This window comes from Streptomyces hypolithicus, assembly GCF_052934925.1.
This window is the reverse complement of the sequence record NZ_CM128811.1, coordinates 2,273,083-3,179,216: the sequence shown is the minus strand read 5'-3', so window position 1 is coordinate 3,179,216 and position 906,134 is coordinate 2,273,083. Positions and strand designations below refer to the sequence as shown.

Sequence of the window (906,134 nt, the reverse complement as noted above, 5' to 3'; positions counted from 1 at the left end):
CTCGCCGCAGGCCCAGCCCTCGGCTCTGGCAGTCGAAGAGCGGGCTGCGGTACTGGAGTTGATGAACAGCGACGAGTACGCCGAGCTTGCGCCCGCGCAGATCTGGGCCCGCGAGCTGGATGCCGGGCGCTACCACTGCTCGGTTTCAACGATGTACCGGATCCTGCGCGAAAAGGGGCAGACCGGCGAGCGCCGCCGCCAGGCCACCCACCCGGCAAAGGCGGTGCCCGAGCTGGTCGCCACCGGCCCGTCTCAGGTGTTCACCTGGGACATCACCAAGGCGGCCGGACCGGTCAAGGGCGTCTGGTATCACGCCTACGTGATCATCGACATCTTCAGCCGGTACATCGTCGGCCACACCGTCGAGCGAGCCGAATCGGCGGAGCGGGCCGAGGAGTTGATCCGCGAGACCATCGCACACAACGGGATCGTGCCCGAGACCGTGCACGCCGACCGCGGCACCTCGATGACCTCCAAGAAAGTCTCCCAACTGCTGATCGATCTGGGCGTCACACGGTCGCACTCGAGGCCGAAGGTCTCCAACGACAACCCCTACAGCGAAGCCCACTTCAAGACCACGAAGTACATGGCGGACTACCCCGACCGCTTCGATTCGCTGGCCCATGCCCGCGAGTGGTTCGACGCGTTCATCGCGTATTACAACCATGAGCACCGGCACTCCGGCATCGGCTGGCACACCCCCGCCTCCGTGCACTTCGGCACCGCCGAGGAGGTCCGCGATCAGCGCACGGTCACCAACTCGCTCCACCCAAAGATCATCGCACCTGGAGCGTTAACTCATGACCATTGCCCCATGGAGGGGGACGCCATGCAGGGATGGGCACTTGCCCACGGCTGGACTGCCAAGAATCCCGTACATCTCGCCGAGTACGTGGAGAGCATCAACGCCGGCAAGCGTCCGCGCTACCGCCACGTGCTTCGTCCGGATTACGTCGACATCCTCCGACGCCGAATCGCGGGCGAGGGGTGACCACTACCAGGCAGCCCATCGACTCCACGTACTCGCTGCATTCTCCCCGACGGCACATCGTCGGTGAGAATGCAGCGAAAATCAGCGAGCCACGGTGATACGAGGCAGCGCCTTGTTGCGCTCAGGCCCTATAGCTAGACCGACACGGCCCTCGATCCGACGGACATCCCGGAGTGGGGTGTCGTCTTTGAGCGGGATGACGTACGCGGTGGTCCAGTCGAGTGTCTTCCTCACGTCCTTGGCATGCTGGGCAAACCGAGTAGCGACGCCAAGAGTGGTGGAGCCGACGTAGAGAACGCGCCCCGACCAGCCGCAGACGACGTAGACAGCGCTACCCGCTGTGACAGCGGCCTTCGGACCGAACGGGATCGGCCCAGAGGGCCCATCGCTGCGAAGCCAGTCTCCGGCGTACGCCGCAAGGGACTCTAATTTCCCCGGGGTCACGAGACAGCCTCGGCAGTTTCTTCGTCTTCCCACGCCTCGACCGCCTCATCGGGATTGTCGAGATACTCCGTACCCCACCGGTCGTCCCGCCGAGCCGTCACACTGCGCCCCTTTCGATTACGCCGCTCCCAAATTCGGCCCCAGAAATCGAGGTCGGCTCCTGCGGCGTCGAGGGTGCCCTTCCATTCGTTGACGTGGCTGAGGTCGATTCCGACGGTCTCGACGTGGTCTGTTCCGTCCGCTGCCTTGACACTCCGCAGGGCGGTCATAGCCTCTTCAAGCTGACGCACAGCGGCTCCGAGAACAGCAGCAGCATCTCGCAGCGCATCGTCAGGAGTATCCATCGAGGCGGGTCTGCTCGGCGAGCCGGCTTTCGGAAACGTCGAGCGCAGGTATACGTCGCTGAGGGTTTGGTCCTGGGCCCGGTCCTCGGTGAGACGGATGCTCCCGCCCTCGTCCACGGCGCGGAGTGCGGAACGACCATCGTTGTGGTCGACGACAGCCTGGTACAACTGGTGAATTCCCAGACGCGACGCGAGCATTGTGTCGATGACCTCGCCCGGACGGCGTCGGTCGTCAGCGTTGGGGTTATTGCTGGTTCCGCGATCGGCCCACAACGACAACGTGGCGATGAGTGGATACGTAGCTCGCGCGGCAAGCTCGAGACGGGCCTGCCCCGGCGCTCCCGCCGGATCGTCGTCGAACTCGTCGAGAGCATCAGCCAGTACAGCATCGGCGTCGCGGTGCGTGGGTTTGAAGGGATTATCCCGCACCGCGACAAACCCGTGCTGCATATAGCGGCGCACCCGATCAGGGCTGGCCCCTTCGCCCCCCACAGACCTCACGATCAAGGCCACCGCAAGCTTCACCCGGACATTCTTCGTAACACGCTTACGCGTCGACTGACGGGTCACAGCGTCACGGATCGCGTCACGGATAGCCTGGTCGTTGCTTGTAAACAAGGCGATGATCTCAGCTGCTCGAATAGCCGGGTCGGTCGGCAAATGCGCGATCTTGGCCTGAGCGCGGCTGATGGCACCAGCAAGCCAGCGACGACGCTGAGGAGTGAGGATCCTCCGGTCCTCCATCACCGTCAGTGCTTCGTCCGCGAGCGACTCGAGCTCAGGCCCCTCGCCCCACTCCTTCGGGGCGTCGACATGGCGGAGCGCCACCAGTGACTTGACCGCAGAGGAGAACCGATCAGGCCCACCGGGCAGAGGCCGGTAGCCGACAAGGATGAGCGCCGGCATGGTCTCGCAGCGCAGCGCCTCGGACTGCTTGACCGTGGGCCCTTGCTCGAATGCCGTGTTCAGCTCCTTGATGCGCCCCCTCATGAAGGTGTCGGACTCGGCCTTCACCGCGACGTCAACACTATTGCCGTCTCCGAGGAGGTCGTGTGCGGCAGTAGTACGGGACGATCCCTCGGCAGTGGTCATTGCCCAGAGGTCGGGGCACTCTTCAGCAGTGTGGCTGTAGCGGTTCGCGACGAGCCACACCTCGGTCAGAACGCCCTGATTGCGGATCGAATACCGCCAGTCGTTCGCATCGAGCACTGCACGGGCAGCGAGGGCCGAGGCCCACGCCATGTGCTCGGTCGATTCAACCTCGACTTCGAGGTGCGGCGTGGCGCCGTTGCTGGTGGGGTCGTCTACCGGCGCGAACCGGGACTCTTCATCCGTCCCAGGTTCGATCGCAATGGGATGGCGGCGGGCATTCCCGATGCGGGGGTTGCGGATGTCAGGCAGCGTGCGGCGAGTCCAGACTCGCGCACGCACGGCGAGAAGTTCGCCTCCCGTGATGGCCAGCGTCGTGGGCGTCGCAATTGACCTGCGGAGTTCGGCCGGGTCCACTACCGCGTTGGCGACGCACTCGGCCGCATCCGGTGTGAGGTCAAACGTGTCGACTAGCTTCTCAGCAGCCTTGCGGCGAGCGGCGATGGGAGCAAGCTCGGGGAGCTTGTTGACAGGCCGCGGAGGTACGTGATCGTGCGGGGTAGCCGTCTCTTCAAACAGAGCTGTCATGGTCCGTTGCCCTCCTGAGCGGAGTTGGGCACACCAACGGAGCATGGGACGGTTGATCTAGTAGTCGTCCCACTCACTCCCGGAGCGCCACACAAATGTGGTCGGTGCCCGGGAGGTCGGACGACTGAAGCCGTCAGGCGGATCCCCTCCGACGCTTCTGGAGCAAGCCCCAGCGTGGTCTTCGGCGGCAGCGCGGCACTCGGCACGGTCTGCGGCGTGAGGAAGCATGCCTCCACGTTGCCTACCCCAGGGGATCCCTGAAGCGACCATGCTTCGCTCCACGCGTCGCAGGCGAAAGCGACAGTAGCAGGCCGCGGCTAACTCCCGTTGCTCTTAGCACCTTTGACTTGTCTCGCCGCGCCAGAGCGGCATTTCGACCGGCGGTTCATCGCAGGAGTTCCACAGCCCCGGGCGGACCGACAGCACGCAGCACCTGTCACGACAGCCAGGTGCCGACCTCAGCTCCCTGGTTGCAGTTCTGGTTGCATTCACCGGCGTACAGCACCGTTCAGGAGCCTCACCCCCACCCACTGCACCCCAGGTCAGGACGTTCCCGCACCTCACCGAACCCCCGGACGAACATTTGGAAAGCGTGTTGGGGGCAACCCCTCACGAGTTCGAATCTCGTATCCTCCGCAGTCGCCTCACCAGGCGAAACGAAGAGCCGAGCCGCAATTGCGGCTCGGCTCTTCGGCGTGGATCGGTTGCAGTTTTGGTTGCGTTTACAGGCGACATTCAGGACAAATCTTCAAGCAGGAAAGGCGCACGCTCACGTCCTATGGGGCGACCGGCGCAGACTGCGCACGAAGTCACGGCATCTGACGGGATACGTCACTGCGGCTACCGGCTGCCAGGGCCCACATGATGAGCCGCCCGTCCTCAACGGCGTGGACGACGAGGTAGTCGCCGCCTTGAGCCGCCAGCGGGCGTTGCACCCCGAGGAGCTTTGGCATCGAACGCAGCCATATCCCCACATCGGTCGAGCCTCATTCACCCATTGCGGGCTGACCTGCGGCGATTCTGATTCTCGGCGGATCCACGCGGATCTGCCCACGGTCCCGGGACGATGTCACGGTCAGAGCCCGATCATCCGGACCTTGCTGCCGCACAGGCGGGTCATGTCATCGGCATCCGACGTGAGGACGGCGACCGGGCCGGGCTGACGCAGGGCCGCTTCCGCGACTGTCGCGTCGATCGCGCACTTGTGCCCGTGCAGACCGGTGGCCTTGAGCAGCTGCGCCGCCGCCTTGGCCGCTGCCTCCGTGACCGGCTCCACCTTGACCCGGGACAGCGCCCCTTGCAGCCGGGGCAGATTCACCCCGGAGTGGCTCACCTCCACGATGGTGTTGGCACTGACGACGAGGTCTGCGCCCATGTCGTGGAACACCTGGAACATCGCCACAACCTTCCGGTCCTGGGCAATCCAGGCCAACAGCCCCTCGCTGTCGAGGACAACGGTCTCGATGTGCCCGCTCACGCGGCGCTCGCGCCGCCAGTGGCCTGCGGCGTACCGAAGATCCGCGCCCGCGCCTCGGCCAGCTCCTCTTCGCTGAACGCGCCATGCTCGCCTGCGTGGCTGCGCAGGTCGGCCCCGAGGAGCTGGTGCCGGATCTGTCGGGCGACCGCTTCGGCCACATAGCCGGAGACGTTGTCCGTGACCTTCCTCAGCTCCGCCACCTGCTCGGTGGGGAGCGTCACCGTAATGCGAGTGGTGTCAGCCATAACGGCAAGCATACTGCGGTATGCGTCCTACGTGCTCGCTATGTGCCGCACACGCTTCGGTCTGCTTCGGCCTGGGCGGCTGTCGACTCGCGCACGGACTCGTACAGGGCGACTACGCGACACCTCGGTTCAGCGGACCCAGTAGCGGTATGCCTCGATCCATTGCGAGCCTTCTGGAGTCGGCTCCGGCAGCAGCAGGTCCAGAATTCCGATGCTCTGCCGGACCGCTCCCCGAGCGCAATGGGCGACTATGCGTCCGTCGTCGGTCGGATCGACACCGACCACGTTCACCTCTACGCCAAGAACAGTCGTGGTGAACGGTACGGCGAGGTTCTCCTCAATCATCGTGAAGAGTCCGGTGAGCTGCTCATCCTCGCCGTAGGCGTCGATGGTGGCCTCTTCAATCAACGCCTCCAGCATGGCGGGGTCCAAGGTGCTCATGACCACACCGTAGCGCTGCGTCGCCGGGCCAGAAGCCCTTACCCTCAGGCTCGTTTCCGTTCGTGAAGGCCAGGCCCGAACTTGCCAATGGGTGACAGCGCTTGGTGGAGTGCAGTGGTGGGCGGGCCGTGGATGAGGCCCTCGGACAGCAGCGAGGCGGTCGAGAGTGGCACGGGTTGTCGTACGAGAGCCGGGTACGGGCGCGCGGAGCGCGCCGCCGCTGGCCGTGCCGGAAGCGGCGGCCTTCGCGAGGGAGTTGCTCAACGGTGGCTGGGCGGCGGTGTTCGTGCCCGGCGAGCCCGCCCGCCTTGGGCGGCTGCTGCTGTGGAAGCCCGCCGGGGCGACTGCCAGCAACGGAGCGACGCCCGCGGGCGTCGATACCGATGTGGTGGAGCTGGTGGTGCCGCACGGCCGCTCGGTCCGGCGGCGCAGGGTGGAGGGTTACGCGCTTCCTGCCGCCGTCGCCGTTTCCGCCCTGGCGGGGGCGATGCCGACGCATCCCTCCGGCTCCGCCTGGCAGGTGGCCGCCCGGTTCGCGCTGCGGTTGCTCGCCGACGGCCGCCTCCACCCGGCCCTCACACCTGCTGGTTACGACAGCTGGCAGGCGGGTCCCTTCACCGCCGCTCAGCGTCAGACGCTTGATGCCTTGGCCGCCGCCTTCCCGCCCCACGCCCACTGTCTGCCCGAGCCGGGGCCGCCGCCGGTGCGGATCGCCGAACCGGTCGCGCTGATACGTCAGTTCTGCGATGCGGTCGCCGACGACCTGGTCCGCGCTCCGGCTGCTCCGCTCGCCATGGGGGCGCTGCCGTACGCCTGGCGCGAGACGCGGGCCGTGCCCGCCCTGCGGGAGTGGGCCGAGGAGACCGCCGCCGCGTTCACCGCCGACATCAGCGTCTCCCTGCGCGTCGACGTACCGGAGGGGCGGCGCCGGCAGTTCCGGGCTGTCCTGCAACTGCACACCGCGGCGGACCCGGCGCTCGTCATCGAAGTCGCACGGCTGTGGAGCGAACCGGCCGAAGTGGAGCGGCTGCTCGGCCCGCGTGCCGAGACCGAAACGCTACTCGCCCTGCGCCGCGGCGCCCGCGCCTGGCCCCCGCTTCAGCGGTTCCTCAAGGACGCCGCTCCCGATCAGCTCCGGCTGACCGACGACGAAGCCTTCGAACTGCTGGGGGATGCCACCGACGCGCTGCGCGCGGCCGGTATCGACGTGCACTGGCCGCGCGAGCTGGTCAAGGCACTCACGGCGTCCGCGGAGATCGGGCAGCGCACCGCACCCGGCTCCAGCGCGGGCGGTCTCCTCGACGCGGATGCTCTCCTCGACTTCCGCTGGCAGATCTCGCTCGGCGGCGAGCCGCTCACCGAGGCCGAGATGGACGCCCTCGCCGAGGCGCGCCGCCCCCTCGTGCGGCTGCGCGACCAGTGGGTGGTCGCCGACCCGAGACTCGTCGCCCGCGCGAAGCGCCGCCGGATGGAACCGCTCACCCCCATGGAAGCGCTGAGCGCCGCGCTGACCGGCGAGGTGGAGCGGGACGGGGAGACGTTCAGCTGTGCGGCGGTCGGGGCGCTCGGCGACCTGGTCGCTCGTATCCGCGATCCCGAATCCCGCACCCCCGCTCCCCAGCCCGCCGCTCTCAAGGCCACCTTGCGCGACTACCAGAAGCGGGGCCTTGCCTGGCTGGCCGAGATGTGCGAACTCGGCCTCGGCGGCTGCCTCGCCGACGACATGGGCCTGGGCAAGACCATCACCTTGCTCGCCCTGCACCTGCACCGCCAGAGCGACCCCGCCACCGCGGGCCCCACCCTTGTCGTCTGCCCGGCCTCCCTTCTCGGCAACTGGCAGCGCGAGGCCGCCAGATTCGCACCGACCGTCCCCGTGCGCCGTTACCACGGCGGTGACCGCCACCTCAAGGACCTGGCCGGCGACGAGATCGTCCTGGTCACCTACGGGGTACTGCGCCGTGACCGCGAAGTCCTCGCCGAGACCGCCTGGTCGCTGGTGGCCGCCGACGAGGCCCAGCACGTCAAGAACCCCTACGCCGTCACCGCCCGAGAACTGCGCGCCCTGCCCACCCGCGCCCGCGTCGCGTTGACCGGTACCCCGGTGGAGAACAACCTCTCCGAGCTGTGGGCGCTCCTCGATTGGACCACCCCCGGACTCCTCGGCTCGCTGTCCGCCTTCCGCGACCGGCACGCCCGCCCCATCGAGGCGGGAGAAGACCCCGAGGCCGCCGAGCGCCTGTCCCGTCTCGTACGGCCCTTCCTGCTGCGCCGCAAGAAGTCCGACCCGGGCATCGCGCCCGAACTCCCGCCCAAGACCGAGACCGACCGCGTCGTCCCACTGACGGCCGAACAGGCCGGCCTGTACGAGGCGGTGGTCCGCGAGACCATGGCGAAGATCGCCGAATCCGAGGGCATCGCCCGGCGCGGCCTGGTGCTCAAGCTGCTCACCGCGCTGAAGCAGATCTGCAACCACCCCGCCCAGTATTTGAAAGAGCACAGCCTGCGCCAGTCCACGCCCTTGCGCAGCCGCTCCGGCAAGCTCGACCTGCTCGACGAACTTCTCGACACCATCACCGCCGAGGGCGAATCGGTGCTGGTCTTCACCCAGTACAAGCAGATGGCAGCCCTCCTGGAAAAGCACCTCGCCGAACGCGGCATCCCCACCCTCTTCCTGCACGGCGGCACCCCCGTTGCCCGGCGCGAGGACATGGTGGACCGCTTCCAGCGCGGTGAAGTGCCGGTGTTCCTGCTGTCGTTGAAGGCGGCGGGCACCGGGCTCAACCTCACCCGCGCCAGCCACGTCGTGCACTACGACCGCTGGTGGAACCCGGCCGTCGAGGACCAGGCCACCGACCGCGCCTACCGCATCGGCCAGGACCAGCCCGTCCAGGTGCACAAGCTGATCGCGGAGGGAACCGTGGAGGACAAGGTCGCGAAACTGCTCGATTCCAAGCGCGCGCTCGCCGACGCCGTCGTCGGCTCCGGCGAGGCCGCCCTGACCGAACTGTCCGACGCCGACCTCGCCGAACTCGTCGCCCTGGGGAGGCAGTCATGAGCCCCTCGGTCCCCGGCCCGCGCCGTGCGCCCGCCCGCGGCACGCGTGCCTTCGCCGTGACCTGGTGGGGCCAGGCATGGGTGGCCGCCCTGGAGGACTCCACCCTGGACGCCGGACGGCTCTCGCGCGGACGCACCTACGCCCGCAAAGGCATGGTCGGCCCCATCAGCGTCGCCCCGGGCCAGGTCAAGGCCGCCGTCCAGGGCAGCCGGCCACGCCCGTACCGCTCCTCGGTCCACCTGCCCGTCCTGACCGATGTCCAGTGGGACACCCTGCTCGACACCATCGCGGCCCGCGCCGGACACCTCGCCGCGCTCCTCGACGACGAGATGCCCGCCGAACTCGTCGACGACGCCCGCCACGCAGGCGTCCCGCTGCTGCCGCAGCCCACCGAACTCGACCCGGACTGCTCCTGCCCCGACTGGGGATACCCCTGCAAGCACGCCGCCGCGCTCTGCTACGCCATCGCCACCACCATCGACACCGACCCGTTCGTGCTCTTCGCGCTGCGCGGCCGCGGTCGCGAAGAGGTCTTCGCCCAGTTGCGCGCTCGCCGCACGGCAGCACAGGAGACCACCGCCCCACCGGCACCGGCGGGCATCCCGGCCGCCGCCGCGTACGCCCACTGGGCCGAGCACACTCCCCGCCTGCCCGAACTCCCGGAACCGGCCGCCCACGCCGCCGCACTCCCCGTCGCCCCACCCCCCGGAGCCGGCCTGACCACCGCGGACCTGGAGCACCTCATGACCGACGCCGCGGCACGAGCCGCGCAGATCCTCACTGGCGACACCACCAGCCTGCACCTGACCCAGCACCAGGACGCGGTCCGCATCGCCGCGAGCACCCCCGGACCCGAATGGTTCCACCACCTGATCCAGAACACCGGCACCAAACCGACCGCGTTCGCCCGCCTCACCCGCGCCTGGCGCCACGGCGGCCCCACCGGCCTAACCGTCGCCGAACAGCCCCACACCCCCGACCCGGCGGTGATGACAGCAGCCCGTACCGCCCTGACCGCGGCCCTCACCGAGATGACCGACTCCCCCGTGCACCTCAGAGCGTGGCGCAACCGCCTCACCCTCACCGACCACGGCATCCAGCTGCGCCTGGGCCCCGACGCCCGCTGGTACTCCTGCCTCCAGGACGAAGGAGGCGAATGGTGGCCCGCGGCACCGGCCGACGCCGACCCGGTCGCGGCTCTCACCGCGGCCTGGTCGCAGAACGGGGAGTGAGGAGACGATTCCCCGCTGACCGGTAACCACGAGCAGAGGCAGGACACACTCACGCTGCTCCACTCCCGTGGTTGCAGTTCTGGTTGCATTCACCGGCGTACAGCACCGTTCAGAACCTCCACCCGAACCGGCTGCACCGCAGGTCAGAACGTTCCCGTACGACCCAGAACCCCCAGACGAACATTTGGAAAGCGTGTTGGGGGCAACCCCTCACGAGTTCGAATCTCGTATCCTCCGCACCCGCCTGAACAGGCGAAACGAAGGGCCGAGCCGCAATTGTGGCTCGGCCCTTCGGCGTGTACTGGTTGCACTTCTGGTTGCGTTTATATCGACACATTCAAGATATTTCGGCGTACTCATGGCCAGACCTGGTGCCGCTGGACCTCGAGGCGCCAGCGAGGCGACGGGCATCTGTCCGCGTACGGCACCCGCGGATCATGGGAATGCGTCATCCTTGAGTCCGTGCCGGACCGGCTCCGGTCCTGCTGCGGCGTTCCCTGATTTGTCGAGGTGCACCCCACATGAAATCTCGGTCGACGCTCGTAACATGGCTGAGCGACCTCGACGGCTCCCGCCTTGCACGCGTGCTCGCAGTCCGGAAGGACACCGCGTCCCATCCGGAACCGCGCTCGGTGGGGGAACTGGCAGACCGTCTCCAGCGCCCGGGGTCCGTGGCACTCGTCCTGCCACAACTCACGCTGCCGTGCCTGCAGGCTGCTGAGGCCCTGGCGGCCCTGGGAACCCGAGCGACACGGGACAGCCTCGCGGAGTTGCTCGGCGCGACGACACTCGCGGCGGCACGCTCGCTGGACATGATCCTGGAGGCGCTGTCCGATCACGCGCTCGTCTGGCCGGACAGCAACGGGACGCTCCGCATGCCGGCACCCCTGCGGCAGGCGTGGGACGCACCCCTGGGCCTGGACGCCCCGCTGCAAGAGCTACTGGCGGGCACGACCTCGGAGGAACTGCGCGGCATGCTGGCGGCCCTGGACATCAGGCCGCCCGGCACCAAGCAGCAGCGACTCGCGGCCCTGGTGGAACACCACAGTGACCCGGAACGGATCGCCGCGGTGGTGGCGCGAGCACCAGCGACCACACGGAAGTTGCTTGAACACCGCGCGAGGTCCGCACCGGATCAGCCGCTGTTCATCGCGTTCGGGGCTCCTGGCCCCGGCCTCCAACCGGGCGCCCGATGGGCCGTCGACCGGGGACTTCTTCTTCAGGACCGCCACCGGTACGGGCCCACCCGCATGCCGGTCGAGGTGGCCCTGGCCGTGCGCGGACCCGGCTGGCACGCGCCGTTCGAGCCCCTCCCACCTGTCGCACCGCTGGTGTCGGTGACCCCCTCGGAGGTGGAGCGGGAGGCCGCGGTCGCCGCCACGTCGTTCGCGGCCCATGCGGCCTCGGTCCTGTCGACCTGCGCGACGGCTCCACCGGCCCGGCTGAAGTCGGGCGGGATCGGCGCGCGTGAACTGGCCCGGATCGGCAAGGCCGCCCAGGCCGACGACGCCGTCGTACGGCTCACTCTGGAGACCGCGTACGCCGCTGGGCTGCTGGCCCGGGACGGCGATCGCGTGCCGCCCACCGAGGCGTACGACGCCTGGGCGGAACAGGAGCCCGCGGAACGGTTCGCCGTGCTGCTTCAAGCCTGGCGGAACCTACCGCTCACACCTAGCCGGGCCCGCGACGAGGACAACAAAGCACTCCCCGCACTCGCGGGTGCACCTCCTTGCAACGGCTGCGTGCAGGCCCGCCACGGGCTGCTCGTCGCAGCGGAGGAGCTCCCGGCGGGGCGGGGCATGCGTGCCGCCTCGGATCTGGGACCGCTCGTGGCCTGGCATCGCCCGCTCGCCGACACCTCGCCCGAGGAAACAACCCCGTTCGGCGCCGTGATCCGCGAGGCAGAGCTGCTCGGTGTGCTGGCTCGCGGCGTTCTGTCCCCCCTCGGTGCCCACCTGTTGGCCGCCGACGCCGCGCAAAAGCTGAGCGCCACGGCCCGACGACTGCTGCCCCTGGCCACTACAACGGCGCGGATCGGCGCCGACCTCACCGCCGTCGTCACCGGTACACCGACCGCGCGACTCGCCGCGCTCCTGGATTCGGTGGCCGCCCGGGAGACCAGCGGCACGGCATCGGTGTGGCGGTTCAGCGCCGGCAGCATCCGCCGGGCCCTGGACGCCGGCCACACCGCTGACGGCATCACCGCCGATCTGGCCGCCGTCGACACCACAGCCTTGCCCCAGCCTCTGACCTATCTCATCGCCGACACCGCACGGCGTCACGGGCGGGTACGCATCACCCCTGCCGGTTGCGTCCTTCACGGCGACGAGCCCGCGCTCCTCGCCGAAATCGCCGTCCACCGCGCACTCTCCAAGCTCGGCCTGCGGCAGCTCGCCCCAACGGTCCTGGTCAGCGGCAGCCCGCTGGAGACCACCCTCACCGCGCTCCGCGCCGAGGGCTACGCCCCCGTGGCCGAGACGGCCGGGGGAACGCTACGCATCGAGAAGGTCCAGCCTCACCGGGCTTCCACTCCCATTCCGGCCCCACGTGGTACCAGCGGAAAGCCCAGCCGCCGGAGCACGGCCGGCCATCCACCGGAAGCCGCGCCCGCCGCGGTCGAGCCGCATGTCCTGGCCGCCCGGCTGCTGACCGCACCGCCGACCCTCCCGGCCCCCGACCCGTTCGGGACCGGTGTCCCCTACGGCACGGACACCGAGGAGATCGTCGCCGGGTACGCGAAGAACCTGACGTACAGCGATGTCCGGCAGCTCGCCCATGCCGTCGACGCCGTTCAAGCCATCACCGTCGAGTACGTCGCCACCTCGGGCAGTCGAACCGTACGCACCCTCAGCCGGCTCACCCTCGACCCGCCCTACCTCGAAGCCTGGTGTCACCTGCGGGATGCCGAACGCGTCTTCACCCTCTCCCGCATCCACAACGTCATGCCCGAAGGAGAGGCGTGATAGTAGCGATGAAGATAGTATCCCTATCGCTACTATCACCTACGGGGGTACCCCATGCATCGTTTCATCGGGCGGGGCCGCGAGCTGAGCGTGCTCCGCAACGCCTTCCAAGCAGTAGGCGATGCCGCCGGGTCGGCGAAACCGGGGCAATGCATCCTCATGCGGGGAAGACGGCGGGTCGGCAAGTCCAGCCTCGTCGAGGAGTTCCTCCGGCGCACGGAGACGCCGCACCTCTTCTTCACCGCGGCGGGCGGCACAGCGGAGGACGAACTGACGGAGCTGCTTGACTCCGTCGCCAGATCCACCCTGCCGGAGCGGGAACTGTTCTCGGAGGAGACCCCGGCGCAGTGGAATGCGGCGTTCAGGCTGCTTGCGGAGATCCTGCCCGACGACAGCCCGAGCGTGGTCGTCATCGATGAGGTGCCGTACCTCATGGACCGCATCGACGCCTTCGAGGGGATGCTCCAGCGGGCATGGGACCGCCTGCTCAGCCGCAAACCCGTACTCCTCCTCCTGGTCGGGTCCGACCTCTCGATGATGGAGGCCCTGAACAGTTACGACCGCCCCTTCCATCAGCGGGGACGGGAAATGGTCGTGGGGCCGCTGAACCCGGCCGACATCGGCGAGATGCTCAGCCTTCCCCCGGCGGCTGCCTTCGACGCCGCCCTGATCACGGGTGGTCTCCCGCTGATCTGCGCGGAGTGGCGGGCCGGAGCGGACGTCTGGGAGTTCCTCAGCGAGGCGCTGGGCAACCCGATCTCGGCGCTGCTGGTCTCCGCCGAGCGCTCACTGGCCGCGGAGTTTCCACCGCAGGCGATGAGCAGGGAAGTCCTGCGGGCCATCGGAACGGGGGAGCGAACCTTCACCAACATCGCGCGCGCCGCCGGTGGCATCGCCCACACCACGCTCACGCGAGCCACGGATGTCCTGACCGAGAAACGCGTAGTGGCAGCCGAGCTGCCCCTCTCACTGCGACCGTCGAAGGAGCGCCGCTATCGAGTGGCCGACCCCTATCTCCGGTTCTGGCTCGCGTTCCTGGATCCGCACATGGCGGAGATCGAGCGAATGAGGGGGGATCTCACCCTGAGCCGGATCAAGGAGCAGTGGACGAGCTGGCGTGGCCGCGCGATCGAGCCCTTGGTCCGGGAGTCCCTCGCCCGTCTCCTGCCGGACGGATTCCTGCCCGGCGCCCCGGCGATCGGCGGGTACTGGACCCGCAGCAACGATGTCGAAATCGACCTGGTGGGCGCCGACCGGCAGCCAGTGGCCAAACAGTTGCTCTTCCTCGGCTCGGTCAAGTGGCTGGAGAACTCCACGTTCGACAGCCATGACCTGGCCGCGCTGCAGAAGCACCGGGCAGCGATCACCGATGAGCCGGTACCGCTCGCGGCGATCTCCCGCAACGGGACCAGCTGTTCCGGGCTCCAAGCGGCGTACGGTCCTGAGGAACTACTCAGCGCCTGGCGCAGGGCGTGAGCAAGGGCTTGGGCCCCGCTGGTTGCAGTTCTGGTTGCATTCAACTGCGTACAGCACCGTTCACAGACCCCACCTGCATCTGCCGCATCGCAGGTCAGAACGCTCCTGTACGCCCCGGAATCCCCAGACGAACATTTGGAAAGCGTGTTGGGGGCAACCCCTCACGAGTTCGAATCTCGTATCCTCCGCAGCTAGAAGGCTCGGACCGCTCACGCGGACCGGGCCTTCTGCTTTGGCAGTCTCATCCACAGTCTCAACGGGACTCTTCGGGATCTTCCTCCGTCGCCCCGTCGTCGCTCTTCGCGACCTCCCAGATGAGCCCACCGACCTGCTTCGCGACATCTTGCAGGATGCCGCCGGTCACGTGCTGGTAGCGGGCGGCCATCGCCGTGGACGACCAGCCCATGATCTGCATCACGACGCGCTCCGGGACTCCGAGGATGAGCAGCACCGTGGCGGCCGTATGCCGCGCGTCGTGCAACCGGCCGTCGCGCACCTTGGCGTCCGTGAGTAACTGCTTCCACGCGTCGTAGTCGGTGCTGGGCACCAGGGGCGCACCGACGGGCGAGGTGAAGACGAATCCGGTCTCCCGCCACTCCTGCGCTGCCCGAGCTTTCAGCACCCCGTCCCCCGCCGCCCAGCCGCCGACGACAACCGCAGCCCCCATGAGCCGGCCGAGCCGCCCACGCCGCTGATCCGGACAAGGAGAGCGAACGGGCAGCAGTCAAGCGGCGGCCACCAAAAGGCCGTGGTCCAAGGCAAGCCTCTGCATGCAGGCGGCCACATCCTGAGGGCCAAATGCCGCCAACGCCGACAGCGCACTGAGCCTTCGGCTGGAGGACCAGATGTTGGTCGTCGGCGGCTGGAACGGCATGACGGCGATGCCCTCGGCGGCGAACGGTGCCGGGTCGAGGTAGGTCATGCCGCCAGTCCCGCACACATACGTGCGGGCGCCGGTCACGGCAGAGAGATCAGCGAGCCTCTGGGAACGTCCCGGCCGGGAGGGCAGATCGCTACTGGTGAGGATCTGGCCCTGCCAGCCGAGCAGGTCTAGCAGCAGGCGGGTGGAGGCTGCGGCAACGGCAGCGGTCCTGCCGGTGTCGAAGGCGTCCAACACCGGGTCCAGGACCCGGGCGAGGGCTGGCCAGTAAGGGCTCGCTCCGTAGTGCTGCCGCAGCATCCCCGCGGTCTTCCGGCGGGCCTGGTCGGGATCGTCGATCCACGCGTCCCGGATGAGAGTCGGCCGTCCGTAGGGGAGGCGTGTGGGGACTGTGAGCCACTGCCGACGATCCGGTTCGTCAAGGGCACCGAGGCGGGCTCGGTGCTGGTAGTCGCGGCGGGTGAACTGCACGTCGTCCAGGACGATCCAGTAGTCCGCCGCGAACAGCTTGGCCAGTGTGGTCAGTCTCGGGAACAGGTTGGGCTGGTGAATTGCGCACAGCCCGCCCGGCTCCGGCAGGTCAGGAAGCGATGAGACGGCTGGTGAAGCCGTCACGGATGAGGGATTCGTACGCTGCATGCACGTCCTCCGGGACCTCCTGCTCGATGGCGAATCCGAGCTTGGGATACTCGATGACCCGCTGGAGATCGCCTACGAGCATGTCCAGGACGAGCCTCTCGTCGCCGATGGACTTCACGTAGTCATCGAACTCCAGCGGCTCCGACGCGCAGAGGATCTCGACGTCGGGCCACAGCTTGCGGGCGGTCGCGAACGACCGCCGTTCCATGTAGGGCTTGGAGACCAACAGCACCGTCGTCGGGGTGATGCCGGCGGCGGCGAGGACTTCACGGGAGAGAGTGATGTTCTGCCCCGTGTTGCCGGCGTCCGGTTCCAGCAGGATCGCCTCCGCGGGAACGCCGAGGTCGATGGCGTGCTCGCGAAAGTGGACGGCCTCGCCGCGCGGGAAGACCTTGGCGGTGGTGGGGCTGTTGCCGCCGGTGAAGACCAGGGTCGAGAACAGCCCGGCGCGGTACAGCTCGACGGAGTGGGTGGCGACGCCGAGGTCGTGGCTGCCCAGGCCGATCGCCACGTCGACGGGCCGCAGCTGGTGGTGCATCTGGTGGTAGTCCCAGATCAGCACGGCTCGGTGCCACTGATCCTCGGTGATGGCCTGCTGGTTGTCGCTCACACGTCTCTCCCTGGTCACCGTCGCCGGGGGCCGATCGGCCCCTCGTTCATGGCCTTGATGCCCTCGATACTGCGCAGTTGGTGCACGAGTCCGTACTGCGCGGCCGTGCGGGTGGCCTGATCGAGGACGAGGAGTCCATCATCCCGGGTCGCCGCGTCGGAGAGCAGGATGTGGCCATGAGCGGTGTCCAGCCGCACGCGTTGCATCGGTGAGTCGGCGGCCCCGCTGCCGCGGGCGATGTCGATGTAGTGCAGGGCCTGGGTGAGGTCGCCGGCACCTCGGCGGGCAAGGGCGAGTTTCTGGTGGGCCACCGACCAGTCGTCGGGTTCGGTGAGGTCCTCGAAGTCGCGGGTCGCGGCCAGCATGACGCGGGTCGCGTAGTCGTGCCGGCCGTTCTTGCTCAGCGCCGTGCCCACCCACAGGCGGGCCCTGGCGCGGTCCCGGCGGGAGAGCCGGTCGTCGACGGCGAGGGTTTCGTAGTGGCGGGCGGCAACCTCAAGCTTGCCCGACATTTCCGTGACCACCGCGAGGGAGAGGTCGAGCTGCGCGACACGTCGCGGGATGTCGAGCTGGGCGAAGACCGCGCGAGCCCCGGCGTAGGAGTGCTGGGCGGAGAGTGGACCGAGCACTGTGCCTTGGTCGCGTCTGAGGTCGCCGTGCAGCGCGGTCGAGCGGGCGAAAAGGTACAGACCCTTTTCGTCCAGTTCCCGGGCGTTGTATCGCGTCAACCAGCGGCTGAGCAGGCTGTCGGCGAAGGCGAAGTTCTGGCGGGAGAGCGCGACCACGACGCGATCCAGGTCCTCGGCCCAGGATTCGTACTCCCAGGCTCGGGGGCCGGCGGCGGTGACGCGCCGCCCGGCGTTCTGCACGGTGCTGGCCATCTCGGACAGGAGGGTCTCGAAGCGCAGATGCACGGGGGCGTCAGCGCGTCCGAGGGCGGTGTCGAGGATGGCCTGGGTGTCGGGCCTGGGCTCGGTTTCGGCGCGCTTGCTCTCCCACTTCGAGACCGTCGCGACGGCCACGCCGAGGTGCTCGGCAAAGGCCCGCACGCTCAGACGCAGGGCGAGACGCAGAGCCCTGGCCTCCAGGCCGGTCCAGTGGTGCACGGTTGCCACGCCTTGCTCCCTTCCACCGTCATCGAAGCAGATGCCTGGGGGCGGCGGGACGGAAGTGGAACGGAAGTAGAACGGCGGGTGATTGGCCGGGAGTTCGGGGGCCTCCATGCTCAGGATCGTCACCACCTGCCGACTCCTTGGACGGTCCCCAGCATGGAACCTCTCACGGAACATCGCCTGGTCAGCGGGCCTGTCGTCTACGGCTTCCTGCGGCTGGTGCGGGTCTCCGAAGCCCGGCAAGAGGCGCTGGTCGCCTCGCTCGCCGAGTACTGCCGTAGGCACGAGCTGGAGCTGTCCGGCGTCTTCACTGATCGCGAGGCGAGTGCCGGCCTCGGTTCGGCGGCCTTCACTGGTCTGCTGGACGTGTTGGCCCTGCCGGACGTCTACGGCGTACTCGCCCCGGCCGCGTCCCACCTTGGCCCGAAGGCGATAGCCGCTGAGCGCGGTCGGCGGATTGAGGCGGCCGGCTCCCGGCTGCTGCTCGTCCGGCGGCCCCGCCCCGCACGCCCGCCAGGCGCCTCCAGTGGTGCTGCTCCCCGCCACGGCTGCGGACCCGCCCGCCTCCTGGACGCCGAGTCATGAGGACAACCATGATCGAAACGGACCAGCGCTTCTTCGAGGCCACCCCCAAATCCGTTCAACAGGCGCGGGAATTCGCCACCGCGACCCTGGCCGGGTGGGGCCGTGGTGAACGGATCGACGATGTCCGTCTCTGCGTCTCCGAGCTGGCGACGAACGCGCTGGTCCACGGCACCGTCTCCGACCACGGATTCCTGGTCCGCCTCGAAGCCGAGGACGACGGCGTACGCCTGGAGGTGCACGACAGCCGCCGCGAACGCCCCAAGACGCGTGAGGCCGCCGACACCGACCCGTCCGGACGCGGTCTGGTCCTGGTGGCCGCGCTCGCCGACGACTGGGGAGTGCAGGACCGCACGCCCCTCGGGAAGATCGTCTGGTCCTCCTTCAAGGCCACAGGAGGGACGCTGGCATGAGCGCCATCCTCACTTCGACCGAACCTGAACTTCATCTACTGCTCTCGCTCGCCGCTTGGAGTTGGCTGGGCAACGGCCCGGACGGCCGCGAAATGGCCCACATCCTGGTCGCCCACAGTCCTGTCTCCGCACTCCCCGGCACTGCTGACGTGCCCGAAGCCCACATGCAGCGTCTCGCAGAAAGCCTCGGCGGACTGGGACGAGCGGAGGATGTGGTCCCGGACGCCGGCCGCTGCCTGCGCATCGCCGGCGACCACGTGTTTCTGCACTTCCCCGGCAACACCCGCAGGCTGCGACTGCCGACCCACCCCGGCTGGACAGCACTGGTCGCCCGCACCGGCACGGTCGTTCTCCTACTCGGTCTGGACCCGCTGCCGCAGTCCGCCGGCGCCACCCAGCTCGACACCTACCTGGACACCTCACTCGCGGCCGATCGGCTGTTGTTCGGGATCGCCCGCCCCTGCTGACCCGCTGGAACTTCTGCACGGCCCCGGTTGTACGGACGAGAGGGAACTGCGATGGAAACCTTCGAACGCGCCAAGCTGGACGCCTACTTCGCCCGGATCGCCGCTCAGTTCGCCCCCGACGAGCAGACCTCGTCGCTCCTGATCACGCACCTGCTGGCCGAGCGCCCCGCATTCGTCCGCGCCGTCGCCGCGATGACCCGGCTCGCGGCGGTGCTGCCCAAGCCGAAGTCCGTCCACCCGGCTGCCCAGCGCGAGACCGAGCGGACCGTCGCCGTCGACTCCTACACGGCGCCGTCCTAACGTTCCTCGAAGAGGGCTGGCCGAATACCGACCTGAGCCCCTCGTGCGCACTTGATTGCGCTCCCCTGTCCCGTCCTACGGTCCTCCAGCTCACGCCGCACCACATCGACAGAAGGGCTGCCGGTGAACAAGGACGAATCCAAAGCCGTCGCCGAGATCCTCCACGAGCTGAGCACCACCTCCCACGTCCAGGTCCGCTCATCCCCCGAGCTCGCCGCCCAGGTCTCCAAGGCTGCGGCGGACGAGGACGAGAAGCGGATAGAGGACGGGCGGGGCTCCCTTCGCCGACGCACCGACTACAGGGCCGTCCGGACAGCGCCGCGATCACTGACACTCACACCCTGGCAGGTCATCCACGCCATCGGCCTCGGAGCCGCTTCGGCCCGCCAAGGCGCGGGGCGAGGACTTGCCGAGCACTGGGGCAGCCTGCGCTACAGCCAGGCCCTGGAAGCCAACCGCGCCCGTTACCTGCAGCTGTCGTCCGAGGGGCGCGATCTCCTGCGCTTCTACAAGGCCACCCAGTCCGGAGAAATCGGCACCGGCTTCGCCTCGCTGCTGGCCGAGAAGCTGGTCAGGTCCCGCTATCCCGACCACTCGGTCTCCGTGATCCCGGCGGACATCGCTCTGAAGGCCGGCTGGACCCTACGCAGCTCCGGTACCGGCACTCGCCCGGAGCCGCTACAGCGACGGCCCCACTTCTTCGTCGAAGCCTGGCAACCAGGCCAGCCGTCCAAGGTCCTCCTCCTCTCCTCCAAGGGCACCCACAGCAGCGTTCACCAGGTACAGAAGCAGCTCAGTACGGCCAGCGCCCACGTTGAGTCCGTGCACATCGGGCCGTACGGCACAGTCCCGTACCTGCTCATCGGAACCGAGATCCCCACCACGGGGGGCCTCGCCGTGCACATCCTGGAGGCGCCGGGTACGACCGTCCTCCGCCCGTCCGGAGAGACATCAGAAGCCGGCCTGGATCTCACCCTGGAGCAGGGGAACCGTATGGCCGACGTCGTGCGGCCCGCGGACCGCGGAGAGACGATCGTCCCCGGTTTCCAGGTACTGCCCGACTCCTTTGCCTGGTTCAGCGTCGTGCTGGCACGGACGGAAGCAGCCACGCTCACGGCCTTCACCGGAGGTGGCAAACCCACCGCCCAGTACCTGACCAAGGAACAAGGTCGACGCCACTTCCAGCACGACGTCCACGCCAACACGGCCGGGCTGCGAGATGCGGAACACCGCATCCACGACATCGACTTCGTCGGTACCGACCACATCTACCGCCTCAATGGCACCCGCATAGAGGCGTTTTCCGGGCTCAAGAGGAGCCTCTACACGCACCTCCACCACGGGCGCGTCAATGAATACCGAAGCGAGGTACACGCCCTACGAGGGCAGTGGCCGGACCGCAGCACATCAGAGCAGTGGAACGCGGTGTCCATCCGTCCCGACGGAACCGTGATGGCGATCCGACTCCAGGACGGGTGACCCAGCAGCCAGCGGCAACTGCCGATCGGTCCTGGTAGCGCCTACTCGGGGGCACACAAAGCTGCAGCGGGGCTGGTCAAGAGGCGGCCGTGCCGACGGGGCGGCCTCGGCGGCCCTGCCCTGATGGTCTCAGTTCTGGTCTCGTTCGTCTCCGTCCAGCAACGTCCACCGGGTGCCCCGCCTCTCATTCCGGCGCAGGTCAGGACGCCGATGACTCACCCCGGACCCCCAGGCGAACATTTGGAAAGCGTGTTGGGGGCAACCCCTCACGAGTTCGAATCTCGTATCCTCCGCCAGTGCCTCACCGGGCACTTGAAGGCCCCGACCGGGAAACCGGCCGGGGCCTTCTGCGTTCCGTGGCCTCAGTTGTTGCCATCTCCGGCACCAGCTCCAACTTGAGAGGCCGCTCCGGGCTCCAGGCGGCATACGGGCCCGAGGAGCTGCTCAGCGCCTGGCGCAGAGCCTGAGCAGGGCCGAGAGCCGGCCGCCACGGCTGGTTCGCTCGGCCCCGCCCCGCCTCAGGGCTGGTCCGGGGACGTCCGGTGGACCGCGACGAAGGGGGCGCGGACCGTGGTGCCGTTCGGCAGGAGCCAGCCCGCGGTGACGTGCCCCAGGTCCTGCGTCGCAGTCGTACGGGCCTGGGCGGCGAGGGCGTCGGGGTCGAGGACGCGGTTGACCCGGACGGTCAGTTGGCTGGCCGGTTCGGTGTGCGGTCCGGATGCGGAAGCCGTAGGTACGACGAGTTCAGTGCCGTACGGGCCGTCGGTCAGCGACGTCGGGGCGGTCGTCGCCGACAGGCCGGTGCCGGTGAAGGCGCTGGTGACGGACGGGTCGGGGGTGTTGCTCTCGCTCTGGTCCTGCGGCACGGCCGTACCGGCGATGAGCGCGAACAACTGGGCAACGAGCACCGGGTCGTGGGTTCCGTCGTAGACCCACCGCCGTCCCAGCACCCCGTGCTCCATGGTGCCGATGAGCGCGTGACCAGCTCCATCGAGCGGGGCCCCGCGGTAGCTGAGCGGGATGAAGTACGCGGTGGGCTGCTGCTCCACGGGTCCGGCCCCGGACGCGGCCCCGGACCCGTCGGTGACCACCATGAACTCCATCCCGACCTCGCCCTGCGGATCGTCGAGGCGGAAGCCGCCGGCCCTGGCCAGGTGCGGAGTGCCGCCCTTGCCGGCGTACCAGGGCTGCTCCGGGAGCCACGGCGCCAGTAGTTCCAGCTTGCTGGGCGTCAGTGTGGTGCGGTGTACGACGGCCATGATCGGCTCCTCTGCTGCGGACTGCGGACTGCGGGGAACTACGGCGCTACTGCATTACGGACTACGGGCCACACGCTTCCCCACCCTGTCACCCACCGCTCTCCGCATGCGCATGGCATCCCAGCAGCCGGACTCCCGGCCCGCCCGCCCCGAGACTGACAGTCGCTGCTCCCCGCTGTCAGCGCGCGGTCCGCCGTCTGTCAGCGCCCGCGGGCAACGTCATGTCCATCGAGGAACGCCGAGGCCCTGCAGAGGTCCTGAGGAAGACTTCGAGGAGAAGAAGCGATGTCGTACGCCATCCGGGCCGAGGGCCTGGTCAAGAAGTACGAGAAAATGACCGCGCTGGACGGGGTCGACCTGGAGGTCCCGGCCGGCAAGGTGACCGGGGTGCTCGGCCCGAACGGCGCCGGCAAGACCACGCGGAGAATCTGCGGACGTTCGACCGGCCGGCGCTGGTTCTGGTCGCCTGGGGCGCGGAGGACCGCATGCTGCCGCCGTCGACGGGCCGTCGGCTCGCGGGGCTCCTGCCGCTGGGGCGGTATGTGGAGATCCAGGACGCCCGGACGCTCGTACAGCTGGACAACCCGCGAGCGCTTTCGACGGAACTGCGTCGCTTCATCGGGGAGAGTCCGCCGGGCCGGGCATAAGTTTCTTGTAGTAGAAGCTGCACGGCTGGAGCCTGCCGGACGGGTCGGCCGCGTAGTCGGGAACCAGCCCGTACCGGGTCCAGCCGGCGGCGCGGTACAGCCGGTCGGCGGGGCTGTCGGTCTCCGTGTCCAGGACCAGGAGCGCCACACCGGCGTCGGCGGCCGCCGTTTCGGCGGTAGTGAGCAGCACCCGGCCCAGGCCGCGCCCCCGGGCGTCGCGGTGGACCATGAGTTTGACGAGTTCGGCGCGGTGGCGGCTGTTGGGCTTGGGGGACAAGGCGAGGCTGAAGGTGCCGACCAGGCGGCCGCCGGGGCCCCGGGCGCCCCAGACGCGGAGGCTGCCCGCATCCACAGCGGACTGCTGGGCGGACCACCACGCGGAGGCGGGGGCCGGGCCGAACGGTGCCCGGAAACCGACGGACGCGCCGCCCGCGACGGTGTCGACGAGGAGAGCGGCCAGTTCCGGGACGCCGGCGCAAAACTCCTGCGGGGACAGACGGCTGATGCGGACATCGCCCGCACTCATGGCCGGACGATCATCACGGCGTAGCGGACCGGCTCCGGACCCGGGCAGCGGAAGCGCGAGGCACCCCAGAGGCGGAAGCGGAGGCAGTCCCCCGTACGGAGCTCATGGAGCGCGCCGCCAGCGGTGAACTCCAGAGCCCCGTCCAGCACCCAGATGTGCTGTTCGAGCCCCGGCACGGGCGGGCCGTCGTACGTGAGGTCGGCGCCCGGGAGCAGGACGCCCTCGACGAGCTCGCCCCGCAGGCCGGGGTGCGGCGGGGAGACGGACCGCCGGGTGAACCCCGACTCCTCGTCGCGCCACACCAACTGGCTGTCCACCCGGACCAGTTGCGGAGGCTGGGCCTCCACTTCGGCGAGCAGCTGGGACATCGTGCGCTCGTAAGCGGCGCACAGGCTGCCGAGCAGGACGGCCGTCGGGCTGATCTCCGCCCGCTCCAGGCGCGAGAGGGTCGAACGGCTGATGCCCGTACGCCGGGCCAGCTCGTCCAGCGACCAGCCGCGCTCCACGCGAAGCCCGGACAGCCGGGCGGCCAGGCGCGTCTCCATGTCTCTCACATCAGAGAAGATATCCCGAGAACGAGACGCGCGGCACCCGTTCCGTAGCTCCCATTAGGCGGCGCACTCCCACCGGTCTCTTCCCGCGTGCGGGCACAGGTCGAAGTGGCTGATCCGGCAGGTGTCCGCCGGAGACGACCAGCCGATGTTGACGGCGGTGCCGTCGCCCGCGATGCGCCAGCGCCTGCCCGCCGGAACCGCCCCGGCCGGCCGCTCGCCCGGCTCGATCAGGATCCAGCGGCCGCGCACCGTCGGGTACCAGGAAGCCTGGGCGCCGCAGCGTTTGCACACCGTGGTCCGGGCGTCTCGCGGGTCCGGTACGGGCGCCGCACGGGCGGCCGCGCGTTTCAACTCGACGGCGGCGACGGCCAGCACCTCGGCCAGCAGCACCGGTTCACGATCGTCCCGCGCGTAGCGCTCCTTGTACGAATCCATGTCCCCCACCCCGCAAACCGCCCTGATTACAGCTGACTTGCGCGATCCTTCCACCCGGGTCTGACATTCATGCCGACACCGGGCTCACCAGCGCTCTTCCGCCGACGGTGACGGCGGGGCACCTGCGGCGGTACGTACCGGCCAGCGGCGAGTCCCCCGCCTGTTCGCCCACCCGCCTACCCGTCGCAGGTGGCGACGGCGAAGCGGCCGGTGGCGGTGGCGGTGTGCGGCTTCTCGCCGTCCACCGCCACCGAGCAGGCGGCCCGGCCACCGGACGCCCCCACGGTGACGACCAGCGAGCCGCTCCTCACGAACCCGGTGGTCTCGACTTCCACACGCCAGGGCAGGCGGACACCGGACATGCCGCTCGACGCGAGGTTGCCGTCCTTCCAGATGGCGTAGGTGATGTTGACGTCCCACGCGTCGCCCGTCACGGAGTACCGCACCCGGACGGGCCGGTGCGACTCGTCGCCGACAGCGTCGGCGATGACGGCGAGAACGGCGACGCAGCCGCCCGCGCCGAGGAGTGTGAGGCGAGGAGCACCCGAGGCCACGTGCGGCGCTTCGCGCGCTTCACGGAGCGGTCGGGCACGTGCGGATGATCGTCGGACATGGGCCGGTGTCCTTCCTGCGCGCTGCGAGGCGATGGTGGCGAGCCACTCGATCATCGGCCGCGCGGGCGGTGTCCGCCCGGCGCGCCCACCGGGTGATCGAGCGGCGAGGTGTGCGAAGCACGTGCGGGTGCGTGATCATCGAGAGATGAGCACCGTCATCCGCATCGCCCAGCACCCGGAGGCCGACGAACTGCTCGGCCGCAGCCCGCTCGCCGATCTGATCGGCATGCTGCTCGACCAGCAGGTCCCCATGGAGTGGGCGTTCGCGGGCCCGTACACGATCGCGCAGCGGCTGCGCGGCGACGACCTCGACGCACACCAGATCGCGGCGTACGACCCGGACGCGTTCGCGGAGCTCCTGAAGGCCAAGCCGGCCGTGCACCGCTATCCGGGTTCGATGGCCAAGCGCGTACAGCAGCTCTGCCAGTACCTCGTCGACGAGTACGACGGCGACGCGACCGCGGTGTGGCGCGAGGTCGCCACCGGCCAGGAACTGCTGGCCCGGCTGAACGCGCTGCCGGGATTCGGCAAGCAGAAGGCCCAGATCTTCCTGGCCCTGCTGGGCAAGCGGCTGGACGTACGTCCGCAGGGGTGGCGAGAGGCGGCCGGGGCGTACGGCGAGACGGGCTCGTACCGCTCGGCGGCGGACATCACGGGTCCGGAGTCGCTGGCGAAAGTGCGGGCGTTCAAGCAGGAGGCGAAGCGAGCGGCCAAGGAAAACCCATAGCCCCCACGCGCCAACCGGGTCACCGGAACGGGCCGTGTCACCGGAAGGGGTGCTTCCGCTCATGATTTCCTCCCGTTCTGGGCCTGAATAAGACCTTCGCGCCCCCGCCTCATGGCTGCGCTCGAAGCCGCTTGCCCGGTAGGCTTTCCGTGTGATCTTCAAGCGCATCGGAAACGGCCGGCCGTACCCCGACCATGGCCGGGAAAGCACCCGCCAGTGGGCGGATGTCGCACCGCGCCCGGTCCGCCTCGATCAGCTCGTGACCACCAAAGGTCAGCTGGATCTCGAGACGCTGCTCGCCGAGGACTCGACGTTCTACGGCGACCTCTTCGCCCACGTCGTGAAGTGGCAGGGCGACCTCTACCTGGAGGACGGGCTGCACCGCGCCGTCCGCGCCGCACTCCAGCAGCGCCAGGTGCTGCACGCACGCGTCCTGGAACTCGACGGGCTCTAGCGGACGGCGTCCACTGTCCCGGCCACCCGTCCCGTCCACCCGAACGGCCGCCCGCATTGGGCCTTCCGGGTTGGCCTGACCCCGAGTGGATGATCATTTAGTACGCACGGCGGCCGCAGCGCACTACGCTGCGCCCATGAGCATGCTGACACCCCCCGGCATGGGCGGAAAGTACCGCATCACGGGCGACAAGTACCCCCGGATGCGACGCCCTCGGAACCGGCGCAGGATCATCGTCGCGGTGGTGGCCTCGATCGCGGCCCTCGGCCTGGCCGGCTGGGGGACACTGCAGCTCATCGACGTCTTCTCAGGCGGCGGTGAGAAGACCGCCACCGCCGCCGCCCGCGCCCAGGACTGCAAGAAGCCCGCCGCGCCCTCCGCCCCCGCGCGGGACGCGGCCCCCCTGCCGCGCACGATCAAGGTGAACGTCTACAACGCGACGCCGCGCGGCGGTCTCGCCAAGGAGACCGCCGACGAACTGAAGAAACGTGGCTTCACCATCGGCAAGGTCGGCAACGCCCCCGCCCAGTACGACAAGAAGGTCAAGGGCGCCGGGATACTGCTGGGCGCGCCCAAGGCACTCTCCGGCGAGCTGCCCGTACTCGGTACCCAGCTCAAGGGCGCCCGGCAGAAGGCCGACGCCCGCCGGGGCACCGACGTCGATCTGATCCTCGGCACCGGCTTCAAGAAGCTGGACACCCGGAAGGACGCAGACAAGGCCCTGGCCGTACTGGCCAAGCCCTCGCCCGCGCCCTCCGGAAAGTGCTGACAGACGCCCCGGGAGCCCGGCCGAGGTCTTCGGCACCGCCCTGCTAGTCGGTGGTGCCGTACATCCGGTCCCCCGCGTCGCCGAGGCCCGGCACGATGTAGCCGTGCTCGTTGAGGCGCTCGTCCACCGAGGCGGTGACGACGGTGACGGGTGCCCCGGCCAGCTCGCGCTCCATGACCTCGACGCCCTCGGGCGCCGCGAGCAGCACGACCGCAGTCACATCGTCCGCGCCGCGCTTGATCAGCTCACGGATCGCCGCGACCAGGGTGCCGCCGGTGGCCAGCATCGGATCCAGGACGTACACCTGACGGCCCGAGAGGTCCTCGGGCATCCGGGTCGCGTACGTCTCGGCCTGCAGCGTGTCCTCGTTGCGGATCATGCCGAGGAAGCCCACCTCCGCGGTCGGCAGCAGCCGCACCATGCCGTCGAGCATGCCGAGCCCGGCCCGCAGGATCGGTACGACCAGGGGCCGCGGGTACGACAGCTTCACGCCCGTCGTCGACGTCACCGGGGTCACGATGTCGACCTGCTCGGTGCGCACGTCCCGGGTGGCCTCGTACGCGAGCAGAGTGACCAGCTCGTCGGCGAGGCGCCGGAAGGTCGGGGAGTCGGTGCGCTTGTCGCGCAGCGTGGTGAGTTTGTGCGCCACCAACGGGTGGTCGACGACATGGATCCGCATGGCGTCAACAGTAACCGGGGGCGAAGCGCCGCCGCGCTGGCATCAACCCGTTGACCGGGGGGAAGGTGGGTGGGAGACCGAGCGGCTTGGGGTGGTGTGCGCGATGCCGGACGAGGAGCAGGAGCGGCGCGACGAGAGCGAGGCCGGGCGCAGACGGCGACGCGCCCAGTTCCTGCGCGAACTCCACGAGGCCAAGGCGCTGCGCGACCGCGTGCAGCCACGCCGGGCCCGCGCGGCCCGGATGCGCCAGCAGATGCGGATGCGCACGTTTCGCTGGTAGCCGCCCGGCGGACACCCAGTAGGCGCTTTCTCCAGGACTGGTACACGACGCAAGACCGGAAGACCTCTCGCGAAGCGAATGTTTCTGCCACGATTCCGAGTGGGCGGGGCTCGGAGCTGCGACACCGGCTCTCCCCACCCGAGCGACACCCTCCGGCCGGGAGGAACTCCAACCGGCACTTCTCAAGACCAGTGGGAGAGTCACGGTGTACTTCGCCGCACTGCTCGCGCGCACCGAAGACGGGTGGAAAGCGAGCGACACGGAGCTCGACGACGTGGAGACCCTGTCCGACCTGACCGATCTGGCCCGCGGGGCCACGGTCGACGACGACACGGTGATCATCTTCATCGAGCAGGAAGACGCATGGTTCGGCCTCGTCCGGGTGGACGGCGAGGAGGACCCCCGGATCTATGTCTCGGACGCGGCCGCGGCCGCTCGTTCGTCGTACGGAGAGATCCTGCTCACCGACGAACTGCTCGGGCGGGACCCCGAGGATCCGGACGCCCTGGAAGAACTCGTCGACCTCGACGGCACCGAGGACGGCGAGCCGGACGGGACCGAAGAGGAGGAGAGCACGGCGGACGACGAAGGTGTCGTACCGGCGGGCCCGCTCGGGGAGGCGGGGGTCCTCGCGGACCTCGGACTGCCCGAGACGGATCTGCGGGCCCTGCACGGGGACGCCCTGAACGAGATCGCCGACGCCCTGGGCGCCGCCGACGTCCTGGAGACCGTCCAGTAGTGACAGCGCAGCAAGGAGAAGCGGATCCGCAGCGGGACCGGTGGCGGGCGCCGATGCGCTTGGCGCTGGACGAGGCGGCGCGGGCGGCGCTGGGCGGCGATGTGCCGGTCGGTGCCGTCCTCCTGGCGCCCGACGGCTCGCAGCTCGCGGCGGGCCACAACGAGCGTGAGGCCACGGGGGACCCGACGGCGCACGCCGAGGTGCTGGCCCTGCGCAGGGCGGCGCACAGGCTCGGCGAGTGGCGGCTGACCGGCTGCACGCTGGTCGTGACGCTGGAGCCGTGCACGATGTGCGCCGGTGCGCTCGTACAGGCGCGGGTGGACAGGGTGGTCTACGGGGCGCTCGACGAGAAGGCCGGCGCCGCGGGTTCCCTTTGGGACGTCGTACGGGACCGGAGGCTGAACCACCGCCCCGAGGTCATCCACGGCGTACTGGAGAGGGAGTGCTCGGAGCAGCTGTCCGCCTTTTTCAGGGACCGGTGACGAACCGCTGACGAACCGCTGGCGAACCGATTTCAGAGCACCGCCCGGCGTGGGCTAAGCTCTCTCTCGGTAGCGTGTCCGAGTGGCCTAAGGAGCACGCCTCGAAAGCGTGTGATGGTGCAAGCTATCCGTGGGTTCAAATCCCACCGCTACCGCTCAGAACGAAAGCCCCGACTCCCCGAGTCGGGGTTTTCGTGTTTCCCGGGTACCTGTACAGCCGTGTTTCCCGGGTCCATCCCTGTACGGCGTCCGTCGCCCTGCGGATTCCTGCCGGATCCGCCTGAAGGTCGAACGAGTGATCACATGAGTCCCCTGAACGGCCCATTCCTGCGGTTAGACTCACGCGACTCAAGTGACTCACGAGAACAGCAGGGAAGGTCGCAGAGATGGTGCAAACGAAGAAGATCGCACTGTACGTGGTCGTCGCCTTCGTCCTGCACACGATCATTACGTCCCCCGCCAGGGCGGCCGACCTCGTCCAGGTAGGGTTCGAAGGCGTGTCCAGTGCCGCCCAGGGCGTCGGTGAGTTCATGTCCGAACTGATCCAGTGAACGGTCGCCCTCCGCATCCAAGGAGTGCCCCCCCGTGATCCGCCATCTGGTCCTCTTCAAGCTCAACGACGGTGTCGAACGTGACGAGCCCCGCGTAGCCGCCGGTGTGAAGGCCTTCGAATTGCTCGACGGGGTCGTTCCCGAGCTGGCGTTCTGGGAATGCGCGTGGAACATCACGGACCGCCCCATCGCCTACGACTTCGCCATCAACTCGGCGGTCCAGGACCGCGACGCGCTGAAGCGGTACGTCGAGCACCCGGCCCACCAGGCGGCCGCCGGACAGTGGCGCGAGTTCGCCACGTGGGTGATCGCCGACTACGAGTTCTGAGCCCTCGCGGCACCCTCACAGCACCACCGCCGCGCCCCCGCAGCACCACCGCCGAGCCCGCAGCACAGCGCCCCGCACCATCCCAGTGCGGGGTTTTTGTGTGTATACATACCAACTTGCCCTCAACACGGACATATACGGTGCTTGCACACAGTGCACATGTCTTGTGATGCTATGACCGCTTTTGACGGATGAGTCGACCACGATTGACCGAGAAAAGGGGTGGCGTGACCGTGCCGGCCAGTACAGCGCCTCAAGCACCACCCCAGCAGCCCCCGCCGCCCCAGCACCTCCAGCCACTCCCGGCGCTCCCGCCACTCCCGCCCGAAACGGCCCCCGACTCACCCGCCGCGGGCTCCGCCAAGAGCCGCGGCGCCGACACCAGAGCCCTCACCCAGGTCCTGTTCGCCGAGCTGAAGGGACTGGAGCGCGGGACGCCTGAGCACAACCGGGTGCGCGGGGCCCTCATCGAGGCGAACCTGCCGCTGGTGCGGTACGCCGCGGCCAGGTTCCGCAGCCGCAACGAGCCCATGGAAGACGTCGTACAGGTCGGCACGATCGGCCTGATCAACGCGATCGACCGGTTCGACCCGGACCGCGGAGTGCAGTTCCCGACCTTCGCCATGCCGACCGTCGTGGGCGAGATCAAGCGGTACTTCCGTGACAACGTCAGGACCGTGCACGTACCGCGCCGGCTGCACGAGCTGTGGGTGCAGGTGAGCGGGGCCACCGAAGACCTCACGACGGCGCACGGGCGCTCCCCCACCACCGCCGAGATCGCCGAGCGCCTGCGCATCTCCGAGGGCGAGGTGCTGGCGTGCATCGAGGCGGGCCGTTCGTACCACGCGACCTCGCTGGAGGCCGCCCAGGAGGGTGACGGGCTGCCCGGGCTGCTCGACCGGCTCGGCTACGAGGACCCGGCGCTGGCCGGCGTCGAGCACCGCGACCTGGTGCGCCACTTGCTCGTACAGTTGCCCGAGCGCGAGCAGCGGATCCTGCTGCTCCGGTACTACAACAACCTGACACAGTCACAGATCAGCGCCGAGCTGGGTGTCTCACAGATGCATGTGTCAAGGCTTCTCGCCAGAAGTTTCGCCCGGCTGCGATCCGCAAATCGAATCGACGCGTAACCGGATCGGGTAGCACCCCCGGACGACCGAAAAGCCGCACACCATCCCTTTCCTAGGCAGATTTGTCGACTTGGCGCTACAGCGCGTTGCCGACATGTGACATTCTGCTGGAACCGCGTTTGCCGCGGCGCTGCAGCCGGTATTCAGGTGGAGGTTGCTTCCTCCGACGGAAGCGTCCACCGCTACCGTCAGCGACCGCAGCGATCTCAGCGACCTCAAGGGGGCTGGCATGTCCGCAGAACAGGGCGGCTCGAAGGTGCTCACCAAGGAAGTACCCGCCGTGCACGACCAGGTGACGGCTCCGCCGCCGCTCGTGTCGCAGCCGGAAGCCATCGACACCCGCACTCTGTCCCGCTCGCTCTTCCTGCGGCTCGCCGCCCTCGACAAGGACAGCCCCGACCGCACGTACGTCAGGGACACGCTGATCCGGCTCAACCTGCCGCTGGTGCGGTACGCCGCGGCCAGGTTCCGCAGCCGCAACGAGCCGATGGAGGACATCGTCCAGGTCGGCACGATCGGCCTGATCAAGGCGATCGACCGGTTCGACTGCGAACGGGGGGTGGAATTCCCGACGTTCGCGATGCCGACCGTGGTCGGTGAGATCAAGCGCTTCTTCCGCGACACGAGTTGGTCGGTACGAGTCCCCCGCCGCCTCCAGGAGCTGCGGCTCGCTCTCACCAAGGCGAGTGACGACCTGGCGCAGAAGCTGGACCGTTCACCGACCGTCCCCGAACTCGCCGCTGTTCTCGGGGTTTCGGAGGAGGACGTCGTCGACGGACTCGCGGTGGGCAACGCCTACACCGCGAGCTCGCTGGACTCGCCCTCCCCCGAGGACGACGGCGGTGAAGGCTCTCTCGCGGACCGGCTCGGGTACGAGGACATGGCGCTGGAGGGCGTCGAGTACCGCGAATCGCTCAAGCCGCTGCTGGCCAAGCTTCCGCCGCGCGAGCGGCAGATCATCATGCTCCGGTTCTTCGCGAACATGACGCAGTCCCAGATCGGCGAAGAAGTCGGCATCTCCCAGATGCACGTCTCGCGCCTGCTGACCCGCACGCTCGCGCAGCTCAGGGAAGGCCTGATCGCGGACTGAGGCTGAGAAGCTGTTGTCCAACTCCCGCTGGATCAGCTCGGGGCGTCTGGTGCGGTCGATCACAAGGCGCCGCGAGCGGCCGTGCCAGACGCCCCGAGCCCAGCGGGAGCTGGACAACAGCTTCTGAGGTAGGCGGCGGGCCGGCCGTGCCGACCCCGCCGCCTCCGCCGTTCTGTGAGGCCAGTACCCCGCCTGGTCAGTATGTCGCCGCTGACCAGGCGTGATCCGGGGCCTGCTCAGCCCAGAGCGAGCCAGGCCACCGCGGCCAGGATCACGACGACGGCCACCACGCCGATGATGAGGCCTGTCTTCGGCCCGCCCGACGAGGCGGCCGCGGCGGGCTGCTGCCGCTGCGGTTCGCCGTCGTCCACGAAGGCGCGGAACATCTGGGTGCTGCCTGCCGGGTCGTGTTGACCCTCGGGGCCCTGAGGGGCGTGGGGGTTGTGTGCCATGGGAAAGGACCCTAGCGAAGAGGCCACCCCCCGCACACCCCCGGACCCCAGGCCGCTGTGATCTGCGGTTTTACCAGCCACATCGGCGTCCTTGACTCGCCATGGGCACAGGCTTTTGCGTTCCTTTACCCCTACAGGCCCCAATTAATTTGCCTGTAGCAACCAACCGCTTCTATGGTTGCCTTAAGCAACAAGATGCGGGAGGGCAGCCATGGCCGCACAGAGCCAGTACGCGGAACTGGCCCGGCAACTCAGCGCCATCGGCGCCGTCAAACGCGAACTCGCACGGGTCCTGCCCGTCCACTGCCCCGCGGGATCGGCCGCCGTACTCGTCCTCCTCGACCGCAACGGCGAGATGCGGATGAGCAGGCTGGCCGAACTCCTCGCGGTCGACATGTCGGTAACCAGCCGGCACGTGGCCCATGTGGCGGAGCGGGGCTGGATCGACCGGTCCCCCGACCCGGTGGACAAGCGTTCCCGCATCCTCCGGCTGAACCCGGCCGGCCGCGCGCTCCTGGAGGAACTCTCCGAGCGCTACACCCAGACGCTGGCCGGGGCACTGGGGGACTGGTCCGACGACGAGGTCGGACAACTGACCACGCTGCTGGCCCGTCTGCGCAGCAGCTTCGGCGACTGCCGGGCCAAGCAGGACGCGCACTGCCCAGCGCCCGCAACACCCGCGTAAGAGCAAAGGAATTCAATGGCTACGACCACACCGGCCGGTGTGCGGGGCGGCCACGCCAAGCAGGAGTCCCCTCACCACTCCTCCGCCGGCGCCCCGATGACCCACCGGCAGATCATGGAGGCCCTCACCGGCCTTCTGCTCGGCATGTTCGTGGCGATGCTGTCGTCGACGATCGTGTCGAACGCCCTCCCGGAGATCATCAGGGACCTCGACGGCACCCAGAGTGCGTACACCTGGGTCGTCACCGCCGCCCTCCTCTCCATGACCGTCACCACCCCCCTCTGGGGCAAGATGGCGGACCTGTTCAGCAAGAAGCTGCTGGTCCAGATAGCCCTGGTCATCTTCGTCATCGGGTCCGCGCTCGCCGGCATTTCGCAGGACACGGGAACGCTCATCGCGTTCCGCGTGCTCCAGGGCATCGGCACCGGTGGCCTGGTCGCGCTCACGCAGATCGTGATCGCCGCGATGATCCAGCCACGTGAGCGCGGCAGGTACGCCGGGTACATCGGCGCCACCTTCGCGGTCGCCACGGTCGGCGGCCCGCTGCTCGGCGGAGTCATCACCGACACCGCCTGGCTGGGCTGGCGCTGGTGCTTCTACGTCGGCGTGCCGTTCGCGGCCATCGCCCTGGTCCTTCTCCAGAAGACGCTCAAGCTCCCGGTCGTCAGGCGCAAGGTCAAGATCGACTGGCTCGGCGCCTTCTTCCTGGCCGCCTCGGTCTCCCTGCTGATGATCTGGGTGACGCTGGCGGGTGACAAGTACGACTGGATCTCCTGGCAGACGTACGCGATGGTCGGCGGCTCGGTCGCGCTCGGCCTGCTCTTCGTCCTGGTCGAGACGAAGGCCGCGGAGCCGCTGATTCCGCTGCGCTTCTTCCGTAACCGGACCATCGCGCTCACGTCCTTCGCGAGTCTCTTCGTCGGTGTGGCGATGTTCGGATCGACGGTCTTCCTGAGCCAGTACTTCCAGCTCGCCCGGGACAAGTCGCCGACGATGTCCGGCGTCATGACGATCCCGATGATCGCCGGCCTCTTCATCTCCTCGACGGTCTCCGGCCAGATCATCACCAAGACCGGACGCTGGAAGGGCTTCCTGGTCGGCGGCGGTGTCGGCCTGGTCGCGGGCCTCGGGCTGCTCGGCACCATCGCGTACGACACCGAGTACTGGCAGGTCGCGCTGTACATGGCGGTCCTCGGTCTCGGCCTCGGCATGATGATGCAGAACCTGGTGCTGGCCGCCCAGAACCAGGTCGAGCCCGCCGAACTCGGCGCGGCCAGCTCGCTGGTCACCTTCACCCGCTCGCTGGGCGGTGCGATCGGCGTCTCGGCGCTCGGCGCGGTGCTCTCCAGCCGCATCACGCACTACGTCGAGGACGGGCTCACCGCGCTCGGCATCAAGCCGGGCGCCGCCGCCGGCGGCAACACCATCCCGGACATGGACGCGCTGCCCGCGCCGATCAGGACCGTGATGGAGAGCGCGTACGGGGACGGGGTGGCCGACCTCTTCCTGTACGCCGCACCCGGCGCGCTGGTCGGTCTGATCCTGGTGCTGTTCGTCAAGGAGGTCGCGTTGAAGTCGTCCCAAGACGACACCGCGGCGGAGCCCGCCGGGTCCGTAGCGGCGGTGGCCGACGGGACCGCCGGACCGCCGAGCTGCTCGCCGACCAGAGCGCCCCGCCCGTCGTGACGACCGGCAAGCCCCTGTCCGGCACGGTCCGTACCGCCGAAGGAACGGCCGTCCCGCACGCCGTGGTCACCCTGATCTCGCTGTCCGGCCGCCAGCTCGGCCGCACGGTCGCCCACGAGGGCCGCTACGCGCTGGACGCCCCGGCAGCCGGTTCGTACGTCCTGATCGCCTCCGCCGACGGCTTCCAGCCGCAGGCGTCCACGGTGGCCGTCGGGGACGAGCCCGTCGCGTACGACATCCTGCTCTCCGGTACGAGCGGGCTCACCGGGACCGTACGTGCTGCGGACGGTGGCCTGCCGGTCGAGGACGCGATGGTCATCGTGACCGACGTACGCGGCGACGTGCTGGCCACCGGGAAGTCCGCCACACAGGGCGAGTTCGTCTTCGGGGAGCTCGTTCCCGGGAACATGACTCTCGCGGTGAACGCGACCGGCTACCGGCCGCTCGCGCTGCCGGTGGACATCGGCGGCCAGGGCGTCACCCGCGTCGAGGTCGCGCTGCGGTCCGGCGCGCTGGTCCAGGGAACGGTACGTGGCGGCGCCGGCCGGCGCCCGCTGCCCGACGCCCGGGTGACGCTGATGGACGCGGCGGGCAACGTGGTCGCCACGTCCACCACCGGCGACGACGGCGCGTACGCCTTCGCGGACCTCGATTCGGGCGAGTACACGGTCGTCGCGACCGGCTACCCGCCGGTGGCCGGGGCGCTCGTCGTCGCGGGCCGCGGCATCGACGGCCACGACATCGAACTCGCCCACCCGGGCGAGTAATCCAAGACCGGCGAGCAATTCGAGACCCCCGGCCCGGGGCGCGTCCCCAGCGGAGGCGCGCCCTGAGCGGGCCGGTGTGGAAACGGGCCCCGGCGACGGGGCCGGCAGGCAGGGGACGGCCTGTCGGTCCCGGCCGGGGCCCTCGTTCATGGCAAGGAGAGAACGGCATGGGACTTCGCGCACAGGTAAGGACCCGCGACGGCTGGGCCGTGCAGCACGCGGTGGTGACGGTCACCGACCCGGCCGGCGCTCAGGTGATCCGGGCGGCCGCGGACGAGGAGGGCACGGTAAGGACCGACGCACCCTTGCCTGGTGGTCCTTACACGGTGATCGTCACAGCGGCCGGTTACGCCCCGGTGGCGTCGACGGCGTTCGTCACGGCGAGCGGCCTGGCCGACGCGGGAACGGTCGTCCTGGCCCGCCAGGGAGGCGTGGAACTGCCGCCGCCCGGCATCTGGACCCTCGACCCCGCGCACTCCTCGGTGGCGGCGGTCGCCCAGCACCTGGGAATCTCCAGCGTGCACGGCCGGTTCCGCGCATTCGGCGGGCACATCGAGATCCGCGAGGACCTCGCCACCTCCCGCGTCGATGCGGTCATCGGCGCGGCGAGCATCGACACGGGCAACGGCACGCGCGACGGGCACCTGAAGTCACCCGATTTCCTGGACGTGGAACGCTTCCCCGAGATCAGGTACCGCAGTACGGGCCTGACCGCGGCGGGGCCGGACCGCTGGACGGTGCACGGCGAGCTGTCGCTGCACGGGATCGCCCGCGCGGTCGACCTCGACCTCAGCTACCTGGGCACGGGCCCCGACCCCTGGGGCGGCGTCCGTGCGGCCTTCCGCGCGACGGCGGAGCTGCGCCGCGACGACTTCGCCATGAGCTACAACCAGGTCGTCCAGGCGGGCATCTCGGCGATCGGTGCGACGCTGCGGGTGGAACTCGACGTACAGGCCGTGCAGGGCGAGCAGCTGCCGCAGGGGTAGTCCCGGGGCCTCGGCCAGGGGTGGCCCCGGGCCCTCGGCGTCCTCGATCGCCGGACGGGCTCACGGTGAGCCCGTCCGCGCGGCCATCGCCTCGATGCCCGCGATCAGCGTCTCGAGTGCGAAGTCGAAGTCCCGCTCCCGCATCTGGGCCACCGTGTCCCCGGCCCGCGCTTCCAGCATCTCCTGCGCACTGTCGAACGTCTCGCTCAGCTCGGGCGCGTCCCGCATCGTGCCCATCGCCTGCGCGAGGTAGTCGTCCTGGCTCATGCCCGCGGACGCGCAGCGCTGCACGAAGTGGCCTTCGACGGTGCCGAATCCGTACACGAACTGGAAAACCGCCGACATCCCGCCCATCTGCCCGTGCGGCGGCAGCCCGGTCGCCCGCATCACGTGGTGCACGGCGAGCGAGAACGCCCGCGAGTGCGGTCCGATGTTGAGGTACGTACCGATGAGCGGCGACACCCACACATGCCGGACCAGCAGCTCACGGTAGGTCGTCGACAGCGATCGCAGCCGCTCGCGCCAGTCGCCGCTCTCGTCCGGCGGCGTGATCTCGCTGAACACCGAATCGAGTGCCAGCTCCAGCAGATCGTCTTTCGTGTCGACGTACCAATAGAGCGACATGGCGGTGACGTTCAGCTCGGCGGCGAGCCGGCGCATGGAGAACTTCGCCAGGCCTTCCGCATCGAGCAGTCGCACCGACACCGCGGTGATCCGGCCGCGGTCGAGCCCGGCCGGCTGGTCGGCCTTGCGGGTGCGCGATGTCTGCGACTCGAACCAGACACTGCTCCGAGCGGGATTCCTGGCGCGATCGGCCGCGGACACCATGGCGCACACTCCTCGTTGTTCCCCCGACGGGGCGATCGGGGACGGCGGGCGGCGGCTCGCATGCCCGGCGGCCCGAATGCCCAGGTCCGCCCCGCCCGCACTCCGATGCTATGCGGCTCCTGCCGCCGCCGGCGCTGCCGAGTCGGCCCGTTCCGCACGGCGCAGCAGCACCGCGGCGAGCAGCCCGCCCGCGAGTACGGCGACCGCCCCGACCAGCTGGCTGGTCTCGACGCCGGAGGCGAAGGCGTCGGTGATACGGGCCCGCTCCCCGCCACTGTCCGCGGCGGCCAGCGCCGCGGGCAGCGAAGCCGCGCCGACGGCTGTGGGCACCAGCGCGGCGAAGCGGGAGTTCAGCACCGCGCCCAGCACGGCCACGCCAAGGCCGTTGCCGAACTCGGCGAGCGTGCCGTTGATGCCCGCGCCCACCCCGGCCTTCTCCGGCGGGATGGCGCTCATGATGGCGTTCGCCATGGCGGGCATCGCGAGGGAGATCCCGGCGCCCATGACGACCAGGCCGCACAGCATGCCGGCGTATCCCGAGCCGCCGAACAGTGCGATCGCCGCGAGACCGGCCGCAAGCAGGGACATGCCGGACGCGATGGTTCCCGGCGTACCCAGCCTCGGCAGGAGGCGTGCGCCTACCCCGGTGAGGTTGAGTGCGACGACGGTCAGCGCGAGCGGCGCCGTACGCAGGCCGGCTTCCAACGGACCGTACCCGAGAACGAACTGAAGGTGCTGCGTGAGCAGGAACAGCGAGCCGCCCATGCCGAACGCGACGAGGATCGCGCCGGCGACCGCTCCGATGAAGCGCTGGTTGCGGAAGAAGTGCATGTCGAGCATCGGGTAAGGAATGCGCAGTTCCCAGAGAACGAACGCACCCAGGACGAGCACGCCGACCGTCGCGGAGAGCAGCACCTGGGTGGAGCTCCAGCCGTGCTCCGGACCAGAGATGATCGCGTACACGACAGCGGTCATGCCGACGGTGGACAGCAGCGCGCCGAGCAGGTCGGGCCGGTCGCCCTGCTTGGTCTTGGACTCCGGCACGAGGGCGACCACGGCGACGAGGCCGACGATCGTGACCGGAATGTTGATCAGGAAGATCGCGCCCCACCAGAAGTGGTCGAGCATGACTCCGCCGATCAACGGCCCGACCGCGAAGCCGAGTGAGTTGACCGTGGACCAGAGTCCGATGGCCTTCACGCGCTCCGTGTCGTCGAAGATCTGGACGACCACGGCCAGGGTGGTCGTGATCAGCAGCGCACCCCCGATGCCCATGCCCGCGCGGGCGGCGATCAGCTGGGCACTGGACTGGGCGAGCCCGGCGGCGAGCGAACCGACTCCGAAGAGCGCGAGGCCGGCGATGAGCATCTTCTTACGGCCGTAGCGGTCGGCGGCGCTGCCCGCGGTCAGCAGGAGGCCCGACTGGACCAGGGAGTACGCGTTGATCATCCACTGGATGTCGGCGGTGGACGCGTCCAGTTCCGTGGTGAGGGAGGGGATCGCGACGTTGAGGACGGTGTTGTCGAGCAGCACGGTGAGCTGGGCGAGACAGATGACACCGAGGATCAGCCAGCGCTGCGGGTGGCCCTGTGCGGTGGGGCGGTTCTCGGCGGTCGTCGCCGTCATGCGGGCTCTTCTCATGGAGGTGTGGGGGCGCGGATCGCGAGGTCCCGTACACCGTACAAGAGAGTCCTATACGCCGTATAGCGATTATGGCGGGCAGGCGTCAGCCCTGATCACCGGCGTCAGCCCTGATCAGGTACCCGGCACCGCGCCGGGTGTGAATCATCGGGGGGCGGCCGGCGTCGATCTTGCGTCGCAGGTAGGAGATGTAGAGCTCGACGATGTTGGCCCGGCCCCCGAAGTCGTCACTGAAGGCGTAACTCCACACCCGGTCCAGGATCTGCGTCTTGCTGAGCACCCGCCGGGGGTTGCGCATGAGGTAACGCAGCAGCTCGAACTCGGTCGCGGTGAGGTGGATCCGTTCCCCGCCGCGGGCGACTTCATGGCTGTCCTCGTCCAGCGTCAGATCCCCGACCGCCAGCACCGAGGAGTCACGTACGACCGTCGAGGCGCCGCCCGCCCGCCGCGTCAGGCGCCGCAGCCGCGCCACCACGTCCTCCAGCTCCTGGCGGAACGGCTTGGTGACACCGTCGCCGCCTCCCGCCGTCAGCCCGGGTATCCGGTCCTCCACCGGCCATCCGGCCGTGAGGAACAGCACGGGAACGCCCGGGAGTTCGCAACGCAGCTGCCCGAGGACGGCGAGGGCGCCCTCGTCAGGCGGCGTCACGCCCAGTACGACGGCTTCGGGGCGGAAGTCGCGCGCCGAGCGCACCGCCGCGTCCCCGCAGCGCGCGCTGCGGACCTCCCACCCCTCGTGGCGCAGCGTCATCGACAGCAGTACGGCGAGCGGCGCCTCGTCATCCACGACGAGCACCCGCACGGGTCCGCGCGCAGACCCGCGCCGCACACGCCCGCGCACCGGCCCGCTCGCACGCCCGCGCACCGGCCCGCGCATCGGCCCTCCGTCCAGTCCCAGCATTTCGGTCGGCATGGGGGCAGCCTGCAAGGCGCCTCTGAGAGCGCCCTCGTCCGTTCCTGTGAATCCGCTGAGAACTCAGCAGCGGAAGAGCAGCGCCGCGTTGTCGTGGCAGACGCCCCGCAGCCAGTCGTCGCCCAGCCCCAGCCGCTCCAGTGCCTCCAGCTGATGGACGTAGCCGTACGGAATGTTGGGGAAGTCCGTGCCCAGCAGGATCCGGTCACCGAGATCCGACAGCCGGCCCAGGTCAGCCTTCGGGAAGGGCGCCATCCGCTCGGAGAAGTCGGTGAAGGCCATGGTCGTATCCAGCCTGACGTGTTCGTACCTCTCGGCCAGCTCCAGGAAGTCCGTGTACTCGGGCATGCCCATGTGGGCCACGACCAGCCTGAGCCGCGGATGCCGCGCCAGCAACCGGCCGACCGGTTCCGGCCCGGTGTGCTTGCCGGGTGCGGGGCCGGAGCCACAATGCATCACCACCGGGATCCCGGCGTCCGCCAGCAGGCCCCAGACGGGATCGAGCAGCGTGTCGTTGGCGTCGTACGCCCCGACCTGGAGGTGCGACTTGAAGACCCGCGCCCCGCCGTCCACGGCCCGCCTCACGTACGTCTCGACGCCTGCCTCCGGGAACAGGGTGGCCGTGTGCAGGCACTCGGGGGTCCGCGCCGCGAAGTCCGCCGCCCAGCTGTTGAGCCAGGCAGCCATGCCCGCCTTGTGCGGATAGAGCATCGACGTGAAGTGCCGCACCCCGAAGTCCCGCAGCAGCGCGACCCGTTCCTCCTCCTCGTGCCGGTAGGTGATGGGCCACTCCATTCCGGTCAGCGGCCCGACGGCGTCGAAGTAGGCCCACACCTTCTTGAGCACCCGCTCCGGCATGAAGTGCGTGTGTACGTCGACGATGCCCGGCAGCCCGAGCCGCCCCCAGAACCGCCGGACGCCCTCCGCCTCTCCGACGCCGCCCATACGGCCGGCCCCGCAGCTGCCGCTAACCCCGCTCAAAGCCATAGCTCCGCTCCACCTTGTCCATGACGATCACTCTCCGCCGCGTCCGCGCGCCGGTCCAGCCCTCACGGCTCCACCCTCACGGCGACATCGCATCCCCTCGTCCCTCAGAAGAGCCCGCCCTGGATCCCCCGCTCCACGCTCGTCACCGGCACGGTCACCCCGGCGTCCTGGCTCCCACTGCCCGCCGCGGTAAGCTCCCACCCGCTCATCAGCCGCGTGTCGAGCACCACCACCCCGTTGTCGGCGGTTGCCAGGTGCAGATCCGGCCCGGCGGCCGCCAGCAGCCGTCCCGCGACGGCCCCACCCGGCGTCAGCTCACGCACCACACCCGTCATGGACGGCAGCCCGTCCAGCCCGAACACCCCCGCATGGTCCACCGCCTCGAACGCGGCCCGCTCCAGCGACTCGGGCCAGGCCGCGAGGCCCCCGGCCCGCCGGTGCAGCTCCTCGATCTCCGCCGCCCGCTCCTGGCGCCCGGGCAGGGCGGCCCGTACCGCACGCTTGTCCTTGTACGGAACACGGTCGGGCACGCTCAGCGCCGTGCGCACCACTTCCTCGGTCCGCCGCGCCGCCATCAGCGGCCCACGCCCGAGCCAGCTGAACGCCACCGCGCCCTGCTCCAGCAGCCGGGCGGACCCCCGCGCGTCAGCGGTGATCCCGATCTTGACCATGCCGGGACCGAACCACGCCAGGTAGACGGCGTACGGGCGGGGGTCGTCCGCCATCGTGTCGGCGGCCACCGACCGCGACCGGTCCAGCCGCGCGCACTCCGCACACTGCCCCCCGCTGCTCCGGCCGGCCACCACGGCCCGCAGCGGGCACCCCCCGCGCCGCGCCCCGACGCAGAGCCGCTGTGCTCCGGCCACCCGGAACCCGACCTCGCCCCCGTACCGCAGCCCGCTCACCCGCTCGGCCGGCCCTGGGCCCCCGTACCAAACGAGCCCCGGCCGCTCTGACATCCACCGCACCCCACCACACAACCAGCCCATACGAGCAGGCTAAGGGCCGCCTCGACGTGGCGGCGGGCCGAGCCGGCAGGGTCGAGCCCGGCTCCGCGCAGCCCGCCGGAAGCCTCGCGTGGGGGGGCGGCGTCAGGATCGGGGCTCAGCTGGCGCCGCGTGCCGGGGCTGCCGTCGGCTCCTCCCAGGCGAAGGGCTTGAGATTGTCGTCGAGCGGGGCCTGGGTGAGGCGGTTGGCCAGGGTGGACATCGTGTAGGTGCCTATGCCAAGGACGACCTCCAGGGCGTTGCGTAGCGTGTAGCCGTGGTCCAGGAAGTCCTGGAGCGAGTCCGGAGTGATATCGCCCGCCGTTTCCAGCACGTCCAGGACGAAGCGCTGGATCGACGCCAACCGCGGATCCGCCGGCGACAGTTGGTCGCGCAGCGCAGAGATCAGGTCCGGGTCGGCGTCGAGCGAAGACAGCTTCGCGCTGTGCATGGCGACGCAGATGCCGCAGCCGTTGCGGGCTGCGATGGTCATGATGAGGACCTCGCGGGCCGGCGGGTCGAGCGTGCTGCTCTCGAACATCGCGCTGAGCTTTAGGAATCCGTCGAGCAGGTGCGGGGAGGTCGCGATCCGAGCGACGCCGACGGGCACGTAGCCCAGGTGCTTGAGGGTGGCCTCCATGGGGCGCCGGGACTCGGCAGGGGCGGACTCGACGGTGTGGTCGATGAACACGTGCTGCGACATGACACTCCCCCTTGAGCGAGCGATAAACTCGACAATGTGATTGACGAAATCGTAAACCTGGTTGTCGACTCCCGCAAGTGCGATCATGGCTGAGTCACGCCGCCAACCGCAGCGCCCCGGCTTCGAGTTGCCGCTGCTGCTGTTCGCCGGATTCCGTTCGCTCATCGACGAGTTGCACGCAGAACTGGCCCGCCAGGGCCACCCCGACGTACGCCCTGCGTACGGCTTCGCGATGCAGGCCATCGGGGTCGGCGACGCCACCGCCTCCGAGGTCGGACGACGGCTCGGCGTCTCCAAGCAGGCCGTCGGCAAGACGGTGGAACGGCTGGAGTCACTGGGCTATGTCGAGCGGATCGACGACCCCTCGGACGGCAGGCGGAAACTGCTACGACTCACCCCGCGAGGCATCGATTCGCTTGCGCGTTCGGCGGCCATCTTCGACGACCTGCGGGCCCGTTGGGCGAAGACCCTCGGCGAGCGGCGGCTTGGCGAGCTGGAGTCGGACCTGCGCACCATGGCGCCTTCGGACGCCTTCCGCCTCGACGTCGCCCACTGGCTCAGCGGCTGAACCGCCGCGGCACCAGCCTGCCGGGCCACACAGACGACTCGCCCCGACGCTGTGGCGGTCTCTGGGCAGGCGGACATCGTTGAGGTTGCCTGCGGGCCAGTCACGACCATTGCTGTGGGCGGACAGGCTGGGCCCAAGGTAGGCGGCATGGGAGCCTCCCTGCGTCAGCCACGACGCGCCGGCACCCGTGCACCATGCCCCCGGCGCTGCTGAACGGGCAACGCAAGAGGCCCCCCGGATTCGCCTTCCTCCGGGGGCCTCTCAGCTGTGTGCACTCGGCAGGATTCGAACCTGCAACCTTCTGATCCGTAGGTTCGGGCAACTCGTCGGGAGGGGGGATCGCCTCCTCCCCGGGTTGATCGCCGACGGGGTTGGTCATCAGGCTCTGTGTGCCGTCGTTGCCGTCAGGGTTGCCGTCACTCACGGATCAACTACGGCTGTCCTCCCGCGCAGTGAGGAGGCCACCACCGAGGGCGGATCGGTCGACCGCCTCCCCAGGGAAGGCCCGACCTGAGCGACCAGTCGCCGCCACACGCGAATCTGCCCCGAGATCGACTCTCACCGCGATCAACTGCGTCCGGGAAGCCGAACAGCACCGGTCGAGTAGCGCAGGGACGCAGCCCAAGGTCCGTCGCGCGCCGCGGGAGCTAGGATCCGGGCCATGGCTCTGACCATGAACGACATGGACCGGTTCGAAGCCTCCATGCCCCGCCTGGAGGCCATCGCCTACCGCCTCCTCGGCTCCGCGAGCGATGCCGAGGACGCCGTGCAGGACACGTTCCTGCGCTGGCAGGCTGCCGACATCGACCGCATCGAGGTCCCCGAGGCCTGGCTGACGAAGGTCCTCACCAACCTGTGCCTCAACCAGCTCACCTCGGCCCGCGCCCGGCGCGAGACCTATGTGGGCCAATGGCTGCCCGAGCCGCTGCTCGCCGGGGACCCGATGCTCGGCCCGGCCGACACCTCCGAGCAGCGCGAATCCGTCTCGTACGCGGTCCTCGCCCTCATGGAGCGCCTCTCCCCCAACGAGCGGGTGGTGTACGTACTTCGGGAGGCATTCGACTACCCGCACCGGCAGGTCGCGGAGATCCTCGACACCACCGAGGCCGCCAGCCAGCAGATCTTCCACCGCGCCAAGAAGCACGTCGCGGACGGCAAGGCCCGCACCGAGATCGACGAGGCCGCCGCCCGGCGGATCGTCGAGGAGTTCCTCGCGGCCGCCACCAGCGGCCGGACCGAGCCGCTCGTGCGACTGCTCACCGAAGACGCCATCTCGATCGGCGACGGCGGCGGGAAGGTCCCGGCCCGCGCCAAGGCGTTCGAGGGTGCCCTGGCGGTCGCGAAGTTCATGCGGGGCCTGTTCAAGCCCGGCAAGGCCAAGCGCGCCATCGTCGGCGGCTCCCCCGAGGTCTACGCCACGACCGCCAACGGCGCCCCCGCCCTTGTGGCTGTCTTCGACGGCCGGGTCATCGGCGTCATGTGCCTGGAGGTCACCGCCGAGGGCATCGCCGCGTTCCGCAACCAGGTCAACCCCGACAAGCTCGAACGCGCGACCCAGCGGTGGGCGGCCGCCGACCATGGGGAACCCTTGCTCATCGCCTTCTGACCGCGATGTGAGGTGCTTCACATCGCGCTTCTGTCAGGAATCGGCGGGCTGCCCGGTTCAAGTGGCGAACCCACGAGACAGGAGCAGGGAAATGAAGCACCGAATCATCGTCCTCGGAGCCGGATACACCGGAGCCATCGCCGCCGGTCGCCTCGCCAAGCGGCTGCGCCGCGAGGACGTCGCCATCACCCTCGTCAACGCCGAGCCGGACTTCGTCGAGCGCGTCCGGATGCACCAGCTGGCGATCGGCCAGGACCTCGAGCCCCGGCCCTTCAGCGAGATGTTCGCGGGCACCGGCGTCGAACTGAAGCTCGCGAAGGTCACCGCTGTTGACGTCGACCGCAAGACCGTCGCCGTCACCGACGCGAACGGCGCCGAGGAGCTGGAGTACGACAGCCTCGTGTACGCCCTCGGCAGCAGCTGGAACACCCAAGGCGTCCCCGGCACCGCCGGGCACGCCCACGAGATCGCCGGCCGCCCCGGAGCGCTCCGGCTGCGCGAGCGGCTGGCCGGCCTGGACGCCGGACAGCCCGTGGTCGTCGTCGGCGGTGGCCTCACCGGCCTGGAGGCCGCGACAGAGATCGCTGAGGCCCGCCCGGACCTCGACGTTGCCCTCGCCGCCCGCGGCGGGCTCGGCGACTGGCTCTCGCCCAAGGGCCGCCGGCACCTGCGGAAGGTATTCGACAAGCTCGGCATCACCGTGCACGAGCACACCGCCATCACTTGCGTGGAGGCCGACCGCGTCGCCACCGCCGACGGCAAGTCCGTCCCGGCCGCGGTCACCGTGTGGACCGCCGGCTTCGCGGTCCACACGATCGCGAAGGCCACCGCTCTGGAGGTCACCGGCACAGGCCAGATCGTGGTCGACGAGACCATGCGCTCGGTCTCGCACCTGGACGTGTACGCCATCGGCGACGCGGCCATGGCCATGGGCCCCGGCGACAAGCCGCTGCGGATGTCGTGCGCCTCGGGCACCCCCACCGCGTGGCAGGCCGCCGACGCCATCGCGGCACGCCTGACCGACGGGAAGCTCCCGAACGCGCCGCTCCGCTACTTCAACCAGTGCATCTCACTGGGCCGCAAGGAAGGCCTGATCCAGTACATCACCGCCGACGACCGCGCCGTCCGGGCGGCTCTGACCGGACGGTTCGCCGCCGTCTACAAGGAGCTGGTCTGTAAGGGCGCGGCCTGGGGCGTCGCCAACCCGACGCTCGGGATGCCGACCCGGCGCCGCCGCGTCGTGCAGGAGGGGGCCCAGGCGGGCTCGGCCGTCAGGGCGTCGGCCTGACCCGGCCGTGCTTCTGCGGGCCTTGGACGAGAACAGGGGCCCCGGCCTCGAACAGGTGGGTGAAGCCGCGCAGGTCGGCCGCCACGGGCACAGGGCCCAAAGCACTCGCGAAGGGTCGCTGCGGATTCCGTCTCGCCGAGCCGAACTGGGCGCTCGCCCCGGGCGCCAGGCCTCAGCTGCCTTTCGCTCCACAGTCCGTCAACGCAAAAGGCGGAGGCCCTCAGGATTATTCCTGAGGGCCTCCGCGTGCTGTGCACTCGGCAGGATTCGAACCTGCAACCTTCTGATCCGTAGTCAGATGCTCTATCCGTTAAGCTACGAGTGCTTGCCTGCGGCTGGCCGCCTGCGGCGCTTCCTGGGCGTTTTCGGCCCCGTCGGCGTTGCGAGAACAACATTACATGACCTGCGCCGCCACGCGAAATCCATTACCCAGACCCTTACTGAGCTGCAAAAACGACGTTCCCGGGACCGCTTTTTCGTGGCCCTGGAACGACCGAAGCCCCGGTCCTCGGACCGGGGCTTCGGTGATCATGCGCGGAGGCGGAGGGATTTGAACCCTCGATGGGCTTTAAGACCCAAACCGCATTAGCAGTGCGGCGCCATAGACCGGACTAGGCGACGCCTCCAGCACACTCTCTCGCCTGCGCGAGTGGGTGCGTGCAGATGATGACACAGCCTTGCGGGGTGTCACCAATCGCTGCCTACGGTACTAGGCAGTCGGGCGGCAGAGCAAAGTCTTAGCGGTTGCGCAACGCCGGGGGAGGTCGAGCGTTAGAGAGGGCAGGGCACTCCGCCCCGCCCCCGCCCCCACTACCGCCCCAGGAGCCTCCATGTTGCGCCGCCTCGCCCTCACCGCCGCCGCCACCGCCGCCGTCCTGTCCGCCGTCCTGTCCGCCGCCCCGGGCGCCTGGGCGGTGGCCGCACCCATCCCGCTGCCGATGCTCGAGGACGTACTCGAAGGGACCTTCCAGAAGAAGGACCGGCTCACCGTGACGACGACCAAGACCGGCAACCCGGCCGCGAACGGAACGTACGAGCTGGAGTGCGAACCGACCGGCGGCACGCACCCCGAGGCGAAGGCCGCCTGCGCGCGTCTCGATGAGCTGGCCGGGCAGGGCACCGACCCGTTCGCGGCCGTGCCCTCGAACCGGGCGTGCACACAGCAGTACGGCGGGGACGCCACGGCCCGGATCACCGGCACGTGGAACGGGCGCCCTGTCGACGCGGTCTTCAATCGGGGCAATGGCTGTGAAATCTCCCGCTGGCGCACGATGGAACCGGTACTTCCGAGCGTGCGCGCCTGACCTCGCGCCAAGCCGCGCGTGAAGAGTCCGTAGCTGGTCAGAGGGGGCGCGGGGTGGCCGGTTGTGCACCCGAACGCACACAACCTCGGTGAGAGCTCCCCCTCATCCGCCGTCGCGCCACCGCCACCTGCCTTTAGACTCCCTCCAGTGACAGCGTGCTCCCCGAGGGGCAAAATGGGGCCGGCTGTCGGCAAGGTGCAGTAGTTCAGGGAGGAACCGTCGTCGTGAGCAGCAGGCCATCCCGAGGCGCTGCTCGCCTCGCAGCGATACTCGACGCGCTCCCTGACGGGCTGTTGCTCGTCAATTGCAACGGCACCGTCGTCAACGCCAACACCATCGCTTTGGAGACCTTCGAGTCGCCGGGCACCGGACTCGTGGGGCGAGGACTGCTCGATCTGCTTCCCACGTTCGACTCGAAGCTGATCCCGGGATCGATGCGGCGGGCCGACGGCGAGGACGATCAGGGGCGTACGAAGCCGACCCGGATGGTGGCGCGGCGCACGGACGGGACCGAGTTCCCGGTCGAGGTGACGAGCGCGAGCCTGGAGGACGGCAGGGATGCGTACGCATCCCACAGCGAACGGCCCGGCTTCACCGGCGACGAGCTGCTGATGCTCGTCGTGCGAGACCTTTCGGGAACGGTCGACACCGAGGCCGAACTGGCCCGTTCACAGCGCCAGACCGAGATGATCCTGCGTGCCGCCTCCGAGGGTGTCGTCGGGACCGACACCGACGGGCGCGTGGTGCTGGTGAACCCGGCCGCCGCGCAGATCCTCGGCTACCGCGCGAGCGACCTGGGCGGCAAGGAGCTGCACCCCCTCGCGATCCACTCGCGCGGCGACGGCACGCCGTTCCCGTACGACGAGTCGCCGCTCGCGGACACCCTCAAGTCCGGGCGCAAGCACCGCGTGCGCGGTCAAGTGCTGTGGGCGAAAAACGGCAAGCCGGTCGCCGTGGACCTGACGACCGCTCCGGTGCGGGATGGCGACCAGCTGGTCGGCGCCGTGATGACGTTCACCGACCGCAGGCCCTACGACGAGCTGGTCGAGAAGCAGGCCGAGGTACTCGACCGCGAGGAGCGGCGGTACGAGGAGATGGCCGGGCGGCACGCCCAGCTGACCGCCGTCTTGGGCGACTCGCTGCGCGGGCCGCTGGAGGAGCTGCGGGGCGAGCTGAGGACACTGGCCTCCGATCCGGCCGGTCAGCTGTGGCCGGAGGCGAACCAGGTTCTGCACCATCTGGCCGCCGGGTACGCGCGGATGACCACCCTCGTCGACAACGTGCTGGGCTTCCAACGCCTCGCGGCCGGCACCGAACAGCTGACCAGGAAGAATGTGCTGCTCGACGGCGTCGTCGCGGCGGGTGTCGAAGGCGCGGTCGAACTGATCGGTCCGGGGCGCGCCCAGTTCGCCGTGCACGCGCCGCCGATCGAGGCCGAGGTGGACGCGACTCGGCTGGCCACGGCGCTCGCGCACCTGGTGGCGGACGTGGCCGGGGTCGACTCGACAGGCAAGGCCCCGGTCGCGGCGGCCGGCGGCGGGTACATGGACTCGACGATCGTGGTCGCGGCGGCGCAGCGCGGTGAGGTCGTACGGATCGAGGTGCGCGGACCGTACGCCGGAGGGGACCCGGTCCACGAGCCGATCGTGCGCGGCATCGTGGCGGCCCACGGCGGCGTTCTGCAGACGCACGAGGTGCCTGGAATGGGCGGCAACGCGTACGTTCTCGAGGTGCCTCTCGGAACGGGTGCGGGAACGCTTGTTTCGACGCAGGCCGAAGTAGCCGTGCCCGATTCGACGCCGGTGCCCGGGCAGCAGTCCGCCCCCGGCGAGGGTGGCGGGCGGCGAGGCCGACGGGCGTCCACGGACGCGTTCTTGGGCGACGCGCATACGGGAACGGAACAAGCACCCGGGGACGAGCGTCCCGCGAACGCCCACCCCGCAGGCGCCGGCCCCGCAGGCGAGGCCGGCGCCGGGGCGGAGCCCACCGGGCGGCGCCGGGCGCACCGCGGCGGCGAAGTCGCGGCTGGGACCGAGGCCGGGGCAGTGGGGGCGCAGGAGCGCATTCCGGCTCAGGCTGCGGGACACAGCGCGGACGGTGCCGTCCCGGGTCTTGCGGCAGGAGCCGGGGGCACCGGGCGCAGGCGTGGGCGGCCCAGCCCCGTCGAGGACGGAGGCGCGGGCGTGGAGCCCCGTGCCGCACTGCCGTCCGGGGCGACTTCGGGTTCTTCCTCGGCCTCGTCGGCCGCTTACCCGTCCACGGGACCGTCCGGCGCAGTCTCCGAGGGCTCCGTCGTGACGGCCTCCGAGGGAGCGCACGGGACCGGGCGCGCGGCGCGGGGGGAGACGGTTCCGCCCCAGGGTGTGCCCGTCGGCGTACCGGGGTCGACCGGGCAGCGCGCACGGCGTGTAGGAGAGGGACACGAGAACGTCCGCGCGCTTCCCGCGCTGCCTTCCGCACCGTCGTCCGCTGCCGGTGCTTCGCCGGTCGCTTCCGGGGACGCGTTCCCGCAGCAACAGCAACAGGCTTCCGGACGGCGCGCGCGCCGGGCACTCGCGCCGGCGCAGGAGCGTTCCGAGGCACCGCGGACTCCGTTCGCGCTGCCGCCGGCCGAGGCCGACCGCGTACCGCACAACCGTGTACCGCACCTGGCCGACACGCCGGCAGGTCCGGCGGGCGCGGCAGGCGCGTCAACCGGCGACGCGGATGCCTCACCGGCGCGCCACGACGCCGTGCGCACCGCACCGGACGCCGACCGCACCCCTCCGCAGCCGCATCCCGACCCGGCTCCTACGGGACGGCGCAGGGCTGTTCGCCATGATGTGCTGCCCGACCCGTCCACCTATGGGACCGCCGCCGTGACCTCGGAGACTCCGGGACACGACGTGGCCGCCGCCGGCCAGGCGGAGGAACCGGGGGAGGCGGGCGTCGGGGCGGCCGCCCCGGGTGGTGCCACCGCGGCGACACAGACCTGGCCCGCGCCGGAGCACACCTCCGCGCCCACGTCCCCGTCCGCAACCTCTGCCGCACCGGCCGACGAGGGCGAGGCTTACGGTCCCGGAGGCGGCCCGGGGCAGTCGCCCGCAGTACAGCCGCTGCCCGGCGTCCAGTCGCTCCCCCAACCCCCGCTTCCCCAGCCGTCGCCTCCCCAGCCGTCGGCCGACGAGCCGCCGCCCGCGGACTCCACGCAGGGCCGCGCGTTCAGCGTGCGCACCCTCGGTCAGGGCATGCCGTTCGCCCAGCAGTTCGCCCAGCAGCAGAACCAGACCCTGGGCTCGGGGCGGCGCCGCAAACTCGCCGCCGCACGCCCCGAGGCGGAACAGTCCCCGCACGCAGAGGGAGCCGAACCCCCGGAGAGCGCCGAGCCCGCCGCCCGCCCGGGCCCCCAGGGGCCGCCCCAGCAACGACTGTCGGCCCAGGCCGAGGGACGCTCGTACGCCATAGGCGCACCCGACGAGGGTTCGGAAGGCCCCGAGCCGCTGGACGGGCCGAACGGCGCCGTCGAGGTCGCCAACCGGCCCCACCCGCAGCCCGTCGACGACGAGCTGCCCCCCGAACCGCTCGACAATCCCCGCCGCCTGCTGGTGTGGCCGGCGCCGGACGCCTCCACCCAGCAGGCGTTGAGCGACCGCGGCTACCGCCCGGTGATCGTGCACTCCCGCGAGGAGGTCGACGCGCAGATCGCCGCGTTCCCGGCGGCGCTCTTCGTCGACCCGCTGACGGGGCCGATCACCCGGACGGCGCTCCAGTCGCTGCGCCAGGCCGCGGTCGCGGCCGAGGTGCCCGTCCTGGTGACGGCCGGGCTCGGGCAGGCGACGCGGGAGGCGGCGTACGGAGCGGATCCTGCCGTACTGCTGAAGGCCCTCGCGCCGCGCGACAGCGAACAACACCCGTCCCGCGTCCTGCTGATCGAGGAGCACGAGGAGATCGCGCTCGCACTGACGGCGACGCTGGAGCGGCGCGGGCTGCAGGTCGCCCGGGCCGCCACCGACACCGAGGCCGTCACGCTGGCGACCCAGATGCGGCCGAACCTCGTGGTCATGGACCTGATGCAGGTACGCCGCCGGCGCGCCGGAATCGTGGACTGGCTGCGCGCGAACGGCCAGTTGAACCGCACACCGCTCGTCGTCTACACCTCCGCCGGCCTCGACGAGGACCAACTGCACCGGCTCGCGTCGGGAGACACCGTTCTGTTCCTCGCGGAGCGGTCGACCAGTGGTGAGGTACAGGGCCGGATCGTCGACCTGCTGGCGAAGATCGGTACCAACTGACAGGGACGCTCAGAAGGGGCCCCGCAGACTTGCGGGGCCCCCTTCAGGCATCTCCGGGGACGCCTGGCATACAACTGGCTTACGACGGGCTGACGGCTGGCTTACGACTGGCTGCAGGGCGGCGCCGATCAGAACTTCGTGACGTCCAGCTCGCCGTCCGCGTACTGCTTGCGGATCACCTTCTTGTCGAACTTGCCCACGCTCGTCTTCGGCACCGCCGCGACCAGTGCCCACCGCTCCGGCAGCTGCCACTTCGCGATCTTGCCGACGAGGAACGCCCTGAGCTCCTCGTAGTCCGCCGTCGCACCCTCCTTGAGCACGACCGTGGCGAGCGGCCGTTCGCTCCACCTGTCGTCCGGCACGGCGACGACCGCCGCCTCCGCGACATCCGGGTGGGCCATCAGCGCGTTCTCCAGCTCGACGCTGGAGATCCACTCCCCGCCGGACTTGATGACGTCCTTGGCGCGATCGGTGAGGGTCAGGAAGCCGTCGTGGCTGATGACGCCGATGTCGCCGGTCTTGAGCCAGCCGTCTTCGCTGAACTTGTCCTCGGGCTTGACGTTCTCGCTCGCCGCACCGCCGTAGTACGCCCCGGTGATCCACGCGCCGCGCACTTCCAGCTCACCGGCCGACTCACCGTCCCAGGCGAGGATGTCGCCGCCGGGGCCGACCAGGCGCGCCTCGACCCCGGTGGGGAAGCGGCCCTGCGTGATGCGGTACGGCCACTCCTGCTCGGGGGTGAGCCCGGCGGGCGGGTGGGCCATGGTGCCGAGCGGCGAGGTCTCCGTCATCCCCCAGGCGTGGCAGAGCCGCACGCCGAGCTTGTCGTACGCCTCCATGAGGGCGGGCGGGCAGGCCGCGCCGCCGATGGTCACACTGGCCATGGAAGAGAGATCGCGCGGGTTGGCGGTGACCTCGGCCAGCAGGCCCTGCCAGATGGTGGGGACAGCGGCGGCGTGGGTCGGCTTCTCCCGCTCGATCATCTCGGCGAGCGGGGCGGGCTGCAGGAAGCGGTCCGGCATGAGCATGTTGATGCCGGTCATGAAGGTGGCGTGCGGCAGGCCCCAGGCCATGACGTGGAACTGGGGCACGACCACGAGCGTGGTGTCCCGGTCCGTGAGTCCCATCGACTCGGCCATGTTCACCTGCATCGAGTGCAGGTAGATGGAACGGTGGGAGTACACGACGCCCTTGGGGTCGCCGGTGGTGCCGGAGGTGTAGCACATGGCCGCGGCGCTGCGTTCGTCCAGCTCGGGCCAGTCGTACGTGCTGGGGCGGTTGGCGATCAAATCCTCATACTCGTGCACGCGCGGCGCACAGCCATCGAGGAGCGACCGGTCACCGGGGCCCGAGACGATCACGTGCTCGACGGTCTTCAGGTGCGGGAGGAGCGGTGCCAGCAGCGGCAGCAGCGAGCCGTTGGCGATGACGACGCGGTCGGCGGCGTGGTTGACGATCCAGGCCAGCTGCTCGGGAGGCAGACGCAGATTGAGCGGATGCAGGACGGCGCCCATACAGGGGATGGCGAAGTACGCCTCCACATGCTGGCTGTTGTTCCACATGAGGGTGGCGATCCTCTGGTCGCCCTCGACGCCGAGCTCGTCGCGCAGTGCGTTCGCGAGCCTGGTCGCGCGCTCGCCGGTCTCGGCGAAGGTGCGGCGCTGCGGCTCGTCCTCACCGGTCCATGTCGTGACCTGTGAGCGGCCATGGATCGTCATCCCGTGCTTCAGGATGCGGGTCACGGTCAGTGGTACGTCCTGCATGGTGCTCAGCACGGCGTCCTCCCGGTGGGCAGGGGGTCTGGGGGCCACCCCCCAGAAGGAGGGGCCGCGGCAGTAAGGGTGGCCTGATTCTGCGCACGTACCACGCGGTATGTCACTACTTTCGGAATACGAATCGTCTGCGTCCTCGCCTGCGCACCACCTGCCCCTCGCTTGCGCAGCGCCTGCGCCGCTCATGCGCCGCGCTTCATTCAGCGGACTGGGGCCAGCTCCGGGTCTTCTCGGAGCTTGCTGAGCGCGCGCGAGACAGCGCTCTTGACCGTGCCGACGGAGACGCCGAGAACCTCCGCCGTCTGGACCTCGCTGAGGTCTTCGTAGTAGCGCAGGACGACCATCGCGCGCTGACGGTCCGGCAGTTTCATGACAGCGCGCCACATCGCGTCATGCAGCACCTGCTGCTCGGCCGGGTCGGAGGCCGGAGCGTTGGCGGGCTCGGGCACCTCGTCGGTGGCGTACTCGTCGACCTTGCGCTTGCGCCACTGTGAGGTGCGGGTGTTGAGGAGGGCGCGGCGGACGTAGCCGTCGAGGGCCCGGTGGTCCTCGATACGGTCCCAGGCGACGAACGTCTTGGTGAGCGCGGTCTGCAGCAGGTCCTCCGCATCGCACGGGTTCGCGGTGAGCGAGCGCGCGGTGCGCAGCAGCACGGGCCCCCGGGCGCGTACGTACGTGGAGAACGATGGACAGGGCGTCGGCGTCGCTGCCTTGGATGCGCTGGTGCAGACGGGCGTGGTCATGACTCCACGCTAGGAGCGGCTCCCGCGCAGCGGATCGGCCCCAGGTCCCGACACCCGGTCCGCCTCAGGTTGTAGGGAAGGCGCCTGCCCGACCTCCTGAGGGTGGAGGCCGAGTTCTCGCCCGTCGGGGTTGGTCCTCGGCGGCGCACCGGGGGTGAGCCCCACGCGCGGTTCGTTGCGGCAGGTCAGCGGTGGGCGCCGCCGACAGCCCAGGGGGAGGGCCGGTCCGGAGCAGCAGCGCGGGCCGCCGAAGAGGGACCGGCCTGTGCGACAGCGTGGCAGCGTCGTCGCACAGGCAGTCATTCACCCCGATACACAGACCCCGGACCGGGCCACGGCTCACCAGAGCTCGGTGAAGTTCACCGTGACGCTCTCGTCGGACTGGTCGATCGCCGTGAAGCCCCACCCGTTCACGCTGGCCGTGTTGTTCTGATTGGAAGCGCCGGCGCCCGTGGCCACCTGCTGCGTAGTGGTCGAGTTGCCGTAGTTGTCTTTGCCAACACCGCTTCCGCCGATGGTTGCCACGGAGGCGTTCGATCCGTTGTTCGCGAAGGAGCCGTTGTCCGCGACGGCGACACCCGAGAAAAGAGCAGCTGCGAGCGGCAGGGCAGCCACAGCGGCGATGACGCGGGCGGTACGGATGTGTGCCATGTCAATTCCTCCAGGAACCGTAAATACGGGCTTTTCCGGGGCAGTTGGCCGACTGCCTCCGTGATGGTCACGACGTCGCGAGATCAAGGTTGCCCACCGAATCCGTGCAGAACCAGACCTCAGGGGCTCATTCCCCCTCAAGCGTGAGGACAAGTCGATAAACCCCCTTCACGCCCCCAAATCGCCGCCTCACCCCCAGCACGCCTCCACATCGAGCCGCCGCAAGGGAAGAAGCGTTCCGCCGCATTTCCCGACCAATCACAGAGTGCGTGGGCCAGGGCCAGGGTGGCTGCGCGCCGGCGGGAGATGGCCATAAGCCCGTTTTCGTACACGCGTTCGCATAAGGGGAGGGGGCCGCAGAGCGCGGGCTCCCTGTCATCCCCCTCTCCCGCACCAAACTCTCTGCCCTGCGCTCCCCGGCACCGGGACGCCCCACAGCCGTTCCGGTGCCGGGGCAATGCGGCCTCCTCGGGCACGGCGTCCACGACCCCACCGCCGACCCCGCCGGCCTCCGCACGCTCTTCGCCGCCGCTCCCTGGGCCACCGGGTACGGCATCGCGTGTGGCCGCCCACCGCACCACCTCATCGGCATCGACCTCGACACGAAGGCCGAAACCGACGCGGCAGCGGCCCTCAGGCACCTGGCGTTGCGGCACCTCTTCACGATCCCGGAGACCGTCGTCGTCCTCACGCCCAGCGGTGGCCGCCACATCTGGCTGACCGGCCCGCCCGGCACCGTCGTACTCAACTCCGCGAGCCGCCTCGCCCCGGGCATCGACATCCGAGGCGTCGGCGGTTACCTGGTGGGCCCAGGCTCCCTCACCGCCCGCGGCATCTACCGCACAAGTCCGAGGCGGCTTCCCCGCTCGCGGAAGTGCCGTACTCCCTCCGCCATGCGGACGTCTCCCTGTGGCTTGCATCGGGAGTCTCTCCGGCCGAGGTAGCGCGCCGAGCGGGGCACAGCATCGCTGTTCTCTTCCGCTTCTACGCCAAGGTCATCCAACGCAATCAGCAACGCTCCAACCAGCAGATCGAGCAGGCTCTCGACGCAGCAGACGAGGGTTAGCCAAACCACTCACGGCAGTGACTACGGCGCCGCTTTGCCCACCGCGGGCAGGGCGGCCCCTCGCGTTTCGCGGGCTATGGATCGATCGGTTCTCCGGGTTGACTCACACCCCATACGGGACAACCTGTCAGCTCAGGCTGCGGTTTCTGTGATGAGGACGGCCGCGGTGACCGGGCCCGGGGTGTCACGGGTGGCTGCGCCGGCTACCGCTGCCCGGACGGCGCGGGCGACTTCCAGTGGATGGTGTCCGGAGGCGACCGCGAGCTGGACCTCGATGTGCCGGCCGGGTGGATCGTCATGTTGCTCCACCTTGACCGGGCGGCTTCCCAGCACGGCGGTGAGGCGGGCGACACCCGGAACACCCGTCGCGACGTCCGCCAGCTCCCCGACGGGCCCCCGCATGGATCCTGTTCCGGGCGCTGGGGGCGAGCTTCGCGTGGCTGCAGCTTCCGGCGCGTGCCTCATGGCCCTCGCTGCGGTCCGCGACTTCACGCCCGTCTCCGGGCCCTCATGGAGATCCGTGACGCGCAGGTCAGTTATCACGGCGGCCAGGCCGAGCCGTTCAGCGGCCGCGTTGAGCAGTGCGCTCCTCAACTGTTCGGCGGTCTCAGGCAGCGGCTGCCCGAGGGATGCTGTGAAGGCGGCTTCGATTCTGAGCGGGCCCGGCGGTAGCGCGCTGGCCGGCGGACGGACGGCCGGCTCGGACACGGGCTCGAGCGGTGCCGACCCGATGCGCAGAGACTCCAGCCAAACACCGGGAATCTCAGCGGCCGCGAGCCCGAGGACCCGGACGGCCGCTTGCTCGGTGATCCATGTCCCGTCGCCGGGCCCGCCTAGCGGGAGCAGCCGACCCAGGTTGAGCTGGTGCCGTACTGCCTGCGTCCACGCCTCGGTTTTCACCGGCCTCTCACCCTCTTCCTTCCATGGCCGCGGTCCTCTTCCTGGCGCAACTGCGCCCGGAGTGTCCGCGAGGGCTCCGGGCAGGGACGCTCGGGCCACTTGGTGGACCACCCCGCCTCACAGTCCGTATCTCGGGCAAATCTACTAATAAGACTACAATCTAAACAAAGGGTGCAAGGTGGGCTTCTTGAGGGAGGAATGCCCTGATGACTGAGAACACAGGCGCAAAGCATGGCGGTGCGCCCGGTTCTCGCGGCCGGACGACCATCGCCGATGTGGTGGTGGAGAAGATCGCCGGAATGGCGGCACGGGACGTGCTCGGCGTCTATGCCCTGGGCAGCGGATTCGCCCGCTCGATGGGATCCATGCGGGAGCGGATGCCTGGCGCCGGTAGTGGCAAGTCCGTCACACGCGGGGTCAGTGTCGAGGTGGGAGAGGTGCAGGCGGCCATCGATTTGGAGATCGTCGTCGACTACGGCGTTTCGATCACGGACGTGGCCGGTGCGGTGCGGGAGAACGTGATCTCCGCGGTGGAGCGGATGGCGGGGCGGGAAGTCGTGGAAGTCAACATCATGGTCAGTGATGTGAAGCTGCCCGACGAGGAGGACGAAGGGGAAGAGCGGCAGCGGATCCAGTAGCCGGGGCGGAGCCGCTGCTTGAGTGAAGGAGCGCGTGATGAGCAGGGCCATGGTGGGCTTGATTGCCGGAATGGCGCTGGGTTTCGCCGCGCATTTCGGTGACTTCTGGGCTTTCCTGCTGGTGCTGGGGCTGGGCGTCGTCGGACTCGTGGTCGGGCGGTTTATGGAAGGTGATCTCGAACCGGGCGACTTCGTCCGCCGCCGAGACCGGCAGGAGCGGATCCGCGATGACCAGCGACGGACTCGGGGAGACTGGCGGCAGTGACCGGGGAAGCCAATCGGCGCCCGGGCATCCCCCGCGGGGAGCGGGGTGCGACCACAGTCGACGACCGGGTCGTTGCGAAGATCGCCTCCCAGGTGGCGCGCGACGCGCTGCGCCGGTTCACCGAGTCGGCCGGCCACGTACCGCCCGGCCGCTGGACGCCAGGCGTGACGACGTCCGTGCGGCGGGCACCCGAGCGGAACGACGAAGGACGAGACGGCGATCCTGCCGAAAGCCAGCCGGCCGTGCTCGGCGAAGCACGGATGCGCATCGCCGTGGAGCTGGGCTATCCGTCCGACATCGGGGCGCAGTGCGCCGCGGTGCGCCGAGAGGTCACCGAACGGCTCAGGAGCTGGGCCGGCATGGACGTCTCCGACCTCGCTGTGTCGGTCGAGAGGCTTCACTCGGTGCACTCGCGGCACACAGATCAGGAGAGGGTGAGATGAGCGCGAACACCCGGCGGCAGCCGACCAGCGACAGCAATCCTTCCGCACTGACCTTCGACGCCGACGGTCGACTGGCGCACCCGGGCCGGCCGTCGGCGCCGCTCAGCACCAACGCGCTCCGCCCTCAGCTCACGGCGCCGGTGGGGCCGCATCGAGATGTTGCGGCGACGCGCCAACCGCGCACAATCCGGTCACGCCTGGTCCACACACGCTGGTCAACCACGTGACGCGGGCGGACCAAGGTGAGACAGAAGCCATATCAGAAGGGGTGTCCCTGTAACGGGGCACCCCTTCTGACCTGTACCTACGTTGAGCTGCGCGGTGGGTGTGGGATTTGAACCCACGGTGACATCGCTGCCACGACGGTTTTCAAGACCGTGACGTGCAAGCACGCCCCTGTGGTGCTGACCTGCGCTCAAGCCCCCGGTGAGCCTCCGGGCTGCGTCCTCTGGCCCACAGATGGCCCATGACGAGCGCAGCTGCTGATGGCGTCCCGTCGAGTGGTGTAGCCGATCAAGGTTCGGGAACGCGCGGGCATCTGCACGGGGCGCACTCCCTACGCTGGTAAGAGCACGCTCGTGGCAGGCGCAAAATGAAGTTACGGGAGGCATCGGCAGCGCTTCCGCTGGTAGCAGGCTTGACTGCGCACCCGGCAGCCACTCGCGGTGTAGCACCGGCTCCGACGGGGTTCTCCCTATGACTTCCCCTGACACATGGCTGCCAGAGCGGTCATACTGTCCGGCTAGGGAAGCAATTCGTATGGGGGTGGCACCAGTTGGGAACTTCGGGCCGTAAGAAGACTGTCGCGTTCTATGAAATCGTGAGGCCCAAAGAGGCTGGCGACCTCAGATTCCCTCACCTCGATTGGCCGCAAGTCTTGAGCACTCTGGGGCAGCGGGAAATGCAGCAGCGCCGGTATCGCCATGTCGATGACGTTTATGTAGGTGACCCTATCTCAGTGCAAGGGCGCCAACATTTGGTCTTGGCGCGCCTCCGGGAAGGCGACATTCAGCAAATCGATTGGGAGCACCAGCATATCTCCGATCTACAACTGGAGGGTAACCGCAATGTCGTCGACACTACAATTATTTGCTTCCTTCCATTTGGCAATGTTATCGGAGTCATCCAGGGAAGTCCTTCCGCGCCTCGACCGACGGCCTTGCAGCGATGGCTGAACAGCATGAACATTGCCCACGAAGAATTTGCCGTAATGCCACTGGTAGGAAAGAAGGCATGGGAGAAGCTAAATAGCGCGGAAGCGGTCAACTTCTTCGAAATGCGACTCCGGCCTGGACGGATGATGTTTCCTTCCGATGCTGACGGGCTAGGGGATTTTTCACGTCGGGCACACAAGCAAAATCCGGACGCCCTGATTACACTCACCATGAAGATCCCAAAACGGCGAGGCTTCGGTCGGGACACCGTTCGCTCACGAGGGGAGAGGAGGCTGCGCGAAGACGTTCAGCACTTCATTTCCGATTTCGGAAGCCTGGTTGGTCCCGATGGCTCCGTGGATCGGGCAATTGCCCATGTGACTTTGTCTACTTCAGATGGAGCACTGGTGGAAGACCAGATCAACTTTGTTTCAGATCACATTACGGCGCAGAAGCCAGTGTTCTTGCGCAGGAGTGAAGGACAAGCCCCTTGGTACGAGGCCGCCGTGCACGCCGTGCTCGACGTGGCCGCAGCCCATGAGAGCGAGCTCCGCGACGCTGTCAGACCCATGCCCTAGGCTCTCGGTAGCCGAAGGGGGCAGTGATGGCTCGTGGGATTCGACTTATTCGAAAGATTCATAATCTATGGAGCGAACACCCCTCCACAGACTGGGCAATTGCCGTCGTTTGCGTCTCCATGCTCGGAATATGGCAACGCGGACACGTACTCAACGGGCATTCCCTGGATCAACGAATGAATGTCTATTCGACTGTCGCTTCAGTCGCGGCGATCGTTGGCGGGTTCGGAACAGCTGCGATCAGCCAATATGCGACCAGTTCCGGTCGCCGAATGACATTCTTGCGTGCACGCTTCGGAGAAAGCCTAAGACGTAACTGGGTTAGCATTCTCACCTCCATGACCACGGTTTCTGCGGGTTGTCTCGCTACCATGTTGAGTGATACGGGGGCGCATATTGGTTGGGTAGGCTGGGTCATTGGATTTCTCTTGTTCCTGGGCCTCTCTAGGGCGGTACGGTTGATCTGGCTATTCCGCCTCCTGATCGATGTATCAGATCATGACGGAACTACAGGGTCCAGCAACGAACCAGTGAGGCTAGTCGACCCCGGGGGGCCGTGAATTCATGTGAGCGTTTTGTGAGGCGCAGAGGTGCGCCAATGGTCTCGCAAGGGGCAGCCGTTCTCAGTGAGGGGCGCGAAATGACCACGCACATCGCTTCGAGGACGGTTGACCTTGCGGCGACCGTCGCCCGCGCCTACGTGCGGTACGCGCCCGTCTCGGTGGGCAAGGAAGCCGTCACCAGGGAGTTTCTGAACGCGTGGCTTCGAGACCACTCCCGGAAAGTAGTGGCCCAGGCAAGCTTCGGAGCTCAGTTTCATACGGACACCCGGGACCTCATCCAGCGGTACATCTACACCTTCGGCGTGTGGGAGCCGCCCCTTACGCGGTGGCTACAACGCACGTTGCGAGCTGGCGACACCTTCGTGGATGTAGGCGCCAACATCGGCTACTACAGCCTGCTCGCGTCCGGCTTGGTCGAAGACTCGGGGAGGGTGGTTGCCGTTGAGGCGTCCCCGGACTTCCACCGTGTCCTGTCTGCGAACATCGCCCTCAACCAGGTGCACAACGTACGGGCGGTCAACGAAGCCGTATCCGATCGCGCCGAAGTGCTCCACTTCACTCTCGCCAGCTCCGCCAACTTGGGTGCGAACAGCATCGTTCCGTACGCCGGTGAAGCCGAGTCGCATGCCGATGTGCCTGCCCGCGCGCTGCCCGACATCCTCACGCCGGCCGAGTTGACTACGGCCCGAGTGATCAAAGTCGATGTGGAGGGCGCCGAGGGGGCCGTCGTGCGGGGGCTCGTTCCAGCTCTGAGGCGACTTCGGCCGGATGCGGAACTAGCGATTGAGATCACGCCACAACGTCTGACAGAGCTGGGGGACTCTGCTGAGCAGCTACTCGCGGCTCTTTCCGCGGGCGGATTCCACCCATACCGGCTGCCCAACGACTACGACGCGGCCAGCTACCCGAAGGCCGCGCGCGGGCTGGGGCCGGTCCCGACGCGCTGGCAGGGCCCGGTTGAAGACGAGACCGAGTTCGTTTTCTCAAGGACGGACGCGGAGACCCTGAGCTGATCCAGTCCCCCTATGATCCCCGCTGGGGCCGGTCTCGTAGCTGGGGGGAATCCGTGGATCTCATTGGGCAAGTGGTGACCATCGTTGCCGTTCTTCTTGGCGCGCTCACCACCCATTTGGCGAATCACCTGATGGAGCGGCAACGTACGAGGTACGCCATGCTGACCAGGTGGGATGAGCGGAAGCTCGATGCGTACGCCGGTTACATCGACCACGTACGGAGGTGCATCTACGTGGCCGTTTTGCTGTACGAGGTGCGGAACGACATGCGATCCATGGACCGCAGCGAAGCAGAGCTCACGCTGGAACTCGTGGAAGCGGAGGGCTATCGGGGCCGGGCATTCGAGCGCGTCATGCTGCTGGCTGAGAACCACGTCATCGAGGCGGCTCACGCGGTGAATCAGACTGCGGCTGCGATCGACTGGCAGGCGCGCGGCGCCACGGAGGGGACGCTGCAGGACTGGCGAGACTTGCACAAGGCCGTCTTTCAGGCCGTCAACAGCTTCCATGAAGCTGCGCGCGACGACCTCGGAGTCAACGGCAATTTCCATGGAGACGAGCACTCGTCCCGGGACCTGATCCTGCCGCGGGTGAGCAGAGAAAACGGAGCCTGACCAAGCAGAGGGCCGCACCCCCAACGAACGGGCGGTGCGGCCCTCTGCTGTGCGCGGGCTACTTGATGTTGAAGCGCCAGCCATCCAGAGAGGCAAGCGTCACGGCCCGGGCTTCGACCACCGCCATCCGAGCATCCCGCTCGCCCTCGTGAGCGTGCGCGGCCTGGCTCGTTACCTGCCCCGGCCACTTCCGATAGAGCAGCCCGGTGTCAGCTGAGAACCATCCGTCGCTCACGGCGTTCAGCGCCAAGAGCAGGCCGGTGTCCTCCGACGCCGGCAGTGCCATCCACCCTCCGAGCGCAAGCAGGAGGTCCCTGCGCATGATGAGCGTTGCGGGGTGGACTTGGGCGCGGTAGTCGTGAGCCTTCCAGTGTTCGAGGACTTCACCACGCTTGATCACTCCCTCGGGCGGGTCCTGGTCGAAGCCGATCGTTGTGCCGTCCGGCATCAGATCCAGCACCCGCGAGGTTGCCCAGCTCACCCCGGGGTTCGTGAGCAGTCCTGACAGATCCCGCGCGAGGGCTCCCGGCGTCAGCATGTCGTCCGCGTCCAGGACTTTGACGTACTCACCTTCAGCCCGCGACAGCCCCATGGTGCGAGCCATCGCAGCGCGGCCGGCGCGTCCCTGCCCGAAGCTGACACGCGTGTCATCGGGGACGTGAGGTGTGACCTCGTCGGTCTCGCCGTCTTCCTGGATCACCCACTGCCAGTCCCAGCCGTCCGGGAGTTCCTGCGCGAGCAGCGACTTGTAGGCGTCGGGGAGGTGGTGCGCGCCTGGTCCGTGCACTGCCGTCATGACGGTAATGAAGTTGGTCATGGTCACCACCTGCTCAGAGGAGTTACGAAGAGCATTTCCGTGCGGTCGCCGGGCAGCGTGACGTCGGAGAGTTCCACTACACGACCGTTGATGTCAATCGAGGTCTTGCGAAGGATCAGCACGGACACGCCCGCCGTCAACCCGAGGTCTTCGGTCTCTTCCACTGACGGTGGACGAGCAGTGACGCGTTCAGTGATGCGGTCAAGCTCGATCCCGATCGTGTCGAGCTGCGATTGCGTCCCACCAGGCCACGGCTCGTTCGAGGCATCAAGCAGGTCGGGGTTACTCGCCACGCTTTCACGCACGAGATACGACCTGACCAGTGCGAACGGCGCGTCTTCCTGGCTGTAGCGGGTCTGATACCGACGCTCAAGAAGCTCTGTACCGACGCTGACCCCGAATGCCTGGGCCAGGTCCTCATCTGCCTTTGCTGCTAGGTACTCCGCTTGGAAGACAAGGTCATCGATACCCAGGCCGGTGTCATGCTCGGTCGCACCGGTCTTCTCACGCTCTGACTGAGGGCTGCGGGCCCGGTCCTTCTCCCATTGGTGTCGCTCGTTGGTGCGGTAGACGGTCGTCCGCGGTCGCCGTACGAAGTTGCCCCTGCCGTGCCGCTTCTCTACCAGCCCTTCCGCCTCTATCACTCCGAGCGCTTGGCGGATCGTCGGGACGCTGACCTTGAAGCGCTCCGCGAGCGCGGTCTCTGGGGACAGACGCTCCCCCCTGCCGGGCTGACCTGCGTGGATCTCTGCCCGCAGCGTGTCCGCGATCTGCTCATAGCGCTTGGCCATGTCGTGCTCACCATCCCTGGTTGGTTGGGCGATCTCAGCATAAGTCCTCAAGAGGAGTTGACGACTCTGGCCCGAGCCGTCATAGTCCTAATCAACTCCTCAAGAGGAGTTGAGGACAAGACCTCTACATGAGCGTCTGGCCCTGTCGCTTTATGCCCGCCTGGACCGGTGGAGCGCGCGAAACCCGCAGTACCCCGCACCAGCCGGAAGACCTGGGAAGGCGACGTTGTCGCACGCCAACGGGCTGGGAGCGGAGCTTCCTTGAGAACTGAACAGAGTGCCAAGAACGAGTGCTTTTGGCTGCTGGCGGCTCCCCTGCGGAGGCGTCAGCAGCAATGACCACTCGTCTTCGACGAGCGGTCGTCGTGGCCCGGGTTCCTGGGGTGCACGGCTCGCTCAGCACGTTCCTGCCGGGCGGTCGTCTCTCGCCAAGACCGCGACCGCCCGGCCCCCTTCCTTCGCGAATCAAGGAGATCCGCAATGACTGAGCGCACCTTCGTTTCCAGCTCCACCGGCCCCGTCGTCCTGGGGCTGGACCTGCCGATGGGCAGCGTCCACGTGCAGGTCCTCGACAGCCTCACCCACGCTCGTGTGACGCTGCGGACCGCCGACAACTCGGGTCCGGCCGCTGACGCGGTCAACGCGGCCCGCATCACCGAGCACGGCCAGGCCGTCGCGGTGGAGGTCCCCGAGATCCCCGGCAACGTGATGATGCAGAGCGTCCGGGGCAACCGGATCACGCAGAGCATGGGCACCGTCTACGGATCGGTCACCGGCATCACGATCGTCAACGGCCGCGTGATCACGGGCGGTGGCACGGACACGATGACCACGATCAGCCCGATTGAGGCCGTGGTCAGTCTGCCGGCCAACTCCTCACTCGCGGTGGTCTCCTCATCCGCCGACGCCGTCGTGAACGGTGAGGTGGACCGCATGGAGTTCCGGTCCACCTCCGGTGACTTGCAGGTCGACGGAGTCCGGACCGTGAACGCGTCCACCACATCCGGCGACCTGACCGTCTGGCGCGTGGCTGAACAGATGGTGGCCCGCTCGGTCTCCGGTGACATCGCCGTCGACCTCTACAGCGGCAGCGACGCCGAGCTGGACACCACATCCGGCGACGTGAACGTCCACGCCACGCTCAAGGCGTCCGGTGCTGTGCGGGCCAAAAGCGTCTCCGGTGACGTGACCGTCAGCGGCGGACGCGGCCTCCGCGTCAGTGCCCGCAGCGTCAGCGGCGACGTCCGCACCCGCTGACCCCTGATCTTCCCCCCCTGTCGGGGTGGCCGCCTCTCGCCAAGACCGAGGCCGCCCCGGCTCCCTTCGCATTTCCAGGAGAGATCCACATGCGTACGTACATCGGTAACCACCAGGCACTGAACCCGATCGAGTTCGAAGAGCTGGCGCTCGGCTTCGATGAACTCCCCATGGGCCTTGACCGTGACCTGTTTCGCGGCCCGCTCACCCCCGAGTCGCCGGAGGACCGGGCGGCCCGCGAGACGGTGGCCCGGGAGGTCATCGCGGACCTAGTCGCGATGGGTGAGGGCGGTGACGAGGTCGCCGCGTGGGACGCGCTGTATGCCGACGCGCTCACCCGCACCGTGCCGTTCCTGCGCGCTGCTTCCCGTTCCGCCGGCCGTTCGGCTGGGACGGAGGAAGCGGCATGAGCCAGACCTTTGCGGCCCTTTCCGCAGCCCTTCCGCTCGCGGCCGGATGGTCGGTGCACGGCCTGCGGCTGCGGCGCCGTATCGAAATCGCGCGCCGTGATCCGCTGACCGATCTCGTCACCCGCGACACCTTCACCGAACGCGCCACACGGGCACTGGCCGATGGCCGCAGTGCGGTCTACCTGGTCGACCTTGACGGGTTCAAGCAGATCAACGACACCTACGGGCACGCTGCCGGGGATGCGGTACTGCGCGCCACCGCCCAGCGGCTGAAGACGTGGGCCCCGATCAACAACGGCATCGTCGCTCGCTTCGGTGGGGATGAGTTCGTCGCCGCTACCCGGGTGCGCAGCCGCGCGGAGCTGGTGTGGCAGTTGGACGAGCTGGACTACGCGCTCACGCAGCCAGTCCAGTACGAGGGTGCCTCTCTCGCGGTGGGCGCCTCCATCGGCGCGGTGCACTGCGAAACGGGTGGCATCGATCTGTCGGCGCTGGTGCGCCGGGCGGATGAGGCGATGTACACCGCGAAGCAGAACGGCGGTGGCCACTTCCTCGCCGAGGGACTCGTGTCCGTTCGCCCGACGGTCAACGGCCGCCGGGACGGCCGCCGTGGCACCACAGCTCAGGCGGGGGGTGCGGCATGAACCGCACCGCCAAAACGCTGTTGGTCGCCGCTCTGGTCGGTGTGGTCGGCATGGCCTTCCGCGTCTCGTGGAACGCACAGCGCGACGTGGCCCGGACGGTTGGCGCGGACGGCACGGCCGCCCTGCTGTACCCGTTCGTGGTCGATGGGCTCATGGCTCTCGCCCTGGTTGCCACCCTGACCCTCACGGGCAAGGACAAGGATTTCGCGCTGCGGGTGCTCGCCGGATACACGGCCGCCTCGCTGGTTCTCAACTACGTGCACGGGCTGGTTCCCGAACTGCACGGCGGGGGCGAGCGGATGCAGTTGGCCGACTGGGACCCCGCCAACTGGCTGCTCGTGCTGCTGGCGACGTCGCTGCCGGTCGGGTCGATTTTCTTCGGCTCCGACCTCGTGGCGAAGGTGTTGCACCACCGGACAGCTCCGGTCGCAGATCGGGAAGAATCAGAGCAGTCAACAACAAATCAGTTGGGGTCTGACGTGCACGAGTCGACCACCGAGGGACTGTCTGCGGTGGCCGAACTTCCGGTCCCCGAGTCGGCCGACCTGCTGCCAGTGATCGAACCGGTTCGGGCGGTTGAGCCCTCGCCGGAGGTCGAGCCGGTCGAGGCAGCCGAGTCGGTTCCGGTGAAGGCGGTCGCTGCTGTGGAGCCTGCTCCGCGTCGGGCGACTGGTCGGGTACCGCAGTCGGCTCGCACTGCCCGACCGACTCGCACTCCGGACGAACTCCTTGCCGAAGCCCGGTCGATCACAGCCGGGTGGGCGGATGGTGAGCTGACGGCTGAGGCGATCCGTAAGGCGGTCCGTACGTCGTCGGCCAACGGCCGCACGCTGCGGGACGCGCTGAAGGCTGAGCGTGCCGTGCCGGATGACGGTGCTGAGGCGACGGCCGCGTAATGGCCAGCCGCTTCTACGACCCGGAAGGCGCCCGGTACGGAGTGCCTACGTTCCCGTTCCGCATGGCCCCGGACGGCTACGCGACCCGCCGTCAGCTCCGCGCCGAGGGGCTGCGGCCCGGCGGGCAGGACGTCGCCGCACAGGTTCTGTGGTACTCGCGCCGCTACTGGCGCAAGGGCACCAGCCCCATCCGCGTCGCCTATCTCTACCGCATCGACCTGGCCAAACCGGTCCGGCCGATGACGCCGGCCAAATGGGCGGCGCTCGCCAAAGCCAACGCCGCCCGCCGGGTCTGTCCCGAGTGCTGGCGGGATGCCGGGTACCGCATCCCGCCGTCACTCGGCATGTGCGTGACCTGCGCCTACCCCGAAGAACAGCGCGTCGCCTGAACATCCGGCTCTGCCAAGGAGATCAGCCGTGACCGTCATCGACACCACCACCGCCGACACGCGTCGGCAGGACCGTAACCGCAAGCGCCGGGACCAGCGGCGCGTAGAGGGCCGACTGCGCATGGCCCGTCACGCCGCCCGCGAACTCGTCACCTACGGCGCATGGGACGGCGACCGACCGACCGCCACCGCGCAGGACGTCATCCGGCAGACCGGCGCCATGTACGGCGGCTACCTCAAGGGCGTCGACATCACACCCGAGGAAGCCGCGGTGGCGCTGCGAGTGGTCCTGACGTGCGACTCGTACGAGGAGAGCCAAGCGGAACTGCGGAAGGCCGCTCGCCGCATCCTCGACGCCTGACCTGCACAGCTTCAGCCCAGCGGGGCCCGGACGGCTCGCCTGCCAAAGCGCCGTCCGGGCCCCTTCCAACCCCACTCGACAAGAGGGAGCAGACCCACCGTGTCTGATGTCCATGTCACTGGCCAGCCCGAAGAGCCCGAGCGTCCTGACGCTGAGGTCTTCGACATCACTACCAAACGACCCGCTGCCGCCCCGGCCCCGGAACCGGCCGAAGCGCCCGTTCCCGTCGCGCCGGCCGAAGCGGACGACGACGAAGACGAGTCGCCCCGGCTGCGGCCGGTTGACTCGCCCGACCTGCCCGCTCCGGGCATCACGAACTACAAGCGGCTGCCGATCCTGCCGAGTTGGCTGACGTCCAAGCCGGGGTTCGTCTCCACCACCCAGCGCGCGGCCAGCAACGCGTTCTACTCGACTGTCTTTCACGGCATCCGCACCCCCTGGTACGCGCTGCAGCTCGGGCTGAACGCCCCGCGCGGTACGGCCCGTCTGGTGCGCGACACCAACCGGTGGATGTGGGACGCCGAGGCGGCCCCGCTGCGCGCCTACGAGGTGTTCAAGGAGAACACCGCCGAGTACCTCAAGCTCACGCGTCAGCGCGACAGCCGGGTGCGGCTGCGGACGTTCGTCACCATCGTGGGCGTGGTCTTCGGCGCCGGTTTCGCGCTGACCCTGTACGTCATGGCCCCGGCCTGGCTCGCGGTCCTCGCGTCGGCTGCGGTGCTGGTCGCCGGTTTCTGGGGTGCTCCCAAGGATCAGCCGGTCATCGGTCCTGCGGTGCTCAAGACCGAACTCCAGAAGCTCACCGGTTCGATCGTGCTGCGCGCGCTGGACAACATCGGCAACCAGAAGCTGTCGGCCGCCATCAAGAAGGGCGGTGACATGAACGGGATGCGCTTCACCTCCGAGATCACCAGGGACGGGCCTGGATACCGCGCTGACCTGGACCTTCCCTGGGGTGTCACCCCGGAGGACATCATGGAGGAGCGCAAGCCGCTCGCGTCCGGGCTGCGGCGCAAGGTCGGCTGCGTGTGGCCCTCATCCGACCCCACGGAGCACGAAGGACGGCTGATCCTGTGGGTGGGCGACAAGCCCATGAACGAGACCACGAAGCCCGCGTGGCCGCTGCTGAAGTCGGGCAGCGTGGATCTGTTCAAGCCGGTCGTGTTCGGCAACGACCAGCGCATGGGCGACGTGGCCGTGACCCTGATGTTCGCCTCCGTCGTGGTCGGGTCCATCCCGCGCATGGGCAAGACGTTCCTGATGCGTCTGTTCCTGCTCATCGCCGCTCTGGACCCGCGTGCGGAGCTGTACGCGTTCGACTTCAAGGGCACCGGTGACTTCGGCGCCCTGGAGCCGGTCTGCCACCGCTACCGGGCCGGGGATGAGGATGAGGACATCCTGTACGTCCTGGAGTCGCTGCGGGAGCTGCGGACTGAGCTGCGTCGCCGGGCGAAGGTCATCAAGGGCCTGCCGCGTTCGCGCTGCCCGGAGTCGAAGGTGACCCCCGAGCTGGCGAACGACAAGTCGCTTGGCCTGCACCCGATCGTTGCCGGGTTCGATGAGTGCCAGGTCCCCTTCGAGCACGAGAAGTACGGCAAGGAACTCGAAGCGATCGCCACCGACCTGAGCAAACGCGGTCCCGCACTGGGCATGGTGACCCTGTTCGGCACCCAGCGCCCCGACGCGAAGTCGCTGCCCACCGGGATCAGCGCCAACGCCGTGCTGCGGTTCTGCCTCAAGGTCATGGGCCAGCCCGCCAACGACATGGTGCTCGGCACCTCGATGCACAAGACCGGATACCGAGCCACGATGTTCTCCCGCACCGACCGCGGCATCTGCTGGATGGCCGGTGAGGGCGACGACCCGCGCATCGTCGCCTCCGCGTTCGTGGACGCGCTCGCAGCCGAACAGGTCGTGATCCGGGCGCGCACGATGCGCGAGGAGTACGGCAACGTCACCGGCCACGCGATCGGGCAGGAACCGGAGAGCGGTGAGGCCGCCTTCGACCTGCTGGCCGATGTCCTCAAGGTCGTGCCGGCCGATGAGGACAAGGTGTGGAACGAGAAGGTCGCCGCGCGCCTGGCCACGCTGCGCCCGGAGGTCTACGGCGGTTGGAAGGCCGAGACGGTCACCGCAAACCTCAAGCCGCACGGCGTCACCGCGCAGGACGTATGGGGCAGCACCGACAAGGGCAAGGGCACCACCCGCCGGGGCATCGCCCGCGCCGACGTCACCACCGCAATCACCCTGCGTGACGGAAAGCGGTCCGAGGGCTGACGGGCACCGCTGCTAGACCTAGCAGCCATCGCTGCTAGGTCTAGCACCCTCGCTAGCACCCCAAACCGGGTCTGATCAGCTACCTCGCACCTAGCACCCCACCTGCGCAAACACCGGAAACCCCGCCTGGAAGGCACCCCATGACCCTCATCCTCCTTGCTAGCGCCTGCCTGCTCTTCGTCACCCTCGGTTACGCAAGTCTGTGTGCGGCCAGCCCGTTCGGAGACTGCCGCAAGTGCAAGGGCTTCGGCTACGCGCTCAAGAAAGACCGCCGCGGCAACCTCAAGCCCGGCAAGACCTGCCGCCGCTGCCGTGGCGACCGCAAGCGCATACGCGTCGGCCGCCACCTCTTCAACGTGTGGCTGCGCCTCTACCGCGACGGCACCGACACCCCCAAGAAGCCCGCCTTCAAGTCCACCTCGAAGGGATAGCCCCGATGGCCATCACCGTCTCGCTCGTCGCCCTGTTCGGCCTCGTCCTGTTCTTCCTGCTCCGCTCCAAGACGCTCGGCTACGGCTCCGCGTTCGTCGCCATGATGTTCGGCTTCTACCTCGCCTCCACCGGGGCCTCCAAGCCGATGAACGAACTCACCCAGGCCGTCGTCAACGCCATCCCCAACCTGTAGAGGAGCTGGCCGTGATGAACGAACCCATCGTCGCTCGCCACTGGCTCGCTCTCGCAGCGCCCAAGGCGGCCCCCGCGCTCGCCACATCCACCGTGCTGATCCTCGGCAGGATCTGGAACGCCAATGGCGCCGAACACTCCGTGGGCAACGCCGCGTTGATGGTCGTGCTCGCTGCCGGAGCCGCGACCGCCGGCGCTTTCGCGTCGGCCGGTCGCGCCGGTGACCCCGTCATCGCCGGAACCGCCTTCGCCGCCTCCGGAGGGCTCGCCCTCGCAGGCGTCGCCGGATACGCGGACGGCCTGCCGCTGCCGCTGCTGCTGTGGGTGCTGGCCACCGCCACCGCGTACGGCATCGCCGCCCGCTACTGGCGCACCGACCGCCGCGACACCGTGGCCTACCAGCGGCAGACCGCCGTCCGGCACGAGGAACACGGGCACATCGAACGCGTCGAAGCGCTGCGCGCCGGGGCACAGATCGAGGTCGCCCGCACCGGTGCGGCCTACGCCGAGCGGCTCGCCACCGCGCTCATCACCCGCGCCGCGCTGCTCGGCTACGACCCGGCCGCGCTCACCCGCGCCGGACTGCCCGAACTCCCCGCCACCGACACCACCAAGGAGGACTGGTGATCTCCCGACTGCTCGCCCGCAAGCGCCTGACGGTCCGCTACTGGGGCGGCTGGGTGGCCACCCGGCGCGGGCGTCAGATCGGCCCCCGCCCGATCCTCGCCCTGCACCGCTTGCCCGACCCGAACTGCACCACCTGCGGCGGCCAGGGAGAGGTGGAGTGCGGCATCTACGGCCAGGACGAGCCCGGCTGGGACGACTGCCACTGCGCCCCCTTCCTGCCGCTGGCCTTCGTCTGGCTGCCCAAGCGCCCGGCCTGGGCGCGGCGCCGCCACCTGCCGCACGACCCGTGGTGCACCGACCTGGCCTGCACCCACAACCAGCCCCCGTTCTGACCCGCGAGGAGAAACCCGTGTTCGAGATCCGCGTCATCTGCGACCCCTCCGAGGCCGAACGCGTCACGCGCGAGCTGGCTGGCACGTTCACCACCGGCGCCGTACGCGAGCACCCCACCCGCGACGGGAAGCGCACCCGCCTGTACGTCACCGCCGACCACAAGCCCACCGACAACAAGGCGTGGCCGACGCCGCAGGAGGCGTACGGCAAGGCGCCCAGCGTCATCAGCGAGATCGGATGGACCGCCCAGGCCGCCCGCGACATGCGCCGCGGCGGGCAGGACGAGCGGGAGTTCTTTCTCCGCAAGGCCGCGCTGCTCGACCGCATCGCGCTGGACGACGAAAAGGCCGGCACCCACGGCGACGCCTGTGCCCTGGCCCGCCAGGCCGGGCGCCGCCTGATGGACATGGACTGCGCCGACGACCGCGCGACCTGCGACGCGCGCGTCTACGTCCGCCACCAGTACACCCAGTGGTCCACGCGCGAACAACGCGCCGCGCTCGTGGCCGACGGGCGCTGCCCGAACTGCCAGTGGACCGACTACCAGTGCAACTGCGCCGAGCACCCCAACGCCTGAATCCGCCCGGGACGGTCGCCTCTCGCCAAAGACCGCGACCGCCCCGGTTCTCCGTCCCTTCGCAGAAACAGGAGACCACCAGCATGACACCAACCCTTGCCCCGGCGCTGCTGTGCGCCGCCCTGGCCGCCGCTGAGCGCGGCTGGCCCGTCTTCCCGCTCCGCCCCGGCGACAAGCGGCCCGCCGGACACCCCGAACGAAGCTGCCCCCGCACCGGCCGATGCGCGGACGGCCACCGCACCCCCGAACAGCGCGCCACCCTGGACGCGGACAGCATCACCAGGTGCTGGCAGACGGCCCCCTACAACGTCGGCATCGCCACCGGCCCCGCCAATCTCGTGGTGGTGGACCTCGACATCCCCAAGGCTGATGAAGGGGCGCCGCCCCCGGAGTGGGACGGCATGGCCGATGGGCTGGACGTGTTCGCCACGCTGTGCGAGCGCGCTGGCGAGCGGCTGCCGACCGAGACGTATACGGTGCGCACCCGCTGTGGTGGACAGCACCTGTACTTCACCGCACCTGCCGAAAAGCGGCTACGCAGCACGGCGGACGTCTTGGGCTGGAAGGTCGATACCCGGGCCTGGGGCGGGTACGTGGTGGCGGCCGGCAGCATCGTGGGCGGAGCGCCGTACGAGATCATTCACGACGCCCCCCCGGCCCCCCTCCCTGCGTGGCTTGGTGACCTTCTCACCCCCGCACCCGCACCGGCCCCGATGCCGCTGTCGGAGCTGTCCGCCCGGATGCGCAACGCCACCGCCTACAGCACCGCAGCGCTGCGTGGGGAGCTGGAAAAGGTGCTGTCCGCCCGCGAGGGCGGTCGTAATCGTGCCGTGTACTTCGCCGCATACGCCCTCGCACGGCTGGTGCGGACCGACGACCTCACGGAAGCCGAAGTGTCCAGCGAACTGGCGTCGGCCGGGGTGTCGCTCGGCTTGTCGGTGAGCGAGTGCCGCACGGCGATCCGCTCCGGGCTGACCCGTGGCGGGGGCCTGGAGAGGGTGAGTGCGGCATGACCGCGGACCTGTGGGACGACGTATCGCCCCCCGAGGTGGAAGACGAGTTGTCGCCAGTGTGGGACGAGCCCGTACCGCTCACCGGCAACCGGGTGCTGCGCGACTTCCCGTCGCATACCTTCCCTTCCTGGGTCCGGGAGTTCGTTGAGGCGGTCGCCGAGGAGACACAGACGCCGGTGGACCTCGCCGGATGCGTCGCCCTGTCGGTCCTGGCCACGGCAGCCGGTGGGAGGGCTGTCGTCCACATCCGGGGGAACTGGCGCGAGCCGACCAACCTGTTCACCGTTACCGCGCTTCCGCCGGCCAATCGGAAGTCCGCTGTCTTCGATCTGCTCACCGGCCCCATCTTCGAGGCGGAGAAGCAGCTCAAGACCAAGACGGCACCGGCCATCGCGGAAGCGCAGATGACCGCGCGTATCGCCAAGGAAGCAGCTGAGCGCGCCGCGGCCAAGGCGGCATCCGCCGATGCCGGACAGCGGGACGCGCTCGTACAGACGGCCGTCGACATGGCGCAGACCGCCGAATCGGTCGCCATCCCCGTAGAGCCGCAGTTGCTCGCGGACGACGCCACCGCCGAAACCGTCATCTCCCGCATGGCAGAGCAGGGCGGACGCATCTCCGTCATGAGTGCCGAGGGCGAGATCTTCGACATCATCGCCGGACGCTACTCAGGCGCCCCCAACATGGGCCCCTTCCTCAAGGGCCACGCCGGGGACCGGTTGCGGGTGGACCGGCAGACCCGCAAGGAGTACATCGACCATCCCGCCCTGACCATGGGGCTGTGCGTGCAGCCGCAAGTCCTGGACGACATCGGCCGTATCAAGGGCGGTCGCGGGCGCGGCCTGCTGGGACGCTTCCTGTACTCGCTGCCCGAATCCATGGTCGGGCGCCGTAAGTCCGCCCCCGCCCCGATCCCCGCCGGGGCCCGTGAGACGTACACGCAGCGGATCATCGACCTGACGCTGTTTCTGGCGGACTGGACGGACCCGGCGGTACTTCAGCTCACCCCCGACGCAGACGCAGCCCTGTTGGCCTTTCAGGACCGCGTGGAACCCAAACTCGCCGCGAGGGGAGGGGCGTTCGGGCACATCAGCGACTGGGCGGGAAAACTCGTCGGCGCGACCGCCCGTATCGCCGGGCTGCTGCACCTGGCCGAACACGCCACCGACGCGCACACCCGCCCCGTCACCGCCGACACCGTGAGCGCGGCCATCGAGCTGGGTGAGTACTTCGCCACGCACGCGCTGGCCGTCTTCGACCGGATGGGAGCCGATCCCACCGTCGCCCGCGCCACCACCGTCCTGGAGACCCTGCGCCACCACGACGGGACGGACATCAGCAAACGCGACCTGCTGATGAAGCTCTCGCGCTCCGAGTTCGCCACCGTCGCCGACCTCGAACCCGCCCTCGATCTCCTCGAAGACCACGGCTGGGTCCGCGTCCAACCCGTCCAGCGCACCGGCGGACGAGGACGGCCTCCCTCTCCCCGCTACCTCATCCACCCCCGGCTGCACAGCACCGCCACCGGCTGACCAGCCCGGACAGCGCCACAGAAACCACGCAATACACAAAAACCTGACAGCAAGCCCCTGACCAGCACCGGAACCCCTCAGCAAGGGTTCCGGGCCGCTGCCACAGAAACAACCGGAAGTCCCACACAAATACCCCCGCCCTATTTCTGTGGGACTTCCAACCCTTTCTGTGGCAGCCCGCTCAGCCACCCACCAAGCCACGTAACCGCAGGTCAACCGGCCGCACCCGGCTTTCTGTGTATTACGTGGTTTCTGTGGCGGCCCGCATGCCCCTGCTGCCCGTCACACGTCTCCTCACGACGAAGGAGTCCTCACCATGGCTCGCCCCCAGATGCTCAAGCTCCCCGAGGTTCTCGCCGAACTCGACATGAGCCGCGCCGCCTTCTACCGCATGCGCGCCCGCGGCCACGCCCCCCGCCTCTTCAAGCTCCCCAACGGTCAGCTCCGCGTCCGCCGCGCGGACCTGGACGCCTGGCTGGCCGACTGCGAGAAGTCCGCCGCCTGACCTCTGTCCGCCGAAACCAACGAGGGACCCGCCGTTCGCGGCGGGTCCCTCTGCCCATGGAGAGACATGCTCACCTACGACGTAGACATCTGGTCGATCCGCGCACGTAAGGGGCGGCCCAAGCCGTTCGAGCTGCGGTGGCGAGTCGGTTCCCGTCCTCATTCGAAGAGCTACAAGCTCAAGGCGCAGGCAGACGGCCGCAGGTCCGAACTCCTCACAGCGCTCCGGAATCGGCAGCAATTCGATGAGGAGACTGGACTGCCGGCCGACGAGTTGGCGGCGCTCAACACTCCCACCTGGTTCGAGCACGCCAAGGCGTACGTGCTCATGAAGTGGCCCAAGGCCGCGGCCAAGCACCGAGCGAGCATCGCGGAAGCACTCGCTGCGGTCACTCCCTCGTTCGTATCCAGCTCGCGCGGCGCCCCGGACCCCAAGGTTCTGCGCCAGGCCCTCTACGCGTGGGCGTTCCGGGCTGTTCGTCGCGATGACGGAAGCCTGGCCAGTAGGGCCGAGGTGGAAGAACCGTCGACCGATATCGCGGCGGCGCTGGACTGGATAGGCAAGCACTCGTTGAAGGTGACGGAGGCCGCACGGCCGGACAGGCTGCGGGTCGCCCTCGACGCGCTGTCGCTAAAGCTGAACGGCAAGCCCGCCGCCGACAACACCAGTCACCGCAAGCGCATGGTCCTGAGCAACGCCATGCGGTACGCCGTTGAGCGGGACATCCTCACGGTCAATCCGCTGGCCCGTGTCGACTGGTCGGCACCGGACAGGGACGATGAAGTCGACTTCCGGTACGTCCCCAACCCGAAGCAGGCAGCCGCTCTCATCGCCGCAGTACGAGAGCAGGGAAGCCGTGGTGAGCACCTGGCCCCGTTCTTCGGCTGCCTCTACTACGCAGCCATGCGCCCCTCCGAGATCGCGGATCTGAGGGCCGCGAACTGTCATCTTCCCGAGACTGGTTGGGGAGAGCTCACGCTGGGTGGCAGCCGTCCCGAAGTGGGGGCCGGATGGACCGACGATGGCGAGTCGTTCGAGCAACGGGGGCTCAAACGCAGGGCTCGCCGCGCTACTCGCTCGGTACCGATCCCACCCGTGCTCACAGCGATGCTGCGTGGCCACATCCAAACGTTCGGAACTTCGAAGGCCGGCCACCTCTTCCGCGCGGCGCGTGACGGCAGGGTGCGTTCCACCGAGTACTGCGACCTGTGGGAAGCCGCGCGGCCCAAGGCGCTGTCCGCGGCCGAAGCAGCAACGCCCCTGGCGGATGTTCCGTACTCGCTGCGGCACGCCGGTGTCTCGCTCTGGATCAACGCCGGGGTCGATCCGATCGAGGTGGCGCGACGCGCGGGGCACAGCATCGCGGTGCTCTTCCGGTTCTACGCGAAGATCCTGCGTGGCCAGCAGGCACGGGCCAACCAGCTCATCGACAAGGGGCTGAGCAGCGACGATGAGGGGTAATCCTGGCCCACACATGGCCCACACGCGGTGGTCGATGCTGGGATACAGGCGCTCGGAGTGAGACAGGGTGAACACAGAGGGCGCGACTCCGGATCGGAGCCGCGCCCTCTGACCTGCTAGTTCTCTGACCTGGCGGTGGGTGTGGGATTTGAACCCACGGTGACATCGCTGCCACGACGGTTTTCAAGACCGTTCCCTTAGGCCGCTCGGGCAACCCACCTCGCGCCGCCGACTCGCGGTGGCGCGAGGACAGCCTAGCCGGTCAGCCGTCGTCGCCCTCGCGCTGGCCCAGGGTGACTTCGGCGGTCGCGGACTTGCCGTCGCGCTCGTAGGTCAGCGTGACCTTGTCGCCCGGCGTGTGGGTCCAGATCTCGCTGATCAGGGTCGGGCCGCTGTCGATCACCCGGTCGTCGAGCTTAATGATCACATCGCCCGGCTTCAGGCCTGCCTTGCCCGCCGGGCTGTTCGGCGGGACCGCCGCGGCGCCGCCCGTACCGCGGTCGGCGATGGTGGCGCCGTCGGCGCTCTTCGGGTCCATGGAGACGGTGGCACCGATCACCGGGTAGACCGGCTCGCCCGTCTTGATCAGCTGCTCCGCGACCGTCTTCGCCTGGTTGACCGGGATCGCGAAGCCGAGACCGATGGAGCCCGCCTGGGACTGGCCGAAACCCCCCGTGCCGGCCGACTGGATGGCCGAGTTGATGCCGATCACGGCGCCGCGGGAATCGAGCAGCGGGCCACCGGAGTTGCCGGGGTTGATCGACGCGTCAGTCTGCAGGGCGCTCATGTACGACGCCTTGCTGCCCTGGCCGTCGCCCGACGCCACCGGGCGGTTCTTCGCGCTGATGATGCCGGTCGTAACCGTGTTCGACAGGCCGAAGGGTGCGCCGATGGCGATGGTCGAGTCGCCCACCGCGACCTTCTCCGAGTTGCCCAGAGGGAGCGGGGCCAGACCGGAAGGGGCACTCTTCAGCTTCAGTACCGCCACGTCGTAGCCCTGTGCGCGGCCGACCACTTCGGCGTCGTACTTCTTGCCGTTGGGAAACGTCACGGACAGGTCGCCACCTTCGGCCGCCGACGCCACCACGTGGTTGTTGGTGACGATGTGGCCTTCCTTGTCGTACACGAAGCCGGTGCCCGTGCCGCCCTCACCGTCGCCGCCCTGCGCCTGAATGGTGACGACGCTCGGCAGCGCCTTGGCGGCGACCGCCGCGACCGTTCCCGCGTCACGCTTGAAGTCCTGTCCGTTCCCAGGAGCGGAGACGGTGGTCGAGTCGGTGGGGTCGTCGCTGCGTTCCGCGGCCCAGTACCCGATGCCTCCGCCGACGCCGCCCGCCACGAGTGCGGCGGCCAGCACCCCGGCGAACAGGCCTCCGGTGCGCTTCTTCCCGGCGGGCGGCGGCCCGGCCGGTGTGGGCGAACCCCACCCGGGTCCGCCACCCTCACCACCACCGCCGTACGACGGATAAGTGGGCGGGGGCGGTGGCCATCCGCCACTGCCGGGCTGAACGGGGGGGTGCGCCGGCTGCTGCGCGGGGGGCCGCGCCGGCTCGTACCCGGGGTCCACGGCGTGCGTACCCGCGGAGTCGGAGGCGGGCCCGGGAGCGGTCGTCGGCACAGGAGGTGCTGACGGGGCGGCCGGAACCGCAGTGCCCTCGTTCTCGGTGCTCACAGCTCTCTTCTCCTCGGTCCCGCATCGTTGTCGGTCAACGTCACCACTGCGCAAGTGTCTGCACTGTGCAAGTGTCCGCCCTGTGCGACTGTCCGCACCGTGCAAGTGTGCGCTTTCAGCTTTTCCCACCACGCGTCGGAAGACCGTAAGCGGTAGCTGTGCGTCCACGGAACATCCTTTACAACGGTCGAAACCGTCGCATCCGCAGAAATGCCGGGCGGCAGCCCCAGGGGCCACACTTACGCACCTACCCACAGGCGGTGACACCATGACGCAGTGACCCACGCCCGGCAGCACACCATTCAAGTCGTCGCCCACCGCGGGGCCTCCGAGGACGCACCCGAGCACACCCTGGCCGCGTACATGAAGGCCATCGAGGACGGCGCCGACGCGCTGGAGTGCGACGTACGGCTCACCGCGGACGGGCACCTCGTGTGCGTGCACGACCGTCGCGTGAACCGCACCTCCAACGGTCGTGGCGCCGTCTCCGCCCTCGAACTCGCCGACCTCGCCGCCCTCGACTTCGGCTCCTGGAGGGACAGTGAGGAGTCCCCGGACTGGGTCCCGGGGCGCAACCCCGGCGGCCATGGCGAGCTCACCTCCGTACTCACCCTGGAGCGCCTCCTCGAGCTGGTGTCGGACGCCGGGCGCCCCGTCGAGCTCGCCATCGAGACCAAGCACCCCACCCGCTGGGCAGGACAGGTCGAGGAACGGCTCGTGCACCTCCTGAGGCGCTTCGGCCTGGACGCACCCGCGGCCGACGGCCCCTCGCCCGTGCGCGTGATGAGCTTCTCGGCGCGCTCGCTGATGAGGATGGCGGCGGCCGCACCCTCCGTCCCGACCGTCTACCTGATGCAGTTCCTCTCGCCGCGCCTTCGCGACGGGCGGCTTCCGGCCGGCGCCAGGATCGCGGGACCGGGCATCCGCCTCGTGCGCAACAACCCCGGATACGTCGCGCGGCTGCAGCGCGCGGGCCATCGGGTGCACGTGTGGACGGTGAACGAGCCGCAGGACATCGAGCTGTGCGTCAGTCTCGGCGTGGAAGCAATTATCACCAACCGCCCGAAGCAGGCCCTTTCCCAATTGGGCCGCCTATAACCACGACTACAGGGAGTGCACCGGCGCGTTCGGTACGTATTCGATCGTTACGAGTGCCTCATTGACCGGCGCTTGGCCGGTTTCCGGTCCAGGCCATTGGGGCATTCACTCCCTGGCGTGGGGCGAAGGAGGTCTCGGGGGTGGCGTTGGTGGTGGCACGTGAAGTGCCCGCGTCGTCGAGCATGGCCGTATCCCATGGCCCTGCGGGCGTGGGCGAGGCAAGGCATCGTATGCGCGCTGAGCTGCGCGGCAACGGGGTGGCCGACTCGGTCATCGACGATGCCGTACTGATCCTCTCCGAACTGCTCAGCAATGCCTGCCGGCACGGCAGGCCGCTGGGGCAGGCGGACGTGGGCGACGGCAGCATCCGCGCCGCGTGGCGCGTCGACAAGGCAGGCAGGCTCACCGTCGAAGTGACGGACGGAGGCGGTCCGACCCGGCCGGTTCCGGCCACACCCTCGGTCACCGCGCGCGGCGGCCGTGGGCTGAACATCATCACTTCGCTGGCTCACGACTGGGGTGTACGGGACAGCGCGTCCGGCGAGGTAACGGTGTGGGTGAACGTCACCGAGGGGCACCGGCGCGAGGACTTCGCGGCGAGCATCGCGCTCCCGGGGGCGGACGGGCTCGATTTCACCGACCCGTTCGAGGAGCTCGACTGACCCGGGCAGTCCCTGCCGGACGCCGCACACCGGCTAGGCTCGCGCCCGACACAGCACCACCAGCACCGCCGTGAACGGGAGAAGCCACGCCATGGCAAAGAAGCGCCCCCAGCCCGCAAGGGGTACCAAGCCGCAGGCTCAGGCGACCAGCGGGGAGGTGCCGGTGGTCGGGGCCCGCGAGCCCTGCCCGTGCGGTTCCGGCCGCCGCTACAAGGCCTGCCACGGACGGGCCGCGGCGCACGCCGTGACCGAGCTCGTCCAGCGTCCGTTCGAGGGCCTGGCCGGCGAGAGCGACTGGGTCGCCCTGCGCGAGCTGGTGCCTGCCGCCACCGTGACGCTGACGCTGCCTGGCGGGCTGCCGGAAGGCGTCCCCTCCGTCACGCTGGCCACCGTGCTCCCGATGGCCTGGCCGGCTCTGCGCCGCGACGACGGCTCCGTCCTGCTCGGCCTCCAGAACGACACCCCCTCCGGGGACCTCAGCCGCGACCTGGCCGACACCCTGCAGCGCGCCCTGACGGCCAAGCCGGGGACCCCGGTCGCCGCCGAGCGGGCGCCGGCCGACGGCCCGCGGCTCCAGGATCTGCTCGACCCAAAGGGCGGGTTCGAGCCGGATGTCCACTCCGGTTTCGAGTTCTGGGTCCCCGACTCGGAGAACGCCGCACCCGAGGTGAGCGCGTCCCTGGAACGTGCTAACGCCGCTGCGATCCCGACGGTCAGGCTGACCGGCGTCGACGCCGCGTACTGGTGCGAGACCCCGGACAAGAACCACCTGCGCTGGGTCATGCCGCACGCCGAGGAGCAGCTCCTCGACGCCCTCGCGCGACTGCACGCCGCCGGTACGTCCTCCCTGGGCGAAGGCACCCGACTGGTGGGCTCCTTCCGGGCGCACGGGCTGATGGTTCCGGTGTGGGATCTGCCGAGCGAGGTCAAGGCGGCGGACATCGAGAAGCCCGCGGCGGAGCTCGCGGAGCGGCTCGCCGCGGCCCTCGCCTCGGACGAGCCGCTGACCTCGGAGGAGCGTCGCGCCAGGGGCGGCCTCACCAACCGCCAAGTGACGCTCAGTTGACGGTGACCATTTCTGTCGGGCGATCGGTGACTCCGGTCACAGCCGCCGTACTGGCAGGTAAATCCCTGTCTGAATAGCCGGGATCGAATTTGCCAACCACCGATCTCTTGTTACCGTTCTAAGTGCCCGGTCGCTGGTGCATCCCCCGTCGCCAGCGGCCGGGTCTTTCTGTATACCCGTTCGGTTACGTGTCGTACCCGTCACTCAACGGGCTTCCGAAGCAGCCGAGTTGCTTCCTGAGCGCAGTAGCAACGGGCCTTCGCCGGTCGCCGCGAACTCCGCCATGGCCGAATAGTGCGCGGCCTTTCCACGAGTCGGCTCACGCGGCGTTTCGCACACCCCGGGCTCGTCCTCGGCACTCACCGCGCAATACATCTGCACGGTCCGGCCGGCCGGGCTCATGAGGGTCAGTACGGACCGCAGCTCCGCGCCCGTCGCGTTGCGGTAGTAGGTGCGAGCCCAGGCGCTGTCCGCTTCGGTCAGCACACAGGTCTGCCCCTCAATGCCCTCGGGAGAGGTCAGCGCCGGACCGCACTGCGCCGCCTGCTCCGCGCGCACCGCCTGCTCCGGCGAGCCGTTCACGGGAACGGCCTGCCGCACGTTCCCCGGAACGGCTTTTCGAGCGTTCCCGGGAACGCTCGCAGGAGCCGCCTTTGCGTCATCGGGTGCGGGTGCGTCGTCGGGGTCGGCGGATGCGCCGGCCAGCGGCAGCAGGACGGTGAACACGGCAACGGCCGCGAGCCCGATCATGCGGAGATTCAAGGCGGGTCCCACCTGTCAGCTGCCGGAAAGTCTTGACGGTGGGCCGAAGATATCGGCGGACGACCGCCGGCGGAGGGGCCGCGCGCCCAACGACCCGAGAAGTCGGCCCTGCCCGCACCCGTACGAGTGACGAGTGACGAGTGACGGCGCGGCCGTTGCAACGGCCGCGCCGCCACCGGCCCAGTCGCTCAGTAGGCGAGCCGGCTTCCCCCGTCGGGGGCTTCATTGCTCGCGGCCACCAACGCGTCCAGTACGGCCTCGACATCCGGCAGCCAGGGCGCGGCGGACCCGGCCAGCGGAGCCCTTTCCCAGTTCACCCGCCCCGTGCCCGTTTGTGAGGGCGGCAGCACCAGATATCCGCCCTCACCGTGGAAGCGCAGCGAGCTGGGTACCCAGTCCTTCGCGTACAGCAGCTCGCCCAGCCGCTCCAGGGTGTACGGAGCGACCAGCAGCGCCCAGCGCGTGGGAGTCGCGACCACCGGCCCCAGGCGCATGCCCATGCCATCGAGCGCCGCCAGCGCGATCGCACCGGCGCCGGCGGGCAGGCTGATCGCACACGGAGCGGCGCCGCCGGTGGCGAGCAGGACCGGGGCCTTCGGGCGGTTGGCCCACCACCAGCCGATCATGCGTGGGTCGGTGGTGGCGGCCAGGATTCCCGGGTCGAAGGGGTGCGCGCCGGGAACCGCGCATTCGGGATCCGGGCAGGCACAGCCCGAGCCCGGTCCGTCGCCGTCGCGACTGCTTCGGCCGCCGGACGTCTTCAGCCCCACTCCGGGGAGCACGGGCCACTGCCAATCGGTGGCGCAGGTCAGCGCCGCGCCGAGCCGGGCAGGCCCCTCACTTCGCCGGAACCGGAGCCTGCGTCGCCTTCCCGGGATCTCGCGCATGAGCGCTCGTTCCTTTCCGTTGAACGCCGAGGTCCACATCCACATCGCACTATGTGTGCACTTCTTCGCTGTACGTAGACGGTCTGCGCTGGCTGAGCTGCGTACTGTTCGCATTCGCCGCACTTCCAGCCTGCGGCACGGGTAACCCGTCGGGGCCGAGCGTGAAACGTGGCGGAGGGTGGCGCACGTGTGGCGGTCGACTGGTCCGTAGTGCGGTCCCGCTGCTCGGGGATAGGGCGCAACGGCTCACCGTGATGGAGACGCCCGAGCCCGCCGCCAGGTTCCGGGGCGGCCTCAACTGCCCTGGCCATCACCGATCAGTTACCCATCACGGTTGATATGACGCCCAGTCGAACGCCCTCAGTCGACCGCGAATTGCTGCCGGGTGTGCCATTTTTAAGCCAAGTTGGCTTTCCCACAGACACCAAGAGTCCCACGTTGACAATGCTGGACATCGCCTTACTTGTGCGTGTACATGTGGATGCGTTGATAGCGGCGCAGAATGACAGGGGGTTTGCGATGCTATGGAGCGCTACGCACCAGCAGGAAAGCATGCAGCCATGAGCGCCCCGAACCTGCCGAAAGTGGCTGGAATCGATCCCATGGGTCCTCTCCCGGCGCACACTGTCGCGCCCCCTCCGTCCGCCACCGTCCCGTCTCCCACCGCCGGCGCGGTACTCCAGGACCGCCTCGCGGGCTGGGTCTCCGACCTCACCACCCTCCACGAACTCACCGAACGTCTCGTGCGCACCGGCTCACTCGACGACGCACTCCATGAACTCCTGCGCGCCGGCGCCGCCCTCGTAGGTGCCCGGCGTGGCCTCGTCGTCCTCGAACCCGCCGGCAGCTCCGGCCCTTCGACCACGGTCGGACTCGGCCTCGCCCGCGCCGACCTCGGGCACATCGAGACCGTCCCGCGCGGTGCGACGTCGTACGGGCGCCTCCTCGACGGGCTCCCGGGCAGCCCCCGCCCCAGCGAGATCACCCACCCCGACCTGCTCGCCGAGACCGAACTCGATCCGCACCACCGCGCGGTCGCCGCGCGGCTCGGCTACGCCGCCAGCTACGCGCTGCCGCTGACCGCCCAGACAGGACGCCTCGGCGCAGCCGTCTGGCTCTACGACGAACCGGCCGAGCCCAGCGAACGCCGACGCCACCTCGCAGGCCTCTACACGCGATACGCAGCCGAACACCTCGCCCGGCTGCTGGAACTCGAGCAGGCACGCACCCGGGTGGCGACCGTCGCCGAGGAACTGCTGCCCAGCAGGCTGCCCCGCATCCCCGGCGTACAGCTCGCAGCCCGCCATCGCACCGGCCCGCTCGGCGGCGGCGACTGGTACGACGCGCTGCCGCTGCCCGAGGGCGCACTCGGGCTCGCCGTCGGATCGGTCTCCGGAACGGGCGCCAGCGCTCTGGCCGCCATGGGGCGACTGCGGGCGAGCCTTCGTGCGTACGCCGTCATGGAGGGCGAGGACCCTGTCGCCGTACTGTCCGATCTGGAGCTGCTGCTGCGGCTCACCGAACCCGCGCGGTCGGCCACCGCGCTATTCGCGTACTGCGAACCCGCACGGCGCAAGATCGTGCTGGCCGGGGCCGGCCACAGTCCTCCCCTGGTGATCGGCGAGCGGCGTACCGAGTACGTGGAGACCTCACTCTCCGCGCCACTGGGGATGCTGGCGTGCTGGGAGGCGCCCAGCGTCGAACTCGCACCCGCGCCCGGAGAAACAGTGCTCCTCTACACGGACGGACTGCTCCAGCGCACCGGTGATCCGATGGACCGTGCCTTCGCACGGCTGCACGCGGCCGCGGCGAGCGTTCCCCGGACCGTCAGGGACGACCCCGGAGCGGTCGCCGACCACGTACTGCGGGCCCTGCTCCCGGACGGCGCCGACAGCACGGACTCGCCGGAGGACATCGTGCTGCTCGCCGCGCGCTTCGACTGATTTCTCACAATTGTCCGCACGCTCCCGGGCCGTCTTCCTGTCGCACATACGCGCACATACGATGGAAGGCGGTCCAGAGTCGTATCGAGGAGACAGTCGTGTCCGATGAGCTCAATCCGGAGCCCCCGGAAGCAGAAGAGCCGATCAAGCAGCGGAAGAACGGCCTGTACCCAGGCGTCTCCGACGAGCTTGCCGAGAACATGAAGACCGGGTGGGCCGACACCGAGCTGCACGGTCTGCAGCCGATCGCGCAGGCAGGGCACACCGCCGACCGCCGGGCCGCACTCTCGGCGCGTTTCCCAGGCGAACGCCTGGTGATCCCCGCCGGCAACATCAAGGCACGCTCCAACGACACCGAGTACGCCTTCCGCGCCTCCACCGAGTACGCGTACCTCACCGGCGACCAGACCCAGGGCGGCGTCCTCGTGCTGGAGCCCGGGAAGGGCGAAGGGCACGACGCGACGATCTACCTGCTGCCGCGCTCCGACCGCGAGAACGGCGAGTTCTGGCTCGACGGCCAGGGCGAACTGTGGGTCGGCCGCCGCCACTCCCTCACCGAGGCCGAGCAGCTGCTCGCAATCCCGGCGAAGGACATCCGCGCGCTGCCCGCAGCCCTGACCGCTGCCACCGGTCCCGTCCGGGCCGTCCGCGGCCACGACAAGGCGATCGAGGACGCGCTGAGCGACAAGGTCACCGCCGAGCGGGACGAGGAACTGCGCGTATACCTCTCCGAGGCCCGCGCCGTGAAGGACGTCTTCGAGATCGGCGAGCTCCAGAAGGCCGTCGACTCGACCGTCCGCGGCTTCGAGGACGTCGTCAAGATCCTCGACAGGGCCGAGGCGACCAGCGAGCGCTACATCGAAGGCACCTTCTTCCTGCGCGCCCGCGTCGAGGGCAACGACATCGGCTACGGCTCCATCTGCGCCGCCGGACCGCACGCCACCACGCTGCACTGGCTGCGCAACGACGGCGACGTACGCTCCGGCGAGCTGCTGCTGCTCGACGCCGGCGTGGAGACGCACACGCTCTACACCGCCGACGTCACCCGCACGCTGCCGATCAACGGCACGTTCAGCGACATCCAGCGCAAGATCTACGACGCGGTGTACGAGTCCCAGGAAGCCGGCATCGCCGCCGTCAAGCCCGGCGCCAAGTACCGCGACTTCCACGACGCCTCGCAGCGTGTCCTCGCCGAGAAGCTCGTCGAGTGGGGTCTCGTCGAAGGTCCCGTCGAGCGGGTCCTGGAGCTCGGCCTGCAGCGGCGCTGGTCGCTGCACGGCACCGGGCACATGCTCGGCCTCGACGTCCACGACTGCGCCGCCGCGCGCCGTGAGGCGTACGCCGACGGGACGCTCGAGCCGGGCATGTGCCTGACCGTCGAGCCCGGCCTGTACTTCCAGGCCGACGACCTGACGGTGCCCGAGGAGTACCGCGGCATCGGCGTCCGGATCGAGGACGACATCCTCGTCACCGAGGACGGCAACCGGAACCTGTCGGCGGGGCTGCCGCGCCGCTCCGACGAGGTCGAGGCCTGGATGGCTCAGGTCAAGCAGGCCAAGCACGTCAAGCACGTCAAGCAGGGCTGAGGCGCCCACGACTCACCAGCAGGCCCTTGGGGCGCGCCGCTCAGGACACCTTGAGCAGCGCGCCCTCGCGCCATTTGAGGACCTTGTCGAAACTGACCACGGCGCCACGCCCCGGCCTGTTCCGGAAATCGACATGGTCGGCGAGCTGCTCGATGAGGCACAGACCTCTGCCGTTCTCCGCCGAGGACAGTGCGGGACGCACTGCGGCGCGACGCCCCCGGCGCGAAGGGGGAAAGCCCGGCCCGGAGTCGGCGACCTCGATACGGCACTTCTCGGCGTCCAGATAGGCGGTCACTCGGTACTGCGCGGAGGGTGCACCGGACCGGTCGTCACCGCCGTGCTCGACGGCGTTCGCGCAGGCTTCGCTGAGCGCGACCGACAGGTCGTACGAAATGTCCGGGTCCACTCCCGCCGTCTCCATGGTGCCGAGCAGTAGGCGGCGAGCAAGCGGAACGCTCGCGGCTTCGCGCCGCAAGTGGAGAGACCACCAGATGCTCATGCTCCAGCCTCCTGGCTGCGGCTCGACATACGGATACGTATTGCCGCAACCAGCCCTCCGTAAGCGTCGCATTGCCGTGATTGCGCTCATTCGGCCGACGCGCCCACCCCGGACGCCGGTGTACGAACCGCCCGACCTGCTGCTCGAACGGCGTGAACCCAATGCGATGATGTCCCGGCCATGCTTACGTCCGTCGCACGCGCCGGAGCCGGTCTGCGGCTGCTGAGGACCGCGGTGTTCACCGCGGTCTGTGTCGTGCTGTCCGCGACCGGGCACGTCGTGGCCTCCTGCGCGAGCGTTCCCTGGTGGACCCTGGCGATCGGCTGTGCGGCCGTGTTCGGCCTCGTCGCACCGTTCGCCGGACGCGCACGCTCGATGCCCGTGATCGCCGCCGCGCTGACCGTCGGACAGCTCGCACTGCACACCGTGTTCGGGCTCGCCCAGCACCAGCCGGTCATCGGGAGCGCGGCCACCGACACCTCATTGCGCAATCTCGCAGCGAAACTCGTGTGCGGCACCGGCGCCCTGCCGCTCAGCACCACCGAAGCACGGCGGATCGTCACCGAAGCGGGCATCAATCCCACCTCCGTACAGCAGGCGCAGCAGCACACCGCGGACGCCGCCCACGCGGCCCAGCACACCGGCATCGCCGGACTGCTGCCCAGCCTGCCCATGGTCCTCGGCCACCTGCTGGCCGCCGTGGCCACCGGATGGCTGCTGCGGCGCGGCGACGTCGCACTCGCCCGCCTCGTCCTGCTGTCGGCGCACGGAGTCGCCGAAGGCACCCTCGTACGGTCACTGCGCGCCGCCTTCGCTCTGGTACGGGCACTGCGGGCGGGCCTTCCCGGGACGCCCTCGTGGGAACCGAGCCACCAGGGAACGCTTTTCGACGTACCCACGCGCGGGTCCGGCGGCGAAGCACTCCAGCACACAGTGATCAGGCGCGGGCCGCCCGCGGACAGGCTCGGCCTCGCAGCCTGACGCGGCGCACTCTCCGACGTACTGCACACAGCACCACGGGAGCGGCGCCGCGATGCCGGAGCGCATCCGCGCACCGGAGCATCCGCACCCACCGCTGTCTGGAGAATTCCGCCATGAACGTCACCCGTACCTCAGTCGTCGCCGCCGTCGCCGCTTCCTCCGTCCTGCTGCTCTCGGGAACGGCCTTCGCGCACGTCGGTGTACAGCCCGTCGGGCCCGCCGAGAAGGGCGGCTACGCCACCGTCAACGTCAAGGTTCCCAACGAGCGCGACAATGCCTCGACCGTGAAGGTCGAGGTCTCCTTCCCGACGGACCACCCGCTGTCCTCCGTGATGCCGCAGCCCGTGCCCGGCTGGAAGACCGAGGTCACCAAGGACAAGCTCGACAAGCCTCTCAAGGTCCATGGCAAGGAGATCGACGAGGCCGTCTCCAAGGTCACCTGGACCGGGGCAAGATCGGCCCCGGCCAGTTCCAGCAGTTCCCCCTTTCCCTCGGCCAGCTGCCCGAAGACGCCGACCAGCTCGTCTTCAAGGCCATCCAGACGTATGACAACAAGGAAGTTGTCCGCTGGATCGAGGAGCCCAAGGAGGGCGAGGAGGAGCCGCAGGCCCCGGCCGCCGTCCTCAAGCTGACCGAGCCCGCCGGTGACGACCACCACGGCGGCGGTGCGGACGACGACAAGCAGGCCGGCGACGACGCCAAGGACGGCAACCGCGCCGAGGCCAAGGACGGCCACGACACCGAGACGGGCCACGACACCGAGGCGGCCGCCGACACCACCGGCAGCGACACCACCGCACGGATCCTCGGCATCGTCGGCATCATCGTGGGTGTCGCAGGTGTGGCCTTCGGCGTCCTCGCCGGCCGCCGCCGCACCTCCTGACCATCCCCCGACGCCACCCCCACCGGCACCGACCACCAGGACACACCTCCATGCGCAAGAAAAACGCGCTGGCCGTGGCGCTCGTCGCCGCGGCCGCGCTCAGCCTGTCCGCATGCGGCGGCGACAAGGCGGACAGCGGCTCCAAGCCCGTCACCGACGTCTCCGCCGACACCGGCCAGAAGCCCGCGACCGTACTCGACCGCCCCTTCAAGAAGCCGGACCTCGTCCTCACGGACACCGAGGGCAAGAGGTACGACCTGCGTGAACAGACCAAGGGCAAGCCCACACTCATCTACTTCGGCTACACCAACTGCCCCGACGTCTGCCCCCTGACGATGAGCAACCTGGCCATCGCCTACAAGAAGCTCCCCCAGGCCGAACGGGACAGGCTCCAGGTCGTCTTCGTCACCACCGACCCCGAACGGGACACCCCCGAGGCCCTCGGCAGGTGGCTCAAGGGCGCGGGCGACCCCGCCTTCACCGGGCTCTCCGGCGACTTCCCGACCATCCAGGCCGGGGCCCGCCGGCTCGGCATCGGCATCGAGGCGCCCAAGAAGGAGAAGGACGGCTCAGTCGTCTCCATGCACGGCGCACAGGTCATCGCGTTCTCCCCGAAGACCGACGCCGGCTACGTCCTGTACGGCGAGGACACCACCGCCGACGAGTACGCCAAGGACCTCCCCAAGCTCCTCAAGGGGGAGAACCCGTGAACCGCCGCACCACCCTCGCCACCACCATCGCCCTCACCACCGGGCTGACACTGGCGGGCTGCTCCACCACGGACGACAAGCCCGCACTGATGGTCAGCGGAGCGTTCATGCCGCAACCCGTCACGGACGACATGGCCGCCGGCTTCCTCACCGTGAAGAACGACAACGACATCGCCGACAAGCTCACCTCCATCACCAGTGACATCGCCGGCGAGGTCCAGTTCCACGAGGCCAAGAACCAGAAGATGCGGGAGGTCACGTCCTTCAGCATCCCGGCCGACGGCGAACTGAACCTCGGACGCGGCGGGAACCACATCATGTTCCTGAAGCTCAGGCACAAACCCGAGCAGGGCGACAAGGTGTCGGTGGAACTGCACTTCGAGAAGTCCGAACCGATGAAGGTCGACCTTCCGGTCAAGGAGACCACCCACAACCCGAAGAAGCACTGAGGGACTGACACGCATGCCGGCAACCGCCCCGCACTTCGGAGCCGCAGTGATCAGGCTGCTGCTCATCACCACGGCACTCATCGCCGCCCTGCTCGCAGGTGCCGCCCCCGCCTCCGCGCACGCCGCGCTGACAGGGAGCAACCCGAAGGACGGGGCGGTGGTCGCCACCGCACCCCAGGACGTCACCCTCACCTTCTCCGAGAAGATCGCCCTCGGCGACGACTCGATCCGCGTCCTGGAACCCAGCGGAAAACGCGCCGACACCGGTGACCTGCGCGACCTGAGCAGCGAAAGCACCATCCAGTACGGCGTCGACCTGCACGCCGGGCTGCCGGACGGCACGTACACCGTCGCCTGGCAGGCCGTCTCAGCCGACAGCCACCCCATCTCCGGCGCCTTCACCTTCTCCATCGGCGCCCCCTCCCAGACCACCGTCGCCCTGCCCGAACAGTCCGCCGGCGGCGGCCTCGTCGGCACGCTCTACGGCATCGCCCGATACGCCGCCTACGCCGGCTTCGTGCTGCTCGTCGGCGGCGCCGCCTTCGTACTGGCCTGCTGGCAGCGCGGCGCCGGCGAACGGCCACTCCAGCGCCTCGTCGTACGGGGGTGGATCACCCTCACCGCGTCCACGCTCGCGATGCTGCTGCTGCGGTCCCCGTACACGGGCTCGGGCAAGCTCGCGGACGCGATCGATCTGGACGGACTGCGGAACGTTCTGGAGACGAAAACCGGGGCTTCCCTGGTGTCGCGGCTGCTGCTGCTCGGGGCGGCCGCGCTGTTCGTGGCCGTGCTGTTCGGCGCGTACGCGAAGAGGGCTGACCCCGCGGAGAACAAGGACCTCACCTTCGGGCTCGCCCTCGGCGGCGGAGTCCTGGCCACCGGAATCGCCGCGACCTGGGCACTGTCCGAGCACGCCTCCACCGGACTGCAGCCCGGCATCGCGATGCCCGTCGACGTGCTGCACCTGCTGGCCGTCGCGACCTGGCTGGGCGGCCTCGCCGCCCTGCTCGTCGCGCTCTACCGGGCGCCGGGAATCGACCGTACGGCGGTGGCGAACTTCTCCCGCGTCGCCTTCGCGAGCGTCGCCGTGCTCGCCGCGACCGGGCTCTACCAGTCCTGGCGGCAGGTCGGCTCGTGGTCGGCGCTGACCGGGACGGCGTACGGGCAGCTGCTGCTCCTCAAGGTCGGAGTGGTCGCCGTCCTGGTCGGTATCGCCTGGCTTTCACGGCGCTGGACGGGGCGGCTCGCGGCGGGAGCGCCGGCCGAGGCGGACTCGGTCGCGCTCATCGGGCAACGGACCAAGAAGACCGCGGCCGCCACACACGAGACACGCGAGAAGCACGAGCCGCAGGAGACGCAGGACCCGCAGAGGACGCAGCAGACGCAGGAGATCAGTGAGCCGGTCACCGTGCCCGCCGACCCCGCCCGCGCCGCCCAGCTCGCCCGCCAGCGGACCGCTGTCGCCACCGCCCGCGTGAAACGGGTACGGGACGCCGAACCCGAACGCCTGGGGCTGCGGCGCTCCGTGCTGGCGGAGGCCGCCGTCGCCGTGGTGGTGCTGGCCGTGACGACCCTGCTGACCAGCACCGAACCGGGGCGTACCGAGGAGAAGGAGGCGGGAAAGAGCGAGACCGCCACCGCCGCACCCAGCCGCCCGGTCGACGTGCGTATCCCCTTCGACACCGGCGGTGAGGACGGCAAGGGCACCGCCCGCGTCGAGCTCGACCCCGGACACTCGGGCAGCAACTCCCTGCATGTGTGGCTGGAACGCCCCAACGGGCGTGCGATGGATGCGCCGGAAGTGAAGGTCGCGTTCACGAACAACGCCAAGGAAATCGGACCGCTGCCCGCCGTCCCCGACCGCATCGCCACCGGACACTGGGCGGCGAACGGGGTACAGATCCCCATGCCGGGGACGTGGGAGGTGGAAGTGACCGTACGCACCTCGGACATCGACCAGGTGACCGTGAAGAAGAACGTGAAGATCGGCTGACCAGCGTGAACGACTCCGACATCTCAAGGCGACGGCTGCTGGGCACCGCCGGGGCGGCCGGCGCCGCAGGCCTGGCGCTCGGCGCGACGGGCGGGGCGGCCGGGTACGCCGCGGCCACCGGTTCCGGGGCGTCCACGGACGCCCCGGAACTGGCCTCGGTCGGCTCCACCACCGTGGCCTTCCACGGTGAGCACCAGGCCGGAATCACCACACCGCTCCAAGCACGCGGCCACCTCGTCGCCTTCGACCTGGCTCCGGGCGCCGGACACCGGGAAGCCGCGGCGCTGCTGCGGCGATGGTCGGCGGTCGCGCGCAAGCTGATGGCGGGCGAGCCCTACGGGAGCGACGACACAGGGGTGGCGCTGGACGCGGGCCCCTCCGCACTGACCCTCACCTTCGGCTTCGGACACAGCTTCTTCGGCCGTACCGGACTGACCGCACAGCGCCCTGTGGCGCTCGATCCGTTGCCCGACTTCTCCTCGGACCGGCTCGACGCGCGTCGCAGCAACGGCGACCTGTGGGTGCAGATCGGCTGCGACGACGCACTGGTCGCCTTCCACGCCTTGCGTACGATCCAGAGCGAGGCCGGCAACGGTGCCCGGGTGCGGTGGCAGATGAACGGTTTCAACCGTTCCCGGGGGGCGACGGTTTCACCCATGACGGCCCGCAACCTGATGGGACAGGTCGACGGTACGGGCAACCCCAAGCCGTCCGAGGCCGACTTCGACCGGCGGATCTTCGTGCCGGCCGACCGCACGGGCGAGGCGCCCCCGTGGATGGCGGGCGGCTCGTACGCCGTCGTACGCCGTATCCGCATGCTGCTCGACGACTGGGAGCAGCTCGCCCGCGGCGACCAGGAGAAGGTCATCGGCCGCAGGAAGGCCGATGGAGCGCCCCTGACGGGCGGCGACGAGAACACCGAACCGGCCCTCGACGAGACGGGTCCCGACGGCAAACTGGTCATTCCTTCCAACGCGCACGCACGGATCTCCGCCCCCGAACAGAACGGCGGTGCGGCGATGCTGCGGCGCCCGTTCTCGTACCACGACGGCATGGCCGCGGACGGAACTCCGGACGCGGGACTGCTCTTCGTCTGCTGGCAGGCGGATCCGCTGCGCGGCTTCGTACCGGTGCAGCGCAAGCTAGATCGGGGGGACGCCCTGTCGCCGTTCGTCCGGCACGAGGCGAGCGGTCTTTTCGCGGTGCCGGGCGGGGCGCGGGAAGGGGAGTACGTGGGACAGCGGCTGCTGGAGTCCTGAGCACCGGACCCGAGACCTGGACAGGAACACCCCCTCCCGTACGGCGCATTAAGGTGACCGTATGTCGGCCACGCGCTATGCCTATCTCGGCCCTGAGGGCACCTTCACCGAAGTCGCCCTCCGTACGCTCCCGGAAGCCGCCACCCGGGAGCTGGTTCCGATGGTGTCCGTGCCGGCCGCTCTCGACGCCGTGCGCAGTGGGGAAGCGGCGGCGGCGCTCGTACCGATCGAGAACTCCGTCGAGGGCGGTATCAGCGCCACCCTGGACGCACTGACGTCCGGTGAACCGCTGATGATCTACCGCGAGGTGCTGCTGTCGATCAGCTTCGCGCTGCTGGTGCGGCCTGGGACCGGGCTCGGCGACATCAAGACCGTCACCGCGCACCCGGCGGCCCAGCCGCAGGTGCGCAACTGGATGGCGGCGAATCTGCCGGAGGTGCTGTGGGAGTCAGCGGCGTCGAACGCGGACGGGGCGCGGCTGGTTCAGGAGGGCCGTTACGACGCGGCCTTCGCCGGGGAATTCGCGGCGGCCAGGTACGGCCTCGTGCCCCTCGTCACGGAGATCCACGACGCGGTGAACGCACAGACGCGCTTCGTGCTGGTGGGGCGGCCGGCCAGGCCGGCCTCCCCGACCGGGGCGGACAAGACCTCGGTGGTGATCTGGCTGGGCGACGACCACCCGGGCGCGCTGCTCGAACTGCTTCAGGAGTTCGCTGTGCGCGGCGTCAACCTGATGCTGATCCAGTCTCGGCCGACGGGGGCCGGCATCGGGAACTACTGCTTCGCCGTGGACGCCGAGGGGCACATCGCGGACCGGCGGGTGGGCGAGGCACTGATGGGTCTGAAGCGGATCTGCCCGAATGTGCGGTTCCTCGGGTCGTATCCGCGGGCGGGGACGGCGGCCGCCGACGTACGGGCGCTGCGGGCGGGGACGTCCGAGGCGGAGTTCGTGGCGGCGGCGGACTGGCTGGCGCGAAGCCAGGACGGGCGGGCCTGAGCCGGTCGCTGAGCCGGGTCGCTCGAAAGAGTTATCCACAGGCTCACTTCTCGACCTGGGGACAAGTCGACAACACATACCGACATGGTCGACAAAACGCCCCAGAGGGCGCTCTTCGCTCCACAGGGCGTCGGGTCGACCCCAGGTCGACCCTGTCACCTCAATTCCATTGATCAACTCTTTAGGGCGAGCAATTCCCACCCGAATGAGTGTGTGAAGTGGGTTTGGGTGGGGAATCCCTGGCCTTCCACGCACCTCCCGGAATGCCCTCTTCCGGCATCCACAGATCTTTCACACAGCCTGTGGATAACGGAACCGGAAGCCGGATTCCTGTGGACAACCGAACCGCCAAATCCCGCCTCCCGCACGGCAAGAGGGTCGGAGTAGCCGAGGAGCCTGCCCTCGCCTCCGGCTAATAAGGCTTGCTTGGGGGCACTCTGCGCTTGCTTTAGGCGCTCCCTGGGCTGGGCTTTCGGCGCGCCCAGGGCTCGCTTTGGGCTGATTCCCTGACGCGGGCCCGAGATGACCGGTTGATTCTCCGACCTCATTCTCAATATGCGCATTTCGGGCAAAGTCTTACGCAATGCAATATCAATGCGCCGCGCGGAAGCGGGCGCAGGTAGCCTGGTGGGGTGATTGACCTTCGCCTGCTCCGTGAGGACCCCGACCGTGTTCGCGCCTCCCAGCGCGCCCGTGGAGAGGACGTCGCCCTCGTCGACGCTCTCCTCTCCGCCGACGAGCGGCGCAGGTCGTCCAGCGTCCGCTTCGACGAACTCCGCTCCGAGCAGAAGTCGCTCGGCAAGCTCATTCCCAAGGCCTCGGGCGACGAGAAGGCCGAGCTGCTGAAGAAGGCCGGCGAACTTTCCGCAGCCGTCAAGGCCGCCGACGCCGAACAGGACGAGGCGGCCGAGGAGTCCAGGCGGCTGCTGCTCCAGCTCGGCAACATCGTGCACCCCGACGTCCCGGTGGGCGGCGAAGAGGACTTCGTCGTACGGGAGACCATCGGCGCCCGGCGCGACTTCGCCGCCGAGGGCTTCGCGCCCAAGGACCACCTGGAGCTCGGCGAGGCGCTCGGCGCCATCGACGTCGAGCGCGGCGCGAAGGTCTCCGGGTCCCGCTTCTACTATCTGACGGGCGTCGGCGCGCTGCTCGAACTCGCGCTGGTCAACGCGGCGATCGCGCAGGCCACCGAGGCCGGCCTGATCCCGATGCTGACGCCCGCACTGGTCCGCCCGCGCGCCATGGAGGGCACGGGCTTCCTCGGCCAGGCCGCGGAGAACGTCTACCACCTCGAGAAGGACGACTACTACCTGGTCGGCACCTCCGAGGTCCCGCTCGCGGCGTACCACATGGACGAGATCATCGACGCGGACAAGCTGCCGCTGCGGTACGCCGGATTCTCGCCGTGCTTCCGACGCGAGGCCGGGACTTACGGCAAGGACACCCGCGGCATCTTCCGGGTGCACCAGTTCGACAAGGTCGAGATGTTCTCGTACGTCGACCCGGCGGACGCCGAGGCGGAGCTGGAGCGGCTGCTGGGCTGGGAGAAGCAGTGGCTGACGTCGCTGGAGCTGCCGTTCCAGGTCATCGACGTGGCGAGCGGCGACCTGGGTTCCTCCGCGTCGCGTAAGTACGACTGCGAGGCGTGGATTCCGACGCAGGGCAAGTACCGTGAGCTGACGTCCGCGTCGAACTGCCTGGAGTTCCAGTCGCGCCGGCTCTCGATCCGGATGCGCGGCATGCGTGACGGCAAGAAGGTGCTGCAGCCGCTCGCGACGCTGAACGGCACGCTGTGCGCCGTACCGCGCACGATCGTGGCCATCCTGGAGAACCACCAGCAGGCCGACGGTTCCGTGCGGGTGCCGGAAGTCCTGCGTCCGTACCTCGGGGGCCGCGAGATCCTGGAGCCCCTCGCCAAGTGAGCACCACCACCGGCCCCTTCCCGTACAAGCTGGTCGCGACCGACCTGGACGGGACGCTGCTGCGCTCCGACGACACGGTCTCCGCCCGTACACGCGATGCGCTCGCCGCCGCCACGGCGGCGGGCGCGGCCCACATCGTCGTCACGGGGCGCTCGGTTCCGTGGTGCCGGCACATCCTGGAGGACCTGGGGTACGAGGGCCTCGCCGTCTGCGGCCAGGGCGCGCAGGTCTATCACGCCGGTGAGCAGCGTCTGCTGACGTCGGTGACGCTGGACCGGCAGCTGGCCGGACTGGCCCTGTCCAAGATCGAGTCGGAGACGGGTCCGCTGGCGCTCGCGGCGAGCCGCGACGGCCTGGACGGCGATGTGCTGGTCGGTGCGGGCTACCGGGTCCAGGAGGGCCCGCTGCCCTACCTGGCGTTCGAGGACCCGTCGGAGCTGTGGTCGGCGCCGCTGAACAAGGTCTACATCCAGCACCCGAACCTGGACGACGACGAGCTGGCGAGCGTCGCGCGCCAGACGGTCGGCAGCCTCGTCGACGTGGTCATGGCGGGCCCCGGCGTGGTGGAGCTGCTCCCGCTCGGCCTGAGCAAGGCGACGGGACTGTCGCTTGCGGCGCGCCGGCTGGGACTCAAGGCGTCGGAGACCATCGCCTTCGGGGACATGCCGAACGACATCCCGATGTTCGGATGGGCCGCGCACGGTGTGGCGATGGCCAACGCGCACGACGAGCTCAAGGCCGTGGCGCACGAGATCACTTCGTCGCACGACGAGGACGGCATCGCGGTGGTGCTGGAGCAGCTGCTGCGCGGCTGAGGGCTTCTGCCGGATACGCGGGTGGGTGTTGGCTGGGCCGGCTGTGGCCGCCGGGCGGGCCAGCTGTGGCCGCCGGGCCGGCTGGGTCGCTCGTCACCGGCCAACACCCAGACAAGCCGGTCAGCGGCGCTTGCGTCGCTGCCCGCGTTCCAGAGCGCTTAACCGTTGGTTGACGGCGTCGAACCTGCGGTCCATCCGGTGCTCCATGCGCCGCATGTTCTCGGAAAGATCGCAGAGCCGGTTGCTGATCGCTCCCACGACCTCGCTGGTGGCTTCGAGCCGCCGGTCCAGCCGGTCAAGCCGTACCGAGATGCCGTTGATGACGGGACCCAGTTCCTGGAGCGCGCGCCCCACGGTGTCGATGTGGGACTCGACCTTCGTGACGCGCTTGTCGAGCGAGGCGTAACCCGCGCGCCAGCCCCTCTCCTCGGCGTCGAGGAGGTACGTACGGACGCAGCGGGCGATGTCGCTATCGCGAAGAAGCATCGCGATGTTGAGGACGGTGCGGCGGGTGTAGAGGGTGAGATTCGTCGCAGCCTGTGGATAACTTGTCCCCAGGTCATCGCTCCAGAGGGACATGATGTCCCCCTGAAAGACGCGCAGGTCATCGCCTCGCAGGACTTGCAACCCGTTCTCGTTGAGTTCGACCCGATGGCGCTGGACGACCTTTTTCACGACCCCTGTGGATACTTCGAAGTAGTGGGCCACCTCCTCTGTGCGAACGTAAATTCCGTCCGGGAGCATGACGAGTGCCTTGACCTTGTCGAGGGCGTCGACGCGCCCCAGGTGCTCGTCGCGCATCGTGCGCGATTCGAGCAGGGCGACTTCTGATGGCATGAGGATGCCTTCCGTTCGTGAAAGCCGGGTGATGGACAGCCCTGTCCCCGGGCTTTTGGGGGCGGAGGACGCTCAAGGTGGCTACTCACTCTGTGACCGGCCCGGATCCGTTCCGGTACCGGCAATCCCCAATTTCACGAACGCTACGACGCCTCGGATTCCAGTGGCCTCCACGCACGCTGAACAACGAGCCGATAAGCGTACAGTCACGCGCAAACACGTCAACCCCCGCTCAGCGAGCAGGGGTTGACTGACCAGGCTGACCAACGCTGACGGAGGCCGACCAAGGCTGGCGGAGGCAGGCCTTCCGGTTCCGGTGCTACTGGTTCCGGTGCTACTCCTCGCCGGCGAGCGTGAGGGTGCGGAGCTTCTGGCCCGCGTACCAGGTCGCCGCAACCGTGACCGCCGTCAGCAGCACCAATGCCGTCGGCAGGGCCACGTCCGAGGTGATCGTGCCGCCGGCGCCGATCCGCTCCGCCAGGGACAGCGCCCACTGCTGGACGCTCAGCGTGCGCGCCCCCGGCACGAGGCTGCCGAAGAGGGTCTCCCAGACCAGGGCGTAGACGAGGCCGAAGACCACCGCGTGCCGGGTGACCGTACCGAGCAGCAGGAAGATCGCGCTGTACGCGACCGAGGCGACCAGCGCGGCGACGGTGTAGGCGATCGCGATCTGTCCGCCGTTGCCGTTCAGGATCAGCCCGGCGATGACCGTGGGGATCGCGGAGAACGCCATCGTCACGGCGATCGCGACGATGAGTTTGGTGAAGATGATCGTCGGCCGCTTCACCGGCTTGGCGAGCAGATAGACGATCGAGCCGTCGTCGATCTCCGGGCCGATCGCACCCGTCCCCGCGATCACACCGATCAGCGGGATCATCGTGGCGATGGCGAAGCCGCCCAGGACGTCGGACGCGATCTGGTCGTCCGCGCCCGTGAGCAGCCGTACCGCCACCGCGATGGCGATCAGCAGGGCAGGCAGGACGAAGAGGATGGCGGCCCTGCGGCGGCCGAGGAGGGCCCGGTAGGTGAGCCGGGCAACTGTGGGTTCGTACATGATCGCTGCAAGCTCCTTTCAGGCCGCTACGAGATAGGAGAAGACCGATTCGAGGGACTCGTCGGAGGGCGAGACCGTCAGCAGTCGGATGCCGTGCGCGCGGGCGACCTGCGGGAGCAGCTGGGTGAACCGGCCGAAGTCGACGGCCTGGATGCGCAGCGCCCCTTCCGCCAGGTCAACTTCGATGCCCGCGGTCGAGGGGTCCGCGATCAGCGCGGCGGCGAGCGCGCGGTCGTCGCTGGAGCGGACGAGGTAACGGTGCGGCCGGTCCGTCATCAGGCGGCGGATCTTTCGGAAGTCGCCGGAAGCGGCGTGCCGCCCGGCGACGATCACCTCGATGTGCGAGGCCAGCTGTTCGACCTCCTCCAGGATGTGGGAGGAGAAGAGGACCGTACGGCCCTCCGCGCCCATCCGCCGCAGCAAGTCCATCAGCTGCATGCGCTGGCGCGGATCCATACCGTTGAACGGCTCGTCCAGGAGTAGCACCGACGGGTTGTGGACGAGGGCGGACGCCATCTTCACGCGCTGGCGCATGCCCTTGCTGTACGTCGCGATCTTGCGGTCCTGCGCGTACTCCATCTCGACGGTGGCGAGGGCCCGCTGGGCGGCCCCGTCGCCGAGGCCGTGCAGCTCGGCGTTGGCGACGACGAATTCGCGCCCGGTGAGGAAGTCGTACATCGCCTCCCGCTCCGGCACGATCCCGATCTCCTTGTAGACGGCTTCGCTGCGCCAGATCGGTTTGCCGTCGAGGGTGACGGTGCCGGTGGACGGGGCGAGGAAGCCGGCCATCATGTTGATCAGAGTGGATTTCCCGGCGCCGTTGGGGCCGAGCAGTCCGGTGACGCCGGGGCCCACCCGCATGGTGATGTCGTTGACGGCCACCACATTGCCGAACCAGCGCGAGGTGTGGTCGATGTCGATGGTGGTCACAGCCCGACCTTTCGGTAGCGGCGCATCAGCACGGCGTACGAGCCGGCGACGAGCGCGAGGACGGCGAGCAGGTAGACCACGCCGCTGCCGGCCGAGGGTCCTTGCGCGCCGGGGAAGGCCGAAGCGGCGCCCAGGAAGGCGGTCTGTACGCCGTCGATCAGCGTGATGGGGGAGAGGAGGCCGAGCCACTGGACCGCGCCGGCGGAACCCTGCTCCCAGGCGATGGCCTGCACGGTGGAGACCGCGCCGTAGGAGATGGTCAGCACGGCGATGACGGCGGCGACGCCGAAGCCGCGGCGCGGGGTGAGGGCGGCCATGACCAGGCCGAGTCCGGCGAAGAGGACGGAGAGCAGTGTCACCGAGACCAGTCCTTGGGCGAACCCCTTCGTCTGGTCCGCGAAGTCGAATTCGGCGAGCAGCGCACCGGCGTACAGGATCACCAGCGGTGTCGCCGTGAGGATGAACAGGGCCGATGCCATCGCCGCGAACTTCGCGAGGACGTAGTCGACGCGTTCGATAGGTCGTGAGAAGTACAGCGGAACGGTCTTGAAGCGCAGGTCCCGCGAGACGGACTGGGGGGCCTGCGAGGCGAGGTAGAGGCCGATGACGGCCTGCATGACGATCGCGTAGCGCGTGTAGTCCACCGGCAGGTCCGTCATGGTGGGCGCGGCGACGGCGACCGCGACGATGATGGCCGCGACCAGGCACATCACCGCGAAGAGAATCATCGGCAGCACTTTGGACTTGGCGCTGCGGCCCAGCCCGTACGCGCCGCGCAGGGACTGCGAGAAGAGTGAGCGGCGCGCGTAGGCGCGGCCGAGGCGGGGGCCGTCGTAGGACCGGTAGCCGATGTTGTGGATACGGGTCGGGTCGGTGCCCGTCGCGGTCGTCGGGGTCATCGGGTCAGCTGCCATCACGGCCGACTCCCTTCTGCTGTGCGGCGGTGACGGGCTTGCGGGCCCCGGCGTCGGCGGGTGCCGGTGCGTCGGCGGGTGCCGGTGCGTGCTCGGGTGCCGGTGCGTGCTCGGGTGCCGGTGCGTGCTCGTTCGTGCGGAAGACCTCGGCGATGTGGTGGCGACGCTGTTCCATCCGTACGAGACCGATGCCGAGGTCGGCGACGGTGTCCCGCACCAGGTCGTACGTCTGCTCTCCGGTCGCTTCGACGAGCAGGATGTGTCCGGCGCCGGGCAGCCCGTCCTCCATGCGCGCCTGGAGGGTTGCTCCGGCGGCTGTGAGTGCCTGACGCAGAGAGTGCGAGCCGTCAGGGTGGGTTGCGCTGTCCGTGACTTCGACGGCGAGGGTGGTGGTGATCTGGGTGAAGTCGCTGGTGGAGCTGGAGCGGAGCAGTGCGCCACCGTCGATGACGACGACGTGATCGCAGGTGCGTTCCAGTTCGCCGAGCAGGTGGGAGGTGACCAGGACGGAGATGCCGAAGTCGGTGTGGACACGGCGGATGAGGCCGAGCATCTCGTCGCGGCCGACCGGGTCGAGACCGTTCGTCGGCTCGTCGAGGAGCACCAGCTTCGGGTCGTGGACCAGGGCCTGGGCGAGCTTCACGCGCTGCTTCATGCCGGTCGAGTAGCCCCCGATGGGGCGGTAGCGCTCCTCGTACAGGCCGACGTGACGCAGAGTGTCGGCGGTGCGCTCGCGGGCGGCGCTCGGGGGCAACCCGGACATGCGTGCCATGTGGACGACGAACTCGGTGGCCGAGACGTCCGGTGGCAGGGTGTCGTGCTCGGGCATGTAGCCGACCTGCTCGCGGATGGCGCCGCCGCTGGTGGCGACGTCGAGGCCGAGCACGGCCGCGGTGCCCTCCGTGGCGGGGGACAGACCCAGCAGGATCTTGATCAGAGTGGACTTGCCGGCTCCGTTGGCGCCCACCAGGCCGGTCACGCCGGGTCCGATGTCAAGGGAGAGCCGGTCAAGGGCGGTTACCCGGGGGAACCTCTTGCTCAGGCTTTCGGTCACGATCACAGTCACGTGTTCGACGGTAGTGGCGCGGACCACAGCGGGCGTCAGACCTGGCGGCTGGATCGGTGTCCGACTCCAGGCGTACGGACCCGTAAGGGAACGTCCCATGTCTACGGGCCGTCCGTTGTGCACAGGCCGTCCGTTGTGCACAGGCCCGTCCGTTGTCCACAGGCTGGGCGGACCCTCTTGACGTCGCCGTCGAGCATTGTCACATTCATCAGTGTCACGTTACGAACGCGTACCGCGACACTGGGGCGGAGGAGGGGTCGGCGTGAGTTTCGAGCAAGCCACCGAGCGGTGGGTGCGTACGGGCGGAGTCGAGCTGTGCGTCGTCGAGTTGGGCGACACCGCGCGGCCGACCGTCATGCTGGTGCACGGCTACCCGGACAGCAAAGAGGTGTGGACGGAGGTCGCAGCCCGCCTCGCAACACGATTCCATGTGGTGCTGTACGACGTCCGTGGGCACGGCAGGTCGACGGCGCCGCGGCCGCTGCGCGGCGGTTTCACGCTGGAGAAGCTGACGGACGACTTCCTGGCGGTCGCCGACGCGGTCAGCCCCGGCAGACCGGTGCATCTGGTCGGTCACGACTGGGGTTCGGTGCAGGCCTGGGAGTTCGTGACCGTCAAGCGCACCGAGGGCCGCGTCGCTTCGTTCACATCCATGTCCGGGCCATCCCTGGACCACTTCGGTCACTGGATCAAGAAGCGCATGGCCCGGCCCACGCCGCGCGGGGTGGCGCAGTTGCTCGGGCAGGGCGCCAAGTCCTGGTACGTCTACCTGCTGCATACGCCGGTGCTGCCCGAGCTGGCCTGGCGCGGACCGCTCGGCACACAGTGGCCGAAGATCCTCCGACGGATGGAGAAGGTGCCGGCCGACGGCTATCCGACGGCGTCGCTGCCGCGGGACGCCGCGCACGGCGCCTGGCTGTACCGGGACAATGTCCGGGCCCGGCTGCGTCGGCCACGCGCCGACGCGTACGCCCACGCCCCCGTCCAGCTGATCACACCGACCGGCGACATGTTCCTCTCCGAGAAGCTGTACGACGACCTGGAACGGTGGGCGCCGCAGCTGGTGCGGCGCACGCTGCCCGCCAAACACTGGGTACCGCGCACCCGTCCCGATCAGCTGGCGTCTTGGATCGGCGACTTCGTCACGGCCGGGGAGGAAGCGGCCGGAGGGGAAGCGAGAGGGACGGCGGTGGTCAGGGAAAGGATGCCCAACGGACCGTACGCCGACCGGTTCGGCGGGCAGCTGGTCCTGGTGACGGGCGCGGCCGGCGGCATCGGACGGGCCACCGCGCTCGCGTTCGCCGAGGCGGGGGCGCGCATCGTCGCGGTCGACCGCGACGCGCAGGGCGCGGTCCGTACGGCTGAGACGGCCCGGCTGATCGGCGCCCCACAGGCCTGGGCCGAGGCGGTGGACGTCAGCGACGAGCAGGAGATGGAGAAGCTCGCCACGAAGGTCGCCACCGAGTACGGCGTCGTCGACGTACTGGTGAACAACGCCGGGATCGGCCTCTCCGGCTCCTTCCTGGACACCACCACGGAGGACTGGAAGAAGGTCCTCGATGTGAACCTGTGGGGCGTCATCCACGGGTGCAGGCTCTTCGGCCTGCAGATGGCCGAGCGCGGGCAGGGCGGTCACATCGTCAACACCGCTTCGGCGGCGGCGTATCTGCCCTCCAGGGTGCTGCCCGCGTACAGCACGTCGAAGGCGGCGGTACTGATGCTCAGCGAATGCCTGAGGGCGGAGCTCGCGGGGCAGGACATCGGGGTCAGCGCCATATGCCCCGGAATCGTCAACACCAACATCACGTCCACCGCACGGTTCGCCGGGGTCTCAGCGGAAGAGGAGAAGCGCAGGCAGCAGAAGTCCGCACGCTTGTACGGGCTGCGCAACTACACGCCGGAGAAGGTCGCGGACGCGGTGCTCAAGGCCGTCGTACGCAACCAGGCGGTCGTGCCGGTGACGCCCGAGGCGCGTGGGGCGCGCTTCCTGTCGCGTTTCGCGCCACGGACGCTGCGCGTGGTCGCCCGAATGGAGCCGCCGTGGAAGTGACGGCGTGAGCGCCTCCGGGCAGGCGGCCCCCGAGTACCGGATCGAGGACCTCGCCCACCGCAGCGGTGCCACGGTCCGTACGATCCGCGGCTACCAGGACCGCGGACTGCTGCCCCGGCCGGAGCGGCGCGGCCGGTCGAACGTGTATGGGGAGGCACACCTGAGCCGGCTGCACCAGATCGCGGACCTCCTCGCTCGCGGATACAGCCTGTCCAGCATCAAGGAGTTGCTGGCAGCGTGGGACGCCGGGAAGGGGCTCGGCGGAGTGCTGGGGCTGGTCGCCGAAGTCCACGGTCCATGGAGCCAGGAGGTGGTAGGCCGGATCTCACGGGCCGAACTGGACGAACGCTTCGGCGGGAAACCGGACGACGCGGCGGTCGATGAGGCCGTCGAGCTGGGAGTACTGGAGCGGTTGCCGGGACGGGACGACGAGTACCTTGTGCCGTCGCCGCAAGAGCTCTCTGTGGCAGTCGAGTTGCATGCCGCCGGTGTCCCGCTGCCGGCGATCTCCACTCACCTGCGGGAACTCCGGGGGCAGGTGGAGCACATCGCCACGCGGTTCCTGGAGTTCACGACCGAGCACGTCTTCGCGCGCTATCTGGGTCACCGGCCGCCGACGGACGCGGACACACAGGAGGCGGCGTCCCTGGTGCGACGGCTGCGTCCGCTGGCCCAGCAGACCGTCGACGCCGAACTGGCCCGGGCGATGCAGCTGTTCGCTGTACGCCACCTTCAGCATCAGCTGGGTGCGGCGACGGCACCCGAGCCCCGCTCCGAGCCCCCGGTTGTGACACTGCCCGAGTCGACGATGCAGGCCGTTCGTGACCTGGTTGGCCCTGAGCACGTCACCGCCTTTGTCGCAGCGGCGACCGAACGCGAGGTGCAGACACGCACGCTGGACGCTCTGGCCGCATACCAGCGACAGAAGAGGGGACTTGGTCAAACACCTTGACAGCAAGGTCTGTTGTCCACAGGTTTCCCAACACTCCTTGTGGAAAAGTCGACTTGGCTGTGGATCAAACCTGTGAGGCAAATCGGTGGCGTGACGCTCGTCTCCCCCGGCACTCTGGGGCGATGGATGAAGAGCGGGTCAAGAAGGTGTCCAAGTACCTGTCCAGACACCTGAGGCATCAGCCCGAACGGATCGGCATCTCGCTCGACGAGCAGGGCTGGGTGGCGATCCAGACCCTGCTCGTCGCAGCCGCCGACCACGGCTTCCCCTTCACCCGCGCCGAGCTCGATCACGTCGTCGTCGCGAACGACAAGCAACGCTTCGCCGTGGCAGGGCCTCTGATCCGCGCCAGCCAGGGCCATTCCGTGGATGTCGACCTCGCGCTGCCGGACGCCGAGCCGCCGGCGTACCTCTATCACGGCACCGTCGCCCACAGCCTCCACGCGATCCGGGCCGAAGGGCTGCGGGCCATGGCCCGCCACGACGTCCACCTCTCACCCGACCGCGAGACCGCCGAGCACGTCGGGGCCCGGCGCGGACGTCCCGTCGTCATCAGCGTGGACGCCGGGGCGATGCACCAGGCCGGCCACACGTTCCGGGTCAGTGCCAACGGCGTATGGCTCACCGCCGGTGTACCGCCGCAGTACCTGCGCTTCCCCGGCTGACGAAGGGGGCAGGCCCGTCCTCAGGCCGCGCCGAGCTGGGCCAGAGCCTCCGTCGCGATCCGCTCGAAGACCTTCTCGTCGGCCGCGAAGTCGGAGTCGGGGATGGGTGCGTGCAGCACGATCTCGGTGAAGCCGAGGTCGAAATGCCGGCCGGCGAAGTCGACGAAGGCGTCCAGGGATTCCAGCGGTCCGCTGCCCTCCGGCGTGAAACCGGTGAGCAGGATCTTGTCGAGCCCGGCGATGTCCCGGCCGGTCTCGACGCAGGCCGCGCCCAACTTGGCGATCTGGCCCCGGATGGCCTCCAGCGACTCGGCGGGCGTGCCGTTCTCGAAGAGCTTCGGGTCGCCCGTCGTCACCCAGGCCTGACCGTACCGGGCAGCGAGCTTCAGGCCGCGCGGGCCGGTCGCGGCAATGGCGAACGGCAACCGGGGGCGCTGGGCGCAGCCCGGGATGTTGCGGGCCTCGACCGCGCGGTAGTGCGTTCCGCCGACGGTGACGTCCGGCTCGGTGAGCAGCCGGTCCAGGAGCGGCACGAACTCGCCGAAACGGTCGGCGCGCTCGCGTGGGGTCCATGGCTCCTGGCCGAGCGCGGTGGCGTCGAACCCGGTTCCGCCGGCACCGATACCGAGCGTGACGCGCCCGGCGGACACGTCGTCGAGCGTGATCAGGTCCTTGGCGAGAGTCACCGGATGCCGGAAGTTCGGCGAGGTGACGAGGGTGCCCAGCCGCAGCCGTGAGGTTGCGGCTGCGGCGGCGGTCAGCGTCGGCACGGCGCCGAACCACGGGCCGTCGCGGAAGGTACGCCAGGACAGGTGGTCGTAGGTGTACGCGGTGTGGAAGCCGAGCTGTTCGGCCCGCTGCCACGCGTCACGGCCGCCCTCTGACCAGCGGCGAATGGGAAGGATCACGGTACTCAGGCGCATCCCACGACCCTACGCCGCCCGCCCCCGGGCCGGGAGCGGGCAGCGAGGATTCGCGATCAGCGGCCGCTCAGCCCGGCTGCCAGGGCGTGCACGTCCCGGCGGGCGGCCTTGGCCCCGCCCAGGCCGCGCAGGTCACCTACCGGCCCTCTCAAATGTGCGCCCCTTCGCACGTCCGTGCGCCCCGTGCGCGAAGATGGATCCGTGACCTCAGCTACCGACCCACAGCCAGCCCACCCGGCCCCGGCCCGCGCCGCCGCACCGCGGCTGATCGCGACCGACCTCGACGGCACCCTGCTGCGCGACGACAAGTCCGTGTCGGACCGTACGATCGCCGCGCTCGCCGCCGCCGAGCGGGCCGGCGTCGAGGTCTTCTTCGTCACCGGCCGACCGGCTCGCTGGATGGACGTCGTCAGCGACCACGTGCACGGCCATGGCCTGGCCATCTGCGCCAACGGGGCGGCTGTCGTCGACCTGCACGCGGGCGGGAAGCTGATCCAGGTCCGCCCGCTGGCCCGGGAGGACGCCCTCGCCGTGGTCCTCGCCCTGCGTGCCGCGGCCCCCGGCACGTCCTTCGCCGTCGAGCTGAGCACCGGCATCCACTACGAGCCGCACTACCCGCCGTTCCACTTCGATCCGGGTGCGACCGTCGCCACCGCCGAGAAGCTCCTCCAGGAGCCGGTTTCCGGCCCCGGCACGCCGGTCGTCAAACTGCTCGCCCATCACACGGACCTGTCACCCGACGACTTCCTCGCCCTCGCCCGCGCCACGGCCGACGAGCGCGGGTCCGTGACCCGGTCCAGCCCGTCGGCGCTGCTGGAGATCAGCGGTTACGGCGTCTCGAAGGCGAGCACCCTCGCGCAGTGCTGTGCGGAGCGCGGCATCACGGCCGCCGAGGTGGTGGCCTTCGGTGACATGCCGAACGACGTGGAGATGCTGACGTGGGCGGGCACGTCGTACGCGATGGGCAACGCGCACCCGGCGGTGGTGGCCGCCGCGTCCGGGCGTACGGTCGCGAACAACGAGGACGGCGTCGCCGTCGTCATCGAGCGGATCCTCGCAGACCTGTAGCCGCCGCTCGAGCCACACGCGAGCAGCGCCGGAGCCGCATCGGCCTCAAAAGCCCGCCCCACGCTCGCGCATCCAGGGTGCCGGGTCGATCCCCGACCCCAGGTAGGGGGTTAGCCGCACCTCGAAGTGCAGGTGCGGCCCGGAGGAGTTGCCGGTGGTACCGGCCTGCCCGACCCACTGGCCGGTGCGCACCCGCTCCCCCTGGTCGACGGTGACACCCGCCAGGTGCGCGTACTGCGAGTAGTAGCCACCGCGGTGAGCGACCACCACCTCGATCCCGAAACCGCCGCCGCAGGAGACGGAAACGACCCGGCCGGCGCCGACCGCCCTCACCGGTGTGCCGATGTCCACCGCGAAGTCCTGCCCGGTGTGCCGGCTCTTCCAGCGCGCACCCGAGCCACCGAAAGAGGCGGACAGTTCGTATTTCTCGACCGGTGTCACCCACGCGCGTGGGCTGGGTGCTGGTTCCTTCTTCAGACGGAGGGCGCCCGCGCATCGTCCCGCCGCGACGCTGCGGTCCGCTTCCCCCTGCAGACGCCACCGGGCGTCTTCGAGCTTCGCCGTGATGCCCTTCTTGATCGCCGCCAGCCGCACCGTCCGCCCCGCCAGCTCGCGCCAGGCCGCTTTCGCCGCCCGCTCGTCGTCGGCGAGCCTGCGTTCGGCGCGCTCGGCCCGCTTCAGCATCCGCGAGACGGCCAGATCCGCCTGCCAGGCAAGCCGTTGACCGCCCATCAGTTCCTCGGGGTCATCGGCCAGCAGCAGTTTGGCGACGTACCCGATGCCACCCCCTCCGGCGCGGTACTGGGCCCGGGCCACCCTCCCCATGTCGGCGCGCAGCGCTCTGATCTCGCGGCGTTCCACCACCAGCAGCCGGTCGAGCCGGCGGGCCTTCGCCTCCTGCGCTCGCGCCGCGCGCCGGCCTCTCTCGTACGTCTCGGTGGCCCGGGCGGCCTCCTCGTACAACCGCGCCACCTCGGCCCCCACAGCCGGCCCGTCGGAGGAGGAGGCACCGCTCGCGGGCGCGGACAGGAACTGCAGCACGCACAGTGCAGCCACGAGCGGGTGCCCGCGAATCCCAAGGCGTCCGAATTGTCCGAAGCGCATCTCCGGATCGTGACCTGCCGCCCCCATGATTGCTGGGAGGGAGGTCGCTCCACCGGGGTGTCGTCCCGCCATCCGGCCCAGTTCCCCCGCCCGACACCGACACCCGTGGGTGCCTCCTAGGTCGTGTTTTAGAAGTCCCGTCTTGCTCGCGCGGCCTGGCACGCACGCTCGCCGGGTTGCCGAAATGCCCTAGTAGCTCCGCTACGAGATCATCCGGCGCCTTGCGATCGCACGCGCCAGACCACGCGAGACCCGGCCTCCGGGCGGACGACGCTACTTCTAAGACACTCCCTAGCTTGAGATTTAACCTCCGGATTCGAACAGCTCCGACCAGCCCTTCCTGCCGCAAGAGCAGGCTCCGCAGCACAGTCGGAAATCTAAGCAAGTCGGGACAAACGGTGCGCATGCTGGTTCCGTGAAGCCGACTTGCGGTCGTGTTCGAGCGGCGAGGTTAAATCTCAAGCTAGCCGGGCGGCGGGGCGGACAGGGGCTGCAGCGGCGCCTCCCATACGACGGTCGTACCCCCGCCGCCTTCGCCGAGCCCTGGCCCGCATCGGCTCGTACCGCCCAGGGACTCCGCCCGCCGCTTGAGGTTGCGCAGCCCGCTGCGCCGGCCGCCCTCCGGGATGCCGACCCCGTCGTCGGCGACCGACAGCCGCACGCCGGGGCTCCCGTCCGCCAGTTCGGCCGTCGCGTCGACGACCACCTCGATACGGGAGGCATCCGCGTGCCGGAAGGCGTTCGACAGCGCCTCGCGCAGCGCCGCGATAAGGTTTTTGCCCGTGAAGTCGGGGACCAGCGCGTCTACCGGGCCGACGAAACGGTGACCCGGTTTGAACCCCAACGGCACAGCAGCCATGTTGATCTCCCGCAGGACCCGTGTGCGCAGCCCCGAAGGAACTTCGGCCGGGCCCTGCTGGAGCGCGAAGATGGCCGTACGGATCTCCTGGATCGTCACATCGAGTTCGTCCATGGCCTTGCCCACGCCCGTCCGGACCTCGGGCACGACGGACCTGCGCTGGGCGCTCTCCAGCATCATCCCCGTGGCGAACAGCCGCTGGACGACAAGGTCGTGCAGGTCACGGGCGATCCGGTCGCGGTCCTCGAACACCGCCAGCCGCTCCCGGTCCCGCTGCGCCTCCGCCATCATCAGCGCGAGCGCGGCCTGTGACGCGAACTGCGTGGCCAGCGTCCGTTCCGCCTCCGTGAACAGCTTTGCGCCCCGGGCTCGCGGCGTGGCCAGGGCGCCCAGCACCCGACCGCCGCTCTGGAGAGGCAGCAGCATGATCGGCCCGTACCGCCCGGACAGCCTGGTGACCATGCGGGGGTCGCTCACCGCGTCGGCGACGAAGACGGCCTCGCCGTCGAGGAGGGTCCTGACCACCGCATTGTGGGGCCCTATGACCACACCAAGCGAATCGGCCGGATCGTCGGCCGAGACAGCGACGACCTCAAGGCCGCCGTCCTCGGCGGGCAGCAGCACTATGCCGGCGGCCGAGTCGGCGAGGTGGCGCGCCTGTTCCGCCACGACGCTCAGCGCGTCGTCGGCGTCGCCGCCGGACAGCAGCGCGGTGGTGACGGCGACGGACCCGTCGATCCAGCGCTCGCGTTGCCTCGCCGCCTCGTACAGCCGGGCGTTGCCGATGGCGATTCCGGCCTCCGTCGCAAGCACCCGGACCATGTGCAGGTCGTAGTCGTTGAACTCGGACCCGCCGTGCTTCTCGGTGAGGTAGAGGTTGCCGAAGATTTCGCCCTGCACCCGGATGGGGACACCGAGGAAGGTCCGCATCGGGGGGTGGTGGGCAGGGAATCCCGCGAAGCGCGCATCGGCCGTCAGGTCGCCCAGCAGCACCGGCTCCGGGTGGTGGATCAGTGCGCCGAGCAGCCCTTGGTGGCCGTCGGGCAGCCGGCCGATGAGGGTGGCCTCGGTCTCGGTCGTGCCGTACGTCACGAAGTCGGAGAGGCCGTCTCCCTCCTCCTCGTCGACGACGCCGATCGCCGCGTACCTGGCCTCGGCGAGTTCCGCAGCCGTCTCGCAGATCCGGTCCAGGGTGGAGCGCAGTTCGAGGCCCGTGCCGACGGAGCGCATGGCCTCCAGCAGCTGCGGCACCCGCGCGGTGAGCTCCGTGGACAGGCCCTGCAGGCTTCGGGTCGCCCGCGTGGCGGCTTCGAGTACCTCCTGGGACTGGTCGCCGGGATCGTTGGGGCCGCTTGCGGGGCCCGGTTCCGGCACGTCCTCCACTGGCATGCCCCCGAGCCTAGAAGGTCCCGTTTCAGGGGGATAGTCGGACGCCGGACATGGCAGGCGTCGCAGCCGCTGCGAAAACTCCAGCCGGCTCCGCCTCCCGCTCGCGCTCCAGCATCCGCCGCAGCGGCCCCTCGCCCGCCACCAGTGCCTCGTAAGCACCCCGCTGCACAACGCGGCCGGCGTCCAGGACAATCACCTCGTCCACGGCCTCCAGCCCCTGGATCCGGTGCGTGATGATCACCGTCGTACGGCCCTCGGTGGCCCTCAGCAGGTCGGCCGTCAGCGCGTCCGCGGTCGCCAGGTCGAGGTGCTCGGCAGGCTCGTCGAGCACCAGGACCGGAAAGTCCGCAAGCAGGGCGCGGGCCAGCGCCAGGCGCTGGCGCTGGCCGCCGGACAGGCGGGCGCCGTGCTCGCCGACGAGCGTATCGAGGCCGTCGGGCAGCGCGTCCACCCACGTCAGCAGCCTGGCACCGGCCAGCGCCGCCCGCAGCTGCTCCTCGGTGGCGTCGGTCCTGGCCAGCCTGAGATTCTCCCGCAGGGAGCTGTCGAAGAGGTGGGCGTCCTGCGCGCACAGCCCCACGAAGCCACGCACATCGTCGCCGTCCAGGCCGGTGGCGTCCGTTCCACCCAGCGTGTACGTCCCCGCTCCCGCATCCAGGAAGCGCAGCAGCACCTGCGCCACCGTGGTCTTCCCCGCGCCGGAAGAACCGACCACGGCTACGCGCCGCCCCGCCTCCAGCGTCAGGTCGAAGCCCGCCAGCGCGTCCCGCTCCTGCCCGGGATAGCGAGCGCTGAGCCCGCGTACCTCGACCGGGAATGGCGACGCCGGCGGGGCGGCGGGCGACTCTGGCTCGTGCACGGGAAGGGGGGCGTCCAGCACCTCGTAGACCCGCTCGGCGCTGCGCCTGACGCGCTGGCGGTACTGCACGGCGAGCGGCAAGCCACCCACCGCCTCGAACGCGGCCAGCGGGGTCAGTACCACCACCGCCAGCGTCACACCGGACAGCCGCCCCTCGTGCACGGCCGCCGTCCCCACGAGCGCGGCGCACACCACCGTCAGCCCGCAGGCCAGCGCCGAGAGCCCGCCGCCGAGAGCGGTCGCGGCAGCGGAGCGCGACGCGATCCGGGTCAGAACACCGTCCGTCTCCCGGGCACTGTCCGTACGCCCCTTCAGCGCACCCGCGACGGTCAGTTCCGCCAGGCCGGCGAGCAGGTCGGCGACCCGGGTTGCCAGCTCTCCCCGCGCGGGTGCGAGCTGCCGTTCGGCCCGGCGGGCGACGGCCCCGCTCAGCCACGGGACACCCACCCCGGCGACGAGCAGGCCGACGGCCAGCACGGCGCCGGCCTCGGGCAGCAGCCACGCGGTGAACCCGACTGCGCCCGCGCCGACGACCACGGCCGTCCCGGCGGGCAGCAGCCACCGCAGCCAGTAGTCCTGCAGCGCGTCCACATCCGAGACGAGCCGGGAGAGCAGGTCACCGCGCCGGGTCTCGCGCAGGCCTGCGGGGGCGATCCGCTCCAGCCGGCGGTAGACGGCGACCCGCATTCCGGCGAGCAACCGCAGCACGGCGTCGTGCGCCACAAGCCGCTCCGCGTACCGGAAGACGGCCCGGCCGATGCCGAAGGCCCGCGTCGCGGTGACGGCGACCATCAGGTAGAGCACCGGAGGCTGCTCGGAGGCACGGGAGATCAGCCAGCCGGAGACAGCCATGAGCCCCACGGCGGACCCGAGCGCCAGACTCCCCAGCGCCAACGCGAGACCCAGCCGCCCCCGCAACCCGGCGGCCGCCGCCCGAACCCGCCCCAGTCCCGCCCCGCCCCCACCCCGGGGAGCACCGGCGTCGCTGTCCCCGCCGGCCGTCCGCCCCGCCGGGGGGCGATGCCCCGCAGCAGCCGCGCTGTCCGCGCCCGGCAACGGCCCGTCGACAGCGACGGCAGCGGCGCCATCCAGGCCTTGCGCGGCGAGCCGGCGGGCGGGCGTACCTTCCGTCCGGGTGCCGCGGCCCAGCTCGACCACCCGGTCGGCGACAGCCAGCAGCGCCGGACGGTGCACCACGAGCACCACGGTCCGCCCCGCCGCCAGCCTGCGCACCGCGTCGACGATCCCCGCCTCGCTCTCGCCGTCCAGGTTGGCCGTGGGCTCGTCGAGCAGCAGCAGCGGCCGGTCAGCGAGGAACGCCCGCGCGAGGGCGAGCCGTTGCCGCTGCCCCGCCGAGAGCCCCCTGCCGTCCTCGCCGAGCCGCGTCTCGACGCCCTGGGGGAGCGCGGCCACGAAGTCGTACGCCCCCGCTTCACGCAGGGCCCAGGCCACCGCCGCGCTGTCCGCGCCAGGCCGGGCCAGCCGCACGTTCTCGGCGATCGTCCCGGCGAACAGGTGCGGCCGCTGCGGCACCCACGCGATGCGTTCCCGCCAGCGCTCAATGGATACGCTGGCCAGGTCCACCGCGCCGGGACCGTCACCGACGAGCACCCGCCCCTCGTCGACCGGCGCGAAACCGAGCAGCACATCGAGCAGCGTGCTCTTGCCGACGCCGCTCGGCCCGACGACCGCGACGGTCTCGCCCGCGCCGACGACCAGTGACGCCGAGTCCAGCGAGGCTTCAGAGCGTCCCGCATGCCGGACCGTCACGCCTTCCAGCCGCAACGTCCCGGTGGGAGCCTCTGCCGTGCCCACGGGCCCGCGCGGCTGCGTCTCGAGCACCTCGAAGATCTCCTCGGCGGCGGACAGTCCCTCCGCCGCCGCGTGGTACTGCGCCCCCACCTGCCGCAGCGGCAGGTACGCCTCGGGCGCCAGCACCAGGATCACCAGCCCGGTGTACAGATCCAGATCCCCGTGCACCAGGCGCATGCCGACGCCGACCGCGACCAGCGCAACGGACAGCGTCGCCAGCAGTTCCAGGGCGAACGACGACAGGAAGGCGATACGCAGCGTCCGCATGGTGGCGTGCCGGTATTCGGCCGTGATCGTCCGGATCGACTCGGCCTGCGCCTTGGCCCGACCGAACACCTTCAGCGTCGGCAGTCCCGCGACGACGTCCAGGAAGTGCCCGGACAGCCGCGAAAGTAGCCGCCACTGGCGGTCCATGCGCGCCTGGGTGGCCCACCCGATCAAGATCATGAAGAGGGGGATGAGGGGGAGCGTCACCACGATGACCGCCGCCGAGATCCAGTCCTCGGTCACGATCCGTGCGAGCACCGCCACCGGCACGACCACCGCGAGTCCGAGCTGCGGCAGATAGCGCGAGAAGTAGTCGTCCAGCGCATCGACGCCCCGCGTCGCCAGTGCCACCAGCGAACCGACCCCTCCCCGGACGCTCGGCTCCGCTCCAGCAGGGGATATCCCGCCCCCGGTCAGCCGGCCGGGCCCCAGCGCGGCAGCCCGCTCGAGCAGACGCCCGCGCAACTCGGACTTCACGGCCGCGCTCGCCCGGTGCGCGGCGAGTTCCGTCAGCCACGCCACCAGCCCCCTTCCGAGGGCGACCGCCGCCAGCAGGATCAGCGGCGTACGCAGCTGGGAGCCGTCCAGGCCCCGCTCGAACGCCCCCACCACGACCTCGGCGATGAGCATGGCCTGGGCGACGACCAGGCCCGCCCCGGCCAGGCCGAGGACCACCACCGCCGCCAGGAAGAAGCGGGTGGCGCGGGCGTACCGGAGCAGACGCGGGTCGATCGGTTTCACGTGAAACATCTCCCACTAGTGGGCATCGGCGATGTGCTGCGTACCGATGCGCTTGCGGAACACCCAGTACGTCCAGCCCTGGTAGAGCAGCACCACGGGCATCGCGATCCCGGCGCACCAGGTCATGATCTTCAGGGTGTACGGCGAGGATGAGGCGTTGGTGACCGTCAGGCTCCACGCGTCGTTCAGCGAGGACGGCATCACATTCGGGAACAGCGTCAGGAAGAGCATCGCCACCGCGGCCACGATGGTCACCCCCGAGAGCGCGAACGCCCAACCCTCACGCCGGGCGGCGGTGAACCCGAGCGCGGCGACCAGCGCCGCCACCGCCACGATCATGGCGGCCAGACTCACGGTGTTGCCGTTGTCCGCCTGGGTCCAGGTCAGGAAGACGAGGGCGAGCACCGCGGCGACGGCTCCGAGCTTCAGTGCGAGCAGCCGTGCCCGCTCCCGGATGCCACCGAGCGTCTTGAGACCGGCGAACACCGCGCCGTGGAAGGTGAAGAGCGTCAGCGTGACGAATCCGCCGAGGAGCGCGTACGGGTTGAACAGGTCCAGAAGAGTGCCGGCGTACTCCATGTCCGCGTCGATCCGCACGCCGTGGACGATGTTGCCGAAGGCGACACCCCACAGGAAGGCGGGCAGCAGGGAGGTCCAGAAGATGGCGTTCTCCCAGTTGGTCTGCCAGCGCTCCCCGGTTCGCTTGACGCGGTACTCGAACGCGACTCCGCGCACGATCAGGCACACCAGGATCAGCAGCAGCGGCAGGTAGAACCCGGAGAACAGGGTCGCGTACCACTCGGGGAAGGCGGCGAACGTCGCGCCGCCCGCGCTCAGCAGCCACACCTCGTTGCCGTCCCAGACGGGTCCGATGGTGTTGATGAGGACCCGCTTCTCCTTGCGGTCGCGGGCGAGCAGCTTCGTCAGGACACCGATTCCGAAGTCGAAGCCCTCCAGGAAGAAGTAACCCGTCCACAGAACGGCTATGAGCACGAACCAGACATCGTGGAGTTCCATCTCTCAGCTCCTCAGTCCTCAGTACGAGAAGGCCATCGGCCGGTCGGCGTCGCGGTCATCGCCGCCGATCTTGGTGGGCGGGTTGAGGTCGGCCTCCGTGAGTTCGGGCGGTCCGGCCTTGACGTACTTGACCAGCAGCTTGACCTCGATCACGGCGAGCACCGCGTAGAGCAGGGTGAAGACCGTCATCGAGGCGATGACCTCGCCCTGCGATACGCCGGGGGAGACCGCGGCGCTGGTGCGCAGGACGCCGTACACGACCCAGGGCTGACGCCCCATCTCGGTGAAGATCCAGCCCCAGGAGCTGGCGATCAGCGGGAAGCACATCGTCCAGAGCGCGACCAGCCAGTACCAGCGGGTGAACTTCGGGCCGAGTGCTTTGCTCTTGAAGAGCACCAGGTTCGGCGCCTCGTCCTCGCCGGTGCGCAGTCCCGGCGGCAGCATGAACTTCTTGCGTGTCAGCCACAGCCCGAGCGCGCCGAGCGCGAAGGACGCCATGCCGAAGCCGATCATCCAGCGGAAGCCCCAGTAGGCGACGGGGATGTTGGGCCGGTAGTCGCCGGGCCCGAACTTCTCCTGCTCGGCCTTGTTGATGTCGTTGATGCCGGGGACGTACGAGTTGAGGTCGTTGTGGGCCAGGAAGGACAGCACGCCTGGGATCTCGATGGCGACCTTGTTGTGTCCCTCGTCGACGTCTCCGTAGGCGAAGACCGAGAAGGGGGCCGGTGCCTCGCCGTCCCAGAGTGCCTCCGCGGCGGCCATCTTCATGGGCTGCTGCTTGTACATGACCTTGCCGAGCATGTCGCCGCTGACCGCGGTGAACATGCCCGCGATCACGACGGTGACCAGGCCGAGCCGCAGCGAGGTCCGCATCACCGGGATGTGCTTCTTGCGGGCCAGGTGGAAGGCGGCGATGCCGACCATGAAGGCGCCACCGACCAGGAAGGCGGAGGTGATGGTGTGGAAGAACTGGGTGAGCGCGGTGTCCTGCGTCAGCACGCGCCAGAAGTCGGTGAGCTCGGCGCGGCCGCGCTCCTCGTTGATGCGGTAGCCGACCGGGTGCTGCATCCAGGAGTTGGCGGCCAGGATGAAGTACGCGGACAGGACCGTGCCGATCGAGACCATCCAGATGCAGGCCAGGTGGATCTTCTTCGGCAGCTTGTCCCAGCCGAAGATCCACAGTCCGATGAAGGTGGACTCGAAGAAGAAGGCGATCAGGGCCTCGAAGGCGAGCGGCGCCCCGAAGACATCACCGACGAAGCGCGCGTAGTCGGACCAGTTCATGCCGAACTGGAACTCCTGCACGATGCCGGTGACGACGCCCATCGCGATGTTGATCAAGAAGAGCTTGCCCCAGAACTTCGTGGCTCGGAGGTACTTCTCCCTCCCCGTCCGCACCCAAGCCGTCTCCAGGCCCGCGGTGAGAGCGGCGAGCGAGATGGTCAGGGGAACGAAGAGGAAGTGGTAGACGGTGGTGATGCCGAACTGCCATCGCGCCAAGGTCTCCGGCGCCAGCGCTAGGTCCACGTCGTCGTCTCCTTCGTGTCGCCGTATCCGACTCGGCGGTTTGTCCCGCTGATCCCCACCCTTTACGGGAGAAACGAGACTCGCTTGTGAACGCGTTCACATTCACAAGCAATTATGACGCACACCTGTTCGCGACCTTGAACCGGGGGGTACGGCAGTGCCCCCGTCCGCCGAAAAAGGCGCACGGGGGCACGGGGGCACGGGGCACGGAAGTGACAGGCTGCGGGCGGTCCCGCCCGCTCAGAGCTCCTTGTGGAACGCCTCTGCGGTGTGCAGGAAGATGTCGTTCGCCTCGGTCTCACCGATGGTGATGCGCAGCCCCTCACCCGCGAAGGGCCGGACGACGGCGCCGGCCTTCTCGCAGGCCGCGGCGAAGTCGGCCGTACGCTCCCCCAGCCGCATCCAGACGAAGTTCGCGTGCGTCTCGGGCACGGTCCAGCCCTGCTGCACCAGCGTGTCGTACACCCGCGTCCGCTCACACACCAGGGAGCCCACCCGGCCGATCAGCTCGTCCTCCGCCCGCAGCGAGGCGACCGCCGCGTCCTGCGCCAGCTGACTCACGCCGAACGGCACAGCCGTCTTACGCAGCGCAGCGGCGACCGGCTCGTGCGCGACGGCGAAGCCGACCCGCAACCCGGCCAGGCCGTACGCCTTGGAGAAGGTACGCAGCACCGCCACGTTCGGCCGGCTGCGGTAGAGCTCGATACCGTCGGGCACATCCGCGTCCCGGATGAACTCGCGGTACGCCTCGTCCAGTACCACCAGTACGTCGGAGGGCACCCGGTCCAGGAACCGCTCCAGCTCCGCCTTGCGCACCACCGTGCCGGTCGGGTTGTTCGGGTTGCAGACGAAGATCAGCCGCGTCCGCTCGGTGATCGCATCGGCCATCGCGTCCAGGTCGTGCACGTCCCCCGGGGTCAGCGGTACCTGCACCGGGGTCGCGCCGCTGACCTGCGTGATGATCGGGTACGCCTCGAAGGACCGCCAGGCGTAGATCACCTCGTCGCCCGGGCCCGACGTCGCCTGGAGCAGCGACTGCGCCACGCCGACCGATCCGGTGCCGGTCGCCAGGTGCGTCACGGGCACGCCGAAACGGTCCGCGAGCTCGTTCATGAGGCCGGTGCAGGCCATGTCCGGGTAGCGGTTGAAGTTCCCGGCGGCGGCGACGACCGTCTCCAGAACACCGGGGAGCGGCGGATACGGGTTCTCGTTGGAGGACAGCTTGTAGGCCACCGGTCCCCCGGCAGCGGCAGGCTTCCCCGGCTTGTAGGTGGGAATGCCGTCCAGCACCGCGCGCAGCTTGGGGCTCGTCTCGCTCACTCTGGGTCCTCCTCGACCGTACGTACCACCAATACTGCTCACCTTATGAGGATTGGGCTCCGGCGCGAATGGCGGGCGCAGAGAAAGCGGCGCGAGGAGGGGCGAGGAGCGGGCACGAGGAGGGGGCGCTCGCTGCCATGGCGCACGCCGGTGGCCCACTCCGTAGCGCGCATCCCCCGTGAAGGTGAGTTGAGATCTCTTCTAGACCTGGACCAGCAGGCAGGACCGCACGGGTCGACAAGGGCGACCGGCCGTCCCGACCGGTCAACTGCCTTACAATCCAAGGGGTTTAGCGGATGTGGACCTTGCAGAAACGTGCCTGCCCATTGCTGCATATGCATCCGCCCTAACCGCCCGTCCGAGCCCTACTATCGGCTCGCCATGACAGCAGCAGGGAAGCATCAGGTGAGCCGGACGGAAACCCCCCGGCGGAGCACCCGGCCGGCGCGAGCGGGCATTCGGGACGTCGCCGCAGCAGCCGGTGTCTCCATCACGACGGTCTCCGACGCGCTCAACGGCAAGGGGCGGCTCCCGGACGCCACCCGCAACCATGTCCGCGAGGTCGCCGAGAGACTCGGCTACCGCCCGTCCGCGGCGGCCCGGACCCTGCGCACCGGCAAGTCGGGTCTGATCGGCCTGACCGTGACCACGTACGGGGATGAACCTTTCACCTTCACCGAGTTCGCGTACTTCGCCGAGATGGCCAGGGCGGCGACCTCCGCCGCACTCGCCCGCGGCTACGCCCTCGTCATCCTCCCCGCCACCTCCCGCCACGATGTGTGGTCCAACGTCGCCCTCGACGGGACCGTCGTCATCGACCCGTCCGACCAGGACGCCGTTGTCACCGAGCTCGTACGCCAGGGCCTTCCCGTCGTCTCCGACGGCCGGCCCGCCGGCACCCTGCCGGTGACCGCCTGGGTCGACAACGACCACGAGGCCGCGGTCCTCGACCTTCTCGACCACCTCGCCGACGCCGGCGCCCGCCGCATCGGCCTGCTCACCGGCAACACCACCGACACCTACACCCGCCTGTCCACCACCGCGTACCTGCGCTGGTGCGAGCGGGTCGGCCAGGACCCCGTGTACGAGTCCTACCCTGCGCACGACCCCTGCGCGGGCGCCGTGGCCGCCGACCGGCTGCTCGCCCGCCCCGACCGCCCGGACGCCGTGTACGGGCTCTTCGACCCCAACGGCACCGACCTGCTCGCAGCCGCCCGCCGCTACGGACTGCGCGTACCCGAGGACCTGCTCCTCGTGTGCTGCAGCGAGTCCACCGTCTACGCCGCCACCGACCCGCCCGTCACGACGCTCTCGCTGAAACCGCGGCAGATCGGCACCGCCGTCGTGCAGCTCCTCATCGACGCCATCGAAGGCGTCAACACCGACAGTCCCGTCGAGCAGGTCATACCGACCGAACTCGTCGTCCGCACGTCCTCGCAACGCCGGCCGCCCCGCACCACGGTGAGCGCTCCCCGCTCCCCTTCCAGAGACTGATCCGGGGCTGAACCGGGGCTGAACCGGGGCCGGATCCCGGCGTGATCCGGCGGCTGATCCGGGACCACGCCGGGGACCGAACTCCCCAATCAGGACGAATCAACCGGTGAACTGTGTGCGCATCCGGATTCACCACCCCTGGTGCGTCACAGACCACGAACCTCATTCCTATGATGGGCGCACGACACCACGGACCAACCACGACCAGGTGGGACCCGAGAGGTGTACGGCGGCACGACGGTGGTGGAGGGGTCGATGACTCAGGGGGCCGGTCAGGGACCCACGGTGCGGACGGCTACGCTGCGGGACTTCCGCGTTCCGCCGTACGCCCAACCCCCCGCGCACGCGGACGGCTACGGCAACGGGTACGGCACGGCGTACAGCGCCGCCTACGCGACCGACGAGGAGCCGGAGGGGTACACACCCACCCAGCGCGACCTGCCGGTGATCGGCCGCGGCGCAGCGGGCGAGGGCGTCCAGGTACCGCCGCGGCCCGAGACCGAGCCGCGGTCCGCCGCGGGTGAGGGACTCGGCCCGCTGTTCGTGGTCGGCGATGTGCACGGCTTCCTCGCCGAACTGATCGCCGCCCTCACCGAGCAGGGACTCATCGACGCGGACGGCCACTGGTCGGCGGGCAACGCCCGGCTTTGGTTCCTCGGCGACTTCACCGACCGCGGGCCCGACGGCATCGGCGTCATCGACCTCGTGATGCGGTTGTCCGCCGAGGCCGCGGCCGCCGGCGGCTACTGCAAAGCCCTGATGGGCAACCACGAACTGCTGCTCATCGGCGCCAAGCGGTTCGGCGACACGCCCGTCAACTCCGGCGCGGGCACCGCCACCTTCCAGGCGGCCTGGCTGCTCAACGGCGGCCAGAAAGCCGACATGGACCGCCTCCAGGACGTACATCTGCAATGGATGTCCCGCCTGGACGCGGTCGCCCTGGAAGACGCACATCTGCTGACGCACTCCGACACCACGGCCTACCTCGACTACGGCAGCACCATCGAGGACGTGAACGACACAGTCCACGCCATCCTCACCCGTAACGACGCCGACGAGTGCTGGGACGTCTTCCGCAAGCTCACCAAGCGCTTCGCCTTCCGCGACGAGGGCGGCGCCTCAGCCGTGCGCGAGCTCCTCCAGGCGTACGGCGGCGAGCGCATCGTCCATGGTCACAGCCCGATTCCCTACCTGCTGGGCGAAGTCGGCAACGAAAGCGCGGACGACGGCGAGGACAGCGCGAAACCGATCGTGGAGGGGCCGCACGTCTATGCCGAAGGCCTCGCCATCGCCATGGACGGCGGCGTGACCATGGCCGGAAAGCTACTGGTCGTGCGACTCCCGCTGCATGGATGACCTTTGCGGGGGAAGGTGGGCACTGTAACGACCGCACTCACCACTGGGCCTATTTCCGGAAACCCCCTGTCACCCCGTGCCGTGGGCGCTCTACCATGGGCTCATCCGTAGCAGGCTCTCCTCCGTTTGCGCCCAACTGCTCGCCCGGTGCGGGCTGTACGGCCCTACGGAGCATCGGGGGATGCACATGAACAGCAGCGCTCCGCACCTGCTGGCCGAGGACCGCCCGGAATACGAACGCGTCCTCGACGAAGCACTGCGCACCGCGACAGACCGGCCTGATCTCGCGGGCCTTGGGCCACGCCTGAACAACGAGCAGTTGCGCACCCTGGCCCTGAACGCCAGCGAGCTGATCGCGTCGGCCGCCGCCGACGAGTACGACCACTACGTGAAGATCCGCGAGGAAGCACGCGCCCCCTCGCCGCTGACAGCCGCCCGCACCGGCTCCGTTCTCACCGTGTCCGAGGCCGGCGAGAGAGCCGGGGCGGGCGCCGTCGTAGCCGTCCTGACGCCGCTCCTTGCGGGCACCGCCGCAGCGATCTTCCTGATGATCGGATACCTGCTGACGCTGGTCACACCCGAACCGGCCTTCGCCCGGACCCTGCTGACGACGGGATGGATCTTCGGGGCGCTGGCGGCTGCGGGCGTCCTCGTCGCCGCCAGCGGGCTGCTGGTCACCGCGCTGCGCAACGGCTCCCCTGCCTTGTCCACCGGCCCGGGGAGCGAACTGGCCGAGGAGCTGGACCGCGCCAGGCAGGCCTGGCGGGACGCCCTGCTGGAGCGGGGCGTCGTACCGTTCCTGCGGGACGCCCTGGCCGAGCCCCCCGCGCGGCCGCCCGCCCCAGTGCCACCCAGGCCGACCGGCCGCATCCCCGGCCTGGGGTACTCCCGGCCGGACTTCAGCAGTCCCGGCCGGGACGCCGGCACCGCACCGGGCCCCCGTCCGAGCTACTCCAGGCCGGACTTCTCCAGCCCCGACTTCGGCGGCCCGGACCACGCCCCCGAGTAACACCCACGGGGGAGGCTGCCCGGACCGCACGCCGCCGGACGCTACGCCGTCGGACCGCCCCGCCGCAGGAGCGCACGCCGCTGGAACGAACCGTCAGTCCGCGATCGGCAGGTAGACCCGGTTGCCCGCCGCGGCGAACTCGGCGGACTTCTCCGCCATGCCCGCCTCGATCTCGTCCTGCGTACCGCCGTGCTGCCGCCGGATGTCCTGGCTGATCTTCATCGAGCAGAACTTCGGCCCGCACATGGAACAGAAGTGCGCGGTCTTCGCCGGCTCGGCCGGCAGCGTCTCGTCGTGAAACTCCCTGGCCGTGTCCGGGTCCAGGGCCAGATTGAACTGGTCCTCCCAGCGGAACTCGAAACGGGCGTCCGACAGCGCGTCGTCCCAATCCTGCGCGCCCGGGTGCCCCTTGGCGAGGTCCGCGGCATGAGCCGCGATCTTGTACGTGATGACGCCGGTCTTCACGTCGTCACGGTTGGGCAGCCCCAGGTGCTCCTTGGGCGTGACGTAGCAGAGCATGGCCGTGCCCCACCACGCGATCATCGCCGCCCCGATACCGGAGGTGATGTGGTCGTACGCCGGGGCAACGTCCGTGGTGAGCGGGCCGAGCGTGTAGAAGGGGGCCTCCTCGCAGATCTCCTGCTGGAGGTCGATGTTCTCCTTGATCTTGTGCATCGGGACGTGCCCCGGACCCTCGATCATCGTCTGTACGTTGTGACGCTTGGCGATCGTGTTCAGCTCCCCGAGGGTCCGCAGCTCGGCGAACTGCGCCTCGTCGTTGGCGTCCGCGATCGAGCCCGGCCGCAGACCGTCGCCGAGCGAGTACGTCACGTCGTACGCGGCGAGGATGTCGCAGAGCTCCTCGAAGTTCTCGTACAGGAACGACTCCTTGTGGTGCGCCAGGCACCACGCGGCCATGATCGAGCCGCCGCGCGAGACGATGCCGGTCTTGCGACGGGCCGTCAGCGGGACGTACGGCAGGCGCACGCCGGCGTGCACCGTCATGTAGTCCACGCCCTGCTCGGCCTGCTCGATGACGGTGTCCTTGTAGATCTCCCAGGTCAGCTCCTCCGCGCGGCCGTCGACTTTCTCCAGCGCCTGGTAGAGCGGGACGGTGCCGATCGGGACGGGGGAGTTGCGCAGCACCCACTCGCGGGTGGTGTGGATGTTGCGGCCGGTTGACAGGTCCATGACCGTGTCGGCGCCCCACTTGGTGGCCCAGGTCATCTTGTCCACCTCCTCCTCGATGGAGGAAGTGACCGCGGAGTTGCCGATGTTGGCGTTGACCTTCACCAGGAACCGCTTGCCGATGATCATCGGCTCGATCTCCGGGTGGTTGACGTTCACCGGCAGCACCGCGCGGCCCGCCGCGATCTCGTCCCGTACGACCTCGGGGGCGACGTTCTCGCGAATCGCGACGAACTCCATCTCGGGCGTGATGTCCCCGCGTCGGGCGTACGCGAGCTGCGTGACCGCCTGGCCGTCGCGGCCCCGGCGGGGCTGGCGCGGCCGTCCGGGAAAGACCGCGTCGAGGTTCCTGAGGCCCCCACGCGGCGACGTGTGCTTGATCCCGTCGTCCTCTGGACGGACCGGGCGGCCCGCGTACTCCTCGGTGTCGCCGCGGGCGATGATCCAGTTCTCGCGCAGCGGCGCGAGTCCGCGGCGTACGTCCGTCTCGATGGTCGGGTCGGTGTACGGGCCGGACGTGTCGTACAGCGTCACGTCGTTCCCGTTGGTCAGGTGCACCTGCCGGACCGGCACGCGGAGGTCCGAACGCGAGCCCTCGGGCCCCGCGACGTACCCCTTGTGCCAGCCCGGCTTGCGGCCGTCCTGGCTGGTGGCAGGCGTGTGTGCATCCGCTGTGGTCATGAGACCTACTCCCTACGCCGGCATTACCCGGTAACAGGTTCGGCGGTCGACGCAGCGGCTTTCGTACGGTTGTCCGCACGAAGGTCAGCGCCCTCTCAGCCCGGTGCTCCGAGCTCCCGCGTGTGCAAAGGTGCCCCCACGCTAGCGTCATGTCTGGCGCGCTGAACAGTGGGCCCCCACAGTTCTTGCGATGATCGGTCGGTGACGTCCCCCCAGCCAACGCCCGAAACCCACGGCCACAGCCACCATCACGGGCCCGCCGCGCCCGTCTCCCAGCACCTGCGCAAAGTCATCGCGGCGGTGATCATCCCGTTCGCCACGGCCGTCTTCGTCGGTCTCGTCGTGCTGTGGCCGGGCGGCGCGCCCGGCCACGAGCGCACCGGTGTCGGTTTCGACCGGCAGACCGTCGAAGGCACGGTGACATCCGTCGAGCAGGTCGACTGCAGGGACGTGAACGCCGCCCAGGTCCCCCCGACCGGCGATACCACCACCCCCTCGGGCCGTGAGGCCCAGCAGGCCCAGCAGGGCAGCTGCGAGAGGGCGACCATCGAGATCACGTCCGGCAAGGACAAGGGCCGCACGTTCACGGAAATCGTCCAGCCGGACGCGCCGAGACAGCTGAACGACGGCCAGGGCGTGGTGGTGGCGTTCGCACCCGACGCGCCCCGCGACCTCCAGTACTCGGTGACCGATGTGGACCGCGGCGTTCCGATGGCGCTGCTGGCCGGGATCTTCGCCCTCGTGGTGATCGTCGTCGGCCGGCTGAAGGGCGTGATGGCGCTCATCGCGCTCGCTGTCTCGTTCGCCGTCCTGACCCTTTTCATCCTCCCCGCGATCCTCCAGGGCTCGAACCCCCTGATCGTCGCGGTGGTCGGCGCCAGCGCCATCATGCTGATCGCGCTCTACGCCTGCCATGGACTGACGGCCCGCACCTCGGTGGCCGTCGTCGGAACGCTCATCTCACTGCTGCTGATCGGGCTGCTCGGCTCGCTGTTCATCGGCTGGGCGTTCCTGAGCGGCAACACGGACGACAACACCGGCCTGATCCACGGCCTCTACCCCGACATCGACATGAGCGGTCTGCTGCTCGCGGGCGTCATCATCGGCTCGCTCGGCGTCCTCGACGACGTGACGGTCACCCAGACCTCCGCCGTGTGGGAACTGCACCAGGCGGACCCGTCGATGGGCCCCCGCGACCTGTACCGGGCCGGCATCCGCATCGGACGCGACCACATCGCGTCCGTCGTCAACACGCTCGTGCTGGCGTACGCGGGCGCCGCGCTGCCCCTGCTGCTGCTCTTTTCCATCGCGCAGAGCAGCGTCGGTACGGTCGCCAACAGCGAGCTGGTCGCAGAGGAGATCGTGCGGACACTGGTCGGCTCGATCGGCCTGGTCGCCTCGGTGCCGGTGACGACCGCGCTCGCGGCGCTGGTCGTCTCCGCCGACCGGCCCGACGCGGGCGGACCGTCCGGGGCCGCCCCGGCTCGCGGACCGGGCGGCAGAGGGCGGCGCCGCAAGCGCTGAGACACCGCCTGAGGCCGCCTGAGACGCCGCCGCGAGGCCTACCCCCGCGTTGCCGTGCGCGCTGCCGTCCGCTACCAGTCACCGCGGGACGACGAGGACGACGCCGTGAACTTCCGCACGACGTAGATCAGGCCGCCGACCAGCGCGACGAAGAGCAGCACCTTGAACAGGAGAGCGATCAGCACACCGAGCGCCGTCAGGATGACCCCGCCGAACACGAACAGAGCGATGACGGGCACCGCGACCCACTTCACCCACCAGGGCATCCCCGCGAAAATCTCCCGCACAGCCATCGCCTTGCCTCTTCTCCGTCGTGGCCCAGCTTCCTGACCTCGATGCTATGGGCGAGGAGGCTGCCCGCGGGGGCCCCGCATCCCCCGAAGACCCCTGACCGGCCCCCTAGGGAACCCGGAGTTCCCCAGGGATCAGCTCTCGGGCGGCGAGAAGACCACCATCACCCGCAGATCCTCGGTGATGTGATGGAACTTGTGCGGCACACCGGCCGCTACGTACACCACGCTGCCCCGCCCCACCTGCGTCGTCTCCATGCCCACGGTGATCGAAGCGCGCCCGCTGACGACGAAGTACACCTCGTCCTCCCGGTGCGGCTGCTGCGAATCGGTCTGCCCCGCGTCCAGGGCGTACAAGCCGACCGACATGTTCTTTTCCCTCAGGAACTGCAGATACGCGCCGTCATTGGCGGCACGCTCCGCCTCCAGCTCGTCCAGTCGGAATGCCTTCATCGTCCGTCCGCCCCTCGGCCCTTCGCGCGCCGCTGTCCAGCGCCGATCCTGTCTGCAACGATCAGACACATGATGAATTTCCTAGTCAAGACGATCGCGAACGCGGGAGCGCTGGCCGTAGCCATCTGGCTGCTCGAGGACATCACGCTCACCGGCGACAGCACCGGCAAGAAGACCCTGACGCTGATCGGCGTCGCGCTCCTCTTCGGCCTGGTGAACTTCGTCATCAAGCCCCTCGTGAAGCTGCTGACGCTACCTCTGTTCATCCTCACTCTCGGGCTGATCACCCTGGTGGTCAACGCGCTCATGCTGCTCCTGACCTCGTGGCTGGCCGAAGAGTTCGACCTCAGCTTCCACGTCGAGGGCTTCTGGACCGCCGTGCTCGGCGCACTGATCATCAGCGTCGTCTCCTGGGCGCTGAACGTCATCCTGCCCGAGAAGGACTGACCCATGGCCACCACGGACAACCGCCCGGCCACCACCGCCGGCATCGGAGACGGCACCCGTGCGGTACGGGCCGGGCTGCCGGAACCCGTCGCGTACGAGCCGACCCTCCCGGGACCGGTCTTCGCCGCCCACTACCACCTGCCGGGCGAACCGACCGGCCCGTACACCTACGGACGCGACGAAAACCCCACCTGGACCCACCTGGAGCGGGCGATCGGCGAACTGGAGGCACCGGGGGAGAGCGGCATCGAAACCGTCGTCTTCGCCTCCGGCATGGCCGCCGTTTCCGCCGTGCTCCTCTCCCAGACCCGGGCCGGCGACACAGTGGTGCTGCCCGACGACGGCTACCAGGCACTCGCCCTGGTACGCGAACAGCTGGCGGCGTACGACGTACGGGTGCGCACCGCCCCCACCGGCGGCGACGCACAGCTCGCCGAGCTCGACGGGGCCCGGCTGCTGTGGATCGAATCACCCTCCAACCCGGGGCTCGATGTGTGCGACATCCGCCGGCTCGCGGACGCGGCCCACACGGCGGGCGCACTGGTCGCCGTCGACAACACCCTCGCCACCCCACTCGGACAGCGCCCCCTCGAGCTCGGCGCGGACTTCTCCGTCGCCAGCGGCACCAAGGGTCTCACCGGCCACGGGGACGTCCTGCTCGGCTATGTGACCTGCCGCGACGCGTCACTCGCGGCCCGGGTCCGCCGCTGGCGCAAGGTCGTCGGCGCCATCCCGGGACCGATGGAGGCCTGGCTCGCCCACCGCTCGCTGGCCACGCTGCAGCTGCGCGCCGACAAGCAGGGAGCCAACGCCCTGGCCCTCGCCGAAGCCCTGCGGCAGCACCCCACCGTCCATGGACTGCGCCACCCCGGGCTCCCCGGAGACCCGTCACACGCCGTCGCCTCGCGGCAGATGCGCCGCTTCGGCTGCGTCGTCTCCTTCACCCTGCCCGACCGCGCGCACGCGGAACGCTTCCTGGGCGCACTGCGGCTGGCCGACGACGCGACCAGCTTCGGCGGCGTACGGTCCACCGCGGAGCGGCGCGGCCGCTGGGGCGGCGACGCGGTACCGGAAGGCTTCGTGCGCTTCTCCGTCGGCGCCGAGGACCCCGCCGACCTGGTGGCGGACGTACTGCGGTCCCTTGATGAGGCAGCCGAGGCAGCTGAGGCAGCCCAGGCACCCCGCGCACCCGGCGCACCCGTGTGAGGCAGGCTTTACGGGCGTCGGTCGAGACGGCGGACGGTCCGAGCCTCCCCCCTCATGGCTCGGACCATCCCGGTTCCACTTCCACGCGCGAAGAACCGCGCAAGCAAGGCTAGTTGATTAGCGTCAGTGTCCAATCACATTATCGACAGCGCCCTTTCGACATATTCATAGTTCGTGACCGGCCGGAAACCCTGCCGGGAGGGGAGAGCCGCCATGGATCTGGCCCTGCTCGCGGCGTCACCCCCGCCGGCGTCGGCGACGAACGCCTCGCCGCCGGGCACCACGACCTGACCGTCTCCACCGAACGACCGCGCGCCCCCGTGCTCACCGGGACCGCGCTCTGCGACGAAGAGCACGTCCTGGTCGCCGCACCGCGCTGGGCCGGCCGTATCGGCCCCGGACTGCTGCGCCGCGAAGGACCGCAGGCGCTGGAGCAGCTGCCGGTGGTGGAGGTCCACGAGTCGCTGCCGCTGGGGAGCCGGTACTGGACCACCGTCTTCGACGCACTGCCCGCACCGGCCGCCGCCGCCGTCGCACCCGATCTGCGGGCGGTGCTCCACGCCACCGCCGCCGACGCGGGTCTCGCCGTACTCCCGCGGTATCTGTGCGAGGAGGCACTGGAGCGAGGAGAGGTCGTCGTGCTCCACGACCCGCCGGTGCCACCGCTGCGGACCTACTTCCTGGCCGTACGGACCGGCACGCTCGCACTGCCGCACATCGCGCGGGCGCAGGAGTGGCTGCTGCGCTCCGCCACCGACTGGTGCTGAGTGCCGGAGCCCCCAGCGGCTCACACGCGCACAACCACGGTGCGGGAGTTTCAGAACGGGCGGGGCGGGCCACTGTATTGCCATGAGCGGCACCTCTTTTTCCGGCGGGACCACCCCCCCGCCGCCCGCACCCCCGAGGCCCGTGGTCAAGCGCACGGCACGCGCCATCCTGCTCGACGACGGAGACCTCATCCTCATCAAGCGCACCAAGCCCGGAGTCGATCCGTACTGGCTCACACCGGGCGGCGGCGTCGAACCCGAGGACAGCACGGTCGTCGACGCCCTGCACCGCGAGGTCGACGAGGAACTCGGCGCGAAGATCACCGACGTGGTGCCCTGCTTCGTCGACACCGTCGAGCACATCGCCGACGGCGGGGTGACGGGCGTCAAGGTGCAGCACTTCTTCGTGTGCCGCCTGGAGTCCATGGACCCGGCCCGTCGGCACGGCCCCGAAGTCGACGATCCGTGCGGCGAGTACGAGATCGTACGGGTGCCGTTCAGCCGCGTCGGGATCGCGGCGGTCCACCTCGTACCGCTGTCACTGCGCCACTACCTCGACGGCAACATCGAGGGCGTACGGGCCATGCATGCGCCCGACCTGGGCTGAACGGGAGGACCGGGCCCCGGTCGCGCTCAGTCGCCCGCGGCGACCAGCTCCTCGACGGAGTCGTGACGGATGCGGCTCCCCGGAATGCCCAGGTTCCTGAGGGCGTCGACGCCGCTGCGGATCATGCCGGGCGGCCCGGAGAGATAGGCGTCGTAGGAGTTCCACGGGCCGAACTCCGCCACCGCGTCGGGGAACTGCGCCCGGTTGTCGACCACCGGGCGGACCTGCAGCCAGGGGTGGGACTGCTCCAGGCGCAGCATGGTGTCGATGTCGTACAGGTCGAAATCGCTGCGCGCGCCGTAGAAGACATCGACAAGGCGTCGCCTGCCGTGCTCGGCCACGTCTTCGACGAGCGCCTTGATGGGCGCGATGCCGGTGCCACCGCCGAGGCACAGCAGACCGTTGTCGGTGGTGTGGTCGACGGTCATCGAGCCGGCTGGGGGGCCGAGGCGCACGACGTCGCCGGGGCGGGCACGGTGGACCAGCGCATTGGAGACCCAACCGGCCGGGACCGCCTTGACGTGCAGCGACAGCAGGCCGTCGGGGCGGGGGGCCGCCGCGAAGGAGTAGTGCCGCCAGATCCGCGGCCACCAGGGGGTTTCCAGACTGGTGTACTGGCCGGCGAGGAACGGATAGGGCTGGTCGGGGCGCAGGGTGATGACCGCGATGTCGGGGGTGCGGAGGTCGTGCGATACGACCTCCGCGTGCCACCAGGCGGGGGCCTGAAGTTCGTTCTCGGTGGCGGCGTCAATCATGATCTGGGAGATCGCGGTGTACGTGCGGATCCAGGCGGCCTCGGACTCCTCGTCCCAGGTGGTCGCCGCGAAACGGGCCAGCGAACCCAGCAGGGCCTCCCCGACGGCCGGGTAGTGGGCGGGCTGGGTGCCGTACTTCCGGTGGCCGCGGCCCAGATTGCGCAGGTACTCGGTGAGCACCGGAGCATTGTCGATGTGCTCGGCCGCCGTCAGCAGCGCCTTCAGGAGACGGTCGCGCTGGGTGTCCATGGCAGCGGGGAAGAGCGCGCGCAGGCCGGGGTGGCGGACGAAGAGCAGGGCGTAGAAGTACGACGTGACCTGCCCGGCCACGGGTCCGACCTCGGCGAGGGTACGGCGGATGAGAGCCGCGTCCGGGGACTGAGCGGCGGGGCCGGAGGTGGCGACCCGGAGGGTGCTCGCCGGTGCGCCGGTGTCCGCGGCCGGGCCGGCCGACGGTGCCGGGGCTTCGGTGGCGGCAGCGCGGGGTTCCTGTGCGGCGCTGCTTTCGTGTGCGGCGCTGCTTTCGTGTGCGGCGCTGCTTTCGTGTGCGGCGCCGCTTTCGTGTGCGGCGCCGCTTTCGTGTGCGGCGCCGCTTTCGTGTGCGGCGCCGCTTTCGTGTGCGGCGCCGCTTTCGTGTGCGGCGCCGCTTTCGTGTGCCGTAGGCGCGTCGGGCTCGCCCGGAGCCTCGGCGGAATGGGCGCGCTCGTGGGCGCCGGTTGTGGCGCCCCGCGCCGCTGACGGCCCCTCGTCCGGGCCGGCTCCGGAGGCCGGCACCGGCCCGGGGTGTGGTGGCCGCGACGCGCCGGTGCCCACCGGACGTATCGCAGAAACCGGACGGCCGGGACGGGCGGTTTCGGGTATGCGGGCCTGGCCGGGCTCGGCCCGGGAGCCGGGCTGTTGCGGCCCGGCGTCCGGCTTCCTGCGCGGCTTGAACCATCCGCCGTCGTCCTCGCCGGAAATGCCGTTGTCGGCCGACATAGTGGTCGGAGCGTCCATTCTCTGCCTCGCCTCGAGCATCTTTCGGTCCGTCTCTGCACATCCGGAACGGAACGTGCTTGCAATTCCCCGCTCTGCCTCAGGTCTCGTGCTTCAGGTCTGTCGGCCGCCCACACTAACCACGCAGCTGAACCTATTTAGGGTGGGCAAGACAAAGATGTGACATTGTCCGCAGTTCCCGTCGACGCAGCATGCCAGTCACGGCTCCCGCATCGGACAAAGACCAGGAAGCCCGACCATCCGAACCCCGTTTGTGATTAGGCTGCATCTCCCCATGCCTTGGGCCGGGAAGGCCCGGGAAGCTCACGGGAGCAAAGCGGAGTCGACCCTACTGACGGTAGCGGGGCACACAAGCCCCCTCGGTTGCTTGACCACCCCCCGCGGTCCCGCCCGCTCTGCGGCCATTGCGGATCTGAAACCCGGGCTGCACCAGTTCGTACGCCTCACACAAGTCCCCGCCGTCGTATGCGTGCACGGCCAGGCCGGACACGTGGTGATCTGCGTTGATGGCCACAGAGAGCGGCACGGCCGCGAAGATCGCGGCGTCCGACATCGAATCCCCGTAAGCGACGCAGTCATCCCGAAGCACTCCGAACTCTTCACAAAGCCTGTCCGCGATCTTCACTTTGGCGGCCGCAGTCAAAATACCCGCCCGCTCCACCGGAGCGGTGAACGGCACAGCCGGCCACCGCGAACCGTGAGCGGCATGCGCCCCCAGGCCAGAAGACGCTTCACGAAAAAGTCCGGCGACAGCGAAACAACCGCGCAGTACTCACCGCGTGCGCGGATGTCCGCCCACACCTCCTCGATACCCGACAGCCACGGCGCCTCCTCGAACGCCGCTGCCACCTGCGCCTCGGTGAGATGAGCCCACAGCTCCCTGGCCCGCACCGCGAACTCGTCCGGCGCCAGGCCCCGCAGCAGGAACCCACGCTCCAGCTCAGCGATCTCGGCATCCACACCCAGCTGCCGGGAGATCTCCACAGCCGCCGCGGAGCCCCGCATCAGTGTCCCGTCGAGGTCAAAGAGGTGAAGTCTCGTCATGTACGCCGAGGCTAGTACGCGTGGTTACTCCCCCTGCCGGACGCCGGACCGGCCCCTCACCAGGCACCGTGTTTCACGTGAAACCACTCTCCCGCCCCGCCCGCCGGGCCCTCCTCGTGACGCACGTAGCGGCCTCCGCGGGCTGGCTCGGCCTCACGGTCGGCCTCCTCGCCCTCGGACTCACCGCCTACACGGCCGGCTCCCCAGCCCTCACGCAGGCCGCGTACACCTCCATGAACATTTTCAGCGACTGGCTTCTCGCCCCGGCCGCGCTGCTATCGCTCGTCTCCGGACTCGCGCTGTCCCTCGGAACGTCCTGGGGTCTGGCACGCCACTGGTGGGTCTGGGTGAAGTTCTGGCTGACCCTGATCACCGCAGCAGGGACGATCTTCGCGCTGCGCCCGGAAATCAGCGCCGCCGCAGCCCTGGGCATCCCCGACAGCAGCCTGGTCGCCGCCCCCGTCGTCGCCTCCAGCGCCTACCTCTTCATGACCGCGATCTCCGTACTCAAGCCCTGGGGACTCACCCGCCGCGGAAAGCGCCTGCGCGCCGCCGACTCAGCGCGTAAAGCAGTGGACGCACGATCCGTGCGTCAGCCAGCCTGACCCTCATGCCGACCCCCTCGCCGAACTGCCGATCCGCCGCCTGACGCCGAACGATCTCACCGCCTGCGCCGACCTGTCAGAGGCAAGAGGCTGGTCCCGCCAGGAGCACAGGTGGGCGCTCCTGCTGGCCGCCGGCACAGGTCACGGCATCGACGCACCATGCGGAAAGGAACTCGCCGCCGCAAGCGTCGTCACGACCTACGGCTCCCACTCACCCGACGACGCGTCCGAGCCTCGCGGTCTCGCGGCGATCGGGATGGTCCTCGTCGCGGAACGCCACGCACGACAGGGCGTCGGCCGCCGCCTGATGCAGTACCTCATCAATGGGGCCGGCAACACCCCGCTCGCCCTGTACGCCACCCCAGCCGGCCGCCCTCTCTACGAACAACTCGGCTTCGCGGTGACTGGGCGCGTCGAGACGGTCCAAGGCCACTTCCGCCCCCACGTCCCACCGCCCGGCCCCGCAACCCGCCCCGCCACCGCCAACGACCTGCCTGCCATCCTGCGCCTGGACGTCGAGGTCTTCGGCCTGGACCGCACCCACATGCTCACCAGGCTCCCCGCGTTCGCCGACCAGCTCCGGATCGCGCAGGACGAGCACGGCATCGCCGGGTACGCCGCCGCCTGGCCCCATGGCCAGACTCACGTCGTGGGCCCACTGATCGCCAAGGACACCGAAACCGCCAAGGCCCTGATCGCCTCCCTCGCCGCCGGGACGGACCACGCGCTGCGCACCGACATCGACGTACGCCACGAAGAGCTGCTGACCTGGGTGAAGAAGCACGGCCTGGAGCCTGTCGCCTTCAACGATGTGATGACGTACAAGGCAGCGCCGCTGCCCGGCGACTGGACCCGCCGCTTCGCCCCTCTGACGGTCGCGACGGGCTGAGGCCCCTGCCTTCACCGTCGGACGCCTACAGGGGCAGCGGCCGCCTCACGCGCCGACCCGGTGACCACCCGGCTGATCAAAGCGCCCGTAATCTTCGCTCCATGAGCGACCTCGAAATACGCCCAGCAGCCGCCGACGACCTTCCGGCCATCGTGGCGATGCTCGCCGACGATCCGCTCGGCGCCCAACGCGAATCTCCGGACGACCTAGCCCCGTACACCACGGCCCTCGGCCGGCTCGCCGACGACCCGAATCAGCACGTGGTCGTCGCCGTACGCAACGGCCAGGTCGTCGGCACCCTCCAGCTCACTCTCATCCCCGGCCTTTCCCGGCGCGGCGCCACCCGCTCCGTCATCGAGGGCGTACGCATCCACGCCGATGAGCGTGGCAGCGGCCTCGGCACCCAGCTCATCGAGTGGGCCGTCGACGAATCCCGACGTCAGAACTGCCGGCTGGTCCAGTTGACCTCGGACACCACCCGCACCGACACCCACCGCTTCTACGAGCGGCTCGGCTTCGAGGCCTCGCATGTTGGGTTCAAGATGAGTATCTGAAGACCGTTTCCTTGTCCGATTCGTGCTCGACGAGGTCAAGGCGCTGTCACTGCTCCGGGACAGGGTGCACGTAACCCCGCGCAGCCCTACCGGCGCCCCAGCGCGACCCTGTCGGGTTTCACGTGAAACGTCACAACGCCCGCCACCCCTCGGGGTCAACACCCCCCGGCACCGCCCGCCCCGGCTCGTACGGCTCGCGCGTGAAAACGAACGACCCCACGTCCAGATGGCTCACCGCGCCGTCCTCCCGACGCACCACGCGGAGCGTCTCCCCCGCGTAGTAGCCATTAAGGCCCTTCCAACTGCCGTCCTGCCGGGCGGCGAAGCGCGAACGTCGGCCGTTGCCCCGTAGCGGCTCCAGCTCCAGGCCTCGGTCCGCGACAAGCGTCAGAGCGTACGCATACGTGCCCCAGAACCAGGGCCCCGTCAGTGCGAGCAGCTCCTGGTCGACCTCGGGCAGCGGCCGCCAGGCGTCCGGGATGCGCGGCTCCGCCTCGGCCACGATGCGAATCAGATCGGCGGCTACCGACGCCGCCGGCAGCCCTGACGTGGCGTTGGCCAGCGCGACCGCCGCCACGCCGTCCACCACACTCACCCACAGTCCCGCGACAAACCCCGGCAGCGAGCCCGTGTGCCCCACCAAGGTGCGGCCCTCATGCTCGACGACTTGCAGCCCCAGCCCGTATCCACCCGCCGCATCACCAGGGCCGGCGGGGGCCGACGGCACCCGCATTTCCCGCACCGAACCGGCGCTCAGCACCCGCTCGTCGCCTGCGGCAAGAAAGGCGGCGAACCGGCAGAGGTCTGCCGCCGTCGACCAGAGCTGCCCGGCCGGAGCCATCAGGCCCAAGTCCACAGCCGGTTCGGGCAGCAACACATCGGCCCACGGATGCACCGCCCAACCACCCGCGTGCGGAGCCAACGGCTGGGTACTCGTACGGCGCATGCCCAGCGGCTCCAGAAGCTCGCGCCGCAACACCTCCGCCCAGGCCTCTCCGCGCACCGCCTCAATGAGCCGGCCGAGCACGGTGTAGCCAGGGTTGGAGTAGTGGAACACCCGGCCGGCCGGATGCATCCGGGCCCCGTCACCCAGCACATCGGCCAGGTCGGGCCGGAGCGTCCCCGCGGTCCGCTCCCACCACGGCCCCGGCGTCTCCGCCGCCAGTCCAGCGGTATGGCTGAGCAACTGAGCAATGGTCACCTCGCCCACCCCGGTGCCCGATAGGTGCTTCTCCAGCGGATCACTCAGATCCAACAGGCCCTCGTCGCGCAGCCGCAACACCAGTACGGCAGTGAACGTCTTGGTGATCGAACCGATCCGGTACTGCGTGTCCCCGTCCGGCGCGTGCCCCTCGACCGAGGTACGGGACCCCGTCCAAACCGTCCGTCCCTCACGCAGCACCGCGGCGACGCACGACGGCGCGCGCCCCTCGGTCTGTGCGACGGCAACACGGTGCAGCAAGGCACGTCGCGTACTGGGAAGCAGCTCTTCAAGCGGTGAAGTCATGGTCAACACCTACCTGCACGGCCCAGCCCCGTCGACCGCATTCGCAGGTTTCCCAAACCTGACTCAGCACCAGATTCTGTGACCCGCGATTTCACGTGCTTCGAGCGCGGCGTGCCCGACAAACCCGTCCGAGGTGAACACCTCGTCCCAGTAGTCGGTGATCCGGTCGGTCATTTCATGGTGGTGTGTGCCGTTTTACGTCATGTAGGGTCTCAGCTTCTCTGTCAGGTGGGGGTCTGTACGGTCTCCGGTGTAATTGATGATCAAGGAAGAGACATCAAGTGACTGACACCGTGACCGAGTGTGTGGCCGCCGGCGACCAGGCGGAGCCGTCGTTGGAGACCCCGACGGTCGAGCAGAAGCTCATTGACCAGCTCGTCGAGCAGGCCCGGAGCAAGGGGCTGCGGCTGACTGGCGAGGGCGGGCTGCTGCAGCAGTTGACCAAGACGGTTCTGGAGTCCGCCCTGGAGGGCGAGATCACCGACCATCTCGGCTACGACAAGCACGACCCGGCGGGCAAGGACGGTGGCAACAGCCGCAATGGCACCCGTTCCAAGACCGTGCTGACCGACATCGGCCCGGTCGAGATCGACGTTCCCCGCGACCGCGAGGGGTCCTTCGAGTCGGCCATCGTCAAGAAGCGGCAGCGCCGGCTGACCGGCGTCGACGAGATGGTGCTCTCGCTGTCCGCGAAGGGCCTCACACACGGGGAGATCTCCGCGCACCTGGCCGAGGTCTACGGCGCCAACGTGTCCAAGACGACCATCACCACGATCACCGACAAGGTGATGGACGGCATGGCGGAATGGCAGAACAGGCCGCTTGACCGTGTCTACCCCGTCGTCTTCATTGACGCTATCAACGTGAAGATTCGCGATGGCCAAGTAGCGAACAGGCCGATCTACGTGGCTCTGGCGGTCACTGCCGAAGGGCACCGGGACATCCTCGGGCTGTGGGCCGGCGACGGCGGCGAAGGCGCGAAACACTGGCTGCGGGTGCTGTCGGAACTGAAGAACAGAGGCGTCGAAGACGTCCTCATGCTGGTCTGCGACGGACTGAAGGGGCTGCCCAACGCGGTCGGCGAAGTCTGGCCCCGTACCGTTGTGCAAACGTGTGTGGTTCACCTCTTGCGGGCGTCGTTCAGGTACGCGGCCCGCCAGGACTGGGACAAAATCGCGAAGGCGTTGAAGCCGGTCTATACCGCGCCGAGCGAGGACGCGGCCACGACGCAGTTCCTGGAGTTCGCCGAGGTCTGGGGGAAGAAGTATCCGGCGATCGTCCGTCTCTGGGAGTCGAGTTGGGCAGAGTCCACGCCTTTCCTCCAGTTTGATGCGGAAATACGTCGCATTGTGTGCACGACCAACAGCATCGAGAGCGTCAACGCCCGCATCCGCAAGGCCGTCCGCTCCCGCGGGCACTTCCCCACGGAGCAGGCCGCCCTCAAATGCGTCTACATGGCCGTCATGAGCCTCGACCCCACCGGCGCCGGCCGCAAACGCTGGACTATGCGCTGGAAGGGTGCGATGAACGCCTTCGACATTGCCTTCGACGGCCGCCTCACTGCAGGTCAACTCTAGCCACACCAAACCCAGTTACACCTTTGACTGGACAGACCCGCCTGGCCCGGCACCCTGGATCTCGTCCAAGAGCTCCAGGCTGAACAGCCAGTCCCTGCGGTAGCCCGCCAGGAACCGAATGTTCTCCAACTCCACCTCCGGCGGCTCACTCCAGACCTCGTACTGCCATCCCCGCGCCTCCACCACGCGTCGAGTCCAGCCGAAGGTGAAAGCGACTTCGGACTTGGACAACCGGCGGAACGGCTTGACGTCCACGACCACAGGGCCCTGCTCGGTGACCAGTAGGTAGTCCGGGATGTGCTTGCAGGCTCTCCCCTCCAGCTCGGCCTTCAGCAAGAAAGGCTGAGCCCCGATGTACCGCACGGCGGGGTCAAAGTCGGCGAAGAGCAGTCGCGTCAGTTCAAGGCGTGACTCATAGATCACGTGGTCGCGCATCGTCGCGGACCAGTAGGTACCGGAGTAGTGCCTCTGCCCCTTGTACCAACGGAACGTTCGCCAAGGCACAGCCGACTGTAGGAAGTCGGCAGATACGGCATCCCAAGATCGGTCCTCGACGGCTTCGCCACCTCGGCGACGAACGCTCACAGTCGTATCGGTACGGCTCATCGTGCACCCCCAGCCTCCGAGCGATTGCCCGTAAAGCCAAGGTGCCAGCATCCGTTCATAAGCGGTTCGGGTCAGGTCGCGGATCGCCCAAACGAGTGAGCGGCCTGACCTGCCAGTCTCAGAACTGTGGCCAATCTGCCATCGCTTGGCCATCGGTCCTGAGATTTGGCCACGAAATTTGAGACCCTACAACATCGCGCGGGATCACGTCTGCGCCATGTCCACGAAGCGCGAATAGTGCCCCTGGAACGCCACCGTGATCGTCGCCGTAGGCCCGTTACGGTGCTTGGCCACCATCAGGTCCGCCTCACCCGCGCGCGGGGACTCCTTCTCGTAGGCGTCCTCACGGTGCAGCAGGATGACCATGTCCGCGTCCTGCTCGATCGACCCGGACTCACGCAGGTCGGACACCATCGGCTTCTTGTCCGTACGCTGCTCCGGCCCACGGTTCAGCTGCGACAGCGCGATGACCGGCAGTTCCAACTCCTTCGCCAGCAGCTTGAGATTTCGCGACATGTCCGAGACCTCTTGCTGCCGACTCTCCGCCCGCTTCGAACCACCCGACTGCATCAGCTGCAGATAGTCGATGATCACCAGCTTCAGATCACTGCGCTGCTTGAGCCGACGGCACTTCGCGCGGATCTCCATCATCGACAGGTTCGGCGAATCGTCGATGTACAGCGGCGCCTGCGAGACGTCCGGCATCCGCCGTGCCAGCCGCGTCCAGTCCTCATCCGTCAGCGTCCCGGACCGCATGTGGTGCAGCGCGACGCGCGCCTCCGCCGACAGCAGACGCATCGCGATCTCGTTGCGGCCCATTTCGAGCGAAAAAATCACGCTGGGCAGGTTGTTCTTGATCGAGCAGGCCCGCGCGAAGTCCAGCGCCAGCGTCGACTTGCCCATAGCGGGACGGGCGGCGATGACGATCATCTGTCCGGGATGGAGACCGTTGGTCAGCGAATCGAAGTCGGCGAAACCCGTCGGCACACCCGTCATCTCACCCGTACGGGACCCGATCGCCTCGATCTCGTCGAGGGCGCCCTCCATGATGTCGCCGAGCGGAAGGTAATCCTCGCTCGTGCGCTGCTCGGTGACGGCGTAGATCTCGGCCTGCGCAGAGTTGACGATGTCGTCGACGTCCCCGTCGGCCGCGTATCCCATCTGAGTGATCTTCGTGCCCGCCTCGACGAGCCGGCGCAGCACCGCCCGCTCGTGGACGATCTCCGCGTAGTACTCCGCGTTGGCCGCGGTCGGCACGGTCTGCACAAGGGTGTGCAGATAGGAAGCGCCGCCGACCTTGGTGATCTCACCCCGCTTGGTGAGCTCGGCACCGACGGTGATGGGGTCGGCGGGCTCACCCTTGGCGTACAGGTCGAGGATCGCGGTGTAGATCGTCTCGTGCGCGGGACGGTAGAAATCGTGCCCTTTGAGGACCTCCACCACGTCGGCGATGGCGTCCTTCGACAGCAGCATTCCGCCGAGAACGGACTGCTCGGCGTCCATGTCCTGCGGCGGCACCCGCTCGAAGGCCGGTGAGCCCCCCTCCCAGCCACCACCCTCGCCACCACGGTCGTGCTGTTCCTCGCGGCCACCACGACGCTCGCCGCCTCCGCCGCGACCTTCGCCGGCGCGCCGACGGGAAGGCAGACGGTCACCTGGACCGCTGTCGGCCCAGGGGTCGTCCAATGGCTCGGAAATGCTCACCGGGCCACCTCCTCCCGTCCGCATCGCGGACCTCGCTGTGCCACTCTTTCTTACGGCACGGCTCTGACAAATGAGACGCCCGACTCCGGTTCCGGCGCGTCAGGTTCGAGTGGTTCGGAGCCGAAACGGAAAGCGGGCGCCGCACCACGGTAGGCCCGCGGGCACCTTCAGCCAATCTGGTTATCCACAGGCCGTGTGGACGAAAGACCAGTTGCTGTGGAGAACTCCACCGATCCTGTGCACGGAGCGGGGGACAGTGCTGTGGACAAAATCATAGGACCCCCTCCTTCAACCACCTGACCTGCACTTTCTTCGTCCACCGGCTGTGGGGGAGAAAAACATTTGCCGCTGCCTCATGATCAGGACGGACGGCCCACATGTGAGCCCTGACAGCCCTCCATGGTAAGGGTCATAAGTGCCTTGCATCTCTTACCTGTGGAAGATTAGATTGTCCCCATGACACAGGCCCCCACGGCAGCGAAGACCAGCCGACGCCGACACGACCGGGAGATCGTCGCGCTCGCCCTGCCCGCGTTCGGGGCCCTGGTCGCCGAGCCTCTCTTCGTGATGGTCGACAGTGCCGTCGTCGGGCATCTCGGCACCCCGCAGTTGGCCGGACTCGGCGTAGCCGCACCGCTCCTGATGACGGCTGTGAGCGTCTTCGTCTTCCTTGCCTACGCCACCACTGCGGCTGTCTCCCGCCGGGTGGGCGCCGGTGACCTCGCGTCCGCCATCCGCCAGGGCATGGATGGCATCTGGCTCGCCCTGCTCCTCGGCGCGGCCGTGATCGCAGCCGTCTTGCCCGCCGCTCCCTGGCTCGTCGAGGCGTTCGGCGCCTCCGACACGGCGGCGCCCTACGCCATCACCTACCTGCGGATCTCCAGCCTCGGCATCCCGGCGATGCTCGTCGTCCTCGCGGCCACCGGCGTCCTGCGCGGACTCCAGGACACCAGGACACCGCTCTACGTCGCCATCGGCGGATTCGCCGCGAACGCGGCATTGAACGTGGGCCTGGTGTACGGCGCAGGGCTCGGCATCGCCGGATCCGCCTGGGGCACAGTGATCGCCCAGTGCGCGATGGCCGCCGCCTACCTCGTGGTGGTCGTACGGGGCGCCAGGAAGCACGGTGCGTCGCTGCGCCCCGACGCTTCGGGGATGCGTGCCTGCGCGCAGGCAGGCGCACCCCTACTCGTTCGCACTCTCTCGCTGCGGGCTGTACTGCTGATCGCTACGGCGGTGGCCGCGCGTCTCGGCGACGCGGATGTCGCGGCGCACCAGATCCTTCTGTCTCTGTGGAGTCTGCTGGCTTTCGCCCTCGACGCCATCGCCATCGCCGGTCAGGCGATCATCGGGCGCTATCTGGGGGCGGGTGACGCCAAGGGCGCACAGGAAGCGAGCCGGCGGATGGTGCAGTGGGGCATCGTGTCCGGCGTGGTGCTCGGGGTGCTGGTCGCGGTGTCGCGGGTGTGGCTCATTCCGCTGTTCTCGGGCGATCCGGCGGTGCAGGGCGCCCTATTGCCCGCGCTGTTGGTGGTGGCGGTCTGCCAGCCGATTTCCGGGATCGTTTTCGTGCTGGACGGGGTGTTGATGGGTGCGGGCGACGGGCCTTATCTGGCCTGGGCCATGCTGGCAACCCTGGTGGTGTTCGCTCCGGTGGCGGTGCTGGTGCCGATCTTCGGCGGCGGACTGACCGCTCTGTGGTGGGCGATGACACTGATGATGGCGGTGCGGATGGCGACGCTGTGGCTGCGTGCCCGCTCGGGGCGCTGGATCGTCACGGGCGCCACTCGCTGAACCGCCTCGATGTTTCACGTGAAACCCAACACGTGAAACCCAGCACGTGAAAACCCAGGCCCGAACGCATGTAGGGCCGCACCCGGTGGGGTGCGGCCCTACATGCTGCTGACTGCTCAGCGCTGTGCAGCGCTTAGGCGGCGACGACCTCGACGCCCAGGTTCGCGGCGACCTCGGCGTGCAGACGCACGGAGACCTGGTGCGCACCAAGGGTCTTGATCGGGGCGCCCAGCTCGACGCGGCGCTTGTCGACCTCGGGGCCACCGGCGGCCTTGATCGCCGTAGCGACGTCGGCAGGGGTGACGGAGCCGAAGAGGCGGCCGGCGTCGCCGGAGCGAACGGCCAGGCGCACCTTCACGCCTTCGAGCTTGGCCTTGATCTCGTTGGCCTGCTCGATGGTGGCGATCTCGTGGATCTTGCGGGCGCGGCGGATCTGCGCCACGTCCTTCTCGCCACCCTTGGTCCAGCGGATCGCGAAACCACGCGGGACCAGGTAGTTGCGAGCGTAGCCGTCCTTGACGTCGACGACGTCGCCGGCCGTGCCGAGGCCAGAGACCTCGTGGGTAAGGATGATCTTCATTTTTCGGTCACCCTTCCCTTATCGCGCGGTGGACGTGTAGGGCAGCAGCGCCATCTCACGGCTGTTCTTGACTGCCGTGGCGACGTCACGCTGGTGCTGCGTGCAGTTGCCGGTCACGCGGCGGGCACGGATCTTGCCGCGGTCGGAAATGAACTTCCGCAGCATGTTCGTGTCCTTGTAGTCCACGTACGTGACCTTGTCCTTGCAGAATGCGCAGACCTTCTTCTTAGGCTTGCGCACAGGCGGCTTCGCCATGGTGTTTCTCCTGTGTGATCAAGAAGTGGGGTACGGGCCCGCCCTAGAAGGGGGGCTCGTCCGAGTAGCCGCCGCCGGCGGAACCGCCGGAGCTTCCGCCCCAGCTGCCGCCGCCCTGCTGCTGACCGCCGCCGGCCGGTGCACTGCTGGCCCAGGGGTCGTCGGCGGGTGCGCCGCCGCCCTGCTGCTGAGCGCCGCCGCTGGGGGTTCCGCCCCAGTTGCCGCCGCCCTGCTGGCCGCCACCGCCGCCGCCGTATCCACCCTGGCCGCCGCGACCGGTGGTCTTGGTGACCTTGGCCGTGGCTGTCTTGAGGCTGGGGCCGACTTCCTCGACGTCCAGCTCGTAGACCGTGCGCTTGACGCCCTCGCGGTCTTCGTAGGACCGCTGCTTGAGCCGGCCCTGCACGACGACGCGCATGCCTCGCGTAAGCGACTCTGCGACGTTCTCCGCCGCCTGACGCCAGACCGAGCAGGTGAGGAACAGGCCTTCGCCGTCCTTCCACTCATTGGTCTGCTTGTCGAAGATGCGGGGAGTGGACGCGACACGGAACTTCGCGACCGCCGCACCGGACGGGGTGAAGCGCAGCTCGGGGTCGTCGACGAGATTGCCGACGACCGTGATGACGGTCTCGCCTGCCATGGGTGAACCTCTCGGCGGGATTGCTGCTGGCTGCTTGTGGCTACTCGGACCCGATTACCGCTGAGCTGGAGAGCTCAGTGGGTTTCGGGGCGGAGGACCTTGGTCCGGAGGACCGACTCGTTCAGGTTCATCTGTCGGTCGAGCTCCTTGACGACCGCAGGCTCGGCCTGCAGGTCGATGACCGAGTAGATGCCCTCGGGCTTCTTCTTGATCTCGTAGGACAGACGACGACGGCCCCAGGTGTCGACCTTCTCGACCTTTCCGTTGCCCTCACGGACAACGGAGAGGAAGTTCTCGATCAACGGGGAGACAGCGCGCTCCTCGAGATCGGGGTCGAGGATGACCATCACTTCGTAGTGACGCATGTGGAACCCACCTCCTTTGGACTCAGCGGCCACGGTCGTTCCGTGGCAGGAGGGTCGTGATGCGTACGCAACGGTATCGGCCGCCACTGACAAGCCGCTGTCTCCGGAAGATCTCCGGGAGGAAGGGGCTGGATTCGCGGCATGGGCAGACACCGGTGCAGACCGTACAGACTACCTGCTCACCCGCTTCGGGTTGAAATCCGGCTGCCAGGGGCCACAATCAGTACACATCGGGTGTGTGCGGCGTCACGGTCGCCGCCTTCCGTCTGGAGGTGTCCCATGGCTCAGGCAATGCGACGAAGCTCCCCGTCTCCGATCGGGATCTTCGGTACGGACGGCAAACCTCATCCGCTCCAGGACACGCTGGTCGCGGTGACGGTGGTGCTGGGTGCGGTCGCGTTCGTCACGGCGATGTTCCACAGCCTGCATCTGCTGAGTTCGTGGGCGGGCCTGGTGGGCGTCCTGACGGGTGCGTACGGCCAGTTCATCTCCGTCACCACCCGGGAGCGCTTCCTGCTGATCGTCGGTCTGGGCGCGTCAGCGGTCGGTTTCTTTCTCGGCATGGCGCACGGCGGACTGTTCGGCGGCGTGCTGGGCTAGCACTGGGCCAGCACTGCCTGTCACACCCTGGTTGTCACCCCCTGGTGGGTCCGATGCGAGGACCGGCCCAGACGGGGCGCTCCCTTGGCGCAGTAGGCTTCGGCGCGAGAGCCGGAGCCCCTGACCCCATGGGGACACACCTGCCGAGGAGCGCCCCGCATGAGCCTGACCCTGAGGACCATCAGCCGAGAGCAGCATCTGGCTTATATCCAGAGCCTGCCCGCGGCCAGCCACATGCAGGTCCCGGCGTGGGCTGACGTCAAGGCGGAGTGGCGGTCGGAAAGCCTCGGCTGGTTCGACAAGGGCGGTGAACTGGTGGGTGCGGGGCTGGTGCTGTACCGCCAGCTGCCGAAGATCAAGCGTTATCTGGCGTACCTGCCCGAGGGCCCCGTGATCAACTGGTTCGCGCCGAACCTCGACGAGTGGATGCGGCCGATGCTGGCGCATTTGAAGCAGCAGGGCGCGTTCTCGGTCAAGATGGGCCCTCCCGTGGTGATCCGCCGCTGGGATTCAGCGGCGATCAAGTCGGGGATCCAGGATCCGGACGTGAAGCGGCTGCGGGACGTCGAGGCGACGCACATCGAGCCGCGAGCCTTCGAAGTGGCGGACCGGCTGCGGAAGATGGGATGGCAGCAGGGCGAGGACGGCGGGGCCGGTTTCGGCGACGTACAGCCTCGCTATGTGTTCCAGGTGCCGCTGGCGAACCGTTCGCTGGAGGATGTCCACAAGGGCTTCAACCAGCTGTGGCGGCGCAACATCAAGAAGGCCGAGAAGGCCGGTGTCGAGGTCGTCCAGGGCAGCTACGAGGAGCTGGACGAGTGGCAGCGGCTGTACGAGATCACCGCTGAGCGCGATCACTTCCGGCCGCGTCCGCTCTCGTACTTCCAGCGCATGTGGTCGGCGCTCAACTCCGAGGACCCCAACCGGATGCGCCTGTACTTCGCGCGTCACGAGGGCGAGAACGTGGCGGCGGCGACGATGCTGATCGTCGGCGGTCACGTCTGGTACTCGTACGGCGCCTCCGCGAACCACAAGCGTGAGGTCAGGCCGTCGAACGCGATGCAGTGGCGGATGCTGCGCGATGCCTATGCGATGGGTGCGACGGTCTATGACCTGCGGGGGATCAGTGACTCGCTGGACGAGACCGATCACCTTTTCGGCCTGATCCAGTTCAAGGTGGGTACGGGTGGCCAGGCAGCCGAGTACCTGGGCGAGTGGGACTTCCCGCTGAACAAGCTGCTGCACAAGGCGCTCGACATCTACATGTCGCGCCGCTGACCAGGCCGGGTCCTGCGTCTCGCAGGGCCCGCACTTGTCGTTCTCAGCCTGCGTGCACTCGCTTTTCTCCCCGTTCCTCTTCATATCTCCCTGATACACCGCAGCCACGAGAAAGGTTCCGGACCGGCCATGGCGCTCACCCTCTACGTCGACACCGCGCGCTGGCGGGCGCACCAGAAGTCCGTACTCGATCAGTTCCCGGGAATCGTGCCGGTCTGCAAGGGCAACGGCTACGGATTCGGCCACGAGCGGCTCGCCGACGAGGCGACCCGTTTCGGCTCGGACATCCTGGCCGTCGGCACGACCTACGAAGCGGCCCGCATCAAGGACTGGTTCGGCGGTGACCTGCTGGTCCTGACGCCGTTCCGGCGTGGTGAGGAACCGGTTCCGCTGCCGGACCGGGTGATCCGCTCGGTGTCATCGGTCGACGGGGTGCATGCCCTGGTCGGCGCCCGCGTCGTCATCGAGTGCATGAGCTCGATGAAGCGTCACGGCGTGAAGGAGGAGGAGCTGGCGCAGCTCCACGCGGCGATCGAGGACGTACGCCTGGAAGGTTTCGCCCTGCACCTGCCGCTGGACCGTACGGACGGTTCGGACGCGGTTGAGGAGGTCATCGGGTGGATGGACCGGTTGCGGGCGGCGCGTCTTCCGCTGCACACGATGTTCGTGAGCCATCTGAAGGCGGAGGAACTGGCGCGGCTGCAGCAGCAGTTCCCGCAGACTCGTTTCCGTGCGCGCATAGGGACCCGGCTCTGGCTGGGCGACCATGAGGCGACGGAGTACCGGGGCTCGGTGCTGGATGTGACCGGGGTGTCCAAGGGCGACCGTTTCGGCTACCGCCAGCAGAAGGCGGCGTCGGACGGCTGGCTGGTCGTGGTGGCCGGCGGTACGTCGCACGGTGTCGGCCTGGAGGCGCCCAAGGCGCTGCACGGTGTGATGCCGCGTGCCAAGGGTGTGGCGCGTGCGGGTCTGGCGACGGTGAACCGCAACCTGGCGCCGTTCGTGTGGGCGGGCAAGCAGCGCTGGTTCGCCGAGCCGCCGCACATGCAGGTGTCGATTCTGTTCGTCCCCTCGGACGCGCAGGAGCCGAAGGTGGGCGAGGAACTGGTGGCTCATCTGCGCCACACGACGACGCAGTACGACCGGATCGTCGACCGCTGACCGGCCGTCCGCGCGTGACCAAGCCGTCCGCGCGGCGACGTTCGGGGATCAGTTCTTGAGTGTGGTCGTCGAGCCCCATTCGACCCGCGGCCCTTCGAAGTGGTGGGCGGCGTGCCGTGGCGGGTGCGCGGCCTTGCCCAGGGCGAAGGTGTCCTCGGCCCCGTCGAGGACACCGCCCGAGGGGTCGTCCGAGCCGTCCCGGCGTACGGAGTCCCGCTCCGGCATGAGGATGTCGCGTACGACGACGGCGCACAGGTAGAGCGTGGCCAGCAGGTGCAGCGCGATGGCGAGCTGGTAGCCCTCGGCGGGCAGCCCGCGCTGCGTGTCGCCGCTCGTGGTGTACGCGAGGTACATCCAGATCCCCAGGTAGTACATGACCTCGCAGGCCTGCCAGATCAGGAAGTCGCGCCAGCGCGGCCTGGCGAGGGCCGCGAGGGGGATGAGCCACAGGACGTACTGCGGCGAGTAGACCTTGTTGGTCAGGATGAACGCGGCGACGACGAGGAAGGCCAGCTGCGCGAATCGCGGCCGGCGGGGGGCGGTGAGGGTGAGCAGCCCGATGCCGGCGCACAGCAGGATCATCAGCAGGGTGGCGTAGGTGTTGACGGATTCGACGTCCAGGGTCGTGCCAGTGCGCTGGGTGATGATCAGCCAGAACGAGCCGAAGTCGACCGACCGTTCCTGGCTGAAGGTGTAGAACTTCTTCCACCCCTCGGGGGCGAAGAGCATGACGGGCAGGTTCACCACGAGCCAGGCGCCCGCGGCACCGAGCAGTGCGGCCCCGTACTCCCGGTACTTCCCGGCTCTCCAGCACAGCACGAGCAGCGGTCCGAGCAGCAGCACCGGGTAGAGCTTCGCAGCCGTGGCGAGCCCGATGAGGATGCCGAAGGTCAGCGACCGCCCACGCGACCACATGAGCATCGCGGCCGCGGTGAGGGCGACGGCCAGCAGGTCCCAGTTGATGGTGGCGGTGAGGGCGGCGGCCGGTGCGAGGGCGACGAGCAGGGCGTCCCAGGGGCGCCTGCGGTGCGTGCGGGCGACGCAGACGGCGGTGACGGCGGCGCAGATCATCAGCATGCCGGCGTTGACCATCCAGTACACCTGTTCGCGGTCCTGTACGGAGCCGTCGAAGGGCATGGTCAGCCAGGCCGCCACCTGCATGAACAGGCCGGTCAGCACGGGGTATTCGAGGAACTGCATGTCGCCGCTCAGGCGGTCGAAGTACGGCACGAGCCCGTCGGCGAATCCGCGCCCGAGATAGAGGTGTGGGATGTCGGAGTAGCAGGCGTGCGTGTACTGCGAACTGGTGCCGCGGAACCAGGCCCGCTCGTAGCAGGGGATCTTCTGCACCATGCCGAGCGCGAACATGCCGATGGCGACCAGGGCGATGACGCGCACCGGAGTGAGCGGCCCGGTGCCCGGACCGGCCCAACGGCCGGCCGGTCCGCCGATCAGCTCGCTGCCCGCCGCGGCGACCTCGTCCTGCTGCGTGGGCCGTACTGCGGGCCGGTCCTCGTGCACGCTCGTCATGGGGGTCATCCTGCCGTACGTGGCTGTGCGTACGGCGAGGGCCGCCGCACCGGGGTGCGACGGCCCTCGTCGGGGGTTGGCGGGGCGGTGTCAGTCGGCGTCGCCGTCGCCTCCGCCGAACAGTCCGCCGTCGCTGTTGTTGCCGCCGCCGCCCGGCCCGCCGCCGTTGGTATTGCCGCCGTCGGTCGTGGTGCCGCCGGTGTCGGTACCGCCGGTATCCGTACCACCCGTGTCGGTGCCGCCGGTATCCGTACCACCCGTGTCGGTACCGCCGGTATCCGTACCACCGGCATCTGTGCCGCCGGTATCCGTACCACCGTTGCTTTTGCCGCCGGTGGTGTCCCCGCAGGCCCAGTCGAAGGGGCCGCAGGTCGTGGGGGTCTCGCTCGGCGTCGCGGACGGGGAAGGGGTCTTCGAAGGCGTCTCGGACGGGGTCTCGGACGGCTTCTCGGACGGGGTGGGGCTGGTGGGCGTCGGGATGATCGGCGCGGGAGTGGGGCTGGGCGCTCCGTTGGCGTCGGCCTTCTCACCGATCGGTCCGGCCTTGGGGAACGGCGTGGGGGGCTGGCCCTGGAGCGCGTCGCGCATGTAGTTCGTCCATACCTCGGCGGGGATGTCACCACCGTGGATGGACGGGACTCCGCCGGTGCCGTTCATGGAGAGCAGCTTGCGCGACTCCGGGTCCGTACGGAACAGGGTGACCGCCGTCGACAGCTGCGGGGTGTAGCCGACGAACCACGCCGACTTGTTCTTGTCGGTGGTACCGGTCTTGCCTGCGGCGGGGCGGCCCAGCTGCTTGGCCTTGGTACCGGTGCCGTTCTGGACGACGTTCTCGAGGATCTCGGTGACGTTGTCCGCGACGTCGTTGTCCATCGGCTGGCTGGGCTTCGGCTTGTCGAAGCCGCCCTGCGTTTCGCCGTTGCGCACGACCTTCACGACGGAGTACGGCTCGACGTGCTTGCCTGAGGCGGCAAAGGTCGCGTAGGAGTCGGCCATGCGGATCGCGCTCGGAGTGGAGGTGCCGAGCGAGAAGGACGCATTGTCGTTCGGGTCCATCGACTCTCTGAGAATCCCGGTTTCTGCCGCGGTGTCACGTACCTTCTGCAGGCCCACGTCGATGCCGAGCTGAGCGAAGGGCGTGTTGATGGAGTCCTGCATCGCTTCTTTGAGCGTGACATAGCCGTACGGCTTGGGGTTCTCGTTCTTCTGCCGGAACGGCTGGCCGTCCTTGCCCGGCATCGGCGTACCGTCCTGCTTCCTGATCACGGTGAGGTCGTTGCCGTTGTACTTGCTCATCGGGGAAAGGCCGGCGCCGTTGGTGCTCTGGGTGCCGTGCTTCATCGCCGCGGCGAGGACGTAGGGCTTCCAGGTCGATCCGACGGGGACGCCGGAGGTGTCGGCGTTGTTGGTGAAGTGCTTCTTGTCCCAACCCTTGCCGCCGTAGAGAGCGACGATCGCACCCGACTTCACATCCACCGAGGCGGAGCCGAACTGAACGAACTGATCGAGTTCGGGGCGGGACTTCGTATCGAGGAACTCCTTCTCGGTCTTCTGGACCGCCTTCTCCATCGCGGCGACCTTCCTCCTGTTGAAGGTCGTGTAGATGCGGTAGCCGCCGCGCTCGAGGTCCTCGACGCCGATCTTGGCCTGCTTGATGACGTACTTCTTGGCGATCTCGACCAGGTAGCCCTTCTGGCCGTCGAGGCCAGTGGCCTGCTCGGAGTCCCTGAGCGTGGGGAACGTCCTGTACGTGTCCCGCTCGGACTGCTGCATGCGGCCCACCTCGACCTCGCGGTTGAGAATCCACTCCCAGCGTGCCTTGACACGGGCTTCGTTCTTGTCCGGAGTGGCGTTGGTACCGATGCCACCGTCCGGGTTGTAGAGATTCGGGCCCTTGAGGAGAGCGGCCAGGAAGGCGCTCTGGTGAGGCTTCAGGTCCTTGCTGTCCTTGCCGAAGTACGCCTGGGACGCGGCCTGGATGCCGTACGCTCCGCGCCCGAAGTACGCGGTGTTGAGGTAGCCGGCAAGGATTTTGGGCTTTGTCTCCGTGGCGCCCACCTTCACCGCGATGATCAGCTCGGTGAACTTGCGCTTCAGGGTCTGATCCTGGTTGAGGTAGTTGTTCTTCACGTACTGCTGCGTGATCGTCGAACCACCCTGGGTGTCACCGCCGGTGGCCATGTTCCCCATGGCGCGGGCGATGCCCATCGGGTCGACGCCCCAGTCGTCGTCGAAGGATGCGTTCTCCGCCGCGATCACGGCGTTCTGCATCGACTCCGGGATGTCACCGATGTCGACGTTCTGGCGGTTGCGCTCGCCGCCGGTCGCGGCCAGCTGCGTCTTGTCGTCCCAGTAGAAGACGTTGTTCTGTGCCTGCGCCAACTTCTGCTCATCGGGCGTATCGACCCACGCGAAGGCCACCCCGGCGCCCGCGACCATGAGCGCGAAGAAGCCCAGGCATGTGCCGCTGACCAGCTTCCAGGACGGCACGAAGCGCCGCCACCCGTCCTTCTCGGAGCGCGGGTAGTTGATGAAGCGGTCCTCGGGCGGCGGGCCCCCGTGGCCGGCGGAGTCCGCGCCGCGGCGGCGGGAGCCACCGCTCGCGCCGCGCTGGGCGGCGCGGCGGGCTTCCGCTCTGCCGCTGTACGGGCGCTCCTCTCCGTACGAACCGGAGGGCGACCCGGTGGTGGTTTCCCGCGACGGGGCCCCCCTGCGGCCTGACGGCTGCTGGGCGGCTCGCCGGGCCGCGGCACGTCCGCCGTCCTGCGGCTGCGACGGTTTGCGACGGTGCTCGCTCATCGAACGACTACTCCTCGGGCAGGCGAGTTCGCCTGGAAGCGGCAGGTGAGTTCCGGTCCCCCCGAAGTACGGACCGGCCCGGGGGCGGGCTCATCCGTACGGCCTCGTGTGCATCCGAGACGATGACGCCCCCTGACGTCACACGGTTCCCGGTGGTCTCCATGCCGCACAGACTACGCACCGTCAAAACCCACCCAGTGCCGATGTTCACCCCAAATCAGGCAAGTTGCGTGCATCCAATTGCCAATGCGGCTCCCGATGTGACGCCGTTCACGATGGCTCCCCTTGTAGCGACGAGCCTGCCGATCTATCGTCTGGATGTATCGAGTCGATACATCAGCTCGGCATAATGAGTCGTCGGCGACCGAGGAGGCGAAGGATGAGCAGACGCTCAGGCATCCTCGAGTTCGCCGTGCTCGGCTTGCTGCGCGAGTCCCCGATGCACGGCTACGAGCTGCGCAAGCGGCTCAACACCTCGCTGGGGGTCTTCCGGGCCTTCAGCTACGGGACGCTCTACCCGTGCCTGAAGACGCTCGTGACCAGCGGCTGGTTGATCGAGGAGCCCGGGAGTGCTCCGGAAGACGCGCTCGCCGCCTCACTCGCGGGCCGCCGGGCCAAGATCGTCTACCGGTTGACGGCCGAAGGCAAGGAGCACTTCGAGGAGCTGCTCTCGCACACCGGTCCGGATTCCTGGGAGGACGAGCACTTCGCTGCCCGCTTCGCCTTTTTCGGGCAGACGGAGCGCGAGGTTCGGATGCGCGTGCTGGAGGGTCGCAGGAGCCGGCTGGAGGAGCGCCTCGAAAAGATGCGCGCATCCCTGGCCCGCACCCGCGAGCGCCTGGACGACTACACGCTTGAGCTGCAGCGGCACGGCATGGAGTCCGTGGAGCGCGAAGTGCGCTGGCTGAACGAGCTCATCGAGAGCGAGCGGGCGGGGCGGGATCAGCGACGATCCGGGCCCGGCGATTCCGCTCGGCACGACATCACATCCGGAGAGACGGACGGCCTGCCCCGGCACGGGGACGACACCCCGCCGGATCCGTCCGAGGACACCACCAATTGAGGCCCCGCACACCGCAGGGCCTCGTCGAGAACACAGGGAGCAACCGCCAATGGGTTCGGTTCGCGTAGCCATCGTCGGCGTGGGCAACTGCGCCGCCTCACTGGTGCAGGGCGTCGAGTACTACAAGGACGCCGACCCGGCGGGCAAGGTGCCGGGTCTCATGCACGTGCAGTTCGGCGACTATCACGTGAAGGACGTCGAGTTCGTCGCCGCCTTCGACGTCGACGCCAAGAAGGTCGGCCTCGACCTCGCGGACGCCATCGGCGCCAGCGAGAACAACACCATCAAGATCTGTGACGTCCCGAACACCGGCGTCAGCGTGCAGCGCGGCCACACCCTGGACGGCCTGGGCAAGTACTACCGCCAGACCATCGAGGAGGCCGCCGAGACGCCGGTCGACGTCGTCCAGACCCTCAAGGACCGCCAGGTCGACGTCCTCGTCTGCTACCTGCCCGTCGGTTCCGAGGCAGCTGCGAAGTTCTACGCGCAGTGCGCCATCGACGCCAAGGTCGCCTTCGTCAACGCGCTCCCGGTCTTCATCGCCGGCACCAAGGAGTGGGCGGACAAGTTCACCGAGGCGGGCGTCCCGATCATCGGCGACGACATCAAGTCGCAGGTCGGCGCGACCATCACGCACCGCGTGATGGCGAAGCTCTTCGAGGACCGGGGCGTCGTCCTGGACCGCACGATGCAGCTGAACGTCGGCGGCAACATGGACTTCAAGAACATGCTCGAGCGTGAGCGCCTGGAGTCCAAGAAGATCTCGAAGACGCAGGCCGTCACCTCGCAGATCCCCGACCGTGACCTCGGTGCGGACAACGTCCACATCGGCCCCTCGGACTACGTGGCCTGGCTGGACGACCGCAAGTGGGCGTACGTCCGGCTCGAGGGCCGCGCCTTCGGTGACGTCCCGCTGAACCTGGAGTACAAGCTCGAGGTCTGGGACTCCCCGAACTCCGCGGGCGTCATCATCGACGCAGTGCGCGCTGCGAAGATCGCCAACGACCGCGGCATCGGCGGCCCGATCCTCTCCGCTTCCTCGTACTTCATGAAGTCCCCGCCGGTGCAGTACTTCGACGACGCGGCCCACCGCGCCGTCGAGAGCTTCATCAAGGGCGAGGTCGAGCGCTAAAGCTCCGCCCCCGTCCACATGGTGAGGGTCCCCGGGCAATCCGCCCGGGGACCCTCACCATGTGTGACCCTTGCACGCATGCCCGTCGTAGGTGATCTGCGCGTACTACTGCGCCTGACCGACTTCCGCCGCCTGCTGACGGTCCGGCTGCTCTCCCAGTGCGCGGACGGCGTCTACCAGGTCGCGCTCGCCGCCTACGTCGTCTTCTCCCCGGAGAAGCAAGCCTCGCCCGGCGCGATCGCCTCTGCCATGGCTGTTCTGCTGCTCCCCTATTCACTGGTCGGCCCGTTCGCAGGTGTGCTGCTCGACCGCTGGCGCCGACGCCAGGTCTTTCTCTACGGGAATCTCCTGCGGGCCGTGCTCGCCTGCGGTACCGCACTGCTGATCGTCGCGGCCGTGCCGGACTGGCTCTTCTACGCCTCGGCCCTCTCGGTCACCGCCGTCAACCGCTTCGTGCTGGCCGGGCTGTCTGCCGCGCTGCCCCGGGTAGTCGACGCCGACCGGCTCGTCATGGCCAACTCGCTCTCCCCGACCGCCGGAACGCTCGCAGCCACCGCCGGCGGTGGCCTGGCCTTCGCCGTGCGGCTCGTCGCTTCGGATTCAGATGCCGTGGTGGTGCTGCTGGGTGCGGGCCTGTATCTCAGTGCCGCCCTTTCGTCGCTGCGGATGAGTCGCGAGCTGCTCGGCCCCGATCCCGATTTGGTGCAGCCGCGGCTACGCGTGGCGCTGGCCTCAACCGGGCGGGGCCTCGCCGACGGCCTGCGCCACCTCACGGAGCGCCGTGCCGCGGGCCGGGCACTCGCCGCGATGACGCTGATGCGCTTCTGCTACGGCGCGCTGACCGTCATGGTGCTGATGCTGTGCCGTTACGCGTGGTCGCGGGGGCCGGGAACCGGCGACGACGGGCTGGCACTGCTTGGAGTCGCCGTCGGGGTCTCGGGAGCGGGGTTCTTCGCGGCTGCGGTACTCACTCCGTGGACGGTGCGCCGACTCGGGCCGTTCGGATGGATGGTCTGGTGCGCAGCGACAGCGGCCGTGTGTGTGCCCGCGCTCGCGCTGCCCTTCGCATTCTTGCCGATGATGGGCGCCGCTTTCCTGCTCGGTGTCACGACGCAGGGCGCGAAGATCGCTGCGGACACGGTGGTGCAGTCCTCGGTCGACGATGCGTACCGGGGGCGGATCTTCTCGGTCTACGACGTGCTGTTCAACGTGGCGTTCGTCGGCGCTGCGGCAACGGCCGCCCTGATACTGCCGCCTGACGGCCGCTCGGCGCCCCTGGTCGTCGTGGTGGCTCTCATCTATGCGGTGGTCGCTGCGACTCTGGCCCGGTGGGACCGGACCGAACGTGTCCGCGAGACGTGAGGGCGGTGCGGCGTTTCACGTGAAACACCGGACCGCCCACCCTCTGCTCCGCGTCATGTTTCACGTGAAACATGACCTCAGCTCTGCGCCGCCCACCACTCTTTGAGTGCCGCGACCGCCGCGTCGTGCGCCATCGGCCCGTTCTCCAGGCGCACTTCCAGCAGGAACTTGTAGGCCTTGCCGATCTCCGGGCCCGGCCTGATGTCCAGAATTTCCATGATCTGATTGCCGTCCAGATCGGGGCGGATGGAGTCCAGCTCCTCCTGCTCCTGGAGCTGCGCGATGCGCTCCTCCAGCCCGTCGTACGCCCGCGAGAGCGCACCGGCCTTGCGCTTGTTGCGCGTGGTGCAGTCCGAGCGGGTCAGCTTGTGCAGCCGGTCCAGCAGCGGGCCAGCGTCACGCACGTACCGCCGCACTGCGGAGTCGGTCCACTCGCCGGTCCCGTACCCGTGAAAGCGCAGATGCAGCTCCACGAGCATCGAGACGTCCTTGATCATGTCGTTGGAGTACTTGAGTGCGGCCATGCGCTTACGGGTCATCTTCGCGCCCACCACTTCGTGGTGGTGGAAGGAGACCCGGCCGTCCTGCTCAAAGCGCCGCGTCCTGGGCTTCCCGATGTCGTGCAGCAGTGCGGCGAGCCGCAGCACCAGGTCCGGACCGTCCTGTTCCAGGTCCATGGCCTGTTCGAGCACGGTCAGCGAGTGCTCGTAGACATCCTTGTGCTTGTGATGCTCATCACTCTCCAGGCCCAGCTCGGGCAGCTCGGGCAGGACGTGGCCGGCGAGCCCGCTGTCGACGAGAAGCTTCAGGCCGGTGCGCGGGTTCGCGGAGACAATGAGCTTGTTGAGCTCATCACGTACCCGTTCAGCAGAGACGATCTTGATGCGGTCGGCCATCGCCTTCATGGCCGCGACCACCTCGGGCGCCACTTCGAAGTCGAGCTGAGCGCCGAACCTGGCGGCCCGCATCATGCGCAGCGGATCGTCGGAGAACGACTCCTCGGGCGTCCCGGGGGTGCGCAGCACATGGGCCGCGAGGTCGTCGAGGCCGCCGTGCGGATCGATGAATTCCTTCTGCGGGAGGGCGACAGCCATGGCGTTCACGGTGAAGTCGCGACGCACGAGATCTTGCTCGATGGAGTCGCCGTATGACACCTCGGGCTTGCGGGAGGTCCTGTCGTACGCCTCGGAACGGTAGGTCGTGACCTCGATCTGGTAGCCCGCCTTCTGACAGCCCACGGTGCCGAAGGCGATCCCGACCTCCCACACCGAGTCCGCCCAGGGCCGGACGATCTTCAGTACGTCGTCGGGGCGGGCGTCGGTGGTGAAGTCCAGGTCGTTGCCGAGGCGGCCGAGCAGCGCGTCCCTGACCGATCCGCCCACGAGCGCGAGAGCGAAGCCCGCGTCCTGGAAACGGCGGGCGAGGTCGTCGGCGACAGGGGAGACCCGCAGCAGTTCGCTGACTGCTCGGTGCTGCACCTGGCTCAGGGCACGGGGATTGTCTTCGTTGGCGTTCGGCACAACAGAAAAGGGTACGTGCCCGAGCCGGGCCGGGCTCCCGCGTTTCCCATCGCCCCCACGACTCTCGCGATCACGTGGAGCAGTCAGCAGCACTTCCCCACAGCGCACCTCGTTACCATGCGTGGACGAAGGAACCGACAACCAACACCGGCAGTAGACGATGACGAGGACGGGCGAGAGCGTGGCCAAGGCGGCAGACTTTCAGGGGATCATTCCCTCACCTGCCCGCCGGTGGCTGCGGCGCACAGTGGGGGTGGTGGCAGGCGCCCCCCTGCTGGCAGGGCTGCTGGGCCTCCCGGCTGCTTCTCCCGCCCAGGCCGTGGAGCAGGCTCCGGGATCGCGCGGTGTCGAGGTGTCCTTGGACGCGCTGAGCCCCGGTGCCCCGGTGAAGGGCGACAAGGTCACCGTCTCCGGCACGGTGACCAATCGGGGTACGGAAACCGTCACTGATGCCCACGTCGGACTCAGTGTCGGTCCCAAGCTCTCCGGCAGGTCCGCCATCGACACCGCGGAACAGCGCAGCAAGGACGTGACGGTCGGCGATCCCGCGGAGCTCGGCAAGAAGTTCGACAAGGAGTTCGCGAAGCTCCCTGCGGGCATCAGCCAGGACTTCAGCATCATCGTGCCCGTCGACAAGCTGGAGCTCGACGGGCAGGGCGTCTACCAGCTCGCGGTGTCCCTCTCGGGTCAGACCCCCAGCGCGCCGTACGAGCACAGGCTGGGCGTCCAGCGGACGTTCCTGCCCTGGCAGCCCGAGGCCACGGAGAAGAAGACCCAGCTCACGTATCTCTGGCCGCTGATCTCCTCCACGCACCTCACCGCGGAGACGGGTTCGGACGATCAGCAGACCCCCGTCTTCGCCAATGACGACCTCGCGGCTGAGCTCGCCCCTGGCGGGCGTCTTGAGCAACTCGTCTCGCTCGGCAACGAACTGCCCGTGACCTGGGTCGTCGACCCGGACCTGCTCGCCACCGTCGACGCCATGACAGATCGCTACGAGGTGCGTACCGAGGACGGCCAGTCGACCGTTCCGGGCAAGGACCAGGCAGTCGCGAACCGGTGGCTGAGCGCTCTACAGAAGGCGGTGGAGGGCCGGAAGGTCGTCGCGCTGCCGTTCGGCGACCCCGACCTCGCCTCGCTGGCACACCGGGGCAAGGACGTCCCCGGCGCGCTGAGCCACCTGCGGCCCGCCACGCATGTCGCCGCGACGACCGTGGGGTCGATCCTCCATACGGAACCGTCCACCGACTTCGCATGGCCGGTGAGCGGCGCCGTCGACCCGTCGGTCGTCGACGTGGCCACATCGGCCGGCGCGCACAACGTGATCGCCCGCAGTGACAGCCTCCAGGAGACGGGCGGTCTTCCCTATACGCCCACATCTGCGCGCCCCATCGGTGGCGGCACCAACGCGGTGGTCGCCGACGCCAGGCTGTCCACCGTCTTCCAGGGCGACATGGCCCGCGCGGGCGGCTCGACGCTCGCCATCCAGACGTTTCTCGCCCAGACCCAGGCCCTGACCCTCCAGGACGAGGAGAAGCAGCGCAGCGTCGTCGTGGCACCGCAGCGTCTGCCGTCGGCGAGCCAGGCCCAGTCGATGGCCAAGGCCTTGCACGGGCTCGACGCCCAACGGTGGTCGCAGCCCCTGGATCTGGTCGCGGCAGCCAAGGCCAAGCCGGACTCCGGTGCCACGACCCAGGTGCCAGGCCGGGTGTCGTACCCGAAGTCGCTGAGCAAGCAGGAACTTCCCGCCCAGGCCTTCCAGGACATCAGGGCCACGCAGGAAGAGCTGGATAACTTCAAGGTCATCCTCACCTCGCCCGACCGCGTGGTCACGCCCTTCGGCAACGCCATCAACCGCGCGATGTCGGCGTCGTGGCGCGGTGACGGCCGGCAGGCCCAGAAGTACCGCAACGAGGTTCAGAATTACCTGGTCAGCCTCACCGACGAGGTGCGGCTCATCCAAAAGTCCGACGCGACGCTCTCCGGCCGCAGCGCCACCGTCCCAGTGACCGTGCAGAACAAGCTGGTGCAGGGCATCGAGCGTCTTGAGCTGCGGCTCACCTCGACCAAGCCGACCCGTCTCAGCCTGGACGGCAAGAAGATCGCCCAGCAGCCGGTGGAGGTCGCGGGCGGACACAGCCAGTCGGTGAAGTTCACAGCCACGGCCAATGCCAACGGGCCGGTGCCCGTATTCGCGCAGCTCTACACCGAGGACGGCACCCCGTACGGGGGGGTGATGCGGTTCACCGTCGACGTCAATGAGTTCACTCCGACCGTGATGCTAGTCATCGCCGGCGGCGTGCTGCTGCTGGTGCTCGCCGGTATCCGGATGTACACGCAGCGCAAGCGGGCGGCGGCCCGTGACGGCGGCGCGGAGGGTGACGGCCCGCAGCAGCCGAGTGACCCGACACCGGACACCGGTCCCGAAAGCAGCAACCCGCCGGGCACGGGTGAGAAAGTGGACCGTTGAGCGACGCCGCAGCCGGTCGGCCGGGGACGATGAGGCATGGTTGCGACGCAGCGTCCTACCGGGGGACCGGCCCCGGATTCCCGGTCGTACACCCAGCGGGGCACAGCTCGCCGGAACAGGAAGCTCGAGGGGAGCACCAGTGAACGCGCCGTACGACGGTGACCGTGGACAGGGCGCCAGTGGCACCGCGCCTTCCCGGGGGGTGCCCCCGGAGACTCCAACGACAGCCCATGTGCCGCCGCAGCAGCCCGAGGCCGCCCAGGAGTCCGAGGCGGCCCCGGACCCGTATGTCCAGGACGCCTACGCCTTCGACCCCTACCGGTCCCAGGATCTCTCCGCCCAGGACCCGGTGACGGAGGCCCTCTATGACCGGGCCTCGCACCCTCCGCCACCGCCCGGCACCTACCCGGAGCCCCCGGCGCTGTACCAGCAGCCGTCTCCGCCTCAGTACGCCCCCGATCCGCAGGTCTGGGCTCCTACACCCGCGCCGGAGCCGGAGGGCCCCTCACGTCTGCTGCCGTACGGGGACCGCGTGGCGACCACGGAGTTCGTGGGCGTCGACGACCTGGTCACCCGGGCCGGCGAAGAGGACCCCGAGCCGGACGCATTCGCTCATCTCTACCGCGACCAGCAGACGCCGGGCCGGCCCGCGGCGTCGGCCGCCCCCGAGACGGCTCCGGCCGCGCCGCCCAAGAAGCCGGCAGGCCGGGCCGCGAGCGTGCTGAAGTCGAGCGCGCTCATGGCCGCGGGCACCCTGGTCTCCCGCCTCACCGGCTTCGTGCGCAGCCTGGTGATCACCGCCGCCCTGGGCGCGGCGCTGCTCGGTGACTCCTTCACCGTGGCCTACACCCTGCCGACGATGATCTACATCCTGACCGTCGGCGGCGGACTCAACTCGGTCTTCGTGCCGCAGCTGGTGCGCGCGATGAAGGACGACGAGGACGGCGGCGAGGCGTTTGCCAACCGTCTGCTGACCCTGGTGATGGTGGCCCTCGGGTTCATCGTGGTCCTGGCTGTCTTCGCGGCCCCGCTGCTGGTCCGCCTGATGTCCGTCTCCATCGCGGACAACGTGGCGGCCAACAGCGTCGCGGTCACCTTCGCCCGCTTCTGCCTGCCCACGATCTTCTTCATGGGTGTGCACGTCGTCATGGGGCAGATCCTCAACGCGCGCGGGAAGTTCGGGGCGATGATGTGGACTCCGGTCCTCAACAACATCGTCATGATCGCCACCTTCGGCCTGTTCATCTGGGTGTACGGCACCTCCGCCGAATCCAGCATGGGCGTCCAGACGATCCCCGACGAGGGCGTCAGGCTGCTCGGCATCGGCACCCTGCTCGGCCTCACCGTCCAGGCCCTGGCCATGATCCCGTACCTGCGCGAAACCGGTTTCCGGTTCCGGCCCCGCTTCGACTGGAAGGGCCACGGGCTCGGCAAGACGGTCAAGCTCGCCAAGTGGACCGTTCTGTTCGTCCTCGCCAACCAGGCCGGGGTGCTGGTCGTCACCCAGCTCGCCACCGCGGCGGGCAACGCCTCCGCCCGGGACGGTGCGGGCATTCTGGCGTACTCGAACGCCCAGCTGATCTGGGGCATGCCGCAGGCCATCATCACGGTCTCCGTCATGGCCGCCCTGCTGCCCCGCATCTCCCGCGCCGCACACGACAACGACCCCGGCGCCGTACGGGACGACATCTCCCAGGGCCTGCGTAACTCGGCCGTCGCCATCGTCCCGGTCGCGTTCGCGTTCCTGGCGCTCGGCGTCCCGATGTGCACGCTGCTGTTCGCCTCGACCGGTCTTGAGGGCGCCCAGGCCATGGGCTTCATTCTGATGGCGTTCGCCCTCGGCCTCATTCCGTACTCGGTGCAGTACGTGATCCTGCGCGGTTTCTACGCCTACGAAGACACCCGCACGCCCTTCTACAACACCGTCATCGTCGCCGCCGTCAACGCGGCCGCCTCAGCCCTGTGCTACGTCGTGCTGCCCGCCCAGTGGGCCGTGGTCGGCATGGCCGCCTCCTATGGCCTGGCCTACGCCATCGGCGTCGGAGTGGCCTGGCGGCGCTTGCGGAACCGGCTCGGGGGCGACCTCGACGGCAGCCACGTCCTGCGGACGTACGCCCGCCTCTCCGGGGCCTCCCTGCCCGCGGCGATCCTCGGCGGCGGCGCCGCCTACGGCATCATGCGCCTGATGGGCAGCGGCGCCCTCGGTTCATTCGTGGCCCTGATCGCAGGCGGCATCGTGCTTCTGGGTGTCTTCTTCCTCGCAGCGAGGAAGATGCGGATCGTGGAACTCAACGCCATGGTCGGCATGGTCCGGGGCCGTCTCGGACGCTAACGTCCCGGCAGCCCCGCACAACCATCGTGGGCCGCCGCGTGTCGTGCATAGCGCCGGACTGTGGGCACAATTGGCATGGCTGTTCAACAGCGTGCATCGGATGGGGAGGCAGGAACGACGGTGGCGGAACGTAGCACGGCTGCCGTCGACGTGGCCGATAACAGCGGCGATGAGCCGCTGTCCGCCAAGGCGGACAAGGCCACGGCCGACGGGGTGGCAAAAGCCCAGCAGCAAGCGGACGAGAACAAGGGCGACGCGGAGGTGGAGCACCAAGGCACAGCGCCCACCGTCGCCACACCCGAGCTGCACAGCGGGCACAAGCTCGCCCGACGCTACCGACTCGAAGAATGCGTCACCCGTCTGGACGGTTTCAGCAGTTGGCGCGCGGTCGACGAGAAACTGCGTCGCGCAGTGGGTGTTCACCTGCTGCCGGCCCACCACCCGCGCGCCCGGTCGGTGCTCGCCGCAGCCCGCTCCTCGGCGCTGCTCGGCGACCCACGCTTCGTCCAGGTCCTGGACGCGGTGGAGGAGAACGATCTCGTCTACGTCGTTCACGAGTGGCTTCCGGACGCCACCGAGCTGACAGCGCTGCTGGCCATCGGTCCACTCGAGGCGCACGAGGCATATCAGCTCGTCAGCCAGGTCTCCCAAGCCATGGCAGCCGCTCACCGCGAGGGACTCGCCCACCTCAAGCTCACCCCCGGAGCCATCCTGAGGACATCCTCGGGCCAGTACCGGATCCGCGGACTCGCGGTGAACGCAGCCCTGCGCGGCATCACCTCCGACCGGCCACAGCGCACCGACACCGAGGCCATCGGCGCCCTTCTGTACGCCACCCTCACCCAGCGCTGGCCCTACGAGCGCGACGCGTACGGCCTGTCCGGCCTGCCCAAGGGCGTCGGCCTGATCGCGCCCGACCAGGTGCGGGCAGGCATCCACCGGGGCCTCTCGGAACTGTGCATGCGGGCCCTGGTCAACGACGGCGCCACCGCCTCGCGGCAGGAACCGCCCTGCACGACCCCCGACGAGCTGGCCAAGGCGGTAGCGGCGATGCCCCGCATCCGTCCGCCGGAGCCGACCTTCACCGCTCCGCCCGAGTACCAGCGCACCACGTACCAGCAGGGCACCTACGGCAGGCCGGGCCCGCACCCCGGGGCCCCCGTCACGCAGCCGGTCACGATCGTCCCTCCCCACCCGCTGCAGGGCCGCACCGGCAAGGCCCTCAAGTGGGGCGTGGCCGCGCTGCTGATTGCCGCGCTCGGCCTCGGCAGCTGGCAGCTCGCCGACACCCTGCTGGACCGCAAGGGCTCCGAGGGCCCCGGCACGTCCGAGCCGAAGACCAACGACGGCGAAGGCAGCGGCGGCAACAAGCCCAAGGCCCCCAAAACGATCGCGATCCAAGGCGCCCAGGAGTACTACCCGGACGGCCTGCCCCAGAACGCGGTCGACGTCCCCAAGACCTACGACGACGACGGGTCCTCGTACTGGCGCACCAAGCGGTACATAGACGGACCTGACCTGGCCCCTTCCGTGAAGAAGGGTGTCGGCATCGTCTACGACCTCGGATCCGACAAGGACGTGTCAGCCGCGTCGATAGCGCTGGGCTACGCCGGCGACCACACGACGGTCACCCTCTACGCCGCTGACTCCACGTCGTCGTCTACACCGGTCGAGTCGATGAGAAAGATCGCCACCACGACCACCAGCGGCACCACCGCGAAACCGACAGCCGACAAACCGGCGAAGACCCGCTACGTACTGGTCTGGCTCACCGCCATGCCGCTGGCACCGGCCGACGGATTCAGCCAGGCCGGTCACAGGCAGGCCATCACCGATGTGAAATTCATGGGCTGACGCAGCCGGCAGGGGAGGGGGCTCACCAGTGGACAACGTCTCACTCAGCGACGCTGACGACCAGGACCTCCTGGCCCGTCACGTCGAAGGCGACGCGGACGCCTTCGGTGAGCTGGTACGTCGCCACCGCGACCGCCTGTGGGCAGTGGCGCTGCGCACCATCGGAGACCGTGAGGAAGCCGCCGACGCGGTTCAGGACGCCCTGGTGTCCGCCTACCGGGCCGCTCACACGTTCCGCGGTCAGTCCGCCGTCACCACCTGGCTGCACCGCATCACGGTCAACGCCTGTCTCGACCGGATGCGCAAGGCCTCCTCCCGCAAGACCTCTCCCGTCGACGACGCCGATCGCCTGGACCAACTCCTCGAACCGCACGAGTCCGCAGCAGCGCCCGTCGAGCGTCAGGATCTGCACCGGCAACTCATCACGGCCCTGGCCACCTTGCCGGCCGAGCAGCGTGCGGCGCTGGTCCTCGTCGACATGCAGGGTTATCCCGTGGCAGAGGCAGCCCGGGTCCTTGATGTGCCCACCGGGACGGTGAAGAGTCGCTGCGCGCGCGGCAGGGCCCGGCTCCTGCCACTCCTCGCGCATCTGCGTAGGGATGCCGGGGAGAGCAGCGACGGCGGCGGGAGAAGGAACCGGACGCCCGGAGCATCCGTCCCACCGGCATCGGAACCAAAAGACACGGGATCCAGTGATCCTGCTGCTGCGAAGGGCGGAGGTGGACGCGCATGACATCGAACGAAACGGTCCGGCACCCGGACGTCTCGGAGATTTCCGATCTCGCCGAGGGCGCCCTCTCCTTTTCGCGCGCGGCAGATCTGCGCCTCCACCTGGACGGGTGCGCCCTGTGTGCCGACGTCGAGACTTCCCTGCACGAGATCCGTGAACTGCTCGGCACACTCTCCGGGCCGCACCCGATGCCCGCGGATGTCATCGACCGCATTGACGAGGCCCTGGCCGCCGAGGCCCACCAAGCCCTCCCCGGGGCTGCAGCGCCGGAAGCGGGCGCACATGTTTCACGTGAAACAGCGCCCGCAGCCCCGGCCGGCGAACCCGTCACCAACGCAGACCGCCCGGCCGGTCACCCGCGCGCGACCACGGGTCCCGGCAGAAACAGCCGGGCGAGGCGCCGCCGCCACAACATCGTCATCGGCGCCGGGTTCGCCGCCGCCACGATCGGCCTGGGTGTACTCCTGCTGCAGTCGGCCCGGCCGACGGACAGCGAGATGTCCGTCGGCGACAGCGGGGTTTCCGCCACCAAGAAGTCGGCAACCGAGTTCTCCGAGTCCGCTCTCGAGGACCGGGTGCAGAAAATGATCGCCAAACAGCCCCTGGCGCAGGACAGGACAGCCGAAGGCGGCCCCTCGTTGGAGAGTGAACCCAACTCCCCCAAGCGGGGAACCGCGGTGGATGTCCCCCCGTGCGTCCAGGTCGGTACGGGCCGTACCACCGTGCCGATCGCGGCACAGGTGGGGACGTACGACGGCAAATTCGCCTTCCTTGTCATCCTGCCGCACGCCACCGACCCCACCCGTGTGCAGGCCTTCGTCGTCGACGCCTCCTGTGTCGATGCGACTCAACCCGCCAAGGGCGAGGTTCTGCTGACGAAGGCCTACCCTCGCCGCTGACACGCGCCGGAATGGGGCTGGACACCTCGGGAATGCATGCCCCGTAGGATCCGTTGGGTGGGGTGAGAGTCCTAGACAGGCCCCTAGGCAGTTGGCAGTCCGCAGAGACGAGGAAGTAACCCGTGAGCGACGTCCGAAACGTGATCATCATCGGCTCCGGGCCCGCCGGCTACACGGCCGCGCTGTACACCGCGCGCGCGTCGCTGAAGCCGCTGGTCTTCGAGGGCGCTGTGACCGCAGGCGGTGCGCTGATGAACACCACCGAAGTGGAGAACTTCCCCGGCTTCCGCGACGGCATCATGGGCCCCGACCTGATGGACAGCATGCGCGCTCAGGCCGAACGCTTCGGCGCCGAGCTGGTTCCTGACGACGTGGTGTCCGTCGACCTCAGCGGTGACATCAAGACGATCACCGACACCGCTGGCACCGTCCACCGCGCGAAGGCCATCATCGTCACGACGGGCTCCCAGCACCGCAAGCTCGGTCTCCCCCAGGAGGACGCCCTCTCCGGACGCGGCGTCTCCTGGTGCGCCACCTGTGACGGGTTCTTCTTCAAGGACCAGGACATCGCTGTCGTCGGTGGCGGCGACACCGCGATGGAAGAGGCCACTTTCCTCTCCCGCTTCGCCAAGTCCGTCACCATCGTCCACCGGCGTGACACCCTGCGCGCCTCCAAGGCCATGCAGGACCGCGCCTTCGCCGACCCGAAGATCAAGTTTGCCTGGGACAGCGAAGTCGCCGAGCTCCAGGGCGACCAGAAGCTGGCGGGCCTGACTCTGCGGGACACCAAGACCGGCGAGACCCGCGCGCTGCCCGTAACCGGACTGTTCATCGCCGTGGGCCACGACCCGCGTACCGAGCTGTTCAAGGGCCAGCTGGAGCTGGATGACGAGGGGTACGTGAAGGTGGACGCCCCCTCTACCCGCACCAACCTCACGGGCGTCTTCGCGGCAGGTGACGTCGTCGACCACACTTACCGCCAGGCCATCACTGCGGCGGGCACGGGTTGCTCTTCGGCGCTCGACGCCGAGCGTTTCCTTGCCGCCCTGGCCGACACCGAGAAGGTGGCCGAGCCCGAGAAGACCGCGACCGCCTGACCTTTCCTCCGTACCCCACACCCCACATGAAGCTAAGGAGGCTGCCGTGGCCGGCACCCTGAAGAACGTGACCGACGACTCCTTCGAGCAGGACGTCCTCAAGAACGACAAGCCTGTCCTGGTGGACTTCTGGGCCGCCTGGTGCGGTCCGTGCCGCCAGATCGCACCGTCGCTCGAAGCCATCGCGGCTGAGCACGGTGAGCAGATCGAGGTCGTCAAGCTCAACATCGACGAGAACCCGGCCACCGCCGCCAAGTACGGCGTCATGTCCATCCCGACGCTGAACGTCTACCAGAACGGCGAGGTCGCCAAGACCATCGTCGGCGCGAAGCCGAAGGCCGCTATCGTCCGCGACCTGGAGGACTTCATCGGCAACGAGGCCGCGAGGGCCTGACCGTCGGCCGTGTTTCACGTGAAACGCGTGTGGGCTCACCCCCTGGGGGTAAGCCCACACGCGCTTGTGTTCGTCACAGAGGCCGCAAGGCCGGCTCTTTCTGAACCGCCCCCAACAACCGGTCGAGGGCTAGCTCGACGTCTTCCTTCCAGGAAAGCGTTGTCCGCAAATCCAGCCTGAGCCGGGGATGGAGCGGATGCGGACGTACGGTCTTGAAGCCGACCGAAAGCAGGTGATCAGCGGGCAGAAGGCAGGCCGGCTCTGTCCAGCGGGCGTTGCCGAATGCCTCAATGGCCTTGAATCCCCGTTGCAGCAAATCCTTGGCCACCGTCTGCACCATGACCCGGCCCAGCCCCTGCCCCTGATAGCTCGGCATGATCCACGCGGTCATCAGCTGCACAGCGTCGGGCGAGACCGGACTGGTAGGGAAAGCCGTCGACCGCGGCACGTACGCAGGCGGCGCGTACAGCACGAAGCCGACCGGAACCTCGTCCACGTGGACCACGCGCCCGCAGGAGCCCCACTCGAGCAGCACAGCAGAGATCCACGCTTCCTTCTCCAGCTCCGCAGTGCCCGCCTTTACCGCTGCTTCTCCACCGACCGGATCAAGTTCCCAAAAGACGCAGGACCGGCAGCGCTTGGGGAGGTCCTGAAGATTGTCCAGCGTGAGCGGTACGAGCCGACGCCCCATGAAGCCTGATCCTCGCTTCCCTCGCCTGCCGCATTCCGAGCGGCAGCCAATGCACCCCGTTCTCGCAGGAGACTGCCGACGAACCCGCCGACCGCTCCGACACTCAGCCCCGCTGTGACCAATTGGCTGCGGCTCACGGATCGCATGGCCCGCTCTCCCTCTGAAGTGTGAACCAAGGTGGATGCGACATACCAGAACGCATCGTATCCAGGCCGCGATCAGACGGATACCGTGAGAGAGCAAAGGGCGGACCGTGTTCGGGTAAGGCCCAGGCACGATCCGCCCTGCGACGGTTCTCGGAGCTCAGCTCTTTCCGTCTTCCGCGTCGTCCACGTCTTGCGCGGTGCGCGCCGGGTCCATCACCCGTCCCTCCCCGGGGGCGAGCGTCCCCAGGATGCGATCCAGATCGTCTATCGAAGCGAACTCGACGACGATCTTTCCCTTCTTCTGACCGAGGTCGACCTTCACCCGGGTCTCGAACCGGTCGGAAAGCCGGGAGGCGAGACCGGACAGCGCCGGCGACAGTCGCGCTCCGGCCCGAGGCCCCTTCGCCTTGGGAGCACTCTTCGGGCCTGAACCCATCAGGGTCACGATCTCCTCGACCGCACGCACCGAAAGTCCCTCAGCCACGACGCGATGCGCCAGACGATCCTGCTCCTCGGAGTCATCGACCGCAAGCAGTGCCCGCGCATGCCCCGCGGACAGCACACCCGCCGCGACCCTGCGCTGCACCGAAGGAGAGAGCCGCAGCAGGCGCAGCGTGTTGGAGACCTGCGGACGCGAACGCCCGATCCGATCGGCCAGCTGGTCATGCGTGCAATTGAAGTCCTTCAGAAGCTGATCGTACGCCGCAGCCTCTTCCAGCGGGTTCAGCTGTGCACGGTGCAGGTTCTCCAGCAGCGCGTCGAGAAGAAGCTTCTCGTCGTCCGTAGCTCGGACAATCGCCGGAATCCGCTCCAGGCCGGCTTCCCGGCAGGCGCGCCATCGCCGCTCGCCCATGATGAGCTCAAAGCGCTCGTCCCCCACCTGCCGTACGACGACAGGCTGAAGGAGGCCGACTTCCTTGATGGAGGTGACCAGTTCCGCCAGTGCGTCGCCGTCGAACACCTCGCGCGGCTGCCGGGAGTTCGGCTTGATGGAGTCCAGCGGCAGCTCGGCAAAGTGAGCCCCGGCCACCGTCTCCGGCTCTGCAGGCTCCGGCGCCTCAACGGGTGTTTCCGTTTCACGTGAAACGGTACTCGCGGGCAGCGAGGTGACCTTCGCGGCTGCCACCCCTCGCTCGGCAGTCATTACGGGGGCCGCCAAGGCAGCACCGCCAACGGGTCCCGGCTTCTCCTGCGAGGCGGCAGGGATCAGCGCACCGAGCCCACGCCCCAGACCTCTACGTCGCTCACTCACGGGTTCCCCTCCGACATGCTTTGCTGGCTGTTCTCGCTGTTCTGGCTGTTCTGGTTGCCCGGATGGGCGTGCTTCGGGTCGTAGTACACCCCGACACCCCGCAGCGCGATCTCACGTGCCGCCTCAAGGTACGAAAGCGACCCGCTGGACGCTGGGTCGTAGGTGAGCACGGTCTGCCCGTAGCTCGGCGCCTCCGAGATACGCACGGACCGAGGGATGCTCGTCCTGAGTACTTCCTTAGCGAAGTGGGTACGCACCTCATCGGCCACCTGGGACGCGAGGCGCGTCCTGCCGTCGTACATCGTCAACAGAATCGTCGACACATGCAGGTCGGGGTTCAGATGTCCTCGCACCAGGTCGACGTTCCGCAGAAGCTGCCCCAGTCCCTCGAGCGCGTAGTACTCGCACTGGATGGGAATGAGCACCTCGGCGCCGGCCACCAGCGCGTTGACAGTCAGCAGGCCCAGCGATGGCGGGCAATCGATGAGGATGTAGTCCAACGGCTGCTCGTACGCCTGAATGGCCCGCTGCAAGCGGCTCTCCCGCGCCACCAGCGACACCAGCTCGATCTCCGCACCGGCGAGATCGATGGTGGCCGGCGCGCAGAAGAGGCCTTCGACGTCCAGAACTGGCTGCACCACTTCGGAGAGCGGCCGGCTGTCCACAAGGACGTCGTAGATCGAAGGGACTTCGGCGTGATGATCGATGCCCAGCGCCGTAGACGCGTTGCCCTGCGGGTCGAGGTCGACGACCAGTACGCGAGCCCCATGGAGGGCGAGCGATGCGGCCAGGTTGACCGTCGAGGTGGTCTTCCCGACGCCGCCCTTCTGGTTGGCCACCACCATGATGCGTGTCTGCTCAGGCCGCGGCAGGCCCTCACCGGCACGGCCGAGAGCTTCCACCGCCAACTGGGCAGATCGGGCAATGGGAGTGTCGTCCATCGGGGGCGGTGTTTCACGTGAAACATCCTCCCCCGCCGAATGGGTACGGGGACCGGGGACCGGGTCGGTCATCGGTCCCGCGATGTTGGCGTCGGACCGCAAGGATTCACTCTCCTCGACTTCAGGCTCGCAATGCACAGAGCCTGCCATGCTTTCGGGGTCATGAACCAGCGAGGCCCGTTCTTCTGTGGAGGAATCCACCTGTGTGGACAACTCAGCAACCCTCACGGGCTTCCGGTCGCGCGGTGCGGCAGCCGCGCGACCGCGGCTGATGATTCCATGCAGCAGAGAGCGACGTTTCACGTGAAACACGATGCACCGGCGGCGCAGTCAGGCCTTCACGACACTCCGAAATGCGTACGTTATGGCAGCTTGTATGGAGCATCAGTGATCGACAGGGCTGATCAACGACGGCGGCGCGTACGCACCGTCCGGGCCGCCTTGGCCCGCTTCGCTGCGAACCGTACCCCGCCCGGACTCTCCCCTACTTCCACGCGCACCACCGTGGACATGGGGTCCACCACGCCCTCCCCGACGTGCAGGACTTCCGTCTCCACCACGCCCAGCTTGCTCAGCGCGGCGCGGGTGCCCTTGAGCTCCTCTTCGGCGGTGTCCCCCTTGAGCGCCAGCATCTGACCGTAGGGGCGCAGCAGAGGGACCCCCCAGCCCGCCAGCCGGTCCAGGGGCGCCACGGCGCGAGCCGTCACCACATGCACCGGCGGGAGCTTCCCGAGGACTTCCTCCGCCCGGCCGCGCACCACCGTCACATGATCGAGACCCAGCAGCTCGACGACTTCCTGAAGGAAATTCGTCCGCCGCAGCAACGGCTCCAGCAAGGTGATCTTCAAGTCCGGACGCACAAGCGCCAGCGGAATACCCGGCAGCCCCGCCCCCGAGCCCACATCGCAGACCGTGACCCCCTCGGGAACCACCTCGGAGAGCACCGCGCAGTTCAGCAGGTGCCGCTCCCACAGCCTCGGGACCTCACGAGGACCAATCAGGCCGCGCTTCACACCCGCGTCCGCAAGCAGCTCCGCATAGCGAACGGCTGCTGGAAAGCACTCACCGAATACCGCCCGTGCCTCTTCAGGCGCCTGGGGAAGCTCTGCTTCCTCCGTCACGGGGACCGTCCTTCCGTACCGCGCTACCGAACTGGTGGCTGACTATCAGGCTGACAAAGATCGGCCCCGCCTGCGAACAGACGGGGCCGACAGACAACGCGCCGGTCAGGCGGGGAGTACGACGACGAAGCGCTGCGGCTCCTCGCCCTCGGACTCACTACGCAGACCCGCGGCCGCGATCGCGTCGTGCACGACCTTGCGCTCGAAGGGCGTCATCGGGTCCAGCTGCACCGGCTCACCGAAGCTCTTCACCTCGTCCGCAGCCTTGGCGCCGAGCTCAGCCAGCTGCTCACGCTTCTTGGCGCGGAAACCAGCGATGTCCAGCATCAGCCGGCTACGATCCCCCGTCTCACGGTTCACGGCCAGACGCGTCAGCTCCTGAAGCGCCTCCAGCACCTCACCGTCGCGGCCCACGAGCTTCTGCAGATCGCGGCCGCCCGCGTCACTGATGATCGAAACCGCGGCCCGATCGGCCTCGACGTCCATGTCAATGTCACCGTCGAGGTCGGTGATGTCGAGCAGACCTTCGAGGTAATCGGCCGCGATCTCACCTTCCTGCTCAAGGCGGGTGAGTGTGTCACCGGCCTCAGCGGGCGCGGCGATAGTGCCTTCCGTCACGGAATGGGCTCCTTATTACTTCTTGGACGGGTGCTTGGGCCGCTGCTGGCCCTTGCGCTGCCCCGGCTTGGCTTGGCGTGCTGAACCGCCGGCAGGCTTGCCGGCCGTCGTGGGCTTGTCGTCCTGCGGATCGGCCTTCTCCAGAGAGGGCTTCTGGAGCGAAGGCTTCGCCAAGGACTCAGTGCCCGACTGTCGCTGCGCCTTGCTCTGGCGCTTCGGCTGCTGCCGCTTCGGACCAGCCTCCGGCGTCGTACCGTCCTCGGCCTCGACCACCGGCTCGCCCTTGGCCACGGTGCCGTCCGGCTGAACGGTCAGCCGCGCCATACCCAGGCCCTTGACGAACTTGCGCTCGGCGTCATTGCGCTCGCGGCCCTTGGCCGCGATCTGCTTCACGACGTTGCGCTCACGGCGGCTTCGCACCTTGCCGTGCTTGAGGATCGACTTCTGCATCCGCTCCAGCAGAAGCGACTGGGCCTTGCTGCCCGGCGTCGGATTCCCGTGGATCACGTACATCTGCTGGCCCATGGTCCACACGTTGGTGGTCAGCCAGTAGACGAGGACACCGACGGGGAAGTTGATGCCCATGACGGCGAACATGACCGGGAAGATGTACATCAGCATCTTCTGCTGCTGCATGAACGGCGTCTTGACCGTCAGGTCGACGTTCTTCGTCATCAGCTGGCGCTGCGTGTAGAACTGCGACGCCGACATCAGGATGATCATGATGGCGGTGATGACGCGGACATCGACCAGAGAGGCGTCGAACTTCACCATGTCCGCCGCGCTGTCCGTGAACTTCGCGGCCAGCGGAGCGCCGAAGATATGCGCCTCACGCGCGCTCGCCAGCAGCGAGTCATTGATGACGCCGACGGTCTTTCCCGAGGCGATGCTGGAAAGCACGTGGTACAGGGCGAAGAAGAACGGCGACTGCGCCAGGATGGGAAGGCACGAGGACAACGGGTTGGTACCCGTCTCCTTGTACAGCTTCATCATCTCTTCGGACTGACGCTGCTTGTCGTTCTTGTAGCGCTCCTGGATCTTCTTCATCTCAGGCTGGAGCGCCTGCATGCCACGCGTCGACTTGATCTGCTTGACGAACAGCGGAATCAGACAGATCCGGATCAACACCACGAGAGACACGATCGACAGGCCCCAGGCCCAGCCCGTGTCGGGCCCGAAGAGCGCCCCGTACATCGTGTGGAACTGAACGATGACCCAGGAAACTGGGGTGGTGATAAAGCTGAACAGACTGGCAATCGTGTCCACTAATCAGGCTCCTTGAGCATTGGGCGAGGTCTCTGCGGCCGGGTCGATCTCAGCGGCGGAGTGCTGCCCGCCCTTGCTGCCGCGGTTGCCGCTCCACGCGTTGCGCAGCGCTTCGTGCCAACGCGGACGTCTGCGCGGTGGGACGTGGTCCACACCGCCCGGCGACCACGGATTGCACCGCAGAATCCGCCAGGCGGTCAGGCCCGTGCCCTTCACCGCGCCGTGCCGGTCGATGGCCGTGAACCCGTAGTGAGAGCACGACGGGTAGTACCGGCACACCGGCCCCAGCAACGGACTGATCGTCCACTGGTACAGCTTGATCAGAGCCAGCAGCGGGTACTTCATCGCGCACCCCCTCCCAGCAGCCGCTGAAGAGCGGCGTCCAGGTCTCGGGCCAGCTGTGCATAGTCGGCATCACCGGCTCCGGGCAATGCCCGTACTACAACCAGGCTACCGGGGGGCAGCTCAGACAAGCGATCACGGACCAGATGACGCAGCCTGCGCTTCACCAGGTTGCGCACCACCGCGTTGCCGACAGCTTTGCTCACGACGAAACCCGCACGCGGCTGGGGAACGCTCTCCCCAGGCGCGTGCGGGTCCGTTGCACCGCTGTTGCGAAGGTGGACGACGAGGAGCGGGCGGCCGGCCCGGCGTCCTCGGCGTACCGCGGTCGCGAAGTCCTCGCGCCGCCTCAGCCGATTCTCGGTAGGCAGCACGTCATGACCTGTAGGTGATCAGGCGGAAAGGCGCGTGCGGCCCTTGCCGCGGCGAGTCGCGAGGATCGCGCGACCGGCGCGGGTGCGCATGCGAAGGCGGAAACCGTGGGTCTTGGCGCGACGACGGTTGTTCGGCTGGAAGGTGCGCTTGCTCACTCGGGGGCTCCAGAAGTGGTGTGGTGGCGGGACATCGCCTGGCTGTCACCGTGCGCCCACGAGGAAGCTCGCAACGCCCGTGTGCACCGCTTCACGATCACAGACCGTGATCTTGCCCATCGGAGGCAGGCGGCAGCAGCCATCGACAACTCGACCTGGTTACGGTACGCGCGGCTGCGTCATTCGGTCAAACCGGCCCCTGACCGGGCTCCGCTGTACACAGCCTGTGGACAACAACTTGAACCTCGCGAGCCGCCGCGACTACCGTGGCTGAACTTGGATTCTTATCCGTTGTGTCCTTGCCTGTCCTTACCATCCCGTCCCAAGACCATCCCGTCCCAGAACCACACCTTCGTGGGACCTGTGAGAGAGCGTGCCCCCTGTGGCTGACGTACCTGCCGATCTTGCCGCAGTGTGGCCACGCGTGCTGGAGCATCTCCTCGGAGAGGGCCAGCAGGGCATCGAGCCCAAGGACAAGCAGTGGATCGAACGCTGCCAACCCCTCGCCCTGGTCGCCGACACCGCGCTGCTCGCCGTGCCCAACGAGTGGGGCAAGCGCGTACTCGAAGGCCGGCTCGCTCCCCTCATCAGCGAGACGCTGAGCCGCGAGTGCGGCCGCCCCATCCGGATCGCGATCACCGTCGACGACTCGGCTGCGGAGCCCGCCCCGCAGCAGCCGCCCCCGCACGACACGTACGACAGTTACGGACACCGGCCCCCGGCCGACGACCTGCCGACCGCCAGGCCCGCGTACCCCGACTACCGGCAGCCCCGCCACGACCAGGGCTCCTGGCCGCGCCTCCCCCCGGAGGACCACGGCTGGCAGCAGCCGCGTCTCGGCGGCTACCAGGAGCGCGACCCGTACACCGGCCGGCCGCCGCAGCACGACTACCGGCAGCAGGGGCCCGAGCACCAGCAGTACGAGCAGCCGCACTACGACCCGTCCCCCCGCCACGACCGGCACGACCGGCAGGAACGGCACGAGCGCCGCGACCACCAGGACCAGCCCGCCCCGCACCGGGGCGGCGGCCCCGGCTCCAACCTGCCGCAGGCAGGCGGCGCCCCCGGTCCCCTGACCGCGCAGCCTTCCGCGCCGGGTCCCGGGGAACCACATGCCCGCCTCAATCCGAAGTACCTCTTCGACACCTTCGTCATCGGATCCTCCAACCGCTTCGCTCACGCGGCGGCCGTCGCGGTGGCCGAAGCGCCGGCGAAGGCGTACAACCCGCTCTTCATCTACGGGGAGTCGGGCCTCGGCAAGACCCACCTGCTGCACGCCATCGGTCACTACGCGCGCAGCCTCTACCCGGGTACCCGGGTGCGCTACGTGAGCTCCGAGGAGTTCACCAACGAGTTCATCAACTCGATCCGCGACGGCAAGGGCGACGCCTTTCGCAAGCGCTACCGGGACGTGGACATCCTGCTGGTCGACGACATCCAGTTCCTCGCGAGCAAGGAGTCGACTCAGGAGGAGTTCTTCCACACCTTCAATACGCTCCACAACGCCAACAAGCAGATCGTGCTGTCCTCGGACCGGCCGCCCAAGCAGCTGGTAACTCTGGAGGACCGGCTGCGCAACCGCTTCGAGTGGGGTCTGACCACCGACGTACAGCCGCCCGAGCTGGAGACGCGCATCGCGATTCTCCGCAAGAAGGCCGTGCAGGAGCAGCTCAACGCCCCGCCGGAGGTGCTGGAGTTCATCGCGTCCCGGATCTCGCGCAACATCCGTGAGCTGGAGGGCGCACTGATCCGGGTGACGGCGTTCGCCTCGCTCAACCGGCAGCCGGTCGACCTCGGGCTCACCGAGATCGTCCTCAAGGACCTCATCCCGGGCGGCGAGGACGCCGCTCCCGAGATCACGGCCGGCGCGATCATGGCAGCGACCGCGGACTACTTCGGGCTGACCGTGGAGGACCTCTGCGGATCGTCACGCAGCCGGGTACTCGTCACGGCCCGGCAGATCGCGATGTACCTGTGCCGTGAGCTGACCGACCTCTCGCTGCCCAAGATCGGCGCCCAGTTCGGCGGCCGCGACCATACGACCGTGATGCACGCCGACCGCAAGATCCGCGCGCTGATGGCCGAGCGGCGCTCCATCTACAACCAGGTCACCGAGCTCACAAACCGCATCAAGAACGGCTGACAGCGGCTCACACAGCGGCCCGAAGGGCGCCCCGGGACGAAATCCGGGGCGCCCTTCGCCGTTTCCGGCGACCCCGGTGTTCGATTACGTGCCCGCCGGACCGTGTTCTCCACAGAAGAGGACAGGATGGTCCGTCCACACCCTGGGGATCCTCCAAGTTGTCCAGAATGAGTCCACAGGTGCGCTTCCTGAGGCTTCATCACCCCAGGTCAGGTGGTTGTGGATTTGTGGTCAAGCGACATCCACAGGCTGTGGACAGAAAATCCGTCCACAGGGGGCTCACTTGGTTGTCCACCGGCCGCCCACAGGCAGGGCCATCTTGTGCACAGCTAATCCACATGCCTGTCCACTGTTCGGCAACGAAACACGCGCGCTCACCGGGTCGAGTGAAAGCGGTCACACCGAGAGCCCGGGTTGGGCTGTGGGGAACGTGGGCAAAGCTGGGGACGGCGCTGGGGAGAAGTCGGCCCTGCCTGTGCATGGGCTGTGTGTAACTTTCGGGCGTCCACAGAAACACCGAGTTGTCCACCGGTTCCGCCCACAGGCGCGGTGGACAAAAAAGTGGGTCTGAGCTGCGAAAACAGGGTTATCCACCGTTTCCACAGCCCCTACTACTACTCCCACTTAGAGTTAGCCCGAAATTCGCTTGGAAGAAGGGCCTGTGCACAACTTGAGCCCGGAGCCTCCGACGCGTCCCGCCACGACTTGACCCCGAGCCGCACCGACTGTCGGTGCCGTGCGTCAGACTGGTGCCCGGCAACACAGCCAGACGACGACGGCCAGCAGAGCGAGCCAGCAACAAGCAGGAGGCGGTTCCGGTGAAGATCCGGGTGGAGCGCGATGTACTCGCCGAGGCGGTGGCCTGGACGGCCCGCAGTCTCCCGGCCCGTCCGCCGGTGCCGGTCCTCGCCGGCCTTCTGCTGAAGGCGGAGGAGGGTGCTCTGAGCATCTCCGGCTTCGACTACGAGGTCTCAGCGCGGGTCTCGGTCGAGGCCGACATCGAGGACGACGGCACCGTTCTCGTCTCCGGCCGGCTCCTCGCCGACATCTGCCGGGCGCTGCCGAACCGGCCGGTCGAGATTTCCACAGACGGTGTACGGGCAACCGTGGCCTGCGGCTCCTCCCGGTTCACCCTCCACACGCTTCCGGTGGAGGAGTACCCGGCGCTGCCGCAGATGCCGACCGCGACCGGAACCGTTCCCGGTGAGGTCTTCGCTTCCGCAGCCGCCCAGGTCGCCATCGCCGCCGGGCGCGACGACACGCTGCCCGTGCTCACCGGCGTGCGTATCGAGATCGAGGGCGACACCGTCACGCTGGCCTCCACCGACCGCTACCGCTTCGCGGTCCGCGAGTTCCGGTGGAAGCCGGAGAACCCGGATGCCTCCGCCGTCGCCCTGGTGCCGGCCAAGACGCTGCTGGACACCGCCAAGGCGCTGACCAGCGGTGACACCGTGACGATCGCCCTTTCCAGCTCGGGCGCCGGTGAGGGCCTGATCGGTTTCGAGGGTGCGGGTCGGCGTACGACGACGCGGCTGCTCGAGGGTGACCTGCCGAAATACCGGACGCTCTTCCCGACCGAGTTCAACTCGATCGCCGTGATCGAGACCGCCCCCTTCGTCGAGGCCGTCAAGCGAGTTGCCCTGGTCGCCGAGCGGAACACCCCGGTGCGGCTCAGTTTCGAGCAGGGCGTGCTGATCCTCGAGGCGGGATCCAGCGACGACGCACAGGCTGTGGAGCGCGTCGACGCGAACCTTGACGGCGACGACATCTCGATCGCCTTCAACCCGACGTTCCTGCTGGACGGGCTCAGCGCGATCGACTCGCCGGTCGCCCAGCTCTCCTTCACGACGTCCACCAAGCCGGCGCTGCTCAGCGGCAGGCCCGCGGTGGATGCCGAGGCGGACGAGGCGTACAAGTACCTGATCATGCCGGTGCGTCTCTCCGGCTGATGAGCTCAGGGCCGGGCGTAGGCTCGGTTCCGCGTACGAATCGCCACAACGCTTAAGGAATCTCTGATGGAGCTCGGTCTCGTCGGTCTCGGCAAGATGGGCGGCAACATGCGTGAACGCATCCGCCGCGCAGGCCACACCGTCATCGGGTACGACCGCAACCCGGATGTTGCCGATGTCCACAGCCTCGACGAGCTTGTGGGCCGGCTCAAGGGCCCGCGTGTGGTGTGGGTGATGGTGCCGTCCGGTGCCGCGACGCAGTCCACGGTCGACGAGCTGGCTCAGCTGCTGGAGCCCGGTGACGTCGTGGTGGACGGCGGGAACTCCCGCTGGACGGACGACGAGAAGCACGCGGTGGAGCTCGGCATCAAGGGCATCGGCTTTGTCGACTGCGGTGTGTCGGGCGGTGTCTGGGGCCTGGAGAACGGCTACGCGCTGATGTACGGCGGCGACGCCGAGAGCGTCGCGAAGGTGCAGCCGGTCTTCGACGCGCTGAAGCCCGAGGGGGACTTCGGGTCGGTGCACGCGGGCAAGGTGGGTGCCGGTCACTTCGCGAAGATGGTTCACAACGGCATCGAGTACGCCATGATGCAGGCGTACGCCGAGGGCTGGGAGCTGCTGGAGAAGGTCGACTCCGTCACCGATGTGCGTGAGGTCTTCCGGTCCTGGCAGGAGGGCACGGTCATCCGTTCCTGGTTGCTGGACCTGGCGGTCAACGCGCTGGACGACGACGAGCACCTGGAGAAGCTCCGCGGGTTCGCGTCCGACTCGGGTGAGGGCCGCTGGACGGTGGAGGCGGCGATCGACAACGCGGTGCCCCTGCCCGCCATCACGGCTTCGCTCTTCGCCCGGTTCGCGTCGCGTCAGGACGACTCGCCGCAGATGAAGATGATCGCCGCCCTGCGCAATCAGTTCGGTGGTCACGCGGTCGAGGCGAAGAAGTAGTTCCAAGCTGGGAGAAGGTCGGCGTACACCATGCATGTCACGCATCTGTCGCTGGCCGACTTCCGCTCGTACGCCCGGGTCGAGGTCCCTCTTGATCCGGGCGTCACCGCGTTCGTGGGGGCGAACGGGCAGGGCAAGACGAATCTGGTCGAGGCGGTCGGCTATCTGGCGACGCTCGGCAGTCACCGGGTGGCCTCCGACGCGCCGCTGGTGCGGGTGGGCGCGGAGCGGGCGGTCGTCCGGGCGGCGGTGACGCAGGGCGAGCGGCAGCAGCTGGTGGAGCTGGAGCTGAATCCGGGCCGGGCCAATCGGGCCAGGATCAACCGGTCGTCGCAGGTCAGGCCGCGGGATGTGCTGGGGATCGTTCGGACGGTGCTGTTCGCGCCGGAGGATCTGGCGCTGGTGAAGGGTGATCCGGGTGAGCGCCGACGGTTCCTGGACGAGCTGGTCACGGCGCGTTCGCCGCGGATGGCGGGGGTGCGCTCGGACTACGAGCGGGTGCTGAAGCAGCGCAACACGCTGTTGAAGTCGGCGGCGATGGCGCGTCGGCACGGCGGGCGGTCGATGGACATGTCGACGCTCGATGTGTGGGATCAGCATTTGGGGCAGGTGGGTGCGGAGCTGTTGGCGCAGCGGCTTGATCTGATCGCGGTGTTGCAGCCGATGGCGGACAAGGCGTACGAGCAGCTGGCGCCGGGCGGGGGTCCGCTGGCGCTGGAGTACCGCAGTTCGGTGGGGGGCGGCCCGCAGGCGGGGCAGTCCCGCGAGGAGCTGTACGCGATGTTGGTCGCGGCGTTGGCGGATGCGCGGAAGCAGGAGATCGAGCGGGGTGTGACTTTGGTCGGTCCGCACCGTGACGATCTGGTTCTGAAGCTGGGGCAGATGCCGGCGAAGGGCTATGCGAGTCATGGTGAGTCGTGGTCGTTCGCGTTGTCGCTGCGGCTGGCGTCGTACGACTTGCTGCGGGCTGAGGGCCCTGAGCCGGTGCTGGTGCTCGACGATGTCTTCGCGGAGCTGGACGCGCGGCGGCGGGAGCGGCTGGCTGAGCTGGTGGCGCCGGGTGAGCAGGTGCTGGTGACGGCTGCGGTGGATGACGATGTGCCGGGTGTGCTGGCGGGTGCGCGGTTCGAGGTGTCCGGTGGCGAGGTGGCGCGGGTATGAGTGAGTCGGCTGGGAAGCACGCTGAGGGGGGTGCGGCTGGCTCGGCGGGCGCTGGTGGTTTTGAGGCGTCGGGCCCCCAGGCATCCGGCCCCCAGGCGTCGGGGGTGGATCTGGCGCGGGTGGCGTTGCGTGCGGCGAAGGAGCAGGCGCGGGCGCGGGGCGCTGCGGCGCAGCAGAAGAAGCAGTCGAGACGTGGTGGTGGGCTGCGGTCGGGGTCGGGGGCGGACGGTCGTGATCCGCTGGCGTTGGGGGCGGCGCTGGACCGGTTGAAGACCGAGCGCGGCTGGGAGATGCCGATGGCGGTGGGTGGGGTGATGGGCCGGTGGCCGGAGATTGTGGGCGGTGATCTGGCGAAGCACTGTGTGCCGCAGCGGTATGACGAGGACGAGCGGGTTCTGACGGTGCAGTGCGATTCGACGGCGTGGGCGACGCAGTTGCGGTTGATGCAGCGGGATCTGCTGCGGCGGTTGAACGATGATCTGGGCCGGGACACGGTGCGGATGATCAAGGTGTGGGGGCCGGGTGGGCCGCCGCGTCGTTTCGGTGCGTTGCGTGCTCCGGGGAGCACTGGTCCTGGGGATACGTACGGCTGAGAAGCTGTTGTCCCACTCCCGCTGGATCAGCTTGGGCTCCCGCTGGATCAGCTCTGGGCGTCTGGTGCGGTCGATCGCAAGGCGCCGGAGTGTCCTCATAGCGGGGATATGAGGGCGTTTTGGCAACGCCGCGAGCGGCCGTGCCAGACGTTCCGAGCCCAGCGGGCGTGGGACAACAGCTTCTGAAGTGGGGGGCGTATGTGTGAGGTGTCCCTCACGGTAGCGGTGGGTTGACAGCCGAAGCGCTGAATGCCCGTGTGAGCCTCTTGGAGCCCCTTCCCGGATATGGGGAGTCGGATGGCGCCGGTTGAGAGCGGCACATGCGTACTCAGGGACCGGCAAGCCCCCATGAGTGTCCGAGCTACCGGTAGACTGGTGCACAATCCCGCTCGCTTGCGGGACACGTCGACTTATACAGAACGACGCAGCCGGTCCCGTTTGTCGCGGTCTCGGCTTGTGCTGTGCCAGAAAGGGCGCTTCGTGGCCGATTCCGGCGACCCCAACGAGATCATTACGTCCACTCCCGGCGAGGGCGGCGAGGCCGTCGTCTCGGCGGCCTATGACGCCAGCGCGATCACCGTCCTTGAGGGCCTGGACGCGGTCCGCAAGCGGCCTGGCATGTACATCGGCTCGACCGGTGAGCGTGGGCTTCATCACCTGGTGCAAGAGGTCGTCGACAACTCTGTCGACGAGGCCATGGCCGGGCACGCGGACACGATCGACGTCACGATCCTGCCGGACGGCGGGGTGCGTGTGATCGACAACGGCCGCGGTATCCCGGTCGACATCGTGCCGTCGGAGAACAAGCCGGCCGTGGAGGTCGTGCTGACGGTTCTGCACGCGGGCGGCAAGTTCGGCGGTGGCGGTTACGCCGTCTCCGGCGGTCTGCACGGTGTGGGTGTGTCCGTCGTGAACGCGCTGTCGTCGAAGTTGGCTGTCGAGGTCAGGCGGGACGGTTTCCACTGGTCGCAGGATTACAAGCTGGGTGTGCCGACGGCGCCGCTGGCGCAGAACGAGGCGACGGGGGAGTCCGGTACGTCGGTGACGTTCTGGGCCGACCCTGATGTCTTCGAGACGACGGAGTACTCCTTCGAGACGCTGTCGCGGCGTTTCCAGGAGATGGCGTTCCTCAACAAGGGCCTGACGCTGAACCTGACGGACGAGCGGGAGTCCGCGAAGGCCGTGGCGGGGGCGGACACGGCGGACGGTACGGAGGACGACCAGGTCCGTACGGTGTCGTACCACTACGAGGGCGGCATCGTCGACTTCGTGAAGTACCTGAACTCGCGCAAGGGTGAGCTGATCCACCCGACGGTGATCGATGTCGAGGCCGAGGACAGGGAGCGCCTGCTCTCGGTCGAGATCGCGATGCAGTGGAACTCGCAGTACACGGAGGGTGTGTACTCGTTCGCGAACACGATCCACACGCATGAGGGCGGTACGCACGAGGAGGGTTTCCGTGCGGCGATGACGGGTCTGGTGAACCGTTACGCGCGGGAGAAGAAGTTCCTGCGCGAGAAGGACGACAATCTCGCGGGTGAGGACATCCGTGAGGGTCTGACGGCGATCATCTCGGTGAAGCTGGGTGAGCCGCAGTTCGAGGGCCAGACGAAGACCAAGCTGGGCAACACTGAGGCGAAGACCTTCGTGCAGAAGGTCGTGCACGAGCACCTCAACGACTGGTTCGACCGGAATCCGAACGAGGCCGCGGACATCATCCGCAAGGCGATCCAGGCGGCTACGGCGCGGGTGGCGGCTCGTAAGGCGCGGGATCTGACACGTCGTAAGGGTCTGCTGGAGTCGGCTTCGCTGCCGGGCAAGCTGAGTGACTGCCAGTCGAACGATCCGACGCAGTGCGAGATCTTCATCGTCGAGGGCGACTCGGCCGGCGGCAGTGCGAAGTCGGGCCGTAATCCGATGTACCAGGCGATTCTGCCGATCCGCGGCAAGATCCTGAACGTCGAGAAGGCGCGGATCGACAAGGTCCTGCAGAACACCGAAGTGCAGGCGCTGATCAGTGCTTTCGGTACGGGTGTGCACGAGGACTTCGATATCGAGAAGCTCCGCTATCACAAGATCATTCTGATGGCGGACGCCGATGTCGACGGTCAGCACATCAACACGCTGCTTCTGACGTTCCTGTTCCGCTTCATGCGGCCGCTGGTCGAGGCGGGGCACGTCTACCTGTCGCGCCCGCCGCTGTACAAGATCAAGTGGGGTCGGGACGACTTCGAGTACGCGTACTCGGACCGTGAGCGCGACGCCCTGGTGGAGCTCGGCAAGCAGAACGGCAAGCGGGTCCGTGAGGACTCGATCCAGCGCTTCAAGGGGCTCGGTGAGATGAACGCCGAGGAGCTGCGCATCACCACCATGGATGTGGATCACCGGGTCCTCGGCCAGGTGACGCTGGACGACGCGGCGCAGGCCGACGATCTGTTCTCGGTGCTGATGGGTGAGGACGTCGAGGCGCGGCGCTCGTTCATCCAGCGCAACGCCAAGGACGTCCGCTTCCTCGACATCTGAGTCGGCCGTGCACGCCATCAGCCGCAGCCGCAGCTCGAAAGGACTTTGACCAGCAATGGCCGACGAGAACACCCCTGTGCCCGTGACCCCTGAAGAGGTGCCCCCCGTCGAGGGTGTGGGCATGCGTGTCGAGCCTGTGGGGCTCGAGACGGAGATGCAGCGCTCCTACCTCGACTACGCGATGTCCGTCATCGTCTCGCGCGCGCTGCCCGACGTGCGGGACGGCCTGAAGCCCGTGCACCGCCGGGTGCTGTACGCGATGTACGACGGCGGTTACCGGCCCGAGAAGGGCTTCTACAAGTGCGCCCGTGTCGTCGGTGACGTCATGGGTACGTACCACCCGCACGGCGACTCGTCGATCTACGACGCCTTGGTGCGCCTCGCGCAGCACTGGTCGATGCGGATGCCGCTGGTGGACTCCAACGGCAACTTCGGCTCTCCGGGCAACGACCCGGCCGCGGCGATGCGCTACACCGAGTGCAAGATGATGCCGCTGGCCATGGAGATGGTCCGGGACATCGACGAGGAGACCGTCGACTTCCAGGACAACTACGACGGCCGCAACCAGGAGCCGACGGTTTTGCCGGCGCGCTTCCCGAACCTGCTGATCAACGGTTCGGCGGGTATCGCGGTCGGTATGGCCACCAACATTCCGCCGCACAACCTGCGGGAGGTGGCGGCCGGCGCGCAGTGGTTCCTGGAGAACCCGGAGGCGGGTCACGAGGAGCTGCTGGACGCGCTGATGGAGCGCATCAAGGGCCCCGACTTCCCGACGGGTGCGCTGGTGGTGGGCCGTAAGGGCATCGAGGAGGCGTACCGGACGGGCCGCGGCTCGATCACGATGCGCGCGGTGGTGGCGGTCGAGGAGATCCAGAACCGCCAGTGCCTGGTGGTCACGGAGCTTCCGTACCAGACGAATCCGGACAACCTGGCGCAGAAGATCGCGGACCTGGTGAAGGACGGCAAGGTCGGCGGCATCGCGGACGTCCGTGACGAGACGTCTTCGCGGACCGGTCAGCGTCTGGTGATCGTGCTGAAGCGGGACGCGGTCGCGAAGGTCGTCCTGAACAACCTCTACAAGCACACCGATCTGCAGACCAACTTCGGCGCGAACATGCTGGCGCTGGTCGACGGGGTGCCGCGCACGCTGTCGCTCGACGCGTTCATCCGTCACTGGGTGGCCCACCAGATCGAGGTCATCGTCCGGCGCACCCGGTTCCGGCTGCGCAAGGCGGAGGAGCGGGCGCACATCCTGCGCGGCCTGCTCAAGGCGCTGGACGCGATCGACGAGGTCATCGCGCTGATCCGGCGCAGCCAGACGGTCGACGTGGCGCGTGAGGGCCTGATGGGCCTGCTGGAGATCGATGAGATCCAGGCGAACGCGATCCTGGAGATGCAGCTGCGCCGGCTGGCGGCTCTGGAGCGTCAGAAGATCGTCGCCGAGCACGACGAGCTGCAGACGAAGATCAACGAGTACAACGCGATTCTCGCTTCGCCGGAGCGTCAGCGGCAGATCATCAGCGAGGAACTGGCGGCGATCGTCGACAAGTTCGGTGACGACCGGCGCTCGAAGCTGGTGCCCTTCGACGGTGACATGTCCATCGAGGACCTGATCGCCGAGGAGGACATCGTCGTCACGATCTCGCGTGGCGGCTATGTGAAGCGTACGAAGACCGACGACTACCGGTCGCAGAAGCGCGGCGGCAAGGGGGTGCGCGGCACGAAGCTGAAGGAGGACGACATCGTCGACCACTTCTTCGTGTCGACGACCCACCACTGGCTGCTGTTCTTCACGAACAAGGGCCGGGTGTACCGGGCGAAGGCGTACGAGCTGCCGGACGCGGGCCGCGATGCGCGCGGGCAACACGTCGCGAACCTGCTGGCGTTCCAGCCGGACGAGCAGATCGCGCAGATCCTCGCGATCCGCGACTACGAGGCTGCGCCGTATCTGATCCTGGCCACCAAGGGTGGTCTGGTGAAGAAGACGTCGCTGAAGGACTACGACTCGCCCCGTGCGGGCGGCGTCATCGCGATCAATCTGCGGGAGACCCCGGCCGGCGGCGACGACGAGCTGATCGGCGCGGAGCTGGTGTCGGCCGAGGACGATCTTCTGCTGGTCAGCAGGAAGGCGCAGTCGATCCGCTTCACCGCGACCGACGACGCGCTGCGGCCGATGGGGCGGGCGACATCCGGTGTGAAGGGCATGAGTTTCCGTGAAGGCGACGAGCTGCTCTCGATGAATGTGGTGCGGGCGGGTACGTTCGTGTTCACTGCCACTGACGGCGGGTACGCGAAGCGGACTCCCGTCGACGAGTATCGCGTCCAGGGTCGCGGTGGCCTCGGCATCAAGGCCGCCAAGATCGTGGAGGACCGTGGGTTGCTGGTCGGCGCGCTGGTGGTCGAGGAGACGGACGAGATCCTCGCCATCACGCTCGGCGGTGGTGTGATTCGCACGCGAGTCAACGAAGTCAGGGAGACGGGCCGTGACACCATGGGCGTCCAACTGATCAATCTGGGTAAGCGCGATGCCGTCGTCGGTATCGCTCGTAACGCCGAGGCCGGCCGCGAGGCCGAAGAGGTCGGAGGTCCCCCGGGGGCCGACGCCGATGTGGCCGAAGGCGCTGCGGCCGGGGTTGCCGAATCCGTCGAGGGCGTAGAGCCTTCGTCCGCCGAGGGCACGGAGCCTTCGGCCGGGGAGCACGAGGAGTAAAGCGTGAGTGGAGCCACGGGCGCCGGAGCGGCCGCTTCCGGAGCTGGAGCACCCGGTGTCCGTGGCTCTGCCGCGGACTCCCAGGGGGGGACTGTGACCGATACCCGAGGGGCCCAGCCCCAGAGTTACGACGCGTACGGCAATGGGCCGCTGCCCAGTGAGCGTGAGCAGCGGGGCCAGGGCCAGTCCGCCCAGCCGTATCACCCGCCGCAGGCGTACCCCTCGCCGCAGGGCGATGGTACGCAGGGCGGGCAGCAGCGTACGGGCCAGGCCTCGGACGCGGCCGCGGTGCGGCTGCCGAGAACCGGTGCGCGTACGACGCCGCGTACGCGCAAGGCCCGGCTGCGGGTGGCCAAGGCCGACCCGTGGTCGGTGATGAAGGTGAGCTTCCTGCTCTCCATCGCGCTGGGCATCTGCACGGTGGTCGCGTCAGCGGTGCTGTGGATGGTCATGGATGCCATGGGTGTCTTCTCCACGGTTGGCGGGACGATCAGCGAGGCCACGGGCTCCAACGAGAGCAACGGCTTCGACCTGCAGTCCTTCCTCTCGCTGCCGCGCGTGTTGATCTTCACCTCGGTCATCGCGATGATCGACGTGGTGCTCGCGACGGCGCTCGCGACCCTCGGTGCTTTCATCTACAACCTGTCGGCCGGCTTCGTCGGCGGGGTCGAGCTGACGCTCGCCGAGGACGAGTAGGAAGCGGGCGGAACCGATTTTGGTACTGCCCCTGAGGTGCGCTAATCTTCAGGGGCAGCGCGGGGCTATAGCTCAGTTGGTTAGAGCGCATCCCTGATAAGGATGAGGCCACAGGTTCAAATCCTGTTAGCCCCACCGCGGACCTGACAAAGGTCGAAGGCCCGGTAGATCGGAAGATCTACCGGGCCTTCTGCGTGTGCGGTGCGCGTGGTGTGTGCGGTACGAGTGGTGCGCGTCTGTGGTGCGGGCGTGGTGCGTGTGTGGTGTGCGTTACGCGGTGAGGCGCAGGTCCGTTCGGGCGGTTTCCGTGAGGTCGGTCGGAAGGTGCCGGGCGGCCGGTGATGAGCCGTGGGCCTCGGCGCGGATGCGCTGCTTCATCGTGGGAGGCAGGGCGCGGTCGGTCGCCGGGGACCAGCGGGTGGCGGGGGCCGCCGTGGCTGCTGCCGGGGGCTCGGCCGGGCGTGCGGCAGGGGCGTACGCCGGGTGGACGGCGGTGGCTTGCGCGGCGGTGAATCCCAGCGCAGCGGTGACTCGGGCGACGGTGAATCCCAGCGCGGCGAGGAGTGCCCGGACAGCGGTGGTGAACGCGGTCCACATCGTGCTCGTGCTGACCTTGACGGCGGCCATGGCCCCTCGCTTTCGGGTGGTGCGATGTCCTTGCTTGCCCGATCATGTGCACCCGCCCCGGAGTTCTGGGGACCGGCAGCCGCGATTCGCAGATCTTCGGATGAACACCACTCGGTCGGGGGAGCGGAAGTGCGGGCCGATGGTGACGGCGGGGGCTCGGCCGGGCCCGGCAACTAGGTAACCGATCGGTATCGGCCGGTGTGTATAGTCGGGCGCCAGAAGTCCCCTACGTCAAGGAAAGACGAGGTCGCGCGGTGAAGAAGCTTCTCCTGGTCGCACTGGCCGCCATCGGCGGGCTCCTCGTGTACCGCCAGATCCAGGCGGATCGCGCCGAGCAGGATCTGTGGACGGAGGCGACTGACTCCGTGCCCGCAGGTTCGGGTGTGTGAGACCCAGTAGTCCCCATACGGGCCCCGGCCGCTGAGCGGCCGGGGCCTTTGTGCTGTCCGGGCCGTGGGCCGGCGGCCCCGGGGCGGTCGCCCACGGCCCTGGGGCCGTCCGGGTGACAGGGGAGCGGACGAGTGGCGGCCGGACGGGCGGCGGTCATCGTGGGGATGGCGAGGCTGTTCCGGGCCCTGAGTCAGTCACTTGCGCAGAACATGTGCTTGCGTAAGCAAATGTCCGTATCTCTATGTCTCCGCAACGATCCGGCGGCCTGCGCAGACAGCGCCGGGACCGGCGGGGCACGATGGACGGACGCTGCGGCGGCGCTGGTGCGGCGGCGCGGGGCGGCCATGAGGACGGACGAGGGGTGGCGCGTGAAGAGGCAGCGCAGCAAGGGCGGGGTGGTGACGGCCGTGGTGGCGGCGCTGGTCGCGGTGGCGGCACTGGGGGGCGCGGCTCATGCGGCGGGTGAGCCCAGTCCGTACACCTACGAACCGTCGGCGAAGCGGGTCGAGGGTGTTCAGGCCAACATTGACGCCGAGGAGCTGGCGGCCGGGACGACGTACCGGGACTCGATCAAGCCGGGCGGCAAGCTCTTCTACCGGGTGCGCCTCGACGCGACGTCCAACGCCTATGTGTCGGCGACCGCTGTGCCCGGGCCGGGCACCAAGGTCGCGTATTCCGACGAGCTCAAAGTGACGCTGCAGGACCGCGACGGCAACTCGTGCAGTTACAACACCACTCGGTTCAGCTCGGCGGAGTTCGCGCGGCCGATCGGCGCGTACGCCCACCGGACCATCGACAAGGACAGCACCTCCTGCCAGGAGGCCGAGACGTACTTCGTACTGGTGGAGCGGACCAGTGAGGCAACCTCGTCGCGCGAGCCCTGGGAGCTGGAGATCCGTCATATGACGGAGCCCGGTGTGGGGGCCGGCGGCCCGACGGCGGCGCCGGAGACCTGGCCGAGCAGCTCACCCGCGCCGCCGGTGGGTGGCGTGCAGGAACGCCGCGGCGGTACGAGTTTCTACAGTGCGCCCGGGCTGGAGCGGGGCGAGTGGCGGGACAGGATCAAGCCGGGTGAAAGCTTGTTCTACAAGGTGCCCGTCGACTGGGGACAGCAGCTCTTCGCGAGCGCGGACCTCAGCAGTGCGCCCGGGGAGGGACATGTGTCCAACGCGCTGACCATGGCGCTGTACAACCCGGCGCGCGGCCTCGTCGACAGTGCGACCGACATCTCGTACGACGGCAAGCAGAAGTCGACGGCGCTGGATCCGCTGCCTCCGGTGGCGTACGAGAACCGCTTCGACTCCTCGGAGTCGGTGGGCGGGATGCGGCTGGCTGGCTGGTACTACCTGAGGGTCAGTCTGAACCCCGAGGTGGCGAAGGAGTTCGGGGCGAAGGGGCTGGGTCTTTCGCTGCGCCTGAACGTCAGGGGCGAGGCGAAGAAGGGTCCCGGCTATGCGGGGCCCGCCGGTGACTTCCAGGTCACCGAGGACGATTTGAGCGCTGCTGAGAGCGGCGAAAGTACGCCCGCCGCGGACCGGAGCGAGACGATGCAGCTCGTCGCGGCGGCCGGTATCGGTGCGGGCAGTGTGCTGGTGCTGGGGCTCGGGATGTGGACGGCGCTCGCCCGCAGGCGGGCTCACGCGGCGGGACCGGGGGCGGGGACGGGGCCAGACGCTGGTGGGGCGCCTACGCAGTACGGGCCGCCGACCGCCTGGTAGGCCGGCGGGTCAGGGGCGCTGCTGCTGCGCAACGGTCTTCGGGCGGGCGGGTGGACGGCTGGCTGACGGGCGGGCTGGTTGGCCGACGGGCGCTCAGCTCTGGGTCAGGGCCCAGATGCCCACCGCGAAACACACCAGGGCCAGCAGCAGAACCGGGACGGCCACCTTCGGGGATGGTCCCGGACGCCTGTGTGCGGCCTGGACCGCGGCTGCTGGGCTGTGGGCGGTGAATGGGCGCGTGAGGGCCTGTTCGTGCTGTACGGCGGCCGGGGCGGCCTGGGCCCCCGCATGCGGGGGCGTCGCAACCGGCCCGGGCGCGGGTGCGGACATGGGCGCGGGCGCGGGTGTCGGCTTGGGCGGGACGGATGGCTGCGCCGGGTGCGCGCGGGCGGGCTGTGGCGGCGGTGCGAGGTGGAAGCTGCCCGTCTCCGACATGGTGGACGGCGGCTGCGGACCGGGCTGTCGCGCCCGCCCGTTCGGGACATGGGCGGGCGGCATGTCCGGTCCTGTCGGGCCGAAGCCGGGCGGGAGCGGGCCGATCTGGTCGAAGATCTCCACCGGCTCCTCGCCGGGCGCCGGTTCGGGGAGCGTTTCGACGGCGGCGGTCAGTGCTTTGCGTGCGCCCGTCGCCGTACGGAACCTGGCCTGCGGGTCGGGTTGCAGCATTCCGGCTATCACCTGCCACAGGGGCCCGGGGATGCCCTGTGGCGCCCCCGGTGTGCCGTACGTGGCGAAGTGCTCGACCAGGGCCTGGGAGTCGGGCTTGTGGCCCTGTACCAGGTAGAGGGCGACCAGGCCGACCGCGAAGAGGTCGGCCGGGAAGTCCGGCTCGGCGCCCATCATCTGCTCGGGGGCGAAATAACCGGGCGTCCCCACGACGTAGTTGGTCTCGGTGAGGCGGGGCTCGCCCTTGCGCATCGAGATACCGAAGTCGGACAGCCGCAGATGCGGCCGTCCGGTGCCGGTGGCCTCCAGCAGGATGTTGGCGGGCTTGATGTCGCGGTGCACGACACCTTCCGCGTGCACCGCGCTCAGACCGGAGAGGAGTTGATCGAGCAGGGTGCACACGAAACGGGGCGGCAGCGGGCCGTAGTCCCCGATCACGTGCGCCAGCGATCCGCCGCTCACCAAGTCCATGGTGAACAGCACCTTGTCGTCGTCCGCTGCCCAGCTGGCCGGGGCGAGGACATAGGGGTGGTCGATCCGCACGGCCTGCTCTCGCACGAAACGCAGCAGCGTGTGCGCGTCGCTCTGCTGGAGCACCTTGGCCGCCACGTACCGGCGGCGCCGGTGGTCCCACGCCCGCCACACGGCGCCGACACCGCCGCGCCCGATCGGGTCGATGAGCTCGTACCGACCAGCGAAGATCTCACCCATTGCGCTGTGCCCGCTCCCCGGTCCGGTGCTGTCCGCCGCTGTCAGCTCTGGTGCGCCTCGTAGTGGGCGACCGCGTCCGCGGTGCGCCCTGCGCCGTACACCCTGAGGAACTCTGCCAGTTCGGGGTGGGTCGGGGCGAGGGTGTCCGCCGCATCGATGATGTCGCCTGCGGCCGCGACCGAGCGCAGCAGTGACTGGATCTCGCGCACCACCCGGCGTACGGTCGGCGCCCCGGAACTGGCTGTGGTGCCATTGGTGTTGCTCAGCACGGAACCACCCTGCGACTTCTTGATCTCGTCCATCCGATCGGTGGCCTCGGCAGCGCTGACGCTGCCGTCGGCGACCTGCCCGGCCAGATCCTGCAGGGCCTGAACGCGCTGGACCACGGCGGGGTTGCCGATCTTGGCGCGCTGGCCGCTCATCAGCTGGGACAGCATCGGGGCCGACAGCCCGAGCACCGCGGCCAGCCTGGCCTGGTTCAGGCCCAGGTCGTCGATCAGGCGACGGAAGAGCGCCCCCAGCGGCTCCCCGTACCAACTGCGCTGAAGCTCTCTGGCTCTGGCCGTCGACTCCTGCTGCGCTGCATCCATTGCGTCTCCCCTTCGCTGCTGCGAACCTCGGGAGCATCTTACGGAGCGTGGTCGCGCACGGGGACCCCCAATGCTTTTGCAGGATCCGGGGGGAGACCCGGTACTCTTGTCTCCGGCGGTGGCCATTGCGCACGTGCGCCGGTCCCTGTCCACCCGTACCCGGGGCCTTAGCTCAGTTGGTAGAGCGCTGCCTTTGCAAGGCAGATGTCAGGAGTTCGAATCTCCTAGGCTCCACTGTTAAATGCCCTCTGACCTGCGGAAACGCGGTTTCGGAGGGCATTTTTTGTGCCCATCGGTGGGCACATCGATGCTCAGAAGTGTGGGGTATTCCTCTATTTCTTGGGGTTTGCGCGATCGAGGCGCTCCCGTGGATCTCCTAGGACTGGAGGTGTCTGCGGTGGTCTTTCTTGGGCGTGCCGAACGAGAGGTAGGTGGTGTCGTCCTTGGCCTCGACCGGGGTGCTGCTGTCGGGCTACCTCGCTTGTCGCTAACCGTGCCGAGGTCAGCTGGCCCAGGGGTCAGAGTTCGGCCGTCGTCGAGACATCGGTCCAGCTGGCCACCACCAGCCTTTTCGGCTGTCCCGTGCTGCGGAGCGAGCCGATCGGTCCCGCGCCGAAGGCGAACGAGAGGAACTGCTGCGGAACAACCAAGAGACCGGGCACGATCTCGGGCGGCCGACCAGGAGGCTCCGCGAACTTTCGCCGGTGGCAGAGCTCGCCCACGAGATGCTCATCCGGGCGGCCAAGGCCACGCACAACGAAGAAACTCTTCTTCGGCTGACTCAGGTACGGAACAACGCATGCGCGAAGACGCTTCGAACCGATGCGGCAGGAGCCCACACGGCGGCGCACGGCAGCACCTGACGGCCAACTTGGCAGTTACTCAGAGAACGCGGACCTCCGGGGTGTAGACGATCCACTTGCCGCCCACCGCTCGGAACTCCTTCTCCTTGGACATGATCTCATGCGCGTGGTTCCAGGCGAAGAGCATGTGGACGATCACGTAATTCCCCGGGCTCAGCGTCACGTAATTCCCCAGGTCCTGGCCTCGTCCATGTCTACTTGATCGAGGGCTTGTTTGTCTTGTCGGTGACGCCTGCGCGGGGCCGCTTGTTGGGGCGGTAGCTGGGACCGTTCATGATCACCTGATGGCTGGTGTTGATGAGCCGGTCCAGGAGGGACTCGGCGACGACGGGGTTGGGGAAGAGCGGATACCAGTCGCTCGGCGCCCTGTTGCTGGTCAGGATCAGCGACCGGCCCTGCCGCTCGGAGACCAGCTCGTAGAGGTCGTCGGCCTGGGCCGCGGTCAGCTGGCGCATCGCGAAGTCGTCCAGGATGAGCACGTCGGGCCGTACCAGTTCGCGCAGTCGGCGGTCCCAGGTGCGGTCCGCGTGGCCGCCGGCCAGGTCGGCCAGAACCCGGCTGGTCTTGGCGAAGCGGACGTTGGCGCCCTGGCGGATCGCCATATGTCCGAGTGCCTGGGCGACGTGTGTCTTCCCAACGCCGACCGGCCCGAACAAAATTACGGACTCGCCGGTGTGCAGCCAGCGCAGTGCCGCAAGGTCGCGGACCTGGGCCGCGGGTATCTTCGGGGAGGCCGCGAAGTCGAACTCCTCCAAGGTGACCTGCTGCTCGAACTTCGCCCGGGTCAGGCGCCGTTGGAAGGCGACGGTCTCCCGGCGGGTGATCTCGTCCTGGCAGAGGATCTGGAGGAACTCCAGGTGGCCGAGCTCGCCGCCGTGGGCCTGCGAGAGGCGGGCGTCGAGAGTTTCCAGCATGCCCGAGAGCTTCAGCGCGCGAAGCGCGTCCCGCAGGGCGGTGTCCATGATGCTCATCACGCCACTCCTTCTTCGTGACGGTGGTCATCACGGTCGTCGTTCGTCATGTCGGGGGGTGTCGCGGTCGCGAAGAGCCGCTGAGGTCCGTGCAGGAAGGCGGCGGCTCCGCCATCGCCGGAGGATTCGGGGGCCGGCTCGGTCTCGGTGCCGGCGACGAGGATGCCCTTGATCGTGCGATAGGACGGGTCGCCGACCAGGGTCGCCTTGGCGCAGGCGGCCTCCAGCCTGCCCTCGCCGTACTTCTTGCGCAGGCCGAGGATCCCCTGGGCGGCGCGGAGCCGATAGAGCGCGTTGACCTCCAGCAGCCCATCGACCACCTCGCGGCAGGCCGTGCCGACCTGCGCGGACTGGGTCCGGCACCAGGTCGGGGTCCGCATGTGGAAAGCGATCTTCTCCGGCGGGTAGTCGCTGGCATGGGTGCGCTTGCCCTGCTCAAGTGCCCCGTGGGTCTTGACCAGTTCGCCGTCGTGGAAGACCTGCACGAAGGTCGCGGTCGAGCGGACGTCGACCCGCTTGCCCATCAGTTTCCACGGCACCGAGTAGAGGGTGCGGCCGGCCTTGATGTGAATGTCCGGGCCGACGGTGGCCGTCGACCACTTCGCGAGCACGAACGGGGTCTTCGGCAGCGGCAGCAGCGTGGACGCCTCGACGGCCTCGAAAACCGAGGCCGGGGCGGCCCCGCCCAGCGGGCGGCACTGCCGCTGACCGGCGACTTCGGTGCACCACCGGATGGCCTCGGCCTGCATCTGCTCGAGCGAGAAGAACTCCCGGCCCCGCCACCAGGAATCACGTATATAGGGCATAGGGCGCTCGACGCGCGGTTTATCTTTTGGCTTCAGAGCGCGGGCTGGATCTACCAACGCACCGTAATGGGCCGCGAGTTCGGCATACGCTTTGTTGATTTTAGGGTCGTAGAGGTCGGGCTTGTCCACCCCGGTCTTCAGGTTGTCGGGCACCAGCCGCTGCGGGACGCCGCCGAAGAATCTGAAGGCTTCGACGTGGGATTCGGTCCAGGAGTGCTGGTCCAGGTGGATCACCGGGCGGACGAACATGTGCCGCGAGCACGGCAGCACCATCACGAACGCCCAGATCCGGTGCCGCTTCCCGCTCCGCGGGTTGATCCACTGGCCAAGGAAGCCGTAGTCGATCTGAGCCTCCAGCCCCGGCTCGATCTCGTCGCGCAGGACCGTGACCTGAGAGCGACGGGTCTCCTCGGGCAGCGTCGCCGATATCCACCGCCGAAGCGACGACACCGAAACCACCAACTCGTTCTCGTCCCGCAGCCGTTGGTGGATCGTGGCGACGGTCACCGTCCCCAGCAGGCTCTTGATGTAATCACGGTGCTTGTCGATCTCGGGCCAGGTCACCTGCCGCAACCGGGCATCGGCGAGCTCGGGGAACCAGCCCTTGATCAGAGAGGCCCAGTCCTCCGCGGCCATCGCCGCCCCGCCCGGGGCCATCCCGGCGGCCTCCGCCGGGGCCAGGTACTTCCTGATCGTCTTGCGGTCCAGTCCCAGCGACGCGGCCAGCTCGCTCTTGGAGCGGCCCGCGTACCAGTGGACATAGATCTCGGTCACATCGACCACGTTGAACGTTCTCCTTGCCATCGTGCGCTTCCCTCGACCTCGAACCACTGATCGAGGAAGCGTCCGTCATCTCGACGGCCAGGACCACTACCCGCTGCGTCCGTCGTCCCCATGGGGAATTACGTGACCGCGGGGGTGGGGAATTACGTGACGCGGAACCCGCCTCACCTGGGGAATTTCGTGATCGCTCACAGAGCAGCGCGTAGTCCGGATAAGGATCGCTGAAGCCGTCCGAGGGGCGAACCGGGATGTGAGAACCGGGGGTGAGGCGCCCCTGTTTGGCGGGGGTGGTGTCGTAGACGCAGGAGACCAGTTCGGGGCCTATGCCGCAGTAGTTGGCGACGGTGGCGCTCTTGGCCGTGGCGCCGTACGCGACGACCCGGCCGCCCTCGGCGCCCAGCCGGGTGAGCAGGGCGGTCAGGTCGTCGCGGATGCGTCGGACCTCGGCGGCGAAGCGCTCCAGCGTGGCCGGCTCGGCGAGGGCCTTGCTGTCCTCGTCGGCCATCAGCTCGGCCACCGCCGCTGTGGGCACACGGGCACCCTGGCGCGCGATGGTGTAGCGGACCTCACCGCCGTGCACGGGCAGCCGGACCGTGTCCACCAGCTCGAAGCCGTAGCGGCGGACCATGTTCCGCACCGAGCGGGCCGTGAAGAAGTAGAAGTGCTCGTCGTAGATCTGGTCGAACGAGGAGCGTTCGACGATCTCGCCGAGGTAAGGATCTTCGAAGACGAACACCCCGTCCGGCTTCAGCAGGGCGTCCAGTCCGCGGAAGATCGAGTCCAGGTAGGGGATGTGGCAGAGGGTGTTGGCGGCGTAGTGAGGTGACCCCCGTGGTGTGGACACACCTAACAATGGATCTTGATGGTCCAGGAAGGTGTAGATCCACATGGCAAGGCCCTCGAAGTACAGTGCGGAGTTCCGGTCCGACGCGATCGCGTTGTGGCGGGCATCGGCGGGAAGGCGGACGTTCAGGGACGTCGCGGCCGATCTGAACGTCAACCCCGAGACGCTGCGGACCTGGGTGCGTGACGCCGACGACGGTCCGGCCGCCTCCGGCGGGTCGCAGGACACCGAGGCCGAGCTGGCCCTGCTGCGCGCGGAGAACGCCAGGCTGGCCAAGGCGGAGAAGGAATGGCAGCTCGAGCGGGAGATCCTGCGACGGGCAGCCGCCTATTTTGCCCGGGAGATGAAGTGAAGACTGCCGCTTGGGACTTCATCTCCGCCCACGCCGAGATGTTCGGCATCAAGCGGATATGCCGGGTACTGGAAGTCTCCCGCTCGGGCTACTACCGGTGGATCGCCGGCGCCCAGACGCGGGCCGTCCGGCAGGCCACCGAGGATGCCCTGGTCGAGGAGATCCGCGAGATCCATGCCGAACACCGCGGGAACTATGGCGCGCTCCGAGTCCATGCCGAACTGCGCGGTTTCGGCCACATTGTCAACCGCAAGCGGGTGGCCAGGCTGATGCGCAAGCACGGCATCACCGGCCGCCACCTGCGGAAGAAGAAGCGCACCACGGTCCCTGACCGGCTCGCGCCGCCGGTGGCGGACCTGGTTCAGCGGGACTTCACCGCTGTCACTCTGGACGAGAAGTGGTGCGGCGACATCACATACGTGCAGGTCGGAGCCGCGTGGCTCTATCTCGCCTGCGTCATCGACATCCGCTCGCGCCGGGTGCTCGGCTACTCGATGGCCCCGCACATGCGGGCCGGGCTCGTCATCGACGCGCTCCAGGCCGCGGTCGCAGCCCGCGGCGGTGACGTCACCGGGGTGATCTTCCACGCGGACCGCGGATCGCAATATACGTCGGCCGCGTTCGCGCAGGTCTGTGACCGGCACGGCATCCGCAGGAGCATGGGAAGGGTCGGCTCGAGCTATGACAACGCCCTGGCCGAGAGCTTCTGGCAGGGACTGAAGCGAGAAGCAATGCACGGGAAGCTGTTCGTGACGATGCGACAGGCCAGGCTGGAGATCTTCCAGTGGCTCACCTACTACAACGCCTGCCGACGCCACAGCGCGCTCGACTACCTCTCTCCAATGGAGTTCGAACAGCAGCACCACAGGACAGCTAAACTCTCACTCGCAGCATGAACCCCTGTGTCCACACTCCGGGGGTCACCTCATCGCGGCAGGAAACCCTGATGATCGACTTCTTGGCCACTCTCGACCCCGGCAACGGCCTGGCGGAGAAGTCCGGGATGCTGCCCCCCATGCCCCCGGACGACCTGCTGTGGCGAGCCCTGGTCAGGCTCTCCCGCGGCGTCGGCCGGGCGGAGAAGACCGGGCATGCGCTGTCTCCGTACGTCGTCGGCGCGTACGGGCACTCGCGCATGGACGCTCTGGTGCGCGGCGCGGGTGAAGCGGTGGAGCGGCACGCGCTCTTCCCCCGTCCCGACATGCCCCACGGCACCGTCCGCGCCACCCGGGCCGGCCTGGGCGCGCGTGCGCTGCCCTTCACCGATCCGGACGTTGCCCTCGGCGACCCGCGGAGCGCCGAGCGGGCCCTGACCTGGTATCCGACCCGTCGGCTCAGGGACGATGCCGAAATCCTGGTCCCTGCGGGCCTGGTCGACTACCCCGCGCACGCGGCGGATGCGGAGGGCTTCGACCCCGGCCCTTCGGGGGCGGCGTCCGGGCACGGATACGACATGGCCTTGCGCTCCGCCCTGCTGGAGATGATCGAACGGGACGTGCTGCTCGTCGCCTGGGAACGCCGGCTGCGCCCGACGCGGATCGATGTCGACGCCGTCGGGGCGGGCCCGGTGCGCAGCGGCAAGGAGAACACCCATTGGCGGAGCCTGCTGCGGCTGTGGGCAAGCGCCCGCCGTGCGGGGCTCGTACCGGTCGTGGCGGATCTGCCGACCGGTGTCCCGGGCGTGGTCTGCACCGTCGCAGTGATCATCGACGAGACCGGCCCACAGCCGCTGGCGACCGTCGGCTGCAATGCCACGGACCGGGTCGGCTGGAGCATGCTGGGCGCGCTCCAGGAGGCGCTCCAGATACGCTCCGCGGTGGTCAACCAGCGCGAGAGCCACGGTTACGGCGAGCCCCCGGCCGAGATCGTGGACGATGACGACCGGCTGCGGTACGTCGCCTCCCGGCAGTGTTTCGACCTGGTCAGCGAGTGGGCCGGCGGGTTCAGGGGAACGCGGACACCCCGTACGGAATACAAGGTGACGACCGCTGCCATCGTGACGGGCCTGCTCGCGGACGGAGCCGACCCGATGGCGATCGACCTGACCGGCCGACTGCCGGTCGCGCTACGGGAGATGGGGTGGGCCGCGGTGAAGGTTGTCCCGGTCGGCTACCAGCATCTGCGGATGACCGAGTCGTACGGCTTCAGTTGGAACACCGAGCGGTTGCGGACGGCCGAAACGCGGACCGGGTTGTCCGCCGCCCGGGGGCCCACCGGCCGAAGCCGCCCCCATCCCTTGCCCTGATCAGGAACGCTTGGCAGTACACCAGAAGGAGAGGACCATAAGTATGGAAACCACACTCGGCGAGCAGATCATGCTCCTTTCGCTCGACGACAACACCGGAGCCCCGCATCTGCAGGCGCAGTCCGAGTACATGATTTCCAGCGCTTCTGTGCTGGAGCTCGCGCTGGCCGACCGGGTCCGGATGGAAGGCGAGCACCTCGTCGTCGCCGATCCCACTCCGCTGGGGATTGCGATTCTGGACGAGACGCTGCGGCGGATCGCCGGGCAGGAGAAGCGGGAGGACACCCAGGCGTGGATCTTCCGGCTGAAGAAGGAGGCCGTCGAGGGTGCGCGGCAGGGGCTGCTCGACAAGGGCATCATCCGTGAGGAGCGGGCGCGACGCTGGGGGATCTTCCCCACGAATCGGTACCCGGAGGCGGACGGAACGGTCGAGCAGGACGTCCGCCGAAAGCTCGCGGCGGCGGTACTGGAGGGACAGGAGCCGGACGCGCGCACGGCGGCGCTGGTGGTGCTGCTGCACAGCGGCGGGCTGCACAAGCTGGTGTTCGCCGACTCCGACGAGACGGCGGTCAAGAAGCGGATGGCGGAGCTGACGGAAAACCACTGGTCCGAGCCCGTCATGAAGCAGTTGGTGGATTCGGTCTTCGTGGCGCTGTCGGGCTACTCGGCGACAACGGCCGTCGGAGTGGTAGGTACGGTCATTTAGGACATGCCGGGCCAGCGGAATTGGCTGGGAGGTGAGGCTTCCTCAGTTCTTCCTCAATTCCGCTGCCTTACCGTACTTTTCGGAGCCATCCGATTCGTGCGAGTCGCTGCGTGTGTTAACTTCCTCGTTACCGATCAAGGTTGTTGCGGGGGTGCAACCGGGCCTGACCCGCCCAGGTTTGCAACCGCCCTGTGTATCAGAATTACGGGGAAGCATGGAACGAATCTTCCTTGCCATCAATTCACCTTCGTTGCGGCGCCGAATGACTGAGGTGCTGGCCGGGCCGGGGTGGCTCATATCCGGATGGGACGGCGACCGTACGGCAGCAAGACCCACAACACAAGCCGATATCACGCTGGTTGAGTCCAACGTGCTGGACGCGGACCCGTCGCTCACCCAGTTGAGCGCGCGGGTCATCGTTCTGGTTTCCGGGCAGCACGACGCGTTCTGGCATTCGTCGGCCTTCGCGCGGGTGGTCGGCATCATCGATCGTGACGACCCCGACCGCGGCTACATCGCAGCGGTTCGCGAGGTGTTGAGCGGGCGAGGCTGGGTCTCCCCCGAGCTCGTTCCCACCCTGCTGTCCGGCCACCTGGGCCACTCCCGGCTGTCGGGACCGCCCGCAGCCGATGTCGCACTGCTCACCGACCGGGAGAGGGCAGTGGCCATGCTGGTTGCGGAGGGCCTCTCCAACTCAGAGATCGCCGCGCAGCTGACCATAGAGCGCAGCACGGTCAAATTCCATGTGTCGAATGTGCTACGCAAAGTGCGCTGCCGAGACCGCTCCCAGATCACGGCTCTCTGGCACTCGCGCGCGTTGCCGACCCGCTTCGCCGCATGACCCTGGCCCCGTCGCGGGGCGGGGAATGACTCGACTTCTGACGGGCGTGCTCACCCAGTGCTCGGCGCTAATCTTGCGCCCAGCGCCGCACCGCGGCGCCGATAAATCAGATGCCTGATATCCATCACTTGGCGGGTAATTAATCACGTCCCTTTCAGGGAATCCACCGGCACTGGGGCAATGCACCCCGGGTTCTCCCGTATCGGCGCGCGGAAAGTTGTACAGATGGAGAACTCCAAGGGGGCCCCGCGGATCGGTGAGCTGTCCGACGTACCCGGGGGCCGGAAGCCGATGAAGGCACTCGTTCTCGCCGGTGGCACCGGCAGCCGGCTACGGCCCATCACCCACACCGCGGCCAAGCAGCTCGTTCCCGTCGCCAACAAGCCCGTGCTCTTCTACGGCATCGAGTCGATCGTCGCGGCCGGCATCACGGAGATAGGTGTCATCGTCGGGGGGACCGCCAAGGAGATACGGGCCGCTCTCGGCGACGGCTCGTTCTTCGGGGCTCGGATCACGTATCTGCCACAAGAGGCGCCCCTCGGACTGGCCCATGCCGTACTCGTCGCCCGGGACTGGCTGGGCGACGAGGACTTCGTGATGTACCTCGGTGACAACTTCGTAGTCGGCGGGATCACCGGCCTGGTGGAGGAGTTCCGCCGGGAGCGCAGGGACGCCCAAATTCTGCTCACCAAGGTCGCGGATCCTTCGATGTTCGGGGTCGCCGAACTCGGCCCGGACGGCGCCGTGATGCGCCTGGAAGAGAAGCCCAGCAAGCCGCGGAGCGATCTCGCGCTGGTGGGGGTCTATCTCTTCACCCCCGCGGTGCATAAGGCCGTCGCCGCGTGTGTGCCTTCGGCACGAGGCGAGCTGGAGATCACCGATGCCATCCAGTGGCTGGTCGACTCGGGTCACCATGTCGGTGCCACCACCATCACCGGTTACTGGAAGGACACGGGAAACGTGTCCGACATGCTGGAGGTCAATCGCGTGGTGCTGGAGACCGTGGAGCCGGCCGTCGAAGGACGGGTGGACGGGACGAGCGAGATCGTGGGCCGGGTGAGGATCGAGCCCGGCGCCCGGATCGTACGGTCACAGATCATCGGTCCCGCAGTCATCGGTGCCGGCACCGTGGTCACAGACTCCCGCATCGGGCCCTTCACCTCCGTCGCCGACGAGTGCCGGATCAGCGGCAGCGAGGTTGAGTTCTCCATCGTCCTCCAGGGAACGCGGATCGAGGATGCGGGCCGTATTGAAGGCTCCCTCATCGGCCGCTCTGTCCACGTCTCTGGGGCGGTCCGGGCACCGCGGGCACACCGCCTGGTCCTCGGCGACCACAGTCAGATCCAGATCGCTTCCTGAGACACCTCCGGCACGAAAGACGGTGACACCACCCGCCATGCGAATCCTTGTCACCGGAGGCGCCGGTTTCATCGGCTCCCACTTCGTACGATCGCTGTGTGAGCGATCACGAAATTCCCCAGGTGAGGCGGGTTCCGCGTCACGTAATTCCCCACCCCCGCGGTCACGTAATTCCCCATGGGGACGACGGACGCAGCGGGTAGTGGTCCTGGCCGTCGAGATGACGGACGCTTCCTCGATCAGTGGTTCGAGGTCGAGGGAAGCGCACGATGGCAAGGAGAACGTTCAACGTGGTCGATGTGACCGAGATCTATGTCCACTGGTACGCGGGCCGCTCCAAGAGCGAGCTGGCCGCGTCGCTGGGACTGGACCGCAAGACGATCAGGAAGTACCTGGCCCCGGCGGAGGCCGCCGGGATGGCCCCGGGCGGGGCGGCGATGGCCGCGGAGGACTGGGCCTCTCTGATCAAGGGCTGGTTCCCCGAGCTCGCCGATGCCCGGTTGCGGCAGGTGACCTGGCCCGAGATCGACAAGCACCGTGATTACATCAAGAGCCTGCTGGGGACGGTGACCGTCGCCACGATCCACCAACGGCTGCGGGACGAGAACGAGTTGGTGGTTTCGGTGTCGTCGCTTCGGCGGTGGATATCGGCGACGCTGCCCGAGGAGACCCGTCGCTCTCAGGTCACGGTCCTGCGCGACGAGATCGAGCCGGGGCTGGAGGCTCAGATCGACTACGGCTTCCTTGGCCAGTGGATCAACCCGCGGAGCGGGAAGCGGCACCGGATCTGGGCGTTCGTGATGGTGCTGCCGTGCTCGCGGCACATGTTCGTCCGCCCGGTGATCCACCTGGACCAGCACTCCTGGACCGAATCCCACGTCGAAGCCTTCAGATTCTTCGGCGGCGTCCCGCAGCGGCTGGTGCCCGACAACCTGAAGACCGGGGTGGACAAGCCCGACCTCTACGACCCTAAAATCAACAAAGCGTATGCCGAACTCGCGGCCCATTACGGTGCGTTGGTAGATCCAGCCCGCGCTCTGAAGCCAAAAGATAAACCGCGCGTCGAGCGCCCTATGCCCTATATACGTGATTCCTGGTGGCGGGGCCGGGAGTTCTTCTCGCTCGAGCAGATGCAGGCCGAGGCCATCCGGTGGTGCACCGAAGTCGCCGGTCAGCGGCAGTGCCGCCCGCTGGGCGGGGCCGCCCCGGCCTCGGTTTTCGAGGCCGTCGAGGCGTCCACGCTGCTGCCGCTGCCGAAGACCCCGTTCGTGCTCGCGAAGTGGTCGACGGCCACCGTCGGCCCGGACATTCACATCAAGGCCGGCCGCACCCTCTACTCGGTGCCGTGGAAACTGATGGGCAAGCGGGTCGACGTCCGCTCGACCGCGACCTTCGTGCAGGTCTTCCACGACGGCGAACTGGTCAAGACCCACGGGGCACTTGAGCAGGGCAAGCGCACCCATGCCAGCGACTACCCGCCGGAGAAGATCGCTTTCCACATGCGGACCCCGACCTGGTGCCGGACCCAGTCCGCGCAGGTCGGCACGGCCTGCCGCGAGGTGGTCGATGGGCTGCTGGAGGTCAACGCGCTCTATCGGCTCCGCGCCGCCCAGGGGATCCTCGGCCTGCGCAAGAAGTACGGCGAGGGCAGGCTGGAGGCCGCCTGCGCCAAGGCGACCCTGGTCGGCGACCCGTCCTATCGCACGATCAAGGGCATCCTCGTCGCCGGCACCGAGACCGAGCCGGCCCCCGAATCCTCCGGCGATGGCGGAGCCGCCGCCTTCCTGCACGGACCTCAGCGGCTCTTCGCGACCGCGACACCCCCCGACATGACGAACGACGACCGTGATGACCACCGTCACGAAGAAGGAGTGGCGTGATGAGCATCATGGACACCGCCCTGCGGGACGCGCTTCGCGCGCTGAAGCTCTCGGGCATGCTGGAAACTCTCGACGCCCGCCTCTCGCAGGCCCACGGCGGCGAGCTCGGCCACCTGGAGTTCCTCCAGATCCTCTGCCAGGACGAGATCACCCGCCGGGAGACCGTCGCCTTCCAACGGCGCCTGACCCGGGCGAAGTTCGAGCAGCAGGTCACCTTGGAGGAGTTCGACTTCGCGGCCTCCCCGAAGATACCCGCGGCCCAGGTCCGCGACCTTGCGGCACTGCGCTGGCTGCACACCGGCGAGTCCGTAATTTTGTTCGGGCCGGTCGGCGTTGGGAAGACACACGTCGCCCAGGCACTCGGACATATGGCGATCCGCCAGGGCGCCAACGTCCGCTTCGCCAAGACCAGCCGGGTTCTGGCCGACCTGGCCGGCGGCCACGCGGACCGCACCTGGGACCGCCGACTGCGCGAACTGGTACGGCCCGACGTGCTCATCCTGGACGACTTCGCGATGCGCCAGCTGACCGCGGCCCAGGCCGACGACCTCTACGAGCTGGTCTCCGAGCGGCAGGGCCGGTCGCTGATCCTGACCAGCAACAGGGCGCCGAGCGACTGGTATCCGCTCTTCCCCAACCCCGTCGTCGCCGAGTCCCTCCTGGACCGGCTCATCAACACCAGCCATCAGGTGATCATGAACGGTCCCAGCTACCGCCCCAACAAGCGGCCCCGCGCAGGCGTCACCGACAAGACAAACAAGCCCTCGATCAAGTAGACATGGACGAGGCCAGGACCTGGGGAATTACGTGACGCTGAGCCCGGGGAATTACGTGATCGTCCACACGCTGCTGTCCGACTCCGGGCCCGAGACTGTCACCGTCCTCGACGCGCTCACCTACGCGGGCAACCGGGCCAACCTCGCTCCCGTGGCGGGCGATCCGCGGCTGCGCTTCGTCCATGGGGACATCCGCGACGCCGGATCCGTGGCCGAGCTGATGGCCGAGCACGACGCGGTGGTGCATCTTGCCGCCGAGTCGCACGTCGATCGTTCAATAGCTGTCGGCACCGACTTCGCCTCGACCAATGTGCTCGGAACCCAGAGGCTGCTGGAGGCCGCCGTCCACGCCGGCCTCGGCACTTTCGTCCACGTCTCCACCGACGAGGTGTACGGCTCGATCCCCGTCGGCTCCTGGACCGAACAGCAGCCGCTTGCCCCCAACTCCCCGTACTCGGCGACCAAAGGGGGCTCCGACCTTCTCGCCCTCGCCTATCACCGTACGCACGGCCTGGATGTGCGGATCACCCGCTGCTCCAACAACTACGGGCCGTACCAGTACCCCGAGAAGATCATTCCCCTGTTCGTCACCCGCCTTCTGGGCGGGCGCCGCGTACCGCTGTACGGAGACGGCGGACAGATTCGCGACTGGCTGCATGTCGAGGACCACTGCCGTGCCATCCGGCTCGTCCTTGAATCCGGCCGTGCGGGAGAGGTCTACAACGTCGGCGGCGGCACCGAGCTCACCAACAAGCACCTCACCGACCGGCTGCTGGACGTCTGCGGCCGGAGCTGGGACAGCGTCGTCCATGTCGAGGACCGAAAGGGCCACGATGCCCGCTATTCCGTCGACTGGTCCAAGATCCGCGACGAGCTGGGTTACGAGCCGCAGCGCTCCTTCGATCAGGGCCTGGCCGCCACCGTGGCCTGGTACCGGGAGAACCGCTCCTGGTGGAACGCGGCATCGAGGTAGCCAGCCAAGCAGGTTGGCAGCCCACTCCAGTTCCGGCTTCGGGCTTGCCCTGGGCGCCACCTGTTGCCAGGTTCACACCCAGTTCCTCACCGAGTTCCGTCCTGCTGCCCGCCCTCGGAGGCACCGGTGGCGCGCTCATCGGCGCAGTTGTCTCCGCCGCGTACGCCCTCTCCCAGAACTGGACGATCGTCATTCCCGCTGGGGTCCTTTGGCCTGGGCATCGGCGCCACCGTGATCATCTGTGCCTTCGCCGGGCTGCGGCCAGCTATGCGCGCCGCCCGCCTCACGCCCCGCGAAGCACTCGCCAGCCCCTGACGGCGTAGAGACTGGCATGGCGCATCGAGCCTCTCGGGCGGATGGCCGAGGCGCGGTGGCAGACGGTAGACGGAACTCACCGGGGCCAACGCTGTGGAAGGCTCTCAGGTACTCAAGGAAGAGCTCAAGGGGCCCTGTGCTCGCTCTCTTGGCAGCTACTGCAAAGTGGGTGGGCAACGCGCGGCCAAAGCGAAGCCTTGGGGAACTTCACCTCGGCATGTCGATCACTTTCCACCCCTTCGGGGTAACGGCCCGTCAGCCCGGATGAGGCTGGCGCTCTGTCTGCGAAGCATGTCTCTCTTGGGCGAGCCCAGGTTGCTGGGCTCGCACTCCATCGGACACCGGGGCGTGGCCTGCGAACCGCATCGGGTTCTTCTGCGACGGCGGCATCCTCACCTACGATCAGATCTCCTCCAAGTTCTTGACCCAGCCGAGCACACCGAACTTCGAGTGCACACCCTGGCGGAGTGTGAGCTGCTCATGACGCCTGGCGGTGTCGGTCGGCTCACAGCGACCGACACCACGATCATCTGGAGGACTGGGTGGTCTGATGCTGTGACGGGTACGGGCGCCTGGCGGCGGCAGCTATCAGGTACGCCCGCACCCTGTTTGCACATTTACCGGATGCAGAAGAGCCAGTAGCCTGCGATCTGGGAGCTTCGCCGCAGCGAGATTGCAGGTGCAACGAGTTTTGAGGGTGTGCCCACCAGTGGGCACATCGAGTCGGGGCAGCGGGATCGAGCAGGATAGGGGGGACGGAAACGGGTGGGAAAGTCCGATTTGCTCGTAAGGAATTGGTAAAATCGCAGGTGAGAGCGCCGCTCGTTTCGGGTTCGAATCTCCTAGGCTCCACTGTCAAATGCCCTTTGCCCTGCGGAAACGCGGGTACGGAGGGCATTTTTGGTGCCCATCGGTGGGCGCATCCGCCCCTGCCGGGGGTGGGGGGGGAGCTGCGGATTTTCAAGGGTTTGCCCGCTCGCGTCTCCCCCAAGATCTCCTAGGCTCGTTCCCAGTTCCGGGTCCGGTGCACACGTCCTCGAACACGGTGTACCCCTGCCGCAGTCCCTCGACGTGGCTGAACCGCGCCAGCAGCGCCCGGATGCGCCCCTCCTCCGAGTCCCGCTTCAGCCGCGTGCCACCGTGGTAGCCATGGCCCGCAGCTCACCGTTGCTGGGCAACCGCGAGCACGCACTCGTCATGGCCATCACCAACGCGCACCTCACGGCCAGCACGCAGACGCCCAGCCCCCGACCTGATCCCATTGCGCGCTCCCGATGCCCGCTCTCTACCCCACCCTCGCGCGCCCCGTATGCGAATGCATGAGTACCGAGTACCCGTGATCAGTGTCAGGGAGTCGCTTTGCGATCTCGTCTCTGGCATGGGGCCGGGTTGATCAGGTGCCCTGGTTCCCCCGCAGTTCCTCCACAGCGGCCCGGGCCGCGGCGCCGATCACGGCGTCGGCGCGCGGCAGCTTGTTGTCGGACCGGGCGGCCTGGGTGAAGACCACCGCCGTATAGGTGCTGCCGTCCGCGAGTTCGACGACGCCTGCTTCGTGGCGCAGTGAACCGAAGGTGCCGGTCTTGCCGTAGACGGTGACGTCGTCGTAGGGGAATCCGGAGGCGAGCCGGTGCGTCCACGGCTGCCTGCGCATGACCTCGCGCATGAAAGCGCAGCGGTCGTCGGAGGCGGCCTGGCCGGTCCAGATCGCGCGCAGGAGCCGTGCCAGGTCGGTCGGTGTGGTGGACGCCTTGAACGCCGGGTCGTACACGCCCGGGGGGACGATGGTGTCGTTGTCCGCCACGTGTGCCAGAGCCGCGTCCAGCGAGTGGGCGCCCGTTTCGGCGACCAGCCGGCTGAACGTGCTGACGACGCCCCCGTGGATACGGGTATCGGGCATGCCCAGGTCGCGGCACATGGCGTCGACCACGTCCGGGCCGACCGCTCGGAGAACGGCATCGGCCGCGGTGTTGTCGGAGATGCTCATCATCAGCACCACCATGTCGCGCAGCGACATGGTGACCGGGTCGTGCAGGATGGAAATGCCGGTCGGGCCCGGAACGCGCTCGTCGGGCTCCAGCGTCAGCCTGCGACACGGGTCGATCAGCCCCGCGTCCGCGAGCCGGCAGAAGGCGACCATGAGAGGCACCTTGTAGACCGAGCCCATGGGCAGCTGTTCGCCGGGATCGATGGTCACCTGGGCCGACGGGCGGTGCAGGTCCGCCACGTGCAGCCAGCCGCGGACGCCCGCGTCGTCGAACATGCCGTGGATGGCCCGCTCCACACCGCTTCCGCGCTGTGTTCCGCTCACGGTGCCACCTTCCGGGCCAGGGTGTCCTCCAGCAGTTGCGCTGTCTCGGCGGTCTCCTTCGAACCCGGACGCCGCGGGTCCCAGGCCACCCGCAGCCGCAGGGGAAGCGGCGGGTCCGCTGCGGTTCGCCGCTCGACTCCTGAGGCTGTCAACGCGTCGTCCGCCGTGACCAGCACGGCCTGACCTGCCGCTACCAGGGCCAGGCCGGCGCGCTCATCGGAAACCACCACGGTTTCCACCCGGTGGCCGCGACTGGCCAGGGTGTCGATGAAGAGGTCGTGGGCCGCGGGTGCTTCGGCACGCGGACGTACGGCAACGGGCAGCCGCGACGACAGCGTGTCACCGGCGTCCTTGAGGCCGGTGGGGGCGAGGATCCAGGTCGGCAGCAGGATCACCCGCCCGGCGGCGAGACCGTGCAGTACGGAGGGATGCCGGATCACGGCGATGTCGAGCCGCCCGGCCGCGACGTCGCCGAGCAGCGAGGCGGTTGATGCCGTCACCATGCCGATCCGCGTCCGTTCACCGGCCCGGGCCGGTGCGGCTGCCACGTCGGCCGCGAGGGTCGTCGGCACCTCGGGAGCCAGCCCGAGCCGCAGGCGACGGCCGTCAGCATGCTCGCGGGCACCGGTCTCGCGGAGCTCCGCGAGCGCGGCCAGGGCCCTGCGGGCGTGCGGAAGCAGCAGAGCCCCCTCCTCGGTGAGGGACACTCCCCTCTCACGGTCGAACAGTCGAACGCCGAGCAGGGCTTCCAGTCGGCGCAGGCCCTGCGACAGAGGCGGCTGGGTGATGCCCACCCGCTGCGCGGCGGTCCCGAAGTGTTCCTCCTCCGCCAGCGCGATGAAGATTTCCAGATGCCGTTCCGTCAGCAATCCGTACCCCCCTGGCGTGCATCGATACGACTTACGAATCGCGGTGATGCCGAGAGCGTATTCGACACGTGGTCCGGTGGCGGGCTTCACTCCCGGATGAGGGGTCGGCCGCGCGCCGGTACCCCCGCAGACGTCGGGGGTCGTCTCCGGCGAGCTGATCAGGCCCGACCCGGAAACGGAGAGCACCTTGACGCGTACCGGCAGACGGAACAGTCCCGCCAGGCACGGACTACTGCTCGGCATCGTCGTGACCCTTCTCCTGGCGGGAGGCGGGTACGCCGCCTTCAGCCTCGTGGGCGGCGATGCGCAGGAAGACGATGCGCAAGTGGCGTCCGCCCGGAAGCCCTTGGCGGCCTTCCTCGCCGCGTGGGCCGGGCACGACGCGCGGAAGGCGGCGAGCTACACCGACACACCCGACAACGCCGCGTCGCTCCTCACGTCGGTACTGGCCAACCTCAAGCCCTCCAGGACCACCATTGTCGACGGCGAGGGCCGGAAGAAGGACGAACGGGAAGTGCGCTTCCCGTTCACCGTGACCATGGCGGTTCCGGGCGCAGGTGACGTCATCTGGCGCTCCAGGGCACGGGTGATCCACAAGTCGGAGACCTGGAAGGTCGAGTTCACCTCGCCGATGATCCATCCGGAGCTGAAACCGGGGCAGACACTCGCACTCAAGAGTGGCAACGACAGGGCGCAGGTGCTCGACACCAACGGCGACCCGCTCCGGGCGGACAGTCTCGTCGGCACCGTCGACCCCGTCAGCGGCAAAGGCACATCCGGTCTGGAGGCTCGCTACGACGACGTCCTGTCGGGGGGCAGGAAGGCGAGCAAGTCTCTGGTCGTCGCCGACCGGCAGAGCGGGCGCGCCGTCAAGAACCTCACCGCGGCCGCAAAGACCGAAGGCCGCCCGGTGCAGACCACCATCGACCCTCGCATCCAGCAGGCGGCAGCCAAAGCTCTCCGAACGACCACCTCGGAGCCGGGTCCGAACGATCATCTCCGAAGGGAAGGCCCGCACCTCATGCACACCCGAACCCCTGTACGCCGTCGTGTCGCACTCGCCACGCTGGCCGGGATCGCGGCCCTGCCGCTCTCCGGATGCGCCGCCACCTCTGATACCGCCTCCCCGGCTCGGTCCGGCCCGACTCCACCCGCCTCCAAGCCCTCCACATCGGCCCCGGCCGATACGCGTACGGAGCGCGAATTCGGCAGGCTGGAGCGGAAGTTCGACGCCCGGCTGGGGGTCTACGCGCTCGACACCGGCAGTGGCCGGACTATCACCCACCGGCCCGACGAACGCTTCGCCTACGCCTCCACCTGCAAGGCGCTGCTCGCCGGCGCCGTGCTGGACAAGAACTCCCTGCGGCAGATGGACCGGCTCGTGCGCTACGGCCGCGACGATCTCATCGCCAACTCGCCGATTGCCGAGCGACACGTCGCCACCGGACTGACCCTGCGTGAGCTGTGCGACGCGGCCGTCCGCTACAGCGACAACGCCGCGGCCAACCTCCTCTTCCGTGAACTCGGCGGCCCCCGGGGCCTGCAGGACGCCCTGCGCGCGCTCGGTGACAACGTCACCCGCTGTGACCGCTACGAGGTCGCGCTCAGCGACGCGGTCCCTGGTGACCCCCGCGACACCAGCACACCCCGGGCCCTGGCCACCGATCTGCGCGCGTACGTCCTCGGCACGACGCTCCCCGCGGACAAGCGGGCCGTGCTGACCGACTGGCTCAAGCGCAACACCACCGGCGACAAGGCCATCCGCGCCGGTGCCCCGGACGGCTGGACGGTCGGCGACAAGACCGGTACGGGCGGCTATGGCACCCGCAACGACATCGCCATCGTCTGGCCGCCGGGCGCCGCACCCATCGCCCTCGCCGTCCTCTCCCGCCGCGACACCAAGGACGCCGAACGCGACGACGCCCTCATCGCCCGAGCCGCCGAAGTCACCTTCGATGCAATTGCTTAGACCTCACTTCATTTGGTGGCATATGAGGGTTATTGCCCTGCCCCTGGAGGCGCCGCCAACCAGGCTGCGGATGCCGTTGCCCACGGGGCCGGCTACTCGCTCTCCCGGTAGTTCATGAACCAGTGGGTGTCGAAGTAGCAGGCCATCGTAAACGGGTGGTTCGGGTCGAGGAGGATACGGCAGACGAACTCCGCGGCCGGGCAGTCGAAGGGAATGATCTCGCCGTCGAAAGTCTGGACCACGACAGGCCAGCCGTCGGGGTCGCCGTCGTCTATCCGCCAGCAGTACTGGTCTTCGTGCTCGGTACCCGCCCAGACGAGCAGGCCGTGCTCCCTCAGGTGGGTCCACGGCTGTTGGTTCAGGTCGAGCCACCCGTCGAAGGCACCGTCCCCGAACGTCTCCACCATGCGTTTGTAGTCGCTGGGAAGGCGCGTGCTCAGATCCGCCTCGATCTGTCCCCAGTCAACGTCCGGCCGTCGCGGGGGCGGGGTCCAGCCGGTGATGCCCATGAGTCGCTCGACCCAGTCCCCGTCCTGGCCGAGCACCGCCACAGGCCCCTCCGCAGACGGTGCCTGTGTCCGCCGCGGCGCGGTTGCCAGCACTGGCCGAACGACGCCTTCCGCGTCCCGCGCGGTCCCGGCGCCGATCCACTGATCCCCGTAGGCCCATGCCCGTACGTCACGCCCCGGCCTTCGAGGAGGGCGAGGAGAGCCGCGCCGCAGGACTCGTCCACGGTCGGGTCCGTGAAGCCTTCCAAGACCAGCGTACGCGGGGCTCCGTGACGGTCTGTCAGCGACTCGACGAGCGTATGCGGGTCGAGCTCCAGAGGCAGGTGCAGAGACCCGCCCGGTTCGGTAAGCCGGGCCAGCAGGTCATTAAGCGTCGATTGTGTGAGCTCCATGGCGGACAGTGAAGCGCGCCGCACTGACATGCGCCTTGCTGCACACATCCTGGCGTGATGGAAAGCCATGTGGCAGCGGACGCCGCCGGATTGACTATCCCGCGCCGGGCGCCTTCACGCGCGTCACACGCGAGTGGTGTATTGGTCCAGGATGGCCCGCAGCCGGTCGAGGTCCCCGGCCTCATGCACTCCCCGCTTGGGCAGGACGCCGAGGCACATGATGTCGGGGTCCCGGCTGAGCAGGACGAAGTGGCCGACCGTCTCCCGGTAGCCCTGGTAGACGGACCACTTCAGGAGCAATGTGCTGTGGTCGCTGCGGCAAGTGATCCCGGCCGGAGACACAGTCGCGCGGTACTCGCCCTGCCATCCGATGCTCCGCTGCGCGTGGGCGGCCTGAAGCCGCGGGTACCCCCACACCACCAGGACGACGAACAAGAACAGAACGGTCGAGATCACGTCAATATCCTCGCCCCGGCCCACGGCGGAGACCAGCCAGTGCCCTACCCACAGTGTGAGGAACACGCCCCGCAGCAGCAGCCCGGTCCGCTTGATCCGCTCCCGGACCCGCAGGCCGACCAGTGTGTCGGCAGGCTGTGGTCGGTACACCAGCTGGACCGCGGTCTGCTCGTCCACGACTTCGTCGGAGGTTTCCGCGCTGTTGTTGGTGCCTTCGATGCTGCGGCCCTCGGCCATGATCCCTCCCCGGTACGACGACCCGCGGATCCTAGCCCAAGGGCAGTGCCGGGACGGACGGCCGCGGGTGACGGAGCAGGTGGCGATCGAGTACGCCGCGCAGCCAGGCGGTGTGGTCCCTGCCCATGGCTCAGTCCAGGTTGAGGATCGTCGGCCTATACGACACCGCCGAGTTGACCTCAAGAGGTGAGCTCTCGGCGGTTCACCTGACCCGCTGATCTTGGTTCGTTCCTGAGACAGCAGGACGGCCGTTCTTCACGCTTCGAAGTGTCGAGCAACGTCGCGTAAAAGAACGGCCGCTGGTGAAGAGTCTCGCCCCTGAACAGTCCGCTGACGCCGCACTGGGCATCCTCTCCCACTTTCGTGTCCAGTTCTACGACTGCCTCTACACCCGGGCGGATGCGCTCTTCGAGCTCACCGACGCGGTGCTGTGTGCCGATGGTCCGGTCACCTCGCTGATGAGCTGACGCTGACGGCCGAGCACCCTGCGTGGGCACGGGGCGATGTACGACGCGGTCAACCACGGCTGGCTGGAGCCGCGCCGCCTGCGCAGGCTGCTTGCCTCTACGCCGTTGCCGCGGGCCGCCGACGGGAGGAGTGGTTCAACAGGCCCCGGACGAGCTGACAGCCGTCCACAACCGCGAACAGCTCACCCACCTGGTCGCCGAGTCCGAGCGCCTCGGCCTGATCAACAAGACCGACTCCGAGCTGGTCACCCGCTCTTTGACCGAACCACAGACCCCGGTCGCGGAGCTTCAGACGCCGGCGGGCGACATCATCACCGTCCCCGCCGACGCCGATCTGGACGCGATCCTGGCCAGGGCCACCGCAGCCGATCGCTCCCGCCTCCTCGTCCGCGACGGCGACCAGGTCCTCGGCTCGATCCACGCCCGCGACGCCCTGGTCGCCCGTACCCGCGGCCGCACCGTCATCGCACGCCAACTGGCCCGGCCCGTACCCGAGCTGAACAGCGGCGACAGCATCTCGCACGCGGTCGAGCAACTGCGCCGCAACCGCGCATCGCTCGCCGTCATCCGCGACGAGCACGATCGGCTTACCGGACTGATCAGCCTGGACGACCTGCTCGCCCGGCTGACGGGGCTGCGAACCGCTTAACGCATTCACGACCGTAGGTCGTCAAGGGCTTGTCGGGAAGACACGTTGGTTCTCTGCGAGCCCCAAGCACTCAGCGAGGGCGCCGGAGGGCTGCACACCATGCCCTGTGGCCCTTCGCTGCCGCCGGCGCCTCTGGGGACGCGCTCGCATCCATCGCACCGGGCGTCCCAGGCCCCGTGTCCGAGATCACGGTTTCTGCAAGGAAGCTAATCAGGGCCGGGATGGGTCGTGCGTCGGCGGAGGCCATGGACGGAGCGATGACGACAGTCGTCGAGTATCCCGAAGAGGTGGACAAGAACCTCGGCGTCGGTGCGTGGCCGTTCTGGAACAAGGGCACGCTCTACGTCTCCACTGTTGGCGCCAGCCTCAACAGCGAGTCGTACTCCCTCGTGGCGCTGCCCACGACCGAGTCGTAGGAGTCGGTTCGGCGGCGAGACAGGCGTGCGTCCTGTCTCGCCGCCGAGCTACTAGGCGGTCTGGTGCTATGACGGTGTCGTCGTCCTGGTGGCAGCTACCAGGACGCACCTGAGGCTGGTTGCGCATTCAGGACGATTCCCTCGGTGGTGCCCGGCTTCACCAAGGCCCAGTCCTTCGGCGCCGACATCCCACTGACCATCCCCGCCGGCGGCAGACAGGTCACCAGGGTCTGCTGCTGCGTTTGCGAAGTGGCGTTGTAGACGACCGTGACGGACTTGTAGGTGTTGAGGCGACCCCGGCGGTGTGGACACTCTGACAATGGATCTTGCAGATTCAAGGAAGGGTGTCCTGGTGGGACGGAAGTCTCCGTATCCGGCGGAGTTCAGGAACGATGCCGTCGCGCTGTACCGCGCGGCGGGTGGGAAGCGCGCGTATGCGGCGGTGGCGGCGGATGTTGGGGTGACCGGCGAGACGCTGCGCAGTTGGGTGCGCCAGGCCGATGAGCAGGCGGGCCGCGGCAACCGTGACGAGCCGGTCGCCGAGGGCAGGGATGAGGAACTGGCCCGGCTGCGGGCGGAGAACGGCCGGCTGCGCAGGGCGGAGAAGGAATGGGAACTCGAGCGGGAGCTCCTGCGCCGGGCGGCCCAGTATTTCGCGATGGAGATGAGGGCATGACCCTCCGCTGGGGCTTCGGGCCGACTTCGGCGTGCAGCGGATATGCCGGGTGCTTCAGGTCTCGCGCTCGGGCTTCTACCGGTGGATCGCCGACGCGAAGGCCCGCGAGGTGCGGCAGGCCGCCGACGATGCCCTGGCCGCGGAAATCCGCGAGATCCACACCGACCACAAGGGAACTTACGGAGTGCGGCGTGTCCATGCTGAGCTGCGGGGCTTCGGACACACGGTGAACCGCAAGCGCGTCGAGCGGCTCATGCGCAAGCACGGCCTGGAGGGCCTCCATCTGCGGCGCCGTAAACGCACCACGGTCCCGGACCGCCTCGCACCGCCTGCCGCGGACCTCGTCCAACGTGACTTCTCCGCGGCAGCTGGACGAGAAGTGGTGCGGGGGCCGTGGACTCGCCGAAGGCGGGGTCGTTGATGGAGAACAGGTCCAGCAGGGTCATGTAGGCGGCGCGCAGCAGCCCGTCGTCCGTGATCTGCCAGGAGGTGATTGCCAGGGCGAGGACCGCCAGGCCGGTACCCGCGACGGCCCACCGCAGGCGGCGGGAGAAGAGTTCGGAGAACGGGACACCGCGGCTGGCCAGACGCCCGGCCGGCAAGGCCGGGCCGGTATGGGTCACCGCTTCGAGGACGATGGTTCCGCGCCCGGTGGCGGCGGTGACGGTGCGGGGGTCGGGCAGCAGCTGGGGCCCTGCCGTGCCGCTGCTGTCCGAACCCTCCTCTCCCGCTGGGTCGTTGGTAGTGGCGGAGAGCAGGGCGAGGGTGCACAGTCCCGGATCGGCGACTTCGCCGCGTGCGGGCGGAGTGCGTTCCACGGCGCGCAGGAGTAGCCCGTCTGCGTGGACGACCTTGCTCGTGCCTGCGACGGCGGTGGCGGCCAAGGCGGGCGCCGCGGTGTCGGCGTCGGAGAGGACGGTGGTGGACGCGTCGAGAGCGGCGGTGTCCAGATCCGGCAGGGCAACGAAGGCGGCCTGGTCGAGGAGTTCCTCCAGGTGCTGGCCGAGCTTGCGGTTGTAGAGCCGGATGACCAGGCGCAGGCCGGGGTTGAGGCGGCGGGCGGCGAGAGCGGCGCGGATGTTCGTCTCGTCGTCGTCGTAGACGAGAGCCAGTGCGGCGGCCCGGGCCACGCCCGCCGACGCCAGCACCGCCTCGGTGGGCTCGTCGGCCACCACGGTGGTGGGAGCAGCCCCCTCGGCGGCGGGCGGCATCCCGGTCATGGCGGCGGAGACCCGCCCGAGGAGGGCGGAGGCCCGCCCCTGCCCTGGCACGGACAGCCCTGGACCGAGCGCAGGCCCACCACCGAGATGGACCAGCATGACCCGCTCCCGGTAGACATCGCGCAGCTCTGCGGCGAGCCGGTGGGCCAGGGCGTCGTCACCGCAGACAATCATGTGTCCGGCCGGCGGGCTGTCGGAAGAGCGCTGAGGGGGAAGTGAAGGCACCTGTGTAGAGTGCCTCGCCCGGTGCACGGATCGCACGAGAATCCCTCGACCTGCCAGTCGGCCGAGAAATAAGTGTCCGATGAACGGACTCCAGTCCCCGCGTAACGGTCTGATTTCGCGCGCTGGGACTTTCCAATATCACTCACGGTTATGTGACTTGAGTCACTAGAGATCTGGCGGAGGCGTGGTAGAACTGCGCAACTCCGCAGGTGGCACCTTCCCTAGCCGCCGTCCAGAGTGGCCGGCACGCACCGGCAGCCCGACCAGGGTGATCACGGTCCGAGTCCGCGGACCGCACGCCCAGGGGCGCCGATCGGACATCGGCGTTCGCTCAAAGACCGCACATCAACCGGCGCGACCTCCCACGCGCCGGTCCCCTGCGCCACCGAGGTAGCCAACGTGTCACTCGACTCCTTCACCAAGTCCGTTGACGAAGCCGTCAGCGGCTTCTTCGAGCCCATAGCCAACTGGCTCGTCGAGGTCGTCTTCTACGCCATCCCCGTCGGGGGTACGGATCTTCCGCTTATCGTGGCCTGGCTCGTGGTCGCCGGTCTGGTCTTCACCGGCTGGTTCGGGTTCGTGCAGCTGCGCAAGTTCCGGCTCGCCATCGACGTGGTCCGAGGAAAGTATGACGAGAAGGGGTCGGCCGGCGAGGTCAACCACTTCCAGGCGCTGACCGCCGCCGTCTCCGGCACGGTCGGTCTCGGCAACATCGCCGGTGTGGCCGTCGCCGTCTCCATCGGCGGCCCCGGTGCCACCTTCTGGATGATCCTGTGCGGCCTGCTCGGCATGGCCACCAAGTTCGTCGAGGTCACGCTCGGCGTGAAGTACCGCGAGGTGCACGCCGACGGCACCGTCTCCGGCGGCCCCATGCACTACCTGCCCAAGGGCCTCGCCGAGCGCTTCGGGAAGAACGGCAAGACCCTCGGCAAGGTCCTCGGGGTCCTGGCCTCCATCATGATCCTCTTCTTCGGCCTCTTCGGCGGCAACCTCTTCCAGGTCAACCAGAGCTACGCCCAGCTCGTCTCCGTCACCGGCGGCGAGGACGGCGCCATGGGCTCCTCGGCGGGCGCGCTGTTCTTCGGCATCCTGATCGCCGCCATCGTCGGTATCGTCCTGCTCGGCGGCATCCGCTCCATCGCCTCCGTCACCAGCAGGCTCGTCCCGGCCATGGCCGCTATCTACATCGCCGCCTGCCTGGTCGTCATCCTCCTTCACGTCACCGAGGTCCCCGCGGCCGTCGGCACGATCATCGAGCGCGCCTTCAACCCCGAGGGTGTTGCGGGCGGTGTACTCGGTGCGCTGATCATCGGCTTCATGCGGGCCGCGTTCTCCAACGAGGCCGGTATCGGATCGGCCCCCATCGCGCACTCCGCGGTCAAGACCAAGCACCCCGCCAGCGAGGGCCTGGTGGCCCTGCTGGAGCCGTTCATCGACACCGTCGTCATCTGCACGATGACCGCGCTGACCATCGTCATCGCCAACCCCGCAAGCTGGGGCGAGGCCCGCGCCGACGAGTCGATCGGCGGCGTGACGATCACCTCGGACGCCTTCGCCACGGTGATTCCCTGGTTCCCGTACATCCTCACGGTCGCGGTGATGCTCTTCGCCATCTCCACCGTGCTCACCTGGGGCTACTACGGCCTCAAGGCGTGGACGTACCTCTTCGGCCGCAGCAGGGCCAGCGAGCTCACGTACAAGGTGGTCTACACCCTGTTCGCGGTCGTCGGTTCGCTGCTGACGCTGCAGACCCTCATCGACATGGCCGACGCGGTGCTGTTCATGCTCGCAGTCATCAACATCATCGGCCTGTACCTGCTCGCCCCGGTCGTCAAGCGCGAACTGAACACCTTCCTGGAGTTCGTCCGTGCCCGCAACGCCGGCGAGACGCCCGAGGCCGACGAAGACCAGGAGCCGGTGAAGACCACCGTCTGACCGTCCCCGTGGCAGGCTCCTGAGCGGGTCCGTACACACCTCGCGCCTTGGTGTGTACGGACCCGCTCTTTCATGCGTTTCACCAGGTGAAACGACACCTGGTCGGATCGTGGGCAGCCGGGTAGGGTGTAAAGAACGCGTCAATGGCCCGCCGGAACCGGCGGCTCCGGACGCGCGGTGTGCCGGGAAGTCTGGTCGGCGTCCTTGGGTCCCTGCGCCCACATGTCGATGCCCCGGAGATTCCCTTATGGCTGCCGCGCCGCGCGAGCGTTCCCCCTTCCTCGGCCTTCTGCCGCTGCCGGAGCGCACGGCTGTGGCCCAGGCGCTGCGAACCGAGACGGTCGGCGGGCTGGTGTTGCTCGCCGCGGCTGTGGTGGCGCTGGTGTGGGCGAACACCCCGTGGAGCGGAGCGTACGAACAGCTGCGCGACTTCCACTTCGGCATACCGGCGCTCGGCCTGGATCTCTCGGTGCAGCACTGGGCGGCCGACGGCCTGCTCAGCATCTTCTTCCTGGTCGCCGGCATCGAGCTGAAACGCGAACTGGTCGTAGGCGAACTGCGGACTCCCGCCACGGCGGCTCTGCCGGTCGTCGCCGCGTTGTGCGGCATGGTCGTGCCTGCCGCCCTGTACGTCGCCACCGTCACGGCCGGCGGGGGCGGCAGCCTGAACGGCTGGGCGGTACCGATGGCCACCGACATCGCCTTCGCGCTCGCCGTCCTCGCGGTCCTCAGTACCCACCTGCCCTCCGCGCTTCGCGCCTTTCTGCTCACTCTCGCTGTGGTCGACGACCTGGGCGCGATCGTCATCATCGCGATCTTCTTCACCAGTGATCTGAATTTCGCGGCCCTCGCCGGGGCATTCGCCGGGCTGATCGTCTTCTACGTCCTGCAGCGCTACCGTGTGAGGGGCTGGTGGTGGTACGTCCCGCTCGGCATCACGATCTGGGCCCTGATGTACAACGGCGGCGTCCACGCGACTGTCGCCGGAGTGGCGATGGGCCTGATCCTGCGCACCAAGCGCGACAAGAGCGAGACCGCGTCACCTGCTGAGCGCACGTCGCACCTCTTGCACCCGGTCTCGGCCGGGATCGCCGTGCCGTTGTTCGCACTTTTCGCCGCAGGCGTGGGTGTCTCGGCCGCGTCCCTGGGCGAGGTCTTCACCCAGCCGGAGCCGCTCGGCGTGGTGATCGGCCTGGTGGTCGGCAAGATCCTGGGGATCTTCGCGGGCACCTACCTGGCCGCCCGCTTCACCCGCGCCCGGCTCAATCCGGACCTCGCCTGGGCCGATGTGTTCGCGCTCGCGGTACTGGCCGGAATCGGCTTTACCGTCGCGCTGCTGATCGGCGAGCTCGCCTTCCCCGACCCGGCCGCCGCCGAACAGATCAAGGCCGCCGTCCTCATCGGATCACTGATCGCAGCTGTCTTGGCCGCCCTGCTGCTCAAACGCCGTGACGTGATCTACCGCCGCCTGTACGAGGAGGAGAACCGGGACGACGACGCCGACGGCATCCCCGATATCTACCAACGGACCGGCGCCGGGCCGACCGGGGAAACGGCCGACGGGCACTGACGCGAAGGCGAGTGCCGTGCACCCGTCCGTGATGACCCTGGCAGTCGTGGCCGCCACGCTGGTGATGTGTGAGCCGGGCAGCGCGCGCCGGGAGTGGGCCTTCGTCACCAACGGCCGAGCGATGGGCGCGGGGCTGGTGGCAGCTCTGCTTCTCTGCGTCGCGGGATGGCGGCCCGCCGGATAACGCCGCGGTGGCGTGGGCCGGCCTCGCCGACGTCCTCGTGGCGTACATGGTGGATCACCGTCCGCATAAAGCCCGTGCTACGAGGCTCGGTGGTTTTCGGAAGCACGGACAAGTCCGGTTCTCTGGCAGATCCGCAGGTGCGAAGCGTCACAGGGGTTCACAACTGTTGGGCGAGCACATGGTTTTAGCGAACATGAACACGATGGGGTGGACGGTGTGACGTTCTGCGGGTGTGTCGGGCGGGGGTGCGTGACGTTCTCGGTGCGATCTGGGACGCGGGGTGTGGCGTCAGCAGTCGGGGCCCCCGTTTCACCAGAGAGATGGCTCGGGGCCTCCCCGTCGCCTCTGGTCACACCCACATGGCCAGGTCGTAGGGATTCCGCCCGCCCGGGACGGACCGCATACACGATATGCGTCGCCACCCGGGACGCGAAAGCGGAGGACCAGTGCGCCCAAGACCATTCGGGGCGTGCCGGCGAGACAGGACTCACTCCTGCTCACCGCCCAGGAACGGTAGGTTCGAGTCTCACCCGCTCCACCGAGGATCCCCAGGCAGGCACGTTACCTGCGAGGGGTGCGCTCCCCTGCGGAGGTCGCCGGGATGGTCGAGGGCGTCGTCCGGCACAGCGGGTTGGGTGCCGGACGATTGCCGGTTGCCGTTCCTGGAAACGGGCTGCGGAGGCATGGCATCGGTGGCCTCGACATGCCCTGCGCCTCCGGAACGCGGGCGACCTGTGGGCTCTGCCTTTCCGCGGATCAGGTTTCACTGTGGTCGGTCAGTGGGTTCTCGTCTGTCGTCGGTGAGCGAGCCGAACGGGAGGGGAGTGGAGGCGGTGTCGGCCTCGGCCGCGTCGGCGAGGGCCTCTGCGGCGGCTTCCGCGGCCTGCGCCGCGTCGTCAGCGGCGTCCGCGGCCCTGCCGTCCGATGACTTCTCGCGGGTGGCCGGCGACGGGGGCAGGGCCTCGCCGAAGGCCCGGGACACGCCTTCGAGGGCGGAGGTGACCTCGCTGGGGATGACCCAGAAAGTGTTGCCCGGGCCCTGTGCGAGTTGGGGCAGCATCTGCATGTACTGGTAGGCGAGCAGCTTGGGGTCGGGGTCGTTGCGGTGCACGGCCTGGAACACCTCGTCGACGGCGCGGGCCTGGCCCTCGGCCTTGAGGATCTCGGCGGTGCGGTTGCCCTCCGCACGGAGGACAGCGGACTGCTTGTCGCCTTCGGCGGTGAGAATCTGCGACTGGCGTTGCCCTTCGGCCCCGAGGATCGCTGCCCGCTTGTCCCGCTCGGCCCGCATCTGCTTCTCCATCGCGTCCTTGATGGACTGTGGGGGGTCGATGGCCTTGATCTCCACCCGGTTGACTCTCAGTCCCCACTTCCCGGTGGCGTCGTCCAGGACACCGCGGAGCTGGTTGTTGATCGTGTCGCGTGAGGTGAGCGTCTTTTCCAGATCCATGGATCCGACGACGTTGCGCAGGGTGGTCACGGTGAGCTGCTCGACCCCGTGGAGGAAGTCCGCGATTTCGTAGGCGGCCGCTCGTGGATCGGTGACCTGGAAGTAGAGAACCGTGTCGATCTCGACAACCAGGTTGTCCTCGGTGATGACCGGTTGCGGTTTGAAGGAGACGACCTGTTCTCGCAAGTCGATCAGCGGATAGACCCGGTCGATGTACGGGATGACGAGGTTGAGGCCGGGTTTCAGGGTGCGGCGGTAGCGGCCCAGGCGTTCGACATTGCGAGCACGCGCCTGCGGAACGATCCGCACCGCTCGCAGCACCGTGAAGACCGCGAGCAGAGCGACGATCACACCGGCTATGAGCAGCGCCGAGACATCCATGGCTCACTCCCGGGGGTAGACGAACGCGGTGGTGCCACTGATTTCCATGACGTCGACGGTCGTGTCAGGGGGGATGACCTGCGTCTCGTCGAAGGAGCGGGCCGTCCATTCCTCGCCGCCGATGCGCACCCTGCCGTCCAGGCCCGTCACCTCCGAGACGGTGCGGGCGGCCTTGCCCACCAGTGCGTCGACGCCGAAGCGTTCGGTCTGGGGGCCCAGCAGACGGCGCACGACGAAAGGCCGCACGAACAGCACACTGACCGTCGCGACGACGGTGAACACCACGAACTGCAGGGGGAGCGAAAGCCCGAGTGCCGCGGTACCCGCGGTGACCAGCGCCGCTACCCCCAGGATTCCCAGCGCGGCGGTGAGCGTGAAGATCTCTGCGACAGCCAGGACGGCCGCCGTGACCAGCCAGTACAACCAAGGATCCATGGGCCCTCCTCCTGCGGCGCACCGGCGCGCGGCGAGCGGCCGACGGGTCCTCCCCTGGGCTGCCGATCCACGGCGATGCCTCAGTAGTCCCTTAAAGATGATTTACCCGCATTTTCCAGCTGACAACCGACTTTTTCTTATGGATGGAGGAATGGAACTTCCTCGGGGCGGGAGTGCTGTTCATGCCCCGCTGTTCATGCCCCCGTCATCGCGCAGGCTGCGGGGCTCCTGGCGAAGCAGTGTGAGGACAATGAGCCGCACCTCCTGGGAACGATCGGTGCGCCCGCCCTGCTTGGCCGTTACCTCTGGCGGTGACGACGGGATTCTTTACCGGCCGTCCGCGGCTGCTCCCGAAACCACGTCGTCAGCACAACCCCACACTGACATGTCAGCACAAAAAAACCCCGGTCGTTCTCACGATTGCGCAGTGGCGAGGGACGGCGTGACGCGAGGGCGCTGCCGTCTTCCGCGCAGTGCGGAATCTTTCGCCGTCGCGACCTGTGGCCCAAGGCGGTCGCCGGCATGGTGAGCAGTGCCGGGCGGGTGGCCGTGATGCCGCTCATGCGGGTTTCCGGGCCGTCGCCAGGACGCGCCGTAGCGGCAGTGGCAGCGCCCGTCCGGGACGCGCCCAGTCAGCGAGTCTGTGCTTGGCCCTGTCAGCGTGTTCTGAGGTGAGGCCGGGCAGGTAAAGGCCGTCGACCAGACTTGACACGTCCTGAGGCGTCTGGACCCTGAGGGTGAAGACGCAGCGCTCGTCGGCCCGGACTTCGAATCCCGCTTGTCGTAGTACCTCGGCGAGGCCGTCGCGGGCCTGGGGGTTGGGCCATGGCTGTCGCACCGCGCCGAGTGCACGCATGACCCGGGCCCAGCCCAGCAGCCCCGACGGATTGAGCCCGAGGCGGGCGGGGACGAGAGCCGCCAGCGTCCCGCCGGGGCGCAGCACCCGTTGGATCTCGCCGAGCACCTGTGGCAGTGGCGTGAGTACGGGAAGAGACATCGAGGCGCAGACGGCACCGACGCACCCTGCGGACAGGGGCAGGGCGTCGGCGCTTGCCCGGATCAGTGGACGGCGCCCGAGCCGGGCGGCTGTGGCGAGTTCGCCTGCGGACGAGTCGATGCCCACCCAGTCGGCGTCCGGCAGCAACGGGCGCAGGGGTGCCGAGCCGCAGGCAAGGTCAAGTACCCACCCGGGCGCCGCGCGCAGCGGTTCGGCCAGCCAGGCGTGCGGAGAGCAATCGGCGCGCTGGAAGAGCTGCTCAGTGATGCCGGGGCGGGTGTCGTGGTAGGCGGCGAGGTAGCGGCGCCAGTCCTTCTCGTCCAACTCATCGGCTCTCTCTCGTGGGTGTGCGCTCAGCAGGAGCCGGAATCTCGGTATACAGGGCGTTGGCCAGGCACTCCCCCCCCCAGCAGCCCCGAATCGTCCATAAATGCCGCGGACAGGGGATGCTCGGCGCGAATACGTCGGTGAGCGTGTAGGGCTGAGCGCTGCCGTGCGTCGGGGAACCCGGTGAGCGACGAGTGGTGTTCCACCAGCGCGACTGCGTCGATCGAAATGGCTTGTACCCGAAGGGAAGCCAGAAGCCACCCGAACGGGTTCCCTTGTCGCAACAACCACAAGAAGGCGAGTGATCCACGTTGAACAGCCAAGGGATTCCCCCGCACAGCGAGGGATCCTACGACCTCGTGGTGATCGGCGGTGGCAGCGCTGGCCTCACCGCGGCGCGCACGGCCGGTCGTCTCGGCGCCCGCACGCTGCTCGTCGAGCGGGATCGGCTGGGCGGCGACTGTCTGTGGACCGGGTGTGTGCCCAGCAAGGCGCTGCTGCATGTGGCTGCCGAGGTGCGAGCCGCGCGGAGTGTCGGACGGTACGGGCTGCCCGCGGCTGCCGGGCCCGCTGATCTTGCGGCGGTGATGGGGTACGTCAGGGGGGCGATTGCGGCGATCGAGCCACACGACTCGGCTCAGGCGCTGAGGCCGCTGGGAGTGGAGGTGGCGCATGGTCAGGCCGTCTTCACCGGGCCGCGCCGGCTTCGGGCCGGCGATCGGGAGGTGTCCTTCCGGTACGCGCTGATCGCGACCGGATCTGCCCCTGCCCTGGGCCCTGTGCCGGGGCTGGCTGAGGCTCAGCCACTGACCAGCGACACCGTGTGGGACCTGGCCGAGTTGCCGGGACGCCTGGTGGTGCTGGGCGGCGGGGCGATCGGCTGCGAGCTGGCGCAGGCATTCGCCCGCCTCGGCTCGAAGGTCACCGTCGTGGAGTCGATGGACCGGCTGCTGCCGCACGAGGAGCCACGCGCGTCACAGCTCGTCAGGGAACGCCTGGAAGCTGAAGGGTGCGCCGTGCAGACCGGCTACCAGGCCTGGAAGGTAGCTGACGGTGGGCTGCACGGCCCCGGCGCCCCCCTCGCGTACGACCGTCTGCTGGTCACCACCGGCCGCCGAGCCAATACCGGCGGGCTCGAGCTGGAGGTGGCCGGGGTGGTGACGGGCGAGCGCGGCCAGGTGCGGGTGGACGGCCGGCTGCGCACCAGCAACCCGCGCGTCTACGCGGCGGGTGATGTCACGGGCACGTCGGCTTTCACCCATCTTGCCGGAGTGCAGGCGGCGTCCGCTGTCACCGACGCTCTGCTCGGTGTGCGGCGCCGCATCCGGTACGACGCGGTGCCGTGGGTGACGTACACCGACCCCGAGGTTGCCCGCGTCGGCATGACCTCCGCCGAAGGGACCCGCACCCTCACCCTGGACCACGACCGTATCGACCGTGCGGTCGCTGACGGGCGCACGGACGGCTTCACCACTCTGGTGCTGAACGCCCGCGGCCGGATCACCGGCGCGACGGTGGTCGCACCGCGAGCCGGGGAGACCATCGCGCACCTGGCCACGGCCGTTCGCCTGGGCTGGACCCCGTCGCAGTACGCCAGGACCGTGCATCCCTACCCGACGTATGCCGACGGCCCCTGGCACGCGGCGCTCGCCGACGTCTACGCACGCCTCGGCAGGGCCCAAGGGATCACCGACGCCCTGCTGGGGCTGCGCAGGAGGGCGCGGCCGTGATCCTCCGACTCGTCCTCGGTGCTCTCCTCAGCGCCATGGCGCTCGGCCAGCTTGTGTCCTTCCCCGCGATGCCAGACATCCTCACCATGTACGGGCTGACCAGCGGCGCTGCCTCCACCGTGTTGGCGGTGCTGCTGATCGTGGGCGAGGTGAGCGCGGGAGCGGGGCTGCTGGCCCGGCCGCAGTCGCACGCGGTGCCCCCGGTGTGGATCTACCTGGCGGTGTCGATGCTGTGGGCGGCGCTGGCCGTACAGGCGTACGCGCGAGGGCTGACCGTCAGCAATTGCGGCTGCTTCGGCAGCTACCTCGCCCAGCCGCTGGCCTGGTTCGTCCTGGTCGAGGACGCCCTGCTGCTGTTGTACGGCGTGCTGTTGCTGCACGGCAGCCGCAGGAAACGGAACATGACCATCAGTTCCGGGACGGGCTACGCCCATTGCCGCCCAGGCTCACCGGCCGGCCGTACCGGTGAAGTCCCACATCACCAAGTGAAAGCGGAGGACAACTGATGGGAATCCTGTCGACGCTGCGTGCGCTTGAGTGCGCCACCCGCCCCTACGACGAGGAATTCGCCGCCGCCATGGAGCGGCGCTGGTCGGAGCTGCCGGAGGCGGCCAGGACGCCGGGGCAGATCCTTGGCCGGCACGGGGTGGGCTGCGAGGGCACCCACGGTGTCTTCCCCAAGTGCAACCTGAAGTGCACGCCCTGCTATCACTCCCGCGACGCCAACCAGGTGCGTGTCGACGGTGCGCACGCCCGCGAGCACGTCGGTGCGCAGATGGGCCTGTTGCGCACTTTGCGCGGACCGCGGGCGCACGCGCAGTTGATCGGCGGCGAGGTCAGTCTCCTGTCGCCCGACGACCATGCCGCCGCCCTGGCCGTGATGCGGGAGCACGGCCGGGAGCCGATGAGTTTCACCCACGGCGACTTCGACGAGGAGTACCTCACCGCGCTGGCGCTCGGTCCCGACGGCAGGCCGCGTTTCGAACGGCTTTCGTTCGCCGCGCACTTCGACAAGTTCATGTACGGACGGCGCGGCATCGAACGCCCACCCGGCGAACAGGCACTCAACCCGTACCGTCAGCGGTTCGCTGCGATGTTCACCCGCCTCAGGCGCGCGCACGGGGTCAGGTTCTTCCTGGCGCACAACATGACCGTCACCCCCGGCAACCTGGACGAGATCGCCGGTGTCATCCGGGACTGCCGGGACATGGGGTACGGCATGTTCTCCTTCCAGCCCGCCGCGTTCATCGGTGATGAGCGGCGTTGGAAGGAGGAGTACCGGGAGGCGACTCCGGATGCGGTGTGGGCGGAGATCGAGCGTGGCGCCGGCACCCCTCTCGACTACGACGTGTTCCACAACGGCGACGTGCGGTGCAACCGCACCGCGTACGGCTTCTACGTGGGCGAGCGGTGGTATCCGTTCCTCGACGGGGCCGACCCCCGCGATATCGCCGTACGTGACTCCTTCTTCCGCAACCTGGGCAAGGTCAGCTTCACCGGCACCCCGCCGCCGCTGCTCGCCGCGAAGCTCGTCCGCGTCATCGCCCGGCACCCGGGCACCGTCGCCACCGCGCTGGGCTGGCTGGCCCGCACGGTGCACAGGGCAGGCGTCGGCAGACTGCTGCGGCACGGCGGCCGGGTACGGCCGGTGACGTTCGTGATGCATCAGTTCATGGACGCAGCCGATGTAGCCCCGGCCTGGGAGCTGATGCAGCGCGGTGAGACGAGTCAGGACCCGAAGCTGCGGGAGACACAGGAACGCCTGGCGGCCTGCCATTACGCCATGGCCCACCCGGAAGACGGCACCCTGGTACCCGCGTGCGTGCAGCACTCGGTGCTCGATCCGGCCGAGAACGTCCAACTGCGGACCCTGCTTCCGCTCGTCGAAGTCCGCACCACACCCGAAGCCACGAAGAGGACTGGAGGGGACACCCCTTGCGCGTAGGCGTGATCACAGGTTCCGGCAGTTACGACTGGCCCCAACTGGAGGATGCGGAAGTCCGGACGGTGGTGACCGAGTACGGCGAGGTCATCGTCACCGAGGGCCGCATCAAGGGGACGGAGGTGGTGCAGTTGGCCCGGCACGGCGCCGGGCACCACCGGCTGTCGAACCAGGTCGACCACCGGGCGAACCTCGCTGCGCTGCTCGCCTGCCAGGTTCAGGCGCTGGTTTCCTTCACCGTCTGCGGCGCCGTCGACCCGGCGGCCGAGCCCGGCTCGCTCGTCCTCTTCGACGACCTGTACTTCCCCGCGAACCGGCTGCCCGACGGCTCTCCGTGCACCTGGCACCACACCCCCGGCGCGCCCGGCCGCGGTCACTGGATCTTCGAAGGACCCTTCAGCGAACCACTGCGCCGCGCCCTCCTCGACGCCGCCCGGCGCACCGGGACGCCCGTCATCGACGGTGGGACGTACGGGCATGTGGACGGGCCGCGGTTCAACACCCGCAGCGAAATCGCCGCACTGGCACGCGCCAAGGTGACCGCGGTCAGCCAGACCGCCGGACCCGAGGTGGTGCTGGCCGGTGAGGCCGAGCTGCCGATGGTGCTGGTCGGGTACGTCACGGACTACGCCAACGGCGTGTCGTCCACCCCCGAACCGGTGGAGGCACTCCTTGCCCGGATGGCGGCGAGCAAGGATGCTTTCGCCGCCCTGGCCGCCCACGCCCTGCCTGGCATCGACGCGGCGGCCCCGGCCGGCTTCGTCCACCGGTTCGGCACATGAGCACGGCGAGCATCCCTGCCGTCCTGGTCATGGCCAAGGCGCCGCAGCCGGGCAGGGTCAAGACGCGCCTGCATCCTCTGCTCGGCCCCCGGCGCTGCGCCGAGCTCCAGAGGCAGCTCATCCAGCACACCACCGCACTGACCAAACCACAGGGACTGCGCACCCATGTCGCCTTCGACTCTGCCGACACGTTCCGGGAAATAAGTGAACTGGTGCCCACAGAAGCGCAGTTGCTTCACCAGGTGGGTGGCGATCTGGGGCAGCGGGTGGCAGATGCCGTCGAAACCGTCTCCGGCTGGGGCGCGGGACCGCTCGTGGCAGTGGGAACCGACGCCCCGACCCTGACCGGCAGCCACCTGGCCGCCGCGTTCGGGGCACTGGAAGACGGGTTCGATACGGTCCTGGGCCCGGCGCTCGACGGCGGCTACTACCTGATCGGCATGCGCGCCCCCTGCACACGCCTCTTCGGCATCGACTCCGGGCTGTGGAGCGGAGACCAGGTGCTGGCCGCCACCCTCGCCATCGCCGAACGGGAGAACCTGTCGACACACCTCCTGACCCCCCTGCGGGACCTGGACACCCCCGACGACGCCGCGGCCCACCTCGATGACCCGCGGCTGCCCGCCCGCATCGCCGCCCTGCTCCACCCCGAGGACGCAACGTGAAGGTGTCGATTGTCGTACCGGTCCTCAACGAAGCGGCCACCATCCAGACCGCATTGAGCAGGCTGTGCCGCGACTTCCCGGAGTGTGAACTGATCGTTGTCGACGGCGGCTCGACCGATGCGACCGTCGCACTCGCCTCCACGGTGGCCATGGTGGTGCACAGTCCGCGCGGTCGCGCCGCCCAGATGAACACCGGAGCCCGCCACAGCACAGGACATGTGCTGTGGTTCATCCACGCCGACACACGCATCCACCCGGCCGCCCTGGAACAGATCCGCTCCCGCCTCACCAACCCGCAAGTCGTCGGCGGCGGACTGACACTGCGCTTCGACCGCGGCAGCGCCGGACTGAACTACCTGGCCTGGGCCTCGAACAACCGTGCCCGCCGCCTGCATCACATCTTCGGCGACCAGGCGATGTTCATCCGCCGCTCTGTCTTCGACGAACTGGGCGGCTTCCCGGACCTGGCCCTCATGGAGGACCTGGAAATGTCACGGCGGCTGGCCCGGCGCGGCCACCTGGCCGTGCTGCCCACCACATCGACAGCCTCTGCCCGACGACTGGTCGAGCACGGCGTCTGGCGGATGATCGTCTTCATGCAGTACTTGAAACTGCTGTACTTCGCCGGAGTCGACCCCGAGACCATCAACCGCCGTTACGCGGCAGGTCCCAGGCTGCTGTCGGGGAGAAGACGGAAGGATGCGCCGACGCGGCGGGTTTCCAGCCCGTGACGCCCCCGACCGGCCACACCGGCCTGACACGCCCCGTTCCCTTCCCGACCCGGAGTAACTCCTGATGCGCATCGCGGTATGCGGAGGCCCCTACGGCAACCCGTACGCCCTGCAGGCCTTCGTCGACGACGCCCGCACCCGAGGTGCCGAGCGGCTCTTCTGCCTGGGCGACCTGGGTGGCTTCGGCGCCGACGTCGACGCCCTGTGGCCCATCCTGACGGACAACGCCATCGAGTGCGTCGCAGGCAACTACGACGTCGCCATCGCCCGCGGCGACACCGATTGCGGCTGCGGCTACCGCGACCCGAAGGACAACGAGTACGCGCAGATCGTCTACGACCACACGCTCGCCACCACCAGCCGTGCCTTCGCCTCCTGGATGGGCGAACTGCCCACCGAACGCCGCGAGATCATCGGCGGCTGTGATGTGCACATGGTGCACGGCTCCACGCTCGCGCTCAACGACTTCTGGTGGGAGTCCCTGTCTGCCGACGAGCACCGGCTGCGTGCCGAGACGTCCGGCGCCGACGTCGTCCTGTGCACCCACAGCGGCCTGCCCTGGCAGCGGCACATCGGAGGCACCCTCGCCGTCAATGTCGGAGTCCTCGGGAAACCCGCCAACGACGGCCACCGGGAGGTCTGGTACGCCATCCTCGACATCCACGACGGACATGCCGAAGCCGAGCTGATCCCGCTGGCGTACGACTGGCAGGCCCAGGCCCGCTCCATGCGCGCCGCCAAACTCCCGGAAATCTTCGTCGAGACCATCGAGACCGGATGGTGGACCACCTGCCTGGAAATCCTGCCTCCGGCCGAGCGCGCCCGGGGCCGCTACCACCTCTACCGCTCCACCCTGCCCACCGGATTCCGGCCCGCCGATGATGGCTGGGGCGACAGCGGGGCCCACGAAATCGCCGGGGAACGTCCGGTGGTGCCGCTGTTCGGCAGCCCGTACTTCCCCTCCCGGCTGTGGCTCTACACCAACTTCCACTGCAACCTGGCCTGTGACTACTGCGCAGTCGCCTCCTCCCCGAAGGCCCTCCCGCGCACGCTGCCCGCCACCACCTTCCGCGCCCTGGTCGGTGAAGCTGTCGAAGCCGGCTTCACCGAGCTGTACGTGACCGGCGGCGAACCCTTCCTCCACCCCGACATCGTCCCCCTGCTCGACTACGCCTCCGGCCAACTGCCCACCGTCGTCATGACCAACGCGATGCTGCTGCGCGGCCGCCGCGCCGCCGGCCTCGCGGGCCTGGCCGGCCGTAGACTCACCGTCCAGACCTCGTTGGACGGGGCCACCGCCAGGGCCCACGACCTGCACCGCGGGGCTGGCTCCTTCGACCGCACGCTGGACGGCATCCGCCACCTCATCGGCCTCGGGCTGCCGCCGCGTGTCGCGCTCACCGAAACCCCACAGAACGCGGCCGAGATCCCCGCCGTCACCGCGCTGCTCGCGCGCCTCGGCCTGCCCGCCGGACACTTCGCCGTACGGCCACTGTTGCGGCGCGGCTTCGCCGAGACCGGCATCGAGATCAGCGAGGACACCAGCATCCCCGAACTCACCGTGAGCGGCGGCGGACTGCACTGGCACCCCGCAGGCGCCGACGTCACCACCAGCCCGGACATGCACCTCGCCCCGCCAGGAACTCCGATCGCGGCGGGCAAACAACTGGTCACCGAGCGCTTCTTCACCGCCCGCCTGGCCGACGGCAGTCTGCCCCGCCCCGTCCACTGCGCCATCTGACCAACCGTTCCGGAGGGACACCTCACATGCCCGCCACACCGCACGTCGCCATCCTCGGTGCCGGCCCCATCGGCCTGGACGCCGCCCTCGCCTGCGCCGACGCAGGATGGCCGTTCACCGTCTACGAAGCCGGGAACACCGTCGCCGCTCACGTCCGGGCCTGGCGCCACGTCCGCCTGTTCACCCCCTGGAAGCTCAACATCTCGCACCGGATGCGCACCCACCTCACGCAGGCGGGCCACCCGCTTCCCGCCCACGCCGACTGCCCCACCGGCGCCGAACTGGTCACCCACCTCCTCCAGCCCCTCGCCGAACTCCCCCCACTGACCGGCCACATCCGCTACGGCAACCGCGTCGCCGCCCTCTCCCGTACCGGCCTCCTCAAACACGAACAGATCGGCACCGACACCCGCGCCGTCGCCCCGTTCACGCTGCTGCTCGACACCCCGGACGGCGAGGACACCGCCGAAGCCAGCCTCGTCCTGGACTGCACCGGCACCTACTCCCACCCCAACACCTCTGGTGACGGCGGCATCCCCGCCCCCGGCGAACGCGCTCTCGGCCACCGCATCACCCGGACACTGCCGCCCCTGGACGACCCGGACCGCTGGGCAGGCACCGTGCTGCTCATCGGCGCCGGCAAGTCCGCCCAGACCGCCGCATACGCTCTCGCCGCGCTGCCCGCCACCCGCGTCGAATGGGCCGTACGGGGCCCGGCCCCCGACTGGGGAGCAGTGCCCGACGACACCCTGCCCGGCCGCCAACAACTCGTCGAGTCCTCACAAGCCCTCGCCGACGGCGCCAACGACCGCGTCGCCGTCCACACCGGCGCCCGCATCGAGAGCCTGCACGCGGACGGCAACCGGATCCGGGTGGTCCTGACCACCGCGAACGGCCCACGAGAGACCCTCTGCGACCACGTCATCTCGCTCACCGGCTACACCGGCGACGCCACGCTCTACCGGCAGCTGCAAGTTCACGAGTGCTACGCCACCGCCGCCCCCATGAACCTGTCCGCCGCCCTCCTCGGATCCGCGGGCGGCGACTGCCTCGCCCAGCCGACCCCCGGCATCGGGCAACTCCGCAACCCTGAACCGCACTTCTACATCCTCGGCGTCAAGTCCTATGGCCGTCTCGACACGTTCCTGCTGCGCAGTGGTTACCAACAGATCGACGAGATCGCCGCGGCGTACGGCCCCTCCCACGGGCTGGATACGCCGATTCCCGCCCCTTCGCGGCCGTAAGGGTCACGCTCCTGGTGCGGCTCCGTCGTTTCCGCCGTGGTTGTCCCTGCCGTGCATCAGGGACTCGCCGAAGCCGCGCAGCCTCGCTACCGCCCCGCTGTCCAGCGTCTCCCGGCGTGCCAACGCGTTCTTGATCTCCCGGTAGGCGGACGCCTCCAGCCCGCAGCGCCGGCAGTCCTCCAGGTGTGCCGCGACCCGGCGTGCGGTGATCTCGTCGCTCTCGCCGTCCAGGTACGACTGCAGAACACGAGCCACCTGCATACAGTTCATCCGGCGGTCTTCAGTCCTGCGCCGCCGCAGCCAGCTGCTCACATCCCACCTCGCTTCGGTGCCAGGCCCGCCGCGGCCAGACGGACCCGTATCCGCTTTCGGGCCCGGTGCAGCCTGCTCATCACGGTCCCCTCCGGTACGTCCAGCAACTTCGCGGCCTCCCCGTAACTGAGACCGTCGATGTCCACCAGCCGCACCACCTGCTGGTGTTTGAGTGGAAGCGCCTGGTAGGCGGCGTCCACGACCTCGTCGAAGCTCTCGCCGACCACCAGCTCCTCCGGAGTCGACTCCGGACCGGTCGGCACGGCGGCCAGTCGATCAAGGTCGGCGTCCGGGTCGTCCAGCAGGTGCGGGCGGCGCCTCCGATGCCGGTTGATCTCTGCCCGTCGCATGATCGTCAACAGCCAGGCCCGCGGATGCCGCCCATCGAACCGGTCGACTGCCCGGTAGGCCCGCAACAGGGTGTCCTGCACCAGATCCTCAGCATCGGCCGGCTGCGCGGTCAGCGACATCGCCACCCGCAGCAGCACCTCAACCTCCGGCAGCACATACCGAGCGAACGCCCGCCGTCGCACCGCGTCCGGATTCGCCACTTGGTCTTCCACAGAAGAGGAACCCTTCGCACACTCCCGCGCATTCCACGGAATGCCGCACAGCCATGGGCGGGTTTCGGATATATGAAGACGCTGAGCGCCATGAGGCTGCACCGCGCCTGGGCCGAGTGCCGGGAGCACATCACCCACATGCGGCTGCGCGGCTCCGTGGATGCATACGCCGACGGCGAGCTCAGCGCCGCCGACCGAGCCCGGGTGGCCACACACATCGCACGCTGCTGGGCCTGCAACGGATACGTACAGACACTGCGCCTGGTCAAGCACTCACTGCGCAACGGGCCCAAGCGCGCCCCCATCTCGCTGGCCGCCGCCCGGATGCGCCGCTTCGCCGGACAACTGACCGCCGCCCCTACCGCCGGTCAGAACCTTGAACCGTGACCCGGCCAGACCCACCGACCAAATGTGATGCCGTACCGAACCGACAGGAAGTGATCCACGATGATTCGCGCGATCTGGAACGGCAAGGTGCTCGCCGAAACACCCCGGACGAAAGTGGTGGAGGGCAACCACTACTTCCCCCCTGAGTCACTGAACCGCGAGTACTTCACCGACAGCCCGACCAAGTCCCTGTGCCCGTGGAAGGGCCTGGCCCGCTACTACACGGTGACCGTCGACGGCTTGCCCCACCACGATGCCGCCTGGCACTACCCGCACCCCACCTTCCTCGCCCACCGGATCAAGAACCACGTCGCCTTCTGGAATGGCGTCACAGTGGAAGGCACCCGCGAAGGGAGTGTCATGAACAACACCAGTGCGTTAAGCCCGTGACCTGCGATGCAACCCCGGTGTGAATGAGGAACGGGACCCCTGATAGATCGTCTTGCGATCGAGCTCGAAGATCGTCGGGAGTCCCGTTGCAGGAGCAGTCTGTCATCACGTCGTCCGCGGAGATGGCATCGGGGGTCCACGCGCCGGGGCATCTGGGCGAGCTGACCCAGGTCGTGGATTTCGACCTTGTGGACGCCGTTCTCACCGAGACCGGAGCTCGGGAGAAGCGGATACGGCTGCTGCCGGCCCGGGTGGTGGTCTACTTCGTGCTCGCGCTGGCACTGTTCGAGGACTGCTCCTACCGGGCGGTGTGGGGCAAGCTGACCGTACATCTGCCCGCCTCGGTCATCACGCGTCCGGCGGTCTCCTCGCTCTCACGGGCCCGACGTCGCCTGGGTGCCCGCCCGTTGAAGGTGTTGTTCGAGATACTGGCCGGGCCGGTCGGCGAGAAGAGCCGGCCCGGCGTGTACTACCGGGGCCTGCGGGCCGTCGCGATCGACGGCACCAGCCTGCACGTCCCCGAGGACGAGCGGACTCTCTGGCGTTACCCCAAGCGGGCCGGGGAGAAGATGGAGTTCGGCTACCCGCTGCTGCGGCTGCTGGTGATCGTCGAGTGCGGCACCCGGGCCCTACTCGCCGCGGCCTTCGGCCCCGAGAGCGACGGCGAGGCCACCTATGCCGCCCGGCTGTTGCACGTCCTGGACGACACGGCGCTGCTACTGGCCGACGCCGGCTTCGACGCCCGTGACCTGCTGGAACGCGTGCGGGATACCGGAGCACAGTTCCTGGTGCGTTCGGGTGCTTCGCGCTGCCCCACCGTCGTGCGCCGCCTGCCCGACGGTTCCTACCTCTCCCGGCTGAGCGGCCCCTACCGGGCCGGCCGGGGCTACTCGTTGCTCACGGTGCGGGTGGTGGAAGCATGGATCACCGTCACCCTGGACGACGGCACCGTACGCCGTGAACAGTGGCGTCTGATCACCAGCCTGCTGGACCACGAGCACTACCCCGCCGCCGAGTTGGTAGATCTTTACCACGAAAGGTGGCAGGTGGAGACCACCTATTTCTCGATCAAGGCGAGCCTGCTGGACGGCCGGGTCCTGCGCTCCCACAGCATCGACGGCATCGACCAGGAGGTCTGGGCCCTGCTCACCACCTACCAGGCCCTCATCCGAGCCGCCTCCGACGCCGTCACCCACCGGCCCGGCCTGGACATGGACCGCCTCAGCTTCACCATCCTGCTCCAGACCGCCGCCGACACCGTGATCACCGGACACGGCATCACCACCGGGAACATCGACCTGGTCGGCACGATCGGCACCGCCGTCCTGGCCGCCCTCTGGCCCGCCCGTCGGCGCCACCGCGTCAAGGCGCGCAGCATCAAGAACTCGACCAGCAAATACGGCCCCAACTCCGGCAAACACCCCCAGAGCGCCCGGCACTACACCGTCCACACAGAGATCACGTACATGGAGAACGGACTCGCCTCCCGGTCCCGACGCCCCTCCCTGGACAGGTTGCACCGCAGGTCACAGGCTTAACGCACTGGTGTTGGTGTCATGAATCAGGTGTGATCTTCCCCGAAGGAGTCACCTGATGAGTACGACGACTGATCATCTGATCGAGAGTGCTCAGGGCGTGTCGCTTGCCGGAGCGGATGGCAGCGCTCAGGGTGCCGACGTGAAGTCGATGCCGGTGTCGCAGAACGGTCTGCCAGCGAGCTGCTGGAGGAGCTGGCCGCTCTCGCGGCCGAGAAGGTCCGCGGAGAGGAGGGGCTGCGGCTGATGGGTGAGGGCGGGCTGCTGCCCGAGCTGGCCCAGCACCTGATGCAGGCCGCCCTGGAAGCCGAGATGGACGAGCATCTGGCCGCAGAGGCCGGCCGGGCCGGCGGGCGGGGTTCGCGCTGGGGGGGCAGCACCAACCCCCGCACCGGTGACGTCCGCACCCGAGCCAAGAACGAGCGGTTTCAGGACCACGATGTAGGCCATCGAGACGAACGCCGTGAGGCCACCACGCAACTCCTGGCCCATGGTGGAACCGCGTTCAGTGATCTTGAAGAAACGGACCAACCTGGACCGAGGCGGGGCTGGGGGTTGCGGTCCCCATCCCATTATTTCGCCTTGCAGCTGGGTCACTTGGAGACGACCCCCAGGGCGGAGGATGACCCGGTCGTCATTCCGCCGCCCAGCTTGGGGGGTATTCACTCGTGCTCGTGGATGTTCACTTTTTGTTGCGGTGCCGGAAAGTTCTGGGATCCACAGCGGTCTGGTTGGCTCGGTTCACTCGCTGCCAGTGCGCGGTGAACCGGGTTCTCAGTAGTCGATGCGGTCGGACTTGGCCAGCCACGCGTCGAACGGCGCCGTACGGTTCGGCAGGTCCAGCTGATCGATCGCCATCGGCCACTGCTCCCCGGGCTTCTTCTCGAGCAGGTCGTAGAACTTGCGGTCGTCGAAACCGGCCACCGCGGCATCGTCACGGTCGGCGGAGAAGATGATCCGGTCGACTCGCGCCCACAGGGCGGAGGAAAGGCACATCGGACACGGCTCGCACGAGGTGACCAGGACGCAGCCCTCGAGCGAGAAGGTGTCCAGCTTCTGGCAGGCGGCACGGATCGCGCTCACCTCACCGTGCGCCGTCGGGTCCAGGTTCGAGGTGACCTTGTTGTTCCCGATCGCGACGATCTCGCCATCCTTGGCGATCAGTGCGCCGAACGGACCACCGCCATTCAGCACGCTGTTGGTGGCCAGGTTGATCGCCTCTTCCATCCAGGCGCGCTCAAGCTCCTGGACGGTGTTTTCTACGATGTGCGCGGTCACGGTCGCTCCTTCGGAAACGGTGGGGGAATGCCGGGATGCTCTGTCCTGCGGGACACCAAGCCCGGGCCGATAAGTGGGGTTCCACGGGTGCCGCCTTGAGATCAGCTCGGCCGGCGACACCCGCGGGAGATAGTCACGGCTAGGCGCCGACAATGTGCTCCGGTGCGACCGGGGTGTGGGTCAGGTTCAACCCCGTCGCATTGCGGATGGCGTTCACGATCGCCGGGGTGGCGGAAATGGTGGGCGGTTCGCCGACACCACGCACGCCGTACGGCGAGTTCGGGTCAGCCCTTTCGATCACATCCACCGTCATCGGCGGTGTGTCCAGAATGGTCGGGATCAGGTAGTCGGTGAACGACGCGTTGCGGATCTTGCCGTCCTTGACCTTGATCTCCTCCATCACGGCGAGGCCGAGCCCTTGTGTGGCACCACCCTGGATCTGCCCGATGACGGCGTCCGGGTTGATCGCCTTGCCGACGTCCTGCGCACAGTCCAACTGCACGACCTTGACCAGACCCAGCTCGGTGTCCACATCCACCACGGCCCGGTGCGCGGCGTAAGCGTGCTGGACGTGCACCCGCTGGCTCTGACCGGTCTCCGGGTCCATCGGGTAGGTCTGCAGGTGGTGGTATTCCCTGGTCTCCTCGATCACGTCATCGCCGAGCACGTCGACGAGATCGGCGATGACACCGGTGGTTTCGGAGACGACCTTGCCGCCGGCGATCGACAGATTCGCGGGGTTCTCGCCGAAACGCTGGGCGACCTTCTGGAAGAGCACCTCGCGGACGGCTTCACACGCGTTCTTGACGGCACCGCCGGTGATGTAGGTCTGCCGGGAGGCCGAACTCGACCCCGCGTCGCCGATGTTGGTGTCGGCCGCGTGGACTGTCACCCGCGCCACGCCGAGTTCGCTGCGGACGATCTGCTGCTTCATGGTGATCAGGCCCTGCCCGACCTCGGCCGCCGCGGTGTGCACCAGCGCAACCGGCTCGCCGCCAATGACCTGCAACTGCACCCGCGCCGTGGAGTAGTCGTCGACGCCCTCCGCGTAGGAGACGTTCTTGATGATCACGCTGTAGCCGACGCCCCGAACAAGGCCTTCGCCGTGAGTGGTGTTGGACAGAGCGCCCGGCATGTTCCGGATGTCGGTCCGGGTTTCCGACGGCAGCGGCATGTCCTTGAGGCGCTGCAGCAGCTCGGCGACCGGGGCGGGGGAGTCAAGCACCTGCCCGGTGTGCAGGGTCGAGCCCTGTTCGACGGCGTTGAGCTGACGCACCAGCACCGGGTCCATGTCCAACGCCTTGGCGAGCTTGTCCATCTGGGACTCGTAGGCGTATGCGGGCTGCACTGCGCCGAGGCCACGCATCGCGCCGCACGGCGGGTTGTTCGTGTACAGGCCCCAACCCTCGATCTTGGCGTTGGGTACCACGTACGGACCGATGCCCAGCGAAGTGGCGTTGCTGACCACGACCGGGGTCTTGGAGGCGTAAGCGCCGCCGTCGAAGTACATCTTCGCCTTGACGTAGACGAGCTTGCCGTCCTTGGTCGCGCCGTGCTCGTAGTACATCTTCGCCGGGTGCCGGTGCACGTGGCCGTAGAAGGACTCTTCCCGGTTGTAGACGATCTTCACTGGCTTGCCGGTGTGCAGCGCCAGCATGCAGCCGTGGATCTGCATGGACAGGTCCTCGCGGCCACCGAAGGCACCGCCGACACCGGACATGGTGAAGCGCACCTTCTCGACCGGGAGCCCGAGCGCCCGCGCCGTCTGCTTCTGGTCCACGTGCAGCCACTGGGTGGCGAGGAACAGGTCGACCCCGCCGTCCTCGTCCGGAATGGCCAGACCGGACTCGGGCCCGAGGAAGGCCTGGTCCTGCATGCCCATGGTGTACACATCGGACACCACAACGTCGGCCTTGGCTTCCGGGTCTCCCTTGATGATCGGCTGGTAGCGCACCACGTTGCCCTCGGGGTGCAGCTTGGGCAGCGTGTCGTCGTGCGCGGCCCGCTCCGGGTCGGTGATCGGCTCGAGTACCTCGTACTCGACCACGATCTTGTCCAGCGCGCGCCGGGCCGTCTCCGGGTGATCGGCGGCTACAAGGGCAACCGGCTCGCCCTTGTAGCGCACGATGTCCTCGGCAAGCACCGGCGTATCGGAGACCTTCAGGCCGTAGACGTTCTCGCCGGGGACATCCTCGTGGGTCAGCACCGTCTGCACGCCGGGGTGTTTGAGCGCGGGACCGATGTCAATCGACTTGATCCGCGCGTAGGGGTGCGGGCTGCGCAGTGTCGCGCCCCAGAGCATGTCCTCCGCCCACAGATCCGAGGAGTAGGCGAACTCGCCGGTGACCTTGAGGGTGCCGTCCGGCCGCAGCGGGCTGTCGCCGATCCCACCGGTGATCAACTCGTTGAGGACCTGCGGGGTGCGGGCGGGAGAAGTCTGGTTGGTCATCAGGAAGCCTCCACGGCCTTGGTCGTGCGGGCGGCCGCCAGGTGGACCGCGTCGAGGATCTTTTCGTAGCCGGTGCAGCGACAGAGGTTGCCGGCGAGCGCCTCACGGATGTCCGCGTCCGACGGGGAGGCGTTGCGCTCGAGGAGCTCGTCCGCCTGGACGAGGAGACCGGGGGTGCAGAAGCCGCACTGGACGGCGCCGGCTTCGATGAACGCCTGCTGGATCGGGGAGAGAGCCGCGCCCTCGCCGGTCTGGCCGTCGGTGCCCTTGGCCTGCCACTGCTTGGCGGCATCCAGGGAGGTGCCGCAGCCGCCGGAGCCGCCGGATCCGCAGGCGCCGCCCGGGTGGACGTCCTCGCGGTGCTTGGCGTAGTCCGCCAGGCCCTCGACGGTGACGACCTCGCGGCCCTCCACCTGACCGGCGGCGACCAGACACGAACAGACCGGCACCCCGTCGAGGCGGACCGTGCAGGAACCGCACTCGCCCTGCTCGCAGGCGTTCTTGGAGCCGGGCAGGCCCATCCGCTCACGCAGGACGTAGAGAAGGGACTCGCCCTCCCAGACATCGTCGGCTTCCTGGGGACGGCCGTTGACCGTGAATTTGACTCGCATGGTTACGCCGCTCCTTCAAGCTTGCGGCCCTCGCCGCGGTACGACTCCCAGGTCCACATCAGCGTGCGGCGGGCCATGACACCGACCGCCCGGCGGCGGTAGTCGGCGGTGCCTCGCACGTCGTCGATCGGGTTGCAGGCACCCGACGCGAGCTGTGCGAACTGCTTCGCGATGGACGGGGTGATGATCTTGCCGTTGTCCCAGAAGCCGCCCTCTTCGAGCGCCGCGTTCAGGAACTCCTCGGCCTCCTTGGCGCGGACCGGGGTCGGGGCCGCCGAGCCGATGCCGGTGCGCACCGTGCGGGTCTCGGGGTGCAGCGCCAGACCGAAGGCGCAGACCGCGATGACCATCGCGTTACGTGTACCGACCTTGGAGAACTGCTGCGGGCCGTCCGCCTTGGGGATGTGGATGGCCTTGATCAGCTCGTCCGCCTCGAGAGCGTTGCGCTTGACGCCCTTGTAGAACTCGTCGATCTGGATCAGGCGCGAGCCACGGGTCTGCGACTCGACCTCGACGTCCGCGCCCGAGGACAGCAGTGCGGGGTGGGAGTCACCGGCCGGCGAGGCGCAACCGAGGTTGCCGCCGACGCCGCCGCTGTTGCGGATCTGCGGGGAGGCCACGGTGTGCGAGGCGACCGCGAGGCCCGGCAGCTCGGTCCGCAGGTTCTCCATTATCTTGGTGTACGAGACGGAGGGGCCGAGGGCGACCTTCTCCTCGCCGACGTGCCACTCGCTCAGCTCGGTGATCCGGTTGAGGTCGAGGAGGTACCAGGGGCGCCGGTGGTCGAGGTTGATCTCGACCATGACATCGGTGCCACCCGCGATCGGCACAGCGCTGGGGTACTCGGCCTTGGCGGCGAGCGCCTCCTCCCAGCTGGCGGGGCGAAGGAAGTCCATGTCTGGCTCTCTTCTTCGGATCGGGTCGTTCGTATTCGAGCCAGAGGACCGAAGTCCCTCGACTGACTCGTTCACGTGCTGTTAATGGGGAATGGCGTTAGTACACCCGTCCGCCCCGCCCCGTGGTCAGTCACCAAAACCATGAAGGAGTTGGCTGGTCGCCGGGTCCATCTTGTAGATTCGCACGAAAGGCAGGACTCGGTAACCTCATGGCTTCCGGCCGAAACGATCGGCACGGCCAGCGACAAGATCAACATCGGGCACTCGGCGCAGTTGATCGGTCTGACGGCCCGGTAACAGCAGAGGTGCCTTGACCTGCGAGGATGCAAGTGTGAGGTCGTATCCGGGGCAGAGAACAAGGCGCCTTGGCCCCTGCATGACCAACCAGTCCCCGACCGGCTTACGGCCTGGTGCGCGATAGGCCTCCTGGGATCCGGACCTTGCGGCGGCACTGGCCGCAGGTAGTCGGTGGCGGTGTAGCGCCAGGGCCGCCAGGCATGGGAAGACGGTGACGCGCTGGGCGGGGCAGGCGCCCGCCGAACATCGCGCCGTGCTCCGGGACCCGGACATCGTCGTCCGCGCGGCGGCGCCGGCCGCGCTTTCCGCCGGCTGCCCCGATCCCTACGGCGCTCTCGCCGTGACGGCGCTGGCCGACGGGTCGTTGCAGGTCCGCGCGAGCGCGGCCACGGCCCGCGCCGCGCTCGCAACCGCCGTCCCGGACCCGGACGCGGATGTGCGCGCCTACGCCTCACGTGCGGGGCAGTCCGCGCACGCGTGAGCCGTTCAGGGGCGGCGTCCACTGCCGTGGCCGGCCTGCCTGCCTGGCCTGCCGGCCTTTGGCGCAGGTACTGGAAGCCGCCACCTACGGGTGATCGGACTCTCTACGCGCCTGTAAAGTGCACGCACTGTCCGAAGCGGCGGTCGAGGATCGAAGAGCGCGAAGGCCCGGAGGATCGCCAGGGTGGGTACGCAGGGCAGGAGCCGGCGCGGGCGCCGGGCACAACCGCAACGGGCACATGGGGGACGCGGGGAGCGTCGCCGCGCAGGCGGCGCGCAGACCCGGCTGACCCGGCGCGGCCGAATAGCGCTGTGGACCGGCGGGGCGCTGGCCGCTGTGGTGCTGGGCGTGGCCGGGGCGGGAAGCTGGGTCTATCAGGGGCTCGACGGGAACATCAACTCCGCGGACGTCGACAACAAGCTCGGCGGTGACCGGCCGGAGAATCTGAGTCCGGGCTCGAAGAACATCCTGGTGGTGGGGTCCGACTCGCGGGATGGCGACAACGCGAAGTACGGCAAGGACCTGGACACCATGCAGTCGGACACGTTGATGGTCCTGCATGTGTCCGCGGACAGAAGATGGGCCACCGTGGTGTCCCTGCCGCGCGACTCATGGGTGAGCGTCCCGGCCTGCGACCGCGGGAACGGAACCACGTCCACGCCGCGGCGCTCCAAGATCAATGCCGCTTTCGCCATCGGCGGGACGAGCGGCGAGGTCGCGTCGGCCGCCGCCTGCACGATCAGGACGGTGGAGCAGAACACCGGTCTGCGCATGGACCACTTCATGTCCGTCGACTTCCAGGGTTTCAAGGGCATGGTCGACGCCCTCGACGGTATCGAGGTCTGCCCCGAGACGGCGATCCGCGACAAGAAGGCACGCCTGGACCTGGCGGCCGGGTGTCAGACCGTCAGGGGCGAGGACGCCCTCGGTTACGTCCGTACCCGCTACAGCGTCGGGGACGGCTCGGACCTCGGGCGGATCGGCCGCCAGCAGGAGTTCATGGAGGCCCTCGCCGAAAAGGCCAAGCGCAGGCTCACCAGCCCGACCGCCCTGTACGACTTCCTGGACGCCGCCACCAAGTCGTTGACCACGGACGAGTCACTGGCCGGGATCAAGCCGCTGGCCGGCCTCGCCTCCCAGCTCAAGGGCATCCCCACCGACCGGCTGGGCTTCGTGACCGTACCCAATTACGGCCGGGAGGCGGACGTGCCCTCCGACCGGGCCAATGTGGTGTGGCAGTACCCGCAGGCCGCCGATCTGTTCACCTCGCTGGCCGAGGACCGTGAGGTGAACAAGGAGAAGCTGAAGGCCGCGTCCGAGGGGCCGGTGTTCGCCGCTTCGGTACGGGTGCAGGTGCTCAACGGCAGCGGCGTTCCCGGCAGGGCCGCGGAGGTCGCCGAGACGCTGAGGGCCGCCGGCTACAGCGTCACCGGCACGGGCAACGCGCCCGCCCCGGCGGAGAAGACCGCGGTCACCCATCCCCAGGGCCTGGAAAAGCAGGCCGCGGTGCTCGCTTCCCGGGTGCCCGGAGTCACGGCGGAGCCGGACGCCCAGGCCGCGGCTGGCGCCGTCACCCTGGTCGTGGGTGCGGACTTCACCCGCGTCCGCTGACGCCCGGACGCCCTGACGCCTGGGCGCCGGTGGGCCTGCGGCTGACTGCCGCAGGCCCACCTTTTGCTCTTGTACGGGCGCTCTTGAACGGGCGCGGCGTCAGCGCCGGGACTTGAAGCGGTCGAGGGCGGTCACGCCCACCACGGCGAGGTGGTGCTAGGTCTGACAATTCCCCGTGGGTCAAGGAGCGGCGTCCGGTGCGTGCGATCGCAAGGCGCCGGACAGTCCTCGTAGCGGAGCTACCAGGGCTTTTCGGCAACGCTGCGAGCGTGCGTGCCGGACGCCGCGACGCCGCGGGGAATTGTCAGACACCCTGGGGCGGCAGGTCCAGCGTGTAGCAGGCTTCGCGTACGACGGCCTGCTCGGTCTTGTCGAAGTCGCCGTCGGCGCCGCCGATGACGATGCCGATCTGGATGACGGCACGCGCCTCCGCGGGCTTCTTCTTTGCCTTGGCGATCTCCTGAAGAACGCTGACCTTGCCGAAGGAGAAGTCAGCGGTGAGCTTGTTCAGGTTCTCGTCGAAACGGCGCTGGAGGTCGTCGGCGGGGAAGTTCTGCAGTACGTCGTTGGTGGCGATGAGCTGCGCGACGCGGTTGCGCTCGGCCGGGTCGATGGAGCCGCCGGCGGCGGCGACCAGGGCGCACATCGCCACGCTGGCGTCACGGAGAGAGCCGCTCTTCAAGTCGTTCTTCTTCGCCATGAGCTGGGTCTGCATCGTCGACGCGGACTCTTTGAAGCGGTCCCACAGGGCCATTAAGGCGGCGGACCGGACGCCCACGTTCTTCTACAGTGAAGTAGAAGTTATCAGCCAGGTCTGCGGGGCCTCAGCGTTTTCGGCTGCCTCTCGGCCGCGGTAGCCCCGCGTGCCGCGCACGCGGGACGACGAACGGGTGCCGGGAGACCTGGAGGTCTCCCGGCACCCGCCGGTGCGTACGTATGTCAGTACGTCAGTCGTTCTTCTTGTCGTGCTTCGTCGGGTCGGCCTCCGCCTCGGCCTGCTTGGCCTGGACCTCCGGGTCCAGTACCTGACCGCTGCCGTCAACCGACGTCAGGGGCGCACGGTCGGAGACCTCCGTGGCAGCGGGGGGCTCGACCAGCCAGTCCGGGTTGGCCTGCTTGTCCCACCACTTCCACGCCGCGAAGGCGCCGCCCGCCAGCAGGCCGAACACGGCGATGCCCTTGAAGACACGGCCGCCCTTGGCCCGACGCTCACGCTTCCTGACGAGCTTTTGGATGTCCTTCTGAGAGATCTGCCCGCGCAGAGCGGCCAGCGCCGCAGCACTGCGCGCCGCGGCCTCCTTGCTCACAGGCTGCGCGACCGCCACCGCGTGCTCCACGCGCGGCATGGTGTAGTCGGTGGCCTGCCGGGCGGCCTGCCGGGTACGTACGGCGGCCCGCTGCGCGGCGGCGTCGACCTTCGGCGGCACATGTGTGCGGGCCTGTTCCACACGCGGCGCCAGATGCGTGCCGTACTGCACACGTGCCTGGTGGGCCGCTTGCTGCACCTTCGGCGCAAGGCGAACACGAGCTTCTGTCGCGTAATGCGTGGCCTGCTCCTTGGCCGTACCGGCGTAGGGCGCCACCACTTCCGCGGCGTGCAGCACGCTTCCCTTCGCCGATTCGGACGCGGCGCGCACGCTGTCGATGCGGGTCACTGGATCCTCCTCCTTGGTGGCGGTTCGGTATCGCCTATCCACCCTTTTCGAAATCATGCCTGTCCGAGCCCATTGAGGCATGTGCGGGCGGTCATCCGGGTCATGCAACGCCAAATAGGGACTCCCGGTCGACAATGGCACGGTTCGCGCCCGTCCGCTCCGGTTCGGCGGCTACTCGTCGTATTCCGGCCGTGGGAGGATCGGAACACGTCATTGAAGACTTGAGGAAGGCACTCCGTGGCCGAGCAGCTTTACGCCACCCTGAAGACCAACCGGGGCGACATCGAGGTCCGGCTCCTGCCGAATCACGCGCCCAAAACGGTCAGGAACTTCGTCGAACTCGCTCAGGGCGAGCGCGAGTGGACGAACCCGGAGACGGGTCAGAAGACCACGGCGCGGCTGTACGACGGCACCGTCTTCCACCGCGTGATCAAGGACTTCATGATCCAGGGCGGCGACCCGCTGGGCAACGGCACGGGCGGCCCGGGCTACGAGTTCGCTGACGAGTTCCACCCCGACCTCTCCTTCGACCGGCCCTACCTGCTGGCGATGGCCAACGCGGGCCCGGGCACCAACGGTTCACAGTTCTTCATCACGGTGTCGCCGACGATGTGGCTGACGCGCAAGCACAGCATCTTCGGCGAGGTCACGGGCGCCGCAAGCCAGAAGGTCGTGGACGACATCATCGGTACGCCGACCAACCCGCGCACCGACCGCCCGGTCGACGACGTGGTGATCGAGTCGGTCGTCGTAGAGACCCGCTGAGCGCGCCCCGTTCCCGCTCCCGGGAACCAAAGTGCCCCGCCCGTCCGTACTGGATAGGCGGGGCTTTGCACGCGAACCGCTCCGCCACGAGGTACGAGGGGACCCATGGACCAGCCGCCAGCAAACCCGCCGGGAAGCCAGGACCGGCCCGACGCCGTCTCCGGCGGCGGCACGCCGGGCTGTTACCGGCACCCCGACCGGACCACGGGCATTCGCTGCACCCGCTGCGACCGGCCGATCTGCCCCGATTGCATGATCAGCGCCTCGGTCGGCTTCCAGTGCCCCGACTGCGTCCGTCAGGGCTCGGGCACGGGGCACTCCCCGGGCGCGAGCCGGCCCCGCACACTGGCGGGCGGTACGGTCGCCGCTGATCCGCGGCTGGTCACCAAGATCCTGCTGGGCGTCAATGTCGCGGTGTTCGTCGCCGTGCTCGCGCTCGGGGACCGGTTCGTCGCCGGCCTCGCGCTGCTCGGCGCGTGGCCGCCCGCGCCGTACGTCCCCCTGGAGGGTGTGGCGAGCGGCGAGTACTACCGGCTCTTCACATCGATGTTCCTGCACCAGGAGATCTGGCACATCGCGTTCAACATGCTCGGCCTGTGGTGGCTCGGCGGCCCGCTCGAAGCGGCGCTGGGCCGTGCCCGCTACCTGGCGCTGTATGTGATCTCCGGCCTGGCCGGCAGTGCGCTGACGTACCTCATCGCCGACGCCTCGGGCTTCTCGCTCGGCGCCTCCGGTGCGATCTTCGGACTGCTCGGCGCCACTGCCGTACTGATGCGGCGCATGAAGTACGACATGCGGCCGATCTTCGTGCTCCTGGCGCTCAACCTGATCTTCACATTCAACCCGTACGGCAACATCGCCTGGCAGGCCCACCTCGGCGGTCTCGTAGCCGGAGTGATCGTCGCCGCCGCCATGGTGCACGCCCCGCGCCAGCGCAGGGCGCTCGTGCAGTACGGGACGTGCGGGCTCGTCCTGCTGGTGACCGTCGGCCTCGTCGTCGCGAGAACGGCCGCGCTCACCTGAGCATCGGACGCGCCGGTTGTCGAGTTGTCCACAGCTAGCGGCCGATCTTGTGCATTCCTGTGGGAACAGCTGTGCCCCTTGTCGCTGACCTGGGTTTCCCCGTCAGGGCAAGGGGCGTGCCGTATGCCTCAGGCGGCTCCAGTAGTCACACCGGCGTCAACGCCCCCTGAGTTATCCACAGATCGTCTGACCTTTCCCCACCGTGTGGACAACGCTGTGGATAACCTCTGGTCAAGGCTTGCGCGGACCGGTCGGTGCAAGCGGCTCCTGGCGGGGCGCTACTTCCACTGCGTGGAGACGCCGAAGCCCGCGGCGATGAAGCCGAAGCCGACCACGATGTTCCAGTTGTCGAACGCCTTGACCGGCAGATCCCCTTCGGTCACGTAGAACACCACGATCCAGGCCAGGCCGACAAGGAAGAGGGCCAGCATCACCGGAGCCACCCAGCTGCGGTTCGTCAGCCTTATGGCCGTCGCCTGCTTCGAGGCGGCCGGCGGCGGCGTGAAGTCGGACTTCTTGCGGATACGTGACTTCGGCACGAGGGACTCTCCTGTCGATGCGCTGCGTGACCGCGCAGGGAACTGTGGCTGGTGCCTGGGGTGGGAGCGGCGGGAAGCACTGCCTCCCCCGATGCCTCCCCCGGGCGTCCGTTAGCGTAGTGCTTCCGCGGCGTCGAAGGAGATAAGGGTACGTTGAGCAATTCTGCCGACTCCTCCGAAGAACCGGCCCGTCGCCCCGCACTGCCGCCGGCACTCAGGCCTGTGCGGCTGCTGACGGCCGGTGTTTTCGCGCTCGCCGGGCTGATCTTCGTCACCAGCTTCAATACCGCCAAGGGCACCAATATCCGCACGGATGCCTCGCTGCTGAAGCTGTCCGACCTCATCGGCGAGCGCAGCCACAAGAACAAGCTGCTGGATCAGTCGACCGCGTCCGTGCGCGGCGACGTCGACGGGCTCGCGCAGCGCCGCGACAGCAGCACCGAGGCCGAGGACGCGAAACTCAAGGCGCTGGAGCAGTCCGCCGGCACCGAGAAGCTCTCCGGCGCCGGCCTGACCGTCACCCTCGACGACGCCCCGCCCAACGCGACGGCGAACCCCGGCTACCCCGAGCCTCAGCCCAATGACCTGGTCATCCACCAGCAGGACCTCCAGGCCGTCGTGAACGCCCTGTGGCAGGGCGGTGCCCAGGGCATCCGGGTCATGGACCAGCGGCTGATCTCCACCAGCGCGGTGCGCTGTGTCGGGAACACGCTGATCCTCCAGGGGCGCGTCTACTCGCCGCCGTACAGGGTCACCGCGGTCGGCGACCGCGAGAAACTCCAGCGCGCCCTCAGCGCCTCCACGGCGCTGCAGAACTACCAGCTGTACGTGAAGGCGTACGGGCTCGGCTGGAAGGTCGACGAGCACGACGCGGTGAAGCTGCGCGGCTACTCGGGCACGGTCGACCTCCGGTACGCGAAGCCGGTCGGGTAACGCGGGCCCCGCGCCCGCAGCCCGCCCGCTCCCGCCGGCCTCTGCCCGCCCGCTCCCGCCGGCCTCTGCCCGCCCGCCCCCTGGCCCGGCGAGCCGCGCTCATTGCGCAGCTGACCCACGTGCGCCCGCCCCCGCCGTTTAGTCTGGGTTCCGACCGAACGGAAGGGACAGCATGTACGGCTGGATCTGGCGGCATCTGCCGGGCAACACATGGGTGCGGGGCTCGCTCGCCCTCGTACTCGCCCTCGTGGTCGTCTACGCACTGTTCCAGTACGTCTTCCCGTGGGCGGAGCCACTGCTTCCGTTCAACGATGTGACGGTCGACGGGGGGTCGGGCGCATGACCGCGCGGATCCTGGTCGTCGACAACTACGACAGCTTCGTCTTCAACCTGGTCCAGTACCTGTACCAGCTCGGGGCCGAGTGCGAAGTACGGCGCAACGACGAGGTGGAACTGGGCCACGCCCAGGACGGTTTCGACGGGGTGCTGCTCTCGCCGGGCCCGGGGGCTCCCGAACAGGCGGGCGTCTGCGTCGACATGGTGCGCCATTGCGCGGCGACCGGGGTGCCGGTCTTCGGCGTCTGCCTGGGCATGCAGTCGATGGCGGTGGCGTACGGCGGTGTGGTGGGCCGGGCCCCCGAGTTGCTGCACGGCAAGACGTCGCCCGTCACGCACGACGGCACGGGGGTCTTCGCCGGCCTGCCCTCCCCGTTCACCGCGACGCGCTACCACTCGCTGGCCGCCGAACCCGAGGCGCTGCCCGCCGCGCTGGAGGTCACGGCACGGACGGCCGACGGGATCATCATGGGCGTCCGGCACCGGGACCTGCCCGTCGAAGGCGTGCAGTTCCACCCGGAGTCGGTGCTCACCGAGCACGGGCATCTGATGCTCGCCAACTGGCTTGCCCAGTGCGGCGACCCTGAGGCGGTGCAGCGGTCGGCCGGACTCGCGCCGGTATGGGGTCTCCCCGGCTCGAACGAAGCTGAGAGGCCGGGGAAGGGCAAGGCCGTCGCGTGACCTCACCCCGCCCCGGACATGACGCCGGCCAGGGTGCCTCGTACGAGAACGACGACGCGTACGGGGCGGCCGGTGCGTTCGAGGCGGCGGTGGAGCAGCTCGCGGACCCGCTGAACGATCCGCTGCCGGGGCAGCAGGGGCCGGGGCGGGAGGGGCACCCTTCGCCGTGGTTCCGGTCGGCGACGGTTGCTGGGGCGTACCCGCCCCAGCAGTCCCAGCAGTCCCAGCAGCCTCAGTACCCCTACTACCCCCAGCCCGGCCTTCAGGAGCCGCCACAGGAGCCTCAGCGGCCGCAGGAGCGGTACGCCGCCCCCGACGACGTTGCGGGGGCGCCTGAGCGGCCCCGGCAGGACTGGTACGCCGTGCAGGAGCCCGTACCGGCCGCTGAGCCGCAGCGCGCGGCCGTGCCGGAGCCCGCAGCCGTGCCCGACCCCGATTCCCGTACCCGGCGAATAGTCCCGGCCGAGCCGCCCGCCGCCACCGGCGGGCGCGCGGAACGTCGCAGGGCGGCGAAGAGCGGCAAAGGCGGCAAGAGCGACAAGGGCGGCAAGGGCGAGGCGGGCCGCGCCAGGACGCCCCGGACACCGCCGCCCGGCAGTGGCGGGGCAGGGACGCTCTCCCGGGTGGAGGCCCGGCGCGCCGCCCGCGCCGCGAAGGACAGTCCGGCGGTCGTGGCCAGCCGTTTCTTCGGCGAGGTGTTCATCTCGCTCGGCTTGCTGATGCTGCTGTTCGTCACGTACCAGCTGTGGTGGACGAACGTCCGCGCTGATCTGTTCGCCGGAAACGAGACGGACAAGATCCAGGAGGGCTGGGCGCAGGGCAGGAAGCCCGGCGCGTTCGAGCCCGGCACGGGCTTCGCGATCATGCACATCCCGAAGCTCGACGTCGTCGTCCCGGTCGCCGAGGGCATCGACAAGGCGAACGTCCTCGACAACGGCATGGTCGGCCACTACGCGGAGGGCAAGCTGAAGACGGCGATGCCGTCGGACGAGCGGGGCAACTTCGCGGTGGCGGGGCACCGCAACACCCACGGCGAACCGTTCCGGTACATCAACCAGTTGAAACCGGGCGACCCGATCGTCGTCGAGACGCAGGACACGTACTACACGTACGAGATGGCCAGCATCCTTCCGCAGACCGCGCCGTCGAACATCGGCGTCATCGAGCCCGTTCCGGCGGGATCCGGTTTCACCAAGCCGGGCCGGTACATCACGCTGACGACCTGCACGCCAGAATTCACGAGTACGTACCGAATGATCGTGTGGGGCAAGATGGTCGACGAACGGCCGCGCAGCAAGGGGCAACCCGACGCGCTCGTCGGCTGACGCGGGCCGGACGTTTGAAACTCAGGACGGGGACGAGTGCGGTGGCAGCCAGGACCGAGCAGGACGAGCAGACCGGCACTCCCGTGCCCGTGTCCGCACCAGGGGCGGGGCGGCGGAGGCGTGGCCGGATCGCGGGCGCGGTCAGTGTCTTCGGCGAGCTGCTGATCACGGCGGGCCTGGTCCTCGGCCTCTTCGTCGTCTACTCGCTGTGGTGGACGAACGTGCTCGCCGACGCCGAGGCGAGCCGGCGGGGCGACGAGGTACGCGACCGCTGGGCGGGCGGCCCCGGTGAGCTGGACACCAAGGACGGCATCGGCTTCCTGCACGCGCCCGCGATGAAGAGCGGCGAGATCCTGGTCCGCAAGGGCACCGAGGCGAAGGGCCTCAACCGGGGTGTCGCCGGTTACTACACGGACCCGGTCAAGTCGGCGCTGCCGACGGACAAGCAGGGCAACTTCTCGCTGGCGGCGCACCGGGACGGTCACGGTGCGAAGTTCCACAACATCGACAAGCTGAAGGACGGCGACGCGCTCGTCTTCGAGACCGAGGACACCTGGTACGTCTACAAGGTGTACGCGAAGCTGCCGGAGACCTCGAAGTACAACGTTGACGTACTGGAGCCGGTTCCGAAGGCGTCGGGCAAGAAGAAGCCGGGCCGCTACATCACGCTGACGACGTGTACGCCGGTCTACACGTCGCAGTACCGGTACATCGTGTGGGGCGAGTTGGAGCGTACGGAGAAGGTCGACCGCGACCGGACGCCGCCGGCGGAACTGGACTGACCGCACCCGGCGTTCGAGCGGCTGCCCTCCTTCAAGGAGGGCTGTTCAACGCAGCACTTGCAGGGTCGTGCCGGCGCTCCAGGCCTCCAGCAGGCCCCGATGGACCGCCGTTACGCCGTACTCCACCGCGATGGCGAGGGCCTCCCGGGAGAACGGGCAGGTGGCGACGTAGAGGGCGACGTCCGCCTGGTGCTGGACCTTGGCGGCGCCGAGGAACTTCTGCATCTCGCCGCTCCAGACGGACCGGTACGGCGCGAAGTTCTTGCACTGCGCGACGACTCGGCGTCCGTCGTCTGTGTATCCGGTGACATCGGCGCCCCGGTCGCCGTGCCCGCCGTGGACGATCACGTCGGTGCAGCCGTCGCGTCGGAGCAGCCCGGCGATGTGCTGTTCGAACTCGCGCCAGTTCATGGCGTCCATGGCCGCCATCACGCCACTGAGGGGCCGCTGCTCCCTCGCCCGTTCCAGCCGGAGCAGTCGTACGTCGTGCTGCACGAGCTTGCGCTCCACCCGCTGGACGTCTTCGCGCAGGGCGATGAGCTCCTTCCGCTGTTCGCCGGAGGTCTCGATGAGGGCGTTGAACATGGGGACGACGGACGTGCCGAGGATGTGGGTGATGCGCCGGTCGATGCGGTCGTCGAGGTCTTCGGCAGGCCTGTGGACAAAGTTATCCACAGGCGCTGCGCGGGCGACGTACTCGGCGTCGAGCAGGTACGTACGCACCTGACGTGCGACTTCGCTGTCGCGGAGGAGCATGGCGACGTTGAGGACGGCGCGTCGGCTGAAGACTGCGAGAGATGCGGTGCGGGAAGAAATCTCACTGAGTTGCTTGAAGCAACTCAGTTCTGCGCCCGTGAGGACGCGATAGCCGTTGGCTTCGACTTCCTCCCGATGGTCGAACACCACGGCGCGAATGACGGTATCTGCGACTTCGAAGTAGGCGGCGACCATGGTCGTCGTCACATGCATGCCGTCGGGCAGGAGCGACAGCGCCTTGACCCTGTCGAGCACCTCGGTCCGCTCGGCGACGCTCTCGCGTAGCGACTTCGACTCCAGAAGCACGGTCTCGTTGAACACCTGCTTGCCCCTCTGTTTCGAGTGATCCGACTGCGCTCCTTCCAAGGAGCTCAGTGGTGATCTGCTCAACGAGTCGGTACATATGAAGACACGATCGAATTTCGCTGACATGTGCGCCGACTATGGACAGCCGGACAGCAGAAGGGGCCGCGGACTTCGAAAGAAGTCCGCGGCCCCTTCTGCCACTGCGCGTCGTAGCGGTCAGTCGCCGTCCCGGTCGCGGCCGAAGTTGCCGCCGAGGAAGCCGCCGTTGTCCTGGCCACCGTCACCGCCGCCGTCACCGCCTCCGTTGCCGCCGTTGTCCCCGCCGCCGTTTGCGCCGGTGCCCGGCGCGGTGGTCAGGTTGATCGCCGTGCCCTTGGGGACCTGCGTGCCGACCGGGGGCTGGGTGAGGGCGACGAGGGCTCCGTCGTCCTGTGGGCCCGTGATGGCACCCACCGCCAGTCCGGCGTCCTCGATGGCCTTACGGGCGTCCTTGAGCTTCTGGCCCGCCACCTGCGGCACCGCGATCTGCTCCGGCTGAGGTGGTGCCTTCGCGACGGTGAGGGTGATCGTGCCGCCCTTGTCGGTCTGGCTGTTGCCCACCGGATCCTGCTTGATGACCGAGTTCGGGGGCTGGTCCGACTCCGCGTCCTTACGGGTGACCACGAAGCCGAGGTCGGTCAGCTGCTTCTCGGCCGCCGCGAAGTCCTGGCCGACCACCTGCGGGACGTCGGCCTTGGCGGTCGTGGCGATGGAGATGGTGACCGTGTCGCCCTCCTTCGCGTCGGTGCCGCCCTCGGGGTCCTGCTCGACGACCGTGCCGGCCGTCTCGTCGGACTCGACCGACTTGGCGTCGACCTTGAAGCCCCTGTCCTCCAGGTTCTTCGTCGCCCGGTCCTTCGCCTGGGTCACGACATCCGGAACTTCGATCTTCGGGGCGCCGGTGGAGACCACGACCGTGATGGACGAGTTCACCGGGACCGTCTGACCGCTCTCCGGCGACTGGCTGCAGATGCTGCCCTTCGGCCGGTTGTCGCACTCCTTGCGGTCGCCGACCTCGACCGTGAGGTCGGCGTTCCTGGCGAGCTCTCTGGCCTTGCCGAGTGTCTCCCCGACCAGGACCGGCGCCGGTACGTCGTTCTTGCGGTCCTCGCCCGCGAAGATCGACCTGCCGATGAGGATCGCGCCGACGAGGACGAGGATGCCCGCGACGACGAGCAGGATCGTAGAGGTGTTCCGCTTCTTCTGCCGGCGGCGGTCCTGGCGGTCGTCGTAGCCGAAGCCGCCGTCGTCCGGGTTGACCGGCGGCAGCATCGACGTCGGGGCGCCGCCCGTGTCGGCCTGGCGGAGCGCCGTGGTGGGCTGGTCCTGGTTGTGGTAGTTGTCGTAGCCGCCGTACCCCACCGAGCCGAGCGCCGCGGTGGCCGCGACGGGCCGGCCGTCGAGGCAGGCCTCGATGTCCGCGCGCATCTCGTCGGCGGACTGGTAGCGGTAATCGGGGTCCTTGACCAGTGCCTTCAGGACGATGGCGTCCATCTCGGGCGTGATCTCGGGGTCGAAGTTGCTCGGAGGCTGGGGCTCTTCCCTTACGTGCTGATAGGCGACAGCCACCGGGGAGTCGCCGACGAAGGGCGGCCGTACCGTCAGCAGCTCGTAGAGCAGGCAGCCGGTCGAGTACAGGTCGGAGCGCGCGTCGACCTGCTCGCCCTTGGCCTGCTCGGGCGAGAGGTACTGGGCGGTGCCGATGACCGCGGCGGTCTGCGTCATGGTCATGCCCGAGTCGCCCATGGCGCGGGCGATGCCGAAGTCCATGACCTTGACCTGGCCGGTGCGCGTCAGCATGACGTTGGCCGGCTTGATGTCGCGGTGGACGATCTGAGCGCGGTGGGAGTACTCGAGGGCCTGGAGGATGCCCACGGTCATTTCCAGCGTGCGCTCGGGCAGCAGCTTGCGGCCGGAGTGGAGCAGCTCGCGCAGGGTCGATCCGTCGACGTACTCCATCACGATGTAAGGGATGGAGACGTTGTCGACGTAGTCCTCGCCGGTGTCGTAGACCGCGACGATCGCCGGGTGGTTGAGCGAGGCGGCCGACTGGGCCTCACGGCGGAACCGGGCCTGGAAGGACGGGTCGCGGGCGAGATCCACCCGGAGCGTCTTCACAGCGACGGTGCGGCCGAGCCGGGTGTCGTGCGCGAGGTAGACCTCGGCCATGCCACCACGGCCGAGCACCGAGCCCAGCTCGTACCGGCCGCCGAGGCGACGCGGCTCTTCCATAGCTTTCCAGCCCTCTCCGTCTGTCCCGACCGCACCGGTGTGGGGTCCGGCGGTGTGCTGTCCGCGCATACGGTACCGGGCACGCCGTCCCTGGTCCGTCCGTGACGGTCACCCGGTATGCGGTGGGTAGCGCGACATGGGTGTACGCGGGCCCCGGGTGACCGGCATCACTTCGTGCTGTCGAGCACCGCCTGCATCACGTTCTTCGCGATGGGAGCGGCGAGGCCACCGCCCGAGATGTCTTCGCGGTTGGCGTTGTCGTCCTCGACGACGACCGCGACGGCGACGGGCGAGCCGCCGTCGCCGTCCTTGGCGTAGGACAGGAACCAGGCATAGGGCTTCTCGCTGTTGTCCACGCCGTGCTGGGCGGTGCCGGTCTTGCCGCCGACGGTGACACCGGGGAGCTGCGCCCTGGTGCCGGTGCCTTCCTTGACGACCGTCTCCATCATGTCCTGGAGCTTCTGGGCGTTCTCCGGGGACAGGGGCTGGCTCATCTCCTCGGGGCTGGTCTTCTCCAGCAGGTCCAGGTTGGGGTCGGTGAGCCGGTCGACCATGTACGGCTGCATCAGCTTGCCGTCGTTGGCGATGGCGGCGGACACCATGGCCATCTGGAGGGGGGTGGCGGCGGTGTTGAACTGGCCGATGGAGGAGAGCGCGGTCTGGGCCTTGTCCATGTCCTTGGAGAAGACACTGGCGTTGGAGCGGACCGGCACGAACTGCTGCTTGTTGAAGCCGAACTTCTCCGCAGTCTCCAGCATCTTGTCGTTGCCGAGGTCGGCGCCGACCTTGCCGAAGACGGTGTTGCAGGACACCCGCAGGGCGACGCGCAGGGTGGCGTCCTTGCAGGGCAGGTCGCCCTCGTTCACGAGGTCCTTGGTGGACAGCGGCAGCTTCCACGGCAGCGGCGAGTCGGTCTTGTCGTCGGGGCCTTCGTACAGGCCGTGCTCCATGGCGGCCGCGGCGGTGACGACCTTGAAGGTCGAGCCGGGCGGGTAGGTCTCGCGCAGCGCCCGGTTCGTCGTCGGCTTGTCCGGGTCCTTCTCGTAGCGCTGCCAGTTCTTGACGTCTTCGTCGGTGTTGCCGGCGACGCGGGAGGGGTCGTACGAGGGGGTGCTGGCCAGGGCGAGGATGGCGCCGGTCCGCGGGTCGATGGCCGCGACGGCGCCCTTGCGTGCGCCGAGGCCCTTGAAGGCGGCGCGCTGGGCGGCGCCGTTGAGGGTGGTGACGACGTGGCCGCCCTGGCGCTTGTCGCCGGTGAACATCGACAGGGTGCGGTCGAAGAACAGCCGGTCGTCGGTGCCGGTGAGGATGTCGTCCTCAATGGACTCGATCTGGTTGGAGCCCATCCGCTGCGACGTGAACCCGGTGACGGGCGCCCACATCGGGCCGTCCTTGTAGGTGCGCTGGAACTTGAAGTCGCCGCTCTCGGACTCCGTGGAGCCGGTGACCGCCTTGCCGTCGACGATGATGTCGCCGCGCTTGTGCGCGTAACGGTCGATCAGCACGCGACGGTTGTTCCCGTCCTTGGAGAGCTCATCGGCCTTGACGTACTGGATCCAGTTGACGCGCACCAGCAGGGCGAGGACGAGCAGGCCGCAGAAGATCGCGACCCGGCGCAGGGGCTTGTTCACGGACGGACCACCTGGGTCATTTCGGCATCGGAGGTGGGGGCGGGGGTGGGCGCCGGCCGGCGTGCGGTGTCGCTGATGCGCAGCAGGATGGCGATGAGTGCCCAGTTGGCGATCACGGAGGAGCCGCCCTGTGCGAGGAAGGGCATGGTCATGCCGGTCAGCGGGATGACGCCGGTGACGCCGCCCGCGACGACGAAGACCTGGAGTGCGAAGGCGCCCGAGAGGCCGATGGCGAGGAGCTTGCCGAAGGGGTCGCGGGCGGCGAGGGCGGTGCGTACGCCGCGCTCGATGAGCAGGCCGTACAGCAGGATGATCGCCATGAGGCCGGTCAGGCCGAGCTCTTCGCCGACGGTGGCGAGGATGTAGTCGCTCTTGGGGGCGATGCCGCCGATGAGGCGGGAGTAGCCCTGGCCGAGGCCGGAGCCGAAGAGACCGCCGGAGCCGAAGGCGTAGACGGCCTGGGCGGTCTCGGTGACGCCGCCGTCCTTGAGGGCGAGGGGGTTGAGCCAGTTGTCCACGCGGGACTGCACATGGCTGGCGAAGGTGGCGACGCCGACGGCGCCGGCGGCGCTGAGGCTGAGGCCGAAGACGACCCAGCTGGTGCGTTCGGTGGCGACGTACAGCATGATCACGAAGAGGCCGAAGAAGAGCAGCGAGGTGCCCAGGTCGGTCTCGAAGATCAGGATCATCAGGCTGAGGGCCCAGATGGCGAGGATCGGTCCGAGGTCGCGGCCGCGGGGCAGGTACATGCCCATGAAGCGGCGGCTGGCCAGGGCGAGCGCGTCGCGTTTGACCATCAGGTAGCCGGCGAAGAAGACCGCGATGATGATCTTCGCGAATTCGCCGGGCTGGAGCGATCCGAGGCCGGGGATGGTGATCCAGATCTTCGCGCCGTTCACGCCGGGGAAGAACATCGGCAGGATCAGCAGCACGAGGGCGACGACCATCGAGATGTACGTGTAGCGCTGGAGGACGCGGTGGTCCTTCAGGAACAGCAGCACGGCCAGGAACAGGGCGACGCCCACCGCTGACCAGATCATCTGCTTGGGCGCCATCGCGCCGCCGAGCGCCGCGGTGGTGATCGACGGCTCCTGGTCGAGCCGCCAGATCAGCACCAGGCCAAGACCGTTGAGCAGGGTGGCCAGTGGCAGCATCAGCGGGTCGGCGTACGGCGCGAACTTGCGCACCATCAGGTGCGCCACGCCCGCGAGCAGGCTGAGCCCCAGGCCGTAGCCGAGCATGCCTGCGGGCAGGGTGCCGTCCTTGGCGAGGCCGACGTTGGCGTACGCGAAGACGGGGATGATCACGGCGAACGCAAGCAGCGCGAGCTCGGTGTTGCGCCGGCTCGGCGCTTCGATCGCGCCGATGGTGGTCGTGTTGGTGACAACGCTCATGGTGGTAAGGCCCCCTACGGCTTTACGGCTTACCGCACTGCGAGACCAGCTTCTGCTCGTCCTCGGAGAGGCTGGGGCCCGGAGTGGGCGTAGCGGTGGCCGACGGAATCTTGGCGGTCTGGGTGGTCTGGGTGGTGGCGCCGGGGCCGGTCGTGTCGCCCGCATCGCCCTCGCCCGTACGCGCGTCCCTCTCGCGCTCTGCCTTCTCGCGCTCCGCCTCGGCCTCCGCCTTGCGGCGGTCCTCGGCTTCACGCTGCGCGCTGCGGCGCTGTTCGTCCTTCTTGCACGCCGAGGCCTGGGTGCCGAGTTCGGCGATCTTCTCGCGTGCGTCGGGGAGGCTGCCCTCGGTGATGGTCGCCTCGACCTGCTTGCGCTGGTAGGGCGGGAGGTACTTGAGTTCGATCTCGGGGTGGTCCTTCTCGACCTTCGAGAGCGAGACCCAGGCCAGGTCCTGGCTGATGCCCTGGTAGAGCGCGATGTGCTCTTCGTTGGCGCCGACGTAGTACTGGGTCTGGGTCCAGCGGTAGCCGCCGTACAGGCCGCCGCCGACGACGGCGAGGGCGAGCACGATGAAGAACGACCTCTTCAGCCACGTGCGACCGGCGCGCGGTTTGACGAAGTCCTCGTCGCTGTACGCGCCGAAGCCGGCGTCGGGGGACGTTCCGTAGCCGCCGTTGTCACCGCTGCCGGGGGGACCGAAGGCGCCGCCGGGCGCGGGCTGGTGGGGTACGGGCCTGCCGAGGCCGGCCGCGCGCCCGGCGGGGGTCTGCATGGCCCCGCCGTCGTGGTGCGGGAGCTGGTTCTCGGCGACCGCGCCGACGACGACCGGTGTGTCGTTGAGCTGCCCGGCCAGGGTGTCGTTGCCGTCGACGTCGAGGACGTCCGCGACGATGCAGGTGATGTTGTCGGGGCCGCCGCCGCGCAGGGCGAGCTGGATGAGCTCCTGGATGGTCTCCTGGGGGCCGTGGTAGCTGGCGAGCGTCTCTTCCATCGTCTGGTGGGAGACGACGCCGGACAGGCCGTCGGAGCAGATCAGATAGCGGTCGCCGGCCCGGACCTCGCGGATGGAGAGATCGGGTTCGACGTGGTCGCCGCTGCCCAGCGCGCGCATCAGCAGGGAGCGCTGCGGGTGGGTGGTGGCTTCCTCCTCGGTGATGCGGCCCTCGTCGACGAGGCGCTGCACCCAGGTGTGGTCCTGCGTGATCTGGGTCAGGACGCCGTCGCGCAGCAGGTACGCCCGGGAGTCGCCGACGTGGACGAGGCCGAGGCGCCGGCCGGTCCACAGCAGGGCGGTGAGCGTGGTGCCCATGCCCTCCAGCTGCGGGTCCTCCTCGACCATCATGCGCAGCTGGTCGTTGGCACGCTGCACGGCGGTGCCGAGCGAGGTGAGGATGTCCGACCCGGGTACGTCGTCGTCGAGCGTGACCAGGGTCGAGATGACCTCGGAGCTCGCCACCTCACCGGCGGCCTGGCCGCCCATGCCGTCGGCGATGGCGAGAAGGCGGGGGCCGGCGTAGCCGGAGTCCTCGTTGCCTTCCCGGATCATGCCCTTGTGCGATCCGGCGGCGAAGCGCAGTGACAGACTCATGCGCACCTCGCCCGTCGGCCCCGGGTACAACCGGTCCTGAGCCACACTGCCCGCCCTCCGGTCGGGAGCCCTCGGAGGTCCGCTGTGACGGCCGCCGCGGCTCGCTCGCTCCGCTCGCTCATTGTCGTACTACTTCCGCAGCTCGATGACGGTCTTGCCGATGCGGATCGGCGCGCCCAGCGGAATGGGGGTCGGGGCGGTGAGCCGGGTCCGGTCCAGATACGTGCCGTTGGTGGACCCGAGATCCTCGACGATCCACTGGCCGTCACGGTCCGGGTAGATCCTGGCATGCCGGCTGGACGCGTAGTCGTCGTCCAGCACGATCGTCGAATCGTGTGCCCGTCCCAGCGTGATGGTCTGCCCCTGGAGGGCGACCGTCGTGCCGGTGAGGGTGCCTTCGGACACCACCAGCTTGGTCGGTGCGCCGCGGCGCTGGCGTTGCTGCGGCGGTGCCGCGGCCTGTTGCTGGCGTCCGGTCTGCTGCGGCCTGGTTTCGGCGGGCGCGGTGCGGCGTGAGCCGCGCTGCGTGACCCGCGTACCGAACAGATCGCTGCGGATGACCTGGACGGCCACAATCACAAACAGCCACAGAACGGCCAGGAAACCTAGCCGCATGACCGTCAGGGTCAGCTCTGACATTGCCCCCGCTTCACCCTTCGGCTTGCCGATAAACGATGGTCGTGCTGCCCACGACGATCCGCGAGCCGTCGCGGAGCGTAGCGCGGGTGGTGTGCTGTCCGTCTACCACGATGCCGTTGGTAGACCCGAGATCCTGGATCGTCGGGGGGGTTCCGGTCCGGATCTCACAGTGCCGGCGCGATACGCCGGGGTCGTCGATCCGCACGTCTGCTTCGGTGCTGCGGCCCAGCACGAGCGTCGGGCGGGACATCTGATGGCGTGTGCCATTGATCTCGATCCAGCGCCGCGTCTGCGCACCGGGCATCGGGCCGGGGCCCGTGCCGGGGCTGGTGCCGTGTCCCGCGCCGGGGCCCGGCTGTCCGGCCGGCCTGCGGTCCCCGGCGGGCGGCTGGCCCGGCCTCGGGCCGTGCGACGGCGGCGGGGCCGAGGGCATGGGGGGCGCTCCGGGGGTGGCCGACGGCGGGTAGCCGTAGCCACCGCCACGGGGGGCGGAGGGCGCGGGGGTGTGCCGGCCGGGGCCGGCGCTCTGCGGGTCGGCCACTTGCGACGTACTCGAGGCGAGGGTGCGGCTGCGCACGCGGTAGAGACCCGTGTCGAGGTCTTCGGCCTTCTCCAGGTGGACCTTGATGGTGCCCATGAAGGTGTAGCGCTGCTGCTTGGCGTAGTCGCGGACGAGGCCGGATAGCTCGTCGCCGAGCTGGCCGGAGTACGGGCTCAGACGCTCGTGGTCCGGGGTGGAGAGCTCGACGATGAAGTCGTTGGGGACCACGGTCCGCTCGCGGTTCCAGATCGTGGCGTTGTTGTCGCACTCCCGCTGGAGGGCGCCGGCGATCTCGACAGGCTGGACCTCGGACTTGAAGACCTTGGCGAAGGTGCCGTTGACCAGACCTTCGAGCCGCTGCTCGAAACGCTTCAGGACTCCCATGGGGCACCTCCTCCGTCGTTGTCGTCCTGGTACTGCTTACTGATCGTATCCACGCGTCGGGAAATCGGCTGGTTCCCCTTGTCTGCACAGTGGATGAGTGTCACCTCTCACAGGGATCGTAGAGGTGGCCTCCTGACAGTGTCCCGCACACCGTGAGTGCTGTGGAGAAGCGGGGGACAGACGACGTCATTCCCTGGTCTGCTCCCCCGAACAACGGGTGTGAATCACCCCTCGCCACCGTGCTAATCTTCTGCATGTCGTCAGGCGCTCGCACAAACCAGTGAGAGATTCGAACGGCACCACTCATGCGCGAGTGGCGGAACGGCAGACGCGCTGGCTTCAGGTGCCAGTGTCCTTCGGGACGTGGGGGTTCAAATCCCCCCTCGCGCACTTTGGGGCACCGACGAAAGGTGCTCCGCAGCAACGACGAAACAGCCCGCATCATGATCATGATGCGGGCTGTTTTGCTATGTCCGGGCGGGTGGGTCGATTTCGGGACCCGAGGGCACACGACGGCCAGCGGCCGGTGCCGCTGGCAGTGGGGTTTCTCGCTTTGGTTGGTGCTCGGGGTGTGTCAGACCTCGGTGAGGCGGCCCTTGGGGGCCCAGGTGCCGAGGGGCTGGGTTTTGCGTCGGCGGGTGGGGCGTCGGCGGGGGCGTTCGCCGTTGAGGGCGACGGCGTCGGCCCAGCCGGAGAGTTTGCGCCGGTTGACGTGGGCGAGCTGGAAGGCGAGCAGGATCGTCTGGGCGGCGATGCCGCGGATGCGGCGGGTGCCGGCTGACTCGATGTGCTCGTGGAGGGGGTCTTTCCCGAAGCCGTTAATGCCCTCGACGCTGTTGCGGAGCCGGAAGTAGACGCGCTGCCAGTCCTTGGTGCCGTACTGCAGGGGCTGCCACTGAGAGGCCCCGGGCTGGGGCGGGATGGTCATGCTGCGCTGTGTGCAGACGGGGGGCGGTTTGGTGGGGCTGGGGGCGGGGTCGACGAGGGGGAGGTGGATTCCGGTGCCCATGGTGGGCGGTTTGAGGGGGCACTGGACGCGGCGGGCTTCGGCGGGGCACATCATCCGGCGGTGACCCTCGGTGTCGGCGGCTTCCTTGGGCATGAGGAGGTGGGCGGTACGGGCGCGGATACGTTCGATCCAGGTGGTCTTGTCGATGCGCTTGGCGAGCAGGTCGACCGTGGCGTTGACCAGAGGTGCGGACATGGAGGGGCAGTACCAGGACCCCTCGACGAGTTGGGCTCCGCCGATGCCGTCCTGCACGCCGAGCTGGTCTTTGGCGTAGTCGTAGACCGGCTGGTAGCCCATGGCGCGGATGGGCAGGTGGAAGATTTCGGGGCGTTGGTCGTTGTAGAGGCGGTCGCCGGCGAGGTAGCCGCGCGGGTAGCGGGGGTCGACGTGCTGGAGGGCTTCGACGGCGACTTGGCCGGGGCGGCGGCTGGGCTTTTCGACGGAGAAGGCGCAGATCAGGGCTGGGATGGCGGCGGGGTTGGCTGAGCCGTCGGGGAGTGGGGCTCCGTCGTGTTCGGGGTCGCGGGCGACGATCAGTGTCGCGTCGAAGCCGTACAGCTTTTTCTTGGCCCTCTTACTCTTGGCCTTGCCTGCGGATTTACCGCCCTTTTTGGCCTTGGGCGGAGGCGGGGTGAGCTCTTGGAGGGCCAGGGGATCCTCGTGCCCGGCGGTGCGGACGTACCAGCCGCCGTCGGGGTCGGTTGAGGTGACGTCGCTGTCGTGGGCGAGGCCTTTCGCGTAGGTGCCGATGACGGTGGCGTCGACGACGCAGGAGCCGTCCCACGTTCCTTCGAGCAAGGGGTGGGCGTGGCGCAGCGACATGCTGAGGATCTTGTTGGAGACGCGCAGCTGCGGTCGAGGACGTCCTTGTCGGCCCGGGCTTGCAGTTCGGCTGCGTAGGCGATGTCGATGCGGTGATTCTTGGGCAACAGGGAGGGATCGATGGCGTCGATGACATTGTGGAAGAGGCGCCGCACGACCGCGTAGAAGGCCTCGTAGCCCCGATCGTTGTCGGGGTAGTAGGGGATGCCGAAGCGGTGGCGCATGGTGTCGCTGACGCCGAAGGCCAGCAGGTCGGCGGCGGTGCACAGGGTGACGGTCCCGGAGTGCATGGCGGAGCATAGGCACATGCCCAGCAGCAGGCCCTCGACGTTGAGGTGGCGGCGTCGCCCGGTGTGCTGTTTGACCAGGGGCGCGATCTCGCTGACCAGGTTCTCGGCGTCGAGGTCGGCCAGTACCTCCAGTACGTCGTTGTCGTCGACGGTGACACGCCGGGCGCGGAGTTTGGCGATGCGTTCATGGCGTTCGAGCCGGCTGGTCATCACAGCCCCTCAGGGAGGCTGCGACCTGCTCGGCGGGCAGGTTGCGGACGTAGGGCATGACACGGTCGATGGAGCGCAGAGTGGTCAGCCCGGCCGCCGCCATCAAGGTCGGCAGGTGCATGCGGGCCTCGACCGCGTCGACGAGCCAGGTGGCACGGGCGCGGCCCATCAGCAGAGGTGGGGCGCTGGGCGAGGTCTTGGTGCGGGCGATGAAATTCCGGAGGTGGCCGATGGCGCCCTTGGGTGCGGTGACGGGCAGGGTGTGCTCGCCGAAGACGGTGCGCAGGGCGAGGGCTTCGGCCCGGCCGCCGGCTGGGGTGGCGGTGGCGTGCGCGTTGATGTGGACGACGTCGTCGGGGGTGGCCGCGGCGTCGGTGAGGGCTTTGCGGATGGCGGTGGCGACGCCCTGGCCGTCGGGGCGGGGTGCGGTCATGTGGTGGGCGTCGGCGGACAGCCCCCATCCGGCGGCTTCGCAGTAGATCCTCGCCCCGCGCTGGAGGGCGTGCTCTTCGTCCTCGAGGACCAGGAATCCGGCGCCTTCACCAAGGACGAATCCGTCGCGGTCCTGGTCGAAGGGCCGAGAAGCGTTCTCGGGTCCGTTGGGGCCGGTGGAGAGGGCGCGCAGGGAGGCGAAGGCCGCCATGATCGTGGGGGTGATCACGTCCTCGGTACCGCCGGCCACGGCCACGTCGACGTGGCCGCCGCGGATCCGGTCGATGGCCGCGCCGATCGCCTCGGTCCCCGACGCGCAGGCGGACACGATCGTGCGGGCTTCGGCCCGGGCGCCGAGATCGATCGCGATCCGCGCGGCGACCACTGACCGTTCTGCTCCGTCCCGCACCAAACGCCCCACCGCCGCCCTCACCCGACGATCCAATGGACAGGCGCAAGGCCGTCCGAGGGTTCAGGCCGACCGGAGCGGGCCATCGAAACCGCGTCTTCCATCTCCTGTCCACCGACCCCGAGCGGACCTGGCGCCCCCTGGAGGTCGCCACCATCCTGAAGATCGAAAACGCTCGGAGCTTCGCGACACAGATGAGTCAGTGGGCAGTCGAAGGACCTCCTCCGCAAGGTCGGATACGGGACCTACACCCTCTCGGAAGCATGGAAAACGACCAACTTGACGGCCGTCGGGCCGGCTTAAGGGCCTGCGGAGAAACAAGTCGTTGCTTCCGCTGTTGCTCGTCGTTGTTGTGCTATGGGGATGTCGGAGGGGGCCGAGGCGGGCCTGGCGGCGAAGTTCCAGGCATTGTTGCCGCATCTGGACGAGCGCCAGCGCCGGTTAGCCATGGGAGCGGAGGCTCGGTCGCTGGGGCATGGCGGGATCAGAAAGGTGGCCCGGGCGGCCGGGGTGCGTGAGGGCACCGTCTCCCGCGGGGTCGCTGAACTGGAGGCCGGTGCGGCCCCGTTGGGCCGGACCCGCCGGGAGGGCGGAGGCCGCAAGCGCGCGGTGGATCTCAACCCTGGGCTGCGGCCCGCACTGCTGGCCCTCGTCGAGCCGGACATGCGGGGTGATCCGATGTCGCCGCTGCGCTGGACGACGAAGTCGACCCGTCATCTGGCCGGCGAGCTGACGGGGCAGGGGCACCGCATCTCGGCGGAGACCGTGGCCGACCTGCTGCGTGAGGAAGGATTCAGCCTGCAGGGCAACGCCAAGACGGTTGAGGGCAGGCAACACCCGGACCGCGACGGCCAGTTCCGCTATATCAGCGAGCGGGCCAAGGACTACCAGGCCGCGGGGGACCCGGTGGTCAGCGTCGATACCAAAAAGAAGGAGGTGGTCGGCAACTACAAGAATGCGGGCGTCGAGTGGCACCGCGAGGGCGACCCGGTCCGGGTGCGGACGCACGACTTCCCGGACCCGGAGCTGGGCAAGGCCGTCCCGTACGGGATCTATGACCTGACTGCGAACACCGGATGGGTCAGCGTGGGCACCGACCATGACACCGCCGCGTTCGCCGTGGAGTCGGTCCGCCGCTGGTGGAACGGCCAGGGACGCGACGACTATCCCCACTCCCGGCTGCTGTTGATCACTGCGGACGCGGGCGGCTCGAACGGCTACCGCACCCGCGCCTGGAAGGCCGAACTGGCCGCCCTGTCCCTGGAGACCGGCCTGGAGATCACCGTCTGTCACTTTCCGCCAGGTACTTCAAAATGGAACAAAATTGAGCACCGGCTGTTCTCCCACATCACCATGAACTGGCGCGGCAGGCCGCTGACCAGCCATGAAGTCATCGTGAACAGCATCGCCGCGACCACCACTCGCACCGGACTCAAGGTCCACGCCGAACTCGACACCTCCGCCTACGAGACCGGAGTCCGGATCGGCGACCGGCAGATGGACGCCTTGCCGCTGCACCGCCACGAGTGGCACGGCGACTGGAACTACACCCTCCGTCCCGAGGCGTTCGCCCAGGTCAATGACGCACCGGACCCCTTCGACCAGCCCAGCCCCGACCTCGCCTGGCTCTGCCACCCCGCCCTGACCGGAATGCCGGCCCAGGAATGGGACACGCTCATCACCACGATGACCACGCTCCACGAGGACCAGCGCGAGAAGAACCTGGATAAACGGCGCGGTCACCGCCCACGGCTCCAGGCCCCCGGCACCGGCCGGCGCCCCATGCTCACCCTCGCCGACCGGCTCCTGGCCACCGTCCTCCACCAGCGGCTCGGCCTGCCCCAAGTCGCCGTCGCCACCCTCTTCGGCGTCTGCCCCGAGACGATCAACAGGCGCATCCGCGACATCCGCCAGCTCCTGAAGACGATGGAGCACACCATCACGGCGGCCAGCTGCCAACTCGCCACACTGGCACACCTCTACGACCACGCGAGCGCGGTCGGCATCGCCCTCCCGCCGGAGATCAAGACGGCGAGTTAATGATCCGCAGGCCCTAACGACGCGGCATTGCGCGGGCCCCACGGTTCTTGATCTCGGTCAGCACCGTCTGCCAGTACTTGGCGCCCTCTCCGCCGTCGCCGGCCCACAGGCCCAGGATCTCGCGGTAGCCGTCGGCGGTGACCGCGACGGCCACGTAGATCGGCCGATTCGCGACATGGCCGTCACGGATCTTCACGTGCACCGTGTCAATGAAGACGACCGGGTAGACCGCGTCCAGCGGGCGGGTGCGCCACTCCGCCATCGATTCCAGGGCCTTGTCGGTGATCGTGGAGATGGTCTCCTTCGTCGTCGTCATCCCGTACGTCTGGGCAAGATGGGAGACGATCTCGCCGGAGGTCAGTCCCTTCGCGGTCAGCGAGAGCACCAGATCGTCCAACGCACCCGTACGGCGGGCGTACTTGGGCAGCAACCGGGGCTGGAAGGTACCCAGCCGGTCCCGGGGGATCTGCACCGTGACGGCTCCGACCTCCGTCATCACCTTCTTGCTCCGGTAGCCGTTACGGGTGTTGCCACCCGAGCGCGAACCGCGTCCGCCGAGACGGCCGGCCCCGGCGGCCAGATGCTCATCCATCTCGGCTTCCAGGGCGGACTGCATCAGGTGCTGAACCAGCTCCACCAGCAGCCCGCCCTCACCCATCAGCCGCAGTCCCTCTCCGCGGACCTTCTCGGCCGCGAGCGCGGCCAGCTCCTCCAGCAGCTCACTGGACAGACCGTTGTGCGATACCGGCATCGACTTCACGTCGGCACCTTCAACGCCATCGCCGGCCTCCGCAAGCGACACGCCCTCCACGGTCTCGATCAGGTGATCAGCTGTCGTACTCATCAGGCTCACTCCTTCGGGGAGATCCACACCTGATTCATGACACTCCCTCGGCCGTGAACGCAACGTACGTAAACCCGCCGGGCGGCGGGGGTCGGATCGTTCGGGCAGTCGATGCGATGCCCCCTGTCGCTCCCTAGGCTCGCTTCTGTGGCGCAATCTCGATCATGTGCCATATCGACCTTTGCTTGAAAACGGGGCATAGTGCACAAGAATTCGTTGATCATCATTTCTGATTCACTTCCACTGCGGCAGAACATCCGGCGGGCAGTCGACCAGGTCGACGACCTTGAGGTTGTGGAGGAGCGTGCCGGTTATCGGGCGCTGGAGCAGTCCGCACATGACCGGATCGATCTGGTTCTGATCGACACCGCGGACATCCCTGCGGCAGAGCTGCGCACCGTGGTGGATTACCTCCGGGCGGTGCCCCACTCGCCCAAGGTCGCGCTGCTGGCGACGGGGGTCGCCGCCGACATGGCTCTGGCGCTCCGGTCGGGTGCCCATGGTGTGCTGACGAGGGACATGGTGCCCATTGACCTCGTCCGGGCGCTTCAGTTGGTCGCATCGGGCTGTTGGGCGGTTTCCGCCGCGATGACCCGGCACGTGCCGGGGGGACCGATGTCAGCGATCGGCGCCTCGTCGCAGGAGCGGATCGCCTCGCTCACCGAGCGGGAGCGGCAGGTGCTGTTCCTTGTCGCCGAGGGGCTGTCGAACGGGGAGGTCGGCCGACGGCTCTTCCTCAGCCCGGAAACGGTCAAGGAGCATGTGAGCCGCATCCTCGGGAAAATGCGGGTCGCCAACCGCATACAGGCGGCCGTAGTGGCGGCCAGGTGCGAGCTCGTACACCTCTGATCTCTGATGCGCATTCCATCCCCCCGAAAGGGGGGTTGGAATCAGTAGCCGGTGGCGAAAGAGTATGACCAGCAGGCAGCCGGACGGGGGGAATGGCTATGGGTAAACTGACACGAGAGCGCGTCTCCACAGAACAGCCGGGATTCGCACCGGTCGATCTGGAGAAGGTGCCCGCAGTCGACGCACTTCTGGAACGATTGGGGCTCGGTCCGTTCGACCGGGATTCGCTCGTCGCTCCGGTGGGCCGCAACGAAGTGTGGGCGGGCGACACCGCCAGCGGCCGTAAGGCCTTCGTCAAGCATCTGGTCGGCGGGGAAGACGATGTACGTGCAAGAATCCGACGCTTGTTGTCTTTCGAGCGATTCTCCGCGGAAGTCTCGTCCAGCGCCTTGCGTGGTCCGGAATTCCTGGGCTGTGACGAGGAAGCGCGGATAGTCGTCTTCGAGTATCTCGAAGGCGCGCGGAGCGGCGCGGAGTTGATGGTCGACGAGACGTTCGACGATGTGCTGGCCCACGCAGTCGGCCGGGCTATCGGTCTCCTGCACGATAGCCCGGTGCGCGACCCCGGAGACCTGGACCACTCCGCACCCGAACTGCCCTCGCCAGCGCTGCTGCAGGCGCTTCCCCAGCGGATGTTCGACCACCTCAGCTTCGGCGAGCTACAGACCTGGCGGCTCATGCAGAGCGACCCCGCGCTCATCGCGGCGGTGACGGGCTTGCGCGCCCGGGAAGAGAAAGCACCCCGGGTGCCGGCCCACTGCGATTTGCGTGTGGATCAACTGTTGGTCACGGACGAGGCGTTCCATATTGCCGACTGGGAGGAATTCCGGCTGGCCGACCCAGCGCGTGATGTCGGCGGATTCGCCGGTGAATGGCTTTACCGTTCCATCCTGGACATCGCGACCTCCCGTGGGGATGCGGTTTTCATGGAAACCGATCTCACACATGAGTCGGTTCTGCGGCGGGGCGCGGAAAAGATCGAGCGATTGCGGCCGCGCGTTCAGAATTTTTGGGAAGGATATCGCGAGACCGCCGGCCGGGCCGATGCGGAACTCGCTGTGCGGGCCACCGCTTTCGCCGGCTGGCACATGCTGGACCGGATGATCGCGGGCAGTCCGCAACGCGGCCGGATTTCCGGGATCGAACGCGCGGCTGCCGGTGTCGGACGAGGAATATTGCTGAACCCCGAGCGGTTCGCCGCCACACTTGGATTGGGGGAAACGGCGTGAAGGGCGTGAACGAGGCCAAAGAGGCCGTGGTCGGACTGTCCGCGGCATTGCGGTCGGCGGTCGGCGGCATATCGGTCTCGCAGGACAGGACGTCAGCGACCGTGGCCGGCCAGGAATTCACGGCCGACGATCCGCGTGCCCTGGAGTCCCTGCTCGCCGGCGCGCTCTACGAGACATGGCACGCAGGCCGCCGTGAGGGGGCGGAGAACCTCCCGCGACAGCTGAGGGACGCCGAATTTGAGCAGGCACTGGGCGAGGCCGTGCCGCATGAGCACACCTCGGTCGGCGTGCTCGTGTGCGCCGCTCCGGCGCGGTCCACCGCGGGCGTGGTGGAGGCGGTCGTGCAGCGGGACGGGGTGCGAATTCGTGTCGCACGGGAATCCGTGGAAGGGGCCGGCGGCGGAACCGCGGACTGGGTTCCTGGTGACCGGATCACGCTGCGGGTGCCAGCCGCGCGCCCCGCGCTCTCGCCCGGGTTCTTCCTGGTCGACGGATCCATTCCCGGGAGCGGCTCCGGTGGCACGGTCCGGCTCTATGTCCACCTCACCGACTCGCAGAGTGCTGTCGCTGTATGGGGACGGATCCTGAGCCACCTGGAGGAGCGGCAGGTGCCCTACCGAGCCAAGGTGCTCTCCTCGAGACTGCTGTATCCCCGGCGTGACGCCCTGGTGGTCTATCTCGAACAGGATGCCTGGGCTGCCGCTTTTGGGCTGGCCGAGGCCGTCGTGGGGAGCCCTGGGGTGGGGGAGGAGACCTCGGTGTTCACCCATCGGCTCGGGCCCGGTGTCGCACTGGCCTGGGAACCGGAGGATCGGCGTCAGTCGATGCGGGGACTGAGTTTCGGCCAGCACCGGGCGAGCGCGGTGGCCAAGGCCGTACTTGACAGCAGAAAGACCGGAAACTCCGTGGAGTGCGAGCTGCTCTCCCAATTCGCGGAGGCCAATATTGATCCCGCCGATCCGGCGCGCAATTCCACGTCGCCCCAGTTGTTCTGAGGCGGTTGCAGGGAGTGAGTGCACGCATTCCCTGTTTTCGCATCAGCCAGTTACTGAAACAGGGAGAAAAACCATGGGCGACAACGCCTCGATGATGGAGCTCATCGCCGGTTACGACGCGTACGCGAGCGCCAACGAGCTCAACACTCAGGCGGCCGTCGACGCGCCGGCCACCACCCCTGTCTGTGCCGCCGCCACCGGTGCCGCCGCCGGCAAATGGCTGGCCTCCGCCGCGGTCAGCGCCGCCGGCGGTGCCACGTACAAGATGGGTTGCTGATCCAGCCACCCGGCTGAACAGCCTCACCTGCACACACGTATGTCAAAAACGGAGGAGGTGAATTCAATGACAGAGAAATTTCTCATCGAAGAGATGGTCACGGGCTACACGTCGTATGCCGAGACCGATGAGCTCAATGTGACCGCCATGGTCGACGCTCCGGCGACGACTCCCTTCTGTGGCGCCGCCGCGAGCTTTGCGATCAGCTACATCACGACCAATGGTCCCGGCTAGATCACCCTCTCGTAGCAACGGTGGCCCCGCAAACGCTAATTGCGGGGCCACCGTCGGCTCGAAGCACACAGGGTACCGACGAGACGAGTTGGCTGTCACGGCCATGAGGAAACAAGAATCGTGAACACAAGAACACATGCCGCGACCCTCCTGGAAATGGCCGACCTGCTGCGGCCCAATGCGATCCGTGCCGCCGCAGCACTCCAGCTCGCCGACCATCTGGCTCACGAGCCCTTGACGGCACACACGCTCGCGGAGCGCACTGGCGCGAACCTCGTGATGCTCACCAAGCTGCTCCGCTACCTCGACGAACTCGGACTCCTTCGCCGAGACGACGAGGACGCCTTCGAACTGACCGAACTGGGCGAGCCTCTGCGCCGGGACAGCCAGCAGAGCTTGGGCCAGTTCCTCAGCGCGGAAGGGCTGTTTGGCCGCGCCGATCTGGGACTTGTTGGCCTGCTGCACACCGTACGGACCGGTGAGGCGAGCTATGCCGCCGCGTTCGGCCGTGAGTACTGGGACGACATCAACGGGGATCCGGCCTTCGCGGAGGCGCTGGACAAGGAAGGCCTGATCCGTATCGCCTTCGACGCGGACCTCATCGTCGACGCCTACGACTGGGGCGGCGTGCGCCGCGTCATCGACGTCGGTGGCAACAACGGCACGCTCCTCATGGAACTGCTGGTCAGGCACCCGCATCTGACCGGCGCCGTCCTCGACCTGCCGGTCGTCTCCAAGATCGCCGCCCGCAGGATCGCCGAGGCCGGCCTGAGCGACCGGGGTGAGGTGGTGGCGGGCAGCTTCTTCGACCCGCTTCCTACCGGAGCCGATGTCTACCTGCTCTCCGCAGTCCTCGCCGACTGGAGCGACGAGCGTGCGGTGGAGATTCTTAGCAGATGCGGCGAGGCGGCCGGCCCCGCAGGCAAGGTGCTGCTCGCCGAGATCAACCTGGACATGGACAGCTGCGGCCAGAGCGCCGCAGCCACTGACCTCTGGGTCTCGGCCATCGTACCGACACCGTCACGTACCGTCGGCCGACTGAAGGAACTGGGCGCCGCCGCGGGGCTGACCCTCACCTGGGAGGGGCCCGGCACGCACATCCGGTCGCTGCTCGAATTCGGGGCGGGGGGCACACATGCTTGAGTTCGACCGGCTCACCAAGAGCTTCGGGGCCAAGCATGTACTGCACGAGCTGAGTTTCGAGGTCCGTCCGGGCGAACTGTTCGGTTTTTGCGGAGCGAACGGGGCGGGCAAGACCACCGCGATGCGGATCGCGCTGGGCCTGTTGTCCCAGGACTCCGGCGAAGTCCGCTGGAACGGCCGGTCGATGGATGCCGAGACTCGCCGCCGCATCGGCTACATGCCGGAGGAGCGCGGCCTGTACGCGACGATGCGCCCGCGTGACCAGCTCGTCTACTTCGCCCGCCTCAGTGGGGTCACCCCTTCGGTTGCCAAGCGTCGGGCCGATGAGTGGATCGAACGGCTCGGCGTGAAGATGAGTCCCAAGGACGCCCTGGAAAAGCTCTCACTTGGCAACCAGCAGAAGGTCCAGCTGATCGCCGCGGTGATCCACGACCCCGAAGTGCTGATCCTGGACGAGCCCTTCTCCGGCCTGGATCCGCTGGCGACCGACGCGATGGCCCACGCCCTGGTCGAGTTCAGCGCCAAGGGCGTCCCTGTGGTCTTCTCCAGCCATCAGCTCGAACTCGTGGAGCGGCTCTGCGACCGGGTGGGGATCATCCGCGACGGAACCGTCGTCGCGGACGGCACAGTGGCCGAGCTGCGTCGCGGCACCGGCAGCCGGCAGATACGGATAGCCCTTACCGGCGCGCCACAGGGCTGGGCACACCAGCTGCCCAGCGCGCGGATCGTGTCCCAGGGAACGGACGATGAAGGCACCGTCACCGTGGAGGTCGAGCAGGACATGCCGGTACGGAAGGTGCTGGCGGCGGCCCAGAGCCTCGGCGAACTCGTGCACTTCTCACGGCGCGAGCCGACGCTGGCCGAGGTCTTCCGGGATGCGGTGGCGGCATGACGGCCACGCAGGCACAGACGTACCAGGCCGACCGGCTGAGCAGCGGCACGCTGGTCCGGATGGTCGCGCAGCGCGAGATAGTCACCCAGTTCCGGCGCAAGGAAATGTGGATCTCGCTGGTCATCATGATCGTGGCGTTCTGCGGGTCACTCGGACTGCAGACCGCCTTCGACTTTGACGACGAGAAGTCAACCGTCGGAGTCGTCGGACAGCAGCGGGCGTTCACGGACACCCTGATGTCGCAGAGCGCCGCCGGCGGCCCGGACATCGAGATCGTCCAGTATGCCGACGCGGACTCCGCACGCAGGGCGGTCGGCGACGGCAAGGCCGAGGCCGCGCTCGTCGGCGACGGGCGGATCGTCGTCCAGGAGAAGCTTCCTGAGGAGCTGGGCGCGGCAGTACAGGAGGCTCACCGTACGACCGTCACCGTGGACCGCCTGAGGGACGGCGGTCTGGAGGACGCGCAGATCGCCGGCGCCATGGCTGTGAAGCCGCTTCAGGTGACGGCCCTCGACCCGGATGTGGAACGCGACTTCCAGCGGACGATGACCGCCGGAATCGGCGTGATGCTCCTGTTCTTCATGATGTTGATGTTCGGCCAGGGGATCGCGCAAGGGGTGCTGGAGGAGAAGTCGAGCCGGATCGTCGAGATCCTGCTTGCCAAGGTCAGGTCCTGGCACCTGCTCACCGGGAAGGTGCTGGGCATCGGGGTCGTCGCCCTCGCCCAGATCACCGCGATCACGGTGTGCGGAATCGGCTGCGCGCTGATCTCCGGGTTGCTCGATGCGCCTGTCGATGCCTTCGGCACCGGACTGCTGGTCATCGCCTGGTTCGTCCCGGGCTACTTCCTCTTCGCCACGCTCTGGGCCCTGGCCGGTGCCATGGTCTCCCGGCAGGAGGACATCCAGCACGCGGCCGGTCCGGTCAGCTTCCTGCAGACGATCGGCTTCACCGCCGCGCTGCTGCCGTTCACCGATTTCAGCCCCACCCTCACCCGGATCTTCTCCATCGTCCCTGGCAGCTCGTGGGCGGTAATGCCCGTACGGATGGCCGCGGAGCCGGTGCCCTGGTGGGACATCGTGGCGGCGGCGCTCCTGATGGCCGTGGCCATCGGCGTACTGCTGCGAGTCGGCGGCCGCATCTACATGGCGGCGATCCTCCAGCACGGCGGAATCATCAAGACCCGGGAAGCGCTGCGGCGCGCCCGTGAAGGGGCCGGCTCATGAGTACCGAAGGCATCACGGGTGGTGAGGAGGCGCGTGGCGAGCCCGCAGAGCTGCGGATCCTGCACGAAATGACCGCGGGCAACGGCCTTCAGGTGGCGGCCATCGCCGTCCTCTCGCTGCTTTCGGCGGCAGCGACCCTCGCGCTGCCGATGGTGGTCGGAACCCTGGTGCGGGAGGTCCAGGAGGGTGAGGGCCTCACCTGGACGACCGCTGCGATGGCCGGAGTCGGAGTGGGCGCCGCGGCGGCCGGGGCACTGGCCGCGTATCTGCTCTCCCAGTTGGGCGAGCGGCTGATCTGCCGACTCCGCATTCGCACCATGCGCCACGGCCTCGGACTGCGGATGTCCGACGCGCGCCGCGAAGGCAGTGGCAACCTGGCGTCGCGGCTGACCGCGGACGCGATGCAACTCAAGGGCGCCATCGACATCGGGCCGATCCAGCTGCCGATGGCGTGCCTCACCCTGGTCGGCACGCTCGTCATTATGGGGATCCTGAACTGGATGCTCCTGCTGATCACCATGGCGGGCTTTGTCACGGCGGTGGCGATCGTGGCCGTCGTGGTCGTGGGCCTGCGCCGCAAGTACGGTGCTGTCCAGGAGGAACTCGGCTCACTCACGCAGCAGTTCGTGACCACCCTGGACGCGCTGACCGTCATCAAGGCGTACCGGGCGGAGCACCAGGTCTTGCGTGTCCTGGCGGACAGGGCGGAGAGTCTCTCCCGGCTCGGCACCGAGGTGGCCAGGCTCGAGTCCCTCGTGGTTCCGGTGATCAACCTGGGGCAGCAGATTGCGCTGCTCAGCGTCCTCATCGGCGGCGGTGCCCGGCTGGTTTCCGGAGACCTCGACCTGGCGGACTTCGTTGCCTTCCTGCTCTATCTGCTGCAGCTCACCGCGCCGCTGATCATGGCGGCCTCGGGCGCCTCCACCATTCAGGCCGGGATGGTGGCCAGGGAACGGTTCAAGAGCGTCTTCACCCTGCCCGTTGAGACCGTGGCGGAGGGCCGGGGGACGACGCCGGCTCCGGCACGGCCTGGAGCGCCCGCGGTGCGGTTTGACCGGGTCACCTTCGGCTACGGCGACCAGCCCGTGCTGCGCGAGGTGGATCTGACCGTGCCCGCCGCCGGACTCACCGCTGTCGTCGGGCTCTCGGGAGCGGGCAAGTCCACCGTGCTGGGCCTCATCGAGCACTTCATGACTCCACACTCCGGGCGGGTGGAGGTGTTCGGCCACGACCTCCGGCGGCTGCCGCTCGGCGAGCTCCGTGGGCAACTCGCCTATGTGGACCAGAGCTTCACCCTGGTCCACGACTCGATCCGGATGAATCTGAACCTCGGTCGCGAGGACGCCCTGCCGGACGAGGCGCTTTTGGAGGCGCTCGCCAAGGTCGGCCTGGAGGAGGAGGTCCGGCGGCTCCCGGCCGGCCTGGACACAGTGCTGGGCGGCGGCGGCGATCTGTCCGGCGGACAGCGCCAGCGGCTGGCGCTCGCGCGGGTGGCCCTCACCGACGCCCGGCTGGTGCTGCTGGACGAGCCGTCCTCCCAGCTCGACAGCGTCAACGAGCAGAAGCTGCGCCGCGTGGTGAACGACCTGGCGGGCGACCGTGCCGTGCTGGTCGTCGCCCACCGCATCTCGACCGTGCAGCACGCCGACCAGGTGGTCGTCATGGACCAGGGGCAGGTCATCGCCCAGGGCACGCACACCGGGCTGCTTGGCAGCTGCCCCGCGTACTCCGAACTGGTCGTCGGCCAGCTCCTCAGCACTCTGGAGATCGCATGAGTACCATCTCCGTTCTGATGCCGTTCATGCCGACCAGGTCCGAGCAGGCCCTGCCGGTGGCCGCCCTCGTGCAGCACAGCACGGCGTACCGGCTGTGGCAGGGGCAGGCGCTGATCGTCGAACCCCACCAGACGTTCAATCACCTCGCCGCGTCCGGCTTCCGGGTGCCGGTGGGCACGGGCGTGACCCTCATGCCCTTCCGGCACCCGTACGAGGCCGCGCTGCAGGCGCGTTCGCTGGCGCTCGCGACCGGCCATCCAGTGGTGGCCGGGTACGGCCCGGGCGCTGCCGTACTGCAGCGCAGTGTGCTCGGCGCCCCGTATTCCAGCCCGCTCACGGCGGTACGCGAGTATCTGACCATTGTCGGCGGGCTATTGGCCGGACGCCAGGTCGAGCACGACGGCGAGTACTTCACCTGCCATGTCGAGCTGGTGCCGGAGCCCGGTCCTCCGGTGGAGGTCGGACTCGGTGTGCTGCGGCCCAGGATGGCCCGGGTCGCGGGGGAGGTTGCCGATGTCGCCATCACGTGGATGACCCCGCCCCGCTATCTGCGGGAAGTCATCGCGCCCGCGCTCCGCGAGGGCGCGCAGGCGGTTGGGAAGCCGGTGCCGCGGCTGGTGGCGATGGTTCCCCTGGCACTGGGCGCGCCCGACCGCGACCCGGTGGAACTGCTGCTCGCAGGCAACGCCGGGCATCTGAAACTGCCGCACTACCAGGACATGCTGCGCCGGTCGGGAATCGACGTCGATCCGGACGACTTGGCCGGGTCGGCCAAGGCGGTGATCACCGGGCGTGCCTTCGTCAGCGGTGACGCCGACGAGATCCTGGCGGTACTGGACGAGTACCGGGCCGCCGGCGTGGACGAGATCGTGCTGAACGTTACGGGCCTGTGCCGGCGCTACGGACTGCCAGCGGCTCTCGTCGAACTGGAGACGCTCCTGGGCGCGCTCGCGCGGGGCGCTGCAGCTGCCGGGAGCGTCGCACCGGCCGACGCCGGCCGCTTCGCCACGGCCTCGCGAGGGGGTGTGCTGTGAACCACCCGACGCCCGCCGGCGGCGGTGTCCCGGACTTCGGTGTCTCCCGGTTGCTGCTGGTCGGCACCGGGTCGGTCTCGGTCTCGGATCTGCCGTTCTGGGCGGAGTGGCTCCGCGCCTCCTACCCCCGCCTGGAAATCACGACGGTGATCACTCGGAGCGCCGAACGTTTCGTGAGCAGGGCGTCGTTGGCGGCACGGACCGGTGGTGACGTCCTCACCGACGCCTGGCCCCAGGACACCGCGCACGCCCGGCACGTCGCATGGGCGGAGTGGGCCGAAGCGGTTGTTGTTTATCCAGCGACGCTGCACTTCGTCGCCCGTCTCGCGCTCGGTCTGGCCGACACCCCCGCGGTCCTCGCCGCGCAGTGCACTGCCGCACCCGTCGCGGTGGCGCCCGCACTGCCGCCCGGCGGCCTGGACAGCGCCGCCTACCAAGCGCACTGGACCGCGCTGACCGCACGCCGCAACGTCGTGGTCGCGCCGCCCCGCTCGGGGGTGAGCGCGACCACCGGGCGACCCGACGCGTGGGTGCCCGCGCTGCTGCCCGATGTCATCGAGCTGCTGGAGCAGCGCAGGGTCGAACTCGCCGAGCGGGCCAGTGCGGCAACGCCCCTGCCGCCGACGGCCACGCTCCTGGCGGAAGGGAGCACGGCATGACGACCGAGTTCGCCACCGGTCTGCTCCGGACCACGATCACCCCCTGCGACGGTGGGGGATACCGCTGGACCAGGTCCCCCGGTGCGCTGACCCCCGCGCCCTTCTCCCCGGTGAACGGCGGTCTGGACAGCACGCTCGCGGTCCTGGACACCTCTGGCGGTGCCCGGCTGGTGCCGGGCAGACCGGGCGGCGGACAGCAGGAGCGTACGTACGACCTCGGCGGTGCCGAATCCGTCGCCAGCTGCCTGCTGCGGGACGGTGCACACGCTGGTCTGGAGCCTGCGGTGCGCGCGCTGGGCCGCTCGCTCGCCGCCCTGCACGCCGTCCCGCCTCCCGTGAGCGGACCGCGACTCGTCGCCCCGTCGCGCGGCCTGGTCCGATTGGAGCGCTGGTTGAGCGGCCGCGCGCCGCAGATGTGGGCCGCCCAGGCAGGGGCCATGCTGAAGGACCGGCTCGGGCCCGTCCGCTGGACGACGCTGCGCGCCTGCTCCGTCCCGTCGGACGCGGACGGAGCCGACCACTGCAGCGGCCTCGGAGGCGAGGCCGAGCCGCTGGTCGTGACTCATGGCGCCCCCGGACTGGGCTCTCTCGTCGTCGATCCCCCCTCAGGCCGCGCCGAACTCCTCATCGGCGAGGACCTGTGCATGGGCCCCTGGCACTGCGATCTGGGCTGGGCGCTCGGCGAGATCGTCGAACTCTCCTGGCAGCTGGGCGGCGATACCCGGCAGTGGCAGCGCCTCAGTGACGCGCTGCAGGAGGGCTACGGACGGCGGCTGGGCTCCACCTGGCCCCGGCAGGCGGCCGTACGGGTCGCCCTCCATCTGCACGACTACATCGCGTATGTCGGCTGGCAACCGACCGAGTTCGACCGTTTCGCCGCTTTTCTCATCTTTCTCATCGATCTCATTCCTGTTCATCCCAAGGAGGGCTCTCATGCCGCAGCATCAGCTTTCACTCCCGGCCGGCCTATACCTGCTGGCATGGAACACCGATAAGCAGAAGCTCACCAGCACCGACACCATCGGCCATGTGGTGCGGGCCGGGGCGCTGGCCGAGCTCGCCCTGCGCGGGCTGCTCACCGACGCCGACGGCAGGCCCGCCCTGGCCGAGGGGGCGCCGACGGGAGAGCCGGCGCTCGACGATCTGCTCGAGCTCATCGCCCGCTCCAGGCCACTCGCCTGGAAGGGCTGGATCAATCAGGGCGTGAAGCCCACCCTCACCGCCGCGCGGGAACAACTCGCGGAGGCGGGCTACCTGAGTCTCGAAACCCACCGCCTCGGCGGCCTGGTCCCCGTGACGACCGTGAACCTGCGGGCCACCGAAGCCGGCGACATCCTGCGGAATCAGGCCGTACGGGCGCTGCGCGGCGAGGAGCCCGCCGACGCGGTGCCCGACCGCGATGCCGCTCTGCTCACGCTGGCCACGGCCGGCGGCCTGCGTACCGTCATCAGCGTGACGGAGAGCAGGGCGTACCAGCAGCGGCTCGCAGCGCTGGCCGGGCGCGGCGGCCCGGCCTTCGAGGCGCTGCGCAGGATTCTTCCGGAACTGCGCGAGACGGTGGAGATCGCCCATGCGGGGTGAGCGCCCGCCTCTGCACCGGGTGACCCTGGCCAACGGGCTCCGGGTGCTGCTGGCGCCCAACCCCCGTGCCCCGCGCGTCACGGTCTGCGCGCACTATGGGGTCGGATTCCGCTCCGAACCCCCCGCCAGGGAGGGCTTCGCCCACCTCTTCGAGCACCTGATGTTCCGGGGCAGCGAGAGCCTGCCGAACGGCGCGTTCTACAACCATGTGCACTCCTGGGGTGGTGAGGCCAACGGCACCACCCACCAGGACTACACGGACTACTACCAAGCCGTACCGGCCGAGGCTCTGGAACAGGCACTGTTCAGCGAGGCGGACCGCATGCGGGCGCCCCGCTTCACCCCGGACAGCCTCGCCGAGCAGCTCGCCGGGGTCGCCCAGGAGATCCACCATGCGACCGTCGGCCGCCCCTACGGCGGGTTCCCTTGGCCACTGCTGCCCGGGCTGTTCTACGAGGCGCACGCCAACGCCCACGACGGCTACGGGGACATCGCGGAGCTGCGGCACACCACACCCGACCAGTGTGCCGAGTTTTTCGACACGTACTACACCCCGTCCAATGCGGTCCTCACCGTGGGCGGCGGCTTCGACCTCCATGCCGGGCTGGAGCTCGTCGAGCGTCACTTCGCGGACATACCCGACCGCCCGGTCCCGCCCCGCCCCGAGCTGGACGAGCCGGGGCCCGCAGCCGACCGGTGGAGCGTGTGCACCGAGGCCGGTGTCTCCGCCACCGCTGTCGCCGTCGGCTACCGCCTCCCCGACCCCGGCCGTGACCTGCCCGGCCATCTCGCACACCGGGTGCTGGCCAGGCTGCTGACCTGCGATGCCGACGTCGACAGCAGTTGCGGCTTCTTCGGCCCCCTGGACGCCAGGAGTCCCGACACCCTGGTCATCACCGGCCGCCTGGCGGCGGGCAGTTCGCCGCAGGATCTGCTGGCACGGATCGAGGCGCAGTGGGGGGCGTGGGCGGATGGCAAGGACCATGACGACGCCGTGGCCCGCGCCGTCGGCGCACTGGTCCTGGAACACCATCGCGACCACGATGATCTCCAAGTCCGCACGCGCGCGCTGGGCCGGCTGGAAACGCTCTTCGGCCGCGCCGAACTCCTCGACGAACTCCCCCTGCGGCTTGCGGAGATCGGCCCGTCCCAGGTGGCCGAGGCCGCGCGCGGGCTGCTGCGTGCGCACAAAGCGGTTCTGGTGATCGAGCCCGGCCCGGTACGTACCCGCCCCGCGCCCGCGGCCCACGCCGCGTCCCCCGCGATGGCGGACCGGCCACACCGCACCGCTGTACAGCTGGGCCGCAGCCCGGCGGGCCCGCGGCGCGTGCCCGTGCCCGCGCCTGGCCCCGTCAAGGACCCGGCCCTCACGGTCAGCGCGGACACCACCCTGAGCAACGGCCTGCGGCTGGTGGCTGTCCACACCCGAACGCCTGCGGTCGAGCTGCGTCTGAGAAAGCCGCTCGGCGTGGCGGGCTGGACCCGGCCCGATGCGGTGGACGAGTTGCTGCGCCTGCTCAACCAGCGGGCCCGTATGGCTTGGCGAGCCGCATCCGTGCCGGGCGACATCCAGTGGTCGACCGACGGCCAGTGGCTGGAGGCGATTGGCCACGTCGCGCCGTCGGACGTGGAAACCTGGCTGTGCGTCCTGGCTGATCTCGCCTCCGCCACGGAACCGGCGGCCCGTGAGGACGCGTGGCCGCAGACACCCGTCGCCCCGCTGGCGCCACACGCCCCGTCCCCCCTCCGCCCCGCGGACCGCCTGGCCGACGATGCTCTGCGCCGTCAGCTGTCGACCTACGCCGCTGCCGCCCCGGGTGATCTCGCCGCCCTGCACCGCTTGGTCATGAATCCTGCGGGTGCAACTCTGCTCGCCGTCGGCGCGCTGGACGGCACCCGGCTGACAGCGCGTGCGGAACACCTGCTCGCACCGTGGACCTCGGTCCACGAGGCACCGGCGGAACGTCCCCGCCCCCACGACGGCACGGGCCTGCTCGTGGTGCGCGATCACCGCCCCGGCGCCCACCTCACCCTCCACGCGCCCGCCTCGATGAATGGTCCGGACGAGGCGGCGCGCTATATCGCGACGGCGGTCTTCGGCGGATACTTCGGGTCCCGTCTCGCCTCCCGTATCGCACGCCGCGGCACGTCGACTTACGTGGCGCTCGCCGGGCGCGACGTCCTCGCGGACCGGCCGCGCACATACATACGGGCATGGCTACCGGACGAATTGGTTCCGGAAGCTCTACGAGAACTGCGAGCAGAGGCCCGAGCCATGGCGACGGATCCGCCGGGAAACGCCGAAGTGTCCGCAGCCCGTGCCTTCTGCACGGGGCAGCTGCTGTCTGTCTTCGACTCGCAGTCTGGGGTGGCGGATGTCCTGTGCCGGACGGTCGCCTATGGTCAGGCGCCCGCCTGGCCCGCCCAATTGCCGCGCCTGATGCGGGAAGTGAGCACGGCGGATGTAGCCCGTGTCGGTGCCGAATTGTTCGCGGCGCGACCTTTGACCGGAGTGCTCGTGGGGAGAGCGGGCCCCGAGCGGACGGCCGACGTCTGATCAGCGGGAACACGGAGCTGCGCGGACCACGGCGGGCGGCACCCCATGGAGGGTGCCGCCCGCCGTGGTTTCGGCGGCCCGAGGTCGGCGGACGAAACGGACGTCCGTAGAGTGAGGCGCCGCATCGTCCTGCTAGAGGAGAGACCGTGATCCGCGTTGTCGTGGTTGACGACGAGCAGCTCGTCCGCTCCGCGCTGCGTCTCATCCTGTCCTCCGCGAGCGACATCGAGGTCGTCGCGGACTGCGGCGGAGGGCAGGCGGTGGCCACCGTCATCGCGCATCGGCCCGATGTGGTGCTGCTGGACATCCGGATGCCGGACGTGGACGGCCTGAGCGTACTGCGCGGCCTGCGGACCGCCCTCGCAGTGCGGCTTCCCGCCGTCGCGATGCTGACCACGTTCGACGCAGACGAGTACCTCGGGTCCGCCCTGCGGCTCGGCGCGAAGGGGTTCCTGCTGAAGGACACGGACCCGGAGCAACTGGTCCAGTCCGTACGAATACTGGCCACGGGGAGCAGCGTGCTGGCTCCCGGTGGCATCTGTACCGTCATAGAGCACTACCTGGGCCCCGCGGCCAGCACGGACCAACAAGCCGTGAAGGCCGTGCAGTTGCTAACGGTGCGCGAACGGGAAGTGCTGGCGCTGCTCGGCGAGGGCCTGTCGAACCTGCAGGCGGCCGAGCGTATGGAACTCGCGAGCAGCACGATCAAGGACCACATCAGCGTGGTGCTCGCCAAGCTCGGCGGAATCAATCGGGTCCGGGCGGCTGTGGTCGCCGACCGCGCCGGGCTCGTCCACGGCCCGCGCCTTGGCCACGGAGAGTTGGGGTGAGCACCCTTCCGCCGTGGCTGACGAGGACGGGGCCGGTCGTTGCAGCCGGCATTGAAGCAGTGCTGGTCAACGGTGTCTCGCCCAGTACCGAACTCGGATTGTCGCTGTTGGCGGCCGCGAGCCTCCTGCCGCGCCACCGCTATCCGGTGACGGTGCTGCTGGCCACACTGCTGGGGCTGTACATCGGCTACGCCGTTTTCGCGTCGCTCATCGCCCTGTACACCGTGGCCTGCCGACATGGCGACCGCCGACTCCTGGCGGTGTGCGCGGCCCTGGTCGCTTCCGCCCACATTCTGCCCTACCCCATCGGCAACCCGGTGCTGTCCCCGTCCCGAGAGGTCGCGCTGCAGATCATCGACGCGTTCGTGACCGCCGGCGCGCCCGTCATGCTCGGCCTCTTCGTCACCACCCGCCGCGAACTCGCGGCCCGCCTGGCGGAGCTCACCCACACCCGGGGCCGCGAGGACCGGCTGCTGGCCGAGCGCGTACTTGCCACGGAACGGGTCAGGCTGGCCCGCGAGATGCATGACGTGGTCGCCCACCAAGTGTCCCTGATCAGCCTCCAGGCGGGTGGTCTCACGGTGGGTGCCCGCGACCCGGCGTCCCGGGACACCGCGGCGACGATCCGTGAGCTGTCCGTCCGGACCTTGAACGAACTGCGCCAGATGGTGGGCGTACTGCGCGCGGCGGGCGGGAACTGCGAGCAGCTCAGCCCGCAGCCCCGCCTCTCCGACATCCCCAGGTTGATCGAGGACAGCGGGCTCAGCGTCGACTGCGACATCGCCGACGGCCTCACGGACCGGTTCCCGGAGTCCGTCGAGCGTGCCGCGTTCCGTACAGTGCAGGAGACGTTGACCAATGTGCGCAAGCATTCACCCGGCGCCTTGGCGCTGGTGGTCATCCGCCAAGAGGCTGACGGGCTGCGCGTCGAGGTCCGCAGTGGTCCACCCGACCCCATGGTCCCGCCACTGGACCTCCCCAACGGCGGTCATGGTTTGATCGGCCTGCGTGAGCGCGTCCAACTCCTGGGCGGCGCCTTCGAGGCCCGCGCGACGGAGGACGGGGGGTTCCTGGTCAGCGCCTGCCTTCCGACAAGTAGCAGGCCCTGAACGGCTGGCAGCTCGACGCTCGAATACAGGGCCCAGGGCGGTTTCAGGGCCGTGAGTTCGTCTGCAGCGGCCCGTCGCTCCTGTCTCATCCCAGGACGTCCTACCTTCGTACCTTCGTAGCTATGCTTCCGTCGCCGGTGTCGTTACCGAAGCGATGGACGGTAGAGCGAACCTACGGCCGGCTGATGTCCCACCGCCGCCTGGCAACTGCGAAACCTCCCCCACTGGCTCCCAAGCCGTGATCCACCTCGCCATCACCAACCTGGTGGTCCGCCGCCTTACCGTCCAGGCCACCGTGATTGTGGACACCCTCGGCATGCTGCTGGTCGTCGTGGTCAAGCCGCGCCGTCGGAGAAGCCGCGGGGGAAGCGCCGCAGTCCGGCTGCGACTGCGCCCTCCACCTGGATCTCCTTGGGCTCGCCGCCGGGCAGACGCGACATCATCGCGCGTTCCGGCTCGAACAGCGCCACCGGCATCGGGTCCTCGCCGTCGGTGGTCTGCACGGTGCCGGTGTCCGGGTCGATGCCGGTGGCGACCTGCCCCAGCCCGAGCGCGGGAGTGTCCATGTACAGCAGCTGGCCGTGGTCGTCGACGTTGTCACTCAGCTGCGCCCCGGCCGCCAGGATTTCCTCCTGGCTGACGGCCCGGTCGTCGATCTGGAATGGGTGCATATCTTCCGAGGGTTCCTCGCAGCTCTGTGAACTGCGAGTTTCTCAGCCGAGCATGATCATTCGAGGTCCTGAGCGTGGCATTTCGCCGAGAAGTTGTCGAACCGAGGCAGCGCACACGGGCCGACCAGCACGAACGGCGAGATCCGGAGCCGTTCGGTCATCTGAGCGGAAACGCGACTGCGCAGGTCAGCTTGGCTGTGGCCGAACCCTGGGAAGATATGCACCCGACCCCGATCCTGGCCTGCGCCGCAGCCCGCTCCGGGTGTGGATGCGGCGCAGGCCGGTGCGGCGGGGAACCTGTGGCGTGATGCCGGTGACGGCGTTGGCGGCGGCCGTGGGGGCGGGCTCCTGGGCCAGGGCTCTGTTCCTTGGCGCGGACCGGTGAGGTTTTCACGCGTTGGTGCGGCGGCTGTCAGGAAGGCATCAAAGGCTGCCCGCACCGCGTCAGCGGTTCATTAACGCCCCCGCGCTGAGCCGCCCCGCGTTTCTAGCGTCGGAGCATGGGACAGCGCGACACACCTCCGGTCCCGGGCCGCGACGCCGACCGTGCGGAGCCTCCCGGACAATTCTTCTGCGACGACGGCTGGGCGGCCGAGCGGCGGGACGCGATCCGCTGCGCCGCCGCCCTGCTGGCCATGCTGCTGGCGATCGACGGGGGCTCCGGCCACCTCACCGCCCTGCGGGCCGCCGGCTGGACGTTGCTCGCCGTGCTGCTGTTCGTGGTGCTGCTGCCGCAGCGGGTGACCGCGGGCGACGGCTGGCTGGCCTCACGCGGCCTGTTGCGGAAGCGGACGGTGCACACGGACCGGCTGGTGGCGGTGCGCTGGTCCGACGGGGTCGCGCAGCGGCTGGTCCTGCGGGACCTGGACGGCGTACGGGTCGAAGTGGACCTTCGCGTACTCACCGCCAATCCGCAGTTGTGGCGGCGGCTGGACGCGGGCGCCCGGGTCTCGCTGGGACGCGGGACGCTGCTGTGCGGGGCGACGGCGCTGCGGCAGCTGTCGCGCAGGATCGACGGCGACACGGCGCGGTCGGTCTTCAGGGCCTCCGGCCTGGAGTAGGAGGCCGGACCGGAAGGTGGGCCTGGTGGGGAAGGGTGGGGGCTGGAGTGGGCACGGACTTTTCCACAGGGGAAGACGGGTGTCAGGGGGCGGCGGTAACGTCGTGAGCAGTTGATGTTGGCGGTGTGGCGCCGGCAGCTGGTGACGCCGGCGGGGACCGTCGGCGCTCTGCGACATTGGGGGAGGTGGCGGCGATGGTCCAGAACGACATGACCCACGACGACCGGGACGACACGTCGGTGTCCGGCCAGCGGGATACGGGTGCCGGCGGTGACGGTCAGGATCCCGGGGGGCGGATTCCCGAGGTGGTGGGGTTCGCGTGGTGCGGGGCGGACGGTTCGCCGGATACGGCCGCCCAGTCGCCCAAGGCCGCGGGCAAGGCGCTGCGGCTGAAGGTGCCGCGGGCGTCGCACGACTCGCTGGTGCTCGCTGTTCAGCGGCCCGACGCGGTGCAGGCGGTCGAGGAGTCGAGCCGAGGGCGGGTGCCCGAGCTGACGCCGCTGCGCGTCGGACGCATGGCCGCGTCCCCGTTCGCCTTCCTGCGGGGCACGGCCGGACTGATGGCGTACGACCTGGTGGGCACCCCCGTCACCGGTGTGGGCGCGCAGATCTGTGGTGACGCGCACGCGGGCAACTTCGGCCTGTACGGCGATGTCCGCGGCCGCCTGGTCATCGACCTAAACGACTTCGACGAGACCGTCGTCGGCCCCTGGGAGTGGGACGTCAAGCGGCTCGCGACCTCGCTGGTGCTGGCCGGGCGGCAGACCGGCGCCGACGAGGACACCTGCCGACAGGCCGCGTTCGACACGGTCGGGGCGTACCGGCGGACGATGCGGCTGCTGGCGAAGCTGCCGGTCCTGGACGCGTGGAACGCGATCGCCGACGAGGAACTCGTCTCCTACACGGACGCGCGCGACCTGCTCGGCACCCTGGAGCGGGTCGCGGAGAAGGCCCGCAACAACACCAGTGCGCGCTTCGCCGCGAAGGCGACGACCGACGGGCCCGGCGGGATACGGCGCTTCGTCGACGCACCGCCGGTGCTGCGGCGGGTGCCGGACGCGGAGGCCGCGGCGGTGGCTTCGGCGCTCGGCGGGTATCTGAAGACGCTTCCCGAGGACCGGCTGCCGCTGCTCGCCCGCTACTCGATCCACGATGTGGCCTTCCGGGTGGTCGGCACCGGCAGTGTCGGCACGCGGTCGTACGTCGTGCTGCTGGTCGACCACCGGGGCGAGCCGCTGGTCCTCCAGGTGAAGGAGGCGCGGGCGTCGGCGTTGACGCCCTACCTGCCTGCGGCCGGCTTCGAGGTGCCGAAGGCGGGGCACGAGGGGCGCCGGGTGGTGCTCGGGCAGAAGCGGATGCAGGTCGTCAGCGACAACCTGCTGGGCTGGGCCGAAGTGGACGGACGCCCGTTCCAGGTGCGGCAGTTCAGGAACCGCAAGGGCAGTGTGGACCCGGCGGCGCTGGAGAGCGGGCAGCTCGACGACTACGGGCGGATGACCGGCGCTCTGCTGGCGCGGGCGCACGCGCACAGCGTCGATCCGCGGCTGCTCGCCGGGTACTGCGGGAAGAACGAGGAGCTCGACGAGGCGGTGGCGGGTTTCGCGGTGGCCTACGCGGACCGTATGGAAGCCGATCACAGCGATCTGGTGGCGGCGGTCGGGCAGGGGCGAATAGCCGCTGAGCACGGGGTCTGACCAGGGGGCCGGTCCGGTGTGGCCGTGAGGGGCGTGACCTGGGGGTGTGACCTGGGCCCCGGGCCGCCCGTACGCTGGGCGGGTGACTCAGGAAGCTCCCGGGGAGCCGACGACCCCGAACGACGACGTGCAGGGCCCGCAGACGACCGGGCAGGACAGCGCTGAGCAGGCTCCGGTCGGTGCGGGGCCCCGGCCTCAGGCGCGGCTGGAGAAGGCCGTGCGCGCTGCTGAGCAGGCGCTGATCGAGTTCGAGATCGCGGTGGAGACCTTCCGGGTGGAGGTGGAGAACTTCTCCCGGCTCCATCACCAGAAGCTCGGCCCGATGTACGCGCGTCTCGACGAGCTGGACGCCCGGATCGCCGAGGCCACCGCCGCGCGCACCGGTGACCCGGAGGACCGCCGCAGGGCGGATGAGGCCCGGGCGATGGTCATGCCGATGCCCGGTGTCGACGAGCTGTTCCACGACTGGCTGGACTCCGACGGTCTGTCGCCCGAGGCGTCGGCCATGCTCACGGGGCAGCAGGTGCAGCCGCCGAGGCGGGTCCGGCCGAGCGAGGAGGCGCGCAAGCTCTACCGCGAGCTGGCTCGCCAGGCCCATCCCGACCTGGCGCAGGACGAGGCGGAGCGGGTGCGCAGAGACGAGTTCATCACGCGGGTCAACGCCGCGTACGGGCGCGGCGACGTGGACCAGCTGCGCGTGCTCGCGGACGAGTGGGCGGCGGGGCCCGAGCCCGAGCAGCAGGGGCCGGACGGGAGCGAGGAGCTGTACGCGCGCCTGGAGTGGCTGTCCCAGCGCAAGGAGCTGCTGTCGGTGGTCGCACGGGAGCTCGAGGACGGCGCGATCGGCTCGATGCTGCGGATGGCCCCGGACGACCCCGACCGGCTGCTGGAGGAGATCGCCGAGCAACTGCTCGCGCGGGTCTGCGAGCGCGAGGCGGAACTGGCGGAACTGGCCAAACCGGTGGAGTAGGTTGCCAGTCCGGTCCCGACTGGCGCCGTGTGTGTACGACCGTGTGTGTACGTACGAGAGAAGGTATGACCCATGAATTTCGCCCCGCTCCCCTCCGTCGAAGTCGCGGCGGTGCCGACCGACGGCTTCGTACTGGACGTACGGGAGAACGAGGAGTGGGCGGCGGGGCACGTCGAGGGAGCGCTGCACATCCCCATGAGCGACTTCGTGGGCCGCTTCGGAGAGCTGACCGCAGCGGCGGACGATGGCCGCCGGGTGCACGTGATGTGCCGGGTCGGCGGCCGGTCCGCCCAGGTCACGCAGTACCTGGTGCAGCAGGGCGTGGACGCCGTGAACATCGACGGCGGCATGCTCGCCTGGGACGGCGCCGGGCGCCCCATGGTCACCGACGGCCAGGCGCCGGCCTTCGTCCTCTGAGTCCGGCCGGCGCACCGCCTTCCGCCTGCGTGGCCCGCGGTTCCGGGCCCGTTCTGGCCGGTCCAGGCCGGTTCGGCCCGGTCCCGCCCGCTCCCGCCCGGTTCAGCGGTCGAAGTCGAGCTCTACCGTCGCTGTCGCAGGGTGCGACTGGCATGCCAGGACGTACCCCGCCTCGGTCTCCTCCGGCTCCAGGGCGTAGTTGCGGTCCATCCGCACCTCGCCGGACACCAGGAACGCCCGGCAGGTGCCGCAGACGCCGCCCTTGCAGGCGTAGGGCGCGTCGGCGCGGCTGCGCAGCACCGTCTCCAGCAGCGAGTCGCCCTCCAGGACCGGCCAGTTGCCCGACCGCCCGTCGAGCGTCGCGGTCAGTGTGGCGGTGAGGGCGCTGCCCGCCGGCGGGTTCGAGCGGCCGTCGGCGCCCGCCGTGACCGTTCCCGTCCCGCTGTCCACGTGGAAGATCTCCTGGTGGATGCGCTGGCGCGTGACCCCGAGTCCGCGCAGCGCCCGCTCGGCGCCCTCGACGAGGCCGAGGGGTCCGCACAGGAACCATCCGTCCACCTCCGGCACGGGCAGCAGGGCGGGCAGCAGCTGTGCCAGTCGTTCCTCGTCGAGCCGGCCCGACGGCAGTCCCGCCTGCTGCTCCTCCCGGGAGAGCGCCGTGACCAGCTGGAAACGGTCAGGGTAGCGGTCCTTCAGGTCGGCGACCTCGTCCAGGAACATGGTGGACGCCGCGGTGCGGTCGCTGCGTACCAGGCAGAAACTGGCGTCCGGCCGGCGTGCCAGCAGCGTCGCCGCGATCGACAGCACCGGTGTGATGCCGCTGCCTCCCACGACCGCCGCGAAGCGTCCGGCCCGCGGCTCCAGGACGAAGCGGCCCGTCGGGGCCATCGCCTCGATCGTGTCGCCCACGGCCAGTTCCTTGAGGGCGTACGTCGAGTACGCGCCGCCGTCGACCAGCCGGATGCCGACGCGCAGCACCGGCTCCAGCGGCTTCTCGGTGGCCGGGGCGCAGATCGAGTACGTGCGCCGGATCTCCACGCTGTCCACGACGCGGCGCAGCGCGATGTGCTGGCCCGGTGTGTGCCGGAAGGTCTCGCGGAGCTCGGGCGGCACGGCGAGAGTGACGGTCACGGAGTCGTCCGTGAGCTGCTCGACCTCGCGGACCCGGAGCGGATGGAACATCTACAACTCCTTGAAGTGGTCGAACGGTTCGCGGCAGGACACACAGCGGCGCAGCGCCTTGCACGCGGTGGAGGAGAACCGGCTGAGCAGCTCGGTGTCCGTGGAGCCGCAGTGCGGGCAGCGCACCGAGAGGGTCAGCGGCACGGGTCCGCCGTCGGCGGGCTGCGGGCGGGGCGGGGCTATGCCGAACTCGGCGAGTTTGCGGCGGCCCTCCGCGCTGATGTCGTCCGTCGACCAGGCCGGTGACAGCACGGTGCGGACCGACACGTCCGGTATTCCGTGCTCGTGCAGGGCGCGCTCGATGTCCGAGGACATGGCCTCGATCGCCGGGCAGCCGGTGTAGGTGGGGGTCAGCTCGACCTCGACGCTGCCGGGGCCGCTGACGTGGACGGCCCGCAGGACGCCCAGCTCCTCCAGGGTGAGCACCGGCAGTTCGGGATCGGGGACGGCGCCCGCGATCCTGCGCAGCTCGGCCTCCAGGACGGTGTCGGTCACCATGTCGCCCCCGGGTGGCTGCGGTGCAGGTGCTGCATTTCGGAGATCATCCGCCCGAATGGTTCGGTGTGCAGGCCCTGCCGTCCAGCGCCGGCCGCCCAGGCACCGCTCCGCGGCCCCTGGGGCACGATCAGCGTGGCGCGCTTCAGCACGTCGTCGACCGATTGCCGCCAGTCGCTCTCCAGCTGCTGCCAGTCGGCATCCAGGCCCTCGACGGGCTGGAACATCTCGCCGGTGAACCGCCACAGTGCGTCGCAGCCCTGCTGCATCCGCCGGTGGCTCTCGTCCGTGCCGTCGCCGAGGCGCAGTGTCCAGTGCTCGGCGTGGTCCTGGTGGTACGCGACCTCCTTGACGGCTTTCGCGGCCAGCGGGGCGAACGCTCCGTCCCCGGCTGCCAGCCGCCCGTACAGCAGCCGCTGGTAGGTGGAGAAGTACAGCTGGCGGGCGATGGTGTGGGCGAAGTCGCCGTTCGGCTGCTCGACCAGCTGGAGGTTGCGGAAGGCGCGCTCCTCGCGGAGGTAGGCCAGCTCGTCCTCGTCGCCGACGAGCGACAGCAGGATCCGGGCCTGGCCCAGCAGGTCGAGCGCGATGTTGGCGAGCGCCACTTCCTCTTCCAGCACGGGTGCGTAGCCCGCCCACTCGCCCAGCCGGTGCGAGAGCACCAGGGCGTCGTCGCCCAGGGCGAGGGCCGCGGATGCGCCGGCGGCGGTCACAGGTGCTTCACCCCGTCCGGGATCGCGTAGAACGTCGGGTGCCGGTAGGGCTTGTCGGCGGCCGGCTCGAAGAACGGGTCCTTCTCGTCGGGCGAGGACGCGGTGATCGCCGCCGACGGCACCACCCACAACGAGACACCTTCCGACCTGCGGGTGTAGAGGTCGCGGGCATTGCGCAGTGCCATTTCCGCGTCCGGTGCGTGGAGGCTGCCTGCGTGGGTGTGGGACAGTCCGCGGCGCGAGCGCACGAACACTTCCCACAGCGGCCAGTCGGAGTGCGTCATGCTGCTGCCCCTTCGCGCTTCGCGGCGTACGCGCTCGCCGCTTCCCGGACCCAGGCGCCCTCTTCGTGCGCCGTGCGTCGCTGTGTGAGCCGCTGCTCGTTGCAGGGGCCGTTGCCCTTCAGTACGTCCCGGAACTCGTCCCAGTCGATCGCGCCGAAGTCGTGCTGCCCGCGCTCCTCGTTCCACTTCAGGTGCGGGTCGGGGAGGGTCAGGCCGAGGGCGGCGGCCTGCGGGACGGCGATGTCGACGAAGCGCTGGCGCAGCTCGTCGTTCGAGTGCCGTTTGATCTTCCAGGCCATGGACTGCGCGGAGTGGGCCGATTCGTCGTCCGGCGGGCCGAACATCATCAGTGACGGCCACCACCAGCGGTCGACCGCGTCCTGCGCCATGGCGTGCTGCTCCGGTGTGCCCTGGCTGAGGCTGAGCAGCAGCTCGAACCCCTGGCGCTGGTGGAAGGACTCCTCCTTGCAGATCCGGACCATGGCGCGGGCGTAGGGACCGTAGGAGCAGCGGCACAGCGGGACCTGGTTGGTGATCGCGGCGCCGTCCACCAGCCAGCCAATCGCCCCGACGTCGGCCCAGGTCAGCGTGGGGTAGTTGAAGATGGACGAGTATTTCTGGCGGCCGGAGTGCAGTTTGTCGAGCAGCTCCTCGCGGTCGGTGCCCAGCGTCTCGGCGGCGCTGTAGAGGTACAGCCCGTGGCCCGCCTCGTCCTGCACCTTGGCCATCAGGATCGCCTTGCGGCGCAGAGAGGGCGCTCGGGTGATCCAGTTGGCCTCGGGCTGCATGCCGATGATTTCCGAGTGGGCGTGCTGCGCCATCTGCCGGACCAACGAGGCCCGGTAGGAGTCCGGCATCCAGTCCCGCGGCTCGATGCGCTCATCCGCCGCCACCGCGGTGTCGAACGCCGCCTGGTGCGCGGCGGTCTGCTCCGCCTGTCCGGCCTGTGCCTCAGCCGTGGTGCGGTGCGCGGCTGCTGTAGCCATCCGAGCCCCCTCCCGTCCTTGCCGACTCAACGACCGACCGATCGTTCGGTCTGATGACTTCAATGGTGAGGCGACGGCCCGTAGGGTGTCAACCCTGTGGATAACTGATTGGGCCGACGGTGAACGGGGCGGCATGAATTCGCACGACGACGGTGGCGTGAACACCGGGCTCGCCGGACGGGACGAGCCGTCCCGTACCGGCCCCGTGGCGTCCGCCGAAACAGCGTCCGCCGAAACACCGCCGGCGGGTGCGCGGGCACCGGGCGCCGCCGGGGGCATCGCGGCGCTCTCCCGCCCGTACCAGGCCGTCGCCGCGCTCGCGCTGGCCACCGTCGGGGCCGTCGCCTGTGTTCACCTGGGCATGGTGTTTCTGCACGTCGCACCTTCCAACACCGTCAGCAAGGAGCACGGCGAGGTGGTCGACGACTGGGTGTACCCCGAGTTTGAGCAGAACTGGAAGCTGTTCGCCCCCAACCCGCTCCAGCAGAACATCGCCGTACAGGTACGGGCCCAGGTTCGCGCGGCCGACGGGCAGTGGAGGACCACCGACTGGATCGACCTCTCCGCCCAGGACGGCGAAGCGATCCGCGGCAACCTGCTGCCCAGTCACACCGTCCAGAACACGCTGCGGCGCGGCTGGGACTTCTACACCGCCTCGCACGACGAAGCGAACAGGCCGAACGGCACGCGCGGAGCTCTCTCCGAGCGCTACATCCGCCGGATCGTGATGCTGCGTTTCGCCGACCAGGACCTGGGCGGCAAGGTCGAGCGGATCCAGGTCAGGTCGGAGACCTTGTGGGTGAAGGCCCCGCCGTGGAGCAAGGAGAAGACCAACAGCCGGCCCGCCCACCGGGCTCTCCCGTGGTGGTCGATCACCGAAGCGGATCTGCCCGAAGGTGCCGAGCGAGCCGCGCGGGAAACGGAGGAGGACCGATGACCTCGTCCGCCCCCGCCCCCCAGACCCCCGCAGGCGACCCCGCGTCGCCTCGCGTCGCCGGCCGCGCCGCCTCGCGTCGTATGGCCCTCGCCGGGACTCTTCAGCGCGTCACGTCCACCGCCCTCGGGCCGTACCAGAGCGCCGTGGTGCGGATCGGGTTCTCGCTGACCTGGCTGCTTTTCCTGCTCAGCGAGTACTCGCACCGCCATGAGCTGTACGGGCCCGAGGGGCCCTGGAGCTGGGACATGGCGCAGCAGCTCATCGCCGGCAATCACGCCTTCACCGCGCTGATGTGGTCGCAGAGCCCGCTCTGGTTCGAGGTCGTCTACGGCCTCGCGGTGGTGTCCGCCGCGCTGCTGCTGGTGGGCTGGCGTACCCGGACCATGTCCGTGCTCTTCATGATCGGCGTGCTGTCGATCCAGAACCGCAGCATTTTCGTGGGCGACGGTGGCGACAACGTCATTCACCTGATGGCGATGTATCTGGTGCTGACGCGCTGCGGACAGGTGTGGTCCCTGGACGCCCGGCGCGAGATACGCGCGACAGCTGCCCGCGCCAGCCCGCTGCCCGCCCCGGACCTCGGCCGGACGGACCGGGCCGGCAGGGCCGGACTGACCGACCGGGTGGGGCCTGTCCTGTGGGGTGTGCTGGGCGCCGCGCTCGCCGTGGTGACGTTCGCCGGTGAGCTCGGCGGCGGCTGGCTGATTGTTTTCTGGGGTCTGTGGGCGGTGCACGGGCTGTGGTGGGCGGCCGGTCGTTACGCGCCAGGGGAGCCGCGCGTCCTGATGGACGTGATCGCCAATCTCACGCACAACGCGGGCCTCTTCGTGATCATGGCGGAGGTCTGCCTCGTCTACGCGACCGCCGGCTGGTACAAGGTCCAGGGTTCGCGCTGGCAGGACGGCACCGCCCTCTACTACCCGCTGCATCTTGATTACTTCTCGCCCTGGCCCGCGCTGTCCGTGCTGCTGGCGTCCAGCGGGGTGATCGTGATGCTGTTGACGTACGGGACCGTGGCGGTGCAGGTCGCCTTTCCCTTCACGCTCTTCAACCGACGGGTGAAGAACGTCCTGCTCGCTGTAATGATCGCCGAGCATGCGGCCATCGCCGTGCTCCTGGGGCTGCCCTTCTTCTCGTTGGCGATGATCGCCGCCGACGCGGTCTTCCTGCCGACCGGCTTCCTACGGCGCCTCGGCCGGTGGGTGGGGCAGGCGCGGAGCCGCCTGCGTCCCCGGTTTGGCGGCGGGGGCGTGGTACCGGAGCAGCGGCGCGTGCAGCCACAGGAGAAGGCCCGCGCGTACGTCGGCTGAGCAAGCACCCGGGGCAGGCTCTGTTCGCGGCGCTCGGGGGGTGCCCAGAGGTGACCGGGGGCGGCCGGTGGTGCTCGGGCGCCGCCGTAGGCTGACGTCATGACTGAGGACGCGACCGGGGCGGTGATGCGCGCGTGGCGTGAGGCTGCCCCCGGCTCTGTACTGCTCGACGGTTTTCATGCCCTGAAGCACGCGCTGCGCTTCGGCGCCGACGTGCGGCTGACCGTCACGAGCGACCGGCACGCAGTACTGGCGCTGGCGGCGGAGCTCGCGGGCGACCTCTCGCAGGTGATCGCCGGATCCGTCGTCGAGATTCCCGTGTCCGCCCTGCGCGAGCTGGTTCCCAGGGTGCACCCGACAGCGGTGGCCGCCCTGGCGGTACGCCGCGACGCCGGGGCCAATGCCCGGGCGCTGTCCCGACTTCCCCGCCCGGCTCCGGTCGTCCTGCTGGACAACCCCCGCAACCTCGGCAACGTCGGTGCGGTGGTCCGCCTCGCCGCCGGATTCGGCGCCACGGGCGTGATCACGACCGGCGATCTGGACCCCTGGCACCCGAACGCGGTACGCGCCGGGGCCGGGCTCCACTACGCCACGGCGGTGGAGCGGACGAACCTCGATGCCCTGCCGCCGGGCCCGCTGTACGTCCTGGACCCGGAGGGCGAGGACATCAGGTCCCTCGACATCCCCGCCGACGCACTCGTCGCGTTCGGCTCGGAGCGCCACGGGATCTCACCGGAGCTGCGCAGCCGCGCCGACCAGCTGGTGGCGCTCCCGATGCGACCGCAGGTGTCCAGTTACAACCTGGCCACCAGCGTCGCCATGACGCTGTTCCACTGGGGAGGGCCGCCCGTCGCCACCCCGTGAGGGACGGCGACGACGGGCGGCGAGGCTGGGCCCGGCCTCTCGGGGGCTATGCCTGCCGACGGGTCTCCACGACACGGAAGCGGTTGGCGACGAAGGCCGTGTCGCACAGTGCCGCGTTCGCCGCGGGGTTGCCGCCCGAGCCGTGGAAGTCGGAGAACGCGGCGGTCTGGTTGAGGTAAACCCCGCCCGTCAGGTTCAGCGACAGCTGGGCGGACTCCTCCAGGCAGACCTCTTCGACGGCGGCCTCGGTGTCCGCGGAGGTCGTGTACGCGCCGACCGTCATGGCGCCCTTCTCGCGGACCGTACGGCGCAGCAGGTGCAGCGCGTCCGCCGTCGAGTCCACGGCCACCGCGAACGAGACCGGGCCGAAGCATTCGGACATGTACGCCGCGTCCGCGTCCGGCTTGGCGCCGTCGGACTTGACCATGAGGGGCGTGCGCACCGTCGCTCCGGGGAAGTCCGGGTTGGTGATCTCCCTTGAAGGGAGAGCCACTTCGCCCATGCTCGCGGCCGCTTCCAGGCGTGCTTTGACGTCCGGGTTGACCAGGGCGCCCAGCAGCGCGTTGGCGCGAGCGTCGTCGCCGAGCAGGCCGGCTACCGAGGCCGCGAGGTCGGCGACCACCTCGTCGTAGGACTTCGCCCCCGCGTCCGTCGCGATGCCGTCCCTGGGGATCAGGAGGTTCTGCGGGGTGGTGCACATCTGTCCGCTGTAGAGCGACAGGGAGAAGGCGAGGTTGGACAGCATGCCCTTGTAGTCGTCCGTCGAGTCAATCACGACGGTGTTGACGCCTGCCTTCTCCGTGTAGACCTGCGCCTGGCGGGCGTTGGTCTCGAGCCAGTCACCGAAGGCCGTGGACCCCGTGTAGTCGATGATCCGGATCTCGGGGCGGACCGCGAGGGTCTTGGCGATGCCCTCGTCGGGGCGCTCGGCGGCCAGTGCGACCAGGTTGGGGTCGAAGCCGGCTTCGGCGAGCACCTCACGGGCCACCCGGACAGTGAGGGCCAGCGGGAGGACCGCGCGGGGGTGCGGTTTGACCAGGACCGGGTTGCCGGTGGCCAGGGAGGCGAAGAGCCCCGGGTAGCCGTTCCACGTCGGGAAGGTGTTGCAGCCGATGAGCAGCGCGACACCGCGCGGAACCGCGGTGAAGGACTTGCTCAGATTGAGCGGGTCGCGCTTGCCCTGCGGCTTGGACCAGTCGGCGGCAGCGGGGGTGCGTACCTGCTCGGCGTAGGCGTACGCCACGGCCTCAAGGCCGCGGTCCTGGGCGTGCGGGCCGCCCGCCTGGAACGCCATCATGAACGCCTGGCCGCTGGTGTGCATGACCGCGTGAGCGAATTCGTGCGTACGGGCGCTGATGCGCGACAGGATTTCCAGGCACACCAGCGCGCGGGTCTCGGGGCCCGCGTCCCGCCAGGCGCCCATGCCCGCCCGCATCGCCGGCAGGAGGACGTCGATGTCGGGGTGCGGGTACTCGACGCCCAGCTCCGGTCCGTACGGCGACACCTCGGAGCCCGTCCAGCCGTCGGTGCCCGGCTGGTCCAGGTCGAAGCGGTTGCCGTGCAGCGCCTGGAAGGCGGCGAGGCCGTCGGCGGCGCTCAGGCTGCCGTTCTCGCCGTACGCCTTCGGGTGCTCGGGGTGCGGGGACCAGTAGGCGCGCGTGCTGATCACGTCGAGCGCCCGGTCGAGAGTGGCCCGGTGCTTCTGGGACATCTGGGAAGTGGTGAGTTCGGCGGCCACGGCGGACCAACTCCTCGTCGAGCTGGGCAGGGACAGGCGGACACGAGATACAGTAACCGAACGATCGGTCGGGACAAGAGGGCCCGGCCAAACCTGTGGATAACTCGTACGGGAGGATCGGGGGCATGACAGCTATCGATCGAGCCCGCACCGTCGCCGTCGTAGGCACCGGCACCATGGGCCAGGGCATCGCCCAGGTCGCCCTCCTCGCCGGCCACCCGGTGCGCCTCTACGACGCCGCGGCCGGCCGCGCGCGCGAGGCCGGCCAGGCCGTCGGCGCGCGCCTGGAGCGGCTCGTCGAGAAGGGCAGGATCGACCGGCGGGAGGCCGACGCCGCCCGCGCCCGGCTGCACGCCGCCGACGATCTCTCCGAACTCGCGGACGCCGCGCTCGTCGTCGAAGCGGTCGTTGAGCAACTGGCGGTCAAGCAGGAGCTCTTCGCCGCGCTCGAGGCGGTCGTGGCCGACGACTGTCTGCTCGCGACCAACACCTCGTCACTGTCCGTCACGGCCATCGCCGGTCACCTGAAGAGCCCCGGCCGTTTCGTCGGGCTGCATTTCTTCAACCCCGCGCCGCTGCTGCCCCTCGTCGAGGTCGTCAGCGGATTCGCGACCGACGAATCGAGCGCCACGCGCGCGTGGGCCACGGTCGCCGCCTGGGGCAAGACCCCGGTGCGCTGCGCGGACACCCCCGGCTTCATCGTCAACCGCATCGCCCGCCCCTTCTACGCCGAGGCCTTCGCGGTGTACGAGGAGCAGGGCGCCGACCCGGCCACCATTGACGCCGTACTGCGCGAGTCAGGGGGCTTCAAAATGGGCCCCTTCGAGCTGACCGACCTGATCGGGCAGGACGTCAACGAAGCCGTCACCGGGTCGGTGTGGGATTCGTTCTTTCATAGCCCCAAATTCGTGCCCTCGCTCGCCCAGCGGCGCCTCGTCGAGTCGGGCCGGCTCGGCCGGAAGTCGGGCCGCGGCTGGTTCCCGTACGAGGGCGATACGGCCAGGCCCGCGCCGCACACCGCCGATCCCGAGGACGCCCCGGAGGCCGTGTCCGTCGTCGGGGACCTCGGTCACGCCGATGTCCTGGTGGCAATGATGGAGGAGGCGGGTATCGGGGTGCGGCGCGTGGAGTCCGGCGGCCCGTACATCGAACTGCCCGGTGAGGGACAGCTCGTGCCGGCCGACGGCCGGACCTCCGTCGAGTACGCCGACGTCGTCTACTTCGACCTCGCCCTCGACTACCGAGGCGCCACCCGCATCGCGCTGTCCGCCTGCGAGGACACCTCCGCGCGGACGGTCGCCGAGGCCATCGGGCTCTTCCAGAGGCTCGGCAAGGACGTCAGCGTCATCGGCGACGTCCCCGGCATGATCGTCGCCCGTACGGTCGCCATGCTGGTCGACCTCGCGGCCGACGCCGTCGCGCGGGGCGTCGCTTCGCCCGATGACATCGACACGGCCATGCGCCTGGGCGTGAACTACCCGCGCGGACCGGTCGAGTGGGGCCGGGCGCTGGGCAAGGACTGGGCGTACAACCTGCTGGAAAACCTGCACGAGTGCCTCCCGACCGGTCGCTACGCCCCGTCCCTGGGGCTCTACCGGCAGGCTTTCGCCGCAAAGGAGGAGAGCGCCGGATGACCACGGCCAAGCGCGACACGTACACGCCCGAGAGCCTGCTGTCGGTGGCCGTCCGGGTCTTCAACGAGCGCGGTTACGACGGCACTTCCATGGAGCACCTGTCCAAGGCCGCGGGCATCTCCAAGTCGTCGATCTACCACCATGTCTCGGGCAAGGAGGAGCTGCTGCGGCGTGCTGTCAGCCGTGCCCTCGACGGGCTCTTCGGGATCCTGGACGAGCCCGGCGCGGTGCGCGGGCGGGCCATCGAGCGGGTCGAGTACGTCACCCGGCGCACGGTCGAGGTGCTGATGGCTGAGCTGCCGTACGTGACGCTGCTCCTGCGCGTACGCGGCAACACGCGGGCCGAGCGGTGGGCGCTGGAGCGGCGCCGCGAGTTCGACCAGCGGGTCGGCGATCTGCTGAAGGCGGCGGCCGCGGACGGCGACCTGCGCACCGATGTCGACATACGCATGGCGACGCGGCTCCTCTTCGGCATGGTCAACTCGCTGGTCGAGTGGTACCGCCCGCAGGCCGCGCCGACCCCCGCCTCGGCCTCCGCCCCGACCCCCGCCTCGGGCGGCACCTCAGGCGGCACCGAATCCTCCGACGGGGAGCAGCTCGCGGAGACGGTGGTACGGCTGGCCTTCGACGGGCTCCGTGCCAGCCGCTGAGGGCGCTCCAGGGCATCCGAGGGGGGCTTCTAGCCCTCCAAGGCATCCCAGGGGGGCTCTAGCGGGGTCTCCCCGGCCCTGGGGGCCGCATCAGGGCTCCCGCGCGGCCTGGGGCGGCTGAGGTGGCTGCGGGGAGTCCAGGTCCGTTTCCTCGAAGACCAGCAGGGTGCGTGTGCTGAGTACCTCCGGTATCGACTGGATCTTCGTCAGTACCAGCTCGCGCAGCGCCCTGTTGTCCGCCGTGTGCACCAGCAGCAGTACGTCGAAGTCCCCGCTGACCAGCGCGATGTGCGCCGCGCCCGGCAGCTCCTGCAGACGTTCACGGACCGTGCGCCACGAGTTCTGCACGATCTTGAGCGTGATGTACGCCGACGCGCCCTGCCCCGCGCGTTCGTGGTCCACCCGGGCGCTGAAGCCGCGGATCACGCCGTCGTCGATGAGCCGGTTGATGCGCGCGTACGCGTTGGCCCGCGAGACATGCACGCGCTCGGCCACGGAACGTATCGACGCCCGGCCGTCCGTCTGGAGCATCCGCAGGATGTCGCGGTCGACGGCGTCCAGCGGCCGCGCCGGAGGGCCCGCTCCCGCATCGGCCATTTGTTCAGCTGCCATGTCCCCCCGCCTCCCTGCGATGGACGACCTGCCTCTATCCCAAGCTGTGGAGAACCGTTTGTCCACAGGCTGGAGGTGCCTGTAGCCAAATTGCGTCCACGACCGAACAATCGGTAGGTGAGGCACACCACATCCCTCTGTGCCCCCTGACCGCTCCCACGAGGAGGTGCACGCGATGAAGAAGAGCATGACGGCAGTCCAGGAGCTGCCCGGTGCCGCCGACTACCGGCCCACCCCGCCGCCCGCCTGGAAGCCCCGCACGGACCCCGCACCGCTGCTGCCCGACAGCGAGCCGTACCGCGTGCTCGGCACGGACGCAGCGGACCGGCTCGACGCCGCCCTCATGCGCCGGCTGTACGCGGAACTGGTCCGTGGCCGCAGGTACAACGCGCAAGCCACCGCCCTCACCAAGCAGGGCAGACTCGCCGTGTACCCCTCCAGCACCGGGCAGGAGGCCTGTGAGGTCGCGGCCGCCCTGGTCCTGCAGGAGCGGGACTGGCTCTTCCCGAGCTACCGGGACACCCTGGCCGCCGTGGTCCGCGGGCTGGATCCCGTGCGGGCGCTGACGCTGCTCCGGGGCGACTGGCACACCGGTTACGACCCGCGTGAGCACCGCATCGCGCCTTTGTGCACCCCCCTCGCCACCCAGCTGCCCCACGCGGTGGGCCTGGCGCACGCCGCCCGACTGAAGGGCGACGACGTGGTCGCGCTCGCGATGGTCGGCGACGGCGGGACCAGCGAGGGCGACTTCCACGAGGCGCTGAACTTCGCGGCCGTCTGGCAGGCGCCGGTCGTCTTCTTCGTGCAGAACAACGGCTTCGCGATCTCCGTGCCGCTCGCCAAGCAGACGGCCGCCCCGTCCCTGGCGCACAAGGCCGTGGGGTACGGGATGCCGGGCCGGCTCGTCGACGGAAACGACGCCGCCGCCGTGCACGAGGTGCTCACCGAGGCGGTGGAGCGCGCCCGCCGGGGTGGCGGCCCGACGCTGGTCGAGGCCGTCACGTACCGCATCGAAGCCCACACGAACGCCGACGACGCGACCCGCTACCGGGGCGACGCCGAGGTCGAGGCCTGGCGCGCACACGACCCGGTGCGGCTGTTGGAGCGCGAGCTCACCGAGCGGGCGATCCTCGACGAGGACGGGATACGGGAGGCGCGGGAGGCCGCCGAGACGATGGCGGCCCGGCTGCGGGAGCGGATGAACGCGGACCCGGTGCTGGACCCGATGGAACTCTTCACGCACGTCTACGCCGAGAAGACCTCGCAACTGAGGGAGCAGGAAGCCATGCTGCGGGCCGAGCTGGATGCGGAGGACGGGCGATGAGCACCGCGCCGGCGACGGCCGCGGTGGCCGCTGTGGCCGCGAAGCCCGCGACGATGGCGCAGGCCCTGGGGCGCGCGCTGCGCGACGCGATGGCCGAGGACCCGTCGGTCCATGTGATGGGCGAGGACGTCGGGGCGCTCGGTGGCGTCTTCCGGGTCACCGACGGGCTCGTCAAGGAGTTCGGCGAGGACCGGTGCACGGACACCCCGCTCGCGGAGGCGGGAATCCTGGGGACGGCCGTAGGCATGGCGATGTACGGGCTGCGGCCCGTAGTCGAGATGCAGTTCGACGCCTTCGCCTATCCGGCGTTCGAGCAGCTCATCAGCCATGTCGCGCGGATGCGCAACCGCACGCGCGGCGCGATGCCGATGCCGATGGTGATCCGGGTGCCGTACGGCGGCGGCATCGGCGGGGTCGAGCACCACAGCGATTCGTCCGAGGCGTACTACATGGCGACTCCGGGGCTCCATGTCGTCACGCCGGCGACGGTCGAGGACGCGTACGGGCTGATGCGGGCGGCGATCGCCTCCGACGACCCGGTGGTCTTCCTGGAGCCGAAGCGGCTCTACTGGTCGAAGGCGGCCTGGTCGCCGGACGCGCCGGCCGCCGTGGAGCCGATCGGGCGTGCGGTCGTACGGCGCTCCGGGCGCAGCGCGACCCTCATCACCTACGGGCCGTCCGTGCCGGTGTGCATGGAGGCGGCGGAGGCGGCCGAGGCGGAGGGCTGGGACCTGGAGGTCGTCGACCTGCGCTCGCTGGTGCCGTTCGACGACGAGACGGTGGCCGCTTCGGTACGGCGCACCGGCCGGGCGGTGGTCGTCCACGAGTCGACCGGCTTCGGCGGGCCCGGCGGGGAGATCGCCGCCAGGGTCACCGAGCGGTGCTTCCACCATCTGGAGGCTCCGGTGCTGCGGGTGGCCGGGCTGGACATCCCCTACCCGCCGCCGATGCTCGAGCGGCACCATCTGCCGGGTGTCGACCGGGTCCTCGACGCGGTTGCCCGGCTCCAGTGGGAGGACGGCAGCTGATGCCACACGATTTTGAGATGGCCAGTCTGGAATTCAAGCTGCCGGACCTCGGCGAGGGGCTGACCGAGGCGGAGATCGTGCGCTGGCTCGTGGCGGTGGGCGACGTCGTCGCCGTCGACCAGCCGGTGGTCGAGGTCGAGACGGCCAAGGCGATGGTGGAGGTGCCGTGCCCGTACGGGGGTGTGGTGACCGCCCGCTTCGGCGAGGAGGGCACCGAGCTGCCGGTCGGAGCGGTGCTGCTGACGGTGGCGGCCGGCGCGGCGGCGGACGCGGCGGCGGTGGCCGCCACCGCCGCGCCTGCCGACACCGCCGAGGCGGAGTCCTCGGGGAACGTACTGGTCGGGTACGGCACGGGGGCGGCGGTGGCCCGGCGGCGCCGGGTCCGGCCGGCTTCTGCGGCGGTTGCGGCCCCTTCCGCGGCCGCGGTTCCTTTTGCGACCGCGGTTCCTGTTGTCACTGCGGCGCCGTCCGCCGGGCCCGTGCCGGTGATCTCGCCGCTGGTGCGGAGGCTGGCCCGGGAGAACGGGCTGGATCTGCGGGAGCTGCGCGGGTCGGGTCCGGACGGGCTGATTCTGCGCTCGGACGTACAGGGCGCGATCGGTGGCGCCGAGCCGGCACGCACATCGGCGCCGACGCCGGTTCCTTCGGCGGCATCAGCGGCCGTCGGCGAACGCATCGCACTGCGCGGGGTGCGGGGCGCGGTCGCTGACAAGCTGTCCCGCAGCCGGCGTGAAATCCCGGAAGCCACCTGCTGGGTGGACGCGGACGCGACCGAACTCATGGCGGCGCGTGCGTCGATGAATCAGTCGTCCGGGCCGTCGGTCTCGGTACTGGCGCTCCTCGCCAGGATCTGTACGGCCGCTCTGGCCCGGTTCCCGGAACTGAACTCCACCGTGGACACCGCGTCCCGCGAAATCGTGCGGCTGTCCGGCGTGCACCTCGGGTTCGCCGCGCAGACGGAGCGCGGGTTGGTCGTCCCCGTCGTACGGGACGCGCACGCCCGCACGGTGGATGAGCTGAGCGCGGAGCTCGCGCGCCTGACGGAGGCGGGGCGGAACGGGTCGCTGACCCCGGCGGATCTGACCGGGGGCACCTTCACCCTGAACAACTACGGGGTGTTCGGCGTCGACGGCTCCACGCCGATCATCAACTACCCGGAGGCGGCGATGCTCGGGGTCGGCCGCATCGTGCCGAAGCCGTGGGTGCACGAGGGTGAGCTTGCGGTCCGCAAGGTCGTGCAGCTCTCTCTGACGTTCGACCACCGGGTCTGCGACGGCGGCACGGCGGGCGGATTCCTGCGCTACGTCGCGGACTGTGTGGAGCGCCCGACGACGCTGCTGCGCTCGCTGTAGGGAGCGGGGCAGGGGCCCTCGGGGCGCCCCGAGGGCCCCTGCTTCCCTACCCGCCCGTTCCCGAACCGGGGCGAGCCCCGGACCCCGAACGCCCTCCAAGCGTTGTCCTCGAACCCGCGGACGGGCGGGATTTCGCCGGGCAGGGGGAGTGGTCTGCTGGGCGAACACCCGCAGGGAGACCCCGGCGCGTGGGCTGCCCGCCGTGCGGGGAGCCGCACCGCGCATACTCGGGGCATGACCGTGACCCCGTACGACGCCATCGTGCTGGCCGGCGGCGCCGCGAGGCGGCTCGGCGGGGCGGACAAGCCCGGCGTGCGCGTCGGCGGACGGACACTGCTCGAACGGGTGCTGGGCGTCTGCCGCGGTGCCGGAACGACCGTGGTCGTCGGTGGCCGCCGGGCGACCGTGCGGCCCGTCGAGTGGGCGCTGGAGGAACCGGCCGGTGGCGGGCCGGTGGCCGCGCTCGGCGCCGGGGTGCGGTGTACCGACGCCGTTACCGTGCTCGTCCTCTCGGCCGACCTGCCGTTCATTGGCGGCGCCACGATCGCGGGGCTGCTCGACGCGCTCGCGCAGAGCGGGCGGGAAGCCGCGCTGCTCGTCGACGCGGACGGCCGTGATCAGCCGCTCGTCGCCGCCTACCGCAGCGAGCCGCTGCGCCGTCAACTCGCGCTCCTCACCGCCGAGCACGGCAGCCTCACCGGGCTGCCGCTCCGGGCACTGACGCGTGAACTCGCCCTGACGCGCCTCCCCGTCGAGGGGGCGCACGGGGCGCACGGGGCGCACGGACCGCTCGGCTCGCTCGACTCCTTCGACTCCTTCGACTGCGACACCTGGGAAGACATCGCCACGGCCCGGGCACGGATCAGGGAGCATGGGCACGTGCTGGATGAATGGATGACCGCAGTCAAGGACGAACTCGGCATCGAGCTCGATGTCGACACCGATGTCCTCCTCGACCTCGCGCGTGACGCCGCGCACGGTGTCGCCCGGCCCGCCGCCCCTCTCACCACCTTCCTGGTCGGTTACGCCGCGGCCAAGGCGGGCGGGGACGGGCCGGGGGCCGTTGCCGAGGCGGCCCGCAAGGCCGTGGCGCTCGCCGCCCGTTGGGCGCAGGAGGAAGAGGCGACGCCAGGTGGCGGCGCCAGGGAAGACGGCCCGGAGTGACCAGCGGCAACCGTGATGCGGATGCGGACGTGGGCGACGACGACCTGGACGAGGCGCTCGCGCTGGCCAATGCGCGGCCCGAGCCGGGCGCCGACGCCCCCGCGACCCCGGCTCGCACCGGCGCCTCTCCCTGGGCGGAGGCCCGCGCCCTGGCCGCCCGGGCCGGTGGCGTCGCCCCCTCGCGCCCCGTGCGGGTGACGCTCGGTCAGGCCGTCGGTCAGGTAGTCGCCGAACCCCTCAAGGCGCTCACCGATCTGCCGCCCTTCGACACCTCAGCCATGGACGGCTGGGCGGTCGCCGGCCCCGGCCCCTGGAACGTCGAAGAAGGCGGCCACGTGCTCGCCGGGCACATCACGCCCGCCGCACTGGCCGACGGGGCGGCCGTACGCATCGCCACCGGCGCCCGCATCCCGGCCGACGCCACCGCCGTGATCCGCAGTGAGCACGCCCGCTGCGAGGGGCCCAGGGGGCGGCTGCACGCCCTGCGCGAGGTCGTCCATGGGCAGGACATCCGGCCGCGCGGCCAGGAGTGCCGCACCGGCGACCGGCTGCTTCCGGCGGGCACGCTGGTAACCCCTGCCGTCGTCGGCCTCGCCGCGGCCGCCGGTTACGACGCACTGCTCGTCGCGCCGCGGCCGCGGGTCGAAGTGCTCGTCCTGGGAGACGAGTTGCTGAGTGAGGGCCTGCCCCAGGACGGGATGGTGCGCGACGCCCTCGGACCGCTCCTCGCCCCCTGGCTGAGTGCCCTCGGCGCCGACGTACTCGCCACCCGCCGCCTCGGCGACGACGCCGACGCCCTGCACCAGGCCGTCACCGACTCCGAGGCCGACCTCGTCGTCACCACGGGCGGCACGGCGGCCGGCCCCGTCGACCATGTGCATCCGATCCTGCGCAAGGCGGGCGCCGAGCTGCTCGTGGACGGCGTCGCGGTGCGGCCCGGCCACCCGATGCTGCTGGCCCGGCTCACCCGGGGCCGACACCTCGTGGGCCTGCCCGGCAATCCCCTGGCGGCCGTGTCCGGGTTGCTGACGCTCGCCGAGCCGTTGCTCGCCGCCCGCGCCCAGCGGCAGGTCCCCGACCTGTGCCTGTCGCCCGTACGCGACGACGTGAACGGCCACCCGCACGACACCCGCCTCGTCCCCGTCGTCCGTCGCGCCGGGGACAGGGCCAGCGGTACGGCCAGGGCCAGCGGTACGGCCAGGACCGGCGGTACAGCCAGGACCGGCGCCGAGCACGCCGTGCCGCTGCATTACGCCGGCCCGGCCATGCTCCGGGGCATCGCGGCCGCCGATGGTCTGGCCGTCGTCCCGCCCGGCGGCGCCCGAGCCGGTGAGCTGCTGGAAATCCTCGACCTGCCCTGGACAGAAGGACGTTTCACGTGAAACTCCCCGGCCAAGACGCCATGGCCAGGCACGCCGACGAGCGCCTTGTCACCGCCCGGATCAAGTTGCCGCGCCGCATCGTCGACCGCCCCCTGCGCCAGGTCGGCAAGCGGCTGTTGATGGCGTTGATGGTCCTGGTGACGACCGTGTTCATCGTCTACGCCGACCGCGCCGGCTACCACGACAACTCCGACGACGGCCTCGACTTCCTCGATGCCGCGTACTACGCCACCGTGACGCTCTCCACCACCGGTTACGGCGACATCGTGCCGTACAGCGACAGCGCTAGGCTCGTCAACATCCTGCTGGTGACACCGCTGCGCGTGCTCTTTCTGATCATCCTGGTCGGCACCACTCTTGAGGTCCTCACCGTGAGGTCCCGGGAGGAGTGGCGGCTGAAACGCTGGAGGGCCCAGTTGCGCGACCACACCGTCATCATCGGGTTCGGCACCAAGGGCCGTTCCGCGATCCAGACCCTGGCCGTCACCGGGCTCAGGAAAGAGCAGATCGTGGTCGTGGACCCGAGCGCCAAGGTCATCGAGGCCGCGAACGCCGACGGGTTCACGGGCGTACTCGGTGACGCGACCCGCAGCGATGTGCTGCTGCGCGCGGAGGTCCAGAAGGCCCGCCAGATCGTCATCTCCACCCAGCGCGACGACACGGCGGTCCTGGTCACCCTCACCGCGCGTCAGCTGAACCGGGGAGCGAAAATCGTCGCAGCGGTCCGCGAGGAGGAGAACGCGCCGCTGCTGCGCCAGTCGGGCGCCGACGCGGTCATCACCAGCGCCAGCGCGGCCGGCCGCCTGCTGGGCCTGTCCGTCCTCAGCCCCAGCGCGGGCACGGTGATGGAGGATCTGATCCAGCAGGGCAGTGGCCTTGACCTCATCGAGCGGCCGGTCATAAAGGCCGAAGTGGGGCGGGGCGTCCGGGAGACCGACGACCTGGTGGTCAGCGTCCTGCGCGGGCACCGGCTGCTCGGTTACGACGACCCGGCGGCCAGCCCACTCCAGCTCACCGATCGTGTGATCACCATCGTGCGGGTGTCTCCCAGTGCCACCAGCGCGGGCGAGACGCGGGTGACGCCCAAGTAGCTCACCGCGCCCCGCTGTCGGGTGCGCGCGTGCGCGGGCGGGGGGTAAGCGGGTACGCGGTTATGCGGATACGGCCCGGTGCGGAGTAGCCTCGCGGCCATGCATGCGATCACAATCCCTGAACCCGGTGGCCCCGAGGCGCTCGTATGGGCCGAGGTCCCCGATCCCGTACCCGGCGAGGGTGAGGTCCTCGTCGAGGTCGCGGCGAGCGCCGTCAACCGCGCCGACCTGCTGCAGCGCCAGGGCTTCTACGACCCTCCGCCCGGCTCGTCCCCCTACCCCGGCCTTGAGTGCTCCGGCCGCGTCGCCGCGCTGGGTCCCGGCGTGTCCGGCTGGTCCGTCGGTGACGAGGTGTGCGCGCTGCTCAGCGGCGGCGGATACGCCGAGAAGGTGGCGGTACCGGCCGGACAGCTGCTGCCCGTGCCCGACGGCATGGACCTGGTCACGGCGGCTTCCCTGCCCGAGGTGGCCTCGACGGTCTGGTCGAACGTCTTCATGATCGCCCACCTGCGGCCCACTGAGACGCTGCTGGTGCACGGCGGGGCGAGCGGCATCGGCACCATGGCGATCCAGCTCGCGAAGGCCGTCGGCGCGCGCGTCGCCGTCACCGCGGGTGGCCCGGAGAAGCTGGCGCGCTGCGCGGAGCTGGGCGCCGACATCCTCATCGACTACCGCGAGCAGGACTTCGTACAGGAACTGCGCAAGGCCACCGACGGCGCCGGAGCCGATGTCGTCCTCGACATCATCGGCGCGAAGTACCTGGACCGGAACGTGAAGGCGCTGGCCGTCAACGGCCGGCTCGCCATCATCGGTCTCCAGGGGGGCGTGAAGGGCGAGATCAACCTGAGCGCGCTGCTGAAGAAGCGGGCCGCGATCACGGCCACCTCCCTGCGGGGGCGCCCGCTCGGCGAGAAGGCGGCGATCGTCGCGGCCGTGCGCGACCACGTCTGGCCGCTGATCGCAACCGGCCGGGTACGTCCCGTGGTGGACCGCGTGCTGCCGATGGCCCAGGCGGCGCAGGCCCACCGGGAGCTGGACGCGGGGGACCACGTCGGCAAGATCCTGCTGGCCATGGGCTGACCGCAGCGCCCTGCAGCCCCGCGGCCCTGGGCGTACGTACGCCAGAGGCCCGCACCGCCGGATCCGGTCCGGCGGTGCGGGCCTCTGCTCGCTCATCAGTCTCTAGAGGTACGGACCCGAGCGTACCGGCCCGTGGCCCCCGTCGTCGTGGGCGCTGTCGTCGCCGTCGTGGCTCGCGCCCGGCGGAAGTGCCCGGCGCATCTGCTCCAACTGCGCCCGTGCCGCCATCTGCTGGGCGAAGAGCGCCGTCTGGATGCCGTGGAATAGACCTTCGAGCCATCCGACCAACTGGGCCTGCGCGATGCGCAGTTCCGCCTCGGACGGAATGGCCTCGTCGGTGAACGGCAGCGAGAGCCGCTCCAACTCCTCGACCAGCTCGGGGGCGAGGCCGTCCTCCAGCTCCTTGACCGAGCTGGCGTGAATGTTCTTCAGGCGTACCCGGCTCGCCTCGTCGAGAGGAGCCGCCCGCACTTCCTCCAGGAGCTGCTTGATCATGCTTCCGATCCGCATGACCTTTGCCGGCTGTTCGACCATCTCCGTCACTGGCACCTCGCGCGACTCGTCGTCACCGCCGCTGAGAGCCATCCCGTCCTGTCCCACCACCAGGACCTGGGGGCTCTCCTGCGACCGTTCACTCCTCGGCATCTCCATACAGCCATTCTCTCGTACGGCTGCCTCACTCCACGGTGTGCCCCCGTGCGGGGTTGATCCACCCTGCACGGGGGCCCGAGAACAGCCCGGCCCGATGCCTCAGCCCGCCGCCCGCCGCGCCACCGCGGTCTCGGAACGGGTGACGAGGGCCGCGAGGAGCGCAGCACCCAGCGGTACGGCGACCAGCAGCGCCGCGAGCGTCCCCCAGGGGATGACGATCGGGACGTACGGTGCGTCGCTCATGGACCCCATGCCCTGCGCCAGGGCCTCCTCGTACCACTTCAGCTGCTGGCGTTCCTCCGTGAGCCGCAGGCCGATCGCCGGCAGCACGCCCGCCGCCGAGCCGAGCACCACACCCATCGCGGCGACCACCCCGCACTGGAAACCGCTCAGCGTCCGGCGCACGCGTGGGGGTGCGCCGACCGCCGCGAGCGTCTTCAGGTCGGGTTCGGCGTCGGTCTGCGCGAGGCCCGTGGCGATCCCGGCCGCGCCGATGGTGACGAGCCCGGCGAAGATGGTCAGCGCCAGCAGGACGATGCCGCTGTCGCTGGTGTAGCCACGTTCGACGTACAGGCCGTCTTCGGTGCCCAGGGCGTCGAGGGCCGCGTCGAGTTTCTGCTGCTGCGGGCCGCTGGGCAGCCGGTCGGTGGAGAAGAAGGCGCCGAACGGGACAGCGGTGACACCCGCGTCCTTCGCCGCCTGCACGGGCAGGACGAGGTGCACTCCGTACGACGCGACGCCCTCGGGGGCCTGGTGGGCGGGGAACGACTTGATCGTGCCCGGCGCTTCCTTGCCCTCGGCCACGAGCGCGTCCGCCTTCTCGGTATCGGTGATCAGCTTGATGCCGACCCGCCCCTTCTCGACCTGGCGCCGGTCGAACGAGACGGCCTTGCCGTTCCTGAGAGCGTCGGCGGCGGCCGGGTCGTCGATCGCGAGAACCGACAGCAGCTTCTCGTCGGCGACCAGAACGTCGTACTCCGCGTACTGGCTCTCCTCCTGGCAGCGCCAGTCCTTCGCCAGCCTGCGTCGCTCGCCCGGCGTGAACGGGTCGCTTTCACTCTCGGACCACAGGGGGCACCGGTTCTTCGCGGGTACGTCGACTTCATACCGCCCGCAGCCCTTGGCGTCGGCGTACGGTTCACAGGCGGGCCTGCCCACGACGATCCGGGCCACATCGGCGCGCACGTCGACGGGCATGTGCTTCTGCACGGCCGCGCGGACGGCCGGGACGTCCCGGCCGCCGTCCTCACTGATCATCACCTTCATGGCGCCGTGCGGCAGCTGTGCCCGGTATTCGGCCCGCTGCTGTACGTCCTGGCTGGTGGCGAACGTCGCCACGGCGACCGTGCCCGCGACGGCCGCCAGCACGGCGGCGACGGCAGGGGCCGTACGGCCCCGGTTGCGCACGGCGTCACGCAGCGCCAGGCGCGGCGACAGCGGAAGCCGGCCGCCCAGCTTGCCGAAGAGGCCGACCAGGGCTGGGGTGAGCGCGACGATGCCCAGCTCGGCGAGGGCGCTGCCGCCCGCGACCACGGTGACGCTGTCGGTGGCGGTCGCCCCGTACAGAGTGATCGCAACGCCCAGTCCGGCGGCGGTCAGGCCGACGACGGGCAGGACGCGGCTGGAGCGGCGGACGCCGCGGCGGCCGGTCAGCGACGCCAGCACCGTCTGCCGGGACGAGGTGATCGCGGGGACGATGGCGGCGAGAAGGCCGGTGAGAACGGCCACAAGGGCGATGCCGAGCAGTTCCAGCGGGCGAATGTCGAAGCTGCCGAACCGCTTGCCCAGGTAGTCCTCCAGCACGGGCCGCAGCGCGAAGGTCAGCAGCAGGCCGAGCAGCGTGCCGACGACCGCAGCGGCGGCGCCGATGACCAGGCCGCCGGCGAGCACGATGGCGCGGATGTGGCGGCGGTCGCCGCCGTTGGCGCCGACCAGGCCGAGCTGGCGGCGCGAGCGGCGGGCGCCGACCGCGAAGGCGGGACCGGCCAGCAGGCAGATCTCCAGGATGGCCAGGCCGACGACGGTACCCGCGACGGCGAGCGTCGCCGCCTTGGAGGCCGCGCTCTCCTCGTAGTTGAACCATTCCTTGTGCTGGAAGAGCGGCACCTCGGAGTCCGCCGGCGGGGCGAGGGCCACAGCGCGTGAAACGACCACGATGCCCGCCGCGTTGGCCTTCTTGACCATGTTCCACGTGAAACCGTCGCCCCCGACCGAGACGCCCCCCACCGAGTCGCCCCCGACCGAGACGAGGTAGGAGCTGCTCGTCCCCGTGCCGGGCAGGCCGTCGGCCTTCAGCGCCTTGTCGAGCGGGGCGAGGAACGCGCCGGGCGGGGCGAGGACTTCGTCGGACTTCAGCGCGTCGGGGAGCTCGTAGGAGCCGACGATGCGGAACTCGGTGGCGAGACCACGGGCGGTGACCACCGAGCCGACCTTCAACCCGCCGGACTCCAGGAAGTGAGTGGTCGCCGCGATCTCACCGGCCTTGCCGGGGAAACGGCCCTGGTTGAGAGTCAGCAGCCCGGCGGCCAGCGGGTCGTTCGTGTCCAGCTCATGGATGCCGCTGTTGAGGAGGCCGTGTGCGGTGCGGAGCTTGGCGTTGCCGTTCGCATCCTTGACCGTCTTCGCGCCGGCCGGGAACGCGGCCCGGATGTCACCGGGGCCGGCGGGCCACGCTTCGCCCTCGGGTTCCTTCACCGGGGCGTTGTTGGTGGCGTCGGGCGACTGGTAGATCGGCTCGCCGCCCATGCCGGGGTCGCTCATCCGGGCGTCGGCCGCGCCGAGTCGGCGCTGCATCTTCTGCTCGGTGGAGAGCTCGGCGCTGCGTACGGTCAGATCGGCGGCGCTCACGCCGAGGATCGGCAGCGCGATCATGGCCAGTACGAGGGAGCTGCGGCCCTTGAAGCGCCAGGCGTCGCGGCGGGCGATACGCACCGCGGCCACCCATGAGTGGTACCAGCGGTTCACTGTGCGGCCGCCTGCCCGGAGAGCAGCGAGTCGGCCTGGCTGCGGACGGTCTCGTCGACGACGGAGCCGTCCCGCAGGAAGACGACCCGGTCAGCCCAGGCCGCGAAGCGCGGCTCGTGGGTGACGAGGATGCCGGCCGCGCCGGCGTCACAGCGGGCGCGCAACAGGGCGAGGACGGACTCGCCGGTCTCGGAGTCCAGGGCGCCGGTCGGCTCGTCGGCGAGGACGAGGCGCCGGTCGCCCACCAGGGCGCGGGCGATGGCGACGCGCTGCTGCTGGCCGCCGGACATCTCGTCGGGGAAACGGTCGGCGAGGTCGCCGAGGCCCATCTCGTCGAGCGCGGCGACGGCGGAGACCCGGGCCTTGCGGGCGGATACGCCGTCCAGCTCGCGGGGCAGGGCGACGTTCTCGGCGGCGGTCAGGGCGGGGATGAGGTTGTAGTCCTGGAAGACGTAGCCGATGCTGCGGCGGCGCAGGGTCGCGAGTCCCTTGCGGCTCGCGGTGGTGATATCCGTACCTTCGACGACGACGCGCCCCGAGGTGGGGCTGTCGAGGCCGCCCGCGATGGTGAGCAGCGTGGATTTGCCGGAGCCCGACGGGCCCATGACGGCGACGAGTTCGCCGGGGAAGACGGAGAGATTGACGCCCCGCAGGGCGTGCACTTCGGTGGCGCCGCTGCCGTGGACACGGGTCAGCCGGTCGAGCTGAAGCACGGGCTGCTGGGCCTGTGGCGCCTGTTCGGTCGTGGATCCGGGCATGAAAAAGGTCCCCCTGAGGTGAGTTGGAAGGTGGTGTGGCGGCCCTACGGCGCCGTGCCCCCGCCAGACGCGGTACGCGTGGCAGGTGCGGTAGGTGAGGTGGCGGCGGTGCGCGGGGCGGTGCTGGTCTGCGAGGCGGTGCTGGGCTGCGAGGTGGCGCTGGTGTGCGCGCTGATGCCGGTGCGCGCGGCCGTCGCGGAGAGCCGGGCGAGCCGCGACTCGCAGTGGTCGAGCCACCGCGCCTCGGCCTCGGTCCGGAAGATCAGCTGTTCCAGTACGAGCAACCAGGCGATGTCGTCCCGCCCCCGGTCGCTCTCTGCGCTCCCTGCGCTCTCTCCGCTCCCTACGCTTTCCACGGCGACCAGCGCCCGGGCCTTGAGACGCGTGTAGTCCTGCATGGCCTTGAGCGTCGCGTGACGCTGCGCCTGGATGACCGCCCGGATGTCGACTCCGGGGGCGCCGACAGCCATGGCGAGCTTGATGGCCAGCTCGTCGCGGGGCGGGCTCGCGCGGTCGACAGGGCGTTCGAACCAGTTCCTCAGCTCGGCGCGCCCCGCCTCCGTGACGGCGTACAGCACATGGCCCGCCTCGTCGTCGCCGTCCTGCGCGACCAAGCCGTCGCGTTCCAGGCGGGCCAGCGTCGTATAGACCTGGCCGATGTTCAAAGGCCAGGTCGCGCCCGTGCGCGCCTCGAACTCGGTGCGCAGCTGGGAGCCGTAGCGAGGGCCGTGCTCAAGGAGGGCGAGCAGTCCGTGACGGATCGACATACCGAGTATGTATACCGAGTATGTTGCGTCGGGCCAACCGTCTTGAGAGGGATGTCGGACGTCCGTCTCAAGACGGACCTGCGGTCAGCCGCGCCGCAGCCGCAGGGCCAGGAACCCCGTCCCGAGCCCGACCAGGGCGAGGCCCACGCCCAGGGGCAGCACGTGGATACCCAGGGCTGCGGGCTGTTCGGCGATCTGCTCGGACGAGCCGCGGGCGTCCGCAGGCGGAGGGCCGTCGGGGGGCAGGACCGGGGGCTTGTCCAAGGGCTGCTGCTCCCACGACTCGTCCCACGACTCGTCCCACGACTCGTCCCACGGCTCCTCCCACTCCGGCGTCTCCTCATGACCGTCGGGGTCCGTAGGCCAGGGCGCCGAGGACCTACGAGGGTCGGGTGACGCGCTCTTCGAAGCAGAGCCGGTCGTCGAAGCCGAAGCCGAAGCGGAGTCCGACGCGGAGGCCGAAGCCGAGGGGCTGCCTGTGACCCGGGCACTGCCCGAGGGCCTCGCGCTCCTGCCCGGCGTCGCCTTCGCCGGGGCCGACACACTCCCGCTGGGGGCCGCGCTCTCGTCCGGCGGCCTCCCCGGCCGCGTACGCCCCTCCCCGGCGGGCCGCCCGGCCAGCGACTTGGTCGGCGGCACTGCGGACACCGCGGGTCGGGCCGGCGCATCCGGCGTACGCTCCCCGGGCCTGGCCGTGTCCGACGCGGACGCGCTGGGTCGCGGTGTCGGCTGATCGGCGTACGCCCCGGAGAGCGGCAGGGTCAGCACCCCGGCGGCCATTACCCCGGCCGCCACCGTCCCGGCCACCCTCGCCCCGGCCGGTCCCCGCGCCGCGAACCGCACAGCCATGGGTCTCCGCCTCCCGTACCCGAAATACGTCAGCCCGCCGATGCATCGGACTCGATAGCAGACTCAGCGTCACATGCCACCACATTTCCGGCACGCCAGGTCACACGAAAGGGGTCCGGCGCGCGACACGCGCGCCGGACCCCTTTCGCGGAAAACCGACTCTCTCGGCCTGCTGCCGCCTCCTACGAAGGCGGGTTGCCGGTGGAGACCTCGAGTTCGATCGTGAAGCCTTCCGGATCGATGTCGGCGTCCTTCTTCGGGAACTGGTTGATTACGAGATCCTCGCCCCAGGTGGGGTTGTCGACCTTGGTTTCCTTGATCTTCCAGTTGGCAGCCTGGAGGCACAGCTTCACGGAGCGGATGTCCTTGTAGACGAAGTCCGGGACAACCACCTTGGAGGGATCGCTGAACGATTCCTTGCCAGGAGAGCATTCGGTCGTCTTCATCGTCCGGGAGCGGTCCGGGCCCTTGTAGCCAGGCTCGGCCGTCACCCCGCTCTGTCCGCTCTGCTCGCTCTGCGTGGGGTCCGGATCTCCGCCGGTCACGGTCGTGGGGTCCTCCTTGAGGGAGAGCACCGTGATCAGGCCGCCGATCGCGAGCAGCACCACCGCGATCGCCCCCACGACCACGGGCATGTTCACGCCGTTCCCGTTACCGCTGCCGCCGCCGGACGGCCCCGGAGCGTGGGGCGGCCGGCCCTGGGGCGACATCGTGTACGGCGGCGGGGTGGGCGCGTGCATCGGCGCCGGGGTCGGATAGCCGTACCCGTGCGAGGGTGATCCGTGCGCGGGCGGAGGAGTGTGCGGGGCGTACGGCCCCGGCTGGTACGGCGTTTGGACGTTGCCGCTGTGCGGGTGGCCGCTCTGCTCGACCGGCGGGAAGACGGCCGCACCGACGCCCGCCCCGCTCTGCGCGGGACCGCCACCGATGATCACCGGTGCGGCGCCCGTCCGGCCGCTCCCGGACACCCGCTCGCACTCGTCGCGCATCGCGGCGGCGCTTGGGAAGCGCTCGTTCGGGTTTTTCTTCAGCGCCCGTGCGATCAGGGCGTCGATGCCCGGCGGAATCGAGCGATTGATCGACGAAGGAGCGACCGGCTCCTCCTGCACATGGGCGTACGCGATGGCGAGCGGCGAGTCGGCGTCGAACGGCAGTCGGCCGGTGACCAGCTGGAACAGCATGATGCCGACGGAGTAGAGGTCGGAGCGCGCGTCCACCGCGCGCCCCAGCGCCTGCTCCGGGGACAGGTACTGCGGCGTACCGACCACCATGCCGGTCTGGGTCATCGACGTGACGCCGGACTGCATGGCACGGGCGATGCCGAAGTCCATGACCTTGACGACGCCCCGCTTGTTCATCATCACGTTGCCGGGCTTGATGTCGCGGTGGACCAGGCCCATCTCGTGACTGGTCTCCAGCGCCGCCAGCACATCGGACGTGATCTTCAGCGCCTTGTCGGCGGGCATGGCGCCGTGCTGCGCGATGTCGGCGGCGAGCACGGAGCCGAGCGGCTGCCCCTCGACGTACTCCATGACGATGTACGGCATCAGCGCGCCGTCCAGTGCGTCCTCGCCGGTGTCGAAGACCGAGACGATGTTGGTGTGGGAGAGCTTCGCGACCGCCTGCGCCTCGCGCCGGAACCGTTCGCGGAACGACTGCTCGCGCCCCAGCTCCGTGTGCAGCGTCTTGATGGCCACCTGGCGGTCGAGCGCCGAGTCGTACGCGAGGTATACGGACGCCATGCCGCCCTCACCGAGCAGGTCGCGCAGCTGGTACCGCCCGCCCGCGACCGAGCCGCCCGCGTAGCGGCCCTGTCCGCCGTCCTGACTCATGACTGTGCATCCCCCTCAGCGCAAGAACTACGGGGCAAGTCTGCCCGAGGGCACTGACACGTCAAGCGCGGTGCCCGTTCCGTGACCGTACGCGCAAGAAGCGTCGCGCAAGCGTTACAGCGCGGGCGGGGTGTGGACGGCGTGCGGGCGGGACGCGGGCAGGGCGCGCGTCCGGAATTTGCATGGGTGCAGCGGCAACAGGTTTGATGGCCGGTCCATCCCGGACCGAGGCGTTGCGCGGAGGCTGTAGCGTGACGTGGCGGAGCACGGTGCGGCCCGCATTCCGGGGCGCGCACCTTGAAGCCCATGAGGACGACCGCGGACGCGACGCGGACAGAAACGACGGCGAGGACTGATGTCACCCGAACCCGAGGGAAACGACGGCGGAGTGCCGGACGCCCCGGAATCGTGGGGAATGGGCGGATTGGTCGGCGATGGCCGGTACCGGCTGACCTACCGCCTCGGCCGTGGCGGCATGGCGGAGGTCTTCGCAGCCGAGGACGTCCGGCTCGGCCGTACCGTCGCCGTGAAGCTGCTGCGCTCCGACCTCGCGGAGGACCCGGTCTCCAAGGCCCGGTTCACGCGTGAGGCACAGTCGGTCGCCGGCCTGAACCACCACGCGGTGGTCGCGGTGTACGACTCCGGTGAGGACCAGGTCGGCCCGAGCGTCGTCCCCTACATCGTGATGGAGCTCGTCGAGGGCCGCACGATCCGCGAGCTGCTCCAGCACGCCGAGGCCCCGGGCCCCGAGCAGGCGATGATCATCGTCTCCGGCGTGCTCGAAGCACTCGCTTACAGCCACCAGCACGGCATCGTGCACCGCGACATCAAGCCCGCTAACGTGATCATCACGCACAGCGGCGCCGTCAAGGTCATGGACTTCGGCATCGCCCGCGCCCTGCACGGCGTGCAGTCGACGATGACGCAGACCGGCATGGTCATGGGCACGCCCCAGTACCTCTCCCCCGAGCAGGCGCTGGGCAAGGCCGTCGACCACCGCAGCGACCTGTACGCCACCGGCTGTCTGCTGTACGAACTGCTGGCGCAGCGGCCCCCGTTCACCGGCGAGACACCGCTGTCGGTGGTCTACCAGCACGTGCAGGACATCCCCGTACCGCCGTCCGAGATGTCGGACGTGGCGCCGCCCGAGCTCGACGGGCTCGTCATGCGTTCCCTCGCCAAGGACCCGGACGACCGGTTCCAGAGCGCCGAGGAGATGCGCGGGCTCATCCAGTACGGCCTGTCGATGCTCCAGGAGCAGGGCAGCCACACCGGCACGTGGAACACCGGCCCCGTGGAGATGCACGAGGCCGGCCACACCCCCGTCGGCGGCACCTACCCGACCACCGCGATGGGCCACCAGAGCCACGGCGACACGTCGCAGATGAAGGCGGGCGGCGCGATGCTGCCGCCGATGAACCCGCACGACGGGGCGTACGACGGCGGGAACGGCGGCGGCAGGGGCGGCCGCGGCAAGATGTGGATCTTCGCGGTGCTGGCGGTCATCGCGATCGCGGGCGGTGTCGCCTTCGCCATGGAACGGGCGGGCGACCCCGCGACGAACGACGAAAAGGGGAAGGAAACCCCGACGGTCTCGAACACTCCCCCGAGCAAGTCGCAGGAGAAGGACCCGAAGAAGCCCTCGGACGACGAGACCCCGCCCGACGCCGACCCCGGCGGCTCGTCCACCGGCGGCGGCCAGCAGCCGGGCTGGACCCCGTCCAGCATCCCGTCGAACCCGCCGAGCAACCCGCCGTCGAACCCGCCCAGCGCCCCGCCGTCGACGCCTGACGAGAGCGACTCGGGCACGACGACTGACGGCGGTACGACAACGGACGGCGGCACGACCACCGACGGCGGCACGGACGCCGGCGGCACGGAGGACGGGGGCACGACCGGAGACCCCGGCGAGGACGCGGGCGGTACGGACGCGGGGGGCACCGACGCCGGCGGTACGGACGCGGGCGGCACCGACGCGGGCGGCACGGAGACCGGTGGTGGCACCCTTGAGGGCGCCACCACGGACGGCGGCACCACCGGCTGACCCGGCGAGCCCCCTCCCGCACCTTCGCACTCACGTGCGGCCAGGGCCCGCTGACAGCGAGCCGGCCCAGCGAAATCCTCACCCCGTGGACTCACCAGGTGAACTCACCCCGTGAACGCCTCGCGCACCGCCTCGTACTCCCGCGTCCACCACACCACCAGGGCCGACGCCGCAGGAAACTGCGGGTCGGCCCTGCGGTCGTCCCGCTGGTAGCGCCAGCGCAGTATCCAGAAGTCGTTCAGGCGCTCCCACCACACCCGGTGCACCGCCGCCGCCAGCTCGTCCGCCCCTGCGCCGGCCGCGCGCCGGTACGCCGCCGCGTAGGGCCGTACCTTCGCCAGCTCCAGCTGCCCGGTCGGCCGTACGAAGAAGATCGCGGCGGCCCGTACCGCCTCCTCCGCGCGCGGCTGCACCGCGAGCCGGTCCCAGTCGACGATCGCGGCCGGTTCGGCGCCCCGGTATAGCAGGTTCAGCGGGTGGAAGTCGCCGTGCACCCACCCGGTGGCGGGCTCGGCGACCGGCGGGGGCCGCCGGTGGGCGTGCCGCTCCAGCAGCGCGCGCCGCTCCACGAGGCGGTGCTCGGCCAGTACGTCGAAGGTGTCCCGGGGCCGCCGCCCGCGCGCCAGGGTCAGCAGCTCGTCGATCAGCGCGTGGGTGTCGGCGGGGTCCGCGCAGTCGTGGCTGCGCCGGGCAGCCTCTTCCATCACCCGGTCCAGACAGGTGTGTACGAGCCCCAGGAGCGCGCCCAGCCGCCGGGACTCCGCCGTCGTGAGCTGTGCGCCGTCCCGGTGGCGGCCCTCGATCCACGGGTGCAGGGCGTAGCAGTGGCCGCCGATGACGGTGACCGTGGCGCCCTCGGCGCTTTCGACGGGCGGGGCCACGGGGACACCGAGCGCCTGGAGGTGTCGGGTGGCGCGGTGCTGGCGCCCGATGGTGTAGCTGTCGCCGTCGAGGTGGTGCTTGAGGAAGTAGTGGCCGCGGGTGGTGACGAGGCGGTAGCCGCGGTTGAGCAGCCCCTGGGTCACGGGTTCGCAGGCCAGCGGCTCACCGGGGCCGCGGTAGCGGCGCAGCAGGGTGTCCACGGGCGGCAGGGGAGCGTGTACAGATGAGCGGGCCACTCGTCACATGTTAAATCACCGTGCGTGCTCGTTCTGTCGCTGTGGGGTGCGGGTGAGGGTGTGCGCGGTCACGAACTGCGGTTCGATGCGCATGTGGACGGGATCGAAGGGCTCACCGTCGGCGAAGAGCGGTCCGGGGCCGAAGAGTTCCGGTTCGGCGGCGGACGGTTCGAAGATCTCGGCCGTGCCGGTGAACTGGACCGACCACAGCGCGCTGTCGCCGGAGTTGAGGTTGTCCGCGCCGTAGGCGACCACGCTGCCGTTGCACGCCTGGTGGTGGTTGTAGCCGGAGTGCATGCGCAGCAGCACGTGTCCGTCCGCGACGACGTGCCGGGCGATGGCCAGGAAGGGCAGGGCCTGCATGCTCATGGCGACCCGGCCGCAGCGGACGCGGCACAGCAGTTCGATGGCGCGCGGTTCCTCGGAAGACATGGCCTCCACTGTCCGCCAGCGGCGGGAGGCCGCGAAGTCCCGACCCCCCAGCTCGCAACGCAGCCAGTAACCCGCGATCCGCCGCCCTCGAAGCCCGCTCGCCCGCTAGCGCCGCTCCTCCGCCTGTTTGCGCGCGACGTACGCCGCCGCCTGGGAGCGGCGTTCCATTCCCAGCTTGGAGAGCAGGCTGGACACGTAGTTCTTGATGGTCTTCTCGGCGAGGTGCAGCCGCTCGCCGATGACCCGGTTGGTCAGGCCCTCGCCGATCAGGTCGAGGATCTTGCGTTCCCGCTCGGTGAGGTTCGCGAGCCGGCTGTCGCCCTCGTCGCGGTTGCCCGAGCGCAGTCGTTCCAGGACCCGCGCGGTCGCCACGGGGTCGAGCAGCGACTTGCCCGCCGCCACGTCGCGCACGGCGCCCAGCAGTTCATTGCCCCGGATCGCCTTCAGTACATAACCGGACGCACCGGCCATGATCGCGTCGAAGAGGGCCTCGTCGTCGGCGAAAGAGGTCAGCATCAGGCATTTGATGTCCTCGTTTCGCGAACGGACTTCGCGGCACACCTCGACGCCGCTGCCGTCGGGCAGCCGTACATCGAGTACGGCCACGTCCGGACGCGTCGCAATGATCCTGACCAGGGCGTCCGCAGCCGTGCCGGCCTCGCCGACCACCTCGATGTCGTCCTCCACGGAGAGCAATTCGTGCACTCCGCGACGCACTACCTCGTGGTCGTCAACAAGAAATACAGTGATTTTTCCATTTTCGCGCACGCCGTCATCCTCACACAAACCCTTCCCGTGTCGTGGGCAGCCGGTATAACGTGCCGTTGTTCCGGCGGCCTGCAAGGCTGTGACCAGTGGTTGTTCCCGCATTCTTCGATTTACTTGGAAATCCAAGCAAAATCGCAGGTCAAATGGGGTTTCGCAGTTGTGCGGCACACTGGGTAACGTGCCTTTGGCAGGGCGTTCGCCGGGGCACCTGTCACACCTGTTCCGGCCAAGTCGCACCCACCCCGTGCACGAGGTCGCAAGCAGGTGAGCCGCACTGGCCACCGGCAGACCCCGGGGGCCGGACAGACGGAGGAGCACGCACGTGACCGTGGAGAGCACTGCCGCGCGTAAGCCACGACGCAGCAGCACCAAGCGCGTCAGCGCCAAGAAACCCCAGCGTTCCGAGCCGGAGCTCGTACAGCTGCTCACCCCCGAGGGCGAGCGCGTCGAGCACCCGGACTACGCGATCGACCTCACCCCGGACGAGATTCTCGGCCTGTACCGGGACATGGTGCTCACCCGCCGCTTCGACGCCGAGGCGACCTCGCTGCAGCGCCAGGGCGAGCTGGGCCTGTGGGCCTCGCTGCTCGGCCAGGAGGCCGCCCAGATCGGATCAGGCCGTGCGCTGCGCGACGACGACTACGTCTTCCCGACGTACCGCGAGCACGGTGTGGCCTGGTGCAGGGGCGTCGACCCGACCAATCTGCTGGGCATGTTCCGTGGCGTGAACCACGGTGGCTGGGACCCCAGCACCAACAATTTCCACCTGTACACGATCGTGATCGGCTCGCAGACGCTGCACGCGACCGGTTACGCCATGGGTGTCGCCAAGGACGGCGCGGACTCAGCGGTCGTCGCGTACTTCGGCGACGGCGCGTCCAGCCAGGGCGATGTCGCCGAAGCGTTCACCTTTGCCGCGGTCTACAACGCCCCGGTCGTCTTCTTCTGCCAGAACAACCAGTGGGCGATCTCCGAGCCCACCGAGAAGCAGACCCGCGTACCGCTCTACCAGCGCGCCCAGGGCTTCGGTTTCCCGGGCGTGCGCGTCGACGGCAACGACGTCCTCGCCTGCCTGGCCGTCACCCGGGACGCGCTGGAGCGCGCGCGCCGGGGTGAGGGGCCGACGCTGGTCGAGGCCTTCACGTACCGCATGGGCGCCCACACCACCTCCGACGACCCGACGAAGTACCGGGCCGACGAGGAGCGCGAGGCGTGGGAGGCGAAGGACCCGATCCTGCGCCTGCGGACGTACCTGGAGAACGAGGGCCTCGCCGACAAGGTGTTCTTCGAGGAGCTGGAGAGCGAGAGCGAGACCCTCGGCAAGCGGGTCCGCGAGGCGGTGCGGGCGATGCCCGACCCGGACCAGATGGCGATGTTCGAGAACGTCTACGCGGACGGCCACGCCCTGGTCGACGAGGAGCGGGCGCAGTTCGCCGCCTACCAGGCGTCCTTCGCCGAGGAGGGCAAGTAAGCCATGTCCGTACCGAACACTGTGCAGAAACTTCCCCTCGCGAAGGCGATCAACGAGTCGCTGCGCAAGGCCCTGGAGACCGACCCCAAGGTTTTGATCATGGGCGAGGACGTCGGAAAGCTCGGCGGTGTCTTCCGGGTCACCGACGGCCTCCAGAAGGACTTCGGCGAGGAGCGGGTCATCGACACCCCGCTCGCCGAGTCCGGCATCGTCGGCACCGCGATCGGCCTGGCCCTGCGGGGCTACCGGCCGGTCGTGGAGATCCAGTTCGACGGTTTCGTCTTCCCGGCGTACGACCAGATCGTCACGCAGCTCGCGAAGATGCACGCCCGCTCGCTCGGCACGATCAAGATGCCGGTCGTCATCCGCATTCCGTACGGCGGCGGCATCGGCGCGGTCGAGCACCACAGCGAGTCGCCGGAGGCGCTGTTCGCGCACGTCGCCGGTCTGAAGATCGTCTCGCCGTCCAACTCGGCCGACGCGTACTGGATGATGCAGCAGGCCATCCAGAGCGACGACCCGGTGATCTTCTTTGAGCCGAAGCGGCGCTACTGGGACAAGAGCGAGGTCGACACCGAGGCCATCCCCGGTCCTCTGCACACGGCGCGGGTCGTCCGGGAGGGATCGGACCTCACCCTCGCGGCATACGGTCCGATGGTGAAGGTCTGCACCGAGGCGGCAGCGGCGGCGGCCGAGGAGGGCAAGTCGCTCGAAGTCCTCGACCTGCGCTCGATGTCCCCGATCGACTTCGCCACGATCCAGACGTCGGTCGAGAAGACCCGCCGGCTGGTCGTGGTGCACGAGGCGCCGGTCTTCTACGGTTCGGGCGCGGAGATCGCCGCTCGCATCACGGAGCGGTGCTTCTACCACCTGGAAGCGCCGGTGCTGAGGGTCGGCGGCTTCCACGCCCCGTATCCGCCGGCGCGCCTGGAGGAGGAGTACCTGCCGGGACTCGACCGGGTACTCGACGCCGTCGACCGCTCGCTTGGGTACTGAGGAGAGCCGTGACGATGACTGAAATTTCCACGTCCCAGCGTTACCGCGAGTTCAAGATGCCCGACGTGGGCGAGGGACTCACCGAGGCCGAGATCCTCACCTGGTACGTCAAGCCCGGCGACACGGTCACCGACGGCCAGGTCGTGTGCGAGGTCGAGACGGCGAAGGCGGCGGTCGAGCTGCCGATTCCGTACGACGGCGTGGTGCACGAACTGCGGTTCGGCGAGGGCGTGACGGTCGACGTGGGCCAGGCGATCATCACGGTGGACGTGGCGCCGGGGTCGGGTCCGGCCCAGGAGGCCGCTCCCGCACCGGAGCCCGAGGCGGCCCCCGTCCCGGCTCCCGCCCCTGAACCCGCGCCCGCGGAGGAGGCGAAGCCCGCCGCCCGCCAGCCGGTGCTGGTCGGCTACGGCGTCTCCGAGGCCTCCACGAAGCGCCGGGCCCGCAAGGGTACGGCGGCTGTGCAGACCGCGGCGGTCGCGGCGGCCGTCCAGGCCGAACTCAACGGCCACAGCGTGTCGGCCCCGGCGTCTGTTCCGGGGTCGCGTCCGCTGGCCAAGCCGCCGGTCCGCAAGCTCGCCAAGGACCTCGGCATCGACCTGGCCACCATCACGCCGAGCGGCCCCGACGGGATCATCACCCGCGAGGACGTCCACGCGGCGGCCGCGCCGGCGCCGGTCGCCCCGGCGGTGGCCGCGGAGTCGGTGGCCGCGGCGCCGGTGACGCCCGGACCGCAGGCCGCCGACGCTCCCGACGCTGCCGAGCGGGCCGCCGTCAGCGGGGCGCTGCGGGAGACGCGTACCCCCATCAAGGGCGTACGCAAGGCCATCGCGTCGGCCATGGTGAACAGCGCGTTCACCGCCCCGCATGTCACGGAGTTCATCACCTTCGACATCACGCGCACCATGAAGCTCGTCGAGGAGCTGAAGTCCGACAAGGAGATGGCGGGCCTGCGCGTCAACCCGCTGCTACTGGTCGCCAAGGCACTCCTGGTGGCGATCAAGCGCAACCCGGACGTCAACGCGGCCTGGGACGAGCCGAACCAGGAGATCGTGCGCAAGGAGTACGTGAACCTGGGCATCGCGGCGGCCACCCCGCGCGGCCTGATCGTCCCGAACATCAAGGATGCCGGGGCGAAGACCCTGCCGGAACTCGCCGCTTCGCTGGGTGAGCTGGTCGGGACGGCCCGCGAGGGCAAGACGTCCCCGGCGGCGATGCAGGGTGGCACGGTGACCATCACCAACGTGGGCGTCTTCGGCGTCGACACGGGCACGCCGATCCTGAACCCGGGCGAGTCCGCGATCCTCGCGGTCGGCGCGATCAAGCTCCAGCCGTGGGTCCACAAGGGCAAGGTGAAGCCCCGTCAGGTAACCACCCTCGCGCTGTCCTTCGACCACCGCCTGGTCGACGGCGAGCTGGGCTCGCGGGTCCTGGCCGATGTCGCGGCCATCCTGGAGCAGCCGAAGCGCCTGATCACCTGGGCCTGAGCCGACGCGTCCGCCGGAGCCCCGTCCATCCCAGCCGTGGGGGTGGCGGGGCTCTGTCGTCCGCCCGTACGACCCGGCCCGGCTCGGCGGATTGGTTGAATATGCGATAAACCCCCTTAAGTCAGGTTTGGTCGCACCCGGTGACGTGACGCAGGCAGAAACGTTGATGCGTGCGTGGAGCCACGTGAACTTTGGGATCGCAACACGCTTCTCGCCGAAGCGTTCTGCTGCAACGACGAACGAGTGCGTCAAGCGCAGTCCGCCCTTGACGAGGCCAACGCGGACCGGACCAGGACCCTGGCCGCGTTCGCCGTGACCGTGGGCAGTGACGCCGCTGTCGCCGACCTGATGGGTCTGCCCGAGCGAGAGGTGCGGGTCGCCCGCCGCACCGTCGGCAAGGATCATGCCAGGACCGTCGCCAACCAGCTGCTCACACCCGCCGCGGAGGCCACGGCGCCACCGCACGCGACCGCGCTGAACTGGCCGGAGCCGGAGCCGGAAGCGGCTCACGTCCCGCCACCGGTCCCCGGCCCCCGGACGGAATCGGTCACCGTGCCCGTCCCGGGTGCCCCGCCGCTCATGCCGACGGCCTCGGCTGCCGACGACGCGGTGACCTGGTCGGCCGGTATGGATTCGGTGCTCCAGTGGAGCTGGCAGTCCGGGCTCGACCTCCAGGCCGTCGCGGAGGAGCTCGGCATCAACTCCCGAACCCTGCTGACGCGGGCCCAGGTGCTGGCCGCCGAGGGCCGGCTCAGCCCGAGATCGCCCTCGGGTGACCTCGGTCAGGCGGGCCGGCACCGCCGCCACGAGGCCATGCCGCCGTACCACCGGATCCCGGACAGCCCGGAGAGCCTCTACAGCTCCCCCAGCCCGTACTGACCCGTACGACCCGACCTGATCCGCCCGCGACCGGACCGTGTCCCGCCACCGTGTCCGCGCCCCGTTCCGGGATGCGGACGCGGGTTCAGGTGGCACCCCTGTTGTATCTAAGCTGTGCGCATGCCTGTCGCACTCCCCGTACCGCCCGTGTCCCACGCGCCCGTCAAGCAGCCGCCCGCCGCCGAGCGCGTCTACGCCCACATCAAGAAGGGGGTGCTCGACCGGCGCTACGAGGGCGGCACCCTCCTGACCGAAGGGGACCTCGCCGACGCCGTCGGCGTGTCCAGGACGCCGGTGCGCGAGGCGCTGCTGCGGCTGGAGGTCGAGGGGCTCATCAAGCTGTATCCGAAGAAGGGCGCTCTCGTCCTCGCCGTCTCCGCCCAGGAGATCGCGGACGTCGTCGAGACCCGGCTGCTGGTCGAGGAGTTCGCCGTACGCCGCGCCGTACCCGCCTCGCCCGCCCTCGTCTCCCGGCTCGAAGGGCTGCTGGCGGAGCAGAAACGGCGCGCCGAGGAGGGAGACCTCGCCGAGGTCGCCGCGACCGACCGGTGCTTCCACGCCGAGATCGTCCGCAACGCGGGCAACCAGATCCTCTCCCGGCTGTACGACCAGCTACGCGACCGGCAGCTGCGCATGGGCGTCACCATCATGGAGGCGCACCCCGACCGCATCGCCAAGAACATCACCGAGCACGCGGAGATGCTCGAAGCCATCAGGGCCGGAGACGCGGAGGCCGCCGCGCAGTGCGTGCGGCGCCACGTGAGCCGGGTCAAGGTGCTGGTCCGGGGTGAGGACCGGTGAGCGACGCGCCCGCGGCCGTGCCCGGCGACCCGCCCGGCGGCCGGCGCGCCGCCGCTGTCTGGGGCATCGGCGTCGCCGTCTACTTCGTCGCCGTCATCTTCCGTACCAGCCTGGGTGTCGCGGGGCTCGACGCCGCCGACCGGTTCGACGTCAACGCCTCCGCACTGTCGACGTTCTCCATCCTCCAACTGCTCGTGTACGCGGGGATGCAGATACCCGTCGGACTGATGGTCGACCGCTGGGGCACGAAGAAGGTCCTGGCCCTGGGAGTCGTGCTGTTCACTCTCGGGCAGCTCGGGTTCGCTCTGTCGCCGTCGTACGGCATGGCGCTGGCCGCCCGGGCGCTGCTCGGCTGCGGTGACGCGATGACGTTCATCGCCGTACTGCGGCTTGGTGCCCGCTGGTTCCCCGCCCGGCGAGTGCCGCTGATCGCGCAGATCGCGGCGCTGTGCGGGATGGCGGGCAATCTCGTGTCCACCCTCGTCGTCGCCCGCATGCTGCACGGCGTCGGGTGGACGGCGACCTTCGCGGGCAGCTCGCTGGCCGGCGTACTGGTGCTCGTACTGCTGCTGCTGTTCCTGCGGGACCATCCCGAGGGCCACGAGCCCGCGCCGGCGGAGCACGCGGGAGCGGCGTACGTCCGGGGGCAGATCGCCGCCGCCTGGCGCGAGCCGGGGACGCGGCTCGGGATGTGGGTGCACTTCACGACGCAGTTCCCGGCGATGGTGTTCCTGCTGCTGTGGGGGATGCCGTTCCTGGTGGAGGCGCAGGGGCTGTCGCGGGGGACGGCCGGTGAGCTGCTGACGCTGGTCGTGCTGTCCAACATGGTGCTGGGGCTTGTGTACGGGCAGGTCGTCGCACGCCACGGCGCGGCGCGCGGGCCGCTGGCCCTCACCACCGTCGGGGCGACCGCGCTGCTGTGGGCGGCGACGATCTCCCACCCGGGCGACCGCGCCCCGATGTGGCTGCTGGTCACGCTGTGCGCGGTACTCGGCGCCTGCGGGCCCGCCTCGATGATCGGTTTCGACTTCGCCCGCCCCGCCAACCCGCCGGAGCGTCAAGGCACCGCGTCCGGGATCGTCAACATGGGTGGTTTCGTCGCCTCGATGACGACGTTGCTCGCGGTGGGCGTGCTGCTGGACGCGACCGGTGACAACTACCGGATCGCCTTCGCCTCAGTCTTCGTGCTGGAGGCGCTCGGCGTCACGCAGATCCTCCGTCTGCGCAAGCGGACGGCCCGCCGGGAGCGGGACCGGCTGGTCGCCAGCCGCGTCGAGGCGGTGCACGTCCCGGTGTGAGGCCGGGTCTGGGGTCCCGGGGCCCGGGGGCTGGGGGGACGGGTTACGGCGTGACCGCGAAGTTGCGGAGAATCGCGTCCGCCAGCGCCTGGTCGCCCTCGACCTTGATGTGGTCGGCCACCGCGCCGTACCGCACCCGCCCGCAGGCCAGGCGTACGTACGTCTCCCAGTCCAGGCCGATCGTCGCGAGCGGGCCGAGCGACGGCGTGCCGTCGACGGAGCCGCGGCCCTCGGCGTCCACGCGCACGGTGCGCATGAACTCGACCTGGCCGTGCACGTCGAGGACGACCGCGGAGTTCGCGGGTGCTCCCGCCTCCTTCGCCACGACCTTCCCCAGCCCCTGGACGAGGACGTCACGGGTGACGAGCGCGCCGGGCGAGTCGAGGTTGCCGGGCACACCGAGCGTGGCGCGCAGGTCCTGCTCGTGGACCCAGGTGTCGAACGCCCGCATCCGCAGCGCCAGTTCCAGGGTCTGCTCGGCGCCGAGCGGGGCGCGGACCGTGGTGTCGGGGGAACGGGTCTCGTTGCGGAGCTGACGGGCGCGGCGGATGATCGTGTATTCGAGCTCGGACGTCATCTCCGGCGCGGTGTGGTGACGCCGTACGTCGACCTGCATCTCCATGTACCGGGCGAACTCCGAGGACACGTGGTAGAGATCGCGCGGCAGCGTGTGGATCGGCCGCGGGTCGCCGAGCATCTCGCACTCCATGCCGATGACGTGCGAGACGATGTCGCGCACCGACCAGCCGGGGCATGGCGTACGGCGGTTCCACTCACCTTCGACGAGCGGCGTCACCAGCTCGGATATCGCTTCGATGGAGTGGGTCCAGGCGTCGGCGTATGTCTGGAGGCTGGGATGGACGGTCACGGGACCCCTCGTGCGGTTCAGTGGCGGTGGCGCGGGCTGGCTGGTGCGGGCTGGGCGTGCTGGGCTTGGCTGACTGACGGCTGCTGGGCTGCTGGGCTGCGTGGGAGGCTCCCACGCTAAGTTACGCTGCCCCGTGGCACCCTGGCAGTGCTTTGGTGTGACGATCGTAGGCCCGTGTTGACGGCTCGAATGCCAGGACGGTGGTAGTGTGCGCGCCTCCCTCATCCAGATCGCAGTAGACCCTGACGAATCGGTCAATTCCCGCCGCGTGCGGGTGGCTTCGCTCGTACGTGAACAGCGCGGGGCCGACCTGGTGGTCCTCCCCGAGCTCTGGCCGACCGGCGCGTTCGCGTACGAGTCCTTCGTCGAGGAGGCCGAGCCCCTTGAGGGCCCGACGTACGACGTGATGGCCGGGGCGGCGCGCGACGCGGCCGTGTGGCTGCACGCCGGCTCGGTCGTCGAGCGTGACCCCGACGGGCCCCTTTACAACACGTCGCTGGTCTTCTCCCCCGCCGGCGAGCTGGTCCGCACGTACCGCAAGATCCACCGCTTCGGCTTCGACAAGGGCGAGGCGGTGCTGATGAACGCGGGCGAGGAGCTGGTGACGGTGCAGGCCGAGGGGTTCACCTTCGGCCTCGGCACCTGCTACGACCTGCGTTTCCCCGAGCTGTTCCGCGGCCTCGTGGACGCCGGCGCGCAGGCGTTCGTCGTACCGGCGGGCTGGCCCGCGCGCCGCCGCGACCACTGGACGCTGCTGGCCCGTGCCCGCGCCGTCGAGAACCAGGCGTACGTCCTGGCCTGCTCCACCGCCGGCACCCACGCGGGGGTCGAGCAGGCGGGGCACAGCATCGTCGTCGACCCGTGGGGCGAGGTGCTGGCCGAGGCGGGCGTGGCGGAGGAGGTCCTGACCGTCAACCTCGACCCGGCGAAGGTGACGTCGACCCGCGACCAGTTCCCGGCCCTGAAGGACCGCCGCCTGCGGTAGAGAGCGGCGGGGCGTACAGGTCGCTCGTGTCGAGGGTCAGGTCGAACGGGGCCGGGAGTTGCACGGGGGTGCCGAAGGGGTGGGGGCCTCCGACGCGGGTGTAGCCCAGGCGGGCTTGTTGCGAGAACAGGGTGATGGTCTGCTCGACGCGGTCGGCGAGGAGGTAGAGCGGCGCACCGTACTCGGCGTATCGCTTGCGTTTGACGACGGGGTCGGTCTCGGCGTTGGACTCCGAGGTGACCTCCACGACGAGGAGCGTCTGGTCCGGCAGGAGCGCGCCCCCGCCTTTCGCGAGAGCCTCGGGGACCACGGCGATGTCCGGTACGCACCAGTTGGACGACCCGGGCAGGTCCAGGTTCCCTGATCCTTCGGCGCAGCCCAGTTCGTCCACTCGGGTTTCGATCTGGCGGCGGACCAATTTCGTGGCCCGCTCGTGGTCCCAGGTCGGTGGCATGGACTAGACGATCCCCTCAATGATCTCTGCCCGATTGCCCCGGACCCTCTGGACGGCGTACTTCAAGGCGCGTTCCGGGTCGATGCCTTCGATGCCTTCGGTGTACTCGTGCACGGTGGCCATCTGGTGTGCTCCTTCCTGCTGCCGCATCCACGGTCCCACGACGGAACCCGCCGCGTCCTCGCCGCAGCCCACCGTCACTCGTGAGTGTGTACGACGGGGATGGCACCCTGGACTGCATGAACGCTTCCTCGCCCACCCCGCGCCGCGCCCGTGTCCGTGCCCCCGAGCTGATCGGCAAGGGGGGCTGGCTGAACACCGGCGGAGACGATCTGACCCTCTCCGGCCTGCGAGGAAAGATCGTTCTGCTGGATTTCTGGACATTTTGCTGCGTGAACTGCCTGCATGTCCTCGATGAGCTGCGGGAGCTGGAGGAGAAGCACCGCGACACCGTGGTGATCATCGGGGTGCACTCCCCGAAATTCGTGCACGAGGCCGAGCACGAGGCCGTCGTGGACGCCGTGGAGCGGTACGGCGTGCATCACCCCGTGCTCGACGACCCCGAGCTCACGACGTGGAAGCAGTACGCCGTGCGGGCATGGCCGACGCTGGTCGTGGTCGACCCCGAGGGGTACGTCGTCGCGCAGCACGCCGGTGAGGGCCACGCGCACGCCATCGCGAAGCTCGTCGAGGAGCTGGAGGCGGCGCACGAGGCGAAGGGGACGCTGCGGCGGGGGGACGGGCCGTATGTCGCGCCCGAGCCGGTCGCCACCGACCTTCGCTTCCCCGGCAAGGCGCTGCTGCTGCCCGGCTCGGGGAACTTCCTGGTCTCGGACACCACTCGCCATCAGCTGGTCGAGCTGGCCGCCGACGGCGAGAGCGTCGTACGCCGCGTCGGCGACGGGGAGTTGAAGGAGCCGCAGGGGCTCGCGCTGCTGCCGGACGGGCGGGTCGTCGTGGCCGACACCGTCAACCATCGCTTGCGCACGTACGACCCCGAGAGCGGCGCGATCGAGACCGTCGCGGGCACCGGCAGCCAGTGGTGGCAGGGTTCTCCCACGGCGGGGCCGGCCCGCGAGGTCGACCTGTCGTCGCCGTGGGACGTCGCCTGGTGGCAGGGCAGGGTGTGGATCGCGATGGCCGGCGTGCACCAGCTGTGGACGTACGACCCCGAGGCGGGGACCGTCCAGGTCGCCGCCGGGACGACCAACGAGGGGCTGGTGGACGGACCGGCGGCCGAGGCGTGGTTCGCGCAGCCGTCGGGGCTCGCGGTGAGCGCGGACGGGGAGCGGCTGTGGGTGGCGGACTCGGAGACGAGCGCCTTGCGGTACGTCGACACCGAACTGGTGGTGCACACCGCCGTCGGGACCGGCCTGTTCGACTTCGGGCACCGGGACGGGGCGGCGGAGCAGGCGCTGCTCCAGCACCCGCTCGGGGTGACCGCGCTGCCCGACGGTTCGGTGGCGGTCAGCGACACGTACAACCACGCGCTGCGGCGCTACGACCCGGTGAGCGGGCAAGTGACGACGCTCGCCACCGACTTGAGGGAGCCCAGCGGCGCGGTGCTCGTGGGGGACGACATCGTCGTGGTGGAGTCCGCCCGGCACCGGCTGACCCGGCTGCGGCTGCCGGAGGAGGCGGTACGCGTCGAGGCGGTCGCCCACCGCACGCAGCGCGCGGCGACCGAAGTGGCCCCGGGCAGGCTGCGGTTGGACGTGGTCTTCCAGGCGCCCGCCGGTCAGAAGCTGGACACCCGGTACGGCCCCTCGACCCGGCTACTGGTCTCCGCGACCCCACCGGAGCTGCTGGTGGGCGGCGAGGGCGCCGGAACCGACCTGAGCCGTGAGCTTGAGCTGCACCCGGAGATCACCGAGGGCGTGCTGCATGTGTCGGCGATGGCCGCGTCCTGCGACGACGACCCCGCGAACGAGTACCCCGCCTGCCATGTCCACCAGCAGGACTGGGGTGTCCCCCTGCGCGTGAGCGCGGAGGGGGCGTCCCGGCTGCCGCTCGTGCTGGCGGGAATGGACGACTGAGGAGCAGCAGATCCAGACAGAAGCAGACCAGAAGCAGACCAGGAGCAGCTCGGCAGCTGGTCAGAAGCTGCTCCGTGGCTGGTCGTCAGCTGGTCAGAAGCGGTCGCGTCGGTCGTCTTCGGTCACGACGGTGGTGGTCGGCTGCGAGACGACCGCGCGCCGGCGCTTGGCGACGCTGGCGAAGACCGCGACTCCGACGACTCCGACGAGCATCATGATCACCCCGACCAGGTCGAGGTTGACGCTCTCCAGCTCCCAGTCGGTGGCGAAGGTGAGTACCGCTCCGCCCGCGATGAGAAGAATGAATCCTCCCAGTCCCATGAAACCCGCCTCCTTGTGCGCCCGGATGTTCCGAGCCGGTGTAGTCCTTCGCTTACCCGGCCCTTCAAGACCCACGCACCTGAGTGCGATTCAGTCTCCCCAGCCTTCCGGCCAGCCTTCCGGTCAGCCTTCCAGGAAGGCCGTCATCGCGTTCGCCAGCAGGTAGGGGTCGTCGGCGCCGCACAGTTCGCGGGCGCTGTGCATCGACAGGATGGCGACACCGATGTCCACGGTCTGGATGCCGTGCCGGGCCGAGGTGATCGGGCCGATCGTGGTGCCGCACGGCATCGAGTTGTTCGACACGAAGGTCTGCCACGGGACCCCCGCCCTCTCGCACGCCGCCGCGAACACGGCCTGGCCGCTGCCGTCCGTGGCGTACCGCATATTGACGTTGACCTTGAGGATCGGGCCGCCGTTGGCGCGCGGGTGGTGCGTCGGGTCGTGGCGCTCCGCGTAGTTGGGGTGTACGGCGTGACCGGTGTCGGACGACAGGCAGATCGTGCCGGCGAAGGCGCGCGCCTTGTCGTCGTAACTGCCGCCCCGCGCGAACACCGAGCGTTCCAGGACGGTGCCGAGCAGCGGTCCGTCGGCGCCGGTGTCGGACTGCGAGCCGTTCTCCTCGTGGTCGAAGGCGGCGAGCACGGGGATGTGGGTGAGGGGGCCCTCCTGCGTACTGGCGGCCGTGAGCGCGGCGACACCGGCGTGCACCGAGATCAGGTTGTCCATGCGCGGCCCGGCCACCAGTTCGCGGTCGCGGCCCAGGTAGGCGGGCGGCTCGATGCTGTGCGCCATCAGGTCCCAGCCGGCGATCTCGCCCTGGGCGAGGCCCGCTTCGTCCTCCAGGAAGCGGATCAAGTCCCCTTCGTGTACGTCGCCGAGGCCCCAGATCGGCTGCATGTGCCGCTGCTTGTCGAGCTTGAGGCCGTCGGTGTTCACCGACCGGTCGAGGTGAACGGCCAGTTGGGGTACGCGCAGCAGCGCCCGGTCGATGTTCACCAGCCGGTACGTGCCGTCGCGCAGCGTCAGGCGCCCGGCGATGCCCAGGTCGCGGTCGAGCCAGGTGTTGAGGAGCGTCCCGCCGTAGATCTCGACGGCGATCTGCCGCCAGCCGTGCGCGCCCATGTCGGGCAGCGGCTTGACGTGCAGGTGCGGGGAGTCGGTGTGCCCGCCGACGATCCGGAAGGGGGTGCTCGCCCGCGCGTCCTCGGGCACGTACCAGGCGATGATGGCGCCGCCGCGCAGCACGTACTTGCCGCCGGTCGTCGCGTCCCATGCCTCGGTTTCGAGAACCTGCCGGAAGCCGGCCTTGTCCAGTCGCTCCGCCGCGTTGGCCACGGCGTGGTACGGCGACGGGCAGGCCGCCAGGAAGGACATGAGGTCGTCGGTGTGGCCGCGGTCGAAGCGGGGGGATGCGCGCATGGTGCTCACCATAGCCACGGGCCCGTGCCGCCCGCCCCGGAGGTGGGACACCTCGCACCGCCCCCGAGTTCGAGGGCCCTTCGGAGCCCAGCAGAGCCCCGTAGAGGCCCATCAGGGCCCGTCAGAGCCCGGGGGGGCGCTCGAAGCGCCGCTGTATCGTCCGGCGTTCGCCCCGGCGCAGCTGCGGCAGCATCTGCGGTGCGCCCGGCCGCCGCTGCTGCTGCCGGCGCCTGCCGACGCAGAACAGACAGCCTTCGCCGGGCGGTGCGGTGGGGTCGATGGGGGAGCCGGGGTGCTCGGAGCAGCCCGACGCGTTGCGCGGCCGGGAGAGCTCGCGGGCCACGATGAACGCGCGGTGCAGGGTGTCCGCGAGCTCGACGAACTCCTCGGCGGGGGAGGAGAAGGTGACGCTGAACGCCCGGTCGTTGACGCTCTGAAGGTGCCCCTTGAGTACGTCCAGGGTGTACGGCGGGTCCGGCACGGGGTAGCCGAGGCGGCGCTGCTCGGCCGGGGCGGGGACGCTTCGCTCGCCGCGGCGGCGGCGGTCGTTGCACAGCAGGCACCGCCCCCAGCCGGCCGGTGCCTCGGGGTCGGTGGCGCCGGCGGGGTGGAGCGGGCAGCCCGTGTGGCTCTTGACCGGGGCGAGCTCGGCGGCGGTCTTGAAGGCGACGTACAGGGTGTCGGCGACCGCTTCGTACTCCATGGGGTGGGAGCCGTCGTAGAGGTCGCTGATCTGGTCGCCCACCGAGCCGAGCTTTCCGCGCAGCTCGGTCAGCGTGTACGGCCGGCCGGCCGGGACGGAGTAGCCGCCGTTGCGGGGTTGCCTGGAGTACGAGCTCATACCGACCAGAGTCGCACGCTCCACTGACAACGGGCCGGGCTCCTTCCCGCAAGGAAGGTGCCCGACCCGCTGCCGGAGGAGTGGAGAAAGCTTTGGAGGGCTTTAGAACGCCGCCTCGTCCAGCTCCATCAGGGACTGGTCGACGGACTCCGCCAGCGCGCGCTCCACGCCGACACCCGGCAGGACGTTCTCCGCGAAGAACTTCGCCGCCGCGATCTTGCCCGTGTAGAACGGCACATCCTTCGGGGAAGCGGTCGGCAGCTTCTCGGCGGCCACGGCCGCGCCCTTGAGCAGCAGGTATCCGACGATCACGTCACCGGAGGCCATCAGCAGCCGGGTCGTGTTCAGACCGACCTTGTAGATCGACTTGACGTCCTGCTCGGTGGCCGCGAGGTCGGTCAGCATGGCGCCGACGATCGCCTCCAGGTCCACGGCCGCCTTGGCGAGCGTGTCGCGGGCCCCGGCCAGGTCATCGCCGCCGGTGCCGACCGCGAGGAACTTCTTGATGTCCTCGGCCAGCGAGTTCAGCGCCGCGCCCTGGTTGCGGACGATCTTCCGGAAGAAGTAGTCCTGGCCCTGGATCGCGGTGGTGCCCTCGTACAGCGTGTCGATCTTGGCGTCGCGGATGTACTGCTCGATCGGGTACTCCTGGAGGTACCCGGAGCCGCCGAACGTCTGGAGCGACTGCGCCAGCTGCTCGTACGACTTCTCGGAGCCGTAGCCCTTGACGACCGGCAGCAGCAGGTCGTTCATGGCGACGAGCGCGGAGGCGTCGGCTCCGGTGGCCTCCGCCACGGCGATCTCGTCCTGGACGGACGCGGTGTGCAGGACCAGGGCGCGCATGCCCTCGGCGTACGCCTTCTGCGTCATGAGCGCGCGGCGGACGTCGGGGTGGTGCGTGACGGTGACCTTCGGCGCGGTCTTGTCCATGAAGTTCGCCAGGTCGGGTCCCTGGACGCGCTCCTTGGCGTACTCCAGCGCGTTCAGGTAGCCGGTCGACAGGGTCGCGATGGCCTTCGAGCCGACCATCATCCGGGCGAACTCGATGATCATGAACATCTGGCGGATGCCGTCGTGCTTGTCACCGATCAGCCAGCCCTTGGCGGGGTGCTGGTCGCCGAACGTCATCTCGCAGGTGTTGGAGGCCTTGAGGCCCATCTTGTGCTCGACGTTCGTGGCGTAGACGCCGTTGCGCTCGCCCAGCTCGCCGGTCTCCCAGTCGAACTCGAACTTCGGGACGAGGAAGAGCGACAGGCCCTTGGTGCCGGGGCCGGCGCCCTCGGGGCGCGCCAGGACGTAGTGGAGGATGTTCGCCGACATGTCGTGCTCGCCGGACGTGATGAAGCGCTTCACGCCCTCGATGTGCCAGGAGCCGTCCTCCTGCGGGACCGCCTTCGTGCGGCCCGCGCCGACGTCCGAACCGGCGTCCGGCTCGGTGAGGACCATCGTCGAGCCCCACTGCTTGTCGACGGCGATCCGCGCGATCTTCTTCTGCGCCTCGTTGCCCTCTTCCCAGAGGATGCCGGCGAACGCCGGGCCCGAGGAGTACATCCAGACCGCCGGGTTGGCGCCGAGCAGCAGCTCCGCGTACGCCCAGATCAGCGAGCGGGGCGAGGTGGTGCCGCCGATCTCCTCGGGGAGGCCGAGACGCCAGTACTCGCTGTCCATGAAGGCCTGGTAGCTCTTCTTGAAGGACGCGGGGACGGGGGCGGTGTTGGTCGCCGGGTCGAAGACCGGCGGGTTACGGTCGGCGTCCTCGAAGGAGGCGGCCAGGTCGTTCTCCGCGAGACGGGAGACCTCGTCGAGGATGCTCTTGGCGGTCTCGACGTCCATCTCCGCGAACGGGCCGGTGCCGTACAGCTTGTCGCGGCCGAGCACCTCGAAGAGGTTGAACTCGATGTCGCGGAGATTCGACTTGTAGTGCCCCATGGCGACGGCCCTCTCGTAACGCATACCAGCAAGTAACTACGATGATGCTACCCGCCGGTAATAAGAGCAACCCCTATCCGACTATTTGTGATGCGTGTCGCTGGCAGCTGCAAGTGGTCCTCCGATTACCTTGCGTGGCGGAGGTCGTGATGATCATGACCCGTTATGCATCAGAAGGACCCGTGCGACGTCTCTTCACCAAGGTCGGCAGCCTCGCGGCGGTCGCCGCGCTCGCCTTCACGATGGCCCAGCCCGCCCAGGCGGACCAGGCCGACGTTCCGGAGCAGCGCGTAGCGGCTGGATCGGCGTACTTCGAGTTCACCGACTACAGCAGCGATACGGCGATCCTCAAGCTCGACGATCCGGCCAAGATCCAGCAGGCCAGGGGCATCCTGAGCGGCAAGGAGACGAGCAGGACCCACGTCCTTGGGAAGATCAAGACGGACGGGGCCCCGTACAACCCGAACTGGAGCTTCCACTTCGATCCGTCAACGGTCAGCTTCTTCGACGTCGCCATCGAGGTGTGCGACGCCACGCTTGCCTACGTGGAGGACCACCTTGACGAGGTGGGCGGCGCGTTCCTGCCCGGCCACTACTGCTGCCCCTGGGGTTCGAAGCTGATCCGCGAGGTCCCCGCGCCGTAACGCGCGCCACGCACCCTTCGCGCCACTGCCCGGCCCCGTCGCACGGGGTTGGCCGGTGGCCCGCAGTCATGTGACGCGCGGCCCGCACCAGACCGTCTCTCACGGCCCCCTGGCTCACGCCCCCAGCGCAGCGATACGGCGCCGAGTATGGCGAGGCCCTGGCCGGAGTCGTCGCTGTCGGTCTCGCGTGGCGGGTGCCTTTCGCGAGCAGATCCCCGGGCTGCTGGAGCGCTACCAGCGCCGGACCGTCCGCCTGGCCAGGGAAATCGCAGCCGTGGTCAAGGAGTTGGCTGGACGAGCTGCCTCGCGCACCCTGCGGGCGATGGCGGCACGGTCTCCCGGTTCACGGCGCTGCACACGCTCATGGCGCTGCCGCTGCCGCCCGCTTCCACGCCGCGGGTCCTCGGCGTGGACGAGTTCTCCCTACGCAAGCGTCGCTCCTACGCCACCGTCCTCATCGACGCCGAGACCAATCAGCGCATCGGCGTGCTGCCCGACCGCAAGGCTGAGACGCTGGCCGACCTGGCTTCGAGCTCGTCAACGCAGGACTCACCCTGCCCCATCACAACGGCGGCACCAGAAGGCGTCAGCGACAAGACGCAACTGATCAAGCATCAGATGTACGGGCGGCCGACTTCCCCCTCCTGCGCCGCCGGATCCTGCTCGGCTGACATCGCACTCCGTCACCACCGAATCTGCGACAGAGCCGTTTGCTGTAGAGACCCGTGTGGCGCGGGCTCACCTCACACCCGACGAGACGCAATGACCATGAGTTAATCCGGATCGGGCGTCAGCTGGTGGAGCACGATGGTGCGGGTGACGTGGCGGGTTCCAGGGTCGGTTGAGCTGCGGGTTCGGTAGCTCAGATGGGGGCGCTTCGTGGTTCGGGGCGCGGTGCGCTTGGGGCGTTCGCGGATGAGCATGTCGGGGAGGTCGGCTATGAAGAAGCGCAGGGCCTTCGCGAGGAGGTCAGGGGGAAAAGGCCGTCCGCACGGAGCTTTTGACGGCGTCCAGGACGGGCGGGAAGCTGATGCGGGCCGGGTCGACACCCGCGATCACGGCGGCCTTCGTGATCAGAGTGCGCAGGGCCTGGTAGACGCAGAGCAGGGCCCACAACTCCTGGCGTACGCCCTCGGGTTTACCCGAACGCAGGACGCCGCCACTGGTCCGCAGGTCGACCTTGACCAGCTTGAACAGGACTTCCACCGACCACCTTTCCGCGTAGTTGCGGGCCAGTTCGAGTGCCGGGGCTGCCTCGGGGTCCAGCAGGGTGGTGATCAGGCAGAACACCTCGCTGACCCCGTCGTCGTCGGCCACGCTGTACTCGATGACCCGCACCGGCACACGCTCCGAGCGCCTGGTACCGCGCAGCTCGGAAAGGTAGGTGCCGTCGGCCAGGCGTTTCCTGACGGGCAGGGCGAAGGAGGCTGAGACGCGCCACAGCAGTTCGGTACCCGTCGCGGCGGCGGCCGTGTACAGGTCGTAGGACGGAAAGCCCCGGTCGGCCAGCAGCAGCATGCCCGGACCCAGCCGGTCCAGCAGGCGCTCGAACAGGGCCCGTTCGCCGACCTCGATGGAGTCGAAAGCCGCCCCGGCCAGGGCCAGGGTGCCGCACTCCGCCAGCGCCACCAGGCGGGCCTGCGGACGGCTACCGCCGGACGGCACGCCGAAGGCGGCCTCGTTGTGCCGGCCGGAGGGCAGGTCGAAGACCGTCCCGTCCACCGCCATCAGCCGCAGACCCCGCCAGAACGCCCCCGGCATCCGCTCATCCGCGACGGGTGCGGCGACCTCGTCGAACAGGTTCCGCAGCGGTGCCTCCCCCAGCCGGTAGCGGGCCAGAGAGATCGCCCCGTCGCTGGGCACCCGGTAACCGTCCCAGCCACCCCGCGACCACCGCAGCCCCTCCAGCAAGCCCCGCAGCGTGCGCACATACCCCTTGCCCGGCTCCAGCCACAACGCCATAGCCAGATACATCATCAACTTCGATGGCAACGAACGGGTCCGCTCCTCACGCGCCCCAGCCTCGTCCACCGCGGCCTGCACCGCCTCCTCCGGAAACACCGTCGCCAGCAGCCCGATCGACACGTCATCCGTCAGCCGCCCTGCGACCGCACCCTCAACTCGCTCCACCCAAAGATCATCGCACCTGGAGCGTTAACTCATGACCATTGCGACGAGACGGCGGAGGCAGCGTGGTTGCGTCGGCACCTCGCTCGTGCGGCCGAACGCGACGAAGAGTGGATACGACGCGCCTTGCTGCTGCAAGGCAGGATCTAGGTGAGTGGAATCGCATTGATCGCCACGCCCGCCGTGTGGCGAGTTCTTGAGATCACCTGGCTGGCGGCTCTTCTCCAAGTGTGTCCGGGTTGGACTTACGGGCAGTGGGCGGTACTGCCCCATATGAGTTAATCGAGCGCTGCGCATTCGGTGGAAATTTCGGACGATCGGCAATGTGTATTCGCATATTTTCATCGGACTTTGCGTCGTTGAATTTCGGTCTACCCTGGTTATTTCTGGCACGCAGAAGATTTTTCTGACTTAATATGCCAGCAACACAGTAAAGGCTTCCCGGGCGATCTGTAGGGCCCGGTAGGCCACGGCCCCCACAGGAAATGGCCTTTCGATGAAGCGGAAGATTCCTCAAGCGGCTCAGCGCCGCACCTTGTCCGGCTGGCTGGCCTCGGCTCTCGCCGCAACGGTTGCCGCCGTAATGGTCGCGGTGACGCCGACACAGGCGCTGGCCATCGCGACACCCGTACCTCTGGGCACAGCCGCCAGTTTCTCCGTTCTGGCAGGTTCGGAGGTCACCAACACCGGACCCTCCGTGATCGACCACGACCTTGGAGTGCACCCGGGGACAGCCATCAGCGGGTTCCCGCCCGGCGAGGTGCGCGGCACCGTACATTCTGCGGACGCTGTCGCACAACAGGCCAAGTCCGACCTGGTCCAGGCGTACAACAACGCGGCCGGCCAGGCCACAGACTTCGCGCTTCCGGCGGGAATCGGCAATGGCGACACGCTGCTGCCAGGCGTCCACACTGCTGTATCCGGTGTCGGACTCAACGGCGACCTGATCCTGAACGCCGGGGGCAACCCCAACGCCGTCTGGGTGTTCCAAATTCCTGAAGCCCTGACGACAGCATCCTCCAGCCGGGTACTCCTCACGAACGGCGCTTCGGCGTGCAACGTGTACTGGCAGATCGGTAGTTCGGCCACGCTCGGCACCAACTCCACCTTCGTGGGCACGATCATGGCTCTGACCTCGATCAGCGTGACCACGGGGACGAACATTGAGGGCCGTGCACTGGCCCGTAACGGCGCCGTGACGCTCGACACCAACAGGATCTTCCTCGGCGGGTGCGCGACCACCACCGGTGGAACGACGTCCGGCACCACCACCGGAACCACGACTGGCACCACCACCGGAACCACGACTGGCACCACCACCGGAACCACGACTGGCACCACCACCGGAACCACGACTGGCACCACCACCGGAACCACGACTGGCACGACCACCGGAACCACGACTGGCACGACCAACGGTGGAACCACAGGGGGTCTGATCAGTGGCGGCGTCCTGGGCGGACCCATCGTCGGCATCGTGGGCGGAAGCACCTCGGGGAGCATCTCCGGCAACACCGCCGGGATCACGCAGGGCAACACCGCCGGGATCACGCAGGGCAACACCGCCGGGAACACGCAGGGCAACACCGCCGGGAACACCACTGGCGGGAACACGCAGGGCAACAGCGCCGGGAACACCACCGGCGGGCACGGCGGTAAGCCGGGTAAGCCGGGTAAGCCGGACCATCACGACAAGCCCGGTTGGCCTGGCCATCACGACAAGCCGGGCGGGCCGGACCACGGTGGCAAGCCTGGCCATGGGCACGAGGAAGCGCCCGGGAAGCCGAACCACGGTGACGAGCCTGACGTCTACAGCCACAGCTACGGCTACGGCGACAAGCCCGTGAGCCACGAGGGCTAGGCAGCACACTGCCGTAAGCCCGCTCATCGAATGATGGTGCACGGCGGAACCCTCATCGGATCCGCCGTGCACCATCGGTGACAGTCAGAAAAATGTCAGGCGCGAGTAGCTGAAATGGAAAGACAGGGTGGGCGGTGTCGAGCGGAATTAGAGCAGCGGACGTGAAGGAACTTCAGCAGTCCGATTCCGGTCCGGCCCCGCAGGAATGTCATGACGAAGTGGTCGCCTCCGGCAGGCGGCAGTTGGGTGCCCGTGTACTGAAGGCAGGGCTGCGCACCGTCGTGCTTCTGTGTCTGGTCACGACCCTCGTCCATGTTGTTCTGGTGTTCCTTCATGTGGCGCCCGCCAACACCGTCTCGAAGCGGTACAGCCCGGCGATCAACGCATGGGTGTACCCCTACTTCGAACAGAATTGGCGCCTTTTCGCCCCGGACCCCGACTCTGTAAACCGGCAAATTCTGGTGAGAACCGCACACACGCGCTCCGACGGATCTGTCAAGGTGAGCACCTGGTTCGACCTAACTGCTGTGGACAATTCCGCAGTCGAGCACAATGTGTTCCCGAGCCACACGGCGCAGAACCTTCTGCGCCGCGCCTGGACCTCCTACACCGAAACACACGGAGGAGATGACAAGGCGCGCACGGAACGCGCCGTGATGATCCAGAAGTACCTGAGCAACATCGCTGCGGACCGCGTCGCCGCCCACAACGGCGGCACATTCGACTTCATTCAGCTTCGCGTCGTCGTACAGCCCGTCCCCGCAGCCGACGCCGCAACCGGCAGCCACCCGCCGACGCCCACCGAGAACCGACTTCTGCCCTGGTGGAAGGTGACCGCCCATGGGAAATGAGCAGACCCCTCAGACTGCCCCCACGACACCAACGCCCCAACGGCCAACGGGGCAGGAGAGTGTGTCTGCCGGCGCCGCGCAGTGGACCGTCGACCGGATCCGCGCTCTGTGGGACCTTGTGACCGACCGGCCGGTGTCCCTGTACGCCGCGTCGGTGCTGCGGATCGGCTACGGACTGCTCTACCTGGTCTTTCTGTTGCGCGAGTTCCCGCACCGCGACGAGATCTGGGGCCCTGGCTCCCCGTGGACACCCGCGTTGGCGCGACAGCTCTTCGAACAGACGGGGTGGAACAGCATCCTGACCCTGTCCGACAGCCGGGCCTACTTCGAACTCTGCTACACCATGGCCCTCGTCACGTCCGCCCTGTTCATGCTGGGCTGGCGAACCCGAGTCATGTCCGTCCTCTTCGCCGTCGTGGTGATCTCGTTCCATGCCCGCTCGATTTTCATGACGGACGGGGGCGACAACCTGGTCCTGCTGATGGCTGTCTACCTCGTCCTCACCGCGTGCGGTCGGCGCTGGTCCCTGGACGCACGCAGAAACCGGCTCAAAGCAGCTCGTGCGGGCGACGTGCCGGAACCGGTGAGGAGCTTCACCGCACAGCAACTCCGCGACGCCCGCACCACCTCAGTCACCGTGGTGCACAACTGCGGCATCTTCGTCATCGCGGCACAGGTCTGCTTCCTCTACGGATCAACCGGCCTGTACAAGGTCCAGGGCGCTTCCTGGGGCAGCGGCACCGCTCTCCACTACGTTCTGAACCTCGAACTCTTCCAGCCCTGGCCCGCGCTCTCGCACCTCGTGGACGAGTTCCCGCTCCCGATCGCGATCGCCGGCTACATGACGGTGCTCCTTCAGGTCGCCTTCCCGTTCGTGCTCTTCGGCAGGCTGAAGTACCCCGTACTCGTCCTGCTGCTGGGTATGCACATCGGTATCGCGGTACTCCTGGGGCTGCCCCTCTTCTCCGGCGCGATGATCATTGCGGACGCCGTGTTCCTTCCCGACCGCTTCTACGCCTTCCTGCCTCGCCTGTGCCGACGCGCCGCACAGCGGACCGGCATGCGGATGCCGACACCCGGGCCGGCGGCAGCATCCGGATCCGTCCCTTCGCAGGGCAGGCCCGGCGCAGCGGGCCCCAAGCACCGAGCCAATCTGGCAGAGCAGAAAGACACCACGCTCACTACCGAGCGGAGCTGACAGACGCCATCGCTCTGCTGATGCAGGACAGCCGCCACAGTCGGTCGCGGGTTGGCGGTGGCCCGTAGTCATGTGTCGCGCAGCCAGCACCAGACCGTCGTGCTGCCGGGTCCTGGCTCTTTTCCGCCACGTCGAGCGACCGGTGTCCGACGTCGTTGGAGGGCTGTCGGACCCGTCCGTTAGGTTGAAGGTTCGCGTAGGCAATGAGCAACGGGGTTGGCGGGTATGCGTGCTGAGGCGCTGGCCTTGCGGTTGGCGGATCTGGCGGGGACCGGTGCGGGGGATCTGCGGGCGTTGGTAGGGGAGTTCCGGCGCAGTGAGGTGCTGGTGCCGGTGGTGGACGGGGGGTTGCTGTCGGTGGCGACGGGCCCGGTTCGGTGGTTGTTCGCTTTCACGAGTGTGGAGGCGCTGGAGGTTTTCGCCGGGCAGCGCGGCGAAGTCATTGACGAGTGGGTGGCGGCGTTCGGGGCCCGGCTTCTTGACCAGGTGATTCCGGATATCGGTGGGCCTGTGGGTGTCGCGGTGGACGTGGGAAGTCCGGCGGGGATGGTGCTGCCGCCGGTGGCCGGGGACGTGCCGGACGCGGTGGCGCTCGGTGTGGAGGGTGCTGCGGTATGAGTGACGGGGGCGGGTACCGAGCGGATACCGAGTCACTGGGTGAGATCACCAAGGGCATCAATCTGGCGATGGATGAGCTGAAGGAGCTCGGGTTCGACATCGATGCGAATCAGGGGCGGGGCTTCGGCCGTTTGGAGCTGGCAGGGCTGGAGTTGGGCGACGGACCCCTGCAGGAGATCTTCGCGGAGTTCTGCGACCGGTGGGGCTCGGGAGTACGCACCCTGATGCAGGACGCCAACAACTTCGCGGTCGGGCTCGGCCTGTCCGCCGGGATGTACCACGACCAGGAACGGTATGTCGCGAACACGTTCAAGACGGTGTGGAATCAGGTCGGCGGCAACCCGTACGCCTCTCAGGAGGAGATCGAGGGGCAGTCCGTGAAGGAGACGATGCTCATGGGCAACGCGGTCGGCCATGTGATGGACGCGGACTACAGCGGGGAGTCCTTCCTGGAGGCCGAGAAGGCGAAAAACGAAGCCGACGATCAGGTGGCGGAGGACTTCGAGACGTCGCCGTGGAACGGGTGGCAGGACGACACCGAATGGCAGTGGGACGGCGCGCCCGAACCCGAGCAGAAGCATACTCAGTTGACTGAGAGTGCGGTTCGCGCCGTGATGCCCGATTCGCGATGAGGTCTGGGTGAGGTGCCCTGCTCGGTGGGGTGGGCTGGTGCTCAGGGGCGGGGCTGGGTGAACAAGCCGGGCTCGGGCTCGGTGAGGATACCGCGGGTTACCAGGCGTTTCAGCTTGGAGCGGATGCCCTCGGTGTTCTTCGGCAGGATCGGAAGGTCGAGGGCCTCGCAGATGTCGCGGGCCCGCATCGGATGGCCGGTGTCGGCGAGGACCGTGAGGATCTGCTGGTAGGCGGGGTGTTCCGGCACCTCGGCGCGGGGTGGATCGTCGACCGGTGCCGGTGCCGGTGCCGGTGCCGGTGCGGGGAGGCTGAGGAGGGTCTTGCGGGTGATCTGCAGATTCTCGCTCTCGGTGTCGAACTCGCAGAGGCGGGCGGTGAGTTCGGCGATCTGGTCCCGGAGCCGTCCGGCCTGCTCGGAGACTTCGCTCATCCGGACCTCGACGTAGGCCAGTACGGCCTCGACCTGGAGGATCTCACTCACGCGCCCCTCCAGGAGGGGAGGGTGATGCCGGTGAGGCGGCGGGCCATGACCGACGTCATCGCCCAGAACACCCGCGAGCGGGAGGAGGCGAGCCGGTGTTCGTAGTCACGCACGAGACGGCGGTAGAACATCAAGATCCCGTTCGTCTGTTCCACGATCCACCGCTTGGCCTGCGGGACGAAGCCCTTCTCGGCCGGGTTGCGCTCGACGATCTCGACATCGATGCCGAGAGTCTTGCCGTGGTCGACGACGCTCTTCTTGAAGCCCTGGTCGACCAGGGCCTTGCGCACCGTGTCGGTCTGCGCGGCCACACCGTTCAGCAGGGCGATGCCGGCAGCGTTGTCGTGCGCGGACGCCGGCAGGGCGGCGGCCTCGACGACGAGGCCCAACACGTCCACGGCCAGGCATCTCTTCCTGCCCGGCACCTTTTTCGAAGCGTCCTTGCCCGTCGTGTCGGCCGGGACGCCGACGGCCGCGTGGATGCTCTGGGTGTCCAGGACCACCAGACTCGGGTCGGCTAATCGCTTCCGGCTCTCGCGCAGCTGCCAGCGCAGGAGGTCGTGAACGCTCTGGTCGGTGCCGTCGTCACGCCAGGCGGCGAAGTAGTAGTACGTCGCACTCTTCGGCGGCAGATCGTGCGGCAGGTACTCCCACTGACAGCCGGTGCGGTTCTGGTAGAGGATCGTGTTGACGATCTCCCGCATCGCGTATTTGCCCTGATGGCCGGTGGCCGAGGGGTGCTCGGCCTTCCAGGCGCTGATCACGGGCTCGATCAACTTCCACTGCTCGTCGGTGAGATCACTCGGGTACGGATTGCGACCACTCATCCCGCCACCCAAGCGAACCTCGAACGCCTGACCGGCAGAGATGCCCCAACGCCACCCCATCGAGCGACACCAAACCCGGCATTACAGTGCGAACCGCACTCTGAGATGGGTGAGCGCTGATGGGCCTCGACCTGCCTGGGATAGGCAGCGCGATCAAGAGCGGCACCGACAACTTCGTTGCCAAGGCCGAGGGCGCCCTCGACTCCGCCAAGGAGAGCGTCGGCGAGGCTACCAACCGGGTCACGGACAGGGTGGCCGACGGGTTGTCATCGGTGGGCGCCGACCGGATCGCCGAAGGTGTCCGGGACTACGGCGAAGGCATGAACAACCGCCTGGGGGGCGATGTCCCCGAGCGGCAGCTGGGCGAGAGCGAGGACCCCAAGGAACTCATCCACGGCAGCGCCCCGGCGATCGAGGCGCGGGCGTCCCACTTGGCTGACTTCGGCAAGGCGTTCGAGACGGTCGGCCAGGGGCTGCGCGGTCTGGACAGTGGTGCGTGGCAGGGCAAGGCCGGTGACGCGTTCCGGGAGAAGTTCGGGATGCAGCCGCCCGCGTGGTTGAAGGCGGCCGACTCGTGCGAGGAGGCCGGCAAGGCCCTGAAGGCGTACGGGGATGCCGTGAGCTGGGCCCAGGGGCAGGCGGTCGCCGCGATCGAGGCGTACAAGAGTGCTCAGCGGGCCAGTCAGAGCGCGGCGAAGGCGTACGACGCGCAGGTCGCCCAGTACAACGAGGCCGCCACTCAGTACAACAAGGTTGCCGCCACGGGCGGTGATCCCGGCCCCAAGCCGCCCCAGCCAGGCACGTTCCAGGACCCGGGCGAGGCGGGCCGCCGCGAGGCGCAGGAGATCCTCTCCGAAGCCCGGCGCCAGCGCACCGAGGCGGCACGCGCCGCGTACCTGCGCGTCAAGCAGGCTCTGGAGCACGCTCCGCAGAAGCAGGGGCTCAGCGACCGGCTCGTCGCCGACGCCAAGGACTACGTGGTGGCCATGGGCCCGAACGCCATCCACTTGTTGGGCGGCTTCGTCAAGGGTGCGGGCGACATGGTGGTGCTGGCACGCACGCTGAACCCGTTGGACCACTACAACCTCACCCACCCCGCCGAGTGGTCCAAGCAGCAGCATTTGCTGGGGACGAACCTCCTGGGCATGGTGGCCCATCCCGAGCGCATCCCGAAGGGGATCATCGGTTCGGGATGGTCAAGCGATCCTTTGGACGCCACCGGTGGGTTTCTGTCCAACCTGATCGGTAGCAAGGGGGTCGGCGGGGTAGTCAGGGGCGGGCTGAGGAGAGCACCGGGGAAGGGCAGAGAGCAAGCCGACGGGGGCCCGGACAAGAGTCAGGACCCGGACAAGTGCCGCTGCGAGGGCGACCCGGTCGACGTGGCATCGGGCCGGATGCTGCTGCCCGAGACAGACGTGTCCCTGCCCGCCGCGCTGCCCCTGACCTTCACCCGCAATTTCAAGTCCTCCTACCGCAACGGGTACTGGTTCGGGCCCGCCTGGGCATCCACCGCAGACGAACACCTGGAGATCGACGCCCAGGGCGTCGTCCACATCCGCCACGACGGCGCACTGCTCACCTACCCGCACCCCGCCCCCGGCATCTCGGTCATGCCTGACGCGGGCGACCCACACCCGCTGACCGTCGACCTGCAAGGCAACTACACGATCACCGACCCGGTAGCTGGCAGGGCCCGCCACTTCACCGCTCCGGGAGGCGACGGCAACGGCATCGCCCTCCTCTACGAGATAACCGACAAGTCGGGCCAGTACGTCACCTTCGACTACGACACCGACGGCACCCCCACCGGCATCGTGCACTCAGCCGGCTACCACCTGAAGATCACCACCGAGGGCGAGCGCATCACCGCCCTGCACCTGGCGGGCGCAGCCCCCGACGGCGGCGACCAGGAACTGGTCCGCTTCAGCTACGACACACACGGCCACCTCGCCACCGTGACCCGCTCGTCCGGCATCCCCACCCGGTTCACCAACGACGAGCAGGGCCGCATCACCGCCTGGACGGACACCAACAACTCCTCGTACAGATACGTCTACGACGACCAGCACCGCTGCACCTACCAGTCGGGCGAGGCCGGCCACCTGCGCAACACCTTCACCTACGACGACACCGACCCGGAAACCGGCCACAAGGTCACAACAGTCACCAACTCCCTCGGCCACACCAAGCGCTTCCTGGTCAACAGCCGCCTCCAAGTGGTCGCCGAAACCGGCCCGGACGGGGCGACGACCCGGCGCACGTATGACGAGCGAGACCGTCCTCTGACGATCACCGACCCGCTGGGCCGCACCACCAGCTACGGCTACGACGCCGCAGGCCGGATGGTGATGGCAGTCCGCCCGGATGGGGCGTACACCAGCGTCGGCTACAACGACCTCGGCCTGCCCGTTTCGATCGCAGGGCCGGACGGCTCGCGCCACAGCCAGGAATTCGACGCCTTCGCGAACCGGATCTCGGTGACGGACTCGGCCGGAGCGACGACCCGTTTCGCATACGACGACCTCGGCAACCTTGCCACGGTCACCGATGCCCTCGACGCGGCAACAGCGGTGCGCTCCAACGCGGCTGGCCTGCCGCTGCAGACCACCGACCCCCTGGGGGCGGTGACCCGCTATGAACGAAACGGGTTCGGCCGCCCGACCACCATCACCGACCCTCTGGATGCGGTCACTTCACTGGACTGGACGGTCGAGGGCAAGCTTTCACGACACACCTGCCCGGACGGGACCACCGAGTCGTGGACATACGACGGCGAGGGCAACTGCCTCAGCCACGCCGATGCCATGGGCGCGGTGTCCCACTTCGAGTACACCCACTTCGATCTGCTAGCAGCCCGCACCGGTCCGGATGGAGTGCGCTATACCTTCGAGTACGACACGGAGCTCAATCTCCGCAAGGTCACCAACCCGCAGGGGTTGGATTGGAGATACGAATACGACCCGGCGGGACGTCTCGTCGCCGAAGCGGACTTCGACTCCCGGGCTCTGTCGTACAAGTATGACGCGGCAGGTCAGCTGACGGCCCGGACCACTGCATCAGGCCAGACCATCCTCTACGAGCGCGATGTCCTCGGCCGCACGGCGAAAAAGGACGTAGCCGGATCGGTTATGACCTTCTCCTACGACGTGACGGGCAGCCTCGCCCAGGTGACCGGTCCAGATGCGGTCCTGGCCCGGCAACGGGACACCGCAGGCCGTTTGATATCCGAGACGGTCAACGACCGCACTCTGACCTTCTCGTACGACGTCCTGGGCCGGCGTACCAGCCGCACCACACCAACCGGCGCGACAAGCACCCGGACTTACGACGCAGCGGGTAACTGCACCGAACTGACGACCTCCGGCCGTAAGTTGTCGTTCGAACGCGACCTAGTCGGACAGGAAGTGGCCCGACACCTCGGCGGCGGCCTCATCCTGGAGCACACCTTCGGCACATTCGGACAACTGAGCAAACAGGAACTCGTCGGTCCGAACAGTCAGCTAAAACAGCGCCGCCGATACGCCTACAGGGCAGACGGCCATCTGACCGGCGTTGAAGACCAGCTGAACGGAAACCGCCGCTTCGAACTTGACTTGGTAGGCCGCGTCACCGCGGTACATGCGGCGGGCTGGACGGAGACGTACGCCTACGACGAGGCAGGCAATCAGACTGCAGCATCCTGGCCCGATGCCATGCCAGGGCAGGGAGCGACGGGCCCGCGCATCTACAAGGGCAGTCGAATCCGCTCGGCAGGTGGAGTCAACTTCGAACACGACAGCGCGGGGCGAATCATCCTGCGCCAAGAAACACGTCTGTCACACAGACGGGACACGTGGCGCTACACCTGGGACGCAGAGGACCGTCTGACCTCAGTCCTTACCCCAGACGGCGCGACATGGCGCTACCTGTACGACCCGCTGGGCCGCCGCATGGCAAAGCAGCGCTTGGCTGACGACCGCAACACGGTCGTCGAAGAGGTGAACTTCACCTGGGACGGCACTACTCTCGCCGAACAGGCTGCCGGAGAGGGTCTGTACGGTCTCCGGTGTAATTGATGATCAAGGAAGAGACATCAAGTGACTGACACCGTGACCGAGTGTGTGGCCGCCGGCGACCAGGCGGAGCCGTCGTTGGAGACCCCGACGGTCGAGCAGAAGCTCATTGACCAGCTCGTCGAGCAGGCCCGGAGCAAGGGGCTGCGGCTGACTGGCGAGGGCGGGCTGCTGCAGCAGTTGACCAAGACGGTTCTGGAGTCCGCCCTGGAGGGCGAGATCACCGACCATCTCGGCTACGACAAGCACGACCCGGCGGGCAAGGACGGTGGCAACAGCCGCAATGGCACCCGTTCCAAGACCGTGCTGACCGACATCGGCCCGGTCGAGATCGACGTTCCCCGCGACCGCGAGGGGTCCTTCGAGCCGGCCATCGTCAAGAAGCGGCAGCGCCGGCTGACCGGCGTCGACGAGATGGTGCTCTCGCTGTCCGCGAAGGGCCTCACACACGGGGAGATCTCCGCGCACCTGGCCGAGGTCTACGGCGCCAACGTGTCCAAGACGACCATCACCACGATCACCGACAAGGTGATGGACGGCATGGCGGAATGGCAGAACAGGCCGCTTGACCGCGTCTACCCCGTCGTCTTCATTGACGCTATCAACGTGAAGATTCGCGATGGCCAAGTAGCGAACAGGCCGATCTACGTGGCTCTGGCGGTCACTGCCGAAGGGCACCGGGACATCCTCGGGCTGTGGGCCGGCGACGGCGGCGAAGGCGCGAAACACTGGCTGCGGGTGCTGTCGGAACTGAAGAACAGAGGCGTCGAAGACGTCCTCATGCTGGTCTGCGACGGACTGAAGGGGCTGCCCAACGCGGTCGGCGAAGTCTGGCCCCGTACCGTTGTGCAAACGTGTGTGGTTCACCTCTTGCGGGCGTCGTTCAGGTACGCGGCCCGCCAGGACTGGGACAAAATCGCGAAGGCGTTGAAGCCGGTCTATACCGCGCCGAGCGAGGACGCGGCCACGACGCAGTTCCTGGAGTTCGCCGAGGTCTGGGGGAAGAAGTATCCGGCGATCGTCCGTCTCTGGGAGTCGAGTTGGGCAGAGTTCACGCCTTTCCTCCAGTTTGATGCGGAAATACGTCGCATTGTGTGCACGACCAACAGCATCGAGAGCGTCAACGCCCGCATCCGCAAGGCCGTCCGCTCCCGCGGGCACTTCCCCACGGAGCAGGCCGCCCTCAAATGCGTCTACATGGCCGTCATGAGCCTCGACCCCACCGGCGCCGGCCGCAAACGCTGGACTATGCGCTGGAAGGGTGCGATGAACGCCTTCGACATTGCCTTCGACGGCCGCCTCACTGCAGGTCAACTCTAGCCACACCAAACCCAGTTACACCTTTGACTGGACAGACCCGCCGGAGACCTCACCCTCACCTGGGAGCAATGGTCATGAGTTAACGCTCCAGGTGCGAGGATCTTTGGGTGGAGCGAGTTGAGGGTGCGGTCGCAGGGCGGCTGACGGATGACGTGTCGATCGGGCTGCTGGCGACGGTGTTTCCGGAGGAGGCGGTGCAGGCCGCGGTGGACGAAGCTGGGGCGCGTGAGGAGCGGACCCGTTCGTTGCCATCGAAGTTGATGATGTATCTGGCTATGGCGTTGTGGCTGGAGCCGGGCAAGGGGTATGTGCGCACGCTGCGGGGCTTGCTGGAGGGGCTGCGGTGGTCGCGGGGTGGCTGGGACGGTTACCGGGTGCCCAGCGACGGGGCGATCTCTCTGGCCCGCTACCGGCTGGGGGAGGCACCGCTGCGGAACCTGTTCGACGAGGTCGCCGCACCCGTCGCGGATGAGCGGATGCCGGGGGCGTTCTGGCGGGGTCTGCGGCTGATGGCGGTGGACGGGACGGTCTTCGACCTGCCCTCCGGCCGGCACAACGAGGCCGCCTTCGGCGTGCCGTCCGGCGGTAGCCGTCCGCAGGCCCGCCTGGTGGCGCTGGCGGAGTGCGGCACCCTGGCCCTGGCCGGGGCGGCTTTCGACTCCATCGAGGTCGGCGAACGGGCCCTGTTCGAGCGCCTGCTGGACCGGCTGGGTCCGGGCATGCTGCTGCTGGCCGACCGGGGCTTTCCGTCCTACGACCTGTACACGGCCGCCGCCGCGACGGGTACCGAACTGCTGTGGCGCGTCTCAGCCTCCTTCGCCCTGCCCGTCAGGAAACGCCTGGCCGACGGCACCTACCTTTCCGAGCTGCGCGGTACCAGGCGCTCGGAGCGTGTGCCGGTGCGGGTCATCGAGTACAGCGTGGCCGACGACGACGGGGTCAGCGAGGTGTTCTGCCTGATCACCACCCTGCTGGACCCCGAGGCAGCCCCGGCACTCGAACTGGCCCGCAACTACGCGGAAAGGTGGTCGGTGGAAGTCCTGTTCAAGCTGGTCAAGGTCGACCTGCGGACCAGTGGCGGCGTCCTGCGTTCGGGTAAACCCGAGGGCGTACGCCAGGAGTTGTGGGCCCTGCTCTGCGTCTACCAGGCCCTGCGCACTCTGATCACGAAGGCCGCCGTGATCGCGGGTGTCGACCCGGCCCGCATCAGCTTCCCGCCCGTCCTGGACGCCGTCAAAAGCTCCGTGCGGACGGCCTTTTCCCCCTGACCTCCTCGCGAAGGCCCTGCGCTTCTTCATAGCCGACCTCCCCCGACATGCTCATCCGCGAACGCCCCAAGCGCACCGCGCCCCGAACCACGAAGCGCCCCCATCTGAGCTACCGAACCCGCAGCTCAACCGACCCTGGAACCCGCCACGTCACCCGCACCATCGTGCTCCACCAGCTGACGCCCGATCCGGATTAACTCATGGTCATTGCACCTGGGACCACGACGGCCTGCGCCCCTTGGCCCAAACAGAGCGCAAAAGCCTGTCGGACGCCGAAGTCGAAATACGCTTCTACAATATCGTCACCGACCTCGTAGGCACCCCTACGGAACTTGTCGACGAGCAGGGCGACATCGCCTGGCACGCCCGCCCCACACTGTGGGGAATCACAGCATGGAACCGCTCAGCGAAGGCATACACTCCGCTGCGATTCCCCGGTCAGTACTACGACCCCGAAACAGGTCTGAACTACAATTACTTCCGCTACTACGACCCCGAGACGGCCCGATATCTCACCTCTGACCCTCTCGGCCTGCGCGCTGCACCCAACTCAAGTACCTATGTCAACAACCCGCACACCTGGTGCGATCCCCTAGGACTCGCAGCGTGTCACGGCGGCGGAGCGTTCCGCCGAGTCCGCAACGACACCGACTTCTATACCGAATGGGCCGACGACGCTTATGGCTCAATCCGTGCAGCCGATGACATCAGAGAAGTCTCTGCCACGGCAGCAGAGCACGGATTCAGCAGATCTGACATTGGCCAAATAAAACAACACCTCTTCCACGAAGAGCACCTCCTGGACAGCTACGGAGATACATACACGGCCAGGTTCGATGCGAACCCGCGCATTGCCGAAGCCTGGGGGCGACTCGGACAGGGCGGCGCTCACCCCGCAGACATCGATCTACTGCGGCATGAATTGTACGAGTCAAACAAAATGCGAGAGACTGGAAACCCAAGTTACAAGGACGCACACCAAGCTACGCTAGACGCTGGGTATACATGGGATCCGGATGCGGCGGCCAGAGATGGTTACGGCAGGAAGCCATCAATAGATGAGGAGTAATAATGACCCACGCATTCCACCTTCTGCTGACGCAGAGCGAAGACTCACGACATCTGTACCGATGCCGCTATGATAACGATCGTGAAGCATTTCTGGTTCTCGATGAAGAATTGCGCACGGTGCGTCCGGCTAACGGAAACGGGGAAGCGTCAGGGGATCTTGAATTGTTTCTAAGTGACGGAAACGTACACGGATCAACATCGGATGACATGAATCGGGAGGACTTTGCAATGTCCGCCTCCCATTTGGCTTATCAGTGGAAGAAGGGAGGCTTCCCGCCTCGAGAAGTGCGCAAATTCTTCAGCTAAAGTTGGGGGAACACCGTGAACCCCTCCCTGGCCCAATGACCATGAGTTAATCCGGATCGGGCGTCAGCTGGTGGAGCACGATGGTGCGGGTGACGTGGCGGGTTCCAGGGTCGGTTGAGCTGCGGGTTCGGTAGCTCAGATGGGGGCGCTTCGTGGTTCGGGGCGCGGTGCGCTTGGGGCGTTCGCGGATGAGCATGTCGGGGGAGGTCGGCTATGAAGAAGCGCAGGGCCTTCGCGAGGAGGTCAGGGGGAAAAGGCCGTCCGCACGGAGCTTTTGACGGCGTCCAGGACGGGCGGGAAGCTGATGCGGGCCGGGTCGACACCCGCGATCACGGCGGCCTTCGTGATCAGAGTGCGCAGGGCCTGGTAGACGCAGAGCAGGGCCCACAACTCCTGGCGTACGCCCTCGGGTTTACCCGAACGCAGGACGCCGCCACTGGTCCGCAGGTCGACCTTGACCAGCTTGAACAGGACTTCCACCGACCACCTTTCCGCGTAGTTGCGGGCCAGTTCGAGTGCCGGGGCTGCCTCGGGGTCCAGCAGGGTGGTGATCAGGCAGAACACCTCGCTGACCCCGTCGTCGTCGGCCACGCTGTACTCGATGACCCGCACCGGCACACGCTCCGAGCGCCTGGTACCGCGCAGCTCGGAAAGGTAGGTGCCGTCGGCCAGGCGTTTCCTGACGGGCAGGGCGAAGGAGGCTGAGACGCGCCACAGCAGTTCGGTACCCGTCGCGGCGGCGGCCGTGTACAGGTCGTAGGACGGAAAGCCCCGGTCGGCCAGCAGCAGCATGCCCGGACCCAGCCGGTCCAGCAGGCGCTCGAACAGGGCCCGTTCGCCGACCTCGATGGAGTCGAAAGCCGCCCCGGCCAGGGCCAGGGTGCCGCACTCCGCCAGCGCCACCAGGCGGGCCTGCGGACGGCTACCGCCGGACGGCACGCCGAAGGCGGCCTCGTTGTGCCGGCCGGAGGGCAGGTCGAAGACCGTCCCGTCCACCGCCATCAGCCGCAGACCCCGCCAGAACGCCCCCGGCATCCGCTCATCCGCGACGGGTGCGGCGACCTCGTCGAACAGGTTCCGCAGCGGTGCCTCCCCCAGCCGGTAGCGGGCCAGAGAGATCGCCCCGTCGCTGGGCACCCGGTAACCGTCCCAGCCACCCCGCGACCACCGCAGCCCCTCCAGCAAGCCCCGCAGCGTGCGCACATACCCCTTGCCCGGCTCCAGCCACAACGCCATAGCCAGATACATCATCAACTTCGATGGCAACGAACGGGTCCGCTCCTCACGCGCCCCAGCTTCGTCCACCGCGGCCTGCACCGCCTCCTCCGGAAACACCGTCGCCAGCAGCCCGATCGACACGTCATCCGTCAGCCGCCCTGCGACCGCACCCTCAACTCGCTCCACCCAAAGATCCTCGCACCTGGAGCGTTAACTCATGACCATTGCTCCCTGGCCCGACTCATGCAACTGATTCCCCCGCCCGGCGAGCGGCGAGAGAAGGACTGGACGACAGTCGAGCTGGCCCTTGGTATGCCGCTGCCCCCTGACTACAAAGAGCTGATTCACGCCTACGGAGGCAGCAACTGGGACGACTGCCTGTACCTCCTTGAGCCGGACTGCCCGAACGACAACTACGACCTCATTGAATGGGAGGACCAGCAGACTGAAGCCATCGAAGGGCTTTGGGAATTCGAGAAGAAGCCGGAAGAACTTGAAGACGCGGGTACCCGGGTCGTCCCCTGGGCAACCACTGACAACGGTGAATGCCTATACTGGCTCGTTCGAGAAGACACTGACCCGGCAGAGTGGACCATCTTGGTGAACGAAGCGCGCGGTGAACGCTGGGAGCACCACCACGCCACCGCCACACAGTTCCTGGCGAATGTCCTCAGTGGCGACCTGCGCTCCAGCTTCCTGTCCTCTCGCTTCCCTCTGAGCGCCCATGAGTTCCGTCGGTTGTAGCCAGTCTGATGCCCTGACTGCCGGGGACCGGAGGGTTCGGCTCGGGGGCATCGCGGAGACCGCCTCGTGCCTACCGATTCCGTAGCGGCTGGAATGGGGGGTTGCGACGGTTCTTGCCGAGCCGTCCCGCGAATGTGTGGCCTCGCTGCTTGTAGTGGCAACGGCGGGCGCGTGCTTGATGGTGGCGACGCCAGTGGGAGCACATCATCGCGTGGTCGCGTCCGGAGCACGGCGGCGGGTCCGGTTGCCGACAGGCGGGGAATCTCAGCCGGTGTGACGATTCGGCCGTTCGTGATGGGTGAGTACTCGGCCTCCGATCGTGGACGACGACTGGTCCCCTGGCCGGAGCGGTCGCCGGGGTTCGCGTCCGGTGGTGCACCGGCTCCGCCTGCAGGGGATCCTCTACATGCTCTACAACGACATGGCTTGGCAACTCCTTGCGCCCGAGCTGCGGTTCAGCTCGGGCAGACCTGCTGGCGTGGGTTGGCGGGCGGTGGCCCGTAGTCACGTGTCGCGCAGCTCGCACCAGACCGTCTTGCTGTCGGGCCCCTGGCTCACGCCCCAGCGCAGCGATACGGCGCCGAGTATGGCCAGGCCCCTGCCCGACTCGTCGCTGTCGGCCGCGTGGCGCAGTACGGGCCACACGCGCGGGTCGGGGTCAGTGACTTCGACGCGGGTGCGGCCGTCGGGGGTGCGGGTGATGTGGACGGTGACCGGCGTGCCCTCACCTAGGTGCGTGATCACGTTGCTCAGCAGCTCGCTGACGCAGAGCTGGAGATCGGGGCAGGGTTGCCGTACGTGCTGCCGCAGGCTGTGGCGGAGTACGGGTACCGCCTTCGGGACGGCGAGCAGCTCGGCGGTGAACGGCTTCACCGGTCCACCTCCGCCGTCGCTTTACAGAGGGCGGAGGTCAGTGCGCGGGCGGTGGCCAGGTTGCAGTTGCCGAGGAGGACCAGCGGCGGGCTGCCGAAGTCTCTGCCGAGGGAGGGGAGGGTGATGCCGTGAGCGGTGAGTGCGGCGCGGAGTTCTTGGACGGTGGTCTGGGCTTCGAGGTCCATGGCGGGTACGCCCTTCCGTTGCTTGCTGTGACGAAGTAGTCACACGCTGACGCATCGCGGCGTACGGTGGAAGGGTTTCGGGCTCCACAGCGCACAGTGTGGAAGGTGGTCAACGGTGGCGGCACGCAAGGACATCGACGGCTCGGCGAGCGTCCCCGCCTTCTACGGCAAGGAGTTGCGCTGGAAACGCGAGGAAGCGGGCCGCACGCTTCAGGAGACGGTCGAGGGCAGCTTCTACGCGCCGAGCTATCTGAGCGAGATCGAGCGCGGTACGCGGCGAATGCCGCTGGATCTGGCGTGCCACGTGGATCGCGCCCTGGGGACGGACGGGTTCTTCGAGCGCCGCTGCGAGGACGTACGCAAGGCGAGGCGGAGCGTTCACGCCGAGTACTTCGTGGATGTAGTCGCGCTGGAAGGTCATGCTCGGGAGATCGAGGAGTGGAGCCCCTCGTTGATTCCTGGCCCTCTGCAACTGGAGCCGTACATCGAAGCAGTTGTCCACGCCGCTTGCCCACTTGACCACGAGTACGCGGTTGCAGCAAAGGTGGCTGCACGGCGAGAGCGGGCGTGGGTCTTCGAGGAACCGGATGGGCCCGCGTCCTGGGTCGTGCTCCACGAGTCGATCCTGCTCCAGCCGATCGTTGGGCCTAACGACATGGCGGAGCAGCTCGCCCATGTAGCTGCTGTTGCTCGGCGCCGGCGATTCATTCCACAGATCCTTCCGTGGAACGCCGGCGCCCATCCGTTCATGATGGGAACAACGTGGCTCATGACCTTTGGCGGTGCCCCGCCACTCATGTACACCGAGGGCATGTACAGCGGCCAGATCATTGATGAGCCGGAGATCGTGGGTCAGTACGCGAAGGCCTACGATCGGCTCAGAGCTGCGGCACTGCCGCCTGAGGTGTCCCTGCGAATGATCGAAGCGGCAGCGGAGGACTATCGAAATGGCAAATCTCCACGTGGATTTGAGCGCGGCCTGCTGGCGTAGCAGCAGCTACAGCAACGCCCCAGAGGGACTTTGTGTCGAGATCGCCGAGGCGTTCCCCGGCGCCGCGCACTGGCGCAAGAGCAGCCAAAGCAACACATCGGGTGGCGACTGCGTCGAGGTAGCCGACGACATCCCCGGCGTCGTCCCCGTCCGGGACTCCAAGATCCCGGACGGCCCCGCCCTCGTCCTCCCCGCCCGCGCCTGGGTCCCCTTCGTCGCCGCACTCAAGGCCACCGGTCGGCTGGACGGCTGAGCGCGGGTCCCCCGTACTCAGTACTCTTACGCCCATGTACGGCTACGACCAGAATCAGGGTGGACAGCAGCAGCAGTACGCGCCGCCGCAGCCTCCGCCCCAGGGCGGCTACGGGGAGCAGCCGCTCTACCCGGAGCCGTCGCCGCCCTCGCTCGCCGACGGGGTGCGCGCCTTCACCACCGGGTCGCTGTCCGCCGAGGACTTCCAGCAGATCTTCGCCACGTCGAGGGTCTACTGCCCGCGCGGTGACAACCCCGGATTCCTCGCGCTGCACAACACCCAGCAGCCGGTGATCCCGATGTTCACCTCGCTCAAGGAGCTGCGGAAGTACGCCGGCAAGGAGTCGAAGTACTTCGTGATCACCGGCGCCGAGGTGATCGACCTGCTGCCGACCGGGTACGGCTTCGTCCTCGACATGGAGGGCGAGCACCGGATGGTCTTCGACGCGAAGGCCGTGGAGCAGATGGTCGACTTCGCGATGCGCCGGATGTACGGCTGAGCAGGCGTTCACCGGTTACGCATCGGGCAGCGCCGGGGGCCACAGGGCAGGGGTCGTCGCCGCACGCAGAACCTTCACCGTCCCCGCAGTTGGTGCCCGGGGGGCCACCTCGATGGGTGGATGTCGGTGTGATGTCATAGCGTGCTCACGCCAAGCAATCGCGACGTCACGGGGGAACTTCCGCATGACCTACCCGCCGCAGCAGGGCCCCGGCCCGTACGGCCAGCCCTACCCGCAGGGGCAGCAGCCGCCGCAGCAGCACCCGCAGCAGGGCTATCCGCCCCAGCCGGGTTACGGGTACCCGCAGCCGCAGCAGCCGTACCCGCCCCAGCAGCAGTGGAACGCTCCGCCGGCCCCTACCCCGCCGTCCCGTGGCGGCGGCCCGGGTGCCAAGAAGATCTTCCAGATCGTGGCCGGCGTGGTCGTCGCCATCATGTGCGTGGTCGGCTACTTCGCAAGTCAGAACGATGCCGACCACGCCGAGGCCGGCGACTGCCTCAAGAACAACGGCACCACGGTGAGCCCCGACCTCCAGGTGGTGGAGTGCGGGGGCGCCGACGCCAAGTACAAGGTGGTCGAGGTGCTATCCGACACGCTGGAGACCTCGAAGTGCGAGGGCAAGTCGGACATCGGCTACCAGGAGCAGCAGGCCGGCCGGCGCAGCTCGGGCAAGCAGTTCGTGCTCTGCATCGACGAGATCAAGAAGTAGGGGCCGGCGGCGCGCGAGAAGCGCGCCCGCTGCCGGAGACGCCCGGGGGGAATGCCTCCCGGGCGTCTTTCGTTGCGACTGGCAAGAAGTTCGACATTCAACTAAACTTGTCGTACAAGGAGGCCCGCCATGCCCGCAGTAACCGTCGAGAACCCGCTGGCCCTGCCGAAGGTCGCCGCCCCTACCGACGCCGTATCGCGTCCCGTGCTCGCCGTCACGACCGCCCCGGCCGGCTTCGAGGGTGAGGGGTTCCCGGTGCGCAGGGCCTTCGCCGGCATCAACTACGCCTACCTCGACCCGTTCATCATGATGGACCAGATGGGCGAGGTGGACTACAGCCCCGGGGAGCCGAAGGGCACCCCCTGGCACCCCCATCGCGGCTTCGAGACCGTCACGTACCTGATCGACGGAACGTTCGAGCACCAGGACAGCAACGGCGGCGGCGGCACCATCCGAAACGGCGACACCCAGTGGATGACGGCCGGCTCCGGCCTGCTGCACATCGAGGCGCCGCCGGAGTCGCTGGTCATGTCGGGCGGCCTCTTCCACGGCCTTCAGCTATGGGTCAACCTGCCGGCCGCCGACAAGATGATGGCCCCCCGCTACCAGGACATCCGCGGCGGCCAGGTGCAGCTGCTGACCTCGCCCGACGGCGGCGCGCTGCTGCGGGTCATCGCGGGAGAGCTGGACGGCCACCAGGGCCCCGGCATCACGCACACCCCGATCCGGATGATCCACGCGACGCTCCGCCCCGGCGCCGAGGTCACCCTGCCCTGGCGCGAGGACTTCAACGGACTGGCGTACGTCCTGGCCGGGCGCGGCACAGTCGGAGGCGACCGGCGGCCCGTCCGCCTCGGACAGACCGCCGTGTTCGGCGACGGCGGGTCGCTGACCGTGCGCGCCGACGAGCGGCAGGACGGCAACACCCCGGACCTGGAGGTCGTCCTGCTCGGCGGCCGCCCGATCCGCGAGCCGATGGCGCACTACGGCCCGTTCGTCATGAACACCGAGGGCGAACTGAAGCGCGCCTTCGAGGACTTCCAGCGAGGCCGCCTCGGCACCGTCCCTGCCGTCCACGGCATGGGCGCCTAGGGTCCACGAACGGTCCACCGACGAAGTCCACGGCATGGGCACCCAGGGCGGCGTCCCACGGCCCAGGTGACGGCCCGTCACCCGGGCGGACCGCCCCACCGGGCCGCCGTACGCCGCCCATGATCCGCTGGGGCGGTGCAGACGACGCCCACGCTCCTCCCCGAGTCCGCGCGCCGGGTCGCCGCCTGGTGTGCGGTGGCGCTGCTCGTCACCGGGGTCTTCGCCGTCGGGGTCTGGCTGTGCGTCACCTTGAAGACCGCTGTGACACCCGTGCTGCTCGCCATCCTCGGGACGGCCCTGCTCGGCCCCCTGCACCGGCGGCTCGTCCGCATGGGGCTGAACCGGTCCCTCGCCGCCGGACTGACGTGCGTCGCGGTGGTCGCCGTCGTCGGAGGCGCGACGTACATCGTCGTGCACGCGCTCGTGGAGACGGGTGACCAGATCCTCGCCTCGCTGCGGCAGGCCGCCAGGAGCCTGACCGAGCACCTCGGGGCGGCCGGCACCTCACTGGACGACCTGGCCACCAACGCCAAGGAGTTGCTCGGCAAGTTCGGCGGGACGGCGGCCTCCGGGCTCATCACCGGTCTCAGCGTCGTCGTCGAGATGATCGCGATCGCCGTCCTCGCCCTGCTGCTGATCTTCTTCTTCCTCCGCGACTCGGACCGGGCCACGGACACCCTGCGGTCCCTGGTGCCCGGCTCGACCGGCGACATGGCCGAGGCGATGGGCCGCCGCGCCTTCGAGGCCGTCGAGGGGTTCATGCGCGGTACGACGTTCATCGCGCTGATCGACGCGCTCGTCATCACCGTCGGGCTGCTGATCCTTCGGGTGCCGGGCGCGGTCGGGCTCGGTGCGCTGGTCTTCGTCGGCGCGTACATCCCCTACCTGGGGGCCTTCATCTCCGGCGCCGTCGCGGTGCTGGTCGCGCTCGCCGACCGGGGATTCGTGATCGGGCTGTGGGCGCTGGGGGTCGTGCTGGCCGTACAGGTGCTGGAGGGGCACGTACTGCAGCCGGTGATCCAGAGCCGCACCGTCCAGATGCACCCCGCCGTCGTCATACTGGCGATCACCGCGGGGGCGTCGGTCGCCGGCATCCTCGGGATGCTCCTCGCGGTGCCCGTGACGGCGGCCGCCTTCGGGGTGGCCGGGGAGCTGCGCAGGCACTACGAGAAGCCGCCGGCCCCGGACCCAGACCCGGACCCGGACTCCGGCCCGGACCCAGGCCCGGACCCGTCCTCGTAGAGCTCGAACCAGATCGACTTGCCCGCGCCCCTCGGGTCCACGCCCCACGCGTCGGCGAGCATCTCCATCAGGATCAGCCCGCGCCCGTTGGACGCCATCTCCCCCGGGCTGCGTCTGTGGGGCAGTTCGGCGCTGGCGTCCGCCACCTCCACCCGCAGCCGCCGGGTGCCCGCCAGGCCCGTCGCCTCGGCGGTCAGCAGCGCGTCGCCTTCGGTGTGGACCAGGACGTTGGTGACCATCTCCGAGACCATCAGCACCGCCGAGTCGAGCTGATCGGCGTCGGTCCAGTCGTGCAGCAGGTCCCTCAGCTGCTGGCGGGCGACGGCGGTACGTTCCGGCTCGGCCTGCGCCACGGTCAGCGCCGTACGCCGCACCGGGGCGTGCGGCGCCGCCGCCGAGCCGGGGCCGCACCCGCAGCCGGCGCCCTCACGGCACAGCAGCAGCAGGGCGATGTCGTCCTCGCGGCGGTCCGCGAGCGGGCCGGTCGTGTAGTGCGAGGAGGGGCCGTGCACGCCGGCCACCAACGCGTCGGCCAGAGCCTCCAGGCTCTCGCCGTCGTGCTGCTCCATGATCGTGCGCAGCCGCGTCCAGCCGGTGTCCAGGTCGTGGCCGCCGGTCTCGATGAGGCCGTCCGTACAGATCATGATCGTTTCGCCCGGTTCGAGGGTCAGGCGCGTCGTCGGGTAGTCCGTGTCCGGGTCGATGCCCAGCGGCAGCCCGCCCGCTGTCGGCCGTACCAGCACCGTCCCGTCGCCGAGCCGCACCGCCGGGTCGGGGTGTCCGGCGCGGGCGATGTGGAGGACGCCGGTGACCGGGTCGGCCTCGATGTACAGGCAGGTCGCGAAGCGGGGGGAGGCGTGGTCGTCGTCGGCGCGGGTGCCCGGGACCCGCGCGTCCGCCACCACGTCCGCTCCCGCCCCCGGACCCGCTCCGGGAAAGTCGTGCAGCCCGTGCAGGAAGCGGGAGGCGCGCGAGAGCACCGCGTCCGGCCGGTGGCCCTCGGAGGCGTACGCGCGCAGGGCGATCCGCAGCTGGCCCATGAGCCCGGCAGCCCGTACGTCATGGCCCTGTACGTCCCCGATGACCAGGGCTATCCGCCCGCTGGGCAGCGGGATCATGTCGTACCAGTCGCCGCCGACCTGCAGTCCGCCGCCGGTCGGCACATACCGTGCGGCCACCGTCATGCCGGGGATCTCCGGGCCCAGCGTCGGCATCATCGACCGCTGGAGGCCCCGGGACAGCTCGCGCTCGCTCTCGGCGACCGAGGCCCGCTCCAGGGCCTGCGCGAGCATCCTGGCGACCGTCGTCAGCACCGAACGCTCGTCGGGGGTGAACGCCACCGGGTGCGCGAAACCGGCCGTCCAGGCGCCCATCGTGCGCCCTGCCACGGTCAGCGGGACGTAGGCCCATGACCGGCGCGTACGGCGCGTACGGCGCGTACGGTGCGGGTCGGGCGTGCCGTACGGGTCGGGCGTGCCGTGTGCGCCGTTCGTGCCGGGCATGCCGGGCGAGCGGGAGCCGGGCTCGGAGGGCGGCAGCGCGCTACCCGGCAGGCCGGCCGGGTAGCGGCGGCGGTACTCCTCGGGCGAGGGCAGATAGACGGCCCGCCCGGTCCTTACGACCTCGGACGCCGGATGGTCCGTGTCCAGCAGCATGTCGCCGGGCGGCCCCTCCTCGCCCGACCCGTACCCGTGGTGCCCCAGGACCTTGATCCGCCCGCCCGACGAGCCGAAGACCGCGAGGCTGTCCGGCGAGAAGCCGGGCATCGACAGCGAGGCGGCGACCCGCAGCACCTCGGCCGTCGACCGGGCCTCGGCGAGCGCCCGCCCCGCGTCCAGCAGGAACGCCTCCCTGGAGCGGCGCCAGTCCCCGGTGATCGGGGTGTGCGCGGCGTCGCCCGGACGGGGCTCGGCGATCTCCTGGAGGGTGCCGAACAGCAGGTAGCCGCCGCCTTGGGCGACCGGCTTGGACCGGGTGCGTACGGTCCTCAGCACCCGCCCGTCCCCGTCGGTGATTCGGAGCCTGGCCTCGGCGAGCGTGCCCTCGGCGGCCGCGAGACTCACGACGCCGTTGACCTCGTTCCAGTCCACGGGATGGAAACGCGAACGCACCGCGGACTCGCTCAGCGTCGCCGGCTCGGCCGGCAGGCCCAGCAGCCGGGCGGCCTCGGCGTCGAGCGTCACGATCCCCAAGGCGTTGTCCCAGTGCCACAGGCCGGTCGCGGTGGCGGCCAGGATCTCCTCGGTGCGCATTCACTCATCCTTACAGGTCGCGGGCGGGCCAGAAAAAGGGGATCCGCCGGGCGGTAACCTGGGGTGGCTGTGACAACCCCGAATCCCGAAGGCTGGATGAACGACGATGCATCGGTACAGGTCCCACACCTGCGGCGAGCTCCGCGCCTCTGACGTCGACACAGACGTCCGGCTGAGTGGCTGGCTGCACAACCGTCGAGACCTGGGCGGCATCCTCTTCGTCGATCTGCGGGACCACTACGGTCTGGTGCAGCTTGTGGCCCGCCCCGGCACCCCCGCCAACGAGGCCCTGAGCTCCATCACCAAGGAGACCGTAGTCCGGATCGACGGCCGGGTCACGGCGCGCGGCGCGGACAACGTCAACCCCGAGCTGCCGACCGGTGACATCGAGGTCGAGGTCACCGAGGTCGAGGTGCTCGGCGCCGCGAACCCGCTGCCCTTCACGATCAACACCGAGGACGGCGTCAACGAGGAGCGGCGCCTGGAGTACCGCTTCCTCGACCTGCGCCGCGAGCGCATGCACCGCAACATCATGCTGCGGTCCTCGGTCATCGCGTCGATCCGCTCCAAGATGGTCGCCCTGGGCTTCAACGAGATGGCCACCCCGATCCTGACGGCGACCTCCCCCGAGGGCGCCCGCGACTTCGTCGTCCCCTCCCGCCTGAACCCGGGCAAGTTCTACGCGCTGCCGCAGGCCCCGCAGCAGTTCAAGCAGCTGCTGATGATCTCGGGCTTCGACCGCTACTTCCAGATCGCGCCGTGCTTCCGCGACGAGGACGCCCGCGCGGACCGCTCGCCGGGCGAGTTCTACCAGCTCGACGTCGAGATGAGCTTCGTCGAGCAGGAGGACGTGTTCGGGCCGATCGAGAAGCTGATGACCGAGCTTTTCGAGGAGTTCGGCAAGGGCCGCCCGGTCACCTCCCCCTTCCCGCGGATCCCGTTCCGCGAGTCCATGCTGAAGTACGGCAACGACAAGCCGGACCTGCGCGCCAAGCTGGAGCTCGTCGACGTCTCCGACGTCTTCGCGGAATCCGGTTTCAAGGCCTTCGCCGGCAAGCACGTCCGCGCCCTGCCGGTGCCGGACACCGCCGCGCAGTCCCGCAAGTTCTTCGACGGCCTCGGTGAGTACGCCGTCGAGCACGGCGCCAAGGGCCTCGCCTGGGTGCGCGTCGGCGACGAGGGCGCGCTGGCCGGCCCGATCGCCAAGTTCCTCACCGAGGACGACGTCAAGGCCCTCACCGACCGCCTCGGCCTGGAGCCCGGACACGCCGTGTTCTTCGGCGCGGGCGAGTTCGAAGAGGTCTCGAAGATCATGGCGGCGGTCCGCGTGGAGGCCGCCAAGCGCGCCGGGCACTTCGAGGAGGACGTGTTCCGGTTCTGCTGGATCGTCGACTTCCCGATGTACGAGAAGGACGCGGAGACGGGCCGTGTCGACTTCTCGCACAACCCCTTCTCGATGCCCCAGGGCGGCATGGCCGACCTGGAGGAGAAGGACCCGCTGGACATCCTGGCGTACCAGTACGACATCGTCTGCAACGGCATCGAGCTGTCCTCCGGCGCCATCCGCAACCACGAGCCCGAGCTGATGCTCCGCGCGTTCGAGATCGCCGGTTACGACCGCGACACGGTGGAGCACGAGTTCGCCGGCATGCTCCGCGCGTTCCGGCTCGGCGCCCCGCCGCACGGCGGCATCGCCCCGGGCGTGGACCGCATCGTGATGCTGCTCGCCGACGAGCCGAACATCCGCGAGACGATCGCCTTCCCGCTCAACCAGAACGCCCAGGACCTCATGATGGGCGCTCCGACCACCCTGGACGAGACCCGCCTGCGCGAACTCAACATCCAGCTGCGCAAGCCGGCCACGGAGAAGTAACCGGGACCGCCGAAGCAACCGCTGTACGCCAGAAGGGGCCGCGATCCGCGCGGCCCCTTCTGCGTTCCCGCTGCTCAGACCGGTCGGTCTCAGTCGTTGGCCGCCTCCAGGGCGGCGCCCGGGTCGGTTTCCAGGCCCTCGGAGGCGTCAATGAACGCGGACTCCGCCTCCGTCTGCCGCTGGCTCGGGATCTCCGACAGCAGGCGGCTCGCCATCAGGGCGCGGCGCTCGTCGGCCTTGGCGCACAGGGCGAGGGCGGCCGCGTTGAAGCGGACCAGGGAGGGCGGGTCGGAGGGGCCGAGCAGGTGCTCCTTCAGCGTGGCGCGGGCCGCGATGTAGGGGTCCTTCTCCGGGTGGCGTACGGACTCCAGGAGTTCCGCGACGCCGGAGCCCTCAGGCGCCAGGACGGCGGCGGCCCTCACGGTCGGGAAGCCGGCCCTGAACTCCGCCTCCGTCATGCCGCTGGTGTTGGCCACGGCGTACGGCTTCTCGCTGTCCAGGTAGTCCGACACGACGCTCGACACATCGCTGATCAACAGGTCGGCCTGGTTGAAGCAGCCGTAGATGCCGGGGCGGGGGGTGACGATGATCTGGTGCTCCCAGGCGGGCAACGACGTCCAGTAGGCCGCCTCCCACGCCTCGGTGGCCGCCGCGACGACCGCCTCGCGGTCGCCCTCCGGCGCGCCCTGGAGCATCATCCGCTCCAGCTCGTCCGCGCCGGTCCGGAAGGCGGTGCTGGTGAGCAGGTCCAGCTCCGCGGTACGGCGGGCCAGCTCGGCGGCGGCCTCGGGGCCCGGCCGGGGGCCGGATCGCCGGGCGGCGGCGTCGGCGATCAGGGCCTGGATGCGCAGGTTTGCGGCCCCGGCCTCCGGGTCGACCGAACCGGTCATCGGGTGCGGCTTGTAGAGCAGCCGTACGCCGTCGTCCGCGAGCAGCTCACGGACGATGTTCTCGCCGGCCAGCACGACCGAGGTGTTGCCCGGGTTGCCGTCCCAGCCCTCCCAGGTGGGGGCGTACAGCACCGTGGTGTACGGGCCCGCGGGCGGACCCGCGTACGGCTGGATCGGGGCCAGCTGAGGGCGGCCCACCTCGACCACGTCCTGGTCGGCGACGCCTATCTCGGCGAGCTGGTAGCGCTCACGCGCCGCCGGGCCGGCCACCCAGACCTCGTCGTACGCCTTGGCGTACGGGTTGCAGCTGGACAGCTTGTCGCTCTCGCCGTGATTGGTGAAGGCGTGCTTGATGGAGGGGATGCGCAGGACCTGCGAGGTCTTACCGGAGTTCGCCGGGTGCAGCATCATTTTCAGCGTCGAGTTCTCCAGCGCGAACATGTGGGCGACGCGGGGGATGCAGATGATCGGCACGTCGGTGGCCTGGATCTTCTGCACCATGAAGCGCTCGCGCACCACGATCAGCGGGTTGCCGTCCAGCTCGGAGAGCGTGGAGAGCCACATGTTCGCCTGGTAGGCCGACGTGGTGCCGCCGGAGAAGTACATCGCCACGGTCGGCCGGTACTCCGCCAGCCAGGTGTCCAGCCACTCCAGGGCCTTGTCCTTGCTCGCCGGGCGCTTCTTCGGCAGCAGCCAGCCGGCCAGCCGGCCGGTGCCGACGGCCATCAGGGCGATGGACACGCCGAGGCCGGCGGCGCCGCCGTACACGTCCCCGGTGATCGCGGTGACCATGAGCCCGGTGGTGGCCGGGACCGAGAAGCTCAGCAGCCGGTGGCCGGGGCGGGACGCCAGGATCCGCGGGGGAGCGGCGGACGGCCGCAGCGCCGAGGCGTCGATGTTGCGGGTGACGATCGGCAGCGTGCGGCTGCGCCGGACCATCACGGCGACCGCCTGGCAGGCGAAGTGCAGGGCGTAGAAGAGGAGCAGCCCGACGGTCAGGGGCGCCTGCTCGCGCACCGGATGTATGTCGTCGATGCGCAGCAGGCCGAGCAGGACCAGCATGTCGCGCAGCAGCTGACGGACGGTGGCGTCGAAGCGGATCTTGCCCAGCACCGAGAGCAGTGCGGGCTTGCGGTAGCGGAGGTACAGGTCGAGTGCGAGGCCGCCGGCCGCGGCGGCGACGAACACCGGCACGTGGGCGAGCAGGGCGCCCGCGAGCTGGGCGCTGAAGGCCGTGAACATCGCGAGCAGCGCGAGGAGCTGCTGCATGCGGCGGGGAACGAGTCCGGCAGAGGGCACGGTGGCGGGGCTCCTGGCGGGGAGGGGCGATCGGCTAGGGCAAGCCGTCTGGGGTCGGGGCCGCTCCGCTCCACTCGCGCCCGCGGGGGAGCGGGGACGAGGAAGCGTCGGCGGTTGACCGTATGACGAGCGCCGCCTCCGTAGCAATCCTGTGTGACATCAACCACCGCATGTGGGGCATAAGGCCGCCCGGCAGCGGGGTGTGGCGGGTCGGACGACGGCGTACGCCCCGAGCGGCGGGGTGGGCCGACCGGGATCGGGGCGTACGTCGTCTACGGGGCCGGGATGCGTTCGCAAGGCGCCGGGATGGTCTCGTAGCGGAGCTACTAGGGCATTTCGGCAACGCGGCGAACGTGCGTGCCAGACCACGCGAGACAGACGGGACTTCTAAAACACTCCCTAGCTTGAGATTTAACCTCCGGATTCGAACAGCTCCGACCAGCCCTTCCTGCCGCAAGAGCAGGCTCCGCAGCACAGTCGGAAATCTAAGCAAGTCGGGACAAACGGTGCGCATGCTGGTTCCGTGAAGCCGACTTGCGGTCGTGTTCGAGCGGCGAGGTTAAATCTCAAGCTAGTGGTCCTTCTTCGGCTCCTCCAGGCGCGGGAACAGCACCGCGCCCTTCGTCACCGTCGTGCCCGCCGGGAGCTGTCCCCAGTCGGCCGCGTGCTGCACCGGCCGGTCGGCCAGGGCGCCCAGGGACGCCTCGGCGCCCAGCGACTCCCACAGCTTCTGGGAGGTCTCCGGCATGACGGCGTTCAGCAGGACCGCCATCGCGCGCAGCGACTCGGCCGCCGTGTAGAGGATCGTCGCCAGCCGGGCCCGGCCCGCGGGCGACTCGTCCTTGGCGACCTTCCACGGCTCCTGCTCCGTGATGTAGCCGTTGACCTGCTTCACGAAGTCGAAGACCGCCAGGATGCCGCCCTGGAAGTCCAGCTCCTCGCCGATCTTCCGGTCGGCCTCGGCGACCGCCGCCGACAGGCCGTCCTGGACCGCCTTCTCCGCGTCGCCGGGCGCCGTCGCCTCGGGCAGGGCGCCGCCGAAGTACTTGCCGACCATGGCGGCCACCCGCGAGGCGAGGTTGCCGTAGTCGTTGGCGAGCTCGGAGGTGTAGCGGGCGGTGAAGTCCTCCCAGGAGAACGACCCGTCCTGGCCGAAGGCGATGGCCCGCAGGAAGTACCACCGGTAGGCGTCCACACCGAAGTGGGAGGTGAGGTCCTGCGGCTTGATGCCCGTCAGGTTCGACTTCGACATCTTCTCGCCGCCGACCATCAGCCAGCCGTTGGCCGCGACCCGGCCGGGAACCGGCAGGCCCTGGGCCATCAGCATCGCGGGCCAGATGACCGCGTGGAAGCGGAGGATGTCCTTGCCGATGAGGTGGACGTTCGCCGGGAACGTGCCGTCGAACTTGGCCTGGTCGGCGCCGTACCCGACGGCCGTCGCGTAGTTCAGGAGCGCGTCGATCCACACGTAGATGACGTGCTTCTCGTCCCACGGGACCGGGACGCCCCAGTCGAAGGTGGAGCGCGAGATCGACAGGTCGTCGAGGCCCTGCTTGACGAAGTTCACGACCTCGTTACGGGCCGACTCGGGCTGGATGAAGCCCGGGTTCGCCTCGTAGAACTCCAGCAGCTTCGGGCCGTACGCGCTCAGCTTGAAGAAGTAGTTCTCCTCCTTGAGGATCTCCACCGGCTTCTTGTGGACGGGGCACAGCTTCGTGCCGTCCTCGGCCTCGATGAGGTCGCCGGGGAGCTTGTACTCCTCGCAGCCCACGCAGTACGGGCCTTCGTACCCGCCCTTGTAGATCTCGTCCTTGTCGTACAGGTCCTGCACGAACTCCTGGACGCGGTCCGTGTGCCGCTTCTCGGTGGTGCGGATGAAGTCGTCGTTGCCGATGTTCAGGTGCTCCCAGAGGGGCTTCCATGCTTCATCGACGAGCTTGTCGCACCACTCCTGCGGGGAGACCCCGTTCGCTTCGGCCGTGCGCATGATCTTCTGACCGTGCTCGTCCGTGCCGGTGAGGTACCACACCTTCTCGCCGCGCTGTCGGTGCCAGCGCGTGAGCACGTCCCCTGCAACGGTCGTGTAGGCGTGGCCCAGGTGAGGAGCGTCGTTGACGTAGTAAATCGGGGTCGATACGTAGAAAGCCTTCACGCCTTCGCCCCCCTGCTTCTCGGATCCAGTGGCCGCCATGGTCGAAATCCTAACGGGCCGCCGGTGTTCCACTCACACGCATAAAGGGCCGGCGTCACGGCGAGGGCGGTGCCCCCCTGTGCGAGGGGGCCCGCCGTCGCCGTGACGCCGGCCCTGTCCGGTGCCTACTTCTTGAGGCCGGTGACGAGCTGCGCGTACAGCTCCGCGTCCGCGACCTTGCTCGGCGCGGGGCCCGCGTGGAAGAACGCCGCGTTCGGGGCGTCCAGCTTCCGCAGGAAGTCGAAGCCCTTGGCGTCGTGCTCGCCGAACGCCACGAACTGCCAGAAGACCGGCTTGCCGGCGGCGTCGGTCAGCGCCTGCTTGGCGGGGCCCTTCGCGTCGGGGGCGCCGTCCGTCTGGAAGACGACGAGCGCGGGCCGGTCGCTGCCGGACTTCTCGTGGTGCGTGAGGACCTCTTCGACGGCGCGATGGTAGCTCGTACGCCCCATGTGACCGATTTCGGCGTGAGCCCGGTCGACGCGGCCCTCGTGGTCGGCGGGGGTGACGTCGACGGTGCCGTCGATGTCCGTCGAGAAGAACACGACGTGCAGGACGGCGTCCGCGGCCGCGTCCGCGTCCGCGTGCAGGTGCAGGTGCGCGGCGAGCGCGAGGGTCCGGTCGGCGAGGTGCTGGGCGCTGCCGTCCTTGTAGTACGACCGCATGGACCCGGACCGGTCGAGCACCAGGTACACGTCCGCCCGCACCCCGGCCAGCCCCCGCTCCGCGAGGACGTCCCCGGCGGCGTCGTAGTGCGCGCGGAGCGCGGCGGGCACGGGCTGTGCGCCCGGCGCGACGACGGCCGCGACCGGCTCGGGCTTGGCCTTGGGCTTCGGCTCCGGCTTGGCCTTCGTCTTGCTGGCCGGTTCGGCGGCGGGCTTCGGCTCGGGCTTGGCCGCCGGGGTCTCGACGACCGGCTCGGTGGCCGGCTCGGTGGCGGTGGCGGGCTCCGGGGCGGTGGCTCCAGGCTCGGCCTCGGCGGCGACGGGGTCGGAGTCAGGCTCGGGGGCCGGCTCCGGCTCCGCGACCGGGGCCTGCTTCGCCTTGGCCGCGGGCTCCGCCCCTGCGGCGGCTGCTTCGGCCTGCGGAGTCTCCTGCGCCTCCGGGGCCGACTGGGCCGGGACCTGGGCCGGGGCCTTCGGGGTGCCCGGCGTGGACTGGGCCGGGACGTTGGGCCCCGACGAGGGGTTCTGCGTACGGGACGGGGGCGGCGAGGCCGGGGACGGGGACGGGTTGTCGAAGGCCGCGGCCACCAGGTCCGATGCGATGCCCGGAGTCCCGGACTTCTTGGCCGGGGTGGCCGGGGCGGGCTCCTCCTTGGCGGCGGGGGCAGAAGAGGGGGCCCGTACGGAAGCCACCCTCTCCTTCGCCCCGGCCGGCTCCGACGCCGGCGTCGACTCCGGCTCTGACGCGGCGGACGACGCCGCCTGCGGCTGCGGCGCGGGCGTCTGGTCCGTCGTACGTTCGGCCTGGGACGGAACAGAAGCCGCCGCCGAGGTCTCCACTGCCGGCGGCTGCTCGTTGCTCTCCGCTCGATCGCGTCCGAACACCTTGCGCAGCAAGCTCCGAATGCCCATGGGCGAGGCCTTTCGCATGAGTTGGGTGCGATGCACGTCCGCACCCGGGGGATGATCCCTGGCCAGGGCGGATACGTAAGGTTAGCGGCCCTCCCCGCCGATCTTCGGGAGGGTCAGCCGTGCCGTCCCAGTTCGAGGCGCGCGCGGCTCGCGTCGGCGAACACCGATGCCACGCGCGCCCCCTCCGGCCGCCCCGGCGCGAAGATTCCCGCCGCGTCGGCCCGTACCACCAACATGCCGTGTGCGTCGATCACTTCCGAGATGCCACGCGCCTCGATCGCGTCCCACCACGCGTCCAGGTTCCGGCCGAACCACCCGGGCAGCCCGCACGGCGCGGCCACCGCGTCCCAGAAGTCGTCCAGCGAGTCGAGCGGCACACCGCGGATGTCCACGGTGAGGTCGCCGGTGCTGTCGCCGGTGCGTCCCGGCTCGTCGTCGCGCATGGGTGTGGAGCCTAGGGGGTGTCGTGGGATCAGGCCGGGCTCGCGGGGCTTGGCAGCCAATTCGTGTCCGTCCGTTGCGCATTCACCTCGCGTTCACCCGACGGCCGCCCCCGCGCGCGCGTACGCCCCTAACGTCACCGCCGAAGACCATTCCCGACACGATGTCGGCGCAGGGCGCGCCGAACCACCCGTAAGCCCACTTGGAGGGCCCGTGCGCAATCTGCTGCCGTTGCTCAACTCGCCGCACTCGGGTGGGCGCTCCGCGCTGACCTGTCGCTACCGCTGCGGTGACGCCTGTTTCCAGGACGTGCCGAACACCAGCGACAACGAGTACGCCGGAGACGTCATAGCCGGCGCCCTGTCGAGGCGCTCGATGATGCGCGCCGCCGCCGTGGTGACCGTCGCGGCCGCCGCCGGCACGTCCGTCCTCGGGGGGTCCAGTGCCCCGCAGGCCGTCGCCGCCGACCAGGACCGCATGGGCCGCCCCGGCGAGACGTCGAGCGGCGCCCGCGGCCTGCGTTTCGCGCCGGTCGCGCCCAACACCGCCGACCGGGTCACGGTGCCGGAGGGCTACGCCCAGAACGTCGTCATCCGCTGGGGCGAGCCGATCCTGCGCGGCGCCCCCGCCTTCGACGCGGACAAGCAGTCCGCCGAGGCGCAGGCCGGCCAGTTCGGCTACAACAACGACTTCCTCTCGCTGCTGCCGCTGCGCGGCGAGCACGGCCGCCAGGTGCTAGTGGCCAACCACGAGTACACCGACGAGATCCTGATGTTCAAGGGTTACGACCCGGCCAACCCCACCCGCGAGCAGGTCGAGACCGCGTGGGCCGCGCACGGTCTGTCCGTGGTCGTCGTCCAGGAGGAGCGCAAGTCCGGCAAGCTCACGCCGGTCACCCGCCACCACCTGAACCGCCGCCTGCACACCACCTCCGTCTTCAAGCTGACCGGCCCCGCCGCCGGCGGCGCGCTGCTGAGGACGTCCGCCGACCCGACCGGCACCAAGGTCCTCGGCACGCTCAACAACTGCGCCGGCGGCACCACCCCGTGGGGCACCACGCTGCACGGCGAGGAGAACTTCAACCAGTACTTCGCCAACGGCTCCAGCGTCACCGACAAGCGCTACGGCATCACCACCGGCGCCACCGAGCGCAAGTGGGAGCTGTTCGACAAGCGCTTCGACGCGAAGCAGGAGCCCAACGAGTCGCACCGTCAGGGCTGGGTCGTCGAGCTCGACCCGTACGACCCGGACTCCACGCCCCGCAAGCGCACCGCGCTCGGCCGCTTCAAGCATGAGGCCGCCCAGCCGCGCCTGACCTCCGACGGCCGCCCGGTCGTCTACATGGGCGACGACGAGCGCTTCGACTACTTCTACAAGTTCGTCTCGTCGAAGCGGATGAAGAAGGGCGACTCGCGTTCCGCCCGCGAGCACAACCTGACGCTTCTCGACGAAGGCACGCTGTACGTCGCCAAGCTCACCGGCGACAGCCCGGCCGCCGAGATCGACGGCACCGGCAAGATCCCGAGCGACGGCGAGTTCGACGGCAGCGGCGTGTGGATCCCGCTCGCCACCGGCACCACCTCGCATGTCCCCGGCATGACCGCCGAGGAGGTGTACGTCTTCACGCGCCTCGCCGGTGACAAGGTGGGCGCCACGAAGATGGACCGCCCCGAGGACGTCGAGCCGAGCCCCCGCACCGGGCGGGTGTACATCGCGCTGACGAACAACACCGACCGCGGCAAGACCGGCAAGGCGGGCGCCGACGAGGCCAACCCGCGCAACCTGAACAAGCACGGCCAGATCCTGGAGCTCGCCGAGCACTGGGACGACCCGTCATCCGACGGTTTCGCCTGGCGGCTCTTCCTGGTCGCGGGCGACCCGGACGACCCGGCGACGTACTTCGCGGGATTCCCGAAGGACAAGGTCAGCCCCATCTCCTGCCCGGACAACGTGGCCTTCGACGACCACGGCAACCTGTGGATCTCCACGGACGGCAACCAGCTCGGCTCCCACGACGGCCTGTTCGGTGTGGCGACGCGCGGCGAGCGGCGCGGTGAGCTCAAGCAGTTCCTGACGGTGCCCAAGGGTGCGGAGACGTGCGGCCCGGTCATCCAGGACCGCCGGGTGCTCGTCGCGGTCCAGCACCCGGGCGAGATCGACGGTGCGAGCGTCGAGAAGCCTGCGTCGCAGTGGCCGGACGGACCGGGCAGGCTCGTCCGCCCGTCGGTCGTGTCGGTCTGGCGCGAGGACGGCCGCGACATCGGCGTCTAGACGACCGCCGACGGGGTTCGGGGCTCAGCCCCGGACCCCGCTCCTGAATCCCCGGAGGGCCTGTATCCCCAGAGGCCTGTATCCCTAAAGGGGCCTGAACGTTGCCGGTGTCGGCAACGTTCAGGCCCCTCCGGCGATTGAGGCCACCTGCGCCCGCCACCTCACGTACTGCTCCACCGCGTCCCCCGTGTACGACCACGGCACCCGCGCCGCCCGGCCCCCGAGCAGGGTGAACGCCTCGTGGGCGACCTCCGGCAGTCCGGCGTAACAGGCTGCGTGGGCCAGGTGGTTGAGCTCGCCGACCTCCTCCGGGAGCACCTGCCCCGGCGGTCGCCCGCCGAGCCACCGCTCGTGGGTGCGGCGTACCTCCGTCACCGCCAGCTCGTGGTGCCAGTGCCGGTCGAAGCCGCGCACCGGGCGGCCCCTCGCGGCGGCCGCGATGTACCGGTACTCCTCCACCCGGGCGATCTGCACCAGCACCGGCAGCGGCGACCCGGCGGGCGCCGCGCCCACCGCGTCGCGGGCGAAGTCGTACATCCGGCCGTGTGTGCCGTGCCAGCGCGCCGAGTGGTAGCGCAGCAGCTGCACATGGCCCTCGATGTTGTACGTATCGCGCCGCCGCAGCTCCTGCCACCATTCGCGCAGCTCCGCCCGGCCGACCCCGTCCTCGTACAGCCGCGCCACCGTCAGCAGCGACACCCAGGGCATCGGGTCCGCCGGCCGCGCGTCGGCGGCGCCGAGGCAGGCCATGACGGCGACGTCGATGTGGGTGCGGTCCACCCCGGCGCCGCGGCCCGCCTCGATGGCTTGGTTGAAGACCCGTACGACCTCGGTCGCGGCCCGTAGCACCGCCGCGTCAGGACTGTCCGGCTCGGCCGCGCGCCAGGCCTCCACCACGGAGCTGCTCGCGGCGGCGTGCGAGAGCAGGCGCAGGCGGTGGGTGCGCAGCGGCCAGTCGTCGCCGGTGGCGAGCAACAGGTCGCGTACGCCCTGCCAGCGGCCGATCACGATGTCCTGCCGGGCCGAGGTCAGCGCCCGGTCGCCGAGGTCCGGATCGAAGTCGGGGACGGCGAACCTCGGACGCGAATGGGCCCCGGGACGCGAACCTGACCCCGGACGTGAACCGGACCCGGTACCGCGACCCGAGGTGGAGCGGCGGTGTGAGGTCATCGGGTCACCTCCTGCTCAGAAGTCGGTGGGAAGCCCGGCGTCAGCGTAAGCCTTGCGTTCCGTACCGGAGTTGATGTGCGCCGCGTCGATCTCGATGGCGTGGGTGGCGTCGAGCCGTGCCGGACTGTAGTACGCGCTGCCCTGCCGCCGGTACCAGAGCATCGGGACGATCCCGGCGGCCAGGGCGCCCAGGCCGATGGTGAGGGCCGCCGCGCTGAGTTCGGTCAGCGCGGCAGCGAAGACGCAGAACATGAACAGCGAGCCGAGCAGTGGCCACGCCCCGCCGAGGAGGAAGTCCTTGGGCGAGGCGAGCAGCGTCTTGCGGTAGGCGACGACGGCGGCGAGCCCGGCGAGGCCGTAGTAGAGCGTGGTCTGCAGGCCGATCGCGGCCAGCGCGTCCGCCATGATCTGCTCGGTCGAGCCGAGCGCGTTCGAGGCGGCGAAGAGGACGAGAGCGACGGTTCCGACGACGGTGACCGCGACCCACGGGGTGTTCCAGCGCCGGTGTACGACGCCGAGGGCGGCCGGCATCGTACGGTCGCGGCCCATCGCGAAGAGCGAGCGGGTGACCTGGATCAGGGTCGTCTCCAGGGTGGCGATGGTGGAGAGCACGACGGCCAGGACCATCAGCTTGCCGCCCACGCCCGGCCAGACGGCGTCCCCGAGGACCGCCAGGACATTGGTGTCGTGGGCCGAGATCTGCTCCGTGGTCAAGATGATATTGACGGCGATGGTGAAGACCACGAAGAGCAGGAAGACGACGCCGACGCCGACGAGGGAGGCCAGTCCGGCCGTGCGGCGGCTGTTGCGGGTCTCCTCGCTGAGGTTGCTGGTGACGTCCCAGCCCCAGTAGTAGAACGCGGCGATCAGGGTGCCGGCGGCGAAGCCGGAGAAGCCGTCGAAGTGGCTGAAGCCGAGCCAGGACCAGTCGAAGGCGGTCGCGGCCCCCTGGTGCAGGAGCGCGCCGAGCGCGAAGAGGACCAGGATCACGAGTTCCACGCCGGATACGAGGAGCTGGGCGCGGGCGGACAGCCGGGCACCGCCGAGGACCACGGCGAGCATGAGCAGAAACCAGCCGGCCCCGGCGGCGGTGGCGAGCGCCGTGTGGGACGCGAGGTCCGGGTCGATGAGGGAAAGGGTCAACTGGCCCGCGGGCAGCGACCCGGCGACCATGAAGATGGTGGCGGCGACGACCAGCGCCCAGCCGCTGATGAAGCCGAGGAAGGGGTGCAGCGTGCGGCCCACCCAGGAGTAGGTGGCGCCCGCGTTGACATCGATGCGGCCGAGCCGGCCGAAGGCCAGGACGATGCCGAGCATGGGTATCGCGCAGTAGAGCAGCGCCGCGGGACTGGCGAGGCCGACGGCGCCGACCAGGACGGCGGTGGTGGCCGCGATCGAGTAGGCGGGGGCGCTGCCCGCCACCGCCATCACGATCGTTTCGAAGGTACCGAGGGCGTTGGGCTGGAGGCCTCTGCCGGAGGGGTGGCTCACGATTTCTCAACTGCTTCCGGGAGTGTGCGGCTCCGGACGGGGAGATCGAGCGCATAGTAGTGCGGCGGTCGTACCCTCGGGACCATGGCTGCAGAGCAGGGGACGAAGAGCGCGCCGGCCGGCGAATCCGGGAGCGTCCGGATCGACGTGTGGATCTGGTCCGTACGGCTCACCAAGACCCGCGCGCAGGCCGCCGCGGCGTGCAAGGCGGGCCATGTGCGGGTCGGCGGGGAGCGGGTCAAGCCGGCGCACGCGCTGAAGGCGGGCGACGAGGTGCGGATCTTCCACGCCGGCCGGGAGCGGATCGTCGTGGTCTCGCGGATCATCCGCAAGCGGGTCGGGCCGCCGGTCGCGGCGGAGTGCTACGTCGACAACAGCCCGCCGCCTCCGCCGCGCGAGTTCGTCGCGCCGGTCGCGGTGCGGGACCGGGGCGCGGGGCGCCCGACGAAGCGGGACCGGCGGGAGATGGAGCGGCTGCAGGGGCCGGGCCGTCCGGCAGAATGAGCCGCATGCCGTCGACCTCGCCACGCCGCCCCTGCGGTCGTGAAGTGGCGGTGGTGGCGGGCCGGTTCGTACGCCACGATCCGCGGACGCGGGCGGCGACGGTCTCGGGCGAGCTGAGAAGCTGGTGTCCAACTCCCGCTGGGCTCGGGGCGTCTGGCACGGCCGCTCACGGCGTTGCCGAAATGCCCTAATAGCTCCTTCCCCAAGCTCTCAACTCCGTTCGAGCAGGGGAGACCCCACCTGAGGGCACTCCGGCGCCTTGCGATCGACCGCACCAGACGCCCCGAGCTGATCCAGCGGGAGTCGGACAACAGCTTCTGACGCTGTGCGCCGGCTCGAAGCGGGCCGCCCCGCCTGCGGCGTCGCAGCGGACGCTGGACGGGTGCGAAGTGGCTCCGTTTCCGGGGCAGTTGTCCCTGTTTTGCGCGGCGGGGTCGCGCCTCGCCCGGCACCTCACCGCCGAAGCCCCCGCGGCCGCGCCGGCGAGGCGACCGCGCGGGCCGCCGCCACCTCCTGGCGGAGCGACGCCAGCGCCCCGTCGTCGTCATCGGCCGGGTCCGGGAACTCCGCCCGTACCTCCACCAGCGTGTCGCTCGCCCGCAACCCCGCCGCCAGTTCCCGCAGCTCCCGCGCCACCGCCGCCACTTCCGCCCCGTCCGGCGGCGGCGCCCCGTGGTTGATGCGGACCCGCGCCGCCGTCGTCGCGTCGACGATCCGCTCGGTCGCGACGACCAGCGGCCACCACGCCGCCGCCAGCGTCCCGGTCGGCGGCGGTTCGCTCAGCGCGCGCTGGAATTCGGTGCGTACGACGGACAGATCGCGGTAGAGCCGGCGCCGGAGCCGCTGCCGCTGCCGTTCGCCCCCCGGGTCCGGTGGCCCGAACGCGAACTCCACATAGCCCGCCGTGTCGGAGACCGTGTCCGCGAGCCGCGCACCGACGCGCGTGCTCCAGCTCTCCGGCCACAGCAGATACCCGGCGACGAGCGCGATCGCGCAGCCGATGAGGCTGTCGTACAGGCGCGGCAGGACGAGCCCGAACCCCTGCTGGTTGAGCAGGTCCGACAGCAGCAGGATGACCGGGGTGATCGCGGCGGTCTGGAACGCGTACCCCTTGGCCGTGAAGACGGGGATCAGCGAGGCGAGCACCACCATCACCGGTACGTCCCACCACCCCCGCTCCAGTTCCGCGAGGACGGCCGCCGCCACGACCAGACCGAGCGCGGTGCCGAACGCTCGCTGCACGGCCCGTGAGAAGACCGATCCGAAGTCGGGTTTGAGTACGAACAGCACGGTCAGCGCCACCCAGTACGAGCGCGGCACGTCGATGAGCGAGACGAGTGCCTGCGCCAGGCCGATGCACAGGGCGAGCCGCAGGCCGTAGAGCCAGGAGGGCTGGGACAGCAGGACGTCGCGGGTGGCCCGGCGGGCACGCACCCGCAGGGCGGCCGGCCGGCCGAGCCGGTCGTCGAGGTGCGCCGCGTCGGGTTCGGCGCTCAGGACAACGGCGGCGGCGTGGCGCAGCGCGTGGTCGACGGCCCGCCCGGACGGTGAGGTCGGCTCCGGCAGGTCGGGTCCGGTCCCGGCCGTGCCCCCGGTGCGGCCCTGCCCGACCGCGTCGCCCAGCTCCCGTACCGCGGCCGCGATTTCCGGCGGCAGGGGCCGGCGCCGCAGATGTGCGGCGGGCGCCGACTCGACGAGCGGGACGACGACGTTGAGCTGCGCGAGGAGGCGCACGAGCAGCGCGGTGCGGCCGTGGTCACGGGCCCGCCGGGCGAGGACCAGGTCGTACGCCGTGTTCAGGGCCTGCGTGACGTCCTGGCGCCGCGCGTCGTACGAGGCGGGGTCGCCGCCCGCCGCCGCCAGCAGGTCCGCCGCCGCCCGGTAGGTGCCGGCCACCGCGTCCCGTTCCGGCACACCGCTGCGCAACGGCCAGGCCAGCAGGGTCAGTACGAGCACGAAGAGGCCGCCCAGGGACAGCAGTAGCGGCGCCGTCCACCAGGGCTGCGGCATCGGCAGCCCGGCCCCGACCACGGCCTGCAGCAGGAGCAGCAGCCCGGACACGGAGGCGACCGCGCCGATCGTCGAGATCATGCCGGACACGAGCGCGACGAGGGTCAGCGCGGCGACGGCGAGCCACCCCTGCCCGTACACGAGCGTGCCGAGGGTGACGCCGAGGGCGCCGAAGAGCTGCGGCACGGCGATGTTGATCAGTCGCATGCGGTACGCGTCGGCGGTGTCGCCGATGACGCCGGACAGCGCGCCCATCGACACGAGCGCCCCGTACGTCGGCTCGTCCACGGCGAATCCGACGGCGAGCGGCGTGGCCATGGCGATTCCGGCGCGCGCGGCAGCGGCCCACGGCACGGGTGCGCGGGCGGGCCGCAGCCCCTGAGTCAGCCATTCGGGCGGTGCGAGCCGCCCGTTGCCCCCTGCTTTCTGCTCAGCCATGCCCTGAGCAGACCGAAACCCGCCCGCGTTGGCAAATCTGTCTCAGCCCATTCTTTGTCCACAGGCTGTGGATAAAGAATGGGCAGCGACCCGTGTCAGCGGCCCAGCAGGTCCCGCAGCGCGGCGTTGAAGACCTCGGGGCGTTCCAGGTTCGGCAGGTGCGCCGACTTCTCGACGACGGTCAGCGTCGATCCGGGGACGGCGGCGTGCATCGCCTCGGCGTCCGCGACCGGCGTGTACGCGTCGTCCCGGCCCACCACGATCAGAGTCGGCACGGTGACGCGGGTCAGCAGGTCCCGGTAGTCGGGCCGCTCCGCCCGCCCGCGCAGGGCGGCCGCCGCGCCTTCCGGGGAGGCGGCGGTCATCATGGCGTGCACGTACGCCGAGGCTTCTTCGTTGTACGGGGCGACCATCTTGTCCCGCACCTCGTCGGCGTACCCCTGCATCCCCTCGGCCAGCAGCCGGTCGGCTAGCGTGTTGCGCCACCGCTTGCCCTCGTCCGTCTCGGCGGCGGGGAAGGTGTCGGCGAGGACGAGGCCGCTGATGCGCCCGGGGAAGAGCCGGTAGCACTCCATGACGATCTGGCCGCCCATGGAGAGACCGGCGAGTACCGCCCGCTCGACGCCGAGGTGGTCCAGGAGTGCCTCGATGTCGGCGGCGAAGGTGGACAGCGGGGTGGCGCCGGGCACGACATCGCTCTCGCCGTAACCGCGCAGGTCCGGGGCGATCACCCGGTGGGTGGCGGAGAAGGCCGCTGTCTGCGGCGCCCACATCGTGCGGTTGAAGGGATGGCCGTGGATGAGGACGAGGGGCTCGTCACCGGCGTCACCAGTGCCTTCGTCGGTGTAGGCGACGGTGATGCCGTTGAGGAGCGCGGTGTGCGTACCCGGTGCGGATGCCATGATCACGAGCTTAGACCGGTCGGACTCCGGCCGGTTGGCGTTCAAGCGTGCCTCGGCGTCGGAGGCGCCCCGTCAGCCACGCCCCCACCGCGAGCACCGCGCCGGCCGCCAGCACCACCCAGGCCGCGGTTCGCAGCGGGCTGGTCAGCGCGTCGTAGACGGCGCCGGCCGCCGCCCTGTCCAGGTCCGGAGGCAGGTCGTCCAGCGTGATCCCGCGTCCGGCGACGACCGTGATCAGCAGCAGGACCGCCCCGACCGCCACCGCCACACCCAGCCACGCGAGGGCGCCGAGGCGGCGTAGCGCGAGGAGGATCGCGCCCACCGCCGCGACCAGGGTCGCGACCGGCAGCCAGAAGCCACCGAGCTGGAGCAGACGGTAGATCTCGCGCCAGGTGCCGAGCCGGTCGGACTCCAGGACGGTGACCTCCGTCGGCTCCACCGGAATCTGGTCGGCGAACGGCACCCCGTCCGCGACCAGTTGCTGCTTGACCTCCTCGGCCACGGGCGCCAGGTCGAGGGTCACCTTGTTGCCGCTGCCGTCGTTGAGGGCGTCCTTGAAGGCTGCGTGCGTGGCCCGGTTGACGGTGTTCCACGTCTGCTGGAAGGCGTCCGTACCGGTGAAGGAGACGACTGCCTCGCCAATGAGCTGCGTGGCCCCTTCCTGGAGCGGCCCGAGGTCGATCTCCTGTGTCACCTCGTCGGTGACGCGTCGCGCCACGGCGTTCTGTACGGCCGGGTCCTCGGCCAGCGGCGCCATCGCCGCCACATAGCGTCCGGTGTCCCCGATCTCCCGGTCGGCCCAGACGGCGACGGCGCTCATCGGCACGAGGACGGCCACGAGGACGATCAGTACCGCCGAGAGGTAGCTGCGCATTCCTCCAGGAAAAGCCGTTCCCCGGACACCCGCGACCGCTGCTGCTGCACCTGGGCCTGGGCCTGGGCCTGGGCCTGAACCGGGGCCTGGGCCAGGGCCGGGGTCGGCCTCCTAGATCCACTTGCCGACCACTGCCCCGGGTGTGACCTGGTGAGGAGGGTGGGGTGCGTGCGGCGGAAGGAAAACTGCGATGGCAGCACAAGCGGCGACGCCGTCCGGGCGGCCCGGGCGGACGGACCCTGCCGGGACGACCGACCCTCCCCGTACGACCGAACCATCCGGTACGACGGGGCCCGCCCGTACGTCGGAGCCCGCCGGCGCCGCCCAACCGGCCGGACGCCCGTCCTGGCGCACCGGCCCGGTCCGGCGGCACCCGGGCACCATCCCGGCGACCCTCGGCCTGGTGTACGGGATCATCGCGGCGTTCCTGACCCGCGAAGGCGGCTCCCTCAACGGCTGGGACGTCCTGACCGGCGTGATCTGCGGCCTCGTCCTGGCCGGCCTGTGCTTCCTGCTGGGCCGGGCGCAGTACGCCCTCATCCCCCTGGTCCGCGCCGCCGCGTACGCCGCACTCGCCGGCATCGCGACGGGATTCCTGCACAGCCTGTCCGACGTCAGCGTCCTGCGCTCCGTGGGCCTGGGAGTGGCACTGGCGGCGGGCACGGGCATCACCGCGTTCTACGTCTTCTACACCCGGGAGTGAGCCGGCTGAGGGTGTGGCCTTGAGCTGTAGGGCCAAAGAACGATTACTTCCGGCGGCCGGGGCGGTCAACACTGGAGGAATGATCCGGCGACCCCCCCGGAGGGGCGGAAGACGATGAATGCACAACCCGGCCGAGATCTGGCCATCGAGACGGCCGGCCTGGTCAAGGTGTTCGGCGAGAACCGTGCCGTGGACGGCATCGACCTGGCCGTCCCGGCCGGCACGGTGTACGGCGTGCTCGGCCCCAACGGCGCCGGCAAGACCACCGCGGTGAAGATGCTGGCGACCCTGCTGCGCCCCGACGGCGGGCAGGCGCACGTCTTCGGCAAGGACGTGGTGCGGGAAGCCGACGCGGTGCGGTCGAGGGTCAGCCTCACCGGGCAGTACGCGTCGGTCGACGAGGACCTGACCGGCACCGAGAACCTGGTACTCCTCGGCCGCCTCCTCGGCCACTCCAAGCGCGCCGCACGCATTAGGTCGGGCCAGCTGCTGGAGGCGTTCGGGCTGGCGGAGGCGTCCGACCGGCAGGTCAAGAACTACTCGGGCGGCATGCGGCGCCGTATCGACATCGCGGCGAGCATCCTCAACACCCCCGACCTGCTCTTCCTCGACGAGCCGACCACCGGCCTCGACCCCCGCAGCCGCAACCAGGTGTGGGACATCGTGCGGGCGGTGGTGGCGCAGGGCACGACGGTGCTGCTGACGACGCAGTACCTCGACGAGGCGGACCACCTGGCGTCGCGCATCGCGGTGATCGACCAGGGCAAGGTCATCGCCGAGGGTACGAAGGGCGAGCTCAAGGCGTCGGTCGGATCCGGCTCCGTGCACCTGCGGCTGCGGGACGCGGCCCAGCGTCCGGAAGCGGAGCGCGTCCTGACCAGGGCCCTGAACGCGGCCGTGCAGCTCGACGCCGACCCCGTCGCCCTGACGGCGACGGTGGGCGGGCACGCGGGCGACCAGGGCGCGGCGGAGAAGGCGGCGCGGGCGCTGGCCGAACTCGCCGCGTCGGGGATCACGGTGGACAACTTCGCACTGGGCCAGCCCAGCCTCGACGAGGTCTTCCTGGCCCTGACGGACGGCCGCGTGCAGAGCGGCGTCAGGACGGACGAAGCGATGAGCACCGGGACGACAGGGGTGAGGGCATGACGACGACCGTCTCGACCAAGGACAAGGGTCTCGACGAACTCACTCTCGAAGCCCCGAAGGCCGAGGAGCTCGCCGCGCTGCTCGTGGCCAAGGACCGGCCGGCGCGCCCGAGCGCGCTGTCGGCTTCCCTCACGTTCGGCTGGCGCGCCATGCTCAAGATCAAGCATGTGCCGGAGCAGCTCTTCGACGTGACGGCCTTCCCGATCATGATGGTTCTGATGTACACGTACCTCTTCGGAGGGGCGCTGGCCGGATCGGTCTCGGAGTACATCCAGTTCCTGCTGCCCGGCATCCTCACCATGAGCATCGTGATGATCACCATGTACACGGGCGTCGCGGTCAACAACGACATCACCAAGGGAGTCTTCGACCGCTTCCGTACGCTCCCGATCTGGCGTCCGGCGCCGATGGTCGGTTACCTGCTCGGCGATGTGATCCGCTATCTGATCGCTTCCGTCGTGATGCTGGCCGTCGGCATGATCATCGGCTACCGGGCGGACGGCGGCGTGCTCGGCCTCCTTCTGGGCGTGGCGCTGCTGATGGTCTTCTCGTTCGCGTTCTCGTGGGTCTGGACGATGTTCGGCCTGCTCCTGCGCACCGAGAAGTCGGTCATGGGCGTCAGCATGATGGTGATCTTCCCGCTGACGTTCCTGAGCAATGTCTTCGTGGACCCGAAGACGATGCCGGGCTGGCTGCAGGCGTTCGTCAACAACAGCCCGGTGACACATGTGGCTTCGGCGGTAAGGGACTTGATGGCGGGCAACTGGCCGATGGCGGACATCGCCTGGTCGTTCGGCTGGTCGGCGCTGCTGCTCGTGGTCTTCGGCACGGTCACCATGCGGCTCTACAACCGCAAGTAGGGCTGGGCGTGCGCGCCGGGACGTACGGCACGACGACGATCTGGTGCGCGTCCTCGTAGACGACGCGCCCCGGATCGTCCGACCGCACCAGCCGCCACCCGACGCCGTGGGCGGTGAGGATCTCCAGGTACCCGTCCATACGCGCGATCAGCTCCCCGGCGCCGGCCGCCTTGAATCAGACCGACCGGCAATGGGGGCGAGGTGCGTGCCCCCACACCGCGACGCCGCACCCCCATTGCCGGTCTGTCTTAGGCGGCCGCGCCGGGGTTGACGCGTGCGTCGTAGACGGTCGGATCGACGGTGCTGGGATCGGTGTACGCAGCGTCGTACCAGTCGTTCCCGGCCCGCCTGAACGCCTCCTGCCCGGCGGTCAGCTTTCCGGCCCGCGCCAGGTTGTTCACGAGCCCGAACACCCTGGGAAAGCCGCCGCCGCCCCGGGCGACGGCGCCCTGGAAGCGCACGTACGCGGGGGAGTCGGTGCTGTGTTCACCCATCGCAGCATCGTAGTGAAGGCCGCTGTGCCCCCGCCAATGCCGCGAGTGCCGTCAGCTGCCCCGGGTGAACGCCGGGTCCTCGTCGTCCGGTTCGGACGGCTGCGACTCGTGCCGCTCGGCGGGCGGGTCGGCGGCTACGGCCGCCCCGGACGAGCGGGCGGCTTGGGCGCGCAGCATGGCGTTCAGGGCCGCGAAGGGGTCGATGGGCATGACGAACGTCCTTACGCCGAGGGGAGCGTTGTTGAGCACGGGCGTACGGAGCACCGGCCCCCTCAGCAGCGCAGCACCACCCCGCGCACCGCAGTCACCGGCGCCACCCCGCCCCGCGGCCCGGCCACCCGCTGCGAGATCGGCGTACGCCGGTACGACGTCACCGCACCGGCCGCGCGCCCCCTGCTGCCACTCCCGACCCGCGCCCGGCCACGCCCGCCCCGCGTGCTCTCCCCCGCCCCGCGCACCTCGCTGTCGGCGGCATCCGAAGGCTGCCCCTCGGCGCCACCCGCACCCCCGCCGGTAACCCCGCCGACACCCCCGCCCGCCACTTCCACGGCCGGGGCCGTCGCCGTCCGCCCCGTCAGGCAGCCGCTCCCGCCCAGCACCGCACCGGTGACCACGGCGAGAAACACCGTGAGCACCACCAGCACAGTCGGCGCGCCGCGGCGCACCGCGCGCGGGACGGGGCAGCACGAGGCAGGCATGTGGCTCTCGTCCCACGTACGAGCCGGTTCCTATGCCGTACGAGCGCCAAGTCCCTCCACCGGACCAGCGATGCACCCGCCGGCACCCCGCGCTGCGCCGTTACGGCCTGGTGCGCGATAGGGGACGGGCCCGCGACGCCGGCTACGGCACCTCGCCGCGTTGGCGAAACGCCCTGATACCTCCGCTATGAGGACGCTCCGCCGCCTTGCGATGCACCGCATCCGACGCCGCGGGCTGATCCGCCCCCTATCGCGCGCACCAGGCCGTAACACTTTCGTCATCCGGAATCCCGGGCCGGCGTCGGCCCCGGGGCATTGAATGACCTCCATGAGGCGCATATTCCGTAAGCCCGTTATCGTCGGGGTGCTGCTCGCCGGAGTACTGGCGGTCGGCGTGGGTCTGTACTGGTTCCAGCCGTGGAAAATCTGGGTGGACGACACTGTGCAGGACGCACTGCCCACCACCGCACTCCCCACCACCCCGCCCCCGGCGTCCACCCCGCCCCCGTCCCCCGCGGCCGAAGCGTCGACCGCCCCGGCCACCGAATCCGAGACGCCCGCCGCGCCGCCCGCGCTGCGGACCCTCGCCTCCGGCAGCCTGATCAGCCACGAGCACGGCACCAGCGGCACCGCGAAGATCCTGCGCCTCCCCGACGGCTCCCACACCCTGCGCCTGGAGAATCTCGACACCAGCAACGGCCCGGACCTGCACGTCTGGCTCACCGATGCCCCCGTCAAGGAGGGCAGGGCCGGCTGGCACGTGTTCGACGACGGCAGGTATGTGAGCCTGGGCAAGCTCAAGGGCAACAAGGGCGACCAGAACTACGTCCTCCCGGCCGGCCTCGACCTGAAGAACCTCACCAGCGTCAGCATCTGGTGCGACCGCTTCAACGTCTCCTTCGGCGCCGCGAAACTCACCGCCCCCGCGTAGAACCTGTCCGGCAGCGGCGGGAAAGCACGTGCCGGGCGTGAGGCCCCGCACTACGATCACCGTGCGGCGTCGCGTGCCGGTCACCGCCCGGGTGAGGCATGGAGGCGCCCGTGAGTCTGCCCCACGGAGGCATTCCGCCATGGCCGTACAGCTGAATCACACCATCGTGCACTCCCTGGACAACCGGGAATCAGCGGAGTTCTTCGCCCACATCATGGGTCTCGAAGTGGGCGAAGAATGGGGCCCGTTCGTCGCCGTCGAACTCAGCAACGGTGTCACCCTCGACTTCGCCACGGTCGGCGCGGAGTCGATTTCGGTCCAGCACTACGCGTTCCTCGTCACCGAGCGGGAATTCGACGGCATCTACCGGCGCATCCGGGACCGCGGGGTCACTTACTTCGCCGATCCCCACCGCAAGCAGCCGGGCGAGATCAACCACAACGACGGAGGCCGGGGCATCTACTTCATCGACCCGGCCGGGCACGCCCTGGAGGCGATCACCCGCCCGTACGGCAGCGGCAGCGAGGAGAGTTCGTAGCTCACGCACCGCACCGGCCGAACTCCCGCTCCCGGAAGCTGATTTCCGTACGTACGCACTATCCGTCATTACATCGGGGGAACGGTGTAGGGCCCCGTCCGGTAGGCCGCGTATAAAGGTTGCCGGACGAACTCGGAGGAGCGACGAGTGGCCAGTGCGACAGAAGCCGTGAGCACACTGATGGTGCAGAATTTCGGAGTCGATCCAGCAGCTGTCCGTCCCGAGATTCCCCTCTACGAACTCCGCATGGATTCCCTCGCGCTGGAGGAGTTCCGCATCCTCATCGAGGACCAGCTGGACATCGACCTGGAGGACGCCTCGCTGACCTCACGAGACACCGTGGGCCAGCTGGTCGCACTCGTGCACAGCAAGACAGCCGGGTGACCGGGCCGACGGCGCACTCGCGCCGGCAGCCGCCCTTCACGGCGGCGGTGACCGGGCTCGGCCTGGTCACGGCGGCAGGCGTGGGGACCGACGCGGTGTGGCGCAATGTCACCCGCAGCACGGCCCCCACGTCCGTCGGACCGCAGGAGGAACTCCGCGACCTGCCCTGCGACTTCATGTACACCGTCGGCGCGGACGACCTGGACACCGCACAGGTGCTCGGGGTGGCGACCCAGCGCCTGATGGACCGTTTCGCCCAGCTCGCCGTGGTGGCCGCGCGCGAGGCCGTCGCGGACGCCGGGCTCGACCCCGCCGTCTGGGACAGCGGCCGCGTCGCGGTCGTCATCGGGTCGGCCCACGGCGGTCTGCCCTTCTACGACGGCCAGCACGCCGCACTGACGGCGAAGGGCCCGCGCCGCGTCTCGCCCAAGCTCGCCCCGCTGACCGTCGTCAACAGCGCGGCCAGCAGCGTCTGCATGGACCTCGGCGTGCGCGGCCCCAGCCTGGCCGTCTCCACCGCCTGCTCATCGGGCACCGTCGCCATCGGCACCGCCCACCAGCTGCTGCGCGCCGGGGTCTGCGACATCGCCGTGGCGGGCGGCGCCGAGTCGGTCTGCTCGCGGCTCCTCATCGCCAGCGCCTGCCAGATGCGGGCGGTGTCCACCCGCCGCGACGACCCGGCCTCGGCCTGCCGCCCCTTCGACGCCGACCGCGACGGGTTCGTCGTCGGCGAGGGCGCCGGGCTGCTGGTGATGGAACACCCCGAGCACGCGGCCGCCCGGGGCGCCCGGATCCGGGCGGGCATCGCCGGGTACGGCGCCTCCAGCGACTCGTACTCCGCCGTCGCCCCCGACCCCGAGGGCAAGGGCATCGAGAGCGCCCTGCGCACCGCCCTGGCCGACGCGGACCTCTCCCCGTCCGACATCGGCCACGTCAACGCGCACGGCACCTCGACCGTCTTCAACGACCTCATCGAGGCGACCATGCTGGACCGCCTCCTCGGCCCCGGCCCCCTCGTGACCTCCACCAAGGCCATGACCGGGCACACCCTGGGCGCGGCCGGCGGGATCGAGACCGCCCTGACCGTGCTCGCCCTGCAACACCAGCTGGTCCCCCCGACGGCCAACCTGGAGTCGCTCGACCCGCGCGTGCCGGTCGAGGTGGTCGCCAAGGCCGCCCGGCCCGCGACGTTCGACGCCGCCGTGAAGACGTCGCTCGGATTCGGCGGCCACAACGCCGCGCTCGTGCTCACCCGTCACTGACGTCGAGAAGGAGCCAGCAGCATGCCCGAGGAAGTCCAGGCAGAGGAAACCGTCCGGTCCCTGTCGGTGAACGGGCTGGGCTACTCCTACCGTCTGCTCTCCCGGACCGGCGCCCCCCTCACCGAACCGGTGGTCGTCCTCGGCGGCGCGTTGCAGGGGATGCTCGGCTGGCCCCAGATGGAGGGCCGGCTGGGCCCCGTCGCGGACGTAGTCACCGCGGACCTGCCCGGCATGGGAACCGCCGACCCGCTGCCGCCGGGACCGAGCGCCGACATCCTGTGCGCCGCCGTCACCCGGATCATCGACGACCTCGGCGTACCCCGCGTCAACCTCTTCGGCTTCTCGTACGGCGCCGCGCTCGCCTTCCGCTGCGCCCAGCGCGACCCCGGACGGGTCGCGCGGCTGGTGCTGGGAGGCGTACCCGCGCACATCAGCGATGCCCAGCGGGCGCACTGGCGGCGGGCCACCGACCGGCTGGCAGCGGGGGACACCGGCGGCTTCGCGACCCTGGTCACGGAGGCCCTGATGTGCCTGGACCCCGACCGGCACGTGGCCCGCAGAGATCTGGCGTACCGGTACGTCAGGCGCTCCATGCTGCTCGCCGTCACGCACTCCCCCCACGCGGCGGACTCGGTGCACCGCTCGCTCGGTGACCGGCCGGACTTCTCGGGCGGCCTGTCGGGCGTCCCGGCGCTGGTCTTCACGGGGGAGCACGACACGGTCACGTCTGCGGAGGTGCAGCGCGCCTTCGCGGCCACGATCGAGGGCAGCCGGTTCACCACCATCCGGGACGCCGACCACTGGGTCGTACTGGAGAAGGCCGAAGAGGTCGCCGACCTCGCGCTGCGGTTCTTCACCGACCGGCCACTTTCGTCGGCCGGGTACCTGAACGTGGTCCCGCGCCAAGAACGTACGCCCGACCACAGCCCGGCGTGACGGCGAGCCGGCTGGCTCGCGTGACCTCCGCCCGATGTCCGCCGTTGGCAGAGCATGAGGATGACGAGGATGACGAAGAAGCACAGCGTGACCGCGGCCGCCTCACTGATCGCCGGCCTGGCAGCGGCTTTCGCGGGAATCGCCGCACCGGCTCAGGCGAACGACGCCGACCTCAGCAATCTGGCCCCGCTCCCGCTCGACCTCCCCGATATCGGGGACGGGAGCTTCAAAGACCTGGACAAGATGATCGAGTCCTGAGACCGACCGGCATCAGGCGTTCGGGTGACGATGTCTTCTATTGAGTTTCTTCGGTGGCAGCAGATCGTTACCGATGCGACGGCGACGCTACGGGCGTGAAGAAAACGGACTCGTGCAGTGCGAAGGACGTGGCTGTGTAGGATGTCGCCGCCGGAAAGGTTTTTAAAGTGAAGTACATGAAGAGCGCCGCATTCGTCGCCGGTTCGCTCCTGGCCGTCGGTGTCGCCTCCCCGGCCCTTGCCGATTCCGAGGCTTCCGGCGTCACCACGAACTCCCCCGGCGTCATCTCCGGGAACAGCGTGCAGGTCCCGATCCACATTCCGGTGAATATCTGCGGCAACACGATCAACGTGGTCGGCCTGCTGAACCCGGCCTTCGGCAACGTCTGCATCAACAAGTAGTTCTCCGTCCGAACCGATAGGTGTTCGGGTCCTGGATGGCCCCTGAGCGCATGCCATGCGCCCGGGGGCCATCTCAATCTCCTCATCGCGTGTGGGCACATCGGCTCACCCGCCCGCACGAAAGACAGGGATCGGCAAAGTGCGACAGGTTTTGAGCAGGGGCGTTTTCGCGGCGGCTGCCGCGTCCGGTCTCCTCGCCATGTCCGGTGGTTCCGCCCACGCGGATGCCGGAGCTGCCGGGCAGGCTTCCAACTCGCCGGGCGTACTGTCCGGCAACAACGTCCAGGCTCCCGTACACGTCCCGGTGAACGTCTGTGGCAACACGGTCAACGTCGTCGCCTTCCTGAACCCGGCCTTTGGCAACGAGTGCGCCAACGTCTCGTCGTCCAAGAAGTCGCCGGGCCACGACCGTCCGGGCCACGAGCGCCCGGGCGGCGGGCACCCCGGTGGGGGACACCCCGGCGGTGGGAACCCCGGTGGCGGGCACCCCGGGCAGGAGCCGCCCGGACACGAGCACCCCGGCGAGGAGCCGTCCGGCGGGAAGCCTCCGGCCGGCGAGCAGCCCGGGCACGAGCAGCCCGGGCACGAGCAGCCCGGGCACGAGCAGCCCGGGCACGAGACGCCCGGTCACGAGCAGCCCCCCGAGTGCGACGAGCCGGGCGGGTCGAAGCCCGGGGGCCCGGCCGGTCCTGGGAAGACCCCGTCCAAGCCGCGCCCGGTCGAGCAGCCGGCCGAGGAGCCGCAGGCCCCCGGCGTCGTCCCGGCAGAGCAGCCCGCGCACCAGCCCCAGACGCCCCCGCGCGTGGCCGAGGTGGTGACGCCGGCCGCGGTCGAGCTGCCGGCCCAGGCGCCCCGCGGCATCGAGGGCGCGCCCGCCCTCGCCCACACCGGCGCCGATGACCTCGGCGTGGCCGCCGCGCTCAGCGCCGCGCTGATCGGCGGCGGCGTGCTGCTGTTCCGGCGTACCAAGGCCGCGAAGGTCTGAGCCGAAACGGCCGGACGGACCGAAGGCGGGGCGGGCTCCACGGAGTCCGCCCCGCCATCATGTTCGACCGTGTTTTCGCGCCCCGGCATACGAGTGAATCGCCAAGAACGGTGTACGGGTTCAGTTTCTCTGCGCGCAGGGTTTCGTTAGTCCTGACGTAAGTGGCACGGAACAGCACCGCCAGAATCTCACGGTCACAAAATTCGTAGTCCGCGGATTTACGCCAGCACGAAGAGGGATTACTGAAATGAAGTACATGAAGGCCGCCTCGGCCCTTGCCGTTTCGATGATCGCCGCGGGAGCTGCCGCCGGAGCGGCGTCGCCGGCGGGGGCCGCCGAGCACTCGATGAGCCTGAACTCGGGTGTTCAGCAACTGGCGGACGCCCTCAACCGTACGCAGCCTGTCGACTCCACCGTCCAGCCCCTGCTGAAGGCGGCGAGCGAGACCACCCAGGCCGTCAACGAGGCGCGGGAAGGCGACCCTTCGCGTCTGCTGAGCGGCGCGGTGGACACCGCGGAGGCCGCCGCTCCGCTGGTCGGTGGCATGCCGCTCGGCGGCTGACGAAGCCCCGCGCCCGAGGCCGGTACGTACACCGAAGATGTGTGTACCGGTCTTCTGCCGTACCGGGCAGGAACGCGACCGGCCGCCGCCCAACACACAACCGCCACACACAGCAGTGCGCCCCCGACCTGCGTAGGGGGCGCACTGCTGTGTGAACGCGATCAGCGTCAGTCGTTGTCCGCGCCGTTGCCGGCGATGGCGTTGTCCAGGAGGTGCGAGAGCGTCTCGTCGCCCTTGACCTGGCTGGAGTTCTCCACGCACTGCTGGTTCTGCGGGTTGGACAGGATGTCCTGAACACCGACGTTGACGAGGCCGACAACGTTCTGGATGTTCTTGATCGGGACGGTGACGCACGGCTTGTTGAGCGAGCCCTGGACGATGGACAGCTGCGGGCTCTGGTCACCGTGGGTGGTGGCGTTACCGTACGCCTGCTTCGAACCGTTGCCGCTCGCGGCGAGGTTGGCCGAGTCGTCGCCGGCTGCGATGGCCTGACCGGCTCCGGCAGCGCCGAACCCGACTACAGAGGCAGCGACCGCCGCCGTCGTCATCATCTTCTTGAGCATTTGATTTCCTTGTTAGTCCGAAACTCAGGGTTCTGCGATCAGGCTCACTTTCGAGATGAAGATTGGTTGCGCCGATTCACCCGAATGGTATGCAAGGCCCCTTCGATCCGATCCTGCGCGGCCAAATGGGTGACACAGGAGAACCAACCCACCGTTGCGGAGTTGGTCAGTGAGCCTCACCTCGGGGTACGACATGGGAAGAGGGAAAAGTGGTCAAGAAGGTCATGGCTACCGCTGCCGTCGCCGTCTCCGTCATGGGCCTCGGTGCCGCGGCCGCCCCGCAGGCGATGGCGGCCGGCGACGACCGCGAGCACGCAGCAGCGAGTGGCAACGGAGCCTCGCAGATCTACGGCAACGCCACCACGCACGGCGACATGAGCCCGCAGCTGTCGCTCATCCAGGGCTCGTTCAACAAGCCCTGCATCGCCGTCCCGGTGAAGAACATCCAGAACGTTGTCGGCCTCGTCAACGTCGGTGTTCAGGACATCCTGTCCAACCCGCAGAACCAGCAGTGCGTGGAGAACTCCAGCCAGGTCAAGGGCGACGAGACGCTCTCGCACGTCCTGGACAACCTCCTCGCGGGCAACGGCGCGGTGAACGACTGACCCGTCGCGAAGGCAGCGGAGACTCGGGTCGCCGCACCACCTCCTTGGCGGTGATCCGGGTCGACGCCCTGGTCGGGGCGTGACGGAGAGACCAGCCGCTCTTTCCACCCCCGACCACAACCTTCAGGCCCCGCAGATGACTTCTCATCTGCGGGGCCTGAAGGCTGTGGGGGGTGTGGGCGTGGACGGTGCGGAGGCCTCGTGCGGGTTACTTCCGCAGCGTGGTCACCGGAATGACGCAGTGGGCGGACGCCCCCAGTACCTCCTCGTCGCTGACGAAGGCCTTCAGGTCATCGGCCTCGACCGGGACGCCGGGGGCGCCCTTGGGCCAGGGGCGGGTCGTGAAGAGGAAGTGCACGTGCCCCCGCTTGATGGCCGCGGCGGTCCACTCGTCCGGCACGAGGCACTGGACCTTCAGGCTCGGCATCGTCAGCGAGGCGCTGCCGCTCGCCAGCAGCACCGTCACCGGGAACTTGGACCGGGAGCCGTCCACCACTCCGGCGCCCACCGGAAGGCCGGTCTGGTCCAGGAGGTGCCGTACGGCCCTCTCGCCGGCTTCGGGGCCGGCTGATCCGTCGCCAAGCGAATAGGCGAGCAGGAACGCCATGTCGCGGCCGTCGTCGATGTTCTCCCCGGCCCAGGCGATGACCGAGATGGTGCCCAAGTGGCTCTGTTCGAACGGCGTTTCAGTGGTCTGTGAGGTCATACGTCGGGACCCTAATTGCCCAAAGCGGGTGCGCCCGCCCATAACTCACCCGGAAGGGCTAACAGCGCCGTGCGCAATACCTCGTACGAGGAGCGCGCTCACTCCCCGCTCACTCCGCGCCCACGCCCGGCTCACTCCGCGTTCGCGATGACCTTGCGTACGTTCTCCAGACTTCCGCACCCGGTTTCCAGCAGGCGCCCGCGTTCCCGGTTGAACGCTTCGGCCAGTTCCGCACGCCGCTCGTCCGTGACGAGTTCCCTGGCGCTGTTGAGGATGGAACGCTCTTCCTCGTCCAGGTGATGGGTGACGGCTTCGGACAGCGCCTCCAGCTTCTCGTCCCACTCGTCCGAACCGACCTCGGACACCTCCAGCAGGGCGGCCAGGGCCTTGTTTCCCTCGGTGTGCTCCTCCTTGCCGTGGTCGACCTCTTCGTTGTCGACCTTCCGGTAGCGGCGCAGCGCCGGGTAGACCTCCGCCTCCTCGGCCTCACCGTGGGCGATGAGCAGGTCCGCGAACTCGCGCAGCGCGGCTGCCCGGTCCGCCTCGACGCTGCGCATCGCGTGGAACAGGTCCTCCATGCGCCGGTGGTCGTCCAGGATCAGTGCCACCACGTCGGTTCCGCTGCTCTGCGCCATGCTGTCCGCCTCCTGTGTATTTGTGGGTATCCGCTGCCCACCGTCTGCCCAGTAATCCGGGCCGCACCCCTGGCGCCGCACCCCTTGGCCAGGGAGTGTTCTAGAAGTAGCGACGTCCGCCCGGAGGGCGGGTCTCGCGTGGTCTGGTGCGTGCGATCGCAAGGCGCCGGGACGGTCTCGTAGCGGAGCTACTAGGGCATTTCGGCAACGCGGCGAGGATGGGGTCTCCCCTGGTCGAGCGGAGCCGAGACCTTGGGGAAGTGCCAGACCACGCGAGACAGACGGGACTTCTGAAACACGACCTAGCTTGAGATTTAACCTCCGGATTCGAACAGCTCCGACCAGCCCTTCCTGCCGCACGAGCAGGCTCCGCAGCACAGTCGGAAATCTAAGCAAGTCGGGACAAACGGTGCGCATGCTGGTTCCGTGAAGCCGACTTGCGGTCGTGTTCGAGCGGCGAGGTTAAATCTCAAGCTAGGGGGTGGCGCCGGGGCTCTCGCCGGGGCCGGGGGTGCCGGCCGAGCTCGGTTCGGGGGACAGCCACGCCATGCCGACGAGTACGGCGGCCAGGAAGGCGATGGCACCGGCGATCGCACTGGCGACGCGCGGCCTGCGGCGTACGAAGACGCGGGTACTGGCCCGTGGGCTGGGCGCCGCCCGGCGGCGCGAGGCGGGCCGGGCAGCGAGACCGGGTGCCCGGTTGGCCGGGAGCGCGTGGACGGCGGCGGGCCGGGGCGTGGGCCGCACGGGGCCGTCGACCGGCCGCGCCGCGCGGGGCAGCGGCCGGGGCAGCGGCTGGGGCCGGCCGCGCCAGTTGCTGTCCTGGCGGAACCATTCGGCGGCCTGGTCGGCCGTCGGCCGGTCCGCTGGCTGCTTGGCGAGCAGCCTCAGCAGATACGCCTCGAAGGGGCCCGGCACGTCCACGCCGAGCTGACGCGGCGGCATCGGGGCCGCGTCGACGTGCTGGTAGATCGTGCCGGTCGCGGTGTCGGACTGGAACGGGGGGCGGCCCGCGAGCAACTGGTAGAGCACGCAGCCGAGGGAGTACATGTCGGACGCGGGCCCGGCCGGCCGGCCCAGCGCGCGCTCGGGGGCCAGGTAGAGGCTGGTGCCGACGATCTGCCCGGCGGTGGTGAGGGCGGCGCCGGGGTCGTCGATGAACTGAGCGATGCCGAAGTCCGCGATCTTGACCGTACCGTCGAAACTCGTCATCAGGTTGCCGGGCTTGATGTCCCGGTGCACGACGCCCTGGCGGTGCGCGGCGGCCAGCCCGGCGGAGGCCTGAGCGGCGATGCGGGCGACCCGGTCGGCGCCCAGCGCGCCCTCGGCGAGCAGGTCCTGGGCGAGACTGGTGCCCTCGACGAGTTCCATCACCAGGTAGAAGCGGTCCTGCCACGCGCCGAAGTCGAACACCGCCACCAGGTGCGGGTGGCTGAGCCGCGCGGCGGTCTGGGCCTCAAGGCGGAATCGGGCCGCGGCCGAGGTGTCGGCCTCGCTCCCGAGCAGCAGCTTCACGGCGACGGGCCGGCCCAGCACCTCGTCAGTGGCCCGCCAGACCTCGCCCATGCCACCCCGCCCGATGGGCGTGTCCAGGCGGTATCTCTCCCCGACCAGCACCTGCGCTCCAACCCCACTGCAATTCCGACAACCCCGCCGTCGCTGAACCTACTTCACCGAGCTGGCCGACTTGCCGGTGAGGTCCCGATGAGGTGCGGCCCGCGCGCCACCCGGCCCGCTGAAAGCGCCGTGAAACCACCGTAAGTCCGGCCGCGCGCACGCCTTCGCCTACGATGAACGGCCGCCCCCGGCCCCCGGCCGCAGAGCGGTACCCCGCCGCGATGCGGCAGGGTACCGGGCTCCGGGTGACTCGGGGTGATCAGTCCTGGGCGAGCGGCAGTGCTACGTCGACGACCTGGTCGCGGTCGGGGAAGGTGCCCTTGAAGGTGGTCTCCCCGTCCAGCAGGTTCACGCTGTAGAAGCGGTACGTGCCGCCGGCCAGGAGGGCCGCGAAGCCGCAGTTCGTGGACTTCTTGGCCGAGTAGTACACGTCGAAGCCGGCCGAGGGGCCCGCGTTGACGCCGAGGTTGCCGGTGGGGGCGAGGTTTCCGGCGTTGGCCGGGGACTGGATCGACACACGGTCGTTGACCGTGTCGATGTCGAAGAGGGTGGTCGCGGTGGCCGCGTTCAGGTCGTTGTTCGTGTAGCCGGCGCCGGTCACGCCCTTGGCCGTGGTCGGGGGCATCGTCGGGTTGGTGAGGGTGCCGTCCACCGTGGTGCCGAGGGGCGCCATGCCGTCGTCGATGTTGTGGCGCAGGTTCTGGCCGGTGTCGCTGATGACCCGCAGCCGGTTGGCCGCCGGGTTGAAGTCCACGCCGAAGTGCTTGCCCTTCAGCGCGACGGTGAGCTTGGAGACCTTGGTGGCCTTGGCGTTGTCCGTGTTGAGGAGGTAGATGCCGCCCTTGTCACCGACGCCGTACAGCTTCGAGTTCTGTACCCGGTAGTCGATGCCGACCAGCTTGGTGTCGCGCCTGAGGCCCGACACCCTGCCCAGCGGGTTGACGTTGGTCGGGTCGTTCGTGCTGAACTGGACCAGACGCTGACCACTGGTCAGGCCGATCACGTCCAGACGATCCCCGTTGCGGCCGCTCTCCGACTCGGTCGGCGAACCGGCGCTCGCGCTGCCGGCGAGGACGAGGGTGGACACCATCGCGGCCAGCGCCGCCGACGTGAGGACTGCTTTGCGCATCAAGCATCTCCGAGGTCCGGACCTGCCTCTGGCAGCAGGTCACGAGACCAGAAACTAACCGAACATTCGCGAAATCAGCTCGCAATACACCAACTTTGGTACATCAGAGAATAAACGGACAGGCGGGGTGCCTTCGTAAGGCCTATTCCTCCTCGCTCGCCAACGCGTTGAGGGCGGCGGCGTCGCTTCGGCTCTCTCCCCTGGGGGCCCGCCCAACCGCGGGAACGGCGGCGAGCCTATACACCGGTCAGTCGACGATCGCGCCGCAGGTGAGGTTCACGACCGCGCCGGTCATCGCGCCCGCGCGGTCCGAGGCCACGAACGCCGCCGTGTCGGCGACCTCCGCCAGCCGGGGCAGCCGGCGCAGCGCGGCGCCCTCGATCAGGGGCCGCAGCGCTTCGGGGTGGCTCTCGGCGATCTCCGGGTGGGTGTCGGGCGTGAAATTGGGGCGCAGCGCGACGACCCGTACCCCCCGGGGCCCGACCTCACCGGCGAGCGTGCGCGTCAGGCACTCGATCGCATGACAGCTTTCTCCCGAGTCGATGGGTCAAGCCGCTCATTCTCCCGGCAGCGGTGGCGGCGGCAACAGAGAGACCGGTGGCCCCGATCAGTCGGTCGGCACGCACAGCACCGGGATGTCCGAGAGCTGCAGCAGCTTGTGCGGCGTGGATCCCAGCAGCGCGCCGCGCATCGGGCTCTCGCCCCAGCTGCCGACGACGATGACGCGTGCCTCATGACGTGCCGCCGCGTCGAGCAGTGCCTGGGCCGGCTTCTCGTCGACGATTTCGGCGGTCGTCGGTACGCCCGCCTCGTCCGCCGCCTCGACGGCGTGGGCCAGTGCGATGCGGCCTGCCTGCCGCAGGGCCTCCTCGTGCGTGCGGTACTCCTCACCCACGCCGCCGGGCGCGGCGGCTCCGTACACCAGCACCAGGGGTTCGCCGAACGCGGCCGACACCTCGATCGCTACGCGGAGCGCGTGCGCCGCCCCGGGCGACTCGTCGTATCCGAGGACCACCGACATCTCAGGACTCCTTGCCGCGGACGAGTGCGGGGTCCACCACCGTGGGCCGCTCCGACCAGAAGGGAGGCGACACCAGGCGCCATACGAACATGATGACCAGGCCCGTCACCGCGATGGCGATGGCGATGACCAGCGGCGGGCCCAGCCCGAACCAGGAGACGCCGCTGTACGAGTTCTCCGGGTCGGCCATGTCGGTGATCGACTCCACCAGCAGCCACACCAGCAGCGCGGAGCCGACGAGCGGGCCGACGCCGATGAGGACGAAGCTGCCGATGCTCGCGGTCAGGTGGCGGCGGTAGTAGACGGCGCAGGCGAGGCCGGTGAGGGCGTAGTAGAACGCGATGAGCAGCGACAGGGCGGTGAGCGAGTCGAACAGCGCGTTCTCGCTGATCTGGTTGACGACGACGTACCAGCCGATCGCGATGCCGGCGACCCACCACGTGCTCACCTGCGGTGTCCGGAACCGCGGGTGGATGTGGGCGAACTGCTCGGGCAGCGCGCGCCGGCGGGCCATGGACAGTGCGGTACGGGACGCCGGGATGATCGTCGTCTGCGTCGACGCGATCGCGGAGGTGGAGACGGCGAGCAGGACGACCCAGTCCCAGCTGCCCATGACCTCCTCGGCCAGCACGGCGAAGACGGCCTCCTCCTCGCCCGCGTTCTCGGCGAGGAACGTCGTCCCGGCGTAGGCCACCACCGCGAAGCCGACCGAAAGGTAGGTGACCAGCAGGACGACGGTCGACCAGATGCCGGCTTTTCCGGGGGCGGTGGCGGAGTCCTTCACCTCCTCGGTGAGGTTGACCGCCGACTCCCAGCCCCAGTAGATGAACACCCCGAGCAGCAGGCTCCCCGTCAGGGCCGCCCCGCCCGCCCCGAACGGGTTGAGCCAGTGGAGTGACGGCTCGATGGGGTCGAGGGTGCCGGTCCCGGCGTACACGCGGTAGAGCGCCACGACCGCGAAGACGGTCAGGAAGGCGACCTGCAGCAGGATGAGGACGTTCTGCACGTGCGCGGACGCTTCGGTGCCGATGACGCACACGGCGGTCATCACAAGGATGAGCAGCACGGTCAGGGACTGGCGTACGACCTCGCTGTCGGCCCAGCTGTCGAGGCCGATGGCGGGCAGGCCGAAGCGTACGGCGACGTCCGCCAGCGAGCCGATGACCAGAACCCCGGTCATGGTGATGGCCCAGCCGCCCAGCCAGCCGGCCCACGGGCCCATCGCCCGCGTCACCCAGGAGAACGTCGTGCCGCAGTCCTGGTCGACCTTGTTGAGGTAGTAGAACGCCGAAGCGATGAGCAGCATCGGTACGAAGGACGCGATCATCACGCCGGGAGCGTAGATGCCGACGAGGGCCACGATCGGGCCGATGGCGGCGGCCAGTGAATAGGCCGGGGAGGTGGAGTTGAGCCCGATGACGAGCGCGTCGACGAACCCGATCGCGTTGTGCTTCAGCTCGGCGGGCGGGCTCTCGCCGCTGGGATTCGCGCGTGGTGGCGTGGCGCCCGGGTCGTCGTCGGCCATGCTCCCTCGCTTCTGCCGTGCTGCTGCCGTTACTGCTGCCCGTACGTACACAGCAACGGTCTCGCGTCCCGGGTGCGTGCGCATCGCGAGGCGGGGCGGGGCGCGAATCGGTCAGTGGTAGGCGTGGACGACCGCGTGGCCCTTGCCCCGGGCGATGAGCCACCGGTTGACCGGCACGGTCAGGACGAATGCGACGGCCAGCGCGAAGGCGAGCGCGCCCCAGAACAGGAAGCTGCCGAGACCCGCGTCCATGGCTCCGGGCACGGTGAGCATGACGCCGTTGTCCACGATTTCCATGACGGTGATGGAGAGCGTGTCGGCGGCGAGCGCGACCTTCAGTGCCTGGCGCAGGGGGACGTCTGCCCTGAGTACGCCGCGCATGGTCAGCGCGTATCCGAAGACGAAGGCCAGGGCGACGGCCAGGGCGATGGTGGCGCCGTCGGACAGGCCTACGGCGGTGCCGATGGCCATGCCCAGGACTTCGCCGATGGCGCATCCCGTCAGGCAGTGCAGCGTCGCCTGGGCCGCCGTGCGCCAGGAGGAGGCTCCGGAGGTGGGGTGGCCGGTGTGGTCGTGCTTGGTGTGGTCGGGCTCCGTGTGGTCGGGTTTCGTGTGGTCGGGTTTCGTGTGGTGGGCGTGGTGATCCATGGCTGTCTCCTTTTCGCGTCCCTGTTCTGCACGGTATACCCCCCAGGGGTATGCTGCAAGGGTGGAATCGCTCAGCGGGACCGGTGGGCGCGCGGTGCGGCGTGCCTACGATGGGCTGGTGACCACCGTCGAGTACGCCCCGCAGTCGCAGCCGGTGCTGCGGGTGCGTGCGCTGCTCGTCCTCGGTCTGCTGGTCGGTCTGCTCGGCATGCACGGCCTGGCGCCGGGCGACCCGCAGCCGTCGGGGCATCACACCGCGGCGATCGGCGCCGCTACGGCGCACGGCACCGCGCCGGGGGAGAGGGTCTCCGTACCGGACGACTGTGATCACGACCGGCGGGACGGTGGCGGCGGTGGCTGTCACGACGGGGCCGCGCACGCCGACGCGACCTGCGCGTCAGGCGCCGTGGGGGCCGGCCCCGCGCTGCCGGCGCTGACGCCCGTACCTGGCTGCCTGGCCGCCGCCGCCGAGCCGCTGCTCGCCGCGGGGTACGGAACACCCGACGGCGCCCGCGCGCCGCCGACCCTGGCGGAACTCCAAATCCTGCGGATCTAGAACACGCCCAGCGGTACCGCATGCCCACTACGGGCCGGTGCCGCGTGCGGGCGTACGTACACTCATCCGCGATCTCCAGGAGTTCCGTCATGACGACGTCGAACCGAACGAACCGAACGAACCGAACGAACCGAACGAACCGTTCACCGATCCGCCGCGCGGCCCTCGTGGCCGCCACCGCCACCGCCGCTCTCGTCCTCTCCGCATGCGGCGGCGACAACGACCCGGGCGCGAAGGATTCCAGCTCCCAGTCGGCTCCGACCGGCGCGCGCAACGCCGCGCACAACGCCGCGGACACCGCCTTCGCGCAGGGGATGATCCCGCACCACCGGCAGGCCGTCGAAATGGCCGGCCTGGCACCCGACCGGGCGTCCTCGGCCGAGGTCAAGAAGCTGGCCGCCCAGATCAAGACTGCGCAGGCCCCTGAGATCGAGACGATGTCCGGCTGGCTCACGGCGTGGGGCGAGAAGGTCCCCGAGGACATGGCCGGGGACGTGGACCACTCCGAGCACGGCGGTACGCCCGGCATGATGAGCGCGGGCGACATGGGCAAGCTCAAGCAGGAGTCCGGCCCGGCGTTCGACACGATGTTCCTCGCCCTGATGGTCGAGCACCATGAGGGCGCGGTCGAGATGGCCAAGGCCGAGAAGAGCAAGGGCGAATACGCCCCGGCCAAGACGCTTGCCGACGCGATCGTCAGGGGGCAGACGTCCGAGATCGAGCAGATGAACGGGTTGCTGAAGAAGAACTGACCCCACGCGACTGGGCCACTGGCCACTGGCCACTGGCGACTGACAACTGGCGACTGACAACTGTCCGCTGACAACAGCGACCGGGCCGGCACCCGCACCACCACTCACCCTGAGCCGGCCCGGTTCTGCCCTGCCTGCGGGTGGGGGCTGGTCAGAATGACCGGTGGATCAGTTCCCGCGAGGCGCGTACATGATCACGGCCATGCCCGCCAGGCAGACCAGAGCACCGATGACGTCGTAACGGTCGGGGCGGTAGCCGTCGGCGACCATGCCCCAGGCGATCGATCCGGCGACGAAGACGCCACCGTAGGCGGCCAGGATGCGGCCGAAGTTGTCGTCGGACTGGAGAGTGGCGACGACTCCGTAGAGGCCGAGGGCGATGACGCCGGTGCCGATCCAGATCCAGCCCCTGTGCTCGCGGATGCCCTGCCAGACCAGCCAGGCGCCGCCGATCTCGAAGAGGGCGGCCACGACGAACAGCGCAACGGAACGAGCGACAACCATGCCGCCCGACCTTACGGGCTGCCCGCGCGGATGCCCCTCAGCGGGCGTTCGCACCCCGCGTCGACGGCCGCCGCCGGGGGCTCAGAGCGGCGGTTCGGGGAGGTCGTCGTCGAGGATGCCGGTCCTGGCGATGAGGTAGGCGAGCTGGGCGCGGCTGCGACTGCCCAGGAGCTCCGAGGCCTTGCGCACATGGCTGGCGACGGTCCGGGTGCTCATGCCGAGGCGTCCCGCGATGCTCTCGTCGGTGTAGCCGTTCACCATGAGCTGCAGGATCGCGCGGCGGGTCTCATCCGTGAGCAGGGGCGGCCGGTGCTCGCCCGGGTTGTGCGGCAGGGGGTGGGCGCGTTCCCAGGAGTGGTCGAAGAGACCGACGAGGTAGCGGATCAGCCCGGGGTGCTCGATGGCCACGGCGACCTGGCGCCGTTCCTCGCCGGGATCGGGTACGAAGGCGATCTTCCGGTCGCACACGATGAGGCGGTCGAACACCTCGTCCAGGGTGCGCACTTCCGCCCCGGCCTCGCATACCTGCTCCACGTAGGACAGCGTCGGGCTGTGGGAACGGACGGTGTGCTGGTAGATCGTGCGCTGACGCACACCGCGCCCGAGGGCTGCCAGGTCGCTGGCGAGGGCCTTCTCCAGGAGGTCCCGCGGGCGGCCGCCGCCCGGCTGGGCGGTGAGGAGTTCCTCCTGGCAGGAGAGCACGGCGGAGGAGAGGGTGGCGCTGATGACGCCCGCGCCACTGATGACGCGAACGCCCCGCCGCCCGGCCGGCTCCACCGGCCAGGCGGCACAGTCACCCCTCGGCGGCCGCTCGCAGTCGGGGAGTGACCAACTGCTCTTCACCTTGCAACCATTGCGGCCGTTCATGAGTCCTTCACACGCAACACTGTTTCGTCACACGATGAAGGAGCTCAATCTTGCGTAAGCGTCCTGTCATAGCCGCGGCCATCGCTGCCGGCACGCTGGCCCTCCTCGCCGCCGCCCCGGCTCAAGCCGTCGAGTACAGCTCGGCGTTGAAGGTCCGTGGAGTCCAGTACGACGCGCCCGGCAGCGACTCCAACAGCTGCTCCTACGGCAACACCGACGAGGAGTACCTGACGCTGAAGAACTACTCGTCCTCGGCGACCATCAACCTCAAGGGCTACGCCGTCAAGGACGCCACGGGCAACCGCTTCACCTTCACCGCGACCCACTACCTCCAGCCCGGGGACTACGTGAGGCTCCGCGGTGGCCACGGCAGCGATTCCGACAAGTACAACGTGGTCTACCGCGACAACTGCAACTTCATCTGGAACAACGACCGCGACACGATCTACCTGTACAAGCCCTCCGGCAGCCGCTCGGACGTCCATTCCTACACCAAGAGCGGATCCGACCCCGACGGCAACGGCTACATCGGCTACCACAGCTGAGCTGGCAGCGCGTGGTCCCCGCCTCCTGAGCGGAGGCGGTGACCCGTCCGGTAGGTCCGGACAACACAACGGCCCAGGTCGGGGATTCATGTTTCTGGCCCAGGCCTTCTTCTTCGGAGCGGCTGGTGCTCTTCATGTTCGACCGGCACGCGGAAAGGCCGGACTACCGGCCCCGGTGGACCTCAAGCCGGCTATGGCGCCGCTCGTAGGCAGAGGCGGGACGGCGCCTCCTTCACTTTGGCTCTCTCCCGGTCTGTACCCTTGGTGCCCCCTGTTCGCCGCCCTGAAGGGCTGGGGGCACGCGCCTGGTGCACGGCGGGATGAGGTCGCTCGGGGCGGTGGCGCACGGCCGCATGCCTTGCTCTGCGACCGCTCGGCCTGCCTCAATCGCTGCTCAGCGCGGTCGCCCGTCGGCTCCCCCTCGAGATGAACAAGAGGCCAGATCGCTCCTTGCCGTACCGATGGCGGGGCAAGGGGAGACGGGCCTCTGTGCTGGTCACCCGGATCCCGATGAACGAGACCGAAGCCGAAACCGGAGCGGTCCGTCTCCGCTCTCAGTGCCGGCCGTGTCGGTCTTCGATCCGCCACGCCGAACCGCTGGACGCCCTGAGGTGCCTGAGCGATGGTCACAGCGGGTGCGTAGCGCAGCGTATTGCACTGCGATACGCTGGCTTCATGAAGACCATCACCCAGCGGGAGCTTGCCGCGCGCTCCAAGGCTGTGCTCGACGATGTCGAAGCGGGTGAGACCTACCACGTCACTCGTAACGGCACTGAGATCGCCGAGGTGCGCCCGCTCACCTCCCGGCGCCGCTTCGTTCCCGTGGAGGAACTCCAGCGGAAATGGCGCCATGCGCCTGGCGCCGACGCTGCTCGGATGCGAGCGGAGGCCGACGAGTACTTCGGCACAGAGGACCGTGTCGGTGACGATGACAATCCGTGGGACCACGCGTGACCGGCAGGCTGTCACGTGGACTGCTCGACACGTGTGTCGTTATCGATCTGCAGGTGATCGATCCAGACCTGCTGCCGGTGGAGGCGGCTGTGTCCTCAATCGTCCTGGCGGAGCTGGCCCAGGGCGTGGCGATGACGAAGGACCCGGTGGAGATGATGGCGCGAGCGCAGCGTCTGGCGGACGTCGAAGCGGACTTCGCGGCCATCCCCTTCGAGCGGGAGGCTGCCCGCAGATTCGGCACGCTGGTCGCCCTCACCATCAAGGCGAAACGCGATCCACGTCCCCGCCGAATGGACCTGATGATCGCCGCCACAGCTGTCGCCCAGGGCCTCCCGCTCTACACGCGTAATGCTGATGACTTCAAAGGGCTGGAACAGGGCGTCGAGATCATCCCCGTGTGAGCAGGGTGGCGAAGTGCAGCCGCCTCTCCCACATCGGCTTGCTCGGCTCCCCTGCTCGGCACACTCCTCGGCTCCCCTGCTCGGCCGGGCTGCGCACGGTGGCCGGCACCACGGTGTCGGGCCCACGTGGGATCGCGGGGTACATCGGCCCGCAAGTCGGTGGACATCTCGCACCCCCTCAACGTGCTGGAGGAGAGCCACCTGCTGGTGCGGGAAATCGACATCTTCAGGGCCGGGAAGTCGCAGTACCGCATCACTGAGCCACTGATCAATTTCTCGAGGCCGTGATGCGGCCCGCCTGGAGGGCCGGCCAGGCCTCGGACGTATGGGCACAGCCGGCGGAGCGCTGCGCAGCCCAGGTCGCCGGGCCGCACTTCGAGGCGATGTGCCGGGAGTACGTTCTCGGGCCGGGGCGGTCCCTGCTCAGTTCCGCCTTGGGTCAGGTCGGCGGCGGCGTGGTGACCGACCGCAGGCTTCAGTGATGCGTTGCGCACCGAAGCGGCACGCAGCGACGACCGTGTCCTGCTCATCGGCCTCGATGAACTCTACGGTCGGGCGGTCCCTGCCCCGCCCCGCTGAAAGGCCGGAGTTCCAATGGCCCCGAACGCCACCAGCTACTGCGTCTGCCCCTTCGGCGCAGACGCGTCCCAGGGAGCGGGCTGGTGCCATGTCTCGATCACTCCGCGGGAAGAGACTCCTGGTGACGTCCCAGGGCAGGGAACACCAAGCTCATGGCCTTACCCAGCGTTGAGACCGAGACCCGGCGCTAATGGGGAGGTCACAAGAGAGGAGGGCATCATCTCCCCCGGTCTGGCCTGCGAAAAAAACGACCATGCGCGGAATCCTCGGCCCCCCGCTGGGCGCCGTTGCTGACCGCTGCCTACCGCTCCGACTGGCACGTAGTGGCACGGCCGGTCACAGAATCAGGACCAGGCGTCATGGAGGTCCTCGGGCGTGAGGGTGTGGACGCCGTCGGCGGTGCAGCCGCTGCGGGTGACGGCGAGCAAGGGGGTGGTGTCGTCCGCGCCGGGAAGCTGGGAGCGGTGGGTGATGAGGCGGGCGAGGTCGCGGTTGTCGAAGTGTCAAGCCCCGGGTTTCGTGGAGAGTGAGTTAGCTGGTTTTCTGGAGTGACGCAGGAGGTTCGGCCGCGAGGTAGTGGGCGGCTTCGTGTTCGGCGGGGGTGATGTGGCCGAGTTCGCCGTGCAGGCGTCGCTGGTTGAACCAGTCGACGTACTCGGCGACGGCGATCTCGACGTCGTTGATGCCGGTCCATGGGCCCTTGTTGCGGATCAGCTCGGCCTTGAACAGGCTGTTGAATGCCTCGGCGAGAGCGTTGTCGTACGAATCGCCCTTGGAACCGACCGAGGCGACGGCGGCCGCCTCGTCGAGGCGCTCGGTGTAGCGGATGGCCCGGTATTGGGCGGATTCAACCGGTCGTCGCAACACCTTGATCGTGGAGGTGTCCGATGGGACGGCCGACTGGGTGGACGACGGCGGTAACAGGGCGCCCGGCGATGCGATCGCCGGGCAGACCGCCGATTCGTCGGGATGTGGAGCGTGTCTTCTGGAAGAAGATTGCTGAGGGGCTGACCAGTGAGGATGCGGCGATCGCGTGCGGCGTGTCGGGGCCCGTGGGAACTCGGTGGTTCCGGGAACGTGGCGGGATGCCGTCGATCCAGATTGGCCCGGTGTCGGGCAGGTATCTCTCCTTCGAAGAGCGTGAAGAGATCGCTCTGCTGAAGGCTCAGGACGCCGGGGTCCGGGAGATCGCCCGCAGGCTGGGCAGGACCCCTTCGACGATTTCGCGGGAACTGCGGCGCAACGCCGCCACCCGCAATGGACAGCTCGCCTACCGGGCGTCGATCGCGCAGTGGAAGGCCGAACTGGCCGCGCAGCGGCCGAAACTGTCCAAGCTGGCCGGCAACGAGCGGCTGCACGAGTACGTCCAGGACCGCCTGGCCGGAGAGATCCGCTACCAGGACGGTGCACCTGCGCCGGGGCCCGCGGTATCGCGGTGGAAGGGACGGAACAAGCCGAGGCGTCAGGACCGCCGTTGGGCCACATCGTGGAGCCCACAGCAGATATCCAACCGGCTGAGGGTCGACTTCCCCGATGATGAGTCCATGCGTATCTCGCACGAGGCGGTCTACCAGGCGCTCTACGTCCAGGGCCGCGGCGGGCTGAAGCGTGAACTCGTCGCCTGCCTGCGTACCGGCCGAGCCCTACGAGTGCCCCGGGCCCGCACCGCTGGCCGGGGGAAGAAATTCGTCACCGAGGAGGTGCTGATCAGTCAGCGGCCGGCTGAGGTGGAGGACCGGGCGGTCCCCGGTCACTGGGAGGGCGACCTCATCATCGGCCTGAACAGCTCCGCGATCGGCACCCTGGTGGAACGCAGCAGCAGGTTCACGATGCTGTTGCACCTGCCGCCGATGCCCGGCCACGGCGGCCCACGGACCAAGAACGGCCCCGCGCTTGCCGGTCACGGAGCCGAGGCCGTACGTGCAGCCCTCGCGGAAGTGATCGTCGACCTTCCCTCCCAGCTCCGCAAGTCCCTTACCTGGGACCAGGGTTCGGAACTGGCGCAGCACGCCCTGCTCCGCATCGACACAGGTCTGGAGATCTACTTCGCCGACCCGCACAGCCCCTGGCAGCGCGGAACCAATGAGAATACCAACGGCCTGCTACGGCAGTACTTCCCGAAGGGCACCGACCTCAGCAGGCACACCCGCGAAGACCTCGCCGCCGTCGCCGCCGCCCTTAACAGCAGACCTCGCAAGACCCTTGGCTGGAGGACCCCAGCCGAGACTCTCGACAGTCACCTACTATCGACACAAAGCGGAAGTGTTGCGACGACTCCTTGAACCCAAGTTGCACGCCGCGGTCCGAGTGATGCGTGAGGCCGCTGAGGTCGGTTCCGGTGTGCCGGCGGCGCCAGATCGCCATCTCCAGCGCGTCGAGGGCGAGGTCGGTATAGAGGGAGGTGGCGACCTGCCAGCCGACGACCATGCGGGAGAAGACGTCGATGACGAAGCCGGCGTAGACCCAGCCGGAGAAGGTGCGGATGTAGGTGATGTCGGCCACCCACAGCTGGTTCGGCGCGGTCGCGGTGAACCGCCGCTCGACCAGGTCGGCGGGCCGGTCGGTCTCGGGTGCGGGGCGGGTGGTGCGTGGGCTCTTGGCCCGGATCACCCCGCGCAGCCCGGCCTGGCGCATGAGGCGTTCGACCGTGCATCGGGCCACCGTGAAGCCCTCACGCAGCAGGGCGGCATAGACCTTGCGGGCTCCGTAGACGCCGTAGTTGTCGGTATGGATGCGGCGTATCTCCTCGGTGAGCTCCTCGTCGCGCCGGCTGCGGGCCGACGGTGGGCGGTTGTGGGCGGCGTAGTAGGTGCTCGGCGCGATCGGCGCGTCCGTCTCGGCGAGGACGTGATGTAGGCGACCTTCATCGCAGTGGACGGTCCAGCTCCGCGGCGAAGAAAGCCGAGGCGGACTTCAATATTGCGTTCGCCCGCCGCAGTTCCTTCACCTCCCGTTCCAGCTCCGCGATCCAGGCGGCCTCGGCGCTGGTGGTCCCGGGCACGATGCCTTCGTCGGTCTCGGCCCGCTTGACCCACCCCCGCAGGGCCTCTGGGTGCACGTCGAGCTGGTCAGCGATGCGTTTGATCGCGCCGGCCCGGCCGACCGGGTCCTTACGGGCCTCGACCGCCAGACGCGTCGCGCGCTCTCGCAGTTCGTCGGGGTACTTACGGGGAGCAGCCGTGATCGGCATCCTTCCGGGTCTTCGATGTCTCCATCAAACCCGGGCGATTCAATCCGGGTCAGCGGGTCACCTCTGGATGGTGACGTGCCCGTCGCTATCGGACGTGCCGTTCTGAGCGGTCACGGCCGGCTCACTGGTGTGTCGGGTCCGCTGGCGGCGGCAAGTGTCCTTTGCCTCCCTGTGCTTCCGTTCGATGCGCTGGCCCCATCCGACCCCCAGGAGGACCAGGGACGCACCCACGACGCCATAAACTCCCAGGCGGTCTCCGCCCAGAAGGACCCCGACGAGGAGCGCCCAAATGGGTTCGGTACCCAGCAGCAAACTGACGCGGGAAGGGGAGGTTGTCCGCACTGCCCACATCTGGACAAAAAATGCGAAGACCGTACCGATCAGCGCTAGGTACAGAAGGACCACCCAAAGATCGGGGCCCAGCCTGGAGGCCACGCTCCATGCAGACTCCCCGACGAACGGGCTGGCAGAACAGAACAGCGCTGCCGCTGTCGCCATCTGTACGTAGGTGAGGTTGAGCGAGTCGTACTTCTTCTCAGCGGACATACGGTGCATCACCGTGACATGAACGGCACGTACTGCTGCAGCAGCCAAGACCAGCCAGTCTCCAGCCGTCGGGGGGCGGAAGCCGGTTCCGGAAGCCAGTAGACCGACGCCAACGACGGCCACAGTAGCGGCGATGAAGAACTGTGGCGGGAGCCAGGATCTACCTACGGCGCTGTCCAAGATTGGGGTCATCACAATGGTGAGGCTGATGATGAGCCCAGCGTTCGTTGCACTGGTGTGAGCGATGCCGAATGTCTCGAAGAGGAGGATTACCGCCAGGATGAGGCCGAGGAGCATTCCCGTGGCTACTTCCTCACGCCTGGCGGCCCGCAGTCTGCGGAGACAGACGGGCAGCATTGCCCCCGCCGTGACCGTGAACCGGAGTGCCAGAATCGCTAGCACTGTGCCGGGAGTAACGAGCTCCTTCGCGGCCAGATAGGTGGAGCCCCACACGGCTGCCACCATCAGTAGAAGTACGTCTACCAGCTGGATCGGAGATCGGTTTGCGAGCATGGTCGTTCTCTTTCATGAGTTACACCATGCTCCTGAAGTGAGAATTAGCGGAACAAACTGTTCCTGTATCAGGGAGCTTTGGCGAGATAAGGGGAACGCCGCCTTGGCGTCTGATCGCCGATTGCAACCAGACCCCGGCTAGCCAGGCAACGCCGACTAGGCGACCTGATACGGGGCGGTCTCGAGGTGAATAGAGAACTTCTCCCAGGCTTCTCGGTCGCGGAGATAGTTCGGCTCATCGGCTGTGATCGACCGAGTCTCGGCCACACCAGGAGTCAGTCGCCAGCGCACGAATCCAGTCACCCGCACAGCACAGACGTCAATGAAGGATTGGATCGCCTCGTGCAACTGGCCGAACCAGCGGCCCTCCAGTGATTCGCGTACCCAAAGTTGTTCCAGATGCATCTTCTCGCGCATCGTCTCAGAGTCCAGGGTGGCGGTCTCCAAGTGCCGGTAGGTGCGCAGCAGCAGCCAAGCTGCCGGCATCTCTCTGATCTCCAGAACTTTCTCGCCGTTGTCGAGGTGTTCCAGGCCGCTGTAGCGGCCGATCCCATACGCACCGACGCGGGCATTCAGCTCGGCGATGAGTTCGATCAGTGGCATTTCAACCCCGTCCAGACTGACAGGTACGCCCTCGCGGAAGTGCACTTCGAGAGTCTCTTCGGACGCGTCCGAGCGTTTGGCACTCCACTGATACATGTGCTCAGGCACCGCGTGGTCCTCGGGATCGTCGAGGAGTCCAGATTCGAACTCACGGCACCAGAGGTTCGAATCACCGCTGACGATACGCTCGCTCATTTGGTCCAGGCCCACGGACTTGAGTTCTTGGATCTTCTGGTCCCGGTCTACCGGGTCGAGGTCGTAAGGGCTTCCGTACCGTCCGGAGAACCCAAGCAGAGCGAGGGCTCCATTCAACCGCCGCAGGGTATTCTGTGACCGGTTCGCAGTATGCAGGATGGCCACAGCCCCGAGCTCTTCCGCCAGCCCCACGGCGAGGCGGGCAATGAGAGGGCGACTCAATGTGGAACTGACTGGGTGTGTGTCGAGGTAGACCGCTTGGGCTTTGATCGCAGGGCGAACGAATTCCTCTATGAACTCCTGCCGACCGTCGACGACGTGCAGGCGTACGCCAAGTTCATCCGCGATGTGTTGCTTGTGTGAGCTGCTCTCGTCTTCGCCAAGGTCAACACTCACCGCGTGAATATTCTGAAACCCTGAGTCTTTCAACCGGAGTAGCAGGTAAGTGCTGTCCAAACCACCGCTGAACAGGGTAACGATAGGCTGATCCTTGCGCAGGAAACCGGGCGTGAGCTGCCCGAAAGACCGGATGATCTGTCCTTGCTTCAAGATGGTTTCCCTTGTCAGTTCTCGGTACTGGTGAACATGGCGATATAAGGACGTCCCGATGGCCTCGGCCATTGGAGGCAGAGGGAGTCAGCGGGGTAAAGCTGTGCAGAAGCAATTCGTCGTCTGCGAAGTCGAACGCTCGATACGGTGAAAGGCTACATGGCCGCCCATGTGCGGCTCTTCGATGGGAATCACTATTCTGGATGTACGCAGGCAGTAGGGGACTACGTCACTACGGACAGATGCAATAAGCCCCGACGGCACCCTGAAGGGACGATGTGTTCCCCGCTGCCGCGACTCCAGTAAGAGGATTCACCACAACGAGCACCTCAAAAGGGGACACTCGCTTGAGGTCCTAGAGAGTAACCACCCTCATAGCCCAACGCTACGTGAAGATGATCACAGGTGGAACTCCACAGCTCTGGCTGAACTCCCGCTCTACGGCGGCTGCCTGACAACGCCTGCGGCCCTGCGCCTGCGACACGCCTGGCCCGCCATGTGGTCCGCAGCGGCGGGGCCACCGTCCTCGAAGTCGCGGGCCATCAGCAGGTGGCGTCTGCCGGGCGTGCCCGTGCTGGATCGTCAACCGCAGCCACCGCAGGCGAGATGCCGCTTCTACGTTCGTCCGGCGCCGACCGGCAGGTGCCCGGCGCATCCGGTGTGCGTCCGGTCCGCCCCTGCAGCGCGACATCCGGCGTGCGGAATTCCCGAACAGTCCTAGGGCTGCCACTGGGTTGCTCCGAAACTGTTGGTGCCGTCGGAAGAGAGGAACGAAAAATGTCCCGACGCCATACGCTTCTCGGATTGCTCGTCGTGGTCATCTGGGGCGCAAATTTCGTAGTGATCGATACGGGGCTCGACTCCTTTCCGCCGCTGCTTTTCGCCGCGCTGCGCTTCACCTTCGTCGCCTTCCCCGCCGTGTTGTTCATCGGCCGGCCCGGCGCCCCGTGGAAGCTGGTGGCCCTGGTGGGGCTGCTTCAGGGAGCGGGTCAGTTCGGGCTGCTTTTCGTCGGAATGAATCTCGGCGTACCGCCCGGTTTGGCCTCGCTCATCCTCCAGGCGCAGGCCGGGTTCACCGTGCTCTTCGCCTTCCTGATGCTGCGCGAGAAGCCAAGCCGGATCGCGACGTCCGGGGTAATGGTGGGCGTGGCCGGTCTCGCGGTCATCGCGTTCGGCTCCGGCTCGTCGCCGGTCGGCGCCCTGCTCATCGTCGTCGCCGCCGGTGCCTGCTGGGCTGCCGCGAACGTCACCACCCGCATTGCCCAGCCCGACAGCGGGTTCCGCCTCACCATTTGGTCGGCGTTGGCCGCTCCAGTCCCGTTGGTACTGCTGTCTCTGGTCTTCGAGGGCCCCGCACGCGACGTCGACGCGCTCACACACCTCACCTGGCAGGGCGTCGGCGCCCTGGTTTTCACCGTGGTGCTGTCCACAATCGTCGCCTTCGGTATCTGGGCATCCCTGCTGAAGTCGAACCCGGCCGCGTCCGTCGGATCTCTCTCACTGCTGGTCCCCGTCGTCGGTGTTGCCGTCGCCTGGCTGGTACAGGACGAGGTCCCGACGCTCGCCGAAGCCGTGGGTGGCGCGCTCATCCTGCTCGGCGTCATCGCCGTTGTACGCCAGGACGCGGTCCGCGCCGTAGGGCGGCTCATTTTCCGCAACTCACCGCAACAGGAACAGCAAGAACAACAGTCGGAACACCCACCGCTGACACAGCCGGCGCCGCTGACGCAGCCGGCCCCGAAGGGATAATCATGACCGTTCGCACCGAACGCACGCTCGCAGTCGTCAAGGGACTTCGTGATGTCGGCTACGCCGCCGGAGACATCGACGACGTACTGGATACGCCTATGACCGGCACCTCCGAGTGGGACGCGTTCACCGCGTCCTGGGAGGACTTGGCGAGAGACCCGTTCATGGCGGATGGGGGCGACTACCGCCTGCGCCGCTACTCCGAGTTCGACTGCACGGCCGACGCCGTCCGGCTACGGCCACACCGGGCATACTCGCAGGCAAAGGAAATCAACCGCCTCAACGGCGGCGTTGAGCGGCTCTTCGAACCCTTCTCCGACCAGGTGGCTCACGGCTCTGTTACCTATGCGCTGCTCTCCTGGTGCGCACGACAGCTGGACGAGACAGAGGGCCGGGGATCGCAGACCTGGTTCGCCCAGGTCTTCCAGAACCGGATACTTGCCCGGTCGGGCGCGGTGGGCAAGCCCACCCCCGAGGGTGTGCACCGCGACGGTGTGGACTACGTGTTCACCGTGGTGATCGACCGTAAGCGCATCACAGGCGGCGTGAGTTCACTGTACGAGGCTCAGCCAGACGGGCGGCACGGCAAGCGGATCGTCAGCGTGGAGATGGCGCCGCCAGGCGGTTTCCTCTTCAACGATGACGAGCGGACGCTGCACGGCGTTACGCCCGTGGTGCCGCTCCCTGGTGAGACCGAGGGCTACCGCGACACCTTCATCGCAGTACTGAGCCGGCGCCCCTGACTTCGTTTCGGCAAAGCCGAATCCTGCGAACCCGCACCCCGGATCAAGCCGGGGCGAATCGCAGGCATCCGGACAAGCCGCACCTGAGCTGCCGGTCTCTTCGAACGTTCGTTGGCTGCGACGTCACGCCGGGCGAAAGTGATCATGTAGACGCCCCGGCAGGACGCCGGTACATGGCGTTGACCTGGAATGATGATCGAGGAGGACCTATGTCCACGCAGACGTTGGAGAGCCTGGCAGGTGGCCGGAGCATCACGGAGGCCGATATCGCGGCCGCCTTTCCGCTCGGGAGCCAAGCGCCTGATCTTGAGACGCGTTTCGCACTGTTGCGTCGACTGCACAGCTACTACCTGGCCTACATGGGCGGTCCGGAGACCTTCCAGGACGTGCCGCGGCTGAACGCTGACCCGCAGCTCGTCGCGGTTGAGGAGGCGTGGCGCCGTTGGGAGGACGCGCAGGTCGACGAGTCGCAACTACCGTCCACCGGGGCGGAGTTCCGCACCTGGTTCCTGGACATAGCCGAGCGCCATGTCCAGCCCGATTTCTGCCGCTACCTCGCCGAGGACGCCACACTCAACGAGATCGCTCTGTTCTTCATGGCGGAAGAACTGGTCGACAGCAAGTTCGACGATCTGATGGCAATGGTGCAGATCGGCACCGCGGGCGGCACCAAGCTCACCATCGCTGAGAACTACTGGGACGAGATGGGCGAGGGGAAGCTCGAGCAGATGCATACGCGCCTGTTCGAGCACTCCGCTCAGTACATGCGCAAGCAGCTCGCCGACCATTCCATCGATCTGGCCGAACTGCACTCCACCGAGGTGTACGAGAACGCCTGCCTGCTGTTGATGTACGGAATCCACCGCCACCTCGTGCCGCGCGCACTCGGCGCGATGGGCGTACTGGAGCAGAGCGCCTCACCGCGCTTCCAGGCGATGGTCGACGCCTGCGCCCGCCTCGGCGTTCCCGAGGACGTCATCGAGTACCAGCGCATCCACGTCGACGCCGATCACGGAGCCGAATGGTTCGACGGCGTGTTCGTGCCGCTCGTCGAGCGATCCCCGGAACTGCTCCGCGAGATCAGCATCGGTGTGGTCACCCGCATCCGGGTCGCCGACGCCTACTACAGCCGCATCTGGCAGCAGATGAAGGGTGTGCGCTAACGATGGCGACTCCCGCGATGGAGCGGACCGGCAGTGAGACCGATCCGCTGTTCAGACGGGGCCGGGTGACCATCCGTGACGAACGGGTGTTCATCGCCAAACTGGCTCTGTGTGCCGCGATCATAGCGGTCGGCATGGTGCTCGCTCTGTGGGACTTCTGGCCCGCAGTGGCGGCCGGTGTGCTGCTGCTGGGGGCGGCCTACACTCACGCGGTCGAACTCCAGCACCAATGTCTGCACCACTCGGCGTTCCGCCGCCCCGGGCCACACCGCTGGGTGGGGGTGGCCCGGGGCGCGCCGTTGCTCGTGTCGTACTCGCACTACCGCGTACGGCACCTGCAACACCACCGCTATCTCGGGACGCCGGAGGACACCGAGTTCTTCGGTTTCGACACTCGGCAGGGCGTCACCTGGAAGAGCATGCTGCGCGGGCTCTTCGACGTGGTGCGCCTGGGGCGTACGGGCTTGGAGATGTGGCATGCGGTGCGGGGCACCTGGGAATACGCGGACGGGCAGATCGCACCGAAGGCGAAGCAAGCCGTGGTCGGCGAGTACCGGCTACTGGGGGCTCTGGTGGCCCTTGCCGTCGTGCTGTGCGCCCTGGGCGAGCAGGACATCGTACTGAAGCTGTGGGTGCTGCCGTTGCTTGCAGCCTTGCCGATGCACTTCCTGGTGGAGCTGCCGGAGCATCTGCTGTGCGAGACCGAGAGCCGGGATGTGCTGCGCAATACCCGCTCGATCCAAGGTAGCCGGCTCAGTTCCTGGTTCACGAACGGCAACAACTTCCATGTCGAGCACCACGCCGCGATGACCGTACCGATCAACCGGCTGCGTGAGCGCCATGGTGAGGTGCAGCGTCGCGGCGCCTATGTGCTGCGCAGCTACCCGACCTTCTACTGGTCGGTGGTGAAGGAAATGCGCTCCTCCAAAACCGAGGCAGTGTGAGCGTGGAAGCCGACGCCTTTTACCACGAGGGAAGTCGACGGCTGCAGCGGCAGTTGGGCACCGAGCCGCTGGCGACGCACATCGCCGAGCGGTATGTCGAGGACCGGCTGAGCGACGAGCACATCGGGTGGGTCCGTTCGGCCGATGCGGTCTATCTGGCCACGGTGGATCCGTCGGGCCGCCCGGAGTGCTCGTACAAAGGAGGGCTACCCGGCTTCGTCCGGGTAGCCGACCCCAGCACGCTGGAGATCCCCAGCTACGACGGCAACGGTATGTACCGGACCTTGGGCAATGCCCTGGCCGCGCCCGCGATAGGCATGCTTTTCCTGTTGCCTGAGCTGCCGGCGAAGCTGCGGGCCAACGGTGACTGCGAGCTGCTGACCGATCCTGTGTCTCTGGCCCCGCACACCGGAGCAGAAGCGGTCTTGCGGGTGCGGATCAGGGAGGTCTTCGAGAACTGTCCTCGTTATATGCACGACCGGGCATCAGGTACGCACTCCGAGCACTGCCCCCGGCCCGGACACCGGCCTCCGGATCCGGACTGGAAGCGTAAGCCCGAGTACGACAGGCTCCTGCGACACCGTGCCTGACCTGCTCTGATGTTACTGTCAGCCCCCACGCGGTGATGGGGGCCGGTTGCCATATGACCAATATTTCAGTTCTACGAACGCTGCAGGAACTACGGCGGCTCGGTTCGGTGCATGCGGTGGCGCAGGCCATGCACCTGGCGCCCTCATCCGTGTCCCAGCGCATCAAGGGGCTCGGCGAGGAATACGGTGTTCCGCTCTTCGAACGCAGCGGCCGGGGAGGCCGGTTGACCGAGGAAGGTGAAGCTGTGGCGGAGCTCGCAGAGAAGATCACAAGCCTGTGGGAACGCGGCTTGGTCAACATCAAGAGCGGGGGAACACAGGCGCCTCGCCGTACAGTGAGAATCGGCGCCTTCCCCTCTGCGCTGACCGGTTGCGTATTGCCGGCCGCGGAACGGCTGCGCGGGCAGGGCCAGTTCCAGGTGGAACTGCTTGAAGTGGATCCGCGCGGGGCGGCCAGCCAAGTGGAACATGCCGAGTTGGACATCGTGGTCACGCTCGGCGAGATACTCGATGCGGATCAGTCGCTGGATCCACGCCTGACCGTCCGAGAACTGTGGCGGGAGCCGTTCGCGCTGGTCCTCCCGCGGGCGTTCGAGGCGACCAGGGACTCGCCGTCGTCCATTCGTAGCTACTCAGACGTGCCATGGGTGCTGCCGCGGCGCGGTTCGGCCTGCGACCTCATGGTCGGTCGGCACCTTGCCCGGCTGGGCATCAGGCCCCGGGTGACTGGACGATCGGACGACTGGTCGCTAGTGCAGCGCATGGCCTGCGCAACGCAAGCCGTCGCTCTGGTTCCAGTGACCTCCGTCGAATGGGAACGCGGAGACGTACGAGTCGTTCAAGTGCGGAGAGCTGAACTGCTGGAGCGCACCGTGGTGGTACTGGAGTCGGTGGAGTCGGCAGGCTCGCGGTGGCTACCTGCGGTACGTGCCGAACTGGCCTGCGCCGCCGCGACGTTGACAGAGCAGGTGCGGGACAGGCTGCCGGCCATTGCGGGCTGAGCGGCGCTGGACCTAATGGCCGCCCATCGTTCCGGAAGAGGCACGGTCTGCCCGACGTGTGGGCCGCGTATGGATCCCCGCTGCTTCACACGTTCCGACCAGGCGATGTGTTCCGGGGGCTGTCGAACCGGTTGGTGAAGCTTCCCCTTGATCGTGGACACCTGGAGACTGGGATCTGAGTGGTTCCAGAGGAAGTAGTGCCAGGTGGGAAGCAAGTACACGAAGCGGTACTCGGACGAGTATGAGGTGACCCCCGGAGTGTGGACACAGGGGTTCATGCTGCGAGTGAGAGTTTAGCTGTCCTGTGGTGCTGCTGTTCGAACTCCATTGGAGAGAGGTAGTCGAGCGCGCTGTGGCGTCGGCAGGCGTTGTAGTAGGTGAGCCACTGGAAGATCTCCAGCCTGGCCTGTCGCATCGTCACGAGCAGCTTCCCGTGCATTGCTTCTCGCTTCAGTCCCTGCCAGAAGCTCTCGGCCAGGGCGTTGTCATAGCTCGAGCCGACCCTTCCCATGCTCCTGCGGATGCCGTGCCGGTCACAGACCTGCGCGAACGCGGCCGACGTATATTGCGATCCGCGGTCCGCGTGGAAGATCACCCCGGTGACGTCACCGCCGCGGGCTGCGACCGCGGCCTGGAGCGCGTCGATGACGAGCCCGGCCCGCATGTGCGGGGCCATCGAGTAGCCGAGCACCCGGCGCGAGCGGATGTCGATGACGCAGGCGAGATAGAGCCACGCGGCTCCGACCTGCACGTATGTGATGTCGCCGCACCACTTCTCGTCCAGAGTGACAGCGGTGAAGTCCCGCTGAACCAGGTCCGCCACCGGCGGCGCGAGCCGGTCAGGGACCGTGGTGCGCTTCTTCTTCCGCAGGTGGCGGCCGGTGATGCCGTGCTTGCGCATCAGCCTGGCCACCCGCTTGCGGTTGACAATGTGGCCGAAACCGCGCAGTTCGGCATGGACTCGGAGCGCGCCATAGTTCCCGCGGTGTTCGGCATGGATCTCGCGGATCTCCTCGACCAGGGCATCCTCGGTGGCCTGCCGGACGGCCCGCGTCTGGGCGCCGGCGATCCACCGGTAGTAGCCCGAGCGGGAGACTTCCAGTACCCGGCATATCCGCTTGATGCCGAACATCTCGGCGTGGGCGGAGATGAAGTCCCAAGCGGCAGTCTTCACTTCATCTCCCGGGCAAAATAGGCGGCTGCCCGTCGCAGGATCTCCCGCTCGAGCTGCCATTCCTTCTCCGCCTTGGCCAGCCTGGCGTTCTCCGCGCGCAGCAGGGCCAGCTCGGCCTCGGTGTCCTGCGACCCGCCGGAGGCGGCCGGACCGTCGTCGGCGTCACGCACCCAGGTCCGCAGCGTCTCGGGGTTGACGTTCAGATCGGCCGCGACGTCCCTGAACGTCCGCCTTCCCGCCGATGCCCGCCACAACGCGATCGCGTCGGACCGGAACTCCGCACTGTACTTCGAGGGCCTTGCCATGTGGATCTACACCTTCCTGGACCATCAAGATCCATTGTTAGGTGTGTCCACACCACGGGGGTCACCTCAGAACCACTCGCCACCGTCGAGGCGGACCGGATGGACCTGTGGGCAAGCCAGTTGAAGCTGGACGGCCACCGCCGGGGACGCAGGTGCGGTCGCCGGGGACGTCACCAGCCTCGAACTGACCTGGGAGCGGGTCCGGCACAGTACGGAGATCGGCTTGGCCGAGCGGATCTCCGGGCAGTTGCGTGAGCTGCGCGGGGCGGCCGATCGCAAGGACACTGCTCGGCCGTGAAGCTGGAGCCCCGGCTGACGGCCTCGCTCGCCGGTCAGTCCTGAGGTGCCGGGACCGTCTGCCCGAACAGCTCCGAGTGAGGGGCGCACCAGGCTCAGGGCGCCTCGTCAGCCCCGCCGCCGGGGCGGATCGCTGCAGAGCAGGTCATGGGCCGGAAAGCGGGTACCCGATGAAATCTATCCCCTCTACGCACAAGGAACTGTGCCCTTCGCGTGCCCCATCTGAGAGGAAGGTAAAGGGCGATTCGACGACCCGTAAGGCGAACTGGCCTGGGCAATAATGAAGCCCCGGGCCGCTGGCCTGGGGCTCTTGTATGGAGCGGGTGACGAGAATCGAACTCGCGCTCTGAGCTTGGGAATCCTGAGGAAGATCTAGCCGTAGCGCTCGTTGAGCTGCACGGATACCGCGTGGCCCGCAATCTGATCCGTGGACGTTGGCACTGCTGATTACCGTGGTTGTCCGTAGTACGTGGTGCGAAGGTGGTGCGGGGGAGACGATGGGAGGAAGGCGCCGACTCAGCAACATCGAACACCACTGCACGAATCGTGATCGGTACCGTAGATGGATGCTAGGTACCCCGGAAGGCCCTTGCGCGTTCCCCGATATGGGCCACTGACCTATCTTCTCAGTCCGTGTTGCGTTCGTGCTCTCGGTGTGAAGCTCATGGAAAAAGACCCCGCTGGATGGCGGGGCCTTCACGAAAGGCCAGCACGTGGGTCTGCCGGGCATGGGGGTCAGCCGCGAGGACCGTTCACGTCTTTGCTGCGGGGTCGATACTTGCGGAGCCGATACGGGTGCCGTCAGCGTTGTAGATGCCGACCATGGCGGGCTCGGTGCCCTTGTCGGGCCATGCGGCCCAGTCATCGATGAGTGCTGAGACGTCCTTCGTGCTTGGGGTGTCTTCGGCGGTGGTGACGAGATAGGTGTACGGCCGGTCACCGTCGACGGCATCGATGATGTGGGTGACGTTCAGAGCCAGGGGTGCTCCGTCTGCTGCGGCGGCATCGGTGAACCGCTTGGCTTCGTCCTGGTTGGCGGACTCGTCGCCGGGGGGCTGCGACGGGAGGGTGGCGGGGACGGAGACGTCGGGAGTGGGTTCGCTGGTGCAGGCGGTGGTCAGCAGCAGACCGGCAGCGACGGCGAGGAGTGTGATGCGTGCACGCATGGGGCCTCCGTGGTGTGCGGCGTATGGGTATGCCCCCGCACCGTAGTAGCCGGTGCGGGGGCAGCGCTGTGGGGGTGGTCAGATCACAGCCAAACGGCGTCGGCGCGGTCGTTCCAAGAGCCGGTGCCCCAACCGGGGTAGTCGTCGTCGTGGAGGCTCGAGTTGCAGGAGCCGAGGGCGGTGATGAGCTCGGGGTCGACCATGTTGTCGCGGTAGTCGACTATGCCCATCCCGCCGATCTCGTCGTTGTTGCAAGTCGAGGTGGTCTTGTCTCGGAAGTCGTACTGTCCGAGGGTCTTAGAGTGCGGTTCGCGCCGTGATGCCCGATTCGCGATGAGGTCTGGGTGAGGTGCCCTGCTCGGTGGGGTGGGCTGGTGCTCAGGGGCGGGGCTGGGTGAACAAGCCGGGCTCGGGCTCGGTGAGGATACCGCGGGTTACCAGGCGTTTCAGCTTGGAGCGGATGCCCTCGGTGTTCTTCGGCAGGATCGGAAGGTCGAGGGCCTCGCAGATGTCGCGGGCCCGCATCGGATGGCCGGTGTCGGCGAGGACCGTGAGGATCTGCTGGTAGGCGGGGTGTTCCGGCACCTCGGCGCGGGGTGGATCGTCGACCGGTGCCGGTGCCGGTGCCGGTGCCGGTGCGGGGAGGCTGAGGAGGGTCTTGCGGGTGATCTGCAGATTCTCGCTCTCGGTGTCGAACTCGCAGAGGCGGGCGGTGAGTTCGGCGATCTGGTCCCGGAGCCGTCCGGCCTGCTCGGAGACTTCGCTCATCCGGACCTCGACGTAGGCCAGTACGGCCTCGACCTGGAGGATCTCACTCACGCGCCCCTCCAGGAGGGGAGGGTGATGCCGGTGAGGCGGCGGGCCATGACCGACGTCATCGCCCAGAACACCCGCGAGCGGGAGGAGGCGAGCCGGTGTTCGTAGTCACGCACGAGACGGCGGTAGAACATCAAGATCCCGTTCGTCTGTTCCACGATCCACCGCTTGGCCTGCGGGACGAAGCCCTTCTCGGCCGGGTTGCGCTCGACGATCTCGACATCGATGCCGAGAGTCTTGCCGTGGTCGACGACGCTCTTCTTGAAGCCCTGGTCGACCAGGGCCTTGCGCACCGTGTCGGTCTGCGCGGCCACACCGTTCAGCAGGGCGATGCCGGCAGCGTTGTCGTGCGCGGACGCCGGCAGGGCGGCGGCCTCGACGACGAGGCCCAACACGTCCACGGCCAGGCATCTCTTCCTGCCCGGCACCTTTTTCGAAGCGTCCTTGCCCGTCGTGTCGGCCGGGACGCCGACGGCCGCGTGGATGCTCTGGGTGTCCAGGACCACCAGACTCGGGTCGGCTAATCGCTTCCGGCTCTCGCGCAGCTGCCAGCGCAGGAGGTCGTGAACGCTCTGGTCGGTGCCGTCGTCACGCCAGGCGGCGAAGTAGTAGTACGTCGCACTCTTCGGCGGCAGATCGTGCGGCAGGTACTCCCACTGACAGCCGGTGCGGTTCTGGTAGAGGATCGTGTTGACGATCTCCCGCATCGCGTATTTGCCCTGATGGCCGGTGGCCGAGGGGTGCTCGGCCTTCCAGGCGCTGATCACGGGCTCGATCAACTTCCACTGCTCGTCGGTGAGATCACTCGGGTACGGATTGCGACCACTCATCCCGCCACCCAAGCGAACCTCGAACGCCTGACCGGCAGAGATGCCCCAACGCCACCCCATCGAGCGACACCAAACCCGGCATTACAGTGCGAACCGCACTCTTAGTGCCGTCTGCGGACCACTGAAGCTTGCGGCCCCCCATGTCTTGGTGTTCGCCGACGCACACCCAGCCGTAGGAGCAGGCCATGACGGCGGCCGCCTCGACGCTACTGGCCATCGGGGCCTTGGCTGCTGGGGCCTTCGCTGCCGGGGCCTTGGCCGTCAGCATGGCGGAGCGACCCTTGGGGGCCTTCGGCAGGGCGCGGGGGTCCTTCTTGGCGTGGGCAGCCATGTCGGCCTGGGCCTGTGTGTCGTTGTCGAAGCACTTCACGGTGAGGTCGGGGTATTCGGAGCAGACCTTTGCGGTGCCCCAACCGTTGGCCAGGTCGATCTTCTTGCCCTTGTAGGTGGCGATGACGGGGCCCTTGCGTGCCTTGGCATCGCGGGCGCGGTCGGCCTTGTCCGCAGGGCCCGCGTTTTCGGTGGCGCGGGGAGTAGCAGTGCTGCCGGTGTCAGCGGTGGCGGTGGCGGTGGCGCTGAGGCCGAGAGCCGCGCCGAGGGCGAGGGCAGTGATCATTCTGGTCAGCTTCAAAGTGGTGTGATCCTCCGTTAGGTGTCGCGCTGAGGCCCACCCTAGATGATCTTGTGCAGATATGAAAAATGAGTGTGTGGCGTGCAACTGCACTGCCACACTGGAGCGTTGGATTGCACTGCATGTGTGGCTTATGTGTGAGCAACGACGGCCAGTCGGGCACTTAGGACTTGTCGGGGCGATCATGATGTTCGTTAGGGTGCGAGCGCGTCGAAGCGGAGCGACTCGCCGCCACGGGCTCCACCACGGTGGCTAGGAGTGCCGGACGGCTTCCGATTCTACGATCTTCGGCACACTGGGCACACGCTGTCGACGCGGTCCGGCGCCACGCTCAAGGGCACGATGGTTCGGGCCGGACAGTCGTCCGAAAGGGCGGCGCTCATCTATCAGCACTCGGACCGAGAGCGTCAGAAAGAGGTCGCGAGCGGGCTGGACAGGATGGTCCGCGCCGCCCGGAAGAAGCCCTCTGACCAGCCGGAAGAGGGGGCAGGTGGTGCGCAGGTGGTGCGCGACGCCTGAATCGGTCTAGACAACACAATGACCCAGGTCGGGGATCATGTCCCTGGCCTGGGCCTTTTTCTTTGGAGCGGGTGACGAGAATCGAACTCGCGCTCTGAGCTTGGGAAGCTCATGTTCTACCATTAAACTACACCCGCGTAATGGGTCGTTGACCTGCACCGCATCGTCGCACACTCTACCCCAACTCCCGCTCTTGTGGGTATTCGCCGTGCCGCGCGGGGTGGCGCCCTGTTCATCCCCTAATGTGGCTTCTCGTCCAGGCTTCGTTGGGGAAGGGACTTGATGGACTTGATGGAGCGCACCGTCGTCCGTTGTGCCGAAGGGCACGTTTTCAGTACCGCATCGTTTCCGTTGCAGCAGCTCGGACCCAGCCGGATCGGGCCGGGGAGGTTGTTGCGGTGTCCGCGGTGTGCGCGGTTGCGGCAGGCGGTGCCGGTGGTGGTGGAGCGGCGTTAGCGGTACGCGCCGGTAGGTGTTCGGCGGGTTTTCGGTAGGAGTTCAGTAGGAGCGGCAGGGGCGCGCGGGGCTGTCCGGTTGGGGCGGGCCCGCGCGCTCTGCGTATCCTCGGGACGTGCTTCTCTCAGACAAAGACATCCGGGCCGAGATCGACGCCGGACGCGTACGCATTGATCCGTACGACGAATCCATGGTGCAGCCCTCGAGCATCGATGTGCGGCTCGACCGCTACTTCCGGGTGTTCGAGAACCACCGATACCCCCACATCGATCCGGCCGTGGAACAGGCCGATCTGACGCGGCTGGTCGAGCCGGGGGGGGACGAGGCGTTCATCCTGCACCCCGGGGAGTTCGTGCTGGCGTCGACGTACGAGACGATCACGCTGCCGGACTACCTCGCCTCCCGGCTGGAGGGCAAGAGCTCGCTGGGGCGGCTGGGGTTGGTGACGCATTCGACTGCCGGGTTCATCGACCCGGGATTCTCCGGGCATGTGACGCTCGAGCTGTCGAATCTCGCGACGCTTCCGATCAAACTGTGGCCGGGGATGAAGATCGGGCAGCTGTGCATGTTCCAGCTGAGCTCGCCCACCGAGTTCCCGTACGGCTCCGAGCGGTACGGGTCGCGTTATCAGGGGCAGCGGGGGCCGACGGCCTCGCGATCCTTCCTCAATTTCCATCGGACACAGGTGTGATACCGGGCATGAGTGACGTACGAGAGAACCTGACGTACGAGGGGTTCGGCGTCGCCGTGCGCGAGCTCGCGCAGACCATCGCCGACGACGGGTACGAGCCCGACATCGTGCTCAGCATCGCCCGCGGTGGGGTCTTCGTGGCCGGCGGGCTCGCGTACGCCCTCGACGTCAAGAACATTCACCTCGTGAACGTCGAGTTCTACACCGGGGTCGGGACCACACTGGAGATGCCGGTGATGCTGGCGCCGGTGCCTGACGCGATCGACTTCAGCAACAAGAAAATCCTGATCACGGACGATGTCGCCGACACCGGCAAGACACTGAAGCTCGTGCACGACTTCTGCCTCGACCATGTGGCCGAGGTGCGCAGCGCCGTCGTTTACGAGAAGTCGCACTCGCTGGTGAAGTGCGAGTACGTGTGGAAGCGCACCGACGAGTGGATCAACTTCCCCTGGTCTGTTTTGCCTCCATGCCGTAAGTCTGGCACACCGGTCACTCCGTCGCGCGAGGCTCTGTAAGAAAGCCTTCTCAGCTGCGGTTTCCCGCACTCGGAGGCGGCGTGCTCGGCTTCTTCCGGTGCGGGGCGTTCCTCTCGCGTGCTCGCCGCGCCGCGCTCTACCCCCGGATCCCCAAGAGCCGACAGATGCTCGCAGCTCTCGGGCTCCGTCTGGGATGCTGGGTGCACCAGCGAGAGGGGCGGCGTTCATGCAGTGGAAGACCCATGGCGAACGACAGATCTACACGAATCCGTGGGTGAATCTGTGGTTGGTGGACGTCCAGCAACCGGACGGGCACAGGTGGGAACATCACGTCGTCCGGCTTCGCCAAGGCGCCCACCATTCCCGTTGAAGATCTCCGGGATCTGGCCGACAGCCTGGGCATCGAACTGCCCGAGTGATCGTCTCCCCCAGCACGGACGCCCCGGCTCCTCCTCGGAATCGGGGGCGTCCGTTGTAGATGGCCAGGCTGCTCTTGACGCGGCCTCAGGTCTCGTACTCTTCAGCCGTCTCGCTTTGTGACGTGGGGGATGTCAGGCGTGGCGCAACACTGTCCAGAACACCTGCTCGTGACGCGCGTACGGCGGCATCAACTCGATTGCTTGCGCCTAACTTCGAGTAGATTACGCTGACGTGCTCCTTCACGGTATGAGGGCTCAGCATCATCTGCGAGGCGATACCGCGATTGGTCATGCCTCGCCCGAGTAGCCGCAGCACATCCCGCTCCCGAGCAGTCAGTCCGTGAGGCACCGGGGCGTCTACGGCCACCTTCGTCATGGCGACGCCATCACTAGAACCGAGACTCTGTGCTGCCCCGTGACACAACGCCACGGCCCCTACTGCGGCTGTGCGCACTGCCTGGACCACCTGCCTGGCAGGAACGTTTTTCCTCAGTAAGCCGCGCGCTCCGGCGTGCAGTGCTGCGAATACGCTGCTTTGAGAGACGTGCTCGCTGAGCACCACCACCGACGTCCTGGGAAGATCCCGGCAAACAGCACTCAAGAGGGACAGGGCCCCCGGATCGTGTAGGTCGCCGGCCAGCAGCATCACCTGCGCCAGCGTGCATCCGGCAACGATTTGCGCCTCGGAAGATTTCAAGTCCAGTGAGACGGCCGTGACGCTATGAGGTCTGTGGTGCCGGTTGTCTGCGCTTGGCCGGGTCGTTGATCCAGGCCGTTTGGGGTATCTGGGGTGGTCGGGGGCGGCGGCCAAAGCGTTCGGGGTGTCGGGCGTATGCCTCGGCGAGGGTGACCGCGCGCTGATCGCGGACCTCCTCGGCGGTGCCGAAGTGCACGGAGGCGGGGGTGTGCCAGCCGATGCCGGAGTGCCGGTGCTCATGGTTGTAATACGCGATGAACGCGTCGAACCACTCGCGGGCATGGGCCAGCGAATCGAAGCGGTCGGGGTAGTCCGCCATGTACTTCGTGGTCTTGAAGTGGGCTTCGCTGTAGGGGTTGTCGTTGGAGACCTTCGGCCTCGAGTGCGACCGTGTGACGCCCAGATCGATCAGCAGTTGGGAGACTTTCTTGGAGGTCATCGAGGTGCCGCGGTCGGCGTGCACGGTCTCGGGCACGATCCCGTTGTGTGCGATGGTCTCGCGGATCAACTCCTCGGCCCGCTCCGCCGATTCGGCTCGCTCGACGGTGTGGCCGACGATGTACCGGCTGAAGATGTCGATGATCACGTAGGCGTGATACCAGACGCCCTTGACCGGTCCGGCCGCCTTGGTGATGTCCCAGGTGAACACCTGAGACGGGCCGGTGGCGACCAGCTCGGGCACCGCCTTTGCCGGGTGGGTGGCCTGGCGGCGGCGCTCGCCGGTCTGCCCCTTTTCGCGCAGGATCCGGTACATCGTTGAAACCGAGCAGTGGTAGCGCCCGGCATCCAGCTCGCGGGCCCAGATCTGCGCGGGCGCAAGCTCGGCGTACTCGTCGCTGTTCATCAACTCCAGTACCGCAGCCCGCTCTTCGACTGCCAGAGCCGAGGGCTGGACCTGCGGCGAGCGGGGCCTGCGCGGTGGTGGGGGCCGCAGCCGGCGGTAGTGGGTGGCCCTCGATCGGCCGGTCAGCCGGCACGCCGCCGTGATGCCCAACTCTGCCTCGACGCCGCTGAATGCGTCGTCGCCCACCGGGTCGGCGTCAGACTTCAGTCCGCGCTCTCGGAGATCATTTCCAAGAGCGCGGAAGCTTTTCCCATGACTTCCAGCGCGGCCTTGTTCCGGGCCAGTTCCTTCTCCAGCCGTTCCACCTGGCGGCGCAGTTTCTCGTTCTCCGCCTCGGCGGCCGGCTTCTTCGGCCGGGCCGGGCTGGTGCGCTTGTCGACCAGCTTCTCCAGGGCCCCGGCGTCCCGCGCGGCCCGCCACTCGGTGACGTGTGAGTGGTACAGGCGCTCGCGGCGCAGGACCGCACCCTTCTCGTTCTTGGGCGCGGCGTCGTACTCGGCCACGATCCGCAGCTTGTACTCGGGGCTGAAGGAGCGGCGCTTCGGCCTGGGGGCCGGATCGGATCCGGCGGGGTTGGTGCTGGTCATGAAGGGGGGTTCTCCTGTCGGTGCCCTCTAAGGCTAACCCGTCGAAGCGGGACGTCTCACCCAAGGCTGACAGAGAGGGCCTGGTCGACGGCGCCCATCGCAACGACATTGATGTCGGTCTCAGCGTCAAGAGCGCTGCGCAGCTGAGAGCAAGAGCCTTCCGAGTCGTCGACGATCACTGTGTGTATCAACATGGCCCCCGATTGGTCATTTGGTGAGCATAGTTGAAGGTAAACGATCACCTAGTGGGGCGTATGGTCACAACTTGCTTATCTTGACAGCCACTTGGGGGGTGGTGGGTGTCCTGTCGGCCCGGCAAGATCGCTTACTGCCGCCGGTCGTCGGGCCTTCTGACTCAAGGCTCGATGCCGACTCATGGCGATCGCATCACAACACGGGGAGTACATAAGTGAAAAAGGCTCTAGTGGCGACAGGATTCGTCGGCGCGCTGGTATTGGGTGCGGCCGCGCCTGCCCTTGCCATCTCTGACAGCGCATCGACGAGGCTGCCGGGCACGTCGGCGCGCGTGCATGCCAACGCGTGGCAGTGCAACGCCTACGCAGACAAGTGCTCGTTCAAGACCTCGACCAAGACCAAGCGGGGCAGCAGCAGGTACAACGTGACCAAGATCACGAACGTGGCCACCGTCAAGGCGAACGGTTGGCAGGCCACCATCTCGCTGGCCCCCAGTGGGACGAGGGTAAGCGAGAACACCCGCCAGGTCAGCTGGACCAATAGGAACACCTGGATCTCAGACATCAGCGGTATCGCCGACCCTGGCGGTTCGTTCAACACCAGCATCACCACATGCTCCGACGGTGGTGCCTTCAAGTCCGGGGTCAAGGCGTTTGCTTCAGCCTGCGCCAACGACTGACCGATAAGCCGCTTAAGATGCGGGGCCACGCATTGCGCGTGGCCCCGCTTCGCGTGTGAGGAACTGCATGAAGCACACCGTCCTCGAACTGCGGCCCGGTCGGGGCCGTTTGATTGCCGCGGCATCCGCCTTGATTGCCGCGGGTGCGTTGGCTTTCGTCACCCTCAGCGGCGGGTCCGTGGATCGCCCTGAGCGGCCCGGTAGCGGGCTGGCTGAACAACTGAGCACCCTGCGTGGGGCGAACGATCTGGTCCGTGCCTCGTCTGCGGTTGTGGGTCGGGACCCTGCGCTATACCCCACCGCGTACCGGCGGATGGAGTCAGCCTTGACCTCGGAGGCCCGAAAGACGAAGGCGACGCCGCCCCCGATACGCCCGGCCGCTTTGGCGACTCTGGCTCGCACTGACGTCTTGGACACTCCTGCCTGGCGGGCCCACTACGTTTGCCTGGCGGTCAAAGACTCCAAGGGCGCTGACGCGGCTGACGTCTTGGAACGCGGCGGTCTGCGCAGCAAGGCCGAGAGTGAGGCCCTCTCCTACCTCCGTAAGCCCGATGCCGGTGACGATGCACTGACATCCCTGGCGACTCGAGCGGCGTTTCTACAGACTCTGACTTGTCTCGGCAAAGATGACGGCCTTCCTCGCGCCGCGTTGAGCACGCTCGCTCGAGATGCCGCTCGCACCGGCGAACCGGTACCGACGCTCTACGCCACCGATGCGTTGAAGGCTGCCGGGGTGAGGGCCCGACCCACCCGAGCCCTCCAGCGCGCGGACGTGCTCCACCAGGCCGACTGTAAGGGCATCGAGCCGATGCAGCGCGCTGCGCTGGCCCTTCTGAAACGAAGCATGCCGCAGGAGACTCGCGCCTGCCTTCTGCCGTCTCTCGACGATCCTGACGCCCAGACCCGCTGGCTGATTCGCCGGGCCCTCACCTCTCCCAAGGACGAGGCTTCCCTCCCCGCCCCTGTCGGCGGTTTCCAAGCCGATGGCCTGGTTGCCAAGTCCCCTGCGCAACTGGGCACCCTGACCGCGACGTACAACGCGGCACGCGCATTGACCGCCAGTGCTCAGGTGGAGAGTACTCCTGAATGGCTCAAGCAACGGCTTCAGCAGATGAGCTCGGACTCTGAACTCGACTCCTCAGACCGTGTATTGCTCGCAATGACTTGCCACCGCTTGGTTTTGAAGTGCGGTGCCCAAGCCGAGGACGGCAGAAAGGAGGCAGCCAGGCTGAAGGTGCCCACACGCCTGACTGACGAGAACCAGCGCAAGTGGTATGGCGCCATGGCAGCGCGGGCAGAATTCGGCCTTGGCTGCATCAGCACCACTGTTGAGCTGCCCAAGGACGGGCGCGCCTCCCTCTCGAAGCGCTCTCTCCGCGTCGTGGCGGTGCTAGCCGAAGCGGGCTGTGAGAAGGACGCCGCACGGCTCACCAAGGGGCGGGACCTGGTCGGCCAGGTGCGCACGGCTCTGCGCGACGGCGACCTGATAACTGCCTCCGATGCCTTCCAGGCCGCACTGGCCTCAGAACAGAGCATCCCGCAGTCCCTGTATGACGAGCTTCCTGCTCTGCTTGACCGCTACCGCACCGAAGAGGACCCGGATCTGCACTCCGCCACACCCGGGGGGCCGGCCTCTGCCCAGGCCACCATGGCGGCCTACTACACCCTCGCCTGACCAGCCACGTAGAAGGACACATAGCGCATGAGTACCGCATCCCCGCCCGCACTGGCCGCCAGCGGCCTGGCATTCAGCTACGCATCCGGCAGTGGACTGACGTCAGCCGACATCACTCTTCAGCCGGGAAGCATGGCAGCGGTGCAGGGGCCCTCTGGGTCTGGCAAAAGCACCTTGCTTGCGCTGCTCGGTTTGATCCTGTCACCGACCGCAGGCACCCTGCACATCACGGGGATCGACACCGGCGCCCTGGGCCCAGGCGATCGAGATCGACTGCGCCAACGCTCCATCGGCATCGTCTTGCAGGACCTGGGCCTGCTGCCGTTCCTCAACGCCTGGGAGAACGTTGCAGCGGCCTACGGCCCTCGACTGGCCCAGCACCGGCAAGCAGCACACACAATTCTCGACACCCTTGGGCTGGAGAAACTCGCCGGCTCGCCGGTCACTGAACTCTCCGGCGGCCAGCGCCAACGCATCGCCGTCGCCCGCGCAGCCGTCAAACAGCCAGCACTCATCCTGGCCGACGAACCCACCTCCGGCCTTGACCCCAAGGCCGCTAACGCGGTGATGGATGCCCTGCGTGCCAGCGCCGACCAAGGTGCCGCCGTACTACTGGTGACCCACGACACCGCAGTGGCGGGCGCCTGCGACCAGCGCTACATGCTCCACGACGGCGTGCTCGCGACGACCGTGGCATCGGCAGTCACGACTTCGGCCCAGCCGGGAGAGACCCGTACCACCGAAAAGGAGAACGGGCGATGAGCCGCTGGAGCCTCTACACCTGGAAGCGTGACGGGCGCTCACTGCGCAGGGCGCTGCCGACGCTCACTATCCTGGCCGCACTCCTCAGCGCGTCCGCCGGAGTCGCCGCAGGTGCCACCGAGACGATCGAGAGGGACGTCCTAAGTTCTGGAGGTCTCACCCAGATCGAACTTTCTTCCTTCGAGGGCGAGTCGTCGGTGCGTCCGCTCACGACCTCGGCGCTCCGCGACGCCGCCCAGGTTCCTGGGGTTAGTAAGGTAGTCGCCGACTACTCCTCCACGCTTTACGCCGCGGAAGAAGGGACGTACGACCTCACCAGTCACACGCTTTCCCCCGGCGCAGATCTGCCAGTGGTCAAGGGCAAGGTGCCCACGCAATTGCGTCAGAACCAGGTGGTCCTTCCGGCTAGCGCCCAGGGCACCGACTTCACCTCATTGCTCGGTAAGCCCGTCACCTTCGGTTACACCAAGGCCACCGGCGCGGATTCCGGCACCACCGCCGAAATCAAGTTGGAGATCGTTGCCCTGTACGACCCAAGCTGGCAAGTGGACGGGCCGGGCGTCGCCTACCTGTCTGAAGAAACGGCCGCGCAATTGGCTGCGGCACGCGCCGGCCAGAAGCCTGACACCTTCCGGGCCAAGGACGGTGCGCAATCCGCCACCGTCGTGGTCGGCCACCAGAAGCAGGTGACCGCTGCCACCAAGGCCCTTCAGGACGACGGGTTCTCCGCTTCCCCAGTGTCCGATCGTGTGCGGCAGCTGCCAGGTCTGTTCGGTGCCGCAGACGCAGCCATGCGTATCGGCGTCGTGGTCTTGGCCCTGGCCGCCATCGGGCTAGGCGCCGTCCGGGCTGCCGACAGTGCACGAGCCCGACTGAGTCAGTTCGCCATCCTGCGAATTCTCGGTTCGGGGCGGCCCGAACTTCGCCAGATTCTACTGGGCGAGGCTGTCCTGACCGGTGCAGTGGCAGGTCTGGTCGGGGTCCTCGTCGGCACCGGACTGTCCGCGCTTCTGGTGGGCCCGCTGAGTGACATGCTTGGATTGCCCATCTCACTGACCGATGCCCTGCCGGGGCCAGGCTGGGCTGCCGCCGCACTGCTGCTGCCTGTAATCGGCCTGGCCATCGGAACCCTGTTGGGCAGCCGTGAGGCGCTGCGCCGGGATCCCTACCTCACTGCCCGCGCACACAGCTAGAAGCCCAGTTGACCTGAAGAAGAAGAGGACCCCACCGTGCGAGTGGGGTCCTCTTTCGTTTCGGACTGATGGATACGACTGCCGGGAATTGGCGCACAGCCTGGCCCTGGCCCAGCTGCCGAAGACCTACTCCGCCGCCGCCCAGCTGTTCACCATCGGACGGCGCCGCATCCTTCGTCTCGCGAAGCACTGGCCCTGGCCCTGGCCCTGGCAAGCGTGATCACCGATGCCCTGGCACGGCTCGAATTCCTGCCGAACCCTGGCTGACCAGCAGCTTCCTCACTGGCGCTCGTTCGCTCTACGTCGCTTGGTGAGGTGACCCCCGGAGTGTGGACACAGGGGTTCATGCTGCGAGTGAGAGTTTAGCTGTCCTGTGGTGCTGCTGTTCGAACTCCATTGGAGAGAGGTAGTCGAGCGCGCTGTGGCGTCGGCAGGCGTTGTAGTAGGTGAGCCACTGGAAGATCTCCAGCCTGGCCTGTCGCATCGTCACGAACAGCTTCCCGTGCATTGCTTCTCGCTTCAGTCCCTGCCAGAAGCTCTCGGCCAGGGCGTTGTCATAGCTCGAGCCGACCCTTCCCATGCTCCTGCGGATGCCGTGCCGGTCACAGACCTGCGCGAACGCGGCCGACGTATATTGCGATCCGCGGTCCGCGTGGAAGATCACCCCGGTGACGTCACCGCCGCGGGCTGCGACCGCGGCCTGGAGCGCGTCGATGACGAGCCCGGCCCGCATGTGCGGGGCCATCGAGTAGCCGAGCACCCGGCGCGAGCGGATGTCGATGACGCAGGCGAGATAGAGCCACGCGGCTCCGACCTGCACGTATGTGATGTCGCCGCACCACTTCTCGTCCAGAGTGACAGCGGTGAAGTCCCGCTGAACCAGGTCCGCCACCGGCGGCGCGAGCCGGTCAGGGACCGTGGTGCGCTTCTTCTTCCGCAGGTGGCGGCCGGTGATGCCGTGCTTGCGCATCAGCCTGGCCACCCGCTTGCGGTTGACAATGTGGCCGAAACCGCGCAGTTCGGCATGGACTCGGAGCGCGCCATAGTTCCCGCGGTGTTCGGCATGGATCTCGCGGATCTCCTCGACCAGGGCATCTGAGGCGACCCCGGCGGTGTGGACACTCTGACAATGGATCTTGCAGATTCAAGGAAGGGTGTCCTGGTGGGACGGAAGTCTCCGTATCCGGCGGAGTTCAGGAACGATGCCGTCGCGCTGTACCGCGCGGCGGGTGGGAAGCGCGCGTATGCGGCGGTGGCGGCGGATGTTGGGGTGACCGGCGAGACGCTGCGCAGTTGGGTGCGCCAGGCCGATGAGCAGGCGGGCCGCGGCAACCGTGACGAGCCGGTCGCCGAGGGCAGGGATGAGGAACTGGCCCGGCTGCGGGCGGAGAACGGCCGGCTGCGCAGGGCGGAGAAGGAATGGGAACTCGAGCGGGAGCTCCTGCGCCGGGCGGCCCAGTATTTCGCGATGGAGATGAGGGCATGACCCTCCGCTGGGGCTTCATCTCCGACAACCGGGCCGACTTCGGCGTGCAGCGGATATGCCGGGTGCTTCAGGTCTCGCGCTCGGGCTTCTACCGGTGGATCGCCGACGCGAAGGCCCGCGAGGTGCGGCAGGCCGCCGACGATGCCCTGGCCGCGGAAATCCGCGAGATCCACACCGACCACAAGGGAACTTACGGAGTGCGGCGTGTCCATGCTGAGCTGCGGGGCTTCGGACACACGGTGAACCGCAAGCGCGTCGAGCGGCTCATGCGCAAGCACGGCCTGGAGGGCCTCCATCTGCGGCGCCGTAAACGCACCACGGTCCCGGACCGCCTCGCACCGCCTGCCGCGGACCTCGTCCAACGTGACTTCTCCGCCGGGCAGCTGGACGAGAAGTGGTGCGGTGACATCACATATGTGCAGGTCGGCGGGTCGTGGCTGTATCTCGCCTGCGTCCTGGACATCTGCTCACGCCGGGTGCTCGGCTACTCGATGGCCACCCATATGCGGGCCGAGCTGGTCATCGACGCCCTCAAGATGGCGGTGGCGGCCCGCGGCGGTCACGTGGACGGCGTGATCTTTCATGCGGACAGGGGCTCGCAGTACACCGCTGCCGCGTTCGCGCAGGTCTGCGACGGTTTCGGGATCCGCAGGAGCATGGGCCGGGTCGGCTCGAGTTACGACAACGCCCTCGCCGAGTCGTTCTGGCAGGGCCTCAAGAGGGAGACGATGCACCAGAGGCTGTTCTCGACGATGCGTCAGGCGAGGCTGGAGATCTTCCAGTGGCTGACCTACTACAACGCCCGCAGACGTCACAGTGCCCTCAACTACCTCTCACCGGTGGAGTTCGAACAGCAGCATCTGCGAGCAGCTAAACTCTCAATCGCGGCATGAGCCCCTGTGTCCACACTCCGGGGGACGCCTCAATGGTCCGTCCGTCGGCGGTGCCGAGATTCACGTCATTGGTGACGGTCGCGAACTCCAGCCGTGGGCGGTCGTCGAAGATCTCGATCAGCCGTTCCAGGTCGCGCGGCTGGCGGGCGAGCCGATCCAGGTCGTACGACACAACGCCGTCGATGAGTCCGGACCGAAGATCGTTCAGCATGAGCTCGAACTCGTCGCGCACGACGTTGCGCTTGAACGCGGATACGTCGTTGTCCTCGTAGACCTTGACCGGCTGCCAAGTACGCAGGTCTGCCAGTCGCTCGCAGTCTGTGCGCTGGCGGCCGACGCCGAGTGCATCGCCTTCGTCATCTCGTGAGATGCGGGTGTAGATCCCCACTTTGCGTGCCATGATCGGGGCCTCCCCTGCCTGCGACCTGGTGTTTCGGTACCGGGTAAGGCTACTACCCTCATTGACTTCATTTGCCTTGGAGTGTGGAGAAGCCTGTGGTGCGGCGAAGCGGGCAGGTGCTCGACGCGTAGGGCGCGACCCAGGACGCGGGAGGGCCCCGGCGCGGATGGGGTGTGGGTCGCGCCGGGGCCCGGTTGTGTTGGTGGGGCAGGTGGGTCAGATGGTGCCGAGCTTGATCAGGGACAGCAGGGCGATCAGCTGGATCGCCGACGCGCCCAGCGCCTTCGGCCACGGCAGGTCGTGCGACTTGCTCACCATCGAGGTGAACAGCGCCGCCGCGCCGAGCCAGGTCACCCAGCCGAGCACCTGGACCAGGCCGTTCTCGCCGCCGAGGAAGATCGCGAAGACCAGCCGCGGGGCGTCCGTCATCGACATGATCAGCATCGACAGGCCGACCGTCGGCTGCCACGAGCCGTCGCCGCCCAGCTGGCGGGCCAGGGTGTGCGTCACCGCGCCCAGGATCAGGCCGCAGATGACCACGGCGACGCCGGTCGTCAGGACGTACGGGATGGCGTTCGGCAGGGTCGCGTTGATGGTGTCCTCGCGGGCCTGGTCGAAACCGAAGATCGCCAGCAGGCCGTAGAGGAACGTCACGGCCAGGGCCGGGCCCCACACCGGGTAGTCGCGCATCTGCCAGAACGTCACCCCGGGGCGCAGCACGATGCCGCTCAGCAGCTGCTTCCAGTGCAGGCGGGGGCCGGTGGGCGGCGTGGCGGTGTTGCCGTCGCCGTACGGGTCCTCACCGATGCTGAACGCCGTGGTGTGACCCGGGTTGTTGTTGCTGGCGTACGGGTCGCCTCCGTGTCCCGGGTGGGGGTGGTGCGGGTCGCCGAAGTACTCGGGCTCGCCGTGCTGCCCTCCGTACTGCGGCGCCTGCGGCCACTGCTGCTGGCCGTACGGGGGCTGAGGCGATGCCTGCTGCCCGTACGGCTCCTGCTGCCGCTGCGGTTGTTGTTGCGGGGTGCGGTTGTCCCGGCCGCGTCCGATCCTGAATCCAGCCACGTAATCGAACGTACCTGGTCCGGATGGGCCGTATGCCGGGCCTGCCGCAACAGGCCCGGCTTTGCTGCCGAGCTGTGACATCCCTTAGGGGTGGCCGAGCGGGACGCGGAGGGGAGGCGCTTACGCTCTGTCAGCGGGCGACGACCCTCAACCAGAGATGTTCAGGCCCAGGACCGGCGTGCCGACTGACGAGATGCCGGTCGCCGTCAGGCCGATGCCCCGGCCCGTCGTGGAGATCTTGGTGCCGTCGGAGTTGAACGCCACCACGTAGCCGTCATTGGCGTTCTCCCACGCCGAGCCGACCGTCAGGTCCGCTTGCCGTCGCCGGTCGTGTCGGAGAGGAAGACCTCGCCGCCGAAGCCGTCGTCCTCCTCGCGCGCGCCGGGGACGCCCGGGGTGTCCTGGTCGATGGCCTGGCCGCCGGTGGCGGAGAAGCCGCCCGAGCTGCCGTAGAGGACCGTGACCATGCGGCGTCCTCGGTGCCCCCGAGGTCTTCGGTGGGCGCGCCGACAGCCAGGTCCTGGAGGCCGTCTCCGTTGATGTCGCCGAGGGAGAGCTCGTAGCCGAACATGTCTCCCTTCTCGGAGCCGCCCGGCACCCCGGGGCTGTCCTGGGTGATCGTGTCCTTGCCGCCGGTCGGGCCGCTCGCGGCGCCGTAGACGATCTCGACGGCGCCACCCGTGGAGATTCCGGCGCCGTCGTCCCAGGCGTTGCCGATGACGATGTCGCCGAAGCCGTCGCCGTTGGTGTCGCCGATGTCGGTGATGACGCCCGCGGGGAGCTTCCTGGCGCCGGTCGTGGTGATGCCGGAGGCGCTGCCGGGGAGGTAGTAGTTGGCGTTGTACGCGTACTCGCCGGTGCTGTCGCCCTCGAAGTCGGCGTACCGCTGCAGCTCCGTCGAGGCCTCGCCGTCGCCCGCCGGGAGTTCGTCCGCCGGCCCCGGCTCACGGCCTTGTCGGTGTACGTACCCGTCACCGCCACCCGCCGGCTCGAACCCGCCACCGCCGCCAGAGCGAAGCTGGTGCTGGGCGGACCGGCCGGCCCGGGGCGCGCAGGGCGGGGCGCCGCCGCGGGTGAAGGGGCCGCGCAGGTGGCTGAGGCGGCCGCCGCTCGCGGTCAACGTTGCGGTAAGGCAATCGACCGGTCCGGATCGGGACCCGGCCGACACGGAACGTACAGGAGCGGCCGGTCCTGCCCCCGAGGCAGGTCCGGCCGCTCCCTTGATTCCGTACGCCGTGGGTTACTTCACCGGCGCGGGCTCCGGCTCGATCGCCGCATCCTCCGATGCCGCCGGGTCGGCCGGCGTCTTCACCGAGTCGAGGAGCAGCTGCGCCACGTCCACGACCTGGAGAGACTCCTTCGCCGCACCCTCGTTCTTCTTGCCGTTGACGGAGTCGGTCAGCATCACGAGGCAGAAGGGGCAGGCGGTCGACACGATGTCCGGGTTGAGGGACAGCGCCTCGTCCACCCGCTCGGTGTTGATGCGCTTGCCGATCCGCTCCTCCATCCACATCCGCGCACCACCGGCGCCGCAGCAGAAGCCGCGCTCCTTGTGGCGGTGCATCTCCTGCTGGCGCAGGCCCGGGACGGCGGACATGATCTCGCGCGGGGGCGTGTAGACCTTGTTGTGGCGGCCCAGGTAGCACGGGTCGTGGTACGTGATGAGGCCCTCGACCGGGGTCACCGGGATCAGCTTGCCCTCGTCGAGGAGGTGCTGGAGCAGCTGCGTGTGGTGGATGACCTCGTACTCGCCGCCGAGCTGCGGGTACTCGTTCGCGATGGTGTTGAAGCAGTGCGGGCAGGTGGCGACGATCTTCTTCGACGCCTTGGGCTTCTTCGTCTCGGGCTCTTCGCCCTCTTCGCCCGGGGCGGGCTCGCCGTACGCCATGTTCAGCATCGCGACGTTCTCCTGGCCGAGCTGCTGGAACAGCGGCTCGTTGCCGAGGCGGCGGGCCGAGTCACCGGTGCACTTCTCGTCGCCGCCCATGATCGCGAACTTGACGCCCGCGATGTGCAGCAGTTCGGCGAAGGCCTTGGTGGTCTTCTTCGCCCGGTCCTCCAGGGCGCCCGCGCAGCCGACCCAGTAGAGGTACTCGACCTCGGTCAGGTCCTCGATGTCCTTGCCGACGATCGGAACCTCGAAGTCGACTTCCTTGGTCCACTCGACGCGCTGCTTCTTGGCCAGCCCCCAGGGGTTGCCCTTCTTCTCCAGGTTCTTGAGCATCGTCCCGGCCTCGGAGGGGAAGGCGCTCTCGATCATGACCTGGTAGCGGCGCATGTCGACGATGTGGTCGATGTGCTCGATGTCGACGGGGCACTGCTCGACGCACGCGCCGCAGGTGGTGCAGGACCACAGCACGTCGGGGTCGATGACGCCGTTCTCTTCGAGCGTGCCGATCAGCGGGCGCTCGGCCTCGGCGAGGGCCGCGGCGGGCACGTTCGCCAGCTGCTCGGCCGTCGCCTTCTCGTTGCCGTCAGCGTCCTTGCCGCCACCGGCCAGCAGGTACGGCGCCTTGGCGTGCGCGTGGTCGCGCAGCGACATGATCAGGAGCTTCGGGGAGAGCGGCTTGCCGGTGTTCCAGGCGGGGCACTGCGACTGGCAGCGGCCGCACTCGGTGCAGGTGGAGAAGTCGAGGATGCCCTTCCAGCTGAACTGCTCGACCTGGCTGACGCCGAACGTGTCGTCGTCGCCCGGATCCTCGAAGTCGATCTCCTTGCCGCCGCTGGTCATCGGCTGGAGCGCGCCGAGGGCGACATCGCCGTCCGCCTCGCGCTTGAACCAGATGTTGGGGAAGGCGAGGAAGCGGTGCCAGGCGACGCCCATGTCCGTCTTCAGCGCGACCGTGATCATCCAGATGAACGACGTCGCGATCTTGATCATCGCGACGAGGTAGGTGATGTTCTGGATGGTGCTGAGGTCGAGTCCCCGGAAGGCCGCGATCAGCGGGTACGAGGCGAAGAAGCCGATTTCCCAGCTGTCGACGCCGTGCTGGACACCCTCCAGCGCGCGCAGCGTCATGATGCAGAGGCCGACGATGAGGATGACCGACTCGACGAAGTACGCCTGGCCGGTGTTGGAGCCCGCGAAGCGCGATTTGCGGCCGGCCCTGCCGGGCCTGCTCAGCTGCCGGATGACGATCAGGGTCAGGATGCCGACCGTCGTCATCAGCCCGAGGAACTCGGTGAAGACCTCGTACGGCAGCCAGTCGCCGATGACCGGGATCAGCCAGTCGGCCTGGAAGAGCTGGCCGATGGCGTTGACGATCGTCAGCAGCAGCGCGAAGAAGCCCACCGCGACGAACCAGTGCGCCACACCGACGACGCCCCAGCGGTTCATGCGCGTGTGGCCGAGGAACTCCTTGGCCACGGTGACGGTGCGCTGGGCGGGGTCGTCGCTGCGGGAACCGGCGGGTACCGGCTGCCCGAGCCGTACAAAGCGGTAGATCTGGACGATCGCACGGCTGAACAGCGCGACGCCGACCGCGATGAGGACCAGCGACACGATGATCGCGGCGAGTTGCATTGGGGGCTCCTCGGGCCTGCGAGGGTGGAATTCGATGGGACTACTAAGCGGTAACTTAACGAGTCCGTGCTGAGCGTACCCACTTCTGCGACCGCACTGAAGTTGGGCAAGCGGTGATCTGTGTCGCGTAAGGGTTCCCTCAGCGTCCCCTTGGCGTTCCCTCGGCGCCGGGGGCCTCGGGGAAATGCGCGCCCTCAGGTATGCCTCGGGGATGCCCTCAGGGACGGATGGCCAGCGCCGCCGGGATCGTGCGGGCCAGGATGGAAAGGTCCAGTCCCAGCCAGTATTGCTCGACGTAATGCAGATCGAGGACGTCCATCTCCTCCCACGGCAGGTCGGAGCGGCCGCCCACCTGCCACAGGCCCGTGACGCCGGGGCGCACCAGCAGCCGTGCGCCGGTCGCCCCCGGATGGCCGGGCGGCAGCGCGCACGGACCGACCAGGGACATCTCACCGCTCAGTACGTGCAGCAGCCGCGGCAGTACGTCCAGCCGCGTCCGGCGCAACAGCCGGCCGACGCGGGTGCGCGGGTCGGCGCGCAGGGTCAGCATCCGGAACGGGCGGCCCGCCAGGCCCGCGCGGGTCTTCGTCACGAGAACCGGGCCCGCGGACGTTACGGCGGCGGCCGCGGCGGTGAGGAGCAGGACGGGGGCGGCGATCAGCAACAGGGCCGGGGTGGCCGTCAGGTCGAAGATCCGCTTGGCGCGCATGGAACGTACCTTTTCACGGGATTCATGCCGATTCGGCACTCCGGGGGACTCCGGCGTGCCGCGTGGCTGCCGGTAAAGGCCGCATAAGAGTTGAGCCCCCTCGACTCAGCTCTGTTGACGCGACGGGATCCGTCATGCATCCTTGAGCCTGTTCCACTCAAGTCAGCTGGAGGAATTGAAATGGCACGTGCGGTCGGCATCGACCTGGGCACCACGAACTCCGTCGTCTGCGTTCTGGAGGGCGGCGAGCCCACCGTCATCACCAACGCCGAAGGCGCCAGGACCACGCCGTCCGTCGTCGCTTTCGCGAAGAACGGTGAGGTGCTGGTAGGCGAGGTTGCGAAGCGCCAGGCGGTCACCAACGTCGACAGGACGATCCGGTCGGTCAAGCGCCACATGGGCACCGACTGGAACATCGAGCTCGACGGCAAGAAGTTCAACCCGCAGCAGATGAGCGCCTTCATCCTGCAGAAGCTCAAGCGCGACGCGGAGTCCTACCTGGGCGAGAAGGTGGCCGACGCGGTCATCACCGTCCCCGCGTACTTCAACGACTCCGAGCGTCAGGCGACGAAGGAGGCCGGCGAGATCGCGGGCCTCAACGTCCTGCGCATCGTCAACGAGCCGACGGCCGCCGCCCTGGCGTACGGCCTCGACAAGGACGACCAGACGATCCTCGTCTTCGACCTCGGTGGCGGCACCTTCGACGTGTCGCTGCTGGAGATCGGTGACGGCGTCGTCGAGGTGAAGGCCACCAACGGTGACAACCACCTCGGTGGTGACGACTGGGACCAGCGCGTCGTCGACTACCTCGTGAAGCAGTTCCACTCCGGCCACGGCGTGGACCTCTCCAAGGACAAGATGGCGCTCCAGCGTCTGCGCGAGGCGGCCGAGAAGGCCAAGATCGAGCTGTCCTCCTCCACCGAGACCTCGATCAACCTGCCGTACATCACGGCGTCGGCTGAGGGCCCGCTGCACCTGGACGAGAAGCTCACGCGCTCGCAGTTCCAGCAGCTCACCGCCGACCTGTTGGAGCGTTGCAAGACGCCGTTCCACAACGTCATCAAGGACGCGGGCATCCAGCTCTCCGAGATCGACCACGTCGTTCTCGTCGGTGGCTCGACCCGTATGCCGGCCGTCGCCGAGCTCGTCAAGGAGCTCACGGGCGGTCAGGACGCCAACAAGGGTGTGAACCCGGACGAGGTCGTCGCCATCGGCGCCTCGCTCCAGGCCGGTGTCCTCAAGGGTGAGGTCAAGGACGTCCTGCTCCTCGACGTCACGCCCCTGTCTCTCGGTATCGAGACCAAGGGCGGCATCATGACGAAGCTCATCGAGCGCAACACCACGATCCCGACGAAGCGCTCCGAGATCTTCACGACGGCCGAGGACAACCAGCCGTCCGTGCAGATCCAGGTCTACCAGGGCGAGCGCGAGATCGCGGCGTACAACAAGAAGCTCGGGATGTTCGAGCTGACCGGTCTGCCGCCGGCGCCGCGCGGTGTCCCGCAGATCGAGGTCGCCTTCGACATCGACGCGAACGGCATCATGCACGTCGCCGCCAAGGACCTCGGCACCGGCAAGGAGCAGAAGATGACCGTCACCGGTGGCTCCTCGCTGCCGAAGGACGAGGTCAACCGGATGCGCGAAGAGGCCGAGCAGTACGCGGACGAGGACAGCAAGCGCCGCGAGGCCGCCGAGACCCGCAACCAGGCCGAGCAGCTCGTCTACCAGACGGAGAAGTTCCTCAAGGACAACGAGGAAAAGGTTCCGGGCGACGTCAAGACCGAGGTCGAGACCGCGATCACCGAGCTGAAGGAAAAGCTCAAGGGTGAGGACACGGCGGAGATCCGCACGGCGACGGAGAAGGTCGCGGCCGTCTCCCAGAAGCTGGGCCAGGCCATGTACGCCAACGCCGAGGGCGCGCAGGCCGCGGGCGGCGACGCTCCCGGCGCGGATGAGCAGGCCAAGGCTGATGACGATGTCGTCGACGCCGAGATCGTCGACGACGAGAAGGACCGGAAGGGCGGCGCCGCATGACGGAGGAGACTCCGGGCTTCGACGACAAGAAGAAGCCCGACGTCCCCTCCGGCGCCACCCCCGAGGATGCCGAGCCGCAGGCCGAGGCGTCCGAGATGGCAGGGTCCGACTCCGTAGAGGAGTCGGGCCCGGCGGCCCCCGCCGGGGACGTAACCGACGTAACCGAAGTAGCTCTGACGGCGCAGCTGGATCAGGTGCGGATGGCGCTCGGTGAGCGCACCACGGACCTCCAGCGGCTCCAGGCGGAGTACCAGAACTACCGTCGCCGCGTGGAGCGGGACCGGGTCACGGTCAAGGAGGTCGCTGTCGCGAACCTCCTGAGCGAGCTCCTCCCGACCCTCGACGACATCGGCCGCGCCCGTGAACACGGCGAGCTGGTGGGCGGGTTCAAGTCCGTCTCCGAATCGCTGGAGACGGTCGCGGCGAAGATGGGCCTCCAGCAGTTCGGCAAGGAGGGTGAGCCCTTCGACCCGACGATCCACGAGGCCCTGATGCACTCGTACGCACCGGATGTCGACGAGACCACGTGCGTCGCGATCCTGCAGCCCGGGTACCGGATCGGCGAGCGGACCATCCGCCCCGCGCGGGTCGCGGTCGCCGAGCCGCAGCCCGGCGCCGCGAAGGCGGACGACGGGGGTGCGCCGGCAGCGGACGAGGACGACGGTGGCCCGGACGAGGGCTGACGTCAGCGGGAAGCGTTGTAGCGGGAAGGAGGGACGTCGGGGATGAGCACGAAGGACTTCGTCGAGAAGGACTACTACAAGGTTCTCGGCGTCCCGAAGGACGCGACCGAGGCCGAGATCAAGAAGGCGTACCGGAAACTCGCCCGCGAGTTCCACCCGGACGCCAACAAGGGCGACGCGAAAGCGGAGGACCGCTTCAAGCAGGTCTCCGAGGCGAACGACATCCTCGGTGACCCCAAGCGGCGCAAGGAGTACGACGAAGCGCGTGCTCTGTTCGGCAACGGCGCCCTCTTCGATCGGCAGGGCCGTCCGGGCGCGGGCGCCGGTGGCGGTTCCTTCAACTTCGACCTGGGCGACCTCTTCGGAGGCGCCCAGGGCGGGGGCGCCCAGACCGGCGGAGCCGGCGGCTTCGGCGGCGGCCTCGGAGACGTCTTCGGCGGCCTGTTCAACCGGGGCGGCCCGGGTACGGGCACGCGCACCGGCACACAGCCGCGCCGCGGCCAGGACATCGAGTCCGAGGTGACGCTCAGCTTCACCGAGGCGGTCGACGGGGCCACGGTTCCGCTCCGGATGTCCAGCCAGGCGCCCTGCAAGGCGTGCTCCGGCACCGGCGACAAGAACGGCACGCCCCGCGTGTGCCCGACCTGCGTCGGTACGGGGCAGGTCTCGCGCGGCGGCGGTGGCGGCTTCTCGCTCACCGACCCGTGCGTGGACTGCCGGGGCCGCGGGCTCATCGCCCAGGACCCGTGCGACATCTGCAAGGGCAGCGGCCGCGCCAAGTCGTCGCGCACCATGCACGTCCGGATCCCGTCGGGCGTCTGCGACGGCCAGCGGATCCGGCTGCGCGGCAAGGGAAGCCCCGGCGAACGGGGCGGCCCGGCCGGCGACCTGTACGTCGTGGTCCACGTCGGCTCCCACCCTGTCTTCGGCCGCAAGGGCGACAACCTCACCGTCACCGTGCCCGTCACCTTCACGGAGGCGGCGCTCGGCGGCGAGGTGAAGGTCCCGACGCTGGGCGGCCCGCCGGTCACCCTGAAGCTGCCGGCCGGCACCCCGGGCGGCCGCACACTGCGCGCCCGCGGCAAGGGCGCGGTCCGCAAGGACGGCACCCGCGGGGACCTGCTGGTCACCGTGGAGGTCGAGGTGCCGAAGGACCTTGGCGACAAGGCCCGGGAGGCACTGGAGTCCTACCGCGAGGCGACTGCGGGGGAGGACCCGCGGCGGAGCTGTTCCAGGCCGCGAAGGGAGCATGAGATGGACCCGCGCATGCGACGTAATCCATACCAGCTGACCGACGAGACCCCCGTGTATGTCATCTCGGTCGCGGCTCAGCTCTCCGGCCTGCACCCGCAGACCCTGCGGCAGTACGACCGCCTCGGCCTGGTCTCCCCCGACCGCACGGCCGGGCGCGGCCGCCGCTACTCGGCCCGCGACATCGAGCTGCTCCGCCAGGTGCAGCAGTTGTCGCAGGACGAGGGCATCAACCTGGCCGGCATCAAGCGCATCATCGAGCTGGAGAACCAGGTGGCGGCGCTCCAGCAGCGCGTCGCGGAACTCGCGGTGGCGGTGGAGGGCGCGGCAGTGGCGCTCCAGCAACGCGAGGCGCAGGTCCACGCGTCGTACCGCCGCGACCTCGTCCGCTACGAGGACGTACAGCAGGCGAGCGCCCTGGTCGTCTGGCGCCCCAAGCCCAAGCGGTCGCCTGAGTAGTTCCGCCTCGTCCGCCTTAAGGGCCCGGCATCCCAAGTCGGCTTGGGGCGCCGGGCCCCCTTATGGCGCACAGCTTCGGACGGGCGGCGACGGGCCGCCGCTCAGTGTTCTTGGCTCAGAATTCCCGACTGTGCTATCAGGTAGCCGAGTTGGGCGCGGCTGCCGCTGCCGAGAACGGCGTTGAGTTTGGCGATGTGTGTCCGGCACGTGCGTACGTTCATGCCGAGCCGGCGGGCGATGGAGTCGTCGACGTGGCCCTCGACGAGGAGTTGGGCTATGGATCGCTGGACGCCGCTGATGCCTTTCGGAGGCGGGTCGTACTGAATCTCCTCAAGGAGCGGGGCGGCGCGGCTCCAGAGTTGTTCGAAAACCTTGGCCAGGTATTCGACCAGGCCGGGGTGGCGCAGTTCCAGGGCGACTTGGCGGTCGTCGCGAGCGGGGATGAAGGCGACGGTCCGGTCGAAGATGATCAGACGCTCGATGAGTTCCTCGAGCGTACGGATCTCCACCTTGCCCTCGGCCAACCGCTCCGCGTAGGCGAACGTTCCCTGGCTGTGCCGGACGGTGTGCTGGTAGAGAGTGCGCATGCGGACGCCGCGGTCGACCACCGACAGGCCGCGTTCCAAGCCCTCGCTGAGGCGATCCTCGCTGCGGCCGCCTCCCGGCTGGACCGTGAGGACTTCTGTGCGGCACTCGGCGGTGGCGAGGTCGAGTGCGGCGTTGATCCGGTTGACCCCCTCCAGGACCGTGATGGCGTGGGTGGTCGGCGGGTCCTGCGCGCTGATGTCCATGAACAGTTCGAAGGACTCGGCCAATTCGACCGAGTGGCGCCGGCGTTCCTGGATCTCCCGTTCGATCGGGTGTAGACGCTGAGCCAGCGCGGCGGACGGCGGGACGGGACGAAGCCACTCGGCGTCATCGGGGTCCGGATGCAGGAGCGCGAAATCCATCAGGCAGGGGGCAGGTCCCACTTCCGCGCGAGATATTCGGCCGGAGCGCAAGGCGCTGGCGTAAAGGCGCTTGCCCTCGCTGCATAGTTCGGTGATCCTATGAGGATGTGTCTGTTTTGTGCTCTTTGTTGTCATATCTCCACCCCCCAGGTTCCTGAACGTGCAGGAACATGATGCATCGACCTGGTGGTGTTCGCGTGCTCAGGTGAGACATCGTCTTAGAGGCGGGGGAGATGAATCCACAAGTGAGGACGAAGCCGATTATGTATAAGCGAATGCTTCGCTCGGTGCTTGCCACCGCTTTCGTCGCTGCCTTGGCCTATGGGGCGTCCGCACCCGGTGACATCAGTTGGGGGACCGAGGCGGCGTCCGCACCCGGTGACATCAGCTGGAGCACCGAGGCGGCGCCCGGTGACATCAGCTGGGACGCCGTACAGGCGTCAGCGCCGGGTGACATCAGCTGGGACGCCGTACAGGCGTCTGCGCCCGGCGACATCAGTTGGGGCGCCGCACCGGCGTCTGCGCCCGGCGACATCAGTTGGGACGCAGCACCGACCCACGCGGGCGCATGACATGACCGTCCCACCGGACGACCGCACCTTCAGACGTGAAATGGCCACCGCCTACCGCTCGGGCTGGCACTTCATAGACCTGGTCACGGCCATTCCCCACCGTGGCGACTCGCTGATGGTCACCCTGTTCGGCGAGCCGATCCTGGTCGCGCGTGAAGAGGATGAGGACGTCCGTGCCTACCGGTGCCTGCGCAAACCGCGTGGTGCTCCGCAACCCGTTCGCTGTGCCGTGCGCTACGGCATGGTCTTCGTGAATCTCGATAAGCGTGACCACCAGCTGATCGAACCAGTGACCAGCACCGCCACCCCCCGCAGCGCCTGACGCGATTCCCCCGTCGTTACCAATCGCCCAGGCGCTCCCCCACACAGCGGCGCCATCGTGGACCTGAACACGATGGCGCCGCTGTGCTGTGCGCACATTCAGAGGCTCGGGGCGCGGCCCATCGCCCGGGTCAGGGTGACCTCGATCAGTACGCGGTCCGGGTTCGGCGCCGGCGTCCGCTCGTACCGCTCGGCGTAGCGCCGTACCGCGTCGGCGATCAGTTCCGGTTCGGACCGGACCACCGCGCGGCCCTCCAGCGTCGCCCACGCGCCGCCCTTCACCTGGCAGACGGCGACTCGGGCCCCGGCCTCGCCGGCGGCCCGCACGTTGGCGGCCTTCGTGCTGTTCCGGTTCGTGATGATGCGGGCGAGCCCCGCCTCCGGGTCGTACGTCACGCCCACCGGCACCACGTGCGGCGAACCGTCCGCGCGGTGGGTTGTGAGCGTGCAGAGGTGGTACTCGCGCCAGAAGGCGAGGTATTCCGGGCTCGGATTGCGTACGTCGATGGCCATGGCGGCAGCGTAGTCAGCCGCCATGGCCGGCCCCCCCAAAGGGTCGCATTGAGTGGGAGCGGCTCAACTTTGCGTATGCTGGACGAGTCATGGCGTTGTAGTAGCCGAAGGAGAGAGCGCACGTGGAAGCAGAGCTGACCAACAGGAGCCGGGAAGCGCTCCAGGCCGCAGGCAACCGCGCCCTGCAGGACGGGCACGCGGACCTCACCCCCGCCCACCTCCTGCTGGCCCTGCTCGCGGGCGAGGACAACGCCAACATCACCGATCTGCTGGCCGCCGTGGACGCCGACCAGGCGGCCGTACGTGCGGGGGCCGAGCGGGTACTCGCCGCGCTGCCCAGCGTGACCGGGTCCACCGTCGCGCCCCCGGGGCCCAACCGGGAGCTGCTCGCCGTCATCGCCGACGCCTCGCAGCGCGCGAAGGAGCTGGGCGACGACTACCTCTCCACCGAGCACCTCCTCATCGCCATCGCGGCCAAGGGCGGCAGGTCCGGCGACGTACTCTCCGACGAGGGCGCGAGCGCCAAGAAGCTGCTGGACACGTTCGAGAAGATCAGGGGAGGGCGCCGGGTGACCACCGCCGATCCGGAGGGTCAGTACAAGGCCCTGGAGAAGTTCGGCACCGACTTCACGGCCGCCGCACGCGAGGGCAAGCTCGACCCGGTCATCGGCCGGGACCAGGAGATCCGGCGCGTCGTGCAGGTCCTGTCGCGGCGTACGAAGAACAATCCCGTACTCATCGGCGAGCCCGGCGTCGGCAAGACCGCCGTCGTCGAGGGGCTGGCCCAGCGCATCGTCAAGGGCGATGTGCCCGAGTCGCTGAAGAACAAGAAGCTCGTCGCGCTGGACCTCGCCGCGATGGTCGCCGGCGCCAAGTACCGGGGCGAGTTCGAGGAGCGGCTGAAGACCGTCCTCTCCGAGATCAAGGAGAGCGACGGCCAGATCATCACCTTCATCGACGAGCTGCACACCGTCGTGGGCGCCGGCGCGGGCGGCGACTCCGCCATGGACGCCGGCAACATGCTCAAGCCCATGCTGGCGCGCGGCGAACTGCGCATGGTCGGTGCGACGACCCTCGACGAGTACCGGGAGCGGATCGAGAAGGACCCCGCCCTGGAGCGCCGCTTCCAGCAGGTGCTCGTCGCCGAGCCGTCCGTCGAGGACACCATCGCGATCCTGCGCGGCCTCAAGGGGCGCTACGAGGCCCACCACAAGGTGCAGATCGCGGACTCCGCGCTGGTGGCGGCCGCGACCCTCTCCGACCGGTACATCACCTCCCGGTTCCTGCCCGACAAGGCCATCGACCTGGTCGACGAGGCCGCGTCCCGGCTCCGCATGGAGATCGACTCCTCGCCGGTCGAGATCGACGAACTCCAGCGTTCCGTCGACCGGCTGCGGATGGAGGAACTGGCGCTCAACACCGAGTCCGACGCGGCGAGCCTGCAGCGCCTGGAGAAGCTGCGCCGCGACCTCGCCGACAAGGAGGAGGAGCTGCGCGGCCTCAATGCCCGCTGGGAGAAGGAGAAGCAGGGCCTCAACCGGGTCGGTGAGCTGAAGGAGAAGCTCGACGAACTGCGCGGCACCGCCGAGCGCGCCCAGCGCGACGGCGACTTCGACACCGCCTCCAAGCTGCTCTACGGCGAGATCCCCGGCGTCGAGCGCGAGCTGGAGGAGGCCGCCGCCGCCGAGGCGGAGGTGCGTACCGACACCATGGTCAAGGAAGAGGTCGGCTCCGACGACATCGCGGACGTGGTCGGCTCCTGGACCGGCATCCCCGCCGGGCGTCTGCTGGAGGGCGAGACGCAGAAGCTGCTGCGGATGGAGGACGAGCTCGGCAGGCGGCTGATCGGCCAGAACGAGGCCGTCCGCGCCGTGTCGGACGCGGTTCGCCGCACCCGCGCCGGGATCGCCGACCCGGACCGGCCGACCGGTTCGTTCCTCTTCCTCGGGCCGACCGGCGTCGGCAAGACGGAGCTGGCGAAGGCGCTCGCGGACTTCCTCTTCGACGACGAGCGGGCGATGGTCCGCATCGACATGAGCGAGTACGGCGAGAAGCACAGCGTCGCCCGGCTCGTCGGCGCACCCCCCGGTTACGTCGGGTACGAGGAGGGCGGCCAGCTCACCGAGGCGGTGCGGCGGCGCCCGTACAGCGTCGTACTCCTCGACGAGGTCGAGAAGGCGCACCCCGAGGTCTTCGACGTCCTGCTCCAGGTGCTCGACGACGGCCGGCTGACCGACGGGCAGGGCCGGACGGTGGACTTCCGCAACACCATCCTGGTGCTCACGTCCAACCTCGGCAGTCAGTACCTGGTCGCGCAGACCACCAGCGAGGAAGAGAAGAAACAGCAGGTCATGGACGTCGTACGGGCGTCCTTCAAGCCGGAGTTCCTGAACCGGCTCGACGACCTCGTCGTCTTCTCCGCCCTGTCCAGGAACGAGCTGGCGCACATCGCCGAGCTGCAGATCGGCCGCCTCGCCAAGCGGCTGGCCGACCGGCGCCTGAACCTGGACGTCACCCCGGCCGCCCTGGCCTGGCTGGCCGACGAGGGCAACGACCCGGCCTACGGCGCGCGGCCGCTGCGCCGCCTCATCCAGACGGCGATCGGGGACCGCCTCGCGAAGGAGATCCTGGCGGGCGAGGTCACCGACGGCGACACCGTCCGGGTGGACCGCTTCGAGGACGGCCTGATCGTGGGCCGGGCGGACGGACCGGCGAGCGGGGAGGCGGGACCGGCGAGCGGGCAGGTGGGACCGGCGAGCGGACCGGCGTTGGGCAAGACCATCTGATACGTCGCCGCCACGCACCCGGGACGGACGGATTCAGCCGGGGGGCGAAGGACCGACGGCCCTTTTCGCGACTAGGGTCGATGTCAGGCAGCCAAGCGAAACCTCCAGGAGTATTCACATGTCTATTGACCCGTCTTCGATCCCCAACTTCGGAGGCCAGCCGGAACCGCAGGGCGCCGGGCAGGCCGGCCCCGTCGTACCCGACCAGGACCTGGTCAAGCAGCTGCTGGACCAGATGGAGCTGAAGTACGTCCTGGACGACGAGGGCGACCTCGCCGCGCCTTGGGAGGAATTCCGTACGTACTTCATGTTCCGCGGCGAGGACGACCAGCAGGTCTTCTCGGTGCGGACGTTCTACGACCGGCCGCACCCCATCGAGGAGAAGATCCAGCTCCTTGAGCTGATCGACGACTGGAACCGCCGCACCCTGTGGCCCAAGGTCTACAGCCACACCCACGACGACGGCGCGGTCCGTCTCATCGGTGAGGCGCAGATGCTGATCGGCACGGGTGTCAGCCTTGAGCACTTCGTCTCGTCGACGGTCGGCTGGGTCCGGGCCTCGATCGAGTTCGACAAGTGGCTCGTCGAGCAGCTCGGTCTGGAGAAGGACGTCGACTCCGCCGAGGGCGAGGGCGACGGCAAGGACGGCAGCACCGGCGAGGCCTGAGCGGCGCGCGCGAGCGAAAGCCCGGCGGGGCGGCGGTCACCACGACCGCGCCCCTACCGGGCTTTCGTGCGTCAGGACACCCGCTACGCGGAAGACAGGGCCTTGAGGCGGGCCACGGCCTCCTGGAGCACGTCGGTCCGCTTGCAGAAGGCGAAGCGGACGAAGGGGGCGCCCTGGTCGCGGTGGTCGTAGAAGACCGCGTTCGGGACGGCCACGACCCCGCAGCGCGCGGGCAGGGCCCGGCAGAAGGCGACGCCGTCGCCGTTCGCGGACAGGCCGGGGCCGAGCGGGCGGATGTCGGTGGTGACGAAGTACGTCCCGGCCGGGCGGTGCACCGCGAAGCCGGCGTCGGCCAGCCCCGTGCACAGCAGGTCACGCTTGGCGCGCAGGTCGTCGCGGAGCGCCGCGAAGTACGTGTCGGGGAGGCGCAGGGCCTCGGCGACGGCGTACTGGAACGGCCCGGCTGACACGTACGTCAGATACTGCTTCGCTGACTTGACGGCCGTCACCAGGGCGGGCGACGCGGTGATCCAGCCGACCTTCCAGCCGGTGAACGAAAAGGTCTTGCCCGCCGAGCTGATCGTGACGGTGCGCTCGCGCATGCCCGGGAAGGACGCCAGCGGGATGTGCTCGCCCTCGAACACCATGTGCTCGTACACCTCGTCGGTGACGACCAGCAGGTCGCGCTCCACCGCGAGCGCGGCCACCGCCGCCAGCTCCTCGCGGGTCAGGACGGTCCCGGTGGGGTTGTGCGGGGTGTTGAGGAGGATGAGGCGGGTGCGGGGGGTGACCGCGGCGCGCAGTTCGTCCAGGTCGAGCCGGAAGACGCCGCCGGGTGCGCTGCCCTGGGGGCGCAGGGTGACGGGGACGCGGGTGGCGCCGGCCATGGCGATGCAGGCGGCGTACGAGTCGTAGTACGGCTCCAGGGCGATCACCTCGTCGCCGGGCTCCAGCAGGGCCAGCATGGACGCGGCGACGGCCTCGGTGGCGCCAGCGGTGACCAGGACCTCGGTGTCGGGGTCGTGGGCGAGGCCGTAGCGGCGCTGCTGGTGGGCGGCGATCGCGGTACGGAGCTCGGGGACGCCGGGGCCGGGCGGGTACTGGTTGCCGCGGCCGTCGCGCAGCGCGCGCACCGCCGCCTCCCTGACCTCGTCGGGGCCGTCGGTGTCGGGGAAGCCCTGGCCGAGGTTGATGGAGTCGGTGCTCAGGGCCAGAGCCGACATCTCCGCGAAGATCGTCGTGCCGAACTCCGCGAGGCGGCGGTTGAGGAAGGGGCGGGGGCCGCCCCGGCGCTGCGCTTGGTCTGTTGGGTCTGTTGGGTCTGTCGGGTCTGCCGGCGTTGTCATGGCGGCCATCCTGGGCCGAACCTCTGGACTTGCTCAAGTCTGCTTTGGCCGCGGAGCGACAAGGGCATCCCCCTCTCACGCGAGAAGCGAACACCTCGCTTCGGGGGACAGAAGGACGGTGAGAGCCGTGGAAATCATGCTGCTGATACTTGGTGTGGTGGCGGTGGTCGTGGGGCTGACGGTGGTCGCGGGCAGGCGCGGCGGCCGCCGGCCGCGCAAGAGCGGGGGCGGCTGGTGGGAGGGCGGCTCCCACAGCGGCAGTTCGAACTGCGGCGGCGGTTGGTCCTGCGGTGGGGGCGGCGGTGGCGGTGGCGGCGGGTGCGGCGGCGGGGGTGGCGGAGGCGACTGACGCGAGGGGTGTGGGCGGAGGCGACTGACACGGGGCAGTTGCCTCCGGCACGCACCACACGCGCATCGCTGTGCACGCCGTACCCAGGCATCCGGCGGAGTGAGGGACAGCCCCTAATTCCCGCCGGGTGCCTTCTTGTTGAACACTTGAACTGTATGGCCCCCCAGGGGATGGAAACCCCTTCAAGTTGGGTAAAACGCTGTGTGCTCAGCGCACTTCGTGATTCCCTCGCTGTGGAGAACATCAGCCCTCGGACCTCATGCGGACCCGAGCAGGCGGTCCCGAACTCCCCGCACAACTCCCGCCGGGTGACGCCGGTTCACCCTTCCGAACGCCTGTTTGCGGAGCCCACTCATGCTCACGACTCTCCAGACCGCCTACACCGACACGCGCGCAGCCGATCTCGCCTGGGCGCTGGGCCGGGAGCCGCTGCCCGCCCTCGCCGCACTCGACCTGCGACTGGGCGGCGCCGTACTCCAGTTGAGACTCCTCGGCGCCTCCCACCAGGTGCTTCTGGAGGAGGAGGGCGGCTCCTGCTCCGAGACGGTCGCCTGCATGCCGGGCAGCAGCACGCCGCTGCCGCTGGGCGTGGCCAAGCGGCTCGGCGCGTGGGAGTACGAATTCGCGGCCCGCGTCGAGACGCTCACCGAAGGTCAGTTCGCGGGTCGTGCACAGGAGTTGCTCGCCCTCGTCGCCGACCACCCCAACGGCCTCGCAGGTACCTTCCCCGGCAGTCCGCACGCCTTCACCGCGATGCTGGCCCAGCGGCACGAGGGTCAGGTGCGGTGGCGCACGTGGCACGCCTACCCGCAGGAGGGACAGCTCGTGGCGACGCGATCGCGGGTCGGCGTACGTATGCCTGCCGCGCTCTAGTTGCACTCGTGTGGGTGACAAAAAGTAAGCCAATGGTGACGTAGCGTTCCCATGGTGATCGATTCGCATGCACCGCCGTCCGTGCCGCGCACCCCGGCGCCCTTGCCCGTGCGGCCGCGCACCGGACGGCTGCTGGTGCTCGGCGTGGTCTTCGTGTGCGCGGCGTGCGGACTCGTGTACGAGCTGGAACTGGTCGCCCTCGCCTCGTACCTGAGCGGCGACTCGGTCACCCAGGCGTCCGTCGTGCTGTCGGTGATGGTCTTCGCTATGGGCCTCGGCTCGCTGCTCGCCAAGCGGCTGCGCCACCGGGCGGCCGTCGGCTTCGGGCTCGTGGAGGCGGCGCTGGCGCTGGTCGGAGGCACGTCGGCGGCGTTGCTGTACGCGGCCTTCGCCTGGGTGGGCGGGGCTCCGTACGCACTGGTCGGCTTCTCCCTCGCGATCGGGGTGCTCATCGGCGCCGAGATCCCGCTCCTGATGACGCTGATCCAGCGGACGGCCCGGCGCGGCGAGCGCCACGACACCAGCGGCGACGTCGCGGACCTCTTCGCGGCGGACTACGTCGGCGCCCTCGTCGGCGGGCTCGCGTTCCCCTTCCTTCTGCTGCCGCTGCTCGGCCAGTTGACCGGCGCCCTGGTGACCGGCGCGGTCAACACCGTGGCCGGCGGGGCACTGGTGCTGTGGCTGCTGCGGCGCGACCTGACCCGGCGCGAGCGCCGGCTGCTGATCGGTGTCAACGCGCTGGTGCTGGCGCTGCTCGCCACAGCGACCGTGCTGGCCGACGACTTCGAGCGGGCGGCGCGGCGGGCGGTGTACGGGGAGAGTGTGCGGGTCGCCGTGCAGACCGACGTCCAGGAGGTCGTTCTCACCGGCAGCCCCGGCGGGCCGCCCGACCTGTTCCTGGACGGCCGGCTGCGGGTCGGCGGCCGCGACGAGTACCGCTACCACGAGGCCCTGGTCCACCCGGCGATGCCGGGCCCCCGGAGGCGGGTGCTCATCCTGGGCGGCGGGGACGGGCTCGCGGCGCGGGAGGTGCTGCGCTACCCCGGCGTGGAGTCGGTGACGGTGGTCGAACTGGACCCCGCCGTGGTGCGGCTGGCCCGTACGGACCCTGCTCTTGCGGCGCTCAACCGGGGCGCGCACCAGGATCCGCGGGTGCGGGTGGAGTACGCCGACGCGTTCGAGTGGCTGCGGCGGGAGGGGCCGGCGCGGCGGCCGTTCGACGTGGTCGTCTCGGATCTGCCCGACCCCGGCATCACGGCGAGCACGAAGCTGTACTCGCAGGAGTTCTACGGGCTGGCCTCGCGGGTCCTGGCGCCCGGCGGGCGCATCGCCGTCCACGCCGGACCGATGGCGTGCCGGCCGCGGGCGTACTGGACCGTCGAGTCCACGCTGCGGGCGGCCGGGCTGCGGACGCGTCCCTACCGTGCGGGCGGCCGCCTCTCCCCGTTCACCGCGGGCCCCGACCGGGCGTCGGGAGCGGCGGGGGCGCCCCGCGACTGGGGCTTCGTGCTCGCCGCCCGCGGCGCGCGGCCGGCGCTGGGCCTCGCTCACGACGTACCGCCGCTGCGGTCGCTGTCGGATGCGGCGCTGCGGGCTGGGGCGCGGGCGGCGGAGGCGGCGCGGGTGCGGGGGGTGGCGGCTTCGACGCTGGTGCATCCGCGGTACGCCACCGGCTGACCCCGGCTCGGCTGCTGCCTCACTCATCTGCCGGTCATCTGCCCGACGCAGCGCGCGGGCGTTTTCCACCCGGAGTCGTACACACGGCGGGTGCGCGTGAGTAGTCTCGGTCCCATGGAGCATGAGGTGTTCGTTCCGGTTCCGGCAGAGACCCTCCGACAGGTGCTGGGGGACCCCGCCCGGGTCGCGCGCTGCGTCCCCGGGCTGCAGCAGGACGCCGAGGCGTCGGGCCCGCTCGCGGGCCGGCTGAAGGTCCGCGTCGGCGGCCACACCATCACCTACCGGGGATCCCTGCGGGTCACCACGCAGCCGGACGGCAGTTTCGCCGTCGAGGGCGAGGGGGCGGAGGTGCGCGGCACGGGCTCTGCGAAGCTGGCGCTGACGGCGCGGCTGACGCAGGCCGGCGGCGGCACGACGGTGACGTACACGGGTACGGCGAGCGGCGAGGGCCGCGTCGCGGAACTCGACGCGGACGCGCAGCTGTCCGCGGCCCACCGCCTGCTGAACCGGTTCACCGCCGCCCTGGCGGCGCCGAAGGCGTCGGACGCCGCCCAGGCGTCCGACGAAGCCGGCGCACCCCTCCCCGAGGGCGAGGCGCAGGCTTCGGTGTTCGACACCGAGGTGCCGCCGCCGTCCCTCGATCCGACGGCCGACCTGAACGGCGCACCGGCCGTGCCCGCGCCGGGGGAGCCCCCGGCCGAGGCCGCTCACGCGCGGCGCACGATGATCGGCCGCAGCGCGGAGGAGGTCGACCATGCGCCGCCGCGCGGGCGTTACGCGCCGGTGGCGGCCCCACAGGCCACGTCGGCCACCGACACCCTGCGCTGGGTCGCCCCCGCGGCGGCGCTGGCACTGGCCTCGGCGGTCGTCGTGGGCCGCGCGCTGCGCCGGCGGCGCTGAGAAGCTGTTGTCCAGGACGGCAACCCAGCCCTTCGCCGTCTGAGGGAGCGCGGTCTGGGGCGGATCCCCAGGTTGCGGGGCGCGGCCCCGGTTGTGGGGTGCGGCCCCCGGTTCACCGCCTAGGGTCGTGGCGTGAGCATCAACGAGACCCGTCTGACGGCGGGCGACACCGAGCTGACCATCGCCCAGGGCAACGGCTGCCGCATCGCCGGCCTGCGCATCGGCGGAACCGAGGTCCTGCGGCAGGGGGACCGTTACGGCTCCTTCCCGATGGTCCCCTGGTGCGGCCGCACCGACCGGGGCGCCTTCCTGAACGGCGCGACCCTGCATCAACTGCCGGTCAACGAACCGCCCCACGCCATCCACGGCACCGGCCGCGACGTCGCCTGGCGCACGGCCCACGCCGAGAAGAGCGAGGCCGCGTTCACCTACGACCTGGCCGACCCGTGGCCGTACCCGGGCCGTGTCACCCAGGCGTTCGCGCTGACCGAGGACTCCCTCACGGTGGCCATGGGCATCGAGACGTACGGCGACTCCTTCCCCGCCCAGGCCGGCTGGCACCCCTGGTTCCTGCGCAACCTCGGCGGCGGGCAGGACGTACAGATCGACTTCTCGCCCGCCTGGCAGGAGGAGCGCGGGGCCGACCACCTGCCGACCGGCAACCGGATCGCGCCCGCGTCCGGTCCATGGGACGACTGCTTCGGGATGCCGGACGGGGTCGACGTCACGCTCACCTGGCCGGGGCAGCTGGAGCTCAAGGTCGCTAGCCCGGCCGAATGGGTCGTCGTGTACGACGAGCAGGCCGAAGCGGTCTGCGTGGAGCCGCAGTCGGGACCGCCGAACGGCCTCAACACGGGGCCGCGGTACGTCACGCCGATCGAGCCCCTGGAGATCGCGACCACCTGGACCTGGCGCCGGCTCTGAGAGCACGCCCCTGCTGCCGTCTAAGCTCAGTGCATGACTGACGTACGTGGTGAGCTGCTCCAGCAGATCAAGGACAAGGCCGTGGTGTACGGCAAGGTGACCCTCTCCTCGGGGATCGAGGCCGACTACTACATCGACCTCCGCCGGATCACGCTGGACGGCAAGGCCGCACCGCTGGTCGGCCAGGTGATGCTGGACCTGGCCGCCGACCTCGACTACGACTGCGTCGGCGGCCTGACCCTGGGCGCCGACCCGGTAGCCACGTCGATGCTGCACGCCTCCGCCGTGCGCGGGCAGCGGCTGGACGCCTTCGTCGTACGCAAGGCGCAGAAGGCGCACGGGATGCAGCGTCGTATCGAGGGTGCCGACGTCAAGGGCCGCCGCTGCCTGGTCGTCGAGGACACCTCGACCACGGGCGGCTCCCCGCTGACCGCCGTCGAGGCGGTCCGCGAGGCCGGTGGCGAGGTCGTCGCGGTGGCGACGATCGTGGACCGGGGGGCCGCAGGGGCCATCGCGAACGCCGGCCTTACGTACCTGACCGGGTACGAGCTGGCCGACCTTGGGCTCTGACCTGCACGTTCTGTGAGGGGCGGGTTGAAGGGCGACTGAGGGGCGGGCTGTTTCACGTGAAACAGCCCGCCCCTCAGCCGTGCCCCCCGGACACTCCTGCTGGAGCCGGGACGAGAGTCTGGAAAGATGGGGGCGACGATGATGTCGCCCCCAGGTCAGGGCCCAGCACCACACACCCGCACATCACAAGGAGCGGACAGATGCCCATCGCAACCCCCGAGGTCTACAACGAGATGCTCGACCGGGCGAAGGCAGGCAAGTTCGCCTACCCGGCCATCAACGTGACCTCGACCCAGACCCTGCACGCGGCGCTGCGCGGATTCGCGGACGCCGAGAGCGACGGCATCATCCAGATCTCCACCGGCGGCGCCGAGTTCCTGGGCGGCCAGTACTCCAAGGACATGGTGACCGGCGCCGTCGCGCTGGCCGAGTTCGCGCACATCGTCGCCGCGAAGTACCCGGTGACCGTCGCGCTGCACACGGACCACTGCCCCAAGGACAAGCTGGACACGTACGTGCGTCCGCTGATCGACGTGTCCGCCGAGCGCGTCGCCAAGGGCCTGAACCCGCTCTTCCAGTCGCACATGTGGGACGGCTCCGCCGAGACCCTCGCCGACAACCTGGAGATCGGCCAGGAGCTGCTCGCCAAGGCCGCCGCCGCGAAGATCATCCTTGAGGTCGAGATCACGCCGACCGGTGGCGAGGAGGACGGCGTCACGCACGAGATCAACGACGAGCTCTACACCACGGTCGACGACGCGCTGCGCACCGCCGAGGCGCTCGGCCTGGGCGAGAAGGGCCGCTACCTGCTGGCCGCCTCCTTCGGCAACGTCCACGGTGTCTACAAGCCGGGCAACGTCGTGCTCCGCCCCGAGCTGCTGAAGGACCTCCAGGAGGGCGTCGCCGCGAAGCACGGCAAGGCGGCAGGCAGCCAGCCGTTCGACTTCGTCTTCCACGGCGGCTCCGGCTCCAGCGAGCAGGAGATCGCCACCGCGCTGGAGAACGGTGTCGTGAAGATGAACCTCGACACCGACACGCAGTACGCCTTCACGCGCCCCGTCGCGGACCACATGTTCCGCAACTACGACGGCGTCCTGAAGGTCGACGGCGAGGTCGGCTCGAAGAAGACGTACGACCCGCGCACCTGGGGCAAGCTCGCGGAGGCGTCGATGGCCAAGCGCGTCACGGAGGCGTGCGCGAACCTGCGCTCCACGGGCACCAAGATCAAGTAGGCGTCGCTTCGACTCCGTAGTTCCGGGCCCGGCTGGTTCTCCTGCCGGGCCCGGCTTCTTGTTTCCGTCCCCGCCCTGCGCGCCGCGCCGGGGGCGGGGATGATCCTGCGTATGGACATCAGGCTCGGTACGCGCACCGGGCGCTGGGTGGTGCTGACGACCGTCCTCGGATCCAGCATGGCGATGCTGGACTCCACCGTCGTCAACGTGGCCCTGCCCCGCATCGGTGAGGACCTGGACGCCGACCTGGCGGCCCTTCAGTGGACCGTCAACGCCTACATGCTCACCCTGGCCGGGCTGATCCTGCTCGGCGGTGCACTAGGTGACCGGTTCGGCCGGCGCAGGATCTTCGTGATCGGCATCGTGTGGTTCGCGGTGGCCTCCCTGCTGTGCGGGCTGGCCCCCGGCGCCGAGGTGCTGATCGCCGCTCGCGCCCTCCAGGGCGTCGGCGGGGCCCTCCTCACCCCCGGCTCTCTCGCGCTGATCCAGGCCTCCTTCCACCCCGACGACCGGGCCCGCGCGGTCGGCCTCTGGTCGGGGCTCGGCGGGGTCGGGGCGGCCATCGGGCCGTTCCTCGGCGGCTGGCTGGTGGACGGACCGGGCTGGCGCTGGGTGTTCCTGCTGAATGTGCCGCTGGCCGCGCTCTGCGTCCCGGTCGCGCTGCGGCACGTACCCGAATCGAAGGACCCGCGGGCGCACGGCGGCTTCGACGTCCTCGGCGCGGTGCTGGCGGCGCTCGCGCTCGGGCTGGTGACGTACGCGCTCATCGAGGCGCCGGGCCGGGCCGCGTCCCCCCTGGTGATCGGGTCGGCGGCGGCCGGCGCGGTGCTCGGGGCGCTGTTCCTGTACGTCGAGAAGCGGCGGGCCGACCCGATGATGCCGCTGTCGCTCTTCGCGTCCCGGCAGTTCACGTCCATCAACGTCGTGACGCTGTGCGTGTACGCCGCGTTCAGCGGCTTCTTCTTCCTCGCCGCGCTTCAGCTCCAGGTCGTCGTGGGCTACTCCGCCCTCCAGGCCGGTACGGCGCTGCTGCCCACCACCGTCCTGATGCTCTTCCTGTCCTCGAAGTCCGGCGCGCTGGCCCAGCGCATCGGGCCGCGTATCCCCCTGACCGTCGGGCCGCTGCTGTGCGCGGGCGGGATGCTGCTGATGCTGCGGGTGGGGGAGGGGGCGTCGTACGTCGCCGATGTGCTGCCCGCGATGCTCGTCATGGGGTCGGGCATGGTGACCCTGGTCGCGCCGCTCACCGCCACCGTGCTGGCGTCGGTGGAGACCGGCCGGGCGGGGCTGGCCAGCGGCGTCAACAACGCGGCGGCCCGCGCGGCCGGCCTGATCGCGGTGGCGGCGCTGCCGCTGCTGGCGGGCATGGGGCCGGAGGCGTACCGGTCGGCGGCGGAATTCGGTGGGACGTTCCGGCGGGCGATGCCGATGTGTGCGGGGGTGCTGGTGCTGGGGTCGGTGATCGCCTGGCTGACGGTGCGCAGCCCCCGGCCGGGCGGGTGCGTGCCGGAGGGGCGGGTCAACTGCCCGCTGTCGGCGCCGCCGCTGGAGGAGCCGGGGCGGGGGGACGCCGGGCGCGGGGACACGGGGCCGGGGGGCACGGTGCGCGAGGCGGGGCAGTAACGGCTTGGTGCGCGATAGGGGGCCGTAAGGCGGCGCCCCGCACCCCGTTGGTGCCGTCCGCGCCGCAGGCCAGGCAGACTGGAGCCCATGGCCATTCACCAAGATCTGCTCGGGGGACCGCCCCCGACCCACCTGCCCGACGACCCGGAGCCGCGCGAGCTGCTCGCCGCCGGTTCCGCGCCGTCCGAGGTGGCCGCGAAGTACCCCGCGTCCTCGCTCGCCTGGGCCCAGCTCGCCGACGAGGCGTTCGACGGCGGCCGCGTCGTCGAGTCGTACGCGTACGCCCGCACCGGCTACCACCGCGGCCTGGACGCCCTGCGCCGCGCCGGGTGGAAGGGCCACGGCCCCGTGCCGTGGGACCACGAGCCGAACCGCGGCTTCCTGCGCGCGCTGCACGGCCTCGCCCGCGCCGCGCAGTCCATCGGCGAGCAGGAGGAGTACGAGCGCTGCGCGTCCTTCCTGCGCGACTCATCCTCGGCGGCCGCCGACACTCTCGGCTGAGCACCGGCGGTGTGTACGGGAGGCCTGCGCCCGGCGCGGGCCTCCCCCCTGCCGGGCGGCGCACGGCCGTCCTATGATGCCGGGAGGGGACCGGGGCTCCACAGCCACAGGGAAGGGGCGGACCGCTACCTGGAAGCACGTGTCGAGGAGACAGCGATGTCGCAGCACCCCGATGCCCCCGGTGCAGTTTCGGAGACCCCGAACCTGGATTTCGCGGGCACCACGCCCTACGAGGACTACGTACAGGCGGACGTCCTCACCCACTTGCAGCACACCCTCTCCGACGATCCAGGAGAGATGGTCTTCCTGGTGACGACCCAGGTCATGGAGCTGTGGTTCACCGTCATCGTCCATGAGTGGGAGACCGCGGCGAAGGCGATCGGCGAAGACGACCTGCCCCGCGCCACGGACGCGCTGAAGCGCTCCCTGCGCGAGCTGGAGGCCCTGAACGCCTCCTGGCGGCCGCTCGCCCACCTCACGCCCGCGCAGTTCAACTCCTACCGCAGCGCGCTCGGCGAGGGTTCCGGTTTCCAGTCAGCGATGTACCGGCGGATGGAGTTCCTGCTCGGCGACAAGTCCGCGTCGATGCTCGTCCCGCACCGGGGTGCGCCCCGGGTGCACGCCGAGCTGGAGAAGGCGCTGCACGAGCCGAGCCTGTACGACGAGACGCTGCGGCTGCTCGCCCGGCGCGGCCTGCCGGTGCCGGCCGCGGTGCTGGACCGCGACCTGTCGCAGAAGTACGAGCCGTCCCCCGAGGTCGAGGCGGTCTGGACCGAGCTGTACCAGGGCGACCAGAACGCCGAACTGGTCCGCTTCGGTGAGCTGCTGACCGATGTGGGTGAGCTGGTGTGGCGCTGGCGCAACGACCATCTGGTCGCGACCAGGCGTGCCATGGGTTCCAAGGTCGGCACCGGCGGTTCCGCCGGGGTGGCCTGGCTGGAGAAGCGGGCGACCAAGAACGTCTTCCCCGAGCTGTGGACGGCGCGCAGCCATGTCTGATCTTCGGCGCAGGGCAGCCGCCCTGGACTCGGCCGACGTACTGGCCAAGCACCGTCAGCTGTTCGCGCTCGACGACTCGGTCGTCTACCTGGACGGGAACTCGCTCGGCGCCCTGCCCCGCCACGTGACGCAGCGGATGGCCGACGTCATCACCCGCGAGTGGGGCGAGCTGCGCATCCGCTCCTGGGAAGAGAGCGGCTGGTGGACGGCGCCCGAGCGCGTCGGGGAGCGGATCGCACCGCTCGTCGGCGCGGGCCGCGATCAGGTCATCGTGGGCGACTCGACGAGCGTCAACGTGTTCAAGGCGGTCGTGGGGGCGGCGCGCCTGGCGCCGGAGTTCCGCGACGAGATACTCGTCGACGCCTCGACGTTCCCCACCGACGGCTACATAGCCGAGTCCGCGGCCCGCATGACGGGCCGTCGGGTCGTGCCCGTCGCCCCTGCCGAGCTGCCGGACGCCCTCGGCCCGCGCACCGCCGCGGTCCTCGTCAACCACGTCGACTACCGCACCGGCCGCCGCCACGACCTGCCGGGTCTCACCGCCGCCGTCCACGCGGCGGGCGCCCTGGCCGTCTGGGACCTGTGCCACAGTGCGGGCGCGCTGCCGGTCGGCCTGGACGAGCACGGCGTCGACTTCGCGGTCGGCTGCACCTACAAGTACCTGAACGGCGGACCGGGTTCGCCTGCCTTTCTGTACGTCGCCGGGCGCCACCAGGCCGCCTTCGACTCCCCGCTGCCCGGCTGGACCTCGCACGCGGACCCGTTCGGCATGACACCGGCCTACACCCCGGCGGAGGGCGCCGTACGCGGCCGGGTCGGCACCCCGGACATCCTTTCGATGCTGGCGCTGGAGGCCGCGCTCGACGTGTGGGACGGGGTCGCCGTCGAGGACGTACGCGAGAAGTCACTCGCGCTGACGGACTTCTTCCTGGAGTGCGTGGCGGCGTACGTGCCCCGAGGGCGGGTTGCGTCGGTGACACCCGCCGCCCACGCGGAGCGCGGCAGCCAGGTCTCGCTGCGCTGCGCGGACGGTACCGACGCCGGTGAGGTCATGCGGGAGCTGACCGCGCGCGGGGTGGTGGGCGACTTCCGCCGCCCGGACGTCCTGCGGTTCGGCTTCACCCCGCTGTACGTGGGCTTCGCGGACACGGAGAAGGCGGCGCGGGTGCTGGGCGACATCCTGGTGTCGACACCGGGAGAAGCGCAGGTCTGAAGGCTGGTAGCGTCCCGCTTCTAGATCAATTGGCTGTATGCACCGAAGGGTTGGTCCCCGCATGCCGGACCCCTCAGCCGAACGGGACGCCGCCGAGGCCGACTCGGCCTTCTCGCACGCGGCCGTCGCGCCCGACGTGACGGCCGCGTACGGCGAACACCCCGACCAGGTCGTCGACTTCTACGCGCCGCGCGACGGCCGGGACCGGGCTCCGCTGGTCGTGCTGCTGCACGGCGGTGCGTGGCGGGCCGCGTACGACCGTGCGCACGTTTCGCCGTTCGCGGACTTCCTGGCCCGCCGGGGCTTCGCGGTGGCGAGCGTCGAGTACCGGCGGGGCGGCGGGCTGCCGCGGCAACGTGGGGGCGGGCCGGTCGCTGGGCGCTGGCCGGAGACGTTCGACGACGTGGCCACGGCGATGGACCTGCTGCCCGCGCTCGTACGGGAGGCGCTGCCCGGGGCTGACTTCCGTCGTGTCGTCGTCACGGGCCACTCGGCCGGCGGCCACCTCGCACTGTGGGCGGCCGCCCGGCACGTCCTGACGCCGGACTCGCCGTGGCACCTGCCGGCGGCGCCGGCGCTGCGCGGTGTCGTGGCGCTGGCGCCGATCGCGGATTTCGCCGTCGCGGCCGAGCTGGAGGTGTGCTCGGGCGCCGCCGTCCAGCTGCTGGGCGGCAAGGAGCACTTCGACGAGCGCCGCCCCCACGCCGATCCGGCCTCGCTGCTGCCGACCGGCATCGCCACGGTCGTCGTGCAGGGCCGCACCGACATCGTCGTACCGCAGGCGGTGGCGGAGGCCTACATCGAAGCGGCCGCGAAGGCGGGGGAGACGGTCGGTCTGACGCTGCTGGAGGACGTCGGGCACTTCCCGCTCATCGACCCGGCGGCGGACGCGTGCGCGGTGGTGGCCGAGGAGATCGAGCAGCTCGCGTACTGAGCCGGCGGACCTGGAGAACCGGCTCCGATTGCGGGTTGCGGACAGAAGCTGTCCGCAAGGGTTCCTAACGTGGTGGCATCGAGCCGAGCCAAGGAGCCCGTAATGACGATTCTCGTAACCGGAGCGACGGGCACAGTGGGCCGTCAGGTGGTCGCCGAACTGATCCGCAGGGGCGAGCGGGTGCGGGCGCTGACCCGCGACCCGGCGAAGGCGGACTTCCCGGCGGGCGTCGAGACCGTACGCGGTGACCTGAGTGACCCCGCGACGCTGGTGCCCGCGCTGGAGGGCGTCACGGGCCTGCACCTGATCACCTTCGGGGGAGAGTACTTCGCGCCGCTGACCACCGGCCCCGAGATCGTCGAGCTGGCGGCGAAGGCGGGCGTACGGCGCGTCACCGTCCTCAACGGCGGCGGACCGACGCCCCTCCAGGACGCGGTGGAGGCCGGGCAGACGGACTGGACGGTGGTGGAGCCTGTCGAGTTCATGGCCAACGCGCTGGGCTGGGCGGACGGGGTCCGGACCGGCGACGGGGTGCGGGAGCCGTTCGTCGACCGGGTCAGCGCGATGGTCCACGAGGGCGACATCGGTGCGGTCGCCGCGGTGGCGCTCACCGAGGCGGGACATGGCGGACGTACGTACACGATCACTGGACCCGAGACGCTGACGGTGCGCGACAAGATGCGGATCCTGGCGGAGGCGAGCGGCCGGGAGATCGGGCTGACCGAGCTGACCGGGGAGCAGGCGGCCGAGCAGTGGCAGCAGGCGGGGATGCCCGCGGACACCATCGGCTTCCTGCTGGACGTGTACGAGAACACTCCGCGGGAGGGCCGGACCGTGCTGGACACGGTCGAGAGGGTCACGGGACGCCCGGCCCGCACCTTCACCGAGTGGGCGGCGGAGCACGCGGACGCGTTCCGGGCGGCGTAGCGGGCCGTACGCGGTACCGCGCTGTAGCGGTCCGTACGTAGTCCCTGGGACGGACGCGGCGGGATCCCCACGGGGGCGGACGACGGGGGCCGCCGCGCCGCCTACCGTCATACGGGTGACCGACACCGAGAACCGCAGCCCCGAGCTCCACCTGGCGATGGGGGCGCTGAGCGGCCTGCGCAAGGACCTGATCGAGGGACTGCTGACGTACCGGCCGTTGCCGCCGATAGGGACGGACGGGCCGCTCTTGCGGCGGCTGCCGGCCCGTTTCAGGGAGTACGGGGGCTGGGCGCCGCATGCCGTGGTGCTCGGCCTGGCGCTGTTCACCGTGTTCGTGGCGGTCACGGTGGGATCGGCGGGCTACCTCTCGGGTTTCCGGATGCTGCTGATCGGACTGGTGTCGGCGGTTCCGGTGGCGCTGACCCTGGTCCGCCCGGTCCTGGCGTGGTGGCTGTCGCTGGTCGCCACCCTGCTGTCGGCCGGCCTGGCGGACGGCTCCGCCACCTTCCCCTGGACGGAGAGTGCCTTCGTCGGCCACCTCGCTGTGCTGGTCGTGGTGGCGGCCAGGACCAGGCCCCGGACGGCGGGCTGGATGTGGGCGGTGACGTTGGCTTTCGGCCTCATGATGTCGTCCGGCACCTATGACCGGACGGACGACACCGGCGCGATGGCCTTGCTCTCGCTCCTCGCGCTGCTCGTGGTGAGCATGCTGCACATCCGCTCGCAGGCGAAGGAGGAGGTCACCGTCCAGCGGACCGTCACCGCCGCCGAGCGCGACCGCCGCACGCTCCTGGAGGAGCGCACGACGATCGCCCGCGAGCTGCACGACGTCGTCGCGCACCACATGTCGGTCGTCGCCATCCAGGCGGAGGCCGCGCCCTACCGGGTGGAGAACCCGCCGCCCGAGCTGGAGCAGGCCTTCGCCACGATCCGTGAGAACGCGGTGGCGGCACTGACCGAGCTGCGGCGCGTACTGGGCGTCGTACGGGCGGAGGACTACGAGGCTCCGGACGCCCCGCAGCCCACGCTGGCCGAGCTCGACGGGCTGCTGGAGAACGTACGGGAGGCCGGCCTGACGGTGTACGAGACCGTCACGGGATCGGTGCGGGAGCTGCCGCAGGGTGTCGAGCTGTCGGCGTACCGGATCATCCAGGAGGCGCTGAGCAACGCGCTGCGCCACGCGCCGGGCTCGACGGCGAAGGTGGAGGTGGCGTACGTACTCGGCGGCCTCGGCCTGCGGATCGTCAACTCCGCGCCCCGCGGCCCGGTCAAGCCGTCGCCCGGGGCGGGCCACGGCCTCACGGGGATGCGGGAGCGGGTGTCGATGCTGAACGGCGAGATGACGGTGCAGACGACGGAGGACGGCGGCTACGAGGTGGCGGCGTTCATCCCGGTGACGCCGACCGCGCCGACCGCGCCCGTGGTCGCTCCGGAGCCGGCCGCATGAGCATCCGGGTACTGATCGTCGACGACCAGATCATGGTCCGCGAGGGCTTCACCGTCCTCCTCAACGCGATGCCGGAGATCGAGGTCGTCGGCGAGGCGGTGAATGGCCGCGAGGCGATCGCGCAGGTGGCGGCGCTGCGGCCGGACGTCGTACTGATGGACATCCGCATGCCGGAACTGAACGGCATCGACGCGACCCGCGAGATCGTCGCGGCCGACGCGGACGCGAAGGTGCTGGTCCTGACGACGTTCGACCTCGACGAATACGTCTACCAGGCGTTGCGGGCGGGCGCCTCCGGCTTCCTCCTGAAGGACGCCTCGGCCCGCCAACTGGCGGACGGCGTACGGGTGGTGGCAGGCGGTGAGGCGTTGCTGGCCCCGACGGTCACCAAGCGCCTGATCTCGGAGTTCTCCAAGCTCGCGGAGACCCCGCGCCCGCCGGCGCTCGCGCAGATCGGCGACCTGACGGAGCGCGAGACAGAGGTCCTGGTCCTGATCGCCCAGGGCCTGTCGAACGCGGAGATCGCGGCGCACCTGGTGGTGGCCGAGTCCACGATCAAGACACACGTGAGCCGCATCCTGGTGAAGCTCGGCCTGCGCGATCGGACGCAGGCAGCGGTCTTCGCGTACGAGGCGCGACTGGTGACGCCGGGGTAAGGGGTCACTCACACGGGTGGCCAGGCAGCAAAGCCGCCCTGGACGAGCCGGGGTCCCGTCACACCGGCCTCGGCCCGGAAGGGGGCGCATCATGACGGTTATGGCAGAACGCACGTCTCACGTGACGGCGGAAGAATTCGAGAAGATCGCACAATTCGCCGCTGCCGAGTCCGATGCCGTCAGGTTCGAATTCATCGGCGGGCGGATCGGGGACGAGGGCGTGACGGACGGGGCCCACGGGGCGATCACCATGTGGCTGGTGCGCCTGTGCATGCAGGCACGACCGGATCTGGATCTCAACCCCACCCAGGGACTCAAGGTGGAGGCCTATCGCAAGGGCCGCGCCCGTCCGGACGGGGTGCTGGCGCCCGTCGACCACTTTGACGGACAGGCCGACTGGGGTGATCCCCAGGGCGTGCTCATGACGGTCGAGATCACCTCGTACGACTCCGCCACGGACCGGCGTGATCGACAGGAGAAGCCACCCGCCTATGCCGCTGCGGGAATCCCGGTTCATCTGCTCATCGACCGTGATGCCTGACCGTCACCGTATTCAGCGAGCCCGACCCGGACGCCGGGGAATATCGCGACCACCACACGGTGAGGTTCCGGGCAACGGTTGCTCTCCCAAGTCCCGTCGGCATCGAACTCGACACGGAGCGGCTGATGAAGTACGTCCGCTAGCGTCTGCGCATGGCTGAGATGTTCGATCCCTGGTCGCCCTCCTTCGTCGCCGATCCCTACCCCGCCTTCGCCGAACTGCGCGGCCGGGGCAGGGCCCACTGGTACGAGCCGTCGGGGCAGTGGCTGATACCGCATCACGCCGATGTTTCGGCTCTCCTCCGTGACCGCCGGCTGGGGCGTACGTACCTTCATCGCTTCACGCACGAGGAGTTCGGGCGTACGCCGCCGCCGCCGGGGCGCGAGCCGTTCCACGTCCTCAACGACCACGGGATGCTCGACCTCGAAGCCCCCGATCACACGAGAATCCGGCGCCTGGTCTCGAAGGCGTTCACCCCGCGCACCGTGGAACAGCTCGCGCCCGTGGTGCGGCGGCTGGCGGCGGAGCTGGTCGGGGCGTTCGTCGCGGAGGGCGGCGGGGATCTGCTGGCCGCCGTCGCCGAACCGCTTCCCGTCGCCGTCATCGCGGAGATGCTGGGCATCCCGGAGTCGGACCGGGCGCTGCTCCGTCCCTGGTCGGCGGCCATCTGCGGGATGTACGAGCTGAACCCGTCCGCTGAGACGGCGGAGCGGGCGGTGCGGGCGTCGGTGGAATTCTCCGCGTACCTGCGGGAGCTGATCTCCGTACGCCGCAAGGACCCGGCCGGGGACCTGATCTCGGCGCTCATCGCGGCGCACGACGAGGGAGACCGGCTCAGCGAGCAGGAAATGATCTCCACATGCGTGCTGCTGCTGAACGCCGGGCACGAGGCCACGGTCAACACGACGGCCAACGGGTGGTGGACGCTGTTCCGGCACCCGGAGCAGCTCGCCGCCCTGCGGGCGGATCTCGGGCTGCTGCCCACGGCGATCGAGGAGCTGATGCGCTACGACACGCCGCTCCAGCTTTTCGAGCGGTGGGTGCTGGACGACATCGAGGTCGGGCGCGAGGTGATTCCCCGGGGCTCCGAGGTGGCGCTGCTCTTCGGGTCGGCGAACCGGGACCCGGCGGCGTTCGCCCACCCCGACACCCTCGATCTGACCCGCCGCGACAACCCCCACGTCTCGCTGGGCGCGGGCATCCACTACTGCCTGGGCGCCCCCCTGGCCCGCCTTGAACTGGGGGCGTCGTTCGGGGAGCTGCTGCGGCGGGGGGCGGGGATGCGGTTGGTGGCGGAGCCGGTGTGGAAGCCGGGGTTCGTCATCCGTGGCCTGACGGAGCTCCACGTCGAGCTCTGACCGCCCTGCGGGCGCCCACCTGCGTCACGCCGGCAGGGTCAGCGACCACGCCCCCGGCCGCACCGTCCACGTCCGCGTCCTGACCGGCCCCGCCACCAGCGCGTCCGCCCGGTAACGGAAGTCGGGCCCCGACACCGTGACCGCCTGCGCGGCCACCCGCACGTGTTCGCCGTCCCGCGGCCGGATCACCACCTCGGCGCGCCCGCCCCGCGAGGACAGCGACACGTCCTCGACCGGCCGGTCCAAGTCGTTCAGCAGGACCCCGTCCGCCTCGACGCGCAGCCGGTACGTACGCACCTGTGCCGACGCGAGCTGCGGCGCGGGCCGCACCAGGGTGCGTACCAGCGAACGGCACGTGCCCCACATGGACGTCGTCGCTTGCGCCGGGTGCGTCGTCGCCGGGATCCGCAGATCCCCCAGCACCACCCCGTCGCTCTCGTCGACCAGCAGGTCGAGCCGCCGCACCACGCCCTCCAACACCGCGCGGGCCGCGGCGACCGCCCCCGAAGGCACCCCCAGCGCATGCGCGAGGTCCACGCACGCCCCCACCGGAACCAGCGCCAGCGCGCCGCTGCCCAGCTCCCTCTCCCGGTGCAGCAGCGCCACCGCCCGCAGCAGCGCCCGGTCGTCCCCGACGACCACCGGGCGGCGGTTGCCCCGCCGGGAGAGGGCCCGCGCGAACTCCTCGGGGCCCTCCGGCAGGCAGATTTTCACGTTGGCCGCGGCGCACAGAACGTCCTTCGCGATACGCACGGACTCGCCGTCCGTACGCCGGGCGACTGGGTCGATGACCACCAGCAGCGGATGCGCGGTGTTCGCGGTGGGCACCGGAGCCGACACCTCGGTCCTTCCTCGGGTAGCATCTTTGTGCAAGAGCCCCTTGCGCTATTGCGCCAGGGGCTTCGTCTATTCCGGGGCAACCGGTCCGAAGGATCAGTATCAGGTGTACGCCGCGCGTACGCCCCCTGACCTTGGGCATGCCCCGCCCGGAAGGGGTGTACGCCTGTGCCCGCACTTGTGCTGCTCGGTGCTCAGTGGGGTGACGAAGGCAAGGGAAAGGCCACCGACCTGCTCGGTGGATCCGTGGACTATGTAGTGCGCTATCAGGGCGGCAACAACGCCGGCCACACGGTCGTCGTAGGCGACCAGAAGTACGCGCTGCATCTCCTCCCTTCCGGGATCCTCACGCCGGAGTGCACGCCGGTCATCGGTAACGGCGTCGTCATCGACCCTGCGGTCCTGCTCTCCGAGCTGAGCGGTTTGAACGAGCGCGGCGTCGACACGTCCAAGCTCCTGATCAGCGGTAACGCGCACGTCATCACGACGTACAACGTCACGGTCGACAAGGTGACGGAACGCTTCCTCGGCAAGCGGAAGATCGGCACCACGGGCCGCGGAATCGGTCCGACGTACGCGGACAAGATCAACCGCACCGGCATCCGCGTGCAGGACCTCTACGACGAGTCGATCCTGACCCAAAAGGTCGAGGCGGCTCTTGAGATCAAGAACCAGCTGCTCACGAAGCTGTACAACCGCCGCGCGATCGAGGCCGGCCAGATCGTCGAAGAGCTGCTGGCGCACGGCGAGAACATCAAGCAGTACGTCGCCGACACGACGCTGATCCTCAACAACGCGCTCGACGACGACAAGGTCGTCCTCTTCGAGGGCGGCCAGGGCACGCTGCTCGACGTCGACCACGGCACGTACCCCTTCGTGACGTCGTCGAACCCGACCGCGGGCGGCGCCTGCACGGGTACGGGCGTGGGCCCGACGAAGATCAGCCGGGTCATCGGCATCCTCAAGGCCTACACGACGCGAGTGGGCGCGGGTCCGTTCCCGACGGAGCTGTTCGACGAGGACGGCGAGGCGCTGCGCCGCATCGGTGGCGAGCGCGGTGTCACCACCGGCCGTGACCGTCGCTGCGGCTGGTTCGACGCCCCGATCGCGCGGTACGCGACCAGGGTCAACGGCCTCACGGACTTCTTCCTCACGAAGCTGGACGTGCTGACCGGCTGGGAGCAGATCCCGGTGTGCGTGGCTTACGAGATCGACGGCAAGCGCGTCGAGGAACTCCCGTACAGCCAGACCGACTTCCACCACGCGAAGCCGATCTACGAGAACCTGCCGGGCTGGTCCGAGGACATCACCGGGGCGAAGACCTTCGACGACCTGCCGAAGAACGCCAAGGCCTACGTGAAGGCGCTGGAGGAGATGTCGGGCGCGCCGATCTCGGCGATCGGTGTCGGCCCCGGCCGCACCGAGACGATCGAGATCAACTCGTTCATCTAGCGGTACGCACGTGAGGGGGCCGTGGCGCGAGATCGCGCCACGGCCCCCTCACGTCTCGTCAGCCTCTCGCGTCAGCCCTCTTCGGGTTCCCGGAATCCGGTGGTGCCAGGGCGCAGTCGAACGGCGCGGGGATGTGGATCTCCTCACCGAACGGCACCGTGAGGTGGGATTCGTACCGTTCCTGAAGACTGAGCCGGAGTGAGTCCTGCTGCCAGAACCCGTGCTCGGCCGAACGCCCCGAACGGTGTTGGGCGTTCTGGTCCACCGCGTTCTCGTCGCGTCCCGGCGGCACGGATCGTGTCCGTGGTCCGTTGACGCGCGGGCGGTTTCCCTTACGCCCTGGGGTGCCCGGTCCGGCCTGGACGGTCCGATGCCCCGCACGATCGCTCTGGTCGTGCGGGGGCGGTGCCGTCCGTCGCCGGATCGGGTGCCCCAGGGCGCGCCTTCCGATGGCGATGCTTGCGCCGTTGTGGCGGGTCATCGCGCGTTTGCTGCTGGTCAGGGGTTTGGCCCAGTGCTGGGCGCCCCACTTGGAGGTGTAGGCGGCGTCGACGGCGACCAGGGCGAGGCCGTGTTCGGCGGCCATGTTCACCAGCCGGGCCTTCAGCTTCCCGGTGGGGATGCCGTGTGTCGAGCACCAGATAGATGGGCACGCCCGCCTTCCCGTAGCGCTCGACCTTGTCGGTCATCGTCCCGTGTCGAGGGGGAGGTCAGTTCTGCGACGAGGGAGAGGCCGTCGCCGTCCAGACGGTTGCTCGTCGACTGGAAGGTCTGGCCATGGGCCGCGTGAATGTCGGGGCCGTACGCCCGCTGGACACCGGGGAACGCGTAGAGCGCGGGAGCCTGGCTGATTCGGTGCCCCTCGGGCAGATGTGGGCGCAACTGATCGCAGATCAGGTCCATCACAAGGATGTAGTACGCCTTCGACCACGGTGACACGACGATGTTCCCCCGGATGATCTCGGCGTTGAAGCCGTCGGGCACGTTCAGCTCATCAAGGCCCTTGCACAGGTCCTCGAAGCGGGGGGATCAGTGCCTCTTATCGTCGGTCGCTCAAGCATCACTGTCATGATGCGCCTCCCTCGGGGTGCGGGCCCGTCGATACTCAGCGTGATTGTGCGCGTACGGCACTTCGGGCCTGCTTTCCTGATTTCGCCCGGAACGCGCTCCCGCTTCAGCCGGACTTGGTGTACGTGAGGGACTCCCCGGTGTCGCTGCTGACGCGGCGGAGCCGGCCGTCGGGGAGCAGGGTCACCTCGGTGGCGGCGCCGGGTGTGCACGAGCTCATCGGCCGGCCCTCGCTGACCCGCGACGGGCCTATGCTCAGCGGGCCGCCGCCGGCCGGGGCGCCGGACAGCTCCGCCTGGAAGACGCAGTGGTACGTGCCGCCGCCCGTCGTCGGCCCGTCCGCGGTGAGGGACAGCACGGTGTCGCCGGCCTCGCCCTGCCGGATGACGAGCCGGCGCGTGCTGTGTCCCTCGGCGGTGCTGAGGCTGCCGGACCAGGTGCCCAGGAAGTCCTCGGGTACCGATCCGTCCACGGCGACGGGGGAGGGGCCGGGGGAGGACGTGTCCTCCTCGTCGGCCGCCGGCGAGGTCTCGCCGTTGCTGCCGTCGGCCCCGCCCTTGCCCCCGTCGTCGGATCGGTCGTCGGATCGGTTGTCGGCGTGGTTGTCGGCGTGGCCCTTCGCGTCGCCGGAGTCCATGAACGCGTACACCGAGCCGCCCGCGCCCAGTGCGACCACCAGCGCCACAGCGATCAGTGCGGCGGTCGAACGCCCGCTGCGGGGCGGCGGTTCGGGGGCCGGGGGGATGTAGCCGTAGTGCGGGGCGGGGTAGCCGTACCCCCCAGGCGGGGTGTGGGCGCCCGGGGCCGCGGGCCGCGGGTGGTGCGGGTAGGGCTGGGGCTGGGCGTATGCGGGAGGCAGCTGCGCCGGCCGAGTCGGCCCGAGCGCGCCGCCGGGACCGCCACCGCCGCCGGGAGGGGCCGGCGGAACGACCAGAGTGTCGGTGGCCGCGGAGGCGTCGCCCGCCGGGGACGGGTTCTCTGCCTCCAGCAGTTGCACCGCGTGGCGGCCGAGTTCGGCCACCAGGGCGCCCGGCAGCCAGGGTTCGCCGCTCTGTCCGTCGCCGCCGCGGGTGCGTTCCAGTACCTCGGCGGGGGTGGGGCGGGCCGCCGGGTCCTTGTGCAGGCAGGACCGGATCAGGTCCTGGAGCCCCTCCGGGACCTCGTCCAGCGCCGGCGGCTCCGTGGCTATCCGGTACATCAGTGCGTGGACCCCGCTGTCGGCCGAGCCGAACGGCAGCAGCCCGGTCGCCGCGTACGCCAGCACCGAGCCCAGGCAGAAGACGTCGCACGCCGGTGTGATCCGCTCACCGCGCACCTGCTCGGGCGCCATGAAGCCGGGGGAGCCGACCAGGGCGCCGGTCCGGGTCAGGCCGCCGTCGGTGACCGTCTCCAGCGCCCGCGCGATGCCGAAGTCGATGACGCGCGGGCCGTCGATGGTGATCAGGACGTTGGACGGCTTCAGATCGCGGTGGACGAGCCCCGCCGCGTGGATGTCCTGCAGCGCGTGCGCGAGGCCGGTCCCCAGGATGTGGACGGAGCGCTCCGGCAGCGCCCCGCTGCCCGAGACGACCGAGTGCAGCGTCGGCCCGGCGACGTACCCCGTCGCGACCCACGGAACGGCCGCCTCCGTGTCCGCGTCCAGAACCGGCGCCGTCCACCGCCCGCCGACCTGTCTCGCCGCGGCCACCTCCTGCCGGAAGCGGCCCCGGAACTCCTCCTGCTCGGCGAGCTCCTGACGCACCAGCTTCACGGCCACCGTGCGTCCGCGACCCGACCGGGCCAGATAGACCTGCCCCATCCCGCCCGCGCCGAGCCGCGCCAACAGCCGGTATGCCCCGATCTGTTGCGGATCGGCCGGTCCCAACTTCTCCATGGCAGCGTCACCCTCCCCCGAAACGTCCCTCGGCGACCGAGGATAGTGGGCCGGTACGACAACGACGGGGTCCGGTGCCCTACGGTTCCGCCCGCTCCGCGGCCCCGGAGGCCCGGCCGTCGGGTCCCGCCACCGCCTCCAATGCCTGCGAGAGCCGCTCCAGCACCCGTACCGCCTCGGCGAACTCCTCCGCGCCGAGCTCCGCCGCGAGCCGCCCGGCGAGCGCCGCGTGGCCCGGTTCGATCTTCTGTACTGCCTCCCGCCCGGCCTCGGTCGGGCGCAGCAGCTTGGCGCGGCGGTGGGCCGGGTTGAGGGCGTACTCCGCGAGCCCCTTTGTCACCAGCAGGTCGGCGATGCGCTGCACGCTCTGGCGGGTGATTCCCATGGCCCGGGCGATTCCGGCGACGGACAGCGGTTCGCGCAGGACCGCGCCGATGACCTGCCACCAGGCCGCGGTGAGCCCGGCGGGCCCGGCCAGTTCCTCGGAGACGGCGAGGAACTGGCCGTTGAGCCGGAAGGTGCCCAGCGCGGTGCGGCTGAGCAGATCCTGTTGCTGACGGCTCGCGACCGGCTTACCGCTCACGACGGAATCACGGCTGACGACCGGCTCACTGCTCACGACTGCAGCACCTCGAAGGCGGACGCGTCCGAGTCGTGGAACAGCCGGTACCAGGCGTCCAGCTTCTCGGCCTCGTACACCCCCAGCCGCGCGAAAACCTCGCGGGCGAACGCCACCGGCTCGGTCGGGCCCGCGGTGATCAGCAGCCCGTCGTCGTCGGTGACGGCGTCCGCCTCCCGGTACTGATCGCCGCCCTTGTAGCCGGTGGCGGCCAGGTAGAAGGACACGGCGCTGGTGTGCGCCCGGTCGTCGAGCAGCCCCTCGCGCGCCAGCCCCGCCGTCGCCCCGCAGATCGCGGCGACCGGCACTCCCGCGTCGAGGAAGGCGCGCGCCTTGCGGGCGAACGGGGCGAGGTCGTCGCCGGTGTCCCAGAGGCTCGCGCCGGTGAGGATCAGCAGGGTGCTGTCCTCGGGCCGTACGTCGTCGAGCGTGAGGTCCGGCTGAATGCGTACGCCGCCCATGGTGGTGACGGGACCGGCGGTCGCCGCCACGGTCCTGACGGTGTGGCCGTGCTGGGTGAGGTGGGCGGTGGTGTGGCCCGTCTCCCAGTCGGCGTAGGTGTCGTAAACGGCGAGGTGCACGGTCTTGCCGGCCATGACGGTCTCCTCGGTTCTGAGCCTCGGGCCCGCTGCCCGTTCGGCTCGATGACAATATCCTGTCGCAATGACAGCATGTTGTCAATTGTCGTTCGGGCCGACTCGGGGATCGACTCGGAAATCGTCTCGGGGACCGGCTCGGAGACCGGCCGGGATCGACACCCTGCCCACCGAAGTGGCGCAGTCCATACAAGGTGGCCATGTCGGCCCCCGCCCGCCCGTCCTTACCCTGTGGCCATGACCCCTCACCCCGATCCCCAGGCCGGCGCGGCCGTGAAGGCCGCAGACCGCGCGCACGTCTTCCACTCCTGGTCCGCCCAGGGCCTGATCGATCCGCTCGCCGTCGCCGGTGCCGAGGGGTCGTACTTCTGGGACTACGAGGGCAACCGCTTCCTCGACTTCACCAGCGGCCTCGTCTTCACCAACATCGGCTACCAGCACCCGAAGGTCGTCGCGGCGATCCAGGAGCAGGCCGCGAAGCTCACGACCTTCGCCCCCGCCTTCGCCGTCGAACCGCGCTCGGAGGCCGCACGCCTCATCGCCGAGCGCACCCCCGGCGACCTCGACAAGATCTTCTTCACCAACGGCGGCGCCGAGGCCATCGAGAACGCCGTCCGCATGGCCCGGCTGCACACGGGCCGCCACAAGGTGCTGGCCGCGTACCGCTCGTACCACGGCGGCACCTCCACCGCGATCAACCTGACCGGCGACCCGCGCCGCTGGGCCTCCGACAACGGCACGTCCGGCACCGTCCACTTCTGGGCGCCGTTCCTCTACCGCTCGGCCTTCTACGCCGAGACCGAGGCCGAGGAGTGCGCCCGCGCGCTCCAGCACCTGCAGGACACCATCGCCTTCGAGGGCCCGGCCTCGATCGCCGCGATCGTCCTGGAGACGATCCCGGGCACGGCCGGCATCATGACGCCGCCGCCGGGCTACCTGGCGGGCGTACGCGAGATCTGCGACCGCAACGGGATCGTCTTCGTCCTCGACGAGGTCATGGCGGGCTTCGGGCGTACGGGCGAGTGGTTCGCGGCCGAGCACTTCGACGTCGTACCGGACCTGATGACCTTCGCGAAGGGCGTCAACTCCGGTTACGTGCCGCTGGGCGGCGTCGCGATCTCCGGCGCCATCGCCGAGACCTTCGAGAAGCGCCCCTTCCCTGGCGGCCTCACCTACTCCGGCCACCCGCTGGCCTGCGCGGCCGCCGTCGCCACGATCCAGGTGATGGACGAGGAGGGCGTCGTCGAGAACGCGGCCCACATCGGCGAGAGCGTGATCGCCCCCGGCCTGCACGCACTGGCCGAGCGGCACCCGAGCATCGGGGAGATCCGCGGTACGGGCATGTTCTGGGCGCTCGACCTGGTCAAGGACCGCGAGACGCGCGAACCGCTCGTCCCGTACAACGCGAGCGGCGCGGCCAACGCCCCGATGGCCGCGTTCGGCGCGGCCTGCAAGAAGAACGGCCTGTGGCCCTTCATCAACATGAACCGCACCCACGTCGTCCCGCCGTGCAACGTCACGGAGGCGGAGGCGAAGGAGGGTCTGGCGGCCCTGGACATCGCCCTCTCCGTGGCGGACGAGCACACCGCGGCCGCGTAGCAGCCCCTGCCCGCCCCAGCCCGTGCCCCGCCCCCGCCCGCGCTCCGGGCCGGGCGGGGCTCGCACAGCACCGCCTTACGGCCTGGTGCGCGATAAGGGGACGGGCCCGCGACGTCGGCTACGGCAGCTCGCCGCGTTGGCGAAACGCCCTAATGGCTCCGCTATGAGGACGCTCCGCCGCCTTGCGATGCACCGCATCCGACGCCCCGGGCTGATCCGCCCCCTATCGCGCACCAGGCCGTAAGGTGTGCGGAGCCGTACGAAGGGGAAAGACGCCATGCCCGCGACCCGAGCCGTGAACCGCGACACCCTGCGGCAGCAGATAGCGGAAGCGCTGCGTGACGAGGTGCTCGCGGGGCGTCTGCGGACGGGGCAGGAATTCACCGTCAAGCAGATCGCCGAGCAGTACGGCGTCTCCGCGACGCCCGTCAGGGAAGCGCTCGTCGATCTTGCGGCGCAGAATCTGCTCGACTGCGACCAGCACCGCGGCTTCCGGGTCTGCGAAATCTCCGTGGCCGACTTCCGCAGCATGATCGAGGCCCGCTCGATGATCACCGACGGCGTCTTCCGCAAGCTCGCCCGGTTGGGCTGGAGCCGCCGGCGCATCGACGTGCTGGCCGCGGTCAAGCGGCGGGCGGACGAGGCGGACCGGGCGGCCAGGGCCGGTGACCTGGACATCTTCATCGGGTACGACCTTCGCTTCTGGCGCGAGCTGGGCGCGCTCGTCGAGAACCCGCACATCTCGGCGTTCCTGCACCAACTGCGGCTGCGCTGCTGGGTCTTCTCCGTACCGCACCTGCGCGGCGACCCCGACCTCAGGGACCGCATGTGGCAGGGGCACGCGGAGGTCGTCGACGCGGTGACCCGCGGCGACGCCGAGGCCGTACGGACAGTCATCGCCGCTTACCACGCCGAGATCCTCGCCTGGGCCGACCACCTGGAGGCGCAGCCCGGGAGGCCGAACGGGCCCCGGACTTGACCCGGCCCGGCCCCGGCCCCGGACCTGAACCGGCCCCGGACCGACCCCGCCCCGCGGCCTGAACCGGCCCCGGTCCGACCCGCCACTGTGCGCGGCGACTTGGTAGCACTACGCTTCCTGGACTGTCGCACGAACCCAGTGGAGAGCGAGCCGTACGTGGCCTGTGACCTGTGGCTGGTCCCCCTCGTCGATGTGCTGTGCCACAGCCCCGACAATCCCTTCGCCGAAGAGATCGCGTCGTACGACAAGGCCCTCACCGATGCGGGCCTGCCGACCGTGCCCGTGTTCGCCTACATGCCGGGCCTGTCCGGTGACGTCGCCCCGGTCGCGGGCTTCGACTACGACGCCCTGCACTTCCTGCGCCGCGCGTACCTGCTCCAGCTCTGCGGCCTGGAGGTCACACCGGTGGACGCGCTGGGCGGCGACTACGAGCAGCTGTTGGAGATGTTCGAGTCAACGGCCCAGCAGTCGCACCTGGTCTGGCACTACGACCACGCGGGCGCGTACGTCCCCGTGGACTACGCGGCGCCCCTGTCCAACGAGGAACTCCTGGCCGGCGGCGGCCCCCTGGGTTCCACCCAGGGCCTGCTGCGCGAGCTCGAACTCGTCGCCGCCTCGATCGGCATCGACCACACCAACCCGCCCTCGGCGCCCCGGCCCCCCGAGCGCCCCACCACCCTGGAAGAGCCGGCGGACGCCCCCGCCTACGACGACAGCCCCTTCGCCCGCGAACGCCACGTCTGGCTCGGCCTGCACGCGGCGGCGACCAAGAGCCTCGGCCAGGGCTCAATGATCATCTTCAGCTGAGGTAAGACGACCGGGCCAGGCGCGGCGGCGGGGGCGCACGTCAGCGCGGCGCCGGGGGCGGCACCTCAGCGCGGCGTGCAGACGCGCACGTCAGCGCGGTGGCGGCGCCCCCCTCAGCGCGGCGGCTCCGGCGGCCGCTGGCGCGGCATGTTCGGCCGTGTACCGGTGGCGGGCAGGGTGTGCCGTCCGGCCGGAGCCCCGCCGTCCGGACGGGGCCTGGCCGGACCGGCCATCGACTGCATCCCCAGCGGAGCGGGACCGGCCCGGAACTCCACCATCCAGTCCGCGGTCTCGGAGCGCACCAGCTCCGTCACGTCCTGCGAGAACCGCCGCAGCACGCTCAGGCACCGCTCCGCCGCCTCGCTCGCCGTCCCCTCGGTGGGCCCCAGCATTTCCCGCACGCTCTCCGAGGCCCAGTCGAACTGCAGCGCCTGCAGCCGCCGCTGCACGGCCTGCGCCGCCGCCACGTCGCGCATCCAGCCCGACGTGAACCCGAAGTACCGGTCGCAGAGCAGGCACGCGGCCGCCAGCAGCAGCGGCAGGTAGCCCCACGCGACGGCCCCGTCCAGCGCCCCGGTCAGGTTGAGCACCGGCAGCACGACGCCGGTGACTGCCCCGGCGGCGGCCCCGGCCCGCAGGCCGCGCGCCGCCCGCCGTTTCCAGGTCCGGTCGGCCAGGTACCAGTCGGCCGTCCGCAGCGCACTCGCTTCCACCCACCGGTAGAGCTCGTCGAGCCGCTCCGCGGGCTCGCCCCAGTCCCCGAGCGGAAAGGGGCGCCCGGTCAGATCGTCCTCGTCGTGCGGCCGCTCGGCGGCGCCCCCGCCCTCCTTCCGGACGGGCCCTTCGGGCTGCATCTCCGGCTGGCTCACCGGGCACTCCTCTGCACTCGCATCGCTGTTTCTTGTTGCCTTCGCTTGTGACAATGAGTGACGTGGTGCGTGCGGTGTGACGCGTGCGTCAGGCGCATACGTGCTCTTCCTACCGCCGAATGGTGGGCCCCGGGGCCGATATCCCGGCATTTCCGGCCGCACCCGGCGCGTGGTCAGGTATAGAGACCCGCAGTTGTCACTCGAAAGAGTTGCTTGGTACCGCGTGGGGCGTGGTGCCCGGCGAACACGTAGGCTCGGCATACCGAAACAATCGTCGTCGAAGTGCCAGGAGTGACCGTGATTCCCGGTGGTGGTCAGCCCAACATGCAGCAGCTGCTCCAGCAGGCCCAGAAGATGCAGCAGGACCTCGCCGAAGCGCAGGAGGAGCTTGCGCGGACCGAGGTCGAAGGCCAGGCCGGCGGCGGCCTGGTCAAGGCGGTCGTCAACGGCTCCGGAGAGCTCCGTGGCCTGACGATCGACCCCAAGGCCGTAGACCCCGAGGACACCGAGACCCTCGCGGACCTCGTCGTCGCCGCGGTCCAGGCCGCAAACGAGAACGCGTCGCAGCTCCAGCAGGAAAAGCTCGGGCCGCTGGCCCAGGGACTGGGCGGCATGCCGGGCATGCCCTTCTGAGGCGGCCCCGCACCAACTACCGTACGTACCAGGCAGGATCGGGCAGGGCAAGGAAGGCAATCCGTTGTACGAAGGTGTGGTTCAGGACCTCATCGACGAATTGGGCAGGCTGCCCGGCGTCGGTCCCAAGAGCGCGCAGCGGATCGCCTTCCACATCCTCCAGGCCGAGCCGACCGATGTACGCCGCCTCGCCCATGCCCTCCTGGAGGTCAAGGACAAGGTCCGTTTCTGCGCGGTGTGCGGCAACGTCGCGCAGCAGGAGCAGTGCGGGATCTGCCGTGATCCGCGCCGCGACCTGGCGGTCATCTGTGTCGTCGAGGAACCGAAGGATGTCGTCGCCGTCGAGCGGACCCGGGAATTCCGCGGTCGCTATCACGTGCTCGGCGGGGCCATCAGCCCCATCGAGGGCGTCGGCCCCGACGACCTGCGGATCCGCGAGCTGCTGGCGCGGCTCGCGGACGGCATGGTCACCGAGCTGATCCTGGCCACCGATCCGAACCTGGAGGGCGAGGCCACCGCGACGTACCTGGCGCGGATGATCAAGCCTATGGGCCTGCGCGTGACGCGCCTGGCCAGTGGACTCCCCGTCGGGGGAGATCTTGAGTACGCCGACGAGGTCACGCTGGGCCGTGCCTTCGAGGGGAGACGATTGCTCGATGTCTGACGCCAACGCAAACGCCGCGGCCGGCGCCGACGCAGGCGCCGCGCTGCTTCACGCGGTCGCGCAGGACCCGGATTCCTTCGCGGTCCAGATCGCCGACCAGATCGAGAGCTTCATCGTCGCGGTCACCGAGGTGGCCAAGGGCGATGAGCCGGACAGCGCGGTCCCCTTCCTCCTCCTGGAGGTCTCGCAGCTCCTCCTGGCGGGCGGCAGGCTGGGCGCGCACGAGGACATCGTTCCCGACGAGCGGTACGAGCCGGACCTCGGCCCGGAGCAGGACGTGGACGACCTGCGGGCGAGCTTCGCCCGCATGCTCGACCCGATCGACGTCTACTCCGAGGTCTTCGACCCGTACGAGCCCCGCAAGGCACCGGTCGCCTGCCGCGTCTCCGACGACCTGGCCGACGTGATCACCGACCTCCGCCACGGCCTGGCCCACTACCGGGCGGGTCGCACGACCGAAGCCCTGTGGTGGTGGCAGTTCTCGTACTTCTCCAACTGGGGCTCCACCGCCTCCGCCTGCCTGCGCGCCCTCCAGTCCCTGGTGGCGCACGTACGCCTGGACCAGCCGCTCCAGGCGCTGGATGGCCTGGACACGGACGAGGACCTCGCCGAGGAGGAGCTGGCGGCGGAGGCCGGCAAGGTCATGGCGGAGGAACTGGCGGGCCCCCTGGGCCTGCGCCCGGTCACCTGATCCGACCGCCAGGGTGCGGCGGCCGCCTGTCAAGCGGCCCCTACCCACTCACATGGTGCGATAGACGTCGCGGCGATTCGCGACTGTCAGCACCCACAGGATCAGTTCGTTGTCCTCGACGGTGTACACGGCGCGGTAGTCGCCTACGCGCAGGCGCCGGCGGACCTCATGGCCCTGAAGCGCCTTGATGTCGAAGGCCGTGGTGTCTCCCAGGTCCATCGCCGTCTGAAGTTCAGTCAGGCGGTGGAAGATGCGCATGGCATCGAGGCGGGGGATCTTGAGCATGTCCCGCTGAGCGTGCGGAGTGAACCGCGTGACGTATCCCATGCCGATCAGGCGTGGTGGGAGCGAAGCCGCGCAGCCATCTCTTCAAGAGAAACGGAGCCGGCCTTCCCCTCTGTTTCGGCTTCGTCGGCCAGCCGGTTGAGCCAGGCGTCCTCGCTCCGCTCCGCGATCTCCCGAAGCCGCCGGTACTCGTCGATATCGACCAGCACGGCCTCTTCCTTGCCTCTGCGTGTGATGACGGTCGGAGTTGCGTCACGTCGCGCGCGGTCGATGGCGTCGGCGAGGTGGCTGCGGAACTCGGCCATCGATTCCACTACAGGTTCACTCATGTAATGAATGTAACAGATGTACATGAGCCCTCGAGTCAGACGTACTTTCCGGCCTGATCGTCGTCGGCGGGGCGTCGCAGGCGGGGGCGCCGACGACCGGCGTCATGGCATTCGATGCGTACCCCCCAGCTCGCCGGCGCCCACTTTGAGCAGGAACGCCCGCCCACGGGTACGCCGCACCGCGCCGCCCGGCGCTGAACGCACGAGCGGGTGGGGCGACCAGGAATCTGGTCGCCCCACCCGTAGTTCGTGGTGCTCAGGGGTGCTCAGACGCGGCGGTGGCGGCCGTAGTGGGTGCCCACCTGCTCGTGGTAGCCCGAGTCACCAAGGTGCTTGTCCTTGTCGAACTCGGGCGCTTCCTTGATCTGATCCTTCGTCAGGTCGACGTAGACCTTCTCTTCCGCGGCGTCGACGCGCGTCACCGTGCCGGCGGGCAGCAGTACGTGCTTGCCGAAGATCCAGACCCCGGTGTCGACGACCAGGTACGAAGACCCGACCTCGTCGGAGTGCTTGTCGACCTTTCCGATGCTGCCGTCGGTCGCTTCGACCTTCCACCCGATCAGGGTGTTACCGGCAGTGTGACCGGTCGTCGGCTGGTAGCCCCAGATGTCACTCATGAGAAACGGCTCCTTGTGTCGACGGTGTGTAGCCGGATGTGTAACCCGAGGAAACAGTGTCCGAATTCAATCCGGTGACCGTTCCCTGTTGAATCGCGTGCCCTGCTTTCAGGGCCTCACGCGGGGAAACTCCGGGCGGAGTTTCCCCGCGGCCCACAGCGTGGGCGGAACGTGCTCGCCCTACCAGCGGTACCAGCGGCCACGCTTGCCACCACTGGCCGTGGGGCGAATGACGAAGCCGAGCACCCACACCACCAGAATGATGACGGCGATCCACCACAGGGCCTTGAGTGCGAAGCCCGCACCGAAAAGGATGAGGGCGAGGAGCAGAACGAGAATAAGGGGAACCATGATTATCAACCTCCGAGCCACCATGTGCCCCGCCAAAATCCAGCCACACACTTTCGGTCCCACGAACTTCAGTACGAGTGGCTGGAGCCGCAGGTCGGCCCGGAGCTCAAGCCTCGGGCTTCGAGCCCTTTCTTGTGGATTGGGTGGTTGTGGTGAAATCCCAACCACCCAACCAACACCCTTACGGATCAGCCCTGATCGCTTCGAGTGATCGGGTTGCGCCGGAGCGTGTTCACGCTCTAGGTTCGCGACAACGAACGACCCCGGCCGGTGCGCCAACACCAACCGGGGTCTTGCCGAACTAGATCGAATGAGGCTCGATCCGTGGCTGACGCCAATTTTAGTGCCGCCCGCGCCCTGCCCGCACACCCCAAGGCCAAATCCGGCTACGGGAAGCGCTCGGCCCCCGACCAGGCCCCGCGCGGAGCAGCGGACTTCGCACATCTGCGCTCCAGGGAAGCGGCGATCGCCGCGTGTATCGACCGGCTCCCGGACGGCGCCGCGATCGGCTACAAGGCCCTCGCCGCGAACGTCGCCGACCACGGCCAGCAGGCCTGCGCCAAGGCCCTGAACTTCCTGTCCGACGCCGGTCATCTGCGGCGCGTCAAGGAGCACTTGGAGCTGGAGGACAGCACTTTCCGCTGGGTGACGCGGACGTACTACTCCCACACGGCCAGGGACGACGGCTGGTGGAAGGCGTTCGTCCGCAGCCTCAGCGGGATCGACCTCACCCAGCAGGCCAGGCAGCCGGAGCAGCAGCCGGACCACGAGCTGGACCACGAGCCGGACCATCAGCCGGACCATCAGCCGGACCATCAGCCGGGCCAGCGGCCGGATCACCGGCCGCAGGAGCAGTCGGAGCCCCCGCAGGAACCCCGCCCCGAACGCTCCGCCGCGTACCGCACCCTGGCCCGCCTCGGGCGTACCGAACCCCGGATGACGCTGTCCGCCGCCGAGTGCGAGGCGCTGGAGGAGCTGGCCGCCGCCTGGCTGGCGCGTGGTGCGACCCCCGACCACTTGACCCGGGCCCTGACCTCCGGGCTGCCGAATCCGCTGCACAGCCCGGGCGCGATCGCCCGTACCCGACTGGAGTCCAAGATGCCGCCCGAGCCCACCACCGGTGCGAGCGCACCGGCCCGTGTCAACCGCGTCGTGATGATCTGCATCGGCTGCGACGAACCCGAGACGGTGGTGACGCTGGTCGGAGGAATCTGCGCCGACTGCCGCGAGGAGATGGCCGCGTACGACGCCGCTGAGGAGGCCGGCCGGGTCATCGACGCCGTGCCCGACACCTTCCGCGCCGAACCGGCGGAGGTGGACGTGGCCCGGCGCGCAGCCGAGACCCGCGCGGCGGCCGGCTTCCCGGCGAAGCCGATCCCGTCCCCCACGAGGGGCGACATGGCCCTGGCCCTGGCCGCCGAACTCGGCGAGTCGAAGCGCCTGCGATAGCCGGTTCAGCCGGACGCCGTCGCGACGGCCAGGGCGATCACGAATGTGGTCGACACCGCGAGTGCTCCCCACGCGATGATCCGTGCGACCGGCCGGACCGGACGCCCCGCCTCCTCCCGAAGCACCGTCGCATGCGCGGCCAGCGCGGCCGGCAGTGCCGAGCCGAAGAGGACCCCGGCGGACGCCGGCCAGCCGACGGCGTCCGCCTGAGAGAACGGGCCGTCCCCCAGTCCGTACCAGGCCAGCATCGGCAGCCCGGTCGCGGGCACCAGCCCGACGGCGACCCCGGCGGCCACCCACCACCAGCGCTTCCCGTCGCCCCACCGCTTCCCGAGCCAGTGGCCGAGTGCCAGGGACGGCAGTACATGCAGCGCCGTAACCAGACTGACGGCCAGCGCGAGGAATGGGGTGGCTATGGGGAGTAGCCACAGCAGCTCCCACAGCCGTGGCGTCGCGCCGCTCACGAACGGACGCGACACCACCAGTGCCCACCCCTCCACCCACAGGACCGCCATCGCCACCGAAGACGGCGCGGCACCGCGCATCGTGCCTCCCCGCCGACGCCGACGCGCCGCTTGTGACCATGTGACCCGTCCCACGTTCTGCGTACCGTACGCAAGGTGGGGCAGGCATCCCTACCGAGCAGGTCAGGGGCCGCATGGCACACGTTTTGGTCACATCCTGAGCGCGACATCTCAGGATGCGAAACGGCGTGGGCGGGGCCGGTCTGCTCGGTAAACTGAGATGACCGCAGTAATGACTAGCGAGGAGCGCACGTGGGCCTTGTCGTGCAGAAGTACGGAGGCTCCTCCGTTGCCGATGCCGAAGGCATCAAGCGGGTCGCCAAGCGAATCGTCGATGCCAAGAAGAACGGCCACCAGGTCGTTGTCGTGGTTTCGGCGATGGGCGACACGACGGACGAGTTGATCGATCTCGCCGAGCAGGTATCCCCGATCCCTGCCGGACGTGAATTCGACATGCTGCTGACAGCAGGTGAGCGGATCTCCATGGCTCTGCTGGCCATGGCGATCAAGAGCCTGGGTCACGAGGCCCAGTCGTTCACCGGCAGCCAGGCAGGTGTCATCACCGACTCGGTCCACAACAAAGCGCGCATCATCGATGTCACGCCGGGCCGGATCCGCACCGCTCTCGACGAGGGCAACATCGCCATCGTCGCCGGGTTCCAGGGCGTGTCCCAGGACAAGAAGGACATCACCACCCTCGGCCGCGGCGGGTCGGACACGACCGCGGTGGCGCTGGCCGCGGCGCTCGACGCCGAGGTCTGTGAGATCTACACCGATGTCGACGGCGTCTTCACCGCCGACCCCCGGGTCGTGAAGAAGGCGAAGAAGATCGACTGGATCTCCTTCGAGGACATGCTGGAGCTCGCCGCCTCCGGCTCCAAGGTGCTGCTGCACCGGTGCGTGGAGTACGCACGCCGATACAACATCCCGATCCACGTGCGGTCCTCGTTCTCCGGACTGCGCGGGACCTGGGTCAGCAACGAGCCGCTAGGGGACCAGCAGGTGGAGCACGCCATCATCTCCGGAGTCGCCCACGACATTTCCGAGGCCAAGGTCACGGTCGTCGGGGTGCCGGACAAGCCGGGCGAGGCCGCGGCGATCTTCCGCGCGATCGCGGACGCCGAGATCAACATCGACATGGTCGTGCAGAACGTCTCTGCCGCGACCACCGCCCTGACCGACATCTCCTTCACCCTCCCCAAGTCCGAGGGCCGCAAGGCCATCGACGCACTGGAGAAGGCGAAGTCCCGGGTCGGGTTCGAGTCGCTGCGCTACGACGACCAGATCGGCAAGATCTCCCTGGTCGGCGCCGGTATGAAGACGAACCCGGGCGTCACGGCCGGCTTCTTCGAGGCCCTGTCCGACGCGGGCGTGAACATCGAACTGATCTCGACGTCCGAGATCCGCATCTCGGTGGTGACCCGCGCCGACGACGTGAACGAGGCCGTGCGCGCGGTGCACACCGCCTTCGGTCTGGACAGCGACTCCGACGAGGCGGTCGTGTACGGCGGCACCGGCAGGTGACCCGCACGTGACGGACGGCAGGCCGACACTCGCGGTCGTGGGAGCGACCGGAGTCGTCGGCGCCGTCATGCTCCAGATCCTGTCGCAGCACAAGGACGTCTGGGGCGAGATCAGACTCCTCGCCTCCCCGCGCTCGGCCGGCCGCAAGCTGGTCGTGCGCGGGGTGGAGACGGAGGTGCTCGGGCTCTCGGAAGAGGCCCTGCAGGGCGTCGATGTCGCGGTGTTCGACGTACCCGACGACGTGGCTGCCAGGTGGGCGCCGGTGGCCGCCGCGCAGGGGGCCGTGGTCGTGGACAACTCCGCGGCCTTCCGGGCGGACCCGGATGTGCCGCTGGTCGTACCCGAGATCAATCCGCATGCCGTACGGGCCCGCCCCCGCTCCATCGTGGCGAGCCCGCACTGCGCGACGCTCTCGATGATCGTGGCGGTGGGCGCGCTGCACGCCGAGTTCGGGCTGGCCGGCCTCGTCGTGTCCTCGTACCAGGCGGTGAGCGGCGCGGGCCGGGCCGGCGTCGACGCGTTGCGCGAGCAGCTGTCCCTGGTCGCGGGCACGGAGCTGGGGACGCACCCCGGCGACGTACGACGCGCGGTCGGTGACGACACAGGACCGTTCGCCGCGCCGGTGGCGCTCAACGTGGTGCCGTGGTCCGGGTCGCTCATGGAGGACGGCTGGTCGTCCGAGGAGCTTATGATCCGCGCCGAGTCCCGCAAGATCCTCGACCGCCCCGACCTGCCGGTGTCCGTCACCTGTGTGCGGGTCCCGGTGGTCACGACGCACTCGCTGGCCGTACACGCGCGCTTCGAGGCCGAGGTGTCGGTCCGGCAGGCACACGAGATCCTCGCCACCGCGCCCGGCGTGGTGCTGTTCGACAACCCGGCGGCAGGCGAATTCCCCACACCGGCCGACGTGGTGGGCACCGATCCGACGTGGGTGGGGCGGGTGCGGCGGTCGCTGGACGACCCCAGGGCGCTCGAACTCTTCGTGTGCGGGGACAACCTCCGCAAGGGCGCTGCGCTGAACACCGTTCAGATCGCCGAGCTGGTCGCCGCGGAATTCGGGACGACATAAGCGGAACCTTGCATAGAATCTGTGAACGCCCTGTGAGGAAGTCGAAGTCTGTACCACTTGAACTGCGGCGTTGTTCTGTTCGACGATTCGCTCCCCGCCTTACTGCAACCGGCAGTTGGGAGGGGAGCGTCTTTGCGGTCGCCCCGGCGAGACGTCGCGAGGACGTGACTATTGGGGCATTCAGGAGGGTGGGTACGCATGGGGGCGTTCGCAACACCGTCAAACCCGGTGCCTCGCGCGTACAACCCTGTCGGGGGGAAGCGTGTCCAACAGGCGTGGCAGAGGTTCTCGATATCACAGTGGTCCCGGCTCGTGGCGCGGCAGTGCGCCCGTACCGGCGGCCCCGCGCGCCCGGCGGCATGCCGGTGATCGCTCCCATGCCGACCGCACGTCAGAGCCGTATACCGTCCCCGCGCGAGGGCACTGAAGAGGCCGTGGCCGCGGGCACCACAGTCGATCACCTCACCGAGACCTACCGCGCGCACTACCGCTCCCTGCTGGGTCTCGCGGCCCTGCTGCTGGACGACACGGCGTCCTGTGAGGACGTCGTGCAGGAGGCGTTCGTGCGGGTGCACTCCGCGCGCAACCGGGTGCGCGACCCGCAGAAGACCCTGGCCTACCTGCGCCAGACCGTCGTCAACCTCTCCCGTTCCGCGCTGCGCCGCCGCATATTGGGGCTGAAGCTGCTCTCCAAGCCGATGCCGGACATGGCGAGCGCGGAGGAGGGGGCGTACGACCAGCTGGAACGGGACGCGCTGATCAAGGCGATGCGCGGGCTCCAGCGGCGTCAGCGCGAGGTGCTGGTCCTGCGGTACTTCGCGGACATGACGGAGGCTCAGGTGGCGGAGACGCTGGGGATATCCCTGGGTTCGGTGAAGGCGTACGGCTCGCGAGGCATCGCGGCGCTTCGCGTCGTCATGGAGGCGACGGCATGAGTGGCAAGCAAGAGCGGCACGGGCCGGACGGGCCGTTGAACGACCTGACTGGAAAAGCGATTGTGAACGACGGGCCGAACGAGCGCGAAGAGCTTCTCGAAACGAACAACGAGCCGGGTACGGGTATTGGTACGGGCACGAAGGCCGAAGCCGCTGCTGGCGGCGGCGGCCCGGCCTCTGACGGCGGCTCCGACGGCGCCTCTGCCCCCGCATCCGACGGCGCTTCTGCCCCCGCATCCGACGCCGGCTCCGACCCCGCATCTGACGCCGGCTCTGACTCCGCATCCCACCCCGCCTTCGGCGCCGGCTCTGCCTCCAGCGGCGGCTTCGACACGGACGAGCTCGCCCTCCGCAGAATGCTGCGCGGCGCCGTGGAGGACCTCGAACCCTCCCAGGCCGCCCTCGACCACCTGCGCAAGGCGGTCCCGGCGAGGCGCGCCAGGCGGCGCCAGGCCGTTGTCGGCATGGCGGCGGCCGCGGTCTTCGTCGGCATGGCGGTGCCCGCCTTCGTGCACGTGACGAACTCCGGCAGCGACGCCGACGACCGCCCCTCGATCGCCGGCCACGGCGAGGACACGCACGGCGGCACGGGCTGGGAGAAGGAGGTCGAGGGCGCAAAGAAGGGCAAGGCGGACAAGTCCTCCGATGGGCCTGCGACCAAGGACGAAGAGAAGAAGCGGCAGAACAAGGAGCGGGACCGCGAGAAGGACGCCTCGGGCACCCGCAGGGGCGGCGGCACCGACGAGGCCGACGCTCCGGGCGGCGTGCGGGTGGCGACACCCACGTGCGACGCCACTCAGCTTGGCGTGGCCTCGTCGGGGGCGGGCACGCCCGACTCCGAAGGCAAGGTCTACGGAACGTTCCGGATCGTCAACATCTCCGGCACGGAGTGTGCGGTCTCCGGCGGCGGCGCGGTGAGTTTCCTGGCGGCGGGGGCGGCCGACTCGGCGCGGATCGACGTCGTCGAGCACACCTCGGGGGACGCGGCGGCCGGGCTGCCGGACCCCTCCCAGGAGACGACCGGCCTGTTGCTGGCACCGGACATGGCGTACGAGGTGAAGTTCGCCTGGGTCCCCACGGACACCTGCCCGACCACCGACCCCACGCCCGAACCTCCCCCGCCCACGGAAGACCCGGGCCCGGGGCCCGGTCCGGGCCCCGGCACCGCGGACGGCGGCACGGGTGACGTCGGCGGAACCGGCACGGGCGACGGGGGCGGCACAGGCGAGGGCGAGGGAGAGCAGACGGGCACGCAGACGCAGCTCGGCACCGAGGACGGCGGCACGGAGGACGGCAGCGTGTCGGTGACGCACACACCGGAGTCGGGCGCGCCGAGCGCGGCGGCGACGGTCCCGAACGCGTGCGCGGGAACGATCTATCGGACGGGCGTGCTCGAAGCCTCGTAAGGCGCCCCGGCCTCCCCGCCCGGTGCCACCTCCCCCTCGGGCAGAATCCCGAGGGCGAGATCGCGGGCGGCTTCGGCCTCGCGGCGCATGAGGCGGAACCACATGAAGACGACGAAGCCGGCGAAGACGAACCACTCGCCGGTGTAGCCGAGGTTCTGGAACGCCTTCAGATCCAGCCCACTGCCTTGCGGGGCGACGGCGGGCACGGCGGCCAAGCCGGAGTCACCGTCCCCGAGGGTGATCCAGGCGTCGTACATGTCGTACGGAACGACGTTGACGAGCGACGCGGCACTGATCATCCCGAGCTGTCCCGGCGCCAGCCCACCACCGGTGCGCACACCGTCGGTGCCCGAATTCTCGGACGCCTGGAGGGCCCCGGTGACGGTGACCTCGCCACCGGGCGCAGCAGGGGCGTCGGCCCCCGCCGGCAGCCAGCCGCGTACGACGGGGAGGGCCTTGCTGTCGTCGGTGCGCAGCAGGGTCAGCACGTACGCGCCACGCTTGCCGTCGAGCTCGCGCCCGGGCACGGTGAACTGCTCGGCATAACGACCGGTCGCCGTCGCGGGCCGCCCGGACGTCTCTTTGTCGACGGGCAGCAGCTCGGCGAGGGGCGCGGCGGTCTGCTGGCCGGGATCGGGCTTCTCCTCGGCGGCCTGGTGGGTCTCGACGCGGTCCTCGAACCGGCCGAGCTGCCAGGACCCCATGAAGGCGCAGAAGGGGATGGCCAGCGCGACGAAGAGATGGATACCCAGCCACCGGGGCGTCAGCAGGAACCGATACACCCCACCAAGGTACGTTCCACACCCCCACCACTCCCAGCCCGGGGCCCCTCCACCCTGCTCCACTTCCAGCCCGTCCGGTACCCGAGACCCACGCGAGGGCCCTCAGGGCCGCCGAAGCGCGCGCACCCCCACCGCGGCCCTGTGCCCCACTGCGGCCCCCTGTGCCCCACCGCGGCCAAGGTCCCCTGCGCCCATGGCCCCCTGCGCCCGAGGTCCCCTGCGCCCAAGGCCCACACCGACCACGCGCCGGGACCCTTCCGCCGCCTGAGAACACGCCGGCTGGTTTGCGGGGCTCCTCCACCTCCCGCCCGCGCCCACGTCCAGCCCGTCCGGCGTTTGAGGACACGCCCGCAGGGCGTCCAGGGGTCTGGGGCCTGCCCCAGTTTTGGGAAGGGGCGGGGAGGGGACAGCGCCGCAGGCACCGACACGCGGCCCCACCCCCGCGCCCGGCGCGTAGAGCGAACCCCCGCTAAATCGCCCCCGAGCCCGCCTCCGAGCCCGCCTCCGCCCCCGAGCCCGCCTCCGAGCCCGCCTCCACCCCCCTCAGCCGCCCAAATACCTCGCCGCAAAGTCGAGCTCAAGCCGAACCTGCTTGATCCGCTCCTCCACCACCAGCGACCCGTGCCCCGCGTCGTACCGGTACACCTCGTGCACCGCCCCCCGCGCCGACAGCCGCTCCACGTAGTTCTCGACCTGCCGGATCGGGCACCGGGGATCGTTGACGCCCGCCGAGATGTACACCGGGGCCCGCACCGCATCGACGTACGTCAGCGGCGAGGACGCCTCGAACCGCTCCGGCACCTCTTCCGGCGTGCCCCCCAGCAACGTACGGTCCATCGCCTTCAGCGCCTCCATCTCGTCGTGGTACGCCGTGACGTAGTCCGCGACCGGCACCGCCGCCAGCCCCAGCGCCCACGACTTCGGCTGCGTACCGAGCCCGAGCAGGGTCAGGTAGCCGCCCCACGAGCCGCCCGCGAGGACCACCCGGTCCGGGTCGGCGAGGCCGGACGAGACTGCCCAGTCACGGACCGCGGCGATGTCCTCCAGCTCGATCAGCCCGACGCGGTGCTTGAGCGCGTCCGTCCACTTCCGCCCGTACCCGGTCGACCCCCGGTAGTTGACCCGTACGACCGCGTACCCGTGATCCACCCACGCCGCAGGCCCGGCAGCGAACGCGTCGCTGTCGTGCCAAGTGGGCCCCCCATGAACCTCAAAGACCGTAGGAAACGGCCCCTCGGCACCCCCACCAGCACCCTCACCAGAGCCACCACCAGCACCCCGACCCGGCCGCTGCACCAGCGCATGGATGCGACCCCCGGGCCCCTCCACCCACACGTCTTCCACCGGCACGGACCCCGGCGCCTTCATCCCCGGCGGGTCGAGTACGACCTCCCCCGAGGTCGACCGCACCACCGGCGGCTCCGCGGCCGACGACCACAGGAACTCCACCGACCCGTCGGGCCGGGCCGTCGCCCCGGAAACCGTCCCGGCCGGCGTCGCCACCGCCACCAACTGCCGCGTGGCGAAGTCGTACTGCCAGAGCTCACTGCGCGCCTCGTAGCTGTGCGCGACGAGCAGCGCGGACCCGTCCGGGTACCACTCGGCCGACACATCGCCCGGCAGCTCGATGCCCAGCTCCGTCTCCTCACCCGACGCCACGTCCCACACCATCGGCTCCCAGCGCCCGCGCCGCTGGTGCCCCACGAGCAGCCGGGTGTCCCCGTCGACCGGCGCGAACCCGAGCACCTCCAGCCCCAGCTCCACCACACCGCCCTCGGTGTCGTCCAGCTCCGCCACGGCCGCCCCGTCCAGCCGCATCACGCGCAGCGCGGAGTGCATCGCGTCGCCGTGTTCGGTGTGCTCGATGGCGATCAGCGACCCGTCGTGCGACAGATCCCCCACACCGGCAGACTCCCGGTGCCGGTAGACCTCGACGGGCTCGGCCCCGGCCCGTACGACATGCACCGTGGACCCGTCCTCGTCGGTCGAGCGGCCCACGACCGCCGTCCCGCCCCGCCCGAGCGCGATGCCGCCGGGATACGACGCCTCCAGCCCCGGCGCCGCCGGCTCGTCGGCCCCGCCCGCGAACGGCTGCCGCATCCAGACCCCGAACTCGTCCCCGTCCGTATCGCTGAACCACCAGATCGACTCGCCGTCGGGTGTCAGCACGCCGTCCGTGGTCCCGTTGGGCCGGTCGGTCGCCTGCCGCTGCGCCCCGGTCGCCCGGTCCCACGCGTACAACTCATACGTCCCGGTCGCGTTGGACACGAACAGCGCCCGGTCCGGCGCGTCGTCCGCCCAGTCGGGCAGCGAAACGCGGGGCGCCCGGAAGCGCTTCTCCCAGTCGGGCATCGACCCGGTGTCATCAGTCATGCCCCCATTCTGCGCCGCCCCACTGACAACGAACCCACCACTGTCAGTGCGGGCGTGCATCCTCCTGAGATGACCAAGCTGCGCAAGACAGTTGACACATACTGGACCTCCGCCGAGAACCGCGACTGGACAACATTCGCCGTCACGCTCGCCGACGACGTCCGCTACGACCTCCCACAGACCCGCGAGCGCATCCACGGCAAGGAGAACTTCGTCCGCTTCAACCGGGACTATCCCGGCGACTGGCACCTGCGCACCCGACGCACCGTCGCCGACCCGGACACGGGCGAGGTCGTCACCTGGGCGCGTGTCACGGTAGGCGCCGCAAAGGACTTGCACGCCGTCAGTTTCTTCACGGCCGACACGGAAGGCCGCATCGCAACAATCACCGACTTCTGGCCCGAGCCGTACGAGCCCCCGACGGGCCGGGCACACCTGGTGGAGCGCTACTGATCAGCCGGGGCCGCACCCGCCACCCGCGCTCCGGCTGTCAGGCCAACGAAGGGGCTGGCGGAGAACGTCCTGGAACGCGCGGCGGACCGGTAGCAGGTCGGTGTTTGTGGCGCTGTCGACCCATTCGGCATCGACGGTGTACGGCGGCGTAGGCTCGTTGCGTTGCCGAAGCGGAGGCATTTGGGCTGGGACCTTGGCCAGGCACTTGAGTGGCGGGCGCCGTCGACAGCAGTGCTGTCCTTCGCGTTCCTGTTGCAGTGCGGTTACGTATGGCCTGCGCTGATGCTGGTCGGTGCCCTTACCGCATTCAGGATCTTGGCAATGAAGGGTCATGATCACCGCGATGGCAGGGCGGTGGCTGTCCTGTTCGCCCCGCTCTACCTTTTCGTCTGGTTGTTCGCTCGGGACTCAGGGAGTGCGCCGTACATCCCGGACAACTCCTGAGCGCGATCGGCACAGAACTGTGGGGAGCCAGATCCCAAGCTCGGCTCCCAAAACGGCCCCCACAACCACTCAGGGGCCCGACCCGCGATGCGGATCAGGCCCCTGACCTGGTGTTTCAGCTGTCGGGGTGGCGGGATTTGAACCCACGACCTCTTCGTCCCGAACGCGATCATGTACCTGACCGGCCTTGCGCCGCAAGCGTGTGACCTGCGTGGGACAGCGAAGTTCTGTCCGTAGTCGTCCACGGGAGTGCGAGAGGGACTGTCTTGGTTGGCCCCCCGTTTGGCCCCCTACTGTGATGCGGAACAACGGTCATCCGGGCTGGTCAGATATCTGCGCAGCGACACATCGGAACCCTGTGTCGTCGTCGTGCATCATGTCGCTGGCGTCATTCGGGACGGCGGGGACGCCACGGAACAGTGGGCTCGTGAACGCGCTCCCCCGGAGTTCGTAGCGGCCCGAAGTGGTCGGGGTGGCTAACCACTCCCAGACGTTGCCAACCATGTCGTACACGCCGTAGGGCGAGACACCGGAGTGGTACCGAGAGACGGACGTCGTCCGCTCGACTCCGGTCTCCCGGACGTTGCACTTGGCCGCCGTCTTCTGGTTACCCCACGGGAAGGTACGGCCCGTGGTGCCGCGCGCGGCCTTCTCCCACTGTTCAGCGGTCGGCAGGGACTTCCCTGCCCATTCGGCGTAGGTGTTCGCGTCCCGCCAGGTGACGTGCACGACGGGGTGGTCGTACAACTCGCGGGGACACCGACCGTTCTCCCAGTGCTCGGGCGGCCGGCGACGGGTCGCCGCGCAGAAGCGCGCGTAGTCGGCATTCGTCGTTGGGAACGTGTCGATGTGGAACTCGTCCACCCACACGGGCTCGTCTTCGGCTCCGGCCAGGAATATGCCTTCTGGGACATGCGCTATGAGCTTCCCGTCACCAGGGTGTCTCACGTATTCGCCGCTGCTCGTCTCGTCCTCGCTCGGTTCGATCACGGGATGCAGGGGGACGTCGTCCGCGGCGAGGATGCCGACGAAGCGGCCTTGCGCGTCGCGGTCGGCCTTGGCAAGCAGCGTGTCTAAGGCGGCTTGATTCACCATGCGGATGGTGGCCGTCTCACCGTCGGCTTCCCAACGGGAGACGATTCGGTCAGAGACGCCGAGCTTCTCGGCGAACTCCATGAGGCTCATGCGTGCGGCCGTACGTAGGGCCCTAACTTCACGTCCGGTCCATTTCGTTACGAGTGGCATGGGCTACCTCAAGTAGGAGCCGCCGCCCCTCGCGAGGCGGCGGCATGGCGTCTACAGCCGCTCGCCGGGGATGTTGATGTAGGCGTCACACAGCGCGGTGAGCACGGGGTGGACCTGGGGGAACTGCACGTCGTCGATCGCGCTGACCGCGCGCACGCCGATGCTCGTGTTGGTGGCGAACGCGGCGGTCATGTTCGGAATGTCGGTGAGCCGTACCGGGGCAGTGATCTGCTTCGGTGCATCGAGTGACTGAAGGAGGAGCATCGTGGTGCCGGGCAGGACGGGGGCTTCCGGCCAGATGACCGTGCCCTCCTGATCCACGAATCCCAGGTTCCAGGTGCCGCCCTCGGACACCCTTCCGTCGGGTTCGACGAACACGGCGTCGTCGAAACCCGCGAGTTGTGCTTCACGACGGAGTCGGAGTTGAGGGTGCAGGCCGATGTGCTTCACCTCTGCGTTGTCCCGGGTGAAAGTGAAGGTCTTCGCGGTGAGCGGCGGGGGCGGCATAGCACCCGCCGGCCGCAGGTTCACCAGGATGTGCGGGTCCTTGCCTTCTACTGGGCGGCCCATGTCGAGTGCGGGGTCGAAGACGGTCACTCGGAGACCCGCGATGCCGGTCACGCCGTCGGCTGCCTTGCGGATGTACCCCAGTGTCCGCTCACGGTCTAGGTCAACGCCGAAGACGATGCGGCAGTCCCTAGTGAGACGGTCGAGGTGGAGGGACAGGCCCCGGACGGTGCCGTCCTCCATCCGCATGGACGTGAAGTGCCCGTAGTTGGTGAGGGCGAGGCCCTGGAGGTCGTCGAGGGTGACGGAGTTCCCGTTGAGTTCGGCCATGCAGCCAGTCTTACAGCCCATCAGGACAGGCCAACACCCCATTGCAGGCCAATAGTTCGCTTTAGTTCGGTGCGAGGGCAGTCGGAGTGCGTACCGGTCGGACGCTCGCCGGGACAGGCTTAAGCCATGACGACGAGCGCACCGCACGAGACGCTACGAGGCCGGATTCCCTCCGACGGAACCAACCGCGGACTCAAGTTGCTTGACCCGCTCCGCAAGGCCGGCCAGTTCGGTCGAGACTCGTGCCACTTCAGCTTGCAGGTCCATGACGCGCTTGGCCGACTCGCGGGGGGCTTCCTCACCCGGGGCGGGGTCACGAACGTACGTACCGCTACCCGAGACTCCCTCGACCAGTCCCTCCTCTCGGAGCTGCGAATAGGCGTTCTGCACCGTCATCAGGGAGACGCCAAGTTTGCTGGCGTACGACCTGCCGCCAGGGAGACGAGCCCCCGGGGCGAATGTTCCTGCGGCGATCTCCTCTCTGAGTCTGGCGGCGATCTCGCGGGCGTTGGGCTTCCTCTTCGTCTGTGAGTCCACACCGAAAGCGTACTTGACCTAGGTCGCTCGAACTTGGAGTCCCTAACCCCTTGACGACTACGAAGCGACCTAGGTAGCTTCTCCATCAACGGCAAGCGGCCTAGGTCGCTCAGCTTCCTTGGTTCTCGGATCGTGGAAGGCGCCCGACCCCGACGTGCTCAGAGATGAGCGCGGAGGGACTTAGCACGACCGCAGAGACGTAGAGGGCGGGGACGCTGCAATCCCGCTAAAGGCCAGAGGACAGGGCTTGTGCCCGACTGGCGAGGTGGCCCGGTGACCGCGAGCAACGGCCGGAGAGTGGGGATTTGGTCCCCCTTGCAGTGTGTGATCCCTGACCGCCGAAGAAGAGAGGAAGTCCTGATGAGCGACTTAAGAACGTAGGCGTCGCCCGTGCTTGACCAGCACGGCGACAACGCCCTCCGCGTCATCGCGTGACCTGCTGCATGGCCGCGTTCACCCCACGGGGCGGACGGGTCGTGCGGCTGTCGACCCTTCCGTAGCGCCTCGCGCTGCGGCCGGTTGCCTCCCCTGCCCGTCCGGCCATCGAGCCGTACGGGCGGGCGGGGTTGAGGGGAGCCGGAAGTACGGGTTCCACGCCGGAGCGGCTGCCTCTCACCACGGACCGAGGCCGCCCGGTGCACGTCCCTTCATCGCTGCGACGACATCAGGAGTGATCCATGCGTACCTACATCGGCGGCCACCAGGCCGTCACCGCTGAGGACTTCGTGGAGCTGGCGCTCGGTACTCCGCTGGAGTTGTGGTTGGGTGTTGAGGACGAGAGCGAGATGGAGCGGGTGGCCCGGCTGGCTGCGGCCCGGGACATCCTCGCCGACGACCCCGACTTCCCGGACCGGGTGAGCCAGGTCGCCGCTGAGGTGATCGAGGCGTTCCCGGAGCTGTTCGACGTGGTCCCGATCCTGAGGGCACGGACGGCCCGCCGGCAGCCGCGCCGGAGCGGGGTGGCGGCATGACGACGCCGACCGTGATGGAGCCGCCGACGGTGCCGCCGCTGTCGAGGCCGGAGACGTGGCTGCTGGGTGTGGTCGCGGTACTCGCGGCGGGTGTGGGCGGGCTGGGTCTGGCATCGTCGTTCGAGGCGGTGTCCCACGCGGCGGCCCGCTGGGGGTTCACCTCCCCGTGGATGCTGCCGGTCGGGATCGACATCGCGATCCCGGTGTTCACCGCCGCGTTCCTGCTGCTGATCCGTACGGACATGCCGTTGGGCTGGGTGCGGTTCGTGCCGTGGGCGCTGACCGGGGTGACGTGCTGGCTGAACGTCGCGGCCGGCACGTCGCTGTCCGCGAAGCTCGCGCACGGCACGATGCCGCTGCTGTGGGTGGTCCTGTCCGAGGTCGCCGCCCATGTCTACGCCTCGCGGATCGGCGCGGTCACCGGACGCCGGATGGAGAAGATCCGCCGCTCACGGTGGCTGCTCGCGTTCCCTTCCACCTTCGCCCTGTGGCGCCGGATGACGCTGTGGGAGATCACCTCCTACACCGAGGCGCTGGGGCGCGAGCGGGAACGCCAGCTCGCCCGAGCACAGCTGCGGGAACAGCACGGCCGCCGGTGGCGCGCCAGGACGCCCCGCCCGCAGCGGGTCCTGCTCAAGCTCGGAGAGCTGAGCCCCGCGAGCGAGACCCCCACCCCGGACCCCGTTCCCGTAGTGGCCCCGGAGGCACCGCGGGCCAAGCCGAACCCGACGCCGCGCAAGCGCACCACCAGGGCGAAGGCACCGAAGGCACCGCGCACCGCGGTGGAGCTCCTCGCCGAAGCCCGCGAGGCCACCGCGATGTGGCCCGACGACGCGGTCAACGCGGAAGCGATCCGCACCACGCTGCACTGCTCAGCGGCCAACTCCCGTGTGCTGCGGGACGCGCTGCTGACCGAGCGCGCCGACGGCCGGCCGCTGCACTCGGTGGACGACCCCGCCACCGCTTCCGAAGAGATCGCGGCATGACCGACACCGAGGAGTGCACGTCATGAGCCTTTCGTTCACCGACCTGTTCTGCGGCGCGGGCGGCTCGTCCACCGGGCTGGTCGCCGCCGGGTACGACCTGGCGCTCGCGGCGAACCACAGCCGTGTCGCAGTCGAGACCCACGCGGCGAACCACCCCGGTGCCGAGCATGTCTGCGCGGACATCAACAACTACGACATGCGGCGCCTGCCGCGCACCGACGTGCTGTGGGCGTCGCCGATCTGCACCGAGATCAGCCCAGCGGGCGGACGCCGCCGCACCCGTGGGCAACTGGGCTTCGACCTTGAGGAGTTCGGCCCGGTCGAGTCCGGGGCGTGGGAGCGGACCCGGGCAACCGCCTACGACGTGATCCGCGCGACCGAGGTCCACCGGTACGCGGCCGTGCTGTGCGAGAACGTCGTGGAGTTCGCGGCGGACTGGGAACTCTTCGAGTGGTGGCGCACCGGGATGCACCACCTCGGCTACACCTCGCAGGTCGTGTCCGTCTCATCGGCCCATGTCGGGGGCGAGGACAACGAACAGGCCCCGCAGTGGCGCGACCGGATCTACGTCGTGTTCACCCGCAAGGGCGTCCCGCTGCCCGATCTCGCCCCGCGCCCGGCCGCCTGGTGCACCGAGTGCGGCCAGAACGTGGCCGCGGTGCAGTCCTGGCGCAACGGGCGCCGGGTGGGGAAGTACAAGCAGCAGTACGACTACCGCTGCCCGAACCGCGCCTGCCACCAGGCCCTGGTGGAGCCCTACGTACGGCCCGCGTCGGCCATCATCGACTGGAGTGACATCGGGGTCCGCATCGCCGACCGGGCAGCGCACGGCAAACGCCCCCTGGCCGCGAACACCGTCAAGCGCATCCGCGCCGGCCTGGCCCAGCTCGGGCAGCAGCGCATGGTGCTGACCGTCAACCACGGCGGGCACGACGGACGGGCGTTCCCCGCCGACACCGCCCCGCTGCCAGCCCGCACCGTGAAAATCGGCGAGGCCGTCCTGGTCCCGGCCGGCGGCACCTGGAACACGACCGCCACCACCACAGCGGAACCGATGCGGACCCGCCTCGCGAACCCCAAGGGCTTCGAGACCCTGGTGACCCCGCCCGACGCGGCACAGGCGTTCGTCGTGGAATACCGGCGCAACGCCACCGCGACCCCGGTCGCCGACCCGCTCGCCACCATCACCGCGGGCGGCAACCACCACGGCCTGGTCATCCCGTACCGCAACGCCGCACCGAAGACCACGGGCGAGCCGCTGCACACCCTGTCGACCGTCGACTCCGCCGGTCTCCTGCGGCCCGCCCCGCTGCTGGAGGAGTGCCACTACCGGATGGTCCAACCCCGCGAACAGCTCCTCGCGCAGCGCTTCCCCGCCGACTACATCGTCCACGGCAACAAGGGCGAACAGACCATGCAGGCCGGAAACGCCGTCTCCTGCAACGTCGCCCAGTGGATCGGCCGACGCGTCGCCGACGCCCTCGCCCGCACTGCCGCCAACGCCGCCTGAACCCTCCTCGAAGGAGCCCGCTCATGCTTCCGCGTCCCGTCACCCTCCACACCCTGATGCAGCGCACCGGTGACACCCGCACGGCTCGGTGCTCCCCGCAGCGCCTGCGGATCGACACCGCGCGTACGGCGATCCGCCACAGCCGCAGCGAGGCGGTCGCCGTCCACGTGTACGAGACGACCGACCGCGACGGCAACGGCGTCCACGTCGCCTACGCCCACTTCGCCCCGGGCCGCTTCGACTGCGTCGACAGCGAGACCGACATCTACGAGATCCCGACCAACGCGCTGACCGACCTCTGACCCACCCCGAACAAGCAGGGCCCGGACGCCCACCTCCTACAGCGACGTCCGGGCCCCTCACCCTCCGTTTCCGGAAGGAATCAGCAGTGAATCACGACGATGACAACGAGCTGTTCAACAGGCTCGAAGCCGAGATGGACACCGACTCCAGCCGTCAGGTGGTCGACCTGGACAAGGCGCGGTCGGCCCGCGCGGAGTCGGCCGACCCGAAGCCCGACCCGTCGCCCGACCCGTCGCTGTCCGGGTCGGCCGATCCGGACGCCGACGAGTGGGACGACTCCCGTCCGACTCTGGTCGACAGGCCCGCGCCGACGGTGTCGGGTCCGGGTCTGCTGGAGCAGATCAAGGAATCGAAGCGGCTGGCGATCGTCCCGCCGTGGATGAAGTCGGCCCCCGAGTTCCGTGACGCGATGCGCTGGTTCACCGGCCACCTGTGGCACACCGCCCGCTATCACGCGGTCCGCACCCTCACCGTCTACGGGCCGAAACTCGTCCTGCGCGCACCACGCGGCATCCTCAACTTCCTCGCGAGGATCGGCCGTTGGTCGGTCGATGCTGAGGGGGAGCCACTGCGGCAGGCGGAGGCGCGGCGGGAGAACACGGAGCTGTACCTCAAGCTGTCCAAGCAGCGCGACCGCCGGGTGCGGCTGCGTATGGTCGTGACCGCCCTCGGCGCCCTGGTCGCGCTGGGCACGGTGCTGTGGCTGGTCTACGGTGCCAGTCCACTGACCCAGACGGTTACCGCGGTGCTGGGGGTGCTCGGGTTCGGTCTGCTCGGTGCGCCGGCCGACGCGCCGCTGTCGACGCGGGCGGTCATCAAGCCCGAGGTGCAGAAGCTGACCGGAGACATGGTCGTCAAGGCCATGGCGTCCATCGGCATCGGGCAGATCACCTCCGCTGTGGCCAAGGGGCAGGAGGGCATCAAGTTCGTCGCCCCGATCACCCGCGAGGGCCCGGGATGGCGTGCGGACATCGATCTGCCGCTCGGTGTGACCGTCTCCGACGTCGCCGACCGCCGCTCGCGCCTCGCGTCGGGTCTGCGCCGCCCGCTGGGCTGCGTGTGGGTCGACGCCGACCCCAACGAGCACGAGGGCCGCATGGTCCTGTGGGTCGGGGACCGGGACCTGTCCAAGACGGACAAGGTGGTGTGGCCGCTGGCAACGAGCGGCAGCCACGACGTGTTCAAGCCTATTCCGTTCGGCCTGGACCCGCGCGGCCGTGCCCAGGCCATGCCGGTCATCCAGCACAACATGCTGTTCGGGTCCCTGCCCGGGCAGGGCAAGACCAGTTCACTGCGGCTGATCCTGGCCGGTGCGGCGCTGGACCCGACAGTGGAGCTGTGGCCGCACGAGAACAAGGGCACCGGAGACCTGGACTCCTTCGCCCCGCTCTCGCACCGGTTCGTCTCCGGCATCGATGACGAGTCGATCCGCTACTCGGCAGAGTCGATGAGCCTGCTGCGGGCTGAGGTGATGCGCCGGGCCGCGGCGATGAAGAAGCTGCCCCGCGACCTGTGCCCGGACAAGCGGATCACCCGGCAGATCGCCGACAAGCGGTCGTTGAAGCTGTGGCCGCTGCTGGCGGTGTTCGACGAGTGCCAGAACCTGTTCGCCCACTCCAAGTACGGCAAGCAGGCCGGCGAGGACGCCGAGTTCGTCATCAAGGTCGGCCGCGCTCTCGGTGTCGTCCTGGTCCTGGCCACCCAGCGCCCGGACAAGGATTCGCTGCCGACCGGGATCAGCGGCAACGTCTCCATCCGGTTCTGCCTGAAAGTCGCAGGCCAGATCGAGAACGACATGATCCTCGGTACGAGCGCGTACAAGAACGGGGTCCGCGCGACCGCGTTCCGCCCCGAGATCGACGCGGGCATCGGCTACCTGTCCGGGGCCAGCACCCTGCCCGTCGTCGTCCGCACCGCCTACCTCGACACCCCCGACACCGAACGCGTCGCCCAGCGCGCCCTCGCCGCCCGCAAGGCCGCCGGGACACTGTCCGGGCTCGCCCTCGGAGAGGAGAGCACAGCAAGCACGGGCCCGGTCTACGACCTGCTCGCCGACATCGCAGCCGTCGTCCCCACCACCGAGGAGCGGGTGTGGAACGAGCGGATCGCCGCCCGCCTGGAGGAGTTGCGCCCGGAGGTCTACCGCGGGTGGAAGGGCGAGAACGTCACCTCCGCCCTCAAGCCCCACGGCGTCCGCACCCAGGGCGTCGCCGGCACGACCGACGACGGAGCACGCACTACCCGCCGCGGCATCGTCCGCGCCGACGTCACCACCGCGATCGCGGAGCGTGACGGAAAAGCCGGAGCGGCCTGACCCTCCGAGCGCGCTACCGGTAGCGGGTCGACCCGCTACCGGTAGCACCCCTGCTAGCACCCGAAACCACATCCCACCAGCGATCTAGCGCATAGCACCCCACCTGCGGAAACCCCGGAAACCCGCCTGGAAGGGCCCTCATGACCCCCATCGCCGCCGCTATCGCCTGCCTACTCACCGTCACACTCTGTTATGTCGCGATGTGTGCGGGAAGCCCGTTCGGCCGCTGCCGCAAGTGCAGGGGCTTCGGCTACGTCATCAAGAACGACCGCAAGGGACGCCCCAAGCGCGGCAAAGACTGCCGCCGCTGCAAGCGCACCGGCCGCCGAATACGCGTCGGCCGCTGGATCTTCAACCGAGCCCAGCGCCTCTACCGCGAAGGCGCCCACTGACCGGCACCCAAGACGAACGGCGACCGCCCGTCATAAGACGGACCCCCCACTTTGCCAGGGACAGATGGGCGCGGTCGCCGCTCTACCCCTGAGCTTGCCAGCACCCCGGGGCCGCCCACCGTATCCAGTCCTTCCCGATCATGGAAGAGAGATCAACTCATGGGCATAACCATCTCCCTGGTCGCACTGTTCGGCCTGGTCCTGTTCTTCCTCCTGCGCGGCAAGTCCCTCGGCTTCGGATCGGCGTTCATCGCCGTCGGCTTCGGGTTCTTCCTCGCCTCCACCGGCGCCTCCGGACCCATCAACGGCTTCACCACCGACGTCATCACCTCCGTGCGCTCCATCGACTTCTGACAGGAGCACCGCCATGAACGAACCCCTCCTCGCCCGCCACTGGCTCACCCTCGCCGCACCCAAAGCGGCCCCCGCGCTGGCGACGTCCACCGTGCTGATCCTCGCCCGGATCTGGAACGCCAACGGCGCCCAGCACAGCATCGGCAACGCCCTCCTGATGACCGCCCTCGCCACCGCAGCCGCCGCGGCCGGCGCACTCGCGGCGGCCGGCCGCTCCGGAGACCCGGTCATCGCCGCAACCGCGTTCGCGGCCTCGGGCGCGCTCGCGCTTGCCGGAGTCGCCGGATACGCCGACGGCCTGTCGCTCCCGCTGCTGCTGTGGGTCCTCGCCACCGTCCTCGCGTACGCGGTAGCGGCCCGGCACTGGCGCACCGAGCGCAACGCCACGGTGGCGTTCGAGCGGACCATGACCGGCCGCCGCGCCGAACACGCCCACACCGAGCGCGTCGAAGCGCTCCGCGCCGGTGCGCAGATCGAAGTCGCCCGCACCGGCGCCGCATACGCCGAACAGCTCGCCACCGCGCTCATCACCCGCGCCACCCTGCCCGGCTTCGACCCCCGGGCACTGGCCCATGCCGGACTGCCCCAACTCCCCACCACCGAGGAGCACTGACCCATGACCGAAGACCTCGCCGACTTCGAGGACGACGAATACATCGACTGCGAGTTGTGCGACCCGATGGACGGCGGTGAGCCCTACCCGTTCGCGCACTGCTGCGGGTGCGGCGCCGACGGCTCCAGCGAACGCCCCGACTGCACCTGCGCCTGACTACCGGAGAAGGAGAACCGCCGTGTTCGAGATCCGCGTCATCTGCGACCCCGCCGACACCGACCGCATCACCATCGCGCTGAAGGGTGTGTTCCACACCGGGGCCGTCCGCCGACTGCCCGCCCGGCACACCGACGACGAGCGGCTGTACCTCACCGCCGACCACCACTCGGACACCGGATACAGCGACGTGTGGCCGGACCCGGAGACCGCCTACAAGCTCGCCCCGAGCATCGTGAGCGAGATCGGATGGGCCGCCCGCACGGCCCGCGACGTTCTCCGCAAGCCACGGGGCGAAGGCATCGGACGTGAGTACTGGCTCCGCAAGGCCGCCGTTCTGGACCGCATCGCGCTCCAGGACGAACCCGCAGGACGCGCCTACGACGCCGCCGACCTGGCCCACGAGGCAGCCCGCCGGCTCATGGACGCCGACAGCGCGACGGTGATCTGCAACCCCCGCAACTACACCCGCCAGCAGTACGCCCAGTGGGCGAAGCAGCAGTAGCTGTGCCCGGGGCGGTCGCCTCTCACCACAAGACCACGACCGCCCCGGCTCTCCGCCCCTTCACAGAAACAGGAGAACCCCCAGCATGACACCAGACTTCAAGACCGCGCTGCCCCGCAGCATCCCGCCCGCCGGTGACAGCCTGCGGACGGCACTGCGCCTTGCCGCAGCGGGAGTGCCGGTCCTGCCGTTGCGCGCCGGGAAGGTCCCGTTCGGAAACTGCCCCGACTGCAAGGCCAACGCCTGCGGCGGACGACCGCACATGAAGGTCGCCGGCGCTTGCGAGTGCCCCGCGCCGTGCCACGGCTGGGCCGCCGCCACCACCGACTTCAACACCCTCGACTCCCCGGCATGGGCGTCCTCCTGGCGGGCTGCCACTGCGGTCGCCTACCACCCGGGCGGTGCGGGGCTCACCGTGGTCGACCTTGACACCCCCGCGGCCGTCACCTGGGCGCGTGAGAGCTTGCCGCCCACCCGGACCGTGCCCACCACCCGGGGTGAGCACTGGATCTACCAGGGCACTATGCGATCCGTGAACGCCGTGCGTGAGGGCGTCGACATCAAGTCCACGATGGCGTACGCCCGATGGCGTGGAACGGGCACCGGCACCACGGCCCGCCTGCCGGACGCCGTTCGCGCGCTCGCCGTGCAGCACCCCGCCGCGGCCCGCCCTGCGTACGCCCTCACCGTGCCCGCACTGCCGGGGGGCGGGGAGTGCCGGCACCGCACGCCCGCCTACCTGGAACGCGGTATCGCCATGGCGGAGCAGCGCATCGCTGAGGCCCACAGCGCGGTTCACGCGACCGTGTACCGGACGTTCCTCGCCGTGCTGTCCACGCACGGCCGGTGCGGCTGCCTCACCGAGAACCACATCGTGCGGCTGTTCACCGCCGCGCAGACCAAGGGCGAGTCGCCCCGGCACTGCACCGACGCGTGGGCCAACGCCCGTATCCGGCTGGGAGTGTGACCATGTCCGACGACGAGAAGACACCCGCCCGAGAGATCATCACCGAGTACGCGCAGGAGCACTTCCGGTACTTTCGCACCGCGGAGGGGACCGTGTACGCGCAGCAGAACGGCCACCCCGTGGCCCGTCCGATCCGCTCCCAGGGCACCACGGGAAGCCACCGCCAGGAACTCATGGTCGGGCTGTTCAAGGGCGGGTTCGGTGTGTTCAACGGGTCCGCGCTCAAAGAGGCGTTGGACCTGATTGAGGCACTCGCGCTGTACGAGGGTGTGCAGCCCGTGCACATCCGGGTCGCCCCCGGGTTCGACGGGGCGACGTGGCTGGACCTGGGGCGCGACGACGGGCAGTCCGTCCGCATCCACCCCACCGGCTGGGACATCCTCATCCCCGACCCGCGTGAGGTGTGCTGGCGGCGCACCCAGCTCACCGGGGAACTTCCCCTGCCCGCGAAGAACACCGACGGCAAGGGCATCGACCTGTTGATGAGGCTGTGCAACTTCGCCACCGCGGAGACCGAGTGCCTGGCCATCGCCTGGCTCATCGGCTGCCTGGGCCCGTCCGTTCCCGTCCCCGCCCCGTTCCTCACCGGGCCGCAAGGGGCGGGCAAGTCCACCGGCGGCAGGATGCTCGTGCGGATCATCGAGGGCATGAGCGGCGACCTGCGCCGCGCGCCAAAGGACGAGGAGAACCTGATCGCGGCGGTGGCCGCGGGATGGGTCACCGCCCTGGACAACCTCTCCCACATGACCCCGGACCTCGCCGACGCCATGTGCTGCATCGTCACCGGAGCCGAGAACGTCAAGCGCGCCCTGTTCACCGACGGGGACGTCTTCCGCGTCGGCTACCGGCGCCCGCTGCTTATGACCGGCATCGACGTCGGCGTCATCCGGCCCGACCTCGCCGAACGCCTCCTTCCGCTCCGCCTCGAACGCCCCCGCGTCCGCCGCACCGAAGCGGAGCTGTGGACGGAGTTCGAAGAGATCCTGCCCATCGTCCTCGGCTCCCTCCTGGACCTCACCGTCAAGGTCCGTGGCGCCGAAGCCGACATCCCGACCGATCTGCGGATGGCCGACTTCGCGCACCTGTGCGCGCAGCTCGATGCGGCCACCGGCCTCGGCGCGCTCAACGCCTACCGGGCCAGCCTGGACGACCTCAACGACGACGTCATCGAAGGCGACCTCCTCGCGCAGACCGTCCTCAAGCACGCCGCCGGCCTGGACGCCAGAGCAGAGCAGCGGATGCCCTCCTCCGAGTGGCTGCACTGCCTCACCCAGCTCTACACCGGCGAGGACTACCGCCCCCTGCCCAAGGGATGGCCCACCACCGGCAAAGTCCTCTCCGACCGCCTCAAGCGGCTCCAGCCGACCCTGGCCGCCCGCGGCGTCCTCATCGACTGGGGCCGCACCAAGACCGCCCGCTTCATCGAAATGGCCCGGCCTGCGGGACCGCCCCCAGAGCAGCAGGAAGCGGCGTTCTGAACCGCGACAGCGCGGGGTGAACAAGCAAGAAGAGCACCACGCCACGGTGCTCTTCTTGCTGTTCGGCGTAGTACGCCGCCCGGTGGTCGCGCCGCGAAGCGGCTCCTTCTTCACGCACTGAGTCGCACCCCACCACCAACGGAACTCCCCCTTCCCTTTTTCCTAAGAGAAGGGCTCTGCGTCATCCGCGTCACCCCAGGGCGGGAAACGCCCGGTGACCAGCGGCGAAGCCGGTGACGTGGACGACTGCGGCTTCGTCATCCCACGTCACCCACGTCACCGGTGACAGAGGGGAGACGCAGTGATGACGCACCCTCGCACCCCCGCGTCATGAGAAACCGCAGATCAGAAGCCCGCATGACGTTGATGACGCAATGACGCAGAAATCCATACCTCGGACAGACCGGGCGGCGTCTGCCGCCAGGTTCAGCTCACAGGGAGTGAATTCCTTGGCCATGTCCTCAACCACCCCTACGCCGCTGCGGCGACTGCACCGCGTCGAAGCCGCAGCCGAGCTGCTCGACATCAAGCGTTCTACCGCCTACGACCTGATTCGCCAAGGACGACTTCGCACAGTCCGCGTCGGCCGCCGTCGGCTCGTACCGACGGAGTACATCGAGGAGTTCGTCGAACTCCTCAAGCGTGAGGCGGAAGCCGCCGCCTGACATCTCGCATCCGAGCATCACGGGCCACGTCCTTCGGGGCGTGGCCCTTTCGTCTGGAGAGGCACCGAATGACCGAGGACCCCAAGCGTCACCGAGCTGGCCACGGTGAGGACACGCTCTACTGGGACGCGGTGAAGAACCGCTACGTGGGTGCCGTCTCGCTCGGGCATGCCCCGAATGGCAAGCGCCGCCGTCCGAAGGTGTACGGCAAGACCAAGACCGAGGTCCGTCAGAAGATCCGGGACCTGAAGAAGGAAGTGCAGTCGGGCGTCAAGGCCCCGGTCAACTACACCGTCGCAGACGCGGTGAACGACTGGCTTGAGCGCGGTCTCAGGGGGCGCGACGAGAAGGGCACCATCGGCAAGAACCGATCGATGGCGGACAAGCACCTTGTCCCCTTCATCGGCAAGGCCAAACTGAAGGAACTCAGTGCGGACGACGTTGACGACTGGTTGGACGGCAGGACCGAATTCCTCGCGACGCGGAGTCTGCGCGACGTGCTCGCCATCCTGCGCCGGTCCATTGCACACGCTCAGCGCAGGGACAAGGCCGCGCGGAACGTTGCCCTACTCGTCACCTCGCCGGAAGGTCGCCCCGGCCGGCCGAGCAAGGCGCTGAACCTGGAGCAGGCGAAAGCCGTACTCCTCGCCGCACGACCGTCACGGTTGTATTCCTACCTGGTGCTCTCGCTCCTCAGCGGCGTACGGACGGAAGAAGCGCGGCCGCTCACCTGGGATCACGTCGTCCTGAAGCCGAAGGACGGAGTCTCGCCTCACGTCGCTGTGTGGCGGTCCGTACGCAAGCACGGTGAGACGAAGACCCGGAAGAGCCGACGGACTATCGCTCTGGCTCAACAGGTCGTCGACGTTCTCGAAGAGCACCTACGACGGCAGAAGCTTGAGTGTGCGGCGAGGGGAGATGAATGGTTCCCGACCGGGCGCGTCTTCACCACCCGGAGCGGTGAGCCGATCGACGCCGCGAACGTCCGGCGCGACTTCCGGGCGATCACGAAGAAGGCCGGCCTGAATCCGGAGTGGACTCCTCGGGAGCTTCGGCACAGCTTCGTGTCCCTGCTCTCCGACCACGGCATCCCGCTGGAGAAAATCGCGCTTCTGGTCGGGCACAGCAGCCAGACCACCACGGAAGCCGTCTATCGGAAGCAACTCCGCCCCGTGATCACGCAAGGTGCCGAAGCGATGGACGAGATCTTCGCGTACGAGGCCGAGGAGGGCGACGGCGAGGGCTGACCAAATTCGTTTGGCCCCCTGTTTGGCCCCCCAAGCACGACAGAGGCCCAATCGCGATCACGCGATTGGGCCTCTGACCTGTGTCGGGGTGGCGGGATTTGAACCCACGACCTCTTCGTCCCGAACGAAGCGCGCTGCCAAGCTGCGCTACACCCCGATTGTCGCGCGCGTTGCGGCGACATCGATTACTTTAGCGGACGCGCGGCCGGAGGCGAAATCCGGTTTCCGTGGCTCCGGGTGTCTGGACCCGGGTCCAGGTCGGGTCCAGACCGGCGGCGGGGACCCGGGGTCGGGGGCGGTCAGGGGCGGGGCGTCAGGGTCAGGAGGGTGGCCTCGGGGGGGCAGGCGAAGCGGACCGGGGTGTAGCGGTTGGTGCCGCAGCCTGCCGAGACGTGGAGGTAGGCGCGCCGGCCGTCGGCGGAGTGCGTCGACAGGCCCTTGACCCGTTCCGTGTCGAGGTCGCAGTTGGTGACCAGCGCCCCGTAGAAGGGGATGCACAGCTGGCCGCCGTGGGTGTGGCCGGCCAGGATCAGGGGGTAGCCGTCGGCCGTGAAGGCGTCGAGCGCCCGCAGGTACGGGGCGTGGACGACGCCGATCGAGAAGTCGGCCGAGGGGTCGGGGCCGCCGGCGACTTCGGCGTACCTGTCCCGCTTGATGTGCGGGTCGTCGACGCCGGTGAAGCCGATTTCCATGCTGTCGAGCCCGGCCAGCTTGAGCGTGCCGCGGGTGTTCGTCAGGTCTACCCAGCCCGCCGCGTCGAAGGCATCGCGCAGCCCCTCCCAGGGGTTGTGTACGACGCCGACGGCCGGTGCGTTGCCGTTCAGGCCGTGCTTGCCCTGCGACTTCTCGAACAGGTAGCGCGCGGGGTTGCGCAGCTGGGGGCCGTAGTAGTCGTTGGAGCCGAAGACGTAGACGCCGGGGAACTCCATCAACGGGCCGAGCGCGTCCAGTACCTCGGGCACGGCCTCCGAATCGGAGAGGTTGTCGCCGGTGTTGACGACGAAGTCGGGCCGCAGCCCCGCCAGCGACTGGAGCCAGCGCTGCTTCTTGCGCTGCCCGCCGACCATGTGGATGTCCGAGACCTGGAGTACGCGCAGGGGCCGCGCCCCCGTCGGCAGTACGGGCACGGTGACCCGCCTCAGCCGGAACGAGCGGGCCTCGAACCCGGCGGCGTAGGCCAGTCCGGCCGCGCCAACGGCAGTGATTCCCGCGGTGATTTTCAGAGGTACCCCGTAACGTGCGCGCATGCGTCCATCGTCGCAGACGGTCCCGGCGCGGGAAATCGGTGGGCGGCGGTGGGTTCGTACCTGCCACACTTGGGCCATGACCACGCTCAAGTCCAAGCTCAGGGAAGACCTCACCACCGCCATCAGGGCGCGTGACGAGCTGACCTCGTCCACGCTCCGGCTGACGCTCACCGCGATCACCAAGGAAGAGGTGGGCGGCGCCTCGCCGCGCGAGCTCTCCGACGACGAGGTGCAGAAGGTGATCGCCAGGGAGGCGAAGAAGCGTCGCGAGGCGGCCGAGGCCTTCACCCAGGGCGGGCGGACGGAGTCGGCCGAGCGTGAGAAGGCCGAGGGCAAGATTCTTGACGCCTACCTGCCGCAGCAGCTGAGCGACGACGAGCTGCACGCGATCGTCGGGCAGGCCGTCGAAGAGGCGAAGGCGGCCGGTGCGGAGGGCCCGCGCGCCATGGGTGCGGTCATGAAGATCGTGAACCCCAAGGTGGCGGGCCGCGCCGAGGGTGGCCGAGTGGCCGCCACGGTGAAGAAGCTGCTGGCGGGCTGAGGTCGCGGACAGACAGCGGTGCACGAGTGCACGAGCGCAGACCGGTACGACGAAGGGGCGTCCGGCGGAGTGAATCCGCCGGACGCCCCTTCGTCGTGCTTGGCCGTACGCGAGCGGGCCGCTACCGCCCGTTCCGGCCGCCGTCGTTCCCGCCCCGGCCCCCGCCGTTGCCGCCGCTGATCAGGTCCGGCGGGATCGAGAAGTCGGGCCACGGGTTGCCGCCGGAGCCGGGCTTACCATCCTCCCGGTCACCGCGGTCACTGCGGTCGCCGTCCTCCCCGTCGCCGTCGCCGACTTCGTCCTCGCGGCCTTCCCGGTCCTGGCCCCGGTCTCTGTCCCCGTCCTCGTCCGACTCCGGGATGTCGACGGTGTTGAAGCCGGGCGCCGGCTGACCGTCCAGCGCGCCGCTCATCGCGTCCTTCCAGATCGGTCCGGGGACCTGACCACCGAAGACCTTGTCGTGGTAGACGCCGCCGATGGTGATGTTCTCCATCGGGACCTGCTTGGAGCCGGCCGCGCCGACCCAGACCGCACCGGCCAGATTCGGCGTGTAGCCGACGAACCAGGCGTTGTGGCGGCCGTCCGTCGTACCCGTCTTGCCCGCGTTGTCGCGGCTGGTGAGCCCGGCCTGCTGACCCGTACCGGAGTCGACCACGCCCTTGAGGAGCGTGTTGATGGTGTCGGCGGTCTCCTCGGACATGGCCCGCGAGCAGCTCGTCTTCGGCACCGGCAGCTTCTTGTTCTGCGCGGTGGTGACCGACTCGATGAAGACCGGCGTGCAGTACGTTCCCCGGTTGGCGAAGGTCGCGTACGCGCTCGCCATCGTCAGCGGCGACATGCCCTCCGTACCCAGCGAGATCGCGGGCGCCGCCGGCAGCTTCTGCCCGTCGGCCCGGATCACGCCGAGCCTGTCCGCCATCTTGGTGACCGGGCAGATGCCGATCTCGGAGATCATCTCGACGAAGTAGGTGTTGACCGACTTCGCCATGGCCTCCTTCATGGCGTACGGGCCGACCTCTTTCTCGTTCTCGTTCTCGACCATGAAGTTGTCCGTGTTGACCCACGGCTTGCCGTTGCAGGTCTGCACCGGGCTCGGGTACGGCATGTCGTACGGCGCGTCGTAGCTCTTCGTCGGCGGTACGCCCTGCTCTAGGGCCGCGGCCGCCACGAAGGGCTTGAAGGTCGATCCGGTCGGGAAGCCGTACGCCGATCCGCCCATGTTCTTGTTGGCGGAGAAGTTGATCGTCGTCTCGTCGCTCTTGAAGCCGTACGGGCGCGACTGGCCCATCCCGATGACCTTGCCGGTGCCGGGCTCGACGAGCGTGACCGCCGTTGCGACCTTGTCGGACTGGTAGACGTGGTTCTTGATCGACTCCTGCACCGATCGCTGTGCCTGCGGGTCCAGTGTCGTACGGACCTTCAGGCCACCCTGATTCCAGACCTTCGCCCGGTCCTCCTTCGTCTTTCCGAAGGCTCGGTCGGACAGGAAGACCTCGCGTACGTAGTCGCAGAAGAAGCCCGCGCCGGCGACCGCGGTGATGCAGCCGTTCTTGGCCTCGCTGACGTTCAGTCTGATCGGCGTGGCCATCGCCCGGTCGGCCTCAACCTGCGTCACGTCGCGCACGTCGGCCATCCGCTGGAGCACGGTGTTGCGGCGCTTGGTGGCCTCTTCGGTGTCGTTGACCGGGTCGTAGCGGCTCGGCGACTGGACGATGCCGGCCAGCAGGGCGGCCTCCTCCAGCTTGAGGTCCTTGGCGGACTTGCTGAAGTAGCGCTTGGACGCGGACTCGACGCCGTACGCCTGCTGTCCGAAGAAGGTGATGTTGAGGTAGTTCTCGAGGATCTTCCTCTTCCCCAGCTCCTCCTCGACCTGGATCGCGTACTTGAGCTCGCGGACCTTGCGGCCGAGCGTCTGCTGGGTGGCCTCGGCGACCTTGGTGGGGTCGTCGCCGGCCTCCTCCACGAAGACGTTCTTCACGTACTGCTGGGTGAGGGTCGAAGCGCCCTCTGAGACGCCGCCCGTCTGGGCGTTGCGGTTGGCCGCGCGCAGCACACCCTTCAGGTCGATCGCCCCGTGCTCGAAGAAGCGCGCGTCCTCGATCGCGACGATCGCCTTCTGCATGTACGGGGAGACGTCCTTGAGGTCCACGACGGTGCGGTCACGCGAGTAGACCGTTGCGATCAGATCGCCCTGCACATCGAGGACGGTGGTGCGCTGGCTCAGCGGCGGCGTCTTCAGGTTCGCTGGGATCTCGTCGAATCCCTCGACCGTCCCCTTGGCCGCGAGCCCCAGCGCTCCGGCCGCCGGCAGCGCGATGCCCGCGAGGACGGCTCCGGAGAGGGCGGCTACACCGAGAAATTTGGCGGCCTGCTGGGTCCCGCTGAGACCCCCGCCCGAGCGCTTTTTTGGCATGGGGGCAGCCTACGTTCTCATTCGCCGGACACGCGTATATGCCTTGGCCTAATACTGCAACCGCATGTGTGGGTTTTGGCCTCGGCGTTGGTAGTGACAGCGGCGGGCTCGGGCCTGGCTGCGGCGTCGGAAGTGTGACCAGCGGAGACGGTGCTCGTTGTCGTGGCAGCGGGGCGTGATGACGACGTGCCCGATCATCCGGCGGATCTCCGGGACGCTGAGGGGTATGAGGTCTTGCTCGTCGTCTCGGCTGCCCCTTTTGTGGCTTCTGCGGCACGGGTGGCGGTCAGGTAGGCGAGGGCGGCCATCGCGAGGGTGATGTGCCGGTACCAGGCCCGGTAGAGACGGACCTGGTAGTGGTCCAGGCCGCATTCGCCCTTGGCGATCTGGAAGCATTCCTCCACCTGCCACCGTGCGCCAGCGGTTCTGACCAGGTCTTTCAGCCGGGAGGTGGCGGGGCCGTAGCAGACGTAGTAGGCGATCTCGGCGGGGTCGCTGATGCTGCGGCGGGCCAGGACCCAGTGCCCGAAGCCGTCCTGCCACTGCGGGCGGACAGCGATCCGGGCCCAGTCGTAGAACCGCTGACCGTGCGCGCCCGCTCCGGCGGAGATCCGCTTCCATCTCTGCCGGGGCACTGCGGTGATCAGGTCGCGCACCTCGGCGACCGCACCATCGGTGGTGGTCACGATGTCGTTGACCTTGGTGGCCAGTACATAGGCGACGTGCCGTTCCTCCAGCCAGGCCCGCATGTGTTTGACCTGGCCGTATGCCTCATCCGCAGTGACCCAGGCGAAGGGGACACGGGCGTCGATCACGCGTTGCAGCATCCACTTGAAATGCTCGATCTTCGTGGCGAAGGGCACCTCGTCACCGATCCCGGCCTGCCTGCACCGCTCGCGGTCATCGGTCCAGGAGGCGGGGACATACAGTTCCCGGTCGATCAGCGCCCGGCCTTTCACGGAGGCGTAGGCCAGGAACGTGCCGATCTGACAATTTTCCGTGCGGCCGGCCGTTCCGGAGTACTGCCGCTGGACACCGGCCGACTTGACGCCCTTCTTCAGGAAGCCGGTGTCGTCCCCGATCAGCACCGCGTCCTTGGCGCCGATCGTCTCGACGACGAAGTCACGCACGTCGTCACGGACGGCATTCTCGTCCCAGTCGGCGAAGTTCAGCAGCCGCTGGAAACCGTCGGGGCGACGCTGGCCAGCCTGCTCGGCCAGCGTCCACCCGTTTTTCTTCTCCAGCGGTGCGAGCAACGTACTCAGGTAGTCCAGCGCCCGCTCACGCGGCTCCGACCTGCCGAAACGGCCCGCAAAGCGAGCATGAAGATCGGCTATCCCCTCGGACCAGTTCTCGATCTGCGCGACCGTCAGCGATTCATCACACAGTCAGTCCAACGACCAAGACGGCGCCCTGTCACGCCACATGCGGTTGCAGTACTAAGCTGCACTCAACTGTCACAGCAGTGCGGTGGCGCATCAAGTCCTCTGACGCCACCAGCACCACAGCCGATCACAGGCATCACATCCGATCACATGTGCCAGCCCCCAATCCAGTCCGGAACCACGGCAGATCGGTGCCCGAATGCGCCCTGTGTGTCACCTGTTGGCCGATGTGACTCAACTGAATTGCCCCGGAAAGCCGGGATGGTCGCGCATGTCCCCGCATCACTCCGTCGGGTGATCTGTCGCTTACGCATAGTCCGTTCGGGCCATTCAAGATTGGGCCCGAAGGGGGTGTTGCGCTGTGCCCACCTTCCGTAACGTCCTCAACTGGCAGCGGTGAATATGCCGCTGCCGCCGTGGGGGAGCCTCGATTCGGGAGAGGACGGCGCCGGGATGGGCTGGGTAACCGACTGGAGTGCGCAGGCAGCCTGCCGCACTACCGATCCGGATGAACTGTTCGTACAAGGAGCAGCGCAGAACAGAGCCAAGGCGGTGTGCACCGGATGCCCGGTGCGGACCGAGTGCCTGGCCGACGCGCTCGACAACCGCGTCGAGTTCGGCGTGTGGGGCGGCATGACGGAGCGGGAGCGGCGCGCACTTCTGCGCAGGCGCCCCACTGTCACCTCCTGGCGTCGGCTGCTGGAGACCGCCCGTACCGAGTACGAGCGCAGCACGGGCATCCTGCCCGAGGACGACGAGAGCGGGGCGTACATCGAGTTCGCGGCCGTGGGGTAGCCGCGCTGGTCGGACTGGTCGAGTCGGTCGGGCCGGTCGGGTTGCTTCGCTTCGGCGGACTCGTCGGCCGCAGTGCTGGCTTCGCCCGTACTGGCTCAGTCAGTACGGGCTCACTCAGTACTGGCTTGGGCGTCGGCGAGCCGGTCGGCAATGGTCCGCAGCCCGGCGAGGTCGTGCACGTCGCCCGGCAGGGCGGCCACTTCCGCTACCGCCACTTCGGGATGGAGTGCGGTGAAGCGGTCGCGCGTGCGCTGTTCACGCGCGAGCACCTGCATGCGTTCGGCATGCAGGCGCAGCAGGCCGGCGGTCAACTGCTCGACGCCGACGGTGGTGTGGGTGGGGTCGTCGTCGTCCGGTGTGGCATCTGAATCGGCTTCGGGGGCGGCGGCCGAGGAGTCACGAACTCCAGCATTCCCGGCCCCCTGATCCACAATGCGGCCCTCATCAAGATTTTCCGCGGCGGCCAGCGCACGCTCGGCCGAGAGCTGAGGGGCGCCGCTGCCGTGGACGCGGTTGAGTACGAGCCCGGCGAACGGCATCTCGTCCGCCGCCAGCCGCTCGACGAAGTACGCGGCCTCGCGCAGGGCGTCCCGCTCCGGCGCGGCGACGACCAGGAACGCCGTACCCGGTGCCTGGAGCAGCTTGAACGTGGCGTCGGCACGGGTCCGGAAGCCACCGAACATGCTGTCCATCGCGGCCACGAAGGTCTGTACGTCGCGGAGCAGCTGGCCGCCCATCAGCTTGCTGAGGGTGCCCGTCATCATCGACATGCCGACATTGAGGAACTTCATCCCCGCCCGGCCGCCCACCTTCGCCGGCGCCATCAGCACCCGGATGAACTTCCCGTCCAGGAAAGACCCGAGCCGCTTCGGCGCGTCCAGGAAGTCCAGCGCGGACCGGCTCGGCGGTGTGTCGACGACGATCAGGTCCCACTCGTCGCGGGCCCGCAGCTGGCCCAGCTTCTCCATGGCCATGTACTCCTGCGTGCCCGCGAAACCGGCCGACAGGGACTGGTAGAAGGGGTTCTCCAGAATCGCGCGGGCCCGTTCGGCGTCGGCGTGCGCCTCGACGATCTCGTCGAAGGTCCGCTTCATGTCGAGCATCATCGCGGACAGCTCCCCGCCGGCCGCCTCGTCGACGCCCTTGACCCGGCGCGGGGTGTTGTCGAGCGCGTCGATGCCCATGGACTGGGCGAGCCTGCGGGCCGGGTCGATGGTGAGCACCACGACCTTGCGGCCGCGCTCGGCCGCCCGTACGCCGAGAGCCGCGGCTGTCGTCGTCTTGCCGACGCCGCCCGACCCGCAGCACACGATGATGCGGGTGGCCGGGTCGTCGAGAAGCGGGTCGATGTCGAGGCGGGGCGCCGCGTCCATGCGGTCGCGGCCGGTGGCGTTCGCGGGCGGGTGGCTCATGCAGTTCCCCCAGAGGCCGGTGCGATACGGGTCCGCAGTTCCTTCGCCAGCCGGTAGAGCCCGCCGAGGTCCATGCCCTCGCCGAGCAGTGGCAGTTCGTACGCCGCCAGATCCAGCTCGGCCAGTACGGCGCGCTGCTCGCGCTCCAGCTCGACGCGCTGCGTGTGCTCCGCGGCCTGTTCGAGCAGCGGGTCCACGAGACGCTCGGCGAGCCCACCGCGGCGGGCGCCGCCCAGGCCCGCCCCGGAGAGGGCCTTGGCGACGGCGGTGCGCTGCTCACCCGCGGCGCTGCGCAGGGCGTCCTCGTCGAGGAGATGCGGGCGGACCATGTTGACGATGACGTTGCCGACGGGCAGCTCGGCCGCCCTCAGCTCGGCGATCCCGTCGGCGGTCTCCTGGACCGGCATCTCTTCGAGAAGCGTCACCAGGTGGACGGCGGTCTCGGGGGACTTGAGCACCCGCATGACGGCCTGCGCCTGATTGTGTATCGGCCCGAACTTCGCGAGCCCCGCCACCTCGTCATTCACGTTGAGGAAGCGCGTGATGCGGCCGGTGGGCGGCGCGTCCATCACGACGTGGTCGTACGCGAACCGGTTCTGCTTGTCCCGGCGGCGTACGGCCTCGCAAGCCTTGCCGGTCAGCAGGACATCTCTGAGACCGGGCGCGATGGTCGTCGCGAAGTCGATGGCGCCGAGCTTCTTCAGCGCCCGGCCGGCGCTCCCGAGTTTGTAGAACATCTGGAGGTAGTCGAGGAGCGCGCGTTCGGCGTCGATCGCGAGGGCGTACACCTCCCCGCCGCCCGGTGCGACAGCGATCTTGCGCTCTTCGTACGGAAGGGCTTCCGTCTCGAAGAGCTGCGCGATCCCCTGTCGGCCCTCGACCTCCACGAGGAGGGTGCGTTTGCCCTCCGTCGCGAGGGCGAGCGCGAGTGCCGCGGCCACCGTGGTCTTTCCGGTTCCGCCTTTTCCGCTGACGACCTGGAGCCTGCTCACATCTGGAGCCTAACCAGTCGGCGCCCGGCCTACGCAGGAGGCTGCCTGTGGCAGGGACTACAGTCGCCGTATGACCAAGTGGGAATACTCGACGGTGCCGCTTCTGGTACACGCGACCAAGCAGATTCTGGACACCTGGGGCGAGGACGGCTGGGAGCTCGTCCAGGTCGTGCCCGGGCCGAACAACCCCGAGCAGCTGGTGGCCTACCTGAAGCGGGAGAAGCAGGCATGAGCGGAGTTGTCGAGGCGCGGCTCACCGAGCTCGGCCTGACGCTTCCCGAGGTCGTCCCGCCGCTGGCGACGTATCAGCCGGCCGTGCGCTCCGGCCTGTACGTCTACACCTCGGGCCAGCTCCCGATGGTGGAGGGCAAGCTTCCGTGCACCGGCAAGGTGGGCGCGGAGGTCACCCCGGAGGAGGCCAAGGACCTGGCGCGGGTCTGCGCGCTGAACGCTCTGGCCGCGGTCAAGTCGGTGACCGGTGACCTGGACCGCATCGCGCGGGTCGTGAAGGTCGTCGGCTTCGTCGCCTCCGCCGCGGACTTCACCGGCCAGCCGGCCGTGCTGAACGGCGCGAGCGAGCTGCTGGGCGAAGTGCTCGGCGACAAGGGCGTGCACGCGCGGAGCGCGGTGGGCGTGGCGGTACTGCCGCTGGACGCCCCGGTGGAGGTCGAGATGCAGATCGAGCTCACCACGAACTGAGCCGACGCCGCCATTTCGGGTCCGTCCGGCGATTGAGGTCCGGGGTCCGGGGCGGAGCCCCGGTTCGGGAAGGGGCGGGTAGGGGAACAGCGCCGCGGGCACCCGCCCGCCGCACCCGCTCTCCGCCGCCCCGCTCCCCGCCGCCCCGCACCCCGCGCACCCGCCCCCTCGAACACTGGCCCCCCTCGAACATCCAACCCCCACGGGATAGCCTCCCGCCATGTCCAATGGCCAGTGGTACCCACCCGAGTGGCCGGCCCGCATCCGCGCTCTCGCTGCCGGCGAGCTCACCGCCGCGATTCCCCGGCGGGCCGCCACTGTCATGCTGCTCAGGGACACCCCCGGCGGCCCCGACGTGCACATGCTGCGCAGACGCGCCTCGATGGCTTTCGCCGGAGGCGCGTACGCCTATCCGGGCGGTGGCGTGGACCCGCGCGACGACGACCAGCACGTGGACTGGGCCGGCCCCTCCCTCGACGCCTGGGCGCTTCGCCTCGGAGTGGACCCCGCATCGGCGCAGGCCATCGTCTGCGCGGCGGTGCGCGAGACGTACGAGGAGGCCGGCGTCCTGCTCGCCGGCCCGACCGTCGGCACGGTGGTCGGCGACACCACGGGCGACGACTGGGAGGCCGACCGCCAGGCCCTGGTCGCCAGGGAACTGTCGTTCGCCGACTTCCTCCGGCAACGGTCCCTGGTGCTGCGCTCCGACCTGCTGGCCGCGTGGGCACGATGGATCACCCCGGAGTTCGAGCCGAAGCGGTACGACACCTGGTTCTTCGTCGCCGCACTGCCGGCCGGCCAGCTGACCAGGAACGCTTCGACGGAGGCGGACCGCACGGTGTGGATCAGCCCGTCGGCCGCGGCCGAGGGCTACGACAAGGGCGAGTTGCTGATGATGCCGCCGACGATCGCGACGCTGCGCCGCCTGCAGTCGTACGCCGTGGCCGCCGACATCCTCGCGGGGGCGGCGGACCAGGACATGACACCGGTACTCGCGCAGGCTCGGCTGGACGGCGACGAGGTGGTGCTGAGCTGGCCGGGACACGACGAGTTCACGAAGCGGGTCGAGACCGACGCGGCACGCCCCGAACACGCCGTACGCCCCGAACGCGCCGCACGGCCCAAACACGCCGAACACCCGGAACGCGCCGCACCCCCCGAACACGCTGATCCGGCCGAGCATCCCGCGGAAGGCCACGCATGACCGACGCAGCCGCTCTCCCCGGCCAGCCCCGCGGCGGCGTGCTCTCCGGGCCCGCGACGGCCCGGTCTGTGAACGTCCTCGCCCCCAATCCCTCCGCTATGACTCTGGACGGCACCAACACCTGGATCGTCTCCGAGCCCGGCTCTGATCTGGCGGTCGTCGTCGACCCGGGCCCGCTGGACGACGTACACCTGCGCACAGTGATCGCCACCGCGGAGCAGGCGGGCAAGCGGATCGCGCTGACCCTTCTCACGCACGGGCACCCCGACCACGCGGAGGGCGCGGCGCGCTTCGCCGAGCTGACGCGTACGCACGTACGGGCCCTGGACCCCGCTCTGCGGCTCGGGGGCGAAGGGCTGGCAGCGGGAGACGTGATCACCACCGGAGGCCTGGAGATGCGCGTCCTGCAGACGCCGGGGCACACCGCCGACTCGCTCTGTTTCCATCTGCCTGCCGACCGCGCCGTGCTGACTGGGGACACGATCCTCGGTCGCGGCACGACACTCGTGGCGCACCCGGACGGCCGGCTCGGCGAATACCTCGACTCTCTTCGGCGGCTGCGCTCCCTCACGGTCGACGACGGCGTGCACACCGTGCTGCCAGGTCACGGACCCGTACTGGAGGACGCCCAGGGCGCGGTCGAGTTCTACCTGGCCCACCGCGCCAGCCGGCTCGCGCAGGTCGAGACGGCGGTCGAGAACGGGCACGGCGGCAGCGCGGCGGACGTGGTGGCCCATGTCTACCGGGACGTGGACCGCTCCCTGTGGCCGGCGGCCGAGCTCTCGGTGCGGGCACAGCTTGAATACCTGCGCGAGCACGGCCTGATCTGATCCCCGCCCCCCGTCCGTCCCCCGCCGCGGTTCCACCTCCCCGGTCCCCCCGCCCCGGTCAAGCGTCCTTGCGCTTGAACTGATCTGCACGGACGCGGGAGGGCCGCCGCCCCTGGAACCAGGGGCGGCGGCCCTCCCGCGTCCGTCCGTACGAGCGCCTGCTAGCGCGAGCGCTTCGCGAGGCGCTCCACGTCGAGCAGGATCACGGCCCGCGCCTCCAGGCGCAGCCAGCCGCGGCCGGCGAAGTCGGCGAGGGCCTTGTTGACCGTCTCGCGGGACGCGCCGACGAGCTGGGCCAGCTCCTCCTGCGTCAGGTCGTGCACGACGTGGATGCCCTCCTCCGACTGCACGCCGAAGCGGCGCGACAGGTCGAGGAGCGCGCGGGCGACACGGCCCGGTACGTCGGAGAAGACCAGGTCGGACATCTGGTCGTTGGTCTTGCGCAGCCTGCGGGCGACCGCGCGCAGCAGCGCGGTGGCCACCTCCGGGCGGACGTTCAGCCAGGGCTGGAGGTCGCCGTGGCCGAGACCGAGCAGCTTCACCTCGGTCAGGGCCGATGCGGTGGCGGTGCGCGGGCCCGGGTCGAAGAGCGACAGCTCACCGATCAGCTCACCCGGGCCGAGCACGGCCAGCATGTTCTCCCGGCCGTCGGGGGAGGTGCGGTGCAGCTTCACCTTGCCCTCGGTCACCACATACAGGCGGTCGCCCGGGTCGCCCTCGTGGAAGAGGGCGTCGCCGCGAGCGAGCGTCACCTCACTCATCGAGGCGCGGAGCTCCGCGGCCTGCTCGTCATCGAGCGCCGCGAAGAGCGGGGCGCGCCGCAGAACGTCGTCCACGAGTTCTCTCCTTGTCGACCTGCTCACGGAAACCGTGGTGTCCATGATGCCGGACGGTAAAACAGTGCGATCAATCACAAGTTTGACGTACCGGCGTGCCTGACCGTGCGGCAGGGGGCCGATTGGGTTGGCAATTGGCTGTGACCGGGGCGGATGTCAGCGCGGGGCTTTAGGCTGGCCGGGTGTCCACATCACCGGTGAGAGCGCGGGCCGAGGGGGCCGGACAGGTGACTGAAGGCCGTGATTCCGCTGTGGGCGAACACGCTTCGACCCAGCCCGAGAAAGCCGCAATGCCCATCAAATCTTCCCATCCCAGTGAGTCCAAACCCAGTAAGGCGGCCAAGCCGGAGTCCCGGCTGGCCATGGTCCGCCGCGCCCGCCGGATCAACCGTGAACTGGCCGAGGTCTATCCGTACGCCCACCCGGAACTCGACTTCGAGAACCCGTTCGAGCTGCTGGTCGCCACGGTTCTCTCCGCTCAGACCACCGACCTGCGGGTCAATCAGACCACGCCGGCGCTCTTCGCCGCCTACCCGACGCCCGAGGACATGGCGGCGGCGGTCCCCGAGGAGCTGGAGCAGCTGATCCGGCCCACGGGGTTCTTCCGCGCCAAGGCCCGCTCCCTGCTCGGGCTGTCCGCCGCGCTCAGGGACGACTTCGGCGGGCAGGTCCCGGGCCGGCTGAAGGACCTGGTCACGCTGCCCGGCGTCGGCCGCAAGACCGCCAACGTCGTGCTGGGCAACGCCTTCGGCGTACCCGGGCTCACCGTCGACACCCACTTCGGCCGGCTCGTGCGCCGGTGGAGCTGGACCGAGCACGAGGACCCGGAGAAGGTCGAGGCGGACATTGCCGCGATCTTCCCGAAGAGCGAGTGGACGATGCTCTCGCACCGCGTGATCTTCCACGGCCGCCGCGTCTGCCACTCCCGTAAACCTGCCTGCGGCGCCTGCCCCATCGCTCCCCTGTGCCCGTCGTACGGCGAGGGCGAGACGGACCCGGACAAGGCGAAGAAGCTCCTCAAGTACGAGATGGGCGGCCACCCGGGTCAGCGCCTGAAGCCCCCGCCGGACTATCCGGGAGATCCGGCGCCCCCACTGGGCGCGACCGTATGAGGCAATCGGACGGAACGAACGGGCCGGGGTCGGGCGTTGTGACAGCGGGGATGCCTATGACACGTGGGAATGAGTCGTACGAAGGCCGGCCGGCCGGCGCAGGCGTGGCCCCGCTGAGCCGCGTCGCGGTGACCAGCCGTGGGCTGCCGTCATGGCTCGGCCCGGTGGCCGAAGCTGCCCGGTCCGTGCGCCCCGAGCAGCTCAGCCGCTTCCTGCCGCCGGAGAGCGGCGCGGGGCGCCAGTCGGCCGTGCTGATCCTCTTCGGTGAGGGGGAGAGCGGTCCCGAGCTGCTGCTCATGGAGCGGGCAGGGAGCCTGCGCTCGCATCCGGGACAGCTGAGTTTCCCCGGCGGGGCGCTCGACCCGGGCGACGGCGATCCGGAGTCGACGGGACCGCTGCGCGCCGCGCTCCGGGAGGCCGAGGAGGAGACCGGTCTCGATCCCTCCGGTGTGCAGATCTTCGGCGTACTGCCCCGTCTCTACATCCCGGTCAGCAACTTCGTCGTGACGCCCGTTCTCGGCTGGTGGCGCGAGCCGAGCCCGGTCGGCGTCGTCGACGCGGCCGAGACGGCGAGCGTCTTCACGATCCCCGTGGCGGATCTCACGGATCCGGCGAATCGTGTGACGAGCGTCCACGCGCGCGGCCACCGGGGTCCGGCCTTCCTCGCCGGACCTGCCCTGGTCTGGGGTTTCACCGCCGGTGTGATCGACAAGATCCTTCACTTCGCGGGCTGGGAGCGTCCCTGGGACCGCTCCCGCGAGGTCCCGCTCGACTGGCACGCATGACAGGGTGGCCCACGTGAACGTCCTGGACATCTTGTTGCTGGTCGCTGCGGTGTGGTTCGCGATCATCGGGTACCGACAGGGATTCGTCGTCGGCATCCTGTCGGTGATCGGCTTTCTCGGCGGTGGTCTCGTCGCCGTTTATGTGCTGCCCCTGCTGTGGGACCAGCTGGCCGAGGGATCCGAGGTCAGCTCGACCGCCGCCGTGGTGGCCGTCGTCGTCGTGATCGTGTTCGCCTCCGTGGGCCAGGCTCTCACCACGCACCTGGGCAACAAGCTCCGCAGATACATCACATGGTCGCCCGCCCGCGCGCTGGACGCGTCGGGCGGCGCGCTGGTGAACGTCGTGGCGATGCTTCTTGTCGCCTGGCTGATCGGCTCCGCACTCGCCGGCACCTCACTGCCCACGCTGGGCAAGGAGGTCCGTAACTCCAAGGTGCTTCTCGGGGTTTCCACGGTGATGCCCGACCAGGCGAACACGTGGTTCACCGACTTCAGCTCGGTCCTCGCGCAGAACGGCTTCCCGCAGGTCTTCAGCCCGTTCTCCAACGAGCCGATCACCGAAGTCAGGGCCCCGGACCCGGCGCTCGCCGGCAGCCCCGTCGCCGCCCGCGCGAAGAAGTCGATCGTCAAGGTCGTCGGTACGGCACAGAGCTGCGGCAAGGTCCTCGAAGGCACCGGCTTCGTCTTCGACAACCGCCGGGTCATGACCAACGCCCACGTCGTCGGCGGCGTGGAGGAGCCGACCGTCCAGATTGGCGGCGAGGGCCGAAGGTACGACGCTACGGTCGTGCTCTACGACTGGGAGCGCGACATCGCCGTCCTCGACGTCCCCAAGCTCGACGCCCCGGCGCTGCGGTTCACCGACGACGACGCTGTCGGCGGTGACGGCGCGATCGTCGCCGGTTTCCCGGAGAACGGCGCCTACGACGTGCGCTCGGCCCGCGTTCGCGGCCGTATCAACGCCAACGGCCCGGACATCTACCACCGGGGCACGGTCCGCCGCGACGTGTACTCGCTCTTCGCCACGGTCCGTCAGGGCAACTCGGGCGGTCCGCTGCTGACGCCCGATGGCAAGGTGTACGGCGTCGTGTTCGCCAAGTCCCTCGACGACGCCGACACGGGGTACGCCCTGACGGCCGACGAGGTCCGTGAAAACATCCGTCTCGGCCGCACAGCCAACCAGCAGGTCGACAGCCAGGGATGCGCGCTCTGAGAGGCCGGTAGCTGTGCCCGAACACCCGATGCGCCTGACGATCCTGGGCGGCGGCGGCTTCCGCGTTCCCCTGGTGTACGGCGCGCTCCTGCACGACCGTGCCGAGGGCCGCGTCACCCACGTCACGCTCCACGACCTGGAGGCCTCCCGCCTGACCGCGATCGCCCGGGTCCTCGCCGAGCAGGCCGAAGGCATCCCGGACGCACCGACCGTCTCGGTCACGACCGACCTCGACGACGCCTTGCGCGGCGCCGACTTCGTCTTCTCCGCGATCCGCGTCGGCGGACTGGAGGGCAGGGCCGCCGACGAGCGCGTCGCTCTCGACCTGGGCGTCCTGGGCCAGGAGACCGTCGGCGCGGGCGGCATCGCGTACGGACTGCGCACGGTCCCGGTGGCCGTCGACATCGCCCGCCGCGTGGCGCGGCTCGCCCCCGACGCCTGGGTCATCAACTTCACCAACCCCGCCGGGCTCGTCACCGAGGCCATGTCCCGCCACCTCGGCGAGCGCGTCATCGGCATCTGCGACTCGCCGGTGGGCCTGGGACGCCGCGTCGCCCGGGCGCTCGGCACCGACCCGGCGCGTGCGCGGCTGGACTACGCCGGACTCAACCACCTCGGCTGGCTGCGCGGTGTCTACGCCGAGGACGAGCCCGAACGGAACCTGCTGACCGCGCTGTTCGACGACGACAGCGCCCTGACGTCCTTCGAGGAGGGCCGGCTCTTCGGCGCAGACTGGCTGCGCTCGCTGGGCTCGGTCCCCAACGAGTACCTGCACTACTACTACTTCAACCGCGAAGCGGTCTCCGCCTACCGCGAGGCGACGCAGACCCGTGGCGCCTTCCTGCGTGACCAGCAGGCGCGCTTCTACGACGGCATGGCGGACCGCACGTCCGGCGCGCTGGCCGCGTGGGACCGTACGCGCGCCGAACGCGAAGCGACGTACATGGCCGAGAACCGGGAGGCGGCGGGCGCGGGTGAGCGTGCCGCCGAAGACCTGGAGTCCGGTGGGTACGAGTACGTGGCGCTGGCCCTGATGCGTGCCATCGCCCGTGACGAGCGCGCGAAGCTCATCCTCAACGTCCGGGCCGGCGGGGCGCTCGCCGTGCTCGACGAGGCAGCCGTCGTCGAAGTCCCGTGCGTGGTCGACGCGGCCGGCCCCCGCCCCGTCGCTGTGTCACCGCTGGCCGGCCACGAGGCGGGCCTGGTGGCCGCCGTCAAGGCAGTGGAGCGGTGCGTACTGGAAGCGGGGGAGAGCGGGTCGGCGCGGGCAGCGGTGAAGGCGTTCGCCCTGCACCCGCTCGTCGACTCGGTCGAGGTGGCGCGCCGGCTCCTCGACGGCTACCGGAGTGCGCACCCGGGACTCGGCTACCTCAGGCCCGACGGGCCCTCGGGGCGTACTCAGTCGCGAGGATGACGCAGCCGCGCCGAGACCCAGCGGGCCCGACGGCGCAGAATGCGTGGGATGCCGATCGTGCTGGAAGGCGGACCATGTCCGTGGTCCCGGGTGCCGCCCCCTTCGTGGGTGCTCATCGCCGTAGCGGAGCGGCGGTTGCGTGCTGCGTCACCGTAGTCGTGCGTCCAGCCCATACTCCGAGGTCTGCCCGTGCCCCAAGGTCGGTAATCGCGTCCGGGGCAGCCAATTGGCCTATGCGTGGGGCAATTGGCTGTTCGTAGGACAAGCGTTCACCTGACTCGGCGGCCGCATTCAGAATGCGGCAGCGAGGTTTCAGCGGTCGGGTTCGGGGTCCTTCAGCCAGTTGACCAGCTCCGCGGAGAACCCCGCAGGGTCCTCCTCGTGCGGGAAGTGCCCCAGCCCGTCGAACAGCCGCCACCGATAAGGCGCTTCGACGTACTGGCCGGAGCCGGCCGCGCTGCGGGTGCGCATCACCGGGTCCAGCGAGCCGTGCAGGTGCAGGGTCGGCACCCGTACCGGCCGCTTCATACGCCGGTTGAACTGGATGCCGTCGGGCCGCGCCATGGACCGCACCATCCACCGGTACGGCTCGATCGAGCAGTGCGCCGTCGACGGAATCGACATCGCCCGCCGGTACACGTCGATGTCCTCGTCCTCCGGCAGGCGCGGACCCGACCAGTCACGGAGCAGCCGTCCCACCAACGCCGACTCGTCCGCGACAAGCTGACGCTCCGGCAGCCACGGCCGCTGGAATCCCCACACGTACGATCCGGCCCGCGTCTGCGATACGTCGGAGAGCATCGCCGAGCGCCAGCGCCGCGGATGCGGCATCGAGGAGACGGCGAGCCGCCGCACCAGCTTGGGCCGCATGACGGCCGCCGTCCACGCCAGGTAGCCGCCGAGGCCGTGGCCGACCAGCGCGGCGTCGGGCTCGCCGAGGGAGCGCACCACACCGGTGATGTCCAGCGCGAGGTTCGCCGGGTCGTATCCGCGCGGCGTACGGTCGCTGCCGCCGACGCCCCGCAGGTCCATCGCCACCGCACGGAAACCCGCGTCGGCCAGCGCGGTCATCTGATGCCGCCACGTCCACCAGAACTGCGGGAAGCCGTGCAGCAGCAGCACCAGCGGCCCGTCGCCCATTTCCGCGATGTGGAAACGCGCGCCGTTGGCCGCGACATCGCGGTGGGTCCACGGACCGTCGGGACGTACGAGCGAGAGCGGCGTGCCGGAGCCGGCGTCAGGGGCGGTCATGTGGATGAGCGTGCCACAACCACTGCCTTGTCACCGACCGGGCGAGGGTGAGGCTTGACGCTCTGGAGTACGGCTGCCGTCTGTTTGGCCGAGGAGATCGTCTTCTCCGGCGGCTTGACCTTCTTGAACTTCTTGACGGCGAGCAGCGCCAGCAGGCCCGCGATCAGCAGGAACGCCGCGCCGACGATGAGGAAGGACCAGGCGAGCCCGAGCCCCAGGTTGTGGATGCCGTACGCCGCGGCGAAGCTCAGCACCGGCAGTGAGAACAGGGCGAACACCCCGGCGACGCCGATGGCGCCGCCGCCCACCCCGGCGCGCTTGGCGTCCTGCCGCAGTTCGGCCTTCGCCAACGCGATCTCGTCGTGCATGAGTGCGGACATCTCGGCGGTCGCCGAGGCGACCAACTGACCGAGGCTGCGGTCGACGCTGTCAGCGGTGCGGGCGGGGTCGCTCATCACTCTCTCCCTCTTCTCGTCTACGTCTTCGTCTACTTCTGGGTCTACTTCTGGTCTTCGCCGGCGTTGGGTGCCGTGGGCCTGTCGGGCCCTGACGTCAGATCATGCCGGACTGTCGCCGTCGCCGCTGGATGCCCGTGCGACCTCGGCGCGCTTGCGGCACTCGGCCGCCTTCTCCTCGTAGATCGCGGCCATCCTCAGGTGATACTCCGGATTGTCCTGTTCGTACACGTCGGGAATGCCGTCGAGGTCGTCGTCGCGCTCCTCGTCCTCGACCATGGCCCGGTACTTGCGTACCCGCAGTTTGAGGAGAATCCCGGAGAGTACGGCGGCGATCAGCGACCCGATCAGCACAGCGGCCTTGACCTGGCCGGTCAGCGCGGCGTTCCCGGTGAACGCCAGCTCGCCGATCAGCAGCGAGACAGTGAAGCCGATCCCGGCCAGTGAGGCGACGGCGAATACGTCGGGCCAGGCCAGGTCGTCGTTGAGCTCCGCCCTGGTGAAGCGGGCCGCCAGCCAGGTGCCGCCGAAGATGCCCACCGTCTTGCCGACCACCAGACCGAGGACGACGCCAAGGGTCTCGGGCCGGGTGAACACGTTGCCGATCGCCTCACCGGAGACCGATACGCCGGCCGCGAAGAGCGCGAAGAGCGGCACAGCGAGCCCGGCCGAGAGGGGACGTACGAGATGTTCGATGTGCTCGCCGGGGGAGTGGGCCTCGCCGCTCTCCTCGTTCCTGGTGCAGCGGAGCATCAGGCCCATGGCGACACCGGCGACGGTGGCGTGGACACCGCTGTTGTACATCAGGCCCCAGATGACGAGAGCGAGCGGTACGTACACGTACCAGCCCCGTATCCCCTTGCGCAGCAGGAGCCAGAAAACGGCGAGGCCCACGACCGCCCCGCCGAGCGCTGCGAAGTTGATGCTCTGGGTGAAGAAGATCGAGATGATCAGGATCGCGAACAGGTCGTCGACGACGGCCAGGGTCAGCAAGAACGCCCGCAGCGCCGACGGCAGTGATGCGCCGATCACCGCGAGGACGGCGAGCGCGAAAGCGATGTCGGTGGCCGTGGGCACGGCCCAGCCGTCCATGGATCCGCTGCCGGCGACGTTGACCAGGGTGTACACCAGGGCGGGCGCGACCATTCCGCACACGGCGGCGATGACGGGCAGGGCGGCGGCCTTCGGGTCGCGGAGTTCGCCGGCGACCAGTTCGCGCTTGAGCTCGACGCCGGCGACGAAGAAGAAGACCGCGAGCAGGCCGTCCGCCGCCCAGTGCTGGATCGAGAGGTCGAGGCCTAGCGCGGCAGGCCCGACATGGAAGTTGCGGACGGACTCGTAACTGTCGCTGATCGGAGTGTTGGCCCAGATCAGCGCCGCGATCGCGGCCAACAGGAGCAGCACGCCACCGACGGTCTCGGTGCGCAGCGCGTCCGCCACATATGTGCGCTCGGGCAGGGAGAGGCGTCCGAGGAACTTGCGAGCGGGGGGCGGGATGGACGCGGCCACGGGTGGAACCTCCGGTCGGTGGGCAGCATGAGGCGCATTGCCGACCAGGCTTCCCGGCACACCAGTGGAGTTCTTTGCGCTTTTCTGACGCTTTCACTCTACCGGGGGAGATGCAGGACGCATCCGGTGATCTTCCCCGTGCGTGCGGAAAGGGCACCCGGCGCAGGGAGCCGGATGCCCTTTCCGTAGGTGGTCCTGTTCCGGGTCAGTCCTCGCTGGAGGCGCTCGGCAGCTTGTTCTGGATCAGGTCCATCACCGAGGAGTCGGTGAGCGTGGTGACGTCACCCAGCTGCCTGTTCTCGGCTACGTCGCGCAGCAGTCGGCGCATGATTTTGCCTGAGCGGGTCTTGGGCAGCTCGGCCACCGGGAGGATCCGCTTGGGCTTGGCGATCGGGCCCAGCACGGTCCCGACGTGGTTGCGCAACTCGGTGACCAGGCTCTCCGACTCGGAGGCCGTTCCGCGCAGGATCACGAAGGCCACGATGGCCTGGCCGGTCGTCTCGTCGGCCGCGCCCACGACCGCCGCCTCGGCGACGGAGGGATGGGAGACGAGCGCCGACTCGACCTCGGTGGTCGAGATGTTGTGTCCGGACACCAGCATCACGTCGTCGACCCGGCCGAGCAGCCAGATGTCGCCGTCGTCGTCCTTCTTGGCCCCGTCGCCCGCGAAGTAGAGGGGGGGCCGGGGGGTGTTTTCCCCCAGAGAAGGCAGCCCTTGGAAGCGCGACCAGTAGGTGTCGATGAAGCGCTGGTCGTCGCCCCAGATCGTACGGAGCATGGACGGCCAGGGCTCGGTGAGGACCAGGTAGCCGCCGCCCCCGTCGGGGACCTCGTTGGCGTCGTCGTCGACGACGGTGGCGCTGATGCCGGGCAGTGCGCGTTGGGCGGATCCGGGCTTGGTGGCGGTGACGCCCGGCAGCGGCGAAATCATCATCGCGCCCGTCTCGGTCTGCCACCAGGTGTCCACGATCGGCGTCTTGTTGGCGCCGATGTGCTCGCGGTACCAGATCCAGGCCTCGGGGTTGATCGGCTCACCGACCGAGCCGAGCACGCGCAGCGAGGACAGGTCGAACTTGGCGGGGATGTCGTCGCCCCACTTCATGAACGTCCGGATCGCGGTCGGCGCGGTGTAGAGGATCGTGACGCCGTACTTCTGGACGATCTCCCAGAAGCGGCCCTGGTGCGGGGTGTCGGGCGTGCCCTCGTACATGACCTGGGTCGCGCCGTTGGCCAGCGGCCCGTAGACGATGTAGGTGTGGCCGGTCACCCAGCCGATGTCGGCCGTGCACCAGTAGACGTCGGTCTCCGGCTTGAGGTCGAAGACGGCGTTGTGGGTGTATGCGGCCTGGGTGAGGTAGCCGCCCGAGGTGTGCAGGATGCCCTTCGGCTTACCCGTCGTGCCCGAGGTGTAGAGGATGAACAGCGGGTGCTCGGCTTCGAATGCCTCGGGGGTGTGCTCCGCGGACTGGCGGGCGACGATCTCGTCCCACCACACGTCGCGGCTGTCGTCCCACGCGGTGTCCTGGCCTGTGCGGCGTACGACGAGAACGTGCTCCACCTGCGGGCACTTGGCCACGGCCTCGTCGATGGCGGGCTTGAGAGCGGAGGCCTTGCCGCGCCGGTACCCGCCGTCGGAGGTGATGACGAGCTTGGCGTCGGCGTCCTGGATGCGGGACGCGACGGCATCGGCGGAGAAACCGCCGAAGACGACGGAGTGCGCGGCCCCGACACGGGCGCAGGCCAGCATCGCCACGGCGGCCTCGGGGATCATCGGCATATAGACGGCGACACGGTCGCCCTTGCGTACGCCCAGCTCGGTGAGGGCGTTGGCGGCGCGCGCCACCTCGTCCTTCAGCTCGGCGTAGGTGATGGTGCGGGTGTCGCCGGGCTCGCCCTCGAAGTGGATGGCGACGCGGTCACCGTGGCCCGCCTCGACGTGCCGGTCCACGCAGTTGTACGCGACGTTGAGCCTGCCGTCTGCGAACCACTTCGCGAAGGGCGGGTTGGACCAGTCGAGTGTCTCGGTCGGCTCGGTGGCCCAGGTGAGCCGCCGCGCCTGCTCGGCCCAGAAGCCCAGCCGGTCCGCGTCGGCCTGCTCATACGCCTCCGCCGTGACGTTGGCGTCCGCGGCCAGCTCGGCAGGCGGCGCGAAGCGGCGCTCCTCCTTCAAGAGGTTGGCCAGGCTTTCGTTGCTCACGACATCTCCCATTCCCAGGGCGTCCGATGTGTCCCGTGCCTAGCTCATCAGTCCCGTGCCCGGGTGACAAGGGGCTACCGGAAATTGGTTTAGACCTCTGAGTCGCTGTGGGCGCTGTACGGACCCTTCCCGCAGGGTGGCGCGGGGAGGGTCCGTACGGTCTCACGGACGCGGGGGCGGACCGGTTCAGGCTCGCGCCGCTTGCAGCGAGTCCTCGGGGGAGCCGTCCGGTGAACCAGGCGTCTCCGAGGGGTCGACACGGTCGAAGACCTCGCCGCCATCGCCGGTACGAGCCCCGTCTTCCAGCAGGTACGCCTGTGCCTCGCCGACATGGAAGTACATGCCGTGCAGTTCGAGCGTGCCTTCGGCGAGCCGTCGCTGCACCGCCTCGTGTGAGCGCAGATGCTCCAACTGCTGGACCACATTGGTCAGACAGAGCTGCTCGGTCGCGTCGGCCGGCAGCCGCCCCGAGATCCGCGCCCAGGCGTGACGCCTGCTCTCCATCCGCTTCACGCTGGGCGCCCCGTGCCGAAGCCAGCGCCACAGCGGCGTCTGGGCCCCGCCCGGCGGCGTGTTGAGCAGCGCCTGCATCGCACCGCAACCGGAGTGCCCGCAGATGGTGATGGACTGCACGTTCAGCACGTCCACCGCGTACTCGATGGCCGCGGCGACCGAGTCGTCCGCGCTCTCCGCGCTGGGCAGCGGCACCAGATTGCCGACGTTTCTCACGGTGAAGAGATCGCCGGGGCCACTCGCCGTGATCATGCTGGTGACGAGCCGGGAGTCGGCGCAGGTGATGAACAACTGTGACGGCCGCTGGCCCTCACGGGCGAGCCGGGCGAGCTCGCCGCGGACCAACGGCGCCGTATTGCGCTGGAACGCGCTCAGCCCGGTGGCCAGTTGCCCCGCGCTGCCGCCTGCCCGGCCCGGCGTTTGGGATGGGGCGACGGCGTGGTCGTCGCAGTGGTGGTTGCGCCAGGGCGTCCACGGCCGGCAGCACGTGTCGGGAGCTGAGGCGGGGCCGGCGAACCGGTGACCGGAGCGCCCGGTCACCTCGACTCGGCCGCCCTGCGCGACATGGGCGTCCTGCCAGTCCTGGAGCGCTTCGTACGCCGCGTGGTCCATGAAGGAGCCGTCCAGCTCGACGAGCGCCGGGGCTCCGTGCGGCACATGGTTCAACGTGCGGCTCAGCCGGGGCACCGCCAGGAAGGTCAACTGACCGCGGACCCGGATGTGGTGGACGCCGTCCGCCGCTGTCTGCGCGGTGATCCTGGTCTTGGCGAGCCGGTGGAGCGAAACCGCCACCGCCACGGCGACCCCGATCGCCACCCCTTCGAGAACGCCGGCGAACACGACAGCCGCCATCGTCACCGCGTACACCAGCATCTCCCTGTGGCGCGTGACGGTCCTGAGGTGGCCGATGTTGACCATCTGGACGCCGACGAACATCACCAGTGCGGCGAGCGCCGCCAGCGGAATCAGGTCGAGGACCGGCACGAGTAGCAGGGCCGCGATCACGATCCACAGGCCGTGCAGCATCGTGGAGTGTCTGCTGATCCCTCCCGCCGCCACGTTCGCGGCGCTTCGGACGGCGACGCCGGTGACGGGCAGCCCGCCGAGCGCACCGGAGACGATGTTCGCCGCCCCCTGACCGGCCAGCTCCCGGTCGAGGTCGGCGCGAGCGACCCTGACCTTCGGCTCCTTGCGGGCCGACACCAGCTTGTCGACGGCGACCGCCGACAGCAGCGACTCGACACTCCCCACCAACATGACGGTGAGGACCGCGGCGAGGATTCCGAGGGCCGGACCCTCAGGCAGCTCCGGCAGGGCATGGCTGCGCCAGGACGGCAGGTCGACTCGCGGCAGGCTCAGCCCGGAGACGGTCGCGCCGGCCGTGGCCGCGGCCACGGCGGCGAGGGCGGCGGGAATCTTCCGTACGATCCGGCCCGCACGGCCCGGAACGCGCGGCCAGAGCATCAGGACGCCGACGGTGACCGCGCTGACGGAGAGCGCGACGGGGTGCAGGTCAGCCAACTGCGCGGGGAGAGCCAGCACGTTGAGCACGGCGGAGCTCTGCGGGGTCCCGCCCAGGACGATGTGGAGCTGGGCGAGGGCGATGGTGACGCCGATGCCGGCCAGCATGCCGTGCACGATCGCCGGGCTGACTGCCAGCGCGGAGCGGGCCACGCGAACTGCGGACAGAGCGAGTTGGGTCACGCCGGCTAGGACGGTGATGGCGCAGGTGGTGCGCCAGCCGTACCGCTGGATCAGGTCGGCCGTCACCACGGTCAGACCTGCGGCCGGCCCGCTGACCTGGAGCGGTGCGCCCCCGAACCGGCCGACGACGAGGCCGCCCACGGCCGCCGCGACCAAACCGGCCTGGAGGGGCGCCCCGGTGGCGAGCGCGATGCCCAGGGAGAGCGGCAGAGCGATCAGGAAGACGGCGATCGAGGCGGACAGATCCGCTCCCGCCACAGGGAGGCGGCGGCCGCCCGGCGGGCGGGCGGTGGGAGCGGCGGTGCGGGTGGGCTTGCGGACAGACATGTTCCCGTCTCCTCCGGGGCAGCGCGGTCGCGGAATGGGGGACGCGGCCGTGGGTCACGGCTTGCAGCGGCGGGATTCCCAACTCTCAGTAAATGGATAGTAATGGAGAGTAAAGAGCGAAGGGGTTAACCAGGTGCAAACAGGTCAATCTTTCACCCGTATCGGTGAATAAAGAATTCGAGCGGCTTGTCTCACCTTTGGTCCCGGCGGCGCATGCAAGGTTGGCCGCGCCGTGTCAGCACTTCACGCAGGAACCTGAGGGAAGAGGGTGGGCGGATGATGGCCGCCATGAAGAGGATCGCCTCCGGCGTCGCCGCCGTGACCCTGGCGGGCGTACTCGCCGCCTGCTCCGGCTCCTCCGGTCCGGGCGGCGCCGACGCCCCCGGCGCCAAGGAGGGCGCCCCGGGAGCGAAGAAGAACCCTCCCGCCGCTGCGCCCAAGAGCCCGATGCGCCTGATCGGCGACGGCTCGACGGCGTACACCGGAGAGCAGCCCAACGTACTCAAGCCCAAACGGCTGAAGGCAGGTCAGAAGCCGCCCCAGTTCGTGGTGTTCTCCTGGGACGGCGCGGGAGAGGACAGTCAGCGGCTCTTCTCCCACTTCCGCGAGGTCGGCAAGAAGTACGACGCGACGATGACGTACTTCCTCAGCGCCGTCTATCTGCTGCCGGAGGACAAGCGGCACCTGTACGACCCGCCGCAGCACTCGGCCGGCCGCTCCGACATCGGGTTCAACGATGTCGCTGGGATCAGTGACACCGTGGAGCAGCTGCGCGGGGCATGGCTGGACGGCAATGAGATCGGCACGCACTTCAACGGTCATTTCTGCGGCAAGGACGGTGGCGTCGGCACCTGGTCCACCGACGAGTGGAAGAGCGAGATCGCGCAGGCGAAGGCGTTCGTGCAGCGGTGGAAGACCAATGCGGGGCTGAAGAACGCCAAGCCGCTGCCCTTCGACTACGAGAAGGAGCTCGCCGGCGCGCGCACGCCCTGCCTGGAGGGGCAGCAGAACATGATGCGGGCCGGGCGGGACATGGGCTTCCGCTACGACTCCAGCGGGGTCGGCAAGCAGGTGTGGCCCAAGAAGACCGAGGGCATGTGGGACATTCCGCTTCAGCTGGTTCCGGTGCCGGGGCGGCAGTTCGAAACGCTTTCCATGGACTACAACTTCATGGTGAATCAGTCGGGGACGGTCAAGGGCGATCCCTCCCAGCACGAATACTGGGGCAACCAGATGCGCGACGGCCTGCTGCAGGCCTTCGACCGCTCGTACAACGGAAACCGCGCCCCGTTGATCATCGGCAATCACTTCGAATCCTGGAACGGCGGCACGTACATGCGCGCCATCGAGGAGACGATCAAGACGGTCTGCGTGCAGGACGAGGTGCGCTGCGTCTCCTTCAAGCAGCTGGTCGACTGGCTGGACGCGCAGGATCCCGAAGCACTGGACAAGATGCGCACCCTGGGCGTCGGACAGGCGCCGAAGGAGGGATGGGCGCCCTTCCTGGCACCCAAGCCTCCGCTCACCCCCAACCCCGCGCGGCCGTAGGCCGACCCCCCCAGCGCGGGCGCGGCATCGGGCGCGCCGGACGTACCGGCCGAGCGGCACTAGGTCCTGTCTGGAGTCCGAATCATGAGTTCGGTAGATCGCCTGCGCACAGGGGCTCGGTCTTGATAGGGCATCAGTCATGGCGCGAGGCGATCTCAACGACGAGCAGTGGACTCTGATCGAACCCCATCTCCCTATGGCTCAATGCCGGGAAGCTTGGCTTGATCATCTCGTGTGGCTGTCGGGCTCCGCGGTGGTCGGCGGGGTTGTGTCGAGTGGGATGATTTCGATCCCGTATCCGGTGATTTTTGTGCTGCGGCTGGCCGGCCCGGCGGGTTTCGAGGGGAAGATGGAGCTGGGGCGTTTCACGGTCCGGGGGCAGACCCGCAGGCGTCGCTCGGCCGATCGCAGGTTCGCCAGCAGCGACGTGGTCATCTCGGCGAGGTGGGTGCCGATCCGCGCCGTGGTGCGGATCACGGTGTCCCGGGCGACGGTCAGGGCGACAGTGAAGGAGAGCCGGTCGGCATCGAGCCCGTGGCCGGCGGCGGTGGAACTGATCGTGCGGCGGATCGCCTGGTGGGTGACGAGATACGCCCAGATCTCCTGGTTGACCAGCGCGGGTGTCTTCGATCTCAGGACGGCGCGTGCCCCGCGCTGAGTGATCTTCAAGTCCCGGAATTCGAGCTCGGATTCCCACCGCTGGGAATACAGTGCGGCCAGTTCACCGGCGGGGAAGGCCGCAGGGTCGAGCAAGGTGGTGATGAGCCGGTAGGGCTCATGGCGTCGTGACCCGTCGGCGGCCTCGATGACGACCACCATCTCGATCACCCGGATCCGTACCGACCGGGGCCGCCCCGCCAGGGCTTTCGTGATGTTCTTGTGCGCGTGCCGGGTCGCGAGCCAGGAGCCGTCGGGCAGGACCTCGTCGGGGACCAGCCGCACCGCCGCCGAGATCCGCCACAACAGATCCGCCCCGCCGGCGGCGGCATCGACCCACAGCAGCCAGCCCGGGAATCCCCGGTCGGCCAGGACCAGCATCCCGGGGCGCATCCGGTCCAGCAGGCGCCGTGTCAGGTCCTGCTCACAGACCCGGCGGATGTCGAACGCCACCCCGAGCAGCGCCCGGGTCCCGCACTCGATCAGCGCGACCAGGCGGACCTGGGGGAACGCGGCGATCCGCCGCTGATTGCGGGTCCGGCCGAACACCGCGTTCACCGCGGTGTCGGCGACCTCGAGAAACGTGCCGTCCACCGAGGCCAGCCGAAGCCCCCGCCAGAACACCCCCGGCATCGCGACCGTGCCGACCGGCCCGGCGATCCGCTCGAACAGTAACCGGAACGGCTCCGGGCCCAGCGTGACGCGGCGCTGCCGCAGCGCCGAGGAGGAGACCAGCTGGCCCCGCGCGGCCAGCCGCGCCGTCCCACCGGCCAGCTTCGACAGCACCGACCGGTAGCCGTCTCTCGGGAACAGCGTCAACGCGAGCACGAAGAACACACACGTCACCGCGCAGAGTTTGCCGTCACTACGCCGGTCCCCGCGGCCGGAAGCCGCCAGCACATCCGTGACCATCCGCCGTGTCACAACCTGGCGCAACACACCCAGCTGCCCCGTCTGTCCCGCGCTCGCACGCGACGACCCCTCTATGCCAGACTCCCCAGACAACGAAGCTCCTGTTCCGAACAAGTCGATCGTGGTAGATCGCTCGTTCTACAGGAGCTTCGCTGCATCCAGCGCCCGCACACGAGATGATCAAGCCAAGCTTCCCGGCATTGACCTACGGCTGAGGTCGGTCCTATCCCCGACCTGCGGAAACATTTCAATGCGGTGATGTGGCGATTCCGCACGGGCAGCCCTTGGCGCGACCTGCCGACCGAGTTCGGGCCCTGGCAGAGTGCGTACGACCGCTTCCGAATCTGGGCGAGGCAGGGCGTCTTCCAGTACCTGATGGAGGCGGTGATCGCTGAGGCCGCCGCCCGCGGCCAGACCGATATGGGTCTGGTCAGCGTGGACTCCGCGACCGCCCGGGCCCACCACCACGCTGCCGGGATGGCCCTGGACCCGGAACAGTTGGCGGCCCTGGAGGCTGCTGTCGAGTCCGAAAAGGGGGCGGCACAAAGGGACAAAAGCTGCAGGACGGACAGGTCGAGGACGAAGCACGCGCCGAGCGGCGACGGGTCCGCCGACGACACCGGGCCCGCTTGAAAGGCGCTGAACTGGGACGTTCCCGGGGCGGACTGACCAGCAAGATCCATGTGGCGGCCGACCGGCGGTGCCGCCCACTGGCCTTCGTGCTCACGCCCGGACAGGCCGGCGACAGCCCACAGTTCACCCCGGTGCTGGAGCGGGTCAAGATGCGCGGTCCCCTCGGGCGCCCCCGGACCAGGCCGGACGCCGTGGCTGCGGACAAGGCGTACTCATCTCGGCGCAACCGCCACTATCTGCGGCAACGCGGGATTCGGGCGGTGATCCCGGAGAAGGTCGACCAGGCCGCGAACCGCAAGAAGCGCGGCAGCGCCGGAGGTCGGCCGGTTTCCCACGACGCGGAGCTGTACAAGGAGCGCAATACCGTGGAGCGGTGCATCAACCGGCTGCGGAATTGGCGCGGCATCGCGTTCCGCTTCGACAAGACTCCAGAGAGCTACGAGGCCGGCCTGCATCTATGTGGTGCGATGCTCTGGCTCCGCAGCATCGCACCACATTCATGATTCGGACTCCAGACAGGACCTAGGTGTACTGACCCGTGAGGATGGGAACGCGGCCGGCACGTGCGGGAGGGTTGAGGGTCCGGCCGGTCAGGACGGCTGCGGGACCGGCAGTGTCTCACCAAGGACGAAGCCGGGGTCGACCTGGGCAGCCAGGTCGGTGCCCGTCTTCGCGTTCCCCCAGCTCTGCGCGTTCTTCAGGTGGAAGTGCACCATCTGGCGCGTGTAGCGCTCCCAGTCCCGCAGCGCGTACGAGTCCTCCGCTGCGTTCTGCAGGACCTGCAGGGCCAGGCGGTTGTCCGCCTCCAGCAGTTCGAACCGGGCCGGGCGGCTCTTCTCCATCGAGCGGACCCACGCGGACGCGCCGACCGTCACCAGGAGGTCGTCGCCCACCTCCTCGCGCAGGAAGTCGATGTCGTCCTGTCCCTGCACCTTGTTGCCGACGACCTTGAGCGATACGCCGTAGTCCCGCGCGTACTCCTTGTACTGGCGGTAGACGGACACTCCCTTGCGAGTCGGCTCCGCCACCAGGAAGGTCATGTCGAAGCGGGTGAACATGCCGGAGGCGAACGAGTCGGAGCCTGCCGTCATGTCTACGACGACGTACTCCTCCGGACCGTCGACCAGGTGGTTGAGGCACAGCTCGACCGCGCCGACCTTGGAGTGGTAGCAGGCGACGCCCAGATCGGACCCGGTGAACGGGCCCGTGGCCATCAGCCGGATCTCACCGTCGTCGAGGCGCACGGGGCGCGCGCACGCGTCGTACACCGGGTTGTCCTCGCTCACCCGCAACAGGCGTGAGCCTTCGCCGGGCGGTGTGGTCTTGATCATCGTCTCGGCGGACGCGATCCGGGGATTGGAGCCCCGCAGGTGGTCCTTGATGAGGGGAAGGTGTGCCCCCATGGCGGGCAGCTCGGCGGACTGGTCCTCGTCAAGACCGAGGGCGGCGCCCAGGTGCTGGTTGATATCGGCGTCCACGGCCAGGACCGGGGCTTCGTTGGCGGTGAGGTGGCGGATGAAGAGCGAGGACAGCGTCGTCTTGCCACTGCCGCCCTTTCCGACGAAAGCGATCTTCATGTTCACCAAGGGTAATCGCATGGATGCTCACGGTGTGCGCAGTGAGTGAAGAAGACCACTCCAAGGTGGGGCGCGCGCCCGGGGTGCGTAGGCTCGGCTTCCATGAGTACGACAGCTGATCCACTCGCGACGCTGGGCGCGCTTTCCGGCGTGCCCGAGGCCGTGGACTCCGTACGCAGGGCCGTGGACCGGGTCTATGGACATCGCGTCATGCGGCGCCGCAGCAACGAGATCACCGCGGAGGCGGCGCTGCGCGGAGCGCGCGGCTCCGCCGCCCTCTCCGGTGCGGACTGGGCGCTCGAAGAGGTGCGCCGGCGTACCGACTTCAGCATCGACGAAGAGTCCCGGACGCTCGGCGCGGCGCTGCGGCTGACGGCGGAAGCCGGTCAGCTGCTGTCCATCTGGCGCCAGTCGCCGCTGCGCGTGCTGGCCCGGCTGCATCTGGTCGCGGCGGGCGGGGCGGGTGAATCGGACGACCTGGTGGGCCGGCCCCGGCTCTCGGGCGAGCCGGTGGACGAGCCGCTGGTGGAGCTGCCTCTGCCGGATGCGGGCCAGGTCGCGGGCCGGCTGGAGGGACTCTCCGAGCTGATCATCGCCGGGGGCTCGGCCCCGGCTCTGGTCACGGCGGCAGTGGTGCACGGGGAACTGATGGCGCTGCGCCCCTTCGGGTCGCACAACGGTCTGGTCGCCCGCACCGCCGAGCGGATCGTCCTGATCGGCAGCGGGCTCGACCCCAAGTCGGTCTGTCCGGCCGAGGTCGGGCACGGTGAGCTGGGCCGCGCGGCGTACGTCGCTGCGCTGGACGGCTACGTCTCGGGAACACCGGAAGGCATGGTGGCCTGGATCGCGCACTGCGGGCGCGCGGTGGAGCTGGGGGCGAGGGAGTCGACGGCCCTGTGTGAGGCGCTGCAGCGCGGCGCCGCCTGACGGGCGTCGGCCGAAGGCTGCCGACCGGCCGGGCAAAGGGTTGCGGCGGTACCAGTGACTGGTACCGCCGCTGGCATGTCGGCCGAGTTACCAAGCGTCCTCGAAATGTGCCCATCAGGCCGGGAACTTTGCCCGTTACCTGGTGCGGCTGGCCCGTAATCGACGGGTCGACGTCGCGTGGGTGCTCAACTTCCATGCTCGGTCCGTGGGGCCTTCTTGCGTGAAAGGTGATCCTCTCGGATGTCCCTGGTCTCGCGGGCCGTGACTCCTTTGTACTACCGCGGTAGAGGAAGCGAAACCCCTGGACCCACTTATTTACTTTTGCTCTCAAATGCGGGCAAAGTTTTCGCATGGCCGGCGGACGCGTCGGCCCGGCCTGCGGCTGACGTACCAGACCAGGCCCGCGGTGGCTGCGGCCGCTCCGACCGCTGCTGCGGCGACGAGCGCGGGACGGGGCGGCATCGAGAACGCCGGCAGTCGCTGCTTGAGGCGCACGGGCCGGTTGAACACAAGAATCGGCCATGCGCGGGCGACAGCCTCGCGGCGCAGCGCCCGGTCCGGATTCACCGCGTAGGGGTTGCCGACCGACTCGAGCATGGGCACATCGGTGGCTGAGTCGCTGTACGCGAAGCAGCGCGTCAGGTCGTACCCCTCCGATGCGGCGAGTTCCTTGATCGCCTCGGCCTTGGTGGGGCCGTAGGCGTAGTACTCGACCTGGCCCGTGAAGCAGCCGTCGTCGCCGACCACCATCCGCGTCGCCACGACGCGGTCGGCACCCAGCAACTCACCGATCGGCTCGACCACCTCCGCGCCGGACGTGGAGACGATCACGACGTCACGTCCGGCGGTGTGATGCTCCTCGATGAGCGACGCCGCCTCGTCGTAGATGATCGGGTCGATGAGGTCGTGCAGGGTCTCGGCGACGATTTCCCGCACCTGCTGGACGTTCCAGCCCTTGCAGAGGGCGGAGAGGTATTCGCGCATCCGCTCCATCTGATCGTGGTCCGCCCTGCCGGCGAGGAACACGAACTGGGCGTAGGCGGTACGGAGAGCAGCTCTGCGGCTGATCAGTCCGCCTTGGTAGAAGGACTTGCTGAAGGTCAGCGTGCTCGACTTCGCAATGATGGTCTTGTCGAGGTCGAAGAAGGCGGCTGTTCGCGGCAAGGAGTGGTTTTCCACGAGGCGAGCATAGGCGCCCACCATTCGGCGTATGCTGCGGCGCGTGGGTTTGCCTGAGAAGGCTATCGGGTACACCATGGAAGTCACGGATCGTTCGCGACCGTGCTACCCCGGTCCGACTCCTCCCCCCCCGAGTCGGCCGTGGAGACGACCCCCGTTCTCCCCCCCGACGGGGGTCGTCGCATGTCCGGACGCGTTTTTGCCCTCCGGCTCTGATCATTTCGCCCCCTCGTGACCTGCGTCGGCGGATGCTCCTTGCTCAGTAGACGCGTCACGCTGTGTAGTTGTTCCGCCGCTCTCCGGAAGTCACCGGAATAAGTGAGCGGGATATTCACAACCCGTCGGTTGTCCCCAGTTTTTCAGCAAGATCCACACGATTTCTCGGATCCCCGCACGGTGATTCCCGTCAGCGAAGTTCGCGGACGCAGGAATCGCAGGGAGAGGGGGCACAGATCGTGGCTGGATCCATCACACCCGATCGACTGCCGGCCGCCGAAGCACGGCAGGGCAAACCGCTGATCGTCACCGAGGACGTCGACCTGCTCGACGATCTGCTGCGGCTGTGCGCCGCGGCGGGCGCCGAGCCGGAGGTCCACCATGCGCTGCCCGAGCGCAGCGGCAGCTGGGAGAGTGCTCCGCTGATCCTGGTCGGTGACGACGCTGCCGACCGGGTCCACGGTGCGCTTCTGGGGCTGGGCGGCGTGCGCAGACGCGGCGTGATGCTCGTGGGCAAGGATCAGGACGACCCGGATGTCTGGCGGCGCGCGGTCGAGATCGGCGCCGACCACGTGCTGCGGCTGCCCGACGCGGAGAGCTGGCTCGTCGAGCGCATCGCCGACGTGGCGGAGGGCGTGGGGCGCCAGGCCCTGACGGTGGGGGTCATCGGCGGGCGGGGCGGGGCCGGCGCTTCGACGCTGGCGTGCGCACTCGCGGTGTCAGCGGCCCGGGCCGGCCGGCACACGATGCTGATCGACGGTGATCCGCTGGGCGGCGGTCTCGACGTACTGCTTGGTGGAGAAGCGGCGGAGGGCATGCGGTGGCCGGATTTCGCCGCGTCCCGGGGGCGGGTCGGCAGCGGCGCCCTGGAGGAGTCGCTGCCGGAACTGCACGCGCTGCGGGTACTGAGCTGGGACCGGGGCGATCGCGTCGTGATCCCGCCCGAAGCAATGCGCGCGGTCCTGGGCGCCGCACGCCGACGGGGCGGGATCGTGGTCGTCGATCTGCCGCGCCGGGTCGACGAGACCGTGGCGGAGGCGCTGACTCAGCTGGACCTGGGGTTGCTGGTGGTCCCGGCGGAGCTGCGGGCCGTAGCGGCGGCAAGCCGGGTTGCGTCTACGGCCGGCATGCTGCTGCGGGACCTGCGTGCGGTGGTGCGCGGTCCGTACGCCACCGGACTCGATGTGGAGTCAGTGGCCCACCTGCTCGGGCTGCCGCTGGCCGGCGAACTACCAGTGGAGTCCGGGCTGCTGGATGCGCAGGCAAGTGGCACACCACCGGGTGGCAGCGCGCGCGGTCCGCTGGGCCGCTTCTGCGCGGCTTTCTGGGAGCAGGCCCTCGCCGGGAGCGGCGTCTCATGAGCGCCGGAATGCTGGACGCGGTACGCCGCCGCCTCGCCGAGAGCGGGGCGGAGCCGACACCGGCCAGGGTGGCCGCCGCGCTGCGCGCCCAGGGGCGGCTGCTGGGGGATGCGGAAGTGCTGGGTGTGGCGCAGGAGTTGCGCTGCGAGCTGGTGGGAACCGGGACGCTGGAGCCGCTGCTGGCCGATTCGTCGGTGACGGACGTGCTGGTGTCCGCTCCCGATCGAGTGTGGGTGGACCGGGGCGTCGGCCTCGAACTCACCGGGGTCTGTTTCACCGACGCTGCGGCGGTGCGCAGACTCGCGCAGCGGCTCGCGGCGGTGGCCGGGCGACGACTGGACGACGCGCGGCCGTGGGTGGACGCCCGGCTGCCCGACGGCACGCGCATGCACGCGGTTCTGCCTCCCGTATCGGTGGGATCGACGTGCCTGTCACTGCGGGTGGTGCGGCCGAAGGCGTTCACGCTGGTGGAGCTGGTCGATGCGGGGACATTGCCGCCGGGCGGTGACCGGGTCCTGCGGGCCCTGATCGACGCCCGGCTGTCGTACCTGATCAGTGGCGGTACGGGCACCGGCAAGACCACGCTCTTGTCGACCTTGCTAGGTCTCGTCGGGCCGGGGGAGCGGATCGTGCTGGCCGAGGACTCGGCCGAGTTGCGGCCGGACCATCCGCATGTGGTGCGACTTGAGTCGCGGCCCGCGAACCAGGAGGGCGCGGGACAGGTCACGATCCAGGACCTGGTGCGGCAGGCCCTGCGCATGCGGCCCGACCGGCTGGTGGTCGGCGAGGTGCGCGGGGCGGAGGTCACGGAGCTCCTGGCTGCGCTGAATACCGGGCACGAAGGAGGCTGCGGGACCGTGCACGCCAATGCGGCGGTCGATGTTCCCGCCCGCCTCGAGGCACTTGGAGCGGCCGCGGGCCTCGACCGGGCGGCGCTGCACAGCCAGTTGGCCGCGGCCCTCGCGGTGGTGGTCCACCTCGTGCGGGACCGGGGCGGGCGGCGGCGGGTCGCCGAAGTGCACGTGCTGGAGCGGGACGCGGCGGGGCTCGTGGTGACAGTACCGGCGCTGCGGTGGGGCGAAGACGCCTTCACGTACGAGCGGGGCTGGGGCCGGTTGCGGGCGCTGCTCGGGGGTGGGCTGTGACCGGGGCCGGGCCGGTGTACGCGGCGGCGCTCTGCGCCGGGGCAGCGGCGTGGCTGCTGGCCGGGCGGGACCGGGATCTGAGGCGGGCGCGGCTGATGCTCGTCGGCGGGGCGGCGGATCCCGGCCGGCCGACAGAGCTGTGGCATCGGCTGATGGCGGTGGCACGGGACCGGTTGCGCCGGGAGTGGCTCTGCGTTCCGGTGGCGGCGGTCGGGGCGGCGCTGGGCGAGTCGGTGCTGCCTCTGGTGGCGGGCGTGGTGGCGGTGCCACTGGTGGGGCGGCGGCTGCGGGCCGGGGAGTTGCGGCGGGAGCGGGAGCGGCGGGCGGACGAGGTCATCGCGTTGTGCGGGGCGGTTGCGGGTGAGCTGCGGGCCGGGAGGGAACCGGGGCAGGCGCTGTTCGCCGCGGTTGGGGGCACCGGTGGTCTCGGTGGCGCGGAGGCTGACGTGATGGCTGCGGCGCGGTTCGGCGGGGACGTGCCTCAGGCGCTGCGAAGGGCGGCGCGGGAGCCGGGGGCTGACGGGCTTGTGGGCGTCGCGGCCTGCTGGCGGGTCGCGGTGGACGGCGGGGCCGGCCTTGCGCGGGGGCTCGACCGGCTGGAAGGCGCGTTGCAGGCGGAACGGGATCAACGCAAGGACCTCCGAGCCCAGTTGGCCGGGGCCTGGGCGACTGTGGCGCTCCTCGCTCTTCTGCCGCTGGCGGGACTGCTGATCGGCAGTGCGCTGGGGGCGGCCCCGCTGAGAGTGCTGCTGCACACACCGGCCGGGATCGGGTGCCTGCTGGCCGGTGGGCTGTTGGAGACAGCGGGCCTGATGTGGGCCCGGCGGATCGTACGGAAGGGGGAGGGCGGATGAGCGGGGAATTCGTCCACAGGCTGGGGGTGGTGGTGGCTTTCGCGGCCGCCGCGGCCTGGCTGGTGCTCACGCTCGGGGCGCGGCGCCACGAGCGACAGGCGCGCAAACGGCTCGCCGCTTTGCTCGCCGCCAGGACGGCGGGTGCCGGGGAGGGCGGCTTCGGGCGGCGGTGGCGGCGGCCCGAGTGGGTGGCGCCGCGGGTGCGGCGTTGGGTTCCGCCGCTGGTGGCTGCCGCAACCGGTTATGTGCTGGTGGGCGGGGTGGTCGGCGGCGCGGTCGGGGCGCTCGTGGGATACGGGACGGTGCGGTGGCAGCGCCGGCGCAGGCCGCGCGAGGAAGACCCGCCCGACACTCGGCGGCTGCCGCTGGCCGCAGATCTCCTCGCGGCCTGCATTTCCGCCGGCGCCGGGCCACGGGAGGCGGCGGAGGCCGTCGGGGAGTCGCTCGGCGGGCCGGTCGGCGAACGGCTGGCGCGGGTGGCGGCCGAGTTGCGGCTCGGGGGCGAACCCGCCCAGGCATGGGGCCGGCTGGGGACGATACCGGGCGCCGGAGGGCTGGCCCGCTGCCTGGAACGGGCGGGCGCCACCGGGGCTCCTGCGGCCGAGCCGGTGTCGCGGTTGGCCGAAGGCCTTCGTGCGCAGAGGGCGCGGGAGGCCGCGGCCCGGGCCCAGCGGGCGGGCGTACTGATGGTCGGCCCGGTCGGACTGTGCTTTCTGCCGGCCTTCCTGGTGGTCGGTGTGGTGCCCGTGGTCATCGGACTGGCAAGCGGACTGATGAGCAGCAACTAACCCTGGAGGAAGCGATGTTGACAAAGGTGTGGACAAGTATGTGGACAGGGATGCGGGCATGGACGCGAGGTGCGGCGCGCAGGCTCGGCAACAGGGTGGCCGGCGGCGCGGACGCCGGAATGACGACGTCCGAGTACGCCATGGGGACGATCGCGGCCTGCGCCTTCGCCGCCGTGCTCTACAAGGTCGTCACGAGCGACATGGTCTCGTCAGCCCTGGAGTCGGCCGTGGGGAAGGCGCTCAATGGAGCCTTCTGAAAGCGGTCGGCGTGGATCGGCAGGCCGTGCTGTGGCCGGCCGGGCCGGCCCGCAGTGTGAACGGCGGCCCGAGTACGACGGGGGATATGTGACGGCGGAGGCGGCCGTCGTGGTGCCGGCGCTGGTTCTGCTGACGCTGGCGCTGGTCTGGGCGCTTCTGGCGATGTCAGCGCAGATTCAGTGTGTGGACGCGGCGAGGGCGGGGGCCAGGGCGGCAGCGAGACAGGAGACCGAGGGCGCCTCGGTTGCCGCGGCCCGGCAGACGGCGCCGCGCGGGGCGCAGGTCACCATCGGCAGGGAGGGCGACCTGGTACGGGTTGCCGTCCAGGCACCTGCCCCGGGGCTCGGGGTGCTGTCCCTCACGCTGCGGGCCGAAGCGGTGGCGCTGGCGGAGGAATCAGTGGGGGCGGCGCCATGATGGGCGGGAGGAGTTTCGGCGGCGGGGACCGGGGATCGGCCACGGTGTGGGCTGTCGCGGCGGTTGCCGTGCTGAGTGTGGTCTTCGGCGGCGCGCTGGCGGTGGGGCAGGCAGTGGTGGCCAAGCACCGGGCGGCAGGCGCGGCGGATCTGGCGGCCCTCGCCGCCGCTGAGCACTGGATGCGGGGAAAGGCCACCGCCTGCGCTGAAGCGGCGGAGGTGGCCGGAGCTCAGGGTGCGCGTCTCGTGAGCTGCGCGGTCTACGGGGAGATCTCCGACGTCGCTGCCGAGGCCCGCGCGGGCCCTTACAGCGTGGCTGTGAGGGCCAGGGCGGGGCCGGCGGGCCCCGTGGCTGCCGGGCTCACTCCGCGGCCTTCTCCGTGGCAGCAGGAGCCTGCCGGCTCTCCGGGGCCGTCAGACCCTCAGGGTCGGCAGGGTCGGCAGAGTCGGCTGGGTCGCCCGGATCGTCGGGGGCTCCCTTGAGGAGGGCCGTGAGGAGGCGGACGGCGGCACGTTTGTCGAGCGGTTCGTTGCCGTTGCCGCACTTGGGCGACTGGATACAGGACGGGCAGCCCGCGTCGCACGCGCAGGAGGCGATCGCGTCGCGGGTTGCCGCTAGCCACCCACGGGCGGTGTGGAAGGCCCGCTCGGCGAAACCGGCGCCGCCGGGGTGACCGTCGTACACGAACACCGTGGGCAGCAGGGTGTCCGGGTGGAGCGGGACCGACACGCCGCCGATGTCCCAGCGGTCGCAGGTGGCGAAGAGCGGTAGCAGGCCGATCGAGGCGTGCTCGGCGGCGTGCAGGGCGCCGGCCAGCTGCTCCGGGTCGATGCGGGCGGCGTCGAGCTGGTCCTCGGTGACCGTCCACCACACGGCGCGGGTGCGCAGCGTTCGGGGAGGGAGGTCGAGCTTGGTCTCACCGAGCACTTCGCCGGTGATGAGTTTGCGACGGAGGAAGGAGACGACCTGGTTGGTGACCTCGACCGAGCCGAAGCACAGGCGGCCCTCGCCCCAGGGAATCTCGGTGTCGGTCTCCAGGACGGAGATGGCGGTGGTATCCCGGGCGGTGGTGGAGTACGGCGGGTTGGCCTCCTCCACCAGAGCCACAGCGCCGTGCGGGTCGTCCAGGTCCAGGTGCTTCACCAGGTACGTCCGGCCCTGGTGGAGGTGTACGGCCCCGTCATGGACGGAGGTGTGGGCGGCGGACGCGTCGACCGTGCCCAGCAGACGGCCCGTCGCGGCCTCGACGATCTGCACGGGGCGGCCGCCTTCGCCGCGGATGTCGGTCAGGTCGGCGGCCCGCTCCCGGCGGGTCCAGTACCAGGACCTCCCCCGGCGGCGCAGCAGGCCGGCCGCCTCCAGCTGGGGCAGCAGCTCGGCGGCGGCGGGCCCGAACAGTTCCAGGTCGGCGTCGGTGAGAGGGCTCTCGGCGGCGGCGGCGCACAGATGGGGGGCGAGGACGTACGGATTGGCGGGGTCGAGGACGGTCGACTCCACCGGTTGGCGGAACACCGCGTCGGGATGGTGGACGAGATACGTGTCCAGGGGGTCGTCGCGGGCCACGAGGATCGCGAGCGCGCCCTCGCCCGACCTGCCGGCCCGCCCCGCCTGCTGCCACAGGGAGGCGCGAGTGCCGGGAAAACCGGCGATGAGAACGGCGTCGAGGCCCGACACGTCGATGCCCAGTTCGAGTGCGGTCGTCGCAGCCAGGCCGAGGAGCTCGCCGGAGTGCAGGGCACGTTCCAGGGCGCGGCGTTCCTCGGGCAGGTACCCGCCGCGGTAGGCGGCGACCCGCCGGGGGAGCGAGCGGTCCACGGCGGCCAGGCGTTCCTGCGCGATGAGGGCGATCAGCTCGGCGCCGCGCCGGGAGCGAACGAAGGCGACCGACCTGACGCCCTGCACGGCCAGGTCGGTGAGGAGGTCGGCGGTCTCTGCGATGGCGGTGCGGCGTACCGGCGCTCCCTTCTCGCCGTGCAGTTCGGTCAGGGGCGGCTCCCAGAGGGCGAAGACCAGTTCGCCGCGCGGGGACGCGTCGTCGGCGACCCCCCGGACGGGCAGCCCCGTGAGACGGCCCGCAGCGAGTGCCGGCTGCGCCGCGGTGGCGGAGGCGAGGAGGAAGACGGGGTGCGAGCCGTACCGGGCGCACAGGCGACGTAGCCGGCGGAGCACCTGGGCGACATGTGAGCCGAACACGCCGCGATAGGTGTGGCACTCGTCGATGACCACGTAGCGAAGAGCGCGGAGGAAGGAGGCCCAGCGGGGGTGGGAGGGAAGGATTCCGCGGTGCAGCATGTCTGGATTGGTGAGGACGTAGTTGGCGTACTGACGTACCCATTCGCGCTCTTCGACCGGGGTGTCGCCGTCGTAGAGCGCGGGCCTGACCGCATGGCCCAGCGGCCCGGCCAGGGCCTGCACACCGCGGCGTTGGTCGGCGGCCAGCGCCTTGGTGGGGGCCAGGTAGAGCGCGGTCGTGCCGCGGCCGTTCGCGGCCTCGGAACCGTCGAGGAGAGCGGTGAGAACGGGAGCGAGGTAGGCGAGGGACTTGCCGGACGCCGTTCCGGTGGCGACGACGACGGACTCGCCATCCAGGGCATGCTCCGCCACCTGCGCCTGGTGGGTCCACGGATGGGCGATCCCGGCCGCCTGGATTGCCGAGATCACTTCGCTGCGGATGCGGTCGGGCCAGACTGCATGGGAACCCGCACGCGGGGGCAGGTGCTCCGTATGAGTGATGCGCGAGGACCGGCTCTCCCCTGCGGCGAGCCGGTGAAGGACCGCACCGGGAGAGGGGCGCGCACCCGCGTTCCCCGGTGGTCGACTGGGACCCTGATTCTTGGCCATCGGCACCGAGTGTGTCACTGGCGTGACGGACAATGGTCCCAAGGCGTCGTGCATGCCTGCTGGTAAGTGATTGAATGCCATCGCGGCTGGCGTTCCGTCCTCTGGCTCCGCCGGGGAGACCTCAGGGGGGCGGCCGCTCGATAGCAAGGTGCTGGAGGATCCGTGGACCTGTCCCTGTCGACTCGCAATGTGTCCGGACCTGGTGGTGACCGTACGGTCGTCATGGTCGGTGGCGAGATTGATGTGTATACCGCGCCCAAGCTGCGCGAGCAATTGGTCGAGTTGGTGAACGACGGAAGTTTTCACCTGGTGGTCGACATGGAGGCCGTGGACTTCCTCGACTCCACCGGGCTCGGCGTGCTCGTGGGCGGACTCAAGCGTGTCCGGGCCCATGAGGGCTCGCTGCGACTGGTCTGCACCCAGGAGCGCATTCTCAAGATCTTCCGAATCACCGGACTGACCAAGGTGTCCCCATTCACACCTCGGTCGACGAAGCCGTCGCGGCCACCGACTGACGGCTTCCGGGACACTGGAAGAAGGAGAGCAGGGGACCGGGCTGCCTGCCCGGGCCCCTGAGAAGCACGCTCGTACGTCCGAGGGGGACGCCATGCCCACCGTTGAACTCCGCTTCAGCGCTCAGCCCGAACACGTCAGGACGGCCCGTCTGGTGGCGGCCGCCGTGGCGCGCAGGGCCGGGGTGGACGAGGCCGTGCTGGACGAAGTCCGGCTCGCGGTCGGCGAGGCGTGTACCCGTGCGGTGGGACTCCACCGCAGCAACGGCATCGCGGCTCCCGTCCGGGTCGCTCTGACCGAGGAGGAGAAAACTTTCTCCATCGAGGTCGGGGACGAGGTGCCTGGCTCGGGCAGTTCGGCCGGTTTGGTTCCCGGGGTGCGTGGCACCTCGGGGCCCGGGTCCGGACCTGGCGCCGGCTCCGAAGCTCTCGGCTCGGACTCCGAAGCGGATTCCGACGGCGAGGACGAGATGGGGCTGGCGGTCATCAGCGGTCTGGTCGACGATGTCGAGGTCATTACCGGCGAGTTCGGCGGAGTGATCCGCATGAGCTGGCCGACGACACCTGCGCCGTCGATTCCCTGATCGTTGTCGGCCCCGATGGGTCGGAACTACATGAAAGGCCCTGCTGACAGGGCCTTTCGCATTTCCTTTGATCTTTTTCGAGATCGTTTCGCGAGTACAGACGCGTTCGCCCCCTTGCGATTCCTGGCGGCGTTTCACGGATTTGATCTCTATCGGATGCGATACGAAGGTCAATTCGGTTCACCGCGCTCTGTTTTGATCTGGTTCCACTCCCTACAATCCGTCCACATCTTGAGCTCTGAGCGTCAAGGAGGACGAATGGCAGGGCTGTTCACATCGCATCAGCTTGACCACCCCGCAACTCTCGCGGCCGCTGAACTCACCGACGGGAACCGGCTCATCGTGATCGCCGTCGCCGTGGTGGCGCTGGCGGCTCTGGTCGTCGCCCAGCTGATGGTGCGGCAGGTCCTCGCGGCCGGCGAGGGAACCGAAAAGATGAAGGAGATCGCGGCAGCGGTGCAGGAAGGCGCGAATGCCTATCTTGCCCGGCAGCTGCGCACCCTCGGTATTTTCGCCGTCTTGGTGTTCTTCCTGCTTCTCCTCCTGCCGGCCGAAAACTGGTCGCAGCGAGCCGGCCGCTCGGTGTTCTTCCTGGTCGGCGCTCTTTTCTCAGCGGCGACCGGATACATCGGCATGCGTCTCGCCGTGCGCAGCAATGTGCGCGTGGCCGCCGCAGCGCGTGAAGCCACTACCGTCGACGGCGGTCCGGAAAAGGATCTGACGGCCGTCGCCCACAAAGCAATGAAGATCGCTTTTCGAACCGGTGGCGTGGTCGGCATGTTCACGGTCGGGCTGGGTCTGCTCGGTGCGTCCTGTGTCGTTCTCGTCTACGCCGCCGACGCCCCCAAAGTGCTGGAGGGCTTCGGCCTCGGCGCCGCGCTCATCGCCATGTTCATGCGGGTCGGCGGCGGCATCTTCACCAAGGCCGCCGACGTCGGCGCCGACCTCGTCGGCAAGGTCGAGCAGGGCATCCCGGAGGACGACCCGCGCAATGCCGCCACCATCGCCGACAACGTGGGCGACAACGTCGGCGACTGCGCGGGCATGGCTGCGGATCTCTTCGAGTCGTACGCCGTGACCCTCGTCGCCGCGCTCATCCTCGGCAAGGTCGCCTTCGGCGACGCCGGGCTGGCCTTCCCGCTGATCGTCCCGGCGATCGGCGTGGTCACCGCGATGATCGGCATCTTCGCGGTCGCCCCGCGGCGCGCCGACCGCAGCGGAATGACTGCCATCAACCGCGGATTCTTCATCTCGGCAGCGATCTCCCTGGTCCTGGTGGCCGTGGCGGTCTTCGCCTACCTGCCGTCCTCGTACGCCGACCTGGACGGCGTCACCGACGCCGTCGTCAAGGCTCAGAGCGGCGACCCGCGGGTACTGGCGCTGGTCGCCGTCGCCATCGGCATCGTTCTGGCCGCCCTCATCCAGCAGCTGACGGGGTACTTCACCGAGACCACCAGGCGCCCCGTCAGGGACATCGGCAAGTCCTCACTGACCGGACCCGCCACCGTTGTCCTCGCCGGCATCTCGATCGGCCTGGAGTCCGCCGTCTACACGGCGTTGCTGATCGGCCTCGGCGTCTACGGCGCGTTCCTGCTGGGCGGTACGTCGGTGATCCTCGCTCTCTTCGCGGTCGCCCTCGCCGGCACCGGTCTGCTCACCACCGTCGGGGTCATCGTCGCCATGGACACCTTCGGGCCCGTCTCCGACAACGCCCAGGGCATCGCCGAGATGTCCGGCGACGTCGAGGGTGCGGGAGCACAGGTCCTCACCGATCTGGACGCCGTCGGAAACACCACCAAGGCCATCACCAAGGGCATCGCCATCGCCACCGCGGTCCTCGCGGCGGCGGCGCTCTTCGGCTCGTACAAGGACGCCATCGCGACCGCACGCGACGAGGTGGGCGCCAAAGTCGGCGAGCTGGGGCTCCAGATGGACATCTCGCAGCCCAACAACCTGGTCGGGCTGATGCTGGGCTCCGCGGTCGTCTTCCTCTTCTCGGGGCTGGCGATCAACGCGGTGTCCCGTTCGGCGGGCGCGGTGGTCTACGAAGTGCGGCGGCAGTTCCGCGAGCATCCCGGGATCATGAACTACACGGAGAAGCCCGAGTACGGCCGGGTCGTCGACATCTGCACCAAGGACGCGCTGCGCGAGCTGATCACCCCCGGTCTGCTCGCGGTGCTCACGCCGATCGCCGTGGGCTTCTCGCTCGGAGTCGGCGCACTCGGCGCGTTCCTCGCGGGCGCCATCGGCACCGGCACGCTGATGGCCGTCTTCCTCGCCAACTCCGGTGGCGCGTGGGACAACGCCAAGAAACTGGTCGAGGACGGCCATTACGGCGGCAAGGGCAGCGAGGCGCATGCGGCGACCGTCATCGGAGACACGGTCGGCGACCCCTTCAAGGACACTGCCGGCCCCGCGATCAACCCACTGCTGAAGGTGATGAACCTGGTCGCGCTGCTCATCGCCCCCGCGGTGGTGCAGTTCAGTTACGGCGCCGATGCCAGCGCCGGCGTCCGGGCGGTCGTGGCAACCCTGGCCATCGGCGTCATCGTCGGGGCGGTGTACGTCTCCAAGCGGCGCGGCATCGCCATGGGTGACGAAGGCAACTCCGGAGCGGGCGACGCCGGCCGCATGGCGGGTCCTGCGGACCCACCGGCCGTGTCCGGGGCAGCTACGTAACGCCTGATCATCGAGTCGGCGGGCGCCATGTTCTGACGTGGCGTCCGTCCTCTCGCGGCCCGACGGCAGGCGCGTGGTGAGGTGTCTCTCCCTTGGTGCAAATGGCTTCAATGGCCCATGAACTGGACGTACGGCATGCGGTTGTCGCCCACTTGGCGTGTATGTTCCGGGGCCGAGAGCCTTGGAAGGGACCAATCCGGTGAACAAGAAGTTTGCGGCCGCGCTGTCCGGCGGCGCGGTACTGGTAATGGCGCTGTCCGGGTGCAGCGGCGACGACAACAGTGACGACAAGGTCAACGACTGGGCGAAGACGGTCTGCGACCAGGTGCAGCCCCAGCTGAAGAAGATCTCGGACGCCAACACCTCGATTCAGAAGCAGACCGCTGACAACAGCAAGCCCGCCGACGTCCAGGAGACGGACTCCGTGGCCTTCCAGCAGATCTCGGACGCCTACAAGGCGATGGGCAGCGCCGTGGACAAGGCGGGCGCTCCGCCGGTCGACGACGGCCAGAAGACCCAGCCGGAAGCGGTCAAGGAGCTGAACGCCTCCTCCGCGTCGTACGCCGATCTCAAGGAGCAGATCGACGCCCTCGACACCAAGGACCAGGCCAAGTTCGCGGATGGCCTCAAGGGCGTCGCGGACGAGCTGAGCAAGATCAGCAAGAGCGGCGACCAGGCGCTCCAAAAGCTTCAGTCCGGCGATGTGGGGCAGGCCATGGCCAAGCAGCCCGGCTGCCAGAAGCCGGGCGCATCGACCTCGGCATCGGCCCCGGCGAAGGCCTGACCCGGCGCGCCCACTCGGCCCACAGGTCGCCGCTCGGCCCCGGTTCCCCAGTAGGGGCCGGGCCGCGCGGCGTTGGCCGGTGAGAGCTTTTGTCAGTGGGAGCGGTGACAATGGCGAGGTGAGTACGACCAGCCTCCCCGCGCCCGAAAGCTCCGCCCGCCTCCGCGAAGCGCTTCTCGCGGCCGACTTCACCGCCGACGGGCTGCTCGACCTGCTCGGCGCGCCCGCGTACGCCGCCCTCGCCCGCAGTGAGACGGTGCCCGCGCTGAGAGCGACCCGTGGGGACAGTCCGCTCGAGACGCTCGTGCGGCTCTTCCTGCTCCAGCAGGCCGTGCCGGTCGCCCGCGCCGGCGCCGCCCTCCCCCTGGAGCGCTGCCTGGCGGACGGCTGGCTGGTGCGCGAAGAGGGGGCCGGAGGAGACGCACTGACCGGCAGCGTACGGGCGACGGTGGACGTACGGCCCTACGGCGGCGACGCCGGCCAGGACTGGTTCATCGTCTCCGACCTCGGCCGGGCGGTCGGCGGTGCGGGCGGCGCGGGCAGCCGGGACGGGGGTGTGGTTCTCGGCGTGGGCGGCGCGTCCACGACGCTGGCCGGCATCACCGTGCGTACGCCGGTCTCCAGGGCCCTCGACCTCGGCACCGGGTCCGGCATCCAGGCGCTGCACGCGGCGCAGCAGGCCGTCCGGGTGACCGCCACCGACCTCAATCCGCGCGCCCTGCACTTCACCCGGCTCACCCTCGGGCTCTCCGGCGCGCCCGACGCCGACCTGCGCGAAGGCTCGCTCTACGACCCGGTCGGGGCGGACACCTACGACCTGATCGTCTCCAACCCGCCGTTCGTCATCTCGCCGGGTGCGCGGCTGACCTACCGCGACGGCGGGATGGGCGGGGACGATCTGTGTCGCACGCTCGTTCAGGGAGCGGGGGAGCGGTTGAACGAAGGGGGATACGCCCAGTTCCTGGCCAACTGGCAGCATGTGGACGGTGAGGAGTGGCAGGAGCGGCTGCGTTCCTGGGTGCCGGCCGGCTGCGACGCGTGGATCGTGCAGCGCGAGGTGCAGGACATCACGCAGTACGCCGAACTGTGGCTGCGTGACGGCGGCGACCACCGCACCGACCCCGCGCAGTACGCCGCGCGCTACGACGCATGGCTCGACGAGTTCGACGCCCGCAAGACCAGGGCCGTGGGATTCGGTTGGATCACGTTGCGCAAGTCCGAAAGCGCGCACCCGTCGATCACTGTCGAAGAGTGGCCGCACCCCGTCGAACAGCCCCTCGGCCCTGTCGTACGAGCCCACTTCGCACGCCAGGACTATCTGCGGACACACGACGACGCGGCTCTGCTCGCCGGGCATTTCAAGCTCGCCGACGAGGTCGTGCAGGAGCAGATCGGGCTCCCCGGCGCGGAAGACCCGGAATACGTGGTGCTCCGCCAGAACCGGGGCATGCGACGCGCGACCAAGGTCGACACGGTCGGTGCGGGCTTCGCGGGCGTGTCGGACGGTTCGCTCAGCGCCGGGCGCATCCTGGATGCCATCGCGCAACTGCTCGGTGAGGACCCGGTGCTGCTGCGCGACCGTACGCCGGACGCGATCCGGCTGCTCGTCGAGCAGGGCTTCCTGGAGCCGCTGGGCGAAGAGCAGCCGGACGGAGAGGGCGCGTAGGGCGCGCGGGGGAGGCGACAGCGCGCCACCCGTCGGCCGTTCACCGGGAGTTCGTGCCCACGTCGCCGGGCGGTGTTCCGGGGGTGCCAGCCTCACCGTCCGGGGGCCCGGACCGGGTTCCGGGACCGGGGCTCGGGGCCAGTGGCCGGGTCGTCCGACGGTGAGGGGTCCGGAGATGGAGAGTGGGCCGGCGATCTTCGCCGGAACGGCGTTTGCGCTGTTCGGGACCGGGCTGCTGTGGTGGACGGGGGCGCGTGCGCTGCACCGTGCGCCGGTCGCGCACGGAGTGAGCCCCGGGATCTCCTTCGCGCTGGCCGCTGGGTTCGGAGTCGCCTTCGTGATCCTCGGAGTGTGGTGTTTCGGCCGGATCTGATCGGAAGAGATCCACACGGGATCCACACGAGGTCTCCGGCGGGGTGCCGCAGAGACGCTCGGGCGGTCCGGGCGGCAGGAATGCCGGGAGTCGGGTTACCGTTCGAGTGGCCGTTGCGGGCTTTTGCCGTTTGACACGGGGGCGGGTTGTACCGTCACACTCCGCAGCGTCACGTATGGACCACTGTGTGTCGACCGGAGAGAAGAGCCAAGTTGTCCCCGACCAGCGAGACCGCACACGGCGGCCGCCGACTCGTCATTGTCGAGTCGCCTGCCAAGGCGAAGACGATCAAGGGTTATCTGGGCCCTGGTTACGTCGTCGAGGCGAGCGTCGGGCACATTCGCGACCTCCCGAACGGCGCCGCCGAGGTTCCCGACAAGTACACCGGTGAGGTGCGTCGTCTCGGTGTCGACGTGGAGAACGACTTCCAGCCGATCTATGTCGTCAACGCTGACAAGAAGTCGCAGGTCAGGAAGCTCAAGGAGCTCCTTGCGGAGTCCGACGAACTCTTCCTCGCCACCGATGAGGACCGCGAGGGCGAAGCCATCGCGTGGCACCTCCAGGAAGTCCTGAAGCCCAAGGTCCCGGTCCACCGGATGGTCTTCCACGAGATCACCAAGGACGCGATCCGCGAGGCGGTGGCCAACCCCCGCGAGCTGAACAAGCCCATGGTGGACGCGCAGGAGACCCGCCGCATCCTCGACCGCCTTTATGGCTACGAGGTCTCGCCGGTCCTGTGGAAGAAGGTCATGCCCCGGCTGTCCGCCGGCCGTGTCCAGTCCGTCGCCACACGTCTTGTCGTCGCACGGGAACGCGAGCGGATCGCCTTTCGTTCTGCTGAGTACTGGGACCTGACCGGCACGTTCTCCACGGGACGCACCGGTGACGCCTCCGACCCGTCCTCTCTGGTCGCCCGCCTGACGACGGTCGACGGCAGGCGCATCGCCCAGGGCCGCGATTTCAGTTCCGTGGGACAACTCAAGAGTGACGTCCTGCACCTCGACGAGACGAACGCGCGCGCCCTGGCCGCCGCCCTCGCCGACTCGACGTTCGCCGTCCGCTCCGTCGAGTCCAAGCCCTACCGCCGCTCGCCGTACGCCCCGTTCCGTACGACGACCCTTCAGCAGGAGGCCTCGCGCAAGCTGGGCTTCGGCGCCAAGCCGACCATGCAGATCGCGCAGAAGCTGTACGAGAACGGCTTCATCACCTACATGCGTACGGACTCCACGACGCTCTCCGCCACCGCCGTCTCCGCCGCCCGTGCCCAGGTGACGCAGCTGTACGGCGCCGACTACCTGCCGGACAAGCCGCGCACGTACGTCGGCAAGGTCAAGAACGCGCAAGAGGCGCACGAGGCGATCCGCCCGTCCGGTGACCGCTTCCGCACCCCCGCCGAGACGGGCCTGACCGGCGACCAGTTCCGGCTCTACGAGCTGATCTGGAAGCGCACCGTCGCCTCGCAGATGAAGGACGCCGTCGGGAACAGCGTCACGGTGAAGATCGGTGGCCGGGCGAGCGACGGCCGAGACGCCGAATTCTCGGCGTCCGGCAAGACGATCACCTTCCACGGCTTCATGAAGGCGTACGTGGAAGGCGCCGACGACCCGAACGCCGAGCTCGACGACCGTGAGCGCAGGCTGCCGCAGGTCGCTCAGGGCGACGGGCTCTCGGCCGAGGACATCTCGGTCGACGGGCACGCCACCAAACCTCCGGCCCGCTACACGGAGGCGTCGCTGGTCAAGGAGCTCGAAGAGCGAGAGATCGGACGCCCGTCGACGTACGCGTCGATCATCGGCACGATCCTCGACCGCGGATACGTGTTCAAGAAGGGCACGGCCCTGGTGCCGTCCTTCCTGAGCTTCGCCGTGGTCAACCTGCTGGAGAAGCACTTCGGCCGGCTCGTCGACTACGACTTCACCGCGCGCATGGAGGACGACCTCGACCGCATCGCGCGTGGCGAGGCCCAGGCCGTGCCGTGGCTGCGGCGTTTCTACTTCGGTGAGGGCGACGCCGGCGGCGGCGCGGCGGACGCCGGGAACGGCGACGGCGACCACCTCGGCGGTCTCAAGGAACTCGTCACCGACCTCGGTGCGATCGACGCCCGCGAGATCTCCTCGTTCCCGGTCGGCGAAGGCATCGTGCTGCGGGTCGGCCGCTACGGTCCTTACGTCGAGCGCGGCGAGAAGGACGAGGAGAACCACCAGCGCGCCGATGTGCCGGAGGAGATGGCCCCCGACGAGCTGACCGTCGAGTACGCCGAGGAGCTGCTGGCCAAGCCGAGCGGCGACTTCGATCTGGGCGCCGATCCGGAGACGGGCCGCCAGATCGTGGCGAAGGACGGCCGGTACGGGCCGTACGTCACCGAGATCCTGCCCGAGGGCACCCCGAAGACCGGGAAGAACGCGGTCAAGCCGCGCACCGCCTCGCTCTTCAAGTCGATGTCGCTGGACACGGTGACGCTGGCGGAGGCCCTCAAGCTGATGTCGCTGCCGCGCGTGGTCGGTGCCGACGCCGAGGGCGTCGAGATCACGGCACAGAACGGCCGGTACGGCCCGTACCTCAAGAAGGGCACCGACTCGCGCTCTCTGGAGACCGAGGACCAGCTCTTCTCGATCACGGTCGACGAGGCACTGGTGATCTACGCCCAGCCCAAGCAGCGGGGCCGGGCGGCCGCCAAGCCGCCGCTCAAGGAGCTGGGCACGGACCCGGTCAGCGAGCGCCCGGTGGTTGTCAAGGACGGGCGCTTCGGCGCGTACGTCACCGACGGCGAGACCAATGCGACGCTGCGCAGCGACGACAGCGTGGAGGAGATCACCCCCGAGCGGGGCTACGAACTCCTGGCGGAGAAGCGCGCGAAGGGTCCGGCGAAGAAGACGGCCAAGAAGGCGGCGAAGAAGGCCCCCGCCAAGAAGGCAACAGCCAAGAAGGCCGCCACGAAGACGACCACCGCGAAGACGACGGCCACCAAGACGGCGGCCGTCAAGAAGACGACGGCCACGAAGAAGACCGCGGCGAAGAAGACGACCGCCAAGGCGGCCGCGAAGAAGACCACTGCTGCCGAGCCGGGCAGCGAGAGCTGAAGCCCACACTGAGGTCCACGACTAGCTTGAGATTTAACCTCCGGATTCGAACAGCTCCGACCAGCCCTTCCTGCCGCACGAGCAGGCTCCGCAGCACAGTCGGAAATCTAAGCAAGTCGGGACAAACGGTGCGCATGCTGGTTCCGTGAAGCCGACTGTTCGAGCGGCGAGGTTAAATCTCAAGCTAGGGGTGTCCGACAATTCCCCGTGGGTCAAGGTGCGGCGTCCGGTGCGTGCGATCGCAAGGCGCCGGACAGTCCTCGTAGCGGAGCTACTGGGGCTTTTCGGCAACGCTGCGAGCGTGCGTGCCGGGCGTCGCGACGCCGCGGGGAATTGTCGGACACCCCCTAGTTCCACGACGATTTCTGCGAGGATTTCTGCGAGGATTCCTGCGACGAGTGAGGCGCCGTACCTCGCATAAGGGCGTTTGTTCGGGCGTGGCCTCCGGGGAGTGGTGGGCTCCGGATAGGCTGGGCGGATGACGCGAGCCGAGCAGCCAACGGTCGTGAGCCCCACGACCGACGCACTAGCCGCAGACTCACGCGAGCGAGCCGTAGGAGCCCTGCTGCGCCTCCCCCCGCTCAGGCGGTTGTGGAGCGCACAACTCGTCGGCAACACCGGCGATGCCCTCGCCGTCCTCGTGTTGCTGCTGCTGTCGCTCCAAGTGGCGATCTCGCAGGGGTCATTCGGCGGTGGTTATCGCGGTGCGGCATTCGCTGTAGCCGCGGTGTTCGGGGCTCGTATTCTGGCCACATTCCTCTTCGGAGCCCTGCTCCTAGGGCCGGTCGCCAAGCTGACCGCGCCGGCGGGTCCCCTGGACCGGCGCTGGACGATGATCGGCGCGGACGGGCTGCGGCTCGCCCTGCTAGTCGTTGCCCCGCTCTGGATCGACTGGACCCCGGACAACGCCCAGGCCGTACTCCTCACCACTGTCTTCGTGACGGGTGTCGCCGAGCGTTTCTGGGCGGTCGCCAAGGAGAGCGCGGCGCCTTCGCTGCTGCCGGCGCCGCCCCTGGAAGGCGCGAGCGTACGGCCGCTGCCGGACCACCTGGACGCGCTGCGCCGCCTCTCCATGCGCACGACGTTCGTCGCCCTGCCCGCGGCGGCCGCCGTCCTGCTGGTGGCCACCCTGGTGGGCAACCTGCTCGGGGCCGGCATCGACTGGTTCTCGCTGCACCAGGCCGCGCTCGGGTCGTACGTCGCCGCAGGCCTGTTCGCCGCTTCGGTGTCGACACTGTTCTTCCTTGAGCTGCCCGGCACCCAGACGCCCCGCGCCCGCTCCCCCCTGGAGGGGCTGCGCCGGCCGAGGACGGGAACGAGCGCCGACAAGGGACGTACCGGCGCCATCCCGCTGATCGTCACGGCCTCGGCCGCCGTCGCCGGAGCCGTCACCGCCGCAGCGGCCGTCGCCGTACTGCACGCGAAGGACCTCGACGGTGGCCCCGTCACCTTCGCCCTGCTTTTCCTCGCGCTGACCGGTGGCACCGGCATAGGCATCCGCAGCGCGCAGAAGGTGCTGCCCACGCTGTCGCGGCGCCGCCTGCTCTCGCTCGCGATCGCCGCCACGGGTGTCGCTCTGCTCGCGATGGGGCTGGTGCCCGACACCGCCACCGTCCTCATGATCACACTGTTGGCGGGCTTCTCCGCCGGGGTCGCCGCCCACACCGGGCACGCGCTGCTCGATCAGGAGACCGAGGACTTCCGGCGGGCCCGGACGACCGAGCACCTGCACGCCGTCGTGCGGGTCGCCATGGCCGTGGGCGCGGTCGCCGCCCCGCTGCTGGCCGCCGCCATCGGACCGCACCGGATGGCGAACGGCAGCTTCGTCTTCGCCCACGGCGGAGCGGCCTTCACACTGATGCTGGTCGGCGCGCTGCTGCTGCCCGTCGCGGCGACGGTTCTCGCGAAGGCCGATGACCGGCAGGGCGTCCCCCTGCGCCGTGACCTGCGGGAGGCGTTGCGCGGCGGCGAGCCCGGTCAGGCGCCCGCCGCCACCGGTTTCTTCATCGCCATCGAGGGCGGTGACGGGGCCGGCAAGTCCACCCAGGTCGAGGTGATCGCCGAGTGGATCCGGGCCAAGGGCCACGAGGTCGTCGTCACGCGTGAACCGGGGGCGACGCCGATCGGCAAGCGGCTGCGTTCCATCCTGCTGGACGTGTCGAGCGCGGGCCTGTCCAACCGCGCGGAGGCGCTGCTGTACGCCGCCGACCGCGCCGAGCACGTCGACTCCGTCGTGCGTCCGGCGCTGGAGCGCGGCGCCGTGGTGATCTCCGACCGGTACGTCGACTCCTCTGTCGCTTACCAGGGCGCCGGGCGGGATCTGTCGCCGACCGAGATCGCCCGGATTTCGCGCTGGGCCACGGACGGGCTCGTACCGCATCTGACGGTTCTGCTCGACGTCTCGCCGCAGACCGCACGCGAGCGCTTCACGGAGGCGCCGGACCGGCTCGAGTCGGAGCCCCCGGAGTTCCACGCGCGGGTGCGGCACGGCTTTCTGACGCTGGCCGCCGCCGATCCGGGGCGTTACCTCGTGGTGGACGCCGGCCAGGAGCCGGAATCCGTGACCACCGTCGTACGCCACCGCCTCGACCAGGTGCTGCCGCTGTCCGAGGCAGAGGTGAAGGCGCAGATCGAGGCGCGCAAGGCAGCCGAGGAAGAGGCGCGCCGACGGGCGGAGGAAGAGGCCGCCCGCAAGGCGGAAGAGGAGCGCCTGGAACGCGTGCGCCAGGAACAGCTCGCCCGGCTCCGTGCCGAGGAGGAGGAGCGCAAGCGCCACGAGATCGAAGAGGCGCGCCGACGCGAGACCGAGCGGCAGGCGGAGGAAGCCCGGCAGCGCGCCGAGGAGGCACGGCGTCAGGCGGAGGAGGAGCGCAGGCGCCGCGAGGCCGAGGAGAAGGCGCGGGCCGCTGAGCAGGACCGGTTGCGCCGGCAGGCCGAGGAGGAGGCCCGGCTGCGGGCGGAGGCGGAGGAACGCCGCCGCGAGAAGCAGCGCAAGGCGGAGGAGGCACTGCTGCGGGCGGAGGAGGCACGCCGACTGGCGGAGTCGGCGGCCGCGGCGTCGGCTGCGGCCTCGATGGCGTCGGCGTCGGGCTCCGCGCAGGCTGCCGGGAAGGCGCGCTCGGAGCCGTCCGAGCCCTCCGACGCTGAGCTGACTGTGCCGACGCCGGTCGTCCGCCCCGACGAGGTAACGCAGACGGTACGAACTCCGCGCGTCGAGATGCGCAAGGGGGACGTCGACGAGACGGCCGTCCTGCCGCCGGTACGGGACGGGGGCCCCGCGGACGAGACGATGGTGTTCCCCCCGGTACGCGAAGCCAGGCCGATGGACGAGACAACCGTGCTGCCGCCGGTGCGGGAGCGGCGGGCGGACCCTGCTCAGCAGCCGTCGGACCGGGTTCCTCCGGGCTTCTTCCGCGACGAGCGCAACGAGCGCAACGAGCGCAACGAGCGCAACGAGCGCGACGAGCGCGGCAGGGGCGGCGCGGACGGGGGCGACGGCGGTGAGCAGGGCGGCGACAGCAACGACCGTACGCGGGAGCTGCCGTGGCTCGATCCCGAGCAGGCGCACCCCACGGCCGGCCAGAACGCCCGCGCGCGCCGGCGTTCGGACTGGGCCGAGGAGACTCCGCTCGACGATCTGCCGTCACTGGCGGACGAACTCCTCGGCGGCCGTGAGTCGAATCATGCCGAACGGGCCGAGCAGGGCGACGGCACCGCCGACGCCGACAGCGACCGCCGGGGCGGCAGGGGCAACAAGGGCAACAGGGGCGGCCGCAGCTGACGACCTCCCCCACGATAGGGAGCGGATCAGCGAGTCGCAGGGCGTCGGGAGCCCGCTCCGTACCGTGGGGGAGGTCGTAAGGGAAGGGCCTCCGGATTTTCCGGAGGCTGGGGTGCGGGTGTGCGGGGAGAACGAGGGGGCATGCGGGTGGATGCGGCCGGGAAACGGCCGCATCGGGGTGGATCATCGCCAGCCCGTCGCCCCCCACCCGTAACACCATGAACGGAGACACCACCATGATGGTTGTCGGCATCGTCGCAGTCTGCGCCGTCCTGCTCGTACTGGCCTTTCTCGTCCCCCGGCTCTCGCGGCATCCCGAGCGCGGAACCCAGAAGTCGCTCGGAGCCGGATCACGCGCGGCCGGCAAGGCTCCCGGCCCCCTGGGCCGCCTTTTCAGCAAGCCGTTCCGCAGCAGCTCCAAGGCCGTGAGCCGCAGCGGGTCCGCCGGTCGCCGCGGTCGCGGAAAGATGCCTTTCTGAGACTGCCGCCGCCCCCGGGCACCGAAACCGGAGCACCCAAGCCGCACGCCCCATGCCCCGCCCTCGGGGCCCTGTCCCGACCTGGCACCTCGTTGTCAGTGGGGTCGGCCACAATGGGGACCGTCGGAATCGGAAAGCACGTGCGCGGGCGAAGGCGGTAGACCCATGGCCGTATGGGACGACCTGGTGGGGCAGCAGCGGGTACAGACCCAGCTCGCAGCCGCCGCCCGCGACGCCGACCTGCTGGTGACCGCCGTCGCCGACCGGGACCGGCCGGGCGCCGCCCCCGCTCCCACCGCTTCGAAGATGACCCACGCCTGGCTCTTCACCGGCCCACCGGGCTCCGGGCGCTCCACCGCCGCCCGTGCGTTCGCCGCGGCCCTGCAGTGCGTCAGCCCGGACCGTGCGCTGGGTGGCGCCCCGGGCTGCGGCTTCTGCGACGGATGCCACACCGCCCTCGTCGGTACGCACGCCGACGTGGACGTCGTCCGTACCGACCTGCTCTCCATCGGCGTGAAAGAGACCCGAGAGCTCGTCCGCCGGGCCCAGCTCTCACCGGCCGGCGGCCGCTGGCAGGTCATCGTCCTCGAGGACGCCGACCGGCTCACCGAGGGCGCCGGCAATGTGCTGCTCAAGGCCATCGAGGAGCCCGCTCCCCGTACGGTCTGGCTGCTGTGCGCACCGTCGCTGGAAGATGTGCTTCCCACCATCCGCTCCCGCTGCCGTCACCTCACCCTGAGCACCCCAGCAGTCGACGCCGTCGCCGATGTGCTGATCCGGCGCGACGGCATCGACCCCGCGACCGCCGCGACCGCGGCCCGCGCCACGCAGGGCCACATCGGGCGTGCCCGCAGGCTAGCCACCGACGAGCGGGCACGGGCCCGGCGGGCGATCGTCCTGAAACTGCCGCTCCGGGTCGCCGACATCGGCGGCTGCCTCAAGGCGGCCCAGGAGCTGGTCGACGCGGCGGGGGAGGACGCCAAGCAGGTCGCCGAGGAGGTCGACGTCAAGGAGACCGAGGATCTGAAGGCGGCGCTGGGAGCGGCGGGCGGCGGCCGGATGCCGCGAGGCACCGCCGGTGCCATGAAGGAGCTGGCAGACCGCCAGAAACGCCGCTCGACGCGTACGCAGCGGGACAGCCTCGATCTCGCGCTGACCGACCTGACCGGCTTCTATCGCGACGTGCTGGCCCTGCAGATCGGCTCGCGGGTAGCCCTCGCCAATGAGGACGTACGGGACTCCCTCGACCGCGTCGCGCAGAGCTCCACGCCCGAGCGGACGCTCCGCCGGATAGAAGCGATCATCGCCTGCCGCCAGGCGCTGGACCGCAATGTCGCACCGCTGCTCGCGGTGGAAGCCATGACGGTTTCCCTGCGCGCCGGCTGACATCCGCCCGTGCCCGGCATGCCACCGGGGAGCCCCGGGCTCGCGCCCGCACGCCACACGGAGCCCCGGATTGACCGGCTCACCCGTACGAGCGGCCCTGTGCGCAATCCGTCATGGCGCCACTACGCTCCGAGGATGGACACCAGGCACCTGATCAGGACCTCCGCCATTGCTCTGGCGACAGCCGGGCTGCTCATCTCCGGCTGCTCGTCGGGCAGTTCCTCACCGAGTGCCTCGGCGTCAGCGCCACAGAAAGCGGTCCCGGCCGCCCTCAAGCCGTACTACGGCCAAAAACTGAACTGGCGTGACTGCGGAGTCCCCGGCTTCCAGTGCGCCACCATGAGGGCTCCGCTCGATTACGCCGAGCCGGGCCGGGCGGACATCGAGCTCGCCGTCTCCCGGAAGAAGGCCACCGGCCCCGGCAATCGCCTCGGCTCGCTCCTGGTCAATCCGGGCGGACCCGGCGGTTCCGCGATCAGCTACCTCCAGGCGTACGCCGCCGTCGGCTACCCGGCGCCGGTCCGCGCCCGGTACGACATGGTCTCCATCGACCCGCGCGGTGTGGCCCGCAGCGAGCCCGTCGAGTGCCTGACCGGCAAGGAAATGGACACGTACACGCAGGTCGACCAGACCCCCGACGACCAGTCGGAGACCGGCCGGCTGGTCACCTCCTACAAGAGCTTCGCTTCCGGCTGCGAGAAGCGCTCACCGAAGATCCTGCCGCACGTCTCCACCGTCGAGGCGGCCCGCGACATGGACATCCTGCGCGCGGTCCTGCGCGACGAGAAACTGAACTACGTCGGGGCTTCGTACGGAACGTTCCTCGGCGCGACGTACGCCGAGCTCTTCCCCGCCCGCACCGGCCGCCTCGTGCTCGACGGTGCGATGGACCCCTCCCTCCCTGCCCGGGACCTCAATCGCGACCAGACGGCGGGCTTCGAGACCGCCTTCCAGTCCTTCGCCGCGGACTGCGTCGAACGCAAGGACTGCCCGCTGGGCACCGGCACCCCCGCCGAGGCGGGCAAGCGTCTGAAGAGGTTCTTCGACGAGGTGGACGCCAAGCCCGTCCTGACCGGCGAGAGCCGCCGCCTCGGCGAGTCCCTGGCCACGATCGGCGTGATCGCCGCGATGTACGACGAGTCAGCCTGGGCCGAGGCGCGCGAGGGGCTGACTCGGGCCATGGACGGCGACGGCGCCGGCCTGCTGGCGCTGGCCGACACGTACTACGAGCGCTCCAGCGACGGCGGATACGCCAACCTCATGTCCGCCAATGCCGCGGTGAACTGCCTCGACCTCCCCTCCGCCTTCTCCGGCCCCGACGCGGTACGCGCATCGCTCCCCGATTTCGAGAAGGCATCCCCGGTCTTCGGTGAGGGCCTCGCGTGGGCCTCCCTGAACTGCAGCTACTGGCCAGCGAAACCCACCGGCACCCCGCACCGGATCGAGGCGAAGGGCGCAGCGCCGATCGTCGTGGTCGGCACCATCCGTGACCCCGCGACCCCGTACAAGTGGGCCCAGTCCCTGGCCGGCCAGCTCGACTCCGGCACCCTCCTGACGTACGACGGCGACGGCCACACGGCGTACGGCCGCGGCAGCGACTGCATCGACACCGCGATCAACACATACCTCCTGGAAGGCACGCCCCCCAAGGGCGCCAAGAAGTGCTCGTGACAAGCCTCTGACCGGCCCCTAACCAGTCCCTGACCTGCGGAAAAGCCCTTGAAACGGGCCTGTTCGGAGCACCCCCGGAAACTGTGTAGACTTGGGCGCGCTGCTGATCGCACCATGGTGTCGGCAGCGGTGCCGCCTTAGCTCAGCTGGCCAGAGCAACGCACTCGTAATGCGTAGGTCTCGGGTTCGAATCCCGAAGGCGGCTCTGTGGAAGCCTCAGGACTCACTCGCCGTGACCTGGGGCTTTTGCTTGTCCGTGATCAAAGACAGCGCCTCCGTGGGGTCACGGAGGCGCTGTTGCGTCTGCGAATGGGAACGCCCTGGGAGCGCCCCTCGCCCCGCCCGAATCTCCCGTGCCTGCCAACCAGCGTATGCAGCGGACGGCGACGTCCGTCCCCGGCTGTGATCGGCCGCCAGGGGTAGTCGTGCTCAGATGGGGCGCACCTGTGTGGCCTGGGACCCCTTGGGGCCGGCGGTGACCTCGTACTCGACCCGCTGGTCTTCCTGAAGACATAAGGGGCCGGCATCCTGCTGGATGGAGCCGAAGCCCTTCTCCGCGCTGAACCACTTCACGGTGTCCTGCGCCGTCGCTGTTGCTCCTTCGTGCGGCCGCGTGGTGCCCGCGCCAGGTCGGGGGAGCACGGCGACAGGCTGGGAACGATGGTGCCGACCACCGTGAGCGGAAGGACGCCCTCGCACCTCAGCGCCGTATCCTCGCCGCCCCGTCCCCGGTACGGACTTCCAGTCCGGGGATGGCGGTCTTCTGCCACTGGTGAGGTTCATCGTTCATGCCTCATGATGCCCGAAGCCGGGCGCAGGCGGCGGGTACGCTGCCGCGGTGTGCCACGGCGATGGCTGCCGGTCAGCTCGCCGCGATCATGCAGATACCGGCGATCCTCGGTGCGCACGGGCTCGTGGGCGGGCGGGGCGGGTTCGGCGGCGCTGACCGTGGTGCTGGCCGTGGTGCTGATCGTGGGCGAGCCGGTGTGCGGGGTGTGGTTCTTGGCCCGTCCCTGTTCCGGGCGATCGCCCAGGTGCGGGTGTACTCGGCCGTGTCGCTGATCTGGAGCACGCTTGCGGTACACGTATTCGCCCGGGGCCTGTCAGTCGAGAACTGCGGCTGCTTCGGGGCGTATCTGTCCCAGCGGCTGTCCTGGTTCGTCCTCGTCCACGATGCGCTGATCTGCTGTACGCCGCCGTGCTGCTGCGCGCCGCACACCGGCACCGGACACAAGCGGCGGCGCCACCGATGGTGGCAGCCAGCACAGGCGAGCGGGATCGCAGAGGCGGAGAGGCGGAGAGGCGATGACCGCGGACGACACCACGCAGGTACCGGGCAAGGCGAGTGATGCGCTTCGGCCACGCAAGCGGGACGGGGAGGAGGTGTTCGTCGAGTTCAGCAAGTCCATCTGCCCCATCTGCAGGACTCCGGTTGATGCGCAGTTCAACATCCGCGAGAGCAAGGTCTTCATGCGCAAACGCTGCCGGGAGCACGGCGAGTTCGGGGCGCTGGTCTGCGGGGTCGCGTGTGGCCCCCAGCGGAGCCTCGCAGCGACGTGAAGCTGCGAACTGGTTCCACCGTCCTTCTCAGGCTGGCTGCACGACGCCCGGATGGCCAGGTCCACAGGGTTCGCCTGGTCGTGGCCGCCGTGCTGTACGGATCGGTGTGACAGGCAGCGCCCCGTCTGCGGCTACGGGGCCCCGGTCCGCCCCAGCTCGGCCAGCGTTGCGGCGAAGCGGCTGTGCGGGGCCTCGGCCGCCACCAGTCGCGCATCGGCCGCCGTGTCGACGTCGCGCATCACTGGTAGGTCGCGTACCGCCAGCCCGGCGTCGGTGAGCCGCCGCCGCTGCGCCGCGCCGATCTCGGGTGAAGACACGGGGACTCCGCGCAGCAGCGCCGGATCGGGCTCGGCCAGGCCCAGCGCCCAGAAGCCGCCGTCGACAGCCGGGCCGAACCATGCGTCGCAGCCCAGCCAGGCGTCCGCGGCCAGGGCCGGGGCGAGGATGTCGGGGGTGACCTGCGGGGTGTCCATGGCGATCAGCACGGCGGGCCCGGAACACATCCCGAAGGCCGCGGCCAGCCGTTCGTCCAGCGGGCCGGTGGATTGCTCCACCACATCGATTCCGGGCGGCAGCCAGTGGCCAGGGTCGCCCTCGAGGACCAGAACACGCCGCCCTACCGGCGCCGCGGCGACCATCGCGAGAGTGTCGGCGAGTGCGGCCTCGGCGAGGCGTGCCGCTTCCGCGGGCGAGTATGGCGGGGTGAGCCGGGTCTTCACCCGCCCGGGTACTGGCGCCTTGGCGATAATGAGGAGCGTGGTCACTGGGCACCTGCCCCACCGCACAGAGGGGCGGCCACCGGCGGCTGCGCGAGCACCGTGTGCATGTCCTGCACGGCCTGCCAGGTGCCCCGCCAGGTCCCAGTGACCTTCGACTTCCCGAGCCTGGGCCGATACGGATCATCGAGTTCGCAGACCCGCCAGCCCGCGTCGGCGGCGCGGACGACCATCTGCAGCGGATAGCCGCTGCGCCGGTCGGTGAGCGCGAGGGCGAGCAATGGCTCCCGCCGCGCCGCGCGCATCGGCCCCAGATCGTGCAGCCGCAGACCGGTACGCCGACGCACCAGCCGAGAGAGCGCCAGATTCCCGGCCCGGGCGCGCAGGGGCCAGGCCCCACGCTTCTGCGGCCGCCGCCGGCCAAGCGCCAAGTCGACCCGATCGCCCGCCACTTCGCGTACCAGCGTGGGCAACAGCCCGGGGTCCAGCGAGGCGTCGCAGTCGCAGAAGCAGACGATGTCCGCGTCTGCAGCGAGCAGCCCGGCGTGGCAGGCGGCGCCGAAGCCGCGCCGCGGCTCGTACACCAGCGTGGCGCCGAGCGCCGCGGCGATTTCGGCGGATCCGTCCGACGAGCCGTTGTCAACGACGATCGGGCGCCAGTCGGACGGGACGCGCTCCAGGACCCAGGGCAGGGCCACGGCTTCGTTCAGGCAGGGGAGTACGACGTCCACCGTCGTCGGTTTGTCCTTATGAAGCACGGACATCTTCGGCCTCCGAGCCATGTCGTCTGCTGTGCGCAAACTCCGCCATCCCCTCGGCGAAACCGGTCCGCCTCTGCCATGGACGCCAGCAACACGGCCGTCCCGAGGTCGTTGCACTCCACATAGACCTGAGCTTCGGTGAAATCCTTGCCCTGGCCGACCATGGCTGCCTGATGGCAGACCGCGTCCACACCGCACAGCGCCAGGGACAGGGCCGGGCCGTCCCGTACGTCCGCGTGGATCCATTCCGCGTCGGAGAATGGTGGCTTGTGTGCCGGCGGCAGCCGGACGTCGAGCGCGACTGGCTCGTGGCCGCGGGCGGCGAGAGCGGTGACAATGTGCGAGCCGATGAAGCCCGCACCTCCAGTGACGAGTATGCGCATCCCTTCCCCCAGATCTTGGACATTCAAGACACTGATCTTGAGGATCGACCACCTCGTATTGCTGCACCACTACCCGGCTGCTGTGTTCAAGGCGACGCGGCTGCGCTGTACCGGTCGCGGGCCGGGAGTAACGAGCACTTCGCGGGCCGGCTGCGAAGCAGAGGAGGACCAGCTATTGGTCCGTGCCGTCATCCGGACATCAGCACCTATGCGGCCCAGTCAGCGAGCCGGTCTTGGGTGTCTGCACAGTGGAGTCCCCGTGCCAGTCGTGGACGTAGTCGGCGTGGTCCTCGTGGGGGAGCGACATGACTGCAGCCCTCGGCCCTGCCGACGCCGCTCGTCGAGGTGTGATGCGTGTGCGGTGGTCATGACGTGCTCCGCATTGTCCTGCGACAGCCTGCCCCGCGCCGGTCGAATCTCTGAACCCATGGTCCTCCCCCCGCAGTCGACCCCGCATCCTGATTCTTGTTTCGTAACGGCCCGTCCCCTATCGCGCACCAGGCCGTAAGGACTGTGCGGCTTGCGGGGCACGCGGCGCCGTGAGTAGATGGATCTACGGCATCGGATGAATGCCCGTCCGTGGTGCAAGATCAAAGGTCGCTAGGCATGGACGTGACCAACGGGTCCACGACCCTCGGTGCAGAGCCCCTGGGCTCTTCCCGGTTTTCCCGTGTGCTGCTGGCTGTCTGCCGCGTCGTGGTCGGTCTGCTGTGGATTCAGAATCTCTCGTGGAAGCATCCTCCGGCCTTCGGCAAGGACTCGGGCCCACCGCGGGACCTGTACGCCTGGACGCTGAACGGGGTCGAGCACGAGGTTTTTGCTCCGTGGGCGTGGCTGGTCGAGCATGTGATCGTGCCGAATTTCGCGGTGTTCGCCTGGGGTGCCTTTGCCGTAGAGGCTTGCCTGGGCGCATTCCTGCTGGTGGGCCTGGCGACCCGGTTCTGGGCGCTGGTGGGGCTGGCGCAGACGACCGCGATCACGTTCTCGGTCCTGAACACCCCGCACGAGTGGTTCTGGTCGTACTTCCTCATGTACGTCGCGCATCTGGCGCTCCTGGCCACCGCTGCGGGCCGTGCCTATGGAGTGGACGGTGCGCTGCGCCCTGAGTGGCGGCAGCGCCGTGGCCTGCTGTCACGACTGCTGCTGGTCGCGTCGTAACGGTTGCGAAGGAGGCATCGGGTGAAGGCACCACGGAGTGCGATCGCCAGGACTGCCGTCGGCCTGGGTCTGGGAGCTGCGGCGAGCGTCGTGCTGGGGATCGCGGACGCGCCCCCCTGGCGGATCGTCACGCTCGGCGGTACGGGAATGCTGGCCGTGCTGATCCTCGCGTGCCTGACCGTCGCCGCGGGGCTCTTGGGGGTGCGGGCCCTGATCGTCCTGGCCGGGACCGGGTTTCTCGCCGCTACCGTCCTGCAGCTGGTGCAGATCGGGTGGACGGATGCGAACCTGCTCGGCGGTGACGGCTCAACCGTGGCCCTGCTCCTCGGGTTCGCCGTCGGTCTGCTGGCCCTCGGCCTTGCGCCAGCGCCGCGCAGCGATGCCCCGGATCCGGCTCCGTCCTCCTCAGGAAGGCCCGACTCCTCATGATGAATATGGACAGCACGCTGAAGCCGGTCCTGGCCAGTGCCGCGGAACACGCCCCCCAGGTGGACGCGGACGGCCGGTTCCCCGCAGAAGCGGTTTCCGCTCTGGGCGCGTCCGGTCTGATGGGCCTGCCCCTGCCTGAGCAGGTGGGCGGGCTCGGCGCAGGCCCGCCGGAGTTCGCCCACGTCACGGCCGAGCTGGCGGAAGTCTGCGGTTCGACCGCCATGGTCTATCTGATGCACGTATGCGGTGCCATGACAGTGCTGGCCGCCCCACCGCCCGGACTCCCGTCTCTGCCCACCGACCTGGCCACCGGCCGGACCTTGGCGACCCTGGCGTTCAGCGAGCCCGGTTCCCGCTCGCACTTCTGGGCACCGATCACTCAGGCCAAGCGCAATGGTGGCGACGATGTGCGGTTCACCGCGGACAAGAGCTGGGTCACCTCCGCCGGCCATGCGGGGCTGTACGTCACCTCTGTACTCTCGGCCGACGAGCCGGGCACCGTCGACCTCTACGCCGTCCAGGCGGATCGGTCGGGCGTGAGCGTCACCGGCTCGTTCCGCGGCCTTGGGCTGCGAGGCAACGCCTCCTCGCCGATGCGCTTCGACGTGACGGCTGCGGACACCACGCGTCTGGGCGCGGCCGGCGCGGGGTTCGCACTGATGACTGAGACGGTGTTGCCCTGGTTCAACCTGGGCAACGCGGCCGTCTCCCTGGGCCTGGCCCGATCCGCCCTGAAGGCCGCCGTGCGGCACACCAGCAGCGCCAGACTTGAGCACACCGGCCAGACACTGGCCGAATTGCCCACCATTCGCGCCCGGCTGGCCCGCACCTCGCTGCAACTCGAAGCCGCAACCGCCTATCTCCACCAGGCGGCGGCGAGCATCGCCGCACCCGACGAGGACACCCCGCTGCATGTCCTTGGCGTCAAGGCACTGGCCAACGACACCGCCCTGACCGTCACCGACGACGCGATGCGGGTGTGCGGCGGCGCGGCGTTCTCCCAGCACCTGGGCATCGAACGGTTCTTCCGGGACGCCCGCGCCGGCCACGTCATGGCCCCCACCGCCGACGTTCTCTACGACTTCTACGGCAAGGCCATCACCGGCCAGCCGGTATTCGGCTGACCCCGCACAGTACGAGCACCAGGAAGAGGAGACCATGATGGAATCGCTGGTGGTAGGGGCGGTCGCATACACCCCCAACGTCGTGCCCATCTGGGAGGGCATCCGCGACTACTACCGCACAGCGCCCGTCGACATGGACTTCGTCCTGTTCTCCAACTATGGCCGCCAGGTCGACGCTCTGCTGGCCGGCACCATCGACATCGCCTGGAACACCAACCTGGCCTGGGTACGCACCGTCCTCCAGGCCGACGGCCACGCCACGGCGCTCGCCATGCGCGACACCGATCTGGCATTCCGCAGCCATTTGGTCTGCCGGGCTGGTGCGGGACTTCGCGGCCCGGGGGACCTCAAGGGGCGACGGCTGGCGCTGGGCAGCCGGGACTCCGCGCAGGCGGCGATCATGCCGCTGCACTATCTGCGCCGCGAGGGGATCACCGACGGTGAAGTCGAACTCCTGCGCATCGACAGCGATCTGGGCAAGCACGGCGACACCGGCCGCAGCGAACTGGACGCCATCCGGGCCGTACTCGACGGCGACGCAGACGCCGCCGCGATCGGCATCACCACCTGGGAGGCCATCGGACGCGACGAACTCATGCCCGGCGCCCTGGAATCCTTCTGGACCAGCCCCGCCTACTGCCACTGCAACTTCACCACCCTCGACACCCTCGACACGGCACGTACCGAACCCTGGACAGCACACCTGCTGGCCATGGACTGGGACGACCCCGAACACCGCCGCATCCTGGAACTCGAAGGACTCAGACGCTGGGTACGCCCCGAACTCGACGGCTACAGCGACCTCTTCCAAGCCGTCGAAGAACAGGACATCGCACCACGATGGTGATTCTCGAACTGGTCGAGCAGGTCCTCTCCACGGCGGAGGGAGACACCATCACGCTGCCGCTCGACTCGGCGGACGAGCGTGACCTGGCCGCAGCGTGGTGCGCCCGCACCGGCAACACCCTGGTCGCCGCCGACAACACCAGCATCACGGTCCGGCGGGGACGCCCGGCGGAGCCGATCGCGGCACTTCCCGCGGACCGCCGCCCCGGCGCACGCCTGTGGCTCTACACCAACTTCGACTGCAACCTCGCCTGCGATTACTGCTGCGCACGATCCTCACCCCAGGCGGACCGACGCGCACTGGGCGTGGACCGGGTACGGGAGATCGCCAAGGCCGCACCCGCCGCCGGAGTCACCGAAATCCTGCTCACCGGCGGCGAGCCGTTCATACTCCCCGACCTCGACCAGATCGTCGCCGACTGCACCGCCGCGCTGCCCACCACCCTCCTCACCAACGGCATGCTCTTCCGCGGACACCGGCTCCAGATGCTCCAGGCCATGCCCCGCGACCGCCTCACCCTGCAGATCAGCCTCGACTCCGCCACCCCGGACCTGCACGACACCCACCGAGGCAAAGGCAGTTGGGCCAAAGCCGTCGCCGGCATCCGCACCGCACTCGGCGAGGGTTTCACCGTACGGGTGGCAGCCACCCTCACCACCGACGACCTCAAGGAGGAGCGCGAGCTCCGGTCCTTCCTCGACGCGCTCGGCATCCCGCACCGGCACCAAGTGGTCCGGCTCCTCGCCCACCAGGGCGCCGCCGACGACGGCCTGGAACTCACGGTGGAAACCCTGATTCCAGAGGTCACCATCACCGCCGACGGCGTGTACTGGCACCCCGTCGGAGCCGACAACGATGAACAGCTCGTCACCCGCGACATCTTCCCCCTGGACGCCGCCATCGACCTCGTACGGGAGCAGTACCGCGCCCACCGGGCCACCGCGGACGCGGCCGCCCGCACCTTCCCCTGCGCATGAGATGGTGCAGGGCATGGTCGCACTGCGTCACTTCCTGCGCCGCTGACCTGGCGCCTGCCGGGCGAGGTCAGGGTCGGCCCTGCCGTTCCTGAAGGGGACACCGACGTCCATCAGGCCCTCTGCTACATCAATGGCGAAACGATCACGGGTCACAGGGCCGACCACCACAGGCTCCCGGCTGTGGCCGCCCCCGAATCTGGGACAGAGCCAAGTTCAGGACAGTCCCTGGTCTGGAGAACCCGCGTGCCGGTCCCCGGAGGGGGGTCACGCGGGTTCGGTTGCGGGTTGGCCCGGCTCTCCCGCTGGTTAGTTGATGGTGATACCACGGCCGGCAACGAGGAGAGCGGCACCGGCTGCCGAGCCCGGCCAGGGCAGTGCGTCAGGGGTGGGTGCGTCCTTGGCTGCGACGTCGGCGTATCAGCCCGCCGGCGATCAGTAGGGCGAGGGCCGCAGCCACGACGGGGACGCCGATCCAGGTCAACGTTTCCGCCAGCCATCGCTGCACCGCGCCCGCCGCGTCGATCACCGGGTCGGTGTCCGGGCCGCCCCGCAGGAGGCGGATCTCGTACCAACCGTAGTACGCCACATAGGCCCCGGCCATGAGCAGCAGGGCGCCTCCCAGTCGTGAGGCGAAGGCTCCCAGCCGCCGGATGCCTGACACGCGGGCGGTACGGGTCAGGGCCACGGAGAGCGCGGCCGCGCCGACGATGACGCCCATGCCGGCTGCGTACGCCGTGAACAGCACGATGCCCTCGGCCGTCGAACCGCCGCGGAAGGCTGAGACGACGATGGCGAGGAACGGTGCGATGGTGCAGCCCAGCGAGGCGACGGCGTAGGCGCCGCCGAACAGTGCCATGGAGGTCAGGGACCGGGTGACCCGGGGCGCACGGCGGAGTTTCGGCAGGAGCGGAGGCAGGGTGCGTCCGGCCAGCAGCCAGCCTCCGACGAGGACCAGCAGCAGCCCGAACACGATGGTGAACCAGGGCAGATGCTGCTGGATCTGGCCGGCGACCGGGGCGATGGCGAGGCCGAAGAGGGCGAAGACGCCGGCGAATCCGGCGGTCATGGCGGCGGTTGCCGTCAGTGCGCGGCCGACGGCCGAGGCCCTGCTGGGTGAGTCGTCGCCGATGACGAGCAGCGACAGGTACGCGGGGAGCAGTGCGAAGCCGCACGGGTTGACGGCGGCGAGCATGCCCGCGGTCAGCGCCAGGGCGAGCGGGAGGTCGGACACCGGTCAGCCGACGAGTCCTGCGAGCTTGTCGGAGAGCCCCTTGCCGCCCGGCAGCACACCGGTGAAGACGGTCTTCCCGTCCTTGTCGAGCACGACGTACGTGCTCTGCTCAGTGATCTCGAACTTCTTCCAGATGGTGCCCGGCTCGTCGGACAGATTCGGGAAGCCGTCGATCTTGGTGGAGGAGACGAACTTCTTCATGGCTTCCGGCTGGTCAAGACCGGCCACCCCGATGACGTTCGCCCTCCCTTCGAACTCGGCCGCGACTTTCGCCGTCTCCGGCCCCTGGGCCGTGCACTTGGGGCACCACGGAGCCCAGAACCACAACACCGCGGGCTTACCGGCCAGCGTCGCGCCGTCGAACGGCTTCCCGTCGAGGGTGGTCCCGGTGAAGCGCAGCGCCTCGGGAACTGTCCCGGAAGAACCGCTGTCTGCCGAGGCGGGAGCGGAGGCGGAGGCCGTGTTCGTGGCGGAGCCGTCCGCGCCATCACCGGGCGAGGTGGCCCCGCCGCCGGAGCCGCAGCCGGTCACCGTGAGCATGCCGGCGGCCAGGACGGCTGGGAAGAACGAGCGGGCACGCATGTCTGCTCCTGATGGTCGGTATCGGCCCTGAATGTAGATCGGTCGGCCCCGTGGATGGGGCTGTGGTGTTCTTACGATTCGGTGACGTCAGCCCGCCTGGTCCTTCAGCCGATCGGTGTCGAGGACGGTGATGCGGCCTCTGGCGAGTCGGATCAGACCTTGGCCGGCGTACTCGCGCAGGACCTTGGTGGTGGTTTCGCGGGAGGTTCCGGCCAGGGCGGCGATCTGCTGGTGTGTGAGGGCGATCTGCGGGCTGCGGGTGCTGAGCATGCGGGGCTGGTTCTCGGCGGCGAGGGTCAGCAGCGTGGTGGCGATGCGCTGGGGTACGGATTTGAAGACGCTGTCGGACAGGCGCTGTTCGAGGTCGATGAGGCGGCGGCCGAGGATTTCGGTGATACGGGCGGAGATCCTCGCGTCGGAGAGCAGGAAGCGGCGGACGTCGGCGCGGCTCATCACGCACACGGTGACCTCGTCGAGGGCCTCGGCGAAGTTGTCGTACATGCGCTGGCCGAGCAGGGCCATCTCGCCGAAGATGGTGCCCGGTGCGATGATCGCGCAGGTCAGGGCGCGGCCGTCGGCAGATACGCGGAAGATGCGGATGCGGCCGCGTTTGAGGATGAACAGCACCTCGCTCGGCTGAGCCGGGGAGTACAGCAGTTCGCCCGCGGCGTAGGTCTTCATCGGCGCCGCGGCTGCGATGGCGTCCATTTCCCGTTCGTTGAGGTCGCGGAAGATGTCCACTTCGGAGATGCACCGAGTGTTCTCGGCATCCTCACCAGCGTCGGTCATGTGGTGCGTCTCCTCGCGTCGTCCCGGTGCCCAGGGCGGGGGCGCGGCGCCCCACGCGGGGCTCGCCAGCGCCTCCGCGCCGTCGGCCAGACAGTAGCCGTCCGGTGGGCTGCCGGCCGGTACCGCATCCCGGGGCGGTGCGCCGAGGCCGGGCGTCGACGCGGGTGTTCTCTGCCTCATCCTCCGGCCCGGCTGGTGCGCTGTTTGCCCATCGCCCGGGCGATCGCCGCGAAGGTCAGTCCGGCGAGCAGCCCGAACACCAGGTGGGCGCCGAGGCTGGAGCTGGTGACGTCGTTCCACTCGAAGACCGGCATGCCCATGTTCGCGGGCATGATCCACAGGGCGCCGATGAACCACCAGACGGCGCCGTAGACCAGGCCGAGGACTGCAGCGGGCGCCATCCGGAGGGCGAACTGCCCCAGCAGGGCGCCGAAGGTGATGCCGGCGAAGAGTGCGATGGAGAGGTGGATCAGCCACCCGGCGGCGGCGTTTGTCGAGCCGAGGAGGCCGGCGACCATCGTGATCATCGCGGTGTCCGCCATTGGCTTGGACACCGACATCCAGATGCCCATTCCGACGCCTCCGACCAGGCCGGCGGCGGCGCCCCAAGCCCCATGCACCGGGATCACGGCGGTTCTGGGGGAGAGCTGCGTGGCGGTTGTCATCGTGAACGTCCTCCTCGTACCGCTAATGGCTGTGGCGGTTCCGACGCTAGGTCCGGTGGCCCGTGCAGGTATGTGAGGGCCGTTACCTACCAGGCGGTAGTCCCGCTCGGATGTCAGGGCGACTTCACGGCGATGAGCAGGCGTAGCCGAGGGCGCCGTCGGCGATGGCCATGCGGGCCGCGTCGAGGACCGCCGGGGCGGCATCGAGGTCGAGGCCGACGGCGCTGAGCCTGTCCAGGGAGGTCATGCGCAGCAGGTTCAGCCTCGCCTCGATCTGGTCGATCATGCACACAAGGGTGTGGTCGTGGGACTCGGTGTGCACGGTGCGAAGTCCTGCGACGGCCAGGATCTGGGCGTACTCGGCCAGGGGGCGGGCGTTGGCGATGCACGCAATGCGGGCGCCGAGAGAGGTCAGTTCGGGCGGGAGCCGGTCGGGCTGGGTGGTCACGTCGGTGAGGCCGAGCCGGCCGCCGGGGCGCAGGACGCGGGCGAAGTCGGCGGCCGCTTTCGTCTTGTCGGGGAAGGTGCACAGCGCGCACTCACAGACCACCGCGCTGAAGACGCCGTCCGGATGGGGGAGTTGTTCCGCGTCCCCGGCGGTGAGTGGGCCTTCTCCGCCAGCCCTGCCGCCTGGGCCGCTCCCTGGTCAAGGGCGGTGTTGGCGGCGGAGTAGTCGACGCCCTCCACGTCCGCGTCGTAGGCGTCGGCGAGGAGCAGTGCCGTGGTGCCGCGGCCGGACGCGACATCGAGCACTCGCTCACCCGGGCTCAGGGTGAGGGCGCTTCGCGGATACCGGCATCGGGCATGACGCGGTTGGTGACGTAGTCGATGTAGTCCTCGACGTGCAGCAGTCGCGGGATGGGCAGGACGGTGCTGCTGCCCGGTTCTCCCTCCACCAGCAGGTAGGTGATGGAGCGGCAGGCCGGGAAGCAGCAGGGGACCGGGAAGAAGTCGCCTGGCCGGAACCACTGCGGTCGCTGGGCGTTGATGAGTTTGATGACGTCGGGGTTGGTGAGCCGGTTCAGCGGATCGAACTCCACATGGCGCCCTGAGTGGGTGGCGTCCTGACGGCCTGAAGATCGCCTCACTTTTCGTCCTCGGAATCCTCCTGACCTCCTTCGTCTCCCGCGTCCACCGCGCGTTCGAACTCCGCGCCGTCAACGTCGTACTGGACGAGACCGCGTGCCGGCTCGTCGACGAGGCGGCGGACTCCGGACCCCTGCGGATCATCGCCAACGAACCGGACGAGCGGGATGCGAAGGAGTACCGGGAAAAGGAGTACAGCCAGCGCGAGGAGACCCACATCCCCGACGGCAGGCCGGTCCTGTTCCTGGAGGTCAACGTGCGGACTCGTCGGACTTCACCGCCGATGTGGCGGTTGTGGGCGAGGAACGTTACGGGGCGCGCATCCTGAAGGTGGAGAGCGCCGCGGTGCCCAACACCATCGCGGCCGTCCTGATGAAGCTCCGCGACCGGACCGGCAGGGTCCCGCACGCGTACTTCAACTGGACTGAGGGGCACCAGCTCGGTCACCTGTTGCGTTTCCTCGTCTTCGGTGACGGCGAAGTCGCACCGGTCACCCGTGAGGTCCTGCGCCGGGCCGAGTCCGACATCTCCCGACGCCCCCGTATCCACGTGGGATGACGCGGATTCGCTCCAGGCTTTGCCGGGCGGATCGGACGTGACCTGCGGCGGGCACCGGCACCGGCACCAGCACCGGGGAGGCGCCAGGAGGCACCGGGGAGGCGCGGTGGGATCCTGGGGGCCCACCCCGACGCCACGGAGGCGATCCGCGCATGGCCAGCCGTTTCGAGCAGCTCGTCGTCGAATGCCGCGCACCGCGCACGCTCGCGGCCTTCTGGTGCTCCGCACTGGACTACACCGTCCACGAGGACCGGGACGGCGAACTCGTCGAGATCGGGCCTGCCGCGTTCGCACCGCTGGACGAACTCCGCGGCCGGGCCGTGGCCCCGCAACTCGTCTTCGCCCGTAGCGAGTCGGCCAAGGGCCCGGACCGCAAGAACCGCCTCCATCTCGACGTCTGCCCCATCGACCGCGGCCAGGACGCCGAGGTGGAACGGCTGCTCGCGCTCGGGGCGCGCCGTATCGACGTGGGCGCTCCGAAGGACGAGAGCTGGACCGTACTCGCCGACCCGGAGGGCAACGAGTTCTGTGTTTTGCGCAGTCTCGCGCCCGGCCACTTCGAGGAGTAGGGGGAACGTCAGTGGGATGGCCCGACATCGCGGGGGACACCGCGTTCACGATCAAGGTTCCCCAGCTCGACCCGCTCGTCACGGCCGGGTTCCCCGCCCATGTCACCGTGCTCTACCCGTTCCTGCACGACAGCCGGATCGACCGGGCGGTCCAGCGCGAGCTGGTGGAACTGTTCCGCTCCCACGACCCCTTCGATCTGTCCTTCGCCGAGTTCGGGCGCTACCCCGGCGTCCTCTACCTCGACCCCCGCCCGCACGACCCCGTACGGGCGCTCACCAAGGAACTCACCGGGCGCTGGCCCGAAGCGGTGCCCTACCGGGGGATCTTCGGTGAGGGACTCGACCCTCATCTGACGCTCGCCAACGACGAGGGCCCGGACACCTTCATGTCCGCGTACGACGCCCTTCAGGCCCGTTACGCGCCCGCCCTGCCGGTGACCGCCCGCGTCGGGGCGGTGCACCTGATCGTCAGGGCGGGTGACGGGTGGCAGAACCGGGCGGTGTTCCCGCTGGGCCGGAGCTGAGGGGTCCGCCGCCCCGGCTCAGGGCGCTACGCCGCCCCGGCTCAGGGCGCTACGCCGCCCCGGCACAGGCCGATACGCCGCACCTGAGCCGGCCGTTACGCCGCGCCGCCCGCCAGGATCACGGACCGGGTGAGATTGCGGGGCTTGTCCGGGTCGTAGCCGCGGGACTCGGCGAGGGCGACCGCCAGGCGCTGCGCGCGGATCAGGTCGGCGAGCGGGTCCAGGTCCGGCCCGGCCACCGCGCCCCCGGCCGCCCCGGCGCCCGCTGACTCGGCGGTTACTGTCCCCCCGACGCGCAGCACGTCGTCGGCCAGCCCCTCCGGCAGCCCGCCGAAGATCCACGCCACCCTGCCGGGGCCCGTGATGCTGATCGGCCCGTGCCGGTACTCCATGGCCGGGTACGCCTCCGTCCAGGCGCCGGCCGCCTCACGCATCTTCAGCCCCGCCTCCAGCGCGAGACCGTACGTCCAGCCGGTGCCGAGGAAGGTGAACTGCTCGGCCGCGAGCACCTCCGGACCCAGCGGTACGGTGAGCGCCCGGTCGGCATCCCCGATCGCCTCCGCCAGCGGCCGTACGCCGGCGGGCAGTGCGCCCTCGGCCTCCAAGTGGGCCCGCAGCAGGGCGAGGACGGTGGTGGCGAAGCGGGTCTGCACCACCGACTCCTCGTCGGCGAAATCCAGCACGGCGACGGCGTCCGCCATCCCCATGACGGGCGTGGCCGGGTCGGCGGTGATCGCGCCGGTGGGCACCCTGCCCTTCACCCGGCCCAGTACCTCCAGCACCTCCGTCGTGGTGCCGGATCGGGTGATCGCGAGGATGCGGTCGTAGCCGTCGCGGTAGGGGAACTCGGAGGCGGCGAAGGCGTCGGTCTCGCCGTGGCCGCCGCTCTCGCGCAGGACCGCGTACGCCTGGGCCATGAACCAGGAGGTTCCGCAGCCGATCACCGCGACCCGCTCGCCCCGGCGGGGCAGGGCGGCGGTGTGCCGGGGAAGCGACTCAGCGGCCCGGGCCCAGGTGGCGGGCTGGGTGGCGATCTCGGCCGCGGTGCGAGACGCGCTGCGGGGCGGGGTGTGGGAGCTGGTGCGGGAGGAATCCGCGGCGGACACAGGCATGGGTCATACCCCCAGATGATTGAACTTGCTCACAAGCTGGCTTCTGCAAGCACATTCGAGCGCTCTTCTGACGTCTCGCGCAGTATCCCTGAAGCAGAACTCGCAGTCCAGGCAGGCTTGTAGGGATTCGTGGACTTTGGGGGCGTGTCGTAGCTGCGCGTTACCATCAGCCCATGTCCAAACATGAGCGGTGGAGCGCGCTGCTGGAGCTGCTGGCCGCCGAGGGCAGGCTGGAGGTCGAGGAGGCCGCCACCACCCTGGAGGTCTCCGCGGCCACCATCCGCAGGGACCTCGACGAGCTCGCGGAGCAGCAGATGCTCGTGCGGACCCGCGGCGGCGCGATCGCCCACGGGGTGTCGTACGAGCTGCCCCTGCGCTACAAGTCGTCGCGGCACGCGTCCGAGAAGCAGCGGATCGCGGCCGCCGTGGCCGATTTGGTGGCCGACGGCGACGTGGTGGGGCTCAACGGAGGCACGACCACGACGGAGGTCGCCCGCGCCCTGGCGCTGAGGACCGGTAGCGGGCTGCGGGGCTCGGCCGCCGGTGGCACCGGCCCCGTTCTCACCGTGGTGACCAACGCGCTCAACATCGCGAGCGAGCTCGCCGTCCGCCCGCAGATCAAGATCGTGGTCACCGGCGGGGTGGCCAGGCCCCAGACGTACGAGCTGGTCGGGCCTCTGACCATGGGCGTGCTCAACGAAGTGGTGCTGGATGTCGTCATCCTCGGAGTCGACGGCCTCGATCCCGACCTGGGTGTGATGGCGCATCAGGAGGACGAGGCGAGCGTCAGCCGGCTGTTCGCCGAACGCGCGCACCGGGTCGTCGTCGTCACGGACTCCTCCAAGATGGGCAAGCGCGCCTTCGCCCGGATCTGCGGCCTCGACCGCATCGACGTCGTGGTGACCGACTCCGCGATTTCCGCGGAGGCGGCCGGCCGACTCACTGACGCCGGGATCAAGGTGGTCACCGTCTGAGCGTCCCGCGGCCCCCGCTGCCGACCGCCCCCACGCCCGCCTCACACGCCCGCCCCCACGCGGTCGCGGGTCAGGGAGCGATCGCCATGTCGAAGATGTGGACGTTGGCGTTCGACGGCAGCACCACGAAATCGACGGTCTTGGCTGTGTCGAGCGGCACCGAGTGGGCGAAGACGCTGTACTTCACGGTGGCGTTGCCGTACCCGTCCTGGCGGTTTCGGCCGTCGGTCGATGCGACGAGCGTCGCACCGTGGGCCGTGACCGGGTCGAACGACCAGTTGGGGAAGCCGAACGAGCCGCTGCTGGAGCTTCCGTCGGTGTAGTGCACGGTGGCACTGCCGGTGGCGCCGCTGGTGACGCCCGAGCCGAGGAACACCAGCTTGCCGCCCTTGCCGCTCAGCGCCACGGCCTGTCCGGCGCTCGACACGTTGTCCCTGGTGCCGGCCGGCACGTCGGGCCAGGTCAGTTCGGCGCCCAGCGCGTTGACTGTGGAGCCCGGCGTCAGGCCGACGGCGGCGAGTTTCTGCGCCGAGAAGCTGTTGCCGCCGCCGTCGTAGTTCCCGGCCTTCGTGGCGGACTCGTCGGTGATCGCCACGTTGTTGTATGCCGCGGCCAGATTCGCCTGCGGCGATCCGCTGCGCTCGGTACGGGTGCCGGTCGCCGCGCCCTTGCCGTCGCCGCCCTTGTACGTCGCGGTCGCCTTGAACGTACGGATCACGAAACCGGGCCGCTGCTCGGGGACTTGGACCTGGAACGTCGCAGCGGCCGACGCGCCTGCCGCGAACGACCCGTCCAGACTGCGAACGGACGGCTGGACCGCCCAGCCCACCGGCCCCGCGAACGAGACCTTCAGTGAACGCAGGCGCTGGGGGCCCGCGTTCTTGACGGTGACCTTCACCTCCCGGATCGCCGGACCGTCGAGATCGACCGCTGCGACGCTCACCTCGGTCACCGCCTCGGTCACCGCATAGGACGCGGTCTCGGACGCGGTCTCGGACGTGATCTCGGGCGCGGCCACCGCTGTCTGCGCGGCGGGGACGAGCGCGATCGTGGCCGCGACCGCCACGGCCATGGATCTGAGCGGACTGATCAGTCGGACTGGTCTCACTGCCTGCTCCTTCGAAAGGGACGCTGGACGCGCGATGGACGGGAGGACGTACGTACCTACGCGACCGGCGGCATCTCACTGCTGCGCGAGTCGAGGCCGGGGCGCAGGTTCACCCACGCGCCGCGCGTGAAGTCCGGCACCGCGACCGGACCGCCCTTGTTTTCCAGGGACATGACACTCAGGGGGACGGGCGCGCACCAGGCCGCCGAGTCGTACACGTCGATGTCCGGGACCAGTCCCGCCCGCATCAGCTGCACCGTGCGCCACTGCAGGACGTAGTCCATGCCGCCGTGGCCCCCGTTGTTCGCGGCGTCGTCGCCGATCTTCTTCCACAGCCAGTGGTCGAACTCCTTGCGGTAAGTGTCGAAGTCGCGCCAGGAGTGCCCGCTGTGGTCCGGCTCGACGTAGACCCGACCGCCCGTCGACGACGTGCCCGCGTAGTCCTCGAAGATGCCGCGGCTGCCCGCGATGGTGTTGATCCGGCTGTACGGCCGGGGCGAGCTCACATCGTGCTCGGCCCGGATCATGCGGCCCTTGGCCGTCTCGATCGAGCAGCTGACCAGGTCGCCGTTGATGTACGTCTCGTTCCACGACGGGTGCGACCTCGGGACGAACCGCTCCCGGTAGTCGGCGAGCCCCTTCGGCGCGGTCGCCGTCGCCTTGAGCGTCGTCATCCGGTCGCCGCGGTTGATGTCCATGGCCGCGGCGATCGGGGCCAGCCCGTGCATGGCGTAGAAGGACGCGGTGCTGCGGGTGTGCCAGAGGCGGCGCCACGAGTCGGTGTAGTACGTGTTCGAGAAGAGCAGCTCGCGCAGGTCGTGCAGGTAGCCGCCGTGGCCGTTGGTGATGTCGCCGAAGAGGCCCTCGTGCGCCATTTTCAGCATGGCCAGCTCGTTGCGGCCGTAACTGCAGTTCTCGGCGAGCATCAGGTTGTTGCGGGTGCGCTCCGACGTGTCGACCAGGTCCCACAGCTGGCTCAGTTCGGTGGCTATCGGCAGTTCCACGACGGCGTGCCGGCCGGACAGCAGCGCCGCCTTGCCCTGCTCGTAGTGGAATTCCCAGGGCGTCGCGATGTACACGAGGTCGATGTCGTCGCGCTCCAGCATCTCCTTGTACGAGCCGGCCGAGCCGCCGAACTCGGCGGGGCGCGGCTTGCCCTTGGCGACGAGCTGGTCGGCGGTGCGCTTCGCCCGGTCGGCGCGTATGTCGCAGACGGCCGTCACGACACAGCCGGGGACCACGGACCACCCGGTGGTCATGCCCGAACCCCGGTTGCCGAGCCCGATCACGCCGACGCGCACGGTCTTGTACGGCGCGAAGGCCACGTTGACCATCGACTTCTGGCCGGGCTTGCGGCCCGGCGGCGCGGCGAGCGGTGAAGCGGCGGCAGCGGCTGCGGGCGCCGGCGCCGCTGCCGCGCCCGAGGCCGATCCGATCCCGGCCGCGAGCGCTCCGGTGGCCAGCGTTCCTCCGAGGACCAAACGGCGTGAGACTGCGGGGATTTCAGGCATGGCGACAACGCTCCTAGTTGCGTGACCGGCATCACTGGCGGGGACGACTCTCGCGGGAGCGCCCGATGCATGTCAATAGGTGCTCGCAGGAAGGGCGTTGCGAACAGAATCAAGCATTCGGCTGCACGAGGGTGCACGCGGCTGGTCGAAGACGGTGTCCCCAGGTGCACCCCCAGGGCTGTTGCGCTCCACTGGTGCGACTCCGGCACAGGTCAAGCGGATGATCGTCGGAGAAGCGGCCCTGGTCGGCCTGGCCGGCGCACTCCTCGCGATCGTTCTCGCGATGCTCGCCGGACGGGCCCTGCTGCGGATGTTCCAGCGCAGCGGTCAGGTCGCCGAGAGCGTCGAGTGCGCGTTCGGCCCCATCGCGCTCACCTCCGGTGTGGGCATCGCACTCCTCGCCCCGATGGGCGCCGCCTTCCTCGCCGTCCGCCGTGCCGCCAAGCCGCAGGCGGCCGCCGGCGGACGCGCCACCGGTGGCCGGGGCCGGGCACTCGCCGGATACGGTGCGCTCGCCGTCGGCGGCGGCGCCGTGCTCACCACCCTCACCATGGATGGCACGGACCCGATGGCGATGGCCCCGGCGGCGTACGGTGCGATCGCACTGGCGGCGGGCTGCGCCGTGTTCTCACCGGCGCTGCTGCGCGCCCTGCTGGGTCGGCTGGGCCGCCCGGCCGAAGTCCTGGCCGGCGCGAGCGGTTACCTGACCGTACGTACTCTGCGCCGACGCGCCGACGCGCCGACGCGCCGACGCGCCGGGGAGCTGTCGGGCGTACTGATGCCGCTGATCCTGTTCACCGGAATGGCGACGGCCACGCTGTACATGCAAGCGGTGGAGAGCGACGCGAGTGCGGCCTCACGAAGTCCGTCGACGACGAGAACCTGGAGAGGCTCAATCTCGTGGTCGTCGGCATCATCGCGCGCTAGCTTGAGATTTAACCTCCGGATTCGAACAGCTCCGACCAGCCCTTCCTGCCGCACGAGCAGGCTCCGCAGCACAGTCGGAAATCTAAGCAAGTCGGGACAAACGGTGCGCATGCTGGTTCCGTGAAGCCGACTTGCGGTCGTGTTCGAGCGGCGAGGTTAAATCTCAAGCTAGGGGGTGTCTGACAATTCCCCGTGGGTCAAGGAGCGGCGTCCGGTGCGTGCGATCGCAAGGCGCCGGACAGTCCTCGCAGCGGAGCTACTGGGGCTTTTCGGCAACGCTGCGAGCGTGCGTGCCGGGCGTCGCGACGCCGCGGGGAATTGTCAGACACCCCCTAGACCTGGAGGCCCTCGCGCCCGGCCCCGTCAGCCCCCGGTGGCTCCGGGCGTCGGGGTCAGCACCACGAACTCCGCGTCGGACGGGTCGAGGCACACGGCCATCCGTCCCACCCCTTCCGCGTCCTCCGGACCCACGCGCAGGCTGCCGCCGTTCTTGGTGACCTTGGCGACGGTGGTGTCGCAGTCCGCGACTTGGAACACCGGGTGCCAGTACGGGAGGCCGCCGGTCAGGGCGAACGCGTCGGCCGGCAGCTCCATGATGCCGCCGTGCATGCGCTCCGGGGCGAGACCCGGCGGCGTGATCATCGAGTAGACCCCGCCACCGCCCGGCATCTCCATGTCCTGGATCTGCCAGCGGAACAGGCCGTCGTAGAACTCCTTGGCGGCGGCCGCATCAGTGGTGGCGAGCTCGATCCAGCACAGGGTGCCGGGCTGGTCCACGGCGCCCATGCCCGGATCGGTCAGCGGCTGCCAGACGGCGAACTGGCCGCCCTGCGGATCGGTGAACTGCGCCATCCGGCCCTCGCCGCCCGCGTCCATCGGTGGGACCCGCACCTTGCCGCCGGACGCCTCGACGGTCGCGGCCGCGGCGTCGGCGTCGGCGGTGCTGAAGTAGATCATCCAGGCCGGGCGGGCGCCCTCCTCGGTGAGCAGGCCGATTCCGGCGATGGTCTTGCCGCCCAGCTTGAAGGTGCCGTACTGGCCCGCTTCGGGGGCGTCGGCGGGCTCCGACCCGTCAGGTTCGTACGGCTGGAACTCCCAGTCGAACACCGAGCCGTAGAACGCGGCGGCAGCGGGGACATCCTGGGCGCCGATGTCGATCCAGCACGGTGAGCCGGGCACGAAGTCGGTGGTGATCATGACGCTTCCTCTCGAAGATGCGCTGTGGACTCAGCCAGTGAATTCAGCCTGTGATTTCAGCCTGTCACCCACCACTGACAATCGCGCGCCGACGTCAACGTCCAGTCACGGCAGCCCTTCTGCCACTGACAGCCGCCCACAGCCACCGACAGCTACGGCACCGCGAGTGCTTCCTCGATCTGCCGGGCCACCTCGGGGCCCGAGAGCATTCGCCCCTCCTTGGTGAAGGCGTGCACCGAGCGGCCGTTCAGCCGCAGGGAAGGGGTGCCGCGTACGCCGCTGCTGCCGAAGGAGTCGGCCACCGCCGTGGCCCACGGGAGGTAGGTGCCGTCCACCACAGCCTGCCTGAACGCGTCGGAGGTGAGACCGGGGACGGTCCTGGCGACCGCCAGCAGGTTCGCTGTGTCGCCGTACGCGTCGTCGCTCTCGGCGGGCTGGTTCGCGTACAGCGCCTCGTGCAGTGCCTTGAACTCGGCCTGGCCTTCGTTGACGGCCGCGCCGAGCGCGGCCAGGGCGAGCTTCGAGCCCCGCCCGCCGAGCATGCAGTCCAGGAAGGCGGCGAAGTGGTAGTCGATGCTCAGCCGGCCGTCGTCGGCGAGGGCGCGGACCGTGGGGCCCGCGGTGCGTTCCATGTCCGCGCAGTAAGGGCAGCGGGGGTCTTCGTAGACGGCCAGCACCGGCACGTCGTGAGCGGGGCCGTACGGAACGACCAGTCCGCCGGCACCGGTCGTGTGGTCGGGCACCGGCATCGGGAGCCCTGAGCGGTCGGCCATGACGCGTCTCCTTCTTCCTCACCGCCCAGCTACGCACGGGGCGGCGGGAAGCGCATCATTTGCGCGGCTCAGCGGCCGGGGCCGCCACTGCCGAACGCGCCGCCGGAATTGCCGCTCCACGGCTCCCGCTTCTCCGGGTCCTCCGGATCGCCCTCGCTGTCGGTCTTCGCCCTGCCGGAGGCGTTGCCGCTGTGGTGCAGCTCGTGCGGGGTGAGGCGGCCGCCGTCCCTGGGCATCTCGTCGGGCTCCCGGTGCTCCAGGACCTCCGGCGGGCCCGAGCCGGTCGGGCGGTGCGGGTGCTCGTCGGGCCGGGGAGGGGCGGGCTCGCGCCTGCGTACGCGGATGCCCAACCAGACGGCGGTGATCAAGGCGGCCGTCACGATCAGACCCGCCACGAACGGTCCGATGCCGATGACCAGGTCACTCGCGGCCGTGGGGCTCATGAGCTGGAGTGCGTTCATGCCGGGCCAATACCCAGGGGCGGCCGACTCATGAGCGGCCGTACAGGTGAAACCGGGCGTCACTTGGCGTCGGCGTAGCACTCCACGATCGCGGTGCTGAACGGGAACCGCACGGGCGTGTCACCGAAGGCGATACGCCCCGCCAGATCGCCCGCCGCGCGGATCGCCTCCGCGACCGCCGGGGCCTCCGCCTCGGGGCAGTGCACGATCACCTCGTCGTGCTGGAAGAAGACCAGATCCGCCCGCAGATCCGCCGCCCTGAGCGACTGGCGCAGCGCCGCCAGCATCAGCAGCGCCCAGTCGGCGGCGCTGCCCTGCACCACGAAGTTGCGGGTGAAACGGCCCCGCGCGCGGGCGTTCGTCGACGCGTACCCCGGAGTGAACCCCCACCCGCCCTCCCGCTCCCCGTCCCCCTCCTGCGGCAGGCCCGCTTCCCCGTCGTCGCCGGAACCCGCCGCCGGTGGGCAGGTCCGGCCCAGCCAGGTCCGTACGAGCCGCTTCTCCTCACCCGCACGCGCCGCGTCGTCCACATACGCGACCGCGTGCGGGAACCGTCTTCGCAGCGCGGCGAGGTTCTTCAGGCCGTCCCCGGAGGTCTGCCCGTACACCGCGCCGAGGACGGCGATCTTCGCCATGTCGCGGTCACCGGCGAAGGCCCGGTCGGACACCGCCTTGTAAAGGTCGCCGGGGTGCCCGGCCACCTCCATCAGCCCCGGATCGCGCGAGATCGCCGCCAGGACCCGCGGTTCCATCTGATCCGCGTCCGCGACCACGAGCCGCCACCCCGGGTCGGCGATCACCGCCCGCCGGATCACCTTCGGGATCTGGAGCGCGCCGCCGCCGTTGGTGACCCACCGCCCGGTGATCGTCCCGCCCGGCAGGTACTGCGGTCGGAAGCGCCCGCCGCGCACCCAGTCCTGGAGCCAGCCCCATCCGTGCGCCGTGTAGATCCGGTAGAGCTTCTTGTACGCGATCAGCGGCTCCACCGCCGGATGGTCGACCTCCGCCAGCTCCCACCGCCGCGTCGACCTCACCTTGATCCCGGCCACCGCGAACGCCTTGATCACGTCCGCGGGCAGCTCGGGCCGCACCCGCCGCCCGAACGCGGCCGACACCGCGTCCGCCAGCTCCGCCATCCGGCGCGGCTCGCCGCCGCCCGCGTACCGTTCGCCGAGCAGTTCCTCCAGGACCGCCCGGTGCACGTCGGCCCGCCAGGGCAGCCCCGCCCCGTTCATCTCGGCGGCCACCAGCATCCCGGCCGACTCGGCGGCGGTCAGCAACCGCATCCGGTCGGGGTGCTCGGCGGCGCCGTGCCTGCGCTGCTGATCGGCGTACACCTCCAGCAGGCCGTCGAAGGGCACCGGCGTCGGCTGCGGCTCGAACAGCGAGGACTGCGAACCGGGCTCGGCGGCCCGCTGCGGCGGATCGGGGGGTACGGGCCGGCCGTGCAGCCTGGCCCAGGCGGCGGCCGCCGAGCGCGGCTCGCCGTGGCGCCCCTCGTGGCCCAGAAGCAGCGATTCCGCGTCCTCCACGTCGTAACACCGCTCCACGCGCACCCCGCCGGCGAGCAGCCGGGGGTACATCTCGGCAGTCGACCGCCACACCCACCTCCCCACCTCGGGCCGGGACCCGACCGCCGCCACGAGGTCCGGTTCCGCCCGCACCTCACCGGCCGGCCGGCCGCCGGGCCCCAGCGGCACGAGCAGCGCCCCACCCCCGTCGGCAGCGGCGACGGCCCAGCGATCACTCATGGATCCGAGTCTGGCACCCACCACTGACAACGGCGCCTGACAACGGCCGCTGACAACGGCCGCGCTCCGCAGGCGGGCCGCCGCCGTGACGGGCAGGATCGGCACCGACCGGCGACCACGGCCGAGAAGGAGCACCGGTGCAAGCCACCGTCGCGCGCCTACCCACTCGCGCAGGCGGCCGAGGCGCAGGAGCAGAGCGAGTCGGGTCACGCGGGAGGCAAACTGGTACTCCTTCCCTGACGCCTGTCACCATTGCGGACATGCAGCAGGTCGAGAAAGCCATATCCGCGGCGGTGTACGCCGAAGGCGACGCCGGTCTCGACCTGGGCGCCTCACTCCTCGCCGCCGCCCCCTGGCCCGAGGCCGGCCGTGAACTGCTGCGCCGGGGCGAGGAGTACGTACGCCAGGCCTGGGAGCGCGGCTGGCAGCCCGCCGACCTGATCCGTCTCGTACGCCGCGACCTCGACGAGCGGCACATCCGCATCGCCGCCGACCTGATCGCCGCCGAGAACCGCCGCTACCCGCGCCACACACCACGCTGGGAAGCCCAGCTGCGCGACCTGCGGGCGACCACAGCCTGGTGGGACAGCGACGAGCGCTACGCCGACGCACTCACCCGCCGCGAGAAGGCGGACCGTTTCTCGCTCGCCACAGCCCTCCTCGAACTGTTCCGCGTCCTCGTGCGCATCCCCGCGATCGAGTCCGTGGCCCCGCCCCCGGGCACGGACGTACGCCACCACCTGCCCACGCCCGGCGAGCCGCGCATGCTCACCCGCATCCGGGCCCTGCTCGCCAAGGCCGAGGCGACCGACTACCCGGACGAGGCGGAGGCGCTCACCGGCAAGGCGCAGGAGCTGATGGCGCGCCACAGCATCGACGAGGCGCTGCTCGCCGCCCGCGGCGACTCGGACACCACCCCGTCCGCCTGCCGGATCGGCGTCGACGCCCCGTACGAGACGGCCAAGGCGATCCTGCTGGACGCCGCCGCCACAGCGAACCGCTGCCGAGCCGTCTGGAACGGCAGCTTCGGCTTCACCACGGTGGTCGGCTTCGAACCCGACCTGGAAGCGGTCGAGTTGCTCTACACCTCGCTCCTGCTCCAGTGCTCGGCCGCGATGACCCGGGCGGAGGCGGCCCAGCGCGCGGCGGGCCGGCGGCGCACGAAGACGTTCCGCCAGACGTTCCTCACGGCGTACGCCAGCCGCATCGGCCAGCGCCTCTCGGAGGCCACCGAGCACGTCACGGAAGAGGCCGGCAGCGCACTGCTGCCGGTGCTCGCGGCGCGTGACGTGGCAGTGGAGGACCGCGCGGACCGCATGTTCCCGCAGACGACGACCACCCGCCTGCGCGGCGCGACCGACCAGATGGGCTGGGACCAGGGCACGGCGGCGGCCAACAAGGCCCACGTGCGCCCCCACCACCCCCTGGCCCCCTGACCGGGCAGCCCAGCGGCGCTCCTCCATGGACCACGGACAGCGGACAGCCATGAGCGCCACTTGAAAACGAGAACCATTTCCATATACTCCCCACATGGCCCGCAACGAACTCCGCCCGATCATCAAGATCAGGTCCACCGCCGGAACCGGCTACACCTACGTGACCCGCAAGAACCGCCGCAACAACCCCGACCGCATGACCCTCCGCAAGTTCGACCCGGTGCTGCGCCGGCACGTCGACTTCCGCGAAGAACGCTGAACGCCCACAGCGAAGAACACAGCAAAGAAAGGGGCATCCAGCATGCAGCCCGCGATCCACCCCCCGTACGCCCCGGTCGTCTTCCGCGACAAGGCCGGCGGCTTCGCCTTCCTCACCCGTTCCACGATGACCAGTGACAAGACGGTGGAGTGGGAGGACGGTCGGACGTACGCCGTGGTCGACGTCGAGATCTCCTCGCAGAGCCACCCCTTCTACACGGGCACCGCGCGCGTCCTGGACACGGCAGGCCGAGTGGAGCGCTTCGAGCGCCGCTACGGGGCGAGCAAGGCGCCGCTCCAGTGAGCGGCGGCCACCCCAAGCTGCCCGTCGCCATCGTCGGCGGCCTGCACTCCGACGCCCGCAAGGAGGTCGTCGAGCAACTGCTGCGCACGGTGCCCGGCAGCGTCGCCGTGCACCACGACCTGTCGACGGCCGCCGCGGGAACAGTGCGGCGCACGGTCCGCGACGCGAGCGGCGAGACCGCGTCCGGCGATGCCCCGCTGGTCAACGACTGCGCCTGCTGCGCGCTGCGCGAGGACCTCGTCCCCGAGCTGGAACGGCTGGCCGACGGCGGCCTCACCCGGCTCGCGGTGGTCGAGCTGTGGGACTCGGTCGAGCCCAAGGCGATGGCCGAGGTCGTGGTCGCGCACGGCGGCGACGTACTCGATCTGACGGCCGTCATCACGGCCGTCGATCCCGCGCTGCTGCTGCCCTGCCTCGGCTGCGGCGACGACCTGGCCGAGGCAGGACTGGCCGCCGCCGCGACCGACCAGCGCACGGTCGCAGACACCTGGGTGCGCCAGCTGGAGTACGCCCCCGTCCTCGTGGTGGTCGACAGCGACGAGGCGGACGAGCAGGACGAGGCGCTGCTCGCGCAGCTGCATCCGACGGCCCGCCGGGTCCGGGCGTCCCCCGGTGGGCCGACCGGGGCCCTGGCGGAGGCGGCCTTCGCGGGCTTCGACCTCGAGGCAGCGGCGGCCCGCCAGCACCCGGCGTGCGCACTGCTTCCGCAGGAGGCGCAGGAGAACGGGGTCGGCACGCTGGTGTGGCACCGGGACCGTCCGTTCCACCCGGAGCGGCTGTACGAGGCGCTGGAGGACCTGACGTGCGCCGCGGCCCGCAGCCGGGGCCGTTTCTGGCTGGCCGACCGCCCGGACACCCTGATGGCGTGGGACGCGGCGGGCGGCGCGCTGTGCGTGGAGAGCGCGGGGCCGTGGCTGGCGTCGCTGCCGGACGCGGCGTGGGAGATGGTCCCGCCCGTACGCAGGGCGGCGGCCGCGCTCGACTGGCACCCCGAGCACGGGGACTGCTGCCAGCACCTGGTGTTCACCTCGCCCGGACTCGACCGTGACGGGCTTGAAGCGCTCCTCGAATCCTGCTTGCTGACCGACGCCGAATACGCGGCGGGGCGTGACGCGTGGAAGCGTCTGCCGCCCGCTTTCGATTCTCTTCTGGAGGCCTGATGCCCCGTACATCCCGAGGTAATGACGGGCGTAAGCCCCTCAAGCCCCGTCCTAATCCGCTGGACGAGGCGAAGATTACGTACATTGACCACAAGGACACCGATCTGCTGCGGAAGTTCATTTCGGACCGGGGGAAGATCCGCAGCCGGCGTGTGACAAGGGTCTCGGCCCGTCAGCAGCGGCAGCTGGCGCGGGCGGTGAAAAACGCCAGGGAGATGGCCCTGCTGCCGTACGCGCCGCGCTGATCGGGATGTCTGTAACCGGGACGGCACCCGGCGTGCACGTGCATCTGCCCATGCATCAGCAAGTGAACAAAGCTATGATCCGGGGCAGTTGACATCTGCACTTTCCGGGAGCGACCTGTGCACCACGCGTACAACGGCATGGCGGCCACAGAGCTTCACGGTGTGGTCTGGCAGAAGAGCAGGCGCAGCAACTCGCAGGGCTCCTGCGTGGAGTTCGCCAAATTGCCGGGAGGGAATGTGGCGGTGCGCAATTCGCGGCATCCCGACGGGCCCGCGCTGGTGTACACGCCTGCGGAGATCGAGGCGATGCTGCTGGGCGTCAAGGACGGCGAGTTCGACCACCTGACCGGCGGCTGACGGCAGTACGCGGCCCCGGGTGACGGCAGTACGCGGGCCGGGTGGCAGCGCAACGCGGCCCGGCTGGCAGCAGTACACGGCCCCGCCTGCGGAGGCGCAGTACGCGTACTACGCCTCCGCAGGCGGGAGCCGGAACAGCGCCCACACCACCTTGCCGCTCAGCGTCCCCGCGAGCGGGTGCCACCCCCAGCTGTCGCTGAACGAGTCCACCAGGAACAGCCCACGGCCCGACTCCGCCGAGAAGTCGTCGCTCTCGCCCGCCACCGGGCTCTCGTGGCTGGGGTCGCGTACGGCACACACCAGGCGCGAGGTCCAGCGCATCAGGTGCAGCCGGACGGGAGGATCCTGCTCGTTGGCGCGCGGGGTGTCGGACGGCAGCGCGTGCCGCAACGCGTTGGTGACGAGCTCGGAGACGACCAGGGCAACGTCGTCGAAGCAGTCGCCGAGCTCCCACTGGGTCAGCGTCGCCTGGGTGAACTGCCGTGCTCCGCGCACCGCTTCGTACCGCGGAGGCAGGGCGCATGAGGCGGAGCTGGAGACCGCTGCGGGGTCGATGGGTGGAAGGCCCTGCCGTAACGGCTCGAGCATGGTCGATCCATTCATCCCCATGCGAGGCACTCCCGGGATTCGCGGTCGTTGCGATACGGCGGTAGTACAGCGTCAGCACAAAGCAGCCAGCACAAAACAGCGTCAGCACAGAAGAGCATGCAGGTGTGCGCGGACCATGCTTCCGAATGCGCGGAGCAGATGCAAGGGCAGATGCACGTGCACGCGCCGATCCTGTCCCACCCTGTGACGGTAGTGCACCATTTTTTCCCGAGGCCTCTTTCGGCGCCTCGCACTCTCCTGCCATCTCCGTAATCGGGTGAGTACGAAGCGGAGCGTTTTAATGGCAGACTGCGGCTCCTGGGGCCCCGGGGGGAGACGCTCCGCTTCTGAACTGTCGTACAGGGGAGGGCCGGAGAAGTGACCGCAGGCGAGTCGAGCGGCTCTGTGGTGCGGCGCATCCTGCTGGGATCCCAGCTCAGGCGGTTGCGTGAGTCGCGTGGTGTCACCCGCGAAGCGGCCGGCTACTCGATCCGAGCATCCGAATCGAAGATCAGCCGCATGGAGTTGGGACGGGTGAGCTTCAAGGCCAGGGACGTCGAGGATCTGCTGACGCTGTACGGCGTCACGGACGGCACGGAGCGCGACTCCCTGCTGGGGCTCGCGCGGGAGGCCAACGTGGCCGGCTGGTGGCACAGCTTCGGCGATGTGCTGCCGGGCTGGTTCCAGACGTACATCGGCCTCGAAGGTGCCGCCTCCCTCATCCGGATCTACGAAGTCCAGTTCGTGCACGGGCTGTTGCAGACGGAGAGCTACGCGCACGCGGTCGTCTCCCGTGGCATGCCGCACGCCTCGGCCGCCGAGATCGACCGCAGGGTCGCGCTGCGCCTGGAGCGCCAGAAGGTGCTCGTGTCGGAGCGCGCGCCGCATCTGCACGCCGTACTCGACGAGGCCGCCCTGCGCCGTCCGTACGGCGACCGGGCCGTGATGCGTGGGCAGTTGCAGCACCTCATAGAGGTGTCGGAGCAGCCCAATGTCACGCTTCAGGTGATGCCGTTCAGCTTCGGCGGCCACGCGGGGGAGAGTGGCGCGTTCACCGTGCTTCGGTTCCCCGAGTCGGATCTGTCCGACCTCGTGTACCTGGAGCAGCTGACCAGCGCGCTGTATCTGGACAAGCGCGAGGAGGTCGCGCAGTACGAGAACGTGATGGCGCGCCTGCAGAAGGACAGCCCGAGTCCGGCGGAGTCCCGGGACGTTCTCCGCGGTCTGCTCCAACTCAGCTAGGGCCCACGTACCATGACGTCTCATCAGGAGTCTGCACCTGTACGCCTTGCAGTAAGGGATCGCATGTCCTTCTTCACCGACCTGGCCCATCAGTACATCGACGGCGAGTGGCGGACCGGCAGCGGCTCGTGGGACATCATCGACTTCAACCCGTACGACGGGGAGAAGCTCGCCGCGATCACGGTGGCGTCGGTGGACGAGGTCGACCAGGCCTACCTGGCGGCCGAGCGCGCCCAGCCGGCGTGGGCGGCGGTGAGCGCGTACCGGCGCAGGGACGTGATCGAGCGTGCCCTGCGGATCACTCAGGACCGCGAGGACGAGATCGTCGAGGCGATCATCGACGAGCTCGGCGGTACGCGGGTGAAGGCGGCGTACGAGGTCCGCCTCGCCCAGGAGTTCCTGCGCGAGGCGATGCAGACCGCCCTGCGGGCCCAGGGGACCATCCTGCCCTCGCCCGTGCAGGGCAAGGAGAATCGTGTCTACCGGCTGCCGGTGGGCGTCGTCGGGGTCATCAGCCCCTTCAACTTCCCCTTCCTGGTGACGCTCAAGTCGGTCGCCCCGGCTCTCGCGCTCGGCAACGCCGTGGTGATCAAGCCCAACCAGAACACCCCGGTCGTCGGCGGCGGGCTGATCGCGAAGATCTTCGAGGACGCGGGCCTCCCGGCCGGGCTGCTCAACGTGCTGGTCACGGACATCGCGGAGATCGGTGACGCGCTGATAGAGCACCGGGTGCCGAAGGTGATCTCCTTCGCCGGCTCCGACAAGGTGGGGCGGCATGTCGCCGCAGTCGCCGCCGGTCAGTTCAAGCGGTCGGTCCTGGAGCTGAGTGGCAACAGCGCGCTGGTCGTGCTCGACGACGCGGACATCGACTACGCCGTCGAAGCCGCCGTCTTCAGCCGCTTCGTCTATCAGGGCCAGGTCTGCATGGCGGCCAACCGGGTGCTGGTGGACCGGACCGTCGAAGCCGAGTTCACAGCGAAGTTCGTCGCGAAGGTACGCACCCTGGTGACCGGCGACCCGGCCGACTCGCGGACCCACATCGGCCCGGTCATCAACGCCTTCCAGGCGGAAGCGCTGACGGGCCTGGTGGAGCAGGCGCTCGCCGAGGGCGCGACGGCGCTCGTGCGGGGGTCTACGCGCGGCAACCTCGTCGAGCCGACCGTACTGAGCGGGCTGCCGGCCGACTCCTCGATCCTGTCCCAGGAGATCTTCGGCCCCGTGGTGCTGCTGCTGCCCTTCGACGGCGAGGAAGAGGCGCTGCGTATCGCCAACGACAGCCAGTACGGGCTGAGCGGGGCCGTCCACACGGCGAACCTGGAGCGGGGTGTGCGGTTCGCCCAGCGCGTCGAGACGGGAATGATGCACGTCAACGACTCGACCGTGCACGACGAGCCGCAAGTGGCGTTCGGCGGCGAGAAGCTCTCGGGGCTGGGGCGGCTGAACGGTGACTCGGCGGTGGAGGCCTTCACCACGCAGAAGTGGATCTCGGTGCAGCACGGACGGACGAAGTTCCCGTTCTGAGGACGGCTGCCCTCGCCTCGCGGACCGCGCAGGTACCCGACCGGCTACTCTAGTCAAAATTGAGTAGGCGGGAAGGGTTCACGATGTCAGCGATCCGGCTGCTGGTCCTCGGCGCCGTGCGTCAGCACGGGCGCGCGCACGGCTATCAGGTGCGCAACGACCTGGAGTTCTGGGGCGCCCACGAGTGGTCCAACGCCAAGCCAGGGTCGATCTACCACGCGCTCAAGCAGATGGCCAAGCAGGGGCTGCTGCACGCCCACGAGATCGCGCCGAGCACGGCCGGCGGCCCGCCGCGTACCGAGTACGAGATGACGGAGCAGGGGACCGCGGAGTATTTCGGGCTGCTTCGGGAGGCCGTGAAGACGTACGACCAGAAGCTGGACGTGCTGTCGGCGGGCATCGGCTTCATCGTCGACCTGGACCGGGCGGAGGCGGTCGAGCTGCTCAAGGAGCGGGTGCGCGGCCTCCAGTCGTGGCGCACGTCGGTCACCGACTACTACACGCCTGAGGACGGGCCCGAGTCGATCGGCCACATCGGCGAGATTATGAACCTGTGGGTCCACTCGGCAGACACGGGTGTCGAGTGGACGCGCGGCCTGATCGCGCGGATCGAGGGCGGCGCGTACACGTTCTCCGGCGAGGGCGACCCCTTCGTGGGCGTGCTCGCCGAGGGCGAAGAGAATCCCTACGCCAGCTAATCAAGTTTGACGAATGAGTCGGAGTGCTTTACCTTTGCGCTTGTAGTCAAGTTTGACTACAAGGTGGGAGGAGAGAGCATTGACTGACGCCGAAGCGGCGATCGTCGTCGAGGGAGTAGAGAAGCGGTACGGGCAGAAGCGGGCGCTGGGCGGGCTCGACCTGGTGGTGGGGCGTGGCACGGTGCACGGCGTGCTGGGCCCCAACGGTGCGGGCAAGACCACGATCGTGCGCATCCTGGCCACCCTGCTGCGGCACGACGCGGGTCGGGCCGAGGTCGCGGGGTACGACGTACGGACGCAGGCCGCACGGGTGCGGCGGCACATCGGGTTGCTGGGGCAGCACGCGGCGGTGGATGAGGAGCTGGGCGGTCGGCAGAACCTGGAGATGTTCGGCCGCCTCCATCACCTGGGGGCGCGCCGGGCGGGCGCGCGGGCGGACGAGCTGCTGGAGCGGTTCGGGCTCGCCGACACGGGCCGCAAGGCGGTCCGGCAGTACAGCGGCGGCATGCGGCGCCGGCTCGACCTGGCGGCGTCACTGATCACCGACCCGCAGGTGCTGTTCCTGGACGAACCGACCACCGGCCTCGACCCGCGCGGCCGCGCCGAGGTGTGGAGCGCGGTGCGGTCCCTGGCCGGCGGCGGCACGACCGTACTGCTCACCACGCAGTACCTGGAGGAGGCCGATCAGCTGGCCGACCGGATCACGGTGGTTGACGGGGGCAGGTCCATCGCGGAGGGCACACCGGACTCGCTGAAGGCCGAGGTCGGCGGCGACCGGATCGACGTGGTACTGCGCGACGGGCGCCAACTCGGCGCGGCGGCCGTCCTGATGGGCCCGGGCGCGGAGCGCGACGACGACCGGCGGCGGCTCAGCGCGCCGGTCACGGACCGGATGACGGCCCTCGCCGGGCTCGTACGTGCCCTGGAGGCCGCCGGCATCGAGGCGGAGGACATCGTCCTGCGCAGGCCAACGCTCGACGAAGTGTTCCTGCGTCTCACGAAGGACACCCAGGAGGTGGGGGTATGAGTACGGTCGGATGGGCGGTCAGCGATTCCTGGACGATGACGCGGCGCGAACTCGCGCACTGGGCGCGCCGGCCGGTGCAGGTCGTCGTCGGCCTGGTCTTCCCGGTGATGCTGCTGCTGATGTTCGGGTTCCTGGTCGGCGGCGGCAAGGGCGTCTCGGGCGATTACGTCGACTTCCTGGTGCCGGGCATGCTCGCGCTGACCATGGCCTTCGGGCTGGAGGCGACGATGCTCGCGGTCACCCAGGATCTGAACAAGGGGGTGATCGACCGGTTCCGCTCCATGCCGATGGCCTCGGGCGCGGTGCTGGTGGGACGCGCCGTCGCGGACATGCTCCAGTCGGCGGCCGGGCTGCTGGTCATGATCGTGGTGGGGTACGCGGTCGGCTGGCGCTGGCACGGCGGCGCGCTCGCCTTCCTGGGGGCTGTCGGCCTGTTGCTGCTGCTGCGCTTCGCGATGCTGTGGATCGGCATCCAGCTGGCAATGGTCGCGGGCAAGCCGGAGATGGTCCAGGCGGTGCAGATCCTGGTGTGGCCGGTCGGGTTCCTCTCCAACGCCTTCGCCTCGCCGGACTCGATGCCGGGCTGGCTCGCCGCGGTCGTCGGGTGGAACCCGCTGTCGGCCACGGCCACGGCGGTACGCGACCTCTTCGGCAACCCGGCGGCGGCCGGCACCGGCTGGCCGGCCGAACACGCGGGCCTGCTGGCGGTGGTGTGGCCGGTGGTGCTGGTGGCGGTGTTCTTTCCGCTGGCGGTACGGCGGTTCGGGCGGCTGAGCCATTGAGCCACTGAGCCACTGAGCCACTGAGCCTCTGAGACCCGGGCCTCCGGGCCTCCGGGCCTCCGGGCCACTGAGCCCCCGGGCCACTGAGCCCCCGGGCCGCCGGGGCGCGCGCCGGTCAGTGATGGAAGCCGGTCGCGGCGGACGTGTCCCGGGTGGCCGGTCCCGCCTGGGCGCGCAGTTCGGGCAGGACCTGTTCGAAGCTCTCCACCAGCAGCTCCGCCAGGTCGGAGGAGAAGCCGTTGCGGCAGACGATCCGCAGCACGGACAGGTCCTGCCGGTTCTCGGGGAAGACGTACGCCGGCACCAGCCACCCGCGTTCGCGCAACCGCCGGGACACGTCGAAGACGTCGAAGTTCGTCACCCCGTCGGCCGTGGTGAAGGCGATCACCGGCAGCTCCTCGCCGCGGGTCAGCATCCGGAAGTCACCCATCGCCTCGATCCGCGCGGCGAGCCCCCGCGCCACGTCCCGCGACGCCTGCTGCACCGCCCGGTACCCGTCCCGGCCGAGCCGCAGGAAGGTGTAGTACTGCGCCACCACCTGCGCCCCGGGCCGGGAGAAGTTGAGGGCGAAGGTCGGCATGTCACCGCCCAGGTAGTTGACCCGGAAGACCAGCTCTTCCGGGAGTTCGGCCGGCGAGCGCCACAGCGCCCACCCCACCCCCGGGTAGACCAGGCCGTACTTGTGCCCGGAGGTGTTGATGGAGGAGACCCTCGGCAGCCGGAAGTCCCAGACGAGGTCCTCGTCGAGGAAGGGAGCGATCATCGCGCCGGAAGCCCCGTCCACATGAACGGGAACGTCGAGGCCCGTGCGCGCCTGGAGCTCGTCCAGGGCCGCGCAGATCTCGGCCACGGGTTCGTACGACCCGTCGAAGGTGGAGCCGAGCACCGCCACCACGCCGATGGTGTTCTCGTCGCAGAGCGCGGCGGCGGCCTGCGGATCGAGATGGAAACGGTCCCCCTCCATCGGCACCGTGCGAGCCTCGACCTCCCAGAAGGTGCAGAACTTGTCCCAGCAGACCTGGACGTTGACGCCCATCACCAGGTTCGGCCGGGCCTGGCCGGGGTAGCGGGACGCGTTGCGGCCCGCCCAGCGCCTTTTGAGGGCCATCCCGGCGAGCATGCACGCCTCGCTGGACCCGGTCGTGGAGCAGCCGACGGACGCCGCCGGGTCCGGCGCGTTCCACAGGCCGGCGAGCATCGCGACGCAGCGCCGCTCCAGCTCGGCGGTGCGCGGGTACTCGTCCTTGTCGATCATGTTCTTGTCCCGGCACTCGCCCATCAGCACCGCCGCCTCGGGCTCCATCCAGGTGGTGACGAACGTGGCCAGGTTGAGCCGGGAGTTCCCGTCGAGCATCAGCTCGTCGTGCACCAGCTGGTACGCCGTCGCGGGCGGCATGGGCCCCTCGGGCAGCTGGTGCCTGGGCGGGGCGGACTCCATGCCCGCGACCGGGTCGGCCGCGCCGTAGAAGGGGTTGAGGGCCAGCTTGCGGTGCCGCTCCGTCGGGCCTTGGTGAAGTGCCATGCGCTCACCATAAGTGGACATAGCAGTGCATAGCGTGTCGGGAATTCGGGCTTGCACCTCACGTCACGTGAGGGCTCAGGCTGAGGTGCGTACCGAGAAGAAGGAGCGGGCAGACCATGAGCTACTCCGTGGGACAGGTCGCGGGATTCGCCTCAGTGACGGTGCGCACGCTGCATCACTACGACGAGATCGGGCTGCTCTCGCCGGGCGGGCGCAGCCATGCCGGTCACCGGCGCTACGACGACGCCGACCTCGACCGGCTGCAGCAGATCCTGTTCTACCGGGAGCTCGGCTTCCCGCTCGACGAGGTGGCGGCTCTCCTGGACGACCCGGGCACCGACCCGCGCGAGCACCTGCGGCGCCAGCACGGACTGCTGTCCGGCCGCATCGCGCGACTGCAGGAGATGGCCGCCGCCGTCGAAACCGCCTTGGAGGCACAGAAGATGGGCATCAGCCTCACACCCGAGGAGAAGTTCGAGGTCTTCGGCGACCACGATCCGCAGGCGTACGAGGAGGAGGCCGGGCGCCGCTGGGGCCGCACCGACGCCTACGCCGAATCGCAGCGCCGTTCGGCGTCGTACACCAAGCAGGACTGGCTGCGCTACAAGGAGGAGAGCGAGGGGTGGGGCCGCAGGCTCGCCGCGCTCATGGAATCCGGCGCTCCGGCCGAGAGTGAGCAGGCGATGGAGCTCGCCGAGGAGCACCGGAGCCAGATCGTCCGCTGGTTCTACGACTGCACCTATGAGATCCACTGCGGGCTGGCGGACCTCTATGTGACCGACGAGCGGTTCACCCGTCACTACGAACAGCTGCGCCCCCGACGCGGCCCGGTATCTGCACGACGCGATCCTGGCCAACGCGGTTCACCGCAGCTGACCGGCCCGCGGGATCGCGCGAGGGGCGACCGGAACCAGGACTGGAACCAAGGGGGCCGCGGCCACGTTGTAGCTTTGGGCTGCGGCCCCCCGCAGACAGACCAGACAGTCGACCCCACCCTGGAGCCCCGGTACCCGTGAATACGCTTGCGCTCGGACCGAGCTGGCTGGAGCCGAACTATCTGCTTGAGCAGTTCGGCCTGATCGGCCTCCTGGTCATCGTCTTCGCCGAGTCCGGACTGCTGATCGGCTTCTTCCTGCCGGGCGACTCGCTGCTGTTCACCACCGGTCTGCTCGTGACCACCGGCGTGCTGGACACTCCGCTGTGGCTGGTCTGCACCCTGGTCGCGCTCGCGGCGATCATCGGCGACCAGGTCGGCTATCTCTTCGGCCGCAAGGTCGGGCCCTCCCTCTTCAACCGTCCCGACTCCAGGTTCTTCAAGCAGGAGAACGTCGAGAAGGCGCACGACTTCTTCGAGAAGTACGGTCCGAAGTCGCTGGTCCTGGCCCGCTTCGTGCCCATCGTGCGGACCTTCACGCCGATCATCGCGGGCGTCAGCAAGATGAACTACCGCTCGTTCATCATGTTCAACATCATCGGCGGTCTGCTCTGGGGAGTGGGCGTCACGCTGCTCGGCGCCTCCCTCGGAAAGATCAAGTTCGTCCGCGACAACATCGAGCCGATCCTGCTTCTGATCGTGCTGGTCTCGGTGATCCCGATCGTCATCGAGTACCTGCGGGCCCGCAGCAAGAACAAGAAGGCCGCCGCCGAGGGTCCCGTCGGCCAGTCCGAAGGGACGCCCCCGGGTCAGCGCGGCCGCCACGCCAGGCGCTGACCCGCTGGGCTCGGATCGTACGGGCCGTATGAGCTAGTGCCGCTCCCGGCGAGCTTTGCCCCGTCGCGTCGTCCAGCACGCACGCTCGCTGCGTTGGCCGAAAGCCCTGGTAGCTCCTTCCCCAAGCTCTCGACTTCGTTCGAGCAGGGGAGACCCCATCCAAGGACTTCCGGCCGCCTTGCGATCGCAGGCACTGGACGACGCTCCTTATGGGGCAAACATTGCCGGTCGCGGCACTAGAAGCCGCGCGTCCGCTTGGCCGCGCGGCGGCTCGCGCCCCGCCCCATACTCGGCATCTTCAGGAACAGCCGGGAGATCTCGCCACCCAGATTCACCCCGATGGCGATCGCCAGCGACAGGGCCGCCGCCTTCGACAGGGAGGCGAGCCCGGAGTTCAGGTCGTTCTGGGCGATGCCCAGCAGACCGAAGTACGTCGCGGAGCCCGGCAGCAGCGGACCGATCGCCGCCGTGACGTACGGCAGCGCGGAGGCGTACTGGTAGCGCGAGAAGAGCTGCCCGAACAGCCCGACCAGGCCGGCGGCGACCGCCGTCGCGGCCACCTGGGAGATCTGGCCGACATCGTGCATCGCGCCGTACACGAGCCAGGCCACGCCGCCGTTCAGCGTCACCATCAGCACGGTGTTCCGCTCCTGCTGGAGCAGGATCGCGAACGCGAAACTGAGCAGCATCGACGCCAGGATCTGCGTCACCGGACGCATGGTGTTCTCCAGCGCGGCACTGGGCTGCAGCTCGGCGTTGAGCTGTACGCCCAGGTAGAGCACGATCAGCACGCCGATGACGATCGCGATGAAGAAGTACATCACTTCGAGCAGCCGCGCCGACGCGGTGATGTAGTAACCCGTCAGACCGTCCTGCACCCCCGCCACCAGGGCCCGCCCCGGCAGCAGCGCGAACAGGCCACCGGTGATGACGGCGGAGGGACGCGCGTCCCACAGCGTCGTCTGCGGTGCGAGCGTCAGTGCCACCCCTATGGCGGCGGGCGGCATCGCAGCGACCACGAACTGGTAGAACTCCGGCAGCCCGCGCCCCGCGCACAGCCACGCCAGCCGGTCGCCGAGCATCGCGCCGATCGCGGCCGCCAGGAACACCACGGGACCACCGCCGACCAGCACGGAAGCCGCGCCGGCCAGTAGCCCGCTGGCCCCCGTCAGCGCCCAGCCCGGATACGGGTGGCGGTTTCGCCGCATCTCCGCGAGCGTGCGGTACGCCTCTTCCAGCGTGACGTCGGTGTCCGGCGATGTGATGTCGTCGATGAGGTGGTAGACCGCCGCCAGCCGGGTGTAGTCGGTGCCCCGGCGGCGTACGGTCCTGCTCGCCGTCACCGGGTCGTCCACCAGCGAGGGCTGGTGCGAGATCGACAGCAGCGTGAAGGTGACGTTCGGCTCGCAGCGGTCGAGCCCGTACGCCCGGCTGACCCCGAACATCGCCGCCTCGACGTCCTCGGCCCCCTCGCCGCCCGCGAGCAGCAACTCCCCGATACGCAGCGTCAGGTCGAGCACGCGCGGCACGGCGGGACCCGCTTCGTCGTGGCGCTGCACCGGCTCCGGCACCGGCCGGTCCCCGACCGGCATGCGCAGCAGCGTACGCATCCGGTCCTGCCAGGGCGCCTCCTTGGTCAGCCCGACCAGGGGCACGCCGTGGGCAGGGGTGAAGGCGGGCGGGGCCTGCCGGGCGTTGTAGGTGCTCGGGGTGTCAAAGGCCGACACGTCCTGCGGGATGGGGTACTCGCCGGTGGTCAGCCCTTCCGGCACGGCGAACTCGGAGGTCGGGCTGTCCTCCTCGGCCGGCTCCGGCTGACCCATTCCGGGCGGTGGTGCGAAGGCGCTCCGAGCCTCGTCCGACTGCGGCTTGCGGTCCTCGGGGCCTTCGTTGTCGGCCCCGCTGCCGCCGCGCTTCGGCTCCGCCACCGCTCGCCTCGCTTCCATTCCTTGATCCCGTACAGCTTTGTGCAACACAGCGTTGTGCGACCAGTGCCCAGTATGCGGAGCGACACCCTCCGCTCGCGCGCCGCACGGCGCCGGCCCAGCACGCGCCCCAGCACACGGCGGGCGGTGCGACCCCCGTTGGGGTGCACCGCCCGCCGTGATGTCAGGGGAGGCCGGGGGCTCGTCAGTGGCTGCCGCCCTGCGCCTGCAGGCGCTTGTAGGAAGCCTCGACCTCGGCCTCGGCCTCGGTGCGGCCGACCCAGTCGGCGCCCTCGACGGACTTGCCCGGCTCCAGGTCCTTGTAGACCTCGAAGAAGTGCTGGATCTCCAGGCGGTCGAACTCCGACACGTGGTGGATGTCGCGCAGGTGCTCGACCCGCGGGTCCGAGGCGGGGACGCACAGCAGCTTGTCGTCGCCGCCGGCCTCGTCCGTCATCCGGAACATGCCGATCGCGCGGCACTTGATAACACAGCCCGGGAACGTCGGCTCGTCCAGCAGCACGAGCGCGTCCAGCGGGTCGCCGTCCTCGCCGAGGGTGTTCTCGACGAAGCCGTAGTCCGCCGGGTAGGACGTGGAAGTGAAGAGTCGACGGTCCAGGCGGATCCGACCGGTCTCGTGGTCCACCTCGTACTTGTTCCGCGAACCCTTCGGGATCTCGATGGTGACGTCGAACTCCACGGGTGACTCCTCCATGATCAACACATATTACGAGTGGGGCTGCGTCTGTCGCATCTGTCTCCGGGGGAGTCCCCGGGCCCCCCGGCCGATTCGGCAGGCGGGCCGGCCCCAGGGTGCCATGCTCGCGGCAACACGCAGTGGTTAAGTGTCCCTCACGCAGGTGTGTGATCGCGAAAGGGGCTGGTCCGCGGTGCCGGAACGGAAAACGTGGCAGCTCACGACGGGCGCGGCCGTGGTCGGTCTCGCCCTCTCGGCCGGGGCGGCAACCGCGGCAGGTCCTTGGGACTCCGGTCAGCGTACGGCCGAGCGTTCCCTGGCCGCGGCCCAGGCGGGAACGGGTGGCGCACATCACCAGTCCCCGGCGCGCGACACCCCCGAGCCCGCCCCCAGCGTGCTCGCCGCGCTGGGCGAGCCCGTACCGCCGCCGGCCGAGCGCGCTCTCGCCGACGCCCTCGAACCGCTGCTGCGCGACCCGGCGCTCGGCACGGTCCGTACGGCATCGGTCGTCGACACCGCGACGGGCGCCCAGGTGTACGGGAAGGGCGACCGCACGGGCATGACGCCTGCCTCCACCATCAAGATCGCCACGACACTTGCCGCGCTCTCCGCACTCGGGCCCGGCCACCGCATCGCCACCACCGTCACCGCCACCCCCGACGGCGGAGCGACCGTGCTGGTCGGCGGCGGCGACCCGACGCTGGACCGGGACGCCCTGGGCTCGCTGGCGGACGACACGGCGCGGGTACTGCGCGACCGCGGCGCCGACAAGACCGTGCTCTCGTACGACACCTCGCTGTACTCGGGGCCGGACCTTCACCCCATCGGCCCCAACGAGAACATCAGCCCCGTCAGCCCCCTGATGATCGAGGAAGGCCGGCTGGACGGCTCCCAGTACGGACCCGCACCGCGCAGCACCGACCCGGCCGGCGACACCGCCCGCGCCTTCGCGGCGATGCTGCGCGAGCGCGGTATCGAGACCAGGCGCGCCCCGGCCCCCTCGAAGGGGCCCGACAGTGCCGAGCCCGTCGCTCGGGCGCTCTCCGCGCCCCTGTCCGCCCTCGTCGAGCGCACCCTGACCCACAGCGACAACGACCTGGCCGAGGCGCTGGCCCGCCAGACCGCTCTCGCCTCGGGACAGCCGGCCAGTTTCGACGGTGCGGGCCGCGCGGTGAAGCTGCGTCTGAAGAAGCTCGAACTGCCGTTGTCCGGGGCCCGCTTCGCTGACGGCAGCGGCCTCGACCGCAAGGACAGGGCTTCGGCCGCCCTGCTGTCCGGCCTCCTCGCCCGCGCCGCCGACCCGGCCCGCCCCGGGCTGCGGCCGGTCCTCACGGGCCTCCCGGTGGCCGGTTTCAGCGGCACCCTGAGGAGCCGTTACGCCCAGGACTCGCCCGGTACGGGCATGGTCCGCGCCAAGACCGGCACCCTCACCGGCGTGAATACCTTGGCCGGAACGGTGGTCGACGCGGACGGCCGACTGCTGTCCTTCGCCTTCCTGACCTCGGGCACGACCGGCCGCGGCGACGCCCAGTCGGCCCTCGACAGGCTCGCCGCCACCCTTGCCAACTGCGGCTGCGAGCCCATCGGGGGCCGCCCGGGACGCACGTAGGGCGCGGCGGGGATCAGAAGTTCACGGGTACGGGTGGAGCACAACACCTCACCGCCCACGGCGTCGACAACGTACGGTTGACGCATGACGAGCATCGGTGGTGCGGAGATGGTCGACTGGAACCTCGCGGTGGCGACCGCGACCCGACTGGTGAGGCCGGGCCCCGACGTGAGCCGGGAGGAGGCGCGCGCCGTCGTGGCCGAACTCCGGCGGCACGCCAAGGCCGCGGAGGAGCACGTCCGGGCCTTCACCCGGATGATCCCCGACGGGCACGAACCGCAGGACACCCCGGTCCTCGTCGTCGACCGGGCCGGCTGGGTCAGGGCGAACGTCGCCGGATTCAGGGAGCTCCTGCGGCCGCTGCTCGACAAGATGCAGGACCGCAGGGGACAGGGCCCCGGCAACGCCGTGCTCGGCGCGGTCGGCGGCAAGGTGACCGGCGTCGAGGTCGGCATGCTGTTGTCCTTCCTCGCCTCACGGGTACTCGGCCAGTACGAGACATTCGCCCCGCCCTCCCGCGAACTTCCCGCCGGCACCGGCGGTGGGCGGCTGCTGCTCGTCGCCCCGAACATCGTGCACGTCGAGCGGGAACTCGAAGTCGACCCGCACGACTTCCGGCTCTGGGTCTGCCTGCACGAGGAGACCCACCGCACCCAGTTCACGGCCGTGCCCTGGCTGCGCGACCACCTGGAGGGCGAGATCCAGTCGTTCCTCGGCGAGACCGAGGTGGACCCGATGACGGTCCTGGAGCGGCTGCGCGAGGCCGCCCAGTCGCTGGCCGGCGGCCGCCCCGAGGGCGAGGCGGGCGAGGACGGCGGCCGCAGCCTCGTCGAGATCGTCCAGACGCCGGCCCAGCGCGAGATCCTGGGCCGGCTGACGGCCGTCATGTCGCTCCTCGAAGGCCACGCGGACTTCGTCATGGACGGCGTGGGCCCCGACGTGGTGCCGTCGGTCGCCGAGATCCGCGAGAAGTTCCAGCAGCGCAGGGCCCGCGGTGCCAGCCGGCTCGACCTCGCGCTGCGCAAACTGCTCGGCCTGGACGCCAAGCTCCGCCAGTACCGGGACGGCGAGCGTTTCGTGCGAGCTGTGGTGGAGGAGGCCGGTATGGACGGCTTCAACCGGGTCTGGACCTCTCCGAACACGCTCCCCACCAAGGCGGAGATCGCCAAACCGGCGGACTGGGTCGCGCGGGTGCACCGCAAGGCGGACTCGTAGCCCGGGCGCGGCCGGACTGCCGGAGAATGCATCAGGGGGCCCTGGGGCGCCCCCAAAGGGGCTCAGCATCACCCATCCGAGGGACCGTGCGCCCCCGGTAGGCGTGCAATGCTCGGAGAACGGCCCGGCTCTGTCACCATCGACGCACTCTGAGTGACTGGCTTCATTCTCCCGAGGCACCCCAACTTCACCGAAGGGCACCGGACATGGGTCCCCATCCTGCGGTCGCAGCGATACGCCTGGCGGTCCGCCGCGTACTCCACGACGTACTCAACGACATCCCCGCACGCACCCTCAGCACCGCGGGCATCACCGGCCCCGCCACCACCGGCACCACCGGCGCACCGGCTGCATCCGGCACGTACGAGCCGTCGCCGTCGGCGCCGCTCGTGCTCGTCGCCTGTTCCGGCGGCGCCGACTCCATGGCGCTCGCCTCCGCCCTCGCCTTCGAGGCGCCCAAGCTCGGCGTCCGGGCCGGCGGCGTCACCGTCGACCACGGACTCCAGGAAGGCTCGCCGGCCCGCGCCGCGGAGGTCGCGAGCCGACTCGCCGCGCTGCGCCTGGACCCCGTCGAGACCGTCGCGGTGACCGTCGGACGCGGCGGCGGCCCCGAAGCGGCCGCCCGCGACGCCCGGTACGCCGCGCTGGACGCCGCCGCCGAGCGCCACGGCGCCGCGGCCGTACTCCTCGGCCACACCCGCGACGACCAGGCGGAGACGGTCCTGCTCGGCCTCGCCCGCGGCTCCGGCATCCGCTCGCTGTCCGGCATGGCCGCCGTGACCGGCGCGGGGCGCTACCGCAGGCCTTTCCTGCACATCGACCGGCAGACGGCCCGCAAGGCGTGCATGGAGCAGTCGCTGCCCGTCTGGGACGACCCGCACAACACCGACCCCGCCTACACCCGCTCGCGGCTGCGTCACGAAGGCCTTCCGGCCCTGGAGAAGGCGCTCGGCAAAGGAGTCGTCGAGGCGCTGGCCAGGACGGCCCAGCTCTCCCGAGACGACGCCGACGCTCTCGACGACTGGGCCGCCGAGGCGGACGCGTCCGTACGCGACGACTCCGGGCAGCTGGAGTGCGCCAAGCTCTACGCCCTGCCTCCGGCCGTACGCCGCCGCGTCCTGCGCCGGGCGGCCATCAAGGCGGGCTCGCCGGCCGGGTCCCTCTTCGCGCGGCACGTCGAGGAGGTCGACCGGCTGATCACCGGCTGGCGCGGGCAAGGTGTCATCAACCTCCCCGGCCGGGTGGAGGCGCGGCGGCAGGGTGGCAGACTGGTCATCCGGCAGGGCTGACGCGCTGAAGCACTACGAAAGTGACCCCGGTGGACGAGAAGGACATGGGCACCGACCTCAAGTCGGTGCTCATCACCAAGGAAGAAATCGACGCCAAGCTGGCCGAGCTGGCCGGGCAGATCGATGCGGAGTACGCGGGCAAGGACCTGCTCATCGTCGGCGTCCTCAAGGGCGCGGTGATGGTCATGGCGGACCTGGCGCGTGCCCTGTCCACCCCCGTCACGATGGACTGGATGGCGGTCTCGTCCTACGGCGCCGGCACCCAGTCCTCCGGCGTGGTCCGCATCCTCAAGGACCTCGACACCGACATCAAGGGCAAGCACGTCCTGATCGTCGAGGACATCATCGACTCGGGCCTGACTCTCTCCTGGCTGCTGTCCAACCTCGGATCGCGTGAGCCCGCGTCCCTGAAGGTCTGCACGCTGCTGCGCAAGCCGGACGCGGCGAAGGTCAAGCTCGACGTGCGGTGGGTCGGCTTCGACATTCCCAATGAGTTCGTCGTGGGATACGGCCTTGATTACGCCGAGAAGTACCGGAATCTGCCCTTCGTCGGCACCCTCGCGCCGCACGTCTACGGCGGCTGAGACCGGCACGGGCGTTCGCCGGGAACCTCCGCCCGCTGCCCGCCGTTGGAGCAGGGGAAGGCAGGTTCGCCGGTCGTCCCCTGCGGTCACGGGTGACAATGCTGGGGTACCGTCCGAAGAACAGTCTTTTTAAACAGCAGCATTTACCTACGGGCAGGAGGGACGGGGCGATATCCGCCCCGTATGGATGGACGTGAAGCGATACTTCCGTGGGCCGGTCATGTGGATCGTGCTGGCCGTCCTCGCCGTGGTCGTGCTGATGCAGGTTGTCGGCTCGTCCGGCGGCTACAAGACGGTGGACACCGCCGAGGTCGTCCAGTCGATCGACAAGAACCAGGTCAAGCAGGCCAAGCTGACGACCGGTGACGAACAAGTCATCAAGGTTGAGCTGAAGGACGGCCAGAAGGTCAAGGACAGCAGCAAAATCCAGGCGAGCTACATCGGCGACCAGGGCGTCGCGCTCGCCAACAAGCTGCAGTCGAAGTTCGACAGCGGGGACATCGACAAGGGCTACACGGTCTCCCCCACCAAGCAGAACGCCTTCGTCGGGATTCTGCTCTCCCTGCTTCCCTTCGTCCTGATCGTGGTCGTCTTCCTGTTCCTGATGAATCAGATGCAGGGCGGCGGCTCCCGGGTCATGCAGTTCGGGAAGTCCAAGGCCAAGCTGATCACCAAGGACACCCCGAAAACGACGTTCACCGATGTGGCGGGGGCCGACGAGGCGGTCGAGGAGCTCCACGAGATCAAGGAGTTCCTCCAGGAGCCGGCGAAGTTCCAGGCCGTCGGCGCCAAGATCCCCAAGGGTGTGCTGCTGTACGGCCCGCCCGGTACGGGAAAGACGCTGCTCGCCCGTGCTGTCGCGGGTGAGGCCGGTGTCCCGTTCTACTCGATCTCCGGTTCTGACTTCGTCGAGATGTTCGTCGGTGTCGGTGCCTCGCGGGTCCGTGATCTCTTCGAGCAGGCCAAGGCGAACGCCCCGGCGATCGTCTTCGTCGACGAGATCGACGCAGTCGGCCGCCACCGCGGCGCCGGCATGGGCGGCGGTCACGACGAGCGCGAGCAGACCCTCAACCAGCTGCTCGTCGAGATGGACGGCTTCGACGTGAAGGGCGGCGTCATCCTGATCGCCGCCACCAACCGGCCGGACATCCTCGACCCGGCGCTGCTGCGCCCGGGCCGGTTCGACCGGCAGATCGCCGTCGACCGCCCGGACCTGCTGGGCCGCCTCGAAATCCTCAAGGTGCACGCCAAGGGCAAGCCGGTCACGCCGGAGGTCGACCTGCGGGCCGTCGCCCGTCGTACGCCGGGCTTCACCGGTGCCGACCTGGCGAACGTACTGAACGAGGCGGCGCTGCTGACCGCTCGCAGCGACAAGAAGCTGGTCGACAACCACTCCTTGGACGAGGCGATTGACCGTGTCGTGGCCGGACCGCAGAAGCGGACCCGGATCATGAGCGAGAAGGAAAAGAAGATCACCGCGTACCACGAGGGCGGACACGCCCTGGTCGCGGCGGCCTCCCCGAACAGCGACCCGGTGCACAAGGTCACCATCCTGTCCCGCGGGCGTGCCCTCGGTTACACGATGGTGCTCCCGGACGAGGACAAGTACTCGACCACGCGCAACGAGATGCTGGACCAGCTCGCCTACATGATGGGCGGCCGTGCGGCCGAGGAACTGGTGTTCCACGACCCGACCACGGGCGCCTCGAACGACATCGAAAAGGCCACCACCACGGCCCGCGCGATGGTCACGCAGTACGGCATGACCGAGCGTCTCGGCGCGATCAAGTTCGGCCAGGACGGCGCCGAGCCGTTCCTCGGCCGTGACATGGGTCACCAGCGCGACTACTCGGAAGAGGTCGCCGCGCTCGTCGACGAAGAGGTCAAGAAGCTCATCGAGACCGCGCACAACGAGGCGTGGGAGATCCTCGTCGAGAACCGTGACGTCCTCGACAACCTGGTTCTGGCCCTCCTGGAGAGGGAGACACTGAACAAGGAGGAGATCGCCGAGATCTTCAGCCCGATCGTGAAGCGCCCGGCCCGCCCCGCATGGACCGGTTCTTCCCGCCGCACGCCGTCCACGCGGCCGCCGGTGCTCTCGCCGAAGGAGCTGTCTCTCACCAATGGCGCCACCACCGCCATCGGTGCGACTCCCACGGTGACGGCCGGTCCGCTGGACAAGCCGGCCACCGAGGCGATCCCCGAGGAGCGCCCCGAGAGCTGAACACCGGGGCCCACGGGGCCCGGAATGGATGCCGCGTCCCCCAGGTTTAATCTGGGGGACGCGGCGTTTTTTCGTACGCCCGCGCGTCTGCGCACGTGAAGCACAGGAACGAGGCACTGATGACCGACCCGGTGACGCTGGACGGCGAGGGCTCCATCGGCGAGTTCGACGAGAAGCGAGCCGAGAACGCCATACGCGAGCTCCTCATCGCGGTCGGCGAGGATCCGGACCGGGAGGGGCTGCGGGAGACGCCGGGACGGGTGGCCCGGGCGTACCAGGAAATATTCTCCGGTCTGCGACAGCAGCCCGAGGACGTGCTGACGACGACGTTCGACCTGGGGCACGACGAGATGGTCCTGGTGAAGGACATCGAAGTGTTCAGTACCTGTGAACACCACCTGGTTCCGTTCCGCGGAGTGGCGCACGTCGGGTACATCCCCGCCACCAGTGGCAAGATCACGGGGCTGTCCAAGCTGGCGCGTCTCGTCGACGTGTTCGCCCGCCGCCCGCAGGTGCAGGAACGGCTCACCACGCAGGTCGCCGAATCTCTGATGGAGATCCTGGAGCCGCGCGGGGTGATCGTGGTCATCGAGTGCGAGCACATGTGCATGTCGATGCGCGGTATCCGCAAGCCCGGCGCCAAGACGATCACATCGGCGGTGCGAGGCCAGCTGAGGGACTCGGCGACACGCAACGAGGCGATGACCCTGATCATGTCTCGCTGAGCCGGCTGAGCTGTGCTGGCTGCGCTGAGCTGAGCACAGCTGATCCGGCAGGGGTCAGGCCGCGGGGGCGGCGCCGGTGTCCTCGTCGTCGGGGAGCTTGCAGACCCGTTCCAGGAAGATCGCCGCCGCGACCACCGCCGCGCCCGCCAGGACGGCCAGGCCCGCGTAGATGGCCTGGTCCCGGCGGGTGGGGATGTCGAGGCTGTTCATCAGCAAGTAGACGCCCACCCCGCCGTACATCCCGCAGACCAGCGACGCGACCAGCGCACTGGCCTGGCCGAAGACCACCGCGCGGGCCGCCATCAGCGGCTCGACACCCTTCGCGCCGGGCCGGCGCTCGCGCTGGGCGCGCAGCCGGGCCCGGATCGACAGGGCGGTCGCCAGGAGTACGGCAGCGATCGCCGCCAGTACCACGGGGGCCGCCAGCGGCACGCTCGGCAGGGTGTCGACCGTGTTCCAGAGCCGGGCGGCGCCCCAGGACAGGACTCCCGCCACGGCGAAGAGACCGGCCAGTACCCCGAGCCGCAGTTGCTTCACCGAGAGCGCCCCTCACATCCGGTCACGTGGATTCGTCACATCCATGTCCACATCCGTGCCACATCCATGTGTGACGGTCCGCCAGCCTAACGACTACTCCGGCAGCCGGAGTTCCAGGTCGGGGCGCGGCAGTACGCCGTCGGCGCCGACCCCGTCCAGTAGGCCCGCCACCGGGCCGCGGCCGGGCAGCTGCGCCTCCGGGTCCACGTCGCGCCACGGGGCGAGCACGAAGGCCCGCTCGTGGGCGCGCGGGTGGGGGAGGGTGAGCAGCGGATCGTCGGACACCACGTCGGCGTACGCCACGATGTCCACGTCGATGGTGCGCGGGCCCCAGCGCTCCTCGCGTACCCGGTCGAAGGCCTCTTCGATGGCCTGGCCGCGCTCCAGCAGAGAGGACGGCGGCAGCGTGGTCTTCACCACGACGACCGCGTTGAAGTACGACGGCTGGGAGGCGGGGTCGACGCCCCAGGGCTCCGTTTCGTACACCGGGGAGACGGACTTGACCCGCAGGCCGGGGGTGTCTTCCAGTGCGTCGATGGCGCCCTGGATGGTCTCCAGGCGGTTGCCCAGGTTGGAGCCCAGCGAGATCACGGCGCGTTTCGGATTGGACAGAGTGAAGTCCGCGGCGTCCACCTGTTCCACCACGGAGGCGGGCACCGGCTGCACGGTCGGGTCGCTCTGTGTCGGGTTCATACGCGGCTCCGGGTGATGGTGATGGTCACGTCGTCGAAGGGCACGGTGATCGGGGCGTCCGGTTTGTGGACGCAGACCTCGACCTCCTTCACGCCGTCGTGCTTGAGGCACTGCTGGGCGATGCGCTCGGCGAGTGTCTCGATCAGGTCGACCGGGTCGCCCTGGACCACGTCCACGACCTCCTCCGCCACGACGCCGTAGTGCACGGTCTTCGCCAGGTCGTCGTCAGCCGCGGCGGGGCGGGTGTCGAGGCCGAGAACCAGGTCCACGATGAAGGTCTGGCCTTCCTCACGCTCCCTGGGGAAGACCCCGTGGTGCCCACGGGCCTTGAGGCCGCGCAGCGCGACACGATCCACGCGAATCACTCCTGCTGTCGTAGAGAGAACAAGGGCCACTGCCCTGTGCGGTCGGCATGTCACCCTCACCCGAATCTACCTGCGGGCACCGACATCGCGTGCCCACGGGGCCCCTGGACGAAAGCCCACGGGGCTGGTAGCCGCCCATACCCAAGCCTTCCGGACCCGAACCTTCCACGGGCCCTTACCCACTCAGGCGGGTGTCTCGTCGTCCTCGTCGTCACCGGATTCGGTCAGCACGGGGGACCCGTGGTGCGACCACAGTTTCCAGCCGTCCTCGGTGCGCCGGAACACGTTGGTGGCCACGATCAGCTGCCCGACCAGCGGCCCCAGCTCGCCGGCCTCCTCGGCAGGGCCGCCGCTGAGGGTGTTCTCCGTGCAGACGACGAGGGCGGTGTCACCGAGGACCGTGACCTTCACATCCGTGAGGAAGAACTGGATGTACTCGGTGTTCGCCATGATCACGGCGTACGAGCGGAGCACTTCCCCGCGCCCCGACAGGACCGGCCATCCGGGGTGGACGCAGGAGATCTCGTCGTCCAGCCAGAGGGACGACAGCTGTTCGAAATCGCCGCGCTCCACGGTCTCGTAGAACGCGGTGTTGGCCAGTTCGACCTGTTCGGCGTCGGTGCGCGCGGCGCTCACAGGGCTCCTTCGACGGCTCTGGCGACGCGGACGGCGTCGGCGGTGGCCCGTACCTCGTGGACGCGCACCGCCCAGGCGCCTTCGTGGGCGGCGATGGCGGAGACGGCCGCGGTGGCGGCGTCCCGCTCGCGGGCGGGCGGCGGCGTGGCGCCCTCGCCGGCCGACGCGGCGAGAACGTGGCCGAGGAACCGCTTGCGGGAGGCGGCCACCAGAAGGGGGCGGCCGAGGGAGTGCAGTGCGTCGAGACGGGCCACCAGTGCCAGGTCGTGGGCCGCCTGTTTGGCGAAGCCGAGGCCGGGGTCGATGATGATCCGCTCGGGTGCGACGCCGCCCGCGACGACGGCGTCCATCCGGTCGCGCAGCTCGCGGACGACCTCCCCGACCACATCGGCGTAGACCGCGCGGCTGTTCATCTGCTCGCTGAAGCCCCGCCAGTGCATGACCACGAAAGGTGCTCCGACAGCTGCCACGGCGGCGATCATGCGGGGGTCTGCGAGGCCGCCGCTGACGTCGTTTACCAGGGCCGCGCCGGCCGCGACGGCCTGCTCGGCGACGGCGGCCCGCATGGTGTCCACGGAGACGGTGACGCCCTCGGAGGCGAGGCCGCGCACCACGGGAATCACCCGCCTCAGCTCCTCGTCGGCGTCGACGCGGGAGGCGCCGGGGCGGGTGGACTCGCCTCCGACGTCGATCAGGTCGGCCCCTTCCGCGGCCAACTCCAGGCCGCGCTTGACGGCCGCGGTCGTGTCGAACCAGCGACCCCCGTCGGAGAAGGAGTCGGGTGTCACATTGACGACCCCCATCACCGCACAGCGGTCCCAGTCCGGCAGACCCTCGATCCGGCCACGCGCACGCAACGTACTCATGCGCCCAGCCTAGGCGTCAGGCGCTGCCGCACCGACCGCTGAACGCGCGGCCGAGCAGTTCGTAGAGAGTGGCGCGGTCGTGCTCGCTGAGGGCGTCGAGTGCGTCGTGGGTCGCGTGCATACGGGCCCGGATGGTGTCGATGATCTCCTCGCCGCCGGTGGTGAGCACGACGTTCTTGACGCGGCGGTCGGTGGCGCTGACTTCGCGGCGTACCAGAGCGCGCTTCTCCAGCCGGTCGACGATCCCCGTGATGTTGGACGCGTCGCAGGCCAGGGTGGTGGCGAGGGCGCGCATCGGGGTGGGGGAGGCGCGCAGTACGCCGAGGGTCTTGGCCTGGCTGGCGGTGAGGCCGGCCTCGGCGGCGGCGAGGGTGAAGTCGCCGTAGTAGCTGCTGAAGGAATCGGCGAGCCGCTCCAGGAGCTGAGTGGTGGTGGGGGGTGTCCCGACGGTCTCTGCCATACGATCAGCTTATCGCGTAAAGCTTGACTATCTCAAACATTGAGGTCTACGGTCCATTTATTGGTTGAGATCGCCACGTAGTTGAGATCGCCACGTGTTGAGATCGCCACGTACCGCTGTCGCCTCCCTCAGGAGTAACACCATGAAGGCCATCACCTACCGCAGCTACGGCAGCCCCGACGACCTCGCGTACGGCGACGTGCCGCAGCCCAAGCTCGGCCCCGACGGCGTCCTGGTCCGGGTCAGGGCGGCGGCCGTCAATCCCGTCGACTGGAAGATCCAGGCCGGCTACCTCGACTCCGTGCTCGACGCGGTCTTCCCCGTCGTCCCCGGCTGGGACGTCGCCGGCGTCGTCGAGAAGGTGGGCCCCAGCGTGAGCGAGTTCGCACCGGGCGACGAGGTCATCGGGTACGTACGGGAGGACTTCGTCTCGCGCGGCACCTTCGCCGAGTACGTCGCCGCGCCGGTGCGCACCCTGGCGCGCAAGCCGGCCAACCTGACGTTCGAGCAGGCCGCGGGGTTGCCGCTGGCCGGTCTCACCGCGTATCAGGCACTCGTCGGCCCCCTGAAGATCACCGACGGTGAGACGCTGCTGGTGCACGCGGCGGCCGGCGGTGTCGGCCTGTTCGCGGTGCAGATCGCGCGCGCCTTCGGTGTGCGGGTCATCGGCACGGCGAGCGAGCGCAACCACCCGTCCCTGGAGGCGCTGGGCGCCACACCCCTGACGTACGGCGAGGGCCTGGCCGACCGCGTCCGGGCGCTGGCCCCCGACGGTGTCGACGCCGTGCTCGACCTCGTCGGCGGCGACGCGCTCCAGATCTCGCCCGCGCTGCTCGCCCCCGGCGGCCGGCTGGCCTCCATCGCGGACCCGGCGGTCGCCGAGCTCGGCGGCAGCTACCTCTTCGTGCGCCCCGACACGGCCGACCTGACGGCGCTCACCGAGCTGGCCGAGCGCGGCGCGCTGTCCGTCGAGGTGGCGGCGGTCTTCCCGCTGGAGAAGGCCGCCGACGCGATGCGGCTCAGCATGGAGGGCCACACCCGCGGCAAGATCGCGATCAGCGTCGGCTGATCCGCCGGACGCTATGCGACCGAGCGGTCGGCCTCGCCCATCCGTAGCCGCGCGGGGTGCGCGCAGGGACGCGGCTGCGCGGGCCTCGCCCGGCGGGTGAAGGGGCGGGGCAACACGGCCGTGACGAACCCCTCGGCCCGCATCGCGGCGAGGCCGATGCGCGGCAGGTCGCGGGAGGTGCGGAAGACCACGAAGCGGGGCTCCCAGCGGGGCTGGAACTTGGCGTTGAACTTGTACAACGACTCGATCTGGAACCAGCGCGAGGCGAAGACCAGCAGCCCCCGCCAGAGCCTGAGCACCGGTCCGGCGCCGATCTTCTCGCCGCGCGCCAGCGCGGAGCGGAACATCGCGAAGTTGAGCGAGACCCGGTCCACACCCAGCCGGGGTGCGGCCTGGAGCGCGGCGACGATCAGCAGCTCGTTCATGCCGGGATCGGCAAGACGGTCGCGGCGCATCAGGTCCAGGGACATGCCGTCGCCGCCCCAGGGGACGAAGTGGAGTACAGCCTTCAGATCGCCGTACGCCCCCTCCTGCGCATCCGCCTTGTGGGCCGTGGCGATCACGCAGTCCTCGTCGCCGGGCGCGCCGATGCGGCCGAGCGCCATGGAGAAACCGCGCTCGGTGTCGGTGCCGCGCCAGTCCGCGGCGGCCCGCCGGATGCGCTCCAGTTCGCCTTCGCTCAGGTCACGGACGCGGCGTACGCGGGTTTCGTAACCGCCCCGCTCGATGCGCCCAACCATCTGGCGCACGTTGCGCATCGCCCGCCCGGCGAGGGTGAAATCCGGCACGTGCACCACCGCTTCGTCGCCGAGCTCCAGTGCGTCGAGGCCCGTCTCGCGGGTCCACACTTCGCCGCCGGTCTCGCTGCACCCCATCACCGCGGGGGTCCACGAGTGGGCCTTGGCCTCGTCCATGAAGCGCTCTATGGCGCCGGGCCAGGCCTCCACATCGCCGATGGGATCGCCGCTGGCGAGCATCACCCCGGACACGACGCGGTAGGTGACGGCAGCCTTGCCGCTGGGCGAGAACACGACGGCCTTGTCGCCGCGCAGCGCGAAGTGGCCGAGCGAGTCGCGGCCGCCGTGCCGGGACAGCAGCTCGCGCAGCCGTCGGTCGTCGTCGCGGGTGAGGCGGGCGGTGGGGTGCTCGGGGCGCAGGGCCAGGTAGATGGTGGTGACGGCGGTGAGCAGGCCGAGGGCGCCCAGCGAGTAGCCGACGGTCCAGGAGACCCGGCCGGCGTAGGCGACAGGGCCCTCGAAGCCGAACAGCCCGTACAGGACGTGCTCCAGACGCTCGGCGACGCTCGGGTCGCCGACGACCCGCCCCGGGTGCGAGCTGACGATGACTAGACCGAGCCCCAGGGACCCGGCGCCGAGCAGTATGAAGTTCGCGAGCGCCGTCCAGCGGCTGCGCGGGTCGGGCAGGGCCGCGAACTGGTCGCGGTGGCGCAGCAGCAGGGCGAGCAGCGCCACCGAGATCAGCACGCCGACGATCGAGTTGCGGTAGGTGAACTGCGCCACGGCGCCCGCGGGGAGCAGGACGACGGCGGCGCGCCAGGCCCGGCGTTTGTGGCGCTTGAGGCCGTGCGCCAGGAGCAGCAGCAGGGCGCCCGCGCTGATGGCGAGCGCGGCGGCGAACGGGCCGAGCGCGCCGGGAAGTACCTCGGCGATTGCGTGCATCCGGCTGTGCCGGAAGCGCGGGAAGACGCCGGCGGCGATGTCGAGCAGCCCGACGAGAGCGCAGGCGGTGCCGACCAGGGAGGGCACGGCCTCGGGGCGCAGCCCTCTCAGCAGCCTCGGTGTCCGGTGGGTCCCGCGTATTGCCGTCATACGGCTCTTGTGCCCCGTTGTGCGGCTCATCCGCTCCGTCGTCCGTTCCGTCAATCCGGTCAGTCCCGGCCGTTCCGTCAGTCCCGGCCGTCCGGTCAGTCCCGGCCGTCCCGTCGCTCTCGGTGTGCCGGCCGGAACCGGCCCGGAATCATTCCCATCTAGCCTGTTGGACATCGCTTCCCGTGGCTCCGCGAGAGACGAGCTCTCCGAGGCCTGGCAGCCGGACGATTTGCTCTCTTAAGGACGGCGCATCAGGGGGGCCGGTTCACTCCCTCCCCGGATATTCTCCGGCCGTACACGTAGAAGGCGCTCACGTCATCATGGGTCTCACCAGCAATACGGTTCTGGCGCTCGCCGTCATTGTTGCAGTGGCGCTGTTCGTCGCCACGGTTGTGCTCTGGGCGCGCCTGGCCGGCCGCGGGCTGCGCGCCGTGCTGGGCCGCGTCGGCCTGCTCCTCGCCACGCAGCTGCTGATCTTCGCATCGGTGGGGCTCGCTGCCAACAAGTCCTTCCTGTTCTACGGGTCCTGGTCCGACCTGTTCGGTCAGGAGACGGAACCGGGTGTGGTCGTGGACCACTCGGCGCCCGCCAGGGACCTCGAGGTCGTCGACAAGCAGGGGGTCGACGTCGACGGCGGCACCGAGCCGGTGGTGGGGGGCCAGATACACAAGGTCGTCGTCCGGGGTGAGCGCTCGAAGATTCAGAGCAAGGCGTACGTCTACCTGCCGCCCGAGTACTTCCAGCCGAGGTACGCCGACAGGAGGTTTCCGGTGGCCCTGGTCCTCACCGGATATCCGGGCACCGCCGAGAACCTGCTCAAGGGGCTGCGCTATCCGAGGACGGCGCACAAGCAGGTGGCCGCGGGAAAGATGCGGCCGATGATCCTGGTCATGATGCGGCCGAGCGTCGCGCCGCCGCGGGACACCGAATGCGTGGACGTTCCCGGTGGACCGCAGACCGAGACGTTCTTCGCCAAGGACCTCCCGAAGGCGGTGGCGCGGTCCTACCGGGTGGGTACGAAGGCCCGTAACTGGGGACTGGTCGGCAACTCCACCGGCGGGTACTGCGCCCTGAAGTTCGCCCTCCACCACCCGAAGGCCTTCAGTGCGGGGGCGGGTCTCTCGGCGTACTACAAGGCAGCCGAGGACGCGACGACCGGCGACCTCTTCCACGGCGACCGGCATGAACGCAACCGGGCCGACCTGTTGTGGAGCCTGGACCACATGAGGCCGGCCGCCGGGGTGGCGAAAGGCCCGAAAACGTCGTTTCTGGTGACCAGTTCCCGGGAAGGCGAGGGCAACCTCCAGGACACCCTTAAGTTCATCGACAAGGTGCGGCCGCCGGCCCGGGTCTCCTCGATCACGCTCGACACCGGCGGCCACAACTACGGCACCTGGCGGCGCGAGATACCGGCCACCCTGCAGTGGATCAGCGGTCGGCTCACGGCGAACTGACGGATTCCACTTCCACTTCGGTACGGGACACGGCCTGCGCGTCCGCGTCGATGGACCGGCGCAGCGCCTCGTGCAGCAGGGCCGGGGTGAGGACTCCGAGGAAGCGTCCGGCGCTGTCCTTGTCGATGACCGCGATCCAGCCCGCGTCGTGCTGGAGCATCGTGGCGAAGGCCTGCTTGAGGGAGGCGCCGACGGGCAGCCAGGCCTCCATGCGGCGGGCGTGCTCGCGTACCGTTCCGTTCGCGCCGGTGACCTGGTCGGCGGAGATCCAGCCGTGCAGATCGTCTTCTCTGTCCAGGACGACGGCCCAACGGGCTCCGCCCGCCGCCAGTTCCGCGGCTGCCTTCTTGACCGGGTCGTCGAGGTGGACGACCGGCGGCTGCTCCAGGTCCCCGGGCTCGATGGGGGTGACGGAGAGGCGCTTGAGGCCCCGGTCGGCGCCGACGAAGTCCGCGACGTAGGGGGTGGCGGGGGCGCCGAGCACGGCGGTGGGGGCATCGAACTGCTCGATCGTGCCCTGCCCGTAGACGGCGATGCGGTCGCCGAGCCGGACGGCTTCCTCGATGTCATGGGTGACGAACAGCACGGTCTTGCGCACCTGGGACTGGAGTCGCAGGAACTCGTTCTGCAGATGTTCACGGACCACCGGGTCGACCGCGCCGAACGGTTCGTCCATCAGCAGGACGGGCGGGTCCGCGGCCAGCGCCCTGGCCACGCCGACGCGTTGGCGCTGGCCGCCGGAGAGCTGCTCGGGGTAGCGCTCGCCGTATACGGACGGGTCGAGACCGACCAGGTCCAGCAGCTCGGCGGCACGGGCGCGGGCGGTGGCGCGCTTGACGCCGAGGAGGTGGGGGACGGTCGCGGTGTTGTCCAGGACCGTCTTGTGCGGGAAGAGGCCGACCTGCTGGATGACGTAGCCGATACGGCGGCGGAGCTGGACCGGGTCGATGGTCGATATGTCCTCGCCGTTGAGGAATATCCGGCCGCTGGTCGGTTCGATCAGCCGGTTCACCATTTTCATGGTCGTGGTCTTTCCGCAGCCGGACGGCCCGACCAGCGTGACCAGTTCGCCCTCGGCGACTTCGAAGGAGAGGTCGTCGACGGCGGTGGTGCCGTCGGCGTACCGCTTGGTGACGTGCTCGAAACGGATCATGATTCCCCATCGTGGCCGGTGCCGTAGGAAGGCCATGTTGCTGGAATGTGGCGGGCTTGGGTGATTGTCAGTGGCCGAGGATAGGGTCGTGAGACATAAGTTCGGGGCGTGGGGGGAGGTGGGCGGCATGAGCGGCCAGAGCTGTCTGACGGCGAATGACTGGATCTGCGGGGAGTACGTCCGCTCCCGCGGCCAGGAGTTGACCGACGCGACCCTGCAGCATGTGTGGATCACCGTGGTGTCCGTGCTGCTCGGGCTGCTGATCGCCTTCCCGCTGGCGGTCCTCGCGAGGGGGCGGGACGGGGGGCGGGCCAGGTTCGCCGGGCCGGTCCTCGGGCTGACCACCGTGCTCTACACCATCCCTTCACTGGCGATGTTCTCCCTGCTGCTGCCGGTCTTCGGTCTCTCCGCCGCCGTGGTGGTCACGGGCCTCGTGCTCTACTCCCTGACCGTTCTCGTGCGCAATATCCTCGCGGGGCTCGAAGCGGTGCCCGCCGAGGCCCGGGAAGCCGCGGTGGGTATGGGGTACGGACGCGGCCGGCTGCTGTGGGAGGTCGAACTGCCACTGGCGCTGCCCGCCCTGCTGGCCGGGGTGCGGATCGCCACGGTGTCGACGGTCGCCCTGACGACGGTCGGCGCGATCGTGGGGTACGGCGGCCTGGGGACCCTGATCGTCGACGGCCTCGACTCCCTCTTCAAGGCGCAGGTGCTCACCGCCTCGGTGATCTGCGTGCTGCTCGCCGTCGTGGCTGACCTGCTGCTGCTGGGTGTGCAGCGGTTGCTGACTCCGTGGACGCGGGCGGCGGCCGGCCCGGGCGCCGCCCGAATACGTACCCGCCGTGCGGCGGCCCGTTCCGGCCGTACGGCCCGTATCGCGAAGGTCGGTTGATCCATGGGAGCGATCGCGGATGCCTTCACGTGGCTTGCGACCGGCGCCAACTGGCAGGGCGACAGCGGCGTCTGGAACCGGCTCGGGGAGCACCTGTACTTCAGCGGCGTGTGTCTGCTGCTGTCGTGCCTGATCGCGCTGCCGCTCGCGCTCTGGCTGGGCCACCTCGGCAGGGGAGGGGCGCTCGCGGTCAACATCTCGAACGCCGGCCGTGCGATTCCCACCCTCGCGGTGCTGATCCTGCTGACACTCACCCCGCTGGGCAGGCAGGGTGACCTCCCGACGATCATCGCGCTGGTGCTGTTCGCCGTGCCGCCGCTGCTGACCAACGCGTACATCGGTATGCGTGAGGTGGACCGGGCGGTGGTGGAGGCGGCGCGCGGGATGGGGATGTCCGGGTGGCAGCTGTTCGTGCGGGTCGAACTGCCCCTCGCGTACCCGATGGTCATGGCCGGGCTCAGGTCGGCGGCCGTGCAGGTCGTCGCCACGGCCACGCTCGCCGCGATGGCGGGGGAGGGCGGCCTCGGCCGGATCATCACCGCCGGCTTCAACACGTACAACACGCCGCAGGTGGTGGCGGGCGCGCTGCTCGTCGCTGTTCTGGCGCTGCTGGTGGAGGGGGCGCTGGTGGCGGCGAACCGGCTGCTCGACCCGATGCGGCGGCGCGGTGCGACGCACAAGACCGCCTGACCATCTCCCTATTCTTTTTGCCTCTTTCCTCTTCCTCTTCTGGATGGTGAACCTCATGAGCAGGACCTTGCGCACCGCCGGTGCGGCAGTGACCGTGATCGCACTGGCCGGCGCCCTCGCCGCGTGCGGCGGTGAAAGCCTGGAGAAGGACAAGTCGGGCGGTCAGGACCAGAGCAAGGGCGGTGACAAGAAGGCCTCGCTGGTGGTCGGTTCGGCCGGATTCACCGAGTCGAAGGTGCTGGCCGAGCTGTATGTGCAGCTCCTCGACGACGCGGGATACGGCACCTCCGTCAAGACGGTGGAGAACCGCGAACTGTACGAACCCGCCCTGGAGAAGGGCGAGATAGACGTCGTACCGGAATACGCCGCGACACTTGCCGAATTCCTCAACGCCAAGGCGAACGGTCCCACGGCCCCCGAGAAGAACCCGGTCGCTTCCAGCGATGTGAACGCCACCTTCACGGCGCTTCAGGAACTCGCGGAGCCGCGCGGGCTCAAGCCGCTGCCGGCCGGCGAGGCAGTCGACCAGAACGCGTTCGCGGTGAGCAAGGAATACGCCGAGAAGAACAACCTCAAGTCCCTCTCCGACCTCGGCAGGTCGAAGCTCAAGGTGAAGATCGCCGCGGGCGACGAGTGCGAGGTCCGGCCCTTCTGCGCCCCGGGCCTGAAGAAGAAGTACGGGATCGACGTCACAGGGATCGACCCCAAGGGCGTGGGGACGCCGCAGTCCAAGCAGGCGGTCAAGGACGGCGACGACCAGCTGGTGCTGACGACGACCACGGACGCGACGCTGGAGAGCTTCGGGCTCGTACTCCTGGAGGACGACAAGAAGCTCCAGAACGCCGACAACGTACTGCCGGTGGTCAATGCGAAGGACGCGGGAGATCCGGGGGTCGAGGAGGCTCTCGGCAAGCTCACCAAGGTGCTGACGACCGATGATCTGGTCGAGCTGAATCGCAAGATCGACTCGGAGCGGGTGAAGCCGGCTGAGGCCGCGAAGGAGTATCTGGAGTCGAAGGGGCTGCTCAAGAAGTAGCCAGGGCGACGAATTGGGTAACCGCCCGGGAACAGATTGCCCGGGCGGCTCCCCATCCGCCGCCTACGCACGGTAAATTTCAGGCCATGCCACGTGGACGCCATCGCCATTCGCCACCCCTGCACAGGCTCCTGCCGCCTTCCGCGGTCGCCGGCGCGTCACTTCTCTGCGCCGCCGGTGCCTGGTTGTTCGCCGAACCGATGGTGCTGCGCGGCCTGGTCGCCGCGGCTGCGGCGGCAGCGGTCACCGGCGCGGTGCTCATGCGCGGGTGGGACCGTTCGGCGGGCCGCAGAGTCGCCGAGCTGACGCGGGCGCGGGCGGGCGACGAGTGGAAGGCCGAGGAGCGCATAGCCGACCTGGAGTCCGACCTCGACGAGTCGCGCGAGCTACGGGCCAAGCTGGACGCGAAGCTGCGCGGCAAGCGGGTCGAACTGGCCGCGCTGCGCGGCGAGCACGCGGCCCTGCTGCGACGGTACGCGACCGCGGAGACCGAGCGGGCCAGCGCGCTGGAGGGCCGGCGGCTGTTGGCCATCAAGGCGTCGGCGTCCGCGAAGGCGCTGCCGGCGGCGGGCAGTACGCCCACGCCGTCCGCGTATCTGCGGGCGGCCATGGCGCTGGACAAGCTGACGCGCAATGCGGCGCAGCAGGAATCGCGCAGAGCGCGGCAGGTACAAGGGCAGCCACAGCCAAAGCCGCAGGGGCAGGCGCAGGGGCAGGGGCAGGCGCGGGGGGCGGAGGAGCCGGAGGGGAATCACGAGGCGGCCGCCGGAGCTGAAGCCGAATCTTCGCGGGATTCGTCCCCGGAGCACGTGCGCCCGTCGTCCGCCCTCGTCCCGCGTCCCCTCGCGGCCGCCTCCGCGGTCGTTCCCTACGCCGCCGCCGCCCGCGGCCGGCGGGCCTCTCGTGCCGAGGGGGGCTTCGACTTCTTCGGCACCCAGAAGGCGGCCGCCGCGGCGATGGAAGCCGTCCAGGACGAGGATCTGGCGGACGTGGTCGGGCAGGAGGCGCTTGCGGCCGCATGGCTGGTCGACGCGCCGGCATCATCCCGGGCGGTGGGCCAGGTCATCGACCTGACGGTCCACGACGAGACGGAGCAGCTGAACGTTGTGGAGCTGCGCAGCGCGATCTCGTAGTACGGGCGCGTGCGCCCTGCGGGCGTGCCCTCAAGAGCCGGACGGGCTTGCGGACCCGCCCGCGCGGACCAGCCCGGATTCGTACGCCAGGACCACGACCTGGACGCGGTCGCGCAGATCGAGCTTGGTCAGGATGCGTCCCACGTGCGTCTTGACCGTGGCCTCCGACAGCACCAGCCGCGCGGCGATCTCACCGTTCGACAGCCCCTGCGCCACGAGCAGCATCACCTCCCGCTCGCGCTCCGTCAGCCGCGCCACCGCCGTGTCCACGGCTCGCGTCTCCTTGCCCGTGTTCGGCAGCATCGGCGCGAAGCGGTCGAGCAGCCGCCGGGTCGTCGAGGGCGCCACGACCGCGTCGCCGCTGTGCACCGAGCGGATGGCCGCCAGCAGCTCGGCGGGCGGCACGTCCTTCAGCATGAAGCCGCCGGCCCCGGCCTTCAGCCCGGAGAAGGCGTACTCGTCCAGGTCGAAGGTGGTCAGGATGATCACCTTCGGCGCGTCCGGGGCCGCGCAGATGCGCCGCGTCGCCTCGACGCCGTCCAGCTTCGGCATCCTTACGTCCATCAGGACGACGTCCACGGCGGTCGAGCGCAGGACCTCGATCGCCTCCACCCCGTCGCCGGCCTCCGCGACGACGTCCATGTCCGGCTGGGCGGCCAGGACCATCCGGAAGCCGGTGCGCAGCAGTGCCTGGTCGTCTACGAGCATCACGCGGATGGACATGGAGTGGGGAGACCTTTCGTCTGTGTCGTGCGGTGTGTGGTGCGGTGTGTGACGCCGTACGTACTGGGCCGCTGGGTCAGTGGGCCGGTTTGAGGGGCAGCAGTGCGCTGATCCGGAAGCCGCCGCCGGGCCGCGGCCCCGCGTCCAGCGTCCCGCCGACCATACCGACGCGCTCGCGCATGCCGATGAGTCCGTGCCCCCGCCCGTCCGCCCCGCCGTCCTCGTACAACTCGTGCGCCGCGCCCCGGCCGTCGTCCTCGACCAGCAGCCCGAGCCCGTCGTCGAAGTAGACGAGCCGCACGCTGGCGCCCGCCTCGGGGCCGCCGTGCTTGCGCGTGTTGGTGAGGGCTTCCTGCACGATGCGGTACGCCGTGAGCTCCACCCCGCTGGGCAGCGGCCGCGCGGTGCCCTCGACCTTGAAGTCGACCGTCAGCCCGGCGGTCCGCACCTGCTCGACGAGATCCTCGATCTGCTCGACGTCGGGCTGCGGCACGTACTCGCCGCTCTCCTGGTGCTCACCGGTCCGCAGGACGCCGAGAAGGCGCCGCATCTCGGCGAGCGCCTGGCGCCCGGTCGTGGAGATCGTCTCCAGCGCCTGCTTGGCCTGGTCGGGCGAGGCGTCCATGACGTACGCGGCGCCGTCCGCCTGCACCACCATCACGGAGACGTTGTGCGCGACGACGTCGTGCAGCTCGCGGGCGATACGGGCCCGTTCGGCGGCGACCGCCACCTTCGACTGCGCCTCGCGCTCCTTCTCCAGCCGCGCGGCCCGCTCCTCCAGCTCGGCGAAGTACGCACGGCGGGTGCGCATCGAGTCGCCGAGGACCCATGCCAGTGCGAACGGCAGGGTGAGGATGACGGCGAAGAAGATCGCGGTGAGGACCGAGCTGTTGGGCTCGTTGGGCCAGCGCAGTTGCGCGAGTGTGGCCGCGCTCAGGCCGCCGAACAGGGCGACCCGGGAAATCCAGCGGGGGCCGTCGCTGGCCGCGATCGTGTAGATGATGACGAGCATGGCCCAGTCGGCCGGGTTGAGCTCCACGTCGAACGCGAGTTGGGCGAGCCCCATCAGGATGGCCAGCAGCAGCATTTTCTGAGCACTCCGGCGGCGCAGCGCCACCACGAGGCACAGCAGCGTGACGACCGGGACGGCGGCGATGCGCGGCACAGTCCCCATCGGCGCCTGGACGACCCACAGCATGGAGAACCCGAAGAGCAGCACAGCCCAGAAGCTGTCGACGCTCGTCGGGTGCCTGCGGATGAAGTCGTAGAGGCGTTGCACGTAACCCAGAGTAGGGAAACCGAATAGGCGCAGGGGTCAACCGGAGGGGCGATCCGGTGGGCCGGAGCCTACTCCCCAAGGTGGAGACTTGGTGCCGTGACGGATGAGTGGCAGGGGTGGCAGGAGGCGACTGAGCAGGCGCTGTACGGCGCCGATGGCTTCTACGTACGTCCCGGCGGGCCCGGCCCCCGGGGCCATTTCCGCACGTCAGTGCATGCGTCGGCCCTGTTCGCCGGGGCAGTCGCCCGCCTGCTCGCAGAGGTGGACGAGTCGCTCGGTCGGCCGCGGGCCCTGGCGCTGGTCGACGTCGGAGCGGGGCGGGGTGAGCTGCTGACGGCGGTACTGGCGGCCCTCGCGGCGCGGGATCCGGAGCGGGCGGCGCGCGTGCGGGCGTACGCCGTGGAACGCGCGCCCCGCCCGGCGGGACTGGACCACCGCATCGAGTGGTTTAGCGAGCCCCCGCCCCGGGTCACGGGGCTGCTGTTCGCCAACGAGTGGCTGGACAACGTGCCGCTGGACATCGCAGAGACGGACGCGGACGGCGTCGCCCGGTACGTCCTGGTACGGCGCCGGGACGGCGAGGAGCGCCTCGGCGACCCGGTGACCGGCGCGGACGCACAGTGGCTCGCGCGCTGGTGGCCGCTGTCCGGCGAGCCGGGGCTGCGGGCGGAGATCGGCCACCCGCGCGACGCGGCGTGGGCGGCGGCGGTGGGGACGCTGGACGCGGGGCTGGCGGTGGCCGTCGACTACGCGCATGCGTGGGCGGCGCGGCCGCCGTTCGGCACGCTGACGGGGTTCCGGGCGGGCCGGGAGGTACGCCCGGTCCCGGACGGCACCTGCGACCTCACCTCGCACGTCGCGCTGGACGCGTGCGCGTTGCAGGGCGCGGAGCTGCTGACGCAGCGCGAGGCCCTGCACCGCCTTGGCGTGGCGTCGGCCCGGCCCCCGCTGTCGCAGGCCACGGCGGATCCGTCGGCGTACGTACGCGCGCTGGCGGCGGCGGGTGAGGCGGCGGAGCTGACGTCACGGGGCGGCCTGGGCGACTTCACCTGGCTGACGCAACCCGCGCGACGGTGACCTGGCGCGACCGTGACCTGGCAGGCTCCGCCGCCCGCCGGGCTCCGCTCGGCGGGCCGGAGCCGGGCGGGACTGTGCCCCACCCGCGCCACCACCCCACCGCACCCCCGGTGGATACTGGCCCCATGACGCAGACCACGGTCGGAATCGGCGGCGCGGCCGAGAGCACCGACATGGTGCTCAACATCGGCCCCCAGCACCCCTCCACCCACGGCGTCCTCCGCCTCAGGCTCGTGCTCGACGGTGAGCGCATCCAGCACGCCGAGCCCGTCATCGGCTACATGCACCGGGGTGCGGAAAAGCTCTTCGAGGCCCGCGACTACCGCCAGATCGTGATGCTCGCCAACCGCCACGACTGGCTCTCCGCCTTCTCCAACGAGCTCGGCGTCGTCATGGCCGTCGAGCGCATGCTCGGCATGGAGGTCCCGGAGCGTGCCGTGTGGACCCGTACGCTCCTCGCCGAGCTGAACCGGGTGCTCAACCACCTGATGTTCCTCGGCTCCTACCCCCTCGAACTCGGCGGGATCACTCCGGTCTTCTACGCGTTCCGTGAGCGCGAGGAGCTGCAGACCGTCATGGAGGAAGTCTCCGGCGGCCGCATGCACTACATGTTCAACCGCGTCGGCGGCCTCAAGGAGGACCTCCCGGCCGGCTGGCTCGGCCGGGCCCGCGACGCCGTGGCGTCGGTCCGCTCCCGGATGGACGTGTACGACGACCTGGTCATCGGCAACGAGATCTTCCGCGGCCGCACCCGCGACGTGGGCGTGCTGTCTCCCGAGGCCGTGCACGCGTACGGCGTGAGCGGCCCCATCGCCCGCGCCTCCGGTGTCGACTTCGACCTGCGGCGCGACGAGCCGTACCTCGCCTACGGAGAGCTCCAGGACACCCTCAAGGTCGCCACCAGGACCGAGGGCGACTGCCTGGCCCGCTTCGAGATCCTCCTCGACCAGACACACAACGCGCTGGACCTGGCGGACGCGTGCCTGGACCGGATGGCCGGCCTGGCCCCCGGCCCGATCAACCAGCGCCTGCCGAAGGTGCTGAAGGCCCCGGAGGGCCACACGTACGCCTGGACCGAGAACCCCCTCGGGATCAACGGCTACTACCTCGTCTCGAAGGGCGAGAAGACGCCGTACCGCCTCAAGCTGCGCTCCGCGTCGTTCAACAACATCCAGGCGCTCACCGAACTGCTGCCCGGCACGCTGGTCGCCGACATGGTCGCGATCCTCGGCTCGCTCTTCTTCGTCGTCGGCGACATCGACAAGTAACGGCCTGGTGCGCGATAGGGGCCGGGCCCGCGACGCCGGCTACGGCACCTCGCCGCGTTGGCGAAACTCCCTGATAGCTCCGCTATGAGGACGCTCCGCCGCCTTGCGATGCACCGCATCCGACGCCGCGGGCCGATCCGCCCCCTATCGCGCACCAGGCCGTAACCCCAGCCAAGCCCCTCAGCGCCGCGCCCGCCCCCACCCGCCCCCTGTGGACAACGACGCGGCCCGGGCAACCGCTGGCGTAGCATGACGAGAAATCGTCCGGTACCCCCCGCGGACTGGAACGGAAGGCCGTCCCCGCGTGAACGTGAACGCACCACATGAGCCCCTGGACGTCAGGGACCGCCCCGCCCGCCTCACTGTCGGCGTCGTCGGAGCCGGCAGGGTCGGCCCCGCGCTCGCCGCCGCGCTGGGGCTCGCGGGACACCGGCCGGTCGCCGTCTCAGGTGTGTCGGACGCGTCCGTACGCCGGGCCGCCGCTCTCCTGCCCGACGTCCCCCTGGTCACCCCCGCAGAAGTCATGGCCAGGGCGGAACTCGTCCTCCTCACCGTCCCCGACGACGCCCTGCCGGGCCTGGTCGAAGGGCTCGCGGAGACCGGCGCCGTCCGTCCGGGACAGCTGATCGTGCACACCTCCGGGCGGTACGGGGCCAAGGTCCTCGACCCCGCCCTGCGCGCCGGCGCGCTGCCGCTCGCGCTGCACCCCGCGATGACGTTCGCCGGCACCTCCGTCGACGTGCAGCGGCTGGCCGGCTGTTCCTTCGGCGTCACCGCGCCCCAGGAGCTCCGTCTCGCCGCCGAGGCCCTGGTCATCGAGATGGGAGGCGAGCCCGAATGGATCGCGGAAGAGTCCCGTCCGCTTTACCACGCGGCCCTCGCTCTCGGCTCGAACCACCTGGTCACCCTCGTCGCCCAGTCGATGGAGCTGCTCCGCGCCGCAGGCGTCGAGGCCCCGGACCGGATGCTGGGCCCGCTGCTCGGAGCCGCCCTCGACAACGCGCTGCGTTCCGGCGACGCCGCGCTCACCGGCCCCGTCGCCCGCGGCGACGCGGGTACGGTCGCGGCGCACGTCGCTGAGCTGCGCAAGCACGCGCCGCAGGCAGTCGCGGGATACCTCGCCATGGCCCGTACGACGGCGGACCGCGCCCTCGCGCACGGCCTGCTCAAGCCGGAGCTGGCCGAGGTGCTGCTGGGGGTTCTTTCCGACCGGTCCGCCGTCACCGGCGGGGGAGACGACCGGTGAGCGCCGCCCCCTTCGCACTCGTCCCCACCCGCGACGATCTGCGTCGCGTGCTCGACCGCGACGGCGGCCCGGGCCGCAGCGCCGTCGTCATGACCATGGGCGCCCTGCACCAGGGCCACGCGTCGCTGATCCGCGCCGCCCGCGCGCACGTCGGCCCCGAGGGGTTCGTCGTCGTCACCCTCTTCGTCAACCCGCTGCAGTTCGGGGCCGGCGAAGACCTCGACCGCTACCCCCGCACCCTCGAAGCGGATCTCGTCCTCGCCGAACAGGCCGGTGCGAGCGTCGTGTTCGCCCCGTCCGCCGACGAGGTCTACCCCGGCGGCGCACCGCAGGTCCGTATCAACGCGGGACCGATGGGGGAGCGCCTCGAAGGCGCGTCCCGGCCCGGCCACTTCGACGGCATGCTGACCGTCGTCGCCAAGCTGCTGCACATCACAGGACCGGACGCGGCCTTCTTCGGCCAGAAGGACGCGCAGCAGCTCGCCCTGATCCGCCGCATGGCCGCCGACCTGAACTTCCCCGTGGAGATCGCCGGGGTGGAGACGGTCCGCGAGGCCGACGGTCTGGCCCTGTCCAGCCGCAACCGCTACCTCTCGCCGGCCGAACGGACCACCGCGCTCGCCCTGTCCCGCGCGCTGTTCGCCGGACGTGACCGCCTCGCCGCCCAGGAGGCCCTGCACGCCCGCGCGAGCGCCCGGAGCGCGCCGCATCCGGCGCGCGCGGCAGCCCTCGCCGCCGTCGGCGAGGCCCGCGCGGCAGCCGACGCGCACGCCGTCGAGCAGGCCGGCCAGGCGGGTCTCAGCGGCCCCGCAGCGGTCCGCGCCGCGGCGGCCGCCGTCTTGGACGAGGCCGCCCACGCCGTCCCCCCGCTGCGCGTCGACTACCTCGCCCTGGTGGACCCGTCCGACTTCACCGAGGTCCCCGACACCTACCGCGGCGACGCCGTCCTCGCGGTCGCCGCCAGGACCGGCGCCACGCGCCTGATCGACAACATCCCGCTGATCTTCGCCGGCGCCCCGCTCGCCGGCCGGGCCGGCGAGCAGGGAGCCCAGGCATGACCCGCACCGGTATACGGCTGAACGCCCCCGCCCCCGGCTGGTCCATCGAAGCCGACGTCGTGGTCGTCGGCTCCGGCGTCGCAGGCCTCACGGCCGCACTGCGCTGCACCGCCGCGGGTCTGCGCACCGTCGTCGTCACCAAGGCCCGCCTCGACGACGGCTCCACCCGCTGGGCGCAGGGCGGCATAGCGGCCGCCCTCGGCGAAGGCGACACCCCCGAGCAGCACCTCGACGACACGCTCGTCGCGGGCGCCGGCCTGTGCGACGAAGAGGCCGTGCGCGCCCTGGTCACCGAGGGCCCTGACGCCGTACGCCGCCTGATGGACACCGGCGCCCAGTTCGACACCGACCCGGGGTCGGGCGTCATCCAGCTCACCCGCGAAGGCGGCCACCACCGCCGCCGCATCGCGCACGCGGGCGGCGACGCGACGGGCGCCGAGATCTCCCGCGCGCTGGTCGAAGCGGTGCGATCGGCCTCGCTGCGTACGATCGAGAACGCCCTGGTCCTGGACCTGCTCTCGGACGCCGACGGCCGTACTGCAGGTGTCACCCTGCATGTCATGGGGGAGGGGCAGCACGACGGCGTCGGCGCGGTCCTCGCCCCCGCGGTCGTCCTCGCCACCGGCGGCATGGGCCAGGTCTTCTCGGCCACCACCAACCCGTCCGTGTCCACGGGCGACGGCGTCGCACTCGCGCTGCGCGCCGGCGCGGAGGTCTCCGACCTCGAATTCGTCCAGTTCCACCCCACGGTGCTCTTCCTCGGCGCCGACGCGGAGGGCCAGCAGCCGCTGGTCTCCGAGGCGGTACGGGGCGAGGGCGCCCACCTCGTCGACGCCGACGGCGTCCGCTTCATGCTCGGGCAGCACGAGCTGGCCGAGCTCGCCCCGCGCGACATCGTCGCCAAGGGCATCATGCGGCGCATGCGCGAACAGGGCGCCGAGCACATGTACCTGGACGCCCGGCACTTCGGCGCCGAGATGTGGGAGACCCGCTTCCCCACCATCCTCGCGGCCTGCCGCTCCCACGGCATCGACCCCGTCACCGAACCCATTCCGGTCGCGCCCGCCGCGCACTACGCGTCCGGCGGGGTACGGACGGACCTGCGCGGCCGTACGACCGTCCCCGGCCTGTACGCCTGCGGTGAGGTCGCCTGCACCGGCGTGCACGGCGCGAACCGCTTGGCGTCCAACTCCCTCCTGGAGGGCCTGGTCTTCGCGGAACGCATCGCCGAGGACATCGCGGCGACCTCCGCCACCCCGGGGCCCGCCGTGCCCAGCGAAGAGACACCGGACCCGCTCCTCGACCCCGCGACCCGCATCGGCATCCAGCGGATCATGACGGCGGGCGCCGGGGTGCTCCGGTCCGCGGCCAGCCTCGAACACGCCGCGGACGCCCTGGAAGTGCTGTACCGCAGCGCGGCCGTCGAGGCGGCGGAGGACCGCGAAGACACGCAAGCGCCCCAAGTGCCCCAAGCTCCCGAAGACCCCAAAGACACAGTGCCCGGTGTGGAGGCATGGGAGGCCACCAACCTGCTGCTCGTCTCGCGCGTGCTGGTCGCCGCCGCCCGCGCCCGCGAGGAGACCCGCGGCTGCCACTGGCGCGAGGACCGCCCCGACCGCGACGACGATTCCTGGCGCCGCCACCTCGTCGTACGGCTCACCCCCGGCCGCACCCTTGTCGTGCACCGCACCGAGTCCGCATCCTTCCCGCCCGCACGCCCGTAGAAATCCAGAGGGAGCAGTAACCGTGAGCACGCCCGACCACCCCGAGCTTCTGCCCACCGTGTCCGGCGGCTGCGGCGACTCCTGCGGCTGCGGCGGCGAGGAGACGTACGAACTCGACACCTCCGAGTGCGGCCTCGACCCCGACCTCGCGCAACTACTGGTCGCCGCGGGCCTGGACCCCGCCGAGGTCGAGGACATCGCGAACGTCGCCCTCGCCGAGGACCTGGCCGACGGCCCGGACGTCACGACCGTCGCGACCGTCCCCGAGGACGCCGTCGCCACCGGCGACTTCACCGCCCGCGAGGCGGGCACCGTCGCCGGTCTGCGCGTCGCGGAGGCCGTCCTGTCCATCGTCTGCACCGACGAGTTCGAGGTCGAACGGCACGTCGAGGACGGCGACCGCGTCACGGCCGGGCAGCCGCTCATCAGCGTCACCACCCGCACCCGCGACCTGCTCACCGGCGAGCGCAGCGCACTCAACCTGCTGTGCCGCCTGTCGGGCATCGCGACCGCCACGCGCGCGTGGGCGGACGCGCTCGAAGGCACCGGCGCCAAGGTCCGGGACACCCGCAAGACGACGCCGGGGCTGCGGTCCCTGGAGAAGTTCGCGGTGCGCTGCGGCGGCGGGGTCAACCACCGCATGTCCCTCTCGGACGCGGCGCTCGTCAAGGACAACCACGTGGTCGCGGCGGGCGGCGTGGCCGAGGCGTTCACGCTCGTACGAAAGCAGTTCCCGGACCTCGCCATCGAGGTCGAGGCCGACACCCTCGCCCAGGTCACCGAAGTCCTGGAGGCGGGCGCCGACCTGATCCTCCTGGACAACTTCACCCCGGAGCAGACCGCCGAGGCCGTGGCTCTGGTGAACGGCCGCGCCGCCCTGGAATCGTCGGGCCGCCTCACCCTGGAGAACGCCCGCGCGTACGCCGCCACCGGCGTCGACTACCTTGCCGTCGGCGCGCTCACGCACTCCTCGCCGATCCTCGACATCGGCCTCGACCTGCGTGAGGCGAAGTAACCCATGCTGCTCACCATCGACGTCGGCAACACCCACACCGTCCTGGGCCTGTTCGACGGGGAGGAGATCGTCGAGCACTGGCGCATCTCCACCGACGCGCGCCGCACCGCCGACGAACTCGCCGTACTCCTGCAGGGCCTGATGGGCATGCACCCGCTCCTCGGTGACGAACTGGGCGACGGCATCGAGGGCATCGCGATCTGCGCCACCGTCCCGTCCGTCCTGCACGAGCTGCGCGAGGTGACCCGCCGCTACTACGGCGACGTGCCCGCCGTGCTCGTCGAGCCGGGCATCAAGACGGGCGTGCCGATCCTGATGGACAACCCCAAGGAGGTCGGCGCGGACCGCATCATCAACGCGGTCGCCGCCGTCGAGCTCTACGGCGGGCCCGCCGTCGTCGTCGACTTCGGTACGGCCACGACCTTCGACGCCGTCTCCGCGCGCGGCGAGTACACGGGCGGCGTCATCGCCCCGGGCATCGAGATCTCGGTGGAGGCGCTCGGCGTCAAGGGCGCCCAGCTCCGCAAGATCGAACTGGCCCGGCCGCGCAGCGTCATCGGCAAGAACACCGTCGAGGCCATGCAGGCCGGCATCATCTACGGCTTCGCGGGCCAGGTCGACGGGGTCACCCGGCGCATGGCGCGCGAGCTGGTCGGCCCGGACGGCGACCCGGACGACGTGACCGTCATCGCGACGGGCGGCCTGGCGCCGATCATTCTTGGCGAGTCCTCGGAGATCGACGAGCACGAGCCGTGGCTGACCCTCATCGGCCTGCGCCTGGTGTATGAGCGGAACGTCTCCCGGACGTGATGCGCAGGCGGGCGGCCGGAATTGTTCTGCCCGCCGCGCCGCCATACATCAAATAAGCAGATTTAGTCTGTTTACTGCTTATTGTCGCCGCATGCCCACGCCATACGGATCTCGTGGCGGCATGGCGTTCGGCGCGGACGAGCTGCGTGTGCTCCGCCGCGCCCTCGCCATCGCCCTCCATCCCGCGTCACTGTCCGACGACGACGTCCAGGCCTGCGTGCGTCTCGCCGGCTCCCTGGACGAGGCGGTCCGCGAGGCGGGCCGCCTGCGTACGTTCCTCCTCGCCGACCTCGCCCGCTACCGCGACGCGCTGCCCGCGGCCGCCGGCGGCTATCTGGGGCTGCTCCGGGACGCCCTGGCCGCCGGCTATCAGCCGATCCCCGACGACCTGGTGGCGCTGCGCACTCTGCGCACCACCCCGGCCGCCGCAGCGCTCCTGGACCGCTGTCGCGCCATCGCCGAGCAGTCGGTACGGGCGCGGCTGGCCGGCCGCACCGCTGCGCCCGAGCCGCGCACGCGGCTGCTGGGCATCCCCGGCGGGCGTGCCGCCGCGCGCGGAGCCGGCGTGAATGCTGCCGAGGGCCCGGCGAGGCCCGGAGCCCCGGCGCCGGCGCCGCGGCGCGAGCCGACCGAGCGCCCGATGCCGAAGCCGTCGGAGGTCTTCCCGCCCCGCAAACGCCCCGAGCCCCCGCACGAGCGACGGGCGGCGGGGTAGCTACTCTGGGCGGCATGGACTACGTTTCCGCGCTCCTGCCCCCCGTGGTGATGGCCGCGTTCTTCATCGCCCTGGTCAGGACGATCATCAAGTCGCAGGGCGGTTCCAACAAGACCAAGGAAGACGCGGCCGTCGATGCCACGCTGGCGCGCGCCGAGGCAGCCCGGCAGGCAGGGGCGGCGCCCCGCCCCGGCAGCGTCTGACCCGACCGGCGCGGGCGTACGGCTCCATGAGGGGGTGCGGCTCCTTTAGGGGCTGTACGCCCTTTTCGCTGCCCGGGCAACCTGCCGTAACCGAAATCTCCCACTATGGTGGCGCTGTGCCTCGCCAATTGGGAGAGCTGGAAGACGCGGTGATGACCCGCGTGTGGCAGTGGAACCGACCGGTCACCGTCCGGGAAGTCCTCGAAGACCTTCAGAAGGAACGGCCCATCGCCTACACCACGGTGATGACCGTATTGGACAATCTCCATCAGAAGGGCTGGGTGCGCAGGGAAGTCGAGGGTCGCGCCTATCGGTATACGTCGGTCTCCACTCGGGCCGCCTACTCGGCCGCACTGATGAACGAAGCCTGGTCCACGAGTGACAACCCCGCGGCGGCCCTCGTCGCGTTCTTCGGGATGATGTCGACGCAGCAGCGCGCCGCTCTCCAGGACGCGATGCGCGTAGTGGGCACCGATTCGCCCGCGCAGGACGCCGAAAGCGCGGGAAACGCAGCGGGCGCGGTGGAAGCCGAGGGCGCAGCGGGCGCGGAGGGCGCCGAGAACACCGAGCCCCCGGAGCGATAGCGTCCCGGTATGCCCTCAGAGCCTGTGCCCCATCGCAATGCCGCGGAAAAAGCCATCACACTCCGGCGGGCGAGGACCAGTGATGTGCCATCCGTACGCCGGCTTGTGGACACGTACGCGAGCAAGCGCATCCTGCTCGACAAAGCGAACGTGACGCTTTACGAGGACATCCAGGAGTTCTGGGTCGCCGAACGCGACGAGGACGCGGCGGTGGTCGGCTGCGGGGCGCTGCACGTGATGTGGGAAGACCTCGCGGAAGTACGAACTCTCGCAGTCGATCCGGCCTTCAAGGGCGCCGGAGTCGGTCATCACGTGCTGGACAAGCTGCTCCAGACCGCCCGCTGGCTCGGGGTGCGGAAGGTTTTCTGCCTCACCTTCGAAGTCGACTTCTTCATCAAGCACGGCTTCGTGGAGATCGGAGAGACGCCGGTCGACGGAGATGTCTACAGCGAGCTGCTGCGTTCCTATGACGAGGGCGTGGCGGAGTTCCTCGGTCTCGAACGAGTGAAGCCGAACACCTTGGGCAACAGCCGGATGCTTCTGCACCTGTGATCGGCAGAAGGGCCGTCAGAAGCAGGCGGAGCCCTATGTCCGATACGCGCACGTTTCCCGTCTTCTTGAGGTACTGAACCTCGCCCGAGGGTTTGTGTTTTCCAGGGAAAAGCGGTTTCCTTTCCGCGTACTGCATTTTCGATGAAAGGAAATCCGGTGGCGCAGAAGGTTCAGGTCCTTCTTGTCGATGACCTCGACGGTGGCGAGGCGGACGAGACAGTCACGTTCGCTCTGGATGGCAAGACCTACGAGATCGACCTCACCACCGCGAACGCGGACAAGCTCCGCGGTCTGCTCGACCCGTACGCCAAGGGCGGTCGGCGCACCGGTGGCCGCGCCGCTTCGGGCCGCGGCAAGGCGCGCGTCGCTGCGGTCGGCAACCAGAACACGGCCGAGATCCGCAAGTGGGCCAAGTCGAACGGTTACAGCGTGAATGACCGCGGTCGCGTCCCGGCCGACATCCGTGAGGCCTACGAGAAGGCCAACGGCTGAGCATTCGCTTGAGCGGAATTCGCACGCGACAGGCGGGCCCGGTGGCATTCCGTTGCCGCCGTAGCCACGAGTCGTACGAGATCGGGTGTTTCCCCACGGCACCCGAGTCCGGCGAGAGCCGGAAGTGTCGGCTCCACCTCGTGCCGCGGTTCGGGGGGTCGCAGCCAGATGGCGGCCCCCTGCGAGCCGGGCCGGCGGGGCGGTGAGGGGGCGGTCATCCGCCGCCCCGCGCCGAGTGCCCGCAGGTCGAGGGCGACCCCGCCCCATTCCAGCCAGTCGAGCAGCCCCGGCAGCTCGTCCGCGCTGCCCGCCGCCACCAGCAGCCGCATCCGCCGCCCCATGAGTGCGACGGGCCCCGTGAGCCCCGTGTGACGCCGCAGTACGGCGAAACCCGCGTCCGCGGGCAGCTCCAGCACGTCGAAGCGCAGCCCGGCCAGGAGCCGCACCGGGCGGTCCCCGGAGGTGGCCCAGCCGAGCTCGTTCTCGTACCACTGCGCGATGCCGTTCTCGGCCGGCAGCGGGGCTGGTGGCAGCGGGGCGCGCGGAGACGGGACCATGGGCGTCATGTCCGGTACCAACCGCGCGAGGGACGCAAGAGTTACGCTGTGTCTCTGCTTGATCGCTCAGTGTCGGCATTGGTGGGGCGTGCGGAGACGTTCGGCGGCGCAAGGATGTTCGCCCGTAGCTGAGGGAACCCGGTGTTCGCCGCATGGAGTGTCAGCGCTTACGGGTAAGACATTCCTAGTGGGGAGGGGCGACACGCTCGCCGGGCCGTCTCGCGTTCGCCATCGGCGTAGTGGATGAACGGGTATCTGCTTGGCCTGCGGGAACATCGTCTCGCACCATCAGGTTGGAGCATGTGTCGGCTGTTCGGCAGCACGATTCCCCGCGGAGGCGGGGGTGATCCGGACGGATGTCGGCAGTTGGAATGAGCTGTCCCGTCCTACGGGACTAGCATGCGGAAGGACTGGGAGGGGACCGACCCCTCACTGACCGACCGCTCTGAGGAGCGATTAACGATGTTCGAGAGGTTCACCGACCGCGCGCGGCGGGTTGTCGTCCTGGCTCAGGAAGAAGCCCGGATGCTCAACCACAACTACATCGGCACCGAGCACATCCTCCTGGGCCTGATCCACGAGGGTGAGGGTGTCGCCGCTAAGGCCCTGGAGAGCCTCGGGATTTCGCTCGAGGCGGTTCGGCAGCAGGTGGAGGAGATCATCGGTCAGGGGCAGCAGGCCCCGTCCGGTCACATCCCCTTCACTCCCCGTGCCAAGAAGGTCCTGGAGCTGTCGCTCCGCGAGGCCCTCCAGCTCGGCCACAACTACATCGGCACCGAGCACATCCTGCTCGGCCTGATCCGCGAGGGTGAGGGCGTCGCCGCCCAGGTCCTCGTGAAGCTGGGCGCCGACCTGAACCGGGTGCGGCAGCAGGTCATCCAGCTGCTCTCCGGCTACCAGGGCAAGGAGACCGCCGCTGCCGGCGGCCCGGCCGAGGGCACGCCCTCGACCTCCCTCGTCCTGGACCAGTTCGGCCGCAACCTGACGCAGGCTGCCCGCGAATCCAAGCTCGACCCGGTCATCGGGCGCGAGAAGGAGATCGAGCGGGTCATGCAGGTGCTGTCCCGTCGTACCAAGAACAACCCGGTCCTCATCGGTGAGCCCGGCGTCGGAAAGACGGCGGTCGTCGAGGGCCTGGCCCAGGCCATCGTCAAGGGCGAGGTGCCCGAGACCCTCAAGGACAAGCACCTCTACACCCTCGACCTCGGCGCGCTCGTCGCCGGTTCCCGCTACCGCGGTGACTTCGAGGAGCGCCTGAAGAAGGTCCTGAAGGAGATCCGCACCCGCGGCGACATCATCCTGTTCATCGACGAGCTCCACACCCTGGTGGGTGCGGGCGCCGCCGAGGGCGCGATCGATGCGGCTTCGATCCTGAAGCCGATGCTCGCCCGCGGTGAGCTCCAGACCATCGGTGCGACGACCCTCGACGAGTACCGCAAGCACCTCGAGAAGGACGCGGCTCTTGAGCGCCGCTTCCAGCCGATCCAGGTGGCGGAGCCTTCCCTCCCCCACACGATCGAGATCCTCAAGGGCCTGCGCGACCGTTACGAGGCGCACCACCGCGTGTCCATCACGGACGCGGCGCTGGTCGCGGCGGCCACCCTGGCCGACCGCTACATCTCGGACCGCTTCCTGCCGGACAAGGCGATCGACCTGATCGACGAGGCCGGTTCCCGGATGCGCATCCGCCGGATGACCGCACCGCCGGACCTCCGCGAGTTCGACGAGAAGATCGCCGGCGTCCGCAGGGACAAGGAGTCCGCGATCGACTCGCAGGACTTCGAGAAGGCGGCCTCTCTGCGCGACAAGGAGAAGCAGCTCCTCGCGGCCAAGACCAAGCGCGAGAAGGAGTGGAAGGCCGGCGACATGGACGTCGTCGCCGAGGTGGACGAGGAACTGATCGCGGAGGTCCTGGCCACGGCCACGGGCATCCCGGTCTTCAAGCTCACCGAGGAAGAGTCTTCCCGCCTGCTGCGCATGGAGGACGAGCTGCACAAGCGCGTCATCGGCCAGAGGGACGCCATCAGGGCCCTCTCGAAGGCGATCCGCCGTACGCGAGCCGGTCTGAAGGACCCGAAGCGCCCCGGTGGCTCGTTCATCTTCGCCGGCCCGTCCGGTGTCGGTAAGACCGAGCTCTCCAAGACGCTCGCCGAATTCCTCTTCGGCGACGAGGACGCGTTGATCTCCCTCGACATGTCGGAGTTCAGCGAGAAGCACACGGTTTCCCGTCTCTTCGGTTCTCCCCCCGGTTACGTGGGATACGAAGAGGGCGGACAGCTCACCGAGAAGGTGCGCCGCAAGCCGTTCTCCGTCGTTCTCTTCGACGAGGTCGAGAAGGCCCACCCCGATATCTTCAATTCCCTGCTCCAGATTCTGGAAGACGGTCGCCTGACCGACTCCCAGGGCCGGGTCGTGGACTTCAAGAACACGGTCATCATCATGACGACCAACCTCGGGACCAGGGACATCTCCAAGGGCTTCAACCTGGGCTTCGCCGCCCAGGGCGACGTTCAGACCAACTACGAGCGGATGAAGAACAAGGTCAACGAAGAGCTCAAGCAGCACTTCCGCCCCGAGTTCCTCAACCGTGTCGACGACACGGTCGTCTTCCACCAGCTCACCGAGGAAGACATCATCCAGATCGTCGACCTCATGCTGGCCAAGGTGGACGAGCGCCTGAAGGACCGCGACATGGGCATCGAGCTGAGCTCGGAAGCCAAGTCGCTGCTCGCGAAGAAGGGCTACGACCCGGTCATGGGCGCCCGGCCGCTGCGCCGGACGATCCAGCGGGAGATCGAGGACAACCTGTCGGAGAAGATCCTCTTCGGCGAGCTGCGTCCCGGTCACATCGTGGTCGTCGGCATCGAGGGCGAGGGTGACGCGAAGAAGTTCACCTTCCGCGGCGAGGAGAAGTCGGCGCTGCCCGACGTCCCCCCGATCGAGCAGGCGGCGGGCCCGAGCAGTGGCCCGAACATGTCGAAGGACGCGTAACGCTCAGGCGACTCGCGACCTGAGCGCGCACAGGGGCTGCCCCGGACCATTCACTGGTTCCGGGGCAGCCCCTTTTGCGGCTTGCGACGCTCCCGGCGCGGGCGGGCCCAGCAGTCGGCGCAGCGATCCGTACAACGGCCGGCACAGCGATCAGCACAGTGCCGGTTTGCGCCAGGAGCATTCGAGGTCGGCGCCGGGGGTGGCGGTTCGGGAGGTGCGGGGGAGTCTGAGGACGGTGTCGGCCGGCGACGAGGAGGCCAGGGTGACCACGATGGCGTCCTCGATGCTCTTGACCGACGCGGCCAGGTAGTTGTTGAGCACGATGCCGTAGACCAGCTCGCGGCCGCCCGCGTCCGTGACGTAGCCGGACAGCGCGGAGGCGCCGGTCAGGGAACCCGTCTTGGCACGGGCGTTCAGGGCGGCGGGCGTGTCGCACATGCGGGAGCGGAGCGTGCCGCCGGTGGGGCGGTCCGGGGCGCAGGCGACGGGCAGGGAGGCGTACCAGGCGGCGTACCAGGGCTCGCCGCGTACGGAAAGAAGGAGCTTGACGAGCTGGCCGGCCGGGATGTTGTTCATCCGGGACAAGCCGGAGCCGTCCACTTGGCGCAGGGTGGCCGCGTCCACTCCCCGCTCGGTGAGGTGGGTGGCGATGGCGGCGAGGCCGGCGGTCCAGGTGCCCCGGCCGGCCGTCTCGTATCCGATGGTCTTGGTGAGGGCCTCGGCGTGCATGTTGTTCGACAGCTTCATGAAGGGGCGCATCAGCTCCTTCAGGGGCATCGAGCTGTGGGTGGCGAGGGGCTTGGCGTTCTTCGGCGTGGGGACGCCCAGGCGGGTCGGGCCGGTGACGCGTACGCCGTGGGCGGCCAGGGCGTCGGCGAACACGGCGGCGGCGTAACCGGTCGGCTCCCAGACGCTGATCCACTCCTTGGTGGCGGCCGCCCCGACGGGGATGCTGCCGGTGACCTTGATGCTGTTCGAGCCGTGCTCCCGCTCGACGGCCAGGGTGTCAGGCTGCCCGGCGGCGACCGTGGTGGCGGAGCTGACGTCGATGTCGACGTAGTCGGTACGTGGAGTGAGGGTCGCCCGGGGCGCCTTGCCCGGTGCGGCGCCGGGGGACACCTCGACGACGACCGAGCCGGAGTCGTAGTCGGTGTCCGGGGCGAGGGTGAGCGCCGAGATCTGGGCGGAGTAGTACGCCGATTCGTCATCGGCCGCCCAGGAGCGGCCGAGGCGCTGGGTGTCGAAGCGGGTGTCATCGGCGATCAGGCGGCCGGTGACCTTCTTTACGCCCGACTGTGCGACCGTCGCGGCCAGTCGCTCGTAGTCCTCGGCGAGGGTGGTGGGATCGCCGGTGCCGCGGAGGTAGAGGTCGCCGCGGAGTACGGAGCCTTTGCGGCTGCCGGTGGACAGGGCGTCCGTGCGGTAGCGGTAGTCGGGGCCGAGCAGGGCCATGGCGGCGACCGAGGTGGGCAGCTTGGTGTTGGAGGCCGGCATGAGGCGGTCGGCGCCGGCCCGCTGGTAGAGGGTTTTGCCGGTCGCGGCGTCGGCGACCACGACGCTCGCGGCGCCGCCGTCGAGCCGGGGGTCGGTAAGGATCCTGTCGATGGCGCTTTTCAGGCCGGCGTCCTTGAGGGCGGCTTCGGAGGGGCCGGCTCCGGCGGGTGAGCTCCAGGTGAGTGTGCAGGCGAGGCCGAGTGCCACGGGCCAGACCAGGGTGCGGGTGAGGCGGGCTCGGCGCTGTTGGCGCATCGCGGGTCTACTCATGGCACAGGAGCATCCCGGACGGGGGCGGCGGAGGGAAGGACGCGCGAGACCGGGTGCGGCGAGTGGTTGAGCGCAGAAGCGGCGAGCGGCTGAGTTGGGGAGCCGGGGTGCCGCGGAGTGGGTCGCTGTCCTTTGGATCAGCCTGTCCGGGGGTCTCGCGGTGACAAGGCGCACAGGCTCGGGGAGGCCTACGAGTCGGAATAGTGGAGGTGTTGCGCGACGGGCGCAGGACCTTCGGGCATCAGGGGGAAGGACCTTCGGCCCCGCGGCCGGAAATACGCCCAGTGCTGGGCGCATGGGTGTTTTGGTCTGGTCTGGTATGGGCTTAAACCGGTGTGACGCAGGTTATTTTTTCGACTTCGGCAGAGAGATGTGGGAGTCGTCAAGGGTCTGACAGTTGATGTTCTCAATACGGCTTCTGGTAGTAGATGGGGGGTTTTGGGTCAGGCGGGGGTTCGGGTTACCAAGGTGGAGCAAGCCCGGCGCTGTGCCGGGTTCATTCATCTCCCGGAGGTTTGCCCCCGTATGCAGAAGCGCGACATGTTCTCCCGAGCCCGCACCTCGTCCGTCCGCACCCGTCGCAACGCCGTCGTGGCCGCCGGGCTCGGCGCGACGATGATGCTCGGTACGGCGGGCGTGGCGTTCGCCGCCGACGGGTCCCCCGCAGCAGCCGTCCAGAAGCAGGCCGAGGTTCAGGCCAAGGCCGCCGACGGCGCGAAGAAGGCCGACGCGAAGAAGGCCGCCACCGCGAAGGCGAAGAAGGCCAAGCAGGCCGAGCAGGCCAAGAAGTCCGCCTGGAAGCAGCCCGTCCAGAAGTACTCGCTCAGCGCGACGTACGGCAAGGGCGGCGGCATGTGGGCCAGCAAGCACTCCGGCCAGGACTTCGCCGTGCCCGTCGGCACCCCGGTCTCGGCCGTGCACGGCGGCACCGTCGTGAAGGCCGGCCCGAACGGCGGCGGTGACGGTCCGGCGTACGGCAACGCGATCGTCGTCAAGCACGACAACAACACGTACTCGCAGTACGCACACCTCTCGAAGCTTGAGGTGACGCCCGGCGAGAAGGTCAAGTCCGGCGAGCGCATAGCCCTCTCCGGCAACACCGGTAACTCCAGCGGCCCGCACCTGCACTTCGAGATCCGCACGACGCCGAACTACGGCACCGCGATCAACCCCGTGTCGTTCCTGCGCTCCGAGGGCGTCAGCCTCTGACGCCCGACCCCTGAGCGGCTCGAAAACCGAACCGAAGGCGACCCCGAGAGCAGCTCCGCGCTGCTCCCGGGGTCGCCTTCGTCGTGCCCACCCGGCTCACCAGGGGCCGCCCGTTGTCAGTGCCGCGTGTCAGCATCGAGGACATGGACACCACGACGACCGGCGCGACGGCTCACCTGTCTCACCTGCGTCAGCTGCGCCGCGCCAAGGACGCGATGGACCGCGACTGGGCCGAGCCGCTCGACCTGGACGCGGTGTCCGCGCACGCCGGCTATTCGCGGTACCACTTCATCCGCGCCTTCAAGGCGGTGTACGGCGATACGCCCGGCCAGTACCTGTCTCGCCGCCGCATCGAGCGCGCCGAGGAGATGCTGCGCACGGCGAATCTTTCGGTGACCGAGATATGCGCGCTGGTCGGCTTCGCCAGCCTCGGCACCTTCTCGGCACGCTTCAAGAAGCAGACCGGGTGCTCGCCGAGCCTGTACCGCACCAGGCACGCCGGGCGCCGGGCGGCACTGATACCCGGGTGCTACGCGATGCTCTGGGCCGGGGGCTTCCCTGCGGCGGAGCGCGATGCCGAAGAAGCGCAACTCTGAAGAAGCACGATGGAGCGTCCGCTGCCTACGGTGGCAGGGCGGCGGTGAGCACCGGCACACCGGACGTACCACCTCACGCACCACGTCATAGGAGCACTCCCGTGATCAAGGGAATCGCCATCTGCACGGTCTGGGTCCTGGACCAGGAACGGGCCAAGGAGTTCTACACCGAGAAGCTCGGCTTCGATGTCCGTACGGACATGACGATGGGCGAAGGCGGGATGCGCTGGCTGACCGTCGGCGCGAAGGACCAGCCGGACGTCGAGCTGACGCTCATGGTTCCGGGGGCGCCCGCCATGGACCCGGAATCCGCCGAAGCGATCAAGAGGCTGGTTGCGAAGGGGGTGCTGGGCGCGGGGGTGCTGGCCACCGACGACATCCACGCCGACTACGCGACGCTCAAGGCGCGCGGGGTGGAGTTCCTCCAGGCGCCGCAGGAGCGCCCGTACGGCACGGAGGCGATCTTCCGTGACGACTCGGGGAACTGGTTCTCGTTCACCCAGGCGCGGGAAGAAGGGGACCTCGACCTGGGCAAGGACTGGGCCTGCTGACGCCTCAAGGAGTGTGCTCGGATCAAGGAGTGTGCTCGGAGAGCCGCACGGCCGGGAAGCTGCCGGTCGCGGTCGGCGCGTGCTCCGGCAGCCACAGCACCGCTATCGCCCCGCCGTCCCGGTGCGCGTTGCGGAAGGTGAGCCGCGCCCCGAGGACGCGGGCCTGGCCGGCGGCGATCGTCAGGCCCAGTCCGTGCCCACGGCCGGCCCGGTCGCTGCTGCCCGTTCGGAACCGGCTCGGCCCCTCCTTGAGCAGCGCCTCCGGGAATCCCGGCCCGTGGTCGCGGATGCGCAGGACCCGCCCCTCGACGGTGACCTCGAACGGCGCCCTGCCGTGCTTGGCCGCGTTGCCGAGGAGGTTGCCGAGGATCCGCTCCAGGCGGCGCGGGTCGGTATTCACCCACGACTCGTGGACGACCTGCACCACCGTGTCCGGGTCGAGCAGCGCGACCCGGCGGCTGACGAACTCCCCGAGCGCTATCTCCTGGAGCTCGGCCCGCTCCGCCGCGCTGTCCAGCCGTGCCACCTCCAGCACGTCCTCGACGAGGGTGCGCAGCGCCTGCGCCCGGTCCCGTACGAGCTCCGTGGGGCGGCCGGGCGGCAGCAGCTCCGCCGCAGTGAGGAGACCGGTCACCGGGGTACGCAGTTCGTGGGCGATGTCCGCGGTGACCCGGCGCTCCGCTTCGAGCCGGGCCTGGAGGGCGTCTGCCATGGCGTCGACGGCGCCCGCCAGCTCGTCCGTCTCGTCGCGTACGACACCGCCGACCGCGTCCCGCACGCGTACCTGCGTATTGCCCTGCGCGACCTTGCCCGCCGCGGTCGCCGCCTGGCGCAGCCGTCGGGACAGCTGGCCGCCGATCAGCACGCCGAGGGCGCAACCGCCGAAGACGACCGAGACCGAGCCGATCACCAGGGCCCGGTCCAGATCGTTCATGATCGTCGCGCTGCGGTCGGTGAAACGGGTGTGCAGCGACAGGACGTCCCCGTTGCCGAGGGGGGCCGCCGCCCACACGTCGGGGACCCCGCCCCGGCCGTCCGTGACGTAGGTCGCGCGGCGGCCGTTGTCCATGCTCGACTTGAGCTCAAGGGGCAGGGTGGGGTCGTTGAGCTTGGTGCCGAACTTGGGCTCGCGCGAGGACTCGTACCAGCGTTGGGCGAACTGGAGCCGCTCTATCTGTACGTCGCGGGCGTTGTCGAGCATGGAGACGCGGGCCGCGTTGTGCACGACGAGACTCAGGGTGACGGCGATGAGGGCACCGACCGCGGCGATCGCGATGCTGATCTTCCAGCGGACGCCGGTGCGCAGGGCTGGGCGCATGGGCTAGGCCTTCAGCTTGTAACCGAAGCCCCGGACCGTCTCGATCCGGTCCTGGCCGATCTTCGTGCGCAGCCGCTGTACGTGGACGTCGACGACCCGGGTGTCCCCGCCCCACCCGTAGTCCCAGACCCGTTCCATCAGCTTGTCGCGCGACAGGACCGTGCCCGGCGTGGACGAGAACTCCAGCAGCAGCCGCATCTCGGTCGGCGTCAGGCCGACCGGGGCGCCGCCCCTGCGTACCTCCATGCCGTCGGTGTCGATCTCCAGGTCGCCGAAGACGAGCACCCCGCCGTCCGGCCCCTCGCGCTCGCCGGGCGACCCGCCCCCAGGACCGCCCGCGTGCCCGAAGCGCCGCAGCACCGCGCGGATACGGGCCACGAGCACCGCGCCGTCGAAGGGTTTCGTCACATAGTCGTCGGCCCCGGCCTCCAGGCCCAGGACGACATCGATCGAGTCGGCCCGCGCCGACAGCATGATCACCGGCACCGTCGACTCGTCGCGGATACGACGGCACAGGCTCACCCCGTCCAGCCCCGGCACCATCACATCGAGCAGCGCGATGTCCGGGCGGTCACTGCGGAACGCCTCAAGCCCCGAGAGCCCGTCGGGCATCGCCGTGACGGTGAAGCCGTCGCGTTCCAGCGCGAGCTGGGTTGCCTCGCGGATGACGTCGTCGTCCTCCACGAACAGGACGTGTGTCTCGGCCATCCGCTGCTCTCTGTCCACTCGGTTCGGTCGTGCGCTCAGGCTGTTCACTCGGTCTTCGGATCAGTCTTCGGACCGGTCGCTCGGAGCCGGCTCGGAGTCCTCCGTCTCGCCGCCCGCCCCACCGTCCGCGCCGTCCCCGCCGATCGCACGGCTGAAGTCGTTGTGCACCTGGTCGTAGATGCTGAACTTGCTGTCCGACCAGCGGTAGGTGATGACTTCCTCACCGGACGGGTACGCCATCGAGTCGTTCTTCCCGTACACCGGCTTGGTCAGCACCAGGTCGCCCCGGTCGATCTCCGCGTAGACCGCGGGCGACTCGGCCGCGAAGACGTTCTCGTACGCGTCCCCGTTCTCGCGGTAGACATACGTCCCGATGCCCACCGCGTCCTCGCAGGTCATCACGTTCACCACGACGTCGTTGGCGGCCCCGCCGGTCACCTTGCCGTACGACGTGTCCACCGGGTACTCGTCCTCGACGCACGGCTTCAGGTCCCGCTTGACCGTGTCGCTGACCTTCGGGTCGCCCCGGAGAAGCGCCACCGGGTCGACCCGCCCGGCACTCGGCTGAGTGGCCGGGCGGGCCGAGGGCGCCGCCCCGACCACCGGGTCCGTCCTGGCGGGGCCGGCGTCGCGGGCCCCCGTACCGCCCGCGTCGCACGCCACCACGGCCAGACAGACGACGGCGACACCGGCCACCGCAGTGCCGGTCGCCGCCGGTGTGAACCTGCCGCCCCTGCCTAGGCGCACCGCTCCATCCCCCGTTCGTCACCCAGCTCCGCACGGTCGAGGGCGTACGCGTCCAGCTCGCGGCTCTCCAGTTCCTGCCGGAGACGGGCCAGCGCCCGGTGCAGCGTGCTCTTGACCGTACCCGCGGACATGCCCAGGGCCTGGGCTGTCTCCTCGGTGCTCATCTGCTCCCAGTGTCGCAGGACCACGACACTGCGCTGCTTGGGAGCCAGTACGCCGAGTATGTCCATCAGCAGGGCACGGTCGGCGCGCTGGTCCGCGCCGTCCTCGACACTCGCGTCGGGCAGTTGCTCGGTCGGAACCTCTTCGAGCTTGCGGGCGCGCCACCACTCCGTACGAGTGTTGATCATGACGCGGCGCAGGTAGGCGTCGGCCAGCGACTTGTCGGCGATGCAGTCCCACCGGCCGTACGTACGCACCAGCGCGGTCTGGAGAAGGTCCTGGGCGTCCACCGGGTCGGGGACCAGGCGCCTGGCGCTCCGCAACAGCGCGTCCTGCCGAGTGCGTACGTACTCTTCGAACCCGAGCACCTCGCCGTGCGCCATTTCGAACCGCCTCCGTCCCCTGCCAAACCCCGTGTCCCGCTTACGTCCAGGACGCTACGGAGGGGTTGTCACGGCACTGTGCGGGTCAGCCCTCGGCAAACGCACGGCTGTCCATCGGTTGTGTAACGACGCCGGGATCAGGCGTGCGGGAGCCGGTAGACGCCGTTCTCCAGGGGCTCCACCAGCCCGTCCGCGACGAGCCCGTCCAGTGCCCGCGCGCGCTGCACCGGCTCGTCCCACACCGCGTCGAGCGCGCTCTGCGCGACGGGCGTCACGGCGTCCCTGAGCACGGCGAGCAGCCGGCCGCGCACCTGGCGGTCCGTACCGGCGTACGTCTGACCGCGCCGCGGCGGCCCGTCGTGCGCCGGCATCCCCGCGAGCCGCCACGCACAGTGCTGGGCGACCGGGCAGCGCTCGCAGTCGGGGCTCTTCGCGGTGCACACGAGGGCGCCGAGCTCCATCGAGGCGGCGGCCCAGCGCGCCGCGCGCGCCTGGTCGTCGGGCAGCAGCGAACGGGCGAGCTTGCGTTCGGCGGCGGTGGTGGCGTTCGGCGGGTACTGGACGCCGGTGACGGTGCGGGCGAACACGCGCCGGACGTTCGTGTCGAGGACGGCGTGCCGCTGCCCGTACGCGAAGGAGGCGACAGCCGCCGCCGTGTATTCGCCGATCCCGGGCAGCGACAGCAGCTGGGCGTGCTCGCTCGGTACGTCGCCGCCGTGCCGCTCCGTTATCGCCACGGCCGCCCCGTGCAGCCGCAGCGCACGCCGCGGATACCCGAGCCGGCCCCAGGCCCGCACCGCTTCGCCGGGCGAGTCGGCGGCCAGGTCGGCGGGGCGGGGCCAGCGGGCCATCCATTGCTCGTACACCGGCAGAGCCCGGCTGACCGGCGTCTGCTGAAGCATGAACTCGCTGACCATCACACCCCAGGCCCCGGCTTCGGGCCGGCGCCAGGGGAGGTCGCGGGCGTGGGTGTCGAACCACGCGATGACGGGGGAGTGGAGGGCGGTGGCGGTGGTGGAGTCACTTGTCGCAGTCATGGCACCACCGATCCTGACACGTTTCTCCGCGCGGCCGGGCGAGGCTCGGTGTGCGAAGACGGCGGGGCGCGAAGACGGACAGGGCGCGAAGACGGCGGGGCGCGAAGACGGCCGGGGTGTCAGGGCGTGGCGGGCGGCCGGGATGATGATCGTGAAAAGTTGGGTGCGGACGGCGGGTGGGGCGGGAGTTGGCGCCGATCTCTCGTACAGTTTGCGCCGTGGGATCTATGCGCAATCCAGTCGGGCCGCTTCCCTCCTCCATTTACTGGCGCCGGAGGGCAGTCGCGCTGTCCTTGGTGGCGTTGCTCGCGCTGATGATCCTATGGGCCGTCATGTCCGGTGGTGGCGACGGCAGCGGGGGCGACGGAGCCCGGGGGGCCACCCCGGCGCCGTCCACGATCACCCCGGGCCCCGGTTCGTCGGGCCCTGCCATCACCGAGGATCCGGGCGGCCGCGACGAATCGGGCGCCACCGCTGGGAGCGCGGGCGCCGACGGCGGCGGCAGCGGTGACGGTGGCGCGGACGCCGGTGGTACGGACGCGGGCGGCGACGGCGCGGACGGCGGGGCCGGAAACGGCGGCGCCGACGGTGGCAGCGGGTCGGGTGACGACAGCGGCAGCGACAGCAGCATCATCGGGAGCGGCGGCCGGGGCGCCGGTCAGCGCGTTCCGGCCGGGTCCAGCCTGCCCAACTGCGTAGCGGCGAGCATCGAACTGACCCTGCGCAGCGTGAAGAACGAGTACGAGTCCGGTGAGAAGCCCAGGTTCGAGCTGATCGCGGAGAACACCTCCGGCGCGGCCTGCAAGATGGACTTCGGCCCGAAGGTCTCCGTGCTGACGATCACCGACGACGACAACAACACGGTGTGGGCCTCCGAGGACTGCCCGCGCGGGCCCGGCAGTCTGCTGCTGCGCGTCCCCGCGCACAGCAGCGTCACGCGCACCGTCGAGTGGAACCGCAAGGAGAGCGCACCGAAGTGCGCGACGCCGTCCGCCGGCACCGTGTCCGAGGGGACCTACCTGCTGGAGCTGCCCGGCGCGAAGTCCCCGGCCACGTTCACACTGAAGGACGACTGAGAGCGGAACGGGCCGGCGCGACCGGCCCGTTCACTGCGGCGGGCGCGTCAGACGTAACGTTCCAGGATCGACGACTCGGCCAGCCGTGACAGGCCCTCGCGCACCGAGCGGGCCCGCGCCTCGCCGACGCCGTCGACCGTCTGGAGGTCGTCGACGCTCGCGGCGAGCAGCTTCTGCAGACCGCCGAAGTGCTCGACGAGCCGCTCGATGATGGCGCCCGGCAGCCGCGGAACCTTCGCCAGCAGCCGGTACCCACGCGGTGAGACCGCGGCGTCCAGTGTCTCAGGTGAGCCGCTGTAGCCCAGCGCCCGTGCCACGACCGGCAGTTCGAGGAGCTCGGTGTGGGGCAGCGCGTCCAGATCGGTCAGCGCTTCGTCGACCGTGCGCGAACGCTTCGCCGTCGGCTCCGGAACGTAGTCCCGTACGACCAGTTCGCGCTCCGGTTCGACGCCCGCGATCAACTCGTCGAGCTGGAGCGACAGAAGCCGTCCGTCGGTGCCCAGCTCCACCACGTATTCGGCGATCTCGGTGGCGATACGGCGCACCATCTCCAGGCGCTGCGCCACCGCCGTCACGTCGCGGACCGTCACCAGGTCCTCGATCTCCAGCGCGGACAGCGTGCCCGCGACCTCGTCGAGGCGGAGCTTGTAGCGTTCCAGGGTGGCCAGCGCCTGGTTCGCGCGGGACAGGATCGTCGCCGACTCCTCCAGGACCCGGCGCTCCCCGTCGACGTACAGCGCGATCAGGCGCATCGACTGGGAGACCGATACGACGGGGAAGTTGCACTGCTTGGAGACGCGGTCCGCCGTGCGGTGGCGCGTGCCGGTCTCCTCGGTGGGGATGGAGGCGTCCGGGACCAGTTGCACCCCGGCCCGTAGGATCTTGGTGATGTCCTTGTCGAGGATGAGCGCCCCGTCGAGCTTGCACAGCTCACGGAGGCGGGTCGCGGTGAACTCCACATCCAGGACGAATCCACCGGTGCACATGGATTCGACTGTTTTGTCCATACCGAGGACGATGAGGCCGCCGGTGTTGCCGCGCAGGATGCGCTCCAGGCCGTCACGCAGCCCCTTGCCTGGCGCGACAGCGCTCAGCGAGGCGCGCATCAGGGCTTCGGTGCCTGAGCCTTGGCCGGACTTTCCGGATGCTGCCCGGTCGATGGCTGCCACTGCACTCCTCCGGTCACGGGGTTGCGGTGCCCTTGAGGCACTGAACTTCGCCTCGCGTACTCGTACGGATGGGCGAGACCAGGGCAAAGTCTACCGGCGCTGTTCCTCGACCTGGGGGGCCTGTGCGCGAGAGCGGCGCGGGAGGACTCTCAGGGCCTCGCCGATGTCCGCGACCTCGGTCACCTTCATGCCCGCCGGAACCTTCCCCGGATCGCCGGGAACCAGCGCGTGCGTGAAGCCCAGACGGTGTGCCTCGGCCAGCCGGCGCTGCACGCCGGTGACCCTTCGGACCTCGCCGGCCAGGCCCACTTCGCCGATCGCCACCAGGTTCTTCGGCAGCGGGGTGTCGCTGGCCGCGCTGGCCAGCGCGAGTGCGACCGCGAGGTCGGCGGCCGGCTCGGTGAGCTTCACGCCGCCCACCGTGGCGCTGTAGATGTCCCTTTTGCCGAGCGCGGTGATACGTCCGCGCTGCTCCAGCACCGCCAGCATCATCGACACCCGCGACGTCTCCAGACCCGACGTGGTGCGCCTGGGGGACGGGATCTGTGAGTCGACGGTGAGCGCCTGGACCTCGGCGACCAGCGGCCGGCGGCCTTCGAGGGTGACGGTCAGACAGGTACCGGGGACTGCTTCCGCACGCCGGGTGAGGAACAGGCCCGAGGGATCGGCCAGGCCGGTGATGCCCTCGTCGTGCAGCTCGAAGCAGCCGACCTCGTCGGTCGCGCCGTACCGGTTCTTGACGCCTCGTACGAGCCGCAGCCGTGCGTGCCGGTCGCCCTCGAAGGACAGCACCACGTCGACCAGGTGCTCCAGCAGGCGCGGGCCCGCGATGGCGCCGTCCTTGGTGACATGGCCCACCAGCAGCGTCGACATGCCGCGATCCTTGGAGGCCCGGATGAGCGCGCCCGCGACTTCGCGCACCTGAGCCATGCCGCCCGGCGCTCCGTCGATCTCCGGCGAGGCGACGGTCTGCACGGAGTCGAGGACCAGCAGGGACGGCTTGACCGCGTCCAGGTGGCCGAGGACCGCGGACAGGTCGGTCTCGGCCGCGAGATAGAGGTGATCGCTGAGCGCGCGGATCCGGTCGGCACGCAGGCGCACCTGGCTCGCCGACTCCTCGGCCGTCACATACAACGTGCGGTGGTCGTCGCTCGCCGCTTTGGCCGCCACGTCCAGCAGCAGCGTCGACTTGCCGACGCCGGGCTCGCCGGCCAGCAGCACCACGGCGCCGGGCACAAGACCGCCGCCGAGGACCCGGTCCAGCTCGTCGACGCCGGTGGAGCGGGCGGCCGCGGTGCGCCCGTCGACCTGGCCGATGGGGAGGGCGGCCGAGCTGACCCGGCCGGCCGCTGTGGTCCGTACGGCGGGCGTGCCCGTCTCCGCGATCGTCCCCCAGGCCTGGCATTCGGGGCAACGGCCGAGCCACTTGGCGGTCGTCCAGCCGCATTCGGTGCAGCGGTGGGCCGGACGGTCCTTCGCGGATGAACGAGATGTACGGGCAGCCATGGTGGTGACCGTACAGGTCGGGTACGACAACGGCTCCGGGTATCCGGAACCGCTGGTTCCACATGTCCGGAACCGCTGATTCCTGACCCCTTTCGAGGGATCTGTTCACCCGTACGGGTTAAATGTGCTCAAGGGGTACCAAGGTGCGTGCCTCGTTTGCCTACGGTCGCCAGGTGACAAGCAGCAGGCTGGAGCCCCCGCACACCACCGGCGCACACCGGGCGCAGAGTCGTGCGCCCCGGACCCCGCTCGCGCCGACGCTCGTGCAGACCCCCGCGCAGACCTCTGCGCAGACCCCCGCGCCGCGGTGCGAGCCGTACCTGGACGGCCTGTTCACCTACTGCCTGTCCGTGCTGTGCGACCACGACGCGGCGACGGCGGTGCTCGGTCACGTGCTCGCCATCTCCGAGCGCCATCGCGGGCGTTGCCCCTCCCGCGAGCCGGAGCGCAAGGCATGGCTGTACGCGCTGGCGCGGTGGGCCTGCCTGCGCCGGCTGGCGGAGCAGAAACGGCGCAGACAGGGGGCGCACGCGGGAGCGGCGCGCGGGGCAGGAGCACGCGGGACAGGGGCGCACGCGGGCGGGGCCCATGGAGCGGGCCGGCCTGCCACGGCTGTACCCGTACCCGTACCCGACGAGCTGGCCGAGCGCCGCCGGGGCGAACTGGCCCATCTCGCCTGGCCCGAGGCGGCCGGCACCACCCCGGAGCAGCGGGACGCGCTGGAACTCGCCGTACGCCACCGCCTGGGCCCTCGCGAAGTCGCCGCCGTACTGGGCATGGACTACCCCGCCGCCCGCGAACTGCTGGCCGCCGCCGCCTGCGAGGTGGAGCGCACCCGGGCCGCACTGGCCGTCGTCGAGAGCGGCAGCTGCCCCATCGTCGCCCGGTTGACCGGCGACAGCGAGGTGCTGCTCGGCGCGGCCCTGCGCCGCGAGCTCGTACGGCACGTGGACGACTGCCCGCACTGCCGCCGCTGCGCCGAGCGGGCCGGCGCGGGCGGCCCGTGGCCGGGGACGGGCGCCGCGCCGGCCGCGCTGCCCCTCGTCGGGGCGCCGAGGCAGGCGGCGTACTCGGCCATGGCCAACGTCCCGCGGGCGCGGGGGGCCGTACCCCGCTTCGACCGGGACGGTTTCCCGCTGGACCCCAAGGACCACGCGGCGCGGCGGGACCGGCTGCGTACCCGAGCCGTGACGACGACGGTCGTCGCGACGGTCGTCGCCGCACCGGTCTTCGCGCTCTGGGCTGCGTACCGGGGAGCCCCGCTCACCGGCGAGAGCGAGGGCGGCGCGTCGGTCACGGCGAGCGAGGCGGACGCCCCCGAGGACCTCCGGGGCGAGTTGCCCGGCGCCGCCGGCGGCGCCGGGGGCCCGGGCTACGACGCGTACGAGAACACGGGCGACGCCCGCACCGCCCCAGGCCCCCGCTCGACCCCGGGCGGCCGGTCGTCGGACGTGTCGGTCGAGGTCGTCAGCGGTGGTACGTCGATGCCGGGCGACGGCGGCCCGGAGCAGTCCGGACCCGGCCGGCTGCTGGTCGAGGCGAGGTCGGCAGGCAGTACCACCGTCGTCACGCTGCGCGCGGCCGGCGGCGGACGGGTGTCGTGGGCGGCGCGGACGAACGCGTCCTGGCTCTACCTGAGCCAGTCGTCGGGCACCCTCGAAGCGGGCGGTTCGGTCACGGTGTACGTGTCCGTGGACCATGAGCGGGAGCCGGCCGGTGCGTGGCGGGCGCGGATCGGGGTCGATCCGTCGGGTGCGGTGATCGCGGTACGGGGGCACGGGCGTCCCGCGCCGCCGCCGGTGCCGTCCCGTCCGACGCCGCCGCCCCCGTCGCCCGATCCGACGCCGCCGCCCTCGCCGGGCCCGACCCCGCCGGATCCGACGCCGCCACCGCCGTCTCCGGATCCGAGCCCGACCGACCCGACGCCGCCACCGCCGTCCCCGGACCCGAGCCCCACGGCCGGAAGCCCGTCACCTTCGTAGCGCGGGGGCCGGCGTCCGAGGAGCGGGCGCTCGGCCCGCGCCACCAGCTCCGCGTCGGCATCGGCGCCGCCCGTGACCGGTCCGGGGCGGAGTACCAACTACCGCCCCGCGGGGTCCGCCGGGTGCGGGGCCATGGGGAGCAGCGCCGCCTCCCGCTCCTCGCACAGCTCCGCCAGGCGCGCGTACCCTGCCGCCCCCATCAGTTCGGTGAGCTCCGGCCGGTACGACACGTACACCGGATCACCCGCCCCGTGCGCCGACGTCGCCGACGTGCACCACCAGTGCAGGTCGTGGCCCCCGGGCCCCCACCCGCGTCGGTCGTACTCGCCGATCGAGATCTGCAGGACCCGCGTGTCGTCGGGGCGCTCGATCCAGTCGTACGTACGCCGGATCGGCAGCTGCCAGCACACGTCCGGCTTCGTCTCCAGCGGCTCCTTGCCCTCCCGCAGCGCCAGAATGTGCAGCGAGCACCCCGCGCCGCCCGCGAAGCCGGGGCGGTTCTGGAAGATGCACGAGCCGTCCCAGCGGCGCGTCTGGCGTTCGCCGTCGTCGTCGGTCTGCGTCCACCCGGAGGCCGTACCGACGTCGTGGAACTGCCACAGCTCCGGGGTGAGGCGCGCCACATGGCCGGCCACGCGCTTCTCGTCGTCCTCGTCCGAGAAGTGTGCGCCCAGCGTGCAGCACCCGTCGTCCGCGCGGCCCACCTGGATGCCCTGGCAGCCACTGCCGAAGATGCAGCTCCAGCGTGAGGTGAGCCACGTCAGGTCGCAGCGGAAGACCTGCTCGTCGTCCGCGGGGTCGGGGAACTCCACCCACGCGCGTGCGAAGTCCAGCCCACCCTTCTCGTCCTGTTCCGGCGCGGCCGCAGGAGCGGGGGCCTGCTTGCTCTGCTTCCCGGTGCTCGGCTGCTTCCCGGTGGTGGGCTGCTTCGCGGCTTTGCCCGACTTCGCCTTTTTCGTCTTCGACACGCTGGCAAGGGTAAGCGCGACGCCGCAGTAGCGTTCCGCCTATGAGACTCGGAGTCCTCGACGTGGGTTCGAACACAGTTCATCTGCTGGTTGTCGACGCGCACCACGGCGCCCGCCCCCTGCCCGCCCACTCGCACAAGGCCGACCTGCGGCTCGCCGGGCTCCTCGACACGGACGGTGCCATAGGCGCCGAGGGCGTAGAGCGCCTGGTGGCCACGGTCGCCGGCGCGCTCCAGGCGGCCGAGGACAAGGGCTGCGAGGACGTCCTGCCGTTCGCGACCTCCGCCGTGCGCGAGGCGTCCAACGCCGATGAGGTCCTGGCCCGGGTCCACAGCGAGACCGGCGTGGCGCTCCAGGTGCTTACCGGCGCTGAGGAGGCGCGGCTGACCTTCCTCGCCGCGCGCCGCTGGTTCGGCTGGTCGGCGGGCAAGCTGCTGGTGCTCGACATCGGCGGCGGCTCGCTGGAGATCGCGTACGGCATGGACGAGGAACCCGACGCCGCCGTCTCGCTGCCGCTCGGAGCGGGCCGCCTCACGGCCGGCTGGCTCCCCGGCGACCCGCCCGACCCGCAGGACGTGAAGGCGCTGCGTCGTCATGTACGGGCTCAGATCGCCCGTACGGTCGGCGAGTTCAGCCGCTTCGGCAGGCCCGACCACGTGGTGGGCACGTCCAAGACCTTCAAACAGCTGGCCCGCATAGCGGGCGCGGCCCGCTCCACCGAAGGGCTGTACGTGCAGCGTGATCTCAGTCGCAGATCGTTGGAGGAGTGGGTGCCCAAGCTCGCCGCCATGCCCGTCACCCAGCGCGCCGGCCTGCCGGGCGTCTCGGACGGCCGCGCCGGGCAGCTGCTGGCAGGCGCGCTGGTCGCGGAGGGGGCGATGGACCTCTTCGAGGTGGACGCGCTGGAGATCTGCCCGTGGGCGCTGCGCGAGGGCGTCATCCTGCGCCGCCTGGACCACCTGCCGACCGGCTGACTCCCACCTGACGCCCACCGGGGAGCGGCCCGTACGCTGTCCCTCGTGGCAGAACCAGTGGTGCGCATCCCGGATGCGAAGGTCGCGCTGTCCACGGCGTCCGTGTACCCGGAGTCGACGGCGACGGCCTTCGAGATCGCCGCGCGCCTCGGCTACGACGGGGTCGAGGTCATGGTGTGGACGGATCCCGTCAGCCAGGACATCGAGGCGCTGCGCAGACTCTCCGACTACCACGGTGTCCCCGTCCTGGCCATCCACGCCCCCTGTCTGCTCATCACACAGCGGGTGTGGTCCACCGATCCGTGGAGCAAGCTCCAGCGGGCGCAGGCGGCCGCGGAGAAGCTCGGGGCGTCGACCGTGGTCGTCCACCCGCCATTCCGCTGGCAGCGTCAGTACGCCCGGGACTTCGTGACCGGGATCTGGCGGATGGCCGACGAGACGGCCGTCCGTTTCGCAGTCGAGAACATGTACCCCTGGCGTTACAAGGACCGCGAGATGCTGGCGTATGCCCCCGAGTGGGACGTGACCAAGGACGACTACCGGCACTTCACCGTCGACCTGTCCCACACCGCGACCGCCCGAACCGACACGATGGCCATGGTCGACCGGATGGGCGACCGGCTGGGCCACGTGCACCTCGCGGACGGCAAGGGGTCGGCGAAGGACGAGCACCTGGTGCCGGGACGCGGAAACCAGCCGTGCGCGGAGCTCCTGGAGCGGCTCGCGCTGAGCGGCTTCGACGGCCACGTCGTCATTGAGGTCAACACGCGGCGCGCGATGTCGTCCGCCGAACGCGAGGCCGACCTCGCGGAGGCCCTGGCGTTCACCCGGTTGCACCTGGCGTCCCAGGTGTCGCACCAGTGAGCGACGCACCAGTGAGCGGCGAGGGCCCCGGCTCCGAGTCGGCCGCCCCGGCCCCCCGCCGCCGCGGCCGTCCCCGCCGGTCCCCCGAGGACGCCGGTCCGGGCGCCCGCGAGCGGATCCTGCAGGCCGCCCGCGGTGAATTCGCCGAGCGCGGCTACGACAAGGCGTCCATGCGCGGCATCGCGAAGGCGGCAGGCGTCGACGCCGCCCTCGTCCATCACTACTTCGGTACGAAGGACGATGTCTTCGCCGCGGCCATCGAGATGTCCTTCGAGCCCGTGCTGGATCTCCCCGCCGTGCTGGCCACGGGCAAGGACGGTATCGGCGAGCGGCTGGCCCGCTACTTCATCGGCGTATGGGAGAACCCCGCGACCAGGGCCCCGCTGCTCGCCGTCGTCCGGTCCGCGCTGACGAACGACGCGGCGGCGAAGGTGCTGCGGACTTTCGTGCTGCGCCGGCTGCTGGAGCGGGTGGCCGGGGATCTTGACGTGCCCGATCCGACCTTCCGGGCGGAGCTCGCCGCCTCGCACATGGTCGGCATCGTGATTCTGCGGTACGTGATCAAGGCGGAGCCGCTGGCTTCGGCGGATCCGGAGCGCATTATCGAGCTGGTGGCCCCGACGCTTCAGCGCTACCTCACGCAAGCGTGACCGAAGGCTGAGCAGCCCGTCCCGCATTGCGGACGCACTGTCCGGATCGTGGATCCGAGGCGTACGCTCGAAGGGAAGTCCCTTGACCGGAGTCCCTTCTGCCCAAAGGAGCAAGCGACGATGCCCGAGCTGAGGTCCCGCACAGTCACCCACGGCCGCAACATGGCGGGCGCGCGCGCCCTTATGCGAGCGTCGGGCGTAGCGAGCGCGGACATCGGCAAGCCGATCGTCGCGGTCGCCAACTCCTTCACCGAGTTCGTCCCCGGCCACACCCACCTCGCCCCGGTCGGCCGCATCGTCAGCGACGCGATCCTGGCGGCGGGCGCGGTGCCCCGCGAGTTCAACACGATCGCCGTCGACGACGGCATCGCGATGGGCCACGGCGGCATGCTGTACTCCCTGCCCTCCCGCGACCTGATCGCGGACAGCGTCGAGTACATGGTCGAGGCGCACTGCGCGGACGCGCTGATCTGCATCTCCAACTGCGACAAGATCACGCCCGGCATGCTGATGGCCGCGCTGCGCCTCAACATCCCCACCGTCTTCGTCTCCGGTGGCCCGATGGAGGCCGGTAAGGCCACCCTCGTCGACGGCACGGTCCGCAGCCTCGACCTGGTCGACGCGATCTCGGACGCCGTCAACGACAAGATCTCGGACGAGGACATCCTCCGTATCGAGGAGAACGCCTGTCCGACCTGCGGCAGCTGCTCCGGCATGTTCACCGCCAACTCGATGAACTGCCTCGCCGAAGCCATCGGCCTCGCCCTCCCCGGCAACGGCTCGGTCCTCGCCACGCACACCGCCCGCAGGGCGCTGTACGAGAACGCGGGCCGCACGGTCGTCGAGATCGCCAAGCGCCACTACGAGCAGGACGACGACTCCGTCCTGCCCCGCAACATCGCCACCCGCGCCGCGTTCGAGAACGCCATGGCCCTCGACATCGCGATGGGCGGCTCCACCAACACGATCCTGCACCTGCTGGCCGCCGCACAGGAGGCCGGACTCGACTTCGGGCTCCCGGAGATGGACGCCATCTCCCGCCGCGTGCCCTGCCTGGCGAAAGTCGCGCCGAACGTCGCCCCCGGCGGCACGTACTACATGGAGGACGTGCACCGCGCCGGCGGCATCCCCGCCATCCTCGGCGAGCTGCACCGGGGCGGCATGCTCAACGACGACGTGCACTCCGTCCACGCCGACTCGCTCGCCGAATGGCTCAAGACCTGGGACGTGCGCGGCGGTTCACCGTCCGCCGAGGCCGTCGAACTGTGGCACGCGGCGCCCGGCTGTGTCCGCTCGGCCACTGCCTTCTCGCAGTCCGAGCGCTGGGACAGCCTCGACCTGGACGCGGCCGGCGGCTGCATTCACGACGTGGAGCACGCGTACTCCAAGGACGGCGGCCTCGCGGTCCTCAAGGGCAACCTCGCGGTCGACGGCTGCGTCGTGAAGACGGCCGGTGTCGACGAATCGATCTGGACGTTCGAGGGCCCGGCGGTCGTCTGCGAGTCCCAGGACGAGGCCGTCGACAAGATCCTCCGCAAGGAGATCAAGGAGGGCGATGTCGTCGTCATCCGCTACGAGGGCCCCAAGGGCGGCCCCGGCATGCAGGAGATGCTCTACCCGACGTCGTTCCTCAAGGGCCGCGGCCTGGGCAAGTCCTGCGCGCTGATCACCGACGGCCGCTTCTCGGGCGGTACGTCGGGCCTGTCCATCGGCCACGCCTCACCGGAGGCGGCGTCCGGCGGCACGATCGCGCTGGTCGAGGACGGCGACCGTATCCGCATCGACATCCCCGGCCGCACGGTCGACCTGCTCGTCGCGGACGAGACGCTGGCGGCCCGCCGCGAAGCACTCGCCGGGGTGTACGCCCCGAAGAACCGCGAGCGCAAGGTGTCGGCCGCGCTGCGCGCCTACGCCGCGATGGCGACCAGCGCGGACAAGGGCGCGGTGCGGGACGTGTCGAAGCTGGGCTGACCGGCCTCGCGCGGGCCGATCGCACTCACGACCCGGCCGCCTCACCAGCGCGCCGGGTCCTGCGCGTCCACCGCGAACACCGACCCGTCCGGCGCGGTCGCGAACACCCTGCGCCCGGCCGGCACGGGTGCGGGAAGCGTGGCCGTGAAGGTGTACCGCCCGTCGCCCATACGCGGTTCGGTCTGCCCCAGCAGCCGCCCGTCCGACGCCCCCACGGCCAGCAGCCGGCCGTCCGCCGCCGACAGATAGACGCGGTCCCCGGTGGCGACCGGGCGCGACGCGCGACTGACCGAGGTCTCCAGCCGCCACCGCTCGGCGTCCGCCGCACCCCCGGTGCGGCGCGTGTCGACGGCCGCCAGTGACCCGTTCACCCCGAAGACGTACGCCGTGTCCCCGCTCACCGAGGCCTGCGCCTGGTCCACCGGCGCGACCAGCGGGACACGGCGGGCGGTGCGTGTGGCGGTGTCGAGCCGGACGACCGCATGGGTGAGGCCGTCGGTGTCCGAGGCCAGCAGGAACAGGTCGGCCCGGGTGCCGCCCGAACCAGCGTCGGTGGCCGAGGCGCCGACCGGGCTGAGGATGCCGCCGCCCAGCCGCTGCTCCCACAGCCGACTGCCGCTGTCCGGGTCGACGGCGGCGACGCTGGTCGACGTACCGTCGGGCGACGCGGAGACCGCGAAGACCGGGCCGGCTCCGTCTGGCGAGGTCACCCACTGGGCACCGCCACCCCAGCGCCGCCCCGTCCAGCGCACCTTGCCGGTGGCGCTGTCGAGGGCCTCGACGGTTCCGTCGACGGACACGAGGAGCACCGACCTCTCCGTATGAACGACGGTCGGACGCTCGGAAAGATCAACGCCCCAGCGTCGCGCACCGGACACCGGATCGAGAGCCTCCAACCGCTCACCGCCAGGGACCACGACATGCAGGAGCCTGCCCGACAGGACGGGGACGCTGTCGTCCACGCCGGACCGGAGTGCTCCGGTCCGCTTCTGCGACCAGTCGACCCTGCCGTCGGCCGGCCGCAGCCGGGCGGCCGTGACGCCGGCGGCGCCGCAGTAGAGGGCGCGGTCGGCGTACGCACAAGCGGGCGCGCTGGCGCCCCGTCCGGTCCGCAGCGTCACGCTCCAGGGACGCACCTCCTCACCGGAGCCGCTCCCGCTCTCACTCCCGCCCTTCGGCCCCGGCGCGGCGGCGACGGTCCCCGCGCCGTCCCCCACGGCACGTACGCCGAGAACTCCGCCGACGGCCAGCGAGGTCAAGACCACGCCGACCAGGGTGAACACCGCCCGACGCGCCCGGGGAGGCCGACCAGGGTCGTCGCCCGGTTCCGCGATCCGCTGCACCGGTACGAACGCTCGGGTGTCCTCGCCCGTCCGGTACGCCGCCGACCTCAGCTCGGCCATCAGCGCGTCCGGCGTCGGCCGGTCGGCGGGCTCCTTGGCGAGGCAGCGGCCGACCAGCGGTGCCAAGGCCGGCGGAACGCCCGCCAGGTCCGGCTCGTCGTGCACCACCTGGTAGGCCACGATGTACGGGCTGTCCGAGTCGAAGGGGCCGCTGCCGGTCGCCGCGTGAACCAGCACGGACCCCATCGCGAACACATCCGCGGCGGGCCCCACCTCGCGCGGGCGCTGGAACTGTTCGGGCGCCATGAACGGCGGCGTCCCGATCAGCTTGCCGGTCTCCGTCCGCAGATCACTGTCCGAGGGCCGCGAGATGCCGAAGTCGATGACCTTGGGCCCGTCCGCCGCCAGCAGCACATTGCTCGGCTTGAGATCGCGGTGCACCACACCGGCGCGGTGGATGTCCCGCAACGACTCGGCGAGTCCCGCACCGAGCCTCAGCAACTCCTCGGCGGGCAGTGGACCGTTCCGCTTGACGCGTTCGGCAAGGGTGTGGCCCTCGATGTACAGGGTGGCCATCCAGGGGCGCGCCGCATCCGTGTCGGCGTCCACGACCGGGGCGGTGAACGCGCCACTCACCCGCCGGGCGGCTGCGACCTCCTGCCGGAAACGGGCCCTGAACTCGGGATCCTCCGCAAGGTCGGCGTGCACGACCTTGACGGCGAGACGCAGCCCGGACGCGGACATGGCCAGGTGCACCACACCCATCCCGCCGGAGCCGAGCACCGATTCGAGCCGGTAGTCCCCGGCGTATTCCGGATGCTCCGCTTCCGGTCCCCTCCCGGTACCGCGCAGCGGCGGCATCGCCCCACCCCCGTGTGTTCGTCCGCAAGCGCGACGAGCGGAGCCTAGTCGATGGTGCGTGCGATGCCGGTGCCGCTTGCTAGCCTGCGCGGCGTACGCGCAACGAACATCGACGGGGGAGGGCCTCATGGCCGTAGGAGAAGCGGAACCACACGTGCAGAGCGCCGGAGCGGCGGCCGCGGGGGCGGGCGCAGCGCACTATCCGGTGGCTCCCGGGTACCGGGTGAACGTACGCAGCGGCCCCGGCACGACCTACCGGATCGTCAAGACGCTGCCGTACGGCGCGCGGGTGCCGATCAACTGCCAGTGCCCGGGGACGACCGAGTCCGGCCCGTACGGCACGACGAACCTCTGGTCGAACATCGGTAACGGCCAGTTCGTCTCGGACGCGTACATCAACACGGGCAGCGACGGGTACGTCGCCGGGCGCTGCTCCTGACCCGCACGTCCCGCTCCCGGGGATAATCGACCCCGTGAGCGAGAACCCCGAAGGCACCCCGTCCCTGGCAGCCCCCACCCCCACCGGTCCGCGGCCCGAACCCATCCGGTTCTTCGGCACGACCTGGGTGGGCCACGGCAGCGGCTATGGGTGGCGCCGGGCCGGGGTCGCCGCCGGGTCGCTGGCAGCGGCGGCGGCCGGTTGCCTCGTGCTGCGCTTCGCCTACCAGGGCCTGGCGATCGCGGAGGTCGGCGGCTTCGTCAACATCCTGGTCGTCGCCATGTTCGCCATCTGCAGCGCGATCGCCTTCCGCCGCACGTGGGAGGGCTTCGCACGCCGCCCCGACCCGGCCGCGGAGGCCTCTCTGCGCAGCCTGAAGAGCATCGGCTTCGTCGGCGTACTCCTCGCCTACTTCTTCCGCTCACTGACCGAGGCGCCCGGCGAAAAGCTGCACCGCACCGAGTACGACGCGGCCATTGCCCAGTACGAACGCCGCCGAGGCACCCGCACCGGCAACCCGGCAGCCCGCCGCCGGAAGCGCCGCTGACCGTCTGCCTGGGCGGTTCCGGGCCGGTTCCCGGGCCGGTTCCCGGGCCGGGGGCGGGGGGCCCGGCGGGGGCCCGAGGCCGGCAGTTATGGGCCGGGGGCAGAGGCCTACGGGAGGCGCATTCGGGACTGCATGATTTAGGCGCGACGCCGCAGCGTTGATGGTGGCCCGGCAACCTGCGCCACAAATCACGCTCTACGTCCCGAACGCACCTCCCTACGGCCTCGACCCCCTCCCGCCGTTCCGGCGTGCGTCACACCCCGAACCCCCCGACCAAGCCGCCTCGTTGACCCCACTCAGGGGCACGGCCCCACACGCCCACAACGCCGGCAGGCGACGCAACCCTTTGGCTTTGGACGGCGTGCCGGGGACGCCCCCACGGGTGGTGCCGACACCTGCCCGTACCCGGGCCTGCACACTCCAGGCCCGCGCTCTTGGCGCTGCCCCGGGGCTCACGGCAGGTGCACGTGTCCACCGGCGTGAGGGGGCGGGTCGCGTAGGGGGTGGCGTTCGCGACGTAGAGCGTGATTTGTGGGCTAACGGGCTGGTGCGCGATAGGGGGCGGATCGGCCCGCGGCGTCGGATGCGGTGCATCGCAAGGCGGCGGAGCGTCCTCATAGCGGAGCTATCAGGACGTTTCGCCAGCGCGGCGAGGTGCCGTAGTCGGCGTCGCGGGCCCGTCCCCTATCGCGCACCAGGTCGTAAGCGTGGGCGTCGTACTCCAAAAACCCCGAGTGCGCCTAAATCATGCAGTCCCGAATGCCGCCCCCGTAGCGGCCCGCCCCCGCCGGCCCCGCCCGGCCCCCGGCACCCCAACACCCCCGCCGGGGCCCGACCCCGCGGCCGCACCTCCTTGACGCCCGCCCCGCCCAGGAGCATATTCAACGCATGATGAATTATGTCGACGAGCCCCCCACTCCCACAGCGCGCGCAGCCATCACCGCCCGCGCCCTGACCGTCGTACGCGGCCCCCGCACCGTCGTCCTCCGCGGCCTCGACTTCGTAGTCCCCCGAGGCCGCATCACCGGCCTCCTCGGCCCGTCCGGCTGCGGCAAGACCACGCTCATACGCGCCGTAGCCGGCACCCAGGCCAGAGTCACCGGCACCCTCGACGTCCTCGGCCACCCGGCGGGCCACGCCGCCCTGCGCTCCCGCATCGGCTACGTCACCCAGGCCCCCGCCGTCTACGACGACCTCACCGTCCGCCAGAACCTCGACTACTTCGCCGCCGTCCTCCACCCCGGCCGCACCCACCGCGAAGCCCGCCACGAGGCTGTCACCCGGGCCATCACCGACGTAGACCTCGCCTCGCACGAGTCCGCCCTGGCCGGCAACCTCTCCGGTGGCCAGCGAAGCCGCGTCTCACTCGCCGTGGCACTGCTCGGTACGCCCGAACTCCTCGTACTCGACGAACCGACCGTCGGCCTCGACCCGGTCCTGCGCCGCGACCTGTGGAACCTCTTCCACACCCTGGCAGACCGCGGAGCCACCCTCCTCATCTCCTCGCACGTGATGGACGAGGCGGAGCGCTGCCACCGCCTGCTCCTCATGCGCGAGGGCGAGATCCTCGCCGAGGACACCCCCGACGCGCTCCGCGCCCGTACGCACACCGCCACCGTCGAAGAGGCCTTCCTCCACCTTGTGGACGACGCCAACTCCCGCCAGGAGCAGCCCCGATGAACGCATCCCGCACCCTCGCCACCGCCGCCCGCGTCCTGGCCCAACTGCGCCACGACCCCCGCACGATCGCGCTCCTGCTCCTGATCCCGGTGGTGATGATCACGTTGCTGCGGTTCGTCTTCGACGCTTCACCGGAGACCTTCGACTCGATCGGCGCGTCGCTGCTCGGCATCTTCCCGCTGATCACGATGTTCCTGGTGACCTCCATCGCCACCCTGCGCGAACGCACATCCGGCACCCTCGAACGCCTCCTTGCCATGCCCCTGGGCAAGGGCGACCTGATCGCGGGTTACGCCCTCGCCTTCGGCGTCCTCGCCATCGTGCAGTCCGCCCTGGCCACCGGCCTCTCCCTGTGGCTGCTCGGCCTGGACGTCGTCGGCTCCCCGTGGCTGCTCCTCCTGATCGCGCTGCTGGACGCCCTGCTCGGCACCGCGCTCGGCCTGTTCGTCTCGGCCTTCGCGTCGTCCGAGTTCCAGGCGGTCCAGTTCATGCCGGCGGTGATCTTCCCGCAGCTCCTGCTGTGCGGCCTGTTCACCCCGCGCGACGCCATGCAGCCGGTCCTGGAGGCGATCTCGAACGTCCTGCCCATGTCGTACGCCGTGGACGGCATGACCGAGGTGCTGCGCCACACCGACGTGACGGCCACCTTCGTCCGGGACGCCGTCGTCGTCGCGTCCTGCGCCCTGCTGGTCCTGGCCCTCGGGGCGGTCACCCTCCGCCGCCGAACCCCCTGACCACACAGCAACCCCCTGACCACCCCGCGGACACCGGCGCTGCCCCCGCACCCCCGGTGCGAAGATGTCCCCGGACAACAGAGCACCCCAGCAGCCCCACCGGCGAGGTGAACCGCATGACCCAGACAGTCGCAGTCCTCGGCACCGGAAAGATCGGCGAGGCCCTGCTCAGCGGCATGATCCGCGGCGGCCGGCGCCCCGCCGACCTCCTGGTAACCGCCCGCCGCTCCGACCGCGCCGAAGAGCTCCGCACCCGCTACGGCGTCGAGGCGGTGACCAACGCCGAGGCCGCCAAGCGCGCCGACACCCTGATCCTCACGGTCAAGCCGCAGGACATGGGCAAGCTCCTCGACGAGCTCGCCCCGCACGTCCCCGCAGACCGCCTGGTCATCAGCGGTGCTGCCGGAATCCCCACCGCGTACTTCGAAGAGCGCCTCGCCCCCAACACCCCCGTCGTCCGCGTCATGACGAACACCCCCGCCCTCGTCGACGAGGCCATGTCCGTCATCTCGGCCGGCAGCCACGCCACCGCCGACCATCTCCGCCACACCGAGGAGATCTTCGGCGGCGTAGGCAAGACCGTCCGCGTCCCCGAGTCCCAGCAGGACGCGGCCACCGCCCTCTCCGGCTCGGGCCCGGCGTACTTCTACTACCTCGTAGAGGCCATGACCGACGCCGGCATCCTGCTCGGCCTGCCGCGCGCCCAGGCCCACGACCTGATCGTCCAGGCCGCGATCGGCGCCGCCGTGATGCTCCGCGACAGCGGCGAACACCCCGTCAAGCTCCGCGAGGCGGTCACGTCGCCCGCCGGCACGACCATCAACGCGATCAGGGAGCTGGAGAACCACGGCGTACGAGCCGCCCTGATCGCCGCCCTCGAAGCGGCCCGCGACCGCAGCCGAGAGCTGGCGTCGGGCAACGGCTAGGCCTCGGCTGGGCCAGGCCGCGCCACCACACTTCGCCCAGCGGTGAAGTCGTACATCCGAACGGGTCACATATCGGGAAGCGCGGTCTCCCCGGTCGCCGGGGCGGCTATAGCGGTGCCGTGACCAGGAACACTGAGCGCGACGGGGCTACCCTCGTGCCGGCCCCCGCCGAGACTGCCCGCCTGCCCAGGCCGCGACGGCGCTCACGTCCGTCCCCACGACTCGACGGGCCGGCCCGGGGGCATCTCTGGTGGGCGGGGGCGGCACTGGCGGCCGCGGGGGTGATCTACAACAGCTGGGTCCTCGAATTCGTACTGCCCACGGGGCTCGACCCCAGGCACTCGTACGTGAGCGAGCTATACGCCGCCGACCAGCCCTACCGGTCGCTGTTCGGCGGAGTCGAAGTCGTCTGCGCCGTCCTGGTCACCGCGGGGGCCCTGTGCGCACTGTCCGGGGCCCGCAGGTGGACACCCGACCACGCCCTGGGCGGCCGGACCGGTTCCGCCGGGCTGTGGGCGCTCGCCTCTTTCGGCCTGTTCTCGGTGACCGATGTGGCGCTGCCGATGCGGTGCGCACCCTCGGTCCAACTCGACTGTCAGGCAGTCCACCCCTCTCACACGGTGACCAGCGCGCTGGTCCACTTCACGCTCTTCGCCTCCATGGTGCTGCTCAGCCTCGCGGCACGTGAGGGGCGGCCCGCTCGGGGGCGACCGCCGCACGGACTGATTCCCGTGCGCCGCTGGGGGCCATGGGTGCTGGGCTGTGCGCTGCTGAGCTCGCTGGCGACGGTCGGGCCGCTGCTCGGCGTGCCGGGCTGGCAGGGCGTTCCGCAGCGAATCCACCTGCTGGCGGTCGGTGTGTGGTTCGTGCTGCTCGGCGCCGGGTTCTCCAGGCGGCGCATCTGAGCGACGCTCCGACGAGGGGGAAGGCATGCTGGTCGGACTCGTCGTAGCGTTCGGCGCGACACTCTGCTTCGGACTGGCTTCGGTCCTGCAGGCACACGGCGCCCGCGAGGCACCACGCGAGGACCGGGTGACCCTGCGCCTGCTGACCAGGCTCGCCAGGTCACCGCTCTTCGTGCTCGGCGCCGGACTGGATGTCGTCGGGTTCGTGTGCAGCATCGTCGCGCTGCGCAGCCTGCCGCTGTTCGTCGTCCAAGCGGTGACCAATGCGAGTCTCGCCGTCACGGCCGTCGGCGCGGTGTGGCTGCTCGGCGTCCGGGCGCGACCGCGTGACGGCGTAGTGGTCGTCACCGTGGTGGCGGGCCTCGGTCTGCTCGCCGTCGGTTCGGGCGAGCAGGGCCACACACCGCCCGCCCCCCTCTTTCGCGTCGTGCTGCTCGCCACGCCCGTGGTGGCGCTGCTGCTCACCGCCGTGCTGGCACGGTCGAAGGGCGACTGGACGGCGGTGGCGCTCGGGCTGCTGTCGGGCGTCGGATTCGGCGTGACCAGCCTGGCCGTCCGCATCATGAACGCCACCGACATCGCTGCCGTACTCACCGACCCGGCTACGTACGCCCTGGTCATCGGCGGTATCGGCGGCTACGTCAGTTACGCGTTGGCGGTGCAGCGCGGTTCGGTGACGGCGGCGACAGCTGCCGGCACGGTGGCGGAGGTACTGGGCCCCGGACTCGTCGGCGTGCTGATGCTGGGGGACCAGGTCAGGGCTGGTATGGGCTGGCTGGCCCTGACCGGCGTGATCCTGGCGGTGGGCGGAACCCTGGCCCTGTCCCGATTCGGCGAGGTCGGCCCCGAGCCACCCCGAAGCCCTAGTGCCGGCCCCGGTTGACAGGGCATTGCCCCCTCCGTAGTGTTCTCCGAGTTGTCCGACGTGAGCACCGACCCCGGTCGGTCCCCGGACGGCCATTGCGCAACACCCACTGAAGAGAACGACAGCTGTCGTCGCACTTTTGTGCGTGTTTGCGAAATGAGGAATCCGCGTTCGAAAAGGACGCGACCCCGATTAGCTCGGGAGCAAGGATTCCGCTAAAGTCTCACTCGTCGGAACGGCCCAACGGTCGGGAAGACGAAACCCGCTGACTGGGAGTCGGGCTCGAAAGAGCCTGATAGAGTTGGAAACGCCGGAAAGGGAAACGCGAAAGCGAAGAACTGGAAAGCGCCGAGGAAGTCGGACGCGAAAGCGTCTGATAGAGTCGGAAACACGAAGTACCGAACGATAGCCCGGAGGAAAGCCCGCGAGGGTGAGTACAAAGGAAGCGTCCGTTCCTTGAGAACTCAACAGCGTGCCAAAAGTCAACGCCAGATATGTTGATACCCCGGCCCGCCTCTGGTGGGTTGGTGGTTCCTTTGAAAAGTCCTGGCCGCCCTTGTGGTGGTCAGGCGAACACAGCGAGGACGCTGAGGACAGCGGGCCATATTCCGGCCCGATCTGTTCCGCTCTAAGTGTGTGTGAGCTCGATTACGAGCAAACATTCATGGAGAGTTTGATCCTGGCTCAGGACGAACGCTGGCGGCGTGCTTAACACATGCAAGTCGAACGATGAAGCCCTTCGGGGTGGATTAGTGGCGAACGGGTGAGTAACACGTGGGCAATCTGCCCTTCACTCTGGGACAAGCCCTGGAAACGGGGTCTAATACCGGATAACACTCTTCCCTGCATGGGGAGGGGTTAAAAGCTCCGGCGGTGAAGGATGAGCCCGCGGCCTATCAGCTTGTTGGTGGGGTAATGGCCTACCAAGGCGACGACGGGTAGCCGGCCTGAGAGGGCGACCGGCCACACTGGGACTGAGACACGGCCCAGACTCCTACGGGAGGCAGCAGTGGGGAATATTGCACAATGGGCGAAAGCCTGATGCAGCGACGCCGCGTGAGGGATGACGGCCTTCGGGTTGTAAACCTCTTTCAGCAGGGAAGAAGCGACTGGGTTTTCCCGGACGTGACGGTACCTGCAGAAGAAGCGCCGGCTAACTACGTGCCAGCAGCCGCGGTAATACGTAGGGCGCAAGCGTTGTCCGGAATTATTGGGCGTAAAGAGCTCGTAGGCGGCTTGTCACGTCGGATGTGAAAGCCCGGGGCTTAACCCCGGGTCTGCATTCGATACGGGCAGGCTAGAGTGTGGTAGGGGAGATCGGAATTCCTGGTGTAGCGGTGAAATGCGCAGATATCAGGAGGAACACCGGTGGCGAAGGCGGATCTCTGGGCCATTACTGACGCTGAGGAGCGAAAGCGTGGGGAGCGAACAGGATTAGATACCCTGGTAGTCCACGCCGTAAACGTTGGGAACTAGGTGTTGGCGACATTCCACGTCGTCGGTGCCGCAGCTAACGCATTAAGTTCCCCGCCTGGGGAGTACGGCCGCAAGGCTAAAACTCAAAGGAATTGACGGGGGCCCGCACAAGCAGCGGAGCATGTGGCTTAATTCGACGCAACGCGAAGAACCTTACCAAGGCTTGACATATACCGGAAACACCTAGAGATAGGTGCCCCCTTGTGGTCGGTATACAGGTGGTGCATGGCTGTCGTCAGCTCGTGTCGTGAGATGTTGGGTTAAGTCCCGCAACGAGCGCAACCCTTGTCCTGTGTTGCCAGCATGCCCTTCGGGGTGATGGGGACTCACAGGAGACCGCCGGGGTCAACTCGGAGGAAGGTGGGGACGACGTCAAGTCATCATGCCCCTTATGTCTTGGGCTGCACACGTGCTACAATGGCCGGTACAATGAGCTGCGATGCCGTGAGGCGGAGCGAATCTCAAAAAGCCGGTCTCAGTTCGGATTGGGGTCTGCAACTCGACCCCATGAAGTCGGAGTTGCTAGTAATCGCAGATCAGCATTGCTGCGGTGAATACGTTCCCGGGCCTTGTACACACCGCCCGTCACGTCACGAAAGTCGGTAACACCCGAAGCCGGTGGCCCAACCCCTTGTGGGAGGGAGCTGTCGAAGGTGGGACTGGCGATTGGGACGAAGTCGTAACAAGGTAGCCGTACCGGAAGGTGCGGCTGGATCACCTCCTTTCTAAGGAGCACTTCTTACCAGGCTTCGGTTTGGTCAGAGGCCAGTTCATCGGCGAACGTCCGGTGCTGGTTGCTCATGGGTGGAACGTTGACTATTCGGCACGGTTGGTTGGGACTGTTAGTACTGCTTCGGCGTGGAACACAGTCTGGATTGGCCGGGTCGGGCACGCTGTTGGGTATCTGAGGGTACGGACTTCGGTCCTTATCTTCGCGATGCCGGCCCCAGTGCACTCGTTCTTCGGAGCGGGGTGATGGGTGGCTGGTCGTTGCTTGAGAACTGCACAGTGGACGCGAGCATCTGTGGGCAAGTTTTTAAGGGCGCACGGTGGATGCCTTGGCACCAGGAACCGATGAAGGACGTGGGAGGCCACGATAGTCCCCGGGGAGCCGTCAACCAGGCTTTGATCCGGGGGTTTCCGAATGGGGAAACCCGGCAGTCGTCATGGGCTGTCACCCATACCTGAACACATAGGGTATGTGGAGGGAACGCGGGGAAGTGAAACATCTCAGTACCCGCAGGAAGAGAAAACAACCGTGATTCCGGGAGTAGTGGCGAGCGAAACCGGATGAGGCCAAACCGTATGCGTGTGATACCCGGCAGGGGTTGCGCATACGGGGTTGTGGGATTGCACTTCAACAGTCTGCCGGCTGTTGGGCGAGTCAGAAACCGTTGGTGTAGGCGAAGGACATGCGAAAGGTCCGGCGTAGAGGGTAAGACCCCCGTAGCTGAAACATCAACGGCTTGCTTGTGCAACACCCAAGTAGCACGGGGCCCGAGAAATCCCGTGTGAATCTGGCGGGACCACCCGTTAAGCCTAAATATTCCCTGGTGACCGATAGCGGATAGTACCGTGAGGGAATGGTGAAAAGTACCGCGGGAGCGGAGTGAAATAGTACCTGAAACCGTGTGCCTACAAGCCGTGGGAGCGTCGCGCATTGAGTTTACTCAGTGCGTCGTGACTGCGTGCCTTTTGAAGAATGAGCCTGCGAGTTAGCGGTGTGTAGCGAGGTTAACCCGTGTGGGGAAGCCGTAGCGAAAGCGAGTCCGAATAGGGCGCATGAGTTGCACGCTCTAGACCCGAAGCGGAGTGATCTAGCCATGGGCAGGTTGAAGCGGAGGTAAGACTTCGTGGAGGACCGAACCCACCAGGGTTGAAAACCTGGGGGATGACCTGTGGTTAGGGGTGAAAGGCCAATCAAACTCCGTGATAGCTGGTTCTCCCCGAAATGCATTTAGGTGCAGCGTCGTGTGTTTCTTGCCGGAGGTAGAGCACTGGATAGGCGATGGGCCCTACCGGGTTACTGACCTTAGCCAAACTCCGAATGCCGGTAAGTGAGAGCGCGGCAGTGAGACTGTGGGGGATAAGCTCCATGGTCGAGAGGGAAACAGCCCAGAGCATCGACTAAGGCCCCTAAGCGTACGCTAAGTGGGAAAGGATGTGGAGTCGCAGAGACAACCAGGAGGTTGGCTTAGAAGCAGCCACCCTTGAAAGAGTGCGTAATAGCTCACTGGTCAAGTGATTCCGCGCCGACAATGTAGCGGGGCTCAAGCGTACCGCCGAAGTCGTGTCATTCACACATATATCCCCAACGGGAGTGTGGATGGGTAGGGGAGCGTCGTGTGCCGGGTGAAGCAGCCGCGGAAGCGAGTTGTGGACGGTTCACGAGTGAGAATGCAGGCATGAGTAGCGATACACACGTGAGAAACGTGTGCGCCGATTGACTAAGGGTTCCTGGGTCAAGCTGATCTGCCCAGGGTAAGTCGGGACCTAAGGCGAGGCCGACAGGCGTAGTCGATGGACAACCGGTTGATATTCCGGTACCCGCTTTGAAACGCCCAGTATCGAATCCGTTGATGCTAAGGCCGTGAAGCCGCCCTGGAGCCTTCGGGCAAAGGGGAGTGGTGGAGCCGCCGGCCCAATGCGGTAGTAGGTAAGCGATGGGGTGACGCAGGAAGGTAGTCCAGCCCGGGCGGTGGTTGTCCCGGGGTAAGGGTGTAGGACGCACGGTAGGTAAATCCGTCGTGCATATAGTCTGAGACCTGATGCCGAGCCGATTGTGGTGAAGTGGATGATCCTATGCTGTCGAGAAAAGCCTCTAGCGAGTTTCATGGCGGCCCGTACCCTAAACCGACTCAGGTGGTCAGGTAGAGAATACCGAGGCGTTCGGGTGAACTATGGTTAAGGAACTCGGCAAAATGCCCCCGTAACTTCGGGAGAAGGGGGGCCATCACTGGTGATCGGATTTACTCCGTGAGCTGGGGGTGGCCGCAGAGACCAGCGAGAAGCGACTGTTTACTAAAAACACAGGTCCGTGCGAAGCCGTAAGGCGATGTATACGGACTGACGCCTGCCCGGTGCTGGAACGTTAAGGGGACCGGTTAGTCATGATTCGTCATGGCGAAGCTGAGAACTTAAGCGCCAGTAAACGGCGGTGGTAACTATAACCATCCTAAGGTAGCGAAATTCCTTGTCGGGTAAGTTCCGACCTGCACGAATGGCGTAACGACTTCTCGACTGTCTCAACCATAGGCCCGGTGAAATTGCACTACGAGTAAAGATGCTCGTTTCGCGCAGAAGGACGGAAAGACCCCGGGACCTTTACTACAGTTTGATATTGGTGTTCGGTTCGGCTTGTGTAGGATAGGTGGGAGACTGTGAAGCATGCACGCCAGTGTGTGTGGAGTCAATCTTGAAATACCACTCTGGTCGTGCTGGATGTCTAACCTCGGTCCGTGATCCGGATCAGGGACAGTGTCTGATGGGTAGTTTAACTGGGGCGGTTGCCTCCTAAAGAGTAACGGAGGCGCCCAAAGGTTCCCTCAGCCTGGTTGGCAATCAGGTGTTGAGTGTAAGTGCACAAGGGAGCTTGACTGTGAGACCGACGGGTCGAGCAGGGACGAAAGTCGGGACTAGTGATCCGGCAGTGGCTTGTGGAAGCGCTGTCGCTCAACGGATAAAAGGTACCCCGGGGATAACAGGCTGATCTTCCCCAAGAGTCCATATCGACGGGATGGTTTGGCACCTCGATGTCGGCTCGTCGCATCCTGGGGCTGGAGTCGGTCCCAAGGGTTGGGCTGTTCGCCCATTAAAGCGGTACGCGAGCTGGGTTTAGAACGTCGTGAGACAGTTCGGTCCCTATCCTCTGCGCGCGTAGGAATATTGAGAAGGGCTGTCCCTAGTACGAGAGGACCGGGACGGACGAACCTCTGGTGTGCCAGTTGTCCTGCCAAGGGCATGGCTGGTTGGCTACGTTCGGAAAGGATAACCGCTGAAAGCATCTAAGCGGGAAGCCTGCTTCGAGATGAGTATTCCCACCAACTAGATTGGTTAAGGCTCCCAGTAGACGACTGGGTTGATAGGCCAGATGTGGAAGCCCGGTAACGGGTGGAGCTGACTGGTACTAATAGGCCGAGGGCTTGTCCTCAGTTGCTCGCGTCCACTGTGTTAGTTCTGAAGTAACGAACTGTGCTGTCACCGGTTTGTGCAACTTCATAGTGTTTCGGTGGTCATAGCGTTAGGGAAACGCCCGGTTACATTTCGAACCCGGAAGCTAAGCCTTTCAGCGCCGATGGTACTGCAGGGGGGACCCTGTGGGAGAGTAGGACGCCGCCGAACAATTTTTGGGCCCCGGCCCCCGGACTTATGTCCGGGGGCCGGGGCTTTTTTGCGTTTAAGGTCGGGGCATGCGCTACGACCTCATCATCTTCGACAATGACGGCGTCCTCGTGGACAGCGAGCCGATCTCCAACACGATCCTCGCCGGCTACCTGAGCGAGCTGGGGCACCCCACCTCGTACGACGACTCGCTCCGTGACTACATGGGTGCCGCCGTGCACCGGATCCACGACCTCGTGCTGGAGAGGACCGGGCAGCGGCTGCCCGAGGACTTCGACAAGACGCTGCACGCCCGTGTCTTCGCCGCGTTCGAGCGGGACCTGAAGCCGATGTCCGGAGTCGAGGACATGCTGGGGGCGCTGGTCGCGGACGGGGCGGCGTACTGTCTCGCCTCGTCCGGGAGCCATGAGCGGATCCGGGTCGGGCACCTGAAGACCGGGCTCGACGAGTGGTTCGAGGACAGCTGGATCTTCAGCTCGCAGGATGTCGGGCGGGGCAAGCCGGCGCCGGACCTGTTCCTCTACGCCGCGGAACAGATGGGCGTACCGGCGGAGCGGTGCGTCGTCGTCGAGGACAGCGTGCTCGGTGTGCAGGCGGCCAGGGAAGCGGGAATGGACGTGTACGGCTTCACCGCCATGACGCCGGCCGCCAAGCTGGTCGGGGCGACGGGGTACTTCACCGAGCTGGGGCAGCTCCGGGGGCTGCTGGCCTGAGAAGCTGTTGTCCAACTCCCGCTGGGCTCGGGGCGTCTGGCACGGCCGCTCGCGGCGTTGCCGAAATGTCCTAATAGCTCCGCTATGAGGACACTCCGGCGCCTTGCGATCGACCGCACCAGACGCCCCGAGCTGATCCAGCGGGAGTTGGACAACAGCTTCTGATGCGCTCGCTGGGTCTGATGTGGTGACGCAGTAATGCTGATGTGGTGACGCCCGTACGCCCCTACGCCCCGTCTTTCGCGTCCGGGGCGGACCGATACGGTGGCGGGCATGAGCGGGCGCGCGCGGTTGATGTGGGATGACGCGGTAACCGGTTACGACTTCGGGGCGAGCCATCCGATGGACCCGGTCAGGCTCGCGCTGACCATGGGGCTGGTGCGGGCGTACGGCCTCGACCGGGAAGTGGACGTCGTCGCGGCCCCGGCCGCCGGGGACTCGACGCTGCGGCTGGTGCACCGCGAGGACTATGTGACGGCGGTACGAGCGGCTTCGACCAGTCCCCGCAGCGCGGACCAGGCGTACGGGCTGGGGACCGTCGACGACCCCGCGTTCCACGGGATGCACGAGGCCTCGGCGCTCATCGCCGGGCAGTCGGTAGGCGCCGCCGAGGCGGTCTGGCGGGGGGAGGCCGCGCACGCGGTGAACTTCGCCGGCGGGCTGCATCACGCGATGCCGGGAAGTGCGGCGGGGTTCTGCATCTACAACGACGCGGCGCTCGCGATCGCGCGGCTGCTGGAGTTGGGGGCGGAGCGGGTCGCGTACGTCGATGTGGACGTGCACCACGGAGACGGGGTGCAGGCGGCGTTCTGGGACGACCCGCGGGTTCTGACGGTGTCACTGCATGAGCATCCGCGGACGCTGTTCCCCGGCACCGGGTGGCCGGAGGAGACCGGCGGCGCCGGCGCGGGTGAGGGCGGGGCCGTGAATGTGGCGCTGCCGGCGGGGACCGGGGACGCGGGGTGGCTGCGCGCGTTCCACGCGGTCGTACCGGAGCTCCTGGCGGATTTCCGGCCTCAGGTACTGGTGACGCAGCACGGGGCGGACACGCACTTCGAGGATCCGCTGGCGCACCTTGCCGTGTCGCTGGACGCCCAGCGGGCGGTGCAGGCGGCCTGCCACGACCTCGCCCACGAGTACGTGGAGGGCGGGGCCTGGGTGGCGCTCGGGGGCGGGGGCTATGCGGTGGTCGATGTCGTACCGCGGTCCTGGACGCACCTGGTGGGGATCGCGGCGCACCGGCCGATCGAGCCGGAGTCGGTCATTCCGGCGACCTGGCGGGACGAAGTGTACGCGCGGACCAGGCAGTTGGGGCCGGGGCGGATGACGGACGGGCGCGCGCCGGCCTGGAAGGAGTGGGACGCGGGGTACGACCCGGCGGACCGGCTGGACCAGGCGGTGCGGGCGACTCGGCGGGCGGTGTTCCCGTTGCGGGGGCTGCTGGCGTAGCGGCTCTCGCGGCCTGTCCGGCGCTTGAGGGCAGTGGTTACGGCCTGGTGCGCGATAGGGGACGGGCCCGCCACGCCGGCTACGGCACCTCGCCCGTTGTCAGACACCCCCTCATAGCTCCGCTATGAGGACGCCCCGCCGCCTTGCGATGCACCGCATCCGACGCCGCGGGCTGATCCGCCCACTATCGCGCACCAGGCCGTTACGCCAAGTGTGGGGTGTCACCCGGCTTTTGAAGAAAAGGGCAGGGCGGTGCGCGAGCATCGGGAGGGTGTTGAGTACCGGCGCCCTTCGCGCGCATCTGTTGGCCGCCCGGCTGGCCGGGCCCGTGGCCACCTCGCGGGAGGAAAGCCTGCGCAGCTACCGGCTGTTCGCCGCCCGGGACCCTCGCGTGCTGCTCGGCCTCGATCCCGAGTGGGCGTGGGGCGCGCGTGACGTCATGGATCTGATGGCCGAGAAGTGCGGCGTGTCCGGGGATCCCGCCTGCGTGTCGGGGCCCGATGTGATCGACCCCGAGCGGACCCTGGCCGCGCTGGAGGCGTTCGCGCATCGGCTCGGTGAGGCGGCCGCGCGGCAGCTGCCGGTGCTGTTCGGGACCGGGCATCCGCACCGGCTGCTCGGTTTCTACGCCGCCCTGGCAGACGCCCTGTCGGCGGCCGGGTGTCCTGTTCTCACCCCCGCGCAGGGGAGACGTGTCGACATAACGACCCGGTTCGGCGTACGTACGTACCGGCTGGACTACGTACAGGGCGTCGCGCTGGTGCGCGAACCCGGCGCGCACGGCCCGGCGAGTGAGACCGGCGCACACAGCCATTCCCCGCTCCCGGTACGGGTCGCGCTCGCCGCGGCGCACGAGTCGTCCGGGCCGTTTCCCGGGCTCGTCGTCGGGGACCACGGATGGGTCTGCGGTGCAGGTCAGCTCGGCATCGAGGCCATCGGGCTGGCCGACACCAACGACCCGGCGCTGTTCGTCGGGGAGGCCGAGGGCCGGGTGTCCGTGGCCGTTCCGCTTGACGACGCCGTGCGGTCCCATTACTACCGGCCCCTCACTCGCTATGTGCTCAATCGGGCGTGTCTGTCACGGTAGGCGCCCGATCGCTGCTCCTCTTCCCCACTCGTACCACCCGCCCCTAGTCTGGGGAGTGAGCGCACAACGACGAAGAGTCACCGGAGGGGAAGCCGGTGCGCGTCGGGTGCGGAAGGTACAGGTGGGTCATGGCTGCTGGCAGCGAGAGGCCTCTCAACGAGGTCAGGTTCCTTACCGTGGCGGAAGTCGCCGCGGTCATGCGAGTGTCGAAGATGACCGTGTACCGCTTGGTGCACAGCGGTCATCTGCCGGCGATCCGGGTGGGCAGGTCCTTCCGGGTTCCGGAGCAAGCGGTTCACGAGTACCTCCGGGAGTCCTTGGTGGGGGTGGAATCGGCCTGACGATGCCCTCGGATTACGTCCCTCTCCCGGTGGCGGGTAGGCTGGCCCCTCGTAGGTCGTGTGGGCCCAGACGCCCCGCACCGAGTGAAGAGAAGTGAGCGAGGGTAGTCGTGGGCTCTGTTATCAAGAAGCGGCGCAAGCGGATGGCCAAGAAGAAGCACCGCAAGCTGCTCAAGCGCACCCGCGTTCAGCGTCGCAACAAGAAGTAAGCGGCAGCTGTACGTGAAAATCGCAGCCCTTCCACCGTCATGGTGGGAGGGCTGCGGTGCGTTCTGTCCGCGATACTCCGTGCGTGCCTGCTGTCACTTCGGGTGCCCTGCGGTCATCACAGGGCAACGTCCAACCGCTACGGTGGCGCCAGGGGAGTCCTAGGGGAAGGCGCTGATCTTGGGCAAGGTCGTGCTCGTCACAGGTGTGGCCCGGCCGCTGGGCGGCCGGTTCGTGCGGCGTATTCAGCGGGACCCGGCCGTGGAGCGGGTGATCGGCGTGGACGCCGTGGAGCCGCCGCACCAGCTGGGTGGCGCGGACTTCGTCCGGGCGGACATCCGCCAGCCCGCGATCGCGCGGGTCCTCGCCGAGCACAGTGTCGACACCGTGGTGCACCTGGACGTCACCGGCACGCCGCTGGGCACCGGCGGCAGCCGTACGTCGGTCAAGGAGACCAACGTCATCGGCACCATGCAGCTGCTCGGCGCGTGCCAGAAGTCGCCGACCGTGCAGCGGCTCGTCGTGAAGTCCAGCACCAGCGTGTACGGGTCCGCGCCACGCGATCCCGCGGTCTTCACCGAGACCACGTCGGCGAAGTCGCTGGCGAGCGGCGGCTTCGCGAAGGACGCCGTCGAGGTCGAGGGGTACGTACGCGGCTTCGCCCGCCGCCGGCCCGATGTCGCGGTGTGCGTGCTGCGCTTCGCCAACATCCTCGGTCCCTGCGCCGACTCGCCGCTGGCCGACTACTTCTCGCTGCCCGTGCTGCCCACCGTCTTCGGGTACGACCCGCGGCTGCAGTTCTTGCACGAGGACGACGTGATCGACGTTCTGCTGATCGCCTCGCTCGACCCGCGGCGGGCCACGATGAACAGCGGGACCTTCAATGTGGCCGGCGACGGCGTGCTGACGCTGTCGCAGTGCTCACGCCGGCTGGGCCGGCCGACCGTGCCGCTGCTCCTGCCCGCCGTGACCTGGGTCGGGTCGGCGCTGCGGACCGTCGGGCTGAGCGACTTCTCGCCCGAGCAGATCCGGCTGTTGACACACGGCCGGGTCGTCAGGACCACGCAGATGCGCGAGACACTGGGCTTCCACCCCCGCTACACGACGGCGGAGGCCTTCTCGGACTTCGCGCGCAGCCGGGGCGCGGGGCTGCTCCCGCCGGAGACTCTGGCCCGTGGCGTCGACCGGCTCTCCACCCTCGTCAGCAAGGAGCGCACCTGACATGGCCGATGCCAAGGTCATCCCGTTCGGCGACGACCCCAGGGCGAGGCGGGCCCGGCCCCACCCGAAGCAGGCTCCCGCGGCCGGTGGGGGCGCGGCGAAGGAGCCCAAGGCGAAGCGGCCCCAGGGCCGCAACGGGGCCGCGCTCGCGCCCGTACCGGAGCAGCACGCGGCCCTGGAGGATGCGGCGGCGCAGTCCCTGGCGGGCTCGCGGGACGCGGCGCCGGAGCCGGGCGGCGGGGGCGGCTGGGACCGGCGGATCGCGGGCGGGCTTGCCTTCCTGCGGCGGCGGCTCACCGGGGACTACGAGGTCGACGAGTTCGGGTACGACGAGGAGCTCACCGACAAGGTCCTGATGTCGATGATCAGGCCGTTGTACGAGAAGTACTTCCGGGTCGAGGTCAAGGGTGTCGAGAACATCCCGTCGCAGGGCGGGGCGCTCATCGTCGCCAACCACTCGGGGACGCTGCCGCTGGACGGGCTGATGCTCCAGGCCGCGGTGCACAACAACCATCCGGCCGGGCGCCATCTGAGGCTGCTCGCGGCCGACTTGGTGTTCATGCTGCCGGTCGTCAACGAACTGGCGCGGAAGGCCGGGCACACGCTGGCCTGCGCGGAGGACGCGGAGGAGCTGCTGCGCCGGGGCGAGGTCGTCGGGGTGATGCCGGAGGGCTTCAAGGGGATCGGGAAGCCGTTCAGCGAGCGGTACAAGCTGCAGCGGTTCGGGCGGGGCGGGTTCGTCTCCACGGCGTTGCGCGCGGGGGCGCCGATCGTGCCCTGCTCGATCGTGGGGGCGGAGGAGATCTACCCCATGATCGGGAACGCGCGGACCGTGGCGCGGGTGCTGGGATTCCCGTACTTCCCGATCACGCCGACCTTCCCGTGGCTGGGGCCGTTGGGGGCCCTGCCGCTGCCGACGAAGTGGACGATTCAGTTTGGTGAGCCGATTCCCACGGCGGGATATCCGGCTGAGGCGGCCGAGGATCCGATGCTGATGTTCAACCTGACGGATCAGGTGCGGGAGCAGATCCAGCACACGCTGTACAAGCTGCTCGTGCAGCGGCGGTCGGTGTTCTTCTAGAGCGCCGAAGCGGCGGAACGGCGAAAAGGGGGTGGGTCCGGTCTCCACGGAGACCGGACCCACCCCCTTTCGGCTGACCAGCGGTTACGGCGCGTCCTGTCCGTCGATGCCCAGGCCCGGCAGGATGCCGGGGAGCAGCGGCGGGACGGTGACGTCCGGGACCGGTGGTGCGCTGTTGCGCTTCTCGTCGGAAGGCGGCGCCGACGGGGTGGTGTCGGCGGGCGGCGGGTCGAGCAGGTCGCCCGGGTTGCCGTCGAGCAGGCCGCCGTCGTCCCTGGGGGTGCTGTCGGGAGCCGTGGGGGTGTCCGGCTTGCGCTCGTTGCCCGTACGTCCGCCCGATGAGGTGGTGCTGGAGGGCGCGGGGCGGTCCGTGTCCGGTGTGCCCGTACGGTCCTGGGTGGAGCCGGGACGCGGGGGTGGCCGCTTGGGCTCCGGGGTGGCGGGGAGCAGGGATTCGAGCGGTGCGACTTCTTCGTCTATGGCGGCGAAGACCGAGCTCACTTGTTTGCCGACGTCCGCCAGCTGCACCGGCAGCCGGTCGCGCAGGCTGCTCCAGGCCTCGCGGTGGGAGGCGGCGAACGACGACAGGGTCTGCATCGAGCCGATCGAGCCGTCACGTGCGTATGCCCTGCTGAGCAGACGGTGGCCCTCGCCCGCGTCGTGGGTCATTCCGCTCAGCGTGCGTCTGACCTCGCCGAGCTGTTCGTGGTCCAGGTCGGCGACCCGGCCACGCTCCATGAGGCGGCGGGCCTCCTGGAGGCGGGTCGACGCCTGGTCGAGGTAGAGCTCGCCGCGGTCGGCGTCGTCGCCGGCCATGCCGAGCTTCACGTCTTCCATGCCGCGCTTCAGCCCGTACAGCGAATCACCTGGCAGGGCGTCGGAACTCGCAGCGGCCACTCCGCTGAAGGCTCCTGCGGCCACGCCGACGGTGAGCCCGCCCGCAGCGATGCCCTTCGACCAGCGGGAGCGCGGGCGCAGCTTCCGGAGCGGGGATGCCCGGTGGGCGCCCCTGCCGGTCCGCTGCTCGGGCACCGTAGGGCCCGCCGGGGCGCCGTTGTCGGCGACCATGGCTTCCATTGCGGCGATGAGCTGGGCCCGCTGGACGACTTTGACCTCGGGGTCCAACTCCGGTGACGGCAGCTCGCCGAGACCGTTCGCCAGGGCCAGGAGCCTTGTCGACTCCGGCCCTTCGGCCGTTTCTTCGGGCTGATCTGCCGCCGTGCCCTGGGGCGTCTGCGCCTCCAGAGCCTGGGCGAAGGCGTTCGCCCGCCGGTGCGCCGATACGTTCGCGATCACGGGCGGCACCTCCTCTCGTCATGACGATCGACTCCCCTGGGGGTCCGGAAGGTTGCACGCCATGAACACGTCCACACGATCGAGTGAGTGGCTGTGGGCATGACGTGACCGCAGGGAGCCTGCATCCCGCACAACGAGCGGCGCGGCACTTGGGTTACGCGCGAAGGATGATCGGACCACAACGTCATGGAGGCGTTACGGAAGGTGAGTCGGAGCCGCCTGTGCGCGGTGGCCGGCCGGTCAGCGGGCATCGTCGGGCAGGAGTCTGGCCAGCGTGCGTACGGCCCGGTACTGCAGGGTCTTGATCGCGCCTTCGTTCTTGCCCATCGCGCGGGCCGTCTCGGCGACCGAGAGCCCTTGCAGGAAGCGCAGGGTCACGCACTCCTGCTGCTGCGGGTTGAGCTTGCGGACCGCTTCCAGCAGCGCCGCGTTGGAGAGGGATTCGAGGACGGAGTCCTCCGGGCTGCGCTCGACCTCGTTGGCGTCGAGCATTTCGCCGGTGGTCACTTCGAGACGGAATCGACTCGATTTGAAGTGGTCGGCGACCAGGTTGCGCGCGATAGTGACCAGCCAGGCGCCGAAATCGCGTCCCTGCCAGGTGAAGGTGGAGATGCGGCGCAGCGCGCGCAGAAACGTCTCGCTCGTCAGGTCCTCCGCGGTCGCCTTCCCTCCGACGCGGTAGTAGATGTAGCGGTAGACCGTGTCGCTGTACTGGTCGTAGAGGCGGCCGAACGCATCGGCCTCGCCGGCCTGGGCGCGTTCGACGAGGTCCATCATGCGTGCGCTGTCGCTGTCGGCGCTGGGCCGGCGGTGGGTGGACGTGCCGGTGGCCGAGCCGGCGCCGCGGCTGCGTCTGGCGACCGCCGCACCGCCGTCGGCCAGGGCGTAGCAGGGGCCGACAAGTGCAGGGGTGGCGAGGGCGGGGACGGCGTACGCGGTGGGGACGAAGCCGCGCAAGCGGTCCACGACCGTTGCGCGCAGCGTAGCCAGGCCCGAGGCGTCAACCCCGACGTGTGGGTACACGGGACTCCCAGAGGCAGAGCTTCCAACACGTTCAGTGCTAGACCGGTCACTCGTCGTGCTGACGGGTGGGGTCCGGTATGCGTCTGAGGAGAATAACGCTTCGTACAGGCAGCGCTACACCCAGTTGCTTAAATCACCGATTCCGTCGCTTCTGTTACGTCTATGCGGCGAATCAAGTCGCACATTGTGACCACTTGTTGATCGAATTGCTTCGTAATCTGCGTGATTGCTGGATGCGTTGTGTACGAGTGAGGTTGCCCGGACTGGCCGGAGCGCGGGCGGGGTAGAACCCCGGGTTCCCGGTATCGCCCGGGGGTGTCCGGGCGGGTGTCCGCGCGGGGAGGCCGTCAGCGGCGGCGGCGGTGCAGGGCCATCGCGGCCGCGGTGCCGCCGGCGATGGCGCCGACTCCGGCGGCCGCCGGGATGCCGACCTTCGCCGCCTTGCGGCCGGTCCGGTAGTCGCGCAGCCGCCATTCGCGGGCCGTGGCGTACTTCCGGAGCTTCGCGTCGGGGTTGATCGCGTACGGATGGCCGACCAGCGAGAGCATCGGGATGTCGTTGTGCGAGTCGCTGTACGCCGCGCAGCGGTCCAGCTCCAGCCCCTCGACGGTGGCCAGGGCGCGCACCGCCTCCGCCTTCGCGGGGCCGTGCAGGGGCTCGCCGACGAGCTTGCCCGTATATACGCCGGCCACGGACTCCGCGACCGTGCCCAGCGCGCCGGTCAGGCCGAGCCGGCGGGCGATGATCGTCGCGGTCTCCACCGGGGCGGCGGTCACCAGCCACACCTTCTGTCCGGCGTCGAGATGGGCCTGGGCCAGGGCCTGGGTGCCCGGCCAGATGCGCTCGGCCATGTACTCGTCATAGATCTCCTCGCCGATGGACATCAGCTCGGAGACGCGGTGGCCCTTGACGATCGACAGCGCGCTGTCCCGGGCGTCCTGCATGTGCTCGGGGTCCTCGACCCCGGCCAGCCGGAACCACGTCTGCTGCCAGGCGAACCGGGCCAGCTCATGGCGCTGGAAGAACTTCCGCTTGTACAGGCCGCGGCCGAAGTGGAAGATCGCGGCGCCCTGCATCACGGTGTTGTCGAGATCGAAGAAGGCGGCGGCCCTGACGTCGCCGACCACAGGGAACGCGGGCCCCCCTGGCGCGGGCCCGCCGGGCCGTGCCGCCTCGAGTTCCTCCAGCTGCTGCTGCGCCAGCGACGTCGTGCGTGCTGCCTCGGCTGCTGCCTCTCCCGCCAGCACGCTGCGCGCGGTCGCGGAGCGCCTACGAGGGGTGAGCCATCCCAGTGCGGCCATGTCGTGAGCATAGCCAGTCTGTTCGGCCCCGCCCGACCCGGCGGGATGCCGCGGCGTGAACTCTGACGGGCGCGGGAGTCACGGGGGCGAAAGGGGCGGGCGCCGCCCGGGACAGAATGGCGGCATGAGCCCCTTGCTGCGACGTACCAGGCCGAAGCCCGACGAGCGATTGGTCACGCTGGTCGGGAAACCGGGCTGCCATCTGTGCGACGACGCCCGCGCGGTGGTCAGTGAGGTGTGCGGGGCGCTCGGGGTGCCCTGGGAGGAGAAGGACATCACGCGGGACGAGGAGCTGAACCGGGCCTACTGGGAGCAGATTCCGGTGGTGCTGGTCGACGGCGAACAGCACACCTTCTGGCGGGTGGACGCCGCGAGACTGCGCAAGGTGCTCGGCGGCTGACCGAATCCGGCTACCATCATGGGCGATTTGGAGCGCCCGCCCCCCATTTGCCGGGCATTCTGAAATCTCGGGGGCGTGGACGTGAGGAGTGTGTGCGGCTTTGCCCCCGAAAGATCTTCAACGAGGCGGCCTGGTGCTCGGTTCCGGTGTCGGGCGAGATGTCTGCGTGACCCCGGTCACTTTGGACGGACAAAACGGACACCATCTTTGTGCACGCGTTCACAAAGGCATAGCCTGCAGGGGACGGGGCGGTCCTGGGACATACGGCCGCCTGCAGCCCCGCTCATCCCGCAGGAGCACCGTGGCAACTGGCCGAAATCACCGACCGGCGACCCGTAGCCGAGGCATTCCCGAGGCCACGGTTGCCCGCCTTCCGCTGTATCTGCGTGCCCTGACCGCGCTCTCCGAGCGCTCGGTCCCCACGGTCTCCTCCGAGGAACTGGCCGCGGCCGCCGGGGTCAACTCCGCGAAGCTGCGCAAGGACTTCTCCTACCTCGGTTCCTACGGGACCAGGGGCGTCGGGTACGACGTCGAGTACCTCGTCTACCAGATCTCCCGCGAGCTCGGGCTGACCCAGGACTGGCCGGTCGTCATCGTCGGCATCGGCAACCTCGGCGCCGCGCTCGCCAACTACGGCGGGTTCGCCTCCCGCGGTTTCCGGGTGGCCGCGCTGATAGACGCCGACCCCGCGATGGCCGGAAAGCCGGTTGCCGGGATGCCCGTGCAGCACACCGATGATCTTGAGAAGATCATCGACGACAACGGCGTGCACATCGGTGTCATCGCCACTCCCGCCGGCGCCGCCCAGCAGGTCAGCGAGCGGCTCATCGCCGCCGGCGTGACCTCGATCCTGAACTTCGCGCCGACCGTGCTGTCTGTGCCGGAAGGGGTCGACGTGCGCAAGGTCGACCTCTCCATCGAGCTGCAGATCCTCGCCTTCCACGAGCAGCGCAAGGCCGGCGAAGACGCCGCCGCCTCCGCGGCCGCCGACGTGGCGGCGCCGCCGCTGCGCGCCGGAACGGCCGCGAGCAGGAAGGGACCCGACGGGGATGTCCCCGCCGTGATGCCGGCATGAGCCTTCTGGTCGTCGGGCTGAGCCACCGCAGCGCCCCCGTCAGCGTGCTGGAGCGGGCGTCGCTGGCCGCCGAAACGCAGGCGAAGCTGCTCCAGGACACGCTCGCCTCGGAGCCCGCGGTCGAGGCCGCCGTACTCGCCACGTGCAACCGCATCGAGCTGTACGCCGACGTGGACAAGTTCCACGCCGGTGTCGCCGAGCTGTCCACGCTGCTGGCGCAGCACAGTGGCGTGGGGCTCGAAGAGCTCACCCCTTATCTCTATGTGCACTACGAGGACCGGGCCGTTCACCACCTGTTCTCGGTGGCGTGCGGGCTGGACTCGATGGTCGTCGGCGAGGGGCAGATCCTCGGCCAGATCAAGGACGCGCTCGCGCTGGGGCAGGAACTGCACACCGCGGGCCGGCTCATCAACGACCTCTTCCAGCAGGCGCTGCGCGTCGGCAAGCGGGCGCACTCCGAGACCGGCATCGACCGGGCCGGGCAGTCGCTCGTCACCTTCGGCCTCGAACAGCTCGCCGCCGGTGCTCCGGTCGCCGCCTGGGCGGCGGGCAAGCGGACGCTGGTGATCGGCGCCGGCTCCATGTCCTCGCTGGCCGCGGCCACGCTCGTACGTACCGGGGTGGCCGAGGTCGTCGTCGCGAACCGCACGCAGGCGCGCGCGGAGCGGCTGGCGGAGATCCTGAACCTGGCCGGCGGCGCCGCACGCGCCGTACCGATGGCCGAGGTGGCCCGCGAGCTGACACGAGTCGACGTCGTCGTCTCCTGCACCGGCGCGACCGGCCTGGTCCTCACCGCGGAGCAGGTCGCCGGGGCGCTCGGCCTGGGCCTGGACCTGGCGGAGCCCCCGGCTCCGCAGGGTCCGGGTACGGCCGGCGCGGCGGCTGCCGTGCCCGGAGCCCGGCAGGCCGAGTCCGTCGACGCGGAGTCGGTGGAGCAGCACGGCGCCTGGGCCGATATCGGTGCCTGGGCCGAGGCGAGCGCCGCAGCCGGCGCCGTCGTGCAGGGGCAGGGGCGCAACCGTGAGCAGGGCGGCGCACGTCCCGGCGCACCGGTGCGGCTCGCGCTCCTCGACCTCGCGATGCCCCGCGATATCGACGGCGCGGTGCACCGCCTCGACGGCATACGCCTCGTGGACATCGAGTCGCTCGCGGAAGCCTCCGCCGACGCTCCGATGGCCGCCGACGTGGACCGGGTACGGACCATCGTGTCCGACGAGGTGGCCGCCTTCGGCGCCGCCCAGCGGGCCGCACAGATCACGCCGACCGTCGTCGCCCTGCGCAGCATGGCCGCCGACGTGGTGACCAACGAGGTCACCCGGCTCGAAGGCCGGCTCCCCGGACTGAACGACAAACAGCGCGCGGAGATCACGCAGACCGTGCGCCGCGTCGTCGACAAGCTCCTGCACGCGCCCACCGTGCGGGTCAAGCAGCTCGCGGGCGAGCCCGGCGGCGCCGGGTACGCCGACGCGCTGCGTGAACTCTTCGACCTCGACCCGCAGACGGTCGCCGCCGTCAGCAGGGCCGACCTGAACGACACCGCCGACGGTGGGAATAGAGGGCGGGCATGACGAATGCCTTGGGCAACAACACTGGGCTGAACACCACAGCCGCGAGCACCACAGCCGCGAGCACCACCGCCTTGAAGCTGGGCACCCGGCGCAGCAAGCTCGCCATGGCCCAGTCCGGCCAGGTGGCCGACGCGGTGCGCCGGATCACGGGGCGGCCCGTCGAACTGGTGGAGATCACGACGTACGGCGACACCTCGCGCGAGCACCTCGCGCAGATCGGTGGCACGGGCGTCTTCGTCACCGCGCTGCGCGACGCGCTGCTGAGGGGCGAGGTGGACTTCGCCGTCCACTCGCTCAAGGATCTTCCGACCTCCCAGCCGGACGACCTGACGCTGGCCGCCGTGCCGAAGCGGGAGGATCCGCGTGACGTGCTCGTCGCACGCGACGGCCTCACTTTCGCCGAGCTGCCCCCCGGGTCCCGGGTGGGCACCGGCTCGCCGCGCCGCATGGCGCAGCTCAACGCGTACGCGCGCGTCCACGGACTCGACATCGAGATGGTGCCGATCCGCGGCAACATCGACACGCGTGTCGGATATGTACGGAGCGGGGAACTGGATGCGGTGGTCCTGGCCGCCGCCGGCCTCAACCGCATCGGCAGGACCGAGGAAGTGACCGAGTTCCTCGCGGTCGACCTGGTCCTGCCCGCCCCCGGTCAGGGGGCCCTGGCAGTGGAGTGCGCCGCCACGAGCGTCGACCTCGCCGCCGCGCTCGCCGAGCTCGACGACCCGCACACGCGGGCCGCCGTGACCGCCGAGCGATCCCTGCTCGCCGCCCTGGAGGCCGGCTGCAGCGCACCTGTGGGTGCACTGGCCGACCTGCTGGCCGACGGACAGGTTGTCAAAGAAATGCGCCTGCGCGGCGTCGTCGGTACCACCGACGGCTCCGAGCTGGTGCAGCTGTCCACCACCGGTCCCGTACCCACGTCGCACAACGACGCGATGACTCTCGGACGCGAACTCGCCTCCGAGATGCTCGCGAAGGGTGCGGCCGGTCTTATGGGGGAGCGAGCACAATGAGCCCCACCACCTCTGTACCTTCGGCGTTCTCCGCACTCGGGCACGTCACCTTCCTCGGCGCCGGACCCGGTGATCCCGGTCTGCTGACGCTGCGCGCCGTCGAGGCGCTCGCGAGCGCGGACGTGCTGGTCGCCGAGCCGCCCGTGCTCGACGTCGTACGCTCGCATGCGGCGGCGGGCGTGAGCACGCCGCAGCTGACGGTTGTTGACGATGCGTCAACTGCCGCCGGTATCCCCGCGATCCGGGACGCTCTCAATCTTGTCATGGAGGCCGCGAGGGGCGGCAGGCGGGTCGTCCGTGCGGTCGCAGGAGACCCCGGACTCGACGGCAACGCGGGCGACGAGATGCTCGCCTGCGCCGCCGAGGGCATCCCCTTCGAGGTCGTGCCCGGCGTCGCGTCGGCCGTCGGCGTACCGGCGTACGCCGGTGTGCCGCTGCGCGACGGGCGGGGCGCCGATGTCCGCTTCGTGGACGCCCGCACCGCCGACGACCGCTGCTGGTCGGAGCTCGGCCAGAGCGACGCCACGGCCGTGGTCTCCACGACGCTGGAGTCCGTCGCGGCGGCGGCGAGCGAGCTGGTCTCGGCCGGCCGCAAGCCGGACACCCCGATGTCCGTCACGGTCGCCGGTACGACGACCCGCCAGCGCACCTGGAACGCGACGCTCGGCACAGTCGCCCAGGTTCTCAAGCAGGCGAAGGTGCTGCCGTCGCCGGAGGGCCACCAGCCCGTCATAGCCGTGGTCGGCGAGCGCAGCGCCGCTGCTCGGCGTGAGCAGTTGTCGTGGTTCGAGTCGAAGCCGCTCTTCGGGTGGCGGGTGCTGGTTCCGCGGACGAAGGAGCAGGCGGCGTCGCTCTCCGACCAGCTCAGATCGTACGGCGCGGTGCCGCACGAGGTTCCGACGATCGCCGTGGAGCCGCCCCGCACGCCGCAGCAGATGGAGCGGGCGGTCAAGGGGCTCGTCACCGGCCGCTACGAATGGATCGCTTTCACGAGCGTGAACGCCGTGAAGGCCGTCCGGGAGAAGTTCGAGGAGTACGGGCTCGACGCGCGCGCCTTCGCGGGCATCAAGGTCGCCGCGGTGGGCGAGCAGACGGCGGCGTCGCTGGTGGAGTTCGGCGTGAAGCCGGACCTCGTACCGAGCGGCGAGCAGTCGGCGGCCGGGCTGCTGGAGGACTGGCCGCCGTACGACCCGGTCTTCGACCCGATCGACCGGGTCTTCCTGCCGCGCGCCGACATCGCCACGGAGACGCTGGTCGCCGGGCTGATCGAGCTGGGCTGGGAGGTCGACGACGTCACGGCATACCGGACCGTACGGGCGTCGCCGCCGCCGGCGGACACGCGGGAGGCGATCAAGGGTGGCGGTTTCGACGCGGTGCTGTTCACGTCGTCGAGCACGGTCCGGAATCTGGTCGGGATCGCGGGCAAGCCGCACAACGTGACGGTGATCGCCTGCATCGGCCCCGCGACGGCCAAGACGGCGGAGGAGCACGGCCTGCGGGTCGACGTTCTCTCGCCGGAGCCGTCGGTGCACAAGCTGGCGGAGGCGCTGGCGGAGTTCGGCGCGCAGCGCCGGCGCTCGGCGCTCGCGGCGGGCGAGCACGTGACACGGCCGAGCGAGCGCCGGCCGGGGGCGCGACGGCGGCGGACCACCACTTAGGCGACCTGCATAGGGACGGCGGGGGCGGGGGCGGGGCGTAAAGCTCCGCCCCCGTTCGCATGCGCGGCGGGCGGACGCGGGTGCCGGCGCGCGGGCCGACGGGGGTGCCGACGGGGTGCCGGTAAAAGGGGTCCTCGGGGCGGCGTAGCGTATTTGGTATGACTGTGTATGGATCCTTCCCCGGGGCCCGGCCCCGCCGGCTGCGTACCACCCCCGCCATGCGCCGCATGGTCGCCGAGACCCGGCTGCATCCGGCTGATCTGATCCTTCCGGCGTTCGTAAGGGAAGGCATCGGCGCGCCCGTGGCCATCGAGGCCATGCCGGGCGTACAGCAGCACACGCTCGACACCCTGCGTAAGGCGGCCGTCGAGGCGGTCGACGCGGGTGTCGCGGGGATCATGCTGTTCGGCGTGCCCGAGGAGGAGAAGAAGGACGCCGTCGGCACGGCCGGCACCGACCCGGACGGCATCCTGCAGGTCGCGCTGCGGGCGGTGCGGGCCGAGGTCGGCGACGACCTGGTGATCATGTCCGACTTGTGCCTGGACGAGTACACCGACCACGGCCACTGCGGTGTGCTGGACGGCGACGGGCGCGTGGACAACGACGCGACGCTGGAGCGGTACGCCGAGATGGCGCAGGTCCAGGCGGACGCGGGCGCGCACGTGGTCGGTCCGAGCGGGATGATGGACGGCCAGGTCGGCGTCATCCGCGATGCGCTGGACACGATCGGCAAGGAGGACGTGTCGGTGCTGGCCTACACGGCCAAGTACTCGTCCGCCTTCTACGGCCCCTTCCGCGAGGCCGTCGGTTCGTCGCTGACCGGCGACCGCAAGACGTACCAGCAGGACCCGGCGAACCTGCGCGAGTCCATGCGCGAGCTGGCGCTCGACCTGGAGCAGGGCGCCGACATGGTGATGGTCAAGCCGGCGGGACCGTACCTGGACGTGCTGGCGAAGGTCGCGGAGGCGGCGGACGTACCGGTGGCGGCGTACCAGATCAGTGGCGAGTACGCGATGATCGAGGCGGCGGCGCAGCGGGGCTGGATCGACCGCGAGAAGGCGATCCTGGAGTCGCTGGTGGGCATCAAGCGGGCCGGCGCGAACATGATCCTCACCTACTGGGCGACGGAGGTCGCGCGGGGGTTGTGACGCGCCGCCGGGGGATGGCCCGGCTGCCAACGGGATAGCCCACGGATAGCCTCTTCGCCCATGACAACTGATCCCATACAGTCGCCTGTCCCGGTGATCTGCGGCTGCGGAAGCGCCGACGTGCGGACGGTCGCCCAGGCACGTACCGGCAAGGGCGCCACGCGCAAGGACCTGTCCACCCGGCTGGCGAAGGGGCCCGAGAAGAGCGGCGACGGGTGTCTGCACTTCATCGAGGGCCTGGTCATCAGCCTGGGGACGGCGGTGCCCTCGCGTACATGGGGATGGAGCAGGGCAAGCCGCTCCACACCCTTGGGGGCGCGGTCCTCGCGGTGCTGGCCTTCGCGGCAACCATCGCCGTCGTCCGCGGCGACAGCCGGGAGAAGGCCGCCGAGCAGGCCGGTCAACCGCGCGCCGATCAGCTGTGGCTCCCGGCGCACTACTGCGTGGCCTGCGAGGTGGTGTTCTGTCCGGCCGGTGGACCGTGGCTGGGACGGCTGACGGTCGAGCAGTTCAAGGAGATGCTGTGGACCGAGGCAGGCTACGCCGACCAACTCGCCCCCGGAGACAAAGCGAAGGACGCTGTGCTGCCGGGATGGTTCGTCATCGAGCGGTAGTGGTTGTTGCTGGTCGCGGCGTTGGCCGATGGGTGGGGGGTCGGGGAGCGGGATCCCGGGAAGATCGTGTGGTGCGAGTTCGCCGCTGGTTCCTGAGCGGCTCCACCGGCCGCGCGAGCCCGTCCGCTCCGTGACCCTGGGAGTGCGGTGGCGATCAGTGGTCCGGCGGCGCACTCTGGGAGTGAGAGCGCTGGAGGTGATCTGCCATGCAGACACTCGTCGGATGGCACGTCGAGATGGAGTTCCGCGAGGACCACGGCAGGACGAGGGCGGCCGCGATGGTGCGGCTCGGCGACGGCACGGAGTACCGGGGGCACGGGTACGCCAGCCGGCACCCGTCCGACGCGGAGCAGTTGCGGGTCGGTGAGGAGATCGCGGGCGCGCGGGCGCTCATGGACCTGTCGTCGCAGCTGTTGCGGAAGGCGCACGGCGAGATCGACGAGGCGGCCGGCCGTCCGTCGTACCCGCTGACCTAGCGGCTGGCCGGGCACGACGGACGAAACGTAACCGCGTGATCAGAGGCGCTCGGGCGTGCGGATGCCCAACAGCGCCATGCCCTGGTGCAGGGTGCGGGCTGTCAGGTCGCAGAGGAAGAGGCGGTTCTCGGCGACTTCGGGGGCCGGCTTGGGCTTGATGACCGGGCACTGGTCGTAGAACGTCGTGTAGCGGGACGCCAGTTGGTAGAGGTACGCCGCCAGCTTGTGCGGCTCGTACGACGTGGCCACCTCCGCCAGCGTCTCCCCGAACTGGTCCAGATGCAGGCCCAGGGCGCGTTCTGCCGGGGCCAGTTCGAGCTCAGGGTGGGCCGTCGGCCTGCGCTCGCCGGCCATGCGGAGGATCGACTGGATACGGGCGTACGCGTACTGGAGGTAGACCGAGGTGTCGCCGTGCAAGGAGACCATCTGGTCGAGGTCGAACTTGTAGTCGCGGGACGCGGATGTCGACAGGTCGGCGTACTTGATCGCGCCGATGCCGACCTGCGTGCCCCGCTCGGCGATCTCCTCGTCGGTCAGCTCACCCCTGGTGTCCTTCTCCCGTACGACGACCGACGCGCGGTCGGTCGCCTCGTCGAGGAGGTCGACCAGCCGCACCGTCTCGCCCTCACGGGTCTTGAACGGCTTGCCGTCCTTGCCGAGGACCGTGCCGAAGGCGAGCTGCACGGCGTGCACCTCGTCGTTCAGCCAGCCGGCCCGGCGGGCGGTCTCGAAGACCATCTTGAAGTGCAGGGCCTGGCGGGCGTCCACGACGTACACCAGCGTGTTCGCGCCGAGCTTCTGCACGCGGTCGCGGATCGCGGAGAGGTCGGTGGCCGCGTAGCCGTAGCCGCCGTTCGACTTCTTGACGATCAGCGGGGACGGTTTGCCGTCCGGGCCCAACACGTCGTCGAAGAACACGCACAGCGCGCCGTCGGAGCGGACGGCTACGCCCGACTCCTCCAGGATGCGGCAGGTCTCTTCGAGCATGGCGTTGTAGGCGGACTCGCCGACGATGTCCGCGTCCTTGATCTCCATGTCGAGCTTGTCGAACACCGAGAAGAAGTAGACCTTCGACTCGTCGACGAACCGCTGCCACAGCGCGAGGGTTTCCGGCTCCCCCGCCTGGAGAGCCACCACGCGGTCCCGCGAGCGGGCCTTGAAGTCCTCGTCGGTTTCGAAGACGACCCGGGAAGCCTTGTAGAGGCGGTTGAGGGAGGACATGGCGGCCTCGCCGTCCTCAGCGGCTGCCGCGTTGTGGTCCAGCTCGTGCGGGTGCTCGTTCAGGTACTGGATGAGCATGCCGAACTGGGTGCCCCAGTCGCCGATGTGGTGGCGGCGTACGACCTTCTCGCCCGCGAACTCCAGGATCTCGACCATCGCGGCGCCGATCACGGCGGAGCGGAGGTGGCCTACGTGCATCTCCTTGGCGACGTTCGGCTGCGCGTAGTCGATCACCGTGGTGCCGGGCTGCTCGGCCCGCGGCACGCCGAGACGGCCGTCGGCGTCTGCCGCGCGGGCGGCGAGGGTCTCGATGATCGCCCGGTCGGTGAGCGTGATGTTCAGGAAGCCGGGGCCCGAGACCTCGACCTCCTTGATCACCTGCTCGTCGCCGGCGGGCAGCGCGGCGACGACCTGGGTGGCCAGCTCGCGCGGGTTGGCCTTGGCCTGCTTGGCGAGCGCCAGGATCCCGTTCGCCTGGAAGTCGGCCCGGTCGCTTCGTCGCAGCAGCGGGTCGGCGGCGCCGGCGTCCGGCAGGGCTGCCGACAGGGCCTGCGCGACGCGCTGATTGACGGTCGAAGCGAGGGAATGGACCGAGGCCATGAGCTGCCGTTCCTGTTGAGAGGAAAGTTGAAGGTGCAGCCGAGTATTTCATGTGGGGTGGGGGCGGGGCGTCCTGTATTCATTCAGGGCGGGGAAGCTCCGGGCAACCTCGGACGGAGTCGCTCCGTCTGGGAGAATGCCTGTGCCGGCTATCCGCCCGTAATCAAGTGAAAGAAGGACGTGCCGATCGTGGCTCAGAGCAGCACAGAGACCGACTGGGTCTCCCGCTTCGCGGACGATGTCATCGCCGAGTCGGAGCGACGTGCGCCTGGGAAACCTGTCGTCGTCGCGTCCGGACTGTCACCCTCCGGCCCGATCCACCTGGGCAACCTCCGCGAGGTCATGACCCCGCACCTGGTCGCGGACGAGGTCCGGCGGCGCGGGTACGAGGTGCGCCACCTCATCTCCTGGGACGACTACGACCGCTACCGCAAGGTCCCCGCGGGCGTAGAAGGCGTCGACCCGTCGTGGGCCGAGCACATCGGCAAGCCGCTGACCGCGGTGCCCGCACCGGCCGGGTCGGGGTACCCGAACTGGTCCGAGCACTTCAAGGCGGCCATGACGGACGCGCTCGCCGAGCTCGGCGTCGAGTACGACGGGATCAGCCAGACCGAGCAGTACACCTCCGGGGTCTACCGCGAGCAGATCCTGCACGCGATGAGGCACCGGGGCGACATCGACGCCGTACTCGACCGGTACCGGACGAAGAAGGACTCGCAGCAGGTCCCGCAGCAGCAGGTCAAGGGCAAGAAGCCGCAGCAGAAGCCGGTCGACGCGGCCGAGCAGGAGGCCGTCGAGGGGTCCGGCGCGGCCGACGAGGACGACGGCAGTGGCGGCGGCGCGGGGTACTTCCCGTACAAGCCGTACTGCACCGTCTGCGGCAAGGACCTCACGACGGTCACGGCGTACGACGACGAGAGCACCGAGCTGTCGTACGTCTGCGCCTGCGGCCACTGCGAGACCGTGCTGCTCAGCGAGTTCAACGGCGGCAAGCTGGTCTGGAAGGTCGACTGGCCGATGCGCTGGGCGTACGAAGGCGTGATCTTCGAGCCCAGCGGCGTCGACCACTCCTCGCCCGGCTCGTCGTTCGTCGTCGGCGGGCAGATCGTGCGCGAGGTCTTCGACGGGGTGCAGCCGATCGGACCGATGTACGCCTTCGTGGGCATCAGCGGCATGGCGAAGATGTCGTCGTCGAAGGGCGGCGTACCGACGCCTGCCGACGCGCTGAAGATCATGGAGGCGCCGCTGCTGCGCTGGCTGTACGCGCGGCGGCGGCCCAACCAGTCCTTCAAGATCGCCTTTGACCAGGAGATCCAGCGGCTCTACGACGAGTGGGACTCGCTGGGGAAGAAGGTCGCGGAGGGCAATGTGCTGCCTGCCGACGCCGCCGCGCACGCGCGGGCGATCGGGACGGCCGCCGGTGAACTGCCGCGCACGCCGCGGCCGTTGTCGTACCGGACGCTCGCTTCGGTGGCGGACATCACGGCCGGGCACGAGGACCAGGCGCTGCGGATCCTGAGCGAGCTGGACCCCGAGAACCCCGTCACGTCGCTGGACGAGGTGCGGCCCCGGCTGGACCGTGCGGAGAACTGGATCACCACGCAGGTGCCGGCCGAGCAGCGCACGGTCGTGCGCGGCGAGCCCGACAAGGAGATCCTGGGCTCGCTCGACGACGCCGGCCGCGAGTCGCTGCGGCGGCTGCTCGAAGGGCTCGACGCGCACTGGTCGCTGGACGGGCTCACGACGCTGGTCTACGGCGTGCCGAAGATGATGGCGGGCCTGGAGCCGGACGCCAAGCCGACGCCGGAGCTGAAGGTCGCGCAGCGGGCGTTCTTCGCGCTGCTCTACCGGCTGCTGGTCGGCCGGGACACCGGGCCGCGGCTGCCTACGCTGCTGCTCGCGGTGGGGGCGGACCGGGTGCGGACGCTGCTGGGGGCGTAGGGCTTCGCCGGGGGCGGGTGGGGGTTTCTCCCCTGCCCGCCCCGGGTCCTGAAGTGCTGGACGGGCTGGATGGGACTGCACACTTCGTGGTAGTGCGGGTTCGGTCTGGGGCAGGACGATGTGGCGGGTGCCGGAGGGGAACGTGGAGGTATGAAAGAAGTCGTCGCACTCATCGGCTGGGTCGTCGGGATTCAAGGCGCACTCGGAGTCATCGGAAGCATCGTCGGAGACGGGCCCTGGGGGCTGTTGCAGAAGTGGTGGGACATCCCGACCGCGGGCTATCTGGTCCTCGCCGTGGTCGGGGCAGCGCTGGCGGTGTGGGGCGAGTCGGCGCGTAGGAAACGGGCTTGACCATTGGCTCGATCACGGGCTTGATCGCGTGCTTGATCACCGGCTTGGTCAGGCGATGTGCTCTGCGTCCAGCTCCTGCTGGTAGCGGATCTCGAACCGCTTGGTGTAGTCCGTCAGCTCGCCGGGGGTCGGGGGCTCGGTACCCAGATCCTGCAGATAGGTGCCGAGCTCTCGGGCCGTCGGGAAGATGTTGTTCTCGCTGACGTACTTGCGGAACGCGCCGTAGTAGCGCTCCTCGGGGGGCTCTTCCGGGTCGGCGTACTGCGGGTCGGCGTAGACCGGGTCCACGTACTGCGGGTCCTGCGGGTCCACGTACTGCCGGTCCTCGTGCTCCGCCGGGGGCTGCTCGGTGCGCTGACCGGGGATGCCGCCCAGGGGGCGGGTGCGGCCGGGGCCCGACGGGACCCGCACGGGGGCGGGGTCGTACGTCGGGTCGTAGGCCCTGTCGGCGGCCTCCTGCGTGACCTGCGGCGCCGCGAACCACGGGCTCTCATGCGCGCCGGGGCCCTCCTCCTGCGGGAGCGCGCCGGGGGGCGACTGCTGGGGCTGCGGGGCTTCCGCGTGCTCCGGGTGCGGCTGGGGCCGGGCCTGCTGCTGGGGCTCGGCCTGGGGCTGGACCTGCTGCTGGGGCTGGACCTGGGGCTGGACCTGGGCCTGGGGCTGCTGGGCCGGCAGTGCCCGCGGCCCCTGGGGCTCCTGCGCCTCCAGCGGCCGCACCACCGGCTCGCGCTCGCGCTCGCGCTCGCGCTCCAGTTCCGGCGGCAGCAGCGCCGGTTCGATGCCGGCCGCGGCCAGGCCCGCCGGGGCCGTGTCGGCGAGCGGGACGCCGTACTTCGCCAGCCGCAGCGGCATCAGCGACTCCACCGGGGCCTTGCGGCGCCAGCTGCGCCCGTACCGGGCCTGGAGACGCGCCTGGTAGATCAGCCGGTCCTGCTCCAGCTTGATGACCTGCTCGTACGACCGCAGTTCCCACAGCTTCATCCGCCGCCACAGCTTGAACGTCGGCAGCGGCGAGAGCAGCCAGCGGGTCAGGCGTACGCCCTCCATGTGTTTGTCCGCCGTGATGTCGGCGATCCGCCCGACCGCGTGGCGCGCCGCCTCGACCGAGACGACGAACAGGATCGGGATCACGGCATGCATGCCGACGCCCAGCGGATCGGGCCAGGACGCCGCGCCGTTGAACGCGATCGTCGCGGCCGTCAGCAGCCACGCCGTCTGACGCAGCAGCGGGAACGGGATCCGCATCCACGTCAGCAGCAGGTCCAGGGCCAGCAGGACACAGATGCCGGCGTCGATGCCGATCGGGAAGACCAGCGAGAAGTCCCCGAAGCCCTTGTCCTCCGCGAGCTCGCGCACGGCGGCGTACGAACCCGCGAAACCGATCGCGGCGATGAACACCGCTCCGGTGACGACGACACCGATCAATATGCGGTGCGTGCGTGTCAGCTGCATCGCGGCCACCCGCGATCCCCTCCCGTTACGTCGGACTTGGCGGGGTCAGCCTGGCACATGTGTGCGGGCGTTGTGACGCGGGTACGGGCGGAGCCCGGCCTCCAAGGGGAGGACCGGGCTCCGTATCGCGCCGGGAATCTGACGCTCTGTTCCGCTTTGTGCTGCGCTCTGAGAGGCTGTTGCCGCGGCTACTTGTTCGCCGCGGTGACCGAGGCCACGGCCTCCTTGGCCGCCTGCTTGACGTCCTTCAGCAGCTCTTCGCCGTCTGGCGACTTGGCGCCCTGGTAACCGGCGCCGTTGTAGATCACGGTGGCGACGACGTTCTCCGTACGCGCCACGATCGTTGCGTACTTGAAGTCCGCGTCCGTCTTGCGCAGGTCGTAGGCGATCGCCGTCGCCTCGTCGCCGATGCCCTCGGCCGCGCCGGTGTTGACCTTCTTCGCGCTCTCCGTCGCCTTCGCGGCCCCGACCTGCTTCGCGTAGTACTCCCCGGCGAGCTTGTCTCCGGCGCCGCGGGACTGGTCGGACTCGTACCGCATGAAGGACACCGAGAGCCAGCGGTACTGGGACCCGTCGACACCTTTGCTGTCCAGGCCGTTCCAGGAGCAGCCGCCGCGCGTGGAGATGTCGTTCGACTTGTCGGCGCTGCCGGACTTGTCCTTCGCCTCCGGTACGAGCGAGTCGACCGTCTTCTGCTTGACCGCCTTGCACGGCTCGGGCAGCTCCGAGAAGGCCGCCGGCTGGACGGACGGCTCCGCCGACACCGACGGCTTGGCACTGGCCGACGCCGATGCCTTCTTGGCGCCGTCGGAGTCCGAGGAGCAGCCGGCGGCGACGAGCATCACCGGGACGGCTGCGCAGGCGAGTATGCGAGAGAGTCGCGGGGCTGATCGGTGCATGGTTCCTTCGCTCATGGGACTAGTCGCTGAACTGCTCGGCGAGCTTGCGGGCCAGGGCCTGCGCCTTCTCCTGCAGTTCCTTGCTGTCGGGGGCCTCGGTGGTGAGGGCGGGCTGGGCGGCGTACCGGACCGTCACGATGACGTTGGAGGTACGGAACACCACGTTCACGGTACGACGCTGAGCGGTGGACCCGGAGCGGTCGATGCTGTCGTCGAGGAACGCGGCCTCGCCCAGGCCGGGGAGCGTGCGGGGCTGGAGCCCTTCGGCGGCCTCGGGGCCGGTGCCGGCGGGGGAGCCGGGGGTGGTGGCCGCGTCGTCGGCGCCGCCGGGCGGGGCGTCGCTCGCGCCGTCGTCGGTGGCGGGGGAGGAGCTCGGGTCCTCGCTCGCCGCGCCGCCCCCGTTCTCGGCGTTCTCGGCGTCCTGGGTGACTTCTGTCTTCCCGGTCTCCCCCGTGCTCTCTGTCTCTTCCGGGGACTCGGAGGGGGACGGAAGGTCCGCCACGGTCTCCTGCCGCGCGAACACCTCCTTCGCGCGGTCGTCGTCGCTGACCCCGGAGTCGTACGAGACGACCCGCTCGAAGTCGACGACGAGGCTGTGCGAGGAGTCCGGGGAGTCCGCCTTCCAGCGGCAGCCGACGCGCCGGTCCGTGTCGTACGTGACCTCGGCGGTACCGGCGTACGCCTGCTCCTGGCGCTCCTCGGGGAGCGTGGCGACCCCCGGCAGCATGTCGCGCAGGATGCCCCGGTCGACGGCGCCGCACGGCTCACGGAGCGTGCGGTACCTGCCGGGGGCGACGTTCGCCGTGGTGGTTTCCCCCGCTTTGGCGTCGCCGGCGGAATCTTCGGCACCTGAGTCACCGGTGCAGCCGGCGGCGAGCACTGCGAGGAGCGCGACGCCAGGTACGAGCACCTTTCGCTGCACGGTCCCAGGCCCCCTTCGATCAGAAATGCGGTTGCCGCGCGGTGGCGGCCGGTGGACACAATGTGTATCGCACGCACTGGCCAAGATGCCTGTTCGCTTTCTCTTTCGCGGTACTAGGTGCCAGTTTTGCGTTTTCTGTCATTCGGGGGAATTGAGGGGTTATGTCGTATGTAGAGGTGCCGGGTGCGAAGGTTCCCATTCGGATGTGGGCCGACCCGGCGACGGTCGAGAGCGGCGCGATGCAGCAGCTCCAGAACGTGGCCACCCTGCCCTGGATCAAGGGCCTCGCCGTCATGCCGGACGTCCACTACGGCAAAGGGGCCACGGTTGGCTCCGTGATCGCGATGCACGGAGCGGTGTGCCCTGCGGCGGTCGGTGTGGACATCGGCTGCGGCATGTCCGCCGTGAAAACGTCTCTGACGGCGAACGACCTTCCGGGTGATCTTTCCGGCCTGAGGTCGAAGATCGAGCAGGCGATCCCGGTCGGGCGCGGAATGCACGACACCCCGGTCGACCCGGCCCGGCTGCACGGGTTCCCGACGGCGGGGTGGGACGACTTCTGGGGACGGTTCGAGGGGGTCGCGGAAGCGGTGAAGTTCCGGCAGGGACGTGCCACGCAGCAGATGGGCACGCTCGGCGGGGGCAACCACCACCTCGAAGTCAGCGTCGACTCCCAGGGCTCGGTCTGGCTGACGCTGCATTCCGGCTCACGGAACATCGGCAAGGAGCTGGCCGAGTTCCATATCGGTGTGGCGCAGAAGCTGTCGCACAACCAGGGGCTGGTCGACCGTGACCTGGCGGTCTTCGTCTCGGACACTCCGCAGATGGCGGCGTACCGAAATGACCTCTACTGGGCGCAGGAGTACGCGAAGCACAACCGCGCGATCATGATGGGGCTGCTCAAGGACGTGATCCGCCGGGAGTTCAAGAAGGCCAGGGTCACCTTCGAACACGAGATCAGCTGTCACCACAACTACGTCGCCGAGGAGCGCTACGACGGCATGGACCTGTTGGTGACACGCAAGGGCGCCATCCGGGCCGGCTCAGGCGACTACGGAATCATCCCCGGTTCGATGGCCACGGGCACGTACATCGTCAAGGGCCTGGGTAACACGGCGGCCTTCAACTCGGCCTCCCACGGTGCCGGCCGGCGTATGAGCCGCAACGCCGCGAAGCGCCGCTTCTCGGCCCGCGATCTCGAAGAGCAGACGCGGGGTGTGGAGTGCCGGAAGGACTCCGGGGTGGTCGATGAGATCCCGGCCGCGTACAAGCCGATCGAGCAGGTGATCGACCTACAGAAGGACTTGGTCGAGGTGGTCGAGAAGCTGAAGCAGGTCGTCTGCGTGAAGGGCTGACGCCTGGTCGGTCCCATACGTCGCGGACCCGAGTGGCCGACGGCCAGGACCGGCAGTACTCCCGATGAGCTGAACGCCGTGACCGCAATCAGGCCATCTCGGCGTTGACGGCTGCGGTCCCCGTCAGCCGGCTGCTGTACTGGGCGGTGGTATCCGCACGTTCGTAACCAAAGGGGAGACTCATGGTGTTACCGCGCCGTTCCGCCCTCACCCTCACCGCAGCGGCGGTCTTCGCCGCGTCCGCGGCGCTCACCGCACCGGCCGCCGCGGCGGCACCGGCGGCTGCCGTCGCCTACCCGACCAGCGCTGTCGACGTCACGTACGGGGCTACCTACGTTCGTGGCACCCTGACCTGGTACAACCGGTCGGTCGGTATCGCAGGAACGTACCGGGCCCTCGCCGCCAGCGGCAGCCGCCAGCGGCTGCCGCCGGGTGTGGGTCGGTACGTACGATGCTGCTGGCCATCCGCTGGACTCCAGGAGCACCAGCACGCTGTGCGACGGGGTGAAGCAGATCGATTTCCCGGTCCCCGCGGATGTTCCCGGTGGGGCCGCGCAGGTCGTCGTCTGCCTCGACGACGTGAACGCCAAACCGCTCAAGTGCGTGCGATACGACCATCCCTGACGACTGATGGTGTGCGGGCTGGTGGTGGGCGGAGGGCTCCGGTTGTGGTTGCCGGGGCCCTCCGTCTGCTGGTTGTCGGGGTACGCCGGTCGAGATGCTTGGCGGCGTACCCGTGCGTGCGGGCTTGCGGGCGGGGGGCCCGGTGCGGTCAGGTCAGCAGAACCAGCCGTTCTGTACCCAGCCTCGGCGGTTCACGTTGCCGTTGGCGAAGCCGTAGACCCAGTCGCCGTTCACCTTCTCGACGAGGAACGTCTGGTTCCGGTACAGCGTGCCCATCCACGCGCCGTGCGGCGCGGTGACGCGGACGAAGAGGTCATCGGCGCAGACGGTTTCGCGCTGTCCGACCGTACCGTTGGCGGCCTGTGCGGGCACCGCGGTGATGCAGGTTGCCGCGACCGCGAGACCCAGGGCCCAGGCGGCCCGGCCGACGAAGCGATTCACCCTTGCACTCCTTACTTGGGGGTTTGTGGGGGTTACGGGGATTACCAGGATCCGAAGCCGCCGAGGCATTCCTGGCGGACGTAGCCCCAGTCGTTGGGGCCGAAGTCGAAGGTGGCCGCCCAGCCGTTGTAGACGGGGTGCGCGCCTCGGGTGTGGCCGACCCTGTTGCCGCGCTCCAGGGTTCGTTTGAAGCCCACGGGGCCCTTGGCGCTGTCGTAGTTGGCGTACAGGCTCGCGCTGTCACAGACGATGACGGCGTGTTCCGGTACGGTCGGCTCCGCCTGTGCGGAGGTCGTGGCGGTGAGCATCAGAAGTCCGGCGGTCGCAGCGGTCACCGGAAGCAGCCTGCGGGCCGTATTTGACATGCGCATGCGCAACATGATGAGCCCTCGCCCCCCCATGTGCCGGTCGCTCTGGGGCTCACAGTTCGCGGTGGACCTTGGTGTTGGACGCCTGGGCCCGGGGGCGTACCACCAGGAGGTCGATGTTGACGTGGCTGGGGCGGGTGACGGCCCAGGTGATGGTGTCGGCCACGTCGTCGGCGGTGAGCGGAGCGGCCACGCCGGCGTAGACCTTGGCGGCCTTCTCGGTGTCGCCGCCGAAGCGGGTCAGGGCGAACTCGTCGGTCTTGACCATGCCGGGGGCGATCTCGATGACGCGGACCGGGGTGCCGACGATTTCCAGGCGCAGGGTCTCGGCCAGGATGTGCTCGCCGTGCTTGGCCGCGACGTAGCCGCCGCCGTTCTCGTACGCGCCGAGGCCCGCGGTCGAGGAGAGGATGACCACCGTGCCGTCGCCGCTCGCGGTGAGGGCGGGGAGCAGGGCCTGGGTGATGTTCAGGGTGCCGATGACGTTGGTCTCGTACATCTGGCGCCAGTCGGCCGGGTCGCTGGTGGCGACGGGGTCGGCGCCGAGCGCGCCGCCGGCGTTGTTCACGAGGACGGCGAGGGCGCGGAAGGCGCTGGCGAACTCGTCGACCGCCGCGCGGTCGGTGACGTCCAGGGCGTACGCCGTCGCCTGGTGCCCGGCGGCGCTGAGTTCCGCCTCCAGTGCCTCGATGCGGTCCTTGCGGCGGGCGGTGAGGACGACGCGGTAGCCGGCGGCGGCCAGTTGGCGGGCGGTGGCGGCGCCGATTCCGCTGCTCGCTCCGGTGACGACGGCGATGGGCGCAGGCGTGGACGTAATCATGGGCACAGGCTAGTGCCGCTCCCGGCATAGCCTGCCGGGAGCGGCACTAGCGAGCGGAGGCGGGCCGCGTCGGAGCGTGGGTGCGCAGGACGTCGTCGACGATGGCCTGGAGGCTCGCGTGGTGTGCGCCCTTCCAGTACGGGCGCAGGCACGCCGTGCACTGCGCGAAGACGTCGTACGAACGCTCCGTGCCGTCTTCCAGGAGCCCGGCCACCGATTCCTTCGTGGCCTGTGCCAGCTCGCCGTTGCACGCGATGCAGCGCGTCCAGGGGGTGAGGGCGGGGGCGAAACGGCTGAGTACGTCGTCGAGTTGCATCTCGGGGCGGTCGCTGTAGACGTACGCACCGGCCCACAGTTCGCGGCGCCGCAGCAGCCCCCGGTCGCGCGAGAGCAGGACGCGCTGTTCGCGCGCCGAGTGGGTGGCGAGGGCCGGGTCGCCGATGTCCTCGCTGAAGTACGCCGTGTCGACGCCGAGCAGCCGCAGCCGTCGCGCCAGCGTGCCGAGGTGTACGTCGAGGAGGAAGCGCAGCGGCGCCCCGGGGACCCGCTGCGGCCGTCGCACTGCCCGTACGTCGACGTTCTCGCCCGCCGCCGGGATGTGCGAGACGGGGACCTCGTGGCCGTCGACGAGCAGCCGGCCCGCTTCGGTGAGCGGGACGCCGAGCGATTCGACGGCGTGGCCGAGCGTCGAGGCGCCGTCGGTGGTCAGCGGCGTGCGTTCGCCGCGCCGCCGCGCGGTGACGAAGAGGTGCAGCTCTGGGTCGAAGCTGATGTGGATCTCCGGTCCGTTCACGCCGCCAGCATGCCACCGGGGAGCGCGCCATATCCACGGCATTCCGGGGCTTTCGGGGTCAGGAGGTGAGGTCCAGGCGCCAGTCGTTGCAGCGCATGATGTTGCCGGGCGGGAACTCGAAGTCGCAGGGGCCGGTGAGGGTGAAGCCCGCCTTCCGGCACACGGCGTTCGACGCGGGGTTGTCGACCGAGGGGAACGCGTGCAGGTGGCGGTGGGTGCCGTCGGCGCGTACGAGGTCGATGGTCGCCGCGGTGGCCGCGGCGGCGATGCCGCGACCCTGGTACGCGGGGAGCACGCTCCAGCCCGTCTCGAATACCAGCTCGCCGCGCCAGGTCTGGTTCCAGAACCCGATGGTGCCGACCGGCTCACCGCCGGGCAGCAGGGTGATGCGGAACATCCGGCCGCTGTGCGAGCCGTCGCGGTTGACGTAGCGCGTGTGCCGGGCCAGGACCTGCTCGTCGGTCTCCGGGCCCCCGACGTGCTCCATCATCTCCGGGGCGTTGGAGCGCCGGAGCAACTCCAGATCGCCGTCCGACCAGGGCTCCAGGCGTACGTTCGGCTTCATGGGTGCATTCTGGCCCCGGGTTCCGGCATCGGGGTGCGGTACAGGTCGTCCAGCTGGGGCCGGTGGGTCGCCCACGGCAGGGCCTCCTTCGAGTCGATGCCCGTTGCATCGGCACGAGGCAGCCGCATCTGGGTGACCGCGGCGGCGGCCCCGCCCGGCTCAGGGCCAGACCAAGCCCGCACCCGCCCCGCTCACGGCCAGACCAGGCAGTACGGCTGGTGGCCCGCCTCGTGCAGGCGGTGCGAGAAGTCCTGCCACTCGTGCAGCAGTTGGTAGACGTTGAACGCGTCGCGCGGGCCGCCGCGGTCGGGGACGGTGGACCAGATGAAGGCCGCCGCGCCCACCGACTCCTCGCCGATGCCGCGCAGCGGGTCGACGACCGTCATGGGGAGTTTGACCACCGCGTAGTCGGGGTGGAGGACGACCAGTTCCAGCGGGGGGACCTTGTGCAGGGGTATGCCTTCGATGCCGGTGAGGACCATCGCGGCCACCGTCTCCGGTTTGATCTTGGTGAACATGCCGCCCATGCCGAGCTCGTCGCCGCCCAGCTCCTCCGGCCGCATCGAGATGGGTACGCGGGCCGCCGTCGCCCCGTTGGGAGCGCCGAAGTACTTGTAGGTCACCCCCACCCGGCCACTCCTGTTTCCCCTGTCCTCCGACGCCGCTTCGCGCTCCCGCTGCTGTCGCCGGTGCCGACCGCGCTGGCCCCGCTCGGGACCCAGGTCGTCGGTCCCCTCGCCCACTCCGCCACCGCGATGCATATCTCCACCCGACCACTCGCGGCCACAGCCGCGCAACCCGATCATCGTGTCAGTGACCTCCCCCACGACCGCGCGGTGAAACACCTGTCCGCAAGACCGTCGACAGCCTCTGACACCATGGCTTGTGTGAGCTTCCCCTATGACGCCCCAGTTTCGCAGACGCGTGAGGACTGACGCCCAGTCGTAATACGAGGAAGCCGCGCCTCTCGCTCACCGGCGGCCACAATCCTCGGTGCCGGCCCCTCGACTCCCGAATCGCAGATCAGGACCAAAGTGCCGTATTCATACGAAGCCCCAGTTTCGCAGACGCTGTTCGACCGCGCGTCCCTCGTGACGCCAGGCGGCGTGAACTCGCCGGTCCGCGCCTTTCGTGCCGTGGGCGGTACGCCCCGGTTCATGGTGTCCGGTTCCGGTCCGTACCTCACGGATGCCGACGGTCGTGAGTACGTCGACCTCGTGTGCTCGTGGGGACCGATGATCCTCGGCCATTCCCACCCCGAGGTCGTCGCCGCCGTGCAGGAGGCCGTCTCCCGCGGCACCTCGTTCGGTACGCCCGGTGAGGGCGAGGTCGCGCTCGCCGAGGAGATCGTCGCCAGGATCGCCCCGGTCGAGCAGGTGCGGCTGGTCTCCAGCGGCACCGAGGCGACCATGTCGGCCATCCGTCTGGCCCGCGGTTTCACCGGCCGGGCGAAGGTCGTGAAGTTCGCCGGTTGCTACCACGGGCACGTGGACGCGCTGCTCGCCGCCGCGGGCTCCGGCCTCGCGACGTTCGCGCTGCCGGACACCCCCGGTGTGACGGGCGCGCAGGCCGGCGACACGATCGTGCTGCCGTACAACGACCTCGACGCCGTACGCGCCGCCTTCGCCGCGCACCCCGGCGAGATCGCGTGCGTGATCACGGAGGCCTCGCCCGGCAACATGGGCGTCGTACCGCCGCACGACGGCTTCAACGCCGGCCTCAGGGAGGCGTGCGCGGAGAACGGCGCGCTGTACATCTCCGACGAGGTCATGACCGGTTTCCGTACGTCGAAGGCCGGCTGGTACGGCATCGACGGCGTCGCCCCCGACCTCATGACCTTCGGCAAGGTCATGGGCGGCGGCTTCCCGGCGGCGGCCTTCGGCGGACGTCAGGACGTCATGGCGCACCTCGCGCCGGCCGGTCCCGTCTACCAGGCGGGCACGCTGTCGGGGAACCCGGTTGCCACCGCCGCGGGCCTCGCCCAGCTGCGGCTGCTCGACGACGCGGCGTACGCGAAGATCGACGCGGTGTCGCAGGAGATCCGGGCGCTGGTCACCGGGGCGTTCGGCAAGGAGGGGGTGGCGCACCGGCTGCAGAGCGCGAGCAACATGTTCTCGGTGTTCTTCACCGAGAGCACCGTCCGCGACTACGACGACGCGAAGCGGCAGGAAGCCTTCCGCTACAACGCCTTCTTCCACTCGATGCTCGCCGACGGCGTGTACCTGCCCCCGTCGGCCTTCGAGTCGTGGTTCGTCTCCACGGCCCACGACGAGCGGGCCGTCGAGCGCATCGCCGCCGCGCTGCCCGCCGCCGCCCGCGCCGCCGCCGAGGCCACGGCATGAGCGACCGAGGCCACGGCATGAGCGAGACGACGGTCGTTCACCTGGTGCGCCACGGTGAGGTGCACAACCCGGACGGAGTGCTCTACGGGCGCCGGTCCGGCTACCACCTCTCCGAGCTCGGCCGGCAGATGGCCGACCGGGTCGCCGAGCACCTGGAGGGGCGCGACATCACCCATGTCGTCTCCTCCCCGCTGGAGCGCGCCCAGGAGACGGCGGCGCCGGTCGCCAAGGTGCACGGGCTGGAGCTGGTCACCGACGAGCGGCTGATCGAGGCGGGCAACGTCTTCGAGGGCAAGACCTTCGGGGTCGGCGACGGGGCGCTGCGCAAGCCCGCCAACTGGAAGCACCTGACGAATCCCTTCCAGCCGTCGTGGGGCGAGCCGTACATCGAGCAGGTCGTACGGATGATGGGCGCCCTGGGCGCCGCGCGCGACGCTGCCCGCGGCCACGAGGCGGTCGCGGTCAGCCACCAGCTGCCGATCTGGACCGTGCGCAGCTTCGCCGAGCGCAGGCGGCTGTGGCACGACCCGCGCAAGCGGCAGTGCACGCTCGCCTCGCTGACGAGCTTCACCTTCCAGGGCGACAAGATCGTGTCGGTGGGCTACTCGGAGCCGGCCCGCGATCTCGTACCGGAGCATCTGCTGGCCGGTGCCAAGCCGGGTAAGGGCAAAGCGAAGGCATTCGGCGCGTAAAATCCGGTCATTTATCGGCCATCAGTGGTCATCTCCGATGAAAATGTGCCCGGAAATCGGAACCCAGCTCCTTGTCTCCGCCTCTCACCCGATGTCTGCTTCGCAAGGACGCGGGCGCGGACGGCAACAGCGAGTGTGGATGGTGACGGTATGCGGGACATCAGTCGTAGGGGTCTGCTGGGCCTGGGACTCGGAGCGGCGGCCGCGGCCGGCATCGCCGGCTGCGGCTCCTCCGATCCCGCGGGTTCCGGCGGCCCCGGCGATGGCGGCTCCGGCAAGGGCGGCGGTCCTGGGGGCTCCCCCTCGCCGAGCGCGGCGGGGCCCGGCGGGAAGCTGATAGGTGACGGCTCGACGGCCGACACCGGAAAGCAGCCGAACCAGCCGGACAAGCCCGTCCCGCTCCAGCCCGGACAGACCCCGCCGCAGTTCGTGATCTTCTCCTGGGACGGCGCGGGCGAGGTCGGCAACGGCCTCTTCCCGCGCTTCCTCAAACTCGCCGAGGACCACGACGCGGCGATGACCTTCTTCCTCTCCGGGCTCTACCTCCTCCCCGAGTCGAAGAAGAGCCTCTACAAGCCGCCGAACAATCCCGTCGGCGCCTCCCACATCGGTTACCTCACCGACGGGCACATCAAGGACACGCTGAAGTACGTCCGCCAGGCCTGGCTCGAAGGCCACGAGATAGGCACCCACTTCAACGGCCACTTCTGCGTTGGCTCCGGCAGCGTCGGCAACTGGACCCCCGCCCAGTGGGAGAGCGAGACCGCCCAGGCCAAGAAGTTCGTCACCGAGTGGAAGACCCACAGCGGCTGGAGCGACCTCGACCCGCTGCCCTTCGACTACGAGAAGGAGATCGTCGGCAGCCGCACCCCCTGCCTCCTCGGCCAGGACAAGCTGCTGCCCACCGCGAAGAAGCTCGGCTGGCGCTACGACGCCAGCTCGCCCGGCGGCCACCAGATGTGGCCGGTCAAGCGGGGCGGCCTGTGGGACCTTCCGCTGCAGGCGATGCCGTTCCCCGGCCATTCCTTCGAGGTGCTCTCGATGGACTACAACATCCTCGCCAACCAGTCGAAGAATTCGACCAACGGCATGCCGTCCCGCTACCCGGGCTGGCAGAAGCAGGCCACCGAGGCCTACCTCTCCGGTTTCCGGCGGGCGTACGAGAGCAATCGCGCGCCCTTCTTCATAGGCAACCACTTCGAGCAGTGGAACGGCGGCATCTACATGGACGCCGTCGAGGAGGCGCTCAAGGGCATGGCGGGGAAGAAGGACGTACGCCTGGTGTCGTTCCGGCAGTTCTGCGACTGGCTCGACGTGCAGGACCCGAAGGTGCTCGCCAAGCTCCGTACGCTCCAGGTCGGCCAGTCCCCGGCCGACGGCTGGAAGTCATTCCTTAAGAGCTCTTGACAAGGGGCTTTACGGGCACCATGGGGGGCGCGCAAGATCCCTGGAACGCCCATGCGAAACTTTTCACATGAGCATTGGACGCGCCCCCCGCCGCCGCTCGAACCGCACCCGCCGGGCCCTGGTCCCGGCCGCCGTAGCGGTCGTCGGCGCACTCGCGCTGACGGCGTGCGGAGGCGACGGCGCCACGTCGTCGGGCTCCGGCGGCGCCAAGTTCGTGACCGCCAAGGGCGGGATCTCCACCGTCGCCAAGGGCGATCGGCAGGACGCCCCGAAACTCGACGGCGAAACCCTCGACGGCAAGAAGCTCGACACCGACGACTTCAAGGGCAAGGTCGTCGTCCTGAACGTCTGGGGCTCGTGGTGCACGCCCTGCCGGGCCGAGGCGCCGCATTTCGCGAAGGTGTCCGAGGAGACCAAGGACAAGGGGGTCGAGTTCGTCGGGATCAACACCCGCGACGACTCCAGGGGGCCCGCGGTCACCTTCGAAAAGGAGCAGGGCATCACCTATCCGAGCTTCTACGACCCGATCGGCAAGCTCGTTCTGCGCTTCCCCAAGGGCAGCCTGAATCCGCAGGCCATTCCGTCGACGATCGTGATCGACCGTGAAGGCAAAATCGCGGCCCGCTCGCTGAGCGCTCTCAACGCCCAGAAGCTGCACCAGATGATCGACCCGCTGATCGCGGAGAAGTGACCGAGTGAGCGTTCTCGCCGCCGCGATCACCGACCCGAACCCGACGGTTCTCAGTGGTGCGCTGATTCTCGCCCTGCCGATCGCCGTCCTCGGGGGTCTGGTCTCGTTCTTCTCGCCGTGCGTGCTGCCCCTCGTGCCCGGCTACCTTTCGTACGTCACCGGGATCAGCGGCACCGACCTCGCGGAGGCCAGGCGAGGCCGGATGGTCGCGGGCGCCTCGCTCTTCGTGCTCGGCTTCACCGCCGTCTTCGTCTCCACCGGGGCACTCTTCGGCTACTTCGGCTCGACACTCCAAGCGCACCAGGCGCTGCTCTCCAAGGTGCTCGGCGCTCTGATGATCCTGATGGGCGTCTTCTTCATGGGGCTGATGCCCTGGCTCACGCAGCGCGAATTCCGCTTCCACAAGAGGCCGGTGGCAGGTCTGGTGGGCGCGCCCGTGCTCGGTGCGCTCTTCGGCATCGGCTGGGCGCCGTGCATCGGCCCGACGCTCGCGGCCGTCCAGACGCTCGCCTTCACCGAGGCGAGCGCGGGACGCGGGGCGATACTGACGGTCGCGTACTGCCTCGGTCTCGGCGTGCCGTTCGTGATCGCCGCAGTGGCGTTCCGGCGGGCGCTCGGCGCGTTCGGCTGGGTCAAGAAGCACTACGCCTGGGTGATGCGGATCGGCGGACTGATGATGATCACGACTGGCGTGCTGCTCATGACAGGTGTCTGGAGCGGCCTGGTCCAGGAGATGCAGGGCTGGTCCAACGGCTTCACGGTGGGGATCTGACTTCCATGAGCAAGACCGAGACGGACGAGGCGACCACCGCGGGCGCAGCCGCCGACGAGCACGAGCTCGGCGAGGCCGGCGCGCAGCTGTCCACCGCCCCCCAGGAGCGGGCGGTCCCCGGCTCCTTCGGCGGCGTGATGAAGCCCGGCGCGGCCGGCCGGATCGCCTGGGCCTGGCGGGAGACCTCGGGCTGGGTGCGCTGGTTCTGGCGGCAGCTGACCTCGATGCGGGTCGCGCTGATCCTGCTCTTCCTGCTGTCGCTGGGCGCGATCCCCGGCTCGCTGATCCCGCAGACCGGCGTCGACGAGACGAAGGTCGCCGAATTCCGGGCGGCCCACGAGACGCTCGCGCCGATCTACGACGACCTCGGGCTCTTCGACGTCTACAGCTCGGTGTGGTTCTCCGCGATCTACATCCTGCTGTTCGTCTCCCTCATCGGCTGCATCGTGCCCCGCACCTGGCAGTTCGTCGGCCAGCTCCGCAGCCGCCCGCCGGGCGCGCCGGGCCGCCTGACGCGCCTTCCGGCGTACACGACCTGGCGTACGGACAGCGACCCCGAAGAGGTCCGCGAGCTCGCTCTCGCCCTGCTGAAGCACCGCAGGTTCCGGGCGCACTCCCCCAAGCTCTCGGCTTCGCTCGAGCAGGGAGGGGCCCCCTCCTACGCGGTCGCGGCCGAGAAGGGCTACCTGCGCGAGGCCGGCAACCTGATCTTCCACATCGCGCTGATCGTGATGCTGGTGTCCTTCGCCGCCGGACAGCTCTTCAAGTCCGAGGGCGGCAAGCTGATCGTCCAGGGCGGCGGCTTCGCGAACACGCTCACGCAGTACGACGACTTCAAGTCCGGGTCGCTCTTCGACAAGGACCACGACCTGGCGCCGTTCAGCTTCACGCTGGACAAGTTCGTCGGCACGTACGAGCGCGAGGGCTCCCAGCGCGGCACGCCCCGCGTCTACGAGGCCCATGTGACGTACGCCGAGGGGGCGGACGGCGCCGAGAAGAAGGCCAGGATCGAGGTCAACGATCCGCTGGAGGTCGACGGCTCCAAGGTGCACCTCATCGGCCACGGCTACGCCCCCGTCGTCACCGTCAGGGACGGCAGCGGCAAGACGGTCTACTCGGGCGCGGTCCCGCTGCTGCCGATGGACTCCAACGTCACCTCGTCCGGCGCGATCAAGGTGATGGACGGCTACCGGAACAAGGCCGGCGAGAAGGAGCAGCTGGGCTTCCAGGCGTTCTTCGTGCCGACGTTCGCGGGCGCGGGCAAGGGCACGATGCTCTCCCAGTACCCGGGTCTCGACTTCCCCGTCCTCGCGCTCAACGCGTACCACGGCAGCCTCGGTGTGGACGCGGGTCTGCCGCAGAACGTCTACCAGCTCGACAAGCGCAAGATGAAGGCGTTCAAGGACGGTCAGGGCGCCGACCTCAAGCAGCGGATGCTGCCGGGCGAGACCATGAAGCTGCCGGGCGGGGCTGGCTCGATCACGTTCGAGAAGGGCGTCAAGGAGTGGGCGACGTTCTCGATCTCGCAGCAGCCCGGCAACGTGCCCGCGCTGGCCGGTGCGATCGCCGCGATTGCGGGCCTCGCCGGGTCGCTGTTCATCCAGCGCCGCCGGATCTGGGTCCGGGCGGTACGGGGCCAGGACGGCGTCACCATCGTCGAGATGGCGGGACTCGGCCGCACGGAGTCCTCGAAGCTCCCCGAGGAACTGGCCGACCTGGCCGCAACCCTCCACGCACAGGCGCCGACGGCACCTGATCCCCACGAACCCGCAGATCCCGCAGAACCTGCCGAACCGGTCGAAGGAGCGCGCGCGTGAATCTCGCGGCCGCAACCAACGAGAACCTCGCCAACATCAGCAATGTGCTGATCTATTCGTCGATGGCCGTCTACACCTTGGCCTTCTTCGCCCACATCGCCGAGTGGGTCTTCGGCAGCCGCAGCAAGGTCGGCCGCACGGCCGCCGCGCTGACCGCCGACGGCGCCCCGGCGAAGGCCGCGCCGGCCCCGGCGGTGACGGTGCGCGCGGGCGGCTCCACCGCCGTGATCGACCACCCCAAGGTCGTCACCCGCTCAGCCGCCGGCACCCGCGACGTCCCGGACGGGCCGGGGGCCGCGGGCGGCACCGAGAAAGGCGACCTGTACGGGCGCGTCGCCGTGTCGCTCACCGTCCTCGCGTTCCTCGTCGAGGCGGGGGGCGTGCTGGCCCGCGCCCTGTCGGTGCAGCGGGCGCCCTGGGGCAACATGTACGAGTTCTCGATCACCTTCTCCACGGTGGTCGTCGGCGTGTACCTGGCGTTCCTGGCGGCGAAGAAGAACGTCCGCTGGGCCGGTCTGCCGCTGGTCACCACCGTCCTGCTGGACCTCGGCGTCGCCACCACCTGGCTCTACACCGACAGCGACCAGCTGGTCCCCGCGCTCGACTCGTACTGGCTGTGGATCCACGTCTCCACCGCGATCTTCTGCGGCGCGGTGTTCTACCTCGGCGCGGTCGGCACGCTGCTCTACCTCTTCCGCGACTCCTACGAGGCGAAGCTCGCCGCGGGCGGCAGGCCGGGCACCTTCGCCTCCTCCGTCCTGGAGCGCCTCCCGTCCGCCGCCTCGCTCGACAAGTTCGCGTACCGGGTGAACGCCGCCGTCTTCCCGCTGTGGACGTTCACGATCATCGCCGGCGCGATCTGGGCGGGCGACGCGTGGGGCCGCTACTGGGGCTGGGACCCCAAGGAGGTCTGGTCCTTCATCACCTGGGTCGCGTACGCCTGCTACCTGCACGCACGCGCGACGGCGGGCTGGAAGGGCCGCAAGGCCGCGTACCTGGCGCTGTTCGCGTTCACCTGCTGGCTGTGGAACTACTACGGCGTGAACATCGTCCTGACCGGCAAGCACTCGTACGCGGGCGTGTGAGGTTCCGGCCCCGCCCGTAGACTCGCAGGCGACGGCAAGGGAGGCGAGATGGCCACCGCACTGGACACCGCCGTGCTGGACGAGATGTTCGCCCTCATCGACGCCATGAACGTGCCCGCGGGGTACCGGGCGGAGATCATCGAGGGGGAGATCGTCCTGAACCCACAGCGCAAGGCCCACTCCACGATCATCCGGCTGTTCACCCGGTCTCTGGAGGACGCTCTCGGCCGCGACGCCAACATTCTGTGGGATGTCCGCATCGACTTCCCCGGCGCACTCAACGGCTTCGCCCCCGACGTGGCTCTGATCGCCGAGGGGGCGGGCGAGGACGAGCGGGGCAGGCACGGCTACCGCGATGTCCAGCTGGTTGTCGAGGTCGTCTCGGCGAGCAGCCGCCGCGACGACTACGACGCCAAACTGGCTGTCTATGCGGCGGCCGAGGTGCCGACCTATGTGATCGTCGACCCGAAGACGGGCTTCGCGCACGTCCACCACGCGCCCAAGGACGGGGCGTACGACGGTGCGCGCGCCGCCACGTACGCCTTCGGTACGCCCTTCACCCTTCCTGGCACGGACATCGCTGTCGATACGGCGGGCTGGCCCAGGGACTGACCGCTACGAGCCGGCCGGTGGGAGGCAGTCCTTGGCCGGGGGCTTTCCCTCGGGCCAGGCGACCTCGACGAACCGCTGGCTGCCGTCGCGGGCGAGTTCCACGATCGGGACCGCCTTGTTGTACGGGTTCCCGTGGTTGTCCAGGCAGATCCAGCCGCTCGCGCCCTCCACCTTCAGCGACCCCTTCACCTGCGGCCACTGGGTGACGACATCGCCGATCGCGGGCACCGGGGCGCCCTCCACCGTGGCCTCGCGGATCCCGTGCACGGCGGTGGCCATGGCGTCGTACGCGATGATCGCCTGCCCGTCCGTCAGCGAGGTCTCGCCGATCGGGCCCATGTCCCCTCCCGCCGCCCGTACCAGCAGATCGGTGAAGGTCCGGTACGCCGCCGGGGACCCGCCCGTCGCCGGGGCCTTCGGGCCGTTCCAGGCGTCGGGGTGTGCCAGCGAGGCGTACCGGACACCGACCTTCCGTGCCAGGGCCTTCTTGTCGAGCCGGGTGTCCGCGCCGAGGTAGGACCCCTCGTCGCCGGTGAGCACGGTGAACGCCCGGTCCTGGCAGCCGCGCCGGCCCAGGGCATTGACGAACTGCCGCAGCTGGGTGTGGCGTCCGGCGAAGAACACCGTGTCGGCGCGGGTGTCGCACAGCAGCAGGGTGATCTGCCGGAAGGTGTTGGCGGTGGCGCCCTCCTCGGTGGGGTCGGGCGGGGACGTGAAGAGCTGCGGCTCGTACGGCGCGTCCCGCAGCAGACCCGCGAAGGCCCGCCGCAGCGTGGACGTGTAGTGATCGCGCGGCCGGGTGTCCTGGACCAGTACCGCCTTCCTGGCGTCCACCTTGCCGAACTGGGCGATGGCGCGGGCCTCGTCGAGGTTGGTGGGGGAGACGCGTGCCAGGCCGGGGTAGGGGTCGCCGCCGGGCCCGTTGGCGATGTCGTCGGCGGTGATGGTGGTGCCGATCACCGGAATGCCGGCGCCGGTCAGCTCCTTGACGGCTGCCTTGGTCTCGGCGCTGCTGGTCGCGACGCCGGAGACGGCCCGCAGCCGCGCGGGGCCCTGCACCATGCCCTTGAGCATGCTCACCGTCGTACGCCAATGTGCGTTGCCCTTGCCGGTGTTGGCGAGCACCAGCCGGATTCCGGGCACCTGCTCGTTGGAGTCGTGATTGGCGGCGTACTGCTGCAGATAGGCGCCCTGCACCTCGTGCAGGATCTTGGTGCGCATCCCGCTGTCCGTGGAGGTGAGCGGCAGCATCACGGCCACCGTCGCGTACGTCCCGGCCTTCAGCCACCCGTTCTCCCGCGCGATGGCCGCGGCCACCTTGCTCAGCGCCTCGACCTCGAAGTCATAGCCGTCCCCCGAAACACCCACGCACTCCCCACCCTCCTCGGGCCGGGCGACGCCCTCGGCGCAGGACAGGTCGGGGTTGGCGATGCGGTAGCCGCCGTACCCCAGCCCCACCACCACCGCGAGCACCAGCAGCACCGTGAGCCCCTTGCGCAACGGCGTGAACCAGAAGAGTCCGCGTAACCAGTCCCTCATGACCCGCCTCCCGCGACCGTCAGGGGACGCCACTCGCGCACGGCCTGCGGCCAGGAGCGGGACGCCTGCCAGAGGACTTCGTTGCCTGAACTGTGCAGCTCCGACAGGAGCCCCAGCTCGTACCCCATCTTGTCGGTCACCTCGTCATCCGGAAGGGCCAACGGATCGCTGAGCTGCCACACGGCGAACAGCAGCCGCCGGATCCGGGCGTGCAGTACGGGGTCCCCGCCTCCCGCGGAACCCGTCCGCCCCAGCGCCACGGACCCCCGTACATCAGGGTCGTCGAAGTGCGGCGCGGACGCGATGAAGCGCAACTCGTCGAGCCAGACACGCGCATCGGATCCCGCGAACGTCTCCCGCAGATACGTCACCGCGCCCTCGGTCTCGCCGAGCGCCAGCTCATGGTGCAGCCGCTTCGGCCGGTCGCGGTCCCGGTAGAAGTCCCGGAGCGTCTCGTGCACGGCCCGCCACCGGGCGAAGTCGTCGTCCCCGTGCCGCAACCGGTGCAGCAGCAGCGTCCGCAGGAACACATCGCCCACCAACGCCCCGTCGCCCGAAGCCCAGTGCTCGTCGGCGAGCAGCGTCCGCACATCCCGTACGGCGGCCAGTCCCGTACGCCCGTCGTCGCCCGGCAGCCGGGACGCGGCCAGGGCCTCGGCGGACGGTACGTCGTGCGCGGGGGCGAGCACGGTGAGCCAGTCCAGCCGGGAGTCGGGCACCAACCGCCCGAGCAACTCCTCGGCCACCGCCCGCCCGTCGCGGTCCTCGCGCAAAGCGACCCGGGCGCCGAGCAGCGAGGCGGGGGTGAACCGGTCCGGGTGCTCGTCCTGCCCGGCGGCCCGGGCCAGCAGATCGACCCCCACGGGCCGCCCGCCCGTGAGCCGGTGCACACCCCGCGCCAGCCGCGGGCGGGTCAGCTGACGCGGATCGCTGCGGTCGAACACTCTGCGGACATGCTCCGCGTCGAGCGCCGTCAGCTCCACCGCCACGGCCCCCGATGCGACCTCGCGCCCCCGCTGCCACCCCAGCTCGTGCCGCACTTCCGGCAGGGTCCGGCGTGCGGCGTGACGCAGGGCGGGATGGTCGTACCCCCGCACAGCGGCGACCAGGACCACATGGTCGCGCTGTCCGTCCGCGCGATCCCGCAGCACGGGCTCGACGAGCCGCCGCCCGAGCGGCGCGTGCGCGTTGTCCAGCAGTACCACCGGCCGTCCGACGCGCCGCAGCCGTCCCATCCCCTGGTACGCGGCGTCCAGATCGGCCCGCAGCGCCCCCACCAGATGCCGCTCCGCCCGCACACGATGCTCGCTGCCCCGCCGGAAGTGCAGCGCCAGCAGCGTCAGCCCCCGCTTGGCCTGCCCGCCGGCCCCCGGGTATCCGCCGTACCACTCGGCACTGGCGCGCTGCCCCCGGTTGAACAGGTCGTTCAGCAGCGACTCGACGGTGGTCTCCACCACCACGTCGAGCCCAGGCACCCCCGAAGCCATCCCGGCGAACTTCGCCACGATTTTCGTCAGCCAGTTACGCGTCTGATTGCGCCACCGCGACCCGGGCTCCACCAGCAGCCCCAACCGCAGCCCCTGGGCCACGATGTTCTCGTCGTCGTGCGGCCGCCACCCCAGACTGGCCACAGCGAGCAACCCCGCGCCGAGCCGCGGGAAGGTAACTGCCCCCGCCCCGTGCACGGCGGGCGCAAGCTGCTCACCGAGCTCGGCGAGCGCCTCGGTGACGGGCGACTGGGACTCACCGAACTGCGCGCTTTCACAGTCGAGCAACGCGATCGGCGTGCGCTGCCGGTACCCCCGGTGCAGCTGCTTCAGTACGGCGGTCTTGCCCATCCCGCGCCCACCCACCAGCACCACCGCGGGCAGATCGTCCCGATGCTCGAAGGGCACCTTCTGGAATCCGTGGGCCGGCAGACCGACGAGCCGGGGCACGAGACCGTCCAGTATCGCCTCGCGGCCGAACAGCTCTCTGTCCACAGCACCCCCCGGCACTCCTGTCGCTACGTCAACTCAACCTTACGTTCCGTAAGTTGACGTGTGCACGGGTTTTCGAACAACGCGCCGGACAACCGGGCGTTGCCAGGAGGGGCGCGTCGGGGCGACGCCGGCGCCCGGGGAGACGAGCGCCGCCGGACATCTGGCGTTGCCGGGAGGGGACGCGGCGGGGTGCTCCCCGCAGGGCGTCGAGCGCAACCATCCCGCGGCATCGACGCCGGCGCCCGGGGAGACGAGCGCCGCCGGACAACTGGCGTTGCCGGGAGGGGACGCGGCGGGGTGCTCCCCGCAGGGCGTCGAACGCAACCACCCCGAACAACCCGACCTACCCGAACGTTCGACGCCCGAGGAGACGCCCCGGCGCGGCACCGACCCCAGCGCCCCGGCCAAGGACGCCGCCGCACGGCACGCCGCCGCACCGCACCGCACCTCACCCCTTGGGCGACCCGGAATCCTCCGGCCCGGACTCCTCCTCGCGCCGCTTGAGCTCTTCCTCCCGCCGCCGCAGATCCGCTTCCCGCTCCCGCAGCCCGGCCTCGTCCTTGATGGACTTCAGGAAATCCGGATTGTCGTCAGGCGCGACCCAAGAGCCCCCACGCCTGCGCCCCGACCCGGCCGAACCCGAACCCGCACCCGCTCCCGCTCCCGACACCCCACCGCCCGCGCCACGCGCCTTCCGCACCTTCCCCACCGCAAGCCACGCCACCGGCCCAATCAGCACTTCGCCGAACAGCAGCACGATGATCACCCACACCACCTTGGGCAGGTGGCGGACCTCGTCCTCCGGCGTGTTCAGGCAGTCGATGAAGGCGTAGATCCACAGCGCCAGAACCAGCAGGAACGGCAGATACCTGATCATGAAGAGGAGCCCCCAGAGCACGGACCGCGAGGGGCCGTGAACAGCCCCGGTGACGGGCCCAGGGTAGTGCGTACCGGATACTGGACCGCATGGCTTACGACGATCTTCGCTCCCTGCTCCGGGCGCTGGAGCGCGAGGGCGACCTCAAGCGCATCAAGGCCGAAGTCGATCCGTACCTGGAGGTCGGAGAGATCGTCGACCGGGTGAACAAGGCCGGTGGCCCCGCACTGCTCTTCGAGAACGTCAAGGGCTCGTCGATGCCCCTGGCGATGAACGTGTTCGGTACGGACCGCCGCCTCCTGAAGTCTCTCGGCCTGAAGTCGTACGACGACATCAGGGACAAGATCGGCGGCCTCCTCAAGCCCGAACTCCCGCAGGGCTTCGTCGGCGTACGCGAGGCCTTCGGCAAGCTCACCTCGATGGCGCACGTCCCGCCGAAGAAGATCAAGTCCGGCGCGGCGCCCGTCCAGGAGGTCGTCCTCACCGGCGAAGACGTGGACCTGGACAAGCTCCCGGCGCTCTTCACCTGGCCGGAGGACGGCGGCTCGTTCTTCAACCTGGGGCTGACGCACACCAAGGACCCGGAGACGGGCATCAGGAACCTCGGCCTGTACCGCCTCCAGCGCCATGACCGCCGCACCATCGGCATGCACTGGCAGATCCACAAGGACAGCCGCAACCACTACGCCGTCGCGGCCCGCCGCGGCGAGCGGCTCCCGGTGGCGATCGCCTTCGGCGCCCCACCGGCCGTGACGTACGCCTCCACCGCCCCGCTCCCCGGAGACATCGACGAGTACCTCTTCGCCGGTTTCCTGCAGGGCAGGCGCATCGAGATGGTCGACTGCAAAACCGTCCCGCTCCAGGTCCCGGCGCACGCCGAGGTGGTCCTCGAAGGCTGGCTGGAGCCGGGCAAGATGCTGCCCGAGGGGCCGTTCGGCGACCACACCGGTTTCTACACGCCCCAGGAGGACTTCCCGGCGCTGACGATCGACACGATCACGATGCGCGAGCGGCCCCTGCTCCAGTCGATCGTGGTCGGCCGCCCGCCGACGGAGGACGGTCCGCTGGGGAGGGCGACGGAGAGCTTCTTCCTTCCGCTCCTCAAGATCATCGTCCCGGACATCGTGGACTACCACCTGCCCGAGGCGGGCGGCTTCCACAACTGCGTCATCGTGGCGATCGACAAGAAGTACCCGAAGCACGCGCAGAAGGTGATGCACGCCATCTGGGGCGCGCACATGCTCTCGCTGGAGAAGCTGATCATCGTGGTCGACAAGGACTGCGACGTGCACAACTACCACGAGGTGGCCTGGCGGGCGCTCGGCAATGTCGACTACTCCCGCGACCTCACCGTGGTCGAGGGCCCGGTCGACCATCTCGACCACGCCTCGTACCAGCAGTTCTGGGGCGGCAAAGCCGGCATCGACGCGACGAAGAAGCTGCCCGAGGAGGGCTACACCCGGGACGGCGGCTGGCCGAACATGGTCGAGTCCGACCCGGGGACATCCGATCGGGTGACGCGCCGCTGGAAGGAATACGGACTGTGAGCGCCAGCGCGGCGACCTCCGTACCGCAACCCGGCAGGACCAGGGGCTTCCTGCGCCTGGTGATGATCGAGCACTCGGTCTTCGCGCTGCCCTTCGCCTACATCGCCGCGCTCACCGCGATGTTCCGGCTGGACGGGAACATCCACTGGGGCAAGCTGCTGCTGGTCACGATCGCCATGGTCGGCCTGCGTACGTTCGCGATGGCGTGCAACCGGATCATCGACCGCGAGCTGGACGCCCGCAACCCCCGCACCGCCGGCCGCGAGCTGGTCACCGGCGCGGTCTCGGTCAAGTCGGCCTGGGCGGGCGCCCTGATCGCCGTCGTGATCTTCCTCGGCGCTGCGGCGGCGCTGAACCCGCTGTGCCTGGCGCTGGCCCCGATCGCGGTGATCCCGATGGTGGTCTACCCGTACGGGAAGCGCTTCACGAACTTCCCGCACGCGATCCTCGGCTTCGCCCAGGCGATCGGCCCGGTCGGCGCGTGGCTCGCGATCACCGGCACGTGGTCGTGGGACGCGGTGATCCTCGGCCTGGCGGTCGGCATCTGGATCGGCGGCTTCGACCTGATCTTCGGCAGCCAGGACGTCCAGGCGGACCGCGCCGAGGGCGTGAAGTCCGTACCGGCACGCTTCGGCGTCCCGGCCGCGCTGTACGGCGCGCGGGGCTGCCACGCGGTGACGACCGTCCTCCTCGTCTGGTACGCGCTGGCCACCGGCGCGGGCGTGTTCTTCTGGACCGGTCTGGTGATCGTGACCGGGGCGTTCCTCTACGAGCACACGATCGTCAAGCCGCACGACCTGTCCCGCCTGAACCGGGCGTTCTTCTCGGTCAACGGCTTCATCGGCATCGCCTTGTTCGTCTGCGCGCTCCTGGACCTCCTGGTGCGCGGACTCACGATATGAACCGCACGCGGTACGAATCTCACACGAAGCTCACGACGTGAGCCGCACGGTATGAGCCCTCACCGCATGTAGGGCGGCGCGGCGGGCGCCGCGGGTATCACGGGCGTCCGCCGGCGGAAGGTGAACGCGGCGAGCACACCGCCGATGAGTCCGAAGAGGTGACCCTGCCAGCTGACGGCCGTGTCGGCCGGGAGCACGCCCCACAGGATCGAGCCGTAGACCGCGGCGACGACGAGGCCGATCACGACGTCGACCGCGTTGCGGTCGACGAACCCGCGGACCAGCAGGTAGCCGAAGAGGCCGAAGACGACGCCCGACGCGCCCGCCGTGTTGGAGTAGTCGGGGGCGGTCAGCCAGACGCCGAGGCCGCTGCCCAGCATGATCGTGAGGATGACGGCGCCGAACCGGCGTATCCCGCTGAAGGCGCCGAGAAAGCCGAGGATCAGCAGCGGGACGGTGTTGGAGGCGAGGTGGCCGAAGCCGTGGTGCATGAACGACATCGGCAGGACGTCCCGCAGCTCGTCGATGTCACGGGGGCTCAGCCCGTACGTGTCGAGGGCGCCCGTCGCCTGGTCCAGCGCCTCCAGGATCCACAGCAGGGCCACCCAGCCCAGCATCACCGCGGCGGCGGTCTTCGCCCGGTCTCCCCGGCTCTGCGGTGTGCTGTCCAGTGACATGGCGCCCCCTGACGCAAGTACGGCCGCGAGTAACGGCTCTGTTCGTGCAACGTCCGGGGCACCTGACTCCGTTCCGCCCCGAGCCGCCCGGATAGGCTCGGGCGCGTGGAGTCAGGACATGCACACAGTCAGCAGCCGTCGCCCCGGACGGCCCCCCAGCCCCAGCCGCGGCCGCGCGGGAGCCGGCCCCGGCGTCCCTGGGTCGTGGGCGTCTCCGGCGCGTCGGGAACGCCGTACGCCGCGGCCGTGCTGCGCGGGCTGCTGGACGCGGGCGAGAGCGTGGACCTGGTGGTCAGCCGGGCCTCGCGGCTGACGCTGCTCGACGAGACGGGCATCGCGTTCCGCGACGCGCACTGGCGGCAGGACCTGCGCAGCTGGCTCGCGCGCGGCGCGGACGGTAAGCCGGACACCTTCGTGCCCGACGTGAGCGACGTACGGTACTGGGCGGCGGGGGACCTGGCGGCCGGGCCGTCGTCGGGTTCGTACCCCGCCAAGGGGATGTTGATCGTTCCGGCGTCGACGGCGAGCGTGGCCGGCGTGGCGCTGGGCCTGTCGAAGGATCTGTTGCAGCGGGTGGCGAGCGTGACGCTCAAGGAGCGCCGGCCGCTCGTGGTCGCGGTGCGCGAGACGCCGCTGAGTGGTCAGACGCTGCGGCACATGGTGGCGCTGGACGAGGCGGGCGCCGTGGTGCTGCCCGCCTCTCCGGCGTTCTACGCGGGGGCGACGCACATCCAGGATCTGGTGGACTTCGTCGCCGGGCGGGTGCTGGACGCGGCGCGGGTGCCGCACAGCCTGTACCGCCGCTGGGAGGGAGAGCTGGGTGGCTCCCGCAGGGACGAGGGCTAGTGGCCGGGAGGGGCTAGCGCTTCTTCGCGTGCTTCGTGCGCAGGGTGCGGGTCTTGTCCACGCGGTGTGCGGCGGCGGGCTGGTGGGCACGCGAGCGGTTGGCCAGCTCCTGCAGCGAGCGCATGTGGGCGTAGGCCATCTCGATCGTGTACACGGTGAGGATCACTCCTGAAGGATCGTTTGTGAATTTTTGAAAGATTTGCAGGGAGTCGACCCTGCACGCCTTAGATTCTATACGTAAACTTGCGGTATCGCTGAACAATGGAAGGCTTCAGGCATATGGACGCCGTGGACAGGCAGCTCATCCAGGCCCTCAGGGAGAACGGCAGGGCCTCCTACGCCGAACTCGGCCGGCTCGTCGGGCTCTCCGGTCCGAGCGTGACCGATCGCATCAACCGTCTTGAGGCGGCCGGCGTGATCACCGGCTACCGCGCGACCGTCGACTCCAAGTCGCTCGGCCTCGGCGTCACCGCCCTGATCGGCATCTCGCTCTCCGACGCCGCCGACCACGAGGACGTCGCGCGCCGGCTGCGTGATCTCGCCGAGATCGAGGACTGCTGGTTCATCGCCGGCGACGACTCGTACATGCTCAAGGTCAGGGCGGGCGACGTGGACGATCTGGAGAAGACGATCCGCCGGCTGTCCGGAACCCGGGGCGTCTCGCGCACCCGTACCACGATCATCCTCTCCACGAAGTGGGAGAACCGGGTCGGGGATCTGCCCGAAGAAGGCTAGGCGTACCGTGGTCGGAGCCTGTTTTGCCTAGACATGTGGAGGCGGCCGTGGACGCGGGACTCAAGCGCGAGCTGGAGCAGAAGGTGCGGGCGGGTGAGCGGCTGACCCGCGAGGACGGCATCGCTCTGTACGCGTCCGACGACCTGGCCTGGCTGGGCGGGCTCGCCCACGAGGTGCGTACGCGCAAGAACGGCGACGTCGTCCACTTCAACGTCAACCGTCACCTCAACATGACGAACGTGTGCACCGCGTCGTGCGCGTACTGCTCGTTCCAGCGCAAGCCGGGCGAGAAGGACGCGTACACGATGCGCATCGAGGAAGCCGTCAAGCTCGCCAAGGCGATGGAGAACGACAACCTCACCGAGCTGCACATCGTCAACGGGCTCCACCCCAACCTGCCGTGGCGCTACTACCCGCGCTCCCTCAGCGAGCTCAAGAAGGCACTGCCGAACGTCTCGCTGAAGGCCTTCACGGCCACCGAGATCCATCACTTCGAGACGATCTCGGGCATGTCCGCATCGGACATCCTCGACGAGCTGATCGAGGCGGGTCTGGAGTCGCTGACAGGTGGCGGCGCGGAGATCTTCGACTGGGAGATCCGCCAGCACATCGTCGACCACCGCACCCACTGGGAGGACTGGTCGCGCATCCACCGCCTCGCGCACGAGAAGGGACTGAAGACCCCGTCGACGATGCTGTACGGGCACATCGAGGAGCCGCGCCACCGCGTGGACCACGTGCTGCGGCTGCGTGAGCTCCAGGACGAGACCGGCGGTTTCCAGGTCTTCATCCCGCTGCGCTACCAGCACGACTTCGAGGACATGAAGGACGGCAAGATCCGCAACCGTCTCCAGGCGCGGACGACGATGGCGAGCGGCGCCGACGTGCTGAAGACCTTCGCGGTCTCCCGGCTGCTCTTCGACAACGTTCCGCACGTCAAGGTCTTCTGGGTCATGCACGGCGTGCAGACCTCGCAGCTCGCGCTCCAGCACGGTGCGGACGACATGGACGGCTCGGTCGTCGAGTACAAGATCACGCACGACGCGGACAACTACGGCACGCCGAACAAGCTCGGCCGGGAGGACCTGCTGGAGCTGATCCGCGACGCGGGCTTCCGCCCGGTGGAGCGCAACACCCGGTACGAGATCATCCGCGAGTACCCGGGCCCGGACGCGGACCGCCGCGAGGCGCCGCAGGCGATGCGGATCTGACCCGCCCCTCATGTCTCTGACGTTCGAACTCGACCCGCCGGTCGACCGCACCCTGACCGACGGCATCGCCCTGCTGTGGACCGACGTGTCCAACGCCGGCGGCGCCGTCGGCTTCGTGCCGCCGGTGACGCCCGGCGACGTACGGCCGGAACTGCTCAAGCGCCTCGCGGCGATCGCCGAGGGGCGGATGCGGCTCCTGGTGGGCTACGACGCCGAGGGAGCGGTCGCCGCGACCGCGTTCCTCGCGTACAACTCGCACCGGCTGATGACCCACTGGCTCTGGCTCTACTCGGTGATGGTCCACCCCCGCCACCAGGGCAAGGGCTACGGGCGCGACCTGATGGCCGCGGCGGCCGACGGGGCGCGGGCCTCGGACGGCATCGAGGCGATACGGCTCACCTGCCGCGGCGGCACCGGCGCCGACCGCTTCTACGAACGCTGCGGCTACAAGGAGGTCGGCCGGGTGCCCGGCGCGATCCGGGTCGGCCCTGGCGACGACCGCGACGACGTCATCATGCTGCTGCCGCTTCACCTGCTTGCGATCAAGCCCTGACCAGGGCGGAAACCGTTGACTGCGGGGGCCGCGACGGCGTGTCGGACCCCTGTGCTTGACTGGTGGTGACCCTTTAGGTTGCCGCTGAGAAGAAGGTCCCCCTGTGAGCACCAAGCACGCGGCGCTTCGCTACACCGCGCGGCGCCTGAGTATTTTCGTCAGCTGCTTCTTCGCTGTCTGGGGCCTGGTCCACTTCGGCGTCCTCCCGGCGGGCCTCGGCAACTCGAATCTGCTCTGGGTGCTCATGCTCGCCATCGTCGTCTCCGCGCCGCTCAGCTTCGTCCTGCTGCGCAAGGACCGTGACGCGATGTCCGAGCGGATCGTCGAGCGCGTGGACCACGCGAAGACCCGGCTCGACTCGAACCGCAGCCAGGAGGACGGCCTGGTCCGATAAGGGCCGCGTAAGGTACGTCACACTTCACCCGCTCCCTCGCCACCCCGGCTCCCGACACCCGTCGCGGACTGGGGTGTTCGCGTATTCCCGGCGGTTCACGGCGGGATCGGACCCAAAGAAGACCTTTGATGTTCTCAAAGTACAAGTGTTAACGTGTTCTGCATGAAGACAGCAGCCGCGCACTCCACTGGCATGAGCGTCCCGCTCGTGGCGCGCCTGCACGTCGATCTCTGCCGCTGCATGTCCGCGGCCTGTCGCCGCCACATCTGACATCTGAAGCGACATCACGCAGCGGCGAAGCCCCCAGCTCTTGCACCACGCGCAGTAAGCGCAGTACGCGCAGCTCAAGGCCGCCGCACCCCCGTCCCGTATCCCCGTACGCCCGTACGCCATCAACGGAGTGTGTCCGTGTCCGCGAACTCCGCGACCGCGCCCGACAGTGCGCCCCAGAAGCAGAAGCCCCGCTTCCGGATATCCGACAAGTTCCCGTTCTGGGCCCAGATCATCGCGGGCCTCGTGCTGGGTGTCCTGCTCGGCTGGCTCGCCCGCAGCCAGGACATCAGCTGGCTCAAGGCCACCCTTGAGCAGGTCGGCGACATCTTCATCCAGCTGCTGAAGCTGGCCGTCGCACCGCTCGTCTTCTTCGCGATCCTGGTCTCGATCACCAACCTGCGCAAGGTCAACAACGCCGCCAGGCTCGCCTCCCGCACCCTGCTCTGGTTCATGATCACGTCGCTGATCGCGGTCGCCATCGGCCTCGCCATCGGCCTGCTCACCAACCCGGGCGCGGGCACCGGCCTCACCCCGAAGGACGGCAAGAAGCCCGAGGGCTCCGGCACCTGGATCGACTTCCTGACCGGCATCGTGCCGACCGACGTCATCACGCCGTTCACCGAGCTGAACGTGCTCCAGATCGTCTTCATGGCCGCCGTCGCCGGTATCGCCGCGCTCCAGCTCGGTGAGAAGGCCGAGCCGATCCTCAAGCTCAGCAACTCCGTTCTGGAACTGCTCCAGAAGGCCCTGTGGTGGGTCATCCGCCTCGCCCCGATCGGCACCGTCGGCCTCATCGGCTTCGCCATCGCCGACTACGGCTGGGACCTGATCAGCAAGTACGCGACGTTCACCGCGGACGTCTACATCGGCTGCGCCCTGGTGCTGTTCGGCGTCTACCCGCTGCTGCTCGCCACGGTCGCCAAGGTCAACCCCGTCCAGTTCTTCAAGGGCGCCTGGCCGGCCATCCAGCTCGCCTTCGTCTCCCGCTCCTCCGTCGGCACCATGCCGGTCACCCAGCGGGTCACCGAGCGCCTCGGTGTGCCGAAGGAGTACGCGTCCTTCGCCGTGCCGTTCGGCGCCACGACCAAGATGGACGGCTGCGCCGCGATCTACCCGGCGCTCGCCGCGATCTTCATCGCGCAGATCTTCGACGTACAGCTGGGCATCCAGGACTACCTGCTGATCGCCTTCGTGTCGGTCGTCGGCTCGGCGGCCACCGCCGGCCTGACGGGCGCGACGGTCATGCTGACGCTGACCCTGTCCACCCTCGGTCTCCCGCTGGAGGGCGTCGGCCTGCTGCTGGCGATCGACCCGATCCTGGACATGATGCGCACGGCTACGAACGTCGCGGGCCAGGCGCTCATCCCGGTGATCGTCGCCTCCCGCGAGAAGATCCTCGACCACGACGCGTACAACTCGGCCTCGGCTTCCCCGATCGACGAGTACGACGCCCCCGAGGCGCGTGTCGAGCAGAAGGACGCGATTCCGGTCGCCGCGTAACCGTCAACCGTGTCCGTGAATCCGTGAATCCGTGAACCTGTCTCGTCGAAGTGCCCCCGAACGCTATGCGTCCGGGGGCACTTGCCGTCGTGGTCGTGGCGGGCATCGTAGGCTTACTTGCCGGTAAGCGCTCGGTGGCGCGCGATGGCGCTGGGTGGAGGGATCTGGGTGGTGGGTGCTGGGAAGGGCAAGCGGATGCCGCGTGCCGTGCGCGAGCGGCAGATGATGGACGCCGCGGTGCAGACCTTCGGGCAGCGGGGCTACCGTGCCGCGTCGATGGACGAGATCTCCGAACTGGCCGGGGTCTCCAAGCCCCTCGTCTACCTCTACCTCAATTCCAAGGAAGAGCTGTTCACCGCCTGCATCCGGCGCGAGGCCGGGGCGCTCGTCGCTGCGGTACGGGCCGGGATCGAGCCCGGTGTTCCGGCCGACCGCCAGCTGTGGGACGGGCTGCGGGCGTTCTTCACGCATGTCGCGCAGCACCCGGACGGATGGGCGGTGCTGCACCACCAGGCCCGTACGCACGGCGAGCCGTTCGCCGCCGAGGTCGCCGCGATGCGTGAGGGCCTCGTCGCGTTCGTGACCCACCTGATCGGGGCCGCCGCACGCGAGGCGGACTGCGACTCCGAACTCGCCGACCAGGAGGTGTCCGGTCTCGCCCACGCGCTGGTCGGAGCCGCCGAGTCGCTGGCCGGGTGGGGGAACGGCACGCCTGGCGTCTCGGCGAAGGAGACGGCGGCGACGCTGATGAACTTCGCGTGGGCGGGCCTGGAGAACCTCATGGGCGGGCGGCGCTGGGCACCCTCGCCCTCACGCTCGCCCTCATCGGCACCCTCACGTCGGCTGTGACGGCGTGGGGTCGGCCCGTACGCCGCCCCTGAGGTGGACGCGGCCGTCCTCGCCGCGCAGCTCGAAGTCGTCGCCGGCGGCCGTGCGGGTGGCCGCGTAGGTGACGGTCGCGGGGAGCAGCACCGGCGCCCTGAAGTCGGTCCGTACGTACGCCGCGTCGGCGGGCCGCAGCTCGGCGACGCAGCGGGCGAAGGTCCACATGCCGTGGGCGACGGTGCGGGGGAAGCCGAACGGCTTCGCCGTCAGCGGGTGCAGGTGGATGGGATTGAGGTCGCCGGACGCGAGGCCGTAGCGGCGGCCCAGGTTGCCCGACAGGTCCCAGGTGGCGACGGCGGGCAGCGGGGCCGCGGGTTCGGCGGGGCTGGTGCGGGGCGCGTCGGTGCCGGTGAGGCCGGTGAGGCCGGTGAGGCCGGTGTGGGCGGGGTGGCCGGCGTGGCCCGTGTCGGTGCGGTGCCGGGCCAGGTACGTACTGCGCGACTCCCAGACCACGGGGCCCTCCAACCGCGCCTGGGTGACCATAGTGACCTCGGTCCCGCGCCGGTGCGGGCTCAGCTTCTCGGCGTACACCGTCAGTTCGGGCCGGTCGTCCGGGTACAGCGCGCGGTGGCGGGTGATCGTGATGCTCGTGTGCACCAGCCCGGTCAGCGGCAGCGGGAACGCGCGGCGCGCCATGACGCGCAGCGCCAGCGGGAAGGCGAGCACGTGCGGATACGTGAGGGGGAGCGGCGCCGTGCCGGAGAAGCCGCAGACGCGGGCGTACGCCGCGAGGTGTCCGTGGTCGATCCGTACGCCGGGCCGGGTCAGGCGGGTCGCGGGGAGCGGCGCGTCGGCCGAGATGCTCCGCCTGCGGGCGAAGGCGAAAGGAAGAGTGTCATCGGCCATGGTCCCGGGCCCCCTACGGCATCGTAACCTTACTTCTCAGTAAGGTTACTGAAGGGTCAGCTCCTGGTCGAGATGCCCGACCGGCGGAGAAGGCCCGCAACCGGACCCGCCCCGGTGCGGGTGGACGGGTCGCGGGCGTACGAACCGGCCGACGTCTCAGCAGTTGCCCCGCGTCGCCTTCCCCGCGAGCCGGTCGTCGAGCCAGTCCATCGCCGGCGGCGCACCCACGGTCACTCCGCCGACGTGACTGAGCAGCGGGTGCGGGCGCCACTGCACCTTCACGCCTCTACCGCACCAGTCGGCGCGCAGCTTCTTGCCGACGGAGTAGGGGATCAGCTCGTCGAGGCCGCCGTGGTAGAGGTAGACCGGGTGGTCGGGGGCGCGCGTGCCGACGTTCGATTCGCCCAGCCGCCGCTTCCAGTCGGGCTGTCGCAGGGGGTTCTTGACGGTGACGTCGGAGATGCGCTGGAAGAGCCCTGCGACGGTGTCGACGGCGACGCAGTTCCTCTTCATGAAGTCGACGTACGTGCGGCCCTTGGCGTTGAGGTACGTGTCGAGCTGCAGCTCGGGAAACGCCGTCTGCTGTCCGATGGCGGCCATGAGGATGAGCCCGGCCCCGATGTTGCCGTCGTTGAAGTCGGCGACCTTGAGCAGGTCGGCGGCCACGCCGCCGGTCGCCGTGCCCTTGACCGCCAACTCGGGGGCGTACGACGCGTGCAGCTCGGCGGCCCAGCTGGAGGCCTGGCCGCCCTGCGAGTACCCCATGAGCCCGACGGGCGACGCGTCGCTCAGTCCGGCCCGGCCGGCTTCCGGATGGCGGAGGGCGGCCCGGGCGGCGTCGAGGACGGCCTGGCCCTCGGCGCGCCCGACGGTGTACGTGTGGTCACCCGGGGTCCCGAGGCCTTCGTAGTCCGTCACGGCGACGGCCCAACCGCGCATGAGCGCCTGGTGAATGAGGTCGCCCTCGGCGGTGGTGCCCCTGGGGAACCCGGCGCTCGGCGCGCAGTCGTCGGCGAGCCCGACGGTCCCGACGGCGTACGAGACGAGCGGCCGCGGCCCCGTCCGGCCGTCGGTGGGCACGATGACGGTGCCGGACACGACGTTGGGCTCGCCCTTGGCGGTGGTGGAACGGTAGGTGATGTGCCAGGCCTCGGTGCCGGTGGGCCGGCCGGGCATGGCCCGGAAGGACGTCGGCACGGAGCTGACGATGTCACCGGGCGCGCCGACGGGGGCGGCAGCGGGCGGCGCTGCCGGGCCGAGACCCTGCCCTGTCGCCGAGGGGCCGGCGGCACCGGTGACGGCGAGCGCGGCGAGGGCTGCGAGGGGGGCCGCGACTCTGTTCCGGCTCAGGCTCCGGTTCCGCTTCCGGTTCTGAATGTGACTCGTACTGATACGGCTCATACGACTCTCCCAACGTTGCGACGGAGCTGGGGTCGTCGGCCGAGGCGGTAGTGACTGACCGGTAGGTACGGAACTGATCGGGAATCCCGGTTTCGCTGACCCCGGATATCAACGACGCAGCCGGGAGTCAGGACGCGGGCGAGGTGATCCTTTCGGCGCAGCCCGCCGTACGCGCAAAGGCAGGAGCCCCGTTCCCTGCGGGGACGGGGCTCCTTGGGTACTGCTACTTCCGACCGCGATCCGGTCGGCCCGGGCGCAACTAGGCCGGGATGACGTTCTCCGCCTGCGGGCCCTTCGGGCCCTGCGTGACGTCGAAGTTCACGACCTGGTTCTCCTCAAGCGAGCGGAAACCAGACGCGTTGATCGCGGAGTAGTGGACGAAGACATCCGGGCCGCCGCCGTCCTGGGCGATGAAGCCGAAGCCCTTTTCAGCGTTGAACCACTTCACGGTTCCGGTAGCCATAAAGCCCTCCTTGGGCCAAAGGGTTGCCCTGCTCCAGAACCTGCAAGAAGTCTGAAAACTACAAAAGCCTGCGGCGTCACATTCTCCGCAGGCTCTGTACTGCAAGGGAAACCAAACTGCAACTTGCGGCGAGCGTAGCACGCACCTTCCGGGGAGCGGTAGAGGGAAAGATCACGTCACCCGGAAGTTTGACGAATGCCTGACGGGAGCCTTGTGGGGGCCTTTTGGAGGTCACCTGGAGGTCACCTTGAAGCCTCGGCAGGAGACGCCCGCAGGGTGCCGCCAGGTCGCCGGGATGCAGCCAGGATCGAGCCAGGACGGAGCCCCAGGGCGGAGCCGGGACGGAGGCGGGACGGAGGCGGGACGGAGGCGGGCAGGAGCCGGGCGGACGGCCCGAGCAGCCCCCCCCCAGCCCACCCCGCGCTCCCGCCGCCCCCGCCGTCGGGCTGCCCGTCCCGCAGGGTCTAGCCTCGCGATGTGGACAATTCAACTGCTGCCGACCACCGTCGCAGCCGGCCACGTGTCGGCCACATCCAGTTCCTGAACTGCCTGCCCCTTTACTGGGGGCTGGCCCGTACCGGAGCGCTTCTCGACTTCGAGCTGTCCAAGGACACCCCTGAGCGGCTCAGCGAGCAACTGGTGCGCGGCGATCTCGACATCGCGCCCGTCACCCTCGTGGAGTTCCTGCGCCACGCCGACGAACTCGTCGCCTTCCCCGACCTCGCCGTCGGCTGCGACGGCCCCGTCATGTCGTGCGTGATCGTTTCCCAGGTGCCGCTGGAGCGGCTCGACAAGGCCCGGGTCGCGCTCGGTTCGACCTCGCGTACGTCGGTGCGCCTCGCGGAGCTGCTGCTCGCCGAGCAGTACGGCGTACAGCCCGACTACTACACGTGTCCGCCGGACCTCGGCCTGATGATGCGGGAGGCGGACGCGGCCGTACTCATCGGCGACGCGGCGCTGCGAGCGGCCCTGCACGACGCGCCCCGGCTCGGTCTTGAGGTCCACGACCTCGGCGCGATGTGGAAGGAGTGGACGGGGCTGCCGTTCGTCTTCGCGGTGTGGGCGGCGCGCAGGGACTACCTGGCGCGCGAGCCGGACGTGGTGAAGAAGGTCCACGAGGCGTTCCTGGCCTCCCGCGACCTGTCCCTGGAGGAGGTCGGGCAGGTCGCCGAACAGGCCGCCCGCTGGGAGGCCTTCGACGCGGAGCTGCTGGAGCGCTACTTCACGACGCTGGACTTCCGCTTCGGTCCCGACCAGCTGGCGGGTGTACGGGAGTTCGCCCGCCGCACCGGCCCGACGACCGGCTATCCGGCGGACGTCACGGTCGAACTCCTCGGCTGAACCCCGGTCACACCCGGACGAGGTGCACGCCGCCGCCGCAGAGTTTGCGCATGTCTTCGGTGTCCGAGGTCAGCATGGCGACCGGGCCCTGCTGGCGGAGGGCGGCCTCGGCGACCATTGCGTCGATGGCGTACTTGTGGCCGTGCAGGTTCGCGTCCCTGAGGAGTTTGGCGGCGGCGCGGGATGCCTGCTCAGTGAGCGGTTCGATCTTGATGCCGGAGAGCAACCAGTTCAGTCGCGCCATGTCCGCCCTGGCGTGAGTGACCTCGATGATGGTGGCCGCACTGATCGCCAGATCGGCACCCAGTTCCTGGAGCCGCAAGATCTGGGCGGATACCTTGCGGTCGCGGGAAACCCATCCCGACAGACCCTCACTGTCGAGGACGACGGTGGAGAAATGCATGGTCATGCCGTCTCCGCCTGGGCGGTGTCCTTCGACTCGGACGTGCCGAAAATCTCCGCGTCGGCCTGCGCCAGCTCCTCTACGGTGAACGCGCCGTACTCCTCCTGATAGCGCGCCAATTCCTGTGCGACGAACTCCCGCCGGAGCTGCCGGGCGACGGCATCCGCGACGTACCCCGAGACGTTGTCCGTGATCTGCTTGAGCGCTTCGACCTGCTTGGCAGGGAGCGTGATGGTGACGCGTGCTGTGTCGGCCATGCGGCGAGCGTACTGCGATGCACTCCTACCCGCCAACGCCGCGTCAACCGGGCGCCCGAAGGTCACCCGACCCGCTGGCGTAGGCTGAATCAGTCCGTCCAGACCCCCGCCGAAAGGTACAACCCGGTGACCGAGAACGCCGACAGGCAGTCCGTCCTCGACCGTGCCGCGGAGGGTGGGCGGATCACCCCCGAGGAAGCGCTCGACCTCTACCGCCACGCTCCGCTGCACGCGCTGGGCCAGGCCGCGGACGCAGTGCGCCGTCGCCGGTACGCCGGGACCGAGCACATCGCGACGTACATCATCGAGCGCAACATCAACTACACGAACTCGTGCGTCACCGCGTGCAAGTTCTGTGCCTTCTACGCCGCGCCCAAGAGTGACAAGGTGTGGACTCGCGACCTCGACGACATCCTGCGCCGCTGCGCGGAGACCGTGGAGCTCGGCGGCACGCAGATCATGTTCCAGGGCGGGCACCACCCGGACTACGGCGTGGAGTACTACGAGGAGCACTTCGCGGCGATCAAGGCCGCGTACCCCCAGCTGGTGATCCACTCGCTGGGCGCCTCCGAGGTCGAGCACATGGCCCGGATCTCCGGCGTCAGTGCCGAGGACGCGATCCGCCGCATCCACGCCGCCGGCCTCGACTCCTTCGCGGGCGCCGGTGCCGAGCTGCTGCCCGAGCGGCCGCGCAAGGCCATCGCGCCGCTCAAGGAGTCCGGCGAGCGCTGGCTGGAGATCATGGAGCTGGCGCACCGGATCGGCGTCGAGTCGACGTCGACGATGCTCATGGGTACGGGCGAGACCAACGCCGAGCGCATCGAGCACCTGCGCATGATCCGCGACGTGCAGGACCGGACGGGCGGCTTCCGGGCCTTCATCCCGTACACCTACCAGCCGCAGAACAACGCGCTGAAGGGGCAGACGCAGGCCACGCTCTTCGAGTACCTGCGGCTCATCGCCATCGCGCGGCTCTTCCTCGACAACGTCGCGCACATCCAGGGCTCCTGGCTGACGACCGGCAAGGAGGTCGGCCAGCTGTCGCTGCACTACGGCGCGGACGACCTCGGCTCGATCATGCTGGAGGAGAACGTCGTGTCCTCGGCCGGCGCCAAGCACCGGTCGAACCGGATGGAGATCATCGACCTCATCCGCAGGTCGGGGCGGGTGCCCGCGCAGCGCACCACGACGTACGAGCACATCGTGGTGCACGACGACCCGGCGAACGACCCGGTCGACGACCACGCCGTCTCGCACCTCTCGTCGACGGCCATCGAGGGCGGCACCGCGCACCCCGAGCTGAAGATCCTCAGCGCGAGCTAGTGCTGACCCTTCACCGGCCGCTCGGCGGCGTCGTCCGGGTGCCCGGCGGGCGCCCCGACGCCGGGCACGCCGTCGTCGTGGACGGGCGGCGCCTCGCCGCGATCGGGCCGTACGAGGAGTTGTACGCGGAGCTGTACGCCGCCCACGGCGACCGGGTACGCGTCCGCGAGTGGGCCGGTGTGCTGACGCCGGGCCGCTGCGAGCCCGACGCCGTCGCGCTGCTCGAAGCAGCCTACTGGCCCGACCCCCGCGAGGCCGACGCCCTCGGCACCGAGCCGCTGGCCGGCCCCGCCCTCGACGCGCTCGGCATGACGCCCGCCCGATGGGGCGCGAGTGCCCGGCGCGGGGTGCAGCGGCTGCTGGCGTGCGGCACGACCGTGCTCGCCGGGCCGTTCGCCCGGCCCGAGGTGCGTGCGGCGGTCGAGCGGTCCGGCATCCGCCAGTACGCGGGGGCGCGGGAGCCGCGCCGGGCCCTCGCCACCGATTCCGGGGCCGACGGGGCCGCTGACTTCGCCGTGTTCGCGGACGACGGGCGGTGTCTGGTCACGGTCCTGGACGGGCGGCTGGTCTTCCGCGGCCGGGTGTGACCCGTCGGGCCGCGCCGGCCGCCTCGGTACGTACTGCTTGAATACGGAGCATGACCCGCGCATCCCTGGACAAGCAGCCGCATGAAGTCGCCTCGATGTTCGACCGCGTCGCCGCGAACTACGACGTCACCAACGACGTGATCTCGCTCGGGCAGAGCAGGCTCTGGCGCAAGGCCGTCGCCGCCGCCGTGGACGCCCGGCCGGGCCAGAAGGTGCTCGACCTGGCCGCCGGTACGGCGACCTCGTCGATGCCGTTCGCCGCGACCGGGGCGTTCGTCGTGCCGTGCGACTTCTCGCTCGGCATGCTCAAGGAGGGCAAGAAGCGCCACGCGTACCTGCCCTTCACGGCGGGCGACGCGACGAAACTGCCCTTCAGGGACGGGACCTTCGACGCCGTCACGATCTCCTTCGGACTGCGCAACGTGCAGGACACCGACCAGGCGCTGCGCGAGCTGTACCGGGTGACGAAACCGGGTGGGCGGGTCGTGATCTGCGAGTTCTCGCAGCCGACGTGGACGCCGTTCCGGACGGTCTACCTGGAGTACCTGATGAAGGCGCTCCCGCCGGTCGCGCGGGTCGTCTCGTCCAACCCCGAGGCGTACGTCTATCTCGCCGAGTCGGTCCGCGAGTGGCCGGACCAGCCCGCCCTGGCAGCCAGGCTCCAGAAGGCGGGCTGGGCGAACGTCGCCTGGCGGAACCTGACAGGCGGGGTCGTCGCGCTGCACCGCGGCACCAAGCCCCAGTAGGAAGGGCGGGCGTCGTGGACTACCAGGCGGTCCTGGAGCGGGTCGCGGCGGAGGTCGCACCGCAGCTCGGCAGCGGGCGCCCCGCCGAGTACATCCCGGCGCTGGCGGCGGTGGACCCGTACCGCTTCGGCATGGCCATCGCGGACGTGGACGGCAAGGTGTACGGGGTTGGGGACTGGCGGCGTCCCTTCTCCACCCAGTCCATCACCAAGGTCTTCACGCTCGCCCTGGTGCTCGCGGCGGGCGCCGACGACCTGTGGGCCCACGTCGGCCGCGAGCCGTCCGGCAACCCGTTCAACTCCCTGGTCCAGCTGGAGTACGAGAACGGCATCCCGCGCAACCCGTTCATCAACGCGGGCGCGCTCGTCGTCACCGACCGCCTCCAGACGCTGACCGGCGACGCGAGCAGTGAACTGCTGGAGTTCCTGCGGGAGGAGAGCGGCAACCCGGAGCTGACCTTCGACCAGGAGGTCGCCGACTCGGAGACGGCGCACGGTGACCGCAACGCGGCGCTGGCGCACTTCATGGCGTCGTACGGCAACATCACCAATCCCGTCCCGACTCTCCTCGACCACTACTTCTGGCAGTGCGCGATCGAGATGAGCTGCGCCGACCTGGCCCTGGCGGCGCGCTTCCTGGCCCGCCACGGGCTGCGCGCCGACGGCTCGCGGCTGCTGACGCGCAGCGAGGCGAAGCAGATCAACGCAGTGATGCTGACGTGCGGGACGTACGACGCGGCCGGCGAATTCGCCCACCGGGTCGGGCTGCCGGGCAAGAGCGGGGTGGGCGGCGGAATCGTGGCGGTGGTGCCGGGGCGGTGCACGCTGTGCGTGTGGAGTCCGGGGCTGGACGCGCGGGGCAACTCGGTCGCGGGTGTGGCGGCCCTGGACCACTTCACCACCCTGACGGGCCTCTCGGTCTTCTGACCCGCGCGCGGTCTGTGCGGCTGCGGGTGGCGGGGCGGGGGCCGCGCTCTGCACGGGGCTCCGCCCCGGACCGTCCCCAAACGCCGGACGGGCTGGGTTTGCCCCGTTGGCTCGCTTGCGCCGGACGGGCTGAAGGTGCCCGGGGGCCCCGGCCCGGAACGGGGCGCTGTTGACCCCGCTTCGCCTTTCGCTGTGGCGGGAGGGGACGTGTCAGGTCGCTCCCCGCAGGGTGTCGAACACAGTCCTGGCTTTGCGAACCGGTTTGGCCGCACGTTCGGCACCCGAGGAGACGGCCCGGCGCGGCCCCGACCCCCGTGCGGGGGCCTTGCCCCACCCCGCCCTTCCCGTACCGCGGCTCCGCCCCTGCCCCGGGCCTCAAACGCCGGACGGCCCGAATTCGCCCGAAGCCCCGTTTTCCCGAACCGAGTTGACGGGAACCTCCCTGGCGGGAAGATGAGTCAGTTCAGACGAAACCGGCCTTCACGCCCAGTTCACCCCGCGCCCCACGGAGCCCCCATGCCGTCGCACTGCCCGAATTGCGCAACCCCGGCACCCGACGACGCCCGCTACTGCATGCGGTGCGGGTACGAACGGCCGGAGCCGGAGTACGTCCCGCCCACGCCCGACGCCGTACCGCTGGACGCGATGGAGACGTCCACCGCGCCCGCACGCCCGCCGCAGCCCACCGCGCACCCCCCGACGTACGCCCCGGTGCATCCTCCCGCCGGACCCGCCGGACCCGCCGGACCCGCCGGACCCGCCGGACCCGCCGTACCTGGAGGTCCCGCCTCCGCACCCCGGAACCGGCGGCCCGTCCTCCTCTGGGCCGGCACCCTCGCCGCAGCCGTCGTCATCGGCGGCGGCGCCACCGCCGGCGTGCTGCTGCTCAAGGACGACGGCGACGAAGCCACCACCAGCCGGACGCAGGACGACAAGCCCGCCGTACCCACGACCGACCGCCCCACCACTCCGGCCTCGCCCGCGACCTCAGCCACGCCGACGACGCCCGCGCCGACGCAGAAGCCGGCCCCGTCGCAGACCCCCGCACCGCCCACTCCCGAGACCCCAAGCACCCCACCCAGCGACCCCGGTTTCCGGACCGTGACCGACCCCGCCGGCTTCTCCCTGGCCGTGCCGGAGCTCTGGTCGCGTACGAACGCCGAGCGCGGCCAGATCACGTACGCCGGCTCCACCGGCATGGAGCACCTGCTCGTCGGCGTCGTTCCGAACGCCCCGTACGCCTCCTCCTACGACAACTTCCTCACCCTGGAGGAGAACGGCCGCACCAAGCAGCGCGACTACCAACGGCTGCGTCTGGAGCGCAACACCTTCCAAGGCCTGCCGGGTGCCATCTGGGAGTTCACGTACACCGACAAGCAGACCGGCGAGACCGTCCACGCCGTCGACCAGGGCTACATCGCCGTGAACGGCACGGACTACTCGATCTACACGAAGGCCAGGGACCGGGACTGGCAGTACGCCCGGCAGACCTTCGACACGGCCCTGGCCACCTGGACCCTCGACTGAGCCGGGCGCACGTGGTCGCCGGGACCCCTTACGGCCTGGTGCGCGATGGGGGACGGGCCCGCGACGCCGGCTACGGCACCTCGCCGTCCTTCTTGAGCCGGCGGACGACCTCATCGGACACGCGGCGTTGCAGTTCGGCGAGTTCCTCGGCGGTGTACGCACCGAGGTCGCCGCCATCTCGGCGGGGCGTTGCGCTCTCGCCCTTCTGTTTTTCTTTCTGTTTCTGTTTCTCCTGCTCCTTGCGTTTGAGTTCCTGTTCCTCCGGCGAGCCGGGCGTTGCGTACGCACACCGGATGAGCGCTCCGTCGGCAGTCTTCAGGCAGGTCGCCTCACGGCCGGCGACCTGGCCTCTGCCCTCCACCCGGTACCGGATGTTCTGCTCGCTGCCGACGGTGGCCGTCCAGGTGCTGCCGCCAGTGGGAACGACCTCGAACACCGTGTCGCCGTTGTAGCAGCAGGCGTCCCGGTACTCGGCCTTGATCAATGCGACGAGTGCCTTCGGTGACGACCACGTCGGAATGAGCCGGTGGACGGTCATCGGGGCGAGCCCGCTGCCCTGATGCCGGGTCGGCACCGTCGACACGGCCACGACGGAGCTGGCCTCCCCCTGCGGCGTAAGGGGGGTGACGTACGCGCTGCGCCCGATCGCTTCGCGGTACCGCAGGGTGAACTCCGACTCGTTTCCCTCATTGGCACCGTCTTCGGACGCGTCCCAACCGCTGCGCTCGAACCACCAGTCGGTGAAGCTGCCGACCGCGGCCGTGCCTTCCCGCTGCCGGGCCGCGATGCTCATCGGATAGGACGGGCCGGGTACAGCGGCGGTGTCGGTGGTGATCGTGAGCTTTCCGGTTCGCCCGTTGTAGAGCGCGAGTCCGGCGGGTCGTTCGGTCACCACCAGGAGCCCGGTCTGGCGCTTGAGGGGGACGACCACGATCGGTGCGTCGCCCGAGCAGGTCACGTAGGCGTCGTCGGCCTCGAAACGTACCCCGCGCTGCTGGGCCGAGATCTTCCGGCCGAGGTTGTGGTTGAACCAGCCGCCGATCCGTGCGTCCGCCGCCTCCACGTCGAACGAACAGCGCTGCTGGTTACGGCTGTTACCGCCGAGCGGGATGTCCTGCACGAGGCCGACTTCGTACCCGGACAACCAGCCACGCCGTTCGACCAGGGTCGCGAACCTGTCCGAGTCGGGCAGGTACGTGATGTCGGAGATCTCGCCGGTGACATCGCCCAGGTGCGGGGCGGCCTGTGCCTCACCGACCAGGTAGGGCGCTCTGGCTGTCAGCTCGGGCACCGGCCCGGTCACGATCTGCACGTTGTCCATGTACGCGCGGTCCTGGAGGTACGCGCCGTACACCAGCCACCAGACCGTGATCCCCAGCCCGAGGACGGCGCCCAAGCATCCGAGGGCCGCCGCCGCGTTTCCCTCGCCCGCGTCATGCCTCTTCCCCCGGAGCCGCTTCACCACCAGCCGCGGCAGTGCGGCTAGGGCGAAGGCCAGCAGCGGCACGGCCAGCCAGAAGAAGATCTTCCGTAGTTCCCAGACCATGATCGTGGTGAGGTACGAGGCGTACCAAAGCGCGAGACCCAAGAGAAGAACGGGAATCCCCACCCGCAGTGCCCGACCCATCAGCGCCCCCCGACGTCAGCTGACTCGATTCTGCACCGCAAGGCCGGGGCATGCCAGTAGGCCAACAGCTTCCGAGGCCGAAGCCAGAGCCGTCAGAACCAGTAGAGCCAGGCAGCCGTCAGAGCTTGAGCCGGAAGCAATAAGCCGTCTGCTCGGACTTCGGCGTCGTGTACGTCTCAGCCAGCTCCATCCCCAGCCGCCGCGTTACCGCGACCGACCTCTCGTTGCGGGAGTTGACCATCGCCACCACCTCCGGCACACCCGCCGCCCGCAGCCGCTCCAGGGCCGTCCACGCGGCCGCGGTCACGTAACCCCTGCCCCAGTACGCCCGCCCCAGCCGCCACCCGATCTCGATCTGACCGACGGGTCCGAACGACGTGTGCGGCCAGGGCTGGGCGCCCGTGAAGCCCAGGACCTGCCCGCCCTCGTCCAACATCGTCCACAGGCAGAAGCCGTGCTCGGCATCGTGTCTGCGCTGCCGTGCGGTCAACTCGTCGTACGCGGACAGCTCCGCCGACGCACCGCCGTGGAACTCCATGACCTCCGGGTGGTCGAAGACCCGGTGCCAGGCCAGGGCGTCCTCCTCGGTGGGCACCCGCAGCCGAGGGGCGGGGGCGGGGGACGGCTTTGTCACAGGGGCAACCCTTCGGTCGGACGGTCGGTGCACCCCCCTAGACTGCCCTTGACCTGTGCCCCACGGCACGCGATATCGAGTCTTCGGGAGATCCCGCCGTGACCGAGCCCCTCTCCGAGCACAGCGCAGATGTGATCGTCGTCGGGGCCGGACCCGCCGGCTCCACCACCGCCTACTACCTGGCGAAGGCAGGCCTCGACGTCCTGCTGCTCGAAAAGACCGCGTTCCCGCGCGAGAAAGTCTGCGGTGACGGCCTCACCCCCCGCGCCACCAAGCAGCTCGTGTCCATGGGCATCGACATCTCCGAAGAGGCCGGCTGGCTCCGCAACAAGGGCCTGCGCATCATCGGCGGCGGCGTCCGCCTCCAGCTCGACTGGCCGGACCTCGCCTCGTACCCCGACTACGGCCTGGTCCGTAAGCGCGACGACTTCGACGAGCAGCTCGCCCGCCAGGCCCAGAAGGCCGGCGCCCGCCTCCACGAGCGCTGCAACGTCGGCGCCCCGATCGTCGACGAGCGTACGGGCCGGATCACCGGCGTCCACGCCAAGCTCGGCGAGGAGAAGACCCCGGCCACCTTCCACGCGCCCCTCGTCGTCGCCGCCGACGGCAACTCCACCCGCCTGTCGCTCGCCATGGGTCTGCACCGCCGCGAGGACCGCCCGATGGGCGTGGCCGTCCGTACGTACTTCACCTCGCCCCGCCACGACGACGACTACCTGGAGTCCTGGCTGGAGCTGTGGGACCGCCGCGGCCCGCAGGAGCGGCTGCTCCCCGGCTACGGCTGGATCTTCGGCATGGGCGACGGCACGTCAAACGTCGGCCTGGGCATCCTGAACTCGTCCAAGGCGTTCAAGGAGCTGGACTGGCGCGAGATCCTCAAGGCGTGGTGTGCGTCGATGCCGGAGGACTGGGGCTACACCCCGGACAACATGACGATGCCGATCCGCGGCGCCGCGCTCCCCATGGCCTTCAACCGCCAGCCGCACTACACCAAGGGCCTGCTGCTGGTCGGTGACGCGGGCGGCCTGGTGAACCCGTTCAACGGTGAGGGCATCGCGTACGCCATGGAGTCGGGTCAGATCGCCGCGGACGTCATCGTCCAGGCGCATGCCCGCGCGACCGACGCGCAGCGCGAACTGGCCCTCCACAACTACCCGAAAATCCTCAAGGACACGTACGGCGGCTACTACACGCTCGGCCGTGCGTTCGTGAAACTCATCGGCAACCCGAAGGTCATGAAGATCGCCACCCAGCGCGGTCTGACGCACCCGGTGCTGATGAAGTTCACCCTGAAGATGCTCGCCAACCTGACGGATCCGACGGGTGGCGACGCGATGGACCGCATCATCAACGGCCTGTCGAAGGTCGCGCCCAACTCCTGAGCCCGGCCCGGCCCCCTGCCCGGCGAAGGACGACTGACCGCTCAGTGCGGCGTGCAGGGCTTGCTGCTGTACGGGAGTGCTCCGTCTCGGGCGTGGGGGGCGGGTTGGAGCGATACGTACGTCACCGGGCGTACGTGCCACTCGATGTGCCGGCCACGGCGGAGCATGAGCACGAATCCGCATGGGTCGCCGCGGTGCAGGGAGGCGAGTGCCTGCACCCAGCCGCCCTGTTCGGCCCAGTAGAGGGCTCGGGACGTCTCGTGCGGGGTGAGCCCGAGGACGTGGCTCGCGCGGAGCTGGATGCGGATGACGCGGATGGCCTCGCGGGGGTTGGCCAGGATGCGGAGGTCGACCGGTTCGGGGACGAAGTCTGTCGCGGGCCCGTACCGGAGCACTTCGAACCGGAAGTCGCGTTCGAGGCGGGTGTCTGCGGGGGCGTGAGGTGTACGCATGGTCGACCGTCCGATCGCAGCGTTGCGGGTGCCGCCTCCCCGAGGGCGGTTTCAGGTCTGCCTCAACAGGCTTGTGAGCAGGGGGAGTTACGGCGTCGAGGGCGCGGTCCGGCAGTGAAGTCGGGCCGGGTTGACGACGTACGGTGACGGTAGCGTCACTTGCACCCCAGGCGCAAGCATGCTCCGGGGCATGCATGCCCTCAGGTATGCGCAAAGCCCCCTACCGGCATGGGTGGAGGGCTCTCGCGGGTGGTGCGGCAAAGGGGCTACTGGGCGAAGTGGTCGAACTCGCCTGCTTTGACACCCTGGATGAACGCAGCGAACTTGGTCCGGCTCGTGGCGGTGACCGCGTTCGGGTCATCACTCTCGCGCATCAGGATCTCGCCGGCATGCTCCGCGATCTCGACGCACTGCTCCCCGGTGCCGGAGAAGGAGGACTTCTGCCACTCAATTGCTGCGTTCATGCTGCGGATTCTCACATGTCTCGCGCGATGTGGTGAATGAAGCTGCGCGACTCCTCGGGCGCCAGCGACGCCTGCTGCGCCACGTCGAGCTGCATCCGGTATCTGTGGAGGTCCGCTTCGGCATCCAGGTAGAGGCCGTGGAACGGCGTATCGATGTGCACGGTGTCCAGTGAAGGCACCACGCCTCCCGCGTACAGCACGGTTTGGGTGATGTCGACGAACTGATCGCTGGCGAACGGAATCACCCGAACCGTCACGCCCTGCCGATCTGCCGCCTCCAGCACATGCACCAGCTGATCGCGCGCGATCTTGCGCCCGCCTACCCGCATCCGCAGCGCGGCCTCGTGCACGATGACCTCGAATTCCGGCGGCTCATCGCGGTCGAGAACGGTTTGCCTGCGCATGCGGTGCTCCACTCTCGCTTCTACCTCGTCGTCGGGAAGCTCGGGGAGCAATCCGTCGAACAGTGCCCGTGCGTACCCCTCTGTCTGGAGCAGGCCTGGAAGCGTGACGGACTGGAGGCAGCGGATGTAGCGCGCATGGTGTTCCAGTTCGGCAATGTTCAGGAAGCCGGGGGCGAGTACACCCCGGTATTCGTCCCACCAGAACTGGCCGCGGTGCTCCCGTGAGATGGCGCAGAGCGCCTCGATCAGGGCTGTGTCGTCGCAGGCGTAGAAGCTGGCCAGGCGGCGGATCCGGTCCTCGCCGATGCCGGTCCGGCCCGCTTCTATGTGGCTGATCTTGGCCTGGTCGGTCGAGATCAGCCCGGCGGCTTCGCGTGCGGTCCTGCCCGCGCGGTCGCGCAGCTTCCTCAGCTCACCACCCAAGCGTGCCTGGCGTGCGGTCGGGTTGTCCCTCGGCGGCATGTCACCTTCCCCTGTCTGCGCACAGTCTTGCGCGTATTCGAGTCAGCGGTCCACTCGACCGGGTGAATTGCGGGGTCAACCTTGCTCCGGGGCGTGTATGCACCCTATCGTTCCGGTGACACGACGTCACCTGTTCACAGGCCCGAAGTGCAGCAGACCGTAAGCCAGTTGGTGGCGTACGGCCGGCCATTGCCACGGGCCACGAACAACACTGCACGGCTGAAACCGGCTCGCGTAGGGAGACCTCCATATGACCTCCGTAATGTCCCCCTTACCCCCCACCCCCTACCTCCCCCAGCGAGGCGAGCGCTATCAGCTCGTCGCGCCCAACACCCCCACCGCTCCCAAGATCGTGCGGGACTTCGTCGGGGCGCTGCTGCGCGCCACCGGGCACCCGGCGCTCGTCGACGACGCACGCCTGTGCGTGAGCGAGGTCGTGACCAACGCGCACTGCCACACGCGCTCGCGGCTGGTCCGGGTGGACATCACGGTCAACAGGAGGCAAGTGACCGTGTACGTGACGGACGACGAGCCCGGGTCTCCGCCCAGGCCCGATCGCCGTGTTGCCGCACTCACCGGGCATCCGGAACAGGATGAACACGGCCGGGGGCTCGTCCTCGTGGAGTGCCTCGCCGCCCGCTGGGGGGCTACCGCGCACGGCGGCCGGTCGGCCCGGTCCAAGTCCGTCTGGTTCACCCTTGTCGAGTGACCGCGCCCACGACAAAGGCCACCACCCCCGAGCCGACCCCGTAGGCTTCCCGATGGGTACATCAGGGCGCTGGGCACGGGAGCACGGCGCCGCCGTGGTTGCGGGAAGGTTGAGGGATGCTGGCCATCGTAAGCGTCATCGCACTGGTAGTCGTCGTGGCGCTGGTCGTGGGCATCGTGGCACTGGTCGCGACGCACCGCCGCCGCAACAACAACGCAGCGCCGACCGCCCCGGCCGGCTGGGCCCCCGCCCCACCCATGAGCCACCCGAACCAGGCGCAGTACCCGCCGATGCCGCCGCAGCCGGGCCAGCAGCCGCACTACCCGGCCACGCCGCCGCCGGGCCAGGCCCCGCAGCACCCGCCGCTCCAGCAGAACCCGTACGCCCAGCAGCCCCCGTATCAGGGGCAGTAGAGGCGGGCGATCGGCCCGTGCGATCACTTGACGCGGGCTGCGATGATCCGCGCACACTCCAGCGACTCGGTGTGCGTGGTGTCCACCTCCAGGTCGTAGAGCACTAACCTCGATTGTTCATGAAGGGTCCGTCAGCTTGCTGACGGACCCTTCATGAACAATCGAGGTTAGGCGGGGACGGGCTCCAGGTCGGCATCGTCAAAGGGTGGATAGGTCTCGCTGCCCGTTCGCCCGGCCGCATCAATGTAGTCGGCGAGAGCGTCGCGGGATTGAGCGAGCCTGTCTATCTGATCGTTCAGTCGCTGCAGCCGCGACCGCATCGCGGCCAGCAACTCGGGACACCCGGGAAGCTCTGGGGCCTCTCCGAGCGCACAGGGCAGCAGGTACGCGATGTCCTCGGAAGACAAACCGGCACCAAGCAGGTGCCGGATCTGCTTCACCCGCAGCACGGCGTTTTCGTCGTACTCGCGGTAACCGTTCGCGCCGCGGTCTGCCTCCAGCAGGCCCTGGGCCCCGTAGTAGCGCAACTGGTGGGTGTTGACGCCCGTCCGACGACTCAGTTCCCCGATCCGCATCGAAACCTCACTTGACCTTCATACCGGTATCAACGTTGACGATGTTGCCATGAACAACAGCCCCGAAACACCCGTGACAGTCATCGGACTCGGACTGATGGGCCAGGCACTCGCCGGCGCGTTCCTGAAAGCCGGGCATCGCACAACCGTGTGGAATCGTACGTCCTCCAAAGCCGACCAGCTGGTGGCCGAGGGTGCACGCCTGGCGCCGACGCTGGGCGACGCGCTCAAGGCAGGTTCTCTGACGATCATCTGCGTCACCGACTACCCGGCCATGCACGAGCTGCTCGGCGCGAACGATGTCGAGCTGGACGGCACGATGTTGCTCAACATGACCTCGGGGAGCTCGGCCCAGGCCAGGGAAGCCGCCCGATGGGCCGAGCAGCGCGGCGCCCGCTACCTGGACGGCGCCATCATGGCCATCCCGTCGACAATCGGCACCGCTGAGGCGGTGATTCTGCACAGCGGGCCGCAGGCGGACTTCGAGGCGCACAAGTCGACACTCGGCGCGCTCGGCACCGTCACCTACCTGGGGGCGGATCATGGGCTGGCGTCGCTGTACGACGTGGCCGGCCTGGCCATGATGTGGAGCGTCCTCAACGCGTGGCTCCAGGGCACTGCCATGCTCAGGACGGCCGGTGTCGACGCCGCGACGTATGCACCGTTCGCGCAGCAGATCGCTGCCGGTGTGGCCGAATGGCTGCCTGGGTATGCCGAGCAGATCGACAGCGGCTCCTTCCCGGCAGAGGTGTCTGCCTTGGAGACTGATGCGCGGGCGATGGAGCACCTGATCGAGGAGAGCGAGGCAGTGGGTGTGAACGCCGAACTGCCGAAGTTGATCAAGGCGATGGCCGACCGCGCGATCGCGGCTGGACACGGCGGAGAGCAATATCCTGTGCTGATCGAAGAGTTCGACCGGTGACGACCGGCGGTGCGTGGCGCATCTCCTGCGTGCGCACGGTGACCCAGGCGACGAGGGGCGTCTGCATCTGTCCCCCAGGGGAAGACGGGACCTCGCGGTCCGCCGGTCTGCTGGGAAGTGCGAGAGTGCGCGTCCACCGCAGTTGACCCGAAACGCCGAGGACGGGGGCGCGGCGAAGGGCCGTCCGTTCCCACCCGGGAATGGACGGCCCTTCGCCGTACGAGAAGTTAGTCGCTCAGAGCACGCGGACCGCGCCGTCCGGGCGGTCCCAGTCGAGCGAGCGCTCGACGACGCCGGTGCTCGGGTTCTGCGCGCCGACGTACTTGCCGCCGCCCACGTAGACCGCCACGTGGTACGAGTCGCTGCGACCGCCCCAGTAGAGGATGTCGCCCGGCTGGAGGCTGTCGACCGAGACGGAGGTGCCTTGGCTCGACTGGGCACCCGAGACGCGCGGGAGGTCGATGCCGGCCTGGCGGAACGCGGCCTGCATGAGGCCCGAGCAGTCCCAGGAGTTGGGCCCGGTGCTGCCCATGACGTAAGCGTCGCCGACCTGGGCGCGCGCGAAGGCCACGACGGAGGCCGCGCTGCCGGTGGCGGCGGAGGAGGACGAGGAGGAGGAGGGCGAGGAGGAGGGCGAGGAGGAGGACGAGGAGGAGGACGAGGCCGAGGCCGACGCCGAGTCGGAGGCGCCGGAGTCGTTGGAGGAGGCGCTGAGCGTCGTACGCTCTGCGGTGCGCGAGGCGCGCTCCTTCTTGGCGGCCGCTTCCTCAGCGGCCTCGGCGGCCTTCTTCTGCGCGGCCTCTTCGGCCTTGCGCGTGGCTTCCGCCTTGCGTTCGGCGTCCGCCTTGTCCTTCTTGGCGGCCTTCGCTGCCGTTTCGGCGGCCTGGTCCTGCTGGGCCTGGAGATCGTAGGCGTGCGCGACCTGCTGGGTGGCCTCGGCGGAGACGGCGACGCTGGTCGCCAGTTCTGCCGTGATGGTGGGCATCTCGATGGTCGAGGTCACCGGCTCGGCATTCGCCGGCCCGGCAGCACCGGCCACCGCGAGGGTGCTGAGGACGCTGCCGGCAACTCCGGCACGGAGCGCGACCTTCGAGGCGCTGCGACGGGGTTTCCGGTGGCTGGGTATGTGAGCGGTGTTGGGCATGGGACAACCGCTATCAGGGGTTCAGGGTTCCCTTCAAGAAAGGTGGGGTGCGCCACAGTTGCCCCGCGACGGCTCGAATCGGACTTCTGCCGGGCCTTATTGGCGCCGTAACGGGCAATACGGGCATCCGTGATCAGCGCTGTGATCACGGGGTTTCAGCAATACGCCCGAATTGACCGGCGCCTACCATCCGTTCGCACCGTTGGCCAAGCCCGCTTTCCGCGCCGTCCTGGCCGAGTGGCACAGGTCACAGATCGGCAACCTCTGGGTCGCCGGAGGGTCTCGGGCGCGACGGCGCTGCCATCTCCGGGGCGATCAAGGGGTGATCAAGAAGTGCTGAAGCAGTGATCAAGGAGTGATCCGCGGATGTTCCGTGGCGATCCGGGCGGTGATTCGCGCCCCGGTCGCGCTCGTGAATGCGCGCACCTGTCGCCGCCCGCCTCCGCCCGCCTGCACGACACCCCCCGGCAGACCGTCCGTCGCGCGCTCTATCACCCGAAGCCGTTTCACCGCCAATTTGCCCGCGAGGGGTGTGCCTTGATAGCGGGACACCCCTCCCGACCAGCGGTAACACCTGCGCTTGTCACGTCTCGTAATCACTCGGGCGCTTCGCGTGCAAAGATCACCGCTCATGCGACTTCATGATCCTTCGCCTGGTGGTGGAGATCACAAAGGCGGTAACGACCCCGTGTCGCAGATCACAGACCGACAGGCATAGGATGCGAGGCAGCCGGGCTTGTGAACTGCCTCACATATGCACGATCTTCGCGTGGTGAAGGTGGTGGAGAGGCGGAGAAAGCGCAAGCCCCGTGCGGTCCAACGGTCAAGGACGACTGGAAGGAGCGAGGAGCGTGAATGCCTACGCGCCCATCCTCGTGCTCGGCGCCCTCGGGGCAGGCTTTGCGATCTTCTCCGTGGTCATGGCCACGCTTGTCGGCCCAAAGCGCTACAACCGGGCAAAACTTGAAGCGTACGAGTGCGGCATCGAGCCGACACCCACGCCCGCCGGCGGCGGCCGCTTCCCCATCAAGTACTACCTGACGGCGATGCTCTTCATCGTCTTCGACATCGAGATCGTCTTCCTCTACCCCTGGGCCGTCTCCTTTGACGCCCTGGGGCTTTTCGGGCTCGTCGAGATGCTGCTCTTCGTGCTCACCGTCTTCGTTGCCTACGCGTACGTGTGGCGGCGCGGCGGCCTGGAATGGGACTGAGGGGCTGAGGAGTCACCAATGGGACTCGAAGAGAAGCTGCCCAGCGGCTTTCTGCTGACCACCGTCGAACAGGCCGCGGGCTGGGTGCGGAAATCCTCCGTCTTCCCCGCGACCTTCGGCCTCGCCTGCTGCGCCATCGAGATGATGACGACGGGCGCGGGCCGTTACGATCTGGCGCGCTTCGGCATGGAGGTCTTCCGTGGCTCGCCGCGGCAGGCCGACCTGATGATCGTCGCGGGCCGGGTCAGCCAGAAGATGGCGCCGGTGCTGCGGCAGGTCTATGACCAGATGCCGAACCCCAAGTGGGTCATCTCCATGGGCGTGTGCGCCTCTTCAGGCGGAATGTTCAACAACTACGCCATTGTGCAGGGCGTTGATCACATTGTCCCTGTTGACATCTATTTGCCCGGTTGTCCGCCCCGCCCCGAGATGCTGATGGACGCGATCCTCAAGCTCCATCACAAGATCCAGAACTCCAAGCTCGGAGTGAATCAGGAAGAGGCGGCCCGCGAGGCGGAGGAAGCGGCCCTCAAGGCGCTCCCCACCATCGAGATGAAGGGGCTGCTGCGGTGAGCGACGACGAGCAGCGCAACGAGAGGGACCTGCCCGCCCAGCGCGACGACACCGGCGAGGTCATCCGTACGCGCAAGGGCATGTTCGGCGCCGGCAGCAGCGGCGACACGAGCGGCTACGGCGGTCTCGTACGAACCGTGACCCTGCCCGGGGCCACCCCGCGTCCGTACGGCGGCTGGTTCGACGAGGTGGCCGACGAGCTCGAAGGCGCGCTGGAGGAGCAGGACCTCCTCCCGGCCAACGCCATCGAGAAGACCGTCGTCGACCGCGGCGAGCTCACCTTCCACATCGCGCGCGAGCACCTGGTACAGGTGGCGCGGACCCTGCGGGACGACCCCGCGCTGCGCTTCGAGCTGTGCACGGGGGTGAGCGGCGTCCACTTCCTGGAGGACAAGGGCCGGGAGCTGCACGCGGTCTACCACCTGCGCTCGCTGACCCACGGCCGGCTCGTGCGCCTGGAAGTCAGCGCCCCGGACAGTGACCCGCACGTCCCGTCGCTGGTCGCGGTCTACCCGACCAACGACTGGCACGAGCGCGAGACGTACGACTTCTTCGGTCTCGTCTTCGACGGGCACCCCGCCCTCACCCGGATCATGATGCCGGACGACTGGCAGGGCTTCCCGCAGCGCAAGGACTATCCCCTCGGCGGCATCCCCGTCGAGTACAAGGGCGCCCGGATCCCGGCTCCGGACCAGCGGAGGTCGTACTCGTGAACACCCCATCCGCCTCTGCGCGAGAGACCACCGAAGGACCCGTCTACACCGTCACCGGCGGCGACTGGGACGAGGTCGTCCAGGCCGCCACCAAGTCCGACGACGAGCGCATCATCGTCAACATGGGCCCGCAGCACCCGTCCACGCACGGCGTGCTCCGGCTCATCCTCGAAATCGACGGCGAGACGGTCACCGAGGCCCGCTGCGGCATCGGCTACCTGCACACCGGGATCGAGAAGAACCTCGAATACCGGAACTGGACGCAGGGCACGACCTTCGTGACGCGCATGGACTACCTGACGCCGTTCTTCAACGAGACGGCGTACTGCCTGGGCGTCGAGAAGCTCCTCGGCATCGAGGAGCAGATCCCCGACCGGGCGACCGCCATCCGCGTCCTGCTGATGGAGCTCAACCGGCTCTCCTCGCACCTGGTGTGCATCGCCACCGGCGGTATGGAGCTGGGCGCGACGACGATCATGATCTACGGTTTCCGTGATCGTGAACTGATTCTCGATGTCTTCGAGCTGATCACCGGCCTGCGGATGAACCACGCGTTCATCCGCCCCGGTGGCCTCGCCCAGGACCTGCCCCCAGGCGCGATGGACCAGCTGCGCGAGCTGGTGAAGAACCTGAGGAAGAACCTGCCGGAGTACGACAAGCTCGCCACCGGCAACCCCATCTTCAAGGCCCGCATGCAGGACGTCGGCTACCTGGACCTCACCGGCTGCATGGCGCTCGGCGCGACCGGGCCCGTCCTGCGCTCCGCCGGCCTGCCGCACGACCTGCGCAAGACCGACCCCTACTGCGGTTACGAGACGTACGAGTTCGACGTCCCCACCGCCGACACCTGCGACTCCTACGGCCGCTTCCTGATCCGGCTTGAGGAGATGCGACAGTCCCTGCGGATCGTCGAGCAGTGCCTGGACCGGCTCAGGGAGCCCGGCGAGGTCATGGTCGCCGACAAGAAGATCGCCTGGCCCGCCCAGCTCGCGCTCGGCCCCGACGGCCTGGGGAACTCGCTCGACCACATCAAGAAGATCATGGGCACCTCCATGGAGGCCCTGATCCACCACTTCAAGCTGGTGACCGAGGGCTTCCGGGTCCCGGCGGGGCAGACCTACACCGCGGTCGAATCGCCCAAGGGCGAGCTCGGCGTGCACGTCGTCTCCGACGGCGGCACCCGCCCCTACCGGGTCCACTTCCGCGACCCGTCCTTCACCAATCTGCAGGCCATGGCGGCGATGTGCGAGGGCGGCCAGGTCGCCGACGTCATCGTCGCCGTCGCATCCATCGACCCCGTGATGGGAGGCGTCGACCGGTGACAGCCACACCAGCAAAGCCAGAGGTGAGTCTGGGGATGCCGCAGCTCCCCGCTCCCGACTACCCGGCCGACGTACGCGCCCGGCTCGACGCGGACGCCAAAGAGGTGATCGCCCGCTACCCCGACAGCAGGTCCGCCCTGCTCCCGCTGCTGCACCTCGTGCAGTCCGAGGAGGGGCATGTCACCCGCACCGGCGTCCGGTTCTGCGCCGAGTCGCTGGGCCTGACCACCGCCGAGGTCACCGCCGTCTCGACCTTCTACTCGATGTACCGGCGGAAGCCCTCCGGCGACTACCAGGTCGGGGTCTGCACCAACACGCTGTGCGCGGTGATGGGCGGCGACGCGATCTACGACGCGCTCCGAGAGCACCTGGACGTCGGCCACGGCGAGACCACCGACGACGGCAAGGTCACCCTGGAGCACATCGAGTGCAACGCGGCCTGCGACTTCGCGCCGGTCGTGATGGTCAACTGGGAGTTCTTCGACAACCAGACCGTCGACTCCGCCAAGCAGCTCGTCGACGACCTGCGGGCCGGCGAGCAGGTGACCCCGACGCGCGGCGCCCCCCTGTGCTCGTACAAGGAGACGGCCCGCATCCTGGCCGGCTTCCCGGACCAGCGCCCCGGCGCCGTACACGCCTCCGGCGGCGCGGGCAACGCGTCGCTGGTGGGCCTGCGCCTCGCGAAGGGCGAGGCCGCGCCCAAGCGGGTCGTCACCCAGCGCGGCGGACAGCCGCCGCGCGACAGCGAACCGGAGATCGGGCTCAGCGCACACGACGCGCCTCAGAAGACCGCGGCCTCCGACCCGCAGAACCCGGCCGGACCGGTCACCGAGGAGGGGAAGTGATGACCTTGGCAGCCGAGATCAACGAGACCAGCCCCGAAAAGCTGCTCTCACCCGTCCTGTCGGCCTTCTGGGACCAGCCCGACTCCTGGACGCTGGAGACCTACCACCGGCACGAGGGGTACGAAGGCCTGCGCAAGGCCCTCGCCATGGCGCCGGACGACCTCATCGCGTACGTCAAGGACTCCGGCCTGCGCGGGCGCGGCGGGGCGGGCTTCCCCACCGGCATGAAGTGGCAGTTCATCCCGCAGGGCGACGGCAAGCCGCACTATCTTGTTGTCAACGCCGACGAGTCGGAGCCGGGGACCTGCAAGGACATCCCGCTCCTCTTCGCGAACCCGCATTCCCTCATTGAGGGGATCGTGATCGCCTGTTACGCGATCCGGTCGAGCCACGCGTTCATCTACCTGCGCGGTGAAGTCGTCCCCGTACTGCGCAGGCTGCACGAGGCCGTACGGGAGGCATACGCGGCCGGCTACCTCGGCGAGAACATCCTGGGCAGCGGACTCGACCTCGAACTCACCGTGCACGCGGGGGCGGGCGCGTACATCTGCGGTGAAGAGACCGCACTGCTCGACTCGCTGGAAGGCCGGCGCGGTCAGCCCCGGCTCCGTCCCCCCTTCCCTGCCGTCGCGGGTCTTTACGCGTGTCCGACTGTTGTGAACAACGTCGAGTCCATCGCGTCGGTTCCCGCGATCCTGAACAGGGGCAAGGACTGGTTCCGGTCGATGGGCAGCGAGAAGTCGCCCGGCTTCACGCTGTACTCGCTCAGCGGCCACGTCACCACGCCCGGCCAGTACGAAGCCCCGCTCGGCATCACGCTGCGCCAGCTCCTCGACATGAGCGGCGGCATGCGGGCCGGACACCGGCTGAAGTTCTGGACGCCGGGCGGCTCCTCGACCCCGATGTTCACCGACGAACACCTCGACGTCCCGCTGGACTACGAAGGCGTGGGCGCCGCCGGGTCGATGCTCGGCACCAAGGCGCTCCAGTGCTTCGACGAGACGACGTGCGTGGTGCGGGCCGTGACCCGGTGGACCGAGTTCTACGCCCACGAGTCCTGCGGCAAGTGCACCCCGTGCCGCGAAGGCACCTACTGGCTGGTGCAGCTGCTGCGCGACATCGAAGCCGGCAAGGGACAGATGTCCGACCTCGACAAGCTGAACGACATCGCCGACAACATCAACGGGAAGTCGTTCTGCGCGCTCGGCGACGGCGCCGCGTCCCCGATCTTCTCCTCGCTCAAGTACTTCCGTGAGGAGTACGAGCAGCACATCACCGGCAAGGGCTGCCCCTTCGACCCGGCCAAGTCGACCCTGTGGGCCGACCGGACCGCCCGCACCACGGAGGTGAACGCATGACCGTCACGACAAGTTCTCCCTCCGGGGGCGGCGAGGCGGCGCTGCCGCCCGAGGATCTCGTGTCGCTGACCATCGACGGCATCCCGATCTCCGTCCCCAAGGGGACGCTGGTCATCCGGGCCGCCGAGCTGCTCGGTATCGAGATCCCGCGCTTCTGCGACCACCCGCTCCTCGACCCGGCCGGCGCCTGCCGTCAGTGCATCGTCGAGGTCGAGGGCCAGCGCAAGCCCATGGCGTCCTGCACCATCACCTGCACCGACGGCATGGTCGTCAAGTCGCAGATCACCTCGCCGGTCGCCGACAAGGCGCAGCGCGGAGTGATGGAGCTGCTGCTGATCAACCACCCGCTGGACTGCCCGGTCTGCGACAAGGGCGGCGAGTGCCCCCTGCAGAACCAGGCGATGTCGCACGGCGACTCGGAGTCGCGCTTCGAGGGCAGGAAGCGGACGTTCGAGAAGCCCGTGCCGATCTCCACGCAGGTGCTGCTGGACCGCGAGCGGTGCGTGCTGTGCGCGCGCTGCACCCGCTTCTCCAACCAGATCGCCGGCGACCCGATGATCGAGCTGCTGGAGCGCGGCGCCCTGCAGCAGGTCGGCACCGGTGAGGGCGACCCCTTCGAGTCGTACTTCTCCGGGAACACCATCCAGATCTGCCCGGTGGGCGCGCTGACTTCGGCGGCGTACCGCTTCCGGTCGCGGCCCTTCGACCTTGTGTCGTCGCCGTCGGTCTGCGAGCACTGCGCGGGCGGCTGCGCGACCCGCACCGACCACCGGCGCGGCAAGGTCATGCGGCGCATGGCCGCCGAGGACCCCGAGGTCAACGAGGAGTGGGTCTGCGACAAGGGCCGCTTCGGCTTCCGCTACGCGCAGCGTCCCGACCGGCTCACCACTCCGCTGGTACGCAATGAGGCGGGCGTACTGGAGCCGGCGAGCTGGCCCGAGGCGCTTGAGGCGGCGGCCATGGGGCTGGCGGCGGCGCGCGGGAGGGCGGGGGTGCTGACCGGCGGCCGGCTCACCGTCGAGGACTCCTACGCGTACGCCAAGTTCGCCCGTATCGCACTCGACACCAACGACATCGACTTCCGCGCGCGCGTCCACAGCGGCGAGGAGGCCGACTTCCTCGCGTCCCGGGTCGCCGGACGCGGACGCGACCTCGACGGCACGGGCGTCACGTACACGGCGCTGGAGAAAGCGCCCGCGGTGCTCCTCGTCGGCATCGAGGCCGAGGAGGAGGCGCCCGGCGTCTTCCTGCGGCTGCGCAAGGCCAACCGGAAGCACGGCCAGCGCACCTTCGCGCTGGCCACGCACGCCACCCGCGGCCTGACCAAGGCGGGCGGCACGCTGCTTCCCGCCGTGCCCGGCACCGAACCGGAATGGCTCGACGCCCTCGCCGGGCGCACCGCGCTGGACGGCAGCGGTGACGCGGCCGCCGAAGCGCTGCGCGGCGAGGGGGCGGTGATCGTGGTCGGGGAGCGGCTGGCGGCCGTACCCGGCGCGTACACCGCCGCCGTACGGGCGGCCACCGCGACCGGCGCGTCCCTGGTGTGGATCGCCCGGCGGGCCGGTGAGCGCGGCGCCGTGGAGGCGGGCGCGCTGCCGTCGCTGCTGCCTGGCGGCCGCCCGGCGACCGACCCGCGCGCGCGGGAGGAGGTCGCGGCGGCGTGGGGTGTGGCCGAACTGCCGGGCCGTCACGGGCGCGACACCGGTCAGATCCTGGAGGCCGCCGCCACCGGCGAGCTGGCCGCCCTCGTCGTCGCGGGCGTCGAGGTGGCGGACCTGCCCGACCCGGCGCGGGCGCGGGCGGCTCTCGACCAGACCGGTTTCCTGGTCTCGCTGGAGCTGCGCCCCAGCGAGGTGACCGACCGGGCGGATGTCGTCCTTCCGGTCGCCGCCGTGGCCGAGAAGCCCGGTACCTTCCTCAACTGGGAGGGCAGGGCCCGGATGTTCGAGGCCGCGCTCAAGCCCGACCAGATGGCGCGCACGCTGGCGCCCACGGACACCCGGGTGCTGCACATGCTGGCCGACGCACTGGACGTGCATCTGGCTCTTCCTGACGTACGGGCCGTGCGCCGCGAGTTGGACCGCCTCGGCGTGTGGAGCGGGGCGCACGCCACCGACCCGGCCGAGCCGGCCCAGCCGCTGCCGCGGCCCGGTGACGGCGAGGTCGTGCTGGCCGGCCACCGGCTGCTGCTCGACCAGGGCCGTCTCCAGGACGGGGACGAGGCCCTCGCCGGTACCCGGCACGCGGCGGTCGCCCGGCTCTCCGCGGTCACCGCGGCCGGCACGGGCGTCAAGGACGGCGACCTGCTCGCCGTCACCGGCCCGGCCGGGACGGTCCAGCTGCCGCTGCGGGTGACCGCCATGCCGGACCGGGTGGTGTGGCTGCCGCTCAACTCGACGGGCGGCGGCGTCGCCACCGACACCGGCGCGGTTCCCGGGCAGGTCGTCCGCATCGGCCCGGCGACGGCCGCCGCCGCCACCGACGCACCGGAGGTGCGAGCGTGAGTGCCCTCGTCCATATCGCGCAGGCCCAGCAGAGCGTGCTGGCAGCCGAGGACCTGTCCATGTTCGGCCGCGACCCCTGGTGGCTCGTCGCCGTCAAGGCCGTCTTCTGCTTCGCGTTCCTGATGATCACCGTGCTGTTCTCCATCGTGTGGGAGCGCAAGGTCGTCGCCTGGATGCAGCTGCGCATCGGCCCCAACCGGCACGGCCCCTGGGGCATGCTCCAGTCGCTCGCCGACGGCATCAAGCTGATGCTCAAGGAAGACGTGATCGTCAAGCGGGCGGACAAGGTCGTCTACGTCCTGGCCCCCGTCATCGCTGCGATCCCGGCGTTCATGGCGATCGCGGTGATCCCGTTCGGCCCGGCCGGCAACGAGGTCTCGATCTTCGGGCAGCGCACCACGATGCAGCTGACCGACCTGCCGATCGCGATGCTCTACATCCTCGCGGTCGCCTCCGTCGGCATCTACGGCATCGTGCTCGCGGGCTGGTCGTCCGGGTCGACGTATCCGCTGCTCGGCGGTCTGCGCTCGTGCGCGCAGATGATCTCGTACGAGATCGCGATGGGCGCGGCCTTCGCGTCCGTCTTCCTCTACTCCGGGTCGATGTCGACCTCGGCGATCGTGGAGGCGCAGGAGGACCGCTGGTTCATCATCCTGCTGCCGGTGTCCTTCATCATCTACGTCGTCACGATGGTGGGCGAGACGAACCGCGCCCCCTTCGACATGCCGGAGTCCGAGGGCGACCTGGTCGGCGGCTTCAACACCGAGTACTCGTCGATCAAGTTCGCGCTGTTCATGCTCGCCGAGTACGTCAACATGGTCACCGTCTCGGCGGTCTCGGTCACCCTCTTCCTGGGCGGCTGGCGGGCCCCGTACCCGATCAGTACTTTCTGGGAGGGCGCGAACCACGGTTGGTGGCCGCTGCTCTGGTTCGTCGTCAAGGTCCAGCTGCTGCTGTTCTTCTTCATCTGGCTGCGCGGCACGCTGCCACGCGTGCGGTACGACCAGCTGATGAAGCTGGGCTGGAAGGTCCTGATCCCGGTCTCGGTGGTGTGGCTGATGCTGGTCGCCACGGTCCGCGCGATGCGCAACGAGAACATGGAGTTCCAGAGCGTCGTGCTGTACGTCGCCGGGGCGATCCTCGCGATCCTGCTGCTGTCCTTCGTCGCCGACATCTTCCGCGACAAGCGCGACAAGCAGGAGAGGGCGGAGCGGGAGGCCGAGGAACCGGCCGGGTTCGACCCGATGGCCGGTGGATTCCCGGTGCCGCCGCTGCCCGGACAGGAGTTGCCGCCGGTGCCGCGCAGGCGCTCACGCCACCCGCGTGAGCTGATTGTCAGTGGTGGGCCGGACACTAAGAGTGACGGAGAGGAGGCCGACCGTGCCTGAGTTCCAAAACCCGGTGGCCGGCTTCGGCGTGACCTTCAAGGCCATGTTCAAGAAGCGGCTGACCGAGCAGTATCCGGAGCAGCAGAAGACGACGGCGCCGCGCTTCCACGGCAGGCACCAGCTCAACCGGCATCCCGACGGGCTGGAGAAGTGCATCGGGTGCGAGCTGTGCGCCTGGGCCTGTCCGGCCGACGCGATCTATGTGGAGGGCGCGGACAACACGGAGGAGGAGCGCTACTCCCCGGGTGAGCGGTACGGCCGCGTCTACCAGATCAACTACGCCCGCTGCATTCTGTGCGGGTTGTGCATCGAGGCGTGCCCCACCCGCGCGCTGACGATGACGAACGACTTCGAACTGGCCGACAGCAGCCGCGAGTCGCTGATCTACACCAAGGAGCAGCTGCTGGCCGGCCTGGAGGAAGGCATGGTCGAGTCACCGCACTCGATCTTCCCCGGCACGGACGAGCAGGACTACTACCGGGGGCTGGTCACCGAGGCGGCGCCCGGCACGGAGCGTCAGGTGGCGCTCAGCAAGGGTGAGCGGCCGCAGGAGGCCGCGTCCACGTTCGGCGAGGACGAGCCCGCGTCGAAGAGGGTGGTGGAGGGATGAACACGCTCGCCGTTTCCGCCGCTTCGACCGGTGAGGCCGTGCAGTTCTGGGTGCTCGGCACGGTCGCCGTCATCGGCGCGCTGTGCACCGTCTTGATGAGGCGGGCGGTGCACAGCGCGCTGTGCCTGGCCGCAACCATGATCATCCTGGCGGTCTTCTACCTCGCCAACGGCGCGTACTTCCTCGGCGTGGTCCAGATCGTCGTCTACACCGGCGCGATCATGATGCTGTTCCTCTTCGTGGTGATGCTGGTCGGCGTCACGGCCGCGGACTCCCTGAAGGAGACCCTCAAGGGCCAGCGGTGGCTGGCCGCGGGCTGCGGACTCGGCTTCGGCGTCCTGCTGATCGCGGGCATCGGCCAGGCGTCGCTGTCCACCTTCAACGGTCTCGGCAAGGCCAACTCCGCCGCCGGCGGGAACGTCGAGGGCCTGGCCGAACTCATCTTCACCAAGTACGTCTTCGCCTTCGAGCTCACCGGCGCCCTGCTCATCACGGCGACCGTCGGCGCGATGGTGCTCACGCACAAGGAGCGCACCGAGCGCGCGAAGACGCAGCGGGAGATGTCCCAGGAGCGCGTACGCGGCAAGCACCTGCCGCCGCTGCCCGCACCCGGCGTCTACGCCCGGCACAACGCGGTGGACATCGCGGGACTGCTGCCCGACGGCACGCCGGCCGAGCTCACGGTCATGAGGACACTGCGTGAGCGTGGCCAGATCCGGGATGTGTCGCACCAGGCGCTGGCCGACCTCAAGGCGCTGGAGCAGCGCTCCGAGGAGCGGCTGGGCCGTGACCAGGACGAATCGGAGGTCACGAAGTGAACCCGGTCAACTATCTGTATCTAGCGGCGCTGTTGTTCACCATCGGCGCCGCCGGGGTGCTGATCCGGCGGAACGCGATCGTGGTCTTCATGTGCGTCGAGCTGATGCTCAACGCCTGCAACCTCGCATTCGTCGCCTTCTCCCGCATGCACGGCAATCTCGACGGGCAGATCATCGCGTTCTTCACGATGGTCGTCGCCGCAGCCGAGGTCGTGGTGGGGCTCGCGATCATCGTGTCGCTGTTCCGGTCCCGCCACTCGGCCTCGGTCGACGACGCCAGCCTGATGAAGCTGTAAGGGGTCGCAAGAATCGTGGAGAACTTGATTGCGCTGCTCGTCGCAGCGCCCTTGCTCGGAGCGGTGGTCCTGCTGTGCGGCGGGCGCCGGCTCGACCGGGTGGGCCACTGGCTCGGCACGCTGCTCGCGGCGGCCTCGTTCGTGATCGGCGTGGTGCTGTTCAGCGCCATGCTGGGGTACGACGTCGAGGCGCGGACCATGCGCCAGCACCTGTTCAGCTGGGTGCCCGTCGGGGACTTCCAGGCCGACATCGCCTTCCAGCTCGACCAGTTGTCGATGACGTTCGTCCTGCTGATCACGGGTGTGGGCACGCTGATCCACATCTACTCGGTCGGCTACATGGAGCACGACGAGCGTCGGAGGCGCTTCTTCGGCTACCTGAACCTGTTCCTCGCGGCGATGCTGCTGCTGGTCCTCGCCGACAACTACCTGCTGCTGTACTTCGGGTGGGAGGGCGTCGGCCTGGCGTCGTACCTGCTCATCGGGTTCTGGCAGCACAAGCCGAGCGCGGCGACGGCGGCCAAGAAGGCCTTCATCGTCAACCGCGTCGGCGATGTGGGGCTGTCCATCGCGATCATGCTGATGTTCACGACCTTCGGGACCTTCGCCTTCGACCCCGTCCTGTCGCAGGCGCAGGACGGCGGGGCGAGCCAGGCCACGCTGACCGGCATCGGCCTGATGCTGCTGCTGGCGGCCTGCGGCAAGTCCGCCCAGGTGCCGCTCCAGTCCTGGCTCGGTGACGCTATGGAGGGCCCGACCCCGGTCTCGGCCCTCATCCACGCCGCCACCATGGTGACTGCGGGCGTGTACCTGATCACCCGCTCCGGGGCGGTATTCGACGCCGCTCCCGACGCGCAGCTCGCGGTTGTGGTCGTGGGCGCGGTGACGCTGCTCTTCGGTGCGATCGTCGGTTGCGCCAAGGACGACATCAAGAAGGCCCTGGCCGGGTCGACGATGTCGCAGATCGGCTACATGATCCTCGCGGCCGGCCTCGGCCCGATCGGCTACGCCTTCGCGATCATGCACCTGGTGACGCACGGCTTCTTCAAGGCGGGCCTCTTCCTCGGCGCCGGATCGGTCATGCACGGCATGAACGACGAGGTCGACATGAGGAAGTACGGCGGCCTGCGGAAGTACATGCCGGTGACCTTCGTGACCTTCGGGCTCGGCTATCTGGCGATCATCGGCTTCCCCGGACTGTCCGGGTTCTTCTCCAAGGACAAGATCATTGAGGCGGCCTTCGCCTCCGGCGGCGCCCAGGGCTGGATCCTCGGCACGGTGACACTGCTGGGCGCGGGCCTCACGGCGTACTACATGACGCGCGTGATGCTGATGACGTTCTTCGGGGACAAGCGCTGGCAGCCGGACGCGGAGGGCAACGACCCGCACCCGCACGAGTCGCCCAGGTCGATGACGATCCCGATGATCGTGTTCGCCTTCGGCTCGGTGTTCGCGGGGGGCTTCTTCAGCATCGGCGACCGGTTCGTGAACTGGCTGGAGCCGGTGACGCGGTTCGAGCACCCGCACCCGCCGATCAGCGTGCCGGTGATCACCGGGCTTACGGTCGTCGTCCTGCTGGCCGGAGTCGCCGCGGCGTACCTCCAGTACGGGCGCAGGCCCGTCCCGGTCGTCGCTCCGCGCGGCTCGCTGGTGACCCGCGCGGCCCGGCGCGATCTCCTCCAGGACGACTTCAACCACGTGGTCCTGGTCCGCGGCGGCGAGCACCTCACCCGCTCGCTGGTGTACGTCGACCACACCCTGGTCGACGGCGTGGTCAACGGAACGGCGGCCTCGGTCGGCGGGCTCTCCGGCCGGCTGCGCAAGCTGCAGAACGGCTACGCCCGCTCGTACGCGGTCTCGATGTTCGGCGGTACGGCGATCCTCATTGCCGCGACCCTGCTGATGAGGGCGGTCTGATCACGATGTCTTTCCCACTGCTCACCGCGACGGCGGTGCTCCCGGCGGTCGGCGCGGTCCTGACCGCCGCCGTGCCCGCCGCGCGCCGCACCGCCGCCAAGTGGCTGGCGCTGTTCTTCTCCCTCACCACGCTCGTGCTGGCCGCGATCGTCGTCGTACGCTTCGAACCGGGCGGCGACCGCTATCAGCTCACCGAATCCCGGCCGTGGATCGCGGACTTCGGGGTCCGCTACGAACTGGGTGTGGACGGGATCGGGGTCGCGCTGATCGCGCTGACCGCCCTGCTGATCCCGTTCGTCATCCTGGCGGGCTGGCACGACGCCGATCCTGCCCCCAGTGAACCGAAGTCGTCCCGCTGGCGGCCGACCCAGGGCTTCTTCGCCCTGATCCTGGCCGTCGAGGCGATGGTGATCCTCTCCTTCGAGGCCACCGACGTCTTCCTCTTCTACATCCTCTTCGAAGCCATGCTCATCCCGATGTACTTCCTCATCGGCGGCTTCGGGGACCGGGCGCATGCCGGAAGTGACGAGAAGGCGGCGGCGCAGCGCTCGTACGCCGCGGTGAAGTTCCTCCTCTACAACCTCGTCGGCGGCCTGATCATGCTGGCCGCGGTCATCGGGCTGTACGTCGTCGGCGGGACGTTCTCGCTCACCGAGATCGCCGAGAAGCCGCTAGAGATGTCGACCACCACCGAGCGGCTGCTGTTCCTCGGCTTCTTCTTCGCCTTCGCGGTGAAGGCGCCGCTGTGGCCGCTGCACACCTGGCTGCCGAACGCGATGGGGGAGGCCACGACACCCGTCGCCGTGCTGATCACGGCGGTCGTCGACAAGGTCGGCACCTTCGCGATGCTGCGTTTTTGCCTCCAGCTCTTCCCGAACGCCAGCGAGTGGGCGACCCCGGTGATCCTGGTGCTCGCACTGATCAGCATCATCTACGGCGCGCTGCTCGCTGTCGGCCAGCGCGACATCAAGCGCCTGATCGCGTACGCCTCGATCTCGCACTTCGGCTTCATCATCCTGGGCATCTTCGCGCTGAACACCCAAAGCCAGTCCGGCGCGACGCTCTACATGGTCAACCACGGGATCTCGACGGCCGCGCTGATGCTGGTGGCCGGCTTCCTGATCTCGCGGCGCGGCTCGCGGCTCATCGAGGACTACGGCGGGGTGCAGAAGGTGGCCCCGGTGCTCGCCGGAACTTTCCTGATCGGCGGTCTGGCGACACTGTCGCTGCCCGGATTGGCGCCGTTCGTGAGCGAATTCCTGGTCCTGGTCGGGGTGTTCGACGCGTATCCGGTGGTGGGCGTCATCGCTACCTCGGGCATCGTGCTCGCCGCCGTCTACGTGCTGGTGCTCTACCAGCGCACCATGACGGGACCGGTCAAGGCATCCGTTCAGGGCATGCCGGATCTCAAGGTCCGTGAGCTGGTGGTGGTCCTGCCGCTGATCGCGTTGCTGGTCTTCCTGGGTGTGTACCCGAAGCCGCTGACCGAGATCGTCGATCCGGCGGTGACGAGCACCATTTCGGACGTAAAGAAGACCAACCCGGAGCCCGTGGAGGCTGCACAGTGAGCGCATCAGCTGTCCACAGCCTGTGGACGACGGTCGCGGCGCCCGGCGCCGACGGTTTCACCGCCCCCCACATCGAGTACGCCCAGCTGGCACCGACGCTCATCGTGGTCGGCGCGGCTGTGCTCGGCGTGCTCGTGGAGGCCTTCGTGCCGCGCAGGGCGCGGTACTACACCCAGCTGTTCCTGTCGGTCGTCGCCATCGCCGCCGCCTTCGCGGCGGTCGTGGGGCTCGCGGCGGCCGGGTACGGCACCACCAAGGCGAAGATCGCGGCGGAGGGCGCCATCGCGGTGGACGGCCCGGCGCTGTTCCTCCAGGGCACGATCCTGCTGGCCTCGCTGGTCGCCGTGTTCACCTTCGCCGAGCGAAGGCTCGACCCGGACGCGCACGGCAACCGCCTCGACTCCTTCGCCGCACAGGCCGCGTCCGTACCGGGAAGCGACAGCGAGAAGGCGGCGGTCAAGGCCGGTTTCACCACCACGGAGGTCTTCCCGCTCGTACTCTTCGCCATCGCGGGCATGCTCGTCTTCCCCGCGGCCAACGACCTGCTGACGCTGTTCGTGGCCCTGGAAGTCTTCTCGCTCCCGCTGTACCTGCTGTGTGCCGTCGCCCGCCGCAAGCGGCTGATGTCGCAGGAAGCCGCGGTGAAGTACTTCCTCCTCGGCGCCTTCTCGTCTGCGTTCCTGCTCTTCGGGATCGCCCTCATGTACGGGTACGCCGGCTCCGTCTCGTACGCGAAGATCGCCGGCGTCGTCGACGGCACGGTCAAGCAGATCGACCCCGCGCTCGCCGACACCATGGGCAACGACGTGCTGCTGCTCATCGGCGGGGCGATGATCCTCACCGGCCTGCTCTTCAAGGTCGGTGCGGTTCCGTTCCACATGTGGACGCCGGACGTCTACCAGGGCGCGCCCACCCCCGTCACCGGTTTCATGGCGGCCGCGACCAAGGTGGCCGCCTTCGGGGCGATGCTGCGGCTGCTGTACGTCGTGCTGCCGGGCCTGCTCTGGGACTGGCGTCCGGTGATGTGGGCCGTAGCGATCATCACGATGCTGGGCGGCGCGATCGTCGCGATCACCCAGACCGACATCAAGCGGCTGCTCGCGTACTCGTCGATCGCGCACGCCGGCTTCATCCTGGCCGGAGTGATCGCGACGAGGCCCGAGGGCATCTCGTCCGTCCTCTTCTACCTGCTGGCGTACTCCTTCGTGACGATCGGCGCCTTCGCGGTGGTCACGCTGGTGCGCGACGCGGGCGGCGAGGCGACGCACCTGTCGAAATGGGCGGGGCTGGGGCGGCGCTCGCCGCTGGTGGCCGCAGTCTTCGCGGTGTTCCTGCTGGCCTTCGCCGGTATCCCGCTGACCTCCGGCTTCACCGGAAAGTTCGCGGTCTTCAAGGCGGCGGCGGAGGGCGGGGCCGGTGCGCTGGTCGTGGTCGGTGTGATCTCGTCGGCCATCGCCGCCTTCTTCTACATCCGGGTGATCGTCCTGATGTTCTTCAGCGAGCCGAAGGCGGACGGACCCACGGTCGCCGTGCCGTCGGCGCTGACGACGGCGGCGATCGGGGCGGGCGTCGTGGTGACGCTGGTGCTCGGCGTCGCACCGCAGTACTTCCTGGACCTGGCGGGGCAGGCGGCAGTCTTCGCCCGCTGACATCCCATGATCGTCTGCGGTCCGCTGCCGCCCGGTGTTCCCCCTCCCAGGGGGTGCCGGGCGGCTGCTTTGGGTCAGGTGTGTCAGTGGAGGCCCCTATCGTGGGATACCGGGCACGGTACGTACGGGGGACAGAGCGATGAACGGGACGGACGGCATGGTCGAGACCGGCGAGGTGACACGGAGCGACGCGCTTGAGACGCTGCACCGCGTTTTCGGGTACGAGGCGTTCCGCGGCGAGCAGGGTGCGGTCATCGAGCATGTGGTGGGTGGCGGCGACGCCGTCGTGCTGATGCCGACCGGCGGCGGAAAGTCGCTGTGCTACCAGATCCCCGCGCTGGTCAGGCCGGGTACGGGCATTGTGATCTCCCCGCTCATCGCGCTGATGCAGGACCAGGTCGACGCGCTGCGGGCGCTGGGCGTGCGGGCCGGGTTCATCAACTCCACGCAGGGCTTCGGCGAGCGGCGCGCGATGGAGGCGGACCTCCTCGCCGGGGAGCTCGACCTGCTCTATCTGGCGCCGGAGCGGCTGCGGCTGGACGCCACGCTCGACCTGCTCGGCCGGGCCAAGATCTCGGTGTTCGCCATCGACGAGGCGCACTGCGTCGCCCAGTGGGGGCACGATTTCCGGCCGGACTATCTGACGCTGTCCGTGCTGGGCGAGCGGTGGCCGGACGTGCCGCGCATCGCGTTGACGGCGACGGCCACGGATGCCACCCACCGGGAGATCACCCAGCGGCTGGGGATGCCGGACGCCCGGCACTTCGTGGCGAGCTTCGACCGGCCGAACATCCAGTACCGGATCGTGGGCAAGGCCGACCCGAAGAAGCAGCTGCTGTCCTTCCTGCGCGACGAGCACGCCGGAGACGCGGGGATCGTCTACTGCCTGTCGCGCAATTCCGTGGACAAGACGGCGGAGTTCCTCTGCAACAACGGCATCACGGCCGTGCCGTACCACGCGGGGCTCGACGGGAGGACGCGCGCCGCGCACCAGTCGCGCTTCCTGCGGGAGGAGGGCCTGGTCGTCGTGGCGACGATCGCCTTCGGCATGGGCATCGACAAGCCGGACGTGCGCTTCGTCGCCCACCTGGACCTGCCGAAGTCGGTCGAGGGGTACTACCAGGAGACCGGCCGGGCCGGCCGCGACGGGCTGCCGTCGACAGCGTGGATGGCGTACGGCCTCCAGGACGTCGTACAGCAGCGCAAGATGCTGCAGAGCGGGGAGGGTGACGAGGCGTTCCGGCGGCGCGCGGCGTCCCATCTCGACGCGATGCTCGCGCTGTGCGAGACGGCCGGGTGCCGGCGGGCGCAGTTGCTGGCGTACTTCGGTCAAGATCTTGACGCGGTGGGCGCTGCGGCGTCCTGCGGCAACTGCGACACGTGCCTGACCCCGCCGGAGACGTGGGACGGGACGGTGCCGGCGCAGAAGGTGCTGTCGACGGTGGTGCGGTTGCAGCGGGAGCGCAGGCAGAAGTTCGGGGCCGGTCAGATCGTCGACATTCTGCTGGGTCGCAAGACCGCCAAGGTGATCCAGTTCGACCACGACCAGCTGTCGGTGTTCGGCATCGGTGAGGAGCTGGCCGAGACGGAATGGCGGGGCGTGGTAAGGCAGTTGCTGGCGCAGGGGCTGCTGGCGGTCGAGGGGGAGTACGGCACGCTGGTGATGACCGACGCGAGTGCGTCGGTGCTCAGCCGGGAGCGTGAGGTGCGGTTGCGCAAGGAGGCAGAGCCGGCCGCCGCCGCCCGCTCCGCGAAAGGGGAGCGCAAGGCGAAGGCGTCCGCCGCGAACGCGGATCTGCCGGCGGAGGCGGTGCCGGTCTTCGAAGCGCTGCGGGCGTGGCGTGCGGAGCAGGCGCGGGAGCAGGGCGTACCGGCATACGTGATCTTCCACGACGCGACGCTGCGGGAGGTCGCTTCGGTGCGGCCTGGGTCGGTGGCGGAGCTGGGTGGCATCGCCGGGCTCGGCGAGAAGAAGCTGGCTACGTACGGGGAGGGGGTGCTGGGGGTGCTGGCGGGGTTTGACGCGGGCGCGCCGGAGATCCCGGCCCCGGTGGACACCCCGGCTCCGGTGGAGACCCCGGCTGTGGCGGAGACCCCGGCTCCGGTGGAGACCCCGGCTGTGGCGGAGACCCCGGCTCCGGTGGAGACCCCGGCTGTGGCGGAGACCCCGGCTCCGGTGGAGACCCCGGCTGTGGCGGAGACCCCGGCTCCGGTGGAGACCCCGGCTGTGGCGGAGACCCCGGCTCCGGTGGACACCCCGGCTGTGGCGGAGACCCCGGCCCCGGGATCGGCCCCGCCGGCTCAGGCCGGGGATTTTGGCCGCGGGGGCGACCCGGAGTGGGACTGGGGCGCGGAGCCACCGGAGGATTAGCCACTGCGCGGGGCCTTCCCCGACCCGCCCCTTCCCGAACGGGGGTAACGGCCGCGCACCAGGCCGTAAGCCCCCGGCCCGCCGGACGCCCTGCGGGCGTTGTCCACAATCGCCGGACGGGCTGAAAACTCAGCCTCTCCGGCGATTGAGGAGCGGGGTCTGGGGCGGAGCCCCCCACGCGGCGGAGCCGCGCAATGTCACTTCGGGAAGGGGCGGGTCGGGGAGAAGGCGCCGCGCAGCGGCGGGGGGTCAGCGTGCCGGGGTGATGCGGCCTCGGACCTCACCCAGGCCGACGCGCGTGCCGTCCGGGCCCGGCGCCCACGCCGTCATCGTCACCTCGTCGCCGTCCTCCAGGAACGTCCGCTTCCCGGTGGGGAGTTCGAGCGCGTCGCGGCCGTTCCAGGTGAGCTCCAGAAGGGAGCCGCGCTGGTTCACCTCGGGGCCGCTCACCGTGCCCGAGCCGAAGACGTCGCCGGTGCGCAGGGACGCGCCGTTCGCCGTCATCTGGGCGAGCTGCTGGGCGGCCGTCCAGTACATGGAGGAGAAGGGCGGCTCGGAGACCACCTCGCCGTTGATCCTCACCTCGATGCGCACGTCGTAGCCGCCCGGCTCCTCCTCCCCGGAGTCGTCCAGATAGGGCAGGAGGGGGAAGTCGCGCGCCGGGGGCGCCACTTGGGCCGCGTCCATGGCCTCCAGCGGCGTCACCCACGCCGACACCGAGGTGGCGAAGGACTTGCCGAGGAAGGGGCCGAGGGGCACGTACTCCCAGGCCTGGATGTCCCGCGCCGACCAGTCGTTGAGGAGGAACAGGCCGAAGACGTGGTCCCGGTAGTCCGCGAGCGGGACCGGCGTGCCGTGCGTGGACGGTGTGCCGACCACGAAGCCGACCTCCGCCTCGATGTCGAGCTTGACCGACGGGCCGAAGACGGGGGCCGGGTCCGCCGGTGCCTTGCGCTGGCCGCTGGGGCGTACCACCTCCGTGCCGGACACGACGACCGTGCCGGACCGGCCGTGGTAGCCGATCGGCAGGTGCTTCCAGTTGGGCGTCAGCGCGTCGCCGTCGGGGCGGAAGATCCGGCCCACGTTGGTGGCGTGGTGCTCGGAGGCGTAGAAGTCGACGTAGTCCGCGATCTCGTACGGGAGATGCAGGGTGACGACGGACACGGGGTGCAGCAGGGGCTCTATGTCGGCGCGGTGCGCCGGGCTCGTGACCCAGGCGGTGAGCGCGCGGCGCACGTCCCGCCACGCGGTGCGCCCGGCGGACAGCAGCGGGTTGAGGGTGGGCTGGGCGAGCAGCGCGGCGTACGGCGAGCCCAGGGTGAGGGCCGCCGCCCCGACGTCCAGCACATGGCCGCCGATACGGACCCCGACCCGGCGCCGCTCCGGCTCGTCCGCGGTCGAGAAGACACCGTAAGGCAGGTTGTGCGGGCCGAAGAGATCGTCCTCGGCAAGGTCGAGCGGGCTCTGCTCGGGCATGGGTGCTGCCTCGCTTTCCACGTCGTGAGAGGAACACGTTACGTGGGTGTCGCCTGCGAGGGCAGTGCCCAAAGAGTGCCCTATGCCGGAAATGGGGGCAGGGGAGAGGATCTTCGTTCGGATCTCCCTCCGGATCTCCCTCCGGATCTCCCTTCGGATCTGTCCGGATCTCCGTTCCCGTCAGCCCGTCGCGCGCGGGATGCGCTTTTCCCAGGTGCGGTGGAAAACCGTTTCGCCGCCCTCCCGGCAGGTGACCTCGTTCGACGTGATGAAGTCGGCCGCGTCGCAGCTGATATCGGAGCGCGTCTCGATCTCCACGTCCCAGTCGCGGTCCGGCCGGTGCAGCCTGATCCGCCAGTCCGAGCGGGTGTGGGCGCTGTGCGGGTCCGTCTCGTTGATCGTGTACGTCTCCACCGCTTCCTCGGTGAGCTCCAGCCCGTCCGGGTAGATCCTCGTCCCCCCGTACCGGGGGTCGACCTCCATCCGCCATTCCCCGGCGGCCACATCGCGGACGATCACCCGTTCCGGCCGCTGCCCCGCGGGGTCGGCGGGGAAGGTGACGCCGAGGGGTTCGGACTGTTCCGGCGCCTCGAAGGTGATCGCGGCCCCGGCAGCGTTGGCCTCCCCGGTAGGGGCGCGGACCGGGAGTTCCAGGGCGCTGCCCGCCGGGTCCAGCGTGAAGCCCGCCGAGCCGCTCGCCGGCCAGATCCACGGCCAGTACGCCGACGAGACGGAGAGGCGGATGCGGTGGCCCGGCGCGAAGCTGTGGCCGATGCCGTTCAGCTGGAAGCTGACGTCCTCGGTCGCGCCCGGCGGCCACGCCTCGGCCCGCTCCCGGCCGCCCCGCGCCGCGAGGTTGAGCACGCCCCGGGTGACCAGGGTCGACGAGCCGTCCGGGGCTACGTCGCAGAGGCGGGCGACGGCCTGGCCGTACGGCACGTCCATCCGCAGTCGCAGCCGGACCGCGGGGCGGCCCAGGATCTCGATGGGCGCTTCCCCCACCGGGAACTCGAAGCTCGCCGACTTCGCGTCCTCGTCCCGCTGGTCGGGCGGCAGATCCGCGTCGTTGCCGAAGGGGAAGTAGCGCCCCGCGTCCATGCCCGTCTGCATCGGGGAGTCGACATCGAGCGGTGGCCCCTGGAGGGCGTACGCCGCCGCGGTGACGTGGGGGGACGGCCACGCCGGGTCTCCCGCCCACCGGCCGGGCAACTCGTCGTACACCGTCTTCGGGGGGTGCGAGTCGCTGATCCAGGAGCGCAGGAGCGGCTCGGCCATGACGCCGGTGCGCTCGTCGCCCTTGAGCCAGTGGTCCCACCAGCGCAGGGTCTCCTGGAGGAAGCCGATCGCGGGGCCCGGGGGCAGTCCGCGGTCGGGGTACTGGTGCGACCACGGGCCGATCAGGCCGCGGACCCGGGTCGGGTCGAGGTGTTCGACGAGCCGCAGGACGGTGTCCCGGTACGGGTCGTGCCAGCCGCCCACCGCGAGCACCGCCGCGTTGATCGCGCCGTAGTCCTCGCAGACGCTGCCGTGCTTCCAGTACTCGTCGCGGGTCTGGTGCGCGAGCCAGGTGTGGATGAAGGGGTCGACGGCCTCCAGGCGGTCGAGCCACATCTGCCGCCAGGCGTCGCCCACCTGCGCGGGGTCCGGCGGGCGGCACACGTAGGCGAGCATCGTCGCCGCCCAGGCGTGCATGTCCACGGCGAGTACGGAACCACCCATGTAGTGCACGTCGTTGTCATAGCGGTCGTCCGATGAGCAGACCGTGACGACCGCCTTGAGCGGCTCGGGCGCGAGCGCCGCGATCTGGAGGGAGTTGAAGCCGCCCCAGGAGATGCCGAACATGCCGACCTTGCCGGTGCACCAGGGCTGCTCGGCGAGCCAGTGCACGACCGCGACCCCGTCGGCCAGTTCGGTGGCGTCGTACTCGTCGCCCGGCATGCCCTCGCTGTTGCCGTGCCCGCGCACATCCACCCGCACCGAGGCGTAGCCGTGCCCCGCGTACCAGGGGTGGCGCTGCCAGTCGCGCGGCGCCGTCCAGTCGCTGAGGCGGTACGGCAGGTACTCGAGCAGCGCCGGTACGGGCTCGTCGGTCTCCGGGCGCCAGACGCGGGCGTACAGCCGCGTCCCGTCGGGAAGCGGAATCCGTACGTCCTCGTGCGTCGTGCGGTACGGAAGGTCGGAAGCGGTGCGGATCTGCATGAGCCACCTCAGGGAAGGCCTCGGGGAACGCCTCAGTGGACGGGGTGCATGGTGCGGCGCAGCCAGGGCGCCATCAGGACGACGACGAGGCCGGCGGCGACCGCGACCGCGCCGTTGACGCCGAAGTACACGGGGTGCGATATGTCGTCGTACGAGCTTGGCGGCGGGCCGTCCTCCACGGGCTCGGCCGGCTCGTCGGGCTGCGGGTCGGACACGGTGCGGGACAAAAGGCTTACTCCTGGTCGTATCAGCTGATCCAGAACATACATGGGCCCTACGGACTGTGCGCGGGGCGACGGGCAGGCGCTCACAGTGATCGAAACGCGACCGGATACGCTGAGTTGAGTGAAGACAGCGACACATCGACAATCCGTGTGATCGTCAGCAGACAGGAGTGACCCTCGTGACCGTCGTCGGGCCGTTCGGACTGAGCGTGCGGGACCAGGCTCTTGAGACCGATGTCCAGTCCGGGCTGGCAGCTGTCGAGGAGGGTCTGCTCGACGCGACCAAGAGCGAGGTCCCCTTCATCACGGAGGCCGCCCAGCATCTGGTCAGGGCGGGCGGTAAGCGGTTCCGGCCGCTGCTGGTGATGCTCGCCGCGCAGTTCGGCGACCCCCACGCACCCGGCATCGTGCCGTCGGCCGTGGTCGTGGAGCTCACGCACCTGGCGACGCTCTACCACGATGACGTGATGGACGAGGCGGACGTACGCCGCGGAGTCGCCAGCGCCAATGCCAGCTGGGGCAACTCCGTCGCCGTCCTGACCGGCGACTTCCTCTTCGCACGGGCGTCGCACATCCTGGCCGACCTCGGGCCGGAGGCCGTACGCATCCAGGCCGAGGCCTTCGAGCGTCTGGTCACGGGCCAGATCCTGGAGACCGCCGGGCCGCGTGAGGACCAGGAGCCGGTCGGCCACTACCTGGACGTCATCGCCGGCAAGACCGGCTCGCTGATCGCCGTCTCCGGACGTTTCGGGGCGATGATGGCGGGCGCCGAGGAGAGCGTCGTCGACATCCTCACGCAGTACGGCGAGCGCCTGGGCACCGCCTTCCAGCTCGCCGACGACGTACTCGACATCGCCAGCGACAGCCACGAGTCCGGGAAGACGCCCGGCACCGACCTGCGCGAGGGCGTGGCCACGCTGCCCGTGCTGCTGCTGCGCGCGCAGGCCACCGAGCACGGCCGCCCGGACGACCTGGAACTGTGCGAGCTGCTCGACGGGGACCTCAGCGACGACACCCGGCACGCCGAGGTGCTGCGGCGGCTGCGCGCGCACCCGGCGCTGGAGCAGGCGCGGCGCGACACCGTTCGGTACGCACAGGAGGCGCGGGCCACGTTGGCACCGCTGCCCGAGTGCTACGCGAAGGCGGCTCTGGAGGAGCTGTGCGACGCGGTGGTGCACCGCGCCGGGTAGGGCGGGCGGGCCTGGGTGCCCCTGACTTCGTGGCGGCGTCTCCCCTGACCGCAGGGGGAGGCGCCGTTGCCGTATGTCATCCCGGAGCAGTAGACGGAGTTGATCCCGGGGGCTGACGATTCACGGCCGCGCATTTGGTCAGATGGAAAACACCACTCCCCACCAATTCGGGTGAGAATGGCGGCGCGGGGTGGACGAGTGCAACGGGAGACGGCCGCCGACCACGGAGGTAGGGAACACATGGCACCGAACGACAGGGCACAGACCACCGACGAGGCCACGGACGACGTACCGGGCCGCCGGAAGGCCGCCCGCTACATCGTCCCGCTCGCGGTGGCGGGGGTGGCGGCGGCGACCATCGGGCTGGTCCCGGCGCTCGCCGATTCCGGCGACCCCGAACTGCCGAAGATCACCGCGCAGCAGCTGGTCGAGAAGATCGCCGCGTCGGACACGCAGCAGCTCTCCGGCACCATGAAGATCAACACGGACCTGGGCATCCCGGCGCTCGGCGGCATGGCCGAGAGCCTGCTGCCGAAGGGTGAGGGCGACGGCGAAGGTTCCGCCGCCGATCCGCAGGCCAAGCTGCTGGAGCTCGCCTCGGGCACCCACACCCTGCGGGTCGCGGCCGACGGTCCTGACAGGCAGCGGGTGTCGATCATGGACGACGCCGCCGAGTACAGCCTCATCCGCAACGGCGGCGAGGTGTGGGCGTACGACAGCGCCTCGAACGAGGCGTTCCACACGAAGGGCGAGGCGCCCGCCAAGGGCAAGGACTCCGACGGCCACGATGTGTCCGAAGGGGTCCCGACGACCCCCAAGGCGCTGGCCGAAGAGGCGCTGAAGGCCGCGGACGACACCACATCGGTGACCGTCGACGGTACGGCGCAGGTGGCCGGCCGGGACGCGTACCAGCTGCTGATCAAGCCCAAGCAGTCCGGCTCCACGGTCGGGGCGATCCGTATCGCGGTCGACGCCGAGCACGGCGTACCGCTCAAGTTCACCCTCACCCCGAGCAGCGGCGGCAAGGCCGCCGTCGACGCGGGCTTCACCAAGGTCGACTTCTCGAAGCCGTCCGCGGACACCTTCGCCTTCACCCCGCCCAAGGGCACGAAGGTGACCGAGGGCGACGCGGAGAAGGCGGAGAAGAAAGCCCACGAGAAGGAGCTGAAGGACTTCAAGGGCAAGGCGCCCGAGGACCTCAAGGACTTCGAGGGCCTCAACGTCATCGGTGAGGGCTGGACATCGGTCGCCGAGATCTCCTCCCCGGCGAGTGCCGGTTCCGGGGCGCCGAAGTCGGGCGACGTACCGCCCGAGGCGCAGCAGTTCCTCGGCGCGCTCGGCGACAAGGTGTCCGGCTCGTTCGGCGAGGGCACCGTCTTCAAGACGCGCCTGGTCAACGCCCTGATGACGGACGACGGCAAGGTGTACGTCGGCGCGGTCACCCAGGACGCTCTGGTCCGGGCGGCCGACGCCGCGGCCAAGTAGGCAGGTAGGCAGGGATGGAGGAGCTGGCCGCCGTGGAAGAGAGCGTCATCAGCACACGCGCGCTCACCAAGCGTTTCCGCGGCGGGCAGCTCGCCGTCGACGGCCTCGACCTCACGGTGCCCGCCGGCAGCGTTTCGGATTCCTCGGACCCCGCGCGTGGGCCCGTTTCGCCACGAAGGACATCACCGCCTGACGGGGCCGCAGTCTGAGAGCGCTGATCTGAGAGCCTCGATCCGAGACGGCCCGGCCACCGCCGTGGCCGGGCCGCCCCGTGAGGGGTGTCAGAAGGTGAGCTTCCAGCTGTCGATGTAGCCGGTGTCCTGCGCCGCGATGTCCTGGACCCTGAGCTTCCAGGCGCCGTTGGCCACCTCGCTCGACGCGTTCACCGTGTAGGTGGCGATCACGTTGTCGGCCGAGTCGTTGCTGCTGGAGCTCTTCAGCAGGTACGCCGTACCGTCCGGCGCCAGCAGGTCGACGACCAGGTCGCCGCGCCAGGTGTGCTTGATGTCGACGCCCACCTTGAGCGTGGCCGGGGCGTTGCCCGTACGACCGGACACGGTGACCGTCGAGGTGACCGCCGCACCGTTGTCCGGGACGGCGACATCGGCGGGGTTCTCGAACACCGTGCCGCCGGGCGGTACGGAGCCCTCGGTGCCCAGCGTCCACACGGCGTGGGCGACGGCGTCACTGTTGCGGTCCAGGGCGGTGTCGTTGATGTTCGCCGTGGTGTCGCAGGACGAGTGGTAGCAGCGGTCGAAGGCCTGGCCGGCCGTGCCGCCCCACTTCTGGGCCTGGGCGCTGGACTTCGTGCGGCTTGCGCCGGTGAAGAGGCCGCCCACCGGTATGCCGACGTTCTTGAAACTCGCGTGGTCCGAGCGGCCGTCGCCCTCGGTCTCGATCTCGGTGGGGACGCCGAGGCCCGCGTAGAAGTCCTTGAAGGTCTGCTCGATGGCCGGGTCGTCGTCGTAGACGAAGTAGCCGGGGTTCGGCGAGCCGATCATGTCGAAGTTGAGGTACCCGGAGAACTTGGAGCGCTCGGTCGACGGCAGGCTGTTGACGTACGCCTTCGAGCCGACCAGTCCCAGCTCCTCCGCGCCCCACCAGCCGAAGCGCAGATGCTTTGTGGGCTTGAGCTGCGCGCGGGAAACGGCCAAAGCTGTCTCCAGGACGGCGGCGGAGCCCGACCCGTTGTCGTTGATGCCGGGGCCGGAGCTGACCGAGTCGAGGTGGGCGCCGGCCATGAGTATCTGGTTCGGGTCGCCGCCCGGCCAGTCGGCGATCAGGTTGTAGCCGGTTGCGCCACTCGCGGTGAACTGCGTGACGGTGGTGGTGAAGCCGGCGGCGTCGAGCTTGGCCTTCACGTAGTCGACGGACGCCTTGTAGCCGGGGCGGCCGTGGGCGCGGTTGCCGCCGTTGGCGCTGGATATCGACTGGAGCTGGGTGAGGTGCGCCTTGACGTTGGCGACGGGTATGTCGGGCGCGGCGAGCGCCGCGGACGGGGCGGCCGTCGCGGACGGGGCGGTGGCGGCGACCAGGCCGGCGAGGGCGAGGGCGACGGCTGCGGCCGTGCGTCGGGAGAGGGACGAGTTGCCGGTGAGTCTCATGTGGGGGCTCCGGGATTCCGTTCGGGGACAGACGGAACGTGCGGGACGCCCCGGGACGCTTGCTGCGGCCCGGGGCGCTGGAGCTGGTGGTGCTGTGCTGTGCTGTCTGTGCTGAGCTGCGCTGTGCGTGCTGCATGGTCAGTGAGATTTTGAGTCTGCGTCAAGAGCGGAAACCGGACAACGGTGTTCGCATGCCGGAGACTTCCGGGAGAGCGGCGGGGGCCTCAGTGGACGCAGAACTCGTTGCCCTCGGGGTCCGTCATGATCACCCACTCGCCCCCGGGCTCCTTCGCGCGGTGCTGCACGCTCGCCCCCAGCGCCTCAAGGCGCTCCACCTCGCTCTCCCGGGCGCCGGGCTCCGAGTGCACGTCGATGTGCAGCCGGTTCTTGACGGTCTTGGCCTCGGGTACGCGCTGGAAGAGGATCCGGCGGCCGAGCCCCGTCCCCGTCTCCTTGTCGTACGCGTCGTCCGGATGCCGGACGGCGACGAGATCGCGCCAGGCGCGGCGGCCGTGGAAATCCACCGCCGCCGCGGGCGGTACGACGCCGAAACCGAGGAGCCGCTCGATGTGGACGCTGTTGTCCTCCACGTCGTAGCCGAGAGCCTCGGCCCAGAAGTCGGCCTGGGCGTGCGGGTCGCCGGCGTCGATGACGAGCTTCCAGTGCAGTGTCATGCACCCACTGATAGTGGCTGCCGGCCGCGCCCGCAACGAACACGCCGCGGCGGTGCGCACGGCCGGCTCGGGGTTCTCGGGTGTTACGGAGCCGGGGTGGGCGCGGGCTTCGGGTCGGCTTGCCCGCCGGCTTGCCCGCCGGCCTGCGCGTCGAGCTTCGCGTCGGGTTTGGCCGCGGGCACGGAAGCGGGACCCGGCGCCGCCTCGGCAGCGACTGCCGCCAGCCGCAGCGCCTGCGCCCGCCCTCGCCGCGCGGTGCGCAGCGCATCACCCGTCAGCAGCGCCAGCGCCGCCCAGACCAGCGAGAACCCGGCCCAGCGCTCCGGCGGCATCGCCTCGTGGAAGTACACGACTCCCAGTCCGAACTGGAACACCGGGGCCAGGTACTGCAAGAGCCCCAGCGTCGACAGTGGCACCCGGATCGCCGCCGCACCGAAGCAGACCAGCGGCACGGCGGTCACGATGCCCGTCGCGGCGAGCAGCGCCGCATGCCCCGGGCCCTCGGCGCCGAAGGTGGCGGTGTCCTGCGAACCGATCCAGAGCAGAAAGCCCAGCGCGGGCAGGAACTGGATCGCGGTCTCGGCTGCCAGCGACTCGACCCCGCCGAGGTTGACCTTCTTCTTGATCAGGCCGTACGTCGCGAACGAGAACGCCAGCACCAGGGAGATCCAGGGCGGCCGCCCGTACCCGACGGCCAGCACGAGCACGGCGGCGAAGCCGACGCCGACCGCCAGCCACTGGGCGGGCCGCAGACGCTCCTTCAGCAGCAGAACGCCCATGGCGATGGTGACGAGCGGGTTGATGAAGTAGCCGAGGGAGGCCTCGACCACCTGGCCGTTGTTGACCGCCCAGATGTAGAGGCCCCAGTTGACGGTGATGACGGTCGCGGCGAGCGCGATGAGCCCCAGCCTGCGGGGCTGGCGTATCAGCTCACCGATCCATGCCCACCGGCGCACCGCGAGCAGCACGATGCCGACGACGGCCAGCGACCAGACCATGCGGTGGGCGAGGATCTCCATGGCGCCCGCGGGCTTGAGGAGCGGCCAGAAGAGGGGGACGAGCCCCCACAATCCGTAGGCGCCGATGCCGTACAGCAACCCCGACCGCTGTTCGTTGACCGACTTCACTGGCCCTCCTGACCGCGCGCACCGACCTGCTGACGGTAGCGCCGACAGGACCCGCCTGTCATGCCCGTATTACGTGACGGTCATGACAGGCGGCGGGATCAGCGGGCCAGCAGGATCAGCGGGACACCCGGCAGGGCGCTCAGCCGACGACGGTCCAGGTGTCCCTGCCTGCGAGGAGGGCGCTCAGGTCGCCCTTGCCGTCCCGTTCGACGGCGGTGTCGAGCTGGTCGGCCATGAGGGTGTCGTAGACGGGACGGTGAATGCTGCGCAGGACGCCGATGGGGGTGTGGTGGAGGGTGTCCGGGTCCGCGAGGCGGGAGAGGGCGAAGGCGGTGGTGGGGCTCGTCGCGTGGGCGTCGTGGACGAGGATCTGGGACTGGTTGTCCTCGGTGACGCTCACCACCTTGAGGTCCCCGGTTGCGGGGTCGCGTACGACGCCCTTCGCTCCGTCGGCCCCGAAGCGGATCGGCTGCCCGTGCTCCAGCCGGATGACGGCTTCCTGGGCCCGCTCCTTGTCCTTGAGCGCTTCGAAGGCACCGTCGTTGAAGATGTTGCAGTTCTGGTAGATCTCGACGAGTGCGGTGCCGGGGTGGTCGGCGGCTTGGCGCAGGACGTCGGTGAGGTGTTTGCGGTCGGAGTCGATGGTGCGGGCGACGAAGGACGCCTCGGCACCGATGGCGAGCGACACCGGGTTGAAGGGGGCGTCGAGGGACCCCATCGGCGTGGATTTGGTGATCTTGCCGAGTTCGGAGGTGGGGGAGTACTGGCCCTTGGTGAGGCCGTAGATCCGGTTGTTGAAGAGGAGGATCTTCAGGTTCACGTTGCGGCGCAGTGCGTGGATCAGGTGGTTGCCGCCGATGGAGAGGGCGTCGCCGTCGCCGGTGACGACCCAGACGGAGAGGTCGCGTCGGCTGGTGGCGAGGCCGGTGGCGATGGCGGGGGCGCGGCCGTGGATGGAGTGCATCCCGTACGTGTTCATGTAGTACGGGAAGCGGGAGGAGCAGCCGATGCCGGAGACGAAGACGATGTTCTCTTTGGCGAGGCCGAGTTCGGGCATGAAACCCTGCACGGCGGCGAGGACGGCGTAGTCGCCGCAGCCGGGGCACCAGCGCACTTCCTGATCGGACTTGAAGTCCTTTATCGACTGCGCGGCCTCGGCCTTGGGGACCAGTGAGAGTGCCTCAGCCATGGATGGCCTCCTTGAGAGCCGTGGCGAGCTGCTCGGCCTTGAACGGCATGCCGTTGACCTGGGTGTACGAGTGGGCGTCGACCAGGTACTTCGCCCGCAGCAGGGTGGCGAGCTGGCCGAGGTTCATTTCCGGCACCACCACCGTGTCGTAACGCCCCAGCACGTCACCGAGGTTGCGGGGGAAGGGGTTGAGGTGGCGCAGATGGGCCTGTGCGATGGGAGTCCCGGCGCCGCGGAGGCGGCGTACGGCGGCGGTGATGGGCCCGTACGTCGACCCCCAGCCCAGCACCAGCGTCCGCGCCCCGGCCGGGTCGTCGACGTCCAGGTCGGGGACTTCGATGCCGTCGATCTTGGCCTGGCGGGTGCGGACCATGAAGTCGTGGTTGGCCGGGTCGTAGGAGATGTTGCCCGTGCCGTCCTGCTTCTCGATACCGCCGATACGGTGCTCAAGGCCCGGCGTGCCGGGGACGGCCCAGGGGCGGGCGAGGGTGTGCGGGTCGCGCTTGTACGGCCAGAAGACGTCGGTGCCGTCGGCCAGAGTGTGGTTGGGGCCAGTGGCGAACTGCACTCGCAGGTCGGGGAGTTCACCGACGTCCGGGATGCGCCAGGGTTCGGAGCCGTTGGCGAGGTAACCGTCGGAGAGCAGGAAGACCGGTGTCCGGTAGGTCAGGGCGATCCGGGTCGCGTCCAGGGCCGCGTCGAAACAGTCGGCGGGGGTCTTGGGGGCGACGATCGGGACCGGCGCCTCACCGTTCCTGCCGAACATGGCCTGCAGCAGGTCGGCCTGCTCGGTCTTCGTCGGCAGGCCGGTGGAGGGCCCGCCGCGCTGGATCGCGACGACCAGCAGCGGCAGCTCCAGCGAGACGGCCAGCCCGATCGTCTCCGACTTCAGAGCCACCCCAGGACCCGACGTCGTCGTCACCGCGAGCTGTCCGCCGAACGCCGCGCCGAGAGCCGCGCCGATGGCGGCGATCTCGTCTTCGGCCTGGAAGGTGCGCACACCGAAGTTCTTGTGCTTCGACAGCTCGTGGAGGATGTCGGAGGCCGGGGTGATCGGGTAGGAGCCCAGGTAGAGCGGCAGGTCTGCTTGCTGGGAGGCCGCGACAAGGCCGTATGACAGGGCGAGGTTGCCGGAGATGTTGCGGTAGGTGCCGGCGGGGAAGGCATGGGTGGCCGGGGCGACTTCGTAGGAGACCGCGAAGTCCTCGGTGGTCTCGCCGAAGTTCCAGCCGGCCCGGAACGCGGCCACGTTCGCCTCGGCGATCTGTGGCTTCTTCGCGAACTTGGTGCGCAGGAACGCTTCGGTGCTCTCGGTCGGCCGGTGATACATCCAGGACAGCAGCCCCAGCGCGAACATGTTCTTGCTGCGTTCGGCCTCCTTGCGGGAGAGCCCGAACTCCTTCAGCGCCTCGATCGTCATCGTCGTCAGCGGCACCGGGTGGACGCGGTACGCCTCCAGTGAGCCGTCCTCCAGCGGAGAGGTGGCATAGCCGACCTTCGCCATGGGGCGTTTGGTGAACTCATCGGTGTTGACGATGATGTCCGCCCCGGGCGGCACGTCGGCGATGTTGGCCTTCAACGCGGCCGGGTTCATCGCGACCAGCACATTCGGCGCGTCGCCGGGGGTGAGGATGTCGTGGTCGGCGAAGTGCAGCTGGAAACTGGAGACACCGGGCAGGGTGCCGGCCGGGGCGCGGATCTCGGCGGGGAAGTTGGGCAGCGTCGAGAGGTCGTTGCCGAACGAGGCCGTCTCCGACGTGAAACGGTCCCCCGTCAGCTGCATCCCGTCACCCGAGTCACCCGCGAACCGGATAATCACCCGGTCGAGACGGCGGACTTCTTTCCCGGCGGCTTTCCGCTGCGGCGTGCTGCGTTGTTCTCCGACGACCGCGTCCTTCGCGTCGTCGGCACCATCGGATCCGTCGGCCTGCTCGGCCGGGCTACTGACCTGGCTGGTCACTGAACTGGACCTCCCTGAAGGCGGCTGCTCGGGACCGGCCGGGCTACCGGTGGCCCCGATGTCCACCCTACGTCGGTAAGGGTGTCCTTCCCCGGACCGATCGCAGGATCGACCGCGATTTGAGATGGCCGTTCACGAGTTCAGAACCGTTCAGGAGTTCAAAACCGTCATGAGTTCAGATGCGTCAGCACCGCCAGCACCCGACGGTGGTCCCCGTCGCTGGGCGAGAGCCCGAGTTTCATGAAGATGTTGCTGACGTGCTTCTCGACCGCGCCGTCGCTGACGACCAGTTGCCTGGCCACCGCCGAGTTCGTCCGTCCCTCGGCCATCAGGCCCAGGACCTCCCGCTCACGCGGTGTCAGTCCGGCGAGAACATCCTGCTTCCGGCTGCGCCCGAGCAACTGCGCGACGACCTCGGGATCCAGCGCCGTCCCGCCGTGCGCCACCCGCACCACGGCGTCCACGAACTCGCGTACCTCGGCCACCCGGTCCTTCAGCAGATAGCCGACGCCCCGGCTCGACCCGGCCAGCAACTCGGTCGCGTACCGCTCCTCGACGTACTGCGACAGCACCAGCACTCCGATCCCGGGATGGTCCTTGCGCAGCCGCACCGCGGCGCGCACGCCCTCGTCGGTGTGGGTCGGCGGCATCCGTACGTCCGCCACCACGACGTCCGGCAGCGCGTTTTCGGCCGCCAGGTCACGCACCGTCCTGATCAGGGCTTCCGCGTCCCCGACGCCCGCCACCACCTCGTGTCCGAGGTCCCTCAGAAGCCGGGTCAGGCCCTCCCGGAGCAGCACCGAATCCTCGGCGATGACCACGCGCACCCTGTTCTCCACCGGCCCTTGTTCCCCCAGCAATTGACTGCTCCCCACCCTCGTCGCCCGCCGTTGCCTGTCGCCACCCAGCATCATCCCAGCATCCGCACCGGGGCAGGGGCAATGCCCGTCAACAGTGGCGTACGGGAGCAAGCGCGCGGCAGCGCCCCTGCAGGAGCACCACCCGGCGGGGGCGAAACCGGGCGGCACCTGGCGGCCGATCAGCCGCGCCAGGGCAGCTCCGCGGTGACCGTGGTGGGTCCGCCGGCAGGGGAGTCGACCACCAGGATGCCGTCGACCGCGTCCAGCCGCTCCGCCAGGCCGGCCAGTCCCGAGCCCCCCGCGGCCTCGGCGCCGCCCCGGCCGTCGTCGCCGACCTGGAGCATCAGCCGGCCGCCCGTCTCCCACACGTCGATCGTGGCGCGGGACGCGTGGGCGTGCTTGCTGATGTTCTGGAGCAGTTCGGAGACCGTGAAGTACGCGATGCCCTCGATGGCGGGCGCCGGCCGCGTCGGGAGGTCCACCTCGACGTGCACCGGCACCGTGCACCGGGAGGCAACCGCCGACAGGGCCGCGTCCAGGCCGCGGTCGGTCAGGACGGCCGGATGGATGCCCCGGGCCAGGTCACGCAGTTCCTGCAACGCGATCTTCACCTCGCCGTGCGCCTCGTCCACCATGCGCGCCGCCGCGTCCGGGTCCTTGAAGTCGCCGGTCAGCTTCTCCTTGGCCAGCCCCAGGTCCATGGCGAGCGCGACGAGCCGGGCCTGCGCCCCGTCATGCAGATCGCGTTCGATCCGCCGCAGATCCGCCGCCGCGGTGTCGGCGACGACGCCACGGTCCGACTCCAGCTCAGAGACGCGAGAAGCCAGCCGGGACGGGCCGAGCAGCCCGGCCACCATCACCCGGTCCACGGTCACCAGGCCGCGCACGACCCACGGGGTCGCGAGGGTCAGCACCAGCCCGAACCCGCTGGTCACGGCCAGTTCGACGGGGTTGTCGAGGTAGACGTTGCGCGTCGAGTCGCCGTACAGCTGGATGCCGTCGATGCCCGCGTAGGTGGGAAAGACCCACTGCCACAGCGGATACGTGAGCATCGCCCAGCCGTACGACCACAGCGTCAGCGAGAGGACGAAGGCGAAGACGGCCCACGGCATGTGCAGGACGGCGTACAGCAGATGACGCCAGGACGCCCCGCTCTTCAACGTCGCGCCGATCCACGACATCGGGCCGCCGCCCGGCTTGCCCCGTACGGGCGCGGGGGCCGGCACGTCCAGCTTGAGCAGCGCCCGGGCACGGGCCCGTTCGACCGCGCCGAGGCCGCGGCAGCCGGCCAGGGCCGCCGCCAGCACCGGTACGCCGAGGAAGGTGATGAGCAGTCCCATGCCGATCGAGGTCATGGTGACCGCGAAGGTGAAGAGCACCACGCTGATCGGCAGGCTGAGCAGCAGGTAGCAGAACTCCCGCCACATGCGGCCCTCGACGGGCGCGCGCAGTGCGGGCGGCAGGAGGTGCCTCCGGGGAGGGCGGGTATGGCGCTCCCACTGATCCCGGGTCTGCGGTGCGTACTCCGTGGCCATCGCTGCCGTCCGTTTCTGCTGGTGGGTCGCTGGTGAGTCGCCGGTGGTGAGGGGTGGTGGTGCGTTTGCGCAGTTCAAGAATGCTGCGCAGTCCGGGCGCGGGCCATGAGGGCCGTCACCGTTTGCGAGCGGGGGTTTCCCCCACCCCGGTCCTCTCGCGGTCGGCGTCGCGACCGGCGTCGCGGTCGCGCCACGGCAGCTCGGCCGAGACCGTCGTGGGCCCGCCGGCGGGGGAGTCGAGGACGAAGAGCCCGTCCACCGCGCCGAGCCGGTCGGCCAACCCGGCCATGCCGGTGCCGCCGTCCAGCCGCGCCCCACCGCGCCCATCGTCCCGCACCTGGATGAGCAGCCGCTGCCCGGAGCGCCACACGTCGACGGCGGCGGACCGGGCGCCACTGTGCTTGCTGATGTTCTGGAGCAGTTCGGAGACCGTGAAGTACGCGATGCCCTCGATCGCCTCCGCCGGGCGCGCGGCCAGATCGACGGTGACGCGTACGGGGGCGGTGCAGCGGGACGCGATGGACGACAGGGCCGCGTCCAGGCCCCGGTCGGTCAGCACCGCCGGGTGAATGCCGCGCGCCAGGTCGCGCAGTTCCTGCAGCGCGAGTTTCACCTCGCCGTGCGCCTCGTCGACCATGGCCGCGGCCGCGGCCGGGTCCCTGAGGTCGCCGGTCAGCTTCTCCTTCGCCATACCGAGTCCCATGGCGAGCGCGACGAGCCGGGCCTGTGCCCCGTCGTGCAGGTCGCGTTCGATACGCCGCAGATCCGCCGCCGCCGTGTCGACGACCACGCCCCGGTCCGACTCCAGCTCCTCGATCCGCCGCTCCAGCTCGTCCGAGGGGCACAGTAGGCCGCGCACCATGGCCCGGTCCGCGTTGGTCATCGCCCGCACCAGGTACGGCAGCACCGGCCACAGCACGAACAGCCCGGTCAGAGTTACCGTGAAGGTGAGCACACCCCAGGGCAGCCGGACCACCGCGTACAGCGCCGCCCGCCACCCCACCGGGTCCGTCAGGCTCGCCCACAGCCAGGGGAAGAAGCCGTGTGCGCCCGGCCGCAGTCCGGCGGTGGCCGGGCTCGGCTCGTCGACGTACACACCGAGCAGTGCCCGGGCCCGCGCCCGCTCGACCCGGCCCATGGCGCGCACGCCGAGCAGGCCCGCGGCCAGCAGCGGCAGGCCGATCACCGTGACCGACAGGCCGCACCCGACGACCAGGACAACGACGGTCAGTACGAAGCCGGCCAGGGCCGCGGGAAGATTGAGGAGGAGCTGTGCGATCTCCTTCCAGGTGGCGGGCCCGTACGGAAAGCGGACGGGCTCCGGCCGGTCATGATCGGCGAGGGGATCGGGGTGCGGTCCGGGCTGCCGGTCGGGGTGCCGGCCGGGGTGGAGCTCGCTGGTGCTGGCGGTCATGGGCGCCAAGCCTGCCGGGGCCGGGGCGCGGATGCCATGGGGTGCCTCGGTGGGAGGAAGTGGGGATAACCCCACCCCGTGGTGTGACGCGGCTGCTTACCCGGCATTTACCAGGGCCTAGACTCCCGTGCGTACAGATCGTCGAACAGGGTGCAACGAGGTCAGGGAGCGAGGGGCGGACGTGCCGGAAACCACTGTTCTCGCGGACGGGTACTTCCAGAGTTACTCGGTCGTCGGACTGCTGGCGGCCGTCGGCGTGCTCTTCGTCGCCGTGGCCTTCGGGGCCGGGCGACTGCTGCGCCCGGCGGTGCCGACGCCGGAGAAGCTGCTGACGTACGAGTGCGGCGTCGACCCGGTCGGCGAGGGGTGGGCGCACACACAGGTCCGCTACTACGTGTACGCGTTCCTGTACGTGATCTTCGCCGTCGACTCGATTTTCCTGTTCCCGTGGGCGACGGTCTTCGCGGAGCCCGCATACGGTGCGACGACGCTGGTCGAAATGTTCATCTTCCTCGGCTTCCTGGCCGTGGGACTGCTGTACGCATGGAAGAAGGGCGTCCTCGAATGGACGTGACCCCTGCCCCCGTCGATCTCCCCGAGCCGGCGCTTCCCGGGCCGCAGCGTCTGGGAGTACTGTCCCGCCTCGCGCCCGAACCCATGAAGGTGGTCCTCAACTGGGGCCGCCGCTACAGCCTGTGGGTCTTCAACTTCGGTCTCGCCTGCTGCGCGATCGAGTTCATCGCGGCGTCGATGGCCCGGCACGACTTCATCCGGCTCGGTGTGATCCCCTTCGCGCCCGGTCCTCGCCAGGCCGACCTGATGGTCGTATCCGGCACGGTGACGGACAAGATGGCCCCGGCCGTGAAGCGGCTGTACGAGCAGATGCCCGAGCCGAAATACGTCATCTCCTTCGGCGCCTGCTCCAACTGCGGCGGGCCGTACTGGGACTCGTACTCCGTGACGAAGGGCGTCGACCAGATCATCCCGGTCGACGTGTACGTACCGGGCTGCCCGCCGCGGCCCGAGGCGCTGCTGCAGGGCATCCTCAAGCTGCAGGAGAAGATCGCCCGCGAGTCGCTGAGCGAGCGCTACGGTCACGGGCGGCCGGCCTCCAAGGCGGCGCTGCAGAGCGGCCTGATCGCACCTCCGGCCCCTCCGGCTCCCGCGTCGTCTCCGTCTCCGGCGTCGCCTCAGGGGGAGGGTGAGAAGTGAGCGGCAACGCCTACGACAGCCTGCCCGACGCCGTCACCGAGATCTTCGGCGCCGAAGCGACGGCCGAGCGCGGCTACGACCTGCTGACCGTCGACGTCCCGGCCGGCGGGTGGATCGCGGCGCTGGAGATCGCGCGCGACAAGCTCGGCTGCACCTACTTCGACTGGCTGAGCGCGGTCGACGAGCCGGGCACGGGCTTCCGCGTCTGCGCCCACGTCGTGGCCCTCGGAGGCCGTACGGTGCGCCGCCTCCTCGTCCGTACGACGGTCCCGCACTCGGCGCCCGTCCTGCCCACCGCCGTGGAGATCTACGCGGGCGCGGCGTGGCACGAACGCGAGACGCACGAGATGTTCGGCGTCGACTTCACGGACCACCCGCACCTGGTGCCGCTGCTCCTGCCGGAGGGCTTCGAGGGTCACCCGCTGCGCAAGGACTTCGTCCTGGCGGCGCGGGTCGCGAAGGCGTGGCCGGGGGCCAAGGAGCCGGGGGAGCCTGCGGCGGGCGCGGCGCACGGTGGGCCCAAGCGTCGCCAGATGCTGCCGCCGGGCGTACCGGACCCGAACGAGTGGGGTCCCCTGAAGGGCCAGCTCCCGCCGGCCCCGTCCCGCCCGGCCCGCACCCCGCGCGTGGGCGCGGCCGGCGCGGACCGCCCACCCCGCCGGGCCCGCAGCGTCACAGAGGGTTCGGCCGCCCAGTCCCAGGACCCGACGCCCCCACCTTCCCCGCCCCCGCCCCCACCCACCCCGCCCCGAGCCCCCGCCGTGACCCCGGAACGCCCGGCGGCCCGGCCGCCCGAGCCCACCGCCGCTTCGGGGAACGCGCCCGAGGACGGCGCGCCCGCCTCGGGGCCGGCCGGCAGCGCGGACGCGCCCTGGCACAACCCGCGTCCCGCGTTCGAGGACGCAGACTCCGCAGAGGCGGGCCCCGCTGACAAGGGCTCCGCGGACAAGGGCTCCGCCGACAAGAACGCCGCGGACAAGAACGCCGCGGACAAGAACGCCGCGGACAAGAACGCCGCGGACAAGAACGCCGCCGACGAAGACCGAGGGAGCGACGACGCGTGAACGACGTACTCGATGTCGCCCTCCGGCTGCTCATCGTCTTCGCCGTGTTCCTGGTGCTCCCGCTCGTCGTGGGCCAGACCGAGCACAAGGTCATGGCTCACATGCAGGGCCGCCTCGGACCGATGTACGCCGGCGGCTTCCACGGCTGGGCGCAACTCGTCGCGGACGGAGTCAAGTTCGCCCAGAAGGAAGACATCGTCCCGGCCAACGCCGACCGCCGGATCTTCCAGCTCGCCCCCGCCGTAGCACTCCTCCCGTACCTCTTGGTGCTCGTGGCCATCCCGATCGGCCCCGGTGAGGGCGCGGTCGGCCAGGTCGTCGACGCGGGCATCTTCTTCGTGCTCGCGGTCATGGGCGTCGGCGTGCTCGGCTCGCTCATGGCCGGCTGGGCCTCGGCCAACAAGTTCTCCCTCCTCGGCGGCCTGCGCACCGCCGCGCAGCTGCTCGCCTACGAACTGCCGATGCTGCTCGCCGCCGCCTCCGTGGCGATGGCGGCCGGCACCGTCTCCCTGACCGGCATCCTGGACGCCTTCGAGTGGTGGTGGCTGCCCTGGCAGATCGTCGGCGCCCTCGTCTTCTTCGTCGCCGGACTCGCCGAGCTGCAGCGCCCCCCGTTCGACATGCCGGTCGCCGACTCGGAGATCATCTTCGGTGCGTACACCGAGTACACGGGCCTGCGCTTCGCGCTGTTCCTACTCGCGGAGTACGCCGGAATCGTCGTCCTGTGCGGTCTGACCACCGTCCTCTTCCTCGGCGGCTGGCACGGCCCGTGGGGCGCCGACGGCCTCGGCTGGGTGTGGACGCTCCTCAAGACCGCGGTCCTCGCCTTCGGCGTCATCTGGCTGCGCGTGACCTACCCGCGGCTGCGCGAGGACCAGCTCCAGAAGCTCGCCTGGACCGTACTCATCCCGCTCGCTCTCGCGCAGATCGCGCTCACCGGCATCGTGAAGGTGGCGATCCAGTAATGCCTCCGATCCCCGGCTCCGGCCTCGCCAAGGGCCTGGCCGTCACACTCCGCACGATGACGAAGAAAACCGTCACCGCGCAGTACCCCGACGTCCAGCCCGAACTCCCGCCCCGCTCGCGCGGGGTGATCGGCCTGTTCGAGGAGAACTGCACCGTCTGCATGCTCTGCGCCCGCGAGTGCCCCGACTGGTGCATCTACATCGACTCGCACAAGGAGACGGTGCCGGCCGCCGTCCCCGGTGGGCGTGAGCGCAGCCGCAACGTCCTCGACCGCTTCGCGATCGACTTCGCGCTCTGCATGTACTGCGGCATCTGCATCGAGGTCTGCCCCTTCGACGCGCTCTTCTGGTCACCGGAGTTCGAGTACGCCGAGACCGACATCCACGAACTCACCCACGAACGGGACAAGCTCCGCGAGTGGATGTGGACGGTGCCGGCGCCACCCGCGCTGGATCCGGGCGCGGAGGAGCCGAAGGAGATCGCGGCGGCCCGCAAGGCCGCCGACAAGCTCGCCGCCGCGCAGCAACAGGCCGCGCAGGAACAGGCCACCCCGCAGGCCCAGGCTCCGCAGGCCCAGGCTCCGCAGGAACAGGCCCCGCAGGAACAGGCCCCGCAGGCGCAGGCATCCCCGCAGCAGCCCACCGAGCAGCAGGATCCGGAGGCCGGTGAATGAGCGCCTTCGCCGCAACCGCAGCCGCAGCCGCGGGCCCCGGATTCCTCTCCCCGACCGGCGTCGAGATCGCGTTCCTCCTCGTCGGCGTCGCCACCCTCGGCGCGGCCGTCGTCACGGTCACGACCAAGCAGCTGGTGCACGCCGCACTCTGGCTGGTCATGGCGCTCGGCGGCCTCGCCGTCGAATACCTCCTGCTGACGGCCGAGTTCATCGCCTGGGTACAGGTACTGATCTACGTCGGTTCCGTGGTCGTCCTCCTCCTTTTCGGCCTGATGCTCACCAAGGCCCCCATCGGCCGCTCACCGGACGCCGACTCGGCCAACCGCTGGGCCGCGCTCACCGTCGCCGTCGCCGCGGCCGCCGCGCTCGTCTGGGTGGTCGTGGACGCGTTCCGCACCACCTGGATCGACCTGGACGGGCCGGCCCAGGGCTCCACCCGGATGACGGGCGAGTTCCTCTTCCAGCACTGGGTGCTGCCCTTCGAGGCGCTCTCGGTGCTGCTGCTCGCCGCTCTCGTCGGCGCCATCGTCCTCTCCCGCAAGAGCGACACCGAGAACAAGCGTGACAAGCGTGCCAACGACAGGGAGCAGCGCTGATGCACCTCGCCTACCCCGCCGTGCTCGCCGCCCTCCTCTTCTGCACCGGGCTGTACGGAGTGCTCGCGCGCCGCAACGCGATCCTGGTCCTGATGTCCGTCGAGCTGATGCTCAACGCCGTCAACCTCAACCTGGTCGCCTTCGACGTCTGGCTCCGCGACGCCCTCCACGCCGGCCAGGCACTCACCCTCTTCACCATCGCCATCGCCGCGGCGGAGATCGGTATCGGGCTGGCGATCGTCCTGATGGTCTACCGCAACCGCGGAAGCTCGGACATCGACAAGCTGCGTGACACCGCCGAGGGCCGGGCCGACGACGACAACACCGCAGTTCCCGCCCCGGCGGCGCAGAAGGCCGAGGCCACCGCGTGACGACCACGACCCTCGCCGTACTCGTTCCCCTCCTGCCCTTTCTGGCCGCCGTGGCCGGCCTGCTGCTGGGCCGCACGGCCCCCGGGTTCGTCCGCCCCCTCGCGGTCCTGCCGACCGTGGCCGCCGCCGCGCTGGCCGTCGTCGTCGCCGTGCGCCAGGGCGGCGGCGAGCCGGTCGACGCCTCGACTCGGCTCACCCCCACCGGCTCGGTCCCCATCGATCTCGCCCTGCACCTCGACGGCTTCGCGGTCCTCGTCGCCGTGCTGGTCGGCGTCGTCGCGACGTGCGTGCAGCTCTACTCGACGGGCTACCTCCGCGACGACCCGCGCTACCCCTCGTACGCGGCCCTGGTGTCCCTCTTCACCTCCGCCATGCTGCTCGTCGTCTACTCCGGCGACCTGATGGTGCTGCTGGTGGGCTGGGAGATCATGGGCATCTGCTCGTACTTCCTGGTCGGCCACTACTGGGAGACGCCCCAGGCGCGCGCCGCCTCCCTCAAGGCCTTCCTGATCACCAAGCTCGGTGATGTCCCCTTCCTGTTCGGCCTGTTCGCCCTCGCCGCCGACGCCGGTACGTTCCGTATCACTGGCGTCCTTGGCGCCGTCGCCTCCGGCGGCCTCGACCACCCGACGCTCATCGCGCTGCTGCTGCTCGCCGGGGTGGCCGGCAAGTCCGCCCAGTTCCCGCTGCACACCTGGCTACCCGACGCGATGGCGGGCCCCACGCCCGTCTCCGCCCTCATCCACGCCGCGACGATGGTCGCCGCCGGTGTGTACTTCGTGGCCCGCCTCCTCCCCGTCTTCGCCGCCTCCGCGGCGGCCTTGACCGTCCTCGCCGTGATGGCCGCGGTCACGATGGTCGGCTCGGCGCTCGCCGCCCTGGCCCAGGACGACATCAAGCGCGTCCTCGCCTATTCGACGATCGGTCAGCTCGGCTACATGACGGCCGCCCTGGCCGTCGCCGACCGCGGCGCCGCCGTCTTCCACCTCATCTCGCACGGCGCTTTCAAGGCGCTCCTCTTCCTCGGGGCCGGCGTGATCATCCATGCGGCCGGCACCAACTCGCTGGCCGCCATGTCCCGCATGGGCGGCCTCGCCAAGCGCATCCCGGACGCGTACTGGACGATGAGCATCGCCCTGTTCGCGCTCGCCGCGATCCCGCCCTTCGCCGGCTTCTTCTCCAAGGAAGCTGTCCTCGTCGCCGCCGAACACGCCACCCTCGGCGACACCGAGGGCGTCCCCTCCGGGGCCGGCCTGACCGTGCTCGTCGCCGGCCTGCTCACCGCCCTCCTCACCGCGGCGTACGCCACCCGGCTGTGGCTGCTGGCCTTCCGGGGGAGCGGACCCGCCGCCCCGGCCCCATCCAGGGAGCCGCTCGTCATGAACGGCGTGCTGTGGTTCCTCGCCGTCCCCTCACTCGGCCTCGGCCTCACCGTCGGTTACCTCGCCGACTGGTTCGACGGCCACGCCCTCACCCCGACACTCACCACCGCCGTCCTCGGTACGGGGGTCGCCGTCGTCGGCGGTCTGGTCACCTACGCGGCCTGGCGCCACACCACCGCCCTGGCCGCCCGCCCCCCGATGGGAGCGGTGGCCGCCCACCCCGAGGACGGCCCGGCCGCCTCCGAGGCGGAAGCCATCGCCTCCCACACCCCCGCCTACGGCGACATCGCCTCGGCTCCCGACCCCGCCGACCCCGGCCGCCTCCTGCTGGGCCCGCTGCACCGCCACGCGGCTGCCGGCTTCCACCTCGACGCGGTCTACCACGCCCTGTTCGTACGCCCCGTCCTGGCCGCCGCCGAACTCGTCCGGTTCCTGGACCGTGAGGTCGTCGACACCTACGTACGCGGCGCCGGCGCACTCCCGCGCCTGCTCGGCGCGGGAGTGCGCCGCGCCCAGACCGGCAACGTGCAGACCTACCTCAGCGCACTGCTAGCCGGCTCAGTCGTCCTGGCGATCGCCGCCGTCATCGTCGCCGCCGTCGGAGCGTGAGCCGTGATCGATATCAGCCCGTCCGTGATGCAGTTCCTCCTGGCGTTCATCGTCATCGCCCCGCTCGCCGGCGCCGCCGCCGCTCTCCTCCCGGCCCCGCCCGGACTCAAGGGCAAGACCCCCGACCAGGCCGTGCTCCGCCACGGCGTCGTCGTCACCGGCGCCGTCCTGCTCGCCGCGCTCGCCCTCACCGTCGGCTTCCACCACGACAACCCGGCAACAATGCAGGCCACGACCGACATCAGCTGGATCCCGGCGCTCGACGTCAGGATCCATCTCGGCATCGACGGCATCTCGCTCCCCCTCCTCGTGCTGAGCGCGCTGCTGACCTTCCTCTGCGCGCTCTACAGCTACTTCAAGATGCCGACGGGCCCGTCCCCGAAAGCATTCGTCGCGCTCCTTCTCGTCCTGGAGTCCGGCACCCTCGCCACCTTCGCCGTCCTCGATCTCCTGCTGTTCTTCCTGGCGTTCGAGATGGTCCTCATCCCGATGTACTTCCTGATCGCGCGCTGGGGCGGCGAACAACGCCGCGCCGCGGCCTGGAAGTTCATCCTCTACACACTGCTCGGCTCCGTCGTCATGCTCCTCGGTCTCCTCCTCATCGGCCTGAAATCGGGCACATTCGACATGGTGGCACTCGCCACTGACAACGGCCGTGGCCTGACCGCATCCGCGCAGGTCATCGCCGTTCTGGCGATCGGCATCGGGCTCGCCGTGAAGACCCCGATGTGGCCCCTGCACAGCTGGCTCCCGGACGCCCACACCGCCGCCCCCACCGTCGGATCGGTCCTCCTCGCCGGCGTCCTGCTGAAGATGGGCACGTACGGGTTCGTACGCATCGCCCTGCCCATCGCCCCCGACGGCATGCGCACCTTCGCGCCCTACCTGGCCGCCCTCGCGGTCGTCGGCATCATCTACGGCTCCCTGGCCTGCCTCGCCCTGGCCCGCAACGGCGCCAAGGGCGACCTCAAGCGCCTGATCGCCTACTCCTCCGTGGGCCACATGGGCTTCGTACTCCTCGGCATCGCATCGATGACCCCCACCGGAGTCAACGGCGCCCTCTTCGCGAACATCGCCCACGGCCTGATTACCGGACTGCTGTTCTTCCTGGTCGGCGCCCTCAAGGACCGCTACGGCACCGCCGACCTCGACACCCTCGCCGGCGCCACCGGCGCGGCGCTCTACGGCCGCGCCCCCCGCCTCGGCGCCCTCCTCGCCTTTGCCGCGGTCGCCTCCCTCGGACTGCCCGGACTCGCCGGTTTCTGGGGCGAGATGCTCACCATGTTCGGAGCCTTCGACCCGGCCGAAGGCCTCAGCCGCCCCGCCTTCCTCACCTTCATGGCCATCGCCGGCCTCGGCACCCTGCTCACCGCCGCGTACCTGCTCGTCGTCGTACGCCGAGTCTGCATGGGCGTACCGCAGGACACCGCCCGGCCGATCGCCGACATCCAGGGCTACGAAGCCGTCGCCTGGACCCCGCTCGTCGCCCTCACCGTCCTCGCCGGCCTGTGGCCCGCTGTCCTCCTCGGCCTCACCGACCCGGCCGTGCAGAAGCTCCTCGCAGGAGGCAAGTCGTGACCGTGGCCGAAAGCGCCAGCCTCGTCCAGTCCGTCGACTGGCTCGCGATCGCACCTCCGACGATCACGGCAGTGGTCGCCCTGACCGCCCTGGTCGCCGACCTCTTCCTGCCCGAACGCAAGAAGCACCTCCTGGGCCTCCTCTCCATCGCAGGCCTGGCCGCCGCGTTGCTCACCCTCCTCCCGCTGCGCGCGGGCGACCGCACCACCTTCTGCCTGAACTCCGACGCGCAGGTCTGCAGCTACACGGCCGACCACTTCACCCTCGTCATCCAGTTCCTGGTGCTGGGCGGCGCACTGCTGACCGCGCTGCTCTCGCTGACCGAGACGGCCAAGGACAAGCTGCCCGCGGGCGAATACTGGTTCCTGCTGCTCTCATCAGCGGCAGGGGCCGCCCTCCTCCCCGCCTCCCGCGACCTCGCGACTCTCGTCGTCGCACTCGAAGTCGCCTCCCTGCCGGCCTTCGCCCTCGTCGGCCTGCGGCGCGGCGACCGCCTCTCCTCCGAGGCCGCCCTGAAGTTCTTCCTGTCCTCCGTCACCGCGACCGCGGTCATGCTGCTCGGCGTCAGCTTCGTCTACGCGACGACCGGCACCCTGCACCTCACCGAGATCGCCGTCCGCCTGGACGACGTACCCGCGCGCCTGGACACGCTCGCCCAGGCGGGTGTCGCCCTGACCCTCGTCGGGTTCGCCTTCAAGACGGCCGCGGTGCCCTTCCACTTCTGGGTCCCCGACACCTACGTCGGAGCCCCCCTGCCCGTCGCCGCGTACCTCTCCGTGATCGGCAAGGCGGTCGGCTTCACGGGCCTCATCCTCGTCACCGTCGTCGCGTTCCCGTCGTACGCCGACGTGTGGGGCCCCGCGCTCGCGGTCCTGGCCGCGCTCACCATGACGGTCGGCAACCTGGCAGCCCTCCGCCAGTCGCCCACGCGCGCGTACAGTGCGGTCCGGCTCCTCGCCTGGTCCTCGGTCGGACAGGCCGGCTACCTCCTGGTCCCGATCGCGGCCGCCGCGTACTCCAGCGACGACCAGATCGGCTCCACCGTCGCGTACGCCCTCATGTACGCCGTGGTGAACCTCGGCGCCTTCGCCGTCGCCGCCCTGGTCGCCCGTACGCACCCGCTGAACCGGATCGCCGACTACCGCGGCCTCTACGCGACGCGCCCCCTGGCCGCCCTCGCGCTCGGCTTCTTCCTGCTGTGTCTCGCGGGTCTGCCGCCCGGCATCGTCGGTCTCTTCGCGAAGGTGACCGTCTTCTCCGCGGCAGTGGACGCGGGACTCGGCTGGCTGGCCGTGGTCATGGCGGTGAACGTCGTGATCGCCCTCTACTACTACCTCCAATGGACCGCGGTCCTCTTCCGCGCCCCCGAGGGCGAAACCTCCCCCCACGCCGTCCCCGCCCCGGTCACGCTCGCCATCGCCCTCACCGCGATCACCGCCATCGTGCTGTCCGGCGCCCCGCAACTGGTCCTGCGCTTCGCGACGGGCAACCTCTTCCAGTAACCGCATGGCCCAACATGCGGCCCGCGGCACAAGGGAACTAGCCCCCCTCGCTCGGCGTTGACCAGTAAGGGAGGGTCCACTGGATGTGGAAGCACCCCCCCACAGCAAGGGGTTCCCCTGCCGCACCATTTGGAGGGCGCGCCGTGCACCGCCGGCACAACGGGCTGAGGACCGCCGTACTCCTCGGGGGACTGTCCGCACTCATCATCGTCATCGGCAGCTTGTTCGGCCGTACGGGCCTGATCGTCGCGGTCTGCGTAGCCCTCGCCACCAACGCCTACGCGTACTGGAACAGCGACAAGCTGGCCCTGCGCGCCATGCGGGCCCGCCCCGTGAGTGAATTCGAGGCGCCCCAGCTGTACCGCATGGTCCGCGACCTCTCCACGCAAGCCCGCCAGCCGATGCCGCGCCTGTACATCTCGCCCACCCAGGCCCCCAACGCGTTCGCGACCGGCCGGAACCCCCGCAACGCGGCGGTCTGCTGCACCGACGGCATCCTGCGTCTCCTGGACGAACGCGAGCTGCGCGGAGTCATCGGCCACGAGCTCAGCCATGTCTACAACCGCGACATCCTGATCTCGTCAGTCGCCGGCGCCCTGGCCTCGGTGATCATGTTCCTGGTCAACTTCGCCTGGCTGATCCCCATCGGCCGGTCCAACGACGACGAGGGCCCCGGCATCTTCGGGATGCTGCTCATCATGATCCTGGGCCCACTCGCCGCTTCCGTCATCCAACTGGCGGTAAGCCGGTCCCGCGAATACCAGGCGGACGCGTCCGGCGCGCAGCTCACTGGCGACCCCCTCGCCCTCGCCAGCGCCCTGCGCAAACTCGACGCGGGTACGAAGCAGCTGCCCCTCCCACCGGAGCCCCGTATCGAAACCGCGAGCCATATGATGATCGCGAACCCCTTCGGCCCGGGCAGGGGAGCGTCCAAGCTGTTCTCCACCCACCCGCCCATGTCGGAGCGCATCGCACGACTCGAACAGATGGCAGGTCACCGCCCGTGAAGACAATCCTCAACGTCATCTGGCTGGTCCTCAGCGGCTTCTGGCTCTTCCTCGGCTACATGCTCGCGGGCCTGCTCCTGTGCGTCACCATCATCGGCATCCCCTTCGGCGTGGCCGCGTTCCGCATCGGCCGCTACGCACTCTGGCCGTTCGGCTACGCCGCCACGGAGCGCCACGACGCGGGAGCGGCCTCCATGGTCGGCAACGTCCTGTGGCTGGTCCTGGCGGGCTGGTGGCTGGCGCTGAGTCACATCGTCACGGGCATCACGCTGTGCATCACGATCATCGGCATCCCGTTCGGCATCGCCAACTTCAAGATGATCCCGCTCTCACTGCTCCCCCTGGGCCGAGAAATCGTCCCCACGGACCAGCCATTCGCAACCCGCTGACCGCTCCGCGCTCCGAGGTGCCGGGAGGGACCGTGCCGGTGCGCTCCCGGCAGGATGCCGAGCAGGCTTCGCCCCCGCCAAACGCCCGGCCCGCGTCCCGAGGGAGTCGCCGGGAGGGGCCGTGCCGGGGCGCTCCCCGCAGGGTGTCGAACGCAAACACCCCGAACAACTCGACGTAGCCGAACGTTCGGCACCCGAGGAGACGCCCCGGCACGGCACCGACCCCGAAGCGCACCTCACGCCACCACCACCACCACCACCACCACCGCCGCCAGCAGCAGCGCCCCGGTTCCTGTGTCATGCGCCGCACCCTACTGACCTCGGGCAACCGCCCCACGCCCCCGCTGCGTCCTGTGGTTTACCCGACCACAGGAAAGGCAGATTCACTCCATGGGCATCATCAGCTGGATCGTTCTCGGGCTTCTCGCCGGCGCCGTCGCCAAGATCCTGCTGCCCGGACGCGACCCGGCGGCATCATCGGCACCACACTCATCGGTGTCGCGGGCGCGTTCATCGGCGGCTGGGGCTCGGCGCGCTATCTCGACCGTCCGGTGGCCAATGAGTTCTACGACGGGGCCACCTGGGTCGCGGCGATCGGCGGCGCGCTCGCCCTCCTGATCGTCTACCGCATCCTTTTCGGCCACTCCCGCTCCCGCTAGCTTGAGATTTAACCTCGCCGCTCGAACACGACCGCAAGTCGGCTTCACGGAACCAGCATGCGCACCGTTTGTCCCGACTTGCTTAGATTTCCGACTGTGCTGCGGAGCCTGCTCGTGCGGCAGTAAGGGCTGGTCGGAGCTGTTCGAATCCGGAGGTTAAATCTCAAGCTAGGGAGCATCGCCGGCCGGAGGTCAGCCCGGACCCGACTCCCTCAGCCCGGTCTCCCGCAGCGTGATGTTCAACCGCCCGCCCGCCATCCCGGTCGCCGGATCACCCGTCCCCGGCAACACCTTCGGTACGCCGTGGTACGCGAAGCGCGAAGGCCCGCCGAACACGAACAGATCCCCGGACCCCAGCTCCACATCCGTGTACGGCCGCCCCCGGCTCTGCGAGTTGCCGAAGCGGAAGACACAGCTGTCGCCAATGCTCAGCGACACCACGGGCGCCGAGGACTTCTCGTCCTTGTCCTGGTGCATTCCCATCTTCGCGTCGCCGGCGTAGAAGTTGACGAGCGCGGTGTCCGGCGCGTACTCACCCGCCGCCCCACCGACCCCCGCCCCACCGACAGCCGCTCCACCACCGACGCCCGTCCCACCGACCCCCGCCCCACCGACCCCCGTCCCACCGACCCCCGCCCCACCGACGCCCGTCCCACCGACGCCCGTCCCACCGACCCCCGCCCCGTCATCTTCGTACGCCGCCACCAGCGCCCGCCGCCCCAACCCCGTCAGCCACTCGGGAAACGCGGCGACCCGCGGCCCGTTCACATCCCCGGCCGTACGCGTGTACCGGTACGGCTGCCAGTGCCACCCCACGCACACCGTCCGCACCGACATCACCCCGCCGTTCGGCAGCCGGGTCCGCCGGATCGGCACCGGCCCCCGCGCCCACTCCCGGCACGCCTCCACCAGCTCCCGCTGCGAGGCCACCGACAGCCAGCCCGGCACATGCACCGCCCCCGGCGCGATCTCGGCCCGCTCCCGCGGAAGCGGAAACAGCCCGCTCACCCCAACGCCCCGCCGCCCTCGAGCTCCAGCAGCCGCCGCTTGCGCTCCAGGCCGCCCGCGTACCCCGCCAGCGACCCGTCCGCCCCAATTACCCGGTGACACGGCCGCACCACGAGCAGCGGATTGCGCCCGATTGCCGTCCCCAGCGCCCGCACCCCGGCCCGCGACACCCCGATCCCCTCGGCAAGCTTCCCGTACGACGTCGTGCTGCCGTACGGAACACCCTCCAGCGCGGCCCACACCCGCCGCTGGAACTCCGTACCCACGCCGGAGGTGTACTCCACGTCGAAGCGCGTCAACTGCCCGGCGAAGTACGCCCGTACCTGCCGCTCGATCTCCTCGAAGGCCGCGGTCGTACGCCGCCATCCGCCCGGCACGTCCTCGACGGCGACCCCGCCCTTCTGGCCCCGCACCGACAGCGAGGCCAGCGCCGTGCCGCCCACGGCGGTCGCGGACTCCTCGCCCGCCAGCAGCAGCTCACCCAGCGGGCTGTCCATGGTCGTGTAGACGGTCATGGCCCGTACCTTCCCTCGTCCTCGTCCTCGTCCTCGTTCTCGTCCTCGTTCTCGTTCTCATCGTCATCGTCACGACGAGTCTGCGCCGCCGCGCCCGCCGGAGCTGGCGGAATTCGGACATGACGGCGGGCGCGGCGTGGCTACTGCCACCCGTGCAAGGTGAGCGGGCGACCGCCGTCGAGGTAGCCGTACAGGCCGGCTGCGGGGTACTCGATGAGGTCCTCGGGCAGCTCGAGCACGGTGAACCAGGAGAGGCCGAGGCACTTCTCGGGCTCACGGTTCTCGGGTTCGCCCTGCCACTCGGTGGCCTCGAAGAAGAAGCCGATGCGCTCGATGTCCGCAGACTGCTTGTGGTGCACGGTGTGTACGAGCCGCAGGTGCTCGGGGTCGACGCGAACGCCGGTCTCCTCGCGCAGCTCGCGCGCGGCGCCGACAGTGAGAGTCTCACCGCCGTCGAGCTTTCCCGACGGAGCGTGCCATCGGCCGTGGCCGTACGGTCCGCCGCGCTGGGAAAGCAAGATCTTGTCGCCGTCGCGCAGGATGACGTGCGTGTCGATCACGGGCTGTGCGGGCTGTGCGGGCTGTGCGCTCACGAGGTCACCGGGGGTCGATGGGTCTGGTGTGGCCGCAGACGCTACCGCCGGGCGCGGCTGCGGTGGACGCGCTCGCCGCGCACCTTGAGCGGCTTCCCGCGCCCGGGGTGAAGATCGAGGACCGGACCGCGCCGCGGAAGCCGCGCCGGCGCACAGCACGGCTGGTCTTCCCCAACCAGACCGCGAGCCCGTCCGGCGCGGCGGCTGATCGCACGTGACGTGACGAGGAGGACACAACGGGGGCCGCCGTCGAGGCCGTCCTCGGCGTTGTGCCCCCGTCGTGCCCTGTGCAGTCCGCCTGGCGACGCCCGTACAGGTCAGATCACTTGATCAGCGGTAGTTCACGTACTGCAGCGCGAAGTCGAAGTCCTTGCCCTTCAGCAGCGCCTGCACGGCCTGCAGGTCGTCGCGGCTCTTCGAGCTGACTCGCAGCTCGTCGCCCTGGACCTGCGCCTTGACGCCCTTGGGGCCCTCATCGCGGATGATCTTCGCGACCTTCTTGGCGTTGTCCTGGGAGATGCCCTCCTCGATGGAGGCGAAGATCTTGTACTCCTTGCCGGACAGCTGCGGCTCGCCGGCGTCCAGCACCTTGAGCGAGATCCCGCGCTTGATCAGCTTGGTCTCGAAGACGTCGAGGATCGCCTTGACCCGCTCCTCCGAGTTGGCCTGCATCAGGATCTTCTCGCCGGACCAATCGATCGAGGCGCCGACGTTCTTGAAGTCGTAGCGCTGCGAGATCTCCTTGGCGGCCTGGTTGAGGGCGTTGTCGACCTCCTGCCGCTCGACCTTGGAGACGATGTCGAAACTGGAGTCGGCCATGTCCTGTGGCTCCTTGTCATCGGGGGACGGGGTGTCGGTGTCGGGTGCCTCACTGGGCGGTGGAGCGGCCGGGGCTTACGGGCCGCTCCCGCAAAGCCTAGCCACCCGCGTCCCCTCCCAGCGCTGATCAATCCGGTGGCGGAGCACCCCCGGGCATCAGGTATCGTTTACGTCGTTGCCACGGAACAACGCCGCCCAGGCGGGGCGTACCAAGGCGACATCCCATGGCGGTGTGCCCGAGTGGCCAATGGGAGCGGACTGTAAATCCGCCGGCTTAGCCTTCCCAGGTTCGAATCCTGGCGCCGCCACAGGCAGGGAAACCCCTTCCGGATCGCAGAGATGTGATCCGGAAGGGGTTTTTCGCGTTTCCCGGGACGGCCGGTGCCCCCCGGACGGCCCGCCCTCGGACGGCCCGTCACCCGCACGCCATCCCCGCTCAGTTGCCGGCGACGTCCTTCACGGCGACCGTGACCGGCACCGAGCCGCCGATCAGCTCCAGCGTCAGCCCCGCCGTCGACGGCGTCTCCAGCAGCTCGGCCAGGACGGCCGCCACGTCGTCGCGCGCCACAGCGCCGCGCCCCGTCGAAGCGCCGAGATGCACCAGCCCCGTGCCCGCGTCGTTCGTCAGGCTGCCAGGCCGCAGAATCGTCCAGCCCAGGCCGACCCGGGACCGTACCGCCTCGTCCGCCGCGCCCTTGGCGCGCAGATACAGGTCGAAGACCTCGTCGCCCGCATGCGCGGCATCGGCGCCCATCGACGACACGACGAGGAAGCGGCGTACGCCCGACCGTTCGGCGGCGTCCGCCATGAGCATGGCCGCGCCCCGGTCCACCGTCTCCTTGCGCTCCGTGGTGCTGCCCGGCCCCGCGCCTGCCGCGAAGACGACGGCGTCGGCCCCTTCCAGCACCTCGGCAACCTGCTCGACGGAAGCCGATTCCAGGTCCAGCACGACCGGTTCGGCGCCCGCCGCCCTCAGATCCTCGCTCTGCGCGGCATCACGGATGATGCCAGCGACCCCGTATCCGCGCGCGGCGAGCAACCGCTCAAGCCGCAACGCGATCTGACCATGTCCACCTGCGATGACAATGCGCATGTCTTCGACCGTACGCCGCCCCGTGCCCGCACGCCGCCCCATCCCGCACGCTGCGAAGCGGCCTCCGGAGCCCGCCTCCGAACCCCGCCTCCGAACCCCGCCTCCGGAGCCCGGCCCCGGCCGCCCTCAGGGCCCGCCCCCGCTCCGCCCCTGCCGGGGCAGATCGAGTGCCACGGCGGCCGCCGAATCGCAGTACTCACGCACCGCGCTCGTACGCGCCACCACGCGCCCCCGGTGCACGACCACCCGGCTGTACGCCAGGGACAGCACCCCCTCGATGCGCTCCCCGCGTACGGCGAGCAGCTCGGCCGGGAAGCCCGCCTCGACCCGCACCTCCGGCAGCCCCATCGCTGCCCGTGCCACCGAACTAACCGCCGCGTACGCCTCCGTGGCCCGCATCCCACCCTGCGAGGCCAGCAGGTACGCCGCCTCCAGAGGGTCCCCGCGCCCCACCGGGTTCGCCACGTCCCGCAGCGCCCCGCTGCCCGCCGCCACCCGCACCCCGGCCGCCCGCAGCAGCCGCACCGGGGCCGGGCCCGCGCCGCGCCGCTCCACCGCGGCGCAGTCGCCCTGCGGCAGGCACACCACGCTCACCCCTGCCGCCGCCAGCTGGCCGGCGGCGCGCCTCACGGCGTCCAGCGGCAGCCGGGAGAGGCCGGCGCACGGGCCGAGGGTGACCCCGGGGCGCAGCCCGGCGGCCATCGCCGCGAGCCGCGCGAGCCGGGCCGGATCGTCACCCTCCGTATGAAGGTCCACTGGGCAGCCGTGCTCGGCGGCGACCTCCAGCACCGCCTCGGTGTAGCCGGCCGGGTCGGGGTCGAGATCCGGGCAGCCGCCCACCGCCCCGGCGCCCATCTTCAGGGCGTCCCGGAGCATAGCCAGGCCCTCGGCGCCGGCGAGACCGGTGAGCAGCCGGGGCACGGCGACGGCGGTCAGGTCGGCCAGCCCGCGCAGTGAACGACGCGCCTGCAGAACCGCCTCCATGGAAGTCAGCCCCTGCACGTCCCCGATCCGTACGTGCGAACGCAGCGCCGTCGCACCGTGCCCCAGCTGCAGCAACGCCGCCTCGGTGGTGCGCCGCTGGACATCCTCGGCGCCGTACGGGACAGGGCCGCCCGCGTCGGCGGTGAGAGCGGTGTCGCTGTGCGCGTGGGGTTCGGCCGGGGCCGGCAGCAGCAGGTGACCGCCGAGGTCCACGCGCGCACCCGCGGCGGGGAGGCTGCCGATGGTGCCGACGGCCTCGATGCGCCCGCCGCTGAGCCGGACGTCCACGATGCGGCCGTCGGTGAGGCGTGCGCCGCAGAGCAGGAGTGCCTGGCCGTCGGCGCCCTGAGCGCCCTCACTGTTCCCCGAGCTGCCGCCGGACGGGTGGGGCGACTGCGGGTGGCTGTCGGACATCGGGCTCCTGGTGGGGCTGAGCGGCCTGGCTGTGCGGCCTGGTGGGGCTGTGCGGCTCGGGGCGCAAGATCAAAATCACGCAGCGTGAGACGAGCCTAGGGCGCCGTAAACCAGCCTTCGAGGAGGAGCGAAATAGTCATACCGGTGTGGGCACGAGTGGCGTACGAGTGGGGTTACGGGCGGGGTACGAGTGGGCTCTGAGCGGCGCCTGGGACCGGGGTGCCGCTGCCCGGGTATGCGCCCGCGAAACGGATTTGGGCGATCGGTGGGCGAGCGTGTAATGTCTTCATCGCTCGCCCCAATAGCTCAGTCGGTAGAGCGTCTCCATGGTAAGGAGAAGGTCTACGGTTCGATTCCGTATTGGGGCTCTGGTGATCGGTGACCCCCGTCCTCGGACGGGGGGATCCGCCATCAAAGCGGTGTAGCTCAGTCGGTAGAGCAAGCGGCTCATAATCGCTGTGTCACCGGTTCAAGTCCGGTCACCGCTACACACGGTAGCCGATTGTTGGGTCGGTCCTTCGATCGGCTACTCTGTTATGCGTTCATCCGTTCATCCGTCCGTCCAAGGAGCACTCACGTGGCTGCCACCGACGTCCGCCCGAAGATCACGCTGGCCTGCGTGGAGTGCAAGGAGCGGAACTACATCACCAAGAAGAACCGGCGTAACAACCCGGACCGTCTTGAGATGAAGAAGCACTGCCCGCGCTGCAACTCGCACACCGCGCACCGCGAAACGCGCTAAAAACAGGCTCGTATGCGAGGCCGTCCCCACTTCGGGGGCGGCCTCGTGTCGTTTGTCCGGCCGGCTGCTGCGGCCGGACCGTTCCATTCATCAGGCAAGGCATCAAGCCCCAAGCCTCATGCATCAGGAGGTACGAGTCCATGGCGCTCGACCAGTCCTTCGTCGGGCGGGCCTATCCGCCCACCGCACCGTACGAGGTCGGCCGGGAGAAGATCCGCGAGTTCGCCGAGGCCGTGGGCGACGCGAATCCCGCGTACATCGATCCGGAAGCCGCCAAGGCGCTCGGCCACCCCGATGTGATCGCGCCGCCGACCTTCGTCTTCGCCATCACCTTCAAGGCGGCGGGACAGGTCGTTCAGGACCCGCAACTGGGTCTGGACTACAGCCGCGTGGTGCACGGTGACCAGAAGTTCGCCTATCGGCGACCGGTGCGTGCGGGGGACCGGCTGTCGGTCACCTCGACCATAGAGGCGGTCAAGTCGATGGCGGGCAACGAGATCGTGGACATCCGCGGTGAGGTCCACGACGAGACCGGCGAGCATGTGGTGACGGCGTGGACGAAGCTCGTCGCGCGCCGGGCCGAGGAGGCGTGATGACGGCGAAGATCTCCTACACGGACGTCGAGGTCGGCACCGAGCTGCCGGCGCAGTCCTTTCCCGTGACGCGTGAAACGCTCGTGCGGTACGCGGGTGCGTCCGGTGACTTCAACCCGATCCACTGGAACGAGGCGTTCGCCACCGGGGTCGGGCTGCCGGACGTGATCGCGCACGGCATGTTCACCATGGCCGAGGCGATCCGCGTGGTCACCGACTGGACGGGCGACCCGGCCGCGGTCGTCGAGTACGGCGTGCGTTTCACCAGGCCCGTCGTCGTACCGAACAACGAGCAGGGCGCGCTGATCGAGGTCGGCGCCAAGGTCGCCATGCTGCTGGACGACAACAGGGTCCGGGTGGACCTGATGGCGACGAGCGCGGGACAGAAGGTGCTGGGCATGGCCCGCGCGGTCGTCCAGCTCGCCTGACAAAGGCACGAGCCTTTCGGCGCGTAAGGGGCTTCCGCAAGGGCGGGTGCCTCTTACGGCCTGGTGCGCGATAGGGGACGGGCCCGCGACGCCGGCTACGGCACCTCGCTGCGTTGGCGAAATGCCCTAGCTAGGGGGTGTCTGACAATTCCGCGCGGCGTCGCGGCGTCCGGCACGCACGCTCGCAGCGTTGCCGAAAAGCCCTGGTAGCTCCGCTACGAGGACTGTCCGGCGCCTTGCGATCGCACGCACCGGACGCCGCTCCTTGACCCACGGGGAATTGTCGGACACCCCCTAATAGCTCCGCTATGAGGACGCTCCGCCGCCTTGCGATGCACCGCATCCGACGCCGCGGGCTGATCCGCCCCCTATCGCGCACCAGGCCGTTACCGCCGTCGACCCGCGCACGTCGTCCGTTGACAAGTTAGTTATTGACCACTAACTTCGAATTATGGTCCGGATGAGCGCAGACGAGCGACGTGAGAGCGTCATCCGCGCGGCGATGACAGAGTTCGCCCGCGGCGGCTACAACGGCACCTCCACAGAGGCGATCGCCAAGCGGGTAGGGGTCTCGCAGCCGTATCTCTTCCGGCTGTTCAAGAACAAGCAGGAGCTCTTCCTCGCCGCCGCCACCCGCTGCCTGACCGAGACCCGGCAGGCCATGGCCGACGCCGCGCGCGAGGTTTTGCCCGAGGACGCGCACCTGGCCATGGCGGCGGCCTACCGCCAGCTGCTCGCCGACGACCCCGACCGGCTGCTGCTCCAGATGCAGATGTACGTCGCCGTGTCCGCGGCCGAGGCCGCCGGTGACCACGAGTTCGGCGAGTCGATCCGGGCCGAGTGGGAAGCGCTCTGGGATTCGTCCCACCAGCTGCTCGGTGCGGACGCGGACGAGACGACGGCTTTCGTTTCCTACGGGATGCTGATCAACGTCCTCGCCTCGCTCGGCTTCCCGGTCGGCCATCGGGTGTGGTCCGGCTTCGCCCTGTCCACGGTTCCGGTATCGCAGCTGCGGGAGCAGGCGAGGTAGGCACGGCATGGATCGCGTCCAGCGTGAGTGCTTTCTGTCCAGGCAAGTTAGTGATCAATAACTAATCGCAGGGGGAAGTATGCAACAGAAAACCGCCGGACGCGCGGCTGTCATCTGGGCGCTCGTCATCACCAGCACCGCCGAATTCATGGCGGCACTCGACAACCTCGTCGTCACCACGGCCCTCCCGTCCATCCGCGAGGACCTCGGCGGCGGCATCGAAGACCTGGAGTGGACGGTCAGCGCGTACACCCTGACCTTCGCCGTCCTGCTGATGCTGGGCGCCGCCCTCGGCGACCGCTTCGGCCGCCGCAGGCTCCTGATGATCGGCATGGTGATCTTCACCGGCGCTTCGGCCGCCGCCGCCCTCGCACCCGGCATCGACTCCCTGATCGCCGCCCGAGCCGTGCAGGGCGTCGGCGCCGCGATCATGATGCCGCTCACCCTCACCCTGCTCGTCGCCGCCGTCCCCGCGGAGCGCCGGGGCGTGGCACTGGGCATCTTCAGCGCCGTCGGCGGACTCGCGGTGGCCAGCGGCCCGCTCATCGGCGGCAGCCTCACCGAGCACATCTCCTGGCAGTGGATCTTCTGGCTGAACGTACCCATCGGCCTGGCGCTCCTGCCGCTCTCCCGGCTTCACCTGGCCGAGTCGTACGCACCGGACGCCAGGCTCGACGTCCGTGGCACCCTGCTCGTCAGCGGCGGCCTCTTCGGCATCGTGTACGCCCTGGTCAACGGGCAGGCGGACGGCTGGGGGAGCGCCCCGATCCTCACCGGACTGATCGCGGGCGGCGGGCTCATCGGCGCCTTCATCCACCACGGCATCAGGGCCAAGAACCCCATGCTCCCCATGCGGCTCTTCCGTGACCGCGCGTTCTTCGGCATCAACGTGGCGAGCCTGCTGATGTTCCTGGGCATGTTCGGCTCGATCTTCCTGCTCAGCCAGTTCCTGCAGAACGTCCTCGGCTACTCGCCCACCGAGGCCGGCCTGCGCATGCTCCCCTGGACCGCCGTGCCGCTGGTCGTCGCGCCCTTCGCCGGTTACCTCTCCGACCGCATCGGCGGCCGTCCGGTCGTCGTCGCCGGCCTCGCGCTCCAGGCCGTGGGCCTCGCGTACTTCGCGGCTGTACTCGGCCCGGACGTCTCGTATGCCGCCCAGCTCCCCGGGCTGATCCTCAGCGGCATCGGCATGGCGCTGTACTTCGCGCCCGCCGCCAGCCTGGTCATGTCCAGCGTCCGCACCGCCGAGCAGGGCATTGCCTCCGGGGCCAACAACGCGCTGCGCGAAGTCGGCGGCGCCCTCGGTGTGGCCGTGATGGGCTCGGTGTTCGCGGCCCAGGGCGGCTTCGAAACCCCCGACGCCTTCACCGACGGCCTGCTTCCCGCCCTGTGGATCGGCGCCGCGGCCGTGGGGCTGGCGGCGGTGGTGGGCCTGCTCATCCCGCCGGGGCTCACCACGCCGGAGGGCGCTCCGGAGGAGGACCACGAGAAGCAGCTCGTCCACTGACCCGTGATCCCCGGTCGCCGTACGGGGGGCCTCCCATTGTCGGAGGCGCCCCGTACGCTTGTCCCCGTGCAGGAACTCCACGACGCCCCCCTCGCCCCCCTGACCACCTTCCGGCTCGGCGGCCCCGCGACCCGCCTGGTCACGGCCACCACCGACGACGAGGTGATCGCAGCCGTCCGCGAGGCCGACGAGGCGGGCACCCCGCTGCTCGTCATCGGCGGCGGAAGCAACCTGGTCATCGGCGACAAGGGCTTCGAAGGCACCGCCCTGCGCATCGCGACCGCCGGGTTCCACCTCGACGGCACGCGCCTGGAGCTTGCCGCCGGCGAGGTCTGGACCGACGCCGTCGCCCGCACCGTCGAAGCCGGCCTCGCAGGCATCGAGTGCCTCGCCGGGATCCCCGGCTCGGCCGGCGCCACGCCGATTCAGAACGTGGGGGCGTACGGCCAGGAAGTGTCCGGCGTGATCACCGAAGTCGTGGCGTACGACCGCCGCGAGCGCCGGACGCTGACCGTTCCCGCGGCCGAGTGCGCGTTCTCGTACCGGCACAGCCGCTTCAAGCAGCACCCCGAGCGATACGTCGTGCTGCGCGTCCGCTTCGAGCTGGAGGACGCGGGCGGGATGTCAGCGCCGGTCAAGTACTCCGAGACCGCACGCGCCCTGGGCGTCCTCGCGGGCGACCGCGTGCCGCTGGCGGCGGCCCGCGAGACGGTGCTCGCGCTGCGGGCCGGCAAGGGCATGGTGCTGGACCCCGAGGACCACGACACGTGGTCGGCGGGCTCCTTCTTCACCAACCCCATCCTGTCGACCGAGGAGTACGCCGCCTTCCTGGCGCGCGCCCAGGAGCGGCTCGGCGCGGATGTCACGCCGCCGGCCTTCCCCGCCGACAACGGCGGAACGAAGACATCGGCGGCATGGCTGATCGACAAGGCGGGCTTCACGAAGGGGTACGGCTCGGGTCCGGCACGCATCTCCACCAAACACACGCTGGCCCTCACGAACCGGGGCGAGGCGACGACGGAGGACCTCCTGGCGCTCGCGCGGGAGGTCGTCGCGGGCGTGCGAGTGGCATTTGGGGTGACGCTGGTGAATGAGCCGGTGACGGTGGGCGTCAGCGTTTAGGGGTGCCGTGGGCGCGTGCGCGAGGCCGAACCGCCGCGCCCCCGGCGTCAGTACGCGACCCCCACGCCCCGCTTCACCGTCGCCGGGTCCGAGATCATCGACAGCATCGCGTGCGCCACGTCCGCCCGACCGATGGCGCGGCCACTGCGCGAATTGCCGCCGACTGCCGTTCGGTACGTACCCGTCACCGGCCGGTTCGCAAGCTTCGGCGGACGCGCCGACGTCCAGTCCGTCGCCGAGTCCGCCACCGCACCCAGCGGCGCCGCGCTGACCACCAGCAGGCGTCGCGCGCCCTCCGCACCGCGCTGGGTGGAATCAGCTGGCCAGCCAGTGGTCCACGCCGGCGAGCAGTTTCGCCTGTACGTCGTCCGGCGCGGCCGACCCCCGCACCGACTGCCGTGCCAGCTCGGCCAGTTCGGCGTCCGTGAACGCGTGGTGGCGGCGCACCAGCTCGTACTGGTCCGCCAGCCGCGACCCGAACAGCAGCGGATCGTCCGCGCCCAGCGCCATCGGCACCCCGGCGTCGTACAGCGTCCGCAGCGGTACGTCCTCCGGCTTCTCGTACACACCGAGCGCCACATTCGAGGCCGGACACACCTCGCAGGTCACCCCCCGCTCCGCGAGCTTGCGCAGCAGCCGCGGGTCCTCGGCCGCCCGTACGCCGTGCCCGATCCGGGTGGCCCGCAGATCGTCCAGGCAGTCCCGCACGGAAGCCGGCCCGGTCAGCTCCCCGCCGTGCGGCGCCGCGAGCAGCCCGCCCTCCCGCGCGATGGCGAACGCGCGGTCGAAGTCCCTGGCCATGCCCCTGCGCTCATCGTTGGAGAGCCCGAAGCCGACGACGCCGCGGTCCGCGTACCGCACGGCCAGCCGGGCCAGCGTGCGCGCGTCCAGCGGATGCTTCATCCGGTTCGCCGCGACCACGACCCGCATCCCGAGCCCGGTCTCGCGCGACGCGCTGTCCACCGCGTCCAGGATGATCTCCAGCGCCGGAATCAGACCGCCGAGCAGCGGGGCGTACGACGTCGGGTCGACCTGGATCTCCAGCCACCCGGAGCCGTCCCTGACGTCCTCCTCCGCGGCCTCCCGCACGAGCCGCCGGATGTCGTCGGGCTCCCGCAGACACGACCGCGCGGCGTCGTACAGCCGCTGGAAGCGGAACCAGCCGCGCTCGTCGGTCGCCCGCAGCTTCGGCGGTTCCCCGCTGGTCAGCGCCTCGGGCAGGTGTACGCCGTACTTGTCGGCCAGCTCAAGCAGCGTCCCGGGCCGCATCGACCCGGTGAAGTGCAGATGCAGATGGGCCTTCGGCAGCAGTCGGACATCGCGAACACTCAACATCCCAAGATCCTGCCGCACGCACGGGCCGCCCGGAAGCTCCTTTTCTCGAACGAGTAGCGCACCGAACGCAGAAACGGGCCCCCGGCAGCCGCCGGGAGCCCGTCACGCACGCGTTCTAGCTCAGTCCCGGGCCTCCGCCAGCAACTTCTGGATGCGCGAGACGCCCTCGACGAGGTCTTCGTCGCCCAGCGCGTACGAAAGCCGCAGGTAGCCCGGCGTACCGAAGGCCTCGCCCGGTACGACCGCCACCTCGGCCTCCTCCAGGATCAGCGCAGCCAGCTCCACGGAGGTCGCAGGGCGCCTGCCGCGGATCTCCTTGCCGAGCAGCCCCTTCACCGACGGGTACGCGTAGAACGCGCCCTCCGGCGTCGGGCACACCACGCCGTCGATCTCGCTCAGCATCCGCACGATGGTCTGCCGGCGCCGGTCGAAGGCGGAGCGCATCTCGGCCACGGCGTCGAGGTTCCCGGAGACGGCGGCCAGGGCGGCGATCTGCGCCACGTTCGACACGTTGGACGTGGCGTGCGACTGGAGGTTCGTGGCGGCCTTGACGACGTCCTTGGGCGCGATGAGCCACCCCACCCGCCAGCCGGTCATCGCGTACGTCTTGGCCACGCCGTTGACGACGATGCACTTGTCGCGGAGCTCCGGCACCAGCGTCGGCAGCGAGGTGAACTTGGCGTCCCCGTACACCAGGTGTTCGTAGATCTCGTCGGTCAGCACCCACAGCCCGTGCTCCACGGCCCAGCGGCCGATCGCCTCGGCGTCGGCCGCGCTGTAGACGGCGCCGGTCGGGTTGGACGGTGAGACGAAGAGGACGACCTTGGTCTTCTCGGTACGGGCCGCCTCCAGCTGCTCGACGGAGACCCGGTAGCCCGTGGTCTCGTCCGCGACGACGTCGACCGGGACGCCCCCGGCGAGACGGATCGACTCGGGGTACGTCGTCCAGTACGGCGCCGGGACGATGACCTCGTCGCCCGGGTCCAGGATCGCGGCGAAGGCTTCGTAGATGGCCTGCTTGCCGCCGTTGGTGACCAGGATCTGGGAGGCGTCCACCTCATAACCGGAGTCGCGCAGCGTCTTCGCGGCGATCGCGGTCTTGAGCTCGGGGAGCCCGCCGGCCGGCGTGTAGCGGTGGTACTTCGGATTGCGGCAGGCCTCGATCGCGGCCTCGACGATGTAGTCGGGCGTCGGGAAGTCGGGCTCGCCGGCACCGAAGCCGATGACCGGCCGTCCTGCGGCCTTCAGGGCCTTCGCCTTGGCGTCCACGGCAAGGGTCGCGGACTCGGAAATCGCGCCGATTCGGGCTGAGACCCGGCGCTCGGAGGGAGGAGTTGCAGAGCTCATGCGGCCCATCGTCCCAGACGGGAAACCCGCGGACGCACGGATGTCGAAGAGTGGACAGGAAGCGCGCCGGGGGTATCTGTTCGACGCCGGGGCGCTGACCACGTACACTCACTCGTCGTTGGCCCCTCAGCGGCTCACCACCGTGCGCACTCCGTGCACCCGGTCGGATGCGGTAGGTTGGGGGAACCACAAAGGGTCGTAGCTCAATTGGTAGAGCACTGGTCTCCAAAACCAGCGGTTGGGGGTTCAAGTCCCTCCGGCCCTGCTACACACATCTTCGCCAGATTGTGTGCGCATGTACGTACTTCAATGCACCGCCGTGCGGCTCCACCGGGCGCGGCACGGTCACGACCCGGAATCAGGTGAGAAGCGTGACGGACGCCGTGGGCTCCATCGACATGCCTGATGCCCAGGACGAGACGTCGGACTCGAAGAAGTCCCGCAAGGGCGGCAAGCGCGGCAAGAAGGGCCCGCTGGGCCGTCTCGCGCTTTTCTACCGCCAGATCGTCGCCGAGCTGCGCAAGGTCGTCTGGCCGTCGCGCAGCCAGTTGACGACGTACACCACCGTGGTGATTGTGTTCGTCGTCGTCATGATCGGCATCGTGACCGTGATCGACATGGGCTTCTCCCGAGCCGTCAAGTACGTCTTCGGCTGATCCCGCGTAGGGCGCCCAGTCGGCGCCCCTTTCGCATGTTCCACCCCTTTGTATCCAGGAAGAAGCAGCCACCGTGTCTGACCCGAACCTGAACGACGCCGTCGAGCCGAGCGAAAGCCTCGAGTCCTCCGAGGACCAGCTCGACATCGTCGAGGCGGCCGACGAGGACCAGGCGGAAGCTGCTGACGCCGCTGCGGGCGAGGCGGCCGAAGAGTCCGCCATGCACGTCGAGCCCGCCATCGAGATCGTCGCCGAGGACCCGGGCGCGGACGCTGCCGTCACCGAGGACGCCGACGAGGCCGAGGCCGAGGCGGCCGCTGAGGAAGACGCGGCTGAGGAAGACGCGGCTGAGGAAGACGCGGCTGAGGAAGACGCGGCCGAGGACGCTGCCGGCGAAGACGCCGCCGCGGACGAGGCCGAGAGGCCCCCGCCGAGCCCTTCGACCCGACCGCCGCCCTCCGCGAGGAGCTCCGCACCCTGCCCGGTGAGTGGTACGTCATCCACACCTACGCCGGGTACGAGAAGCGCGTGAAGGCGAACCTGGAGCAGCGCGCTGTCTCGCTGAACGTCGAGGAGTTCGTCTACCAGGCCGAAGTGCCCGAGGAAGAGATCGTCCAGATCAAGAACGGCGAGCGCAAGAACGTCCGCCAGAACAAGCTTCCCGGTTACGTCCTGGTCCGCATGGACCTCACGAACGAGTCCTGGGGCGTCGTCCGCAACACCCCCGGCGTCACCGGCTTCGTGGGCAACGCCTACGACCCGTACCCGCTGACGCTGGACGAGATCGTCAAGATGCTCGCCCCGGAGGCCGAGGAGAAGGCCGCCCGCGAGGCCGCGGAGGCCGAGGGCAAGCCGGCGCCCAGCCGCAAGATGGAGGTCCAGGTTCTGGACTTCGAGGTCGGCGACTCGGTCACCGTCACCGACGGCCCCTTCGCGACCCTCCAGGCGACGATCAACGAGATCAACGCCGACTCGAAGAAGGTCAAGGGCCTCGTCGAGATCTTCGGCCGCGAGACCCCGGTCGAGCTCAGCTTCGACCAGATCCAGAAGAACTGATCTTCTCTGGAATTCAGCTTCCGAACAGGTCAGACCGGCTCTCGCAGCCGGTCTGACCTGCTCGGTTTTTAGCTGTACCGCGGTACCCGTTATCGTGGTGCGGTATGCCTCCGTCCGGATGATCGGACGGGTGGCTGGAAACTCTCACTAGGACCCGGAGAGAGCAATGCCTCCCAAGAAGAAGAAGGTCACGGGGCTTATCAAGCTCCAGATCAACGCCGGCGCGGCCAATCCGGCTCCGCCGGTCGGCCCCGCGCTGGGCCAGCACGGCGTCAACATCATGGAGTTCTGCAAGGCCTACAACGCCGCGACCGAGTCGCAGCGTGGCATGGTCGTGCCGGTGGAGATCACGGTCTACGACGACCGCTCCTTCACCTTCGTGACGAAGACCCCGCCGGCCGCCAAGCTGATCCTCAAGGCCGCAGGTGTGGACAAGGGATCGGGCGAGCCCCACAAGACCAAGGTCGCGAAGCTCACCGCCGCTCAGGTGCGCGAGATCTCGACGGTCAAGCTCCCCGACCTGAACGCCAACGACCTCGAAGCCGCGGACAAGATCATCGCCGGCACCGCCCGTTCCATGGGCATCACGGTCGAGGGCTGACAGTCCCCGTCACCCGGCGGTAGCCGGATATCGGATACCGCCCTCAGTGGTAGGACCAAGCGCTGGTCCGCACCACGACTCCACTTCCACACCACAGGAGCAGTAGTGAAGCGCAGCAAGAACTTCCGCAGCGCGGACGCCAAGATCGACCGGGAGCGCCTGTACGCCCCCCTCGAGGCCGTCCGTATCGCCAAGGACACCTCTTCCACGAAGTTCGACGGCACCGTCGAGGTCGCCATGCGTCTGGGTGTCGACCCGCGCAAGGCCGACCAGATGGTCCGCGGCACCGTGAACCTGCCGCACGGCACCGGCAAGACCGCCCGGGTCCTGGTCTTCGCGACCGGTGACCGTGCTGCGGCCGCGGAGGCCGCGGGCGCCGACATCGTCGGCTCCGACGAACTCATCGACGAGGTCGCGAAGGGCCGTCTGGACTTCGACGCCGTCGTCGCCACCCCGGACCTCATGGGCAAGGTCGGCCGCCTGGGCCGCGTGCTCGGTCCGCGTGGCCTGATGCCGAACCCGAAGACCGGAACGGTCACCCCGGACGTGGCGAAGGCTGTCACGGACATCAAGGGCGGCAAGATCGAGTTCCGCGTCGACAAGCACTCGAACCTGCACTTCATCATCGGCAAGGTCTCCTTCGACGAGACGAAGCTGGTCGAGAACTACGCGGCCGCGCTCGAGGAGATCCTCCGCCTCAAGCCGTCCGCCGCCAAGGGCCGCTACATCAGGAAGGCCGCCCTGGCCACCACGATGGGCCCCGGCATCCCGCTGGACTCCAACCGCACCCGCAACCTCCTCGTCGAGGAGGACCCGGCAGCTGTCTGACCGGGTTGAGCCTGACGGCTCACAGAGTGGCTGAATCGGGCCCCGTACCTCCTTTTCGGAGGCGCGGGGCCCGATTTGCTTGTCTCAGTGCCGTTCGCGTACTCTTCCGAGGAAGCCAAAGACCGCTGGTCGTTGCTGTGCCTTCGTCAGAAGGTGCGGTGGCCGAAGGATCCGCTGAGAGCGGACGACCTGCGCAGGTGTCGTGGAAAGTTCCCGGACTCGTTCCGGTCGAGCTGTGCCCCGTGCGCCTGCGCCGGGGCGTTTCGTATTTCTCAGCCCCTTCTGAGCGGTCCTCATCACCCGGAAGGAGGCCGACGCTCTATGGCAAGGCCCGACAAGGCTGCCGCGGTGGCCGAGCTCACGGACAAGTTCCGTAGCTCGAACGCCGCCGTGCTGACCGAGTACCGGGGTCTCACCGTGTCGCAGCTCAAGACGCTGCGTCGTTCGCTCGGTGAGAACGCCCAGTACGCCGTGGTGAAGAACACGCTGACCAAGATTGCGGCCAACGAGGCCGGGATCACTTCGCTGGACGACCACTTCAGTGGTCCGACGGCGGTTGCCTTCATCACCGGTGACCCGGTGGAGTCGGCGAAGGGTCTTCGTGACTTCGCCAAGGAGAACCCGAACCTCATCATCAAGGGCGGTGTCCTTGACGGTAAGGCGCTGACCGCTGATGAGATCAAGAAGCTCGCGGACCTCGAGTCCCGCGAGGTTCTGCTCGCCAAGCTGGCGGGCGCCATGAAGGGCAAGCAGTCCCAGACTGCCGCGCTCTTCCAGGCGCTTCCCTCGAAGTTCGTCCGCACCGCGGAGGCGCTTCGTGCCAAGCAGGCCGAGCAGGGCGGTGCCGAGTAATTCGGCTCGCGCACTGATCGACGCCCGCTAGGGCGCCGGTCGCAGCGGGCCGTTACGCCCGCCGTTATATACATCCGGCACCTGCCGATTTAGTGGAAGGATCGCCCATCATGGCGAAGCTCAGCCAGGACGACCTGCTCGGTCAGTTCGAGACGATGACCCTCATCGAGCTCTCCGAGTTCGTGAAGGCCTTCGAAGAGAAGTTCGACGTCACCGCTGCGGCCCCGGTCGCCGCTGCCGCCGCCGGTGGTGGCGCTGCCGCCGCCGAGGCCGTCGAGGAGCAGGACGAGTTCGACGTCATCCTCACGGGTGCCGGCGACAAGAAGATCCAGGTCATCAAGGTCGTGCGTGAGCTGACCTCGCTGGGTCTGAAGGAGGCCAAGGACCTCGTCGACGGCGCTCCGAAGCCGGTCCTCGAGAAGGTCACCAAGGAGGCCGCCGAGAAGGCTGCCGAGTCCCTCAAGGGCGCCGGCGCCGGCGTCGAGGTCAAGTGACTTCACTGAGTCTCTGACTCAGCTGTCCTCGTTCCAAGGGCGATCACCCATTCGGGTGGTCGCCCTTGGGCGTTCCCGGACGCCTGCCTTGCTCTTCGCACGGTGACGAGTATCGTGATCTTCGCCGTACGCCCGCGAGTGGCCACGCGCTTCACGGCGCTGTGGCCAGCGACGATCGCAGTGGAGGGCGAGGGGGCCTTGACGAACCGCACGAGGCGCGCAATTCTCAGGACGTCGTCGTTCAACCGATCCGGATCCGAGGCATGGATCGGCGGCGTAGAGGGCAGTACTGATATGCGCATACAGCGCGTGGCTTTCCGCAGGAGTTGAGTACAGCGAGGGTCTCGAAGAACCCGCTCTGGACATCAGTGGGCCAAGTGGCTACACTGACCCTTTGCGCTGCCTGTTAGCTGCCTCCTGCCCGTCACCAGGGGCATGCCCGTGATTGAGCATTGATGACTGAGCCTCCCTGATCAGGGAAATTCTGCCGTCGTGTCCATCATGGGACTGGTACGCGCGTAGTGAGTCCGAGCCCTCGGAAGGACCCCCTCTTGGCCGCCTCGCGCAACGCCTCGACCTCCAATACGAACAACGGCGCCAGCACCGCCCCGCTGCGCATCTCCTTTGCAAAAATCAAGGAGCCCCTCGAGGTTCCCAACCTTCTTGCGCTGCAGACCGAGAGCTTTGACTGGCTGCTCGGCAATGCCGCTTGGAAGGGTCGCGTCGAGGCCGCTCTCGAGAGCGGACAGGACGTCCCCACCAAGTCTGGTCTGGAAGAGATCTTCGAAGAGATCTCGCCGATCGAGGACTTCTCCGGGTCGATGTCGCTGACGTTCCGCGACCACCGGTTCGAGCCCCCCAAGAACTCGATCGACGAGTGCAAGGAGCGCGACTTCACGTTCGCGGCTCCCCTCTTCGTCACGGCCGAGTTCACCAACAACGAGACCGGCGAGATCAAGTCCCAGACGGTCTTCATGGGCGACTTCCCGCTCATGACCAACAAGGGCACCTTCGTCATCAACGGCACCGAGCGTGTCGTCGTGTCGCAGCTGGTCCGCTCGCCGGGTGTCTACTTCGACTCCTCCATCGACAAGACGTCCGACAAGGACATCTTCTCCTCCAAGATCATCCCGTCCCGGGGTGCGTGGCTGGAGATGGAGATCGACAAGCGCGACATGGTCGGTGTCCGCATCGACCGCAAGCGCAAGCAGTCCGTCACCGTCCTCCTCAAGGCTCTCGGTTGGACGACCGAGCAGATCCTGGAGGAGTTCGGCGAGTACGAGTCCATGCGCGCCACCCTGGAGAAGGACCACACCCAGGGCCAGGACGACGCGCTGCTCGACATCTACCGCAAGCTGCGCCCGGGCGAGCCGCCCACGCGTGAGGCCGCTCAGACGCTGCTCGAGAACCTCTACTTCAACCCGAAGCGCTACGACCTCGCGAAGGTCGGCCGCTACAAGGTGAACAAGAAGCTCGGCGCGGACGAGCCGCTGAACGCGGGTGTCCTCACCAGCAAGGACATCATCGCCACCATCAAGTACCTGGTCCGGCTGCACGCCGGCGAGGTCGAGACGGTAGGCGAGTCGGGCCGGAACATCGTCGTCGAGACCGACGACATCGACCACTTCGGCAACCGTCGTCTGCGTAACGTCGGCGAGCTCATCCAGAACCAGGTCCGCACGGGTCTGGCTCGTATGGAGCGCGTCGTGCGTGAGCGCATGACGACCCAGGACGTCGAGGCGATCACGCCGCAGACCCTGATCAACATCCGGCCGGTCGTCGCCTCCATCAAGGAGTTCTTCGGCACCAGCCAGCTGTCGCAGTTCATGGACCAGAACAACCCGCTGTCGGGTCTCACCCACAAGCGCCGTCTGTCGGCACTTGGCCCGGGTGGTCTCTCCCGTGAGCGGGCCGGCTTCGAGGTCCGTGACGTGCACCCGTCCCACTACGGACGCATGTGCCCGATCGAGACGCCCGAAGGCCCGAACATCGGTCTGATCGGTTCGCTCGCCTCGTACGGCCGCGTCAACGCGTTCGGCTTCGTCGAGACGCCGTACCGCAAGGTCGTCGAGGGCTTCGTCACGGACGACGTCGACTACCTGACGGCTGACGAAGAGGACCGCTTCGTCATCGCGCAGGCCAACGCCACGCTCTCCGAGGACATGCGCTTCGAAGAGTCCCGCGTGCTGGTCCGCCGCCGTGGCGGGGAGATCGACTACATCCCGGGCGACGACGTCGACTACATGGACGTCTCGCCGCGCCAGATGGTGTCGGTCGCGACCGCGATGATCCCGTTCCTCGAGCACGACGACGCGAACCGCGCGCTCATGGGCGCGAACATGATGCGTCAGGCCGTGCCGCTGATCACCTCGGAGGCGCCGCTCGTCGGCACCGGCATGGAGTACCGCTGCGCGGTCGACGCCGGTGACGTCATCAAGGCGGAGAAGGACGGTGTGGTCCAGGAGGTCTCCGCGGACTACATCACCGTCACCAACGACGACGGCACGTACAACACGTACCGCATCGCCAAGTTCTCCCGCTCCAACCAGGGCACCTCGGTCAACCAGAAGGTTGTCGTGGACGAGGGCTCGCGGGTCGTCGAGGGGCAGGTCCTCGCCGACGGTCCGGCCACCCAGCAGGGTGAGATGGCCCTCGGTAAGAACCTGCTCGTGGCGTTCATGCCGTGGGAGGGTCACAACTACGAGGACGCGATCATCCTGTCGCAGCGCCTCGTGCAGGACGACGTCCTCTCCTCGATCCACATCGAGGAGCACGAGGTCGACGCCCGTGACACCAAGCTCGGCCCGGAGGAGATCACCCGGGACATCCCGAACGTCTCCGAAGAGGTCCTCGCGGACCTCGACGAGCGCGGCATCATCCGTATCGGTGCCGAGGTCGTCGCCGGTGACATCCTCGTCGGCAAGGTCACTCCCAAGGGCGAGACCGAGCTGACGCCGGAAGAGCGCCTGCTGCGCGCGATCTTCGGTGAGAAGGCGCGCGAGGTGCGCGACACCTCACTGAAGGTGCCGCACGGCGAGGTCGGCAAGATCATCGGCGTCCGCGTCTTCGACCGCGAAGAGGGCGACGAGCTGCCGCCGGGCGTGAACCAGCTGGTTCGCGTGTACGTCGCGCAGAAGCGCAAGATCACCGATGGTGACAAGCTCGCCGGCCGCCACGGCAACAAGGGCGTCATCTCGAAGATCCTGCCGATCGAGGACATGCCGTTCATGGAGGACGGCACCCCGGTCGACATCATCCTCAACCCGCTGGGTGTCCCGTCCCGAATGAACCCGGGACAGGTCCTCGAAATCCACCTGGGCTGGCTCGCCAGTCAGGGCTGGAAGGTCGAGGGCAGCGAGGACTGGATGGAGCGCCTGAAGGTCATCGGTGCCGACGAGGTCGCCGCCGGCACCAACGTCGCCACCCCGGTCTTCGACGGCGCGCGCGAGGACGAGATCTCCGGTCTCTTCGAGTCCACGATCCCCAACCGCGACGGCAACCGGATGGTCCAGCCCTCGGGCAAGGCCAACCTGTTCGACGGCCGCTCCGGCGAGCCGTTCCCGGAACCGGTCTCGGTCGGGTACATGTACATCCTCAAGCTGCACCACCTGGTCGACGACAAGCTCCACGCCCGTTCGACCGGCCCGTACTCCATGATCACGCAGCAGCCGCTGGGTGGTAAGGCGCAGTTCGGTGGTCAGCGATTCGGTGAGATGGAGGTGTGGGCCCTTGAGGCTTACGGCGCCGCATACGCCCTCCAGGAGCTCCTGACGATCAAGTCCGACGACGTGACCGGCCGCGTGAAGGTCTACGAGGCCATCGTCAAGGGCGAGAACATCCCCGAGCCGGGCATTCCCGAGTCCTTCAAGGTGCTCATCAAGGAAATGCAGTCGCTCTGCCTCAACGTGGAGGTGCTGTCATCGGACGGCATGTCCATCGAGATGCGCGACACGGACGAGGACGTCTTCCGCGCAGCGGAGGAGCTCGGTATCGACCTGTCCCGGCGCGAGCCGAGCAGCGTCGAAGAGGTCTGACGGGCCTGGCCGGGACTCCACCTGTGGAGTCCCGGCCGCCCAGGACCGTTCAGACCATGTTTGACAATCGACCCTGAAAGAGGGATTGACGACAAGTGCTCGACGTCAACTTCTTCGACGAGCTGCGGATCGGCCTTGCCACCGCGGACCACATCCGGACCTGGTCGCACGGCGAAGTCAAGAAGCCGGAGACCATCAACTACCGCACGCTCAAGCCCGAGAAGGACGGACTCTTCTGCGAGAAGATCTTCGGTCCGACCCGGGACTGGGAGTGCTACTGCGGCAAGTACAAGCGTGTCCGCTTCAAGGGCATCATCTGCGAGCGCTGCGGCGTCGAGGTCACTCGCGCCAAGGTGCGTCGTGAGCGGATGGGCCACATCGAGCTTGCCGCTCCCGTTACCCACATCTGGTACTTCAAGGGCGTCCCCTCGCGCCTCGGCTACCTGCTGGACCTCGCGCCGAAGGACCTTGAGAAGGTCATCTACTTCGCCGCGTACATGATCACGTTCGTGGACGAGGAGCGCCGTACGCGCGACCTGCCCTCGCTGGAGGCGCATGTCTCCGTCGAGCGTCAGCAGGTCGAGAACCGCCGCGACTCCGACCTCGAAGCCCGCGCCAAGAAGCTTGAGACCGACCTGGCCGAGCTTGAGGCCGAGGGCGCCAAGGCCGACGTACGCCGCAAGGTGCGCGAAGGCGCCGAGCGTGAGATGAAGCAGCTGCGCGACCGTGCGCAGCGCGAGATCGACCGTCTCGACGAGGTGTGGAGCCGCTTCAAGAACCTCAAGGTCCAGGACCTCGAGGGCGACGAGCTGCTCTACCGCGAGCTGCGCGACCGTTTCGGTACGTACTTCGACGGCTCGATGGGCGCCGCTGCTCTGCAGAAGCGCCTGGAGACGTTCGACCTGAACGAAGAGGCCGAGCGGCTTCGCGAGATCATCCGTAGCGGCAAGGGCCAGAAGAAGACCCGTGCGCTCAAGCGCCTCAAGGTCGTCTCGGCGTTCCTGCAGACCAGCAACAGCCCCAAGGGCATGGTCCTGGACTGCGTCCCGGTCATCCCGCCGGACCTGCGTCCGATGGTGCAGCTGGACGGTGGCCGCTTCGCGACCTCCGACCTGAACGACCTGTACCGCCGTGTGATCAACCGCAACAACCGCCTCAAGCGTCTCCTTGACCTCGGTGCCCCCGAGATCATCGTGAACAACGAGAAGCGGATGCTGCAGGAGGCCGTCGACGCGCTGTTCGACAACGGCCGCCGCGGCCGCCCGGTCACCGGCCCCGGCAACCGCCCGCTGAAGTCCCTGAGCGACATGCTCAAGGGCAAGCAGGGCCGTTTCCGTCAGAACCTTCTCGGCAAGCGTGTGGACTACTCCGCGCGTTCCGTGATCGTCGTCGGCCCGCAGCTGAAGCTGCACCAGTGCGGCCTGCCCAAGGCCATGGCGCTGGAGCTCTTCAAGCCGTTCGTGATGAAGCGCCTGGTGGACCTGAACCACGCGCAGAACATCAAGTCGGCGAAGCGCATGGTCGAGCGCGGCCGCACGGTCGTCTACGACGTACTCGAAGAGGTCATCGCCGAGCACCCGGTTCTGCTGAACCGTGCGCCGACGCTGCACCGCCTCGGCATCCAGGCCTTCGAGCCGCAGCTGGTCGAGGGCAAGGCCATCCAGATCCACCCGCTCGTCTGCACCGCGTTCAACGCGGACTTCGACGGTGACCAGATGGCCGTGCACCTGCCGCTCTCCGCGGAGGCGCAGGCCGAGGCCCGCATCCTGATGCTGTCCTCGAACAACATCCTGAAGCCGGCCGACGGCCGCCCCGTCACCATGCCGACCCAGGACATGGTGCTCGGTCTCTTCTTCCTCACGACCGACGAGGAAGAGCGCAAGGTCATCGGTGAGGGCCGGTCCTTCGGCTCGACCGCCGAGGCGACCATGGCGTTCGACAACCGGGAGCTCTCGCTCCAGGCGAAGGTCGACATCCGCTTCCCGGTGGGCACCATCCCGCCGCGCGGCTGGACTCCGCCGGTCGCCGAGGCCGGGGACGACGTCGTCGGCGAGCGGGAGTACCAGCAGGGCGACACCTTCCGGCTGCGTACGACGCTGGGCCGCGCGCTCTTCAACGAGCTGCTGCCCGAGGACTACCCGTTCGTCGACTACTCGGTGGGCAAGAAGCAGCTCTCCGAGATCGTCAACGACCTGGCGGAGCGCTACCCCAAGGTGATCGTGGCGGCGACGCTCGACAACCTGAAGGCGGCCGGTTTCCACTGGGCGACTCGCTCGGGCGTCACCGTGGCCATCTCCGACGTCGTCGTGCCCGAGGCCAAGAAGGCCATCGTCAAGGGCTACGAGGCGCAGGACGAGAAGGTCCAGAAGCAGTACGAGCGCGGTCTCATCACCAAGGAAGAGCGCACTCAGGAGCTCATCGCGATCTGGACCAAGGCGACCAACGAGGTTGCCGAGGCGATGAACGCGAACTTCCCCAAGACGAACCCCATCTTCATGATGGTTGACTCGGGTGCCCGAGGAAACATGATGCAGATGCGTCAGATCGCCGGTATGCGTGGTCTGGTGTCGAACGCCAAGAACGAGACGATTCCGCGTCCCATCAAGGCGTCGTTCCGTGAGGGTCTGTCCGTGCTGGAGTACTTCATCTCCACCCACGGTGCCCGTAAGGGTCTCGCCGACACCGCCCTGCGTACCGCCGACTCGGGTTACCTGACCCGTCGTCTGGTGGACGTCTCGCAGGACGTGATCATCCGCGAGGAGGACTGCGGCACGGACCGCGGCCTCAAGCTGAAGATCGCGTCGAAGGGCGCCGACGGTGTCCTGCGCAAGACGGACGACGTCGAGACCAGCGTGTACGCACGCATGCTCGCCGAGGACGTCGTCATCGACGGCAAGGTCATCGCGCCGGCCAACGTCGACCTCGGTGACGTGCTCATCGACCAGCTGGTCATGCACGGCGTCGAGGAGGTCAAGACCCGTTCGGTCCTGACCTGCGAGTCCGCGGTCGGCACCTGTGCCTTCTGCTACGGACGTTCGCTCGCCACCGGCAAGCTGGTCGACATCGGTGAGGCGGTCGGCATCATCGCCGCCCAGTCCATCGGTGAGCCCGGCACCCAGCTGACGATGCGTACCTTCCACACCGGTGGTGTGGCCGGTGACGACATCACCCAGGGTCTGCCCCGTGTCGTCGAGCTCTTCGAGGCCCGTACGCCCAAGGGTGTCGCCCCGATCTCGGAGGCGCTCGGCCGCGTCCGTATCGAGGAGACCGAGAAGACCAAGAAGCTCGTCGTCACCCCGGACGACGGCAGCGAGGAGACGGCGTTCCCGATCTCCAAGCGTGCCCGTCTGCTCGTGGCCGACGGCGACCACGTCGAGGTGGGCCAGAAGCTCACCGTGGGTGCCACCAACCCGCACGACGTGCTGCGCATCCTTGGTCAGCGCGCGGTCCAGGTCCACCTGGTCGGCGAAGTCCAGAAGGTCTACAACAGCCAGGGCGTGTCGATCCACGACAAGCACATCGAGATCATCATCCGGCAGATGCTGCGCCGCGTGACGATCATCGAGTCGGGCGACGCCGAGCTGCTTCCGGGCGAGCTCGTCGAGCGCGGCCGCTTCGAGGGCGAGAACCGTCGTGTGGTCACGGAAGGCGGCCACCCGGCCTCCGGCCGTCCGCAGCTGATGGGTATCACCAAGGCCTCGCTGGCGACCGAGTCGTGGCTGTCGGCGGCGTCCTTCCAGGAGACGACCAGGGTTCTGACGGACGCGGCCATCAACGCCAAGTCCGACTCCCTGATCGGCCTCAAGGAGAACGTCATCATCGGTAAGCTCATCCCGGCCGGTACGGGCCTTGCCCGCTACCGCAACATCCGGGTGGAGCCCACCGAGGAGGCCAAGGCCGCGATGTACTCGGCCGTCGGCTACGACGACATCGACTACTCGCCGTTCGGCACCGGCTCCGGCCAGGCCGTCCCGCTGGAGGACTACGACTACGGTCCGTACAACCAGTAAGGCGCATGTCGCAACCGCAGGGCGGTCACCCCGTTTCGTACGGGGTGACCGCCCTGCGGCGTTTCCCCACCGGCGTCGCCTGTCTGGTGGAGAGCTGCCAGAGGGACAGGAACACGCCGGCCGCGGCGGTCACCGCGGCCAGGCTGGGGAGGGGCCAGCGGGCCCGTTCCAGTGTGTCGAGCCGTGTCTCGTGCTCCGCGAGCTGACGATCGCTCTGGTCACTGCGCGGTACCAGCAGCGCGAGCGAGCCGTCCACTCGGGCGAAACCCACCTCGACCGTGCCGCGCAGGCGTTCGAGTTCCAGTGCGACGGCGGCCGGGTCGCTGTGTGCGGGATCGCTCATTCGCGCGTCCGGTGTTCGTTGAGGAGAGCCATCAGCTGGGGGTCGGCGTCCGGGCCGGTGCGTAGAGACTTCGGGAGCATGCGCTGTACGGAGCCGAGCGCCATCACGCGGCTGAGGGCGCCGGCGGCGGCGACGGCGCCCGCCGCCCACGGCAGGCTCTCGGCGATGCCCGACGCGTCGACGCATCCCGCTCCCCAAGCTCAACGCCATGCCCCACAGCGGGACTTCAACCGCGGACGCTACGAGCCCCGCCCCCCAACCTCCAACCACCCCCGAACCCAGGCGAATCACCCCAACGAGGCACCCTCGAGAGACCCGCACCCAAACCGGATGCTCCGGGGGTGGTGCGAGTACTTCCACCCCGGCGTGTCGCATGACACCTTCCGATACCTCAGCCACTACACATGGCGGCGGGTCATCGGTTGGCTGCGGCGCAAACACCGCCGGATCACGTGGAAGGACCTACGCCGCCGCTACTGCGACGGCCAGTGGTGGCCCCGAGGTGCGGTGCTGGTGTTCACGCCAGTCCGTTTCCCCAGACCGCTCTCCGAACCAGCCGTGCGGTTCTCACCGCAACGGGCTCTCCACAAGTCCCGTCTGTGGGCTTCCGGTTTCCATCATCAGGCCGTCAGCCAGGGGCTCGGGATAGCTGTTCCCCGGTATCGGTAACGCGTGGCGCGTACCTTCTGGGGATCGAAAAGTTCCCGTTCCTCGCCTCGGGGCCACCATTGGCCTCGATTCTTCGGTGAGGTCTGGTCGTTGGGTGGCTGGGTAGTTCGCGCGGAATGTCCTCTGCTGCGTGAGGGTGGGCCGTCGCGTGTCGCTGCGGGGTGCGCCGGGTTCCACGGGCCCGGAGAGCGCGGGTTGTCCTCCTCTCGGTGTGCGTCGGTGCGGGGTGCGGTCGTCAGGTGACGGCCGCCAGATCGTTGATCCGTCTCCAGCTGGTCGTGAACGCCTCGGCCCAGGGCCAGGTTCGCTCGATGCGCAGGTGACGGCGGCGGGCGTGATGGGCGAGCCGGGCTGGTACGTGGTAGAGGCGGAAGCGCATCGTGTCCGGCTCGGCGTCGGCCAGGTCCGGCTGGTCGTGGAGGGTCAGGAGTCTCAGCCAGGCGTCGAGATCGGCGGCCAGGTTGCTGGTGAGCATCCAGCTCGAGCAGGTCCACGCCGTAGTGGCGGAGCAGATCCGAAGCGGGCGTACACCGTGCCGCCATCACCCGGCTGCTGCAGGGCCAGATCATGCCGGACCTGGAGACGACCCGTCGGCTCGCGCACGTGCTGAGGGTCCCGGTGCGGGAGATGCTGATCCGCTCCGGCCGGCTCTCCGAGGAGGACCTGCCGCTGTCAGAACTCCAGGACAGCTCGTCCGACACCGGGTCGTCGGCTCATCGGCTCACGCTGGAAGAGGCCGCTGCGGGTCTCGGCGTCCCTGCCGATCAGTGGGACAAGTTCATCAAGGTCGCAGGTCAGTTCCTGCCGACCGGGACGGACGTACGGCCCGAGCGGGCGACATCCGCGCGGGGCGGGTCCGTGGGCGGAGCCTCGGCCGTGAAGGACGCCAGAAAGGGCTGACCAACGCCCGGAGCTGACCGGCCAGTATGATTTTGGGGCCTGTCCCCGACTCATGCAGGCTGAATGCCATTCGAGGCGAGGATGGGACACGAAAGCGAGCCGTGCATGGTCGAGGGCGAAACGCGCGCCCGATCGGCGGGCGGCTCCCGGGGCGAGGACCCCCGGCACCGCCCGGCGTGCCGAAGGCACGCAGCGCCTCTCTTGGTCTGCCCGAACTAGCGGACGGCCTCCCGGCCCTCCCGGCAACCCTGGGCGAGTATCTGGAGCGGCACCCCCCGAGGATGTCGCTTTCCTCTTACGTACGGAGATGGACCGGCGCGAGCTCCTGGCGTACGCGAGCGGCTGGCGGGACGCCGCCGACCAGTACGAGCCCGCTCTTGAACAGGCGCGCCGCATAGCCCAGACCCGCAGGCTGAGACTCGTCGGCCGAACCCCCGGCCAGGCCGCCGTCATCCCCTTCCCCCAGGACTCGACCCCAGAGCCTCAGGCGCAGTCGGCCGACTCGGGGTCGGAGGAACCGGCGCTCGCGCCGGAGTCTGGAAGCGCGAGTGTGACGCGCGGCCGCGACGGCGCCGCCGGTTCGCCGGGTACGGCCGACCCGCCCGCATCGGCGGGCACCGGACTGGTGGCGAAGAACCGGAACTCCAGGGCGCCGGCCATCCCCCGCTTGGCCATGCACCGGCCCGGCCGCCGCGATCGCCCCTGATGAGGCGGCAGCGGCGGCCCGGTGGTGGGCGTGGGCACTTGTTTTGACCGGAGTCGGTGAGGTAGGTACAGTCAAACCTTGTGCCTGGGGTGTGTCTGGGCTCCCGTGCGTGCTTATGTCCGTTCGGTGAGAGCCAGGCAACAACACACCGCAACCTGCGTCTTCTCCGCTTTCGCGGAGGCGTCCAGTGTTCGACACACCCGACCGCGTGGGTCGGAGGTGTTCCAGGTTAGTTTCACAGTGATCGGCACACAGAAACCGGAGAAGTAGTGCCTACGATCCAGCAGCTGGTCCGCAAGGGCCGACAGGACAAGGTCGAGAAGAACAAGACGCCCGCACTTGAGGGTTCCCCTCAGCGTCGCGGCGTCTGCACGCGTGTGTTCACGACCACCCCGAAGAAGCCGAACTCGGCCCTGCGTAAGGTCGCGCGTGTGCGTCTGACCAGCGGGATCGAAGTCACTGCTTACATCCCGGGTGAGGGACACAACCTGCAGGAGCACTCGATCGTGCTCGTGCGCGGTGGCCGTGTGAAGGACCTGCCGGGTGTTCGTTACAAGATCATCCGCGGTTCGCTCGACACCCAGGGTGTCAAGAACCGCAAGCAGGCCCGCAGCCGCTACGGCGCCAAGAAGGAGAAGTAAGAATGCCTCGTAAGGGCCCCGCCCCGAAGCGCCCGGTCATCATTGACCCGGTCTACAGCTCTCCTCTTGTGACGTCGCTGATCAACAAGATTCTGCTTGACGGCAAGCGTTCCACCGCCGAGCGCATCGTCTACGGCGCCATGGAAGGCCTCCGCGAGAAGACCGGCAACGACCCGGTCATCACGCTGAAGCGCGCGCTTGAGAACGTCAAGCCCTCGCTCGAGGTCAAGTCCCGCCGTGTCGGTGGCGCGACGTACCAGGTGCCGATCGAGGTCAAGCCCGGTCGCGCTGGCACCCTCGCGCTGCGCTGGGTCGTTGGTTACTCCCGCGCCCGCCGTGAGAAGACCATGACCGAGCGCCTCATGAACGAGCTGCTCGACGCCTCGAACGGTCTTGGTGCTGCCGTCAAGAAGCGTGAGGACACCCACAAGATGGCCGAGTCCAACAAGGCCTTCGCGCACTACCGCTGGTAGTCGCTTTCCCCATCGAGACCGAGAGAAGATTGAGCCTTATGGCCACCACTTCGCTTGACCTGGCCAAGGTCCGCAACATTGGGATCATGGCCCACATCGACGCGGGCAAGACGACGACCACCGAGCGGATCCTCTTCTACACCGGTGTGAGCTACAAGATCGGTGAAGTCCACGACGGCGCTGCCACGATGGACTGGATGGAGCAGGAGCAGGAGCGCGGCATCACGATCACGTCTGCCGCGACGACCTGCCACTGGCCGCTCAATGAGGTTGATCACACGATCAACATCATCGACACCCCGGGTCACGTCGACTTCACCGTCGAGGTGGAGCGTTCGCTCCGCGTCCTCGACGGCGCTGTCACCGTGTTCGACGGCGTCGCGGGCGTCGAGCCCCAGTCCGAGACCGTCTGGCGTCAGGCGGACCGCTACGGCGTGCCGCGTATCTGCTTCGTCAACAAGCTCGACCGTACGGGCGCCGAGTTCCACCGCTGCGTCGACATGATCGTCGACCGCCTCGGTGCGGTTCCGCTGGTCATGCAGCTCCCGATCGGCGCCGAGGGCGACTTCAAGGGCGTCGTCGACCTCGTGACGATGAAGGCCTTTGTCTGGTCCGCCGAGGCGACCAAGGGCGAGATGTACGACGTCGTCGACATCCCGGACACCCACACCGAGGCTGCCGACGAATGGCGCGGCAAGCTCCTTGAGGCTGTTTCGGAGCATGACGACGCGATGATGGAGCTGTACCTCGAGGGCGAGGAGCCCACCGAGGACCAGCTGCACGCCGCGATCCGTCGCATCACCCTGGCCTCCAAGGGCAGCGCCGACTCGGTCACCGTCTCCCCGGTGTTCTGCGGTACGGCGTTCAAGAACAAGGGCGTCCAGCCCCTGCTCGACGCCGTTGTGCGCTACCTGCCTTCTCCCCTGGACGTCGAGGCCATTGAGGGCCACGACGTCAAGGACCCGGAGACGGTCGTCAAGCGCCTGCCGTCCGACGACGAGCCGTTCTCCGGTCTTGCTTTCAAGATCGCGAGTGACCCGCACCTCGGCAAGCTCACCTTCGTCCGGATCTACTCCGGTCGCCTTGAGGCCGGCACCGCGGTGCTGAACTCGGTCAAGGGCAAGAAGGAGCGCATCGGCAAGATCTACCGGATGCACGCGAACAAGCGTGAGGAGATCCCCTCGGTGGGTGCCGGTGACATCGTCGCCGTCATGGGTCTGAAGCAGACCACCACCGGTGAGACGTTGTGCGACGACAAGAAGCCGGTCATCCTGGAGTCCATGGACTTCCCGGCGCCGGTCATTCAGGTCGCCATCGAGCCCAAGTCCAAGGGTGACCAGGAGAAGCTGGGTGTCGCCATCCAGCGCCTCTCGGAGGAGGACCCCTCCTTCCAGGTGCACTCCGACGAGGAGACCGGCCAGACCATCATCGGTGGTATGGGCGAGCTTCACCTCGAGGTGCTTGTCGACCGCATGAGGCGCGAGTTCCGCGTCGAGGCGAACGTCGGCAAGCCGCAGGTCGCGTACCGCGAGACGATCCGCAAGACCGTCGAGCGTATCGACTACACGCACAAGAAGCAGACTGGTGGTACCGGCCAGTTCGCGAAGGTGCAGATCGCGATGGAGCCCATCGAGGGCGGCGACGCGTCGTACGAGTTCGTCAACAAGGTCACCGGTGGCCGCATCCCCCGGGAGTACATCCCGTCGGTGGACGCGGGTGCGCAGGAAGCCATGCAGTTCGGCATCCTGGCCGGCTACGAGATGGTCGGCGTCCGCGTCACCCTTCTCGACGGTGGTTACCACGAGGTCGACTCGTCCGAGCTCGCCTTCAAGATCGCCGGTTCGCAGGCGTTCAAGGAGGGTGCCCGCAAGGCCTCTCCGGTTCTCCTCGAGCCGATGATGGCCGTCGAGGTCACCACGCCCGAGGACTACATGGGCGATGTCATCGGCGACCTCAACTCCCGCCGTGGCCAGATCCAGGCCATGGAGGAGCGCAGCGGCGCTCGCGTCGTGAAGGGCCTCGTGCCCCTCTCGGAGATGTTCGGCTACGTCGGAGACCTCCGCAGCAAGACCTCGGGTCGCGCAAGCTACTCGATGCAGTTCGACTCCTACGCCGAGGTTCCGCGGAACGTCGCCGAGGAGATCATCGCGAAGGCCAAGGGCGAGTAGCTCCCCCGAGTTGACGCTTTAGGCTTGACCCGACCGCCGGGGGTTTCCCCGCGACCCGTGGGGGAAACCCCGGCGGTCGGCACCCCAGCAAAGATCACCTGGCGCCGATGAAGCAAGGCGTACAGAACCACTCCGCAGGAGGACCAAGTGGCGAAGGCAAAGTTCGAGCGGACTAAGCCGCACGTCAACATCGGCACCATCGGTCACATTGACCACGGTAAGACGACCCTTACGGCCGCCATTACCAAGGTGCTGCACGACGCGTTCCCCGACCTGAACGAGGCCTCGGCCTTCGATCAGATCGACAAGGCTCCCGAGGAGCGCCAGCGCGGTATCACGATCTCGATCGCGCACGTCGAGTACCAGACGGAGTCGCGTCACTACGCGCACGTCGACTGCCCCGGGCACGCGGACTACATCAAGAACATGATCACGGGTGCGGCGCAGATGGACGGCGCCATCCTCGTGGTCGCCGCCACCGACGGCCCGATGCCGCAGACCAAGGAGCACGTGCTCCTGGCCCGCCAGGTCGGCGTCCCCTACATCGTTGTCGCGCTGAACAAGGCCGACATGGTGGACGACGAGGAGATCCTGGAGCTCGTCGAGCTCGAGGTTCGCGAGCTCCTCTCCGAGTACGAGTTCCCGGGCGACGACCTTCCGGTCGTCAAGGTCTCGGCGCTCAAGGCTCTTGAGGGCGACAAGGAGTGGGGCCAGACCGTCCTCGACCTGATGAAGGCCGTCGACGAGTCGGTCCCGCAGCCCGAGCGCGACGTCGACAAGCCGTTCCTGATGCCGATCGAGGACGTCTTCACGATCACCGGTCGTGGCACGGTCGTCACCGGTCGTATCGAGCGCGGCATCCTCAAGGTCAACGAGACTGTTGACATCGTGGGCATCAAGGAGACCAAGACCACCACCACGGTCACGGGCATCGAGATGTTCCGCAAGCTGCTCGACGAGGGCCAGGCCGGTGAGAACGTCGGTCTGCTCCTGCGTGGCATCAAGCGCGAGGACGTCGAGCGCGGCCAGGTCATCATCAAGCCCGGTTCGGTCACGCCGCACACCGAGTTCGAGGCCCAGGCCTACATCCTGTCGAAGGACGAGGGTGGTCGTCACACCCCCTTCTTCAACAACTACCGCCCGCAGTTCTACTTCCGTACCACGGACGTAACGGGCGTCGTGACCCTCCCCGAGGGCACCGAGATGGTCATGCCGGGTGACAACACCATCATGACCGTCAACCTGATCCAGCCGGTCGCCATGGAGGAGGGCCTCAAGTTCGCCATCCGTGAGGGTGGCCGGACTGTGGGCGCCGGCCAGGTCACCAAGATCACCAAGTAGTTCGGTGGTTTGACCTGGTAGCTCCTGCCGAGCTGATCGCAGAGCACCAAGAAGGGCCCCGGCCCGCCGTTCGCGGCGGTGCCGGGGCCCTTTCTGCTGTGGCGGACAGCCCCTGCGCGGATAGCCCCTGCGCGGACAGTCCCTGCGCGAACAGCCGTGCGCCGGCCGACGCACGCGGACAGCTCTGCCCTGCGCCGACAGTTCTGCTACGAGCGGACTCCGCCGGGGTCCCGGCGGATTCGGCCCCCTGCATGACGAAGTCCAGGCCTCCCATGACGGCGATGTCGTCGAACGGGTCACCCGGTACGGCGACCAGGTCGGCGGTGGCGCCGGGTGCGATGTGGCCCAGGTCGGGCCTGGCCACCAGATCGGCCGCGTCCCTGGTAGCGGCGCGCAGAGCCGCCCGGGGGGTGAAACCGTTCTCCACCATCGTCAGGAACTCCCGCCAGCCCTCGGCGTGCGGAAACATTCCCGCGTCCGTCCCGAAAGCGACGCGCGCACCGGACACGGCCGGCAGGTGGTCACCCAGTTCGAGTGCCATACATAGCGGTCAGCGCCATCCGGACGGCCTTGTCCTCGGCCTGCTGGGCGTCCTTGCCGGAGGAGTCGGCTTCGTGCACCTCCGCGACGCAGCCCACGCCGCCGGCCTCCGGCACGGCGATGCCGACGGCTGCCGCGATCCGGGCGCCCGGCTGGTCGGTCTCCGCCAGTGCCTGGATGGCGAACAGGATCTGGCCGTCCTGCAGCAGCTTCCCTCCCTCGTCGCGGGAGAGCAGGGTGTAGCCGGGCGGGACCCGGCTGGAGACCTGGACGCGGTTGACGTGCCCCAGGCCGGCCTCCATGTACATCAGGTCGTGGGCCTGCAGTTTTCGAACCGGTGGCGGCCCGTGCCGGTGGTGAAGTACATACGGGTGGGCAGCAGGGCGGGACCGGACAAGGGGGTGGCAGTCACAGCGGGGGTCCTCTCTGGTGGTGAGATCAACCCTCAAGAACAGCGCCCCATGAACTGCGCCCCTCGAAAACTCAGGGCCGCCAGGTCCAGGGCAGGGCGTCCGGACCGAGCCCCACGACCACGGGGCCGTCCGAGGTGAGGTGCACGGTGGCGCCCTCCAGGGACGCCGAGGCCCCCCTGCGCCGTATCAGCCGCCCACCGGTCAGCAGCTGGACCCGGCCCCTGCGGTCGCGGCCCAGCAGGACGGGGCCGCTCGGCGCGGACGCGGCTCCCACCGCGCCGTAACCGTTGAAGCGCAGCCGCGCCGGGCTGCGGCCGCCCACCCGGGCGGTCGTCAGGCGGGCCGTGGCGGGGCGGCGGTACACCAGGTCGATCCCGCCGTCCGGCGCGGGGATCGCCGTGGGGGCGCCGCCAGGGGTGGGCAGTCCGGTGCCGGGGCGGGGGCCCACGGGCGCGCCGGGAGCGTCCTGTGCCCAGTGGTGCACGGTCGCCCGGCCCGCCGCGAAGACATGGACCCGGCCCCTGCCGTCGAGAATCGTGCTCAGGCCGTCCTGGATCTCGCCGCCGCCGAGGTCGCGCCACGCGTCCCAGCGGCCGGCGCCGCTCCGCACGCGCGTACTGATGCCGCGGTCCGCGTTCCGTACGAAGAGATGGACCCGGCCGTCCGGGTCCGCCACCGCCACCGGTGAGCCGATGCGCCGGCCCCGGTCGTCCCGCTTCTCCGGGTTCCCGAGGCCCCTCCAGGCGCCGAACTCCCCACCGGGCGTGCGCTGTTCGAGCAGCACTATCTCGCGCGCGTCGGCGCCGCCGCGGCCGGTCAGCGCGGCGAAGCGCAGCCCGAAGAGGAGCTGCCGGCCGTCGCCCAGCGTCGCCGCGCCGAGCGCCGGTGCGAGCGGTCCGCCGCCGAGATCGTCCGGCGAGCCCCACATACCGCTCCCGGGAGCCGTCTCGTGTCGGCGGGCGACCCGCAGGCCCAGCACGCTGAACACCGTGAGCCGTCCGTCGGGGTCCGTGGCGACGACCTGGCGGGCGCCCGGGTAGCGGTAGTGGGTGGAACGGACCCAGCCCTTGCGGTTGGTGAGGGGACGGCCGCGGCCGACGTTGTAGTCGCCGCAGCCCGCCGCGTTCCCGCAGGCCCAGTCCGGGCTGCCGCCGTACGGGAGGAGGTGCTCGGCCTTCTCCCCGAGTACGTCGGCGGGGAGGTTCTTCGGCCAGTGCCGGTTGTAGTAGCCGCGGTACGCCGTCGTGACGAACGGCGGTACGCCGCCGCCGCCGCTGGTGGCGGCGGCCACCCACCGGATCATCGCGGCCCAGGCGAAGGAGGCGGCCGCGGTGTGGTCCGCGTGGTCGGAATAGCCGGGCTGCTCGCTGTCGCGGCGCCGGGTCGCCTCGTCGCTGTGCTGGATGTCGGGGTCCGGGTCGAGGGTGTGCACGGCCGTGGGACGGTAGCGCTCCAGCAGCCCCGCGAGTACGTCGACGAGCCCGTCGTGGTCGTACGAACCAGCCTTCTGCAGCGGCGAGTCGGCCGCCACCACGGTCCGCAGCGAGAGTCCCCTGGCGGCCCACAGGCTGGGCAGCCCCAGTCGGCCCCGCGTGGTGTGCATCGCCAGGTTGAGGAAGACCAGCTCGACTCTGCGGGCGCCGTGGGTGAGTGTGTTGAGCTCGGCCCTGCGGCCCCCGCCGAGGGTGGTGACGGACTTCTGCCAGCGGGCGAAGCGGGGGAGGCCGAGCAGGGCGGCGTACGCCTGGCGCAGTCCCTGGTGGCGGGCGGAGGAGTACGCCGCCGGGTCGGCGGGCTGGGGGCCCGCGCCGGGTATGCGGTTGACGCCGTTCGCCTCGCCGGCGGTCACGTACACGCAGACCAGGGGGACACCGGCGTCCAGCGTGCGCTGCGCGTCCGGGTTCATGAAGTACAGGTCGTCGTCGGGGTGCGCCAGGATCTGCATCAGCAGCGCCCGGCGGGAGCGGGCGATCCGCTGGCCGGGCAGCGGATCGGAGACAGGGCCCGTGCGGCGCGGAGTGTCGGGCACCGAGCACGAGCTGACCGCGAGCCCGGCGGCGACGGCGGCGGCCGAGGCGATCAGTGCGCGCCTGCCGAGCCCCAACCGGAAGCCCTCGGAAACGGCGTTCCGCGCACGGCGCGCGGGCAGGCTTTCGCCGTCGTTCGTGCTGGTCAAGGTCCGCTCCGTCCGCTTCCCCCGCAGCGGTCCGTGTCGGCGCCGCGTTCATTCCCCGTAGATCACTCAAGCCGGCGGACCCGCTCACGATCGGGGCCGCGGTCAACTAGACGGAGGATCGCCTCACGAGGTTGCCCGCCCACCCGCCGACTTGATCTGCGCGCCGCGTGCGCGCCGCGTGCGCGCCGCGTGCGCGCCGCGGCGTCGCACGCGACCGATTTGAAGGTCACGCGGTCACCGGATTCACGGGTCGGCAGGTGTACGACGCAGACTGACGCGGGCGGCGCTGAGCAGCGGGGCCGCCGGGTCGCGCGGTATCCGACTCGGGGCGTCAGCGGCCGTAGTGGTATCGGCAGGCCGCGATGCGGATCTCGTCCTCGACCAGTTTGTAGACGAGCCGGTGCTCGTCGGTTCCCAGGGTGCACCTGGCGACACATTCCACTGACTGGCGGGTATCCGAGGTGACCGGCTGCGCTCCACTCTCTGTCCTCGAAGAGTGCCTCCCGCACTGCAAGGTGACGTCCGTCCTGGAGCCTTGCAGCACATGGATGGCCGGATCTGACAGAACCTCGTCATTGCAGCCACCGCTGTGGGGCGAAATGATCAGCACATGCCCGCACCGCACAAAGTCGTCATCGTCGCCTTCCCAGGTGTCGAACTGCTCGACGTCACCGGCCCGGCCGAGGTGTTCTCGGTCGCTACACGGGTCGCCGGCACCGTCCGCCCCGGCTATCTCGTCCAGATCGCGACAGCCGACGGCGGACCGGTGGCCACCTCCAGCGGTGTCCGGCTGCTGGCTGATCTGGCCCTCGACGAGCTGCACGGCCGGGTCGACACCCTGCTCGTGGCGGGCGCGGTCAACCTGGTCGGCGACGGCGTGGAGCCGGTGATCGACAGCATGGTCACCAACTGGCTGCGGGAAGCGGCGCCCCAGGCGCACAGGATCGGGTCGATCTGCGCGGGAGCGCACCTGCTGGCCGCAGCGGGCCTGCTGGACGGCCTGTCCGCCACGACCCACTGGCTCACCGCCGCACGGCTTGCCGCCGACCACCCGCAGGTCACCGTCGATCCGGACCCGATCTTCATCCGATCCGGGAGCGTGTGGACCTGTGCCGGTGTCACCTCGGGGATGGACATGGCGCTGGCCATGGTCGCCGAGGACCACGGCCAGGCCCTCGCCCTGGACACCGCCCGAATGATGGTCATGTACGTCAAGCGTTCCGGCGGGCAGAGCCAATTCAGCGTTCTGCTCTCCGCTCCAGCCACGTCGGGCGACCGGATCGACGACCTGCGCGTGTGGATCGCCGACCACCTCACCGAAGACCTCACCGCCGAAACGCTGGCCGCACGGCTGCACCTGAGCGTGCGCCACTTCTCCCGGATCTTCCGCCTGCGCACCGCCGGCACGCCGGCCGCCTACGTGGAATCCGCCCGCCTCGAATCCGCCCGCCGCCTGCTGGAGGAGAGCGACCAGAGCCTGCCGGAGATCGCCGCGGCCAGCGGCCTCGGCTCGGTGGAGACCTTGCACCGCTCCTTCCAGCGCCGACTGGGGACCACTCCCGCCGAATACCGGCGCCGATTCCGCTAATCCCGACCCGCCCGCACACCATCCACCGGTAGCCCGGCGGATCCCCGGCATGCCCACACCGGCAGCAGCCGCCCATCACCCCACGGAGGACGCCATGTCCCGTACGAAGGTCATCCCCATTCCGGTCATGGGCCGAACGGGCATCAACGCCTACCTGATCCTGGGCCGACGGCCCGTGATCGTCGACGCCGGGACACCCGGCAGCGGCCAGAAGATCTACGACCGGATCACCGAGCACGGCGTGGACCCCCGCGACGTCTCACTGATCGTCATCACCCACGGGCACATCGACCACTTCGGCTCCGCCGCCGAACTGCACCGCCTCACCGGCGCGCCCGTCGCCGGCCACGTCGCCGACCTCGGGCCGTACCGCACCGGCCGGGTCCGCGAACCGTACCTGCCCACCGGCCCGATGGGCCGCCTCATGGACAGGAGTAAAGACCTGCACGCCCAGGCCGAACCCCTCGAACCCGATATCCTGATCCGCGGCGAGACTGCCCTGGAGGACTTCGGGCTCGCAGCCCGCATCATGCCCACCCCCGGACACACCGCCGGATCGATCTCCGTCCTCACCGACGACGGAGACCTCGTCGCCGGCGACCTGGTGGCCAACTCCTTCATGGGCCTCATCCCCGGCAAGCCGGCCAATCCGCCCTTCCACGACGACCCGCAGCGCAACCTCACCAGCCTCCGCGAAATGCTCGCCCTCAACCCCACCAGACTCCACGTCGGCCACGGCGCCCCGCTGGAACCCGACCGGGTCCGACGCTGGGCCGACCGAGAGCTCAACCGCCTGTCCCGACTCGAAGCAGCCGGCCGGATCACCACCCGCGCCCAGGACACGGTCTGATCATCCGTTCCCAAGAGTGCCGTTGCGTCCCCGACAACGAGGAGGAAAGTGGCGGTGGCGGATACCCCGACGCAATGCCACCGCCCGGTCATCAACCAGGTTGGTGGCGGCGCCGTGACCGTGGCGCACGGAACGCTGTCGACAGCCCCGGCCAGGGTCCTGGCAACAGTCCTGACGACGCCGGCCTCGGACCGGGAACGCTTCGGATGAGACACGCCAGATCAGATGAGACCCAATCCATATCGAAGGGTAAAAACGGGCGACGGTAGCCATGCACCCCGGGAATCCGCCAGGCACCGGCTGTGACAGCTGAGACTCCGCCAACCCGGCTGAGACCGGACACCAGCCACATTCGCCGCTCAAACTTCGATGAGACGAACCTGCCGGTCAACAAGGTTCAGTGAGAACGCTCAACATTCATTGCGACAGGACAGTTGGACGGGCGAGGGACGTGAGGTCAGGGCCGTCAACGTATAGGTCAACCGATGGCGGGCGGTCTGCTTTCAGGTCGGCTTCTGCTGATTGCGGTCTCGAATCATCTGACGCAGGCTCGTGCGGGCTACGGCCAGATCTCGTTCAAGTTCCTGGACGTGATCGGCGAAGGGTCGGAGCTGGGCCAGTTCGCGTTCGAGGTTCCTGTTGGCTCCGGTGAGTTCGGTGATCCGTTCGGTCAGCTTTCGGTTGCCGATCCGGTCGAGCTGGTGCCGCATGGCGGCTCGAAGCTGATCGCGCTCACCACGGAGTCCCTTGAGAGCTGGGCCGCGGTCAGCACTGGCGGCTCCTCCGCCGCCCGGCGGCGGCGGAGGTCAGGAGTGTCGGCGGTCCCCTTTGTGGCCAGCCTCAAGCCAGCGGCGCTGGTGGTAGGTGCAAATGCGAGACCGCTTGTGCATGCACCGGTTCCAGCATCCGCCCGCCACGCATTCAGGCGGGGAGGGGAACGGCCCGACGCTGTATGCGTCGAGCCACTCGTCGAACGTGAACTGGCCACCTCGTCGGAGCCTTTGCCGTCGCCAGCTGTTGCAGTGGGCCTGGCAGAGCTTGTTCACGCAGGCGGCCGGCAGCGGTGCCTGGTGATCGGCCCGAGCGCGCTCGCGACCTGGACCTATGGCGGCGGCCTGCTGCGGCAGCCGGTGTAACCAGTTATGCCGCTCTCGCCCGGGAGCGCCTGGGCGCTGGCGCGGCCGTACACAACAGCCGTTCACGCAAGACGCTCGGCTGGCAGTCACCAGCCGAGCGTCTTGCGTGAACTAATTGCGACAGGACCGGAAAGCGCCCTTGTGCGATTTAAGCAACCACGGCCTAGACATCATGGCCCCCAGGGGGGCGTACAGCAGTTGTTCACGCTGCTGCCCAAGCCGGCCGAGCTCAACGGGTACGCCCGTTTCTCGCTCGTCGGCGAGCGCCGGTAGGCGTCTCGCGTCGTTAGAGAAGGCCGAGGTCAAGTCCCGGTCCCGTCTCGGCGACGGCACCATTCCTGGCCAGGGTGTCCTCGCCACTGCAGATCTGCTGGACCGAGACCGCGGTCGCCGGGCCGCTGCCGAGGAGGGTGATGGGCCCGGTCGCGAGGTTGACGAGGCCGAGCTGGAACGTGTCATCGCCGACACGGGACCGCTGCTCGCACTCGACCACGTTGGTGTCCTTGCCCTTGCCGTCCCGGTCGCCGTAGGAGTCGGCGGCCGTGGCGACACCGGCCCCAAGCATGCTGAAACTCCCGAGCATGGCAGCTACCAGGGCGGCGTTGCGAAGCTTGCGCACAACATCTCCACTTCCGTCAGAATCGACGTGATCAGTGATGGGTGGAACCCGTACAAGCTCGAAGCTAAGCCATGTTTGCGCCATTTTGAGCACAACACGCCGATGTGTCACCCTCCTTCGGAGGGCCGGGCGGCCGCGGCCGTGACTGGATGGGGTCGCCCGAGACCTCGGTGCGGGGCCGTCTCCATGTTCAATACGTGGCCAGTACGTCTGATTTCCGTGCCATTCGGGAATTGCGGCCCATCGGCCCTGAGGCAGTCCGCAGCCGAGCTGGTCAGGGCGCGGTGCGGGTGTGATGCGGTGGGCGCGGGGGCGGTGCCTTGCGGTCGCGGTGGCGGGGGTTGGCCTGGCGAGGCGGTCGGGTGAGGGTGATTTGCCGGACCAGCTGCTGGAAGCAGGCCAGGGCGGCCAGCGAGGGAAGCGCAGCAGTCGCCGCGTCAACGGGAGTGCGCGGTGCCTGAGCTACGCGCAGGAGCATAGAAAAGGTCGAGAACAGCAGCACGATGGCCCAGGAGTGGGCTGCGCGGCGCCGGTAAAGGGCGGCGCGCAGGATCGACAGTGAGGCGACCGTTCACGGCCCGTACGCCAGCAGCGGCCACCACCCGACCGCGCCTGCGGATGTGCGGTACTTGGCGAGGTGGCGCAGGGGGTCGTAGGCGACCATGCCGCCGAAGACGCACACCATGGACACCACGACAGCGGCGAGCGCGGCGAGGAAGAAACTCGCCGTCCGCAGGACCCCCGTCGCGCGTCTCTTCTTCCGCGCCGCGCGGCGGCGCCGGGAGGGGGCGGGGCGCAGAGGCGCGAGCTCGGCGGTGATCTCGGACAGACCCGCGAGAGGAACGCCGGCGCTTTCAGTGAGCGGCAGCTCATCGGGGCCCGGAAGCGAGGGTCCGTCGCTTCTTTCCGTTTCGATGGCTTCGTGCAGCAGGTGGGCGAGCTCCTCCGCCGGGTCTGAGGGGCCTCGCGTTTTCCGGACAGGCATCTGGCCGTTTATCTCACGCGGCGAATCGCAACTTCTGATACTCGGCGTGGACTTCGCGCGGCGGACGGTTGCCCACGGTCGAGTGAAGGCGTTTGTGGTTGTACCAGAATTCGATGTACCGGGTGATGTCCTGGCGGGCGGCCTCGCGAGTCAAGTACGTGACCCGGGAGACGCGTTCGTTCTTCAGGGTCCCGAAGAACGATTCGGCCATGGCGTTGTCGAAGCAGATCCCGGTACGGTCGGCGGATCTGCATAGGCCGTACCGGTCCAGTGTCGTCCCGAATTCGTGTGACATGTAGTTGCTTCCGCGATCGGAGTGGAGATCGCCCCCTTGGCCAGCTTCCTGTTACGCGCCGCGTTGTGGATGGCCCGGGATATCAAAGGGGTCTGGTAATGGTCGTCCATCGCGTAGCCGATGACTTCCTTGGTACAGCAGTCGATAACCGTAGCAAGATATAGCCAGCCCTCACCTGTCGGTATGTAGGTAATATCTCCGACAAGCTTTTCCCCGGGCGCTTGGGCGGTGAAGTTGCGGCCGACGAGGTCCGGCACCGGACCCGGGTGTGCCCTGGGTGAGGCCGAAACGTCTCGGCTTCGGCTGGCAGGGCTCAAGGCCCAGTTCACGCATGAGGCGACGGACCAGCTCCAGGCCTGCGGTGATGCCCCAGCGGTGCAGCTGGGCGTGGATGCGCCGGTAACCGTAGGTCAATGCCGGGAAGCTTGGCTTGATCATCTCGTGTGCGGGCGCTGGATGCAGCGAAGCTCCTGTAGAACGAGCGATCTACCACGATCGACTTGTTCGGAACAGGAGCTTCGTTGTCTGGGGAGTCTGGCATAGAGGGGTCGTCGCGTGCGAGCGCGGGACAGACGGGGCAGCTGGGTGTGTTGCGCCAGGTTGTGACACGGCGGATGGTCACGGATGTGCTGGCGGCTTCCGGCCGCGGGGACCGGCGTAGTGACGGCAAACTCTGCGCGGTGACGTGTGTGTTCTTCGTGCTCGCGTTGACGCTGTTCCCGAGAGACGGCTACCGGTCGGTGCTGTCGAAGCTGGCCGGTGGGACGGCGCGGCTGGCCGCGCGGGGCCAGCTGGTCTCCTCCTCGGCGCTGCGGCAGCGCCGCGTCACGCTGGGCCCGGAGCCGTTCCGGTTACTGTTCGAGCGGATCGCCGGGCCGGTCGGCACGGTCGCGATGCCGGGGGTGTTCTGGCGGGGGCTTCGGCTGGCCTCGGTGGACGGCACGTTTCTCGAGGTCGCCGACACCGCGGTGAACGCGGTGTTCGGCCGGACCCGCAATCAGCGGCGGATCGCCGCGTTCCCCCAGGTCCGCCTGGTCGCGCTGATCGAGTGCGGGACCCGGGCGCTGCTCGGGGTGGCGTTCGACATCCGCCGGGTCTGTGAGCAGGACCTGACACGGCGCCTGCTGGACCGGATGCGCCCCGGGATGCTGGTCCTGGCCGACCGGGGATTCCCGGGCTGGCTGCTGTGGGTCGATGCCGCCGCCGGCGGGGCGGATCTGTTGTGGCGGATCTCGGCGGCGGTGCGGCTGGTCCCCGACGAGGTCCTGCCCGACGGCTCCTGGCTCGCGACCCGGCACGCGCACAAGAACATCACGAAAGCCCTGGCGGGGCGGCCCCGGTCGGTACGGATCCGGGTGATCGAGATGGTGGTCGTCATCGAGGCCGCCGACGGGTCACGACGCCATGAGCCCTACCGGCTCATCACCACCTTGCTCGACCCTGCGGCCTTCCCCGCCGGTGAACTGGCCGCACTGTATTCCCAGCGGTGGGAATCCGAGCTCGAATTCCGGGACTTGAAGATCACTCAGCGCGGGGCACGCGCCGTCCTGAGATCGAAGACACCCGCGCTGGTCAACCAGGAGATCTGGGCGTATCTCGTCACCCACCAGGCGATCCGCCGCACGATCAGTTCCACCGCCGCCGGCCACGGGCTCGATGCCGACCGGCTCTCCTTCACTGTCGCCCTGACCGTCGCCCGGGACACCGTGATCCGCACCACGGCGCGGATCGGCACCCACCTCGCCGAGATGACCACGTCGCTGCTGGCGAACCTGCGATCGGCCGAGCGACGCCTGCGGGTCTGCCCCCGGACCGTGAAACGCCCCAGCTCCATCTTCCCCTCGAAACCCGCCGGGCCGGCCAGCCGCAGCACAAAAATCACCGGATACGGGATCGAAATCATCCCACTCGACACAACCCCGCCGACCACCGCGGAGCCCGACAGCCACACGAGATGATCAAGCCAAGCTTCCCGGCATTGAACCGTAGGTGCTGTCGGAGAGCGGGCCGAGGTGGGTTTCCAGGACCTCCAGGCACTCCCCATGGAATGAGCCACGGTACGAAACCGAGCTCGGCCCAGACCGTCTTGCGGGGCGGCGGCCCGTGCGTGACCCCCCAGCGCTCGGCGAGCGCGTCGACGAGTAGCAGCCCGCGCCCCGACTCTCCGTCGCCGGGCTCCCGCACGGTCGGAAGCCGGTCGCCGCGCGCGTCGGTCACCTCGATGCGGAGCCTGCCGGTGGCCGTGGCGGTGAGGGTGAGACAAAAATCCCGCCCCTGCACGCGGCCGTGCGTCGTGGCGTTCGTGGCGAGCTCGGCGACGACCTGGGCGGCGTCCTCCAACGGCAGTCCCCAGAACCGCAGTTGCTCCGTCGCGAGCAGTCGGGCGAGCCGGGCGCCCCGGCGGGTGGCGGAGAGCTGGACGGCGTACTGCCGGGTTCCGGCGCGGGGTTGGGTGATTTCTCGATTCACATCACTCAGCGTGGCGTGACGCATCTACGCTGAACAGCGACGACGCGCATACGGACGGTGACTGTCCGGGTCGGGCGTCGGTGCTGTCCGGCTCGTACTAGGGCGTCGGACGCGCAGGCGCGGCGGAGGTGGGTGTCGGTATGGGCGGCGACGGTACCGGACTACACGACGGACGGGGCGGACGGCCCCGGTTGGGACACCGGTCTGGAGGACGACTCCAGTGCGGTGATCAAGGCGGTCAGCCGCCAGCTCAAGCTGTGGCGCGAGGCGGCGGGTCTGCGACAGGTCGAGTTCGGGGCGGCGATCGGGTACGGCGAGGAGATGGTCTCCGCGGTGGAACGCTGCCGGCGCATCCCCAAGCCGGAGTACCTGGAGCGGGCGGACGAGGCGCTGGGGGCGGGCGGGAAGATCTCCGCGATGAAGAGGGACGTGGAGGAGGCCAGGTATCCGAAGAAGGTGCGGGACCTGGCGAAGCTGGAGGGTGAGGCTGGAGAGCTTGGCGCATACGGCAATACCGTTGTGCACGGCTTGTTGCAGACGGAGGAGTACGCCCGCGCCCTGTTCGGCCTTCGGCGCCCGTCCTGCAGCGAGGATCAGCTTGAACGTTTAGTAGCAGCCCGCATGGCCCGGCAGGCGCTCTTCGAGCAGCGGCCGGCTCCTCTGCTGACGTTCGTCCAAGAAGAGGCTCTAGTTACTCGTCCGCGAAGAGCTCCTCGGCCGAGGTTGCGGTGACGGCGCGGAGGAACCAGGTCCTGAGGAGGCATGGGTCGGTGCAGGCGGTAACGCGTTCGCGGGCCTCGTCGGAAAGTTCGATACCGCGATACGCGAGCATCTCCATGAGGCGTTCCCGCCGGATCTTCGCCCGGCCGTGCCATCGACCCTCGGCCCGCAGCCGCTCGGCGGTCATCGAGCGGAAGAACCAGAGGGGCACGGCCATCAGGCTCCCTCGGGCTCGGCGAAGAGTGCCTCGGTTGAGCTGACGGTGATGGCGCGGGTGAGCCAGGTGCGAAGCGTGTCGAGGTCGGTGCACGAGGAGATGCGGTCGCGGTCGGTGTCCGAGGTCTCGATCCCGCGCTGGGCGAGTAGCAGCAGGATGTCTTCCGCCCGTGTCTCGCTGCGCACCCGTTGGGCGGTTTCCGAGCGGAAGAAGGAGGGGTCGACGGCCATCAGGCGCCCTCGGGCTCGGCGAAGAGTTCCTCGGCTGATGTGGCGGTGACGGCTCGGGTGAACCAGGTGCCGAGGGTGTCGAGGTCGGTGCAGGTGGTGATGCGATCGCGGGTGTCGTCGGGGACGTCGATTCCGCGCTGGGTGAGCAGCACCACGATGCTCTTGGCCAGGCCCTTGGCCTCACCCCTGGCCTCGCCCCTGGCCTCGCCCGTGGCCTCGCCTTCACTGCGCAGGCGCTGGGCGGTTTCCGAGCGGAAGAAGGAGAGGTCGACGCTCATCAGGTTCCTCCAGATCTGAGCAGCCGGGGTGGTGCCCAGGCCTAGTTCGGTGATTTCGATGAAGATGCCCGCGGTCTCTTCGTCCACGGTCTTCAGGGCGGCGGCCAGCGCTTTCAGTATGGCAGCGGCGTCCGGGTCCTTGCCGTGTGTAATCGCGGAGAATGTGGCGAGGGGGATGTCGCGGATGGCCGTGGCGGGGTCGGTGATGGTGGGGACGTTGTGGGGGCCGAGTACCAGGGGGCGCATCGTCAGGGCCGGCCACTGGGGAGGGCCGATGTCGACCGGTTCGGCGGCCCAGGCCGCGGTGTTCTTGTCCTGGCATACGACGAGGAGTACCGGCGGGACGTTGTACTTGGCGTAGAGGTGGGCCAGGTAGTACGCCCAGCTCGCGGGCTTTCCCGGGTCCTTTTTGCCCTGGGCTTCCACCGCCAGGAGGAAGCTGGCTCCCGGGTCGGCGGTGTCGAAGCGCAGCAGGGTGTCCAGGCGGCGCTCCAGCGGCCTGGTCTCGGTGAGATCGGTCGGGAGCAGGGAGACGGCGACCGGGTCGTCGAAGGGAAGCCCGAGCGCCCGGAAGGTGCGGGTGAAGACACCCGGTTCCTCCTGGAAGATGCGGTGCATCGCCTCATGGGATGAGCTGACCATGAGACGGACCGTAGGGGGACCGTGGGGGAGCTGCAGGGCGTCCGGGGCATATTCACCCGGGCGGGTGGTGGCCAATCGCCGGAAGGGGCCCCGGCGTGCGTCCGGCGGGTGCCGGGTTTGACCTCCGTCACACACGGGGTAATCTCTTGCGCCCGATTGGCGCGGGCTGTGCCCCGTATGGCAGACTGTCGGGGTTGCTCGGTTGAGTGCCGATGCTGCGCGCCTCTCGTCGGGAGGACCGGAAGCAAGTCCCACAGTACTCGTCGCTCCAACTGCCCCTCCGGGTAGCGCTGGGGCGGACGTACGGGAATCTTTCGGGAAGCGTGAGCGGGGCTGACTACCAGGCACCCGGTGGGCGCATTGAGCGTGAGATGCGGTCTTCCCCCGGCTTGCGGTCGCGGACCGCATCCCCTGTCGCAGGGAAAACCTTCGGGATTCCTATGTGACGAGGATGCGACACACCCGACCGCGTGGGTCGGAGAAGGATCGTGCTGACACCAGCCGCCCGCGGGTCCCAGAGCGTTAAGAGAGAACAGGACTACTAGGTAGCCATGGCGGGACAGAAGATCCGCATCCGGCTCAAGGCCTACGACCACGAGGTCATCGACTCTTCGGCGAAGAAGATCGTCGAGACGGTGACTCGCACTGGTGCGTCGGTCGCAGGCCCGGTGCCGCTGCCCACAGAGAAGAACGTGTACTGCGTCATCAAGTCGCCGCACAAGTACAAGGATTCTCGCGAGCACTTCGAGATGCGCACGCACAAGCGCCTCATCGACATCCTCGACCCCACTCCCAAGACCGTTGACTCGCTGATGCGCCTGGACCTTCCGGCCGGCGTTGACATCGAGATCAAGCTCTGAGAGGCGCGGGAAAGATGGCTAAGCAGATTAAGGGCATCCTGGGCGAGAAGCTCGGCATGACCCAGGTCTGGGACGAGAACAACCGGATTGTCCCGGTGACCGTCGTCAAGGCCGGGCCTAATGTCGTGACCCAGGTCCGCACGAATGACTCCGACGGCTACGAGTCGGTCCAGATCGCCTTCGGCGAGATCGACCCTCGCAAGGTGAACAAGCCCCTCAAGGGCCACTTCGCCAAGGCCGACGTGACCCCGCGCCGCCACCTGGTGGAGCTCCGTACCTCCGCCGCCAGCGAGTACACGCTCGGCCAGGAGATCACTGCCGAGGTGTTCGAGTCCGGCGTCAAGGTCGACGTCACGGGCAAGAGCAAGGGCAAGGGCTTCGCCGGTGTCATGAAGCGTCACAACTTCGCCGGTGGTAAGGCGTCCCACGGTGCCCACCGCGTGCACCGCAAGCCTGGTTCCATCGGTGGCTGTGCCACCCCCGGCCGTGTCTTCAAGGGCATGCGCATGGCGGGTCGTATGGGCAACGAGCGGGTCACCACCCAGAACCTGACCGTCCACGCCGTTGACGCCGAGAAGGGCCTGCTGCTCATCAAGGGCGCCGTCCCCGGCCCCAACGGTGGCCTCGTCCTGGTCCGCACCGCGGCCAAGGGGGTTTGAGGAACCGATGAGCACCATTGACATCCTTTCGCCGGCAGGCGACAAGACCGGGACGGTCGAGCTCCCTGCGGAGATCTTCGACGCCAAGGTCAGCATTCCGCTGATCCACCAGGTCGTCGTCGCACAGCTGGCTGCTGCCCGTCAGGGCACGCACAAGACCAAGCGTCGCGGCGAAGTCCGTGGTGGCGGCAGGAAGCCGTACCGCCAGAAGGGCACCGGCCGCGCCCGTCAGGGTTCGACCCGCGCCCCGCAGTTCGCCGGCGGTGGCGTCGTACACGGCCCGCAGCCGCGTGACTACTCGCAGCGCACGCCCAAGAAGATGAAGGCCGCCGCTCTGCGCGGTGCCCTCACCGACCGGGCCCGCAACGCTCGCATCCACGTCGTCTCCGGCGTGGTCGAGGGTGCGGCATCCACGAAGGCCGCCAAGTCCCTGCTGGGCAAGGTCAGCGAGCGCAAGCACGTGCTCCTGGTCGCCGAGCGTTCGGACGAGGCCGCGTGGCTGTCCGCCCGCAACCTGCCCCAGGTGCACCTCCTGGAGCCGGGCCAGCTGAACACGTACGACGTGCTCGTCTCCGACGACGTGGTCTTCACCAAGGCCGCCTTCGAGTCCTTCGTGTCTGGCCCCAACAAGGCCGATGAGACCGAAGGGAGCGACGTCTGATGGCTGAGGCGACCGTAACCAGCAAGACCTTCACGGACCCGCGTGACGTTCTCGTCAAGCCGGTTGTGTCCGAGAAGAGCTACGCGCTGCTCGACGAGAACAAGTACACGTTCATCGTCGCGCCCGGCTCCAACAAGACCCAGATCAAGCAGGCCGTGGAAGCGGTCTTCTCGGTCAAGGTCACCGGGGTCAACACGATCAACCGGCAGGGCAAGCGCAAGCGCACCAAGACCGGCTTCGGCAAGCGCTCCGACACGAAGCGCGCCATTGTGACCCTCGCCGAGGGCGACCGTATCGACATCTTCGGCGGCCCGACCTCCTGACGGAGGTCGAGTCGTCCGGAATCGGACGAGGACTGAGAAATGGGAATCCGCAAGTACAAGCCGACGACGCCGGGCCGCCGTGGCTCCTCCGTCGCCGACTTTGTCGAGATCACGCGGTCCACGCCGGAGAAGTCGCTGGTCCGCCCCCTGCATAGCAAGGGCGGCCGTAACAACGCCGGTCGGATCACCGTTCGCCACCAGGGTGGCGGACACAAGCGCGCCTACCGCGTGATCGACTTCCGTCGTCACGACAAGGACGGCGTGCCGGCCAAGGTCGCGCACATCGAGTACGACCCGAACCGCACCGCGCGCATCGCGCTTCTGCACTACGCAGACGGCGAGAAGCGCTACATCATCGCACCGCGTGGACTCACGCAGGGTGACCGGATTGAGAACGGCCCCGCGGCCGACATCAAGCCCGGCAACAACCTGGCGCTGCGCAACATCCCGGTCGGTACGACCATCCACGCCATCGAGCTGCGGCCCGGCGGCGGCGCGAAGTTCGCCCGTTCTGCGGGCGCCTCCGTGCAGCTGCTGGCGAAGGAGGGCACGATGGCCCACCTTCGTATGCCGTCCGGTGAGATCCGGCTGGTCGACGCCCGCTGCCGCGCCACGATTGGCGAGGTCGGCAACGCCGAGCAGTCGAACATCAACTGGGGCAAGGCCGGCCGCATGCGCTGGAAGGGCGTCCGCCCGACCGTCCGTGGTGTCGCGATGAACCCCGTTGACCACCCGCACGGTGGTGGCGAGGGCAAGACTTCCGGTGGTCGTCACCCGGTCAGCCCGTGGGGTCAGAAGGAAGGTCGTACTCGCTCGCCGAAGAAGGCATCGAGCAAGTACATCGTCCGCCGCCGCAAGTCGAACAAGAAGCGCTAGGAGCGGGTTTAGATGCCGCGCAGTCTCAAGAAGGGGCCCTTCGTCGACGGACACCTCATCAAGAAGGTGGACGTACAGAACGAGGCAGGCACCAAGAACGTCATCAAGACCTGGTCCCGGCGCTCGATGATCATTCCCGGCATGCTGGGTCACACCATCGCGGTGCACAACGGCAAGATTCACGTCCCGGTGTTCGTCACCGAGTCGATGGTCGGCCACAAGCTCGGCGAGTTTGCGCCGACCCGCACCTTCCGCGGCCACGTCAAGGACGACCGCAAGTCGAAGCGCCGCTAAGGCGGGGTGCGATGACTATGAACGACACCGAAGGGACAACCATGGAAGCCAGGGCCCAGGCGCGGTACATCCGCGTCACGCCCATGAAGGCCCGCCGCGTGGTGGACCTTATCCGTGGCATGGATGCCACGGAGGCTCAGGCGGTCCTGCGTTTCGCCGCGCAGGCCGCGAGCGTGCCGGTCGGCAAGGTGCTTGACAGCGCCATTGCCAACGCTGCACACAACTACGACCACACGGACGCCTCCTCGCTGGTCATCAGCGAGGCGTACGTCGACGAGGGCCCGACCCTGAAGCGGTTCCGTCCGCGTGCCCAGGGTCGTGCCTACCGGATCCGCAAGCGGACCAGCCACATCACCGTGGTCGTCAGCAGCAAGGAAGGTTCCCGGTAATGGGCCAGAAGGTAAACCCGCACGGGTTCCGGCTCGGCATCACCACGGACTTCAAGTCCCGCTGGTACGCCGACAAGCTGTACAAGGACTACGTCAAGGAAGACGTCGCCATCCGCAGGATGATGACGTCCGGCATGGAGCGCGCCGGCATCTCGAAGGTGGAGATCGAGCGCACCCGTGACCGCGTGCGTGTGGACATCCACACCGCTCGTCCGGGCATCGTCATCGGCCGCCGTGGCGCCGAGGCCGACCGCATCCGCGGCGACCTCGAGAAGCTCACGGGCAAGCAGGTCCAGCTGAACATCCTCGAGGTCAAGAACCCCGAGATGGACGCTCAGCTGGTTGCCCAGGCCGTTGCCGAGCAGCTCTCCTCCCGCGTCTCCTTCCGTCGCGCCATGCGTAAGAGCATGCAGGGCACGATGAAGGCCGGCGCCAAGGGCATCAAGATCCAGTGTGGTGGCCGTCTCGGCGGCGCCGAGATGTCCCGGTCCGAGTTCTACCGCGAGGGCCGTGTGCCGCTGCACACGCTGCGCGCGAACGTGGACTACGGCTTCTTCGAGGCCAAGACCACCTTCGGCCGCATCGGTGTGAAGGTCTGGATCTACAAGGGCGATGTCAAGAACATCGCCGAGGTCCGTGCCGAGAACGCCGCGGCCCGTGCGGGTAACCGCCCGGCCCGTGGTGGCGGCGCGGCCGACCGTCCGGCCGGTGGCCGTGGTGGTCGTGGTGGTGGCGAGCGTGGCGGCCGCGGCCGCAAGCCGCAGCAGGGCGCACCGGCAGCCGAGGCCCCCAAGGCCGACGCTCCCGCCGCCGCTGCTCCGGCTGAGAGCACCGGAACGGAGGCCTGACCGAAATGCTGATCCCTCGTAGGGTCAAGCACCGCAAGCAGCACCACCCCAAGCGCCGCGGTATGGCGAAGGGTGGCACTGAGGTCGCATTCGGCGAGTACGGCATCCAGGCGCTGACCCCGGCGTACGTGACGAACCGCCAGATCGAGGCTGCTCGTATCGCGATGACCCGCCACATCAAGCGTGGCGGCAAGGTCTGGATCAACATCTACCCGGACCGCCCCCTGACGAAGAAGCCTGCCGAGACCCGCATGGGTTCCGGTAAGGGTTCTCCGGAGTGGTGGATCGCGAACGTGCACCCGGGTCGGGTCATGTTCGAGCTGTCCTACCCGAACGAGAAGATTGCTCGTGAGGCGCTCACCCGCGCTGCTCACAAGCTTCCGATGAAGTGCCGGATTGTTCGGCGCGAGGCAGGTGAGTCGTGATGGCGGCCGGTATCAAGGCGACCGAGCTGCGTGAGCTGAACGACGAGGATCTCGTCGCGAAGCTCCGTGAGGCCAAGGAAGAACTGTTCAATCTCCGCTTCCAGGCGGCGACCGGACAGCTCGAGAACCACGGCCGGCTCAAGTCCGTCCGTAAGGACATCGCCCGGATCTACACCCTGATGCGCGAGCGCGAGCTGGGCATCGAGACGGTGGAGAGCGCCTGATGAGCGAGAAGAATATGACTGAGACGACTGAGCAGCGCGGATTCCGCAAGACCCGTGAGGGTCTGGTCGTCAGCGACAAGATGGACAAGACCGTCGTCGTCGCTGTCGAGGACCGCGTCAAGCACGCGCTGTACGGCAAGGTCATCCGCCGTACGAACAAGCTCAAGGCTCACGACGAGTCCAACGCAGCCGGTGTCGGCGACCGCGTCATCATCATGGAGACGCGTCCGCTGTCGGCGAGCAAGCGCTGGCGCATCGTCGAGATCCTCGAGAAGGCCAAGTAACAATCCCTGAAGGGTCTCCTTCAGGGCAGTTCCGCCAGGCTCGGCAGGGGCACTCAGGTGCCCCTGCCGGGAACCGGCAGACGATCAGGAGATAGACGTGATCCAGCAGGAGTCGCGACTGCGCGTCGCCGACAACACGGGTGCGAAGGAAATTCTCACCATCCGTGTTCTCGGTGGCTCGGGTCGCCGCTACGCGGGCATCGGCGACGTCATCGTCGCCACCGTCAAGGACGCGATCCCCGGCGGCAACGTGAAGAAGGGTGACGTCGTCAAGGCGGTCATCGTTCGCACCGTCAAGGAGCGCCGCCGCCAGGACGGCTCGTACATCCGCTTCGACGAGAACGCCGCTGTCATTCTCAAGAACGACGGCGACCCTCGTGGCACCCGTATCTTCGGCCCGGTGGGCCGTGAGCTGCGCGAGAAGAAGTTCATGAAGATCATCTCGCTCGCGCCGGAGGTGCTGTAAGCATGAAGATCAAGAAGGGCGACCTGGTTCAGGTCATCACCGGTAAGGACAAGGGCAAGCAGGGCAAGGTCATCGTGGCCATGCCCCGTGAGAACCGCGTCCTCGTCGAGGGTGTCAACCGGGTCAAGAAGCACACCAAGGCCGGTCAGACCGCTCGCGGTTCGCAGACCGGTGGCATTGTGACGACCGAGGCTCCGGTCCACGTCAGCAACGTTCAGCTGGTCGTGGAGTTGGACGGCAAGAAGGTCGTTACCCGCGTCGGCTACCGCTTTGACGACGAGGGCAACAAGATCCGCGTTGCCAAGCGGACCGGTGAGGACATCTGATGACTACCACCACCGCACCGCGCCTCAAGCTGCGCTACCGCGAGGAGATCGCGGGCAAGCTGCGTGAAGAGTTCTCGTACGAGAACGTCATGCAGATCCCCGGCCTCGTCAAGATCGTGGTCAACATGGGTGTGGGCGACGCCGCCCGCGACTCCAAGCTGATCGACGGCGCGATTCGCGACCTCACCACGATCACCGGCCAGAAGCCGGCCGTCACCAAGGCCCGGAAGTCCATCGCGCAGTTCAAGCTGCGCGAGGGTCAGCCGATCGGCTGCCACGTCACCCTCCGCGGTGACCGCATGTGGGAGTTCCTGGACCGTACGCTGTCGCTCGCGCTGCCGCGTATCCGTGACTTCCGCGGTCTGTCGCCGAAGCAGTTCGACGGCCGTGGCAACTACACCTTCGGTCTCACGGAGCAGGTCATGTTCCACGAGATCGACCAGGACAAGATCGACCGGGTCCGGGGCATGGACATCACCGTGGTCACCACGGCGACCAACGACGACGAGGGTCGTGCCCTCCTTCGTCACCTCGGCTTCCCGTTCAAGGAGAACTGACCGTGGCGAAGAAGTCCCTGATCGCTAAGGCGGCCCGCAAGCCGAAGTTCGCTGTGCGCGCGTACACGCGTTGCCAGCGCTGCGGCCGGCCGCACTCCGTCTACCGCAAGTTCGGCCTGTGCCGCGTGTGCCTTCGTGAGATGGCTCACCGTGGCGAGCTGCCGGGCGTGACCAAGAGCTCCTGGTAGTCCAGTACCGCCCTCGGGCGTACGGATTTCCAGAAGCTCTCGGTAAGTATCTGGTCGGCAGGAGCCCAGCCCCGAATGCCGTAGGCTAGGGGGGTTGGGCGCTTGCCGCCCTAATCGACTTACTACGCCGTAGGTCCCCGCACCGCACCCGTCCCGCCACTGAGTGGGGAGAGGGATGGCGCATACAGGAAACCCCGGCGAGAGAGGCCGAAGGCCAATTCATGACCATGACTGATCCGATCGCGGACATGCTGACTCGTCTGCGTAACGCGAACTCGGCGTACCACGACACCGTGGCTATGCCGCACAGCAAGATCAAGTCGCACATCGCGGAGATCCTCCAGCAGGAGGGCTTCATCACTGGCTGGAAGGTCGAGGACGCCGAAGTCGGCAAGTCCCTCGTCCTCGAGCTGAAGTTCGGCCCGAACCGTGAGCGCTCCATCGCGGGCATCAAGCGGATTTCGAAGCCGGGTCTGCGCGTGTACGCGAAGTCCACCAACCTGCCGAAGGTCCTCGGCGGCCTGGGCGTGGCGGTTATCTCCACGTCCCACGGTCTCCTGACCGGCCAGCAGGCAGGCAAGAAGGGCGTAGGTGGGGAAGTCCTCGCCTACGTCTGGTAGTCGGGAACGGAGGAAAAGCTAATGTCGCGAATCGGCAAGCTCCCCATCCAGGTTCCCGCCGGTGTGGACGTCACCATCGATGGCCGCACGGTCGCGGTGAAGGGCCCCAAGGGTTCCCTCTCGCACACCGTCGCCGCCCCCATCGAGGTCACCAAGGGCGAGGACGGCGTGCTCAGCGTCACCCGCCCGAACGACGAGCGTCAGAACAAGGCCCTCCACGGCCTGTCCCGCACGCTGGTGGCGAACATGATCACCGGCGTGACCGCGGGTTACACCAAGGCGCTCGAGATCAGCGGTGTCGGTTACCGCGTCCAGGCGAAGGGCTCCAACCTGGAGTTCGCCCTGGGCTACAGCCACCCGATCGTCGTTGAGGCCCCCGAGGGCATCTCCTTCAAGGTCGAGTCGCCCACGAAGCTCAGCGTCGAGGGCATCGACAAGCAGAAGGTCGGCGAGGTCGCCGCTAACATCCGCAAGCTGCGGAAGCCCGACCCGTACAAGGCCAAGGGCGTCAAGTACGCCGGCGAGGTTATCCGCCGCAAGGTTGGAAAGGCGGGTAAGTAAGCCATGGCATACGGTGTAAAGATCGCCAAGGGTGACGCGTACAAGCGCGCTGCCATCAAGCGCCGCCACATCCGCGTCCGCAAGCACGTCTCCGGTACGCCGGAGCGTCCTCGCCTGGTCGTGACGCGCTCCAACCGCAACATCGTCGCGCAGGTCATCGACGACATCGCGGGCCACACGCTCGCGTCGGCGTCGACCCTGGACGCCTCGATCCGCGGTGGCGAGGCCGACAAGAGCGCCCAGGCCCAGCAGGTCGGCGCACTTGTCGCCGAGCGTGCCAAGGCTGCCGGCGTCGAGGCCGTCGTGTTCGACCGTGGTGGCAACAGGTACGCCGGGCGCATTGCCGCTCTGGCTGACGCCGCCCGCGAAGCCGGGCTGAAGTTCTAAGCCCCGGTTCCGGGACTAACGGACGTAACAGAGAGAGGTAAATCCAATGGCTGGACCCCAGCGCCGCGGAAGCGGTGCCGGTGGCGGCGAGCGGCGGGACCGGAAGGGTCGCGACGGTGGCGCTGCCGCCGAGAAGACCGCTTACGTTGAGCGCGTAGTCGCGATCAACCGTGTCGCCAAGGTTGTTAAGGGTGGTCGCCGCTTCAGCTTCACCGCGCTCGTCGTGGTGGGCGACGGTGACGGCACTGTAGGCGTCGGATACGGCAAGGCCAAGGAAGTTCCCGCGGCCATTGCCAAGGGCGTTGAAGAGGCGAAGAAGTCCTTCTTCAAGGTTCCGCGCATCCAGGGCACCATCCCTCACCCGATTCAGGGCGAGAAGGCTGCGGGCGTCGTCCTGCTCAAGCCGGCTTCCCCCGGTACCGGCGTTATCGCCGGTGGCCCGGTGCGAGCCGTGCTCGAGTGCGCCGGCGTTCACGACATCCTGTCGAAGTCGCTCGGTTCGTCGAACCCGATCAACATCGTCCACGCGACTGTGACGGCCCTCAAGGGTCTGCAGCGTCCCGAGGAGATCGCGGCTCGCCGTGGTCTGCCCCTCGAGGACGTGGCCCCCGCGGCCCTGCTCCGTGCGCGTGCGGGAGCGGGTGCGTAATGGCCCGTCTCCAGATCACGCAGACGAAGTCGTACATCGGCAGCAAGCAGAACCACCGCGACACCCTGCGTTCGCTCGGGCTCAAGCGCCTGAACGACGTGGTTGTCAAGGAGGACCGCCCCGAGTTCCGCGGCATGGTGAAGACCGTCCGCCACCTCGTGACGGTTGAGGAGGTCGACTGACATGGCGGAGAACAACCCGCTGAAGGTCCACAACCTCCGGCCCGCCCCGGGCGCCAAGACCGCCAAGACCCGTGTGGGTCGTGGTGAGGCGTCCAAGGGTAAGACCGCAGGTCGTGGTACCAAGGGCACGAAGGCCCGTTACCAGGTTCCGCAGCGCTTCGAGGGCGGGCAGATGCCCCTCCACATGCGTCTGCCGAAGCTCAAGGGCTTCAAGAACCCGTTCCGCACCGAGTACCAGGTCGTGAACCTGGACAAGCTCGCCGACCTCTACCCGCAGGGTGGAGAGGTCACGGTGGCCGACCTGGTCGCCAAGGGTGCGGTTCGTAAGAACCAGCTCGTCAAGGTGCTCGGCGCCGGCGAGATCTCCGTGAAGCTGACGGTGACGGTTGACGCCGTCTCCGGCTCCGCCAAGGAGAAGATCGCTGCCGCAGGCGGCACCGTCACCGAGCTCATCTGAGTTCGACTGACAGCATGAAGCCTGGTTGGCCGGTCACCGCTCAGCGGTGACCGGCCAACCAGGCTTTTGTGCGTCCGCGGGGCCCCGACAGGAGCGCGCCGCACCGGAGTTCGGCCTTCGCGTGGTGGGCCCGGACGGGCCTCACGCCGTATCGGCGCTCCGTGAGCGGGCCGTTACGGCGGGGTCGGCACGGCCCGGTTGCCCGCTAAGTGGCTTCTGGGGCGAAACATCCGCCCTGAGGGGCCCATGATGGTCGTTCCGTGATGTGTGCAGTGACGGGTAAGGTGGCGTGGACTGTTGGCTGCGGCGGGGTGTGCCCGCGCGCGCGGCCTCATGCTCAAGACCGATTCGTATTCGTCGATCCTCAAGACCGTCACCTCTGACGCATAGCGCGGGGGTCGCAGGAGGCACCGTGCTCACCGCGTTCGCCCGGGCGTTCAAGACGCCCGACCTGCGCAAGAAGCTGCTCTTTACGCTCGCCATCATTGTGCTGTACCGGCTCGGGGCTCATATCCCGGTCCCCGGAGTCAGCTACAAGAGCGTGCAGTTCTGCGTGGACCAGGCTCAGTCGGGCAACAACCTCCTTGGCCTGGCGAATCTGTTCAGCGGTGGTGCGCTGCTTCAGATCACGGTCTTCGCGCTCGGCATCATGCCGTACATCACGGCGAGCATCATCCTCCAGCTGCTGACGGTGGTGATTCCGCGCCTGGAGGCCCTCAAGAAGGAGGGCCAGACCGGCACGGCGAAGATCACCCAATACACCCGGTACCTGACGGTGGCGCTCGCCATCCTCCAGGGCACGGGTCTGGTGGCCACCGCCCGCAACGGCGCGCTGTTCAGCGGCTGCCCCGCGGCGGCCGACATCGTTCCCGACAAGTCCATCTTCACCACCATCGTCATGGTGGTGACGATGACCGCCGGTACGGCGATGGTCATGTGGCTCGGTGAGCTGGTGACGGACCGCGGCATCGGCAACGGCATGTCGATCCTGATGTTCATCTCGATCGCCGCCGGCTTCCCCGGTGCCCTGTGGACCATCAAGAAGAAGGGTGATCTGGCCGACGGCTGGATCGAGTTCGGCGTGGTGATGCTCGTCGGCTTCGCGATGGTCGGACTGGTGGTCTTCGTCGAACAGGCGCAGCGCCGGATCCCGGTGCAGTACGCGAAGCGCATGATCGGCCGGAAGTCCTATGGCGGTACGTCCACGTACATCCCGCTGAAGGTCAACCAGGCCGGTGTGATCCCGGTCATCTTCGCCTCGTCGCTGCTCTACATCCCGAACCTCATCGTGCAGTTCAGCGGTGGCGGAGCCAACTCCGGCTGGGCGAGGTGGGTTCAGCTGCACTTCGTCGACGGCGAGCCGATCTATATCGCGGTGTACTTCCTGCTGATCGTGTTCTTCGCCTTCTTCTATGTGTCCATCTCGTTCAACCCCGACGAGGTGGCGGACAACATGAAGAAGTATGGTGGCTTCATCCCGGGTATCCGGGCAGGTCGGCCTACCGCTGAGTACCTGAGCTACGTGCTCAACCGGATCACTTGGCCGGGCTCGCTGTATCTGGGTCTGATCGCTCTTGTGCCGACTATGGCGTTGGCGGGCTTCGGCGCGAACCAGGACTTCCCCTTCGGCGGGACAAGCATCCTCATTATCGTGGGTGTGGGTCTGGAGACCGTGAAGCAGATCGAGAGCCAGCTCCAGCAGCGCAATTACGAAGGGTTCCTCCGCTGATGCGAATCGTCCTCGTCGGGCCGCCCGGTGCCGGCAAGGGAACGCAGGCCGCTTTCCTTGCCAAGAACCTGTCGATCCCGCACATCTCCACGGGCGACCTCTTCCGCGCCAACATCAGTCAGGGCACGGCCCTCGGCAAGCAGGCGAAGGCGTTCATGGACGCAGGGAACCTGGTGCCGGACGAGGTCACCATCGGGATGGCCAAGGACCGCATGGCCGAGTCCGACGCTGTCGGAGGCTTCCTGCTGGACGGCTTCCCCCGCAACGTCTCCCAGGCGGAGGCGCTCGACGAGGCGCTGAAGGCCGACGGCCAGAAGCTGGACGCCGTACTGGACCTGGAAGTCCCCGAGGACGAGGTCGTGAAGCGGATCGCGGGCCGCCGCATCTGCCGCAACGATTCGAGCCACGTGTTCCACGTGACGTACAGCCCGCCCCGGAAGGACGGCGTCTGTGACGTCTGCGGCGGCGAGCTCTACCAGCGCGGCGACGACACCGAAGAAACGGTGCGGCGCCGGCTGGAGGTCTACCACAGCGAGACCGAGCCGATCATCGACCACTACAAGGGCCAGGGCCTGGTGGTCACCATCTCCGCGCTGGGCAAGGTCGACGAAGTGACCCTGCGGGCGATGGAAGCCCTGAAGAAGTCCTCCTACGAGGGCTGACCGAACGAGCGTTACGACGGTTGCGGCCGCGGTGTCCGAGAGACGCCGCGGCCGTACTGTTGGGCAGGTAGTGACAGCGATTGTGGAAGGCACACTCATGGTGGAGATCAAGACCCCCGAGCAGATCGCGAAGATGCGTGAGGCGGGGCTGGTCGTCGCCGCCGTGCACGCGGCCACGCGCGAGGCGGCGGTGCCCGGCGCCACCACGAGGGACCTCGACGAGGTGTCCCGCAAGGTGCTCGCGGAGCACGGTGCGAAGTCGAACTTTCTGGGGTACGGCGGCTTTCCCGCCACGATCTGCACGTCGGTGAACGAGGTCGTGGTGCACGGCATCCCCGACGAGAAGACGGTACTGAAGGACGGCGACATCATCTCGATCGACGCCGGCGCGATCATCGACGGCTGGCACGGCGACGCGGCGTACACCGCCTTCGTGGGTACGGGGCACGCTCCCGAACTGGTCGAGCTGTCCCGGGTGACCGAGGAGTCGATGTGGGCCGGGCTCGCCGCGATGAAGCTGGGCAACCGGCTCGTCGACATCTCGAAGGCGATCGAGTCGTACATCCGCCGCCAGCCGCGCCCGGCGACGGGCAAGTACGGGATCATCGAGGACTACGGCGGGCACGGCATCGGCTCCGAGATGCACATGGACCCGCACGTCCTGAACTACGTCTCGCGCAAGCGCGGCAAGGGGCCGAAGCTGGTTCCCGGGTTCTGCCTGGCGATCGAGCCGATGGTGAGCCTCGGCACGGCGCACACGGACGTCCTTGAGGACAACTGGACCGTCATCACGACCGACGCGACCTGGTCCTCGCACTGGGAGCACTCGATCGCGCTGACCGAGGAGGGCCCGCTGGTCCTCACCTCGCCGGACTGCGGCAAGGGGAAGCTGGCGGAGTACGGCGTCACGACGGCGCCGGACCCGCTGGGCTGAGAGCCGCCGGCTCTGCCGCTTAATGATCTTGACAGTTGGGCAAACTCCCCGGATTCGTCTTTTCCGGGGGCCTGACGTAGACTGACTCGTCGGCTCGCGTGTATCCGTATGTCTGCATGCGGATGCGAGAGTCGATCAAGGTAGCCGATTCGAAGGGCGAAGCGTGGCCAAGAAGCAAGGTGCCATCGAAATCGAGGGCACCGTGATCGAGTCCCTCCCGAACGCAATGTTCAAGGTGGAACTTCAGAACGGTCACAAGGTCCTAGCGCACATCAGCGGCAAGATGCGTATGCACTACATCCGCATCCTCCCGGATGACCGGGTCGTGGTGGAGCTTTCTCCGTACGACCTGACGCGTGGCCGGATCGTCTACCGTTATAAGTAGATCTTTACTTGCCGCTGCCCCTCGGGGTGGTGGCACTGACCCGGAGAACCTCACTTTCATGAAGGTCAAGCCGAGCGTCAAGAAGATCTGCGACAAGTGCAAGGTGATCCGCCGTCACGGCCGGGTCATGGTCATCTGCGACAACCTGCGCCACAAGCAGCGCCAGGGCTGACGCACGACCCCCTGCATCTCGCAGAACTTCGCGCGACGCACGTACATACGTAATTACGCAGAACCCAGCACCCTCGGGTGCTGACACCTCCGGCGGAGGCCGGGGACCTGGTCCGTACCTCTCTACTGGGAGAACGGCGGCCACGGAGCGGTTCTGCGGAAGACCTCCGAGCAAACAGGAGCCATGAATGGCACGCCTTGAAGGCGTTGACCTCCCGCGCGAAAAGCGTATCGAGGTCGCCCTTACCTACGTCTTCGGCATCGGTCGCACCCGTGCCCAGGAGACTCTCGCCGCTACCGGCGTGAGCCCCGACACGCGCGTTCGCGACCTTGCCGAGGAAGACCTCGTCAAGATCCGCGAGTACGTGGACGTCAACTTCAAGACTGAGGGTGACCTCCGTCGCGAGGTGCAGGCCGACATCCGCCGCAAGGTCGAGATCGGCTGCTACCAGGGCCTGCGTCACCGCCGCGGCCTGCCGGTTCACGGCCAGCGCACGAGCACCAACGCGCGTACCCGCAAGGGCCCGCGTCGCGCGATCGCCGGTAAGAAGAAGCCGGGCAAGAAGTAGTCCTCAGCAGGACGCTCACCAGCGGTCTTCGCTGTAGGACCGATCACCTCCCCCTCTCCATCTGGAGTTAAGACATGCCCCCCAAGGGACGTCAGGGCGCAGCCAAGAAGGTGCGTCGCAAGGAAAAGAAGAACGTCGCTCACGGCCACGCGCACATCAAGAGCACGTTCAACAACACCATCGTTTCGATCACGGACCCCTCGGGCAACGTGATCTCCTGGGCCTCCGCCGGCCACGTCGGCTTCAAGGGCTCGCGCAAGTCCACCCCCTTCGCCGCGCAGATGGCCGCCGAGTCGGCCGCCCGTCGCGCGCAGGAGCACGGCATGCGCAAGGTCGACGTCTTCGTCAAGGGTCCCGGCTCCGGCCGTGAGACCGCGATCCGCTCCCTCCAGGCCACCGGCCTTGAGGTCGGCTCGATCCAGGACGTCACGCCCACCCCGCACAATGGATGCCGGCCGCCCAAGCGTCGCCGCGTCTGACGCTCACGCGTCTGGTCGCGGACGGCCGAAGCGGCGCGGGTTTCCGGCTGGGGGTGTGGGGGTTATCCCCCACATGTCGCAGCATGGATGCCGGCCGCCCAAGCGTCGCCGCGTCTGATCTGGTTGTTGCAGTGCGCGGGGAGTGAAGACCGACCTTCGCTCCGCACGCGTTGTACTCGGGCGGTACGGTCCTTCGGGCCGTGCCGCCCGTACCCTTGTAGCAGTTGGCATCAAATAGTGGGTGCCAAGACTGAGAGGCATTACTCATGCTTATCGCTCAGCGTCCGTCGCTGACCGAAGAGGTCGTCGACGAGTACCGCTCGCGGTTCGTGATCGAGCCCCTTGAGCCGGGCTTCGGTTACACCCTCGGCAACTCCCTCCGCCGTACGCTCCTCTCCTCGATCCCCGGTGCCGCTGTCACCAGCATCCGGGTCGACGGAGTCCTGCACGAGTTCACCACCGTGCCGGGCGTCAAGGAGGACGTCACCGACCTCATCCTCAACATCAAGCAGCTGGTCGTCTCCTCGGAGCACGACGAGCCGGTCGTGATGTACCTGCGCAAGCAGGGCCCCGGCCTGGTGACCGCTGCCGACATCGCCCCGCCGGCCGGCGTCGAGGTGCACAACCCCGACCTGGTGCTCGCCACGCTCAACGGCAAGGGCAAGCTGGAGATGGAGCTGACCGTCGAGCGCGGTCGCGGCTACGTCTCCGCCGTGCAGAACAAGCAGGTGGGCCAGGAGATCGGCCGTATCCCGGTCGACTCCATCTACTCCCCGGTGCTCAAGGTCACGTACAAGGTCGAGGCGACCCGTGTCGAGCAGCGCACCGACTTCGACAAGCTGATCGTCGACGTCGAGACCAAGCAGGCCATGCGGCCGCGTGACGCCATGGCGTCCGCCGGTAAGACGCTGGTCGAGCTGTTCGGTCTGGCGCGCGAGCTCAACATCGACGCCGAGGGCATCGACATGGGCCCGTCGCCGACGGACGCGGCGCTCGCCGCCGATCTGGCGCTGCCGATCGAGGAGCTGGAGCTCACCGTTCGTTCGTACAACTGCCTCAAGCGTGAGGGCATCCACTCCGTGGGTGAGCTCGTGGCGCGCTCCGAGGCGGACCTGCTCGACATCCGCAACTTCGGCGCGAAGTCGATCGACGAGGTCAAGGCGAAGCTGGCCGGCATGGGCCTGGCCCTCAAGGACAGCCCGCCCGGATTCGACCCGACTGCCGCGGCCGACGCGTTCGGCGCGGACGACGACGCGGACGCCGGTTTCGTGGAGACCGAGCAGTACTGATCGAAGCAGTACTGATCGAAGCAGTACTGATCGGAACTTCTGTGGGGCGTCCGCCTCGCGGGAACTGACACCGGTACCTGATACGGCCGGTGCAGACACTAGGAGAATTACCATGCCGCGTCCCGCAAAGGGTGCCCGTCTGGGCGGCAGCGCCGCGCACGAGCGTCTGCTTCTCGCCAACCTGGCGAAGTCGCTGTTCGAGCACGGCCGCATCACGACGACCGAGGCCAAGGCCCGCCGCCTGCGTCCGGTCGCCGAGCGTCTGGTCACCAAGGCGAAGAGGGGCGACATCCACAACCGTCGCCTCGTGCTGCAGACGATCACGGACAAGAGCATCGTGCACACGCTGTTCACCGAGATCGCTCCGCGCTACGAGAACCGCCCCGGTGGTTACACCCGCATCACGAAGATCGGCAACCGTCGTGGCGACAACGCCCCGATGGCGGTCATCGAGCTCGTCGAGGCCCTGACCGTGGCGCAGGCGGCCACCGGTGAGGCCGAGGCCGCGACGAAGCGTGCGGTCAAGGAAGACGCAGCCAAGAAGGACGAGTCCGCCACGGACGAGTCCGCCAAGGACGAGGCTGCCAAGGACGACGCTCCGGCCGCCGAGGCCAAGAGCGAGTCCAAGGACGCCTGAGCGTTCTGACTCCGCGGGCCCGCATCACCCTTCGGGGCGGTGCGGGCCCGTTCTGTTTGCTTGAGAGGATGCGTGGGTGAGCGAGGACATCGAGGGTGCGGCGCCCGGGTTCGTACGGGTGCGGCTGGACCTTTCGTACGACGGCAGGGACTTCTCCGGGTGGGCGAAGCAGACCGAGCGGCGCACCGTCCAGGGTGAGCTGGAGTCGGCGCTGCGAACGGTGACGCGGGCGACGCGGACTTACGAGCTGACCGTCGCCGGGCGCACCGACTCGGGCGTGCACGCGCGTGGGCAGGTCGCGCACGTCGACCTGCCCGATGACGTGTGGGCCGAGCACCGGGACAAGCTGCTGCGCCGGCTCGCGGGGCGGCTGCCGCACGATGTGCGGGTCTGGAAGGTGGCCGAGGCGCCCGCGGGGTTCAACGCCAGGTTCGCGGCCGTGTGGCGGCGCTACGCGTACCGCGTGACGGACAGCCCCGGCGGCGTCGACCCGCTGCTGCGCGGTCATGTGCTGTGGCACGACTGGGAGTTGAACGTCGACGCCATGAACCGGGCGGCCGAGCGGCTGGTCGGCGAGCACGATTTCGCGGCGTACTGCAAGAAGCGCGAAGGCGCGACGACCATCCGTACCCTCCAGCAGCTGAGCTGGGAGCGCGGGGCCGACGGGATCATCACGGCGACCGTGCGCGCCGACGCGTTCTGCCACAACATGGTGCGCTCGCTGGTGGGCGCGATGCTGTTCGTGGGGGACGGGCACCGGGACGCGGACTGGCCCGGGAAGGTGCTGGCGGCGGGCGTACGGGACTCGTCGGTCCATGTCGTACGCCCGCACGGCCTCACCCTGGAGGAAGTCGGCTACCCCGCCGACGAGTTGCTCGCGGACCGGGCCCGGGTGGCCCGCAACATGCGGACGCTGCCCGGCTCAGGAGCCGGCGGCGGCGGTGGCTGCTGCTGACGCCTGGATCCTGCCGCGGTGGTGGATCTGACGGAACGTGAACTCGGCCAGGTCGTCGCCGATGGTGAAGACGCCCTTGTCGGCTGCGGTCACGTTCTTGCCGCTCGTGAAGCCGCTGACCGTGAAGTAGGCATACCGGCCATAGGCGTTGGTGGTCTTGCGGCACACCGATCCGCTGCGGCAGAACGTCGGGACGCCGCCGCCGGAGAGAGACGCGAGGCCGCCGGTCGCCTGCTGCTTGGCCTTCTGGGCTTGCGCGGCGGTGTCGAAGACCGCCACTCCGACGGTGACGGCGACGCCGCTCTTGGCGTACGTCGCGCGGATGACCTGGTCGCAGCCGTTGGCTGCGAGTACGGAGCCGAGGGCGCCCTGGGTGGCGGCGGAGCAGCTGGTGGTGCGGTCCGTGGCGCCCTTGGCGTAACCGCGGCCGCCCATCGTCAGTTTCTTGCCGGGGTAGAGGGTGTCGGCGCTCAGCGGCGCCGTGTCCTTCTTCGCGCTGGAGATGAAGTCCCGCGGGTTGGCGGGGGGCGGCGGCGCCTGCGAGGAGAACGAGGGGCCGGGCTGAGCGCTCTCGGTGGGCAGCGTCTCGGGGGTCGGGAGTTCGCTCGCCGATGAGGGCGTGTCCGTGCCGGTGTTGTTGCCGTTCGTCGTGACGACCGCCGTGGCGACGATCGCACCGACCACCGCGGTCGCGAGTATGCCGCCGCCGACGTACAGCCACCTCTTGCGGCGGTTGCGGGAGGCGGAGGCTTCGGCGAGCGCCGCCCAGTCCGGTGTGTCCGGTGCCGACTGGGAGCCGTAGCGGTCCGCGCCGCTGCCGTAGGGGTCGTTGCCGTACGGATCCTGAGGGTTCTGCTGTCGGTCGGGGCCGTCCCAGGAGGGCCCCCCTTGCCCAAAGCTCATGCCCGGCATCCTAATCCGGTTGGGCGATGGGGCGGACGGCGGTCAGAATCGGAACATGGGACATCTTGAGGCCGCGCACGTGGAGTACTACCTGCCGGACGGACGTGTGCTGCTCGGCGACGCCTCGTTCCGGGTGGGCGAGGGGGCTGTCGTCGCGCTGGTGGGCGCGAACGGGGCCGGAAAGACGACGCTGCTCCGGCTGATCGCCGGCGAGCTCCAGCCGCACGGCGGGACGGTGACGGTCAGCGGCGGGCTGGGCGTGATGCCGCAGTTCGTGGGCTCGGTAAGGGACGAGCGGACGGTGCGGGACCTGCTGGTTTCGGTCGCGCAGCCGCGTATCCGCGAGGCGGCCGCGGCGGTGGACGCCGCCGAGGAGGCCATTCTGACGCGGGACGACGAGGCCGCGCAGATGTCTTACGCGCAGGCGCTGAGCGACTGGGCGGAGGCGCGCGGGTACGAGGCGGAGACGCTGTGGGACATGTGCACCATGGCCGGGCTCGGGGTGCCGTACGAGAAGGCGCAGTGGCGTGAGGTCCGGACGCTCAGCGGGGGTGAGCAGAAGCGGCTGGTGCTGGAGGCGCTGCTGCGGGGGCCGGACGAGGTGCTGCTGCTGGACGAGCCGGACAACTATCTGGACGTGCCGGGGAAGCGGTGGCTGGAGGGGCGGCTCAAGGAGACCCGGAAGACGGTGCTCTTCGTCAGCCATGACCGGGAGCTGTTGTCGCGGGCCGCGGAGAAGATCGTGAGCGTCGAGCCCGGGATCGGTGGGTCGGACGTCTGGGTCCACGGCGGCGGGTTCGACACGTATCACGAGGCTCGCAAGGAACGGTTCGCGCGCTTCGAGGAGCTGAAGCGGCGCTGGGAGGAGAAGCACGCGCAGCTGAAGAAGCTGGTGCTGAACCTTCGCCAGGCGGCTTCCATCAGCCATGAGCTGGCGTCGCGGTACGCGGCCGCCCAGACCCGGCTGCGGAAGTTCGAGGACGCCGGACCGCCGCCGGAGCCGCCGCGGGAGCAGGACATCAGGATGCGGCTGCGGGGCGGGCGGACCGGGGTCCGGGCGGTGGTGTGCGAGGGGCTTGAGCTGGTCGGGTTGATGAAGCCCTTCGACCTGGAGATCTACTACGGGGAGCGGGTCGCGGTACTCGGGTCGAACGGGTCGGGGAAGTCGCACTTCCTGCGGCTGCTGGCGGGCGACGACGTGGCCCACAAGGGGGCGTGGAAGCTCGGCGCGCGGGTGGTGCCGGGGCACTTCGCGCAGACGCACGCGCATCCGGAGCTGCTCGGGCGGACGCTGGTCGACATCCTGTGGACGGAGCACGCGAAGGACCGGGGCGGGGCGATGTCCGTGCTGCGGCGCTACGAGCTGGAGCGGCAGGGGGACCAGCTGTTCGAGAAGCTGTCCGGGGGGCAGCAGGCGCGGTTCCAGATTCTGCTGCTGGAGCTGTCGGGGACGACGGCGCTGTTGCTCGACGAGCCCACGGACAACCTTGACCTGGAGTCTGCCGAGGCCTTGCAGGACGGGCTGGAGGTGTACGACGGGACGGTGCTGGCCGTGACGCACGACCGGTGGTTCGCGAAGTCCTTCGACCGGTATCTGGTGTTCGGGTCGGACGGGGTGGTGCGGGAGTCTGCGGAGCCGGTGTGGGACGAGCGCCGGGTGGAGCGGGTGCGGTAGGGGGTGGCGGGGGGTGGGTGCGGCTGCGGTGCGGGGTGCGGTGCGCCGGGTGCGGGTGGGGCGCCTGCGGCGGGCCTGTTCCCCTACCCGCCCCTTCCCGAAACCGGGGCTCCGCCCCGGACCCCGGTCCTCAAACGCCGGACGGGCTGGAGGAACCGGGGCTCCGCACCAGGCCCGGTCCTCAAACGCCGGACGGGCTGGAGAGGGGATGCGGGCGCGTTTTGACCCGTGTGGGGGAGGGCGGGTAAGCTCCCAGTTTGTTATGCGTATTGGCTTGGTCGTTCTCACGCGAGAGGCCCTTACGCCGGTCCACCCTGGCCGATGACCAGCGGCGAGCAGACGGGTTGCGTCCCCGAATGCTGCCAAGGCTGTCGTGATCGTCCGGGTGGTCCTGTCAGGACCTCCACTCACTGAAGAAGCGAAGGCTACGACCGTGCGTACGTACAGCCCCAAGCCCGGCGATGTCACGCGCCAGTGGCACATCATCGACGCGCAGGACATCGTCCTGGGCCGTCTGGCGACGACTGCCGCCACCCTCCTGCGGGGCAAGCACAAGGCGATTTACGCCCCGCACATGGACATGGGCGACTTCGTCATCATCGTCAACGCCGAGAAGGTCCACCTCTCCGGCAACAAGAAGACCCAGAAGATGGCGTACCGCCACTCCGGCTTCCCGGGCGGTCTCCGCTCCGTGCGTTACGACGAGCTGCTGGCGAAGAGCCCCGAGAAGGCCGTCGAGAAGGCCATCAAGGGCATGATCCCCAAGAACACCCTGGGCCGTCAGGTGCTCTCGAAGCTCAAGATCTACGCAGGCCCCGAGCACCCGCACGCTGCCCAGCAGCCGGTGCCGTTCGAGATCACCCAGGTCGCGCAGTAGTTCCGGCCACACCCCCTAAGAACGAAAGAAATCTGAGGAGAATCGTGGCCGAGACCACTGTTGAAACGACGTCCGCCGAGGGCACTGAGGGCACCGAGCCCGAAGAAACCTTCGCCGAGGTGACGACGTTCGAGTCCGAGGTGCCCGTCGAGGGCGAGTACACCTCCGAGTCGATGGCGGGCCGCTTCGGCGACCCGCAGCCCGCGGCCGGCCTGGGCCGTCGCAAGAACGCCATCGCCCGCGTCCGGATCGTTCCGGGCACCGGCAAGTGGAAGATCAACGGGCGTACGCTCGAGGACTACTTCCCGAACAAGGTTCACCAGCAGGAAGTCAACGAGCCCTTCAAGGTGCTCGAGCTCGACGGCCGCTACGACGTCATCGCCCGCATCGCGGGTGGCGGCGTCTCCGGTCAGGCCGGTGCGCTCCGTCTCGGTGTCGCCCGCGCGCTGAACGAGGCCGACGTGGACAACAACCGCGCCACGCTGAAGAAGGCCGGCTTCCTCTCGCGCGACGACCGTGCGGTCGAGCGCAAGAAGGCCGGTCTCAAGAAGGCCCGCAAGGCGCCGCAGTACAGCAAGCGCTAATCCGCCTGCTCGCCTGCTTCATTACGTTCGCCCCGGCGGCACACTCTGTGCCGCCGGGGCGTTCGTTTATCGTCAGGCCGGGCGTATAACGGCGTAAGGCGCACTAGACCTTGCATTTTCGAAGCATTTTCGGAGGACACCAGTGGGACGACTCTTCGGCACTGACGGTGTGCGCGGTGTCGCCAACGCGGACCTGACGGCTGAGCTGACGCTCGGTCTGTCGGTCGCGGCGGCGCATGTGCTCGCCGAAGCGGGGACCTTTGAAGGACATCGGCCGACCGCCGTGGTCGGGCGGGACCCGCGCGCGTCCGGGGAGTTTCTGGAGGCCGCCGTCGTGGCGGGCCTGGCGAGTGCCGGGGTGGATGTGCTGCGTGTGGGGGTGCTGCCCACGCCCGCCGTCGCGTATCTGACCAGTGCGCTCGGCGCCGATCTCGGCGTCATGCTGTCCGCCAGTCACAACGCGATGCCGGACAACGGCATCAAGTTCTTCGCGCGCGGCGGGCACAAGCTCGCCGACGAGCTGGAGATCCGCATCGAGGCCGTGTACGACCAGCACCGCAGCGGCGAGCCGTGGGCGCGCCCGACCGGCGCAGGTGTCGGCCGGGTGACCGACTACGACGCGGGCTTCGACCAGTACATCGCGCACCTGCTCGGTGTGCTGCCGAACCGGCTCGACGGTGTGAAGGTCGTGCTCGACGAGGCACACGGCGCCGCTTCCCGCGTGTCGCCGGAGGCGTTCACACGGGCCGGCGCGCAGATCGTCACCATCGGCGCGGACCCCGACGGGCTCAACATCAACGACGGGTGCGGCTCCACGCACCTGGAGCTGCTGAGGGCCGCCGTCGTCGAGCACGGCGCGGACCTCGGTATCGCGCACGACGGCGACGCCGACCGGTGCCTGGCCGTGGACGCGCGGGGCGAAGAGGTCGACGGGGACCAGATCCTCGCCGTACTCGCCCTCGCCATGCGCGAGAGCGGGCAGCTGCGCGGGAACACCGTCGTCGGCACCGTGATGTCGAACCTCGGCTTCAAGCTGGCCATGGAGCGCGAGGGCATCGAGCTGGTGCAGACCGCCGTCGGCGACCGGTACGTACTGGAGTCGATGAAGGCCGAGGGGTACGCGCTCGGCGGCGAGCAGTCGGGGCACGTGATCGTGCTGGACCACGCCACCACGGGCGACGGCACCCTCACCGGGCTGATGCTGGCCGCGCGGGTGGCCGCGACCGGGCGTACGCTCGCCGACCTCGCGGGGGTCATGAGCCGGCTGCCGCAGATCCTCATCAACGTGCCCGACGTCGACAAGTCACGCGTCACCACGTCCGCCGAGCTGGCCGCCGCCGTCGCCGACGCCGAGCGTGAACTGGGCGCCACCGGACGGGTGCTGCTGCGGTCCTCGGGCACCGAGCCGCTGGTGCGGGTCATGGTCGAGGCGGCCGACATCGACCAGGCCAAGTCGGTGGCCGGACGGCTCGCCGATGTGGTGAAGTCGGCTCTGGGTTAGGCCAGTTTGTTCGCTGTGCGTTCGCGCTGCTTGGTCCAGAGGTACTTCTGGGCGAGCAGCGTGAGCGTACCGGCGATGACGAGGCCCAGCAGGTTCAGCAGAAGCTGTTCGGTCGAGCGCCAGGTCTGGCCCGCGTCGCCGTAGCTCAGCGCCACAGCGGCGTTCGCCGCCGCCGGGACGGTCGTCACCGAGATGGCCACGCCGACCAGGGCGCCCGACTTGGCCGAGGTGAGTGAGAGCATGCCGGCTGCGCCCGCCAGTACGGCGACGACGAACGAGAACCAGTCCGGCGCGTAGATGAAGCCCGTGTTCGGGCGGTCCGCGTTCAGTTTCTCCTCGGTGAACAGGCCGGTCGCGTCCATGAAGAGGCTGAACGCCACCGTCACCACCATCGCCACCGCGAAGCCCACGATCAGCGCCATGAACGAACGCCAGGCCAGCCGCGGCGCCCGGCGCACCAGCGCCGTGCAGAAACCGGCCAGCGGGCCGAACTCCGGGCCCACCGCCATGGCGCCCACGATCAGGATCGCGTTGTCGAGGATCACACCGCAGGCCGCGATCATCGTCGCCAGCGACAGGAACGCGATGTAGGCGAACGACAGCGTCGACTCCTCGTGAGTCGCGTCCACCAGCTGCTCCCACAGCACCGCGTCCGCGCCCTCACCCGGGGCGTCCTCCTCGGCCTGGTCGGCGCGGGTGGAGAGCGACAGGTCGATGTTCTCGACGGCGATCGAGCCGCTCTCGTCGATGCCGAGGTCACGCAGGCTGCTGATCAGACCGTCGCCCGCCTCCCGCGCCACATCGCACATCACGACGTCGCCGGACGGGTTGCGGGCCGCCCCCTGGACGACGGCGAGGTGCGTCGTGCCGACCGTCTTCTCGATCGTGTGTACGACGTCGTCGGTGAGGTCCGCCGGAACGATCAGGTGCAGGTGAAGCACGGGACGTACCCCTCAGAGTTTGCGGAGCGACAGCCGCTGGACCTTGTGGTCCGGGCCCTTGCGCAGGACCAGCGTGGCGCGGCCGCGCGTCGGGGCGACGTTCTCCAGCAGGTTGGGCTTGTTGATGGTCCGCCACATCGTACGGGCGTACTCCATCGCCTCTTCCTCCGAGACCTGGGTGTACTTCGTGAAGTACGAGAACGGGTTCTGGAACGCCGTCTCGCGCAGTTTCCGGAACCGGCCCAGGTACCAGGTCTCGATGTCCTCGGCGCGTGCGTCGACGTACACACTGAAGTCGAAGTAGTCGGCGAGGCCCACCCGGGTGCGGCCGTCCTTGCCGGGCAGCGCCGGCTGGAGGACGTTCAGGCCCTCGACGATCAGGATGTCGGGGCGCCGGACCGTGAGGCGCTCGCCGGGCACGATGTCGTAGATCAGGTGGGAGTAGACGGGCGCGGTGACCTCGTCCTTGCCGGCCTTGATGTCGGCGACGAAGCGGGTGAGGGCCCGCCGGTCGTACGACTCGGGGAAGCCCTTCCTGGCCGTGAGACCGCGCGCCTGGAGCTCCTTCATGGGGAGCAGGAAGCCGTCGGTGGTCACCAGCTCGACGCGCGGGTGCTCCGGCCAGCGGGCGAGCAGCGCCTGTAGGAGCCGGGCCACGGTGGACTTCCCCACGGCGACGCTGCCGGCGACCCCTATGACGAAGGGGGTGCCGCGCTGCGAGCCGTGACCGCTGCCTCCGGCGTCGCCGAGGAAGGTGTTCAGCGCGCCGCGCAGCCCCGAGGTCGCCTGGACGTACAGATTGAGCAGCCGCGACAGCGGGAGGTAGACGTCCCGTACCTCGTCGAGGTCGATGACGTCACCCAGACCGCGTAGCTGCTCCAGTTCCTGCGCAGTGAGCGGCAGCGGGGTCTTCTCGCGCAGGGCACTCCACTCCGCCCGGGTGAGGTCCAGGTACGGCGAGGCGTCGGCCCGGCGGTAGGTGCTTCGTGGCGGCGAAGTGATCACAGGGCCATTGTCGGGGGTCCTGGGCTGTCGTGGGTGGTGTGCTCGGTCACGTGCGGTGCTGTCGGCCTCAGAGCCTGTCCGGCCCGTAGGCTGCCGACATGTGCGGAATCGTGGGGTACGTCGGCGGGCAGTCGGCGCAGGATGTCGTCATCGCAGGGCTGAAGCGGCTCGAATACCGGGGCTACGACTCGTCAGGCGTGGCCGTGCTGGCGGACGGTGGGCTGGCCGCGGCGAAGAAGGCGGGCAAGCTGGTCAATCTGGAGAAGGAACTGGTGGGGCGGCCACTGCCGGCCGGAACCACCGGGATCGGTCATACCCGGTGGGCCACGCACGGCGGGCCGACCGACGCCAACGCGCATCCGCATCTGGACAACGCCGGGCGGGTGGCCGTCGTACACAACGGGATCATCGAGAACTTCGCCGCGCTGCGCGCCGAACTCGTCGAGCGCGGCCACGAGCCGGCCTCCGAGACGGACACCGAGGTCGTGGCGCATCTGCTCGCCGAGTCCTTCTCCTCCTGCGGGGACCTGGCCGACGCGATGCGGCAGGTCTGCCGGCGGCTCGAAGGCGCGTTCACGCTGGTCGCCGTGCACGCGGACGAGCCGGACGTGGTGGTCGGCGCGCGCCGGAACTCGCCGCTGGTGGTGGGCGTGGGGGAAGGTGAGGCGTTTCTCGCGTCCGACGTGGCCGCGTTCATCGCGCACACCCGGGCGGCCATCGAGCTCGGGCAGGACCAGGTCGTCGAGCTGCGGCGGGACGGCGCGGGCGGGGGCGCCTGCGGCATCTCGGTCGCCGTCACCGACTTCGACGGGGCGCCGGGCGAGGCACGGTCGTACCACATCGACTGGGACGCCTCGGCGGCCGAGAAGGGCGGCTACGACTACTTCATGCTCAAGGAGATCGCCGAGCAGCCGAAGGCGGTCGCCGACACGCTGCTGGGGCGGATCAACGCGAGCGGGTCGCTGACCCTCGACGAGGTACGGATCGAACCGTCCGCTCTGCGGGAGGTCGACAAGGTCGTCATCGTCGCCTGCGGGACGGCCTATCACGCGGGGATGATCGCGAAGCTCGCCATCGAGCACTGGACGCGGATTCCCTGCGAGACGGAGCTGGCGAGCGAGTTCCGCTACCGCGACCCCATCCTGGACGGCCGGACCCTCGTCATAGCGATTTCGCAGTCCGGCGAGACCATGGACACGCTGATGGCGCTGCGGCACGCGCGGGAGCAGGGCGCGAAGGTCCTCGCCATCTGCAACACGAACGGCTCGACCATCCCCCGCGAGTCGGACGCCGTCCTCTACACCCATGCCGGACCCGAGGTCGCCGTCGCGTCCACCAAGGCGTTCCTGACCCAGCTGGTCGCCTGCTACCTGGTCGCCCTGTATCTCGCCCAGGTGCGCGGGACCAAATGGGGCGACGAGGTGCGCGACGTCGTGCGCGAGCTGTCCGCCATCTCCGGGGCGGTCGAACGGGTCCTGGAGACCATGGAGCCGGTGCGCGAGCTCGCCCGCTCCCTCGCGCTGGCGGGCAAGGACACGGTCCTCTTCCTCGGCCGTCACGTGGGCTACCCGGTGGCCCTGGAAGGCGCGCTCAAACTCAAGGAACTCGCCTACATGCACGCGGAGGGCTTCGCCGCGGGCGAGCTGAAGCACGGGCCCATCGCCCTCATCGAGGAAGACCTGCCCGTGGTCGTCGTCGTGCCGTCGCCGCGTGGCCGGTCCGTACTCCACGACAAGATCGTCTCCAACATCCAGGAGATCCGGGCGCGCGGGGCACGGACCATCGTGATCGCGGAGGAAGGCGACGAGGCGGTGGCCCCGTACGCCGACCACCTGGTGTGGATCCCGGCCACGCCGACGCTGCTGCAGCCGCTCGTCGCGACCGTGCCCCTGCAGGTCTTCGCCTGCGAGCTGGCCACGGCGCGCGGCAACGAGGTCGACCAGCCGCGCAACCTCGCCAAGTCGGTGACCGTCGAATGATCATCGGGGTCGGCATCGACGTCGCCGAGATCGACCGCTTCCGGGCCTCCCTGGAACGCACGCCCCAGCTGGCCGGACGGCTCTTCCTGAAGCAGGAGCTGAACCTGCCGAGCGGGGAGCGGCGCGGGGCCGCCTCCCTCGCCGCCCGGTTCGCCGCCAAGGAAGCCCTCGCCAAGGCGCTCGGCGCGCCGGCCGGGCTGCTCTGGACGGACGCCGAGGTGTACGTCGAGGAGAGCGGGCAGCCGAGGCTACGGGTGAGCGGGACGGTACTGGCCCGGGCGGAGGCGCTCGGTGTGCGGTCCTGGCACGTGTCGCTCAGCCACGACGCGGGGATCGCTTCCGCCGTCGTCATCGCCGAAGGATGAAGGGGTACTGATCACTGATGCGTGCGGCGTATGGGGTCGAGACCGTGCGGACCGCCGAGCGGGAGCTGATGGCCCGGCTCCCCGAGGGCGCGCTCATGCAGCGCGCCGCGGCCGGGCTCGCGTCGGTCTGCGCGGGGCTGCTCGGACGGGTGTACGGGTCACGGGTCGTGCTGCTCGTGGGCAGCGGCGCGAACGGCGGCGACGCGCTGTACGCGGGGGCGCGGCTTGCCCGGCGCGGGGCGGGCGTCACGGCGGTGCTGCTCGACGCGGAGCGGGCGCACGCGGGCGGGCTCGCGGCGGCGCGGGGGGCGGGGGCGTCCGTGGTGAGTGCCGGTGGCGGTGACGGTGACGGTGACCCGCACGGGGTCCTGGCCCGGGCGGATCTGGTGGTCGACGGGATCACCGGGATCGGCGGGCGCGGCGGACTGCGCGAGGCCGCCGTGCCGTGGGCGCGGGCTGCGCGGGACTCCGGGGCGGTGGTCGTCGCCGTGGATCTGCCGAGCGGGGTCGAGGCGGACGGGGGCGAGGTGCGGGGGCAGTGTGTGCGCGCCGATGTGACGGTCACCTTCGGCACGTACAAGCCGGGTCTGCTGATCGACCCCGGCCGGGAGTACGTGGGGGCGTTGCGGCTCATCGGGCTCGGGCTCGACCTGCCCGTCGACGCGGACGTCGAAGCGTTGCAGCACGCGGATGTGGCGGCGCTGCTGCCGGCGCCGGGGGCGGAGTCCGACAAGTACCGGCGCGGGGTCGTGGGCGTCGTTGCCGGGTCGCAGCGCTACCCCGGGGCGGCCGTCCTCACCGTCGCCGGGGCGATGCGGGGCGGGGCGGGCGCGGTGCGGTTCGTGGGACCCGGTGCGGACGCGGTGATCGCCCGCTTCCCCGAGACGCTGGTGCACGCGGGGCCGCCGTCGGACGCGGGGCGGGTGCAGGCGTGGGTGGTCGGGCCCGGGCTGGGTGACCGGGCGGACCAGGTGCTGGGCGACGTACTGGCGTCCGACGTTGCGGTGCTGGTCGACGCGGACGGGCTGCGTCCGCTCGATCCGGCGGCGGTACGGGGACGGGAGGCGCCGACGCTGCTGACGCCGCACGCGGGGGAGGCGGCCGCGCTGCTCGGGGTGGCGCGCGAGGAGGTGGAGGCGGGGCGGCTGGTGGCCGCGCGGGAGCTGGCGGCGCTGTACGGGGCTGCGGTGCTGCTCAAGGGCTCCACGACGCTGGTGGCGCCGGCGGGGGGTGCGGGGTTCGCGCGGCGGCCGGTGCGGGTGAATCCCACGGGGACGCCGTGGCTGGCCACCGCGGGGAGCGGGGATGTGCTGTCGGGGCTGGCGGGGGCGTTGCTCGCGGCGGGGCTGGGGGCGGTGGACGCGGGGTCGGTGGCGGCGTATGTGCACGGGCTGGCGGGTCGGCTGGCGGCGGGCGGGCCGGGTGCGGGCGCGCTGGGCGTTGCGGGTGCGGCGGGCGGCGTGGGGGGTGCGCCGGTGGGTGCGCTCGATGTGGCGGAGGCGGTGCGGGGGGCTTGGCGGGGGGTTACCGGGGTCGGGGGTTGACGCCGGGCCCGTTGTGGGGCGGGGTCGCGGGTTGACGCCGGGCGGCTGTGGGGCGGGGGCGGGGCGCTCCGGGGGCGGTATTCGGGACTGCATGATTTAGGCGCGTAGCGGGGTTGCGTCGCGTGGCCGGCGTTCAGCGCCACAAATCACGCTCTACGTCCCGAACACCACCCCCTGCGCGCCCCGCCCCCTCACGTTGGTTCGTGCGTGCGGGTTCGGATGCCGCGCTCTGGGCGCTCCGCCACTTCACGTCGGTTCGTGCGTGCGGGTTCGGACACCGCCCCCTGCGCCCCGCCCTCACGCCGGCTCGTGCGCGCGGGGCCGGACACCGCACGTATCCCGCGTCGGCGGGCGACCTCGCTCTGAGACACTGGGCGCGATGACCGCGATGACTCAGAACCCGATGCGCGCCCGCGCCGAGATCGACCTGGCCGCCCTGCGGGCCAACGTGCGGGCTCTGCGTGCCCGTGCGCCGCATGCCCGGCTGATGGCCGTCGTGAAGTCGGACGCGTACGGCCACGGCGCGGCGCGCTGCGCCCGGGCCGCCCTGGAGGCCGGGGCGACCTGGCTGGGGACCGCGACCCCCGAAGAGGCGCTGGCGTTGCGCGCCGAAGGGTTCGACGGCCCGATGATGTGCTGGCTGTGGACGCCCGGAGGGCCCTGGGGTGCGGCGGTCGAGGCCGGCGTCGACGTGTCGGTGAGCGGGATGTGGGCGCTGCGCGAGGTCGTCGAGGCGGCGCGCGCGGCCGGCCGGCCGGCCAGGGTGCAGCTCAAGGCCGACACCGGGCTCGGGCGCAACGGATGCCAGCCCGCGGACTGGCCGGAGCTGGTACGGGAGGCCCTGGACGCGAAGGGGCTGGTCACCGTGACCGGGCTCTGGTCGCACTTCGCGTGCGCGGACGAGCCCGGGCACCCCTCGATCGCACGTCAACTGGCTGTATTCCGGGACATGGTGGCGTACGCCGAGAAGGCCGGTGTCGAACCCGAGGTGCGGCACATCGCCAACTCCCCGGCGACGCTGACCCTGCCGGAGGCGCACTTCGATCTCGTACGGACGGGCATCGCGATGTACGGCGTTTCGCCCAGTCCGCAGCTGGGGACGCCCGCCGACTTCGGGCTGCGGCCCGTGATGACGCTCGCCGCGTCCGTGGCGCTGGTCAAACAGGTCCCGCCGGGCCACGGTGTCAGCTACGGGCACCATTACGTGACCGGTGAGGAGACGAGCCTGGGGCTCATCCCGCTGGGGTACGCGGACGGCGTCCCGCGCCACGCGTCCGGTACCGGCCCGGTGCTGGTCGGCGGGAAGTGGCGCCGGGTGGCGGGGCGGATCGCGATGGACCAGTTCGTGGTGGACCTGGGCGCTGACCCGGTGGAGCCCGGCGCCCGTGCCGTGCTGTTCGGCCCCGGCGACCGGGGCGAGCCGACCGCCGAGGACTGGGCGCAGGCGGCGGACACGATCGCGTACGAGATTGTGACCCGCATCGGTTCGCGGGTACCACGTGTCTATGTGCATGAGGACCCCGAGAGCTAGGAGATCGGCACCGTGAGCGAGATCAGCGCGGCCGAGGCCGCGGCCGCCGCGGCCGGCAACTGGCGCCGGGCGGGTGTGGCCGGAGCGGCAGTAGGCGTGGTGGCGGCCGGCGCGGCCGCGGGCGTGGCCATAGAGCGGCTGACCGTGGGGCGCGGCATGCGAAAGAAGGCGCGGCTCGCCCTGGACTCGGCCGGGCCGTACGGCGCGCTGCGCGGCATGCCTGGGCGGGCTCCCTCGGACGACGGTACGGAGATCTACTACGAGGTGGACGAGGTCGAGCCGGACGGCGCCGCCTCGGCTCCCCGGCGGCGCCGGCTGTTCGGTCGCAGGACCCCGGCCCCGGTCACCGTGGTGTTCAGCCACGGGTTCTGTCTGAGCCAGGACTCCTGGCACTTCCAGCGGGCGGCCCTGCGCGGTGTGGTGCGTACGGTCCACTGGGACCAGCGCAGCCACGGGCGTTCCGCGCGCGGGGCGGCGCAGGAGCGCGGGGTCGCGGTCGACATCGAGCAGCTGGGGCGGGACCTGAAGGCCGTCGTTGACGCTGCGGCGCCCGAGGGGCCGCTGGTGCTGGTGGGGCACTCGATGGGCGGCATGACGATGATGGCGCTGGCCGACCAGTTCCCCGAGCTGATCCGCGAGCGCGTGGTCGGCGCGGTGTTCGTCGGTACGTCGTCGGGCAAGCTCGGCGAGGTCAACTTCGGTCTGCCGGTCGCCGGGGTGAACGCCGTGCGCCGGGTGCTGCCGAGGGTGCTGCGGGCCCTGGGGTCGCAGGCGGAGATCGTCGAGCGGGGGCGGCGTGCCACGGCGGATCTCTTCGCCGGGCTCATCAAGCGCTACTCGTTCGGCTCGGTGGAGGTGGACCCGGCCGTTTCCCGGTTCGCCGAGCGGCTGATCGAGGCGACGCCGATCGACGTGGTCGCCGAGTTCTACCCGGCGTTCACCGATCACGACAAGGCGGAGGCGCTGGAGATCTTCGCGGAGGTGCCGGTGCTCGTCCTGGCGGGTGACCACGACCTGGTGACGCCGAGCGAGCACAGCGAGGGCATCGCGGGCATGCTGCCGGACGCCGAGCTGGTGATCGTCCCGGACGCCGGGCACCTGGTGATGCTGGAGCATCCCGAGCTGGTCAACGACCGGCTCGCCGACCTGCTGGCCCGCGTGGGCGCCGTACCGGCAGCCGCTAACCTCGGGAAGCATGGAAGCACCGCACAGCCCGGCGGCTGATGTCACCTCGGCCGTCCTTGTCGTTCACTCGCCCGACCTGATGCAGGCGCTGGGGCGGCGGATCGCCGCCGTGCTGCGCCCCGGCGATCTCGTGATGCTGACCGGGGAGCTCGGCGCCGGCAAGACGACGCTGACGCGCGGCCTCGGCGAGGGGCTCGGGGTGCGCGGCGCCGTGACGTCGCCGACGTTCGTCATCGCCCGCGTCCACCCGTCGCTGACCGGTGGTCCCGCGCTGGTGCATGTGGACGCGTACCGGCTGGGGGGCGGGCTCGACGAGATGGAGGACCTCGACCTCGACGTGTCGTTGCCGGACTCCGTGGTGGTGGTCGAGTGGGGCGACGGCAAGGTCGAGGAGCTGTCCGACGACCGGCTGCATGTGATCATCCACCGTGCCGTGGGCGAGACCGACGACGACGTGCGGGAGGTGACGCTACGGGGGACCGGGGCGCGCTGGGCCGGGGCGGACCTGGCCGCGCTGGGGGCCTGAGAGCCGTACTTTCCGACAAGACGTCGGCAAGATGTTGCGCCGGTGAGCTCGGGCGTGGTCACATGGTACCGAGGGCTGGTTAGGTTTACCTAACTATGCCTGCCCCCGGAGCCCAGGAGGCATCCATGCCGGCAACAGAGCGCGAAGCGACCCAGCCCGTGACCATGCGCGATCTGCTGGCCTCGTGTGCGGCGGCGTCGGCGGTCTCCACACCACCGGGCCGGGCGCAGGAGCGGGCCGAGGCGGCCGTCGAGGATCGCGCGCACCAGCGCGAGGGTCTCTAGTGCCGCGACCGGCAAGCTTTGCCCCGTCGCACCGTCCAGCACGCACGCTCGCCGCGTTGGCCAAAAGCCCTGGTAGCTCCTTCCCCAAGCGCTCAACTTCGTTCGATCAGGGGAGACCCCATCCAAGGACTTCCGGCCGCCTTGCGATCGCACGCACTGGACGACGCTCCTTATGGGGCAAACAATGCCGGTCGCGGCACTAGCGGACGACGACTACCTGCGCGCGGACCGTCGCGAAGCGCCACATCGCGTTGCCGTCGGCGCGCGCCATGCGGACGCCGCCGGTCTTCGCCTTCGGGTCCGGTTGCGGCATCGAGCCGTCGACCGCCGCGCTGAATCCGATCGACACGTCGTCGACGTTCGCGAACCGCACGACGTGCTCGATCCGCACACCGTCCGATCCGGTGATGCTTCCCGAGCGCGACGTCACCGCGTAGGTGCCCGGCTGCGGGCTGACCGTGCTCGGCATGACCGCGAACGTGCGGGTGGGCCTGCCCTGCTCGTCCACCAGCCACACCCGCCGGCCGCCCAGAGCGTAGACGACCCGCGTGCCCTTGCCGGACTTGGCGGGCAGTGCGAGCGGGTCCCGCTGCTTGTCCGCCGCCTCGGGCCGGGCCGCCGCCTGGGTGGAGGGGTACGTACCTGGCCGGGCGAGCTGCGCGGGGGAGGGGGCGTTCGACGCCGCCTGGTGGGCGAGGAGGCCGATCGCCGCCAGCGCCCCGGCGGTGAGCCCGGCCACGATTGTCGAGCTTCTCCTTGCCACCCTGCTCCACCCCTTTGCGTGCGCGGATTGTGCGGTTCTGTCGCATTCGTGGCGACGGTAGCAGCGGGGGCGGGGCGCCATGCTCGTCCCGCGCGGGCCGTAGGCTGTTTGCGTGCTCCTGCTCGCCGTTGATACCGCCACCCCCGCCGTCACCGTCGCCCTCCACGACGGTCAGCGCGTCGTCGCCGAGGCCGGTGAGGTCGACGCGCGCCGGCACGGGGAGCTGCTGCTGCCCGCCGTCGACCGGCTCCTGACCGGGGCCGGCCTGAAACTCGACGCCGTGACCGGTGTCGTCGTGGGCGTCGGCCCGGGCCCGTACACCGGACTGCGCGTCGGTCTCGCGACGGCGGAGACCTTCGGTCTCGTCCTGGGGGTGCCGGTACACGGGCTGTGCACGCTGGACGGTCTCGCGTACGCCTCCGGGCTGACCGGCCCGTTCGCCGTGGCCACCGACGCGCGCCGCAAGGAGGTCTACTGGGCGCGGTACGACGACGCCCGCACCCGGGTCTCGGAGCCCGCGGTCGACCGGCCCGACGAGGTGGCCGGGCAGCTGGCCGGGCTTCCCGTGGTCGGCGCAGGCGCGCTGCTCTACCCCGGCGCCTTCCCGGACGCCCGCGCCCCCGAGCACCAGTCGGCGGGCGCGCTGGCGGCGCTGGCCGCCGAGAAGCTCGCGGCGGGGGAGTCCTTCCTGGCCCCGCTGCCGCTGTATCTGCGCAGGCCCGACGCGCAGGTGCCGAAGAACTACAAGGTGGTCACCCCGAAGTGACCGCCGTGCTGCGCGAGATGCGCTGGTGGGACATCGACGCGGTGCTGACGCTGGAGCGGCAGCTGTTCCCCGACGACGCCTGGTCGCCCGGCATGTTCTGGTCGGAGCTCGCCCACGCGCGCGGACCGGGGGCGACCCGCCGCTATGTGGTGGCCGAGGAGGACGGCAGGCTCGTCGGGTACGCCGGACTGGCCGCGGTGGCCGGGCTCGGCGACGTACAGACCATCGCTGTCGAGCAGCCGCAGTGGGGCACCGGGCTCGGGGCGCGGCTGCTCACCGACCTGCTGGCGCACGCGACGGCGTTCGAGTGCGCCGAGGTGCTGCTCGAAGTGCGGGTCGACAACACGCGCGCGCAGAAGCTGTACGAACGCTTCGGCTTCGAGCCGATCGGCTTCCGGCGCGGCTACTACCAGCCCGGCAACATCGACGCGCTCGTGATGCGACTGACGACCGACCCGGAAAACCCCGGCACACCCGTACCAGAAACCGAGATTCACCATGGCTGACGAACCGCTCGTCCTCGGCATCGAGACCTCCTGCGACGAGACGGGCGTCGGCATCGTGCGCGGTACGACGCTGCTCGCCGACTCGATCGCCTCCAGCGTCGACGAGCACGCCCGCTTCGGCGGCGTCGTCCCTGAGGTCGCCTCACGGGCGCACCTGGAGGCGATGGTTCCGACGATCGAGCGCGCGCTGAAGGAGGCCGGGGTCGCCGCCTCGGACCTGGACGGCATCGCCGTGACGGCCGGCCCTGGGCTCGCCGGGGCGCTGCTGGTGGGTGTGTCGGCGGCGAAGGCGTATGCGTACGCGCTCGGCAAGCCGCTGTACGGCGTGAACCACCTGGCCTCGCACATCTGCGTCGACCAGCTGGAGCACGGGCCGCTGCCCGAACCCACCATGGCCCTGCTGGTCAGCGGCGGGCACTCGTCGCTGCTGCTCGCCCCCGACATCACCAGCGACGTACGGCCGATGGGCGCGACCATCGACGACGCCGCGGGCGAGGCCTTCGACAAGATCGCCCGGGTGTTGAACCTGGGTTTCCCCGGCGGTCCCGTCATCGACCGGCTCGCGAAGGAGGGCGACCCGAAGGCGATCGCGTTCCCGCGCGGCCTGACCGGGCCGCGCGACGCGGCGTACGACTTCTCCTTCTCCGGGCTCAAGACGTCGGTGGCGCGCTGGATCGAGGCCAGGCGCAGCGCGGGCGAGGAGGTGCCGGTGCGCGATGTCGCGGCTTCGTTCCAGGAGGCCGTCGTGGACGTGCTGACGCGCAAGGCCGTGCGGGCGTGCAAGGACGAGGGCGTCGACCACCTGATGATCGGCGGCGGCGTCGCCGCCAACTCGCGGCTGCGGGCGCTCGCGCAGGAGCGGTGCGAGCGGGCCGGCATCCAGCTGCGCGTGCCGCGCCCGGGGCTGTGCACGGACAACGGGGCGATGGTGGCGGCGCTCGGCGCGGAGATGGTGGCGCGCGGGCGGGCGGCGTCGGACTGGGACCTGTCGGCGGACTCCTCGCTGCCGGTGACGGAACCTCATGTGCCGGGGCACTCGCACGATCACGATCACGATCACGATCATGTGCACGAGACCAGTAAGGACAACCTCTACTCATGACCGTCGCACTGATGTGGGAGGCCCGCGCCGCCGACGGGTGGGGCGCCGAGCTGCTGGAGTGGGCGCGGGCGCAGGCCGGGGTGCTGGCGGCCGAACCGGTGCGGCGGGAGATCTTCCGGGCGCCGCAGGACCGGGTGCTCGTACTGACGTGGTGGGAGGCGGCGTACGACGCGGACCTGCCGGAGCTGCCGGAACCCGAGGAGCACCTGATCGCGCGGGCGGTCCACCGCTGGCGCTTCGAGTCGGTCGAGGTCGGCCCCGGCGGTTCCTAGGGAACCCTGCGGGCGCATGGCTTTCGGCCGATGGGCAACACGGGCCTCGTGGAGACGACAGGGCATCACGTCACCCTCGCCGGGGGCAAGTTCGTGGCCTTCACCGGTGTGCTCTGGCAGGACATCGTGCTCGGGCGCCACGCCCCGCCACACCCGTACCGAATCGGCCAATTGACGGCATTTCCGACCACCGCCCCGAGTAGGCGGGACCGGGCCCGGGAAGACCGCACTGCACGGCATCGACCCGTGTGCCGCAGTGACGAGGCCTGGAGGACGAGATGACCCCCGTCGGTACGAGCGGAGCCCACGCGGGGCCCGACGTGGGCGAGCGCCCGCGCGGTCTGCGGCTGCCCGGGATCGTGCTGGGGGTGGGCCTCGGCGGTTTCGCCGACGGCATCGCCCTGCACCAGCTGCTCCAGTGGCACCACATGCTGACCAGTACCGATCACGACCGGATCGGGGTGAAGTACTACCCGGCCGACACCGTCTCCGGGCTGGAGATGAACACGGTCTGGGACGGCGTGTTCCACACGGTCTGCTGGCTGGCCGTCCTGGCGGGCCTCGGCATCCTCTACTCCCGCGTGACCCACCACAGGCGCCGGGTGTGGACCTCGCGGGTGCTGTGGGGCTGGATCCTGGTCGGCTGGGGGCTGTTCAACCTGGTCGAGGGGGTCCTGGACCACCACATCATGGGCATTCACCACGTCTACGCGGGACCGCAGCAGCTCTGGTGGGACCTGGGCTTCCTCCTGCTCGGCGCCGCACTCGTCGCCGTCGGCCTGCTGCTCCAGCGGGGCGGACGCCCCTTCGACCCCCAGGGTGACACCTCCCGGCGACCCGCCCCGCGCGGCGCATGACGGAGCACCCGGAGCACCACCCCGACGACGGCACCCCCGTCGGTGTCCTGCTGCCCGCGGCCGCACTCGCCGTGACGGGCGCCTGTTACCTGCTGCTCGCCGCCCGTGCGCGTCGCCGCAACCCCCGGGCCGGCTGGAGCTGGTGGCGTACGGGCTTCTTCCTGGCCGGGATCGCTCTCCTCGCCCTCGCGCTGCTGCCGCCCGTGGCCCCGTACGCGCACGGCGACTTCCGCGGGCACATGCTCCAGCACTTGCTGATCGGCATGTACGCGCCGCTCGCCCTGGTGCTCGGCGCGCCGGTCACCCTCCTGCTGCGCACCCTTCCCGCCCGCCGCGCCCGAAGGTTCTCGCGCGCCCTGCGGAGCCGGCCGCTGCGCCCGCTCGCCCATCCCGTCACCGCGCTGGCGCTGAGCGTCGGCAGCCTCGGCGTCCTCTACCTCACGCCGCTCTACGACGCCCTGGCCGCCCAGCCGGGTGCGCACTGGCCGCTGCACGCGCACTTCCTGCTCTCGGGCTGTCTGTTCGCCTGGGCCGTCGCCGGGCCCGACCCCGCGCCGGCCCGGCCGGGTGTGGTGCCCCGGCTGGTCGTCCTCGGTGTCGCGATCGCCGCGCACGCCACGATCTCGCAGCTCATGTACGGCGGATTCCTCATCGACGTAACGGCACCCGTGGCCGAGGTCCAGGGCGGCGCGGAGATCATGTACTACGGCGGTGACATCGCCGAACTCCTGCTCGCCGTCGCCCTGGTCGCCACCTGGCGCCCCGCCGCCGCGGCCCGCGGGCCGCGCCGGCCCGCCGCTACGGCTGCCGCGCCGGCTGTCCCAGCAGCATCGTCGGGGCGCCCGCGACACGGGTGAGGAAGACCGTCGCCGACGCCCGGCCGGAGAGCTTCATGCGGCGGCGCAGCTCCTCCGGCTCCACCGCCGACCCCCGCTTCTTCACCGTCAGGACCCCGACCCCCCGCTCGCGCAGCAGCGCCTTCAGCCGCTTGAGGCTGAACGGCAGGACGTCGCTGATCTCGTACGCAGTCGCGTACGGCGTCGGGCGCAGCTCGTCCGCCGTGACGTACGCGATCGTCTCGTCGATCAGCCGCCCGCCCACCTGCTGCGCCACTTCGGCCACCAGGTGCGAGCGGATGACGGCGCCGTCCGGCTCGTAGAGGTAGCGGCCCACCGGGCCGGGCTCCGGATCCGGCAGGCCGGTGCCGAGGACGGTGTGCGGGCCGGGCAGCAGGGTGGCGCGGACGGCACCGGGCGTCGTACCGAACCACAGCACCGCCTCCTTCACGTCGCCGCCGTCCGAGATCCACTCGGCCTCCGCGTCGTCGGGGACCGCCTCGTGCGGGACGCCAGGCGCGATCTTGAGGGCGGCGTGAGCGGACGTACGGGCGGCCTCGATCGCCCAGGACAGCGGCGGCGAGTACGCCTCCGGGTCGAAGATCCGGCCCCGGCCGCCGCGCCGGGCCGGGTCGACGAACACCGCGTCGTAGGGGGACGTGTCGACGTCCGAGACGTCGGCGCACCGGACCTCGATCAGAGCGGACAGGCCGAGCGCGGCGGCGTTCGCGCGGGCCGTCTCCGCGGTGAGCGGGTCGCGGTCGACGGCCAGGACGGAGATCCCGGCGCGGGCCAGCGCGATCGCGTCGCCCCCGATGCCGCAGCACAGGTCGGCCACACTCCGTACGCCCAGCGCCGCGAAGCGCTCGCCGCGGTACGCCGCCACCGAGGTCCGGGTGGCCTGCTCGACGCCGTGGGGCGTGAAGAACATCCGGTACGCGTCCTCGGCGCCGAACTTCGCCACCGCCCGCTGCCGCAGCCTGGCCTGCCCGAGCGCCGCCGAGACCAGGGCCGCCGGATGGTCACGGCGCAGCCGGGTCGCGGTGGCCAGCTCGTCGGCGGGGTCGTGGTCGCGGAGCGCGGTCAGCAGGGCGAGGCCGTCGTCGGTGCGCAGGGCGGCGAAGGACGCCAGGGCGTCGGGGGATGCCGGGGCGTCGGGGGCGTCAGCGTCGGGGGCGTCAGGGGCGTCTAGACCGTTCACCCGGTCAATTGTGGGCCAGGCGAGGGACCGGGAGCGCACGGTCGCGGTGTCTGCCCGGCGCAGGCGCCGGGCGCTGACAGGATCCAGCGCCATGCAACTAGTACGACAAAAGGAAGAAATGATTCGGGGGAGGGGGCGGCCTGTACGTGTGGTGCTGGCCGTGCTTCTCGCCGCCGCGATCGGGTCCGGCTGCGCCGCCGAGGGCACCGGCCCGCCGGGGCGCGACGGGCAGGCCGCCCCGCCCGCGCCCGCCCCCGGCCAGCCGCAGGAGTACCAGGCCGGTCCGGCCCGTTCCCTGGCGGTGTACGCGGAGCGGCTCCGGAGCGCACAGACCGCGCGCGTCGCCGCCGCCAAGCGGTGGGGGCTGGTGCAGACACCGCTCGTCGCGCCCGCGCCGCCGAAGGTGAAGCCGAAGATCACCACCCGCAAGGGCTTCGAGGCCGGCCCCGGGCTGCCGCCGGTCTTCACCACCGTGCCCGTCAAGGAACGGGTCGTCTTCCTGACGATGGACGACGGCGCGGAGAAGGACCCGGCGCTGCTGCGGATGATGACCGAGCTGGGCATCCCCTACAGCGCGTTCCTCAGCGACTACGTGGTCCGCGACAACTACGCCTACTTCGAGAGCATGCAGGCGCGCGGCGTCGCGCTGCACAACCACACCCTCAACCACCGCTACATGCCCGGCCTTTCCTACACCCGGCAGAAGCGCGAGATCTGCGGCATGCAGGACATCATCGAGAAGCGGTACGGCAAACGCCCCCGGCTCTTCCGGCCGCCGTACGGCAACTACAACGCCGACACCCTGCGCGCCGCCCAGTCGTGCGGTGTGACGGCCGTGCCACTGTGGGCGTCCGAGGCGTTCCCGGACCGCATGGAGTGGCGGGAGTGGGACCGCGACCTGCATCCCGGCGACATCATCCTCACCCATTTCCGCGGGCGCGGGGACTGGACGGGATCCATGCCGGACATGATCCGGCGGGTCATGAAGACGATCACCGGCAAGGGGTACGCCGTGGCCAAGCTGGAGGACTATCTGTGAGGCGTGCGCACCGGCTGCTGGCCGGGCTGCTGGCGGCCGGCGCGGTGGGGCTGACCGGGTGCGCGCAGTCCGTGGAACCGATCGAGCGGCTGGGGCGCAAGGCGGTACGCAGTGTGGCCCCGGCGGGCGGCCTCCCGAGCGCGCCCGCAGTGCCCGGCGCTCCCGGCGCGCCCGCAGTGCCCGGCGCTCCCCGTGTGACGGCCCCCGCCCCCGGTGTGACGGCCCCCGCACCGGCCCCCGCCCCCGCCGGGGCGTACGCGCGCTGGGGCCTGGCCGCGCCGCCCCTTCCGGCGCCGGCGCCTCCCGTACGTAAACCCGCGCGGGGTCTCGTCGTGGACCGCGTACCGACCCGCGACAAGGTCGTCTTCCTCACCTTCGACGACGGGGCCGAGCGCGACCCCGCCTTCGTGCGCATGGTCGACGAACTGAAGCTGCCGATCAGCATGTTCCTCACCGACAGCCTCGCCTCGCCCGGCTACGACCACTTCGACCGGCTGCGCCGGGCCGCCGGCGGCCGCAGCGCGGTGCAGAACCACACCGTCAGCCACGCCTACCTGCCCAGCCTCCCTTACGCCGGCCAGCGCGCCCAGATCTGCGGCCAGCAGGACCGCCTGGAGGCCCGCTTCGGCGCCCGGCCCCGGCTCTTCCGGCCGCCGTACGGTGCGTACGACAACCAGACGCTGCGGGCCGCGGGGGACTGCGAGGCCGACGCGGTGGTGCTGTGGGGCGCCACGATGCGGATCGACGGCCTGCGGTACGTCGAGGGCGACCGGCTGCGCCCCGGCGACATCGTGCGGGCGCACTTTCGCGGACCCCGGGAGCCGGCGGGGGAGACGATCACCGAGATGACGTCGCGCCTGCTGCGCCGCGTCCAGGAGCAGGGCTTCGCGGTCGCGCGGCTGGACGACTACCTCTGAGGTGCCGAACGTCTTGGCCGTACGCCACCCGTTCGGCCGCGCAGAATTGGCACTCCGCTTGACCGAGTGCTAACCGCGTCATAGTGTCGGCGTTGGCACTCTCCACTGGTGAGTGCCAACAGTGCGACTGGCAGGTCCGGCTCCCGCGACGACGGATCCACCTGGCGCCACCCCAACATCAGTTAACCCCGTGAGATCTCCGAAGGGGGAGACCGGACCGTGACGACCACCAGCTCCAAGGTTGCCATCAAGCCGCTCGAGGACCGCATTGTGGTCCAGCCGCTCGACGCCGAGCAGACCACGGCCTCTGGCCTGGTCATTCCGGACACCGCCAAGGAGAAGCCCCAGGAGGGCGTCGTCCTGGCCGTGGGCCCGGGCCGCTTCGAGAACGGTGAGCGCCTGCCGCTCGACGTATCCGTCGGCAATGTCGTGCTCTACAGCAAGTACGGCGGCACCGAGGTGAAGTACAGCGGCGAGGAGTACCTCGTCCTCTCGGCTCGCGACGTGCTCGCGATCATCGAGAAGTAGTTCGCCCGAAGTTTGTATTGATCTGCGCCCCTGGCCCCCTGCGATTGCCGGGCGGCCCGGGGCGCATTTCGTTTGAGAGGACAGAGAAGCTCCATGGCGAAGATTCTGAAGTTCGACGAGGACGCCCGTCGCGCCCTCGAGCGCGGCGTCAACAAGCTTGCCGACACGGTCAAGGTGACGATCGGCCCCAAGGGCCGCAACGTCGTCATCGACAAGAAGTTCGGTGCCCCCACCATCACCAACGACGGCGTCACGATCGCGCGTGAGGTCGAGCTCGACGACCCGTACGAGAACCTGGGCGCGCAGCTGGTGAAGGAGGTGGCGACCAAGACCAACGACATCGCGGGTGACGGCACCACCACCGCCACCGTGCTGGCCCAGGCGCTGGTCCGCGAGGGTCTGCGCAACGTCGCCGCGGGCGCCTCCCCGGCCGCCCTGAAGAAGGGCATCGACGCCGCGGTCAAGGCTGTCTCCGAGGAGCTCCTCGCGACGGCCCGCCCGATCGAAGACAAGTCCGACATCGCCGCCGTGGCCGGGCTCTCCGCCCAGGACCCGCAGGTCGGCGAGCTCATCGCCGAGGCGATGGACAAGGTCGGCAAGGACGGTGTCATCACCGTCGAGGAGTCCAACACCTTCGGCCTGGAGCTGGAATTCACCGAGGGCATGGCCTTCGACAAGGGCTACCTGTCGCCGTACATGGTGACCGACCAGGAGCGTATGGAGGCCGTCCTCGACGACCCGTACATCCTGATCCACCAGGGCAAGATCGGCTCGATCCAGGACATGCTCCCCCTCCTGGAGAAGGTCATCCAGGCGGGTGGCTCCAAGCCGCTGCTGATCATCGCCGAGGACGTCGAGGGCGAGGCCCTGTCGACCCTGGTCGTCAACAAGATCCGTGGCACGTTCAACGCGGTGGCCGTCAAGGCCCCCGGCTTCGGTGACCGCCGCAAGGCCATGCTCGGCGACATCGCCACCCTCACGGGTGCGACCGTCATCGCCGAGGAGGTCGGCCTCAAGCTCGACCAGGCCGGTCTTGACGTGCTGGGCTCCGCCCGCCGCGTGACCGTCACCAAGGACGACACCACCATCGTCGACGGCGGCGGCGACTCCGCCGAGGTCGTCGGCCGCGTCAACCAGATCAAGGCCGAGATCGAGTCCACGGACTCCGACTGGGACCGCGAGAAGCTCCAGGAGCGCCTCGCGAAGCTGGCTGGCGGCGTGTGCGTGATCAAGGTCGGCGCCGCCACCGAGGTGGAGCTGAAGGAGAAGAAGCACCGTCTGGAGGACGCTATCTCCGCGACCCGCGCCGCGGTCGAGGAGGGCATCGTCTCCGGTGGTGGCTCCGCTCTGGTGCACGCCGCCAAGGTCCTTGAGGGCAACCTCGGCAAGACCGGCGACGAGGCCACGGGTGTCGCGGTCGTGCGCCGCGCCGTCGTCGAGCCGCTGCGCTGGATCGCCGAGAACGCCGGCCTGGAGGGCTACGTCATCACCGCCAAGGTGAGCGAGCTCGACAAGGGTCACGGCTTCAACGCCGCGACGGGCGAGTACGGCGACCTGGTCAAGGCCGGCGTCCTGGACCCGGTCAAGGTCACCCGCTCCGCGCTGGAGAACGCCGCGTCCATCGCGTCGCTGCTGCTCACGACCGAGACCCTGGTCGTCGAGAAGCCGGCCGATGACGAGGCGGCCGCCGGTCACGGCGGCCACGGCCACTCCCACTGACGCTTCGTCACGTCAGTACGTACGATGCCCGGCGCCCCCTCGGGGGTGCCGGGCATCGGCGTTTCAGCGGCCCTGTGCGCGCTCGTGCTCACGTGCTCTCGTGCTCTCGTGCTCTCGTGGGCTCGCGCGCTCGTGTGCTCAGGCCGAGTGGTGCAGGGCCGTCGGATGGACCGGATCCGCGAAGGGCAGCCCTGCGGCGTACCGCTCCAGCTCGTCCAGGCACTGATCCGCCATGCGGTGCAGCTCGTCGCCGAGGGAGCCCGCGATGTGCGGCGTCAGGAGGACGTTCGGCAGCTCGTACAGCGGCGAGTCCAGGGGCGGGATCTCGGGGTCCGTCACATCGAGTACGGCGTTCAGGCGGCCGGAGACGAGCTCCGGCAGCAGCGCGCTCTCGTCGACGAGGGAGCCCCGGGCGGTGTTGACCAGGGTCGCCCCGGCAGGCATCGCGGCCAGCTGGCGGGCGCCGATCAGGTGGTGGGTCGCGGGGAGCTGCGGGGCGTGCACCGACACGACCGAGCTCCGCGCGCACAGCTCGTCCAGGGACGCGAGCCCGACGCCGAGCGCGGCCGCTTCCGGCGCCGTGACGTAGGGGTCGTACAGCAGGACGTCCAGGTCGAAGGGGCCGAGCAGGCCGATGACCCGGCGGCCGATGCGGGAGGCGCCGATAATGCCCACGGTACGCCGGTGGTTGCCGGCGCCGTGGAGTTCGCTGTGCCAGTCGTGGTCGGTGCGCAGGGCGCGGTAGCGGGCGGCGGTGTGCAGGACGCGTTTACCGGCGAAGAGAATCGCGGCGAGCGTGTACTCCGCCACCGGCAGGGCGTTGGCCGCGGCGGCCGAGGTCACCGCGATTCCGCGGTCCCAGCAGGCCTGCGTGATGTGGTGCTTGACGGAGCCCGCCGCGTGCACGACCGCGCGCAGGTGAGGGGCGGCGTCGAGGACGTCGGCGGTGAGGGGGGTGGCGCCCCAGCAGGTGAACAGCACCTCGGCCTCGGCCAGGGCCGCTGCCACGGGCGGCCCGGGGGCGGTGAGGTCGTGTGCGACCAGGTAGGGGTCGGTGCGGGCGAGTTCGGCGAGGCGGGCGCGGTGGCGGCCGGTGAGCAGACGATCGGCGACGCCCGGCGCCATGGCGAGGAGGAGCGCGGGGCGGCGCGCGCGGCGATTGTCAGTGGTGTGGTGCATGGGGGAACGCATGGAGAACTCGGCACCCTCTTGGGTCACTTGACGCCTCCGGCGGTGCGGCCGTCCTTCCGGTGCCGCTGGAGGGAGACGGCCGGGTCACCCAGCGCCGCGACGTCCGCCGCCCCGGCCGTGCGGACGGCCAGGGCGGTCGCGGCGCCGACTACGACATGGGACGTTCTGTTCCAACTGCGGCTCACGGCAGGGCTCCTGAACAGGCGGCGACGTTGCGTTGGCCGTGATCCTTGAACCAGCCATGACCGAAGTCAAGAGCGAAATCGCCGAACTGGGCGAACGGCCCGCCGTCCCGCTGCGTCTGGACCCGGACGGCCAGGAGGACCGACAGCGCCGCTACTGAGGCCCGTACTTGCGGCCCGTCCTGGACGTGAGCCCGCCGAGCAGGCCGCGTGGCGCGAGCTTCACCGCGCCCATCAGCACCTTGTACCGCGGGTCCGGAACCGACAGCGTCTTCCCCCGCGCCAGGTCACCCATGGCCGCCGCCACCAGCTTGTCCGCGTCCAGCCACATCCACCCCGGGATGTTGTCCGTCCCCATCCCGGCCCGCTCGTGGAACTCCGTCCGTACGAACCCGGGGCACAGCGCCATCAGCCGCACCCCGCTGCCCGCGAGGTCCCGCGCCGCGCCCTGCGTGAACTGCACGACCCACGCCTTGGAGGCGCCGTACGTCCCACGCGGTACGAACGCCGCGACCGACGCCACGTTCACGACGCCGCCGCGCCCCCGCTCCTTCATGCCCGCGGTGGCCGCCGCCGTGAGCCGCAGAACGGCCTCGCAGTGCACCTTCAGCATCGTCAGCTCGTCGGCCATGGACACCTCCAGGAAGCGCCCCTTGTTGCCGAACCCGGCGTTGTTCACCAGCAGGTCCACCGGGTGTCTGACGTCCCCGAGCCGCGCCTCCACGGCCGCGATGCCCACCTCCTGGGACAGATCGGCCGTCAGCACCTCCGCCTCGATGCCGTGCAGGTCGTGGAGTTCCGTCGCCTGCTCGTGCAGCCGCTTGGTGTCGCGCGCCACCAGCACCAGGTTGTGCCCGTCTGTGGCGAGGCGCCGCGCGAAGGCGGCGCCGATGCCTGCTGTCGCTCCAGTAATCAGTGCAGTCGTCATATGCGGCACGTTAGTGCCCCGCGTGGACCGCCCCGCCGTCAGGCTTCCCGGCCCGTTGCTCCTTTCTCGACTCCTTCTCGACTCCTTGTCGACGACCAGCCCCCTCGTCCTCTCCACCCCCCGGCGTCCCAAAGCCGCTTCGCGCAAATCGCCGTTCAGCCCAAGCCTCGCTTATGCTTCAAGGGTGATCGAAGCCCGTCATCTCCGTGTCCTGCGCGCCGTGGCCGCCACCGGTTCGTTCTCCGCCGCCGCACGCGAACTCGGCTGCACCCAGCCCGCCGTCAGCCAGCAGATGAAGGCCCTGGAACTGTCGGCCGGCACACCGCTGCTCATCCGTACCGGCCGCGAAATGCGCCTCACCCAGGCCGGCGAGGCCCTGGTCCGGCACGCCGTGGGCATCCTCTCCGGGCTCACCGCCGCCGAGGAGGAGATCGCCGCCATCGCCGGACTGCGCGCCGGGCGGGTGCGCCTGGTGTCCTTTCCCAGCGGCAGCTCCACCCTGGTGCCCACAGCGCTGGCCGCCCTGCGCGCCGCCCACCCCGGCACCCGGGTGTCGCTGGTCGACGCCGAGCCCCCGCGCTCGGTCGAGATGCTGCGCGAGGGCGACTGCGACGTGGCCCTGGCCTTCCGCTACGGCCCCGGCGGCAGCACCGAGGACTGGAGCGATCTCGTCGTACGCCCGCTGCTCAGTGACCGCCTGGTCGCCCTGGTCCCCGAGAGCCACCGGCTCGCCGGGGCGGGGCAGGTCGGCATCGGGGAACTGGCCGACGAGCCGTGGATCGCGGGCTGCCCGCGCTGCCGGAGGCAACTGGTCGAGGTGTGCGAGAGTGCGGGCTTCGCGCCCCGGATCGATTTCGCGACCGACGACTACCCGGCCGTGATCGGCCTGGTCGGGGCCGGCCTCGGGGTCGCGGTCCTGCCTGGCCTGGCCATGGAGTCCGTACGTCCGAAGGGTGCGTGCACCGTGCCGCTGGAGCCCGCGGTGCGGCGCGAGATCGTGGCCCTGACGCTGCCCGACCTGGCTCAGGTCCCGGCGGTGGCGGCCACGCTCGACCAGCTCGCACTGGCCGCCGCGCGCTGAGCCGCAGGAGCGGGGGGAGTGAGGCGGCGGGGGAGCGGGGCGGCGGGGGGAGCGGCGTGGGAGGCGGGAGTCGTGGGAGCCGACGGGGCTGCCTGAATGCAGAAACGTTTCCTTTCAGGGGGCCGGTGGGGCCGGGGGCCCCGACGAGGCCGAGATGAGGCGGTTGCGCGCGCGGCCCATCAGCTCTTCGCGCTCGTCCTCTGTCAGCCCGCCCCACACTCCGTAGGGCTCACGCACCGCAAGCGCGTGAGCCGCGCACTCCGCGCGTACCGGGCACCTCATGCAGACCTCCTTAGCCGAGTTCTCGCGCGCGCTCCGTGCCGCGCCCCGCTCACCCTCCGGGTGGAAGAAGAGCGAGCTGTCCACCCCGCGGCAGGCTGCGAGGAGCTGCCAGTCCCACAGATCGGCGTTGGGTCCGGGAAGGCGGGAGAAATCTGCCATTGCTTGTCCCCTTGCATCGATTGCATCGAGAGTGGCGACTGGACCGTGAGGCGGCATCCACTTGTGTAAGTAGATGTAAATATGACTCATTGCGAATCTAGCCACAGACACCAGCAAAACGGAAGAAAAGCCGCTAAATGGGGCATAGCTTTACCTACCTGACATGGCACCCTGGGATGCGCTTCTCTGCAACCGGACGCTTACATAGAGTGCCGAACCCATCGCGCGGACCCGTAACTCTTTCGAGTGACCGTCGTTGAGAGTGCGAGGCGGTTGAAGGAATAAGCGATCGGGCATCTGTCCGAGAGCGTCAATCGCACAGGTGACGAAATATGTACCAGCCTGGAGGCTCAAGGTGACGCGCATCAGCTGCGGAGGGCGGCCATGACATCCGTCCTCGTCTGCGACGACTCCCCGCTTGCCCGAGAGGCGCTCCGCCGCGCGGTCGCGACCGTGCCCGGCGTCGAGCGTGTGACGACAGCGGCCAACGGTGAGGAAGTCCTCCGCCGCTGGGGCGCCGACCGCTCGGACCTGATTCTGATGGACGTACGCATGCCCGGACTGGGCGGCGTCGAGACCGTGCGCAGGCTGCTCTCGGCCGATCCGGGCGCCCGGATCATCATGCTCACGGTCGCCGAGGACCTCGACGGCGTCGCGCTCGCGGTCGCCGCCGGCGCCCGCGGCTACCTGCACAAGGACGCCTCGCGCGCCGAGCTGCGGGCGACCGTGACCCAGGCGCTCGCCGACCCGACCTGGCGGCTCGCCCCGCGCCGGCTCAGGTCGGCGGAGATGGGTGCGGCGCCGACGCTCACTGCGCGTGAGATCCAGGTGCTGGAGGGCATGAGTCACGGCCGCTCCAACGCGGAGATCGGCCGTGAGCTGTTCCTCTCCGAGGACACGGTCAAGACCCATGCCCGGCGGCTCTTCAAGAAGCTCGGCGCCTCGGACCGGGCGCACGCGGTCGCGCTCGGATTCCGCTGGGGCCTGGTCCGATAGGAGCTGTCCGGTGCTCCGCCGTGCGGGTGCCACACACCCCGTCCGCCGCCGGGCGGACGGGGTGACGCACGCCTGTGCCGCGTTCCGCCGCCGATGCCGCATCCTTGAGGGGTGGAGTTCCTCAGGGAGGATTCGGTCGAGCGGGAGGGGAGGGCTCAGGAGATGACCTCCGGCGTACCTGCCCGCAACGCTTCGGTGCACAACTACGGACGGAGCGGCGCGGACGATTCCGGGCCGAGGCTCGACGGCTCGACGGGGCCGGGGCGGGACGACGAGACGACGCTGATCGGTGCCCTCGTCCGCCGTGCGGTCGATGGGGACACGCAGGCCACCCACGACCTGCTCGCCCGAGTGCACCCGCTGGCCCTGCGCTACTGCCGCACCCGGCTGAGCCGGCTCCCCGGTGACGCCCGCCACTTCGTGGAGGACCTCGCACAGGAAGTCTGCGTCGCCGTCCTGATGGCGCTGCCCCGCTACAAGGACACCGGCAGGCCCTTCGAAGCCTTCGTCTTCGCCATCGCCGCCCACAAGGTCGCCGACCTCCAGCGCGCCGCCATGCGCTACCCCGGCTCGACCGCCGTGCCGTCCGACGAGATGCCCGAGCGGCCCGACGACTCACTCGGCCCCGAGGAGCGCGCCCTGCTCAGCAGCGACGCCGAGTGGGCCAAGAAACTTCTGGCCAATCTTCCGCAGGCCCAGCGCGAGCTGCTGGTGCTCCGGGTCGCCGTCGGACTCACCGCCGAGGAGACCGGGCAGATGCTCGGCATGTCCCCCGGCGCGGTCCGGGTCGCGCAGCATCGCGCGCTCAGCCGGCTGCGCGCCCTCGCCGGGCAGTGACCCGGCCGCGGACAGCCCCGGGCGCGGGCCGAGCCGTGTGAACGTATGAACGTACGAACCCAGCCGGTGATCTTGCTCGTGGAATTTGACACCTCGGGTTCCCGTTAGCATGGACATCCGCGCCGAGCAAGACCATTTGGGAAGGTGTCATGACTGCCAACGTCGATGGAGTGCCCGAGAAGTTCGCGATGCTCGGGCTGACCTACGACGACGTGCTGCTGCTTCCCGGCGCGTCGGACATGGCCCCCGATCAGATCGACACCTCCTCGTACATCTCGAGGAACGTCCGGGTGAACGTACCCCTGCTGTCCGCCGCGATGGACAAGGTCACCGAGGCGCGCATGGCCATCGCCATGGCCCGCCAGGGCGGCGTCGGCGTGCTGCACCGCAACCTCTCGATCGCCGGCCAGGCCAACCAGGTCGACCTCGTCAAACGCTCCGAGTCCGGCATGGTCACCGACCCGATCACCGTGCGCCCGGACACCACGCTGGGCGAGGCCGACGAGCTGTGCGCCAAGTTCCGCATCAGCGGCGTGCCGGTGACCGACCAGGCGGGCAAGCTGCTCGGCATCGTCACCAACCGCGACATGGCCTTCGAGACGGACCGCGCCCGCCAGGTGCGCGAGATCATGACACCGATGCCGCTGGTCACGGGCAAGGTCGGTATCTCCCGCGTCGACGCGGTCGAGCTGCTGCGCCGCCACAAGATCGAGAAGCTTCCGCTGGTCGACGACGCGGGCATGATCAAGGGCCTCATCACGGTCAAGGACTTCGTCAAGGCCGAGAAGTACCCGAACGCGGCAAAGGACGCCGAGGGCCGGCTGCTCGTCGGCGCCGCAGTGGGCGTCGCCGGTGACGCGTACGAGCGCGCCCAGGCACTCATCGAGGCGGGCGTCGACTTCATCGTCGTCGACACCGCCCACGGTCACTCGAGGCTCGTCGGCGACATGGTCTCCAAGATCAAGTCGAACGCCGCCGGAGTCGACGTCATCGGCGGCAACGTCGCCACCCGCGACGGCGCCCAGGCGCTCATCGACGCCGGCTGCGACGGCATCAAGGTCGGCGTCGGCCCCGGCTCCATCTGCACCACCCGGGTCGTCGCCGGCATCGGCGTCCCGCAGGTCACCGCGATCTACGAGGCGTCGCTCGCCGCGAAGGCGGCCGGCGTGCCGGTCATCGGCGACGGCGGCCTCCAGTACAGCGGCGACATCGCGAAGGCACTCGTCGCTGGCGCGGACACCGTGATGCTCGGCTCGCTGCTCGCGGGCTGCGAGGAGTCGCCGGGCGAGCTGCTGTTCATCAACGGCAAGCAGTTCAAGTCGTACCGCGGCATGGGCTCGCTGGGCGCCATGCAGTCCCGCGGCCAGGCCAAGTCGTACTCCAAGGACCGGTACTTCCAGGAGGGTGTCGGCGCCGACGACAAGCTCGTGCCCGAGGGCATTGAGGGACAGGTGCCCTACCGCGGCCCGTTGTCCGCCGTCGTGCACCAGCTCGCCGGCGGTCTGCGCCAGTCGATGTTCTACGTCGGCGGACGCACCATCGCGGAGCTTCAGCAGAACGGCCGGTTCGTCCGGATCACCTCGGCGGGCCTCAAGGAGAGCCACCCGCACGACATCCAGATGACGGTCGAGGCGCCGAACTACAGCAGGAAGTAACAGCGGGAATAACAGACACATCGCGCGCAGGGGCGGCCCCGGACCTTTCCCGGAGCCGCCCCTGCGCCGTGTGTCGGGGATACTGGCACGGCACACCAAGAGGGAAAGGCCACACACGTGACTGAGATCGAGATCGGGCGCGGCAAGCGCGGCCGCAGGGCGTACGCGTTCGACGACATCGCCATCGTGCCGAGCCGGCGCACCCGGGACCCGAAGGAGGTCTCGATCGCCTGGCAGATCGACGCCTATCGTTTCGAGCTGCCCTTCCTGGCCGCTCCGATGGACTCCGTCGTCTCGCCGCAGACCGCCATCCGTATCGGCGAGCTGGGCGGCCTGGGCGTACTGAACCTCGAAGGCCTGTGGACGCGGTACGAGGACCCGGAGCCGCTGCTCCAGGAGATCGCCGAACTCGACAACGACGCCGCCACCCGCCGCCTCCAGGAGATCTACGCCGCCCCCATCCAGGCGGACCTGATCGGGCAGCGCATCAAGGAGGTGCGCGACTCGGGTGTCGTCACCGCCGCCGCGCTGTCGCCGCAGCGTACGGCCGAGTTCTCCAAGGCCGTCGTGGACGCCGGTGTCGACATCTTCGTGATCCGCGGTACGACCGTCTCCGCCGAGCACGTGTCGGGCGCCGCCGAACCGCTGAACCTCAAGCAGTTCATCTACGAGCTCGATGTGCCCGTCATCGTCGGCGGCTGCGCCACGTACACCGCCGCGCTGCACCTGATGCGTACGGGCGCGGCCGGTGTCCTCGTCGGCTTCGGCGGCGGCGCCGCGCACACCACGCGCAACGTGCTGGGCATCCAGGTCCCGATGGCGACCGCGGTCGCCGATGTGGCCGCCGCCCGCCGCGACTACATGGACGAGTCCGGCGGCCGGTACGTGCACGTCATCGCGGACGGCGGCGTGGGCTGGTCCGGCGACATCCCGAAGGCCGTCGCCTGCGGCGCGGACGCCGTGATGATGGGCTCCCCGCTTGCGCGCGCGACGGACGCGCCGGGCCGTGGACACCACTGGGGCATGGAGGCCGTCCACGAGGACGTGCCGCGCGGAAAGCGGATGGACCTGGGCGCGGTCGGCACGACGGAGGAAATCCTCCTCGGCCCGTCGCACACCCCGGACGGCTCGATGAACCTCTTCGGCGCCCTGCGCCGCTCGATGGCGACGACGGGCTACAGCGAGCTGAAGGAGTTCCAGCGCGTCGAGGTTACGGTCTCCCCGTCCGAGCACAAGCGCTGACCGCCACTCCTGCTGCTGGCCGCCTCTGGTCGCCTCCGGGCGCTCAGAGGCGGTGCGTGGCGCCCGTCGGGGATGCGCCCCGGGTGTCGAGGAGCAACTGGGCCTTGACCGCGAGGGCCTGGAGGTCGTACGTGCGGTGGTTCTGCAGCAGGACCGTCAGGTCGGCGTTGGCGGCCGCCTCGTAGAGCGAGTCGACGCGCGGCACCGGCGCGTCGCGCACCCGCCAGGCGGGGACGTGCGGGTCGTGGTAGCCGACCTGGGCGCCCAGGTCCATCAGCCGGCCGGCGATCTCCTCGGCGGGGGAGCCCTGCTGGTCGGCCAGGTCCGGCTTGTACGTGACACCGAGGAGCAGGACGCGGGCGCCCCGGGCCGATTTGCCGTGCTCGTTGAGGAGCGTGGCGCAGCGCTGGATGACGTACTGCGGCATGCGCCCGTTGATCTCCTGGGCCAGGCCGACCATACGCAGCGGATGCCCCGGGGTGCGGCCGCTGTGCGGGACGTGGGCGGGGTCGACGGGTACGCCGTGGCCGCCGACCCCCGGGCCTGGCCGGAACGCCTGGAAGCCGAACGGTTTGGTCTCGGCGCAGCGGATGACGTCCCAGAGGTCGACACCGAGGTCGTGGCAGAGCACGGCCATCTCGTTGACCAGTGCGATGTTCACATGGCGGTAGTTGGTTTCGAGTACGCCGACGGTCTCGGCCTCGCGTGGTCCGCGGGCCCGGACCACCTTGTCGGTGAGGCGCGCGTAGAACGCGGCGGCCGACTCGGTGCAGGCGGGGGTGAGGCCGCCGATGACCTGCGGGGTGTGGGCGTAATCGTGGCCCCGGCTGCCGGGGTCCACCCGGCTGGGGGAGTAGGCGAGGTGGAAGTCGCGGCCGGCCCGAAGGCCGGAGCCCTCTTCGAGGATGGGGCGCAGGAATTCTTCGGTGGTGCCGGGGTACGCGGCGGATTCGAGCAGCACCGTGGTGTGCGGGCGCAGTTGCGCGGCCAGGGCCCTGGCCGCGTCGCCGACGCCGCTCAGGTCGAGCGTACGGTCGGCGCCGAGCGGGGTGGGGGCACAGATGACCGCAGTACGGACCCGGCCCAGTTCGGCGGGGGCGGTGGCGGTGCGGAAGCCTCGGGCAAGCATGCGGCGCAGGTCGGCGGCGGTGAGCGAGCCGTCACCGCCGGGGACGCGCCCGGCGCCGAGGTCCGCCAGGCGGCGCGGGTCGGGGTCGTGGCCGATGGTGGTGATGCCGGCGGCGACGGCGGCCTGGGCGAGGGGCAGGCCCAGGTGACCGAGTCCGATGACGGCGAGATCTGCGGGCATGGCGGTGGGCCGTCCTTCCCAATAGCCGGAGGGGAAGCAGAGCGCAAGCCCTGTGGACAGTTCGGGCGAGCACAATGTCAGACTAAGCGTAAATATGACCGTTGTGCGGCATTGGGCGAGGCTGTGACGCGGGAGTGTTGTCCACAGGCGGTGGCTGAAGTCGGGGCGCGCGGACACAATCGTGGGGGTGGGCTTGTGATCCCCGGGTCCAGATCCGCCTGAGAACCACCCGATGTACGTGAGACGCCCGATGCACCTGAGACGCCCGATGCACCTGAGAACCACCCGATCCACCCGATCCACAACGGGAGGCAGCAGTGAGGACAGCGACACTGGGACCCGCCGAGCGCGCCGAGGCGCTCGCGGCGATGGCCGAGCGTGAACTGGACGTGCTCGTCGTGGGCGCCGGAGTGGTCGGTGCGGGGACGGCCCTCGACGCCGTCACGCGCGGGCTCGCGACCGGGCTGGTGGAGGCGAGGGACTGGGCCTCGGGCACGTCGAGCCGGTCGAGCAAGCTGATCCACGGCGGACTGCGCTACCTGGAGATGCTCGACTTCGCGCTCGTACGGGAGGCGCTGAAGGAGCGTGGGCTGCTGCTGGAGCGGCTGGCGCCGCATCTGGTGAAGCCGGTGCCGTTCCTCTACCCGCTCCAGCACAAGGGGTGGGAGCGTTTCTACGCCGGATCCGGTGTGGCGCTCTACGACGCGATGTCGGTGTCCTCCGGGCACGGGCGCGGCCTGCCCCTGCACCGCCACCTCACCCGCAAGCGGGCCCTGCGCATCGCGCCCGCGCTGAAGAAGGACGCGCTGGTCGGCGCGTTGCAGTACTACGACGCCCAGGTGGACGACGCCCGGCACGTGACGGAGCTGGTGCGTACGGCCTCGCAGTACGGCGCCCACGTCGCCAACCGGGCCAGGGTGATCGGCTTCCTGCGCGAGGGCGAGCGGGTCGTGGGGGCGCGGGTACGGGATATCGAGGGCGGCGGGGAGTACGAGGTACGCGCCAAGCAGGTCGTCAACGCCACCGGGGTGTGGACGGACGACACGCAGGGGCTGATCGCCGAGCGCGGCCAGTTCCATGTGCGGGCGTCCAAGGGCATCCATCTGGTGGTGCCCAAGGACCGCATCCATTCGAGTACGGGCCTGATCCTGCGCACCGAGAAGTCCGTGCTGTTCGTCATTCCCTGGGGACGGCACTGGATCGTCGGCACGACCGACACCGACTGGGACCTGGACAAGGCCCATCCGGCGGCGTCCAGCGCGGACATCGACTACCTGCTGGAGCATGTGAACTCGGTGCTGGCGGTGCCGTTGACGCGCGACGACGTGCAGGGCGTGTACGCCGGCCTGCGGCCGCTGCTGGCCGGGGAGTCCGACGCCACCAGCAAGCTCTCCCGCGAGCACACGGTGGCGCATCCGGTGCCGGGGCTCGTCGTTGTGGCCGGCGGCAAGTACACGACGTACCGCGTGATGGCGAAGGACGCCGTGGACGAGGCGGTGCACGGGCTCGACCAGCGGGTGGCCGAGTGCGTCACGGAGGACGTGCCGCTCGCCGGGGCCGTGGGATACCGGGCGCTGTGGAACGCGCGGGCCCGGATCGCCGCACGCACGGGACTTCATGTGGCGCGTATCGAACACCTGTTGAACCGGTACGGCGCGCTGTCCGAGGAAGTCCTCGACCTGATCGCCGAAGACGCGTCCCTGGGGGAGCCGCTGGGCGCCGCCGACGACTACCTGCGGGCCGAGGTGGTGTACGCCGCCTCGCACGAGGGGGCGCGCCACCTCGACGACGTACTCACGCGGCGTACGCGCATCTCCATCGAGACCTTCGACCGGGGAGCGCACAGCGCGCGGGAGTGCGCGGAACTGATGGCCCCGGTGCTCGGCTGGGGCAAGGACCAGATCGAGAGGGAGGTCGAGCACTACAAGAAGCGGGTTGAGGCCGAACGGGAGTCACAGCGCCAGCCCGACGACCTGACGGCCGACGCGGCCCGGCTGGGGGCGCCGGACATCGCGCCGCCGCAGTGACTGCGCACGGGGACTTCGAACTCCTTTCTACCGCTCGCAGGTTGGGAGAAGTCCCTCCCGCACTGCTGTGACCTGGGCGGGGTCCATTTTGTCCGTGGTGTGGAAAGGGGGTGGTGACCCGGGAGGCCGGATGGTCGTGCGGTGAGGGACAATGATGGCTCTGCCAGGGCGGGTTACTGCATCACCCTGGAACGCAGCCATCGCGGGTCGCGGGCGAAGATCAGGGATCGCAGAGGGGACGCATGTCGGAGGCGGAGCAGTCCAAGGACACCGAGGGACGTCTTCTCGCTGGGCGGTACCGGCTCGGAGAGGTGCTCGGTCGGGGTGGCATGGGCACGGTCTGGCGGGCCGTCGACGAGACGCTCGGCCGCACCGTGGCCGTGAAGGAACTGCGCTTTCCCACCAGCATCGACGACGAGGAGAAGCGCCGGCTCATCACGCGGACCCTGCGTGAGGCGAAGGCGATTGCCCGGATCCGCAACAACGGGGCCGTGACGGTCTACGACGTCGTGGACGAGGACGACCGCCCGTGGATCGTCATGGAGCTCGTCGAGGGCAAGTCGCTCGCCGACGCCCTGCGCGAGGACGGGCTGCTGGCGCCGCGCCGCGCCGCGGAGGTCGGGCTCGCGATCCTGGACGTGCTGCGCTCCGCGCACCGCGAGGGCATCCTGCACCGCGATGTGAAGCCGTCCAACGTCCTGATCGCCGAGGACGGCCGGGTCGTGCTGACCGACTTCGGCATCGCCCAGGTCGAGGGCGACCCGTCGATCACCTCGACCGGCATGCTCGTGGGCGCACCCTCCTACATCTCGCCCGAGCGGGCGCGCGGTCACAAGCCGGGACCCGCCGCCGACCTGTGGTCGCTGGGCGGCCTGCTGTACGCGTCGGTGGAGGGCATCCCCCCGTACGACAAGGGCTCGGCGATCGCGACGCTGACGGCGGTGATGACCGAGCCGCTCGACCCGCCCAAGAACGCGGGCCCCCTGGAAGAGGTCATCTACGGTCTGCTGGCGAAGGACCCGGACCAGCGGCTGGACGAGGCGGGGGCGCGCGCGCTTCTCAACGAAGTCGTCAACCTGCCCGACGAGCCTGCCGAGCCCGAGCCGTCGCCGCAGGCGACGCGGGTGGTGCCGATTCCGCCGGCGCCCGGCGAGGACGCCGGGACGGCCGCGAGCGGCGGCGGGTCCGAGCCGGGGCCGACCGCGGGCGAGCGGGCGCGGGGCGCGCTGAAATCCGTACGCAACGCGACGGTGGCCGCGCAGGTGGCCAGGCAGCAGCAGACGCAGCGGTCGGCGGACGGGACCGCCGGTCCGGCGGGTCCGGCGGGAACCAGGCCGCCGGAGCGGGCTTCGCTCACCGACGTCGTACCGCGCCGCACGCTGGTGATCGTGGCGGTCGTCGCCGCGCTCGCCGTGCTGGGCACGGTGCTCGCCATCGCGCTGGGCGGCGGGGACGAGGGCACGCGGGGCAAGGACGGCCCGTCGGCTTCGAGTGGGGCGACGGCCGGCGGCGACGGCAAGAACGCCGGTCAGGGCGCCGACAAGGACGCGAAGAAGCCGGAGTCGCCGGGGACTTCGCCGGACGACGGCGCGTCCCCCGGCGCGGGCGGCAAGGGCGGCGAGCCTTCCGGCGATCCCGGCGACGACGACTCGTCGTCCGACGACGTCTCCGACGGCGGGGGCGGCAAGGGCGGCGACGACCTCAAGACCACCGAGTACCGGGACGAACAGGGCTTCTCCATAGGCCTTCCCGAGGGCTGGAAGTTCGAGAAGACCGGCAGCGCGGGCGCACGTTTCTCCGGGCCGGACGACCAGCGGCTGCTGGTGGGCTGGACGGCGTCACCCAAGGACAACCCGGTGGCCGACTGGATCAGCCAGGAGACCTTCATGCGGCGTGACGGCTACAAGCGCGTCAAGATAGCGGCGGTCGACTACCGCGGCTGGCCCGCCGCGGACTGGGAGTTCACGTTCAACGAGGACGGCCAGGGTTTCCGTTCCGTCGACCGCGGCTTCGTCGTCAACGCGAAACTCGGCTACGGAATCCTGTACACCGCGCGCGCGGAGAACTGGTCCGACGCCAAGCCGACACTGGACTCCTTCTTCAAGACGTTCAAGCCGCGTTCGTCCTGAACCCCACGGGACCCCACGGGCGCGCACCCGGCGGCGCGCGCCCGTGGGGTGTTCGCCACGTTCGCCCCCGGGGACCCGCCGCGGGCACGTATCGTGAGAGTGACGGGACAGTACGCAGCCGCAAGCTGTCGCCGAATGACCGGAATTGACGTTTCGGTTCGGTCTCCGGGACCGGCCGGAACACAGCGCGCTCCGGGGAGGCGTCGTGGACGATTACGCGGGACGGGTGCTCGCCGACCGCTATCGCCTTCCCCTGCCTCCTTCCGACGCGTACGAACTGGTCGAGACGCGGGCCTTTGACACGTACAGCGGTCAGGAAGTCCTGGTACGGCAGGTGCCGTTACCCGAGGTCGTGGACGCCGAGTTCCTGGACGGTGAAGGCGGCAGGGCCGGCGGGCGTGCGACGCGGCGGCCGGCCGACCCCGCCGTGCGGCGGGCCGTCGAGGCGGCGCAGGCGGCGGCGCAGATCCCCGACCATCCGAGGCTCGACCAGGTCTTCGACGTGTTCGCCGAAGGCGGCTCGCTGTGGATAGTGAGCGAACTGGTGGCGGCGCGGCCCCTGGCGGCGCTCCTCGCCGAGCGGCCCCTGACCCCCTACCGGGCCGCCGAGATCGGCTCCGACGTGCTGACCGCCCTGCGCGTGCTGCACGCGCACGGCTGGACCCATCGGAACATCACCGTGCGCACGGTGCTCGTCTGCGACGACGGCCGCATCGTCCTGACCGGGCTCGCGGCCGGAGCCGCCGAAGAGGCACTCTGCGGGTACGCCCCCGTGCCGGCCCCGGCCGAGCCGGCGGGGGCCGAGGCGGAGGCGGGCGAGGCTCAGGCAGACGGCGGATGGGACGCCGACTGGGACGGCGCAGCCCGGTACGGCGCTGACGCTCTGCCCGGACAGCGCGGGGGCTCGCCCGCGGCGGACGCCGCGCATCGGGCGTACGGAGCACCGGTCCCGGGTGGTTCGCAGGGCTCCCCGGAGGGCGGAGGCGCCGGTGGCCGGCCGCAGGGCGCGCTGCCGGCGGGTGGCGCGAACGCCGCCGCCGAGGTGCGTGCCGCGCGCGCCGGAGCCATCGCGGCGTACCGTGCGGGCGCCCGCGCGGCGGCCCGGGCCGGCGCGGAGGGACCCGGCGGCGCAGGTCCGCTTCCGGGGCAGCGCCTCGCACCGCGCCCGTCGTCCGGCGGCCCGCGCGCGATCAGCCCGTACATCGACGTGGACGCCGACGCCGACGCCGACCCGGACACCGGCGTCGATTCCGGCACCGCACCCCCCGACTCCTGGCACGGCGCCGTGCAGCGGGCCGGCGCCGGCGACGCGATGCGTGCCGACGGCCTGCGCCGCGGCCAGGACCACGGCACCCGCCCGTACGCCGGAACTCAGCCACACCCCCAGCAACAGGCGGCGCGCCTGCCACAGCAGCACCCGCAGCAACAGGCTGCCCAGGACACCGGCCCCGCCCGCAGCTGGGACGAGGTGGTGGCCGGGGGGCAGGTGCCCGCTTACCGCGGCCCCGCCACGCCGCTCGCCGCCGAGCGCGCCCGGCAGGCGCGGATCGCTCTCGTCGGCCCTGTCACCGAGCGCTGGGCCCCGGAGCAGGCCGGATCCGTTCACGGCAACTGGCAACTGGCGCCCCCGATCGGCCCTTCGACCGACCTCTGGGCCCTGGGCGCGCTCCTCTTCCGTACGGTGCAGGGCCACGCGCCCTACCCCGAGCAGAGCGCCATAGAGCTGGTGCAGCTCGTCTGCGCCGAGCCCCCCGCCTTCGCGGAGGAATGCGGACCGCTGCGGCCCGTCGTCGAGTCGCTGCTGCGCCAGGACCCCACCGAGCGGCCCGACTTCGAGGAGTTGCGCGGCTGGCTCCGGTCCCTGGTGCGCTCCGCGCCCGAGCCGGACGCCGGCGCCGACGTCGTACCGCTGCCGTCCCCGGACGCCACGCGGCTTCCGATCGTTCGCCGCCGGGGCGAGCTGGTCCGCAGGCGCCGCGCTGGACACGCCGACGCACAAGGACGCCACCGGCACAAGAAGGCCAGGGGCAGCGTCAAGCCGGTCCGGGAGCCGCGGCCGCCCCGTGAGCCGCGGATCAAGGAGCCGCGGATCGAGCCGAAGCAGCGAGGCGGCCCCCGCTCCCTCGGACGTACGCTCCTGCTGGTCATCCTCCTCGGCCTGGCCGCCGCGCTCGCCTACGCCCTGGTCGTCATGCCGAAGGCCGGCCAGCAGGGCGGCAGCGAAAGCGACGCGCAGAACGCCGGCGACGGCCGGAGCACCGCCGCCCCCAAGACGCCCCGGCCTTCCAGCGGCAGCGCGTCCGAGCCGCCGTCGACCAAGGACGCTCCGCGCGAGACGCCCGGCTCCCAGCAGCCGCAGACCTCCGTCCCGGCCACCGATGTGGCAAAGGGGTACGAGATCCGCAAGGACCCCGAGGGCTTCCAGGTCGCCGTCGACAAGGACTGGGAGCGTCGGCCCGTCAATGACGCCGGACAGGTGCGTTACCGCGGCGACGGCGTCGAGCTGCTGATCGTGCCCGGCCGGGACTCCGTCGCGGAACAGGGCAGTGATCCGATGGACTACCAGCTGCAGAAGGAGCGCGAGCTGCAGCCCGTCAGGGACTCCACCTGGTCCACCCAGAACGGTCTGCGCCGCATCGACGTCGGCCGGCAGGCCATGGCGGAGGGCCAGTTCACCTGGCAGGACAGCAGCGGGCGCGATGTGTACGTACGCAATCTCGCCATGATCGTCGGCGACCGGTATCACGTGGTCCAGGTGATCGGTCCGGAGTCCGAGCGCGACCGGATCACCGAGATCTACGAACAGGCGACGAAGGCGTACCGGGTGTCGAGCTGAGCAGCGCTTCGGGACAAGCCGCTGATCAGGGGTTATGCGCCAGTGACCACTGGCGTGGTGGAGCAGGGTGGTGCCTGTCCGGTGAAAAGCTGTTACTGGCGGGTACCAAAAGGGTGCTGAGGGGCCTACTCTCGCCCTCATGACGGACTCGCAGGCACCCGCAGCCGCTCCCGGTACACACCTGGGCACGAACCCGCTCGCCGCCACCCCCGCCGCCGCGCGCACCGCGGCCGACGTGGTCACCCCCGAAGTGGTCGCCCAGCTGACGCGCGGTGTGGTCGGCTCCGGCCGTACCGCCAACCACACGCCCTTCACCGGGGAGAAGCTGGCGGATCTGCCCGAGTCCACCCCCGAGGACGTGGCCACGGCCTTCGAGCGGGCCCGCGCCGCCCAGCCCGCCTGGGCGGCCACGCCCGTCCGGCGGCGCGCCGCCGTCCTGCTGCGCTTCCACGACCTGGTGCTGGAGCGCCAGGCCGAGATCCTCGACCTCATCCAGCTGGAGACGGGCAAGGCCCGCCTGCACGCGCACGAAGAGCTCATGGCCGTTGCCGTCAGCGCCCGCCACTACGGGCGCAAGGCCCCTTCCTATCTCGGACCCAAGCGGCACACCGGTGTGATCCCCGTCCTGACGAAGGTCACCGAACTGCGCCAGCCGCGCGGGGTCGTCGGCCAGATCGCCCCCTGGAACTACCCCTTCGAGCTGTCGGTCGGCGACGCGCTGCCCGCGTTCGTCGCCGGCAACGCGGTGGTGATGAAACCCGACACCGAGACCGCGCTGAGCGCCCTGTGGGCCCGTGACCTCCTCATCGAGGCCGGGCTGCCCGCCGAGGTCTTCCAGGTGGTCCTCGGGGAGGGGCCGGTCGTCGGCCCCGAGGTCGTACGGCACGCCGACTTCGTGTCGTTCACCGGCTCCACCCGTACCGGCCGAGAGGTCGCCCAGGGTGCCGCGGCCCGCCTCGTCGGGGTCTCGCTCGAACTCGGCGGCAAGAACGCGATGCTGGTCCTGAAGGACGCCGACGTCGAGAAGGCGGCGGCGGGCGCCGTCCGCGCCTGCTTCTCCTCCGCCGGGCAGCTGTGCATCTCCATCGAACGGCTGTACGTCCACGCCTCGATCGCCGACGACTTCGTGGCGCGGTTCGCCGCCCGCACGAGGGCGATGCGGCTCGGCGCCTCGCTGTCGTACGGCGCCGACATGGGCTCGCTCGTCGGCGAGCGCCAGCTGGAGAACGTACGTCGGCACGTCGAGGAGGCCGTCGCGAAGGGCGCCACGCTCGTCGCGGGCGGCGTCGCCCGCCCCGACATCGGCCCGCTCTTCTTCGAGCCGACCATCCTCGACGGGGTCGAGGCGCCGATGGCGGTGTGCGCCGAGGAGACCTTCGGCCCGGTCGTCTCCATCTACCGGTTCACCGACGAGGACGACGTCGTCGAGCAGGCCAACGCCACGTCGTACGGCCTCAATTCGAGCGTCTGGACCAAGGACGCGAAGCGCGGACACGCCGTGGCCGCCCGGCTGCGCACCGGCACGGTCAACATTAACGAGGGCTTCGCACCCGCGTACGGCAGCGCCCAGGCGCCGATGGGCGGCATGAAGGACTCCGGGCTCGGGCGCAGGCACGGCTCCGAGGGCATCCTGAAGTTCACCGAGGCCCAGACCATCGCCCACCAGCGCCTGGTCCCGATGGCGCCGTCCTTCGGCATGGACGACGAGAAGCACGCGGCGTTCATGAGCGCCAGCCTGAAGGCCCTCAAAATGCTGCGTTTCCGCTGAACCGCGCCCCCTGAACCGCGGCCCCGAACCGCGCCCCCTGAACCGCGACCCCCGAACCGCGACGCCGGCAGATTCTCGACGAGGAGAACCCATGTCACCTGACATGTCACACGACGCGTACGACTACGACGTAATCGTCGTCGGATCCGGCTTCGGCGGCTCGGTGTCCGCGCTGCGCCTGACGGAGAAGGGCTACCGGGTCGGCGTCCTGGAAGCGGGGCGCCGCTTCACGCGCGAGACGCTGCCCAAGACGTCCTGGGACATCAAGAACTACCTGTGGGCGCCCGCGCTCGGCCTCTACGGCATCCAGCGCGTCCACCTGCTCGGCAACGTCATGGTGCTGGCCGGCGCGGGTGTGGGGGGCGGCTCCCTCAACTACGCCAACACGCTGTACGTGCCCCCCGCTCCCTTCTTCCAGGACCAGCAGTGGGCGGGCATCACCGACTGGCAGGACGAACTCACCCCCTACTACGACCAGGCCAAACGCATGCTCGGGGTGCGCCTGAACCCGACCATGACGGCGTCCGACGTCCACCTGAAGGCGGCGGCCGAGGCCATGGGGGTGGGCGGCAGCTTCCACATGGCACCGGTCGGTGTCTTCTACGGCGACGGCAAGGATGCCGACGGCCGTTCAACGGCCCGGCCCGGCGAGGAAGTTCCCGACCCGTACTTCGGGGGCGCGGGCCCGCCCCGCAGGGCGTGCGCCGAATGCGGCGAGTGCATGACCGGCTGCCGGCACGGCGCGAAGAACACCCTCAACGAGAACTACCTCCACCTCGCCGAACAGGCCGGCGCCGTCGTCCACCCCATGACCTCCGTCGTCGGTCTCGCTGAGCACCCCGAAGGCGGCTGCCGCGTCGCCACCGTCCCCACCGACGCCCGCCGCAGGACCGCGCCCCGCGTTCTGCGCGCCCGCCACGTCGTCGTCGCCGCTGGTACGTACGGCACGCAGACTCTGCTGCACGCCATGAAGGACCGCGGCGATCTGCCCCGTGTCTCTGCGCGGCTCGGCGAGCTGACCCGTACCAACTCCGAGGCCCTCGTCGGCTCGCAGACCACCGACCGCCGCTACCGCAAGAAGCACGGCGCGAAGGCCGACTTCACCCGGGGCGTCGCCATCACGTCCTCGATCCACCCCGACGACCACACCCACATCGAGCCGGTGCGGTATGGAAAGGGATCCAACGCGATGGGCGTGATGTCCATCCTCCAGGTGCCGTACGCCGAGAAGTTCCCCCGCGCCCTGGGCTGGCTCGGCAACGTCGTCAGGCACCCGGTGATGACCGCCAGGTCGCTGTCCAACCACCGCTGGTCGGAGAAGACGATCATCGGCCTGGTCATGCAGTCGCTGGACAACTCCCTGACGACGTACCGCAAGCCGAGCGGCATCGGCAAGGGCCTGCTCACCGCCCGCCAGGGCCACGGAGCCCCCAACCCGAAGCAGATTCCCGAGGCGACGCGCGCCGCCTCGGTCCTCGCGGACGAGATCAACGGCTTCCCCGGCAGCAACGTCGGCGAGCTGATGGGCACGCCGCTGACCGCGCACTTCCTCGGCGGCTGCCCGATCGGGGCCTCGCCCGAGCAGGGTGTCATCGACCCGTACCACCGGCTGTACGGGCACCCGGACATCTCGGTGGTCGACGGTTCGGCGGTCTCCGCGAACCTCGGCGTCAACCCGTCGCTGACGATCACCGCGCAGGCGGAGCGGGCCATGTCGTTCTGGCCCAACAAGGGCGAGGACGACCAGCGGCCGGCCCAGGGCACGGCGTACCGGCGGCTCGCCCCGGTCACGCCGAAGTCCCCGGCGGTCCCGGCGGATGCCTTCGGCGCGCTGAACCTGCCGTTCCTGGGGATGCCGGCGGTCCCGTCCAAGAAGTGAACCGGGCAGGCAAAAGGGGCTGCACCCCCCTCCGAGTGCAGCCCCTCTTGCCGGCTCTACCGGTGTGTCACGCAGCGTGTGTCACGCAGCGCGTCACCGGGTCGTTCACGCCGAGGTCAGGCCTCGGAACCTGCCTTGCGGCGGCGTACGACGAACATCGCACCGACGCCGAGCGCGACGGCGGCGCCACCCGCGAGGGCGAACATCGGCATCGCGGACGACGAACCGGTCTCGGCGAGGCTGCCGGTCACCGGGATCTCCTCGGCGCCGCCCTGCGGCTCCTTGGGGCTGGGCGCGGGCTTCTCGACCGGCGGCTCGACCGGCTTGGGCTTGCCCGGCTTCTCGTTGCCGCTGCCCGGCGCGAGGACGCTGAACTCCCAGAAGGCGAGCGACGAGCGGTAGCACTCTTCCTCGGCGTCGAGGTACGCGCCGAAACCGATGGCGAAGCTGTCGCCGGCCGGGGCCTTCGCGTCGACGTTCACGCGCAGCTGGATGTCGACGACATCCTTCGCGCCGAGCTCGGTCTTGCCGATGAACTCTTCGCTCTCGATGGACTTCCAGGTCTTGCTGACCTGGTCGAGGTACTCGACGTCGGCGTGGGCGCTCAGCCAGTCGCTCTCGTTGTCGCTCTCCGAGTAGTTGTCCACGAACGCGATCCAGCGGACCTCGCCGAGCGCCTTGTCGGTGGGGTTCGAGGCGGCCATCGTGAAGTTGTGCCAGCCGCTGCCCGCGACGATCTTGCCGGGCAGGCCGCTGATCTCCATCTTCAGGGCGGAGGCGGCGTCGATCACGTCGCCGTCCTCGTCCATCACCGGCTCGCACGGCTCGAACTCGATGGGGTCGGTCTCGCCGTCCGACGGGTCGGTCTTGCCGTCGGGGTCCGTGTCCGGGGCGGTCTCGCCGTCCGGGTCTTTGTCCGTGTCGGTCTTGCCGCCGGGGCCGGTCGCCGGGTCCGTCTCACCGTCGGGGTCGGTCTCGCCGTCCGGGTCTGTGTCCGTGTCGGTGTTAGCGCCGGGGCCGGTGGCCGGGTCGGTCTCGCCGTCGGGGTCTGTGTCCGTGTCGGTGTTAGCGCCGGGGTCCGTGTCCGGGTCGGTCTCGCCGTCCGGGTCTGTGTCCGTGTCCGCGTCGGTGTTACCGCCGGGGCCGGTCGCCGGGTCCGTCTCGCCGTCCGGGTCGGTCTCCTCGCCCGGGTCCGTCGTGAGGGTGTCGCTGGTGGAGCCCGAGGCGGTCTGAGCCGTGGCGTCGACCTCGGCGTACGCGGCGGGCGCGGCGACCAGCGCGGCCGGGGCTATGACGGCGGTCGCGGCCGCAAGGGCCATAGCGCGGCGAAGCTTCATGTAGACCTCAGAAAGTCTGGCGTGCCGCACGACCTGCGGCACGAGATGTGAGAGCCCGCCGTGGAATGGGGGTGCACGGGTGGCCGTTGTTCGCATGGATGACCTGTGAAGGACGTAAAGGGTTGCCCAGAACCTTATGGGCTTCTCGTGTGATGTGCGTCACGAGGTGGTCCGCTGTTCCTTGCCCGGGCACAGCGAAGGGCCCCGCGGAACGCATGCGCGTCCGCGGGGCCCGGCCGTCGGCTCCGGCGTCAGGGCGGCGCCGGAGCCGGAGGGGCGGCGCCGGGGGGTGCGCCGCTGGTTCGTGGGGTGGGCGGGGGGAGTCAGGGGGAGTCGGAGCGGGCTCCGGCCGATGCCGTGCGGCCGGGGGCACGGCCGGTCGGTTCCGGGCGTCCCCGGAACCGACCGCCTTGGGTGACCGGGCTGCTGTCCCCTGCCGACCGGTCACGTGCGCCGGGACGAGGTCCCACGACGCACCTGCAGTACGCCGCACGCCCCGGCGGAGCCGCGCGTGGTTCTCTTTCCTGCGCGCCCGCGTTCCTGCGCGCCCGCGCCTGGCTGGTGCGGACACCCGGACCAACGAGGTCACGCGGGCCCCGGTCACGCGCCGTACGGGTGAGGACGCGCCCGAACTCAGGTCCGGCGCCGGGCCGGAGGCGGCGCCCGGTCGGCGGCGGCCTCAGATACGGCCCCGGCACAGCTCCAGCATCGTCATCGCCAGCGCCGTCCCCGGCTTCCCGAGCGCGTCCCTGAAGTGGCCGAGCACCTCCATCTCGCGGGACAGGTTCACCCGGCGCCCGCCCGAGGTCATGCGAGCCTCCTGGATGACGGCCGACACGGCCATCCGTTCCTGGATCAAGCCGATGATCCTGTCGTCGAGCGAGTCGATGCGTTCCCGGGCGTTGCCGATCAGACCCGCGGCCTCGTCGGTGCGGGCGCCGGTCCTGTCCGCGCCGGTCCTGCCCGCACCGGTCGTGTCCCCGCCGGTCGTGTCCGTGGTGGTGGCCATGCTCATGTCCGTAACTCCTGCGTCTGTCTGTAGGGGTACGGCTCCCCGGGCGGCCGGGCGGCGACCGGGCCCGGAAACGACAGAGCGCCCCGGGCCTTGTCGGCCCGGGGCGCCTGTGAAGTCGCTTGTCAGTGGCTAAGCAGCTGAACCATCGAACCCACAGCACCGGTCGGACCGGGTGCCATAGGTAAAGAGGAAGCTCAGCTGCTTGTGCACGACCCCAGTATGGTCCGCCGCGCCGCCGGGACGGATGCCGGGTTCGGATGGTGAGACAAGAGGGGAGCGCTGTCCCCGGTAGAATCGACAACACCGACCACCCCTTCACCGCCGGAAGGCCGCCCCGTGCCAGCAGTGCCCCCCGCCGCCCCCGACGCCGTACTCGTTGTCGACTTCGGCGCGCAGTACGCCCAGCTCATCGCCCGCCGTGTCCGTGAGGCCCGGGTCTACAGCGAGATCGTCCCGAGCACCATGCCGGTGGCGGAAATGCTGGCCAAGAACCCCAAGGCGATCATTCTCTCGGGCGGCCCGTCGTCGGTGTACGCCGAGGGTGCGCCGAGCCTCGACCGTGAGATCTTCGAGGCCGGGGTCCCGGTCTTCGGCATGTGCTACGGCTTCCAGCTGATGGCGACGACGCTCGGCGGCACGGTCGACGACAACGGTGCGCGCGAGTACGGGCGTACGGCGCTCACCGTCTCCAAGTCGGGCTCCACGCTCTTCGAGGGCACCCCCGAGGAGCAGTCGGTGTGGATGTCCCACGGCGACGCCTGCTCGGCCGCCCCCGAGGGCTTCACCGTCACCGCGTCCACGGGCGTCGTTCCGGTCGCCGCCTTCGAGAACG

857 protein-coding genes, 14 tRNA genes, 3 rRNA genes and 38 pseudogenes (2 of these 912 only partly in view) are annotated in these 906,134 nt (G+C 69.5%); 575 read left to right on the top strand and 337 right to left on the bottom strand.

The window, feature by feature from the left end:
• Nucleotides 1–991, top strand: the 3' portion of a protein-coding gene (locus ACU6WZ_RS15030) for an IS3 family transposase (RefSeq protein WP_447028572.1). Its footprint begins 125 nt before the window's first position; 991 of the gene's 1,116 nt are visible here — the last part of the coding sequence; its start codon lies off the left edge, out of view; the stop codon is at nt 989–991.
• Between the two features lie 440 nt (nt 992–1,431).
• Here the strand turns inward: ACU6WZ_RS15030 and ACU6WZ_RS15025 are convergent, their stop codons facing one another.
• The 5 genes from ACU6WZ_RS15025 to ACU6WZ_RS15005 all read right to left on the bottom strand — a co-directional run bounded on the left by ACU6WZ_RS15025 (nt 1,432) and on the right by ACU6WZ_RS15005 (nt 5,619).
• Nucleotides 1,432–3,456 (bottom strand): hypothetical protein, encoded by a 2,025-nt coding sequence (locus ACU6WZ_RS15025; protein ID WP_447028571.1) that lies wholly within the window; start codon nt 3,454–3,456, stop codon nt 1,432–1,434.
• A gap of 809 nt (nt 3,457–4,265) precedes the next feature.
• Complete coding sequence (locus tag ACU6WZ_RS15020) at nt 4,266–4,409, bottom strand: hypothetical protein (protein ID WP_447028570.1); 144 nt, start codon at nt 4,407–4,409, stop codon at nt 4,266–4,268.
• A gap of 122 nt (nt 4,410–4,531) precedes the next feature.
• Nucleotides 4,532–4,933 (bottom strand): PIN domain-containing protein, encoded by a 402-nt coding sequence (locus ACU6WZ_RS15015; RefSeq protein WP_447028569.1) that lies wholly within the window; start codon nt 4,931–4,933, stop codon nt 4,532–4,534.
• A complete protein-coding gene (locus tag ACU6WZ_RS15010) occupies nt 4,930–5,178 on the bottom strand; it encodes a hypothetical protein (protein WP_447028568.1) in 249 nt (82 codons plus the stop codon). The genes ACU6WZ_RS15015 and ACU6WZ_RS15010 overlap by 4 nt, the downstream gene beginning before the upstream one ends.
• 129 nt (nt 5,179–5,307) lie before the next feature.
• Nucleotides 5,308–5,619 carry a calcium-binding protein gene (locus ACU6WZ_RS15005; RefSeq protein ID WP_447028567.1) on the bottom strand — a complete coding sequence of 104 codons (312 nt, stop codon included), beginning with the start codon at nt 5,617–5,619 and terminating at the stop codon, nt 5,308–5,310.
• Between the two features lie 226 nt (nt 5,620–5,845).
• On the opposite strand from ACU6WZ_RS15005, the gene ACU6WZ_RS15000 reads away from it, so the two are divergent.
• The 4 genes from ACU6WZ_RS15000 to ACU6WZ_RS14985 all read left to right on the top strand — a co-directional run bounded on the left by ACU6WZ_RS15000 (nt 5,846) and on the right by ACU6WZ_RS14985 (nt 14,345).
• Entirely contained in the window at nt 5,846–8,674 is a 2,829-nt protein-coding gene (locus ACU6WZ_RS15000; protein WP_447034049.1) for an SCO1167/SCO6262 family helicase, read from the top strand.
• The gene (locus ACU6WZ_RS14995) at nt 8,671–9,906 is read left to right on the top strand and encodes an SWIM zinc finger family protein (protein WP_447028566.1); all 1,236 of its coding nucleotides are present in this window, start codon (nt 8,671–8,673) and stop codon (nt 9,904–9,906) included. The genes ACU6WZ_RS15000 and ACU6WZ_RS14995 overlap by 4 nt, the downstream gene beginning before the upstream one ends.
• Nucleotides 9,907–10,427: 521 nt before the next feature.
• On the top strand, nt 10,428–12,869 hold the full coding sequence (locus ACU6WZ_RS14990; RefSeq protein WP_447028565.1) for a helicase-associated domain-containing protein: 2,442 nt from the start codon (nt 10,428–10,430) through the stop codon (nt 12,867–12,869).
• Nucleotides 12,870–12,923: 54 nt separating this feature from the next.
• Nucleotides 12,924–14,345, top strand: coding sequence for an ATP-binding protein (locus ACU6WZ_RS14985; protein WP_447028564.1), 1,422 nt, complete (start codon nt 12,924–12,926; stop codon nt 14,343–14,345).
• Nucleotides 14,346–14,598: 253 nt separating this feature from the next.
• On the opposite strand, the pseudogene ACU6WZ_RS14980 reads toward ACU6WZ_RS14985, so the two are convergent.
• The 4 genes and pseudogenes from ACU6WZ_RS14980 to ACU6WZ_RS14965 all read right to left on the bottom strand — a co-directional run.
• Nucleotides 14,599–14,952 (bottom strand): annotated as a pseudogene (locus ACU6WZ_RS14980) (tyrosine-type recombinase/integrase); the annotation flags it as partial.
• A 117-nt stretch (nt 14,953–15,069) separates the two neighbouring features.
• Nucleotides 15,070–15,840 carry a WbqC family protein gene (locus ACU6WZ_RS14975; RefSeq protein ID WP_447028563.1) on the bottom strand — a complete coding sequence of 257 codons (771 nt, stop codon included), beginning with the start codon at nt 15,838–15,840 and terminating at the stop codon, nt 15,070–15,072.
• A complete protein-coding gene (locus ACU6WZ_RS14970) occupies nt 15,806–16,474 on the bottom strand; it encodes a YdcF family protein (RefSeq protein ID WP_447028562.1) in 669 nt (222 codons plus the stop codon). Before ACU6WZ_RS14970 ends, ACU6WZ_RS14975 begins: the two co-directional genes overlap by 35 nt.
• Before the next feature lie 14 nt (nt 16,475–16,488).
• The gene (locus ACU6WZ_RS14965) at nt 16,489–17,589 is read right to left on the bottom strand and encodes a helix-turn-helix domain-containing protein (protein WP_447034047.1); all 1,101 of its coding nucleotides are present in this window, start codon (nt 17,587–17,589) and stop codon (nt 16,489–16,491) included.
• Nucleotides 17,590–17,742: 153 nt separating this feature from the next.
• On the opposite strand from ACU6WZ_RS14965, the gene ACU6WZ_RS14960 reads away from it, so the two are divergent.
• From ACU6WZ_RS14960 to ACU6WZ_RS14940, 5 genes are all read left to right on the top strand, one after another.
• Nucleotides 17,743–18,171 carry a hypothetical protein gene (locus ACU6WZ_RS14960; protein ID WP_447028561.1) on the top strand — a complete coding sequence of 143 codons (429 nt, stop codon included), beginning with the start codon at nt 17,743–17,745 and terminating at the stop codon, nt 18,169–18,171.
• An 8-nt stretch (nt 18,172–18,179) separates the two neighbouring features.
• Nucleotides 18,180–18,581, top strand: coding sequence for an ATP-binding protein (locus ACU6WZ_RS14955; RefSeq protein ID WP_447028560.1), 402 nt, complete (start codon nt 18,180–18,182; stop codon nt 18,579–18,581).
• A complete protein-coding gene (locus ACU6WZ_RS14950; protein ID WP_447028559.1) occupies nt 18,578–19,048 on the top strand; it encodes a hypothetical protein in 471 nt (156 codons plus the stop codon). The genes ACU6WZ_RS14955 and ACU6WZ_RS14950 overlap by 4 nt, the downstream gene beginning before the upstream one ends.
• Before the next feature lie 51 nt (nt 19,049–19,099).
• Nucleotides 19,100–19,348, top strand: a complete 249-nt coding sequence (locus ACU6WZ_RS14945) for a hypothetical protein (RefSeq protein ID WP_447028558.1) — start codon at nt 19,100–19,102, stop codon at nt 19,346–19,348.
• A 123-nt stretch (nt 19,349–19,471) separates the two neighbouring features.
• Nucleotides 19,472–20,827, top strand: coding sequence for a hypothetical protein (locus tag ACU6WZ_RS14940; RefSeq protein WP_447028557.1), 1,356 nt, complete (start codon nt 19,472–19,474; stop codon nt 20,825–20,827).
• A gap of 518 nt (nt 20,828–21,345) precedes the next feature.
• Here the strand turns inward: ACU6WZ_RS14940 and ACU6WZ_RS14935 are convergent.
• Nucleotides 21,346–22,086: a maltokinase N-terminal cap-like domain-containing protein gene (locus ACU6WZ_RS14935; RefSeq protein WP_447028556.1), complete on the bottom strand. Its 741-nt coding sequence runs from the start codon at nt 22,084–22,086 to the stop codon at nt 21,346–21,348.
• 285 nt (nt 22,087–22,371) lie between these two features.
• Between ACU6WZ_RS14935 and ACU6WZ_RS14930 the strand changes: the two are divergent.
• A pseudogene (locus ACU6WZ_RS14930) lies at nt 22,372–22,506 on the top strand (ATP-binding cassette domain-containing protein); the annotation flags it as partial.
• Between the two features lie 195 nt (nt 22,507–22,701).
• Here ACU6WZ_RS14930 and ACU6WZ_RS14925 read toward each other — a convergent pair.
• From ACU6WZ_RS14925 to ACU6WZ_RS14910, 4 genes are all read right to left on the bottom strand, one after another.
• On the bottom strand, nt 22,702–23,259 hold the full coding sequence (locus ACU6WZ_RS14925) for a GNAT family N-acetyltransferase (protein WP_447028555.1): 558 nt from the start codon (nt 23,257–23,259) through the stop codon (nt 22,702–22,704).
• Complete coding sequence (locus ACU6WZ_RS14920; RefSeq protein WP_447028554.1) at nt 23,256–23,804, bottom strand: helix-turn-helix domain-containing protein; 549 nt, start codon at nt 23,802–23,804, stop codon at nt 23,256–23,258. The genes ACU6WZ_RS14925 and ACU6WZ_RS14920 overlap by 4 nt, the downstream gene beginning before the upstream one ends.
• 63 nt (nt 23,805–23,867) lie before the next feature.
• Entirely contained in the window at nt 23,868–24,248 is a 381-nt protein-coding gene (locus ACU6WZ_RS14915; RefSeq protein WP_447028553.1) for a DUF6083 domain-containing protein, read from the bottom strand.
• Between the two features lie 176 nt (nt 24,249–24,424).
• Nucleotides 24,425–24,802, bottom strand: a complete 378-nt coding sequence (locus ACU6WZ_RS14910) for an MmpS family transport accessory protein (RefSeq protein WP_447028552.1) — start codon at nt 24,800–24,802, stop codon at nt 24,425–24,427.
• 205 nt (nt 24,803–25,007) lie between these two features.
• Here ACU6WZ_RS14910 and ACU6WZ_RS14905 point away from each other — a divergent pair, with 205 nt between their 5' ends.
• From ACU6WZ_RS14905 to ACU6WZ_RS14895, 3 genes are all read left to right on the top strand, one after another.
• A complete protein-coding gene (locus ACU6WZ_RS14905; protein ID WP_447028551.1) occupies nt 25,008–25,589 on the top strand; it encodes an HhH-GPD-type base excision DNA repair protein in 582 nt (193 codons plus the stop codon).
• Nucleotides 25,590–25,740: 151 nt separating this feature from the next.
• Nucleotides 25,741–26,043 carry a type II toxin-antitoxin system VapB family antitoxin gene (locus ACU6WZ_RS14900; protein WP_274560349.1) on the top strand — a complete coding sequence of 101 codons (303 nt, stop codon included), beginning with the start codon at nt 25,741–25,743 and terminating at the stop codon, nt 26,041–26,043.
• A 136-nt stretch (nt 26,044–26,179) separates the two neighbouring features.
• Nucleotides 26,180–26,812, top strand: coding sequence for a LytR C-terminal domain-containing protein (locus ACU6WZ_RS14895; RefSeq protein ID WP_447028550.1), 633 nt, complete (start codon nt 26,180–26,182; stop codon nt 26,810–26,812).
• A gap of 43 nt (nt 26,813–26,855) precedes the next feature.
• Here the strand turns inward: ACU6WZ_RS14895 and upp are convergent, their stop codons facing one another.
• Nucleotides 26,856–27,491, bottom strand: coding sequence for a uracil phosphoribosyltransferase (gene upp / locus ACU6WZ_RS14890; RefSeq protein WP_447028549.1), 636 nt, complete (start codon nt 27,489–27,491; stop codon nt 26,856–26,858).
• A gap of 103 nt (nt 27,492–27,594) precedes the next feature.
• On the opposite strand from upp, the gene ACU6WZ_RS14885 reads away from it, so the two are divergent.
• From ACU6WZ_RS14885 to ACU6WZ_RS14850, 8 genes are all read left to right on the top strand, one after another.
• Entirely contained in the window at nt 27,595–27,771 is a 177-nt protein-coding gene (locus ACU6WZ_RS14885) for a hypothetical protein (protein ID WP_447028548.1), read from the top strand.
• A gap of 205 nt (nt 27,772–27,976) precedes the next feature.
• A complete protein-coding gene (locus ACU6WZ_RS14880) occupies nt 27,977–28,510 on the top strand; it encodes a tRNA adenosine deaminase-associated protein (protein WP_447028547.1) in 534 nt (177 codons plus the stop codon).
• A gap of 53 nt (nt 28,511–28,563) precedes the next feature.
• Nucleotides 28,564–28,992, top strand: coding sequence for a tRNA adenosine(34) deaminase TadA (tadA, locus tag ACU6WZ_RS14875; protein ID WP_447034045.1), 429 nt, complete (start codon nt 28,564–28,566; stop codon nt 28,990–28,992).
• 68 nt (nt 28,993–29,060) lie between these two features.
• Nucleotides 29,061–29,147, top strand: a tRNA-Ser gene (locus ACU6WZ_RS14870).
• 231 nt (nt 29,148–29,378) lie between these two features.
• A complete protein-coding gene (locus tag ACU6WZ_RS14865; protein WP_447028546.1) occupies nt 29,379–29,543 on the top strand; it encodes a hypothetical protein in 165 nt (54 codons plus the stop codon).
• A gap of 34 nt (nt 29,544–29,577) precedes the next feature.
• Nucleotides 29,578–29,871, top strand: coding sequence for a Dabb family protein (locus ACU6WZ_RS14860; protein ID WP_447028545.1), 294 nt, complete (start codon nt 29,578–29,580; stop codon nt 29,869–29,871).
• A 233-nt stretch (nt 29,872–30,104) separates the two neighbouring features.
• Nucleotides 30,105–31,001, top strand: a complete 897-nt coding sequence (locus ACU6WZ_RS14855) for an RNA polymerase sigma factor SigF (protein WP_447028544.1) — start codon at nt 30,105–30,107, stop codon at nt 30,999–31,001.
• 229 nt (nt 31,002–31,230) lie between these two features.
• Nucleotides 31,231–32,091 (top strand): RNA polymerase sigma factor SigF, encoded by an 861-nt coding sequence (locus tag ACU6WZ_RS14850; RefSeq protein ID WP_447028543.1) that lies wholly within the window; start codon nt 31,231–31,233, stop codon nt 32,089–32,091.
• Between the two features lie 236 nt (nt 32,092–32,327).
• On the opposite strand, the gene ACU6WZ_RS14845 is transcribed toward ACU6WZ_RS14850, so the two are convergent.
• Complete coding sequence (locus tag ACU6WZ_RS14845; protein ID WP_447028542.1) at nt 32,328–32,543, bottom strand: hypothetical protein; 216 nt, start codon at nt 32,541–32,543, stop codon at nt 32,328–32,330.
• Between the two features lie 211 nt (nt 32,544–32,754).
• Here ACU6WZ_RS14845 and ACU6WZ_RS14840 point away from each other — a divergent pair, with 211 nt between their 5' ends.
• From ACU6WZ_RS14840 to ACU6WZ_RS14830, 3 genes and pseudogenes are all read left to right on the top strand, one after another.
• Nucleotides 32,755–33,228, top strand: coding sequence for a MarR family winged helix-turn-helix transcriptional regulator (locus tag ACU6WZ_RS14840; protein WP_447028541.1), 474 nt, complete (start codon nt 32,755–32,757; stop codon nt 33,226–33,228).
• A 96-nt stretch (nt 33,229–33,324) separates the two neighbouring features.
• Nucleotides 33,325–35,681: pseudogene (locus ACU6WZ_RS14835) on the top strand (MFS transporter).
• 167 nt (nt 35,682–35,848) lie between these two features.
• Nucleotides 35,849–36,667, top strand: coding sequence for a YceI family protein (locus ACU6WZ_RS14830; RefSeq protein WP_447028540.1), 819 nt, complete (start codon nt 35,849–35,851; stop codon nt 36,665–36,667).
• Between the two features lie 60 nt (nt 36,668–36,727).
• Here ACU6WZ_RS14830 and ACU6WZ_RS14825 read toward each other — a convergent pair whose 3' ends face one another.
• From ACU6WZ_RS14825 to ACU6WZ_RS14800, 6 genes are all read right to left on the bottom strand, one after another.
• On the bottom strand, nt 36,728–37,495 hold the full coding sequence (locus ACU6WZ_RS14825; RefSeq protein ID WP_447028539.1) for a TetR/AcrR family transcriptional regulator: 768 nt from the start codon (nt 37,493–37,495) through the stop codon (nt 36,728–36,730).
• Between the two features lie 108 nt (nt 37,496–37,603).
• Nucleotides 37,604–39,121 carry an MFS transporter gene (locus ACU6WZ_RS14820; protein ID WP_447028538.1) on the bottom strand — a complete coding sequence of 506 codons (1,518 nt, stop codon included), beginning with the start codon at nt 39,119–39,121 and terminating at the stop codon, nt 37,604–37,606.
• A gap of 100 nt (nt 39,122–39,221) precedes the next feature.
• Complete coding sequence (locus ACU6WZ_RS14815) at nt 39,222–40,049, bottom strand: response regulator transcription factor (RefSeq protein ID WP_447028537.1); 828 nt, start codon at nt 40,047–40,049, stop codon at nt 39,222–39,224.
• Between the two features lie 63 nt (nt 40,050–40,112).
• Nucleotides 40,113–40,994, bottom strand: a complete 882-nt coding sequence (locus tag ACU6WZ_RS14810; RefSeq protein ID WP_447028536.1) for an amidohydrolase family protein — start codon at nt 40,992–40,994, stop codon at nt 40,113–40,115.
• Between the two features lie 146 nt (nt 40,995–41,140).
• Complete coding sequence (locus ACU6WZ_RS14805; RefSeq protein WP_447028535.1) at nt 41,141–41,995, bottom strand: DUF2797 domain-containing protein; 855 nt, start codon at nt 41,993–41,995, stop codon at nt 41,141–41,143.
• Nucleotides 41,996–42,140: 145 nt separating this feature from the next.
• On the bottom strand, nt 42,141–42,725 hold the full coding sequence (locus tag ACU6WZ_RS14800; RefSeq protein ID WP_447028534.1) for a carboxymuconolactone decarboxylase family protein: 585 nt from the start codon (nt 42,723–42,725) through the stop codon (nt 42,141–42,143).
• An 85-nt stretch (nt 42,726–42,810) separates the two neighbouring features.
• On the opposite strand from ACU6WZ_RS14800, the gene ACU6WZ_RS14795 reads away from it, so the two are divergent.
• From ACU6WZ_RS14795 to ACU6WZ_RS14785, 3 genes are all read left to right on the top strand, one after another.
• Complete coding sequence (locus ACU6WZ_RS14795) at nt 42,811–43,293, top strand: MarR family winged helix-turn-helix transcriptional regulator (RefSeq protein ID WP_447028533.1); 483 nt, start codon at nt 42,811–42,813, stop codon at nt 43,291–43,293.
• A gap of 661 nt (nt 43,294–43,954) precedes the next feature.
• Entirely contained in the window at nt 43,955–44,899 is a 945-nt protein-coding gene (sigJ, locus tag ACU6WZ_RS14790) for an RNA polymerase sigma factor SigJ (protein WP_447028532.1), read from the top strand.
• Nucleotides 44,900–44,990: 91 nt separating this feature from the next.
• Nucleotides 44,991–46,187 (top strand): NAD(P)/FAD-dependent oxidoreductase, encoded by a 1,197-nt coding sequence (locus tag ACU6WZ_RS14785; protein ID WP_447028531.1) that lies wholly within the window; start codon nt 44,991–44,993, stop codon nt 46,185–46,187.
• Nucleotides 46,188–46,439: 252 nt separating this feature from the next.
• Here ACU6WZ_RS14785 and ACU6WZ_RS14780 read toward each other — a convergent pair.
• Nucleotides 46,440–46,512: transfer RNA gene (locus ACU6WZ_RS14780), tRNA-Arg, on the bottom strand.
• Between the two features lie 210 nt (nt 46,513–46,722).
• Nucleotides 46,723–46,813 (bottom strand) — tRNA-Ser (locus ACU6WZ_RS14775).
• Between the two features lie 204 nt (nt 46,814–47,017).
• On the opposite strand from ACU6WZ_RS14775, the gene ACU6WZ_RS14770 reads away from it, so the two are divergent.
• Together ACU6WZ_RS14770 and ACU6WZ_RS14765 are read left to right on the top strand one after the other, a co-directional pair.
• The gene (locus ACU6WZ_RS14770) at nt 47,018–47,491 is read left to right on the top strand and encodes an SSI family serine proteinase inhibitor (protein WP_447028530.1); all 474 of its coding nucleotides are present in this window, start codon (nt 47,018–47,020) and stop codon (nt 47,489–47,491) included.
• A 224-nt stretch (nt 47,492–47,715) separates the two neighbouring features.
• Complete coding sequence (locus ACU6WZ_RS14765; protein ID WP_447028529.1) at nt 47,716–51,762, top strand: hybrid sensor histidine kinase/response regulator; 4,047 nt, start codon at nt 47,716–47,718, stop codon at nt 51,760–51,762.
• 128 nt (nt 51,763–51,890) lie between these two features.
• Here the strand turns inward: ACU6WZ_RS14765 and ACU6WZ_RS14760 are convergent, their stop codons facing one another.
• From ACU6WZ_RS14760 to ACU6WZ_RS14750, 3 genes are all read right to left on the bottom strand, one after another.
• Nucleotides 51,891–53,537 carry a long-chain fatty acid--CoA ligase gene (locus ACU6WZ_RS14760; protein ID WP_447028528.1) on the bottom strand — a complete coding sequence of 549 codons (1,647 nt, stop codon included), beginning with the start codon at nt 53,535–53,537 and terminating at the stop codon, nt 51,891–51,893.
• 197 nt (nt 53,538–53,734) lie between these two features.
• On the bottom strand, nt 53,735–54,277 hold the full coding sequence (locus tag ACU6WZ_RS14755) for a SigE family RNA polymerase sigma factor (protein ID WP_447028527.1): 543 nt from the start codon (nt 54,275–54,277) through the stop codon (nt 53,735–53,737).
• 339 nt (nt 54,278–54,616) lie between these two features.
• Nucleotides 54,617–54,928 carry a hypothetical protein gene (locus ACU6WZ_RS14750; protein WP_447028526.1) on the bottom strand — a complete coding sequence of 104 codons (312 nt, stop codon included), beginning with the start codon at nt 54,926–54,928 and terminating at the stop codon, nt 54,617–54,619.
• Between the two features lie 353 nt (nt 54,929–55,281).
• Between ACU6WZ_RS14750 and ACU6WZ_RS14745 the strand changes: the two are divergent.
• Both ACU6WZ_RS14745 and ACU6WZ_RS14740 read left to right on the top strand, forming a co-directional pair.
• A pseudogene (locus ACU6WZ_RS14745) lies at nt 55,282–55,779 on the top strand (bifunctional DNA primase/polymerase); the annotation flags it as partial.
• A pseudogene (locus tag ACU6WZ_RS14740) lies at nt 55,776–55,994 on the top strand (site-specific integrase); the annotation flags it as partial. The pseudogenes ACU6WZ_RS14745 and ACU6WZ_RS14740, both read left to right, overlap by 4 nt.
• Before the next feature lie 132 nt (nt 55,995–56,126).
• On the opposite strand, the gene ACU6WZ_RS14735 reads toward ACU6WZ_RS14740, so the two are convergent.
• Nucleotides 56,127–56,396, bottom strand: a complete 270-nt coding sequence (locus ACU6WZ_RS14735; protein WP_447028525.1) for a hypothetical protein — start codon at nt 56,394–56,396, stop codon at nt 56,127–56,129.
• A gap of 704 nt (nt 56,397–57,100) precedes the next feature.
• On the opposite strand from ACU6WZ_RS14735, the gene ACU6WZ_RS14730 reads away from it, so the two are divergent.
• The 6 genes from ACU6WZ_RS14730 (at nt 57,101) to ACU6WZ_RS14705 (ending at nt 62,162) form a co-directional block, all read left to right on the top strand.
• Nucleotides 57,101–57,532 (top strand): Asp23/Gls24 family envelope stress response protein, encoded by a 432-nt coding sequence (locus tag ACU6WZ_RS14730; protein ID WP_447028524.1) that lies wholly within the window; start codon nt 57,101–57,103, stop codon nt 57,530–57,532.
• A 37-nt stretch (nt 57,533–57,569) separates the two neighbouring features.
• Nucleotides 57,570–57,797 (top strand): hypothetical protein, encoded by a 228-nt coding sequence (locus tag ACU6WZ_RS14725; protein WP_447028523.1) that lies wholly within the window; start codon nt 57,570–57,572, stop codon nt 57,795–57,797.
• Nucleotides 57,794–58,240, top strand: a complete 447-nt coding sequence (locus ACU6WZ_RS14720; protein WP_447028522.1) for an Asp23/Gls24 family envelope stress response protein — start codon at nt 57,794–57,796, stop codon at nt 58,238–58,240. Before ACU6WZ_RS14725 ends, ACU6WZ_RS14720 begins: the two co-directional genes overlap by 4 nt.
• Nucleotides 58,241–59,222: 982 nt before the next feature.
• Nucleotides 59,223–59,972 carry a hypothetical protein gene (locus tag ACU6WZ_RS14715; protein ID WP_447028521.1) on the top strand — a complete coding sequence of 250 codons (750 nt, stop codon included), beginning with the start codon at nt 59,223–59,225 and terminating at the stop codon, nt 59,970–59,972.
• Between the two features lie 640 nt (nt 59,973–60,612).
• Nucleotides 60,613–61,548: an FkbM family methyltransferase gene (locus tag ACU6WZ_RS14710; RefSeq protein ID WP_447028520.1), complete on the top strand. Its 936-nt coding sequence runs from the start codon at nt 60,613–60,615 to the stop codon at nt 61,546–61,548.
• Nucleotides 61,549–61,619: 71 nt separating this feature from the next.
• On the top strand, nt 61,620–62,162 hold the full coding sequence (locus ACU6WZ_RS14705) for a hypothetical protein (protein WP_447028519.1): 543 nt from the start codon (nt 61,620–61,622) through the stop codon (nt 62,160–62,162).
• 58 nt (nt 62,163–62,220) lie between these two features.
• On the opposite strand, the gene ACU6WZ_RS14700 is transcribed toward ACU6WZ_RS14705, so the two are convergent.
• Together ACU6WZ_RS14700 and ACU6WZ_RS14695 are read right to left on the bottom strand one after the other, a co-directional pair.
• On the bottom strand, nt 62,221–62,979 hold the full coding sequence (locus ACU6WZ_RS14700; RefSeq protein ID WP_447028518.1) for a glycosyltransferase family 2 protein: 759 nt from the start codon (nt 62,977–62,979) through the stop codon (nt 62,221–62,223).
• A gap of 2 nt (nt 62,980–62,981) precedes the next feature.
• Nucleotides 62,982–63,770: a GntR family transcriptional regulator gene (locus tag ACU6WZ_RS14695; RefSeq protein WP_447028517.1), complete on the bottom strand. Its 789-nt coding sequence runs from the start codon at nt 63,768–63,770 to the stop codon at nt 62,982–62,984.
• 480 nt (nt 63,771–64,250) lie between these two features.
• Between ACU6WZ_RS14695 and ACU6WZ_RS14690 the strand changes: the two genes are divergently transcribed.
• From ACU6WZ_RS14690 to ACU6WZ_RS14615, 16 genes are all read left to right on the top strand, one after another.
• Entirely contained in the window at nt 64,251–65,027 is a 777-nt protein-coding gene (locus ACU6WZ_RS14690; protein WP_447028516.1) for a DUF4097 family beta strand repeat-containing protein, read from the top strand.
• An 89-nt stretch (nt 65,028–65,116) separates the two neighbouring features.
• Nucleotides 65,117–65,437, top strand: coding sequence for a hypothetical protein (locus tag ACU6WZ_RS14685; protein ID WP_447028515.1), 321 nt, complete (start codon nt 65,117–65,119; stop codon nt 65,435–65,437).
• Nucleotides 65,434–66,081 (top strand): GGDEF domain-containing protein, encoded by a 648-nt coding sequence (locus ACU6WZ_RS14680; protein WP_447028514.1) that lies wholly within the window; start codon nt 65,434–65,436, stop codon nt 66,079–66,081. The genes ACU6WZ_RS14685 and ACU6WZ_RS14680 overlap by 4 nt, the downstream gene beginning before the upstream one ends.
• Nucleotides 66,078–66,977, top strand: a complete 900-nt coding sequence (locus ACU6WZ_RS14675) for a DUF2637 domain-containing protein (RefSeq protein ID WP_447028513.1) — start codon at nt 66,078–66,080, stop codon at nt 66,975–66,977. Before ACU6WZ_RS14680 ends, ACU6WZ_RS14675 begins: the two co-directional genes overlap by 4 nt.
• Nucleotides 66,977–67,366 carry an RRQRL motif-containing zinc-binding protein gene (locus tag ACU6WZ_RS14670; protein WP_447028512.1) on the top strand — a complete coding sequence of 130 codons (390 nt, stop codon included), beginning with the start codon at nt 66,977–66,979 and terminating at the stop codon, nt 67,364–67,366. Before ACU6WZ_RS14675 ends, ACU6WZ_RS14670 begins: the two co-directional genes overlap by 1 nt.
• 28 nt (nt 67,367–67,394) lie before the next feature.
• Nucleotides 67,395–67,727: a hypothetical protein gene (locus tag ACU6WZ_RS14665; RefSeq protein WP_447028511.1), complete on the top strand. Its 333-nt coding sequence runs from the start codon at nt 67,395–67,397 to the stop codon at nt 67,725–67,727.
• A gap of 99 nt (nt 67,728–67,826) precedes the next feature.
• Nucleotides 67,827–70,004, top strand: coding sequence for a cell division protein FtsK (locus ACU6WZ_RS14660; protein ID WP_447028510.1), 2,178 nt, complete (start codon nt 67,827–67,829; stop codon nt 70,002–70,004).
• 140 nt (nt 70,005–70,144) lie between these two features.
• The gene (locus ACU6WZ_RS14655) at nt 70,145–70,435 is read left to right on the top strand and encodes a hypothetical protein (protein ID WP_447028509.1); all 291 of its coding nucleotides are present in this window, start codon (nt 70,145–70,147) and stop codon (nt 70,433–70,435) included.
• Nucleotides 70,436–70,440: 5 nt separating this feature from the next.
• Entirely contained in the window at nt 70,441–70,629 is a 189-nt protein-coding gene (locus tag ACU6WZ_RS14650) for a hypothetical protein (protein ID WP_447028508.1), read from the top strand.
• A 14-nt stretch (nt 70,630–70,643) separates the two neighbouring features.
• Nucleotides 70,644–71,255 carry a hypothetical protein gene (locus ACU6WZ_RS14645; RefSeq protein WP_447028507.1) on the top strand — a complete coding sequence of 204 codons (612 nt, stop codon included), beginning with the start codon at nt 70,644–70,646 and terminating at the stop codon, nt 71,253–71,255.
• Entirely contained in the window at nt 71,252–71,587 is a 336-nt protein-coding gene (locus ACU6WZ_RS14640; RefSeq protein ID WP_447028506.1) for a hypothetical protein, read from the top strand. Before ACU6WZ_RS14645 ends, ACU6WZ_RS14640 begins: the two co-directional genes overlap by 4 nt.
• 17 nt (nt 71,588–71,604) lie before the next feature.
• Nucleotides 71,605–72,165, top strand: coding sequence for a hypothetical protein (locus tag ACU6WZ_RS14635; RefSeq protein ID WP_447028505.1), 561 nt, complete (start codon nt 71,605–71,607; stop codon nt 72,163–72,165).
• An 83-nt stretch (nt 72,166–72,248) separates the two neighbouring features.
• Nucleotides 72,249–73,178, top strand: coding sequence for a bifunctional DNA primase/polymerase (locus ACU6WZ_RS14630; protein ID WP_447028504.1), 930 nt, complete (start codon nt 72,249–72,251; stop codon nt 73,176–73,178).
• Complete coding sequence (locus tag ACU6WZ_RS14625) at nt 73,175–74,710, top strand: YfjI family protein (RefSeq protein ID WP_447028503.1); 1,536 nt, start codon at nt 73,175–73,177, stop codon at nt 74,708–74,710. Before ACU6WZ_RS14630 ends, ACU6WZ_RS14625 begins: the two co-directional genes overlap by 4 nt.
• Before the next feature lie 316 nt (nt 74,711–75,026).
• Nucleotides 75,027–75,215 (top strand): helix-turn-helix transcriptional regulator, encoded by a 189-nt coding sequence (locus ACU6WZ_RS14620; protein WP_447028502.1) that lies wholly within the window; start codon nt 75,027–75,029, stop codon nt 75,213–75,215.
• A gap of 66 nt (nt 75,216–75,281) precedes the next feature.
• Nucleotides 75,282–76,676, top strand: a complete 1,395-nt coding sequence (locus ACU6WZ_RS14615; RefSeq protein WP_447028501.1) for a tyrosine-type recombinase/integrase — start codon at nt 75,282–75,284, stop codon at nt 76,674–76,676.
• Nucleotides 76,677–76,806: 130 nt separating this feature from the next.
• Here ACU6WZ_RS14615 and ACU6WZ_RS14610 read toward each other — a convergent pair.
• A tRNA-Ser gene (locus ACU6WZ_RS14610) sits at nt 76,807–76,896 on the bottom strand.
• A gap of 42 nt (nt 76,897–76,938) precedes the next feature.
• Nucleotides 76,939–78,348: a S1C family serine protease gene (locus tag ACU6WZ_RS14605; protein ID WP_447028500.1), complete on the bottom strand. Its 1,410-nt coding sequence runs from the start codon at nt 78,346–78,348 to the stop codon at nt 76,939–76,941.
• Between the two features lie 276 nt (nt 78,349–78,624).
• Between ACU6WZ_RS14605 and ACU6WZ_RS14600 the strand changes: the two genes are divergently transcribed.
• The 3 genes from ACU6WZ_RS14600 to ACU6WZ_RS14590 all read left to right on the top strand — a co-directional run bounded on the left by ACU6WZ_RS14600 (nt 78,625) and on the right by ACU6WZ_RS14590 (nt 81,174).
• Complete coding sequence (locus ACU6WZ_RS14600) at nt 78,625–79,446, top strand: glycerophosphodiester phosphodiesterase (protein ID WP_447028499.1); 822 nt, start codon at nt 78,625–78,627, stop codon at nt 79,444–79,446.
• 95 nt (nt 79,447–79,541) lie between these two features.
• On the top strand, nt 79,542–80,108 hold the full coding sequence (locus ACU6WZ_RS14595; protein WP_447034043.1) for an ATP-binding protein: 567 nt from the start codon (nt 79,542–79,544) through the stop codon (nt 80,106–80,108).
• A 91-nt stretch (nt 80,109–80,199) separates the two neighbouring features.
• Complete coding sequence (locus tag ACU6WZ_RS14590) at nt 80,200–81,174, top strand: DUF5926 family protein (RefSeq protein WP_447028498.1); 975 nt, start codon at nt 80,200–80,202, stop codon at nt 81,172–81,174.
• Between the two features lie 204 nt (nt 81,175–81,378).
• Here the strand turns inward: ACU6WZ_RS14590 and ACU6WZ_RS14585 are convergent, their stop codons facing one another.
• Nucleotides 81,379–81,936 carry a hypothetical protein gene (locus tag ACU6WZ_RS14585; RefSeq protein ID WP_447028497.1) on the bottom strand — a complete coding sequence of 186 codons (558 nt, stop codon included), beginning with the start codon at nt 81,934–81,936 and terminating at the stop codon, nt 81,379–81,381.
• A 188-nt stretch (nt 81,937–82,124) separates the two neighbouring features.
• Complete coding sequence (locus ACU6WZ_RS14580; protein ID WP_447028496.1) at nt 82,125–82,823, bottom strand: bifunctional DNA primase/polymerase; 699 nt, start codon at nt 82,821–82,823, stop codon at nt 82,125–82,127.
• 560 nt (nt 82,824–83,383) lie between these two features.
• Between ACU6WZ_RS14580 and ACU6WZ_RS14575 the strand changes: the two genes are divergently transcribed.
• Together ACU6WZ_RS14575 and ACU6WZ_RS14570 are read left to right on the top strand one after the other, a co-directional pair.
• Nucleotides 83,384–84,766: a PP2C family protein-serine/threonine phosphatase gene (locus ACU6WZ_RS14575; RefSeq protein ID WP_447028495.1), complete on the top strand. Its 1,383-nt coding sequence runs from the start codon at nt 83,384–83,386 to the stop codon at nt 84,764–84,766.
• Between the two features lie 98 nt (nt 84,767–84,864).
• The gene (locus tag ACU6WZ_RS14570; protein WP_447028494.1) at nt 84,865–86,352 is read left to right on the top strand and encodes an aminopeptidase P family protein; all 1,488 of its coding nucleotides are present in this window, start codon (nt 84,865–84,867) and stop codon (nt 86,350–86,352) included.
• A gap of 40 nt (nt 86,353–86,392) precedes the next feature.
• Here the strand turns inward: ACU6WZ_RS14570 and ACU6WZ_RS14565 are convergent, their stop codons facing one another.
• On the bottom strand, nt 86,393–86,851 hold the full coding sequence (locus ACU6WZ_RS14565) for an ATP-binding protein (RefSeq protein ID WP_447028493.1): 459 nt from the start codon (nt 86,849–86,851) through the stop codon (nt 86,393–86,395).
• Between the two features lie 180 nt (nt 86,852–87,031).
• On the opposite strand from ACU6WZ_RS14565, the gene ACU6WZ_RS14560 reads away from it, so the two are divergent.
• From ACU6WZ_RS14560 to ACU6WZ_RS14520, 9 genes and pseudogenes are all read left to right on the top strand, one after another.
• Nucleotides 87,032–87,832, top strand: a complete 801-nt coding sequence (locus ACU6WZ_RS14560; protein ID WP_447028492.1) for a hypothetical protein — start codon at nt 87,032–87,034, stop codon at nt 87,830–87,832.
• A gap of 113 nt (nt 87,833–87,945) precedes the next feature.
• Nucleotides 87,946–88,715: pseudogene (locus ACU6WZ_RS14555) on the top strand (YcnI family copper-binding membrane protein).
• Nucleotides 88,716–88,765: 50 nt separating this feature from the next.
• Nucleotides 88,766–89,425: an SCO family protein gene (locus tag ACU6WZ_RS14550; protein WP_447028491.1), complete on the top strand. Its 660-nt coding sequence runs from the start codon at nt 88,766–88,768 to the stop codon at nt 89,423–89,425.
• Entirely contained in the window at nt 89,422–89,874 is a 453-nt protein-coding gene (locus tag ACU6WZ_RS14545; RefSeq protein ID WP_447028490.1) for a copper chaperone PCu(A)C, read from the top strand. Before ACU6WZ_RS14550 ends, ACU6WZ_RS14545 begins: the two co-directional genes overlap by 4 nt.
• A gap of 13 nt (nt 89,875–89,887) precedes the next feature.
• Nucleotides 89,888–91,867, top strand: a complete 1,980-nt coding sequence (locus ACU6WZ_RS14540) for a copper resistance CopC/CopD family protein (protein ID WP_447028489.1) — start codon at nt 89,888–89,890, stop codon at nt 91,865–91,867.
• Between the two features lie 5 nt (nt 91,868–91,872).
• Nucleotides 91,873–93,126: an iron uptake transporter deferrochelatase/peroxidase subunit gene (efeB, locus tag ACU6WZ_RS14535; protein WP_447028488.1), complete on the top strand. Its 1,254-nt coding sequence runs from the start codon at nt 91,873–91,875 to the stop codon at nt 93,124–93,126.
• Between the two features lie 61 nt (nt 93,127–93,187).
• Nucleotides 93,188–94,123, top strand: a complete 936-nt coding sequence (pheA, locus tag ACU6WZ_RS14530) for a prephenate dehydratase (protein WP_447028487.1) — start codon at nt 93,188–93,190, stop codon at nt 94,121–94,123.
• A gap of 632 nt (nt 94,124–94,755) precedes the next feature.
• Nucleotides 94,756–96,045 (top strand): serine--tRNA ligase, encoded by a 1,290-nt coding sequence (serS, locus tag ACU6WZ_RS14525; RefSeq protein ID WP_447028486.1) that lies wholly within the window; start codon nt 94,756–94,758, stop codon nt 96,043–96,045.
• On the top strand, nt 96,042–96,860 hold the full coding sequence (locus ACU6WZ_RS14520; protein ID WP_447028485.1) for an HAD family hydrolase: 819 nt from the start codon (nt 96,042–96,044) through the stop codon (nt 96,858–96,860). The genes serS and ACU6WZ_RS14520 overlap by 4 nt, the downstream gene beginning before the upstream one ends.
• Before the next feature lie 120 nt (nt 96,861–96,980).
• Here the strand turns inward: ACU6WZ_RS14520 and ACU6WZ_RS14515 are convergent, their stop codons facing one another.
• From ACU6WZ_RS14515 to ACU6WZ_RS14495, 5 genes are all read right to left on the bottom strand, one after another.
• Nucleotides 96,981–97,697: a hypothetical protein gene (locus tag ACU6WZ_RS14515; protein WP_447028484.1), complete on the bottom strand. Its 717-nt coding sequence runs from the start codon at nt 97,695–97,697 to the stop codon at nt 96,981–96,983.
• Between the two features lie 334 nt (nt 97,698–98,031).
• Entirely contained in the window at nt 98,032–98,751 is a 720-nt protein-coding gene (locus ACU6WZ_RS14510) for an ABC transporter permease (protein ID WP_447028483.1), read from the bottom strand.
• 18 nt (nt 98,752–98,769) lie between these two features.
• Nucleotides 98,770–99,681, bottom strand: a complete 912-nt coding sequence (locus tag ACU6WZ_RS14505) for an ABC transporter ATP-binding protein (protein WP_447028482.1) — start codon at nt 99,679–99,681, stop codon at nt 98,770–98,772.
• On the bottom strand, nt 99,678–100,595 hold the full coding sequence (locus tag ACU6WZ_RS14500; RefSeq protein WP_447028481.1) for an ABC transporter permease: 918 nt from the start codon (nt 100,593–100,595) through the stop codon (nt 99,678–99,680). The genes ACU6WZ_RS14505 and ACU6WZ_RS14500 overlap by 4 nt, the downstream gene beginning before the upstream one ends.
• A complete protein-coding gene (locus tag ACU6WZ_RS14495; protein ID WP_447034042.1) occupies nt 100,585–101,655 on the bottom strand; it encodes an ABC transporter ATP-binding protein in 1,071 nt (356 codons plus the stop codon). Before ACU6WZ_RS14495 ends, ACU6WZ_RS14500 begins: the two co-directional genes overlap by 11 nt.
• A 268-nt stretch (nt 101,656–101,923) precedes the next feature.
• On the opposite strand from ACU6WZ_RS14495, the gene ACU6WZ_RS14490 reads away from it, so the two are divergent.
• The 3 genes from ACU6WZ_RS14490 to ACU6WZ_RS14480 all read left to right on the top strand — a co-directional run bounded on the left by ACU6WZ_RS14490 (nt 101,924) and on the right by ACU6WZ_RS14480 (nt 105,328).
• Nucleotides 101,924–103,711, top strand: a complete 1,788-nt coding sequence (locus ACU6WZ_RS14490) for an SDR family oxidoreductase (protein WP_447028480.1) — start codon at nt 101,924–101,926, stop codon at nt 103,709–103,711.
• A 4-nt stretch (nt 103,712–103,715) separates the two neighbouring features.
• The gene (locus ACU6WZ_RS14485; protein WP_447028479.1) at nt 103,716–104,663 is read left to right on the top strand and encodes a MerR family transcriptional regulator; all 948 of its coding nucleotides are present in this window, start codon (nt 103,716–103,718) and stop codon (nt 104,661–104,663) included.
• Nucleotides 104,664–104,785: 122 nt separating this feature from the next.
• A complete protein-coding gene (locus tag ACU6WZ_RS14480; RefSeq protein WP_447028478.1) occupies nt 104,786–105,328 on the top strand; it encodes an RNA 2'-phosphotransferase in 543 nt (180 codons plus the stop codon).
• A 20-nt stretch (nt 105,329–105,348) separates the two neighbouring features.
• On the opposite strand, the gene ACU6WZ_RS14475 is transcribed toward ACU6WZ_RS14480, so the two are convergent.
• Entirely contained in the window at nt 105,349–106,251 is a 903-nt protein-coding gene (locus ACU6WZ_RS14475) for an LLM class flavin-dependent oxidoreductase (RefSeq protein WP_447028477.1), read from the bottom strand.
• Between the two features lie 201 nt (nt 106,252–106,452).
• On the opposite strand from ACU6WZ_RS14475, the gene ACU6WZ_RS14470 reads away from it, so the two are divergent.
• Nucleotides 106,453–107,319: a Cof-type HAD-IIB family hydrolase gene (locus tag ACU6WZ_RS14470; protein ID WP_447028476.1), complete on the top strand. Its 867-nt coding sequence runs from the start codon at nt 106,453–106,455 to the stop codon at nt 107,317–107,319.
• 45 nt (nt 107,320–107,364) lie between these two features.
• Here the strand turns inward: ACU6WZ_RS14470 and ACU6WZ_RS14465 are convergent, their stop codons facing one another.
• The 6 genes from ACU6WZ_RS14465 to hisC form a co-directional block, all read right to left on the bottom strand.
• Nucleotides 107,365–108,423 carry a M23 family metallopeptidase gene (locus ACU6WZ_RS14465; protein WP_447028475.1) on the bottom strand — a complete coding sequence of 353 codons (1,059 nt, stop codon included), beginning with the start codon at nt 108,421–108,423 and terminating at the stop codon, nt 107,365–107,367.
• A 463-nt stretch (nt 108,424–108,886) separates the two neighbouring features.
• Entirely contained in the window at nt 108,887–110,671 is a 1,785-nt protein-coding gene (locus ACU6WZ_RS14460; protein WP_447028474.1) for a sensor histidine kinase, read from the bottom strand.
• Nucleotides 110,672–110,696: 25 nt separating this feature from the next.
• Nucleotides 110,697–114,350 (bottom strand): thiol reductant ABC exporter subunit CydD, encoded by a 3,654-nt coding sequence (cydD, locus tag ACU6WZ_RS14455; protein ID WP_447028473.1) that lies wholly within the window; start codon nt 114,348–114,350, stop codon nt 110,697–110,699.
• Nucleotides 114,351–114,365: 15 nt separating this feature from the next.
• Nucleotides 114,366–115,367, bottom strand: a complete 1,002-nt coding sequence (gene cydB / locus ACU6WZ_RS14450; RefSeq protein WP_447028472.1) for a cytochrome d ubiquinol oxidase subunit II — start codon at nt 115,365–115,367, stop codon at nt 114,366–114,368.
• 18 nt (nt 115,368–115,385) lie between these two features.
• Nucleotides 115,386–116,894: a cytochrome ubiquinol oxidase subunit I gene (locus tag ACU6WZ_RS14445; RefSeq protein WP_447028471.1), complete on the bottom strand. Its 1,509-nt coding sequence runs from the start codon at nt 116,892–116,894 to the stop codon at nt 115,386–115,388.
• A gap of 240 nt (nt 116,895–117,134) precedes the next feature.
• A complete protein-coding gene (hisC, locus tag ACU6WZ_RS14440; protein WP_447028470.1) occupies nt 117,135–118,214 on the bottom strand; it encodes a histidinol-phosphate transaminase in 1,080 nt (359 codons plus the stop codon).
• A 381-nt stretch (nt 118,215–118,595) separates the two neighbouring features.
• On the opposite strand from hisC, the gene ACU6WZ_RS14435 reads away from it, so the two are divergent.
• The 3 genes from ACU6WZ_RS14435 to ACU6WZ_RS14425 all read left to right on the top strand — a co-directional run bounded on the left by ACU6WZ_RS14435 (nt 118,596) and on the right by ACU6WZ_RS14425 (nt 122,073).
• Nucleotides 118,596–119,708: a LacI family DNA-binding transcriptional regulator gene (locus tag ACU6WZ_RS14435; protein ID WP_447028469.1), complete on the top strand. Its 1,113-nt coding sequence runs from the start codon at nt 118,596–118,598 to the stop codon at nt 119,706–119,708.
• Nucleotides 119,709–119,963: 255 nt separating this feature from the next.
• The gene (locus ACU6WZ_RS14430; protein ID WP_447028468.1) at nt 119,964–121,064 is read left to right on the top strand and encodes a metallophosphoesterase; all 1,101 of its coding nucleotides are present in this window, start codon (nt 119,964–119,966) and stop codon (nt 121,062–121,064) included.
• A 181-nt stretch (nt 121,065–121,245) separates the two neighbouring features.
• Nucleotides 121,246–122,073, top strand: a complete 828-nt coding sequence (locus tag ACU6WZ_RS14425) for a hypothetical protein (RefSeq protein WP_447028467.1) — start codon at nt 121,246–121,248, stop codon at nt 122,071–122,073.
• A gap of 93 nt (nt 122,074–122,166) precedes the next feature.
• On the opposite strand, the gene thiC is transcribed toward ACU6WZ_RS14425, so the two are convergent.
• Nucleotides 122,167–123,942, bottom strand: coding sequence for a phosphomethylpyrimidine synthase ThiC (gene thiC, locus ACU6WZ_RS14420; RefSeq protein WP_447028466.1), 1,776 nt, complete (start codon nt 123,940–123,942; stop codon nt 122,167–122,169).
• Between the two features lie 201 nt (nt 123,943–124,143).
• Here thiC and ACU6WZ_RS14415 point away from each other — a divergent pair, with 201 nt between their 5' ends.
• The gene (locus ACU6WZ_RS14415; RefSeq protein ID WP_447028464.1) at nt 124,144–125,466 is read left to right on the top strand and encodes a YibE/F family protein; all 1,323 of its coding nucleotides are present in this window, start codon (nt 124,144–124,146) and stop codon (nt 125,464–125,466) included.
• A gap of 71 nt (nt 125,467–125,537) precedes the next feature.
• On the opposite strand, the gene ACU6WZ_RS14410 is transcribed toward ACU6WZ_RS14415, so the two are convergent.
• Both ACU6WZ_RS14410 and ACU6WZ_RS14405 read right to left on the bottom strand, forming a co-directional pair.
• Entirely contained in the window at nt 125,538–125,753 is a 216-nt protein-coding gene (locus tag ACU6WZ_RS14410; RefSeq protein ID WP_447028463.1) for a DUF5326 family protein, read from the bottom strand.
• Nucleotides 125,754–125,891: 138 nt separating this feature from the next.
• Nucleotides 125,892–126,209: a cupin domain-containing protein gene (locus ACU6WZ_RS14405; RefSeq protein ID WP_447028461.1), complete on the bottom strand. Its 318-nt coding sequence runs from the start codon at nt 126,207–126,209 to the stop codon at nt 125,892–125,894.
• Between the two features lie 69 nt (nt 126,210–126,278).
• Between ACU6WZ_RS14405 and ACU6WZ_RS14400 the strand changes: the two genes are divergently transcribed.
• From ACU6WZ_RS14400 to ACU6WZ_RS14385, 4 genes and pseudogenes are all read left to right on the top strand, one after another.
• The gene (locus ACU6WZ_RS14400; RefSeq protein ID WP_447028460.1) at nt 126,279–126,656 is read left to right on the top strand and encodes a phage holin family protein; all 378 of its coding nucleotides are present in this window, start codon (nt 126,279–126,281) and stop codon (nt 126,654–126,656) included.
• Between the two features lie 3 nt (nt 126,657–126,659).
• Nucleotides 126,660–127,862, top strand: a complete 1,203-nt coding sequence (locus tag ACU6WZ_RS14395) for a cystathionine gamma-lyase (protein ID WP_447028458.1) — start codon at nt 126,660–126,662, stop codon at nt 127,860–127,862.
• A 260-nt stretch (nt 127,863–128,122) separates the two neighbouring features.
• A pseudogene (locus ACU6WZ_RS14390) lies at nt 128,123–128,629 on the top strand (substrate-binding domain-containing protein); the annotation flags it as partial.
• Between the two features lie 82 nt (nt 128,630–128,711).
• Nucleotides 128,712–129,236, top strand: a complete 525-nt coding sequence (locus tag ACU6WZ_RS14385; protein ID WP_447028457.1) for an NUDIX domain-containing protein — start codon at nt 128,712–128,714, stop codon at nt 129,234–129,236.
• Between the two features lie 26 nt (nt 129,237–129,262).
• Here the strand turns inward: ACU6WZ_RS14385 and ACU6WZ_RS14380 are convergent, their stop codons facing one another.
• On the bottom strand, nt 129,263–130,987 hold the full coding sequence (locus tag ACU6WZ_RS14380; protein ID WP_447028455.1) for a globin domain-containing protein: 1,725 nt from the start codon (nt 130,985–130,987) through the stop codon (nt 129,263–129,265).
• Nucleotides 130,988–131,411: 424 nt separating this feature from the next.
• Nucleotides 131,412–132,031, bottom strand: a pseudogene (locus ACU6WZ_RS14375) (HAD family hydrolase); the annotation flags it as partial.
• Between the two features lie 77 nt (nt 132,032–132,108).
• Between ACU6WZ_RS14375 and ACU6WZ_RS14370 the strand changes: the two are divergent.
• The 3 genes from ACU6WZ_RS14370 to ACU6WZ_RS14360 all read left to right on the top strand — a co-directional run bounded on the left by ACU6WZ_RS14370 (nt 132,109) and on the right by ACU6WZ_RS14360 (nt 134,079).
• Nucleotides 132,109–132,636, top strand: a complete 528-nt coding sequence (locus tag ACU6WZ_RS14370; protein WP_447028454.1) for a DUF2269 domain-containing protein — start codon at nt 132,109–132,111, stop codon at nt 132,634–132,636.
• 25 nt (nt 132,637–132,661) lie between these two features.
• The gene (locus tag ACU6WZ_RS14365) at nt 132,662–133,525 is read left to right on the top strand and encodes a GNAT family N-acetyltransferase (RefSeq protein ID WP_447034040.1); all 864 of its coding nucleotides are present in this window, start codon (nt 132,662–132,664) and stop codon (nt 133,523–133,525) included.
• Nucleotides 133,526–133,626: 101 nt separating this feature from the next.
• Entirely contained in the window at nt 133,627–134,079 is a 453-nt protein-coding gene (locus tag ACU6WZ_RS14360; RefSeq protein WP_447028453.1) for a GNAT family N-acetyltransferase, read from the top strand.
• Between the two features lie 130 nt (nt 134,080–134,209).
• On the opposite strand, the gene ACU6WZ_RS14355 is transcribed toward ACU6WZ_RS14360, so the two are convergent.
• Complete coding sequence (locus tag ACU6WZ_RS14355) at nt 134,210–135,586, bottom strand: serine hydrolase domain-containing protein (protein WP_447028452.1); 1,377 nt, start codon at nt 135,584–135,586, stop codon at nt 134,210–134,212.
• 305 nt (nt 135,587–135,891) lie between these two features.
• On the opposite strand from ACU6WZ_RS14355, the gene ACU6WZ_RS14350 reads away from it, so the two are divergent.
• A complete protein-coding gene (locus tag ACU6WZ_RS14350; protein ID WP_447034038.1) occupies nt 135,892–137,163 on the top strand; it encodes an IS256 family transposase in 1,272 nt (423 codons plus the stop codon).
• Nucleotides 137,164–137,178: 15 nt separating this feature from the next.
• Here the strand turns inward: ACU6WZ_RS14350 and ACU6WZ_RS14345 are convergent, their stop codons facing one another.
• Together ACU6WZ_RS14345 and dnaB are read right to left on the bottom strand one after the other, a co-directional pair.
• Nucleotides 137,179–137,769, bottom strand: coding sequence for a TnsA-like heteromeric transposase endonuclease subunit (locus ACU6WZ_RS14345; protein ID WP_447028451.1), 591 nt, complete (start codon nt 137,767–137,769; stop codon nt 137,179–137,181).
• Nucleotides 137,770–137,973: 204 nt separating this feature from the next.
• Nucleotides 137,974–139,473 (bottom strand): replicative DNA helicase, encoded by a 1,500-nt coding sequence (gene dnaB, locus ACU6WZ_RS14340; RefSeq protein ID WP_447028450.1) that lies wholly within the window; start codon nt 139,471–139,473, stop codon nt 137,974–137,976.
• A gap of 456 nt (nt 139,474–139,929) precedes the next feature.
• Here dnaB and ACU6WZ_RS14335 point away from each other — a divergent pair, with 456 nt between their 5' ends.
• Complete coding sequence (locus ACU6WZ_RS14335) at nt 139,930–141,267, top strand: MATE family efflux transporter (protein ID WP_447028448.1); 1,338 nt, start codon at nt 139,930–139,932, stop codon at nt 141,265–141,267.
• A gap of 133 nt (nt 141,268–141,400) precedes the next feature.
• Here the strand turns inward: ACU6WZ_RS14335 and rplI are convergent, their stop codons facing one another.
• From rplI to rpsF, 4 genes are all read right to left on the bottom strand, one after another.
• Nucleotides 141,401–141,847, bottom strand: a complete 447-nt coding sequence (gene rplI / locus ACU6WZ_RS14330) for a 50S ribosomal protein L9 (protein ID WP_447028447.1) — start codon at nt 141,845–141,847, stop codon at nt 141,401–141,403.
• Nucleotides 141,848–141,865: 18 nt separating this feature from the next.
• On the bottom strand, nt 141,866–142,102 hold the full coding sequence (gene rpsR, locus ACU6WZ_RS14325; protein WP_003949403.1) for a 30S ribosomal protein S18: 237 nt from the start codon (nt 142,100–142,102) through the stop codon (nt 141,866–141,868).
• Between the two features lie 43 nt (nt 142,103–142,145).
• A complete protein-coding gene (locus ACU6WZ_RS14320; protein WP_447028446.1) occupies nt 142,146–142,742 on the bottom strand; it encodes a single-stranded DNA-binding protein in 597 nt (198 codons plus the stop codon).
• Between the two features lie 74 nt (nt 142,743–142,816).
• A complete protein-coding gene (gene rpsF, locus ACU6WZ_RS14315) occupies nt 142,817–143,107 on the bottom strand; it encodes a 30S ribosomal protein S6 (protein ID WP_006604399.1) in 291 nt (96 codons plus the stop codon).
• Between the two features lie 279 nt (nt 143,108–143,386).
• On the opposite strand from rpsF, the gene ACU6WZ_RS14310 reads away from it, so the two are divergent.
• The 3 genes from ACU6WZ_RS14310 to ACU6WZ_RS14300 all read left to right on the top strand — a co-directional run bounded on the left by ACU6WZ_RS14310 (nt 143,387) and on the right by ACU6WZ_RS14300 (nt 146,146).
• The gene (locus tag ACU6WZ_RS14310; protein ID WP_447028445.1) at nt 143,387–143,707 is read left to right on the top strand and encodes a hypothetical protein; all 321 of its coding nucleotides are present in this window, start codon (nt 143,387–143,389) and stop codon (nt 143,705–143,707) included.
• A gap of 159 nt (nt 143,708–143,866) precedes the next feature.
• Complete coding sequence (locus ACU6WZ_RS14305) at nt 143,867–144,985, top strand: lipid II:glycine glycyltransferase FemX (protein ID WP_447028444.1); 1,119 nt, start codon at nt 143,867–143,869, stop codon at nt 144,983–144,985.
• 129 nt (nt 144,986–145,114) lie between these two features.
• Entirely contained in the window at nt 145,115–146,146 is a 1,032-nt protein-coding gene (locus ACU6WZ_RS14300; RefSeq protein ID WP_447028443.1) for an alanine racemase, read from the top strand.
• A gap of 48 nt (nt 146,147–146,194) precedes the next feature.
• Here ACU6WZ_RS14300 and ACU6WZ_RS14295 read toward each other — a convergent pair whose 3' ends face one another.
• Complete coding sequence (locus ACU6WZ_RS14295; RefSeq protein WP_447028442.1) at nt 146,195–147,676, bottom strand: glycosyltransferase family 87 protein; 1,482 nt, start codon at nt 147,674–147,676, stop codon at nt 146,195–146,197.
• A 90-nt stretch (nt 147,677–147,766) separates the two neighbouring features.
• Nucleotides 147,767–150,475 carry a transglycosylase domain-containing protein gene (locus ACU6WZ_RS14290; protein WP_447028440.1) on the bottom strand — a complete coding sequence of 903 codons (2,709 nt, stop codon included), beginning with the start codon at nt 150,473–150,475 and terminating at the stop codon, nt 147,767–147,769.
• A gap of 379 nt (nt 150,476–150,854) precedes the next feature.
• Here ACU6WZ_RS14290 and ACU6WZ_RS14285 point away from each other — a divergent pair, with 379 nt between their 5' ends.
• From ACU6WZ_RS14285 to ACU6WZ_RS14275, 3 genes are all read left to right on the top strand, one after another.
• Nucleotides 150,855–151,538 (top strand): PadR family transcriptional regulator, encoded by a 684-nt coding sequence (locus ACU6WZ_RS14285; protein ID WP_447028438.1) that lies wholly within the window; start codon nt 150,855–150,857, stop codon nt 151,536–151,538.
• A 49-nt stretch (nt 151,539–151,587) separates the two neighbouring features.
• Nucleotides 151,588–152,670 (top strand): inositol-3-phosphate synthase, encoded by a 1,083-nt coding sequence (locus ACU6WZ_RS14280; protein WP_447028437.1) that lies wholly within the window; start codon nt 151,588–151,590, stop codon nt 152,668–152,670.
• A gap of 78 nt (nt 152,671–152,748) precedes the next feature.
• A complete protein-coding gene (locus tag ACU6WZ_RS14275; RefSeq protein WP_447028435.1) occupies nt 152,749–154,032 on the top strand; it encodes an MFS transporter in 1,284 nt (427 codons plus the stop codon).
• Nucleotides 154,033–154,109: 77 nt separating this feature from the next.
• On the opposite strand, the gene ACU6WZ_RS14270 is transcribed toward ACU6WZ_RS14275, so the two are convergent.
• Nucleotides 154,110–155,552 carry a CCA tRNA nucleotidyltransferase gene (locus ACU6WZ_RS14270; protein ID WP_447028434.1) on the bottom strand — a complete coding sequence of 481 codons (1,443 nt, stop codon included), beginning with the start codon at nt 155,550–155,552 and terminating at the stop codon, nt 154,110–154,112.
• Nucleotides 155,553–155,733: 181 nt separating this feature from the next.
• Between ACU6WZ_RS14270 and ACU6WZ_RS14265 the strand changes: the two genes are divergently transcribed.
• The 7 genes from ACU6WZ_RS14265 (at nt 155,734) to trxA (ending at nt 165,328) form a co-directional block, all read left to right on the top strand.
• The gene (locus ACU6WZ_RS14265; RefSeq protein WP_447028432.1) at nt 155,734–158,022 is read left to right on the top strand and encodes a DUF6049 family protein; all 2,289 of its coding nucleotides are present in this window, start codon (nt 155,734–155,736) and stop codon (nt 158,020–158,022) included.
• A gap of 139 nt (nt 158,023–158,161) precedes the next feature.
• Nucleotides 158,162–160,354, top strand: coding sequence for a murein biosynthesis integral membrane protein MurJ (gene murJ / locus ACU6WZ_RS14260; RefSeq protein ID WP_447028431.1), 2,193 nt, complete (start codon nt 158,162–158,164; stop codon nt 160,352–160,354).
• A gap of 120 nt (nt 160,355–160,474) precedes the next feature.
• Entirely contained in the window at nt 160,475–162,208 is a 1,734-nt protein-coding gene (locus ACU6WZ_RS14255; RefSeq protein ID WP_447028430.1) for a protein kinase family protein, read from the top strand.
• A 28-nt stretch (nt 162,209–162,236) separates the two neighbouring features.
• Entirely contained in the window at nt 162,237–162,941 is a 705-nt protein-coding gene (gene sigM / locus ACU6WZ_RS14250; RefSeq protein ID WP_447028429.1) for an RNA polymerase sigma factor SigM, read from the top strand.
• Nucleotides 162,938–163,837 carry an RsmA family anti-sigma factor gene (locus ACU6WZ_RS14245; protein ID WP_447028427.1) on the top strand — a complete coding sequence of 300 codons (900 nt, stop codon included), beginning with the start codon at nt 162,938–162,940 and terminating at the stop codon, nt 163,835–163,837. Before sigM ends, ACU6WZ_RS14245 begins: the two co-directional genes overlap by 4 nt.
• Nucleotides 163,838–163,959: 122 nt before the next feature.
• A complete protein-coding gene (trxB, locus tag ACU6WZ_RS14240; protein ID WP_447028425.1) occupies nt 163,960–164,934 on the top strand; it encodes a thioredoxin-disulfide reductase in 975 nt (324 codons plus the stop codon).
• Between the two features lie 46 nt (nt 164,935–164,980).
• Nucleotides 164,981–165,328: a thioredoxin gene (trxA, locus tag ACU6WZ_RS14235; RefSeq protein WP_447028424.1), complete on the top strand. Its 348-nt coding sequence runs from the start codon at nt 164,981–164,983 to the stop codon at nt 165,326–165,328.
• A 73-nt stretch (nt 165,329–165,401) separates the two neighbouring features.
• On the opposite strand, the gene ACU6WZ_RS14230 is transcribed toward trxA, so the two are convergent.
• The 9 genes from ACU6WZ_RS14230 to rpmH all read right to left on the bottom strand — a co-directional run bounded on the left by ACU6WZ_RS14230 (nt 165,402) and on the right by rpmH (nt 172,235).
• Nucleotides 165,402–166,019: a GNAT family N-acetyltransferase gene (locus ACU6WZ_RS14230; protein WP_447028423.1), complete on the bottom strand. Its 618-nt coding sequence runs from the start codon at nt 166,017–166,019 to the stop codon at nt 165,402–165,404.
• Nucleotides 166,020–166,322: 303 nt separating this feature from the next.
• A complete protein-coding gene (locus ACU6WZ_RS14225; RefSeq protein WP_447028421.1) occupies nt 166,323–167,417 on the bottom strand; it encodes a ParB/RepB/Spo0J family partition protein in 1,095 nt (364 codons plus the stop codon).
• Nucleotides 167,414–168,508: a ParA family protein gene (locus tag ACU6WZ_RS14220; RefSeq protein ID WP_447034036.1), complete on the bottom strand. Its 1,095-nt coding sequence runs from the start codon at nt 168,506–168,508 to the stop codon at nt 167,414–167,416. Before ACU6WZ_RS14220 ends, ACU6WZ_RS14225 begins: the two co-directional genes overlap by 4 nt.
• A gap of 254 nt (nt 168,509–168,762) precedes the next feature.
• The gene (gene rsmG / locus ACU6WZ_RS14215) at nt 168,763–169,479 is read right to left on the bottom strand and encodes a 16S rRNA (guanine(527)-N(7))-methyltransferase RsmG (protein WP_447028420.1); all 717 of its coding nucleotides are present in this window, start codon (nt 169,477–169,479) and stop codon (nt 168,763–168,765) included.
• A 105-nt stretch (nt 169,480–169,584) separates the two neighbouring features.
• Nucleotides 169,585–170,097 (bottom strand): Jag family protein, encoded by a 513-nt coding sequence (locus ACU6WZ_RS14210; RefSeq protein ID WP_447028419.1) that lies wholly within the window; start codon nt 170,095–170,097, stop codon nt 169,585–169,587.
• 15 nt (nt 170,098–170,112) lie between these two features.
• Nucleotides 170,113–171,363 (bottom strand): membrane protein insertase YidC, encoded by a 1,251-nt coding sequence (yidC, locus tag ACU6WZ_RS14205; RefSeq protein WP_447028418.1) that lies wholly within the window; start codon nt 171,361–171,363, stop codon nt 170,113–170,115.
• A gap of 3 nt (nt 171,364–171,366) precedes the next feature.
• Entirely contained in the window at nt 171,367–171,708 is a 342-nt protein-coding gene (gene yidD / locus ACU6WZ_RS14200; RefSeq protein ID WP_447028416.1) for a membrane protein insertion efficiency factor YidD, read from the bottom strand.
• Nucleotides 171,705–172,079, bottom strand: coding sequence for a ribonuclease P protein component (gene rnpA, locus ACU6WZ_RS14195; protein ID WP_447028414.1), 375 nt, complete (start codon nt 172,077–172,079; stop codon nt 171,705–171,707). Before rnpA ends, yidD begins: the two co-directional genes overlap by 4 nt.
• An 18-nt stretch (nt 172,080–172,097) precedes the next feature.
• The gene (rpmH, locus tag ACU6WZ_RS14190) at nt 172,098–172,235 is read right to left on the bottom strand and encodes a 50S ribosomal protein L34 (RefSeq protein WP_078606731.1); all 138 of its coding nucleotides are present in this window, start codon (nt 172,233–172,235) and stop codon (nt 172,098–172,100) included.
• A 382-nt stretch (nt 172,236–172,617) separates the two neighbouring features.
• On the opposite strand from rpmH, the gene dnaA reads away from it, so the two are divergent.
• From dnaA to ACU6WZ_RS14145, 9 genes are all read left to right on the top strand, one after another.
• A complete protein-coding gene (gene dnaA, locus ACU6WZ_RS14185; protein WP_447033788.1) occupies nt 172,618–174,378 on the top strand; it encodes a chromosomal replication initiator protein DnaA in 1,761 nt (586 codons plus the stop codon).
• A gap of 818 nt (nt 174,379–175,196) precedes the next feature.
• Entirely contained in the window at nt 175,197–176,327 is a 1,131-nt protein-coding gene (gene dnaN, locus ACU6WZ_RS14180; protein WP_447033787.1) for a DNA polymerase III subunit beta, read from the top strand.
• Between the two features lie 66 nt (nt 176,328–176,393).
• Complete coding sequence (gnd, locus tag ACU6WZ_RS14175) at nt 176,394–177,272, top strand: phosphogluconate dehydrogenase (NAD(+)-dependent, decarboxylating) (protein WP_447033786.1); 879 nt, start codon at nt 176,394–176,396, stop codon at nt 177,270–177,272.
• Nucleotides 177,273–177,302: 30 nt separating this feature from the next.
• Nucleotides 177,303–178,433 carry a DNA replication/repair protein RecF gene (recF, locus tag ACU6WZ_RS14170; protein WP_447033785.1) on the top strand — a complete coding sequence of 377 codons (1,131 nt, stop codon included), beginning with the start codon at nt 177,303–177,305 and terminating at the stop codon, nt 178,431–178,433.
• On the top strand, nt 178,430–179,026 hold the full coding sequence (locus ACU6WZ_RS14165; protein WP_447033783.1) for a DciA family protein: 597 nt from the start codon (nt 178,430–178,432) through the stop codon (nt 179,024–179,026). The genes recF and ACU6WZ_RS14165 overlap by 4 nt, the downstream gene beginning before the upstream one ends.
• A 456-nt stretch (nt 179,027–179,482) precedes the next feature.
• Entirely contained in the window at nt 179,483–181,549 is a 2,067-nt protein-coding gene (gene gyrB / locus ACU6WZ_RS14160; RefSeq protein ID WP_447033781.1) for a DNA topoisomerase (ATP-hydrolyzing) subunit B, read from the top strand.
• Nucleotides 181,550–181,604: 55 nt separating this feature from the next.
• Nucleotides 181,605–184,259 carry a DNA gyrase subunit A gene (gene gyrA / locus ACU6WZ_RS14155; protein WP_447033780.1) on the top strand — a complete coding sequence of 885 codons (2,655 nt, stop codon included), beginning with the start codon at nt 181,605–181,607 and terminating at the stop codon, nt 184,257–184,259.
• A 93-nt stretch (nt 184,260–184,352) separates the two neighbouring features.
• Complete coding sequence (locus tag ACU6WZ_RS14150) at nt 184,353–184,955, top strand: DUF3566 domain-containing protein (RefSeq protein ID WP_447033778.1); 603 nt, start codon at nt 184,353–184,355, stop codon at nt 184,953–184,955.
• Between the two features lie 61 nt (nt 184,956–185,016).
• Nucleotides 185,017–185,090: transfer RNA gene (locus ACU6WZ_RS14145), tRNA-Ile, on the top strand.
• A 135-nt stretch (nt 185,091–185,225) separates the two neighbouring features.
• On the opposite strand, the gene ACU6WZ_RS14140 is transcribed toward ACU6WZ_RS14145, so the two are convergent.
• Nucleotides 185,226–185,582, bottom strand: coding sequence for a DUF6344 domain-containing protein (locus tag ACU6WZ_RS14140; protein ID WP_447033776.1), 357 nt, complete (start codon nt 185,580–185,582; stop codon nt 185,226–185,228).
• Nucleotides 185,583–185,836: 254 nt separating this feature from the next.
• On the opposite strand from ACU6WZ_RS14140, the gene ACU6WZ_RS14135 reads away from it, so the two are divergent.
• Together ACU6WZ_RS14135 and ACU6WZ_RS14130 are read left to right on the top strand one after the other, a co-directional pair.
• Nucleotides 185,837–185,971 carry a DLW-39 family protein gene (locus ACU6WZ_RS14135; RefSeq protein WP_003958712.1) on the top strand — a complete coding sequence of 45 codons (135 nt, stop codon included), beginning with the start codon at nt 185,837–185,839 and terminating at the stop codon, nt 185,969–185,971.
• Between the two features lie 369 nt (nt 185,972–186,340).
• Nucleotides 186,341–187,690, top strand: coding sequence for a hypothetical protein (locus ACU6WZ_RS14130; protein ID WP_447033769.1), 1,350 nt, complete (start codon nt 186,341–186,343; stop codon nt 187,688–187,690).
• Between the two features lie 93 nt (nt 187,691–187,783).
• Here the strand turns inward: ACU6WZ_RS14130 and ACU6WZ_RS14125 are convergent, their stop codons facing one another.
• Nucleotides 187,784–189,067 carry a serine/threonine-protein kinase gene (locus ACU6WZ_RS14125; RefSeq protein ID WP_447033768.1) on the bottom strand — a complete coding sequence of 428 codons (1,284 nt, stop codon included), beginning with the start codon at nt 189,065–189,067 and terminating at the stop codon, nt 187,784–187,786.
• 41 nt (nt 189,068–189,108) lie between these two features.
• Nucleotides 189,109–189,657 carry a helix-turn-helix domain-containing protein gene (locus ACU6WZ_RS14120; RefSeq protein ID WP_447033767.1) on the bottom strand — a complete coding sequence of 183 codons (549 nt, stop codon included), beginning with the start codon at nt 189,655–189,657 and terminating at the stop codon, nt 189,109–189,111.
• A 161-nt stretch (nt 189,658–189,818) separates the two neighbouring features.
• Here ACU6WZ_RS14120 and ACU6WZ_RS14115 point away from each other — a divergent pair.
• Nucleotides 189,819–189,891, top strand: a tRNA-Ala gene (locus tag ACU6WZ_RS14115).
• 284 nt (nt 189,892–190,175) lie between these two features.
• Here ACU6WZ_RS14115 and ACU6WZ_RS14110 read toward each other — a convergent pair.
• The 5 genes and pseudogenes from ACU6WZ_RS14110 to ACU6WZ_RS14090 all read right to left on the bottom strand — a co-directional run.
• The gene (locus ACU6WZ_RS14110) at nt 190,176–190,508 is read right to left on the bottom strand and encodes a hypothetical protein (protein ID WP_447033766.1); all 333 of its coding nucleotides are present in this window, start codon (nt 190,506–190,508) and stop codon (nt 190,176–190,178) included.
• A 31-nt stretch (nt 190,509–190,539) separates the two neighbouring features.
• On the bottom strand, nt 190,540–190,683 hold the full coding sequence (locus ACU6WZ_RS14105) for a hypothetical protein (protein ID WP_447033765.1): 144 nt from the start codon (nt 190,681–190,683) through the stop codon (nt 190,540–190,542).
• A 31-nt stretch (nt 190,684–190,714) separates the two neighbouring features.
• Complete coding sequence (gene istB, locus ACU6WZ_RS14100) at nt 190,715–191,491, bottom strand: IS21-like element helper ATPase IstB (RefSeq protein WP_447028588.1); 777 nt, start codon at nt 191,489–191,491, stop codon at nt 190,715–190,717.
• The gene (gene istA, locus ACU6WZ_RS14095) at nt 191,491–193,080 is read right to left on the bottom strand and encodes an IS21 family transposase (protein WP_447033763.1); all 1,590 of its coding nucleotides are present in this window, start codon (nt 193,078–193,080) and stop codon (nt 191,491–191,493) included. Before istA (ACU6WZ_RS14095) ends, istB (ACU6WZ_RS14100) begins: the two co-directional genes overlap by 1 nt.
• A gap of 253 nt (nt 193,081–193,333) precedes the next feature.
• Nucleotides 193,334–193,969, bottom strand: a pseudogene (locus ACU6WZ_RS14090) (class I SAM-dependent methyltransferase); the annotation flags it as partial.
• On the opposite strand from ACU6WZ_RS14090, the gene ACU6WZ_RS14085 reads away from it, so the two are divergent.
• From ACU6WZ_RS14085 to rfbB, 8 genes are all read left to right on the top strand, one after another.
• A protein-coding gene (locus ACU6WZ_RS14085; protein WP_447028795.1) for an IS3 family transposase occupies nt 193,968–195,172 on the top strand; the annotation gives its coding sequence in 2 pieces (ribosomal slippage) (nt 193,968–194,208 and nt 194,208–195,172; 1,206 coding nt in all). The pseudogene ACU6WZ_RS14090 and the gene ACU6WZ_RS14085 overlap by 2 nt on opposite strands.
• 50 nt (nt 195,173–195,222) lie before the next feature.
• Nucleotides 195,223–196,521, top strand: a complete 1,299-nt coding sequence (locus ACU6WZ_RS14080; RefSeq protein WP_447033762.1) for a YcaO-like family protein — start codon at nt 195,223–195,225, stop codon at nt 196,519–196,521.
• 43 nt (nt 196,522–196,564) lie between these two features.
• On the top strand, nt 196,565–197,227 hold the full coding sequence (locus ACU6WZ_RS14075) for a GOLPH3/VPS74 family protein (RefSeq protein ID WP_447033761.1): 663 nt from the start codon (nt 196,565–196,567) through the stop codon (nt 197,225–197,227).
• Nucleotides 197,228–197,441: 214 nt separating this feature from the next.
• The gene (locus ACU6WZ_RS14070; RefSeq protein WP_447033759.1) at nt 197,442–198,068 is read left to right on the top strand and encodes a response regulator transcription factor; all 627 of its coding nucleotides are present in this window, start codon (nt 197,442–197,444) and stop codon (nt 198,066–198,068) included.
• 291 nt (nt 198,069–198,359) lie between these two features.
• Nucleotides 198,360–199,427: a glucose-1-phosphate thymidylyltransferase gene (locus ACU6WZ_RS14065; RefSeq protein ID WP_447034035.1), complete on the top strand. Its 1,068-nt coding sequence runs from the start codon at nt 198,360–198,362 to the stop codon at nt 199,425–199,427.
• A gap of 290 nt (nt 199,428–199,717) precedes the next feature.
• Entirely contained in the window at nt 199,718–201,307 is a 1,590-nt protein-coding gene (istA, locus tag ACU6WZ_RS14060; protein ID WP_447033763.1) for an IS21 family transposase, read from the top strand.
• A complete protein-coding gene (gene istB, locus ACU6WZ_RS14055) occupies nt 201,307–202,083 on the top strand; it encodes an IS21-like element helper ATPase IstB (protein ID WP_447028588.1) in 777 nt (258 codons plus the stop codon). Before istA (ACU6WZ_RS14060) ends, istB (ACU6WZ_RS14055) begins: the two co-directional genes overlap by 1 nt.
• Before the next feature lie 37 nt (nt 202,084–202,120).
• Nucleotides 202,121–203,056 carry a dTDP-glucose 4,6-dehydratase gene (rfbB, locus tag ACU6WZ_RS14050; RefSeq protein WP_447034033.1) on the top strand — a complete coding sequence of 312 codons (936 nt, stop codon included), beginning with the start codon at nt 202,121–202,123 and terminating at the stop codon, nt 203,054–203,056.
• A 1,708-nt stretch (nt 203,057–204,764) separates the two neighbouring features.
• Here the strand turns inward: rfbB and ACU6WZ_RS14045 are convergent.
• Nucleotides 204,765–205,679 (bottom strand): serine hydrolase, encoded by a 915-nt coding sequence (locus ACU6WZ_RS14045; RefSeq protein ID WP_447033758.1) that lies wholly within the window; start codon nt 205,677–205,679, stop codon nt 204,765–204,767.
• Nucleotides 205,676–206,548, bottom strand: a complete 873-nt coding sequence (locus ACU6WZ_RS14040; protein ID WP_447033756.1) for a LysR family transcriptional regulator — start codon at nt 206,546–206,548, stop codon at nt 205,676–205,678. Before ACU6WZ_RS14040 ends, ACU6WZ_RS14045 begins: the two co-directional genes overlap by 4 nt.
• A gap of 292 nt (nt 206,549–206,840) precedes the next feature.
• Here ACU6WZ_RS14040 and ACU6WZ_RS14035 point away from each other — a divergent pair.
• Both ACU6WZ_RS14035 and bla read left to right on the top strand, forming a co-directional pair.
• A pseudogene (locus ACU6WZ_RS14035) lies at nt 206,841–207,149 on the top strand (NTF2-like N-terminal transpeptidase domain-containing protein); the annotation flags it as partial.
• Between the two features lie 420 nt (nt 207,150–207,569).
• Nucleotides 207,570–208,517, top strand: coding sequence for a class A beta-lactamase (gene bla, locus ACU6WZ_RS14030; RefSeq protein ID WP_447034032.1), 948 nt, complete (start codon nt 207,570–207,572; stop codon nt 208,515–208,517).
• A gap of 92 nt (nt 208,518–208,609) precedes the next feature.
• On the opposite strand, the gene ACU6WZ_RS14025 is transcribed toward bla, so the two are convergent.
• Nucleotides 208,610–209,068 carry a hypothetical protein gene (locus ACU6WZ_RS14025; RefSeq protein WP_447033755.1) on the bottom strand — a complete coding sequence of 153 codons (459 nt, stop codon included), beginning with the start codon at nt 209,066–209,068 and terminating at the stop codon, nt 208,610–208,612.
• Nucleotides 209,069–209,541: 473 nt separating this feature from the next.
• Nucleotides 209,542–210,111: a YcxB family protein gene (locus ACU6WZ_RS14020; RefSeq protein ID WP_447033753.1), complete on the bottom strand. Its 570-nt coding sequence runs from the start codon at nt 210,109–210,111 to the stop codon at nt 209,542–209,544.
• A 341-nt stretch (nt 210,112–210,452) separates the two neighbouring features.
• On the opposite strand from ACU6WZ_RS14020, the pseudogene ACU6WZ_RS14015 reads away from it, so the two are divergent.
• From ACU6WZ_RS14015 to ACU6WZ_RS13995, 5 genes and pseudogenes are all read left to right on the top strand, one after another.
• Nucleotides 210,453–210,707: pseudogene (locus tag ACU6WZ_RS14015) on the top strand (transposase); the annotation flags it as partial.
• Nucleotides 210,676–211,227 (top strand): annotated as a pseudogene (locus ACU6WZ_RS14010) (CBS domain-containing protein); the annotation flags it as partial. The pseudogenes ACU6WZ_RS14015 and ACU6WZ_RS14010, both read left to right, overlap by 32 nt.
• Before the next feature lie 257 nt (nt 211,228–211,484).
• Nucleotides 211,485–211,643 (top strand): hypothetical protein, encoded by a 159-nt coding sequence (locus tag ACU6WZ_RS14005; RefSeq protein WP_447033751.1) that lies wholly within the window; start codon nt 211,485–211,487, stop codon nt 211,641–211,643.
• Between the two features lie 352 nt (nt 211,644–211,995).
• On the top strand, nt 211,996–212,319 hold the full coding sequence (locus tag ACU6WZ_RS14000; RefSeq protein WP_447033749.1) for a transposase: 324 nt from the start codon (nt 211,996–211,998) through the stop codon (nt 212,317–212,319).
• Between the two features lie 31 nt (nt 212,320–212,350).
• Nucleotides 212,351–212,740: an IS3 family transposase gene (locus ACU6WZ_RS13995; protein ID WP_447033747.1), complete on the top strand. Its 390-nt coding sequence runs from the start codon at nt 212,351–212,353 to the stop codon at nt 212,738–212,740.
• Here the strand turns inward: ACU6WZ_RS13995 and ACU6WZ_RS13990 are convergent.
• A pseudogene (locus ACU6WZ_RS13990) lies at nt 212,709–213,713 on the bottom strand (NAD-binding protein); the annotation flags it as partial. The gene ACU6WZ_RS13995 and the pseudogene ACU6WZ_RS13990 overlap by 32 nt on opposite strands.
• A gap of 450 nt (nt 213,714–214,163) precedes the next feature.
• On the opposite strand from ACU6WZ_RS13990, the gene ACU6WZ_RS13985 reads away from it, so the two are divergent.
• The 3 genes from ACU6WZ_RS13985 (at nt 214,164) to ACU6WZ_RS13975 (ending at nt 217,453) form a co-directional block, all read left to right on the top strand.
• Nucleotides 214,164–215,699, top strand: coding sequence for an alanine/glycine:cation symporter family protein (locus ACU6WZ_RS13985; protein WP_447033745.1), 1,536 nt, complete (start codon nt 214,164–214,166; stop codon nt 215,697–215,699).
• A 247-nt stretch (nt 215,700–215,946) separates the two neighbouring features.
• Nucleotides 215,947–217,269 carry a Na+/H+ antiporter NhaA gene (gene nhaA, locus ACU6WZ_RS13980; protein WP_447033743.1) on the top strand — a complete coding sequence of 441 codons (1,323 nt, stop codon included), beginning with the start codon at nt 215,947–215,949 and terminating at the stop codon, nt 217,267–217,269.
• A gap of 16 nt (nt 217,270–217,285) precedes the next feature.
• Nucleotides 217,286–217,453 (top strand): hypothetical protein, encoded by a 168-nt coding sequence (locus ACU6WZ_RS13975; RefSeq protein ID WP_447033741.1) that lies wholly within the window; start codon nt 217,286–217,288, stop codon nt 217,451–217,453.
• Between the two features lie 763 nt (nt 217,454–218,216).
• Here ACU6WZ_RS13975 and ACU6WZ_RS13970 read toward each other — a convergent pair.
• The 3 genes from ACU6WZ_RS13970 to ACU6WZ_RS13960 form a co-directional block, all read right to left on the bottom strand.
• Nucleotides 218,217–219,284, bottom strand: a complete 1,068-nt coding sequence (locus ACU6WZ_RS13970; protein WP_447033740.1) for an SPFH domain-containing protein — start codon at nt 219,282–219,284, stop codon at nt 218,217–218,219.
• Nucleotides 219,285–219,287: 3 nt separating this feature from the next.
• Nucleotides 219,288–219,719, bottom strand: coding sequence for an NfeD family protein (locus ACU6WZ_RS13965; protein ID WP_447033739.1), 432 nt, complete (start codon nt 219,717–219,719; stop codon nt 219,288–219,290).
• Nucleotides 219,720–220,278: 559 nt separating this feature from the next.
• Complete coding sequence (locus ACU6WZ_RS13960) at nt 220,279–221,040, bottom strand: class I SAM-dependent methyltransferase (protein ID WP_447033737.1); 762 nt, start codon at nt 221,038–221,040, stop codon at nt 220,279–220,281.
• Between the two features lie 314 nt (nt 221,041–221,354).
• Here ACU6WZ_RS13960 and ACU6WZ_RS13955 point away from each other — a divergent pair, with 314 nt between their 5' ends.
• The 8 genes from ACU6WZ_RS13955 to ACU6WZ_RS13920 all read left to right on the top strand — a co-directional run bounded on the left by ACU6WZ_RS13955 (nt 221,355) and on the right by ACU6WZ_RS13920 (nt 229,878).
• Nucleotides 221,355–222,773 (top strand): dihydrolipoyl dehydrogenase family protein, encoded by a 1,419-nt coding sequence (locus tag ACU6WZ_RS13955; protein ID WP_447033736.1) that lies wholly within the window; start codon nt 221,355–221,357, stop codon nt 222,771–222,773.
• Complete coding sequence (locus ACU6WZ_RS13950; RefSeq protein WP_447033734.1) at nt 222,770–223,279, top strand: MauE/DoxX family redox-associated membrane protein; 510 nt, start codon at nt 222,770–222,772, stop codon at nt 223,277–223,279. The genes ACU6WZ_RS13955 and ACU6WZ_RS13950 overlap by 4 nt, the downstream gene beginning before the upstream one ends.
• Nucleotides 223,279–224,718 (top strand): radical SAM domain-containing protein, encoded by a 1,440-nt coding sequence (locus ACU6WZ_RS13945; RefSeq protein ID WP_447033732.1) that lies wholly within the window; start codon nt 223,279–223,281, stop codon nt 224,716–224,718. Before ACU6WZ_RS13950 ends, ACU6WZ_RS13945 begins: the two co-directional genes overlap by 1 nt.
• 2 nt (nt 224,719–224,720) lie before the next feature.
• Nucleotides 224,721–225,497: an MTAP family purine nucleoside phosphorylase gene (locus tag ACU6WZ_RS13940; RefSeq protein ID WP_447033731.1), complete on the top strand. Its 777-nt coding sequence runs from the start codon at nt 224,721–224,723 to the stop codon at nt 225,495–225,497.
• Nucleotides 225,494–226,162, top strand: a complete 669-nt coding sequence (locus tag ACU6WZ_RS13935; protein ID WP_447033730.1) for a TIGR04282 family arsenosugar biosynthesis glycosyltransferase — start codon at nt 225,494–225,496, stop codon at nt 226,160–226,162. Before ACU6WZ_RS13940 ends, ACU6WZ_RS13935 begins: the two co-directional genes overlap by 4 nt.
• Nucleotides 226,159–226,893, top strand: coding sequence for a TIGR04283 family arsenosugar biosynthesis glycosyltransferase (locus ACU6WZ_RS13930; RefSeq protein WP_447033728.1), 735 nt, complete (start codon nt 226,159–226,161; stop codon nt 226,891–226,893). The genes ACU6WZ_RS13935 and ACU6WZ_RS13930 overlap by 4 nt, the downstream gene beginning before the upstream one ends.
• Nucleotides 226,894–226,957: 64 nt before the next feature.
• Nucleotides 226,958–228,634 (top strand): radical SAM protein, encoded by a 1,677-nt coding sequence (locus ACU6WZ_RS13925; RefSeq protein ID WP_447033727.1) that lies wholly within the window; start codon nt 226,958–226,960, stop codon nt 228,632–228,634.
• 26 nt (nt 228,635–228,660) lie between these two features.
• The gene (locus ACU6WZ_RS13920; protein WP_447033726.1) at nt 228,661–229,878 is read left to right on the top strand and encodes a hypothetical protein; all 1,218 of its coding nucleotides are present in this window, start codon (nt 228,661–228,663) and stop codon (nt 229,876–229,878) included.
• A gap of 3 nt (nt 229,879–229,881) precedes the next feature.
• Here ACU6WZ_RS13920 and ACU6WZ_RS13915 read toward each other — a convergent pair whose 3' ends face one another.
• Together ACU6WZ_RS13915 and ACU6WZ_RS13910 are read right to left on the bottom strand one after the other, a co-directional pair.
• Nucleotides 229,882–230,139: a zf-HC2 domain-containing protein gene (locus ACU6WZ_RS13915; RefSeq protein WP_447034030.1), complete on the bottom strand. Its 258-nt coding sequence runs from the start codon at nt 230,137–230,139 to the stop codon at nt 229,882–229,884.
• A gap of 47 nt (nt 230,140–230,186) precedes the next feature.
• Entirely contained in the window at nt 230,187–230,741 is a 555-nt protein-coding gene (locus ACU6WZ_RS13910) for an RNA polymerase sigma factor (protein WP_447033725.1), read from the bottom strand.
• A gap of 102 nt (nt 230,742–230,843) precedes the next feature.
• Between ACU6WZ_RS13910 and ACU6WZ_RS13905 the strand changes: the two genes are divergently transcribed.
• The 3 genes from ACU6WZ_RS13905 to ACU6WZ_RS13895 all read left to right on the top strand — a co-directional run bounded on the left by ACU6WZ_RS13905 (nt 230,844) and on the right by ACU6WZ_RS13895 (nt 233,068).
• On the top strand, nt 230,844–231,140 hold the full coding sequence (locus tag ACU6WZ_RS13905) for an anti-sigma factor family protein (RefSeq protein ID WP_447033723.1): 297 nt from the start codon (nt 230,844–230,846) through the stop codon (nt 231,138–231,140).
• Nucleotides 231,141–231,200: 60 nt separating this feature from the next.
• The gene (locus ACU6WZ_RS13900) at nt 231,201–231,530 is read left to right on the top strand and encodes a DUF427 domain-containing protein (RefSeq protein WP_447033721.1); all 330 of its coding nucleotides are present in this window, start codon (nt 231,201–231,203) and stop codon (nt 231,528–231,530) included.
• An 86-nt stretch (nt 231,531–231,616) separates the two neighbouring features.
• Nucleotides 231,617–233,068 (top strand): IS4 family transposase, encoded by a 1,452-nt coding sequence (locus ACU6WZ_RS13895; RefSeq protein ID WP_447033720.1) that lies wholly within the window; start codon nt 231,617–231,619, stop codon nt 233,066–233,068.
• A 126-nt stretch (nt 233,069–233,194) separates the two neighbouring features.
• On the opposite strand, the gene ACU6WZ_RS13890 is transcribed toward ACU6WZ_RS13895, so the two are convergent.
• The 5 genes from ACU6WZ_RS13890 to ACU6WZ_RS13870 all read right to left on the bottom strand — a co-directional run bounded on the left by ACU6WZ_RS13890 (nt 233,195) and on the right by ACU6WZ_RS13870 (nt 238,299).
• Entirely contained in the window at nt 233,195–233,557 is a 363-nt protein-coding gene (locus tag ACU6WZ_RS13890; RefSeq protein ID WP_447033719.1) for a hypothetical protein, read from the bottom strand.
• Nucleotides 233,558–233,839: 282 nt separating this feature from the next.
• Nucleotides 233,840–234,292: a nucleoside deaminase gene (locus ACU6WZ_RS13885; protein ID WP_447034028.1), complete on the bottom strand. Its 453-nt coding sequence runs from the start codon at nt 234,290–234,292 to the stop codon at nt 233,840–233,842.
• A gap of 190 nt (nt 234,293–234,482) precedes the next feature.
• Nucleotides 234,483–236,792, bottom strand: coding sequence for a xanthine dehydrogenase subunit D (pucD, locus tag ACU6WZ_RS13880; RefSeq protein WP_447033717.1), 2,310 nt, complete (start codon nt 236,790–236,792; stop codon nt 234,483–234,485).
• Entirely contained in the window at nt 236,792–237,403 is a 612-nt protein-coding gene (locus ACU6WZ_RS13875; RefSeq protein WP_447033716.1) for a (2Fe-2S)-binding protein, read from the bottom strand. Before ACU6WZ_RS13875 ends, pucD begins: the two co-directional genes overlap by 1 nt.
• Nucleotides 237,404–237,405: 2 nt before the next feature.
• Nucleotides 237,406–238,299, bottom strand: coding sequence for an FAD binding domain-containing protein (locus ACU6WZ_RS13870; protein WP_447033714.1), 894 nt, complete (start codon nt 238,297–238,299; stop codon nt 237,406–237,408).
• A gap of 508 nt (nt 238,300–238,807) precedes the next feature.
• Between ACU6WZ_RS13870 and ACU6WZ_RS13865 the strand changes: the two genes are divergently transcribed.
• On the top strand, nt 238,808–239,077 hold the full coding sequence (locus ACU6WZ_RS13865; protein WP_447033713.1) for a hypothetical protein: 270 nt from the start codon (nt 238,808–238,810) through the stop codon (nt 239,075–239,077).
• 285 nt (nt 239,078–239,362) lie between these two features.
• A complete protein-coding gene (locus ACU6WZ_RS13860; protein ID WP_447034026.1) occupies nt 239,363–240,688 on the top strand; it encodes an LCP family protein in 1,326 nt (441 codons plus the stop codon).
• A gap of 304 nt (nt 240,689–240,992) precedes the next feature.
• Here ACU6WZ_RS13860 and ACU6WZ_RS13855 read toward each other — a convergent pair whose 3' ends face one another.
• On the bottom strand, nt 240,993–241,442 hold the full coding sequence (locus ACU6WZ_RS13855) for a tellurite resistance TerB family protein (protein WP_447033712.1): 450 nt from the start codon (nt 241,440–241,442) through the stop codon (nt 240,993–240,995).
• Nucleotides 241,443–241,635: 193 nt separating this feature from the next.
• Entirely contained in the window at nt 241,636–242,343 is a 708-nt protein-coding gene (locus ACU6WZ_RS13850) for a DUF5324 family protein (protein WP_447033710.1), read from the bottom strand.
• 237 nt (nt 242,344–242,580) lie between these two features.
• Between ACU6WZ_RS13850 and ACU6WZ_RS13845 the strand changes: the two genes are divergently transcribed.
• Nucleotides 242,581–243,108, top strand: coding sequence for a peptidylprolyl isomerase (locus ACU6WZ_RS13845; RefSeq protein ID WP_447033709.1), 528 nt, complete (start codon nt 242,581–242,583; stop codon nt 243,106–243,108).
• A gap of 105 nt (nt 243,109–243,213) precedes the next feature.
• Complete coding sequence (locus tag ACU6WZ_RS13840) at nt 243,214–244,131, top strand: rhomboid family intramembrane serine protease (protein ID WP_447033707.1); 918 nt, start codon at nt 243,214–243,216, stop codon at nt 244,129–244,131.
• 278 nt (nt 244,132–244,409) lie between these two features.
• Here the strand turns inward: ACU6WZ_RS13840 and crgA are convergent, their stop codons facing one another.
• Nucleotides 244,410–244,670, bottom strand: coding sequence for a cell division protein CrgA (crgA, locus tag ACU6WZ_RS13835; RefSeq protein ID WP_447033706.1), 261 nt, complete (start codon nt 244,668–244,670; stop codon nt 244,410–244,412).
• Nucleotides 244,671–244,823: 153 nt separating this feature from the next.
• Between crgA and ACU6WZ_RS13830 the strand changes: the two genes are divergently transcribed.
• The 5 genes from ACU6WZ_RS13830 (at nt 244,824) to ACU6WZ_RS13810 (ending at nt 248,727) form a co-directional block, all read left to right on the top strand.
• Complete coding sequence (locus ACU6WZ_RS13830; RefSeq protein WP_447033705.1) at nt 244,824–245,603, top strand: DUF881 domain-containing protein; 780 nt, start codon at nt 244,824–244,826, stop codon at nt 245,601–245,603.
• A 172-nt stretch (nt 245,604–245,775) separates the two neighbouring features.
• Complete coding sequence (locus ACU6WZ_RS13825) at nt 245,776–245,946, top strand: hypothetical protein (RefSeq protein WP_447033704.1); 171 nt, start codon at nt 245,776–245,778, stop codon at nt 245,944–245,946.
• A complete protein-coding gene (locus tag ACU6WZ_RS13820; RefSeq protein ID WP_447033702.1) occupies nt 245,943–246,620 on the top strand; it encodes an aminodeoxychorismate/anthranilate synthase component II in 678 nt (225 codons plus the stop codon). The genes ACU6WZ_RS13825 and ACU6WZ_RS13820 overlap by 4 nt, the downstream gene beginning before the upstream one ends.
• A complete protein-coding gene (locus ACU6WZ_RS13815; protein WP_447033701.1) occupies nt 246,617–247,945 on the top strand; it encodes a class E sortase in 1,329 nt (442 codons plus the stop codon). Before ACU6WZ_RS13820 ends, ACU6WZ_RS13815 begins: the two co-directional genes overlap by 4 nt.
• Nucleotides 247,946–247,986: 41 nt before the next feature.
• On the top strand, nt 247,987–248,727 hold the full coding sequence (locus tag ACU6WZ_RS13810) for a class E sortase (RefSeq protein ID WP_447033700.1): 741 nt from the start codon (nt 247,987–247,989) through the stop codon (nt 248,725–248,727).
• Nucleotides 248,728–248,772: 45 nt separating this feature from the next.
• On the opposite strand, the gene ACU6WZ_RS13805 is transcribed toward ACU6WZ_RS13810, so the two are convergent.
• The 7 genes from ACU6WZ_RS13805 to ACU6WZ_RS13775 form a co-directional block, all read right to left on the bottom strand.
• Nucleotides 248,773–249,804: a restriction endonuclease gene (locus tag ACU6WZ_RS13805; protein ID WP_447033698.1), complete on the bottom strand. Its 1,032-nt coding sequence runs from the start codon at nt 249,802–249,804 to the stop codon at nt 248,773–248,775.
• 201 nt (nt 249,805–250,005) lie between these two features.
• Nucleotides 250,006–252,060: a Stk1 family PASTA domain-containing Ser/Thr kinase gene (gene pknB / locus ACU6WZ_RS13800; RefSeq protein ID WP_447033697.1), complete on the bottom strand. Its 2,055-nt coding sequence runs from the start codon at nt 252,058–252,060 to the stop codon at nt 250,006–250,008.
• Nucleotides 252,061–252,227: 167 nt separating this feature from the next.
• Nucleotides 252,228–253,691, bottom strand: a complete 1,464-nt coding sequence (locus ACU6WZ_RS13795; protein WP_447033696.1) for a peptidoglycan D,D-transpeptidase FtsI family protein — start codon at nt 253,689–253,691, stop codon at nt 252,228–252,230.
• Nucleotides 253,688–255,085, bottom strand: a complete 1,398-nt coding sequence (locus ACU6WZ_RS13790; protein WP_447033695.1) for an FtsW/RodA/SpoVE family cell cycle protein — start codon at nt 255,083–255,085, stop codon at nt 253,688–253,690. Before ACU6WZ_RS13790 ends, ACU6WZ_RS13795 begins: the two co-directional genes overlap by 4 nt.
• A gap of 22 nt (nt 255,086–255,107) precedes the next feature.
• Nucleotides 255,108–256,673: a PP2C family protein-serine/threonine phosphatase gene (locus ACU6WZ_RS13785; RefSeq protein WP_447033694.1), complete on the bottom strand. Its 1,566-nt coding sequence runs from the start codon at nt 256,671–256,673 to the stop codon at nt 255,108–255,110.
• Nucleotides 256,674–256,802: 129 nt separating this feature from the next.
• Nucleotides 256,803–257,312, bottom strand: coding sequence for an FHA domain-containing protein FhaB/FipA (locus tag ACU6WZ_RS13780; protein ID WP_447033692.1), 510 nt, complete (start codon nt 257,310–257,312; stop codon nt 256,803–256,805).
• Between the two features lie 10 nt (nt 257,313–257,322).
• The gene (locus tag ACU6WZ_RS13775) at nt 257,323–258,237 is read right to left on the bottom strand and encodes an FHA domain-containing protein (protein WP_447033690.1); all 915 of its coding nucleotides are present in this window, start codon (nt 258,235–258,237) and stop codon (nt 257,323–257,325) included.
• 307 nt (nt 258,238–258,544) lie between these two features.
• On the opposite strand from ACU6WZ_RS13775, the gene ACU6WZ_RS13770 reads away from it, so the two are divergent.
• A tRNA-Leu gene (locus ACU6WZ_RS13770) sits at nt 258,545–258,627 on the top strand.
• Between the two features lie 184 nt (nt 258,628–258,811).
• Here ACU6WZ_RS13770 and ACU6WZ_RS13765 read toward each other — a convergent pair.
• Together ACU6WZ_RS13765 and ACU6WZ_RS13760 are read right to left on the bottom strand one after the other, a co-directional pair.
• Nucleotides 258,812–260,068 carry a hypothetical protein gene (locus ACU6WZ_RS13765; RefSeq protein ID WP_447033688.1) on the bottom strand — a complete coding sequence of 419 codons (1,257 nt, stop codon included), beginning with the start codon at nt 260,066–260,068 and terminating at the stop codon, nt 258,812–258,814.
• A 474-nt stretch (nt 260,069–260,542) separates the two neighbouring features.
• The gene (locus tag ACU6WZ_RS13760; RefSeq protein WP_447033686.1) at nt 260,543–261,385 is read right to left on the bottom strand and encodes a beta-ketoacyl-[acyl-carrier-protein] synthase family protein; all 843 of its coding nucleotides are present in this window, start codon (nt 261,383–261,385) and stop codon (nt 260,543–260,545) included.
• A 381-nt stretch (nt 261,386–261,766) separates the two neighbouring features.
• Between ACU6WZ_RS13760 and ACU6WZ_RS13755 the strand changes: the two genes are divergently transcribed.
• Nucleotides 261,767–263,449 (top strand): ISAzo13 family transposase, encoded by a 1,683-nt coding sequence (locus tag ACU6WZ_RS13755; RefSeq protein ID WP_447033685.1) that lies wholly within the window; start codon nt 261,767–261,769, stop codon nt 263,447–263,449.
• 31 nt (nt 263,450–263,480) lie between these two features.
• Here the strand turns inward: ACU6WZ_RS13755 and ACU6WZ_RS13750 are convergent.
• Nucleotides 263,481–264,200, bottom strand: a pseudogene (locus tag ACU6WZ_RS13750) (IS256 family transposase); the annotation flags it as partial.
• Between the two features lie 309 nt (nt 264,201–264,509).
• Here ACU6WZ_RS13750 and ACU6WZ_RS13745 point away from each other — a divergent pair.
• The 17 genes and pseudogenes from ACU6WZ_RS13745 to ACU6WZ_RS13665 all read left to right on the top strand — a co-directional run.
• Nucleotides 264,510–265,142 (top strand): LuxR C-terminal-related transcriptional regulator, encoded by a 633-nt coding sequence (locus ACU6WZ_RS13745; protein WP_447033684.1) that lies wholly within the window; start codon nt 264,510–264,512, stop codon nt 265,140–265,142.
• Between the two features lie 98 nt (nt 265,143–265,240).
• Nucleotides 265,241–266,371 carry a class V lanthionine synthetase subunit LxmK gene (gene lxmK / locus ACU6WZ_RS13740; RefSeq protein ID WP_447033683.1) on the top strand — a complete coding sequence of 377 codons (1,131 nt, stop codon included), beginning with the start codon at nt 265,241–265,243 and terminating at the stop codon, nt 266,369–266,371.
• Between the two features lie 5 nt (nt 266,372–266,376).
• Complete coding sequence (locus tag ACU6WZ_RS13735; RefSeq protein WP_447033681.1) at nt 266,377–267,366, top strand: T3SS effector HopA1 family protein; 990 nt, start codon at nt 266,377–266,379, stop codon at nt 267,364–267,366.
• A gap of 73 nt (nt 267,367–267,439) precedes the next feature.
• Nucleotides 267,440–267,643 (top strand): LxmA leader domain family RiPP, encoded by a 204-nt coding sequence (locus ACU6WZ_RS13730; RefSeq protein WP_447033680.1) that lies wholly within the window; start codon nt 267,440–267,442, stop codon nt 267,641–267,643.
• A 66-nt stretch (nt 267,644–267,709) separates the two neighbouring features.
• Nucleotides 267,710–267,877 (top strand): hypothetical protein, encoded by a 168-nt coding sequence (locus ACU6WZ_RS13725; RefSeq protein ID WP_447033678.1) that lies wholly within the window; start codon nt 267,710–267,712, stop codon nt 267,875–267,877.
• A 120-nt stretch (nt 267,878–267,997) separates the two neighbouring features.
• The gene (locus tag ACU6WZ_RS13720) at nt 267,998–269,020 is read left to right on the top strand and encodes a methyltransferase (RefSeq protein ID WP_447033676.1); all 1,023 of its coding nucleotides are present in this window, start codon (nt 267,998–268,000) and stop codon (nt 269,018–269,020) included.
• The gene (locus ACU6WZ_RS13715; RefSeq protein ID WP_447033674.1) at nt 269,013–269,912 is read left to right on the top strand and encodes an ABC transporter ATP-binding protein; all 900 of its coding nucleotides are present in this window, start codon (nt 269,013–269,015) and stop codon (nt 269,910–269,912) included. The genes ACU6WZ_RS13720 and ACU6WZ_RS13715 overlap by 8 nt, the downstream gene beginning before the upstream one ends.
• Nucleotides 269,909–271,138, top strand: a complete 1,230-nt coding sequence (locus tag ACU6WZ_RS13710; RefSeq protein WP_447033672.1) for an ABC transporter permease — start codon at nt 269,909–269,911, stop codon at nt 271,136–271,138. The genes ACU6WZ_RS13715 and ACU6WZ_RS13710 overlap by 4 nt, the downstream gene beginning before the upstream one ends.
• Nucleotides 271,135–272,913, top strand: coding sequence for an ABC transporter ATP-binding protein (locus ACU6WZ_RS13705; RefSeq protein ID WP_447033670.1), 1,779 nt, complete (start codon nt 271,135–271,137; stop codon nt 272,911–272,913). Before ACU6WZ_RS13710 ends, ACU6WZ_RS13705 begins: the two co-directional genes overlap by 4 nt.
• Nucleotides 272,910–273,947 carry an LLM class flavin-dependent oxidoreductase gene (locus ACU6WZ_RS13700; RefSeq protein ID WP_447033668.1) on the top strand — a complete coding sequence of 346 codons (1,038 nt, stop codon included), beginning with the start codon at nt 272,910–272,912 and terminating at the stop codon, nt 273,945–273,947. The genes ACU6WZ_RS13705 and ACU6WZ_RS13700 overlap by 4 nt, the downstream gene beginning before the upstream one ends.
• Nucleotides 273,944–274,606 (top strand): flavoprotein, encoded by a 663-nt coding sequence (locus tag ACU6WZ_RS13695; protein WP_447033666.1) that lies wholly within the window; start codon nt 273,944–273,946, stop codon nt 274,604–274,606. The genes ACU6WZ_RS13700 and ACU6WZ_RS13695 overlap by 4 nt, the downstream gene beginning before the upstream one ends.
• The gene (locus ACU6WZ_RS13690) at nt 274,603–275,601 is read left to right on the top strand and encodes a phosphotransferase family protein (RefSeq protein ID WP_447033665.1); all 999 of its coding nucleotides are present in this window, start codon (nt 274,603–274,605) and stop codon (nt 275,599–275,601) included. The genes ACU6WZ_RS13695 and ACU6WZ_RS13690 overlap by 4 nt, the downstream gene beginning before the upstream one ends.
• Nucleotides 275,540–276,187, top strand: coding sequence for a GOLPH3/VPS74 family protein (locus ACU6WZ_RS13685; protein ID WP_447033663.1), 648 nt, complete (start codon nt 275,540–275,542; stop codon nt 276,185–276,187). Before ACU6WZ_RS13690 ends, ACU6WZ_RS13685 begins: the two co-directional genes overlap by 62 nt.
• Nucleotides 276,177–278,744 carry a M16 family metallopeptidase gene (locus ACU6WZ_RS13680; protein WP_447033662.1) on the top strand — a complete coding sequence of 856 codons (2,568 nt, stop codon included), beginning with the start codon at nt 276,177–276,179 and terminating at the stop codon, nt 278,742–278,744. The genes ACU6WZ_RS13685 and ACU6WZ_RS13680 overlap by 11 nt, the downstream gene beginning before the upstream one ends.
• Before the next feature lie 146 nt (nt 278,745–278,890).
• Nucleotides 278,891–279,574 carry a response regulator gene (locus tag ACU6WZ_RS13675; protein ID WP_447033661.1) on the top strand — a complete coding sequence of 228 codons (684 nt, stop codon included), beginning with the start codon at nt 278,891–278,893 and terminating at the stop codon, nt 279,572–279,574.
• The gene (locus ACU6WZ_RS13670; protein ID WP_447033659.1) at nt 279,571–280,683 is read left to right on the top strand and encodes a sensor histidine kinase; all 1,113 of its coding nucleotides are present in this window, start codon (nt 279,571–279,573) and stop codon (nt 280,681–280,683) included. Before ACU6WZ_RS13675 ends, ACU6WZ_RS13670 begins: the two co-directional genes overlap by 4 nt.
• Nucleotides 280,684–280,826: 143 nt before the next feature.
• Nucleotides 280,827–280,981: pseudogene (locus ACU6WZ_RS13665) on the top strand (IS5 family transposase); the annotation flags it as partial.
• A gap of 37 nt (nt 280,982–281,018) precedes the next feature.
• Here ACU6WZ_RS13665 and ACU6WZ_RS13660 read toward each other — a convergent pair.
• Nucleotides 281,019–281,354 (bottom strand): hypothetical protein, encoded by a 336-nt coding sequence (locus ACU6WZ_RS13660; RefSeq protein ID WP_447033657.1) that lies wholly within the window; start codon nt 281,352–281,354, stop codon nt 281,019–281,021.
• A 500-nt stretch (nt 281,355–281,854) separates the two neighbouring features.
• Between ACU6WZ_RS13660 and ACU6WZ_RS13655 the strand changes: the two genes are divergently transcribed.
• The 4 genes from ACU6WZ_RS13655 to ACU6WZ_RS13640 all read left to right on the top strand — a co-directional run bounded on the left by ACU6WZ_RS13655 (nt 281,855) and on the right by ACU6WZ_RS13640 (nt 285,496).
• On the top strand, nt 281,855–282,415 hold the full coding sequence (locus ACU6WZ_RS13655) for a hypothetical protein (RefSeq protein ID WP_447033655.1): 561 nt from the start codon (nt 281,855–281,857) through the stop codon (nt 282,413–282,415).
• 194 nt (nt 282,416–282,609) lie between these two features.
• On the top strand, nt 282,610–284,109 hold the full coding sequence (locus ACU6WZ_RS13650; protein ID WP_447033653.1) for a DUF2252 domain-containing protein: 1,500 nt from the start codon (nt 282,610–282,612) through the stop codon (nt 284,107–284,109).
• Nucleotides 284,110–284,191: 82 nt separating this feature from the next.
• Nucleotides 284,192–285,079, top strand: coding sequence for a J domain-containing protein (locus tag ACU6WZ_RS13645; RefSeq protein WP_447033651.1), 888 nt, complete (start codon nt 284,192–284,194; stop codon nt 285,077–285,079).
• A gap of 72 nt (nt 285,080–285,151) precedes the next feature.
• Nucleotides 285,152–285,496 (top strand): rhodanese-like domain-containing protein, encoded by a 345-nt coding sequence (locus tag ACU6WZ_RS13640; RefSeq protein WP_447033649.1) that lies wholly within the window; start codon nt 285,152–285,154, stop codon nt 285,494–285,496.
• Between the two features lie 102 nt (nt 285,497–285,598).
• Here the strand turns inward: ACU6WZ_RS13640 and ACU6WZ_RS13635 are convergent, their stop codons facing one another.
• Genes ACU6WZ_RS13635 through paaA form a run of 5 tightly spaced genes read right to left on the bottom strand, consistent with a single transcriptional unit; the run spans nt 285,599 to nt 289,156 of the window.
• On the bottom strand, nt 285,599–286,678 hold the full coding sequence (locus ACU6WZ_RS13635; RefSeq protein WP_447033648.1) for a 2Fe-2S iron-sulfur cluster-binding protein: 1,080 nt from the start codon (nt 286,676–286,678) through the stop codon (nt 285,599–285,601).
• Nucleotides 286,679–287,176 (bottom strand): 1,2-phenylacetyl-CoA epoxidase subunit PaaD, encoded by a 498-nt coding sequence (paaD, locus tag ACU6WZ_RS13630; RefSeq protein WP_447033647.1) that lies wholly within the window; start codon nt 287,174–287,176, stop codon nt 286,679–286,681.
• Nucleotides 287,170–287,886 (bottom strand): 1,2-phenylacetyl-CoA epoxidase subunit PaaC, encoded by a 717-nt coding sequence (gene paaC, locus ACU6WZ_RS13625; protein WP_447033645.1) that lies wholly within the window; start codon nt 287,884–287,886, stop codon nt 287,170–287,172. Before paaC ends, paaD begins: the two co-directional genes overlap by 7 nt.
• Nucleotides 287,883–288,170: a 1,2-phenylacetyl-CoA epoxidase subunit PaaB gene (gene paaB, locus ACU6WZ_RS13620; RefSeq protein ID WP_447033643.1), complete on the bottom strand. Its 288-nt coding sequence runs from the start codon at nt 288,168–288,170 to the stop codon at nt 287,883–287,885. The genes paaC and paaB overlap by 4 nt, the downstream gene beginning before the upstream one ends.
• Nucleotides 288,167–289,156, bottom strand: coding sequence for a 1,2-phenylacetyl-CoA epoxidase subunit PaaA (paaA, locus tag ACU6WZ_RS13615; protein WP_447033642.1), 990 nt, complete (start codon nt 289,154–289,156; stop codon nt 288,167–288,169). Before paaA ends, paaB begins: the two co-directional genes overlap by 4 nt.
• A 133-nt stretch (nt 289,157–289,289) precedes the next feature.
• Between paaA and ACU6WZ_RS13610 the strand changes: the two genes are divergently transcribed.
• The 3 genes from ACU6WZ_RS13610 to ACU6WZ_RS13600 all read left to right on the top strand — a co-directional run bounded on the left by ACU6WZ_RS13610 (nt 289,290) and on the right by ACU6WZ_RS13600 (nt 292,267).
• Nucleotides 289,290–290,093, top strand: a complete 804-nt coding sequence (locus ACU6WZ_RS13610) for a DUF5819 family protein (RefSeq protein ID WP_447033640.1) — start codon at nt 289,290–289,292, stop codon at nt 290,091–290,093.
• Nucleotides 290,090–291,403, top strand: a complete 1,314-nt coding sequence (locus ACU6WZ_RS13605; RefSeq protein ID WP_447033639.1) for an HTTM domain-containing protein — start codon at nt 290,090–290,092, stop codon at nt 291,401–291,403. Before ACU6WZ_RS13610 ends, ACU6WZ_RS13605 begins: the two co-directional genes overlap by 4 nt.
• Nucleotides 291,404–291,502: 99 nt before the next feature.
• On the top strand, nt 291,503–292,267 hold the full coding sequence (locus tag ACU6WZ_RS13600; RefSeq protein WP_447033638.1) for a TrmH family RNA methyltransferase: 765 nt from the start codon (nt 291,503–291,505) through the stop codon (nt 292,265–292,267).
• Nucleotides 292,268–292,313: 46 nt separating this feature from the next.
• Here ACU6WZ_RS13600 and paaN read toward each other — a convergent pair whose 3' ends face one another.
• Nucleotides 292,314–294,005 (bottom strand): phenylacetic acid degradation protein PaaN, encoded by a 1,692-nt coding sequence (gene paaN, locus ACU6WZ_RS13595; protein WP_447033636.1) that lies wholly within the window; start codon nt 294,003–294,005, stop codon nt 292,314–292,316.
• A gap of 125 nt (nt 294,006–294,130) precedes the next feature.
• Between paaN and ACU6WZ_RS13590 the strand changes: the two genes are divergently transcribed.
• Together ACU6WZ_RS13590 and ACU6WZ_RS13585 are read left to right on the top strand one after the other, a co-directional pair.
• Entirely contained in the window at nt 294,131–295,639 is a 1,509-nt protein-coding gene (locus ACU6WZ_RS13590) for a 3-hydroxyacyl-CoA dehydrogenase (protein WP_447033634.1), read from the top strand.
• The gene (locus tag ACU6WZ_RS13585) at nt 295,636–296,289 is read left to right on the top strand and encodes a TetR/AcrR family transcriptional regulator (protein ID WP_447033632.1); all 654 of its coding nucleotides are present in this window, start codon (nt 295,636–295,638) and stop codon (nt 296,287–296,289) included. Before ACU6WZ_RS13590 ends, ACU6WZ_RS13585 begins: the two co-directional genes overlap by 4 nt.
• Nucleotides 296,290–296,379: 90 nt before the next feature.
• Here the strand turns inward: ACU6WZ_RS13585 and ACU6WZ_RS13580 are convergent, their stop codons facing one another.
• Complete coding sequence (locus tag ACU6WZ_RS13580; RefSeq protein ID WP_447033630.1) at nt 296,380–296,901, bottom strand: Lrp/AsnC family transcriptional regulator; 522 nt, start codon at nt 296,899–296,901, stop codon at nt 296,380–296,382.
• A 175-nt stretch (nt 296,902–297,076) separates the two neighbouring features.
• Between ACU6WZ_RS13580 and pdhA (ACU6WZ_RS13575) the strand changes: the two genes are divergently transcribed.
• From pdhA (ACU6WZ_RS13575) to ACU6WZ_RS13545, 7 genes are all read left to right on the top strand, one after another.
• Nucleotides 297,077–298,225 (top strand): pyruvate dehydrogenase (acetyl-transferring) E1 component subunit alpha, encoded by a 1,149-nt coding sequence (gene pdhA, locus ACU6WZ_RS13575; RefSeq protein ID WP_447033628.1) that lies wholly within the window; start codon nt 297,077–297,079, stop codon nt 298,223–298,225.
• The gene (locus ACU6WZ_RS13570; RefSeq protein WP_447033626.1) at nt 298,222–299,253 is read left to right on the top strand and encodes an alpha-ketoacid dehydrogenase subunit beta; all 1,032 of its coding nucleotides are present in this window, start codon (nt 298,222–298,224) and stop codon (nt 299,251–299,253) included. Before pdhA (ACU6WZ_RS13575) ends, ACU6WZ_RS13570 begins: the two co-directional genes overlap by 4 nt.
• Nucleotides 299,253–300,605: a dihydrolipoamide acetyltransferase family protein gene (locus tag ACU6WZ_RS13565; protein WP_447033624.1), complete on the top strand. Its 1,353-nt coding sequence runs from the start codon at nt 299,253–299,255 to the stop codon at nt 300,603–300,605. The genes ACU6WZ_RS13570 and ACU6WZ_RS13565 overlap by 1 nt, the downstream gene beginning before the upstream one ends.
• Nucleotides 300,606–300,845: 240 nt before the next feature.
• Entirely contained in the window at nt 300,846–301,769 is a 924-nt protein-coding gene (locus ACU6WZ_RS13560; RefSeq protein ID WP_447034024.1) for an NTP transferase domain-containing protein, read from the top strand.
• Complete coding sequence (locus ACU6WZ_RS13555) at nt 301,709–303,151, top strand: molybdopterin molybdotransferase MoeA (protein ID WP_447033622.1); 1,443 nt, start codon at nt 301,709–301,711, stop codon at nt 303,149–303,151. Before ACU6WZ_RS13560 ends, ACU6WZ_RS13555 begins: the two co-directional genes overlap by 61 nt.
• A gap of 20 nt (nt 303,152–303,171) precedes the next feature.
• Complete coding sequence (locus ACU6WZ_RS13550) at nt 303,172–304,242, top strand: potassium channel family protein (RefSeq protein WP_447034022.1); 1,071 nt, start codon at nt 303,172–303,174, stop codon at nt 304,240–304,242.
• Nucleotides 304,243–304,341: 99 nt separating this feature from the next.
• Nucleotides 304,342–305,322, top strand: coding sequence for an NAD(P)H-quinone oxidoreductase (locus ACU6WZ_RS13545; protein WP_447033620.1), 981 nt, complete (start codon nt 304,342–304,344; stop codon nt 305,320–305,322).
• Nucleotides 305,323–305,424: 102 nt separating this feature from the next.
• Here the strand turns inward: ACU6WZ_RS13545 and ACU6WZ_RS13540 are convergent, their stop codons facing one another.
• The 5 genes from ACU6WZ_RS13540 to ACU6WZ_RS13520 form a co-directional block, all read right to left on the bottom strand.
• Nucleotides 305,425–305,973, bottom strand: coding sequence for a bacterial proteasome activator family protein (locus tag ACU6WZ_RS13540; RefSeq protein WP_447033619.1), 549 nt, complete (start codon nt 305,971–305,973; stop codon nt 305,425–305,427).
• Between the two features lie 99 nt (nt 305,974–306,072).
• Complete coding sequence (locus tag ACU6WZ_RS13535; protein ID WP_447033618.1) at nt 306,073–308,937, bottom strand: FtsX-like permease family protein; 2,865 nt, start codon at nt 308,935–308,937, stop codon at nt 306,073–306,075.
• Nucleotides 308,934–309,695, bottom strand: a complete 762-nt coding sequence (locus ACU6WZ_RS13530; RefSeq protein WP_447033617.1) for an ABC transporter ATP-binding protein — start codon at nt 309,693–309,695, stop codon at nt 308,934–308,936. The genes ACU6WZ_RS13535 and ACU6WZ_RS13530 overlap by 4 nt, the downstream gene beginning before the upstream one ends.
• A 44-nt stretch (nt 309,696–309,739) precedes the next feature.
• A complete protein-coding gene (locus ACU6WZ_RS13525; protein ID WP_447033616.1) occupies nt 309,740–310,462 on the bottom strand; it encodes a PadR family transcriptional regulator in 723 nt (240 codons plus the stop codon).
• Nucleotides 310,463–310,546: 84 nt separating this feature from the next.
• Nucleotides 310,547–310,726 (bottom strand): hypothetical protein, encoded by a 180-nt coding sequence (locus tag ACU6WZ_RS13520; RefSeq protein WP_447033614.1) that lies wholly within the window; start codon nt 310,724–310,726, stop codon nt 310,547–310,549.
• 214 nt (nt 310,727–310,940) lie between these two features.
• Between ACU6WZ_RS13520 and ACU6WZ_RS13515 the strand changes: the two genes are divergently transcribed.
• Nucleotides 310,941–311,195 carry a hypothetical protein gene (locus ACU6WZ_RS13515; protein ID WP_447033613.1) on the top strand — a complete coding sequence of 85 codons (255 nt, stop codon included), beginning with the start codon at nt 310,941–310,943 and terminating at the stop codon, nt 311,193–311,195.
• A gap of 298 nt (nt 311,196–311,493) precedes the next feature.
• Here the strand turns inward: ACU6WZ_RS13515 and ACU6WZ_RS13510 are convergent, their stop codons facing one another.
• Entirely contained in the window at nt 311,494–313,143 is a 1,650-nt protein-coding gene (locus tag ACU6WZ_RS13510) for a protein kinase domain-containing protein (protein WP_447033612.1), read from the bottom strand.
• A gap of 355 nt (nt 313,144–313,498) precedes the next feature.
• On the opposite strand from ACU6WZ_RS13510, the gene ACU6WZ_RS13505 reads away from it, so the two are divergent.
• Nucleotides 313,499–315,187: a protein kinase domain-containing protein gene (locus ACU6WZ_RS13505; protein WP_447033610.1), complete on the top strand. Its 1,689-nt coding sequence runs from the start codon at nt 313,499–313,501 to the stop codon at nt 315,185–315,187.
• A 104-nt stretch (nt 315,188–315,291) separates the two neighbouring features.
• Here the strand turns inward: ACU6WZ_RS13505 and ACU6WZ_RS13500 are convergent, their stop codons facing one another.
• The 3 genes from ACU6WZ_RS13500 to ACU6WZ_RS13490 form a co-directional block, all read right to left on the bottom strand.
• Nucleotides 315,292–316,305, bottom strand: a complete 1,014-nt coding sequence (locus ACU6WZ_RS13500) for a phosphotransferase (protein WP_447033608.1) — start codon at nt 316,303–316,305, stop codon at nt 315,292–315,294.
• Between the two features lie 15 nt (nt 316,306–316,320).
• Entirely contained in the window at nt 316,321–316,737 is a 417-nt protein-coding gene (locus ACU6WZ_RS13495) for a pyridoxamine 5'-phosphate oxidase family protein (protein WP_447033607.1), read from the bottom strand.
• A 105-nt stretch (nt 316,738–316,842) separates the two neighbouring features.
• A complete protein-coding gene (locus ACU6WZ_RS13490) occupies nt 316,843–317,505 on the bottom strand; it encodes a response regulator (protein ID WP_447033605.1) in 663 nt (220 codons plus the stop codon).
• A 322-nt stretch (nt 317,506–317,827) separates the two neighbouring features.
• On the opposite strand from ACU6WZ_RS13490, the gene pdhA (ACU6WZ_RS13485) reads away from it, so the two are divergent.
• The 6 genes from pdhA (ACU6WZ_RS13485) to ACU6WZ_RS13460 all read left to right on the top strand — a co-directional run bounded on the left by pdhA (ACU6WZ_RS13485) (nt 317,828) and on the right by ACU6WZ_RS13460 (nt 324,437).
• Entirely contained in the window at nt 317,828–318,976 is a 1,149-nt protein-coding gene (gene pdhA, locus ACU6WZ_RS13485; RefSeq protein WP_447033603.1) for a pyruvate dehydrogenase (acetyl-transferring) E1 component subunit alpha, read from the top strand.
• A gap of 3 nt (nt 318,977–318,979) precedes the next feature.
• Nucleotides 318,980–319,972 carry an alpha-ketoacid dehydrogenase subunit beta gene (locus tag ACU6WZ_RS13480; protein WP_447033601.1) on the top strand — a complete coding sequence of 331 codons (993 nt, stop codon included), beginning with the start codon at nt 318,980–318,982 and terminating at the stop codon, nt 319,970–319,972.
• Nucleotides 319,973–319,986: 14 nt separating this feature from the next.
• Nucleotides 319,987–321,459, top strand: a complete 1,473-nt coding sequence (locus ACU6WZ_RS13475) for a dihydrolipoamide acetyltransferase family protein (RefSeq protein WP_447033600.1) — start codon at nt 319,987–319,989, stop codon at nt 321,457–321,459.
• Nucleotides 321,460–321,702: 243 nt separating this feature from the next.
• Nucleotides 321,703–322,338, top strand: coding sequence for a hypothetical protein (locus tag ACU6WZ_RS13470; protein ID WP_447033598.1), 636 nt, complete (start codon nt 321,703–321,705; stop codon nt 322,336–322,338).
• Nucleotides 322,339–322,458: 120 nt separating this feature from the next.
• The gene (locus ACU6WZ_RS13465; RefSeq protein WP_447033597.1) at nt 322,459–323,139 is read left to right on the top strand and encodes a GntR family transcriptional regulator; all 681 of its coding nucleotides are present in this window, start codon (nt 322,459–322,461) and stop codon (nt 323,137–323,139) included.
• Nucleotides 323,136–324,437, top strand: coding sequence for an MFS transporter (locus tag ACU6WZ_RS13460; RefSeq protein WP_447033595.1), 1,302 nt, complete (start codon nt 323,136–323,138; stop codon nt 324,435–324,437). The genes ACU6WZ_RS13465 and ACU6WZ_RS13460 overlap by 4 nt, the downstream gene beginning before the upstream one ends.
• Before the next feature lie 43 nt (nt 324,438–324,480).
• Here ACU6WZ_RS13460 and ACU6WZ_RS13455 read toward each other — a convergent pair whose 3' ends face one another.
• Nucleotides 324,481–325,305 carry a maleylpyruvate isomerase family mycothiol-dependent enzyme gene (locus ACU6WZ_RS13455; RefSeq protein WP_447033593.1) on the bottom strand — a complete coding sequence of 275 codons (825 nt, stop codon included), beginning with the start codon at nt 325,303–325,305 and terminating at the stop codon, nt 324,481–324,483.
• Between the two features lie 208 nt (nt 325,306–325,513).
• On the opposite strand from ACU6WZ_RS13455, the gene ACU6WZ_RS13450 reads away from it, so the two are divergent.
• The gene (locus ACU6WZ_RS13450; RefSeq protein ID WP_447033592.1) at nt 325,514–326,290 is read left to right on the top strand and encodes a carbon-nitrogen family hydrolase; all 777 of its coding nucleotides are present in this window, start codon (nt 325,514–325,516) and stop codon (nt 326,288–326,290) included.
• Nucleotides 326,291–326,306: 16 nt separating this feature from the next.
• Here the strand turns inward: ACU6WZ_RS13450 and ACU6WZ_RS13445 are convergent.
• Nucleotides 326,307–326,867, bottom strand: a pseudogene (locus tag ACU6WZ_RS13445) (Uma2 family endonuclease); the annotation flags it as partial.
• 116 nt (nt 326,868–326,983) lie between these two features.
• Here ACU6WZ_RS13445 and ACU6WZ_RS13440 point away from each other — a divergent pair.
• A complete protein-coding gene (locus ACU6WZ_RS13440; RefSeq protein ID WP_447033590.1) occupies nt 326,984–328,780 on the top strand; it encodes an NHL domain-containing thioredoxin family protein in 1,797 nt (598 codons plus the stop codon).
• 93 nt (nt 328,781–328,873) lie between these two features.
• Here ACU6WZ_RS13440 and ACU6WZ_RS13435 read toward each other — a convergent pair whose 3' ends face one another.
• From ACU6WZ_RS13435 to ACU6WZ_RS13420, 4 genes are all read right to left on the bottom strand, one after another.
• Complete coding sequence (locus ACU6WZ_RS13435) at nt 328,874–329,101, bottom strand: DUF6458 family protein (protein WP_447033589.1); 228 nt, start codon at nt 329,099–329,101, stop codon at nt 328,874–328,876.
• A 123-nt stretch (nt 329,102–329,224) separates the two neighbouring features.
• A complete protein-coding gene (locus ACU6WZ_RS13430) occupies nt 329,225–330,520 on the bottom strand; it encodes a M18 family aminopeptidase (RefSeq protein WP_447033588.1) in 1,296 nt (431 codons plus the stop codon).
• A gap of 121 nt (nt 330,521–330,641) precedes the next feature.
• Nucleotides 330,642–331,361, bottom strand: a complete 720-nt coding sequence (locus ACU6WZ_RS13425; RefSeq protein ID WP_447033587.1) for a hypothetical protein — start codon at nt 331,359–331,361, stop codon at nt 330,642–330,644.
• 102 nt (nt 331,362–331,463) lie between these two features.
• A complete protein-coding gene (locus ACU6WZ_RS13420) occupies nt 331,464–333,290 on the bottom strand; it encodes an acyl-CoA dehydrogenase (RefSeq protein WP_447034021.1) in 1,827 nt (608 codons plus the stop codon).
• A gap of 182 nt (nt 333,291–333,472) precedes the next feature.
• Between ACU6WZ_RS13420 and ACU6WZ_RS13415 the strand changes: the two genes are divergently transcribed.
• Nucleotides 333,473–333,934, top strand: coding sequence for a BP74-related protein (locus ACU6WZ_RS13415; protein ID WP_447033585.1), 462 nt, complete (start codon nt 333,473–333,475; stop codon nt 333,932–333,934).
• Nucleotides 333,935–334,903: 969 nt separating this feature from the next.
• On the opposite strand, the gene ACU6WZ_RS13410 is transcribed toward ACU6WZ_RS13415, so the two are convergent.
• A complete protein-coding gene (locus tag ACU6WZ_RS13410) occupies nt 334,904–336,064 on the bottom strand; it encodes an IS4 family transposase (protein ID WP_447031609.1) in 1,161 nt (386 codons plus the stop codon).
• 493 nt (nt 336,065–336,557) lie between these two features.
• Here ACU6WZ_RS13410 and ACU6WZ_RS13405 point away from each other — a divergent pair, with 493 nt between their 5' ends.
• From ACU6WZ_RS13405 to ACU6WZ_RS13385, 5 genes are all read left to right on the top strand, one after another.
• Nucleotides 336,558–337,922, top strand: a complete 1,365-nt coding sequence (locus ACU6WZ_RS13405) for an ice-binding family protein (protein WP_447033583.1) — start codon at nt 336,558–336,560, stop codon at nt 337,920–337,922.
• Between the two features lie 161 nt (nt 337,923–338,083).
• Complete coding sequence (locus ACU6WZ_RS13400) at nt 338,084–338,773, top strand: DUF5819 family protein (RefSeq protein ID WP_447033582.1); 690 nt, start codon at nt 338,084–338,086, stop codon at nt 338,771–338,773.
• Nucleotides 338,763–339,971: an HTTM domain-containing protein gene (locus ACU6WZ_RS13395; protein WP_447033581.1), complete on the top strand. Its 1,209-nt coding sequence runs from the start codon at nt 338,763–338,765 to the stop codon at nt 339,969–339,971. Before ACU6WZ_RS13400 ends, ACU6WZ_RS13395 begins: the two co-directional genes overlap by 11 nt.
• 225 nt (nt 339,972–340,196) lie before the next feature.
• Nucleotides 340,197–340,589 carry an SseB family protein gene (locus ACU6WZ_RS13390; protein WP_447033580.1) on the top strand — a complete coding sequence of 131 codons (393 nt, stop codon included), beginning with the start codon at nt 340,197–340,199 and terminating at the stop codon, nt 340,587–340,589.
• Nucleotides 340,586–341,221, top strand: a complete 636-nt coding sequence (locus ACU6WZ_RS13385) for a hypothetical protein (protein ID WP_447033579.1) — start codon at nt 340,586–340,588, stop codon at nt 341,219–341,221. The genes ACU6WZ_RS13390 and ACU6WZ_RS13385 overlap by 4 nt, the downstream gene beginning before the upstream one ends.
• 41 nt (nt 341,222–341,262) lie before the next feature.
• Here ACU6WZ_RS13385 and ACU6WZ_RS13380 read toward each other — a convergent pair whose 3' ends face one another.
• Entirely contained in the window at nt 341,263–341,703 is a 441-nt protein-coding gene (locus ACU6WZ_RS13380) for a hypothetical protein (RefSeq protein ID WP_447033479.1), read from the bottom strand.
• Nucleotides 341,700–342,530 (bottom strand): IS5 family transposase, encoded by an 831-nt coding sequence (locus tag ACU6WZ_RS13375; RefSeq protein WP_447029762.1) that lies wholly within the window; start codon nt 342,528–342,530, stop codon nt 341,700–341,702. Before ACU6WZ_RS13375 ends, ACU6WZ_RS13380 begins: the two co-directional genes overlap by 4 nt.
• Nucleotides 342,531–342,649: 119 nt before the next feature.
• Between ACU6WZ_RS13375 and ACU6WZ_RS13370 the strand changes: the two genes are divergently transcribed.
• The 5 genes and pseudogenes from ACU6WZ_RS13370 to ACU6WZ_RS13350 all read left to right on the top strand — a co-directional run bounded on the left by ACU6WZ_RS13370 (nt 342,650) and on the right by ACU6WZ_RS13350 (nt 350,547).
• Nucleotides 342,650–346,585 (top strand): putative T7SS-secreted protein, encoded by a 3,936-nt coding sequence (locus ACU6WZ_RS13370; RefSeq protein ID WP_447033577.1) that lies wholly within the window; start codon nt 342,650–342,652, stop codon nt 346,583–346,585.
• Nucleotides 346,586–346,630: 45 nt separating this feature from the next.
• Nucleotides 346,631–347,902, top strand: a complete 1,272-nt coding sequence (locus ACU6WZ_RS13365; protein ID WP_447034019.1) for an IS256 family transposase — start codon at nt 346,631–346,633, stop codon at nt 347,900–347,902.
• 107 nt (nt 347,903–348,009) lie between these two features.
• A complete protein-coding gene (locus ACU6WZ_RS13360) occupies nt 348,010–349,170 on the top strand; it encodes an IS4 family transposase (RefSeq protein ID WP_447031609.1) in 1,161 nt (386 codons plus the stop codon).
• 211 nt (nt 349,171–349,381) lie between these two features.
• A pseudogene (locus ACU6WZ_RS13355) lies at nt 349,382–349,780 on the top strand (RHS repeat-associated core domain-containing protein); the annotation flags it as partial.
• Nucleotides 349,781–350,241: 461 nt separating this feature from the next.
• Nucleotides 350,242–350,547 carry a hypothetical protein gene (locus ACU6WZ_RS13350; protein ID WP_447033575.1) on the top strand — a complete coding sequence of 102 codons (306 nt, stop codon included), beginning with the start codon at nt 350,242–350,244 and terminating at the stop codon, nt 350,545–350,547.
• A 243-nt stretch (nt 350,548–350,790) separates the two neighbouring features.
• Here ACU6WZ_RS13350 and ACU6WZ_RS13345 read toward each other — a convergent pair whose 3' ends face one another.
• Complete coding sequence (locus ACU6WZ_RS13345; RefSeq protein WP_447031609.1) at nt 350,791–351,951, bottom strand: IS4 family transposase; 1,161 nt, start codon at nt 351,949–351,951, stop codon at nt 350,791–350,793.
• Between the two features lie 57 nt (nt 351,952–352,008).
• On the opposite strand from ACU6WZ_RS13345, the gene ACU6WZ_RS13340 reads away from it, so the two are divergent.
• Complete coding sequence (locus ACU6WZ_RS13340; RefSeq protein ID WP_447033574.1) at nt 352,009–352,509, top strand: SMI1/KNR4 family protein; 501 nt, start codon at nt 352,009–352,011, stop codon at nt 352,507–352,509.
• Nucleotides 352,510–353,013: 504 nt separating this feature from the next.
• On the opposite strand, the gene ACU6WZ_RS13335 is transcribed toward ACU6WZ_RS13340, so the two are convergent.
• Both ACU6WZ_RS13335 and ACU6WZ_RS13330 read right to left on the bottom strand, forming a co-directional pair.
• A complete protein-coding gene (locus ACU6WZ_RS13335; RefSeq protein ID WP_447033573.1) occupies nt 353,014–353,382 on the bottom strand; it encodes an ATP-binding protein in 369 nt (122 codons plus the stop codon).
• Entirely contained in the window at nt 353,379–353,567 is a 189-nt protein-coding gene (locus tag ACU6WZ_RS13330) for a hypothetical protein (protein ID WP_447033572.1), read from the bottom strand. Before ACU6WZ_RS13330 ends, ACU6WZ_RS13335 begins: the two co-directional genes overlap by 4 nt.
• A 115-nt stretch (nt 353,568–353,682) precedes the next feature.
• Here ACU6WZ_RS13330 and ACU6WZ_RS13325 point away from each other — a divergent pair, with 115 nt between their 5' ends.
• The 6 genes from ACU6WZ_RS13325 (at nt 353,683) to ACU6WZ_RS13300 (ending at nt 358,353) form a co-directional block, all read left to right on the top strand.
• Nucleotides 353,683–354,558: a helix-turn-helix domain-containing protein gene (locus ACU6WZ_RS13325; protein ID WP_447033571.1), complete on the top strand. Its 876-nt coding sequence runs from the start codon at nt 353,683–353,685 to the stop codon at nt 354,556–354,558.
• Nucleotides 354,515–354,811, top strand: coding sequence for a DUF397 domain-containing protein (locus ACU6WZ_RS13320; protein WP_447033570.1), 297 nt, complete (start codon nt 354,515–354,517; stop codon nt 354,809–354,811). The genes ACU6WZ_RS13325 and ACU6WZ_RS13320 overlap by 44 nt, the downstream gene beginning before the upstream one ends.
• A gap of 34 nt (nt 354,812–354,845) precedes the next feature.
• Nucleotides 354,846–355,310: an SseB family protein gene (locus tag ACU6WZ_RS13315; protein WP_447033568.1), complete on the top strand. Its 465-nt coding sequence runs from the start codon at nt 354,846–354,848 to the stop codon at nt 355,308–355,310.
• A 184-nt stretch (nt 355,311–355,494) separates the two neighbouring features.
• On the top strand, nt 355,495–356,019 hold the full coding sequence (locus ACU6WZ_RS13310; RefSeq protein ID WP_447033567.1) for an LppU/SCO3897 family protein: 525 nt from the start codon (nt 355,495–355,497) through the stop codon (nt 356,017–356,019).
• Between the two features lie 129 nt (nt 356,020–356,148).
• Nucleotides 356,149–357,111 carry a pirin family protein gene (locus ACU6WZ_RS13305; RefSeq protein WP_447033565.1) on the top strand — a complete coding sequence of 321 codons (963 nt, stop codon included), beginning with the start codon at nt 356,149–356,151 and terminating at the stop codon, nt 357,109–357,111.
• A gap of 135 nt (nt 357,112–357,246) precedes the next feature.
• The gene (locus ACU6WZ_RS13300; RefSeq protein ID WP_447033563.1) at nt 357,247–358,353 is read left to right on the top strand and encodes an AI-2E family transporter; all 1,107 of its coding nucleotides are present in this window, start codon (nt 357,247–357,249) and stop codon (nt 358,351–358,353) included.
• Here the strand turns inward: ACU6WZ_RS13300 and ACU6WZ_RS13295 are convergent.
• Nucleotides 358,275–360,605 (bottom strand): SpoIIE family protein phosphatase, encoded by a 2,331-nt coding sequence (locus ACU6WZ_RS13295; protein WP_447033562.1) that lies wholly within the window; start codon nt 360,603–360,605, stop codon nt 358,275–358,277. The two genes, ACU6WZ_RS13300 and ACU6WZ_RS13295, sit on opposite strands and share 79 nt — an antisense overlap.
• 106 nt (nt 360,606–360,711) lie before the next feature.
• On the opposite strand from ACU6WZ_RS13295, the gene aspS reads away from it, so the two are divergent.
• Nucleotides 360,712–362,478: an aspartate--tRNA ligase gene (gene aspS, locus ACU6WZ_RS13290; RefSeq protein WP_447033560.1), complete on the top strand. Its 1,767-nt coding sequence runs from the start codon at nt 360,712–360,714 to the stop codon at nt 362,476–362,478.
• An 89-nt stretch (nt 362,479–362,567) separates the two neighbouring features.
• Here the strand turns inward: aspS and ACU6WZ_RS13285 are convergent, their stop codons facing one another.
• From ACU6WZ_RS13285 to ACU6WZ_RS13270, 4 genes are all read right to left on the bottom strand, one after another.
• Nucleotides 362,568–364,667, bottom strand: a complete 2,100-nt coding sequence (locus tag ACU6WZ_RS13285) for a hypothetical protein (protein ID WP_447033558.1) — start codon at nt 364,665–364,667, stop codon at nt 362,568–362,570.
• Between the two features lie 571 nt (nt 364,668–365,238).
• On the bottom strand, nt 365,239–366,858 hold the full coding sequence (gene metG, locus ACU6WZ_RS13280) for a methionine--tRNA ligase (protein WP_447033557.1): 1,620 nt from the start codon (nt 366,856–366,858) through the stop codon (nt 365,239–365,241).
• 125 nt (nt 366,859–366,983) lie between these two features.
• Complete coding sequence (locus tag ACU6WZ_RS13275; protein ID WP_447033555.1) at nt 366,984–368,432, bottom strand: VWA domain-containing protein; 1,449 nt, start codon at nt 368,430–368,432, stop codon at nt 366,984–366,986.
• Nucleotides 368,433–368,545: 113 nt separating this feature from the next.
• Nucleotides 368,546–368,875: a barstar family protein gene (locus tag ACU6WZ_RS13270; protein ID WP_447033554.1), complete on the bottom strand. Its 330-nt coding sequence runs from the start codon at nt 368,873–368,875 to the stop codon at nt 368,546–368,548.
• Between the two features lie 211 nt (nt 368,876–369,086).
• Here ACU6WZ_RS13270 and ACU6WZ_RS13265 point away from each other — a divergent pair, with 211 nt between their 5' ends.
• Nucleotides 369,087–371,144 carry a PhoX family protein gene (locus tag ACU6WZ_RS13265; RefSeq protein ID WP_447033552.1) on the top strand — a complete coding sequence of 686 codons (2,058 nt, stop codon included), beginning with the start codon at nt 369,087–369,089 and terminating at the stop codon, nt 371,142–371,144.
• A gap of 120 nt (nt 371,145–371,264) precedes the next feature.
• Here ACU6WZ_RS13265 and ACU6WZ_RS13260 read toward each other — a convergent pair whose 3' ends face one another.
• Nucleotides 371,265–372,314, bottom strand: coding sequence for a hypothetical protein (locus ACU6WZ_RS13260; protein ID WP_447033551.1), 1,050 nt, complete (start codon nt 372,312–372,314; stop codon nt 371,265–371,267).
• Between the two features lie 15 nt (nt 372,315–372,329).
• Nucleotides 372,330–373,805: an APC family permease gene (locus tag ACU6WZ_RS13255; RefSeq protein ID WP_447033549.1), complete on the bottom strand. Its 1,476-nt coding sequence runs from the start codon at nt 373,803–373,805 to the stop codon at nt 372,330–372,332.
• An 84-nt stretch (nt 373,806–373,889) separates the two neighbouring features.
• On the opposite strand from ACU6WZ_RS13255, the gene hslR reads away from it, so the two are divergent.
• Nucleotides 373,890–374,309, top strand: coding sequence for an Hsp15 family ribosome-associated heat shock protein (hslR, locus tag ACU6WZ_RS13250; RefSeq protein ID WP_447033547.1), 420 nt, complete (start codon nt 373,890–373,892; stop codon nt 374,307–374,309).
• 453 nt (nt 374,310–374,762) lie between these two features.
• On the opposite strand, the gene ACU6WZ_RS13245 is transcribed toward hslR, so the two are convergent.
• The 3 genes from ACU6WZ_RS13245 to ACU6WZ_RS13235 form a co-directional block, all read right to left on the bottom strand.
• Nucleotides 374,763–376,757, bottom strand: a complete 1,995-nt coding sequence (locus tag ACU6WZ_RS13245; RefSeq protein WP_447033546.1) for an FUSC family protein — start codon at nt 376,755–376,757, stop codon at nt 374,763–374,765.
• A 95-nt stretch (nt 376,758–376,852) separates the two neighbouring features.
• Nucleotides 376,853–377,659: an alpha/beta fold hydrolase gene (locus ACU6WZ_RS13240; protein ID WP_447033544.1), complete on the bottom strand. Its 807-nt coding sequence runs from the start codon at nt 377,657–377,659 to the stop codon at nt 376,853–376,855.
• Nucleotides 377,660–377,669: 10 nt separating this feature from the next.
• Nucleotides 377,670–378,533 carry a hypothetical protein gene (locus ACU6WZ_RS13235; RefSeq protein WP_447033542.1) on the bottom strand — a complete coding sequence of 288 codons (864 nt, stop codon included), beginning with the start codon at nt 378,531–378,533 and terminating at the stop codon, nt 377,670–377,672.
• A gap of 190 nt (nt 378,534–378,723) precedes the next feature.
• On the opposite strand from ACU6WZ_RS13235, the gene ACU6WZ_RS13230 reads away from it, so the two are divergent.
• The 3 genes from ACU6WZ_RS13230 to ACU6WZ_RS13220 all read left to right on the top strand — a co-directional run bounded on the left by ACU6WZ_RS13230 (nt 378,724) and on the right by ACU6WZ_RS13220 (nt 381,242).
• Entirely contained in the window at nt 378,724–379,236 is a 513-nt protein-coding gene (locus ACU6WZ_RS13230) for a hypothetical protein (protein WP_447033541.1), read from the top strand.
• A gap of 114 nt (nt 379,237–379,350) precedes the next feature.
• Nucleotides 379,351–380,382, top strand: coding sequence for an efflux ABC transporter ATPase subunit, DrrA-related (locus ACU6WZ_RS13225; protein WP_447033540.1), 1,032 nt, complete (start codon nt 379,351–379,353; stop codon nt 380,380–380,382).
• Entirely contained in the window at nt 380,379–381,242 is an 864-nt protein-coding gene (locus ACU6WZ_RS13220; RefSeq protein ID WP_447033538.1) for an ABC transporter permease, read from the top strand. Before ACU6WZ_RS13225 ends, ACU6WZ_RS13220 begins: the two co-directional genes overlap by 4 nt.
• 248 nt (nt 381,243–381,490) lie before the next feature.
• On the opposite strand, the gene ACU6WZ_RS13215 is transcribed toward ACU6WZ_RS13220, so the two are convergent.
• The 3 genes from ACU6WZ_RS13215 to ACU6WZ_RS13205 all read right to left on the bottom strand — a co-directional run bounded on the left by ACU6WZ_RS13215 (nt 381,491) and on the right by ACU6WZ_RS13205 (nt 382,434).
• On the bottom strand, nt 381,491–381,736 hold the full coding sequence (locus ACU6WZ_RS13215) for a hypothetical protein (RefSeq protein ID WP_447033536.1): 246 nt from the start codon (nt 381,734–381,736) through the stop codon (nt 381,491–381,493).
• A gap of 51 nt (nt 381,737–381,787) precedes the next feature.
• Nucleotides 381,788–381,946, bottom strand: coding sequence for a hypothetical protein (locus ACU6WZ_RS13210; RefSeq protein WP_447033535.1), 159 nt, complete (start codon nt 381,944–381,946; stop codon nt 381,788–381,790).
• 62 nt (nt 381,947–382,008) lie between these two features.
• A complete protein-coding gene (locus ACU6WZ_RS13205; RefSeq protein WP_447033533.1) occupies nt 382,009–382,434 on the bottom strand; it encodes a hypothetical protein in 426 nt (141 codons plus the stop codon).
• 319 nt (nt 382,435–382,753) lie between these two features.
• On the opposite strand from ACU6WZ_RS13205, the gene ACU6WZ_RS13200 reads away from it, so the two are divergent.
• The 9 genes from ACU6WZ_RS13200 (at nt 382,754) to ACU6WZ_RS13160 (ending at nt 388,691) form a co-directional block, all read left to right on the top strand.
• Complete coding sequence (locus ACU6WZ_RS13200; RefSeq protein ID WP_447033531.1) at nt 382,754–383,365, top strand: DM13 domain-containing protein; 612 nt, start codon at nt 382,754–382,756, stop codon at nt 383,363–383,365.
• A gap of 139 nt (nt 383,366–383,504) precedes the next feature.
• The gene (locus ACU6WZ_RS13195; protein ID WP_447033530.1) at nt 383,505–383,903 is read left to right on the top strand and encodes a VOC family protein; all 399 of its coding nucleotides are present in this window, start codon (nt 383,505–383,507) and stop codon (nt 383,901–383,903) included.
• A 180-nt stretch (nt 383,904–384,083) separates the two neighbouring features.
• Nucleotides 384,084–384,287: an acyl carrier protein gene (locus ACU6WZ_RS13190; RefSeq protein ID WP_447034017.1), complete on the top strand. Its 204-nt coding sequence runs from the start codon at nt 384,084–384,086 to the stop codon at nt 384,285–384,287.
• Nucleotides 384,284–385,549, top strand: coding sequence for a beta-ketoacyl-[acyl-carrier-protein] synthase family protein (locus ACU6WZ_RS13185; RefSeq protein WP_447033529.1), 1,266 nt, complete (start codon nt 384,284–384,286; stop codon nt 385,547–385,549). The genes ACU6WZ_RS13190 and ACU6WZ_RS13185 overlap by 4 nt, the downstream gene beginning before the upstream one ends.
• Nucleotides 385,550–385,570: 21 nt before the next feature.
• Complete coding sequence (locus ACU6WZ_RS13180; protein ID WP_447033528.1) at nt 385,571–386,485, top strand: alpha/beta fold hydrolase; 915 nt, start codon at nt 385,571–385,573, stop codon at nt 386,483–386,485.
• A gap of 69 nt (nt 386,486–386,554) precedes the next feature.
• Nucleotides 386,555–386,743, top strand: coding sequence for a hypothetical protein (locus ACU6WZ_RS13175; protein WP_447033526.1), 189 nt, complete (start codon nt 386,555–386,557; stop codon nt 386,741–386,743).
• A 167-nt stretch (nt 386,744–386,910) separates the two neighbouring features.
• Complete coding sequence (locus ACU6WZ_RS13170) at nt 386,911–387,144, top strand: chaplin (RefSeq protein WP_447033524.1); 234 nt, start codon at nt 386,911–386,913, stop codon at nt 387,142–387,144.
• A 151-nt stretch (nt 387,145–387,295) separates the two neighbouring features.
• Nucleotides 387,296–388,129, top strand: a complete 834-nt coding sequence (locus ACU6WZ_RS13165) for a chaplin (RefSeq protein ID WP_447033523.1) — start codon at nt 387,296–387,298, stop codon at nt 388,127–388,129.
• A gap of 247 nt (nt 388,130–388,376) precedes the next feature.
• Nucleotides 388,377–388,691 (top strand): hypothetical protein, encoded by a 315-nt coding sequence (locus ACU6WZ_RS13160; protein ID WP_447033521.1) that lies wholly within the window; start codon nt 388,377–388,379, stop codon nt 388,689–388,691.
• Nucleotides 388,692–388,858: 167 nt separating this feature from the next.
• Here the strand turns inward: ACU6WZ_RS13160 and ACU6WZ_RS13155 are convergent, their stop codons facing one another.
• Nucleotides 388,859–389,254 carry a rodlin gene (locus ACU6WZ_RS13155; RefSeq protein ID WP_447033520.1) on the bottom strand — a complete coding sequence of 132 codons (396 nt, stop codon included), beginning with the start codon at nt 389,252–389,254 and terminating at the stop codon, nt 388,859–388,861.
• Between the two features lie 209 nt (nt 389,255–389,463).
• On the opposite strand from ACU6WZ_RS13155, the gene ACU6WZ_RS13150 reads away from it, so the two are divergent.
• Nucleotides 389,464–389,859 carry a rodlin gene (locus ACU6WZ_RS13150; protein ID WP_447033519.1) on the top strand — a complete coding sequence of 132 codons (396 nt, stop codon included), beginning with the start codon at nt 389,464–389,466 and terminating at the stop codon, nt 389,857–389,859.
• 208 nt (nt 389,860–390,067) lie between these two features.
• Here the strand turns inward: ACU6WZ_RS13150 and ACU6WZ_RS13145 are convergent, their stop codons facing one another.
• The 8 genes from ACU6WZ_RS13145 to ACU6WZ_RS13110 form a co-directional block, all read right to left on the bottom strand.
• On the bottom strand, nt 390,068–390,565 hold the full coding sequence (locus ACU6WZ_RS13145) for a DUF5949 family protein (protein ID WP_447033518.1): 498 nt from the start codon (nt 390,563–390,565) through the stop codon (nt 390,068–390,070).
• A 131-nt stretch (nt 390,566–390,696) separates the two neighbouring features.
• Nucleotides 390,697–391,200, bottom strand: coding sequence for a hemerythrin domain-containing protein (locus tag ACU6WZ_RS13140; protein WP_447033516.1), 504 nt, complete (start codon nt 391,198–391,200; stop codon nt 390,697–390,699).
• Nucleotides 391,201–391,674: 474 nt separating this feature from the next.
• The gene (locus ACU6WZ_RS13135; protein WP_514132735.1) at nt 391,675–392,817 is read right to left on the bottom strand and encodes a serine/threonine-protein kinase; all 1,143 of its coding nucleotides are present in this window, start codon (nt 392,815–392,817) and stop codon (nt 391,675–391,677) included.
• 259 nt (nt 392,818–393,076) lie between these two features.
• Nucleotides 393,077–393,946, bottom strand: coding sequence for a DUF4394 domain-containing protein (locus ACU6WZ_RS13130; protein ID WP_447033515.1), 870 nt, complete (start codon nt 393,944–393,946; stop codon nt 393,077–393,079).
• A 247-nt stretch (nt 393,947–394,193) separates the two neighbouring features.
• Nucleotides 394,194–394,463: an SDR family oxidoreductase gene (locus ACU6WZ_RS13125; RefSeq protein WP_447034014.1), complete on the bottom strand. Its 270-nt coding sequence runs from the start codon at nt 394,461–394,463 to the stop codon at nt 394,194–394,196.
• Nucleotides 394,464–394,553: 90 nt separating this feature from the next.
• Nucleotides 394,554–394,967 carry a universal stress protein gene (locus ACU6WZ_RS13120; protein WP_447033514.1) on the bottom strand — a complete coding sequence of 138 codons (414 nt, stop codon included), beginning with the start codon at nt 394,965–394,967 and terminating at the stop codon, nt 394,554–394,556.
• Nucleotide 394,968: 1 nt separating this feature from the next.
• On the bottom strand, nt 394,969–396,492 hold the full coding sequence (locus ACU6WZ_RS13115) for an APC family permease (RefSeq protein ID WP_447033513.1): 1,524 nt from the start codon (nt 396,490–396,492) through the stop codon (nt 394,969–394,971).
• Nucleotides 396,493–396,603: 111 nt separating this feature from the next.
• Nucleotides 396,604–397,140 carry a DUF4396 domain-containing protein gene (locus tag ACU6WZ_RS13110; RefSeq protein WP_447033512.1) on the bottom strand — a complete coding sequence of 179 codons (537 nt, stop codon included), beginning with the start codon at nt 397,138–397,140 and terminating at the stop codon, nt 396,604–396,606.
• Nucleotides 397,141–397,258: 118 nt separating this feature from the next.
• On the opposite strand from ACU6WZ_RS13110, the gene ACU6WZ_RS13105 reads away from it, so the two are divergent.
• Both ACU6WZ_RS13105 and ACU6WZ_RS13100 read left to right on the top strand, forming a co-directional pair.
• A complete protein-coding gene (locus ACU6WZ_RS13105; RefSeq protein WP_447033510.1) occupies nt 397,259–397,696 on the top strand; it encodes a DUF6153 family protein in 438 nt (145 codons plus the stop codon).
• A gap of 89 nt (nt 397,697–397,785) precedes the next feature.
• Nucleotides 397,786–398,448, top strand: a complete 663-nt coding sequence (locus ACU6WZ_RS13100; RefSeq protein ID WP_447033508.1) for a DUF305 domain-containing protein — start codon at nt 397,786–397,788, stop codon at nt 398,446–398,448.
• Between the two features lie 168 nt (nt 398,449–398,616).
• On the opposite strand, the gene ACU6WZ_RS13095 is transcribed toward ACU6WZ_RS13100, so the two are convergent.
• Complete coding sequence (locus ACU6WZ_RS13095) at nt 398,617–398,952, bottom strand: YnfA family protein (protein ID WP_447033507.1); 336 nt, start codon at nt 398,950–398,952, stop codon at nt 398,617–398,619.
• 81 nt (nt 398,953–399,033) lie between these two features.
• Nucleotides 399,034–399,819 (bottom strand): helix-turn-helix transcriptional regulator, encoded by a 786-nt coding sequence (locus ACU6WZ_RS13090; RefSeq protein ID WP_447033505.1) that lies wholly within the window; start codon nt 399,817–399,819, stop codon nt 399,034–399,036.
• A gap of 50 nt (nt 399,820–399,869) precedes the next feature.
• On the opposite strand from ACU6WZ_RS13090, the gene ACU6WZ_RS13085 reads away from it, so the two are divergent.
• The 5 genes from ACU6WZ_RS13085 to ACU6WZ_RS13065 all read left to right on the top strand — a co-directional run bounded on the left by ACU6WZ_RS13085 (nt 399,870) and on the right by ACU6WZ_RS13065 (nt 402,201).
• The gene (locus ACU6WZ_RS13085; RefSeq protein WP_447033503.1) at nt 399,870–400,364 is read left to right on the top strand and encodes a lamin tail domain-containing protein; all 495 of its coding nucleotides are present in this window, start codon (nt 399,870–399,872) and stop codon (nt 400,362–400,364) included.
• Nucleotides 400,365–401,039: 675 nt separating this feature from the next.
• Nucleotides 401,040–401,318 carry a type II toxin-antitoxin system Phd/YefM family antitoxin gene (locus tag ACU6WZ_RS13080; RefSeq protein ID WP_447033502.1) on the top strand — a complete coding sequence of 93 codons (279 nt, stop codon included), beginning with the start codon at nt 401,040–401,042 and terminating at the stop codon, nt 401,316–401,318.
• Nucleotides 401,315–401,719, top strand: a complete 405-nt coding sequence (locus ACU6WZ_RS13075; protein WP_447033500.1) for a type II toxin-antitoxin system VapC family toxin — start codon at nt 401,315–401,317, stop codon at nt 401,717–401,719. Before ACU6WZ_RS13080 ends, ACU6WZ_RS13075 begins: the two co-directional genes overlap by 4 nt.
• Nucleotides 401,720–401,845: 126 nt before the next feature.
• Nucleotides 401,846–402,007, top strand: a complete 162-nt coding sequence (locus ACU6WZ_RS13070) for a hypothetical protein (protein ID WP_447033499.1) — start codon at nt 401,846–401,848, stop codon at nt 402,005–402,007.
• Complete coding sequence (locus ACU6WZ_RS13065; protein ID WP_447033497.1) at nt 402,007–402,201, top strand: hypothetical protein; 195 nt, start codon at nt 402,007–402,009, stop codon at nt 402,199–402,201. Before ACU6WZ_RS13070 ends, ACU6WZ_RS13065 begins: the two co-directional genes overlap by 1 nt.
• A 628-nt stretch (nt 402,202–402,829) precedes the next feature.
• On the opposite strand, the gene ACU6WZ_RS13060 is transcribed toward ACU6WZ_RS13065, so the two are convergent.
• Nucleotides 402,830–403,162 carry an integrase core domain-containing protein gene (locus ACU6WZ_RS13060; protein WP_447033496.1) on the bottom strand — a complete coding sequence of 111 codons (333 nt, stop codon included), beginning with the start codon at nt 403,160–403,162 and terminating at the stop codon, nt 402,830–402,832.
• Between the two features lie 23 nt (nt 403,163–403,185).
• Here ACU6WZ_RS13060 and ACU6WZ_RS13055 point away from each other — a divergent pair, with 23 nt between their 5' ends.
• Nucleotides 403,186–404,580 carry an IS30 family transposase gene (locus tag ACU6WZ_RS13055; protein WP_447029501.1) on the top strand — a complete coding sequence of 465 codons (1,395 nt, stop codon included), beginning with the start codon at nt 403,186–403,188 and terminating at the stop codon, nt 404,578–404,580.
• Here ACU6WZ_RS13055 and ACU6WZ_RS13050 read toward each other — a convergent pair.
• From ACU6WZ_RS13050 to ACU6WZ_RS13035, 4 genes are all read right to left on the bottom strand, one after another.
• Nucleotides 404,477–405,121, bottom strand: a complete 645-nt coding sequence (locus tag ACU6WZ_RS13050) for an IS3 family transposase (RefSeq protein WP_447034013.1) — start codon at nt 405,119–405,121, stop codon at nt 404,477–404,479. The genes ACU6WZ_RS13055 and ACU6WZ_RS13050 overlap by 104 nt on opposite strands.
• A 40-nt stretch (nt 405,122–405,161) precedes the next feature.
• The gene (locus ACU6WZ_RS13045; RefSeq protein WP_447033494.1) at nt 405,162–405,488 is read right to left on the bottom strand and encodes a transposase; all 327 of its coding nucleotides are present in this window, start codon (nt 405,486–405,488) and stop codon (nt 405,162–405,164) included.
• A gap of 57 nt (nt 405,489–405,545) precedes the next feature.
• On the bottom strand, nt 405,546–406,547 hold the full coding sequence (locus ACU6WZ_RS13040) for a DMT family transporter (protein WP_447033493.1): 1,002 nt from the start codon (nt 406,545–406,547) through the stop codon (nt 405,546–405,548).
• A gap of 156 nt (nt 406,548–406,703) precedes the next feature.
• Complete coding sequence (locus ACU6WZ_RS13035; RefSeq protein ID WP_447033491.1) at nt 406,704–407,966, bottom strand: argininosuccinate synthase-related protein; 1,263 nt, start codon at nt 407,964–407,966, stop codon at nt 406,704–406,706.
• 705 nt (nt 407,967–408,671) lie between these two features.
• Here ACU6WZ_RS13035 and ACU6WZ_RS13030 point away from each other — a divergent pair.
• The 6 genes from ACU6WZ_RS13030 to ACU6WZ_RS13005 all read left to right on the top strand — a co-directional run bounded on the left by ACU6WZ_RS13030 (nt 408,672) and on the right by ACU6WZ_RS13005 (nt 414,084).
• Entirely contained in the window at nt 408,672–409,643 is a 972-nt protein-coding gene (locus ACU6WZ_RS13030) for an EamA family transporter (RefSeq protein WP_447033490.1), read from the top strand.
• A 2-nt stretch (nt 409,644–409,645) separates the two neighbouring features.
• Nucleotides 409,646–410,386 (top strand): 2OG-Fe dioxygenase family protein, encoded by a 741-nt coding sequence (locus tag ACU6WZ_RS13025; protein WP_447033488.1) that lies wholly within the window; start codon nt 409,646–409,648, stop codon nt 410,384–410,386.
• A gap of 209 nt (nt 410,387–410,595) precedes the next feature.
• Nucleotides 410,596–411,549 carry an iron-containing redox enzyme family protein gene (locus ACU6WZ_RS13020; protein ID WP_447033486.1) on the top strand — a complete coding sequence of 318 codons (954 nt, stop codon included), beginning with the start codon at nt 410,596–410,598 and terminating at the stop codon, nt 411,547–411,549.
• 17 nt (nt 411,550–411,566) lie between these two features.
• Nucleotides 411,567–412,493, top strand: a complete 927-nt coding sequence (locus ACU6WZ_RS13015) for a fatty acid desaturase family protein (RefSeq protein WP_447033485.1) — start codon at nt 411,567–411,569, stop codon at nt 412,491–412,493.
• Between the two features lie 2 nt (nt 412,494–412,495).
• Nucleotides 412,496–413,083, top strand: a complete 588-nt coding sequence (locus tag ACU6WZ_RS13010) for a pyridoxamine 5'-phosphate oxidase family protein (protein ID WP_447033484.1) — start codon at nt 412,496–412,498, stop codon at nt 413,081–413,083.
• A 53-nt stretch (nt 413,084–413,136) separates the two neighbouring features.
• Complete coding sequence (locus tag ACU6WZ_RS13005; protein WP_447033483.1) at nt 413,137–414,084, top strand: LysR family transcriptional regulator; 948 nt, start codon at nt 413,137–413,139, stop codon at nt 414,082–414,084.
• 274 nt (nt 414,085–414,358) lie between these two features.
• Here ACU6WZ_RS13005 and ACU6WZ_RS13000 read toward each other — a convergent pair.
• From ACU6WZ_RS13000 to ACU6WZ_RS12975, 6 genes are all read right to left on the bottom strand, one after another.
• Nucleotides 414,359–415,563 (bottom strand): IS3 family transposase gene (locus tag ACU6WZ_RS13000; RefSeq protein ID WP_447033482.1). Its coding sequence is split into 2 segments (ribosomal slippage): nt 414,359–415,323 and nt 415,323–415,563, totalling 1,206 coding nucleotides; the frame shifts between segments, so codons are not numbered across the junction.
• 1,049 nt (nt 415,564–416,612) lie between these two features.
• A complete protein-coding gene (locus ACU6WZ_RS12995; RefSeq protein WP_447033481.1) occupies nt 416,613–417,026 on the bottom strand; it encodes a hypothetical protein in 414 nt (137 codons plus the stop codon).
• Nucleotides 417,027–417,109: 83 nt separating this feature from the next.
• Entirely contained in the window at nt 417,110–417,256 is a 147-nt protein-coding gene (locus ACU6WZ_RS12990; RefSeq protein ID WP_447033480.1) for a hypothetical protein, read from the bottom strand.
• Nucleotides 417,257–417,404: 148 nt separating this feature from the next.
• Nucleotides 417,405–417,845, bottom strand: coding sequence for a hypothetical protein (locus tag ACU6WZ_RS12985; protein WP_447033479.1), 441 nt, complete (start codon nt 417,843–417,845; stop codon nt 417,405–417,407).
• Entirely contained in the window at nt 417,842–418,672 is an 831-nt protein-coding gene (locus ACU6WZ_RS12980) for an IS5 family transposase (protein ID WP_447029762.1), read from the bottom strand. Before ACU6WZ_RS12980 ends, ACU6WZ_RS12985 begins: the two co-directional genes overlap by 4 nt.
• Nucleotides 418,644–419,288: a hypothetical protein gene (locus tag ACU6WZ_RS12975; protein ID WP_447033478.1), complete on the bottom strand. Its 645-nt coding sequence runs from the start codon at nt 419,286–419,288 to the stop codon at nt 418,644–418,646. Before ACU6WZ_RS12975 ends, ACU6WZ_RS12980 begins: the two co-directional genes overlap by 29 nt.
• A 267-nt stretch (nt 419,289–419,555) precedes the next feature.
• On the opposite strand from ACU6WZ_RS12975, the pseudogene ACU6WZ_RS12970 reads away from it, so the two are divergent.
• Nucleotides 419,556–419,822: pseudogene (locus ACU6WZ_RS12970) on the top strand (tyrosine-type recombinase/integrase); the annotation flags it as partial.
• A 63-nt stretch (nt 419,823–419,885) separates the two neighbouring features.
• On the opposite strand, the gene ACU6WZ_RS12965 reads toward ACU6WZ_RS12970, so the two are convergent.
• A tRNA-Gly gene (locus ACU6WZ_RS12965) sits at nt 419,886–419,959 on the bottom strand.
• Nucleotides 419,960–420,393: 434 nt separating this feature from the next.
• On the opposite strand from ACU6WZ_RS12965, the gene dcd reads away from it, so the two are divergent.
• The 3 genes and pseudogenes from dcd to ACU6WZ_RS12950 form a co-directional block, all read left to right on the top strand.
• Complete coding sequence (dcd, locus tag ACU6WZ_RS12960; RefSeq protein ID WP_447033476.1) at nt 420,394–420,969, top strand: dCTP deaminase; 576 nt, start codon at nt 420,394–420,396, stop codon at nt 420,967–420,969.
• An 8-nt stretch (nt 420,970–420,977) separates the two neighbouring features.
• A complete protein-coding gene (locus ACU6WZ_RS12955) occupies nt 420,978–421,487 on the top strand; it encodes a phosphoribosyltransferase (RefSeq protein WP_447033475.1) in 510 nt (169 codons plus the stop codon).
• 187 nt (nt 421,488–421,674) lie between these two features.
• Nucleotides 421,675–421,794, top strand: a pseudogene (locus ACU6WZ_RS12950) (NUDIX hydrolase); the annotation flags it as partial.
• Between the two features lie 158 nt (nt 421,795–421,952).
• Here ACU6WZ_RS12950 and ACU6WZ_RS12945 read toward each other — a convergent pair.
• The 3 genes from ACU6WZ_RS12945 to ACU6WZ_RS12935 form a co-directional block, all read right to left on the bottom strand.
• The gene (locus ACU6WZ_RS12945) at nt 421,953–422,243 is read right to left on the bottom strand and encodes a response regulator transcription factor (protein WP_447034011.1); all 291 of its coding nucleotides are present in this window, start codon (nt 422,241–422,243) and stop codon (nt 421,953–421,955) included.
• A gap of 343 nt (nt 422,244–422,586) precedes the next feature.
• Nucleotides 422,587–423,594, bottom strand: coding sequence for an IS3 family transposase (locus ACU6WZ_RS12940; protein ID WP_447033474.1), 1,008 nt, complete (start codon nt 423,592–423,594; stop codon nt 422,587–422,589).
• A gap of 17 nt (nt 423,595–423,611) precedes the next feature.
• Complete coding sequence (locus ACU6WZ_RS12935; protein WP_447028573.1) at nt 423,612–423,995, bottom strand: transposase; 384 nt, start codon at nt 423,993–423,995, stop codon at nt 423,612–423,614.
• A gap of 424 nt (nt 423,996–424,419) precedes the next feature.
• Between ACU6WZ_RS12935 and ACU6WZ_RS12930 the strand changes: the two genes are divergently transcribed.
• The 5 genes from ACU6WZ_RS12930 (at nt 424,420) to ACU6WZ_RS12910 (ending at nt 428,719) form a co-directional block, all read left to right on the top strand.
• Nucleotides 424,420–424,869: a hypothetical protein gene (locus ACU6WZ_RS12930; protein WP_447033473.1), complete on the top strand. Its 450-nt coding sequence runs from the start codon at nt 424,420–424,422 to the stop codon at nt 424,867–424,869.
• A 67-nt stretch (nt 424,870–424,936) separates the two neighbouring features.
• Nucleotides 424,937–426,544 (top strand): hypothetical protein, encoded by a 1,608-nt coding sequence (locus ACU6WZ_RS12925; RefSeq protein ID WP_447033472.1) that lies wholly within the window; start codon nt 424,937–424,939, stop codon nt 426,542–426,544.
• 27 nt (nt 426,545–426,571) lie between these two features.
• A complete protein-coding gene (locus ACU6WZ_RS12920) occupies nt 426,572–427,306 on the top strand; it encodes an ABC transporter ATP-binding protein (RefSeq protein WP_447033471.1) in 735 nt (244 codons plus the stop codon).
• Nucleotides 427,303–428,499 (top strand): ABC transporter permease, encoded by a 1,197-nt coding sequence (locus ACU6WZ_RS12915; RefSeq protein ID WP_447033470.1) that lies wholly within the window; start codon nt 427,303–427,305, stop codon nt 428,497–428,499. The genes ACU6WZ_RS12920 and ACU6WZ_RS12915 overlap by 4 nt, the downstream gene beginning before the upstream one ends.
• 88 nt (nt 428,500–428,587) lie before the next feature.
• Nucleotides 428,588–428,719 (top strand): hypothetical protein, encoded by a 132-nt coding sequence (locus ACU6WZ_RS12910; protein ID WP_447034351.1) that lies wholly within the window; start codon nt 428,588–428,590, stop codon nt 428,717–428,719.
• Between the two features lie 123 nt (nt 428,720–428,842).
• Here ACU6WZ_RS12910 and ACU6WZ_RS12905 read toward each other — a convergent pair.
• Nucleotides 428,843–429,592 (bottom strand): annotated as a pseudogene (locus tag ACU6WZ_RS12905) (IS3 family transposase); the annotation flags it as partial.
• Between the two features lie 69 nt (nt 429,593–429,661).
• On the opposite strand from ACU6WZ_RS12905, the gene ACU6WZ_RS12900 reads away from it, so the two are divergent.
• Nucleotides 429,662–430,878, top strand: a protein-coding gene (locus ACU6WZ_RS12900) for an IS3 family transposase (protein ID WP_447031573.1) whose coding sequence is annotated in 2 segments (ribosomal slippage) — nt 429,662–429,914 and nt 429,914–430,878 — 1,218 coding nt in all. Because the reading frame shifts where the segments join, the coding sequence is not laid out codon by codon here.
• On the opposite strand, the gene ACU6WZ_RS12895 is transcribed toward ACU6WZ_RS12900, so the two are convergent.
• The 5 genes from ACU6WZ_RS12895 to ACU6WZ_RS12875 all read right to left on the bottom strand — a co-directional run bounded on the left by ACU6WZ_RS12895 (nt 430,856) and on the right by ACU6WZ_RS12875 (nt 436,572).
• Nucleotides 430,856–431,278 (bottom strand): recombinase family protein, encoded by a 423-nt coding sequence (locus ACU6WZ_RS12895; protein WP_447033469.1) that lies wholly within the window; start codon nt 431,276–431,278, stop codon nt 430,856–430,858. The two genes, ACU6WZ_RS12900 and ACU6WZ_RS12895, sit on opposite strands and share 23 nt — an antisense overlap.
• Before the next feature lie 216 nt (nt 431,279–431,494).
• Entirely contained in the window at nt 431,495–432,340 is an 846-nt protein-coding gene (locus ACU6WZ_RS12890; protein WP_447033468.1) for a Yip1 family protein, read from the bottom strand.
• A gap of 274 nt (nt 432,341–432,614) precedes the next feature.
• On the bottom strand, nt 432,615–433,460 hold the full coding sequence (locus tag ACU6WZ_RS12885; protein ID WP_447033467.1) for an FG-GAP repeat protein: 846 nt from the start codon (nt 433,458–433,460) through the stop codon (nt 432,615–432,617).
• A 120-nt stretch (nt 433,461–433,580) separates the two neighbouring features.
• Nucleotides 433,581–435,863, bottom strand: a complete 2,283-nt coding sequence (locus ACU6WZ_RS12880) for a (Fe-S)-binding protein (RefSeq protein ID WP_447033466.1) — start codon at nt 435,861–435,863, stop codon at nt 433,581–433,583.
• 217 nt (nt 435,864–436,080) lie between these two features.
• Complete coding sequence (locus ACU6WZ_RS12875; protein WP_447033465.1) at nt 436,081–436,572, bottom strand: sugar transferase; 492 nt, start codon at nt 436,570–436,572, stop codon at nt 436,081–436,083.
• 180 nt (nt 436,573–436,752) lie between these two features.
• On the opposite strand from ACU6WZ_RS12875, the gene dnaK reads away from it, so the two are divergent.
• The 4 genes and pseudogenes from dnaK to ACU6WZ_RS12855 all read left to right on the top strand — a co-directional run bounded on the left by dnaK (nt 436,753) and on the right by ACU6WZ_RS12855 (nt 440,999).
• Nucleotides 436,753–438,606: a molecular chaperone DnaK gene (gene dnaK / locus ACU6WZ_RS12870; RefSeq protein WP_447033464.1), complete on the top strand. Its 1,854-nt coding sequence runs from the start codon at nt 436,753–436,755 to the stop codon at nt 438,604–438,606.
• Nucleotides 438,603–439,289: a nucleotide exchange factor GrpE gene (gene grpE, locus ACU6WZ_RS12865; RefSeq protein ID WP_447033463.1), complete on the top strand. Its 687-nt coding sequence runs from the start codon at nt 438,603–438,605 to the stop codon at nt 439,287–439,289. The genes dnaK and grpE overlap by 4 nt, the downstream gene beginning before the upstream one ends.
• A 42-nt stretch (nt 439,290–439,331) precedes the next feature.
• Nucleotides 439,332–440,542 (top strand): annotated as a pseudogene (dnaJ, locus tag ACU6WZ_RS12860) (molecular chaperone DnaJ).
• Nucleotide 440,543: 1 nt separating this feature from the next.
• Nucleotides 440,544–440,999, top strand: coding sequence for a heat shock protein transcriptional repressor HspR (locus ACU6WZ_RS12855; protein WP_447033462.1), 456 nt, complete (start codon nt 440,544–440,546; stop codon nt 440,997–440,999).
• Nucleotides 441,000–441,100: 101 nt separating this feature from the next.
• Here ACU6WZ_RS12855 and ACU6WZ_RS12850 read toward each other — a convergent pair whose 3' ends face one another.
• On the bottom strand, nt 441,101–442,084 hold the full coding sequence (locus ACU6WZ_RS12850; RefSeq protein ID WP_447033461.1) for a helix-turn-helix transcriptional regulator: 984 nt from the start codon (nt 442,082–442,084) through the stop codon (nt 441,101–441,103).
• Between the two features lie 152 nt (nt 442,085–442,236).
• On the opposite strand from ACU6WZ_RS12850, the gene ACU6WZ_RS12845 reads away from it, so the two are divergent.
• Nucleotides 442,237–442,521 (top strand): 5'-nucleotidase, encoded by a 285-nt coding sequence (locus ACU6WZ_RS12845; RefSeq protein ID WP_447033460.1) that lies wholly within the window; start codon nt 442,237–442,239, stop codon nt 442,519–442,521.
• Between the two features lies 1 nt (nt 442,522).
• Entirely contained in the window at nt 442,523–442,843 is a 321-nt protein-coding gene (locus ACU6WZ_RS12840) for a (2Fe-2S)-binding protein (protein ID WP_447033459.1), read from the top strand.
• 98 nt (nt 442,844–442,941) lie between these two features.
• On the opposite strand, the gene ACU6WZ_RS12835 is transcribed toward ACU6WZ_RS12840, so the two are convergent.
• Nucleotides 442,942–443,355, bottom strand: coding sequence for a pyridoxamine 5'-phosphate oxidase family protein (locus ACU6WZ_RS12835; RefSeq protein WP_447033458.1), 414 nt, complete (start codon nt 443,353–443,355; stop codon nt 442,942–442,944).
• Nucleotides 443,356–443,477: 122 nt separating this feature from the next.
• On the opposite strand from ACU6WZ_RS12835, the pseudogene clpB reads away from it, so the two are divergent.
• Together clpB and ACU6WZ_RS12825 are read left to right on the top strand one after the other, a co-directional pair.
• Nucleotides 443,478–446,063 (top strand): annotated as a pseudogene (gene clpB / locus ACU6WZ_RS12830) (ATP-dependent chaperone ClpB); the annotation flags it as partial.
• A gap of 196 nt (nt 446,064–446,259) precedes the next feature.
• Entirely contained in the window at nt 446,260–446,808 is a 549-nt protein-coding gene (locus tag ACU6WZ_RS12825; protein ID WP_447033457.1) for a type III secretion system chaperone family protein, read from the top strand.
• Nucleotides 446,809–446,891: 83 nt separating this feature from the next.
• Here ACU6WZ_RS12825 and ACU6WZ_RS12820 read toward each other — a convergent pair whose 3' ends face one another.
• Entirely contained in the window at nt 446,892–448,163 is a 1,272-nt protein-coding gene (locus ACU6WZ_RS12820; protein WP_447033456.1) for a pyridoxal phosphate-dependent aminotransferase, read from the bottom strand.
• Nucleotides 448,164–448,281: 118 nt separating this feature from the next.
• Here ACU6WZ_RS12820 and ACU6WZ_RS12815 point away from each other — a divergent pair, with 118 nt between their 5' ends.
• The 17 genes and pseudogenes from ACU6WZ_RS12815 to ACU6WZ_RS12735 all read left to right on the top strand — a co-directional run bounded on the left by ACU6WZ_RS12815 (nt 448,282) and on the right by ACU6WZ_RS12735 (nt 464,878).
• Nucleotides 448,282–448,503 carry a hypothetical protein gene (locus tag ACU6WZ_RS12815; protein ID WP_447033455.1) on the top strand — a complete coding sequence of 74 codons (222 nt, stop codon included), beginning with the start codon at nt 448,282–448,284 and terminating at the stop codon, nt 448,501–448,503.
• A 354-nt stretch (nt 448,504–448,857) separates the two neighbouring features.
• The gene (locus tag ACU6WZ_RS12810) at nt 448,858–449,376 is read left to right on the top strand and encodes a DUF2617 family protein (protein ID WP_447033454.1); all 519 of its coding nucleotides are present in this window, start codon (nt 448,858–448,860) and stop codon (nt 449,374–449,376) included.
• Between the two features lie 51 nt (nt 449,377–449,427).
• A complete protein-coding gene (locus ACU6WZ_RS12805) occupies nt 449,428–451,053 on the top strand; it encodes a polyamine aminopropyltransferase (RefSeq protein WP_447033453.1) in 1,626 nt (541 codons plus the stop codon).
• A 114-nt stretch (nt 451,054–451,167) separates the two neighbouring features.
• Nucleotides 451,168–451,953, top strand: a complete 786-nt coding sequence (locus tag ACU6WZ_RS12800; RefSeq protein WP_447033452.1) for an SRPBCC domain-containing protein — start codon at nt 451,168–451,170, stop codon at nt 451,951–451,953.
• A 132-nt stretch (nt 451,954–452,085) separates the two neighbouring features.
• On the top strand, nt 452,086–452,877 hold the full coding sequence (locus ACU6WZ_RS12795) for an aldose epimerase family protein (RefSeq protein ID WP_447033450.1): 792 nt from the start codon (nt 452,086–452,088) through the stop codon (nt 452,875–452,877).
• Nucleotides 452,878–452,910: 33 nt separating this feature from the next.
• On the top strand, nt 452,911–453,447 hold the full coding sequence (pyrE, locus tag ACU6WZ_RS12790) for an orotate phosphoribosyltransferase (RefSeq protein ID WP_447033448.1): 537 nt from the start codon (nt 452,911–452,913) through the stop codon (nt 453,445–453,447).
• Between the two features lie 200 nt (nt 453,448–453,647).
• Entirely contained in the window at nt 453,648–454,679 is a 1,032-nt protein-coding gene (fbaA, locus tag ACU6WZ_RS12785) for a class II fructose-bisphosphate aldolase (protein ID WP_447033447.1), read from the top strand.
• Nucleotides 454,680–454,790: 111 nt separating this feature from the next.
• Nucleotides 454,791–456,302 (top strand): MFS transporter, encoded by a 1,512-nt coding sequence (locus ACU6WZ_RS12780; protein WP_447033445.1) that lies wholly within the window; start codon nt 454,791–454,793, stop codon nt 456,300–456,302.
• 87 nt (nt 456,303–456,389) lie between these two features.
• Complete coding sequence (locus tag ACU6WZ_RS12775; RefSeq protein WP_447033444.1) at nt 456,390–456,803, top strand: DUF3151 domain-containing protein; 414 nt, start codon at nt 456,390–456,392, stop codon at nt 456,801–456,803.
• Between the two features lie 156 nt (nt 456,804–456,959).
• Nucleotides 456,960–457,802, top strand: coding sequence for a tryptophan 2,3-dioxygenase family protein (locus ACU6WZ_RS12770; protein WP_447033442.1), 843 nt, complete (start codon nt 456,960–456,962; stop codon nt 457,800–457,802).
• A complete protein-coding gene (kynU, locus tag ACU6WZ_RS12765; protein ID WP_447033441.1) occupies nt 457,795–459,015 on the top strand; it encodes a kynureninase in 1,221 nt (406 codons plus the stop codon). The genes ACU6WZ_RS12770 and kynU overlap by 8 nt, the downstream gene beginning before the upstream one ends.
• A gap of 61 nt (nt 459,016–459,076) precedes the next feature.
• A complete protein-coding gene (locus tag ACU6WZ_RS12760; RefSeq protein ID WP_447033440.1) occupies nt 459,077–459,949 on the top strand; it encodes an alpha/beta hydrolase in 873 nt (290 codons plus the stop codon).
• Between the two features lie 102 nt (nt 459,950–460,051).
• Nucleotides 460,052–460,876: an NmrA family NAD(P)-binding protein gene (locus ACU6WZ_RS12755; RefSeq protein WP_447033438.1), complete on the top strand. Its 825-nt coding sequence runs from the start codon at nt 460,052–460,054 to the stop codon at nt 460,874–460,876.
• Nucleotides 460,877–460,985: 109 nt separating this feature from the next.
• Nucleotides 460,986–462,323, top strand: coding sequence for a sensor histidine kinase (locus ACU6WZ_RS12750; RefSeq protein WP_447034010.1), 1,338 nt, complete (start codon nt 460,986–460,988; stop codon nt 462,321–462,323).
• The gene (locus ACU6WZ_RS12745; protein ID WP_447033436.1) at nt 462,320–462,979 is read left to right on the top strand and encodes a response regulator; all 660 of its coding nucleotides are present in this window, start codon (nt 462,320–462,322) and stop codon (nt 462,977–462,979) included. The genes ACU6WZ_RS12750 and ACU6WZ_RS12745 overlap by 4 nt, the downstream gene beginning before the upstream one ends.
• A gap of 91 nt (nt 462,980–463,070) precedes the next feature.
• Nucleotides 463,071–463,663, top strand: a pseudogene (locus ACU6WZ_RS12740) (Uma2 family endonuclease).
• Between the two features lie 9 nt (nt 463,664–463,672).
• Entirely contained in the window at nt 463,673–464,878 is a 1,206-nt protein-coding gene (locus ACU6WZ_RS12735) for a cytochrome P450 (RefSeq protein ID WP_447033434.1), read from the top strand.
• A 24-nt stretch (nt 464,879–464,902) separates the two neighbouring features.
• Here ACU6WZ_RS12735 and ACU6WZ_RS12730 read toward each other — a convergent pair whose 3' ends face one another.
• A complete protein-coding gene (locus tag ACU6WZ_RS12730) occupies nt 464,903–465,718 on the bottom strand; it encodes a diacylglycerol kinase catalytic domain-containing protein (protein ID WP_447033433.1) in 816 nt (271 codons plus the stop codon).
• A gap of 165 nt (nt 465,719–465,883) precedes the next feature.
• Between ACU6WZ_RS12730 and ACU6WZ_RS12725 the strand changes: the two genes are divergently transcribed.
• A complete protein-coding gene (locus tag ACU6WZ_RS12725) occupies nt 465,884–467,167 on the top strand; it encodes an adenylosuccinate synthase (protein WP_447033432.1) in 1,284 nt (427 codons plus the stop codon).
• A gap of 184 nt (nt 467,168–467,351) precedes the next feature.
• Here ACU6WZ_RS12725 and ACU6WZ_RS12720 read toward each other — a convergent pair.
• The 5 genes and pseudogenes from ACU6WZ_RS12720 to ACU6WZ_RS12700 all read right to left on the bottom strand — a co-directional run.
• A pseudogene (locus tag ACU6WZ_RS12720) lies at nt 467,352–467,792 on the bottom strand (IS200/IS605 family accessory protein TnpB-related protein); the annotation flags it as partial.
• Nucleotides 467,771–468,151, bottom strand: coding sequence for a hypothetical protein (locus ACU6WZ_RS12715; RefSeq protein WP_447033431.1), 381 nt, complete (start codon nt 468,149–468,151; stop codon nt 467,771–467,773). The gene ACU6WZ_RS12715 and the pseudogene ACU6WZ_RS12720, both read right to left, overlap by 22 nt.
• Nucleotides 468,152–468,341: 190 nt before the next feature.
• Nucleotides 468,342–470,108: a serine/threonine-protein kinase gene (locus tag ACU6WZ_RS12710; protein ID WP_447033430.1), complete on the bottom strand. Its 1,767-nt coding sequence runs from the start codon at nt 470,106–470,108 to the stop codon at nt 468,342–468,344.
• Between the two features lie 79 nt (nt 470,109–470,187).
• A complete protein-coding gene (locus ACU6WZ_RS12705) occupies nt 470,188–470,727 on the bottom strand; it encodes a MarR family winged helix-turn-helix transcriptional regulator (protein WP_447033428.1) in 540 nt (179 codons plus the stop codon).
• A complete protein-coding gene (locus ACU6WZ_RS12700) occupies nt 470,724–471,323 on the bottom strand; it encodes a DJ-1/PfpI family protein (protein ID WP_447033427.1) in 600 nt (199 codons plus the stop codon). The genes ACU6WZ_RS12705 and ACU6WZ_RS12700 overlap by 4 nt, the downstream gene beginning before the upstream one ends.
• Before the next feature lie 237 nt (nt 471,324–471,560).
• Here ACU6WZ_RS12700 and ACU6WZ_RS12695 point away from each other — a divergent pair, with 237 nt between their 5' ends.
• From ACU6WZ_RS12695 to ACU6WZ_RS12685, 3 genes are all read left to right on the top strand, one after another.
• A complete protein-coding gene (locus tag ACU6WZ_RS12695) occupies nt 471,561–472,922 on the top strand; it encodes an aspartate aminotransferase family protein (protein ID WP_447033425.1) in 1,362 nt (453 codons plus the stop codon).
• Between the two features lie 277 nt (nt 472,923–473,199).
• Nucleotides 473,200–473,901, top strand: a complete 702-nt coding sequence (locus ACU6WZ_RS12690) for a GntR family transcriptional regulator (protein ID WP_447033424.1) — start codon at nt 473,200–473,202, stop codon at nt 473,899–473,901.
• A 156-nt stretch (nt 473,902–474,057) separates the two neighbouring features.
• A complete protein-coding gene (locus ACU6WZ_RS12685) occupies nt 474,058–474,708 on the top strand; it encodes a putative DNA-mimic protein (protein ID WP_447033422.1) in 651 nt (216 codons plus the stop codon).
• Nucleotides 474,709–474,821: 113 nt separating this feature from the next.
• Here ACU6WZ_RS12685 and ACU6WZ_RS12680 read toward each other — a convergent pair whose 3' ends face one another.
• Nucleotides 474,822–475,577, bottom strand: a complete 756-nt coding sequence (locus ACU6WZ_RS12680; protein WP_447033421.1) for an SLATT domain-containing protein — start codon at nt 475,575–475,577, stop codon at nt 474,822–474,824.
• A 297-nt stretch (nt 475,578–475,874) separates the two neighbouring features.
• Between ACU6WZ_RS12680 and ACU6WZ_RS12675 the strand changes: the two genes are divergently transcribed.
• From ACU6WZ_RS12675 to ACU6WZ_RS12665, 3 genes are all read left to right on the top strand, one after another.
• Entirely contained in the window at nt 475,875–476,210 is a 336-nt protein-coding gene (locus tag ACU6WZ_RS12675) for a YbaB/EbfC family nucleoid-associated protein (RefSeq protein ID WP_447034009.1), read from the top strand.
• Between the two features lie 64 nt (nt 476,211–476,274).
• A complete protein-coding gene (gene recR, locus ACU6WZ_RS12670; RefSeq protein ID WP_447033419.1) occupies nt 476,275–476,874 on the top strand; it encodes a recombination mediator RecR in 600 nt (199 codons plus the stop codon).
• Nucleotides 476,867–477,565, top strand: a complete 699-nt coding sequence (locus tag ACU6WZ_RS12665; protein ID WP_447033417.1) for a DUF5063 domain-containing protein — start codon at nt 476,867–476,869, stop codon at nt 477,563–477,565. Before recR ends, ACU6WZ_RS12665 begins: the two co-directional genes overlap by 8 nt.
• A 48-nt stretch (nt 477,566–477,613) precedes the next feature.
• On the opposite strand, the gene ACU6WZ_RS12660 is transcribed toward ACU6WZ_RS12665, so the two are convergent.
• From ACU6WZ_RS12660 to ACU6WZ_RS12645, 4 genes are all read right to left on the bottom strand, one after another.
• The gene (locus tag ACU6WZ_RS12660; protein ID WP_447033415.1) at nt 477,614–477,892 is read right to left on the bottom strand and encodes a type II toxin-antitoxin system RelE family toxin; all 279 of its coding nucleotides are present in this window, start codon (nt 477,890–477,892) and stop codon (nt 477,614–477,616) included.
• 5 nt (nt 477,893–477,897) lie between these two features.
• Complete coding sequence (locus ACU6WZ_RS12655; RefSeq protein ID WP_447033414.1) at nt 477,898–478,179, bottom strand: type II toxin-antitoxin system Phd/YefM family antitoxin; 282 nt, start codon at nt 478,177–478,179, stop codon at nt 477,898–477,900.
• Nucleotides 478,180–478,445: 266 nt separating this feature from the next.
• Nucleotides 478,446–478,796: a PRC-barrel domain-containing protein gene (locus ACU6WZ_RS12650; protein ID WP_447033413.1), complete on the bottom strand. Its 351-nt coding sequence runs from the start codon at nt 478,794–478,796 to the stop codon at nt 478,446–478,448.
• A gap of 180 nt (nt 478,797–478,976) precedes the next feature.
• Nucleotides 478,977–479,147: a hydrophobic protein gene (locus ACU6WZ_RS12645; RefSeq protein ID WP_447033412.1), complete on the bottom strand. Its 171-nt coding sequence runs from the start codon at nt 479,145–479,147 to the stop codon at nt 478,977–478,979.
• A 324-nt stretch (nt 479,148–479,471) separates the two neighbouring features.
• On the opposite strand from ACU6WZ_RS12645, the gene ACU6WZ_RS12640 reads away from it, so the two are divergent.
• Entirely contained in the window at nt 479,472–480,596 is a 1,125-nt protein-coding gene (locus ACU6WZ_RS12640; RefSeq protein ID WP_447033410.1) for a hypothetical protein, read from the top strand.
• A gap of 5 nt (nt 480,597–480,601) precedes the next feature.
• Here the strand turns inward: ACU6WZ_RS12640 and ACU6WZ_RS12635 are convergent, their stop codons facing one another.
• Nucleotides 480,602–481,141 carry a hypothetical protein gene (locus ACU6WZ_RS12635; protein ID WP_447033409.1) on the bottom strand — a complete coding sequence of 180 codons (540 nt, stop codon included), beginning with the start codon at nt 481,139–481,141 and terminating at the stop codon, nt 480,602–480,604.
• Between the two features lie 231 nt (nt 481,142–481,372).
• On the opposite strand from ACU6WZ_RS12635, the gene ACU6WZ_RS12630 reads away from it, so the two are divergent.
• From ACU6WZ_RS12630 to ACU6WZ_RS12615, 4 genes are all read left to right on the top strand, one after another.
• Nucleotides 481,373–482,644: an aspartate kinase gene (locus ACU6WZ_RS12630; RefSeq protein WP_447033408.1), complete on the top strand. Its 1,272-nt coding sequence runs from the start codon at nt 481,373–481,375 to the stop codon at nt 482,642–482,644.
• A gap of 67 nt (nt 482,645–482,711) precedes the next feature.
• Nucleotides 482,712–483,713 (top strand): aspartate-semialdehyde dehydrogenase, encoded by a 1,002-nt coding sequence (locus tag ACU6WZ_RS12625; RefSeq protein ID WP_447034007.1) that lies wholly within the window; start codon nt 482,712–482,714, stop codon nt 483,711–483,713.
• A 275-nt stretch (nt 483,714–483,988) separates the two neighbouring features.
• On the top strand, nt 483,989–484,648 hold the full coding sequence (locus tag ACU6WZ_RS12620; protein ID WP_447033407.1) for a SigE family RNA polymerase sigma factor: 660 nt from the start codon (nt 483,989–483,991) through the stop codon (nt 484,646–484,648).
• Nucleotides 484,645–486,054: a hypothetical protein gene (locus ACU6WZ_RS12615; protein WP_447033406.1), complete on the top strand. Its 1,410-nt coding sequence runs from the start codon at nt 484,645–484,647 to the stop codon at nt 486,052–486,054. The genes ACU6WZ_RS12620 and ACU6WZ_RS12615 overlap by 4 nt, the downstream gene beginning before the upstream one ends.
• Here the strand turns inward: ACU6WZ_RS12615 and ACU6WZ_RS12610 are convergent.
• Nucleotides 486,024–486,836 carry an SURF1 family protein gene (locus tag ACU6WZ_RS12610; protein WP_447033405.1) on the bottom strand — a complete coding sequence of 271 codons (813 nt, stop codon included), beginning with the start codon at nt 486,834–486,836 and terminating at the stop codon, nt 486,024–486,026. The genes ACU6WZ_RS12615 and ACU6WZ_RS12610 overlap by 31 nt on opposite strands.
• A gap of 543 nt (nt 486,837–487,379) precedes the next feature.
• Nucleotides 487,380–489,209 (bottom strand): S9 family peptidase, encoded by a 1,830-nt coding sequence (locus ACU6WZ_RS12605; protein ID WP_447033403.1) that lies wholly within the window; start codon nt 489,207–489,209, stop codon nt 487,380–487,382.
• Nucleotides 489,210–489,278: 69 nt separating this feature from the next.
• Here ACU6WZ_RS12605 and ACU6WZ_RS12600 point away from each other — a divergent pair, with 69 nt between their 5' ends.
• Complete coding sequence (locus ACU6WZ_RS12600; RefSeq protein ID WP_447033401.1) at nt 489,279–489,662, top strand: nuclear transport factor 2 family protein; 384 nt, start codon at nt 489,279–489,281, stop codon at nt 489,660–489,662.
• Between the two features lie 756 nt (nt 489,663–490,418).
• Here the strand turns inward: ACU6WZ_RS12600 and ACU6WZ_RS12595 are convergent.
• The 3 genes from ACU6WZ_RS12595 to ACU6WZ_RS12585 all read right to left on the bottom strand — a co-directional run bounded on the left by ACU6WZ_RS12595 (nt 490,419) and on the right by ACU6WZ_RS12585 (nt 492,725).
• Nucleotides 490,419–491,291 (bottom strand): SUMF1/EgtB/PvdO family nonheme iron enzyme, encoded by an 873-nt coding sequence (locus tag ACU6WZ_RS12595; protein WP_447033399.1) that lies wholly within the window; start codon nt 491,289–491,291, stop codon nt 490,419–490,421.
• 111 nt (nt 491,292–491,402) lie between these two features.
• On the bottom strand, nt 491,403–492,188 hold the full coding sequence (locus tag ACU6WZ_RS12590; protein WP_447033397.1) for an aminotransferase class IV family protein: 786 nt from the start codon (nt 492,186–492,188) through the stop codon (nt 491,403–491,405).
• Nucleotides 492,189–492,341: 153 nt separating this feature from the next.
• On the bottom strand, nt 492,342–492,725 hold the full coding sequence (locus tag ACU6WZ_RS12585; protein WP_447033396.1) for a GntR family transcriptional regulator: 384 nt from the start codon (nt 492,723–492,725) through the stop codon (nt 492,342–492,344).
• Nucleotides 492,726–493,402: 677 nt separating this feature from the next.
• Between ACU6WZ_RS12585 and ACU6WZ_RS12580 the strand changes: the two genes are divergently transcribed.
• From ACU6WZ_RS12580 to ACU6WZ_RS12515, 14 genes are all read left to right on the top strand, one after another.
• A complete protein-coding gene (locus ACU6WZ_RS12580) occupies nt 493,403–493,696 on the top strand; it encodes a hypothetical protein (RefSeq protein ID WP_447033395.1) in 294 nt (97 codons plus the stop codon).
• The gene (locus tag ACU6WZ_RS12575; protein WP_447033393.1) at nt 493,693–494,682 is read left to right on the top strand and encodes a DUF2637 domain-containing protein; all 990 of its coding nucleotides are present in this window, start codon (nt 493,693–493,695) and stop codon (nt 494,680–494,682) included. Before ACU6WZ_RS12580 ends, ACU6WZ_RS12575 begins: the two co-directional genes overlap by 4 nt.
• 22 nt (nt 494,683–494,704) lie before the next feature.
• Nucleotides 494,705–496,192, top strand: coding sequence for a DNA cytosine methyltransferase (locus ACU6WZ_RS12570; protein ID WP_447033392.1), 1,488 nt, complete (start codon nt 494,705–494,707; stop codon nt 496,190–496,192).
• A gap of 23 nt (nt 496,193–496,215) precedes the next feature.
• Nucleotides 496,216–496,494, top strand: a complete 279-nt coding sequence (locus ACU6WZ_RS12565) for a hypothetical protein (RefSeq protein ID WP_447033390.1) — start codon at nt 496,216–496,218, stop codon at nt 496,492–496,494.
• An 86-nt stretch (nt 496,495–496,580) separates the two neighbouring features.
• A complete protein-coding gene (locus tag ACU6WZ_RS12560) occupies nt 496,581–498,809 on the top strand; it encodes a P-loop NTPase family protein (protein ID WP_447033389.1) in 2,229 nt (742 codons plus the stop codon).
• 140 nt (nt 498,810–498,949) lie between these two features.
• Nucleotides 498,950–499,201 carry a hypothetical protein gene (locus ACU6WZ_RS12555; protein WP_447033388.1) on the top strand — a complete coding sequence of 84 codons (252 nt, stop codon included), beginning with the start codon at nt 498,950–498,952 and terminating at the stop codon, nt 499,199–499,201.
• 159 nt (nt 499,202–499,360) lie between these two features.
• Nucleotides 499,361–499,555 carry a hypothetical protein gene (locus ACU6WZ_RS12550; RefSeq protein WP_447033387.1) on the top strand — a complete coding sequence of 65 codons (195 nt, stop codon included), beginning with the start codon at nt 499,361–499,363 and terminating at the stop codon, nt 499,553–499,555.
• A 13-nt stretch (nt 499,556–499,568) separates the two neighbouring features.
• Nucleotides 499,569–500,168 carry a hypothetical protein gene (locus ACU6WZ_RS12545; protein ID WP_447033386.1) on the top strand — a complete coding sequence of 200 codons (600 nt, stop codon included), beginning with the start codon at nt 499,569–499,571 and terminating at the stop codon, nt 500,166–500,168.
• Between the two features lie 3 nt (nt 500,169–500,171).
• Entirely contained in the window at nt 500,172–500,324 is a 153-nt protein-coding gene (locus tag ACU6WZ_RS12540) for a hypothetical protein (RefSeq protein WP_447033385.1), read from the top strand.
• A 22-nt stretch (nt 500,325–500,346) separates the two neighbouring features.
• On the top strand, nt 500,347–500,829 hold the full coding sequence (locus tag ACU6WZ_RS12535) for a hypothetical protein (RefSeq protein ID WP_447033383.1): 483 nt from the start codon (nt 500,347–500,349) through the stop codon (nt 500,827–500,829).
• A gap of 85 nt (nt 500,830–500,914) precedes the next feature.
• Entirely contained in the window at nt 500,915–501,796 is an 882-nt protein-coding gene (locus tag ACU6WZ_RS12530) for a bifunctional DNA primase/polymerase (RefSeq protein ID WP_447033382.1), read from the top strand.
• A gap of 2 nt (nt 501,797–501,798) precedes the next feature.
• Complete coding sequence (locus tag ACU6WZ_RS12525) at nt 501,799–503,274, top strand: AICE element replication initiation protein (RefSeq protein ID WP_447033381.1); 1,476 nt, start codon at nt 501,799–501,801, stop codon at nt 503,272–503,274.
• A 455-nt stretch (nt 503,275–503,729) separates the two neighbouring features.
• Nucleotides 503,730–503,939 carry a helix-turn-helix domain-containing protein gene (locus ACU6WZ_RS12520; RefSeq protein WP_447033379.1) on the top strand — a complete coding sequence of 70 codons (210 nt, stop codon included), beginning with the start codon at nt 503,730–503,732 and terminating at the stop codon, nt 503,937–503,939.
• Between the two features lie 68 nt (nt 503,940–504,007).
• Complete coding sequence (locus ACU6WZ_RS12515; RefSeq protein WP_447033378.1) at nt 504,008–505,186, top strand: tyrosine-type recombinase/integrase; 1,179 nt, start codon at nt 504,008–504,010, stop codon at nt 505,184–505,186.
• Nucleotides 505,187–505,269: 83 nt separating this feature from the next.
• Here ACU6WZ_RS12515 and ACU6WZ_RS12510 read toward each other — a convergent pair.
• Together ACU6WZ_RS12510 and ACU6WZ_RS12505 are read right to left on the bottom strand one after the other, a co-directional pair.
• A tRNA-Pro gene (locus ACU6WZ_RS12510) sits at nt 505,270–505,343 on the bottom strand.
• Nucleotides 505,344–505,485: 142 nt separating this feature from the next.
• The gene (locus tag ACU6WZ_RS12505) at nt 505,486–506,433 is read right to left on the bottom strand and encodes a metallophosphoesterase (protein WP_447033376.1); all 948 of its coding nucleotides are present in this window, start codon (nt 506,431–506,433) and stop codon (nt 505,486–505,488) included.
• A 76-nt stretch (nt 506,434–506,509) separates the two neighbouring features.
• On the opposite strand from ACU6WZ_RS12505, the gene ACU6WZ_RS12500 reads away from it, so the two are divergent.
• Nucleotides 506,510–506,974, top strand: coding sequence for a GatB/YqeY domain-containing protein (locus ACU6WZ_RS12500; RefSeq protein ID WP_447033375.1), 465 nt, complete (start codon nt 506,510–506,512; stop codon nt 506,972–506,974).
• A gap of 121 nt (nt 506,975–507,095) precedes the next feature.
• Here the strand turns inward: ACU6WZ_RS12500 and ACU6WZ_RS12495 are convergent, their stop codons facing one another.
• Nucleotides 507,096–509,387, bottom strand: coding sequence for a transglycosylase domain-containing protein (locus ACU6WZ_RS12495; RefSeq protein ID WP_447033373.1), 2,292 nt, complete (start codon nt 509,385–509,387; stop codon nt 507,096–507,098).
• A 194-nt stretch (nt 509,388–509,581) separates the two neighbouring features.
• On the bottom strand, nt 509,582–510,745 hold the full coding sequence (locus ACU6WZ_RS12490) for an IS701 family transposase (RefSeq protein ID WP_185302568.1): 1,164 nt from the start codon (nt 510,743–510,745) through the stop codon (nt 509,582–509,584).
• 480 nt (nt 510,746–511,225) lie between these two features.
• On the opposite strand from ACU6WZ_RS12490, the gene ACU6WZ_RS12485 reads away from it, so the two are divergent.
• On the top strand, nt 511,226–511,567 hold the full coding sequence (locus tag ACU6WZ_RS12485) for a WhiB family transcriptional regulator (protein ID WP_069927713.1): 342 nt from the start codon (nt 511,226–511,228) through the stop codon (nt 511,565–511,567).
• A 110-nt stretch (nt 511,568–511,677) separates the two neighbouring features.
• Here the strand turns inward: ACU6WZ_RS12485 and bagB are convergent, their stop codons facing one another.
• Both bagB and bagA read right to left on the bottom strand, forming a co-directional pair.
• Nucleotides 511,678–512,979: an ATPase BagB gene (gene bagB, locus ACU6WZ_RS12480; RefSeq protein WP_447033371.1), complete on the bottom strand. Its 1,302-nt coding sequence runs from the start codon at nt 512,977–512,979 to the stop codon at nt 511,678–511,680.
• Nucleotides 512,976–513,971 carry an ATPase BagA gene (gene bagA, locus ACU6WZ_RS12475; protein WP_447033370.1) on the bottom strand — a complete coding sequence of 332 codons (996 nt, stop codon included), beginning with the start codon at nt 513,969–513,971 and terminating at the stop codon, nt 512,976–512,978. The genes bagB and bagA overlap by 4 nt, the downstream gene beginning before the upstream one ends.
• A gap of 70 nt (nt 513,972–514,041) precedes the next feature.
• On the opposite strand from bagA, the gene sp36 reads away from it, so the two are divergent.
• From sp36 to ACU6WZ_RS12455, 4 genes are all read left to right on the top strand, one after another.
• On the top strand, nt 514,042–514,203 hold the full coding sequence (gene sp36, locus ACU6WZ_RS12470; RefSeq protein ID WP_019355547.1) for a Sp36 family protein: 162 nt from the start codon (nt 514,042–514,044) through the stop codon (nt 514,201–514,203).
• The gene (locus ACU6WZ_RS12465) at nt 514,200–514,670 is read left to right on the top strand and encodes a RidA family protein (protein WP_447033368.1); all 471 of its coding nucleotides are present in this window, start codon (nt 514,200–514,202) and stop codon (nt 514,668–514,670) included. Before sp36 ends, ACU6WZ_RS12465 begins: the two co-directional genes overlap by 4 nt.
• Nucleotides 514,671–514,890: 220 nt before the next feature.
• Nucleotides 514,891–515,874, top strand: coding sequence for an NUDIX hydrolase (locus ACU6WZ_RS12460; protein WP_447033367.1), 984 nt, complete (start codon nt 514,891–514,893; stop codon nt 515,872–515,874).
• Nucleotides 515,871–516,704, top strand: a complete 834-nt coding sequence (locus ACU6WZ_RS12455; protein ID WP_447033366.1) for an MBL fold metallo-hydrolase — start codon at nt 515,871–515,873, stop codon at nt 516,702–516,704. The genes ACU6WZ_RS12460 and ACU6WZ_RS12455 overlap by 4 nt, the downstream gene beginning before the upstream one ends.
• A 161-nt stretch (nt 516,705–516,865) precedes the next feature.
• Here ACU6WZ_RS12455 and ACU6WZ_RS12450 read toward each other — a convergent pair whose 3' ends face one another.
• Nucleotides 516,866–517,540, bottom strand: coding sequence for a Crp/Fnr family transcriptional regulator (locus ACU6WZ_RS12450; RefSeq protein WP_164258843.1), 675 nt, complete (start codon nt 517,538–517,540; stop codon nt 516,866–516,868).
• Nucleotides 517,541–517,830: 290 nt separating this feature from the next.
• Between ACU6WZ_RS12450 and nth the strand changes: the two genes are divergently transcribed.
• The 4 genes from nth to ACU6WZ_RS12430 are packed head-to-tail and all read left to right on the top strand — an operon-like array spanning nt 517,831 to nt 522,064.
• Nucleotides 517,831–518,652: an endonuclease III gene (gene nth, locus ACU6WZ_RS12445; protein WP_447033364.1), complete on the top strand. Its 822-nt coding sequence runs from the start codon at nt 517,831–517,833 to the stop codon at nt 518,650–518,652.
• A 56-nt stretch (nt 518,653–518,708) separates the two neighbouring features.
• Nucleotides 518,709–519,437: an NUDIX hydrolase gene (locus ACU6WZ_RS12440; RefSeq protein ID WP_447033362.1), complete on the top strand. Its 729-nt coding sequence runs from the start codon at nt 518,709–518,711 to the stop codon at nt 519,435–519,437.
• Between the two features lie 13 nt (nt 519,438–519,450).
• Nucleotides 519,451–520,650 carry a MarP family serine protease gene (locus ACU6WZ_RS12435; protein WP_447033361.1) on the top strand — a complete coding sequence of 400 codons (1,200 nt, stop codon included), beginning with the start codon at nt 519,451–519,453 and terminating at the stop codon, nt 520,648–520,650.
• A gap of 28 nt (nt 520,651–520,678) precedes the next feature.
• Nucleotides 520,679–522,064, top strand: coding sequence for a 6-phospho-beta-glucosidase (locus ACU6WZ_RS12430; protein WP_447033360.1), 1,386 nt, complete (start codon nt 520,679–520,681; stop codon nt 522,062–522,064).
• Here the strand turns inward: ACU6WZ_RS12430 and ACU6WZ_RS12425 are convergent.
• The 6 genes from ACU6WZ_RS12425 to ACU6WZ_RS12400 all read right to left on the bottom strand — a co-directional run bounded on the left by ACU6WZ_RS12425 (nt 522,049) and on the right by ACU6WZ_RS12400 (nt 530,020).
• Nucleotides 522,049–522,237: a hypothetical protein gene (locus tag ACU6WZ_RS12425; protein ID WP_447033358.1), complete on the bottom strand. Its 189-nt coding sequence runs from the start codon at nt 522,235–522,237 to the stop codon at nt 522,049–522,051. The two genes, ACU6WZ_RS12430 and ACU6WZ_RS12425, sit on opposite strands and share 16 nt — an antisense overlap.
• A gap of 139 nt (nt 522,238–522,376) precedes the next feature.
• Nucleotides 522,377–523,315, bottom strand: coding sequence for an alpha/beta fold hydrolase (locus ACU6WZ_RS12420; RefSeq protein WP_447033356.1), 939 nt, complete (start codon nt 523,313–523,315; stop codon nt 522,377–522,379).
• Nucleotides 523,312–523,770, bottom strand: coding sequence for a phage holin family protein (locus ACU6WZ_RS12415; RefSeq protein WP_447033354.1), 459 nt, complete (start codon nt 523,768–523,770; stop codon nt 523,312–523,314). The genes ACU6WZ_RS12420 and ACU6WZ_RS12415 overlap by 4 nt, the downstream gene beginning before the upstream one ends.
• Before the next feature lie 102 nt (nt 523,771–523,872).
• Entirely contained in the window at nt 523,873–525,279 is a 1,407-nt protein-coding gene (gene nhaA / locus ACU6WZ_RS12410) for a Na+/H+ antiporter NhaA (RefSeq protein ID WP_447033352.1), read from the bottom strand.
• A gap of 205 nt (nt 525,280–525,484) precedes the next feature.
• The gene (gene acs / locus ACU6WZ_RS12405) at nt 525,485–527,488 is read right to left on the bottom strand and encodes an acetate--CoA ligase (RefSeq protein WP_447033351.1); all 2,004 of its coding nucleotides are present in this window, start codon (nt 527,486–527,488) and stop codon (nt 525,485–525,487) included.
• Between the two features lie 174 nt (nt 527,489–527,662).
• The gene (locus tag ACU6WZ_RS12400; RefSeq protein WP_447033349.1) at nt 527,663–530,020 is read right to left on the bottom strand and encodes a bifunctional SulP family inorganic anion transporter/carbonic anhydrase; all 2,358 of its coding nucleotides are present in this window, start codon (nt 530,018–530,020) and stop codon (nt 527,663–527,665) included.
• 288 nt (nt 530,021–530,308) lie between these two features.
• Between ACU6WZ_RS12400 and ACU6WZ_RS12395 the strand changes: the two genes are divergently transcribed.
• A complete protein-coding gene (locus ACU6WZ_RS12395; RefSeq protein ID WP_447033347.1) occupies nt 530,309–531,568 on the top strand; it encodes a polysaccharide deacetylase family protein in 1,260 nt (419 codons plus the stop codon).
• A gap of 225 nt (nt 531,569–531,793) precedes the next feature.
• Here ACU6WZ_RS12395 and ACU6WZ_RS12390 read toward each other — a convergent pair whose 3' ends face one another.
• Nucleotides 531,794–533,137: an IS4 family transposase gene (locus ACU6WZ_RS12390; protein ID WP_447028847.1), complete on the bottom strand. Its 1,344-nt coding sequence runs from the start codon at nt 533,135–533,137 to the stop codon at nt 531,794–531,796.
• 204 nt (nt 533,138–533,341) lie between these two features.
• On the opposite strand from ACU6WZ_RS12390, the pseudogene ACU6WZ_RS12385 reads away from it, so the two are divergent.
• Nucleotides 533,342–534,273, top strand: a pseudogene (locus ACU6WZ_RS12385) (IS5 family transposase); the annotation flags it as partial.
• Nucleotides 534,274–534,360: 87 nt separating this feature from the next.
• Here the strand turns inward: ACU6WZ_RS12385 and ACU6WZ_RS12380 are convergent.
• Nucleotides 534,361–535,353, bottom strand: a complete 993-nt coding sequence (locus ACU6WZ_RS12380; protein WP_447033345.1) for an ATP-binding protein — start codon at nt 535,351–535,353, stop codon at nt 534,361–534,363.
• 96 nt (nt 535,354–535,449) lie between these two features.
• Here ACU6WZ_RS12380 and ACU6WZ_RS12375 point away from each other — a divergent pair, with 96 nt between their 5' ends.
• A complete protein-coding gene (locus tag ACU6WZ_RS12375; RefSeq protein WP_447033343.1) occupies nt 535,450–536,274 on the top strand; it encodes a Fic family protein in 825 nt (274 codons plus the stop codon).
• Between the two features lie 327 nt (nt 536,275–536,601).
• Here the strand turns inward: ACU6WZ_RS12375 and ACU6WZ_RS12370 are convergent, their stop codons facing one another.
• On the bottom strand, nt 536,602–537,477 hold the full coding sequence (locus tag ACU6WZ_RS12370) for an HAD family hydrolase (RefSeq protein WP_447033341.1): 876 nt from the start codon (nt 537,475–537,477) through the stop codon (nt 536,602–536,604).
• Between the two features lie 431 nt (nt 537,478–537,908).
• Here ACU6WZ_RS12370 and ssd point away from each other — a divergent pair, with 431 nt between their 5' ends.
• From ssd to ACU6WZ_RS12335, 7 genes and pseudogenes are all read left to right on the top strand, one after another.
• Entirely contained in the window at nt 537,909–539,030 is a 1,122-nt protein-coding gene (ssd, locus tag ACU6WZ_RS12365; RefSeq protein WP_447033340.1) for a septum site-determining protein Ssd, read from the top strand.
• Complete coding sequence (locus ACU6WZ_RS12360; protein ID WP_447033339.1) at nt 539,027–540,175, top strand: TadA family conjugal transfer-associated ATPase; 1,149 nt, start codon at nt 539,027–539,029, stop codon at nt 540,173–540,175. The genes ssd and ACU6WZ_RS12360 overlap by 4 nt, the downstream gene beginning before the upstream one ends.
• Nucleotides 540,172–541,029 carry a type II secretion system F family protein gene (locus ACU6WZ_RS12355; RefSeq protein ID WP_447033337.1) on the top strand — a complete coding sequence of 286 codons (858 nt, stop codon included), beginning with the start codon at nt 540,172–540,174 and terminating at the stop codon, nt 541,027–541,029. The genes ACU6WZ_RS12360 and ACU6WZ_RS12355 overlap by 4 nt, the downstream gene beginning before the upstream one ends.
• A complete protein-coding gene (locus tag ACU6WZ_RS12350; protein ID WP_447033336.1) occupies nt 541,026–541,817 on the top strand; it encodes a type II secretion system F family protein in 792 nt (263 codons plus the stop codon). Before ACU6WZ_RS12355 ends, ACU6WZ_RS12350 begins: the two co-directional genes overlap by 4 nt.
• A 50-nt stretch (nt 541,818–541,867) precedes the next feature.
• Entirely contained in the window at nt 541,868–542,074 is a 207-nt protein-coding gene (locus ACU6WZ_RS12345) for a DUF4244 domain-containing protein (RefSeq protein ID WP_447033335.1), read from the top strand.
• A complete protein-coding gene (locus ACU6WZ_RS12340; protein ID WP_447033334.1) occupies nt 542,061–542,492 on the top strand; it encodes a TadE family type IV pilus minor pilin in 432 nt (143 codons plus the stop codon). The genes ACU6WZ_RS12345 and ACU6WZ_RS12340 overlap by 14 nt, the downstream gene beginning before the upstream one ends.
• Nucleotides 542,489–542,770, top strand: a pseudogene (locus tag ACU6WZ_RS12335) (Rv3654c family TadE-like protein); the annotation flags it as partial. The gene ACU6WZ_RS12340 and the pseudogene ACU6WZ_RS12335, both read left to right, overlap by 4 nt.
• A gap of 82 nt (nt 542,771–542,852) precedes the next feature.
• On the opposite strand, the gene sftH reads toward ACU6WZ_RS12335, so the two are convergent.
• Nucleotides 542,853–545,414, bottom strand: coding sequence for a DNA 3'-5' helicase SftH (gene sftH, locus ACU6WZ_RS12330; protein ID WP_447033333.1), 2,562 nt, complete (start codon nt 545,412–545,414; stop codon nt 542,853–542,855).
• An 81-nt stretch (nt 545,415–545,495) separates the two neighbouring features.
• Here sftH and ACU6WZ_RS12325 point away from each other — a divergent pair.
• The 13 genes and pseudogenes from ACU6WZ_RS12325 (at nt 545,496) to ACU6WZ_RS12265 (ending at nt 563,888) form a co-directional block, all read left to right on the top strand.
• Nucleotides 545,496–545,848 (top strand): annotated as a pseudogene (locus ACU6WZ_RS12325) (anti-sigma factor antagonist).
• Nucleotides 545,849–545,940: 92 nt separating this feature from the next.
• Complete coding sequence (locus tag ACU6WZ_RS12320; protein ID WP_447033331.1) at nt 545,941–546,429, top strand: ATP-binding protein; 489 nt, start codon at nt 545,941–545,943, stop codon at nt 546,427–546,429.
• A 258-nt stretch (nt 546,430–546,687) separates the two neighbouring features.
• Complete coding sequence (locus ACU6WZ_RS12315; protein WP_447033329.1) at nt 546,688–549,108, top strand: sodium-translocating pyrophosphatase; 2,421 nt, start codon at nt 546,688–546,690, stop codon at nt 549,106–549,108.
• Nucleotides 549,109–549,307: 199 nt separating this feature from the next.
• Nucleotides 549,308–549,892: a small secreted protein gene (locus tag ACU6WZ_RS12310; protein ID WP_447033328.1), complete on the top strand. Its 585-nt coding sequence runs from the start codon at nt 549,308–549,310 to the stop codon at nt 549,890–549,892.
• Between the two features lie 118 nt (nt 549,893–550,010).
• Complete coding sequence (locus ACU6WZ_RS12305; protein ID WP_447033327.1) at nt 550,011–551,558, top strand: DUF7059 domain-containing protein; 1,548 nt, start codon at nt 550,011–550,013, stop codon at nt 551,556–551,558.
• Between the two features lie 175 nt (nt 551,559–551,733).
• The gene (locus ACU6WZ_RS12300) at nt 551,734–551,931 is read left to right on the top strand and encodes a hypothetical protein (RefSeq protein ID WP_447033326.1); all 198 of its coding nucleotides are present in this window, start codon (nt 551,734–551,736) and stop codon (nt 551,929–551,931) included.
• A gap of 212 nt (nt 551,932–552,143) precedes the next feature.
• A complete protein-coding gene (gene topA / locus ACU6WZ_RS12295; protein ID WP_447033324.1) occupies nt 552,144–555,011 on the top strand; it encodes a type I DNA topoisomerase in 2,868 nt (955 codons plus the stop codon).
• Nucleotides 555,012–555,489: 478 nt separating this feature from the next.
• On the top strand, nt 555,490–558,792 hold the full coding sequence (gene tmk, locus ACU6WZ_RS12290; RefSeq protein ID WP_447033322.1) for a dTMP kinase: 3,303 nt from the start codon (nt 555,490–555,492) through the stop codon (nt 558,790–558,792).
• A gap of 236 nt (nt 558,793–559,028) precedes the next feature.
• Complete coding sequence (locus ACU6WZ_RS12285) at nt 559,029–559,271, top strand: DUF6411 family protein (RefSeq protein WP_447034005.1); 243 nt, start codon at nt 559,029–559,031, stop codon at nt 559,269–559,271.
• 165 nt (nt 559,272–559,436) lie between these two features.
• Entirely contained in the window at nt 559,437–560,657 is a 1,221-nt protein-coding gene (locus tag ACU6WZ_RS12280) for a DNA polymerase III subunit delta' (RefSeq protein ID WP_447033320.1), read from the top strand.
• Nucleotides 560,658–560,792: 135 nt separating this feature from the next.
• Nucleotides 560,793–562,328 carry an alpha/beta hydrolase gene (locus tag ACU6WZ_RS12275; protein ID WP_447033319.1) on the top strand — a complete coding sequence of 512 codons (1,536 nt, stop codon included), beginning with the start codon at nt 560,793–560,795 and terminating at the stop codon, nt 562,326–562,328.
• Between the two features lie 131 nt (nt 562,329–562,459).
• Nucleotides 562,460–562,533, top strand: a tRNA-Thr gene (locus ACU6WZ_RS12270).
• A 1,100-nt stretch (nt 562,534–563,633) separates the two neighbouring features.
• Complete coding sequence (locus tag ACU6WZ_RS12265; RefSeq protein WP_447033317.1) at nt 563,634–563,888, top strand: hypothetical protein; 255 nt, start codon at nt 563,634–563,636, stop codon at nt 563,886–563,888.
• A gap of 131 nt (nt 563,889–564,019) precedes the next feature.
• Here the strand turns inward: ACU6WZ_RS12265 and ACU6WZ_RS12260 are convergent, their stop codons facing one another.
• From ACU6WZ_RS12260 to ACU6WZ_RS12250, 3 genes and pseudogenes are all read right to left on the bottom strand, one after another.
• Entirely contained in the window at nt 564,020–564,652 is a 633-nt protein-coding gene (locus tag ACU6WZ_RS12260; protein WP_447033316.1) for a TIGR04282 family arsenosugar biosynthesis glycosyltransferase, read from the bottom strand.
• Complete coding sequence (locus tag ACU6WZ_RS12255) at nt 564,649–565,368, bottom strand: glycosyltransferase family 2 protein (RefSeq protein WP_447033315.1); 720 nt, start codon at nt 565,366–565,368, stop codon at nt 564,649–564,651. Before ACU6WZ_RS12255 ends, ACU6WZ_RS12260 begins: the two co-directional genes overlap by 4 nt.
• A 65-nt stretch (nt 565,369–565,433) precedes the next feature.
• Nucleotides 565,434–565,748: pseudogene (locus ACU6WZ_RS12250) on the bottom strand (NAD-dependent epimerase/dehydratase family protein); the annotation flags it as partial.
• Nucleotides 565,749–566,354: 606 nt separating this feature from the next.
• Here ACU6WZ_RS12250 and ACU6WZ_RS12245 point away from each other — a divergent pair.
• Genes ACU6WZ_RS12245 through ACU6WZ_RS12225 form a run of 5 tightly spaced genes read left to right on the top strand, consistent with a single transcriptional unit; the run spans nt 566,355 to nt 570,283 of the window.
• Nucleotides 566,355–566,906 (top strand): DoxX family protein, encoded by a 552-nt coding sequence (locus ACU6WZ_RS12245; protein WP_447033313.1) that lies wholly within the window; start codon nt 566,355–566,357, stop codon nt 566,904–566,906.
• Nucleotides 566,907–566,927: 21 nt separating this feature from the next.
• Nucleotides 566,928–567,335 carry an Rv1678 family membrane protein gene (locus ACU6WZ_RS12240; protein ID WP_447033312.1) on the top strand — a complete coding sequence of 136 codons (408 nt, stop codon included), beginning with the start codon at nt 566,928–566,930 and terminating at the stop codon, nt 567,333–567,335.
• Between the two features lie 5 nt (nt 567,336–567,340).
• Complete coding sequence (fadE16, locus tag ACU6WZ_RS12235; RefSeq protein ID WP_447033310.1) at nt 567,341–568,459, top strand: Rv1679 family acyl-CoA dehydrogenase; 1,119 nt, start codon at nt 567,341–567,343, stop codon at nt 568,457–568,459.
• A gap of 34 nt (nt 568,460–568,493) precedes the next feature.
• Entirely contained in the window at nt 568,494–569,306 is an 813-nt protein-coding gene (locus tag ACU6WZ_RS12230; RefSeq protein WP_447033308.1) for an Rv1680 family SBP-like protein, read from the top strand.
• The gene (locus ACU6WZ_RS12225) at nt 569,300–570,283 is read left to right on the top strand and encodes an Rv1681 family radical SAM protein (RefSeq protein ID WP_447033307.1); all 984 of its coding nucleotides are present in this window, start codon (nt 569,300–569,302) and stop codon (nt 570,281–570,283) included. Before ACU6WZ_RS12230 ends, ACU6WZ_RS12225 begins: the two co-directional genes overlap by 7 nt.
• 379 nt (nt 570,284–570,662) lie before the next feature.
• Here ACU6WZ_RS12225 and ACU6WZ_RS12220 read toward each other — a convergent pair whose 3' ends face one another.
• The 6 genes from ACU6WZ_RS12220 to ACU6WZ_RS12195 all read right to left on the bottom strand — a co-directional run bounded on the left by ACU6WZ_RS12220 (nt 570,663) and on the right by ACU6WZ_RS12195 (nt 574,638).
• Nucleotides 570,663–571,514, bottom strand: a complete 852-nt coding sequence (locus ACU6WZ_RS12220) for a cytochrome c biogenesis CcdA family protein (protein WP_447033305.1) — start codon at nt 571,512–571,514, stop codon at nt 570,663–570,665.
• Between the two features lie 3 nt (nt 571,515–571,517).
• Nucleotides 571,518–572,096: a redoxin domain-containing protein gene (locus ACU6WZ_RS12215; RefSeq protein ID WP_447033303.1), complete on the bottom strand. Its 579-nt coding sequence runs from the start codon at nt 572,094–572,096 to the stop codon at nt 571,518–571,520.
• Nucleotides 572,097–572,183: 87 nt separating this feature from the next.
• A complete protein-coding gene (locus tag ACU6WZ_RS12210; protein WP_447033301.1) occupies nt 572,184–572,885 on the bottom strand; it encodes a Crp/Fnr family transcriptional regulator in 702 nt (233 codons plus the stop codon).
• 176 nt (nt 572,886–573,061) lie between these two features.
• Nucleotides 573,062–573,550, bottom strand: coding sequence for a hypothetical protein (locus ACU6WZ_RS12205; protein WP_447033300.1), 489 nt, complete (start codon nt 573,548–573,550; stop codon nt 573,062–573,064).
• 124 nt (nt 573,551–573,674) lie between these two features.
• Entirely contained in the window at nt 573,675–574,100 is a 426-nt protein-coding gene (locus ACU6WZ_RS12200) for a class I SAM-dependent methyltransferase (protein WP_447033299.1), read from the bottom strand.
• 217 nt (nt 574,101–574,317) lie between these two features.
• Nucleotides 574,318–574,638: a hypothetical protein gene (locus ACU6WZ_RS12195; protein ID WP_447033298.1), complete on the bottom strand. Its 321-nt coding sequence runs from the start codon at nt 574,636–574,638 to the stop codon at nt 574,318–574,320.
• Between ACU6WZ_RS12195 and ACU6WZ_RS12190 the strand changes: the two are divergent.
• The 3 genes and pseudogenes from ACU6WZ_RS12190 to ACU6WZ_RS12180 form a co-directional block, all read left to right on the top strand.
• Nucleotides 574,611–575,194: pseudogene (locus tag ACU6WZ_RS12190) on the top strand (amino acid transporter); the annotation flags it as partial. The gene ACU6WZ_RS12195 and the pseudogene ACU6WZ_RS12190 sit on opposite strands and share 28 nt — an antisense overlap.
• A gap of 152 nt (nt 575,195–575,346) precedes the next feature.
• Nucleotides 575,347–575,763 (top strand): VOC family protein, encoded by a 417-nt coding sequence (locus ACU6WZ_RS12185; protein WP_447033296.1) that lies wholly within the window; start codon nt 575,347–575,349, stop codon nt 575,761–575,763.
• A gap of 11 nt (nt 575,764–575,774) precedes the next feature.
• Nucleotides 575,775–576,287 carry a 2'-5' RNA ligase family protein gene (locus ACU6WZ_RS12180; RefSeq protein ID WP_447033294.1) on the top strand — a complete coding sequence of 171 codons (513 nt, stop codon included), beginning with the start codon at nt 575,775–575,777 and terminating at the stop codon, nt 576,285–576,287.
• 95 nt (nt 576,288–576,382) lie between these two features.
• Here the strand turns inward: ACU6WZ_RS12180 and ACU6WZ_RS12175 are convergent, their stop codons facing one another.
• Nucleotides 576,383–577,399: an SIS domain-containing protein gene (locus ACU6WZ_RS12175; RefSeq protein WP_447033293.1), complete on the bottom strand. Its 1,017-nt coding sequence runs from the start codon at nt 577,397–577,399 to the stop codon at nt 576,383–576,385.
• 173 nt (nt 577,400–577,572) lie between these two features.
• Between ACU6WZ_RS12175 and ACU6WZ_RS12170 the strand changes: the two genes are divergently transcribed.
• A complete protein-coding gene (locus tag ACU6WZ_RS12170; RefSeq protein WP_447033292.1) occupies nt 577,573–578,373 on the top strand; it encodes a DeoR/GlpR family DNA-binding transcription regulator in 801 nt (266 codons plus the stop codon).
• 70 nt (nt 578,374–578,443) lie between these two features.
• On the opposite strand, the gene ACU6WZ_RS12165 is transcribed toward ACU6WZ_RS12170, so the two are convergent.
• Nucleotides 578,444–579,481, bottom strand: coding sequence for a beta-sandwich domain-containing protein (locus tag ACU6WZ_RS12165; RefSeq protein WP_447033291.1), 1,038 nt, complete (start codon nt 579,479–579,481; stop codon nt 578,444–578,446).
• A gap of 56 nt (nt 579,482–579,537) precedes the next feature.
• Nucleotides 579,538–580,992, bottom strand: a complete 1,455-nt coding sequence (locus tag ACU6WZ_RS12160; RefSeq protein ID WP_447033289.1) for a Gfo/Idh/MocA family protein — start codon at nt 580,990–580,992, stop codon at nt 579,538–579,540.
• A gap of 178 nt (nt 580,993–581,170) precedes the next feature.
• Here ACU6WZ_RS12160 and ACU6WZ_RS12155 point away from each other — a divergent pair.
• Nucleotides 581,171–581,910, top strand: a pseudogene (locus tag ACU6WZ_RS12155) (FtsX-like permease family protein); the annotation flags it as partial.
• 372 nt (nt 581,911–582,282) lie between these two features.
• Here the strand turns inward: ACU6WZ_RS12155 and ACU6WZ_RS12150 are convergent.
• The 4 genes from ACU6WZ_RS12150 to ACU6WZ_RS12135 form a co-directional block, all read right to left on the bottom strand.
• Nucleotides 582,283–583,116, bottom strand: a complete 834-nt coding sequence (locus ACU6WZ_RS12150) for a VOC family protein (protein ID WP_447033288.1) — start codon at nt 583,114–583,116, stop codon at nt 582,283–582,285.
• 152 nt (nt 583,117–583,268) lie between these two features.
• Entirely contained in the window at nt 583,269–583,889 is a 621-nt protein-coding gene (locus tag ACU6WZ_RS12145; RefSeq protein WP_447033286.1) for a DsbA family protein, read from the bottom strand.
• 68 nt (nt 583,890–583,957) lie between these two features.
• A complete protein-coding gene (locus ACU6WZ_RS12140; RefSeq protein ID WP_447033284.1) occupies nt 583,958–584,350 on the bottom strand; it encodes a DUF6479 family protein in 393 nt (130 codons plus the stop codon).
• A gap of 59 nt (nt 584,351–584,409) precedes the next feature.
• Complete coding sequence (locus ACU6WZ_RS12135) at nt 584,410–586,101, bottom strand: bifunctional 3'-5' exonuclease/DNA polymerase (RefSeq protein ID WP_447033282.1); 1,692 nt, start codon at nt 586,099–586,101, stop codon at nt 584,410–584,412.
• A gap of 36 nt (nt 586,102–586,137) precedes the next feature.
• On the opposite strand from ACU6WZ_RS12135, the gene ACU6WZ_RS12130 reads away from it, so the two are divergent.
• The 7 genes from ACU6WZ_RS12130 to ACU6WZ_RS12100 all read left to right on the top strand — a co-directional run bounded on the left by ACU6WZ_RS12130 (nt 586,138) and on the right by ACU6WZ_RS12100 (nt 589,861).
• On the top strand, nt 586,138–586,341 hold the full coding sequence (locus ACU6WZ_RS12130) for a zinc-binding dehydrogenase (RefSeq protein ID WP_447034003.1): 204 nt from the start codon (nt 586,138–586,140) through the stop codon (nt 586,339–586,341).
• A 20-nt stretch (nt 586,342–586,361) separates the two neighbouring features.
• Nucleotides 586,362–587,537, top strand: coding sequence for a DUF2786 domain-containing protein (locus tag ACU6WZ_RS12125; RefSeq protein ID WP_447033281.1), 1,176 nt, complete (start codon nt 586,362–586,364; stop codon nt 587,535–587,537).
• Nucleotides 587,538–587,631: 94 nt separating this feature from the next.
• Entirely contained in the window at nt 587,632–587,796 is a 165-nt protein-coding gene (rpmG, locus tag ACU6WZ_RS12120) for a 50S ribosomal protein L33 (protein WP_447033280.1), read from the top strand.
• Between the two features lie 42 nt (nt 587,797–587,838).
• Nucleotides 587,839–588,099, top strand: coding sequence for a type B 50S ribosomal protein L31 (locus ACU6WZ_RS12115; RefSeq protein WP_447033279.1), 261 nt, complete (start codon nt 587,839–587,841; stop codon nt 588,097–588,099).
• Nucleotides 588,096–589,259: a CobW family GTP-binding protein gene (locus ACU6WZ_RS12110; RefSeq protein ID WP_447033277.1), complete on the top strand. Its 1,164-nt coding sequence runs from the start codon at nt 588,096–588,098 to the stop codon at nt 589,257–589,259. Before ACU6WZ_RS12115 ends, ACU6WZ_RS12110 begins: the two co-directional genes overlap by 4 nt.
• Nucleotides 589,259–589,504, top strand: coding sequence for a 30S ribosomal protein S18 (gene rpsR / locus ACU6WZ_RS12105; RefSeq protein ID WP_447033275.1), 246 nt, complete (start codon nt 589,259–589,261; stop codon nt 589,502–589,504). Before ACU6WZ_RS12110 ends, rpsR (ACU6WZ_RS12105) begins: the two co-directional genes overlap by 1 nt.
• 117 nt (nt 589,505–589,621) lie before the next feature.
• Nucleotides 589,622–589,861: a DUF397 domain-containing protein gene (locus ACU6WZ_RS12100; RefSeq protein WP_447033273.1), complete on the top strand. Its 240-nt coding sequence runs from the start codon at nt 589,622–589,624 to the stop codon at nt 589,859–589,861.
• Between the two features lie 108 nt (nt 589,862–589,969).
• Here the strand turns inward: ACU6WZ_RS12100 and ACU6WZ_RS12095 are convergent, their stop codons facing one another.
• On the bottom strand, nt 589,970–590,470 hold the full coding sequence (locus tag ACU6WZ_RS12095; RefSeq protein WP_447033271.1) for an ATP-binding protein: 501 nt from the start codon (nt 590,468–590,470) through the stop codon (nt 589,970–589,972).
• A 357-nt stretch (nt 590,471–590,827) separates the two neighbouring features.
• Here ACU6WZ_RS12095 and ACU6WZ_RS12090 point away from each other — a divergent pair, with 357 nt between their 5' ends.
• From ACU6WZ_RS12090 to ACU6WZ_RS12070, 5 genes are all read left to right on the top strand, one after another.
• Nucleotides 590,828–591,691 (top strand): Sco1979 family transcriptional regulator, encoded by an 864-nt coding sequence (locus ACU6WZ_RS12090; RefSeq protein WP_447033270.1) that lies wholly within the window; start codon nt 590,828–590,830, stop codon nt 591,689–591,691.
• A gap of 63 nt (nt 591,692–591,754) precedes the next feature.
• Nucleotides 591,755–593,212 (top strand): aldehyde dehydrogenase family protein, encoded by a 1,458-nt coding sequence (locus ACU6WZ_RS12085; protein WP_447033269.1) that lies wholly within the window; start codon nt 591,755–591,757, stop codon nt 593,210–593,212.
• An 83-nt stretch (nt 593,213–593,295) separates the two neighbouring features.
• Entirely contained in the window at nt 593,296–593,910 is a 615-nt protein-coding gene (locus ACU6WZ_RS12080) for a PadR family transcriptional regulator (RefSeq protein WP_447033268.1), read from the top strand.
• Between the two features lie 79 nt (nt 593,911–593,989).
• Nucleotides 593,990–594,937, top strand: a complete 948-nt coding sequence (locus tag ACU6WZ_RS12075) for an efflux ABC transporter ATPase subunit, DrrA-related (RefSeq protein WP_447033267.1) — start codon at nt 593,990–593,992, stop codon at nt 594,935–594,937.
• Entirely contained in the window at nt 594,934–595,719 is a 786-nt protein-coding gene (locus tag ACU6WZ_RS12070; protein WP_447033265.1) for an ABC transporter permease, read from the top strand. Before ACU6WZ_RS12075 ends, ACU6WZ_RS12070 begins: the two co-directional genes overlap by 4 nt.
• 115 nt (nt 595,720–595,834) lie before the next feature.
• Here the strand turns inward: ACU6WZ_RS12070 and gad are convergent, their stop codons facing one another.
• A complete protein-coding gene (gad, locus tag ACU6WZ_RS12065) occupies nt 595,835–597,241 on the bottom strand; it encodes a glutamate decarboxylase (RefSeq protein ID WP_447033264.1) in 1,407 nt (468 codons plus the stop codon).
• A gap of 116 nt (nt 597,242–597,357) precedes the next feature.
• On the opposite strand from gad, the pseudogene ACU6WZ_RS12060 reads away from it, so the two are divergent.
• Nucleotides 597,358–598,117: pseudogene (locus tag ACU6WZ_RS12060) on the top strand (MerR family transcriptional regulator).
• A 136-nt stretch (nt 598,118–598,253) separates the two neighbouring features.
• Entirely contained in the window at nt 598,254–598,952 is a 699-nt protein-coding gene (locus ACU6WZ_RS12055) for a DedA family protein (protein ID WP_447033263.1), read from the top strand.
• 236 nt (nt 598,953–599,188) lie between these two features.
• Here ACU6WZ_RS12055 and ACU6WZ_RS12050 read toward each other — a convergent pair whose 3' ends face one another.
• Together ACU6WZ_RS12050 and ACU6WZ_RS12045 are read right to left on the bottom strand one after the other, a co-directional pair.
• Nucleotides 599,189–600,898, bottom strand: coding sequence for a threonine/serine exporter family protein (locus ACU6WZ_RS12050; protein ID WP_447033262.1), 1,710 nt, complete (start codon nt 600,896–600,898; stop codon nt 599,189–599,191).
• A 184-nt stretch (nt 600,899–601,082) separates the two neighbouring features.
• Complete coding sequence (locus ACU6WZ_RS12045) at nt 601,083–601,577, bottom strand: inorganic diphosphatase (protein ID WP_069930540.1); 495 nt, start codon at nt 601,575–601,577, stop codon at nt 601,083–601,085.
• Nucleotides 601,578–601,767: 190 nt separating this feature from the next.
• On the opposite strand from ACU6WZ_RS12045, the gene dacB (ACU6WZ_RS12040) reads away from it, so the two are divergent.
• The 6 genes from dacB (ACU6WZ_RS12040) (at nt 601,768) to folE (ending at nt 609,220) form a co-directional block, all read left to right on the top strand.
• A complete protein-coding gene (gene dacB / locus ACU6WZ_RS12040) occupies nt 601,768–603,183 on the top strand; it encodes a D-alanyl-D-alanine carboxypeptidase/D-alanyl-D-alanine endopeptidase (RefSeq protein WP_447033260.1) in 1,416 nt (471 codons plus the stop codon).
• Nucleotides 603,184–603,267: 84 nt separating this feature from the next.
• Nucleotides 603,268–604,398 (top strand): Rv3626c family coenzyme F420 biosynthesis-associated protein, encoded by a 1,131-nt coding sequence (locus ACU6WZ_RS12035; protein WP_447033259.1) that lies wholly within the window; start codon nt 603,268–603,270, stop codon nt 604,396–604,398.
• A 206-nt stretch (nt 604,399–604,604) separates the two neighbouring features.
• Entirely contained in the window at nt 604,605–605,687 is a 1,083-nt protein-coding gene (tilS, locus tag ACU6WZ_RS12030; RefSeq protein ID WP_447033257.1) for a tRNA lysidine(34) synthetase TilS, read from the top strand.
• A gap of 44 nt (nt 605,688–605,731) precedes the next feature.
• Nucleotides 605,732–606,271, top strand: a complete 540-nt coding sequence (hpt, locus tag ACU6WZ_RS12025; protein WP_447034001.1) for a hypoxanthine phosphoribosyltransferase — start codon at nt 605,732–605,734, stop codon at nt 606,269–606,271.
• Nucleotides 606,272–606,458: 187 nt separating this feature from the next.
• Nucleotides 606,459–608,495 carry an ATP-dependent zinc metalloprotease FtsH gene (ftsH, locus tag ACU6WZ_RS12020; protein WP_447033255.1) on the top strand — a complete coding sequence of 679 codons (2,037 nt, stop codon included), beginning with the start codon at nt 606,459–606,461 and terminating at the stop codon, nt 608,493–608,495.
• Nucleotides 608,496–608,614: 119 nt separating this feature from the next.
• Entirely contained in the window at nt 608,615–609,220 is a 606-nt protein-coding gene (gene folE / locus ACU6WZ_RS12015; protein WP_447033254.1) for a GTP cyclohydrolase I FolE, read from the top strand.
• A gap of 54 nt (nt 609,221–609,274) precedes the next feature.
• Here the strand turns inward: folE and ACU6WZ_RS12010 are convergent, their stop codons facing one another.
• The 6 genes from ACU6WZ_RS12010 to ACU6WZ_RS11985 form a co-directional block, all read right to left on the bottom strand.
• Nucleotides 609,275–609,757, bottom strand: a complete 483-nt coding sequence (locus ACU6WZ_RS12010; protein ID WP_447033253.1) for a DUF3180 domain-containing protein — start codon at nt 609,755–609,757, stop codon at nt 609,275–609,277.
• A gap of 93 nt (nt 609,758–609,850) precedes the next feature.
• A complete protein-coding gene (folK, locus tag ACU6WZ_RS12005) occupies nt 609,851–610,450 on the bottom strand; it encodes a 2-amino-4-hydroxy-6-hydroxymethyldihydropteridine diphosphokinase (protein WP_447033251.1) in 600 nt (199 codons plus the stop codon).
• On the bottom strand, nt 610,447–610,806 hold the full coding sequence (gene folB / locus ACU6WZ_RS12000; RefSeq protein WP_447033249.1) for a dihydroneopterin aldolase: 360 nt from the start codon (nt 610,804–610,806) through the stop codon (nt 610,447–610,449). The genes folK and folB overlap by 4 nt, the downstream gene beginning before the upstream one ends.
• Before the next feature lie 192 nt (nt 610,807–610,998).
• Nucleotides 610,999–611,451, bottom strand: coding sequence for a nuclear transport factor 2 family protein (locus ACU6WZ_RS11995; protein WP_447033248.1), 453 nt, complete (start codon nt 611,449–611,451; stop codon nt 610,999–611,001).
• The gene (folP, locus tag ACU6WZ_RS11990) at nt 611,448–612,317 is read right to left on the bottom strand and encodes a dihydropteroate synthase (RefSeq protein ID WP_447033247.1); all 870 of its coding nucleotides are present in this window, start codon (nt 612,315–612,317) and stop codon (nt 611,448–611,450) included. The genes ACU6WZ_RS11995 and folP overlap by 4 nt, the downstream gene beginning before the upstream one ends.
• 16 nt (nt 612,318–612,333) lie before the next feature.
• Nucleotides 612,334–612,777 carry a MarR family winged helix-turn-helix transcriptional regulator gene (locus ACU6WZ_RS11985; RefSeq protein ID WP_447033246.1) on the bottom strand — a complete coding sequence of 148 codons (444 nt, stop codon included), beginning with the start codon at nt 612,775–612,777 and terminating at the stop codon, nt 612,334–612,336.
• A 142-nt stretch (nt 612,778–612,919) separates the two neighbouring features.
• Here ACU6WZ_RS11985 and ACU6WZ_RS11980 point away from each other — a divergent pair, with 142 nt between their 5' ends.
• Complete coding sequence (locus tag ACU6WZ_RS11980; RefSeq protein ID WP_447033245.1) at nt 612,920–613,846, top strand: NADP-dependent oxidoreductase; 927 nt, start codon at nt 612,920–612,922, stop codon at nt 613,844–613,846.
• Nucleotides 613,847–613,857: 11 nt separating this feature from the next.
• Here the strand turns inward: ACU6WZ_RS11980 and ACU6WZ_RS11975 are convergent, their stop codons facing one another.
• A complete protein-coding gene (locus ACU6WZ_RS11975; RefSeq protein WP_447033244.1) occupies nt 613,858–615,675 on the bottom strand; it encodes a phosphatidylglycerol lysyltransferase domain-containing protein in 1,818 nt (605 codons plus the stop codon).
• A gap of 320 nt (nt 615,676–615,995) precedes the next feature.
• Here ACU6WZ_RS11975 and ACU6WZ_RS11970 point away from each other — a divergent pair, with 320 nt between their 5' ends.
• Nucleotides 615,996–617,129, top strand: a complete 1,134-nt coding sequence (locus ACU6WZ_RS11970; RefSeq protein ID WP_447033243.1) for an alpha/beta hydrolase — start codon at nt 615,996–615,998, stop codon at nt 617,127–617,129.
• Here ACU6WZ_RS11970 and ACU6WZ_RS11965 read toward each other — a convergent pair.
• Nucleotides 617,116–618,282, bottom strand: a complete 1,167-nt coding sequence (locus ACU6WZ_RS11965) for an ABC transporter ATP-binding protein (RefSeq protein WP_447033242.1) — start codon at nt 618,280–618,282, stop codon at nt 617,116–617,118. The two genes, ACU6WZ_RS11970 and ACU6WZ_RS11965, sit on opposite strands and share 14 nt — an antisense overlap.
• Nucleotides 618,283–618,409: 127 nt before the next feature.
• On the opposite strand from ACU6WZ_RS11965, the gene ACU6WZ_RS11960 reads away from it, so the two are divergent.
• The 4 genes from ACU6WZ_RS11960 (at nt 618,410) to ACU6WZ_RS11945 (ending at nt 622,030) form a co-directional block, all read left to right on the top strand.
• Entirely contained in the window at nt 618,410–619,171 is a 762-nt protein-coding gene (locus ACU6WZ_RS11960; protein ID WP_447034000.1) for an ABC transporter permease, read from the top strand.
• Nucleotides 619,172–619,174: 3 nt separating this feature from the next.
• Nucleotides 619,175–619,861, top strand: coding sequence for an ABC transporter permease (locus ACU6WZ_RS11955; protein WP_447033241.1), 687 nt, complete (start codon nt 619,175–619,177; stop codon nt 619,859–619,861).
• A gap of 55 nt (nt 619,862–619,916) precedes the next feature.
• Nucleotides 619,917–620,897: an ABC transporter substrate-binding protein gene (locus ACU6WZ_RS11950; RefSeq protein WP_447033239.1), complete on the top strand. Its 981-nt coding sequence runs from the start codon at nt 619,917–619,919 to the stop codon at nt 620,895–620,897.
• A gap of 86 nt (nt 620,898–620,983) precedes the next feature.
• The gene (locus ACU6WZ_RS11945; protein ID WP_447033237.1) at nt 620,984–622,030 is read left to right on the top strand and encodes a hypothetical protein; all 1,047 of its coding nucleotides are present in this window, start codon (nt 620,984–620,986) and stop codon (nt 622,028–622,030) included.
• A gap of 30 nt (nt 622,031–622,060) precedes the next feature.
• Here the strand turns inward: ACU6WZ_RS11945 and ACU6WZ_RS11940 are convergent, their stop codons facing one another.
• Both ACU6WZ_RS11940 and ACU6WZ_RS11935 read right to left on the bottom strand, forming a co-directional pair.
• Nucleotides 622,061–622,753 carry a response regulator gene (locus ACU6WZ_RS11940; RefSeq protein ID WP_447033236.1) on the bottom strand — a complete coding sequence of 231 codons (693 nt, stop codon included), beginning with the start codon at nt 622,751–622,753 and terminating at the stop codon, nt 622,061–622,063.
• Between the two features lie 76 nt (nt 622,754–622,829).
• Nucleotides 622,830–624,032: a sensor histidine kinase gene (locus ACU6WZ_RS11935; RefSeq protein ID WP_447033234.1), complete on the bottom strand. Its 1,203-nt coding sequence runs from the start codon at nt 624,030–624,032 to the stop codon at nt 622,830–622,832.
• A gap of 96 nt (nt 624,033–624,128) precedes the next feature.
• Between ACU6WZ_RS11935 and ACU6WZ_RS11930 the strand changes: the two genes are divergently transcribed.
• The 12 genes from ACU6WZ_RS11930 to ACU6WZ_RS11875 all read left to right on the top strand — a co-directional run bounded on the left by ACU6WZ_RS11930 (nt 624,129) and on the right by ACU6WZ_RS11875 (nt 634,776).
• Nucleotides 624,129–625,109 (top strand): SAM-dependent methyltransferase, encoded by a 981-nt coding sequence (locus tag ACU6WZ_RS11930; protein WP_447033233.1) that lies wholly within the window; start codon nt 624,129–624,131, stop codon nt 625,107–625,109.
• 125 nt (nt 625,110–625,234) lie between these two features.
• Nucleotides 625,235–626,377: an NADH-quinone oxidoreductase subunit D gene (locus ACU6WZ_RS11925; protein WP_447033231.1), complete on the top strand. Its 1,143-nt coding sequence runs from the start codon at nt 625,235–625,237 to the stop codon at nt 626,375–626,377.
• A 304-nt stretch (nt 626,378–626,681) separates the two neighbouring features.
• Nucleotides 626,682–627,623 carry a Rossmann-like and DUF2520 domain-containing protein gene (locus tag ACU6WZ_RS11920; protein ID WP_447033229.1) on the top strand — a complete coding sequence of 314 codons (942 nt, stop codon included), beginning with the start codon at nt 626,682–626,684 and terminating at the stop codon, nt 627,621–627,623.
• Nucleotides 627,620–628,681: a pantoate--beta-alanine ligase gene (gene panC, locus ACU6WZ_RS11915; protein ID WP_447033227.1), complete on the top strand. Its 1,062-nt coding sequence runs from the start codon at nt 627,620–627,622 to the stop codon at nt 628,679–628,681. The genes ACU6WZ_RS11920 and panC overlap by 4 nt, the downstream gene beginning before the upstream one ends.
• Nucleotides 628,678–630,405, top strand: a complete 1,728-nt coding sequence (locus tag ACU6WZ_RS11910; RefSeq protein ID WP_447033226.1) for an L-aspartate oxidase — start codon at nt 628,678–628,680, stop codon at nt 630,403–630,405. Before panC ends, ACU6WZ_RS11910 begins: the two co-directional genes overlap by 4 nt.
• A gap of 22 nt (nt 630,406–630,427) precedes the next feature.
• Nucleotides 630,428–631,420 (top strand): carboxylating nicotinate-nucleotide diphosphorylase, encoded by a 993-nt coding sequence (gene nadC / locus ACU6WZ_RS11905; protein WP_447033225.1) that lies wholly within the window; start codon nt 630,428–630,430, stop codon nt 631,418–631,420.
• Nucleotides 631,421–631,423: 3 nt separating this feature from the next.
• On the top strand, nt 631,424–632,230 hold the full coding sequence (locus ACU6WZ_RS11900; RefSeq protein ID WP_447033224.1) for a type III pantothenate kinase: 807 nt from the start codon (nt 631,424–631,426) through the stop codon (nt 632,228–632,230).
• A 121-nt stretch (nt 632,231–632,351) separates the two neighbouring features.
• Complete coding sequence (locus tag ACU6WZ_RS11895; RefSeq protein WP_447033998.1) at nt 632,352–632,945, top strand: hypothetical protein; 594 nt, start codon at nt 632,352–632,354, stop codon at nt 632,943–632,945.
• A 14-nt stretch (nt 632,946–632,959) separates the two neighbouring features.
• A complete protein-coding gene (locus ACU6WZ_RS11890; RefSeq protein WP_447033223.1) occupies nt 632,960–633,148 on the top strand; it encodes a hypothetical protein in 189 nt (62 codons plus the stop codon).
• A 116-nt stretch (nt 633,149–633,264) separates the two neighbouring features.
• Nucleotides 633,265–633,732 carry a BlaI/MecI/CopY family transcriptional regulator gene (locus tag ACU6WZ_RS11885; RefSeq protein ID WP_447033221.1) on the top strand — a complete coding sequence of 156 codons (468 nt, stop codon included), beginning with the start codon at nt 633,265–633,267 and terminating at the stop codon, nt 633,730–633,732.
• Nucleotides 633,733–633,741: 9 nt separating this feature from the next.
• Nucleotides 633,742–634,284 (top strand): amino-acid N-acetyltransferase, encoded by a 543-nt coding sequence (locus tag ACU6WZ_RS11880; protein ID WP_447033219.1) that lies wholly within the window; start codon nt 633,742–633,744, stop codon nt 634,282–634,284.
• Nucleotides 634,285–634,440: 156 nt separating this feature from the next.
• On the top strand, nt 634,441–634,776 hold the full coding sequence (locus tag ACU6WZ_RS11875; RefSeq protein WP_447033218.1) for a histone-like nucleoid-structuring protein Lsr2: 336 nt from the start codon (nt 634,441–634,443) through the stop codon (nt 634,774–634,776).
• Here the strand turns inward: ACU6WZ_RS11875 and ACU6WZ_RS11870 are convergent.
• The gene (locus tag ACU6WZ_RS11870; RefSeq protein ID WP_447033217.1) at nt 634,755–635,342 is read right to left on the bottom strand and encodes an SCO3374 family protein; all 588 of its coding nucleotides are present in this window, start codon (nt 635,340–635,342) and stop codon (nt 634,755–634,757) included. The two genes, ACU6WZ_RS11875 and ACU6WZ_RS11870, sit on opposite strands and share 22 nt — an antisense overlap.
• A 453-nt stretch (nt 635,343–635,795) precedes the next feature.
• Between ACU6WZ_RS11870 and ACU6WZ_RS11865 the strand changes: the two genes are divergently transcribed.
• On the top strand, nt 635,796–638,324 hold the full coding sequence (locus tag ACU6WZ_RS11865) for an ATP-dependent Clp protease ATP-binding subunit (RefSeq protein WP_447033215.1): 2,529 nt from the start codon (nt 635,796–635,798) through the stop codon (nt 638,322–638,324).
• 150 nt (nt 638,325–638,474) lie between these two features.
• On the opposite strand, the gene dacB (ACU6WZ_RS11860) is transcribed toward ACU6WZ_RS11865, so the two are convergent.
• Complete coding sequence (gene dacB / locus ACU6WZ_RS11860; RefSeq protein ID WP_447033214.1) at nt 638,475–640,088, bottom strand: D-alanyl-D-alanine carboxypeptidase/D-alanyl-D-alanine endopeptidase; 1,614 nt, start codon at nt 640,086–640,088, stop codon at nt 638,475–638,477.
• Nucleotides 640,089–640,613: 525 nt separating this feature from the next.
• Between dacB (ACU6WZ_RS11860) and ACU6WZ_RS11855 the strand changes: the two genes are divergently transcribed.
• The 3 genes from ACU6WZ_RS11855 to ACU6WZ_RS11845 all read left to right on the top strand — a co-directional run bounded on the left by ACU6WZ_RS11855 (nt 640,614) and on the right by ACU6WZ_RS11845 (nt 642,444).
• Nucleotides 640,614–641,297, top strand: a complete 684-nt coding sequence (locus ACU6WZ_RS11855; RefSeq protein WP_447033212.1) for a M23 family metallopeptidase — start codon at nt 640,614–640,616, stop codon at nt 641,295–641,297.
• A 143-nt stretch (nt 641,298–641,440) separates the two neighbouring features.
• Nucleotides 641,441–641,893 (top strand): helix-turn-helix transcriptional regulator, encoded by a 453-nt coding sequence (locus tag ACU6WZ_RS11850; protein WP_447033210.1) that lies wholly within the window; start codon nt 641,441–641,443, stop codon nt 641,891–641,893.
• 101 nt (nt 641,894–641,994) lie between these two features.
• Nucleotides 641,995–642,444, top strand: coding sequence for a VOC family protein (locus tag ACU6WZ_RS11845; RefSeq protein WP_447033209.1), 450 nt, complete (start codon nt 641,995–641,997; stop codon nt 642,442–642,444).
• Nucleotides 642,445–642,466: 22 nt separating this feature from the next.
• Here the strand turns inward: ACU6WZ_RS11845 and cseC are convergent, their stop codons facing one another.
• The 5 genes from cseC to ACU6WZ_RS11820 all read right to left on the bottom strand — a co-directional run bounded on the left by cseC (nt 642,467) and on the right by ACU6WZ_RS11820 (nt 646,799).
• Entirely contained in the window at nt 642,467–643,762 is a 1,296-nt protein-coding gene (cseC, locus tag ACU6WZ_RS11840) for a two-component system sensor histidine kinase CseC (protein WP_447033207.1), read from the bottom strand.
• Nucleotides 643,763–643,765: 3 nt separating this feature from the next.
• Entirely contained in the window at nt 643,766–644,470 is a 705-nt protein-coding gene (gene cseB / locus ACU6WZ_RS11835; protein WP_447033206.1) for a two-component system response regulator CseB, read from the bottom strand.
• A gap of 60 nt (nt 644,471–644,530) precedes the next feature.
• Nucleotides 644,531–645,217: a hypothetical protein gene (locus ACU6WZ_RS11830; protein WP_447033205.1), complete on the bottom strand. Its 687-nt coding sequence runs from the start codon at nt 645,215–645,217 to the stop codon at nt 644,531–644,533.
• The gene (locus ACU6WZ_RS11825; RefSeq protein WP_447033203.1) at nt 645,208–645,762 is read right to left on the bottom strand and encodes a SigE family RNA polymerase sigma factor; all 555 of its coding nucleotides are present in this window, start codon (nt 645,760–645,762) and stop codon (nt 645,208–645,210) included. Before ACU6WZ_RS11825 ends, ACU6WZ_RS11830 begins: the two co-directional genes overlap by 10 nt.
• 137 nt (nt 645,763–645,899) lie before the next feature.
• Nucleotides 645,900–646,799 (bottom strand): iron-sulfur binding domain-containing protein, encoded by a 900-nt coding sequence (locus tag ACU6WZ_RS11820; RefSeq protein ID WP_447033202.1) that lies wholly within the window; start codon nt 646,797–646,799, stop codon nt 645,900–645,902.
• A gap of 218 nt (nt 646,800–647,017) precedes the next feature.
• Here ACU6WZ_RS11820 and ACU6WZ_RS11815 point away from each other — a divergent pair, with 218 nt between their 5' ends.
• Nucleotides 647,018–647,875 carry a hypothetical protein gene (locus ACU6WZ_RS11815; protein WP_447033201.1) on the top strand — a complete coding sequence of 286 codons (858 nt, stop codon included), beginning with the start codon at nt 647,018–647,020 and terminating at the stop codon, nt 647,873–647,875.
• Nucleotides 647,876–647,922: 47 nt separating this feature from the next.
• On the opposite strand, the gene disA is transcribed toward ACU6WZ_RS11815, so the two are convergent.
• The gene (gene disA / locus ACU6WZ_RS11810; RefSeq protein ID WP_447033199.1) at nt 647,923–649,044 is read right to left on the bottom strand and encodes a DNA integrity scanning diadenylate cyclase DisA; all 1,122 of its coding nucleotides are present in this window, start codon (nt 649,042–649,044) and stop codon (nt 647,923–647,925) included.
• A gap of 90 nt (nt 649,045–649,134) precedes the next feature.
• On the bottom strand, nt 649,135–650,550 hold the full coding sequence (gene radA / locus ACU6WZ_RS11805) for a DNA repair protein RadA (RefSeq protein WP_447033197.1): 1,416 nt from the start codon (nt 650,548–650,550) through the stop codon (nt 649,135–649,137).
• Between the two features lie 173 nt (nt 650,551–650,723).
• Here radA and ACU6WZ_RS11800 point away from each other — a divergent pair, with 173 nt between their 5' ends.
• A complete protein-coding gene (locus ACU6WZ_RS11800) occupies nt 650,724–652,532 on the top strand; it encodes a BACON domain-containing protein (RefSeq protein WP_447033196.1) in 1,809 nt (602 codons plus the stop codon).
• A 98-nt stretch (nt 652,533–652,630) separates the two neighbouring features.
• Here ACU6WZ_RS11800 and ACU6WZ_RS11795 read toward each other — a convergent pair whose 3' ends face one another.
• Nucleotides 652,631–653,500 (bottom strand): DUF3109 family protein, encoded by an 870-nt coding sequence (locus tag ACU6WZ_RS11795; protein WP_447033194.1) that lies wholly within the window; start codon nt 653,498–653,500, stop codon nt 652,631–652,633.
• Between the two features lie 41 nt (nt 653,501–653,541).
• Here ACU6WZ_RS11795 and ACU6WZ_RS11790 point away from each other — a divergent pair, with 41 nt between their 5' ends.
• The 4 genes from ACU6WZ_RS11790 (at nt 653,542) to ilvD (ending at nt 657,959) form a co-directional block, all read left to right on the top strand.
• Complete coding sequence (locus tag ACU6WZ_RS11790; protein ID WP_447033192.1) at nt 653,542–654,474, top strand: Ppx/GppA family phosphatase; 933 nt, start codon at nt 653,542–653,544, stop codon at nt 654,472–654,474.
• A 45-nt stretch (nt 654,475–654,519) separates the two neighbouring features.
• Nucleotides 654,520–655,338, top strand: a complete 819-nt coding sequence (locus tag ACU6WZ_RS11785) for a sugar phosphate isomerase/epimerase family protein (protein WP_447033191.1) — start codon at nt 654,520–654,522, stop codon at nt 655,336–655,338.
• Nucleotides 655,335–655,988 carry a TetR/AcrR family transcriptional regulator gene (locus tag ACU6WZ_RS11780; RefSeq protein WP_447033189.1) on the top strand — a complete coding sequence of 218 codons (654 nt, stop codon included), beginning with the start codon at nt 655,335–655,337 and terminating at the stop codon, nt 655,986–655,988. The genes ACU6WZ_RS11785 and ACU6WZ_RS11780 overlap by 4 nt, the downstream gene beginning before the upstream one ends.
• Before the next feature lie 120 nt (nt 655,989–656,108).
• Nucleotides 656,109–657,959 (top strand): dihydroxy-acid dehydratase, encoded by a 1,851-nt coding sequence (gene ilvD / locus ACU6WZ_RS11775; RefSeq protein ID WP_447033188.1) that lies wholly within the window; start codon nt 656,109–656,111, stop codon nt 657,957–657,959.
• Nucleotides 657,960–658,000: 41 nt separating this feature from the next.
• On the opposite strand, the gene ACU6WZ_RS11770 is transcribed toward ilvD, so the two are convergent.
• Nucleotides 658,001–660,163: a serine/threonine-protein kinase gene (locus ACU6WZ_RS11770; RefSeq protein ID WP_447033186.1), complete on the bottom strand. Its 2,163-nt coding sequence runs from the start codon at nt 660,161–660,163 to the stop codon at nt 658,001–658,003.
• A gap of 127 nt (nt 660,164–660,290) precedes the next feature.
• On the opposite strand from ACU6WZ_RS11770, the gene ACU6WZ_RS11765 reads away from it, so the two are divergent.
• From ACU6WZ_RS11765 to ACU6WZ_RS11685, 17 genes are all read left to right on the top strand, one after another.
• Nucleotides 660,291–660,602 carry an SH3 domain-containing protein gene (locus tag ACU6WZ_RS11765; protein ID WP_447033184.1) on the top strand — a complete coding sequence of 104 codons (312 nt, stop codon included), beginning with the start codon at nt 660,291–660,293 and terminating at the stop codon, nt 660,600–660,602.
• 34 nt (nt 660,603–660,636) lie between these two features.
• Nucleotides 660,637–661,149, top strand: a complete 513-nt coding sequence (locus tag ACU6WZ_RS11760) for a hypothetical protein (RefSeq protein ID WP_447033183.1) — start codon at nt 660,637–660,639, stop codon at nt 661,147–661,149.
• An 888-nt stretch (nt 661,150–662,037) separates the two neighbouring features.
• Nucleotides 662,038–662,829, top strand: coding sequence for an ABC transporter ATP-binding protein (locus ACU6WZ_RS11755; protein ID WP_447033181.1), 792 nt, complete (start codon nt 662,038–662,040; stop codon nt 662,827–662,829).
• Complete coding sequence (locus ACU6WZ_RS11750; protein WP_447033180.1) at nt 662,826–663,563, top strand: ABC transporter permease; 738 nt, start codon at nt 662,826–662,828, stop codon at nt 663,561–663,563. Before ACU6WZ_RS11755 ends, ACU6WZ_RS11750 begins: the two co-directional genes overlap by 4 nt.
• A gap of 116 nt (nt 663,564–663,679) precedes the next feature.
• Entirely contained in the window at nt 663,680–664,489 is an 810-nt protein-coding gene (proC, locus tag ACU6WZ_RS11745; protein WP_447033179.1) for a pyrroline-5-carboxylate reductase, read from the top strand.
• A 119-nt stretch (nt 664,490–664,608) separates the two neighbouring features.
• On the top strand, nt 664,609–665,394 hold the full coding sequence (locus ACU6WZ_RS11740) for a DUF998 domain-containing protein (RefSeq protein ID WP_447033177.1): 786 nt from the start codon (nt 664,609–664,611) through the stop codon (nt 665,392–665,394).
• Between the two features lie 25 nt (nt 665,395–665,419).
• On the top strand, nt 665,420–666,277 hold the full coding sequence (locus tag ACU6WZ_RS11735) for a DMT family protein (protein WP_447033175.1): 858 nt from the start codon (nt 665,420–665,422) through the stop codon (nt 666,275–666,277).
• Nucleotides 666,278–666,920: 643 nt separating this feature from the next.
• A 16S ribosomal RNA gene (locus ACU6WZ_RS11730) occupies nt 666,921–668,460 on the top strand.
• A 301-nt stretch (nt 668,461–668,761) separates the two neighbouring features.
• A 23S ribosomal RNA gene (locus ACU6WZ_RS11725) occupies nt 668,762–671,885 on the top strand.
• A gap of 74 nt (nt 671,886–671,959) precedes the next feature.
• A 5S ribosomal RNA gene (gene rrf, locus ACU6WZ_RS11720) occupies nt 671,960–672,076 on the top strand.
• The 16S, 23S and 5S rRNA genes sit together here, the layout of an rRNA operon.
• Before the next feature lie 68 nt (nt 672,077–672,144).
• Entirely contained in the window at nt 672,145–672,789 is a 645-nt protein-coding gene (locus tag ACU6WZ_RS11715) for an HAD family hydrolase (RefSeq protein ID WP_447033174.1), read from the top strand.
• 273 nt (nt 672,790–673,062) lie between these two features.
• Nucleotides 673,063–674,238 (top strand): acetoin utilization protein AcuC, encoded by a 1,176-nt coding sequence (locus ACU6WZ_RS11710; RefSeq protein ID WP_447033172.1) that lies wholly within the window; start codon nt 673,063–673,065, stop codon nt 674,236–674,238.
• A 271-nt stretch (nt 674,239–674,509) separates the two neighbouring features.
• Nucleotides 674,510–675,325, top strand: coding sequence for a phosphatase (locus ACU6WZ_RS11705; protein ID WP_447033171.1), 816 nt, complete (start codon nt 674,510–674,512; stop codon nt 675,323–675,325).
• Nucleotides 675,326–675,453: 128 nt separating this feature from the next.
• Nucleotides 675,454–675,666 carry a helix-turn-helix domain-containing protein gene (locus ACU6WZ_RS11700; protein ID WP_447033170.1) on the top strand — a complete coding sequence of 71 codons (213 nt, stop codon included), beginning with the start codon at nt 675,454–675,456 and terminating at the stop codon, nt 675,664–675,666.
• 110 nt (nt 675,667–675,776) lie between these two features.
• The gene (locus ACU6WZ_RS11695) at nt 675,777–675,875 is read left to right on the top strand and encodes a 30S ribosomal protein bS22 (RefSeq protein ID WP_003948845.1); all 99 of its coding nucleotides are present in this window, start codon (nt 675,777–675,779) and stop codon (nt 675,873–675,875) included.
• 178 nt (nt 675,876–676,053) lie between these two features.
• Nucleotides 676,054–677,094 carry an NAD-dependent epimerase/dehydratase family protein gene (locus tag ACU6WZ_RS11690; protein ID WP_447033168.1) on the top strand — a complete coding sequence of 347 codons (1,041 nt, stop codon included), beginning with the start codon at nt 676,054–676,056 and terminating at the stop codon, nt 677,092–677,094.
• A 1-nt stretch (nt 677,095) separates the two neighbouring features.
• Entirely contained in the window at nt 677,096–678,175 is a 1,080-nt protein-coding gene (locus ACU6WZ_RS11685; protein ID WP_447033167.1) for a lysophospholipid acyltransferase family protein, read from the top strand.
• Between the two features lie 84 nt (nt 678,176–678,259).
• Here the strand turns inward: ACU6WZ_RS11685 and ACU6WZ_RS11680 are convergent, their stop codons facing one another.
• The 3 genes from ACU6WZ_RS11680 to ACU6WZ_RS11670 form a co-directional block, all read right to left on the bottom strand.
• A complete protein-coding gene (locus ACU6WZ_RS11680; RefSeq protein WP_447033165.1) occupies nt 678,260–679,471 on the bottom strand; it encodes a DUF5667 domain-containing protein in 1,212 nt (403 codons plus the stop codon).
• A gap of 240 nt (nt 679,472–679,711) precedes the next feature.
• Entirely contained in the window at nt 679,712–680,494 is a 783-nt protein-coding gene (locus ACU6WZ_RS11675; protein ID WP_447033163.1) for an ECF subfamily RNA polymerase sigma factor, BldN family, read from the bottom strand.
• 347 nt (nt 680,495–680,841) lie between these two features.
• Nucleotides 680,842–681,795 (bottom strand): HAD family hydrolase, encoded by a 954-nt coding sequence (locus tag ACU6WZ_RS11670; protein WP_447033162.1) that lies wholly within the window; start codon nt 681,793–681,795, stop codon nt 680,842–680,844.
• Nucleotides 681,796–681,919: 124 nt separating this feature from the next.
• Here ACU6WZ_RS11670 and ACU6WZ_RS11665 point away from each other — a divergent pair, with 124 nt between their 5' ends.
• The 9 genes and pseudogenes from ACU6WZ_RS11665 to ACU6WZ_RS11625 all read left to right on the top strand — a co-directional run bounded on the left by ACU6WZ_RS11665 (nt 681,920) and on the right by ACU6WZ_RS11625 (nt 689,750).
• Nucleotides 681,920–682,195, top strand: coding sequence for a glutaredoxin family protein (locus tag ACU6WZ_RS11665; protein ID WP_447033161.1), 276 nt, complete (start codon nt 681,920–681,922; stop codon nt 682,193–682,195).
• 301 nt (nt 682,196–682,496) lie between these two features.
• Nucleotides 682,497–683,270, top strand: coding sequence for a redox-sensing transcriptional repressor Rex (locus ACU6WZ_RS11660; protein WP_447033159.1), 774 nt, complete (start codon nt 682,497–682,499; stop codon nt 683,268–683,270).
• Entirely contained in the window at nt 683,267–684,838 is a 1,572-nt protein-coding gene (locus tag ACU6WZ_RS11655) for a glutamyl-tRNA reductase (RefSeq protein WP_447033157.1), read from the top strand. The genes ACU6WZ_RS11660 and ACU6WZ_RS11655 overlap by 4 nt, the downstream gene beginning before the upstream one ends.
• A 104-nt stretch (nt 684,839–684,942) precedes the next feature.
• Nucleotides 684,943–685,854 carry a hydroxymethylbilane synthase gene (gene hemC, locus ACU6WZ_RS11650; RefSeq protein ID WP_447033997.1) on the top strand — a complete coding sequence of 304 codons (912 nt, stop codon included), beginning with the start codon at nt 684,943–684,945 and terminating at the stop codon, nt 685,852–685,854.
• A complete protein-coding gene (locus ACU6WZ_RS11645) occupies nt 685,851–687,512 on the top strand; it encodes a bifunctional uroporphyrinogen-III C-methyltransferase/uroporphyrinogen-III synthase (protein ID WP_447033156.1) in 1,662 nt (553 codons plus the stop codon). The genes hemC and ACU6WZ_RS11645 overlap by 4 nt, the downstream gene beginning before the upstream one ends.
• A gap of 158 nt (nt 687,513–687,670) precedes the next feature.
• Complete coding sequence (gene hemB, locus ACU6WZ_RS11640) at nt 687,671–688,660, top strand: porphobilinogen synthase (RefSeq protein WP_447033154.1); 990 nt, start codon at nt 687,671–687,673, stop codon at nt 688,658–688,660.
• Between the two features lie 275 nt (nt 688,661–688,935).
• Nucleotides 688,936–689,274 carry a hypothetical protein gene (locus ACU6WZ_RS11635; protein WP_447033152.1) on the top strand — a complete coding sequence of 113 codons (339 nt, stop codon included), beginning with the start codon at nt 688,936–688,938 and terminating at the stop codon, nt 689,272–689,274.
• A gap of 3 nt (nt 689,275–689,277) precedes the next feature.
• Nucleotides 689,278–689,370, top strand: a pseudogene (locus tag ACU6WZ_RS11630) (ATP-binding protein); the annotation flags it as partial.
• A 110-nt stretch (nt 689,371–689,480) separates the two neighbouring features.
• Nucleotides 689,481–689,750, top strand: a complete 270-nt coding sequence (locus tag ACU6WZ_RS11625; RefSeq protein WP_447033150.1) for a DUF1876 domain-containing protein — start codon at nt 689,481–689,483, stop codon at nt 689,748–689,750.
• A 39-nt stretch (nt 689,751–689,789) separates the two neighbouring features.
• Here ACU6WZ_RS11625 and argS read toward each other — a convergent pair whose 3' ends face one another.
• Entirely contained in the window at nt 689,790–691,571 is a 1,782-nt protein-coding gene (gene argS, locus ACU6WZ_RS11620) for an arginine--tRNA ligase (RefSeq protein WP_447033148.1), read from the bottom strand.
• Nucleotides 691,572–691,751: 180 nt separating this feature from the next.
• Between argS and lysS the strand changes: the two genes are divergently transcribed.
• Nucleotides 691,752–693,512: a lysine--tRNA ligase gene (gene lysS / locus ACU6WZ_RS11615; RefSeq protein WP_447033147.1), complete on the top strand. Its 1,761-nt coding sequence runs from the start codon at nt 691,752–691,754 to the stop codon at nt 693,510–693,512.
• Nucleotides 693,513–693,662: 150 nt separating this feature from the next.
• Nucleotides 693,663–693,863 carry a hypothetical protein gene (locus tag ACU6WZ_RS11610; RefSeq protein ID WP_447033145.1) on the top strand — a complete coding sequence of 67 codons (201 nt, stop codon included), beginning with the start codon at nt 693,663–693,665 and terminating at the stop codon, nt 693,861–693,863.
• A 48-nt stretch (nt 693,864–693,911) separates the two neighbouring features.
• Here ACU6WZ_RS11610 and ACU6WZ_RS11605 read toward each other — a convergent pair whose 3' ends face one another.
• The 3 genes from ACU6WZ_RS11605 to ACU6WZ_RS11595 all read right to left on the bottom strand — a co-directional run bounded on the left by ACU6WZ_RS11605 (nt 693,912) and on the right by ACU6WZ_RS11595 (nt 697,136).
• Nucleotides 693,912–695,324 (bottom strand): DUF2637 domain-containing protein, encoded by a 1,413-nt coding sequence (locus tag ACU6WZ_RS11605; RefSeq protein ID WP_447033143.1) that lies wholly within the window; start codon nt 695,322–695,324, stop codon nt 693,912–693,914.
• A 179-nt stretch (nt 695,325–695,503) separates the two neighbouring features.
• Complete coding sequence (locus tag ACU6WZ_RS11600) at nt 695,504–696,214, bottom strand: DUF3558 family protein (protein WP_447033142.1); 711 nt, start codon at nt 696,212–696,214, stop codon at nt 695,504–695,506.
• A 19-nt stretch (nt 696,215–696,233) separates the two neighbouring features.
• Nucleotides 696,234–697,136 (bottom strand): DUF3558 domain-containing protein, encoded by a 903-nt coding sequence (locus ACU6WZ_RS11595; protein WP_447033141.1) that lies wholly within the window; start codon nt 697,134–697,136, stop codon nt 696,234–696,236.
• Between the two features lie 161 nt (nt 697,137–697,297).
• On the opposite strand from ACU6WZ_RS11595, the gene ACU6WZ_RS11590 reads away from it, so the two are divergent.
• Nucleotides 697,298–698,491, top strand: coding sequence for an RtcB family protein (locus ACU6WZ_RS11590; RefSeq protein ID WP_447033140.1), 1,194 nt, complete (start codon nt 697,298–697,300; stop codon nt 698,489–698,491).
• Nucleotides 698,492–699,268: 777 nt separating this feature from the next.
• On the opposite strand, the gene ACU6WZ_RS11585 is transcribed toward ACU6WZ_RS11590, so the two are convergent.
• The 6 genes from ACU6WZ_RS11585 to ACU6WZ_RS11560 all read right to left on the bottom strand — a co-directional run bounded on the left by ACU6WZ_RS11585 (nt 699,269) and on the right by ACU6WZ_RS11560 (nt 702,863).
• Entirely contained in the window at nt 699,269–699,556 is a 288-nt protein-coding gene (locus tag ACU6WZ_RS11585; RefSeq protein ID WP_447033138.1) for a hypothetical protein, read from the bottom strand.
• A 41-nt stretch (nt 699,557–699,597) separates the two neighbouring features.
• Nucleotides 699,598–699,927, bottom strand: a complete 330-nt coding sequence (locus ACU6WZ_RS11580; RefSeq protein WP_447033137.1) for a hypothetical protein — start codon at nt 699,925–699,927, stop codon at nt 699,598–699,600.
• 49 nt (nt 699,928–699,976) lie between these two features.
• Nucleotides 699,977–700,744, bottom strand: a complete 768-nt coding sequence (locus tag ACU6WZ_RS11575) for an SDR family NAD(P)-dependent oxidoreductase (RefSeq protein ID WP_447033136.1) — start codon at nt 700,742–700,744, stop codon at nt 699,977–699,979.
• 46 nt (nt 700,745–700,790) lie between these two features.
• Nucleotides 700,791–701,537: a Mut7-C RNAse domain-containing protein gene (locus ACU6WZ_RS11570; protein WP_447033134.1), complete on the bottom strand. Its 747-nt coding sequence runs from the start codon at nt 701,535–701,537 to the stop codon at nt 700,791–700,793.
• A 58-nt stretch (nt 701,538–701,595) separates the two neighbouring features.
• On the bottom strand, nt 701,596–702,102 hold the full coding sequence (locus ACU6WZ_RS11565; protein WP_447033132.1) for a GNAT family N-acetyltransferase: 507 nt from the start codon (nt 702,100–702,102) through the stop codon (nt 701,596–701,598).
• A gap of 191 nt (nt 702,103–702,293) precedes the next feature.
• Entirely contained in the window at nt 702,294–702,863 is a 570-nt protein-coding gene (locus ACU6WZ_RS11560) for a hypothetical protein (protein ID WP_447033130.1), read from the bottom strand.
• Nucleotides 702,864–703,136: 273 nt separating this feature from the next.
• Between ACU6WZ_RS11560 and hemL the strand changes: the two genes are divergently transcribed.
• From hemL to ACU6WZ_RS11520, 8 genes are all read left to right on the top strand, one after another.
• Nucleotides 703,137–704,444, top strand: coding sequence for a glutamate-1-semialdehyde 2,1-aminomutase (hemL, locus tag ACU6WZ_RS11555; RefSeq protein ID WP_447033128.1), 1,308 nt, complete (start codon nt 703,137–703,139; stop codon nt 704,442–704,444).
• Nucleotides 704,441–705,136, top strand: a complete 696-nt coding sequence (locus ACU6WZ_RS11550) for a histidine phosphatase family protein (protein WP_447033127.1) — start codon at nt 704,441–704,443, stop codon at nt 705,134–705,136. The genes hemL and ACU6WZ_RS11550 overlap by 4 nt, the downstream gene beginning before the upstream one ends.
• A gap of 150 nt (nt 705,137–705,286) precedes the next feature.
• Nucleotides 705,287–706,543, top strand: coding sequence for a polysaccharide deacetylase family protein (locus ACU6WZ_RS11545; RefSeq protein WP_447033125.1), 1,257 nt, complete (start codon nt 705,287–705,289; stop codon nt 706,541–706,543).
• Nucleotides 706,544–706,610: 67 nt separating this feature from the next.
• Entirely contained in the window at nt 706,611–707,234 is a 624-nt protein-coding gene (locus tag ACU6WZ_RS11540; protein WP_447033124.1) for a TlpA family protein disulfide reductase, read from the top strand.
• Between the two features lie 4 nt (nt 707,235–707,238).
• Nucleotides 707,239–708,006, top strand: a complete 768-nt coding sequence (locus ACU6WZ_RS11535; protein ID WP_447033122.1) for a cytochrome c biogenesis CcdA family protein — start codon at nt 707,239–707,241, stop codon at nt 708,004–708,006.
• Between the two features lie 5 nt (nt 708,007–708,011).
• Nucleotides 708,012–709,823 (top strand): cytochrome c biogenesis protein ResB, encoded by a 1,812-nt coding sequence (gene resB / locus ACU6WZ_RS11530; protein WP_447033120.1) that lies wholly within the window; start codon nt 708,012–708,014, stop codon nt 709,821–709,823.
• The gene (gene ccsB / locus ACU6WZ_RS11525; RefSeq protein ID WP_447033119.1) at nt 709,820–710,908 is read left to right on the top strand and encodes a c-type cytochrome biogenesis protein CcsB; all 1,089 of its coding nucleotides are present in this window, start codon (nt 709,820–709,822) and stop codon (nt 710,906–710,908) included. The genes resB and ccsB overlap by 4 nt, the downstream gene beginning before the upstream one ends.
• 48 nt (nt 710,909–710,956) lie before the next feature.
• Nucleotides 710,957–711,520, top strand: coding sequence for a Uma2 family endonuclease (locus ACU6WZ_RS11520; protein WP_447033117.1), 564 nt, complete (start codon nt 710,957–710,959; stop codon nt 711,518–711,520).
• Nucleotides 711,521–711,523: 3 nt separating this feature from the next.
• On the opposite strand, the gene ACU6WZ_RS11515 is transcribed toward ACU6WZ_RS11520, so the two are convergent.
• The 3 genes from ACU6WZ_RS11515 to ACU6WZ_RS11505 form a co-directional block, all read right to left on the bottom strand.
• Nucleotides 711,524–713,059: a hypothetical protein gene (locus ACU6WZ_RS11515; protein WP_447033115.1), complete on the bottom strand. Its 1,536-nt coding sequence runs from the start codon at nt 713,057–713,059 to the stop codon at nt 711,524–711,526.
• The gene (locus tag ACU6WZ_RS11510; protein ID WP_447033113.1) at nt 713,056–715,041 is read right to left on the bottom strand and encodes a hypothetical protein; all 1,986 of its coding nucleotides are present in this window, start codon (nt 715,039–715,041) and stop codon (nt 713,056–713,058) included. Before ACU6WZ_RS11510 ends, ACU6WZ_RS11515 begins: the two co-directional genes overlap by 4 nt.
• 448 nt (nt 715,042–715,489) lie before the next feature.
• Entirely contained in the window at nt 715,490–715,918 is a 429-nt protein-coding gene (locus ACU6WZ_RS11505) for a PLD nuclease N-terminal domain-containing protein (protein ID WP_447033112.1), read from the bottom strand.
• A gap of 89 nt (nt 715,919–716,007) precedes the next feature.
• Between ACU6WZ_RS11505 and ACU6WZ_RS11500 the strand changes: the two genes are divergently transcribed.
• Nucleotides 716,008–717,465, top strand: a complete 1,458-nt coding sequence (locus ACU6WZ_RS11500; RefSeq protein ID WP_447033111.1) for a menaquinone biosynthesis decarboxylase — start codon at nt 716,008–716,010, stop codon at nt 717,463–717,465.
• Nucleotides 717,462–718,367, top strand: coding sequence for a menaquinone biosynthesis prenyltransferase MqnP (gene mqnP, locus ACU6WZ_RS11495; RefSeq protein WP_447033109.1), 906 nt, complete (start codon nt 717,462–717,464; stop codon nt 718,365–718,367). Before ACU6WZ_RS11500 ends, mqnP begins: the two co-directional genes overlap by 4 nt.
• Nucleotides 718,368–718,426: 59 nt before the next feature.
• Here the strand turns inward: mqnP and ACU6WZ_RS11490 are convergent, their stop codons facing one another.
• Nucleotides 718,427–719,044 (bottom strand): rhomboid family intramembrane serine protease, encoded by a 618-nt coding sequence (locus tag ACU6WZ_RS11490; protein WP_447033107.1) that lies wholly within the window; start codon nt 719,042–719,044, stop codon nt 718,427–718,429.
• Between the two features lie 204 nt (nt 719,045–719,248).
• On the opposite strand from ACU6WZ_RS11490, the gene ACU6WZ_RS11485 reads away from it, so the two are divergent.
• On the top strand, nt 719,249–719,890 hold the full coding sequence (locus ACU6WZ_RS11485) for a UbiX family flavin prenyltransferase (RefSeq protein WP_447033106.1): 642 nt from the start codon (nt 719,249–719,251) through the stop codon (nt 719,888–719,890).
• Nucleotides 719,891–719,903: 13 nt separating this feature from the next.
• On the opposite strand, the gene ACU6WZ_RS11480 is transcribed toward ACU6WZ_RS11485, so the two are convergent.
• The gene (locus ACU6WZ_RS11480) at nt 719,904–720,056 is read right to left on the bottom strand and encodes a hypothetical protein (RefSeq protein ID WP_447033104.1); all 153 of its coding nucleotides are present in this window, start codon (nt 720,054–720,056) and stop codon (nt 719,904–719,906) included.
• Nucleotides 720,057–720,169: 113 nt separating this feature from the next.
• Between ACU6WZ_RS11480 and ACU6WZ_RS11475 the strand changes: the two genes are divergently transcribed.
• The 6 genes from ACU6WZ_RS11475 (at nt 720,170) to ACU6WZ_RS11450 (ending at nt 725,405) form a co-directional block, all read left to right on the top strand.
• Nucleotides 720,170–720,625, top strand: coding sequence for an Lrp/AsnC family transcriptional regulator (locus ACU6WZ_RS11475; protein ID WP_447033102.1), 456 nt, complete (start codon nt 720,170–720,172; stop codon nt 720,623–720,625).
• A gap of 47 nt (nt 720,626–720,672) precedes the next feature.
• On the top strand, nt 720,673–721,836 hold the full coding sequence (mqnE, locus tag ACU6WZ_RS11470; RefSeq protein ID WP_447033101.1) for an aminofutalosine synthase MqnE: 1,164 nt from the start codon (nt 720,673–720,675) through the stop codon (nt 721,834–721,836).
• A gap of 10 nt (nt 721,837–721,846) precedes the next feature.
• A complete protein-coding gene (locus tag ACU6WZ_RS11465) occupies nt 721,847–722,389 on the top strand; it encodes a GNAT family N-acetyltransferase (protein ID WP_447033100.1) in 543 nt (180 codons plus the stop codon).
• Nucleotides 722,390–722,492: 103 nt separating this feature from the next.
• Nucleotides 722,493–722,783, top strand: coding sequence for a DUF4229 domain-containing protein (locus tag ACU6WZ_RS11460; protein WP_447033099.1), 291 nt, complete (start codon nt 722,493–722,495; stop codon nt 722,781–722,783).
• 408 nt (nt 722,784–723,191) lie between these two features.
• Nucleotides 723,192–724,556 carry a dicarboxylate/amino acid:cation symporter gene (locus ACU6WZ_RS11455; protein ID WP_447033097.1) on the top strand — a complete coding sequence of 455 codons (1,365 nt, stop codon included), beginning with the start codon at nt 723,192–723,194 and terminating at the stop codon, nt 724,554–724,556.
• A 171-nt stretch (nt 724,557–724,727) separates the two neighbouring features.
• Complete coding sequence (locus tag ACU6WZ_RS11450) at nt 724,728–725,405, top strand: TetR/AcrR family transcriptional regulator (RefSeq protein ID WP_447033095.1); 678 nt, start codon at nt 724,728–724,730, stop codon at nt 725,403–725,405.
• Here ACU6WZ_RS11450 and ACU6WZ_RS11445 read toward each other — a convergent pair.
• From ACU6WZ_RS11445 to ACU6WZ_RS11435, 3 genes are all read right to left on the bottom strand, one after another.
• Nucleotides 725,391–726,287 (bottom strand): MaoC family dehydratase, encoded by an 897-nt coding sequence (locus ACU6WZ_RS11445; RefSeq protein ID WP_447033093.1) that lies wholly within the window; start codon nt 726,285–726,287, stop codon nt 725,391–725,393. The genes ACU6WZ_RS11450 and ACU6WZ_RS11445 overlap by 15 nt on opposite strands.
• 156 nt (nt 726,288–726,443) lie before the next feature.
• Nucleotides 726,444–727,688: a lipase family protein gene (locus tag ACU6WZ_RS11440; RefSeq protein WP_447033091.1), complete on the bottom strand. Its 1,245-nt coding sequence runs from the start codon at nt 727,686–727,688 to the stop codon at nt 726,444–726,446.
• A gap of 259 nt (nt 727,689–727,947) precedes the next feature.
• Nucleotides 727,948–728,151, bottom strand: coding sequence for a cold-shock protein (locus ACU6WZ_RS11435; RefSeq protein ID WP_267055735.1), 204 nt, complete (start codon nt 728,149–728,151; stop codon nt 727,948–727,950).
• Nucleotides 728,152–728,628: 477 nt separating this feature from the next.
• Between ACU6WZ_RS11435 and ACU6WZ_RS11430 the strand changes: the two genes are divergently transcribed.
• Nucleotides 728,629–729,492, top strand: coding sequence for a menaquinone biosynthetic enzyme MqnA/MqnD family protein (locus tag ACU6WZ_RS11430; protein ID WP_447033090.1), 864 nt, complete (start codon nt 728,629–728,631; stop codon nt 729,490–729,492).
• Nucleotides 729,493–729,499: 7 nt separating this feature from the next.
• Here the strand turns inward: ACU6WZ_RS11430 and ACU6WZ_RS11425 are convergent, their stop codons facing one another.
• On the bottom strand, nt 729,500–729,901 hold the full coding sequence (locus ACU6WZ_RS11425; protein ID WP_447033088.1) for a PIN domain-containing protein: 402 nt from the start codon (nt 729,899–729,901) through the stop codon (nt 729,500–729,502).
• Entirely contained in the window at nt 729,898–730,152 is a 255-nt protein-coding gene (locus ACU6WZ_RS11420; protein ID WP_447033086.1) for a hypothetical protein, read from the bottom strand. The genes ACU6WZ_RS11425 and ACU6WZ_RS11420 overlap by 4 nt, the downstream gene beginning before the upstream one ends.
• 126 nt (nt 730,153–730,278) lie before the next feature.
• Here ACU6WZ_RS11420 and mqnC point away from each other — a divergent pair, with 126 nt between their 5' ends.
• The 5 genes from mqnC to ACU6WZ_RS11395 all read left to right on the top strand — a co-directional run bounded on the left by mqnC (nt 730,279) and on the right by ACU6WZ_RS11395 (nt 735,261).
• Entirely contained in the window at nt 730,279–731,475 is a 1,197-nt protein-coding gene (mqnC, locus tag ACU6WZ_RS11415; protein ID WP_447033085.1) for a cyclic dehypoxanthinyl futalosine synthase, read from the top strand.
• A complete protein-coding gene (locus tag ACU6WZ_RS11410; RefSeq protein ID WP_447033084.1) occupies nt 731,475–732,062 on the top strand; it encodes a hypothetical protein in 588 nt (195 codons plus the stop codon). Before mqnC ends, ACU6WZ_RS11410 begins: the two co-directional genes overlap by 1 nt.
• 50 nt (nt 732,063–732,112) lie before the next feature.
• Complete coding sequence (locus ACU6WZ_RS11405; RefSeq protein ID WP_447033083.1) at nt 732,113–732,808, top strand: demethylmenaquinone methyltransferase; 696 nt, start codon at nt 732,113–732,115, stop codon at nt 732,806–732,808.
• Nucleotides 732,809–732,822: 14 nt separating this feature from the next.
• Nucleotides 732,823–733,734, top strand: coding sequence for a glutaminase (locus ACU6WZ_RS11400; RefSeq protein ID WP_447033081.1), 912 nt, complete (start codon nt 732,823–732,825; stop codon nt 733,732–733,734).
• Nucleotides 733,735–734,250: 516 nt separating this feature from the next.
• The gene (locus tag ACU6WZ_RS11395; protein ID WP_447033079.1) at nt 734,251–735,261 is read left to right on the top strand and encodes a zinc ribbon domain-containing protein; all 1,011 of its coding nucleotides are present in this window, start codon (nt 734,251–734,253) and stop codon (nt 735,259–735,261) included.
• A gap of 70 nt (nt 735,262–735,331) precedes the next feature.
• Here the strand turns inward: ACU6WZ_RS11395 and ACU6WZ_RS11390 are convergent, their stop codons facing one another.
• Nucleotides 735,332–736,849, bottom strand: a complete 1,518-nt coding sequence (locus ACU6WZ_RS11390) for a hypothetical protein (protein ID WP_447033078.1) — start codon at nt 736,847–736,849, stop codon at nt 735,332–735,334.
• A 157-nt stretch (nt 736,850–737,006) separates the two neighbouring features.
• Complete coding sequence (locus ACU6WZ_RS11385) at nt 737,007–737,522, bottom strand: GNAT family N-acetyltransferase (protein ID WP_447033077.1); 516 nt, start codon at nt 737,520–737,522, stop codon at nt 737,007–737,009.
• 98 nt (nt 737,523–737,620) lie between these two features.
• On the opposite strand from ACU6WZ_RS11385, the gene ACU6WZ_RS11380 reads away from it, so the two are divergent.
• Nucleotides 737,621–738,904, top strand: coding sequence for a geranylgeranyl reductase family protein (locus ACU6WZ_RS11380; protein WP_447033075.1), 1,284 nt, complete (start codon nt 737,621–737,623; stop codon nt 738,902–738,904).
• A 41-nt stretch (nt 738,905–738,945) separates the two neighbouring features.
• Here ACU6WZ_RS11380 and ACU6WZ_RS11375 read toward each other — a convergent pair whose 3' ends face one another.
• The 3 genes from ACU6WZ_RS11375 to ACU6WZ_RS11365 all read right to left on the bottom strand — a co-directional run bounded on the left by ACU6WZ_RS11375 (nt 738,946) and on the right by ACU6WZ_RS11365 (nt 740,686).
• Nucleotides 738,946–739,356 carry a hypothetical protein gene (locus ACU6WZ_RS11375; protein WP_447033074.1) on the bottom strand — a complete coding sequence of 137 codons (411 nt, stop codon included), beginning with the start codon at nt 739,354–739,356 and terminating at the stop codon, nt 738,946–738,948.
• A 266-nt stretch (nt 739,357–739,622) separates the two neighbouring features.
• The gene (locus ACU6WZ_RS11370) at nt 739,623–739,820 is read right to left on the bottom strand and encodes a DUF397 domain-containing protein (RefSeq protein WP_447033072.1); all 198 of its coding nucleotides are present in this window, start codon (nt 739,818–739,820) and stop codon (nt 739,623–739,625) included.
• Between the two features lie 11 nt (nt 739,821–739,831).
• Nucleotides 739,832–740,686 carry a helix-turn-helix domain-containing protein gene (locus ACU6WZ_RS11365; RefSeq protein ID WP_447033071.1) on the bottom strand — a complete coding sequence of 285 codons (855 nt, stop codon included), beginning with the start codon at nt 740,684–740,686 and terminating at the stop codon, nt 739,832–739,834.
• Between the two features lie 262 nt (nt 740,687–740,948).
• On the opposite strand from ACU6WZ_RS11365, the gene ACU6WZ_RS11360 reads away from it, so the two are divergent.
• The gene (locus ACU6WZ_RS11360; RefSeq protein ID WP_447033069.1) at nt 740,949–741,395 is read left to right on the top strand and encodes an ATP-binding protein; all 447 of its coding nucleotides are present in this window, start codon (nt 740,949–740,951) and stop codon (nt 741,393–741,395) included.
• 116 nt (nt 741,396–741,511) lie between these two features.
• Nucleotides 741,512–741,808 carry a hypothetical protein gene (locus tag ACU6WZ_RS11355; RefSeq protein WP_447033067.1) on the top strand — a complete coding sequence of 99 codons (297 nt, stop codon included), beginning with the start codon at nt 741,512–741,514 and terminating at the stop codon, nt 741,806–741,808.
• 23 nt (nt 741,809–741,831) lie between these two features.
• Here ACU6WZ_RS11355 and ACU6WZ_RS11350 read toward each other — a convergent pair.
• Both ACU6WZ_RS11350 and ACU6WZ_RS11345 read right to left on the bottom strand, forming a co-directional pair.
• Nucleotides 741,832–741,912 (bottom strand): annotated as a pseudogene (locus ACU6WZ_RS11350) (phosphotransferase-like protein); the annotation flags it as partial.
• 63 nt (nt 741,913–741,975) lie between these two features.
• Nucleotides 741,976–742,383, bottom strand: a complete 408-nt coding sequence (locus ACU6WZ_RS11345; protein WP_447033066.1) for a MerR family transcriptional regulator — start codon at nt 742,381–742,383, stop codon at nt 741,976–741,978.
• A 49-nt stretch (nt 742,384–742,432) separates the two neighbouring features.
• Here ACU6WZ_RS11345 and ACU6WZ_RS11340 point away from each other — a divergent pair, with 49 nt between their 5' ends.
• A complete protein-coding gene (locus ACU6WZ_RS11340) occupies nt 742,433–743,305 on the top strand; it encodes an NAD(P)-dependent oxidoreductase (RefSeq protein ID WP_447033064.1) in 873 nt (290 codons plus the stop codon).
• Between the two features lie 235 nt (nt 743,306–743,540).
• Here ACU6WZ_RS11340 and ACU6WZ_RS11335 read toward each other — a convergent pair whose 3' ends face one another.
• The gene (locus ACU6WZ_RS11335) at nt 743,541–744,449 is read right to left on the bottom strand and encodes a C40 family peptidase (protein ID WP_447033063.1); all 909 of its coding nucleotides are present in this window, start codon (nt 744,447–744,449) and stop codon (nt 743,541–743,543) included.
• Nucleotides 744,450–745,300: 851 nt separating this feature from the next.
• Between ACU6WZ_RS11335 and ACU6WZ_RS11330 the strand changes: the two genes are divergently transcribed.
• The 15 genes from ACU6WZ_RS11330 to recQ all read left to right on the top strand — a co-directional run bounded on the left by ACU6WZ_RS11330 (nt 745,301) and on the right by recQ (nt 763,592).
• Nucleotides 745,301–745,660 (top strand): NADH-quinone oxidoreductase subunit A, encoded by a 360-nt coding sequence (locus ACU6WZ_RS11330; protein ID WP_447033061.1) that lies wholly within the window; start codon nt 745,301–745,303, stop codon nt 745,658–745,660.
• Nucleotides 745,661–745,678: 18 nt separating this feature from the next.
• A complete protein-coding gene (locus ACU6WZ_RS11325; RefSeq protein WP_214920477.1) occupies nt 745,679–746,233 on the top strand; it encodes a NuoB/complex I 20 kDa subunit family protein in 555 nt (184 codons plus the stop codon).
• On the top strand, nt 746,230–746,946 hold the full coding sequence (locus tag ACU6WZ_RS11320; protein ID WP_447033059.1) for an NADH-quinone oxidoreductase subunit C: 717 nt from the start codon (nt 746,230–746,232) through the stop codon (nt 746,944–746,946). Before ACU6WZ_RS11325 ends, ACU6WZ_RS11320 begins: the two co-directional genes overlap by 4 nt.
• On the top strand, nt 746,943–748,268 hold the full coding sequence (locus ACU6WZ_RS11315; protein ID WP_447033058.1) for an NADH-quinone oxidoreductase subunit D: 1,326 nt from the start codon (nt 746,943–746,945) through the stop codon (nt 748,266–748,268). The genes ACU6WZ_RS11320 and ACU6WZ_RS11315 overlap by 4 nt, the downstream gene beginning before the upstream one ends.
• A 35-nt stretch (nt 748,269–748,303) precedes the next feature.
• On the top strand, nt 748,304–749,113 hold the full coding sequence (gene nuoE / locus ACU6WZ_RS11310) for an NADH-quinone oxidoreductase subunit NuoE (RefSeq protein ID WP_447033056.1): 810 nt from the start codon (nt 748,304–748,306) through the stop codon (nt 749,111–749,113).
• Entirely contained in the window at nt 749,110–750,471 is a 1,362-nt protein-coding gene (gene nuoF, locus ACU6WZ_RS11305; RefSeq protein WP_447033055.1) for an NADH-quinone oxidoreductase subunit NuoF, read from the top strand. Before nuoE ends, nuoF begins: the two co-directional genes overlap by 4 nt.
• Nucleotides 750,468–752,975: an NADH-quinone oxidoreductase subunit G gene (locus tag ACU6WZ_RS11300; protein WP_447033054.1), complete on the top strand. Its 2,508-nt coding sequence runs from the start codon at nt 750,468–750,470 to the stop codon at nt 752,973–752,975. The genes nuoF and ACU6WZ_RS11300 overlap by 4 nt, the downstream gene beginning before the upstream one ends.
• 59 nt (nt 752,976–753,034) lie before the next feature.
• Complete coding sequence (gene nuoH / locus ACU6WZ_RS11295; RefSeq protein WP_447033995.1) at nt 753,035–754,363, top strand: NADH-quinone oxidoreductase subunit NuoH; 1,329 nt, start codon at nt 753,035–753,037, stop codon at nt 754,361–754,363.
• Nucleotides 754,335–754,973 carry an NADH-quinone oxidoreductase subunit NuoI gene (nuoI, locus tag ACU6WZ_RS11290; protein ID WP_447033053.1) on the top strand — a complete coding sequence of 213 codons (639 nt, stop codon included), beginning with the start codon at nt 754,335–754,337 and terminating at the stop codon, nt 754,971–754,973. Before nuoH ends, nuoI begins: the two co-directional genes overlap by 29 nt.
• Nucleotides 754,970–755,791 (top strand): NADH-quinone oxidoreductase subunit J, encoded by an 822-nt coding sequence (locus ACU6WZ_RS11285; RefSeq protein ID WP_447033051.1) that lies wholly within the window; start codon nt 754,970–754,972, stop codon nt 755,789–755,791. Before nuoI ends, ACU6WZ_RS11285 begins: the two co-directional genes overlap by 4 nt.
• Nucleotides 755,788–756,087 (top strand): NADH-quinone oxidoreductase subunit NuoK, encoded by a 300-nt coding sequence (gene nuoK / locus ACU6WZ_RS11280; RefSeq protein WP_069927518.1) that lies wholly within the window; start codon nt 755,788–755,790, stop codon nt 756,085–756,087. Before ACU6WZ_RS11285 ends, nuoK (ACU6WZ_RS11280) begins: the two co-directional genes overlap by 4 nt.
• Nucleotides 756,088–756,102: 15 nt before the next feature.
• Entirely contained in the window at nt 756,103–758,004 is a 1,902-nt protein-coding gene (gene nuoL / locus ACU6WZ_RS11275; protein ID WP_447033049.1) for an NADH-quinone oxidoreductase subunit L, read from the top strand.
• 5 nt (nt 758,005–758,009) lie between these two features.
• Nucleotides 758,010–759,572 carry an NADH-quinone oxidoreductase subunit M gene (locus tag ACU6WZ_RS11270; RefSeq protein ID WP_447033047.1) on the top strand — a complete coding sequence of 521 codons (1,563 nt, stop codon included), beginning with the start codon at nt 758,010–758,012 and terminating at the stop codon, nt 759,570–759,572.
• Nucleotides 759,569–761,221 carry an NADH-quinone oxidoreductase subunit NuoN gene (gene nuoN, locus ACU6WZ_RS11265; protein ID WP_447033046.1) on the top strand — a complete coding sequence of 551 codons (1,653 nt, stop codon included), beginning with the start codon at nt 759,569–759,571 and terminating at the stop codon, nt 761,219–761,221. Before ACU6WZ_RS11270 ends, nuoN begins: the two co-directional genes overlap by 4 nt.
• A gap of 139 nt (nt 761,222–761,360) precedes the next feature.
• Complete coding sequence (recQ, locus tag ACU6WZ_RS11260) at nt 761,361–763,592, top strand: DNA helicase RecQ (protein ID WP_447033045.1); 2,232 nt, start codon at nt 761,361–761,363, stop codon at nt 763,590–763,592.
• A gap of 249 nt (nt 763,593–763,841) precedes the next feature.
• Here recQ and fahA read toward each other — a convergent pair whose 3' ends face one another.
• From fahA to ACU6WZ_RS11245, 3 genes are all read right to left on the bottom strand, one after another.
• Entirely contained in the window at nt 763,842–765,068 is a 1,227-nt protein-coding gene (gene fahA, locus ACU6WZ_RS11255; protein ID WP_447033044.1) for a fumarylacetoacetase, read from the bottom strand.
• A 180-nt stretch (nt 765,069–765,248) separates the two neighbouring features.
• The gene (locus ACU6WZ_RS11250) at nt 765,249–767,267 is read right to left on the bottom strand and encodes a CocE/NonD family hydrolase (RefSeq protein ID WP_447033043.1); all 2,019 of its coding nucleotides are present in this window, start codon (nt 767,265–767,267) and stop codon (nt 765,249–765,251) included.
• 32 nt (nt 767,268–767,299) lie between these two features.
• Nucleotides 767,300–767,494 (bottom strand): hypothetical protein, encoded by a 195-nt coding sequence (locus tag ACU6WZ_RS11245; RefSeq protein ID WP_447034349.1) that lies wholly within the window; start codon nt 767,492–767,494, stop codon nt 767,300–767,302.
• Nucleotides 767,495–767,670: 176 nt separating this feature from the next.
• Between ACU6WZ_RS11245 and ACU6WZ_RS11240 the strand changes: the two genes are divergently transcribed.
• The 3 genes and pseudogenes from ACU6WZ_RS11240 to ACU6WZ_RS11230 form a co-directional block, all read left to right on the top strand.
• Complete coding sequence (locus ACU6WZ_RS11240; RefSeq protein ID WP_447033041.1) at nt 767,671–768,681, top strand: polyprenyl synthetase family protein; 1,011 nt, start codon at nt 767,671–767,673, stop codon at nt 768,679–768,681.
• Between the two features lie 240 nt (nt 768,682–768,921).
• The gene (locus ACU6WZ_RS11235; protein ID WP_447033039.1) at nt 768,922–770,166 is read left to right on the top strand and encodes a LolA family protein; all 1,245 of its coding nucleotides are present in this window, start codon (nt 768,922–768,924) and stop codon (nt 770,164–770,166) included.
• A 14-nt stretch (nt 770,167–770,180) separates the two neighbouring features.
• A pseudogene (locus ACU6WZ_RS11230) lies at nt 770,181–770,341 on the top strand (ABC transporter ATP-binding protein); the annotation flags it as partial.
• A 106-nt stretch (nt 770,342–770,447) separates the two neighbouring features.
• On the opposite strand, the gene ACU6WZ_RS11225 reads toward ACU6WZ_RS11230, so the two are convergent.
• The 8 genes from ACU6WZ_RS11225 to ACU6WZ_RS11190 all read right to left on the bottom strand — a co-directional run bounded on the left by ACU6WZ_RS11225 (nt 770,448) and on the right by ACU6WZ_RS11190 (nt 780,529).
• Entirely contained in the window at nt 770,448–771,770 is a 1,323-nt protein-coding gene (locus ACU6WZ_RS11225; RefSeq protein WP_447033037.1) for a M28 family peptidase, read from the bottom strand.
• Nucleotides 771,771–771,994: 224 nt separating this feature from the next.
• Nucleotides 771,995–772,444, bottom strand: coding sequence for a VOC family protein (locus ACU6WZ_RS11220; RefSeq protein WP_447033036.1), 450 nt, complete (start codon nt 772,442–772,444; stop codon nt 771,995–771,997).
• A gap of 83 nt (nt 772,445–772,527) precedes the next feature.
• The gene (rarD, locus tag ACU6WZ_RS11215) at nt 772,528–773,571 is read right to left on the bottom strand and encodes an EamA family transporter RarD (RefSeq protein ID WP_447033035.1); all 1,044 of its coding nucleotides are present in this window, start codon (nt 773,569–773,571) and stop codon (nt 772,528–772,530) included.
• A gap of 139 nt (nt 773,572–773,710) precedes the next feature.
• Nucleotides 773,711–774,760 (bottom strand): 2-oxoacid:ferredoxin oxidoreductase subunit beta, encoded by a 1,050-nt coding sequence (locus tag ACU6WZ_RS11210; protein ID WP_447033034.1) that lies wholly within the window; start codon nt 774,758–774,760, stop codon nt 773,711–773,713.
• A complete protein-coding gene (locus tag ACU6WZ_RS11205; RefSeq protein WP_447033032.1) occupies nt 774,753–776,720 on the bottom strand; it encodes a 2-oxoacid:acceptor oxidoreductase subunit alpha in 1,968 nt (655 codons plus the stop codon). Before ACU6WZ_RS11205 ends, ACU6WZ_RS11210 begins: the two co-directional genes overlap by 8 nt.
• Nucleotides 776,721–776,887: 167 nt before the next feature.
• Nucleotides 776,888–777,547, bottom strand: a complete 660-nt coding sequence (abrC3, locus tag ACU6WZ_RS11200; RefSeq protein ID WP_447033993.1) for a response regulator AbrC3 — start codon at nt 777,545–777,547, stop codon at nt 776,888–776,890.
• 212 nt (nt 777,548–777,759) lie between these two features.
• Nucleotides 777,760–779,115: a sensor histidine kinase AbrC2 gene (gene abrC2, locus ACU6WZ_RS11195; RefSeq protein WP_447033031.1), complete on the bottom strand. Its 1,356-nt coding sequence runs from the start codon at nt 779,113–779,115 to the stop codon at nt 777,760–777,762.
• A 115-nt stretch (nt 779,116–779,230) separates the two neighbouring features.
• The gene (locus ACU6WZ_RS11190) at nt 779,231–780,529 is read right to left on the bottom strand and encodes a sensor histidine kinase (protein WP_447033030.1); all 1,299 of its coding nucleotides are present in this window, start codon (nt 780,527–780,529) and stop codon (nt 779,231–779,233) included.
• Between the two features lie 181 nt (nt 780,530–780,710).
• On the opposite strand from ACU6WZ_RS11190, the gene ACU6WZ_RS11185 reads away from it, so the two are divergent.
• From ACU6WZ_RS11185 to ACU6WZ_RS11125, 13 genes and pseudogenes are all read left to right on the top strand, one after another.
• Nucleotides 780,711–781,103 (top strand): NADH-quinone oxidoreductase subunit A, encoded by a 393-nt coding sequence (locus ACU6WZ_RS11185; protein ID WP_447033029.1) that lies wholly within the window; start codon nt 780,711–780,713, stop codon nt 781,101–781,103.
• A complete protein-coding gene (locus ACU6WZ_RS11180) occupies nt 781,094–781,741 on the top strand; it encodes an NADH-quinone oxidoreductase subunit B (RefSeq protein ID WP_447033028.1) in 648 nt (215 codons plus the stop codon). The genes ACU6WZ_RS11185 and ACU6WZ_RS11180 overlap by 10 nt, the downstream gene beginning before the upstream one ends.
• Nucleotides 781,738–782,805 (top strand): NADH-quinone oxidoreductase subunit C, encoded by a 1,068-nt coding sequence (locus ACU6WZ_RS11175; RefSeq protein WP_447033026.1) that lies wholly within the window; start codon nt 781,738–781,740, stop codon nt 782,803–782,805. Before ACU6WZ_RS11180 ends, ACU6WZ_RS11175 begins: the two co-directional genes overlap by 4 nt.
• On the top strand, nt 782,802–783,770 hold the full coding sequence (locus ACU6WZ_RS11170; RefSeq protein WP_447033024.1) for a complex I subunit 1/NuoH family protein: 969 nt from the start codon (nt 782,802–782,804) through the stop codon (nt 783,768–783,770). The genes ACU6WZ_RS11175 and ACU6WZ_RS11170 overlap by 4 nt, the downstream gene beginning before the upstream one ends.
• The gene (locus ACU6WZ_RS11165) at nt 783,770–784,444 is read left to right on the top strand and encodes a NuoI/complex I 23 kDa subunit family protein (protein ID WP_447033022.1); all 675 of its coding nucleotides are present in this window, start codon (nt 783,770–783,772) and stop codon (nt 784,442–784,444) included. Before ACU6WZ_RS11170 ends, ACU6WZ_RS11165 begins: the two co-directional genes overlap by 1 nt.
• Nucleotides 784,441–785,040, top strand: coding sequence for an NADH-quinone oxidoreductase subunit J family protein (locus tag ACU6WZ_RS11160; RefSeq protein WP_447033021.1), 600 nt, complete (start codon nt 784,441–784,443; stop codon nt 785,038–785,040). Before ACU6WZ_RS11165 ends, ACU6WZ_RS11160 begins: the two co-directional genes overlap by 4 nt.
• Entirely contained in the window at nt 785,040–785,411 is a 372-nt protein-coding gene (nuoK, locus tag ACU6WZ_RS11155) for an NADH-quinone oxidoreductase subunit NuoK (protein WP_447033020.1), read from the top strand. Before ACU6WZ_RS11160 ends, nuoK (ACU6WZ_RS11155) begins: the two co-directional genes overlap by 1 nt.
• Nucleotides 785,408–787,402, top strand: a complete 1,995-nt coding sequence (locus ACU6WZ_RS11150; RefSeq protein WP_447033019.1) for an NADH-quinone oxidoreductase subunit 5 family protein — start codon at nt 785,408–785,410, stop codon at nt 787,400–787,402. The genes nuoK (ACU6WZ_RS11155) and ACU6WZ_RS11150 overlap by 4 nt, the downstream gene beginning before the upstream one ends.
• A 3-nt stretch (nt 787,403–787,405) precedes the next feature.
• Entirely contained in the window at nt 787,406–788,980 is a 1,575-nt protein-coding gene (locus ACU6WZ_RS11145; RefSeq protein ID WP_447033017.1) for a complex I subunit 4 family protein, read from the top strand.
• A complete protein-coding gene (locus ACU6WZ_RS11140; protein ID WP_447033015.1) occupies nt 788,977–790,482 on the top strand; it encodes an NADH-quinone oxidoreductase subunit N in 1,506 nt (501 codons plus the stop codon). Before ACU6WZ_RS11145 ends, ACU6WZ_RS11140 begins: the two co-directional genes overlap by 4 nt.
• A gap of 143 nt (nt 790,483–790,625) precedes the next feature.
• Nucleotides 790,626–791,489: a zinc metalloprotease HtpX gene (htpX, locus tag ACU6WZ_RS11135; protein ID WP_447033014.1), complete on the top strand. Its 864-nt coding sequence runs from the start codon at nt 790,626–790,628 to the stop codon at nt 791,487–791,489.
• On the top strand, nt 791,486–791,878 hold the full coding sequence (locus tag ACU6WZ_RS11130; protein ID WP_447033013.1) for a YccF domain-containing protein: 393 nt from the start codon (nt 791,486–791,488) through the stop codon (nt 791,876–791,878). Before htpX ends, ACU6WZ_RS11130 begins: the two co-directional genes overlap by 4 nt.
• Nucleotides 791,879–792,268: 390 nt before the next feature.
• A pseudogene (locus ACU6WZ_RS11125) lies at nt 792,269–792,537 on the top strand (GlsB/YeaQ/YmgE family stress response membrane protein).
• 192 nt (nt 792,538–792,729) lie between these two features.
• Here ACU6WZ_RS11125 and ACU6WZ_RS11120 read toward each other — a convergent pair.
• The 3 genes from ACU6WZ_RS11120 to ACU6WZ_RS11110 form a co-directional block, all read right to left on the bottom strand.
• Nucleotides 792,730–793,545 carry an alpha-ketoglutarate-dependent dioxygenase AlkB family protein gene (locus ACU6WZ_RS11120; RefSeq protein ID WP_447033012.1) on the bottom strand — a complete coding sequence of 272 codons (816 nt, stop codon included), beginning with the start codon at nt 793,543–793,545 and terminating at the stop codon, nt 792,730–792,732.
• Nucleotides 793,542–794,060: a methylated-DNA--[protein]-cysteine S-methyltransferase gene (locus ACU6WZ_RS11115; protein ID WP_447033011.1), complete on the bottom strand. Its 519-nt coding sequence runs from the start codon at nt 794,058–794,060 to the stop codon at nt 793,542–793,544. Before ACU6WZ_RS11115 ends, ACU6WZ_RS11120 begins: the two co-directional genes overlap by 4 nt.
• Nucleotides 794,061–794,200: 140 nt before the next feature.
• Complete coding sequence (locus ACU6WZ_RS11110) at nt 794,201–794,653, bottom strand: NUDIX hydrolase (protein ID WP_447033010.1); 453 nt, start codon at nt 794,651–794,653, stop codon at nt 794,201–794,203.
• 17 nt (nt 794,654–794,670) lie between these two features.
• On the opposite strand from ACU6WZ_RS11110, the gene ACU6WZ_RS11105 reads away from it, so the two are divergent.
• Nucleotides 794,671–794,871: a hypothetical protein gene (locus tag ACU6WZ_RS11105; protein WP_447033008.1), complete on the top strand. Its 201-nt coding sequence runs from the start codon at nt 794,671–794,673 to the stop codon at nt 794,869–794,871.
• 112 nt (nt 794,872–794,983) lie between these two features.
• Here ACU6WZ_RS11105 and ACU6WZ_RS11100 read toward each other — a convergent pair whose 3' ends face one another.
• Complete coding sequence (locus tag ACU6WZ_RS11100) at nt 794,984–795,472, bottom strand: YajQ family cyclic di-GMP-binding protein (RefSeq protein WP_447033006.1); 489 nt, start codon at nt 795,470–795,472, stop codon at nt 794,984–794,986.
• Between the two features lie 226 nt (nt 795,473–795,698).
• Here ACU6WZ_RS11100 and ACU6WZ_RS11095 point away from each other — a divergent pair.
• A tRNA-Tyr gene (locus ACU6WZ_RS11095) sits at nt 795,699–795,780 on the top strand.
• A gap of 128 nt (nt 795,781–795,908) precedes the next feature.
• Here ACU6WZ_RS11095 and ACU6WZ_RS11090 read toward each other — a convergent pair.
• Nucleotides 795,909–796,565, bottom strand: coding sequence for an SDR family oxidoreductase (locus ACU6WZ_RS11090; RefSeq protein WP_447033004.1), 657 nt, complete (start codon nt 796,563–796,565; stop codon nt 795,909–795,911).
• A 126-nt stretch (nt 796,566–796,691) separates the two neighbouring features.
• Entirely contained in the window at nt 796,692–797,963 is a 1,272-nt protein-coding gene (locus ACU6WZ_RS11085) for an amidohydrolase family protein (RefSeq protein ID WP_447033003.1), read from the bottom strand.
• Between the two features lie 295 nt (nt 797,964–798,258).
• On the opposite strand from ACU6WZ_RS11085, the gene ACU6WZ_RS11080 reads away from it, so the two are divergent.
• The 8 genes from ACU6WZ_RS11080 to ACU6WZ_RS11045 all read left to right on the top strand — a co-directional run bounded on the left by ACU6WZ_RS11080 (nt 798,259) and on the right by ACU6WZ_RS11045 (nt 803,385).
• Nucleotides 798,259–798,331 (top strand) — tRNA-Thr (locus ACU6WZ_RS11080).
• 47 nt (nt 798,332–798,378) lie between these two features.
• Nucleotides 798,379–798,451: transfer RNA gene (locus tag ACU6WZ_RS11075), tRNA-Met, on the top strand.
• An 89-nt stretch (nt 798,452–798,540) separates the two neighbouring features.
• Nucleotides 798,541–798,705, top strand: a complete 165-nt coding sequence (rpmG, locus tag ACU6WZ_RS11070; protein ID WP_003956487.1) for a 50S ribosomal protein L33 — start codon at nt 798,541–798,543, stop codon at nt 798,703–798,705.
• Nucleotides 798,706–798,845: 140 nt separating this feature from the next.
• Nucleotides 798,846–799,298, top strand: a complete 453-nt coding sequence (locus ACU6WZ_RS11065) for an FAS1-like dehydratase domain-containing protein (RefSeq protein WP_447033000.1) — start codon at nt 798,846–798,848, stop codon at nt 799,296–799,298.
• Nucleotides 799,298–799,726 carry a MaoC family dehydratase gene (locus ACU6WZ_RS11060; protein WP_447032999.1) on the top strand — a complete coding sequence of 143 codons (429 nt, stop codon included), beginning with the start codon at nt 799,298–799,300 and terminating at the stop codon, nt 799,724–799,726. The genes ACU6WZ_RS11065 and ACU6WZ_RS11060 overlap by 1 nt, the downstream gene beginning before the upstream one ends.
• Before the next feature lie 460 nt (nt 799,727–800,186).
• Nucleotides 800,187–800,756 carry a TetR/AcrR family transcriptional regulator gene (locus tag ACU6WZ_RS11055; protein ID WP_447032997.1) on the top strand — a complete coding sequence of 190 codons (570 nt, stop codon included), beginning with the start codon at nt 800,187–800,189 and terminating at the stop codon, nt 800,754–800,756.
• A 79-nt stretch (nt 800,757–800,835) separates the two neighbouring features.
• On the top strand, nt 800,836–802,263 hold the full coding sequence (locus ACU6WZ_RS11050) for an MFS transporter (protein ID WP_447032995.1): 1,428 nt from the start codon (nt 800,836–800,838) through the stop codon (nt 802,261–802,263).
• Between the two features lie 66 nt (nt 802,264–802,329).
• The gene (locus ACU6WZ_RS11045) at nt 802,330–803,385 is read left to right on the top strand and encodes a UDP-N-acetylmuramate dehydrogenase (protein WP_447032993.1); all 1,056 of its coding nucleotides are present in this window, start codon (nt 802,330–802,332) and stop codon (nt 803,383–803,385) included.
• A gap of 47 nt (nt 803,386–803,432) precedes the next feature.
• Here the strand turns inward: ACU6WZ_RS11045 and ACU6WZ_RS11040 are convergent.
• From ACU6WZ_RS11040 to ACU6WZ_RS11030, 3 genes and pseudogenes are all read right to left on the bottom strand, one after another.
• Nucleotides 803,433–803,684: pseudogene (locus ACU6WZ_RS11040) on the bottom strand (NAD(P)H-binding protein); the annotation flags it as partial.
• 16 nt (nt 803,685–803,700) lie between these two features.
• On the bottom strand, nt 803,701–804,720 hold the full coding sequence (locus ACU6WZ_RS11035) for an adenosine deaminase (protein ID WP_447032991.1): 1,020 nt from the start codon (nt 804,718–804,720) through the stop codon (nt 803,701–803,703).
• A 120-nt stretch (nt 804,721–804,840) separates the two neighbouring features.
• Entirely contained in the window at nt 804,841–806,067 is a 1,227-nt protein-coding gene (locus ACU6WZ_RS11030; protein ID WP_447032990.1) for a pyridoxal phosphate-dependent aminotransferase, read from the bottom strand.
• A gap of 192 nt (nt 806,068–806,259) precedes the next feature.
• Here ACU6WZ_RS11030 and ACU6WZ_RS11025 point away from each other — a divergent pair.
• The 9 genes and pseudogenes from ACU6WZ_RS11025 to ACU6WZ_RS10985 all read left to right on the top strand — a co-directional run bounded on the left by ACU6WZ_RS11025 (nt 806,260) and on the right by ACU6WZ_RS10985 (nt 818,598).
• Nucleotides 806,260–806,332: transfer RNA gene (locus ACU6WZ_RS11025), tRNA-Trp, on the top strand.
• Nucleotides 806,333–806,438: 106 nt separating this feature from the next.
• Nucleotides 806,439–806,723, top strand: a complete 285-nt coding sequence (gene secE / locus ACU6WZ_RS11020; RefSeq protein WP_447032988.1) for a preprotein translocase subunit SecE — start codon at nt 806,439–806,441, stop codon at nt 806,721–806,723.
• A gap of 73 nt (nt 806,724–806,796) precedes the next feature.
• Nucleotides 806,797–807,779: pseudogene (nusG, locus tag ACU6WZ_RS11015) on the top strand (transcription termination/antitermination protein NusG).
• A 166-nt stretch (nt 807,780–807,945) separates the two neighbouring features.
• On the top strand, nt 807,946–808,380 hold the full coding sequence (rplK, locus tag ACU6WZ_RS11010) for a 50S ribosomal protein L11 (protein WP_447032987.1): 435 nt from the start codon (nt 807,946–807,948) through the stop codon (nt 808,378–808,380).
• A 105-nt stretch (nt 808,381–808,485) separates the two neighbouring features.
• A complete protein-coding gene (gene rplA / locus ACU6WZ_RS11005) occupies nt 808,486–809,208 on the top strand; it encodes a 50S ribosomal protein L1 (RefSeq protein ID WP_447032986.1) in 723 nt (240 codons plus the stop codon).
• Nucleotides 809,209–809,529: 321 nt separating this feature from the next.
• Nucleotides 809,530–810,060 carry a 50S ribosomal protein L10 gene (rplJ, locus tag ACU6WZ_RS11000; protein WP_447032985.1) on the top strand — a complete coding sequence of 177 codons (531 nt, stop codon included), beginning with the start codon at nt 809,530–809,532 and terminating at the stop codon, nt 810,058–810,060.
• Between the two features lie 110 nt (nt 810,061–810,170).
• Entirely contained in the window at nt 810,171–810,554 is a 384-nt protein-coding gene (gene rplL / locus ACU6WZ_RS10995; RefSeq protein ID WP_447032984.1) for a 50S ribosomal protein L7/L12, read from the top strand.
• Nucleotides 810,555–811,105: 551 nt separating this feature from the next.
• Nucleotides 811,106–814,588: a DNA-directed RNA polymerase subunit beta gene (gene rpoB, locus ACU6WZ_RS10990; RefSeq protein ID WP_447032983.1), complete on the top strand. Its 3,483-nt coding sequence runs from the start codon at nt 811,106–811,108 to the stop codon at nt 814,586–814,588.
• Nucleotides 814,589–814,683: 95 nt separating this feature from the next.
• Nucleotides 814,684–818,598, top strand: a complete 3,915-nt coding sequence (locus tag ACU6WZ_RS10985; RefSeq protein ID WP_447032982.1) for a DNA-directed RNA polymerase subunit beta' — start codon at nt 814,684–814,686, stop codon at nt 818,596–818,598.
• 25 nt (nt 818,599–818,623) lie between these two features.
• Here the strand turns inward: ACU6WZ_RS10985 and ACU6WZ_RS10980 are convergent, their stop codons facing one another.
• Nucleotides 818,624–818,941 carry a hypothetical protein gene (locus ACU6WZ_RS10980; protein WP_447032980.1) on the bottom strand — a complete coding sequence of 106 codons (318 nt, stop codon included), beginning with the start codon at nt 818,939–818,941 and terminating at the stop codon, nt 818,624–818,626.
• Between the two features lie 78 nt (nt 818,942–819,019).
• On the opposite strand from ACU6WZ_RS10980, the gene ACU6WZ_RS10975 reads away from it, so the two are divergent.
• On the top strand, nt 819,020–819,610 hold the full coding sequence (locus ACU6WZ_RS10975; RefSeq protein WP_447032979.1) for a group II intron maturase-specific domain-containing protein: 591 nt from the start codon (nt 819,020–819,022) through the stop codon (nt 819,608–819,610).
• Between the two features lie 235 nt (nt 819,611–819,845).
• On the opposite strand, the gene ACU6WZ_RS10970 is transcribed toward ACU6WZ_RS10975, so the two are convergent.
• Nucleotides 819,846–820,085, bottom strand: a complete 240-nt coding sequence (locus tag ACU6WZ_RS10970; RefSeq protein ID WP_447032978.1) for a transposase — start codon at nt 820,083–820,085, stop codon at nt 819,846–819,848.
• Between the two features lie 92 nt (nt 820,086–820,177).
• Here ACU6WZ_RS10970 and ACU6WZ_RS10965 point away from each other — a divergent pair, with 92 nt between their 5' ends.
• The 6 genes from ACU6WZ_RS10965 to tuf all read left to right on the top strand — a co-directional run bounded on the left by ACU6WZ_RS10965 (nt 820,178) and on the right by tuf (nt 825,839).
• Entirely contained in the window at nt 820,178–820,510 is a 333-nt protein-coding gene (locus ACU6WZ_RS10965; protein WP_447032977.1) for a hypothetical protein, read from the top strand.
• Nucleotides 820,511–820,817: 307 nt separating this feature from the next.
• The gene (locus tag ACU6WZ_RS10960) at nt 820,818–821,216 is read left to right on the top strand and encodes a hypothetical protein (protein WP_447032976.1); all 399 of its coding nucleotides are present in this window, start codon (nt 820,818–820,820) and stop codon (nt 821,214–821,216) included.
• A 269-nt stretch (nt 821,217–821,485) separates the two neighbouring features.
• Nucleotides 821,486–821,857: a 30S ribosomal protein S12 gene (rpsL, locus tag ACU6WZ_RS10955; RefSeq protein WP_003948652.1), complete on the top strand. Its 372-nt coding sequence runs from the start codon at nt 821,486–821,488 to the stop codon at nt 821,855–821,857.
• A 2-nt stretch (nt 821,858–821,859) separates the two neighbouring features.
• The gene (rpsG, locus tag ACU6WZ_RS10950; RefSeq protein WP_447032975.1) at nt 821,860–822,330 is read left to right on the top strand and encodes a 30S ribosomal protein S7; all 471 of its coding nucleotides are present in this window, start codon (nt 821,860–821,862) and stop codon (nt 822,328–822,330) included.
• Between the two features lie 38 nt (nt 822,331–822,368).
• Nucleotides 822,369–824,498, top strand: a complete 2,130-nt coding sequence (fusA, locus tag ACU6WZ_RS10945) for an elongation factor G (protein WP_447032974.1) — start codon at nt 822,369–822,371, stop codon at nt 824,496–824,498.
• A gap of 147 nt (nt 824,499–824,645) precedes the next feature.
• Nucleotides 824,646–825,839, top strand: coding sequence for an elongation factor Tu (tuf, locus tag ACU6WZ_RS10940; RefSeq protein WP_447032973.1), 1,194 nt, complete (start codon nt 824,646–824,648; stop codon nt 825,837–825,839).
• Here the strand turns inward: tuf and ACU6WZ_RS10935 are convergent.
• The 4 genes from ACU6WZ_RS10935 to ACU6WZ_RS10920 all read right to left on the bottom strand — a co-directional run bounded on the left by ACU6WZ_RS10935 (nt 825,829) and on the right by ACU6WZ_RS10920 (nt 829,410).
• A complete protein-coding gene (locus tag ACU6WZ_RS10935) occupies nt 825,829–826,380 on the bottom strand; it encodes an amidohydrolase family protein (protein WP_447032972.1) in 552 nt (183 codons plus the stop codon). The genes tuf and ACU6WZ_RS10935 overlap by 11 nt on opposite strands.
• On the bottom strand, nt 826,361–826,681 hold the full coding sequence (locus ACU6WZ_RS10930; protein WP_447032971.1) for a pyruvoyl-dependent arginine decarboxylase: 321 nt from the start codon (nt 826,679–826,681) through the stop codon (nt 826,361–826,363). The genes ACU6WZ_RS10935 and ACU6WZ_RS10930 overlap by 20 nt, the downstream gene beginning before the upstream one ends.
• A 181-nt stretch (nt 826,682–826,862) precedes the next feature.
• The gene (locus ACU6WZ_RS10925; protein WP_447033991.1) at nt 826,863–828,941 is read right to left on the bottom strand and encodes a PIG-L family deacetylase; all 2,079 of its coding nucleotides are present in this window, start codon (nt 828,939–828,941) and stop codon (nt 826,863–826,865) included.
• Nucleotides 828,942–829,299: 358 nt separating this feature from the next.
• Entirely contained in the window at nt 829,300–829,410 is a 111-nt protein-coding gene (locus ACU6WZ_RS10920) for a type II toxin-antitoxin system YoeB family toxin (RefSeq protein WP_447032970.1), read from the bottom strand.
• A gap of 168 nt (nt 829,411–829,578) precedes the next feature.
• Between ACU6WZ_RS10920 and ACU6WZ_RS10915 the strand changes: the two genes are divergently transcribed.
• The 3 genes from ACU6WZ_RS10915 (at nt 829,579) to ACU6WZ_RS10905 (ending at nt 832,542) form a co-directional block, all read left to right on the top strand.
• Nucleotides 829,579–830,556, top strand: a complete 978-nt coding sequence (locus ACU6WZ_RS10915) for a GlxA family transcriptional regulator (protein WP_447032969.1) — start codon at nt 829,579–829,581, stop codon at nt 830,554–830,556.
• A gap of 49 nt (nt 830,557–830,605) precedes the next feature.
• A complete protein-coding gene (locus ACU6WZ_RS10910; RefSeq protein WP_447032968.1) occupies nt 830,606–831,406 on the top strand; it encodes an MBL fold metallo-hydrolase in 801 nt (266 codons plus the stop codon).
• Nucleotides 831,407–831,891: 485 nt separating this feature from the next.
• A complete protein-coding gene (locus ACU6WZ_RS10905; protein WP_447034347.1) occupies nt 831,892–832,542 on the top strand; it encodes a hypothetical protein in 651 nt (216 codons plus the stop codon).
• A gap of 286 nt (nt 832,543–832,828) precedes the next feature.
• Here ACU6WZ_RS10905 and ACU6WZ_RS10900 read toward each other — a convergent pair whose 3' ends face one another.
• The 5 genes from ACU6WZ_RS10900 to ACU6WZ_RS10880 all read right to left on the bottom strand — a co-directional run bounded on the left by ACU6WZ_RS10900 (nt 832,829) and on the right by ACU6WZ_RS10880 (nt 834,879).
• Nucleotides 832,829–833,161: a hypothetical protein gene (locus tag ACU6WZ_RS10900; protein ID WP_447032967.1), complete on the bottom strand. Its 333-nt coding sequence runs from the start codon at nt 833,159–833,161 to the stop codon at nt 832,829–832,831.
• A 571-nt stretch (nt 833,162–833,732) separates the two neighbouring features.
• Entirely contained in the window at nt 833,733–834,146 is a 414-nt protein-coding gene (locus ACU6WZ_RS10895) for a hypothetical protein (protein ID WP_447032966.1), read from the bottom strand.
• Between the two features lie 13 nt (nt 834,147–834,159).
• Entirely contained in the window at nt 834,160–834,441 is a 282-nt protein-coding gene (locus tag ACU6WZ_RS10890) for an integrase core domain-containing protein (RefSeq protein ID WP_447032965.1), read from the bottom strand.
• Nucleotides 834,330–834,698: a DDE-type integrase/transposase/recombinase gene (locus ACU6WZ_RS10885; RefSeq protein ID WP_447032964.1), complete on the bottom strand. Its 369-nt coding sequence runs from the start codon at nt 834,696–834,698 to the stop codon at nt 834,330–834,332. Before ACU6WZ_RS10885 ends, ACU6WZ_RS10890 begins: the two co-directional genes overlap by 112 nt.
• Nucleotides 834,613–834,879 (bottom strand): IS3 family transposase, encoded by a 267-nt coding sequence (locus ACU6WZ_RS10880; protein ID WP_447032963.1) that lies wholly within the window; start codon nt 834,877–834,879, stop codon nt 834,613–834,615. Before ACU6WZ_RS10880 ends, ACU6WZ_RS10885 begins: the two co-directional genes overlap by 86 nt.
• Before the next feature lie 176 nt (nt 834,880–835,055).
• Here ACU6WZ_RS10880 and ACU6WZ_RS10875 point away from each other — a divergent pair, with 176 nt between their 5' ends.
• Nucleotides 835,056–836,399 (top strand): IS4 family transposase, encoded by a 1,344-nt coding sequence (locus ACU6WZ_RS10875; protein WP_447028847.1) that lies wholly within the window; start codon nt 835,056–835,058, stop codon nt 836,397–836,399.
• Here the strand turns inward: ACU6WZ_RS10875 and ACU6WZ_RS10870 are convergent.
• Nucleotides 836,341–836,934: an ATP-binding protein gene (locus ACU6WZ_RS10870; protein ID WP_447032961.1), complete on the bottom strand. Its 594-nt coding sequence runs from the start codon at nt 836,932–836,934 to the stop codon at nt 836,341–836,343. The two genes, ACU6WZ_RS10875 and ACU6WZ_RS10870, sit on opposite strands and share 59 nt — an antisense overlap.
• A gap of 180 nt (nt 836,935–837,114) precedes the next feature.
• On the opposite strand from ACU6WZ_RS10870, the pseudogene ACU6WZ_RS10865 reads away from it, so the two are divergent.
• Nucleotides 837,115–837,609: pseudogene (locus tag ACU6WZ_RS10865) on the top strand (Scr1 family TA system antitoxin-like transcriptional regulator); the annotation flags it as partial.
• Here ACU6WZ_RS10865 and ACU6WZ_RS10860 read toward each other — a convergent pair.
• From ACU6WZ_RS10860 to ACU6WZ_RS10850, 3 genes are read right to left on the bottom strand one after another with little or no spacing between them, the layout of a single operon-like run.
• Entirely contained in the window at nt 837,602–837,847 is a 246-nt protein-coding gene (locus ACU6WZ_RS10860; RefSeq protein WP_447032959.1) for a hypothetical protein, read from the bottom strand. The pseudogene ACU6WZ_RS10865 and the gene ACU6WZ_RS10860 sit on opposite strands and share 8 nt — an antisense overlap.
• Entirely contained in the window at nt 837,847–838,077 is a 231-nt protein-coding gene (locus tag ACU6WZ_RS10855) for a hypothetical protein (protein WP_447032958.1), read from the bottom strand. The genes ACU6WZ_RS10860 and ACU6WZ_RS10855 overlap by 1 nt, the downstream gene beginning before the upstream one ends.
• Entirely contained in the window at nt 838,077–838,997 is a 921-nt protein-coding gene (locus ACU6WZ_RS10850; protein ID WP_447032957.1) for a hypothetical protein, read from the bottom strand. The genes ACU6WZ_RS10855 and ACU6WZ_RS10850 overlap by 1 nt, the downstream gene beginning before the upstream one ends.
• Before the next feature lie 551 nt (nt 838,998–839,548).
• On the opposite strand from ACU6WZ_RS10850, the gene rpsJ reads away from it, so the two are divergent.
• The 31 genes from rpsJ to truA all read left to right on the top strand — a co-directional run bounded on the left by rpsJ (nt 839,549) and on the right by truA (nt 857,043).
• Complete coding sequence (rpsJ, locus tag ACU6WZ_RS10845) at nt 839,549–839,857, top strand: 30S ribosomal protein S10 (RefSeq protein WP_003948644.1); 309 nt, start codon at nt 839,549–839,551, stop codon at nt 839,855–839,857.
• 14 nt (nt 839,858–839,871) lie between these two features.
• Nucleotides 839,872–840,516, top strand: coding sequence for a 50S ribosomal protein L3 (gene rplC, locus ACU6WZ_RS10840; RefSeq protein ID WP_447032955.1), 645 nt, complete (start codon nt 839,872–839,874; stop codon nt 840,514–840,516).
• A gap of 7 nt (nt 840,517–840,523) precedes the next feature.
• The gene (gene rplD / locus ACU6WZ_RS10835) at nt 840,524–841,177 is read left to right on the top strand and encodes a 50S ribosomal protein L4 (protein WP_447032953.1); all 654 of its coding nucleotides are present in this window, start codon (nt 840,524–840,526) and stop codon (nt 841,175–841,177) included.
• Nucleotides 841,177–841,500, top strand: a complete 324-nt coding sequence (gene rplW, locus ACU6WZ_RS10830; protein ID WP_447032951.1) for a 50S ribosomal protein L23 — start codon at nt 841,177–841,179, stop codon at nt 841,498–841,500. Before rplD ends, rplW begins: the two co-directional genes overlap by 1 nt.
• A gap of 39 nt (nt 841,501–841,539) precedes the next feature.
• Complete coding sequence (gene rplB / locus ACU6WZ_RS10825) at nt 841,540–842,376, top strand: 50S ribosomal protein L2 (protein WP_214920411.1); 837 nt, start codon at nt 841,540–841,542, stop codon at nt 842,374–842,376.
• A 12-nt stretch (nt 842,377–842,388) separates the two neighbouring features.
• Nucleotides 842,389–842,670: a 30S ribosomal protein S19 gene (gene rpsS / locus ACU6WZ_RS10820; protein ID WP_447032948.1), complete on the top strand. Its 282-nt coding sequence runs from the start codon at nt 842,389–842,391 to the stop codon at nt 842,668–842,670.
• A 41-nt stretch (nt 842,671–842,711) separates the two neighbouring features.
• On the top strand, nt 842,712–843,059 hold the full coding sequence (rplV, locus tag ACU6WZ_RS10815) for a 50S ribosomal protein L22 (RefSeq protein WP_069927445.1): 348 nt from the start codon (nt 842,712–842,714) through the stop codon (nt 843,057–843,059).
• Nucleotides 843,059–843,907: a 30S ribosomal protein S3 gene (gene rpsC, locus ACU6WZ_RS10810; protein WP_447032946.1), complete on the top strand. Its 849-nt coding sequence runs from the start codon at nt 843,059–843,061 to the stop codon at nt 843,905–843,907. Before rplV ends, rpsC begins: the two co-directional genes overlap by 1 nt.
• A 5-nt stretch (nt 843,908–843,912) precedes the next feature.
• On the top strand, nt 843,913–844,332 hold the full coding sequence (rplP, locus tag ACU6WZ_RS10805) for a 50S ribosomal protein L16 (RefSeq protein WP_028812370.1): 420 nt from the start codon (nt 843,913–843,915) through the stop codon (nt 844,330–844,332).
• Nucleotides 844,332–844,556 carry a 50S ribosomal protein L29 gene (rpmC, locus tag ACU6WZ_RS10800; RefSeq protein ID WP_030368408.1) on the top strand — a complete coding sequence of 75 codons (225 nt, stop codon included), beginning with the start codon at nt 844,332–844,334 and terminating at the stop codon, nt 844,554–844,556. The genes rplP and rpmC overlap by 1 nt, the downstream gene beginning before the upstream one ends.
• Nucleotides 844,556–844,840, top strand: coding sequence for a 30S ribosomal protein S17 (rpsQ, locus tag ACU6WZ_RS10795; protein WP_447032945.1), 285 nt, complete (start codon nt 844,556–844,558; stop codon nt 844,838–844,840). Before rpmC ends, rpsQ begins: the two co-directional genes overlap by 1 nt.
• A gap of 97 nt (nt 844,841–844,937) precedes the next feature.
• Entirely contained in the window at nt 844,938–845,306 is a 369-nt protein-coding gene (gene rplN, locus ACU6WZ_RS10790; protein ID WP_003966950.1) for a 50S ribosomal protein L14, read from the top strand.
• A 2-nt stretch (nt 845,307–845,308) separates the two neighbouring features.
• Nucleotides 845,309–845,632 (top strand): 50S ribosomal protein L24, encoded by a 324-nt coding sequence (gene rplX, locus ACU6WZ_RS10785; RefSeq protein WP_447032942.1) that lies wholly within the window; start codon nt 845,309–845,311, stop codon nt 845,630–845,632.
• On the top strand, nt 845,632–846,189 hold the full coding sequence (gene rplE / locus ACU6WZ_RS10780) for a 50S ribosomal protein L5 (protein WP_028812366.1): 558 nt from the start codon (nt 845,632–845,634) through the stop codon (nt 846,187–846,189). Before rplX ends, rplE begins: the two co-directional genes overlap by 1 nt.
• Before the next feature lie 2 nt (nt 846,190–846,191).
• Nucleotides 846,192–846,377 carry a type Z 30S ribosomal protein S14 gene (locus ACU6WZ_RS10775; protein ID WP_035800856.1) on the top strand — a complete coding sequence of 62 codons (186 nt, stop codon included), beginning with the start codon at nt 846,192–846,194 and terminating at the stop codon, nt 846,375–846,377.
• Nucleotides 846,378–846,598: 221 nt separating this feature from the next.
• Nucleotides 846,599–846,997, top strand: a complete 399-nt coding sequence (rpsH, locus tag ACU6WZ_RS10770) for a 30S ribosomal protein S8 (protein ID WP_326020850.1) — start codon at nt 846,599–846,601, stop codon at nt 846,995–846,997.
• Nucleotides 846,998–847,018: 21 nt separating this feature from the next.
• Nucleotides 847,019–847,558, top strand: a complete 540-nt coding sequence (gene rplF, locus ACU6WZ_RS10765) for a 50S ribosomal protein L6 (protein ID WP_447032939.1) — start codon at nt 847,019–847,021, stop codon at nt 847,556–847,558.
• Nucleotides 847,559–847,561: 3 nt separating this feature from the next.
• Nucleotides 847,562–847,945, top strand: coding sequence for a 50S ribosomal protein L18 (gene rplR, locus ACU6WZ_RS10760; RefSeq protein ID WP_028812363.1), 384 nt, complete (start codon nt 847,562–847,564; stop codon nt 847,943–847,945).
• 46 nt (nt 847,946–847,991) lie between these two features.
• Nucleotides 847,992–848,594, top strand: coding sequence for a 30S ribosomal protein S5 (gene rpsE, locus ACU6WZ_RS10755; RefSeq protein ID WP_028812362.1), 603 nt, complete (start codon nt 847,992–847,994; stop codon nt 848,592–848,594).
• Nucleotides 848,594–848,776: a 50S ribosomal protein L30 gene (gene rpmD / locus ACU6WZ_RS10750; protein WP_447032937.1), complete on the top strand. Its 183-nt coding sequence runs from the start codon at nt 848,594–848,596 to the stop codon at nt 848,774–848,776. The genes rpsE and rpmD overlap by 1 nt, the downstream gene beginning before the upstream one ends.
• A gap of 1 nt (nt 848,777) precedes the next feature.
• Nucleotides 848,778–849,233 (top strand): 50S ribosomal protein L15, encoded by a 456-nt coding sequence (rplO, locus tag ACU6WZ_RS10745; RefSeq protein ID WP_447032935.1) that lies wholly within the window; start codon nt 848,778–848,780, stop codon nt 849,231–849,233.
• Between the two features lie 412 nt (nt 849,234–849,645).
• Nucleotides 849,646–850,962: a preprotein translocase subunit SecY gene (secY, locus tag ACU6WZ_RS10740; protein WP_447032933.1), complete on the top strand. Its 1,317-nt coding sequence runs from the start codon at nt 849,646–849,648 to the stop codon at nt 850,960–850,962.
• A complete protein-coding gene (locus tag ACU6WZ_RS10735; protein WP_447032931.1) occupies nt 850,962–851,624 on the top strand; it encodes an adenylate kinase in 663 nt (220 codons plus the stop codon). Before secY ends, ACU6WZ_RS10735 begins: the two co-directional genes overlap by 1 nt.
• 97 nt (nt 851,625–851,721) lie before the next feature.
• Nucleotides 851,722–852,558, top strand: coding sequence for a type I methionyl aminopeptidase (gene map / locus ACU6WZ_RS10730; RefSeq protein ID WP_447033989.1), 837 nt, complete (start codon nt 851,722–851,724; stop codon nt 852,556–852,558).
• Between the two features lie 163 nt (nt 852,559–852,721).
• Nucleotides 852,722–852,943, top strand: a complete 222-nt coding sequence (gene infA, locus ACU6WZ_RS10725; protein ID WP_003956442.1) for a translation initiation factor IF-1 — start codon at nt 852,722–852,724, stop codon at nt 852,941–852,943.
• 58 nt (nt 852,944–853,001) lie between these two features.
• Complete coding sequence (gene rpmJ, locus ACU6WZ_RS10720; RefSeq protein WP_003956441.1) at nt 853,002–853,115, top strand: 50S ribosomal protein L36; 114 nt, start codon at nt 853,002–853,004, stop codon at nt 853,113–853,115.
• Nucleotides 853,116–853,302: 187 nt separating this feature from the next.
• Complete coding sequence (gene rpsM / locus ACU6WZ_RS10715; RefSeq protein WP_447032928.1) at nt 853,303–853,683, top strand: 30S ribosomal protein S13; 381 nt, start codon at nt 853,303–853,305, stop codon at nt 853,681–853,683.
• Between the two features lie 74 nt (nt 853,684–853,757).
• Nucleotides 853,758–854,162 (top strand): 30S ribosomal protein S11, encoded by a 405-nt coding sequence (gene rpsK, locus ACU6WZ_RS10710; protein WP_003956432.1) that lies wholly within the window; start codon nt 853,758–853,760, stop codon nt 854,160–854,162.
• Between the two features lie 266 nt (nt 854,163–854,428).
• Entirely contained in the window at nt 854,429–855,451 is a 1,023-nt protein-coding gene (locus tag ACU6WZ_RS10705; protein WP_146481858.1) for a DNA-directed RNA polymerase subunit alpha, read from the top strand.
• A 112-nt stretch (nt 855,452–855,563) separates the two neighbouring features.
• Nucleotides 855,564–856,088, top strand: a complete 525-nt coding sequence (gene rplQ, locus ACU6WZ_RS10700; RefSeq protein ID WP_447032927.1) for a 50S ribosomal protein L17 — start codon at nt 855,564–855,566, stop codon at nt 856,086–856,088.
• A 76-nt stretch (nt 856,089–856,164) separates the two neighbouring features.
• Nucleotides 856,165–857,043, top strand: coding sequence for a tRNA pseudouridine(38-40) synthase TruA (gene truA / locus ACU6WZ_RS10695; protein ID WP_447032926.1), 879 nt, complete (start codon nt 856,165–856,167; stop codon nt 857,041–857,043).
• On the opposite strand, the gene ACU6WZ_RS10690 is transcribed toward truA, so the two are convergent.
• Nucleotides 857,011–857,946, bottom strand: coding sequence for a hypothetical protein (locus tag ACU6WZ_RS10690; RefSeq protein WP_447032925.1), 936 nt, complete (start codon nt 857,944–857,946; stop codon nt 857,011–857,013). The genes truA and ACU6WZ_RS10690 overlap by 33 nt on opposite strands.
• A gap of 55 nt (nt 857,947–858,001) precedes the next feature.
• Between ACU6WZ_RS10690 and ACU6WZ_RS10685 the strand changes: the two genes are divergently transcribed.
• The 4 genes from ACU6WZ_RS10685 (at nt 858,002) to glmM (ending at nt 862,583) form a co-directional block, all read left to right on the top strand.
• Nucleotides 858,002–859,621: an ABC-F family ATP-binding cassette domain-containing protein gene (locus ACU6WZ_RS10685; RefSeq protein ID WP_447032924.1), complete on the top strand. Its 1,620-nt coding sequence runs from the start codon at nt 858,002–858,004 to the stop codon at nt 859,619–859,621.
• A 433-nt stretch (nt 859,622–860,054) separates the two neighbouring features.
• Nucleotides 860,055–860,498, top strand: coding sequence for a 50S ribosomal protein L13 (rplM, locus tag ACU6WZ_RS10680; RefSeq protein ID WP_447032923.1), 444 nt, complete (start codon nt 860,055–860,057; stop codon nt 860,496–860,498).
• Nucleotides 860,499–860,542: 44 nt separating this feature from the next.
• Nucleotides 860,543–861,082, top strand: coding sequence for a 30S ribosomal protein S9 (rpsI, locus tag ACU6WZ_RS10675; RefSeq protein ID WP_447032921.1), 540 nt, complete (start codon nt 860,543–860,545; stop codon nt 861,080–861,082).
• A gap of 142 nt (nt 861,083–861,224) precedes the next feature.
• Entirely contained in the window at nt 861,225–862,583 is a 1,359-nt protein-coding gene (gene glmM, locus ACU6WZ_RS10670; protein ID WP_447032920.1) for a phosphoglucosamine mutase, read from the top strand.
• Here glmM and ACU6WZ_RS10665 read toward each other — a convergent pair.
• Entirely contained in the window at nt 862,580–863,524 is a 945-nt protein-coding gene (locus ACU6WZ_RS10665) for a DUF389 domain-containing protein (protein ID WP_447032919.1), read from the bottom strand. The genes glmM and ACU6WZ_RS10665 overlap by 4 nt on opposite strands.
• Before the next feature lie 12 nt (nt 863,525–863,536).
• Nucleotides 863,537–864,529: a type I pantothenate kinase gene (gene coaA, locus ACU6WZ_RS10660; protein WP_447032917.1), complete on the bottom strand. Its 993-nt coding sequence runs from the start codon at nt 864,527–864,529 to the stop codon at nt 863,537–863,539.
• Nucleotides 864,530–864,627: 98 nt separating this feature from the next.
• On the opposite strand from coaA, the gene glmS reads away from it, so the two are divergent.
• The 7 genes from glmS to ACU6WZ_RS10625 all read left to right on the top strand — a co-directional run bounded on the left by glmS (nt 864,628) and on the right by ACU6WZ_RS10625 (nt 871,943).
• Nucleotides 864,628–866,508 (top strand): glutamine--fructose-6-phosphate transaminase (isomerizing), encoded by a 1,881-nt coding sequence (gene glmS, locus ACU6WZ_RS10655; RefSeq protein ID WP_447032916.1) that lies wholly within the window; start codon nt 864,628–864,630, stop codon nt 866,506–866,508.
• Nucleotides 866,505–866,873: a holo-ACP synthase gene (locus ACU6WZ_RS10650; protein ID WP_447032914.1), complete on the top strand. Its 369-nt coding sequence runs from the start codon at nt 866,505–866,507 to the stop codon at nt 866,871–866,873. Before glmS ends, ACU6WZ_RS10650 begins: the two co-directional genes overlap by 4 nt.
• 17 nt (nt 866,874–866,890) lie before the next feature.
• Nucleotides 866,891–868,417 carry an NAD(P)H-hydrate dehydratase gene (locus tag ACU6WZ_RS10645; protein WP_447032913.1) on the top strand — a complete coding sequence of 509 codons (1,527 nt, stop codon included), beginning with the start codon at nt 866,891–866,893 and terminating at the stop codon, nt 868,415–868,417.
• Between the two features lie 388 nt (nt 868,418–868,805).
• Nucleotides 868,806–869,948 carry an alanine racemase gene (gene alr, locus ACU6WZ_RS10640; protein ID WP_447033987.1) on the top strand — a complete coding sequence of 381 codons (1,143 nt, stop codon included), beginning with the start codon at nt 868,806–868,808 and terminating at the stop codon, nt 869,946–869,948.
• A 12-nt stretch (nt 869,949–869,960) separates the two neighbouring features.
• Nucleotides 869,961–871,172, top strand: a complete 1,212-nt coding sequence (locus tag ACU6WZ_RS10635) for an alpha/beta fold hydrolase (RefSeq protein WP_447032911.1) — start codon at nt 869,961–869,963, stop codon at nt 871,170–871,172.
• Complete coding sequence (gene tsaE / locus ACU6WZ_RS10630; protein ID WP_447032910.1) at nt 871,144–871,659, top strand: tRNA (adenosine(37)-N6)-threonylcarbamoyltransferase complex ATPase subunit type 1 TsaE; 516 nt, start codon at nt 871,144–871,146, stop codon at nt 871,657–871,659. Before ACU6WZ_RS10635 ends, tsaE begins: the two co-directional genes overlap by 29 nt.
• Nucleotides 871,660–871,784: 125 nt before the next feature.
• Nucleotides 871,785–871,943: a hypothetical protein gene (locus ACU6WZ_RS10625; RefSeq protein WP_447032908.1), complete on the top strand. Its 159-nt coding sequence runs from the start codon at nt 871,785–871,787 to the stop codon at nt 871,941–871,943.
• Nucleotides 871,944–872,142: 199 nt separating this feature from the next.
• On the opposite strand, the gene ACU6WZ_RS10620 is transcribed toward ACU6WZ_RS10625, so the two are convergent.
• On the bottom strand, nt 872,143–872,682 hold the full coding sequence (locus tag ACU6WZ_RS10620) for a hypothetical protein (protein ID WP_447032906.1): 540 nt from the start codon (nt 872,680–872,682) through the stop codon (nt 872,143–872,145).
• Nucleotides 872,683–872,818: 136 nt separating this feature from the next.
• On the opposite strand from ACU6WZ_RS10620, the gene tsaB reads away from it, so the two are divergent.
• The 6 genes from tsaB to ACU6WZ_RS10590 all read left to right on the top strand — a co-directional run bounded on the left by tsaB (nt 872,819) and on the right by ACU6WZ_RS10590 (nt 877,066).
• Entirely contained in the window at nt 872,819–873,472 is a 654-nt protein-coding gene (tsaB, locus tag ACU6WZ_RS10615; protein ID WP_447032905.1) for a tRNA (adenosine(37)-N6)-threonylcarbamoyltransferase complex dimerization subunit type 1 TsaB, read from the top strand.
• A gap of 17 nt (nt 873,473–873,489) precedes the next feature.
• Nucleotides 873,490–873,978, top strand: coding sequence for a ribosomal protein S18-alanine N-acetyltransferase (gene rimI, locus ACU6WZ_RS10610; protein ID WP_447033985.1), 489 nt, complete (start codon nt 873,490–873,492; stop codon nt 873,976–873,978).
• Complete coding sequence (gene tsaD / locus ACU6WZ_RS10605; protein ID WP_447032904.1) at nt 873,971–875,080, top strand: tRNA (adenosine(37)-N6)-threonylcarbamoyltransferase complex transferase subunit TsaD; 1,110 nt, start codon at nt 873,971–873,973, stop codon at nt 875,078–875,080. Before rimI ends, tsaD begins: the two co-directional genes overlap by 8 nt.
• The gene (locus tag ACU6WZ_RS10600; RefSeq protein ID WP_447032902.1) at nt 875,077–875,352 is read left to right on the top strand and encodes a hypothetical protein; all 276 of its coding nucleotides are present in this window, start codon (nt 875,077–875,079) and stop codon (nt 875,350–875,352) included. Before tsaD ends, ACU6WZ_RS10600 begins: the two co-directional genes overlap by 4 nt.
• A 278-nt stretch (nt 875,353–875,630) precedes the next feature.
• Nucleotides 875,631–876,209 (top strand): DUF2243 domain-containing protein, encoded by a 579-nt coding sequence (locus ACU6WZ_RS10595; RefSeq protein ID WP_447032901.1) that lies wholly within the window; start codon nt 875,631–875,633, stop codon nt 876,207–876,209.
• Nucleotides 876,206–877,066 carry a cytochrome c oxidase assembly protein gene (locus tag ACU6WZ_RS10590; protein ID WP_447032899.1) on the top strand — a complete coding sequence of 287 codons (861 nt, stop codon included), beginning with the start codon at nt 876,206–876,208 and terminating at the stop codon, nt 877,064–877,066. The genes ACU6WZ_RS10595 and ACU6WZ_RS10590 overlap by 4 nt, the downstream gene beginning before the upstream one ends.
• Here the strand turns inward: ACU6WZ_RS10590 and ACU6WZ_RS10585 are convergent.
• Nucleotides 877,008–878,255 (bottom strand): class I SAM-dependent methyltransferase, encoded by a 1,248-nt coding sequence (locus tag ACU6WZ_RS10585; protein ID WP_447033984.1) that lies wholly within the window; start codon nt 878,253–878,255, stop codon nt 877,008–877,010. The two genes, ACU6WZ_RS10590 and ACU6WZ_RS10585, sit on opposite strands and share 59 nt — an antisense overlap.
• Before the next feature lie 82 nt (nt 878,256–878,337).
• On the opposite strand from ACU6WZ_RS10585, the gene ACU6WZ_RS10580 reads away from it, so the two are divergent.
• The 4 genes from ACU6WZ_RS10580 to groL all read left to right on the top strand — a co-directional run bounded on the left by ACU6WZ_RS10580 (nt 878,338) and on the right by groL (nt 882,449).
• The gene (locus ACU6WZ_RS10580) at nt 878,338–879,285 is read left to right on the top strand and encodes a polysaccharide deacetylase family protein (RefSeq protein ID WP_447032897.1); all 948 of its coding nucleotides are present in this window, start codon (nt 878,338–878,340) and stop codon (nt 879,283–879,285) included.
• Nucleotides 879,282–880,202, top strand: coding sequence for a polysaccharide deacetylase family protein (locus tag ACU6WZ_RS10575; RefSeq protein WP_447032896.1), 921 nt, complete (start codon nt 879,282–879,284; stop codon nt 880,200–880,202). Before ACU6WZ_RS10580 ends, ACU6WZ_RS10575 begins: the two co-directional genes overlap by 4 nt.
• 219 nt (nt 880,203–880,421) lie before the next feature.
• Nucleotides 880,422–880,730, top strand: a complete 309-nt coding sequence (groES, locus tag ACU6WZ_RS10570; RefSeq protein WP_447032895.1) for a co-chaperone GroES — start codon at nt 880,422–880,424, stop codon at nt 880,728–880,730.
• A gap of 93 nt (nt 880,731–880,823) precedes the next feature.
• The gene (groL, locus tag ACU6WZ_RS10565; protein WP_447032894.1) at nt 880,824–882,449 is read left to right on the top strand and encodes a chaperonin GroEL; all 1,626 of its coding nucleotides are present in this window, start codon (nt 880,824–880,826) and stop codon (nt 882,447–882,449) included.
• 138 nt (nt 882,450–882,587) lie between these two features.
• Here groL and ACU6WZ_RS10560 read toward each other — a convergent pair whose 3' ends face one another.
• The 3 genes from ACU6WZ_RS10560 to ACU6WZ_RS10550 form a co-directional block, all read right to left on the bottom strand.
• Nucleotides 882,588–883,628 (bottom strand): hydroxyacid dehydrogenase, encoded by a 1,041-nt coding sequence (locus ACU6WZ_RS10560; RefSeq protein WP_447033982.1) that lies wholly within the window; start codon nt 883,626–883,628, stop codon nt 882,588–882,590.
• A 35-nt stretch (nt 883,629–883,663) separates the two neighbouring features.
• Nucleotides 883,664–883,825 (bottom strand): hypothetical protein, encoded by a 162-nt coding sequence (locus ACU6WZ_RS10555; RefSeq protein ID WP_447032892.1) that lies wholly within the window; start codon nt 883,823–883,825, stop codon nt 883,664–883,666.
• Nucleotides 883,826–883,976: 151 nt separating this feature from the next.
• On the bottom strand, nt 883,977–884,750 hold the full coding sequence (locus ACU6WZ_RS10550; RefSeq protein WP_447032890.1) for an SDR family NAD(P)-dependent oxidoreductase: 774 nt from the start codon (nt 884,748–884,750) through the stop codon (nt 883,977–883,979).
• 184 nt (nt 884,751–884,934) lie between these two features.
• On the opposite strand from ACU6WZ_RS10550, the gene ACU6WZ_RS10545 reads away from it, so the two are divergent.
• Entirely contained in the window at nt 884,935–885,831 is an 897-nt protein-coding gene (locus ACU6WZ_RS10545; RefSeq protein ID WP_447032888.1) for a LysR family transcriptional regulator, read from the top strand.
• 114 nt (nt 885,832–885,945) lie between these two features.
• Here ACU6WZ_RS10545 and ACU6WZ_RS10540 read toward each other — a convergent pair whose 3' ends face one another.
• Nucleotides 885,946–886,272 carry a WhiB family transcriptional regulator gene (locus ACU6WZ_RS10540; protein ID WP_447032887.1) on the bottom strand — a complete coding sequence of 109 codons (327 nt, stop codon included), beginning with the start codon at nt 886,270–886,272 and terminating at the stop codon, nt 885,946–885,948.
• 384 nt (nt 886,273–886,656) lie between these two features.
• On the opposite strand from ACU6WZ_RS10540, the gene ACU6WZ_RS10535 reads away from it, so the two are divergent.
• The 4 genes from ACU6WZ_RS10535 (at nt 886,657) to ACU6WZ_RS10520 (ending at nt 891,002) form a co-directional block, all read left to right on the top strand.
• The gene (locus ACU6WZ_RS10535) at nt 886,657–887,268 is read left to right on the top strand and encodes a response regulator transcription factor (RefSeq protein WP_003948568.1); all 612 of its coding nucleotides are present in this window, start codon (nt 886,657–886,659) and stop codon (nt 887,266–887,268) included.
• A gap of 111 nt (nt 887,269–887,379) precedes the next feature.
• Complete coding sequence (locus ACU6WZ_RS10530; RefSeq protein ID WP_447032886.1) at nt 887,380–888,105, top strand: sigma-70 family RNA polymerase sigma factor; 726 nt, start codon at nt 887,380–887,382, stop codon at nt 888,103–888,105.
• 149 nt (nt 888,106–888,254) lie between these two features.
• Nucleotides 888,255–889,760 carry an IMP dehydrogenase gene (gene guaB, locus ACU6WZ_RS10525; RefSeq protein ID WP_447032884.1) on the top strand — a complete coding sequence of 502 codons (1,506 nt, stop codon included), beginning with the start codon at nt 888,255–888,257 and terminating at the stop codon, nt 889,758–889,760.
• A 117-nt stretch (nt 889,761–889,877) separates the two neighbouring features.
• The gene (locus tag ACU6WZ_RS10520) at nt 889,878–891,002 is read left to right on the top strand and encodes a GuaB3 family IMP dehydrogenase-related protein (protein WP_447032883.1); all 1,125 of its coding nucleotides are present in this window, start codon (nt 889,878–889,880) and stop codon (nt 891,000–891,002) included.
• Nucleotides 891,003–891,045: 43 nt separating this feature from the next.
• Here the strand turns inward: ACU6WZ_RS10520 and ACU6WZ_RS10515 are convergent, their stop codons facing one another.
• Nucleotides 891,046–892,311: a nucleotide sugar dehydrogenase gene (locus tag ACU6WZ_RS10515; protein ID WP_447032882.1), complete on the bottom strand. Its 1,266-nt coding sequence runs from the start codon at nt 892,309–892,311 to the stop codon at nt 891,046–891,048.
• A gap of 317 nt (nt 892,312–892,628) precedes the next feature.
• Here ACU6WZ_RS10515 and ACU6WZ_RS10510 point away from each other — a divergent pair, with 317 nt between their 5' ends.
• The 5 genes from ACU6WZ_RS10510 to ACU6WZ_RS10490 all read left to right on the top strand — a co-directional run bounded on the left by ACU6WZ_RS10510 (nt 892,629) and on the right by ACU6WZ_RS10490 (nt 902,950).
• Nucleotides 892,629–894,338 carry a glycerol-3-phosphate dehydrogenase/oxidase gene (locus ACU6WZ_RS10510; RefSeq protein WP_447032881.1) on the top strand — a complete coding sequence of 570 codons (1,710 nt, stop codon included), beginning with the start codon at nt 892,629–892,631 and terminating at the stop codon, nt 894,336–894,338.
• A 242-nt stretch (nt 894,339–894,580) separates the two neighbouring features.
• Nucleotides 894,581–896,467, top strand: coding sequence for a serine/threonine-protein kinase (locus tag ACU6WZ_RS10505; protein ID WP_447032880.1), 1,887 nt, complete (start codon nt 894,581–894,583; stop codon nt 896,465–896,467).
• A gap of 205 nt (nt 896,468–896,672) precedes the next feature.
• Nucleotides 896,673–899,303, top strand: a complete 2,631-nt coding sequence (locus ACU6WZ_RS10500; protein WP_447032878.1) for a serine/threonine kinase C-terminal domain-containing protein — start codon at nt 896,673–896,675, stop codon at nt 899,301–899,303.
• A gap of 139 nt (nt 899,304–899,442) precedes the next feature.
• Nucleotides 899,443–901,071, top strand: a complete 1,629-nt coding sequence (locus tag ACU6WZ_RS10495) for a succinic semialdehyde dehydrogenase (protein ID WP_447032876.1) — start codon at nt 899,443–899,445, stop codon at nt 901,069–901,071.
• Nucleotides 901,072–901,162: 91 nt separating this feature from the next.
• Nucleotides 901,163–902,950 (top strand): GMC oxidoreductase, encoded by a 1,788-nt coding sequence (locus tag ACU6WZ_RS10490; protein WP_447032875.1) that lies wholly within the window; start codon nt 901,163–901,165, stop codon nt 902,948–902,950.
• Between the two features lie 116 nt (nt 902,951–903,066).
• On the opposite strand, the gene ACU6WZ_RS10485 is transcribed toward ACU6WZ_RS10490, so the two are convergent.
• Together ACU6WZ_RS10485 and ACU6WZ_RS10480 are read right to left on the bottom strand one after the other, a co-directional pair.
• Nucleotides 903,067–904,287: an LAETG motif-containing sortase-dependent surface protein gene (locus ACU6WZ_RS10485; protein ID WP_447032873.1), complete on the bottom strand. Its 1,221-nt coding sequence runs from the start codon at nt 904,285–904,287 to the stop codon at nt 903,067–903,069.
• A 679-nt stretch (nt 904,288–904,966) separates the two neighbouring features.
• Nucleotides 904,967–905,296 carry a chorismate mutase gene (locus ACU6WZ_RS10480; protein ID WP_447033981.1) on the bottom strand — a complete coding sequence of 110 codons (330 nt, stop codon included), beginning with the start codon at nt 905,294–905,296 and terminating at the stop codon, nt 904,967–904,969.
• A gap of 342 nt (nt 905,297–905,638) precedes the next feature.
• Here ACU6WZ_RS10480 and guaA point away from each other — a divergent pair, with 342 nt between their 5' ends.
• Nucleotides 905,639–906,134, top strand: the beginning of a protein-coding gene (gene guaA, locus ACU6WZ_RS10475; protein WP_447032871.1) for a glutamine-hydrolyzing GMP synthase. It continues 1,088 nt past the right edge of the window; 496 of the gene's 1,584 nt are visible here — the first part of the coding sequence; the start codon lies at nt 905,639–905,641; its stop codon lies off the right edge, out of view.

Coding starts and splice junctions, on each gene's coding strand:
- ACU6WZ_RS12350 (WP_447033336.1), top strand. CDS start 541,026: ATGAGCGGGGAATTCGTCCACAGGCTGGGGGTGGTGGTGGCTTTCGCG.
- ACU6WZ_RS13580 (WP_447033630.1), bottom strand. CDS start 296,901: ATGGCAGCTGAACAAATGGCCGATGCGGGAGCGGGCCCTCCGGCGCGG.
- ACU6WZ_RS11115 (WP_447033011.1), bottom strand. CDS start 794,060: ATGACCGTCTACACGACCATGGACAGCCCGCTGGGTGAGCTGCTGCTG.
- ACU6WZ_RS12700 (WP_447033427.1), bottom strand. CDS start 471,323: ATGGCCGGCAAGACCGTGCACCTCGCCGTTTACGACACCTACGCCGAC.
- ACU6WZ_RS10690 (WP_447032925.1), bottom strand. CDS start 857,946: ATGAGCTTTGGGCAAGGGGGGCCCTCCTGGGACGGCCCCGACCGACAG.
- ACU6WZ_RS10485 (WP_447032873.1), bottom strand. CDS start 904,287: ATGAAGCTTCGCCGCGCTATGGCCCTTGCGGCCGCGACCGCCGTCATA.
- ACU6WZ_RS13635 (WP_447033648.1), bottom strand. CDS start 286,678: ATGTTCCATCCGCTCCGGGTCCGCGAGGTCGAGCAGCTCACGGACGAC.
- hslR (WP_447033547.1), top strand. CDS start 373,890: ATGGCTGCAGAGCAGGGGACGAAGAGCGCGCCGGCCGGCGAATCCGGG.
- ACU6WZ_RS14800 (WP_447028534.1), bottom strand. CDS start 42,725: ATGTCGCAGCACGTGTTCATCGACCACACCGTCGAGTCCGCCCCTGCC.
- ACU6WZ_RS11560 (WP_447033130.1), bottom strand. CDS start 702,863: ATGCATCGCGGTGGCGGAGTGGGCGAGGGGACCGACGACCTGGGTCCC.
- ACU6WZ_RS11395 (WP_447033079.1), top strand. CDS start 734,251: ATGCCGTCGCACTGCCCGAATTGCGCAACCCCGGCACCCGACGACGCC.
- ACU6WZ_RS13025 (WP_447033488.1), top strand. CDS start 409,646: ATGACCGTTCGCACCGAACGCACGCTCGCAGTCGTCAAGGGACTTCGT.
- ACU6WZ_RS13140 (WP_447033516.1), bottom strand. CDS start 391,200: ATGGCGCAGAGCAGCGGAACCGACGTGGTGGCACTGATCCTGGACGAC.
- nuoK (WP_447033020.1), top strand. CDS start 785,040: ATGCACCTCGCCTACCCCGCCGTGCTCGCCGCCCTCCTCTTCTGCACC.
- ACU6WZ_RS11710 (WP_447033172.1), top strand. CDS start 673,063: ATGAGCGGGCGCGCGCGGTTGATGTGGGATGACGCGGTAACCGGTTAC.
- ACU6WZ_RS13480 (WP_447033601.1), top strand. CDS start 318,980: ATGTCCGTACCGAACACTGTGCAGAAACTTCCCCTCGCGAAGGCGATC.
- ACU6WZ_RS13020 (WP_447033486.1), top strand. CDS start 410,596: ATGTCCACGCAGACGTTGGAGAGCCTGGCAGGTGGCCGGAGCATCACG.
- ACU6WZ_RS10650 (WP_447032914.1), top strand. CDS start 866,505: ATGATCATCGGGGTCGGCATCGACGTCGCCGAGATCGACCGCTTCCGG.
- ACU6WZ_RS12515 (WP_447033378.1), top strand. CDS start 504,008: ATGACCGAGGACCCCAAGCGTCACCGAGCTGGCCACGGTGAGGACACG.
- ACU6WZ_RS11735 (WP_447033175.1), top strand. CDS start 665,420: ATGCTGGTCGGACTCGTCGTAGCGTTCGGCGCGACACTCTGCTTCGGA.
- ACU6WZ_RS13225 (WP_447033540.1), top strand. CDS start 379,351: ATGAATGCACAACCCGGCCGAGATCTGGCCATCGAGACGGCCGGCCTG.
- ACU6WZ_RS12275 (WP_447033319.1), top strand. CDS start 560,793: ATGGACACCAGGCACCTGATCAGGACCTCCGCCATTGCTCTGGCGACA.
- ACU6WZ_RS11060 (WP_447032999.1), top strand. CDS start 799,298: ATGACGGCGAAGATCTCCTACACGGACGTCGAGGTCGGCACCGAGCTG.
- ACU6WZ_RS12825 (WP_447033457.1), top strand. CDS start 446,260: ATGTCTATTGACCCGTCTTCGATCCCCAACTTCGGAGGCCAGCCGGAA.
- ACU6WZ_RS12745 (WP_447033436.1), top strand. CDS start 462,320: ATGAGCATCCGGGTACTGATCGTCGACGACCAGATCATGGTCCGCGAG.
- ACU6WZ_RS13220 (WP_447033538.1), top strand. CDS start 380,379: ATGACGACGACCGTCTCGACCAAGGACAAGGGTCTCGACGAACTCACT.
- ACU6WZ_RS11035 (WP_447032991.1), bottom strand. CDS start 804,720: ATGTTGAGTGTTCGCGATGTCCGACTGCTGCCGAAGGCCCATCTGCAT.
- ACU6WZ_RS12035 (WP_447033259.1), top strand. CDS start 603,268: ATGACGAGCATCGGTGGTGCGGAGATGGTCGACTGGAACCTCGCGGTG.
- ACU6WZ_RS14510 (WP_447028483.1), bottom strand. CDS start 98,751: ATGTACGAACCCACAGTTGCCCGGCTCACCTACCGGGCCCTCCTCGGC.
- ACU6WZ_RS13155 (WP_447033520.1), bottom strand. CDS start 389,254: ATGCTCAAGAAGATGATGACGACGGCGGCGGTCGCTGCCTCTGTAGTC.
- ACU6WZ_RS13065 (WP_447033497.1), top strand. CDS start 402,007: ATGCGGCCCGCCTGGAGGGCCGGCCAGGCCTCGGACGTATGGGCACAG.
- guaB (WP_447032884.1), top strand. CDS start 888,255: ATGACTGCCAACGTCGATGGAGTGCCCGAGAAGTTCGCGATGCTCGGG.
- ACU6WZ_RS10515 (WP_447032882.1), bottom strand. CDS start 892,311: ATGCCCGCAGATCTCGCCGTCATCGGACTCGGTCACCTGGGCCTGCCC.
- ACU6WZ_RS11540 (WP_447033124.1), top strand. CDS start 706,611: ATGAGCATTGGACGCGCCCCCCGCCGCCGCTCGAACCGCACCCGCCGG.
- ACU6WZ_RS15010 (WP_447028568.1), bottom strand. CDS start 5,178: ATGGCTGACACCACTCGCATTACGGTGACGCTCCCCACCGAGCAGGTG.
- ACU6WZ_RS13005 (WP_447033483.1), top strand. CDS start 413,137: ATGACCAATATTTCAGTTCTACGAACGCTGCAGGAACTACGGCGGCTC.
- ACU6WZ_RS12255 (WP_447033315.1), bottom strand. CDS start 565,368: ATGTCCGTGCTTCATAAGGACAAACCGACGACGGTGGACGTCGTACTC.
- ACU6WZ_RS13565 (WP_447033624.1), top strand. CDS start 299,253: ATGCCACACGATTTTGAGATGGCCAGTCTGGAATTCAAGCTGCCGGAC.
- ACU6WZ_RS11285 (WP_447033051.1), top strand. CDS start 754,970: ATGAACACGCTCGCCGTTTCCGCCGCTTCGACCGGTGAGGCCGTGCAG.
- ACU6WZ_RS13820 (WP_447033702.1), top strand. CDS start 245,943: ATGACCGCGCGGATCCTGGTCGTCGACAACTACGACAGCTTCGTCTTC.
- ACU6WZ_RS13660 (WP_447033657.1), bottom strand. CDS start 281,354: ATGCACCCATTCCAGATCGACGACCGGGCCGTCAGCCAGGAGGAAATC.
- ACU6WZ_RS11090 (WP_447033004.1), bottom strand. CDS start 796,565: ATGCGCATTGTCATCGCAGGTGGACATGGTCAGATCGCGTTGCGGCTT.
- ACU6WZ_RS14770 (WP_447028530.1), top strand. CDS start 47,018: ATGTTGCGCCGCCTCGCCCTCACCGCCGCCGCCACCGCCGCCGTCCTG.
- ACU6WZ_RS11250 (WP_447033043.1), bottom strand. CDS start 767,267: ATGCAGATCCGCACCGCTTCCGACCTTCCGTACCGCACGACGCACGAG.
- ACU6WZ_RS11910 (WP_447033226.1), top strand. CDS start 628,678: ATGACCCGCACCGGTATACGGCTGAACGCCCCCGCCCCCGGCTGGTCC.
- rpmD (WP_447032937.1), top strand. CDS start 848,594: ATGGCCCGTCTCCAGATCACGCAGACGAAGTCGTACATCGGCAGCAAG.
- ACU6WZ_RS14690 (WP_447028516.1), top strand. CDS start 64,251: ATGACTGAGCGCACCTTCGTTTCCAGCTCCACCGGCCCCGTCGTCCTG.
- ACU6WZ_RS11670 (WP_447033162.1), bottom strand. CDS start 681,795: ATGGCCGCACTGGGATGGCTCACCCCTCGTAGGCGCTCCGCGACCGCG.
- ACU6WZ_RS13205 (WP_447033533.1), bottom strand. CDS start 382,434: ATGCCTGCCTCGTGCTGCCCCGTCCCGCGCGCGGTGCGCCGCGGCGCG.
- fusA (WP_447032974.1), top strand. CDS start 822,369: ATGGCCACCACTTCGCTTGACCTGGCCAAGGTCCGCAACATTGGGATC.
- ACU6WZ_RS13330 (WP_447033572.1), bottom strand. CDS start 353,567: ATGGACCTCGAAGCCCAGACCACCGTCCAAGAACTCCGCGCCGCACTC.
- ACU6WZ_RS12545 (WP_447033386.1), top strand. CDS start 499,569: ATGAACGAACCCCTCCTCGCCCGCCACTGGCTCACCCTCGCCGCACCC.
- ACU6WZ_RS12225 (WP_447033307.1), top strand. CDS start 569,300: ATGGTGATTCTCGAACTGGTCGAGCAGGTCCTCTCCACGGCGGAGGGA.
- ACU6WZ_RS12530 (WP_447033382.1), top strand. CDS start 500,915: ATGACACCAGACTTCAAGACCGCGCTGCCCCGCAGCATCCCGCCCGCC.
- ACU6WZ_RS13030 (WP_447033490.1), top strand. CDS start 408,672: ATGTCCCGACGCCATACGCTTCTCGGATTGCTCGTCGTGGTCATCTGG.
- ACU6WZ_RS12925 (WP_447033472.1), top strand. CDS start 424,937: ATGAAGCACACCGTCCTCGAACTGCGGCCCGGTCGGGGCCGTTTGATT.
- ACU6WZ_RS10480 (WP_447033981.1), bottom strand. CDS start 905,296: ATGGCCACCACCACGGACACGACCGGCGGGGACACGACCGGTGCGGGC.
- ACU6WZ_RS14945 (WP_447028558.1), top strand. CDS start 19,100: ATGGAAACCTTCGAACGCGCCAAGCTGGACGCCTACTTCGCCCGGATC.
- ACU6WZ_RS12505 (WP_447033376.1), bottom strand. CDS start 506,433: ATGCGCGCACGTTACGGGGTACCTCTGAAAATCACCGCGGGAATCACT.
- ACU6WZ_RS13385 (WP_447033579.1), top strand. CDS start 340,586: ATGAGTGACGGGGGCGGGTACCGAGCGGATACCGAGTCACTGGGTGAG.
- ACU6WZ_RS12835 (WP_447033458.1), bottom strand. CDS start 443,355: ATGGCCATCGACGTACGCAATCCGAGCCCGGAATACCTCGCCTTCTGG.
- ACU6WZ_RS12570 (WP_447033392.1), top strand. CDS start 494,705: ATGAGCCTTTCGTTCACCGACCTGTTCTGCGGCGCGGGCGGCTCGTCC.
- ACU6WZ_RS12980 (WP_447029762.1), bottom strand. CDS start 418,672: ATGAGTGGTCGCAATCCGTACCCGAGTGATCTCACCGACGAGCAGTGG.
- ACU6WZ_RS14995 (WP_447028566.1), top strand. CDS start 8,671: ATGAGCCCCTCGGTCCCCGGCCCGCGCCGTGCGCCCGCCCGCGGCACG.
- tilS (WP_447033257.1), top strand. CDS start 604,605: ATGGGTCCCCATCCTGCGGTCGCAGCGATACGCCTGGCGGTCCGCCGC.
- ACU6WZ_RS11355 (WP_447033067.1), top strand. CDS start 741,512: ATGCTGGCCATCGTAAGCGTCATCGCACTGGTAGTCGTCGTGGCGCTG.
- ACU6WZ_RS14625 (WP_447028503.1), top strand. CDS start 73,175: ATGACCGCGGACCTGTGGGACGACGTATCGCCCCCCGAGGTGGAAGAC.
- ACU6WZ_RS14755 (WP_447028527.1), bottom strand. CDS start 54,277: ATGACCACGCCCGTCTGCACCAGCGCATCCAAGGCAGCGACGCCGACG.
- ACU6WZ_RS13350 (WP_447033575.1), top strand. CDS start 350,242: ATGACCCACGCATTCCACCTTCTGCTGACGCAGAGCGAAGACTCACGA.
- ACU6WZ_RS14905 (WP_447028551.1), top strand. CDS start 25,008: ATGAGCACCGTCATCCGCATCGCCCAGCACCCGGAGGCCGACGAACTG.
- ACU6WZ_RS10975 (WP_447032979.1), top strand. CDS start 819,020: ATGCGCTGTACGGAGCCGAGCGCCATCACGCGGCTGAGGGCGCCGGCG.
- ACU6WZ_RS13920 (WP_447033726.1), top strand. CDS start 228,661: ATGCCCGCCACACCGCACGTCGCCATCCTCGGTGCCGGCCCCATCGGC.
- glmS (WP_447032916.1), top strand. CDS start 864,628: ATGTGCGGAATCGTGGGGTACGTCGGCGGGCAGTCGGCGCAGGATGTC.
- ACU6WZ_RS13035 (WP_447033491.1), bottom strand. CDS start 407,966: ATGGCCGAGGCCATCGGGACGTCCTTATATCGCCATGTTCACCAGTAC.
- ACU6WZ_RS11565 (WP_447033132.1), bottom strand. CDS start 702,102: ATGAAGCCGAACGTACGCCTGGAGCCCTGGTCGGACGGCGATCTGGAG.
- ACU6WZ_RS14320 (WP_447028446.1), bottom strand. CDS start 142,742: ATGGCAGGCGAGACCGTCATCACGGTCGTCGGCAATCTCGTCGACGAC.
- ACU6WZ_RS12420 (WP_447033356.1), bottom strand. CDS start 523,315: ATGACCGCCCCTGACGCCGGCTCCGGCACGCCGCTCTCGCTCGTACGT.
- ACU6WZ_RS11440 (WP_447033091.1), bottom strand. CDS start 727,688: ATGAGCCGTATCAGTACGAGTCACATTCAGAACCGGAAGCGGAACCGG.
- gyrA (WP_447033780.1), top strand. CDS start 181,605: ATGGCCGACGAGAACACCCCTGTGCCCGTGACCCCTGAAGAGGTGCCC.
- ACU6WZ_RS14335 (WP_447028448.1), top strand. CDS start 139,930: ATGACACAGGCCCCCACGGCAGCGAAGACCAGCCGACGCCGACACGAC.
- ACU6WZ_RS12525 (WP_447033381.1), top strand. CDS start 501,799: ATGTCCGACGACGAGAAGACACCCGCCCGAGAGATCATCACCGAGTAC.
- ACU6WZ_RS11375 (WP_447033074.1), bottom strand. CDS start 739,356: ATGCGTACACCTCACGCCCCCGCAGACACCCGCCTCGAACGCGACTTC.
- ACU6WZ_RS12600 (WP_447033401.1), top strand. CDS start 489,279: ATGACCAAGCTGCGCAAGACAGTTGACACATACTGGACCTCCGCCGAG.
- ACU6WZ_RS14300 (WP_447028443.1), top strand. CDS start 145,115: ATGGCGCTCACCCTCTACGTCGACACCGCGCGCTGGCGGGCGCACCAG.
- rplF (WP_447032939.1), top strand. CDS start 847,019: ATGTCGCGAATCGGCAAGCTCCCCATCCAGGTTCCCGCCGGTGTGGAC.
- ACU6WZ_RS11180 (WP_447033028.1), top strand. CDS start 781,094: ATGGACGTGACCCCTGCCCCCGTCGATCTCCCCGAGCCGGCGCTTCCC.
- ACU6WZ_RS12540 (WP_447033385.1), top strand. CDS start 500,172: ATGACCGAAGACCTCGCCGACTTCGAGGACGACGAATACATCGACTGC.
- argS (WP_447033148.1), bottom strand. CDS start 691,571: ATGGCCTCGGTCCATTCCCTCGCTTCGACCGTCAATCAGCGCGTCGCG.
- istB (WP_447028588.1), bottom strand. CDS start 191,491: ATGAGCATCATGGACACCGCCCTGCGGGACGCGCTTCGCGCGCTGAAG.
- ACU6WZ_RS11160 (WP_447033021.1), top strand. CDS start 784,441: ATGAGCGCCTTCGCCGCAACCGCAGCCGCAGCCGCGGGCCCCGGATTC.
- ACU6WZ_RS11820 (WP_447033202.1), bottom strand. CDS start 646,799: ATGACTGCGACAAGTGACTCCACCACCGCCACCGCCCTCCACTCCCCC.
- abrC2 (WP_447033031.1), bottom strand. CDS start 779,115: ATGGCCACGGAGTACGCACCGCAGACCCGGGATCAGTGGGAGCGCCAT.
- ACU6WZ_RS11790 (WP_447033192.1), top strand. CDS start 653,542: ATGAGACTCGGAGTCCTCGACGTGGGTTCGAACACAGTTCATCTGCTG.
- ACU6WZ_RS12185 (WP_447033296.1), top strand. CDS start 575,347: ATGGCCAGCCGTTTCGAGCAGCTCGTCGTCGAATGCCGCGCACCGCGC.
- ACU6WZ_RS13045 (WP_447033494.1), bottom strand. CDS start 405,488: ATGCCGATCACGGCTGCTCCCCGTAAGTACCCCGACGAACTGCGAGAG.
- ACU6WZ_RS12755 (WP_447033438.1), top strand. CDS start 460,052: ATGACGATTCTCGTAACCGGAGCGACGGGCACAGTGGGCCGTCAGGTG.
- ACU6WZ_RS11500 (WP_447033111.1), top strand. CDS start 716,008: ATGGCTTACGACGATCTTCGCTCCCTGCTCCGGGCGCTGGAGCGCGAG.
- ACU6WZ_RS14710 (WP_447028520.1), top strand. CDS start 60,613: ATGACCACGCACATCGCTTCGAGGACGGTTGACCTTGCGGCGACCGTC.
- cseC (WP_447033207.1), bottom strand. CDS start 643,762: ATGCGCCCAGCCCTGCGCACCGGCGTCCGCTGGAAGATCAGCATCGCG.
- ACU6WZ_RS11100 (WP_447033006.1), bottom strand. CDS start 795,472: ATGGCCGACTCCAGTTTCGACATCGTCTCCAAGGTCGAGCGGCAGGAG.
- ACU6WZ_RS13590 (WP_447033634.1), top strand. CDS start 294,131: ATGACAGCTATCGATCGAGCCCGCACCGTCGCCGTCGTAGGCACCGGC.
- ACU6WZ_RS14620 (WP_447028502.1), top strand. CDS start 75,027: ATGGCTCGCCCCCAGATGCTCAAGCTCCCCGAGGTTCTCGCCGAACTC.
- ACU6WZ_RS12595 (WP_447033399.1), bottom strand. CDS start 491,291: ATGAGCCTCATGGAGTTCGCCGAGAAGCTCGGCGTCTCTGACCGAATC.
- ACU6WZ_RS14405 (WP_447028461.1), bottom strand. CDS start 126,209: ATGAAGGCATTCCGACTGGACGAGCTGGAGGCGGAGCGTGCCGCCAAT.
- ACU6WZ_RS14480 (WP_447028478.1), top strand. CDS start 104,786: ATGGATGAAGAGCGGGTCAAGAAGGTGTCCAAGTACCTGTCCAGACAC.
- cseB (WP_447033206.1), bottom strand. CDS start 644,470: ATGGCCGAGACACACGTCCTGTTCGTGGAGGACGACGACGTCATCCGC.
- tadA (WP_447034045.1), top strand. CDS start 28,564: ATGCGCTTGGCGCTGGACGAGGCGGCGCGGGCGGCGCTGGGCGGCGAT.
- ACU6WZ_RS13965 (WP_447033739.1), bottom strand. CDS start 219,719: ATGGATCCTTGGTTGTACTGGCTGGTCACGGCGGCCGTCCTGGCTGTC.
- ACU6WZ_RS13605 (WP_447033639.1), top strand. CDS start 290,090: ATGACCTCGTCCGCCCCCGCCCCCCAGACCCCCGCAGGCGACCCCGCG.
- ACU6WZ_RS13260 (WP_447033551.1), bottom strand. CDS start 372,314: ATGACCTCACACCGCCGCTCCACCTCGGGTCGCGGTACCGGGTCCGGT.
- ACU6WZ_RS11365 (WP_447033071.1), bottom strand. CDS start 740,686: ATGCCGCCGAGGGACAACCCGACCGCACGCCAGGCACGCTTGGGTGGT.
- ACU6WZ_RS14475 (WP_447028477.1), bottom strand. CDS start 106,251: ATGCGCCTGAGTACCGTGATCCTTCCCATTCGCCGCTGGTCAGAGGGC.
- ACU6WZ_RS12805 (WP_447033453.1), top strand. CDS start 449,428: ATGGTGATCGATTCGCATGCACCGCCGTCCGTGCCGCGCACCCCGGCG.
- ACU6WZ_RS10550 (WP_447032890.1), bottom strand. CDS start 884,750: ATGACGACTGCACTGATTACTGGAGCGACAGCAGGCATCGGCGCCGCC.
- ACU6WZ_RS14815 (WP_447028537.1), bottom strand. CDS start 40,049: ATGCCGACCGAAATGCTGGGACTGGACGGAGGGCCGATGCGCGGGCCG.
- ACU6WZ_RS13730 (WP_447033680.1), top strand. CDS start 267,440: ATGGGCGACAACGCCTCGATGATGGAGCTCATCGCCGGTTACGACGCG.
- fadE16 (WP_447033310.1), top strand. CDS start 567,341: ATGGACAGCACGCTGAAGCCGGTCCTGGCCAGTGCCGCGGAACACGCC.
- ACU6WZ_RS11590 (WP_447033140.1), top strand. CDS start 697,298: ATGTCGTATGTAGAGGTGCCGGGTGCGAAGGTTCCCATTCGGATGTGG.
- ACU6WZ_RS13855 (WP_447033712.1), bottom strand. CDS start 241,442: ATGGCCCTGTGGGACCGCTTCAAAGAGTCCGCGTCGACGATGCAGACC.
- ACU6WZ_RS12780 (WP_447033445.1), top strand. CDS start 454,791: ATGGACATCAGGCTCGGTACGCGCACCGGGCGCTGGGTGGTGCTGACG.
- ACU6WZ_RS13420 (WP_447034021.1), bottom strand. CDS start 333,290: ATGGGGCACTACAAGTCGAATCTCCGCGACATCGAGTTCAACCTCTTC.
- ACU6WZ_RS11855 (WP_447033212.1), top strand. CDS start 640,614: ATGCAGAAGCGCGACATGTTCTCCCGAGCCCGCACCTCGTCCGTCCGC.
- ACU6WZ_RS10540 (WP_447032887.1), bottom strand. CDS start 886,272: ATGGCAGATTTCTCCCGCCTTCCCGGACCCAACGCCGATCTGTGGGAC.
- ACU6WZ_RS12145 (WP_447033286.1), bottom strand. CDS start 583,889: ATGGCCGACCGCTCAGGGCTCCCGATGCCGGTGCCCGACCACACGACC.
- ACU6WZ_RS12430 (WP_447033360.1), top strand. CDS start 520,679: ATGCGCCTGACGATCCTGGGCGGCGGCGGCTTCCGCGTTCCCCTGGTG.
- ACU6WZ_RS11550 (WP_447033127.1), top strand. CDS start 704,441: ATGAGCGACCGAGGCCACGGCATGAGCGAGACGACGGTCGTTCACCTG.
- radA (WP_447033197.1), bottom strand. CDS start 650,550: ATGGCTGCCCGTACATCTCGTTCATCCGCGAAGGACCGTCCGGCCCAC.
- ACU6WZ_RS13435 (WP_447033589.1), bottom strand. CDS start 329,101: ATGGGACTGGGAGGATTCATTCTTCTCATCGCGGGCGGAGCGGTACTC.
- ACU6WZ_RS14005 (WP_447033751.1), top strand. CDS start 211,485: ATGACGACAGTCGTCGAGTATCCCGAAGAGGTGGACAAGAACCTCGGC.
- ACU6WZ_RS12495 (WP_447033373.1), bottom strand. CDS start 509,387: ATGCCAAAAAAGCGCTCGGGCGGGGGTCTCAGCGGGACCCAGCAGGCC.
- ACU6WZ_RS11880 (WP_447033219.1), top strand. CDS start 633,742: ATGCCCTCAGAGCCTGTGCCCCATCGCAATGCCGCGGAAAAAGCCATC.
- kynU (WP_447033441.1), top strand. CDS start 457,795: ATGTCTGATCTTCGGCGCAGGGCAGCCGCCCTGGACTCGGCCGACGTA.
- ACU6WZ_RS14465 (WP_447028475.1), bottom strand. CDS start 108,423: ATGCGCTTCGGACAATTCGGACGCCTTGGGATTCGCGGGCACCCGCTC.
- ACU6WZ_RS13305 (WP_447033565.1), top strand. CDS start 356,149: ATGCCCGCAGTAACCGTCGAGAACCCGCTGGCCCTGCCGAAGGTCGCC.
- ACU6WZ_RS11575 (WP_447033136.1), bottom strand. CDS start 700,744: ATGATTACGTCCACGCCTGCGCCCATCGCCGTCGTCACCGGAGCGAGC.
- ACU6WZ_RS12485 (WP_069927713.1), top strand. CDS start 511,226: ATGGGCTGGGTAACCGACTGGAGTGCGCAGGCAGCCTGCCGCACTACC.
- ACU6WZ_RS13905 (WP_447033723.1), top strand. CDS start 230,844: ATGAGGCTGCACCGCGCCTGGGCCGAGTGCCGGGAGCACATCACCCAC.
- sigJ (WP_447028532.1), top strand. CDS start 43,955: ATGGCTCTGACCATGAACGACATGGACCGGTTCGAAGCCTCCATGCCC.
- ACU6WZ_RS14990 (WP_447028565.1), top strand. CDS start 10,428: ATGAAATCTCGGTCGACGCTCGTAACATGGCTGAGCGACCTCGACGGC.
- hemC (WP_447033997.1), top strand. CDS start 684,943: ATGGCCCAGTCCGGCCAGGTGGCCGACGCGGTGCGCCGGATCACGGGG.
- pyrE (WP_447033448.1), top strand. CDS start 452,911: ATGACTGACGTACGTGGTGAGCTGCTCCAGCAGATCAAGGACAAGGCC.
- ACU6WZ_RS13295 (WP_447033562.1), bottom strand. CDS start 360,605: ATGCGCACCGAGGAGATCCTGGCCGCCACCGCGACCGGCCTGTGGCAC.
- tsaE (WP_447032910.1), top strand. CDS start 871,144: ATGGAAGCACCGCACAGCCCGGCGGCTGATGTCACCTCGGCCGTCCTT.
- ACU6WZ_RS14885 (WP_447028548.1), top strand. CDS start 27,595: ATGCCGGACGAGGAGCAGGAGCGGCGCGACGAGAGCGAGGCCGGGCGC.
- ACU6WZ_RS10890 (WP_447032965.1), bottom strand. CDS start 834,441: ATGTCACACGAATTCGGGACGACACTGGACCGGTACGGCCTATGCAGA.
- ACU6WZ_RS13970 (WP_447033740.1), bottom strand. CDS start 219,284: ATGGATGTCTCGGCGCTGCTCATAGCCGGTGTGATCGTCGCTCTGCTC.
- rplK (WP_447032987.1), top strand. CDS start 807,946: ATGCCTCCCAAGAAGAAGAAGGTCACGGGGCTTATCAAGCTCCAGATC.
- grpE (WP_447033463.1), top strand. CDS start 438,603: ATGACGGAGGAGACTCCGGGCTTCGACGACAAGAAGAAGCCCGACGTC.
- ACU6WZ_RS14065 (WP_447034035.1), top strand. CDS start 198,360: ATGAAGGCACTCGTTCTCGCCGGTGGCACCGGCAGCCGGCTACGGCCC.
- ACU6WZ_RS14590 (WP_447028498.1), top strand. CDS start 80,200: ATGGCAAAGAAGCGCCCCCAGCCCGCAAGGGGTACCAAGCCGCAGGCT.
- ACU6WZ_RS10705 (WP_146481858.1), top strand. CDS start 854,429: ATGCTTATCGCTCAGCGTCCGTCGCTGACCGAAGAGGTCGTCGACGAG.
- ACU6WZ_RS12140 (WP_447033284.1), bottom strand. CDS start 584,350: ATGAACGCACTCCAGCTCATGAGCCCCACGGCCGCGAGTGACCTGGTC.
- ACU6WZ_RS12550 (WP_447033387.1), top strand. CDS start 499,361: ATGGGCATAACCATCTCCCTGGTCGCACTGTTCGGCCTGGTCCTGTTC.
- ACU6WZ_RS11895 (WP_447033998.1), top strand. CDS start 632,352: ATGGCGTTCGGCGCGGACGAGCTGCGTGTGCTCCGCCGCGCCCTCGCC.
- ACU6WZ_RS13375 (WP_447029762.1), bottom strand. CDS start 342,530: ATGAGTGGTCGCAATCCGTACCCGAGTGATCTCACCGACGAGCAGTGG.
- ilvD (WP_447033188.1), top strand. CDS start 656,109: ATGCCCGAGCTGAGGTCCCGCACAGTCACCCACGGCCGCAACATGGCG.
- ACU6WZ_RS12855 (WP_447033462.1), top strand. CDS start 440,544: ATGGACCCGCGCATGCGACGTAATCCATACCAGCTGACCGACGAGACC.
- tmk (WP_447033322.1), top strand. CDS start 555,490: ATGACGCGAGCCGAGCAGCCAACGGTCGTGAGCCCCACGACCGACGCA.
- ACU6WZ_RS10905 (WP_447034347.1), top strand. CDS start 831,892: ATGGCGGGCGGTCTGCTTTCAGGTCGGCTTCTGCTGATTGCGGTCTCG.
- ACU6WZ_RS11955 (WP_447033241.1), top strand. CDS start 619,175: ATGGGAGCGATCGCGGATGCCTTCACGTGGCTTGCGACCGGCGCCAAC.
- ACU6WZ_RS11925 (WP_447033231.1), top strand. CDS start 625,235: ATGACGCAGACCACGGTCGGAATCGGCGGCGCGGCCGAGAGCACCGAC.
- ACU6WZ_RS13040 (WP_447033493.1), bottom strand. CDS start 406,547: ATGCTCGCAAACCGATCTCCGATCCAGCTGGTAGACGTACTTCTACTG.
- rpsF (WP_006604399.1), bottom strand. CDS start 143,107: ATGCGTCACTACGAAGTGATGGTCATCCTCGACCCCGATCTCGAGGAG.
- ACU6WZ_RS14245 (WP_447028427.1), top strand. CDS start 162,938: ATGACATCGAACGAAACGGTCCGGCACCCGGACGTCTCGGAGATTTCC.
- ACU6WZ_RS10935 (WP_447032972.1), bottom strand. CDS start 826,380: ATGGCACTCGAACTGGGTGACCACCTGCCGGCCGTGTCCGGTGCGCGC.
- ACU6WZ_RS13215 (WP_447033536.1), bottom strand. CDS start 381,736: ATGGGTGAACACAGCACCGACTCCCCCGCGTACGTGCGCTTCCAGGGC.
- rpsS (WP_447032948.1), top strand. CDS start 842,389: ATGCCGCGCAGTCTCAAGAAGGGGCCCTTCGTCGACGGACACCTCATC.
- ACU6WZ_RS14700 (WP_447028518.1), bottom strand. CDS start 62,979: ATGACCAACTTCATTACCGTCATGACGGCAGTGCACGGACCAGGCGCG.
- ACU6WZ_RS14730 (WP_447028524.1), top strand. CDS start 57,101: ATGACTGAGAACACAGGCGCAAAGCATGGCGGTGCGCCCGGTTCTCGC.
- ACU6WZ_RS12575 (WP_447033393.1), top strand. CDS start 493,693: ATGACGACGCCGACCGTGATGGAGCCGCCGACGGTGCCGCCGCTGTCG.
- ACU6WZ_RS12590 (WP_447033397.1), bottom strand. CDS start 492,188: ATGGCCGAACTCAACGGGAACTCCGTCACCCTCGACGACCTCCAGGGC.
- rpsR (WP_447033275.1), top strand. CDS start 589,259: ATGCCCCGTACATCCCGAGGTAATGACGGGCGTAAGCCCCTCAAGCCC.
- ACU6WZ_RS11405 (WP_447033083.1), top strand. CDS start 732,113: ATGACCCGCGCATCCCTGGACAAGCAGCCGCATGAAGTCGCCTCGATG.
- bla (WP_447034032.1), top strand. CDS start 207,570: ATGCACACCCGAACCCCTGTACGCCGTCGTGTCGCACTCGCCACGCTG.
- ACU6WZ_RS13650 (WP_447033653.1), top strand. CDS start 282,610: ATGGTCCAGAACGACATGACCCACGACGACCGGGACGACACGTCGGTG.
- ACU6WZ_RS13425 (WP_447033587.1), bottom strand. CDS start 331,361: ATGAGCTCGTACTCCAGGCAACCCCGCAACGGCGGCTACTCCGTCCCG.
- ACU6WZ_RS11965 (WP_447033242.1), bottom strand. CDS start 618,282: ATGATCCGTTTCGAGCACGTCACCAAGCGGTACGCCGACGGCACCACC.
- ACU6WZ_RS11890 (WP_447033223.1), top strand. CDS start 632,960: ATGGACTACGTTTCCGCGCTCCTGCCCCCCGTGGTGATGGCCGCGTTC.
- ACU6WZ_RS14925 (WP_447028555.1), bottom strand. CDS start 23,259: ATGAGTGCGGGCGATGTCCGCATCAGCCGTCTGTCCCCGCAGGAGTTT.
- ACU6WZ_RS14310 (WP_447028445.1), top strand. CDS start 143,387: ATGGCTCAGGCAATGCGACGAAGCTCCCCGTCTCCGATCGGGATCTTC.
- ACU6WZ_RS13655 (WP_447033655.1), top strand. CDS start 281,855: ATGGGACAGCGCGACACACCTCCGGTCCCGGGCCGCGACGCCGACCGT.
- gnd (WP_447033786.1), top strand. CDS start 176,394: ATGGAGCTCGGTCTCGTCGGTCTCGGCAAGATGGGCGGCAACATGCGT.
- ACU6WZ_RS10595 (WP_447032901.1), top strand. CDS start 875,631: ATGACCCCCGTCGGTACGAGCGGAGCCCACGCGGGGCCCGACGTGGGC.
- ACU6WZ_RS14220 (WP_447034036.1), bottom strand. CDS start 168,508: ATGGCAGGCTCTGTGCATTGCGAGCCTGAAGTCGAGGAGAGTGAATCC.
- ACU6WZ_RS13525 (WP_447033616.1), bottom strand. CDS start 310,462: ATGTCGATCCGTCACGGACTGCTCGCCCTCCTTGAGCACGGCCCTCGC.
- folK (WP_447033251.1), bottom strand. CDS start 610,450: ATGAACCCGACACAGAGCGACCCGACCGTGCAGCCGGTGCCCGCCTCC.
- ACU6WZ_RS12150 (WP_447033288.1), bottom strand. CDS start 583,116: ATGATCACCACCGACTTCGTGCCCGGCTCACCGTGCTGGATCGACATC.
- ACU6WZ_RS14550 (WP_447028491.1), top strand. CDS start 88,766: ATGCGCAAGAAAAACGCGCTGGCCGTGGCGCTCGTCGCCGCGGCCGCG.
- ACU6WZ_RS12625 (WP_447034007.1), top strand. CDS start 482,712: ATGCTCCAGATCCTGTCGCAGCACAAGGACGTCTGGGGCGAGATCAGA.
- rplI (WP_447028447.1), bottom strand. CDS start 141,847: ATGAAGATCATCCTTACCCACGAGGTCTCTGGCCTCGGCACGGCCGGC.
- sftH (WP_447033333.1), bottom strand. CDS start 545,414: ATGGCATTCAATCACTTACCAGCAGGCATGCACGACGCCTTGGGACCA.
- ACU6WZ_RS14500 (WP_447028481.1), bottom strand. CDS start 100,595: ATGGCAGCTGACCCGATGACCCCGACGACCGCGACGGGCACCGACCCG.
- ACU6WZ_RS14515 (WP_447028484.1), bottom strand. CDS start 97,697: ATGCCATCAGAAGTCGCCCTGCTCGAATCGCGCACGATGCGCGACGAG.
- ACU6WZ_RS12565 (WP_447033390.1), top strand. CDS start 496,216: ATGCTTCCGCGTCCCGTCACCCTCCACACCCTGATGCAGCGCACCGGT.
- ACU6WZ_RS12280 (WP_447033320.1), top strand. CDS start 559,437: ATGGCCGTATGGGACGACCTGGTGGGGCAGCAGCGGGTACAGACCCAG.
- ACU6WZ_RS14290 (WP_447028440.1), bottom strand. CDS start 150,475: ATGAGCGAGCACCGTCGCAAACCGTCGCAGCCGCAGGACGGCGGACGT.
- ACU6WZ_RS14020 (WP_447033753.1), bottom strand. CDS start 210,111: ATGGCCGAGGGCCGCAGCATCGAAGGCACCAACAACAGCGCGGAAACC.
- ACU6WZ_RS13600 (WP_447033638.1), top strand. CDS start 291,503: ATGACTGAGGACGCGACCGGGGCGGTGATGCGCGCGTGGCGTGAGGCT.
- dnaK (WP_447033464.1), top strand. CDS start 436,753: ATGGCACGTGCGGTCGGCATCGACCTGGGCACCACGAACTCCGTCGTC.
- ACU6WZ_RS11950 (WP_447033239.1), top strand. CDS start 619,917: ATGAGCAGGACCTTGCGCACCGCCGGTGCGGCAGTGACCGTGATCGCA.
- ACU6WZ_RS10910 (WP_447032968.1), top strand. CDS start 830,606: ATGCCCACACCGGCAGCAGCCGCCCATCACCCCACGGAGGACGCCATG.
- paaB (WP_447033643.1), bottom strand. CDS start 288,170: ATGACGCACTCCGACTGGCCGCTGTGGGAAGTGTTCGTGCGCTCGCGC.
- ACU6WZ_RS13690 (WP_447033665.1), top strand. CDS start 274,603: ATGACGACCGAGTTCGCCACCGGTCTGCTCCGGACCACGATCACCCCC.
- ACU6WZ_RS12840 (WP_447033459.1), top strand. CDS start 442,523: ATGACCGTCCCACCGGACGACCGCACCTTCAGACGTGAAATGGCCACC.
- ACU6WZ_RS13890 (WP_447033719.1), bottom strand. CDS start 233,557: ATGGGCCAGGAGTTGCGTGGTGGCCTCACGGCGTTCGTCTCGATGGCC.
- ACU6WZ_RS13015 (WP_447033485.1), top strand. CDS start 411,567: ATGGAGCGGACCGGCAGTGAGACCGATCCGCTGTTCAGACGGGGCCGG.
- ACU6WZ_RS13680 (WP_447033662.1), top strand. CDS start 276,177: ATGCGGGGTGAGCGCCCGCCTCTGCACCGGGTGACCCTGGCCAACGGG.
- ACU6WZ_RS12660 (WP_447033415.1), bottom strand. CDS start 477,892: ATGGGATACGTCACGCGGTTCACTCCGCACGCTCAGCGGGACATGCTC.
- rpsK (WP_003956432.1), top strand. CDS start 853,758: ATGCCCCCCAAGGGACGTCAGGGCGCAGCCAAGAAGGTGCGTCGCAAG.
- ACU6WZ_RS12690 (WP_447033424.1), top strand. CDS start 473,200: ATGCCCGCGACCCGAGCCGTGAACCGCGACACCCTGCGGCAGCAGATA.
- ACU6WZ_RS14400 (WP_447028460.1), top strand. CDS start 126,279: ATGATGAATTTCCTAGTCAAGACGATCGCGAACGCGGGAGCGCTGGCC.
- ACU6WZ_RS12440 (WP_447033362.1), top strand. CDS start 518,709: ATGACACGTGGGAATGAGTCGTACGAAGGCCGGCCGGCCGGCGCAGGC.
- ACU6WZ_RS14785 (WP_447028531.1), top strand. CDS start 44,991: ATGAAGCACCGAATCATCGTCCTCGGAGCCGGATACACCGGAGCCATC.
- ACU6WZ_RS14935 (WP_447028556.1), bottom strand. CDS start 22,086: ATGGCCGTCGTACACCGCACCACACTGACGCCCAGCAAGCTGGAACTA.
- nhaA (WP_447033743.1), top strand. CDS start 215,947: ATGGCTGCCGCGCCGCGCGAGCGTTCCCCCTTCCTCGGCCTTCTGCCG.
- ACU6WZ_RS11210 (WP_447033034.1), bottom strand. CDS start 774,760: ATGGCTGAGGCACTCTCACTGGTCCCCAAGGCCGAGGCCGCGCAGTCG.
- rplV (WP_069927445.1), top strand. CDS start 842,712: ATGGAAGCCAGGGCCCAGGCGCGGTACATCCGCGTCACGCCCATGAAG.
- ACU6WZ_RS11325 (WP_214920477.1), top strand. CDS start 745,679: ATGGGACTCGAAGAGAAGCTGCCCAGCGGCTTTCTGCTGACCACCGTC.
- ACU6WZ_RS13725 (WP_447033678.1), top strand. CDS start 267,710: ATGACAGAGAAATTTCTCATCGAAGAGATGGTCACGGGCTACACGTCG.
- ACU6WZ_RS10625 (WP_447032908.1), top strand. CDS start 871,785: ATGCCGGCAACAGAGCGCGAAGCGACCCAGCCCGTGACCATGCGCGAT.
- rplP (WP_028812370.1), top strand. CDS start 843,913: ATGCTGATCCCTCGTAGGGTCAAGCACCGCAAGCAGCACCACCCCAAG.
- ACU6WZ_RS10915 (WP_447032969.1), top strand. CDS start 829,579: ATGCCCGCACCGCACAAAGTCGTCATCGTCGCCTTCCCAGGTGTCGAA.
- ACU6WZ_RS11985 (WP_447033246.1), bottom strand. CDS start 612,777: ATGGCAGAGACCGTCGGGACACCCCCCACCACCACTCAGCTCCTGGAG.
- ACU6WZ_RS12425 (WP_447033358.1), bottom strand. CDS start 522,237: ATGGGCTGGACGCACGACTACGGTGACGCAGCACGCAACCGCCGCTCC.
- ACU6WZ_RS10875 (WP_447028847.1), top strand. CDS start 835,056: ATGGTCACGGATGTGCTGGCGGCTTCCGGCCGCGGGGACCGGCGTAGT.
- ACU6WZ_RS13640 (WP_447033649.1), top strand. CDS start 285,152: ATGAATTTCGCCCCGCTCCCCTCCGTCGAAGTCGCGGCGGTGCCGACC.
- ACU6WZ_RS11050 (WP_447032995.1), top strand. CDS start 800,836: ATGCAACAGAAAACCGCCGGACGCGCGGCTGTCATCTGGGCGCTCGTC.
- ACU6WZ_RS14165 (WP_447033783.1), top strand. CDS start 178,430: ATGAGTGAGTCGGCTGGGAAGCACGCTGAGGGGGGTGCGGCTGGCTCG.
- ACU6WZ_RS13115 (WP_447033513.1), bottom strand. CDS start 396,492: ATGGCCGACGACGACCCGGGCGCCACGCCACCACGCGCGAATCCCAGC.
- ACU6WZ_RS11475 (WP_447033102.1), top strand. CDS start 720,170: ATGGACGCCGTGGACAGGCAGCTCATCCAGGCCCTCAGGGAGAACGGC.
- ACU6WZ_RS13430 (WP_447033588.1), bottom strand. CDS start 330,520: ATGCGCGCATCCCCCCGCTTCGACCGCGGCCACACCGACGACCTCATG.
- rpmG (WP_447033280.1), top strand. CDS start 587,632: ATGGCCCGCAACGAACTCCGCCCGATCATCAAGATCAGGTCCACCGCC.
- ACU6WZ_RS11345 (WP_447033066.1), bottom strand. CDS start 742,383: ATGCGGATCGGGGAACTGAGTCGTCGGACGGGCGTCAACACCCACCAG.
- rpsQ (WP_447032945.1), top strand. CDS start 844,556: ATGAGCGAGAAGAATATGACTGAGACGACTGAGCAGCGCGGATTCCGC.
- ACU6WZ_RS11970 (WP_447033243.1), top strand. CDS start 615,996: ATGGGTCTCACCAGCAATACGGTTCTGGCGCTCGCCGTCATTGTTGCA.
- map (WP_447033989.1), top strand. CDS start 851,722: ATGGTGGAGATCAAGACCCCCGAGCAGATCGCGAAGATGCGTGAGGCG.
- ACU6WZ_RS13145 (WP_447033518.1), bottom strand. CDS start 390,565: ATGACCTCACAGACCACTGAAACGCCGTTCGAACAGAGCCACTTGGGC.
- rpmJ (WP_003956441.1), top strand. CDS start 853,002: ATGAAGGTCAAGCCGAGCGTCAAGAAGATCTGCGACAAGTGCAAGGTG.
- ACU6WZ_RS11270 (WP_447033047.1), top strand. CDS start 758,010: ATGTCTTTCCCACTGCTCACCGCGACGGCGGTGCTCCCGGCGGTCGGC.
- ACU6WZ_RS13200 (WP_447033531.1), top strand. CDS start 382,754: ATGACCTCCATGAGGCGCATATTCCGTAAGCCCGTTATCGTCGGGGTG.
- fahA (WP_447033044.1), bottom strand. CDS start 765,068: ATGCCCGAGCAGAGCCCGCTCGACCTTGCCGAGGACGATCTCTTCGGC.
- ACU6WZ_RS13715 (WP_447033674.1), top strand. CDS start 269,013: ATGCTTGAGTTCGACCGGCTCACCAAGAGCTTCGGGGCCAAGCATGTA.
- ACU6WZ_RS12895 (WP_447033469.1), bottom strand. CDS start 431,278: ATGGCACGCAAAGTGGGGATCTACACCCGCATCTCACGAGATGACGAA.
- folP (WP_447033247.1), bottom strand. CDS start 612,317: ATGAGTACGTTGCGTGCGCGTGGCCGGATCGAGGGTCTGCCGGACTGG.
- ACU6WZ_RS12455 (WP_447033366.1), top strand. CDS start 515,871: ATGACCGACGCAGCCGCTCTCCCCGGCCAGCCCCGCGGCGGCGTGCTC.
- ACU6WZ_RS11445 (WP_447033093.1), bottom strand. CDS start 726,287: ATGGCCGATGACACTCTTCCTTTCGCCTTCGCCCGCAGGCGGAGCATC.
- ACU6WZ_RS14750 (WP_447028526.1), bottom strand. CDS start 54,928: ATGGCACACATCCGTACCGCCCGCGTCATCGCCGCTGTGGCTGCCCTG.
- ACU6WZ_RS14850 (WP_447028543.1), top strand. CDS start 31,231: ATGTCCGCAGAACAGGGCGGCTCGAAGGTGCTCACCAAGGAAGTACCC.
- recF (WP_447033785.1), top strand. CDS start 177,303: ATGCATGTCACGCATCTGTCGCTGGCCGACTTCCGCTCGTACGCCCGG.
- ACU6WZ_RS10735 (WP_447032931.1), top strand. CDS start 850,962: ATGCGAATCGTCCTCGTCGGGCCGCCCGGTGCCGGCAAGGGAACGCAG.
- ACU6WZ_RS11505 (WP_447033112.1), bottom strand. CDS start 715,918: ATGATCAGGTATCTGCCGTTCCTGCTGGTTCTGGCGCTGTGGATCTAC.
- ACU6WZ_RS12915 (WP_447033470.1), top strand. CDS start 427,303: ATGAGCCGCTGGAGCCTCTACACCTGGAAGCGTGACGGGCGCTCACTG.
- ACU6WZ_RS14125 (WP_447033768.1), bottom strand. CDS start 189,067: ATGGGTGAGATCTTCGCTGGTCGGTACGAGCTCATCGACCCGATCGGG.
- ACU6WZ_RS12375 (WP_447033343.1), top strand. CDS start 535,450: ATGAGTACGACAGCTGATCCACTCGCGACGCTGGGCGCGCTTTCCGGC.
- ACU6WZ_RS14735 (WP_447028525.1), bottom strand. CDS start 56,396: ATGCGGGGGCCCGTCGGGGAGCTGGCGGACGTCGCGACGGGTGTTCCG.
- rpsC (WP_447032946.1), top strand. CDS start 843,059: ATGGGCCAGAAGGTAAACCCGCACGGGTTCCGGCTCGGCATCACCACG.
- ACU6WZ_RS14830 (WP_447028540.1), top strand. CDS start 35,849: ATGGGACTTCGCGCACAGGTAAGGACCCGCGACGGCTGGGCCGTGCAG.
- ACU6WZ_RS14725 (WP_447028523.1), top strand. CDS start 57,570: ATGAGCAGGGCCATGGTGGGCTTGATTGCCGGAATGGCGCTGGGTTTC.
- ACU6WZ_RS13095 (WP_447033507.1), bottom strand. CDS start 398,952: ATGGTTGTCGCTCGTTCCGTTGCGCTGTTCGTCGTGGCCGCCCTCTTC.
- rplB (WP_214920411.1), top strand. CDS start 841,540: ATGGGAATCCGCAAGTACAAGCCGACGACGCCGGGCCGCCGTGGCTCC.
- ACU6WZ_RS14810 (WP_447028536.1), bottom strand. CDS start 40,994: ATGGGCGGCGTCGGAGAGGCGGAGGGCGTCCGGCGGTTCTGGGGGCGG.
- ACU6WZ_RS11755 (WP_447033181.1), top strand. CDS start 662,038: ATGATGAATTATGTCGACGAGCCCCCCACTCCCACAGCGCGCGCAGCC.
- ACU6WZ_RS12115 (WP_447033279.1), top strand. CDS start 587,839: ATGCAGCCCGCGATCCACCCCCCGTACGCCCCGGTCGTCTTCCGCGAC.
- ACU6WZ_RS13370 (WP_447033577.1), top strand. CDS start 342,650: ATGGGCCTCGACCTGCCTGGGATAGGCAGCGCGATCAAGAGCGGCACC.
- ACU6WZ_RS12555 (WP_447033388.1), top strand. CDS start 498,950: ATGACCCCCATCGCCGCCGCTATCGCCTGCCTACTCACCGTCACACTC.
- ACU6WZ_RS13315 (WP_447033568.1), top strand. CDS start 354,846: ATGTACGGCTACGACCAGAATCAGGGTGGACAGCAGCAGCAGTACGCG.
- ACU6WZ_RS13055 (WP_447029501.1), top strand. CDS start 403,186: ATGGGACGGCCGACTGGGTGGACGACGGCGGTAACAGGGCGCCCGGCG.
- ACU6WZ_RS10685 (WP_447032924.1), top strand. CDS start 858,002: ATGGGACATCTTGAGGCCGCGCACGTGGAGTACTACCTGCCGGACGGA.
- ACU6WZ_RS11770 (WP_447033186.1), bottom strand. CDS start 660,163: ATGCCGCCGCTGCGCGGTACCGGGAGGGGACCGGAAGCGGAGCATCCG.
- ACU6WZ_RS14540 (WP_447028489.1), top strand. CDS start 89,888: ATGCCGGCAACCGCCCCGCACTTCGGAGCCGCAGTGATCAGGCTGCTG.
- ACU6WZ_RS14820 (WP_447028538.1), bottom strand. CDS start 39,121: ATGACGGCGACGACCGCCGAGAACCGCCCCACCGCACAGGGCCACCCG.
- ACU6WZ_RS11085 (WP_447033003.1), bottom strand. CDS start 797,963: ATGTCCGACAGCCACCCGCAGTCGCCCCACCCGTCCGGCGGCAGCTCG.
- ACU6WZ_RS11945 (WP_447033237.1), top strand. CDS start 620,984: ATGCCACGTGGACGCCATCGCCATTCGCCACCCCTGCACAGGCTCCTG.
- ACU6WZ_RS10535 (WP_003948568.1), top strand. CDS start 886,657: ATGACATCCGTCCTCGTCTGCGACGACTCCCCGCTTGCCCGAGAGGCG.
- ACU6WZ_RS12205 (WP_447033300.1), bottom strand. CDS start 573,550: ATGACAACCGCCACGCAGCTCTCCCCCAGAACCGCCGTGATCCCGGTG.
- ACU6WZ_RS10970 (WP_447032978.1), bottom strand. CDS start 820,085: ATGCTCACCAGCAACCTGGCCGCCGATCTCGACGCCTGGCTGAGACTC.
- ACU6WZ_RS13780 (WP_447033692.1), bottom strand. CDS start 257,312: ATGTCAGAGCTGACCCTGACGGTCATGCGGCTAGGTTTCCTGGCCGTT.
- ACU6WZ_RS13240 (WP_447033544.1), bottom strand. CDS start 377,659: ATGGCATCCGCACCGGGTACGCACACCGCGCTCCTCAACGGCATCACC.
- ACU6WZ_RS13530 (WP_447033617.1), bottom strand. CDS start 309,695: ATGCCCGGATCCACGACCGAACAGGCGCCACAGGCCCAGCAGCCCGTG.
- ACU6WZ_RS13505 (WP_447033610.1), top strand. CDS start 313,499: ATGTCACCCGAACCCGAGGGAAACGACGGCGGAGTGCCGGACGCCCCG.
- ACU6WZ_RS14565 (WP_447028493.1), bottom strand. CDS start 86,851: ATGAGCATCTGGTGGTCTCTCCACTTGCGGCGCGAAGCCGCGAGCGTT.
- ACU6WZ_RS11225 (WP_447033037.1), bottom strand. CDS start 771,770: ATGAGACTCACCGGCAACTCGTCCCTCTCCCGACGCACGGCCGCAGCC.
- ACU6WZ_RS14960 (WP_447028561.1), top strand. CDS start 17,743: ATGGAACCTCTCACGGAACATCGCCTGGTCAGCGGGCCTGTCGTCTAC.
- ACU6WZ_RS13685 (WP_447033663.1), top strand. CDS start 275,540: ATGCCGCAGCATCAGCTTTCACTCCCGGCCGGCCTATACCTGCTGGCA.
- ACU6WZ_RS12800 (WP_447033452.1), top strand. CDS start 451,168: ATGGAGCATGAGGTGTTCGTTCCGGTTCCGGCAGAGACCCTCCGACAG.
- ACU6WZ_RS13395 (WP_447033581.1), top strand. CDS start 338,763: ATGGGAAATGAGCAGACCCCTCAGACTGCCCCCACGACACCAACGCCC.
- ACU6WZ_RS11665 (WP_447033161.1), top strand. CDS start 681,920: ATGAGCCCCTTGCTGCGACGTACCAGGCCGAAGCCCGACGAGCGATTG.
- pheA (WP_447028487.1), top strand. CDS start 93,188: ATGTCGGCCACGCGCTATGCCTATCTCGGCCCTGAGGGCACCTTCACC.
- fbaA (WP_447033447.1), top strand. CDS start 453,648: ATGCCCATCGCAACCCCCGAGGTCTACAACGAGATGCTCGACCGGGCG.
- ACU6WZ_RS13405 (WP_447033583.1), top strand. CDS start 336,558: ATGAAGCGGAAGATTCCTCAAGCGGCTCAGCGCCGCACCTTGTCCGGC.
- ACU6WZ_RS13270 (WP_447033554.1), bottom strand. CDS start 368,875: ATGCGCGACGACGAGCCGGGACGCACCGGCGACAGCACCGGCGACCTC.
- ACU6WZ_RS13710 (WP_447033672.1), top strand. CDS start 269,909: ATGACGGCCACGCAGGCACAGACGTACCAGGCCGACCGGCTGAGCAGC.
- rpsG (WP_447032975.1), top strand. CDS start 821,860: ATGCCTCGTAAGGGCCCCGCCCCGAAGCGCCCGGTCATCATTGACCCG.
- ACU6WZ_RS13090 (WP_447033505.1), bottom strand. CDS start 399,819: ATGAACGGCCGCAATGGTTGCAAGGTGAAGAGCAGTTGGTCACTCCCC.
- ACU6WZ_RS10980 (WP_447032980.1), bottom strand. CDS start 818,941: ATGAGCGATCCCGCACACAGCGACCCGGCCGCCGTCGCACTGGAACTC.
- ACU6WZ_RS14985 (WP_447028564.1), top strand. CDS start 12,924: ATGCATCGTTTCATCGGGCGGGGCCGCGAGCTGAGCGTGCTCCGCAAC.
- ACU6WZ_RS12935 (WP_447028573.1), bottom strand. CDS start 423,995: ATGACCAGCACCAACCCCGCCGGATCCGATCCGGCCCCCAGGCCGAAG.
- ACU6WZ_RS12880 (WP_447033466.1), bottom strand. CDS start 435,863: ATGCAACTCGCCGCGATCATCGTGTCGCTGGTCCTCATCGCGGTCGGC.
- ACU6WZ_RS13110 (WP_447033512.1), bottom strand. CDS start 397,140: ATGGATCACCACGCCCACCACACGAAACCCGACCACACGAAACCCGAC.
- ACU6WZ_RS11655 (WP_447033157.1), top strand. CDS start 683,267: ATGAGCCTTCTGGTCGTCGGGCTGAGCCACCGCAGCGCCCCCGTCAGC.
- ACU6WZ_RS12285 (WP_447034005.1), top strand. CDS start 559,029: ATGATGGTTGTCGGCATCGTCGCAGTCTGCGCCGTCCTGCTCGTACTG.
- dacB (WP_447033214.1), bottom strand. CDS start 640,088: ATGAGTAGACCCGCGATGCGCCAACAGCGCCGAGCCCGCCTCACCCGC.
- ACU6WZ_RS14120 (WP_447033767.1), bottom strand. CDS start 189,657: ATGGATGCAGCGCAGCAGGAGTCGACGGCCAGAGCCAGAGAGCTTCAG.
- rpsJ (WP_003948644.1), top strand. CDS start 839,549: ATGGCGGGACAGAAGATCCGCATCCGGCTCAAGGCCTACGACCACGAG.
- ACU6WZ_RS12995 (WP_447033481.1), bottom strand. CDS start 417,026: ATGCGTGCACGCATCACACTCCTCGCCGTCGCTGCCGGTCTGCTGCTG.
- ACU6WZ_RS13755 (WP_447033685.1), top strand. CDS start 261,767: ATGGGGATGTCGGAGGGGGCCGAGGCGGGCCTGGCGGCGAAGTTCCAG.
- ACU6WZ_RS13235 (WP_447033542.1), bottom strand. CDS start 378,533: ATGCGCAGCTACCTCTCGGCGGTACTGATCGTCCTCGTGGCCGTCCTC.
- acs (WP_447033351.1), bottom strand. CDS start 527,488: ATGGGAGATGTCGTGAGCAACGAAAGCCTGGCCAACCTCTTGAAGGAG.
- ACU6WZ_RS13610 (WP_447033640.1), top strand. CDS start 289,290: ATGAATTCGCACGACGACGGTGGCGTGAACACCGGGCTCGCCGGACGG.
- ACU6WZ_RS11850 (WP_447033210.1), top strand. CDS start 641,441: ATGGACACCACGACGACCGGCGCGACGGCTCACCTGTCTCACCTGCGT.
- ACU6WZ_RS12070 (WP_447033265.1), top strand. CDS start 594,934: ATGAGTACGGTCGGATGGGCGGTCAGCGATTCCTGGACGATGACGCGG.
- ACU6WZ_RS12605 (WP_447033403.1), bottom strand. CDS start 489,209: ATGACTGATGACACCGGGTCGATGCCCGACTGGGAGAAGCGCTTCCGG.
- ACU6WZ_RS12125 (WP_447033281.1), top strand. CDS start 586,362: ATGCAGCAGGTCGAGAAAGCCATATCCGCGGCGGTGTACGCCGAAGGC.
- ACU6WZ_RS14385 (WP_447028457.1), top strand. CDS start 128,712: ATGAGCGGCACCTCTTTTTCCGGCGGGACCACCCCCCCGCCGCCCGCA.
- ACU6WZ_RS13510 (WP_447033612.1), bottom strand. CDS start 313,143: ATGAGTCAGGACGGCGGACAGGGCCGCTACGCGGGCGGCTCGGTCGCG.
- ACU6WZ_RS13875 (WP_447033716.1), bottom strand. CDS start 237,403: ATGCGAGTCAAATTCACGGTCAACGGCCGTCCCCAGGAAGCCGACGAT.
- ACU6WZ_RS11685 (WP_447033167.1), top strand. CDS start 677,096: ATGGCCGATGCCAAGGTCATCCCGTTCGGCGACGACCCCAGGGCGAGG.
- ACU6WZ_RS11580 (WP_447033137.1), bottom strand. CDS start 699,927: ATGCGCATGTCAAATACGGCCCGCAGGCTGCTTCCGGTGACCGCTGCG.
- ACU6WZ_RS12300 (WP_447033326.1), top strand. CDS start 551,734: ATGGAGAGTGGGCCGGCGATCTTCGCCGGAACGGCGTTTGCGCTGTTC.
- ACU6WZ_RS14380 (WP_447028455.1), bottom strand. CDS start 130,987: ATGGACGCTCCGACCACTATGTCGGCCGACAACGGCATTTCCGGCGAG.
- ACU6WZ_RS13210 (WP_447033535.1), bottom strand. CDS start 381,946: ATGCCCATCGACCCCTTCGCGGCCCTGAACGCCATGCTGCGCGCCCAA.
- ACU6WZ_RS11610 (WP_447033145.1), top strand. CDS start 693,663: ATGAAAGAAGTCGTCGCACTCATCGGCTGGGTCGTCGGGATTCAAGGC.
- ACU6WZ_RS12975 (WP_447033478.1), bottom strand. CDS start 419,288: ATGATCACTGCCCTCGCCCTCGGCGCGGCTCTCGGCCTCAGCGCCACC.
- ACU6WZ_RS13475 (WP_447033600.1), top strand. CDS start 319,987: ATGACTGAAATTTCCACGTCCCAGCGTTACCGCGAGTTCAAGATGCCC.
- ACU6WZ_RS14950 (WP_447028559.1), top strand. CDS start 18,578: ATGAGCGCCATCCTCACTTCGACCGAACCTGAACTTCATCTACTGCTC.
- ACU6WZ_RS12085 (WP_447033269.1), top strand. CDS start 591,755: ATGTCCTTCTTCACCGACCTGGCCCATCAGTACATCGACGGCGAGTGG.
- ACU6WZ_RS13175 (WP_447033526.1), top strand. CDS start 386,555: ATGACGAAGAAGCACAGCGTGACCGCGGCCGCCTCACTGATCGCCGGC.
- ACU6WZ_RS11360 (WP_447033069.1), top strand. CDS start 740,949: ATGTCCCCCTTACCCCCCACCCCCTACCTCCCCCAGCGAGGCGAGCGC.
- ACU6WZ_RS10850 (WP_447032957.1), bottom strand. CDS start 838,997: ATGGTCAGCTCATCCCATGAGGCGATGCACCGCATCTTCCAGGAGGAA.
- ACU6WZ_RS13915 (WP_447034030.1), bottom strand. CDS start 230,139: ATGCAGGTGGCTCGTGTTCTGCAGTCGTACCTGGACGGCGAGAGCGAC.
- ACU6WZ_RS13320 (WP_447033570.1), top strand. CDS start 354,515: ATGGCAAATCTCCACGTGGATTTGAGCGCGGCCTGCTGGCGTAGCAGC.
- ACU6WZ_RS15005 (WP_447028567.1), bottom strand. CDS start 5,619: ATGAGCACCTTGGACCCCGCCATGCTGGAGGCGTTGATTGAAGAGGCC.
- rpsH (WP_326020850.1), top strand. CDS start 846,599: ATGACCATGACTGATCCGATCGCGGACATGCTGACTCGTCTGCGTAAC.
- upp (WP_447028549.1), bottom strand. CDS start 27,491: ATGCGGATCCATGTCGTCGACCACCCGTTGGTGGCGCACAAACTCACC.
- ACU6WZ_RS10960 (WP_447032976.1), top strand. CDS start 820,818: ATGGACCGGCGCGAGCTCCTGGCGTACGCGAGCGGCTGGCGGGACGCC.
- ACU6WZ_RS11625 (WP_447033150.1), top strand. CDS start 689,481: ATGCAGACACTCGTCGGATGGCACGTCGAGATGGAGTTCCGCGAGGAC.
- ACU6WZ_RS12695 (WP_447033425.1), top strand. CDS start 471,561: ATGACCCCTCACCCCGATCCCCAGGCCGGCGCGGCCGTGAAGGCCGCA.
- ACU6WZ_RS15020 (WP_447028570.1), bottom strand. CDS start 4,409: ATGCCAAAGCTCCTCGGGGTGCAACGCCCGCTGGCGGCTCAAGGCGGC.
- ACU6WZ_RS13765 (WP_447033688.1), bottom strand. CDS start 260,068: ATGTCGCTGCGCCACGCCCACCCCTTGCTCGAAGGAACGTGGGACGGC.
- ACU6WZ_RS12415 (WP_447033354.1), bottom strand. CDS start 523,770: ATGAGCGACCCCGCCCGCACCGCTGACAGCGTCGACCGCAGCCTCGGT.
- ACU6WZ_RS10855 (WP_447032958.1), bottom strand. CDS start 838,077: ATGGCCGTCGACCCCTCCTTCTTCCGCTCGGAAACCGCCCAACGGGTG.
- ACU6WZ_RS10600 (WP_447032902.1), top strand. CDS start 875,077: ATGACCGTCGCACTGATGTGGGAGGCCCGCGCCGCCGACGGGTGGGGC.
- ACU6WZ_RS14630 (WP_447028504.1), top strand. CDS start 72,249: ATGACACCAACCCTTGCCCCGGCGCTGCTGTGCGCCGCCCTGGCCGCC.
- ACU6WZ_RS12500 (WP_447033375.1), top strand. CDS start 506,510: ATGACCACGCTCAAGTCCAAGCTCAGGGAAGACCTCACCACCGCCATC.
- ACU6WZ_RS11055 (WP_447032997.1), top strand. CDS start 800,187: ATGAGCGCAGACGAGCGACGTGAGAGCGTCATCCGCGCGGCGATGACA.
- ACU6WZ_RS12210 (WP_447033301.1), bottom strand. CDS start 572,885: ATGACCGACGCTGGTGAGGATGCCGAGAACACTCGGTGCATCTCCGAA.
- ACU6WZ_RS11435 (WP_267055735.1), bottom strand. CDS start 728,151: ATGGCTACCGGAACCGTGAAGTGGTTCAACGCTGAAAAGGGCTTCGGC.
- pucD (WP_447033717.1), bottom strand. CDS start 236,792: ATGACCAACCAGACTTCTCCCGCCCGCACCCCGCAGGTCCTCAACGAG.
- ftsH (WP_447033255.1), top strand. CDS start 606,459: ATGGACGTGAAGCGATACTTCCGTGGGCCGGTCATGTGGATCGTGCTG.
- alr (WP_447033987.1), top strand. CDS start 868,806: ATGACTCAGAACCCGATGCGCGCCCGCGCCGAGATCGACCTGGCCGCC.
- ACU6WZ_RS14580 (WP_447028496.1), bottom strand. CDS start 82,823: ATGCGCGAGATCCCGGGAAGGCGACGCAGGCTCCGGTTCCGGCGAAGT.
- nth (WP_447033364.1), top strand. CDS start 517,831: ATGCCCATCAAATCTTCCCATCCCAGTGAGTCCAAACCCAGTAAGGCG.
- ACU6WZ_RS11765 (WP_447033184.1), top strand. CDS start 660,291: ATGGCCGTAGGAGAAGCGGAACCACACGTGCAGAGCGCCGGAGCGGCG.
- ACU6WZ_RS12175 (WP_447033293.1), bottom strand. CDS start 577,399: ATGCCTGTGTCCGCCGCGGATTCCTCCCGCACCAGCTCCCACACCCCG.
- ACU6WZ_RS10645 (WP_447032913.1), top strand. CDS start 866,891: ATGCGTGCGGCGTATGGGGTCGAGACCGTGCGGACCGCCGAGCGGGAG.
- ACU6WZ_RS12645 (WP_447033412.1), bottom strand. CDS start 479,147: ATGGTTCCCCTTATTCTCGTTCTGCTCCTCGCCCTCATCCTTTTCGGT.
- ACU6WZ_RS12095 (WP_447033271.1), bottom strand. CDS start 590,470: ATGGGGATGAATGGATCGACCATGCTCGAGCCGTTACGGCAGGGCCTT.
- ACU6WZ_RS13585 (WP_447033632.1), top strand. CDS start 295,636: ATGACCACGGCCAAGCGCGACACGTACACGCCCGAGAGCCTGCTGTCG.
- ACU6WZ_RS11980 (WP_447033245.1), top strand. CDS start 612,920: ATGAAGGCCATCACCTACCGCAGCTACGGCAGCCCCGACGACCTCGCG.
- rplO (WP_447032935.1), top strand. CDS start 848,778: ATGGCGGAGAACAACCCGCTGAAGGTCCACAACCTCCGGCCCGCCCCG.
- thiC (WP_447028466.1), bottom strand. CDS start 123,942: ATGACCACAGCGGATGCACACACGCCTGCCACCAGCCAGGACGGCCGC.
- paaA (WP_447033642.1), bottom strand. CDS start 289,156: ATGGCTACAGCAGCCGCGCACCGCACCACGGCTGAGGCACAGGCCGGA.
- ACU6WZ_RS14650 (WP_447028508.1), top strand. CDS start 70,441: ATGGCCATCACCGTCTCGCTCGTCGCCCTGTTCGGCCTCGTCCTGTTC.
- ACU6WZ_RS13340 (WP_447033574.1), top strand. CDS start 352,009: ATGCAACTGATTCCCCCGCCCGGCGAGCGGCGAGAGAAGGACTGGACG.
- ACU6WZ_RS13130 (WP_447033515.1), bottom strand. CDS start 393,946: ATGCGCAAAGCAGTCCTCACGTCGGCGGCGCTGGCCGCGATGGTGTCC.
- ACU6WZ_RS11940 (WP_447033236.1), bottom strand. CDS start 622,753: ATGTCCATCCGCGTGATGCTCGTAGACGACCAGGCACTGCTGCGCACC.
- ACU6WZ_RS15025 (WP_447028571.1), bottom strand. CDS start 3,456: ATGACAGCTCTGTTTGAAGAGACGGCTACCCCGCACGATCACGTACCT.
- ACU6WZ_RS11545 (WP_447033125.1), top strand. CDS start 705,287: ATGCGGGACATCAGTCGTAGGGGTCTGCTGGGCCTGGGACTCGGAGCG.
- ACU6WZ_RS13825 (WP_447033704.1), top strand. CDS start 245,776: ATGTACGGCTGGATCTGGCGGCATCTGCCGGGCAACACATGGGTGCGG.
- ACU6WZ_RS12315 (WP_447033329.1), top strand. CDS start 546,688: ATGGCAGGGCTGTTCACATCGCATCAGCTTGACCACCCCGCAACTCTC.
- cydB (WP_447028472.1), bottom strand. CDS start 115,367: ATGGAACTCCACGATGTCTGGTTCGTGCTCATAGCCGTTCTGTGGACG.
- sp36 (WP_019355547.1), top strand. CDS start 514,042: ATGACCAAGTGGGAATACTCGACGGTGCCGCTTCTGGTACACGCGACC.
- resB (WP_447033120.1), top strand. CDS start 708,012: ATGAGCAAGACCGAGACGGACGAGGCGACCACCGCGGGCGCAGCCGCC.
- ACU6WZ_RS10495 (WP_447032876.1), top strand. CDS start 899,443: ATGACGGACTCGCAGGCACCCGCAGCCGCTCCCGGTACACACCTGGGC.
- ACU6WZ_RS12340 (WP_447033334.1), top strand. CDS start 542,061: ATGGAGCCTTCTGAAAGCGGTCGGCGTGGATCGGCAGGCCGTGCTGTG.
- ACU6WZ_RS14140 (WP_447033776.1), bottom strand. CDS start 185,582: ATGGCCGCCGTCAAGGTCAGCACGAGCACGATGTGGACCGCGTTCACC.
- ACU6WZ_RS13790 (WP_447033695.1), bottom strand. CDS start 255,085: ATGAGCGTTGTCACCAACACGACCACCATCGGCGCGATCGAAGCGCCG.
- ACU6WZ_RS14435 (WP_447028469.1), top strand. CDS start 118,596: ATGACAGCAGCAGGGAAGCATCAGGTGAGCCGGACGGAAACCCCCCGG.
- rplQ (WP_447032927.1), top strand. CDS start 855,564: ATGCCGCGTCCCGCAAAGGGTGCCCGTCTGGGCGGCAGCGCCGCGCAC.
- ACU6WZ_RS11190 (WP_447033030.1), bottom strand. CDS start 780,529: ATGACCGCCAGCACCAGCGAGCTCCACCCCGGCCGGCACCCCGACCGG.
- ACU6WZ_RS11870 (WP_447033217.1), bottom strand. CDS start 635,342: ATGACGCCCATGGTCCCGTCTCCGCGCGCCCCGCTGCCACCAGCCCCG.
- ACU6WZ_RS14230 (WP_447028423.1), bottom strand. CDS start 166,019: ATGGGGCGTCGGCTCGTACCGCTCACGCTGGACAATCTTCAGGACCTC.
- ACU6WZ_RS11960 (WP_447034000.1), top strand. CDS start 618,410: ATGAGCGGCCAGAGCTGTCTGACGGCGAATGACTGGATCTGCGGGGAG.
- ACU6WZ_RS11165 (WP_447033022.1), top strand. CDS start 783,770: ATGCCTCCGATCCCCGGCTCCGGCCTCGCCAAGGGCCTGGCCGTCACA.
- pknB (WP_447033697.1), bottom strand. CDS start 252,060: ATGGAAGAGCCGCGTCGCCTCGGCGGCCGGTACGAGCTGGGCTCGGTG.
- ACU6WZ_RS13785 (WP_447033694.1), bottom strand. CDS start 256,673: ATGAGTCTGTCACTGCGCTTCGCCGCCGGATCGCACAAGGGCATGATC.
- ACU6WZ_RS14845 (WP_447028542.1), bottom strand. CDS start 32,543: ATGGCACACAACCCCCACGCCCCTCAGGGCCCCGAGGGTCAACACGAC.
- ACU6WZ_RS12245 (WP_447033313.1), top strand. CDS start 566,355: ATGGACGTGACCAACGGGTCCACGACCCTCGGTGCAGAGCCCCTGGGC.
- ACU6WZ_RS12320 (WP_447033331.1), top strand. CDS start 545,941: ATGCCCACCGTTGAACTCCGCTTCAGCGCTCAGCCCGAACACGTCAGG.
- rplD (WP_447032953.1), top strand. CDS start 840,524: ATGAGCACCATTGACATCCTTTCGCCGGCAGGCGACAAGACCGGGACG.
- ACU6WZ_RS13310 (WP_447033567.1), top strand. CDS start 355,495: ATGACCTACCCGCCGCAGCAGGGCCCCGGCCCGTACGGCCAGCCCTAC.
- ACU6WZ_RS12850 (WP_447033461.1), bottom strand. CDS start 442,084: ATGACAACAAAGAGCACAAAACAGACACATCCTCATAGGATCACCGAA.
- proC (WP_447033179.1), top strand. CDS start 663,680: ATGACCCAGACAGTCGCAGTCCTCGGCACCGGAAAGATCGGCGAGGCC.
- ACU6WZ_RS14275 (WP_447028435.1), top strand. CDS start 152,749: ATGCCCGTCGTAGGTGATCTGCGCGTACTACTGCGCCTGACCGACTTC.
- ACU6WZ_RS13495 (WP_447033607.1), bottom strand. CDS start 316,737: ATGTCTTCCGAGGAACCGCGCGCCATCGAACTGCTGTGCCGCGTCCGC.
- ACU6WZ_RS12400 (WP_447033349.1), bottom strand. CDS start 530,020: ATGTCTGTCCGCAAGCCCACCCGCACCGCCGCTCCCACCGCCCGCCCG.
- paaD (WP_447033647.1), bottom strand. CDS start 287,176: ATGGTGACCGACACCGTCCTGGAGGCCGAGCTGCGCAGGATCGCGGGC.
- rpsR (WP_003949403.1), bottom strand. CDS start 142,102: ATGGCGAAGCCGCCTGTGCGCAAGCCTAAGAAGAAGGTCTGCGCATTC.
- ACU6WZ_RS12460 (WP_447033367.1), top strand. CDS start 514,891: ATGTCCAATGGCCAGTGGTACCCACCCGAGTGGCCGGCCCGCATCCGC.
- ACU6WZ_RS11030 (WP_447032990.1), bottom strand. CDS start 806,067: ATGAGCTCTGCAACTCCTCCCTCCGAGCGCCGGGTCTCAGCCCGAATC.
- ACU6WZ_RS14560 (WP_447028492.1), top strand. CDS start 87,032: ATGCTTACGTCCGTCGCACGCGCCGGAGCCGGTCTGCGGCTGCTGAGG.
- ACU6WZ_RS14695 (WP_447028517.1), bottom strand. CDS start 63,770: ATGGCCAAGCGCTATGAGCAGATCGCGGACACGCTGCGGGCAGAGATC.
- nuoE (WP_447033056.1), top strand. CDS start 748,304: ATGCCGCAGCTCCCCGCTCCCGACTACCCGGCCGACGTACGCGCCCGG.
- ACU6WZ_RS11065 (WP_447033000.1), top strand. CDS start 798,846: ATGGCGCTCGACCAGTCCTTCGTCGGGCGGGCCTATCCGCCCACCGCA.
- ACU6WZ_RS11600 (WP_447033142.1), bottom strand. CDS start 696,214: ATGCACCGATCAGCCCCGCGACTCTCTCGCATACTCGCCTGCGCAGCC.
- lxmK (WP_447033683.1), top strand. CDS start 265,241: ATGGGTAAACTGACACGAGAGCGCGTCTCCACAGAACAGCCGGGATTC.
- istB (WP_447028588.1), top strand. CDS start 201,307: ATGAGCATCATGGACACCGCCCTGCGGGACGCGCTTCGCGCGCTGAAG.
- ACU6WZ_RS12650 (WP_447033413.1), bottom strand. CDS start 478,796: ATGAGTGACATCTGGGGCTACCAGCCGACGACCGGTCACACTGCCGGT.
- ACU6WZ_RS14795 (WP_447028533.1), top strand. CDS start 42,811: ATGGCTGAGTCACGCCGCCAACCGCAGCGCCCCGGCTTCGAGTTGCCG.
- ACU6WZ_RS11700 (WP_447033170.1), top strand. CDS start 675,454: ATGGCTGCTGGCAGCGAGAGGCCTCTCAACGAGGTCAGGTTCCTTACC.
- rplE (WP_028812366.1), top strand. CDS start 845,632: ATGACTACCACCACCGCACCGCGCCTCAAGCTGCGCTACCGCGAGGAG.
- ACU6WZ_RS14655 (WP_447028509.1), top strand. CDS start 70,145: ATGACCCTCATCCTCCTTGCTAGCGCCTGCCTGCTCTTCGTCACCCTC.
- ACU6WZ_RS11635 (WP_447033152.1), top strand. CDS start 688,936: ATGGGGATGGAGCAGGGCAAGCCGCTCCACACCCTTGGGGGCGCGGTC.
- ACU6WZ_RS11825 (WP_447033203.1), bottom strand. CDS start 645,762: ATGGCGCACGGCGAGGTGCTCGGGTTCGAAGAGTACGTACGCACTCGG.
- ACU6WZ_RS11515 (WP_447033115.1), bottom strand. CDS start 713,059: ATGAGGGACTGGTTACGCGGACTCTTCTGGTTCACGCCGTTGCGCAAG.
- nuoH (WP_447033995.1), top strand. CDS start 753,035: ATGTTCGGCCGCGACCCCTGGTGGCTCGTCGCCGTCAAGGCCGTCTTC.
- ACU6WZ_RS11300 (WP_447033054.1), top strand. CDS start 750,468: ATGACCGTCACGACAAGTTCTCCCTCCGGGGGCGGCGAGGCGGCGCTG.
- groL (WP_447032894.1), top strand. CDS start 880,824: ATGGCGAAGATTCTGAAGTTCGACGAGGACGCCCGTCGCGCCCTCGAG.
- ACU6WZ_RS10580 (WP_447032897.1), top strand. CDS start 878,338: ATGCAACTAGTACGACAAAAGGAAGAAATGATTCGGGGGAGGGGGCGG.
- ACU6WZ_RS10590 (WP_447032899.1), top strand. CDS start 876,206: ATGACGGAGCACCCGGAGCACCACCCCGACGACGGCACCCCCGTCGGT.
- ACU6WZ_RS13465 (WP_447033597.1), top strand. CDS start 322,459: ATGCCTGTCGCACTCCCCGTACCGCCCGTGTCCCACGCGCCCGTCAAG.
- ACU6WZ_RS14670 (WP_447028512.1), top strand. CDS start 66,977: ATGGCCAGCCGCTTCTACGACCCGGAAGGCGCCCGGTACGGAGTGCCT.
- ACU6WZ_RS12615 (WP_447033406.1), top strand. CDS start 484,645: ATGAGTGGCAAGCAAGAGCGGCACGGGCCGGACGGGCCGTTGAACGAC.
- ACU6WZ_RS14915 (WP_447028553.1), bottom strand. CDS start 24,248: ATGGATTCGTACAAGGAGCGCTACGCGCGGGACGATCGTGAACCGGTG.
- metG (WP_447033557.1), bottom strand. CDS start 366,858: ATGGCGGCCACTGGATCCGAGAAGCAGGGGGGCGAAGGCGTGAAGGCT.
- ACU6WZ_RS11645 (WP_447033156.1), top strand. CDS start 685,851: ATGAGCCCCACCACCTCTGTACCTTCGGCGTTCTCCGCACTCGGGCAC.
- ACU6WZ_RS12760 (WP_447033440.1), top strand. CDS start 459,077: ATGCCGGACCCCTCAGCCGAACGGGACGCCGCCGAGGCCGACTCGGCC.
- ACU6WZ_RS14685 (WP_447028515.1), top strand. CDS start 65,117: ATGCGTACGTACATCGGTAACCACCAGGCACTGAACCCGATCGAGTTC.
- ACU6WZ_RS12170 (WP_447033292.1), top strand. CDS start 577,573: ATGTCCAAACATGAGCGGTGGAGCGCGCTGCTGGAGCTGCTGGCCGCC.
- ACU6WZ_RS12775 (WP_447033444.1), top strand. CDS start 456,390: ATGGCCATTCACCAAGATCTGCTCGGGGGACCGCCCCCGACCCACCTG.
- ACU6WZ_RS14460 (WP_447028474.1), bottom strand. CDS start 110,671: ATGCCAGTGGAGGACGTGCCGGAACCGGGCCCCGCAAGCGGCCCCAAC.
- ACU6WZ_RS12265 (WP_447033317.1), top strand. CDS start 563,634: ATGACCGCGGACGACACCACGCAGGTACCGGGCAAGGCGAGTGATGCG.
- ACU6WZ_RS11465 (WP_447033100.1), top strand. CDS start 721,847: ATGTCTCTGACGTTCGAACTCGACCCGCCGGTCGACCGCACCCTGACC.
- ACU6WZ_RS14285 (WP_447028438.1), top strand. CDS start 150,855: ATGAGCAGACGCTCAGGCATCCTCGAGTTCGCCGTGCTCGGCTTGCTG.
- ACU6WZ_RS13925 (WP_447033727.1), top strand. CDS start 226,958: ATGCGCATCGCGGTATGCGGAGGCCCCTACGGCAACCCGTACGCCCTG.
- pdhA (WP_447033628.1), top strand. CDS start 297,077: ATGAAGAAGAGCATGACGGCAGTCCAGGAGCTGCCCGGTGCCGCCGAC.
- ACU6WZ_RS12370 (WP_447033341.1), bottom strand. CDS start 537,477: ATGGTGGGCGCCTATGCTCGCCTCGTGGAAAACCACTCCTTGCCGCGA.
- aspS (WP_447033560.1), top strand. CDS start 360,712: ATGCATCGGTACAGGTCCCACACCTGCGGCGAGCTCCGCGCCTCTGAC.
- ACU6WZ_RS12080 (WP_447033268.1), top strand. CDS start 593,296: ATGTCAGCGATCCGGCTGCTGGTCCTCGGCGCCGTGCGTCAGCACGGG.
- ACU6WZ_RS10880 (WP_447032963.1), bottom strand. CDS start 834,879: ATGATCAAGCCAAGCTTCCCGGCATTGACCTACGGTTACCGGCGCATC.
- ACU6WZ_RS14355 (WP_447028452.1), bottom strand. CDS start 135,586: ATGACTTCACCGCTTGAAGAGCTGCTTCCCAGTACGCGACGTGCCTTG.
- ACU6WZ_RS14840 (WP_447028541.1), top strand. CDS start 32,755: ATGGCCGCACAGAGCCAGTACGCGGAACTGGCCCGGCAACTCAGCGCC.
- ACU6WZ_RS14675 (WP_447028513.1), top strand. CDS start 66,078: ATGAACCGCACCGCCAAAACGCTGTTGGTCGCCGCTCTGGTCGGTGTG.
- ACU6WZ_RS12920 (WP_447033471.1), top strand. CDS start 426,572: ATGAGTACCGCATCCCCGCCCGCACTGGCCGCCAGCGGCCTGGCATTC.
- ACU6WZ_RS12945 (WP_447034011.1), bottom strand. CDS start 422,243: ATGACGAAGGTGGCCGTAGACGCCCCGGTGCCTCACGGACTGACTGCT.
- ACU6WZ_RS13080 (WP_447033502.1), top strand. CDS start 401,040: ATGAAGACCATCACCCAGCGGGAGCTTGCCGCGCGCTCCAAGGCTGTG.
- ACU6WZ_RS13180 (WP_447033528.1), top strand. CDS start 385,571: ATGCCCGAGGAAGTCCAGGCAGAGGAAACCGTCCGGTCCCTGTCGGTG.
- rplX (WP_447032942.1), top strand. CDS start 845,309: ATGAAGATCAAGAAGGGCGACCTGGTTCAGGTCATCACCGGTAAGGAC.
- ACU6WZ_RS14425 (WP_447028467.1), top strand. CDS start 121,246: ATGCACATGAACAGCAGCGCTCCGCACCTGCTGGCCGAGGACCGCCCG.
- ACU6WZ_RS10870 (WP_447032961.1), bottom strand. CDS start 836,934: ATGCGTCACGCCACGCTGAGTGATGTGAATCGAGAAATCACCCAACCC.
- ACU6WZ_RS14075 (WP_447033761.1), top strand. CDS start 196,565: ATGGAAACCACACTCGGCGAGCAGATCATGCTCCTTTCGCTCGACGAC.
- ACU6WZ_RS13100 (WP_447033508.1), top strand. CDS start 397,786: ATGACGACGTCGAACCGAACGAACCGAACGAACCGAACGAACCGAACG.
- ACU6WZ_RS11865 (WP_447033215.1), top strand. CDS start 635,796: ATGTTCGAGAGGTTCACCGACCGCGCGCGGCGGGTTGTCGTCCTGGCT.
- ACU6WZ_RS11335 (WP_447033063.1), bottom strand. CDS start 744,449: ATGCCCAACACCGCTCACATACCCAGCCACCGGAAACCCCGTCGCAGC.
- ACU6WZ_RS13945 (WP_447033732.1), top strand. CDS start 223,279: ATGGGAATCCTGTCGACGCTGCGTGCGCTTGAGTGCGCCACCCGCCCC.
- ACU6WZ_RS13705 (WP_447033670.1), top strand. CDS start 271,135: ATGAGTACCGAAGGCATCACGGGTGGTGAGGAGGCGCGTGGCGAGCCC.
- ACU6WZ_RS12215 (WP_447033303.1), bottom strand. CDS start 572,096: ATGCGTGCCCGCTCGTTCTTCCCAGCCGTCCTGGCCGCCGGCATGCTC.
- ACU6WZ_RS13275 (WP_447033555.1), bottom strand. CDS start 368,432: ATGGGCATTCGGAGCTTGCTGCGCAAGGTGTTCGGACGCGATCGAGCG.
- rpsM (WP_447032928.1), top strand. CDS start 853,303: ATGGCACGCCTTGAAGGCGTTGACCTCCCGCGCGAAAAGCGTATCGAG.
- ACU6WZ_RS10860 (WP_447032959.1), bottom strand. CDS start 837,847: ATGGCCGTGCCCCTCTGGTTCTTCCGCTCGATGACCGCCGAGCGGCTG.
- ACU6WZ_RS12390 (WP_447028847.1), bottom strand. CDS start 533,137: ATGGTCACGGATGTGCTGGCGGCTTCCGGCCGCGGGGACCGGCGTAGT.
- ACU6WZ_RS12360 (WP_447033339.1), top strand. CDS start 539,027: ATGAGCGCCGGAATGCTGGACGCGGTACGCCGCCGCCTCGCCGAGAGC.
- ACU6WZ_RS14345 (WP_447028451.1), bottom strand. CDS start 137,769: ATGAGCCGTACCGATACGACTGTGAGCGTTCGTCGCCGAGGTGGCGAA.
- hpt (WP_447034001.1), top strand. CDS start 605,732: ATGGGCACCGACCTCAAGTCGGTGCTCATCACCAAGGAAGAAATCGAC.
- ACU6WZ_RS14955 (WP_447028560.1), top strand. CDS start 18,180: ATGATCGAAACGGACCAGCGCTTCTTCGAGGCCACCCCCAAATCCGTT.
- ACU6WZ_RS13840 (WP_447033707.1), top strand. CDS start 243,214: ATGGACCAGCCGCCAGCAAACCCGCCGGGAAGCCAGGACCGGCCCGAC.
- ACU6WZ_RS13540 (WP_447033619.1), bottom strand. CDS start 305,973: ATGGAGATGCCGAGGAGTGAACGGTCGCAGGAGAGCCCCCAGGTCCTG.
- ACU6WZ_RS12665 (WP_447033417.1), top strand. CDS start 476,867: ATGTCTGACGCCAACGCAAACGCCGCGGCCGGCGCCGACGCAGGCGCC.
- ACU6WZ_RS14805 (WP_447028535.1), bottom strand. CDS start 41,995: ATGTCAGAGCGGCCGGGGCTCGTTTGGTACGGGGGCCCAGGGCCGGCC.
- ACU6WZ_RS12810 (WP_447033454.1), top strand. CDS start 448,858: ATGCTCACGACTCTCCAGACCGCCTACACCGACACGCGCGCAGCCGAT.
- ACU6WZ_RS10930 (WP_447032971.1), bottom strand. CDS start 826,681: ATGGAGGCCGGCCTGGGGCACGTCAACCGCGTCCAGGTCTCCAGCCGG.
- ACU6WZ_RS13870 (WP_447033714.1), bottom strand. CDS start 238,299: ATGGACTTCCTTCGCCCCGCCAGCTGGGAGGAGGCGCTCGCCGCCAAG.
- ACU6WZ_RS10965 (WP_447032977.1), top strand. CDS start 820,178: ATGCCGGACCTGGAGACGACCCGTCGGCTCGCGCACGTGCTGAGGGTC.
- ACU6WZ_RS11975 (WP_447033244.1), bottom strand. CDS start 615,675: ATGACGGCAATACGCGGGACCCACCGGACACCGAGGCTGCTGAGAGGG.
- ACU6WZ_RS14865 (WP_447028546.1), top strand. CDS start 29,379: ATGGTGCAAACGAAGAAGATCGCACTGTACGTGGTCGTCGCCTTCGTC.
- ACU6WZ_RS13935 (WP_447033730.1), top strand. CDS start 225,494: ATGAGCACGGCGAGCATCCCTGCCGTCCTGGTCATGGCCAAGGCGCCG.
- ACU6WZ_RS11340 (WP_447033064.1), top strand. CDS start 742,433: ATGAACAACAGCCCCGAAACACCCGTGACAGTCATCGGACTCGGACTG.
- ACU6WZ_RS14305 (WP_447028444.1), top strand. CDS start 143,867: ATGAGCCTGACCCTGAGGACCATCAGCCGAGAGCAGCATCTGGCTTAT.
- ACU6WZ_RS11370 (WP_447033072.1), bottom strand. CDS start 739,820: ATGAACGCAGCAATTGAGTGGCAGAAGTCCTCCTTCTCCGGCACCGGG.
- ACU6WZ_RS14070 (WP_447033759.1), top strand. CDS start 197,442: ATGGAACGAATCTTCCTTGCCATCAATTCACCTTCGTTGCGGCGCCGA.
- ACU6WZ_RS12710 (WP_447033430.1), bottom strand. CDS start 470,108: ATGGAGAAGTTGGGACCGGCCGATCCGCAACAGATCGGGGCATACCGG.
- ACU6WZ_RS11490 (WP_447033107.1), bottom strand. CDS start 719,044: ATGTCACTGGACAGCACACCGCAGAGCCGGGGAGACCGGGCGAAGACC.
- folE (WP_447033254.1), top strand. CDS start 608,615: ATGACCGACCCGGTGACGCTGGACGGCGAGGGCTCCATCGGCGAGTTC.
- gad (WP_447033264.1), bottom strand. CDS start 597,241: ATGGCACTTCACCAAGGCCCGACGGAGCGGCACCGCAAGCTGGCCCTC.
- ACU6WZ_RS11900 (WP_447033224.1), top strand. CDS start 631,424: ATGCTGCTCACCATCGACGTCGGCAACACCCACACCGTCCTGGGCCTG.
- rpmC (WP_030368408.1), top strand. CDS start 844,332: ATGGCGGCCGGTATCAAGGCGACCGAGCTGCGTGAGCTGAACGACGAG.
- ACU6WZ_RS11105 (WP_447033008.1), top strand. CDS start 794,671: ATGGGTCTGGTGTGGCCGCAGACGCTACCGCCGGGCGCGGCTGCGGTG.
- ACU6WZ_RS13440 (WP_447033590.1), top strand. CDS start 326,984: ATGAACGCTTCCTCGCCCACCCCGCGCCGCGCCCGTGTCCGTGCCCCC.
- ACU6WZ_RS12345 (WP_447033335.1), top strand. CDS start 541,868: ATGCGGGCATGGACGCGAGGTGCGGCGCGCAGGCTCGGCAACAGGGTG.
- rplJ (WP_447032985.1), top strand. CDS start 809,530: ATGGCAAGGCCCGACAAGGCTGCCGCGGTGGCCGAGCTCACGGACAAG.
- ACU6WZ_RS12990 (WP_447033480.1), bottom strand. CDS start 417,256: ATGGGCATAGTCGACTACCGCGACAACATGGTCGACCCCGAGCTCATC.
- ACU6WZ_RS13390 (WP_447033580.1), top strand. CDS start 340,197: ATGCGTGCTGAGGCGCTGGCCTTGCGGTTGGCGGATCTGGCGGGGACC.
- ACU6WZ_RS12520 (WP_447033379.1), top strand. CDS start 503,730: ATGTCCTCAACCACCCCTACGCCGCTGCGGCGACTGCACCGCGTCGAA.
- ACU6WZ_RS14825 (WP_447028539.1), bottom strand. CDS start 37,495: ATGGTGTCCGCGGCCGATCGCGCCAGGAATCCCGCTCGGAGCAGTGTC.
- ACU6WZ_RS13230 (WP_447033541.1), top strand. CDS start 378,724: ATGGCAGCACAAGCGGCGACGCCGTCCGGGCGGCCCGGGCGGACGGAC.
- ACU6WZ_RS12395 (WP_447033347.1), top strand. CDS start 530,309: ATGAAGAGGATCGCCTCCGGCGTCGCCGCCGTGACCCTGGCGGGCGTA.
- ACU6WZ_RS13120 (WP_447033514.1), bottom strand. CDS start 394,967: ATGTCGGTGGTCCTCGGATACGACGAGTCGCCCGGGGCGGCGCACGCG.
- ACU6WZ_RS13775 (WP_447033690.1), bottom strand. CDS start 258,237: ATGGGAGTCCTGAAGCGTTTCGAGCAGCGGCTCGAAGGTCTGGTCAAC.
- ACU6WZ_RS13545 (WP_447033620.1), top strand. CDS start 304,342: ATGCATGCGATCACAATCCCTGAACCCGGTGGCCCCGAGGCGCTCGTA.
- ACU6WZ_RS14895 (WP_447028550.1), top strand. CDS start 26,180: ATGAGCATGCTGACACCCCCCGGCATGGGCGGAAAGTACCGCATCACG.
- rplR (WP_028812363.1), top strand. CDS start 847,562: ATGGCATACGGTGTAAAGATCGCCAAGGGTGACGCGTACAAGCGCGCT.
- ACU6WZ_RS14280 (WP_447028437.1), top strand. CDS start 151,588: ATGGGTTCGGTTCGCGTAGCCATCGTCGGCGTGGGCAACTGCGCCGCC.
- yidD (WP_447028416.1), bottom strand. CDS start 171,708: ATGAAGTACCCGCTGCTGGCTCTGATCAAGCTGTACCAGTGGACGATC.
- ACU6WZ_RS12875 (WP_447033465.1), bottom strand. CDS start 436,572: ATGCGCGCCAAGCGGATCTTCGACCTGACGGCCACCCCGGCCCTGTTG.
- ACU6WZ_RS11220 (WP_447033036.1), bottom strand. CDS start 772,444: ATGACACTGCACTGGAAGCTCGTCATCGACGCCGGCGACCCGCACGCC.
- ACU6WZ_RS14680 (WP_447028514.1), top strand. CDS start 65,434: ATGAGCCAGACCTTTGCGGCCCTTTCCGCAGCCCTTCCGCTCGCGGCC.
- tsaD (WP_447032904.1), top strand. CDS start 873,971: ATGGCTGACGAACCGCTCGTCCTCGGCATCGAGACCTCCTGCGACGAG.
- ACU6WZ_RS12230 (WP_447033308.1), top strand. CDS start 568,494: ATGATGGAATCGCTGGTGGTAGGGGCGGTCGCATACACCCCCAACGTC.
- ACU6WZ_RS11420 (WP_447033086.1), bottom strand. CDS start 730,152: ATGGCCGACACAGCACGCGTCACCATCACGCTCCCTGCCAAGCAGGTC.
- rplW (WP_447032951.1), top strand. CDS start 841,177: ATGGCTGAGGCGACCGTAACCAGCAAGACCTTCACGGACCCGCGTGAC.
- ACU6WZ_RS12635 (WP_447033409.1), bottom strand. CDS start 481,141: ATGCGCGGTGCCGCGCCGTCTTCGGTGGCGATGGCGGTCCTGTGGGTG.
- ACU6WZ_RS13160 (WP_447033521.1), top strand. CDS start 388,377: ATGAAGTACATGAAGGCCGCCTCGGCCCTTGCCGTTTCGATGATCGCC.
- ACU6WZ_RS13570 (WP_447033626.1), top strand. CDS start 298,222: ATGAGCACCGCGCCGGCGACGGCCGCGGTGGCCGCTGTGGCCGCGAAG.
- ACU6WZ_RS14360 (WP_447028453.1), top strand. CDS start 133,627: ATGAGCGACCTCGAAATACGCCCAGCAGCCGCCGACGACCTTCCGGCC.
- ACU6WZ_RS12160 (WP_447033289.1), bottom strand. CDS start 580,992: ATGCCTGAAATCCCCGCAGTCTCACGCCGTTTGGTCCTCGGAGGAACG.
- ACU6WZ_RS13550 (WP_447034022.1), top strand. CDS start 303,172: ATGGCCAGGCACGCCGACGAGCGCCTTGTCACCGCCCGGATCAAGTTG.
- ACU6WZ_RS12770 (WP_447033442.1), top strand. CDS start 456,960: ATGTCGCAGCACCCCGATGCCCCCGGTGCAGTTTCGGAGACCCCGAAC.
- ACU6WZ_RS11715 (WP_447033174.1), top strand. CDS start 672,145: ATGCGCTACGACCTCATCATCTTCGACAATGACGGCGTCCTCGTGGAC.
- ACU6WZ_RS11235 (WP_447033039.1), top strand. CDS start 768,922: ATGGCACCGAACGACAGGGCACAGACCACCGACGAGGCCACGGACGAC.
- ACU6WZ_RS14295 (WP_447028442.1), bottom strand. CDS start 147,676: ATGACGAGCGTGCACGAGGACCGGCCCGCAGTACGGCCCACGCAGCAG.
- rplL (WP_447032984.1), top strand. CDS start 810,171: ATGGCGAAGCTCAGCCAGGACGACCTGCTCGGTCAGTTCGAGACGATG.
- ACU6WZ_RS14575 (WP_447028495.1), top strand. CDS start 83,384: ATGAGCGCCCCGAACCTGCCGAAAGTGGCTGGAATCGATCCCATGGGT.
- ACU6WZ_RS13900 (WP_447033721.1), top strand. CDS start 231,201: ATGATTCGCGCGATCTGGAACGGCAAGGTGCTCGCCGAAACACCCCGG.
- ACU6WZ_RS14430 (WP_447028468.1), top strand. CDS start 119,964: ATGACTCAGGGGGCCGGTCAGGGACCCACGGTGCGGACGGCTACGCTG.
- ACU6WZ_RS10505 (WP_447032880.1), top strand. CDS start 894,581: ATGTCGGAGGCGGAGCAGTCCAAGGACACCGAGGGACGTCTTCTCGCT.
- rplC (WP_447032955.1), top strand. CDS start 839,872: ATGGCTAAGCAGATTAAGGGCATCCTGGGCGAGAAGCTCGGCATGACC.
- rimI (WP_447033985.1), top strand. CDS start 873,490: ATGCGCTGGTGGGACATCGACGCGGTGCTGACGCTGGAGCGGCAGCTG.
- ACU6WZ_RS12135 (WP_447033282.1), bottom strand. CDS start 586,101: ATGAGTGATCGCTGGGCCGTCGCCGCTGCCGACGGGGGTGGGGCGCTG.
- ACU6WZ_RS14395 (WP_447028458.1), top strand. CDS start 126,660: ATGGCCACCACGGACAACCGCCCGGCCACCACCGCCGGCATCGGAGAC.
- ACU6WZ_RS10490 (WP_447032875.1), top strand. CDS start 901,163: ATGTCACCTGACATGTCACACGACGCGTACGACTACGACGTAATCGTC.
- ACU6WZ_RS13700 (WP_447033668.1), top strand. CDS start 272,910: ATGAGTACCATCTCCGTTCTGATGCCGTTCATGCCGACCAGGTCCGAG.
- ACU6WZ_RS14615 (WP_447028501.1), top strand. CDS start 75,282: ATGCTCACCTACGACGTAGACATCTGGTCGATCCGCGCACGTAAGGGG.
- bagB (WP_447033371.1), bottom strand. CDS start 512,979: ATGAGCCACCCGCCCGCGAACGCCACCGGCCGCGACCGCATGGACGCG.
- ACU6WZ_RS11425 (WP_447033088.1), bottom strand. CDS start 729,901: ATGACCATGCATTTCTCCACCGTCGTCCTCGACAGTGAGGGTCTGTCG.
- ACU6WZ_RS12735 (WP_447033434.1), top strand. CDS start 463,673: ATGGCTGAGATGTTCGATCCCTGGTCGCCCTCCTTCGTCGCCGATCCC.
- ACU6WZ_RS14920 (WP_447028554.1), bottom strand. CDS start 23,804: ATGGAGACGCGCCTGGCCGCCCGGCTGTCCGGGCTTCGCGTGGAGCGC.
- rpsE (WP_028812362.1), top strand. CDS start 847,992: ATGGCTGGACCCCAGCGCCGCGGAAGCGGTGCCGGTGGCGGCGAGCGG.
- ACU6WZ_RS13195 (WP_447033530.1), top strand. CDS start 383,505: ATGGCCGTACAGCTGAATCACACCATCGTGCACTCCCTGGACAACCGG.
- ACU6WZ_RS14645 (WP_447028507.1), top strand. CDS start 70,644: ATGAACGAACCCATCGTCGCTCGCCACTGGCTCGCTCTCGCAGCGCCC.
- ACU6WZ_RS10560 (WP_447033982.1), bottom strand. CDS start 883,628: ATGCACCACACCACTGACAATCGCCGCGCGCGCCGCCCCGCGCTCCTC.
- ACU6WZ_RS12050 (WP_447033262.1), bottom strand. CDS start 600,898: ATGGAAGCGAGGCGAGCGGTGGCGGAGCCGAAGCGCGGCGGCAGCGGG.
- ACU6WZ_RS12580 (WP_447033395.1), top strand. CDS start 493,403: ATGCGTACCTACATCGGCGGCCACCAGGCCGTCACCGCTGAGGACTTC.
- ACU6WZ_RS12955 (WP_447033475.1), top strand. CDS start 420,978: ATGAGTGACGTACGAGAGAACCTGACGTACGAGGGGTTCGGCGTCGCC.
- ACU6WZ_RS12820 (WP_447033456.1), bottom strand. CDS start 448,163: ATGGCCGCCATGACAACGCCGGCAGACCCGACAGACCCAACAGACCCA.
- ACU6WZ_RS11750 (WP_447033180.1), top strand. CDS start 662,826: ATGAACGCATCCCGCACCCTCGCCACCGCCGCCCGCGTCCTGGCCCAA.
- ACU6WZ_RS11520 (WP_447033117.1), top strand. CDS start 710,957: ATGGCCACCGCACTGGACACCGCCGTGCTGGACGAGATGTTCGCCCTC.
- ACU6WZ_RS14080 (WP_447033762.1), top strand. CDS start 195,223: ATGATCGACTTCTTGGCCACTCTCGACCCCGGCAACGGCCTGGCGGAG.
- ACU6WZ_RS10895 (WP_447032966.1), bottom strand. CDS start 834,146: ATGCCTGTCCGGAAAACGCGAGGCCCCTCAGACCCGGCGGAGGAGCTC.
- ACU6WZ_RS13885 (WP_447034028.1), bottom strand. CDS start 234,292: ATGGAAGAGGCGATCAACCTGGCCACCAACAGCGTGCTGAATGGCGGT.
- hemB (WP_447033154.1), top strand. CDS start 687,671: ATGACTGTGTATGGATCCTTCCCCGGGGCCCGGCCCCGCCGGCTGCGT.
- ACU6WZ_RS12655 (WP_447033414.1), bottom strand. CDS start 478,179: ATGAGTGAACCTGTAGTGGAATCGATGGCCGAGTTCCGCAGCCACCTC.
- recQ (WP_447033045.1), top strand. CDS start 761,361: ATGAACGGGACGGACGGCATGGTCGAGACCGGCGAGGTGACACGGAGC.
- ACU6WZ_RS13245 (WP_447033546.1), bottom strand. CDS start 376,757: ATGGCTGAGCAGAAAGCAGGGGGCAACGGGCGGCTCGCACCGCCCGAA.
- ACU6WZ_RS13190 (WP_447034017.1), top strand. CDS start 384,084: ATGGTGCAGAATTTCGGAGTCGATCCAGCAGCTGTCCGTCCCGAGATT.
- ACU6WZ_RS12465 (WP_447033368.1), top strand. CDS start 514,200: ATGAGCGGAGTTGTCGAGGCGCGGCTCACCGAGCTCGGCCTGACGCTT.